This is a genomic window from Streptomyces liangshanensis, assembly GCF_011694815.1.
In the GTDB taxonomy this organism is placed as follows: domain Bacteria; phylum Actinomycetota; class Actinomycetes; order Streptomycetales; family Streptomycetaceae; genus Streptomyces; species Streptomyces liangshanensis.
Map to the genome: position 1 here is coordinate 1368212 of NZ_CP050177.1, position 661789 is coordinate 2030000.

502 protein-coding genes, 1 tRNA gene, 2 rRNA genes, 6 pseudogenes and 1 riboswitch (2 of these 512 cut by a window edge) are annotated in these 661789 nt (G+C 72.3%); of the genes and pseudogenes, 192 read left to right on the forward strand and 319 right to left on the reverse strand.

Going from position 1 to position 661789, the window contains the following annotated elements; all coding sequences use genetic code 11:
• Positions 1-277 carry the 5' end (the start) of a tautomerase family protein gene (locus HA039_RS05990; RefSeq protein ID WP_167024837.1) on the reverse strand. Its footprint begins 551 nt before the window's first position, so the window shows 277 of its 828 coding nt (coding positions 1-277); the start codon lies at positions 275-277; its stop codon lies beyond the left edge, outside the window.
• Between the two features lie 181 nt (positions 278-458).
• Here HA039_RS05990 and HA039_RS05995 point away from each other — a divergent pair, with 181 nt between their 5' ends.
• The 8 genes from HA039_RS05995 to HA039_RS06030 all read left to right on the forward strand — a co-directional run bounded on the left by HA039_RS05995 (position 459) and on the right by HA039_RS06030 (position 7984).
• Positions 459-1064 carry a TetR/AcrR family transcriptional regulator gene (locus HA039_RS05995; protein ID WP_243869197.1) on the forward strand — a complete coding sequence of 202 codons (606 nt, stop codon included), beginning with the start codon at positions 459-461 and terminating at the stop codon, positions 1062-1064.
• A gap of 231 nt (positions 1065-1295) precedes the next feature.
• The gene (locus HA039_RS06000) at positions 1296-2738 is read left to right on the forward strand and encodes an MFS transporter (protein WP_167024840.1); all 1443 of its coding nucleotides are present in this window, start codon (positions 1296-1298) and stop codon (positions 2736-2738) included.
• Between the two features lie 75 nt (positions 2739-2813).
• Entirely contained in the window at positions 2814-3782 is a 969-nt protein-coding gene (locus HA039_RS06005; RefSeq protein WP_167024843.1) for a quinone oxidoreductase family protein, read from the forward strand.
• Between the two features lie 50 nt (positions 3783-3832).
• Positions 3833-4531 carry an alpha/beta hydrolase gene (locus HA039_RS06010; protein WP_167024846.1) on the forward strand — a complete coding sequence of 233 codons (699 nt, stop codon included), beginning with the start codon at positions 3833-3835 and terminating at the stop codon, positions 4529-4531.
• Positions 4532-4563: 32 nt separating this feature from the next.
• A complete protein-coding gene (locus HA039_RS06015) occupies positions 4564-5427 on the forward strand; it encodes a patatin-like phospholipase family protein (RefSeq protein ID WP_167024849.1) in 864 nt (287 codons plus the stop codon).
• Between the two features lie 140 nt (positions 5428-5567).
• On the forward strand, positions 5568-5831 hold the full coding sequence (locus tag HA039_RS06020) for a hypothetical protein (RefSeq protein WP_167021926.1): 264 nt from the start codon (positions 5568-5570) through the stop codon (positions 5829-5831).
• 102 nt (positions 5832-5933) lie between these two features.
• Positions 5934-6521 carry a TetR/AcrR family transcriptional regulator gene (locus tag HA039_RS06025; RefSeq protein ID WP_167024852.1) on the forward strand — a complete coding sequence of 196 codons (588 nt, stop codon included), beginning with the start codon at positions 5934-5936 and terminating at the stop codon, positions 6519-6521.
• 83 nt (positions 6522-6604) lie between these two features.
• Complete coding sequence (locus tag HA039_RS06030) at positions 6605-7984, forward strand: S28 family serine protease (protein ID WP_167024855.1); 1380 nt, start codon at positions 6605-6607, stop codon at positions 7982-7984.
• Between the two features lie 51 nt (positions 7985-8035).
• Here the strand turns inward: HA039_RS06030 and HA039_RS06035 are convergent, their stop codons facing one another.
• From HA039_RS06035 to HA039_RS06060, 6 genes are all read right to left on the reverse strand, one after another.
• Positions 8036-9052 carry a hydroxyacid dehydrogenase gene (locus tag HA039_RS06035; protein WP_167024858.1) on the reverse strand — a complete coding sequence of 339 codons (1017 nt, stop codon included), beginning with the start codon at positions 9050-9052 and terminating at the stop codon, positions 8036-8038.
• Positions 9053-9085: 33 nt separating this feature from the next.
• On the reverse strand, positions 9086-12118 hold the full coding sequence (locus tag HA039_RS06040) for an alpha-mannosidase (RefSeq protein WP_167024861.1): 3033 nt from the start codon (positions 12116-12118) through the stop codon (positions 9086-9088).
• 79 nt (positions 12119-12197) lie between these two features.
• Complete coding sequence (locus HA039_RS06045; protein WP_167024864.1) at positions 12198-15326, reverse strand: alpha-mannosidase; 3129 nt, start codon at positions 15324-15326, stop codon at positions 12198-12200.
• 97 nt (positions 15327-15423) lie between these two features.
• Positions 15424-17049, reverse strand: a complete 1626-nt coding sequence (locus HA039_RS06050) for an ABC transporter substrate-binding protein (protein ID WP_167024867.1) — start codon at positions 17047-17049, stop codon at positions 15424-15426.
• A 98-nt stretch (positions 17050-17147) separates the two neighbouring features.
• On the reverse strand, positions 17148-18077 hold the full coding sequence (locus HA039_RS06055) for a carbohydrate ABC transporter permease (protein ID WP_167024870.1): 930 nt from the start codon (positions 18075-18077) through the stop codon (positions 17148-17150).
• Positions 18074-19042, reverse strand: a complete 969-nt coding sequence (locus tag HA039_RS06060; protein WP_167024873.1) for an ABC transporter permease — start codon at positions 19040-19042, stop codon at positions 18074-18076. Before HA039_RS06060 ends, HA039_RS06055 begins: the two co-directional genes overlap by 4 nt.
• A 309-nt stretch (positions 19043-19351) precedes the next feature.
• On the opposite strand from HA039_RS06060, the gene HA039_RS06065 reads away from it, so the two are divergent.
• From HA039_RS06065 to HA039_RS06085, 5 genes are all read left to right on the forward strand, one after another.
• Entirely contained in the window at positions 19352-21550 is a 2199-nt protein-coding gene (locus HA039_RS06065; protein ID WP_243869200.1) for an ROK family protein, read from the forward strand.
• A 79-nt stretch (positions 21551-21629) separates the two neighbouring features.
• Positions 21630-23618 (forward strand): heparinase II/III domain-containing protein, encoded by a 1989-nt coding sequence (locus HA039_RS06070; RefSeq protein WP_167024877.1) that lies wholly within the window; start codon positions 21630-21632, stop codon positions 23616-23618.
• A 360-nt stretch (positions 23619-23978) separates the two neighbouring features.
• Positions 23979-24719, forward strand: a complete 741-nt coding sequence (locus HA039_RS06075) for an SGNH/GDSL hydrolase family protein (RefSeq protein WP_167024879.1) — start codon at positions 23979-23981, stop codon at positions 24717-24719.
• A 112-nt stretch (positions 24720-24831) separates the two neighbouring features.
• On the forward strand, positions 24832-26157 hold the full coding sequence (locus tag HA039_RS06080) for a glycoside hydrolase family 99 protein (protein WP_167024881.1): 1326 nt from the start codon (positions 24832-24834) through the stop codon (positions 26155-26157).
• A gap of 152 nt (positions 26158-26309) precedes the next feature.
• On the forward strand, positions 26310-26744 hold the full coding sequence (locus tag HA039_RS06085) for a DUF2267 domain-containing protein (protein ID WP_243869203.1): 435 nt from the start codon (positions 26310-26312) through the stop codon (positions 26742-26744).
• A gap of 28 nt (positions 26745-26772) precedes the next feature.
• Here the strand turns inward: HA039_RS06085 and HA039_RS06090 are convergent, their stop codons facing one another.
• A complete protein-coding gene (locus HA039_RS06090; protein ID WP_167024885.1) occupies positions 26773-27372 on the reverse strand; it encodes a TetR/AcrR family transcriptional regulator in 600 nt (199 codons plus the stop codon).
• A gap of 142 nt (positions 27373-27514) precedes the next feature.
• Between HA039_RS06090 and HA039_RS06095 the strand changes: the two genes are divergently transcribed.
• Positions 27515-28516 (forward strand): Rossmann-fold NAD(P)-binding domain-containing protein, encoded by a 1002-nt coding sequence (locus tag HA039_RS06095; protein ID WP_167024887.1) that lies wholly within the window; start codon positions 27515-27517, stop codon positions 28514-28516.
• Positions 28517-28543: 27 nt separating this feature from the next.
• Here HA039_RS06095 and HA039_RS06100 read toward each other — a convergent pair whose 3' ends face one another.
• Positions 28544-29383: a prephenate dehydratase gene (locus HA039_RS06100; RefSeq protein ID WP_167024889.1), complete on the reverse strand. Its 840-nt coding sequence runs from the start codon at positions 29381-29383 to the stop codon at positions 28544-28546.
• A gap of 15 nt (positions 29384-29398) precedes the next feature.
• Positions 29399-30295, reverse strand: a complete 897-nt coding sequence (locus HA039_RS06105; protein WP_167024890.1) for a hypothetical protein — start codon at positions 30293-30295, stop codon at positions 29399-29401.
• A 280-nt stretch (positions 30296-30575) separates the two neighbouring features.
• Between HA039_RS06105 and HA039_RS06110 the strand changes: the two genes are divergently transcribed.
• Both HA039_RS06110 and HA039_RS06115 read left to right on the forward strand, forming a co-directional pair.
• A complete protein-coding gene (locus tag HA039_RS06110; RefSeq protein WP_167024892.1) occupies positions 30576-31109 on the forward strand; it encodes a PaaI family thioesterase in 534 nt (177 codons plus the stop codon).
• Positions 31110-31125: 16 nt separating this feature from the next.
• Complete coding sequence (locus HA039_RS06115) at positions 31126-31434, forward strand: winged helix-turn-helix transcriptional regulator (protein WP_167024895.1); 309 nt, start codon at positions 31126-31128, stop codon at positions 31432-31434.
• A 112-nt stretch (positions 31435-31546) separates the two neighbouring features.
• On the opposite strand, the gene HA039_RS06120 is transcribed toward HA039_RS06115, so the two are convergent.
• Entirely contained in the window at positions 31547-32779 is a 1233-nt protein-coding gene (locus HA039_RS06120) for a beta-ketoacyl-[acyl-carrier-protein] synthase family protein (RefSeq protein ID WP_243869206.1), read from the reverse strand.
• 190 nt (positions 32780-32969) lie between these two features.
• On the opposite strand from HA039_RS06120, the gene HA039_RS06125 reads away from it, so the two are divergent.
• Positions 32970-33452 (forward strand): DUF302 domain-containing protein, encoded by a 483-nt coding sequence (locus HA039_RS06125; protein WP_167024898.1) that lies wholly within the window; start codon positions 32970-32972, stop codon positions 33450-33452.
• A 53-nt stretch (positions 33453-33505) separates the two neighbouring features.
• On the opposite strand, the gene HA039_RS06130 is transcribed toward HA039_RS06125, so the two are convergent.
• Positions 33506-34672, reverse strand: coding sequence for an FAD-dependent monooxygenase (locus HA039_RS06130; RefSeq protein WP_167024900.1), 1167 nt, complete (start codon positions 34670-34672; stop codon positions 33506-33508).
• Between the two features lie 53 nt (positions 34673-34725).
• Positions 34726-35400 carry a GNAT family N-acetyltransferase gene (locus tag HA039_RS06135; protein WP_167024903.1) on the reverse strand — a complete coding sequence of 225 codons (675 nt, stop codon included), beginning with the start codon at positions 35398-35400 and terminating at the stop codon, positions 34726-34728.
• A 153-nt stretch (positions 35401-35553) separates the two neighbouring features.
• On the opposite strand from HA039_RS06135, the gene HA039_RS06140 reads away from it, so the two are divergent.
• Genes HA039_RS06140 through HA039_RS06150 form a run of 3 tightly spaced genes read left to right on the forward strand, consistent with a single transcriptional unit; the run spans position 35554 to position 38473 of the window.
• Complete coding sequence (locus HA039_RS06140) at positions 35554-37233, forward strand: MFS transporter (protein ID WP_167024906.1); 1680 nt, start codon at positions 35554-35556, stop codon at positions 37231-37233.
• A 36-nt stretch (positions 37234-37269) separates the two neighbouring features.
• Positions 37270-37764 (forward strand): winged helix-turn-helix transcriptional regulator, encoded by a 495-nt coding sequence (locus tag HA039_RS06145; protein WP_167024909.1) that lies wholly within the window; start codon positions 37270-37272, stop codon positions 37762-37764.
• A gap of 40 nt (positions 37765-37804) precedes the next feature.
• Positions 37805-38473, forward strand: a complete 669-nt coding sequence (locus HA039_RS06150; RefSeq protein WP_167024912.1) for a class I SAM-dependent methyltransferase — start codon at positions 37805-37807, stop codon at positions 38471-38473.
• A gap of 48 nt (positions 38474-38521) precedes the next feature.
• Here the strand turns inward: HA039_RS06150 and HA039_RS06155 are convergent, their stop codons facing one another.
• On the reverse strand, positions 38522-39040 hold the full coding sequence (locus tag HA039_RS06155; protein ID WP_167024915.1) for a cupin domain-containing protein: 519 nt from the start codon (positions 39038-39040) through the stop codon (positions 38522-38524).
• A gap of 314 nt (positions 39041-39354) precedes the next feature.
• On the opposite strand from HA039_RS06155, the gene HA039_RS06160 reads away from it, so the two are divergent.
• A complete protein-coding gene (locus HA039_RS06160; protein ID WP_167024918.1) occupies positions 39355-40389 on the forward strand; it encodes a helix-turn-helix domain-containing protein in 1035 nt (344 codons plus the stop codon).
• Positions 40390-40423: 34 nt separating this feature from the next.
• Here HA039_RS06160 and HA039_RS06165 read toward each other — a convergent pair whose 3' ends face one another.
• The 7 genes from HA039_RS06165 to HA039_RS06195 all read right to left on the reverse strand — a co-directional run bounded on the left by HA039_RS06165 (position 40424) and on the right by HA039_RS06195 (position 48061).
• A complete protein-coding gene (locus HA039_RS06165; RefSeq protein ID WP_167024920.1) occupies positions 40424-42049 on the reverse strand; it encodes an MFS transporter in 1626 nt (541 codons plus the stop codon).
• Between the two features lie 173 nt (positions 42050-42222).
• The gene (locus HA039_RS06170) at positions 42223-42819 is read right to left on the reverse strand and encodes a hypothetical protein (RefSeq protein ID WP_167024923.1); all 597 of its coding nucleotides are present in this window, start codon (positions 42817-42819) and stop codon (positions 42223-42225) included.
• Positions 42816-43979, reverse strand: a complete 1164-nt coding sequence (locus tag HA039_RS06175; protein WP_167024925.1) for an ROK family glucokinase — start codon at positions 43977-43979, stop codon at positions 42816-42818. The genes HA039_RS06170 and HA039_RS06175 overlap by 4 nt, the downstream gene beginning before the upstream one ends.
• Before the next feature lie 291 nt (positions 43980-44270).
• A complete protein-coding gene (locus HA039_RS06180; protein WP_167024928.1) occupies positions 44271-45068 on the reverse strand; it encodes an ATP-binding cassette domain-containing protein in 798 nt (265 codons plus the stop codon).
• A complete protein-coding gene (locus HA039_RS06185; RefSeq protein ID WP_243869209.1) occupies positions 45065-46141 on the reverse strand; it encodes an ABC transporter permease in 1077 nt (358 codons plus the stop codon). Before HA039_RS06185 ends, HA039_RS06180 begins: the two co-directional genes overlap by 4 nt.
• Positions 46138-47166 (reverse strand): substrate-binding domain-containing protein, encoded by a 1029-nt coding sequence (locus HA039_RS06190; RefSeq protein ID WP_167024931.1) that lies wholly within the window; start codon positions 47164-47166, stop codon positions 46138-46140. The genes HA039_RS06185 and HA039_RS06190 overlap by 4 nt, the downstream gene beginning before the upstream one ends.
• Positions 47167-47323: 157 nt before the next feature.
• Complete coding sequence (locus tag HA039_RS06195) at positions 47324-48061, reverse strand: GntR family transcriptional regulator (protein WP_167036305.1); 738 nt, start codon at positions 48059-48061, stop codon at positions 47324-47326.
• Positions 48062-48214: 153 nt separating this feature from the next.
• Between HA039_RS06195 and HA039_RS06200 the strand changes: the two genes are divergently transcribed.
• Positions 48215-49219: a Gfo/Idh/MocA family protein gene (locus HA039_RS06200; RefSeq protein WP_167024934.1), complete on the forward strand. Its 1005-nt coding sequence runs from the start codon at positions 48215-48217 to the stop codon at positions 49217-49219.
• Between the two features lie 63 nt (positions 49220-49282).
• On the opposite strand, the gene HA039_RS06205 is transcribed toward HA039_RS06200, so the two are convergent.
• The 5 genes from HA039_RS06205 to allB form a co-directional block, all read right to left on the reverse strand.
• Positions 49283-50467 carry a cytochrome P450 family protein gene (locus HA039_RS06205; protein ID WP_167024937.1) on the reverse strand — a complete coding sequence of 395 codons (1185 nt, stop codon included), beginning with the start codon at positions 50465-50467 and terminating at the stop codon, positions 49283-49285.
• A gap of 4 nt (positions 50468-50471) precedes the next feature.
• Positions 50472-51161: a response regulator gene (locus tag HA039_RS06210; RefSeq protein ID WP_167024940.1), complete on the reverse strand. Its 690-nt coding sequence runs from the start codon at positions 51159-51161 to the stop codon at positions 50472-50474.
• Positions 51158-52390, reverse strand: a complete 1233-nt coding sequence (locus tag HA039_RS06215; protein ID WP_167024943.1) for a sensor histidine kinase — start codon at positions 52388-52390, stop codon at positions 51158-51160. The genes HA039_RS06210 and HA039_RS06215 overlap by 4 nt, the downstream gene beginning before the upstream one ends.
• 363 nt (positions 52391-52753) lie before the next feature.
• Positions 52754-53899, reverse strand: a complete 1146-nt coding sequence (alc, locus tag HA039_RS06220; RefSeq protein WP_167024946.1) for an allantoicase — start codon at positions 53897-53899, stop codon at positions 52754-52756.
• The gene (allB, locus tag HA039_RS06225; RefSeq protein ID WP_167024949.1) at positions 53896-55245 is read right to left on the reverse strand and encodes an allantoinase AllB; all 1350 of its coding nucleotides are present in this window, start codon (positions 55243-55245) and stop codon (positions 53896-53898) included. The genes alc and allB overlap by 4 nt, the downstream gene beginning before the upstream one ends.
• Positions 55246-55511: 266 nt before the next feature.
• Here allB and HA039_RS06230 point away from each other — a divergent pair, with 266 nt between their 5' ends.
• Positions 55512-56315, forward strand: a complete 804-nt coding sequence (locus HA039_RS06230; protein WP_167024951.1) for an IclR family transcriptional regulator — start codon at positions 55512-55514, stop codon at positions 56313-56315.
• A 31-nt stretch (positions 56316-56346) separates the two neighbouring features.
• Here the strand turns inward: HA039_RS06230 and HA039_RS06235 are convergent, their stop codons facing one another.
• Complete coding sequence (locus HA039_RS06235; protein ID WP_167036308.1) at positions 56347-56610, reverse strand: DUF5955 family protein; 264 nt, start codon at positions 56608-56610, stop codon at positions 56347-56349.
• A gap of 344 nt (positions 56611-56954) precedes the next feature.
• Here HA039_RS06235 and HA039_RS06240 point away from each other — a divergent pair, with 344 nt between their 5' ends.
• From HA039_RS06240 to HA039_RS06250, 3 genes are all read left to right on the forward strand, one after another.
• Positions 56955-57611, forward strand: a complete 657-nt coding sequence (locus HA039_RS06240) for a nucleotidyltransferase family protein (protein ID WP_243869212.1) — start codon at positions 56955-56957, stop codon at positions 57609-57611.
• Between the two features lie 246 nt (positions 57612-57857).
• Positions 57858-59489, forward strand: coding sequence for a malate synthase A (gene aceB / locus HA039_RS06245; protein ID WP_167024957.1), 1632 nt, complete (start codon positions 57858-57860; stop codon positions 59487-59489).
• Between the two features lie 56 nt (positions 59490-59545).
• On the forward strand, positions 59546-60187 hold the full coding sequence (locus HA039_RS06250) for a TIGR03086 family metal-binding protein (protein WP_167024960.1): 642 nt from the start codon (positions 59546-59548) through the stop codon (positions 60185-60187).
• Positions 60188-60297: 110 nt separating this feature from the next.
• On the opposite strand, the gene HA039_RS06255 is transcribed toward HA039_RS06250, so the two are convergent.
• Positions 60298-60699 (reverse strand): winged helix-turn-helix transcriptional regulator, encoded by a 402-nt coding sequence (locus tag HA039_RS06255; RefSeq protein ID WP_167024963.1) that lies wholly within the window; start codon positions 60697-60699, stop codon positions 60298-60300.
• 163 nt (positions 60700-60862) lie between these two features.
• Here HA039_RS06255 and HA039_RS06260 point away from each other — a divergent pair, with 163 nt between their 5' ends.
• The 4 genes from HA039_RS06260 (at position 60863) to HA039_RS06275 (ending at position 67822) form a co-directional block, all read left to right on the forward strand.
• Entirely contained in the window at positions 60863-62311 is a 1449-nt protein-coding gene (locus tag HA039_RS06260; RefSeq protein ID WP_167024966.1) for an MFS transporter, read from the forward strand.
• A gap of 83 nt (positions 62312-62394) precedes the next feature.
• Positions 62395-63204, forward strand: coding sequence for a chitosanase (locus HA039_RS06265; protein WP_425086312.1), 810 nt, complete (start codon positions 62395-62397; stop codon positions 63202-63204).
• Between the two features lie 166 nt (positions 63205-63370).
• Complete coding sequence (locus HA039_RS06270; RefSeq protein ID WP_167024969.1) at positions 63371-64234, forward strand: chitosanase; 864 nt, start codon at positions 63371-63373, stop codon at positions 64232-64234.
• 276 nt (positions 64235-64510) lie between these two features.
• Positions 64511-67822 (forward strand): GH92 family glycosyl hydrolase, encoded by a 3312-nt coding sequence (locus HA039_RS06275; RefSeq protein ID WP_425086407.1) that lies wholly within the window; start codon positions 64511-64513, stop codon positions 67820-67822.
• Between the two features lie 84 nt (positions 67823-67906).
• Here the strand turns inward: HA039_RS06275 and sigJ are convergent, their stop codons facing one another.
• The 9 genes from sigJ to HA039_RS06320 form a co-directional block, all read right to left on the reverse strand.
• Positions 67907-68827 (reverse strand): RNA polymerase sigma factor SigJ, encoded by a 921-nt coding sequence (gene sigJ, locus HA039_RS06280; protein ID WP_167024975.1) that lies wholly within the window; start codon positions 68825-68827, stop codon positions 67907-67909.
• Positions 68828-69014: 187 nt separating this feature from the next.
• Positions 69015-70400, reverse strand: coding sequence for an 8-oxoguanine deaminase (locus tag HA039_RS06285; protein ID WP_167024977.1), 1386 nt, complete (start codon positions 70398-70400; stop codon positions 69015-69017).
• Between the two features lie 81 nt (positions 70401-70481).
• Positions 70482-71426, reverse strand: coding sequence for a factor-independent urate hydroxylase (gene pucL, locus HA039_RS06290; RefSeq protein ID WP_167024980.1), 945 nt, complete (start codon positions 71424-71426; stop codon positions 70482-70484).
• 5 nt (positions 71427-71431) lie between these two features.
• On the reverse strand, positions 71432-71854 hold the full coding sequence (gene uraH / locus HA039_RS06295) for a hydroxyisourate hydrolase (RefSeq protein WP_167024983.1): 423 nt from the start codon (positions 71852-71854) through the stop codon (positions 71432-71434).
• A gap of 3 nt (positions 71855-71857) precedes the next feature.
• Positions 71858-72367: a 2-oxo-4-hydroxy-4-carboxy-5-ureidoimidazoline decarboxylase gene (uraD, locus tag HA039_RS06300; protein ID WP_167024986.1), complete on the reverse strand. Its 510-nt coding sequence runs from the start codon at positions 72365-72367 to the stop codon at positions 71858-71860.
• Positions 72368-72574: 207 nt separating this feature from the next.
• On the reverse strand, positions 72575-74086 hold the full coding sequence (locus HA039_RS06305) for an MFS transporter (RefSeq protein ID WP_208298554.1): 1512 nt from the start codon (positions 74084-74086) through the stop codon (positions 72575-72577).
• A 312-nt stretch (positions 74087-74398) separates the two neighbouring features.
• Positions 74399-74815 (reverse strand): helix-turn-helix domain-containing protein, encoded by a 417-nt coding sequence (locus HA039_RS06310; RefSeq protein WP_167024992.1) that lies wholly within the window; start codon positions 74813-74815, stop codon positions 74399-74401.
• Positions 74812-75066 carry a YkoF family thiamine-binding protein gene (locus HA039_RS06315; protein WP_167024995.1) on the reverse strand — a complete coding sequence of 85 codons (255 nt, stop codon included), beginning with the start codon at positions 75064-75066 and terminating at the stop codon, positions 74812-74814. The genes HA039_RS06310 and HA039_RS06315 overlap by 4 nt, the downstream gene beginning before the upstream one ends.
• A gap of 46 nt (positions 75067-75112) precedes the next feature.
• Positions 75113-76093, reverse strand: a complete 981-nt coding sequence (locus tag HA039_RS06320; RefSeq protein ID WP_167024998.1) for a PhzF family phenazine biosynthesis protein — start codon at positions 76091-76093, stop codon at positions 75113-75115.
• 219 nt (positions 76094-76312) lie between these two features.
• Between HA039_RS06320 and HA039_RS06325 the strand changes: the two genes are divergently transcribed.
• Positions 76313-77134 carry a TIM barrel protein gene (locus tag HA039_RS06325; protein ID WP_167025001.1) on the forward strand — a complete coding sequence of 274 codons (822 nt, stop codon included), beginning with the start codon at positions 76313-76315 and terminating at the stop codon, positions 77132-77134.
• A 52-nt stretch (positions 77135-77186) separates the two neighbouring features.
• Positions 77187-78077: a 2-hydroxy-3-oxopropionate reductase gene (locus HA039_RS06330; protein WP_167025004.1), complete on the forward strand. Its 891-nt coding sequence runs from the start codon at positions 77187-77189 to the stop codon at positions 78075-78077.
• Positions 78078-78532: 455 nt separating this feature from the next.
• Here HA039_RS06330 and gcl read toward each other — a convergent pair whose 3' ends face one another.
• Positions 78533-80311, reverse strand: a complete 1779-nt coding sequence (gcl, locus tag HA039_RS06335) for a glyoxylate carboligase (protein ID WP_167025007.1) — start codon at positions 80309-80311, stop codon at positions 78533-78535.
• 202 nt (positions 80312-80513) lie between these two features.
• On the opposite strand from gcl, the gene HA039_RS06340 reads away from it, so the two are divergent.
• Positions 80514-81227, forward strand: coding sequence for a hypothetical protein (locus tag HA039_RS06340; RefSeq protein WP_167025010.1), 714 nt, complete (start codon positions 80514-80516; stop codon positions 81225-81227).
• A gap of 220 nt (positions 81228-81447) precedes the next feature.
• Here HA039_RS06340 and HA039_RS06345 read toward each other — a convergent pair whose 3' ends face one another.
• Positions 81448-82362 (reverse strand): NmrA family NAD(P)-binding protein, encoded by a 915-nt coding sequence (locus HA039_RS06345; protein ID WP_167025013.1) that lies wholly within the window; start codon positions 82360-82362, stop codon positions 81448-81450.
• A gap of 116 nt (positions 82363-82478) precedes the next feature.
• Between HA039_RS06345 and HA039_RS06350 the strand changes: the two genes are divergently transcribed.
• Complete coding sequence (locus tag HA039_RS06350) at positions 82479-83039, forward strand: TetR/AcrR family transcriptional regulator (RefSeq protein ID WP_167025016.1); 561 nt, start codon at positions 82479-82481, stop codon at positions 83037-83039.
• A 20-nt stretch (positions 83040-83059) separates the two neighbouring features.
• On the opposite strand, the gene HA039_RS06355 is transcribed toward HA039_RS06350, so the two are convergent.
• Positions 83060-84712, reverse strand: a complete 1653-nt coding sequence (locus HA039_RS06355) for an AMP-binding protein (protein WP_167025020.1) — start codon at positions 84710-84712, stop codon at positions 83060-83062.
• Positions 84709-86421: an AMP-binding protein gene (locus tag HA039_RS06360; RefSeq protein ID WP_167025023.1), complete on the reverse strand. Its 1713-nt coding sequence runs from the start codon at positions 86419-86421 to the stop codon at positions 84709-84711. Before HA039_RS06360 ends, HA039_RS06355 begins: the two co-directional genes overlap by 4 nt.
• Before the next feature lie 112 nt (positions 86422-86533).
• Here HA039_RS06360 and HA039_RS06365 point away from each other — a divergent pair, with 112 nt between their 5' ends.
• Together HA039_RS06365 and lysA are read left to right on the forward strand one after the other, a co-directional pair.
• Positions 86534-87376 carry a helix-turn-helix transcriptional regulator gene (locus tag HA039_RS06365; RefSeq protein WP_167025026.1) on the forward strand — a complete coding sequence of 281 codons (843 nt, stop codon included), beginning with the start codon at positions 86534-86536 and terminating at the stop codon, positions 87374-87376.
• A 217-nt stretch (positions 87377-87593) separates the two neighbouring features.
• On the forward strand, positions 87594-89000 hold the full coding sequence (lysA, locus tag HA039_RS06370; protein WP_167025029.1) for a diaminopimelate decarboxylase: 1407 nt from the start codon (positions 87594-87596) through the stop codon (positions 88998-89000).
• Here lysA and HA039_RS06375 read toward each other — a convergent pair.
• From HA039_RS06375 to HA039_RS06385, 3 genes are all read right to left on the reverse strand, one after another.
• Positions 88979-90154: a winged helix DNA-binding domain-containing protein gene (locus HA039_RS06375; RefSeq protein WP_167025032.1), complete on the reverse strand. Its 1176-nt coding sequence runs from the start codon at positions 90152-90154 to the stop codon at positions 88979-88981. The genes lysA and HA039_RS06375 overlap by 22 nt on opposite strands.
• A 173-nt stretch (positions 90155-90327) precedes the next feature.
• Complete coding sequence (locus HA039_RS06380; protein ID WP_167036314.1) at positions 90328-91146, reverse strand: hypothetical protein; 819 nt, start codon at positions 91144-91146, stop codon at positions 90328-90330.
• Positions 91147-91214: 68 nt separating this feature from the next.
• Positions 91215-92480, reverse strand: coding sequence for a VWA domain-containing protein (locus HA039_RS06385; protein WP_167025035.1), 1266 nt, complete (start codon positions 92478-92480; stop codon positions 91215-91217).
• Positions 92481-92693: 213 nt separating this feature from the next.
• Between HA039_RS06385 and HA039_RS06390 the strand changes: the two genes are divergently transcribed.
• A complete protein-coding gene (locus tag HA039_RS06390) occupies positions 92694-93947 on the forward strand; it encodes a lactonase family protein (protein WP_167025038.1) in 1254 nt (417 codons plus the stop codon).
• Here the strand turns inward: HA039_RS06390 and HA039_RS06395 are convergent.
• The 6 genes from HA039_RS06395 to HA039_RS06420 form a co-directional block, all read right to left on the reverse strand.
• Complete coding sequence (locus HA039_RS06395) at positions 93910-95904, reverse strand: glycoside hydrolase family 9 protein (protein ID WP_167025041.1); 1995 nt, start codon at positions 95902-95904, stop codon at positions 93910-93912. The genes HA039_RS06390 and HA039_RS06395 overlap by 38 nt on opposite strands.
• A gap of 422 nt (positions 95905-96326) precedes the next feature.
• Positions 96327-97493: an XdhC family protein gene (locus tag HA039_RS06400; RefSeq protein WP_167025044.1), complete on the reverse strand. Its 1167-nt coding sequence runs from the start codon at positions 97491-97493 to the stop codon at positions 96327-96329.
• Between the two features lie 73 nt (positions 97494-97566).
• Positions 97567-99027, reverse strand: a complete 1461-nt coding sequence (locus tag HA039_RS06405; protein ID WP_167025047.1) for an NCS2 family permease — start codon at positions 99025-99027, stop codon at positions 97567-97569.
• A 193-nt stretch (positions 99028-99220) separates the two neighbouring features.
• Positions 99221-101680, reverse strand: coding sequence for a xanthine dehydrogenase family protein molybdopterin-binding subunit (locus tag HA039_RS06410; protein ID WP_167025050.1), 2460 nt, complete (start codon positions 101678-101680; stop codon positions 99221-99223).
• Positions 101677-102255, reverse strand: coding sequence for a (2Fe-2S)-binding protein (locus HA039_RS06415; protein ID WP_167025053.1), 579 nt, complete (start codon positions 102253-102255; stop codon positions 101677-101679). Before HA039_RS06415 ends, HA039_RS06410 begins: the two co-directional genes overlap by 4 nt.
• A 2-nt stretch (positions 102256-102257) precedes the next feature.
• On the reverse strand, positions 102258-103148 hold the full coding sequence (locus HA039_RS06420; RefSeq protein ID WP_167025057.1) for an FAD binding domain-containing protein: 891 nt from the start codon (positions 103146-103148) through the stop codon (positions 102258-102260).
• 323 nt (positions 103149-103471) lie between these two features.
• Here HA039_RS06420 and HA039_RS06425 point away from each other — a divergent pair, with 323 nt between their 5' ends.
• Positions 103472-105310 carry a PucR family transcriptional regulator ligand-binding domain-containing protein gene (locus tag HA039_RS06425; RefSeq protein ID WP_167036317.1) on the forward strand — a complete coding sequence of 613 codons (1839 nt, stop codon included), beginning with the start codon at positions 103472-103474 and terminating at the stop codon, positions 105308-105310.
• A 353-nt stretch (positions 105311-105663) separates the two neighbouring features.
• On the forward strand, positions 105664-106440 hold the full coding sequence (locus HA039_RS06430) for a hypothetical protein (protein ID WP_167025060.1): 777 nt from the start codon (positions 105664-105666) through the stop codon (positions 106438-106440).
• 146 nt (positions 106441-106586) lie between these two features.
• Here HA039_RS06430 and HA039_RS06435 read toward each other — a convergent pair whose 3' ends face one another.
• Together HA039_RS06435 and HA039_RS06440 are read right to left on the reverse strand one after the other, a co-directional pair.
• Positions 106587-108386 carry an ABC transporter ATP-binding protein gene (locus HA039_RS06435; RefSeq protein ID WP_167025063.1) on the reverse strand — a complete coding sequence of 600 codons (1800 nt, stop codon included), beginning with the start codon at positions 108384-108386 and terminating at the stop codon, positions 106587-106589.
• On the reverse strand, positions 108383-110125 hold the full coding sequence (locus tag HA039_RS06440; RefSeq protein ID WP_167025066.1) for an ABC transporter transmembrane domain-containing protein: 1743 nt from the start codon (positions 110123-110125) through the stop codon (positions 108383-108385). Before HA039_RS06440 ends, HA039_RS06435 begins: the two co-directional genes overlap by 4 nt.
• Before the next feature lie 326 nt (positions 110126-110451).
• On the opposite strand from HA039_RS06440, the gene HA039_RS06445 reads away from it, so the two are divergent.
• The 7 genes from HA039_RS06445 (at position 110452) to HA039_RS06475 (ending at position 116496) form a co-directional block, all read left to right on the forward strand.
• The gene (locus HA039_RS06445; RefSeq protein ID WP_167025069.1) at positions 110452-111624 is read left to right on the forward strand and encodes an ATP-binding protein; all 1173 of its coding nucleotides are present in this window, start codon (positions 110452-110454) and stop codon (positions 111622-111624) included.
• Entirely contained in the window at positions 111621-112025 is a 405-nt protein-coding gene (locus tag HA039_RS06450; RefSeq protein WP_167025072.1) for a roadblock/LC7 domain-containing protein, read from the forward strand. The genes HA039_RS06445 and HA039_RS06450 overlap by 4 nt, the downstream gene beginning before the upstream one ends.
• The gene (locus HA039_RS06455) at positions 112022-112402 is read left to right on the forward strand and encodes a DUF742 domain-containing protein (RefSeq protein ID WP_167025075.1); all 381 of its coding nucleotides are present in this window, start codon (positions 112022-112024) and stop codon (positions 112400-112402) included. The genes HA039_RS06450 and HA039_RS06455 overlap by 4 nt, the downstream gene beginning before the upstream one ends.
• A complete protein-coding gene (locus tag HA039_RS06460) occupies positions 112377-112970 on the forward strand; it encodes a GTP-binding protein (protein ID WP_167025078.1) in 594 nt (197 codons plus the stop codon). Before HA039_RS06455 ends, HA039_RS06460 begins: the two co-directional genes overlap by 26 nt.
• Positions 112971-112981: 11 nt before the next feature.
• A complete protein-coding gene (locus tag HA039_RS06465) occupies positions 112982-114352 on the forward strand; it encodes a cytochrome P450 (RefSeq protein ID WP_167025081.1) in 1371 nt (456 codons plus the stop codon).
• Positions 114353-114437: 85 nt separating this feature from the next.
• Complete coding sequence (locus tag HA039_RS06470) at positions 114438-115727, forward strand: cytochrome P450 (protein WP_167025083.1); 1290 nt, start codon at positions 114438-114440, stop codon at positions 115725-115727.
• 13 nt (positions 115728-115740) lie between these two features.
• A complete protein-coding gene (locus HA039_RS06475) occupies positions 115741-116496 on the forward strand; it encodes an enoyl-CoA hydratase/isomerase family protein (protein WP_167025086.1) in 756 nt (251 codons plus the stop codon).
• A 43-nt stretch (positions 116497-116539) separates the two neighbouring features.
• On the opposite strand, the gene HA039_RS06480 is transcribed toward HA039_RS06475, so the two are convergent.
• The gene (locus HA039_RS06480) at positions 116540-117409 is read right to left on the reverse strand and encodes a GntR family transcriptional regulator (RefSeq protein ID WP_243869219.1); all 870 of its coding nucleotides are present in this window, start codon (positions 117407-117409) and stop codon (positions 116540-116542) included.
• Between the two features lie 118 nt (positions 117410-117527).
• On the opposite strand from HA039_RS06480, the gene HA039_RS06485 reads away from it, so the two are divergent.
• Both HA039_RS06485 and HA039_RS06490 read left to right on the forward strand, forming a co-directional pair.
• Positions 117528-118376, forward strand: coding sequence for a (2Fe-2S)-binding protein (locus tag HA039_RS06485; RefSeq protein ID WP_167025089.1), 849 nt, complete (start codon positions 117528-117530; stop codon positions 118374-118376).
• Positions 118377-118669: 293 nt separating this feature from the next.
• Entirely contained in the window at positions 118670-119728 is a 1059-nt protein-coding gene (locus HA039_RS06490) for a DUF2637 domain-containing protein (protein ID WP_167025092.1), read from the forward strand.
• Positions 119729-119861: 133 nt separating this feature from the next.
• Here the strand turns inward: HA039_RS06490 and HA039_RS06495 are convergent, their stop codons facing one another.
• The 3 genes from HA039_RS06495 to HA039_RS06505 all read right to left on the reverse strand — a co-directional run bounded on the left by HA039_RS06495 (position 119862) and on the right by HA039_RS06505 (position 124602).
• Entirely contained in the window at positions 119862-120254 is a 393-nt protein-coding gene (locus HA039_RS06495; RefSeq protein ID WP_167025095.1) for an ATP-binding protein, read from the reverse strand.
• A 116-nt stretch (positions 120255-120370) separates the two neighbouring features.
• Positions 120371-122113: a pyruvate dehydrogenase gene (locus tag HA039_RS06500; protein WP_167025098.1), complete on the reverse strand. Its 1743-nt coding sequence runs from the start codon at positions 122111-122113 to the stop codon at positions 120371-120373.
• 98 nt (positions 122114-122211) lie between these two features.
• Entirely contained in the window at positions 122212-124602 is a 2391-nt protein-coding gene (locus HA039_RS06505) for a protein phosphatase 2C domain-containing protein (RefSeq protein WP_167025100.1), read from the reverse strand.
• 434 nt (positions 124603-125036) lie between these two features.
• Between HA039_RS06505 and HA039_RS06510 the strand changes: the two genes are divergently transcribed.
• The 3 genes from HA039_RS06510 to HA039_RS06520 all read left to right on the forward strand — a co-directional run bounded on the left by HA039_RS06510 (position 125037) and on the right by HA039_RS06520 (position 126989).
• Positions 125037-126029 carry a helix-turn-helix domain-containing protein gene (locus HA039_RS06510; RefSeq protein WP_167025102.1) on the forward strand — a complete coding sequence of 331 codons (993 nt, stop codon included), beginning with the start codon at positions 125037-125039 and terminating at the stop codon, positions 126027-126029.
• An 84-nt stretch (positions 126030-126113) separates the two neighbouring features.
• Positions 126114-126596 (forward strand): DUF456 domain-containing protein, encoded by a 483-nt coding sequence (locus HA039_RS06515; protein WP_167025105.1) that lies wholly within the window; start codon positions 126114-126116, stop codon positions 126594-126596.
• Between the two features lie 27 nt (positions 126597-126623).
• Positions 126624-126989, forward strand: a complete 366-nt coding sequence (locus HA039_RS06520) for a PPOX class F420-dependent oxidoreductase (RefSeq protein WP_167025108.1) — start codon at positions 126624-126626, stop codon at positions 126987-126989.
• Positions 126990-127053: 64 nt separating this feature from the next.
• On the opposite strand, the gene rsgA is transcribed toward HA039_RS06520, so the two are convergent.
• Together rsgA and HA039_RS06530 are read right to left on the reverse strand one after the other, a co-directional pair.
• A complete protein-coding gene (gene rsgA / locus HA039_RS06525) occupies positions 127054-128211 on the reverse strand; it encodes a ribosome small subunit-dependent GTPase A (protein WP_167025111.1) in 1158 nt (385 codons plus the stop codon).
• A gap of 286 nt (positions 128212-128497) precedes the next feature.
• The gene (locus tag HA039_RS06530; RefSeq protein ID WP_243869222.1) at positions 128498-129094 is read right to left on the reverse strand and encodes a DUF6461 domain-containing protein; all 597 of its coding nucleotides are present in this window, start codon (positions 129092-129094) and stop codon (positions 128498-128500) included.
• 239 nt (positions 129095-129333) lie between these two features.
• Here HA039_RS06530 and HA039_RS06535 point away from each other — a divergent pair, with 239 nt between their 5' ends.
• Positions 129334-131391, forward strand: a complete 2058-nt coding sequence (locus HA039_RS06535; protein ID WP_167025114.1) for a phosphocholine-specific phospholipase C — start codon at positions 129334-129336, stop codon at positions 131389-131391.
• Positions 131392-131490: 99 nt separating this feature from the next.
• On the opposite strand, the gene HA039_RS06540 is transcribed toward HA039_RS06535, so the two are convergent.
• Positions 131491-133236 carry a glycoside hydrolase family 13 protein gene (locus HA039_RS06540; protein WP_243869225.1) on the reverse strand — a complete coding sequence of 582 codons (1746 nt, stop codon included), beginning with the start codon at positions 133234-133236 and terminating at the stop codon, positions 131491-131493.
• A 124-nt stretch (positions 133237-133360) separates the two neighbouring features.
• Positions 133361-133687, reverse strand: coding sequence for a YkvA family protein (locus tag HA039_RS06545; protein ID WP_167036329.1), 327 nt, complete (start codon positions 133685-133687; stop codon positions 133361-133363).
• Between the two features lie 178 nt (positions 133688-133865).
• On the opposite strand from HA039_RS06545, the gene HA039_RS06550 reads away from it, so the two are divergent.
• Positions 133866-134330, forward strand: coding sequence for a MarR family winged helix-turn-helix transcriptional regulator (locus tag HA039_RS06550; RefSeq protein WP_167025117.1), 465 nt, complete (start codon positions 133866-133868; stop codon positions 134328-134330).
• Positions 134331-134652: 322 nt separating this feature from the next.
• On the opposite strand, the gene wrbA is transcribed toward HA039_RS06550, so the two are convergent.
• A complete protein-coding gene (gene wrbA, locus HA039_RS06555; protein ID WP_167025120.1) occupies positions 134653-135270 on the reverse strand; it encodes an NAD(P)H:quinone oxidoreductase in 618 nt (205 codons plus the stop codon).
• Positions 135271-136059: 789 nt separating this feature from the next.
• Here wrbA and HA039_RS06560 point away from each other — a divergent pair.
• Positions 136060-136968 carry a S1 family peptidase gene (locus HA039_RS06560; RefSeq protein WP_167025123.1) on the forward strand — a complete coding sequence of 303 codons (909 nt, stop codon included), beginning with the start codon at positions 136060-136062 and terminating at the stop codon, positions 136966-136968.
• A 103-nt stretch (positions 136969-137071) separates the two neighbouring features.
• Here HA039_RS06560 and HA039_RS06565 read toward each other — a convergent pair whose 3' ends face one another.
• Complete coding sequence (locus HA039_RS06565; RefSeq protein WP_167025126.1) at positions 137072-138190, reverse strand: sensor histidine kinase; 1119 nt, start codon at positions 138188-138190, stop codon at positions 137072-137074.
• Positions 138191-138198: 8 nt separating this feature from the next.
• On the reverse strand, positions 138199-138969 hold the full coding sequence (locus HA039_RS06570; protein WP_167025129.1) for a response regulator transcription factor: 771 nt from the start codon (positions 138967-138969) through the stop codon (positions 138199-138201).
• Positions 138970-139101: 132 nt separating this feature from the next.
• On the opposite strand from HA039_RS06570, the gene HA039_RS06575 reads away from it, so the two are divergent.
• Positions 139102-139494, forward strand: coding sequence for a VOC family protein (locus tag HA039_RS06575; RefSeq protein ID WP_167025132.1), 393 nt, complete (start codon positions 139102-139104; stop codon positions 139492-139494).
• Here the strand turns inward: HA039_RS06575 and HA039_RS06580 are convergent.
• Both HA039_RS06580 and HA039_RS06585 read right to left on the reverse strand, forming a co-directional pair.
• Positions 139434-140171 carry a DUF6597 domain-containing transcriptional factor gene (locus HA039_RS06580; RefSeq protein ID WP_167025134.1) on the reverse strand — a complete coding sequence of 246 codons (738 nt, stop codon included), beginning with the start codon at positions 140169-140171 and terminating at the stop codon, positions 139434-139436. The two genes, HA039_RS06575 and HA039_RS06580, sit on opposite strands and share 61 nt — an antisense overlap.
• A 58-nt stretch (positions 140172-140229) precedes the next feature.
• Positions 140230-141438, reverse strand: a complete 1209-nt coding sequence (locus HA039_RS06585; RefSeq protein ID WP_167025137.1) for a YihY/virulence factor BrkB family protein — start codon at positions 141436-141438, stop codon at positions 140230-140232.
• A gap of 17 nt (positions 141439-141455) precedes the next feature.
• On the opposite strand from HA039_RS06585, the gene HA039_RS06590 reads away from it, so the two are divergent.
• The 14 genes from HA039_RS06590 (at position 141456) to HA039_RS06650 (ending at position 154983) form a co-directional block, all read left to right on the forward strand.
• Positions 141456-143123 carry an acyl-CoA dehydrogenase family protein gene (locus tag HA039_RS06590; RefSeq protein ID WP_167025140.1) on the forward strand — a complete coding sequence of 556 codons (1668 nt, stop codon included), beginning with the start codon at positions 141456-141458 and terminating at the stop codon, positions 143121-143123.
• A 184-nt stretch (positions 143124-143307) separates the two neighbouring features.
• Complete coding sequence (locus HA039_RS06595) at positions 143308-144603, forward strand: GAF domain-containing protein (RefSeq protein WP_167025143.1); 1296 nt, start codon at positions 143308-143310, stop codon at positions 144601-144603.
• A 53-nt stretch (positions 144604-144656) separates the two neighbouring features.
• Positions 144657-145223 carry a GNAT family N-acetyltransferase gene (locus HA039_RS06600; protein WP_167025146.1) on the forward strand — a complete coding sequence of 189 codons (567 nt, stop codon included), beginning with the start codon at positions 144657-144659 and terminating at the stop codon, positions 145221-145223.
• Between the two features lie 106 nt (positions 145224-145329).
• Positions 145330-145413, forward strand: a complete 84-nt coding sequence (locus tag HA039_RS34495) for a putative leader peptide (RefSeq protein ID WP_341830053.1) — start codon at positions 145330-145332, stop codon at positions 145411-145413.
• Between the two features lie 127 nt (positions 145414-145540).
• Positions 145541-147238, forward strand: a complete 1698-nt coding sequence (locus HA039_RS06605) for a nitrite/sulfite reductase (RefSeq protein ID WP_167025149.1) — start codon at positions 145541-145543, stop codon at positions 147236-147238.
• Positions 147235-147411 carry a hypothetical protein gene (locus tag HA039_RS06610; RefSeq protein ID WP_167025152.1) on the forward strand — a complete coding sequence of 59 codons (177 nt, stop codon included), beginning with the start codon at positions 147235-147237 and terminating at the stop codon, positions 147409-147411. Before HA039_RS06605 ends, HA039_RS06610 begins: the two co-directional genes overlap by 4 nt.
• Positions 147408-148109, forward strand: a complete 702-nt coding sequence (locus tag HA039_RS06615; protein ID WP_167025155.1) for a phosphoadenylyl-sulfate reductase — start codon at positions 147408-147410, stop codon at positions 148107-148109. Before HA039_RS06610 ends, HA039_RS06615 begins: the two co-directional genes overlap by 4 nt.
• Before the next feature lie 14 nt (positions 148110-148123).
• The gene (cysC, locus tag HA039_RS06620) at positions 148124-148705 is read left to right on the forward strand and encodes an adenylyl-sulfate kinase (protein ID WP_167025158.1); all 582 of its coding nucleotides are present in this window, start codon (positions 148124-148126) and stop codon (positions 148703-148705) included.
• On the forward strand, positions 148702-149640 hold the full coding sequence (gene cysD / locus HA039_RS06625) for a sulfate adenylyltransferase subunit CysD (RefSeq protein WP_167025162.1): 939 nt from the start codon (positions 148702-148704) through the stop codon (positions 149638-149640). Before cysC ends, cysD begins: the two co-directional genes overlap by 4 nt.
• A gap of 2 nt (positions 149641-149642) precedes the next feature.
• Complete coding sequence (locus HA039_RS06630; protein WP_167025165.1) at positions 149643-150998, forward strand: sulfate adenylyltransferase subunit 1; 1356 nt, start codon at positions 149643-149645, stop codon at positions 150996-150998.
• Positions 150999-151243: 245 nt separating this feature from the next.
• The gene (locus HA039_RS06635; RefSeq protein ID WP_167025168.1) at positions 151244-152356 is read left to right on the forward strand and encodes an aliphatic sulfonate ABC transporter substrate-binding protein; all 1113 of its coding nucleotides are present in this window, start codon (positions 151244-151246) and stop codon (positions 152354-152356) included.
• Between the two features lie 53 nt (positions 152357-152409).
• On the forward strand, positions 152410-153201 hold the full coding sequence (locus HA039_RS06640) for an ABC transporter ATP-binding protein (protein ID WP_167025171.1): 792 nt from the start codon (positions 152410-152412) through the stop codon (positions 153199-153201).
• Complete coding sequence (locus tag HA039_RS06645) at positions 153188-154174, forward strand: ABC transporter permease (RefSeq protein ID WP_167025174.1); 987 nt, start codon at positions 153188-153190, stop codon at positions 154172-154174. Before HA039_RS06640 ends, HA039_RS06645 begins: the two co-directional genes overlap by 14 nt.
• A 5-nt stretch (positions 154175-154179) precedes the next feature.
• Positions 154180-154983, forward strand: coding sequence for a sirohydrochlorin chelatase (locus HA039_RS06650; RefSeq protein WP_167025177.1), 804 nt, complete (start codon positions 154180-154182; stop codon positions 154981-154983).
• A gap of 75 nt (positions 154984-155058) precedes the next feature.
• On the opposite strand, the gene HA039_RS06655 is transcribed toward HA039_RS06650, so the two are convergent.
• The 8 genes and pseudogenes from HA039_RS06655 to HA039_RS06690 all read right to left on the reverse strand — a co-directional run bounded on the left by HA039_RS06655 (position 155059) and on the right by HA039_RS06690 (position 162250).
• Complete coding sequence (locus HA039_RS06655) at positions 155059-155697, reverse strand: mycothiol-dependent nitroreductase Rv2466c family protein (protein ID WP_167025180.1); 639 nt, start codon at positions 155695-155697, stop codon at positions 155059-155061.
• A 73-nt stretch (positions 155698-155770) separates the two neighbouring features.
• Positions 155771-156790, reverse strand: coding sequence for a ketopantoate reductase family protein (locus tag HA039_RS06660; protein ID WP_167025183.1), 1020 nt, complete (start codon positions 156788-156790; stop codon positions 155771-155773).
• Between the two features lie 83 nt (positions 156791-156873).
• Positions 156874-157272, reverse strand: a complete 399-nt coding sequence (locus HA039_RS06665) for a nuclear transport factor 2 family protein (RefSeq protein WP_167025186.1) — start codon at positions 157270-157272, stop codon at positions 156874-156876.
• On the reverse strand, positions 157265-157813 hold the full coding sequence (locus tag HA039_RS06670) for a DUF1697 domain-containing protein (RefSeq protein WP_167025189.1): 549 nt from the start codon (positions 157811-157813) through the stop codon (positions 157265-157267). Before HA039_RS06670 ends, HA039_RS06665 begins: the two co-directional genes overlap by 8 nt.
• 49 nt (positions 157814-157862) lie before the next feature.
• A pseudogene (gene mgt / locus HA039_RS06675) lies at positions 157863-159141 on the reverse strand (macrolide-inactivating glycosyltransferase).
• Between the two features lie 15 nt (positions 159142-159156).
• Positions 159157-160488 carry an ABC transporter substrate-binding protein gene (locus HA039_RS06680; RefSeq protein WP_167025195.1) on the reverse strand — a complete coding sequence of 444 codons (1332 nt, stop codon included), beginning with the start codon at positions 160486-160488 and terminating at the stop codon, positions 159157-159159.
• Positions 160488-161327 (reverse strand): carbohydrate ABC transporter permease, encoded by an 840-nt coding sequence (locus tag HA039_RS06685; protein WP_167025198.1) that lies wholly within the window; start codon positions 161325-161327, stop codon positions 160488-160490. Before HA039_RS06685 ends, HA039_RS06680 begins: the two co-directional genes overlap by 1 nt.
• The gene (locus HA039_RS06690) at positions 161324-162250 is read right to left on the reverse strand and encodes a carbohydrate ABC transporter permease (protein ID WP_167025201.1); all 927 of its coding nucleotides are present in this window, start codon (positions 162248-162250) and stop codon (positions 161324-161326) included. Before HA039_RS06690 ends, HA039_RS06685 begins: the two co-directional genes overlap by 4 nt.
• Positions 162251-162414: 164 nt before the next feature.
• On the opposite strand from HA039_RS06690, the gene HA039_RS06695 reads away from it, so the two are divergent.
• Positions 162415-163278, forward strand: coding sequence for a phosphotransferase enzyme family protein (locus tag HA039_RS06695; protein ID WP_167025204.1), 864 nt, complete (start codon positions 162415-162417; stop codon positions 163276-163278).
• A 7-nt stretch (positions 163279-163285) separates the two neighbouring features.
• On the opposite strand, the gene HA039_RS06700 is transcribed toward HA039_RS06695, so the two are convergent.
• Positions 163286-164008, reverse strand: coding sequence for a 3'-5' exonuclease (locus HA039_RS06700; RefSeq protein WP_167025208.1), 723 nt, complete (start codon positions 164006-164008; stop codon positions 163286-163288).
• A gap of 518 nt (positions 164009-164526) precedes the next feature.
• Between HA039_RS06700 and HA039_RS06705 the strand changes: the two genes are divergently transcribed.
• Entirely contained in the window at positions 164527-165063 is a 537-nt protein-coding gene (locus tag HA039_RS06705; RefSeq protein ID WP_243869229.1) for a hypothetical protein, read from the forward strand.
• 150 nt (positions 165064-165213) lie between these two features.
• Positions 165214-168483, forward strand: a complete 3270-nt coding sequence (locus tag HA039_RS34345) for an RHS repeat-associated core domain-containing protein (RefSeq protein WP_279592820.1) — start codon at positions 165214-165216, stop codon at positions 168481-168483.
• A gap of 657 nt (positions 168484-169140) precedes the next feature.
• On the opposite strand, the gene HA039_RS06720 is transcribed toward HA039_RS34345, so the two are convergent.
• Entirely contained in the window at positions 169141-170373 is a 1233-nt protein-coding gene (locus tag HA039_RS06720; RefSeq protein WP_167025214.1) for an SAV2148 family HEPN domain-containing protein, read from the reverse strand.
• A gap of 364 nt (positions 170374-170737) precedes the next feature.
• Here HA039_RS06720 and glgX point away from each other — a divergent pair, with 364 nt between their 5' ends.
• The 3 genes from glgX to treY all read left to right on the forward strand — a co-directional run bounded on the left by glgX (position 170738) and on the right by treY (position 176308).
• Positions 170738-172858, forward strand: coding sequence for a glycogen debranching protein GlgX (gene glgX / locus HA039_RS06725; RefSeq protein ID WP_167025217.1), 2121 nt, complete (start codon positions 170738-170740; stop codon positions 172856-172858).
• A gap of 114 nt (positions 172859-172972) precedes the next feature.
• Entirely contained in the window at positions 172973-173749 is a 777-nt protein-coding gene (locus HA039_RS06730) for a GNAT family N-acetyltransferase (RefSeq protein ID WP_167025220.1), read from the forward strand.
• A gap of 114 nt (positions 173750-173863) precedes the next feature.
• Positions 173864-176308 (forward strand): malto-oligosyltrehalose synthase, encoded by a 2445-nt coding sequence (gene treY / locus HA039_RS06735; RefSeq protein ID WP_167025223.1) that lies wholly within the window; start codon positions 173864-173866, stop codon positions 176306-176308.
• A gap of 206 nt (positions 176309-176514) precedes the next feature.
• Here treY and HA039_RS06740 read toward each other — a convergent pair whose 3' ends face one another.
• Positions 176515-177645, reverse strand: coding sequence for a cytochrome P450 (locus HA039_RS06740; protein WP_243869232.1), 1131 nt, complete (start codon positions 177643-177645; stop codon positions 176515-176517).
• A 192-nt stretch (positions 177646-177837) separates the two neighbouring features.
• A complete protein-coding gene (locus HA039_RS06745) occupies positions 177838-178404 on the reverse strand; it encodes a DUF1707 and FHA domain-containing protein (protein WP_167025226.1) in 567 nt (188 codons plus the stop codon).
• A gap of 312 nt (positions 178405-178716) precedes the next feature.
• On the opposite strand from HA039_RS06745, the gene treZ reads away from it, so the two are divergent.
• On the forward strand, positions 178717-180468 hold the full coding sequence (gene treZ, locus HA039_RS06750) for a malto-oligosyltrehalose trehalohydrolase (protein WP_167025229.1): 1752 nt from the start codon (positions 178717-178719) through the stop codon (positions 180466-180468).
• 46 nt (positions 180469-180514) lie between these two features.
• Here treZ and HA039_RS06755 read toward each other — a convergent pair whose 3' ends face one another.
• The 5 genes from HA039_RS06755 to HA039_RS06775 form a co-directional block, all read right to left on the reverse strand.
• Entirely contained in the window at positions 180515-180934 is a 420-nt protein-coding gene (locus HA039_RS06755) for a hypothetical protein (protein ID WP_167025233.1), read from the reverse strand.
• 57 nt (positions 180935-180991) lie between these two features.
• Positions 180992-182134: an aminopeptidase P family protein gene (locus HA039_RS06760; RefSeq protein ID WP_167025236.1), complete on the reverse strand. Its 1143-nt coding sequence runs from the start codon at positions 182132-182134 to the stop codon at positions 180992-180994.
• A gap of 133 nt (positions 182135-182267) precedes the next feature.
• The gene (locus HA039_RS34585) at positions 182268-183191 is read right to left on the reverse strand and encodes a ricin-type beta-trefoil lectin domain protein (protein WP_425086314.1); all 924 of its coding nucleotides are present in this window, start codon (positions 183189-183191) and stop codon (positions 182268-182270) included.
• A 247-nt stretch (positions 183192-183438) separates the two neighbouring features.
• Positions 183439-184395, reverse strand: a complete 957-nt coding sequence (locus HA039_RS06770; protein WP_167036339.1) for a DUF1444 domain-containing protein — start codon at positions 184393-184395, stop codon at positions 183439-183441.
• Between the two features lie 115 nt (positions 184396-184510).
• A complete protein-coding gene (locus HA039_RS06775) occupies positions 184511-185149 on the reverse strand; it encodes a nucleoside/nucleotide kinase family protein (protein WP_167025242.1) in 639 nt (212 codons plus the stop codon).
• A gap of 55 nt (positions 185150-185204) precedes the next feature.
• Between HA039_RS06775 and HA039_RS06780 the strand changes: the two genes are divergently transcribed.
• The 3 genes from HA039_RS06780 to HA039_RS06790 all read left to right on the forward strand — a co-directional run bounded on the left by HA039_RS06780 (position 185205) and on the right by HA039_RS06790 (position 189361).
• Positions 185205-185597 (forward strand): VOC family protein, encoded by a 393-nt coding sequence (locus HA039_RS06780; RefSeq protein ID WP_167025245.1) that lies wholly within the window; start codon positions 185205-185207, stop codon positions 185595-185597.
• 120 nt (positions 185598-185717) lie between these two features.
• Positions 185718-188318, forward strand: a complete 2601-nt coding sequence (locus HA039_RS06785; RefSeq protein WP_167025248.1) for a GTPase-associated protein 1-related protein — start codon at positions 185718-185720, stop codon at positions 188316-188318.
• Between the two features lie 419 nt (positions 188319-188737).
• Complete coding sequence (locus HA039_RS06790; RefSeq protein ID WP_167025251.1) at positions 188738-189361, forward strand: hypothetical protein; 624 nt, start codon at positions 188738-188740, stop codon at positions 189359-189361.
• A 175-nt stretch (positions 189362-189536) separates the two neighbouring features.
• On the opposite strand, the gene msrB is transcribed toward HA039_RS06790, so the two are convergent.
• From msrB to HA039_RS06810, 4 genes are all read right to left on the reverse strand, one after another.
• Entirely contained in the window at positions 189537-189944 is a 408-nt protein-coding gene (gene msrB / locus HA039_RS06795; protein WP_167025254.1) for a peptide-methionine (R)-S-oxide reductase MsrB, read from the reverse strand.
• A gap of 30 nt (positions 189945-189974) precedes the next feature.
• Positions 189975-191378 (reverse strand): UDP-N-acetylmuramate--L-alanine ligase, encoded by a 1404-nt coding sequence (gene murC / locus HA039_RS06800; RefSeq protein ID WP_167025257.1) that lies wholly within the window; start codon positions 191376-191378, stop codon positions 189975-189977.
• Positions 191379-191447: 69 nt separating this feature from the next.
• On the reverse strand, positions 191448-191918 hold the full coding sequence (locus tag HA039_RS06805; protein WP_167025261.1) for an indole-3-glycerol phosphate synthase: 471 nt from the start codon (positions 191916-191918) through the stop codon (positions 191448-191450).
• Between the two features lie 222 nt (positions 191919-192140).
• Complete coding sequence (locus HA039_RS06810; protein WP_167025264.1) at positions 192141-192980, reverse strand: pyrimidine reductase family protein; 840 nt, start codon at positions 192978-192980, stop codon at positions 192141-192143.
• A 206-nt stretch (positions 192981-193186) separates the two neighbouring features.
• Here HA039_RS06810 and zapE point away from each other — a divergent pair, with 206 nt between their 5' ends.
• The 4 genes from zapE (at position 193187) to HA039_RS06830 (ending at position 197380) form a co-directional block, all read left to right on the forward strand.
• A complete protein-coding gene (zapE, locus tag HA039_RS06815) occupies positions 193187-194293 on the forward strand; it encodes a cell division protein ZapE (RefSeq protein WP_167025269.1) in 1107 nt (368 codons plus the stop codon).
• 127 nt (positions 194294-194420) lie between these two features.
• Positions 194421-194846: an OsmC family peroxiredoxin gene (locus tag HA039_RS06820; protein WP_167025274.1), complete on the forward strand. Its 426-nt coding sequence runs from the start codon at positions 194421-194423 to the stop codon at positions 194844-194846.
• Between the two features lie 186 nt (positions 194847-195032).
• Complete coding sequence (locus HA039_RS06825; protein ID WP_167025277.1) at positions 195033-196415, forward strand: alkaline phosphatase PhoX; 1383 nt, start codon at positions 195033-195035, stop codon at positions 196413-196415.
• A 110-nt stretch (positions 196416-196525) separates the two neighbouring features.
• Positions 196526-197380, forward strand: coding sequence for a polysaccharide deacetylase family protein (locus HA039_RS06830; RefSeq protein ID WP_167025280.1), 855 nt, complete (start codon positions 196526-196528; stop codon positions 197378-197380).
• Between the two features lie 42 nt (positions 197381-197422).
• Here the strand turns inward: HA039_RS06830 and HA039_RS06835 are convergent, their stop codons facing one another.
• Both HA039_RS06835 and HA039_RS06840 read right to left on the reverse strand, forming a co-directional pair.
• Positions 197423-197608: a hypothetical protein gene (locus tag HA039_RS06835; protein WP_167021929.1), complete on the reverse strand. Its 186-nt coding sequence runs from the start codon at positions 197606-197608 to the stop codon at positions 197423-197425.
• Positions 197609-197695: 87 nt separating this feature from the next.
• Positions 197696-198370 carry an AIM24 family protein gene (locus HA039_RS06840; RefSeq protein ID WP_167025283.1) on the reverse strand — a complete coding sequence of 225 codons (675 nt, stop codon included), beginning with the start codon at positions 198368-198370 and terminating at the stop codon, positions 197696-197698.
• Positions 198371-198441: 71 nt separating this feature from the next.
• Between HA039_RS06840 and HA039_RS06845 the strand changes: the two genes are divergently transcribed.
• The 5 genes from HA039_RS06845 (at position 198442) to HA039_RS06865 (ending at position 204497) form a co-directional block, all read left to right on the forward strand.
• Positions 198442-199194: a peptidyl-tRNA hydrolase gene (locus HA039_RS06845; RefSeq protein ID WP_167025286.1), complete on the forward strand. Its 753-nt coding sequence runs from the start codon at positions 198442-198444 to the stop codon at positions 199192-199194.
• A gap of 112 nt (positions 199195-199306) precedes the next feature.
• Positions 199307-200095 (forward strand): DUF4142 domain-containing protein, encoded by a 789-nt coding sequence (locus HA039_RS06850; RefSeq protein ID WP_208298555.1) that lies wholly within the window; start codon positions 199307-199309, stop codon positions 200093-200095.
• 161 nt (positions 200096-200256) lie between these two features.
• A complete protein-coding gene (locus HA039_RS06855; RefSeq protein ID WP_167025292.1) occupies positions 200257-201585 on the forward strand; it encodes an MbnB/TglH/ChrH family RiPP precursor modification enzyme in 1329 nt (442 codons plus the stop codon).
• A 6-nt stretch (positions 201586-201591) separates the two neighbouring features.
• The gene (locus HA039_RS06860; protein ID WP_243869235.1) at positions 201592-202638 is read left to right on the forward strand and encodes a TIGR04222 domain-containing membrane protein; all 1047 of its coding nucleotides are present in this window, start codon (positions 201592-201594) and stop codon (positions 202636-202638) included.
• Positions 202639-202856: 218 nt separating this feature from the next.
• Positions 202857-204497, forward strand: a complete 1641-nt coding sequence (locus tag HA039_RS06865) for an alpha/beta hydrolase (protein ID WP_167025295.1) — start codon at positions 202857-202859, stop codon at positions 204495-204497.
• Positions 204498-204501: 4 nt separating this feature from the next.
• Here HA039_RS06865 and HA039_RS06870 read toward each other — a convergent pair whose 3' ends face one another.
• The 14 genes from HA039_RS06870 to eccD all read right to left on the reverse strand — a co-directional run bounded on the left by HA039_RS06870 (position 204502) and on the right by eccD (position 244971).
• Positions 204502-205245: a type VII secretion system-associated protein gene (locus HA039_RS06870; protein ID WP_167025298.1), complete on the reverse strand. Its 744-nt coding sequence runs from the start codon at positions 205243-205245 to the stop codon at positions 204502-204504.
• Between the two features lie 4 nt (positions 205246-205249).
• Positions 205250-220165, reverse strand: a complete 14916-nt coding sequence (locus HA039_RS06875; RefSeq protein ID WP_167025301.1) for a lonely Cys domain-containing protein — start codon at positions 220163-220165, stop codon at positions 205250-205252.
• Positions 220166-220555: a hypothetical protein gene (locus HA039_RS06880; protein WP_167025304.1), complete on the reverse strand. Its 390-nt coding sequence runs from the start codon at positions 220553-220555 to the stop codon at positions 220166-220168.
• 198 nt (positions 220556-220753) lie between these two features.
• Entirely contained in the window at positions 220754-222067 is a 1314-nt protein-coding gene (locus tag HA039_RS06885) for an RICIN domain-containing protein (protein ID WP_167025307.1), read from the reverse strand.
• The gene (locus HA039_RS06890) at positions 222067-225723 is read right to left on the reverse strand and encodes a hypothetical protein (protein WP_167021931.1); all 3657 of its coding nucleotides are present in this window, start codon (positions 225721-225723) and stop codon (positions 222067-222069) included. Before HA039_RS06890 ends, HA039_RS06885 begins: the two co-directional genes overlap by 1 nt.
• Before the next feature lie 167 nt (positions 225724-225890).
• Entirely contained in the window at positions 225891-236705 is a 10815-nt protein-coding gene (locus tag HA039_RS06895) for a WXG100-like domain-containing protein (RefSeq protein ID WP_167025310.1), read from the reverse strand.
• Entirely contained in the window at positions 236706-237077 is a 372-nt protein-coding gene (locus HA039_RS06900; protein ID WP_167025313.1) for a hypothetical protein, read from the reverse strand.
• Entirely contained in the window at positions 237074-237550 is a 477-nt protein-coding gene (locus tag HA039_RS06905; RefSeq protein ID WP_243869237.1) for a YbaB/EbfC family nucleoid-associated protein, read from the reverse strand. Before HA039_RS06905 ends, HA039_RS06900 begins: the two co-directional genes overlap by 4 nt.
• The gene (locus tag HA039_RS06910; RefSeq protein WP_167025316.1) at positions 237547-240741 is read right to left on the reverse strand and encodes an AAWKG family protein; all 3195 of its coding nucleotides are present in this window, start codon (positions 240739-240741) and stop codon (positions 237547-237549) included. The genes HA039_RS06905 and HA039_RS06910 overlap by 4 nt, the downstream gene beginning before the upstream one ends.
• Before the next feature lie 2 nt (positions 240742-240743).
• The gene (locus tag HA039_RS06915) at positions 240744-241199 is read right to left on the reverse strand and encodes a type VII secretion system-associated protein (RefSeq protein WP_167025319.1); all 456 of its coding nucleotides are present in this window, start codon (positions 241197-241199) and stop codon (positions 240744-240746) included.
• A gap of 62 nt (positions 241200-241261) precedes the next feature.
• Positions 241262-241582, reverse strand: a complete 321-nt coding sequence (locus HA039_RS06920) for a WXG100 family type VII secretion target (RefSeq protein WP_167025322.1) — start codon at positions 241580-241582, stop codon at positions 241262-241264.
• A 37-nt stretch (positions 241583-241619) separates the two neighbouring features.
• Positions 241620-241955, reverse strand: a complete 336-nt coding sequence (locus HA039_RS06925; protein ID WP_167025325.1) for a hypothetical protein — start codon at positions 241953-241955, stop codon at positions 241620-241622.
• A gap of 131 nt (positions 241956-242086) precedes the next feature.
• Entirely contained in the window at positions 242087-243547 is a 1461-nt protein-coding gene (gene eccB, locus HA039_RS06930) for a type VII secretion protein EccB (RefSeq protein WP_167025328.1), read from the reverse strand.
• Positions 243548-243570: 23 nt separating this feature from the next.
• Positions 243571-244971 carry a type VII secretion integral membrane protein EccD gene (gene eccD, locus HA039_RS06935; RefSeq protein ID WP_167025331.1) on the reverse strand — a complete coding sequence of 467 codons (1401 nt, stop codon included), beginning with the start codon at positions 244969-244971 and terminating at the stop codon, positions 243571-243573.
• Positions 244972-245223: 252 nt separating this feature from the next.
• On the opposite strand from eccD, the gene eccCa reads away from it, so the two are divergent.
• Positions 245224-249180 carry a type VII secretion protein EccCa gene (gene eccCa / locus HA039_RS06940; RefSeq protein WP_208298772.1) on the forward strand — a complete coding sequence of 1319 codons (3957 nt, stop codon included), beginning with the start codon at positions 245224-245226 and terminating at the stop codon, positions 249178-249180.
• Between the two features lie 12 nt (positions 249181-249192).
• Here eccCa and HA039_RS06945 read toward each other — a convergent pair whose 3' ends face one another.
• Complete coding sequence (locus tag HA039_RS06945; protein WP_167025334.1) at positions 249193-250392, reverse strand: S8 family serine peptidase; 1200 nt, start codon at positions 250390-250392, stop codon at positions 249193-249195.
• A 186-nt stretch (positions 250393-250578) separates the two neighbouring features.
• Here HA039_RS06945 and HA039_RS06950 point away from each other — a divergent pair, with 186 nt between their 5' ends.
• Together HA039_RS06950 and HA039_RS06955 are read left to right on the forward strand one after the other, a co-directional pair.
• Positions 250579-253938: a right-handed parallel beta-helix repeat-containing protein gene (locus HA039_RS06950; RefSeq protein ID WP_167025337.1), complete on the forward strand. Its 3360-nt coding sequence runs from the start codon at positions 250579-250581 to the stop codon at positions 253936-253938.
• A 45-nt stretch (positions 253939-253983) separates the two neighbouring features.
• On the forward strand, positions 253984-255123 hold the full coding sequence (locus HA039_RS06955; protein WP_208298556.1) for a hypothetical protein: 1140 nt from the start codon (positions 253984-253986) through the stop codon (positions 255121-255123).
• 67 nt (positions 255124-255190) lie between these two features.
• Here the strand turns inward: HA039_RS06955 and hemQ are convergent, their stop codons facing one another.
• Entirely contained in the window at positions 255191-255907 is a 717-nt protein-coding gene (hemQ, locus tag HA039_RS06960; protein ID WP_167025340.1) for a hydrogen peroxide-dependent heme synthase, read from the reverse strand.
• A 4-nt stretch (positions 255908-255911) separates the two neighbouring features.
• Entirely contained in the window at positions 255912-257354 is a 1443-nt protein-coding gene (hemG, locus tag HA039_RS06965) for a protoporphyrinogen oxidase (RefSeq protein ID WP_167025343.1), read from the reverse strand.
• 125 nt (positions 257355-257479) lie between these two features.
• Here hemG and HA039_RS06970 point away from each other — a divergent pair, with 125 nt between their 5' ends.
• Together HA039_RS06970 and HA039_RS06975 are read left to right on the forward strand one after the other, a co-directional pair.
• Entirely contained in the window at positions 257480-258529 is a 1050-nt protein-coding gene (locus HA039_RS06970; RefSeq protein WP_243869239.1) for a DUF4349 domain-containing protein, read from the forward strand.
• Between the two features lie 63 nt (positions 258530-258592).
• Positions 258593-259972 carry an FAD-dependent oxidoreductase gene (locus HA039_RS06975; RefSeq protein ID WP_167025349.1) on the forward strand — a complete coding sequence of 460 codons (1380 nt, stop codon included), beginning with the start codon at positions 258593-258595 and terminating at the stop codon, positions 259970-259972.
• Positions 259973-259997: 25 nt separating this feature from the next.
• Here HA039_RS06975 and hemE read toward each other — a convergent pair whose 3' ends face one another.
• Positions 259998-261062, reverse strand: coding sequence for a uroporphyrinogen decarboxylase (hemE, locus tag HA039_RS06980; protein WP_167025353.1), 1065 nt, complete (start codon positions 261060-261062; stop codon positions 259998-260000).
• 91 nt (positions 261063-261153) lie between these two features.
• Here hemE and HA039_RS06985 point away from each other — a divergent pair, with 91 nt between their 5' ends.
• From HA039_RS06985 to HA039_RS07005, 5 genes are all read left to right on the forward strand, one after another.
• Positions 261154-261843 carry a DUF3000 domain-containing protein gene (locus HA039_RS06985; protein ID WP_167025356.1) on the forward strand — a complete coding sequence of 230 codons (690 nt, stop codon included), beginning with the start codon at positions 261154-261156 and terminating at the stop codon, positions 261841-261843.
• Positions 261844-262103: 260 nt separating this feature from the next.
• Entirely contained in the window at positions 262104-262763 is a 660-nt protein-coding gene (locus HA039_RS06990; protein ID WP_161312622.1) for a helix-turn-helix transcriptional regulator, read from the forward strand.
• A gap of 180 nt (positions 262764-262943) precedes the next feature.
• Positions 262944-264212: a ribonuclease D gene (locus HA039_RS06995; protein WP_167025359.1), complete on the forward strand. Its 1269-nt coding sequence runs from the start codon at positions 262944-262946 to the stop codon at positions 264210-264212.
• Between the two features lie 354 nt (positions 264213-264566).
• Positions 264567-265787, forward strand: a complete 1221-nt coding sequence (locus tag HA039_RS07000) for a thiolase family protein (protein ID WP_161312348.1) — start codon at positions 264567-264569, stop codon at positions 265785-265787.
• The gene (locus HA039_RS07005) at positions 265784-267910 is read left to right on the forward strand and encodes a 3-hydroxyacyl-CoA dehydrogenase NAD-binding domain-containing protein (protein ID WP_167025362.1); all 2127 of its coding nucleotides are present in this window, start codon (positions 265784-265786) and stop codon (positions 267908-267910) included. Before HA039_RS07000 ends, HA039_RS07005 begins: the two co-directional genes overlap by 4 nt.
• Before the next feature lie 63 nt (positions 267911-267973).
• On the opposite strand, the gene HA039_RS07010 is transcribed toward HA039_RS07005, so the two are convergent.
• A complete protein-coding gene (locus tag HA039_RS07010; RefSeq protein ID WP_167025365.1) occupies positions 267974-269014 on the reverse strand; it encodes a PLL family lectin in 1041 nt (346 codons plus the stop codon).
• Between the two features lie 160 nt (positions 269015-269174).
• Between HA039_RS07010 and HA039_RS07015 the strand changes: the two genes are divergently transcribed.
• On the forward strand, positions 269175-269570 hold the full coding sequence (locus HA039_RS07015; RefSeq protein ID WP_167025368.1) for an NYN domain-containing protein: 396 nt from the start codon (positions 269175-269177) through the stop codon (positions 269568-269570).
• Between the two features lie 24 nt (positions 269571-269594).
• Here HA039_RS07015 and HA039_RS07020 read toward each other — a convergent pair whose 3' ends face one another.
• The 10 genes from HA039_RS07020 to ngcE form a co-directional block, all read right to left on the reverse strand.
• Positions 269595-271163 carry a glycosyltransferase family 39 protein gene (locus HA039_RS07020; RefSeq protein WP_167025372.1) on the reverse strand — a complete coding sequence of 523 codons (1569 nt, stop codon included), beginning with the start codon at positions 271161-271163 and terminating at the stop codon, positions 269595-269597.
• Between the two features lie 19 nt (positions 271164-271182).
• On the reverse strand, positions 271183-272700 hold the full coding sequence (locus HA039_RS07025; protein ID WP_243869243.1) for an amino acid permease: 1518 nt from the start codon (positions 272698-272700) through the stop codon (positions 271183-271185).
• A 185-nt stretch (positions 272701-272885) separates the two neighbouring features.
• Positions 272886-274799 (reverse strand): 1-deoxy-D-xylulose-5-phosphate synthase, encoded by a 1914-nt coding sequence (gene dxs, locus HA039_RS07030; protein ID WP_167025375.1) that lies wholly within the window; start codon positions 274797-274799, stop codon positions 272886-272888.
• Positions 274800-274996: 197 nt separating this feature from the next.
• On the reverse strand, positions 274997-276304 hold the full coding sequence (locus HA039_RS07035) for a sugar ABC transporter permease (RefSeq protein ID WP_167025394.1): 1308 nt from the start codon (positions 276302-276304) through the stop codon (positions 274997-274999).
• Complete coding sequence (locus HA039_RS07040; protein ID WP_167025397.1) at positions 276301-277089, reverse strand: ATP-binding cassette domain-containing protein; 789 nt, start codon at positions 277087-277089, stop codon at positions 276301-276303. The genes HA039_RS07035 and HA039_RS07040 overlap by 4 nt, the downstream gene beginning before the upstream one ends.
• A gap of 213 nt (positions 277090-277302) precedes the next feature.
• Entirely contained in the window at positions 277303-278403 is a 1101-nt protein-coding gene (locus HA039_RS07045) for a substrate-binding domain-containing protein (RefSeq protein WP_167036351.1), read from the reverse strand.
• A gap of 133 nt (positions 278404-278536) precedes the next feature.
• The gene (locus tag HA039_RS07050; protein ID WP_167025400.1) at positions 278537-279736 is read right to left on the reverse strand and encodes an ROK family transcriptional regulator; all 1200 of its coding nucleotides are present in this window, start codon (positions 279734-279736) and stop codon (positions 278537-278539) included.
• 472 nt (positions 279737-280208) lie between these two features.
• Positions 280209-281126, reverse strand: a complete 918-nt coding sequence (locus tag HA039_RS07055; RefSeq protein WP_167025403.1) for a carbohydrate ABC transporter permease — start codon at positions 281124-281126, stop codon at positions 280209-280211.
• Positions 281126-282049, reverse strand: coding sequence for a carbohydrate ABC transporter permease (locus HA039_RS07060; RefSeq protein WP_167025407.1), 924 nt, complete (start codon positions 282047-282049; stop codon positions 281126-281128). Before HA039_RS07060 ends, HA039_RS07055 begins: the two co-directional genes overlap by 1 nt.
• A gap of 86 nt (positions 282050-282135) precedes the next feature.
• On the reverse strand, positions 282136-283584 hold the full coding sequence (gene ngcE, locus HA039_RS07065; protein ID WP_167025410.1) for an N-acetylglucosamine/diacetylchitobiose ABC transporter substrate-binding protein: 1449 nt from the start codon (positions 283582-283584) through the stop codon (positions 282136-282138).
• 501 nt (positions 283585-284085) lie between these two features.
• Between ngcE and HA039_RS07070 the strand changes: the two genes are divergently transcribed.
• Positions 284086-287931: a GH92 family glycosyl hydrolase gene (locus HA039_RS07070; protein ID WP_167025413.1), complete on the forward strand. Its 3846-nt coding sequence runs from the start codon at positions 284086-284088 to the stop codon at positions 287929-287931.
• Between the two features lie 156 nt (positions 287932-288087).
• Positions 288088-289134, forward strand: coding sequence for an alcohol dehydrogenase catalytic domain-containing protein (locus tag HA039_RS07075; RefSeq protein ID WP_167025416.1), 1047 nt, complete (start codon positions 288088-288090; stop codon positions 289132-289134).
• Between the two features lie 65 nt (positions 289135-289199).
• Here the strand turns inward: HA039_RS07075 and acnA are convergent, their stop codons facing one another.
• Positions 289200-291914, reverse strand: coding sequence for an aconitate hydratase AcnA (gene acnA / locus HA039_RS07080; RefSeq protein WP_167025420.1), 2715 nt, complete (start codon positions 291912-291914; stop codon positions 289200-289202).
• Positions 291915-292174: 260 nt separating this feature from the next.
• Between acnA and HA039_RS07085 the strand changes: the two genes are divergently transcribed.
• On the forward strand, positions 292175-292708 hold the full coding sequence (locus HA039_RS07085) for an SMI1/KNR4 family protein (protein ID WP_167025423.1): 534 nt from the start codon (positions 292175-292177) through the stop codon (positions 292706-292708).
• Positions 292709-292762: 54 nt separating this feature from the next.
• On the opposite strand, the gene HA039_RS07090 is transcribed toward HA039_RS07085, so the two are convergent.
• Both HA039_RS07090 and HA039_RS07095 read right to left on the reverse strand, forming a co-directional pair.
• Positions 292763-293245: a WapI family immunity protein gene (locus tag HA039_RS07090; protein WP_167025426.1), complete on the reverse strand. Its 483-nt coding sequence runs from the start codon at positions 293243-293245 to the stop codon at positions 292763-292765.
• A gap of 56 nt (positions 293246-293301) precedes the next feature.
• Entirely contained in the window at positions 293302-293901 is a 600-nt protein-coding gene (locus tag HA039_RS07095) for an SMI1/KNR4 family protein (RefSeq protein WP_167025429.1), read from the reverse strand.
• A gap of 30 nt (positions 293902-293931) precedes the next feature.
• Between HA039_RS07095 and HA039_RS07100 the strand changes: the two genes are divergently transcribed.
• Both HA039_RS07100 and rph read left to right on the forward strand, forming a co-directional pair.
• Positions 293932-294372, forward strand: coding sequence for a hypothetical protein (locus tag HA039_RS07100; RefSeq protein WP_167025432.1), 441 nt, complete (start codon positions 293932-293934; stop codon positions 294370-294372).
• Between the two features lie 168 nt (positions 294373-294540).
• Positions 294541-297186 (forward strand): rifamycin-inactivating phosphotransferase, encoded by a 2646-nt coding sequence (rph, locus tag HA039_RS07105; RefSeq protein WP_167025435.1) that lies wholly within the window; start codon positions 294541-294543, stop codon positions 297184-297186.
• Between the two features lie 31 nt (positions 297187-297217).
• Here the strand turns inward: rph and HA039_RS07110 are convergent, their stop codons facing one another.
• Positions 297218-297862, reverse strand: coding sequence for a histidine phosphatase family protein (locus tag HA039_RS07110; protein ID WP_167025438.1), 645 nt, complete (start codon positions 297860-297862; stop codon positions 297218-297220).
• A 36-nt stretch (positions 297863-297898) separates the two neighbouring features.
• Complete coding sequence (locus tag HA039_RS07115; protein WP_167025441.1) at positions 297899-299398, reverse strand: FGGY-family carbohydrate kinase; 1500 nt, start codon at positions 299396-299398, stop codon at positions 297899-297901.
• A 155-nt stretch (positions 299399-299553) separates the two neighbouring features.
• On the opposite strand from HA039_RS07115, the gene HA039_RS07120 reads away from it, so the two are divergent.
• The 3 genes from HA039_RS07120 (at position 299554) to HA039_RS07130 (ending at position 302932) form a co-directional block, all read left to right on the forward strand.
• Positions 299554-300351, forward strand: coding sequence for a DeoR/GlpR family DNA-binding transcription regulator (locus HA039_RS07120; protein WP_167025444.1), 798 nt, complete (start codon positions 299554-299556; stop codon positions 300349-300351).
• A gap of 42 nt (positions 300352-300393) precedes the next feature.
• Entirely contained in the window at positions 300394-301410 is a 1017-nt protein-coding gene (locus HA039_RS07125) for a 2-hydroxyacid dehydrogenase (protein WP_167025447.1), read from the forward strand.
• Positions 301411-301480: 70 nt separating this feature from the next.
• Complete coding sequence (locus HA039_RS07130) at positions 301481-302932, forward strand: FGGY-family carbohydrate kinase (RefSeq protein WP_167025450.1); 1452 nt, start codon at positions 301481-301483, stop codon at positions 302930-302932.
• Between the two features lie 149 nt (positions 302933-303081).
• Here HA039_RS07130 and HA039_RS33565 read toward each other — a convergent pair whose 3' ends face one another.
• The 5 genes from HA039_RS33565 to HA039_RS07160 are packed head-to-tail and all read right to left on the reverse strand — an operon-like array spanning position 303082 to position 313510.
• Positions 303082-307371 (reverse strand): hypothetical protein, encoded by a 4290-nt coding sequence (locus HA039_RS33565; protein WP_208298558.1) that lies wholly within the window; start codon positions 307369-307371, stop codon positions 303082-303084.
• Positions 307355-308233 carry a carbohydrate ABC transporter permease gene (locus HA039_RS07145; RefSeq protein ID WP_243869246.1) on the reverse strand — a complete coding sequence of 293 codons (879 nt, stop codon included), beginning with the start codon at positions 308231-308233 and terminating at the stop codon, positions 307355-307357. The genes HA039_RS33565 and HA039_RS07145 overlap by 17 nt, the downstream gene beginning before the upstream one ends.
• Positions 308230-309213: a carbohydrate ABC transporter permease gene (locus HA039_RS07150; RefSeq protein ID WP_167025453.1), complete on the reverse strand. Its 984-nt coding sequence runs from the start codon at positions 309211-309213 to the stop codon at positions 308230-308232. Before HA039_RS07150 ends, HA039_RS07145 begins: the two co-directional genes overlap by 4 nt.
• The gene (locus HA039_RS07155; protein WP_167025456.1) at positions 309210-310508 is read right to left on the reverse strand and encodes an extracellular solute-binding protein; all 1299 of its coding nucleotides are present in this window, start codon (positions 310506-310508) and stop codon (positions 309210-309212) included. The genes HA039_RS07150 and HA039_RS07155 overlap by 4 nt, the downstream gene beginning before the upstream one ends.
• On the reverse strand, positions 310505-313510 hold the full coding sequence (locus tag HA039_RS07160; RefSeq protein ID WP_167025459.1) for an alpha-L-rhamnosidase: 3006 nt from the start codon (positions 313508-313510) through the stop codon (positions 310505-310507). The genes HA039_RS07155 and HA039_RS07160 overlap by 4 nt, the downstream gene beginning before the upstream one ends.
• 421 nt (positions 313511-313931) lie before the next feature.
• Here HA039_RS07160 and HA039_RS07165 point away from each other — a divergent pair, with 421 nt between their 5' ends.
• Together HA039_RS07165 and HA039_RS07170 are read left to right on the forward strand one after the other, a co-directional pair.
• Entirely contained in the window at positions 313932-314132 is a 201-nt protein-coding gene (locus HA039_RS07165; protein WP_167025463.1) for a DUF4236 domain-containing protein, read from the forward strand.
• Positions 314133-314259: 127 nt separating this feature from the next.
• Positions 314260-315789, forward strand: a complete 1530-nt coding sequence (locus HA039_RS07170) for a helix-turn-helix domain-containing protein (protein WP_167025466.1) — start codon at positions 314260-314262, stop codon at positions 315787-315789.
• 625 nt (positions 315790-316414) lie between these two features.
• Here the strand turns inward: HA039_RS07170 and HA039_RS07175 are convergent.
• Complete coding sequence (locus HA039_RS07175) at positions 316415-317170, reverse strand: 8-oxoguanine DNA glycosylase OGG fold protein (protein ID WP_167025469.1); 756 nt, start codon at positions 317168-317170, stop codon at positions 316415-316417.
• A 382-nt stretch (positions 317171-317552) separates the two neighbouring features.
• Positions 317553-318716, reverse strand: a complete 1164-nt coding sequence (locus HA039_RS07180; RefSeq protein ID WP_167025472.1) for a HEPN domain-containing protein — start codon at positions 318714-318716, stop codon at positions 317553-317555.
• A gap of 408 nt (positions 318717-319124) precedes the next feature.
• Here HA039_RS07180 and HA039_RS07185 point away from each other — a divergent pair, with 408 nt between their 5' ends.
• A complete protein-coding gene (locus tag HA039_RS07185) occupies positions 319125-320183 on the forward strand; it encodes a restriction endonuclease (protein WP_167025475.1) in 1059 nt (352 codons plus the stop codon).
• A 32-nt stretch (positions 320184-320215) separates the two neighbouring features.
• On the opposite strand, the gene HA039_RS07190 is transcribed toward HA039_RS07185, so the two are convergent.
• The 9 genes and pseudogenes from HA039_RS07190 to HA039_RS07225 form a co-directional block, all read right to left on the reverse strand.
• Positions 320216-322522: a UvrD-helicase domain-containing protein gene (locus tag HA039_RS07190; protein ID WP_167025478.1), complete on the reverse strand. Its 2307-nt coding sequence runs from the start codon at positions 322520-322522 to the stop codon at positions 320216-320218.
• On the reverse strand, positions 322519-329259 hold the full coding sequence (locus HA039_RS07195; RefSeq protein WP_167025481.1) for a DEAD/DEAH box helicase: 6741 nt from the start codon (positions 329257-329259) through the stop codon (positions 322519-322521). The genes HA039_RS07190 and HA039_RS07195 overlap by 4 nt, the downstream gene beginning before the upstream one ends.
• Positions 329256-334748: a hypothetical protein gene (locus HA039_RS07200; protein ID WP_167025484.1), complete on the reverse strand. Its 5493-nt coding sequence runs from the start codon at positions 334746-334748 to the stop codon at positions 329256-329258. The genes HA039_RS07195 and HA039_RS07200 overlap by 4 nt, the downstream gene beginning before the upstream one ends.
• A complete protein-coding gene (locus tag HA039_RS07205; RefSeq protein ID WP_243869248.1) occupies positions 334745-337801 on the reverse strand; it encodes a DEAD/DEAH box helicase in 3057 nt (1018 codons plus the stop codon). Before HA039_RS07205 ends, HA039_RS07200 begins: the two co-directional genes overlap by 4 nt.
• Before the next feature lie 131 nt (positions 337802-337932).
• Positions 337933-339099 carry a serine/threonine-protein kinase gene (locus HA039_RS07210; protein WP_167025487.1) on the reverse strand — a complete coding sequence of 389 codons (1167 nt, stop codon included), beginning with the start codon at positions 339097-339099 and terminating at the stop codon, positions 337933-337935.
• A 184-nt stretch (positions 339100-339283) separates the two neighbouring features.
• A pseudogene (locus tag HA039_RS33855) lies at positions 339284-339736 on the reverse strand (DUF2399 domain-containing protein); the annotation flags it as partial.
• Between the two features lie 24 nt (positions 339737-339760).
• The gene (locus tag HA039_RS33860; protein ID WP_243869251.1) at positions 339761-340543 is read right to left on the reverse strand and encodes a TIGR02679 domain-containing protein; all 783 of its coding nucleotides are present in this window, start codon (positions 340541-340543) and stop codon (positions 339761-339763) included.
• On the reverse strand, positions 340540-340728 hold the full coding sequence (locus tag HA039_RS07220; protein ID WP_167025490.1) for a hypothetical protein: 189 nt from the start codon (positions 340726-340728) through the stop codon (positions 340540-340542). The genes HA039_RS33860 and HA039_RS07220 overlap by 4 nt, the downstream gene beginning before the upstream one ends.
• A 27-nt stretch (positions 340729-340755) precedes the next feature.
• Positions 340756-341511 (reverse strand): transposase family protein, encoded by a 756-nt coding sequence (locus HA039_RS07225; protein ID WP_167036360.1) that lies wholly within the window; start codon positions 341509-341511, stop codon positions 340756-340758.
• Between the two features lie 101 nt (positions 341512-341612).
• Between HA039_RS07225 and HA039_RS07230 the strand changes: the two genes are divergently transcribed.
• Entirely contained in the window at positions 341613-341972 is a 360-nt protein-coding gene (locus tag HA039_RS07230; protein WP_243869254.1) for a site-specific integrase, read from the forward strand.
• Between the two features lie 280 nt (positions 341973-342252).
• On the opposite strand, the gene HA039_RS07235 is transcribed toward HA039_RS07230, so the two are convergent.
• The 5 genes from HA039_RS07235 to HA039_RS07255 all read right to left on the reverse strand — a co-directional run bounded on the left by HA039_RS07235 (position 342253) and on the right by HA039_RS07255 (position 348432).
• A complete protein-coding gene (locus HA039_RS07235; protein ID WP_167025493.1) occupies positions 342253-343599 on the reverse strand; it encodes a tetratricopeptide repeat protein in 1347 nt (448 codons plus the stop codon).
• 122 nt (positions 343600-343721) lie between these two features.
• On the reverse strand, positions 343722-344768 hold the full coding sequence (locus HA039_RS07240; protein ID WP_167025496.1) for a LacI family DNA-binding transcriptional regulator: 1047 nt from the start codon (positions 344766-344768) through the stop codon (positions 343722-343724).
• Positions 344722-345711, reverse strand: coding sequence for an ROK family protein (locus HA039_RS07245; RefSeq protein WP_167025499.1), 990 nt, complete (start codon positions 345709-345711; stop codon positions 344722-344724). The genes HA039_RS07240 and HA039_RS07245 overlap by 47 nt, the downstream gene beginning before the upstream one ends.
• Positions 345708-347402 (reverse strand): class I mannose-6-phosphate isomerase, encoded by a 1695-nt coding sequence (locus tag HA039_RS07250; RefSeq protein ID WP_167025502.1) that lies wholly within the window; start codon positions 347400-347402, stop codon positions 345708-345710. The genes HA039_RS07245 and HA039_RS07250 overlap by 4 nt, the downstream gene beginning before the upstream one ends.
• A gap of 175 nt (positions 347403-347577) precedes the next feature.
• Positions 347578-348432, reverse strand: coding sequence for an LLM class flavin-dependent oxidoreductase (locus tag HA039_RS07255; RefSeq protein ID WP_167025507.1), 855 nt, complete (start codon positions 348430-348432; stop codon positions 347578-347580).
• A gap of 147 nt (positions 348433-348579) precedes the next feature.
• On the opposite strand from HA039_RS07255, the gene HA039_RS07260 reads away from it, so the two are divergent.
• Positions 348580-349020: a hypothetical protein gene (locus tag HA039_RS07260; protein ID WP_167025510.1), complete on the forward strand. Its 441-nt coding sequence runs from the start codon at positions 348580-348582 to the stop codon at positions 349018-349020.
• Positions 349021-349062: 42 nt separating this feature from the next.
• Here the strand turns inward: HA039_RS07260 and HA039_RS07265 are convergent, their stop codons facing one another.
• Positions 349063-352278 carry a cytochrome P450 gene (locus HA039_RS07265; RefSeq protein ID WP_167025513.1) on the reverse strand — a complete coding sequence of 1072 codons (3216 nt, stop codon included), beginning with the start codon at positions 352276-352278 and terminating at the stop codon, positions 349063-349065.
• 124 nt (positions 352279-352402) lie between these two features.
• On the opposite strand from HA039_RS07265, the gene HA039_RS07270 reads away from it, so the two are divergent.
• Positions 352403-353176 carry a PAS domain S-box protein gene (locus HA039_RS07270; RefSeq protein WP_425086317.1) on the forward strand — a complete coding sequence of 258 codons (774 nt, stop codon included), beginning with the start codon at positions 352403-352405 and terminating at the stop codon, positions 353174-353176.
• A 124-nt stretch (positions 353177-353300) separates the two neighbouring features.
• On the opposite strand, the gene HA039_RS07275 is transcribed toward HA039_RS07270, so the two are convergent.
• The 6 genes from HA039_RS07275 to HA039_RS07300 form a co-directional block, all read right to left on the reverse strand.
• Entirely contained in the window at positions 353301-354143 is an 843-nt protein-coding gene (locus tag HA039_RS07275) for an NPP1 family protein (protein WP_167025516.1), read from the reverse strand.
• A 146-nt stretch (positions 354144-354289) separates the two neighbouring features.
• Positions 354290-354634, reverse strand: a complete 345-nt coding sequence (locus tag HA039_RS07280; protein WP_167025519.1) for an MmcQ/YjbR family DNA-binding protein — start codon at positions 354632-354634, stop codon at positions 354290-354292.
• 117 nt (positions 354635-354751) lie between these two features.
• Positions 354752-355243 (reverse strand): hypothetical protein, encoded by a 492-nt coding sequence (locus HA039_RS07285; protein ID WP_167025522.1) that lies wholly within the window; start codon positions 355241-355243, stop codon positions 354752-354754.
• A gap of 204 nt (positions 355244-355447) precedes the next feature.
• Complete coding sequence (locus tag HA039_RS07290) at positions 355448-357829, reverse strand: glycoside hydrolase family 65 protein (RefSeq protein ID WP_167025525.1); 2382 nt, start codon at positions 357827-357829, stop codon at positions 355448-355450.
• Positions 357826-358596, reverse strand: coding sequence for an HAD family hydrolase (locus tag HA039_RS07295; protein WP_167025528.1), 771 nt, complete (start codon positions 358594-358596; stop codon positions 357826-357828). Before HA039_RS07295 ends, HA039_RS07290 begins: the two co-directional genes overlap by 4 nt.
• A 56-nt stretch (positions 358597-358652) precedes the next feature.
• A complete protein-coding gene (locus HA039_RS07300; RefSeq protein WP_243869256.1) occupies positions 358653-359060 on the reverse strand; it encodes a VOC family protein in 408 nt (135 codons plus the stop codon).
• A 124-nt stretch (positions 359061-359184) separates the two neighbouring features.
• Here HA039_RS07300 and htpX point away from each other — a divergent pair, with 124 nt between their 5' ends.
• Complete coding sequence (gene htpX / locus HA039_RS07305) at positions 359185-360093, forward strand: zinc metalloprotease HtpX (protein ID WP_167025531.1); 909 nt, start codon at positions 359185-359187, stop codon at positions 360091-360093.
• A gap of 71 nt (positions 360094-360164) precedes the next feature.
• Positions 360165-360770, forward strand: coding sequence for a PspA-associated protein PspAB (gene pspAB / locus HA039_RS07310; RefSeq protein WP_167025534.1), 606 nt, complete (start codon positions 360165-360167; stop codon positions 360768-360770).
• Here pspAB and HA039_RS07315 read toward each other — a convergent pair.
• Positions 360751-361152: a hypothetical protein gene (locus tag HA039_RS07315; RefSeq protein WP_167025536.1), complete on the reverse strand. Its 402-nt coding sequence runs from the start codon at positions 361150-361152 to the stop codon at positions 360751-360753. The genes pspAB and HA039_RS07315 overlap by 20 nt on opposite strands.
• Positions 361153-361418: 266 nt before the next feature.
• Here HA039_RS07315 and HA039_RS07320 point away from each other — a divergent pair, with 266 nt between their 5' ends.
• Positions 361419-361931, forward strand: a complete 513-nt coding sequence (locus HA039_RS07320) for an ATP-binding protein (RefSeq protein ID WP_243869258.1) — start codon at positions 361419-361421, stop codon at positions 361929-361931.
• Positions 361932-361967: 36 nt separating this feature from the next.
• On the opposite strand, the gene argF is transcribed toward HA039_RS07320, so the two are convergent.
• The 6 genes from argF to HA039_RS07350 form a co-directional block, all read right to left on the reverse strand.
• Entirely contained in the window at positions 361968-362975 is a 1008-nt protein-coding gene (gene argF, locus HA039_RS07325; RefSeq protein ID WP_167025539.1) for an ornithine carbamoyltransferase, read from the reverse strand.
• Positions 362976-363109: 134 nt separating this feature from the next.
• Complete coding sequence (locus HA039_RS07330) at positions 363110-364345, reverse strand: arginine deiminase (RefSeq protein ID WP_167025542.1); 1236 nt, start codon at positions 364343-364345, stop codon at positions 363110-363112.
• A 101-nt stretch (positions 364346-364446) separates the two neighbouring features.
• Positions 364447-367008: a polynucleotide kinase-phosphatase gene (locus HA039_RS07335; RefSeq protein WP_167025545.1), complete on the reverse strand. Its 2562-nt coding sequence runs from the start codon at positions 367006-367008 to the stop codon at positions 364447-364449.
• Positions 367005-368633, reverse strand: a complete 1629-nt coding sequence (locus HA039_RS07340) for a 3' terminal RNA ribose 2'-O-methyltransferase Hen1 (RefSeq protein ID WP_167036372.1) — start codon at positions 368631-368633, stop codon at positions 367005-367007. The genes HA039_RS07335 and HA039_RS07340 overlap by 4 nt, the downstream gene beginning before the upstream one ends.
• Positions 368634-368768: 135 nt before the next feature.
• Positions 368769-369659 (reverse strand): homocysteine S-methyltransferase, encoded by an 891-nt coding sequence (gene mmuM / locus HA039_RS07345; RefSeq protein ID WP_167025548.1) that lies wholly within the window; start codon positions 369657-369659, stop codon positions 368769-368771.
• A gap of 11 nt (positions 369660-369670) precedes the next feature.
• Positions 369671-370594, reverse strand: coding sequence for an LLM class F420-dependent oxidoreductase (locus tag HA039_RS07350; RefSeq protein ID WP_167025551.1), 924 nt, complete (start codon positions 370592-370594; stop codon positions 369671-369673).
• 217 nt (positions 370595-370811) lie between these two features.
• On the opposite strand from HA039_RS07350, the gene HA039_RS07355 reads away from it, so the two are divergent.
• A complete protein-coding gene (locus HA039_RS07355) occupies positions 370812-372416 on the forward strand; it encodes a helix-turn-helix domain-containing protein (protein ID WP_341830008.1) in 1605 nt (534 codons plus the stop codon).
• A gap of 140 nt (positions 372417-372556) precedes the next feature.
• Here HA039_RS07355 and HA039_RS07360 read toward each other — a convergent pair whose 3' ends face one another.
• The 4 genes and pseudogenes from HA039_RS07360 to HA039_RS07375 form a co-directional block, all read right to left on the reverse strand.
• Positions 372557-373159, reverse strand: coding sequence for a DUF6099 family protein (locus HA039_RS07360; protein WP_167025555.1), 603 nt, complete (start codon positions 373157-373159; stop codon positions 372557-372559).
• A gap of 125 nt (positions 373160-373284) precedes the next feature.
• Positions 373285-373654: pseudogene (locus tag HA039_RS07365) on the reverse strand (nucleotide pyrophosphohydrolase).
• Between the two features lie 43 nt (positions 373655-373697).
• Positions 373698-374093, reverse strand: a complete 396-nt coding sequence (locus HA039_RS07370; RefSeq protein WP_167025561.1) for a cell division protein SepF — start codon at positions 374091-374093, stop codon at positions 373698-373700.
• A gap of 170 nt (positions 374094-374263) precedes the next feature.
• Positions 374264-376417 carry an amylo-alpha-1,6-glucosidase gene (locus tag HA039_RS07375; protein ID WP_167025564.1) on the reverse strand — a complete coding sequence of 718 codons (2154 nt, stop codon included), beginning with the start codon at positions 376415-376417 and terminating at the stop codon, positions 374264-374266.
• 125 nt (positions 376418-376542) lie between these two features.
• Between HA039_RS07375 and HA039_RS07380 the strand changes: the two genes are divergently transcribed.
• The 4 genes from HA039_RS07380 to HA039_RS07395 all read left to right on the forward strand — a co-directional run bounded on the left by HA039_RS07380 (position 376543) and on the right by HA039_RS07395 (position 381043).
• The gene (locus tag HA039_RS07380; RefSeq protein ID WP_167025567.1) at positions 376543-377598 is read left to right on the forward strand and encodes a LacI family DNA-binding transcriptional regulator; all 1056 of its coding nucleotides are present in this window, start codon (positions 376543-376545) and stop codon (positions 377596-377598) included.
• 204 nt (positions 377599-377802) lie between these two features.
• Positions 377803-379047 (forward strand): sugar ABC transporter substrate-binding protein, encoded by a 1245-nt coding sequence (locus HA039_RS07385; protein ID WP_167025570.1) that lies wholly within the window; start codon positions 377803-377805, stop codon positions 379045-379047.
• Positions 379048-379052: 5 nt separating this feature from the next.
• Entirely contained in the window at positions 379053-380135 is a 1083-nt protein-coding gene (locus tag HA039_RS07390) for a carbohydrate ABC transporter permease (RefSeq protein WP_243869260.1), read from the forward strand.
• Complete coding sequence (locus HA039_RS07395) at positions 380132-381043, forward strand: carbohydrate ABC transporter permease (RefSeq protein ID WP_208298559.1); 912 nt, start codon at positions 380132-380134, stop codon at positions 381041-381043. The genes HA039_RS07390 and HA039_RS07395 overlap by 4 nt, the downstream gene beginning before the upstream one ends.
• A gap of 131 nt (positions 381044-381174) precedes the next feature.
• Here the strand turns inward: HA039_RS07395 and HA039_RS07400 are convergent, their stop codons facing one another.
• Positions 381175-381429, reverse strand: coding sequence for a hypothetical protein (locus HA039_RS07400; RefSeq protein WP_167025574.1), 255 nt, complete (start codon positions 381427-381429; stop codon positions 381175-381177).
• Between the two features lie 122 nt (positions 381430-381551).
• Here HA039_RS07400 and ligA point away from each other — a divergent pair, with 122 nt between their 5' ends.
• Complete coding sequence (gene ligA, locus HA039_RS07405; protein ID WP_167025576.1) at positions 381552-383681, forward strand: NAD-dependent DNA ligase LigA; 2130 nt, start codon at positions 381552-381554, stop codon at positions 383679-383681.
• A 131-nt stretch (positions 383682-383812) separates the two neighbouring features.
• Here ligA and HA039_RS07410 read toward each other — a convergent pair whose 3' ends face one another.
• From HA039_RS07410 to HA039_RS07450, 9 genes are all read right to left on the reverse strand, one after another.
• Positions 383813-384949 carry a glycoside hydrolase family 19 protein gene (locus HA039_RS07410; RefSeq protein WP_167025580.1) on the reverse strand — a complete coding sequence of 379 codons (1137 nt, stop codon included), beginning with the start codon at positions 384947-384949 and terminating at the stop codon, positions 383813-383815.
• 190 nt (positions 384950-385139) lie between these two features.
• A complete protein-coding gene (gene mrdA / locus HA039_RS07415) occupies positions 385140-387248 on the reverse strand; it encodes a penicillin-binding protein 2 (protein ID WP_167025583.1) in 2109 nt (702 codons plus the stop codon).
• Between the two features lie 141 nt (positions 387249-387389).
• Positions 387390-388028 (reverse strand): hypothetical protein, encoded by a 639-nt coding sequence (locus tag HA039_RS07420; RefSeq protein WP_167025586.1) that lies wholly within the window; start codon positions 388026-388028, stop codon positions 387390-387392.
• 71 nt (positions 388029-388099) lie between these two features.
• The gene (locus HA039_RS07425; RefSeq protein WP_167025589.1) at positions 388100-389065 is read right to left on the reverse strand and encodes a YihY/virulence factor BrkB family protein; all 966 of its coding nucleotides are present in this window, start codon (positions 389063-389065) and stop codon (positions 388100-388102) included.
• A gap of 81 nt (positions 389066-389146) precedes the next feature.
• Positions 389147-389416 (reverse strand): MerR family transcriptional regulator, encoded by a 270-nt coding sequence (locus HA039_RS07430; protein WP_243870007.1) that lies wholly within the window; start codon positions 389414-389416, stop codon positions 389147-389149.
• 290 nt (positions 389417-389706) lie between these two features.
• Positions 389707-390432 carry a transglycosylase SLT domain-containing protein gene (locus HA039_RS07435; protein ID WP_167025592.1) on the reverse strand — a complete coding sequence of 242 codons (726 nt, stop codon included), beginning with the start codon at positions 390430-390432 and terminating at the stop codon, positions 389707-389709.
• Between the two features lie 4 nt (positions 390433-390436).
• A riboswitch (cyclic di-AMP (ydaO/yuaA leader) is annotated at positions 390437-390594 on the reverse strand.
• A gap of 560 nt (positions 390595-391154) precedes the next feature.
• Complete coding sequence (locus tag HA039_RS07440; protein ID WP_167025595.1) at positions 391155-392498, reverse strand: M14 family metallopeptidase; 1344 nt, start codon at positions 392496-392498, stop codon at positions 391155-391157.
• Positions 392499-392626: 128 nt separating this feature from the next.
• Complete coding sequence (locus HA039_RS07445; RefSeq protein WP_167025598.1) at positions 392627-393553, reverse strand: DUF3048 domain-containing protein; 927 nt, start codon at positions 393551-393553, stop codon at positions 392627-392629.
• A gap of 110 nt (positions 393554-393663) precedes the next feature.
• On the reverse strand, positions 393664-394296 hold the full coding sequence (locus HA039_RS07450) for a CoA-transferase (protein WP_167025601.1): 633 nt from the start codon (positions 394294-394296) through the stop codon (positions 393664-393666).
• 135 nt (positions 394297-394431) lie between these two features.
• Here HA039_RS07450 and HA039_RS07455 point away from each other — a divergent pair, with 135 nt between their 5' ends.
• The gene (locus HA039_RS07455; RefSeq protein ID WP_167025604.1) at positions 394432-394953 is read left to right on the forward strand and encodes a hypothetical protein; all 522 of its coding nucleotides are present in this window, start codon (positions 394432-394434) and stop codon (positions 394951-394953) included.
• A gap of 3 nt (positions 394954-394956) precedes the next feature.
• Here the strand turns inward: HA039_RS07455 and HA039_RS07460 are convergent, their stop codons facing one another.
• The 5 genes from HA039_RS07460 to HA039_RS07480 all read right to left on the reverse strand — a co-directional run bounded on the left by HA039_RS07460 (position 394957) and on the right by HA039_RS07480 (position 401807).
• Positions 394957-396279, reverse strand: a complete 1323-nt coding sequence (locus HA039_RS07460; RefSeq protein WP_167025607.1) for an MFS transporter — start codon at positions 396277-396279, stop codon at positions 394957-394959.
• A gap of 107 nt (positions 396280-396386) precedes the next feature.
• Complete coding sequence (locus tag HA039_RS07465; protein ID WP_167025610.1) at positions 396387-397331, reverse strand: aminoglycoside phosphotransferase family protein; 945 nt, start codon at positions 397329-397331, stop codon at positions 396387-396389.
• Positions 397332-397388: 57 nt separating this feature from the next.
• Positions 397389-398630: a helix-turn-helix domain-containing protein gene (locus HA039_RS07470; protein ID WP_243869267.1), complete on the reverse strand. Its 1242-nt coding sequence runs from the start codon at positions 398628-398630 to the stop codon at positions 397389-397391.
• A gap of 200 nt (positions 398631-398830) precedes the next feature.
• On the reverse strand, positions 398831-399304 hold the full coding sequence (locus HA039_RS07475) for a hypothetical protein (RefSeq protein WP_167025613.1): 474 nt from the start codon (positions 399302-399304) through the stop codon (positions 398831-398833).
• A 211-nt stretch (positions 399305-399515) separates the two neighbouring features.
• A complete protein-coding gene (locus HA039_RS07480; RefSeq protein WP_167025616.1) occupies positions 399516-401807 on the reverse strand; it encodes an exo-beta-d-1,3/1,6-glucosidase in 2292 nt (763 codons plus the stop codon).
• Positions 401808-401980: 173 nt separating this feature from the next.
• Between HA039_RS07480 and HA039_RS07485 the strand changes: the two genes are divergently transcribed.
• Genes HA039_RS07485 through HA039_RS07495 form a run of 3 tightly spaced genes read left to right on the forward strand, consistent with a single transcriptional unit; the run spans position 401981 to position 403769 of the window.
• The gene (locus HA039_RS07485) at positions 401981-402118 is read left to right on the forward strand and encodes a hypothetical protein (protein ID WP_167025619.1); all 138 of its coding nucleotides are present in this window, start codon (positions 401981-401983) and stop codon (positions 402116-402118) included.
• Positions 402115-402714: a TetR/AcrR family transcriptional regulator gene (locus HA039_RS07490; RefSeq protein WP_167025622.1), complete on the forward strand. Its 600-nt coding sequence runs from the start codon at positions 402115-402117 to the stop codon at positions 402712-402714. The genes HA039_RS07485 and HA039_RS07490 overlap by 4 nt, the downstream gene beginning before the upstream one ends.
• A gap of 44 nt (positions 402715-402758) precedes the next feature.
• Positions 402759-403769, forward strand: a complete 1011-nt coding sequence (locus tag HA039_RS07495) for a GlxA family transcriptional regulator (protein WP_167025626.1) — start codon at positions 402759-402761, stop codon at positions 403767-403769.
• Here HA039_RS07495 and HA039_RS07500 read toward each other — a convergent pair.
• A complete protein-coding gene (locus HA039_RS07500) occupies positions 403710-404210 on the reverse strand; it encodes an RICIN domain-containing protein (protein WP_167025629.1) in 501 nt (166 codons plus the stop codon). The genes HA039_RS07495 and HA039_RS07500 overlap by 60 nt on opposite strands.
• Positions 404211-404509: 299 nt before the next feature.
• On the opposite strand from HA039_RS07500, the gene HA039_RS07505 reads away from it, so the two are divergent.
• From HA039_RS07505 to HA039_RS07515, 3 genes are all read left to right on the forward strand, one after another.
• Positions 404510-404746: a hypothetical protein gene (locus HA039_RS07505; RefSeq protein WP_167025632.1), complete on the forward strand. Its 237-nt coding sequence runs from the start codon at positions 404510-404512 to the stop codon at positions 404744-404746.
• Between the two features lie 197 nt (positions 404747-404943).
• Positions 404944-406848, forward strand: coding sequence for an RNA ligase family protein (locus HA039_RS07510; protein ID WP_167025635.1), 1905 nt, complete (start codon positions 404944-404946; stop codon positions 406846-406848).
• Positions 406848-409844 (forward strand): poly(A) polymerase, encoded by a 2997-nt coding sequence (locus tag HA039_RS07515; RefSeq protein WP_167025639.1) that lies wholly within the window; start codon positions 406848-406850, stop codon positions 409842-409844. The genes HA039_RS07510 and HA039_RS07515 overlap by 1 nt, the downstream gene beginning before the upstream one ends.
• A 68-nt stretch (positions 409845-409912) precedes the next feature.
• On the opposite strand, the gene HA039_RS07520 is transcribed toward HA039_RS07515, so the two are convergent.
• From HA039_RS07520 to map, 14 genes are all read right to left on the reverse strand, one after another.
• Positions 409913-410506 carry a CGNR zinc finger domain-containing protein gene (locus tag HA039_RS07520; RefSeq protein WP_167025642.1) on the reverse strand — a complete coding sequence of 198 codons (594 nt, stop codon included), beginning with the start codon at positions 410504-410506 and terminating at the stop codon, positions 409913-409915.
• Between the two features lie 169 nt (positions 410507-410675).
• Positions 410676-411596 carry an LLM class flavin-dependent oxidoreductase gene (locus HA039_RS07525; RefSeq protein WP_167025645.1) on the reverse strand — a complete coding sequence of 307 codons (921 nt, stop codon included), beginning with the start codon at positions 411594-411596 and terminating at the stop codon, positions 410676-410678.
• Entirely contained in the window at positions 411593-412279 is a 687-nt protein-coding gene (locus HA039_RS07530) for a hemerythrin domain-containing protein (protein WP_341830009.1), read from the reverse strand. Before HA039_RS07530 ends, HA039_RS07525 begins: the two co-directional genes overlap by 4 nt.
• A 95-nt stretch (positions 412280-412374) precedes the next feature.
• Positions 412375-413280, reverse strand: a complete 906-nt coding sequence (locus HA039_RS07535; protein ID WP_167025651.1) for a helix-turn-helix transcriptional regulator — start codon at positions 413278-413280, stop codon at positions 412375-412377.
• Positions 413281-413446: 166 nt separating this feature from the next.
• A complete protein-coding gene (locus HA039_RS07540; RefSeq protein WP_167025654.1) occupies positions 413447-414289 on the reverse strand; it encodes a phosphate ABC transporter ATP-binding protein in 843 nt (280 codons plus the stop codon).
• A 42-nt stretch (positions 414290-414331) separates the two neighbouring features.
• Positions 414332-415258: a sortase gene (locus tag HA039_RS07545; RefSeq protein ID WP_167025658.1), complete on the reverse strand. Its 927-nt coding sequence runs from the start codon at positions 415256-415258 to the stop codon at positions 414332-414334.
• A gap of 71 nt (positions 415259-415329) precedes the next feature.
• Positions 415330-416817 carry a hypothetical protein gene (locus HA039_RS33570; protein ID WP_208298560.1) on the reverse strand — a complete coding sequence of 496 codons (1488 nt, stop codon included), beginning with the start codon at positions 416815-416817 and terminating at the stop codon, positions 415330-415332.
• Between the two features lie 131 nt (positions 416818-416948).
• The gene (locus tag HA039_RS07555; protein WP_167025661.1) at positions 416949-417911 is read right to left on the reverse strand and encodes a type 2 periplasmic-binding domain-containing protein; all 963 of its coding nucleotides are present in this window, start codon (positions 417909-417911) and stop codon (positions 416949-416951) included.
• A gap of 250 nt (positions 417912-418161) precedes the next feature.
• Entirely contained in the window at positions 418162-420717 is a 2556-nt protein-coding gene (locus HA039_RS07560) for a hypothetical protein (protein ID WP_167021934.1), read from the reverse strand.
• Positions 420714-422474, reverse strand: a complete 1761-nt coding sequence (locus HA039_RS07565) for a phosphate ABC transporter substrate-binding protein PstS (RefSeq protein ID WP_208298561.1) — start codon at positions 422472-422474, stop codon at positions 420714-420716. Before HA039_RS07565 ends, HA039_RS07560 begins: the two co-directional genes overlap by 4 nt.
• Positions 422471-423766 (reverse strand): phosphate ABC transporter permease PstA, encoded by a 1296-nt coding sequence (gene pstA, locus HA039_RS07570; protein ID WP_167025664.1) that lies wholly within the window; start codon positions 423764-423766, stop codon positions 422471-422473. Before pstA ends, HA039_RS07565 begins: the two co-directional genes overlap by 4 nt.
• Before the next feature lie 12 nt (positions 423767-423778).
• Positions 423779-424789, reverse strand: coding sequence for a phosphate ABC transporter permease subunit PstC (pstC, locus tag HA039_RS07575; RefSeq protein ID WP_167025667.1), 1011 nt, complete (start codon positions 424787-424789; stop codon positions 423779-423781).
• A gap of 87 nt (positions 424790-424876) precedes the next feature.
• The gene (locus HA039_RS07580) at positions 424877-425278 is read right to left on the reverse strand and encodes a YegP family protein (protein WP_167025671.1); all 402 of its coding nucleotides are present in this window, start codon (positions 425276-425278) and stop codon (positions 424877-424879) included.
• Between the two features lie 121 nt (positions 425279-425399).
• Positions 425400-426176: a type I methionyl aminopeptidase gene (gene map / locus HA039_RS07585; protein ID WP_167025674.1), complete on the reverse strand. Its 777-nt coding sequence runs from the start codon at positions 426174-426176 to the stop codon at positions 425400-425402.
• Positions 426177-426310: 134 nt separating this feature from the next.
• On the opposite strand from map, the gene HA039_RS07590 reads away from it, so the two are divergent.
• Together HA039_RS07590 and HA039_RS07595 are read left to right on the forward strand one after the other, a co-directional pair.
• Complete coding sequence (locus tag HA039_RS07590) at positions 426311-426577, forward strand: helix-turn-helix transcriptional regulator (protein WP_167025677.1); 267 nt, start codon at positions 426311-426313, stop codon at positions 426575-426577.
• A gap of 117 nt (positions 426578-426694) precedes the next feature.
• On the forward strand, positions 426695-427279 hold the full coding sequence (locus tag HA039_RS07595) for a nucleosidase (protein WP_167025680.1): 585 nt from the start codon (positions 426695-426697) through the stop codon (positions 427277-427279).
• A gap of 27 nt (positions 427280-427306) precedes the next feature.
• Here HA039_RS07595 and HA039_RS33865 read toward each other — a convergent pair whose 3' ends face one another.
• From HA039_RS33865 to HA039_RS07610, 3 genes are read right to left on the reverse strand one after another with little or no spacing between them, the layout of a single operon-like run.
• Positions 427307-428146: a phosphotransferase family protein gene (locus tag HA039_RS33865; RefSeq protein ID WP_243869269.1), complete on the reverse strand. Its 840-nt coding sequence runs from the start codon at positions 428144-428146 to the stop codon at positions 427307-427309.
• A gap of 56 nt (positions 428147-428202) precedes the next feature.
• Positions 428203-429045 (reverse strand): alpha/beta fold hydrolase, encoded by an 843-nt coding sequence (locus HA039_RS07605; RefSeq protein ID WP_167025683.1) that lies wholly within the window; start codon positions 429043-429045, stop codon positions 428203-428205.
• Entirely contained in the window at positions 429042-429635 is a 594-nt protein-coding gene (locus tag HA039_RS07610; protein WP_167025686.1) for a TetR/AcrR family transcriptional regulator, read from the reverse strand. The genes HA039_RS07605 and HA039_RS07610 overlap by 4 nt, the downstream gene beginning before the upstream one ends.
• A 286-nt stretch (positions 429636-429921) precedes the next feature.
• Here HA039_RS07610 and HA039_RS07615 point away from each other — a divergent pair, with 286 nt between their 5' ends.
• Positions 429922-430227, forward strand: coding sequence for a putative quinol monooxygenase (locus HA039_RS07615; RefSeq protein WP_167025689.1), 306 nt, complete (start codon positions 429922-429924; stop codon positions 430225-430227).
• A 60-nt stretch (positions 430228-430287) separates the two neighbouring features.
• On the opposite strand, the gene HA039_RS07620 is transcribed toward HA039_RS07615, so the two are convergent.
• Positions 430288-431220 (reverse strand): helix-turn-helix transcriptional regulator, encoded by a 933-nt coding sequence (locus HA039_RS07620; RefSeq protein ID WP_167025692.1) that lies wholly within the window; start codon positions 431218-431220, stop codon positions 430288-430290.
• A 241-nt stretch (positions 431221-431461) separates the two neighbouring features.
• On the opposite strand from HA039_RS07620, the gene HA039_RS07625 reads away from it, so the two are divergent.
• Both HA039_RS07625 and HA039_RS07630 read left to right on the forward strand, forming a co-directional pair.
• Positions 431462-432301 (forward strand): SDR family NAD(P)-dependent oxidoreductase, encoded by an 840-nt coding sequence (locus HA039_RS07625; RefSeq protein WP_167025696.1) that lies wholly within the window; start codon positions 431462-431464, stop codon positions 432299-432301.
• A 136-nt stretch (positions 432302-432437) separates the two neighbouring features.
• Positions 432438-433139 carry an NAD-dependent epimerase/dehydratase family protein gene (locus HA039_RS07630; protein ID WP_167025699.1) on the forward strand — a complete coding sequence of 234 codons (702 nt, stop codon included), beginning with the start codon at positions 432438-432440 and terminating at the stop codon, positions 433137-433139.
• On the opposite strand, the gene HA039_RS07635 is transcribed toward HA039_RS07630, so the two are convergent.
• From HA039_RS07635 to HA039_RS07645, 3 genes are all read right to left on the reverse strand, one after another.
• Complete coding sequence (locus tag HA039_RS07635; RefSeq protein ID WP_341830010.1) at positions 433136-433678, reverse strand: DinB family protein; 543 nt, start codon at positions 433676-433678, stop codon at positions 433136-433138. The genes HA039_RS07630 and HA039_RS07635 overlap by 4 nt on opposite strands.
• A 5-nt stretch (positions 433679-433683) precedes the next feature.
• The gene (locus tag HA039_RS07640) at positions 433684-434820 is read right to left on the reverse strand and encodes a flavin monoamine oxidase family protein (protein WP_167025702.1); all 1137 of its coding nucleotides are present in this window, start codon (positions 434818-434820) and stop codon (positions 433684-433686) included.
• Between the two features lie 97 nt (positions 434821-434917).
• On the reverse strand, positions 434918-435967 hold the full coding sequence (locus tag HA039_RS07645; RefSeq protein ID WP_167025706.1) for an alcohol dehydrogenase catalytic domain-containing protein: 1050 nt from the start codon (positions 435965-435967) through the stop codon (positions 434918-434920).
• A 243-nt stretch (positions 435968-436210) separates the two neighbouring features.
• On the opposite strand from HA039_RS07645, the gene HA039_RS07650 reads away from it, so the two are divergent.
• From HA039_RS07650 to HA039_RS07670, 5 genes are all read left to right on the forward strand, one after another.
• Positions 436211-436786, forward strand: coding sequence for a TetR/AcrR family transcriptional regulator (locus tag HA039_RS07650; RefSeq protein WP_167025710.1), 576 nt, complete (start codon positions 436211-436213; stop codon positions 436784-436786).
• A gap of 37 nt (positions 436787-436823) precedes the next feature.
• Complete coding sequence (locus tag HA039_RS07655; RefSeq protein WP_167025713.1) at positions 436824-437750, forward strand: LysR family transcriptional regulator; 927 nt, start codon at positions 436824-436826, stop codon at positions 437748-437750.
• A gap of 135 nt (positions 437751-437885) precedes the next feature.
• The gene (locus tag HA039_RS07660) at positions 437886-438659 is read left to right on the forward strand and encodes an SDR family NAD(P)-dependent oxidoreductase (protein ID WP_167025716.1); all 774 of its coding nucleotides are present in this window, start codon (positions 437886-437888) and stop codon (positions 438657-438659) included.
• A 43-nt stretch (positions 438660-438702) separates the two neighbouring features.
• Positions 438703-439335: an OsmC family protein gene (locus tag HA039_RS07665; protein WP_167025719.1), complete on the forward strand. Its 633-nt coding sequence runs from the start codon at positions 438703-438705 to the stop codon at positions 439333-439335.
• Between the two features lie 10 nt (positions 439336-439345).
• Positions 439346-440158 (forward strand): inositol monophosphatase family protein, encoded by an 813-nt coding sequence (locus tag HA039_RS07670; protein ID WP_167025722.1) that lies wholly within the window; start codon positions 439346-439348, stop codon positions 440156-440158.
• A gap of 37 nt (positions 440159-440195) precedes the next feature.
• On the opposite strand, the gene HA039_RS07675 is transcribed toward HA039_RS07670, so the two are convergent.
• Positions 440196-440840 (reverse strand): CatB-related O-acetyltransferase, encoded by a 645-nt coding sequence (locus tag HA039_RS07675; protein ID WP_167025725.1) that lies wholly within the window; start codon positions 440838-440840, stop codon positions 440196-440198.
• A 126-nt stretch (positions 440841-440966) separates the two neighbouring features.
• Positions 440967-441266 (reverse strand): DUF4235 domain-containing protein, encoded by a 300-nt coding sequence (locus HA039_RS07680; RefSeq protein WP_167025728.1) that lies wholly within the window; start codon positions 441264-441266, stop codon positions 440967-440969.
• Positions 441267-441422: 156 nt separating this feature from the next.
• On the opposite strand from HA039_RS07680, the gene HA039_RS07685 reads away from it, so the two are divergent.
• Both HA039_RS07685 and HA039_RS07690 read left to right on the forward strand, forming a co-directional pair.
• Positions 441423-442646, forward strand: coding sequence for an SGNH/GDSL hydrolase family protein (locus tag HA039_RS07685; protein ID WP_167025731.1), 1224 nt, complete (start codon positions 441423-441425; stop codon positions 442644-442646).
• Positions 442647-442891: 245 nt separating this feature from the next.
• Positions 442892-443428: an EF-hand domain-containing protein gene (locus HA039_RS07690; protein WP_167025735.1), complete on the forward strand. Its 537-nt coding sequence runs from the start codon at positions 442892-442894 to the stop codon at positions 443426-443428.
• Between the two features lie 108 nt (positions 443429-443536).
• On the opposite strand, the gene HA039_RS07695 is transcribed toward HA039_RS07690, so the two are convergent.
• Together HA039_RS07695 and HA039_RS07700 are read right to left on the reverse strand one after the other, a co-directional pair.
• Complete coding sequence (locus HA039_RS07695) at positions 443537-444679, reverse strand: glycosyltransferase (RefSeq protein WP_167025738.1); 1143 nt, start codon at positions 444677-444679, stop codon at positions 443537-443539.
• Between the two features lie 129 nt (positions 444680-444808).
• Entirely contained in the window at positions 444809-445120 is a 312-nt protein-coding gene (locus HA039_RS07700; RefSeq protein WP_167025741.1) for a hypothetical protein, read from the reverse strand.
• A 256-nt stretch (positions 445121-445376) separates the two neighbouring features.
• On the opposite strand from HA039_RS07700, the gene HA039_RS07705 reads away from it, so the two are divergent.
• Positions 445377-446219 (forward strand): TIGR03621 family F420-dependent LLM class oxidoreductase, encoded by an 843-nt coding sequence (locus HA039_RS07705; RefSeq protein ID WP_167025744.1) that lies wholly within the window; start codon positions 445377-445379, stop codon positions 446217-446219.
• A gap of 57 nt (positions 446220-446276) precedes the next feature.
• On the opposite strand, the gene HA039_RS07710 is transcribed toward HA039_RS07705, so the two are convergent.
• From HA039_RS07710 to HA039_RS07720, 3 genes are all read right to left on the reverse strand, one after another.
• Complete coding sequence (locus HA039_RS07710) at positions 446277-447053, reverse strand: hypothetical protein (protein ID WP_167025747.1); 777 nt, start codon at positions 447051-447053, stop codon at positions 446277-446279.
• Positions 447050-447961 carry a hypothetical protein gene (locus HA039_RS07715; protein ID WP_167025750.1) on the reverse strand — a complete coding sequence of 304 codons (912 nt, stop codon included), beginning with the start codon at positions 447959-447961 and terminating at the stop codon, positions 447050-447052. The genes HA039_RS07710 and HA039_RS07715 overlap by 4 nt, the downstream gene beginning before the upstream one ends.
• Positions 447962-448048: 87 nt before the next feature.
• Positions 448049-448624, reverse strand: coding sequence for a CGNR zinc finger domain-containing protein (locus HA039_RS07720; RefSeq protein ID WP_167025753.1), 576 nt, complete (start codon positions 448622-448624; stop codon positions 448049-448051).
• A gap of 192 nt (positions 448625-448816) precedes the next feature.
• Here HA039_RS07720 and HA039_RS07725 point away from each other — a divergent pair, with 192 nt between their 5' ends.
• On the forward strand, positions 448817-449530 hold the full coding sequence (locus HA039_RS07725; RefSeq protein ID WP_167025756.1) for a type 1 glutamine amidotransferase domain-containing protein: 714 nt from the start codon (positions 448817-448819) through the stop codon (positions 449528-449530).
• A 63-nt stretch (positions 449531-449593) separates the two neighbouring features.
• Here HA039_RS07725 and HA039_RS07730 read toward each other — a convergent pair whose 3' ends face one another.
• From HA039_RS07730 to HA039_RS07740, 3 genes are all read right to left on the reverse strand, one after another.
• Positions 449594-450730, reverse strand: coding sequence for a phospholipase D-like domain-containing protein (locus HA039_RS07730; protein WP_243870009.1), 1137 nt, complete (start codon positions 450728-450730; stop codon positions 449594-449596).
• Between the two features lie 265 nt (positions 450731-450995).
• Complete coding sequence (locus HA039_RS07735; protein WP_167025762.1) at positions 450996-451931, reverse strand: aldo/keto reductase; 936 nt, start codon at positions 451929-451931, stop codon at positions 450996-450998.
• A 116-nt stretch (positions 451932-452047) separates the two neighbouring features.
• Positions 452048-453331 (reverse strand): ROK family transcriptional regulator, encoded by a 1284-nt coding sequence (locus HA039_RS07740; protein ID WP_167025765.1) that lies wholly within the window; start codon positions 453329-453331, stop codon positions 452048-452050.
• A 157-nt stretch (positions 453332-453488) separates the two neighbouring features.
• Between HA039_RS07740 and HA039_RS07745 the strand changes: the two genes are divergently transcribed.
• From HA039_RS07745 to HA039_RS07765, 5 genes are all read left to right on the forward strand, one after another.
• Positions 453489-454454 carry a carbohydrate ABC transporter permease gene (locus HA039_RS07745; RefSeq protein ID WP_167025768.1) on the forward strand — a complete coding sequence of 322 codons (966 nt, stop codon included), beginning with the start codon at positions 453489-453491 and terminating at the stop codon, positions 454452-454454.
• A gap of 10 nt (positions 454455-454464) precedes the next feature.
• Positions 454465-455397, forward strand: a complete 933-nt coding sequence (locus HA039_RS07750) for a carbohydrate ABC transporter permease (RefSeq protein WP_208298563.1) — start codon at positions 454465-454467, stop codon at positions 455395-455397.
• 80 nt (positions 455398-455477) lie between these two features.
• Positions 455478-456839: an ABC transporter substrate-binding protein gene (locus HA039_RS07755; RefSeq protein ID WP_167025771.1), complete on the forward strand. Its 1362-nt coding sequence runs from the start codon at positions 455478-455480 to the stop codon at positions 456837-456839.
• A gap of 74 nt (positions 456840-456913) precedes the next feature.
• On the forward strand, positions 456914-459433 hold the full coding sequence (locus tag HA039_RS34355) for a glycosyl hydrolase family 95 catalytic domain-containing protein (protein WP_167025774.1): 2520 nt from the start codon (positions 456914-456916) through the stop codon (positions 459431-459433).
• A complete protein-coding gene (locus HA039_RS07765; protein ID WP_167025777.1) occupies positions 459430-461247 on the forward strand; it encodes a right-handed parallel beta-helix repeat-containing protein in 1818 nt (605 codons plus the stop codon). The genes HA039_RS34355 and HA039_RS07765 overlap by 4 nt, the downstream gene beginning before the upstream one ends.
• Before the next feature lie 51 nt (positions 461248-461298).
• Here HA039_RS07765 and HA039_RS07770 read toward each other — a convergent pair whose 3' ends face one another.
• The 3 genes from HA039_RS07770 to HA039_RS07780 all read right to left on the reverse strand — a co-directional run bounded on the left by HA039_RS07770 (position 461299) and on the right by HA039_RS07780 (position 463371).
• Positions 461299-461511, reverse strand: a complete 213-nt coding sequence (locus HA039_RS07770; protein WP_167025780.1) for a hypothetical protein — start codon at positions 461509-461511, stop codon at positions 461299-461301.
• Positions 461512-461668: 157 nt separating this feature from the next.
• Positions 461669-462448 (reverse strand): phosphotransferase family protein, encoded by a 780-nt coding sequence (locus tag HA039_RS07775; protein WP_167025783.1) that lies wholly within the window; start codon positions 462446-462448, stop codon positions 461669-461671.
• Positions 462449-462552: 104 nt separating this feature from the next.
• Positions 462553-463371: a helix-turn-helix transcriptional regulator gene (locus tag HA039_RS07780; protein ID WP_243869275.1), complete on the reverse strand. Its 819-nt coding sequence runs from the start codon at positions 463369-463371 to the stop codon at positions 462553-462555.
• Between the two features lie 150 nt (positions 463372-463521).
• Between HA039_RS07780 and HA039_RS07785 the strand changes: the two genes are divergently transcribed.
• Complete coding sequence (locus tag HA039_RS07785) at positions 463522-464583, forward strand: aldo/keto reductase (protein WP_167025789.1); 1062 nt, start codon at positions 463522-463524, stop codon at positions 464581-464583.
• A gap of 7 nt (positions 464584-464590) precedes the next feature.
• Here HA039_RS07785 and HA039_RS07790 read toward each other — a convergent pair whose 3' ends face one another.
• Complete coding sequence (locus tag HA039_RS07790; RefSeq protein WP_208298564.1) at positions 464591-465418, reverse strand: M23 family metallopeptidase; 828 nt, start codon at positions 465416-465418, stop codon at positions 464591-464593.
• Between the two features lie 90 nt (positions 465419-465508).
• A complete protein-coding gene (locus HA039_RS07795) occupies positions 465509-466930 on the reverse strand; it encodes a M20/M25/M40 family metallo-hydrolase (RefSeq protein ID WP_167025795.1) in 1422 nt (473 codons plus the stop codon).
• A 216-nt stretch (positions 466931-467146) separates the two neighbouring features.
• On the opposite strand from HA039_RS07795, the gene HA039_RS07800 reads away from it, so the two are divergent.
• Genes HA039_RS07800 through HA039_RS07810 form a run of 3 tightly spaced genes read left to right on the forward strand, consistent with a single transcriptional unit; the run spans position 467147 to position 472229 of the window.
• Entirely contained in the window at positions 467147-468088 is a 942-nt protein-coding gene (locus HA039_RS07800; RefSeq protein ID WP_167025798.1) for an ABC transporter ATP-binding protein, read from the forward strand.
• Positions 468085-469470, forward strand: coding sequence for an ABC transporter permease (locus HA039_RS07805; RefSeq protein WP_243869277.1), 1386 nt, complete (start codon positions 468085-468087; stop codon positions 469468-469470). Before HA039_RS07800 ends, HA039_RS07805 begins: the two co-directional genes overlap by 4 nt.
• A gap of 5 nt (positions 469471-469475) precedes the next feature.
• Positions 469476-472229: a bifunctional YncE family protein/alkaline phosphatase family protein gene (locus tag HA039_RS07810; RefSeq protein ID WP_167025801.1), complete on the forward strand. Its 2754-nt coding sequence runs from the start codon at positions 469476-469478 to the stop codon at positions 472227-472229.
• A 138-nt stretch (positions 472230-472367) separates the two neighbouring features.
• Here HA039_RS07810 and HA039_RS07815 read toward each other — a convergent pair whose 3' ends face one another.
• From HA039_RS07815 to HA039_RS07825, 3 genes are all read right to left on the reverse strand, one after another.
• Positions 472368-472817 carry a peptidase inhibitor family I36 protein gene (locus HA039_RS07815; protein WP_167025804.1) on the reverse strand — a complete coding sequence of 150 codons (450 nt, stop codon included), beginning with the start codon at positions 472815-472817 and terminating at the stop codon, positions 472368-472370.
• A gap of 172 nt (positions 472818-472989) precedes the next feature.
• On the reverse strand, positions 472990-474333 hold the full coding sequence (locus HA039_RS07820; RefSeq protein ID WP_167025807.1) for a class I SAM-dependent RNA methyltransferase: 1344 nt from the start codon (positions 474331-474333) through the stop codon (positions 472990-472992).
• A gap of 146 nt (positions 474334-474479) precedes the next feature.
• Positions 474480-476531 carry an APC family permease gene (locus tag HA039_RS07825; protein WP_167025810.1) on the reverse strand — a complete coding sequence of 684 codons (2052 nt, stop codon included), beginning with the start codon at positions 476529-476531 and terminating at the stop codon, positions 474480-474482.
• Positions 476532-476736: 205 nt separating this feature from the next.
• Here HA039_RS07825 and HA039_RS07830 point away from each other — a divergent pair, with 205 nt between their 5' ends.
• Positions 476737-477405 (forward strand): potassium channel family protein, encoded by a 669-nt coding sequence (locus tag HA039_RS07830; protein ID WP_161308300.1) that lies wholly within the window; start codon positions 476737-476739, stop codon positions 477403-477405.
• Positions 477405-478079, forward strand: coding sequence for a potassium channel family protein (locus tag HA039_RS07835; RefSeq protein WP_167025813.1), 675 nt, complete (start codon positions 477405-477407; stop codon positions 478077-478079). The genes HA039_RS07830 and HA039_RS07835 overlap by 1 nt, the downstream gene beginning before the upstream one ends.
• Positions 478080-478170: 91 nt before the next feature.
• Here HA039_RS07835 and HA039_RS07840 read toward each other — a convergent pair whose 3' ends face one another.
• The 10 genes from HA039_RS07840 to dut all read right to left on the reverse strand — a co-directional run bounded on the left by HA039_RS07840 (position 478171) and on the right by dut (position 489090).
• Positions 478171-478974 (reverse strand): DUF3159 domain-containing protein, encoded by an 804-nt coding sequence (locus tag HA039_RS07840; RefSeq protein WP_243869279.1) that lies wholly within the window; start codon positions 478972-478974, stop codon positions 478171-478173.
• 3 nt (positions 478975-478977) lie between these two features.
• Entirely contained in the window at positions 478978-479328 is a 351-nt protein-coding gene (locus tag HA039_RS07845; RefSeq protein WP_388336682.1) for an OB-fold nucleic acid binding domain-containing protein, read from the reverse strand.
• A gap of 175 nt (positions 479329-479503) precedes the next feature.
• Entirely contained in the window at positions 479504-480193 is a 690-nt protein-coding gene (locus tag HA039_RS07850) for a response regulator (RefSeq protein ID WP_167025817.1), read from the reverse strand.
• A 26-nt stretch (positions 480194-480219) separates the two neighbouring features.
• Positions 480220-482763, reverse strand: coding sequence for a sensor histidine kinase (locus HA039_RS07855; protein WP_167025820.1), 2544 nt, complete (start codon positions 482761-482763; stop codon positions 480220-480222).
• Between the two features lie 107 nt (positions 482764-482870).
• Positions 482871-483533, reverse strand: coding sequence for a potassium-transporting ATPase subunit C (locus tag HA039_RS07860; RefSeq protein ID WP_167025823.1), 663 nt, complete (start codon positions 483531-483533; stop codon positions 482871-482873).
• Positions 483534-483547: 14 nt separating this feature from the next.
• Positions 483548-485674 carry a potassium-transporting ATPase subunit KdpB gene (gene kdpB, locus HA039_RS07865; protein WP_167025826.1) on the reverse strand — a complete coding sequence of 709 codons (2127 nt, stop codon included), beginning with the start codon at positions 485672-485674 and terminating at the stop codon, positions 483548-483550.
• Between the two features lie 26 nt (positions 485675-485700).
• Positions 485701-487365, reverse strand: a complete 1665-nt coding sequence (gene kdpA, locus HA039_RS07870; protein ID WP_167025829.1) for a potassium-transporting ATPase subunit KdpA — start codon at positions 487363-487365, stop codon at positions 485701-485703.
• 3 nt (positions 487366-487368) lie between these two features.
• Entirely contained in the window at positions 487369-487458 is a 90-nt protein-coding gene (gene kdpF / locus HA039_RS07875; protein ID WP_167025832.1) for a K(+)-transporting ATPase subunit F, read from the reverse strand.
• A gap of 326 nt (positions 487459-487784) precedes the next feature.
• Positions 487785-488573, reverse strand: a complete 789-nt coding sequence (locus HA039_RS07880; RefSeq protein ID WP_167025836.1) for a DUF3710 domain-containing protein — start codon at positions 488571-488573, stop codon at positions 487785-487787.
• A gap of 1 nt (position 488574) precedes the next feature.
• On the reverse strand, positions 488575-489090 hold the full coding sequence (gene dut / locus HA039_RS07885) for a dUTP diphosphatase (protein WP_167025838.1): 516 nt from the start codon (positions 489088-489090) through the stop codon (positions 488575-488577).
• A 144-nt stretch (positions 489091-489234) separates the two neighbouring features.
• On the opposite strand from dut, the gene HA039_RS07890 reads away from it, so the two are divergent.
• Positions 489235-489693, forward strand: a complete 459-nt coding sequence (locus HA039_RS07890) for a DUF3093 domain-containing protein (protein WP_167025841.1) — start codon at positions 489235-489237, stop codon at positions 489691-489693.
• Between the two features lie 38 nt (positions 489694-489731).
• On the opposite strand, the gene HA039_RS07895 is transcribed toward HA039_RS07890, so the two are convergent.
• From HA039_RS07895 to HA039_RS07910, 4 genes are all read right to left on the reverse strand, one after another.
• Positions 489732-490646 carry a hypothetical protein gene (locus tag HA039_RS07895; RefSeq protein WP_167025844.1) on the reverse strand — a complete coding sequence of 305 codons (915 nt, stop codon included), beginning with the start codon at positions 490644-490646 and terminating at the stop codon, positions 489732-489734.
• 12 nt (positions 490647-490658) lie between these two features.
• Positions 490659-490955 carry a DUF4193 domain-containing protein gene (locus tag HA039_RS07900; RefSeq protein ID WP_030350183.1) on the reverse strand — a complete coding sequence of 99 codons (297 nt, stop codon included), beginning with the start codon at positions 490953-490955 and terminating at the stop codon, positions 490659-490661.
• 404 nt (positions 490956-491359) lie between these two features.
• Entirely contained in the window at positions 491360-492592 is a 1233-nt protein-coding gene (locus tag HA039_RS07905; RefSeq protein WP_167025847.1) for a sensor histidine kinase, read from the reverse strand.
• A 5-nt stretch (positions 492593-492597) separates the two neighbouring features.
• Positions 492598-493251, reverse strand: a complete 654-nt coding sequence (locus tag HA039_RS07910) for a response regulator transcription factor (protein ID WP_161312429.1) — start codon at positions 493249-493251, stop codon at positions 492598-492600.
• Positions 493252-493686: 435 nt separating this feature from the next.
• On the opposite strand from HA039_RS07910, the gene HA039_RS07915 reads away from it, so the two are divergent.
• A complete protein-coding gene (locus HA039_RS07915) occupies positions 493687-493860 on the forward strand; it encodes a hypothetical protein (protein WP_167025849.1) in 174 nt (57 codons plus the stop codon).
• A gap of 160 nt (positions 493861-494020) precedes the next feature.
• Here the strand turns inward: HA039_RS07915 and HA039_RS07920 are convergent, their stop codons facing one another.
• Together HA039_RS07920 and HA039_RS07925 are read right to left on the reverse strand one after the other, a co-directional pair.
• Positions 494021-494845, reverse strand: coding sequence for an inositol monophosphatase family protein (locus tag HA039_RS07920; protein WP_167025852.1), 825 nt, complete (start codon positions 494843-494845; stop codon positions 494021-494023).
• A gap of 11 nt (positions 494846-494856) precedes the next feature.
• Complete coding sequence (locus HA039_RS07925; RefSeq protein WP_167025855.1) at positions 494857-495984, reverse strand: ferrochelatase; 1128 nt, start codon at positions 495982-495984, stop codon at positions 494857-494859.
• A gap of 251 nt (positions 495985-496235) precedes the next feature.
• Between HA039_RS07925 and HA039_RS07930 the strand changes: the two genes are divergently transcribed.
• Positions 496236-497561, forward strand: coding sequence for a D-arabinono-1,4-lactone oxidase (locus tag HA039_RS07930; RefSeq protein WP_167025858.1), 1326 nt, complete (start codon positions 496236-496238; stop codon positions 497559-497561).
• Between the two features lie 51 nt (positions 497562-497612).
• Here the strand turns inward: HA039_RS07930 and HA039_RS07935 are convergent, their stop codons facing one another.
• Entirely contained in the window at positions 497613-498524 is a 912-nt protein-coding gene (locus HA039_RS07935) for a hypothetical protein (protein ID WP_167025861.1), read from the reverse strand.
• Positions 498525-499014: 490 nt separating this feature from the next.
• Here HA039_RS07935 and sepH point away from each other — a divergent pair, with 490 nt between their 5' ends.
• Positions 499015-500049: a septation protein SepH gene (gene sepH / locus HA039_RS07940; RefSeq protein WP_167025864.1), complete on the forward strand. Its 1035-nt coding sequence runs from the start codon at positions 499015-499017 to the stop codon at positions 500047-500049.
• Positions 500050-500171: 122 nt separating this feature from the next.
• Here sepH and HA039_RS07945 read toward each other — a convergent pair whose 3' ends face one another.
• Positions 500172-501002 (reverse strand): sulfurtransferase, encoded by an 831-nt coding sequence (locus tag HA039_RS07945; RefSeq protein ID WP_167025867.1) that lies wholly within the window; start codon positions 501000-501002, stop codon positions 500172-500174.
• Between the two features lie 60 nt (positions 501003-501062).
• On the opposite strand from HA039_RS07945, the gene HA039_RS07950 reads away from it, so the two are divergent.
• Positions 501063-501878: a VOC family protein gene (locus HA039_RS07950; protein WP_167025870.1), complete on the forward strand. Its 816-nt coding sequence runs from the start codon at positions 501063-501065 to the stop codon at positions 501876-501878.
• Positions 501879-501920: 42 nt separating this feature from the next.
• On the opposite strand, the gene HA039_RS07955 is transcribed toward HA039_RS07950, so the two are convergent.
• The 4 genes from HA039_RS07955 to HA039_RS07970 all read right to left on the reverse strand — a co-directional run bounded on the left by HA039_RS07955 (position 501921) and on the right by HA039_RS07970 (position 507960).
• A complete protein-coding gene (locus HA039_RS07955; RefSeq protein WP_167025873.1) occupies positions 501921-502571 on the reverse strand; it encodes a thymidine kinase in 651 nt (216 codons plus the stop codon).
• A 67-nt stretch (positions 502572-502638) separates the two neighbouring features.
• On the reverse strand, positions 502639-504069 hold the full coding sequence (locus HA039_RS07960; protein ID WP_243869282.1) for an alkaline phosphatase family protein: 1431 nt from the start codon (positions 504067-504069) through the stop codon (positions 502639-502641).
• Complete coding sequence (locus HA039_RS07965; protein WP_167025876.1) at positions 504069-504665, reverse strand: DUF5998 family protein; 597 nt, start codon at positions 504663-504665, stop codon at positions 504069-504071. The genes HA039_RS07960 and HA039_RS07965 overlap by 1 nt, the downstream gene beginning before the upstream one ends.
• Before the next feature lie 379 nt (positions 504666-505044).
• A complete protein-coding gene (locus HA039_RS07970; protein ID WP_167025879.1) occupies positions 505045-507960 on the reverse strand; it encodes a bifunctional acetate--CoA ligase family protein/GNAT family N-acetyltransferase in 2916 nt (971 codons plus the stop codon).
• Positions 507961-508111: 151 nt separating this feature from the next.
• Here HA039_RS07970 and HA039_RS07975 point away from each other — a divergent pair, with 151 nt between their 5' ends.
• On the forward strand, positions 508112-508393 hold the full coding sequence (locus HA039_RS07975; RefSeq protein ID WP_167025881.1) for an HPr family phosphocarrier protein: 282 nt from the start codon (positions 508112-508114) through the stop codon (positions 508391-508393).
• A 129-nt stretch (positions 508394-508522) separates the two neighbouring features.
• Here the strand turns inward: HA039_RS07975 and HA039_RS07980 are convergent, their stop codons facing one another.
• From HA039_RS07980 to HA039_RS07990, 3 genes are all read right to left on the reverse strand, one after another.
• Entirely contained in the window at positions 508523-509212 is a 690-nt protein-coding gene (locus tag HA039_RS07980) for a GntR family transcriptional regulator (RefSeq protein ID WP_167025884.1), read from the reverse strand.
• A 284-nt stretch (positions 509213-509496) separates the two neighbouring features.
• Complete coding sequence (locus HA039_RS07985; protein ID WP_208298774.1) at positions 509497-510864, reverse strand: M16 family metallopeptidase; 1368 nt, start codon at positions 510862-510864, stop codon at positions 509497-509499.
• A gap of 17 nt (positions 510865-510881) precedes the next feature.
• On the reverse strand, positions 510882-512240 hold the full coding sequence (locus HA039_RS07990) for a M16 family metallopeptidase (protein ID WP_208298565.1): 1359 nt from the start codon (positions 512238-512240) through the stop codon (positions 510882-510884).
• Positions 512241-512429: 189 nt separating this feature from the next.
• On the opposite strand from HA039_RS07990, the gene HA039_RS07995 reads away from it, so the two are divergent.
• Positions 512430-514880, forward strand: coding sequence for a DNA gyrase/topoisomerase IV subunit A (locus HA039_RS07995; protein WP_167025891.1), 2451 nt, complete (start codon positions 512430-512432; stop codon positions 514878-514880).
• A gap of 144 nt (positions 514881-515024) precedes the next feature.
• On the opposite strand, the gene HA039_RS08000 is transcribed toward HA039_RS07995, so the two are convergent.
• Entirely contained in the window at positions 515025-516137 is a 1113-nt protein-coding gene (locus HA039_RS08000) for a CobW family GTP-binding protein (RefSeq protein ID WP_167025894.1), read from the reverse strand.
• A 187-nt stretch (positions 516138-516324) separates the two neighbouring features.
• Between HA039_RS08000 and HA039_RS08005 the strand changes: the two genes are divergently transcribed.
• On the forward strand, positions 516325-517329 hold the full coding sequence (locus HA039_RS08005; protein ID WP_208298566.1) for a phosphotransferase: 1005 nt from the start codon (positions 516325-516327) through the stop codon (positions 517327-517329).
• Here the strand turns inward: HA039_RS08005 and HA039_RS08010 are convergent.
• On the reverse strand, positions 517310-517714 hold the full coding sequence (locus tag HA039_RS08010; protein ID WP_167025897.1) for a hypothetical protein: 405 nt from the start codon (positions 517712-517714) through the stop codon (positions 517310-517312). The two genes, HA039_RS08005 and HA039_RS08010, sit on opposite strands and share 20 nt — an antisense overlap.
• Positions 517715-517998: 284 nt before the next feature.
• On the opposite strand from HA039_RS08010, the gene HA039_RS08015 reads away from it, so the two are divergent.
• Positions 517999-521142, forward strand: coding sequence for an AMP-binding protein (locus tag HA039_RS08015; protein WP_341830054.1), 3144 nt, complete (start codon positions 517999-518001; stop codon positions 521140-521142).
• A 172-nt stretch (positions 521143-521314) separates the two neighbouring features.
• On the opposite strand, the gene HA039_RS08020 is transcribed toward HA039_RS08015, so the two are convergent.
• The 9 genes and pseudogenes from HA039_RS08020 to HA039_RS08060 form a co-directional block, all read right to left on the reverse strand.
• The gene (locus HA039_RS08020; RefSeq protein ID WP_167025900.1) at positions 521315-521482 is read right to left on the reverse strand and encodes an MbtH family protein; all 168 of its coding nucleotides are present in this window, start codon (positions 521480-521482) and stop codon (positions 521315-521317) included.
• 43 nt (positions 521483-521525) lie between these two features.
• On the reverse strand, positions 521526-524810 hold the full coding sequence (locus HA039_RS08025; protein WP_167025903.1) for a non-ribosomal peptide synthetase: 3285 nt from the start codon (positions 524808-524810) through the stop codon (positions 521526-521528).
• Positions 524794-530415, reverse strand: coding sequence for a non-ribosomal peptide synthetase/MFS transporter (locus HA039_RS08030; RefSeq protein ID WP_167025906.1), 5622 nt, complete (start codon positions 530413-530415; stop codon positions 524794-524796). The genes HA039_RS08025 and HA039_RS08030 overlap by 17 nt, the downstream gene beginning before the upstream one ends.
• Before the next feature lie 178 nt (positions 530416-530593).
• Positions 530594-533764 (reverse strand): non-ribosomal peptide synthetase, encoded by a 3171-nt coding sequence (locus HA039_RS08035; RefSeq protein ID WP_167025910.1) that lies wholly within the window; start codon positions 533762-533764, stop codon positions 530594-530596.
• Between the two features lie 292 nt (positions 533765-534056).
• Positions 534057-535787 (reverse strand): annotated as a pseudogene (locus HA039_RS08040) (glycosyl hydrolase family 28-related protein); the annotation flags it as partial.
• Between the two features lie 141 nt (positions 535788-535928).
• Positions 535929-537533: a glycoside hydrolase family 13 protein gene (locus HA039_RS08045; protein WP_167025916.1), complete on the reverse strand. Its 1605-nt coding sequence runs from the start codon at positions 537531-537533 to the stop codon at positions 535929-535931.
• Positions 537534-537855: 322 nt separating this feature from the next.
• The gene (locus HA039_RS08050) at positions 537856-538803 is read right to left on the reverse strand and encodes a carbohydrate ABC transporter permease (protein WP_167025919.1); all 948 of its coding nucleotides are present in this window, start codon (positions 538801-538803) and stop codon (positions 537856-537858) included.
• 15 nt (positions 538804-538818) lie between these two features.
• Positions 538819-539775, reverse strand: a complete 957-nt coding sequence (locus HA039_RS08055) for a carbohydrate ABC transporter permease (protein WP_167025922.1) — start codon at positions 539773-539775, stop codon at positions 538819-538821.
• Between the two features lie 7 nt (positions 539776-539782).
• The gene (locus tag HA039_RS08060) at positions 539783-541132 is read right to left on the reverse strand and encodes an extracellular solute-binding protein (protein ID WP_167025925.1); all 1350 of its coding nucleotides are present in this window, start codon (positions 541130-541132) and stop codon (positions 539783-539785) included.
• 605 nt (positions 541133-541737) lie between these two features.
• Between HA039_RS08060 and HA039_RS08065 the strand changes: the two genes are divergently transcribed.
• From HA039_RS08065 to HA039_RS08075, 3 genes are read left to right on the forward strand one after another with little or no spacing between them, the layout of a single operon-like run.
• Positions 541738-542730: an ABC transporter ATP-binding protein gene (locus HA039_RS08065; protein ID WP_167025929.1), complete on the forward strand. Its 993-nt coding sequence runs from the start codon at positions 541738-541740 to the stop codon at positions 542728-542730.
• Positions 542731-542741: 11 nt separating this feature from the next.
• A complete protein-coding gene (locus tag HA039_RS08070) occupies positions 542742-543551 on the forward strand; it encodes an ABC transporter permease (RefSeq protein WP_167025932.1) in 810 nt (269 codons plus the stop codon).
• A 58-nt stretch (positions 543552-543609) separates the two neighbouring features.
• Complete coding sequence (locus HA039_RS08075) at positions 543610-544368, forward strand: ABC transporter permease (RefSeq protein WP_167025935.1); 759 nt, start codon at positions 543610-543612, stop codon at positions 544366-544368.
• A 175-nt stretch (positions 544369-544543) separates the two neighbouring features.
• On the opposite strand, the gene HA039_RS08080 is transcribed toward HA039_RS08075, so the two are convergent.
• Both HA039_RS08080 and HA039_RS08085 read right to left on the reverse strand, forming a co-directional pair.
• Positions 544544-545584, reverse strand: a complete 1041-nt coding sequence (locus HA039_RS08080) for a LacI family DNA-binding transcriptional regulator (RefSeq protein WP_167025938.1) — start codon at positions 545582-545584, stop codon at positions 544544-544546.
• A 133-nt stretch (positions 545585-545717) separates the two neighbouring features.
• Positions 545718-550004 (reverse strand): galactose-binding domain-containing protein, encoded by a 4287-nt coding sequence (locus HA039_RS08085; protein ID WP_167025941.1) that lies wholly within the window; start codon positions 550002-550004, stop codon positions 545718-545720.
• A gap of 320 nt (positions 550005-550324) precedes the next feature.
• On the opposite strand from HA039_RS08085, the gene HA039_RS08090 reads away from it, so the two are divergent.
• Entirely contained in the window at positions 550325-552037 is a 1713-nt protein-coding gene (locus tag HA039_RS08090; protein ID WP_167025944.1) for a sensor histidine kinase, read from the forward strand.
• Entirely contained in the window at positions 552034-552708 is a 675-nt protein-coding gene (locus HA039_RS08095) for a response regulator (RefSeq protein WP_167025947.1), read from the forward strand. The genes HA039_RS08090 and HA039_RS08095 overlap by 4 nt, the downstream gene beginning before the upstream one ends.
• Positions 552709-552730: 22 nt before the next feature.
• On the opposite strand, the gene HA039_RS08100 is transcribed toward HA039_RS08095, so the two are convergent.
• From HA039_RS08100 to HA039_RS08125, 6 genes are all read right to left on the reverse strand, one after another.
• On the reverse strand, positions 552731-554323 hold the full coding sequence (locus HA039_RS08100) for a solute symporter family protein (protein WP_167025950.1): 1593 nt from the start codon (positions 554321-554323) through the stop codon (positions 552731-552733).
• Positions 554320-554829: a DUF485 domain-containing protein gene (locus HA039_RS08105; protein ID WP_167025953.1), complete on the reverse strand. Its 510-nt coding sequence runs from the start codon at positions 554827-554829 to the stop codon at positions 554320-554322. Before HA039_RS08105 ends, HA039_RS08100 begins: the two co-directional genes overlap by 4 nt.
• A gap of 97 nt (positions 554830-554926) precedes the next feature.
• Positions 554927-555643 (reverse strand): response regulator, encoded by a 717-nt coding sequence (locus HA039_RS08110; protein WP_167025956.1) that lies wholly within the window; start codon positions 555641-555643, stop codon positions 554927-554929.
• Positions 555640-556815 (reverse strand): sensor histidine kinase, encoded by a 1176-nt coding sequence (locus HA039_RS08115; RefSeq protein WP_167036414.1) that lies wholly within the window; start codon positions 556813-556815, stop codon positions 555640-555642. The genes HA039_RS08110 and HA039_RS08115 overlap by 4 nt, the downstream gene beginning before the upstream one ends.
• Complete coding sequence (locus tag HA039_RS08120) at positions 556815-557324, reverse strand: DUF1453 domain-containing protein (protein ID WP_167025959.1); 510 nt, start codon at positions 557322-557324, stop codon at positions 556815-556817. Before HA039_RS08120 ends, HA039_RS08115 begins: the two co-directional genes overlap by 1 nt.
• 206 nt (positions 557325-557530) lie before the next feature.
• Positions 557531-559657, reverse strand: coding sequence for a DNA gyrase/topoisomerase IV subunit B (locus HA039_RS08125; RefSeq protein ID WP_167025963.1), 2127 nt, complete (start codon positions 559655-559657; stop codon positions 557531-557533).
• A gap of 459 nt (positions 559658-560116) precedes the next feature.
• Here HA039_RS08125 and HA039_RS08130 point away from each other — a divergent pair, with 459 nt between their 5' ends.
• Positions 560117-560347 (forward strand): DUF7455 domain-containing protein, encoded by a 231-nt coding sequence (locus HA039_RS08130; protein WP_167025966.1) that lies wholly within the window; start codon positions 560117-560119, stop codon positions 560345-560347.
• Between the two features lie 216 nt (positions 560348-560563).
• Here the strand turns inward: HA039_RS08130 and HA039_RS08135 are convergent, their stop codons facing one another.
• The 5 genes from HA039_RS08135 to HA039_RS08155 all read right to left on the reverse strand — a co-directional run bounded on the left by HA039_RS08135 (position 560564) and on the right by HA039_RS08155 (position 567212).
• On the reverse strand, positions 560564-561418 hold the full coding sequence (locus tag HA039_RS08135) for a S1 family serine peptidase (RefSeq protein WP_167025969.1): 855 nt from the start codon (positions 561416-561418) through the stop codon (positions 560564-560566).
• A 181-nt stretch (positions 561419-561599) separates the two neighbouring features.
• Positions 561600-563153, reverse strand: coding sequence for an RNA polymerase sigma factor (locus HA039_RS08140; protein ID WP_167025972.1), 1554 nt, complete (start codon positions 563151-563153; stop codon positions 561600-561602).
• A gap of 340 nt (positions 563154-563493) precedes the next feature.
• Positions 563494-564381, reverse strand: a complete 888-nt coding sequence (locus HA039_RS08145) for a FadR/GntR family transcriptional regulator (protein ID WP_167025975.1) — start codon at positions 564379-564381, stop codon at positions 563494-563496.
• Positions 564382-564541: 160 nt separating this feature from the next.
• Positions 564542-566290 (reverse strand): ATP-binding cassette domain-containing protein, encoded by a 1749-nt coding sequence (locus HA039_RS08150; protein WP_167036417.1) that lies wholly within the window; start codon positions 566288-566290, stop codon positions 564542-564544.
• 157 nt (positions 566291-566447) lie between these two features.
• Complete coding sequence (locus HA039_RS08155) at positions 566448-567212, reverse strand: NUDIX hydrolase (RefSeq protein WP_167025978.1); 765 nt, start codon at positions 567210-567212, stop codon at positions 566448-566450.
• Positions 567213-567471: 259 nt separating this feature from the next.
• Here HA039_RS08155 and HA039_RS08160 point away from each other — a divergent pair, with 259 nt between their 5' ends.
• Entirely contained in the window at positions 567472-568410 is a 939-nt protein-coding gene (locus tag HA039_RS08160) for a hypothetical protein (RefSeq protein ID WP_167025981.1), read from the forward strand.
• 29 nt (positions 568411-568439) lie between these two features.
• Here the strand turns inward: HA039_RS08160 and HA039_RS08165 are convergent, their stop codons facing one another.
• Positions 568440-569750 (reverse strand): DUF4192 domain-containing protein, encoded by a 1311-nt coding sequence (locus HA039_RS08165; RefSeq protein ID WP_167025984.1) that lies wholly within the window; start codon positions 569748-569750, stop codon positions 568440-568442.
• A gap of 110 nt (positions 569751-569860) precedes the next feature.
• Between HA039_RS08165 and HA039_RS08170 the strand changes: the two genes are divergently transcribed.
• Both HA039_RS08170 and HA039_RS08175 read left to right on the forward strand, forming a co-directional pair.
• A complete protein-coding gene (locus HA039_RS08170) occupies positions 569861-572032 on the forward strand; it encodes a RecQ family ATP-dependent DNA helicase (protein WP_167025987.1) in 2172 nt (723 codons plus the stop codon).
• Positions 572033-572249: 217 nt separating this feature from the next.
• On the forward strand, positions 572250-572876 hold the full coding sequence (locus HA039_RS08175) for a hypothetical protein (RefSeq protein WP_167025991.1): 627 nt from the start codon (positions 572250-572252) through the stop codon (positions 572874-572876).
• A 141-nt stretch (positions 572877-573017) separates the two neighbouring features.
• Here the strand turns inward: HA039_RS08175 and HA039_RS08180 are convergent, their stop codons facing one another.
• The 3 genes from HA039_RS08180 to HA039_RS08190 form a co-directional block, all read right to left on the reverse strand.
• A complete protein-coding gene (locus HA039_RS08180) occupies positions 573018-573674 on the reverse strand; it encodes a hypothetical protein (RefSeq protein WP_167025994.1) in 657 nt (218 codons plus the stop codon).
• A gap of 107 nt (positions 573675-573781) precedes the next feature.
• The gene (locus HA039_RS08185) at positions 573782-574492 is read right to left on the reverse strand and encodes a ribonuclease HII (RefSeq protein WP_167025997.1); all 711 of its coding nucleotides are present in this window, start codon (positions 574490-574492) and stop codon (positions 573782-573784) included.
• An 82-nt stretch (positions 574493-574574) separates the two neighbouring features.
• Positions 574575-575201, reverse strand: a complete 627-nt coding sequence (locus tag HA039_RS08190; RefSeq protein ID WP_167026000.1) for a TetR/AcrR family transcriptional regulator — start codon at positions 575199-575201, stop codon at positions 574575-574577.
• A gap of 163 nt (positions 575202-575364) precedes the next feature.
• Between HA039_RS08190 and HA039_RS08195 the strand changes: the two genes are divergently transcribed.
• The gene (locus HA039_RS08195) at positions 575365-576915 is read left to right on the forward strand and encodes an MFS transporter (RefSeq protein ID WP_167026003.1); all 1551 of its coding nucleotides are present in this window, start codon (positions 575365-575367) and stop codon (positions 576913-576915) included.
• A gap of 101 nt (positions 576916-577016) precedes the next feature.
• Here the strand turns inward: HA039_RS08195 and HA039_RS08200 are convergent, their stop codons facing one another.
• The 4 genes from HA039_RS08200 to HA039_RS08215 form a co-directional block, all read right to left on the reverse strand.
• Positions 577017-578876 (reverse strand): DUF4153 domain-containing protein, encoded by a 1860-nt coding sequence (locus HA039_RS08200; RefSeq protein WP_167036420.1) that lies wholly within the window; start codon positions 578874-578876, stop codon positions 577017-577019.
• Between the two features lie 124 nt (positions 578877-579000).
• Positions 579001-579987: an ADP-ribosylglycohydrolase family protein gene (locus tag HA039_RS08205; RefSeq protein WP_167026006.1), complete on the reverse strand. Its 987-nt coding sequence runs from the start codon at positions 579985-579987 to the stop codon at positions 579001-579003.
• A gap of 32 nt (positions 579988-580019) precedes the next feature.
• Positions 580020-580679 carry a histidine phosphatase family protein gene (locus HA039_RS08210; RefSeq protein WP_167026009.1) on the reverse strand — a complete coding sequence of 220 codons (660 nt, stop codon included), beginning with the start codon at positions 580677-580679 and terminating at the stop codon, positions 580020-580022.
• 60 nt (positions 580680-580739) lie between these two features.
• On the reverse strand, positions 580740-581345 hold the full coding sequence (locus HA039_RS08215) for a YdbC family protein (protein ID WP_167026012.1): 606 nt from the start codon (positions 581343-581345) through the stop codon (positions 580740-580742).
• A gap of 96 nt (positions 581346-581441) precedes the next feature.
• On the opposite strand from HA039_RS08215, the gene HA039_RS08220 reads away from it, so the two are divergent.
• Positions 581442-582398 carry a DUF1152 domain-containing protein gene (locus HA039_RS08220; RefSeq protein WP_167026015.1) on the forward strand — a complete coding sequence of 319 codons (957 nt, stop codon included), beginning with the start codon at positions 581442-581444 and terminating at the stop codon, positions 582396-582398.
• 136 nt (positions 582399-582534) lie between these two features.
• On the forward strand, positions 582535-583059 hold the full coding sequence (locus HA039_RS08225; protein WP_167026018.1) for a TerD family protein: 525 nt from the start codon (positions 582535-582537) through the stop codon (positions 583057-583059).
• Positions 583060-583183: 124 nt separating this feature from the next.
• Here the strand turns inward: HA039_RS08225 and HA039_RS08230 are convergent, their stop codons facing one another.
• Together HA039_RS08230 and nrdR are read right to left on the reverse strand one after the other, a co-directional pair.
• Positions 583184-586093 (reverse strand): vitamin B12-dependent ribonucleotide reductase, encoded by a 2910-nt coding sequence (locus tag HA039_RS08230; RefSeq protein ID WP_167026021.1) that lies wholly within the window; start codon positions 586091-586093, stop codon positions 583184-583186.
• Between the two features lie 165 nt (positions 586094-586258).
• A complete protein-coding gene (nrdR, locus tag HA039_RS08235; protein WP_161309412.1) occupies positions 586259-586768 on the reverse strand; it encodes a transcriptional regulator NrdR in 510 nt (169 codons plus the stop codon).
• 432 nt (positions 586769-587200) lie between these two features.
• Here nrdR and lexA point away from each other — a divergent pair, with 432 nt between their 5' ends.
• The gene (gene lexA / locus HA039_RS08240; RefSeq protein WP_161309411.1) at positions 587201-587986 is read left to right on the forward strand and encodes a transcriptional repressor LexA; all 786 of its coding nucleotides are present in this window, start codon (positions 587201-587203) and stop codon (positions 587984-587986) included.
• Positions 587987-588084: 98 nt separating this feature from the next.
• Here lexA and HA039_RS08245 read toward each other — a convergent pair whose 3' ends face one another.
• The 5 genes from HA039_RS08245 to HA039_RS08265 all read right to left on the reverse strand — a co-directional run bounded on the left by HA039_RS08245 (position 588085) and on the right by HA039_RS08265 (position 596247).
• Positions 588085-590055: an ATP-dependent DNA helicase gene (locus tag HA039_RS08245; protein ID WP_167026024.1), complete on the reverse strand. Its 1971-nt coding sequence runs from the start codon at positions 590053-590055 to the stop codon at positions 588085-588087.
• A gap of 38 nt (positions 590056-590093) precedes the next feature.
• Entirely contained in the window at positions 590094-591869 is a 1776-nt protein-coding gene (locus HA039_RS08250; RefSeq protein WP_243870015.1) for an IucA/IucC family protein, read from the reverse strand.
• A gap of 304 nt (positions 591870-592173) precedes the next feature.
• Positions 592174-592884: a GNAT family N-acetyltransferase gene (locus tag HA039_RS08255; RefSeq protein ID WP_167026027.1), complete on the reverse strand. Its 711-nt coding sequence runs from the start codon at positions 592882-592884 to the stop codon at positions 592174-592176.
• A 43-nt stretch (positions 592885-592927) separates the two neighbouring features.
• The gene (locus HA039_RS08260; RefSeq protein ID WP_167026031.1) at positions 592928-594850 is read right to left on the reverse strand and encodes an IucA/IucC family protein; all 1923 of its coding nucleotides are present in this window, start codon (positions 594848-594850) and stop codon (positions 592928-592930) included.
• Positions 594851-594882: 32 nt separating this feature from the next.
• Positions 594883-596247, reverse strand: a complete 1365-nt coding sequence (locus HA039_RS08265) for a diaminobutyrate--2-oxoglutarate transaminase family protein (protein WP_167026033.1) — start codon at positions 596245-596247, stop codon at positions 594883-594885.
• A gap of 286 nt (positions 596248-596533) precedes the next feature.
• On the opposite strand from HA039_RS08265, the gene HA039_RS08270 reads away from it, so the two are divergent.
• Positions 596534-597754, forward strand: a complete 1221-nt coding sequence (locus HA039_RS08270) for a trypsin-like serine peptidase (RefSeq protein ID WP_167026036.1) — start codon at positions 596534-596536, stop codon at positions 597752-597754.
• A 102-nt stretch (positions 597755-597856) separates the two neighbouring features.
• Here the strand turns inward: HA039_RS08270 and hflX are convergent, their stop codons facing one another.
• The 7 genes from hflX to HA039_RS08305 form a co-directional block, all read right to left on the reverse strand.
• Complete coding sequence (hflX, locus tag HA039_RS08275) at positions 597857-599368, reverse strand: GTPase HflX (RefSeq protein WP_167026039.1); 1512 nt, start codon at positions 599366-599368, stop codon at positions 597857-597859.
• A gap of 159 nt (positions 599369-599527) precedes the next feature.
• Positions 599528-601057: a M1 family metallopeptidase gene (locus HA039_RS08280; protein ID WP_167026043.1), complete on the reverse strand. Its 1530-nt coding sequence runs from the start codon at positions 601055-601057 to the stop codon at positions 599528-599530.
• A 95-nt stretch (positions 601058-601152) separates the two neighbouring features.
• Positions 601153-603228, reverse strand: coding sequence for a RelA/SpoT family protein (locus HA039_RS08285; RefSeq protein WP_167026046.1), 2076 nt, complete (start codon positions 603226-603228; stop codon positions 601153-601155).
• Between the two features lie 172 nt (positions 603229-603400).
• Positions 603401-604306 carry a diaminopimelate epimerase gene (dapF, locus tag HA039_RS08290; RefSeq protein WP_425086320.1) on the reverse strand — a complete coding sequence of 302 codons (906 nt, stop codon included), beginning with the start codon at positions 604304-604306 and terminating at the stop codon, positions 603401-603403.
• A 56-nt stretch (positions 604307-604362) separates the two neighbouring features.
• Entirely contained in the window at positions 604363-604800 is a 438-nt protein-coding gene (locus HA039_RS08295; protein ID WP_167036426.1) for a hypothetical protein, read from the reverse strand.
• A 107-nt stretch (positions 604801-604907) separates the two neighbouring features.
• Positions 604908-605846, reverse strand: a complete 939-nt coding sequence (gene miaA, locus HA039_RS08300; RefSeq protein WP_167026052.1) for a tRNA (adenosine(37)-N6)-dimethylallyltransferase MiaA — start codon at positions 605844-605846, stop codon at positions 604908-604910.
• 90 nt (positions 605847-605936) lie between these two features.
• Positions 605937-606881, reverse strand: coding sequence for an alpha/beta fold hydrolase (locus tag HA039_RS08305; RefSeq protein ID WP_167026055.1), 945 nt, complete (start codon positions 606879-606881; stop codon positions 605937-605939).
• 125 nt (positions 606882-607006) lie between these two features.
• Here HA039_RS08305 and HA039_RS08310 point away from each other — a divergent pair, with 125 nt between their 5' ends.
• Both HA039_RS08310 and HA039_RS08315 read left to right on the forward strand, forming a co-directional pair.
• Positions 607007-607954 (forward strand): helix-turn-helix transcriptional regulator, encoded by a 948-nt coding sequence (locus HA039_RS08310; protein ID WP_167026058.1) that lies wholly within the window; start codon positions 607007-607009, stop codon positions 607952-607954.
• A gap of 128 nt (positions 607955-608082) precedes the next feature.
• Positions 608083-608379 carry an antitoxin gene (locus tag HA039_RS08315; RefSeq protein WP_167026061.1) on the forward strand — a complete coding sequence of 99 codons (297 nt, stop codon included), beginning with the start codon at positions 608083-608085 and terminating at the stop codon, positions 608377-608379.
• A gap of 45 nt (positions 608380-608424) precedes the next feature.
• On the opposite strand, the gene HA039_RS08320 is transcribed toward HA039_RS08315, so the two are convergent.
• Together HA039_RS08320 and miaB are read right to left on the reverse strand one after the other, a co-directional pair.
• Positions 608425-609153, reverse strand: a complete 729-nt coding sequence (locus tag HA039_RS08320) for a class III extradiol dioxygenase subunit B-like domain-containing protein (RefSeq protein ID WP_167026064.1) — start codon at positions 609151-609153, stop codon at positions 608425-608427.
• A gap of 41 nt (positions 609154-609194) precedes the next feature.
• Positions 609195-610712, reverse strand: a complete 1518-nt coding sequence (gene miaB, locus HA039_RS08325; RefSeq protein ID WP_167026067.1) for a tRNA (N6-isopentenyl adenosine(37)-C2)-methylthiotransferase MiaB — start codon at positions 610710-610712, stop codon at positions 609195-609197.
• A 74-nt stretch (positions 610713-610786) separates the two neighbouring features.
• On the opposite strand from miaB, the gene HA039_RS08330 reads away from it, so the two are divergent.
• On the forward strand, positions 610787-611788 hold the full coding sequence (locus HA039_RS08330) for a TAXI family TRAP transporter solute-binding subunit (RefSeq protein WP_167026070.1): 1002 nt from the start codon (positions 610787-610789) through the stop codon (positions 611786-611788).
• Positions 611789-611851: 63 nt separating this feature from the next.
• Here HA039_RS08330 and HA039_RS08335 read toward each other — a convergent pair whose 3' ends face one another.
• Both HA039_RS08335 and HA039_RS08340 read right to left on the reverse strand, forming a co-directional pair.
• A complete protein-coding gene (locus HA039_RS08335; protein WP_167026073.1) occupies positions 611852-613246 on the reverse strand; it encodes a sensor histidine kinase in 1395 nt (464 codons plus the stop codon).
• 6 nt (positions 613247-613252) lie between these two features.
• On the reverse strand, positions 613253-613972 hold the full coding sequence (locus HA039_RS08340) for a response regulator transcription factor (protein ID WP_167026076.1): 720 nt from the start codon (positions 613970-613972) through the stop codon (positions 613253-613255).
• Between the two features lie 265 nt (positions 613973-614237).
• Between HA039_RS08340 and HA039_RS08345 the strand changes: the two genes are divergently transcribed.
• From HA039_RS08345 to HA039_RS08375, 8 genes are all read left to right on the forward strand, one after another.
• Positions 614238-615023 (forward strand): amino acid ABC transporter ATP-binding protein, encoded by a 786-nt coding sequence (locus HA039_RS08345; protein ID WP_167026079.1) that lies wholly within the window; start codon positions 614238-614240, stop codon positions 615021-615023.
• 145 nt (positions 615024-615168) lie between these two features.
• A complete protein-coding gene (locus HA039_RS08350) occupies positions 615169-616002 on the forward strand; it encodes a glutamate ABC transporter substrate-binding protein (RefSeq protein ID WP_167026082.1) in 834 nt (277 codons plus the stop codon).
• A 99-nt stretch (positions 616003-616101) separates the two neighbouring features.
• Positions 616102-616776, forward strand: a complete 675-nt coding sequence (locus HA039_RS08355) for an amino acid ABC transporter permease (RefSeq protein ID WP_167026085.1) — start codon at positions 616102-616104, stop codon at positions 616774-616776.
• The gene (locus HA039_RS08360) at positions 616773-617681 is read left to right on the forward strand and encodes an amino acid ABC transporter permease (protein WP_167026088.1); all 909 of its coding nucleotides are present in this window, start codon (positions 616773-616775) and stop codon (positions 617679-617681) included. Before HA039_RS08355 ends, HA039_RS08360 begins: the two co-directional genes overlap by 4 nt.
• Positions 617682-617853: 172 nt before the next feature.
• Positions 617854-619533 carry an FAD-dependent monooxygenase gene (locus HA039_RS08365; RefSeq protein WP_167026091.1) on the forward strand — a complete coding sequence of 560 codons (1680 nt, stop codon included), beginning with the start codon at positions 617854-617856 and terminating at the stop codon, positions 619531-619533.
• A gap of 48 nt (positions 619534-619581) precedes the next feature.
• A complete protein-coding gene (locus tag HA039_RS34500) occupies positions 619582-619653 on the forward strand; it encodes a putative leader peptide (RefSeq protein WP_309544753.1) in 72 nt (23 codons plus the stop codon).
• Between the two features lie 73 nt (positions 619654-619726).
• Complete coding sequence (locus tag HA039_RS08370) at positions 619727-620338, forward strand: cupin domain-containing protein (protein WP_167026094.1); 612 nt, start codon at positions 619727-619729, stop codon at positions 620336-620338.
• 26 nt (positions 620339-620364) lie between these two features.
• Positions 620365-620784, forward strand: coding sequence for a rhodanese-like domain-containing protein (locus HA039_RS08375; protein ID WP_243870017.1), 420 nt, complete (start codon positions 620365-620367; stop codon positions 620782-620784).
• A gap of 96 nt (positions 620785-620880) precedes the next feature.
• On the opposite strand, the gene HA039_RS08380 is transcribed toward HA039_RS08375, so the two are convergent.
• From HA039_RS08380 to recA, 4 genes and pseudogenes are all read right to left on the reverse strand, one after another.
• Positions 620881-623433: an ABC transporter permease gene (locus HA039_RS08380; protein ID WP_167026100.1), complete on the reverse strand. Its 2553-nt coding sequence runs from the start codon at positions 623431-623433 to the stop codon at positions 620881-620883.
• Complete coding sequence (locus HA039_RS08385) at positions 623430-624095, reverse strand: ArsR/SmtB family transcription factor (RefSeq protein WP_167026103.1); 666 nt, start codon at positions 624093-624095, stop codon at positions 623430-623432. The genes HA039_RS08380 and HA039_RS08385 overlap by 4 nt, the downstream gene beginning before the upstream one ends.
• Before the next feature lie 143 nt (positions 624096-624238).
• Positions 624239-624937, reverse strand: a pseudogene (gene recX / locus HA039_RS08390) (recombination regulator RecX); the annotation flags it as partial.
• Entirely contained in the window at positions 624829-625968 is a 1140-nt protein-coding gene (recA, locus tag HA039_RS08395; RefSeq protein ID WP_167026108.1) for a recombinase RecA, read from the reverse strand. The pseudogene recX and the gene recA, both read right to left, overlap by 109 nt.
• Positions 625969-626402: 434 nt before the next feature.
• Here recA and HA039_RS08400 point away from each other — a divergent pair, with 434 nt between their 5' ends.
• Positions 626403-627005 (forward strand): ATP-grasp domain-containing protein, encoded by a 603-nt coding sequence (locus HA039_RS08400; RefSeq protein WP_167026111.1) that lies wholly within the window; start codon positions 626403-626405, stop codon positions 627003-627005.
• A gap of 54 nt (positions 627006-627059) precedes the next feature.
• On the opposite strand, the gene HA039_RS08405 is transcribed toward HA039_RS08400, so the two are convergent.
• Both HA039_RS08405 and HA039_RS08410 read right to left on the reverse strand, forming a co-directional pair.
• Positions 627060-627428 (reverse strand): ML domain-containing protein, encoded by a 369-nt coding sequence (locus HA039_RS08405; protein ID WP_167026115.1) that lies wholly within the window; start codon positions 627426-627428, stop codon positions 627060-627062.
• A 47-nt stretch (positions 627429-627475) separates the two neighbouring features.
• Positions 627476-628759 (reverse strand): MFS transporter, encoded by a 1284-nt coding sequence (locus tag HA039_RS08410; RefSeq protein ID WP_167026119.1) that lies wholly within the window; start codon positions 628757-628759, stop codon positions 627476-627478.
• Between the two features lie 3 nt (positions 628760-628762).
• Here HA039_RS08410 and HA039_RS08415 point away from each other — a divergent pair, with 3 nt between their 5' ends.
• Entirely contained in the window at positions 628763-629278 is a 516-nt protein-coding gene (locus tag HA039_RS08415; RefSeq protein ID WP_167026124.1) for a CGNR zinc finger domain-containing protein, read from the forward strand.
• 84 nt (positions 629279-629362) lie between these two features.
• Here the strand turns inward: HA039_RS08415 and HA039_RS08420 are convergent, their stop codons facing one another.
• The 8 genes from HA039_RS08420 to HA039_RS08455 all read right to left on the reverse strand — a co-directional run bounded on the left by HA039_RS08420 (position 629363) and on the right by HA039_RS08455 (position 636057).
• Complete coding sequence (locus tag HA039_RS08420) at positions 629363-630496, reverse strand: tyrosine-protein phosphatase (RefSeq protein WP_167026128.1); 1134 nt, start codon at positions 630494-630496, stop codon at positions 629363-629365.
• A gap of 70 nt (positions 630497-630566) precedes the next feature.
• Positions 630567-631775: an MFS transporter gene (locus HA039_RS08425; protein ID WP_167026133.1), complete on the reverse strand. Its 1209-nt coding sequence runs from the start codon at positions 631773-631775 to the stop codon at positions 630567-630569.
• Positions 631776-631944: 169 nt separating this feature from the next.
• Positions 631945-632280, reverse strand: a complete 336-nt coding sequence (locus tag HA039_RS08430; RefSeq protein WP_167026136.1) for a YnfA family protein — start codon at positions 632278-632280, stop codon at positions 631945-631947.
• 43 nt (positions 632281-632323) lie between these two features.
• Positions 632324-633580, reverse strand: a complete 1257-nt coding sequence (locus tag HA039_RS08435) for an AI-2E family transporter (RefSeq protein ID WP_243869285.1) — start codon at positions 633578-633580, stop codon at positions 632324-632326.
• Between the two features lie 203 nt (positions 633581-633783).
• Positions 633784-633978 carry a DUF3046 domain-containing protein gene (locus tag HA039_RS08440; protein ID WP_161309381.1) on the reverse strand — a complete coding sequence of 65 codons (195 nt, stop codon included), beginning with the start codon at positions 633976-633978 and terminating at the stop codon, positions 633784-633786.
• A gap of 26 nt (positions 633979-634004) precedes the next feature.
• A complete protein-coding gene (locus HA039_RS08445; protein ID WP_167026140.1) occupies positions 634005-634313 on the reverse strand; it encodes an AzlD domain-containing protein in 309 nt (102 codons plus the stop codon).
• The gene (locus HA039_RS08450) at positions 634310-635080 is read right to left on the reverse strand and encodes an AzlC family ABC transporter permease (protein WP_167026144.1); all 771 of its coding nucleotides are present in this window, start codon (positions 635078-635080) and stop codon (positions 634310-634312) included. Before HA039_RS08450 ends, HA039_RS08445 begins: the two co-directional genes overlap by 4 nt.
• 95 nt (positions 635081-635175) lie before the next feature.
• Positions 635176-636057, reverse strand: coding sequence for an AraC family transcriptional regulator (locus HA039_RS08455; protein WP_167026149.1), 882 nt, complete (start codon positions 636055-636057; stop codon positions 635176-635178).
• Positions 636058-636186: 129 nt separating this feature from the next.
• Between HA039_RS08455 and HA039_RS08460 the strand changes: the two are divergent.
• A pseudogene (locus HA039_RS08460) lies at positions 636187-640689 on the forward strand (DEAD/DEAH box helicase); the annotation flags it as partial.
• A gap of 213 nt (positions 640690-640902) precedes the next feature.
• Here the strand turns inward: HA039_RS08460 and HA039_RS08465 are convergent.
• From HA039_RS08465 to HA039_RS08510, 10 genes are all read right to left on the reverse strand, one after another.
• Positions 640903-641106 carry a hypothetical protein gene (locus HA039_RS08465; RefSeq protein WP_167026155.1) on the reverse strand — a complete coding sequence of 68 codons (204 nt, stop codon included), beginning with the start codon at positions 641104-641106 and terminating at the stop codon, positions 640903-640905.
• 202 nt (positions 641107-641308) lie between these two features.
• Positions 641309-641779 (reverse strand): Dps family protein, encoded by a 471-nt coding sequence (locus HA039_RS08470; RefSeq protein WP_167026158.1) that lies wholly within the window; start codon positions 641777-641779, stop codon positions 641309-641311.
• Between the two features lie 162 nt (positions 641780-641941).
• On the reverse strand, positions 641942-642325 hold the full coding sequence (locus HA039_RS08475; RefSeq protein ID WP_161309327.1) for a helix-turn-helix domain-containing protein: 384 nt from the start codon (positions 642323-642325) through the stop codon (positions 641942-641944).
• Positions 642326-642434: 109 nt separating this feature from the next.
• A complete protein-coding gene (locus HA039_RS08480) occupies positions 642435-642947 on the reverse strand; it encodes a CinA family protein (protein WP_167026161.1) in 513 nt (170 codons plus the stop codon).
• Entirely contained in the window at positions 642944-643696 is a 753-nt protein-coding gene (gene pgsA / locus HA039_RS08485; RefSeq protein WP_167026164.1) for a CDP-diacylglycerol--glycerol-3-phosphate 3-phosphatidyltransferase, read from the reverse strand. Before pgsA ends, HA039_RS08480 begins: the two co-directional genes overlap by 4 nt.
• Positions 643693-645243, reverse strand: a complete 1551-nt coding sequence (gene rimO / locus HA039_RS08490; RefSeq protein WP_167026167.1) for a 30S ribosomal protein S12 methylthiotransferase RimO — start codon at positions 645241-645243, stop codon at positions 643693-643695. The genes pgsA and rimO overlap by 4 nt, the downstream gene beginning before the upstream one ends.
• 49 nt (positions 645244-645292) lie before the next feature.
• Positions 645293-646123: a helix-turn-helix domain-containing protein gene (locus tag HA039_RS08495; RefSeq protein WP_167026170.1), complete on the reverse strand. Its 831-nt coding sequence runs from the start codon at positions 646121-646123 to the stop codon at positions 645293-645295.
• Between the two features lie 244 nt (positions 646124-646367).
• Positions 646368-649301 (reverse strand): FtsK/SpoIIIE family DNA translocase, encoded by a 2934-nt coding sequence (locus HA039_RS08500; RefSeq protein ID WP_208298568.1) that lies wholly within the window; start codon positions 649299-649301, stop codon positions 646368-646370.
• 138 nt (positions 649302-649439) lie between these two features.
• Complete coding sequence (locus HA039_RS08505; RefSeq protein WP_167026176.1) at positions 649440-650108, reverse strand: response regulator; 669 nt, start codon at positions 650106-650108, stop codon at positions 649440-649442.
• 277 nt (positions 650109-650385) lie between these two features.
• The gene (locus HA039_RS08510) at positions 650386-655899 is read right to left on the reverse strand and encodes a HAMP domain-containing protein (protein WP_208298569.1); all 5514 of its coding nucleotides are present in this window, start codon (positions 655897-655899) and stop codon (positions 650386-650388) included.
• Positions 655900-656168: 269 nt separating this feature from the next.
• Here HA039_RS08510 and HA039_RS08515 point away from each other — a divergent pair, with 269 nt between their 5' ends.
• Positions 656169-658820, forward strand: a complete 2652-nt coding sequence (locus HA039_RS08515) for a SpoIIE family protein phosphatase (protein ID WP_167026179.1) — start codon at positions 656169-656171, stop codon at positions 658818-658820.
• A 10-nt stretch (positions 658821-658830) separates the two neighbouring features.
• Here HA039_RS08515 and HA039_RS08520 read toward each other — a convergent pair whose 3' ends face one another.
• The 4 genes from HA039_RS08520 to HA039_RS08535 form a co-directional block, all read right to left on the reverse strand.
• Positions 658831-660213 carry an FG-GAP-like repeat-containing protein gene (locus tag HA039_RS08520; RefSeq protein WP_167026182.1) on the reverse strand — a complete coding sequence of 461 codons (1383 nt, stop codon included), beginning with the start codon at positions 660211-660213 and terminating at the stop codon, positions 658831-658833.
• 170 nt (positions 660214-660383) lie between these two features.
• Positions 660384-660459: transfer RNA gene (locus HA039_RS08525), tRNA-Thr, on the reverse strand.
• Positions 660460-660507: 48 nt separating this feature from the next.
• A 5S ribosomal RNA gene (gene rrf, locus HA039_RS08530) occupies positions 660508-660624 on the reverse strand.
• A gap of 80 nt (positions 660625-660704) precedes the next feature.
• A 23S ribosomal RNA gene (locus HA039_RS08535) occupies positions 660705-661789 on the reverse strand (it continues 2039 nt past the right edge of the window).

Here is a 661789-nt window from a genome sequence, read left to right on the forward strand (position 1 = left end):
GCAGGCGGACCAGGGTCCGGTAGAAGCGGCGCTTGGCCGGCTCGCCGCGTTCGAGTCCGTCGATGACGCGGACGACGAGCCAGTCGTCGGAGCGCGGCCCTCCCCGGAAGGCGCGGTCGAAGACCATCTCCCCCGGGTCGTGCTGGTGGATGAGCTGAAAGTTGTCGTCGGGCTTCATGCTCAGCTCGGCGACCAGGGCGTCATGGACCGCACGCGAGACGGCCCGGAGATACTCGGGTTTCTTGCCGCGGGCGAGTGAGATGTCGACGAAGGGCATGAGTCACTCCTCTCCGGGACCGGCCCGGTCCTGGGGCCGGTCCCGCCGGGTCCTGGGGGCCTACCGTGTGCGCGGTGCTTGAGCCCAGCCTGAGGCTGATGCCCGGGCCGCGCCTGTTGGTCGCGCCGCCGCGCTTCGCTACTATGTAGACCAGCATATCCATCGGAGAAGGAGTCGCCACGTGAGGCAGCGATCGGATGCCAGGCAGAAGATGGTGCAGGCGGCCAAGCAGCTCATCCGGGAGCGCGGTTACCACGCCACGGCGTTCTCCGACGTTCTCAAGCTCAGCGCCGCCCCGCGCGGGTCGGTGTACTTCCACTTCCCCGGCGGCAAGACGCAGCTGGTGATCGAGGCGGCCGAGGCGCACGCGTACGAACAGGTCGGGATCATCGACAGCGCCGCCGAGGGGGCGGACTCCGCCACGGCGCTGGTGGAGCGGTATGTCGACATGGGCCGCGACGGCATGGTGGCCAGCGGCTACGCGCGCGGCTGCGGCATCGCCCCGCTGGTGACCGAGGGCGCGGAGGGCGAGGCGGCGGAGATCGGCGAGACGGGCCGGCGCGCGTTCTCGGAGATGACCGACCGGCTGGCCTTCCACTTCGTGGCCTTCGGGGTCGAGCGGACCGCGGCGCGCGCGCTGGCCACCGCGGTCCTCGCCGGGGTGGAGGGCGCGATGATCACCTCCCGCGCGCTGCACAGCCCCGGCCCCTTCGACTCGGTACGGGACGGGCTGGTCAGCCACGCGGTCGCCGTCTCCCCGAAGGGCTCCGTCCGCAGGCACGGCTGACCCCGGCGGCAGCGGGCCGCGGGACGAGGGCACCCCGAGCGGGGCAGGCCGGGCGGGGCAGGCCGGGCGGGGCGGGGCAGCGGGACGGGGGCGCGTTGACGCGTCGGAACGAGCTATGTATGTTGACATACATAGCCAGCCCCCAGCGAGAACCGCTCACGCGCCCCACGAGGCGGCGGCCAGGGCAGAGACCCGGCGCCCCCGGCGCACATCCCCAGCGAAGGCACGTCCATGACCGTCCCATCCGTCGCACCGTCACGTCACCGTCATCCGGGCGTCCTGCTCGCCGTTCTCTCCACGGCCACGTTCATGACCACGCTGGACGTGTTCATCGTGAACGTGGGCCTGCGCCCCATCGGCGCGGCGCTGCACGAGAGTTCGCTCGCGAACCTGAGCTGGATCCTCAACGCCTACGCGATCGTCTTCGCGGCACTGCTCGTGCCCGCGGGCCGGCTGGCCGACCGCTACGGCGTGAAGGGCACGTTCCTGTCCGGACTCGCGGTCTTCGGCCTGGGCAGCGTGGGCGCGGCCCTGTGCGGCGACGTCTGGCTCCTGGTGGCACTGCGGTGCGTCCAGGCGGTCGGCGCGGCCGCGATCGTACCGACCAGCCTCGCCCTGATCCTCAACGGCATGCCGAAGGAACGCATCCCCCGGTCGATCCAGATCTGGGCGATCAGCGGCTCGCTCGGCGCGTCGGCGGGACCGACCCTCGGCGGCCTCCTCGTCGAGGCGTCGTGGCGCTGGATCTTCATCGTCAACGCGCCGATCGCGCTGGGGGCCCTCCTGATCGCGGTACGGACGGCCCCGGACCCCCGGCACAACACCGAGACCCGCATACCCGACCTGCTCGGCGGCGCGCTCCTGATCACCGGGATCGGCGCGCTGACCCTCGCGCTGGTCCAGGGACCCACCTGGGGCTGGGGCAGCGGACGGACCCTCGGCGCGCTCGTGGCCGCGGTCCTGGCGCTCGGCGCCACCGTGCTGCGTTCCGCCCGCGCGAGTGCCCCGGTCATCGACCTCACCCTGTTCCGGAACCGCACCTTCACCTGGGCCAACGTCGGCGTGTTCCTGCTCTCGCTGGCCTTCGGGCTGCAACTGCTCGGCCTGGTGTTCTGGATGCAGGAGGGCTGGGGCTGGTCGGCGATCCGCACCGGTCTGGCCATCTCCCCCGGACCGGTCATGGTCTCGGTGACCTCGCTCGGCCTGCGCCGCTACACCGCGAAGCTCCCGGCCGGCCTGGTCGCCGCCGCGGGTGGCGTCCTGCTGGGCCTCGGAGCCGTACTGATCGGATCGTCGCTGGGCGCGAGCCCGGACTACTACGAGGTGCTGCCGGGCTGGATCCTGTGCGGCGCCGGTACGGGGCTGTGGACCCCGACCCTCATCGGCGCGGCGAGCAGCGGCCTGGCCCCCCACCAGACCTCGACCGGCAGCGCGGTCGTCCAGATGAACCGGCAGATCGGCCTGACCCTCGGCGTGGCACTTCTGGTGGTCGTCGTCGGCTCCTCGCAGATCGACCTCGCCGCACTCCCCCAATTCCTCCACGCCTGGTGGTGGTCGGCGGCCCTGTCCCTGCTCGGCGCCCTCACCTGCCTGTTCCTGCTGCGAAGCGGCTCCGCGGGACCGGCCCGCACCACCGCCCCGGCGGCGAAGCCACCTGTCCCCGCCGAGCGCTGAGCCGCCCCCGCAACCCCCTGCCTCACCTGCCTCACCTGCCTCACCTGCCGAGAACCCTCCCCCAAGGAGCATGTGATGCGCCGTATCGAATTCGACCGTACCGGCGGGCCGGACGTGCTGACCCTCGTCGAGCGGGACACCCCCGCGCCCGGCCCCGGCGAACTGCTCGTCCGGATCACCGCCGCCGGCGTCAACTACTTCGACGTCAACCAGCGTGAGGGCGCGTTCCCCGTCGAGCTGCCCCACGCCGTCGGCGGGGAGGGGACCGGAACGGTCACCGCCGTCGGCGAGGGCGTCCACCAGCACGCCCCGGGCGACCGGGTCGCGTGGCTCGGGCTGAGCGGCAGCTACGCCGACCAGGCGATCGTCCCGGCGGCCTCCGCCGTCGCGGTGCCCGACGCGATCACCGGCGAGACCGCCGTCGCGATCATGCTCCAAGGCGTCACCGCCCACTACCTCGCCACCTCCACGTGGCCGGTACGGCCCGGGCAGACCGCGCTCGTGCACGCCGCCGCGGGCGGGGTCGGGCAACTGCTCACGCAGATCGTCAAGCTGCGCGGCGGGCGGGTCGTCGCGACCGTGTCCACCGAGGAGAAGGCCGCGATCGCCCGCGCCAACGGCGCGGACCACGTCATCGACTACTCCACCACGGACTTCGCCGACGCCACCCTCGAACTCCTCGGCGGGAGAGGCGTGGACGTCGTGTACGACGGCGTCGGCAGGAGCACCTTCGCGGGCGGGCTGAGAGTGCTGCGTACCCGGGGCATGCTCGTCGTGTACGGGCTGTCCAGCGGACCGGTGCCCCCGTTCGACCTGCACGAGCTGAACGCCAACGGCTCGCTGTCCGTCACCGGCCCCAACCCGGGGGACTACCTGCGGAGCCCCGAGGAGTTCGGCGGCCGCGTCAAGGACCTGTTCACCTGGGTGGGCGCCGGCGACCTCACCGTGAACATCGGGGCGCGCTACCCGCTGGCCGAGGCCGCCCGCGCCCACGACGACCTGGAGAACCGCCGCACCACGGGCAAGCTGCTCCTGATCCCGTGACCCCGCCGGCCCCCCGCACGTCCGCCGCCCACCTGAAAGGGAGTTCCGGGATGTCATCGCCCGCTCTTGTCCTCGTCCACGGCTCTTTCCACCGCGAGGAGATGTGGGGTGCCCTGATCGGGGAGCTGCCCGGCATCGACGTCCGCACGATCCAACTCCCGTCCAGCGCACCGGTTCCCGTCGACGAGCTGGGGGACATGTACAAGGACGCGGAAGCCGTCAGGCGACTCGTCCTGGACATCGGCGGCCCCGTTGTCGTCTGCGCGCACTCCTACGGCGGCGTCCCGGTCAGTGAAGGGCTCGCGGAAATCGGCGCGGTGGAGCACCTCGTCTACCTGAACTCCTTCGTCCTGGACGTCGGCGAGTCCATGCTCGGCAACCGCGGCGGAAGCTACCCGCCCCACTGGGGAGTGCACGAGGACGAGCAGTACATCGAGATGCTCGGCGCCGAGAAGGTCTTCTACAACGACCTGCCCGAACGGGAGGCGAAAGCGGCGGCGGCCGGTCTGGGGCCCCAGTCGCTGGTCTCGATGCGGCAGCCCCTCACCCGGGCGGCCTGGCACACCACCCCGAGCACCTACGTGATCGGCGAGAGGGACGCGGGCCTCCCCGCGCCGATGCGCGAGAAGTTCGGCGCGCGCCTCGGGAACGTACGGCGGATGGACACCTCTCACTCCCCGTTCTACTCCCGGCCGGCCGAAACGGCGGCACTCCTGCGGGAGGTTCTCACGGGCCGGCCGACCCGGTGAGCGGGATCCGGGGGAACAGCGAGCCGGCCCCCATGAACGCCCTCGTGCTGGGCGGGGGCGGCCCCGCGGGAGCCTCCTGGACGTCGGCCTTCCTGCACGGGCTGGCATCCGGCGGGCTCCCGCCCGACGCCTTCGGCACGGTGATGGGCACGTCGGCGGGGGCCGCGGCGGGCGCCTGGCTGACGATGCGTCCGGAAGGCCTTCCCGGCGTCGCGGAAAGGATGCGGGAGCGTGCCGCTTCCCGTGCGGGCGCTCCCGGGGGCGGCCAGGTCGACACGGACCTCGTACGACGGGCTCTCGACCGGTCCGCCCGGGGCGGGGAATCGGCGCTGGACATCGCGCGGGCCGCCGTGGCCGCGCTGTCACCGATATCGGCGGACGCGGCACGGTCCACCTGGGCGGCGGCTCTGCCCGAGGGCGCCTGGCCCGGGCGGCTGCGGGTGACGGCGGTGGACGCCCGTACCGGACGGGCGTCCGTGTGGTCGGCCCGGGACGACATTCCGCTGGCCGTCGCCGTCGCCGCCTCCACCGCGGCCCCGGGGGTGTCACCGCCGGTGGAGATCGCCGGGTCGGTCTGGGTCGACGGGGGCGTCCGGTCCAACACCAACGCCGACCTGCTCCTGGAGATCGGCGACCACGACGGGGAGGGGCGGGCCGTCCCCGCCGAGAAGCCGGGCCGGGTGCTCGTCCTGGCACCCCGGCCCACCGCCGGTCTGGCGCGGGAGACGGACCTCCTGGTCGCGCACGGGTACCGCGTGCGTGTGGTCGGGGCCTCGCCCCTCCACATGTCCCCCGCCGATCTCCTCGATCCCCGCGTCACCGACACCGCGGCGGCCACCGGCTCGGTGCAGGCCCACGACCTGGCCGGGGAGCTGGCGGAGTGGTGGTACGGCTGATGGCGCCCCCGGCCCGTCGGCTTACGTGTCAACTGGGCGGGCGTGCTTGGGGCGTTGGGGGGTAGGCGGGGTCCACGGCACGAACAGCCCGCCGCGGACGGCGCGGATCACACCGCGCCCCCGCCTCCGAGAGGATTCACATGGCGAAGAACAAGGCTCAGACCGGGGACAAGGCAGCGACGGCGGCCGGGAAGTCACTGGCGGGCAAGAAGGCAGGCAAGGCCGGGAAGACGGCGGCGGCCAGCGCGGTGTCCCAGGCGCCGAAGAGCAAGGGGGAGACCGGCAAGAAGGCCGCCTCGGCCGCCGGCAAGACCCTGAACAGCAAGAAGGCCACCAAGGCGGAGAAGACGGCGGCCGCGAGCACCCTGGCGCAGGCCCCCGCGCGGAGCGGCGGGAAGAAGTAGCCCGGGCCCCCGCTCCCCCCGGCCGCGCACTCGTCCCCGGCCGCCCGCTCACCATCGAGTGGGCTGAGGCGACCGGTCTAATGTGAGTGTTACGGTGGAGGTATGTCAGCCGCCAAGACCGAGACGCGCCGAAGGATCCTGGACACCGCCCGGCGGATCGTCGTCGCCAAGGGATACGCCGCCGTCGGCATCAACGAGGTGCTCGCCGCGGCCGGTGTCCCGAAGGGGTCGTTCTACCACCACTTCGGCTCCAAGGACGCCTTCGGCGAGGCGATGATGGACAGCTACTTCGGCGACTACTTCGCCACCATGGACCGCATCACCGCCGACACCACGAAGACGGCCGCCGAGCACCTCATGGAGTACTGGCGGTACTTCTACGACACCCAGGCCGCCGACCACTGCCAGGGCGGCTGCCTGGTCGTCAAGCTCGGCGCGGAGATCTCCGACCTGTCGGAGGCCATGCGCCTCACGACCAAGGCCGGCACGGCGGAGATCGTCGACCGGATCGAGGCCATGATCACCCGCGGCGTCACGGACGGGTCCGTGTCCGTCGACGACCTTCCCCGCGCCACCGCCGAGACCCTCTACGACCTGTGGATCGGGGCGAGCATGATCGCGAAGATCCACGGCTCCCCCGGCCAGCTCGATCGCGCCATGACCGTCACCCGCCGGATCCTGCACGTCTGACGCGTCACCTCTCCCCCGCGCGGGGGACACCACTCACCCGGCGAGGGGATCCGTACGGGAGGGCCGGCGACTTGACTGGCCGCATGCGGACAACTCACCTACTCCCCCGCCGACTTGCCCTGCGTGAGGCCCTCGTCGTCCTCGCCCTGCTGGCCGTCCCGCCGCTCGCCGGACCCCTGCCCGGCACCGTGACCCCGGCCGCCGCGGCCACCGCGGCGACCTCCGAGCAACCGCCCGCGGGAGACATCCGTACCCGCGTCGAGGCCGTCCCCGGCATGCGGGTGATCGCGGAGCGGCCCGCGGCGCCCGGCTACCGCTTCTTCGAGCTGGCCTACCGGCAGCCCGTGGACCACCGGCACCCCGCGAACGGGACGTTCGACCAGCGGCTGACGCTCCTGCACCGGTCGGCCGACTCGCCCATGGTGCTCTACACCGGCGGATACGACCTGATCACGAGCCCGGACTTCCGCGCCGAGCCCACGCTGCTGGTGGACGGCAACCAGATCGTCACCGAGCAGCGGTTCTTCGGCGAATCCCGGCCCGACCCGGCCGACTGGTCGAAGCTGGACATCCGGCAGGCCGCGAGCGACCACCACCGCCTGATCCAGGCGCTCAAGCCGCTCTACGACGGCCGGTGGATCTCGGCGGGGGTCAGCAAGGGCGGCATGGCCTCGGTCTACCACCGCCGCTTCTACCCCCACGATGTGGACGGCACGGTGGTCTACTCGGCTCCCCACAACGTCGACGACCGGGACGACAGCGCGTACGACACGTTCCTCGCGCGGGTGGGCACACCGGCCTGCCGCGCCGCGCTGGAGACCGTACAGCGTGAACTGCTCCTGCGGCGGGACGGGATGGTCGCCCGGTACGAGGAGTGGGCGGCCGCCCAGGGGCGTGACTTCACCGTCATCGGCGGTGCCGACAAGGCGTTCGAGCTCGCCGTGCTGCGCGCCGTACCGATGTACTGGCAGTACGGCGCACCGGACTGCGCCGGCGTACCGGCCCCCACGGCCTCCACCGAGGACCTCTACGCCTGGCTGGACCGGACGTCCGGCCTCGCGAACTACACGGACGAGACGCTCGTGCCCCTCACGCCGTACTTCTACCAACTGGGCACCCAGCTCGGCTATCCGCAGTACCGCACCCCGCATCTGGCCGGCCTGCTCCGCCACCCCGGCGTCCAGGACGTGCGGACCTACGTGTCGCGCGACATCCCCCTGCGCTTCCAGCCGCACGCGATGGCGGACATCGACCGGTGGGTGCGGACGGAGGGACGCGGGCTCCTCTTCGTGTACGGGGAGATCGACGCCGCGACCGCCGAGCGGTTCCGCCTCGGCCCGGGCAGCCGGGACGCGCGGGTCCTCGTCGCGCCGGGCACCAACCACCGCGCGCGCATCGCGTCCCTGGCCCCGGAGGACGCGACGCGCGCCACGGCGACGGTCCTGCGGTGGGCCGGGCGGTGAGCGGACCGCCCCGCGAGGCGCCCGGTCGTGCCGGCGAGGCGCGCGGCGCCGTCACGCCAGGCGCGGGAGCGCCTCGCGGGTGACCTGCCCCAGGAGCGGCCGCCCCGCCGCCCACCGCTCGACCTCCTCCACCGCGTACTGCCCGAGCCGGCGGACCTCGGTGCCCTGCGCTCCCGCGACGTGCGGGGTGACCAGGACGTTGGGCAGGGAGAGCAGGGGGTGGCCGGGGGGCAGCGGCTCGGGGTCGGTGACGTCGAGGTACGCCTCCAGCCGGCCGGCGCGGCACTCGCGCGTCAGGGCCTCCGTGTCGACGAGGGCGCCCCGCGCGGTGTTGATCAGCGCGCCTCCGTCGGGGATGAGGGCGAGCAGGCCGGCGTCGAGCAGGCCCGCCGTCTCCGGCAGGAGCGGCGCGTGGACGCTCACCACCCCGGACCGGCGGCACAGGTCCGCCAGGCCGACCCGTTCCGCGCCGAGCCGCCGCGCCTCGTCGTCGGTCACGTAGGGGTCGCTGAGCAGGATCCGGTAGCGCGCGTCGGACCTGGCCAGTTCGGCGATCACCCGGCGGCCGATGCGGGAGGCGCCGACGATGCCCACCGTGTGCCCGTCGGCGCCCGAACGGCTGCTGAAGGCAGGCCACTTGTCCCGGTAGCCGGCCGCCATGGTGAGCGTGCGCCGGGCGGCGAGCGTGACGAGCGCGACCGTATGCGCCACCATGGGGCCCGCGTTGGCGTCGGCCGCCGAGGACACGACGATGCCGCGCTCCCACACCGCGTCGCTCACCAGCGACTTGACGCTCCCGGCCGCGTGCGCGACGGCACGCAGCCGGGGGGCCCGTTCCAGGACTCCCGCCGTGAGCCGGGGACAGCCCCAGCCGCTGACCAGGACCTCCGCGTCGGCGAGCGCCGCCGCGAACACCTCGTCCAGGTCCGGGCCGGCCGGATCCGGGGCGAGGCGGACCACGGCGGACAGCCGCGCCCGCAGGTCCGGCGGGAGGACGGACCCGGCGACGGCCGGGTCCATGACGCACACGGCGGTGGGACGGTGGCCGCGTCCCGCTCGGACGGTCATGGCAGGGGACCTCTTTCGGTGGGTACGGCGTGGTCAGGCGCGGGGCAGCCGGAGAGTCACCATCTGGAAGGGCCGCAGGGCGAGTTCGACGCCGTCCGCGGTCCGTACCGGTGGCTCGGCGGCCGCGAGGGGACGCTCCAGCAGATCCGTGAGGACGGCCCGCCCGGCGTCCGCGCCGTCGACGCGCACGGTGGCGCGGGCCCGGGCGCCGTGCGCCTCGTACAGGCGGACCACCAGGTCACCGCTCCCGTCGTCGGCCAGCTTCGTCGCGCTCACCACGACGGCGTCCTGGTCGACGGACACCAGCGGCGCGACCTCGGCGGCGGTGCCGGTGACGCGCCGTACCGGCAGGTTGGCGTGGTGGCCCTCGCGGACCGCGTCGCCGATCGTCGCACCCGGCACCAGCGCGTGCCGGAAGCGGTGGACGCCCTGGTCGGTCTCCGGATCGGGGAAGCGGGGCGCCCGCAGCAACGAGGCCCGTACGGTGGTCGTCGTACCGCCGTCGCCCCCGGTCCGTACCTCCCGCGTCACGTCGTGCCCGTACGTCGCGTCGTTGACCAGCGCGACACCCCAGCCCGGTTCGCCGACGTGGACGAAGCGGTGGTTGCACGCCTCGAAGCGGGCCCATTCCCAGCTCGTGTTCTGGTGCGTGGGCCGGTACACATGGCCGAACTGCGTCTCCGAGGCGTACCGGTCGGCCTTCACGTCCAGCGGGAAGGCGAGCTTCAGGAAGCGCTCGGTCTCGTGCCAGTCCACCTCCGTGACGAGGTCGAGCCGCTTGGTGTCGACGGGGACGGACAGCAGTTGGGTGACCCGCGAGGCGCCGAAGGCCCGCTCGACCCGGACCGCCGCGCCCTCGGCGCGGAGGACCGTCACGTCGGTCAGGTCGGTGCCGACGTTCCGGTAGAAGGCGTCGACGTCCCAGGCGTCCCACTGGTTGGGCAGGTCGGGGTGCAGTTGCAGCAGGTTGGCGGCCTGTCCCGGGGCCAGGGCCTCCCGTCCGGCGGCGTGGTCGTACACGGAGATCACCAGGCCGCGTGCGTCGACCACGACCCGGAGCAGGCCGTTGTCCAGCACGTAACCGCCCTCGTCGCGCGGTACCGGCACCACCGTGTCGCCCAGGGCCGGCCGCGCCGCGGCGCCGCCCGCCGCCACGCCATCGCGTGCGTGCGGCGCCGGGTTGAACACCAGCTCCGTACCGCCCGAGGCGTCGCCCGCGAGGGCGCGCTGCGCCTCCCCGATGATGCCGTCCAGTTCCCCGGCCAGGCGGGCGTACGTCTCGCGGGCCTCGCGGTGCACCCAGGCGATGGACGAGCCGGGCAGGATGTCGTGGAACTGGTGGAGCAGCACCGTCTTCCAGATGCGGTCCAGCGCTTCGTACGGGTACGGCGCGCCGGTGCGGACGGTCGCGGTGGCGGCCCACAACTCCGCCTCCGTCAGGAGGGATTCGCTGCGGCGGTTGCCGCGCTTGGTCTGCGCCTGGCTGGTGAGGGTCGCCCGGTGCAGTTCGAGGTACAGCTCGCCGACCCATACGGGCGGCTCGGGGTATTCGGCCTGTGCCTGGTCGAAGAAGGCGGCGGGGCTCTCCCACGCGACGGTCGCCGAACCCTCCAGGTCGCGCAGCCGGGCCGCCTTGGCGACCATCTCGCGGGTGGTGCCGCCCCCGCCGTCGCCGAAGCCGACCGGCGCGAGGGAGCGGGAAGCGACGCCCTTCTCCTTGAAGTTCCTTGCCGCGTGGGCGATCTGAGCCCCCGTCACCTCGCAGTTGTAGGTGTCGACGGGCGGGAAGTGGGTGAAGACGCGCGAGCCGTCGATGCCCTCCCACCGGAAGGTGTGGTGCGGGAAGGAGTTCGTCCGGCTCCAGGAGATCTTCTGGGTGAGCAGCCGGGTGGCGCCCGCCGCCCGGATGATCTGTGGCAGTCCGGCCGCGAAGCCGAAGGTGTCGGGGAGCCAGACCTCGCTGTCCTCGACGCCGAACTCCTCCAGGAAGAAACGCTTGCCGTGGACGAACTGACGGGCCATCGCCTCCGAGCCCGGCATGTTGGTGTCGGACTCCACCCACATGCCGCCGACGGGCACGAACCTGCCGTCCGCGACCGCCTTCTTGACCCGGGCGTACACCTCGGGCCGGTGCTCCTTGATCCACGCGTACTGCTGGGCCTGCGACATGGCGAAGACGAAATCGGGGTCGGCGTCCAGCAGCGCGGTCATGTTCGAGGCGGTCCTGGCGACCTTGCGGACGGTCTCGCGCAGCGGCCACAGCCACGCCGAGTCGATGTGGGCGTGGCCGACGGCGCTGACGCGGTGGGCGGCGGGGACGGCGGGCGCGGCGAGCACGCCGGCCAGTTCGTCCCGGGCGGCCGCGGCGGTGCCGTTCACGTCCTGGAGGTCCACGGCGTCGAGCGCGCGGCCGATCGCGCGCAGGATCTCCCAGCGGCGCGCCCCGTCCACGGGCAGCTCCGCCATCAACTCCCCGAGGACCTCCAGGTCGAGGACGAGGTCCCACACCGTCTCGTCCAGGACGGCGAGCCGCATCTCCCCCAGCACGTACTGGGGCGCGTCACCCGCCGTCGCCGGGTCACCCAGAAGGGTTGGTTGGAAGGGCACGCCGGACGCTTCGAGATCGGGGTTCGAGGAGGCTTCGACGTACCAGTGGACCTGTTCCCCGCCGGTCACCGGGGAGCCGACGGGCACGTACGCGTTGCGCGGGTGGAGTCCCTTGACCGGGGTGCCGTCGGGCCGGTACACGAGGCCCTCGCACTGGAATCCCGGGGTGCGGGGGGTGAATCCGAGGTCGAGCACGGCCTCGACGGTACGTCCCGCCCAGGCGGCCGGGACCGTGCCGGTGACCTTGAACCAGCTGGTGCCCCAGGGCGCGCCCCAGGGGGTGCCGGGGGCGATGGGGCGGGTCGGGGCGGCCAGTCCCTCGGCGACGGGGACGGGTTCGCCCGGGGCGGTCCAGACCTCCACGGTCAGAGGCGTGGAGACGGGGTGGACGGCGGGCCGGAGACGTTCCCTGAGGACACGTTCGAGACGGGCCTCGACCAGCTTCCGGTCGTCGTGCATGAAGGGGGGCTCCTCTGGCTGCGGGACGCGGGACGCGTCGGGGGCCGGCAGTGGCTCGGGACGGGCGGCGCGGTCGGTCCTACGGCGTGGCGGGGCCTCGGTGCAGGCGCAGGGTGCGGATCTGGAAGGGGCGCATCCGGAAGGCGGCGGAGTGGGCGTTCCCGGACGGCGGCAGGTCGCGTTCCGGGTTCTCCAGGAGGTCGCAGTCGCTGACCCGGGCCACCGGGAAGCCCGCCGTGAGGGTCGCGGAGACCGCGCCGCCGCACGCCTCGTACAGCCGCACCACGACGTCCCCGCCGCGGTCGTCGGCCAGCTTCACCGACTCCACGACCACGTCGGGGGTGTCCACGGTGACCAGGGGGGCGGTGGTGGCACGGGTGGGCCGCAGCGGCAGGTTCAGGGCGTACCCGCCCGCGACGGCCTCCTCGATCCCGGCTCCGACCAGCAGCGCGTAGGTGAAGGAGTGGCGGCCGCGGTCCGCCTGGGGGTCGGGGCTGTGCGGGGAGCGCAGCAGGGACAGGCGCAGGGTCGTGGTGGTGCCGCCGTCCTCGCGGGTGTCGCGGCGGATGTCGTGCCCGTACGTGGAGTCGTTGAGCACGGCGGCTCCCCAGTGCCGTTCGCCGACGTGGACCCAGCGGTGGGCCCACAGTTCGAAGCGTGCCGCGTCCCAGCTGGTGTTCTCGTGGGTGGGCCGCTGCACGTGCCCGAACTGGATCTCGGCGCTCTCGCGTTCCGCGTGCACGTCGAGCGGCCAGGCCGCCTTGAGGACGGTGTCGCGCTCCTGCCAGTCGATGTCGGTGCGCACGGTGAGCTGTCCGCTCCCCGCCGTCAGCTCCAGGTGCTGGACCAGGACGGAGGCGCCGAACCGGCGTTCCACCCGGACGGAGGCCAGCAGCGGGCCGTCCTCCTCCAGGGTCACGGCGTGGGCCTCGCGCAGGTCGTGCACGGTGTCGCGGTAGTACGGGTCGATGTTCCAGGCGGACCAGACGTTGGGGTCGTCGGGGTGCAGCTGGAGCAGGTTGCCCACGGTTCCGGGCGCGAGGGCCTCGCGGGCGGCGCCGTGGTCGTACGCCGACGTCACGAGGCCCTGGCTGTTGATCCGTACTGTGAGCCGGCCGTTGGCCAGGTGGAATCCGCCGTCCTCGGCGCGGGCCGTGACGGGGGTCTCGGGCGCGTCGAGTGTGCCGCCGGTGCCGAGGGCCGGGACCTCGGCGAGCACGGCCAGCCGCCCGTCGGAGAGCGGCTGGCCGCCGGGCACCCCGGGCCGGGTGGGGTCGGCCGGGAGGAAGGCCACTTCGCGGCGGTCGTACGGGCCCGCGTTGAGGAAGGAGCCGGCGCCCGGGAAGGAGCCGTCGGGGCCGTCGCCGAGGTGGCCGGCGGCCTCGGCGATGATCTCCTCCAGCTCCGCGTGCAGTTCGCCGTACACCCGCTCGGCCTGTTGGTGCACCCACGCGATGGAGGTGCCGGGCAGGATGTCGTGGAACTGGTGGAGCAGCACCCGCCGCCAGAGCGACTCCAGCCGCTCGTACGGGTACGGGGCGCCGGCCCGGACCGCCGCCGTCGCGGCCCACAACTCGGCCTCGCGCAGCAGGGATTCGGCCCGCCGGTTGCCGCGCTTGGTGCGGGCCTGGCTGGTGTAGGTGCCCCGGTGGTTCTCCAGGTACAACTCCCCCCGCCACACGGGCGGGCGGGGGTACTCGGCGCGGGCCGCCTCGAAGAACGCGTTCGGGTCGCCGACCTCCACGCGGGGGGAGCCTTCGAGGTCGCGGAGCCTGCGGGCCTTCTCCAGCATCGAGCGGGTGGGACCGCCGCCGCCGTCCCCGAAGCCGAAGGGCGCGAGCGAGCGGGTGGCCGGCCCCTTCTCGGCGAAGTTCCGCTCGGCGTGGGCGAGTTCACGCCCGGTGAGCTCGGCGTTGTAGGTGTCGACGGGCGGGAAGTGGGTGAAGATCCGGCTGCCGTCGATGCCCTCCCAGTCGAAGGTGTGGTGCGGCAGGCGGTTCGTCTCGTTCCAGGACAGCTTCTGGGTGAGGAACCACTTCGCCCCGGCGAGCCGGGCGAGTTGGGGGTACGCGGCGGTGTACCCGAAGGAGTCGGGCAGCCAGACCCCCTCCTGCGCGACGCCGAACTCCTCGGCGAAGAACCGCCGCCCGTACACCAGTTGGCGGGCGAGGGCCTCGCCGCCCGGCAGGTTGCCGTCCGCCTCGACCCACATGCCGCCGACCGGCACCCAGGTCCCCGCGGTGACCGCCTTCTTGATGCGCTCGAAGACCTCGGGGTGCTGCTCCTTGACCCACGCGTACTGCTGCGCGGACGAGCAGGCGAAGACCAGCTCCGGGTACTCCGCGGCGAGGGTCGTCATGTTGGTGAAGGTCCTGGCGGCCTTGCGCATGGTCTCCCGGACGGGCCACAGCCACGCGGAGTCGATGTGCGCGTGGCCGACGGCCGTGACCGCGTGCGCGGACGCGTGGGCGGGGCGGGACAGAACGTCGGCGAGCACGTCCCGGCTCGCGCGCGCCGTACCGCTGACGTCGTGGGCGTCCAGCGCGTCGCAGGCCCGGCGCAGGGCGAAGAGGATCTCGTGGCGGCGCGCGGACCCCTCGGGCAGCTCGTGCATCAACTCGTCGAGCACCTCGACGTCGTGCAGCAGGCCCCAGACCTGCTCGTCGCGCACGGCGATCTCGGCCCGGTCGAGGCGGTACTGGTGCGCGTCGCCCGCCGTCTCCAGGGACCCGAAGTGGGTGCCCCGGGCCTGGCTGCCGGAGATGTTGGGGTTGGCGGCCAGCTCGACCATCAGGTCGACGCTCTCGCCGCCGGCCGCGTCGGTGGTGAGCAGGGCGCTGCGGCTGTAGGGGTGGAGTCCCTGCACGGGGACGCCGCCGATGTGGACGAGCCCCTCGGCCTGTCCGCCGGGGCCGCGGGTCAGGTCGAACCCGAGGTCGAAGACGGCTTCGACGCGGCTGCCCGCCCACGCGGCGGGGATCTCGGCGTGCGCCTTGAGCCAGGTGGTGCCCCAGGGCCGGCCCCAGGTCTCGCCGAGGGCCATCGGCCCGTACGAGGCGCGTGCGGCCTCGGCGTACGGCACCGGCTCGCCGTCGACGTGCCAGGCCCGGAGGTCCAGGGGGCGGGCCGCGCTGTACAGGGCGGGCCTGATGACGCGCTCCAGCAGTTTGCGGACGCGTGCCTCGGTGATCCGTCGGTCGTCGTGCACAGTGCGGGATCCCTTTCGTGGTGGTTCTCGGGGAGTCGTGAAGGGAAGTCGTGAAGGGGAGTCGTGAAGGGGACGGGTGGCCGGATCCTGGCCGGGGTCAGGAGTGCAGCCCGGCCCATACCTGTTCGAACTCGCCGCGCATCTTGTCGCCGATCGACGTGCGCCACGCTTTCACGGCGCTCCGCACGTCGTCCCAGTCCGCGTCGGACCGCATGTAGCCCTTCAGCGGGCCCTGGATGATGTCCTCCTTGGCCTGGCTGCCGTAGGTGACGTTGGTCTCCGAGTACAGGCCGTACGAAGCGTCGGGCGCGAGGACCTTCACGGCACGCTGCTGCCACGCGTACTGGCGCCGTACGGGCCCCGCGTCCTGCGGGTAGTAGAGGCTCTGGGCGGCGTCCGTGGTGCTGCTGGTGGGGAGCACCACGTTCGTGGCGCCCACCGGGGTCATGATCGGGTCCGGTCCCTTGTACGCGAAGTCGTGGCCTTCCACGCCGTACTTGCGCAGCAGGTAGTGGTCGGTGCCGAAGGGCGAGGCGAGCAGGTTGAACGCGCGGAGCAGTTGCTCGATGCGTTCCTTGGGGGCCTTCTTGAGGGAGAGCATCGCGAAGTTGGACGGGCCGGCCCAGTGGGTTCCCTCGCCGCCGTCGAACCCGGGGGCGATCATCGCGTCGATGTCGAACTTCGGGTCGGTGGCGCCGTACTGGAGGAGGTATTGGTTCCAGGCGAGGTTGCCGTCGTAGTTCATGGCGATCTGGCCGTTGCCGAACCAGTCCTTGAACTTGCCGACGGTGGTGAAGCCGTCCGGGTGGATCGTCTGCGCCTTGACCAGTTGGCGCATGGCGTCGAGGGCCTGGCGGAGGATGTCGGTCTCCTCCAGCCACCAGGTGAACTTCCCGTCCGTCTCCCGCCAGGTGTTCGCCCCGTGCAGCATCTCCAGGACGAAGTACAGGGTGACGAGCGGGTCCCCGTTGGCGTACTTCGCGTGCCGGGGGTCGGAGAGGTCCTTGCTGAGCTGGAGGAACTCCTTGAACGACCGCGGGCGCGGGTCGAGGTCCTTCTCCTTGAAGAGGTCGGCCCGGTAGAACATGGCGGATCCGCTGTTGGCGCGGGGCATCGGCAGGCCGTACAGGCCGCCGGCGACGATCATGGGGCCCCAGGACGCGGTGGGGATGTTCGCCAGGTAGGGGTAGCGCCGCACGCCACCGCCGGAGAGGTACGGCGAGAGGTCCTCGAAGAGCGCGTTGAGCATGCCGGGCTGCCGGGGCGCCGTGGGCAGCACGAGCATCGCGTCGGGGAGGTCGCCGCCGGCCACGGTCAGGGAGAACTTCACCGGGTAGTTCGCCACCGGCACGATCTCGTAGTTCAGGTCGGTGCCGAGGGTCTCGTTGAGCTTCCGCCACATCGGGTTCTTGGACGCGGGCGGCGGTACGGGGTTGAACGTCAGGGTCATGACGTCGATGGGCGGTCCCTCGGCGGGCGGCCCGTCGGGCGCGGCCGCGACCGGGTGCTTCGGATAGTGGTAGTAGCCGTTGAGCACCCCCGACTCGGTGCCGGGGAGGTCAGGTCGCAACCCCCGGTAGGGGACGAAGTCCGGCGGTTTCACGGCGGCGTTGGCCGCGGGGGGCGGCGGGGCCGCGGCGTCCCCGCAGGCCGCGAGGGCGGGCAGGGCGGCGGTGGCGAGTCCCGCGAGGAGGACGTTTCGGCGGGTGGGGTGCGCACCCATGGGGGTCCCTTCTTCCGTGCGGTCCGTGCGGTCGGTGCGGGGTGTGGCGGCCCCGGGGACGGCGGCCGGCGGGGCGCCGTGGACGTCGTCCGGGCGGCTCATCCCTTGACCGCGCCGATCATCACTCCCTTGGTCAGGTGCTTCTGGAGGAACGGGTAGACGGCGATGATCGGGACGATGGACAGGACGAGGATCGCCGCCTGCAACGCGACGGTGGGCGGCAGCGCGGCGGCGGGGTCGGCCGTCTGTCCCTGCCCGATGGCGGCGTTGTTGACCACGTAGGTCTGGAGGACGAGTTGGAGCGGCCACTTGACCGACTGGTTGATGTAGATGAGGGCGTTGAAGAAGGCGTTCCAGTACGAGACGGCGTAGAAGAGGCCGATCACCGCGACCGACGCCTTCGACAGCGGCAGGACGATCCGGGTGAGGATGCGCCATTCGCTCGCGCCGTCGATGCGGGCCGCGTCGATCAGCTCGCCGGGCAGGCCGGTGAAGAACGAGCGCAGGACGATCACGTTGAAGGCGTTCACGGCCGTGGGCAGGATCAGCGACCAATAGCTGTTGATGAGGCCGAGCTGCTTGACGACCAGGTAGCTCGGGATGAGACCGGGCACGAACAGCAGCGAGAAGACGAGGAGCAGCAGGATCGGTTTGTGGCCGAAGGTGCCGGGCCGGCTCAGTCCGTACGCGAGCGAGATGGACGCGGACAGGCTGACCAGGGTGCCGACGAGCGTGACACCGATGCTGACGAGCATCGCGCGGGACACCAGCCCGCCGCCCAGCAGGGCGCGGTAGGAGTCGAGTGTGGGGTGGTCGGGCCACAGCACGAAACCGCCGGTGCGGTTGATCTGGGCCGTGTCGGCGAGGGACGTGGAGAGCACGGTCAGGAAGGGGATCGCCACCACTGCCACACACGCCAGCAGGACGACGAACTTCACCGACCGCCACCAGGGGGAGCCCCCGGACTGGCCGGGAATGGCGCTGTAGGAGCGGGTGGACCCGCGCCGCGCGGTGGAGAGTGTGCTCATTTGCGGTAGATCCCTTCCTCGCCGAGGAGATGGGCGATCTTGTTCGCCCCCAGGACCAGCGCCACCCCGACCAGGCCCTTGACCAGGCCGACGGCCGCGCTGACGCCCCACTGCCCCGCCACGAGACCGTTGTTGTAGACGTAGGTGTCCAGCACTTCCGTGGTGTTCTTGTCGAGACCCGTCTGCTGGAGGACGATCTGCTCGAAACCGACACTCAGGGCGTCGCCGAGCCGGAGGATCAGCAGCAGCACCACAAGTCCGCGCAGGGCCGGGAGCGTCACGTGCCAGGTCTGCCGCAGCCTGCCGGCGCCGTCGACGGCGGAGGCCTCGTACAGGTCGGTGTCGATCCGGGTGAGCGCCGCGAGGAACAGGATGGTCGCCCACCCGGTGTCCTTCCAGATGACCTGCGAGGTCAGCAGTTCCTTGAACAGGTCGGGGTTGCCGATGATGTTCCAGGTGCCCCATTCGTGTGCCTGGAGGAAGACGTTCAGCAGCCCGCCGTTGCCGAGCATCTGCTGGAAGATGGCCACAACGACGACCCAGGACAGGAAGTGCGGCAGGTACAGCACGTTCTGCACGATCCGCTTGATCCGTTCGCTGACCAGGCTGTTCAGCAGCAGTGCCAGCAGGATCGGCAGCGGGAAGACGAACACCACCTGGATCAGGGTCAGTTCCAGTGTGTTGACCAGGGCGTGCAGGAACGCCGGGTCACCGTCGAAGAGGATCTTGAAGTTGTCGAACCCGCTCCACCGGCTGTGCATGATGCCGGTGAAGGGCTGGTAGTCCTGGAACGCGATGACGTTGCCGAGCAGCGGCACGTACTGGAAGAGCAACAGCACGACGGTGCCGGGGACCGCGAACCAGAACAGCGCCTTGTCGCGGTGTCGGGGGGACGCGGGCCGAGCGCTCTCGCGTGGCCTCTCCCGCGGGTCCGGCCGGAGCGCCGGCCGGTCAACTGCAGTCATGTCGTCTGGTCCCTTTCCCCGGGATTCGGCCGGCCCCGTCCGCATCCGGACCGGCGGGGGCCATGTAAATCCCTTGGATTGCTCGACGTCAATGCTTCTGAGCTGTGAAAACCCGCTACCGGAGTGTTGCAGGGCGATTTCGTGAGGTGTAGAGATAGGGCAGTGCCCGGCGCGTTCCTCCAGGTCGCAGCCCCCTTGGGGGACGGCGCGGCGGCACTTGTCCCCGCAGGTCGACATGAACCGAATGGCCACTAACTACTTTTACAGACAAGGTTCCTGAGGATCATGCACAAGCCAGGTGAATTGTCATTGACGGACCGGGATCTCGCGGAACTCAACGCCTGGGCGAAGGACCGGAGCGACCGCGCTCTCCGGCTCAGAATCGTGCGGGACGCGGCAGCGGGGCTGTCCGTCTCGCAGAGCGCGCGTGAACTCAGGATCTCGCGCCCGACGGTGACCGCCTGGCGGCAGCGGTACGCGGCGAACGGCCTGGCCGGACTCGAACACCGGCCGCGCAGCGGGCGTCCCGCCCGTATCGACGAGGCGGACGTCGTCGCCGCGACGCTGGCCGGTCCGCCGACGCCCCAACGCGTGTGGTCGGCGCGGGCGTTGGCCGATCATCTGGGGCTCTCGCACACCGCGCTCGGCAAGGTGTGGCAGCGGTGGCAGGTCCGGCCCGGCGCCGCCGACACCCCTCTCCTGCTCCCGGTCGATCCCCCGCTGCCCTGCCATCACCCGGAACTCCTCGCCGCGGGCTCGTCGGCGGACGGCGCGGCCTACGTGGTGATCGCCGAGGCCGCCGCCGGCCAACAGCCGCGGGTGGGCGCCGCGACGGCCGAGGAACGGCAGATGCGGTACGCGGCGCTGACGGCGATGATGCGGGGCACGCAGCCGGACGACCCGGACGCCGCCGGCCCCCGGAGCAAGGGCGCGCCGGCGCGCCGGCCGGCCGACGGCGGGACGCGGCGGCCGGCGCCGCAGGCGGCCGCGCCGGCCCTCCCGCCGTCGCTCGCCGCCCGGTGGTCCGCGCGCCGCCTGCACGTCATCACCTGGGGCGACTGCGTTGGACCCCAGGGGCTGCCGCACACCGCGAGGCGGCACACCGCGCCCGCCGCCATGGGCTGGGCCTCGACCGTCTGCCTGATGGCGCAGCTCGAACTGCGCCACCAGCCGCGCCCGGCGCGCGTGGCGCTGGACTCGCTGGCCGACGCGGCGCGGGAGTTGCCCAAGTCGCCGCCGGGCACGCCGTTCCGGTGGCTGCGCCAGGGCCGGCAGGAGGCGGCCGCCCGCCGCCGTACGGTGCACCGCGCCTTCGACCAGCCCGCGTTGGGCTCGTTCAACGAGAAGCTGGTGATCGAGTCCGTCCGGGTCAGGGGCTCCCTCAGCCGGGTCGAGATCGCGGAACGCACCGGGCTGACCCCGCAGGCGGTCTCACGGATCACCCGCAACCTGCTGACGACCGGGTTCCTGGTGGAGGAGGAGCGCCGCTCGACGGGCAAGGGCAAGCCGCGCGTTCCGCTGAAGCTGTCCGAGGACGCCGCGTGCGCCATCGGCATCCACGTGGACCCGGAGAAGATCACCCACGTGTTGGTCGACCTGTGCGGCAACGTACGGGACACCCACACGCTCGACGTCACCGCGCGGAGCGATCCGCAGACGTGCATGGACTGGATGACCCGGACGACCACCCGGACCATCGAAGCGGCGGGCCCGCTCGGGGCGAAGATCCTGGGCGTCGGGGTGGCGGCGCCGGGCCCGCTCGACGTGCACGAGGGGGTCCTCCTCGACCCGCCGCTGTGGGCGGGGTGGGGCGAGGTCCCGTTGCGCGCCGAACTGAACCGGATACTGCGGCTTCCCGTGCTGCTGGAGAAGGACGCGACGGCGGCCGCGATCGGCGAGCGGTGGCTCGGCGCCGGGGAGAGCGGCAGCGACTTCGTCTACCTCTACCTCGGCGCGGGGGCGGGCAGCGGGGCGTTCCTCAACGGGGACGTGTACCGCGGCACGTCGGGCAACGCCGGTGAGTTCGGTGAGCTGACGGCGTACGCGCTCGGCCGGGTGGCGCCCGGCGGCGGCCCCGAGATGGTGCCCGAATGCGCCCCGATGTCCGCCGTCGTAGCCCGGGCCGGGGACGCGGGGCTCACCGTGCCGGGCGGTGAGGTCACGTACGACGCGGTGTGCGGCGCGGCAGCGCACGGGGACGCCCGCGCGGTCGGCGCGATCCGTGAGGTGGCGCGGGTGGTGGCGCGGGGCGCGGTCGCCATGACGGACCTGTACGACACCGAGCTGATGATCGTCGGCGGCCCGGCGGTGCCGCCCGAGGTCGCCGAGCTGTACCTGGCGGAGATCTCGGCGGCGGTGAACCGCTTCCCGATGGCCCGCCGGGTCCGCAGCGTGCGGGTCACGTACTCGACGCTGAGCGCCTCGGCGGCCGCGGTCGGAGCCGCGGCCGGTGTCTTCCACATGGCGTTCGCGCCACGCCTGCGCACCCACAGCGGCGCCGCCGCCTGAGTCGCACCGGCCGCCGGCCCGCACATCTTCCCCGCGTCACCCACCCCCCTTCCGACCCCCTTCCGAGAGGACCGACCCGATGACATCGCCGCACCCCGATCCCGCGGCACCCGGCGCCGAGGGTCCGGTCGGCCCCGGCGACGGGTCCGGATACCCGCGGCTGACCGAGCTGTTCCCGGCCTCGCTGGTGAGGGCCCGGATGCCGCGGATCGGCGAGTGGAGCCCCGTACCCCCGCCGGCGGACGGACGATGGCGGGCGGTCGGCGCCGGCACGCGGACCCGGGTCGTGGCGGCGGCCTCCGCGTCGCTCGGGCTCCCCTGGCCCGGGCTGCCCGCGTCCCTGTTCGCCCGGTTCGCCCGCGACGGTGACCGCTCCGGCTACCAGGCGGCGGCGTTCGCACGACGGGCCCGCCTCGCCCGGGCGGTCCTCGCGACGGCCCTGACGGCCGGGGCCCCGGCGGCCGCGGCGGGGGACGCGGACGCGTTCGCCGACGAGGTGATGGACGGCGTGTGGGCCCTGTGCGAGGAGACGACCTGGGCCTGGCCCGCCCACGAGTTCCGGGTCCTCGGCCCGCCGCGCGGCCTGCTGGCCGACCCCGGCCGTCCCACCCTGGACCTCGGCGCCTCGGGTACGGCGGTGCTGCTCGCCCTCACCGACACGCTGGTGGGCGACGCGCTGGACCGGCGCGATCCGCTGGTACGGCGCCGGCTGCGCCGCGAGGTGTCCGCCCGGGTCCTGGGGCCCTATCTGGAGCGGGACGAGTGGGGGTGGTACGACGGTTCGACGGCCAAGCTCAACAACTGGAACCCGTGGATCCACTCGGAACTGCTGCTGGCCACCGCCCTGACCGAGGAGTCCGACGAGCGCCGCGCCGCCCTCGTGTGCCGCATTCTCCAGGGGTTGGAGAACTACCTGCGGGCCCATCCCCGGGACGGCGGCTGCGACGAGGGCCCGCACTACTGGTGGCGGGCGGGCGCCAGCCTCTTCGAATGCCTGGAGACCCTCACCTCGCTGCTCGGCACGGACGCGGGCGTCTTCGCGCATCCGCTGGTCCGCGCCCTGGCCCGGTACCCCGTGTCCACCTGGATCGGCGACGGCTGGGCCGTCAACTTCGCCGACGGACCGGCCCGGCCGCGCGAGACCGCCCCCGCGCTGCTCCATCGCTTCGGCCGCCGGACCGGTCAGCCGGAGGTGAGCGCCCACGCCCGGGCCCTGCGCGGGTCCGACGGGGGACTCCCGCTCGACGAGGAGCCGTTCGACCTCCGCCGCGCCCTGGACGACCTGCTCGACCCCGAGTGGCACGCGGCGCCGCCGGCCGCCTTCCCGCTGCCCGGGCACACCTGGCTGCCCGACACGCAGGTGCTGGTCGCCCGCGCGGAACCGGGCACCACGCGGGGACTGCTCGTCGCGGCCAAGGGCGGTCACAACGACGAGAGCCACAACCACAACGACGTCGGTTCGTTCCTCGTCGCCCTCGACGCGCGGCCGCTGGTCATCGACGCCGGGGTGGGCACGTACCGCAGGGAGACGTTCAACGAGGACCGTTACGGGATCTGGTCGATGACCAGCGCGTACCACAACGTGCCCGTCGTCAACGGCTTCGGCCAGCCGCCGGGGGCGCGGTTCCGCGCGGAGGCCGTGGCCGCCCGCCACCGCGCGGACCTGGACGAGCTGACCTGTGACCTGGCGGCGGCCTACCCGCCGGAGGCCGGACTGGAGACCTGGTCGAGGACCGTCCGGCTCGTCCGCGGCGCCGACGCGCGGGCCGAGGTCACCGACGCCTGGCGGTTCCGTACGGCTCCCGCGTCCCTGGCCCTGCACCTCCTGGTCAGCGGTACGGTCACGATGGGGCCGGACGGCACGGCGGACGTCGTCCCGGCGGACGGGCGCGGTCTGCGACTCAGCTGGGACCACGCCGCGTTCGGCGCCCGGGCGGAACCGGTCCCGCTCGACGACCCGGCGTTCACCCGGGTGTGGGGACCCGTGATCCACCGGCTGGTCCTCACGGCCCGCCGTCCGGCGGGCGAGGGCGGCCACACCCTGGAGGCACGGCCGTCGGCGCCCTGACGGGGATCGCATGTAAAAGTAATTACGATCCATCTCGCGGCGGGGAACAAACCGTCAGGTGACAGGCCATGGAAGCGTGTCGCCCCCGACATGGCCAGTTCACCCGCCCGAAACAGGGAGAGGGCCGGAAGGTAACAAGGTTTCCACGCGGGAGTTCACCCAGGTCCAGCCCGCCGAAGGTATTGACGTAACACAATCCACTGAATTTCCTTGCACTCAACCGCCCCTGAGACAGGGCGGCGACCCGGACGCGCAGGACCTTGCCGCGCCACCCCCACGGGCCGCTCGCCGAACCGGCCCGGTTCTCTCCCCCCACCCCCCACTTGGGATCCCCGACTCCCTCCCCCAAAGGAGTTCCCCATGCAACAGCCGACCAGGCGCAGCGTGATCGTCACCGGCGCGCTCGCCACCGCCGCGGTCGCCCTCGGCCGCTTCCCCGCCTCGGCGGCCGTCCCCGGCCAGTCCAACGGCGGAGTGCGCGTCATGCCGCTCGGCGACTCGATCACCGACGGCTTCACCCCCTACCCGGGGGGCTATCGCGTGAGACTGTGGCAGCTCCTGGCCGCCGGCGGGTACACCGTCGACTTCGTCGGAACGCAGACCAACGGCCCCACGGCGCTGGGCGACCGTGACCACGAGGGGCACTCCGGCTGGCGCATCGACCAACTGGACACGAACATCAACACCTGGCTGGGCCAGACCGACCCGCGCACCGTCCTGCTCCTCATCGGGACGAACGACCTCAACCAGAACTACGACATCGCGAACGCGCCCCGGCGCCTCTCCGCGCTGATCGACAAGATCCGCGCGGCGAAACCGCGGAGCGAACTGTTCGTGGCGACCATCCCGCCGCAGTCGAACGCCACCCTCGAAGGCCGGGTCAGGGCGTACAACGCCGCGATTCCGTCCGTGGTGGCCCAGAAGGGCTCTCGCGTCCATCTGGTTAAGATGTATGACGCACTGACCACTTCGGACCTCGCGGACGGCATTCACCCCACGAAAGCCGGCTACGAGAAGATGGCCTCGGTGTGGTTCAACGCACTGCGCTCGGTGCCGTCCTCGCTCGCGCCTCTCGCGGCGACGCGGACCGCGGCGCGCTGACCGCCCGGCCCGGCCCGGCGGCCACGCCCCGCCGTACCTCGACGCGCGCCGCCGACGCGCGGTCGGCCGCCTTTCGCACGTACCCCCACGACACCATTCACAGAGGATCAGCATGAGCGAACGAGACCATTCCCGGCGTACCTTCCTGCGCGGGGCCGGCGCCGCCGGCATAGGCGCCGCCGCGTGGGCCGGCGCCGGGAGCCTGTCCGCCGCGCACGCGGGAACCCCCGGCGCGGAAGCCGCCGCGGCGCCGCGGCCGAACGCCGCCGCCGCGACCATCGGTGTCAAGGGCAAGGTGTACGCCGGCTACCAGGGCTGGTTCGGCGCGGCCGGTGACGGCTCCCCCCAGAACGCGTGGATCCACTGGGCCGGTAAGACACCGTCCCCGGGGAACCAGACGTTCGAGCTGTACCCCGACATCTCGGTCTACCCGGCGTCCGGCCTCTACCAGACCGGCTACGCGAACCTCGGCAACGGCCAGCCGGCCAAGCTGTTCAGCTCGTACTCGACGGCCGTGGTCGACCAGCACTTCAAGTGGATGCAGCAGTACGGCATCGACGGCGCGGCCCTCCAGCGCTTCGGCGGCGAGGTCGCCGACACCACACGCCCCAACTTCAGGCAGCGCAACGACATCCAGTCGAAGGCGCGGGACGCGGCCCAGAAGTACGGGCGCGGCTTCTACATCGAGTACGACATCAGCGGCCTCACCGACGCCAACCTCGTCTCCACGCTCCAGAACGACTGGACGAACACCATCACCGGGTCGCTCGGGCTGACCAACTCGCCCGCCTACGCGCGCGAGGGCGGCAAGCCCGTGGTCGAGCTGTGGGGCCTCGGGGTGAGCAACCGGGCCGGCACGGCGCAGAGTTGCCTGGCGCTCGTCAACTGGTTCAAGAGCAAGGGCTGTTACGTGATCGGCGGGGTGCCGCGCGGCTGGCGCACCGACAGCAACGCCAAGCCGGGCTTCGCCCCCGTCTACGCGGCGCTCAACATGGTCTCGCCGTGGAACGTCGGCAACTCCGTGGTCGACCAGAAGCTGTTCGACGACGACGTGGCCAAGCTGAAGGCGAGCGGGCAGGACTACCAGCCGGTCATCTTCCCGGGCTTCGCCTGGTCCAACTGGAAGGCCGGGTCGCCCAGGAACGAGATCCCGCGCAAGGCGGGCACCTTCATGTGGCAGCAGGCCGTGGCGGTCGCCCGGAGCGGCACGAAGTCGGCCTTCATCGCGATGTTCGACGAGTACGACGAGGCCACCGCCATCGCGCCGGCCGCGACGGACAAGTCGCAGATCCCCACGAACCAGTACTTCCTGACGCTCGACGCCGACGGGACGAAGGTCTCGTCCAACTACTACATGCGGCTCGCCGGGGCGGCGACCAAGATGATCAACGGCTCGGCCCCCGTCAGCACCACGATCCCGATCCCGCCCGTCGGGTGATCTGAGGGCCCACCCGGCGGAGGGGACGGCGAGGGAAGCGGGTGGTGGACGGAGACGTCCGCCACCCGTCGCCGCTTTCCCCGTCCCACAGGTGTGAAGGGCCGATCCGGGGGCAGACGAGCGACGTCAGCAGGGCGGCGATGGGAGAACAGATGACCCCCGGCAAGGCGACGCAGCGCGTACCGAGACCGTCGTACGGACAGCTCCTGGAGAAGATCCGGTACGACGGCGTCTACCCCACCCGCCGGCGCGCCGAGGAAGCGCTGCTGGCCGTGCTCCCCGTCCTCGCCCCGCAACTGACCGACCAGGGCCGCGCCCTGCTCGCCGACCGCCTCCCGGACGAGGTCTCCGCACTCCTCACCGCCGAGGCGTCGTCCCCCTCCCGACTGCTCACGAACCGGGACTTCGTCGAGCACGTCGCGGCCCGGACCGGCACCGACTACGCCGTCGCGAACTGGGACACCGAGGCCGTGCTCAGCAACCTCGCCTCGCTCGCCGGCCCCGCACTCCTCCCCCGCCTCCTGGCCCAACTCCCGGCCGGCTACGCCGCCTTGTTCGGCCACGCCCCGCACGCCCGGGCGGCCTGAACCCGGACGGCACCACTCACGGCCCCGCTCACGGCACCGCCGGGAGCGACGCGGCGGTGACCGCGCCGAGCATGATGTGTCCGGTCGCCCGCACCGCCGCGTCGCGGCCCAGCCGCCCGGCGGTGACCTCGCGCGACAGGGCCTCCGCGGCACCGACCACGCCGAGCATCAGCGCCGTACCCCCCGCCTCGGGGAGTCGTACGAACCGCTCCACGGCCCGCAGGTAGAGCGCGGCGTAGCGCTCACGGCCCTCCCGCAGCAACTCCTCGGCGCCGGCGAGCGAGTGCAGCGCGGCCGTCACCGCGCCGAACTCCTTGCCGATGTGCAGGACGCAGTCCACGTACGCCTCCGAGAGGCCGCGGACGGTCTCCTCCAACGAGTTCGCGTGCGCGTCCAGCGCCGCCCTCGTCATCTCCGTCTGCTGCTCGTCGACCCGCCGGTAGAGGGCGATCAGCAGGCCCGTCCGCGTCTCGAAGTGGTCGTAGGCGACGGGCTTCGACACCCCGGCGTCCTCGGCGAGCCTGGCCAGGGTCAGCACGTCGGCCCCCTCGGCGCGGACGATCGCCAGCGCGGTGTCGAGCAACTGCGCCCGGCGCCGTTCGCGCGACAGCCGACGTGACACCACCACGGGCCTCCCTCCTTCTCGCGGGGATCCCTCCCCCGCGGACCCATGACCAGGAGCCTAGTGGCTTGACACGTAACCTACTAGCAGTAACTTACTAAGTGTAGGTTCCATGCGCGACCCACCCACACCTCCCGGGAGTCCTCTGATGTTTCGCATACTTGTCGCCGGCGGCTACGGACTGGTCGGAGCGCGGATCGTGAGCACCCTCCGTACCGCGGGCCACGCGGTCGAGATCGTCGTCGGGGGCCGCCACCCCGAGGAGGGCGCCGCCCTGGCGCGTGAGTGGGACGCGCGCGTGGTGGCGCTCGACACCGACCACCCGGAGGACGGGCTCACCGAGGCGGGACCGGTCGACCTGGTCGTCGCCGCGGTGCAGGACCCGGACGACCGGCTGCTGCGGGCGGCCCTCCTGTCCGGCGCCGGGCACCTGGGCATCGTCCGCAAGGCGGACACCGTCGGCCGTACGGCGATCACGGCGGCCGCCCTCGCCCGGCGCCCGGCCCTGATCATGGGGCACTGGCAGGCGGGGGCCGCGACGTTCGCCGCGCTGGCCGGGGCGCGGGACTTCCACCGGGTGGAGCGGGTGGAGCTGGCCGCCCTGTTCGACGCGGCCGATCCGGCGGGCCCGATGGCCACGGCGGACAGCGGGGCCTTCTTCGGCCGGACGCTCCTGCGCCGTGACGGGCGCTGGCGCGAGGTCGAGGAGAAGCGCGAGATCCGCCAGGTGGAGCGCGAGGGCGCCCCGGGCTTCGCCGCGCAGCCGATGGGCGTGCTGGACGTCCCGGCCGTGGCGGCCGTCACGGGCGCGCCGGACGTCCGCTTCGACATCGGTCTCGGCGCGTCCGCCGGCACGCTGGCCGGCGGACCGGCGTCCCACGAGATCTTCGCCGACCTCCGGGGCGTGGACGACCGGGGCAGGCCGGTGGCCCGGCGCACGGTCGTCAGCGACCCGCTCGGGCAGGCCCACCTGACCGCCGTCGGAGCCGTCATCGGCGTCGAGCGGATCCTCGGCCTGGACGGCGCCCCGCCGATGGCGGCCGGGGTGGCCTTCCCGGAGTCGGTGATCGACCCGGCCCGCGCGCTCGACCGCCTGCGCGCCTTCGGCGTGGACGTCACCACCGCCCCCCTGGCGCCGCTCGCGGCCTGAACCGCGCGACGACCCGCCGGACAGGCCCTAGGCGTTGCGTGAGCGGTGCGGGTGGGCCGGGTAGACGCCGAGTACGCGTACTTCGGAGGAGAAGAAGCGCAGTTCGTCGAGGGCGTGGGCGACCCGGGTCTCTTCGGGGTTGCCCTCGATCTCGATGTAGAAGCGGCTGGGCTGCATGCCCGCCCCGAGCTGGTAGCTCTCGATCTTGGTGAGGTTGACGGCGTTGCTGGCGAAGCCGCCGAGCGCCTTGTAGAGGGCGCTGGGGATGTTGCGTACGAGGAAGAAGAGGCTGGTCACCGTGGGGACGCCGGGCTCCGGCGGGCGGGCGGGGTCGCGTGAGAGGACGATGAAGCGCGTGGTGTTGTCCGGGTCGTCGGCGACGTCCGCTGTGAGGACGCGCAGTCCGTACTGCTGGGCCGCGGCGGGTGGGGCCAGTGCCGCGTGCCCGGGGTCGCCCAGTTCCGCGACCTCGCGGGCGGCGCCCGCGGTGTCGTCGCTGACCAGGGTCCGCCAGCCGCCCTCCCGCAGGATCTTGCGGCACTGGCTCAGGGCGTGGACGTGGCTGCGGACGGTCTCGACCTGTTCCAGGGTCCCGTCGGGTACGCCCATGAGGTCGAAGCGGATGGCGAGGAAGTACTCGCCGATGATGGACAGGCCGGCGTCCGGCAGGAGGTGGTGCACGTCGGCGACCCGGCCGGCGGCCGAGTTGTCCACCGGGATGACCGCGAGGTCGGCGGTCCCCAGGAGCACGGCGTCGAGCGCCTGGTCGAAGCCGGTGCAGGGCAGTCCCGGGCTTCCGGGATACAGGTGGGCCACTGCCGTGGCCGAGTTGGACCCCGGTTCGCCCTGGTAAGCGATGACTGTCATAGGTGGTGCGGTGTCCTAGTCAGAAGTGGTGCCGGCTGCGGGGAGCAGGCTGGTCGTGAACCGGGCGTGCTGGAGCACCGGCGCACTGCCGGCCATGATCCGCTCAAGGGGATGAACGGCCCGGGAACGCGGTAGCGCGTACTCGTACGCCGCCGCGTACACGTCGCGCACGAGATGATGCGATTCTTCCACCTGCCCGACGATGCCGTGGCTCGCGACCCCCTCGCCCGGGTGGGCGGCGAGGGTCAGGTCCCGTCGTACGCTCTCCCGCCGCCGCTCCAGCAGGGCGCCCAGCCCCGCGGTCGGCGCGCCGGACGGTTCGGCGTCCGGGTCCAGGTCCGCGACGCGTTCGAGCACGTGCCGGGCGACCCCCATGGCCATCCCGGTGACCGCGACCCACAGGAACGCCGCCTCGTCCGCCCGCAGGTCCCGGCCCGCGGTACCGGCCGTCAGCCCGGCCGGTATGTAGAGGTCGCGCAGCCGTATCAGGCTCGCGTCGCCGTCGATGCCGCCGGTCCGCTCCAGGGCGCCGACCTCCACGACGTACAGCGCGTGCCCCTCCGCCGGCCGGCCGTCCGCCGGGGCGGAGTCCGCCGGACCGGACCGCAGGGCCAGCCACCGCGCCCGCCGGTACGCCGACGGCAGCCGCCACGCCCCGGAGAGCAGCCGGCCGCCCTCGGCGGGCCGGGCGGTCGGGCGCGCGCCGCCCGGGCCCGCGGCGGGGTCGGCCGCAACCAGGGGCGCGGCCCAGTTGTGGGTCCGGCAGAAGGAGTCCCAGGCGCCGGTCGGGTCGGCGTGGCCCAGACGCTCGTACACGTCGAACACCCGGGGCAGCCCGGCCTCGGGTCCCGCCGACCGGTCGTCGGACACCTGCGTCGATCTCCGCACGCTCCGCTGTGGCGGATACGCCATCGGCACTCCCTGCTGGTCGGAACTCGAAGCGCTCACCCCGCGAACGGCGCGCGGGCCGCGACCGCCCGCGGGGGCGCGGCGGGAAGGTCGGCGCTCCCGACCCTCCGATAAGTACACGTATCGGAGCGCACCATGACTCCAGTGTCCTTCGTCACAAAGGCCCCACCCGCACCCAAGGGCGCGGCGGGCGGGAAGCCGGGGGTGGCGTCGCCCGCAGGCCCACGTTAGAGTCAGCTGACTATTTGCACAAATAGTCAGCTGACATCGGAAGGGGTTCGCGGTGCCCAGATCTCGCACCTACACCTGGGAGGACCCCGGGACGACGGCGTCGGCCGTCGGCGGCACCGCCGGCCTGGAGTTCATGCGGGACGTGCTCGCCGGGCGGCTGCCGGCGCCGCCGTTCGCCGCCACCCTGGGCACCGTCCTGGAAGAGGTGGGACCGGGCCACGCCGTCTTCACCCTGGTCCCCGGCGAGGAGCACTACAACCCGCTGGGGACCGTGCACGGCGGCGTGTTCGCCACGCTCCTGGACTCCGCCGCGGGATGCGCGGTGCACACCCTGCTGCCCGCGGGCATGGCCTACACGTCGCTCGACCTCACGGTGAAGTTCCTGCGCCCGGTGACCGCCGCGAGCGGGCGGATCCGGGCCGTGGGCAGCGTCCTCAGCAGCGGGCGGCGGACCGCGCTCGCGGAGGCGCGGATGTACGACGCCGAGGACCGGCTCCTGGCCCACGCGACCAGCAGCTGCATGATCTTCCCCGCACCCGCGTCCACACCCGCGTCCGCACCCGCACCCGCGTCCACATCCGGGTGAGGAAGGAACGTCGACGGTGAGCATCCTGGACATGCTGGGACAGCGGTGGACGCTGCGGATCGTGCGGGAGGTGTCCCTCGGTGAGCACCGCTTCAGCCGGATCGCGGACGGTACGGGAGTGTCGAGGAACATCCTCGCGGACCGACTGCGCCAGCTCACCCACGCCGGGATCGTCGAGTGCCGGCCGTACAGCGAGCATCCTCCGCGCCACGAGTACCACCTCACGCCCGCGGGCCTCGAACTGGCCCGGATGATCGTGGAGTTGTGCACCTGGGACCACCGGTGGAACGGGGCGCCGGGTCCCGAAGGCGCCCCTTCGGGCTGACCGGCGCCCCTCTCGATCCCGCTCGGCCCCTCTCGATCCCGCTCGGCCCCTCTCGATCCCGCTCGGCCCCTCTCGATCCCGCTCGGCCCCTCTCGATCCCGCTCGGTCCCGCTCAGTCCCGCGCCGGGGGCACGAGGACCAGGCTCGCGTTGTGGCCGCCGAAGCCGAAGCTGTTGGAGAGGACGGGGCCGGGGGTCCAGCTCGTGGGCGAGCGCGGCACGTCGATGTCCAGGGCGGGGTCCTGGACGGTGAGGCCGAGGGTCGGCGGAAGGGTCCGGTGGCCGATCGTCAGGGCGACGGCCACGGCCTCGACCGCCCCGGCGGCGCCGAAGGAGTGGCCGGTGGCGCCCTTGATGCTGGTGACCGGCGGGCGCGCCGTACCGAACACCCGGCGGACCGCAAGGGCCTCGGCATGGTCGTTCAGCGTGGTCGAGGTGCCGTGGGCGTTGATGTGCGCGATGTCGTCGGGCCGCAGGCCGGCGTCCTCGATCGCGAGCCGCATGCACCGTTCCGCGCCGGAGCCGTCGGGCGCCGGGGCGGTGACGTGGTGCGCGTCGGCGGTGGAGGCGGCGCCCTCGATGGTCATCCAGACCCGCGCGCCGCGGGCGAGCGCGGCCTCCAGGGGCTCCAGCACCACGACACCGGCGGCCTCGGAGGCGGCGAGGCCGTCCCGTTCGGTGTCGAAGGGGCGCGAGACGCCGGTGGGGCTCAGCGCCCGCATGTTCGCGAAGCCCGCGACGCACGTCGGCGTGAGGCTGGAGTCGCTGCCGCCGGCGACGACGAGATCGGCGGTGCCCGCGGCGATCATCCGCGCGCCGGCCGCGATGGCGTCGGCGCCCGCCGCGCACGCGGTGGTGACCGTCGTGGCCGGCCCGCGGAGCCCGTAGCGGATGCTCAGCGCGGCCGCGGCCGCGTTCGGCATCGTCATCGGGACGACGTGCGGGGACACCTGGCGCTCCCCGCGCTCCCGCAGCACGTCGGCCTGCGCCTCCAGCGTGGCCACGCCTCCGATGCCCGTCCCCAGGGACACGGCGGCGCGTTCCGCGTCGACGCCGGTCAACAGCCGTGCGGCCGGGGCCGGTTCGCCGGCTCCGCGCGGCACGAGCAGCCCGGCGTCCTCCAGCGCCTCGTCGGCCGCGGCGACCGCCATGGACGCCGAGATGTCGGAGTTGCGCGCCTGCTTGTGCGGCATCCAGCGGCGGGGGTCGAATCCGTCGAGCCTGCGCACCCGCGCCGCTCCCGCCGGGCGGGAGAGCCCCGCCCAGAACGCGTCCACGCCGATGCCCACGGGCGAGACGACACCGATGCCTGTCACGGCGACGCGGCGGTTCATGAGCGGTTTCATCCGAGAACATCCTTACAGTTCGTCCCGTTCGGGAGCCTCGGCGCGACCGGTCACACCCTCGGGCGCCGTGGCGCCGGCCCGGCACCGGACCTGCGCGACACCCCCTGACTACCCTTTGACAAAGTCAGCCTAGCGCACTGACTATGAGGCACCATAGTCAGGTGAGCGGTACCGACAGCGAGGTAGCACCATGAGCGGAACGACAACACGGACGTTCACGATCGAGCACGTCACCGTCGTCTCGAACCGGTCGTTCGACGACACGCGTGAGGCGTTCGAACGGATCCTGGGCCGGTTCGACGAGGGCATCTTCACCCGTCTCGGCTCGGGGGACGTCGCGGGTGCGCTGGAGGCGATGGAGGCGCTCGCCCCGCTGGTCATCGCGGGCGAGCGCAACCACGGCATCCTGCTGAGGACCGTCGGCCTCGACCGGCGCGCGATCCAGTACGACTGCGGCAACGCCCTGATGGCCACCCGCATGACACGCCATCAGCTCTCCGCGTCCATGTACGCCCCGATCCGCGTGCTCCTGCGCGAGACCGACGGCGAGGTCGCCTTCGAGTACGACCGCCCCAGCACCACCTTCGGGCAGTTCGGCGACCCCGAGGTCGACAAGGTGACGCACCACCTCGACACGCTCTTCGAGGAGACGCTCCGCGAGGCGACCTCCTGAGGGGACGCCGGCGGCTCAGACGTCGTAGTGCGGCTCAGAGGCCCTGGTGCGGCTCAGACGTCGTAGTCCGTCAGCTCGAAGCGCTCCAGCGACCCGGTGGTCACCCGGTCGACCACCCCGCCGAGCAGCCGCGAGTACGCGACCCTGACGAGGAGGTCACGCGCCCGGATCCGGCGCGGCACCAGGAAGGGGCCGATGCGACGGGCCTGCGCGTGCCCCTCGGCCACGTACGGCCGCATGATCCGCTCGTACGAGGCGAAGGCGGTCGCCGGGTTGTCGGCGGCCCCGATCTCGCCTGCCAGGACGTACGCGCCCAGCAGCCCGAGTGCCGTACCCAGGCCGCCGACGCCCGCGGACCACGCCGCGTCGCCGAGCAGGACCGTACGCCCGGAGGACCAGCGGCCCAGCTCGATCAGCGCCAGCGGGCTGTGGAAGAAGTCGGGGGCCCCGGCGAGCCGGTCGAGGAACACGGCGGACTCCCAGCCCATTCCGGCGCAGTGCTCCGCCACGAAGGCCTTGAGCCGCTCCGGGTCCCGCGCGTCCCGGCCCACCGGCCCGGCCGCGAAGCCGAAGCTCGCCCACACCGTCGACTCGTCCGCCGGCTGGGTGACGAGGAGGCCGCGCCCCGGCTCGTTGTACAGGACTCCCGTACGCCGCAGGCCGAGGTGGTTGGGCGCCGTCATCCCGGCGATGTGGTAGCCGAGATGGCGGGTGAAGCGCTCCTCCTCGCCGAAGGTGATCTCCCGCACCCCGGAGTGCGTGCCGTCGGCGCCCACCACGAGGTCGAACGTGCGCGGAGCCCCCTTCGCGAAGGTGGCCCCGACTCCCCCGGTCCCCTCGGTGAGCGACGTGATGCGGTCGCCGAACACGTACTCCACGGTGTCCCGGCCCGCCTCGTACAGGATCCGGGTGAGATCGCCGCGCAGGATCTCGATCTCGCCGCTCAGGAAGGCGGACGGCAGCGTGGCGCGACGGCGGCCCGCCGCGTCCACGAAGGCGATGTCGCCCATCCCGGTCCGCCGCTCGGACACGGCGTCGAGGATGCCCATGCGCCGCAGCAGTTCGGTCTGGCTCCCCCGGAAGTCGACGGCGGCCCCGGCCTCGCGGAGCCGCGGGGCCACTTCCACGACGGTCACCGTCGCGCCGCGGCGGGCGAGCCAGTACGCGAGGGCGGGGCCGGCGACACCCGCGCCGGAGACGAGGACGCGGGGAGCCTTCACGTGTCTTCCGTTCGGGTAGGTCGGGTCGTTCGGGTGCGTCGGGCCGTACCGGCTCAGGGGGCGAGGACCAGGAGCGCGGTGCTCAGGCGGAGCCGGAATCCGAGGGACTCGTAGAGGCCGACGGCCTTCGTGTTCTCCGCGAGCACGTGCAGGAACGGGGTCTCGCCGCGCTCCTGGATCCCGGCGGCGACGGCGAGCAACAGGCGCGTCCCCAGCCCCTTCCCGCGCCACCGCGGGTCGGTGCAGACCGCGCTGATCTCCCGCCAGCCGACTATGTGCATGCGCTCCCCGGCCATGGCCACCAGTCGGCCCTCGTGGCGGACCCCGAGGTACGTGCCCATCTCGATCGTCCGGGGAAGGAAGGGTCCCGGCTTGGTGGCCTCCGCCAGGGCGAGCATCTCCGGGACGTCGTCCAGGCCGAGCCGTACCGCCTCCTCGTCGGGGGCGGCGGCGATCCCCTCCCCGGTGAACTGGAGCAGCGGGATGCGCCTCACCAACTCCCAGCCCTCCGGCGGCTCGACACCGGGATCGCCGACCGTCAGCGTCGCCCCCGGCCCGGCGAGCGCCGCGGCGTCGGCCCAGTCGGCCGCGTCGGGACGCTCCGGCAGGGCCACGAAGGGCGACATGTCGGCCGGGTAGCGCAGCGCGTTCCCCCGCCGCAGCGCGAACGGGGCCTGGGGCCCGGTCAGGGCCGAACGGATCGCGTGGTCCAGGGGATGTGACGGCATGGTGTGCGCGCCTCCGTCGGCGACAGGGCCGATGGGAATCAGCCTCCGGGGTTCACTCAGCGAACCGAATGCTACGCCAACCCCCGCCCGGCGCCGCAAGCATCCACCCACCTGACTTTCGAAGAAGAGAGTCAGACTGCTACGTTCCTGACTATGCCTACAAAAAGTCAGCAGCCCGCCGGCGGCCCGGGGTCCGGGGCCACCGCCGCCCGCCCCGCCGTTCCCGCGGGCCAGAACATCCCCCGCAGGTGGCTCGGCCTGATGGTGGTGTGCCTCGGCGTGATGATGGCGTTCGTCAACGTCACCGGCACCATCTCGGCCCTCACCCGCATCCAGGACGACCTGCACATCTCGGCCGCCACCCTCGTCTGGCTGACCAGCGCGTACAGCCTGGCCGTGGTCAGCCTGGTCATGTCCGCGGGCACCCTGAGCGACCTGATAGGACGCCGGCTGACGTTCATCCTGGGCTCCGTGGTCTTCACCCTCGGCAGCCTGATGGCCTTCGTGGCCGACAGCCCCGGCACCCTCATCGCCGCCCAGGCCGTCATGGGGCTGGGCGGGGCGGCCGTCCTGCCGTCCAGCCTCACCATCGTGACCACGACGTTCACCGATCCGCACGAGCGCACCACCGCGATCAGCGCCTGGGCGGCCTGCTCGGGCCTCGGCCTCGCGGCCGGGCCGCTGATCGCCGGTGTGCTCCTGGAGCACTTCTCGTGGCACTCCGTCTACCTCACCAATCTCCTGATCGGCGCGGCGGCGGCCGCGCTGGCCCCGTTCTTCGTGCACGAGAGCAAGCACCCGTCGCGCCGCCTCGACCTGGCCGGCGTCGTCCTCGGTACGGTGACCCTCGCCTCGGCGACGTACGCGATCATCCAGGGCGGCGCGAGCGGCTACACCGAGCCGCGGATCGTCGTCGCCTACGTGGTCTTCGCGCTCTCCGGGGCGCTGCTGGTCCGCGTGGAACTGCGGCACCACGACCCGATGCTCGACCTGCGCCTCTTCCGCAACGCCTCGTTCAGCGCGGTGATGGGGGTGGCCGCCGCGGCCATGTTCGGCTTCGTCGGGGTCGCCCTGCTCACCGTGCTCTCCATGCAGCGCGTCCAGCACCTCAGCACGCTCGGTGTCGGGGTGCGGATGCTGGTCCTCTTCGGCACCTTCGTCGCCGTCAGCGCCGTCGCCCCGCGCCTGGTGCGCAGGTTCGGGTTCACGGTGGTGCTCACCTCGGGCCTCGTGGCCATGGGCGCGGGAGCGCTCGCCCTCCTCGCGGTGGGCCCCTTCGACGGGTACGAGGCCGTGTGGCCCGGCCTGCTCGTCACGGGCGTCGGCGGCGGTCTGCTGGTCGCCCCGTCGTCCGCGGCCGCCGTCAGCAGTGTTCCCCCGCTCCAGGCCGGCATGGCCGCCTCGGCCATCAACATGGCCCGCCAGCTCGGGAACGTCCTCGGCCCCAGCGTGCTGGGCACGATCGTCACGACCCACTTCCCCGACAACCTCCACGAGCGGCTCACCGGCGCCGGCGTCCCCGCCGCCGACGCCCGGCGGATCGCGGAGGGCGCGGCGCACGGCAGCAGCGGGTCCGGGCTCCCCGCGTCCCTGGTCCACACGGTCGCCGACGCGGTGCCGCGCGCCTTCACGGACGCGGTGCACCGGGGGCTGCTCGTCGCCGGCGTCGTCGTCCTGCTCGTCGCGATCCCGTCCGCGCTCTTCGTCCGGCACCGGCTGCCGGCCGCGTCCGCTCCCGTACCCACACCCGGCCAGGACACCGCTTCCGGCGGTCCTTCCGGCAGCGAGTCCGGGGCCGGAGCCGCTGGCGGGCCGACGGCCGGGGCCAGGTGACTTTTGTCGCCCATAGTCAGTGGGTACGCTGGTCCCATGGATGACCTGTCGAAGTCCCCTGACGCACAGGCGCTCGCCAACTGCCCGGTCTCCCGGACCCTCGAAGTGGTCGGCACGCGCTCCACCCTGCTCCTCATGCGCGAGGCGTTCTTCGGGACCCGCCGGTTCCAGGACTTCACCCGGCGGGTGGGCATCGGCGAGGCCGCCACGGCGGCCCGGCTGAAGGAAATGACGGCGTACGGGCTCCTGGAGAAGATCCCCTACCAGGAGCCCGGCCAGCGCAAGCGGTACGAGTACCGGCTGACCGCGAAGGGCCAGGACCTCTTCGCCGCCATCACGTCGCTGCGCGACTGGGGCGAGACCTGGACGCCCGACGACGGGCACGGGCCCACCCCCTGGCGCTTCACGCACCAGGACTGCGGGGCGGAGGTCCACACGGTGACGCGCTGCTCGGCCGGCCACGACGTGCACGCCGGGGACTGCACCGCGGTCCGGGAACCCGAACGCGCTCTCGGCGGCCGGGTTTCCTGACCACGACCGGCCGCACCGTCGCGCGGCCTATCGTGGGCCGATGCGCGCACACCACATCGACCGCCCGGCCGATCTCGACGAGGTCCGTGAGTCCTACGACCGCGTGGCCGACAACTACGCCCACATGGTGCTGACCACGGGGATCGGCGACATCCGTACGCATCCCTGGCTCAAGGCGTCGATCGACGCCTTCGCCGACTCCGTGCGCGGGCTCGGTCCCGTCCTGGACGTCGGCTGCGGCCCCGGGACGGTGACCGGCTACCTCGCCGAACGCGGACTCGACGTCTCCGGGGTCGACCTCTCGCCCCGCATGATCGAGAACGCGCGCCGCCTGTACCCGGAGTGCCGCTTCGAGGTCTCCTCCACCACGGACCTCGACCTGGCCGAGGAGTCCCTCGGCGGGGTGCTCGGCTGGTGGTCGCTGTTCAACCTGCCGCGCGAGGTGCTGCCGCAGGTGCTCGCCATGTTCGCGCGCGCCCTGAAACCGGGCGGCCACCTCATCACCGCGACCCACGTCGGTGACGAGGACTTCCGGCGCACCGAGGCGTACGGCGGGGTGTCCGTCCGCTGGACGACCTACAAGTGGCGCCCGGAGCAGCTCGTGCGGTTGATCGAAGAGGCCGGTCTGCACCCGGTCGCGGAGCTGCGCCTGCCCGCGGACGAGCACACGGGGCCGGGTGTGGTCGTCATGGCCAGGCGCCCCGGCTGACCTCGGTCGCCCGCCGCCCGCCGCCCGCCGCCCGCTGCCCCTCACCCGTCACGGCGCGGCGGGCGGCAGTCCCGTGTCGTACTTCCGGAGCAGGCCCAGCATGCGCTCGTCGATCCGCTCCGGCCCCCACGGCTGGACCTGGACGCCGGGCAGCGGCGGGTCGCCCCCTTCGACGAAGAGGCCTTCCGCGCCGCCCGGGGTGAAGACGAAGAGCAGCTTGGCGGGCTGGATCCCGGCGTTGGTGAAGCGGTGGACGGTGCCGCGCGGGAGGTGCACGACGTCGCCGGTACGGGCGGTGAAGACGCGGTCCCCGTCGAGGAACTCCAGCTCGCCGGAGATGAGGTAGAAGGTCTCGTCGGTGGCGGCGTGGACGTGGGGCGCGGGACCGCCGCCCGGGGGCACGGTCGCCTCGATCACGCCGATCACGCCGCCGGTCTGCTCGGCGGTGAGCCGGACGCCGTAGATGTCGCCGTTGAACCAGGTGGTGGTGCCGCCCCCGGCCGGTACGTGCACCCCGCCCGTGGGCGAGCCCGTGTCGTCGGGACGGTCCTGGATGGTGAAGCTCATGGCGTGCACTCCTCGGTGACGGCCGCCGTCGGCACTTCCGCGTGGCGGGCGGCGCTCTCTGCGTACGGGGGCGGCGTTCCCACGCCGCGCACCGACCACGCTAGGAACGCGGGCCGCGCGGCGCAGTGGACCCGCGTGCCCTCTCCGGTGGACACGGGTGCCACGGGCGACGGAGGCGGGTGCCATGGACGGGGGGAGTGAGGTGCCACGGGAGGGGACAGGTGCCGGGCGCGGGGACGGGTGCTAGCGTCGGGAGGGCCAGTGCTTGAACTCTCAACCGACCGGACGGCCGGTATCGGACAGGGGGCCACGGGATGACACCGGCCACGTACCCGCCACCGGCACCGGACTCCGCGCCGGACGGCCGCACCTCTCTCGTGGACGTCTCGGTGCCCGGCCGCGCGCCCGACGCGTTCGACCTGCTGCGGCGCGGCTGGGACGACCAGGTGGGTACGACGATCCCGATACCGCCCTCCCGCCCGGTCGGCGGCGGCGACTACCGGATACGGATCCGCCACTCCGAGGTCGCCGACGCGGTGGTCGAGGACATCTACAGCGAGGCCATCGTCGGCGGCACCGGCGGCCGGTTCAACCACCTCAACGGACGCGTGGTGCTGCACGTCGTCCACGGCGGCACCTGGGACTTCACCCGCGCGGGGGGAAGGGGCGGCACGGTGGTGGCCCCGGCCGGCCGCTTCGTGGCGCGCTACAACGACCCTCCGTGGGAGTTCGGGATCGGCCCGCGCACCACGTCCCAGGTGCTGATCCTGCCCGCCGCCGAACTGCGGCCCCACCTCGGCGACGGCCACGTCGACGGCCCCACCGACGCGCCCGCGCTCCGGCTGCTCCTCGCCTACCTGGACACCCTGGACTCCGTCCTCGACTCCCTCTCCCCCGGTGGCGTGCGCGCGGCGCGCGGCGCGTTGCTGGAGCTGGCCAAGGGGGTGCTCACCGAGGGCGTCGACGGCGACGAGCCGCGCTTCGCCCACGCGCTGGTCCGCGCCGCGCGGCAACTGGCCGACGAGCGCCTGGCCGACCCGGGCCTCGCCCCGCGGGTCCTGGCGGCGGAGCTGAACATCTCCGTACGCACCCTGCACCGCGTCTTCGCCGGCGACGGCGAGTCGGTGATGGCTTACGTACGGCGGCGGCGCCTGGAGCGGGCCCTCGGCGACCTGGCGTCGTCGCCCTCCCGGTTGAGCGTCAGCGAGGCGGCGGCCCGCTGGTCGTTCTCCGACGGCAGCCACCTGATCCGCGCGTGCCGACGCGCGTACGGGCTGCCGCCGGCGGCGTACGCCCAGGAACTGCGCACCGGACAGGCGCCGCGAGCCGGGGACGGGGACAGGCCCTAGGGCGACGGCCCGTTCCCGGCGCGCCGACGGGGCGTCAGGACGGCTGCTGGGCGAAGTCCTTCGTACGGATCGTGAAGAACGCGACCACACCGGAGGCGAGGGCGATGATCCCGCCGACGAGCAGGAGCTCGTTGAGGCCCGACGTGAAGGCCGCGGCGGCGAGGTTCTCGACCGGGCCCCGGACGGCGGGCGGCAGGGTGTCGACCGTCTGGCTGACCGTGCCGGACTGGACGGCGGTCGAGAGCCGGGAGCCGATCTCGCCGGCGCCGGGAATGCCGGCAATGTGGTCGGTCACGTACGACTTGATCTTGCTGGAGAACAGGGTGCCGAGCAGCGCGATGCCGGTGGCGATGCCGATCTGGCGGAACGTCGAGTTGATGCCCGAGGCCATGCCCGCGTTCGCGGGCTGCACCACGCCGACGGCGGTCGACGCCAGCGGCGGGTTGACCAGGCCGAGGCCCGCGCCGGACATGAGCATGCCGGGGATCAGGTGCGTCCACCCGCTCGACGCGTCGAGCCCGCGCATCCACAGCAGCCCGCCGCCGATCAGCAGCAGCCCGGGCCCGATCAGGTACTTCACCGGCATCCGGGAGGAGAGCCGGCCCGACACCGTGGACATCACCAGGATGCCGACGGAGATCAGCAGCAGCCGCACGCCCGCGCCCAGGGCGCTGAACCCGAGGATGTCCTGGAGGTAGAGCACGAGGTAGAGCAGCATCGACAGCAGCGAGGCGCTGAGGCCGAAGGCCGCGACCAGACCGCCGGTGAAGGTCGGCTTCCGGAAGAGCGACAGGTCGAACATCGCCTCGGAGACACGCAGCTCGACCACCACGAACGCGGTCATGAGCACGACCGACGCCGCGAGGCACGCGATGACCGCCGGGTCGGAGAACGACTCGTGGCTGGACTGGATCAGCGCGTACACCAGGCTCGACAGGGCCGCGGTGAACAGGACGAAGCCCGGCCAGTCGGGGTGGCGGGCCGCCGGGTTCCGGGAGTCGGCGACCTTGAGCACGGTGATCACGACGGCGATCACCCCGATCGGCAGGTTGACGTAGAAGATCCACTCCCAGGACAGGCCGGTGGTCAGGAGCCCGCCGAGCAGCGGTCCGATGGCGACCGCCAGGCCGGTGATGGTGCCCCAGATCCCGAAGGCGACCCCGCGGTCCTTGCCGCGGAACGCGTCCGCGAGGAGGGCGAGCGAGACCGAGAACATGATGGAGCCGCCGATGCCCTGGAGCCCCCGGGACAGTTGCAGCATCAGCGAGCCGTTCGCGAGGCCGCACAGCAGCGACGCGAGGCTGAAGATCGTCAGGCCGATCACGTACAGCTTCTTGCGCCCGTACAGGTCGGCGAGGCTGCCCGCGGTCAGGAGCAGGGCGGCGAGCGTCAGCGAGTAGGCGTCGACGACCCACTGGAGGTCGGAGAAGCTGGCGTGCAGCGAGCGCTGGATGTCGGGCAGCGCCACGTTCACGATGGTGATGTCGAGCAGCAGCATGAACGTGCCGAGGCAGACGGCGGTCAGCGTCCACCACTTGTTCTGCGCGGGCGGGGCGTGCCCGGCCCGCGGCCGGTGGATCGGGCCGTGGCCGGAGGGGCCGGCCCGGTGGGCGGGGTGGGATCCGCCCGGTTCGGGCGCCTCGGGTTCGGCATCAGGCATGCTCACTCCTCGTCCATGGCCTGAGGGGCGTACCGGTCCCACCGACTATCTCCCCCCGGCGGCCACGGGCCGTCTTCACCGCGCGGGCCACCCGGGCGAACCTGTCCCCGGGCGCGCGGCGGCGGCGCGCGGCCCGTGTCGGGTCCGGCGCGCCGCGCGGGGGTGCGAGGAGGTCAGGGCGTGGTCGTGGAGACCACGTAGACACGGGGGAAGGCCGGGTCCGAGAGGTCGACGACGACGTCCTGGCTGGGTCTGGGGTCCTTCTGGTCGTGGCTCACGCCCGCCCAGGCGTGGCCGGGGATGTCGAAGTCCCAGCCCACCGTGCGCTGGTCTCGGGCGGAGATGGGGATGGAGCCGTCCTTGAGGGAGGAGCGGGAGACGCCCATCTCGCCCAGGAAGGTGTCGAGCCGCCCCGAGGTGACGTCGAACTGGACGTAGAGCCGGCTGGACTTCCAGTTGCTGGTCTCGTAGTAGCGCAGGCCGGTGGCGCCGCCGGGCACGGGGACCTCGTAGATGCGGCGCTTCATCTTGGAGGGGCGCAGCGGCTGGAGTCCGGTGGCGGAGGACTCCGCCTCCTTGTCCCGGCCGCTGCGGCGGCTCTGCTCGGCCGAGACCACCAGGTAGCCGGCGGGGATGCCGACGAGCAGCACGATGACGATGGCCGTCAGCCAGCGGCGGCGGTTGCGGTGGCGGCGGTCCTCCGGGGGCTTGCCGTCGTCACCGGGCCGTACGGGCTGCGGCTGCGGCACGTGCGCGGGGAGGCTGCTCATGAGGGCGGTTCCTCGGTCGGGGCCGTACGGCTGGTACGGATGGCCTGGGCGTACCGCTCGTAGCGTTCGTAGCGCTCGACGCGGCGGCGGGTGGCCCTGCGGAAGCGGCGCGCCACGAGTCTGGCGAGGTCGGCGGCGCCGACCATGCCGGCCTCCGGGCCCAGCTCGGCCTTGACGATGTGTGCCTCGGGGCGGTAGCCGCGGCCGGTGAGGTGGCGGCGGAAGGCGTCCCTGGCGGGGCCGATGAGCAGGTCGTCGGCGGCGCTGACGCCGCCGCCGATGACGAAGCAGGACGGGTCGAGGGCGGCGGCGAGGTTGGCGATGCCGACGCCGAGCCACTGGCCGATGTCCTGGAACAGCTCGATGCACATGGCGTCGCCCTCGCGGGCGAGTTCGGTGATGAGCGGGCCGGTGATCTCGTGGACGTTGCCCTTGACCCGGTCGATGATGTTGTACGCGACCGGGGAGTCGGCGACGGCCAGTTCCCTGGCCTCGCGGACGAGCGCGTTGCCGGAGCTGTACTGCTCCCAGCAGCCGCGGTTGCCGCAGGGGCAGCGGTGGCCGCCGGGCACGACCTGCATGTGGCCGAACTCGCCGGCGACGCCGTACTTGCCGCGCTTGACGCGGCCGTCCTCCAGGATCGCGCCGCCGATGCCGGTGCCGAGCGTGATCATGACGAGGTGGTCCTCGCCGCGTCCGGCGCCGAAGCGCCACTCGGCCCAGGCGGCGGTGTTGGCGTCGTTGTCGACCATCACGGGGACGGCGAGGCGTCCGGCGATCGAGTCGCGCAGGGGCTCGTCGCGCCAGGCGAGGTGCGGGGCGAAGAGGACGCGGGAGCGGTCGGCGTCGACCCAGCCGGCCGCGCCGATGCCGACGGCGTGCACGTCGTGGCGGTCGGAGAGGTCGAGGACCAGCTCCACGATGGTGTCCTCGACGACGCGGGGGCTCTTGGACTTGTCCGGGGTCTCGGTCCGGATCTTCTCCAGGATGTTGCCGTCCGGGTCGACGACCCCGGCCATCACCTTCGTACCGCCGATGTCGATGCCGACGGTCGGCACGCGGGGCGCCGTGAGGACGGAGCGGCGTTCCCTGGTGCCGACGGTCCTGAGGACCGTGCCGCGGGCGGACCCGCGGTGCGCGAAGTCGCGGTACGTGCTCATCGGCCCGGCTCCCTGGTGTCCGTCGGCTCAGGCCTGCCGTACCGAGTGCGTCCTCGGCTGATCGCTCGCACGAGTCGTGTTGTCCCTGCGGGGTCGGGGCCGGGCCCTGGCGGGCGGCGGCGGCGGACGGTGCCCGCCAAGGCCGATTCTGCCATCCGCCCTGCCCGGGGTCGCCACGGACCGGGTTTCGCGGGGTGGTACGGGCCCGGCGCGGCCCGGTCGCACGGCCGGGGCGCGGGGCCCGTACGCCTCCCGCGTCGCTCCCGTACGGCGTCGGGCGCGGCCCCGCGCTCAGTCCGCGGCCGGTCCCGGGGCGGCCGGGCGGGACAGCTCGTGGGTGAGTTCCTCCAGCTCGGAGCCCCCGGCCATCTGGCGCGTCAGCTCGTCCAGGGTGATCGAGTCCTTGGTGTGGCTGCCCGCCATGACCCCGCGCTTGAGCAGCGTGAAGCGGTCGCCGACCAGGAAGGCGTGGTGCGGGTTGTGGGTGATGAGGACCACGCCGAGGCCGGCGTCGCGCGCGGCGGCCACGTACTTCAGCACCACGCCGGACTGCTTGACCCCGAGCGCGGCGGTCGGCTCGTCCAGGACGAGGACCTTCGCGCCGAAGTGGACGGCCCGGGCGATGGCCACGCACTGGCGCTCGCCGCCCGACAGCGTGCCGATGGGCTGGTCGACGTCGCGCAGGTCGATGCCCATGCGCAGCAGCTCGGCGCGGGTGGTGGCGCGCATGAGGTCCACGTCGAGCCGCTTGAACGGGCCGCGCCCGCGGGTCGGCTCGGAGCCGAGGAAGAAGTTGCGCCACACCGGCATCAGCGGGACGACGGCGAGGTCCTGGTAGACCGTGGCGATGCCCCGGTCCAGGGCCTCGCGCGGGGACGACAGCGTGGTCCTCTCCCCGTCGATGAGGAAGTCGCCCGAGTCGTGCCGGTGCAGCCCCGAGATGATCTTGATCAGGGTGGACTTGCCCGCGCCGTTGTCGCCGAGGACGCAGCTGATGGAGCCGGCGTGGACCTCCAGCGAGACCCCTTCGAGCGCGCGGACGTTGCCGTAGTACTTGCTGACGTCGTCCAGTTCGACCAGGGCCGTCATCGTGTCGCCTCCGCACGCTTGCGCACCCAGGCGTTGAGCAGGGTGGCGAGAAGGAGCATCGCTCCGAGGAAGAACTTGAACCAGTCGGGGTTCCACTCCGCGTACACGATGCCCTTGCTGGTCATGCCGAAGATGAACGCGCCGACGGCGGAGCCGACGGCGGAGCCGTACCCGCCGGTGATCAGGCAGCCGCCGATCACGGCCGCGATGATGTAGGTCAGTTCGTTGCCGACGCCCTCGCCGGACTGCACGACGTCGAACGAGAACAGCAGGTGCTGGCCGGAGATCCAGGCGCAGAACGCCACGCCCATGTAGAGGCCGATCCGGGTCTTCGCGACGGGCACGCCGACGGCCCGCGCGGCGTCGGCGTTGCCGCCGACCGCGAAGATCCAGTTGCCGAAGCGGGTGCGCAGCAGGATCCAGGTGGCGACGGCGACGAGGGCGATCCACCAGAGGATGGTGACCTTGAACTCGGTATTGCCGACGGTCAGCTGGGAGGCGAAGAGCTTCTTCGCGGAGGAGAAGCCCTCCATGTCGCCGATGGCCTTGGTGGAGACCGTGCTGCTGATGAGCTTCGTCAGGCCGAGGTTGAGGCCGGTGAGCATCAGGAACGTGCCCAGCGTGATGATGAAGCTGGGCAGTTTGGTACGGGTGAGCATGAAGCCGTTGAAGGCGCCGAGGGCGAGGGTGACGAGCAGCGAGACGAACACGCCGACCCAGACGTTCGCCGTCATCTGGTAGCTGAACATCGAGGTGACCAGGGCGGAGCTGGTGACCATGACCCCGGCGGAGAGGTCGAACTCGCCGCCGATCATGAGGAGCGCCACCGGGACGGCCATGATCCCGATCGTGGAGGCCGCGTAGAGGACCGTGCCGAAGCTGGTCATCCGCAGGAACGAGTCCGCGACGACCGCGAAGAAGAGGAAGACGGCGAGGGCTCCGACGACGGCGCCCAGTTCGGGGCGGCCGAGGAGCTTGCGCCAGGGGGAGGTTCCGAGGAGCCGTTCGTCGGCGGGGCCCGGTCCGCCGGGTCCGCCGGGCCGGTCGTTCACGGGGGGTGCGCTGGTGGTCATCGCGTACCCCGTTTGGTGTAGCCCGCCAGTGCCCCGGCGTCCCGCTGGGTGATGATCTGCGGTCCGGTGAGGACGGGACGGCCGCCGCCGAGCACGTCGGCGTTGTAGCGGTAGAGCCAGAGCAGGTCCACGGCCTCGTACCCCTGGAGGTAGGGCTGCTGGTCGACGGCGAAGCCGAGGGTGCCGGCCTGGAGCGAGGCGGCGACGGCGGCGTTGAGGTCGAAGGTGTCGATCTCGGCCTTGCTGTCCGCGGACTTCTTCGCCTGGGCGGCGGCGTCCGCGAAGGGCGCCCCGAGGGTGACGACGGCGTCGATGGACGGGTCGGCCTGGAGCTTCGCCTCGATGGAGGCCTGGACGTCGGGCATGTTCGTGCCGTCGACGTACAGGTTGGTCATCGATCCGTCGAAGGTCTTCTTCGCCCCGGCGCAGCGCTGTTCGTGGCCGACGTTGCCCTGTTCGTGGATGACGCAGAGCGCCTTCTTCTTGCCGCGCTTGTCGAGTTCGTCGCCGACGGCCTCGCCCGCGATCGACTCGTCCTGGCCGATGTGGGCCAGCGCGCCGAAGGCCTTGGACTGCTCGGCGCCGGAGTTGACCGTGATCACGGGGATGCCGGCCTTGCGGGCCTTGGCGAGGACGTCCTTCATCGCGTCGGGCTTGGCGAGCGTGACGATCAGCCCGTCGACCTTCTTGTCGATGTACGACTGGACCTGCTGGGCCTGCTCCTGGCCCTGGTCGCTGTGCGCGTACAGGAACTTGATGTTGTCCTTCTCGGCCGCCTGCTTCGCGCCCCGCTGGACGATGTCCCAGAAGGTGTCGCCGTCCCCGGAGTGGGTGACCATGGCGACGGTCCAGTTCGGGGTGGACACGGCGGCCCGGCCCGCGGCCTGTCCCTCCGCGGAGGCCCGCGCCGCCCGCTGTTCGGCCCGCAGGCCGCCTGTGCTGCTGCAACCCGCGAGCGCCGAGGCCCCGAGTACCGCAGCCAGCACCGCGCCCACGGCGCGTACCCCTGTACCGACCTTTGCCACGACGCCGCACCCTTTCCTGACCTGTCCCTGCCGGTTCCGGCGCCCAAGTATCGGTCATGGGGCGCCGGCGGGTAACCGTCGGGTACGGAACCGGTGAAATCCAGGGGTGTGCCGGGGGCGGGCCCGGGGCGGACCCGGGGCCGACCCGGGTGCGGGCTCAGGGGCGTACGAGCAGCTGGAACTCGAAGGCGTAGCGCGACGCGCGGTAGATGTGGGAGCCGAACTCGACGGCCCGGCCGGTGTCGTCGAACGTGGTCCGCTCCATGGTGAGCAGCGGAGCCCCGGCCGGTTCGGTGAGCTGTCCCGCCTCCTCCGGGGTGGCGGCCCGCGCGCCGACGGACTGGCGGGCACTGTGCAGGGTGATGCCGCCGGAGCGCATCATCCGGTAGAGGCCGGTGGCCTCCAGGCGCGGGGTGTCGCACTCGAACATGCCGGGGGGCAGGTGGTTGCGGAGGTACGCCATGGGCTCGTCGTGCGCGTACCGCAGGCGCTCGATCAGCCGGACCTCGGCGCCCTCCGTCACGCCGAGCGCCGCCGCGATCCGGGCCGTGGCCGGTTCCAGGGTGTTGGCGAGGACGCGGGTGGCGGGGCGCTGGCCGGCCGCCTCCAGGTCGTCGAAGAGGCTGCTCAGCTCCAGCGGGCGCTTGACCTGGCTGTGGACGACCTGGGTGCCGACCCCCCGGCGGCGCACCAGCAGGCCCTTGTCGACGAGGGACTGGATGGCCTGGCGGACGGTGGGGCGGGACAGCCCGAGGCGGCCCGCCAGTTCGATCTCGTTGCCGAGGAGGCTGCCCGGAGCGAGCCTGCCCTGCTCGATGGCGCCCTCCAGCTGCTGGGACAGTTGGAAGTACAGCGGGACCGGGCTGGTGCGGTCCACGCTGAGCTGGAGCGGCAGGGTGGGCTCCGTCTCCTGCCCGGGCTGGGACGATCTCGGCTGATGGGGCACGTCGCCGAGCGTAGCCGCCGGGAATGTCGGCGGGAAGTGGTGAAGTTCGATTGTCAGGACAAATGCTTGACACGGTGAGGAGCGTGCCGCCACCTTGGGGCCATGCGCATCGGACTCATCGGCACAGGCCGCATCGGAACGTTCCACGCGGAAGTGCTCAGCCGCCATCGTGAGGTCGGGGCCCTGGTGGTCACCGACACCGACGCCGCACGGGCGTCCTTCGTCGCGGACCGGACAGGCTCCACCGCCGCTCCCTCCGTGGACGAGATCTTCGCCTGGGGCGTGGACGCCGTGGTGATCGCCTCGGCCACCTCGGCACACGCCGACCTGATCAGCAGGGCGGCGCGGGCCGGGCTGCCGGCGTTCTGCGAGAAGCCGATAGCACTCGACCTGCCGGGCACGCTGGGCGCGCTGGCGGACGTCGAGAAGGCGGGCACGGTGCTCCAGCTGGGCTTCATGCGCCGCTTCGACGCGGGGTACACCGCGGCGCGGGAGCTGGTGCGGTCGGGGAAGCTCGGCCGGCTGCACACCGTACGGGCGATCACCTCGGACCCGGCGCCGCCGCCCGCGGGCTACCTGCCGCTGTCCGGCGGGCTCTACCGCGACTGCCTGGTGCACGACTTCGACATCATGCGCTGGGTCACGGGGCGCGAGGTGGTGGAGGTGTACGCGACCGGGTCGGACGCCGGGCCCGCGATGTTCCGCGAGGCGGGCGACGTCGACACGGCCGCGGTGGTGCTCACGCTGGACGACGGGACGCTGGCCACCGCCACCGCCACCCGCTTCAACGGCGCGGGGTACGACGTGCGGATGGAGCTGGCCGGCGAGCTGGACCAGTTCGCCGTCGGCCTGGACGACCGTACGCCGATCACGTCGACCGAGCCGAAGGGGCCGCCGCGCTGCGACAACCCGTGGCCCGGGTTCCTGGAGCGGTTCGCCCCCGCGTACGAGGCGGAGCTCGACGCCTTCATCCAGGTCGTCAACGGGGACCTGGAGAATCCGTGCGACGGCCTCCAGGCGCTGCAGGCGCTGCGGATCGCGGAGGCGTGCGAGCGCTCGCGCCGCGAGCACCGGCCGGTCGCGCTGGCGGAGATCCCGGGCGCCTGAGGGCGCGCGGGGCGCCCCGGGGCCGGTGCGTCGGTACGGCCCGGCGGGGCGCGCGTTCTCAGCTCACCAGCGCACGGGGAGCCCGCGGGTGCCGCGGATCAGCCGTCCCGGCAGCCAGTCGTACGGCCCCGCCCCGGGGTCGAGTGCCAGGTCCGGGCAGCGTTCCAGCAGGGAGCGCACGGCGATCCGGCCCTCCAGCCGGGCGAGCGGGGCTCCCAGGCAGAAGTGGATGCCGTGGCCGAAGGCGAGGTGGCCGCCGCCCCGGCCCGGCGTCCTGGACCTGCGGATGTCGAACGCGTCCGGGGCGGTGAAGCGGGCCGGGTCGCGGTCGGCCGCGGCCAGGGCGATCAGGACCATGTCGCCGGGCGGGACCACCACGTCCCCGTACGCGACCGGTTCCCGGGCGAACCGCCTGGTGCTGGTCTCCACCGGGCCGTCGTAGCGGAGCATCTCCTCGATCGCCCCGTCGAGGAGCGAGAAGTCGGCGCGTAGCGCGGCGAGTTGGCCGGGGTGGTCGAGCAGGGCCCGTACCCCGTTGGAGATGAGGTTGACGGTCGTCTCGTGCCCGGCGATCAGCAGGACGAAGGCCATGGCCCGCAACTCGGCGGTGGAGAGCCGGTCGTCGTCCTCGGCGTTGGTGCGCAGGAGCGCGGAGAGCAGGTCGTCGCCGGGGTGCGCGGCCCGCTTGTCCTCGATGAGGTGGTCGAGGTACTTGCCCAGTTCCTCGACCGGTTCGAGTACGTCCTCCGGCCGGCGGGGCGCGACGATGTCGTTGGTCCAGGCGCGGAACGTGTCGCGGTCCTCGTACGGCACACCGAGCAGTTCGCAGATGACGGTGATGGGCAGCGGGAAGGCCAACGCGTCGACCAGGTCGGCCCGTCCGGTGTCCGGCAGCGCGTCGAGCAGGTCGTCGGTGATCCGCTGGACGCGCGGGCGCAGGCTCTCGACGCGGCGGGCGGTGAACTCCCTGGCGATCAGCTTCCGCAACCGGGTGTGGTCGGGCGGGTCGACGGTCAGCATGTTGGGGCCCAGCAGTTCGTCGGGCAGCCCGCCGACGGCGTTGGACTTGGAGAGCCGGGGGTCGGCGAGCGCGGCGCGGCCCTCCTCGTACCCGACGACGAGCCAGAACCGCTGGCCCGTTTCGTCCCGTACCTCGTGAACGGGCCCCGCCTCGCGGAGCTTCGCGTAGAACGGGTAGGGATCGCTGATGAAGTCCGGTCCGTAGTCGTCCAGTTCGATGACAGCCATCACGTCACCGTACGTCACCGCCCGGGCCGCCTCCGTCGCCGGTGGCCGGATCCGCGTCGTGCACCAACAGCGCGATCTGCACCCGGTTGTTGAGCCCCAGCTTGGCCAGGACGCGCGACACGTGCGCCTTCACCGTCGGCACGCTCATGTAGAGGTCGGCGGCGATCTCCGCGTTGGACCTGCCCCGGCCGACGGCGTACGCGACCTCCCGCTCCCGCTCGGCGAGGGAGGCGAGCCGGCCGGCCGCGCCACGCCGCCGGGTGTCCGGGGAGGTGCCCGCCACGTGGGTCATCAACTGGCGCGTAACCGCCGGTGACAGGACCGGGTCGCCCGCCGCGACGCGCCGTACGGCGGCCACGATCCGGTCGGGCGGGGTGTCCTTGAGGACAAACCCGGCGGCGCCCGCGCGCAGCGCCCGCAGCACCTGTTCGTCGGCGTGGAAGGTGGTCAGGACGAGCACCTCGGGGGCGCCGGGGCGGGAGCGCAGCGCCTCGGTGGCGGTCAGCCCGTCCATGGCGGGCATGCGGATGTCCATCAGGACCACGTCGGGGGCGCACCGCTCGACGAGCGGGGCGACCTGGGTGCCGTCGGCGGCCTCCCCCACGATCTCGATGTCCTCGGCGCCGCCGAGCATGAAGGTCAGTCCCGCGCGGACGAGGGGGTCGTCGTCGACGATGAGCAGGCGGATGGTCATGCGGCCCACGGTAGCCAGGCGCGGAGGGCGAAACCGCCGTCTCCCGTGGGTCCGTGGTCGAAGCGGCCGCCGGCCAGGGCGGCCCGTTCGGTCAGCCCGATGAGCCCCTGGCCCGAGCCGGGGACGCGCGGGACCTCCCCGGAGGGCGCCGCGTTGCGCACCTCCACGGTGAGCCCGTCGCCCGGGCCGCCGCTCACCGCGACGGTGGCCTCGGTGCCCGGCGCGTGCTTGCGGGCGTTGGTGAGGCCCTCCTGCGCGATGCGGTAGGCGGTACGGCCGGTGGCGGCGGGTACGGCGGACACGTCGGCGACCCCGCTGTCGAGCGTGACCTTCATGCCGGCCGCGCGGGACTCGGCGACCAGCTCGTCCAGGGTGACGAGGGTGGGCTGCGGGCGGTCGCCGTCGTCGCCGGGGGCCCGGAGCACGCCGATGATCATCCGGAGGTCCTGCAACGCCTCGTGGGCGCTGTCCCTGATCACCCCGGCGGCCCTGGCGACCTCGGGCGCGGGCGCGTCCGGCCGGAATTCGAGGGCGCCGGCGTGGACGCTGAGCAGGGAGAGCCGGTGGGCGAGCACGTCGTGCATCTCGCGGGCGATGGACTCGCGGGCGAGGCGCTGCGCCTGTTCGGCGCGCAGGTCGGCCTCGGCCTCGGCGCGTACGGCGCGTTCGCGCAGCGCGGCGACGAGTTGGCGCCTGGCGCGTACGAGCAGGCCCCAGCCGACCGCCAGCAGGACCAGGAGGACCGTGGCGATCAGGGACGTGAGGAAGGACGTCGTGGGGTCGGGCCGGACGACGGACTGCACGGTCCCGGTCACGAGCGACAGCAGGGCGACGACGGCGACGGGGCGGAACGGGCGGTGCACGGCCACGCCGAACAGGCTCGCCAGCGCGGCGCCGCTGGCGACGGGCTCGACGGTGCTGAGCAGGGCGAGGGTGACCGCGAGGCCCACCGGCCAGCGGCGCCGGGTCCACAGGGCGCAGCAGGCGAGGGCGCCGAGCATCACGTCGAGGAAGACGACGCCGTCGGCGTTGCCCGCCACCTGGCTCGCGTCGGTGGCGAGCATGCCGAAGCCGGCGGCGGCGAGGAAGACCAGGGTGTCGACGACCCAGTCCCGGACGGTGCGGGGTGTGCCCCGGCGGACCGTTTCCGGGTCGGCCGTCTCGGAGTCGGCCGTCTCGGAGTCGACCATCTCCGCGGGGAGCAGCCAGGGGTAGTCCGTGCGCGTCATACCGACCAATCTAGGGAGGCCGGAGGGGGTGCGGGGCCTGGTCGGGCGCGCCCGCTACCAAAGTCACGCCCGCGCCTACTTCGGGCGCGCGCGCCGGGCCTTTTTGTCCTCAATCGCCGGACGGGCTTGATTGTGCCCCCTGCGGGCCGGGTGCACTGGCGCGGGTCGTCGCCGGGGGTCGGGTCCGAACAACCCGGCCCGCCCCGGCCTTTCAAGCCCGTCCGGCGATTGAGGACATCTTTGACCCGCACGGTCATCGAGCCCGAGCATCATCCAGCCCGTCCGGCGCTTGAGGACATCGGTGAGCCGCGCCCGCGCTACGGGTCGACGCGCAAGCCAAGCCCGTCCGGCGATTGAGGACGTCTAGGGGGTCAGGTTGTGGTGGTGGGTTTTCAGGTGGGTGGTGGCCTCCTCGGTGAGGGAGCCGTAGAGGCGTAGTCGGGAGATGCCGCCGTCGGGGAAGATGTCCACGCGCGCGTGGGTCGCCACGACGGTCGCGTCCAGGACGAAGCGGTGGTTCGTGTCCGGCTGGAGGCGCGTCCGCGGCAGGACCTCGGTCCAGGCGTCCGGCTCGGCCGACTCCGCGTCCCGTACCGACAGCGCGGCCCACCCGGCCGCATTCCCCTTCAGGTACGCCGTGTCGATCTCGACCGCCCGGACCCCACCCCTCCCCACCAGCCGGTAGCGGATCCAGTCGTGGCCCAGGTCCCGGCGCCGCCGCGTCTCCCAGCCGTCGTCCATCTGCCGGGAGCGCCCGGGGTGCACGGTGTGCTCGGGCGGGGAGTAGAAGCGGTCGGAGGCGTCCTCGACGACACCGCCGTTCTCCAGCGCGACGAGGTCGACCGTACCGAGCGCGGCCAGCCACGCCGGGTCGGGCGCGACCTCGCCGTACACGCGCAACCGGGCGACCCCGCCGTCGGGGTGCTGGTTGAGGCGCAGGTGGGTGAAGCGCTGTCCGGCGTCGACCACGAAGCCGTTCGCGGCGTGCCCGCCGACGGGGGTGCGGGGTACGAGCGTGGTCCACTTCACCGTGTCGGCGAGGAGGTCCTCGGGCGACGGGGAGCCGGGCAGCGAGGTCGCCTCGACGGAGACCGCCTGGGGGTGGTTGCCGCGGAAGTGGGCGGTGTCGACCACGACGCCGTGGACGACGCCGGGCGCGCCGAGCCGGATCAGCGCCCAGTCGTGGTCGTCCTCGGCGGGGTGCGGCCGGCCGGCGTCGGTACCGCGCCGGCGCCGGGTCTCCCAGCCGTCCATGATCTTGCCCTTGTGCCCGAACCGCTCGGGGTCGAAGACGGCCGGCCCGGGCACGAGCAGGTTCTCGCGCTCGGCGAAGAACTCGTCGTTGGCGGCGACGACCCCGGCGCCCAGCCGCCGGTCGGCGAGGTCGACCAGGTGCGTGAAGGGGAAGGGCGCGGCGCGGTAGTCGGCGTAGGGGTCGCCGCCGCCGTACGGGCGGGCGGCGCCGGTGAAGGAGGGCGGGGGTGCCGGGGGCGGAGGTGCCTGGGTCACGGTCGGTCGTTCCTCTCGATCAGTCGGCCGGCGGGCTCGGTGAGGGTGCCCTCGTGGGCGATACGGGTGCCTCGCAGCCAGGTCGACCGCACGACGCCGTGCAGGGTCCTGCCCGCGTACGCCGTGACCGGGTTGCGGTGCTGGAGGGCGGCGGGGTCGACGGTGAAGGTCGCGTCGGGCGCGAGGACCACGAGGTCGGCGTCGCGGCCCGCCTCGACGGCGCCCTTCCCGGCGAGCCCGGCGAGCGCGGCGGGCCCGGTGGACATCCAGCGGGCGACGTCCGCGAGGGTGTGGCCGCGGCGGCGGGCCTCGGTCCAGACGGCCGGGAGCCCGAGCTGGAGCGAGGAGATGCCGCCCCACGCGGTGGCGAAGTCGGGGGTCTTGAGGTCGGTGGTGCAGGGCGAGTGGTCGGAGACGACGCAGTCGATGGTGCCGTCGGCGAGCCCCTGCCAGAGCGCGTCCTGGTTCGCCGCCTCCCTGATGGGCGGGCAGCACTTGAACTCCGTGGCCCCGTCCGGGACTTCCTCGGCCGTGAGGGTGAGGAAGTGCGGGCAGGTCTCGGCGGTGATGCGGACGCCCTCGCGCTGGGCGGCCGCGATCAGCGGCAGGGCGTCCGACGACGACAGGTGCAGGACGTGCACCCGCGCGTCGAGCCGTTTCGCCTCCGCGATCAGCAGGCCGACCGCCGCGTTCTCGGCGGCGCGCGGGCGGGAGGCGAGGAAGCCCGCGTAGTCGCCGCCGCCCCGCTGAGGCGCGGCGGCCAGGGCGTGCGGGTCCTCGGCGTGCACGATCAGCAGGCCGCCGAAGCCGGTGATCTCGGTGAGCGCGCGGCGCAGCTGTTCGCGGTCCAGTTCGGGGAACTCGTCCACGCCGGACGGCGACAGGAAGCACTTGAAGCCGAAGACCCCGGCGTCGTACAGCGGCCGCAGGTCCTTGACGTTGCCGGGGATCGCGCCGCCCCAGAAGCCGGTGTCGACGTGCGTCCGCGGCCGCGCCACGTCCTGTTTGACGCGCAGGTGCGCGGCCGTGGTGGTGGGCGGCAGGGAGTTGAGCGGCATGTCGAGCAGGGTGGTGATCCCGCCGGCCGCGGCGGCGCGGGTCGCGGTGCGGAAGCCTTCCCAGGCGGTACGGCCCGGGTCGTTCACGTGGACGTGGGTGTCGACCAGGCCGGGCAGGACCACGTCGTCCCCGGCGTCCTCCAGCCGCGCGCCGGGCGGCACGCCGGTGTCGTACGGGAGGACGGCCGCGATCCTGCCGTCGGCGGCGGTCACGGCGACCGAGGCGGGGCGGATGCCCTCCGGGGTGACGACGCGCGTCGAGCGCAGGACCAGGCTCACTTCGGACATCGGTGCCCCTCGTTTCCCCACCGCGCGTTCCCGCCGCTGGAATTCAACGAACTGTTGAAGGAGTCTTCCCCTCGCGCCGGGCCCCGTCAAGACCGGCCCGCCGGGGCGCGGGCCCTCGCGCCGGGTTGGGCCTTTTCCGTGAAGCGGAATCCACTTTCCGTCAGACAGAAGGTATCGTTGCTGTCATACAGCACGAAAAGATCACCCCGGGCCCGGCCCGGTAGGCTGCGTGCCTGCCCACCCGCCCGCCCCGAAAGGACCGTGCCGTGCCGTCGTCCAGCGCCAGCACCACCGACGCCGCAAAAACCCCCGCCAGCGGCGGCGTCCAGTCCCTGGAGCGCGCCTTCGACCTGCTCGAACGGATGGCGGACGCGGGCGGCGAGGTCGGGCTGAGCGAGCTGTCGGCCAGCAGCGGGCTGCCGCTGCCCACCATCCACCGCCTCATGCGCACGCTGGTGGCCTGCGGTTACGTACGCCAGCAGTCGAACCGGCGGTACGCGCTCGGCCCCCGCCTGATCCGCCTCGGCGAGTCGTCGGCGCGGCTGCTCGGCACCTGGGCGCGGCCCTACCTGGCCCGGCTGGTCGAGGAGACCGGCGAGACCGCGAACATGGCGCTGCTGGACGGCGACGAGATCGTGTATGTCGCGCAGGTCCCGTCCAAGCACTCCATGCGGATGTTCACGGAGGTGGGCCGGCGGGTCCTGCCGCACTCGACCGGGGTGGGCAAGGCGCTGCTCGCGCACACCCCGCCGGAGGAGGTGCGCGCCCTGCTCGCGAGGACGGGCATGCCCGCGGCCACCGAGAAGACGATCACGACGGCCGAGGGCTTCCTCGCCGCGCTGGAGACGGTACGGGGCGCCGGGTACGCCGTCGACGACAACGAGCAGGAGATGGGGGTCCGCTGCGTCGCGGTCTCCGTCCCCGACTCCCCGACGGCGGCGGCCATTTCGATCTCGGGCCCGGCGGGCCGGGTGACGGAGGCGGTCACCGAGCGGATCGTCCCGGTGCTCCAGGAGGTCGCCCGGGACCTGTCCGTGGCGCTGGCGAGCACGACACCGCAGCAGGGCTGACGGAGTCCGGCGGGTCCGGGTCCGGGTTCGCTCAGCGGGGGCGGGGCTCGTACCCGAAGAGGTCCACGGCCGCCCGTACCGCCAGCAGCGGGGAGGTGAGCGCGCTCACCGACCCGATCGAGCCGACGATCAGCAGCAGCGAGCGGCGCATGCGGGGCACCTCGGGCGCACCGCCCGCCGCCATCGCGGCGAGCGCGGCAAGCTCGTCCTCGGCGATCGCCCGGTCCCGGAACTCCGCCGGATAGGCGGCCAGTTCGCGCCGCAGCCGCGACACGGCGGCCCGCAGCTCGACCACACCGGAGTCGTCACGCGTGAGCGCACCGGGCTCGTCGCGCCGGCCGGGCTCTTCCCGCGGTACGACGCCGGGCTCCTCGCGCAGCCCACCCCGTACCTGGATGTCCGTCACCCGCGTCTGCCCCGCACTGCGCAGCACAGCGATCCCCCCTCGCCCTGGCACGGCAGCCCGCGCCGATGTGTTCCTGCCTCCCGCGGCGATGGTCAAGCGCCAAGGTTCGCAGGCAAGTTAACGTCATCCCGCGCGGTATGCGCCACTCCGCGGACCGAATCCGGTGGGAATGCGAAAGGATTTCCTGCGAACCCCATATGCGGCCACACCCCTGGATGAGGTATCCAGGGCATATGACCGCCGCACCGTACGAACGGAACCCCTTCCGTACCCCCGGCGCCCGCCCCCGCGTGGCCGGACTGCTGCTCGCCGCCGGCGGGGGACGGCGGCTCGGCGGGCGCCCCAAGGCGCTGCTCGCCCACCGGGGCGCCCTCCTGGTCGAGCACGCGGCGGGCGTCCTGCACGCCGGGGGCTGCGATCCGGTGCACGTGGTGCTCGGCGCGGCCGCCGAGGAGGTGCGCCGCCGCGCGGAGCTGCCGGGGTCCGTCCTGGTCGACAACCGGGGGTGGGCCGACGGCATGGGCTCCTCGCTGCGCGCCGGGCTGACCTCGCTGGCCGCCACCGACGCCCGGGCCGTCCTGGTGCTGCTCGTGGACCAGCCGGGGATCGGGGCGGAGGCGGTGGCCCGGGTCGTGGCCGCGTGCCGTTCGGCCGAGGCGCCCGCCGACGCGCTCGTGTCGGCCGCGTACGACGGGCGGCGCGGGCATCCCGTGGTGTTCGGCGCGCACCGCTGGGTGGAGATCGCGGCGGATGCCCGGGGCGATCGCGGGGCACGCGCGTACCTGACGGCGCGCGAGGACGACATCACCCTGGTCGAGTGCGGGGATGTCGCGCGGGCGTTCGACATCGACACGGAGGAGGATCTGCGGCACCTGGAGCCGCCCGCGTAGAAGGGGCGCGGAGGAAGGGGCGGGCGTGTGGCACTGCGCGCCACGATGCCTCGACGCGGAGAGTCTCGACATCAACAAACCATTGAACTTCCACCATGAGGAAACTACTATCCACAGGTCAGGTGCGCCCACCCCCCGGGGGAGGCACCTGCGACCGCATCCCGGCGCCACGGCACTCAGTGCCGTCCGAGGCGAGCAACCGGCCGCCGGGCACCGCCCGGCAGCTCGCCGAAGGAGTCGAAAGACATGTCCGCTCCCGCTCCCTCCCCCCTGGTCGTCGTGGACGCCGAGCCGCTGCCCCGCCAGGACGAGGTCCTGACCGAGGCGGCCCTCACGTTCGTGGCCGAGCTGCACCGCCGGTTCACCCCCCGCCGCGACGAACTGCTGGCACACCGTGCCGAGCGGCGCGCCGAGATCGCCCGTACCTCCAGCCTGGACTTCCTGCCCGAGACCGCCGCCGTCCGCGCCGACGACACCTGGCGGGTCGCACCCTCGCCGGCCGCGCTGGACGACCGCCGCGTCGAGATCACCGGTCCCACCGACCGCAAGATGACGATCAACGCGCTGAACTCCGGCGCGCGGATCTGGCTCGCGGACTTCGAGGACGCCTCCGCGCCCACCTGGGAGAACGTGGTCCTGGGCCAGGTCAACCTGATCGACGCGTACGAGCGCCGCATCGACTTCACGGACCCGTCCTCGGGCAAGGCGTACGCACTCAAGGCCCCCGGCGAGCTCGCGACCGTCGTGATGCGCCCGCGCGGCTGGCACCTGGCGGAGCGTCACCTCCAGCTGGACGGGGAGCCGGTGCCGGGGGCGCTGGTCGACTTCGGCCTGTACTTCTTCCACAACGCGCGGCGGCTGATCGACCTCGGCAAGGGCCCGTACTTCTACCTCCCGAAGACGGAGTCGTACCTGGAGGCGCGGCTGTGGAACGACGTCTTCGTCTTCGCGCAGGACTACGTCGGCATCCCGCGGGGGACGGTCCGGGCGACCGTGCTGATCGAGACGATCACGGCGGCGTACGAGATGGAGGAGATCCTCTACGAGCTGCGCGACCACGCGTCCGGGCTGAACGCGGGCCGCTGGGACTACCTGTTCTCGATCGTGAAGAACTTCCGTGACGGCGGGGCCAAGTTCGTCCTGCCGGACCGCAACGCGGTCACGATGACGGCCCCGTTCATGCGCGCGTACACCGAACTCCTCGTCCGTACCTGCCACAAGCGCGGCGCGCACGCGCTGGGCGGCATGGCCGCGTTCATCCCGTCCCGGCGCGACCCCGAGGTCAACAAGGTCGCCTTCGAGAAGGTCAAGGCCGACAAGGACCGCGAGGCGCGGGACGGCTTCGACGGCTCGTGGGTGGCGCACCCCGACCTCGTCCCGATCGCGAAGGCGTCGTTCGACGCGGTCCTCGGCGACCGGCCGCACCAGAAGGACCGGCTCCGCGAGGACGTCCACGTCGCGGCGGGCGACCTGATCGCGGTCGACTCGCTGGACGCCCGCCCCACGTACGACGGCATGCGCAACGCGGTGCAGGTCGGCATCCGGTACATCGAGGCGTGGCTGCGGGGCAGCGGCGCGGTGGCGATCTTCAACCTGATGGAGGACGCGGCGACCGCGGAGATCTCCCGCTCCCAGATCTGGCAGTGGATCAACGCCGGGGTGGAGTTCGAGCACGGGGGGCGGACGGTACGGGCCACTCCGGAGCTGGCCCGCGAGCTGGCCGCCGACGAGCTCACCTCGATCCGCGCGGAGAGCGGCGAGGAGGCGTTCGCGGCCGGGAAGTGGCAGCAGGCCCACGACCTGCTGCTGACGGTGGCGCTCGACGAGGACTACGCGGACTTCCTCACCCTGCCCGCGTACGAGCAACTGCGCGGCTGAGGAGTCCGTGGCCCCGCCCGCGATGAGTTTCGCGGGCGGGGGCGGTCTTCCCTGGCATGGATACAGATACGAGTACGACGGCGGGCGCGGACCTCGGGCCCGGGACCGGGCCCGCCGAGCCGGGCCCGGTCGATCTGGGGCCGGTGTGCCGCGCGACGGCCCGGGTGGCGGCCGGGATCCCGGACGAACTGCTGGACGGGCCGACCCCCTGTCCCGCGTACACCGTCCGGGGCATGCTCGCGCACCTGGCCGGGCTCACGATCGCCTTCCGGGACGCCGCGGGCAAGAAGAGCGGCCCGACCACGGACACCGCGCCGGAGCCGGGCAGCGTGCCCGAGCTGGCGGAGGGCTGGCGCGCGCTGCTGCCCCGGCAGCTGGACGAGCTGGCGGAGGCGTGGCGGGACCCCGCCGCCTGGGAGGGCGCGACCCGCGTCGGCGGGGTCGACCTGCCGGGCGGGGTGGCGGGGGTGGTCGCCCTCGACGAGGTGCTGGTGCACGGCTGGGACCTGGCACGCGCCACCGGTCAGGGGTACGAGGCCGACGAGGCGGGCCTGTGGGCCGCGTACGGGATGCTCGCCGCGCCGCGCCCCGCGGAGGGGATCTTCGCCCCGCCGGTCGCCGTGCCGCAGGACGCGCCGCTGCTGGACCGGGTGATCGGGCTGAGCGGCCGGCGACCCGACTGGCGGCCCGGGGAGTAACGCGCGGGCGGACGGTACGGATCAGGGCGCGTGCGCCGGCCGGGGGGCCTGGCGGCCGCGCTCCGGTACGTACCGTCCGCCCCGCCCCCCCCCGGTCGGCCGGACGGGTGTCAGCCCGCGTCGAGCCCCCGGCCGTGCGCCACGTCGTACGCCGCGCGGGACTCCGCGATCGTCACCCGGTGGCGCTCCGCCCAGTCCGTGAGGCCCAGCAGGCTCGCGTGCAACTCGCGGGCCACCGGGGTCAGTTCGTACTCCACCTTGGGCGGGACCGTGGCGTGCACCGTACGGGTCAGCAATCCGTCGCGCTCCAGGTTCCGCAGCGTCAGCGTCAGCATGCGGCGGCTGATGCCCTCGATCGAGCGCTCCAACTCCGTGAAGCGGATGGGCCCGTGGGCCGCCGCCACGATGATCAGCACGCTCCATTTGCCGGCGACCCTGTCAAGAACTTCCCGGACCGGGCAGGCCTGCGCGTGCACGACCTGCGCGGTCACACGCGTGTTCCCCTGGGACATCGAAGTGCCTCCTTCTGCCGAGCTTCACGGTCACCCACGATGACCTCCGTTACAGATCGTGCGCCTTTGGAGGTCATCGCCCATGGACAGGGACGTGCAGACCGTTCCACCCTCTCATCCTTCCCGCCGGACAGCCCTCGTCGTGCTGTGCGCGGGAAGCCTCATGACCGTGCTGGACGGCAGCATCGTGACCGTCGCGATGCCCGCGATCCAGTCCGATCTCGGCTTCTCGCCGGCCGGGCTCGCCTGGGTGGTCAACGCGTATCTCATCGCCTTCGCCGGGCTGTTGCTGCTCGCCGGACGGCTGGGTGACCTCCTCGGCCGCCGCCGGATGTTCGTCTCCGGACTGGCCGTGTTCACCGCGGCCTCCGTGCTCTGCGGGCTCTCCCCCACCGCCGGCACCCTGGTCGCGGCGCGCTTCCTCCAGGGCGTCGGCGGGGCGATGACCTCGGCCGTGGTGCTCGGCATGCTGGTGGCACTCTTCCCCGAGGACCGCGAACGGACCAGGGCCATCGCCGTGTTCAGCGCGTCGGCCGCCGCGGGCGGCGCCATCGGGACCTTCCTCGGGGGCGCCCTCACCGCGACCGTCGGCTGGCACGCGATCTTCCTCATCAACCTGCCGATCGGCGCCGTCGCGCTGGTCGCCGCCCGCCGGGTCCTGGCGGACGACCCGGGGCAGGGCCTGCGCGAGGGCGCCGACTACCTGGGCGCTGTCCTGGTGACCGGCGCGCTGATGCTCGGGGTGTACACGCTGGTGCGGACCGCCGACCACGGCTGGGGGTCGGGCCGCACGTTCGTCCTCGGCGCCCTGTCCCTGCTGCTGCTCGCGGCCTTCGCCGTCCGGCAGCGGTACGCCGCGGACCCGCTGTTGCGGCTCGGGCTGCTGCGGTCCCGTACCGTCACCGGCGCCAATCTCGTCCAAGTCCTCATGGTCGCGGGGATGTTCACCTTCCAGTACCTCGGCGCGCTGTTCCTCCAGCGGGTCCTCGGACTCGGCGAACTGGCCACCGGGGTGGCCTTCCTGCCCGCGCCCGTGGTCATCGGGGTGATGATGCTCGGGTTCTCGGCGCGGCTCAACACCCGTTTCGGACCGCGGCCGTTGCTGTTCGGCGGGCTGATCCTGATCGTCGGCGGACTGGCGCTGTTCGGGCGGGCGCCCGCGGACGGCTCGTACGCGACCGACGTCCTGCCGGTGATGGTGCTGCTCGGGGTCGGCTTCGGCCTGGCGATGCCCGCGCTGACGGGCCTGGCCATGGCCGGCGTACACCCCGAGGACGGCGGACTGGCGTCGGGGCTCTTCAGTACGACGCAGGTGGTGGGCGGCGCGCTCGGTCTCGCCGTCCACGCGGCCCTCGCCTCGGACCGTACGCGGGACCTCCTCGCGGCCGGCGAGGCCGCGGGCCCGGCGGCGGGCGGCGGCTACCGGCTCGCGTTCCTCTCGGCGGCGGGGGTCGCGGCGGCGGCGCTCCTGGTGGCGGTCGCCCTGCTGCGCCGGGGGCCGTCCCCCGGCACCGCACGGGACGCGGCGGAGGACGGGGAGGACGAGGCGGGCGCCACGGACACGCGGGACGCGGAGGACAGTCCCACCGGGAGCGCGCGCGTAATCTCGTGATCTGCCCGGGGCACTCCGTGCGCGGGTACGCCACCGCGCGGCGGACCCGCGCCCGGTCCGTACCCCGAGGAAAGACCCGACCCGTGATCCCCACGCTCCGCCGCCTGTTGTCCCTGCCCGCCCTGGTGGCGCTCGTCCTGTGCGCCGCGTGCGGCCCGGCCGCCGGGGCGCCCGCGGGGCTGGACGATCCGGCGAAGAAGGAGATCGCCATGGAGCTGGTCTCCAGCGCCGAGAACTCCTCGCTCGACTGGAAGGCGCAGTACGGGTACATCGAGGACATCGGCGACGGCCGCGGCTACACCGCCGGGATCATCGGATTCTGCACCGGCTGCGGCGACCTCCTCCAGGTCGTACGGCGGTACACGGACGCCCGGCCGCACAACCGGCTCGCCCCCTTCCTCCCGGCGTTGCGGGCGGTCGACGGCTCCGCCTCGCACACCGGCCTCGGCGCCCCCTTCACCACCGCCTGGAAGCAGGCCGCCACGGACCCCGCGCTGCGCGCGGCGCAGGACGCCGAGCGCGACCGGGAGTACTTCGACCCGGCCGTGTCCCGCGCGAAGGCCGACGGGCTCGGCGTCCTGGGGCAGTTCATCTACTACGACGCGTACGTGATGCACGGGGCGGGCGACACGAAGGGCACGGTCGGCTTCCGTACGATCCGGGCGCGGGCCCTGCGCGCGGCCGACGCACCCGCCGACGGGGGCGACGAGAAGGAGTACCTCGGCGCGTTCCTGGACGCGCGGGTCGACGCGATCCGCCGCGAACCCTCCCACACGGACACGAGTCGCGTCGAAACCGCCCAGCGTGTCTTCCTGGCCGAGGGCAACCTCGACCTCGATCCTCCGCTCGACTGGCGGGTCTACGGCGACCGTTACCGCATTGCCGGTGAGTAACACCCCCCGTCGCCGCACGTAACACTCCCTCGCAGAACCGCCCTAACCACCCCGGCGCCAGATCTTCCTTGTGCCGGACGGGTGTACGCGGCCTCCATCCTTTGGTAGGAAAGCTTCCTAACAAACAACCCACGCGGGAATCCCCCTCTGGAGGCCTCAGGTGTCCATGTCCCCCATACGCTCCTCGCGCCGGCTCAAGTTCCTCCCCCACGCCCTGCTCGGACTCACCCTGGTGGCGATCCCGGCCACCGCCGTGGCGAACACGGCACCCGCCCCCGCCGGCGTCACCGCCACCTCCGCCGGTGTGCGGGCGGCCGCGGCGATCGGGCTGGACGACCCGGCGAAGAAGGAAATCGCCATGCAGCTCGTGTCGAGCGCGGAGAACTCCTCGCTCAACTGGAAGGCGCAGTACGGCTACATCGAGGACATCGGTGACGGCCGCGGCTACACCGCCGGCATCATCGGCTTCTGCTCGGGCACGCACGACATGCTCGATCTCGTCGAGCTCTACACCCAGCGGGTGCCGGGCAACGCGCTCGCCAAGTACCTGCCCGCGCTGCGTGCCGTCGACGGCACGGACTCGCACTCCGGCCTCGGCTCCGGCTTCGTCAGCGCCTGGAAGACGGCCGCCAAGGACACCAAGTTCCAGACCGCGCAGAACGACGAGCGCGACCGCGTCTACTTCAACCCCGCGGTGAGCCGCGGCAAGTCGGACGGCGTCGGCGTGCTCGGCCAGTTCATCTACTACGACGCCATCGTGATGCACGGCGACGGCTCCGACGGCACGAGCTTCGGCGGCATCCGCAAGCGCGCGCTCGCCAAGGCCAAGCCGCCGGCCCAGGGCGGCAACGAGACCACCTGGCTGAACGCCTTCCTCGACGCCCGCGTCTGGGCGATGGAGCAGGAGGAGGCCCACTCGGACACCAGCCGCGTCGACACGGCGCAGCGGGTCTTCCTCAGCAAGGGCAACCTGAACCTGAACCCGCCCCTCGACTGGAAGGTGTACGGGGACAGCTTCCACATCGGCTAGGCGGACCCGGCGGACCTGACGGCCCGCCTCCCCCATGATCGTGCGCGTGCGGCGCTGGGTACGGCGCGCCGCACGCGCACTCTTGACACCTGGTGATCAACCGGAGGAGCATCCTGACCGCGTCATGACAACGTTGTCCGACAAGGCGTTGTCCGAACCGACGAAGGGCAGGCTCCGGTGTCAGACACCCCATCAGATCGCTCCCGCGCGGGGCGGCTCCGGCCGACACCGCGCTCCCCACGGCGCCGGACGCCCGGAGGCGTGGCCGTCGCCCTCGTGGCGGCGCTCGGTACGGTCCTCTCCCTGGCCGCCGCCGTCCCCGCGTCGGCCGCCTCGTCCGCCGCCCCGCCCCGGGGCGAGGTGCGGGACACCGCGGCGTACGTCGACCCGCTGATCGGCTCGACCAACGCGGGCAACACCTACCCCGGCGCCGTACAGCCCTTCGGCATGCTGGCGTGGAGCCCGCAGAACTCCCGGGGCAGCCAGGTCTCGACCCCCGCTCCCGGCGGGTACGAGTACGGCGCGACGAAGATCCGCGGTTTCAGCCTCACCCACCTCAACGGCGTGGGCTGTTACGGGGCCAACGGCGACATCCCCGTGATGCCGTACGTCGGCGACGTCGACTCCTCCCCCACGGCCGACACCACCGACGCCAAGTACGCCAGTTCGTTCTCCCACGCGGACGAGACCGCCGAGGCGGGCTACTACAAGGTGGGGCTGGCCAGCGGCGCGTCCGCGGAGCTGACCACCACCCCCCGTACCGGCTCGGGGCGCTTCGGCTTCCCCGCCGACAAGCCCGCCAGCATGCTGTTCCGTACGTCCAACTCGGAGACGGGCAGCGGCGACGCGACCGTCCGGGTGGACGCGGCGGCGCGCACCGTGACCGGCTCGGTCAGCGCGGGCAACTTCTGCGGCCCGCAGAGCGCGAACAACCGCCACGACCTCTACACCCTTTACTTCACCGCCCACTTCGACCGGCCCTTCGCCAAGGCCGGCACCTGGACCGACACCACCCTGAACCCGGGATCGACGTCGGCCTCCGGTGGCACCGGCTACGGCACGAACGGCATCCCGGCGGCGGGCAAGGGCTCGGGCGCCTACGTCACGTTCGCGCCGGGCACCACCGAGGTCCAGGCGAAGGTGGCGATCTCGTACGTCAGCGCGGCCGGCGCGGAGGCCAACCTCAAGGCCGAGAACCCGCCACGCGAGACCTTCGCCTCGGTGCGGTCGCGGGCGGAGTCGGCGTGGCGGAATGAGCTGGACAAGGTCAAGGTGAGCGGCGGCTCGGACGCCCGACGCACCACCTTCTACACGGCGTTGTACCACTCGATGCTGGAACCGACGCTGACCAGCGACGTCGACGGGCGCTACCTCGGCGCGGACCGGGCGCCGCACCGGCTCGCCAAGGGCCAGCAGGCGCAGTACGGGACCTTCTCCGGCTGGGACCAGTACCGCGCGCAGGTGCAGTTGATGACCCTGCTCAACCCGAGGGCGGGCAGCGACTACGCCCAGTCCCTCTTCAACTACGCGAACCAGCGCGGCGGCGAGTGGGACCGCTGGCTGCTGGAGAACGGCAAGACGAGTGTGATGTCCGGCGATCCGTCGGCCGCCGCGCTCGCCGGGATCCACGCCTTCGGGGGCCGCGACTTCGACGTCAAGGGCGCGCTGCACTCCCTGATCACGGCGGCGACCGTGCCGACGGCGAACGACTCGGACAGCGCGGGCTGCAACGTGGAGTGCGTCGGGCAGCGCCCGGCGCTCGACAAGTACCTGGAGCTCGGTTACGTACCGGCGGACGGCTGCCACTGCTGGGGCGGCGCGGCCGAGACCCTGGAGGACGCGGCGGCCGACCACGGCCTGTCGGAACTGGCCGGCGCCACCGGCGACCGCGCGAACCAGAAGAAGTTCCTGGAGCGTTCGGGCGCGTGGCGGTACGTCTTCGACGCGAACGCGACCCCGCAGGGCGGCTACATGCGGGACAGGAAGGCGGACGGCACCTGGGTCGGCGGTTCGTTCTCGCCGAGCACCGAGAGCGGCTTCGTCGAGGGCACCAGCGCCCGGTACACCTGGATGGTCTACTCGGACGTGGCGGGCCTGGCCCGCGCGATGGGCGGCAACGAGGCCGCGGTGAAGCGGCTCGACGCGTTCTTCCGGACCCCGGACGGCGCCTTCGACTTCTCGGCGCAGGACCCCACGCGCTACGACCCCACCAACGAGCCCGACATCAACGCCCCCTACCTCTACGACTACTTGGGGGCGCCCTGGAAGACCCAGGAGACCGTACGCGCCGAGCTGGACCAGCTCTGGACCGACCAGCCGGGCGGCATTCCCGGCAACGACGACGCGGGCACGATGTCGTCCTGGTACGTCTTCTCCGCGCTCGGCATGTACCCGCAGGTGCCCAGCCGGGCCGATCTGGTGCTGTCCGCGCCGCTGTTCCCGCGCGCGGTGATCCGTACCGGACACGGCAAGAAGATCACGGTCAACGCGCCGGGCGCCTCGGCGGAGAACCTGTACGTACGGGGCCTGCGCACCGACGGCAAGAAGTCCACCAAGCCGTGGGTGCCCGCCTCCTTCGTCACGCGCGGCGGCACCCTGGACTACACGCTGGGCAGCACGCCGGACAAGGCCTGGGGCAGCGCCCCGGCCGACGCCCCGCCGTCCTTCCGCGAGGGCGGGGTGCCGTTCTTCACCGGGACCGCGCCCGGCCAGGTGAAGGTCGAGCCGGGGAGCGCGGGGACCGGATCCGAGGTCAAGGTGCAGACGATCGAGGACGCGGCGACCACCGTGCACTGGAAGGCCACCCCGCCCGACGGGATCACGGTGACCCCGTCGGAGGGTGACTTCGCCGTGCCGGGCGGGAGTTCGGGCAGTGAGAAGTTCACCGTCACGGCCGCGGCCGGCGCCCGGCCCGGCTTCTACACGGTGCCGGTGACGCTGACGTCGGCCTCCGGCACGGCCCTGCCGAGGACGTCGCTCGCGGTGACCGTCGCCGCGCGGGACAGCGTGCTGTGGAACCTCAACAACGCGGGCATCTCGGCGGACGACACCAACCCGCAGGCCAACTTCGACGGCCAGGGCTGGAGTTACTCGGCCAAGGCCCTCGCGGGAGCGGGCGCGAAGCCCGGCGGCACGGTCTCGGCGGGCGGCTTCGACTTCACCTGGCCCGCGGTGAACCCGGGCGACCCGGACAACATCGAGGTGGTGGGCGGGGGCGCGCCGCAGGTCCTCGACGTGTCGGCGGCCTCGCCGGACGCGACGGAGCTGAGCCTGCTGGGCAGCGCCATCAACGGCGCGACGACGGGCACGGTGACGCTCACGTACACCGACGGCACGACCCAGGAGGCGTCCATCGGGTTCAGCGACTGGACGCTGGGCGGCGGCAGCCAGCAGCCGTCCTTCGGCAACGTGGTCGCCGTCCACACCACGTACCGGGACGTGTCGGGCGGCGGGGTGGACCAGGTGGGCACGGACGTGTTCGCGACGGCGCCGATCCCGTTGCGGGCGGGCAAGCGGCTCGCGAGCGTGACCCTGCCGGGCACGACCGACGGCGGCGTCATCCACGTCTTCGCGGTGGCGACGGCCTGATCCGGCGACGGGGGCGGGGCGGGTACGGCTCGGGCCGTACCCGCCCCGCCCCTTTCGCGTGCAAGGCGGCTTCCGTACGCGCGCTCAGTCCAGGACCGTGAGGTCGAGCCGGGCCAGTCGTTCCGGGTCGGCGAGGATGTCGATCTCCACGATCCGGCCGGCCGCGACCGTGAAGCCCAGGACCGAGAGCGGCCGCCCCTCGCGGGAGACGACCAGGCCGGCGGCCCCGTTGACGAGGGCCCGCCGCAGGACACCGCCGCCCCCGGCGCCGAGGCGGGAGAACGTGAGCGACTGGTCCGCCACCGCCTTCGCGCCGTGGATCTCGCGGAGGCCGCGCGCCGGCGCGGAGCCGTGGTCGGCCCGCATCACGACCCCGGGGTCGAGCAGGGCGACGAGCGCGTCGAAGTCCCCGCCGCGCGAGGCGGCCAGGAAGGCGTCGACCACCTCCCGCTGCCGGCCGAGGTCCGCGTCCGGAACGGTCGGCGTTCCCCGGACGCGGCGACGGGCCCGGCTGGCGAGCTGCCGGGCGGCGGTCGGCGTACGGCCGACGAGCGGGGCGATGTCCTCGAAGGGCACGGCGAACATGTCGTGCAGGACAAACGCGAGCCGCTCCGCCGGGGCGAGGGTCTCCAGCACCACGAGCAGTGCCAGCCCGACCGAGTCGGCGAGCAGCGCCTCCTGCTCGGGGTCGACGCCGTTCTCCCGGCTGACCACCGGGTCGGGGACGTACACCCCGTCCCACGGTTCCTCGCGGCGGGAGGCGCGGGTGCGCAGCAGGTCCAGGCAGACCCGTCCGACCACGGTGGTCAGCCAGGCGCCCAGGCTCTCGATGCGGGTGCTGTCGGTACGGCCGAGCCGCAGCCAGGCTTCCTGTACGGCGTCGTCGGCCTCGGTCAGCGAGCCGAGCATCCGGTAGGCCACGGCGCGCAGGTGGGGGCGGTGGGCCTCGAAGCGTTCCGCGAGAAAGTCGTCGGCGGGGGAGGTTCCGGCGAGGGGTTCGTCCATCGGTGAGGTGTCCTCGGTGCGAGCGGGGGTGGGTCGTCCTTCCCCTCTCTGACGGATCGCGCGGGCGATTCGTGACCGGGGGCGCCGTACCGCCGTCGGTACGGCGCCCCCGGTCGTGTCGCCGCGGGCCCGGGGGCCTGCGGCTCCGGGCGGGGGCCGTCCCCCCCGACCGGAGTGCGTGGCCGGATCAGTCGTGTCCGGCGATCCGGGCGAGGCGCCGGGCCTCGCTCCTGGCGGAGCGGGCGACGGCGTCCTCGTCGACGGTGGTGAGGTGGTTGTCCTCGACGACGGTCCGTCCGTTGACGAGGGAGAGGGTGACGGGGGCGGCGGCGCCGAGGACCAGCGCGGACACCGGGTCGGCGATGGAGGAGTGGGCGAGGGTGTCCATCTTCCAGAGCACGAGGTCGGCGAGTTTGCCCGCCTCGATCGAGCCGATCTGGTCGGCGCGGCCCAGCACCCGCGCCCCGCCGTGCGTCCCGAGGCGCAACGCCTGACGGGCCGTCAGAGCGGCCTCGCGGTGGGCCCCCAGACGGTTGACCAGGAGGGCGTTGCGCAGTTCGGTGTGGAGTTCGCCCGATTCGTTGGACGCCGTGCCGTCGACGCCGAGGCCGACGGGGATGCCGGCGGCGAGCATGTCGGGCACCCGCGCGATCCCGGCGGCCAGGCGGGCGTTGGAGGAGGGGCAGTGGGCGACACCGGTGCCGGTACGGGCGAAGGCGGCGATGTCGGCGTCGTTCATGTGCACGCAGTGGGCCATCCACACGTCGTCGCCGAGCCAGCCGGTCGACTCGAAGTAGTCGGTGGGACCCATCCCGAAGCGCTCCTCGCAGAACCGCTCCTCCTCGACGGTCTCACTGCCGTGCGTGTGCAGCCTGACCCCTTTACGGCGGGCCAACTCGGCGCCCAGCTTGAGGAGTTCGGTGGAGACGGAGAAGGGGGAGCAGGGCGCCACCGCGATCTGGGTCATCGCGTCGAAGGAGGAGTCGTGGTAGCGGTCGACGGCCTCCTCGGTGGCGGCGAGGGCGCCGTCCAGGGACTCGACGGCGAAGTCCGGTGGCAGGCCGCCGTCCGTCTGCCCCCGGTCCATGGACCCACGGGCGAGGGTGAACCGGACGCCGGTCTCGGTCGCGGACTCCACGATCGCGCCCGTCAGGTCGCCGGCGCCGCGCGGGTAGACATAGTGGTGGTCCATGGCGGTGGTGACCCCGCCGCGCGCCATCATGGCGAGGGACCCGCGGGCGGCGGCGCGGAGCATCGGCTCGTCGATGCGCGCCCAGACCGGGTAGAGCGCGACCAGCCAGTCGAAGAGGTTGTGGTCGGTGGCGAGTCCGCGGGTGATCCACTGGTAGAAGTGGTGGTGGGTGTTGACGAGGCCGGGCGTCAGGAGGTGCCCGGTGCCGTCGACGCGCCGGACGACGTTCTCCAGGCCGGCGGGGGCGGGGCCCGCGCCGACCGACTCGATCCGGTGGCCGGCGATCACGACGTGGCCCGAGGCGTACTCGGTGTCGTGCGCGTCCACGGTCGCGACGGCGCAGTTCTCGATGACGATGCGCGGGACGCGCGGTGCCGCCATGGCGGTTCCTCTTCCTGTACGGGTGATCAGGGGGCAGAGGGCGGTCGGGTCGGTGGCTGACCGGGTCAGAGGCTGATCGGGTCAGAGGGTGGTGAGGTCCGGGGCGATCCGCGCGTCGGCGCCGTCGCGCAGGACGGTGGCCTCGATCAGGCCGTAGGGGCGGTCCGCGGCGAGGTAGACGGCTCCGTCGGGGGTGTCGTTCTTGATCCCGAACGGCGCGAGGTCGACGAGGAAGTGGTGCTTGTTGGGGAGCGAGAACCGGATCTCGTCGATCTCGGCGCGGTGCTCCAGGACCCGGGTGCCCATCCGGTGGAGGGTCTGCTGGAGCGAGAGCGAGTAGGTCTCGGCGAAGGCCGTGAGCACGTGGCGCTTGCTCTGTTCGTACGACTCGTTCCAGTCGGGCGCCCCGGCCTCGCCGCTCTCGCCGCCGGACCACCCGTACCGCCAGCGCGCGGACACGTCGGTCGCGAGGATCCGGTCGTACGCCTCCTTGAGAGTCGTGTACTGGTCCTTGGCGAACCCCCAGAACTCGGAGTCGGTCGAGTTCAGCACGGTGAGGTCCTTGAGTCCGGAGACGACCTCCACCCGCTCGCCGTCGAAGGTGACCTGGGTGACCCGGGTCTCCTGCCCCCGGCGGACGAAGGAGTGCCCGCCCCGTTCTCCGCCGGCCTCTCCACCGCCGTCCCCGCCCCCGGTCCCGATCCGCTCCCAGGCGTACTCCTCGATCCGTACGCGGGCCCGGTCGATCGGGGCGCGGGTGGTCACGAAGTGCCGTGCCAGCACGATGCCGAACTGTTCCGGGGACTCGATGCCGTGCTCCTTGGCGAACGCGTACACCGTGTTTTTCATGGTGTCGGTCGGCAGCACATGGGCGTTGGAACCGGAGTGGTGCACGTCGTCCAGGTCCCCGGAGAGCGAGACCGAGACGTTCAGGTCCTTGATGTGGTGGGTGGCGCCGTCCCGCGTGATCTTGACGACGCGGTTCTCCGCCTTGCCGTACTGGTTCTGTCCGAGCGTGGTGGGCATGCCTGCTAGCTCCCTCGGTAAACGGAGTAGCCGAACGGGTTGAGCAGCAGCGGTACGTGGAAGTGCTCGCCCGGCGTGACGGCGAAGGTGACCGTCACTTCCGGGAAGAACGCACCGCTGTCCCGTAGCGCGGGGGCGTCCTGCCGCTCCTCGGCCTGTGTCCTGCGGGTGAGATACGGCCCGGTGGTGAAGTCGAGCCGTACGTGCGTGGTGTCCGCCGGCAGCGCCGGCAGCCCGGCGCACCGCCCGTCCGCGTCGGTCCGCGCGCCGCCGAGCGTCACCCAGGCGGCGCCGGGTCCCCCGCGGGCCGCGAGCGAGACGGCGACGTCGGGGGCGGGGCGCCCGGCGCTGGTGTCCAGGATGTGCGTGGACACGGACGCGGGGGTGTGGTCGCGGGGCTCGCTGCCGGGATCGGGGCGGGTGCTCACGGGTCAGTCTCCTTCGTGGACGAGACGGGTCAGCCGGATGCGGTTGATCTTGCCCAGTTCGGTGCGCACGATCTCGCGCTCCTCGGCGGGCGTGTGGCCGATCCGGGTCCTGAGCGCGTCGCGCATCCGCTCGCCGGTCGCGCCGGTGGCGCAGATCAGGAAGACATGGCCGAACGTCTCCTGGTAGGCCAGGTTCAGTTCGAGCATCTCGGCCTTCAGCGCGTCGGAGGCGCCGGCCATCCCCCGCTGTTCGCGGGAGGAGACCGGGTCGCCCGGCGCGGGGCGGCCGATCGGCGGGTGTCCGGCCATCGCCTCGGCCAGGTCGTCCGCCGTCAGCGCCGCCACGGCGGTGTCCGCGGCGGTGAGGAGGGCGTCCAGGGTGGCGTACGGACGGTGGGCGAGCAGCCGCCTCCCCCACGCCGAACTGGCGCACACCTCGCGGAGGGTGGCCAGGGCCGCACGGTCGGACGAGACGTTGAACCGGGCGAGGCCCGGGGGTGGCCGGTGCGTCACGGTGCCTCCGTGGTGTGCTGGACGGGCTGCCCTTGACTGCCCTTAGCTAACGCGCTCGGCCTCACGGCGTCAACAGTTTGTTGAAATCTCGTATACGGACCGGCCGGGCGGCGGCACGCGCGAGGAGGCGACCGGGGCCCCACGGGCCCTGGTCGCCTCCTCCGGCTTTTCCTCGGTCAGGTCATGTCTCTCATCTCTCGTGCCAGGTCATACCTCCGAGTACTCGGGGCGCTCGCTCGGCTCGGCCTCGACGGCCGCCGCCTCCTGGCGCCGGTTACGGGTGTACTGGACGACGGTCACCAGCAGCGCGAAGATCGTGATGCCGACGGTGACGCCGATCGCGGCCTTCATGTGCGGCAGGAGCTGCGCGTGCTGGATGTGGGTCGTCCCGGTGCCCAGGATCGCGGTGACGACCGCCAGGACTATCGCGCCGCCGATCTGGAGGCTGGAGTTCAGGATGCCCGAGGCGAGCCCTTGCTCCTCGTCCTTCACACCGGCCGTGGCCTGCACGTTCACCGCCGGGAAGCAGAGCGCGAAGCCGACGCCGAGCAGCAGGATCGTGGGCAGCATGAAGTTCGCGTACGCCTGCCCGGGACTGACGCGCAGGAACAGGGCGTAGGCGGCCGCGAAGGCCAGCAGGCCCGCGAGGAGGAGCTTGACCGTGCTGAACCGCTCCAGCAGGAGGGGGATCTTCGAGCCGCTGAGGACCACGATCAGTCCCCCGGGCAGGAAGGCCAGGGCCATGTGGATGGGCGACCAGCCGAGCGAGTTCTGCACGTACAGCGTCACCAGGAACTGGAAGGCGACGTAGCCGCCGAACATCACCGCCGCCGAGATGTTCGCGTGGACCAGCGGTGCCGAGCGCAGGATGCCCAGCCGCAGCAGCGGGGTGGCGTGCCTGCGTTCGAGGACGACGAACACCGCCATCAGCGCCACGCTCAGCGCCAGCAGCCCGATCGTGGAGAGACTGCCCCAGCCGTGCGTGGGCGCCTCCACCACCGCGTACACCAGGAGCAGCAGCGCCGCGGTGCAGGTCACCGCGCCGCGGAGGTCCAGCCCGGAGAGGCTGAGCTTCTCCCTCGGGACGCGCGGGATGACCCTCAGTCCGGCGACGACCAGCGCGAGGGCGATCGGTCCGGGGACGAGGAAGGTGAGCCGCCAGTTCAGCTCGGTGAGCAGGCCGCCGAAGATCAGGCCCAGGGAGAAGCCGCTCGCGCCGCAGGCGGCGTAGATCCCCATGGCGCGGCTTCGCGCCTTGCCCTCGGTGAAGGTGGTGTTGATGATCGACAGCCCCGCCGGGACGGTGAAGGCGGCCGACGCGCCCTTGATGAAGCGCAGGGCGATGAGAAGGATGTCGCTGTCGACGAAGGTACTGACGACGGATGCCGCCCCGAACACGCACAAGGCGGCGAGGAAGACGCGCCGGCGCCCCAGCAGGTCGGACGCCCTGCCGCCGAGCAGCAGGAGGCTTCCGTACCCGAGGACGTAGCCGCTGACGATCCATTGCAGCGAACTGGCCGACAGGTGCAGGTCCCTGCCGATGTCCGGCAGGGCGACCCCGACCATCGTGAGGTCGAGACCGTCGAGGAAGAGCGCTCCGCAGAGGACGATCAGGAGGATCCAGGTCGCCGGTTTCCACTTGGAGTCGCTGACGGTGGACGCGAGCGCGCCCGCGACGCGGGTCGCACCCGGGGAGGAGTGAGGAGGTGCAGAGGTCATAGATCCGTTTTCTTCCGAATTGGGATCATTCATTCGGCAAGAGTAAGCAGACCTGCCGTGCGCCCAAAATGGGGCGATACGTCCGTATTCGGAGAAGACTTTCCGTTACGCGTCCGTACGTGACCCGGCGGCCACCGTGCGGAGCGCGGACGGCCGTGCCCGGCGTCCGGGCGGCCGTGCGCGACGTCCGGGCGGGCGGATCCGGCCGGGGGCACAAGGTCCCTTTGCCCGGATGTTTGCCAAGCTTTGGGGCGGGCCGGGCGGGCCGCCAGGGGGACGGAACCGGCCGGGAATAACTGACGGCCGGTCAGCTCAACCGCCCGCCGGGGGCTGCCCTTCGCCGTCCTCGCGCGCCTTGGCCCGCTGCTCGTTGGCGTAGTTCAGGTAGTTGTAGACCGTGAAGCGGCTGACGCCGAGCGCGCTCGCCACCGTCTCCACGCCGTGCCGTACGGAGAAGGCGCCGCGCGCCTCCAGGACCCGGACGACCGATTGCTTGGACTTACGGTCCAACTCGGCCAGCGGCATGCCGTGCCGGCGCTCCAGCGCGGCCAGGATGTGGTCCAAAGACTCCGAGAGCTGCGGCAGCCGTACGGCGAGGACGTCCTCGCCCTCCCAGGCGAGCACGACGTCGTCGGGCTCGGCCTCCCCGGCCGCCATCAGCTCGCCGCCCATCGCGTCCACCAGCGGCCTGACCGCGGCGACGAGGGGGTGGTCGCGCGGCGCGGTCACCGACCGCTCTCCGCGTCGATCACGCTGACCTGGAGCGAGACCCGGGTCGCGCCCGCGGCCAGCGTCTCGCGCAGCAGCGCCTGCACGGCCGCCAGCACCTCGTCCGACCCGCCCTCGGCGGTGTTGCCGAACGGGCCGACGTCGACGGCGTCCAGCGGCGCGCTCCCCACGACCTCCCGGGCCACCACCGCGTGCGCGGGCGCCTCGTCGAGATCGAAGGGTTCGGTCGTGAACTCCACCCGCAGTCGCACCGCGCCTCCATGGTCGTGCCGGAAGTCGACCTTAACGGATCCGGCGTCACACCGGCCCTGCCCCGGAGCCCCCCACCGGGGGCGGGAGCCGGTCGAGCCGCCCGGCCGCCACGAAGGCGACCTCGCCCCCGACCCGTACGTTCACCAGGGCGTCCTGAGGCCCCTGGGGCATGACCCGCATCAGGCTCGGACGGCCCGCGAACCGCCCCTGGGCCAGGGTGAATTCGGCGTCCGGGGGGACCAGCCCGTGCCGGGCGAGATAGGCGCCCACACAGCCGGCCGCGCTGCCGGTGGCGACGTCCTCCAGCACCCCGTCGTTGTTCCAGCTCCGGCCTTCCGGGCCGCTGTCCGTCCCGAGGTCGAGGAGGTACGCGAACCTCGCCCCGTACCGCTCCAGCAGCGCCCCGAAGCCGGGGTGGGCGATGCCCGCCCCGGGGAGCCCCGAGGTCACCGGCACGATCAGGTAGCTCAGGCCCGTGGAGACCACCTCCAGCGGCAGGTCCGCCAGCGCCCCGGCGGGGAGGGAGAGCGCCGCCGCGATCGCGGGCCGGTCGCCCGCCGGGACCTCGCCCAGGAAGCGCGGCGGCCCCTGGTCGAGCAGCGCGGTGAAGCCGGCGCCGGACGGTGTCGTCGTCACGCCCACGGTGGCGCCCGGCAACCGGAAGGTCCAGCGGCGCGGTCCGGCCCCGCCCGCCCGCTCGTGGAGGACGGCCGCCGCGCCGAGGACGGGATGGCCGGCGAAGTCCAGCTCCCCGAACAGGTCGAAGACCCGGGCCGGGACCACCCCGGCCGCGTCGGGCGGAGCGAGGAAGACCGACTCGAAGTGCCGTACCTCCTGGGTGATCGCGAGCAGCTGCCCGGCGGTGGGGCCGCGGCCCGGATCACCACCGGACAGATCACCTCCGGGCACATCGCCGGCGGGCAGATCGCCGCCGGGCAGATCGCCGTCGGCGCCGAAGACCGCGAGGCTGTTGCCGGTGTACGGGCCGGTGGCGAACACGTCGACGTGGCGGTAACCGACGGACACGGGGCATTCCTCCAGGATCGGCGGGGCGCGGCGGGTAACCCGGCCGCCGCCGACGTTAGGGAGCCCCGGCCGCCCTGTCCGGGGCCAATCGCACCCGGGTGGACCGGGAGCCGGGGCAGGAATTACCGAAACGCCACTTGACAGGCCCCGAGCCCGCCGGGCAGGCTTCCATCAAGCAGAAAATAACTTCCGCAATACGGAAGGAGCGCCTGGCCCCTCATGAGTTTCTCCGAGCAGCGCTTCGATGTGAACCTGTCCATCCTCTTCACGGAACTCCCGCTCCTGGAGCGCCCGGCCGCCGCGGCCGCGGCGGGCTTCGACGCGGTCGAGCTGTGGTGGCCCTGGATCGACACCCCCACACCGCCGCAGGCCGAGCTCGACGCGCTCAGGAAGGCGCTCGACGACGCGGGCACGCGGCTGGTGGGCCTGAACTTCTACGCCGGCCGGCTGCCGGGACCCGACCGCGGGGCGCTCTCCGTGCCCGGCGTGGAGGCCGAGCGCTTCCGCGCCAACATCGATGTCGCGGCCGGCTTCGCCGCCTCCGTGGGCTGCACGGCGCTCAACGCGCTGTACGGCAACCGCGTCGAAGGCGTCGACCCGCACCTCCAGGACACCCTCGCCCTGGACAACCTCGTCCTGGCCGCCCGCGCGGCGGACGCGATCGGGGCGACCCTGCTGATCGAGGCGCTCAACAAGCCGGAGTCCCCGCTCTACCCCCTGGTGAGCGCGCCCGCCGCGATCGAGGTCGTGGACCGGGTCAACGCGGCGAGCGGACTCGGGAACGCGGCGTTCCTGCTCGACCTCTACCACCTGTCGATGAACGGCGAGGACCTGGCCGCGGTGGTCGACGCGTACGCCGGGCGGACCGGCCACGTGCAGATCGCGGACAACCCGGGGCGCGGCGCGCCGGGCACCGGATCGCTGCCGCTGGAGGACCTCCTCGGCCGGCTGCGGAAAGCCGGTTACGACGGCTGGGTCGGCCTGGAGTACAAGCCCGGCGACCGCCCGAGCGCCGAGGCGTTCGGCTGGCTCGCCACCTGACCGTCCGATGCAGCTGACCTTCTGATGTACGTGTGTCGAAAGAGGCCCCCGCATGAGTAATCTCCCCAAGATCGCGTGGATCGGACTCGGCATCATGGGCTCCCCCATGTCCGAGAACCTGATCAAGGCCGGTTACTCGGTGACCGGGTTCACGCTGGAGCAGGACAAGCTGGACCGGCTCGCCGCCGCGGGCGGCACGGCCGCCGGGTCGATCGCCGAGGCCGTCGCGGACGCCGACGTCGTGATCACCATGGTCCCGGCCTCCCCGCAGGTGGAGGCCATCGCCTACGGCGAGGCGGGCATCCTGGCCCACGCCCGGCGGGGCGCGCTGCTGATCGACATGTCGTCGATCACCCCGCAGACCTCGGTGGACCTGGCGAAGAACGCGGCCGACCGCGGGATCCGGGTCCTCGACGCCCCAGTCTCCGGCGGCGAGGCGGGGGCGATCGAGGCGGTCCTGTCCATCATGGTCGGCGGCGAACAGGCCGACTTCGACGAGGCCAGGCCCGTACTGGAAGCGCTCGGCAGGACCATCGTGCTCTGCGGCCCGCACGGCGCGGGGCAGACGGTGAAGGCCGCCAACCAGCTGATCGTGGCGGTCAACATCCAGGCGTGCGCCGAGGCCGTGGTCTTCCTGGAGAAGTCCGGGGTGGACCTGGCCGCCGCGCTGGACGTCCTGAACGGCGGCCTGGCCGGTTCGACCGTGCTGACGCGCAAGAAGGACAACTTCCTCAACCGCGACTTCAAGCCGGGCTTCCGCATCGACCTGCACCACAAGGACATGGGCATCGTCACGGACGCCGCCCGCAACGTCGGCGCCGCCCTGCCCGTCGGGGCCGTGGTGGCCCAACTGGTCGCCTCCCTGCGGGCGCAGGGCGACGGCGGCCTCGACCACTCCGCCCTCCTGCGCTCGGTGGAGCGCCTCTCCGGTGACCAGGTGTGAACTCCCCTTCCTGGCACCGCCCCTGAACCCGGGCTGCGGCAGCGCTGACACCTGTCCTTGTCGCGCCCAGGCGCTGCCGCCGCCCGGACCCTCCATCTTCCCGACCACGCGCCGGGGCTGACGGCAGATCAGCTCCGGTGCCGACGTCCGGCCCGCCGGCCCTTGTCAGGGGTGACCGGCGGGCCGGACAGCATGCGGACCGCGACGGCGGGCGAGCCAGTGCGGTGGCCCCGCCGTCGCGGTCCCCGCATGCCGTAATGAATTCCCGCGCCCCGTACCGGAGTCACCGGTGCGGGGCGCGGGGCTGTCCGGGCGCGGTACGGGGGCGGTACGGGGCGGTGGCGGCGGGCTCGTACCAGGAGGACGTACGAACGGGCCCGTACCAGGTCCTCCCAGGTACGGGCCCGCCCACCGCTCCCCCTCGGGAGACGCCGTCCGCTCGCTCAGTTCGGCGCTCAGCTCAGCGGCAGGATCTCCGTCGGCGCGTGCCACGGCTCGGTGGCGAGGTCCTCGAACTCGTTGACGCTGGCGATGTCGCTGCCGCTCATCGAGATGTTGGTGATCCGCTCCAGGATCGCCTCGACGACCACCGGCACCCGGAACTCCGCCGCCAGCTTCTTGGCCTCCTCGAAGGCCGGCAGCAACTGGTCCGGCTCGGTGACCCGGATCGCCTTGCAGCCGAGGCCCTCGGCGACCTTGACGTGGTCGACGCCGTAGACGCCCAGCTCGGGCGAGTTGATGTTCTCGAATTCGAGGTTGACCTCGAAGTCGATGTCGAAGTTGCGCTGCGCCTGCCGGATCAGCCCCAGGTAGGCGTTGTTCACCAGCACATGGACGTACGGGATCTTGTGCTGCGCGCCGACCGCCAGCTCTTCGAGCATGAACTGGAAGTCGTAGTCGCCGGAGAGCGCGACGACCGTCGCGTCCGGGTCGGCGACGGCGACACCGAGCGCGGCCGGGATGGTCCAGCCGAGGGGGCCCGCCTGGCCGCAGTTGATCCAGTGGCGCGGCCGGTAGACGTGGAGCATCTGCGCGCCGGCGATCTGGGAGAGGCCGATGGTGGTGACGTACCGGGTCTCGGGGCCGAAGGCGCGGTTCATCTCCTCGTACACGCGCTGCGGCTTGAGCGGCACGTTGTCGAAGTGGGTACGGCGGTGCAGCGTGGCCTTGCGCTCCCGCGCGGAGGCGGCCCAGGCGGCGCGGTCGGGCAGTTCACCCGCGGCCTTCAGCTCCTTGGCCACCGTCACGAAGAGTTCGAGCGCGGCCTTGGCGTCGGAGGCGATGCCGTAGTCGGGCGCGAAGATCTTGCCGATCTGGGTGGGTTCGATGTCGACGTGGACGAACTTCCGCCCCTGTGTGTAGACGTCGAGCTTGCCGGTGTGCCGGTTGGCCCAGCGGTTGCCGATGCCGAGGACGAAGTCCGACTCCAGGAAGGTCGCGTTGCCGTAGCGGTGCGAGGTCTGGAGGCCCACCATGCCGGCGTTCAGGTCGTGGTCGTCGGCGATGATGCCCCAGCCCATCAGGGTGGGGACGACCGGGATGCCGGTCAGCTCGGCGAACTCGACCAGCAGGTCGGACGCGTCGGCGTTGATGATGCCGCCGCCGGCGACGATCAGCGGCCGCTCCGACTCGTTGAGCAGGGCGATCGCCTTCTCGGCCTGGGCGCGGGTCGCGGCGGGCTTGAAGGCCGGCAGCGGCTCGTACGTCTCCGGGTCGAACTCGATCTCCGTCAGCTGGACGTCGATCGGCAGGTCGACGAGGACCGGGCCCGGGCGGCCCGACCGCATCAGGTGGAAGGCCTGCTGGAGGACGCCGGGGAGCTGCGCGGCCTCCATCACCGTCGTCGCGGCCTTGGTGACGGGCGCGGCGATCGAGGCGATGTCGACGGCCTGGAAGTCCTCCTTGAGGATCACCGCGCGGGGGGCCTGCCCGGTGATGCAGAGGATCGGGATGGAGTCGCCGGTCGCCGAGTAGAGCCCGGTGATCATGTCCGTACCGGCCGGTCCCGACGTGCCGATGCAGACGCCGATGTTGCCCGGGTGGGTCCTGGTGTAGCCCTCGGCCATGTGCGAGGCGCCCTCGACGTGGCGGGCCAGCGTGTGGCGGACCCCGCCGGCGGCCTTGAGGGCGGCGTAGAACGGGTTGATGGCGGCGCCCGGCACACCGAACGCGTGGGTCACGCCTTCGCGCTTGAGGATCTCAACTGCGGCTCGGGCAGCGGTCATTCGAGGCATGGAGTGCTCCTGCTCGGCTGGCGGAGTCGGGCCCTGTCGCGCCACCTGAGAGCGCCAATTCCGTAATGCGAAAGTTTAGTTCTGCTATACGGAATCAAATTTAGGCGGGCCCCGCTACCGCGTCAAGGGATGGGCGAAGTCCGCCCCCCGGCCTCGCTCGTGGTGGACGATGGGCCGCGGAGCGTGTTCGAAGGGGGTCCTGATGGCGGAGAGCGTTCCGGTGCGCTGCCCGGCCTGCAGCCGGAGCCACACCTTTGTGCCGACGGTCTATCCGTGCGCGTGCGGGGCGCCGGTGGAGCCGCCGCTGCTCAGGGGCGCGGCGGCGGAGCCGGTCACGCACCGCACCTGGACGGACGAGTGGGTGCGGGTACGGTGCGCGGCGTGCGGGCGCCAGGACCACTGGCCGCGGCCGGAGTTGGGCTGCCCGTGCGGTTCCGTCCTGCGGATCCCGGTGCGGGAGGCGGGCGGGACGGGGGCCCTCACCGCGCCGGCCGGGCCCGCTACCCCTCCCCCCGCGAGGGCGGCGGCGGCCCAGAGGCCCACGTTCCGCCCCGTCACGATCCGGACCGCCCGGGACGTCGTGACGGGGGCGGCGCTCTACTTACGCTGGCTCGGCTTCCAGGGCGTCGTCCAGGCGGCGGAACAGCCCGCGTCCGGCATCGACCTGCGCGGCCCCGACGTGGTCGCCCAGGTCGACCCCACCACCTCCCCGGCCTCGCTGCGCTCGGTGGAGTGCCTGTGGCTCAACGGCCTGAACGCGTCGGCGGTCGGCGTCTTCTTCGCCCTGGCCGGCTACGCCCCCGACGCCCGCGCCCGCGCCGACTCCCTGGGCGTCCCCCTCTTCGTGATGGACCTGACGGGCGCCCCCCAACCGGTGAACGACCCGGCGGACGAACTGGTGGCGACGGGCGGGTAGTCGCGGGGGCGCTCCGGTGACAACGGCCGGCGCCCAGGGGCGGTCGGTCGTGAACCCCCGGTCGTGTCGCCGGGAACGGCTGCGGCGCTCCTGCGGCCCGACCCACTCGCCGTACCGGCCCCCGCCTGGACCGCGTTCATCGGCGGCCTCGCCTGACGGCGAGACGCCACGCAGGGAGCCCCCGTCAGCAAGTCAACGGGTACTCGCGGCAGTTCGTCGTTCAGGCGCCCGGACTCAGGTGCTCGGCCGTCCAGTCGGCGAAGCTCGTGAGCGGGATGCCCAGGGCTCGGGCGAACGCGGGGCGGGCCGGGTGGCCCACCACGTTCATGCGCTCGTGGGTCGCGCCGAACGCGGGACCGCCCGCCGCCAGCGCCTCCGCCGCCGTCATCGACGGGGCCGTCAGTTCCAGGCCCAAAGCGTGGGAGAGGATCTCCGCGATCCGGGTCATCGGCAGCCGGTCACCGGCCAGTTCGAGCTCGACCCCGTGGAACCGCGCCGGGTCGGCGAAGGCCGCGGCGGCGGCCGCGCCGATGTCGGCGACCGCGATGAGGGAGAGTTCGGTGGCGGGCTTGAGGACGGTCACCAGGCCGCCCTTCGTGCCGTTCGGGAACAGGAACGACGGCGGGAGGAAGTTCTCCATGAAGAACGCCGGCTTCAGGAGCGTCCAGTGCGCGAAGCCCGCCTCGCGGACCCGGTCCTGGAGCCCGGACTTGGTCTCGTAGTAGTGCTCCAGCGCCGCCCAGCGGCCCTCCGCCCAGCCGGGCTCGGTGCGGTGCTGCCCGGCCCCGGAGACCGACGTGTGCACGAACTGCCCCACCCCCGCGTCCCGCGCGGCGTCGATCAGGTTGCACCCCTGGACCCATTCGGAGTCGCCCTGGAGGTCGTCCAGGTCGGGCATCTGGATCGAGAAGACGGCCCGGGTCCCCTCGGCGGCCCGCCGTACCGAGTCCAGGTCACGGAGGTCCCCCGTGACCAGCTCGGCGCCGCGCGCCGCGACGGCCCGGGCCCGCCCGGCCGACGGGTCGCGGACCAGGGCCCGTACCGGAACTCCCGCCGCGAGCAGGGCCCGTGCGGTCGCGCCGCCCTGCTTGCCGGTGGCGCCGGTGACCAGGACGGGTGCGGAAGAGATGGGCATGGGGCTCCCCTGACGGTGGGCGGCGGCAGCTAAACGGCGGGGCCCGCCGTTTCTTCGTCGGTACGATACGGAGGGCCTCGCCACTTGGCAACGAGGAACCTGATGAAAGGGACGCCATGCCTGTCCAGCGCGCGGACGCCCGCCGCAACTACGAGCGGATCCTCGCGGAGGCGGAGCGGGAGGTCGCCGCGCACGGCGCCGACGCCTCCCTGGAGCAGATCGCCCGCACGGTGGGGGTCGGTTCGGCCACCGTGCGCCGGCACTTCCCCGGTCGGCGCGCCCTGCTGGAGGCGGTCTTCCGCGAGCGGATCGAGGCGCTGTGCGCCCGCGCCCGCGAGCTGGCCGGGGCGCCGGACCCGAGGGCCGCGCTGCTGGAGGCGCTGCACGGGCTCGCCGCGTACGCCACCTCCGCGCGGGGGCTCGCCACCGCGCTGACCCAGGACGGGGGCGCGGGGCCCGAGCACGTGAACGCCTGCCCGGCGAAGATCTCCGACGCGTACGACCCGCTGCTGGAGCGCGCCGCCCGGGCGGGCGCGGTCGCGTCCGACGTGACCACCGCCGACCTGGTCACGCTGATCTCGGGCATCGCCCTGGCCACGGAACACGACCCGGACGCGGCGGCCCGGACGGACCGGCTGCTCCGCCTCGCGGTGGCGGGGATCAGCCCGAGCGGGTGAGGGCCCGCCGGGCGGCAGCGCTACGCCGCGAAGCGCTCGCGCAGTTCGATCTTCCTGACCTTGCCGCTCACCGTCATCGGGAACGCGTCCACGATCTCCACCCGGCGCGGCACCTTGTAGTGCGCCAGCCGTTCCCGGCAGTACGCCGCCACCTCGTCCGCCGACGGCGGGTCCGCCGGGTCGCGCGGGATCACGCACGCCACGATCTCCTCGCCGTAGCGCGCGTCGGGGACGCCTATCACCTGGACGTCCGCGACCTTGGGGTGCCCGTACAGGAACTCCTCTATCTCCCGGGGGTAGATGTTCTCGCCCCCTCTGATGATCATGTCCTTGATCCGGCCCACGATCTGCGCGTACCCGTCCTCGCGGATCACCGCGAGATCGCCGGTGTGCATCCAGCGCCCGGCGTCGACCACCTCGGCGGTGCGCTCCGGTTCGTTCCAGTAGCCGAGCATCACGCTGTAGCCGCGGGTGCACAGTTCGCCCGCCTCGCCGCGCGGCAGGGTGACGCCGGTGACCGGGTCCACCACCTTCACCTCGATGTGCGGCAGCGCGCGGCCGACGGTGCCGGTGCGGCGCTCCAGGTTGTCGTCGCGGCGGGTCTGGGTGGAGACCGGGGACGTCTCGGTCATGCCGTAACAGATGGACACCTCGGTCATGTTCATCTCGGCGACGACCCGCTTCATCACCTCGGCCGGGCAGGGCGAGCCCGCCATGATGCCGGTGCGCAGCGAGGAGAGGTCGTACGACGCGAAGCCGGGGAGGTCCAACTCGGCGATGAACATGGTGGGGACGCCGTACAGCGAGGTGCAGCGCTCGCGCTCGACGGCGTGCAGGGTCGCGGCGGGGTCGAAGGAGGGAGCCGGGATCACCACGCACGCGCCGTGGGAGGTGGCGGCGAGGTTGCCCATCACCATGCCGAAGCAGTGGTAGAAGGGCACCGGGACGCAGATCCGGTCGTGTTCGGTGTAGGCGACCGTCTCCCCCACGAAGTACCCGTTGTTGAGGATGTTGTGGTGGGAGAGCGTGGCCCCCTTGGGGAAGCCCGTGGTCCCCGAGGTGTACTGGATGTTGATGGGGTCGTCGCACGACAACTCGGCCTCGCACGAAGCGATCTGACTGGCCGTCACCTCCCGCCCGTACGCGAGTAGTTCGTCCCAGCTCGGGTCGCCGATGTAGTGCACGGCGCGCAGTCCGGGGCAGCGGTCCCGTACCTCGTCCACCAGCGCGCGGTAGTCGCTGGTCCGGTGGCCCAGGGAGGCCAGCAGGACCGCGATCCCGGACTGGTTGAGCACGAACTCCACCTCGTGCGCCCGGTACGCGGGGTTGATGTTCACCATGATCGCGCCGATGCGGGCCGTCGCGTACTGCGCGAGCATCCACTCGGGGCAGTTGACCGCCCAGATCCCGACCCGGTCGCCCTTGGCGACCCCCCGCCCGAGCAGCGCACGCGCCAACGCGTCGACGTCGGCGCCGAGTTCGGCGTACGTCCACCGCCGCCCCGACGGTACGTCGACCAGCGCCTCCCGGTCCGGGAAGGCGGCGACGGCCCGGTCCAGGTTCCCGCCGACGGTGTCGCCGAGCAGCGGGGCGGTCGCCGTGCCGTGGAGGTACGAGGCGGCCGGGGCCGCCACCGGCCCGGAACGGGCGGTCGTCTCGGTGGTCGTGGTCATCGCAGATCCCCCTCGTCGTACTCGGCGCTGGAGCCCTCGGCCGTCCGTTCGCGCAACTCGATCCTGCGGATCTTCCCGGACACCGTCTTCGGCAGCTCGCCGAACTCGATGCGGCGGATCCGCTGGTACGGGGCGAGCACCGAACGCGAGTGCGCGAAGAGCACCTTCGCGGTGTCGGGCCCCGGCTCCCAGCCCTCGGCGAGGACGACGTACGCCTTGGGGACGGCCAGGCGCACCGGGTCGGGCGCGGGCACGACCGCCGCCTCCGCGACCGCCTCGTGCTCCAGCAGCGCGCTCTCCAGCTCGAAGGGGGAGATCTTGTAGTCGGACGCCTTGAACACGTCGTCGGAGCGGCCGATGTACGTGATGTATCCCTCGGCGTCGCGCGAGCCGATGTCCCCGGTGCGGTAGTAACCCCCCGCCATCGCGGCGGCGGTGAGGTCCGGCGCCCCGTGGTAGCCGGTCATCAGGCCGACCGGGTGCGCGCCGAGGACCAGCGCGATCTCCCCCTCGGCCACCCCGGGCGCCCCGCTCACCGGGTCGAGCAGCTCGACCTTGAAGCCGGGGGTGGGGCGGCCCATGGAGCCCGCCTTGAGCAGCTGGCCCGGCGTGTTGGCGACCTGGACGGCGGTCTCGGTCTGGCCGAAGCCGTCGCGGACCGTCACCCCCCACGCCCGGCGGACCGTCTCGATCACCTCGGGGTTGAGCGGTTCGCCGGCCGCGACGACCTCCCGCGGCGGCGTGCGCAGCGTGGACAGGTCGGACTGGATCAGCATCCGCCACACCGTCGGCGGGGCGCAGAAGCTGGTGACGCCCGCCGCGTCCATCTCCGCCATCAGCCGGCCCGCGTCGAAGCGCGTGTAGTTGTGGATGAAGACGGTCGCCTCGGCGTTCCAGGGGGCGAAGAGGTTCGACCAGGCGTGCTTGGCCCAGCCGGGCGAGGCGATGTTCATGTGGACGTCGCCGGGCTTCAGACCGATCCAGTACATCGTCGCCAGGTGCCCGACCGGGTACGACACATGGGTGTGCTCGACCAGCTTGGGGCGGGCGGTCGTGCCGGACGTGAAGTAGAGCATCAGCGGGTCGTCGCCGTGGGTGGGCCCGTCGGGCTCGAAGCGCGCGGGCGCCGCGTCGGCGTCCCCGTACGACAGCCAGCCCGGCACCTCGGGGCCGACCGCGATCCGGGTGAACCGGCCCGCGATCCCGTCGAACTTCGCGGTGTCGTCCGCGCGGACGATCACGTGGGACGCCCGGCCGCGCTCGACACGGTCGCGCAGGTCCTCGGGGCCGAGGAGGGGCGTGGCGGGGATGACGACGGCGCGCAGTTTCATCGCGGCGAGCGCGATCTCCCACAGCTCGACCTGGTTGCCGAGCATGACCACGACGCGCTGCTCGGGCCGTACCCCCCGCGCGCGCAGCCAGTTCGCGACGCGGTCGGAGCGCGCGGACATCTCCGCGAAGGTGACGCGGGTCCGGCGGCCGTCCTCCTCGACGATGTGCAGGGCCTCGCGGTGGTTGCCCTCCGCGATCCGGTCGAACCAGTCCAGCGCCCAGTTGAACCGCTCGGGGCGGGGCCACTCGAACCCCGCGTACGCGGTCGCGTAGTCCTCCCGGTGCGCCAGGAGGAAGTCCCTGGCCGTCCGGAATTCCTCCGTGGGGGTGAGCCTGCCATGGGGGCCGGCCGGACTGCTCGGCGTCCCTGCCGTCATATGTCCTCCTCATTGCGGACCGTTCAATGACATCGTGTAATCAGTGACGTGGGTCTCACCACCCCCGGACGGGGGTGGTGGGGGGTGCGGACGGCGACGGAAGGGCGGCGACGTGACCGAAGTGGTGGAGTCGGTGGAGTTGCGCGCGGCGCTGCTGCGGCTGCGCAGGACGACCGGCCTGCCGGTGGCGTTCGGCGGATTGCTGCACGAGACGGGCCGGCTGCGCATCGCCGAGCTGACCGGTACGGCGAGCGGCGCGCTGCGCGGCCTCGCGATCTCGTCGGGCAACGGGCTGGGCGGCAAGTCCATCGCCCTGGCCAGGCCGTTCGCGGTGACCGACTACCGGCAGGCGCGCCACATCAGCCACGAGTACGACGCGGCGGTCGCGGCGGAGGGCCTGCGGTCCGTGCTGGCGGTGCCCGTGGTGGTGCAGCGCCGGGTGCGGGGCGTGCTGTACGGCGCGCTGCGCACCGCGCTGCCCATCGGGGACCGCACGTTCGACGCGGCGGCGGCCGCCGCGCGGGACGTGGAGCAGGCGTTGGTCGTACGGGACGAGGTGCGCCGGCTCCTGGCGGTGACCCGGGAACCGGCGGCGGGACCCGCGGCCTGGGAGGAGGTGCGGGCCGCCCACAGCGAGCTGCGGGCACTGGCGCCCCGGATCGCCGACGCGGAGACCCGCGACCACCTGCTGGCGGTGTGCGCCCGGCTGGCGGGCGCGACGGGCGCGACGGCCGCGCCGCCCGCCGAGCGGCACCTGCCGGTACGCCTCGCCCCGCGCGAGCTGGACGTCCTGACGTGCGTCGCCTCGGGCGCGACGAACGCGGCGGCGGCGGAGCTGCTCGGGCTGCGGCCGGAGACGGTGAAGGGCTACCTGCGCTCGTCGATGCGGAAGCTGGGGGCGCACACCCGGCTGGAGGCGGTGGTGGCGGCCCGGCGGGAGGGGCTGCTGCCGTAGGCGGACCCGCTGGGGTGACCGGCCTCCCCGGGGGTGCGTCCTGCGGACCGCCGGGCATCCGGCACAGAGACCCATCGCCGGACCGCCAGAGACCTATCAGGGACTCGTCAGGATTCCGGGGCCGTCGGTCAATGCCGCGTCAGGGCCGTCCTCCCTGGGCCCCACCGGATCTACCGTCCAGGTGTCGGGGGTGATCGGACGGTCCGGGAGGCAGACCATGGAACAGGCCGGAGCAACGGCGGGCGCGACCGGGGACGGCGCAGTCCCGGCCACCGCAGAGACCACCGCAAAGACCACCACGGAACCGCTCCTCGGCATCGGCGAGCTGAGCACGGCCACCGTGTGGCCCGCGTCCGCCGTCGTCGCCCCCGGCGGGGACATCGCCGTCGCCGGGGTGTCGCTCGCGGAGCTGGCCGAGCGCTACGGCACCCCCGCGTACGTCCTGGACGAGGACGAGGTCCGGGCCCGCGCCCGGGCGTGGCGCCGGGCCCTCCCGGACGCCGAGGTCGTCTACGCGGCCAAGGCCTTCCTCTGCCGGGCCGTCGTGGACTGGGTCGAGGAGGAGGGCCTCGGGCTCGACGTCTGCTCCGCCGGCGAACTGGAGCTGGCCGCCACCCGGGGCTTCCCGGCCGACCGGATCGTCCTGCACGGCAACGCCAAGTCCCCGCAGGACCTGCGGACGGCGCTGCGCCTGGGCGTCGGCCGGATCGTCGTCGACTCCGCCTGCGAGATCGCCAGGATCGCCGCGCAGGTCCCGGGCCCCGATCCGCAGCGGGTGCTGGTCCGGGTGCTGCCCGGCATCGAGGCGGGCGCGCACGCCAAGGTCCGTACCGGCGCCGAGGGGCAGAAGTTCGGCCTGTCGATCGCGGACGGCGACGCCGCCGACGCGGTCGCCCGGATCCTCGGCCAGTCCCCGCTGGAACTGGCCGGCCTGCACTGCCACCTGGGCTCCCAGATCACCGACGCGGAACCGTACGCGGAGGCCGTGAGACGGGTCGTGGCGTTCCTGGCCGACATCCGGGACCGGCACGGCGTGACCCTGCCCGAGCTGGACCTCGGCGGCGGTTTCGCGGTCGCGTACCTGCCGGGTGATCCGGCCCCCGCGCCCGGCGTGTACGCGCGCTCGATCACCGAGGCGCTGGCGGAGGCCTGCGCCCGGTACGGTCTGCCGCTCCCCCGGCTGACCGTCGAGCCGGGCCGCTCGATCATGGCGCAGGCCGGGATCGCGCTGTACCGGGTCCTGGCGGTGAAGCGGACCGGCGGCCGGGTGTTCGTGGCCGTGGACGGCGGGATGAGCGACAACCCCCGCCCCGCGTTGTACGGCGCCCGGTACACGGTCCGCCGGGTGGGCCGCGCCTCGGCGGCCCCGATGCGCACGGCGACGGTCGTCGGCCGCCACTGCGAGGCGGGCGACGTCCTGGCCGAGGCGGTCGAGCTGCCGGAGGACATCCGCGCCGGCGACGTCCTGGCGGTCCCCGCCTCGGGGGCGTACCAGGTGTCGATGGCGTCGGGCTACAACATGACGGGCCGCCCCCCGGTGATCGCCGTGTCCGCCGGGCGGTCGCGCCTGCTGATACGCCGCGAGACCTTCGAGGACCTGCGTCAACGGGACGTCGGGCTCTGAGGGGAGGGCGGGGGCGCGTCGGCGAACTCCGCGAACCGGATGTCGTGGGTGTCGGCCGGGGCCATCGTGGTGAGCAGGCGTTCGGCCTCCTCGGTGACCGCCGCGCGGTGCTCGCGGGTGGGTGGCGCGAAGAGCTGGACGGTGAGCGTCGTCCGCGTCGGGCCCTTCCGTCCCGTACCGGCGGTGCCTTCGTCCAGCCGCCAGATCCCGGCGAGGAATCCGTCGACGAGCAGGGCGCGGTGGGCGGTGTTCCCGTACGAGGCACGGCCCTTGTACGCGGGCGGGATCACCCGGCTCCGGTCGGCGTGCGACAACAGCAGGTTGTCGAACTCGGGGAGGAAGCGCGGGGGCGCCGGGGTGTCCTCGTCGGGCCTCGGGGCGTCGGGTACGTCGAACAGCTCGACGCCGTTCTCGTCCTGGAAGACGAGCAGGCGCGGCCGCAGGCGCTCGAAGGCGTCCCTGAGGCGGGTGAGGCCCGACCAGACCTGCATGTCCTTGACCGAGGCGGGGCCGAAGGCGCCGAGGTAGCGCAGGACGGTGTCGTCGGGCGCGGGGGCCGGCGCGGAGGGCCGGCCGAACCACTTCTCGGCGGTGGTGAGCGTGACCTGCCCGGCCCGGCCCCACAGTCCGCGCGGGGTCGTCTGCACGAGCGGCAGGAGTCCCCGGGCGGCGACGGTCAGCGCGAACGGATCGGCGTCGGGCCAGCGCGCCGCCAGCGCCTCCCGCAGCTCCTTGACGGGCCGGGGGCGCTCCTCGACCAGGTCCCGGCTGAAGGCGGTGAGCCGGTCCAGGTCCACCCCGGCCAGCCCGGCGCGGAACACCCGCAGCTCCTTCTCGCGCGCGTCCTGGAGGAGCGGGCGCAGGGTCAGGCAGTCGTCGGCGGTGTGGGTGTGGATGGTCGACCGCATGGTGACCAGCCGGGCGACCTCGCGGGACGCCATCAGGTCCGACAGGTCCCCGGGCGCGAAGTCCGCCAGCCGGGCGGCGAGCTGGAAGTAGGGCGGCTTGACGTTCTGCGCCTGAAGCCCGAGGAGGTGCCCGACGGCGTCCTTCGCGGACACCCCGACGGCACGGCGAAGCAGGAACTGCCGCTCCAGGGTGGCGCGATTGAGCGCGCGGGTGCCGAGGACGGGGTGGTCAGCCTTCAGAGCCACGCGGCAATTCAAGCCCGTCCGACGTTCGAGGACAACAGTGACCCGCGCGGACCCACCGGCCGGACAAACCAAGCCCGTCCGGCGATTGAGGACAACAGTGACCCGCAGCAGTCACCGCCCGCACAGACCCCCCGGGCGCGGGAGAGCACACCCACGCCCGGGGAGGGCAACAACTATGCCCGCCGCGACGGACGCGTCAGCGAATACCCGCCGATACCCGCCAGCGCACCCAGCACCCCGCCGGCCACAGTCCAGACCCACCGGTCCGACCACCACCCGGAGGCCCACCCGTCCGACGGCTCACTCGCCACCGCCGCCGCGGACGGCTCGTCGTCCGACCCGTCCCCGTCCGCGTCGGCGAGCGCGGCGCTCGCCGTCAGCGGCACCGCGAGCCCGCCCCCGACCGCCTCCGCGCCGCCGCGGTCGGAGACCGCCGCGCCGACCGAGACCCGTACCGGCAGCCCCAGGTCCTCCTCCTGCGCGTTCACGACGGTCAGGCGTACGTAGTAGCTCCCCGGCAGCGGATCGTTCGACCAGGGCTCGGCCCAGGCCCGTACCGTCCGCAGCGTGCAGCGCAGCTCCAGCGTGTCGGCGTCGGCCGAGACCGCGCGGGTCGCCGCGCCGTACACGCACGGCTGGTGACGCCGCAGCCCGTCGTACACGTCCACCTGCCAGGTCGCCGAGCCCTTCCGCGTGGCCGAGTCGGGCAGCGTGACCTTCGCGCTGACGGTGGCGCGCTGTCCCGTGTCGACCGGGAACACCCAGTACAGGTAGTCGCCCGTGGAGGCGTCCGCGGTCGCCTCCTGGCCGGGCCGGAAGCCGGTGGCGGTACGGAACGACGTACCGGCCTCCGTGGGCCCGTCGCCCGAGCCGTCCGAGGACGACGGCGACGGGGTGGGCGTGTCGTCGGCGAGGGCCGGCCCCGCCGTGGTCAGCAGCGCCCCCGCCGCCAGCAGTGAACCGGCCAGGAGTCCTCCGGCGCGGACGGACATCGCGCGGAGACGACCAGGAGCACCTGAAGTGCCGGGGGTTCCGGGGGTGTCGAGCATGGTGCTTCGCATCAGTTGGTCCTCCATACGGCGACGCGCCAGCGTGAGACCCAGCCCCAGAGCAGGCCGGCGACCAGTCCGGTGAGGACCAGCACGCCGAGCAGCCACCAGCCGCGGCCGAGACCGAACGCGGCGACGTCGGACGGCTCGTCGGGCGAGTCCACGATCTGGATGGTCAGTTCGACGGGCAGGCCCGGGGTGGTCTTGACGGAGTCGGGCGCCGAGAAGGAGTTGCTGACCTGGACGCAGACGACCTCGGCGGCGGACGCCGCGTCGTCGTCGGCCTCCGGCCTGGGGTAGCGCAGCCCGGTCGAGATGACGTCGGTACGCCCGTCCCCCGCCTCGGAGCCGCGGACGATCTCCCGGCCGTGGACGGTCACCGCGCGCAGGAGCACGCCGTAGTCCCGGTCGACGGCACGGTCCGCGGCGACGCTCACGGAGGCGCGCAGTTCCTGCCCGGGCGAGACGTTCACGCGGTACCAGCGGTGCTCGGAGAACTTCTCGCGGTCGCTGTAGAGGCCGGCCTTCAGCTCGGGCGCGCCGGCGCAGCGCGCGGCCCCCTCGGTCGCCACGGGGGTGACCACGGGGTCGGCGGCGCGGTCGACCAACTGGGTTACACGGCCGGAGAGTTCGTCGGTGTGCTGGACCGAGGTGTAGGTGCCGCCGGTGGCCTCGGCGATGCAGGTCAGCTGCCGCCTGGTCTTGGCGTCGGGCACCAGGCCCAGCGTGTCGATGACGAGGTGGATGCCCTTGGCGGCGATCTCGCGGGCCACCTCGCAGGGGTCGAGCGGCGCGCAGGTGTCCTCGCCGTCGGTGATGAGGACGATACGGCGGGTCGCGTCACCGCCTTCGAGATCCTTGGCCGCGCCGAGCAGGGCGGGGCCGATCGGGGTCCAGCCGGTCGGGGCGAGGGTGGCGACCGCGGTCTTCGCCTCGGTGCGGTCGAGCGGGCCGACGGGGTAGAGCTGCGCGGTGTCCTCGCAGCCGACCTTCTTGTCCTTCCCCGGATAGTTGGCGCCCAGGGTACGGATGCCCAGTTCGACTTCCTGGGGCACCGCGTCCAGCACCTCGTTGAAGGCCTGCTTCGCGGCCGCCATCCGGGACTGTCCGTCGATGTCCCGGGCCCGCATCGAGCCGCTCACATCGAGGACGAGGTCGACCTTGGGGGCCGGCTTCCCGCTCGGTTCGTCCGCGGAGGCGGCGGGAGGGAAGAGCCCTACGGCCAGGGTGGCCACCAGACCGCACAAGGCGGCTGCCGACCGTTTACTTATGATCATCGCCGGATGATAGTGAGAATAGCCCAGGGAGCCAAACGGGAACTGACATCCCGTCAATTGACATCCCGACCCCCGATGTGGGGAGGGTCCTCTTGTCGCAGGGGCCCTGCCAGGTCACTGTGTGAGTCACAGACGCCCCATACGTCACATGGGCCCATCCCTACATCGCCACATCACCACATCCCCCCACTCCCCACACCTGAGGTGACCGGTATGAGCAGCAGAAGCACGGGATCGGCAACGGACTCCGGGGGCGGGGGCGGCCTGAGCCGCCGCCGCTTCGTGGGTGTGCTCGCCGCGACCTCGGCGGTGGCGGCCGTGCCCGCGACCGCGGGAGCCGCCGCGCCGCTCCCGACCGCGTCCCCGGCCCCCGTGGCCCCCGCGGCCCGGGCCACGCCCGTTCCCACCCCCGCCGCCCCGCGCGCCGCCACCCGCCGGCTCTTCCTCGGGACGTACACCTCGTCGCCGGGCGGCGGCACCGGTGTCGGCCTGGCCACCTACGACTCGGCGACCGGCTCCATCACGGGCACGGGGACGCTCAAGGGCGTCCCGGACCCCTCGTACCTGGCGATCCACCCGGACGGGCGCACGCTGTTCGCCGTCGACGAGCAGCAGGCCGGCAAGGTCACGGCGATCGCCCTGGCGGACAACGGCCGGCACACCGTCCTCGGCAGCCGCTCCACCGGGGGCGCCGGTCCCACGCACCTGTCGGTGCACCCGAGCGGCCAGTGGCTGCTGGTCGCCAACTACACGTCGGGCAGCGTGGCCGTGCTGCCCGTCCAGGCGTCGGGCGCGCTCGGCGAGCGTACGGCGCTGGTCACGCACTCCACCCCGCCGCCGGGCCCCGGCCAGGGCGGCCCGCACGCCCACCAGATCGTCACCTCGCCGGACGGCGGCCACGTGCTCGCGGTCGACCTGGGCAACGACACCGTGTACACGTACCGCCTCGACGTGGGGACGGGCGCGCTGACCCGCGTCTCGTACGCGCGGCTGCGGCCCGGCGCGGGTCCCCGGCACCTGACCTTCCACCCGTCGGGCACCTTCGCCTACCTCGCCAACGAGCTGGACAACTCCGTGGTCGTCTGCGCGTACGACCCCGGGACCGGCCAACTCACCCCCGGGGAGCCGCAGTCGACGGGCACCACCGGCAACACACGCAGCTACCCGGCGGAGTTGGTGGTCACCGACAACGGCGCCTTCGCCTATCTCGCCAACCGCGGGCACAACAGCCTGGCCCGGTACGCGATCGAGGCCGACGGCGCCGAGCTGCGGCTGCTCGACACCGTGCCGGTCGGCGGCGACTACCCGCGGCAGATCGCGCTCTCCCCGGGCGGGGAGCTGCTGTTCGCCGCGAACCAGCGGTCGAACTCGGTGACGGTCTTCGACGTGGACCAGGTGACCGGTGAACTGCGCTCCGCGGGAGCCCCGTTCACCTCGCCGGTCGCGGTGTGCGCCCTGCCGCTGTGATCGCGGCGGGTGCCGCGGACCGGGGTGTCCGCGGCACCCGTACCGCCGCCTCGGCTCCCGCGTCGGCCTCCGACCCGGCCGCCGTCCTGGCGACTGCCAGATCCGGGGTCGTCAGCTCCAGGTAGGTGGCGGCCCAGACCAGCGGCGCGTTCCAGTTGACGGTGTTCTCCTTGGAGCCCCAGGCGGCGGGGGCGGTGCCGGGACCCGCGTACGACTTGGCGGCGGGGCGGCCGGTGGGGGTGGCGGTGTCGTTGATGAGCGTGCTGTTGGGACCGCCGGACAGCCAGCCCCGGGGGTACGGTGTCGCCGGGTAGCGCCCCCAGGCGAGCCGGTCGTGCAGGTCGGTCTCGTGGTACGCGCCGTACCCGGTGACGTACGACAGGCGCATCGCGTTGGCGCCCATCAGGTAGTCCATGGAGCGGTGCATGGCCCGGAGCGCGCGGGGGTCGGCGGTGAGGTCGTAGTCGGTGCCGAGCAGCAACATGCGGTTGACGACCGCGGAGTTGGAGCCCCAGGGGTACGGTCCGCTCCCCGGGATCGGCGCCGGGTAGCCCTCGGCGTCCAGCACCGCGATCACCTCGTCGCAGAACGCCTTGAGGCGCCCGCGCATCGCGGTGAGATCGGCGGCGGGCAGGTCGTTGTCCACGGCGAGCAGGGAGAGCGTTCCGAGGGGGGCGACGTCGGCCCAGCTGAAGTCGGTGATGGTGCCGTAGTGCGGGGAGCCGGTGACGGCCTTGCGGTACGGCTCCGCGCTCCCCTTGTCCTCTCCGCTCCGGGCGCGGCGCTGGGCGGTGAGGAACAGCTCGGCGGCGGCCGCGTAACGGTCGTCGTCGTTCCCGGGGTCCGGGTAGTCGCCCCCGCCCACGGCGTCGGGGGTGGTGTCGGTGTAGTCGACGTCGGGGGCGGCCTCGGCGCGCTTCCACGCCTCCTGGGCCGACGCCCAGAGCCGGTCGGCGCGGGCCGGGTCGAAGGGCCGGAGCACGCGCGCGAGTTGGGCGTCGGTACGGGCCACGGCGTAGGTGGCGTTCGTGGACGGGCCCATCGCCGAACGGGGCTCGGCGTTCTCGGCGGCGACGTCGTGGACGGGGAAGGCGCTCCAGCGGTGGTTGTGCACCTTGTGCGAGGCGAGGCCGGACGCGGGGAGCATCCCGGACAGGAAGCGTGAGCCGTACTCCACCTCGTCGAGGAGGTCGGGGCGGCCGTTGCGCCGTTCGGGGATCCTGAGGGTGGAGTCGCCGTGGACGGTGGGGCGGCGTTCGTAGAGGTTCATCAGGGTCCACGCGGCGATGGCGTGGTTGACGGGGTAGATCCCGAAGTCCCCGGCGTCGGCCCAGGACTGGGCGACGTTCAGCCGCTGCTTCCCGCACCAGTCCTCGTAACAGGGGACGGAACTGTCGCCCGGGTGCAGCGCGTCGTGGGCGTGGGCGGGGCTCTGGAGGTGGCGGGCGAGGACGGGGGTGCCGAGGCGGTGGAAGTAGAAGTACTGCATGGCCTCGCGGGCGAGGTGCGGGTAGAGGGGGGTGTCGGCGACGACAAAGGGAACGCTGCTGCCGCCCCGGCCGTCACCGTCGCCCTCACCTCCGCTCTCGTCCCCGCCGACGGTGAGGCGGTACGTCCCCGGTCTGGTCACGGCGGAGAAGTCGGCCCGGTGCACGTGGTCGCCGGACGCGCGGTCCGTGCCGTGGATCCGGGTGGTCCCGGTGGCCACGACCTTGCCCCGCGTGGTGTCGGTGAGCCGCCAGGCGAGCGGGGTGGTGCGGGCGGACACGACGGTGGCGATCTTGTCGGCCCCCGCGAGGTAGCCGATCTGGTTCACCCGAACGGGACTGGGATCGGCAAACCCCCGGACGCCCGACTGCGCGGCGGCGTGGCCGGACCCCAGGGCGGCAGGCAGCGCGGTGGCGGCGACGGCGAGCGCCACGAGGGTGGCGCGGGTCGGGCGGGACGGGGACAGCATGGGCGGCTCCCTCGTACGGACCGGCGAGGGCACATAGTAGAACAAAACGACCGGCTGCCCTGCGGCGCGACACGAGGTACGCGCTTCGTCCTCAATCGCCGGACGGGCTCGATGGTGCCCGCTGCGGGCCGTCTTTCGACTGCGGGTTGTCGCCGGGGGTCGGGCAGGGGCCGCGTCCTGCACTGCATGTTTTACGTCGCGCGCAACCAGTTGCCTTGATTAACCCCCGTCACGCGACACAAAACACGCTCTACGTTCCGGACACGACCCCTACCCGCCCCCCTTCCAGGCGCACGCCCAAACAACCCGACCCGCCCCGGGTCTTGTTCTTTCAGCCCGTCCGGCGCTTGAGGACATCTTTGACCGCAACGGTCCCGCCCGACCGCAACCCCCTCCAGCCCGTCCGGCGATTGAGGACGTCGTTAGGCGGCGCCCGCCGCCGGGGCGCAGGCGGCTGGCCGGGGAGGTGAGGGGGCCGGGTCGTGGTGGATCGGGGTGTGGGCGCCCGTTAGGGGGGTGCCTGTGCCGCCTCGGCGCGTTGCCACTACCTCCGCGACGATCGACAACGCCGTCTCCTCCGGCGTCCGCGCGCCCAGGTCGAGCCCGATCGGGGAGCGCAGCCGGGAGAGCTCCGCCTCCGTCACCCCCACCTCCCGCAACCGCGCGTTCCGGTCCTCGTGCGTACGGCGCGACCCCATCGCGCCGACGAAGGCGACCGGCATCCTCAACGCCCTTTCCAGTAACGGCACGTCGAACTTCACGTCGTGCGTGAGGACGCACAACACCGTCCGCCCGTCCACCCGCGCCGACTCCAGGTAGCGGTGGGGCCAGGCGACCACCACCTCGTCCGCGTCGGGGAAGCGCGCGGCCGTGGCGAAGACGGGGCGCGCGTCGCACACCGTCACGTGGTAACCCACGAACTTCCCCGCCCGGGCCAGCGCCGACGCGAAGTCGATCGCGCCGAACACGATCATGCGCGGCGGCGGCACCCGCGACTCCACGAGCAGCGTCAGGGGCCGGCCGCACCGGGAGCCGCCCTCGCCCACGACGAACGTGGTGGTGCGGCCCGCGTCCAGCAGGGCGCGCGCCTCGCCCGCGGCCGTGCGGTCCAGTTCCGGATGGCCGCCGAGGCCGCCCTCGTACGATCCGTCGGGGCGTACGAGCAGGGCCCGCCCCACCAGTTCCGCCGGCCCCTCGGTGACCCGGGCCAGCGCCGCCGCCTCCCCCCGCGCGGCGGCGGCCAGCGCGGCCGCGTACACCTGCCGCCCGGCGGAGGCGGCCCGTACCGGCGTCACCAGGATGTCGATGACCCCGCCGCAGGTCAGCCCCACGGCGAAGGCGTCCTCGTCGGCGTAGCCGAACCGCTCCAGGACGGGCTCGCCGTCCCGGAGCGCCTGGGCGCAGAGTTCGTACACCGCCCCCTCCACGCACCCGCCGGAGACCGAGCCGATCGCCGTGCCCTCGCTGTCGACGGCGAGCGCGGCTCCCGGCGACCGGGGCGCGCTGCCGGTGACCGCCACCACCGTGGCGACGGCGAAGTCGCGCCCCTGCCGGACCCAACGGTCCAGCTCTTCCGCGATGTCCAGCATGTCCGAGTCTCTCCTCGCAGGGGTAGGGGGAGGGGGAGCAGGAGGGGGGAGCAGGAAGGGGGGCGGGAGGGGGTCAGACGCCCAGCCAGGATTCGATCGGGTGCAGGGCGTAGAAGACGACGAAGACCGCCGTGAGCCCCCACATGAAGGCACCGGTCTCCCGCCCCTTGCCCTGCGCCACCCTGAGGGCGGTGTACGAGATGACGCCCGCCGCGACCCCGGCGGTGATGGAGTACGTGAACGGCATCAGGACCACCGTCAGGAAGACGGGGACGGCGACGGCCCGGTCGCCCCAGTCCACGTGCCGGGCGTTCTGCGCCATCATCGCGCCGATGACCACCAGGGCGGCGGCGGCGACCTCTCCCGGGACGAGTTGGGTGAGCGGGGTGAAGAAGAGGCAGGCGGCGAAGAGCAGGCCGGTGACGACGGAGGCCAGGCCGGTACGCGCCCCCTCGCCGACGCCCGTCGCGGACTCGACGAACACGGTCTGGCCGGAGCCGCCCGCCAGCCCGCCGACGGCGCCGCCGGCCCCGTCGACGAACAACGCCTTGGACAGGCCCGGCATCCGGCCCCGCTCGTCCGCGAGCCCCGCCTCCGTACCGACTCCGATGATGGTCGCCATCGCGTCGAAGAAACCCGCGAGCACCAGGGTGAAGACGATCATCCCCACCGTCATCGCGCCCACGTCCCCCCAGCCGCCGAAGTCCACCTTCCCGAAGAGCGAGAAGTCGGGCAACGAGACCGCGCTGCCGGTCAGTTCGGGCGGTCCGCTCCCCCAGGCCCGGGCGCCGACGGCGCCGGTGGCGTTGAGGACCGCGGCGGCGATCGAGCCGAGGACGATGCCGATCAGGATCGCGCCCGGCACCTGGCGTATCTGGAGCATGAAGATGAGCAGCAGCGTCACGCAGAAGAGCAGGACGGGCCACCCGGCGAGCTGGCCGGCCGGGCCGAGGGTGACCGGGCCGCCGCCCTGCGAGGCGTGGACGAACCCGGCCTTCACCAGTCCGATGAGGGCGACGAACATGCCGATGCCGATGGTGATGGCGTGTTTCAGGGCGAGCGGGATGGCGTTCATGATCATCTCGCGCAGGCCGGTGACCACCAGGAGGCAGATCACCACCCCGTACAGCACGCACATGGCCATGGCCTGCGGCCAGGTCATCACGGGCACGACCTGCCCGGCGAGCACACCGGACACGGAGAGCCCGGCGGCCAGGGCGAGCGGCACCTTCCCGACGAGGCCCATCAGGAGGGTGGTGAGCGCCGCGGCGAGCGCGGTCGCGGTGATGAGGGCGGACCGGGCGAGGGTGTCTCCCGCGACGTCCTCGCCGGACAGGATGAGGGGGTTGAGCAGGAGGATGTACGCCATGGCCATGAAGGTCGTGACGCCGCCGCGGACCTCGCGGGCGAAGGTCGATCCCCGGTGGGAGATCTCGAAGTAGCGGTCGATCCCGGACCGTCCGGCCGGAGGACGCGAGCCGGTGCTGCCGGCGTCCTCGGCGGTGGTCGTGGGCCGTACTGACGACTGGGTCATGTTGCCTGCTCCCAAGGTTCACAGGGGCACCCGCGAACTACTGGTGGATACGCGGGATTTGGGATGGACGCATGGGCTGCACGACCCGGGGGACGGCCCGAGACGAACGAACGAACGGAAGTTAGGTAGGGAGGTAGGTAGGGACGAGTGGGGGGTGCGTGGGGCCGGGCGGGCGGGTGGCCCGCGCCGGCCGTCACATGCCTGTCAGGTGCTCCGGCCGGACCGGTGTTCTGTTCAGCTCCAGCCCGGTCGCGTTCCTGATGGCCGCCAGGATCGCGGGGGTTGACGACAGGGTCGGTGCCTCGCCGATGCCCCGCAGCCCGTACGGCGCGTGCTCGTCGGCCAGTTCGAGCACGTCGACGGGGATCGTCGGGGTGTCGAGGAGCGTGGGGATGAGGTAGTCCGTGAAGGACGGGTTGCGCACCTTCGCGGTCACCGGGTCGACGATGATCTCCTCCATGACGGCCACCCCGAGGCCCTGGAGGCTGCCGCCCTGGATCTGGCCGACGACGGAGAGCGGGTTGAGCGCCTTGCCGACGTCCTGCGCCACGGCCAGTTCGATGACCTTGACGAGGCCCAGTTCGGTGTCGACCTCGACCACCGCGCGGTGGGCCGCGAAGGAGTACTGGACGTGGCCGTTGCCCTGTCCCGTACGGAGGTCGAAGGCCTCGGTGGCGCGGTGGCGCCACTCCAGCTCCAGGTCCACCACCTCGTCCTCCAGCACGTCCGCGAGGTCGGCGAGCACCTCGCCGCCGTCGGTGACGACCTTGCCGCTCTCCAGGAGCAGTTCGGCGGTGGCCCAGGCGGGGTGGTACGTACCGAACTTGCGGCGGCCCAGTTCGAGGACCTTCTCCCGCACGTGCTCGCAGGTGTTCTTGATCGCGCCGCCCGTGACATAGGTCTGGCGGGAGGCGGAGGTGGACCCCGCCGAGCCGACCCGGGTGTCGGCGGGCTGGATGGTGACCTGGGCGACGCCCAGTTCGCTGCGGGCGATCTGGGCGTGGACGGTCACCCCGCCCTGGCCGACCTCGGCCATCGCGGTGTGCACGACGGCGACCGGCTCCCCCGCGATGACCTCCAGGCGCACGCGCGCGGTGGAGTAGTCGTCGAAGCCCTCGGAGAAGCCGACGTTCTTGATGCCGACCGCGTACCCGACGCCCCGCACGACGCCTTCGCCGTGCGTGGTGTTGGACAGGCCGCCGGGCAGCGCCCGGACGTCCGGCGCCTCGCCCGCCGTGAGCCACTGCTGCTCGGGCGGCAGCGGCCTCGCCTTCACCCGGCGGAGCAGCTCGGCGACGGGCGCGGGTGAGTCGACGCGCTGGCCGGTCGGCAGGAGTGTGCCCTGTTCCATGGCGTTGAGCTGACGGAACTCCACCGGGTCCAGGCCCAGTTCGGCCGCCAGCTTGTCCATCTGCGCCTCGTACGCGAAGCACGCCTGGACGGCGCCGAAGCCGCGCATCGCCCCGCAGGGCGGGTTGTTGGTGTAGAGCGCGATCGCCTCGATGTCGACGTTCTCGACGACGTACGGGCCGACGGAGAGGGAGGAGGCGTTGCCGACGACGGCCGGGGACGCCGACGCGTACGCGCCGCCGTCGAGCACGATCCGGCACCTCATGTGGGTGAGCTTCCCGTCGCGCGTCGCGCCGTGCTCGTAGTGCAACTTCGCGGGATGGCGGTGGACATGGCCGAAGAACGACTCGAAGCGGTTGTAGACCATCTTGACCGGCTTGCCGGTGCGCAGGGCCAGCAGGCACGCGTGGATCTGCATCGACAGGTCCTCGCGGCCCCCGAACGCGCCGCCGACGCCGGACAGGGTCATGCGGACCTTGCTGTCGGGCAGGCCGAGGACGGGGGCGATCTGGCGGAGGTCGGAGTGGAGCCACTGGGTGGCCACGTACAGGTCGACGCCGCCGTCCTCGGCGGGGACGGCGAGTCCCGACTCGGGGCCGAGGAACGCCTGGTCCTGCATGCCGAAGACGTAGTCCCCGGTGACGATCACGTCCGCGCGCGCCGCCGCCGCGTCCGCGTCGCCGCGGACGATGGGCTGGCGGTGGACGACGTTGGGGTGGGGGACGTGGCCGGAAGAGGGGGTCCCCCCTGGACCGGAGCCTGTCGGAGGTCCTTGGGGGCGGTCGTCGCGGCCCTCGTGGACGAGGGGTGCGCCGGGCGCGGTGGCCGACACCTCGTCGGTGATGACGGGGAGTTCGGCGTAGTCGATGCGGATCCTGGCGGCGGCGCGGCGCGCGGTCTCCGGGTGGTCCGCGGCGACGATCGCGACGGGCTCGCCGTGGTGGCGGACCTTGCCGTGGGCGAGGACGGGCGTGTCCTGGATCTCCAGGCCGTAGTGCTTCACCTCGGTCGGCAGGTCGTCGTAGGTGAGGATCGCGTACACACCGGGGACGGCGAGGGCCTCGGAGATGTCGACGGACCGGATCTCGGCATGCGCCACGGTGGAGCGCAGGGTGTGGCCCCACAGCATGTCCTCGTGCCACATGTCCGAGGAGTACGCGAACTCGCCGGTGACCTTGAGGGTGCCGTCGGGACGCAGGGTGGACTCGCCGATGCCGCCCCTGGTAGGGGAACCCTGGGTGAGGCTCGTGGGGGTGCCGGTGGGGGTCCGGGGTGTGCCGGTACGACGTGTGGGGGACGTCATCGTCGGTTCGCCTCTTCCTGTCGCGCCGCGGCCAGCCGTACCGCGTCGAGGATCGCCTCGTACCCGGTGCAACGGCAGAGGTTGCCGGAGAGTGCCTCGCGGATGTCCGCGTCGGTCGGGGACGGGTTGCGCTCCAGCATCTCGTCGGCGGCGACCAGGAGCCCGGGGGTGCAGAAGCCGCACTGCACGGCGCCGGCGTCCATGAACGCCTGCTGCACGTGTGACAGTTGGCCCGCCCGCACGCCCTCCCCGCCCGGAACACCGCCCGGGGCACCGCCCGGAACGCCCTCCCCGCCCCGGCCGTCGCCGCGCTCGCGGTCGCGCTGCCCCGCGTACTCCGCCAGGCCCTCGACCGTCAGCACCTCGCGGCCCTCCACCTGTCCGGCCGCGACCAGGCACGCGCACACGGGCACGCCGTCGAGCCGTACCGTACAAGAACCGCATTCGCCCTGTTCACAGGCGTTCTTGGAGCCGGGCAGGCCCAGCCGCTCCCGCAGGACGTACAGCAGGCTCTCGCCCTCCCAGACGTCGTCGGCCTCGTGCCGGCGTCCGTTGACCGTGAAGTTCACTCGCATGATCAGGCAGCTCCTCGGAGAGTGCGGCCGGCGCCGCGGTACCGCTCCCACGTCCAGCCGAGCTGGCGGCGGGCCATGACGCCGACCGCGTGGCGGCGGTACCTGGCGGTGCCGCGCACGTCGTCGATGGGGTTGCACGCGGCGGCGACGAGGTCCGCGAACTGCCGGACGACCGACGGGGTGATGACCTTCCCGTTGTCCCAGAAGCCGCCCTCCTCCAGCGCCGCGCCGAGGAAGTCCTCCGCCACCCGGGCCCGGACGGGCGTGGGGGCGGCCGAGCCGATGCCGGTCCGTACCGTACGGGTGTCCGGGTGCAGCGCCAGGCCGAACGCGCAGACGGCGATGACCATCGCGTTGCGCGTGCCGACCTTCGAGTACTGCTGCGGTCCGTCCGCCTTCTTGACCCGTACGGCCCTGATGAGTTCGTCGGGCGCGAGGGCGTTGCGCTTGACGCCGGTGTAGAAGTCGTCGATCGGGATGAGGCGGGTGCCCCGTACCGACTCGGCCTCGACCTCGGCGCCCGCGGCCAGGAGCGCGGGGTGCGCGTCACCGGCCGGGGAGGCGGTGCCGAGGTTGCCGCCGACGCCGCCGCGGTTGCGGATCTGCGGCGAGGCGACGGTGTGGGAGGCGAGCGCGAGGCCGGGCAGCTCGGTCCGCAGGTTCTCCATGATGGCGGCGTACGGGACGGAGGCGCCGAGCCGGACGTGGTCGTCGGCGATCTGCCAGGTGGTCAGCTCGCCGATGCGGTTCAGGTCGAGCAGGTGCTCGGGCCTGCGGTGGTCGAAGTTGATCTCGACCATGACGTCCGTGCCCCCGGCGATGGGCACGGCGGAGGGGTGCTCGGCCTTGGCGGCGAGCGCCTCCTGCCAGGTGGCGGGGCGAAGGAAGTCCATGAAGGGCTCTCCTCTCGATCGTTCGCGGTCGGGCGATTCCTGATCGGGCGGGGACGGCCGGCCCTGTTCATGAACTGTTCACGCGGTGTGCCGCGAGTACACGCACCAGTACACCGGGAGTGCGCCGCCCGGGGCAGTCACGGAAACCATGAAGGGGTTGGCCGAGCGTGCGCGGCGTCTTGTAGATTCGAACGAATGGCGAGCCTCGCTTCCCTTCCCTCCCTGCTGGAATCGGCTCCTGGAATCGGATCCCGGAGTCGGCTCACGAAATCAGCTCATGAAATCGGCTCGCGACATTGACGAGAAAGATCGGCGGCGAAGAGATGCGGCTGCGCGCACTGCTGGAGACCGACGCGCTGGGCCTGCGGCTGCTGGGCGGCGCGGGTGAGCTGGACCGCGGTGTCCGTGGCGTCATGACCACCGATCTGCGGGACCCGAGCCGCTACCTGTCCGGCGGCGAACTGGTGTTGACAGGTCTCGCCTGGCGGCGCGCCCCGAAGGACTCGGAGCCGTTCGTACGGATCCTCGACGCGGCCGGGGTCGCGGGGCTCGCGGCGGGTGAGGCGGAGCTCGGGCACATCCCGGAGGACCTGGTCACGGCGTGCGTACGGCACCGGCTGCCGCTGTTCGCGGTACGGGAGGACGTGGCCTTCGCGACGATCACCGAGCACGTCGTCCGGCAGGTGTCCGGGGAGCGGGCCGGGGATCTGGCGGCCGTGGTGGACCGGCACCGCAGGCTGATGACGTCGGGGCCGGCGGGCGGGGGGCCCGAAGTGGTGCTGGGCCTGCTCTCCTCGGACCTGGACCTGCGGGCGTGGGTCCTGACGCCGACCGGGCGGCAGGTCGCGGGCGGTGGCGCGCCGCTGGCCGCGTCCCGGGCGGCGGCGCTGGCGGCGGAGCATCTGGCGGCCACCCGTTCGGGACGGAGGTCGCCCTATCGGGTGACCGTCGCGGGGACGGCGTACTCCCTCTTCCCGATCGGGGACCCGGGGCGCGGGGCGTCGCCGGCCGCCGTCAAGGACGTGCGCGAGACCGTGTTGTCGGACTGGCTCCTCGCCGTCGAGGCGGACGCGGGCGAGTGGCCGGCGGAGCGGCTGGACCTGCTCCAGGGGGTGGCGCAGCTGATCTCGGTGGAACGGGACCGGCGTGACGCGTCGCGTACGGTACGGCGGCGGCTCGCCCAGGAGGTCGTGGACCTGGTCCAGGACGGGGCGGCCCCGGCGGAGATCGCGGCGCGCCTGCGGGTCGCCGCACCGGTGCTGCTGCCGGGGGTGGGGGCGGCTCCGCACTGGCAGGTGGTGGTGGCCCGGGTGGAGTGGGCGGGTGGGGAGGAGAGGTCGGCGCACGCGGCGGGTCCCGTCGCGCAGGCGGTCCTGGAGGAGATCCTGACCGACCGCACCCCACCGGGGACGGCGCCGGGGACGGACCTGTCGGACCGCATCGCGGTGGCCCATGCGGACGGCGAGGCGATCGCATTGGTACCGCTGGCCTGGACGGCGACGGACTTGGGGGCGGGCGCTTCGGGTGCGGGTGGCTCGGAGGCGGGCGCTGGGGGCACGGGCGCTTCGAAGGCGGGCGCTGCGGGTGGCTCGGAGGCGAGCGCTGCGGGTCCGGGTGCTTCGGGTACGGGCGCCGCCGCCGCCGACGTCGCGGTCGATCACCGGCCCGGGCTGGACGCCGAGGCCTTGTTGGGGGCCGTGCGGGGGACGTTGGGGGCCGGGCTCGGGGAGGACGGGCGGCTGACGCTCGGCGTGAGCGCCGCCGTGCACTCGGCCGAGGGACTGCGCGGCGCGCTGGAGGAGGCCCGGCACGCCCGTCGCGTCGCGGCGGCGCGGCCGGGGCGGGTCAGCGCGGCCGGGCACCACGAACTGGCCTCGCACGTCCTGCTGCTGCCCTTCGTCCCCGACGACGTCCGACGGGCGTTCACGGCACGGCTGCTGGACCCCCTGCGGGAGTACGACAAGCGCCACCGCGCGGAGTTGATCCCCACGCTGGAGGCATTCCTCGACTGCGACGGCTCCTGGACCCGCTGCGCCGCACGGCTGCACCTCCACGTCAACACCCTGCGCTACCGGGTCGGCCGCATCGAGCAGTTGACCGGCCGCGACCTGTCCCGCCTGGAGGACAAGTTGGACTTCTTCCTCGCGCTGCGGATGAGCTGAGCGCCGAGGCCGGCGCGCGGACCGTCACCGCGTGCCGTGTTGACCGCCGTCACCCGCCGAGAACGCCAGGATCCTCAGGAGATCGAACGAGGCCGCGGGACCGGCCGGAAGCCTTCCCTCCGCACGACCCGACACCCCCCGTTTCCCGGCCGTCCCCCCAGGTGACAGCCCCGCGAGGGGTGGCGCCCCCGCCGGCGGGACCGGCGTAACGCCCTTGTCCCCGGCACTTCGTTGCCCTCACCACCGACCACGGCATTGTGAAATTTTTCACCTGTCCTCTTGGCCCAGCGTGCCGATCCGTGCTGAGATGCGTCCACACCCAACAGCACAATGGCGCGCTCGGGGAGGGCAATGTGGCGCATACCGCCATGTCTGGTTCCGGAACCACTGCCGGTGACGACCCACTCCAGACCGCGGTATGGCGGCTGCGCTCGCGCGGTTGCTGGACCGACGCAGCGGCCCTGCTCGCACCGCACGCCGCCGACCCGGCCCCCGCGCTCCAGCGCGCGTCCCTGCTCGTCGAGCGATGTCTGTTCACGGCGAAGGGCTGGGCGGAGGCCGAGGACGCGCTCCGGGTCGCCGAGGCCACGGCCCGCGAGGACGGCGAACGCGGCGCCGCCGCCTGCGAACGCGGCCATCTCGCCTACGCCTCCACGGTCCTCCACGTGCGCGACCGCGCCGACGAGGCGCGCGCCGCGCTCAGCCGTGCGGCGGCGCTGATCCACCCGAGCGCCCAGGGCCGCGCCCTGCTCGACTTCCGGCGCGGGCTGTTCGCCGAGCACGTCGCCGACTCGCCCCAGTCCGCCCGCGCCGCGTACCGCAGGGCCCACGCCGCCGCCACGGCCCACGAGGAGACCCTGCTGCTCTCCTTCACCTGGCGGCATCTGGCCGGGCTGGCCCTGCGTGAGGGCGAGTTGGCGGAGGCGAGACACGGCTTCGGCGAATCGCTGCGGATCCGCGAGGAGTTGGGCTATCTCGTCGGTACGGCCCCGGCCCTCGCCGCGCTCGCCGACGCGGAGCCCGAACCGGAGGCGACCAGGCTGCGCGCCGAGGCCGGGCGTCTCTTCCGGCTCCTCGGTGGCGTACCGACCTGGCTGGCCGACCAGTTGACCCCACCGACACCGGTGTGACCGACCGGACGGGTGGGCGCGGGCGCTGCGGGCATCGTGACGACGTGCTCTCTCGGGCTCGAAGAGGATCACTGGGGAAGATCACCGTGGAAGATCTTCGTACAGGGCGGCCGGTGCCGGACACAAGGCCGCCCGCCGATTCGTGATCACAGAGTGATCGAATCCGACCGGTCGCCCGGCGGCCGGGGGTGCGGGGTCCGCGTGGGCGGTTCGCCGTGCCAGGAGCGCCAGAGGGCCGCGTAGGCTCCCTCGCGCGCCACCAGCTCCTCGTGCGTGCCCAGTTCGGTCAGCCGGCCGCCGTCCAGGACCGCGACCCGGTCGGCGTCCCGGGCGGTGTGCAGGCGGTGGGCGATGGCGATGACCGTGCGGCCTTCGAGGACGGCGGCCAGCGCGCGTTCGGTGTGACGGGCGGTGGCCGGGTCCAGCAGGGCGGTCGCCTCGTCGAGGATCAGGGTGTGCGGGTCGGCCAGGACCACGCGGGCCAGGGCGAGTTGCTGGGATCTCGCGCCGTCGGTAGGGGTGCCGCCGGCGCCCAGTCCGGTGTCCAGGCCGCCGGGCAGTTCGCCGACCCAGTCGGCGCCGACCGCCCGGAGCGCCGCGAACAGCTCGTCGTCGGTGGCGGCCGGGGCGGCGATCAGCAGGTTGTCCCTGACCGTGTCGGCGAAGACGTGGTGCTCCTGGGTGACCAGGACGACCTGGCGGCGCAGTTCGTCGGGCCCCAGGGCGGCGATCGGGACGCCGCCGACGGTGACGGCGCCGGTGTGCGGCCGGTCGATGCCCGCCAGCAGGCGGCCGAGGGTGGACTTGCCGGCGCCCGACGGGCCGACCAGGGCGAGCCGTTCGCCGGGCCGTACCGTCAGGTCGACGCCGTGCAGGACGTCCCGGCCGCCGTCGTAGGCGTACCGGGCGCCGGACACCTCGATCAGGTCGCCGGCGGGCGCGGGGCCGGGTCCCGGGGCGGTGACCGGTTCCTGGCCCAGTCCCTCGATCCTGGCGAACGAGGCCCCGCTGCTCTGGAGTTGGTCCACCCACCGCAGGATCGTGTCGAGCGGGCCGTCCAGTTGGCGCAGGTACAGGGCGCAGGCGACGACCGTGCCGAGCGGGACGGCGCCGCGGTCGAGCAGCGCCCCGCCGACGAGGAGGACGGCGACGACCGGCACGGCGTACGAGACGTCCACGACCGGGAAGAGCACGCTGCGCAGGAAGAGCGTGCGGGTGCGGGTGCGCCGGCAGTGCTCGACGGCTTCGTGGCAGGCGGCGATCCGCCGCTCCCGGAGGCCGAGCGCCTCGACGGTACGGGCGCCGGCCGCGGTCGCCGAAAGCACCTCGGCCATCGCGGAGTTGGCGGCGCCCTCGGCGAGGTAGCCGCCGTGGGCGCGGCGCAGGTACCAGCGGGTGACGCACCAGATGCCGATCAGGCCGAGCAGCCCGCACAGGCCGAGCCGCGCGTCGAGGACGAAGACGGCGCCGAGGACGAACACGATCTGGAGGCTCGCGATGAACACGTCGGGTCCCGCGTCCCGCAGGGTGGTGCTGACCTGGGGGACGTCGGCGGCGCCGCGGGCGGCCAGGTCGCCGGTGCCCGCGCGTTCGGCCGCCGAGGCGGGCAGGGCGAGTGCGCGGTCGACCAGTTGTTCCCGGATCCTCGCGGAGGTGCGTTCGCCGAAGCGGTGGCCGACGAACCGGGCCTGGCGAGTGAGGAGGAACTGCGCGAGCGCGCAGACGACGATGACCAGGGCGTACCGGTCGACGGCCCGTGTCCCCTCCCCCGCGTCGACGGCGTCGACGATGCGGCCGAGCAGCCAGGGGCTGACGAGCCCGGCCGCCGCCGCGAGCGCGTTGAGGAGGAGCAGCGCGCTGAAGGCGACGGCGTCCCGGCGGATCAGCCCGAGCGCCGCGCGCCGGACCTGGCGGGGCGTGGCGACGGGCAACTGCCGGGCGGTCATGGGGTTTTCCTCTCGACGTACGCGTCGGAGCCGCGCGAGACGACCGCCCGGTATCCGCTGTCGCCGCGCAGGAGTTCCTGGTGGGTGCCGACGGCGGTCACCCGGCCGTCGGTGAGGAAGCAGACGGTGTCGGCCTGGGCGAGCAGCAGCGGTGAGGTGCTGGTGACCAGGGTGGTACGGCCCTGGCGGGCGGCGCGCAGCCGGGCGGCGACGGCGGCCTCGGTGTGGGTGTCGACGGCGGAGGTGGGTTCGACGGCGAGCAGGACCTCGGGGTCGGCGAGCAACGCGCGGGCCAGTCGCAGGCGTTGGCGCTGGCCGCCGGAGAGGTTGCGGCCGCCCGCGTCGATCGCCGAGTCCGCGCCGTCCGGCAGCCCGAGGACGATGTCCTGGGCGGCGGCGGTGAACAGGGCCCGGGTGAGGGCCTGTTCGTCGCGGTCCTCGCGGCCGGCGAGGACGTCGCGCAGGGTTCCGGCGAACAGGTCGGCCTCGTTGTCGGCGACGAGGATCCGCTCGCGGACCTGGGGCAGGGCCGTCACGTCGAGGCGGGTGCCGCCCCAGGTGGCGTCCGAGCCGGCGAAGCGGGCGAGCCGGTCGACGACGGCGGCGCAGTCCGCGGGGCGGGCGCCGACGAGGACGGTCAGGGTGCCGGGCGTGACCTCGACGCCGGAGGCGGGGTCGTGGAGCACGGCGGGCCCGCGGGGCGCGTCCACGGCGTCCGCCGCGTCCACGAGGTCGCGTTCCAGGCCGAGGAACCGGACGACGCGGCGGGCGGCCACCATCCCGCGGGTGACCTGGTAGCCGCCCTCGACGAAGAACGCCACGGGGACGACGAGGACGGCGACGTACCCGTACACGGCGACCAACTCCCCCACGGAGATGGTCCCCTGCGCGGCCATCCTCGCGGCGAGCCAGGTCACGGCGGCGAGGAAGAGCGCGGGCAGGCCGGGTCCGAGGGCGTCGATCCAGCTGGTGACCGACCCGACGCGGTAGCCCTCCTCCCGCAGCCGCTCCGAGTCGCGCCGGTAGCGGGCGGCGTGGACGTCCTTGCCGCCGAGACCGCTCAGGACCCGCAGGCCGCCGACGATGTCCACGAACCGCCCGGCCAGGGCGCCCTGTTGTTCGCGGTACGCGCCCTCCGCGCCCTGCAACCGTCCCAGCAGCGGGCCCACGGCGAGGGCGAGCAGCGGCACCCCGAGGAGGACGACCAGGGCGAGGAGCGGGGAGACGGCGAGGAGGAGCGCGGCCACGACGAGGTACGCGAGGACCGCGCCGATCCCGGGCCCGGTGACGGTCATCGACCAGGAGATCGCGGCGACGTCACCGATCCCGATGGTGACGACCTCCCCCGCCGACGCCTGGCGCGGCAGGGCGGCGCCGAGGCGGGTGGCGTGCGCCACGACCACCCGTACGGTACGGAAGGTGGCGTCCATCCGGACCCTGGTCATGGTCCGGTGCCGCATGAGGCCCACCCACGCGTTGGCCGCGCCCAGGGCGAACAGGGCTCCGGTCCAGCCGGCGAGCGCCGTCCGGTCGCCCGCCCGCAGCCCGTCGTCGACGGCGCGGGAGAGGAGGTAGGGCGACAGGGCCAGCCCGATCATCCAGAGCGAGCCGAACAGGGCGCCGGCGAGGACGCGCCCGCGCTGGGCACACACCAGCCACCACAGATAGCGGAGCGGCCCCCGGCGGTCGGGGGAGCCGGGATCCGCGGGTGTGCCGGGATCCACAGGTGTGTCGGGCATGCACAGCACCCTAGCGGCCCGCACCCGGACACCCAATGGCCGCAAATGCGGACCGTTGCTGAATATCCGTCAGATGGGTAAAAGAGGGCACAGAACGGTATGGGTGGCCCGCCCATCTCGTGGTGCTAAGATCGCCACGCTTGCCAAGCGGTAGGAAAACCTGCTAAGGCATAAAGATATTCCGCGCACCGGCCCAGAATCCGCCACATCCGGGGGAGACCTATGCCATTAGCCGGGCCTTTCACGGCTGTCCGGCAGGCGAGCACGCGCGGCCGACCGTGCATTCATGTCCGCACCTGGTTGCCCATTCGCCCGAAGAGAGCCCTATGACGCAATACTTTCAGGATCCAGCGCTTTGGGGACTTATCGCTGGAACCCCCGTGGCCGCGACCGCGATCATTCGTGGTCGCAAGTCAGTCGCCGAGCTGCGGAAAGAGAAGGAAGAACTCAAGCGACACTACGCGAATCTGGAGGACCATTACGCCGAGGCCGTGGAAGAGGCCAAGGACCGCGCGGAGGAAGCCACCAAGACGGCTCTCAAGTCCGCCATGCGGACCCTTCAGGGTCTGGCGAGCGAGCAGCAGCTCGCGATCACGAAGATTCAGGACAAGTACGGCGAGCTCCAGATTCTTCAGGATCTCCTCGACATCGACCACATGAATTCGCAGTTCGCCCGGCGTGCGCAGTCGATCGCCGTGCTCTGCGACGGATGGCTCGGCCGGCAGCGCGCCGCGGCGTCCCTCTATGACGTGGTCCGCAGCGCCAAGGGCCGTATCCGCCACTTCACCCGAGTGGAGATCCGGGCCCAGAGCAATTTCGCCATCGTCAGCCGCGCCGTCGAACCGGTCGCGCTCACCCTGGCCGAACTGCTGGACAACGCGACCAGTTACTCGGCGCCGGAAACGATGATCGAGATCAACATCCGGCCCGTTCCCAAGGGTGTCTGCATCGTCGTCGACGACGCCGGTGTCGGCATGAACGAGGAGGAGAAGGCCAGGGCCGCCAAGCTCCTGTCGAGCGATCGCGCGCCCGGTGTCTCCGGTCTCGGGAACCCCCCGCAGTTCGGCTTCACGGTGATCGGCGTGCTCGCCGCCCGGTACGGCTTCAGCGTCTCCGTCGACTCCACGTCGCCGTACGGCGGGGTGCGCGCGGTGGTGCTGCTCCCCGACGACCTGCTCACGTCCATGCCAGAGCCCGAGGAGATTCCAGCCGTGGCCGCCTCCTCCCCGCGCTCCTCCCCGCTGCCGTCCGAACAGGAAGCGACGGACGACGACACGTCGTTCGCGGACTCCCCGGCCGCCCCCTCCACCACGTTCGGCGGCCTGCCCAAGCGGCGCCGGCGCGGCGCGATCTCCATCGTGCCGACGGCGGGCGGCGCACCGGAGGCGCCCGCCCGCGACAGCGAGAAGGCGGCGTCCGTGATGGGCGCGTTCCAGCGGGGCACCCAGTCGGGCCGTCGTTCCACCAATACCAGCAGTGAAGGGCATGAGGCGCAGTGAACTACGATCTCTCGTGGATGCTTGACAGTGCTCTGGAAGTGCCCGAAGCACGTCACGCCATTCTGGTTTCCGCGGACGGCCTCCTCATGGCCCGTTCGAAGGATGTCGGAAAGGACCACGCCGACACCGTCGCCGCCGCGATGAGCGGAATGCAGTCGCTCAGCCGTACGGTCGCCGACTTCTGCGGCAGCCCCGATCATCAGCGTCCCCAGTGGCGTCAGACCCTGGTCGAATTCGACCACGGCTGGGTCTTCCTGATATCGGCCGGAGAGGGCGCCTATCTTGCCGTCTCCGCCTCGCCCGAAGTCGACATGGCTGAGATCACCTTCCGCATGCAGCAGCTGGTGGGCCAGCTCGGCAAGGCGCTCACCAGTCCCCCTCGGGAGGATGTGAAAGCATGACAACACCGGACGAGCCCGAGCTGGAACAAGAAACCACTCCATTAGTGCGACCGTATGTGATCACAAACGGTCGCGAGCTGCTCGATGACAACGATTTCTCACTGATCACTTTGATCACGGTGTCCGAGAACGCCCCGCAGAACGGGTTTCTCGACCCCGAGAAGCGGCGTCTCATGGAGCTGTGTTCCGGCGGTTTCCTCTCGGTCGCCGAGATAGCCGGGCACACCCACCTGCCCGTGGGCGTCGTCAAAATCCTTCTGCACGATCTCACCGCGGAGGGCTACCTCTACACCCGTGCTCCCATACCTCCGGCCAAACGTGTCGACAGGCAAATCCTCGAGGAGGTGCTGAATGGGCTCCAAGCTCGCTTCGGCTGACGGCGTCTACCTGCGCGATTCGGTGCAGACCGCGGCCAAGATCCTGGTGGTCGGTCATTTCGCGGTGGGAAAGACGACCTTCATCGGGACGATGTCCGAGATCCCGCCGCTGCGGACCGAGGAGGTCATGACACAGGCGGGCGCGGGGATCGACGATCTCAAGGGCACGCCGGGCAAGACCACGACCACCGTGGCGATGGACTTCGGACGGCTGACGCTCAGCGAGAAGCTGGTGCTCTACCTGTTCGGCACCCCGGGACAGCAGCGGTTCGTCCAGGTCTGGGAGGACATGTCACGCGGCGCCCTCGGCGCCCTGGTCCTGGTCGACCCGAACCGGCTGGAGGAGTCCTTCCCCGTGATGGACCTGGTCGAGCGGTACGGCATTCCGTACGCCATCGCCGTCAACCGGTTCGACGACGGCACTCCGGGCCACTCCGACGACGAGATCCGGGAAGCGCTCGACCTGCTCCCCGAGACACCGCTCGTCACCTGCGACGCGCGTGACCAGCGGTCGTCCGCCAATTCCCTCATCGTACTGGTCCGTTATCTCCAGTCGCGCCTCAACTAGGAGTCCCAGGCATGCAATCTCATTCGGAATTCCAGGCTCCGCCGCCCGGCTGCCCCGCGCACGACAGCGGTAAGAGCGTGCCCCTGTACGGGCCGGAGTTCGCCGCGGACCCGGACGGCTTCTACAGCTATCTGCGGCAGTTCGGCCCCGCCGCCCCGGTCGAGCTGGCCCCCGGCGTGGACGCCACGCTCGTCACGGACTACGCCGCCGCCCTGCACGTCCTCCAGAACCCGGACGTGTTCGCGCGCGACTCCCGCCGCTGGCGCGCCCTCAACGAGGGGCTGGTCCCCCCGGACAGCCCCGTCGTGCCGATGATGGCGTACCGCCCCAACTGCCTGTTCTCGGACGGCGCCGACCACCTGAGGCTCCGCCAGGCGGTCACGCACAGCATGGCGCGGGTGGACACCCACCGGCTGAGCCGTCACGTCGAGCGGGTGGCCGCGTACCTCATCGACCAGTTCAGCGGCCGGGGCCGGGCCGACCTGGTCAGCGACTACGCGCAGATGCTGCCCCTGCTCGTCATCAACGACCTGTTCGGCTGCCCGGCCGAGATCGGCGACCGCCTCGTCTTCGGCACCTCCGGGATATTCGACGGGGTGGACGCCGAGAACGCGAACGAGGTGCTGACGGAGGCTCTGATCGAGCTGGTCACCCTCAAGCGGACCACCCCGGGCGACGACGTCACCTCGTGGATGATGCAGCACCAGGCGAACCTGACCGACGAGGAGATGATCCACCAGCTGGTCACCCTCATCGCCGCGGGCACCCAGCCGATGCAGAACGTCATCGCGAGCGCCCTGCGCCTGATGCTGTCCGACGCCAAGTACGCGGGTGACCAGCACGCCGCCGGCATGCTGGTCGAGGACGCCATCAACGACGTCCTGTGGAACGGCCCGCCGCTGGCCAACTACGCCGTGCACTACCCCGTGTACGACGTGGACCTGTCCGGGAGCGCCCTGGACGCCGGCAGCCCGGTGCTCATCAGCTTCGCCGCCGCCAACACCGACCCCAGCCTGTCGATGAGCCGGCAGACGCTCAGCAAGCGGGCCCACCTCGCGTGGGGGGCCGGCCCGCACGCCTGCCCGGCCAAGGACCCGGCGCTGCTGATCGCCGTCCTGGCGATCGAGAAGCTCCTCAACACCCTGCCGGACATCGACCTGTCCGTGCCCGCCGACCACCTCACCTGGCGTCCCGGGCCCTTCCACCGCGCGCTCAGCTCGCTGCCCGCCCGCTTCACGCCGGTGCGCACCGAGAAGAAGAGGGCCGCGGCCCCGGTCCCGTCGGCGGGCCGTTCCGCCGGGAATGCCCCGACCCGTCCCGCGCACCACGGGCCGGAGAAGGGTAGCTGGTGGAGCGGGTTCCTCGGTTGGTGGAAGGTGTGACATTAACAACATTCCGCATAGTTTTCCGTTCGTATAAACGTTCGGCGACACGGGTAGACAGGACTGGCGATTCTCCCCTGACCTGATGAAAGCAGGAGTCATTGTGGAGCCAGCTGTTGCTGCCCCGCGCGCCGTTACCCCGCCCTTCGACCGGCGTTCCGTCGTTTCGCTCTTCTCGCGATTGCGTAAACCGGGGGGACAATGCAACCCTCTCCCTCTTTATGCGGAACTCCGGTCGATGGGAAACATCATTCCGGCGCCTTGGGGCGGACAACTCCTGACCTCCTTCGAACTCTGCGACCAGGTGTTGCGCAACAAGGCCTGGCTGGTGCCGGACGGCGACTGGCGGGCCCGGCAGGGAGCCGGGACCCGCTGGACCGCGGCATCCTCCCGCGAAATGAGCAAGACCCTTCCCGGGCTCAATCCCCCGCACCACACAAAGGTGCGGCGGTCGGCGGGCAACATGTTCGACCGGAAGTCCCTGGAATCCATCAAGGTCATGGTCGAGCAGGCCACCGACAACCTGCTCGACCGCCTCTCGCGCGCATTGCGGAACGGCGGCGAGGCCGATTTCAGCGCGCTGGTGAGCGAAGAACTCCCCGTGATGGCGATCGGCGGGTGGCTGGGAATTCCGCCCGGTGATTTCGCGCTGCTGCGGGAATTCACGCACGACCAGGTCTTCGCGCAGGAACTGCTTCCCTCGGCCAGCCAGCTCGCGCTCTCGGACGCCGCGACCGCCGGGCTGCGGGAGTACTTCATGGCGCTCGTCGCGCGGCGCCGCGAGACACCCGGCGACGACCCCGTCTCCGGCTGGATCCGGACCTGGGACGCCCTGGAGCCCGACCCCGAGGCGGCCGACGAGGCCGTCTACTTCCTCGCCCTGTTCGTGGTCCTCGCGGCGCTGGAGACCACCTCCAACCTGCTGTCCACCATGGTCTGGCTGCTCTCCGAGCACCCGTTGCAGATGGAGTGGCTGCGCTCGCACCCCCAGCACGTCGCGGGGGCGGTCGAGGAGGTCCTGCGCTACGACTCGCCGACCCATGTGGTGAGCAGGGTCGCCGGGGACGACCTCACCCTCGCGGGGGTGCCGGTCGCCAAGGACGAGATGGTCCACCTCATGGTCGGCGCGGCCAACCACGACCCCGCCCAGCACACGGACCCCGATATCTTCGACATCCGCCGCAAGGCCACCCATCTGAGCTTCAGCGGCGGAATCCACTACTGCCTCGGAGCGCCCCTGGCCCGGCTGGAGGCCACCACCCTGTTGACGGGTCTGCTGCGGCGCATTCCGCACCTGAGGGTCAGCCGTGAGCCGGAGTGGGCGCCCCGGGTGGCATTCCGGCGGCTCACCGCCCTGCACGTGGTCGAGTCATGAGAGTTGATCCCGCATGAGCGATTTCAAGACCCTTCGTCTTCTTCACGAAGGGGCCGTACTAGGAGTGGAGTTGAACAGTCCGGAAACCGGTAACGCGGTATCGGGACTGATGCTCGACGAACTGCTCGCCGTACTGGGCACGCTGGCCGACCGGCCCGATGTCCGGGTCCTGGTTCTCTCCGGGGCCGGGGACCACTTCTGTCTGGGCGCCGACCGCGCGGAGTTCGCCAAAATCATCGCGAACGATCCCGCGGACGGACGGCTTCGCGCACTCGGCACCAAGGCCCGCATGGTCTGCGACGCGCTCGCGACCTCCGACGTGGCCACCGTCGCCCGGGTGCACGGCGGGGTGATCGGCGCGGGGGTGGCGCTCGCCGTGTTCTGCGATCTGCGGGTGGGCGCGGAGGACTGCCGCTTCCGGCTGCCCGAGCTGGCCCTCGGCATGCCCCCCGCGTGGGGCGGCTCGCTGCCCCGGCTCATCCAGGAGGCCGGGGCCGCCCGCGTGCGTGAACTCCTCATGACCGGCGAGAACTTCACCGCCGCCAGGGCCGCGGACCTGTCCCTGCTCCACAAGGTGGTCCCGGTGGCGGAGCTGGACGACGCCGTCGACCGGTGGACCAGGCCGCTGGTGCGCAGGTCCGCCGCGGCGCTGCGGACGACGAAGATCATGATGAACGCGTACGCGTCGGCCGCTCGGCTCGCCGACGCCTCGCTGTTCGACGCGGAGTTGATGACGGTCGCGGTGGCGTCCCGGGCGGGACGGCGCTGAGCCGTACGAGTCCGGGCGCGGCGGGCCCCGGGCGGGGCAACCGCTACGCGCCGCCCCTGAAGTGCTCCCGTACGAGTGACTGCACCGCTGCCAGGTCCTGGGCGCCCAGGGCGTCGAGGAGCGCGGTGTGTTCCGCCGCGTCGGCCACGAGGTCGGCGCGGCGGACGGCCTCGGCGCCCACCAGCGGCCACTGGGAGCGGCGGTGCAGGTCGTCCGCGACCCGCACCAGCTGCTGGTTGCCCGCCAGGGAGAGCACCGCGCGGTGGAAGGCGCGGTCACGGTCCGCGTAGACGGCGCGGTCCCCCGCGGCGGCGGCCGCGCCCGTCGCCTCGGCCAGGGGCCGCAGCCCGGCCCAGCTCTCCGCCGGTACGGTACGGGCCAGCCGGAGCATCACCGGCACCTCGATCAGGGCCCGCAGCTCGGCCAGTTCGGCCAGTTCGACCGCGCTGCGCTCGGCGACCCGGAAGCCGCGGTTCAGGACGACCTCGACCGCGCCCTCCCGCGCCAGCTGTTGCATGGCCTCGCGGACGGGGGTCGCGGACACGCCGTACCGCTCGCCGAGGGCGGGGGCCGAGTAGACCTCGCCGGGGACGAGGTCGCCGCTGACGAGGGCGGAGCGCAGGGCGTCGAGGATCTGGCCGCGTACCGAATGGCGCCGTACCGGCCGGGGCACGGCCGGTTCGGGACCGCTGTACGCGTGCTCCGGGCGGCGGGCTCCCCCGTTCGGCCCCGTGCGGACCGGCCTTTCGGGGTGGCCGGGCGGCTCGGTGCGGGCGGGCGCGACACGGCCGGCCGCGGGGGGCGCGGACGGTGACGTACGTGACTGCTTCGGCACCCGGTCGGGGGGTGTGGAGGCGTACGGCGGGGGCGCGGTCCGCTCCCGCCCGCCGTCCTGCTCCAGACTTCGCTCCACCCGGTCCCACCTCCGCTCCTCCCTGCACGATAGGCGGGCGGGGCCGCAGTTCAAAGAGCGGAAGTCTCGGGTAAGGTAAGGCTTACCTGCAAACGATCGCGATTCGGTGGTCCCCTGCATGACCCTTCCCGCCCCGCCGCCCCGCTTCCCGGCCTCGCCGGTCACGGAGTCCTACGCCCGGCTGACCGAGGTCTTCCCGTCGCTGCGCGTCGACGAGATCGCGGCCGGCGGAGCGCTGCCGCGCGACGGGGGCTGGGTGGGCGCGGCCGATCTGGCCGCCGGGGGCCCCGGCCTCGACACGTTCCTCGGCTGGGACGAGGCGCAGATCCTGCGGGACTACGGGCGGCAGGGGCGCCCCGACGTGGTGGCGAGCTTCGCGCTGCACCGCTACGCGTGGCCCGCCTGCCTGCTGGTGACCCTGCCGTGGTTCCTGCACCGCCGGGTGCCGCGGGTGCCGGTGGCGGACGTGGCCTTCCAGCGGGTGCTGGGCCGGATGGCCGTACGGATCGGGTCGTTCGCCTGCCTGCCCGGCGATCCCGCGGCCGGTCACCCCGACGCCCGGGTCGTGCCGGACGAGGAGGCCCTGCGCGGCGAGGTGCGCGCGGCCGTCGCGGAGCACCTCGGCCCGGTGCTGGAGGGGTTCGCCCCGCGGATGCGCCGGGGGCGCCGGGCGCTGTGGGGCATGGCGACGGACGAGATCGTCGAGGGCCTCTGGTACGTCTCGCACCTGCTGGGCGAGGAGCGGCGGGCGATGGCCGAGCTGGAGCTGCTGCTGCCGGGCGCGACGGGGCCGTACGTGGGCGCCGCGGGCTTCCGCGACCTGACGGGACCGGACGGCGCGGCGCTGGCCACCCGCGACCGGGCGAGCTGCTGCCTCCACTACACACTGCGTCCCGACGACACGTGTGTCACCTGCCCGCGTACGTGTGACGCCGACCGCGTCGGAAAACTCACCGCGGCCGTCTGATCCGGCTCCGACCCCACACCGACCCGGCTCTGACCTCGTACTCCGGCCACACTCCGGCCGTACGACAGGTGCTCCCACCTGACGTACCGTCACCCGGCGGCTCCACGCCCCCCGCAGGGGTGATATTAATCGGACATGACAGCCGCTTTGCGCACGGCAGTTCGAGCCGAGCGTGCCTATTTGCGTGCCTCTCCGCCTCGTTGGCGTTGTCTTGGCCCAAAACCCCCTGAGGGGCACCGCACTTCCGCCAATATGGCGCCCGATACGCCCTACTGCGATGCAAGGAACACCGCATGCGACTGACCGACATATCGCTGGACTGGCTGCTCCCCGGCGGCGTGCTGCTCGTCGGAATCCTGGTGGCGGTGGCGATCCTCGCGCGCGGCAAGCGCGCCGGTGAGAAGACCGCGACCGAGGACTCCTGGGAGCGCACCGAGGAGCGCCGCAGGCGCAAGGAAGCGATCTACGGGACCGCCTCCTACGCCCTCCTCTTCTGCTGCGCCGCGGTGGCCGCGGCGCTCTCCTTCCACGGCCTGGTCGGCTTCGGCCAGGAGAACCTGAACCTGACCGGCGGCTGGGAGTACCTCGTCCCGTTCGGCCTGGACGGCGCGGCGATGTTCTGCTCCGTGCTGGCCGTGCGCGAGGCCAGCCACGGTGACGCGGCTCTCGGCTCGCGGCTGCTGGTGTGGCTGTTCGCCGGCGCGGCGGCGTGGTTCAACTGGGTCCACGCGCCCCGGGGCCTCGGCCACGCGGGCGCGCCGCAGTTCTTCGCCGGCATGTCCCTCTCGGCCGCGGTCCTCTTCGACCGCGCACTGAAGCAGACCCGCCGTGCGGCGCTGCGCGAACAGGGCCTCGTGCCCCGCCCGCTGCCGCAGATCCGGATCGTGCGGTGGCTGCGCGCGCCCCGCGAGACCTTCGGCGCCTGGTCGCTGATGCTGCTCGAAGGCGTCCGCACCCTGGACGAGGCCGTCGAGGAGGTCCGGGAGGACAAGCGGACGAAGGAGCAGAACCGGCACCGCAGGCGGGAGCAGCAGAAGCTGGACCGGGCGCAGATCAAGGCGCTCAACCGGCAGCACCGCGCCTGGGGCCGGGGACGCGGCGGCGGGCGTCAGATCCCGCTGCCCGCCGTGGCCTCGCCAGGAGGGTCCGTGCCGGCCGTCGAGGCCGCCGCGGAGCCCGCCATAACCGAGCCGGGACAGCTGCCCTATCGCTCCCGGCTCTCCCTCCAGCCCGTGACGGGCAGTGAGACCCCGCGTACCGTCGACCTCACGGCGGAGGACGACACGCAGGCACTGCCGCGGCTCGACTCGCTGGAGCGCAAGCTCAAGGACCTGGAGCAGCAGTTCGGCTGAGGTCCCCACCGCGCGCGGCCCGCGCGGGAGTTCGCACCTACCGGACCGGCGTGACGGAACGTTCGTCACGCCGGTCCGGTGCGTGTGCGGCACGGTGCTGGTACGGCGTCGTACGCCTGCGTCCCCCGCGGCCTCAGGCGGCCTCGCCGTTCATCTCGAACCAGACCACCTTTCCCAGTGGCCTCGCCCGTATCCCCCAGTCGTCCGCGAGACTGCGCACCAGCGCGAGCCCCCTGCCGTGCGTGGCGTCGTCGGCGGCCCGCACCGGGGCCACCGGTGGTCCGGCGGGCGGCGCGTCGAAGTCCCGTACCTCCACGCGCAGTCGTGAGTCCGCGATGGTCGCCGTGACCACCGCGCCGCGCTCCGTGTGCACCAGCGCGTTGGTGACCAGCTCACTCATGAGCAGCTCGGCCACCTCCGCGCAGTCTCTCTCCTGCCAATGTCTCAGCAACTCCCGTAAGGCGTGACGCACCTCCGGGACGGCCGCGAGATCGGCGCCTCCCATACGGCGCCGCAGTCCAGCCATCCTTCTGTCCCCCCGCTCGTACCGGCTTCTACTCCTGTCTCGAATACGTACAGGAGATGCATGCCCGACGGGGGGCCGCTCACGCATCCTGATCAGGATCGTGGGGGCGCACGGAGTCAGGGACGGGGCACGTTACGGAGGTTGGAGCGCGCCATCTGGACCATGCGCCCCACTCCGCCGTCCAGGACCATCTTGCTGGCCGAAAGTGCGAAGCCGGTGACCATCTCGGCCTTGATCTTGGGCGGGATGGAGAGCGCGTTCGGGTCGGTCACCACGTCGACGAGCGCGGGGCCCTTGTGCTTGAAGGCTTCCTTGAGCGCGCTGTCGAGCTGGCGGGGCTTCTCGACCCGTACCCCGAAGGCGCCGGCGGCGCGCGCGATCGCCGCGAAGTCGGGGTTGTGGTTGGTGGTGCCGTACGACGGGAGTCCGGCGACCATCATCTCCAGCTCCACCATGCCGAGGGAGGAGTTGTTGAAGAGGACCACCTTCACCGGCAGGTCGTACTGGACGAGGGTGAGGAAGTCCCCCATCAGCATGGAGAATCCGCCGTCGCCCGACATCGCGACGACCTGGCGGCCGCGGTCCACGAACTGCGCGCCGATCGCCTGCGGCAGGGCGTTGGCCATCGAACCGTGGCTGAACGAACCGATCACGCGGCGGCGGCCGTTGGGGGTGAGGTAGCGGGCGGCCCAGACGTTGTTCATGCCGGTGTCGACGGTGAAGACGGCGTCGTCGTCGGCGAGTTCGTCCAGGACGGACGCGACGTACTCGGGGTGGATCGGGGTGTGCTTCTCCACCTTGCGGGTGTACGCCTTGACCACGCCTTCGAGGGCGTCGGCGTGCTTCTTGAGCATCTTGTCGAGGAACTTGCGGTCCGTCTTCGCCTTGACCCGCGGGGTCAGGCACCGGAGCGTCTCGCGCACGTCGCCCCACACCGCGAGGTCCAGCTTGGAGCGGCGGCCGAGCCGCTCGGGCCGTACGTCGACCTGGACGATCTTGACATCGTCGGGGAGGAAGGCGTTGTACGGGAAGTCCGTGCCGAGCAGGATCAGCAGGTCGCACTCGTGGGTGGCCTCGTAGCAGGCGCCGTAGCCGAGGAGCCCGCTCATGCCGACGTCGTACGGGTTGTCGTACTGGATCCACTCCTTGCCGCGCAGGGCGTGGCCGACCGGGGACTTGACGCGCTCGGCGAACTCCATGACCTCGGCGTGCGCGCCGGCCGTCCCGCTGCCGCAGAAGAGCGTGACGCGCTCGGCCTCGTCGATCATGCGGGCGAGCTTGTCGATCTCGGTGTCGCCGGGGCGTACGGAGGGGCGCGAGGTGACCAGCGCGTGCTCCGGCGCCTGCTCGGGGGCGGGCGCGTCGGCGATGTCGCCCGGGAGGGTGACGACGCTGACCCCGCCCTGGCCGACCGCGTGCTGGATCGCGGTCTGGAGGAGGCGGGGCATCTGCTTCGGGTTGGAGATCATCTCGCTGTAGTGGCTGCACTCGCGGAACAGCTGGTCGGGATGGGTCTCCTGGAAGTAGCCGAGGCCGATCTCGCTGGAGGGGATGTGCGAGGCGAGGGCGAGGACGGGGGCCATGGAGCGGTGGGCGTCGTACAGGCCGTTGATGAGGTGCAGGTTGCCGGGGCCGCAGGAGCCGGCGCAGGCGGCGAGCTTGCCGGTGACCTGGGCCTCGGCGCCGGCCGCGAAGGCGGCGGTCTCCTCGTGCCTGACCTGCACCCATTCGATGGCGGAGTTGCGGCGGATGGCGTCGACGACGGGGTTGAGGCTGTCGCCGACGACGCCGTACAGCCGCTGGACGCCCGCCTTGGCGAGGATGTCGACGAACTGCTCCGCCACGTTCTGCTTGGCCATGGGAAGGGGGCCTCTCTGGTCTCCGGTCGGCGTGGGTTGACGGGCCCGGGCACGGTCCCGCGACCGGGCCCGGGTCCATCAACCCACGCCGGGCACGGTTACGCCTCCCAGACCGCGACGGCCGTGCGGTCGTCCGCGTACCCCTTGACCCTCAGTTGGGTGTCCGCGAGATAGGACGCCAAACCTGGCGGTTCGGCGGAGGCCCAGCGCTCCGCGAGCTCCGCCGCGAGGGCCGGGACGCCGCGCAGGGGTTCGGCGAGGCCGGGGCTGCACAGCAGGAGCGTGTCGCCGGGCTGCGCGACCGAGGCGCGGAAGCGGAACGGTTCGGCCTGCGGCGGTACCGGCTTCTCCACGTACGGGGCGGGTGGTGTCGGGATCCCGAGGTCCATGGTCAGCCGCTCGCCGCGCGGGGGCTCGGCGGGGCGGGAGCCGAAGCCGACGACCGGGTCGCCGGTGAGGGCGGCGGGGTCGGGGACGTCGGGCTCCAGGTCCTGCCAGGCGCCGTCCCTGAGGCGGAGGAGTCCGCCGCCTCCGACGCCGAAGAAGACGCGGGTGCGGCAGGCGGGGTCGGCGGGGAGCAGCAGGCAGCGCAGGCTCGCGGTGTACGCGTCGGGCGGGAGGTCCAGTTCGGCGGCGCGGGCGCGGAGCTTGCCGTAGCCGCGGTCGGTGAGGCGTTGCAGGCCGGCCTTGAGGTCGCCCCTGCGGCCGGCCCTTATGTCGTCGGAGAGCCGGGCGTGGCTGCGGCCGACGGCACCGCCGATCCAGTGACAGGCGTCGGCGGCGGCGAGGTGGGCGCCCTCGGTGGCGCGGACGCCGGTGGCGACGGCGACGAGGATGAGCGCGGTGTCGCCCTCGCCGAAGCGGGCGGTGAGGAGGGTGTCGCGGCGGGGCTCGCCCCGGTAGCGCGCGGAGTCCCCCCGTACGGACGCGGCGCGCAGGGTGTACGTGCCGTAGCGGGCGCCGTCGAGCACGGTGTCGGCGACGAGCTCGCCGAGGCGGTCGGGGTGGGCGGGGGGCAGGGCGGTGGGGTCGGGGTCGTAGGTGGGCGGGCCTCCGCCGAGGTACGCGACGCCGGGGCGGCCCTCGCCGGGGAACTCCTCGGCGCTGTCCCGCCCGGCGGCGGCCCGCGCCATGACGGACCCCCCGTCCGCACCCCCGTCGCCCCGCTCCCCCCACCCGACGGCCCGCACGGGAGCGTGGGGCCGGTCGCCGACCCGAGGGTCGTTGCCGTGGGCGGCGGCGGGGATGTCGCGTGGCCGAGGCGGCGGCGGGGCGGGCGCTCCGCCCACGGCGGGCAGGGCGAGCTCCGGGCCGTCCGGCAGGGTGCGCGGGCCCTCGGGGGCCGCGGGCGCGGCCCGGGGACCCGACGGCCGGGGGCCGCCTGCGGGCGGGGCGGGGGGTCCCGCAGTCGGCGCCGAGCCTGCGGCAGGCGGGGCGAGCTCCGGCCCGTCGGGCAGGGTGCGCGGGCCCTCGGGCGCTGCGGGCGCGGCCCGCGGACCCGACGGCTGGCGGCCGCCCGCGGGCGGGGCGGGAGGTCCCGCGAGTCCGGCGTCGGTCACGGGCGGGGCGGGCTGTGGGCCGGCGGGGGCGGGACCGGTGGCGGGCGGGGCGTACGGGCCAAGGGGGCCGTCCTCGCCTGCGGGCGCGCTGTTCGGGCCTTCGGGCCGGGGGCTGGCGACGGGGCGGGCGGGTGCCGGAGGCGTCGGGGCGGTCGTGGGCCGGGTGGGTGCGTCCGAGGGGCGCGGTGGTACGACTCCGGCGTCGGACTTCCCTGCCGGGGCGGCCGGGCCCCAGGCGGCGCCCGGCGCGGCACGCGGGGCCTCGGCGGGGGGCCGAACGCCGTCCGGCCATGCCTCCGCGCCCGAGGGCGCCATGGGGCCCGGCGACGTGGAGGACGCCTCAGCCGAGGAGCGGGTGTTCGCGTCCGCGTCCGACGGCGGCTCGGCTCCAGCGGGATCCACGTCCGGCCGGCGGGTCGTCTCCGCCGGTCCGGCCGCCGGCGGAACGGCATCCGCGAGCGGGCGGGGCGAGGCGAGGCGAGGCTCGGGCTCCGGAGGCGGGCCCCACGGGCGGCCGGGCTCCACCCGGGGCCCGGGCGGGGACTGCCGGGTCGGGGGAGGGGTCGAGGTCGGCGGAGGTTCGGGGGTCGACAGGGGCTCAGGTGGTTGCCGAGGTTCAGGGGTCGACGACGGTTCGGGTGTCTGCCGGGGTTCGGGGGGCGGCAGGGCCTCAGGGGGTGGTGGGGTCCAGGGGGTGGGTGTGGCGGGGTCGGGCGGGGGTGGGAGGGGCTTCGTGTCCGTGGGGGCGTACGGCGGGGGCTGCTGCTCCCACCAGGCCCGTGGCCTCCGCGTCTCCGGGGACGCCACCGCGTCCACCGCCGAGGCGAAGTGGTCGTCGAGCGCGTCCCCCTCGCCCATGTCCCGCGCGGAGTCGTCGTACAGACGATTCCACCAGTCGTCGGCGTCCGGCCGCTCCCCCTGCTCGCTCATGCCCCTATCTTCGACCGCGGCGGGGAGGAGAAAACGGGGCGACCGGAAAAATTAAGACCGGCTCCGGGAGACCGGGCCGGAATGTGAGTCCGCCGGGCGACCCCACCCCCCACGGGAAGGACGCCCGGCAGACGTTCACAGTGTCAGCGCGGGGCAGATGCGCCGGCGCGGAGACCGGGGGCATCACCCTCCCCGAGCAAATCCAGGTCAGGCTGCCCAAGGGGCAGGTGACCGGGCTCTGTTGCTGCTGTGATGGCGCCACCTTCGCAGAGCGCGGGGCCGAAAGGGGATGATGGAGGCGGCGGGTTTACGCCGTGGCCGGTTTCCGCCACCGTTCGCGGCGCGAACAGGACGTTCCCGGCGGATGATCCATCGGGTGTCCAGGGCAGGCGGGCGCCGGGCCACGGCCGCATACGGTGAGGAAGGGTGCAGGGGTGCTGGGAGCGATAGGTCTCGACGAGCGACAGGAGTCCGCGTACCGCGCGCTCGTGGCCATCGGCGCCGCGGACGTCCCCGATCTCGCCCACCGCCTCGCCCTGCCCGAGGCGGACACCGAGCGGGCCCTGCGCCGCCTGGAGCGCCAGGGCCTGGCCGCGCAGTCCTCCGCCCGTACCGGCCGCTGGGTCGCCGCACCGCCAGCCGTCGCGCTCGGCGCGCTCCTCACCCAGCACCGCCACGAGCTGGAGCAGGCCGAGCTGGCCGCGGTGCTGCTCGCCGAGGAGTACCGCGCCGAGGCCAGGGAGCCCGCCGTGCACGACCTGGTGGAAGTCGTGACGGGGGCCAGTGCCGTCGCGCACCGGTTCGTGCAGTTGCAGCTCGGCGCCACCTCGGAGGTCTGCGCCCTGGTCACCGGCAAGCCCGTCGCCGTGACCGGCATGGACAACGAGGCCGAGGAACGCGCCGCGACCCGGGGCGTCGCCTACCGCGTCGTGATCGAGCGCGAGGTCCTCGCCGCGCCCACCGGCGTCACCGAACTGTCCGCGGCCCTCGGCAGGGACGAGCAGGTACGGGTCACCGAACGGGTCCCCACCAAGCTCGTGGTCGCCGACCGGAACCTGGCCATGGTGCCGCTCACCGGCCGGGGCGCGGAGCCCGCCGCCCTGGTCGTCCACGCGAGCGGGCTGCTGGAGTCGCTGACGGGCCTGTTCGAGGCGGTGTGGCGCGATGCCCTGCCGCTACGGCTGGGGTCCGGCGACGAGATCCTGGAGGACGCCCCGCCGGGACCGGACTCGACGGACCTGGAGGTGCTGTCCCTGCTGCTCGCCGGGATGACCGACGCGAGCGTCGCCAAACAGCTGGACCTGGGGCTGCGGACCGTACAGCGGCGGGTGAAGGGGCTGATGGAGCTGAGCGGGGTGACCACCCGGTTGCAGCTCGGCTGGCACGCGTACGAGAAGGGCTGGGTGGCGCGCGAACCCCGCGCCTGAGGCGCCGGCGCCCGGAGGTACGTCCCGCCGCCGCCCGCCCGGCCGCGACCTGCGGGACCGCGTCCGTTCCGGCACGCTGGGCAGATGGACGTGTGGCAGCTGGTGCTGGTGGGGCTCGTCATGCTCCTCGGCCTGTTCGGCGTGCTGATCCCCGGCGTCCCGGGCCAGGCCATCGTCTGGGCCGCCGTCCTGTGGTGGGCGCTGGCGGACACCACCCACGCGGCCTGGGTCGTCCTGATCGGCGCCACCGTCCTGCTGCTGCTCAACCAGGCGCTCCGACCGCTGCTGCCGTCCCGGCGGAGAACCAGGACCGGGGCGCCCCGCCGTACCGTGCTGGTCGGCGGGACCACCGCGATCGTCGCGTTCTTCGTCGTCCCCGTCATCGGCGGGATCCTGGGCTTCGTCGGGGGCATCTACGGCGCCGAGCGGATCCGGCTCGGCAGCCACCGGGACGGCTGGGCCTCGACCCGTACCGTCATGCGCACCGCGGGGTACCCCCTGTTGGTGGAGTTGTTCGCGTGCCTCCTCGTGGTGGGCGCCTGGATCGGGGCGCTGATCCTGGGGTGAGCCGGCGAAGTCGTGTGAGTCTGGGGCATGACCGAATTCAGTGACGCCGAACGGGCGTACCTCAGGACCCAGCGGCTGGGGCGGCTGGCCACCGTCGACCCCCGGGGGCAGCCGCAGGCCAACCCGGTCGGCTTCCACCCGCAGGACGACGGGACGATCCTGGTCGGGGGGTACGCCCTCGGCACCACCAAGAAGTGGCGGAACCTGACGGCGAACCCCCGGGTGGCGCTGGTCGTCGACGACATCGTGAGCGTCACGCCGTGGAAGGTGCGCGGGGTGGACATCCGGGGGGAGGCGGAGCTGCTGACCGGGCCGCACGACCTCGGTCCGCACTTCAGCGAGGAGCTGATCCGTATCCACCCCAGGAAGATCCACAGCTGGGGCCTGGACTGACCCCGGGTGGGGTGCGGGGCGGTGATGGTCCGAACGACTGCCCACCGCCCCGCGCCCGCACCGGCTAGCGGAACTTCCCCCGCTTCGCCTCCATCGCCGCCCGTCCCTCGGCGCCCATGCGCTTCCAGTCGCGCCGGATCTCGGCCCGGAGCCGGGCGTCCGTCTTGGCGACGATGCGCTGGTTCTCCCGCAGGAGTTTGCGGTAGCTCTCCAGGCGCCGGTCGGAGAGCGAGCCGTCCGCCAGCGCGGCGAGCACCGCGCACCCCGGCTCCGTACCGTGCGCGCAGTTGTGGAAGCGGCACTCCGCGGCCAGCTCCTCGATCTCCGAGAAGACCTGGCCGACCCCGCTCTCCGCGTCGTACAGCCCGACCCCCCGCAGCCCGGGGGTGTCGATGAGCACGCCGCCCGCGGGCAGCACGATGAGGTTGCGGGTGGTCGTGGTGTGCCGGCCCTTGCCGTCGACGTCCCGGATGGCCTGCACCTCCATCAGCGGACCGCCGTAGAGCGCGTTGGCGAGGGTGGACTTCCCGGCGCCCGAGACGCCGAGCAGCACACTCGTACCGTCGGAGACCACGGCGGAGAGCACCTCGATCCCCTCGCCCGTCTCCGCGCTCACGGCGAGCACGGGCACGCCGGGCGCGGCGGCCTCGACGTCGGTGACGAGATGGGCGAGGACCACGGGGTCCGCCACCAGATCGGCCTTCGTCAGGACGATGAGCGGCGCGGCCTCGCTCTCCGGGGCGGACGCCGACCCGCGCAGCAGCGCCGCGCCGGTCGAGCTGGACATCGCGAGGGCGAGGAAGCGCTCGATGCGCCCGAGGTCCAGTTCCACCGCGAGCGACACGCAGATGACGATGTGGTCGACGTTGGTGGCGAGGACCTGGCCCTCCGAACGCTTCGACGAGGTGGACCGCACGAACGCGGTCCGGCGCGGCAGGAGCGTTCGTACGAACCGGGGGTCGCCGTCCGCGTCGAGCGCGGCCCAGTCGCCGGTGCAGACGATGCGCATCGGATCACGCGGGACGACGTACTCGGTGTCCGCCCGGACCGGACCGGCCGGCGTGACCACGTCGCACATGCCGCGGTCGACCCGTACGACCCGGCCGGGCACCAGGCCCCGCTCGGCGTACGGGGTGAACTCCGCCTCCCAGTCCGCGTCCCAGCCGTAGGGGGCGAGCGGGTGCGACGAAGCGGCCTCGGAAGAGGCAAAGGAGAAAGACAAGGGGGAACCCTTCACAAGGGTGGCCCCGGCCCGCGCCTCGGGCGCGGAAGCTCTGGATCGCGGAGAGTGCGGCAGAGACAGGTCAGCCGGTGGCCACAGGAGTGTCTGTGACGAACATCTGCTGAATGTGGGCAGCGCCCATCTCGACGGCAACCATCGGTCACACCTCCTGGCTCACACCACGGCTCGGCCAACGAACAACCACAAGGTAGCCCTCGCCCCCGAACGAACGCCAAGCATTTTTCCAACGCCCGGACCCGACGCCTTCCCGCGCCCCCTGACGTCGCTAGGCCGTGTCTGGCAGGGGAAGCAGCCTGCCGCTCCACCGCTCGTCGTCGGCGTCGCCGGGTGGCCGCAGCCGGATGCCGAAGGCGTTCTCCACCAGTGCCAGGACGCTGTGCAGGGGCGCGACCTGTCCGGGGACGAGCCCGAGGGGCCTCATGGCGTCGTCAAGTCCTGCCGGGTCCTGCCCGGCCGGTTCGATCGCCTGAAGCGTGTGGAAGTCGACGATGACCTCGCCGCCGACCGCGTACTTGAACCAGTGCATCGGCTTCTCGTTGTAGTGGAGCACGACGGCCTCCGTGCCCGCGGAGACGCGACTCACGATCCTCTCGTCGAGTCCGTGCACACCGCCCTGCTCCCACGCCCACGTCCAGGAGCCGTCGATGCCGCTGATGACGACGGGTTCCTCGTCGTCGAAGAGGTCTTCACCCAAGTCGTCCGACAGGTCCACGACGTCGCGAAGCGCCAGGGTCTCCGGATCCACCCCCATGCGGGTGAGCAGCTCCACGGGGGCCAGGTCCCGCACGAAGGTGAGGGTGTAGAAGGGGAAATCGCCCTCCCGGAACACGTCCAACCCGCGGGTCGTCCCGCTGCTCGTCATGCCGTGGATGCTGCCATACAGCACCGACAGGCTTCCCGGGCCGTCGGCCTCGGCAGATCGACGCGTCGGACGTCCTGTCCCCGCGCGCGCATCTGTTCCTCAGGTGCGCATCGTGAGGACATGTGGGCGACACCGGGGCGTCCCCTTGGGTGGCTGGCCTGGAGGCGCTCTCCCCGACCGGTCCGGGTCGGCCCCTCCGGGTCACAGCGCCCAAGACACTTCACGAGGTCACTGAACACATGCCTGAACTCAATCGGCGTCGTTTCCTCCAGGTCGCCGGCGCGACCGCGGGCTTCTCCGGCCTGTCGAACAGCATCGACCGGGCCGCGGCCATCCCGGCCACCCGTCGCTCCGGCACGATCCAGGACGTCGAGCACATCGTCGTGCTGATGCAGGAGAATCGTTCGTTCGACCACTACTTCGGCTCGCTGCGGGGCGTCCGCGGCTTCGGCGACCCCCGCCCCGTCACCCCGGTCGGCGGCAGGTCCGTCTGGCACCAGTCCGACGGGACGAAGGACGTCCTGCCGTACCGCCCGGACGCCGAGGACCTGGGCATGCAGTTCATCGAGGGCCTCGACCACGACTGGGCGGGCGGCCACCAGGCCTGGAACCAGGGCCGGTACGACCAGTGGATCCCCGCCAAGTCCGCGGGCACGATGGCGCACCTGACGCGCGAGGACATCCCGTTCCACTACGGGCTCGCCGACGCGTTCACGGTGTGCGACGCGTACCACTGCTCGTTCATCGGGGCCACCGACCCCAACCGGTACTACATGTGGACCGGTCACGTCGGGAACGACGGCAAGGGCGGCGGGCCCGTGCTCGGCAACGACGAGCTGGGGTACGACTGGACGACCTACCCGGAGCGGCTGGAGGCGGCCAGGGTCTCCTGGAAGATCTACCAGGACGTCGGGGACGGACTGGACGCGGCCGGCGGCTGGGGCTGGATCGACGACGCGTACCGCGGCAACTACGGGGACAACTCGCTGCTGTACTTCAACCAGTACCGCAACGCCGAGCCCGGTGACCCGCTGTACGACAAGGCGCGCACGGGCACGAACGCCAAGGCGGGCGACGGCTTCTTCGACCTCCTGCGGGCCGACGTGAAGGCGGACCGGCTGCCGCAGGTGTCCTGGATCGCGGCGCCCGAGGCGTTCTCCGAGCACCCGAACTGGCCCGCCAACTACGGCGCCTGGTACATCTCGCAGGTGCTGGACGCACTCACCTCCAACCCCGAGGTGTGGAGCAAGACCGCCCTCTTCATCACGTACGACGAGAACGACGGCTACTTCGACCACGCCGTGCCACCGTTCCCGCCCGCGTCGGCCGCGCAGGGCCTGTCGACGGTCGACACGACGCTCGACCACTTCCCGGGCGACAGCCGCCACGCCGCCGGCCCCTACGGACTGGGGCAGCGGGTGCCGATGCTGGTCGTGTCGCCGTGGAGCACCGGCGGGTACGTGTGCTCGGAGGTCTTCGACCACACGTCGATCATCCGGTTCATGGAGCGCCGCTTCGGCGTCTCGGAGCCGAACATCTCGCCGTGGCGCCGGGCGATCTGCGGCGACCTGACGTCCGCCTTCGACTTCTCGCTGAAGAACACCCGGCCCGCGCGCCTGCCCGGCACGGACGGGTACGAGCCGCCGGACCAGGACCGGCACCCCAGTTACGTACCGGTGCCGCCGGGTCGTCCCGTCCTGCCCAAGCAGGAGAAGGGGTCGAGGCCGACGCGCCCGCTGCCGTACGCCCCGTTCGCGGACGGGTCCGGAACGCCGGGGACAGGGCGGTTCACGCTCACGTTCAGCGGCGGGGAGGAGGCGGGGGCGGCCTTCACGGTCACCTCGGCGAACCGTACGGACGGGCCGTGGACGTACACGGCCGCGGCGGGCGAGCGGCTGTCGGACACGTGGAACACCGCGTACTCGAAGGGCGCGTACGACCTGTCGGTCTTCGGGCCGAACGGGTTCCTGCGCACCTTCCAGGGTTCGGGCACGGTCGCGGGCCCCGAGGTGACGGCCCGGCACGACGCCCGGCGGGGCCGGGTCGAACTGACCCTGCGGAACACGGGCCGGCACGACTGCCGGCTGACCCTCACCGACGCGTACGGCGGGAAGAGCGAGACGGTGAAGGTGCGCGCGGGCGGGCAGGTGGTGCACACGGTCGACACGAAGCACGGCAAGCGGTGGTACGACGTGTCCGTGACGGCCGACACCGACGCGGCGTTCCTGCGGCGGCTCGCCGGCCATGTGGAGACCGGCGAGCCCGGCGTGAGCGACCCGGCGATCATCACCGGCTGACGGTCCGGACGGTCCGGACGCCTGGCCGTCCGGCGTCCCGCGTCCCGGCACTCCGGGGCCGTCGGGCGGGCGCATCGCCCCCGCCCGGCGGCCGTGGGACTACTCGCCCGCGCTCCGGAACCACACCGCCGTGTCCGGCGGGAGCTGGCCGGCCGGCAGTGCCTCGCTCGCGAGGAGCGGCTCCGCCCCGGCCGGCGGGGCCAGCGGCACCGGCTCGTCCGAGAGGTTGACCCGGCACACCAGGCCCGCGCCCTTCCGGAAGGCCAGTTCGCCGGGGGCCGACGGCAGCCACGTGAAGCTCTCGTCGCCGAGGAAGCCGCGGCGCAGCGCCAGCGCCGTGCGGTACAGCTCCAGGAACGAGCCGGCCCGGCCGGTCTGCGCCTCCACGGACCGGTCGCCCCAGCCCTCGGGCTGCGGAAGCCAGCTGCCGCCCGCGCCGAAGCCGTACGAGGAACCCTCCCGGGTCCACGGCAGCGGCACCCGGCAGCCGTCGCGCCCCTTCTGGCCGTGGCCGGTGCGCTCCCACATCGGGTCGCGCAGGGACGCGGCCGGCAGGTCGGCCACCTCGGGCAGGCCCAGCTCCTCGCCCTGGTAGAGGTACGTGGTGCCGGGCAGCGCGAGGGTCAGCAGCGCGGCGGCCCGCGCGCGCCGCCGGCCGCGCACGTCGTCGGCGGCCGGGTCGCGGCCGTCGCCGGTCACCCAGGCCCGCAGGTCGGTGCCCTCGGGCAGGCCGTAGCGGGTGCGGTGGCGTACGACGTCGTGGTTGGAGAGCACCCACGTCGGCAGCGATCCGGTGGTCGCCGCGTCCGCGAGCGAGGTGTCGATGACGTCCCGGAAGGCGGCGGCCCGCCACGGGCAGCGCAGGTGGAAGAAGTTGAAGGCCTGGTGGAGTTCGTCGGGCCGCGTGTAGAGCGGCAGCCGGGCGGCGCTGACCCCCGCCTCGGCGACCATGATCCGGGGCGGCGCGTACCCGTCGGTGATCTTGCGCCAGACCCGGTATATGTCGTGGACCTCGTCGCGGTCCCAGAAGGGGTGGTTCAGGCCCGCGGGCGGCGAGTTGAGGGGCGCGGTGTCGCCGCCGCGGGTGTCGCGCAGCGGCGGTACGAGGTCCTTGCGCAGGCCGTGGGCGACGTCGATGCGGAACCCGTCGACCCCGAGGTCCAGCCAGAAGCGCAGGGTGTCCTCGAAGTCGGCGGCGACCTCGGGGTTGTCCCAGTTCAGGTCGGGCTGCTCGGAGGCGAAGATGTGCATGTACCACTGGCCGTCGGGGACGCGCGTCCAGGCGGGGCCGCCGAACTTGGACTGCCAGTCGGCGGGTGGCTCGGCGCCGTCGGGCCCGGTGCCCTCGCGGAAGATGAACCGGTCACGGGCGGCCGAGCCAGGGGCCGCCGCCAGCGCCTCGGTGAACCAGGGGTGCTGGTCGGAGCAGTGGTTGGGGACGATGTCGACGATGGTACGGAGGCCCAGCTCGCGTGCCCGGGCCAGGAGGGCGCGGAAGTCGTCCAGCGTGCCGTGGCGGGGGTCGACGCCCCGGTAGTCGGCGACGTCGTAGCCGCCGTCGGCGAGCGGGGAGGGGTAGAACGGCGTGAGCCAGACGGCGTCCGCGCCGAGGTCCGCCACGTGCGCGAGGCGGTCGGTGATGCCCCGGAGGTCCCCCATGCCGTCGCCGTCGGCGTCGGCGAAGCTGGGGACGTACACCTGGTAGACGACGGACTCGCGCCACCAGTCGCGGCGGGGGCCGCCGGGAAGGGGGCGCCGGTCCTCGGCGGGTCCGGCCGGGGTGCGGCCGGAGCCGGTGCGGTCTTGGCCGTCGGCGCTGACGTCCGGGATCGCGTGCTGTGTCACTGAAACCTCTCGTGCCGTGCTCGGGGGACGCCTGGGTGGCGTGCGGTGCGATCATCCCCCAGGGGGCGCAAGAGGAGAGCAGGGCGGCGGGAGCCGCGAGGGAGCGGACGGCGCGAGGGGTACGTCAGCGAGGAGTACGTACGTCCTTCGCGCGGCCGAGGCGTCCGGCGGCGCGGGCGGCCTGGAGCGCGTACCGCCCCTTCGCCCCGTCCGAGCGGATCGAGCGCAGCGCCAGCAGCAGGACGCCGATGTCGTCGAGGTACACCGGGTCGGGCACCAGGTCGGTGGGGAGTATCAGGTAGCCGATCGCGGCCCAGAACACCCACTTGCGCCGCTCGGGCACCCCCGCGGCGCGCAGCGCGCGCCGGGCCCGTACGAGACGGACGGCGAGGGTGAGGGCGCCGCCGAGGGTGATCAGCGCCAGTACGACGCCCACGGCGATGAGGATCATGAGTTCGGTGCTCACTGCGGGCTCCTCCGCCAGGGTTCCAGGACCGGCTTCCCGGTCGGGTCTCCCTACCGGTACCCCGCGAGGGGCGGTCCCACCGGACCTCGCTCCCGGGAACCCCTCCGGGGACGGGGGCGGCCGTTCGGGGGCGCCCCCGCGGGCGGACGTTAGAATTCCGGCCATGACGGAACCGCGGTGGCTCGACGAGACCGAGGCCCGCGTGTGGCGGGCGTATCTCGAAGTACGGCGGGACCTGTCGGCGACGCTCTCCCGGCGGCTGACCCAGGAGGCCGGGCTGACGGAGGCGGACTACGCGCTGCTCGTCCCCCTCTCCGAGGCGCCGGACGGGCTGCTGCGGGCGCGGGAGTTGAGCGTGCTGGCCGACTGGGAGCGGAGCCGGCTGTCGCACCAGATCACCCGGATGGAGAAGCGGGGGCTGGTGGCCCGCGAGGAGTGTCCTACGGACGCGCGCGGGGCGATGGTCCGGCTGACCGCCTCGGGCCGTGCCGCGATCGAGGCGGCGGCCCCGGGCCACGTCGAGGCCGTGCGGACGTACTTCTTCGACGCCCTCGCGCCGGACGAGGTCGAGCTACTGGACGGCCTGCTGCGCCGAATCCTGGACGGACTCCCCCGAGACCGGGGCTGACCGACCCGGATCGCGGGACCCGGGTCGCCGGGCCCGGGTCGGTCGTACGGCCGGATCACCCGGCCGGGACCGGTCCCGCGACCCGGACGACCGTACGACCCGGATTGCGGAGCCGGGATCGGCAGTACGGCCCCGATCACCCCGCCGGGACCGGTCCCGCGAACTGGACGACCCCGGTCGCTGAGCCGGGATCAGGGAACGTGCGGTCCAGTGGAATCGGGCGGGGACGGGCTGCGCGCGGAGGCGGCGGGTGGGGCGGGGGGTGGCTTTCGGGCCAGCCGCCGCCTTGTACCGCCGCCCCCGGAAGGGTCAGCCGGAGGGGTCAGGCCGCTTTGCCGGCCTTGAGTGCCGCCGCTATGCGGACGACGCGCTCGGCCTGGACGCGCGCCGCCTGGCGCGTCTCGTCGCCGACCGGGTTGGTGCCCTGCGCGTCGACGTGGGAGGTGCCGTACGGGTTGCCGTCGGCGAACTTCGACGGGTCGGTGTAGCCCGGGGCCACGACGATGCCGCCGAAGTGGTGCACCGAGTTGTAGAGCGCGAGCAGCGTGGACTCCTGGCCGCCGTGGCGGGTGGCCGAGGAGACGAAGCCGCTGTAGACCTTGTCGGCCAGCCGGCCCTGGCCCCAGAGGCCGCCGAGCGTGTCGATGAACTGCTTGAGCTGCGCGGCCACGTTCCCGAAGCGGGTCGGGCCGCCGAAGATCACCGCGTCCGCCCAGTCGACGTCGTCCGGGGTCGCGACGGCGAGGTCCGCGGTGGCCGCCTGGTGGGCCGCCCACGCCGGGTTGGAGTCGATGGCCGCCTGGGGGGCCAGCTCGGCGACGCGCCGCAGGCGCACCTCGGCGCCGGCCTTCTCGGCCGCCTCGGCCAGCGTCTTCGCGACCTCGGCGTTCGTACCGGTGGCGGAGTAGTGGATGACGGCGAGCTTGACGGGGTCGGTCATGGCGGAGCCCTTTTCTCTACGTGGCGTGGCACAAGATGACGCGTCAACAATGCTGATGACGTATCAACATGTTGGTTTAACCCTCAACCACAAAGCAAGCGACCCGCCTGTGACGGCGACCACACCGCTCGACCCGGGACACACCCGCCCCACCGAGCGGCCTGCACACGCCCCGCCGCCGACGCAAGGGGGCACCTCCGGTCGAATCCGTGGGCAACGTCACGCCGATCCACCCGCCGGGAGGCCTCAACCGAAACGATCCGGCCAAGATCGCCGTACGGACATATCCGCGATACCGCCCACAAACCGAACCGCGTGCCCCGGACACCGATCAGGCGCCGGGCCGCCACCCGAGAGCCCCGGCGGGTCCGCCGCGCGCTACGCGCGTCGCGTGCGGCGCGGCGCACGCCCGCCGGACAGGCTGGAGCACGGCCGGATGACGCCGTCGGACAAGTCCGGTGCTCGGCGGCGGTACGTGCTGAGGGCATCCGATTCCCGCCCGGCCACGACACGCGCGCCCTCCCGCAGCACCCGCGTCCACCCCGCCCGGCCCGGGAAGCGTGATCCTTCCGGCGCCCGCCGTACCGCCCCGGCCGTACCGCCTCCGCCGGCCGGCCACGGCGCCCCGGCGGTCCAGAAGTCGGCCTTGCCCAGGAAGGGAACGACGTCAACTATTCAGTCCGTGCGATTGACAGGTTCACGGCCAAAACCGAATGGCGGTGGACGGTCGCACCCCGGCGGCCCGCTTACCCGACGGACCGCGCGTTTCCCCCATCTATGGAGGATGTTGTGACCTTCAAGCGCCTTTCCCCCCTCGGCTCGATCTCCAGACGCGCCCGCCTTCTCGCGGTCGCCTCCGGTCTGGTGACCGTCGCCGCGCTTGCGGCCCCGACTGCTACCGCCCAGCCCGCCCCCGTCGCCTCCCTGGCGACCCAGCTCGCCGAGGCCACCGCCGGCGTGACCGACGCCGCTGTCGTCGGTTCCGCCTGGTACACGGACACGGCTTCCGGCAAGGTCGTCGTCACCGTGGACAGCACGGTCTCCGCCGGCGAGATAGCGGAGATCAAGAACTCCGTGCCGGACGAGTCGAAGCTCGCGATCAAGAAGACCCCCGGCTCGTTCAGCCCGCTCATCGCCGGCGGCGAGGCCATCTACGCGGGCGGCAGCCGCTGCTCCCTCGGCTTCAACGTCCGCAGCGGCAGCACGTACTACGCGCTGACCGCCGGGCACTGCACCAACATCGCCACCACCTGGTACACCAACTCGGCGGGCACCGCGCTGCTCGGTACCCGTACGGGCACCAGCTTCCCGGGCAACGACTACGGCATCATCCGGCACGCGAACGCCGCGAACGCGGACGGCCGCGTCTACCTCTACAACGGCTCGTACCAGGACATCACGTCCGCCGCCAACGCCACCGTCGGACAGCGCGTCACCCGCAGTGGCTCCACCACGGGTGTCCGTACCGGCACGGTCCAGGGCCTCAACGCGACCGTCCAGTACCCGCAGGGCACCGTCTCCGGTCTGATCCAGACCAACGTCTGCGCCCAGCCGGGCGACAGTGGTGGCTCGCTCTTCGCCGGCTCCGTGGCCCTGGGTCTGACCTCGGGCGGCAGCGGCAACTGCACCTCCGGCGGCACCACGTTCTTCCAGCCGGTCACGGAGGCGCTGAGCGTCTACGGCGTCAGCGTCTTCTAGTCGACAACGTCTAGCCAGTCGTTGACGACAAGTCCCCGGTCGCCGGGCGGGCAGCACGCCCGTCCGGCGGCCGGGGACACCGCTGTTCCCGGGGGTCCGCCTCTCAGCCGAGGGTCGCCGCCGCCGGCAGCGTGACCTCGAAGCGGCAGCCGCCCGTGACGTTGTGGACGGCGGTACGGCCCGCGTGGGCCTCCACGATGCCCCGGACGATCGCCAGCCCGAGCCCCGCTCCCGCCGGGGGCGTCCGGGCCTGGGTGCCCCGCCAGCCGGTGTCGAACACCCGGGGCAGGTCCTCCGCCGGGATCCCCCCGCAGCCGTCCGTGACGGACAGCACGACGGAGTCCGCGCGCCGCTCGGCCGCCACCGCGACCGTGCCGTCGGCGGGGGTCCGGTGGATGGCGTTGACCAGCAGGTTGGCCAGGACGCGGGTCATCTCCTTGCCGTCCACCTCGACCGGTACGGCCTCGATGCTCCCGCCGACCAGCCGGACACCGTGCTCCCTGGCGAGGGGGTCGACCCCCGCGAGCGCCTCCCCCACCAGGTCGTAGACCGACATCCGGGTCGGCGCGAGGGCCAGCGCCCCGGCGTGGATGCGGGACAGCTCGAAGAGGTCGCCGACCATCGAGTTCAGCCGCTCGACCTCGGCCCTGATCTGCCGGAAGTAGCGGTCCGGGTCCTGGACGACCCCGTCCTCCAGCGCCTCGGACATCGCGCGCAGGCCGGCCAGCGGGGTCCGCAGGTCGTGCGAGATCCAGGCCACCAGCTCCCGCCGGGACGTCTCCAGGGCGCGCTCACGCTCCCGGGAGGCGGCGAGCTTGGCGCTGGTCACGGCCAGTTCCCTGCCCAGCTCGGACAGCTCGGCGGTGGAGTCGCCGTCCGGGGCGGCGAAGCTGCCGCCGTCGCCGAAGGACCGCGCGGCGAGCGCCAGGTCGTGGCTCCTGGCCACCACCCAGCGGCCCAGCAGCACGGCGGTGGCGAGCGAGACGACCGCGGCCATCGCCGCGACCGTGGTGACGACCGACAGGTCGTGGGTCGACAGGAACATCGCCCACGCGACCGCGAGGGTCCCCCCGAGCATCGCGACGACCGTGACGGCGGCGACGACGGTCAGCGAGACGAGCACCGAGCGGTGGCGCAGCAGCCGCAGCACGACGGCGCCGAGCAGCGCGGCGACCGCGGCGCCGAGGAACGCGTACAGGGCGATGAGGAGCATGTCCGTCATGGTGCTCCTCAGCTCCCGTCGGGCGGTACGGGGGCGGGTGTCGCGGAGGTCATAGGCGCCTCCGGCCCGGCGGGCGCGGGGGCGGGCGGTTCCCCGACCGGTACGTCGAAGCGGTAGCCGACCCCCCACACGGTACGGATCAGCCGCGGGGCCGCCGGATCGTCCTCGACCTTGCCGCGCAGCCGCCGTACGTGCACGGTGACCGTCGACAGGTCGCCGAACTCCCACCCCCACACGTCGTTCATCAGCTGCTCCCGGGCGATCGCCTGTCCCGGGTGGCGCATGAGGTGGGCGAGCAGGTCGAACTCCCTGAGGGTGAGGGAGAGCACCCGGCCGTCCTTGGTCACCCGGCGGGCCGCCGGGTCCAGGGTGATCCCGGCGGCGGTCAGCTCCGGTCCGGCCCGGTCGCCCCGGTCGGGGCGTCCGCGCCGCAGGACGGACTCGACGCGCAGCACCAGCTCGCGGGGGCTGAACGGCTTGGTGACGTAGTCGTCCGCCCCTATCTCCAGGCCGAGGATCCGGTCGTCCTCGTCGCCGCGCGCGGTGAGCATGATCACCGGTACGGGCCCGGCGGCGCGGAGCCTGCGGCACACCTCCAGGCCGTCCATACCGGGCAGCATCAGGTCGAGCAGCACCAGCGAGGGCGGTTTGCCGGCGGCGAGCCGCAGCGCCTGCGGTCCGTCGGCGGCCCGGTCGACGGCGAAGCCCGCGCGCTCCAGATAGCCCGTGACGACCTCGGCGACGGTGGGATCGTCGTCGACGACCAGGATGGTGTGCATGACGGCAAGTCTCCTCGGACGGTGACCGGTGCACCGCCCCTCACCTCTTACGAAACCATGACGTCCGGTTCGTTCGGGCACGGCGTCCGATTCCTTCAAGACCGGCACCCGGCCGGTGCCTACGGTGGGCGCATGACTCCTCGACTCGACGCGACCTCCCTGGTCGTCTCCGACCTGGCGGCCTCGCTCGCCTTCTACCGCCTCCTCGGCCTGGACATCCCGGCCGGCGCGGACACCGCGCCGCACGTGGAGGTCCTGCTGCCGGGCGGGACGCGCCTCCTGTGGGACACGGAGGACACGGTCCGGTCCTTCGACCCGGGCTTCACGGCGCCGGGGGCCGGGGGCCGGGTCGGGCTCGCCTTCCTCTGCGACTCCCCCGCCGAGGTGGACGCCACGTACGCGGCGCTCACCGCCGCCGGGCACCGGGGGCACCTGGAGCCGTGGGACGCGGTCTGGGGGCAGCGTTACGCGGTGGTCCTCGACCCGGACGGCTGCGAGGTCTCGCTCTTCGCCAGCGCCGCGTAGGCGCCCAGGGTGAGCCCGGCCAGCTCGCGGGTCTCCCGGGCGAGGTGTGCCTGGTCGGCGCACCCGGCAGCGGTGGCCGCCGCGGCGTACGGCAGGCCCGCCCGTACGAGGCCCAGGGCGCGCTGCAACCGCAGGACGCGGGCGAGGGTCTTGGGCCCGTAGCCGAAGGCGTCCAGCGAGCGGCGGTGCAGCCGGCGGACGCCGAGCCCGACGGCGTCGGCGGTCGCGGCCACGGTGCGGCCCGCGTCGAGGCCGGCGACGACGGCGCGCAGCAGCGGGTCGAGGGCGGGGGCGGCGGCCGCGCGGCGCACCGCGACCGCCTCCAGGGCGGCGGCGGGGTCCGGGGCGGCTTCGAGGCGTGCGGTGAGCCGCCGTACCTCCGCCGAGGGCCACAGGTCGGCCAGCTCGACGCGCCGGTCGCGCAGCTCGTGCGCGGGCACCCCGAGCAGGGCGGGCGCGGTGCCGGGCGCGAACCGGACCCCGGCGCAGCCCGGTCCGGGGACGGTGGGGTGGTGGGCGCGGGTGTCGGGTCCGGCGACGAGGAGCCGGCCGCCGAGCCACAGCAGGTCCATGCAGCCGTCGGGCAGGACGGGGTACGGGGTGGTGCCGGGGGCGCCGGTGGTGGTCTTCGTCCAGACGACGGCGCCGTCCACCCGCGACGCCCGTTCCTCGTACATGACCCACGAGGGTAGTCCGGGGGCCGCGCGCGTGGTGCCGGGCCCGCGCGGCGCCCGGTCAGGACCGCTGGTCGCGCTCCCTGCTCTCCCGCAGCCCCTTGTTCTCGCGGCTCTCGCGCCCGGAGTGCAGGCGCGAGCGCAGGTCGTCCGGCGGCAGGAAGCGGGACCAGCGCTCGGGGAACTCGGACGGCATGCCGAGGTCGCCGCCGTCGTCCCCGTCGTTGTCGTCCTCGTCGTCGAAGTAGTCGTACTCGCCGCGCGCCCTGCGCAGTTCCGACTCGGCGGCCGCGCGGGCCAGCAGTTCCGCCGCGTGGGCCGTGCGCAGGCGTTCGTTGGCCGCGCGGGCCGCCGCCGTGGCCAGCGAGGGCCAGACGCGGTCGATGGCCGCGTTGACGGCCGCGCCGACCAGGACCGCGAAGGCCGAGATGCCGATCCACAGGAGCACCGCGATGGGCGCCGCGAGGGAGCCGTAGATCGTCGGGCCCTCGACCGTGCTGGTCAGGTAGATGCGGAGCAGGAAGCTGCCGAGGACCCACATGCCGAGCGCGACCAGCGCGCCGGGGACGTCCTCGATCCAGCGCGACCTGGCCGGTACGGAGACGTGGTAGAGCGTCGTCAGGAAGGCGATCGAGAGGAGGCTCACGACGGGCCAGTAGAGAATGGAGACCACTTCGGTGCCCCACGGGACGATCTCCACGACCCGGTCGGGGCCGACCACCGCGAGCGGCAGCACCACCGCGCCGATCAGCAGCGCCACGAGGTAGAGCAGGAAGGCGAGGAGCCGGGTCGCGACGATGCCGCGGCGCCCGTCGAGGCCGTACATGACGGTGATCGTGTCCACGAAGACGTTGACCGCCCGCGATCCCGACCAGAGCGCGATGGCGAAGCCCAGCGACACGACGTCCGGCCGCCCGTGGGTGACGCTCGCCAGGAGCGGCTTGGCGATCTGGTTGACGCCCCGGTCGGAGAGGACCGTGCCGACCGCCGAGAGGATGTTGTTCTCGATCGAGGCGACGGTGTTGGCGCTCGTCCAGTCGTCCACGTAGACGAGCAGTCCGATCAACCCGAGCAACAGCGGCGGCAGTGACAGAAGAGTGAAGAACGCCGCCTCGGCCGCGAGTCCGAGGATGCGGTACTCGATGCACGAGTTGACGGTGTCCTTCAGCAGCAACCAGGCCATTCTCCTCATGGAGACGTTGCGGTAGAGGACTCTGGCCCGGTGGAGTCGGCCCGCCGGCCGCTCGGGTGTTTCATTTGCTGCCTGCACGTCCTTACCGTAGCGGCATGGCAGCCACCACCCACACAGTGACCAACCAGGTTCCCCCCCTGGTGGGGTACGACGTCTTCAGCGCCGACCGCGCTCTCACCGAGGGGGTGGAACGGCACGTGGCCGCCGCGCTCCTCGACGAGGCGGGCGCGGAACTGACCGCGCTCGGCCGTTCCGCCGGATCGGCGGAGCTGCAGCTCCTGGGCACGCTGGCCAACGAGAACCCGCCCCGCCTCCGTACGCACGACCGGTACGGGAACCGGGTCGACGAGGTCGACTTCCACCCGGCCTGGCACCAACTGCTGGGCCAAGCCGTCGCGTCCGGGCTCACCGACGCGTGGGGACGGCCCGCGGGGCACATGCGCCGCGCGGCCGGACTGCTGGTGTGGGGGCAGGTGGAGGCCGGGAACACCTGCCCGCTGTCGATGACCCACGCGGCCGTCCCGGCGCTGCGGGTGGAGCCGGCGCTCGCCGCCGACTGGGAGCCGCGCCTGACCTCCCGGGTGTACGACCCCGAACTGCGGCCCGCCGGCGAGAAGTCGGGGGTGCTGTTCGGGATGGGCATGACGGAGAAGCAGGGCGGCAGCGACGTCCGCGCCAACACCACCCGGGCCCGGCGGGTGGACACCGGGACCGGAGCGGGCGACGAGTACCTGCTGACCGGCCACAAGTGGTTCTGTTCGGCGCCGATGTGCGACGGGTTCCTCGTCCTGGCGCAGGCCCCCGACGGGCTGACGTGTTTCCTCGTCCCGCGGGTCCTGCCGGACGGCACGCGCAACGTCTTCCGCATCCAGCGCCTCAAGGACAAGCTGGGCAACCGCTCCAACGCGTCGAGCGAGGTCGAGTTCGACGAGACGTGGGCGCGCCGGGTGGGCGACGAGGGGCGCGGGGTCCGCACGATCATCGAGATGGTCGCGGCGACCCGGCTGGACTGCGTGGTCGGTTCGGCCGCGGTGATGCGGCAGTCGGTGGCGCAGGCGGTCCATCACGCCACGTACCGGCGGGCGTTCGGCGGTGAGTTGATCGACAAGCCGCTGATGGTGAACGTCCTGGCCGACCTGGCCCTGGAGTCGGAGGCGGCGACGACCCTCGCGCTGCGGCTGGCGGCGGCGTACGACACCGTGCAGGACGGTCCGGAGGGCGAGCGGGACCGGGAGCGGGCGTTCCTGCGGCTCGCGGTGCCCGTCGCGAAGTACTGGGTGACCAAGCGGTGCACGCCGACCGTGGCGGAGGCCCTGGAGTGCCTGGGCGGCAACGGGTACGTGGAGGAGTCCGGCATGCCGCGGCTGCTGCGCGAGGCGCCGCTGAACTCGATCTGGGAGGGCTCGGGCAACGTACAGGCGCTGGACGTCCTGCGGGCGCTCCAGCGGGAGCCGGCCGCGCTGAACGCGTTCCTCCAGGAGGTGGGCCTGGCGCGCGGCGCCGATCACCGGCTGGACCGGGCGATCAAGGACCTGCTGACCGAGCTGGCGGACCTGACCGGGATCGAGGCGCGGGCGCGGCGGCTGGTGGAGCGGATGGCGCTGGTGCTCCAGGGCTCGCTGCTGGTGCGGTGGGCGCCGCCGGAGGTCGCGGACGCGTTCTGCGCCTCACGGCTCGGCGGGGACTGGGGTTCGGCCTTCGGCACGCTGCCGCACACGCTGGACCTGGCGTCGGTCGTGGACCGGGCGCGGCCCGAGGCGTGAACCGGGGCGGGGGGCGGCGCCCGGGGGCGTGAGGCCATCAGAGGTGGTGCTGCGCCGACACGGCACCACCTCTGATTCGTTGTCACTCTCGGGCACGCGCGGGCGACATGCCAGAGTTGCAACCCGTTGCAGCAGATTCCCGAACTGCCCCTCCGGAGGGTGACGGGAACGGCACGATGGGCTGATGAAGGACATTCCGCTCGACCTGGCCCGGCTCATCGCCGTGGACGGCGCGCAGGCCACCCGGCTCCTCCATCGGGTCAGGGAGGCGGCCCTCGCGGGCGAGCGGCCCCCGGTCCCGCCGCGCCCGGTGATCGACGCGTCGTGGCGGCGGATGGCCCGGATGGGGCTCGATCCCGACCGGACGACGCGCAGTGTGCTGCTGGAGCGGGACGAGCTGGAGCACCGGCGGCGTACGACCGCGCTGGGCGAGACGCTGCGGACCCTGGTCGACTCGCTGACCGAGATGGCGGACGCGTCGCTCCAGATCATGGTCGTCACGGACGACGAGGGGCGGGTGCTGTGGCGGGACGGCAGCCCGTCCGTGCTGCGGCAGGCGACCGGGATCTGGCTGGAGGAGGGGGCCGCCTGGACCGAGGGGGCCACCGGCACGAACGCGATCGGTACGGCGCTGGCGGTCCGCAGGCCGGTACGGGTCCACTCGGCGGAGCACTTCGTCCACACGCTGCACGCGTGGACGTGCGCCGCCGCGCCGGTGCACGACCCGCGGGACGGCCGGCTGCTGGGGGTGGTCGACGTGAGCGGCCCGGCGTCCGGGTTCCATCCGACGACGCTGGCGCTGGTCAAGTCGGTGGCGCGGCTCGCGGAGAGCGACCTGCGGGAGCGGCACCGGGGGACGGTGGAGCGGCTGCGTTCGGTGGCGTCCCCGCTCCTGTGCCGGATCGGGGGGCGCGCGCTGGCGGTCGACAGCCACGGGTGGACGGCGGCGGTGACGGGGATGCCGCCGGTGGACCGGCTGCCGCTGCCCAAGTCGTTCGGGGCGGGCCGGGTGTGGCACCCCACGCTGGGCCTGTGCGCGGTGGAGCCGCTGCCGGGCGGCTGGCTGATCCAGGTGGTGGAGGACCCCGACCCGGCCTCGGCGGCGGCGGTGAGCCGGGTCGTCCTGGACCTGAGCCGGCCCCGGCGCTGGTCGGTGGCGGTGTCGGGGGCGGCGGGGAGCTGGGTGCAGGAGCTGACCCCGCGCCACGCGGAGCTGCTGTACGTGCTGGCCGTGCGCCGGGAGGGGCGCAGCGCGGCGGAGCTGGCGGCGGACGTGTTCGGGGACGCGACGCGGACGGTGACCGTACGGGCGGAGATGTCGCGGGTGCGGCGTCACCTGTCGGGGGTACTGGCGCACCGGCCGTACCGCTTCCGCGAGGAGGTCGAGGTGGAGGTGGTCACGCCGGCGGCCCCGGAGGAGCTGCTGCCGCACTCGACGGCCCCGGCGGTGCTGAGCACGCGGAGCCTGCCGTGCCCGTGAGAGGCCGCCCCCTGGTGTGACCCGGGCGCGCCTCGCGTGATTCTCTGGCGCGCATGACCCTCACCGTGACCACGTGGTCCCTGGAGCAGACCTCGCCGTCCGACCTGCGCCCCGCCGCCCCGCCGGCGGGCGACGTGCGGATCGTACGGGCCAAGGTGCCCTCGCCCGAGTTCAGCCGGTTCCTGTACACCGCCGTGGGCGGGGACGTCCGCTGGACGGACCGGCTGCCGTACACGTACGCGCGGTGGCGGGAGTACCTGGAGCGGCCCGGGATCGAGACCTGGGTCGCGTACGAGAAGGGCACCCCGGCCGGTTTCCTGGAGCTGGCGGCGCAGGACGGCGGGGTGGTGGAGATCGTGTACTTCGGGCTGATCCCCTCCTTCCGGGGGCGCCGCATCGGCGGCCACCTGCTGTCGTACGGCACCGCCAGGGCCTGGGACCTCGCCGAGCGCCACCCGGGTGTCGAGCCGACCGGGCGGGTGTGGCTGCACACGTGCACCAAGGACGGCGAGCACGCGAGGGCCAACTACGTGCGGCGCGGTTTCCGCCTCTTCGACACGAAGACGTGGGACGAGGAGGAGACGGCGACGCCGGGACCGTGGCCCGGGGCACTGGTGTGATCACCCGTACCGCCCGCCCCGCCCATCGTCTCGCATAGCGGGACTCAGTCGTCCACATAGTGGATAGTGGTGGACTGTCCCGAGATCCGCGTGACACGCTTCCGTCATGTCGAGAGCTGGAATTGCCTTGGTGGGTCGGCGACACGTCGACCTCTGCCGCATGTCCAGCGCCATCTGTCCGGCAAGCTGAGACACCTCGCGCCGCCGCGACCCCGCACCACCCGACCCTGACCTCTGCACCTGCCGCGCATCGCCGTGCCTTCGCGCGGGTGTGCGGCTGAGAGCCGCCCTCACGCAGTCTCGAAGGACGTAACGCCATGGCCGCCACCCCGGACCAGCCGACTCCCGCCACCCCACGCCGCAAGGTGAGCCGTCACCGCGGCGAGGGTCAGTGGGCCGTCGGCCACTTCACTCCGCTCAACGGCAATGAGCAGTTCAAGAAGGACGACGACGGCCTCAATGTGCGGGCGCGCATCGAGAACATCTACTCCAAGGCGGGCTTCGACTCGATCGACCCGAACGACCTGCGCGGCCGGATGCGCTGGTGGGGGCTGTACACCCAGCGCAAGCCCGGGATCGACGGCGGCAAGACCGCGATACTGGAGCCGGAGGAGCTGGACGACAAGTACTTCATGCTCCGCGTCAGGATCGACGGCGGCCGGCTGACCACCGATCAGTTGCGCGTGATCGGCGAGATCTCGCACGAGTTCGGCCGGGACACCGCCGACCTGACCGACCGGCAGAACATCCAGCTGCACTGGATCCGCATCGAGGACGTGCCGGAGATCTGGCGGCGCCTGGAGGCCGTCGGCCTGTCGACGACCGAGGCCTGCGGTGACACACCCCGCGTGATCCTCGGCTCGCCGGTCGCCGGGGTCGCCGAGAACGAGATCATCGACGGCACGCCGGCCATCGACGAGATCAACGCCCGGTTCATCGGCACCAAGGAGTTCTCCAACCTCCCGCGCAAGTTCAAGACGGCGATCTCCGGGTCGCCACTGCTGGACGTGGCGCACGAGATCAACGACATCGCGTTCGTCGGCGTCGAGCACCCCGAGCACGGCCCCGGCTTCGACCTGTGGGTCGGCGGCGGCCTGTCGACCAACCCCAAGATCGGGCAGCGCCTGGGCGCCTGGGTGCCGCTGGACGAGGTGCCCGACGTGTGGGCCGGGGTCATCGGGATCTTCCGCGACTACGGCTACCGGCGGCTGCGCACCCGCGCCCGCCTGAAGTTCCTCGTCACCGACTGGGGCGCGGAGAAGTTCCGCCAGATCCTCCAGGACGAGTACCTCAAGCGGGAGTTGACCGACGGGCCCGCTCCCGCGCAGCCCCTCCAGGCGTGGCGCGACCACGTCGGTGTGCACCGGCAGAAGGACGGCCGGTTCTACGTCGGGTTCGCGCCGCGCGTCGGCCGGGTCAACGGCCCCAAGCTCGTCGAGATCGCCGAGGTGGCCGCGGCGCACGGCTCGGGCCGGCTGCGTACCACCGTCGAGCAGAAGATGATCGTGCTCGACGTCGCGGAGGACCAGGTCGACTCGCTGGTGGCCGGGCTGGAGGCGCTGGACCTGCGGGTCAAGCCGTCGCCGTTCCGGCGCGGGACCATGGCGTGCACCGGTATCGAGTACTGCAAGCTCGCGATCGTCGAGACGAAGCAGCGCGGCGCGACGCTGATCGACGAACTGGAGCGCCGCATCCCCGAGTTCGACCAGCCGATCACCATCAACATCAACGGCTGCCCGAACGCGTGCGCGCGCATCCAGACCGCCGACATCGGCCTCAAGGGCCAGCTGATGCTGGACCGGAACGGCGAGCAGGTCGAGGGCTTCCAGGTGCACCTGGGCGGCGCCCTGGGCCTGGAGGCCGGGTTCGGCCGCAAGGTCCGCGGCCTCAAGGTCACGTCGGACGAGCTGCCCGACTACGTCGAGCGGGTCCTCGGCCGCTTCCAGGAGGAGCGGAAGGACGGCGAGCGGTTCGCCACCTGGGCGGCCCGCGCGTCGGAGGAGGCCCTCTCATGAGCGAGCGCGCCGCCCCCTTCTACTGCCCCTACTGCGGCGACGAGGACCTGCGCCCGAACGAACAGGGCCACGGCGCCTGGGAATGCGCGGCATGCAACCGGGCCTTCCAGTTGAAGTTCCTCGGGTTGCTGACCCGGGGGCTCCAGGCATCCGACGGAGGGACCGCGACATGACCACGCTGACCGGGACGGACGATCCGAAGGCCCTCGCCGAGCACGCGGGCCGCGCACTGGAGGACGCCTCCGCCACCGAGATCCTCCGGTGGGCGGCGGACACGTTCGGCGACGCGTTCTGCGTGACGTCGTCCATGGAGGACGCGGTGGCCGCCCACCTCGCCTCGACCGTCAAGCCCGGCGTGGACGTCGTCTTCCTCGACACCGGCTACCACTTCCCCGAGACCATCGGCACGCGCGACGCGGTGGCCGCCGTGATGGACGTCAACGTCATCACGCTGACGCCGCGCCGGAGCGTCGCCGAGCAGGACGCCGAGCACGGGCCGAAGCTGCACGACCGCGACCCCGACCTGTGCTGCTCCCTGCGCAAGGTCAAGCCGCTCGAGGAGGGGCTCGCCGGTTACGCGGCCTGGGCCACCGGACTGCGCCGCGACGAGTCCCCGACCCGGGCGAACACCCCCGTCGTCGGCTGGGACGAGCGGCGCGGGAAGGTCAAGGTCTCGCCGATCGCCCGCTGGTCGCAGGAGGACGTGGACCGGTACGTCGCCGAGCACGGCGTCCTCACCAATCCGCTGCTCATGGACGGGTACGCCTCCGTGGGCTGCGCCCCCTGCACCCGCCGGGTGCTGGCGGGCGAGGACGCCCGCGCGGGCCGCTGGGCCGGCCGCGGGAAGACCGAGTGCGGGCTGCACGGATAGCGACCGGCACACAGGTGACGGGCGGTCAGGAAACTTATGAGGAGGGACAGTTGAGCGTGACGGAGCAGGGCGCCACCGTCTGGCTCACCGGTCTGCCCAGCGCGGGCAAGACCACCATCGCGCGGGAGCTGGCCGACCGGCTGCGCACGGAGGGCCACCGCGTCGAGGTGCTCGACGGCGACGAGATCCGCGAGTTCCTCTCCGCGGGCCTCGGGTTCAGCCGCGAGGACCGGCACACCAACGTCCAGCGCATCGGCTTCGTCGCCGGACTGCTGGCGTCCCACGGCGTCAAGGCGCTGGTCCCGGTGATCGCGCCGTACGCGGACAGCCGGGAGGCCGTGCGCAAACGCCACCAGGGCGCGGGCACCGCCTACCTGGAGGTCCACGTCGCCACACCCGTGGAGGTGTGCTCCGTACGCGATGTGAAGGGGCTGTACGCCAAGCAGGCGGCCGGCGAGATATCGGGGCTGACCGGGGTCGACGACCCCTACGAGGCCCCGGAGGACCCGGACCTGCGGATCGAGTCGCACACCCAGTCCGTACAGGAGTCCGCCGGCGCGCTCCACGCGCTGCTCACCGAAAGGGGTCTCGCGTGACCACGACCGTCGCGTCCGTCACCGAGGGCACCGACGCCCCGTACGCCCTGAGCCACCTGGACGCCCTGGAGTCCGAGGCGGTCCACATCTTCCGTGAGGTGGCGGGTGAGTTCGAGCGGCCGGTGATCCTCTTCTCCGGCGGCAAGGACTCGATCGTCATGCTGCACCTGGCGCTCAAGGCGTTCGCGCCCGCGCCGGTGCCGTTCACCCTGCTGCACGTCGACACCGGGCACAACTTCCCCGAGGTGCTCGACTACCGGGACCGCACGGTCGCCCGGCACGGCCTGCGCCTGCACGTCGCCTCCGTCCAGGAGTACATCGACGCGGGAAAGCTGCGCGAGCGCCCCGACGGGACCCGTAACCCCCTCCAGACCGTCCCGCTCACCGAGCGGATCCAGGCCGAGCGGTTCGACGCGGTCTTCGGCGGCGGGCGGCGGGACGAGGAGAAGGCCCGGGCCAAGGAGCGGGTGTTCTCGCTGCGGGACGAGTTCTCCCAGTGGGACCCGCGCCGCCAGCGCCCCGAGCTGTGGAACCTGTACAACGGGCGGCACGCCGCCGGTGAGCACGTCCGGGTCTTCCCGCTCTCCAACTGGACCGAGCTGGACGTCTGGCAGTACATCGCCCGGGAGGGCATCGAGCTGCCGGAGATCTACTTCGCCCACGAGCGCGAGGTGTTCGCGCGGGCCGGGATGTGGCTGACCGCGGGCGACTGGGGCGGCCCCAAGGAGCACGAGCACGTCGAGACGCGCCTGGTGCGCTACCGCACGGTCGGCGACATGTCCTGCACCGGCGCCGTCGACTCCGACGCCACCACGCTCGACGCGGTGATCGCGGAGATCGCCGCCTCCCGGCTCACCGAGCGCGGCGCGACCCGCGCCGACGACAAGATGTCCGAGGCCGCGATGGAAGACCGCAAGCGCGAAGGGTACTTCTAGCCATGACGAGCACCACCGAGCCGTACGCCGAGTTCGCCGAGCGGCTGGCCACCACCACCCTGCTGCGCTTCGCGACGGCCGGCTCCGTCGACGACGGCAAGTCCACCCTCGTGGGGCGGCTGCTGCACGACTCGAAGTCGGTGCTCACCGACCAGCTGGAGGCCGTCGAGCGGGTCTCGCTGAGCCGCGGCCAGGACACCCCGGACCTGGCGCTGCTCACCGACGGACTGCGCGCCGAGCGCGAGCAGGGCATCACCATCGACGTCGCGTACCGCTACTTCGCCACGCCCCGGCGGCGGTTCATCCTCGCCGACACCCCCGGGCACGTGCAGTACACCCGCAACATGGTCACCGGCGCCTCCACCGCGGAGCTGGCGGTCGTCCTGGTCGACGCGCGGAACGGGGTGGTCGAGCAGACCCGCCGCCACGCCGCCGTCGCCGCGCTGCTGCGCGTCCCGCACGTAGTGCTGGCCGTCAACAAGATGGACCTCGTCGGGTACGCGGAGCCCGTGTTCACCGCGATAGCCGAGGAGTTCACGGCGTACGCGGCCTCCCTCGGCGTCCCCGAGATCACCGCGATCCCGATCTCGGCGCTCGCCGGGGACAACGTGGTGGAGCCGTCGGCGCACATGGACTGGTACGACGGCCTGACGGTGCTGGAGCACCTGGAGACCGTGCCCGCCAGCCACGACCTGGCCCACTGCCCCGCGCGCTTCCCCGTCCAGTACGTGATCCGCCCGCAATCGGCGAGCCACCCGGACTACCGCGGCTACGCCGGCCAGATCTCGTCCGGGGTGCTGCGCGTCGGCGAGGCCGTGACGGTCCTGCCCTCCGGCCGCACGAGCGTGATCGAGGGCATCGACGCGCTCGGCGAGAGCGTCGACATCGCCTGGGCGCCGCAGTCCGTGACCCTCCGCCTCGCGGACGACGTGGACGTCTCGCGCGGCGACCTGATCGCCCCGAGCGGCCAGCTCCCGCCCTCGACGCAGGACGTGGAGGCGACCGTGTGCCACGTCGCCGACCGGCCGCTGACCGTGGGCCAGCGAGTGCTGCTCAAGCACACGACCCGTACGGTCAAGGCGATCGTGAAGGACATCCCGTCCCGGCTCACCCTGGACGACCTGTCCCAGCACCCGGCCCCCGGGCAGCTCGTCGCCAACGACATCGGGCGCGTGCGGATCCGTACCGCCGAGCCCCTCGCGCTCGACCCGTACGCCGAGTCCCGCCGCACAGGATCGTTCCTGCTGATCGACCCGGCGGACGGCACGACGCTGAGCGCCGGCATGGCGGGCGACGCCTTCGCCGAGGGCGCCGGGGCCGCCGCCGTACCCGCCGACGAAGAGGGCTGGGACTTCTGATGGCCATCGACATGTACGCGACCTTCGCGAAGGAGGGCGGCCGGGTGGGCAGCGGCCTCCTCGGCGCGGGAACGGGCGGGGTGGCGCGATGTGCGTGATGACGTACGCGCACCGCTTGCGCGCCCGCACCCCCCACCTCCCGTACCGCCCGCCCCACCCGCACCGTCGAAGACCTGCCGATCCCCCGGCCACGCCCGCGTACTCGTAGGGCGTGAGCGCCGGGCCCGACGAGAGGAAACCCTCCCGTGCCTGCCACGCGTACCCTGTCGCGCCGCCGTATCACCGCACTCGCCGCGGTGCCCCTCCTCGCCGTTGTCGTCACCTCCTGCGGTTACGGCTCCGACGCGAAGAAGGACGACACGAAGCCCGCGGTAGCCGCCGGGGCGAAGAAGCTCTCGGCCGACACCGTGAAGATCGGGTACTTCCCGAACCTCACGCACGCCACGGCCCTGGTGGGTATCCAGGACGGTCTGTTCCAGAAGGAGCTGGGCGGCACGAAGGTCGCCCCCTCCACCTTCAACGCCGGGCCCTCCGAGATCGAGGCGCTCAACGCGGGCAGCATCGACATCGGCTTCATCGGCCCCTCCCCCGCGATCAACGGGTACGTGCAGACCAAGGGCAAGAGCCTGCGGATCATCGGCGGTTCGGCCTCCGGCGGGGTCAAGCTGGTGGTCGACCCGAAGAAGATCAAGACCCTGGACGACCTCAAGGGCAAGAAGATAGCCACCCCGCAGCTGGGCAACACGCAGGACGTGGCGTTCCTCAACTGGATCTCCGAGAAGGGCTGGAAGGTCGACGCCCAGTCCGGCAAGGGTGACGTCTCCGTCGTCCGTACGGACAACAAGATCACCCCGGACGCCTACAAGTCCGGTGCCATCGACGGCGCCTGGGTGCCGGAGCCGACCGCGTCCAAGCTGGTCTCCGAGGGCGCGAAGGTGCTGCTCAACGAGTCGGACCTGTGGCCGGACAAGCAGTTCGTGATCACGAACATCATCGTGTCGCAGAAGTTCCTGTCCGCGCACCCGGACGTCGTCGAGGCCGTGCTGCGCGGCTCGGTGAAGACGAACGCCTGGATCAACGCCAACGAGGACAAGGCCAAGGCCTCCGCCAACGAGGCGCTCAAGACCCTGTCCGGCAAGGCCCTGGCGCCCGAGGTCCTCGACCCCGCGTGGGAGTCGATCAAGGTCACCAACGACCCGCTGGCCGCGACCCTCCAGTCCGAGGCCGACCACGCGGTGAAGGCGGGCCTGCTGAAGAAGCCCGACCTGGCCGGCATCTACGACCTGGCGCCCCTGAACAAGGTGCTCAAGGCCGCCGGTCAGCCCGAGGCCTCCGACGCCGGTCTCGGCGTCAAGTAACCGCCGCGACCCATCCGTTCGCGGGATTCCAGGATTCCCAGGAGGTGACGACCATGGCTACGACGCTCACCAAGGCCGCCGACGGCACCACGTCGGTGGACCACGCCGCGCGCATCGCGCACGTCTCCAAGACCTTCGCGACCCCCGCGGGGCGGCAGCTCGTACTGGACGACATCACGCTCGATGTCGCTCCGGGTGAGTTCGTCACCCTCCTGGGAGCCTCGGGGTGCGGCAAGTCGACCCTGCTCAACCTGGTGGCCGGCCTCGACCGCCCGACCGCGGGGTCCATCGAGACCCCCGGCGGGCGGCCGGCGCTGATGTTCCAGGAGCACGCCCTGTTCCCGTGGCTGACCGCGGGCAAGAACATCGAACTGGCCCTGCGGCTGCGCGGGGTGGCCAAGCAGGAGCGCAGGCCCGAGGCGGAGCGGCTGCTCGGGCTCGTACGGCTCGAAGGGGCGTACGGCAAGCGGGTGCACGAGCTGTCCGGCGGGATGCGCCAGCGGGTCGCGCTGGCGCGGGCGCTCGCCCAGGACAGCCAACTGCTCCTGATGGACGAGCCGTTCGCGGCGCTCGACGCCATCACCCGTGACGTGCTGCACGACGAGCTGACCCGGATCTGGCGCGAGACCAACCTGTCGGTGCTGTTCGTGACCCACAACGTGCGCGAGGCGGTACGGCTCGCCGAGCGCGTCGTCCTGCTGTCCTCGCGCCCCGGCCGGATCGCCCGCGAGTGGCGGGTGGACATCCCGCAGCCGCGCCGGATCGAGGACGCCGAGGTGGCGGAGCTGTCCGTCGAGATCACCGAAGAACTGCGTGGGGAGATCCGCCGACATGGCCAGCACTGACACGACGCCGCAGAAGGACCCGGCGCCGCGCGACGCGGCGGCGCCGGACGCGGTCACGGACACGGCGGACGACGGCGCCGCGGGTCCGCACGCGCGGACCGCCGCCGGGGCCGGGCGCGGCGACATGGCCGGCCTGGAGGCCGGGCTCGACGCGCTGGACACCGTACAGACCGGGCGGACCCCCCTGCGCCACACCCTGGTCCAGAAGGTGCTGCCGCCCGCCGTCGCCGTCCTGCTCGTGCTGGTCGTGTGGCAGATCCTGATCTGGGCGAAGGTCACCGACGACTACAAGCTGCCGTCGCCCGGCGCCGTCTGGGGCGAGCTGTCCGACGCCTGGGCGCAGGGCACGCTGCTCGGCTACATCTGGACGAGCGTCTCGCGCGGCCTGCTGGGCTTCCTGCTGGCGCTGCTGATCGGCACCCCGCTGGGCCTGCTGGTCGCCCGGGTGAAGTTCGTGCGGGCCGCCATCGGACCGATCCTGTCGGGGCTCCAGTCGCTGCCGTCGGTGGCGTGGGTGCCGCCGGCCGTGATCTGGCTCGGTCTCAACGACACGATGATGTACGCCGTGATCCTGCTGGGCGCGGTCCCCTCGATCGCCAACGGGCTGGTGTCCGGGGTCGACCAGGTGCCGCCGCTCTTCCTGCGGGCCGGGCGCACCCTGGGCGCGACCGGGCTCAGGAACACCTGGCACATCGTCATGCCGGCCGCGCTGCCCGGTTACCTGGCCGGTCTCAAGCAGGGCTGGGCGTTCTCGTGGCGGTCCCTGATGGCCGCCGAGATCATCGCGTCCTCGCCCGATCTCGGTGTGGGCCTGGGCCAGTTGCTGGAGAACGGGCGTACGGTCGGCAGCATGTCCATGGTGTTCCTCGCCATCCTCCTGATCCTGATCGTCGGCATCGCGATCGACCTGCTGATCTTCAGTCCGCTGGAGCGGTGGGTCCTGCGCAACCGCGGTCTCCTCGTGAAGAGCTGATTCCCGTGCACCCCTCCCACCGTCCCCCGGTGCTGCTCGTCGTCGCGCACGGCAGCCGTGACCCCCGGCACGCGGCGACCGTGCGCGCCCTCGCCCGGCGGGTGCGGGCGCTGCGGCCGGGGCTGCGGGTGGAGACGGGCTTCCTGGACTTCGTCGCGCCGTCCGTACCGGCGGTGTTGGACCGGCTGGCCGGGGAGTGCGCGCCGCACCCGGTGGAGGTCGTCGCCCAACCGCTGCTGCTCACCCGGGCGTTCCACGCCAAAACCGACATCCCGGCCGTCCTGCGGGAGGCGTCGGAGCGCCTGCCGGGGCTGCGGGTCCGGCAGGCCGGGGTGCTCGGTCCCTCCCGGCTGCTCCTGGGCGCGCTGGAGCGGCGGTTGTACGAAGCGGGCCTGGCGCACGCCGACCGGTCGGCCACGGGGGTGGTGCTCGCCTCGGCGGGCTCCTCCGACCCGGAGGCGGCGGCGGTGATCGACGGGATCGCGCGGGAGTGGGAGCGCCGGGCCGGCTGGTTCGCGGTGCGGCCCGCGTTCGCGTCGGCGTCGTCGCCGCGCACCGAGGACGCGGTACGCGCGCTGCGCGCCGAGGGGGCGCGCCGCGTCGCGGTCGCCCCGTACGTCATCGCCCCGGGGCGGCTGCCCGACCGGATCGTGGCGGGGGCCGAGGAGGGGGGCGCCGATGTCCTGGCGGAGGTGCTGGGCGCCGCGCCGGAGCTGGCGAAGCTGCTGCTGGCGCGGTACGACGAGGCCTGCGGGCCGGCGCCGTCGCCCGCGCTCGCCCTGCATACCCTGCACGGCCGGGCGGGCTGAGGGCCGGGCGAGCTGAGGGCCGGGCGAGCTGAGGGCCGGGCGAGCTGAGGGCCGGGCGAGCTGGGGGCCGGGCGCCTACGGCGTGAGGCTGCCCGTGCGGGTCCGCTTCAACTCGAAGAAGTCCGGATACCCGGCCAGCACCCGTACGCTGTCGAAGAGTTGCCCGGCGGCCTCGCCCCGGGGCGCGGAGTTCAGCACCGGCCCGAACCACACGGCTCCGTCGACGTGGATCGTCGGCGTCCCCACGTACGCGTCGGCGGCGGGATCCTTCCCCCGGTCGTGACCGCGCCGCACGGCCTCGTCGTACGACGGGTCGTGGGCGGCCTCCGCGAGTGCGGCCGGCAGCCCCAGCTCCGCGAGGGACTCGGCGATCACGACGTCGAAGTCGGCTTCCTTGCGCCGGTGGATCCGGGTGCCGAACGCGGTGTACAGGTCCCGCAGGACCCCCTCGCCGTGCCGCTCGGCGGCGGCCACCGCGACCCGTACCGGACCGATCGAGCGGTCGACCAGGTCCCGGTACCAGTCGGGGAGTTCGTTGCCGGCGTTGTGCAGGTACAGGCTCATCACGCGGAACCGGAGGTCGACGGGGCGTACCCGCTCGACCTCCAGCATCCAGCGGGAGGTGATCCAGGCGAAGGGGCAGGCGGGGTCGAAGTAGAAGTCGACGGTGGTGGGGGCTTCCCGGTCCGCCGCCGCGGGCGTCTGCGAGGTCATACGAACAGACTAGGGGCCGGTTGGCCCTGCCTCACGGGCCATTTCCGACTCGTTCGGCTGGGCCACTTGCGCCCTACTCCTGCCCGGATTCCCGCGCGGTCGCGTCGATGAGCGCGGTCAGTTCGGCGACGGTCATCGTGCCGGGCGGGCGGTGTTCGCGGGCGAAGGTGTTCGCCACCCGCGCCAGGGTCTCGTTGACCGGGGTGGGGACGCCGTGCAGGCGCCCCAACAGGACGATCTCGCCGTTGAGATGGTCCGCCTCGATCGAGCCCGTGCCCCGGCTGAGGCTCTGCCAGGAGGAGCTTCCGTCCCGCCCGGCGGCGAGGTCCGGATCCTGGCGGAGGTGGTCGCCGCGCACCGCGGCCGCCTCCTCCGCGCTCACCGCGTCGATCCCGGCGGCGGCCAGGGCCGCCTGCCCCTCCTCGTACGCGCGCCGCTGGATCAGCCGTGCCTCGTCGGTGTCGGGCGGACCGGTGAGGGCGCCCAGGGAGTTGGAGAGGTTCGCGAGGAGCTTGGTGTACTTCCAGCGCATCACGTCCGGCGCGAGCGGGGCGAGGAGCGCGCCCTTCTCCAGGCTCGCGGAGATCCGGCGGGCGGTCCCGTCGAGGCCCGAGGGGTAGCGGCCGACGTGCAGCATGCCGGTGTACGGCGTGCAGGGGGCGACGACCTCGCCGGGGTCGACGTGCGACGAGGGCAGCCAGACGCACATCCCGTAGACGTGGCGGAAGCGCCGCAGGGCGAGACGCTCGTTCTCCACCCCGTTCTGCGCGCAGACCAGGGGCAGCAGCTCACCCGCCGTACCGCCGCCCTCGACCGGCCGGCCCGCCCAGGCGTCCAGGGCCGCTACGCTGTCCTGGGTCTTCACCGAGAGGATCAGCACGTCGTCGGGGCGCAGCACGAGGCCCTCGGGTCCGGTGACGACCGGCGGCCGGTGGACGCGGGTGCCGTCAGGGGTGGTGAGCCGCAGGCCGTGGGTACGCAGCGCCTCGTAGTGGGCGCCCCGGGCGACGAGGACCACGTCCTGGCCGCTCTCGGCGAGGCGTCCGCCGATGCTGCCACCGACGGCCCCCGACCCGATGATGATGTGGCGCATGCCGACTCCGTCCGGTGTTGCCGCAGGTCAGACGTACTGACCTGAGAGGTCCCCGCCCTCCGAGGATAGGCGAGGCGCTCCCGTCACCGTGCGGGAGTGTCCGGGGGGTCGTCGGCGTCCGGCTCCTGGCCGAAGACCGTGCCCTGGTGGAAGTAGAGCTTCCAGGCGCCGTCGGTGAGGCGCCAGAGGGAACTGCGGTGGGCGCGGCGGCCGTTGGAGTCGGTGTCGAACGTCAGGTGCACGACGTCCGGGGCGAGCTGGGTGCCGCGCAGGGCGGAGGCGGTGATCGGGCGGACGGGGCTGCGCTCGCGCAGGACGCCGATGAGCGAGTCGTGGTCCCAGGTCCGCCCGGAGGAGCCGAACGCCGTGAAGTCGGGGTGGAGCAGTTCGGCGAGGAGTTCGGGGGACGAGTTCACCGCGGGGTCGAGGAAGCGCAGTTCGGCCTCGACGGCTTCGGTGACGGCGGACGTCAGCTCAGTCATGGGTCAGCTCCACCAGTTTGACGACGGTGTTCCAGTTGCGGCTGGTGGCGGTGACGCCCTTGAACAGGGCCGGTCTGCCGAGGGGAACGGCGAGCTTGGACCGGCCGAGGCCGTCGGGGGCGTACAGGTAGAGCGCCCGGTCGCCGAGCCTGTACTCCTCCGGGAGGTAGCCGGCGGGGTCCACGGACGCGAGGCGTTCGGGGTCCACCGGCGCGGAGAAGAAGGTGACATGGAGCTGCCTGCCCTCCAGGGTGTCCGCGGGGAACGGGCAGGCGTCGACGACGGTACGGAGATACGCGCCGTCGCGCACCACGCAGCCCACGGCGAACCCGAAGCGCTCCTCGATGGCCTGTTCCAGCTCGCGGGCGACGGCGTCCTCGTCGTCGGAGGCGCTGGTGAAGACGGCGTTGCCGCTCTGGAGGTAGGTGACGACGTCGCCGTGGCCCAGCCCCTCGATCAGGGCGCGCAGGTCGGCCATCGGGACGCGCTTGTGGCCGCTCACATTGATTCCGCGCAGGAGAGCCGCGTACGTCGTGGTCATCCGACCACGATAGAGGCGGCCGGGGCGCGCCCGTGGGACAACCTGCCCGTCACACACCCCCGCCGCCGGGCGCGCCCGCAGCCCCGGCCGTCGGCAGCATGTCCTCGATCAGGTCCGCGGCCCGCCGCGTGCCGCCCTCCCGGGCCATCTCCGCCCGGATCTCCGCCAGCCTGCGCGCCACCGCCGGGTCGGAGGCCACGGCGAGCACCGCCTCCCGCAGCGCCTCCGGTGTCGCGTCCGCCGTGTCGAGGCGGCGGGCCACCCCCAGCGAGACGAGCGTGTCGGCGTTCCCGAACTGGTCCACGGCCTGCGGGACCGCGACCATCGGGGTCCCCGTCGCCAGGCCCTCCTGGCTGCCGCCCGCGCCCGCGTGGGTGACGAACGCGTCGGCCTGCCGCAGGACGGACATCTGCGGCACCCAGCGGCGCACCTCGATGTTCGGCGGTACGTCACCCAGCGCGGCCTCGTCCACGAACGCGCCGATCTGGAGGACGACATGCCATCCCGGCAGTCCCCCGAACGCCTCGACGCACGCCCGGTAGAAGTCGGGCCGCTTGGTGAACGCCGAGCCCAGCGACACCAGGAGCACCTTCCCGGCCTTCTCGGGCCGCCGCCACTCCCCCTGGTCGGCGCGGTCCCCCTGGCAGGCGCCGACGAAGGTGAAGACGGACTCGTCCACCCGGTCCGCGAACGGCTGGAGCACCCGGGGGATCAGGACGAGCGAGCGACCGGGCCGGGCGACCAGCCGGTCCCGGTCGGTGTGGTCCATGTGGTGCGCGTCGAGCCACGCCGTGAACCGCGCCAGGTACGCCCGTCCCCGCTCCGTCGACTCCAGCTCGGCGTTCATGGGCGCGGCGACCTCCTCGTACCCGTCCCAGGCGACCATGTTCGGCGAGAGCTGGACGTACGGCACCCCCCAGCGGTGCGCGAGGACCGGCGCGGGATAGGACGTGATGTCGCTCAGGACCAGGTCGGGGCGGTCGTCCTCGAATGCCTCGGCCAGGTGCGGCAGCGCCTGGATCGCGTCGTCGAGGAACGGCTCGACGTGGTCGATCAGTTCGGTGCCCCAGGCGTCGGGGTCGGCGTCGGGCGGGGGCAGGAGCGAGGTGTAGATCACCGGCCGGGCACCGGTCGCGGCGACCTTGTCGGCGAGGGCGGCGGGGATCGCGTAACTGACCCGGTGTCCCCGGGCGACCAGTTCGCGGATCACCTCCAGGCTCGGGTTGACGTGCCCGTGGGCGGCGATGGAGAACATGGCGACATGGGCGGGCTTCGGTGCGGTCATGGACCGGACCCTAGACGAGACGAGACGTCTCGTACAACCTCATTTCCTTTGGGTCCCCTCACCGCTGATAGCGCGCCAGCACCAGGTTCCCGTCCTTCACCAGCCGCTTCTCCAGCTCCTTCCGGCCGATCGCCCCGCTGTAGTACTCCTGGAGCGCCGGCGTCGCCACCTTGTCCTTCCACTCCGGATACCCGCGCACGGACTGCGCGGGGGCCGACCGCAGGTCCCTCGCCAGCGCGGCGCCCGTCGCCCAGCCGTCCTTCGCGGTGTGCAGGGAGGGGTCCGCGAGCGCGCGGGTGCCCGTCGGCAGCATCCAGTCGCCCTTCGCCAGCCGCACCATGTTCGACGGCTGGAGGAGGAAGTCGATGAAGCGCACGGCTTCCTTCTTGTACGGGCTGTCCTCGGCGACCGACAGGGTCTGCGGGCTCACCCCCTGGGCCAGGCCCCCGTCGTCGCCCGCCGGTGCGGGCAGCACCGTCCACTCGAAGCCGTCCGGCGCCTGCTGGATGATCTGCTGGCGGTACGAGAACCCGAGCGGGACCATCGCGTACAGGCCGCCGAACAGCCCCGGCAGTGTGTCGGACCCGCCCATCCCGAGCGTCGCCCCGGACGCGCTCCCGTCGGTGTTCACCTGGGCGCGGACGGTCTCCGGGACCACCGCGTCGCCGTCGGTGAAACGGACCGTCACCTTCCCGTCGGCGCCCCGGTGGAAGAGGCGGCCCCCGGTGGACAGCCCCAGGTTGAGGGTCGCGGACACCGGCTCCTTGAGCGGCCACGCCACGGCGTGCTTCCCCGGGCCCATGAACGCGGTCAGTTCCTTGCCGACCCGCCGGAACTCGGGCCAGCTCCACGGCTTGTCCGGCGTCGGGACACGCACCCCGGACGCGTCGAGGACCTTCTTGTCGGCGATCAGGACCCGGGGCTCCTGGAGGAACGGCACCCCGTACACCCCGCCGCCGTCTCGGTCGCCGTCCCCGCCGCCGTCCCCGCCGCCGAAGGTGGTCGTGTCCCAGCTGCTCCTCGGGATGTCGTCCCGCAGCCGGGCGGGCAGCAGCGGGCGCAGATCGGCGAGGTAGCCGCCGTACGCGAAGTCGGCGAGGTCGTCGGAGGCGTCGTGGATGATGTCCGGCGCCTCACCTCCCTCGAACGAGGTGAGCAGCTGGTCGTGGACGCTGTCCCAACTGCCCTGCACGTACTCGACGCGGATGTCCGGATGAGCGGCGTTCCACTCCGCCACCAGCTCCTTGTTGACCTGGACCGACTCGTCCTGCCAGGCCAGGGACTGGAAGCGCAGGGTGATCCGGCCGTCGTGGGGCTCCCGCCCGCCGGAGCAGCCGGTGAGGAGCAGCGCCAGGACGACCAGGGCGACGGCGGCTCTGCGCAGCGGCATCAGCTCTTCACCGCCCCGGCGAGCATGCCGCCCGTGATGCGCCGCTGGATGACGGCGAAGACGACCAGCGACGGGAGGGTCGCGAGGAACGCGGCGGCGGCGAGCGGCCCGAGGTCGGCGACCCCTTCCGCGCCCAGGAAGTGGGTGAGGACCACCGGGAGCGTCTGTTTCTCCGGGGACTTGAGCAGGACGAGCGCGAAGAAGAACTCGTTCCACGCGGTGATGAACGCGAAGAGCGCGGTGGCGACGATGCCCGGCACCAGCAGGGGCGCGGTGACGGACACGAGGGTACGGAGACGGCCCGCGCCGTCCACGGACGCGGCCTCCTCCAGCTCGGCGGGCACGGCCCTGACGTACCCGACGAGCATCCAGAGGGCGAACGGCAGCGACCACACGACGTACACCATCACCAGCCCGGGCACGGAGTTGATCAGGCGGAGGTTCTTGAGGACCAGGAACAGCGGGATGATCAGGAGGACGAAGGGGAACGCCTGGCTGACGACCACCCACCCCGTCGCCGCCGCCGCGAGTCTGCCGCGGGTGCGGGCCATCACGTACGCCAGGGGGGTCGCGATCACGACGGCGATCACGGCGGTGGAGAGCGCGGCGACCAGGCTGTTGCCGGCCGCCCGGACGAGCGGCTGTTCGTCGAAGGCCTGGCGGAAGTTGCCGAGGGTCGGGTGCTCGGGGATCCAGGTGGGGTGGAGGCTCGCCAGCTCCTGGGCGGGTTTGAACGCCGTCGAGATCAGCCAGAGGAGGGGGAAGGCGAGGAAGACGAGGTAGCACAGGAGCGCGGCGTACTGCCCGGCGCGCACGGGTCCCCGGGTGCGGGTGTTCATCCGTCGTCCCCTTCTCGGAGCCGGCCGACCAGGTGGAACGCGAGGATCACCGAGATCACGGCGACCATGACACAGCCCATGGCGGCGGCGTAGCCGAACTGGCCGTAGCGGAAGGCCTCCTCGTACGCGAAGAGCATCGGCAGCCGGGTGCGGCCGCCGGGCCCGCCGCTGGTGAGCACGTAGACCAGGGCGAACGAGTTGAAGTTCCAAATAAAATTGAGCGCCGTGATGGCCAGGGCCACCGGGCGCAGTGCGGGCCAGGTGACGGTACGGAAGCGGCGCCACGCGCCCGCGCCGTCGAGCGCGGCGGCCTCGTGCAGTTCGTGCGGGGTGTTCTGGAGGCCGGCGAGCAGCGCGACCGTGGTCTGGGGCATGCCGGCCCAGATCCCGACGACGATCACGGCGGGCAGGGCGGTGGCGAGGCCGGTCAGCCAGTCCCGTCCGTCGCCCAGGCCGGTGTCGCGGAGCGTCTCGTTGAGGATGCCCGCGTCGGCGTGGTAGACGAGCCGCCACATGATGCCGACCACCACCTCGGGCATGGCCCAGGGAATGATCGCGAGGGCGCGGGCCAGCCAGCGGAAGCGGAGGTTCTGGTCGAGCAGCAGGGCCAGTCCGAGGGCGAGCGCGAACTGCGGGACGGTGACGCCGACCGCCCACACCAGCCCGATCCGGAACGAGTCCCAGAACAGCGTGTCGTGCAGGAGGTCCTGGAAGTTGAGCGTCCCGATCCACCGGGTGGGTTCGGTGCGGCCGGACTGGGCGTCGGTGAAGGCGAGCGCGATCCCGTACAGGAGCGGTCCCACGCTCAGCACGAGGATCGGGATCAGGGCGGGCAGGACCAGGAACCAGGCTCCGTGGCCGGCGCCGCGCGCGGGTCTCTTCCTGCCGGACCGCGCCGTCGCGGTCGCGGTCGCCGATGTCACGGATTCGACTCCTTCGGGCGGCTCGGGAGTGCGGTGGGGGGTGCTCCGTTGGCCCTCGTCATCGTGCTGACGGGCCTTCCGTTCGTCAAGGTGGCCTGTGCGGATGCGAGACTTGCCGGTCGGGACGGTCGAACGGCGGCCGGAGCGAGGAGACCGGACGATCCATGGACGAGGCACGGGCGCGGGACATCCTGGCCGCGGCGGGGCAACCCCGCGACGCGGAACTGCTGGCCTTCGGCGAGAACGCCGTCTTCGCGGCCGGTGACCTGGTCGTCAAGGTCGGCCGGGACGCCGCCCGTGAGCCCGAACTGCTCCACCGGGCCCGGCGGGAGGTCTCCCTCGCGTCCTGGCTCGCGGAGTGCGGCATTCCGGCGGTACGGGCGGCGGAACCGGAGGCCCGTACCGTCGACGGCCACCCGGTGACCCTCTGGCACCGGCTGCCCGACGCCGTGCGCCCGGCGGGACCCGCCGACCTGGCGTCCCTGCTGCGCGCGGTCCACGCCCTGCCGGAACCGTCGTTCGCCCTCCCCCGCCGCGAGTTGCTCGGCGGGGTCGAGCGATGGCTGCGGCTCGCGGGCGACGCCGTCGACCCGGCCGACGCGGCCTTCCTGCGGGAGCGCAGGGACGGCTTCGCCGATGCGGCGGCCGCCCTCACCCCGCACCTGCCGCCGGGCCCGATCCACGGCGACGCGCTGCCGCGCAACGTCCACGTCGGCCCGGACGGACCGGTCCTGGTCGACCTGGAGACCTTCTCGGCGGACCTGCGGGAGCACGACCTGGTGGTGATGGCCCTGTCCAGGGACCGGTACGGACTGGCCCCCGACGCGTACAACACCTTCACGTCCGCGTACGGCTGGGACGTGCGCGACTGGCCGGGCTGGACCGTGCTGCGCGGCGCCCGCGAGACGGCGAGCTGCGCGTGGGTGGCCCAGCACGCCCCGGCCAACCCGAAGGCCGCGGCGGAGTTCCGCCGCCGGGTCGCCTCGCTGCGGGACGGTGACCCGGAGGTCCGCTGGTACCCGTTCTGACCGCCGCTCAGGCCACGCGCGCGCCGTGCGGGACGAGCGGCCAGGACGGCTCGATGTACGCCGAGGGATTCGACGTACGCCGCAGATAGTCCTGGAGCGAGGCGGACTGCTCGGCCGCCGCGCGGACCTGGAGCTCGTGCAGGTCCGCGAGCGGCACGGATCCTATGGACGGGTGCCTCTCGCCCATGCGGCGCGCCGCGCGGGCCGCCGCGACGGCGTCCGCGCGCGCGTTGTGCGCGTCCGCCAGCTCCACCCCGTAGTGCGCGCAGAGCGCCTGGAGGGTGCGCCGGCCCTTGCGGTACCGGTCCGCGTGCTTGTCCAGCACCAGCGGGTCGACGACCGGCCAGGGGTCCGCGACCGGGCGGGCCGAGAGCGGCTCGATCCCGTGCCGCCGGCACTCCCGGTCCAGCAGCGACAGGTCGTACCGCGCGTTCATCACCACCAGCGGTACGCCCGAGCGGAACACCCGCGCCACCGCCTCCGTGATCTCCCCGACCGCCGGCGCGGCCGGCGAACCGTGCGCGCGGGCCCGGTCCGTGGAGATGCCGTGGATCGCCGACGCCTGCTCGGGGATGGAGATCCCCGGGTCGAGCAGCCACGTCCGCTCCTCGCCGACCCGCCCGTCCGGCTCCAGCCTCACCAGCGCGGCGGTGACGATGCGATCGCTCTCGATGTCCGTGCCCGTGGTCTCCAGGTCGAACGCGACCAGCGCCTCACCGTGCCAAGTCATCGTGATCCCTCCCTAGTCGAGCGGTGGCGCTACCCCCGTGTAGGCGCTTCCCCCGCCGAACCCCCACCCTGCCACCCCCCACTGACAGCGCCCCCGGCCGGGCAGGCCGTACGGAACCGCCGACGAGCGCGACACCGGCCCGTCACCATTGCCGCCGCCGCTCCCAGGACCGAGCAAACCGCTGCGTCTGCCCGCACATGGGAGTGTCATGCGTGTCGTGTACGTCACGCCTTACACCCCGTCCCGCACACCTGCCGTCGCCCCACACACCGGGCTGGGGATCTGATGCAGGGCCGCACGACTCCCGTCGATTCGAAGGAGGATGCACTCCGAATCCGTGAGGTGACCGTACGTCAGAGTGCTCGCGTGGTGTAGCGGTTCCGATGGAATGTGCCGTTCCGGTGGGGCGTGTGGTGAGGATGGGAAGGCGCACCGGTCGGTGCGCCTTCCAAAGCGCGTACACCCCGATACCCGTTCGGGCCATGCGGGTTGCGTGCTTCTTCGAGGGGGTTGTGCACGTGAGACGTGTACAGATGACGCTGGTGGCGACGGTCGCGGGGGCGACAATGTCGTTGCTGGGCACGGGGGTGGCTTCGGCGGGCGTCGGTCCGGGAGCCACACCGCAGCAGCGGACCGCGAACGCCGCGGCGGGTACGGCGGGTACGGAGGCCGGCAATCCGCTCAGTGCCGTGGCAACGGCGGCGGGGGTGTGCGCGGACGCCGCGCAGATCGGCACGACCGAGTACATCTACCGGGACACCGAGACGATCGCCTCGGTCAAGCAGTTCTACTCGCCCAGCTGCGACAAGAACTACGGCTACGTCTGGGCGTGGAAGTCCTTCCTGGACCAGAACGTCAACTTCACCCTGACGGTCGGCGTGTGGGCGTACGAGCGCAGCGCCCTGGTCGGTAAGCGAGTGGTGTTCGACACTCACGCGCAGGAGTTCTGGAGCGCCGCGGCCGACACGGCCGACGAGTGCACCTCGGCCGACGGAACGATCAGCATCCCTGACTACCCGGTGCCGCTCAGCACCCGTACGTCCAAGCGCTGCTGACCGTAGCCCACCTGACGTCTCGTACCACTTCTCCCACCTCACCTCCGGCGAGGGGAACAGGGCGGGGCGGCATCCGTGCAGGGATGCCGCCCCAGCAGGTCCTGCTCCTTCGCCATCTCACGCATCGGAGAGACCTTCGTGAATCCTCGCATGCCCGTGGCGCGCCGCCGCAGACACTGGTGGCCGCTGTCCGTCCTGGCGGTGGCCACCGCGACGGCCACCATGACCGCCGCCCTCCCCGCGAACGCCCAGCCCCTACCGGCCACGCGTCCCGCCGGCGCGCCGGCCCCCGCGGCCGAGCCGGGCCCGTCGCCGCTGGGGGTGACGAAGGCACCGGCGAGCACCCCGCTGGAGACGGCTGACTCCGCCGGGCGGCCGCTGGTGAAGTCCGCCGAGGCCGATCCGGGTTTCCACGCCTTCGGCATCGGCCAGGTCCCTTGGTCGGAGTTCTACTCCGCCCAGCTCTCCGACGGTGTCAGTGCCCAGGTCAACTACGGCAACGGCAACCTGCTCCTGACCGTCGAGGGCTTCGACATCCCCGACTCCGGCCCGGGCCTGTCCTACGGCGACACCTTCAACAGCCTCAACAGCATGGGGTGGAGCGCCACCTCCGGCGCCGACTACGTCGTCACGGAGCCCACCCCCAACGGCGCCTCGGTCGAAGGCCCGTCGCGCACCGTCGCCGTCTTCGCCCGGGACGGCGCGGGTTTCACCCCCGCCAAGGGCTACAAGCAGGATCTGACCGAGGCCTCGGACAAGAAGTCCTTCACTCTCACGACCCGTCGCACCGGGGAGAAGACCACCTTCAGCCGTCCGGGCACCACCGGGCCCGCACGAGTGTCGAAGGTGGAGGACAAGAACGGCAACGCCACCACGATCACCTACTCCGGTGACTTCACCTCCAAGATCACCTCCGCGTCGGGCCGCACGCTGACCTTCGCCAACGACGGCACACACCTCACCGAGGTCACCGACAACACCGGCCGGACGATCGGCTACACCTACTCCGGTGACCTGATCAAGACCTTCACCGACACCGACGGCAGGACCACCACCTTCGACTACGACACCTCCGGCCGCCCGACCAAGGTCACGACGGCGGAGGGGCGGCAGACCAGGTTCACCTGGGACAGCGCCAAGGTCGCCTCGCTTACCCGCGTGGTCGACAACTCGACCGGAGCCGGCAACACCACCGTCTTCAGCTGGGCGCTGGGCCCCGACAACACCAGCAGTGAGGGCTTCGTCCGGATCACCGACCCGCGGGGGAAGAACACGCTCAAGACGGTCGACGGATTCTGGCGGACCAAGGGGACCGAGGACCCGCTCGGGCACGAGCGCTCGAAGTCCTGGGGCCCGGACAACAACATCGCGACGGCCACCGACGCGATGGGCGCCTCCCCCCAGGACGGCAACGTCACCAGTTACACGTACGACTCCGCCTTCAACCCCACCTCGGCGGCCCTCCCGACCGGCGCCTCCGCCACCGCGACCTGGGTGAAGAAGGGCAGCGGCTACTTTCCCGAGACGGCCACCTCCGCCTCGGCGGAGAAGACCGCCAACGGCTACGACACCTCCGGCAACCTGCTGACCTCCGAGGACTCCACCTCCGGCGGCACCGCCGCGAAGTGGACGTACACCTACAACCCCAGGACCGGCACGATGACCTGCGGCGGCCTGCCCGGCCAGCGCTGCACGGCCACCGACCCACGGGAGAAGAAGACCGGCTACACGTACGACTCCGCCGGCAACCTGACCAAGGTCACCCCGCCGTCCCCGCTCGACCCGATCACGTACACCTACGACACCCTGGGCCGTCAGAGGACGACAACCGACGGACGCGGCGTCACCACCACCTACACCTACGACAACCGCGACCGGGTGAAGACCCAGACCGCCGGCAGTGCCACCGTCACGTACACCTACGACGCGGACGGCAACCTCAAGACCCGTACCACCCCGGCCGGAACCTCGACGTTCACCTACGACGAGCAGAACCGCGAGCGCACCCGCACCCTGCCGGGCACCCCGGCCACCTCGATCACCTACGACGCCACCGGCAACCTGGCCACGGCCACCGACTCCGGCGGCACGGTGACGTACGGCTACGACGACGCCAACCAGCTGACCTCCGTCACCGAACCGGGCGGCGCGAGGACGAGCTACAGCTACAACAACAACGGCGAGCGGACCAGGACCACCTTCCCGGGCGGCACCATCCAGACCGTCACCCCGGACAACTCCGGCCGGCCCACGAAGGTCGAGGCCAAGTCGGGTACGACGACCCTGTCCTCGATCTCCTACGACTACGCGAACGCGGGCAAGGACACCGACAAGATCCGCAAGCGCACCGCGGACGGCGCCGCCACCGCCTACACGTACGACACCGCGGGCCGCCTCACCAAGGCCGTGGAGACCAGGAGCGGGGCCACCACCGCCGGTTGGGCCTACTGCTACGACAAGGCCGGCAACCGCACCGGCGGCTCCTCCGGCACCAGCCTTCCCGCCAGTTGCGACGACGCCACCCAGAAGGCGACCTACAACGACGCGGGCGAGCTGACCGCCTTCAACGGCAACACCAACTTCTCCTACGACGGCGCCGGCAACGAGACGAGCGCGGCCGGTCCCACCGGCACCCGCACGGGCGGGACGTGGACCCCCTTCACCCAACTGGGCGCCTACACCCAGGCCGGTGCCACCACCGGCCAGACCTACGCCGGCACCGACAACACCCAGCGCCTGGCCCGCGACACCACCACCTTCACCAACGCGGCCGTCGGCCTGAGCAACCAGAACGCCGCCGGTACCACCACCGGTTTCGTCCGCGAACCCTCGGGCACCCTGGTGTCCATGAGGACCGGGGGGAACAGCCAGTACTACCTCACGGACGTCCAGGGTTCGGTCATCGGCCTCGTCGACGCCACGGGCAAACGCACCGCCACCTACGCCTACGGCCCCTACGGCGAACCCCGCACCACCACCGGCACCGCGCAGCCCTACCGCTACACCAGCACCTACCTCGACCCGTCAGGGCTCTACAAGATGGGCGCCCGCTACTACGACGCCAACCTCGGCCGCTTCACCCAACCCGACCCCTCCGGCAAGGAAAACAACAGCTACCTCTACGCCGGCGGCGACCCCGTTAACCACACAGACCCCACGGGGCTCTCGGCACTCGACTGGCTCGGTCCCATAGGTGACGGAATACAAGCCGTCGACCACCTGCGCCAGGGCGATACACAAGCCCTCTGGGGGGATGTGGCCGGATTCGCCGCCGGTGCGGCGGTGGGACTCGGGTGCGAAGCCGTACTGGGCTTGACCACTCCCGCGACCCTGGGCGCCTCCGCAGTCGGCGGGCAGGCCGTTTGCTACGCCGGGGCGTGGGGCGCAAGCACAGGGGTGTCAAACCTGATCGGTGGTTAGTCAATCTTCGGGTGGGCGGCCGATTCTGCCGCCCACCCTCCACATCGAAAACTACAGGAGGGTGGCTCCACCATGGGTCGTCTCGGACAGTCAGTTGAACAGCAGGCGAAAGTCCGCATGTATTACGTCATGGCCTCCGTCGCTTCTGTCGTTCTTCTCGTATCCGGTGTCGCAATCGGAATCATGGGGAACCCAGCTGGGTGGGTCCTGTGCGTGGTCGCCGTAGCCCTGTGGCTGGGGCTGTCCCTCACGATCAAGTACACGCGGCAGGCACAGCCCTGACAACACCGTGTGGAACCAGCACGGGCACCGACCAGCCCTTCCGCTGCACGAGCGCGCACTTCGACTCCCAGGGCTCCGGGCCGCGTGGCCCGAGACCATGGTGACCACCCGACAACACCTGCGCGGCGGCTTTCACTGCCCCGGGCATGACCGCCCGTCCGGGCACCTGCCTTCTCGCGCTCCAGCCGTTGGAGGTGAGTGGGCAGGCGTCCGGTTCTTCTACGAGGCGAGGGCGTAGGTGACGGTGGTTCCGCCGCGGCCGGCGGCCACGGGGCGGTCAAGCAGTTCGACCCTTCCGGACTCAATTGCCGCAGGCACAACCCTGACAGCCACGCTCTCCGATGAGCGCGCACCCGCCCCAGGTGCACCCGGTGTTCAGGACACCGGGCGGGAGTCCGTCCAGACCGACTCGAACTCCTCGCGGTACGTCTGGAAGAGGCCGTGTTCCTGTTCCTGGCCCGCTCGGACCACCTCGCGGCCGCCGCCTCGCAGGACCAGGACCGGGGCCTCCATGCCGCGGGCCCGGCGCAGGTACGACTGGACCACGGCGAGGCCGTCGGGGCCGTCGCCGTCCACCAGGTACGCGGTGAAGCGCGGGGTCTCGTCGAAGACGTGGATCTCGAAGGCGCCCGGGTCGCGGAGGTTGGAGCGGACCCGCCGCATGTGCAGGATGTTCATCTCCACCGTGCGGCTCAGCTCGCCCTTCTTCAGGCCCAGTTCGCGCTCGCGCCGCTTGACCGCGCTGCTCGCGGGGTTGAGGAAGACGAGCCGTATCCGGCAGCCCGACTCGGCGAGCCGGATCAGGCGGCGCCCGGAGAAGTTCTGCACGAGGAGGTTCAGGCCTATCCCGATCGCGTCGACGCGCCGGGCCCCGCCGAACAGGTCCTCCGCCGGGATCTGGCGCTGGAGCCTGACCCGGTCGGGGTGGACGGAGACGACGTCCGCGTACCGGTCGCCGACCAGGTCCTCCACCGCGTCGACCCGCAGCCGCGCGGTCGACGGGATCCCGGCGCCCCCGCCGAGGATCTCCAGCAGCCGGGCCGAGGCCCGCTCCGCCTGCGCGAGGACCGTCTCGGAGAGCGCGCGGTTGCGCGAGACGACGTTCCGCGCGACCTCCAGCTCGTCCAGCGCCAGTTCCACGTCACGCCGGTCGTCAAAGTAGGGCTCGAAGCAGGGCCAGTGCTGGACCATCAGCTCCCGCAGCTGCGGGAGGGTGAGGAAGCTCAGGACGTTGTCGTCGGCCGGGTCCAGGAGATAGCCCTTGCGCCGCGACACCTCCCGTACGGCCACCGCCCGCTGCACCCACTCCTGCCCGGCGGGGCCGGCGGCGGCGACCACCCACTCCTCGCCGTGCACCGGTTCGTAGATGGGCCTCAGCACGGCGGCCACCACGGACCGCAGCCGCTGCTCGACCAGGTTCAGCCAGATGTAGGCGCGCCCGGCCCGCTGCGCGCGGGTGCGGACCTCGCTCCAGGCCTCCGCGCCCCAGTCCAGCTCCGCCCCGATCTCCATCGGGCGCGCGAGGGAGACCGCCCCGGGCGGGATGTCGCCGGAATCCCCCTCGTGACCCACGTCACCGGGGGGTAGCTCCAGGCCTCCCGAGCTCACCCGCGCACCGCCTTCATCTCCCTTTCAACGATCAAGGAAGGGTACTCCGCCGACGGGAGCCGGTGCAGCCCGATGGAGAGGCCGGTTTGCCAACTCCCGTGATCAGGAAGGCCGTTCCCGGTGGCGAGATCGGACGGAGTGAGGTGATTCATAGGGATTGCGCCCGATGCGCGCCCTCCCCGGCCCGGCTCCCCGGGGCCTCCCGCGCCCCGGAACCGGGGTCCGCGATCCGGGCGACGGCGCGGAACGTCACGTTGACTCGGGCAAGAATCCATCCGGTTCCTAGGTGGTGACGCCACTTTCGGGGAAGATCTGTCTTCAAGTGACCCGCAGCACCCGGATCAGAAATGGAAGAGTTGTATCTATGCAGGTCTGGCCGGGACAGACGTATCCCCTCGGCGCCACGTACGACGGCGCCGGCACCAACTTCGCGGTCTACTCCGAGGCCGCCGACCGGATCGAGTTGTGCCTGCTGCACGACGACGGTTCAGAAACGGCGGTGGAACTGCGCGAGAGCGACGCCTTCGTCCGGCACGCCTACCTGCCGGGCATCATGCCCGGCCAGCGCTACGGCTTCCGGGCGCACGGACCGTACGAACCGGAGCGGGGGCAGCGCTGCAACTCCGCCAAGCTGCTCCTCGACCCGTACGCGCGTGCGATCAGCGGGGCCGTCGAATGGAACGAGTCGGTCTACGGCTACCACTTCGGGAAGCCGGACTCGCGCAACGACCTGGACTCCGCCCCCCACACGATGACCTCGGTCGTGGTCAATCCGTACTTCGACTGGGGCGACGACCGGCTCCCGCGGACCGAGTACCACAAGACGGTCCTGTACGAGGCCCACGTGAAGGGCCTCACGATGCTCCACCCGGAGCTGCCCGAGGAACTGCGCGGCACGTACGCGGGGCTGGCCCACCCGGCGGTGATCGAGCACCTGACGGAGCTGGGCGTGACCGCGCTGGAGCTGATGCCGGTCCACCAGTTCGTCAACGACCACCGCCTCGTGGACGCCGGCCTCGCGAACTACTGGGGCTACAACACGATCGGCTTCTTCGCCCCGCACAACACCTACGCCTCCTGGGGCGACCGGGGCGAACAGGTCCTGGAGTTCAAGCAGGCGGTCAAGGCGCTGCACCAGGCGGGCATCGAGGTCATCCTCGACGTCGTCTACAACCACACGGCGGAGGGCAACCACCTCGGCCCGACGCTCTCCTTCCGCGGCCTGGACAACGCGCAGTACTACCGGCTGTCCGAGGACCAGCGCTACTACACGGACACCACGGGGACCGGGAACTCCCTGCTGATGCGCAGCCCGCACGTGCTCCAGCTGATCATGGACTCGCTGCGGTACTGGGTGACCGAGATGCACGTCGACGGTTTCCGCTTCGACCTGGCGGCGACCCTGGCCCGCCAGTTCCACGAGGTGGACCGGCTGTCGTCGTTCTTCGACCTGGTGCAGCAGGACCCGGTGGTGAGCCAGGTGAAGCTGATCGCCGAGCCGTGGGACGTGGGCGAGGGCGGGTACCAGGTGGGGAACTTCCCGCCGCTGTGGACCGAGTGGAACGGCAAGTACCGCGACACCGTACGGGACCTGTGGCGGGGCGAGCCGAGGACGCTGGCGGAGTTCGCCGGCCGCCTCACCGGTTCGTCCGACCTCTACCAGGACGACGGGCGCCGGCCGCTGGCCTCCATCAACTTCACCACCTGCCACGACGGCTTCACCCTGCACGACATGGTGTCGTACAACGACAAGCACAACGACGCCAACGGTGAGGACAACCGGGACGGCGAGAGCCACAACCGGTCGTGGAACTGCGGGGTGGAGGGCGAGACCGACGATCCGGAGATCATCGAGCTGCGCAACCGCCAGATGCGCAACTTCGTCGCGACGCTGATGCTGTCGCAGGGCGTGCCGATGCTGAGCCACGGTGACGAGTTCTCCCGGACGCAGGGCGGCAACAACAACGCCTACTGCCAGGACAACGAGGTGTCGTGGGTCAAGTGGCCCGAGCCGGGCGAGGACACCGACCGGACCATGCTCGAGTTCACCCAGGCCATGGTGTGGCTGCGGCGCGACCATCCGGTCTTCCGGCGGCGGCGCTTCTTCCACGGCCGTCCGGTGGAGGGCACGCACGACGACCTCTCCGACATCTCGTGGTTCACGCCGGAGGGCGGCGAGATGACGCAGGAGGACTGGCAGGCGGCCCACGCCAAGGCCATGACGGTCTTCCTGAACGGGGGCGCGATCTCCGAGCCGGGGCCGCGCGGTGAGCGGATCTCGGACGACTCGTTCCTGTTGATGTTCAACGCGAGCGCGGAGGAACTGGAGTTCGTGGTCCCGGTGAACCACGGGCGCCAGTGGCAGGTGATGGTGGACACGGCCCGGCCGGAGGGGGTGCCTCCGGGGCAGGGCGAGAAGGTCGACGGCGGTGAGCGGATCACGATGATCGGCCGCAGCCTGACGGTCCTGATGCGCCCGGCGTGACGGGCCCGGCCCGCCCGGCCGGGCGGGCCTGACGTACCCGGCGTGACACCGGGCACGGGGCGGTGGGGGCTTAATGCGGTTGCCCCCGCCGCCTCGCGGTGTTCTGGTGGCCGGATGGATCAGCACGAGGTACTGAATCGGTTCGACCGGCACATGCGCCGGGACGCCACGCCCGACAACTCCGCCGCCGTCGTCGAGCACACCGGCGGAGTGGTACGGCAGAGCGGCGGCCCGCACGACTGGAACGGCGTCCTCTGGTCGGACCTGGACGAGGAGTCCGCCCCGGCCGCCGTCGCCGCGCAGGTGGCGCACTTCACCGCCCTCGGGCGCGAGTTCGAGTGGAAGCACTACAGCCACGACCGCCCCGCCACCCTCCCCGCCCTGCTCCTCGCGGCCGGGTTCGTGGCCGAGCCCGCCGAGGCCCTGATGGTCGGGGAGGCCGCCGCCCTGACCGCCCCGGTCGAGCTGCCCGAGGGCGTACGGCTGGTCCCGGTCACCGACGCGGCCGGGGTCGAGCTGATGGCGTCCGTCCACGAGCAGGCCTTCGGCTCGGACGGCGGATGGCTCAGGCAGCGGCTCCTCGCCCAGCTCACCGGGACGCCCGACGAGGTCGTCGCGGTGGTCGCCATGGCGGGGGACGTACCGGTCAGCGCGGCCCGCATGGATCTGCCGCCGGGCAAGGAGTTCGCCGGGCTGTGGGGCGGCGGGACGACCGAGGCGTGGCGCGGGAAGGGCGTCTACCGGGCGCTGGTGGCGTACCGGGCGCGGATCGCCGCCGCGCGCGGATACCCCTATCTCCAGGTCGACGCGTCCGACGACAGCCGCCCGATCCTCCACCGGCTGGGATTCGTACAGCTGAGCATCACCACGCCGTACGTCCACAAGCCGTAGGCTCTACGGCGGCCGGGTGATCGCGAAGACCCCACCGGGCCCGTCGTCCGGCCGTACGCATGAGCCGGGGACGGTGATGACACAGAAGCCCAGAACCGGGGTACGTACGATCGTATGACGCCCACCGCGACCTACCGGCTCCAGCTCCAGCCGGACTTCCCCTTCTCGGCGGCGGCCAAAGCCGTGCCCTACCTCGCCGCGCTCGGCGTCTCGCACCTGCACCTCTCGCCGGTGCTGGAGGCCGTCCCCGGCTCGGCGCACGGCTACGACGTCGTCGACCACTCCGCCGTACGCGCCGAGCTGGGCGGCGAGGACGGCCTGCGCCGGCTGGCGGCCCGGGCCCATGAGTACGGCCTCGGGATCGTCCTCGACATCGTCCCCAACCACATGGCCACCGCGCCCCGGCACAACAAGGCCCTGTGGGAGGTGCTGCGCGAGGGCCGGGACTCGCCGTACGCCCGCTGGTTCGACATCGACTGGGACGCGGGGGACGGCAAGCTGCTGATGCCCGTCCTGCCGGGCCCGGTCGGCGGCGAGCTGGCCGCCGGCGAGCTGCGCGTCGAGGAGGGCCTGCTGTGCCACGGCGAGCAGCGCTTCCCGCTGGCCGAGGGCACCGCGCACCTGCCGCTGCCCGAGCTGCTGGACCGTCAGCACTACCGGCTCGCGTGGTGGCGGCTGGCCCGTACGGAGCTCAACTACCGGCGGTTCTTCACCATCTCCGACCTGATCGGGGTGCGGGTCGAGGACCCGGAGGTGTTCGACGCGACCCACGCGAAGATCCTCGAGCTGGTACGGGACGGCGTCGTGGACGGGCTGCGGATCGACCACCCGGACGGGCTGGCCGACCCGGAGGCGTACCTGCGGCGGCTGGACGAGGCGACGGGTGGCGACTGCTGGACGGTCGTGGAGAAGATCCTCACCGGCGAGGAGCCGCTCCCCGCGGGCTGGCCGGTCGCCGGGACCACCGGCTACGACGCGCTGCACCGGATCGACGGCGTCTTCACCGACCCGGTGGGCGCGCGGGCGCTGGAGGACCTGTACCGCACGGTCGCGGCGCCGGCCGGGGACCGGGGCGGGTACTGGGAAGGTACGGTGCGCCGGGCCGCGTACAAGGTCGTCATCCATGAACTGGCCGCCGAGACCGCGTTCCTCGGCCGGGCGGCGGAACGAATCTGCGCCGCGGACCCGGCCCTGCGGGACCACGCGCCGTGGGCGCTGCGCACGGCGATCCGGGAGCTGCTGGTCCGGGTGCCGGTCTACCGCCCGTACACGACGGCGGGCGGCCCGAGCCCGGACGCGGCGGAGGCGGCGGTGTCCGACGAGGCGGTACGGCAGGTGAAGGCGGCCTTCGTCGTGCCGGGCGAGTCGGCGGCGGTGGACGTCGTACGGGAGCTGGCGCTCGGCCGGCTCGGTACGGGCCCGGACCACGTGGCGTTCTGCGCGCGCTTCGCCCAGACGTCGTCGGCGCTGCGCGCCAAGTCCGTGGAGGACACGGCGTTCTACCGCTACGTGCCGCTGATCTCGGCGAACGAGGTGGGCGGCGATCCGGGCGATCCGGCGGTGAGCCCGGAGCGGTTCCACGCGTACTGCGCCCGGCTGGCACGCGACTGGCCGACCACCGGAACCGTACTGACGACGCACGACACCAAGCGCAGCGCGGACGTTCGGGCCGGGATCGCTGTCCTGTCCGAGTGCCCCGAGCGGTGGGGCGACCTGCTGGAGCGGGTGACGGGCGTGGCGGCGCCGGACCCGCAGATGGCCTGGCAGGCGTGGCAGACGTCGGTGGGTTTCACCCCGGCGGGCGAGATCCTGGAGGAGAACGACGGGGGCGGGCGCGCGTTCGGCGCCGCTCCCGGGACGCCGGCCGGGGACGTGGAGGCGGCGGAGGCCTCCTGGCCGGACGGCGCGCGGATGGTGCCGGCCCTGCTCAAGTCGGTGCGGGAGGCGGGGCTGCACACCAACTGGACCGAGGGCGACCCGCTGTACGAGCGCGCGGTGACGGAGTTCGTCGAGGCGGGTCCGGCCGGGCCGGCGCGGCGGACGGTCGCCGCGTTCACCCGCACGCTCGGCCCCTACGTACGGGCGAGCGCGCTGGGCGCGGCGCTGGTGCACCTGACGATGCCGGGGGTCCCCGACCTGTACCAGGGCACGGAGCGGGAGTACGTGGCCCTGGTGGACCCGGACAACCGGGCGCCGTTCCGGACCGGGCCGCCCGACGAGAAGACGGTGGTCACGACGGCGGCGCTGGGGCTGCGCCGGGAGCGTCCCGAGGTGTTCGGCGCGTCGGGGACGTACCTGCCGCTGACCGCGAACGGCCGGGCCACGGACCACTGCCTGGCGTTCTGCCGCTCGGGCGAGGTGGTCACGGCGGTGACGCGGCTGCCTCTGCGCCTGGCGGAGGCGGGGGGCTGGGGCGACACCGAGCTGGTCCTGCCGCCGGGGCGCTGGTCGGACGCGCTGGCGTCCCCGGCGAGGGAGTTCGAGGGCGGCGTACCGGTGCTCGTGTCGGACCTCTTCGCGGACCGCCCGGTGGCGTTGCTGAGGACCGTTCGTCCGTAGACGGACGCTCCGGCCCCCTGTGCCTCGCGCCCTGTGCCCCGCATCGTGTGCACGCGATGCGGGGCACACCGCCGTCGACCCGCGGGCGGAGATGCGGCGGGCGGAGATGCGGGAGTACGACGCGCTGGGGCGATCGCGGCGCTTTTCGGGTGATCGGAGCGGGCGAACAGGCTGTCAGTGCGGGTGAACGGGGCTCCCCCTGGGCCCTACGACCCCCGTCGGCCGCCGGGGCTGACCAGAAGCGTCCGCGGGGCCCTGACGACCAGTCCGGCCGGGACGGGGCGGAAGCCGTCGGCCCAGCGCAGGGCGGGCATCGCCGTCAGCAGGGCCCGTACGCCGTGTTCCGCCTCCAGGCCCGCGAGCAGCACGGCCGGGCAGGAGCCGGTGCCGAAGGTGAGCTGGCCGGGGTCGGTCCGCGCCAGGTCGAAGCGGTCGGGGTCCCGGAAGCGGGCGGGGTCGCGGCCCGCCGCGCCGATGAGGCAGGCGACCCGGGCGCCGGGCGGGAGGGTGCCGCCGGTCACCTCGACCTCGGCGGAGGTACGGCGCAGCACGACCTGGACGGGCGGGTCGCGCCGCAGGGACTCGGCCCAGGCGCGCGGGATCAGCGCGGGGTGTTCGCGCAGGAGCGCGCCGAGGCCCGGCTCCCCCAGCACGTTGGCGAGGAACGCGGCGAGGGCCGTCTCGCGGACGGCGGTCCGGGACGCGCACGGTCCGGCGGGGGCGGTCTCGGCGCGGCGGCGTACGAGCCGGGACAGGTCGCGGCCGTCCCGGCAGGCGCCGCCGACGGCGGTCGCGAGCGCCCCGGCGGGCAGCCACCGGCAGAACTCCTCGACCAGGTCGGCCCGCCCCCGCCCGGCGATACGCCGCGCGAGGACGTACGCGGTGCGCTCGACGACCTCCCCGAGCCCGCGTTCCGGCAGCACGGGGTGGGCGGCGCAGTCCGGGTCGCCGGGCCGGTGGCCCTGGGTGAACCGGGGGTCGGTGAGCGCGAGGGAGACGTCGTCGTACCGGCTGACGAGCCAGACCCCGAGGACGGGCTCGTAGGCGAGGGGCGAACGCTCGCGGAGGGTGCGGTAGAAGGGGTACGGATCGGGCACGGCCCCCCGCAACAACACCCGGGGCACCCCATTGCCCCCACCGCTCCCGCCCGCGCCCCGCACGTCGGCCCCGCCGCCACCGGGCAGGGCGACCCGCGAGGCCGCCGGGCACTCGGCGGGGACGCCTCCGGGGGCGGGCCACGCGGCGGAGGTGGCGGGGGTCAGCGCGGGGTCGTCCCGCCCGGCTGCCGGGTCCGTCGCGTTCGTGGCGCGTATGCGGGCGGACGGATCGACCGGCATGTGGGCCCCCTTGACCGGGCGGGCGCGCCTGCGGACGGGCGCGGTTACCCCACAGCCGACCACCGTCCGGGCCGCCCCGCAGTCGGCGCACGGCCGTACGGGTGGCGGACGGGGCCGGTCAGCGGTACGCGGCGCCCGTACCGGCGGACACGCCCGTACCCGGCAGAGGTCCCCGTACCGGCGGACGCTCCCTCAGCTCCGGGGCTGCTGTTCCCCCGAGGACAGGCGGAAGTCCATCCGGCCGAAGCCCACCATGTCGCCGTCCCGCACCACGACCGTCTCGGTGACGCGGCGCCCGTTGACCGTCGTGCCGTTCGTCGAGCCGAGGTCGCGGAGGATCCACACCCCGCCCTGCATGCTCAGCTCGGCGTGGACGCGGGAGACCGTCTCGTGGCTGAGCCGCAGTCCGTTCATCGGATCGCGGCCGATCCGCAGCGGGTACGGGCCCGGCTGCGGGAGCAGCAGCTTCGGCAGGCGTTCGACCTGCCACGCCCTGCGCAGCCGTATCGAGAACGCCGAGATCCGGCTCACCGTGCCGAAGAGCTTCCGCGACCACGGGCTCTCGGTCTCCAAGTCCGCGGTGATCGCCTTGAGTTCGTCGATGCCCCGGGCCGCGAGCACGAGATCCGTACGGCGCAGGAAGGTGTCGTGCGACAGCCGGCCCATCGCCGCGCCCTCCCTGAGCACCGCGAGTACGCGGTCGCGCTCGGCGTCGGACAGCCGCGCGGGATACGTCTGGAACTCGAAGGAGGACGTCACCCCGTGATTGTCGGGCCGACGCCCCCGAGGTGTCCAGACGGTACCGGCGGCACACCACATCCGGCCCAGCGCTGACCTGCACCGGAGGGAACCCGCGCCCGATTCGCGGCGATCACCCGGCCTCCGGCCGTCTGTCTTGTCACCATGGGGGGACAGTAGTGAGGACAGTGGTCCTGACCGCTGTGGGTGACAGCTGTGGTGACGCAGCGGCGACAGCTGAGGTGACGGCAGCGGTGACGGCAGCGGTGACGGCAGCGGTGACAGGCGGGTACATCGGGTACTGGCCGGTACGGCGACAAGGGGGAACAGCCCGTGCAGTTCGAGGTGTGGGCGCCGCAGGCGCAGGACCGGGTCGTGCTCCGGGTCGAGGACGACGACGTACCGATGGAACGCGATCCGGAGCGCGACGGCTGGTGGATCGCCCAGGCGCCCGCCGCCGACGGGAGCCGGTACGGCTTCGCGCTCGACGGCGGTCCCGTCCTGCCCGACCCCCGCTCGCGCCGCCAGCCCGACGGCCCCGACGGGCTGAGCGCGGTCGTGGACCAGACGGCGCACGAGTGGCAGGCCGAATGGCCCGGCGTGGACCTGCCGGGAGCCGTCCTGTACGAGATGCACGTGGGGACGTTCACCGGCGAGGGCACCTTCGACGCGGCGGCGGAGCAGCTCGGCGCGCTGGCCGAACTGGGCGTCACCCATGTCGAGTTGATGCCCGTGTGCCCGTTCCCCGGGGTCCACGGGTGGGGGTACGAGGGGGTGTCGCTGTGGGCGGTGCACGAGCCGTACGGCGGCCCGGCCGGGCTGAAGCGCTTCGTCGACGCCGCGCACGCCCTCGGGCTCGGCGTCGTCCTGGACGTGGTGCACAACCACCTGGGCCCGGCGGGCAACTACCTGCCCCAGTTCGGCCCGTACTTCACGGACACCCATCACACGCCGTGGGGCGCGGCCGTCAACCTGGACGCCCCGGGATCGGACGACGTCCGCGCGTACCTGCTGGAGAGCGCCCTCGCGTGGCTGCGGGACTTCCGGCTGGACGGGCTGCGCCTCGACGCTGTGCACGCGCTGGCCGACCACCGCGCGCTGACGTTCCTCGAAGAGCTGTCCACCGCGGTGGACGGGCTCTCGGGGGGCCTCGGCCGCCCGCTGTTCCTGATCGCCGAGTCCGACCTCGCGGACCCGCGCACGACCACCCCCCGCACCCAGGGCGGGCTGGGCCTGCACGCGCAGTGGAACGACGACTTCCACCACGCGCTGCACACCGCGCTGACCGGCGAGGGCCAGGGCTACTACGCGGACTTCGCGCGCGCGCCGCTCGCCGCGCTCGCGAAGACGCTGACGCGGGTCTTCTTCCACGACGGTACGTATTCGAGCTTCCGGGGCCGTACGCACGGCCGTCCCGTGGACCTGACGCGGACCCCGGCGCACCGCTTCCTCGGGTACGCGCAGACCCACGACCAGATCGGCAACCGCGCGCTCGGGGACCGGCTGTCCGCCACGCTCTCCCCCGGACTGCTGGCGTGCGCCGCCGCGTTGGTGCTGACGGGGCCGCACACGCCGATGCTGTTCATGGGCGAGGAGTGGGGGGCGCGCACGCCGTGGCAGTTCTTCACCGACCACCCGGACCCGGTGCTCGCGGAGGCCGTACGCAACGGCAGGCGCCGGGAGTTCGGGGCGCACGGGTGGGCGGAGGAGGACATCCCGGACCCGCAGGACCCGGCGACCCGTGACCGTTCCTGCCTGGACCGCGCGGAGTTGGCGGAGGAGCCGCACGCGCGCCTGCTGGCCTGGCACCGCGACCTGATCGCCCTGCGCCGCGGCCAGCCGGACCTGGCGGACCCGAACCTCGCGTCGGTGAAGGTCGCGTACGACGAGGAGGCGCGCTGGCTCGCGTACCGGCGGGGCGATCTGCGGATCGCGGTCAACCTCTCCCCGGGGCCGGTGGAGATCCCCCTCGGCGGCCCGGTCGCGGCCCGCGTCCTGGCCGCATGGAACCCGGTGGAACCGCCGGGCGCGGACGGCGTCCTGCGCCTGCCCGCGGAGTCGTGCGTGGTCCTGGCGGGCGGCTGAACGGGGCCCCGGGCCAAGGGGGTTCGGTACGGGCGGGTGGGCGGCGTCAGCTGCCTGAGGGCAGCGCGAAGGGGTCTTCGGGCGGGAAGCAGCCGTACTCCACCAGCGACAGCGGATCGTCGAGGACGACCTGCGTGAACTCGCCCGCCGGGCGAAGTCCGTCCGGGCGAAGTCCGTCCGGGCGAAGTCCGTCCGGGCGTACGGGAGTCGGCGCGCCGGCGTGTGCGGGTGGCGTCGTGTCCGGTGAGCCGGCCGCGAGCCCGCCGAAGCGCCCCAGGAGGGCGAACACGGCGTCATGGACGTCGCGGACGTCCTCGGCGGCGGTCTCTTCGGTGGCGTCGGGGGAGAGTTCGAGGTGGGCGGCGCGGGCGGCGGCGAGGAAGCGCTCCGGATCGGCGATCACCACGTCCTGCCGGATCCGGACACTCACCCGCATGCCGGCCGCCGGCACTGTCATCTCGTCCACCGCGTCACGGTATCCGACGGCAGAACGCCACCACCGACCCGCACCGCACCCACTCCCCTACTCCACCAACGCCATCTCCCGCGACGTGTTGTTGAAGCGGCGGCCACCGTCCTCCGTCACCGTGACGATGTCCTCGATCCGGACGCCGAAGCGGCCGGGCAGGTAGACGCCGGGCTCGATGGAGAAGCACATGCCGGGCACCATCGGCCGCTCCTCGCCCTCGATCATGTACGGCGGCTCGTGGGTGGTGACGCCGATGCCGTGGCCGGTGCGGTGGATGAAGTACTCGCCGTATCCCGCCGCGTCGATGACCGCGCGGGCGGCCCGGTCGACCTCCTGGCAGGCCACGCCGGGACGCACGGCCTCGAACCCGGCCTGCTGCGCCTCGCGGACGAGGTCGTGGACGGCCCGCTCCTCGGCGGTCGGCTCGCCGACGTGGACGGTACGGGTGGTGTCGGAGCCGTACCCGTGCTTGAGCCCGCCGAAGTCGAGGACGATCATGTCGCCCCGCTCGATGACGCGGGTGCCCGCCTCGTGATGCGGGTTGGCGCCGTTGGGGCCCGAGCCGACCACGGTGAAGTCGACCTGCGAGTGGCCGTGCCGCAGGAGGAGCGCGGCAAGGTCGGCGGCCACCTCCGTCTCCCTGCGCCCGGCGAACCGTACGCCGAGGATGTCGCCGTACGCCGCGTCGGCGGCGGCGCCCGCCGCCTCGGCCCTGGCCAGCTCCCGGGCGTCCTTGACGGCGCGGAGCATGGGCAGCGCCTCGGTGAGCGCCACGTACGACGTGCCGGGCAGGGCGTGCTGGAACGCGAGGAGGTGCATGGCCCAGGCGTTGTCGCTGACGCCGAAGCGCCCCGCGGGGTCGAGCAGGGGCGCGGTGACGGCGTACGGGTCCTTGGCGTCGGTCCAGTCGCGCAGCGTCAGCGCGGCCGCCCCCGGCGCGCGCTCCGCGTCACCGGCCTCCAGGGCCGGCACGACGAGCACGGGGTCCTGGCCGGCGGCGAGGACGAGCAGCGTCAGGCGCTCGGTGTCGGCGCCGGGCCGGTAGCCGGTGAGGTACGTGAGGTCGGGCCCGGGAGCGACGAGCAGCCCCGCCAGCCCCTCGTCGGCGGCCGACGCGACGGCGCGGGCCATCCGGACGCGGTAGTCGTCGGCGGTGAAGGGGGCGAGGGCGGGGTTGTCTTCGGTGCTGATGGCCATGCCTTCATCCTGCCGCCCGAACCTACGCGGCGCGACCCCCTGGGGTGGGGAGCCCGCCCGCCCGGGGGCGGACGGAGGTGGCCGCTCCGGGCCCGAGCCGTCGGGGCCGGTGCCCGGAGCGGTCCGTCGTGGGTCAGCTCGGGAGGGTCCAGAGCTGGTTCGGGGCGCCGAAGCAGTCCCAGATCTGGAGGCGGGTCAGGTTCGCGGAGCTGTTGCCCGTGGCGTCGAGGCACTTGCCCGACTGGGGGTTCACGACCTGGCCGTTGCCCTGCCGCTGCCACTTCTGCGCGCCGCTGCCGTTGCACGTCCACAGCTGGACCTGCGCGCCGTTGGCCGTGGAGCCCGAGGAGACGTCCAGGCACTTGCCGAGGGCGCGCAGGGTGCCGTCCGACGCGGCGGTCCAGTTCTGCGCGCCGGTGCCGTTGCAGTCGTACAGCTGGACGGCGGTGCCGTCGGCGCTGCTCGCGGCGTTGACGTCGACGCACTTGCCGCCGAAGCCACGGATCGGGCCGGTCGCCCCGGTGGGAGTCCCGCCCCCGCCGCCGTTCCCGGAGAGGACCTCCAGCGTCACGTTGAAGTGCCCCGGGTCGGGCGAGATCGCGCCGATCCGCTGGAACGCGCCGTCGGACAGGTCGATGCAGAACGGCGCGCCCGCCGTCGACGCGAAGGAGCCGCGGTCGTTGATGCGGACCGTCACGGAGGCGTTGTTGGCGACGTTGGTGACCTTGACCATCGTGCCGAAGGGGAGCTGCGGGTTGAGGCTCAGCGACGTGGCGGCCGTCAAGGCGTTCATGTCGAAGATCTCGCCGCTCGCGGTGAACGAGCCGGGGGGTATCTCGGCGCCGTAGTGGGTCGCCCAGCACGTCGCGGCGGCGACGGCCGCGGGCTGTGCGGTGCGCGCGGCCGCGCCCGTCGTGGTGGGTGCGGCGGTGGTCGCCGCGGCGGCCGGTGCCGTGGCGGCGACGGCCGGTCCGCACACCACCAGCAGGGACACGAGCGCGCCCGCGACGCGGCGGACCGTACGACCGGGTCTCCGGCCCTTGATGACTCTCGACATGCGCAAGCCCATCACTACCTCTCGCTCGACTCCGGAACCGTGGGGGCGGAGTCCTGTTCCAGAACGCGTGGTGCGTGCCGAGACGATCTTGCGCACCTGACATGCTCACGAAACACAGCGAGCGGGGAAACGCTTGAGTATTCACGTACCAGCTGCCGAGAGGACTGGAATCCTTCCCTCCGGGCGCACTTGACCGGCGGAACGCCCGGTAGGGCGGCCGGCGAGGACGCCGGGCAGAGGCCCCCGGTCAGCCCGGCGGGTCCTGCTCGACCAGCCGCTCCAGCAGCGCCTCGAAGTCGTCGCCGACGACGATCCGCAGCCCCTCGCCGTCCTCGTCCTCCTCGCTGAGCTGCGTGAGGGTGCCGCCGCGCCACCAGTAGACGTACGGACTGATCGCCCCGGGCGTGTCCTCGAAACCCGAGGCCGCGAACGACGCCATCGCGTTGAGGGTGGGGATCATCGTGGCGTCGCGGATGACGTGGAAGGCGAGCTGGTGCCGGAAGGGCATCGCGACCAGCGCGCCGTCCAGGCCGATCGGCCGGCCCGTGACGCGCCGCACGAGCGAGTCCAGCGCGAGGACCCGGCTGGCCGTGTAGAACGAGTCGCCGAGGACCACCTCGAACCGCATCCCGTCCGCGTCCTTGACCGTCTCGCGCTTCTCCACCGGCAGCTCACGCAGATTCCGCAGCGCCTGCTCCCGCAGCCACGCGACCTCGCCCAGCGGCTCCAGCGCCTCGTCCGTGAGCATCATGACGCTCTCCGGGAGGTCCAGGGCCAGCACCTCGTACAGCCCCGGGGCGACGGACCGCGCGTACGCGAACGTCTGCGGGTCCAGGCCCTCGGCGCTGATGACCCGCGGGTAGAGCTGGGCGCGGATCTGCTCGGGCGGCAGGGTGTCGAGGGCGGAGGGGCCGTCCATCGTACGCAGCACCATCCCCGCGTGCTGGCGGGCCAGCTCGCCCCAGACGCGCGGACCCCGGTCGTCGTTGTGGCAGACCGCCGCGAGGTTGCCGAGCCCGAACTGCCGCCCGGAACTGTCCGTCACCACGTCGACGTAGACCGTGACCTCCAGGCCGTGCTCCGCGAAGGCCTCGCGCACCTGGCCGCGGAACAGCGCCCCCTCGTCGACCGAGAAGAAGGAGAACGCCGGGTCGCGCGGCGTGTCCCGCCCGTCGCGCCTAGGCCCTCGCCGGAAGAACCCCACACCATCGCCTCCACCCGTGTCGGCCGCGCCCGCCCTGACCGTCGTACCGTCCGTCGCCGGGCGGATCGCCGTCCCGCAGATCATCGGCCGTCCGGTGATCGTCCAAACTACGAGCCTAGTCTTCCCACCCGACGAACAGGTCGGCGCGCCCCCGGCCCCGGGCGACCAGGCGCGCGTTGGCCTCGTCGGAGTCCCTGACCCAGCGCTCCGCGTGCGCCGGCTCCTTGCCGAAGCGGACGTGCCGGTCCACCAGGCGGCGTACGCGCTCCTCGGGGTCCAGGTCCAGGAACCACACCTCGTCCAGCAGCGGGCGCACCGGCGCCCAGGGGCCTTCGTCGTGCAGCAGGTAGTTGCCCTCCGTCACGACGAGCGGGATCTCCGGCGGTACGGCGACGCTGCCCGCGACCGGCTCCTCCAGGGCCCGGTCGAAGGCGGGCGCGTACACCACGGCCCCGGGCTCCGGGGCGCGCAGCCGCGCGAGCAGGGCCGCGTAGCCGGCGGCGTCAAAGGTGTCGGGGGCGCCCTTGCGCTCCGCGCGGCCGAGGCGCTCCAGCTCGGCCCCCGCCAGGTGGAAGCCGTCCATGGGGACGAGGACGGCGAGCCCGCCGAGACGCTCGACCAGGAGGGCCGCGAGGGTCGACTTGCCCGCGCCGGGCGGCCCCGCGATCCCGAGCAGGCGGCGCCGGCCGGGGACGGCGAGGCGGCGGGCGCGGGCGGTCAGGGCCGTGATGCCGGTGCGGGCGGGCGCGTCCATAGGGGCATTCTCCCATCCTTGCCGCTCGCACATCATACGTATAACGTACGGGCGCATGTCACACATCGCCCTGATCACCCTGGTCGTCGCCGACTACGACGAGGCCCTCGCCTTCTACACCGACAAGCTGGGCTTCGGCCTGGTCGAGGACACCGACCGGGGCGACGGCTCCCGCTGGGTCGTGGTGCGCCCGCCGGGCGCGGGAGAGGGCGCGGCCGCCCTGCTCCTGGCCCGCGCGGCCGGGGACGCGCAGCGGGCGAGCGTCGGCGCGCAGACCGGCGGCCGGGTGGGCTTCTTCCTCCACACGCGGGACTTCGCGGGCGACCACGCGAGGATGCGGGCGGCCGGGGTCCGGTTCCTGGAGGAGCCCCGGCACGAACCGTACGGCTCGGTCGCGGTCTTCGAGGACCTGTACGGCAACCGCTGGGACCTGCTCCAGCCGGCGTGAACCGGGGCCGGCCCTCCCGCGAAGCCCCGTCCGTCTCGCCATCGGCCCCCGTGCGGCGCCGAATTGAAGTAGACATTGGCGAGCACACAGCAGGCACAGCAGACACAGGAGAGCCGGCGCATGAGCCTGGCACAGTTGCACTACACGTCCGTTCCGCCGGAATCCGGCGGCTCGGGTGTCCGGTTCACGGCCGTCACCGACGGGATCGCCCGGCCGCTCGTCGAAGAGGCCGGGCAGTTGCTCGGGTACGAGCCTCCGCGCGACGCCCCCGGCCGCCCCACGGACGCCGAACTCGCCGACTTCCCGCAGGCGTTCAGCCACAGCGCCCTCTCCGACGGCGGCCGGCTGCTGGCCCGGGCGGTCTGCGTGGGAGCCGAACCGGGCGGGCGCAGGAGCGCGTTCCACGCGCACGCCGTGCTGCTGCCGCCCGGTGCGGGACTGCCGGGCGGCGCGCTGCCCATCACGGCCTGGAACTCGCCGCACTGGGCCGCCGCCACCCCGGACGGCGGTGTGCCCGAACCGCTGGACTCGCTGCCCGCCTCGGGCCTCTTCTACCGCGAGGGGCTGATCGGCTTCGCGGCGTCCCGCGCGCCGTGGCTGGCCGGGTACGTCGCCGGGCTGCGCGCGATCGCGACGCAGGAGGAGCCGGCCGACTCCCCCGAGGCGCCGCGGATCGTGCTCGTCGAGCGGCGCAGCGCGGACGTCGCGCAGTGGATCGCGCTGGCCGGGCACGTCCTGTCCGCCGCGGACGCCGCGCGGCTGACCTTCACCACGTACACCCGCCGCCCGCGCGAGGCCCCGCAGCGTGTCCTCGGGGTCCTGCCGGGCGACGCGCGGGGCCTCGCGGAGCAACCGCACCGCTACCGGGTGCTCGACTGCACCGAAGGCGCGCACCCGGACGCGGACGGCGCGCGGGACACCTGGGCCGGGACGGCGGCGCGCCTGTGGCTCGCGGGGGCGCCCGAGCTGTTCGAGGAGGCCGCCGCGCTGCCCGGAGGCCGGTTCCACCCGGGCGCGCTCGCCGCCGTGGCGCTGCGCGCGGGCGTGGACCCGGGGCCCGACGGCCGGGCGGAGGCGGCCGGTTGGGCGGGGACGCACGCGCGCGACCTGGACGACGAGCTCCTGCGGATACTCGTCGGCGCGTTGTGCGCGCCGAACGGGGAGGACCGTACGGCGGCGGAGACCCAGGCCCTCGCCGACCTCTTCGGCGCCCTCGCGAACCGCGCGCCGGACGACGTGACCGCGCCGCTCGCCGCACTCGTCCTGACGGAGGCGGTACGAGCGACCGGCACCGGGGCCCGCACCGGCGCGGGAGCCGACCCCGACGCGAAGCCGCTGACACCCCCCGGCCCCCCGGCATCCCCCGCGCCCTCCACATCCTCCGCGTCCCCCGCATCCCCCGCATCCCGCGAACTGCCCCTGCTCCCCGAACTTCAACTCCGCTCGCTGTCACCCGAGTTCAAACAGCGCCTCGGCGCCGAACTGGCCTTCGAGCTGCGCGCCGGCATCTCCGCCGGCCTCTCCACCGACCTCCCGGGCACCGGCCGGGACACCTCGCGCCCGGTCGGCCTGCTCCGGATCGCGGGCATTCTGGGCGTGGACTGCGCGGAGCTGCTGCCGGACCTCGCCGACCGGCTGGCCGGCGCGCTGCTGGCCGAACCGGAGAGCGCGTACACCCCCGCCGTACGAACCGCGCTGGAGGACCACTTCGAGCTGCGCGTCGCGTTGCTGAGCGCCCTGGACCGGCTCGCCGCCGCGGATCCGCCCGCCGCCACCCGCCTCCTGAACCGGACCACCCTCTCCCTCGACGGCGTCCAGTCGCTGCCGCACCTGCGGATGTGCGCCGAGTCCCCCGCCCCGTGGTCGGTGACCGGCCCGCCCGCGAGCGGCGCCGACCAGGACCGCGTGGCCGCCCTCGCCGGTGTCCTGCGGGCCGCGGGGGTCTCGCCGTTCGCCGAACCGCCCGTCCTGCGCACGGCTGTACGCCTGGTGTGGGCCGACGGTACGCCCACGGCGGGCGAGGCCCGCCGCATGCTCGGCGAGACCGGTTCCGACGCCCACCGCGCGGCCGGCACCTGGGCCACCCTGGTCGCCGCCGCGCTCGGCGGCCCCGGTGACGACCCGGACGCCCCGGACCTCGCGCACGACCTGCTGCGCAGCTTCCCCGAGAAGCTGGAACCGCGGGTGCGCTCGGCCCTGTTGCTCCTGGAGTTCGCCGGGGACCTGCGGGCCGGGCGGGCGCCCACCGGCTGGACCGTACGGGCCCGCCTGCTGCGCGCGGACGCCGAGCCGGTCGAACCGGGCGTGCTGGACCAGGCGTTGGGCGCGCTCGCCCGCCAACTCCTCTCCGAGGACCGGCCGAACGGTGAGCTGTACGACCTGATCCACGCCGACGACGCGGACCTCCTCGCCGCCTACGACCGGGCCGCCCGCGCGGACGCGACCCGCGAGCGGCTGCGTACCGTACCGGCGTACACGGCCGACTGCTTCATCGCCTGGAGCTCGTTCCCCGGGGCCAACCCGGCCTGGGACCGCACCCGTACCGCCCTCCTCGACAAGGTGTTGCGGCCCGCCGTACGGTCCCTGCCCGCCGAGGACCTCGCGGCGGTGGAGGAGAGCTTCGGCCGGGCCGGCCGCCACCACACCGAGGAGTTCCGCACCTGGAACCGCCCGGGAACCCTGAGCCGCCTGGGCCTAGCCCTCCGACGCCGAACGAGCTGACCCCGCACAGAACAACAAACGCCGGACGGGCACGAACCCGTCCGGCGTCTACACCGCCACCACATGAACGTCCGGTGGATCCAGCACCCCGAGACAGGCGTGGATGTCGTCCGGATCGCTGGTGAAGACCACCGCGCTGCCGTGCCGCCTGTCCGATCGCCGTACCCGAGCCTCCGGCTCCTATGGCTGAACGGCGACGGCATGGATCCCGGACGCCCGCAGCTTTCGAGCCGGCGACTCCATCTCGGCCACGATGCCTGAGTAGGCACCGGTCACGGCATTGCGCGCCGAGGGGATCCACCCGCAGCGGCGCTGAGCCACGCTGGGACAACAGCCGTCCAGGTTCCCCTTGGAGGCGCACCAGAACCACAGCCTTTGAGCTACGTCGCGCTGCCAGGGAAGCACTAGCCTGAGCCGCCGTGAGCACGGACATCCATGGCGGCATCGAGTTCCGCCATCCCGGCGTCGACGCCGGCTACTACGACGGCGAACCGTGGGTCATGGCGATGGACCTGTGGCCGCTGTACGACCAGAGCGACTACGCCGCCTTCGGCTACCTCTTCGGAGTGCGCAACTACGCGGGCTTCCGTCCTCTCGCCGCCGACCGCGGCCTTCCTCCTGACCTGTCGGACGGCCTGCGGGCCGAACTGGAGCTGATGGTGGAGGCCGGGGAACTCCACGGCGCCACCTGGGTCAGTTGGGCGGAACTCTCCCGGCTGGACCTCACGTCCGCGCCCGCCGGGTACGCCGGCCGGCTGACCTGGTCGAGAGAGTCCCTGCCTTCACTCCTGCACCAGCGGCTCGTCCCCGCTCAGTGGCCTCGGGAAGTGCTCGAGGCCGTAGGGCCGCCACCTCTCGGCCTCGACCGTTCCGCTCATCTCACGGAATGGGTCACCGGAGACCTGCGCTGCCGCTACGAGCCCTTGACTGCCGGCTTCCTCTTGGGGAGTACGACCCAGTGGCCGCACGTCTTCGCGGTGATGAAGGCGCTGGCGGGCCGGTTCGGCGAGGAGGAGATTCGGCTTGTCGTCGCCTTCGACTGATGTACGTACGCCTACTCGTCGATACCGATCAGGCGGCTCCGGGCAAGGGTCTTCGGATCCGCGTGTCCTCGCACCAGGAGGAACTCGGCCTCCGGGGCAAGCCCACCCCGTGACGTGAGAGCTTTCGGCGGGCCGGCCGCGTCCGCGCCCGCCCGCCGTCAGCTCCTGGTTGCCGTCAGCCCTCGTCGGGGGTCAGGCGCAGGGAGATGCTGTTGATGCAGTAGCGCTGGTCGGTCGGGGTGCCATAGCCCTCGCCCTCGAAGACGTGGCCCAGGTGGGAGCCGCAGCGGGCGCAGCGCACCTCGACCCGGGTCATGCCGAGGGAGCGGTCCTCGATCAGTTCGACCGCGTCCGAGTCCTTCGGGTCGTAGAACGACGGCCAGCCGCAGTGCGACTCGAACTTCGTGTCGGAGCGGAACAGCTCGGCGCTACAGGCCCGGCAGGAGTAGACGCCGGTCGTCTTCGTGTCGGTGTACTCGCCGGTGAAGGCGGGCTCGGTGCCGGCCTTGCGGAGCACCTTGTACTCCGCGGGGGACAGCTCGGCGCGCCACTGCTCGTCCGGCTTCTCGATGTCGTACGCCATTGCGCACACGCTCCCTCGGTCGGTGTACCTCTATGCGGACAGGCGGGCCAGGATCAGCGGACCGAGGTCCGTGACGTCGCCGGCGCCCATGGTGAGAACGAGATCACCGGGTCCCGCCATTCCCGCGACGAGGCCGGCCACCGCGTCCTTGTCGTGCGCGGCCGTGACCTGGGCGCCCGCGGCCGTGGCCGCGTCGATGATCAGCGCGCTGGTGATGCCCGGGATCGGGTCCTCGCGGGCCGGGTAGATGTCCAGGACCAGCGAGGAGTCGGCGAGGGCGAGGGCCTGGCCCATCTCGGTGCCCAGCTCCTGCGTACGGGAGAACAGGTGCGGCTGGAAGACGACGAGCAGCCGGGAGCCCCCGGGTGCGGCGGCGCGCATCGCCTCCAGGTCGGCGGTCATCTCCGTGGGGTGGTGCGCGTAAGAGTCGACGACCTGGACCCCGGCGGCCTCGCCCTTGAGCTGGAGGCGGCGCTTGACGCCGGTGTACGTGCCGATCGCCGACGCAAGGTTGTGCGCCGGGATGCCGAGCGCGACCCCCGCGGCCAGCGCGGCGACCGCGTTGAGCGCGTAGTGGCGGCCGGGGACCGACACCGCGAAGGTCAGGTAGCGGCCGTCGAGCACGACGGTCACCTCGCTGGTCAGACCGCGCGCGGTGATCTTGTGGACCCGTACGTCCGCGGCCGCCGCCTCACCGTAGGTGACCACCTTGAGCGTGGACAGGTCCCGTACCCGCGAGGCCAGCTCCACGGCGCCCGCCTGGTCGGCCGAGATCACCAGGGTGCCGCCCGGCACGACCTTGCCGACGAACGTCTCGAAGGACTCGTAGATCTCGTCCATCGACGCGTAGTTCGCGTGGTGGTCCAGCTCGACGTTGAGGACGATCGCGACCTCGGGGTCGTACTTCTGGAAGCTGCGGTCGCTTTCATCCGCCTCGGCCACGAAGATCTCGCCCTCGCCGTGCCGGGCGTTCGTCCCCGGGCCTTCGAGGTCGCCGCCGATCGCGTACGACGGGTCGAGGCCCAGCTCGGTGAGGGCGACGGCCAGCATGGACGTCGTGGTGGTCTTGCCGTGGGTGCCGGCGACGGCGATCGGGCGCAGGCCGCCCATCAGCGAGGCGAGCGCGTCCGAGCGGTGCACGACGGGCACGCCCAGCTCGGCGGCGCGGGCCAGCTCGGGGTTGTCGGCCCGGATCGCGCTGGAGACGACCACGCACGAGGCGTCGTCGGCGAGGTGCGCCGCCGCGTGCCCGACGTGCACGGTGGCCCCCAGCGCGCGCAGGGCCTGGGCAGTCTCCGACTCCTTCGCGTCGCTGCCCGCGACCTTGGCCCCGCGCGCGGCGAGGATCTTGGCGATTCCCGACATTCCGGCGCCGCCGATGCCGATGAAGTGCGGCCGTTCCAGGGCGGTGGGGATGCCGGGTGCCGGTGCCATCTGTATGTCTCCCAAGGTGCTGGCGGGGCGTGGCGCGTGCGCCAGGTCACGCGCTGTGTGCCGCCCAGCCTATTCGCTGTGCGCGAAGAGTTTGAGCACCGGTACGCCGACCTTGTGGCGGGCCCTGGACGCCCAGTCGCGGTGGAAGAACTCCTCCACGTAGTGCGGCTCGGTCATGACGATGACCTCGTCGGCCCCGGACTCGTCGACGACGGCCTTGAGTCTGTCGAGCGGGTGTGACTCGACGACCTCGCCGGAGGCCTGCGAGCCGTGCGCGCGCAGCGCGGCCAGCGAGTGGGCCAACGCCTTCTCGGCCGGCAGGCGCGCCTCCTCGCCCTCCGGTTCCTCGCCCTCCTGGGTGGCTTCGCGCAGCTCGCCCACCGCGACGTCGTCGATGGCGCGCAGCAGCACGTCGGCCTGGTCCCCGCGGGGCTGCATGAGCACGACGAACGCGGTCGCCTCGTCCCCGTGGAGTGTGGTGACAAATTCCACGTCCTCGGGCGTCAGGGGCTTCTCGATCATCAATACGCTTGTGAACACGTTGGACGCCCTTCGTCTTCATGGGCACGTTCGCCCGTTTCCTACGCACGTTCTGCCCGTTCGCGGGCACGTTCGGCCCACTGCGGAAACCATCCTTCCCCGCGCGGACACGGGGACTGCGAGAGTAAGTCTGCCCAGCGGGAGCTAAGCGGAACGGCAAATTCCGGTGAGGGTCGGACCCGGTCCCGCCGGGCCCCGCCGGGAGGGGCGGGGATCCCGCCGTCAGGGGCGGCGGTACCGGCCGAACAGGAACCCGTCCTCCTCCAGGAGGGAGGCCAGGGCGAACCGTTCCGGTACGGCGAGGGCCGGTCCGCCCGCGATGCGCTGCGCGTACCCGGAAGTGAGCGTCGGAGACAGCGACAGGCACAGTTCGTCCAGGACGCCGGCCGCCACGAACTGGCCGAGCAGCCGGGGCCCGCCCTCCGTGAGCAGCCGCCGCAGGCCGCGTCCGGCCAGCGCCCGCACGGCCAGGAGCGGGTCCACGCCCGCGCCGTCCCCGGCGACCAGCACCTCGGCGCCGGCCTCCCGGGCGGCCAGGACCCGGTCGGCGGGCGCGGCGGCCCCGGTCAGCACCAGGGTCGGGACGAGCGGCTCGGTGAACAGGGGCAGCGTGAAGTCCAGGTCCAGGCTGGCGGTGACCACGGCGATGACGGGGGCGGGGCCCTGGCCGGCGGCGGCGCGGCGGGCGGCGAAGGCCTCCCGGGCGCGGGCCGGCCGGTAGCCCTCCTGCCGAACCGTTTCCGCACCCACCACCACGGCGTCGGCGAGCGCCCGCAGCGTGCCGAAGATCCGCATGTCCGCGTCCGAGGAGAGCGCCTGCGAGCGGCCGTCGTGCTGGGCGGCGCCGTCGAGGGTGGACACCATGTTGGCCCGGAGCCACACACCGGTGGCCGCGTCGTTGGTCTCTCCCCCCTCGACCGCCGGGTAGGCGTACAGGTCCGCCAGCGCGTCCAGCGTCCACTCGGGCTCGGTGGCCGCCGGGCTCTGCTCAGGCGCGGCCGCACGGCCCTGCCCGGTCGCGGCCGTACGTGTCTGATCGGTCACAGGGAACAGGCGTCGCATGCCCAGCAGTCTGGCACGCCCCCCGCGCCCTCACCGGTCTGTCCGCGCACGTCGGCGCGGTCGCGCGCCCCTCGGCCACGCCCGCCCGCGCCCCGCCCCCGGCGCCTCCTCCCGCACCCCGGCCGCCCCACCCCTCCCACCCGGCAGCCCCACGGCCCCCGGCACCCCCCCACCCGCCTCCGACCTCCCCACTAGACTTGATCGCTGTGTCGACCTTCCCTCCCGCGTCCGGGCGCCACCCCGCGTCCGACGTGGTCCCGTTGTCCCTGTGCGCCCGTGCACCGCGTGTCCCCGCCGACCGGCTGGTCGCGGAGATGGTGCCGCCGCCGCGCTTCGACTCCGTACGTTTCGACACCTACGTGCCCGACCCGAACCAGCCCAGCCAGACCGAGGCGGTGACGGTCCTGAGCGCCTTCGCGGCCGGTCTCGGCGGCGGGGCGCACTCCTCCGGGAGCGGGGGCCAGGGGGGCCCGCGCCGCTGGTTCGGCCGCAAGCCCGCCGAGCCGGCCGGCCCGCGCGGCGTCTACCTGGACGGCGGGTACGGCGTCGGCAAGACCCACCTGCTGGCGTCCCTGTGGCACGCCACCCCCGCCGCGCCCGAGGTCAAGGCGTTCGGCACCTTCGTGGAACTGACCAACCTGGTCGGTGCGCTCGGCTTCCAGGAGACCGTACGGACCCTCGGCGGCCACCGGCTGCTGTGCATCGACGAGTTCGAGCTGGACGACCCGGGCGACACGGTGCTCGTCTCGACGCTCCTCGGCAAGCTGGTCGACGCCGGGGTGGCCCTGGCCGCGACCTCGAACACCCTGCCCGGCAAGCTCGGTGAGGGGCGCTTCGCCTCGGTCGACTTCCTGCGGGAGATCCAGGGGCTGGCGTCCCGCTTCCGGTCGCTGCGCATCGACGGCGACGACTACCGGCACCGGGGCCTGCCCGAGGCGCCGCCCCCGTACTCCGAGGAACAGGTCACCAAGACCGCGTACGCCACCGAGGGCGCGAGCCTCGACGACTTCCCCGCGCTGCTGGGGCATCTCGCCACGGTCCACCCCAGCCGCTACGGCGCGTTGACGGAGGGACTGCGGGCGGTCTGCCTCACGGACGTCCGGGCGGTGCCCGACCAGTCGACCGCGCTGCGGCTGGTCGTACTCGCCGACCGTTTGTACGACCGTGAGGTCCCCGTCCTCGCCTCCGGGCTGCCCTTCGACCGGCTGTTCAGTGACGAGATGCTGAACGGCGGCTACCGGAAGAAGTACTTCCGGGCGATCTCGCGGCTGACGGCCCTGGCGCGGGACGCGAAACGTCTGGTGGCGCAGTAGGTTCGTAGGCATGACTCGTCGCCGTGGCGGATCGGGCGGGCCGCTCGCGCGACCGGCCGGAACACGGCGGCGGCACACGCGGTTCAGCACACCGATCATCAGCTCGACCGATCAGAAGGGTTCCATCATGGCCGCTACGCGACAGGCTCACACCGTCTGGGAGGGCAACCTCATCCAGGGCAAGGGCGTCATCACCTTCGACTCCTCCGGCATCGCCGAGCAGCCGGTCACCTGGGCCTCCCGCGCCGAGCAGGCGAACGGCAAGACGAGCCCCGAGGAACTGATCGCGGCCGCCCACTCGAGCTGCTTCTCGATGGCCCTGTCGAACGGTCTCAGCAAGGCCGGCACCCCGCCGACCCGGCTGACGACCCAGGCCGACGTCACCCTCACCCCCGGCACGGGCATCACCGGCATCCACATCACCGTGGAGGGCGAGGTCGAGGGCGTGGACGAGGCGGCGTTCGTCGCGGCGGCCGAGGACGCGAAGGCGAACTGCCCGGTCAGCCAGGCCCTCACCGGCACGACGATCACCCTGAGCGCCAAGCTCGCCTGACCGGCCGGCGCAGGCAGTCGCCGTACGGCCGCCGTCGGCGCTCGCCGTCCGGCCGCCGTCCGGCCGCCTTTCGGCCGCCGCACGCGACACACGAGGCCCGTCGTGGCCCGCATGGTTCACGCGCCCCACGGCACGTGCTACACACATGCGGGTCACGTCTCCTGTCCGCCAGCAGGGAGTTGCCTCATGTCCGCGACACGACGTCAGATCCTCGCCCGCACCGGTGCCACCGCCGCCGGGATCGCCTTCACCGGAGCGGTGTCCGAACTCTTCACCGGTACGGCGGCGGCGGCCACGGCCGCCCGCGAGTCCGCCCCGGGCCGCGGGGGCTACGGCCCGCTCGTGCCCGACCCCGACGGTCTGCTCGACCTCCCCGAAGGATTCCGCTACACCGTCCTGTCCCGCGAGGGCGAACCGCTGCGCTCCGGCGAGGGCCTGGTCCCCGGGAGCCACGACGGCATGGCCGCCTTCGCCGGCCACCGCGGCCGCGTCCATCTCGTACGGAACCACGAGAACCACGCCGACGCCCGCATCCCGGTCCCGGCCGTCCCCGGCATCACGTACGACCCGATGGGCCGGGGCGGGTGCACGGCCATCGAGATGGACGGCCGGAACAACGTCCTCGGCGAGCGCGTCGCCATCGCCGGCACGGCCGTCAACTGCGCGGGCGGGCCCACCCCGTGGGGCACCTGGCTGACCTGCGAGGAGACCGAGGCCAAGGCCGGGACCGACGGCTACACCAAGGACCACGGCTACATCTTCGAGGTGGACGGCGACGATCCGCGCCGCACCGGCGCCGTACCGCTGACCGCCATGGGCCGGTTCGCGCACGAGGCGATCGCCGTCGACCCGGGCAGCGGGATCGTGTACGAGACGGAGGACGCCTTCGAGAAGCCGTTCGGGCTCTTCTACCGCTTCCTGCCGCGCAAACCGCGGGGAGGAATCGGTTCTCTCCGGGCGGGCGGCGAGCTGGAGGCCATGCGCGTACCGGGCGTGCCCGACCTGTCGGTCGTCCAGGAGGCCGGCGCGACCTTCGACCGTGTCGAATGGGTCCCCGTGCCCGACCCGTCGGCGAAGGAGACCGGCATCCGCTTCCAGGACTTCGGGCGCAGGGGCATCACCCACGCGCAGAAGCTGGAGGGCTGCTACTGGGGCGGCAGCGCGGTCTACTTCGTGTCCAGCTTCGCGCAGCGCGCGATCGGCTCGGCCGCCGACCACTTCGGGCAGGTGTGGCGGTACGAGCCGGGGCGCCGCCGCCTCACGCTGGTGATCGTGTTCGGCCCCGACACGGACGTCCAGCTGCCGGGCGAGTCCCCCGACAACATCTGTCTGGCGCCGAGCGGCGGGCTGATGGTCTGCGAGGACGGCGGGGGCGCGCAGCACGTCCTCGGGGTGACCCGGCACGGCGAGGTGTACGCGATGGCGCGCGGCGCGCAGAACATCGGCACGCCCGACCGTCCGGAGTGGGGCGAGTTCGCGGGGGTCACCTTCGCGCCGGACGGCGGGACGATGTACGTCAACTGCTACAAGCCGGGGACGACCTTCGCGGTCACGGGCCCCTGGCACTGAGCGGTGCTTCCGTCGCCGGGCGGGTCGCGGTGCGGCCCGCCCGGCGACGGATTCGCCGACCCCTCACGCCGCACCACCGAATTGACCGTATGATCATATATTTTGCGTGAATGATCCGATACGCACCCCTGCGCGCGCTGCTCGGCGCCACCCTCGTGAGCCTGACCCTGGCCGGCTGCGGCACCACCTCCCCGGCCTCGTCCTCGGCCTCCCCCTCGGCGCCCCCGGCCCGCGCCGCCGCGCCCAGACCCGTGGTGGCGCAGCGGCCGCCGACCGTCGCGCCGGGTCCCGGCGGCCTGACCCCGGTCTTCCGGCGGGGCACGCGGGACGCGGGGAAGGCCGTGGCGCTCACCTTCGACGCGGACATGACGGCGGATCAGGGGAAGCGGGCGGCGCGGGGCGAGCGGTTCGACAACCCCGCGCTGATCGCGCTGCTGCGCCGCCTGGAGGTCCCGTCGACGATCTTCATGACGGGGCGGTGGGCGGAGGAGTACCCGGCCCAGGCGCACGAGATCGGCAACGACCCGCTCTTCGAGATCGCCAACCACTCTTACAGCCACTACTCCTTCGCCGGTGACTGCTACGGACTCCCGCGGCTGGACCGGGAGCGGATCGCCCCGGACGTACGGCGGGCCTTCGCCGCGTTCCGGGCGGTCGGCGCGCGCCAGGTCGTGCCCTACTTCCGCTTCCCCGGCGGCTGCTACGACGCGGCGGCGCTGCGCGCCCTGGCGCCGGCGCGGGTGACGGCGGTGCAGTGGGACGTGGTGGGCGGCGACGCGTTCGCCACGGACGCGGACGCCGTGGCGCGGCAGGTGCTGGACGCGGTCACGCCGGGGTCGCTGGTGGTGCTGCACTGCACGCGCAGCGCGGCGCCCGTGACGGAGGACGCGGTCCTGCGGATCGTGCCCGAGCTGCGGAAGCGCGGGTACCGCCTGGTCAAGGTCTCGGACCTGATGCGGCGCTGAGTCACGCCGACGGCCCGGGGCGCACGAGGACGCGGCTCCGGGTCAGCCCGAGCAGGCCATCCGCTGGGCCTCCTGCCACTCGCAGACGGGGCAGAGCGTCGCGCCCTTGACCGTCTCCGGGTACTCGGTGGGCTTCCGGCACAGCACGCACTCGGCGTACGCGGTCTCCCGCGCCGCGGTCGTGCCCGCCGCCTCTTCCTCCGTGGTGATGCCTCCGCTGTCCGCCATATCCTCCAGCGTACTCAGCCGGGGGCCCCGGCGGACCGGGTGCGCCGGACGGGATCGCGCCCGCGCGCGGCGCCCCCGGTCCCGGTGTCAGCCGGTCGCCTTCGGGGGCGTGACCTCGCTCGGCCGCACGATCACGAAGCCCTCGCCCTGGAGCATCAGCTGGACGGCCTCGCCCGAGCCGCCGCGGATCATCGAACCGACGGACTGGGAGCGGTGGAGCGACGTGCTGAGGTGCGCGCTCCAGCCGACGACCGCGTCCGTGTCCACGTACACCGGCGCCTGCGCGGTCACGGGGATCACGAGGGGGTTGCCGTCACAGATGACGGCGAGCTTGCCGTACCCGGTGAAGACGCTGTTGAAGAGGCCGCCGCCGGTCATGCCGGAGCCCTTCACCGTCTTGATCTCGTACGACAGCGTCGGGTCGAAGCACAGCACGTTGCGGCCGTTGATCGTGAGCGCGTCGCCCTGCTCGATCTCGACGATGAAACAGTTCTCCGCCTCGTGCGCGAACCACGCCTCCCCCTGGCCGCGGACGGCCATCAGCGCCAGGCCCTCACCGGTGACGGCGCGCTTGAGCATGCCCCCTATGCCCTGGCCCTTGCGCTCGAACTGGAGGTTCCCGCGCCAGGCGATCATGGAGCCCTGGCGGGCGTGCATCTCGCCGTTGACGGCGTACTTGATCGATTTGGGGTTCTGGAGCGTCATCCCGGGGACGGTCGCCTGCTGTGCCATGTGCTCTGTGCCGAACAGATCGCTCTTCATGGCGAGCATCGTCGCGCGGAGGGGGTCGTTCCGCCAACCGGCCCGCCAGGACGGGCTGGCAGACTGGTGCCGTGAGCAGCGAAAGTACCTTCGAACCTGAGCAGAACGACCGGGACGCGGCCCCGCAGTACGTCCTGCCGCTGGTGGTCCGCATCGAGAAGGCCGCGCCCCCGGCCCGTACCGACGCGTTGGAGACGGCGGCGCGGGCGGTGCTCCTCATGCTGTCCGACGAGCGGTCGCTCGGGGAGGGCGAGGACGAGGGCGAGTGGGCGCGCGCGATGCGCGACTGGCAGGACGCGCGGATCCGCAAGGTGGTCCGGCGGGCGCGCGGCGCGGAGTGGCGGCGGGCCTCGGAGCTGCCCGGCCTGACGACCACCGGCGCGCACGCCGGGACCGCCGCCGGCGCCGCCCCGGACGTCCCTCCCGCCGAGGTACGGGTCTTCCCGCCGATCCCCCTCGACGGCTGGCCCAAGGAACTGGCCAAGCTCCAGGTCTCCGGCACCGATCTGGACGACCCCGCCCCGCCGCCCGCGCCCGACCCCGCACACCCCGTGCTGTGGCTGAACCCGGAGGTCGGGATGTCCGCGGGCAAGGCGATGGCCCAGGCCGGCCACGGCGCCCAACTCGCCTGGTGGGAGCTGTCGGACACGGACCGCAAGGCGTGGCGCGAGGCCGGTTTCCCGCTCGCCGTCCGTACCGCGGACCCCGCGCGCTGGCGGCGGCTCACCACGAGCGGGCTGCCGGTGGTCCGGGATGCCGGATTCACGGAGATCGCGCCCGGTTCCTGCACCGTGGTCGCTGATCATCCGGCGCTGAGGAGCTGAACACCGCGCCCCCGGATTACGTACCTCCCGGTACCGCCACGTAAGTTGAACGGCCCCGTCGGTCGGCGGTTCATGAAGCGGTGCACACATCGGCTCGGGAGGCAGCACATTGTTGCGACGCATCAACGGTACGGCGCTCATCATCGCGGCACTGGTCGCCACGGTCGGGGCACTGGCCTTCCCCGTCTGGTCGTACGCCGAACGTTCAGGTACGGGGCAGGCCAACCTCAACGCGTCGAGCGTGTCGACCCAGTGGGGTCCGCTCTCGGCGACCGACCGCGACTTCCTGGTCCGGGTGCGCCTGGCCGGGCTCTGGGAGCTGCCGGCGGGCCAGCAGGCCATCGAACGCGCCCCCAGCCAGGCCATCAAGGAGTGCGGTGACCACCTGGTGGTCGGGCACGCGGACCTCGACAAGCGGGCCCGTGACGTGGCGGCGAAGCTCGGCGTGGAGCTGCCGAACCAGCCCAACGAGCAGCAGCAGGGCTGGCTCAGGGAGCTGTCGGCGGCGACCGGCAAGGACTACGAGATCAAGTTCGCGAATCTGCTGCGCGCCGCGCACGGAAAGGTCTTCTCGCTCGTCGCGCAGGTCAGGAACAGCACGCGGAACACGCTGATACGGCAGCTGGCCAGCGACGCCAACCAGACGGTCCTGGACCACATCACGATGCTGGAGGCGACCGGCCTGGTCGACTTCGACGCCATCGCCAACGAGGCCGCGGGCGGCGCGACCGCCAGCCCCACGGGCCCGCCGCCGCCGGACGGCAACCTCCCGCCGTCGCCGCCGGCCGTCGTGCCGACCGGGGACGACCAGTCCTTCACCTCCCGGCCCTCCACGGGACCCGGCGCCCCGACGGCGATCAACACCGACCGCCCGGCGCCGGAGACCGGGGAGACCCCATGAGAGCGGTGAGGTGCCGGTGGACGCCGTGGGAGCGGTGAGGCGCCGGTAGCGGCCGGAACCTCAAATCAACCTCTGAACGTCCCCCTTCGCGGGTTCGCCGTCGTCCGGCGGGGCCATTACTCCTGCACCGCCACAGGTCGCGGGAGCGCGGAGGGGGATTCATGAACGGCACACCACAGCTGGGGATCGGGATCGGCTGGCGTCCGGAGATCGCGGACGCGATCGAGGGACTGTCCGGCGTCGACTGGGTCGAGGCGGTCGCGGAGAACGTCTGCCCGGGGCATCTGCCGGACGCGCTGGTCCGGCTCAGGGAACGCGGCGTCACCGTCGTTCCGCACGGCGTCTCGCTCGGCCTGGGCGGCGCGGACCGGCCCGACCCCCGCCGGCTCGCGGACCTCGCGGCCCGGGCGGAGGCGCTGGGCGCGCCGCTGGTCACGGAACACATCGCGTTCGTACGGGCCGGCGGGGCGCTGACGGCGTCGCCGGTGCTGGAGGCCGGTCATCTGCTGCCGGTGCCGCGCACCCGGGACGCGTTGCGGGTCCTGTGCGAGAACGTACGCATCGCGCAGGACTCGCTGCCCGTGCCGCTCGCCGTGGAGAACATCGCGGCGCTGATCGCGTGGCCGGGCGAGGAGATGAGCGAGGGGCAGTTCCTCGCGGAGCTGGTGGAGCGCACGGGCGTACGGCTGCTGATCGACGTCGCGAACCTGCACACGAACCACGTGAACCGCGGCGAGGACCCGGTCAGGGCGCTGGACGAGCTGCCCGTCGAGGCGATCGCGTACGTGCATGTCGCGGGCGGCCTGGAGCGGGACGGCGTGTGGCACGACACCCACGCCCATCCGGTCACCCGCCCCGTCCTGGACATCCTCGCGGAGCTGCGCGCCCGCGTCTCGCCGCCCGGCGTGCTGCTGGAGCGCGACGACAACTTCCCGCACGCGGCGGAACTGGCCGGTGAGCTGACGGCGATCCGGGAGACGGTCACCGCGGGGGCGGGGCCCGTGCGCGCTCGTCCGGTACGGGGACCGGAGCCGGTACGGGACGACGCGTCGCCCGTCGAGGCCGCCGAGGCCGCCGGGGACGACGTGCGGGCGCGGGTCGGGCTGGAGCAGGCCGCCCTGCTGTCGACGCTGGTGGCGGGCTCGCCCGTACCGGAGGGGTTCGACGCGCGGCGGCTGGAGGTGCAGAGCCGGGCGCTCGCGGCCAAGCGCGCCGACGTGGTCGCCAAGGTCGCTCCCGAGCTGCCGGAGATCCTCGGCGACGGCTACCGGGCCGCGTTCCTCGCGTACGCGCGGACCAGCCCGATGCGCGGAGGCTACCGCCGCGACGCGCTCGACTTCGCCGAGCACCTGCTGATCGCGGGACGCCCCGAGGACGGCGCCGCCCGGCGGCGGCTGACGCTCTGGTGGAAGGAACGCGCCGCCCCGCGCCCGCCGCGCCGGGCCACCCGTCTCGTCCGTGCCGCCCGTGCCGTTCTCGTGGGGAAGTGAGTGGTCATGACCGTTCTCGCCGTGGTGATCGCCCTCGCGGTCGTCGTCTCGTCCGTCCTGCTGATCCGTGGTGTGCGCCGCCTCCGCGGCCGGGCGGGCGGCGCACCCGCCCAGGTCCACGACGTCCTGGAGGGCGCCTTCCTCGCCGGGGGCCCCGGCCGGGTCGTGGACGCCGTGATCGCCGGGATGCAGGCCGACGGGCGGCTGACCATCGGCGGCCCCGGCATCGTCGCGCTGGGCCCGGGCGACGCGCGGGGCGACGTCGAACTGGCCGTGGTCCAGGAGCACGCCGCCGCGCCCAGCGGCGCCCTGCACACCCTGCGCCGCGCCGTGATGCGCGGTGCGGCCGTCCAGCGGGTCGGTGACACGCTCGCGGCGCGGGGGTTGCTGGTGCAGCCGGCCGCGGCCAAGCCGTACGCGCGCTGGGGGCTGATCCAGGGGGTGGCGAGCTTCGTCGCGGTGCCGTTCTCGGTCGTCACGGTGGGGGTGCTGTCGATGGACTCCGAGCCCGGCGGGGGCTTCCCGCCCGCGCTCGTCTCCCTGCCGCCGCTGATGATCGTGAGCACCGTCGTGGGCCTGGTCTGCGCGAGCCGTGCCAGGCGGCGGCTGACCGCCGCGGGCCAGGCGGCCCTGAAGGACTTCGTGCTGCGGGACCTCTCCTCCACGGACCCGGCCCGGGTGGTCGCCACCCGTGGCCCGCGGGCCCTGCCGGACGAGGAGCTGCGCCGGCACCTGGGGACGGCGGCGCGCGCCAGGCCCGAGGACCACCTCCTGCCGGCCGCCGTGGTGGTCGGAACGGCGGCGACCTGGTGCGCGGGCAGCGCGCCGGGCGCCAGTTGCGGGGCGAGCACGGACCGCTCGTCGCACGGCGGGCACCACAGTCACGGCGGGGGGGTGCGCCGCCTCGGGCGGCGGTTGCGGCCATGGAGGCGGCTCGGACAGCGGGGGCGGCTCCAGCTGCTCCGGGTCGAGCTGTGGCGGTTCCGGTTCGAGCTGCGGTGGGGGCGGCGGCGGGGGGTGCGGGGGCGGCGGCTCCTGAGCGAAGGCTCCTGACCGGGTGACACCCGGCAGGGAAGGGGGCGCGAGCGCCCGGAGTGCGCACCCGCACACTCCGGGCGCTTCCGCATCCCGGGAAGCGCTCCGGAGTGACACCACGGCGCATCGGAGTCATTGCCCCCGACACCGCCCCCCGGTCCTTGTCCCGCCCTCGCCCTCCGCCGAATCTCGGTCGTGCGCCCGGTCCCTCCGGCCGCCCGCACGAAGGGAACGCGATGAGAGCAGTAGCGAAGTACGGGGCTCTGACAACCCTGGGCTCCCTGGTCCTGACGGCCCTCGTCGCCGCCCCCGCGGACGGCGCGGACACCGGCGGCCCCCGGGCCACCACCCGCGAGACCCTCTCGGCCGAGGCGCACGGGGTCATCCGCGCCGCCGAGCGGGCCGCCGGGGCCGGGATCACCTTCGGCCGCTGCCCCAAGTCGGAGATGCTGTCCGCCCCCGTCACCTGCGGCACCGTCGAGGTCCCGCTCGACTACGCCGAGCCCGACGGAGCCACGATCAGGCTGACCGTCAGCCGGGCCCTCGCGAGCGGCGGGGTCGCGGACCGGCAGGGCGCGCTCGTCTACAACCCGGGCGGCCCCGGCGCCTCCGGCATGTACTTCCCGATGGCCGCGTCCCTGCCCAAGTGGAAGCGGATCGCCCAGGCGTACGACATCGTCGGCTACGCCCCGCGCGGCGTAGGCCGCTCCGCCCCGCTCTCCTGCCAGGACCCGGCGGACTTCGCCAAGGCGCCCTCCCCGTCGCCCACGCACCCCTCGGAGTCGTACAAGCGCGAACGGGTCGCCGAGGCGCAGGCGTACGCGCTGGGCTGCGCCCGCGGCGCCGGTCCGGCCCTGCGGCACTACACCTCGCTGAACAACGCCCGTGACCTCGACGTGCTGCGCGCGGCGCTCGGTGAGGAGAAGCTCACCTTCATGGGAGCCTCGTACGGTACGTACTTCGGTGCCCTGTACGCCTCGCTCTTCCCCGCGCACGTGCGGCGCATGGTCTTCGACTCGGCGGTCAACCCCGACCCCCGGCAGATCTGGTACGGCAACAACCTGGACCAGTCGCAGGCGTTCGAGCGGCGTTGGGCCGACTTCCGCACCTGGGTGGCCAAGCACGACAGGACGTACCACCTGGGCACCGACGCCGAGCAGGTGACGCGCAGTTACGAGCGGGTGCGGGCCCGGGTCGCGCACGAGCCGGCGGGCGGGACGGTGGGTCCGGCGCAGCTGCACGCGGCGATGCTCGGGGCCGGGTACTACGACGACTACTGGGTGATGCGGGCGACGGCGCTCTCCGAGTATCTGAAGGGCAACGAGAAGCCGTTGGTCGAGCAGGCCGCCCCGCGCGAGGGGGACGCCGCCGAGAACGAGAACGGCAACGCCGTGTACACGGCGGTCGAGTGCAACGACGCGCCCTGGCCGACCGATTGGCGGGTGTGGGACCGCGACAACACCCGGCTCGCGCGGACCGCGCCCTTCGAGACGTGGGACAACGCGTGGATGAACCTCCCCTGCGCTTTCTGGTCGGCGCCCCGGCAGAAGCCGCTGGACGTCCGCACCTGGCCCGGTGAGCTGCCGCCGACGCTGATCCTGGCGGCGGAGCGCGACGCGGCGACCCCGTACGAAGGGGCGCTGGAGCTGGAACGGCGGCTCGCCGGCTCGGTGCTGGTGACCGAACGGGACGCCGGGACGCACGGCATCGCGGGCGGCGACAACGCCTGCGTCAACCAGTACGTCGAGGACTACCTGTTGCGCGGGCGGACGCCGGAGCGGGGCGCGGCGTGCGCGCCGCACGCGGAGCCGGACCCGGTGTCGGCCACGAGGGACGCCGAGGTGGAGCGCAGGCTCCTCCCGTCCTCGCGGCTCTGAGCGTTCACGTACGGGGCTCCGGGGAGCCGGGGGTGTCCGGGGCCTCGTGCGACGCGGTGACCGCCCGGCCCACCGCCCCGGCGTCGACGACCAGACCGGCCGGGCCTGACGGATTGACGTACAGGGCGTGCCCCGCCGGAATCCGTTCGAGCAGGTCGGCGACGGGTATCCGGGCGGTCGCGAAGTCGCCGAACAGGCTGAGGTAGCCGGGCATCGTGAACACCGGGACCACGGGCGACCCGTCGGACGCGGCGGCGGCCAGCGGGTCGCCGCCGGGGCCGAGGGGTACGTCCACCACGGCGCGGGCCAGGGTGCGCATCACCTCGGAGGACGGGCCGTAGCCGGTGACCGCGAGCTGGATCGCCGCCTCCGCCGGGTCGCCGGGGACGGGCCAGCCCAGCGAGGTCGGCGAGGGGCGGAACCCGGGGTTGGGCTGCCACTCCACGATCTCGCCGGTGTCCCCCGACCGCCACCGCCCGGGCACCGCCCACTCCGGCGGCCGGCCCCGGCCCGACCAGTCCGGGTCGGGGACGCTCAGCCAGTGGTCGGGGGCGAGGCGCGCGGCCTCGGTGATCTCACGCGGCGGCGCGGGCACGGGGGAACCGGCGTCGTCCTGTCCGGTGGCCGTAGCGGTTGCGGTGGCGGTGGCGGGCGGCGCCCGGGGTGGGTCCACGGGTTCGGCGGTGACTCCGTCCGGTGGGGTGGTGGGGACTTCGGCCGTGGTACGGGGCGTTCCCGTCGCGGTCATCGGGTCACCGTTCCTGTGGGTCGGGCGGGTCGGTACCGGTCGGGGCCGGTTCCGGCGTGATCAGGGGGCCGTCGGGGCCGAACGTGCTCCTGTCGCCGCCCGGGCCGGTCAGCACGAGGGTCAGCCCCAGGCGCCGGGCCGCCACCTCGGCGAGGGTCCGCAGGTAGGCGTCGCCCCCCGCGTCCGGCCGGGTCAGCAGCAGCAGCAGCAGCCGGAACGCGTCGTACCGGCTCAGTTCCAGGTCTCCGGCGGCGAGGCGGCCGTTCTGGAGCACGGCCTGCGTCCGCTGCTTCAGGGTCAGCGTGATGCCGGCCCGCCGGAGTTCGTCCTCGTCGAACATGACGTCCGGCGCGACGAGGCTCTCCCCGGGCAGGTCGGGCACCAGCTCGGCCGGGACGCCGGCCAGCAGCTCCCGTACGGCCTCGGTGTCCGGGGTGGTCGATCCGGCGGAGGGGGCGGACGCCCAGGAGCCCGGCCGGGCCGGCGCGGCGGCGAGTTGCCGCAGGAGGTCCTCGCCCCGCGTCCCGTCCAGGACGAACGGGGGCGCGGGAGCGCGGACTTCGGCGCCTTGGTCGGTGTCGTTTTGGTTGGTGTCGTTTTGGTTGGTGTCGTTCACGGAGGCCGCCCCGGCGGGCCCGGGAAGGTCCGGCGGGGTGGTGGTCAGCCACTCGTTCTCCCGGCCCGTGGTGGGCCGTTGCGGATCCTTGAGCAGGGCGACGGTCCGGCCGCCCAGCGGGGCGGGGACCAGACCGGCCGGCAGGACGGCCCGGTACACGGTCCTGGCGAGGGCGCGGCGGGCGGCGAGCGCGGTGGCCAGTGCGGCGCGGTCGCCGGTCCGGCCGAGGAGGACCAGCGGTTCGTCCAGGGGGTGTTGGGTCATCTCGCGGTCGAGCGTGAGCAGCGCGGAGACCTCCGCGACGGGCACGGGCCGGAACGAGCCGTCGGGCCAGGGCATCAGGGCCCGGCCGTCCTCCCGTACGTCGATCGCGACGAAGACCGCCCGGCCGTTCCCCTCCGGGCCGGGGGGCGGCCAGGGCGCGGTGCGGCGCTCGGTGCTGGAGTCCGCGCCGTCGACCACCGTGTACCCGTCGGTCGCGAGCGGGCCCGTACCCTGACGGCCGGCCGTCCAGTCGCGTGCCAGCAGGTCGCCCCGCGCCGAGCGCACGGCGTGGGCGGGGCCGAGCATCCCGTTGACGGCCAGGTGGTACGCGCCGAGCTGGTCCGGGTCGAAGGGATCGAGGCCGTACGCGGAGGCTCCCGCGACGAGGTTGACGAGAAGCCGGCTCTGGACCATCGGTTCGGGGGGTGTCGTGCCTTCGAGGTGCAGCACCCGGGCGGCCAGCGCGGCCGGTGCCATGGACGCCGTGCGCAGGACCTCGCCGACCGAGACCAGCCCCCACACGACCCGCCGGCGCATCTCCGCGGTGACCGGCACCTGGGCCGCGATGCCCAGGACGGTCCGTTCCAGCGCCTCGCCGCCGTCGGTGAGCGCGCCGCCGACCCGGACGAGATCGGGCAGTTCGGTGAAGCCGGTGAGTCCCTCGCCGGGATGCGCGGCGGCCCAGGGACCCGCCTCCTCCAGCACCCTCCGGTACTCGTCCGCGGTCGGGGGCGCGTCGCGGGGGCGGTCGATGCCGAGCCGGGACCGGGTGAGCCGCTCCAGGAGGCGGGCGTCGAGCCCGTCGTGGTGCCGGAGGAGCGGGTCGCCGAACGTCATGACCTCCAGCGCGCCGATCCCGCGCAGCAGGCCCCGGTAGGTGCCGGCCGGGTCGGCGAGGTCGTCCTCCACGGACACCCCGAACGTCTGCCGCAGCCCCCGTACCAGGCGCAGCACCCGCTCCCGCCGCCAGCCCGGGTCCGCGCCGCGCCCGTCACCGGCGCGCCCCAGGCCCGCGATCTCCGCGAGGACGTCCAGCTCGGCGTCCTCCGGTTCGGGCCGCACCTCGCTCCACGTACCGACCGTGCCCTCGGTGTCGGTGTAGATCCCGTGGTGCGGTCCGCCCAGTTCCCCGAAGAAGGTGGTCCGTTCCGCCGCGTACATCCTGCGGCGGGCGGCGTTGGACGCGGCCTGTGCCTGGGAGACGTGGCCCCAGGGGTCGTGGACGAAGGGGGTCCGGGTGCCCAGGTTGAACGTGCCCAGGTTCATCACGCCGTCCGGTCCCGCGACGGCGGTGCCCCAGCAGGTGAGAAACACGATGGGGACGTCAGGCGGGAGCTTGGCCACGCTGGGACGCCGGCGCAGCAGCCGGCCCTGCTCGGGGCCGTCCACGAGGGCCGAGCGGCTCGCGGAGTCGTAGAGGGAGCTCGCGCCGGGCGCCCCGTGCATCGACCAGAAGTAGACCTCGCGGCCGTACCACGGGACGGTCACCCGGCCGATCTCGCGGTGGGTGACGGGGTCGGCGTGGACCGAATCCCGGACCTCCGGCATCCGCCAGTTGCCGGACCGCCGCGAGGCCAGCTCCTTCGCGCTGAACACGGCGCGGCCCACCGGGACTCCGTCGACGACGAAGGTGCGGCTGAGGATCTCCCGGTCCGGGACGAGCCGGCCGTCCCGGGTGCGTACGGCGCCGGGCGGGCCCGCGTGGGCCAGGTCGCCGGGCCCGACCCTGATCCACTGCCCCGCCGCCGGGTTCAGGTCCATGGTCTGGATCTTGTACTGCTGCGCGGCCATGTTCACGCCCAGGCTGACCTCCTCGCTGAAGGCCCAGACCACCCGGCCGGTCCTGGCGGCGAGCAGCCGGACCATTTCCAGCCCGCGGTCCCCGGCCCCCGGCACGACGAGCAGGAGGGGCACCGAGGGGTCCTGCGCGGCCAGTTCGGGGTCCAGCGCCAGGAGTTCGGCGAACTCCTCCGCGTCCATCCGGTAGCGCGTGAGGTCGGGACCGGTGATCACGACGTGGTCGTGGCCGCCGAGCGCGGAGATCACGTAGGGGGACGCGCGCCAGGGTCCCGGCCGGCCCGCGCCGGCCTGGTCCTGGCCCACACGTTCGTAACGGTCCGTCATGACCGGAGCCGGTACGGCGGGGCCCCGCCAGGAACGGCCCGGGGAGCTGCCGGCCACGACGTGGAACCGGCTGCCGGTCCCCATGACGCCGCGCCGTACGAGGTGGAGCGCGGCGAGCCCCGCCACGCTCCGTACGCCCGCGTCCATGGCGGCCAGGGCCAGGGAGGAGGCCTCCTGGAAGTGCGCCTGCCAGGGTGCGTCCGGGGCCAGGTGGAGGACCTTGCGGACCATGGCGGCCTGGTCGAAGGCGGCCCGCTCCGCCTCTGGCAGCGCCGCTCTCGCGGCTCCCCACAGGGCGTCGAGCCAGTCGACGGCCGCCTGGCGGCGCTCGGGGCTGATCGCGTCGGCCGGCTGCGGGGCCGCCAGGAGCGGGGGCGCCGACTGCGGGGATGTCGGCAGCGGGGGCGCCGGCGGTGGTCCTTGCGCGGTCCCGGTGGGATCGACGAGCGGCGGGTCGGGGGCAGGGTCAGGGGCCGCGTCCAGGTCCGGGGTGTCCAGGCCGGTGGCGCGGGTGAAGTCCCGGAAGGCCTCGTAGCGGGCGTTGTCGGCGTCGGTCGCCGATACGGGGTTGGCGTCCCGCTCCGGCCGGCGGGCCGCCGGGTCGGTGCCGTACAGGCGTTCCAGGAGGGGTACGAGGGCCGGATCGTGCCGCCGGACCAGGTCGGGCCCGTTGTGGCGCGGGCGTCCGGTGGCCCGGTCGGTGCCGTGGTTGGTGCCGAGATAGGCGTTGCTGGCCTGGGCGAAGTATTCGTACGCGTCCGTGGACGCGTAGTTGTCGGCCTCGGCTCCGTCGAGGTCGCGGCGCACGCCGTCGGGCCACTCCTCGTCGGGGCCCCGGTCCCGCTTCTCGCGGTAGAGGCGCTCGATCGTCCGGCGGTCGTCCTCGGAGAGACCCTGGAGGTGGATCAGGTGCGCGATCTCGTGGGTGGCGCTGGAGTATCCCTCCTCCTGGTGGGCCGACGGGCCGACCGGGGTCCGCTCACCGAGGAGGTTCTCCTCCGGTACGGCAGCCGTCAACCCGGCGGTGGCGCCCCGCAGTTCGCCCACAGAACGGTTCCCCGGCCCGGCCTGTCCGCCGTGGTAGGCGGCGAAGGAACTCAGCGCCGTCAGCGGGGCGCCCTGCGGCAGGACCACGACCTTCGCCCCGCTCAGCAGCAGCCGCTCGACCGTCGCCGGGTCGCCGAGCAGCGGTTCCGCCCAGGTGTACGCGGCGGCGCGCGCCGACACCGGGCGGGCGACGCCGTCCGGCACCACCAGCAGCAACCGGGCCGCGACCGCCGCGAGATCGGCCGCGGAGAGGGCCGCCCGCAGTCCTCTGATCAGCGGGGGGTGCGAGGCGAGCCAGCGGAGGTGGCCGGGCGGCATCAGCGGCAGCGTGTCCCGCAGCGCGGCGGGCCCGGCGGCGAGGAGGCTCCGGACCAGGGCCGCGGAGTCAGGGGGTTCCACCGGCTCGGGGACCACGACGGGTGCCGGGGCCGCGGCGGCATCCTGGGTCGCGGGGGTCCCGACGGGGGCGGGCGGGGCCGGGTGCAGGGTCAGGTCGGGGGTCGTACCGTCGCCGCCGTTCGTACCGGTGACGGCGGCCGGGGCCGGGGAGGTGGCCATCCAGTGGTCGGACCTGCCGGTGTACCGGTCCTGACGGACCAGCGGGAGCAGCGGACCCGCGCCGTGCCCCACCGGATAGGCCCCGGTGTGGTTGATCACCAGGGCCGTGAAGCCGAAGACGAGGGTGGCGAGGGGCAGGGTGATGTCGCCCGCCGCGTTGTCGTAGTTGCCGGAGGTCTCGATGCTGTCGGCGATCCTGCCGAGTTCCTGCCCGTCCAGACCGTGCGTCAGCAGGGTCGCCAGCTCGGTGTCGATCCTGCTCTGCCGTTCGGCGGCGAGGTCCGCGCTGTTGCTCGGCAGCCCGGGCAGCCCCGCCATCGCGGAGCGGACGCGGTCCTCGGCGATGCCGGCCATCAACTGGTAGGCGAGCGGGGTGATCACGGTCTGGAGGTGGGCCGGGCGCCCGATGTCGGCGCGGAAGGCGGCGGCGAGACGGCGGCGCAGGGCCCGGGGTGTCGGGACCGCGCCGTCGGCCCCGCGGAAGAGGTCCGGGGCGGTCCCGATCAGGGAGTGCAGCAGGCAGTCGCCGTCCCGCGGCACGGGCTGGACGTGCCGGTCCTCGTCACGCAGCGCCTGCCGCTGCTGGGGGCTCAACTGGTCCGCCACGGAAGGGTCGTCCGGGCTCAGGGCGAGGCCGGGGCCCGAGGGCAGCGGCGGTTGGCGCCTCGTCCTGCCCGCGTCCTTGCCGGTGTCGTTGCCCGGCTTCTTGCCGGTCTCCTTGCCCTTGCCGGTCTCCTTGCCCTTGACCGTGCCCGGGTCCTTGGACGTGCTCTTGTCCTTGTCCTGCCTCTTGTCCTTGCTCTTGCCGGTGTCCTTGGACCGGTCGCCGGACTTCTCCTTGCCACGGCCCGACGTGTCCTTGACCGTCCCGCCCTTGACCGTCCCGTCCTTGGGGATGCCGCCCTTGAGCTCGCCGCTCCTGCCGGAAGCGGACCGCGCCGGCTCGGTCACGTCCTTCGTCCGCCGTCTGCGCAGTACGTTCTCCCGGCCGTCCATGCCGGGACCCTCCCGAGCGGTCCTGGAGCTGACCGGTACCCGCACGTCGTGGTCCGCGCTCTCCCGGCCCCCGGCGAACAGGAGGGTGCCGGCCCGGCCGAGGGCGCCCGCCGCGACCCGCTGCGCGGCCGCCTGCTCCGCCTGCTGTTTCCTGACGCCGTCCAGCGCGCCCTGCGCCTCCCCGACGGACGTCAGGGAGGCGGCGAGACGGGTACGGGTGGTGTCCAGGCTCTCGTCCGCGGTCCTGCGCGCCTCCGTGGCCTCGGCCAGCAGCCGGGCGGCCCGCTCCGGACCGACGGCGGCGGCGCGTGCCCGCGCGTCGGCGTCCGGCACCATCGGCGTCAGGGCCAGGTCCGCGGCGGTGGCCGCGGTCTCCGCCTCCGCCAGGGCGATGTCCGCGGCGGCCCGGAGCCCCCGGGCGGTCCCGACCGCGCGCTCGGCCTCCTCCAGCGCCTCGTCGGCCTTCGTCAACGCCGGGAGCGCGTCGTCCATCGCCTGCCGGGCGTTCTGCCGGGCCGCGCGGGCCGCCCGCTCCGCGCTCCGGGCGGCGGCCGTCGCCGCGTCGTCCGCCGCCTCCGCCAGGAGCGCCGCGGCCTCCCGTATCCGGACGTCGGCGGCGTCCCTCCGCCGCTCGGCCGCGAGGTACGGCGCTTCGGCCACCCGCCGGGCGGCGACGGCGGCCACGCGCGCCTTCTCCGCCCCGTCGGCGCGCAGCCGCGCGGCGTCCCGGTTCCGCCCCGCGACGGTGCGGTCCGCCACCGCGACGGCCAGCGCCTCCTGCGCCGTACGCCGCAGGAGCAGTTGTTCCGCCTCCGCCAGCGTGGTGGTGTCCGTCGCCAACTGTGCGGTCAGCGTGTCGCGGTGGGCGGTGGCCTCGTCGTACCGGACGGTCAGCCTGCCGTCCTCGTCCTGCTTGAGCGAGAACTGCCGCAGCGCGGCCACCGCGTGCCGGTTGACGGCGTCGGCGAACGTCTCCCAGAGGCGCCCGGTCCCGGCATCCGCGTCGCTCAGCTCGCCGTCGGAGTCGAACAGCCAGCGCTGGTGGCCCTGTTCGGTGCGCAGCATCAACTCCACCGACCGGTGGGAGAGTTGGGCGGCCCGGGAAGCCGTGTAGAGCGCGCGGGCGACCTCGGGCACCCCGTCGGGATCGGTGCGGTTCCCCGGTCCGGTCGCCAGCCAGAGCTGCACGCGTTTGTCGTCGGGGTGCAGCCCGGCCGCGACGGCGCCGGGCAGGTCCGCGAGCGGGTGGGCGGTCCAGTCCTCCCCGGCGGGAGCGCCCTGTTCGCGCAGCATCGAGCGGAGGTCGTAGACCCCCGGGTCGGTGCGCGCCGGGGTCACGCCGTGCCCGAGGAGGTCCCGTTCCGTGAGCCGCGCGGTGGTACGGCCCGCCACGAACCGGCGCTTCGCGCCCCGGCCCAGTTCGATCACGACGTCGACCTCGGCGACGTAACTGCGCACCCCCCGGTCGTCCGCGGAGACGCTGGTGATGCCGACCTTCAGCCACTCGCGGGCGGTGCTGCTCAGCGCGGCCGACTGGGCGGAGGCGACGGGACGCGCCGCGCTCAGCGGGATGCCGAGGGCCATCCGCTGGCGGGGGCCGCCCGGCGCGGGCAGGCCCACGGTGACGGAGAGGGCGGGCAACTGGGCGGTGGACGTCGAGGAGGAGACGCTGGTGCCGCCCTGGCTGACCCGGTCCATGGTGACGTCGCCACTGGCGGTGACCGGGCGCGGGTTGTAGAGGCGGGTGATCCGGACGGAGTCGCGGTCCGCGCGCGATCCGAGCCGGGAGGAGACGGCGCTCCTGCCGTAGTGGATGTACTCGCCGAGCCGGACCGCCGCGTTCTCCTCCGTGGCGGCCGGGTTCTCCGACTTCAGGCCCAGCTCGGTGAGGGCCTGCCGGAGCTTCTCGTGGCCGGGGAACTCGTGGGCCACCAGGGCCTCGGTGAGGACGAGTTGCGGACCGCTGTACGGACCGGAGGTGACGCCCCGGGCCGGGTCCGTGGGGTGCACGGTGAACTCTACGGGCCCGGTCGGCGCGGCCGGGTCGGTCCTCGGGTCGTCGTCGGTCCCCGGCAGCGCCTCGGGGCCCGCCGGGGACTCGCCCGCGACGAAGCGCAGCGTGGCCCGGTAGGGGATGTCCACGGGGGCCGGTGCGCGGCCGTAGAACGTCTTCGCCAGCCAGGACGACCAGTCGGCGCCCGCCCACCAGGTCACGAAGTCCGCGCTCTCCCGCCAGGAGGCGAGGCCGCCGGCGATCACACCGCCGGGGAGGTTGAGCGGCCACTCGGCCAGCGGCACCGACCGCAGGGCGCTGGTCACGACGTAGTCGACGTCGAAGTCCGCCACGTGGTCGGTGCGCAGCCAGAAGCGGTCCTCCCAGGCGCTCGTCCGCGTGATTCCCCGGCTCTGTCGGCGGCCGGCCCCCACGGCGGGGCCGGTGCGGTCACCGGCCAGGGCGTCGACGGCGTCCGGCTTGCGGGTGAGGAGGGTGAGGGCGGTGGACTGCGAGCGGGAGGTGGTGTCGTTGTGCGTGACGCCCTTCGGGCCATGGACGGTGGCGTTCTCCAGCCCGGTGCCCGGGGCGGTCGTACGTCCCCGCAGGGTGCGCAGGTCCGCGGCGGTGGCCCGGGGCCGGGCGGACAGCGTGATCTCCACCAGCCGGGCGCCGCCGTCCGCGACGTAGACGAAGTGGAGGGTCCTCGGGTCGTCGGGCCCCCGGGCGGGCAGGGACCGCAGACCTCCGACGGAGGCGAGATGCGCGATACGGGAGTGGACGCCGGGCAGGTAGGAGCCGTTGCCGGGGGTGAGCACCCCGGGGGCCTCCCGTTCCACCTGGCGGACGAGGCTGTCGTACAGCGGATTGCGCGAGTCGTCGGGGGTGTCGGACTTCGAGCCGGGGGTGGCCGTCTTCGAGGCGGGGGTGATCGCCTTCGGCGCCGGGGTGGCCGTCTTCGAGGCGGGAGCGGCGGGCTCTGGCGCGGGGGTGGCCGGGGGCGGCGGGGCGAGGGGGACGAGGTCGAGCACCGTACCGACACCGATCCGCCGGCTGCGGACGAACCGTTCGGGGAGCGCGGGCCGGGGCCCGGCGAGCGCCGGGTCGGGTGCGCCGAGGATGTCCTCCAGGCCTTCCATGCCCGCGAACCAGGCGGCGTTGGCGCGGATCTGCCGGGTGGTGACCAGCAGTTGGAGGGCCTGTGCGAGATCGACGGCCAGCACGACGCTCTCCCCCGGCCCGAGCCGGACCAGGTTCACGAGCACGTTGCGCCGCCCGTGCCGGATCGTCATGAGTACGGTGACGTCGGCGCGCAGCCGGTACTGGCGGTTGCTCTCGGTGGCGACCCTGCTCTGGGTGGTGTGGGACCGGAATCCGTCGGCCTCCTCGGTGTGCCGCTGGAGGGCCTCGGCGAGGTTGGGCGCGACGGTGAACGACTCCGCGTGGGAGTCCGGCTCGTTCTTCCGTCCGCTCAGGGCGCCGACGACCCTGTGGCCGGAGACGGTCCGTACCTCCCGCGTCTCGGCGGCGAGGGAGGCGGTCGCGGATTCCTGGTACTGGTCGAGCGCGACGGGCCGCGTCCGCTGCTTCTTCGCACCGGTCGAGGGCGGTGCGGTGCCGTCCTGCGGGGCCCCTTCCGGCGCGGTCCCTTCCGGCGGGGTCCCCTGGTCCGGGTCCAGGTCGACGACCAGGGCGGGGCGGTGCGCGTACGCCCTCAGTTCCACCGAGAAGTCGTGGTCGAGGCCCAGGCCGGGCAGGCTCAGGCCCTCCAGCACGTAGCTGCCGCCGAGGAGTTGGTGGCCGTGCGCGAGCAACTGACCGGGCGCCTGACCCACCCGCAGGGTCTCGGAGGCCAGGGAGCCCTGGTCGCGAGGGGGCGGGCCGATCATCAGGCCGGTGGTGCCGCGCAGGACCGCGGCCGCCAGTCCGACGATGCCGCTCTCCGTCCGGCCGAAACCGGTGTTCCTCGGGTCGGGTATCCGGTGGGGCAGCACGGCGAGGATCCGGTCCCACAGGCCGATCAGGTCACCGGAGCCCGCGAAGACGTCGATCACGGCGTCGCCGGGGACCCGGAAGACGTCCGGGCGGGGGACGCCGCCGGACGTGAGCGCGAGCCTGGCCTCGTCCTGCGCGGTCGCCGGGCGGACGACGGCGGCGGGCGGCGGCTTCACGTCCAGGTCGGCGTGGAGGGTGCGGTGTTCGGGCACGGCGATCCGCAGCACGCCCGGGACACCCGGGCTGTCGGCGGGTCCGGGGGGATCCGCCGGGTTCTCCTCGTCGGTCCGGGGCGCCTTCGGGTCCGGCCGGTCGCGGGCGAACCGCTCCAGCGGTACGAGCGGGTCGTTGCCGTAGACGTCGAGGTCGAGGAGCAGCGGCACCTCGAAGACCTCGGCGGCCTGGCCGCCGCTGCTCAGGGTCAACTGGTCGTGGCCGATGCCGTCCTCGGTCGTGAGGGTCCGGGTCCTGTTCCAGTCGAACAGGTAGTCGGCGCCGCCGCCGAGCCACCCCCTGGCCTTGTCGACGAGCCCGCTGCCGGAACCACCGAACCCGAACGAGTGGCCCAGGGTCTGCGACCGCTGCTCGGCCCCCGCGGCGGCCAGGGACACCGAGTTGATGAGCTGGACGGCCGGGAGCCTCCTGGTGTGCCGCGGCAGGCGCTCGGGGTCGCGGCGGCCCGAGAGCCGCAGTTGGACCCGCCCGCCACCGATCATGGACGGGTCGTCGAGCCAGAGGGCGTACCCGCCGTCGAGGATCGAGTCGGCCGCGGCCCGGCGGCCGATGGAGGACCTGGCCTGCTGGACGCGGCGCAGGTTCACCAGCTGGGCGTGGGCGCGGGGTTCGTCGATCCCGGGGAACCAGGTGCTCTGCCGGTGCTCCGGTGGCAGGAAGCCGCGCTCCCGCAGCCACGCCTCGGCGCGGTCGAACATCACGTCCGTCCCGGTCACGGCCAGCGGACTCGCCGACACCCCGATGCTGCGTGCTTCGGCGAGTTCGGGCGGCAGCCGGCGCGTCTCGGCGGCCGTGGGCGCGGTGCCCCGGGCGTCGGCGGCGCGCAGGATCCGCATGCGGCCCAGGTGCGGGTTCTTGCCGCCGCCGAAGACCCGCGGGCCGCTCGTGCCGCCCCGGGCGCGTACGAACTCGACGGTGTACGTCAGGCGGGCGTCCGTCAGCAGGTGCGAGGCGTTACTGCGTACGGAGTGCTGGAGCACGGAACCGGCTCCGGACCCCAGGCTCCTGGACTCGCGGTACAGGAGCCCGCCGCGGCCGGTGGGGCCGCCGCTGGCGTTCACCGTCTCCCCCGGCTTCCTGGCCGTCATCGGGAAGGTGACGGAGCCGTCGAGCGCGACGCCGCTGGTCACCTTGGACGCGATGCCCAGCTTCTGGGAGTGCGCGAGGTGGCTCTCCATGTTGATCTTGCCCTTCACGCTGCTGCGAAGGGCTCTGCCGGGGGCGACCGCCACGGTCACCTTGAGCATGCCGAGGGCGTTGCCGTTCGCGTCCAGCAGCACCGGGGAGTACATGCCGTCGCGCATCAGCGGTGCGTTCCCGCGCTGGCTCGCCTCCGACAGCAGGGCGTCGACCTCGCCCCGCGACTCCTCGCCGAGATCCTTCAGTTCCTGCTGGAAGTCGCGCTTGACCTCACGGGCGAGTCGTCCCGGCTCGGTCAGCGAGTCGATGGTCCACAGCGGCAGGTCGTCCGGGTCGGCCGGCTTGTCCGCCTCGGCGTTCGGGTCCGGCACATTGCCCTCGTCCTCGACCAGGTGCTGGGGGAACCACACGGTGACCGTGGCGCGGGGCGGGGTGGGGGGCGGGGTCTTCGTGGCGGGGGGCGCGGTGGCCGGGGCGGGGTCGGAGTCCTGCCAGGCGCCGAAGCCCTCCCCAGCGCCCGGCCGCTTGAGCTCGATGTCCTCTCCCCGTGGCCGCGCTCCCACCCCCGGCTGCAGCGGGGAGTTCGCCTCCGGCAGGCGGAGGCTCCAGGACGTCTGGTACTCGAACGCCTGCGACTGCTCGTTGCTGCGCTGCGAGGACACGACCTGGACGCTGTCGGTGATCGTCGTCGAGTTCGACAACTGGTTGTGCGTCAGGGCGAGTTGTACGGAGGCGCGGACGGCGGTGAGGGGCAGCGCCACGACGGGGAAACCACCGCTCCATCCGATCGGGACGGTGCGGGTGGTGCCGGACCCCGCGGTGTCCGCCGAGCTCTGCGATCCCATGGCCCGGCGTTCCACGCGGCGTTCGGGGTCCTTCGGGTTGTTCACCCCGAACCGCTTCGACCGGCCGGCGTAGTCGAGGCCGAGCCGTACGTCGACGGTGTGGTCGGTGCCGTCCACGTCGAACGTCATCCGGTGGCCGTCCTCGCTGAGGAGCGCCGGCAGGTGCTCCGCCAGCACCTCCGCGTTGATCTGGTCGTCCAGGGCGGCGAGGTCCTGCGCGCGGGTGATCCGCAGCGCGGCCACCAGCCGCTTCCTCAGCGCGGCGACCGACCCCTCGGACAGCGGCCCGACGGAGACGAGTCCGGGGGCGCCGTCGCGCGTCGAACCGAACCCGGTGACGAACACGGAGGGCTCCGGGTCCACGACGACCGTGCCGTCGGGGGCCGTGACGATCACGCGTGCCGGCAGGTCGTCCGGGATGGCGTCCGAGGTGGAGTGCGTCCGCGAACGTCCGGAGGAGACGGAGGAGCGGCCGTCCGACCGCTCTTCCCGGCCCGGCACTTCGAGCGTCCGGCCGCGGCCCTTGCCCGGGGGCGACGAGGCCTTCGACCGCTTCGAGCCCTTGCCGTCCTTGCCGTCCTTGCCCTTCTCCTTGGGGGCGTGCGAGGGCGGATGCCGGGGCGGGCCGTCGGCGGGCGCGAGCCAGTCCCTGGGGTGCACGGGGTTGCCGGAGGCCGTGACCGGGCGGGGAGGGGGTGGGGGCGCCGACGGGGTGGCGCCTGCCGGCGGGGTCGCTGTCGAGGTGGTGGAGGTGGTGGCGGGGGGCGCGGTCACGGGCGGCGTCGCGGCGGGAACGCCCGACACGGTGGCGGTGACGGCGGTCGTGACGCGCGCGGGAGTTGGGGCAGGGGCGGGCGTGACGGAGGGGTCGGTGGCGACACCGGAAAGGCCTGGGGTGCCGGGGAGTGCGACGCCGTCCGGTCCCGCGACCACGAGCGGACCGGGGGCGGACGGCGGCCGCGGCTCGCCGGGTACGGCGTTGTCGGGGGCCGGGTCCGGGTTCGTGGCCGGGTCGGAGTGCAGGACGGGGTCCGTGTCCGGGTCCGGGTCCGGGAGCGCGGCCGTGGCCGGATCCGGGGTCCTGGCCGGGTCGGTGTCCCTGGCCGGGTCCGGGGTGGTGGTCGCGGGGGTCGGGCGTGCCGGGGCGGCGGCGGTCGTCGTCGCCGGGGGTGGGGTGAGTGCCGTGTCCTGGGCTCCCTCGGCCACACGCGCGCTCAGCGGGAAGTCCCGTATCACCGGTCCTGAATCGGTGACGTTCTCGATGGTCCGCAGGTAGTCGACCGGCACCCCGCCCGTGGGCAGCTTCGAGGACTCCGCCATCAGGCCCTCCGCGTCCGACTGGGAGACCAGCCGCCGGAAGAGCGACTCGGCGTCATGCCCCCGGTCCCCGAGTCCCGCGTAGTGGAGCACCTCGTGCAGCGCGGTCGCGTCGTCCTTCTCACGGATCTCGTCCGTGACGCCTTCGCCGTCCGTCGGGTGGAGGCGGAAGTGGGTCTGGTCGGAGCGTCCCGGGTCGGCGGTCCGGGTGAGGTGCACGGCCTCCGGGTGGTCCGCGGCCGGGGTGAGGGTGAGGTCGATGTTCAGCTGGTCACCGGAGCCGGGCAGGAGCAGGCCGTTGTTGAAGTGGGTGTCCAGCAGCCCCTGCAACCGGCGCTGGTACGCCGTCAGTTCCGCCGGGTCGAAGCCGGTGCCGAAGCTGACCGGCAGATGGAGGGAGAGGTTGCGCACCCATTGGCCGGGCGCGACCTCGATCCGCTGGATCCAGGTACGGATGAGGGTCGCCTCGCCGCGCAAGGTGGTGGAGTCCCACGGGAGCGGACCGGGATCGAGAGCCGGGTCGAAGCGTTCGGTCCACAACGGGGAGGCCGTCGCGTGGTCCCGCCACTCCTGCCACGCCGCGCGCGGCACGGCCCGCGGCGACGGCGCCGCGACGAGCGGGGTCCTGGCGGTGGCCGTCGGCAGCGGTACGGGCGGTACGGGAGGCGGTACGGGCGTGGGGGTGAGCGGGCCCGTACCGGCGGGGGGAGCGCCGTGGCCGCCGCCGGACTTCTCCGAACCGTCGTACGCCGACGACCGGTTGACCCCGCCGCCCCCGTTCCCGTACGGGAGGGGAGTGAACTTGTAGTGGAGGGCCAGTCCGCCGGCGGCCAGTCCGCCGCCCACCAGATGCTCGAAGACGCCGCTGGTGCCGCTGCCGACCAGCGTCTCCCACTTGAACTCCCATGTGCCGTCGAACACACCGTTGATGAGGACTTCGGCGGCCGACTCGGCGACACCGGTGACGACGAAGACGGTCGGTACCTCGATCGCGTGGTTCGTGTACCGCTGGACGTTGTTGGTGTAGTGCGGGAACGGGCCGTTCCTGAGGGGGCTCTTGAACGGGTTGTTGTTGAAGAGCTTGGTGTTGATCAGCTTCTTGAGGTAGTCGCCGGCCCCGCCGAGCCACTGCGTGAAGAGCCCGGTGAGGGCCCCGAAGGCCGCCGCCTTCCACACCGCCCCGCCGTCGACGCCGCTCGGCCGGCGCCGCCCCGTGTTCAGGCCGATCTGGGCGAGCTGGACGGCGAGGGTCTGGAACGCCTCCTCCAGCGCACCGGTGAGGCTCGGCGCGAGATGGCTCATGCGGATGAGCCGCTGGAGGATGATCAGCACCGCGAGCCTGCTGCGCGCCCGCGCCGAGAACGCCTGGAGCAGCGAGGTGCCACCGGTGAAGTACGCGAGGGCGGCCAGCAGCGCCAACTCCGCGATGAGCGACAGGATCTCGGAGATGATCTCCCACTTGGAACCCTGGATCTTGATCGACCGGTCGATCTGCCCCGAGGCGATGGCGTCCAGCTGGTCGACCATCTGCTGGAGACGGTCCAGGCCGCCGTCGTCGGTGAGCAGCGAAAGGCCCTGGATGTACGCCTGCGCGACACGCGGGGGAAGTCCGGCACCGGCGTCCTGGACGGACCGCTGGATCGCGGTGCGCAGGTCGAGGAGCGCGCCGCCGAGTTCCGTGTACAGCTCCCGGCTTTCCCACGCCAGGTTCTCCCTGGCCTGCAACGGCATTTCGCCGAGGAGGATCCAGAGCATGGTGCGGACGTTCGGCGGGAAGTTTATCTCCTCCACTCAGTGTTTCCCGGTGGAGCCCGGTCCGGGGTCGCCGTCCCCCGGTCCGCCCCACGTCTTGCGGCGGAATTCCTCGATGGACTCCGTGGACTGCCGCTGGGTGTCCTCGATCTCCTGGAGATTGGCCCGCGTGGCGTCGACCAGTCCGGTCAGGGCCAGCGTGAGGCCGTCCGCGACGTCCAGGCAGTACTGGTTGTTCTCCTCGTAGCCGGGCCGGGTCTGCCGGGCGTAGTCGTCCGTCCACCCCGGCCAGTCGGTGAAGTCGCGTTCCCGGGTGACGAAGCGCTCGCGCATGCTCTTCGCGAGCGCGGGCAGGGCTTCCATGCTCTGGATCGCCCGCCGGATCGCGGCGGGGCTGGCCTCGAACGTGCCGTCCGAACCGGAACTCATGCCCTGCGCCTCCCTCGCCGCCCCGCGGTCCGCGGCGTGCGCCGTACGGCGTCGAGGGGGGCATCGTCTCCGCGGCCGGCTGCCGCAACACCCGCAGCCGGAGGAGCTGTTGATGCTAGCAGCCGACTCCGGACAGGGCCTAGCACCCCTTGCTTGCGCCGCGGGGGTGCGGAGGTGAACGAAGGGGAACCGGTGGCCCTACACGAACGACCAGAGGTGGTCGTCGTTGAGGGCGCAGCCGTAGATGGTGAGGCGGGCGTCCTTGCCGGCGTTGTAACCGTTCACGTCCAGGCACCTGTTGGCACTGGAGAGGTTGCGGATCCAGAACTTGCCGCTCGACTTCTTCTCCAGGTACCAGAGTTGGTTGTCGGACGTGGTTCCGTTGCAGTGCCATTCGGACACGGGGGTGCTGGCCGGCTGGCCGCCGAAGTTGGGCAGGTCGAGGCAGTAGCCGTCCTTGCTGTTGCGGACGTTGAAGAGGTCGGCGCCGGCCGGACCGCCGCCCGGCCGGACCACCACGAGGTCCCAACGCTGGTTGTCGCCGGTGGAGTTGTCGCAGGTGAACTGATTGACCGGGCCGTCCGGCTTTCCGTTGCCGTAGTTCGGGACGTCCGCGCACAGGCCGGTCAGCACATTCCGGACCAGGACGCCGGTGACCGTGTCGAAGTTCGCGCTCACCGGCAGGGCGCCGCCCGCGCGGGCCGGGGTGCGGGGCGCCTTCGCCCGGGTCTCCTTCGGACTCGGTTTCCCGGTCTTCCCGGGCTCGCTCCCGGGGGACTTCGCCGTCGGCGTCGGTGTGACGGACGGCTCGGACCGGGGCACGGCGGCGGCCTTCACCTTGGCCTTGGTCTTGGCCTTGTCCTTGGCCGACGCCGAGGGAGAGGTGGAGGGGGAGGCGGGCGCGTAACCACCGGCGGGGGCGGCGTCGTCGTCCCGCAGCAGTGTGTCGGACGACAGGCGCGAGGCGGTGGTGGACTCCTGCCGGTCGTCGCCGGGGAGGCCCATGAAGAGGAAGGGGACACCGATGAGGAGCGTGCCACCGATCCCCGCGGCGGCCAGCAGGGGCTTGTTGGGGCGCCGGGAGGGGGGTTCGCCGCCTTCCACCGTGGCCGCGGCGGATCCTGGCGGGGCCTGCCCCGAGGACGCCGCCGCCGAGGCCGGGGAGGCGGCGGGCGTGGCGGGGGTGGCCGGTGCGGTGGGGGTCGCGCTCGTGGTGCCCGTCCGGGCCGCGCCCGCCGTCGCCGTGGTCGTGGCGGCGGCCGCCGTTCCCGCCGCGGGCGCGGTGATCGGCGCGGCGGTGTCAGGTGCCGGGGGCGGGGACGGGCGGGTCGCCTCGGGGGTGGCGGCGGGCGGGGCGGCGGCCTCCTCCTCCGGAGCGGTGGGGCCGGAAGCGGCGGCCGCCGCCGGGGCCGCCCCGGCGCTGCCGCCCGGTATCAGCGCGGGGGCGGACTCCCCCGTCACCCGCGGCAGCGCGGTGGCCCGGCGCACGGTGGGCTGAGCTTCTTCGGACATCAGTCATCCATTCGGTTGCCGTGAGGGGCGACGGGCCCGGCGCAGCGGTCCGGCCAGGCGAACCGGCCGGCCTCCGTCGTGCGACGGGCGAGCGCTTCGTCGATCCGGGCGAGTACGGCCCGGTCCTGGTCGTCGAGAGGTTCCGGTCCGGCGGGGTTCGCCGGCGGGAGTACGGGGAGCTCCCGTAGCAGGGTCAGTCGGGACGGGCCGTCGGGCCGGACGTCCAGGACGCGGAACGCCGTACCCGGCGCGAACACGACCTCCTCGCGCGGGGCGTCGGACCCGGACGCGCCCGCCGCTTCGAGCAGGTGGCGTACGCGCCGGCCGGTGACGGACCAGATGGCGTACCGCGTTCCGGCGGGCGCGCGGCCGCTGCCGTCGAACGTCAGCGTGCTCAGCGGTCCGGGGCCGCGCAGGACGCGCCCGGGCGGCGGGGAGGCCTCGGGGGGCGCGTCCGGGGCGCCGCCGCCTCGCACCGCGAGTCCGCGGAAGGACGGCATGCGGCGGAGGCCGGATGCCACGCACGCGGCGTACGGCAGCAACCGCTCCTCGCCGGAACGCAGCGAGTCGCCCAACTCGGCGTGACCGAGGGGGCCTTCCTCCGTGCGCAGGTACAGCTGGAGCGCGATCAGGTCGGCGCGCGCCGCTTCCTGCTCGTGTCCGCGCAGCGCCGGCATGCGCGTGAGGGTACGGGACACGGCCGCGCCGTACCGCTCCCACAGGGAGTCCGCCAGCGCCCGGAACGCGTTCCGCTCCGCCTCGGTGCTGACGTGACCGGGCAGGAAGGGGACGGGCTCAAGTACCAGGGGTACGAGGGGTGTCGGCCGCTCCTGGGCCGCGGTCTCCCTCGCGGGGGCGGTACGAGTCACGCCCGCACCCGCACCCGCGCGCGGGGTGCTCGGCGCGGCCGGCTCCCACGGGCGGGCTTCGGCGGCCCCGGGGGCGGAACTCATCAGGACCGGCCGTACCGGGGGGCCGGGTTCGGCGGGCGCCGCCAACTCCGCGGGGCTCGCGGGGGTGGCCGCCTCCGGGACAGGCGCTTGGGCCGGTCCCGGCAAGGGGGCGGAGGAAGCCAGGGCCCCCGTACCGGCCGGGCCGGCGGCGGAACCCCCGGCCGGGGCCGGACCGGACGTGGCGGCCGGGCGAGCGGGCGTGGGCGTGGGCGCGGCCGCAGGCGCGGGTGCAGGTTCCGGTGCGGGTGCGGCCGCAGGCGCGGGCGCGGGTTCCGGTGCAGGTGCGGGTTCCGGTGCGGAACCCACCGCGAGGCCCGAATCGGGGGAAGCGGGCGCGGCACCCGCCGAAGCACGCGGCCCGGCGGAAGGACCGGCCAACGGTCCCGCAGGACTGGTCTCCGCGGCCGCCGCGGCCGCACTCCCCGCACCAGCGGGGCGCGAGGCGGGCGCGGCAGCCGCCGGAATGTCCTGACCGCCCGAAGATCCGGCCAACGGTCCCGCAGGACCGCTCCCAGCGGCCGAACCAACTGCACCAGGGGGAGGCGAGACGGGCGCCGCAGCCGCCGAAGCGCGCGGACCAGCCGAAGGACCCGCCAGCGGTCCCGCAGGACCGCTCCCCGCAGCCTCCGCCGCCGCGGCCGAACCCAGCGCACCAGCGGGGCGCGAGGCCGGGGCGCCACCCGCCGGAGTGTGCGGACCGGTCGAAGGACCCTCCAACGGTCCCACAGGACCGCTCTCCGCGGCCGGGCGCGAGACCGGCGCCGCAGCCGTCGAAGCGCGCGGACCGGCCGAAGGACCGGTCAACGATCCCGCAGGGGCGCTCCCCGCAGCCTCCGCCGCCGCGGCCGAACCCAGCGCACCAGCAGGGCGCGAGGCGGGGGCGGCGGCCGTCGAAGTGTGCGGACCCGCTGGCTGTCCCGCAGGGGCGCTCCCCGTGGCCGAAGCCACCGCACCAGCGGGGTGCGAGGCGGGTGTGGCGGCGGTCGACGGGGCCGGCGCCGGGGCGGCGGGGTTGTTTCGGGTGCGTCCCTTCGGGCCGCCTGAGGTGGCTTCTTCCTGGGCCAGTTGGGCCAGCACTCCGCGGGCCGCGCCGGGGGACGCCGGGGCCGAGCCGGACGTGGTGGTCCGGGGTGGCAGCGGCCGGGCCGGGGTGGAGCCCGACACCACCGGGCCGCGCGCCGCCCCGCCCGGCGACGCCGGGCCGGGTGTCGGCGGGCTCGCGGGCCTGGCGCCCGGTGCCACGGCAACGGGCGGCGCCGTCGCCCCGGTCGGCAGGGGGGCGCCGGCGGGCGCCGCCCTGCGGGTGCTGAAGCGGACGCTCTTGAGGCGGTGCGCGCCCGCCAGGCGGCGCAGTTCGCGGCCGCCGTCCGCCGCCGTACCGTGCACGTGCAGTCGCGCGCGCTCGCACACCGACGCGCCAAGTCCCGCCAGCAGCCTGGACAGTTCGGGCCACAGCGACAGGTCGAGCCGCTCCCCCGGGCGGCCCAGCTCGATCACCGGTCCGTCGGCCGACACGGGCCGCGCCGCCGGTGAGGGCAACGGCTGCCCGTCGCGTCCGCCGACCCACAGACCCGCCCGGGTCACCGTGACCTGCCAGCGGTCGGACAGGCGGACGACACCGTGTTCGGTGTGGGCGCGCCCGGGTACGGGCGGGCTCCAGCGGAGCAGTCGCGTGGGCGCCTCGGGGACGCAGGTCACGGCGTCGACGTACGGGTGCCAGAGCGGCACACCGTCCGCTCCCGCGAAGGTGGCCCGCACCCGGTTCCGCCCCGCGGGGTCACCGTGGGACAGCAGGGGCAGGCCGGTGTGCACCACGACCTCCGCGCCGAGGGTGTCGGCGAGCGACTGCCCGAGGGGCAGGACGTCCCGGCGCCCGCCCGGCGCGACCCGTACGTGGGAGCGCGCCGCCGCCGGCAGGGCCTCCACCACTTCCCGCACGTCGGCCGCGAGCACGTCCTCGCCGTCCGGTACACCCACCAGGACGGTGGGGCCGCGCCGGTCCGCCGGGACCGCGAAGCACAGGTCGCCCGGCCGGGGCGCGAGGGCGCCTCCCGGCCGGACGAGCACACCGGCGGGTATCTGCTCGACGACGCAGCCGCCCTTCGTGCGCCGGGGGAGCGTGCCGGGCGGCGGCTGCCAGGCCGGGGCGGGCTGGCGCGCGCCCAGCGGTACGGGTACGGCGCCCGGCGAGAAGCGCCACCAGCCGCACTCCGTACCGGAGTCGGGGTCCCGGCCGGAGACGAAGAGCCCGCCGCCCGGTACGACCAGGACCGTCCCGTCGGGGGCGATCACGTCGAGGCCCCACGCGTCGGCGATGCGGCGCGCGACGGCGGGCCGGCCGGGGCGGTCGTCACCCGCGCCGGACATCACCAGGCGGACCGTGGTGACGTCCTCCTCGCGCAGGGAGTCGAACAGCGCCCCGACCCGCGTCCAGAGGGCGCCGCCGGACGCCTCCGCTCCCGCCACGACGGTCACCGTGAAGTCGTCGTCCGACGCGAGGGAGTGCGCCAGGTCGTCGATCTCGCCGGGGCCGAGCGTCTCGTCGGACGACAGCCGCAGGAGCCGGATGTTGTCGTACTCCTCGACGACGAAGGCCTCCCCGGCGTCCCCCGCGCCGGCCCCCGTCCCCGCCGGCGCGGCGGGCGGCGGCGGCGGCCCCTGCCGCCGGGAAGGGCCCTTGCGCCCCAGGGCCCACCGGCTCACCGGGCGGCTCCGGACTCATCCATACGGTCCTCACGGGTCTCGGGCACAGCCAACATCGGTCACAGCGTACGCACTTCGCCCCCATGAGACCCAACAGCCCCGGACGTAAAGGCATTTGGTGCGTGTAGAGTAGATGAACAGGCGGCGTCCACCAGGTGCGCGGCCTCTCACGCGTCGAAGGAGAACCGCACGACAGGACCGCTCCCCGAGCCGTACCGCCGCACCACGCCGTCCGCGCCCGTCCACTCGATTACGATCCCGAGTGCCTGGGCCAGGGCTTCCGCCGTCGTGTCGACGTTCTCGCGCGCGGGCGGACTGCCGCGCCGCAGGAGCAGGCGCAGTTGCTGTGGTCGGGTCAGGTTCAGGCCGGCGGTGTTGAGCGTGCCTCCGAGGAGAACGGACTCCGCGAGTTGGCCCGCCGTCAACGGGACTCCGACCGCCGTGAGTTGGGCGGTCGGTAGATCGTCCTCGGGCAGGAACCAGTCCGGTCTCCGGTCCCCCAGCGCGTCCACCGTCCCCATCGCCTCCAGCAGGGCGTCGGCGAAGCGATCGCCCACGGCGCCGGCGGACACGGCGGAGGAAGAGGCGGCCACGGGCGGCGGGTGCCGCTCCGGCGCCGCGGTCTTCACCTGGTCCGGTACGACGACCACGCCCAGCCGGTCGCTGAACAGCAGCGCGACGTTCTCCAGCCAGACCGCCGCCTCTGCCGCGTCCAGACCGGGCCTGACCTGGTCACTCATGTAGCGGCCCGACTTGTCGTTGACGGTCCACCGCTGTCTCTCCGCGTTCCAGCGGAACTCGCCGGACACCCGGCTCCTGCCCGGGCGGGTGCGGCCCTCCGCGGCGAACCCGGCGGCGATGCCCGTGTGGCCGAGGCCGTCCAGGCAGGCGCGCAGCTTGTCCGCCGTCATCGCGCGCCTTCGTCTCCTGCGGCGCCGGTGCCTGCTCCGCATCCCCGCGAGCAGCGCGTCGAACTGCTCCGGGGTGATGATCGCGCTGGGCCGCTCGCTCCCCACCAGGACCCGGCCGTCCTCGGTGACGGTGTAGAGCCACACCGCGTCCTCGCCCGCCGTGACCAGCAGATCGGGGTCGACCTCGTCCAGCGGCGTCCAGAGCGGGTTCAGCCTGACGTCGCCCTCCGTGTCCCGCTCCTCGGGCTTGACGCGCTTCGGGAGGACGGAACCTCCGTACAGGACAGCCCCGTTGTAGTGGTCGCTGCCGTTGTAGGCGACCTCGATGCGCCGGGCCGCGTCGTCCGGGCCGACCTGCGTGACCAGCGTGCCGTCCCGGGCGACATCCACCCGTACGGCGAGGGCGTGGGCCAGGAGCGGCAGGAACGCCTCGCCCGTCGCGTCGCTCCAGAAGTCGCGCCAGTGCTCCACCGCGTGCAGCAGCTCACGGAACTCGACGTCGTCCAGGGGCGCCGTGCTCGCCGTGCGCACGGCGAGCAACTCGTCCCTCAACCGGCCCTCGTCGAGCGGTCCGAGGGTGTCCGGGTCGGCACCGTGGTGGACGAGCAGCTCCACCAGTGCGTCCCGCCGCAGGCCGGCGACCCGCGCGGCGAACGGGGCGGTCGTCGTCCGGCGGAGCTGTCCCAGCACCTCCGCCGGGAGCCGGCCCCCGGAGTCCCGTACGTACGCGGCGACGAAGGAGCGCATCGCGTCCACGACGGCGCGCGACCGGCCGGGCGGCAGGACTCCGGTGGCGGAGTGGGCCTGGGCATGGGCGCGCAGTTCGAGGCGCACCCGGACGGGGTCGCCCAGCCAGTCGTACGTCTCGGGGTCGAGAGCCGCCGCTCCTGGCAGGGCGTCACGGACCGTCCGGGGGTCGCTCGCGAGGAACGAGTACAGAAGACACTCGCCCGTCGCCGGCACCCGTACCGGCACCCCCCGCGCGGGCGGCGCGACCCGCGTGCCGGAACCGCCCTTCGGCGAGGGCGACACCAGGGGCGGCACCGGGGGCGGAGGCGGAGCCTCCGAGGTGTCCGTGGACGGCGGGGGTACGGCCGTGTCCTCCGGCGGCACCGGAACCTCCGCGCCCTTCGGCGGCACCGGATCCTCCGCGTCCTTCGGAGCGGGGGTCCGCTCCTCGCTCCCCACCGGCACCGCCGGCCGGTAGTGCCGGTCCTCCAGGCTCAACACCACGTCGCGTACGCGGTGTTCGGCCCCGTCCTGGAGCACGGTGAGCAATCCGGTGTCACCGTCACGGCGTACGGCGGGGTGGACCAGCGCCGTCCCGTCCTCCAGCACCACCGTCACGCGTACGCCGAACGTCCTGGCCGCGAGCATCGGGAGCAGGTCCGCGGCGGCGTCGTCCCACACGGTCCGCCCGGCCGCCGGCGGGCGGGTGACCTGGGTCGCCGTCAGCGCGGCCCGGGCCGCCGGGCCCAGGTCCAGGGAGTGCGGGAGCACCCCGCCGAGCGCCTCGAACTCCCGCCGCGGCGCACTCGTCCCACCGGGCGCCCCCAGGCCCAGGTCCGTCGCCGCGTCCGCCGCCAGGGCGGCCACCTCGGCCTCGGTGAACGTGTCGGTGTCGTCGGGTGCCAGCCAGTCCAGCAGGTCCGCGTCCGCCGGGTCGGCCAGCCGGGCGGCCAGGAGCAGCCGCGTGCGCGCGAGCGCCGCCGCCGGGTCGCCGGGGTCGATGCCCGCGTCGGCGAGCAGGCCGGGGTCGGCCGCGTGGAGCGCGGCGATCAGGGCGTGCAGGAAGGCGTCCCCGTCCCTGGGCACCTCGCCCAGGAGGTAGCGCTCCTGGGCGGGTGAGGTCAGTTCGCGCCCGGCGGCCGTGTCGGTCCTGGTGTACCGGGGGCGCGGGGGCACGGCGGGGTCGGGCGCCTTGGGCGGAGCCTGGTAGGTGACGGCGGGCGGCTCGGGCGGGGCGCCCGGCGGCGGCGGGGCGCCGTGCGCGGCGGCCCGCTGGTGCCAGCGGGTGAGCCGGTCGGTGGCCGCCCGCACCCGGTGGTACTCCGCGGCGGCCCGCTCCGCCGTGTCCCGGAGGCCGTCGAGTTCGGCGCGCAGGGCGGCGAGCGCGGTGCGGGCGGTGTCGCGCCGCGCGGTGGACGCGGCCACGTCGGCGTTCGCGTCCGCGAGCGCGGTGTCCAGCGTGGCGAGGCGCCGGTCGGCGTCGGCCTTCCCGGCCCCGGCCTCCTGGATCCTGAGGTCCGCCGCCCGCCGGCGCCCGGCCGTCTCCCGCTCGGCCGTCGCCAGGGCGGCCCCGGCGGCGTCGCGTTGCGCGTCCAGGATCTCCGCCCAGCCGTCGTGGTCGGGTCGGGAGTCGTCCACGGCGTCCAGGGCCTCCCGCGCCGCGGTGACGAGCAGGTCGTCCGCCGCCCGCTCGGTGGCCGCGTCGCGCCGCGCGTCGGTGACGGCGTTCGCGGCGGCCGTGACGGCGGCCGCCGCCCGGTCACGGGGCGGCTGGGTGGCCTGGACGCGGGCGCGCGCCGCGTCCGACCGGGCCTGTGCCGTGTCGCGTTCCGCGATCAGGTCGACGGCGGTCCTGCGCCGGTCCCAGTACGCGGTGTCGGCGGCGATCCACGCCTTGCTCGCGGTGGTGACCGCGTCCCAGGCCGCGTCGACCCCCGGGGGGAAGTTCCGGTCGGTGATCAGCCCGAGTTCCCTGGCGATGTCGTCCCGGATCCAGGCCAGGGCGTAGGTGTCGGAACTGGCCGTGCTGAGGGTGGACGCGGCGGCGCCGAACGTCCCGCGGACCCATCGGCCGAGGGCGGTGTCCTTCGTGCCGCGGTGCACGTCGGCGACGCTGAGCCAGCGGGTGGGGACGGCGAACAGGAAGGACCGGCCCGTCTTCGGCTTGACGTTGATCGACGCGAGGTGGTCGGTGGCCACGGTGACGCTGTCGCCGCCGGAGTCGTAGGGGCCGGTGCCGGAGACGCCCAACTGGTTGAGCCCGGTGTGCTCGGAGCTGACGAGGACGCCTCCGCCGAGGGCGGTGTCCTGGGTGTTCTCCTGGCCGGCGGACGTGCCGGCGCCCTTGCTGACGCGTCGGATGACCTCCATCTTCATGCCGTCGGCGACGGTCAGCAGCCGGGCGCCGCCGAAGTCGGGCTTGGCGTAGAGGTCGAGCCGCGCGGTCTCCGTACCGGCCAGGGACTTCTCGGTCAGCCCGGCGACCTGGTACGCCTGGACGGTCACCGCCCGGTGGAAGTACGCGGCGAGCGCCGCGTCGCCGGTACCGTCCTCCAGCACCTGCGCCGAGCCGGTGCCGAGCCGGGTCAGCCCGGTGTCCTTGGCGCGGCCGAGCGGGTCGGGGCCGTCGAGCGAGAACCCCGCGTCGTAGGACCGTTTGATGGCGTAGTTGTTGGCGGCCCGGAGGTTCGCCTTTCCGACGAACCCGCGGACGTCGAGTCCGATCCCGGGCCAGGTGAACGGCCCCGTGGTGCCGTCCGCGCGCCGGACGTCGGGGCCCAGCAGGCTCGGGTCGTGGCCCAGTCGCGGCGGCGCGAGGCCGTCGAGCGCGGGAGGGGCCAGCCAGTCGTCCGCCGCCCCGTCCGTACCGCCGCTCGCGGAGGGGTCCGGGCCGGTGTCCCCGTCCGGGACCATCAGGCTGAGCGGGACGTTCTCGCGCAGGGTCCCGACGTCGCCTTCCTCGACGATCGTCCTTCTGCCCCTGAACCGGCCGCGCTCCGGGGCGGCGGACCCGGGGCCCTCCGCCTCCCCGGGGGTGCTCCCCGCGGTCTCGTCGACCTCCAGGGTGATCCGCATGCGGTACGGCGTGGACGTCACCGCGTACGGCTCCGTCGAGGCCACCCGGTGCACGGTCATCGTCGTCGTGGTGTTGTTCGCCGCGACCGTTCTGCGGCTCGACCCCGTCTCGCTGTAGGTGGGGCCCGCGCCCGCCGCCGTGCTCGTCCCGGTGTGCACCCCCTCGCCGATCGCCACCCCGAGGTCGCTCCCGGACGTGGCGTCCGAGCCCTCCACCACGGTCTCGATGGCGCGGCGGTTCTCCTCCAGCTCCACGCCGTGGTCCAGCATCTCCAGGGTGGGGGTGCCGGGGATCAGCTGCACCCGGGCCCGGACGTGCCGCGTGCCGATCCGGAAGCTGTACCAGCCCCACCCTCCGGTCCGCACCGGGATCGAGGACCCCGGGCCGCTGCCGGGTCCCCCCGTCTCCGTACCGCCCGTCAACTCCTTGTCGAGCGCGCGCAGCACGCGCGCCGAGACGAGGGTCCTGATCCGTTCCTGGTCGGTGTCGTCCAGCCCGAGGGCGCGCACCTCGCGGACGAACGCGGCGAGCACCTCCTTGGGGTCGAGCGCGTTGACGGGGTACGTGTCGATGGTGTTGCCCCGCAGCCACGGCTGGGGCGACCAGCCTCGGAGGGTGTAGCGGGGGACGCCTCCCATGCCGTCGTCGATCAGCCCGGTCAGGTAGGCGCTCTTCTCGGGCACGTGGGCGAGCCAGCCGCCGGGGACGGTGGTCATCATCCCGTCGGCGCCCGCCAGGGAGCGGGGCACCCAGGGCTTGCCGACCGCGTGGCGGCCCACGAGGCTCGACCGGAGCGCCATCCAGTGCTCGGTGTCCCCGGCGACCAGCACGTGGCGGCCGAAGCCCTTCCTGTTGAGGTCGGTCACGACCGTCCTGACGACGTTCCGGCTGCGCGTGGCCGACGACGACCACGGACTGGCGACGAGGGCGTAGGTGCCGAGGAGGGCGGGTCCGATGCTGTGCGACCTGGCGTACCCGAGCTGGCCGCCGAAGAAGGTGGTGCGGGACTTGGAGATCTTCCCCGACGCCTGCTGGGTCCCGCCGAGGGTCATCTCCGTGTCGAGGGGGACCGCCTTGCCCAGCGGCCGGATGCCGTCCACGACGGTCAGGTGACGGAACGTCGCCCACAGCGTGGTGTAGGGCGACTTGGCCATCACCCCGGACACGCTCCACCCGAGCCGGCCCGAACTCTGGTCGAAGGTGGCCGTCATGCTCTGCGGGGTGAAGCCGCGCAGGACGGCTTCCCGGGCGGGCGCGCCCCCCTCGGACAGTTGCCACGCGCCGCCCGACGCCCCGCGTACGAGGTCGTCCACGGCGGCGAGCAGCGCGGGGGGCACGACCACGCCCATCGTCAGGAAGGGGTGTTGCTGAAGCTCCCGGAACAGCCGCGAACCACGGCCCCCGACGGGCGGAAGCGTGCCGTCGGGGACGGGTCCCGCCAGGTCGCCGGGGCGGATCAGGGCACCCGGCCGGGACAGGTCTCCCAGGGCCAGCGCGGCGGCCCGCCCGGGCTTCAGCCGGCGGGTGGGCAGCGGATCACGCAGCCGCGCGTACGGGTTGGGGACGCCCGGCGCGTGCGGGTCGACCGGGGGCGCGTGGGCGGCGGGGACGCTGATCAGCACCTGCCCGGTCCGCGGACCGCCCCGGGCGGCGGTCCCGTCCGGCCGCGTGCCGATCAGGACGTCCTGCGGCCGGCTGAAGACGAACGGCTGGGTCCCGAGCAGTCCGAGTGTGGCGGTGCCGCGCAGCAGCCCGCGGAAGCGCCAGTAACCCCCGTGGTTCACGGTGAGGGTGAGGTCGTAGCGGTAGAGGTGCGCGGGTCCCGTACTGATCGCCATGGGCTCGTTGGTGGCCGTCGAGCCGAATCCGCTCTCCGCCTCGGCCTGCCGCCCGCCGCGCCAGCCCGCCGCCAGCGTCCCCGCGTTGTGGGGGGTGTTGATGTCGTCGGTGCTGGGGTCCCGCAGGGACAGCTGCCCCTCCAGGCCCCCTTCCAGGACCCGTTTGGCGCCCTTCTGGCCGTCGAGCCGTTCCACGCCGATGGAGCTGAAGCGCAGTTTGAGGTCGTTCTGGATCCCGGCGAACCTCCGGCCGGTCAGCTCGCCGCGCAGCCAGATGTAGCGGTGTCCCTGGCCGAAGGCGCCCGCCTCGACGAGCCGGATCCTGATGCCGGTCGTCGTCAGCGGTTCGAGGCTCCCCGCCACGCTCTGGTGGGCGAGGACCGACAGGACCTCCAGGGTGTTGGCCACCGCCGTCCGGTACTCGACGTCGCTGCCCCACCGCTTGGGCGTGGGCCGGGCGAACGCCGCCGGGACCGGGGAGTCCAGCAGGGCCCTGAGCCGCTCGGCCCTGCTCCTGCGGGACAGGGAGGGCGGGGCGAGCTGGTCGAGGGGCGCGACCAGGCCCGGGTACGCGGCGGCGAGCGAGGCGATCACGTCGTCGGCGAAGTCGTCCAGCAGGGTGGCGCCCGTCCCGTCCCCCGTGTCGCGGGTACGGAGACCGTCGGCGTGCGTGAACTCCTCGACCCGGTGCATGCCGAGGGTCGGCGGCCGGTCGCGGGTGAGGTAGGCGGGGGCGAACGGCTCGGGGGACCGGAGCGCGAGCGCCGTACCGTCGTCCCAGCCGGCCAGCCGGCGCGCCTCCGTCCTCGTCATCCGGTCGACGCTCCAGGTGTGGAACCGGCGGGGCGGGGCGGTGCTGCCGCCGTGCCGTACGTACACCGTCTTCTTCACCAGGTAGAGCCCCGTGGGGTCGCCCTTCACCTGGCCGGACGACTTGACGGCCGCGGAGCCGCCGAGGACGGCCGCGCGGGACACGGAGAAGAGGTAGCGGAAGTTGGGCCCGAACTGGAGCCGCAGGTTGAGCACTCCGTCGCCCAGGTCGAAGAGGTTGAAGGCCGGTCCCGCCACCCCGTCGATGCCGAAGGCCGCCGTCCGCCCCAGGCTGCGTTCGTTGCGGACCGTGGAGATCTTGATGTCGCGCATCTCCGCGTCGGACGTCTCCATGATCAGGGTCGCCTGCCCCGGCACCACCTTCACCACGAAGAAGCCGAGTGGCGTCTTCTCCTTGTCGTCGGCGAACAGCGGGACCGTGGTGACCCGGCCGCCCCCGAGGGCCGGGCCGTGCCGCTCGAAGGTGCCGGTGGAGAAGAAGGTGTCCAGCTCGGCGTGGGCGTGGGAGCCGGGTCCCACGCCGATCTCGGCGGCCGCCCAGTCACGGATCTGGGACAGCGGGCCGAACCCTTCGGTGCGCACCAGGCGGTACGCGGAGTTCTGGTCGAGCCGCATCGAGCGGGGCACGCGGCCGGGGGCCGCCACCTTCGTGACGTTGTCCGGCAGCCGGGCGGTGAGGCCGTCCCGTACGCCGAAGCCGAAGTCGGCCGGATCGCGCCCGCCGGCGCGCGAGCGGGTCACCACGGGCTGTCCGCCGACGTCGGTGACCCGGACCTCGTAGAAGACGTGGTCCAGGTGGACGTGCGAGCCGTCGAGGGAGCGGGTCTCCATCTGGTAGGTGCTCTGGTCGGTCTGCGTGTAGCCGACCTTGGTGCTGAACGCGGCGCGCAGGCCGAGCCGCCCGTACCCGCCGAAGGCGAGCGCGCCCGCGGGGCCGATCGGACCGCCGAGCGCGATCTGCGTGGTGGTCTGCATGTTCTTGCTCTGCCCGGCGGTGATGACCTCGCGGTGCATCATGTCCACCTTGCTCGGGCCGCCGTAGTCGTCGGCGAACCTCTCCCACCGGCCGTAGTGGCGGGTGGAGATCGTGAGCAGCCTGCGCTGTCCGAGAAGGCTGGTGTACGGGAAGGCGCGGCCGTCGCCGGTGAAGGTCTTGGGCTGGTCGACGAGCGCGCGCGACACGTCGGTCCACAGGCCGGTGTCCGCGGGGGCGCCGGGCTCTTTGTCCTTCGGCTGTACGAGACGGTCGTTCCCGAGCGTCTCCCGGATCTCGCTCACGACCTGGACGGTGCCGCGCAGGACGACGTCGCTGTGCCCGAAGGTGGTGGAGGCCTGGAGGAGTTCGGCCAGGATCGAGTCGGGCTGGCCGGGCAGGAGCGACTCGACGTCGTCGATGTAGGCGGGCATGCGGCTGCCGTCGTCGAAGGTGACGGGAACCCGCCGGGTGTCCGGGGGGCGGGTGAGGGTGGGGTCGACGTGGGGCGGCCGGGTGCGGTCGAGGGTGGTGGTGATCCACTCCTTGGGCTTCTTCCGCGGCGGGTCGGGGGGAGGGTCGGCGGGCGGGGGTGGCGGGGGCGGGGTGCCTTCGAGGCCGGTGTCCTTCGCGTCGTCCGTCGCCTTCGCGGTCTCGGTGTCCGGGACTTCCGCCGCGAGAGGCACGTCGGTGAGCGGCGTGTTGGTGAGTGACGTCTCGGTGAGCGGGAGGGGCTTGGGCGGGACGGGCGCGTACGGCTCGGCTCCGGGCAGCCGGGCGGTGCTCTCGGTCCGTACGGGAGCGGGGGGCGCGGAAGCGGGCGGCGGCGGCGCGCTCGTACCGGACGGGGCAGCGGTCGCCGGGGCGGGGGAAGTGGCGGGAGTGGGGGGTGGGATGTCGCCGACGAGGGCGCCGAGCAGGCTGAGGTGACGGCCGCGCAGGCCGCTCTGCGCGAGCCCGTCGGGGGCGGGTTTGGTGTAGTCGCCCAGGAGGCTTCCCGCGACGTCGGGGCGGTGGGGAGCGGTCGCGTGCCGGCTCTCGTCCCGCAGCCCCAGTTGGTGGGTGATCTCGTGCGCGTAGTCGAGGGGCTCCGCGTCGGCCCACCAGCGCGACTGGGTCATCTGCTGGCCGGGCCCGACAAGGCGGACGTTCAGGCCGTGGGGGTGCGGGTCGAACGCGACGTGCTCGACGGTGACATGGAGCAGGTCGCCGTTGGGCAGCCGGTATCCGGGAGCGTTGAGGTACTCCGCCACCCCCGCGTCCAGTGCGGCCCGGACGCTCTCCGGCAGTCCGTTCCCCTCCTCGGCCCCGACCAGGACCGTCAGGTCGGTGACCCACTGGCCGTCGTACGCGAACCGGCGTACGTCGAACTTCGACCGCACCACGAACTGCGTCGTCCGTCCGGGCTGTCGGGGATCGGGCGGGGCGGAGACGGGATCGACCCACGTGTGCGAGCGGGTGACGACCTCGGCGCCCGCACGGGCCGCGGACCAGTCGGGACCGCCGCCTCCCGGCGGAGCCGCGAACGGGGCCGGACCGCCGCCTTCCCGGGGAACAGCGCCTCCGGGGCCGCCGCCGGACCCGTTCGCGCTCCCGCCGCGTGTCCCGCCGGGCGGGGGAAGCGTGTTGAGGCCGCCCGCCGGCTTCGGGGTCGCGAAGAACGTCCTGTTCACCCACGTACCGGCGCCCTCGATTCCCGACTCCGCGCCCCGGTCGAAGATCCCGCTCGTCCCGGAGCCGACGAACGTCTCCCACTTGAAGGCCCAGGTCCCGGTGAGGATCCCGTTGACGAACACCTCGGCCACCGATTCGCCGAGGCCGTGGACCAGGAACGTGGCCGGCGGGTCGTAGAGACCGTCGAAGAGTTTGGAGGGCAGCGGGTCGTTCCTGGGCAGGTCCCCGAAGAGGTCGGGCCCGCCCTTGAGCCGCTTCTTGAAGAAGTCGGCCCCGCCGGCGAAGACGCTGGTGAAGAGTCCGGCCGCCGCTCCGAACAGGGCCGCCTTCCCGACGTCGGACCAGTCGATGCCGGGCGGTCTGCGCCCCACCGGGTTCAGCGCCATCTGCGCGAGTTTGACGGCGAGGGTCTGGATGGCCTCCTCCAGCGCCTCGCTGAAGGTCGGCATGATGTGCGTCATCCGTACGAGGCGGTCGACCACCAGCAGGACGGCGAAGCGGCTCCGGGCCCTGGCCAGGGCCGCCTGGGACAGGGAGGTCCCGCCGGTGAAGGCCGCCAGCGCGGCCAGGATCGCCAACTCGATGAGCAGCATGACGATTTCGGAGATGATCTCCCACTTCGCCTCCTGGATCTTCATCGAGTAGGCCGTCTGGCCGTCGGCGATGTCGTCGAGCTCGTCGACCATCCGCTGGAGGTGGTTCACCCCCCCGTCGTCGGTGAGCAGCGACAACCCGTCGACGTAGCGCTTCGCCACGTCCGGCGGCAGGGCGCTGCCCGCCTCCTGGACGGATCGCTGGACGGCGTCGCGCAGTCCCGTGATCCGCTTCCCGAGGTTGGTGTAGAGGGAACGGCTCTCCCACGCCAGGTTCTCCCTGGCCTCCAACGGCATTTCGCCGAGGAGGATCCAGAGCATGGTCCTGACGTCCGCGGGAAAGTTGATCTCCTGCACTCAGTGCTTCCCGCCGCCGGGGTCGCCGGATCCAGGGCCGGGATCCGCGGTCCGCCGCCGATGGTCCTCGATCCGTTCGACGGCGTCGTTCCGCGCGCCCTCGATGGATTCCAGGTTCATCAGGGTCGCGGCCACCAGCGCGTCGAGGGCGTCGTGCAGCGCGGTGCCGATGCGCAGGCAGTACTCGTTGTTGTCGTTGTAGCGGGGGCGGACCGAGCGGGCGAAGTCGTCGGTCCAGCCCGGCCATTCGGTGTAGGTGTTCTCCTCCGCCCGGAAGTCGGCGCCGAGTTGCCTCGCCATCAGCGGCAGCGCCCGCATCCCCTCGATGCCCCGCCGCAGGGCGGCGGGATCGGCCTCGAACACCCCGCTCACGGCGTGCCTCTCCCCCGCGTGCGGCGGTCGTCCGGGTCCTCGTGGATCTCGTCGCGCAGCCGGTCGCTCCCCGGGCGGGAGGCGCCGTTGCCGGGTCCGCCGTCGAACGCCGAGCCGAAGATCCGCTCCCAGTCGACGTCGATCCCGGTGAACTCCGGTACCTGCCCGCTGGGCCGGGTCAGGGGCGCGAACGTCTCCATCACCCGATGGGCCATCTCGGCCCGGCCCTGCTCGGTGGCCTCGAGGACCGAGGCCGCCAACTGGGCTGCGTTCATGGTCAGGTACTTGCCGTCGAGGAACTTCAGCGCGGCCAGCTCCCCCTGGGGGCCGACCGTGACCTCGACGGCGCGGTCCCGGGACCGTACGGTGGCCGACGCCTGGCGCAGCTCGCTCTCGGCCCGCCCGACGGCCGCCTGTACGGCTTCGAGTTCGGCCATGGCCCGCGCCACCCGCTGGTCGATGGGCTCGTTCACCGGCCGATCACCGCCGGTGCCCCGCCCTCGTCGGTCCCCCACACGTCTTCCTCCTCCTGCACCCAGGCGTCCCGGGCGCGGTCGCCGCTCTGCGTCTGTGTCTGGCCCTGGCCGCTTCCGCCGCCGCCCATGGGGAAGGGCGTGCCGCCGGTGGTGGGGCCGTTCCTGGGGACCGTGATCTCGCGGTCGTCGTAGAGCCGGCCGGCCGCGCCGCTCGTGGCGGTGCGGGCGCCGCGGTTGCTGACGACCTGCCCGCCGTCGATCACGTTGCGGACCCGTTCGGAGGTCGACTGTCCCTGTTGTCCGCCGCCGCCCGCGCCGCCCATCCCGCCCATGGGCATGCCGCCCATCGGCATCCCGCCCGCCCCGGCGCCGCCGCTGCCGCCCGGGAGCGACCCGGTGTTCAGGGGGGTCCCGTTCATGGGCGCGCCGGCGAGGTCACCGGCCGCTCCCGCGAGCGCGGTGTCGTGCGGCGACTCGTACGGGAGGTCGTCGTACAGCTCCTCCTCGTACGTGTGCGAGCCGTACTGGGGTGTCCCCTGCGAGGACGAGCCGTACGGGCCGGGGCCCGCGCCGCTGCCGCCGGGGTCGTTGAGGTAGCCCGAACTGGTCGTGCCGTCCGGGTGGGTGGTGGTGCTGATGCCCGTACGGGGGTCGACGGTCGTGGTGCTGCCGTCGGGGAACTCCCTGACCAGGCGGCCCTGGTCGTCGAGGTGGGAGACGCTGCCGTCGGGGTTGGGCAGGGTGTCACCGGAGTTGAGCGGGCCGGTGACGGAGGTGCCGTCGGGGCGGGTGAGGGTCGCCGTGTGCGTGTCGGGGTCGATGGTCGTGCGGCTGCCGTCGGGGAAGTCGGTGACGATCCGGCCGCGCGGGTCCAGGTGGGAGGTGCCGGCGTCCGGGTTGAGCAGTCCGTCGCCCTGGTACACGGGGCCGTTGATGGCCGAAGGCGACAGATCGGACGGGAACAGGGAACCAGGGGGGCGGGTCGACGGGTCGCCGCCGTTGAGCATGCCCTGCGACGCGCGCCGGTACTCGGCCTCGGCCTGCTTCCGCTCCTCGTCCTGTTCCTTCTGCCTGGCGTCCTGCTCCGCCTCCAGTTCGGCCTGCTTGGCCTCCTGCTTGGCCTCCTGCTCGGCCTGCTTGGCCTCCTGCTCACTCCTGAGCTGGTCCTGCTTCTTCTCCTGCTCGGCCTGCTTCTGCTCCTGCTCCTTCTCCTTGGCCTCCTGCTTCGCCTCCTGTTCGGCCTGCGCCTCCTCCTGCTTCTTCTCCTGCTCGGCCTGCTTCTGTTCCTGTTCGTTCCTGAGCTGCTCCTGCTCCGCCTTCTGTTCCTTCTCCTTCGCCTCCTGCTTGGCCTCCTGCTTCGCCTGGAGCTCGGCCTGCTTGGCCTCCTGCTCCTTCTCCTTGGCCTCCTGTTCCTTCTTCGCCTTCTCCTGCTCCGCCTTCGCCTGATTCATCTGGAGGAGCTGCATCTGCTCCTGACGCGCCTGCGCCTCCTCCTGCTTCTTCTCCTGCTCGGCCTGTTTCTCCTCCTGCTTCCGTTCCTGTTCGGCCTGCTTGGCCTCCTGCTCCTTCTCCTTCTCCTCCTGCTTCCGCTCCTGCTCGGCCTGCTTCGCCTCCTGCTCCTTCTCCTTCTCCTCCTGCTTGGCCTCCTGCTCCTTCTCCTTCTTGTCCTGCTCCTGGTCGCGCCGGGCCTGTTCCTCCTTGGCCTCCCGGTCGCGGCGGGCCTGCTCCTCCTTGGCCTCCTTCTCCTTCCGCTCCTGCTCGGCCTTGGCCTCGGCCTCCTTCGTGGCCAGTTCCTCCTTGGCGGCCTTCTCCTTGGCCTCGGCCTCGGCCTTGGCCGCCGCGGCGGCGGCCGCCGCGGCCGCCGCCTGGTCCTTCTGCCACTGGATGAAGTCCTTCTGCTCCTGCTTCTCCTGGTCGGCCTTGTCGTCGGCGTAGGAGGTCGACAGATCCTCCGTACTCCTGGTCTTGACCGTCCCCAGGTCGAAGCCGGAGGTGCTCCAACTGTTGTGGATCTTCCGCAGCGCCTCGTTGGCCGGGGTGACCAGGTTGTCGACGACCGAGGCCTCCCAGTTCGCGATCGCCCGCTCCCCCACCGCCTTCCAGGTGGCGAGGGTGTCCAATTGCCCGAAGCTGTGCCCCTGGCCCAGCTCGAAAGCGTTCTGGTCGAAGGCCGCCGTGGTGTGGTACGTGGTGTGCCAGGAGGTCGCGGCGCCGCTGCCGCTGCTGTTCACCTTGTAGGTGATCTGCTTGATGTTGCGTTCCCACACGTGGTCGGTGATACGGATCAGCAGGTCGTGGAGCCAGCGGAGCGGGTTGCCCATGTAGAGCTCCCAGTCCATCCACCGGCGGTGCAGTTCCACGACGGCGTTACGGAAGTCCGTCTTCGCCTGGCGGATCTCGTTGCCCTGGACGGACCCGACGGTCCCGGCCGGCCGCATGTCCTTCGCGTAGCCGTCGTACTGCTTGCCGAGCGTGTGGATCAGGTTCCAGAAGACGCCGGCCGCCTGTCCGGCCCACGCCTCGTTCTCCTCGCGGCCCACCCGGCCGAGCCAGTCGTCCACGGCGGCCTTGCGGTCCACGAAGAACTGGGCCGCGCGGTCGAACGCGTCGGCGGCCACGTCGAACGACGACAGGGTGACGGCCTGGTCGTTCGGCACGCTCAGGGTGTTCCAGCCGAACCCGTGGGTGCCGTTCTCCTCGTACAGCAGCGCCTCCAGGGCCCTGCCGGTGCCGTAGCTGTACTGCGTGAGCGCCTCGGTGCTCCAGGTGGCCTTGGCGCCCGACAGTCCCAGGTGGTTGTCGTACTGACTCTTGAACTCGCCGCCCTCCACGACGCCGCCGGCCGGCGGCCCGCCGCTGCTCTTGTCGCCGAGCAGTGTGAAACGCGCCTTGTACATGGAGACCTGAGAGCCCGTGGCGGCGTTGTCGCTGCTGGTCGCGTAGAACGGGATCACGAAGTCGGTGTTCTCGATCCGCCAGCCGGCGTTCTCGGACATCCAGTTGAGGTCGTCCACGTCGACATAGGTCACGCTGTTCTGCTTGGTGATCTCCACCTTCATCAGGGGTATGCCGTCGTTCCCGATCAGGCTCTGGAACAGCGTGTCCCGTGTGGGCGCCTTGTAGCCGGTGAAGAGTTCGACCGCGTGCTGCCACGAGTCGTTGACGCCGGTGACCTCGTCCTTCGCCATGGTCAGTCGTCCTCCCCGCCGCCGCCGAGGGCCTCGTCGATGTCCCCGAAGATGTCGAGGAGCTTCTCGCCGTCGATCTTGTCGAGGCTCTCGGACTGGGTGGCGAAGAGCTTCTCGATGCTGGTCGCGAGGTTCTCGTCGATGCTCTCGAAGAGGGTCTTCTGCTCCTCGAAGATCGTCTTGATGTCGTTGATCATCTTGGTGACGGCCGTGTCGAGGTGCGACCCGTTGGTGTCGGCGTCCTTCTGCATCCCGCCCAGGGTCAGCGGCAGCAGCGCACCCGGCAGAACAGCGGGCCCGTGCTCACCCTCGCTCAGCAGGTTGGCCAGGGCGGGGACGTCCGTGTCCGGGTCGTCCGCCATGATCTTCCTGATCTGTTCCGCGAAGGGCCGGACGTCGTGGGTGAGAAAGTTCTCCAGCCACGCCTTGTCCAGGTTCACGGGAGCGCTGTTCGCCATGTGGGCTTCCTCCGATTGCGATTCTTACGGGCCCGGCCGGGGGGTCGGCGGTACGGTGCGCGTCAGCGTCCGACGCGGACGCCCTCCCACAGCTGGGTCAGGGACCTCTCGCTGTACTTGTAGCCCTCGGACACCTCGGTGAGCAGCGTCGAGTGGCTGGCGAGCAGGGCCTTCATGGAGTCGACGGCCGCGTTCCAGGCCACCTGCTTCTGGGTGTAGACCTCCCGGTCCTCACCCTCCCAGGTCGCCTTCAGCGCATCGAGTTCGGCGTCGAGGTTGGCGAGGATGCTCGCGATGGCCTTGGTCTGCTGGACCATGTCGTCCGCGGCGTTCTGCGTGTGGGAGTAGTCGACGTAGATGTATCCGTCGGTGAAGTCGCTCATCGGTGCCTCGTCTCGCGGTGGTGGGATGGGGGGCTGATCAGCCGCGCAGGGCGTCGAAGACCGACTGCGACTGGCTGTACGCCTGGTTGATGGCCTCGTTGGACGCGCCCTGGACCATGCCCTGCTGCTTGAGGGTCTCGTTGAGCGTGTCGACCATGCTCATCACGTTCCGCGAGATGACCTCCGCCTGGTCGTCCCACTGCTTGAGCAGGTCCTGGAACGCCTTGCCGTCCGTGCCCTTGAGTCCGGAGGAGAGGTTGAACTTCATGTTCTCGACGTCCCGCCGGCAGTTCTGGATGCCGGTGAACGCCTGCTCCAGCGCCTGGACGCCGTTCCGTGTGGCCTGTGCCTCTGACTGCTGCATGCCCGCCATGGACGTGCACCTCCTCGGATCGCTGTGAACCTCAATCAACTGAACCTAGACAGGCGGGAGTTGTGGGGGCAATGAGTTCTGTGAAGTTCATGTGGCACCCGCCCGTTCTTGCCGGCTCTCCTTCCTCGCGTTCACCGGACGGCCACCCGGGCCGTCGCGCACGGCGGCGCCGTGCCGACACTGCGGCCGGCCGCCGCCGCCTCGGGGCTGAGATCGGGGCCCGTGGGCAGCATGGCGAGCAGCGGCGACGGCAGGCCCTGGGCCTGCGCCTGGGTGTAGCCGAGGGCGGTCAGCGCCCGCCCCGACATCCGGTACTTCATCCCGGTGTCCGTCACCAGGTAGACCGTGCCGCCCACCTCACCGCCGCCGGCCCCGAGCGCGTGGACCAGGGCCCCGCCACCGGGCCGCACGACGATCCTGCCGACCGCCGCGCACGCCGGGGTCAGGCCTTCGGGCGGCGCCTGCGCGGCCGGCCCGAGGGTCGCCTGCCGTACGAGGGCCACGCCCACCCGGGTGCCGGCCGTGCCCGCCTGGACCCGTACGCAGGCGGTCTGCCCGGGTTCCACGGCGACCGCCCGGGGCGGCGCCTCGGGGAGCCCGGCACCGCTCGCCGGTTCCGCCGAGGGGGGCGCCTGACGGCCCGCCAGCGCGTCGGTGCCCAGCGGGGCCGCCGTGGCGGCGGCGCCCGCGTACACCTTCTTCCTGGTGTCGGGATCGCCGAGCACGAGCGCGGCGCCGGTCGCCGTGAGCGGGTCCAGGCCCTCGCGCCGCAGCAGGTAGTAGCGGTCCGCGGCGCCCGGGACGGTGATCCGGAAGACCTCGCCGATCCTGGTCTTCCGGCCGCTCAGGCCCGGGCCCGCGGCGCCCCGGTCCGGCACGTCGGGCGGGCTCAGATCGGGCCCGGAGGGCAGGGAGTTGAGGAACGCGGCCGACACCGGGACGCGCCGCGCCTCGCCGTACCCGAGGGCCCTCGGGGCGCCGCCCGCCGTGTCGAGGCGCAGCTTGCTCCCCCGCCAGACGAGGTAGTCGGCCCGGTCGGGGCCGGTCACCAACAGCCCCTGGGCGGAGCCGAGTCCGGCCCCCTCGGTGGCGGTGCCGACCGCGAGGGTGGTGGAGGGGGCGCCGCCGGCCGAGCCCGAACACACCTGCCAGGGGCCGGTGTCGAGGCCGCCGCCGGACGGCAGGGCGTCGGGGGCCCCGGTGATGCCGACGGGCGCGCCGTGCGGGGTTCCGTCCAGCGAGGCGGCCCCGACCATGGTGGTCTTCATGCCGGCGCCGGCGAGCAGCCGCGCGGAGGCGTAGTTGCGTACGGGGCGCAGTCTGCCGTCCAGGTAGAGGTAGCGGGAGCCGGTGTCCTTGCTGACGACGAGGGTGCCCGCCTCCTGCCAGGAGTCCTTGGTGCCGGGTTTGAGCAGGCCGAAGACGAACGCGCCCGCCGACAGCAGGACGGCGATCACGATGCCCATCGCCACGCCCCGGTTGGTCCTGCCCTGCGGGCTCTCCGGGGCGTCCGGGTCGCCGCGGAGCATGCCGGACGTCAGCCGTCCCATGACGAACATGTGCGCCTGGACCTGATCGCGTTTGGACTGCACGGTGCTGCTCCTCTGCTCCGGTCTCAGGCGTTCATGCCGCGCAGCGCGCCGTACACACCGAGCACCCACAGCGCCAGTGGCAGCAGGCTGATCGCCGCCGTGGAGTGCAGCAGTTCGGCGGCCCGGCCCCAGTACGGGACGAGGCGGCGGCCCGGCACCGTCCAGGACAGGATGGCGACGAGGGCCGTGGCGGCGAGCAGCCCGGCGACCGTCAGCAGCCGGCCCGACGGGGTGTCGCCCTGCGCGCCGGTGAAGACCAGCAGGAGGGTGCCCCAGACGGCCGGCAGGACCAGCGAGAGCCGCTGCCACACATGGCCGAGGCCTCGGGCGTGCAGGGCCAGCAGCACCACGAGCGCGATCGCCATGACGACTTCGGGCAGGTCCGTACGGTGGACGAGCAGCGTGAGGCTGCCGGCGCAGACCAGCCCGACCGCCCCGTACAGCGAGGTCATCCAGCCGTCGGCGACGACGGCGCGCGCCGCGACGGCGGCGGTGGCGTGCGGTTCGATGCCTTCCTGGAGCTGCTGGGCGTTGGTGGGCAGGGGCGGCATCCGCAGCCCCGACATCCGGAAGGACAGGCTGGGGACGAACGCGCCGAGGACCACGGCGGCCAGCGCGACGATGCCCGCGGTGTGTTCCGGCGGCAGGTCGGCCGTGATCATGAGGACCCCGGCCAGCGCGCCGAAGACGGAGACCACCGCGAGGCAGAGGAACAGCGCGGCGAACGAGGCCACCACCGCGAGGGCGAGGACGGCGCCGCCGGCCGCGGCGGCGGAGGCCGCGACGAGCCGGGGGCCCAGCACCTCGTACGGATGGGGTCCGCCCAGGTCTCCCCCGGTGAGGAGCCAGCCCGCCAGCGCCAGGTAGGGGGCGACCATGGCGCCCAGCGCGGCGGCGGCGCCGGCGTCACCGACGGCGCGGCTGGCCGCGGCGGCCCCGGCGAGCAGCAGCAGCCCGGCCCCGGCGGCGCACAGGGCCCGGGGGGCCGCGGAGCCGCCCGGCAGGACGAGGACGAGCAGGCCGGTGAGGAGCAGGGCCACGGCGAGGCCGCGCAGCAGGCGCCGCCCGGCCTCGGGGCTCCAGCCGTACGGGCGGCCGAGCATGGTGGTGGAGATGCCGTCCACCAGGTCGTCGAGGTGCACCTCGGGGAGCGACTCGGTGCGCGGTCTGAGGTAGACGGTCTCCCCGTCGCGCAGGTCGAACGATTCGAGGGTCCGCTCCTCGTCCAGGGGCGCGCCGCCGAGGCGCTGGAGCACCCAGCCGCCGTGCTCGATGCCGGATTCCTCCAGGCCGTCGCCGGCGTAGCCGAGGATCGCGGGCAGCAGGTCGGCCACCGGCACGTCGGCCGGCACGGCCAGGTCGATGCTGCGGGCGGGGGCGCGCACGGTCAGGCGGCACAGACCGGCCACCTGGTTGTCACTCATCGGGCTGGGTCACGCCTCTCCGGGGTACGGCTGCCGGTGTCGCGATCTCACGGAACGCTCGCCACATGAACCGTCAACAGTCACACAGCTCAGTAGAGTTGAACGGTAGCGGATGGTTCGGTGGATCAGTCTGTCGGAGTTCGACCGGCTGGTGCACGGTTGCTTTCGTACCGATCGGCGCACGGTCGCTCCCGTACCGACCGTCCCCCGACCGCCGCCCGACTGCCCCCGCGAGGAGACTGTTCGTTGAGTGTGGTGCTGTTCCGCAGGCCGGCCCGCAGGCGAGGCCCGGAGATGCCCGAGGGCGAGATCACTCTCCAGGAGCCGCCCACGCTCCCCGAGGTGGTTCCCGACAGTTCGGCGGTGTGGACCTATCTGCCGATGGCGCTGATGTCGGTGTCCATGATGCTGATGTTCATGCGGCCCGGCATGGCGAGCGGCGGCGGCAGCTTCATCTACCTCGCGCTGGGCCTGATGGTGATCTCGGCCGGCGCGATGATGCTGGGCCAGGTCATGCGCAAGAGCGGCGAGCGCAAGCAGCGGCTCAAGGGCGAGCGGCGCGACTACCTGCGCTATCTCACCCAGACCCGGCGCAAGGTGCGCGCCGCGGTGGTCGACCAGCAGAAGGCCCTCGCCTGGCGGCACCCGGCGCCGGCCGCGCTGTGGTCCCTGGTGGGCTCCACCCGGCTGTGGGAACGCCGCCCGCACGACGAGGACTTCGGCGAGATCAGGGTCGCCGTCGGTGAGCAGAAGCTGGGGCTGCGGCTGACCCCGCTGTCGACGAGCCCGGTGGAGGACCTGGAACCGCTCGCGGCGCACGCGCTGCGCAGCTTCATCCGCGCCTACTCGACCGTGCCGGAGCAGCCGATCGCGATCTATCTGCGGGCCTGGGCACGGGTGTTGTTCCGGGGTGACGAGGAGGCGATCCGGTCCGTGGCGCGGGCCATGGTGGCCCAACTGGTCACGTTCCACTCGCCGGACGACGTCTGGGTCGCGCTGTGCGTGTCCGACGAGCGGCGGGCCGACTGGGAGTGGGTCAAGTGGCTCCCGCACCACCTGCACCCCCAGGAGACCGACGGGGCGGGCCCGGCCAGGATGACGGGCGCGGCCTTCAACGAGCTGGAGGACCTGCTCGGCGCGGAGTTCCTGGAGCGCCCGCCGTTCGACCCCGACGCGGCCGCCGGCCGCGAGGAGCCGTTCACCGTCATCGTGATCGACGGCGGTACGGTCCCGGGCGGGCACCGGCTCGACGGGCCGGGGCTGCGCAACACGGTGGTCCTCGACCTCACGGGCGCGCTGACCTGGCGTCCGGGCCGGGTGACCCTGCGCTTCGACGTGGCGGAGGACACCTTCGGTCTCGTACGGACGGACCGGGACCGCAAGGAGCAGACGACCTCGCTCGGCAGGCCGGACGCCTTCGGCGCGGGCGGGGCGGCGGCGCTGGCGAAACGCCTGGCCCCCTACCGGATGGGCATCGGCACCGATGTCGCCGAGCCCCTCTCCACGAACGTCGAACTGACCACGCTGCTGGGCATCACCGACCTGTTCCGGCACGACCCGCCGACGCTGTGGCAGCGCAACACCGGGCCCAACCGACTGCGGGTGCCGATCGCGGTCGGCGCGGACGGGACGCCCGTGGAGCTGGACATCAAGGAGTCCGCGCAAGGGGGTACGGGGCCGCACGGCATGCTCATCGGCGCCACCGGCTCCGGCAAGAGCGAGCTGCTGCGGACGCTGGTGCTGGCCCTCGCGCTCGCCAACTCCTCCGAGACGCTCAACTTCGTCCTGGTCGACTTCAAGGGCGGCGCGACCTTCCTCGGCCTGGACGAACTCCCGCACACCTCCGCCGTGATCACCAACCTGGCGGGCGAAGCGGCCCTCGTCTCCCGGATGCAGGACGCCCTGCACGGCGAACTCGTCCGGCGCCAGGAGCTGTTGCGCAGCGCGGGCAACTACACCTCGGCGCTGGACTACGAGAAGGCGCGGGCGGCGGGCACCCCGCTCGACCCGCTGCCCAGCCTGTTCGTCGTCGTCGACGAGTTCAGTGAACTGCTCGCGGCGCATCGCGAGTTCATGGAGCTGTTCGTGATGATCGGGCGGCTCGGGCGCAGCCTCGGCGTCCATCTGCTGCTCGCCTCGCAGCGGCTCGACGAGGGCCGCATGCACCAGCTGGAGAGCCACCTGTCCTACCGGATCGGGCTGCGCACGTTCTCCGCGATGGAGAGCCGCGGGGTCCTGGGGGTGCCGGACGCCTACCAGTTGCCGTCGCAGCCCGGCGCCGGCTTCCTGAAGTCGGGGGTGGAGGCGCTGACGCGCTTCCGCGCGGCGTACGTGTCGGGGCCGTACCGGCAGCGGCGCGGCAGCGCGAACCAGGCGCGGGTCGCCAGCCAGACCGTCCCGTGGACGACGGGGTACGTGGTCCCCCGCCATCTGCCGGCCGCGCCCGAACCGGAGACGGACGAGACCGGTGAGACGCTGCTGTCCGTCGCGGTGGAACGGCTGCTGGGCGCAGGGCCGCCGGCCCACCAGGTGTGGCTGCCGCCGCTGGACCTGCCCTCGACGCTCGACCAGGTCCTGCCGCCGCTCACCCCCGACCCCGAGCGGGGACTCACCACCGGGGCCACGCCGGGCCGGGCCCGGCTCCAGGTGCCCATCGGCATCGTCGACCGGCCCTTCGACCAGCTCCGCGACCTGCTGCTGGTCGACCTCGCGGGCGCGGGAGGGCATGTCGCGATCGCGGGCGGTCCGCAGAGCGGCAAGAGCACGATGGTCCGGACGATCCTCGCGTCCCTGGCGCTCACCCACACGCCGCGCGAAGTGCAGTTCTACTGCCTGGACTTCGGCGGCGGAACCCTGGCGGGGCTGGCCGGGCTGCCGCACATGAGCGGGGTCGCCTCGCGCCTGGACAGCGAGCGGGTGGGCCGTACGATCGCCGAGGTCAACAGCATCCTGGCGGCCCGGGAGCGCTTCTTCCTCGACCAGGGCATCGACTCCATGGCCACCTTCCGCCGCCGCCGCGCCGCCGGGGAGTTCCCGGACGAACCGCACGGTGACGTGTTCCTGGTGCTCGACGGGTGGTCCACCGTCCGGCAGGACTACGAACGGCACATCGCCACGTTCAACGCGATCGCCGCGCGGGGCCTCAACTACGGCATCCACCTCATCGTGACCACGGCCCGGTGGGTCGAGCTGTCGTCGGCCGTCCGCGACCAGGCGGCCACCCACCTGGAGCTGCGGATGGGCGACGCGATGGACTCCGAGATCGACATGCGCCGTGCCGCCACCGTCCCCCGGATCCCGGGCCGCGGCCTGACCAGGGACGGCAAGCTGCACTATCTGACGGCGCTGCCGCGGATCGACGGCGTGGAGTCGGCCGAGGACCTCACGGAGGGGGTCGCGGGCCTCGTGGCGGCCGTACGGGAGAGCTGGACCGGTCCGCCGGCGCCGCCCGTACGCATGCTGCCGACCGAACTCCCGGTGGCCGAACTGCCGGCCCCGGAGGGAGACTTCCGGATCCCGATCGGGCTGGAGGAGGACGAACTGTCCACCGTCTGGCACGACTTCGGCGAGAACCCGCACATGATCGTGGTCGGTGACACCGAGAGCGGCAAGACCAACCTGCTGCGGCTCACCGCGCAGGCCATCATGGCCCGCTACACCCCGGCGGAGGCCCGCATCATGATCGTGGACTACCGCCGCGACCTGGTGGAGGCGGTGCCCGACGCGTACCGCCTGGGGCACGCGGTCTCCATCGACGCGCTGAAGGACCTGGTGGACGGGGCGGCGCGGGCCGTGAAGACCCGGATGCCGGGACCGGACATCGCGCCCGCCCGGATGAAGCTCTGCGACTGGTGGACGGGACCACGCCTGTTCATCCTGGTCGACGACTACGACATGGTCGGCACCGGGCCGATGAACGCGCCGTTCGACCCGCTGCTCGACCAACTGGCCCTCGGGTACGAGGTCGGGCTGCACATCGTGGTGGCACGCTCGGCGTCGGGCGCGGGGCGGGGGCTCGGGGACCACCTGATGCGGCGCCTCCAGGAGGTCAACACCCCTGCGCTGCTGCTCTCGTGCCCGCCCTCGGAGGGGTACGTGTTCGGGAACGTGAAGGGCCAGATCCTGCCGCCGGGCCGCGCCGTCCGCATCGCGCGGCGCAGGACGGTCCGGGTGCAGACGGCGAAGGTCGCGGACCCGGACACGGCCTGAGGCCCGCCGGGATCAGGGAGCGGGGTACGGGGTGTCCGCGGCGCGCCAGCCGCGGGCCCTCCCGCGCGGGATCACCACCGCGGCCGCCGCGACCAGCAGGACCAGCGCGCCTCCCACGGCGCCGATGACGAGGGCCCGGTTCAGGGGGGCAGCCGAGGGCGGCGGCGGCATCCGGGCCGGCGGCGGTGCCGGTGCGGCCCGGCCGGCGTCCAGGACCATCGTCATCGCCGCGTACACGTCGACCCGCACCGGGTCCGCCGGGTAGCCCGTGCCCGTCAGCTGCTGTGACGTCTGCGCCGCCGTCAGCTCCGGCCGGCGCGCCCTCACCAGCGCCGCCGCCCCGGCCACGTGGGCCGCCGCGAGGGAGGCCCCCGAGCCGAGGTAGTGGCCGGAGCCCTTCGGGCCGACCCCGACCACCGCGTCGCCCGGCGCGGCCAGGTCCACGCCCCCCACCACGGGCGCGTCCTCGGGCCGTGAGCCGTCGGGGCCGTAGTCGCTCACGGAGAGCACCCCGGGGGCCGCCGCCGGCCAGTACCAGGGCTCGGGCCGGACGACCGGGGCGCCGCCGACCCGTTCGACGGGCAGCGCGTCCGGCGCGGCGGGCGCGACGACGAGGGCGTCCCGGCCGGCCGCGTGCGCCACGGCGGCGGTCAGCTCGGACTTGCCCGTGGGCAGGGCCGCGGCCACGTAGATGACCCGCGCCCCGCCGTCGGCCGCCGCCCTGATGCCGTCCGCGACCCGTGCGGGGGTCGCCACCCCGCGGTCGTCGGTCCCGCGCACCGCGAGGATCCGCGCGCCCGGCGCCACGCCCACGGGACCCACCCCGTCGAGGGGCGCGCCCGCGACGAGCCCGGCCGCGAAACTCCCGTGCCCCACGCAGTCCCCGGCGCCGTCGACGGCGGTGACCCGGCCCGCGAGGGCCGGCACTCCCGTACCGACGCCGGTGTCCACCACCGCCACCGTCACCCCGGCGCCCCGGGACAGCGACCAGGCCCGGGAGAGGCCCAAGGCCCGTACCGTCCACGGCTGTTCGCGCGCCGTCTCTCCGGAGGCGCCCGCGCACGGGTCCCCGGGTGCCAGCACGGCGCGTACGACGGGCAGTTGGACGGAGTCGGCGAGGGCCGCGGGACCCGCGGGGACGACGGCCGCGCAGAGCCCGAGCAGGCCGGCCGCCGCGCGGCGGGCCGCCCGTGGAGAGGGGACGTGTCGCATGGTGGGCACACTATGCGACCGGCGTGTCGGTGTGCCGACCGCGCGGCGGCCGGCCTCGGGGGGAAACGACGGCGAACAGCGAAACAACTCCCGTACGGTTCATGGATGATGGCGTCGTCGTTCCCGTAGCCTTCACCGGGCGCGCGCCCGCCGTCGGTCGGGGCGCCGAATCAAGGAGGTCCCAGCGTGTCACGGCAGTTGCTCACGGTGAGCCCGGACGAACCGGACGGCGTCCGGCCCGACAGCTTCCGGACCATCGGCGAGGCCCTGGCGAAGGCGCGTACGGGAGCGGTCATCCGGATCTCCCCCGGCCGGTACCCCGAGAACCTCACCGTCAGGAACCGGGTCACCCTGGTCGCCGAGGGCGAGCGGGGTACGGTGGAGATCTGCCCGCGCCGCGGCACCGCCCTCGTCCTCGTCGCCGACGCCGTGATGCTCACCGACCTGACGCTGCGCGGCGGTTCGGAGGACTTCCCGGTGGTCGACGCGCCGCGCGGCCAGGTCGCCATGGACGGCTGCACCGTCGTCGGATCCGGCTGGACGGCCGTACTCGCCCGCGAATCAGGGGCGTTGGCCATGCGGAACTGCCGGGTCAGCAACCCGGAAGGCGCCGGGATCGTGGACACCGCGCCGACCGGCAGTGTCATCGCGGACTGCGTCGTCGAGAATCTCGGCACGTCCGGTGTGGTCCTCGGTGAGCAGGCGCGCACGACGGTACGGGGCTGCCGCGTCCGGGACGCGCGCGGCAACGGCATCCTGGCCAACGGCGAGGCCAGGGGCCTGATCGAGGACTGCGACATATCCGGCACCGAGAAGCCCGCGCTCGCCCTGGAGGGCAGCAGCAGCACCCGCGTGCTCCGGACGGCCGTCCACGACACCACCGTCGGTGTGTACGTCACCAGCGACTCGCGCCCGTCCCTCGACCAGGTCACCGTCACGGACACCACGGGCCCCGGCATCGCGCTCGCCGCCGGCTCCGACCCCGAACTGATCCGCTGCGCCACCGCCCGCACGAAGGGCAACGGCCTCGCCGTCACGGAGCGTTCACGCGGATCGTTCCAGGACTGCGCGTTCGACACCTCGGTCGTCCCGGCGATCCGCGTCATGGGCTCGGGAGCCCCGCTGCTCACCGGCACGACGGTCCGCGACTGCGCCGACAAGGCGGCCTCGGTGCTCCTGGAGGACGAGTCCGCGGCCGAGTTCGACCGCCTGGAGGTGACGGACGCCGCCGGTACGGGGATCCTCGTCCGCACCGGAGCGCATCCGCTGCTGCGGCACGTCCGGGTCCTGTCGGCCCGCGGCCACGCGCTGGAGGTCGTCGACGACGGCCGGGGGCGGCTGGAGGGCGGCGAGATCGAGAACGCGGGCGCCACCGCCGTGGTGGTGTCCGGGGGCGGCAACCTGGAGATGCGCGACACGGTCGTGCGCGGGGCGGCCGAGACCGGGATCCAGGTGGGCCCCGGCGGCATCGGGACCGTACGGGACTGCGAGATCCACACGGTCGGCGGCTCCGGCGTCGCCGTCGAGAACGGCGGCCAACTGACCGCGCTCCGCGCCCACATCACCGGGTCGGGCGCGCACGGCGTCCTCCTCGCGAACGGCGCCCGCGCGTCCCTCGACGCCTGCCGCGCCTCGGGGAGTCTCGGCGACGGCATCCGCGTCGACAGCGCCGAGCAGGTGACGGTCACCGGGTGCTCCGTGCGGGAGAACCGGGGCGCCGGGATGCGGCAGACCCGGGCCGGCGACCGGCTCACGGTGGAGGACCTGGTCAGCACCGACAACGCCGTGCCGGACGCCTGGGGCGCGACACGCGACGACACCGGCGTGCGGCCCGCGCGGAACGCCGGCGGCGGACCCGACCGCGTGGCCCCCGAAGGCCCCCTGGAGGAGCTGGAGGCACTGACCGGACTCGCCGAGGTCAAGCACCAGGTCAGGACGCTCGTCAATCTCAACCAACTGGCGCAGCGGCGGGCCAGGCTCGGGATGCCGGCCCCTCCCATGAGCCGCCATCTGGTCTTCTCGGGGCCGCCCGGCACCGGAAAGACCACGGTGGCACGGCTGTACGGCGGGATCCTCAAGGACCTGGGCGTGCTGCGCTCCGGTCATCTGGTCGAGGTCTCCCGGGCGGATCTCGTGGCCCAGGTCATCGGCGGTACGGCCATCAAGACCACCGAGGCGTTCAACGAGGCCCTAGGCGGGGTCCTGTTCGTCGACGAGGCGTACACCCTCCTCTCCGACAGCAAGGGGTCCGGCGCCGACTTCGGCAAGGAGGCCGTCGACACCCTGCTCAAGCTGATGGAGGACCACCGGGACGACGTGGTGGTGATCGCCGCCGGATACACCGACGAGATGGACTCGTTCCTCTCCTCGAACCCCGGCCTCGCCTCGCGCTTCACCCGCACCGTGGAGTTCGCCAACTTCTCCGTGGACGAACTCGTCACCATCACCAAGTCCATGTGCGAGGCGCACCGTTACGAACTGGAGCCGAGCACCCTCGGCGCCCTCGCCCTGCACTACGGGCAGATGACGCGGGGCGCCGGTTTCGGCAACGGCCGTGCCGCGCGGCGGGTGTTCGAGGAGATGGTGGACCGGCAGGCCTTCCGGCTCAGCTCCATGACCGACCCCGCCGAGAGCGACCTGTCGCTGCTGCTCCCCGAGGACGTGGCGCCCGCGCCCGACGCCGGGACGGACCGGGCCGACCACTCGCGGGACCTGCTGGGCCGGCTCGACGCGATGATCGGTCTGGGCGCGGTCAAGCGCGAGGTCACCGACCTGGTGTCCCTGCTCGCCGCCACGAAGCAGCGGGAGGCCGCCGGACTGCCCACGCCGAGGATCAGCCACCACCTGATCTTCTCGGGGCCTCCCGGCACCGGCAAGACGACCGTGGCCCGGCTCTACGCGGACCTGCTGCACTCCCTCGGGGTGCTGCCTCAGGGGCAGTTGGTGGAGGTGGCGCGCGCCGACCTGGTCGGCAGGTACGTGGGCCACACCGCGCAGCTGACCAAGGAGGTCTTCGAACGGGCCCTGGGCGGCGTGCTGTTCATCGACGAGGCGTACACGCTCACCCCGGAGGGATCCACCTCGGACTTCGGGCGTGAGGCCGTCGAGACGCTGCTCAAGCTGATGGAGGACCACCGCGACGAGGTCGTGGTCATCGCCGCCGGCTACACCGAGGAGATGCGGCGCTTCCTCGACTCCAACCCCGGCCTGGCCTCCCGGTTCTCCCGGTCGGTGGAGTTCGAGAACTACAGCACGGAGGAACTGGTGGGCATCATGTCCCAGCAGGCGTCCGTCTCCGGGTACGACTGCCCGCCCGGCACCCTGGCGGCGCTGCACGCGTACGTGGACACGCTGCCCCGCGACCGTTCCTTCGGCAACGCCCGTACGTCCCGGCAGCTGCTCGACGCGATCATGACGCGGCAGGCGCGCCGGCTGGGCACCATGGCGGCGCCCTCGCTGGACGATCTGCGGCTCCTGCTCCCGGAGGACCTGCCGGCGGCGAGCGCCCTGGTCGGCGGTCCCGACCTGCTCGACCGGACCCCCTGACGGTCCGTCCGTGCCTCCTGATCCCCCTCCCGAAAGGACCATGGAATGCCCCCACAGCGAGAGGCGGGCGCCCCGCGGGGACCCGCCTCGCGTCAGGCGCAGGTACGTGTCGCGGTCGCCCTGCCGGCCTCGGCCGGGGACCCGGGTGAGGCCCTGGTCCCCGAGCGCCCAGGGCCCGCGGCGTCCCCGGCGGAGCCCGCCGGACCGCCTACGGGCCCGGGTACGCGCGCGGAATCCCCCGCCGCGCCCGGCGCGGCCACCGCCGCCGCGACCACCGGGTCCCCCGGCACCGCCCCGGCCGCCGCGCGGCCGACCGGCGCCGCCACGGCCCCGGCGCGAACCGCCGAACCGGAGGGAGCGGCCGCCTCCGCCACCGCATCCAGCACCACCGCACCCACCGTCGCCGTGCCCTCCCCCGCCGCACCCACCGCCGCCGCGCACGCCGGGGCGGCCCCACCGCCCGAAGGCCCGTCCGCCTCGGGCGAGCCCGGCCCCGGACAGCCCAAGAAGCAGATGCTCGCCGCCGCCGCGCTCGTCGGGGCCGTACTCCTCGCCGTACCGTTCCTCGTCCTGCGCGACGGGGACCAGGAGACGGCCGCGCAGACCGTGCCCGAAGCGGCCGGCACGGTGCTGGAAGCGGCGCCGCAGGACACGAGGACGAGCGACTACACCCCCAGCAGCCCCTCGCCCTCGCCGAGTCCCACGGCGTCCGCGACCGTACGCGAGAAGAAGGCGGCTCCCCCGCCCCCGGTGGCCGACCCCACGACCGAGGCCCCGGAGACACCGAAGGCCTCCGAGAAGCCGGCCCCGCCCAAGCCCTCGGTGAAGCCGTCCCCGAAGCCGACCAAGGCGGTGGCGTGGACGCGCACGACGGTCACCGGGGGGAGCAAGATCATGACTGGGCAGTCCTGGGCGACGAACCGGATCAGCCTGATCATCCAGCCGGACGGCAACCTGGTCGTCTACAACGAGGACGACCGGCCCACCTGGGCGGCCATGACCTTCGGCAGCGGCCACACCGCGGAGTTCCAGACCGACGGCAACCTGGTCGTCCACAACGCCGACGACCGTCCGATCTGGGCCTCGAACACCTACGGCCACCCGAGCGCGAAGCTGGTCCTCCAGGAGGACGGCAACGTCGTCATCCTGGACGGCGACACCCGGCTGTGGGCCATCCACGGCTGACCCGCCCCCGGCCCGGCCCGGCGAAAGGCCGGGCCGGATACCGGGCCAGGGACCGGGGCGGCGGTCCCTACGCCAGCCCGGCGACCAGGTCCGCGACGGACCTGCGCCGCCCGGTGTAGAACGGCACCTCCTCGCGGACGTACAGCCGGGCCTTGGAGGCGCGGAGGTGCCGCATCAGGTCGACGATGCGGTACAGCTCGTCGGCCTCGAAGGCGAGGATCCACTCGTAGTCGCCGAGCGAGAACGACGCGACGGTGTTCGCGCGGACGTCCGGGAAGCCACGCGCCATCTTGCCGTGGTCCGCGAGCATCTGGCGGCGCTCCTCGTCCGGCAGCAGGTACCAGTCGTAGGAGCGGACGAAGGGGTAGACGCTGACGTAGTCGCGGGGCGTCTCGTCGGCGAGGAACGCCGGGACGTGCGACTTGTTGAACTCGGCGGGGCGGTGCAGCGCCATGTTCGACCACACCGGCTCCAGCGCCCGGCCGAGCCGGGTGCGGCGGAAGCGGTTGTACGCGTCCTGGAGTTCGTCGGCGGTCTCGGCGTGCCACCAGATCATGACGTCGGCGTCGGCGCGCAGCCCCGACACGTCGTACGTGCCGCGTACCGTCACGTCCTTGGCGTCGAGCTGGTCGAACAGCTCCTGGACCTCCTCTGCGTACCCGCCCCGGTCCTCGGGCAGCGCCTCGCGCAGCTTGAAGACGGACCACAGGGTGTAGCGGATGACCTCGTTGAGGTCCTTCGCCTTCTTGCCGGCGTTCGGCGTCTTGTCTGGTGCAGCAGTCATGCGGCTATTCTCCCGCGCCCCGTCCGGTGCCCCGCGCCAGGGTCGACGTGGCGATGATCTCGTCGGCGGCGCGCCGGGCGCTCGCGACGCAGGCGGGGATGCCGACGCCGTCGTAGGCCGCGCCGCAGACCCGCAGGCCGGGGAGTTCGGCGACGGCGGCGCGGACGCGCTCGACGCGGGCCTGGTGGCCGACGGGGTACTGGGGCAGGCCGCCGATCCACCGGGTCACCTCGCTCGCCACCGGCTTCGCGTCGAGCCCGGTCGCCTCGCCGAGGTCGCGCAGGGACACGTCGACCAGGTCGGCGTCGTCGCGGTGCAGGTGTTCCTCCTCGCCGTACCGGCCGATGGAGGTGCGCAGGAGGAACAGGTCGGGCGCGGCGTCGGCGACCCAGCCCCACTTGCGGGTGGAGAAGGTGGACGCCTTGATGGTGAGGCCGTCGACGGGCGGTACGAGGAAGCCGCTGCCCTCGGGCATCCCGGCGAGTTCGTCCCGCCGGAAGGCCAGGGTGACCAGCGCCATCGAGGCGTACTCGACGGCGGCCAACTCGGCGGACGCGGCGGGTGATTCGGCGGCGAGCAGCGTGGCGGCGGACCACGCGGGGGTCGCCAGGACCACCCCGTCGGCGGTCAGGACGCCGGTGCCGGTACGGATCCGCCAGCCGTCGGGCGTCCTGCCGAGGCCGAGGACGGGGGTGTCGAGCAGGATCTCGCCCCCGCCGGCCCGCACGGCGTCGGCGACGGCCCCGGGCAGGGTGCCCACTCCCCCGGCGAGGCCCGCGAAGACCGCGCCGGAGCGCGGGTCCCTGGCCGCCTTCGCCTGGAGGTCGCGGACGCCGGCGAGCAGCGAGTCGTGCGTACGGACGGCGGCGAAGAGCTGCGGTACGGCGGCCTTCATGGAGATGCGGTACGCGTCGCCCGCGTAGACCCCGCCGAGCAGGGGCTCCACCAGCCGGTCCACGACCTCGCGGCCGAGGCGTTCGGCGACGTACTCCCCGACGGACACGTCGTCCCCGACCTCGGTGGGCGCGAGGTCCGGTTCCCGGGCGATCCGGGCGAGGCCCTCGTCGGAGAGGAGGCCGGCGAGGGCGGCGGCGTCGCCGGGCACGCCCATGACGTGGCCCTTGGGCATCGGCCGCAGCGCGCCCCTGGTCCACACCGAGGCGCCGCCGGCGGTCGGCGGCTGGAGCCGGCCGCCGAGCCCCACCTCCTCCGCGAGGCCGACGGCCTCGGGCCGGCGCGCGAGCATGGACTCGGCGCCGAGGTCGACGGCGACGCCCTCGATCTCGCCCGTGAGGAGCTTCCCGCCGAGGCGCCCGGAGCCTTCGAGCAGCGTCACCGCGACGCCCGCGCCGAGCAGCCGGTGTGCGGCGGCGAGACCGGCGATGCCGCCGCCGATGACCACGACCCGGCCGGTGTGTGTGCTGACGTGCTGCGCGTTCGACTCCATGGGCCCACTCTCTCAAACCCGTAACGAGTCCCGACCGTGACCTCTTCGGGACCACGAAAGGGAAACCCGTACCCCACCCCGTTCCGTCGAACCCGCAGTACTCGTGAATGATCCAGGGGGGTCTCATGCGGAAGATGTCCGCACTCGCGGCGGCACTGCTCACCGTCTCACTCGCACTCGCCGGATGCGGCGCGGGCGGCGGGAACGACCTGATGTCGCAGTCGAAGTCCGACGACGGGGGGCAGGCCGCCGACCGGCCGGGGCCCGGTGGGGAGGGCGCCGTCGCGGAAGCTCCGGCCACGGCGGCGAAGGATCCGGGGAACGCGGTGCCCGCCGTGACCCATGTCATCAGGACCGCGCAGCTCGCCGTGGAGGTCAAGGACGCCCGGAAGGCGCTCGCGACGGCCCGTTCGGTGGTGCTGGGGGCCGGCGGTCTGGTCGAGAAGGAGTCCACGGAGCGGGTCGAGGACGACCACGTGTCGACGACGGTCGTGCTGCGGGTGCCGCAGGAGGCGTACGACGGCGTGCTGCGCGAACTGGCCGGGACCGGGAAGCTGTTGTCCCGTACGGCGAGCGCGAAGGACGTCACCGACGAGGTGGTCGACGTCGAGAGCCGGGTCGCCTCGCAGCGCGTGAGTGTGGCGCGCGTACGGGAGTTGATGGACCAGGCGACGAAGCTGAGCGATGTGGTGCAGCTGGAGGGGGAGTTGAGCCGCCGTCAGGCGGATCTGGAGTCGCTGCTCGCCCGGCAGTCGTCGCTGAAGAACCGTACGACGCTGGCGACCGTCACGCTCGACCTCACCGAGGTCCCGCTGGAGAAGGGGGACGGCTCGGACGACGACCCGACGTTCCTGGACGCGCTGGGCGGCGGCTGGGACGCGTTCGTGTCGACCCTGCGCTGGGTGGCCGTGGCGATCGGGGCGGTGGCGCCGTTCGCCGCCGCGCTGGCCGTGCTCTACGCGCTGTGGCGTCTGGTACGCGGCAGGCTGCGGCGTCCCGCCCCGGCCACCGTCCCCGCCCAGGCGACCGCGCGGCCCGCCCCGGCCGCGCAGCCCGCTCCGGTCCCTCCGGCCGCGCGGCCCGCTCCGACGCAGGAGCAGGAGCAGGCCCCGGCCTCCGCCCCGGCCCCGGCCCCGGCCACCGACGGGCAGGAAGGGCCCCGCGAGCGGGAGTGACCCACCGCGCCCGCGTAGCGTTCCGTCGCGGAAGCGCGGAAGACGGAACGGAAGGTCGGGCGCATGGCAGCGGAACGCATGGTGGTCATCGGCGGCGACGCGGCGGGCATGTCCGCCGCGTCGCAGGCCCGCAGGCTCAAGGGGCCGGACCGGCTGGAGATCACCGCCTTCGAACGCGGCCACTTCACCTCGTACTCCGCGTGCGGGATCCCGTATTGGGTGAGCGGTGACGTGTCGGGTCCGGACGCCCTGATCGCGCGCACGCCCGAGGAGCACCGCGAGCGCGCGATCGACCTGCGGACCCGCACGGAGGTGGTGGAGATCGACGTGCCCGGCGGGCGGGTGCGGGCGCGTGACCTCGCGACCGGTACGGAGAGCTGGACCGGCTACGACCACCTGGTCATCGGCACGGGCGCGCGCCCCGTCAGGCCGCCGCTGCCCGGCATCGACGCGCCGGGCGTGTACGGCGTGCAGACCCTCGACGACGGTCAGGCGCTGCTGGACACCCTGGCCGGCCGGGACGGCGGGCGGGCGGTGGTGGTCGGGGCCGGGTACATCGGGGTCGAGATGGCCGAGGCGCTCCTCAGGCGCGGCTACGAGGTCACCGTCGTCCACCGCGACGACGAGCCGATGGCGACGCTCGACCCGGACATGGGACGGCTCGTGCGCACGGCGATGGACGGCCTGGGCATCACCACCGTCGGCGGCGCCACCCTCACCGCGATCCTCACCGGCGAGGACGGCCGGGCGCGCGCGGTGGCCACCGAGGACGCCACGTACCCCGCCGACCTGGTCATCCTCGGCATGGGTGTCCGTCCCGAGACGACGCTCGCCCGGGCGGCGGGACTGCCGCTCGGCGCGTACGGCGGGCTGCTCACCGACCTGTCGATGCGGGTGCGCGGTCACGAGAACGTCTGGGCGGGCGGCGACTGCGTCGAGGTGCTCGACCTGGTCTCGGGCGCGACCCGGCACCTCGCGCTCGGCACCCACGCGAACAAGCACGGCCAGGTCATCGGGGCGAACGTGGGCGGCGGGTACGCGACGTTCCCCGGCGTGGTGGGCACGGCCGTCAGCAAGGTCTGCGACCTGGAGATCGCGCGGACGGGCCTGCGGGAGAAGGACGCGCGCCGGGCGGGGCTGCGCTTCGTCACCGCGACCGTCGAGTCCACCGACAGCGCCGGCTACTACCCGGGCGCCACCCCGATGACGGTGAAGATGCTCGCGGAGCGCCGTACGGGACGGCTCCTGGGCACGCAGATCGTCGGCCGCCGCGGCGCGGCGAAGCGGGTGGACATCGCGGCGGTGGCCCTGACCGCGGGCATGACGGTGGAGCGGATGACCACCCTGGACCTCGGCTACGCGCCGCCGTTCTCCCCGGTCTGGGACCCGGTCCTGGTCGCCGCCCGCAAGGCCGTGACGGCGGTGCGCGCGGCGGGCATGTGACCGGGCCCCCGGGGGGGGCGCCGGCTCAGCGGGCGGTCTGGGTGTGCACGTAGTCGACGAGGCGGGTCAGGGAGTCCGGGTCGGTGCTCGGCATGACGCCGTGGCCCAGGTTGAAGACGTGGCCCTCCAGGCCCGCCGCGGCGTCCAGCACCTCGCGCGCCTTGGTCTCGACCACCTCGGTGGGGGCGAAGAGCACGGTCGGGTCCAGGTTGCCCTGGAGCGCCTTGCCGGGACCGACCCGGCGGGCCGCCTCGTCCAGCGGGACGCGCCAGTCGACGCCGACGACGTCCGCGCCCGCCTCGCCCATCAGGCCGAGGAGTTCGCCGGTGCCGACCCCGAAGTGGATGCGCGGCACCCCGTACGGGGCGACCGCCTCGAAGACCTTCACCGACGCCGGCATGACGTAGCGGCGGTAGTCCTTGGGGGCGAGCGCCCCGGCCCAGGAGTCGAAGACCTGGACGGCGCTCGCGCCCGCCTCGATCTGGACCTTCAGGAAGGCACTCGTGATGGCCGCGAGGCGGTCGACGAGGTCGGCCCAGAGGTCCGGGTCGCCGTACATCATGGCCTTCGTGCGCTCGTACGTACGGGAGGGGCCGCCCTCGATGAGGTAGCTGGCGAGCGTGAAGGGCGCGCCCGCGAAGCCGATGAGCGGGGTGTCCCCCAGCTCGGCCGTGAGCAGGCCGATCGCCTCCGTGACGTACGACACGTCCTCGGGGGTGAGGTCGCGCAGCCGCGCGAGGTCGGCGCGGGTCCTGATCGGGTCGGCGATGACCGGGCCGACCCCGGGCTTGATGTCCAGGTCGATGCCGATGGCCTTGAGCGGGACGACGATGTCGCTGTAGTAGACCGCGGCGTCGACCTGGTGGCGCCGTACCGGCTGGAGGGTGATCTCCGCCACCAACTCCGGGCGGGTGCAGGACTCCAGCATCGGGATGCCCTCGCGCGCCTTGAGGAACTCGGGCAGCGAGCGGCCCGCCTGGCGCATGAACCAGACCGGCGTGTGCGGCACGGGTTCGCGTCTGCACGCCTTCATAAAGGCGGAGTCGTACGTCGTCGGCTGCTGGCCCGAGGGGCGTTCCATGGCGCTCACGACCAGAATCTTCGCATGTACGGGTAAGCCGCGGGCCCGGCCCGGGTGTCCCTCCCCGCACGCGGCCCCCGTTCCGCCTACTCTTCCCCGCATGGCTGCGGCTCAGGGACAGTTTTCCGATCATTCCAACGGCACCGAGGGAACGGGGGGCAGGGACGGGGAAGGGGAGGGGGACGGCGTTCCGCGGGCCTTCCGGCAGGCGGTCGAGGCACTGCGGACGGCACGGCTGCGTCCCGAGATCGAGATCGACCCGACCCCGCCGCCGAAGCGGCTGGCCCCGCACGCGTACGCCTTGGAGGCGGCGGTCGTCGACGGGGAGGACGACCTCGCGGACGGCAGGCTGGTGCTGCTCCACGACCCGTCGGGGCACGACGCGTGGCAGGGGACGTTCCGGCTGGTGACGCTGGTACGGGCGGAGCTGGAGCCGGAGATGGCGGCGGACCCGCTGCTCCCCGAGGTGTGCTGGTCGTGGCTGACCGGGGCGCTGGAGGCGCGGGGGCTGTCGTACGGGGAGGCGAGCGGCACGGTCACCCGTGCGGGGTCGCACTACTTCGGCGGGCTCTCGGAGCGCAGGCCCGCGACGCAGATCGAGATCCGGGCGTCCTGGACACCGCGGGAGGGCCGGGGCGGGGTGCCGGACACCGCGGCGCACCTGGCGGGCTGGTGCGATCTGCTGTGCCAGCTCGCGGGGTTGCCCCCGGTAGGGCCTGGACCGGCCCACGGAGGGCCGGACGCGGGCGTGGTGTCCCTTCCCCAGCGGCGCGGCCCCCAGGTCTCCTGACGCCCCCTCAGCACGGCTACGCCGCACGCCCCGAAGGCCTCCCCGGATCATCTCCGGGGAGGCCTTCGGCGACTGACCACTCGTAGGATGATCGATCACGTATCCGAATTGCCCGAATTGTTACTCACCAAATCGTGATCATTCTCTAAAGGCCGACGCGTTTGGTGCCGAAGAGGTGAATGACCCTTCAAGCACGGTTCGCCCCGGCTTCATCCCCAGCGCCGGAGACGTCCCGCACGCACCTTCCCCCAGGAGGCCTGGTGTCCGTTCTCCTCGAGCAGCCCGCAAGCCTGGTCGCCTACCGCCCGAACAAGCCGACGGCCATGGTCGTCGTGGCCGACCCGCGCGTCCGCTCCACCGTCACCCGCCACCTGTGGGCCCTTGGAGTCCGTGACGTCATCGAGGCGTCGTCCATCGCGGAGGCCCGTCCCCGCGTCGGCAACCCGCGCGACATCTGCGTGGCCGACGTCCACCTGCCCGACGGTTCCGGGCTGACCCTGCTCTCCGAGACCCGGGCCGCAGGCTGGCCCAACGGTCTCGCCCTGTCCGCCGCCGACGACATCGGCGCGGTGCGCAACGCCCTCGCGGGCGGCGTCAAGGGCTACGTCGTGACCGGTACGCGTACGAACATCGGCCACCCGACCCGTCCCGGCGCCGCGCCCATCGGCGCGGGACCGCGGATGCACCGCCGCCCCCCGGGCGCCCCGAGCCACCCGGGCGGCTACCGCGAGCTCTCCGGCCGTGAGGTCGAGGTGCTCAGACTCGTCGCCGAGGGCCAGTCCAACAAGGCCATCGGTGTCTCGATGGGCCTCTCGGCCCTGACCGTGAAGAGCCACCTCGCCCGTATCGCGCGCAAGCTCGGCACGGGTGACCGGGCGGGGATGGTCGCCGTGGCCCTCCGTACCGGAATCATCCACTGACCCGTCCCCCCTTCCCCCTCCCGCTTCCCCGCTTCCCCCACGCGGGCCGCCCGTCGACGGAACGTTCCGTCGACGGGCGGCCCGCGTTCAGCGCGTGTTCGGGACGTGTTTTCGCAGGTCATTCGAGTCTTGCTTCGAAAGTGCAGGTCAGGCGTTCGCGCGGGCGGATACCCTTGACAGGTGACCGACGCCCAAGAGACCGCAGCAGACCCAGCACTGCGAACCACCGGGGGCGCACCCCCGGACGACGTCGAAACGGCGCCGATCCCGTTGTTGGAGCCCCGCGAGGGCATTCCCCCGGTGGTGGAGACCGACGACGCCCTGGCCCGGGTGATCGCCGCCTTCGCCGCGGGGACGGGCCCCGTGGCCGTCGACGCGGAACGCGCTTCCGGTTACAGATACGGTCAGCGCGCCTATTTGGTTCAATTGCGCCGCGCCGGAGCGGGTACGGCGCTGATCGACCCGGTCGGCTGCCCCGACCTCTCCGGGCTCGGCGAGGCCCTCGGCGACGCGGAGTGGATCCTGCACGCGGCCACCCAGGATCTCCCCTGCCTGCGCGAAATAGGCATGACGCCCACCCGGCTGTTCGACACGGAGCTGGCGGGCCGGCTGGCGGGCTTCCCCCGGGTCGGGCTCGGCGCGATGGTCGAGAACGTGCTCGGTTTCGCCCTGGAGAAGGGCCACTCCGCGGTCGACTGGTCGACGCGCCCGCTGCCCGAGCCCTGGTTGCGGTACGCGGCGCTCGACGTGGAGCTGCTGGTCGACCTGCGGGACGCGCTGGAGAAGGAACTCGACCGGCAGGGCAAGCTGGACTGGGCCCACCAGGAGTTCGACGCGATCGCCTCGGCGCCGCCCGCGCCGCCCCGCAAGGACCCGTGGCGCCGCACGTCCGGCATGCACAAGGTCCGGCGGCGCCGGCAGATGGCGGCGGTACGGGAGCTGTGGAACACGCGCGACAGCGTGGCGCAGCGGCGTGACGTCTCCCCCGGCAAGGTGCTGAGCGACACGGCGATCGTCGAGGCGTCGCTGGCGCTGCCGGTGAACGTCCACGCGCTCACCGCGCTGCCCGGGTTCGGGCACCGGATGGGGCGGCGGCAGCTGGAGCAGTGGCAGGCGGCGGTGGACCGGGCGAAGTCGCTCCCCGACAGCGAGCTGCCCCAGCCGGGCCAGCCCGTCTCGGGGCCGCCGCCGCCGCGGTCGTGGGCGGACAAGGACCCGGAGGCGGCGGCGCGGTTGTCCGCCGCGCGGGCGGCGGTGTCCGCTCAGGCGGAGCGGTTGAACATGCCGCAGGAGAACCTGATCACGCCGGACACCGTGCGGCGCGTGTGCTGGGAGCCCCCGTCCGACCCGACGCCCGACGCGGTCGCGACCGCCCTCCTCCACCACGGCGCCCGCCCCTGGCAGGTCCACCAGGTAGCCCCGGCCCTCTCCCAGGCCCTCACCCCCTGACACCTCCCTCCTGTCCTCAATCGCCGGACGGGCTCCGGGGCCGGTGGGCCGCGCGACTCAAAGACGTCCTCAATCGCCGGACGGGCTTGATGTGGCTCGCCCCCGATGCCAGGCGCGGCTCAAAGCTGTCCTCAAACGCCGGACGGGCTTGATGTGGCCGGCCCCGGCGGGCGCACGCGGCCCGCGGCGGGCACCATCAAGCCCGTCCGGCGATTGAGGACAACCGTGACCGCAACGCGGGCACCCACCCAGGACAAAGAAGTAACCCGCGCCACCAACACCCTCCAAGGCTGGGCAGGCTGGTTACCCGCAAGTAGCATGGGGGCAGCAACCCACCCCTGGAGGAGAGCCATCGTGCCTCGTACCGTCAGGGACGTCGTCTTCGTCGACGGCGTCCGCACCCCGTTCGGCAAGGCGGGCCCGAAGGGCATCTACCACGAGACCCGCGCCGACGACCTCGTCGTGAAGGCCATCCGGGAGCTCCTGCGCCGCAACCCGGACCTCGACCCCGCCGCCATCGACGAGGTCGCCATCGCCGCCACCACCCAGATCGGCGACCAGGGCCTCACCCTCGGCCGCACCGCGGGCATCCTCGCGGGGCTGCCGCAGTCCGTGCCCGGCTACTCCATCGACCGGATGTGCGCGGGAGCGCTCACCGCCGTGACGACCACCGCGGGGTCGATCGCGTTCGGCGCGTACGACATCGTGATCGCCGGCGGCGTGGAGCACATGGGCCGCCACCCGATGGGCGAGGGCGTCGACCCGAACCCGCGCTTCGTCTCGGAGAGGCTCGTCGACGACTCGGCGCTCTTCATGGGCATGACGGCGGAGAACCTGCACGACCGCTTCCCCCACCTCACCAAGCGCCGCGCCGACGAGTACGCGGTCCGCTCGCAGGAGAAGGCCGCGAAGGCGTACGCGAACGGGAAGATCCAGCAGGACCTGGTGCCGATCTCGGTGCGCCGCACCGACCCCGCCGCCGGCGAGACGGGCTGGGGCCTGGCCACAGCCGACGAGCCGATGCGGCCGGGCACGACGCTGGAGATGCTGGCCGGGCTGAAGACCCCCTTCCGCCCGCACGGCCGGGTCACGGCCGGCAACGCGGCGGGGCTCAACGACGGCGCCACCGCCTCCCTGATCGCCGCCGAGGACTTCGCGCGCGAGCACGGGCTGCCGGTGCGAATGCGGCTGGTGTCGTACGCCTTCGCGGGCGTCGAGCCCGAGGTCATGGGGTACGGCCCGATCCCGGCGACGGAGAAGGCGCTCGCCAAGGCGGGCCTGTCCATCTCCGACATCGGCCTGTTCGAGGTCAACGAGGCGTTCGCCGTACAGGTGCTCGCCCTGCTCGACCACTACGGCATCGCGGACGACGACGAGCGCGTCAACCAGTACGGCGGCGCCATCGCCTACGGCCACCCGCTGGCCTCCTCCGGGGTACGGCTCATGACGCAGCTCGCCCGGCAGTTCGAGGAGCAGCCGCACGTCCGCTTCGGCCTGACCACCATGTGTGTCGGCTTCGGCATGGGCGCGACGGTCATCTGGGAGAACCCGCACTTCGACGGAGGCACCAAGTGAGCATCGCCGAACTCCTGAAGGGCGCGGCCGAGCTGTTTCCCGACGAGGTCGTCACCCAGGCGCACGTACGCCACCTGGACCTCCCGGGCGGTGTGGGGCGCTTCGCGCTCGTCACGCTCGACAACGGCCTCGACCACACGAAGCCGACCACCTTCGGCCCCCGGTCCCTGGCGAACATCGACGCCGCGATCGACCAGGTCGAGAAGGAGGCGTCCGAGGGCACGATCATCGGCGCCGGGGTCACCGGCAAGCCGTTCATCTTCGCCGTCGGCGCCGACCTCAAGGGCCTCGTCGGGGTCAAGACCCTGGAGGACGGCCTCGCGTCCGGCCGCGCCGGGCACGACGTGTTCAAGCGCCTCTCGGGCCTGGCCGTCCCGACGTTCGCGTACTACAACGGCGCGGCGATGGGCGGCGGGGTCGAGATCGGCCTCCACTGCACGTACCGTACGGTGTCCGCCGCGACGCCCGCCTTCTCGCTGCCCGAGGTCTTCCTCGGCCTGGTCCCCGGCTGGGGCGGCTGCACGCTGCTGCCGAACCTGATCGGCGCGGACCGCGCGGTCTCGGTGATCATCGAGAACTCGCTCAACCAGAACCGCCAGCTCAAGGGCGGCCAGGTCTACGACCTCGGGATCGCCGACGCGCTCTTCGAGGGCGCCGACTTCCTGGAGCAGTCGCTCCTGTGGACCGCGGCGGTCCTCAAGGGCGAACTGGCCGTCGCGCGGCCCGACGTGGACCGCGGCGAGGCCTGGGACCAGGCCGTCGCGCGCGGCCGGGCCGCCGCCGACGCGAAGGTGCACGGCGCGGCCCCGGCCGCGTACCGCGCGCTGGACATCATCGCCGCCGTCAAGGACGGCGACCTCCAGGCGGGCTTCGACGCCGAGGACCGGGCGCTCGCGGAACTGATCCTCAGCAGTGAACTCCGCGCGGGGAACTACGCGTTCAACCTCGTGCAGAAGCGCGCGAAGCGGCCCGCGGGGGCGCCGGACAAGAACCTGGCCCGCCCGGTGACCAAGGTCGGCGTGGTCGGCGCGGGCCTGATGGCCTCGCAGCTGGCGCTGCTCTTCGTGCGCCGCCTGGAGGTGCCGGTCGTCCTGACGGACATCGACCAGGAGCGGGTCGACAAGGGCGTCGCGTACGTCCACGCCGAGATCGACAAGCTGCTGCTCAAGTCCCGTATCAACCCGGACAAGTCCAACCAGCTCAAGGCCCTGGTCACGGGTGTGCTCGACAAGGCGGAGGCGTTCTCGGACGCCGACTTCGTCATCGAGGCCGTGTTCGAGGAACTGGGCGTCAAGCAGAAGGTGTTCGCGGAGCTGGAGGCGGTCGCCCCGGCGCACGCGATCTTCGCGACGAACACCTCGTCGCTGTCGGTCTCCGAGATGGCGTCGAAGCTGACCCACCCGGAGCGGGTCGTCGGCTTCCACTTCTTCAACCCGGTGGCCGTCCTGCCGCTGCTGGAGATCGTGCGCGGCGAGCGGACCGACGACGCCTCGCTGGCGACGGCGTTCGGTGTCGCGCGCAAGCTGAAGAAGAGCGCGGTGCTGGTGAAGGACGCCCCGGCGTTCGTCGTGAACCGCATCCTGACGCGCTTCATGGGCGAGATCCAGAACGTCATCGACGAGGGCACGCCCGTCGCGGTCGCCGAGCGCGCGGTGGAGCCGCTGGGCCTGCCGATGTCCCCGCTGGTGCTGCTGGAGCTGGTGGGCCCGGCGATCGGCCTGCACGTCTCCGAGACCCTGCACCGCTCGTTCCCGGACCGCTTCACGGTGTCGCGGAACCTCGCGGCGGTCGTGAAGGCCGGCAAGCGCGGCTTCTACACGTACGACTCCGGGAAGCCGGAGCTGGACCCGGAGGTCGCCGCCCTGCTCACCCAGGGGGACACCGTCCTCACCGAGGAGCAGACCCGGGACCGGGTCCTCGACGCGGTGGCGCAGGAGATCGGGCTGATGCTGGCCGAGGGTGTCGTCGCGGAGCCCGAGGACATCGACCTGTGCCTGATCACGGGCGCGGGCTGGCCGTTCCACCTGGGCGGCATCACCCCGTACCTGGACCGTGAGGGTGTCTCGGAGCGCGTGAACGGCAAGCGGTTCCTCGCGCCGGGCGTCGCGAGCGTGCCGGTCTAGCCGGGCACGACGGGCGGGCCGGTACGGGACCTCCGTACCGGCCCGTCGCGCGTTCCCGGGCGCTCAGACCCGGCTCCAGGCCTCCAGCGCCAACCCCGGCTCGTCCTTCTGACGGGTCACCCGCAGCGCGCCGTCCTCTCCCACGACCGCCAGGACCACCCGGCCGCGCCCGTCCGTCGCGAGGGCCGGAACTCCCGTGCAGGGCTCGCCCGTCGGGGTCCAGTTCAGGCCGGCCTCCTCGGTCTCCGTGGGGTACGCGGCGACCTGCGGGCGGCCGTCCGGGCCCCGCGCCGCGAGGATCGTGCAGTCGAGGCCGCCGACCGGGGTACGGAGCAGGGCCGGCAGGCCGCTGCCGGGGCCGCCGAGGTCCGTCGGGGCCGTACCGGGCCGCCAGGCGCGGAGCGTGCGGGTGCCGGTGTCGCGCCAGAAGTGCGTCACCCGGCCGGGGCCCGTGCACAGGCCGGTGGTCTCCTCCGCCGACGCCGCGGGCTCTTCGCCCTCCTCGGCCCGCTCCGGCTGCGCGTCGGGTTTCGGCCGTGCCCAGTGCGTCATCAGGCCGTCCGCCGGGCCCAGTATCTCGATCCGCCCGTCGTCGGTGACGGCCGCGCCCATCTCGCCGGTGATCTTCCCGCCCTCCGGCGTGACACCGCCCCAGCCGAGCCAGCGGCCGGTGGGTGACTGGCTGCGGTACGAGAGGTGGCCGTTGCCGTTGCGTACGAACAGGTGCACCGCTCCCCGCGCGTCGACGACCGCCGAGGGCCGCCCGGTCCTGGACGCGGCGTTGACGTCCTTCGTGTGCGGGGTGCCCAGGGGCTGCCAGTCCCGCAGGGCGCGGCCGGTCTGGAACTGCACCGCGTGCACGACCTCGCGGTTCTTGGGCCCGCCGGCGCGCGGGCGGTCCCGCAGGCCCAGCAGGTGCACGTAGCCCTCGGCGGTCTGGGCGAAGGCCAGATGCGGCAACAGCCCCGGGTGCGGCAGCAGTTCGGGCCCGGTCCAGCCGGGGCCGCCCGGCAGGGTCTCCGTCCAGCGCAGGACGCCGTCCGCCGTCGGGGCGTACGCCGTCAGCCTGTTGTCCTTGCCGCGCAGGAGCCAGCCGGTGGTCATGCCCGCAGCCGCCTTCCTGGACGCAGATGATACGGATCGGAGAGTCCCGCGGGCGCGGAAAACCCAGGGGTCGACTTTACCCGCCGCCCTCCGCCGGACACGCTTCGGCCCGTGGTCGCCGCCGGGCGGCCCGTACCCGGACGTGTGCCAGGGTGGCGGGATGAGGATTCTGCTGGTGGTCGACGCGGCGAACGTGGTCGGTTCGGTCCCCGACGGGTGGTGGCGCGACCGGCGCGGGGCCACCGAGCGGCTGCGCGACTCCCTGGTGCCGTACGGCGAGGCGGGGGTGGCCGGGCATCCGGGGCCGGTGGAGACCGTGTTGGTCGTCGAGGGCGCGGCCCGGGGCGTGGAGCCGGTGCCGGGGGTACGGGTCGAGGCTGCGTCCGGCAGCGGGGACGACCGGATCGTGGAGCTGGCGCGGGAGGCCGCGGCGGCGGGCCGCGGCTGCGTGGTCGCCACCGCCGACCGGGAGTTGCGCCGCCGGGTCGAGGCGTACGGCGCGTCGTGCGTGGGTCCCTCGGCGGTACGGCGGCGGCCCGGCGGCGGCGAGGGCTGACCCGGACAGACCCCAGGCCCTCGGCTACGGGTCGGTCCTCACGTAGATCACCGCGCCGTCGACGGTGTCCGGCAGCGGCTCGTACCGGTGGGCCAGGAAGCGGCGCAGGGTCGGCAGCCGGTCGGGGGCGAAGGGCTTGCCGCGCGAGTCGTCGACGATCAGGGCCGGTGGGCGGTCGCGGAGTTCGGCGCCGAGGACGGCCCACGTGCCCGCGACGGCGTACGCCTCGCCGACCCGGGGGCCGTCGCGGCCCCCGCTGTAGTTGGTGAGGAGCCCGGCCGTCAGGTAGCGGCTGGCCGGGGCGCGGTCGGCGAACCAGTACGTCTCGGGGTGTATCCCCCACACCAGGACCCGGTCGGTGGGCGCCGTGCGGGCCCGGACGGCGTCCGCGAGGCGCTGGGCGTGGGCCAGTTCGGGGCGGGGCGCGAGGACGCCCCAGAGGAGGAACACCACGCAGGTGCAGGCGGCGGCGGTCAGTGTGGGCGGGAGGCGGTCGCGGGGCAGGAGGTGGAGGCCCTCGGTCGCCAGCAGCACCAGGGGCGGCAGGAGTTGGAGGAAGTAGTGGCCGAAGAAGTGGAAGCCGGTGAGGACGGCGACGGCCGAGGAGGCGAGCCAGAGCCACAGGTCGCCGTCGCCGCGCGGGGCGGTCCTGCGGGCGAGGTGGAGGAGGGGCGGCAGCAGTGCCGCGCAGCCGAGGCCGAGGAGGGCGGTGTTGGCCAGGGCCCGCAGGAGGACGTGGAGTTCGGAGCCGGTGGGGGTGGCGTACGAGCCCGATCCGGTGACCGTCCAGAAGAGGAGTCCTGAGGGGGTGGTGAGCAGGGCGGTGGCGAGGAGTGGCAGGGCGAGGCCGGCCGCCAGGCGGGCCAGGGACAGGGGGGCGCGCGGGGTGCGGCCGAGCAGCCACAGGACGGGCAGGAGGACGGCTCCGCCGGTCTGCTTGGTCAGCAGCGCGCCCGCGACCGCGAGCCCGGCGGCGCCCCAACGGGCCTTGCCCGCGCACCACATGGCCGCGGCGGTGAACGGCAGTATGAAGACCTCGAACGTGGCGGCCTGGGTGTCCTCGGGGTTGAGGCCGACGGAGACGAGCAGGTACAGCACCCCGGCGGTGCGGCCGGCCCGGTCGCCCCAGCGGTGGCGGGCGGTGGCGGCGAGCAGCGCGGCGGTGACGAGGTGGGCGAGGACGGCGAGGGCGCGGACGCCGGAGAGGGTGGAGTCGCCGAGGAGGGCGAAGGTGGCCTCGTACAGCCAGGGCAGCAGGGGCGGTTTCCGGTCGACGACGGTGTCGTACAGCACTCCCCCGGCCGCCAGCATCCGCGCCTGGACGGCGAGATAGCCCTCGTCGGGGCTCCACAGGGGGTGGCGGAAAGACGGGAGCCGGGTGACGAGCGCCAGGAGGGCGAGGGCGGGGAGCAGCCGCCGCCAGTAGGCGGCGGCCGGGTTCGCGGGGCGGTCGGCGCGGGCGCGCGGGCGAGGGACGGCGGCCGGGCCCGGGCGGTCGGTGACGGGCGTGGTCACGCGCGGGGTGGCCGGCGGGCCCGGCTCGGGGCCGGCGGGTGCGGGGAGGGCGGCGGGTGGCGGCGGCTCGGCGAGCATGCGGGGCGCGTGCCGCCGTTCAGCGGGACCGGCCGAGGCGGCTGTGCCCTCGTCCGTACAGCAGGTAGACCGCGACGCCGACGAGCATCCAGATCCCGAACCGCAGCCAGGTCTCGGCGGGCAGGTTGAGCATCAGCCACAGCGAGGCGAGGACGGACGCGATCGGGACGAACGGCACGAGCGGGGTGCGGAACGAGCGGGGCAGGTCGGGCCGTTGGCGGCGCAGCAGGACCACGCCGATCGCGACGACGACGAACGCGAACAGGGTGCCGATGTTCACCAGGGAGGCCAGTTCGTCGATGGAGGTGAAGCCGGCGACGGCCGCCACGATCGACCCGAGCAGCAGGGTCGAGCGGTAGGGGGTGCCGAACCGGGGGTGGACGCGGGAGAACGTCCTCGGCAGCAGTCCGTCCCGGCTCATGGCGAAGAACACCCGGGTCTGGCCGAGGAGCAGGATCATGCAGACCGAGGTGAGGCCGACGGCGGCGCCGAAGCTGATCAGGCCGGCCCAGAAGGGGTGTCCGACGGCTTTGAAGGCGTCGGCGAGGGGCGCGTCGACGGTGAGGGCGGTGTACTTCTGCATGCCGGTGACGACGAGGGAGACGGCCACGTACAGGACGGTGCAGATGATGAGGGAGCCGAGGATGCCGCGCGGGACGTCCCGCTGGGGGTTGCGGGTCTCCTCGGCGGCGGTGGCGACGATGTCGAAGCCGATGAAGGCGAAGAAGACGACGGCCGCGGCGGTGAAGACGCCGAGGACGCCGAAGTCGGTGGGGGTGTAGCCGAAGATCAGCTGGACCAGGGGCGCCTGGAGGCCGCTGTCGCCGCTGGTGCTCTTCGCGGGCGGCACGAACGGGTGGTAGTTGGCGCCCTTGATGAAGAACGCGCCGACGACGATCACGATCAGGACGACGGTGACCTTGATCGCGACGATGACGTTCGTGATGAGCGAGGAGAGCTTCATCCCGGCGACGAGGATGCCGGTGAGGGCGAGGACCAGGAGGCAGGCGAGCAGGTCGAAGCCGAACGTCCCGTCGTGGGTGCCGGACAGGGCGGCCGGGAGGTGGAACCCGGCGGTGTCCAGCAGGGAGCGCAGGTAGCCGGACCAGCCGACCGCCACGACGGCGGAGCCCAGGGCCAGTTCGAGGACGAGGTCCCAGCCGATGATCCAGGCGGGCAGTTCGCCGAGGGAGGCGTAGGAGAACGTGTACGCGGATCCGGCGACGGGCACGGTCGAGGCGAACTCGGCGTAGCAGAGGGCGGCGAGCGCGCAGACCACTCCGGCGACGACGAACGCGAGGGCGGTGGCGGGTCCCGCGGTGTCCCGGGCGACCTTGCCGGTGAGGACGAAGATGCCCGTACCGATGATCACACCGACGCCGAAGACGGTGAGGTCCAGGGCGGAGAGCGACTTCTTGAGCGCGAACTCGGGGTCCTCGGTGTCCCGGAGGGACTGCTCGACGGATTTGGTACGGAACATGCCGGTGCCGGCGGGCAGGTCCTTGTCGGCAGGCTCCACATCCTGCTGTGTACTCATCGGCGTACCTCCGTGCGCGCGTCGTCCACGGCCATGATCGACCCCGGATACCCCGTAACGCCGTATTTCACACGGATGGGCCGGTCGGGCCGCCTGGTGGGGCGGTCCGGCCGGCCCGGGGACCGTCGGAGAAGGCGCGCACCCGGCCTCGCGGCCGGGAGCGGCTGTCAGTCGGGGAGCGGCTGTCAGTCGCGGGCGGCCTCGGTGGGCGAGTCCACCAGCCGGCCGTCCAACTTCGCGACCAGGCCGGTGACCTGGCGGGCGATGTCCGGCGCCGTCAGCCCGATCTCGGCGAGGACCTCCTTGCGAGAGGCGTGGTCGAGGAAGCGCGGCGGGATGCCGAAGTCCCGCAGCGGTACGTCGACCCCGGCGTCGCGCAGGGCCTGGGCGATCGCCGAACCGACGCCGCCGACACGGCTGTTGTCCTCGACCGTGACGACCACGCGGTGCTGCTCGGCGAGCGGGACGAGTGCCTCGTCGACGGGCTTGACCCAGCGCGGGTCGACCACCGTCGTCGTGATGCCCTGCTTGTCGAGGAGGTCGGCGATCTCCAGGCACATCGGCGCGAGCGCGCCGACGGAGACCAGCAGCACGTCGGCCGTGCCCTCGTCGGTCTTCCGCAGGACGTCGATCCCGCCGACCCGGGCGACCGCCGCGACGGCCGGGCCGACCGCGCCCTTGGAGAAGCGGACCACGGTCGGCGCGTCGTCCACGGCGACGGCCTCGCGCAGCTGCGAGCGGACCTGGTCGGCGTCGCGGGGCGCGGCGATGCGCAGACCCGGGACGCACTGGAGGATCGACATGTCCCACATGCCGTTGTGCGAGGCGCCGTCGGTGCCGGTGACACCGGCCCGGTCGAGGACGAACGTGACCCCGCAGCGGTGCAGCGCCACGTCCATCAGCACCTGGTCGAAAGCGCGGTTGAGGAACGTCGCGTACACGGCGAACACGGGGTGCAGTCCGCCGGTGGCCAGGCCCGCCGCGGAGGTCGCACCGTGCTGCTCGGCGATCCCGACGTCGTACACCCGGTCGGGGAACGTCTTGGCGAACGCGGCGAGGCCGACCGGCTGGAGCATCGCGGCGGTGATCGCGACGATGTCCGGGCGTTCCGTGCCGAGTTTGACCATCTCCTCGCCGAACACCGAGGTCCAGTCCATCCCGGCGGCGGCGATGGGCAGGCCGGTGTCGGGGTGGATGGGGCCGATGCCGTGGAACCGGTCGGCCTCGTCCTGCTCGGCCGGCTTGTAGCCGCGGCCCTTCTCGGTCAGGCAGTGCACGATGACGGGGCCGCCGAAACGCTTCGCCCGCAGGAGCGCAGACTCCAGTGCCTCGATGTCGTGGCCGTCGATCGGGCCGACGTACTTGAGGCCGAGGTCCTCGAACATGCCCTGCGGGGCGATGAAGTCCTTGAGGCCCTTCTTGGCGCCGTGCAGGGTCTCGTAGAGCGGCCGGCCGACGACCGGGGTGCGCTCCAGGAGGTCCTTGCCGCGGGCCAGGAAGCGTTCGTAGCCGTCGGTCGTGCGCAGGGTCGCGAGGTGGTTCGCGAGGCCGCCGATGGTCGGCGCGTAGGAGCGCTCGTTGTCGTTGACGACGATGACGAGCGGACGGTCCTTGGCCGCGGCGATGTTGTTCAGCGCCTCCCAGGCCATGCCGCCGGTGAGCGCCCCGTCACCGATGACGGCGACGACGTGGTCGTCCTTGCGGAGCACCTCGTTGGCCTTGGCGAGTCCGTCCGCCCAGCCCAGCACGGTGGACGCGTGCGAGTTCTCGATGACGTCGTGGTCGGACTCCGCCCGGGAGGGGTATCCGGAGAGTCCGCCCTTGCTCTTGAGCCGGGAGAAGTCCTGGCGCCCTGTGAGCAGCTTGTGCACGTAGGACTGGTGGCCCGTGTCGAAGAGGACACGGTCCTTGGGTGACTCGAACACGCGGTGCAGGGCGATGGTCAGCTCGACCACACCGAGATTGGGTCCGAGGTGGCCACCTGTCTTGGAGACAGCGTCCACGAGGAAGGACCGGATTTCTCCGGCCAGCTGCTCCAGCTGCTCCGGGCCGAGCCGGTCCAGATCGCGCGGTCCCCTGATGTGGGTCAGCAACGCCACCCGTGCCTCCTTGGGTTTGAGCTGGTCGAGCTTGCCGATCCGCCGAGTCTAATGTTCCGCTCGCGCGCTCCGTCGGCGGGCGGTGCGTTGTATGTCACCCGATCGGCTGTATGTACGTCATATCTGCGGCGCTCGACACACGGCTGTGCCCGGCACCCAGGGTTCGGGTGCCGGGCACAGGCCCGCGGGAACCGCGGTCAGGCGCGACCCGCGCTCTTCTGGGTCTTCCGGGTGACGGCGTCGATGACGACCGTCGCCAGCAGCACCGCGCCGGTGATCATGTACTGGATCGGCGAGGCGATGCCCTGGAGGGCGAGGCCGTACTGGATCGAGACGATCACCAGCACACCGAGCAGTGCGTTCCAGGTGCGGCCGCGGCCACCGAAGAGGCTCGTACCGCCGATGACGGACGCCGCGATGGCGTTCATCAGGAGGTCGCCCGCGCCGGCGCCCTGGTTCGCCGCCTGGATCTTGGAGGCGAGGAAGAGACCGCCGACGGCCGCGAACGTACCGGCGATCGCGAAGACCGAGATCCGGATGGTCGCGACGTTGATACCGGCGCGCCGCGAGGCCTCGACGCTGCCACCGAGGGCGAAGACCTTCCGGCCGTACGTGGTGCGGCGCAGGACGAAGTCGGTGACGACCAGCACCACGAGGAAGATCACGACCGCGAGGGGCAGGCCCTTGTTCTGGTTGTAGACGATCGCCACGGCGAAGGCGAGCACCGCGAGCAGCGCCGTGCGCAGCACGATCTCGCCGACCGGCCGGGAGGGGATCCCGGCGGCCTCGCGGCGGCGGTTCTCCGTGAAGGACGTGAAGAAGAAGACCGCCACGGCGACGACGGCGAGGCCGTAGGCGGCCGCCACGTCGGTGAAGTAGTAGGTGGTCAGCTTGGCGAGGACGCCGTCGTTGGGCAGGTTGATCGTGCCGTCGCTGCCGAGGATCTGGAGCATGAGGCCGTTCCAGAACAGCAGACCGGCCAGGGTCACGGCGAAGGCGGGCACGCCGATCTTCGCGAAGACGAAGCCGTGGAGCGCGCCGGCGACCGTACCGGTGAGGATGGCCAGCACGAGGGCCAGCCATTCGTTCATGCCGTGGGTGACGCTGAGGACGGCGAAGGCGGCGCCCGCGACACCGCTGACGGAACCGACCGACAGGTCGATCTCGCCGAGCAGCAGGACGAAGACGATACCGACGGCGATCATGCCCGTGCCGACCATGGCGACGGAGATGTCGGAGAGGTTGCCGGCCGTGAGGAAGTTCGAGTTCAGGCTGGTGAAGATCGCCCAGATGATGATCAGGCCGACGACGACGGGCATCGAGCCCAGGTCGCCTGCGCGGATCTTGCGCTTGAACTCGGCGACGTACCCGCTGAATCCCTGCTCGCGCACGAGGAGGCGGGGGTCGACGACGGTGGACGCGCCCGCCGCCGGCGCCGGGGCGTCGACGGGCGCCGCGGTGGCGGTTCCCGGCTCGGCCGGCGTGGAGGCCTTGTCGATACTCACTTCTGAACCTCCACATTGCGCGACGCACGGCGGGTCACGGCGTTGTCCGTGGCACCGGTGATGGCGGCGATGATCTCTTCCTGCGACGTGGTCTTGACGTCGAAGACGCCGTTGTTCCTGCCGAGCCTGAGCACGGCGACCTTGTCGGCGACGGCCTTGACGTCGGCCATGTTGTGGCTGATGAGGAGGACGGCGAGGCCGCGCTCCCGCAGCCGCTCGACCAGGTCGAGCACCTGGGCCGTCTGCTCGACGCCGAGGGCGGCGGTCGGCTCGTCGAGGATCACGAGCTTGGGCTCGCCCAGCATGGAGCGGGCGATCGCCACGGTCTGGCGCTGCCCGCCGGAGAGGGAGGCGATGGGGATGCGCACGCTGGGTATCCGGATCGACAGCGTGTTGAGGAGCTCGCGCGAGCGGCGCTCCATCTCGACCTCGTTGAGGATGCCCCAGCGGCGCAGTTCCCGGCCGAGGTAGAGGTTGCCCACGACGTCGATGTTGTCGGCGAGCGAGAGGTCCTGGTAGACGGTCGCGATGCCCAGGTTCTGGGCGTCGTGCGGCCGGCCGATGGACACCGCGTCACCCTGCCACTCGATGACGCCGTCATCGATGGGGTGCACACCGGCGATGGTCTTCACCAGCGTTGATTTTCCGGCGCCGTTGTCGCCCACGAGGGCGAGCACCTCACCGGAGTGGACCTCAAGCTCTACATCGGTGAGCGCCTGGACGGCACCGAATCGCTTGGAGACCCCTCGCAACGCCAACACGGGCGTAGCGGTCACATGAACCATCTCCTTCGCCGCCTGACCGGCGGGGATGCCGCACCTGGGGGAGGCGCGGAGGTCGAGCAGAAGAGAACAGACGAAGAGGGCCGCGGAAGCCGGCGGCCTGGGGTGAAGCGTTCCGTCCGGCACCCCGCCCCGGCTGCGGGGCTGTTGATGGGCGGGGTGCCGGACAGGCTTTTTCACCGGGAGCAGGTCACCGGGCGGACCCGGAGGGACGTGCTACTTGATGCCGGCGGCGTCGCAAGCGGCCTTGTACTGAGCGGTGCAGATCTCCTGGACCGAGTACAGGCCGTCCTTGATGACGGTGTCGTTGATGTTGGCCTTGGTCAGCGAGACGACCGGGACCAGCACCGACGGCACGCCCTTGGTGGTGGGGCTGTCGACCGTGGTCTTGGAGATCGAGTCGAGCTTCTCGCCCTTGGCGAGCGCGACCGCCATCTGCGCGGCGACGTCGGCCTCCTGGCCGTACGGCTTGTAGACGCTCATGAACTGCGTGCCCGAGACGATGCGCTGCACGCCCGCGAGCTCGGCGTCCTGGCCGGTGACGGGGGGCAGCGGCTTGATGCCGGCGCCCGTGAGGGCGGTGATGATACCGCCGGCCATGCCGTCGTTGGCCGAGTAGACCCCGACGATCTTGTTCTTGCCGAGGGCCGAGATCGCCGCCTCCATGTTGGCGTTGGCGTTCGCCGGCGACCACTCCTTGGTGTCGTACTCCTTGCCGATCTTCACCTTGCCGTCGAGCACCGAGTGGGCGCCCTTCTTGAACAGCGCGGCGTTCGGGTCGGTGATGGCACCGTTCATCATGACGATGTCGCCCTTGGACGCGTTGGCGCCCAGCTGGTCCAGGAGCGCCTGGCCCTGGACCTTGCCGACCTCTTCGTTGTCGAAGGAGGTGTAGGCGTCGATCGGGCCCTCGGCCAGACGGTCGTAGGCGACGACGGGGATGCCCGCGTCCTTGGCCTTCTGGATCGAGCCGGCTATGGCCTTGGAGTCCACCGCGTCCACGATCAGCACGTTCACCTTGTTGGTGATCATCGCGTCGACCTGCTGGTTCTGCACCGACGCGTCCTGCTTGGCGTTGGAGTAGACGATGGTGGCCTTGCCGTTGGTGAGTTCCTTGATCTTCTTCTCGATCAGCGGCCGGTCGAGCTTCTCGTACCGCGCGGTCTGGTTCTCCGGAAGGAGCAGTCCGACCTTGATCGCGTCTGTCTTGACGGTCTTGGGGGCGTCCGCCTTGTCGCCGGACTCCTTGGCACTACCACAGGCGGCGAGGGAAACAGCCATTGCGGTGGCGGCTGCGGCCACGGCGGCACGACGCATGTTCGCGTTCACTTCAGAAACCTCCCTGACGAGGCCGCGTCGTTGCGGCCGAGGTGGCTGGAAGTCAACTCGTCCCTGAGGCCGACGTCAAGGAGTAAATCCTTAACGAGATGACAACGGTGCCATTTGTTATCTAAGTGAAGGCAGGAGTCGCGACCGGCAACGCGTTCTCAATAAGGGATGAATCGCCCATTTCGCTCAGGACCAAGGCCAGTGCGCCCAGCACTTCCGCCCGGCTGCCGAGCGCCCCGGGGAGCACCGAGAGCTGTCGCGCCGCGCTCGGGATCGCGTACCGGGAGACCGACTCCCTTATCGGCCCGAGCACCAGCTCCCCAGCCTCCGCCAGATCGCCGCCGAGCACCACCCGGCTGGGGTTCAGGAGGTTGCACAGATTGGCCACACCGCTGCCGATGTGCCGGCCCACGTCCCCCACCACGCGGCGGCAGCCGGGGTCGCCGTCCCGGGCGAGCTGCACCACCCGCTCCATGGTCAGGTCGGCGCCGTGGCTCGACCGCAGGAGGGGCAGGACGTACCGGGCCGCCGTGAAGGTCTCCAGACAGCCGCGGTTCCCGCAGCGGCAGACGGGCCCCGACTCGTCCAGCGTGATGTGCCCGATCTCCCCCGCCGTACCGCCGGGCCCCCGGTAGATCTGGCCCTCTATGACCAGGCCCGCGCCGACCCCGCTGGCGACCTTGATGTACGCCAGGTCCTTGACCCCGCGCCCGCTCCCCCACACCAGCTCGCCGAGCGCCCCGAGGTTCGCGTCGTTGTCGACGTACACCGGCACCCCCAGGCGCGCGGCCAGTTCCTCGCTGGGGTTGATCCCCGTCCAGCCCGGCAGGATCGAGGTGGAGCCGAGCGTGCCGGACTCGACGTCGATGGGCCCCGGCACGCCGAGGCCGACGCCGACCACCTTCTGCCGGTCGACGCCGGTGGTCACGATCAGCCGCTCGACGAGCTCCTCGGCCCGGCCGAAACCCTGCGCCGAGGAGGCGTCCACGTCGAGGGGCTCGGACTCCTCGGCGAGCACCTGGTGCGCCAGGTTCCCCACGGCCACCCGCAGGTGGGTGTGGCCGAAGTCCACTCCGATGACGATGCCCGCGTCCCCGCTGAGCGAGACGCTGCGGGCCCGGCGGCCCCCGGCGGAGGTGGGCGTCACCTCGACGGTGCCGCCGTCCTTCAGCTCCCGGACGATGTTGGAGACCGTCGCCGCCGACAGGCCCGTACTCCTGGCGATCTCCGCCTGGGTGAGCGCGCCCGCCATGCGTACCGCGCGTACGACCCTTTCGAGGTTGGCCCGGTGCAGCGACGACTGCGACCCTGGAGTCTCCACGACTCATCCACTCCCGCCCTTGGGTGACGGCACGACGACCGTCCCCCGGCCGGGGCCGCGCCAATGAGACCCCGACGTATCTCCAACTTGTGAAGCCTAAGCTCAGCCTTTCGGGCGGTCTCCCGTCAAGACCTTGAACGGGGCAGGACCGTCGCCGAGTTCACGGAGCGACCAGGTCCGAGCGCCTCTGACCCGCCGTCGGATCATGCGGCGCCTGGGCTGCGCGCCCCTCGGACCGCCGCCCGCCGGGATGCGTTCCCGCGTCGTGATTCCCGGGCCGGTGGCCGGTTACGGCGATATCCGGACACCTGGCGCGCTTCCGTACCGGAGCAGCGGGAAGGGCCCCGGCGTCTGCCGGGGCCCTTCCACCGCCTGACGGGTACGGGTGCGTTACGGGCGTTCCGCGGATACGGAACCGTTATGTCCGCCCGCCGTTACCTCCGTACACCGAACCGTTATCCGAGCGTGACCGCTACTTGAGCGCGCCCGCCGTCAGCCCGGCCACCACCTGGCGCTGGAAGATGATGTACGCCCCCAGCACCGGGAGCATCGCCATGACGAGGCCGGCGAAGAGACCGGACCAGTCGCCCTTGTAGCCCTGGCTGCTCGCGAGCTGCACGAGTCCCTGGGTGAGCACCTTCTTGTCCGGGTCGGTGTTGAGCACCGTCGGCAGCAGGTACTGGTTCCACTGGCCGAGGAAGTTGAAGATGCCGACGCTGATCAGGCCGGGCTTGGCCATCGGCAGCATCACCTGGAAGAAGGTCCGCGTGTGCGAGGCCCCGTCGATGATCGCCGCCTCGGCGACCGACGTGGGCAGTGTCTTGAAGAACGACGTCAGGAAGAACACCGTGAACGGCAGCGAGTAGGCGATGTACACCAGGATCAGGCCGTGGATGGTGTTCAGCAGACCGAGGTTGTTCATGACGTAGAACAGCGGGACGAGCGCCAGGATGACGGGGAAGCTCATCCCTCCCACGAAGAGGAAGTAGATGAAGCGGTTGCCCGGGAACTCGAAGCGCGCGAGGACGTACGCGGCCATCGAGCCGAGCAGCAGCGTCCCGATGAGCGAACCGGCCACCACCAGGATGGTGTTGAGGAAGTAGTCGCTCATGTGCGCCTGGGTCCAGGCGCGCGACCAGTTCTCGAAGTGCAGCCTGTCCGGCAGGGCCCACGGCGTGGTCAGGATCGACTTGTCGTCCTTGAAGGACGTCATCACCGCCCAGAGCAGCGGCAGCACGACCAGGACGGACCAGATGACCAGGACGCCGTGCGAGAAGACGTTGAGCACGCCACCGCTGCGGTCCTTGCCGGAGGGCGTGTCCAGCTTCTTGACGACCGGCCGTGCCTCGACGGTCCCGGCGGGAGGAGGAGGGGTGTCAGTGGTCTTCATCAGAACTCCAGCCGCTCACGCCGACCCAGCCGCATCACGACGGCGGAGAAGATCAGCGTGACGATGAGAAGGGCGACACCGATCGTGGTCGCGTATCCGGCCTGACCGTCACGGAACGCCTTCTGGTAGACGAGCAACGTCAGCACACTGGTGGAACCGTCGGGCCCGCCGGGGCCCACGGTGATGATCTGGACGACGGCGAAGGACTCCGCGCCCAGGGCGAGGATGCCCATGTAGACCCAGCCCGACTGCACGGTGTCCCACAGCAGCGGCAGGGTGATGCGGAAGAAGGTGGTGACCCGGCTGGCGCCGTCGAGCAGCGCCGCCTCGTAGAAGTCCTTCGGGATGGAGGCCATGCCCGCGGAGAACAGGACGACAAAAAAGCCGACCTGACTCCATACCAGGACCGCCATGACGCACCACAGGGCGAGGTCCGGGTCGCCCAGCCACTCCGGCTGGACGCTGCCGAGGCCCACGCCGTCGAGCGCGGAGTTGATCAGGCCGCTGTTCGGGTTGTACGCGAACTGGAAGAGCAGCGCGACGATCGCGATCGAGAGCACCTGCGGGAAGAAGTAGACGATCTTGTAGAAGCCCGAGCCCTGGACCCCGGCGATCGCCGCTCCCTTTCGCCGCCGTCCTCCCACGTTCAGCATGAACGAGAAGAACAGCGCCAGGCCCAGCACCACGACGGGCAGCAGCAGCGCGAGGAGAACGCTGTGCTGCAACGACTTCCAGAAGGTGTCGTCGTCCAGCAGCCGGGAATAGTTCCCGAAGCCGACCATCTTGAAGTCGGGGCTCAGACCGGTCCAGTCCGTGAACGAATAGTAGATGGACTGAATGAATGGCCAAATGACGAAAATGGTGTACATCGCCAAGGGGACCACCAAAAATCCCACGATGAACCGGTACTTGCCGTGTTGCATGTCTCCCGACCCCGAATCCTCGGCGGGTGCCGCCGTACTGCCTGGGGAACCGGAAGCCCCGGTGGGGCTTCCGGTCACGTCCGCTCCTACTGGTGCTTGTAGTGCTTGATCGAGGTGTCCTTGGCGGCTTCGTCGGCGAAGCCCTGCGCCTTCTTGACGGCCTCGGCCGGCGTGATGCGACCGGCCATCAGCTCACCGAGGACACCGGTACCGATCTTCTCCTTCTGGAGAGCCACGTACCAGTCCTGGAGCCGCGGGTTGAGCACGTTGTCACCCGCGAGCTTCAGCGCGTCCACACCCGACTGCATCGCGGTGGACAGGGTCAGGCCGTCCGTGCCGCCGTTGAACGCGCTCAGGGACTTCACCTTCGTGGTGAAGTTCTTCGACGCGGCCTCGCTCAGCATGACGCGCAGCTGCTCCATGCCGCCCTGCGGGTTCGCGGCCTTCGCCGGCACGATGAACGGCTCGCCGCCACCGGCCCAGATGGTGCCGAACGGCAGCTTGTCCGAGCTGTCCAGGCTGGACGGCGCGGCCACCTTCATCTGGAAGTCCTTCGGCGTGGTCTTCGCCGCCTCGTTCTCGACCCAGGAGCCGTTCGGGATGAACAGCGCCTTGCCCTCGGTCCACGCGGTCTGCGACTGGATGTGGTCGATACCGGGGGTGCCCTTGAGGATGTAGCCCTTCTTGAACAGCTCGTAGTACGCCTCGAAGGCGGACTTCACGGCCGGGTTCTTCCAGGCGTTCGGCTCGAGGTTGTCGATCGCGTCGAGGACCTCGCGGCCCCCGATCTTGCCGATGAACGGGTAGAGCGAGAACGGGATGTAGTACGGGTACTTGCCCGCGTACGTCCAGCCGGCGATGTTCTTCTTCTTGGCCTTCGCGCAGAGGGCCAGCATCGCGTCCCAGTCCTGGGGGTACTCGGCGTCGAGCTTGTCGAGAGCGGTCTGCGAGTACCACACGCCGTACACGGTGTAGGCGTAGTTCATGATCCACACGGGGTCGCCGTCGTACTGGCCCATCTCGACGATGCCGGGCCGCAGGGTGTCGCGGACCTTCTTCGCCGGGTCGTCGATCGACGGCGCGTCGAGCAGCGGGGTGAGGTCGGTCAGCTGCTTCTTGCCGACCAGGACGCCCATGTCCATCTGCTCGGCGCCCGAGTTGTCGATCAGGTCCGGCGGGGTGCCGCCGTTGAACCGGGGCGACAGCTCGGACTGGATCTTCTGCGTCGAGGAGAACTTGACCTTCGCCTTCGGGTACGCCTTCTCGAACAGCGCGACCGAGTCCTTCGCGTACTCCGTACCGAACCCTCCGTCGAACAGGACGAAGTCGAGCGGCGCCGTCTCGTTCACCCCGAGCGGGTTCTGTGCGGACGTCTTGCCCTTCTCGACCTTCTTGTCGGTCCCGCTGTCGCTGCTCGCGCACGAAGCCAGGAAGCCCATCGTCGGGACGGTGATCAGGCCGATCGCGGCCGATCGCTTGATGACGTCTCGACGGCCGAGGCCCTCGTTGGTGTGCTGAGCGGAGGTGGATCCCATGCTCAAGTCCTCGCCTTCTCCAGGACTCAGGCGGTGTACCGGTCGCCCGTCCTTCTCGTCTGAGGCGAAGGGCCCCGCCACCGCGGTCAAATGAAGCTGGGTCGTGCAGGATTGTGGTGCTCGAATACAGAGAGAACGGCCTGAATGGCCGGTCGGATGCGGGCAGAGCCCTCCCCGCCGTCCCCGGTTCCTCCTGATCCGCCCGCCGCTTGAAACCTCGCGGGCCGGGTCCGACAGGTATAGTCCACTTGCCGCCGGGGGAGCAAGATCGAAAGCAGGTTTGGACGGCAGTCTTTCCCTAGTTGAGACCTCGCGGATATATGAGCCGGTGATGTCCTCATTCGACCACCAGGGCTTCTCCGAAATGAACGGGTCTCGGCCACTCCCGTCCCCGACACACCTTCAACACCCTTGACACCACTCCGCAGTTGCCTCCTACTGGACCCCGCGTGTCCTGTTTGACAACGTTGTCCAGCTTGGTTTCGCAGGAGGAAACTCGGTATGCAGGAGAGATCCGGTCCCCGGCGCAGACAATGGCATACGGCCGCCCTCGTGGCGACCGCGTCGTTGCTCGTCCTGACGGCCCCGTCCGCCGCCCTCGCACAGCCCGCCCGGCCGGCGCCGGCCGATAGGGAATTCACCTCCTCATTCGAGGCGGACGAATCCCAGCCGGACTGGCGCAACACCGTAGAAGTCGGACCCGACGGCGGGAAACGGGCATCCGGGGTCGACGGCGGCTTCAACGCCGGTATCCCCGGCAATGTCACCGACCAGGTGACCGAGGTCCGCGCCAGTGCCGAGAACGGAGGTGGCGGCGAGACCAAGGAGAATCTGGTCGACGTCACCCCCGGCACGAAATGGCTCGCCTTCGAGTCCACCGCCTGGCTGGAGTTCGACCTCGCACAGCCGGTCAAGGTGGTCACCTACGCCCTGACCTCGGCGAACGACCACGCGGAGCGCGACCCGGAGGACTGGACGCTCCAGGGCTCGGCCGACGGGAAGGAGTGGAAGGACCTCGACTCCCGTACCGGCGAGACATTCTCGGAACGCTTTCAGACCAAATCATATGAATTCGATAATTCAACCGCGTTCGCGCATTACCGGCTGAACATCACGGCGAACAACGGTGGTTCGGGCTCCAACATCACCCAACTGGCGGACGTCCAGTTCTCCGACGGCGACACCAGCCCGCCGGCGCCGGCCGAGATGCGCACCCAGGTCGACCGCGGCCCGTCCGGCTCGCCGACCGCGAAGTCCGGCGCCGGGTTCACCGGCACCCGGGCGCTGAAGTACGCCGGTACGCACCAGCCCGAGGGGCGCGCGTACTCGTACAACAAGGTCTTCGACGTCAACACGGCCGTGCGGCGCGACACCGCGCTCTCGTACCGGATCTACCCGTCCCTCCCGGAGACGGACCTCAACTACCCGGCGACGAACGTGTCGGTGGACCTGGCCTTCACCGACGGCACGTACCTCAGCGACCTCAAGGCGCTCGACTCGCACGGCGGCCTGCTGACCCCGCAGGGCCAGGGCGCCGCCAAGCGGCTGTACGTCAACCAGTGGAACCAGGTCGACTCCCGCATCGGCTCGGTCGCCGCGGGCAAGACCGTGGACCGCGTCCTGGTCGCGTACGACGCGCCCAAGGGCCCCGGGAAGTTCCAGGGCTGGATCGACGACATCACCCTGGCGCCCAAGGCCCCGGAGAAGCGCCTCGCGCACCTGTCGGACTACGCGTCCACGGTCCGCGGCACCAACTCCAGCGGGTCGTTCTCGCGCGGCAACACCTTCCCGGCGACCGCCGTGCCGAACGGCTTCAACTTCTGGACCCCGGTGACCAACGCCGGTTCCGACAGCTGGCTGTACGAGTACGCGCGCGCCAACAACGCCGACAACCTGCCGACGCTCCTGGCGTTCAGCGCCAGCCACGAGCCGAGCCCCTGGATGGGTGACCGGCAGACCTTCCAGCTGATGCCGTCCGTGGCCACCGGCGTCCCGGACCCGGACCGCGCCGAGCGGGCGCTGCCCTTCCGGCACGAGAACGAGACGGCGAAGCCGCACTACTACGGCGTCACGTTCGAGAACGGCCTCAAGGCCGAGATGACGCCGACCGACCACGCGGCGATGATGCGGTTCACCTACCCCGGTGACGACGCCAGCATCGTGTTCGACAACATTTCGAACGCGGGTGGGCTCACCCTCGACCCGGCGACCGACTCCTTCACCGGCTTCTCGGACGTCAAGAGCGGTCTGTCGACCGGCGCGACACGCCTCTTCGTGTACGGCGTCTTCGACGCCCCCGTCACCGCGAGCGGCAAGCTCACCGGCGGCGGGCGGGACGACGTCACCGGCTACCTGCGCTTCGACGCGGGAGCCGACCGTATCGTCGGACTGCGCCTCGCGACCTCGCTGATCAGCGTCGACCAGGCGAAGAAGAACCTCGCCGACGAGATCCCGGCCGGCACGGGCTTCGAGAAGGTCGAGAGCCGCGCGCAGAAGGCGTGGGACGGCCTGCTGGGCCGGATCGAGGTGGAGGGCGCGGACCACGACCAGCTGACGTCCCTGTACTCCAGCCTCTACCGGCTCTACCTGTACCCGAACTCGGGCTTCGAGAACACCGGTACGAAGGCGCGGCCGAAGCAGCAGTACGCCAGCCCCTTCTCGCCGCAGACCGGCCCCGACACGCCGACCCAGACCGGCGCGAAGATCGTCGACGGTGAGGTGTACGTCAACAACGGCTTCTGGGACACCTATCGGACGACGTGGCCCGCGTACTCCTTCCTCACCCCGAAGAAGGCCGGGAAGCTCGTCGACGGGTTCGTCCAGCAGTACAAGGACGGCGGCTGGATCTCCCGCTGGTCCTCACCCGGGTACGCCGACCTGATGACCGGCACCAGCTCGGACGTGGCCTTCGCCGACGCGTACGTGAAGGGGGTCGACTTCGACGCGGAGACGGCGTACGAGGCGGCCCTGAAGAACGCGACCGTGGCTCCCCCGATGTCGGGCGTGGGCCGCAAGGGCATGGAGACGTCGCCGTTCCTCGGCTACGCGTCCACCGAGACCCACGAGGGCCTCTCCTGGTCGCTGGAGGGCTACCTCAACGACTACGGCCTCGCGGAGATGGGCCAGGCGCTCTACAAGAAGACGAAGAAGGCGCGCTACAAGGAGGAGTCCGAGTACTTCCTCAACCGCGCCCAGAACTACGTCTCGCTCTTCGACACCAAGGCCGGCTTCTTCCAGGGCCGTAACCTCAAGGGCGACTGGCGGGTGCCGTCGGCGAACTACGACCCGCGGGTCTGGGGGTACGACTACACCGAGACGAACGGCTGGGGCTACGCCTTCACCGCGCCGCAGGACAGCCGCGGGCTGGCCAACCTGTACGGCGGCCGGGCCGGACTCGCCGACAAGCTCGACACCTACTTCGCGACGCCGGAGACCGCCGGGGCCGAGTTCGTGGGCTCGTACGGCGGCGTCATCCACGAGATGACGGAGGCGCGCGACGTCCGGATGGGCATGTACGGGCACTCCAACCAGGTCGCCCACCACGTCACGTACATGTACAACGCGGCCTCGCAGCCGTGGAAGACGCAGGAGAAGGTCCGCGAGGTCCTCTCCCGGCTCTACACCGGCAGCGAGATCGGCCAGGGATACCACGGCGACGAGGACAACGGCGAGCAGTCGGCCTGGTACCTCTTCTCGTCCCTGGGCTTCTACCCGCTGGTGATGGGCAGTGGCGAGTACGCGATCGGCTCGCCGCTCTTCACGAAGACGACGGTGCACCTGGAGAACGGCCGCGACCTGGTCGTCAAGGCGCCGAAGAACAGCGCGAAGAACATCTACGTGCAGGGCCTGAAGGTCAACGGCAAGACCTGGAACTCCACCTCGCTGCCGCACGACGTGCTGGAGAAGGGCGGGGTCCTGGAGTTCGCCATGGGATCCAAGCCCTCCACCTGGGGCACGGGCGCGAACGCGGCCCCGGTCTCGATCACGAAGGACGACAAGGTGCCGGCGCCGCGCACGGACGCGGTCACCGCGTCGGGCCCGCTCTTCGACAACTCCTCGCGCACCGAGGCCCCCGTCGAGTCGGTGGACCTGCCGGTGGCCACGTCCACGCGGGCGGTGCAGTACACGCTGACGTCGGCCAAGGCCGCTACGGCGCCGGGTGGTTGGCGGCTGGAGGGTTCGGCCGACGGCACGACGTGGAAGACGCTGGACACGCGGGCGGGTGAGACCTTCGCGTGGGACAAGCAGACGCGGGCGTTCACGGTCCCGCGTCCCGGGTCGTACGCGCACTACCGGCTGGTGACGGACGGTCAGGCGACGCTGGCGGAGGTGGAGCTGCTGCGCTGACGCGGGACCTTCGGGTGAGGACGGGCCACCAGCACACGCCGGTGGCCCGTCCGGCGTCCGGGGGCCGCGCGTCGGTGGCTGGGCCCACGCGTGGCGGTCCGATCCCGTCCGGCGCAGACTGGGAAGTGGTGTGCTTCCACGCAGAGGGGACGCGCGATGGCCCTCACCCGTCGGACCAGGAATCGTACGGTGCTCGTGTCGGAGCCGGGCGGCACGTTCACCGTCACGGAAACCCCCGTGCGCGAGCCAGGCCCCGGCGAGGTGCGGGTCGCCGTGGAGGCGTGCGGGATCTGCCATTCGGACGTGTCGGTCGTCGACGGGCAGCTGCCGGGGACGGCCTTCCCCCTCACCCCGGGCCACGAGATCGCCGGGCGGGTCGAGGCCCTCGGGGACGGGGTCACCGGCGTACGGAAGGGGCAGCGCGTCGCGTGCGGCTACATCGCCGGGACGTGCGGGCGCTGCGAGGCGTGCCGGTCCGGGGACTCGGTGAACTGCGTGGAGGCGCAGACCCCGGGTGTCTCGTACCCGGGCGGTTTCGCCGACACGGTGGTGCTCCCGGAGAGCGCCCTCTCCCTGGTCCCCGACGGGCTGGCCTCGGCGGACGCGGCGGCGCTGGCGTGCGCGGGCCTGAGCGCGTTCAACGCCCTGCGCAACAGCGCGGCCAGGCCGGGTGACCTCGTCGCGGTGCAGGGGCTGGGCGGGGTGGGGCACCTGGCGGTGCGGATCGCGGCGCGGATGGGCTTCGAGACGGTGGCGGTCGCGCGGGGCAGGGAGAAGGCGCGGCTCGCGGTCGATCTGGGGGCCGACCATTACATCGACAGCACGGAGCAGGACGTGGCCCGGACGCTGACGGAGTACGGCGGCGGGTACGGGGGCGCCAAGGTGGTCGTCTCGACGGTCACGGACGCGGCGGCGACGACGTCGGCGCTGGGCGGTCTGGGCCGGCGGGGCGAGCTGGTCCTCGTGGGGATCGCCCCGGAGGACCTGCGGATCAGCGGCTGGGAGCTGATCGGCGGGACGAAGAAGGTCTACGGGCTGATCTCGGGGACGACCCTGGATCGCGAGGAGATGTTCCGCTTCGCGGTCAGGACGGGGATCCGGCCGTGGACGGAGCAGGTGCCTCTCGAAGAGGTGAGCGCGGCCTACGCGAGGATGCTGGCGGGCGAGGCCCGCTTCCGCATGGTGCTGACCACCGGCCACTGACGAGGCAGGCCCGGTCCCCCCTCCCGCGCGGGAGGGGGGACCGGGCCTTCGTGCACCGCGGCTCTCTACTTGCGGATCAGGCTGCGGAGCACGTACTGCATGATGCCGCCGTTGCGGTAGTAGTCCGCCTCGCCGGGGGTGTCGATGCGGACGACCGCGTCGAACTCGACGCCGGTGTCCGTGGTGACCTTGACCGTACGCGGGGTCGTGCCGTTGTTCAGCTCGGTGACGCCGCTGAAGGAGAAGGTCTCCTCGCCGGTCAGGCCGAGGCTCAGCGCCGAGGCGCCTTCCGGGTACTGGAGCGGGAGGACGCCCATGCCGATCAGGTTCGAGCGGTGGATGCGCTCGTACGACTCGGCGATGACGGCCTTGACGCCGAGGAGCGCGGTGCCCTTCGCGGCCCAGTCGCGGGAGGAACCGGAGCCGTACTCCTTGCCCGCCAGGACGACGAGCGGGATGCCGGCGGCCTGGTAGTTCTGGGAGGCGTCGTAGATGAAGGAGACCGGGCCGCCCTCGGCGGTGAAGTCGCGGGTGTAGCCGCCCTCGGTGCCCGGCGCGATCTGGTTGCGCAGGCGGATGTTGGCGAACGTGCCGCGGATCATGACCTCGTGGTTGCCGCGGCGGGAGCCGTACGAGTTGAAGTTGCGGCGCTCGACGCTGTGCTCGGTGAGGTACTTGCCGGCCGGGGTGTCGGCCTTGATCGCGCCGGCCGGGGAGATGTGGTCGGTGGTGACCGAGTCGCCCAGCTTGGCGAGGACCCGCGCGCCCGCGATGTCGGCGACCGGGGTCGTCTCCATCGTCATGCCCTCGAAGTAGGGGGGCTTGCGGACGTAGGTGGACTGCGGGTCCCACTCGAAGGTGTTGCCCGTCGGGATGGACAGCGCCTTCCACTGCTCGTCGCCGGCGAAGACGTCCTTGTAGGACTCGTTGAACATGTCCTGGCCGATCGCGGAGGCGACGACCTCGTTGACCTCGGCCTCGGTGGGCCAGATGTCTTCCAGGTGGACCGGCTTGCCGTCCTGGTCAGTGCCGATCGCGTCCCGGGTGATGTCCACCTTCATGGAGCCCGCGATGGCGTAGGCGACGACCAGCGGCGGGGAGGCCAGGTAGTTCATCTTGACGTCGGGGTTGATGCGGCCCTCGAAGTTGCGGTTGCCCGAGAGCACGGCGGCGACGGCGAGGTCGGCCTCGTTGACCGCCTTCGAGATCTCCTCGTCCAGCGGGCCCGAGTTGCCGATGCAGGTCGTGCAGCCGTAACCGACCAGGTTGAAGCCGAGCTTGTCGAGGTACGGCGTGAGGCCGGCCTTGTCGAAGTAGTCGGTGACGACCTTGGAGCCGGGCGCGAGGGTGGTCTTGACCCACGGCTTGCGGGTCAGGCCCTTCTCGACGGCCTTCTTCGCGACGAGCGCGGCGGCGACCATCACGTACGGGTTGGACGTGTTGGTGCAGGAGGTGATCGCGGCGACGGTGACGGCGCCGTGGTCGATCTCGTACGTCGAGCCGTCGGGGGTGGTGACCAGGGTCGGCTTCGTGGGGACGCCGTTGCTGCTGGCCGGCGAGTCTGAGGCCGGGAAGGACTCCTTGCCCGCCTCCTCGTCGTCCGTGACGTAGTTCTTGACGTCGTGGGCGAACTGGGCCTTGGCGTCGGCGAGGACGATGCGGTCCTGCGGGCGCTTGGGGCCGGCGATCGAGGGGACGACCGTGGCGAGGTCGAGCTCCAGCTTCTCGGAGAAGTCGGGCTCGGCGGCCGGGTCGAGCCAGAGGCCCTGCTCCTTGGCGTACGCCTCGACCAGCGCGACCTGCTGGTCGGAACGGCCGGTGAGCTTGAGGTACTTGATGGTCTCGTCGTCGATCGGGAAGATCGCGGCGGTGGAGCCGAACTCCGGCGACATGTTGCCGATGGTGGCGCGGTTCGCGAGCGAGGTGGCGGCGACGCCCTCCCCGTAGAACTCCACGAACTTGCCGACGACGCCGTGCTTGCGCAGCATCTCGGTGATGGTGAGGACGAGGTCCGTGGCGGTGGTGCCCGGGGTCAGCTCGCCGGTCAGCTTGAAGCCGACGACGCGCGGGATGAGCATCGAGACGGGCTGGCCGAGCATGGCCGCCTCGGCCTCGATGCCGCCGACGCCCCAGCCCAGCACGCCGAGGCCGTTGACCATCGTGGTGTGCGAGTCGGTGCCGACGAGGGTGTCGGGGTACGCCTGGCCGTTCCGGACCATGACCGTACGGGCCAGGTGCTCGATGTTGACCTGGTGGACGATGCCGGTGCCGGGCGGGACGACCTTGAACTCGTCGAACGCGGTCTGGCCCCAGCGCAGGAACTGGTAGCGCTCCTTGTTGCGGCCGTACTCCAGCTCCACGTTCTGCGCGAACGAGTCCGGCGTACCGAACTTGTCGGCGATCACGGAGTGGTCGATGACCAGCTCGGCCGGGGCCAGCGGGTTGATCTTCGCGGGGTCGCCGCCGAGCTCCTTGACGGCCTCGCGCATGGTGGCGAGGTCGACGACGCAGGGCACACCGGTGAAGTCCTGCATGATCACGCGGGCCGGCGTGAACTGGATCTCCTGGCTCGGCTGGGCCTGGGAGTCCCAGCTGCCGATGGAGCGGATGTGGTCGGCGGTGATGTTCGCGCCGTCCTCGGTGCGGAGCAGGTTCTCCAGCAGCACCTTCAGGCTGTACGGGAGGCGCGCGGAGCCCTCGACCTTGTCCAGCTTGAAGATCTCGTACGACTCGTCACCCACGCGCAGCGTGCTGCGGGCGTCGAAGCTGTTCGCCGACACGACAGTCTCCTTCATCAATGTGCGCGTTCTACCGCGCCGTACCTCAGATGCGGCAACCGCCGCGTGATGCCGCCACGACCCCTCGCCATCCGCTAAGGTAAGACTTACTTAGGTAACCCTCACCGGTCGGGCGACTCCGGTACGCCTTCGGCATATATCTCGATGTCGAGATAACTCTAGTACATGACCGCCCAGAGGTCATGCCCGGACCCGCCTGAGCGCGGTCCTCACCCGATCCGGCCGATCGCTAGCCTGTTCGCATGACGTCGAGCGAAGATCGCCACTTTCCCGCCCCGCTTGCCAGTGCGATGGCCGTTCGGCTCGACCACGTCGGCGTGGACGGTGTCGACTTCGAGCCGTTCACCACCTTCCTCACCGCCGACGAGACAACCGACTGGTTCCGGGCATGGACCGGCAACCGCGAGCTGAGCGGCGACGAGTTCCGCGTGTTCGGCCAGGACGGCACCGGTGGATACGCCGCGTTCTGGCTGGTCCGCCCGGATCAGCCACTGACCGAGCAGCCCGTCGTCTTTCTCGGCTCGGAAGGCGAGACCGGCGTCGTCGCCCGCGACCTGGGCGCCTTCCTGTGGTTGCTGGCCGCCGGCGTCGGCCCGTGGGAAGCGGCCACGTCACACGATCCCGAGCCGGGCTGGACCCCCCACCCCAACCGGGACCTGACGGCCATCGCGGCACAGTTCGCACCTGACCACCGCGCGTCCGCCGCCGCCGTGATCGAGCAGGCCACCGGAGAGTTCCCGGACTTCGACGACACCCTGATGAACCTCTGCCGCTGAACCTGAGCGCCCACGGTCATTCCTGCCCATCGTCTCCTGCTGAGTTGGCTCTGATCAGCGGGTGGGGAACGAGGCCAGAGCAAAATCCCACTGGTCAGCCGCGCGAAGCAGAGCAGCTGCGTCTACCTGGGTCTCGACGAAGTACTGGTAGATGTCTGCGCCGTTCTCACCCTGCTGCCATGGGGGTGCCGCCTCCATGGACAGGTGCACGCGAATCACCGCACCGTCCTTGCTTCGATCGCAGAGGCTGAAGGCCAGAACCGGCTCGACGAACCACGTCTCCGGGGACAACGAACCGTCGGGACCAGGTCCGGTCACCGCAACCGTCCCCGCCGCCACGCCGCGCAGCCACGCGGACACCCGGCGGGCTTCATCGATCAGCAGACAGGGATCGGTGAAAGTCCAGGTGCCCTCCGGAGTCGTCACCGAGCCGCAGATGACCAGCCAGTTGTCATCGTACGAGTCGCCGCGGACTGCGGAGAACTGGTACCGCAACGGGCAAAGCTCGACACTGCTTGCCTGATCAGCCAAAAGCATTGCCAAAGGGTGTCACAGGCCTCGTCGACGCCGCGTCGGCCCTCATGACATCCAACTCAGTCGCTCCAGGTCAGATCGCCGGCGGCGTCCACGACAGCTACGCATGGTGGTTGGGTGCCGGCGTGGGTGGTGTGGTGGAGGAGGGCCGGGGTGCCTGATTCGAGGGCGTGGGCGGTGTCCTGGAGCATCGCGGCCACCGAATGCCACAGCGGTACTCCGAGTACCCACGTCTCGTGGTCCCAGAGGAAAACCGCGCCGTAGGAATCGCCGGGCCGTAGGTCGACGACCAGTCCGTCTCCGCCGGGGCTGAGGGCGATCGGGAGGAAGGATGGGTGAAAGCGCGGTTCCGGTTCGCCGTTCGCGTCGAGGGCGTCGCCTTCCTGTTCCGCGACCAGCAGCCAGATCTCCCGCGTTTCCAGGGCCTCCTCCAGATCCACAGGGGCGAAGCCACCGGGGATCCAGTCGTCGGCAGCGACCCGGTCCAGGGTCCACCACTCGCGCACGTCGGCGGGGAGTGTCAGCGCGAGGTCCGCCTCGACCGCGCGGAGCCGGCCCGCGTCGGCTGCCGCCCTCATGGGTCTCCACCGCAGCCGGTCCGCACACCAGGCGTCGATGCGTTCCCACGACTTCCGTACTTCATGATCGATCGAGGTCATGGCCGAGAGTCTCTCAAGGAGTAGGGCTTCGTGAGGGACGGGCTGAGCGCGGTGCGCCGGCCGCCGTTCGCGGGCGGTGGTGACGTTGTCGCCGGTGAGTGGGGGGTGGTCGTGCACCCCATGTACGACCCGGCCCGCGGCGACTACGACCTGATCGACCACCGGAAGCTGTGCCCTCCCGGGGCCGAGCTGGTCGTGTTCGTGCCCAACCCGTGCGTCGCCAAGGCGCACGGTCCCCAGGCGTATCACTACCGGGACGGCCGGACCGTGTCCTGCGTCGACTACGAGGCCCCAGCAGAAGTGGGTGCGTACTGGCCCAACGAGCTTGCTCCCGTCATCACCGACGCCGGGCTGGCTCTCGACAACGAGGAGCAGCTGACCCGGCTGATCAGTGACCACTTCGGGCTGCCCCCGCTGGACCGCGGCTCCCTGGCGGTGGACCGCGACCTCGTCGCGGCCCACGAGGGATAGGACGCGCTCGGTCTTCCGCGCTCCGGCAAAAGCGAAAGGCAAGGAGAGCGCTGTCTCCTTGCCACTCTCAAGGTATAGCGCACAGGGGGGCTTGCCACAAGGCCCCGGGGGCGGCGCAGAATCGGCGGCCGAGGCTACAACCTGCGGGAACGGGGCGACGAGGTGCGCGTGAGCGAGCGGTATGTGCGGGATCTGGGCGACGTCGACGGGGCGGACGTCGCCCTTGTCGGGGGGAAGGGCGCGCAGTTGGGGGCGCTGGCGCGGATCGACGGGGTCCGGGTGCCGGGGGGCTTCTGTGTGACGACGGACGCGTTCCGGCGGGTCGTGGCGGGCGTGCCGGCGGTCGGCGAGCGGCTCGACGCGCTGGCGCGGATCGATCCCGACGACCGGGACGGGATCGAGGACGGGATCGAGGCGATCCGTACCCTCAGCGCGGAGATCCGCCTGATGGTGGAGGGGGCCGCCGTACCGGACGATCTCGCGGCGGAGATCACCGACGCCGTCGGCCGCCTCGGTGAGGGGGCCGCCTGGGCCGTACGGTCCAGCGCCACGGCGGAGGACCTGCCGACGGCGTCGTTCGCCGGGCAGCAGGACTCGTACCTGAACGTCGTGGGGCCCGCGGCGGTCCTCGCGCACGTCCGCCGCTGCTGGGCCTCGCTGTTCACCGAGCGGGCCGTGGTCTACCGGCGGCACCAGGGCATCGACGACCGTACGGTCCGCATGGCCGTCGTCGTGCAGCGGATGGTCCTCCCGGACGCGTCCGGCGTCCTGTTCACGGCCGACCCGGTCACGGGCCACCGGAGGACCGCCACCGTGGACGCCGGCCTCGGCCTCGGCGAGGCGCTGGTGTCCGGGCTGGTGACCCCGGACGTCTTCACGGTGCGGGACGGCGAGGTGGTCGCCCGGTCGATCGCCGTCAAGCGGCGGGTCGTCCGGGCGCTGCCGGGCGGTGGTACGGAGGACGCCGCGGTCGACGCGCGGCAGCAGGAGCGGCCGGCGCTGACGGACACTCAGGTGGTACGGCTCGTAGGGCTCGGGCGCCGGATCGAGGCGCACTTCGGCCGCCCGCAGGACATCGAATGGTGCCTGGCGGGCGACACCTTCGAGATCGTGCAGAGCCGGCCGATCACGACGCTGTTCCCCGTCCCGGAGGCCGACGACCGGGAGAATCACGTGTACGTCTCCGTCGGCCACCAGCAGATGATGACCGACGCCATGAAGCCCCTGGGGCTGTCCGTGTGGCAGCTGACCGCCATGGCACCCATGCGGACGGCCGGCGGGCGGCTGTTCGTCGACGTCACCCGGCGCCTCGGCCCGCCCTCGGGGCGCGCCGCTCTCCTGGACCTCATGGGGAGGGGCGATCCGCTGGTCAGGGACGCCCTGGAGACGGTCCTCGGTCGCGACGACTTCGTACCGTCGCTGCCGGACCCCGCTCCCGCCGGACCGCCGGCGGGCGCGGCGCCCGCCCCGGGCGAGCCCGATCCCGGCCTTGTCCCCGATCCCGCCATTGTCCCCGAACTGATCCGGCGCTCCGAGGCCTCCCTCGCCGCGCTGGAGCGCGACATCCGGACGCGGACCGGCCCGGCCCTCTTCGACTTCCTGCTGGAAGCCTTCCAGGAGCACAAGCGCCTCCTCGGTGATCCGCTGAACCTCCGGGCGATCATGGCGGGGATGGAGGCCACCTGGTGGCTCAACGACCGGCTGTGGGAGTGGCTGGGCGAGAAGAACGCGGCCGACACGCTCACCCTGTCCGCCCCCGGCAACATCACGTCGGAGATGGGGTTGGCCCTGCTCGACGTCGCGGACGTGATCCGCCCGCTGCCGGAGGTGCTGGCCTTCCTGCGGGACGCCGGGCACGTCGGGGACGACGTGTTCCTGGACGAGTTGGCGAAGCGGGCGGGCGGGACCGAGGCGCGGGAGGCCGTCGAGGCCTACCTCGACCGGTACGGCATGCGCTGCGTCGGCGAGATCGACCTCACCCGGCCGCGCTGGCGCGAGCGCCCCACGACGCTCGTGCCCCTGCTCCTCGACAACGTCAGGAACTTCGGGCCGGGCGCGGCCGGGCTGCGCTTCGAGGAGGGGCGGCGGAAGGCCCTGGAGAAGGAGCGGGACGTGCTGTCCCGCCTGCGAGCCCTGCCGGACGGGGACCGGAGGGCGGAGGAGGCGAAGCGGATGATCGACCGGGTCAGGACGTTCATCGGGTACCGGGAGTACCCGAAGTACGGGATCGTCAGCCGCTACTTCGTCTACAAGCGGGCCCTGATGACGGAGGCCGAGCGCTTGGTGCGGGCGGGCGTGCTGGCCGAGAAGGAGGACGTCTTCTTTCTCACGTTCGAGGAGCTGCACGACGTCGTCCGGACGGACCGGGTGGACGACGGGCTCGTACGGGAGCGGAAGGATGCGTTCCGGTCGTACGAGGCCCTCACCCCGCCCCGGGTGCTCACCTCGGACGGCGAGGCCCTCACGGGGGCGTACCGCCGCGACGACGTGCCGGACGGGGCCCTGGTCGGCCTGGCGGTCTCCGCCGGGACCGTGGAGGGGCGGGCGCGCGTGGTGCTCGACCTGGCGGAGGCCGACCTCGAAGCGGGCGACATCCTGGTCACGACGTTCACGGACCCCAGTTGGTCGCCGTTGTTCGTCGGGATCGCGGGCCTGGTGACGGAGGTCGGCGGTCTGATGACCCACGGCGCGGTGATCGCGCGGGAGTACGGCCTGCCGGCCGTCGTGGGCGTGGACCGGGTCACCCGCCTGATCCGGGACGGGCAGCGGATCCGCGTGCACGGGACGGACGGGTACGTCGAGTTGCTGTCCTGATGAAGGGGGACGGCGGGCTGCGGGGAACGGCTCAGCGCCCGTCCGGTGCGCCGGTCGGCACGTTGTACGAGAGCAGGGCCGCCCGGTCGCCGGTCACGCGCAGTTCGGTGACGGCGCAGTTGCGCAGGCCCGGGAGGGTGCGGCGGTAGTCGCGCTTCGGGATGCCGGTCAGGTGGCAGAGGACCAGGCGGAACAGCGTGTTGTGCGCCACCACCAGGATCCGGCCGCCCGGGTGGGCCGCCGCGAGACGCAGGAGGGCCGCCGCGCCCCGGACGGCCGCGGCCCCGGGGTCCTCGCCGCCCGGTAGCGGGTGCGCGGCCGGGTCGTGGCGGAAGGCCTCGGTCTCGTGGGGGTGGGACGCGTCGAGTGCGGCGAGCGTCCGGCCCTCGGCGATCCCGAAGTCCAGCTCGACCAGGTCCGGTTCGACCACGACGGGCAGCCCGGTCGTCCGGGCCGCGGGGGCCGCCGTGCGGCGGGCGCGCGAGAGCGGGGACGTGACGATCGCGTCGAGGCGGGCCCCGGCCGCCCAGCGGCCCAGTGCCTCGGCCTGCTCGGCCCCGAGCGGTGTCAGGCCGATGTCGCTGATCCCGGCGTAGCGGTTCTCCGCGTGCCACACCGTCTCGCCGTGGCGGGCCAGGAAGAGGGTGGTGGGGGCGGGAGTCGGGGGCGTGGTCATCTCTCTGCCGTCATCCTTCTCGTCATCCTGCCGTCCTCATCCTTCTGTCCTCGCGTACGCGGCGGTTTCCGGGGGGAGCCAGCCCCGTCGTTCCAGCTCGTCGACCAGTGTCCCGAACGCTTCCGTGAAGCGGTCGTGGTGGTCCCGGCGGGGTTCCAGCGTCGTACGGATACGGACCATGCCCCGGGCCACCGGGCCGCCGCCCCGTACCCCGTACGCCGCGAGCACCGCCATGCCGAGCGCCGGGTCGGTGAGTTCGGGGATCGCGGCGGCCCGGCCGAGGACGTCCGCGCGCAGCTGGTTCCAGTACGCGCTGCGCGTGGCGCCGCCGGTGAAGGTCACCGGGCCCTCGACGGGGGCGCCGAGCATGCGGACGTACGCGAGGCAGAGCCGTTCGGTCAGGGCGACGCCCTGGAGGAGCGCCGCGTGGTGGTCGGCGTCGTCGGCCGGCGTCCTGAGCACGAACGCCTCGGCGCCGGGGGCCAGGAACGGGAAGCGTTCCCCGCGTGAGACCAAGGGGTACGCGACCGTGCTCGCCGGCTCCCGCGCGGCGGCCCGCTGGTCGAGCTGCCCGAGGTCGGCGCCGGGGAACGTCCGGGTCAGGATGCCGGCCCCGACGCTGGAGGCGCCGCCGGGCAGCCAATTGCCGTCCGGGGAGCGGTGGTTGTAGACGACACCCGCGGGGTCGTGGAGGGGGGAGGCGGTGACGCCCTTGAGGACGAGGGTGGTGCCGAGGACCGAGTTCCACTGCCCGACCTCCCAGGCGCCGGAGCCCAGTTGGGCGGCGCACCCGTCCGTCATGCCCGCGACGACCGGCGTGCCCTCGGCGAGGCCCGTCGCCTCGGCGGCCTCGCGGCCCACCGTACCGAGCGGGGCGCCGGGTGCCACCACGTCGGGGAAGTCGAGCCCCGACAGCCCGAGTCGGTCGTGCACGGCGGTGGGCCAGGTGCGGGTCAGCAGGTCGTACCCGGTCTTGAGGGCGTGGCTGGAGTCGGTCGCCACGCGGTGGCCGACGAGGCGGCCGGTGACGAAGTCCGCCTGGTGGCAGACCCGGGCGCCCCGCAGCCGCGCGGGGTCGGCGGAGCCGCCGGCCGCCGCTTCGCCCTGTCCCGCGCCGGTGAGCCAGAGGAGTTTGGCGAGGGCCCAGCTCGGCTGGATACGGATGCCGAGGGACCGCCAGACGTCGGCGGAGGTCTCCTGGGCGTGCCGCGCCTCGGCCGCCGCCCGGCTGTCGTCGTACATGAGGGCGGGGGTGAGGGGGGTGCCCTCGGCGTCGGTGAGCAGGACGGTGCCGGACGTGCTGCACACGGCGATGCCCCGCACCCGGGCGGCCGGGACCTCGCGGAGGGTCCGGCGGAGGGCGGCGGTCGCGGCGGTCCACCAGTCGGCGGGGAGCTGTTCGTGCCGGTCGCCGTCGCGGTGGCCGGTGAGGGGGGCGGAGCCGCGGCCGCGTACCTGTCCGTCGTCGGTGACGGCCAGGGCGCGGACGCCCTGCGTCCCGAGGTCGAGCCCGACCCACACGTCGTCGTCGTACACCCCTGCCTGCCTTCCCGTCCCGGTTCCCGGTGTCCTCACGACGCGGATCGCGGCGTTCGCACCCCGGGGCTTTTCACACCGTGACCACGGCGTACATCAACAATCTATGTTATATCCTCAGAGCTTCATGTTATTGGTGAGGAACAGGACCGGGGATGTCACAGGACAAGAGCCAGCTCGGCCCCGCACAGCGCCGCCGCGAGATCTCCGATCACGTACTGACCGAGGGATCGGCGTCGGCGGCCGACCTGGCGGAGCGGTTCGGCGTGAGTCCGATGACCATCTACCGCGACATCGACGAGCTGGAGCGCGAGGGGGTCCTGCGCAAGTTCCGCGGCGGGGTGACCGCCCAGCCGTCCGGTGTGTTCGAGAGCAACGTGGCCTACCGCAAGAAGTCCATGCGGCCGGAGAAGGAGGCGATCGCCGCGAAGGCCGCCACCCTGGTGGAGCCCGGCATGTCGGTGATGATCGACGACTCGACCACCGCGCTGGAACTGGCCCGGCTGCTCCCCCGGTTCGAGCCGCTCACCGTCGTCACCAACTTCCTGGAGGCGCTGAACCTCCTCTCGGGGGAACGCGGTGTGCACCTGATGGCGCTGGGCGGCGACTACGACCCGCTGCACGACTCCTTCCTCGGCGTGCCGTGCGTCGAGGCCGTCGAGGCGCTGCGCGTCGACGTGTGCTTCGTGTCGACGTCGTCGGTGGTCGGCGACCACGCCTTCCATCAGGAACAGCGGATAGTCGCCGTCAAACGCGCGATGCTCGCGGCCGCCGGCCGTAAGGTGCTGATGATCGACCATTCCAAGATCGGCAGGACCGCGCTGTACCGGCTGGCGCCGCTCTCCGCGTTCGACCTGGTCCTGATCGACGACCGCACTCCGCCGGACGTCCTGCGCTCGCTCGACGAGAGCGGCGTCCCCTACGAGATCGCCCCCGTCCGAGCCCCCGCCTGAGCCCCGTCCCGACGGCACCGCCACGACCAGGGAGAGTCCACGATGAAGATCCTCGCCGCCGGCGACCATTTTGTCGCCCCCGACCTCTTCGCCCGGGAACTGACCGCCGAGATCGGTGACGGCCATACGATCGGCGAACTGCTCCTGCCCTGGCCCCTGACCCCGTTCGGCCCGGTCTCCGAGGTGGTCGAGGCGTCGGGCGACGAGTCCGCGCTCCTCGCCGCCCTCGACGGCGTGGAGGTCTGCGTCACCCAGATGGCCCCGGTGACCAGGAAGGTCCTCGAAGGCGCCCCCGGGCTGCGGCTGGTGGTCGTCGGCCGGGGCGGTCCCGTGAACGTCAACCTCGACGCGGCGAAGGAACGCGGCGTCCAGGTCTGCAACACCCCCGGGCGCAACGCGGCAGCCACCGCCGAGTACACCGTCGGCCTGCTGCTGGCCACGATGCGCCGCATCCCCGAGACGTCGGCGGCGCTCGCCGCCGGCCGGTGGGCGGGCGAGTTCTACACGTACGACAACTGCGGGCCCGGTCTGGACGGCGCCCGGGTCGGGCTCGTCGGCTGCGGCGCGGTCGGCAGCCGGGTGGCGCGGGCGCTGGGCGCCTTCGGCGCCCACGTGCGGGTGTACGACCCGTACGCGGACCCGGAGTCGCTGCGCGAGGTGGGCACGCCCGTCGCCGACCTGGACGAGCTGCTGCGTACCTCCGACGTCGTGTCGCTGCACGCCCGGCTCACCCCGGAGACCCGGGGGCTGCTCGGCGCCCGCGAGCTGGCGCTGCTGCCCGAGGGCGCGGTCGTGGTCAACTGCGCGCGGGGCGCACTGCTGGACGAGGACGCGTTGTGCGACGCGCTGGAGTCGGGGCGGCTGGCGGCGGCCGGGCTCGACGTGTTCGCCGTCGAGCCGCCGCCGCCCGGGTCCCGGCTGCGGTCGGCGCCCCGGCTGGTGATGACACCCCATCTGGCGGGGGCCAACACGGCGGTCGCGCACAACGCGGCGCGCACGGCCGCGGCGGAAGTGGGCCGGTTCCTGCGCGGCGAGCCTCTCGCCCACCGCGTCGTCTGAGGCTTGACTGGTCGTCAGGGGTCAGGGCGCGGGAGGCCCGGGATCCGCGGGGCACGACAGAGGAGGCACGGTGTTCGTCGGACTGGACATGGGAACCTCGGTCGCCAAGGCGGCGGCCTTCGCGGAGGACGGCACCGCGCTGCGCGTGGAGTCGACCCCGATCTCGCTCGGCGGCCGGGGCGAGCGGGTCGAGCAGGATCTCGAAGAGGTGGTACGGGCCGCCGCGCACGTCCTCGCGGCGGTGACCGACGGCGGGGCGCCGGACCTGGTCGCCATGACCGGCCAGGGGGACGGGCTGTGGCTGGTGGACGCCGGGGGACGGGCCGTCCGCCCCGCGATGTCGTGGATGGACGGCCGGGCCGGCGGCCTGGTGGCGGGGTGGATGGCGGACGGTACGGCGGAGGTCCTGTACCGGCGGACGGGGAACGTCCTGTTCCCCGGCTCCCCGGGACCGCTCCTGGCCTGGCTGGACCGCAACGAACCGGAGTCCCTGGACGCGGCCACGACCGCCGCGTGCTGCAAGGACGTCCTGCACCTGCGCCTGACGGGCGAGCGCGGCACCGACCTCTCGGACGCCTCCGTCCCCTTCCTCGACCCGCGCACCCGCGCCTACTCCCCCGAGGCGCTCGCGGCCCTGGGCGTCGCGCACCGCGCGGACCTGCTGCCGCCGATCGCCGCGACCCTGCCGTACGGAAAGGCGCACGGCCGCACGCCAGGCCTGCCCGCGGGGACGCCGGTCACCTCGGGGCCGTACGACCTGCCCGCGACCGCGATCGGCGCGGGCGTGACGGAACCGGGCGACGGGCTGCTGATCGTCGGTACGACGCTGGCGTGCCAGGTCGTGGTGGAGAGCGTCGCGTTCGACGCGGATCCGGTGGGCTTCCATCTCGCGACGGCGCGGCCCGACCGGCACATGAGGGCGCTGCCCGCGATGACCGGCACGGTCGCGCTCGACTGGGTGCTGGGGATGGTGGGCGCCACGCACGACCAGGTGTCCGGGATGCTGGACGAGTCGCCGCGCGGCGCGAACGGGGTGGCGGCGCTGCCGTACCTCTCGCCGTCCGGCGAGCGCGCGCCGTTCGTGGACCCCACCGCGCGGGCGGAGTTCACCGGTCTCGACCTGCGGGCTTCCCGCGCGGATCTGGTACGGGGCATGTGCGAGGCGATCGCCCTGGCCGCGCGGCACTGCCTGGAGGCGGCGGGGCTCACGGGCGAGCTGGCCATCAGTGGTGGCGGGACGCGCAGCCTGTCGTGGCTGCGGCTGTTCGCCGACGTGCTGGGCCGGCCGCTGCGGGTGGCCCGGGGGCCGGAGCCGGGCGCGCGGGGCGCGATCCTGGCCGCGATCGCGGCGCGGGGCGGCGAGCTGGGGCGGGGCGTCGACGTGGCGGCGTGGACGGCTCCGGAACTGGTGGTGGACCCGGATCCGGAGGCGGTCGAGTACTACGACAGGGCGTACGTGGACTACCTGTTCCGGGTCGCGAGCGCGCGCGAGCGGTGGCGGGGGCCGGCGGAGGAGCGGTGAGGGCGGGGGCTGGAGGCTCGGGGCTGGAGCCCGTCCAGGGCCTGGGCCTGGGGGCTTCGTCCAGCGCCTGTCCGGTGGGTCGTGGTCAGCGCGCGGCGGGTCTTGATCTGCGCGCGCCGGGTCTTGATCCTGCGCGCGGCGGGTCGTGATCAGCGCGCGCCCGGTCCTGGCCGGTCCGCGTGCGGTCCTGGGCGGGCGAGGAGTCGGACGGGGCCCATCAGGCCCGTGACCCGTTGGCCGGGGAAGACGAAGTGGGTGGGGCTGGTCGCGTCCAGGTGCGGGGCGAGGGTGCCGAGGACGGTGACCTCGACGGTGTGAGGGCCGGGGCCCGCCAGGTCCGTCACGTCGAACGTGTACGGGGAGCAGACCCGTACCCCCGCGGGCACCCCGTCGAACCGCACCTCGGCGGTGCCCCGCACCCGCCCGAGGTCGAGCACGACCCGTCCTCCGCCCCGCGCGCCGTCCGCGGGCAGGGTCACCTCGCGCGTGTAGCGCACTCCGCCGCTGTACTCGGCGAGGCCCTGGGCCTCCCAGTCGCCGGTACGGATCACTCCCGGGCCGACCACGCACCGTACGGGCCCGGCCAGCGCGGCGCCGCCCCGGCGGCCCGGCCCGGTCGCCAGCCGCAGGGCGAGGGTCCTGGGGGCGGACGGCGGGGCGGCGGAGGGTTCCCGGGCCAGGTCGACGGTCAGGGTGCGGACGCCGCCGGGGCCGTGGTCCGCTTCCCTCACCGGGTGTTCGCGGCCGTCGACGAAGACCCTGGTCCCTGCGGCGTACACGGACACGGTCAACTCCTTCACCCCCGAGGGGAGTTCGCACCACAGCCACCCCACCGCGCTCCGCTCGCCCGGAACGGCGGACCGGAGCGGCACGACCGTGCCGTCGTCGGCGTCCGCGTCGAGCCAGGCGGCGCCGGGCAGGGGGTGCGGCCTGCGGCGCAGGCACAGCGCGGCGGGGTCGCCGGACTGCTCACGGCACACGACGACGGGGACACGCGCGCCGGCCCGCTCGGACCACCAACCGCCGTCGCTGTGCAGGCCGGTGGCCCGGCCGTCGGCGTGGTCGAGGACCGCGTCGACCAGGACGGCGGGAGCGGGGGCCGCCGGGTCGGCCGGATCGACGGGGGCCGACTCCACGACGAGAGTGTTGTCGCCGACGCTCAGGGCCGGGGCGATGTCGTGCCGCCGCACCCTCGGGACGGTGTGGGCGGTGTAGGGGTCGAACCCGCCCTGCCTGCCGACGACATGGCCGTTGACCCGCAGGACGCAGGAGCCGTGGGACGCGATCTGGACGGTCGCCCGGGCGGGAACAGCGGTGAGGCGAACGGTCGTTGCCACCGCGCCCCGGCCGGCGGTCCCCGCGAGGATCCATTCGGGGCGGCGGTAACGGCGGGGGTCGTGGACGAGCGCGAAGTGCGCCCGCAGATCGGCGTCTTGATTAGGTGTCAGGTCGAGCTGGAGGAGATGCGGACCCGCCTGTGCCTGGAGCGGGCCAAGGGCCAGGTGACCGCTGTCGTCCAGGGCGACGGCCCGACCGTCGAGGCGGGCGGACTTGGCCGCGGCGGCACCCACGGCGAGGTGGCCGTCGAAGGCGCGGTCCAGGTGGAGTTCGGCCTCGACGCGGACGGTGGTGCCCCCGGCCGTCGGTCCGAGGTGCAGGAACTCCTCGGGGACGTGTCCCTTCGGGCCGAGCACGGCGCGGTGGACCGGGTCCTTGTGGATACCGAGGGCGTCGGACCAGACGAGCGGAGTACGGTCGCCGTCGGCGCCGACCACGACGGCACGCGGCCCGAAGGTGGCGTGCGCGGTCGCGTCCCGCGCGCTGTCCGGGTCGTCACGACGCGAGCGGGCCCATCCGTCGCGTACGCCGTCCTCGCCGGGCCCTTCCACCCGGTGGCGGAAAGTGCGGTACGTCGTGACGGGGGCGGGACCACCGCCGACCGGGCGAGCGAAGTCGCCCCAGGTGTTGTCGAGGGTGGGGACGAGGGCCATGTGCCAGGGCGCGTCGGGCGGAATCTCCACAAGAGTCCGCTCGTCCCCCTCCCGAGGAGGTCCGAGGTCCGCGGGGAGCACCTGAGTGCCGGCGCCCGATCCGACCGCCGTCGCCGGGAGGACGAGCAGCGCCGCCGGTCCCGTGTCGAAGGGGACCTCGACCTCCACGGACCGGGCGTCGGCGGCGGCCACCCGGACCGGCAGGGTGCGAGGCGCGCCGCCGAACGGGTCCAGCAGGACGGCAGGTCCCCCGGCGTCCCGTACCCGGACCCGGGCCGTACGGGCGTAGCGGGCCGGATCGAAGTCGTACCGGGCGTCGAGCCACCCGAGAGCCGCCCCGCGCTCGTCGGGAGCGGCGACGGCGGCCTGGGTCGCGCGCGGCGCTCCGGCGGTGAGGAACACCACGGTGGACCCGTCCACGCGCCGCCCGAGCGCGGGGACGGTGGCGCGCACAGCGGGAACGAAGGGGTCGGGCCCTTCGGGCGGCTGCGGCCCGAACGGCCCTGGTTCCGGCCCCGGTTCCGGATCCAGTTCAGGGAGCAGGCCGTGGAGTTCGGTGCGCAGGGCGTCCGTCGTGGGGAGGAAGAGCGCGCGGCCGTCCTTGAAGCAGGCGCGCATCTCCTCAAGAGCGGCCTCGCCCTCCGGGCCCAGGATCAGTTCGGGGACGGCGCCCAGGGCGATCAACCGGCCCCCCGCCGTGGCGAATTCGATCAGGCGGCGGGCCGTCTCCTCCTCCAGGACCGTGCACGCGGGCAGGACAACCGCCGCGTACGCCTCGTCCGCCATGTGGAGGCGGGCCTCGGGGGTGGCGGGGCCCGGTGGCCGGACCCGGGCCCCGGCCAGGGAGGCGTCGTCGACGACGTCCGCGTCCAGGCCGAGGCGGTCCAGGAGGCCGGGCCGGGTCCTGAACCAGGACATGTCGCCGACGAGTTCGAGGTACGTCGACTGGGCCCGTACCGCTTCCGCCGACACCCCGTCCAGCGCCGAGCCGGCCTGCGCGGTGGTGGTCGGCAGGAGGACCGCCACGTCGCAGAGGTGGCTGCCCAGGCTCAGGATCGCGCACAGCCGTGTCACGGCGTCGGCGAAGACGCGGTGGTGCCGCCAGTAGGGCTGGCGCCAGTCGGTGCCGGGCGGCGCCCACTCCCACCAGCCGCCCTTGGTCGTGTAGTAGACGGCGTGCGGGTTGTAGAGGGTCGCGCCGGCGCGGAGCCACGGCAGGAGCCAGTCGTACGTCTCCTCCAGCGTGCCGCCCCAGCCGGTGGAGTGGAACGCCTCGATCCAGGTGCGGGGCCTGCCGTAGAGGTGGGCGAGGGAGGAGTGGATCCGGGCATCGCCGTGGTGGTCGGACCCGGGGGCGGAGAACCAGCGGTGGGTACGGGCGTAGTCGGCGTACAACTCGACCCCGGCGACCGGGTGTCCGGCACGGGCGGGGTCCTGCTGGTCGCAGCCGACGAGGAGGCCGTGGCGCTCGTGCCAGGCGGCGAGGGGCCGGAAGAAGGCCTCCTCGGCGAGTTCGGCGCGGGTGAGGTGGTAGTCGCGGCGGGTGCGCAGGACGTCGGGGTCCGAGGTGCCGCCCTCGTCGTCGTACAGCGTGTCCAGGCGGGAGGCGAGGTCGTAGCCGCGCCGCCGCAGGAACGTGTCGGCGAAGTCGGCCGACCAGGTGGGCAGCGAGGGCAGTTCGTCCTGGAACGAGCCGACCACCACCGTCCCCAGCCGTTCGCCCAGGCGCCGTTCGAAGGTGCCGTGCACGGCGTCCAGGAGCGCGGCGCACGCGTCCGCGCCGAGGTAGTCGAAGCCCTGGGGCGTGTGGTGGTGGAGCGTCAGGAGCCAGCGGCCCGGGCCGTCCGGGGCCCGTACCACCACCGGACCCGGCGCGGGGAGAGGGCTCGGGATCGGGACGGGGATCGGGGGGCCCGTGGCCCGGCCCTCCTCGTCCACGGGTCGCGCGGTCGCCGCGAGCGGTTCGCCCGGTGCCGGCAGGCGCAGCTCTCCCCCGCCGTCGACCACGGCCCGCGCGCGGGCGAGGCGGCGGCCGGCGAACGCGGGGCGTCCGTCGACCAGCCGGGCCTGGATGTCCGCCCCGGAGAAGCCCAGTTGGTCGTAGAACCAGAGGCTGACCCCGAGCGCGCGGGCGTCGTCGCAGACCCCTTCGAGCAGCGTCCACCAGGCGTCGGAGAGGAACGGCGGGTCGTCGGCGTCGGAGCCGAACAGTGGCCCGGACGGTGCCAGGTTGAGCAGGACGAGCTGGAACACCCCGCCTTCCGCGAAGCGTTCGAGCTGCGCCCGCAGCCGCGCCCGGTCGAGCGGTTCGCCGCTCCACCACCAGATCGCGGTGGGTGAGAAGGCGCGCGGCGGGTCGGCCAGGATCTCCGCGACCCGCGCGGGGAGACCGGCGGGCGACGCGGGATCCGGTCCCGCGCCGCCCGCCCCCTCAGCCCTTGAGCCCACCCGCGAACCCCTTGATCACGAACCGCTGGAGCACCAGGAAGACCACCAGGATCGGCAGCGCCGCCAGGACGAGGCCGGCGAAGACGAGCCCGTAGTCGGACACGTACTGGCCGACGAACGAGAAGACACCGACGGGCACGGTCTCCTTGCCCGAACCGCCCAGGTAGAGCAGCGGGGTGAAGAAGTCGTTCCAGACGAAGACGGCGTTCAGGATGATGACGGTCCCGGTGATCGGCCGCAGCAGCGGGAAGACGATCCGGGTGAACGCCTGGCGGTGGTCGCAGCCGTCGATGAGCGCCGCCTGCGCGTAGTCGGGCGGCAGGGCGCGGATGAACCCGGTGTAGAGGAAGATCGTGAACGGCAGCTGGATGCCCGTGTAGAAGAGGACCATGCCGTGGTACGTCCCGAGCCAGCCCAGGTTGTCGACCAGTTTGTACAGCGGGATCATCCCGAGCTGGAAGGGCAGGACGATCCCCAGCAGGAACAGCACGTACAGCCCGTAGCCGAGGCCCGTCGCCCGGCGGGCCAGGTAGTAGGCGCCCGTCGAGCCGAGGACGATGAGCAGCAGCAGGCTGAAGCCGGTGATGATCGCGCTGTTGACGAGGGCGGAGGCGAGGGACGCGGACGTCCAGGCGTCGCCGAAGTTGCCGAGCGTGGGCGGGGCGGGCAGCGACAGGGGTGAGTCGGCGATCTGCTGGGGGTCCTTGAGGGCGAGGGTCAGCAGCGCGTACACCGGGAAGAGGAAGACGACCGCGACGACGGCCATGCCGAGTTCGAGGGCGTAGCTCCCGTACCGGGGGCGCCTCCTGCGCTTCTCCTCCGTCCGTCGTTCGGGCTTTCCCGCGAGCGTGGTGGTGGTCACGCGGTCACCTCCCGGGCGCGTAGGTAGCGGAGTTGGACCAGGGAGACGGCGGCGACGAACAGCGCGAGGACCAGCGCGACGGCGGTGCTGTAGCCGAACTTGCCGTAGACGAAGGCCTCTTTGTAGAGGACGGTCGACAGCGTCTCGCTGGACGTGCCGGGGCCGCCGTTGGTCGCGGCGTACACCTGGTCGAAGAGTTTCAGCCCGCCGATGGTCGACAGCATCAGGTTGATGGTGAGGGCGGGGGCGAGCAGCGGCCAGGTGACGTACCGGAAGCGCTGCCAGGTGCCCGCGCCGTCGATGCGGGCCGCTTCGTGGAGCTCGACGGGGACGCCCTGGAGGCCGGCGAGGAAGATGACCATCGAGTAGCCCGCGTACTGCCAGATCACCATCGCGGCGACGGACCACAGCGCGAGGGACGGGTTGCCCAGCCAGTCCTGGCGCAGGCCGCCGAGGCCGATCGCGCCGAGGATGCCGTTGAGTCCCGCACCGTTCTCCGGGTTGTAGACGTACTTCCAGAGGAACGCGACCATCACCGGGCTGACGACGGCGGGGGCGAAGAAGATGACCCGCAGCAGGGACCGGGAGCGGATGGTGGTGTTCACACCGAGCGCGAGGAGCAGGCCGATGGCGTTCTGGACGACGACGACCGCGACGGTGAGCATCAGTGTGTTGCCGACGGACTCCAGCGCGCGGTCGTCGTCCAGCAGGGTGCGGAAGTTGTCGAACCCGATGAAGGAGAAGCCGCCGATGCCGGACCAGTCGGTGAAGGCGTACACGACCCCGGCGAGGCTCGGGTAGAGGACGACGACGGCGTACACGACGAGGGCGGGGACGACGAACGCCCAGGGCGGTACGGTCTGGTCGCGGCGGACCCGTTTCCGGCGGGCCGGGTCCCGGCCGCCGGTCCCGGCGGTCGTACCGGCGGCGACCGGTGGTCTGCTCCCGTCCGAAGTGGTCGTCTCCGAGGGGGAGTTCACGAGTCCGCCCCGTAGGCCTTGTCCATCTGGCCGAGCGCTCCCTTGACGTCGGTCTTGCCCGCGAGCAGGTCCTGCACGGCCGCGAAGTGGGCGGGCTGGACCTCGGCGTTGGGCCAGCGCTGGTCCATGAAGGGGACGGCGCGGTTGCCGTCGACGATGGGCAGGAAGTCGGCCAGTATCGGGTCGATGGTGGTGGTGGAGTCCCGGGTGAGGGGGATCGCCGACACGGCGGCGGCCCACCGGTTGATGTTCTCCTGCTGTCCGAGGAACGCGATCAACGCCTTCGCCTTCTCCTGGTTGTCGGCCCGTGCGGCGACGCCGAGGCCGACGACGATCCCGGCGGGGATCCAGGCCTTCGCGGGGTCCTCACCGCCGGGGAAGGGGAACATGCCGAGGTCCTGGGGTGTCCGGGTGGCCTCGCGGTACATGGACAGCACGGCGGAGACCTGGACGGCCATCGCGGCCTTCCCGGCGGCGACCATCGAGGTCTGCTGCTCGAAGGTGGTGCCGTTGGGGTTGTCGTTGAAGAAGCCGCGGCGCTGGAGCTCCTGGTACTTGCCCATCGCGTCGGCCCAGCCCGAGTCGGCGAACGTGGTGCGTCCCGCGGCCATGTCGTCGTCGAAGCGGGGGTTGTCCGCGTAAACGGCGTTGGGCACCAGCGCGTACGTGATCAGCTGGGTGACCCAGGGGGTCTGGGCGCCGAGGGCGAGGGGGACGATGCCCTTGGCCTTCAACTTGGCGCAGACGGTGAGCAGTTCGCTCCAGGTGCGGGGCGGGGAGACCCTGGCCTCGGCGAAAGCCTTCTTGTTGTAGATCGCGCCGATGAGGCTGCTGCCCGCCGAGTAGAGGTACGTCTTGCCGTCGTTGCGGTACGCGGCGTCGAAGCCCGCCGGGATGCCCTTGGTCCACGCCTGGTCGGAGAGGTCGGTGAGCAGGCCGCCCTTCGCCAGCTCGACCATGGACATCGCGCTGCCGCTGCCGGGGAACAGGACGTGCACGTCAGGGGCGTTGCCGCCGGCGAGCTGGGTCCGTACGACGGTCTGGACCTGGTCGGTGGGGGCGTAGGAGGTGGAGAACGTGGTGTCCGGGTGGCTCTTGCGGTAGACGGGCAGCAGTTCGTCGAGGGGCTTCTGCTGGTCGGTGACGCCGACGATCCGTACCGTGCCGGAGTCCGATCCCGAGCAGGCCGCGAGGCCGGGGAGCGCGGCAGCGGCGGCGGCCCCGCCACCGATGCGGAGGAATCCCCGGCGGCTGACCGTACGCCGGGCGAAGGGGCCGCGGGAGCCGGTGCTCATGGTGTGTCCTCCTCGTGGGTGCCGGCGAACGAGGCCGCCGCCGGGCTCGGTCGGCGCCGGTCCTGGCGGAGCGCGTGCGGGAGCCGGGCCGTCGGGGACGTGTCGGTGTCGGTGTACACACTGGTGAAGCGGTACGTGCCGGAGGCGACCCGGCACAGGACGTGGTCGTGGGCGGTGGCGAGCGGGATGAGGTGCGGGCCGTCCTCGATCCGGGTGTCCGACTCGCGGACCGACGCGGGGTCGGTGGTGGGGACGCGGACGTCGGCGGTGACGCCGGGCGGCACCTGGACGCGCAGCTCGAAGCGGTCGTCCTCGCGGGTCCAGCGGACCTGGACCTCGCCGCGCACCGACTCGTACCGGGCGCCGGCGTGGGTGAGCCCGCCGGGGTGGGGGCGGACGCGCAGGTGCCGGTAGCCGGTGGAGTCCGGGTGCTGGTCGAGGCCCGCGACGCCGCGGTAGAGCCATTCGCCGACGGAGCCGAGCGCGTAGTGGTTGAAGGAGTTCATGGAGGCCGCCTGGAAGCCGCCGTCGGGGGTCCAGCCGTCCCAGCGTTCCCACACGGTCGTGGCGCCGTGGCGCAGCGGGAAGAGCCAGGAGGGGTGTTCCGTACGGCGCAGGAGCGCGTGCGCGAGGTCGGCCCTGCCGTACGCGTCGAGGACGGGCGCGGCGAGGGCGACGCCGAGGAAGCCGGTGGTGAGGGCGGGTCCGGCCTTCTCGATCAGTTCGGCGAGGCGGCGGGCGGCGGCGTCGGCGAGGTCGTCGGGGAGCAGTTCGAAGGCGAGGGCGACGAGGTAGCCGGTCTGGGTGTCGCCCTCGATGCGCAGGGAGAGCGCGCCGGTGGAGGTGCCGTCCGTGGAGGTCCCGTCCGTGGAGGTGCGGTCCGGGTCGGTGCCGTCCGGGTCGGTCCTCCCGGCGGAGGTCCCGTCCGGGCCGGGCCGGTCGGTGGTGACGAACCGCTCGGCGAACACCGCGCTGATGGCGTCGGCCAGCTCCCCGTACCGCCGTGCGGTCTCCCGCTCCCCCACCACACCCGCGGCCAGGGAGGTGATCCTCGCGCTGTGCGCGAAGTAGGCGGTGGCGATGACGTCGCGCGGGGTGGGGGTGCCGGGGGCGAGCCAGTCGGAGAAGTGCGGCCCGACCCTCTTCCGCCAGACCAGGTCCGGGTTGTGACGGTGGATCAGGTCGACCCAGGCGCACATCCCGGCGAGGGCGCGGGAGAGGAAGCGGGGGTCTCCGTACGTACGGTGGAGGTGCCACGGGATGATCACCCCGGCGTCTCCCCAGCCCGGCGCCCCCTCGTCGTCCACCCCGGCGAGGCGCGGGGCGACGTTGGTGAATCCGCCGTCGGGGGTGCGCGCGTCGTCCACGTCCCGCAGCCACTTGGTGAAGAACGCGGCGACGTCGGCGTTGAGGGCGGCGGTGGGCAGGAACACCTGGGCGTCGGCGAGCCACCCGAGGCGTTCGTCGCGCTGGGGGCAGTCGGTGGGGACGCTGACGAAGTTGGAGCGCTGTCCCCAGGAGACGCAGTCGTGCAGGCGCCGGATGTCGGGGTCCGAGCAGTCGAACGCGCCGGCCCACGGGGTGTCGCTGTGCAGGACGACGGCGACGACGTCGGACGGGTCGAGGTCGGGGAGTCCGTTGATCTCGGCGTAGCGGAAGCCGTGGTAGGTGAAGCGGGGTTCGAACATCACGTGCGGGCGGCCGTCGCCGACGAGGACGTCGGTCGCGGCGGCCGTCCTGAGGTTCGCGGTGTACAACCGGTCGGTTCCGTCGAGGACTTCGGCGTGCCGGACGACGACGCGCTCGCCGGGAGCGAGGGCGGGGACGTGGAGCCGTACCCGCCCCGCGAGGTTCTGGCCGAAGTCGACGAGGTGCACGCCGGGGGCGACGCGGGTGACCGTGCGCGGGAGCAGGGTGGCGGTGGCCCTGACCGGCTCGTCGGGCGAGGCGACGAGCAGCCGGTGGCCGGTGTCGGTGACCGTGGCGGGCGACCAGGCCGAGTCGTCGAACCCGGGCCGGTCCCAGCCGTCGGCCGCGAACCGCAGGTCGTGGCACTCGCCCATGAGCAGGTCGGCGTGGCGGACGGCGCCGGTGGCGGTGCGCCAGGTGTCGTCGGTGACGACCTTGGTCGTACGGCCGTCGGCGCCGGTGAGGTGCAGTTCGGCGATCAGTTGGGGGAACGTGCCGTAGTGGGCGCCGGCCCGGCGTGGTTCGAAGCCGACGAACCCGCTCCACCAGCCGTCGGCGAGGGTCGCGGCGAGGACGTTCTCGCCGGGGCGGACCAGGTCGGTGACGTCGTAGGTCTGGTACTGGACGCGGTGGTGGTAGTCGGTCCAGCCGGGGGCGAGTTCGGCGTCGCCGACGCGGGCGCCGTTGATCCGGACCTCGTACAGGCCGCGCGCGCTGACGTAGAGGCGGGCGCGGGCCGGGGGCGACGCGGTGAACGCGCGGCGCAGGGTGGGGCAGGGGGCGAGGCCGTGGTGGTCGAGGGCGACGACGCCCTCGGTGGGGGCGTCCACGACGTCCACGGGCCGGGGGTCGTGGGCGATCCAGGAGGCGGTCCACGCGTGGTCGTCGGTCATCGCGGTCTCGAACCACGACGTGTCCTCGGCGGGCGGGGGTACGGGCGAGGTCCCGCCCGGCCAGACGGTGACCCGCCAGTGGTAGCGCGTACGGGCCGTCAGGGCGGGCCCGGCGTAGACCACTCCGACGGCGTCGGGGTCCTCGACCCGCCCGGTGTCCCAGAGCGGCCGGCCGCCGTCGGCCAGGTCGCGGGGGTGCTCGGCGACCCTGACCCGGTAGGCGACGGGGTCGTCGCCGCGCCGGTCGGACGCCAGCCGCCACGACAGCAGGGGCGCCGGCTGGTCCGTACCGAGCGGGGTGGTGCGGTGGTCGCACCGCAGCGCGTACGGGCGCAGGGCGGCCGGCGGGGCGGGTGACGGGTCGGGCGCCGGGTCGGCGGGTCGCGGGGTCCGTGCGTCCGCTGCCGGGGAACCGGACACGAGCACGTCCTTCCTTAGCGCCGCGACGGCGCACACGACCACGTCGGGATGTGAAATCTAACGTGAATTCCGTGGCGTGGAGACTATGAGCCGCCCCTGGGGGTGTCAAGGGTGCTGACCAGGTGTCAACTCACCACCGCATAACGGCTCTGAACGTCCCATACGGACACACGCGCCAGGCGCGGCGCGCCGTCACGGCACCCAAGGTGTGATTACCACACGGGAAAACGTGAAATGCCGGAGGCGGCGGCCGGTGACGCGACGTCACCCCGCGGAAGTTCCGGCCGCGTCGGGGTGGCATGCATCGGCGCGGACGGGACACACGGACACCGAGACCGAGACCGAGACACGAGCAACGACGCAGACCCAGCCAGACCCAGACCCAGACCCAGCCAGAGTCCGAGACCGAGGAGGCGGCACGATGCCGATCACATTCCGCAAGAGCTTCCGGATCCTGCCGGGGGTGCGGCTCAACATCAACCGCCGCTCCTGGTCCGTCACCACCGGCGGCGGCAAGCACGGGCCCCGGCACACGTCGAGCAGCACGGGGCGCAGGACGACCTCGATGGACCTGCCGGGCCCCTTCGGCTGGCGCAAGACCACGCGGACCAAGAAGAGCTGACTCGTCCGGCGGCACCCCGGTGGCGGGGCGGGGCCGGGGCGGCGACCATCGGACATGCACCTGGTGCATCACTCCAACGGCCCACCCCGGCCCCCTTCCTATCTCACAGCTGATATAGCCTGCCTCCATGGCAGACGACTACCTCGTACGCATCGGCAAGCTCATCCGCGTCGCCCGGCAACACAGGGGCTGGACCCAGACCCAGCTCGCCGAAGCACTGGCCACCAGCCAGAGCGCCGTGAACCGCATCGAGCGTGGCAACCAGAACATCAGCCTTGAGATGATCGCCCGCATCGGTGAGGCGCTCGACAGCGAGATCGTGTCGCTCGGGTACGCCGGGCCGATGCACCTGCGGGTCGTGGGCGGCCGCCGCCTGTCCGGCGCCATCGACGTCAAGACGAGCAAGAACGCCTGCGTGGCGCTGCTCTGCGGTTCGCTCCTCAACAAGGGCCGTACGGTCCTGCGCCGGGTGGCCAGGATCGAGGAGGTCTTCCGGCTGCTGGAGGTGCTCAACTCCATCGGGGTGCGTACCCGCTGGATCAACGACGGCGTGGACCTGGAGATCGTGCCCGCCGCCGAGCTGGACATGGAGGCGATCGACGCCGAGGCGGCCCGCCGTACCCGCTCCATCATCATGTTCCTCGGCCCACTGCTGCACCGCCTGGACACCTTCCGGCTGCCGTACGCGGGCGGTTGCGACCTCGGTACGCGCACGATCGAGCCACACATGATCGCGCTGCGCCGCTTCGGACTCGACATCGCCGCGACCGAGGGGCTCTACCACGCGCAGGTCGACCGTTCGGTGGCACCGGACCGCCCGATCGTCCTGACCGAGCGCGGTGACACGGTCACCGAGAACGCCCTGCTGGCCGCCGCCCGCCACGACGGGACGACCGTCATCCGCAACGCCTCCTCCAACTACATGGTCCAGGACCTGTGCTTCTTCCTGGAGGCGCTGGGCGTACGGGTCGACGGCATCGGTACGACCACCCTCACCGTGCACGGCACACCGAACATCGACGTGGACGTCGACTACTCCCCCTCCGAGGACCCGGTCGAGGCGATGAGCCTCATCGCGGCGGCGGTGGTGACCGAGTCGCGGCTGACGATCCGCCGTGTCCCGATCGAGTTCCTGGAGATCGAGCTCGCGGTGCTGGAGGAGATGGGCCTCGACCACGACCGTACGGCGGAGTACGCGGCGGACAACGGCCGTACGCGCCTGGTCGACCTGACCGTACGGCCCTCCAAGCTGGAGGCGCCCATCGACAAGATCCACCCGATGCCGTTCCCCGGCCTGAACATCGACAACGTGCCGTTCTTCGCCGCCATCGCGGCGGTGGCGCAGGGCAAGACGCTGATCCACGACTGGGTGTACGACAACCGCGCGATCTACCTCACGGACCTCAACCGCCTCGGCGGCCGCCTCCAACTCCTCGACCCGCACCGGGTCCTGGTGGAGGGCCCGACCCGCTGGCGCGCCGCCGAGATGATGTGCCCCCCGGCACTGCGCCCCGCGGTGGTGGTGCTCCTGGCGATGATGGCCGCGGAGGGCACCTCGGTCCTGCGCAACGTCTACGTCATCAACCGCGGCTACGAGGACCTGGCGGAACGCCTCAACTCGGTGGGCGCCCAGATCGAGATCTTCCGCGACATCTGATCCGGCGCAATGTCGTGCCCCTTGGAGGCAAGGGGCACGACACCTCAACATGCCAGCTGACCTGCGAGTACTCACCTTCACAACCCTCCATTGATCACTGTTGTTTTTCAGCGCCTTGTGCAACGCACGTGCAAGATGATCTTGCATGGTTGACGGTGCGTCAGATATGTCTGAGTACCCGTCAGTCTGCACGAAGAGTTGTCGTCGAAGTGGCCTAGCAACGTCCGAGGAGCGGCGGTGACGGCGGCGTCCCACGTCCCCGTCGGTGACCGGCAAGTGCGGTTCGTGTTGATGCAGTCGCCGCCCACGAAGTATCGGCCCATGTTCAATCCGCACCTGGACCCGTTGGTCGCGGCGATCCGTGCGGCTCGGCCGGACGTCGGTGCAGCCGTCCCCGCGCGGCAGCCCGCCAGGCGTCCTGCTGAGGCGGGCCGGACGCCTACCCCGACATAGCCACGGCCCCGATCTGCGGGTTCCGGCGATTGGTCCCCTACACCACCTGGCGGGACCATCTCCAAGGTGGACGGTCATCGTCTGCTGACGTTCGAGGCCTCGGGACTTGGCTGCGGCCATGGGCAAGCACCTGAACCAAGCGGGCCTCAGAAGGTGAACACCGGCGATACGGCTATTCCAGGTCCCAAACGGCGCTGAAGAGGGCCAGCTCGAGCACGTCTGGGGCTGCGGGCCAGTCGATCGACGCGGCCGCGAGTCGCTCGTTGGCGGCGTACATCCACCGGAGGTAGACGTCGTAACGGTGGGAGCTCCAGCCGCTGTCGCGCCAGATCCACTTGGCGATCGCCTCGGACCACTCGTAGCCATCCGCACGTCCAACCTTCGTGGCGTGCCTGCGCAGGATCCCGGCGAGCACGCTGTCGAGGATCAGGGGACGTGGGCCCTTCACGTCTGGCAGCGCCTGGCCCGCGAAGTAAAGGAATTTGGTGAGGAACGCCGGCCCGAGGCCATCGAGAGTGTGTAGCACCTCGTAGGCTGCGACCGCGCCCTCGTCGACGAGCAGGGACACCGCCTCGGTGAGGACGGCCTCAGCGCTGGGCTGGGCGAGCACCTGACGAGTGCGGTACGGACCGTAGCCCGTAACACCGTAGCCCCACACCTGCGTGGCCACGAACGCCTCTGCCCAGCTCTCGGACTGCTCCGCGGCCCGGACCGCGGCCACGACTTCGGCTCGGCTCACCGAGGCCGAATCGGCCGCCGCCCGGTCGGCGAAGGCGGTGGGCCAGGGTGTTACGGCCATCCAGGTGGATGGCGCGTACGGGATGGTGTGAGGGCCACTTCCGTTCGCGTACCGCTGGCCGCGCTCCGGGTCGGCTAGCCACTGCCCCAGTGACTCCACCGCGCTCATCGGCAGCAGCAGTTCGAGCATCGTCTCATCGAGCTTGTCCGCCTGCCTCTGGCCGTACCTCATGACTATCGTCGCCCCCCATCTCCTCATGTGACGCGTTATAGTGGCATGTAGCGGTGACTGAGGCGCCACGCCGACCCTCGACTGCTGGCTTTGCACCGCTTCCCGCTACTGCGGTCACTAGGGTCGGGTCTGCTGCAAGGTTGGGTGACAGGTTTGGCCTGCCCCATGTCTCGGGTTCCAGTTCTGGTGGCTACCTGAAAGCCCTTCGCGGAAGGCTGGCAGTCATGCCTCGCCCCTATCCTCAAGAGTTCCGGGCGCGTGCCATCGCACTGGTCCGCGCCGGCAAGCAGGCCAAGCAGACTGCCGCGAGGCCGTAACCGTAGGGGCACACTGACTGCCCCTACGTGGCTCGAAGCCGCTGTGCGTCCGAGGGCAGCAGGGCAGGAGAAGCCGCGTCGAAGAACGCGCGCAACGGCTCCATCACCACGGCAGCGCGGGCGGTGTCTGACAGCAAGGTCTTGTCCAACTCCAGCGGCAGATCCAGCCCGGTCGGCACTGTGGTGACCAGCCAACGCAGCATGACGCCGTGCGCGACGCGGCGCAGCATCTCCAGCTCCTTCGCATCGATGTCACGCGTGTCGTCTCCGTGGGCGTACTTCGAGCGGCGCGCGTACGCCCTGCCAACCACCTCGGCGACCTCAAGGCGCAGCGCATCGGTCATCCACAAAGCCGCGGCCCGCTGCTTCACCTTGCGGCTGAGATCGGTTTGCCCTGCGTCCGCCAGAAGCGCCTCCATGGCGATCACGTGGTGCAGCGTGACCTCGTCTGCGTCCTCCTCCCACACGAAATCATTGCCGTAGGTGCGGTGGGCGGCCCGCAGGAGGTGCTCGGCGGCGCGCTGCAGGCGCCGTGTCCGAGTCTTGGCCTTCTTGTTCTTCTCGTTGGCGCCCTCGAGCACCGCGCCGATCAAGCCGTCGACGGCCGCGCAGAAAGCGCCGAGCCGGGAAATGTCCCGACCCGTCAGCCGCCACAGCCCCGTCTCTCGCCGTTCGTACTCGATCTCCTGACCGTCGCCGGTGGCATAGATGTCCGGGACCACCGGCACAGAGCGGGCGTACAGATCCGCGCACCGTCCCGGCTCGACGATGAACCAGGCATTCATTCTGATGACATCATCGCTCCACAGCAGCATGGGCAGTAGCGGACGCCAGTGGTGGAGTTCGGGACATGACGGCATCTCCAGAAGTGGAAACCGGTGACCGCTGCGCAGGGGCCGATCCGGGACCACCCGCCGAAGGAACGGAGCGCCCTTGAGGACGGACGCGTTCTGCCAGCTGGCCGGAGCTGACGGCATCACGGCGTACATGGGCGGCAGCAGCTGCTTCGTCTCCTCATCCGAAAGCGCTTCCAGCACATACTCGCCGATCTCAATCCGCGTGCCAGCTGGGATCTCCCCGTCGAGAAGCAGCCAGTCCTCCGAGGAAGGCAGCGAGGCACGACAGAACCTACCGAACTCCGCCACCGCCCGGTCCAGATCGACGTCCTGGCCGCGCGCGACGGGCATCGGCGATGAGCCCCAACCCACTCAGCCCCAGCAGCATCTCGTTACGAAGACGATGATCCTTGGAATAGAGATCGGGACGCCGTTCCTCAGGTGCAAGCGCAACGACACTGGCGGTGACCCGTGACCAGCTGGCAAGAGCACTCAGCGGCCGCCAATCCCCCACGTACGATCCAGCCGACCCGGGCGCGCGTATGTCGGCGAACCAAGCCATCAACTCAGCTGCGAAGGGCGGCAGTTAATCAGAGTCCATACACCCAAGCGTATCGATTTGCTGGGTAGGGCTACGGCGGTGCGAGAGCGACCGAGTGGATCACAGGGCTCTGAGTTGATCGTTGAGGAGCCAGTGCATTGGTCGGTGAGATGATCGCCTTCGGCTGTGTGACCAGCTCATAGATGGGGGCGGCAACAATGCTCAAGGACTCCTCACTGAGGGGCTACTTACTGGAAGAGTCGCTGGCCTGGCTGCTGCGCTTCGGCGGCTACCGGCTTCTCGTCCACGAAGATCAAGATCCGGTGGAGTTGGTGACGGAGGGCCAGACTCTACGGGTCCGAGGGCGGGGCGCGCTCCACCAGGTCGACGTTCTGGGGGAGTTCGCCTTCACCCCGGCGTTCTCCATGCCGGTGCGGCTGTTTCTGGAAGCCAAGTACTACCAGACACGCTGCGAGCTGGAGGTTGTCCGGAACGCCCACGGTGTTGTGCACGACGTGAACGAGAACTTCATGACGGGGGCCGGGACGCGGCCCCGGCAGCGATACAAGTACTCGTATGCCTTGTTTTCCGCGAGCGGGTTCACGGCCGACGCCCAGAAGTACGCGCTCGCCCACCAGATCTCTCTCGTGGATCTGTCGGGTGCCTCCTTCGCCTGGCTGCTTGGCCACATCGGAGCCACGGCAACGAGCCTGTGCACGGCGCAGCAGCATCTGTCGAAGTCCGCCCCCTTCCCGCTGAATTGGATGCGATCGGAGCTGCGCAAGGCGCTGGGGACATCCCCGCTGGAGCTGCCACCTGTCCACATCCCCGAGGGGAAGTTCAAACAGACCGCTGGCACCGTGATTGAGGACTTCGCCACAGTGCTGCGGCAGCACAGCGACGCGGAGCTACTCCTCGGTTTCCCGGCTGCGCCATTCATCCTGCCGCTCGCCGCCGATGATCACCGAGGGTTCCTGGAGTACGCCGAGGCGAAGCCCGACCATGCAGTGCGGATCAGACGACGGGGCGTAGGAGCCGCGGCGGAATGGACGCTCTCACCCGCAGACGCGGTCGGCGCCTACGAACTCGCCTTCAAGCTCCCAGAGCACATCGAGGAGTGGATCAGCGGCATCGGAGAGAAGGAGCGCTACCGCACCGCGGAGGTAAAAAAGCAGTTCCTGTCGGCGATCACCCTCTACCGCATGAACGGCACCGGCGTACGCGCCTACCAGCTGCGCTATGAGGCGAGTTCCTTGTCCCGGGCCGGGGCCCCGTAGGCAATTCCGGCCCGGGAGTGCCGTACGGCGCGTCAGATCGGCAGGTAGGGACTGGGCTTGCCGTGCCAGCTAATGTTCAGGGCATCGCGAGCCCGGGTCGTGGCGACGAACAGCAATGAGCGAGCCTTACGCTGCTCGCGTTCGTAGCGGGGCGGGTCTTCGGTCCGGTAGCGCTCGATGACGCTGGTGCGCGGGATGATGCCGTCGCTCGCACCGACGATGGCGAGGCGCTGGTACTCGAGTCCCTTGAAGCGGTGCATGGTGCCAACGTGGACTTCGCCGTCACCCTTGGGGCCGTCCTTGGTGAGTTCGGCGCAGGTGATGCCCGCCTTGGTGGCGAGGTAGTACATGGTCTGGCTGACCATGTCGCGGTCGGCGACGCACACGGCGATGCGCCCGCTGGGGTCGAGGGAGGCGCCCTTGCCGTCGGTGGAAAGTTCCTCGCGCCACGTGCTCAAGGTCGTGGCGAGTCCGGCGAGCTCTTCGTCCCAGGTGTCGTACCGATTGAAGTCGGGCTTGGGGCCGTGAAGGACGGAACGGTATCCGGCGAGGGTGTCGGTGCCGTCGTCGAGGTCGTCGTACGTGACCTTCTCATTCTTGGTCTTGGGGTCGACGACGCGGAGAGCCTCGGCGAGGATCTCCTTCGTCGTGCGGTAGCTCAGGGTCAGCCGTGAGGCACGGCCTCGGATGTTGACGCCGAGGGCACCAAGAGCGACCTGGTGGTCGTAGATGCGCTGGTGAGTGTCGCCTGCGACGAACATGTCGTTGGGCTGGTCGGGGTCGGCCATTGCACGCAACATCTTCCAGTGCGCGGGACGCAGGTCCTGGGCCTCGTCGACGACGATGTGCCGGTAGCGGTAGCCGATGTAGCGCATGCCGGAGCTGTCGTCGCGGTGGATGAGGTCCTTGCCGCCGATCTCTTCCTTGTACTCGCGGCGGGCCCTGACCTTCGCGGCGCGCTCGATCTCGAAGCGGGCGGCGCGTTCGGCGGCCTGGCCCCAGGTTTCGACGCCCAGCTTGTCGAGGCGGGCGGTGAACTGCTCGATGAGTTTCCAGATGTGGTTGCGCTCGGGGCGAGTGAGCGCGCGCCCCCGGCCAGCGCGGCGGGCCTTGAAGTAGTCGGAGCGGGTGGGGACCGACTGGCCGAGGATGACTTGCTCCCACTCCTCAAGGAGGAACTCCGGCTCCCAGCGTCGGTCGTCGAGTTCGGCCAGCAGTTGGCGCATCTCGTTCAGGGCCACGTGGTCGTATACGCGCTGCTTACCGCGGCCAGAGGCGGTGTTCTCGCCCAGAACGCGAGCGGCGAGCTGGTCGATGTGAGCAATGTCGACGCGGGCCAGCAGCTCCGGTTCGACGAGGGAGGCAAGCCGCAGGCGCAGGTCGGTAGTGAGGTTCTTGGTGAAGGTGGTCAGCAGGATCGGCTTGTTGTGTCCGGGGGGCAGTTGCTCAGCGAGGTGCTTGACCCGGTGCAGGGCGACGATCGTCTTGCCGGTGCCGGGGCCGCCGGAGACGCGGGCAGGGCCGTTGTAGTGGCGGTGGACGATGCGATCTTGCGTGGGGTGGAGGAAGACCTTCCATGCGCGGAAGTCGCCTTCCTCGATGACAGCGCGTACTGCGTCGTCGACTGTGGTGACCTTGGTGCGGGAGAACGCTGTAGCGAAGTCGTCGGGGTCGGGCTGCTGGTCGAGTTTGACCGGAGCGGTGATCTCATTGCGGACTTCGTCGATGTCCATCCCGGCGGCAAGGCCGTACAGGATGTCCTTCGACAACAGCGGTGCGCTCTCGACCAGTTGGTCGAGCTCGGCGCTGGTGGTCACCGTGAGCGCCAGGTCGATCAGCTGCTCGGCGACGCCGAGACCCCGTAGTTGCCCTGCGTCGTACGCGGAGAGCAGCGCCAGCGCCGCAGGCTCGGGTTCAGGGACAGTCTCGAGCTTGGGGGCCTGCTCCTCAGGCTCAGCCGGAGTGAGGGTGATGCCGACCCTGCGGAGAGCGCTGTCGCCGACGACGGCGAGGTCGACGAACTCGATCTCGCCGGTGACGCGGTTGACAGCGACCTGAAGCTCTTCGTAGACGTCCTTGCGGTGCCTGACGGCGATGACCAGCCAGCTCTCGGCACCGTCCGCGTCGACACCGGTGGGGGTGATCAGGGCCCGATAGTCTTGGTTGACGCGAGCCGACCAGATACGAGAGTCGCCCTTGAGCTTCTTCTTCCTGAGCCCCGGGAGATCGGGGTTGTTCCGAAAGTTGTGACAGAAGTCGTAGAACTGGGCCTTGACCGAGCGGTCGAGCTTGTACAGCTCCTGTTCGGCTTTGCGGTACAGGCTGAGCCGGGCGGTCATCGGAGCGTGCCTTCTTCCGTGTCGGGGAGCTGGTCGAGCAGTTCGTCGAGATGGGCGAGCCATTCGGCGGCGGTACGCACAGTCCAGCCCTCCTCGGCATACGCGGCATCGCGTCGCTGGGTCTCGGGGTCGTCGTCACCCTGGTGGGCGGCGACAACGGCAATCTTGAGGGCGGAGGTGTGCCAGGCGAAGTCGACCTGCCAGCGGCTGGTCCCCAGTTCGTAGCCGAAGACGGGTGCCTGCTTGCCGCGGTCGGCAAGTCTCTCGGCGAGGCGGAGCAAGTCCGGTGTCTCGTCCGCGTCTTCGCGCAGGATTTCCAGGATGTCCTCGTCCCAGACGGCGTCGCGGAGAGCCTGGGCCAGGGCCGCTTCGGCTGGCGAGTCGTGCCCGGGATCCGGGTCGACGGGCTTGACCACGGCCGCGGGCACCTCGGACACGACGGGTGCGGGGGCGCCGATGAGCGAGTCGAGTTCGCCGAGCCCGCCGCAGACCGCGAGGACCTCGACCTCGAAGTCCGCAGCTTTGCTGGTGGCGAGCTGGACGCCGTCGCCGCCGGCCAGCGAAAGGAACTGGGTGAGGTTGGTCCAGTACAGCCAGGACCGCCAGCGCTCCTTGTGCCCGTCCGTGTCCAGCACTGCTTCGGAGTCGTCGAGCACGGCGAGCGCGGTCCACTTCAGGGCCTCAGGGTCGGCGGCGTCCAGGGCGAACACGAGCGGGAGCCCGGTCTCGTCCTGCGTACGGAAGACGTGGACGGGGCCGATGGCGGCCGCATCCGCCACGACCGGCTTGTCGTGGCGCTCGGTGGCGGAGAAGGTGGCCAGTTGGCCGCGCAGGGCTGCCACCAGTTCGCTGCGGCGTCCGGTCGCGGTGACCGGGGCCGTGCCTGGCTGGGCCGTCAGTCCGGTGACCAGGGCGCGGGCCCGGCGGGCCCAGCGGTCGGCATCCGGATCACGCAGGTAGGCGATCAGGATGTCGATGGGGTTGGCGAAGACGGCGTCGGCGAAGTGTGCACGCTGGCCGCCATACTGCTCGTAGGCGGTCTTGGCCTGTTCCTGAGCCGTGCCCCGGTACGGCGGCCATACGGGCTGCGTACGGGTGGGGCGCTTCTCGAAGAGATCGATGTCTGCCCAGGTGATCTGGAAGACGGTCTCCCCTTCGGCGCGCAGGAGGGTGCGCTTCGCCGCGTCGGTGGCGATCTGGTTGTGCTCGCGGCTGGCGTGGAAGCGGAAGCCTTCGAGGTAGACCTTGACGCTCTGGGTCGGCCCGTCGATGCGCGTGAAGGTGAAGTCGGTGACGGTGCCGCGGAGTTGCTGCTGCGCGGTCAGCCGCCAGTGCATGACGCCGGGACCGTCGGTGAAGCGCAGATGCCCGCTCGCATGGCCGTCTTCGTCGAGGGAGGCGTCGTCGGTGACCTTCACCCAGTCGCGCAGGGCCGCCAGGAAGCGCGCCTCCAGGTCGGATTCGACCTGGGCGTCCAGCCCTACCAGTCCGGTGTGGTCGACCTCGCTCCACTCCCAGCCGTCCGAGCCGTCCTGCTTGAACAGAAGGGACTCCAACATCGTCAGCGCGGCCTGGCGCGAGACGATGTCCTGGAACGGCTCCGGGGTGTAACGGTGCAGGCAACGGTGGCAGGCCCGGCGCTGCTCCTCGGCGCACGGGCACTCCTTGAGCATCTCGTACGCCTTGGCCAGGGTGTCGCGGAACGCGATCGGGTCGGTCAGCCGGTCCAGGTAGCCGGTGCCACCGGGCAGCGAGTCGAAGAGCACGAGGAACCAGCGGCGCTCGCCGCTCTCGTTGTCCGGCATGGAGGCGACGGTGGTGGCCAGGTGCTGAGGGTCGCCGCCGAAGTGAAGGTCCACGCCGAGGCGAAGTGCGGCCCTGAACGAGTGCACCTTGGAATCGACGTCTGCGGTGGCGGCGGGGATGAGGACCCGCAGGGCTTCGGTCTCCAACTTGTGGGCGAGAAGGACCGGTTCCTGCCGGACGCCGTCCTTCTTTCCGCGCCGCAGCGGGCACCATGGACGGTGGTGCTTGAGTGCTCCACTGCGGGCGGCGAGGGAGTCGAGTGCGTCGGTGTCGTGGTCGAAGACCGGCTGACCGTCCGCGGTGGCCGCGCCGCAGGCCGTGCACACGTGGAACGGGTTCAGGCGCACGCGGTGGCCGGCGAAGTCGTCACGGTTCGGGGCGTCGTAGCGGACGGGTCCGACGTTGATCCGGCGGATCATCGCCTTGCGGCAGTAGTCGACGCCGAACGTCTGGCTGTCGTGCCGCCAGGAGCCCGGCTCAATGGTCTCCACCGGGATGTCGACCGCGTCCACGACCGTGTAGAAGCGGCGGTCCCGGTCATCCTTGTCGTCGCGGATCTGGGCGTCTTCCCGTTTGTCCCGCGAGGTCACGGTTGCTGGTTCGACGATCTGGAACAGACAAGAGCCGTCGTCCGCGATATGACTGGTCTTGCAGCGCGGGCACGGTGACCGGTCCTCGGCGGCGTCCTCGGTACGCACATATCCACAGCCCGGGCATACCCGCCAGGTGCGCCACTCCTGCCGTCCGCCGGTGGAGATCTCCAGACCGGTGATCTGATGCTTATGGCCGTTGACGTAGAAGGTGTTGCCCGGGGCCATCTCCTCCAGGGCGATACGCCGTGGCCTCTCGTAGGAGTCGGTGGTGGAGGTGTACTTCACCTGCCCGGTCTTAGCGTCCACCCCGTCCTCGCCGTAAAGCGTCGCCGACAGAACGGTCGTGGAGTCGATCAGCGCGTAGTTGGGCAGCAGCCCCAGATCACACAGCGCGGTCTGGGCCGATGTCTCGCCCAGGTTCATCAGGCGGCGGCCAACTCCACGTCGTTCGGCATCCAGTTCGGCCTTCTGCCGTGCCTGGTCCGGATCGGAGTCGTGTAGTTCCTCGTGGGCATCGTCGATCTCACGCAGCCGGGCCCGCAGCGCTCGCTGGCCGCGGAACCACTCCCGTTCGGCCTCCTCGACCTTGGAGCGCAGGTCGTGGGTGGCGTACGCGCGCAGATCGGCCTTGGCCTGGTCGTTGACACCGGAGGGGAACAACTCCAAGAACCCCTTCGCCAGCTCCTCGCCCTGGGCGATGGCCAGCTCCACCAAGTCAACCAGGTAGCCCGAAGGCCCGAACAGACGAGGCGCCTTGTGCGGCAGCGCACGCAGCACGATGCCGTCCGCACGCACCAGCCGTCCGGCGGCCGCAAGGTCCAGCAGGTGCGCCAGGTATTGGCGGCGCAGGATCTCGATGGCCGACAAATGGCAGCCCGGTGGCACGATCGTGCCCGCGATCAGATCCTTGGGCCGCTCCAGGAAGTACAGGTCGCGACGCCGCCGGTCGGGGATGGTCAACAAGAACGCATTGCCCGTACGGCGTCCCGCCCGCCCGACCTGTTGGGCGTAGCTGGCAGGGCGACGCGGCAGCGCGGCCAGCACGACCGCCGACAGGTCACCGATGTCGATGCCCATCTCCAACGTCGGGGTGCACGACAGGACGTTGGGGTCCTTGAAGCCCTCGCGGCGCTTGAAGGCCTTCTCCACGTTCTCCCGCTCCGGACGGGCGAGCATCCCGGTGTGCTCAGCGGTGACCACCTGATAGGTGCCCGCCTTGCGGTACAGACGACGGTAGTAGTCGTCGGTGTAGTCGCGGTCGCGGTGGTGCGCGCCCAGGCCCTCGGGCCTGTCGCCGGCCACCAGGCGGCCGTTGCGGCAGCGGTAAGAGGGGCACGGCTGCTCGTGCCACTGGTCAAGCAGGGACGGGTGGACCGTCTGCTCCCAGAAACACACCGGGCAGCGCACGTAGGCGTGACGTACCTGCTCGTCGTCCAGCAGCTGGGCCTCGATGTTGCCCGGCTTCAAGCCGTACACCCGTACCGAGGTATCAGTCGGAGTACGGACCGAGAGCAGGCCGAGCGAGGCCAGCTCTGGCAGCAGCCGATTCCAGAACTCCGGCGCCATCTCGCGCGGGAGACCGAGGCAGCGCCCTGCCCACCGCTCGTACCAGGACAACCGCCCGGTCGCGAAGTCGAACTCGCTGCCGTTCTTGGGTTGGCTGAGCAGGAACACCGGGGCAGCGACGCGCTTGGGGAAAGCCCGCATGCCTGGCGCCCGCTTGCCCCAGATGAAGTACCGGCTGGTACCCGCCTCGTCCACGTACTTGCTCAGCCACTTGTGGGCCACCGCACCCCGGGTGCGCAGCCGCTCCAAGAAGATCCGTACGAACGCCAGATAGCGTGCGTCGTCCTGAGCGATCAGCGGGACACCGTCGCGCACGCACTCCTCGTGGATCCGCTTGACGAGGGCTACGACGGCCGCCGCATCGTCGATACGAACTTGCGCAGCAGCGGTCCTGGTCAGCTCCAGGGTGCGGCCATTGCGCGATCGGAAGCCGAACTCCATCAGCGCTTCGAACGCGAGACGCTGCCCGATAAGACGCCACACTGGCAGACTCCCGCCACGACCCTCGCCGGACAGCAGCCGATCAACTCCCTTGTACCCGTGCAGATCCGGCGGCACCACCGCAGCCAGAGTGTCCTTATCCGTGGTGGCCTCGACCACGCCCGCGATCAGGTCATTGAGCGGCGTCGGCTGGTCGTGCCTGAGGTGCTTGGCCAGCAGGGCGCGCAGCGAGAAGGTGTACGAACGGTTGGCGACGAACCCGGCCCGGTGCGCGGCATCCTGCACCGAGTCGTTGAACATCAGCGTCTTGTCCTCGTGCAGCTTCTTGTCGAGCTCCCCGCCCGTGAACAGCTGCGTGATCGACGCCGCGGCCATCGCGGCCGACCCGGTTCCCAGGTAGCGGATGGCGTTGCGCTCGCCGCACGCCGCACACCAGTCTTCCCTGGCTGCGGTGTTCGCCACCGTGCCGCCGAAGTTGACCAGTACGAACGCCGAGTCGCGGGCGGTCAGCCGCGGCTCCTTGGTGTCCTTGTCGTAGTCGTTGAGCGGATCGGGTAGCCGCAGCCGCTTGCGCGCGCCGTCCAGCACCATGAGCAAACCCCCCGAGCCCTGCGATGCCGCGCTCGTACCCCTACCGCCGGCCGTCATGGGCGCTGCTCCGGAGCCCTCGCGCGCCTCCCGTTCGGTCGCCGCGATCAGGTTCCGTACCCGAGCTTTGTCCTGGCCGAGGGAGGCGCGACGGATCTTGAAGGTGTCGAACTGGACGTCATGGTCATCGCTCTCTGGCGAGAACACTGCCCAGCCCGACCGCCCGCAGTCCCGGCAGTAGACGGCCGGCAGGAAGAGATTTGCGCTCTGACCCGACGTCGCCGTCGTCACCGGCGCCGTACGACCGCCGTCCGTGGCGCTGGCGTCCGCCATGCCCGCCGCATCCCAGCGGAACTCCGCCTTCGGCCAAGGCAGCACGCCACGCAGCAGGCGGGACACCGACCGGGCCCACTGGTGCACCTCGACGTGTACGAACGGACGCGGCTCTCCCGGAGGTGACTTGGGGTCACGTGCGTACGACATCAACGCCACGAACCGGGCGAGCGCCTCGGCCGCCTTCTCCGGCTGTCGGGCCACCGCCTCCGCCCAACCGGCCGCGCCTGCACGCCACATGACGTCCAGCACTTCGGGGCTGGTCTTCACTTCGCCATCCAGCGCCTGCATCACCGCCCGGGTGAACAGATGTCTCTTCAGGTTCTCGCCCAGCAGGAAGGGATCCGGATCGGCGACCGTGGTAACTGCCTTGATGAGGTCGAGCATCGCCGCCTCGCCGGAAGCGGGATCGGCCAGAGCCAGCAGCTCGTCAGGGGTGGGCAGCCCCTGCATCTTCACGTCCGTCAGCAGGATGAACTCCTCCACCGACAGCCGGTTCTCCCCGACGATGGACTCCGCCGTGAACTCCGTACCAAAGACGTCGCTTGCCACCTCCAGCAGACGCGTCACCCCGTCGGCGTCCGTTCCCGACGCGAGCGTCGCCGAGGTCGCCACCGGGCAGATACGCCCCAGCGGGCGTCCCTTCTGGGACATGCCGACCGCGGACGCGAGCCGTCGCAGCAGCATCGCCACGTCGGTGCCCTGCGCACCGTCGTACGTATGGAACTCGTCCACCACCACGTACCGGATGTCCGCGTCCCGCCATAGGGCGGCGTCGTCCTCACGCTGCAGCAGCAGGTCCAGCATCTTGTAGTTGGTGATCAGGATGTCCGGCGGTGATAGCTGCATGTCCGAACGCCGCGTACGCACCTTCTCGTACTGCGTGGCCGCGCGGTCCCCGATGTACAGCCCCGCCCAGAGCTTGCCGAGCGCCTCGTCGTTCTGCGTGAGCAGGTCGTTGATGCGCTGTGCCTGATCGGTCGCGAGCGCGTTCATCGGGTAGAGGAACACCGCTTTGACGCCGGTCTTCCCCGCCTCCCGCTCCCGGCGACAGTGATCGAGCACGGGGTAGAGGAACGATTCCGTCTTACCCGAGCCTGTGCCCGTGGTGACGAGGGTCGGCTGCGGCGTGTGCCCGTTCGCAGAAGTCAGCCGCTCGAACGCGACTGCCTGGTGCGCGTAGGGCGTGAATCCCTCGCGCTGCCACTCCAGGTGTTCGCGCCACCCTTCGTCGGCCGCCGTGAACGGGGTGCGGATCCGCAGGTACGGTCCGCGGAACATCCCCGTTGTCTCGTCGCCGAGGAACCGGTGCAGTGCTTCGCGCGCGCCCTCGTCCGTTAGCGCGTACGTCGTCGACAGATACTGCAGCAGGCTCTCCTTGAGCCCGCGCGCCTCCAGCGTCGGCCTCACGGCTTCGGCACCTCCTGCTTGACCGGGTCCCACTCACCGCGTGCGATCGCTTCGTCGAGCCGCTTCTGGAATACGGCGTGCGCCTCGCGCATCTCCGCCTCACGGTCTGCCTTGTAGAAGGGCTCCGTGTAACCCTCTGGTACGGGGGCAATCTCCGGGGCGGCTCGGTACGCCTCGAACTGCACCCACGTCCCCTTCGTCTGCCGCTGCCCGATCGTGCGTGCATTACCCGCGAGCTTCCAGCCGTCGGCGTCGAACCAAGTCACGGCCTCGTACTTCTGCAGTACGGGGAAACGGCCCCGGTACGCGGCGATCAGCGCGTCGGCATCCATGCCGAGCCAAACGGCCACCAGGGCGTCGATCTCGACAAGGGCGGACCGGCGGGCCCGCTCGCTGCGGAGGGGAGTTTCGGGGCGCCAGTCCGCGGTCACGTCATCCAGGGGCTGAAGACTGGGCCACTCGCAGGCCCAGCGTTCCTGGTTGGACCAGGCGGGGTCGTACAGCTCGGCCCAGAGGTGTGCGTATGTCTGGGTCAGGCAGTTCAGGCGGAGGGTGCGGAGGAGGAGAGTCGACGCGAGGGGGTGGTCAGAAGTAGGTGCGGGCATGACTCTGGCGCCCTTGACTTGAAGATCGCCTCGGCCGGTTGCCCGGAGAAAGTAGTCGAGTGGAAGCGAGGCCCAGAACCCGGCAACCAGCGCGGTGAGACGGAGATTGGGCATTGCCAGGCTGTGTACGGCGTGGATGTGTGCCGTGCCCGGCGGGACGAGGGCAGCATAGAGCGCGCGCTCGGTGTTAGGGGCAATCATCTTTCGCCAAGCGAGGCGGTGGAACGTGACGTACCTCCGCCGGGCTCGCTGCACCAGCACAGCATCGATCTGCGCCCGAGTGACCTGCTCCTCCGGAATGCGATCGTCGTGAGCGACCTTTCTCCGCGCACGGGTCATCGCCGTGTCGCTGGCCTGTAGGCGCGCGAGGACCCGGTAGTCGATCCACCGTTCCTGCTCGGCCAGGTACGCACGGTTCCTACCATTCGCCCGTACGTACGCGGTGTCGAGCACGAAGTCCGACGCAAGGGCGACGAGATCAGCGCCGTACGGATCGTTGCTGTTGGCGTCATGCCGCTTGAACACCGGGTTGGCAACGCTCAACTGGGTGCCCTTGAGGATGACCCGACGCCACCCGTCCGGCTGGTACTCCTGGCCCGTGATGGGATCGGGACGGTTGTAGTCAATTAGGTTGTTCTTCTTTGCCCCGCTCTCGTGGTATCCGGGCGAGATCTGCGCGGCCGATCCAAGCCTCACCGGATAGTCCGCCAGCGCCTCGATCGCCGATGTTTCGCCCGTGCTGACGGGAAACAGTAGACGGGTTTGCTCGACGGGCTGGCCGGTCTCATCCAGCAGACGCTGCCACACGGCCAGCTGGTGCGTATCCACCCGGACGACGCGAGCCCGGTGCGGGCGCTCATCGAACTCACCGTTCCGGTATCGAACGCCCGGCACCTCGCCCGAGCCGTCATGCTGGGCTGAATATCGCAGGGCGTCTGCGGACACCAGCCAGGACAGATGATCGAAGCGAATCTTCCCAGGCCGTCCGTAAATGTGCACACCAAAGTGAGCGGTGTGGCCAACTGGCTCAGGAAAGAATCTCTGCCCCGCATTGACGAAGTCCCCGTGAACCCGTAGCCGCTGATAAGCCGCCTCTCGCAGCCGCGCCTCATTGTCCCCAGTGAAATGCGTATCCGGATGCACCATCCCCGCAGTCCCATCCGCCGAAATGTGCGCCCACACCTGGGACATGAATGCCCGGTACAAATCCGGCTGGGTTCCCGTCAGCAAGGGGTACATTTGCGGAGAGCCGAACACCGCGACCTGCGCGCTGGTGTTCGTCAGTTCGCCGAGCACGTACCGACGGGCGGCCCGAGACTCCAGAACCTCCCGCCGCCGCCGCTCCTTCTCCACTGTGGACGCCTTGACCTCCAGCTCGAACCACGGATCGTGCTCAGCGAGTACGCTCGATTCGTTCCAACGGGGTCGCACCCACGGCGGGTTACCTACCTGTAGGTCGAAGCCGCCGTTTTGCGCGAAGATAAGAGCGAACTCCAACTCCCAGTGCAGGAAGCCCTGTTCTTCCTCGATGTCGCGCACGGCCCGAAGCCACGGAAACCGGTCCTCCGGATTGTCGACGTCCATCCCCATGAACCCGGGAAGCGTTTCCTCGAAGCCCTTCAGCTCATCGAGGCTCTTGAAACTGTCCATGAGGGTGCCCTCGGGCACGTCGGCCGTACCCAGCATGGCTTCCAAAAACTCCAGCCAATCGTCGAGGTCCTGGAGAGGGACGATCGGTCGCCGTTCTGACGCCTTCGACTTGGCCGGTCCCTTCTTCATCCCTTTCGGTCCAACCTGTCGCACTTCCACGACCACGTCGTCGTCCGCGGACAGTTCGAGGTCCTCGAAGGAGGTCTGCTCAGGCCCCAGTGCAAACAGAGCCGTCGCCTCGACGAACCGCGGTGCGGGTGTTGGCGCGGCAACGGCCGCCAGCTCCGGAGCGGCCTCGCTCTCAGGCTGCTCCCCGGTCAGCGGCACCCCGCCGAGCACCTCGCTGAGGCCGTGCGCGTCGCTGACCACTGTCCGGGCCGTGTACTCGCCGTCACTGCCATCCAACAACCCGGCCTTGTCGGCCGGCCAGAACCACAGGGCGCACCAGGCGCCCATGACTTTCTTCAGCCGCCAGTACGGAGTGTCGATCGCGTTGAAGAGGTCTTCCAGAACCCTTTCCTTTGGCACCGCCTGGTTGGGGTGCTGGAGGAAGGCGTATTCGGGATCTGATGGGTCGGCCTGCCACAGGTCGATCCGGCGCGCGATCTCCTTCTCGGAGAGTTCCATGCGCTTGACGACGGCCGCCCACAGGAACTCGACCCGCCGTGCGGCGTCCCGCAGCTTCGTGAACTGCGAGGATGCTTCCGGCTTCGGCTGCTTGGTCTTGGGATTCAGCTTGAGACTGCCGTCCGCATTGAGGTGCGCGGTGCTGCGCTTGGGGCGCTGGAGGATCCCCTTCTTCCAGGCGGCGAGTTGCTCAACGCCTTCCTGGGCAAGCTCCTTGGCCTCCTTCGAGCCCACGACCGCGGCCCAGCCAGGGCTCGGCAACAGAAACTGGTGCACCGCGTCGTCGGGCAGCAGCTGCGGTTCCCCATCCTTGAGGAAAGGCAGCGGAGTTGGTGCCAGGGCGCCCTTCGCCTTCAGCCAGGCCTTGTCCTTGCCCGCCACGTCGTCGCCCGCGTACACCACGCGGCGCCCGCCGATGAGCGAGTTGCCCCGGCGCAGGTGCAACCCGAACCACGGCGCGCGCATGCCCGGGTGCATCGTGTTGAGCCAAAGCGACACCTCGGCCAGCTCGACACCAGTCGCGTTGAGGTCGACCCCGTAGGCGTTGTGCAGGGCGATGTACGCCTTGACCTTCTGCTTCTCGGTGATCGCGTCGGCCGCGGGGATGGTGATGCCGAGTTCGTCCTGGCGGCGGCGCAGGTACTCATCGGCGACCTGGTTGATGGCCTCGTTAAGGAACGCGCCCGAGCCGAGCGCCGGCTCGCAGATCTTGTACTTCAGCATCTCTGACGCCCGCGTCTTGATGACATCGCCGTGCTCGTCGCGCTCCTGGTCGAGGCGGTTCTTGAGGGTGAGTTCGACGGTGACCTTTGTCAGCGACTCAGGAGTGTAGTACGAGGCGGAGGTTTCCCGGTCACGGCCGGCGAGCCGATAGACGAACGAGCCTTTCTCGTACTTCTTGGCGCCGCGCAGGCCCTTGCGAGCGTCGTCCTCGCCGTACTGGACGAGGGTCTTGTCGGGATACTGGTCCTGCTTGTGCGAGGGGATAAGCCAGGAACCCTGTTCCGGGTCACCGCCTTTGGCCACCTCGCACAGTTCCTCCTTCGCGATGATGCCGGTGTAGGACATCAACCCCTCGTAGACAGAGCCGAGTTGGTTGATGCCGAGGTTGCGGTAGGAGATGAAGCCACCGCGTTCGCCGCGCTTACCCTTCTTCATCGTGAGCAGCCTCAGCACCTCGTGGAGGGCTTCATTGCGCAGACACAGATCGAGCCAGCGGGGGTCGTTGTCCTCGTCGCTGCGCGGGTCGAGGACGCCGGTGCCGATGAGGCGGATGGCGGTCGGCTCGAAGAGTTCGCTGCGCAGAGCCTCGAAGCGAAGGCCACGGTCCTCACTTCGGCGGGCCTTCTTGGCCTTACGAGTCTCCTCATCGTCGCCGGGTTGGTCATCGTCGGGCTCGGTGCCGTACGCGCGGTGGCCGAAGTTGACCTTGTTGAACAGAACGTCGAGGGACTGGAAGAGATGGAAGCCGTTCTTGGCCTCCTCGACGAGTTCCTCGTCGCGCTCGACGAGTTCACGCAGGCGGGCCATGGAGTAGCCGGCCTCGTACGACCCGTCGTCGGCAGGGAGGATGCCGAGTTCGGGGCGGGCCTCCGCGTACAGCAGGAACAGGACGCGGTAGAGGTAGCGCAGCGCTTCGCGGGTGAGCTCGCGCGCGAAGGGGATCTTGGGGCTTTCGATGTCGGCCGGGGTGACGTCGTTCTTCGGATCCGCCATCCGGTGCAGGACTTCGTTGGCGATGATCTCAACCGAGCGCTGCAGGCCGTAGCGCAATTCGCTGGAGACACCGGCCGCGTTGTCACCGGAGGACTTGAGCAGAGCGTCGATCGCACGGCGCGTGTCGTTCTCGCCGGGGCGGAGCATGTCCAGACTGAACAGAGCGGCGATGGTGGCAAGTTCGCCCTGCTGAGCGTGATCGTTGCGCTCCAGGGCGGCGTCGAGGTTGGCCGCAAGGTAGCGGCCCTCGTTCCAGGCGTGCCGGTCGGCGAGCAGAATCACGCCGCCGCAGAGCAGCAGCACGAAGCGGGGGTGCGGGCCGCCTACTTCGCCGAGTTCGCTCTGGAAGAGCCATGAGGCCAAGGCCGCGCCCGTCTCGTACGACTCGCTCGCACTGACCCGCACGGACGACAGGAGCCGCCCGGCACAGTCGGGGTCGAGGGCGTCGTCGTTGGCGGCGGTCCAGCCGCAGTCCAGGGCGATGATGCCGTGGCCGTGGTAGGCGACAGGTAGGGTGTGGTCGCGGCCGGCGCGGTGCACGGTGAGCTCGGCTGGGGAGGTGTCGTAGCCGAGGGCCCGCAGGACCATCTGGTGCCACTTCGCAAGCCGCTTGGTCCACTCGGGGTTGTTGTGCGTGTTGAGGCGGGCTTCGTCCTCGGCGTCGGCCTGGGTGGTCTTGACGAAGTAACCGCGCAGTTCCTCGGCAAGGTAGGGGGTGCGCAGGGTGCGCAGCAGCTCGCGCGGGGTCTTGCGCGGGTCGTTCTCGTCGCCCTCGCGCTGCGACCAGGTGGCGAACAGGCCCTTCTTCAGGTCGGTGCCGAGCTGGTCGGCGAAGTAGTGCGCGGACAGGTATTCGCCACGGTTGGCGAAGGAGTCGAAGTCGGTGCTCATCGTTCGTTGCCTCCTTCGGTGGCGGTGTGCGGTTCGAGGACGGCCAGCAGGCGCAACATCGGTTCGCCCGCCGTCTCCAGGGACTTGACCAGCTTCAGCTGCCGCTTGGCCGTGCGGTCGAGCTCCGCTTCCTTCGGGCGGGCACTGGCGAAGAGGGCGTCCTGCCGCCAGTCGGTGACCTTCTTGCGATAGGGAGCAAGGGTCTCTTCGATCTGCTCGCGGTACGCGCCTTCAAGGAGGGCCAGTTGTCGCTGTGCGGCATCGATGGCGTCGGGCACGAGCGCGTTGAGGCCCGGCAGGTCGCGGGGCGTGGCGCGGCCGGGCATGTTCGGGCCCACGCCGTAGCTCTCCAGTACATCGGCGGTCAGCGCTGTGACATGCGGGCTGCCGGGAAGGCCGGAGACGGCCATCCATTCGACGATGGTGGGCTTGCCCAACGCATTGGAGTAGATGCCCTGGACCAGGAAGGTCGGGCTGTCCACGGTGGCGGCGAGCACCGGGGCCTTGTGACGCCCGATCTCGACGAGCACCTTGTCCGTGAGCCAGTCCAGGACCGGGTGGACGTCGGTGACGTACGAGACGTTCGGCCACTGGGACGCGGTAGTCTCCCTCGCCGCCTTCAGGCGTGCGCCGGCGAGGTCCTTGGAGAAGGTGATGCGCATGCGTCCCGGCTCGGTCTTGCGCGGCAGGATCTGCTGTTCGTCCAGGTACGACTTGGGCAGTGCCTTGAGCCGGTACAGCAGGTCCCGTGGTGGCTCGAAGGCGATGGTGCCGTCGTCGTCGCGCCGCAACGACAGCATGTCCTCGGGATTGGGACGGGAGATCTGCCGCAGTGCCTCGTCGAAGTAGTCCGCGGTGGACCGGAAGAGCTTCGGTACGACGGCGCGGGCCACTTCGGGGTGTTCGTGGACTGCGCCCACCTGGCCGAGCAGCCCTGTGAGGAAGGCGGCCCCGCCCTGCTGGGACTGCTTGATGGACTCCTCGACGGTCCGGCCGGCGATCAGGTCCTGGGTGAGGCGGTTCTCTTCCTCCTTGGCCCGATACAGGCCGGTGACCGCCTCGGCCGAGCCCTCGATCTTGTGGGCCTCCTCCTCACGCCTGAGGAGCTTCTCGCCTACCAGCCGGTCATCCAGGGTCCGCGGCTGTCCGGTCGACTCGTCCATGCGCCACGGGATGTCACTGGTGAGGATCAGCGCGCGGAACTCAGGCCGGTGTTCCTGCCCGTACCGGTCGATACGGCCGTTGCGCTGCTCGATGCGGATCAGGGACCACGGCAGGTCGTAGTGGATCAGCAGATGGCACTGCTGATGCAGGTTGACGCCCTCGGAAGCAACGTCGCCGGTGAACAGGATGCGCACCGGGTCGTCGCGCAGCCCGAACTTCTCGACGATGTCCTGCTGTTCCTGATCCGTGCTGGCCTCGCCGTGCATGACCTGTACGGCTCCGCCGTATCCCAGCCAGGGCTTCTTCTCGTCCGGGCTGGCGGTGTGCCGGAAGCCGAGTGCGGCCGGGACGGTCTCCGCCAGCCACTTCAGGGTGGGGATGCTCTCGGAGAACACGACCACTCGGGTGTCGGAGCCCGTGCCGACGCCCAGCTCTCGCAGCTCGGCCAGCAGCGCTGCCCTCTTCGCCGAGTCCTGGTCCTCGATCTGCTCGGCGAGGTGCTGCAGGTCGGTCAGGGCCGCCCGCTCGATCTTCCGTGCCGCTTCGCGTACCGCCGGGTCCTCCGGCCGCTTCCGTGTCTTCGAACCGTTGTCGGGCTTGTCCGGCGGCGGGTTGTCGAGGTTTCCCATGCGGGTCTTGATGGTCGCCAGCAGCGCCTTGTGCGAGGAGAGGAACGACTTCAGCAATCGGTATGGGACGAGCTGATGACGACTCGCCGACGGCGTCGCCGGGTCGGCCGGGATCCAACGCGTGGCCAATTCCTCAAGGACCGCGCGTTCCTTCTCGGTGGCCGGGGCGTGGAGGGGCAAAGACGGGCCGCGGTCCGCCCAGGTCCCCTTGAGGGACTCGCGGACTTCGGCTGAGGTCTTGGTGCGCCGGATATAGAGGTGCGCGAGATCCTTCACTTCGTACTGGGACGGATTGGCGATCGCGGCCTCATCCAGCATCCTGACCAGCTCGGCGAAGGAGGTAGCGTCGCCATTGTGCGGGGTGGCGGAGGCCAGCACGAGCGCGTCGGTCTTGCGTGCCAGCAGACGGGCGAGCGCGTTGTTCTTCGTGCCGCGGTTGACGAGGTTGTGGGACTCGTCGATGACGACGGCGTCCCAGTCGGTGTTGTCCAGGTGGTGGGCGTACACGTCGCTCTTCAAGGTGTCCACGGAGATGATCGCGCGCTTGAAGTACGCGAACGGGTTCCGCCCCGCGGGGATGTCCTGCTGCACCCGCTGAATGCCGGTCGAGTCCAGCCGCACCAACGGGATCGCGAACCGGGTCCACAGCTCGCGCTGGAACTGCTCCAGTACGTGCTGCGGCGTCACCACCAGGATCCGCTCGCCGCGCCCCCGCCGGATCAGCTCTGCCAGCAGCACCCCGATCTCCAGGGTCTTACCGAGACCCACCACGTCCGCGATCAGGATCCGCGGCTGCGGGTTCTTCATGGACAGCGCCAGCTCCGCCGGACGCAGCTGGTGGACCTGCTGGTCCATGAGGAAGTTGTCCGCCAGCGCCAGGCCGTGCTCGGTCTGCGGCAGGAACGTCTTCCGCATGATCGCCTCAAGGAACAGACGGGATCTGCGATGGTTCGGAGAATCGTCAGCCACCAGCTCGGTCTCGCGGGGGTCGAGCTCCTGAACGACATCCAGCCGGTCGTAGAAGGTGGCGTCGATCCCGCGTACGAACGAGGAGATGCCGGTGACCTCAACCATCCATCCGTCACGGTCGGTGGCCGTGCAGTTGCGCACCAGCCACAGCTCGTCTCGGATCAGGACCTGTGCACCCGCCGCGTATCCGCCAGTGTCAGTCGGCTGCTTCGCTGACGAGGCTTCGTCCGGCTCCAGGGCGCCCCTCGCCGTATCGCTCTGCCCGCCCACGGCTCCCGCCTCGACGCTCACGTCCGCTCCGATTCCTCACCCACGGTGCGCCTCGCACCGCTCACCATTCACGAGTCGTATGGACAGCGCCCAAGCCGACCCCATACGCCCGTCCGCCTCTAGCTTCCCACCAGGCACTGACACCTTGGCTATCAAAGCGCGGTATCCGCCGCGTACTCCGCCCTCAGCTCATCCGCGACCCGCTTCGATGCCGGCGGCTTTACGGCCGTGGGCCTGGCCTTCGGCTCCGCCTTTGGCTTCACGGCCTCGGCGGAGTCGGGGTGCGGCTCGTCCTGCTCCGCCTCCTCCGGTTCCGTCTCTTCCGCCTCAGCAGTTCCTGGCGGGCTATCGAGCGGCAAGTCCAGACCCGCGTCGTCAGTGATCTCGGCCTGGTCCTCAAGCAGCTTCTCGAACAATGGGGACAACGGCTCCTTGGCCGCATCCGGCGTACCGCCCGCGGTCGTATGCCCGATCAGCGCGAGTCGTGCGTCGGCCGGCGCCTTTCCAGCGGCCTTCAACAGCTTCGAGCATGCCTTTGAAACGTCATCCAGCGTCGGCCTGTCCTCGGGAACGTGGGCGAGCATGGAGGCGATCAGTGGCTTAAGCCCCTCGGGCACACCGCTCAGATCCGGGCCGATGTCAGGATTCGCCACCTGCACGGCGACGGCCTCCCACACCGCACCGTCGTACGGGTAGTGGCGCGCCGCCGCATACAGCAGAACCGCGCCCAGCGCGTACACGTCCGCGGCTGGCGTCACCTTCGGATGTCCGCTCGCCTGCTCCGGCGGCATGCAGCGCACCGTCCCGATGATCATCCCGCTGTGGGACAGGGACTCCTTCGCGGCATCCATGAACGCACCGAGCCCGAAGTCGATGATTATGGGGCCTTCTGTGCCCATGATGACGTTCTGGGGCTTCAGATCCCGGTGGAGCAGTTCCGCGGCGTGTACGGCGCTAAGCCCCTCGGCGAGCAAAGCGCCCAGACTGGCGACCAGCGGCAAGGGGAGAACGCCGTCCTGGTCCACGCAGGCCAGCAAGGTACGTCCGGCCACGTACTCCATGGCCAGCCAGGGGCGGTCCGCGAACGGGTCGGCCTCCAGGAACCGCGCCACCCTGTTGGTACCGATCACGGTGCGCGCTATCAGCGCTTCCTTTTCGAAGCGGGCCCGCGTGACGGGGTCCAGCTTGTCGCTCCGGATCAGTTTCACCGCCACCGGCTGACCACCCGGGGTGTAGGCGAGGTACACCTCCCCCATGCCGCCCGAGCCCAGCTCCTTGGCCACGGTGTACCGGCCGATCCGCTCGGGCGTCCCCGTCATCTGTTGCTCAGCACTCCTTACACGCACCCCTGCGGCATCCGGTCCAGATTCGTGGGCGCCGATCAAGCCTAGTCTCTCGTTGTGCGGGGCATGCAGGGTTCTGTCGGCTCTGCCGCTCTACCGTGGGGCAGCCGGCCCCAGCGGCTGTCGGCTGCGCGCTCAGCAGGTCATCACCCACCCATGATCAGAGTTGGTCACCCCAATCTGCCAGGAGGGCGTCAGCGACGCCTTCCTCGTAGACAGCCGCCTGATGCTCCTGCATCGCATTACACAAACGCGGGTCCCATGAAGTGCTACGGGCCTTCCCGGACAAGGCAACGTGGTCGTCTTCGGTCCGGAGCCCCTCCAGGTAATCCGCAGCGCTCATCTTCCAGGGCTCGGCTCCGTAGCGGCCAATGAGCTGATTGGTCATGTCGATTCCCGGCCAGTCGAAGTCCCCGTGGTAGAGGAGCCGACCCCCTCCGTTGACGATCAAGCGGGCCAGTCGGTGGAAGGCCGTTGACGGTCGGCCTTCGGCGCAGATCAACGGCGGGCTGCTTGCACCGAGTTCTCCAGCGGCGCGGAGGAGGACAGCTGGGTTCTCACACACGTACACCCTCGGCACGTGAACGGTGACAGGCAAGGTGACCAGCTGGTGAAGTGTGACGTGGAAGGGGGTGCCCTATCGAGCCGCGTCCGTGAGCCACTCCCCCAGCCCTCGACCAGCCGCCGGCAGGTTGAGGACGAGGACGCGGCTGGCCAGGTCGTCGACGATGACGTCGAACGCGTCCCAAAGCTCGCGCCGGGCCTCGGCTCCTGCCGCGAGCGGAACTCCTCGTGCTGTTGCCAACGCACGGAGTACGAGGGTCGGCAGCGAGCCTTGGCCAGGGTTGAGGGTCTTGGTGTTTCCCGTGGTCGCGTCAGCCAAGGCGGCCAGCATGACCGGGGGCGAACCGCTGGCGCGTGCATAGAGGTATTCCAGAACGCGGATGGCCTGGATGAGGAGGCGTTCGTCCTTCTTATTGATCAGCCCAGTGATCGTCCCGTCAGAGGCAAGGCCGCTCAGCCACTCCTTGTACCAGGGGTTCTGGACGTGAAGCGTGCTGGCCTCTCCCTCGGCCAACAGCTGCTGCCGGGCCTGATCAATGGCGCTCCGCTCGTCGGCTCGAAACCGCAGCGGAGGACCGAGTCGTCCCAAGAGCTCTCGGAGGGAAGCGCCGGTGACGTTGCGGACGTTCTGGTCCAGTGCCTCGAGCGGAAGAGAGACTCGGCGGACGTCCGCCGAGCGATACGCGCCTGTAATGCCGATGATGGCGTTGCGCTCATCTATCGTTGGATTCGTCAGGCCGATGGAGCCGGTGATCTCGCCTCCATTGCGTTCAAGCGAGCGCCGGGCCGCCCCAAGAAGGCGGCGGAACTCGGGGCCGCGATAGCGCTCGTATGCGTCGGGCGTCGGCAGGCTCATTGCTCCCCCTCGCTTTCCTCAGTGCCGCTGTCCATCGGCTCTTCCTCAGGCGCGTTGGTGAGCAACTCCGCGTGGGCCGGAACGCGGCGGCTTGGCCGGAAGCTGAGCAGCTCGGCGGCCAGATCTTCGGGTCCGGGGTATCCGACGTCGTCGAGGATCTGTTCGCCGTCCCAGACCAGCAGCATGGCAAAGCCAGTGAGCTTTTTCCAACCTCACGCTGATGCGTGGTAAAGGACCAGGACGGCCTTCACTACGTTGGTGATTCGGTTGGTGCTGCAGCGGAGCTTCCGCAGGAGGCGCCAGCCCTTGATGGTGGCCATGGCCCGCTCGCCGAGGCAGCGGATCTTGGCGTGGGTGGTGTTGTGGCGGCGCTTCCATCGCTTGAGGCGGCGGCCTCGGAACGGTACGCGGACGGGTCCGCCGGCGCCTTGATATGCCTTGTCCGCCCAGCATTTGAGTCCGGCATCGGCGAGGGCTTCGATGATGCCGTGCTGTCGCGCGGCGGTGAGGTCGTGAGTCGAGCCGGGCAGAGCCGGCGAGGCCCAGAGCAGCCGTCCGAAGGGATCGGTGAGGACCTGGACGTTCATGCCGTGGCGTTTGTGTTTCCCGGAGTAGTACGGGGTGTCAGCGGCGATGCGGTCGATCGGCAGCAGGGTGCCGTCGAGGATCACGAACGCCTTCGTCCGGATCGTTTTCATCGCCTCGGCCAGGGACGGGGCGAGGGCAGCCAGGGCCTTGACGGCTTCACGTATGTAGCGGTAGACGGTCGCGATCCCGATGCCGAACCCGGCGGCGAGCTGGGCGTAGGTGTCACCGCACCGCAGGTGGGCCAGGGCGAGCAGTGCCTGACGTGCGGCGGGAAGGCGCCGCCACCGCGTTCCGATCTCCTGCCGCCGGGCTGCCAGTTGCCTGGTCAAGGACCGCAGGGTGCGGCTGGACAGATCAATCGAGGACGGGTAGACAAGCACGCGAAGCTCCTGGCGGACACGGGTGATCTTGGTCGAGAAACCGTCTACCAGGAGCTTCGTCGTTGCGCAGGACATTCCAACTCACGGTCAGACACCGCAGCTTGAAAAGGGCTCACGGTGCGGCTGATCTTTTACACCCGGGAGAAGACCGCCATTCAGTCGAATTGGTTCAACTCCTACCGCTGGGGAAGCCCGCCCTGGCGTCGGCCGGCCTCATCAAGCCCCTTGAGCCCGACGCGAAGGGACGACGCTGGGAGAAGTCCCGCGACGTGATGATGCACGCACTCCGACACCTGTACGCGTCGATGATGATCAACGGCGGGGTAGACGTGTACACGCTCGCGGACCGACTCAGACACGCCGATCCCGCGTTTACCCTGGGTGAATACGTGCACCGGGTCATGGGAGCCGGTTCCAAGGTCCGCATCGCGGTCCGGAGCGCCTACACCGGGGCCGCGTGAGTCCTGCTCCGTTCGGCTTGTGCAACAAACGTGCATGATGATCTTCGAGAGTGGTCATTTGCACAGGTCAGAAGCTTTTTCTATGAGTTCCGCGACATCTGACGTACGAACGCCGCCGCGCCCCACCTGGTGTCGACCTCGTGTCCGGTGAGGGGGTGTCGGCAGTGGTCACACAAGAAGCGCGGCATTCCGCTGATTCTGTGGCTCGATCGCTGCCGTGGCCACCGAATTCCCCTCGCCCCGTCGGGCATCGGGTCGGCGGGTCCCGGACGGGGGGGGATCAGAACGGGGGCCGGTCGTGCCAGGAGCCGCCCCAGGAGTCGGGGGGTGCGGTGGGGCGTTGGAGGACGGCCAGGGCGTCCTCGACGCGGCCGAGGTCGATGAGGTAGCCGGCCAGTTCGTGCCCGTTCGCGGGGGCGTGGGGTGCAAGGACGGCCACCGCTTCCTCGGTGCGTCCGGAGTCGGCGAGGAGCTCGGCGAGGTGCGGGGCCGCGTACGAGGCGCCGCCTTCGGGGTGGGCGCGAGCCCGCGCGACCGCCTCGTCGACCCCGTGGCAGGCGGCGATCAGCGGCAGTCGTATCCAGTACAGGTCCCAATCCTCCTCGCCCCCGCGGGCGGTGGCGAAGGTGTCGAGTTGAGCGAGGCCCTCCCCGGGGCGGCCCTGCCCGAGGTACAGCTCGGACAGGGTATGGAGGATCCAGTCCTCCCCCTTGTAGGTGGCAGCCTGATCGCGCATCACGGTGATCGCTTCGTCCCCCCGCCCGTGCCGGGCCAGGAGCTGCGCGAGCGCGACGGCCGAGTGGGGACGCCGGGCGACGGATTCGCCGGCCTGCCGGTACGCCGCGACGGCCCCGTCCACGTCGCCGCGTTCCTCCAGCACCCGCGCGAGCCGTCGTACGGCGGACCCGGAGTCGTCGGTCGCCGCGGCCGCGCGCAGCTCGTCGAGCCGGCCGTGCCGTGCCAGCAGAGCGGCCCGTTCCTCACGGTGGTCGAGCGACGCGGTGTCGCCGGCGCTCAACAGGGCGAGGGCCTCGTCGGTGCGACCCTGGCGCTCGCGGATGGTGGCGAGCAGCCTCTTCGCCATGTCGCGATCGAAGCCCCGGCAACACCACGGAAAGTCGGAACACCGGTGCTCGGTCCTGGCCGTGAGCAGGGCGACGGCCTCCTCGTCGCGTCCGGCGGGACCGGCGACCTCCACGAGGGCCACGGCCAGGGCCGGTTCACCGAGGTGCGGTCGCAGCAGGGTGAACGCCTCTTCGGCGCGACCGTGCCGGGCGAGCAGGCGCGCGTAGACCTCCAGCGCCATCGGATGCCCGGCCTCCGTACGGATCCGCGTGATCTCGATCGCCTCGTCGGCGCGGCCCCAGCCCTCCAACAGGCCGGCTGCGGCTGTCACGGCTGTCCACCAGCCGGTTGCCAGGTACGGTGCCAGCGCCTCCCACGCGTCGGTCCGCCGGCCCCGCTCGTCCAGCGACCGCGCCCACGCCAGCGCGCAGAACCATTCCCCGCGCCCGGCCTGAACCTCCACCACGTCGGCGTAGCCGCGTTCGAGGAGCCGCGAGACCAGCTCCGGCGGTATGCAACCGGACCGCGTCCGGGCCTGGAATTCAAGATCAGCGACGTCCACGAACACGCACCCTAGCGTTCACCGTTCGGCACCAAGGGCGACACCGTGACCCTCGATCGCCGCCCGGGCCGAGGCCACCCCGGAAACGGGCGGCGGGGCGTGAGGGGGTGGGGTGGCCCCGATCAGTCCCGGTCGAGGGGGGCCGGGGGGCCGTAGTGGACGAGTGTGGTGGGCACGACCGTGCGCCGGTACGGGGCGGGCTTGCCGGGGTGCGTGGACGCGTCGGTCATGCGCGTGACGAGCAACCGGCCCGCCTCGCGGCCCAGTTCGTCGCTGTCGTAGGCGACCACGGTCAGCGGCAGGCCGAGGGTGTCCGCGAGTTCGAAGTCGTCGAAGCCGGCCAGCGTGGTGGGGGTTCCGGCACGGCGGACGGCGCGGAAGGCCCCGATGGTGTTGCGGTTGTTGGAGCAGAACAGCGCGGTGGGGGGCTCCGGCAGGGCGAGCAGTTCCGCGGCGGCGCTCGCCGCCTCGCCGGTCTGCTGCTGCCCCTGCCTCACGTAGGCCGGGTCGGTGGGCAGGCCCGCGGCGGCGAGGGCGTCGGAGAAGCCGCGCAGGCGCTCGGTGCTGGTGTAGACGGCGGCCGGCGGACCCAGGAATCCGATCCTGCGGTGTCCGGCGCCGAGCAGCCTCTCGGTGGCGGCGAAGGCGCCGCCGTGGTCGTCGACCAGGACGCAGTCCGCCCCGAAGCCCTCGGGCGGACGGCTGGCGACCACCACCGGGACACCCTCGGCGGCCGCGGCGGCCAGATGCCGCTGGTCCGCGCCCGAGGGCACCGCGATGATGCCGTCGACCCGCCGGCCCACCAGGTCCTCGACCAGCGCGCGCTCGGTGTCCAGGTCCTGGCCCGTGTTGCCGATGACGGCCTTCAGGCCGTGCCGCACGACGACGGAGTCGACGCCCAGCGCCAGTCGGGAGTAGAACGGGTTGGCCAGGTTGGTGACCACCAGGCCCACGAGACCCGTACCACGTCCCAGACGCAGGCTGCGGGCCGTCTCGTTGCGGCGGTAGCCGAGTTCGGCGACGGCCGCGCGCACGCGGGCGGCCGTCGCGGGCAGCACCTTCGGATCGTCACGCAGGACACGGGAGACGGTCATGGCGCTGACCTTCGCCCGCCCGGCCACGTCACGCACCGTCGGCTGGGCGTCCCTCGGCCCTTGTGTGTCCGGCATGCCCGGCGTGTTCCCTTCGTCCGTCCCCACTTGGTACGGCCGCACGCGCCGCGCCGATCAGCGCGGCGTCCCCGGCGGAACCGGCGGGTGTCATCGCACGAGTATGCCGTGCGGCTCCGGTCCCGCCGAGCCGTACCGCTCCGGTCCCCCCGTCGTCCGGCACCCAGCCCCCCGAGGCGAGCCCGCCGCCCAGAGCGGGGGCGACGAGGTCCCAGGAACGGGCGATGGAGCCGCCGACCACCAAGACGGTCGCGCCGAAGTCCGCCAACCGCGGGCCGAGCGCATGGCCCAGCACGGTGAGGGCGTGTGCCAGCACCAGACGGGCCCGCTCCTCCCCCGCCCTCGCCCGCTCGGCGACGTCGCGGACGTCGGCCGCCGGATCGCCGTACCGGGCGAGGATCGCGCGGCGCGAAACGGTGTCCTCCAACGGCCTTCCGCCCGCCTCGGTCAGGTCCATGCGCCCCTCGGGCGGCACACCGGGGCCGTCCTCGCGGACCCGGCCGTCGGCGAGGAACGCCGAGCCGACCCCCGTACCGAGCGTGATGCCCACGGCACGGCGGTGGCCGCGAGCCGCACCCGCGAACCACTCGCCGGCGACGAAGGCGTGCGCGTCGTTGAGGAACACGACGTCGCCGGGGCGCCGCCACAGCCCGCCGAGGAGCGCCGCGCGCAGGTCCACCCCGTACAGCGCCTCGAACTTTCCGACGCCCGCGAAGCGCGCCACCCCCGTCGCGTAGTCGAACGGTCCCGGCACCGCCACGCCCCACCGCGCGCCCGGAGGCACCGGCAGGCCGGCGGCGCAGCGCCGTATGCGGGCCAGGATCTCCCCGGCGGCGCCGTGCGGGTCGAGCGGCAGCACGGTCCGGTGCGCGACCCGCCGCCCGGGCAGGTCGACGAGGGCGGCGGTGACATGGGTGCCGCCGATCTCCAGGACGGGGATCACCGGACGAGCGCCTTCACGACCCGCACCGGGCCCCCGCCGACGGCCCGCAGGGTGTAGCGGCCGACCGCGGCCGGCACGGTCAGCGTTTCGGCGAAGGCCAGTTCGTACCGGTGCCCGGCCTCCGTCCGTACGACGACGCCGTCACCCTCCACCACGTTCAGGAGGTGGAAGCGGCCGCGCGTGTGGTCCTCCGCCTCGGCGCCGCTATCGATCACGTAGCGCCTGACCTCGTAGAACATCTCGTCCAGCGCGCCGATGACCTCTTCCCGCCAGCCGTCGCCCTCGCGCAGGGTCCGCGGCTCCCGCACCAGGTCGCGGGCGACGCTCGCGCCGCGGCGCCCGCTCTCCAGGTTCGCGAATCCGTGCTCGTGCGGGAGGGGGCGCGGGGTGCCGTCGGCGGCGGGCCGCAGCCAGTCGTAGAACCTCAGGCTGTACAGGTACGGGGTGGCGCTGATCTCCAGCACCAGGTTGCCCGCCCCGCTGGCGTGCGGAGTGCCCGCGGGGATCATGTACAACTGGCCCTGCTCGGCGGGGAACGCGAGGACGTGGTCCTCGGGGTCCATGGGCACGCGCCCGGCGACGGACTCCCGCACCTCCTTGCGGAAGAGGTCGACGTCGGCGTCCTCGCGCAGGCCGAGGAAGACCTTGGCGCCGGGGCCGCCGAGGGTCAGGTAGTACGTCTCGTGCTGGGTGTACGGCCAGCCGAAGCGCTCGCGCATGTACGGCTCCTTCGGGTGGCAGTGCAACGAGAGGTCGCCGCCGCCGACGGTGTCGAGATAGTCGAAGCGGATCGGGAAGGACGTGCCGAAGCGGGCGTGCACCTCGGGCCCCATCACGCTCTCGGGTTCCAGGACGCACATCAGCTGGAAGGGCACCTCGACCTGGGCCTCCGGCCCGGTGCCGACGAGGATGCCGGCCTCGGGCGCGATCAGTTCGTAGCCGAGCGCGGTGTTCTCGGCGCCCGGGTTGAACCCCAGTTCGCGCTGGGCCCAATGGCCGCCCCAGGGGGTGGAGTTGAAGTACGGGCGGGTGCGGACGGGGCCGCGTGCCAGGGCCGCGTAGGTGGCGCGCAGGCCCGCGCCGTCGATCCACGCCGGCCGGTCGGGCTCCTGGAGGTCGAGCCAGGCGTCGAGGCGGGGCGCCAGCGCGTCACGGTGGCGGTCGAGCATCGGCCAGTCGACGTAGAACAGCCGCCTGAAGTCGGGCTTCCCGTCGGGCAGTCCGAGGTTCGCCCCGCGCTTGCCGGCGGCCACGTCCGCCTCCGCGTACCGCTTGGGCACGTCGGCGTACCAGAGCAGGTCGTGCTCCACCAGCGCGGCGCCGGGCCCGTACACGAGCAGCACGCCTTCCCGCGGGCGGGGCGAGGGCGGGAGGGCGTCGAAGAGGTCGTCGAGCGGGTTCTCGGCGAGCTTGCGGAAGTAGGGGTCGTCCGCGTCCTCGGGTCGCTCGGTGCGGCGCTCGACGGCGGCCGGCGGTACGTAGTGGGAGCGGACGTCGAGCAGGGAGACCGGGGTGCCGCGTGCCGTCAGCTCGCGGGCGAGGCCGTCCCGGAGCCGCGCCCAGTCGACGGTCGGGGGGCCGTCGACGGCCACCACCGCGGGACCGGCCGGGAGTTGCCCGGACACCGCCCGCCAGCCGGTGACGAGGACGGCTTGGGGCGCGGGGGTGTGGCGCGGGTCGAGGCGGTACATGCCTGCTCCTTCTGGAAGGGGTACGGCGGCGGGGCCGATGTTATCGTTAACACGACGCACAGGGAGGTTGCCCGCCGAACCCCGCGGATGTCAACCGAACGCCGCCGCGCCCCGTCCGGCCCGCTGTCCGGCGGGGTCGGGCGGGGCGCGGCGGCAGTGCGCGGGCCGTAGGGGCCTAGAGAACGATCTCGGCCAGGCGTGCCACCTCGTCGAGGTCGTCGCTGGTCGGGTTGAGGACCAGTTCGTCGGCGCCGAGGCCCTCGAAGGCCCGGACCACTTCCTTGATCTGCTCGGCCCCGCCCCGGACCGTGGAGGCGAGCAGCTCGGCGGCCTCGGGACCGGCCGTCGTGTAGTAGTCGTGGACCCCGTGGGTGCCCGCTTCCGGGTCCGCGACGGCGAAGTAGGCGATGGCGACCAGGTACGGGGAGCCCTTGCGGCCGGCCCGCAGCCAGGCCTCGCGCACGCCCTCGAAGGCGGGGCCGACCATGGCGGGCGGCAGCGAGGCGCCGATGTATCCCTGGCCGGACCGCGCGACGCGCTCGAACGACGCCGGGACGCCGCCGCCGAAGAGCAGGGGGACCTCCCGGGTGCCCGCGGGCACCAGCGGGTTGTCGCAGCCGTCCGGTACCTCGCCGCGCCACACCTTCCGGTACGTCTCGATGTCCTCGTCGAGCCGCCGGCCGGTGCCGCGCGCGCCGAGACCTTTGACCACGAAGTCGTCCGGGCGTCCGCCGAGGCCGACTCCGAGGGTCAGGCGCCCGCCGGAGACCCCGTCGATGCTCGCCGCCTCCTTGGCCACCAGGAGCGGGGGCCAGACCGGGCCGAGCAGGACGGTGCTGAGGAGGCCGATGCGACTCGTGGCCCCCGCGGCGGCGGCCAGCGCCACCGTGTCCATCACTCCGGGGTAGGCGATGCGGCCCACGCTGCCCAGCGTGGAGAACCCGGCCTCCTCGGCACGCCGGGCCCATTCGGGGAGAACGCCGGGCCGCACGTCACGGATCTGGTTGGGGAGTCCGATACCGATTTTCACGAACTGTGCTCCTTGCGGTGGACCGGCGCGTGGACGGCGCCGGTGTTCCACCGATTGTCGGGCGGGCGGTCGCCCACTGTCCCGACGCCTTGCCGTGTCGGCCGCCCCTCGTTCGACGGGGGTGGCGGCAGCGGCTAGTTTGCTCGGATGAGTCTCCTGGATGATGTGGCCGAGCGTGACGGCTGGCGGTGCTGGGTGTGCGACGAGGCGGTCGACCCGGACGAGTCGGTGAACGACCCGCGGGGGCCCAGCGTGGACAGCCGGACCACGGACCGGAAGGCCAAGGTCCCCGAGCGGCTCGCGCACCGCGGCTGCAACACCCGCAAGGGCGCGGTGAAGGTGGACATCGCCTGGCCGGACCGCCTGTACGTGGTCGAGCCGGCGCCGCTGATCACGGTCGCCGGGCGGCTGGAGCGCAAGGGGGGCCGCGAGATGGTGGGGCGTTGCCCGACCAGGCGGGACGCCGAAGAGGCGGCGGAGTGGCTGGTGGACCGGTTCTCCCGGCTGGTGCCGGGGCTGCCGGTGACCGCCGGGATCGAGCCGGGCGGCGGCCAGTTCCTCGTGACCCTGACCGCCGGCCGCCGCTGACCGGTCCCCCGCCGAGGGGGCGGGGGCTAAGCCGTCGCGGGTTCAGCCCGCGTACACGTCCTCCACGTAGCGGCCCTCGGCGGCGAGGGCCGCCAGCCATGCTTCGGCGGCCGCGTCGTCCGCGCCCGGGGTGCGCTCGGTGTACAGCGCGCGGAAGGCCTCCCGTACGCCCGGCGCCATCCGGGCGCCGTCCCCGCACACGTACACCCGCGCGCCCTGGTCCAGGAGTTTCCACAGCTCCTCGCCGTCGGCGGCGACCCGGTGCTGCACGTAGCGCGCGCCGTCGACCGGGGCCCGGCTGAAGGCGGGGCGCATGGAGACGACTCCCTTGTCCTCGGCCGCCCGGAACTCCTCCGCGTGCAGATAGTCGGCGTCCGGCGCGTTGCACCCGAAGTAGCAGAGCGCCGGGGCCAGTTGCCCGCCCTGTGCGGCGCGTGTGCTCCGGTCGCGGATCACTCCGCGGAAGGGCGCGAGCCCGGTGCCCGCGGAGATCATGACGACCGGCTCGGTGCGGTCGTGGTCGATGCGGAACGCCTCCCGGCAGGCCTGGACCCGTACCAGTACGGTGTCCCCCGGCCGTACGGCGTTGAGGTAGCCGGAGCCGGCGCCCCGGAACGCGCCCCGGCCGCCCCACTCGGGCGCGTCCAGCAGCGAGACCATCAGGTCCGCGTGGCGCGGATCGGTGCCGGGCGAGGACGAGACGGAGTAGAGGCGGGACCTGATCGGGGGCAGCAGGTCGAGCAGGACGGGCCAGGTCAGCGTCTCGCGCAGGGCCGGGTTGTCCTCGATCACGTCGAGCAGGGTGCGCCGGTCGGCGGACCGGGCGTCGGCGTCCCCGGCGAGAGCGTCGAGTGCCGCGCGCTCGGGCGGGCACGGGTTGAGCGCGGCCAGCGCGGCGAACTGCCCGCCGGTCGGGCGGTCCTGCAACTCGACGTAGCGGCTGAGGAGTTCGCGTACGGACACCGGCCGGTCGACGGCGAGCCCGGAGCGGCGCGGCCTGGCCGGGGCGATGGAGAGGACGGTGTCGAGGTCCGCGCCGAACAGTGCGGCGGCGCGGGCCACGAGGGCCGGGGCGTTGACGGGGAGGACCGCGAGGTGGTCGGCGGTGCGGTAGGTGGTGCCCTCGGGCAGGGCCAGCCTGACGTGGCGCTTGACGCGCGTGTGGCCGGGGCTGGTGAGGTCGGCCGCCGCCACCACGGTCGTACGGACCATGTCGTGGCGCGCCGCCAGGGCGTCGAGCGGATCGCCGCCGGTGATCTCGGTGACGAGGTACGTGGGGCCCTCGTCCGTGACCGGGGCGGCGCCGGCGGTCGCGGGGTCGCCGTACCCGGTGAGCAGGGCGGTGCGCAGCGCGGCGGTGAACTCCTTGACGGCGCCGGTGAGATCGCCCGAGGCGTCGGCCTCGGCGCGGGGCAGCAGCCGGGTGCCGCCCAGTGCGGCGAGGCGGTCGTCGATCCAGGTGGGCATGTGCTGGTAGGTGGCGGCCCAGTTGCGGTCGCCGACGCCGAGGACGGCGTACCGCACGCCGTCGGCGGCGCCCGGTCCGGCGGCCTCCAGCCAGTCGGCGAACGCGACGGCGTCGTCGGTGGGCCGGCCGTTGTAGGAGGCGGTGGTGATGACGACGGGCCGGTCGGTGGGCAGGCCGGTGGCGTACGCGTCGAGCGGGGCGACCAGGGTGTCGCATCCCAACTCGGCGGCGCTCTCGGCCAGTTCGGCGGCGAAGCCGCGGCAGGTGCCGTAGTTGCTGCCGTGCGGGAACAGCACGCCGGTGCCGGGCCGTACCAGCGTGGGCAGGCCGGTGTCGGTGTGCGCGGGTAGCTCGGTGGCGGCGGAGCCGAAGCCGGGCAGGGCGGCGCGGTCGGCGTCGCGGTCGGCGGTGGTCCGGGGCCGGGGGGTGAGGGTGAGGCCCTCGGGCTTGAGCGTGAGGGTCTCCTTCACCTCCAACTGGTAGTCGTCCTGGTCGACGAAGCGGTAGCGGTGGGCCAGCATGGCGAGCAGCATGGTCGCCTCGTGCAGGGCGAACTGCCGTCCGATGCAGGCGCGTTCACCGGTGCCGAACGGCTTGAAGGCGTGCGGGGAGCGGTTCGCGGCGGCCTCGGCGGTGAACCGCGCGGGGTCGAACAGCTCGGGGTTGTCGCCCCATACCGGCTGCCGGTGCAGCATCGGGGTGATGACGATGACGTCCGATCCCGCCGCCACCTTGATCCGGCCGCCGATGACGGTGTCCTCGCGGGCCGAGCGGCTGAACGCGGCGGCGGTCGGCCACAGCCGCAGGGCCTCGTTGAGTACCTGGCGGGTGTAGGTGAGGCGGCCGATGTCCTCGTACGTGGGGTCGGGGTCGTCCGTGTCGCCCCACAGCTCGTCGGCCTCGCGCTGGACCAGCCGGAGCACGGCCGGGTGCTTGAGCAGGTAGTACAGGGAGAAGGACAGGGCGCCGGAGGTGGTCTCGTGTCCGGCGATCAGGAAGGTGATGACCTGGTTGCGGATGTTCGCGTGGTCGAGGGTGGTGTCGTCGGCGGGGTGGCGCGCCTGGAGCATCAGTCCGAGCAGGTCGTCGGTCGAGGTGTCCCCGGAGGCGACGCGGTGGTCGATGACCTCGTCGACGACGGAGTTCAGGAAGTCGGCGTCCTCGCGGAAGGCGAGGTCGCGGGCGGTGTGGTCGTCGCCGGGCTTGTCGGTGATCCTGGCCATGCTCCAGGCGAGGCCGCGGACGAGGGCGGAGACGAACGGGTGCGGCTCCTCGGACTCGAAGGAGCCGAAGTCGTAGCCGAAGCCGGTGAGGCCGATGGTGTCGAGGGTCATCCGGGTCATGTCGCCGGGCACGTCGACGGGGATCCCGGCGGCCGCCGCGCGGTCCCAGCCGGCGATCAGCCGCCGTGAGACGTCCAGCATCGCCGGGTGGTACGTACGCATCGAGCCGAGCGCGAAGGCGGGCATGAGGATGTCGTGCGCCTTGGCCCAGTTGGGTTCGTCGTTGTACGCGGTGAACAGGCCGTCGGCGGTGAGGGAGCGGACCGCTTCGAGGCCGGGGTTGATGTGCTTGGCGAACCGCCGGTCGTCGGCGAGTTCGGTGACCAGGTCCAGGTCCGCGACGAAGAGGGTGTCGCGCCCGTGCCGGCGGTGGCGGACGACGGGGCCGTGCCGGCGCAGGTGGCCCATCGCCGCCTGGATGAGCGGGCCGCCGGGCGGGGCGTCGGAGACGTCGACGAGCGGGATGCCGTCGGATTCGGTGTGTGCCGTGGGGGGTGTGTGTGACATGGGGGGTGAAGGGCCTTTCGGGGAAGAGCCGTTGCCTGCGGTCAAGCCTGGCCCGCCCCGGACCGCCCGGCCGCCACCCGGGCTACATGATCCTGTAGTGGGGCGATGGGCCATGATGGAACCTGTGATCGGTGCCACGGCCCGTACCGGCGCCCGGCCCGGCGCCGTACCCCCGGCCGGGACGCCGCGGACGGGAGAGCGGGGAGAGCGGGTGGCCGCCGTGGACGAACTGCCGGACTTCCCCGACGACGCGCACGGCGACGCGGTGATGTGGCGCAACCGCGCGCTCACGCTGCTCGACCGGGTGCCGGTGCCGATCGGGGTGTGCCGTACGGACGGCACGATCCTGCTGGCCAACCCGGCGCTGGCGCGGGAGTGGGGCCTGCCGCCGGGGCGGCTGCGCGGCCGCAACGTACTGGAGCTGCTGCGTCCGCGGTTCACGGACCAGGTGCACCGGATCGCGGAGGCGCTGCGGCTGGGCCACCGGTCGCGCTATCCGATCGAGGTGCGCTGGGCCGCGGCGGACGGGGACGAGCGGTACGGGGAGCTGAGCGTGGACCCGGTCAGTGAGTTCTCGGGCGTCCCGCCCGGGCTGCTGGTGGTGCTACGGGTACGGGACCGGCGCGAGTCGCCGCCCGCGCGCCTCGTCGTGGCGGGCGAGCCGGCGAGTCCGGTGGACGCCAGGCTGCTGGCGCTGGCCGCGGCGGGCGCGACCACCGAGGCCATGGCGCGGGCCGTGGGCATGACCGCCGACGGGGTGAACTACCACTTCGGGCGGCTGGCCCGGCGGTGGGGTGTGCCGGGCAGGACGGCTCTGGTGGCGCGTGCGTACGTGCTGGGTGTCCTGGACCCGGAGGTGTGGCCGCCGGCGGTGGCGGCGCCGCGTCAGGATCCCTGACGGGGCCGCCTCCTGGGCCGGCCGGCGGGCCCCCGGTCGGGGGGCGCCGCTCGTGGCCGGGGCGGCACCGGTTCCGCGGACCGGTGCCGCCGTCTCGGGTGCGGCGGGGGCGCTCACCCGTGGGTCAGGGCTGGAAGGAGATCTCCAGGGGCTTCGCGCGGCCGAGCTCTCCCTGGAAGGCGCTGTCCTTGATCTTGAAACTGGCGGAGCCGAAGTCGGCCGCCATCAGGCGGTCCCGCAGCCAGTTGGTGGGGGCGTTGACCTGCGGCCAGTGGTTCCAGTCGACCAGCGGCGGATAGAACCACTGGTGGGTGGGGTTCTCCACCGCGTCGTCCGACGCGTTGGCGATACGGAAGTCGTGCGTGAAGCCGCCGTCCTTCTGGTAGACGACCTTGGGGTGCGAGCCGTCGAACCGGACCTGGGAGCGGGTGTACGTCTTCCAGTCGCCGTGCTGGGAGACGGACAGGTACTCCACCTGGTTCGACGCCTGGTTGATCCAGGAGATGACGGACTCGATGTCGTGCCGGTGGCCGTTGGTGCCGCCGGCTATCTCGCCCACGCCGTTGGTGGACTGGTCCTTCTCGAAGTAGCTGTCGTACATGACCGCGCACCAGCCGTTGTTGCACTCGCTGCGCCCGTAGGTGTTGGAGCTGTTCAGCTGGGCCATGTCGTGGCAGTGCCCGTTCACGGCGCCGCCCAGGGCGAGGCCCGGGTTGAGGTTGCCGTTGATGTCCTCGGCCGACGTGGCGAGGCACCCGTCACCGTCGTAGTCGTACGCGGGAGAGAACGAGGCCTCCCAACCACCGGCTCCGTACGGGAGGTTGCCGATGACGTCGGCGTGCGCCGTGAGCGGCGCGGCGAGCAGTGCCGCGGCCGCGCCGGCGGCGAGGAACCCGGCTCTGGCGAGCCTCCTCGGTCCCCGTGCCGCCGGGGCGGGTGATGTCTGTCCCACAGAAGTTGAACGCATTCTCGGTTCCGTCCGTCACGTGCTGTTCCTGGTGGATCGCCGCCGATCTCTCGAGCGGCACCAGAGACTAAGTGCGCGGAACCGGACTACTCGCCTCTTTCATCCCTTCCGGGCATGAACTCGGCGTGAACGTCGGAGGTTTCGGGTCACGGGCGCGGGCGGAGGGTGTCCAGCAGGCGCTCGGGGGCCGCCTGCTTCCAGGAGTCGACCAGGATGTCGCGCAGCTCGTCCGCGTCGTCGAGCGCGGCCAGCCGTACCCGTACCCACGCCGAACTCGCCTCGTGCGGCGGCACCCAGAACTTCTCCGGTTCCGCCGCGATCAGCTCGGCGCGCTCGTGGCGCGGGCAGCGGACGGCGAACGAGGTCCGGTCATCGGGCACGGTGACGAACATCTTCCCCGCCACGCGGAACGTCGGCATGCGCCAGGCCTCCTTCTCCACCGTTTCCGGGAGGGAGAGCGCGATACGTCGGACATCTTCGGCGTCGTTCACGGCGACCACTCTAGGACCGCGCGGGCACCGGGGCACAGGGGGAGCCCCTGGCTCCCCGACCGGGGGGACAGAGGCTCCATTGTGCTCAAGGGCGCGCCCGCGCGCCGAAATAGCGGCCTAGTAATAGGGGGTGCAGGTCGTGGCGCCGCTCGACACGATGACGCACGCCCTTTCCTTCATCGTGGAGGGGTTGTAGTACATAGGAGTTCGCGTCACATAGGAATTAGGGCCGGTCTGCGCGGTCCAGGCAGAAGCGCCGGCCTTCGTGACACCCAAATAGATCTCGCACGAAGTGCCGGCCTTGTTGCAGCGTTCTATTTCGATCCGGTAATCCGGCGCGATGCCCACATAGGTGACGCGGGCCCAACCGTACTGATCCCCGTCGGTCTGGCCCCAACGCAGCTCCAGGAAGACCGAACCGCCCAACTGGCGCTCATAGTTGGTGACCGGGCCGGCCTGCCACGTCTGCACGTTCGGATCGTGACCGTCACAGCCGTAGCCCGAACAGGCGGCGGCATAGGCCGCGTTCGGGACCGCGATAGCCAGGAGCAGGGTGGCGAGAAGCGTCCCGAAAAGGACCGAAATCCTGTTTCTTCTCTGCTGTTTCATGCACATCTCCTTGATCGTCGACGGCCGAAGCCTGCCAGACGTCCCAGGTGACTGTCCAGGGAGTTCCGGAGTGCGGCCCGACCGGGCGATCGGAGAATTCTGCTAAGGCGGCCGAAATGAGTTGTTTCGTTCTGACAATCGGTCAGCCGCAACTAAGGCGCCTCACGCCTTCCGTGAACATGGCCGAAAAGCGACCGGAGAGGGTCAGTCGCCCGGCGAGGGCGGAACGGGACGGCCGCCTCGCCTGGCCGGGCGGCGGCCGGCCGGCTGTTGGGGTTCCGGGCGCTCCACCGGGTGCGGTAGGTCGCGGGTCTGGGGGGTGTGGGGGGAGACGGTGAGGGGGGTGCCGTAGTGGCTGATCACCAGGGCCTCGCCGTCCGCCTCCGGCATCGAGTACACCGCCTTCGACCCGTTGATCTCCACGCGCAGGTGGCGCTTCTGGATCTGGACGTTGAAGGCGAGGCGGCTGAGCTGTTCGGGCAGCCGGGGGGCGAACGCGAGGGTGTCGCCGTGGTGGCGCATCCCGCCGAAGCCCGAGACGAGCGCGATCCAGGTGCCGGCCAGGGACGCGATGTGCAGACCGTCCCGTGTGTTGTGCTCCAGGTCGGAGAGGTCCATCAGCGCGGCCTCCCCGAGGTAGTCGTAGGCCAGTTGGACGTGGCCCGTCTCGGCGGCCATGACGGCCTGCGTGCACGCGGAGAGCGACGAGTCGCGGACGGTGATCGCCTCGTAGTACGCGAAGTTGCGGGCCTTCTCCTCGGCGGTGAAGGCGGCGCCGCGCACGTGCATGGCGAGCACCAGGTCGGCCTGCTTGACGACCTGCTTGCGGTAGAGGTCGAAGTACGGGAAGCGCAGCAGGAGCGGGTAGTCGTCCTCGCCCGTCGCGGCGAAGTCCCACATCTGGTGGGCGGTGAAGCCCGCGGACTGTTCGTGGACGCCCAGTTCGTGGTTGTACGGGAGGGCCGTGCGCGCCGCCGCGTCGCGCCACGCCGCGCTCTCCTCGGTGTCGACGGAGAGTCGCACGGCCACGTCCGGGTACCGGTCGCAGGCGTCGGCGGCGGCGCGCAGGTTCTCCTGCGCCATCAGGTTCGTGTACGTGTTGTCGTCCGCGACGGCGCTGTACTCGTCGGGGCCGGTGACGCCGTCGATGTGGAACACGCCGGTGTGGTCGTGGTGGCCGAGCGAGCGCCACAGCCGGGCTGTCTCCACGAGGAGTTCGACCCCGACCTCCCGGTCGAACGTCTCGTCGTGGGTGACGGCGGAGTAGCGCGCGACGGCGTCGGCGATGTCGGCGTTGATGTGGAAGGCGGCGGTCCCGGCCGGCCAGTAGCCGGAGCACTCACCGCCGTTGATGGTCCGCCAGGGGAACGCCGCGCCCTTCAGGCCGAGTTGGGAAGCCCGCTCCCGGGCGGCCGGCAGGGTGGAGAACCGCCACCTGAGGGCCTGGTCGACGGCCTTGGGGGCGGTGTAGGTCAGCGACGGCAGGACGAAGCTCTCGGTGTCCCAGAAGCTGTGGCCGTCGTAGCCCGGCCCGGTCAGGCCCTTGGCGGGGATGGCCCGGCTCTCCGCGCGGGCGCCGGCCTGGAGGGTGTGGAACAGCCCGAACCGTACGGCCTGCTGGATCTCGGTGTCGCCCTCGACCTCGACGTCCGCCTGGGTCCAGAACTGGTCGAGGTAGGCGCGCTGTTCGTCGACCAGGCCGGCCCAGCCGGTGCCCATGGCGGCGGCGAGGGCGCCGTCCACCTGGTCGTGCACGGCGGGCAGCGACCGGTTGCCCGACCAGCCGTACGCAACGAACTTCTCCATGCGCAGGCGCTCGCCGGGCCCGACGTCGGAGGTGAAGGTGACGCGGCTCTGGTTGGCGCCGCTCTCGCAGAAGACGCCGGTCTTCCCGGGACCTTCCACGACGTGGTCGGCGGCGGCGGCCACCCGCAGGCCGCTGCGCTCGGTGCGGTGCACCAGCCGCAGCCGCCGGCCGTTCGAGTAGTGCTCCTCGGGGACGAGCGGTGACTCCAGGGCGGCCGCCGCGCGCGGGTCGCCGCCGGCGGGCGGGAGCTGTTCGTTGGCGACCAGTTCCGACTGGAGGACGATGCTGACCTCGGCGTCGACCGCCTCGACCTCGAAGGCGACGGCGGCGATGGCCCGTTGGGTGAACGAGACGAGCCGGGTGGACCGGACCCGTACTGTACGGCCCGCCGGCGACGTCCACTCGACGGTACGGTGCAGCAGCCCCGACCGCAGGTCGAGGACACGTTCGTGGTGGCCGAGGCGGCCGTAGCGCAGGTCGAAGGGCTCGTCGTCCACGAGCATCCGGATGATCTTGCCGTTGATGGTGTTGATGACGGTCTGGCTGGACTCCGGGTACCCGTAGCCGGCCTCCGCGTACGGCAGCGGGCGCAGCTCGTACACCCCGTTCAGGTACGTCCCCGGCAGTCCGTGCGGTTCGCCCTCGTCCAGGTTGCCCCGCCAGCCGACGTGGCCGTTGGAGAGGGCGAAGAGCGACTCGCTCTGCGGCAGGGCGTCCAGGTCGAGGGCCGTCTCGCGCAGGCACCACGGCTCGACGGCGTACAGCGGATGAGTGATCACGCCCGGTCTCCCAACAGGTCGGCGAGGTCGTCCACGACCACAGTCGCGCCGTGGCGTTTCAGGGCGTCCGCCTGGCCGGTGCGGTTCACCCCGATGACAAAGCCGAAGCCGCCGGTGCGGCCGGCGTCCATGCCGGCGAGGGCGTCCTCGAAGACGGCCGCGTGGGCCGGGTCGACGCCGAGGGCGCGGGCGGCGGCGAGGAAGGTGTCGGGGTGGGGCTTGCCCGCGAGGTGCTGCTCGTGGGCGACCCCGGCGTCGATCCGTACCTCGAACAGGTCCTCGATGCCGGCGCCGATCAGGACGTCACGGCAGTTGGCGCTGGAGGAGACCACGGCCCGGTGGATCCCTGCGGCCTCGACGGCGCGGACGAAGCGGACCGAGCCCGGGTACGCCTCGACGCCCTTGGTCCTGATGTCCTGGAGGAGGAGGTCGTTCTTCCGCTCGCCGAGGCTGCGGACGGTGTCGCGGTCCGGCGGGTCACCGGCGCTCCCCTCGGGCAGCTCGATGCCGCGCGAGGCGAGGAAGGAGCGGACCCCGTCGGCCCTCGGCAGCCCGTCCACGTACTCGTCGTAGTCGGCGACCTTGTCGAAGGGGCGGTAGCCGGGGCCGTCCCGCCGCTCCAGGAAGCCGTCGAACGTGGTCTTCCAGGCCGTCGCGTGCAGGGCCGCGGTGGGGGTGAGGACGCCGTCGAGGTCGAAGAGGCAGGCCTCGATGTGGGCGGGGATGCCGAGGCCGGGAGCCCGGTCGGGGGATTCGTCTGTGCTCATGGTCGCTGCCCTTCGGACGAAGCGGTCACCAGGAATGGCCCGGCCGGCGGCGGTCGTCACCAGGCGTAGATGCGGGTGATGATCTCCTGCCGGGCCACCAGGTCGGGGCCGGGGAAACTGACCATCACCGGGACGTCGCTGGGATCACGCCCCTCCACCCAGTCGAACCCGTCGGCGTGACCGGTGGTGACGTGGGCCTCCCGCTTTCTCAGGATCTCCTCGCAGCGCCGCAGCTCCTCGGCGTCGGCGGCCGTCCAGATCATGCACTGGAGGCCGATACCGCCGAGCGTGTGAGGGGCGTTGGATCCGAGGGCCCGCAGATAGAGCTGACAGCCCGACTCGGCGTCGACCATGAGGGCCGCCGTGGTGGTCCGCTGCGTGACCTCCAGCCCCAGCAGGTCCCGGTAGAAGCTCGCGGACTCGTCGAGGTCGAACACGTACAGCACGCAGGACGCCAGCTTCATGAGAACCACCGTACGCCGGGCCCACCTGTCCCGCTCGACCCTTGCACCCGCTTATGCGGCACTTATTCGGTTTCGGCGCGGAAGGAGCAGAATGAGGGAAGGAACAGCCCCTTGGAGGCGCACGATGACCCGTACCCGCTCCCGCTACTCGCCGGACCGCGGGCTGACCACGCGCATGGTGTCGACCATGTTCCTGATCGGTCTGCTCTACGTGGTCCTCGTGGGTGTGCTGATCGCGCTCCTCAAGGGCGCGTGGCCCCTCATCCTGATCGTCGCGGGCGCTCTGTTCATCGCGCAGTTCTGGTTCAGCGACCGGATAGCCGCCTTCGGCATGGGCGCGCGCGAGGTGACCCCGGAGGAGGCTCCGGAGCTGCACGGCGCCATCGACCGGATCTGCGCGCTGGCCGACATGCCGAAGCCCCGCGTGGCCATCTCGCGCAGCGACATCCCGAACGCCTTCGCCACCGGCCGCAACGAGCGCACCGCGCTGGTGTGCGCCACCACCGGGCTCCTGCGCAGGCTGGAGCCCGAGGAGCTGGAGGGGGTGCTCGCGCACGAGATGTCGCACGTGGCGCACCGCGACGTGGCCGTCATGACCATCGCCTCGTTCCTGGGGGTCCTCGCCGGTGTCATCACCCGGATCGCGTTGTGGAGCGGGGTCAGCCGCAGCAGCCGGGACGCGGGCCCCGCCGGCCTGGCGATCATGCTGATCCCGCTGGCCAGCGCGGTCGTGTACGTGCTCGGCTTCCTGCTGACCCGGATGCTGTCCCGCTACCGCGAGCTGTCCGCCGACCGTACGGCCGCGCTGCTCACCGGCCGCCCCTCGGCCCTCGCCTCCGCCCTCACCAAGGTGAGCGGCAGCATGGCGCGGATCCCGACGGAGGACCTGCGGAAGGCGGAGCCGTACAACGCCTTCTTCTTCGCTCCCGCCTTCTCCTCGAAGGCCAGCCTGGGCCGGCTGTTCTCGTCGCACCCGACGCTGGAACAGCGCCTGGAGCAGCTGGCGCGGATCTCCACCGAGCTGGGCCGGTAAGGCCCCCGGACGCGGGCCGGTGAGGCCCCGGACGCCCTGGACACATCAGCATCGTCGGAGGAGTTGGTCCCGTGGGTCTGCTCGACACCATCCTCGGCCGCAGCAAGCCGGTCCGTCCCGATCTCGACCAGCTCTTCGCCCTGCCGTCCGCCGCGATCACCCTCCAGGCGGGCGCGGGCTTCACGCCCACCGGCCTCGGGTCGGTGTGTTTCGCGGGCGTCGAGGGCGGGAGCTTCGCGCGGATCCGGGAGGACGTACGGGAACTGCTGGACGCCGACACCGCCCGGGGCGGCCACCCCGTGGAGTTCAGCCAGGACGCGTACGGCTACACCTGGCTGCTCGCCCGGCAGCCGGCCGACGACCTCGCCGCCCTCGTGAACGACCTCCACACGGTGAACACGCTGCTCCAGGACGGCGGCTTCGGGCCGCAGCTGCTCTGTTCGCTGGTGGGCTTCAAGGATCCCGAGGACCGGCCGCTCGCGCTGGTCTACCTGTACAAGCGCGGCACGTTCTACCCGTTCGCGCCGCTGCCCGGCACCGCCGAGAAGCGGGACAGCCAGCGGGAACTCCAGGTCAAGGCGGTGATCGGGGACGACCTGCGGATGGAGGCCGATCTGAGCCGCTGGTTCCCGGTCTGGGGTGCGCCGGGGCTGGCCGTCAGCCCGTCCGGCGAGTGAGGACCAGCCGGGGGCCGGTGTCGTGCCCAAGGGTGCCGGTGCGGGTGGCCGCGTCGGCCGCGGCGGTCAGCGCCCGGTCCAGGAACCGCAGGCGGCTCCGGTTGCGCCGGCGCTCGCAGGTCGCCCAGCTGCCGAACGCGATCCCGAACACCAGCATGAGCAGCGCCGTGGACCACAGCCCTTCGAGGGCCCACAGGACCGGGGGCACCGCGAGGGCGAGGACCAGGGCGGCGAACAGCCACGGCCGGCTCTCCAGCCGGCGCCGCCGGTCCGCCACCAGTCTGCGCAGCGCGTCCCGTTCGCCCGGGTCCCCGGGGATCCTGCCGCGCACCAGGTTGCGTTCCGCGTTCCTGCGCTCCCGCCACCGCTGTGTCCCGTACACGTCCGCGCACTCCCCTCGGCCTCGGGTGGGTCGTGTACGGCGGGTACCCCCGAATTGCCCGGACAAGCACGGACAGGAACTGACAGGCACAGGTAGGCGCGGATAGGCGCGGATAGGCGCGGATAGGGCCGTGCTTGCGCCAAAGGTCCCGTGGGACAAGAGGCACAGGTCCCCCTCGCTGCGGCCCGGGGCCCCTTGTCCGGGCCTTCACGCTCCGTAAGGTTGAAAGCAGAAGTGTTACGTGTCCCTCGATCGGACCTACCGTCGTGTTCGAACCCACCGGCTCCACCTCGTGGCGTATCGCACTCCCGCACACCGCGGCGGCCGTGCCCATGGCCCGCGCCCTGATCCGGACGGCCCTGCTGGACCTGCGGGCGCCGGCCGACAGCGACGTCGCGGAACTGCTCACCGCGGAACTCGTCGCCAACGCGGTGAAGCACACGGAGGGCGACGGGATCGAACTGGTGGTGGAGCTGCTCCCGACCGGCTGCCAGGTGGAGGTGCACGACCGCGATCCCGGGCCGCCGCGCGACGTCACGCTCCCCTGGCCGCCCGTCGAGCCCGATCCGTGGTCGGAGAGCGGGCGCGGCCTGCTGCTGATCAGCACGCTCAGCTCGGACTGCGGGCACCGGATCACCGAGCAGGGCAAGGCCGTCTGGTTCACGCTCCCCGTGCACGAGGCCGGGGTCGAGGTCCACGAGGTGTCGGGCCCGGCGCGGGAGCGCCCGGCCCGGGAAAGCCTGGCGGCGTGCGAGGAGCCGTCCTGCCCGGGCCTGTGAGCCCCGCGCCGCCCGGCCGCCCGGACGGACCGCCCCTCATGACGCGTCGGCCAGGGTGGCGACCAGGACCGCCTTGATCGTGTGCAGCCGGTTCTCGGCCTCGTCGAAGACCACCGAGTGCGGCGACTCGAAGACCTCGTCCGTGACCTCCAGCTCCGTCAGCCCGTGCCGCTCGTGGATCTCCCGCGCGACGGTCGTGCCCAGGTCGTGGAAGGCCGGCAGGCAGTGGAGGAACTTCACGTCGGGGTTCCCGGTCGCGCGCAGCACGTCCATGGTCACCGCGTACGGGCGCAGGGCCGTGATCCGTACGTCCCACACCTCCTTCGGCTCCCCCATCGACACCCAGACGTCCGTCGCCACGAAGTCCGCGCCGGGCAGCCCCTCCGCGATGTCCTCGGTGAGGGTCAGCCGGGCCCCGCTGACCTCGGCGGCCTTCCGCGCCAGGGTGAGGACGCCCTCGGCGGGCCAGTACTCGCGCGGCGCCACGATCCGTACGTCCATGCCGAGCAGCGCGCCGGTGACGAGGTACGAGTTGCCCATGTTGAAGCGGGCGTCGCCGAGGTAGGCGAAGGCGATCTCGTCCAGGGGCTTGTCGCTGTGCTCCGTCATCGTGAGCAGGTCCGCGAGCATCTGGGTGGGGTGCCAGTCGTCGGTGAGGCCGTTCAGGACGGGGACGCCCGCGTGCGCGGCGAGTTCTTCCACGGTCTCCTGGGCGTCGCCGCGGAACTCGATCGCGTCGTACATCCGGCCGAGGACCCGCGCGGTGTCCTTCGGCGACTCCTTCTGCCCGATGTGCGAGCCGGCCGGGTCGATGTACGTCGTGGAGGCGCCCTGGTCGGCGGCCGCCACCTCGAAGGCGCACCGGGTGCGCGTCGAGGACTTCTCGAAGATCAGCGCGATGTTCTTCCCACGCAGGCGCTGGACCTCGGCGCCCGCCTTCTTGGCGGCCTTGAGCTCGGCGGCGAGGGCGACCAGGCCGCGGAACTCGTCCGCCGTGAAGTCCAGCTCCTTGATGAAGTGGCGGCCTGCGAGGTGTATCGCCATGGGACTGCTCCTGAACGAGAAACGAGAAGAGGCTGGAACTATATACGACGGGCCGTATTGCTATACAGGGAGTTGATTCGGGATGGCCTCCGGGTGGACCCGGGCGGCGTCGCACCCCGTGGAAGGCGCCGCGCTCAGTGGACGGCGTCGCGCTGGATCGGGCAGCTCATGCAGCGGGGCCCGCCCCGCCCCCGCCCCAGCTCGCTGCCGCGGATCTCGATCACCTCGATGCCCTGCCGGCGCAGATGGCTGTTGGTGGTGACGTTGCGTTCGTAGGCGACGACCACCCCGGGCTCCACCGCCAGTACGTTGCACCCGTCGTCCCACTGCTCGCGCGCCGCCGCGTGCACGTCCTGCACGGCGGTCAGGACGCGGATCCGGTCCAGGCCCAGCGCCGCCGCGATCGCGCGGTGCATGTGCTCCGGCGGGTGGTCGGTGACCTTCAGCTCGTTGCCGCCGCTGCCCGGTTCGATGGTGTACGAGCGCAGCATGCCGAGGCCCGCGTACTGGGTGAAGGTGTCGGCGTCGACCATCGTCATCACCGTGTCCAGGTGCATGAAGGCCCGGTGCTTGGGCATGTCGAGCGCCACGATCGTGGTGGCGGACCCGGCCGCGAACAGGCCGCGGGCCAGCATCTCCACGGCCTGCGGGGTGGTGCGCTCGCTCATCCCGATCAGGACGGCGCCGTGCCCGAGGACCAGGACGTCACCGCCCTCGATCGTGGACGGGTAGTCGTCCTGCCCCTCCGACCAGTGGTGGAAGGGGCCGGCCGCCGGGTCCGTGAAGAGCGGGTGGTGCTTGTAGATCGCCTCGAAGTGCACGGTCTCGCGCTGCCGGGCGGGCCAGCGCATCGCGTTGATGGACACCCCGTCGTAGATCCACGCCGAGGTGTCCCGGGTGAAGAGGTGGTTGGGCAGCGGGTCGAGGAGGAAGTCGTCCGGCTCCATCACGTGGAACCGGACCGACGTCGGCTCCGCGTGCCGCTCCAGGAACTCCCGCTTGGTCATCCCGCCGACCAGCGCCGCCACCAGCTCCGCCGTCGGGAGCGCGTCGAAGACGCCCCTGAGGTGGTCGGTGGCGAGCGGACCGTACTCCTTCTCGTCGAAGACCCGGTCCAGCACGAGCCGCCGGGCGGGCGGCAGCTCCAGCGACTCCCGCAGCAGGTCACCGAAGAGGTGCACCTCCACCCCGCGCTCGCGCAGCACGGCCGCGAACCCGTCGTGCTCCTCCTGGGCCCGGCGCACCCACAGGACGTCGTCGAAGAGCAGCGCGTCCTTGTTGCCCGGCGTCAGGCGCTTCAGCTCCAGGTCGGGGCGGTGCAGTATGACGCGGCGCAGCCGCCCGGTCTCGGAGTCGACATGGAATCCCATGTCCCCATCCTCACCGCACGGCGCGCCGTTCACGCGACGAACGCACCACCGTCCGCCGAATCGCGGGCCATGTCACAGCGCCGGCCCGGCCCCGGCCCGGGTCACAGCCGCGGGTCCACCGGTTCCGACTCCAGCGCCAGCACCGCGAAGACGGCTTCGTGGACGCGCCACAGCGGCTCCCCCTCGGCGAGCCGGTCCAGGGCCTCCAGGCCGAGGGCGTACTCCCGCAGCGCCAGCGACCGCTTGTGGCCGAGGAACCGGTTCCGCAGGCGGGCCAGGTTCTCCGGCCGGGTGTACTCGGGGCCGTAGATGATCCGCAGGTACTCCCGGCCGCGCACCTTGATGCCCGGCTGCACGAGCCGCCCCTTGTCGTCCTTGGCGAGTGCCTGGAGCGGCTTGACGACCATGCCCTCGCCGCCGCGCCCGGTCATCTCCAGCCACCAGTCGGTGCCGGAGCGGACCGACTCCTCGTCGCCGGTGTCGACGACGAGCCGCCGGGTGACCTGGAGCAGACCCGTCGGGTCGTGCTCGACCAGCCGGTCCAGCCAGGCGAGCTGCTGGTCGTGCGGGACGGCGGCGAGGCTGCGGCCCCGTACCGCGAGCAGTTGGAACGGCGCGAGCCGCGCGCCCTCCAGGCCGTCCGTGGTCCAGCAGTAGCGCCGGTACGCCTCCGTGAACGCGGCCGCGTCGTCCGCCCGTTCGCGCTGGGCCGCCAGCAGGCCGCCCGCGTCGACGCCCCGGGCCACGGCGGCCTCCAGCGCCTGGGTGACGGCGGGGAAGGCTGCGCCCGCGGCGGCGCCCACCGCCGCGTACTGGGTGCGGAGCAGTCCGGTGGCCTTGAGCGACCAGGGCATCAGCTCGGCGTCCAGCAGCAGCCAGTCGGTGTCGAGTTCCTGCCAGAGCCCGGCGGCGGTGACGGCGGTACGCAGCCGCTCCAGCACCTCCTCGGTGACCGCGGGGTCGTCGAAGAAGGGCCGGCCGGTACGGGTGTGGAGCGCGCCCGTCGGTCCGCGCACCCCGAAGCGCGCCTCGGCGGCGGCCGCGTCGCGGCAGACCAGGGCGACGGCCCGCGAGCCCATGTGCTTCTCCTCGCACACGACGCGGGTGACGCCGTCGGAGCGGTACTGCGCGAAGGCCTGGGCCGGGTGCTCCAGGTAGCCGTCCTCGTCGGACGTCGCGGTGGGCGACATCGTCGGCGGGAGGTAGCCGAGCAGCCGGGGGTCGACGGCGAAGCGGCTCATGACCTCCAGGGCCGCCGCCGCGTTCTCCTCCCGTACCGCGAGCCGCCCCATGAGGCGGGTCTCCACGATCCGCTTGCCGTGCACGTCGGCGAGGTCGAGCGGCCGGCCCTCCCGGCCGCCCGGCGCCTCGGTGACGAGCGGCTTGACCGGCTCGTACCAGACCCGCTCGGCCGGTACGTCGACCAGTTCGCGTTCGGGCCAGCGCAGCGCGGTCATCTTCCCGCCGAAGACCGCGCCGGTGTCCAGGCAGATGGTGTTGTTGATCCACGAGGTGTTCGGCACCGGGGTGTGGCCGTAGACGACGGCCGCGCGGCCCCGGTAGTCCTCGGCCCACGGGTAGCGCACGGGCAGGCCGAACTCGTCGGTCTCGCCGGTGGTGTCGCCGTACAGCGCGTGCGAGCGCACCCGGCCCGAGGTGCGGCCGTGGTACTTCTCGGGCAGGCCGGCGTGGCAGACGACCAGCTTGCCGCCGTCCAGGACGTAGTGGCTGACCAGGCCGTCGATGAACTGCCGCACCTCGGCGCGGAACGTGTCGTCCTCCTTCTCCAGCTGCTCGATCGTCTCGGCGAGTCCGTGGGTGTGCTGGACGTTGCGTCCCTTGAGCCAGCGGCCGAGCTTGTTCTCGTGGTTGCCGGGCACGCAGAGCGCGTCGCCGGACGCGACCATGCCCATGACGCGGCGCAGCACGCCGGGGCTGTCGGGGCCGCGGTCGACGAGGTCGCCGACGAAGACGGCCGTACGGCCCCCGGGGTGGTGTCCGTCCACGTAACCGAGGGTGCCGAGCAGGGTGTCCAGCTCGGAGCGGCAGCCGTGGACGTCACCGATGATGTCGAAGGGGCCGGTGAGGTGTCTGAGGTCGTTGTAACGGCGTTCGAGGACGATCTCGGCGTCCGCCACCTCCTGCTCGCTGCGGAGCAGGTGCACCTTGCGGAAGCCTTCGCGTTCGAGGCCGCGCAGGGAGCGGCGCAGTTCGTTCCGGTGCCGCTTGATCACGTGGCGGGGCATGCCGGCGCGGTCGGGGCGGACGGCGTTGCGCGCGGCGCAGACCTCTTCGGGCAGGTCGAGGACGATCGCGATGGGCAGCACGTCGTGCTCCCTGGCGATCTGCACGAGCTGGCGGCGGCTCCCCGCCTGGACGTTGGTGGCGTCCACGACGGTGAGGCGGCCGGCCGCGAGGCGCTTGCCCACGATGTAGTGCAGGACGTCGAAGGCGTCGCCGCTGGCGCTCTGGTCGTTCTCGTCGTCGGCGACGAGGCCGCGGCAGAAGTCCGAGGAGACGATCTCGGTGGGCTTGAAGTGGCGGGCGGCGAAGGTGGACTTGCCGGAGCCGGTGGCGCCGACGAGGACGACGAGGGACAGGTCGGTCACCGGGAGGGTCCGCCGGGCGGCGGTGGCGGTGCGGTCGGTCGTGGTGCCGCTCATGCGGTCGTTCCCTTCTCGGTGGTGGTGCTGGTGCTGCTGGTGGTGGTGCTGGTCGTACGGGTGGTGCCGGTCGTGCTGTCGGTGGGGCGGGTGAGCGTGAAGACGGCCATCTGGGTGGGCGGGCCCACCTCGGGGTCGTCGGGTCCCACGGGGACGTACGCGACCGTGTAGCCGTGCCGTCCGGCCACCTCCTCGGCCCAGTCGCGGAACTCCGCGCGGGTCCACTCGAATCGGTGGTCGCCGTGGCGTACGTGCCCGGCGGGCAGGGTCTCCCAGCGCACGTTGTACTCGACGTTGGGCGTCGTCACGACCACCGTCGCGGGGCGGGCCGCGCCGAACACCGCGTACTCCAGGGCCGGCAGGCGCGGCAGGTCGAGGTGCTCGACGACCTCGCTGAGCACCGCCGCGTCGTACCCCTTGAGCCGCTGGTCCGTGTACGTCAGGGAGCCCTGCGTCAACGAGACGCGGGCCGCCTGCCGTTCGCCGAGCCGGTCCAGCTTGAGGCGGCGCGCGGCGATGGTCAGGGCGCGGACGGACACGTCGACGCCCATGACGTGGGTGAACCGCACGTCCTTGAGCAGTGCCTGCACCAACTGGCCCTGGCCGCAGCCGAGGTCGAGCACGGTGCTCGCGCCCGCGTCGCGCAGGGCGGCGAGGATCGCCTCGCGCCGCCGGTCGGCGAGCGACGGCTCCCTCCGGGCGGGGTCGGGGGCCGCCTCCGGGGCGGGTGCCTCCGGGGCGGGTCCTTCCGCCGGTACGGTGCCGGGCGCGGCGTCCCGCGCCTCCGCGGCCTCCCACTCCTCGTCCGGGGTCTCCAGGACGGCATTGTCGAGGGCCTCGACGTCGATGTCGTCCGCCTCGGCCAGCCGGACCAGCTCCAGGCGCTCCATGGCCCGGCGGGTCAGTCCCCAGCGGCGGGAGAGGTAGCGGCTGGTGATCAGCTTCTGTTCGGGGTGCTCGGCGAGCCAGCCCTCACCGGCGCGCAGCAGCTTGTCCACCTCGTCGGGCGCGACCCAGTAGTGCTTGGCGTCGTCGAGCACCGGCAGCAGGACGTACAGCTGGCGCAGCGCGTCGGCCAGCCGCATCTCGCCCTCCAGGACGAGCTGGACGTAACGCGACTCGCCCCACTGAGGAAACGTCACGTCCAGTGCGACCGGGCGGGCCTCGACGGAGGTCCAGCCCAGCGGCGCGAAGAGCTGGCGGACGAGGTCGACGCCGCCACGCGCCGGTACGGCGGGCACCTCGATGCGCAGCGGCAGCGGAGCGGCCGCCCGCTCGGGCATCGCCCTGCAGTCGCCGCGCAGGGCGCTCTTGAACACCGTGCTCAGCGCGACCGCGAGCAGCGAGGAGGCCGCGTACGGCCGGTCGTTGACGTACTGGGCGAGCGCCGCGTCGGGCGCGCCGCCCCGGCTCCTGCCCTTGCCGCGCCGTACCAGGGCCACCGCGTCGACCTCCAGCAGCAGCGCGGCTGTGCACCGCTCCGCGGTCGCCTCGGGGTAGAGCACATGGGCGGTGCCGTGCGCGGTGGAGAACGTCTGCGCCTTCTCGGGATGCTTGTGCAGCAGGAAGCCGAGGTCGGTCGCGGGACGTTCCGGGGTGCCGGTCGTACTGATCGTCAAGAACACCCGGTTGAGTATTGCCTGCTCGCGGGGGTACGACGAGAGGTTTTCCGTCACGCCCCGCCACCGTACGAGAACGGTCCTCGTCGGAGCCGTCCCGCGCGCGGCGGTACGTCCGGCGGTACGTGTCCGGGCGTCCGGTCAGAGGCGGGCGATCGCCTCGGGGCCGACGCGGCAGCAGCCGCCGACCAGGCGGGCGCCCGCCGCGCGCCAGGCGGTCACCCGGGACGGGTCGAAGGTGGCGTCGCCGCGCCAGGCCCGTGCCGTCGCGTCCCACCGCTCGCCGCTGTTGGGATAGACCACCACCGGTTTGCCCGTCACCGCCGCGGCGACCGCGATCGCGTGGTCCACGGCGGCGGGCTCGCAGCAGTTGACGCCCACCGCGACCACCTGGTCGTTGCCCGCCGCCACCGCGAACGCCTCGGCGAGCGGCTGCCCGGCCCGGGTGCGCTCACCGTCGGCCTCGACGGAGTACGAGAGCCAGACCGGCACCCCGCACCCCTCGGCCGCCGCCAGCAGGGCCCGCGCCTCGTCCTCGTCCGGCACGGTCTCCAGGGCGAGCACGTCCGGCGCCGCCGCGGCGAGCGTCTCGATCCGCGGCCGGTGGAAACGCTCCAGGTCCGCCACCGACAGCCCGTACCGCCCCCGGTACTCGCTGCCGTCCGCGAGCATCGCGCCGTACGGGCCGACCGACGCGGCCACCCACACCTCGCGATCGACCGCGTCGCCCGCCCGGCGGGCCAGGTCCACGCTGCGGGCCAGCAGCCCGGACGCCTCGGCGCGGGCGATCCCGCGCCGCGCGAACCCCTCGTACGTCGCCTGGTAGCTGGAGGTGATGAGGACCTGCGCGCCCGCCCGTACGTACGCCGCGTGGGCCGCCTCGATCTGCTGCGGCCCTTCGACGAGGAGCCGCGCCGACCAGAGGGCGTCGGACAGGTCGCAGCCCTGGGCCCGGAGCTGGTTGGAGAGGCCGCCGTCGAGGACGAGCGGCTCCTCGGCGAGCGCCGTGGCGAGGGGACGGACGGGCCGCACAGGAACCCCTTTCAGCTCAGCTGGGACTGGACCTGCGAGGAGATCAGCTCCAGGTGGTCGAGGTCGTCCAGGTCCATGACCTGGAGGTAGAACCGCGAGGAGCCGACGGCCGCGTACCGGCCGATCTTGTCCACCACCTCGGCGGGCGAGCCCGCGAGCCCGTTCGCCTTCAGCTCGTCGACCTCGCGGCCGATGGCGGCGGCCCGGCGGGCGACCTCGGCGTCGTCCTTGCCCACGCAGACGATCAGCGCGTTCGAGTACACGAGGTCGTCCTCGCCCCGGCCCGCCTCGGTGAGCGCGGCCCGGACGCGGCCGAACTGCGTGGCCGTGTCCTCCAGCGAGGCGAAGGGGATGTTGAACTCGTCCGCGTACCGGGCGGCCAGGCGCGGGGTGCGCTTCGCGCCGTGCCCGCCGATGAGCACCGGCAGCTTCGCCTGGGCGGGCTTGGGCAGCGCGGGCGAGTCGGTCAGCTGGTAATGCGTGCCCTCGTAGGAGAACGTCTTGCCGGCCTCGGTCTCCCACAGCCCCGTCACGATCGCGAGCTGTTCCTCGAGCCGGGCGAACTTGTCCTTGGGGAACGGAATCCCGTACGCCTGGTGCTCCTCCTCGAACCAGCCCGCGCCCAGGCCCAGCTCGACGCGGCCGCCGGACATCTGGTCCACCTGCGCGACCTGGATGGCGAGGACGCCGGGCAGCCGGAACGTGCCGGCCGTCATGAGCGTGCCGAGCCGGATCCGCTTGGTCTCACGGGCCAGCGCCGCCAGGGTGATCCAGGCGTCCGTGGGACCGGGAAGCCCGTCGGCCGAGCCCATGGGCAGGTAGTGGTCGGAGCGGAAGAAGGCGTCGAATCCGAGGTCCTCGGTCGCCTTGGCCACGCTCAGCAATGTCTCGTAACTCGCCCCTTGCTGGGGCTCGGTGAAGATGCGAAGATCCATGCCTTCATCTTCGCAGGGCCGCCGGGCGGACCCGCGTCGTCCTCCCTCTCCCGCCCGGCCGCCCCGGCACAGGCGGCGAACGCGCGGCTCCGGAGCCCGCCCGGCGCGTGCCCCCTCCCGGGTCGGGGCACAAGCGCCTGGGCGGGGACAATCGGTGTCCTGGCGCGACGGGTCTCCGGGCCCAGGAACGCCGATCGGAGAGGTGAAGGGGTACGGCGTGGGTGTGCCACCGGTACGGTCCCCGGACTCCTCGCGCGCGGCCGACATCCTGACCATGCACCGGCTGGCCCGCAAGGGGGACGGGGTGCAGCCGCTGCTGCGCTGGCTGGCCCGCAGGACCGGGTGCTGGGTCGGGCTGGTGGACACGGCCGGCGACGTACACGCCGCGTCTCCCGCCGAGCCCGATTCCGAGGTGATCGCACTTGTCGCCGACGGGCTGCGGGCGATGCGGGTGCGGGGGCTGCGGACGTTCGTGGCGGGCGCGTCCCCGGACCGGTCGGGCGCGCTGCTGACCGTGGACCTCCCCGGGGACCGGCCCGGGGCCGAGCCGTCCGGGCTGGTCCTGGCGGTGGTCGGTCCCGATCCCCTGGGGACGGCCGCCCCGGCCGACGCGGGGCCGCTGCTGGGCGTCTGCTGGTGGGCGAAGGAGACCGCGCGGGCCCGGCGGCGCGTGGAGGTCGCCGACGCGCGCGGACGGGAGGCCGTGCTGCACCTGTTGATGTCCGGGAACCTCGCCACGGCGCACCAGATCGCGGGCGTCCTCGCGCCGCGCCTGCACGATCCGGCCCGCTTCCACGTCGTCGAGTGCGGTGTCGACCGGCGGGCCGAGACGATCCGGGTCTGCACGGAACTCACCGGCGGCCGGGCCTGGATCGTGCGGTGCCCGGTCTACTCCGACCATGTGCTGGTGGTCGCGTCCGCGAACCCCGCCCCCGACGGCGCGCGCCCGCTGGAGGCCGCCCTCACCGCGGAGATCGAGGGCTGCGTGGTGGGTACCGGCGACGCGCTGGCCCTGCGCGACACGGCCGTCGGCTACCAACAGGCCTTCCACGCCCTGGCGGTGGCGCGGGGCCGCCCCGAGCGCTGGGCGCGCTTCGACGCCGCGCTCGGGCTGCCCGTCGTGCTGGGCGGGCGGGGCCGCGTCTGGGCGGACCACCTGCTGGCGCCGCTGACCGCTTACGTCCCCGCCCGGGCCGCCGACCCCGACAGCGCCACGCTGACCGACACCGTCCGGTCGTGGCTGGCCTTCTCCGCCGGCGCGACCGACCTCATGAAGATCCACCGCAACACCCTGGCCTCGCGCCTGCGCCGCGTCGAGTCGCTGCTGGGCCTGGACCTGAGGCTCGTCGGCGACCAGGCGAAGCTCGACCTCGCCCTGCGGATCGGCGCGCTGCCCCGCACGAGGGAGCACGAGGCGACGGACCGCGAGACGACGCGCCACGAGATGACGCGCCACGAGACGGCAGACCTCGTAAGGACGGCGTACCGCGCGGCGGAGGGCGGACCACCCACCCCCGCCCCGGCCCCCTTCGACGCGCTCCTGCGCCTGCCCGCCGTACAGGAGTGGGCGCTCACGCAGCTGCGTCCCGTACGGACGGAGGCGCCCGGGCTGGAGACGACTCTGCGCACGTGGCTGCGCAACGACACCCGGCTGAGCAGCACGGCGGAGGCGCTCGGGGTGTCGGTGACGGGCACCAGGAAGCGGCTGGCGCGGCTCGAACAGGTCCTGCGCCGGTCGCTGCTGCGGCCCCCGAACGCGCGGCTCGACCTCTGGGTGGCGGTCGCCGCCTTGGAGGGCGGCGGGCCGGACAGGAACTTCTGACACCGCGGGGCCGTGCCGCTGTGCAATCCGACTCTCGCCGGTGGGCCGCGCGGAACCTAGAGTCGGGCGCGTGTTCACGCCCTGGACGGGGGGTAGGGCGTGAACACCACCACAGGCGGCGCCACCGGCCCGGGCCCGCCTCAACGGCCCCGCCTGCGCTCGTGGTTCCGCTGCCGCTCCCGCTCGCGCTCGGTCTCCTGCTGTCTCTGGCGCTCCCGCGCCTCCTTGCGCTCCCGCTCCTGCTCCTGCGCGACGAGCCGGCGCAGCAGGCCCGCCACCCGGTCGCCCGCCTCGTCCGCCGCGTCGATCGCCTCGATGCACTGCCAGTACAGCCCCTCCTCGTCCGTCGCACACGCCACGGCGACGAGGGCGATCCCCACCTCGCCCAGTAACTCCGCCAGCCCCGTCAGCGCGCCCCGGGCGTCCGGCACCGACGACAGCTGTCTCGCCCGGGTCCCGGCCCCCCACCACACCTCGGAGCCGAACACCTCCGGCCCCGGACCGCTCGCGCCCGGGCCGCCGCCGCCCGCCTCCCGGGCGTCCGGTAAGCCACCGCCGCGTCCTCCTGTCTCACCCAGCTCACGCGCCTCGCCGCGCAGCTCCGGCGGCCCGCTCAACGCCAGCCGGTCGCCGATCGCCTGCGCCAGCGCCTGTGCCTGCCAGGCCTCCGCGATGACGTCCCACGCCTCTCCGCTGGCGGCCAGGGCCTGCCGGGTCACGCCGATGAGCCGTTCCGCATCCATCCGCAGCCCCCGTTCGTACGACAATCCTGCCCACTCACTCCACTACCCAGAGTGAGTGAACGGCGACGGAAAGGCCAGAGGAATGCGGAAATCTGTGGACAGCCAGCTGATTGTGGAAATCTCACTCACTCCGAAGAGTGACGATCACGGGGTACCGGGGTCCTCGGCTGCCGACGAGGGCGGAAAGCGGACCTCGTTCCGCTCGATCTTCGCGGCCAGCGCCTCCAGCACGTCGACCCCCACCGCGTCGCAGAACTGGAGCAGGTAGGCGAGCACGTCCGCGACCTCGTCGGCGACCCGGTGGGCCGATTCCGGGTCCTCCATCACGCGCGCCGACTGCTCGGGGGTCAGCCACTGGAAGATCTCTTGCAGTTCGGCGGCCTCGACGCTCAGCGCCGCCACCAGGTTCTTGGGCGTGTGGTACTGCCCCCAGTCCCGCGCCGTCGCGAACTCGACCAACCTGCGCTGGAGTCCCGCCACATTCAGTTCCGTCACGGACCCAGGTCTACCACCGCCGCACCCGCGCCGGCGGCCGGGACTACGGCCCCGGGACGGCCGCCGCCGCGATCCCCTCGACCTCCGTGCCGACGGGGGCCAGCAGGAACACGTTCTTGTCGACGCGGTGCATCCCGCTGCCGAGGCCGAAGACCACCCCGCTGCTGAAGTCCAGGATGCGCTTGGCCACGTCGAGTTCGGCGCCCGACAGGTCCAACAGGACCGGGATCTGGGCGATCAGGTGGTCGGCGACCTCGCGCGCGTCCGCGAAGACCCGCACCCGCAGGACGACGAACCTGCGGTGCTCGACGCGGGGTTCCGGCTGCACGGCGCGGTGGTCGACCCGCGACGGCCATTCGTTGCGGCTGCGCAGCGGGACGACCTGCGCCAGGCCTTCCCACTGCTCGTCGGTGACGTCGTATCTGTCGTACCTGCTCACCGGACCACCCCGCTCGCGCGTCGCGTCTGCATCCGGACATCCTCCCGCTCCTCACCCGTTCGGCCCATCAGCGACACGGCTGTGTCGACGACCGGCTCCACGGGTCCCCCGGAACGGCCGGACTCCCGGCCGTCGAGAGCGGACTGCCCCGCACCGCGGCCCGGAAACCCTCAACGCGGGGTGAGCTGCTCGCGCTTCACCTCCAGCCCGGCCGGCGCCTCGACGTGCGCGGTGCCGTCGGCGGCGACCGTGATGTCCAGCCTGCCGCCCGCCACGTCGAGGCCCTCGACACGGAGCGGGCGGTACGCCTCCGCGAAGGCCGGCGCGACCGTGACCGTCCCGCCCGGGACGTCGGCGGACAGGCCCAGCACCGACTGGAGCACCAGGACGGACGACGCGGCGGCCCACGCCTGCGGCCGGCAGGACGCCGGATAGGGCGCGGGGAACGCGTCGGTGGCCGCGCCGTGCCCGGCGAACAGTTCGGGAAGGCGCGCGTCGAAGCCCGCGGAGGCGGTCAGCAGGCCCGCCGCCAGCGGCGCGGCCGCGTCCGGGAAGCCCGCCCTGACCAGGCCGTGCACGGCAATCGCGGTGTCGTGCGGCCAGATCGAACCGATGTGGTAGCCGTACGGGTTGAATCCCACGGAGTCCGTGCTCAGGGTCCGCAGACCGTGCCCCGAGTCGAGGTCCGGCGCGCTGATCCGCGCGGCGAGCAGCGCGCTCTCCTCGTGGTCGAGCAGGCCGGTGCCGAGCAGGTGCCCGAAGCCCGAGGTGACCGAGTCCACCGGGCGTTTGTCGCGGTCGAGGGCGACGGCCGGGTACGGCCCGCGCGCGTCCTCGACCCAGAAGCGTTCACGGAAGTGGACGCGCAGCCGCTCGGCCCACTCCTCCCAGCGGTCCGCGCCGGGACGGCCGAAGGCGCGCAGCAGGTCGGCGCCGCCGCGGGCCGCCTCGTACGCGTACGCCTGCACCTCGCAGAGCGCGATCGGGGAGTCGGCGAGGCGCCCGTCACGGTGCCTGATCGAGTCGCCGGAGTCCTTCCAGCCCTGGTTGGCCAGGCCGCGCCCGGTCAGGTCGATGTATTCGAGGAAGCCGTCACCGTCGGCGTCGCCGTACTCGCCCATCCACCGCAGGGCCGACTCGGCATGCGGCAGGAGCTGTTCGACCTGGTCGGGGGCGAGGCCCCAGCGCCAGGCGTCGTGCAGCAGGGTGATCCACAGGGGCGTGGCGTCGACCGTGCCGTAGTAGCAGGGCGGCAGGGCGAAGGTGTCGTCGAACCGCTGGGCGCTGCGCCGCACTTCGTGCAGGATCTTGCCGGGCTGCTCCTCGGTGTCGTGGTCGGTCGCCCCGCCCTGGCGGCGCGCGAGGGTGCGCAGCGTGCCGGCCGCGAGGTCCGTCCCGAGCGGCAGCAGCATCCGCGCGGCCCACAGCGAGTCGCGGCCGAAGAGCGTGAGGAACCACGGGGCCCCGGCGGCGAGGAACTGGTCGGCGGGGTCGGCGGGATCGGTGAGGCGCAGCCGGTCCAGGTCGGCGGTGGACTGGTCGAGCCAGTGGTCGAACCGCCGGTCCGCGCTCCGCAGCCGGGGCGTGCGCCAGGGCAGGCGGCCGGCGGGCGGCGCGGGGAACTGGTCGCCCTCCTCGTGCGCCGCCTCGCAGTCCAGGACGGCGGTCCAGGTCTCGCCGGGGGCCAGCGCGATGTCGTACGCGAGCCGTCCGGCCGCCGGGTCGGCCGTCGTGGCGGCGGGTGTGCTGCCGAGCCGTACGGTGAACGCCTCCTGGGACCAGGCGAGTCCGTCCCCGGTGGCGACGGCGGGTACGGCGGCGGGGCGGTCGCCCGACTTGACGCGCTCCATGGGCGCGAGGTCGGTGGCGGCGGTGACGGTCAGCCGGACGCGGACGTCCTGCCGCCCCGCGTTGGTGACGTCCAGGGTCTCCGCCAGCCGGCCCGGGGTGACGTGGCGGCGGCGGCGCAGGGTGACGGCCGGGTCGGGGGTGTGCTCGCCGAGGCCGCGCAGGACGGCGCGGAACGAGGCCCGGTCGGCGCCGTCGAGACCGCCGCGTACCGGCGCGAGCACCACGCCCCCGGCCTCGACGGTCAGCCGGGACAGGGCCCGGGTGTCGCCGTGGTAGAAGCCGTCGGCGCCGCCCTCGCCGGGGTCGCCGATCTGTCCGTCGCCCCGCGAGATCGCGAAGCTCGGCGCGTACAGCGTCACGACGGCGTCGTGCAGGAACGGCTGGAGACCGGCCGGTCCCTGGGGGCTTCCGTCCGGCGGAGCGGCCCCCTCGGCCGGGTTCGTTATGTCGTGGGTCTTGACAGTGATGTCCAAAAGAGCAGAACCTCTCAGGCATTGGAGCGTTCCAAAGACCCTAACGACGACCTCAGCTCCCTGACAACACCATTGGAACGCTCCAATAACTTCGCCCACTCGCCCCGCCGGATCCGGAGAGACCCATGCCGCGCACCCCCAACTCCCCGTCGCCCAAGGCCGGTCCCGTGACCCTGGCCATGGTCGCGCGCCGGGCCGGGGTCTCACCGCAAACCGTCTCCAACGCCCTCAACTCCCCCGATCTGCTGCGCCCCGAGACCCTGGAGCGGGTGCGCAGGACCATCGACGAGATGGGCTACCGTCCGCACCGGGCGGCGCAGGCCCTCCGTACCCGCTCCAGCAAACTCATCGGGTACGGCATCCGCCCCACCGCGCCCGGCGCGTCCGCCCCGGTCATGGACGGCTTCCTGCACGCCCTGTCCCAGACGGCCGACGAGGCCGGTTACCGGATCCTGCTGTTCGCCTCACCCCCGCCCGAGGGTCCTGACGCCCTCGACGGGTACGGGGAACTGCTCGATCTGCACCACGTGGACGGGTTCGTGCTCAGCGGCACCGACCGGGGCGACCAGCGGCAGGCCTGGCTCCAGAAGCGCGGGGTCCCGTTCGTCGGCTTCGGCCGGATGTGGTCGGGGCGCCAGATCGGCGACTGGGTGGACGTCGACGGCGCCTCGGGTACGGACGCCGCCGTCGAGCACCTGGTGGCGCGCGGGCACCGGAGGATCGCGTTCCTGGGCTGGCCGCGCGGGTCGGGCGTCGGTGACGACCGCGCGGAGGGCTGGCAGCGCGCCATGCGCCGGCACGGTCTTCCGGTACGGGGCCGCCGCGCGTACAGCGTCGACGACATCGCGTCGGCGCAGGCCGCCGCCGTACCGCTGCTCGAAGCGGGCGCGACGGCGGTGGTCGCGGCGAGCGACATGCTCGCGCTCGGCTGCTACCACGCGCTGCGGGAGCGCGAGGCCGTACCGGGGGCGGACGTCGCCGTCGTCGGCTTCGACGACTCCCCCACCGCCGCGCTCCTCTCGCCCGGCCTGTCCACCGTGGCCCAGCCGCTGGAGGCCGTCGGCCGCGAATGCGTGCGGCTGCTGCTGGCCCGGATGGGAGAGCCCGCCCGGGCGCCCGAGCGCGTCCTGCTCGAACCGTCGCTGGTCGTACGGGACAGCACCCCGGCCTTACACGGCTGAACCCGGCCGCACGGCCCGCGGCCGGCGTCCCGGGGCGCCGCCCACCCCGGACGCACACCCCGGACGCCCACCCCGAGCATCCGCCCCGGGCGCCCTCCGCGAGCGCCCTCTCCGAACCCCCCTCCCCGAACGCCACCCCCCCTCTTCGCAGCGTGCCTTCAGGGGCAGCTGAGCCGCACGTTTCATCCCCCTATGGAGGAATTCATGGCCCACCGCACGGCCTTCGCCGCCCTCGCCACCTGCGCGGCGCTGCTGACCGCGACCGGCTGTTCGTCCGGTTTCGACAGCGGCAAGGAGCCCGCACAGGAGAAGTCCGGGAAGCAGGAACTGACCGTCCTGATCGCCACCTCGGGAGACGCCGAGACCCAGGCCGTGAAGAGCGCGGCCGCCGCGTACGCGAAGACCTCCGGCAACTCCGTGACCGTCGAGGTCGCCAAGGACATGAATCAACAGCTGGCCCAGTCCTTCGCCGGGCACAAGCCGCCGGACGTCTTCTACGTCAACTCCGACCAGTTCGCCAACTACGCCAAGGGCGGCTCGCTCTACCCGTACGGCGATCAGATAGCCGACGCGGACGACTTCTCCGCGCAGCTGCGCTCCTCGTTCTCGTACGACAACAAGCTGATGTGCCTTCCCAAGGACACCTCCACCCTCGGTCTCGCCGTCAACACCGCCCTGTGGAAGAAGGCCGGGCTCACCGAGAAGGACTACCCGACCACCTGGGCGCAGTTGAGGACGGTCGCGGACAAGCTCACGGGCGACGGCGTCACCGGCCTGGTGACCAGCGACGAGTACCAGCGGCTCGGCGTCTTCATGAGGCAGGCGGGCGGCTGGGTCACCGACGCGGACCAGACGAAGATGACCGCCGACACCGCCCAGAACGCCGAGGGGCTGGCCTTCGTGCAGGGACTCCTCAAGTCCGGTTCGATGAAGTTCGCCAAGGCGGTCGACACCAGCTGGGGCGGTGAGGCGCTCGGCAAGGGCAAGGCCGCGATGACCATCGAGGGCAACTGGCTCGACGGCGGCATGAAGCTCGACTACCCGGACGTCGACTACCGGATCCTGCCGCTGCCCGCCGGTCCGGCCGGCAAGGGCACCCTCGCGTTCAGCACGTGCTGGGGCGTCGCCGCCGACAGCCCGCACCACCGGGCCAGTGTCGACCTGGTGAAGTCGCTGACCTCGGCCCAGCAGCAGGTGGCCTTCGCCGAGGCGTTCGGTGTGATGCCGAGCCGCACGAGCGCGCTGGCGACCTTCGCCGAGCGGCAGCCGCGCGCCAAGGCGTGGGTGGACGGCAGCGCGTACGCGCAGGGTCCGGTGACGATCGCGGGCTTCGACAAGGTGCTGAGCCAGTTCAACACCGAGCTCCAGTCGCTGCGTACGGCCGACCCGAAGAAGATCCTCGCCGACCTCCAGCGCAACGGCGAACAGGCCCTGGCGAAAGGCAACTGAGCCCCATGTCCCTCCGCCCGGCAAGCGCGATACGCGCGACACGCTCGCGGCGCGGCGGGCGCGACCGGGACGGCGCGTGGGGCTGGCTGTTCGTCAGCCCCATGGTGCTGGTCCTCGGTTCGTTCCTGGTGCTGCCGATCCTGATGGCGCTCTGGGTGAGCCTGCTGCACTGGGACGGGCAGTCCAACCCCTTCTCCGGCCAGGCCGACTTCGTGGGCCTGGACAACTACCGCACGCTCTTCACGCAGGACGGCCTCGACCGCACGCTCTTCGCGACCGCTCTGCGCAACAACGCGTACTACGTCCTCCTGACCGTGCCGTTGCAGACCGGCCTGGCCCTGGTGCTGGCGATTGTCGTCAACCAGCGGATGCTGCGCGGCCGGGGCGCGCTCCGTACGATCTTCTTCTTCCCGTCCGTCACCAGCTCGATCGCCGTCGCCACGGTGTTCCTGTTCCTCTTCCAAGGAAGCGGTGCGGTCAACGCCCTGTTGTCGTGGATCGGGGTCAAGGGGCCGAACTGGTTCGCCGATCCGCGCGGGGTGCTCTCACTGGTCCTGGGCGGGCTCGGCCTCGTGGATCCCGAGCACCCCACCGGGCTGCTGGCCGAGCACTCCACGATGGGACTGTCGTGGTTCGAGTGGCTGTCGGGGCCGTCGGTCGCGATGTGCACGATCATCCTGCTGGCCGTGTGGACCACGTCGGGCACCTTCATGCTGATCTTCCTCGCGGCGCTCCAGGACATCCCCAGGGAGTTGGAGGAGACGGCGGCCCTGGAGGGCGTCAACCGCCGCCAGTTGCTGCGGTACGTGACCCTGCCCGCGCTGCGTCCCGTGCTGTTCCTGGTGCTCACCCTGGGCCTGATCTCCACCTGGCAGGTCTTCGACCAGGTGTACGTGATGGGTCAGGGCGCCCCGGGCAACACCACGCTGACGCCCGCGTTCCTGTCGTACTCCGCGGGCTTCGACAACGCCGACTTCGGCCAGGGCTCGGCGATCGCGTTCGTCCTGCTCGCCCTGATCCTCGTGCTGACCGGCTTCCAGCGCTGGGCGCTGCGGGAGCGCGGCGCACGCACCGGGAGGAAGCGATGACCCTCACGCGCAAGGCCGTGCGCAAGGCGGCGCGGGAGCAAGGCACACCCGTGCTCGGGCGCTTCCCCGTGGCACTGCGGGTGCTAGGATACGCCCTGGTGGCGGGAGTGGCGCTGCTCTACCTGCTGCCGTTCGTGCTCCAGTTGGTGACCGGCTTCAAGACCGATCCGGACGCGGCCGCCCACCCGCTGTCGCTGCTGCCGACCACCCCGACGACGGCCGCCTACCAGCGGCTGTTCGGGCTGAGCGAGGCGGCGGACGGGGTGCCGTTCCTGCGCTGGCTCGGCAACTCGGCGTTCGTGGCCGTGGTGGTGACCGGGGGGCGGGTGCTGTTCGACTCGATGGCGGGGTACGCGCTGGCGCGGCTGCGCTTCCGGGGGCGTTCGGTGCTGTACACGTTTGTCCTCGCGGTGATGGCGGTGCCCGGAGTGGCCCTGCTCATCCCGAAGTTCCTGGTGCTCAACACGTTCGGGATCTTCGACACGTACACCGGCATGATCCTGCCGCTGGTGGTGGACGCGGCGGGCATCTTCATCATGAAGCAGTTCTTCGAGTCGGTGCCGCGTGAGGTGGAGGAGGCCGCGAAGGTCGACGGGGCGGGGGTGTTCCGCGTCTTCTGGTCCGTCGTGCTGCCGATGGCGCGGCCGGCGCTGATCACCCTGACGATCCTGTCGTTCCAGGGGTCGTGGAACGAGTTCACGCACTTCCTGGTCGCCACCCAGTCCGGCCAGTACGAGACGCTCACCACCGGCCTGGCGCGCTTCGTCTCCGGCGGCCTGGGCGGCGGTACGCAGTACCCGCTCAAGCTGGCGGCCGCGCTGCTGTCCACCCTCCCGGTGGCCGCGCTGTTCTTCGCCTTCCAGCGCTACTTCGTCAGCGGGGCGAACGCGGGGGCCGTGAAGGAGTAGCGGTTACGGGGCGCCGCCTCACGCCCCAGGCCGGTCGGTGGGGGCCGACCGGCCTGGGGCGGGGGTGCTCGATGTGTGTTTGTGGGGGGCTGGTGTGTACGTGGGGGGGTGTGCCGCTGGTGCGGTACGGGTCAGCCGAGGAGGACCTGGCCGTGCTTGACGACGTCCTGGCCGCCCTTCACCACGCCCTTGACGGCGCCGACCTTCTTGCCGAGGACACCGTCCGCCACCGGCTTGGTCTCTTCGCCGACGGCGGCGGCGGTCTGCGCCGCGCTGCTCAGGGTGGTGCCGAAGTCGGCGGACTGCGCGGCCTGGGCGGCGGGGGCGATCGCGGCGAGGAGGGCGGAGCCGGCCGCGGCGGTGGTGAGGATTCGACGTACGTTCATGATCGATACAACGCGCGGGACGCCAGGAGGACACGCGGAACACGGGTGACCGCCGCACGGGCCCGCGCCCCGGAGCCCGCGCCGCTCCCGTCCACGGGGCGTTGTCAGTGGTGGGAGGCAGGATGGGAGCCATGACGACAACACCTGCCGCAGTCGCCGATGCCTCCGCGTACGCCCGGGCCGTGGAGGAGGCCAGGACGGCCGCCGCCGCGTACTACGCGGGCGGGGAGAGCGCCGTGGACGACGACACGTACGACCGTCTGGTGCGCGGGATAGCCGCGTACGAGAAGGAGCACCCCGACGAGACGCTGGCCGACTCCCCGACCGGCAAGGTCGCCGGCGGCGCCGCGACGGGCGACGTGCCGCACTCGGCGCCGATGCTGTCCCTGGACAACGTGTTCTCCGCCGAGCAGCTCGTCGCGTGGGCGGCCTCGCTGGAGCGGCGGCTCGGCCGGCCGGTGGAGGCCTGGAGTGTGGAACCGAAGCTGGACGGCCTGGCGATCGCGGCCCGTTACGAGCACGGGCGGCTGACCCGGCTGGTCACCCGGGGCGACGGCACGGCGGGCGAGGACGTCTCGCACGCCGTCGGTTCCGTGGTGGGCCTTCCCGGCCGACTCACCGAGCCGGTCAGCCTGGAGGTGCGCGGCGAGGTGCTGATGACCCGTGAGCAGTTCGAGCGGGGCAACGCGTTGCGTACGGAACACGGCGGCGCCCCGTTCGCCAACGCGCGCGGCGCCGCGGCCGGCACACTGCGGGCGAAGGACCGTCCGTACCGCGCGGAGACGACGTTCTACGGATACGGCGCGCTGCCGCTGCCGTCGTCAGGACCCCTCGGCGAGCTGCTGGAGCGATGGCCGCACAGCCAGGTGCTGGAGTACGTGACCGGGCTGGGCGTCCACACCGCCGCCGCGACGGACGTGGCGCCGCGCACACTCGCCACGGTGGCGGAGGTGCAGAGCAGGGTCGAGGAGATCGCGGGGCTGCGGGCGGAGCTGCCGTTCGGCATCGACGGCATCGTGATCAAGGCCGATCTCGCGGAGGACCAGCGCGCGGCCGGTGCGGGATCGCGGGCCCCGCGCTGGGCGATCGCGTACAAACTCCCGGCGGTGGAGAAGATCACGCGCCTGCTGGCCGTGGAGTGGAACGTCGGCAGGACGGGCGTCGTCGCGCCCCGCGCGGTCCTGGAGCCAGTACTGATCGACGGGTCGACGGTCACGTACGCGACGTTGCACAACCCCGGCGACATCACCCGCCGCGACCTGCGCCTCGGCGACCGGGTGATGGTCCACAAGGCGGGCGACATCATCCCGCGGGTGGAGGCGCCGGTGGTGCGTCTGCGGACCGGTGAGGAGCGGCCGATCGTCTTCCCCGAGGACTGCCCGCAGTGTGGTGGGGAGATCGACACCTCCGGGCAGCGGTGGCGGTGTGTGCGGGGCCGTGACTGCCGTCTGGTGGCGTCCATCTCGTACGCGGTGGGGCGGGACCAGCTCGACATCGAGGGGCTGGGGGCGACGCGGGTCGTCCAGCTCGTGGAGGCCGGTCTGCTCACGGACTTCGCCGATCTGTTCGTCCTGCGGCGGGAGCAGTTGCTGGCGCTGGACCGCATGGGCGTGACCAGTACGGACAATCTGCTCGCCGCCGTCGAGGGGGCGAAGGCGCAGCCGCTGTCGCGCGTGCTGGCGGCGCTCGGTGTGCGGGGCACGGGCCGGTCCATGTCCCGCCGTATCGCACGGCACTTCGCCACGATGGACCGGCTGAGAGCGGCGGACGCGGAGGCGGTACGGAGGGTCGACGGCATCGGGACGGAGAAGGCGCCCCTGATCGTCGCCGAGCTGGCGGAGCTGGCCCCGCTCATCGACAAGCTGGTGGCGGCCGGGGTGAACATGACGGAGCCGGGGGCGACGCCCCCTCCGGACGGGGCGGAGGGCGGACCGGAGGCGGCGGACGCGCCCGAAGTGGCTTTGCCCGGGGGCCCGTTGGCCGGGATGACGGTGGTGGTGACGGGTGCGATGACCGGCCCGCTGGCGAAGCTGTCGCGGAACCGGATGAACGAGCTGATCGAGCGGGCCGGTGGTACGTCCTCGTCCAGTGTGTCCAAGCGGACGACGCTGTTGGTCGCGGGGGAGAACGCGGGCACGAAGCGGGCCAAGGCGGAGGCGCTGGGGGTGCGGGTGGCGGATCCGGACGAGTTCGCCGCGATGGTGGCGGAGTTGCTCACGGACGACCAGGGAGATCCGGACGACAGGCCCTAGGGGCGGGGCGGCGTGCAGGACCACAACGCCGAGAGTGCGCGGCCCCGGTGTTCCGGGACCGCGCACTCTCAGGGCACTTCACGACACTTCGACGGACTTCGGGCCCGGCTCAGGCCCTCGGCCGTGAAGGGTCAGCAGTACAGGTTGGCGCCGGGGGCGACACCCAGGATCTGGGTGAAGCGGTTGTAGGCGTCGACCCGGCTCTGGACCTGCGCCGGGTTGCGGCCGTCGCACTCCAGCGAGCCGTTGATGCTGCGGATCGTCTGGCCGAAGCCGGCGCCGTTGACCATCGCGTTGTGCGGGGTCATCGTGCCCGGGCCGCTCTGGGTGTTCCAGTACCAGAGACCGGTCTTCCAGGCCACCGCGGAGTCGTTCTGGACGAGCCACGGGTTGTTGAGCAGGTCGATGCCCAGCGCGTCGCCCGCGGCCTTGTAGTTGAAGTTCCAGCTGAGCTGGATCGGGCCGCGGCCGTAGTACGCGGCCTGGCCGGCCGGGCAGCCGTAGGGCTGGTTCGGGTCGCAGTAGTGCGGGTAGTTCGCCTGGTTGATCTCCGTCACGTACACAAGACCGCCGGTCTCGTGGTTGACGTTGGCGAGGAAGGCCGCGGCCTCCTGGCGCTGGGTCGTGGTGCTGCCCGTCTTGCTGAAGCCCGGGTAGGCGCTCAGCGCGTTGGTGAGGCCGCTGTAGGTGTAGAAGGAGTTCCGGCTCGGGAACATCTGGTTGAACTGCGCTTCACTGACGACGAAGCCGCCGGTGGGCGGAGGGGTGGTGCCGCCGCCGGAAGGGGTGTTCCACTTCTGGTTGGCGCCGCCGGTGCAGGTCCAGATCTGGATGCGCGCGCCGTTGGCCGAGGTGTTGCCCGTGACGTCGAGGCACTTGTTCGCCGTCGGGTTGACGATGTCCTTGGCTCCGGAGATCGCCCACTTCTGGTTGGCGCCGCCGCCGCAGTCCCAGATCTGGAGGGGGGTGCCGTCGGCGGTGCCGCGCTCGACGAGGTCGAGACACTTGCCCAGGGCGCGGAGGGTCCCGTCACCCGCGACGGTCCACTGCTGGGCCGCGGTGCCGTTGCAGTCGTAGAGCTGTACGGCGGTGCCGTTGGCGCTGCTCGCGGCCGCGACGTCCAGGCACTTGCCGGCGATGCCGGTGATGCTGCCGACCGGGTCGGCGGCGGACGCCGGCACGGTGAGGGTGACCGAGAACAGAGCCGCCACGGCGAGCGCGACGGCGGTACGGGCAAGGGTGAGACCCCTGAGCGATTTTCTTATCATCTCGACTGGATGATCCCTTCACGCCATTGAATACGGCTCGGGTCCGAGCCGTTACTTGTGGGGAAGTCGTAATGGCGCACTGAGCCGCCACACGCGACGCTTGAGGCCTGAAGTCAACCGGCATTGGTCTAGACTTGTCAAGGACTCAACAAGTGAACGCGCATGGCTCCATGGGACGAGAACCGCGTCGCTACGGCTTGTAGGGCTCCGTCTTGGGGGCGTCGATCTCGCCGTCGGGGCCGATCCTGGGAAGGGCCGTGCGGGGCTTGGGCATGAGGGCCTTCTTGAGGTCCTGGTGGCCCTGGTCGTCCAGCCCGTACATCGCCTCGTAGATGTTCCGGACGGCGGGACCGGAGGCGCCGGAGCCCGTACCGCCCTGGGAGATCGTCATGACGATCGTGTAGTCCTTCGTGTACGACGCGAACCACGACGTGGTCTGCTTCCCGTGGACCTCCGCCGTACCGGTCTTGGCATGCATCGGGATCTGCTTCTGCGGCCAGCCGCCGAAGCGCCACGCGGCGGAACCGCGGGTGGCCACCCCGGCCAGCGCCTCGTCGATGTCGTCGCGGGTCGCCTTGTCCATCGGCAGTTTGCCGTCCGGCTTCGGGGCGATCTTCTTCACGGTCCTGCCGTCGGCGCTGACGATCGCCTTGCCGACGGTCGGGGTGTAGAGCGTCCCGCCGTTGGAGATGGCCCCGTAGATGGCCGCCATCTGGATCGGGGTGACGAGTGTGTCGCCCTGCCCGATCGAGTAGTTGACGGAGTCACCGGCGCGCATCTTGTTGCCTTCGAGGCAGCCCTCGTACGCGATCTTCTCGACGTACGTGCCGTTCTTCTTGCCCTGCTTGCACCAGGCCGACTTGTTGGCCTCCCAGAAGTCCTGCTTCCACTGCCGGTCCGGGACCCGGCCGGAGACCTCGTTGGGGAGGTCGATGCCGGTCTCCTTGCCCAGGCCGAACTGGTGGGCCGTCTTGTAGAACCAGTCGGCCGGCTTCTTCTTGGGGTTGTTGCCGCCGTCCTTCTGCCACTCCTGGTGGGCCAGGCCGTAGTAGACGGTGTCGCAGGAGACCTCCAGGGCCTTGCCGATGGTGATGTTCCCGTAGCCCTGGGACTCGAAGTTCTTGAAGACCTGGTTCCCGATCGAGTACGAACTCGGGCACGGATAGCTGCCGTTGAAGTCGTAGCCCGCGTTCACCGCGGCCGTCGAGGAGACCACCTTGAAGATGGACCCCGGGGCCGCCTGGCCCTGGATCGCCCGGTTCAGCAGCGGGAAGTTGGACTTCTTGCCGGTCAGCTTCGCGTAGTCCTTCGCCGAGATGCCCCCGACCCACGCGTTCGGGTCGTACGTCGGCTGCGACGCCATCGCCACCACCCGGCCGGTCTTCGCCTCCATCACCACCACCGCACCCGAGTCCGCCTTGTACTTCTTGCCGGTGACGGTGTCGAACTGCTTGCGGGCGGTCTTCATCGCGTTGTTGAGCTCGTACTCCGCGACGGCCTGCACCCGCGCGTCGATCGACGTGATGACGTTGTCCCCGGGCTGCGCCTTCTGGGACTTCGCCTCCCCCAGGACGCGCCCCAGGTTGTCGACCTCGTACCGGGTGACACCCGCCTTGCCGCGCAACTGCGCGTCGTACGTACGCTCCAGGCCCGAGCGGCCCACCTGGTCCGAGCGCAGGTACGGCGAGCTGGTGTCCTGCGCCTCGATGATCTCCGCATCGGTCACCGGCGAGAGGTACCCCAGCACCTGGGAGGTGTTGGCCTTGCCGGGGGCGGCGTAGCGGCGGACGGCCGTCGGCTCGGCGGTGATGCCGGGGAAGTCCTCGGCGCGCTCACGGATCTGGAGGGCCTGCTGCGTGGTGGCCTCGTCCGTCACGGGGATCGGCTGGTACGGCGAGCCGTTCCAACAGGGCTGCGGCGTCTTCGCGTCGCACAGCCGGACCTTGTCCACGACGTCCTTGGCCTTCAGGCCCAGCACGCCCGCGAGCCGCGTCAGAACGGCCTTGCCGTCGTCGGGCATCTTCATCAGTTCGGTACGGCTGGCCGAGACGACCAACCGGGTCTCGTTGTCCGCGAGCGGCACCCCGCGCGTGTCCAGGATCGAGCCCCGCACAGCGGGCTGGACGACCTGCTGGACGTGGTTGTTCTTCGCCTCGTCCGTGTACTCCTGTCCGTTGCGGATCTGGAGGTACCAGAGGCGGCCACCGAGCGTGAGCAGCAGGGAGAAGACGAGCAGTTGGATGACGACGAGACGGATCTGGACCCGGGGAGTCCGTCCCGTCTCCGGTATGTTGCTCACTCGCGTCTCCCAGATCGTGTCCTGCTCACGGCCCGGTTCGGTGGCCGGACAGCCGACGGCATCAAGAATCCTATTACTCGCCCCGGCGCACGAACTCCGCGCCGGGGACGGGCGCCTGACGACCCGTCATCCGACCGGGGGTCAGGCTTCCTCGAAGTAGGCGTCCAGCACTTCGTCGAGTTCCGCCGACCATTCCTTGAGGTCGCTCCGCGCCGGCGCGTCGACGTCGACGTGGTACCGGCGGCGGGTGATCGTGTGGACGGTGACGGTGAACCGGCGTCCGAAGCGCGGAATCCCGATCTCCACCGCGCCGATCTCGTCCCAGCGGAAGTCCGCCGCCTCGTCGTCCAGGGTGAAGCGGACGCCGTCGCCGTCGGCGGCGATGGAGGCGCGGCGGTCGCTGACCTCGAAGGCGGGGCCGTCGGCGGGGGCGGTGCGGTCGGTGGTGTCCGCGGCCGCGTCCTCCGCGGTGTCACCGGACGTCTCGCCGGACACACTGCCGCCGGACGCGTCCTCACCGGCCGGCGCGGCGTCGGACACGGAGTCGCGCTCGCTCTCGGCCTCCGGCTCGGACTCCGACGCGGTGGCCGGTTCGACGGGTTGCTCGGCGGCCTCGTCGGCCTCCTGAGTGGGCGTCCGCTTCAGCGGCTTCTTCGCTTCGTTCTCCGGGGCACTCTCCTCGTCCTCAACAGGGCGGGGGATCATGAGCCCAGGGATAAATCCCGGATCAGTCCCCGCGGCGTGTACGGGCTGGCTGTTCGGATCGATGCGCTGGTCCACGGGCGCAGTATGTCCGACGAACCTGTGCGAGGGAACGCCGGGCCCCCCGGTCGCCCCTTTCGGATCCCGCCTCACGGCCCGGAACCGGGGTCCGGGTGGACCGGGTCCACGATCCCCGCCCGGGCGGCCTCCAGCTGCGCGGCGAAGGCCACCCCGAGGAACAGCGCGATCCCGGTGAGATTCGCCCAGAGCAGCAGGGCGACGAACGCGGTGAGCGGCCCGTACACCGCGCCGAACGACCCGCTGCGCTCGACGTAGAACGCGAGCAGCCAGGTCGCCCCGACCCAGAGCACCAGATGGACGGCGGAACCGAAGGCCAGCCAGGTGTAGCCCGGCTGGTCCCGGCGGGGGGACCAGCGGAAGATCACCGCGGAGGCGACCCCGGCGAGGATCACCCCGGCGGGCACCTCCAGCGGTCCCCACCAGTCGAGCCACCGCCGGGACCAGCCCAGCGCCTCCACGACGGAGTCGCCCACCGCCTCCCCGGCGACCAGCACCAGGAAGCCGAGGGCCATCGGAACGCCGGCGCCGAGCGCCAGCAGCAGACCGCGGGCGTACTTCGCGGGGAAGGGGCGGTCGCGCTCCACGCCGTAGATCCGGTTGCAGCCGCGTTCTATCTGTCCCATGGCGGACGCGAGGTTCAGAACGGCGAACCCGAGCCCCGTCCAGATCGCGACGGCGCCCGGGACATCGGCCCCGGCGCTGCGGCGGGTGCCGTCCAGGGCGTCCTGGACGACGTCGGCGCTGGCTCCGGGGACGATCCGGCCGAGGGTCAGCTCGATGATCCGCCCGATGCTCTCGGTGTGCAGGTTCACGGTCACACCGACCAGCGCGATCGTGAACGGGACCATGCCGAGGACCACCTGGAAGCCCAGCGAGCGGGCCTGGCTGAACCCGTCGGCGTACCGGAAGCGCGCGAAGGCGTCCAGGAGCAGCTTGCGGCCCCCGTAGCGGCGCAGGGCCGTCAGCGCCTCGTCGCCGGACAGCTCCTCCCCGATCATGTCCCGCGTCTGCGGCACGTGTACGACGGTCCCCATGCCCCCCACTTTCCCAGTGCTTCGCGGACGTGCCGGATGCCCGGTGAGCGGTACGGGAAACGTACCGCTTCGTGCGGGAGGTCAGGACGAGGAACGGGTGGCGGAGGCGCGCAGCTCCTCGTTGATGCGCCGGGCCTCCTCCAGCTGGTCCTCCAGGATCACGATGCGGCACGCGGCGTCGATCGCCGTGCCGTCGTCGACCAGCTCCCGGACCCGGGCGGCGAGGCGCAGCTGGTAGCGGGAGTAGCGGCGGTGGCCCCCTTCGGAGCGCAGCGGTGTGATGAGCCGCGCTTCGCCGAGGGCGCGCAGGAAGGCGGGGGTGGTGCCGAGCATCTCCGCCGCGCGACCCATGGTGTACGCGGGGTAGTCGTCGTTGTCCAGGCTGTCGGTGAGACTCCGGCTCTTCGGGGTCCGGTTCTCGTTCCGGGACTCGTCCTGGGGCGTGTTCACACCCCGGACCCTACCCACACCAGGAAATAATGTCTACTGCGACCGCAGTAGATTTTCGCTCACCCGAGCAGGAGGTAGCGGTACGGAGCGGGGCACGCGGACGGGCCCGCTCCGGGGATCGGAGCGGGCCCGTCGGGGGCGCGCACGGGGTACGGATCAGTACAGGCATACGGATCAGCACGGGGTACGGATCAGTACGGGCCGTTCACGTTGTCGATCGAGCCGTACTTGGCGGCGGCGTAGTTGCACGCGGCCGTGATGTTGGCGACCGGGTCGTAGCTGTTCATCGACGTACCGGGCACGTGGTAGGCCCGGAAGGTCGGGTCGATGACCTGGAGCAGCCCCTTGGACGGAATGCCGGCGGCAGCGTTCGAGTCCCAGTTGTTGATGGCGTTCGGGTTGCCCGAGGACTCGCGCATGATGTTGCGGTAGATGCCGTTGTAGGTCCCGGGGATGTGGTGGGCGGCCATCACGTCCAGGGACTCCCTGATCCAGCCGTCCAGGTTGTTGCTGTACGTCTTCGCGGCGGTCTGCACGGCGATGGTGGTGCCGGTCGCGGGCTTGGCCTTGGTGGCCGCGGGGGCCGTGGCCCGGCCGCCGAGGGTCAGCTTGAGACCGGGCCGGATGACCGAGGGGTTGGCGCCGACGGCCGCGCGGTTGTCCTGGTACAGCGTCTTCCAGCCGCCACTGAGGGAGTGGGTCCTGGCGATCTTGGCGAGGGAGTCCCCCGCGACCACGGAGTAGGTGGTGACGCTCTTCTTCTCGGCGGTGACGGCGGCGCTGGTGCCGGTGGCGGCGCTCGCGGTGTGCGCGGCCACCAACGGGAGGGCGAGCGCGACACTGCCGGTCCCCACGGCGACGAGGCGCCGGGCGAGCGGGCTGAACCTGGAACGACGGTGCTTACCCTTTATGGGCATGACGAAATCCTCTCCGTCGCCTACGAGGTGAGCTGTCGGGTTCGGGCTGGAGATGCCCGGCCGCGTTATGGGCGCGACTTCACCCCTAGCCGGTCCGGTGACGGATCGGCGACTTACCTGGGTCCCCCGCTCCTGCCGTACGTGAGTGGGTGAATGTGTTTCCGGGCAGCGGCAGGATTAGGCGATCCACCCGGAGTGCGCTGAACGTAAGCGAGAACGTCCGGCGGAAACAAGTCCTGAATTCACACCGCGATCCCATCCGCGCGCCGGACCGGGCGGGGAGAGGACCGCTCGCCGGACATCCGGGAACTCAACTTTCCCTGAACGCGCGGGAAGTGGCGGACGCGAAAGAAACGCTCGCGGTTCCCTCGCGTGACACACATCACCGTTTACCTCGGGTCCCGGGCGTCCCGACATCGGACAGATCGGACCAAGTCGTCCGAATGAGACGCATATCAACCCCGCGAAAAAGCGGGTCCGGTCCGGCTAATCGGACTGATCCACGCAGATCGGCACTCCCTGGGATCCACACCTCAAAGCGAACGCGAGCTCCGGAGGCACGGGTGACCGGTTACCGGTGGCCGAATGGGGATCACCCGCCAACTTCCCGTGAATTGCGGCGACTTTCCGGACCGGCGAAAAGCGGCCGCCGCGACACGGTGAGGAGAACCGTGTCGCGGCGGCCGCAAATCGGGTTGTATCAGGGGTGGATCAGGAGTGGATCAGGCGCAGTACTGGGCCTGTTTGCCGATGGAGCGATACATGCAGTCCGCGTTCTCGATGAGTTGGAGCACCGCGTCCCGGTTACGGGACGTCTCACGCTCGATCACCTCGTCGGGCGGGTAGAAGCCGCCTCCCGAGGCACTGGCCGGATACATCTCGAAGGTGTATCCGAAGATCTTCTGCGTGCCCCACAGCCAATCGTCGATCGAGCCGTCGGTGATGTAGAGGTCGCTCGACTGCTCGGCCGTGTAGCCGTTGCTGGCGCCCATCTTCCGGCCGACGGCGGCGAACGCGTCGCGGTCGTCCTGGGTCAGCCCCGGCGCGGTGTCGGCGTTGGTCCAGCCGTACGGCCACAGCACCAGCTGGCTGTACGTGTGGAAGTCGATGCCCGCCTTGATCTGCTGCTTGCCTCCGACCACCCGCGAACGGACGAAGTCGGCGACGACCTTCACCTCGGGGGCGGACTCGGCGGCGCGGCCGCGGTACGTCTCGGAGCTGGTCGTGCCCGAAGAGCCGCCGCAGCAGCCGAACTTGTAGTCCCAGTTGCGGTTGAGGTCGGTGCCGACCGCCGTGGAACCGGTGTTGGGCTGGCGGTTCTTGCGCCAGCTGCGGTACGAGCCGGAGGCCACGTCGTACTCGCCGCCGTCCGGGTTGAGGTCCGGCACGATCCAGATCTCGCGGTTGTTCACGGCGCTCGTGACGCGCGAGTCGGAGCCGTACCCCGCGCCGAGCTCCCGGATCAGGTACAACGCCATCTCGACCGTGAGGTGTTCGCGGGCGTGCTGGTGGTGGGTGAAGAGGATCTCGGGCTCGTTCTCGTCCGTCGCGACGTTGTCGCTGATCTTGACGGCGATGATGTCCCGGCCCTGGTAGGTCTTGCCGATCACCCGCTTGGACATGAGGTTCGGGTACTGCTGGATCCGCTGGTCGATCTCCGTGCTCATCTCCGCGTAGTTGTGGTACCGGGAGTCCGCGGAGGGGAAGTCGAAGGGCGCGACGGCCGATCCGCCGCTCCGGGCGGGCGGCGCGGGAAGCGCGGTGAGCTGGTGGCCGAGGGCGCGGAGGCGCTTGGCCTGGGTGCTGTCGGCGCTGACGACCACCGTGTGGTCGCCGACCTCGTCGATCGACACACCGGTCGCGAGGAGGGCGGTCCGGTCGGCGGGCGTGGACGGCCCGTTGATGGTGTACTGCCGGATCACCTCCTCGGTGGCGGCGGCCGAGGCGAGGTTCTTCGCGTCGGGCGCGCCGGAGGACGTCGCGGTGGCGGTGAGCGGCGCCGCGACGGCGAGCGCCACCAACGCCGCGAGGGTGGCGGTCCTTCTGCCGTGGATGCGTAGTCGCATGCTCTCTCCTGTGGCGGGGGGAGTCCTGGGGCCTCCCTGTGCGACGCATCGTGGAATCATGGCATGGACCCGTCAAGGAGCGGTCTTCGGCCACCGCTTTCCGGCGGTCCGGTCAACTCCCCCGCGGATCAGGCCGGTTCGAGGACGATCCACGTCCTGCCGGGGTGCAGCCGCATCGTCGTACCGCTCCCGGACCCGCCCTCCCGCGTGTACGTGGTACCCGCGCCGTCCGAGGGCCTGCTCCACCGCACGGCGTAGGAACGGCCGTCGCGGAGGACCACGCCCGTGCCGCTGCCCACCGTCTGCGAGAACGGCACGAATCCGGTACGGCTCCGGAAGCGCGACTCCTTGACCTTCACGCGCTGCACGATCACGTTGTCGGTCGTCCAGGGGGACTTCCCGCCGTCCAGCGCGACGGTGTACCGCTTCCCGTCCCAGGTGAAAGTGAAGCGGGCGTGCGGCATCGAGGCCGTGGTGGTGGTGTTCGCCGTACCGCCGGACGGTGTCTTCGCGGCGAACCGCAGCCCGATGTCCTTGGCCTCGCCGGCGCCGTCGGTGAGGCCCTCGGGGTGGATGTACTCGTTGTGCGGGGCGGGCCGGTCGGGGTTGCGGAAGAAGGCGCTCGTCCCGGTCCTGGCGACGATGTCGGAGTCCTCCAGCACGGGAAGCAGCTTGCTCTGGGCGCCGGAGAACGCGAGCGCCGGCCGGTCGTACTGCGCCAGGATCTGGAGGTCCGTCTCCCGGGCGCTGCGCACCGGGCCGATCGTGCCGGGCAGATGGTCGCTGTCGAAGACGGCCATCAGCCGCGAGAGCCCGCCCTCCACCTCGATGCCGTACACCAGGTCCGCGCTGTTGAGGCCGGTCTGCGGGCGGGCCGCGCCCACGTTGTCGATCTTCACGGCGAGCACCCGGCCGGCCGCGCCCGGCTCGCCGGTGAGGACGGAGGTGGACGAGTCCCCGCCGTCACTGCCGTCGCCCGACGACGAGCAGCCCGCGGCGAGCGCGGCGACCAGCAGCCCGGCCAGACCGGCCCCGAGCACTCTTCGACTGTCCATGGACGCTCCTCCGGTTCGTGACGCCGCCCCTTCCCGGAGATGATGACGCGCCGTCGGCCGCCGCGGGGGGAGCGACGCGATGGAGGTACGCGGGGCGGGCGACGCGGCCCCTACGGCCAGGCGTGGGCCGGGAGGACGCGGTCCACGTGGATGCCCGGGACGTCGACCTCCGCGCTGTGCAGCCGCCGCTTGTCCATCGCCGGTGTCTGGACGAGCGTCAGCCCGCCGGCCTTGGCCATCCTGGCCTCGGTCCCCGAGGGCCCCGAGCCGAGGACAAGATTGCCGGCGCTGTCCACCCGTACCGCCCTGATCAGCGCGGCGTCACAGCGCAGCGCCTCCTCGCGCCGGTACGCCGGGGCCCCCGGGGAGGGGCCCGACGGGTCGCCGTCCGGGGCGACCGGTGCGAGGAAGGCGGTGATGCTGGCGTCCGCCGCCTCCAGGCGCTCGTTCAGGTCCGCCGGGGGCAGCCACCGTACGGTGATCGCCTCGGGGAGGCCCCGCACCCGCCCGCCGTCCCCGGCGCAGGTCAGGCGGGCCACGCCGCCGGCCGCCAGTAGCGTCCGGACGGGGTCGCTGAGCAGCACGGCCTCGGAACACACCACGTGCAGGTCGGTCAGGCCTGCCTCGCGGACCGCGTCGACCAGCGCCCACGGCAGGGTCTCGGCGTCCTCGCCCCCGATCGCCACCGCCGAGCCGGGGGCGATGCCCGCGACGGCGGCGGCACCGGAAGCAGCTCTTTCCATGCGTCCAGTACACCACCGGCAGCCTTTGCCCGCTTTCACTGGCTTTTGCACACCTTCGCCCCTGTACACTCCGCGATCATGGTGGGCGAGAATTATCATGATTTTTTCCTCGCTTCGGCGAGTGCCGTCGGGGCCTTGATCGGCCTGTTGTTCGTCGCGATCTCCGTGACCCCGAAGGCGGTCACCGGCAGGTCGGAGCACCACAAGGAACGGCTCAAGGCGGCCACCGCGATGTCGGCCTTCCTGGACGCGTTGGTCGTGTCCATGGTGGCGCTGATGCCCGGGGACAACCTGGGCACGGGCTCGTCGATCATGGCGATCGCGGGCCTCCTCTCGACCGCCGCGCTCGGGGTGATCGGGCTGCGGGCGGGGGTCCTCCGGGAGCCGGTCCGCCCCCTCTTCCGCTGGGCGCTGCTGATCGGCGCGTTCCTCGGCCTCTACGCCGTCCAGTTGGTGAGCGCGCTCCAGATCAACGGGACCGCGTCCGACGCGACGCACGTGAAGACCCACTCCATTCTCGTGATCATCATGTTCGTCATGGGGATCAGCAGGGCGTGGGAGCTGGTCGGGGGCAGCTCACCGCGGCTGATCGGCACCATCACCCATCCCGCTCCCCCGGAGCCCGCCCGCGACGACCCGGCGCCCGACACCACGTGACGGTCAGCCGGCCGCCCGGGCCCCGCCCACGCGGGCGGCGAGGAGCACCGAGGCCAGTCCGGTCAGCGCGGCGCACACCCAGAAGACCTGGGTGTAGCCGGTCCACGTGGCGACCGTTCCGGTGACGAGGCCGCCGAGCAGGGTGCCGGTCTTGAACGCGCTGGAGTAGAGGGACGAGGCCACGCCCAGGCGGGAGGGCAGGCGGTCCTGGAGGATGACCACCGGGACGCTCAGGACCACCGCCGTCCAGAGCGCGTTGGGGATCTGGAGCAGGAGCAGGGCGGCCCGGCCGGACGCGAGGGGCAGCAGGCAGAAGAAGACGGTGGCCAGCGCCGAGGCCGCGACGACCAGGCGGCGCTTGCCGAGCCGCTCCGACCTGGCCCCCACCCACACCAGGGCGGGGATCTCCAGCGCGGCGGCGAGCCCGAGGAGCACGCCGACGAAGCCCTGCCCCAGGGCGAGGTCCCGGGTGACGAAGAGCGCCAGGTTGATCTGGTACATCATGTTGGCCGTCAGCAGCAGCACAACGGCGGCGAGCAGCGCGGCCGTTCCCCGGTCGAGCCCGGCGAACGGGTTGCGGCTGGGCACGGTGGAAGCGGCCGGGGCGGGGGCGGACGCGGCGGCTTCGCCGCGGGCCGTGCCGTCGGCCGGCTCCGGCCGGGAGGCGGGCGGCAGGCCCCACCGGCTCAGCGCCGAGGCGGCGAGCGACAGCGCGGCGGCGGTCAGGTACATCGCGGTGAAGCCCTGCCGGGCGATCAGGGTGAAGGCGAGCGGGGGCCCGACCACCCAGGACAGCGAGGTGACCGAGCGGAGGAAGCCGGTGAAGAAGGCCGCGCCCTGACCGCGGGTGTCGGCCAGTTGCCTGCTGTACGCGAAGAGTTGGGCGAAGCTCGTACTGCCGACGCCGAAGCAGCACACCCCGGCGACCAGCAGGAGGTAGTAGTCGCGCAGACCCGAGTACGAGAACCCTCCGGCGGCGGACAGGAGCGCGCAGAGGGCGAGCAGGCGCCGGCGGTCCCGTACCCGGTCGGAGAGCACACCGACCACGAGGTCGACGGCTATCTCGCCGACGGCCCGCCCGGCGAAGAACAGGCCGATCATCAGCGGGGTCGCGCCGACCTCGTCGGCGAGGAAGAGACTGGCCGAGGTCGAGACCATCGCGCCCGCCACCCCGGCGGCTCCGGTGACCCCGACCAGCCGGACGACCGCGCCCTCACGGAGGAACGACAGGCGTGCGCCCCTCCCGGTGGCGGAGGGACCACCCGGCGGCGGCGCCCCGGGGGTCGCGGGCGGGATGCCCGGGGTCGGGTCGGGTTCGGCGGTCATGCCGGCTCTCCGTCGGTCCGGCCGCCGGGACGGCGGCATTGCCGGATCAGGCAAGTAAAGGTCACATCGGAGGCAACCATCCGGATCACCCCCACCCCGTCCCGCGCCTACCCGAGGTCCGCGACCAGTTGGTCCAGGACGCGCAGCGCCGCGGCCGCCCGTACCGGGTCCTGGTAGTACGGGTCGTCGGGGACGGGCAGGGAGCCGGCCAGCGCCCAGCCGCGCCCGCGCGCCCAGGTGGCGTCGTCCACGCCGAGCGCCGCGCGGTAGACCCCGCGCACCTCGTCGGGCAGGAAGTTCCAGGCGGGCAGCAGGTCCACGGCGGGGTCGCCCGCGGCCAGGGTGCCGAAGTCGATGACCGCGCTCAGCCTGCCGTCGGCCAGCAGGATGTTGCCCGTCCCGAGATCGCCGTGGATCCACACCGGCGGCCCCTGCCAGGCGGGCGCCGTGAGCGCCGCCTCCCACACGGCCGTCAGCGCGTCGGTGTCGGCGAGGCCCTTCATGGCCTCGATCTTGGGCAGGACACGCGCCTCGGACGCCAGGGAGTCCCGCGCGTCACCCATCGGCACCCCGCGGAACGCGTTGCTCCACCGCGGCCCCGGCGCGCCGGTGGCGTCGACCGCCTGGAGGGCGGAGACGAAAGCGGCCAACTCGGTGGCGGCGCCCGCCGGATCGGCGAGGTCGGCGCCCGACGCGTTCTCCCCGGCCAGCCACCGGTAGACCGACCAGGCGAAGGGGTAGCCCTCGGCGGGCTCGCCCATCGCCACCGGTTCCGGGACGGGCAGCGGGAGGTGCGGCGCGAGGCGCGGGAGCCACGTGTGCTCGCGCTCCACCTGGCCCGCCCAGCGGGGGAAGCGCGGCAGCCGTACGGACAGGTCGTCGCCCAGCCGGAACGTGGCGTTGTCCATGCCGGGCACGGGAATGGGCGACAGGGGCAGGTCCGCCCACCGGGGAAACCGGGCCGCGAGCAGACGGCGGACCAGGGCCTCGTCGACGGGGACTTCGTCCGTGCCGACGGGGGCGTCGTCCGGGCTGGTCGATGACACGCGCATCTCCTCGGTAGGGGGCCCGACCGATGTTGCCAAACTTGGCAACATTCGGTCAACCCATTAAGAGATCCTGCGCGTTGACTCCAGTGCCCCGGCGAGGATGCGCCAGATGTCGGCCGCGAGATCTACGTTCGCCGCCTGCCTGGCCTCCTCGCCCAGTTCCCTGAGCCGGCCGAGCCCCCGCTCCTCGTGCCCCTCCAGGAGGAGCAGCCGGCTGTCGAGGACGCTGAGCCTGATCCGGTCACGGTAGGTCATGCGCATGTCGTCGCCGTCGAGTTCGTCGTGCGCGGCGCGGGCGTCCTCGTACCGGCCCTCGTGGAAGGCGAGGTAGGCCCGGAGCATCAGCAGCTCCTGCCGCATGACCGAGGTGCCGACCAGGGCGAGCGCGCCCTCCGCCTCGCTCAGGTACACGCGGCCGTCGCCGGTGAGGGGCGGTTCGGTCTGGAGGCAGAGCGAGGCCGTCGCCAGCCGGAGCCGTACCCAGAGCGTGAGGTCGACCCGGCTGTCCAGCCCGCGCATGGCCCGCTCCAGGAACTCCCGGGCCCGCTCGTGGTCGCCCTGCCGGAAGCGCACGGTGGCGGCCGACCAGAGCGCCTCGGTCCGCATGACCTCCGAGCCGGCGTGCTCCACCAGGGCGACCAGCTCGTCGACGTGCGCCCTGGCGTCGGGCAGCCGCCCCGCCTCGGCCTCGGCGGCCACGAGCGTCTGCAACGCCGTCCCCACGTCGGGAACGGACAGCTCGCCCCGGGTCGCCAACCGGTGGGCGTGGGCGGCCACGTCGATGGCGCGGGTCACCTCGCCCGTCCCCCGCAGCGACCGGGCGAGCCGGGACAGGGCCCGGCACTGCAACTCGGGAAGCGCCAACTCGTCGGCGATCCTGACCAGTTCCTCCAGGGCCGCCCGCTCCTCGGCGTGCTCGCCGCGCCGCTGCCGGTACCGGGAGACGATCCACAGCGCCTGCCAGCGCGGCAGGGGCTCCGCGTCCTCCGCCCGGTCCAGCGCGGCGATCAGGCCTTCGACCGTCTCGTCGCTGTCGGAGGAGGTCGCCAGGGACAGTGCCTGGGCCAGCGAGCCACTCCTCGGCGGTACGTCGAACGCCGACCGCTCCACGGCGAGCCGCCCGGCCAGGTAGGTGACCACCCGCTCGGTGGGGTGACGCGCGCCCGACTCCAGCCGGGACAGGTACCCGGTGGAGATCTCCTCCCCCGCCAGGGCCGCCTGGGAGAGCCGGCGCGCCTTCCTCAGCTCCTTGAGGCGACGACCGAAATCGGGCTGTTCCATCATGGCGGTCCCACTGTTCACGGGGATCCAGAGACACACGGATCCAGTTCTTACCGACACCCCGGAGAGTCACCATTGTGCCTGGCGGTCACGGGCATCGTGACAGATCCGGGGTACGTCCTTGCCAGGGAGACGTGCGAGGCCCCCGCGCGGCCGGGTGCCGCGCAGGGGCCGGGGCAGGTGTCCGGGTGTTGCGTCCGGGCCGGACCGTGACTCTTGGCTCAGATGCCCTCGGAGGCCATCTCGATGGCGGACCGGTAGTTGGCCGCGCCGGTGACCACACAGGCCCGGTACGTACGGTTGTCCCGCACGACCAGGAAGTAGTCCTTCACCTGCTTCCAGTACTGCCGCAGGTAGCTGGGGCCCGGGAAGAACGCGGGCGGGCGCGGCACCAGGGCGAACGCGCGGGAGCATTCGAGGATCTCGCCGGTCACCGTCGAGAGCACGGCTTCGACATCACTGTTCATGTTCCACCCGGCGGCCAGCTCCGGCGTCCAGATGGCCCCGGCCACCTCCCGCAGGCGCGCCTGCTCCTCGGGGGTCGGTTCGCTCTCGGCGCCGAAGGCGACGGCCGTCGCCGCCGGACCGGGCGCCGACGACTGGGCCTGGGCCGTGGCCGCCGTACCGACGGTCAGGGTCGCCAGGACGGCGACGAGTGCGATCGCGGAAACGGAACGGGATCTCTCCGCCTTCATCGTTCTCCCTCGATACGTGTCGCCCGGGGCCTGTCCCCGGGGCGGCACCCAAGCTGACACGCACAAGATCGGGCGGTCAACGGAGCCGAACGCGCCGGACGAAACCGGCCAATACCGGCGCGTCCCGCTGCCGGTCCTGGGCAGAACTCCGGCGGCCCCCCTCCCGATGTGGGGAGGGGGGCCGCCGGGAGGGGGCCGCCGGGAGGGGGGCTCAGCCTTCCACGGTGAAGCCGGCCCTGAGCAGCGCCTCCTCGCGGGAGGAGGGGCCGACGAGGAGCTCGAAGGCTCCCGGTTCGACCACGCGGTTGCCCCGGGCGTCCACCAGGGTGCATTCCGCGACGGGCAGTTCGACGAAGACCTCGCGCGACTCGCCGGGCGCGAGGGACACCTGCTGGTACGCCTTCAGTTCCTTCTCCGCCCAGGTCACCGACGTGACGGTGTCGCTGACGTACACCTGCACCGTCTCCAGCGCCGGGCGGGTGCCCGTGTTGGTGACCACGACGCGGGCGCGCACCGAATCGGCCGCGCCGAGCGTGGTCGTGAGCACCTTGAGGTCCGAGTATGCGACGGTCGTGTAGCCGAGGCCCTCGCCGAACACGAACGCCGGGCTCTGTGTGAGGTCGGCGTACCGGCTGCCGTGCTGGCCGCGCACCTGGTTGTAGTACGTCGGCTGCTGGCCGGCGTGCCGGGCGAAGGAGACGGGCAGGCGGCCCGAGGGCTCGACGAGGCCGAGGAGCACCTCGGCCACGGCCCGGCCGCCGAGCATGCCCGGGTTGAAGGCGTGCAGGATCGCCGCCGCTCCCCGCGCGGAGGGCGGCAGGACGAGCGGCTTCGAGCTGATGACCACGACGACGAGTGGCTTGCCGGTGGCGGCGAGCGCGTCGAGCAACGCGACCTGTCCGCCGATGAGTTCGAGGGTCGCGGTGGAGCGACCCTCGCCGACCAGCTCGATCCGGTCGCCCACCACCGCGACGACGTAGTCGGCGGCCTCGGCGGCCGCGACGGCCTCGGCGATCAGGGCCTCGTCCGGCTCCACGGGCACCACGACGTGCGGCCGGGGCTGCCCGTCGGGGAAGAACTCGCCCTCGGGGTCGGGGCCGACGGTGACGATGTCGGCGCCGCGCGCGTACGACACGGTCCAGTCGGCGGGTACGTGCTCGCGGAAGCCGTCCAGGACGGTACGGATCATGTGGCGGGGCTGGCCGTCCGGGAGCCAGTCGGCCTGGCCCGACGACCCTGCCCAGTCGCCGAGTTGGGTCTGCGCGTCGTCGGCGTTGGGTCCGACGACGGCGACCGTACGGGGTGCGGCGCCGGGGTCGGCGACGGCGCGGCCCCCGTCGCCGGCCACCAGTCCCCCGGCGAGCGGGAGGGTGCCGTCGTTGGTGAGGAGGACCAGCGAACGCCGGGCGACCTCCAGGTTCAGTTCGGCGTGGCCGGCGCTGCCGATGATCTCGGCCTGCCGGGCCTCGTCGGGGCGGCGCGGGTTCTCGAAGAGCCCCAGCTCGAACTTGAGCGTCAGGACACGCCGTACCGCCGCCTCGATCTCCGCCTCCTGGAGCGTGCCGGCCGCGACCGCGTCCTGGGCGCCCTGGAAGAACTGGGGCGTGGTCATCACGACGTCGTTGCCCGCGTGCACCGCCGCGGCGGCGGCCTGCGCGTGGTCGGCGTACACCCGCTGCTCCCACACCATGCGGCCGACGTTGTCCCAGTCGGTCACCAGCGTGCCGGTGTAGCCCCACTCGCCCCGCAGCACGTCGTTGAGCAGCCAGTCGTTGACGGTGATCGGCACACCGTCCATGGACTGGTAGCCGAGCATGAACGTACGGCAGCCCTCGCGCGCGACCCGCTCGAAGGGGGGCAGGAACCAGGAGCGCAGCTTGCGCCGCGAGATGTCGGCCTCGCTGGCGTCCCGGCCGCCCTGCGTCTCGGAGTAGCCGGCGAAGTGCTTGGCGCAGGCCAGGATCGCGGTCGTGTCGGCCAGTCCGTCGCCCTGGTAGCCGCGGACCATCGCGGAGGCCAGCTCGCCGATGAGGAAGGGGTCCTCGCCGAACGTCTCGCTGACGCGGCCCCAGCGCAGGTCGCGCGTGATGCACAGCACCGGGGAGAAGGTCCAGTGGACGCCGGTCGCCGCGACCTCGACGGCCGTCGCCCTGGCGACGCGCTCCACGAGGTCGGGGTCCCAGGTCGCGGCCATGCCGAGCTGGGTGGGGTAGATCGTGGCACCCTCCCAGAAGGAGTGCCCGTGGATGCAGTCCTCCGCGACGAGCAGCGGGATGCGCAGGCGCGACCGCTCGGTCAGCTCGGCCGCTTCGAGGACGCGCTCGGGCGAGGCGTGCAGGATCGACCCGGCGTACATGTCCTCGATGAGGTGCCGTACCCCGTCCTTCGCGTTCAACTGGAGCATCTGACCGACCTTCTCGGGCAGGGTCATCCGACCGATGAGGTCGTCGACGCGCTCCGCGACGGGCAGTCCGGGGTCGAGGTAGGGCGGCAAGGAGCCCACAGCAGTTCCTTTCACAACGTCGAATGTGTGTGTCGGGCGAACACCCGGCGGAAGGACACGGTGGGGGAGCCCCGCGACGTCGGTGGTCGTCGCCCTTCGCCGGTCACCTGGCCGGCCACTCGCTCCGGCCACTCCGACTCACGGTAGCCCAATACCGACCTAGTGGTAAGTATGTGGGTGTGCGAACCTGCTCGGGGCTGCCCGACAGGCCGTTCGACGAGGTGTCCGACGGGTCGTTCGACGGGCTGTCCGACGGGGCGTCCGAGGAGACCTCAGAGCTGTCCGACGAGACCGAGGAGAGTGGCGAGTGACCGCGGAACCGCGCCGTGGCTACGCGAAGGGCCGCGCGAAGCGCCGGGAGATCATCGATCACGCCATGGCCCTGTTCGGCGAGGTCGGTTACCGCGGGGCCTCGCTGCGGGAGATCGCGTCGCGCTGCGGCATCTCGCACCCCGGCCTGCTGCACCACTTCCCGACCAAGGAGTCGCTCCTGCTCGCCGTCCTGGAGCACCGCGACGAGGTCGACGGCCGGTGGCTGGCGCTGGGCGGCGCCGAGGGGGTCGACCGGCTGCGGCGGCTCGCGGACCTGGCGGAGCTGAACGCCACCCGGCGCGGGATCGTGGAGCTCTTCTCGGTGGTCGCGGCCGAGGCGACCTCACCCGAACACCCCGCGCACACGTACTTCGTGGAGCGCTACCGCCGCTCGGTCGCGTCGACGGCGCGGGCCTACGCGCACGCGTCCGACGAGGGCGTCCTGCGGCCGGGCATCGCGCCGGACACGGCGGCGCAGCAGTTGATCGCGCTGATGGACGGGCTCCAGGTGCAGTGGCTGCTCAGCGGGTGCGCGACGGACATGGCGGGGGTGCTGCGGGCGCACCTGAGGACGCAGCTGACGGTGGCGCTGTAGGCACTGCTGGGTGTCCGGAACCCGGCGCACGCTAGGATCCGGCCATGACGGTGGTGGCGGTCCTCGCGCTCGACGGAGTGATCCCCTTCGAGCTGTCCGTACCGGGCCAGGTGTTCGGGACCGCGAACCAGGTGGTGGACGACGTCCTGTATGACGTACGTGTCTGCGCCCCCGGCCGTACGGCGACCACCGCACCCGCGGTCGGCGGCTTCGCGCTGACCACGGCCTGGGACCTGGACGCCCTCGGCGAGGCGGACCTGATCGTCGTCCCAGGGCACGACCGCTACCTCGACCCGCCCGCCCCCGCGCTCCTGGCGGCCCTGCGCGACGCACACGGACGCGGGGCCCGCCTCGCGTCCGTGTGCGTCGGGGCGTTCACCCTGGCCGCCACGGGTCTGCTGGCGGACCTCAGGGTCACCACCCACTGGCGGTGCGCGGACGAACTGGCCCGCCGCCACCCGGACCTCCACGTCGACAGCAAGGTGCTGTTCGTCGACAACGGCTCCCTGGTCACCTCGGCCGGGGTCGCCGCCGGCCTGGACCTGTTCCTCCACCTGGTCGGCCAGGAGCAGGGCGCCACGGTCGCGGCGGCGACCGCCCGCCACACCGTCATGCCGCTCCAACGGGACGGTGGGCAGGCCCAGTTCATCGACCACCCCCGCGCGGACGCGCCCGGCGGGACCCTGGGGCCGACGCTCGACTGGATGCGGGCGGAGCTGGCGCGGCCGCTCACGCTGGACGAGATCGCCCGGCACGCCGCGATGAGCGTCCGTACCCTGAACCGCCGCTTCCGCGCCCAGGTGGGGACCACTCCGCTCCAGTGGCTGCTGCGGCTGCGGATCGACGAGGCCAGGCAGCTCCTCGAAGCCACCGACCTCCCCGTCGAACACATCGCGGCCCGGACCGGCTTCGGCTCCCCGACCACGCTGCGCCACCACTTCGCACGGGCGACGGGGACCGCGCCGAGCGCGTACCGCACCACGTTCCGGGGCGGGTCACACCAAGGTCATGCTGATCTGCTCACCGCTGATGGTCCAGTGCTGGCGCGGCCCTGAGGGGTTGCAGGGCTCGACGTTGACGATGCGCGTCCTCGGGTAATCACTGGTCAGGCACATGCCCGGGTTCAGGGTCTGGAAGATCGACTCACCGCTGACGGTCCAGTGCTGGCGCGGGCCCGAGGGGTTGCAGGGCTCGACGTTGACGATGCGCGTCCTCGGGTAATCGCTGGTCAGGCACATACCGGGGCTCAAGGTCTGGAAGATCGACTCACCGCTGACGGTCCAGTGCTGGCCGGCGCGGGAGGAGTTGCAGGACTCCACATTGACGATGCGGGTCCTCGGGTAGTCACTGGCCAGGCACATGGTCCCGACCAGCGGGCCCGCGGTGCCGGGCGCGGGGGCCGCGACCGCGGCCGAGGGGAGCGCGAAGGACGTCAGCGCGAGGAGGAGGCCGGGTAAGAGGGTGGGGAGGAGGAGCTTGCGAAGCACGTGAGCCACGGGAAGAACCCTTCCTGGTCGGCGGATCCGGGTGACGGCAACCTTGAGAGAGTCCCCCGATTCACCGACCCGTATGCCTCACGCCCCCGGCGCCTCGCCGGCGGGGAGGCCGCCGGCCGGAAAACCGGTGGAGCGGCGCCGCCGGGCCCCGTTAACGTGCTCGCGCCCGCAGTCGCCTCGTCAAGGAGACGCCGTTGTACACCAAGTGAGACCCCCGAGCGCTGATCCACCGCGCGGCCGCCACGTAAGCGCCGCGCTCCTTTCCGCTGCGGTCCTCTCGCTGAAACTGGTGTATCTCCATGTCCAAGAACTGGGTGGCCGCCGTGTGCGCCGGCCTCACCGTCGAACCTCGTCCCGCCCTCTTCGTGAAGTGCCGTGACGCGCGCGTCCCCGCTCGTGCCGGGCGGCCCGCCTGGCAGTCGCCGTACGGCCCTCCGCCGCGCCGCGCCCACCGCGGCCGGTGGGCGGCCGCGCCGGTGGTGGCCAGGTCACGGTCCGCCCTGCGGGGCGGGCAGTTGTGCCGTCGGTGCGACTGACGTCCCTCAGGGGTGCCGTACCGCTTCCGCGATCTCCCGGACGCGCCTCGCCACTGTCGACGACCGGTATGTCGTCAGGGGCGCGAGCCCAACGATCACCTCTGACAGGCGCGGGTACGGCTCCGGGGGGGGCGCGTTCAGTACGCGGAAAACTCACGGGCCCCCCGTCGGTGGGGTGGGTTACAGTCGGCCCCACCATGGCCGTGACCGAGCGCGTCCACTACCCCCGTACCCCGCACCTTCCCTGGTCACCGGGGGCGACCCCCGACGACGTGCGGGTCGCCGACCTGTCGGGGCTGCGGGGCCGGGAGGTCGTGGTCACCGAGAAGCTGGACGGGGAGAACACCACCCTGTACGCGGACGGGATGCACGCCCGTTCGCTGGATTCGGCACACCACCCGTCGCGCGCGTGGGTCAAGGGGTTGCAGGGACGGATCGGCGCGGGCATCCCGGCCGGGTGGCGGGTGTGCGGGGAGAACGTGTACGCGCGGCACTCGATCGCGTACACCGAACTGGACAGCTGGTTCTACGGGTTCTCCGTCTGGGCCGGCGAACGGTGCCTGGACTGGGACCGGACGGTCCGGTTCCTGGGCGGGCTGGGCCTGCCCGTGCCGCCGGTGCTGTGGCGGGGCGTCCTGGACGAGCGAGCGGTACGGGCGCTGCGCGCGACGCGGCTGGACGCCGACCGGCAGGAGGGGTACGTCGTACGGACCGTCGAGGGCTTCGCGCGCGAGGAGTTCGGGCGCCGGACGGCCAAGTGGGTGCGCCCGGGGCACGTACAAACGGACACCCACTGGATGCACGCCGAGGTGGTCGCGAACGGCTTGGCCCCGGCGGCCGCCCTGTGGGCCGTACGGTCGGGCGCGGACCCCGACGCGACGGCGCTCGCGGCTGCGGTGGGGGTGCCGGACGCAGCGGAGGTGGCACGGTCGGCCGCGACGGGGACGGGGACGCGGACGGGTGGTCCGGCCGCGACCGCCTCCTCTCCCCCGCCCGCGGTCACCCCGCCGGGCCCCTCCCGCGCGAGCGTCGTCGCCGACGTGTCCGCCCGGCTCGACGTGCTCGGGCGGCGCGGTGACGTCCGGCTGGCGGGCGTGCTCGCGGGCCTGCTGCACGGCGAGCGCCGGGCGCAGCTGGCGGCCCGGTTGACCGGCCCCCTCGGCATGCCCCTGGCCCGGCGGGTCGCGGACCTGGTCGGCCTGCACACCCGGCTGCACCACCCCTACCCCGACGGCGAACGCCGCGCGGGGCTGGCGCACTTGGCGCTCGCCGCCGATCTGGGCGTCCTGCACGCGGTCGCCGGGGCGGTCGCGGCCGGCCAGGGCGTCGAGGCGCGCGACCAGGTCGAGTGGTCCGCGCTGCACGCGGAGGAGGCCGGCCTGCTCGGCGAAACGCCGCTGGGGCCGCTGCGTTCGGGCCTGCGCGACGCCCTCGCCGGGCTCGGCGACCGCGACGCGGCCGACCGGTGCTGGGCGGAGGCCCGGGAGGCGTACGCCGCCGGGCGCCTGACCACCCCCGAGGAGGCCGCGGCGGCGACCTGGCGGTGGCGGAACGGGGACTTCCCCCGGCTGATCCATCTGGTCGGCCCGTCGGGAAGCGGCAAGAGCACGTTCGCCGCGCGGCTCCCGGCGGTCGACGCGCACATCTCCCTCGACGACCTCCGGCAGGCGCGCGGCCCCCGCGCCGACCAGCGGGCCAACGCGGACGTGCTGCGCGAGGGCCTGCACCGGCTCGACACCGCGCTCGCCTCCGGCCGTACGACCGTGGTGTGGGACGCCACCTCCCTGACCCGGCAGCAGCGTTCGCTGGTCGACGGGGTGGCGCGCCGCCGGGACGCCCTGGTGACGCAGGTGGTCGTCCTGGTCGGGGAGGAGGAGCTGACCCGGCGCAACGCGTCGCGTGCCCACCCCGTACCGCCGGAAGTGCTCGCCGGGCAGCTGCGCCGGTACGACCCGCCGTACCCCGGCGAGGCGCACCGCGTCCGGTACGTCGGGCAGGACGGGACCGTCGCGGACACGGACGGTGGCCTGGCGGAGGACGCCGGCCTGGCGGAGGACGGCACCAGGGCCGGGGACCGCACCCCGGCCGGCGAGGGGACCTGATGCGTACCAGCGACGAGATCTACCACCGGGTCCGCTGGGACCCGCGCTTCGACCCGGCGCGGTTCGTCCTGGGGATCCTCCAGCGCGGCGCCGCGCCCAAACGTGTCCCGCTGCCCGCCTTCGTCCCCGGCGGTGACATCCCCTGGCACCGGGTGCTGTTCGTCGAGGCGGACGGCGAGCTGGTCTGGGACCGCGCCACCGGCGTGGACCGTATCGACGCCTCGGACGCCGGCCGGGCCCGGGACCCGCGCATCCTGCGCGCGCCGTTCTTCACGGCCGGTACGCCGTACGGATGGGACGAGGCGGCCGGATGGCGCGTCGCGGACAGCCCGCCCGGGCCGCCCGCCGTACGGACGGCCGCCGAGGTGCGCGTACTGACGTGGAACACCCTGTGGGACCGGTACGACAGCGACCGCGTCGACACCGCCAGGCGCAGGCCCCTGCTGCTCGCCGCGCTGGAGGAGGCCGACGCGGACGTGATCGCGTTGCAGGAGGTCGAGGCCGCGCTGCTCGCCATGCTGCTGCGGGCGCCCTGGGTCCGCGCCGGCTACACCCTCGGCACCGATCCGCGCGGCAAGGACGTCGACGGCAACGGCCTGTTGCTGCTCAGCCGGCTTCCCGTACGCGAGGCCGGGTGGCACGACCTCGGCCCGCACAAAGCCGTCACCGCCCTCGTCGTGGAGACGGCGGGCGGCCCGCTCGTGGTCGCGGGCACCCACCTGAGCAGCGACCACTCGGACAACGGCCCGGTACGTCGGGAGGCCGAACTGACCGCGCTCGGCAGGGGACTCGCCGGCCTGGACGCCCCGCTGATCCTCCTCGGCGACTTCAACGACGGCCGCGAAGGACCGGCGGGACCGGCCGCCGCGCTCGGGCTGCGCGACGCCTGGACGGAGGTGTACGGCCCCGAGGACGGCACCCCGACCTTCGACCCCGGCGCCAACCCGCTGGCCCGGATCTCGTCGTTGTCCGGCCGGGCGTCGCGACTGGACCGGGTTCTGGTGCGGGCGGGGGGACTTCGGGCGACGGGCGCGGCCCTGCGGGGCAACACCCCTGGTCCTGACGGCCTGTTCATCTCCGACCACTACGGCGTGCAGGTGGAGGTGAGCCTGACCCCGGCCGGAACCGACGCGGGCGCCGGGCCGCCGGTCCCACGCACACCGACGCCCGTGCTCTCCGACCTCGCGCCCACCGCGCGTACGGCGGTGGCCTGGCTGCCGCCCGACGAACTGTGGCCCCCGATCCAGGACATCAGGCGGGAGCACGACCCACAGATCGACCGCTGGCCGCCGCACGTGAACCTGCTCTTCGGCTTCGTCCCGGAGTACGCGTTCGAGCAGGCCCTACCGCTGCTGGCCGAAGCAATCGCGGAGGTACGGCCGTTCACCGCCCGGCTGCACGGGGTGCACACCTTCGGGCACCGGGAGGACGCCACGGTGTGGCTCGACCCGGCCGCCGGCGGATCCGGGCCGTGGGCGGACCTGCGCGCCGCCCTGGAGCGACGGTTCCCCCGCTGCCGGGGCCGGGCGGAGGGCTTCACCCCGCACCTGACCCTGGGCCGTACGCGGGACCCGCAGCGTGTCGCCGCCCAATGCGCCGCCCGCCTCGGCGACGGGCTGTCCGCGCGGGTGGGCGAGCTGGTGGTGCTCTCGCGCCGGGGCGACGAGCCGATGCGTCCCCGGGCGGTGATCGCGCTGAGGACCGGCGAGGTGCGCCGGCTGCCGGACCCGGCATCCGCCGCACCGCCCGTGCCGGGATCCGCCTCCGCCACGCCACTCGTGCCGGGATCCGCCCCCACCGCCGCGACGACCGGCCCGGATGCCGCCCGGGTCGCCCGGCGTATCGCCGACGCGCTGCCCGACGGCGTCGTGCACGTCGTCGGATCGCGGCGCATGGGCGGTGCGCACGCCGGGGCCGACCTCGACCTGGTCGCGGCCCTGCCGGGAACGGTCGACATCGCGGACGTCCGGGCGCGGGTGGCGGCCGCGCTGCCGCGCGCCACGCGTCTGCGGCAGGTGACCGGCGCCCGGGTGCCGGGCCTGCGGCTGAGCGTCGACGGCCTCGACGTCGACCTGGGCGTGGTCGCCACCGGGTCGCTCGCCCCCGCCGAAGCGGTGGGCGGGCGGGCGGAGTTGGGCGAGGCGGCGGCGATCGCGCTGAGCGCGGTGAGCGACGCGGAGGCCGTACGCGCCGCCGTGGGCGACCACGGCGCCCGTTTCGCCCTCCTGGCCGGGCAGGTCAAGGACTGGGCGAAGGCACGCGGACTCGACTCGGCGCCGTTCGGCGGACTGCCCGGGCTGGCCTGGTCCGTGATGGCGGCGCGTACCACCCAGGAGGCCGGCGACCTCCCGGAGGACGCCCTGCTCGGGCACTTCTTCGCGACCTGGGCGGCCTGGGACTGGCGCGACCCGGTCGCGCTCACGCCCCCGACCGAACCGTACGAGGACCCGGCCCGCACCCCGCTCCCGACCCCACCGGCCCTGGACCCGCTGCCCGCCGCAGCCGTCCGCGTCCTGACCCCCACCGACCCGGTCCGCCTGTGCACCGCCCAGGTCGGACCCGGCTTCCGCGACCTGCTGGCCCAGGAGCTCTACCGGGCCTGGGACATCGTGGAGACGGCGGCGAGGACCGGCGCCGACCCGCTGCCCCGGCTCCGGACTCCCCCGCCGCTGCACCGCCGCCACGCCGCCTGGCTGACCGTGACCGTACGGGCCGCGGAGGCGGCGGAGTTCGAGGAGGTCCAGGGTCGCTTCCGGGGCCGTACGCGCGCGCTGCTCACCGCCCTCGACGACATCGGCCTGCCCGACGTCCACGCCTGGCCCCGCCCCTTCGACACGGGCCCCACCTCGGCGACGTACGCGACCGGCCTCGGCCCCACGCCCCCGGCCGCGCCCCTCGCGGCCGAGATCACCCGGGTCGCCGCGCGGTGGGGCAAGGGCCTGCCCGGCGTGCTGATCCGGATCACGGAAGGCGGCGCCGTACCGACCCTGTACTGACCCGGGCCGGTGGAAGGCCGATCGCTGTGACGGTCGACGCGGAACCGATCAGCCCGGCGGCCGCCCCCTCACCCGCAGATCTTCATGTCGTGCCAGACGTGCGAGCGGTCGGGCGAGGTGTCGTAGAAGCACGCGCCGCACGGGGGTCGCGCGCACGTCTTGAGACGGCTCCAGGTGCCCGCCGACCGGGCGAGCAGCATCTCCATCGCCACCAGCGCGCTCACGCCCTCCGCCCCGCCCTGCGCCGGGGTGTAGTCCACCTCGCCGTCCGCCGTGATGTCCAGGCGCACCTCGGAACCGATCCGGCGGAAGCCCCGCTCGCCGGGCGGCAGCGCCCCCGGGTTCTCCGCCGTCGCCCGCAGGCCGTGGCGCAGGGATTCGCGCAGCGCGCGCAGTCCGTCGAGGTCGCTCTCGCGGAGGTCGATCACGGGGGCCCGCAGGCCGGACTCCGCCGACCAGTCCGCGACCGCCCGGTCGAGCCAGGCCCGGGCCTCGGACAGGTCGGCCAGCAGATCCAGGCCGGGCTGCCCCTGCCACACGTGGAGGGAGGTGTTCACGAGGTCCTGGACCAGGCGGAGGCCGGCGGGCGCCAGCGCGACGTCGAACTGCACGGTCCCGCCGCGCACCACCTGAGCAAGGCTTCCTTTCTCCTCGTACCTCATAAAGCAATCGTAAATCCGTGGGACGGAGGCAACCAACATGAGACGGCCGACCCGACGGAATTCCTCTTCACCGACTCATCGACCGAACGTGCCTTCACGGATTTCGATATCCCCGCCCCGCCCCGCCCCGCCCCGCCCCGAACGGCCCATCGCCTCCCGACCGCGGCGATCAGTCCGCGGAGTTCCCTCGTTCCCGCGCGACCTTCTCGCGCACGGCCGGTGCGACCTCCTCGGCGAAGCGGCGGATGAAGTCCGGGGACTCCGCGCGGTAGAGGAAGAACGCGCTGATTCCGTGGGTGAGGGCGAGGTCGGCCAACTGCTCGGCCCACAGACCGGGCGGCCCGTTCAGGAAGTCGGAGCCCGAGCCGGAGCCGGCGTCCGACGCGAACTGACCTTCGATGTTGTAGCCGCGGCGGACCGCGCGCGGCGAGCGGCCGGCCGCCAGCGCGGCGTCGTCGATGACCTGGTTGGCCGCCGGCAGGTGTTCCGGCGGCAGGAACGGCGAGCTGGGCACCCATCCGTCCGCGATCCCGCCCACCAGGCGGAGCATCCGGGGCTGGTACGCGCCGAGCCAGATGCCCAGGTCGTGCACGGGGCGCGGACCTGGCTTGACGCCCGCCAGCCGGTAGTGCGTGCCGTCGAAGGACACCGCGTCGTCCGACGCCCACAGGGCGCGGATGATCCGTACCGCCTCCTCCAGCGCCTCGACGGACTGGCCGGCGTCCCGCTTCGGACCGTCCTCGGCGACGATGAGGTCCCACATCTGCTGGGCGCCCGTGGCGAGGCCCAGCTCGAAGCGGCCGTCGCTGAGGATGTCGAGGGTCGCGGCGGTACGGGCCAGGACCGTGGGCGGGCGCAGGGGGAGGTTCGCCATGTTGGGCATCACCGTGATGCGCTCCGTCCTCGCCACGATCGCGGCGAGCAGGGCCATCGTGTCGAGCCGTTCCGGCCAGTACGGGTGGTCGGACAGGGTCACCACGTCGAGCCCGACCGCCTCCATCAGCTCGGCCAGGACGAGGACGTCCTGGGGCCGGCCGGCGGGCGGTTCCAGCAGGGCCCCGAACATCAGGTCGTGACGGTAGTCGGTCATCGCGGCATCTCCGTGCGCGGCGGGGTGGAGGTGCCGTACACCTGGAGCGCGTGCCGCGCGTAGGCCTGCGCGGCGAGATCCGCGATGACGGGGCGGACCTCCGGCGGCATCGTCGCGATGATGTCCCTGATGGTGTCGGGGTCGCCCTCGTAGGTCATCATCCCGAAGATCAGGGCCATCTGTTCCGGTGCGATGCCCGCGCCGCCCTCGGCGACCATCCGCTCCCACTCGGCCGCCGTGATGTGCCGCTCGATCAGCGGAAGGGCCTGCTCCTCCTCGACCGCGAGGTGTTCGACGAGCAGGTCCAGCAGCCGCCGCAGCGCGCCGGCGAGCGCCTCGCCCTCCTGCGGGTCGGCGTCGGCCCGCCAGGCGGCCGCCCGGTCCCGTACCTCGACGGTGGCCTTGTCGATCGCCTCGTGCTGGTCCTCCATGACCCGCACGACAGCGGCGGCCTCCGGGCCGCCCCGGGTGATCAGCCGGGGCCACAGGTGCTCGTCCTCGCCGTGGTGGTGATGGCGCAGGACGGTGTCGACGAGGTCGAGGTGCTCGGTGACGATCCGCGCGCGCTCGGCGTCGCCGGCCGCCACGCCGCTCACGACATCCGGCGCGAGGCCGATCTCACGACGGAACATGGAATGCGCCAGATACATATCTCGCACATCCGCATAGGGCTCGTGGTTCATATTCGTTTCCCTAAGAGCGTCCGCGATTCCTTCCGAATGTGACACTAACAGGACGTCACTCAATTCCCGGTGAATTGTCCGGGAAGCGAAATGGATTATCCGCGGAGCGTCCTCAGGGGCGTCAGACCGTACTTGGCCTCGTGCGCGGCGGCGAACCGGCCCAGGTGGCCGAAGCCCCAGCGGCGCGCGACGGCGGCGACGGATTCCGTGGCGGGATCCGCGGCCCGCAGTTCTTCGTGCGCCCGCCGCAGCCGGACCTCACGGACATAGGCCATGGGCGGCATTCCCAGGTGGCGGCGGAAACCGTTCTGGAGCGTACGGACGCTGACGTCGCACGCCGACGCCAGCAGGGACACGGTCAGGGGCGCCAGCGGGTCGGCCTCGATGAGGTCCACCGCCGCGCGCACCGCGGCGGGCCGGGCGGCGCCGGCCGGGATCGTCAGCTCGTCGGAGTACGTGTGGCTCGTGGCCAGCAGGAAGCCGTTGACCAGGCTCTCGGCGAGCGGGGCCGCGACGAGCGGCCGGCGGAGCAGGCTGTCCGGGGCCGCCGACTGCCGGTTGACGGACAGCAGCAGCTCGGCCCAGTCGCGGCCGGGTCCGGCGGCGGTGTTCATGGTGTGCCCGAAGGTGATGCGTGCCGGGGTGTGGTCGCCCAGGAGCCGGGTCAGCGCCGCGTCCACGGAGGACAGGTCGAGCCGTACGCACAGCGCGTGATACCCGGCGGCCCACCGGCCGGCGAACGATCCGCCGCCGGGGCGGAGGACGGCGGTGGCCTCGCGGGTGTGGGTCAGGTCGACTCCGCGGTGCCGCGAGTCGAAGCGGCCCGCGAGGGGGAGATGGATGTAGTAGTTGGCGCCGACGTCGTCGCAGGTGACGGACCAGTCGCGCAGGAAGCTGACCTCGCCGAGGCCCACGGGTCCGAGCCCGGCCTCGCGATAGGTCGAGGCGAAGCGGCCTTCCGTCGCGCCGATCGTGTCGATCGTCGGGGTGTGCAGGGGCATGTCCCTCCTCGGGCGTCGATGCCGTTCGCCGGCCACCCTTCCCAACGTAACGCCCCGGCCGCCGCGCCTCGTCACTCAAAGCATCCGAGCAGACACACTGAGCACCGCCAGGACACCGATCCAGGGTGCGTGCTGTGTTGCTGCGTGCTGCATGCCGCGTGCCGCGTCAGCCGAAGCGGCCGTTCACGTAGTCCGACGTCCGTGGGTCGCGGGGGTGGTCGAACATGGCGTCGGTCGGGCCGTGTTCGACGATCGCGCCCGGGGTGCCCTGCTCCGCGAGGAAGAAGGCGCACGAGTCGGAGACGCGGGCCGCCTGTTGCATGTTGTGGGTGACGATGACGATCGTCACCTCGTGCTTCAGGTCGTGGATGGTCTCCTCGATCCGCCGCGTCGAGGTGGGGTCGAGCGCCGAGCACGGCTCGTCCATCAGCAGGACACGCGGCCGCACCGCCAACGAGCGGGCGATGCAGAGGCGTTGCTGCTGGCCGCCGGAGAGCGCGCCGCCGGGCTGGCGGAGCCGGTCCTTGACCTCGCGCCACAGGCCCGCCTTCGTCAGGCACTCCTCGACCAGGTCGTCCTTGCCGTCCCGGGGGGCCTTGATGCCGTTCAGCTTCAGACCGGCGAGGACGTTGTCGTACAGGGACATCGCGGGGAACGGGTTCGGCTTCTGGAAGACCATGCCGATCTCGCGGCGGGCCCGGGTGATGCGCCGCCCCCGGTCGTAGATGTCGTCGCCGTCGAGGAGGACCCGGCCCGCCAGGGACGCCGAACCGACCAGCTCGTGCATCCGGTTGAGGATCCGCAGGAACGTCGACTTGCCGCAGCCCGACGGGCCGATGAGGGCGGTCACCTCGCGCGCGGGCATCGTCAGCGAGACCCGGTCGAGGACCTTGTGGTCGCCGAACCAGGCGGAGATCGCCGCGGCCTCCAGGGTGGCCGGGCCGCCGGTGGCGGTTCCCCGTACCGGCGGCAGGGTGAGTGTGTCGTGCAGGTCGGCGGTGTCACTCATGGTGTGTTCGCAACTCCTTCGGTGGCCGGGTGAGTTCGGGGATCAGAGCAGGTTCGGGAGGAGCCGGGTGGCCGACGACGCGACCGCGAGACCGGCGGCCGCGAGTACGGGCACCGCGCAGATCCACGTCTGCCATCGGCCCCACACCCGGTGCGCCCAGACCGTGAGGAGCGCGGCGGCCAGCAGCAGCTGGCACCGGAGGAAGACCGAGAGCCAGGCGCCGCTCTCCCCCGCGAGAGCCTCCTCCGCCTCGTCGATGCGTCCGGAGCGGGGCGGCGCCGGCTGCACCGGGCTCGTCAACTCGGCGTCCACCCGCAGGAGTCCGGACGGGGTGTACGCCTCGCCGGTCGCCGTGATGAGGGTCAGACGGCCGCCGCCCGCACCGATCGCCGGTGGCAGCGGGTCGCCCGGCCGCCGTACCCCCGTCACCCGGTAGACCGCCTTGCCCTGACCGGTCGTCACCTCGATCACCGCCCCCGTCGGAAGCCGGTCGAGGTGGACGAACGGGGAGCCGTACCCCCACTGCCGGCCCATGATCAGGGACGTGCCGGCCTGCCCCGGGAGCACCGAGTCGCGGCGGTGCCCGGGCCCCGACATGAGGACACCCGACGTGGTGCCCTCCGCCACGACCTCGCGCAGGCCCAGCACGGGGATCCTCAGCAGCGCGACCGGCGCACCCAACGCGAGCGGCTTGTTGTCGTACGTCCGCTGCCCCACGGGAGCCGTTCCGAGGGCGAGTTGCTTGCGCAGCTCGTCGTGGGCCACCTCCTGGTCGCGCGCGTGCTGGAGGTGGCCGACGACGGTGAGGCTCGCGACGAAGCCGAGCAGCACGGCCGCCAGCACGCAGAGGATCGCGCCCAGCAGCGCGAGCCCCGGTCTGGCCGGCGGCCGCGCGGACGCGGCGGCCTCCGGGGGCGGAGGCGGGGGCGGGGCCGTCGCGAGGGGCGGCGGCGGGGTGAGCACGGTCACGGAGGTGCGCTCCTCGCGGGACGAAGGGTGTGAGTAATGAAGGGGGGTAGGGGAGGGGCCCGGCGGGGGGCTCAGTGCTGCGGGGGCGAGAAGTTCAGCAGCCCCCGGCGGCGTACGAACAGCACGCACGCCGCGCCCGCCATGACGAGCGAGAGCGCGCCGAGCCCGGCCGCGAACGCCTGCGTGCCGGTGGACGCGAGCTTCCCGCCGCCACCGGAGGAGTCGCCGCCGCCACCTGATGTACCGTCGCCACCGCCACCGCCACCGCCACCGGCACCGCCGTCGCCGCCCCCGTCCGCGCCCGACGATCCGCCGTCGGTGCCACTCGGCTCCGGGGTGACGGATTCGCTCGGCTCGTCCGACGGGTCCGGGTCCGGGCCGTCCTCGCCGCCCACCGTGAAGGCGAACGCCACGCTGTGGCCGCCCGCCGCGTCCTCGGTCAGCGTCAGCGTGTGCGCCCCGTCGGCGATGTCCTCGGGCACGGTGAAGGGGTACTTGTCGACCGTCCCGTCACCGTTCGCCGTCGCGTCGGCGAGCGCCGCCTCCGACGCGGCGAGGGCGACCTTGACCTTGGCGTCCTTGCCGTACCCGCGCGCGGTGACGTACACCTTCTGGCCCGCTGCGAGCTCCGGGTTCGGGTCGAGCGTCGCGCCCGCCTCGTCGATGACGTCGAGATCGGCGGGCTCCTCCGGCCCGGTGGGCGAGCCGCTGGGGCTCGGGGAGGGAGCGGTGACGGGTACGCCGAGCGTGCCGGTCGACTCGGTGAACGCCTCGGTGTCGGTCGGCGTGAACACGGCTTCGTACAGGGCGGGGTTGGCGTCGGCGGGCAGCGTCGTCGTGATCCGGGCCTTGCCGTCCGTGACGGCGACGGAGCCCAGCTCCGTCGGGGTTCCGTGGGTGCTGCGGAAGACGACCGAGCCGGCCGCCTCGGCCGGGGTCACGGTGGCCGTGAGGTCGATCGTCCGGCCGGCCGGTCCCTCGGACGGGTCGGCGGTGAGCGTGGTCTGCGTGGACCGTACCTGCACCAGGCTCCACGTGCCCGCCGTCACCCGGATGACGGCGCTGAAGTAGCCGTTCACGACGTTGTCCACGGGCGCGCAGCCGGCCGCCAGCACGTAGTCGCCGTCGAGGATCCGACCGTCGGGGCCGGTGCTCTCGGTGTAGAGCGAGGCCTCGTCGAGCGAGACGTTGGCCGGGCCGTCCGGGCTCGTCCGGGACAGGTCCGCCACGACGGGGTCGGTCCCGTCGAAGGGCGCGCCGTCGACGGAGGTCGCGACCCGCTCGCGGTAGGTGCCGTCCGCGTTGGCGAGTTCGACCCGCACGTTCTGGTACGGGGAGGCCGGGTCGGCCGGCGCCGGGCAGGGCGCGCTGGTGGTGAGGGTCCCGGACAGCACGTCCGCGGTGCTGCCGGTGGCGGGTTCCAGGGTGAACGTGCCGATCGGTTCGTCGGCCGCCCGTGCGGGGGTGGACAGCGCGAGCACCGCCGCGAGCATGCCGAGGAGCAGTGCGCAGCAGGTCAGCAGGCTGACGGGTGATCTGTGTGGTGCCAGGCGGTTCATGCGGTCTCCCCCACGGGGTGTGGTCGGTAGAGGTCGGAAGGACTGGGACGGGTTCGGAAGGGCTCGGGTACGCCGTGGGGCCGGGCACCCTGGGGGTGCCCGGCCGGCGCGCGGTCAGGGAGCGGTGGTGATCAGCGCTCGCCCTTGAGGGTCGTGGAGCCGCAGGCGGACCCGAGGCCGCCGAAGCCGTAGTTGGCGATGGCGGCGGTGGTCACGGCGTTGCAGACCTTGGACGTCGAGCCGACGAAGGTCGTCGAGATCGGCGAGACGGTCAGCTTGTTGGTGGGGACGACGTTGTAGACGTCGCGCAGGTAGGGGAAGCTCGGGTTCAGGGTGGTGCCGATACGCGGCGCCTGGCCGTTGACCGAGCCGAGCAGCGAGGAGCCGCGGCGGTTCGGGACACCGGCGATGCCCCGGCCCTGGGCGTAGTACTGGGCGACCGAGTACGGCGCGATGTCACCGGCGGTGTCCAGCACGGTGCCGTCGTTCTCCTGCGAACCGCTGGTCACGCAGGCGCCGGGCGTGGTGACGCCGATGGAGCTGAGGAAGAACTGCCGCGTGCCGGAGCTGGCCTGCGGCAGCAGCGGCGTCAGGGCGACGCCGTTGAGGGAGGTGAGGGTGCACTCGTAGACCGACTTGAGCTGCGCCGTCGTCAGGTTGGTGGGCAGGCCGCTGCCGCTGCGGTACGCGTAGGAGACGGCGTCCTTGGCGAACGGGATCCAGGTCAGGTCGGTCGTGGTGGTGTCCGCGGGCGTCCGGGAGGAGCGCGCGAAGTCGAGGCAGCCCGAGGCGGTGTCGACGGCGGTGCGCAGCGCGTCGATGCCGGCCGAGGAGCCGTTGGGGCGGGCGATCACACAACCGCTTGTACGGGTCTGGATGGTGGCCGAGCCGGTCGCGTTGTACGAGGCGATCGTGGCGCCGCTGTCGACGGTGTTGCCCAGGCCGTTCAGCACGTCCTGGGTGGTGTCGGAGCCGGTGCCCGCGAGGACGCGGACGGACGGCGGGTCGGCGGAGGCGGGGGTGGTCAGCAGGCCGAGGCCGAGGGCGGCCGCGCCGACGACGGCGCCGATACGGGCGTAGGACTTGACGTTCATTTCTGTTCTCCTCCGTGGAGCAAGCACAGCAAGGAATGGACGTGCAAGCAGAATCCGGATTTCACAGCCACCGGCCCGTCGGCCGGCCACCGCAAACCATTCCTTACGGCGATGGGGGACGGCCACCAACTCCGGCAACGAATCAGGTTACGTGCGCATTGCCTAGGCATCTCCAAACAGATCGGCGAAAGGGAAGACGAAAGGGAATTCCCGCCCGGCCGGCCGCGCGGGAATTCCCCTCCGACGGGCGTCAGGTGGGCCGGCGCACCGAGATCCGCAGCAGTACGGGCCCGGCCAGCGCGGCCGCGCCGCCCGCCACGAGCACGCCGAGCAGCACCCAGCGGACGACGCCCAGCACGCCGCCGGGTGTCATCCCTCCCGACCGCGCGACGTTCTTCGGGCCGTTCGCGGAGTCGGCCGGCGGGGTGGCCGGCGCACCGCTCCCGGGGCCGGCCCCGGCGGCGGAGTCCGCGCTCGCGGCGCCGCCGCCCCCCGTACCGGCCGCGCCGCCCCCCGCATCCCCGCCGGAGCCGCCTGCGGAGCCCGCGCCCCCGTCCGGGCCCGGACCGGAACCCGAGCCGCCGCTCCCCGCGCCCCCGCCCCCGGACGAGGCGCTGCCCGCCGGGTCCTCCGACGCGCCGGCGTCGGGATCGCCGCGCTCCAGGCGGTCCGCCGCGGCCTCCGTCTGACGGCGGAGCGCGGCCGGCAGCGGTACGTACCCGGGCGGCAGCTCGCCGGGTCCGTACCCGGGCGTCTGGCCCTGACCTGCCGCGTAGCGCAGCACGCGCGCGTAGTCCTGCCGTACGGACGTCTCCAGGCCGGTCGACGCGGCCGCGTAGGTCAGGGTGGTGAGCGGGTAGGCCCCGTCCCTGGCCTGGCCGGGGTCGGCCGCCCTGACGCCGGGCACGGCCGTGTCCTTCATCCCGGCGACGGCCTTCAGCATGGACGCCTCCGTGGGCTTCACGAACCGGCCGTCGGAGGTCCGCAGCGCGGCGACGCCGAGCTGGTAGCGCGCGGCGGAGGCGGTGTCGACGAGGCCGTACGCCCGCCGGCTGCCGTGCGTCGGCGGGACACCGACCAGCTTGACTCCCTCGGGTGCCGAGGTGTCCTGCTCGATGCGGGACTTCCCGCCGTTGCTCCCCCGGCGGACGAAGAGCGCGCCCTGGTGCATGTCCGCCACATAGGGCGCCCAGTCCAGTTGGCCGTACGTGATGCTCTTCCCGTCACTGGTGAGTTCGGTCTCGGTCGGATCGGCCTTGGGGAAATCGACCGGAACCTTCGAGTCCAGGTCCAGTTCCCGGTAGTACGGATTCACCTTCGTGCCCCACGGATCCGCTGCGCCCTCCAGGAAGGAGCGCGCCTCGGAATCGGCCTGCACATAGCGCCAGACGATCGCGTTCACGTCGGACACGTCCCCGATCACCATGATCGCGCCGGCGTTCGCGAGCGGATTGAGGGCGCCTTCCTGGAACTGGGGATTCAATTGCAGGAATTCGGGGTCCACGACGATCGACGCCGCGTTTCCCGCCAGGTGCGCGGGGACCTTCGACTCCGCGCCCGTCATCAGGCGCACGTCGTTGACGTAGGAGGCCGTGAGGATCTTCGCGAGCAGGCGCGGGGTGAGTTTGATGTCCGCCACCTGCGTCCGGCCCTCCCGCTCCCAGAAGAACCCGACCGTCAGCCCGCTCAGCGCCACCGGCGCGTGCACCACGGGCGGGGCGTCGTCCGGCGCCTCGACGGGGTCGATCGTGAAGGCCAGCCCGGGGGCGGAGTCCGTGGGGGCCGTGATCTGCGAGCGGGCGAAGTCCTCGCCGGACTGGCTGAACGTGAACCGGGTCGCCCCGCCGGCGCAGAGCCGGGACTGCCAGGACGTGATGGCGTCGGTGGCCATCTCCGAGCCGATCATCCGCCGCTCGGCCTTGTCGAGCGCGCAGCCGTCGCCCACGGGCTGGAAGCCCATCGGGAACACCAGCCGCTGGGCCCAGTTGGAGGTGCTGAGGGGCGAGCTCTGGAGCATCTGGTTGTTGCCGCCCGTGCCGTCGACGTCGTGTTCGCCGCGTGGCACCACCACCAGCCAGCAGTCGCGGACCTTCGCCGCCGTGCTCGTCCCGAGGCGCTCGCCGCAGCCCAGGTGCGGGGCCTCGCGCGCGGTCTGGACCGGGAAGACGAGGTCGCCGGTACCGTCGGCCCGGGTGATGCCGAAGAGCTCCTCGTTGGTGTCGAGGTTGCTGAAGTAGGTGAAGTCACGGCTGCCCGTGGTCGGGGGTTCCCCGTTGGCGGGGCGGAACGGTACGAAGGACTCGGCGGTGCCGTTGTTCACGTACTCGGTCTCCGCGGGGTCGCCGTCGAGCTGCCTGAGGGCCACCAGGCCGCCGCCCTTGTCGCCCTTCTTCGCCACGCCGAACACACACTGCTCGCGGTCGGGGCCCGCCGGGTCGTCGCCCCAGCACTGCATGACCTGGAGGTAGTTGTACGACGGGTAGCCGGTGGTCGGCTTCCCGCCCGTCCAGCTCACCCGTACCCCCTGCGACCGGAGGTCCTTCGTCTGGTCCACCGTCACCTTGAGGTCCGAGAAGTCGTCCAGGGTCCCCTTCCGGCCCTGGACGGTGACCGCCGAGGACGCCCGTTCCTGCTCCGCCGCCCGTGCCTCACCGCCGGGCGGCAGCGGCAGCACCGCGAGGACCAGGGCCCCGAGCAGCGCGCACACGCCGCCGGCCCTGCGCCGATGGGATGCGCGCCCCGTCGCCGCCCGCCCCCTGAGCGCCCGCCCCAGCACCGTTCGCCCCCGCACCGCGCTCCCGCTCATCGCTCGTCCCCTCTGCGCCGCGCCCGTCCGGCCAGCGCGCGGGCCACGACCGGCGGCCCCACGACCACCCCGAGCAGCAGCGCCGCCGAGAGCGCCATCAGCGCGCCGCGCAGGCCCATGGACCCGTCGGACGCCAGGGTGACCGGGGTGCCGACCACGCTCGCGTCGCCCGTCCCGGCCTCGCCGGCCAGTTGCTCGCCCGTGTCGGGGTCGACCGCTCCCCCGGTCCCCGCGCCTCCCGCCGCCGCCCCGCCGGAAGCGTCCGGCGAGCCGCTCGTACCGCTCCCGCCCGCACCGCTCCCGGCGGGGTCGGTCGCGCCGCCCGAGGCGGAACCGCCGCCCGTGGCCGCCGAGTTGCCGCCCCCGGTGGACCCGGAGCCCGAACCGCCGCTCGTACCGGCGGAGTTCGTACCGCCGCCGTTGCCGCCGTTGCCGCGGGCGGCCGGGACGACCGGAGTCTCCTCGCGCGCCGCGCCCGCCGTACCGGTGGAGCACTGCGTGGGGCCCCGCTTGTCGCACTCCTTGGGATAAGGCGCCTTCTTCGCCAGGGTGTTGGAGCCGTCGGAGGAGAAGGTGGGGTTGCGGCAACTGCTGATCCTGATGTCCCCGACCGGGGCGCCCGGGATACGCCGGACCTGGTCGAAGCCCGCCTGCACCAGGTTCATCGGCAGGGGCGAGTAGCCCAGTTCCTCCGCCTGCTGCTGGCCGTCGCAGAGGAAGTAGTTGGCGAAGGTGCCCAGCGACTTGCCCTTGCCGGTGGTGAAACCGAGTTCGGTGGAGGTCGGGACGATCATGTAGCTGTAGCTGGAGAGCGGGTAGGACCTGCGGTCCCGGTTGGCGTAGACGCCGTCGAGGATCTGGGTCAGGTAGTTCGGCGACTGCTTGTTGTCGTTGATACGGGCCTGCTGGAGCGCCACCGCGACACTCGACGAGGTCGGTTCGACGTAATAGCCCTCGCTGTTCAGCATCTTGGCGACCGGGAAGCCCGTCTTGATCGCGTACGAGTACTCCACGTACGTGATCGCGCCCTCGAAGCTGGACTGCTTGGTGAAGCCGGACACACCCAGCGAGCCGGACTTGGCGACGGTCGAGGAGCCGGGGATCACCGGGTAGTACGACGTCATCCCGCACGGGGTGGAGCGGCCGGCCCTGCGGCAGTAGTCGTTCCACAGCGACCCGTGCTTCTTGGCCATCCAGGTCGTGAACTGGGCCGTCGTACCGGAGCCGTCGGAGCGGACCACCGGCACGACGCGGCGGGCCGGGAGGGTGAGGCCGGGGTTGTCGGCCTTGATCTCCGGGGCGTTCCACATGGTGATCCTGCCGGTGAAGAGCTTGGTGATCACCTCGCCGGACAGCCGCAGGTTGGTGACCCGCTTCCCGCCGATCCTGAGGTTGTACATGAACGACGTGCCACCTGCGACGATCGGCATGTAGGCGTAACTGCGCTTGGTCGGCGGCACGTCCGTGGTGCGGCCCTCGGTCAGCCCGTACGGGATCTCCGAGACGCCGAAGTCGGAGACACCGTTCTTGAACTCCTCGCGGCCCACGGAGGAGCCGGACGCCGAGAAGTTCACCGTGAGCCCGATGTTGGCGCCGATGTTGCGCCGCCACTGGTCCAGCGCGTTGGAGCTCCAGGTCGACCCCGAACCGCTGAGCTTGGTGTACGACGCGGCCCACGCCGGCGGACGCACGGCGGCCAGCGCGCAGGCCAGCGCCGCGAGTAACACGAGCGTGCGGGTGAGCGGTACGGGTCTCACTGGGAACTCCCTGCGTCTGTAACGGATTTCGGGGCGGCCTGCGCCTGGTCGGGCGGGCCGGCCCCGTCACGTGCGGCCGCCCCGCCGGGCACGGCCGCCCTGTCTCGCACGGCGGCGCGTGCGGCGAACCGCTGGGCGTCCTTGCGGGACGCCTGTACGCGGCGGTGCTCCTGGCCGCGGCTGAGCCGGCCCGAATTCCGGCCGCCGATCACCCGCGCGAGGACGAACAGCAGCAGGACCAGGCTCATGAGGGCCGCCGCCGTGCCGAACCCCCGGGCGATCATGGTGGGTTCGGGCGACTTGACGAACTCGAAGACGGCCAGCGGGAGCGAGACCTGCGGCCCGTTGAAGGGGTTCGCGTTGAGCTCGGCGGTGAATCCGGCGGTCAGCAGCACCGGGGAGGTCTCCCCGACGCCGCGCGCCGTGCCGAGGATCACCGCGGTGGTCAGTCCGGACCGGGTGGTGGGCAGGACGACGTGCCACACCGTGCGCCAGCGGGACGTGCCGAGGGCGTACGACGCCTCGCGCAGGGTGCCGGGGACGAGGCGGATGACCACGTCGGAGGCCCGGATGATGATCGGCAGCATCATCACCGCGAGCGCGAGGGAGGCCGCGAAGCCGGACCTGCCGAGGCCGAGGGTCAGGATCACCGTGGCGTAGACGAAGAGGCCCGCGACGATCGACGGCAGCGCGGTCATCGCCTCCACCACGGTCCTGACCAGCCGGGCGAAGCGTCCTGGCACCTCGTTGAGGAAGACCGCGCACACCAGGCCGACGGGGACGGTGAAGGCGAGCGCCAGGGCGATCTGCTCCAGCGTGCCGACGACCGCGTGCAGGACGCCCCCGGCGGACAGCGGGTCGAGCGGGCCCGCCGCGCGCATGTCCTCGGTGTAGAAGTTGAGGTGCGGCAGCGCCTCGCGGCCCTCGAAGAGGGTGTAGACGACCACGAACACCAGCGCCACGAGCATGAGGAGCGCGAGGCTCTGGATCACCACCGCGGCGACCTTGTCGCGGACGGCGGGGCCCGACTCGTCGAACGACACGAGGAGCGCGTAGAGCCCGAGGAACAGGACGTACGCGACAACGACGAAGCCCACGGCGCCGTTGAAGGGCAGCAGCCGGGTGAAGAACAGCGCGGTGAGCGAAAGCGACGCGGCGGCGGCGCCGACGAGGGCGTACACGTCGCTGCCCCGGGTCAGCGACACGTTGCGGCGGCGTTCGCCCGACTCGGCGGCGGGTGGCGGCTGTTCGGCGGGCAGGGTGGTGCGGGGGCGCGGGGGCGCTGTGGTCATGGCGGGGATTCCCTACTCGCTCGCCGCGCCGGAGCGGCTGCGGGCGACGATGGAGGACGCGGCGAAGTTGACGACGAGGGTCATCAGGAAGAGCGCCAGGCCGGCGGCCATCAGGGCGGACATGCCGAACTCGCTGGCCTCGCCGTACCGCAGGGCGATCAGGGAGGAGATCGAGCTGGTGCCGCTCTGGAGGACGTGCCACTGGATGTCGAAGATCGGCGAGATGACGAGGTAGACACCGATGGTCTCGCCGAGCGCCCGGCCGAGCCCGAGCATGGTCCCGCCGATCATGCCGCCCTTGCCGAACGGCAGGACCACGCTGCGGATCATGCCCCAGCGGGTGGCGCCGAGCGCGTACGCGCCCTCCCGCTCGCCCACCGGGGCCTGCGAGAACACCTCGCGCATGACCGAGCAGACGATGGGCGCGACCATGAGCGCGACGACGATGCCCGCGATGAGTGTCGAGGAGGCGTAGACGGTCGCGTTGGCGAGCGGGTCGCGCGGGTCGGCGCCGTCGACGGCGAGGAAGGGGACCCAGCCGAAGTACGTGGAGATCCAGCGGGCCGTACCGAGCACGTGGTTCTGGAAGAAGAACAGGCCCCACAGCCCGTAGACCACGGAGGGCACGGCGGCCATCAGGTCGACCACGCCGACGAGGGTCTGCCGGACGCGGGGCGGGGCGTACTCCGCGATGAAGAGCGCGCCGCCCACCGCGAGCGGTACGGCGACCAGGATCGCCACCAGGGCGATGAGGATCGTGCCGACCAGTACGGCGGCGATGCCGAAGCGGCCGGCGTCCGGCTCCCAGGTCTCGGTGGTCAGGAAGGACCAGCCGGCCCGGGAGAGCGCCTGCCAGGCCCGGTAGAGCAGGAACCCGCCGACCAGCAGCATCACGGCGAGCACGAACCCGCCGCCGGAGCGGGCGACACCGCGGAAGATCCGGTCCGGCAGCCCGGGATCGGCGTACAGGCGTCGGGGCCCCTCGGACCCCGCCCCGGGGCGCTCTTCGATTCGCGTCGTCACACCGGTCACCCTCGGGGCGGGTGATTGACACGTGCGCTCCGGTGTGTGAACGAGGTGTGCCCTAGGGGCAACTTCCGTTCACATCGTTCACCGGGTCTCCCCCGGTTCCCCCAACTCGTCTTCGACCAGTGCGAAATGACCGATCAGCCCGACGAACCGGCCCAGCGCCGCACGGCAGGTGGAGTACCTCTCGTACGTCCGTGAGGACGCCGCGACGACCGTTCCGTCGGGCAGGCGTAACCACCAGGCCCAGCCGTCGCCCCCCGGGCCGTGCTGGACGCCCCCGGCCACCTTGTCGACCTGGGAGCACATCTCAGCGAACGCCCGCGCGCAGGCCGCGCTGTCCTCGAAGGTGTCCGCGGACACCCCGACCACGCGGCCGTTGTACGCGATGAGCCGCCACCCGAACCCGCCGGCCGGATCGGTGTCGATCTGACACCGCGCCCCGCCCGCGGTGGTGGCTCCGCCTAAACCGTCCGAACGCTTCATGACCCCTCAGCTCCCCCCGCCGCGCCCTTGGTTGGGAACGGCAGGAGCAACCTAGTGAGACGAACGTGACAGTCGGACACCCGGGCGATCACCGAACGAACACTTCACCCGGATGTTGCCCCTATGTCCCCGCGGGGCGCCTGGTCAGCACGAGCGGGCCGGTCTCGGTGATGGCGACCGTGTGCTCGGAGTGGGCGGTGCGTGAGCCGTCGGCGGAGCGGATCGTCCAGCCGTCCGGATCGAAGACGATCTTGTTCGTGCCGGCGGCGAACCAGGGCTCGATCGCGATCGTCAGGCCGGGGCGCAGCTTCCAACCCCGGCCGGGGCGGCCGTCGTTGGGGATGTGCAGGTCCTCGTGCATCGTGCGGCCGATGCCGTGGCCGCCGAACTCCAGGTTGACGGGGTAGCCGTACTCGGCGGCGACGGCGCCGATGGCCGCCGAGATGTCCCCGAGCCGGTTGCCCGGCCGCGCGACCTCGATCGCGGCCTCCAGGGCGACCTCGGTGGCCTCGATCAGCCGCAGGTCCGCGTCGGCCGGGGTGCCGACGACGACGGAGTGGGCCGAGTCCGCGGCCCAGCCGTCGACGCGCACCGCCATGTCCATGGACAGCAGGTCCCCGTCGCGCAGCTTGTAGCGGTGCGGCAGTCCGTGCAGTACGGCGTCGTTGACCGACAGGCACACGACGTTGCGGAACGGGCCGCGGCCGAACGAGGGCGCGTAGTCCCAGTAGCAGGACTCCGCGCCGCGCTCCTCGATCCGGCGGCGGGCGTGGTGCTCCAGGTCCATCAGGTCGACCCCGACGGCGGCGAGGTCGCCCAGCTCGGCGAGCACCTGGCCGACGAACTGCCCGGTGACGTGCATGCGCTCGATGTCTTGGGGCGATTTGAGCTCGATCACTGCGTTCCTCGTTCTCTCCGGGACAACGCGCCAGAGCAACCGTCCGGGAACGGACCTCCGGGACGCTGACAGGTATATTTATACCAGCCGAGGGGATGGTTGCCGCCGGACACCCGCCGACCTAGCATGGCCGCATGGTTCGCTACCCGCTCGCCCCCGAACAGATCGAGGCGGGCCGACGCCTGGGTTCGGCGCTGCGCGCCGCCCGGGCCGGACGCAGCCCCGTCGAGGTGGCGCTCGCGGCGGAGATCTCGCCGGAGACCCTCCGCAAGATCGAGACGGGCCGCCTGCCGACGCCCGCGTTCGGCACGATCGTCCGCCTGAGCGAGGCCCTGGGCGTACCCCTGTCGGACCTGGCCCTCGCGTGGCGCACCGACCCGGCCCTCAGCCAGGCCTCCTGACCCCGCGCCGGACCGGTGTGTCGTACCGCATCTCGTACGGCATGTCGTATTGCATCTCGTACGGCAACCCATAACCCCGCACAGGGGTACGAACAACGCATCTCGTAGTCTGGGCCCATGCACCTCGGACGCAAGATGACCGGCGACCGCCCTCTGCTCGTCCTGGCCGTCCAGGAAGAAGCCCAGTACCTGGACACCTCGTTGCCCGTCCTGCTGACGGGCATGGGCAAGGTCAACGCCGCGACCGCCCTCGCCGCGACCCTCGCGCGGGGCCCGCTGCCGTCGGAGATCATCAACCTGGGTACCGCGGGCGCTCTCCGCCCCGGCCTGAGCGGCACCCATCTCGTCGGTACGGTCACGCAGCACGACCTGGACAGCGCGACCCTGCGCGCCCTGACCGGCCAGACCTACGGCCCGCCCCTCACCGTGGGCGACCCGGGCGGACTCACCCTGGCCACGGGAGACTCCTTCATCAGCGACGAGACCGACCGCGCCCGCCTGGCGGAGCACGCGTCACTGGTCGACATGGAGGGCTACGCCCTGGCCACCGCCGCACAACAAGCCGGCGTACCGCTCCGTATCGTCAAGCACGTCAGCGACGACGCCGGGGAGGAAGCCGCCCGAAGCTGGCGCGAAACCGTCGCCCAGTGCGCCCGGGCCCTGGCGGACTGGGCGCACCACAACGTCCCCTTCTACGCCTGAGAGGGCCGACGGCCGAGCGAGGGGCGCTCAGGGCGCGTGGTCAGCCTGTACGAACAGGGCGAGTACGTACCCGGCCTGACAGCGCGCGGCGCCGGGCGGGTTACGCCGCGTCGTGACCCGGTCCGCCACCAGAACGCCCAGCCAATGCAGGGCCAGCAGCCGGCGCAGGTGCGCCAGCCGGGACCGCTCCGGTGCGCCGAGGTCGAACTGGTCCAGGAACAGGGGCACGTCGAAGCACGAGTCGACCCAGGTGGAGGGATGCCCCGCGACGTCGGCGAGTTCGAGCGCGCGGTCGGTGCGCCCGGAGTCCTCGAAGTCGAGCAGCCGCACCCGCTCGCCGTCGTACAGGTAGTTGGCGAGGTTGCCGTCGGAGAGCCCGAAGACCGGCACCACCGCGCCGGGTCCGGAGACCGACTCGAACGGGACCGCCGCCAGCCACTCCCGCCCCGCTTCGAAGGCCCGTACGATCTCCCGCTCCCAGGCGGCGTCCGCGCCGCCCGCGGCCCAGGCCCGTACCCGCCCGTCCACGTGCCCGGCTCCCCAGGGGGCCTCCGGAACACCGGCCAACACCGCCCCGGGCACCGCCGTGTGCAAGGTCGTCAACGCGCGGGCAAGACACCGGGTCGCCGCGGGGCCGACGTCGGTCCCGCGCAACGTGTCCCCGGCGATCCGGGACATCGTGATCCACGGCGGATCGGCACCGAGCCGTGCGTCGACCGGCCGGGGAGCGAGCCCGGGGGCGTACCGCTCCGCCAGGTTGAGCCCCTGCCACTCCCGCAGGGGCTCACCGCGATCCCACGAGGCGAACCGCTTGACCACCGTCCCACCGAGGACCTGGATGCCGTGGGTGCTGTCGACGATCGCCATATGCCCTTCTTCTACCAGCGGGACCGACTACCGCGAAGGGTCCTTGCGCGCTGCGGTCAGGTGCGGAGGGTCTGGTGGAGTTGTTCGGTGAACTCCTTCGGGTGGGTGGTCAGGCCTATGTGGCCGCCGGGGAAGAGTGCTAGCTCCTTGCCGAAGCGGGTGGCCAGGTGGGCGGCCGGGCGGTGGGTGAGTTCGCCGGGTGAGTCCTGGCCGGCGGCGAGGACGAGGTGGTCCGACAGGGCCTCCAGGCGGGCCAGGTCGGGGACGTACGACATGAAGGCGGGGACGATTCGGCCGACGAAGTAGGGCAGGCCGGCCATCGTCTGTTCGGTTCTTGCCGCGGCCTGCGGCGGAAGCTCGGGCTGGGGTTGCGGCTCGGGGGCATCCTCGGCGCCCTCCTTCCGCAGCCCGGCGGCGAAGATCGCCATCGCGGGCATCAGGCCTTCGGTGCGGAACGACTCGTCCACCCGTGCCAGGAGCCGGCGATGTTCGGCGGCGTCCGGCAGGACCATCACCACCGGGGGCTCGTGCACCACCGCGCGCAGGACACGTCCGTGGTGGGCGGTCAGCAGGTGCAGCGCGGCGATCCCGCCCGAGCTGGCGCCGAACACCCGGGCGGGCTCGCCGGGCGACAGCAGCTCCAGGAGGCGGAACGCGTCGTCGGCGTGCTCGGCCACGCTCTGCTCCGCCTCCGGGTCGTCCAGCGCGCTCCCGCCCATGCCGCGCGGATCGTACGTGGCGACCGTGTACGCGGCCGCGAGATCCTCGGCGACCTCGGCCAAGGACGCCGCGCCGCCCGTCCCTCCCGGGATCAGCAGCAGGAGCGGACCGCGCCCGCGGACCTCGTAGTGCAGCGTCGCGCCGTTCACGCGCAGGGTGCCGGTGGTCGGGGCGGTCATGAGGGGTCTCCTTCTCGGGACGGCGGCCAGTGCTCCAGGAGCGTGTGCAGGGCGTCGAGCGCGCGGACCCACGACTCCCGCGGCGGCCGCTCGTGGCCGAACCCGCCCGCCGCCTCCAGCGCGACGAACCCGTGGAAGGTGCTGCGCAGGAGCCGGACTGCGTCGGTCAGGTCCGGCTCGGCCAGCCCGTACGCGCGCAGCATGCTGTACGTCAGCTCCACCGCGCGGCGCGGTCCCGGCGCGTCGGCGACCAGCGCGGGGTCGATCCGGATCGGGGTCTGCGTCGCCGCGTACCGGCCCGGATGCCGGTGGGCGTACTCCCGCCAGGCGTCGGCGAACGCGACGAGCGCGTCCTTGCCCGACCGGCCGGCGGTCGCCTCCGCGATACGGATGGTCTTCTCGTCCGCCGCGAGCAGCGCGATCCGGCCGCGCAGGTCGTCCAGGCTCCGGACGTACGTGTAGAGGCTCGCGTCCTTCACGCCGAGCCGCCGCGCGACCCGCGACATGCTCACCCCGTCGAGCCCGGCCTCGTCGGCCACCTCGGCGCCCGCGAGCGTCACCCGCTCCACGCTCAGCCCCGCCCGCGCCATGCGCCCTCCCCGTACCGCCGCTCCCGCCCAGGCGGTTGCCTAGGAGCCCTAGTTCTAACCTAGGGGCCCTAGGCAGCGCAACCGTACGTCCCCGGGAGCACCTCCGGGTACGGCTCCGGCATGCCCCGGCCCGCAGCGGATCTCGCCCTGCCGGGCAGGCACCCGCGCGGTATGTTGAGCTGAGTGGCGACGTCAACGAACCGCCCGCCCCCAGGACGTGTCCCGGACGACGAGCAGGTCACCCGTTCCCCCGACGACCCTCGCGTCCGAGGCAGAGGAGGACGCCATGTTCCAGTTCCTTGTTTCCTTCACCGTCGAGCCCGAGCACCGCGAGGACTTCGTCCGGGCGGCCAGGAAGACGGCACGCGACTCCCTGGCGAACGAGCCGGGATCGAACCGGTTCGAGGTCATCGCCGACGAGGCGGACCCGGACGTCTTCTACCTGAACGAGGTCTACGAGGACGCCGACGCGTTCACCGCGCATGCAGGCGGCCCCTACTTCACCGCGTTCTTCGCGGAGGCAAGCGCGTACGCCAAGGGCCCGAACTGGCTCATGAAGGGGAACGTCGTCCCCGAGTCGGCCGCGGCCTGACCCAAGCCGCCGCCTGACCCAAGCCGCCTGACCCGGACCGCCTGACCCAGACCGCCCCCGTCAGTCGTTGCGCGTGCCCGTCTCCCGGAAGGACTCCGCCCGGCCCGGCCGCGAACCGGCCTGCCCCGGGCGCGAGCCGCCGGAGCGGCCGGGTTCGGCGGCCCACGACGACAGCATCGTCAGCGCCTCGTCCGACGCCGACCCGGGGTCGGCGAGGAAGGTGAACAGGGTCTGATCAGGGTCGTCGGGGAACGTCAGGGCCTCCGTGCGCAGCGTCAGCTCCCCCACGATCGGATGGTGCAGCACCTTCGTGTCGTGCCCGATCCGGACCACCTTCTGCCCCGCCCACCAGCGGCGGAACGGCTCGCTCTTCATCGACAGCTCGCCCACCAGCTCGGCGGTACGGGTGTCGTCGGGGTGCCGCGCCGCGTCCATCCGCAGCGTCCCCACGAAGACGGACGCGACCTGCTCCCAGCTGTCCCCGAACAGCGACCGGGCGGCCTCGTCGAGCATGATCCAACGTACGGCGTTACGGTCCCTGACCGGCGCCGCGTCGAAGTCGGCGAGGAGCACCCGGGCCATGCGGTTGGTCGCCAGCACGTCCGTACGGCGCCCCAGCACGAAGGCGGGCGTCTCCCCCAGCCGCGCCAGCAGCGCGTGCACCCCGGGCCGTACCTTCTGCTGCGCCGCCCGCGGGGCGCGCCGGCGGCCGGGACCCTGCCGCCGTGCCACGGCGTGCAGGTAGCTGCGCTCCGCCGGGTCGAACTGCAACGCGTTCGCCAGGGCGTCCAGGACCGATTCCGACGGGGTGATGGGCCTGCCCTGTTCCAGCCGCGTGTAGTAGTCCACACTGACGCCGGCCAGCGCGGCCAGTTCCTCGCGGCGCAGGCCCGGCACCCGCCGCGGGGACGGGTCGTGAATGCCCAGGCTCGCCGGGTCCATCGCCGCGCGCCGGGCACGAAGGAAGTCGCTGAGGCCCTCGTTCCGCTCCATGTCTCCATGGTGGCGCAGATCGGCGGAGGGCGCCGTGTCCCGGGTGGCCCTCCGAAACCCACGTAGCGGGAGGAGCCGGGTCGGACCCTGGGTGGTCCTCCGAATCCCAGGAAGGGGCGGGCCAGTTCACCTCTCGTTCCTGGCCGGCGTGGGCGGTTGAGTGAAGGCACAGGACGCCGTCCGGTGTCCATCTCATCGCCTACCGTGCCTCCCCGCACGGCCCACCCAGGGAGTACCCGCCATGCCTTCCACCTGGCTCATCACCGGCGCCACCTCCGGATTCGGCAGCCTGGTCACCGAGCGCGCGCTGGCCACCGGCGCCCACGTCCTCGCCGTCGGACGCCGCGCCGACCGCCTCGCCGCGCTCTCCGACCTGGCGGAGAAGGGCGTACAGGGGCGCGTCACGCCCATCCAGCTCGACCTGACCGCCCCCAACGCCCAGAGCGCCCTGTCGGACGCCATCAAGGCCGCCGGCGGCCTGGACATCCTGGTCAACAACGCCGGTCACGGCCTGTTCGGCGCCGTCGAGCAGATCGACGCCGAGGACGCCCGCGCGATCTTCGACACCAACGTCCTGGCCAACCTGACCGTGCTGCGGGCGGCTCTGCCCGCGCTGCGCGCCTCCCAGGGCCGCGTCCTTCAGACCTCGTCCCTCATCGGCCAGTTCTCCTGGCCCTCCACCGGCGTGTACGCCGCCACCAAGGGCGCCGTGGAGCTGATCAGCGAGGCCCTCGCCCACGAGGTGGCCCCCACGGGCGTCAAGGTCACCATCATCGAACCCGGCACCCACGCCACCGAGTTCTGGTCGGACAAGCTCAACGTCGTGGCCCCCAACGAGGCCTACGCCCCGACCGTGGGCAAGTTCCTCACCGACTTCACGTCCCAGCCCCCCGAGGCCTTCGGCGACCCGAACGCCGTCGCGGACGCGATCCTGACCGTCTCCACCCTCGACGAGCCGCCGCTGCGCCTGGCGGTCGGCGCGGACGCCGTCGAGAACATCCGGCAGTCACTCACCTCGCGCCTGGCCGAGTTGGAGCGCTGGGAGTCCCTCTCCCTCACCCCCGCCCGCGAAACGGCCTGACCACGGTCGACAGCCGCCCGGGCCCCCACCGCTTCCGGCCGGGAAGCGGCGAGGGGCCCCGGGCGGCGCCCCACCACGCAGGACAGCAGTCAGTGCGGGAAAGCCCACGGAGAGCACGGAAGCAGGGCGGTACAGGGTGAAGGTCATCATCTTCGGCGCGACCGGCATGGTCGGCCAGGGAGTGCTACGGGAGTGCCTGCTCGACCCGGAGGTCGAGCGCGTCCTCCTGGTGAGCCGCACGCCCACCACGGAACGGCACGGCAAGATCCGCGAGATCATCCCTCACGACTTCCACGACTTCACGCCGATCGAGGCCGAACTCGACGGCTACGACGCCTGCTTCTTCACGCTCGGCATCACCTCGGTCGGGAAGAGCGAGGCGGACTACCGCCGGGTGACGTACGACATCACCCTGGCGGCGGCCCGGGTGCTGAGCGCCCGCAACCCGGACCTGACCTTCGTGTACGTCTCCGGCACCGGGACCGACAACACCGAGCGGGGCCGCGTGATGTGGGCGCGCGTCAAGGGTGCCACCGAGAACGCGCTGCTCGCCCTCCCCTTCAGCGCGTACATGTTCCACCCCGGCGTCGTCTACTCGGTGCACGGCGAGAAGTCGAAGACCCGGTGGTACCGCGTCGTCCACACCCTGACGGCGCCCCTCAGCCCCCTGCTGCTGCGCCTCCTGCCGCGCCTGCTGGTCACGACGGAGCAGGTGGGAAGGGCCATGCTCACGGTCGCCCGGCAGGGATGGCCCGAGCGCTTCCTGTCCAACCGTGACCTCATCACGGCCGCCGGCCTCCCCCGGGGCGTGTCCGGCCCCGGGGAAGGCGCCCTCTAGGACGGCGTGCACACCATGAGGTAGCCGTCGACGCGGGTGACCTTGTCGGAGTCGGGGGCGTCCGGCAGGGCGTGGCCGAGGTCCCGGGCGCGCACCTCGCCGATCCACCGGTCGTGCTGGTACTCGTGGTTGATGATCGTGGTCAGAAGGTGCCGGGCGACGAAGGAGAGCTGCCGCGGCGCGCCGACGCGGCCCTCCCTGATGTCCGTCATGCGGCGGTGGACGCTCTCGGCGACGGCGCCGCGGAAGGCCTGGAGCCTTTCCAGGTCCGGGAGTTGCCCGCGGTCGCGCTCGGGCGTCGCCGAGTCCATCAGCGCGTCCAGCGCGGGGTCGGGGCTCGGTTCCGCGGCGGTCAGGTTACGGACCATGAAGTGGGCGACGTGGGCCTGGTGCCCCAAGTGCCAGCCGATCGCGCTGAATTCGTCGTGCGGCCGCCACAGCACCTCGTCCGGCGGGAGGTCGGTCCACAGCTGGTCGGTGTACGCGCGGGCGCGGTCGTACTCGCGCAGCAGTTCTTCGATGTCGAACATGTCGGTCATGGAGGTCAGTTGTCCTTTCGGCCCGAGGTGGCAGTGACAGTGGCGGGGGCATGGGCAGCGGCGTGGGCAGCGGAGGCGGCGGCACGCGTGGCGTGGAGGACCGCGGCGACCGCGTCCTCCGCCGCAGCGAGGGCTCCCTCCACATGGCCGGCGTACTCGGTGGCGGTCTCCGTCGACGCCCAGTGCAGGCGCCCGTCGAGAGCGGGACGCCGGTAGTGCGGGTGCCCGTAGAGCTCGTGGTCGCCGAAGCGCTCGACGCCCGGTGGCGAGGTCCACTCCTGGTGACTCCAGTCCTGTACGACCATCTCCACCGGGTCGCCCGCGCGCTCCCCGAAGAGCCGGACGAGTTGACGCGTCGCGCGGTCGGCGAGAGCGCGCTCGGAGCCGGCGGGCCCGCCCTGCGCGAAGCCGAACAGGGCGGCCGGCGATCCACCGGGTCCGGACAGGTCATGGATCTCCCGCAGGGGCCCGGTCCCGCTGAACGCCGCCCCGGACAGCCCGCGTTCCCGCCAGAACGGAGTCCGGTAGTGCGCGACGACCTTGGCGACCGGTCCCATCCACACGGGCGTCGCGGCGGCGAGCCGGAGCAGGGAGGCGGGGACACCGGCCGGGAACGCGATACGGGCGGCCGCGAGCGCGGGCGGCACCGCCAGGACGACGTGTGCGGCGGGCAGTTCGCCCGCGGGCGTGCGGACCACCAGCCCGCGGGGGTGCGGCCCGATCGCCGAGACGGGGGCGTCCAGGTGGACCGTACCGGCGGGGAGGGCCGCCGCGGAACGGTCGGCCAGCAGGGCCGCTCCGCCTCCGTAGCGGAGGGACGGGGCGCCGAACGGGTTCCCGGTCAGCCGCTCGACGCCGCCCGGGTGGTCGAAGAGGGCGTCCCCGGTGGTGGGGGAGGCGAAGCCCGTCATGCCGAGGTCGGTCAGGAGATCGCTCACCCGCCGTTCCCCCGGCCAGTACCACGTGGCACCGAGATCGAGCGGCCCGTCGTCGGTCCGCGCCGAGAGCAGCCGGCCGCCGACGCGGTCGCATGCCTCCAGGCATACGACGTCCAGGCCCGCGGCGTGCAGCGCTCGTGCGGCGCTCAGCCCGGCGATGCCCGCGCCGACCACGATCACGTCGCGGATGGGGATCTCGGTCATGCGTGTGCTCCTCCTGGTTCTTCGGGTGTACGGGAGCGGCCGGACGGCCCGGCGGCCCGGCGGGGCGCTCTCCGTCCGCCCGGGCCGACGGGTCGCCTCAGGAACGCAGGTGAGGGGTCGTCAGGACCGTGCGGTAGCGGGCTTCGCCGCGCCGCAGGACGGCCAGCGCCTCCTCGGCGCTCTCCAGCGGCAGGGCCTGGACGCGCGGCCGGACACCCGTCACCATCGCGAAACGCATGGCGGCCTCGGTGTCCACCGGGCTTCCGGTCAGGTGGCCGCTGAGCGTCCTGGCCCCCATGACGAGCTTGCCCATCGGGATCGCGACGTCCGCCGCGTCGAACCCGACGACGCTGAGGTGGCCGTGCGGCGCGAGCCCGTCGACGAGTTCGGCCAGCAGGCCCGTACCGGACGCGGTGGACACGATCAGGGCCGCGCCTCCCCTGGCGCGCAGGGCGGCGCCGGGCCGGTCGCGCGAGCTGTCGATGTAGTGATGCGCCCCGAGGGACCGCGCGTCCGCCTCCTTCTCGGCCCCGCGGCTGACGACCACGGTCTCGTACCCCATGCGCGCGGCGAACTGCACCGCGAGGTGCCCGAGGCCGCCGAGGCCCAGCACCGCCACCCGGTCCCCGGGCCGCGCCCGGCCGTGGCGAACGGCGTTGAAGGTGGTGACACCGGCGCAGCCGAAGGGCGCCGCCTCGGCCATGCCGAGCCCGTCCGGGATTCGCGCCGGCGCGGCGGCGGGGACGGTGATCGAGGTGGCCCATCCGCCGGGGTACGACAGGCCGGGGATCCGCCGCTCCGGGCAGTGGACGACGTCGCCGGACCGGCACGCGGCGCAGTGACCGCAGCTGCCGCCGAACCAGCCGACCGCCACCCGGTCGCCCGGCTGCCACCCCTCGACTCCCGCGCCCACCTCGTCGACCACGCCCGCCACCTCGTGTCCGGGCGTGACGGGGAACCCCCCGGCGGGCGAAGGGGCGGAGACGGTGCCCAGGTCGGCGGCGCACACACCGCTCGCGTGCACCGTGACCCGTACCTCTCCGCGCCCCGGCGGGACCACGGGCGCGCGGCGTGCCACCACCGGGCCTCCCGCCTCGGTGACCTGCATGGCCGGATACCCGGAGTACTCGGGTGCGGTGTCGTTCATGGTGCGTCCTTTCCGGTCACGATCGCGGCCGCCGTCCGCGGGCCCGGGGGAATCCACGGGTCGGGGGAATCCACGGGTCGGGGGAAGGCCGGCCGCCGCCCGACCGTAGAGGGGTCGTACGGGCCGCGGTAGAGGCCGATCATGAATGCCGCCATAGGCCGCGCGTATGGCGAGGCCCCCGGTGACGGGCGCCCGGCCGGCACCCGGCTGGCCACTCTACCTTCTGGTAGGTAGGGTGGTCGCATGAGTACGACGCGCACGCAGCTTCTCGACGCGGCCACGTCCGTGGTCCGCCGCCGCGGTTACGCGGCGTTCAGCTACGCGGATCTCGCCGAGGCCGTCGGCATCCGGAAGCCCAGCATCCACCACCACTTCCCGACGAAAGCCGATCTGGGCCTGGAGATGGTGTCCCGCTACGCCGCGGACTTCACGGCCCGGCTGCGAGCGGCCCAGCAGGGCGGGGCGGACGCCGTGGAACTCCTGGAGTTCTACGCGGGCCTGTACCGCGAGGGGCTCCCCGACGGCCAGGCGTGCCTGTGCGCGACGCTGGCGGCGGAGGCCGAGGCGGTTCCCGAGGAGACGCGCCGCGCGGTGGCCCGGTTCTTCACGGCGAACCTGGACTGGCTGACGCTCGTCGTCACGGACGGGATCGCGGCCGGCGAACTGGCGGCGGCGCCGTCCCCCGGGCAGGCGGCCCGCGGGTTCCTCTCGGCGGTGCAGGGCGCCATGTTCACGGCCCGCGCCCTGGGTGACGTGTCCTACTTCGACGACGTCGCCGCCTCGGCCGTCGCGGCGCTGCGCCCCCGTACGGCCCGCTGACCGCCGCCTACCGGTCACGGCGGAGAGGACAGGTCCCGTGAACATCGAAGGACTGCGGTACGCGCGAGCGGTGTCCCAGACCAAGTCGTTCAGCGCGGCGGCCCGCGCCTACGGGGTGACCCAGCCCGCGCTGTCCAACGGGATCGCGCGCCTGGAGGAGGAGTTGGGCCTCAAGCTGTTCGACCGCTCCCCGCGCGGCGTCAGGCCCACCGCGCACGGGGCGCGGATCCTGCCGCTGGTGGAACGCGCCCTGGCCGCCCTGGACTCCGTGAGCGCGGAGGCCAAGCGGCTGGCGGACCCGGCGCCGGCGAGCATCCGCGTGGGCATCTCACCGTTGATCGGGCCGGAGTTGGTGGCCCGCGCCTTCGACGCGGCCCGCGTGCTGGGCCCGCCGCGCGCCCTGGTCCTGCGGGAGGCCGACAAGGACGACCTGCGGGCCGGGCTGGTCTCGGGAGACCTGGACGTCGTCCTGGTCCCGGCGGTGGAACCGATGCCCCGGTTCCAGCACCGGATCATCCACCGCGAGCCGATCGTCGTCGTCGACCCCTCCTCCACCGTCGCGGACACCCCGCTGGAGCTGGAGTCGGCCGTCGACGCCTCGTACATCCTCGTCCCCGACACCTGCGGCCTGACGGCCTTCACCACGGCGCTCTTCCACGACCAGGACCTGCCCCTGCGCCGGTATCCCGGCCAGGCGTCGAACTACCGCGTGCTGGAGGAGTGGGCCGGCCTCGGCCTGGGCGCCGCCCTGCTCCCCCTGTCGAAGGTGTCCCGCCCGCACGCCTCCTGCCGGCCGCTCGTGCGTTCCGGCCGGCCGGTGGAGATCCGGTACGAGGCGGTGTGGAGCCGCGACACACCACTGAGCGCCGACCTCGACCAGTTCGCCTCCCTGCTGAGCGCCGGCCCGCCCGCACCTCACGTACCGTCCGCGCCGGACGCCCCGGACGGGCCCGTGAGCCAGTAGCAGCCGCTATGGCCGCATCACCGAGGAGCGTCTACCGCGGCCCGTGCGGGCCGCGTAGCGTCGAGGGCACCACAGCGACCACACACCGGTGATCGCACCACACCTTCACCTACCAACTAGTAGATAGAGATTCTCGTGAGCCAGGACTTCGACGGCAAGAAGCTCATCGTCATCGGCGGCACCAGCGGCATGGGGCTCGAAGCGGCCCGCCTCGTGATGGCCGAAGGGGGTACGGCGGTGGTCGTCGGCCGCAACCCCGAGGTGGCACGGTCCGCCGCCGAGGAGTTGGGGAAGCTCGGCACGGTGGAGACCCTCATCGCCGACCTCACCAGCACCGAGGACGTACACGCCCTGCGCGAGCGCCTGACCCAGGAGCACGCCGACGCACGCCTGTTGGTGAACGCGGCCGGCGTCTTCACCCCGAAGCCCTTCTGGGACCACACCGAGGCGGACTACGACCTCTACCACGCCTTCAACAAGGCGGCGTTCCTGCTGACGCAGACCGTCACGAAGAACATGGCGGACGCCGGTGCCGGGGGCGCCGTGGTCAACATCGGTTCCATGTGGGCCCATCAGGCCGTGGCGGCCACCCCCTCCTCCGCCTACTCGATGGCCAAGGCCGGTCTGCACTCGCTCACCCAGCACCTCGCCATGGAACTGGCCCCGCACCGCATCCGTGTCAACGCGGTGGCGCCGGCCGTGGTCAGGACCCCCATCTACGAGGCGTTCGTCGCCAAGGAGGACCTGGACGAGGTGCTCGGCTCCTTCGACGACTTCCACCCGGCCGGCCGGACCGGCACCCCGGCCGACGTCGCCGCGACCATCCGGTTCCTCCTCTCCCCGCACACGGACTGGGTGACCGGCGCCGTCTGGAACGTCGACGGCGGTGTCATGGCCGGACGCAACTGACCCGGGATCCCTCGCCCGCCCCTCTCCTGAACGGAACAGTCCCATGTCTGTCCTCAACGGTGTGAACACCACCGCCCTCCGGAACACCGTCGAAGCGGTCCAGAGCGACCGGGCCCTCGGCCACGTGACCTTCTCGGTCAGGGGCGACTGGTCCGGAGGCTTCCGCATCGACTCGCGGACCGGCCCGCTGACCCAGGCCGGCGTGGCCAACGCGGGGCGTGACGGCCGCTACACGATGGCCAGCGACGAACCGAAGGCCCTCCTCGGTACGGACACCGCCATCTCCCCCGCAGAGCACCTGCTCCAGGCGCTGGCCGGCTGCTACACCGTGACCCTCACGGCGAACGCGGCCGCACGCGGCATCGAACTGCGCGCTTTCCAGGTGCGGTTGGAGTCCGACTTCGACCTGAGCGGCTTCCTCGGCGTGGACCCGCGGATCGCGCCGGGAGCGCAGCACATCCGGGCCACCGTGTCGGTCGACGCCCCGGAGGCCACCCCCGAGGAGCTCCAGGAGCTCATCGAGCTGGTGGAGCGGCGGTCGCCGATCCGCGACACACTCGCGCGCCAGGTGGAGGTGACGACCCAGCTGGCTCCGTACGCCGGGACGGACGCGGTGGGTTCGCCGGACGCGGCCGACTCAGGTCCGGCCGACGCGTCGGAGGATCGCCACCGCTAGGGTTCCCGGTGTGACCGACCCGGACGCGAGTGCCCACCCGTACGCGGATCTCGACGACCTCGGAGTCGCCACGGCCGCCGTACGGGCCGGCGCCGACGTGGTACGCGGGCTGTACGGCCAGCGGCTCAGCCGTATCGAGAAGGGCGGCGGGGACTTCGCCACCGCCGCCGACGTCGAGGCGGAGAGGGCGATCCTCGGCGTCCTCCGTGCCGCGCGGCCCGAGGACGCGGTGCTCGGCGAGGAGGGCGGGCGGCAGGGGGTCGTGGACGCGCAGCGCCAGTGGCTGGTGGACCCCCTGTGCGGCACGCTCAACTACGCCGTGGGCAGCATGCTCGTGGCGGTGAACGTGGCGCTGCGGGACGGGGCGGCGGCCGTGGCGGACCCGTTCGGCGGCGAGGTCTTCCGTACGGACGGCGAGAGCGCGTGGGTACGGTACGACGGCGCCGACACGCGGCTGGCACCCTCGTCCGGCTCCCGCCTGGTGGACGTCAACCTCGATCCGCCCTTCCCCGGCGCGCCGGGCTTCCGGGCCGTGGACCTGCTGGCCCACCCCGGGTTCGCCGGGCAATTCCGGCCGCGGGTCGTCTCCACGACGCTGGCGCTGGCCTGGGTCGCCGCCGGCCGGCGCGCGGCGTACGTCACCGACGGCGGCGACCTGTCGGGCAGCGTCCACTTCGCCGCCGGCATCGCCCTGTGCCGGGCCGCCGGTTGTGTGGTCACCGGCATCGACGGCGGCCCGATCGGGCCCACGGGCCGGGGACTTGTCGCGGCGGCCGACGCCGGGACGCACGCGCTGCTGATGTCGATGATCCGCGGCCGATGATCCGCGGCCGGCGCGCGTCCGCCGCGGCGGACGCGCCCTAGAGGCCCGTCGGAGCGGCCGCTTCGAGGGCGTCGACGCTCCCCGACATGACCGTCCGTACGTGGTCGGTGAGGTGCTCGGCGGGCCAGTCCCACCACGCGACGGCGAGCAGCCGGGCCACGTCCCGCTCGTCGTACCGCGTGCGGACGAGGCGCGCCGGGTTGCCGCCGACGATTCCGTAGTCGGGCACGTCCTTCGTGACGACCGCGCCGGCGGCGACGATCGCGCCGTGCCCGATCCGTACCCCGGGCATCACCGTCGCCCCGTACCCGAACCAGACGTCGTTCCCGACGACCGTGTCGCCCCGGTTCGGCAGGCCGGTGAGGAGGTCGGCGTGCTCGGCCCAGGAGCCGCCCATCGTCGGGAAGGGGAACGTGGAGGGGCCGTCCATGCGGTGGTTGGCACCGTTCATGAGGAACCGCACGCCGGTCCCGAGGGCGCAGAACCTGCCGATGACCAGCCGCTCGGGCCCGTAGTGGTAGAGGACGTTGCGCGTCTCGAAGGCGGTCGGGTCGTCGGGGTCGTCGTAGTAGGAGTACTCCCCGACCTCGATCAAGGGGGACGTCACCAGCGGCCGGAGCAGCACCACGCGCGGCTGTCCCGGCATCGGGTGGAGTACGGACGGGTCGGCGGGCACGGGCATGGCGGCGATTCCTCACGATTGCGCGTCACTGATCCGACCTATGCCGGACCGCCGGAGCTGTTCCTGACCCATGATCGGGCCGACGCGCCCCACCGCGACACCGATTTACCGCCGCGCGGCGGCCGCTCAGTCCCGGCCCCCGCCGCCGTCGCTCGGCCACGTGCCCGTCGCGCGCTCGATCGCCTTGGCGCCCGACCGGTCGACCGCGCTGCGCACGACCGCGAAGATCGCGCCCTGCACGGCGGCCGCCAGCAGCACTTCGCCCCAGCCACGGTCGCGGTCCAGGGCGTCCGGCGCGTCGTCCTCGTGGCGCAGGACCTTCCACGTCTTCTGGAAGGCGAGCCCGGCCACGGCGCCGCCGGCCCAGCCGAGGACAAAGCCGACGGGCTTGTACGCGAGGGTGAGTTTCCGCTTCTTCTTCGTCACCCCGGACGGGTGCCCGCGCCGGGCGGAAGCACACGGCACGAGCCCGGTTCCGGCCAAAGAGCGGATGTCTGTGGACCGGGATTGAACCGCGAGCGCGCTCCGCCCGTGCAGATGGGTGGCATGGTCATGGCAACGATGAGAGGGACCTCACCAGCTATGAACAGATCACAGTCATTCCCCCGCCGGGCCCGGCGCGCGAGCGCCGTACTCGCCCTGGCGCTCACCACCGCCCTCGTGACCCCGGCGGTGTCCCGGGCCGAGTCGGCCGCGGCGACCACCCAGGTCGTCACCTGGGGAGCGAGCGCCGACCGGCTCGACGCGGCGGTGGCGGGGCGCACGCACCGCCTCGTCATCCACACCAGCGCGGGCGGCAGCGCGCTGCGGATCCGCCTCTCCAACGCCTTCGGCGACCAGCCGGTCACCTTCGGCCGCGCGTACGTAGGGGTACGGGCGTCCGGAGCGGCCGTCGCCCCCGGCACGAACCGGGCCCTGACCTTCGGCGGGGCGGCGTCCGTCACCGTACCGGCGGGCGGTTCGGTGTACAGCGACCCGCTGGCCGGCACCGTGGCGGCGCGGGCCGATCTCGCGGTGAGCATCTACGTGCAGAGCGCGGCCGGTACCGCGACCGGCCACCAGATGGGCCGTCAGACCTCGTACATCGCGCCCGGCGGCAACTTCGCGGCGGCCGAGGCGGGGACGGCCTACACCCAGACGACGGGCTTCCGTTACTACCTCGACGCCGTGGTCACCGACGCGCCGGCCGGCACCGGGGCGGTGGTCGCCCTGGGCGACTCGATCACGGACGGCTCGAACTCCACGCCGGACACCAACCGCCGGTGGCCGGACCTGCTGTCGGCCCGCCTCCAGGGCAACGGGAACACCACCGTCAAGGGGGTGGCCAACGAAGGCATCTCCGGCAACAAGGTGCTGACGGACGGCGCCGGCGTCAGCGCGCTGAAGCGGCTCGACCGGGACGTCCTGTCGCAGCGCGGCCTGCGCACGGTGATCCTGCTCGAAGGCGTCAACGACATCAAGGCCAACCCGGCCCCGACGGCCGCCCAGTTGATCACCGCGTACCGGCAGATCATCGACCGGAGCCGGGCGAGGGGCGTGTGCGTCGTGGGCGCGACGGTCATGCCGTACGAGGGATGGCCCGAGTGGAACGCCAACGGTGAGGCCATCCGCCAGGAGGTGAACCGCTTCATCCGCAGTGGCGCGTTCGACGCGGTGGTCGACTTCGACGCGGCGATACGGAATCCCTCGGCGCCCTCGAAGATGCTGCCCGCGTACGACGCCGGCGACCACCTGCACCCGAACGACGCGGGGATGAAGCTGATGGCGGACTCGGTGAACCTGAACGCCCTGAGGTGCTCGCGCTAGAGACACCGACCGGCGCACGTACGCCCGGGGGCCGTACGGGGCGAGTCCCGCCCCGTACGGCCCTTCGGCGCGCTAAACACCGGTCCGCGCGTTTCCTGCCCGCATTCACTCCTTCGCGCGAAGGGACACGCATCCGCCCGATCCCGCCGGCCGCCTTTGGTGAAGTGGGAGCACGCCCGTGCGGTGGGCCTTCGGTGGCCTGGGCGGTCAGTGGCACCCAGCGGCATTCGGGAAGTGGGAGATCCATGCGGACAGAAGCGGTCGACCGGGTCCGGACAGTGTTCGCGCTGTTCGACGCGGACGGTAACGGAGTGATCGAGGCGGACGACTTCGAGTTGATGGCGGACCGGGTCCTCGGTGTCACGCCCGAGGCGCCGGACGCGCGGCGGAGCGCGGCGCTCAGTGGCTTCCGGGCCTTCTGGGCGGCCCTGGCCGGGGAGTTGGACGCCCATGGCGACGGCAGGATCGACTTCGAGGAGTTCAAGGCGGTCGTGCTCGCGCCGGAGCGGTTCGACGCGGCGGTCACCGAGTTCGCCGAGGCGCTCACGGAAGTGGCCGATCCGGACGGGGACGGCCTGATCGGGCGCGCGGACTTCGTGGCGGTCCTGACGGCCATCGGCTTCGCGGCGCCGAACGTCGAGTCGCTGTTCGAGGGCCTGGAGCCGACGGCCTCGGACCAGGTGACGACGTCGGCCTGGGCCGAGGCGATCAAGGACTACTACCGCCCGGATCTGGCGGGCATCGTGGGAGACCGCCTGGTCCCGGCGCTGACGACGGGCTGAGCGGCCGCCCCCGCCCGGACCGGGGCCGACCCCGGTCCGGGCGGATCGGCGCGGGTGGATCGGCGCGGGTGGATCGGTCCGGGCGGATCGGCGCGCGCGGTCCCAGGGTCAGGCGCGCTCCGCCGCCCACGTGTCGGCCAGGCGGTCCGCCACCTCGCCGGGCGTGGGCATGGCGGCGATACGACGGGCGATGCGCCGCGCGCTCTCCCGGTACGGCGGGCTCGTCGCCACCTCCACGACGGTGCGCGCCACCTCGGCGGGATCGGCGGGGTCGGACGTGACGACGACCGCGGCGCCCGCCGCCGCCACACGTTCGGCCTGCCCTCCCTGGTCGGCCCCTTGAGGGAGCAGCACGAGGGGCAGGCCGGCCGCCAGCGCCCCGAGGTTGGTGCCGGCGCCCCCGTGGGCGAGCACGACGTCCACGCCGTCGAGGAGTGACTCGTAGGGCAGGAAGTCCTCGAACACGACCCGGTCCGAGTCGAGGGCGAAGTCACCGGGAGACATGGTCGTGCCGAGGGTGACCCGCACTCCCGCGCCGTGCGCGAGCAGTCCGCGCAGGAGGGGGTTGAGCACCGACGGGTCGGAGAAGATCGTGCCGAACGTCATGAGTACCTTCGGATCACCGGTCAGGGGCTCCGGCGTGCGGGGCCGTACGCCGACCGCCGCCCGATGGGCCTCCGGCCGCAGCGCCTGCCATCCCGGAGGGGCTTCCCACCCCTCCACCTGGAGGTCGGCGGGGCAGATGTCCAGGACCCAGCGGGGCTCCCGCCACCCCACCCCGCGCGCGGCGTAGTCCCGGGTCGCGCGGTCGGTCGACGCCCGGATGAAGCCGGCGGACACGTCCGCGCCGAAGGTGTGCACCGCGTGGGGGACGTCGCGGACCGACGCCAGGTACGGTCCCACGAAGTCCATGGGGTCATGGATCACCAGATCCGGCCGCCAGCGGTGTGCCGCGTCCGCGCACGCGTCCGCGGACAGGTCGAGCCGGGCGGTGACGAACGCCTCGATCACGGCGTCGACATCACCGCTCCTGCGCACGTCCACACCGGTCCTGCGGCCCACCTCGGCGATGACGTCCTGGCTCTCGGCGCCGGCGATCAAGGCCTCCAGGCCTTCGTCGGCGGCGAGGTGCGCCAAGGACGCCGGAACCATGAGGGCCACCTCGTCCCCCCGGGCGCGGAAGGCTCGGGCGAGGGGCAGCAGCGGGATCAGGTGGCCGTAGGCGGGGACACCGGAGAAAAGTACGCGCATCGGGCCAGAGTACGCACGCCGGATCCGGCGACCGGGCGGGCGGGGGCGTCACGCACGGGGGCCGGCCGCGTCACCGGCGGCCGGCCCCGGTGTGACGGGAAGGGCGGTGGGGCGATCGGTGCGGCCGTCTCAGTTGCCGATGCCGGAGCTGCCGATGCCCGTGTTGCCGATGCCGTGGCTGCCGACACCGGTGTTGCCGATGCCCGCGTTGCCCACGCCCCAGTTCCCGACACCGGCGTCGCCGATGCCGTGGTTGTACGCGCCCGCGGCGCCGATGCCGTAGTTGTACGCGCCGGCGCTGCCGATGCCGTGGTTGTGGGCGCCCGCGTCGCCCACACCGACCGGCCGGTCGTCGTGCGCGGCAGCCACGCCCGCGCCGCAGAGAGTCAGGACCGCCGCGGCGCCCATGGCGGCCGTCACACGCAGAAGCGTTGAACGCATCGTCAGATACCTCCCGATAAAGGACTGTTGATCTCCATCTCTAGCACGCCCTCCTCCCGGTTCCCGGCCCCGAAGGGCCCCCGGCGGCCGTGTCGACCTCAGGACCGTGACGCGGAGCGCACCTCACCTCACACGGCGCGACCGGCGCGGGCCGGCGCCACAGGGGGTGAACCACACACCCCCTGAGGCCCGTGTGTTATCCCGGTAGGTATCGGAATGCGCACACGCAACCGCCGCACCAGCACGAAGGGCCGTCATGAGCAACCACCCGTTCCGCTTCGGCGTCAGTCTGATCAACGTCGGCTCCCGATCCTCCTGGCGCGACCGCGTGCGGGAGACGGAGGATCTGGGGTACGACGTGCTCCAGATGCCCGACCACCTGGGCATGCAGTCGCCGTTCCCCGCGCTGGTGGCCGCCGCCGACGTGACGAGCATGCGCCTGGGTACGTACGTGCTCAACGCCTCCGTCGCGAGCCCCGCGTACCTGGCCCGGGACGTCACCGACACGCAGCGCCTGACCGACGGCCGCCTGGAGCTGGGGCTCGGCGCGGGATACATGCCGAACGAGTTCGAGGCCGTGGGCCTGCCGTTCGGTACGGGCGGGGAGCGCCTGGGCCGGCTGGAGAAGACCCTGTCGGCGCTGCGTGAACTGCTGGCGGCGGAGGCCGACGTACCCGTACCGCCGATCATGCTGGCGGGCGCCGGCGACCGCATGCTGCGCGTGGGCGCCCGGGAGGCCGACATCTTCAGCTTCTCGGTGATGGCCGGGGTGACGCCGGGCGTGCCGCCCGAGGAGGCGTTCGCCCGCCGGATCCAGGTGCTGCGGGAGGCGGCGGGCGACCGCCTCGACAAGATCGAGCTGAACCTGTTCGTCGCGGCCGTGGGCGAGAGCGCGGAGACGCTCGACCTGTCGATCATCCGCCAGGCCAGCGGTCTGGACGACGCGCAGCTCAACCAGGTGCCCGGCGTGCTGATCGGTTCGGCGGGCGAGATCGCCGACCGGTTGCGCCGCTACCGCGAGGAGTACGGCATCACGTACATCAGCGTCCTGGAGCCGCACCGGGACGCGTTCGCCGAGGTCATCAAGCACCTGCGCTGACGCGGTACGGCTCTCCGGGCCGGGGGATCCGTCCCGGCCAGGAGGCCCTGGTCCGTCTCAGGCCAGGAGGTCCGCCAGCCGGTCGCGTACCCCGTCCTTGCCCTCCACGCGGTCGGGCACCAGCTTCTCGCGGTCGTCCGGGTCGCGGGTCAGGACGTGCAGGCGCCCCGCGTGGCGGGCCAGCACCAGGTCGGTGCTCCGGCCCGCGATCTCGGCCGATCCCTCCGCGGTGTAGTGGGTGACCGTCACCAGCGCGGACCGCTCCGACCCGCTGAGCAGGGCGTCCGTCCCCATCGCCGCCTCGCGGTCCGCCGACGGGCCCCGCGGCAGCCATTCGATGAGCATGCGCAGCGCCTCGTCGAGCTTGTAGAGGCCGATCTGATGGACGCCGAGGGCGTCGATGCGGACCATCAGGCAGATCCGCTCCGGTTGGGGGAGCAGCAGGATCCGCCACGGCTCACCGGCGACCGTGCCCGTCGTCCGGGCGTCGAGGACCTTCCTGGCCCGCTGCTGGAACGCCACGGCGATGCCCAGGTCGCCCCGGACCCGGACCTCCTCGCCCGTCGAGCCGGCGAGGAGCAGTTCGCGCGCCGCCAGCGAGCGGACGGCCTCGGCGAGTTCGTCGTCCGACGGCCGCGCCTCCAGGAAGTCCACGATCGCGTCGACGGCGGTGAGTTCGGCGATGGTGTAGGCGCCGAGCAGCACCGGCCCCGTCTCCACCAGGCTCACCACCGCCGAGACCAGCTCCGGGGGGACGGACGCCTCGCCCTGGCCGGACGACCCCGACAGGTGACCGTGGTCCTGATCGCCGCTCTCGTGCCGGTCGCCGCTCATGACCACCCTCCCGTACGCCGTACGTCCGTGGGGACCTGCTCACGTCTCTCGCGGAGCACCGCGGCGGCGGCGCGGGACGGTGTCTGGGTGACCCACACCTCCGAGTTGCCGAAGAGTCCCCGCCCCGCCCGGTCGGACAGCGCCCGGCCCAGTTCGCCCGCCAGGTCGGGCCGGTCGGGCGGCGGGAAGCGCGCCGCCAGGTCCGCGGACACGGCGGTGGTGTCGTCGGACGCCTCGATGCGGCGCAGGGCCTGCGTCAGCACCCGCGCGACCGGCGGCGACAGGGAGGTGGGTACGGCCAGGACCGGCGACAGGTACATCGGGCGCCGCTCGGTCATCCGTGACAGCCCCCACGGGCCGACGTTGCTGCCGGTGAACCGGTACACCAGGTAGTCCATGAGGTGACGCAGGTCGTCCACACTGGGCAGCTTGCTCCCGCCGAACGCGGCGGGGGTCTTCTCCAGCTGGACCCAGGTGCCCTTCGCCGTGCGCCCGTGGAGCTTCTCGCGGACCAGGTGTCCGCGCATCCCGATGTCGGGGTAGAGGGTCTTGTCGATGTCCCGGTGGTGGCTGGACAGCCGCGGATGACTGCCCTTCGCGGACCGCCAGGCCTCGTACAGCGCGGGGTCGTCGACCAGCACATGGCCGCCGCGCAGCACGTCACGCAGTTGCGGCACCTGGAGTCCGTGCCCCTCCAGGTCAGAGAGGATCTCCGCCTCCTCCGGGCTGAGGCGTCGCGCGGCGGCGACCAGGCCTCTGCGGTACTCACCCGCCCGGGCGGTGATCTCGATCATGAGACGCACCCTGTCGCGCACCTCGTCGGCCTGCTGGTCCCGCGCTCTGTCGGCGGCCGTCCCGCCGGACAGCACGCCGCGCGTCAGGCCCCCCGCTCCGGGCTTGCGCTTCATCTGGCCAGTACAGCACGGCCCGCGCACCCGCGCAGGGCAACGCCCGGGGGCCCTGCGGGGGTGCCCCCGGGGGTGCCGTCGGCCGCGTCAGCCGCTCTTGGCGCGGCTGCGGTACGCCCGGGCCGCGGCCCGGGAGCTGCACGACGTGCTGCAGTAGAGGCCCGACGAGTTGCGCGTCTTGTCGAAGAACCCGGTGTAGCAGGTGGGGTTCTTGCACATCTTGAGGCGGCCCCAGGCGCCGCGCGCGGCCAGGTCGACGGCGGCCGCGAAGAGCGCGCCGAAACCGCCGAGGACCCCGTCCTGGGCGGGGACCAGGTGGCAGCCGTCGGCGGTGAGGCGCGGGGTGAGGGGGTAGCGGACCGCTATGCGCTGGAGGTAGTCCTCGGCGGCGGGCAGCGCCGCCTCGCCGTCCTCGCACCCGGAGTGCGCCCGGAAGATCATCGTGAACGCGTCGCGCAGCTCACGGGCCGCGGCCACGTCCGCGCCCGTGACGACCGCGTCGAGACCGGTCCGGCCGCCGGCCGCCAGCCAGGCGGACAGCTCTTCCGGCCCCGTCATGCGGTCCTGGTCGTCGCCCAGGGGCGCGGTGTTGACAAATCCGAGGAGCAGGGCGGAGCTGTCGCACGCGGACGGCGGGCACGGCTCTTCTGCGGTCTGCGGCATGTCACGCACCTCTCTCCTGGACCGGCAGCCTACAGCACGTCCCGCAGTACGTCATTCACTACATTCATTAGCATGCGACTTGCCGACCAGCAGAGCTTGCTTTCGTCATGAGCAAAGGTGTTACGGTCGTGTCATCGCGACGCCGAGGCCGGCAACGGGCCGACCGCCGGCGCGCATCATCTGGAGGTAGTCATGCCCTCACTGCTCGTGGTCCTCAGCGGAGCGACCAGGTGGACCCAGCAGGACGGCTCGCAGCGTCCCACCGGGTTCTGGGCCGAGGAGTTCGTGGAGCCGCACAAGGCGTTCACCGCGGCGGGGATCGAGCTGACCGTGGTCACGCCCGGCGGCCGCCCGGCCGTCGTGGACGAGGGCAGCCTGTCCCCGCAGTCCAACAACGGGGACGAGGAGAAGGTCGCCGAGCTGCGCGCGTACCTGGAGAACGTGAAGGACCTGCTCGCGTCGCCCGGGCGGCTGGAGGACGTCGACCCCGCCGGCTTCGACGGGGTGTTCATCCCCGGCGGCCACGGCCCGATGCAGGACCTCGCCGTCAACGAGGACGTCGCGCGCGTCCTCCAGGCCCTGCTCCCCGACCGGTCGAAGGTCGTCGCGGGGTTGTGCCACGGACCGGCGGCCTTCCTGCCGGCCGGCGACGAGGAGGGCAAGTGGCTGTTCAAGGGCCGCCGCCTGACCGCGTTCACCGACGAGGAGGAGACGCAGACCGGCCTCGCGGCCAACGCCCCCTGGCTGATCGGCAGCCGCCTCCAGGCCGCCGGGGCCGACTACGTACCGGGTCCGGCGTGGGCCTCGCACGTGATCGTCGACGACAACCTCGTCACCGGCCAGAACCCGGCCTCCGCGGCCGACGCCGCACACGCGGTCCTCAAGGAACTCGCCGCGCGGGCCTGAGCCACGGGCGATCCGCGGCACCGGACCGCCGCGATCGCCCCGGACGACCGGCCGGATCGGCACCTACAGGAACCGGCGGATCGGCGTGACCGCCGCCTCCCGGATCCGTTGGGCGGCGGAGCGCCGCTTCCAGCGGCCCCGCTCGATCCGTTCGCTGACCGCCAGGTCCTCGTCGAAGTGCCCGTCCAGGACGGCGGTGAAGTCCTCGTCCAGGACGGCGAGCATCACCTCCTCGTCGTGGTCGAGGGAACGGCGGTTGAAGTTGGTCGAGCCGGTCAGGGCGGCGATCCCGTCGACGGTGATGACCTTGGCGTGCATCATCGTCGGCTGGTACTGGAAGATCTCCACCCCGCAGGCCAGCAGGGCCTCGTAGTGGTTCTGCCCGGCGAGCTGGCAGACCCGTTTGTCGGTGTGCGGCCCCGGGAGCAGGATCTCCACCGCGACGCCGCGCCGGGCCGCCGCGCACAGCAGCTCCACGAAGTAGGCGTCGGGGGCGAAGTACGCGGTGGCCAGCCGGAACCGCTCCTGGGCCGACTCGATCATGACGCGCAGGAGCGTCTGCATGTCCTGCCAGCCGAAGCTGGCCGAACCGCGGACGACCTGCACCACGGCGTCGCCCTGCGGCTCGTGGCCGGTGAAGCGGTCGTGCGCGTCGAAGAGGGTGTCGTGGCACTCGGCCCAGTTCTGCGCGAAGGCCGCGGCGACACCGTCGACCGCCGGGCCGCGCACCTGGACGTGCGTGTCCCGCCATTCGTCGGCGTTACGGGCGTCGCCGCACCACTCCTCGGCGATCCCCACCCCGCCGGTGTAGGCGACACGTTCGTCCACGACCAGCACCTTGCGGTGGCAGCGGTGGTTCTGCTTCAGCGGCGAGAGGTACAGCGGCTTACGGAACCACGCCACCTCCGCGCCCGCCTCCGCCATCAGGTCGAGCAGGTCCTTCTCGATGAGCCTGCTGCCGAACCCGTCCAACAGCAGCCGTACGCGCACCCCTTCACGCGCCCGGTCGGCCAGGGCCGTCGCGAACCGGCGGGCTATCTCACCCCGCCAGTACACGAACGTCATCATGTCGATGGTGTACTCGGCGCCGCGGATGCTCTTCAGCATCGCGGCGAAGATCTCGTCCCCGTTGCGCAGCGGAAGCAGCGCGTTGCCTTCGGTGGCGGCGATCCCGATCAGCCGTTCCAGGCGGCGCCGCATCCGCTGCTTGCGCTCCGGTACGGATCCGGGCCGGTCGAGGACCGCCCGTTCCGCTTCCTGTTCACCGCGTACCTCTGTCATGCGCCTACCACCTGCCGGGACGTACGGGACCTCCGCGCTTCCGGCGACCGCTGAGGCGACTGCGAGCCGCCCGGAGGGGGGTGACGCACGCGGCTCGCACACCCGTCTGGCCGCGAACGCGGTCCTCAAACCCGGCGGAGGGTACGCCGTGCGTCCGGACTCGGGGGACGAGACTCGGGGGACGTCAGGGGACGAGGTGGCCCGCGGCGCGGAACAGTTCGTACCACTCGGCCCGGGTGAGCGGAAGCTCGGAGCCCTGGGCGGCGCCCGCGACGCGCTCCGGGCTGGTGGTGCCGAGCACGACCTGCATGTGGGCCGGGTGGCGGGTGATCCACGCGGTCGCGATCGCGATGGCCGGGACGTCGTACTGCGCGGCGAGGCGGTCGATGACGGCGTTGAGCTCCGGGTAGTCCGAGGAGCCGAGGAAGACACCGGTGAAGAACCCGGCCTGGAAGGGCGACCAGGCCTGGACGGTGATGTCGTGCAGACGGCAGTAGTCGACGATGCCGCCGCCGTCGAGGGTGTGCGCCTGCTGCTCCGCGAGCATGTTCGTGGAGACGCCCTGGGCGATGATCGGCTGGTGGGTGATCGACAGCTGGAGCTGGTTGGCCACGATGGGCTGGCGTACGTACTTGCGCAGCAGGTCGATCTGGCGCGGGGTCTGGTTCGAGACACCGAAGGCGCGGACCTTGCCGGAGGATTCGAGCTCGTCGAAGGCGCGGGCGACCTCCTCGGGCTCGACCAGCGCGTCGGGCCGGTGGAGGAGCAGGATGTCGATGCGGTCGGTCCCCAGGGCGGCGAGCGAGCCCTCGACGGACTTGACGATGTGCTCGTACGAGAAGTCGTAGTACGGCCCGTCCGGGACGATCCCGGCCTTCGTCTGGATCGTGACCTGGTCGCGCTGCGACGGGGTCAGCGCCATCGCCTCGGCGAAGCGGCGCTCGCAGTGGTGCAGCTCCCCGCCGTAGACGTCCGCGTGGTCGAGGAAGTCGATGCCGGCGTCGCGGGCGACGCGGACGAGTTCGCGGATCTCGTCGTCGGTCTTGTCGGCGATACGCATCAGGCCGAGCACGATGTTCGGGGCGACGATGTCCGTGCCGGGCAGGGTGAAGGTCTTCACGGCGGTGTTCCTTTCGGGTGTGCGGGGCCGCACAGTACAAAAGCGGCCACTCCGCACTGTAGGCGGCCGGGATGTCATCGGCGTCGAGCGGGCCCCGGGCGGGCGCGGCCCGCCGGTCAGGGAGTCGAGAAGGGTACGGAGAAGCGCCCCGCACTCTCGCCCGTGGTGCCGATCCGCAGCGCCTCCGGGCGCGGCGAGAAGGCGTTGTCCAGGACGAGGGTGGCGGCGCCCACGGCGGCCACGTCGCCGGGTATCGACGATTCGCTGAAGCGGATGCCGTGGGGCACCACGAGCCCGGGGTCGGTGCGCACCGCCTCGGGCAGGACGGTCCGCGCGACGGGCGCGATCCGGGACCAGAAGGGGCCGCCGAACACGACCTCTCCGACGTCGAGCAGGTTGACGACCACCACCAGGGCCCGGGCGATCTGCTGCGAGGCGACGGTGAGGATCTCCACGGCCGCCGGAACGCCCGCGTCGGCCGCGTCCGCCAGGAGGCCGAAGGCGGAGCCCACTTGGAGCGAGTCCGTGGTGTCACCCGCCTGACGCTCCGTCAGGACGCCGGCGCGTACCGCCTCCGCGACGAGCGTGCGCGGGGCCGTCACCACACCGACGCAGCCGCGCCGGCCGCAGTCGCACATCAGCCCCGTCGGGTCGACCGGGATGTGCGCGGTGTCACCGGCGTTGGAACTCACCCCGCGCACGGCGGCGCCGCCGAGGGCGACGCCGGTCGCGAAGCCCGTTCCGTAGTACAGGAAGGCGAAGTTGCGGCGTTCGCCCGGCTCGCTGAACCACAGTTCCGACACGACGGCGGCCGTGGCGTCCTTCTCGATGAGCACCGGCAGCCCGGTGGCGAGATGGAGCGCCGATCTCAGTTCCACCCGGTGCCAGCCGGGCAGCATCGGCGGGTTGAGCACCACGCCGGTCTGCGGATCGATGGGTCCCGGTGAGGCGACGCCGAGACCGAGGACCCTCCCGCGGTCGATCTCCGCGGTGAGCAGGAGGGCGTCGAGCATCGCCGCCATCTCCCGTACCACGCCCTCCGCGTCCTGGACCGTGGGGGTCGCCGTACGGATGCGTTCGCGCACCCGCCCGGACAGGTCGATCAGCGCGTAGGTGATCACGGCGGGGTCGATGTGCACGCCGACCGCGAAGCCACCGTTCCGGTTCAGCGTGAGGATCTTCGGCGGCTTGCCGCGGCCCCTGGCCGGCGCGGCCTCCTCGATCACGAGCCCGGCCTCGACCAATCTTCGGCAGACGTTCGAAACCGTCATGCCGCTGAGAGCCGTGAGCGCGGAGATCCCGGTCCGGGTCACGCCCGACGGATGGCGCCGGATCGCGTCGAGGACCACGGCCACGTTGAATTCGGCCAGCGCGCCAAGGTTGACCCCGGTACCGCTCATCTGCGCTTTTCCCCCTCGCTCCGCACGGGACGGTCCCCTTGACCACCCGCCGCGACCTGTCCGTCCGCGCGTCGACCGCTGACGGTGCCTCATGAAACTTTCCTACGTGCAGGGATCTTGACGGGCCTAAAACCTACCCCTACTGTCCGATTAACTAATGACTCTGTTGAAAATACCGAAGGGAGGAGCCGTGTCAACACTGAGCCCCACACGGGTCCCGGCGAGCGGGCCGAAGTCCCGCCGACGGCAATCGGCCCACCGGGGACACGCCACGGCGGCCTGGCTCCTCATCGCGCCGGCACTGATCGGGTTCCTCGTCTTCGCCGTCTACCCGACGGTGCGGGGCACCTATTTCAGCTTCACGACGTACCACATCCTCTCCCCCGCCGAGTGGACCGGACTGGCCAACTTCCGCCAGATGATCCACGACCCGGTGTTCTGGCACTCGCTGAGGGCGACGCTGTACTTCGTCGTCCTCAGCGTCACGATCGGCATCCTGGTCTCGCTGCTCACCGCGGTCATCCTCCACCGGCTGACCCGCTCGACGGTCATCCGCGGCCTGGTCATCCTCCCCTTCCTCATCTCCGGGGTGGTCGCGGCGGTCATCTGGTCCTGGATGCTCGACCCGCAGTTGGGCATCGTGAACGTCGCGATCAAGGCGGTGACCGGACAGCGCGTCGAGTTCCTCGGGTCGAGCGCGCTCGCGATCCCCTCCGTCGCGATGATCAGCGTCTGGAAGTCGATGGGCTACAACGCGGTCCTGATCTTCGCCGGCCTCCAGACCATCCCGGGCGAGATCTACGAGGCCGCCCGCCTGGACGGAGCGTCCGAGGTCAGGATGTTCCGCCACATCACGGTGCCGTTGCTGCGGCCGATCCTGGCCATGGTCGTGATCCTGACGGTCATCAGCTCCATCCAGGTGTTCGACATCGTGCAGGTGGCCACCAAGGGCGGCCCCGCCAACGCCAGCAACGTGCTCCAGATGTACATCTACGACACGGCGTTCAGCCAGTACAACTTCGGCTACGCGTCGGCGATGTCGCTCGCCCTGTTCGCGATGCTCACCGCCATCACCTTCATCCAGCTGCGGGTGTCCCGCGCCAACGAGTCCGACACGAACTGAGGACAGCCCGGTGTCACTACTCTCCTCAACCCAGCGAGTCGCGGGAAAGCCGCGCGCCTCGACCCGGCCGTCGCGGCCGCCGATCGGGCGCGCCGCCGCGTGGATCTACGTCGGCGTCATCCTGGCCGTCACGATCTTCCCGTTCTACTGGATCCTGCGCACCGCGCTGTCGTCCAACGACGCCCTGTCGCGCGACCCCCAGTCGCTGGCGCCGGTCGGCCTCACGCTCAACGGCTTCGGACGTGTCCTCGGGCTGGTCCACGGCAACGCCACGGGCACACTGAGCGCGCTCGACTCGGGCGATCTGCTGCTCTACCTGCGCAACTCCACGCTGTACGCGTCGCTCATGACCGTGGCCGTCATCTTCTGCTCGACCACCGCGGCCTACGCGTTCTCGCGCCTCCACTGGCGGGGCCGCAACCTGATCTTCTCCCTGTTCCTCGTGGCGCTGATGGTCCCCGGCATCATGAGCATGCTGCCGAACTTCGTCCTCATCAAGGACCTCGGCCTCCTCAACACCTTCCCCGGACTGATCCTGCCGGGCGCCCTGTTCTCGGCGTTCAACATCTTCTTCCTACGGCAGTTCATGCTCGGCCTGCCGAGCGAGATCGACGAGGCGGCACGGATCGACGGGGCGGGGCCGATCAGGTCCCTGTTCTCCGTCACCATCCCGATGACCATGGGTCCGATCACCACCCTGACGATCCTGACCTTCATCAACACCTGGAACGAGTACTTCTGGCCGCTGCTCGTCACGAACGACAAGAGCACCGAGCCGCTCACCGTGGGGCTCGCCTCGTTCCAGCAGAACGCCCCGACCGTGGCACCCGACTGGGGCGGACTCATGGCCGCGACGCTCGTCGCCGCCCTGCCGATGCTCCTCGTGTTCGTGATCTTCGGTCGGCGCATCGTCAACTCCATCGGTTTCACGGGCATCCGCTGACAGCGGCGGAGCCCCTCTCCCCCTTGCCGGTACGTCCTCTTCACGCTCCCGGCACATCCAACTCAACGAGGAGTACTGGAATGAAGCGCAAGTCGCTCACCGCTCTGGTCGCGGTCGCCCTGGCCGGCGCCACGGCTCTCACGGGTTGTTCGTCCAGCAGCGGCGGAACAACGAAGACGGCCGACGGCAAGACCGTCATCAACTACTGGAACTGGGACCCGAACATGGTGACCGCCATGGGTGCCTGCGTCTCCGGCTTCGAGAAGGCCAACCCCAAGTACACGGTCAAGATCTCCCGCTACAACGTGCCGGACTACTTCACGAAGCTGACCGCCAACTTCGTCGCGGGCAACGCGCCGGACGTCTTCCAGGCCTCGGGCCAGTACTACCCGACGTACATCGCGCAGCACCAGATAGCCGAGATCGGCCCGATGCTGAAGCAGAACGGCTACCAGAACAACTTCGCCAAGGGCATCGACCCGGTCACGGGCGCCGACGGCAAGACGTACGGCCTGACGGTCGACTGGAACGCCACCGGCATCTACTACAACAAGGACCTGCTGGCCAAGGCCGGTGTCACCGAGGCGCAGCTCCAGGACCTGACCTGGAACCCCACCGACGGCGGCACCTTCGGCAAGGTCGTCAAGGCGCTCACCGTCGACGAGAAGGGCAAGCACGGCAACCAGCCCGGCTTCGACGCCAAGCACGTCGCGACGTACGGCTTCCAGCTCATGGCCCCGCAGGACCCCAACGGCTCGCAGACGTTCAGCTCCTTCGCGGGCGCCCTCGGCTGGCAGGCCGGCGACCAGTTCCCGTACCCGACGCAGATCCCGTACTCGGACCCCCGCTTCAGCCAGACGATGAAGTACCTGCGCTCCCTCTCCGACGACGGGTACGCCCCGAAGATCGGCGAGTTCGGCGCGAACACGAGCGTCGAGGACCAGCTCACCAGCGGCAAGATCGCCATGATGATCCAGGGATCGTGGGACGTGGCCACCTTCGCCGGCAACTCGAAGGTCAAGGTCGGCGTCGCGCCCCTGGTCAAGGACAGCAAGACCGGCAACCGCCTCATCCAGGGCGGCGGCGACCTCGAATTCATGTGGCAGGGGTCGAAGAACAAGGACGGCGCCTACAAGTGGCTGACCTACATGACCTCCGACGCCTGCCAGAAGGCGGCCGCGCAGGCCAACCCGGCCTTCTTCTCCGGCATCCCGGCGGTGTTCGACACGACGGCCAAGCAGGTGGCGGACAAGGGCATGGACATCTCCGCCTTCAGCAACTACCTGAAGAGCGGTCTGAGCGCCGGCGCCAACTACTCCAACGGCGCGGGACTCCAGACGGCGATCGTCCCGACCTTCCAGCAGTACTGGGAGCACCAGGTCGGCGACAGCGTGTTCGCGCAGCTCCAGGAGAAGAGCAAGCAGACCATCGCGCAGAAGTGACACCCGCCCGGCGGAGGTGAGATCCGCCGGGCAGCAGTGGGATCCGTCGAGCGAAGACCAAGGTGACACGCAGGATGATGGACACGACCCCCGTCGACGGCGACCTTCACCGGCTGGTCTTCGACGCCCCCGCGCGGAGCTGGCTGGAGGCCGCGCCGCTGGGCAACGGACGCCTGGGCGCCCTCGTCCACGGCGGCACCGCGCGGGAGCGGATCTCGCTCAACGACGGCACGGCGTGGTCGGGCGGGCCGGCGAGTGCCCCCCGGCCGCCCGCCGACGCACCGGAGGCGGTACGGCGGGCACGCCGCCACCTGGAACAGGGCGCGTACGACGCGGCGACCCGGGAGGTCCAGCACGTGCAGTCGGGGTGGGCGCAGTCCTACCTCCCCTTCGCGGACGTCGTCCTCACCCTGGCGGCGCCGTCCGGAGGGGCAGCGTCCCGGCACGACGGGAGCGCGGACGGCCCGTCCCACGAGAGCGCGGACGCCCCGTCCCACGGGAGTACGGACGACCCGTACCGGCGCGTGCTGGACCTGCGGCACGCGGAGGTCGAGACGCACTTCCGCGTCGGCGGTGTCGGGGTGCGCCGGCGGGTGTTCGTCTCCGCGCCCGACGCGGTGCTCGTCGTGTCGGTCGAGGCGGACGCGCCCCTGGACGTGGGTGTCGAGCTGACCACCCCACTCGGCTTCCTTCGCCGGGAGTCGGCGGACGACTCGACGGAGCTGCGCTTCCGGATGCCGTCCGACGTACCGCCGCCGCACGAACCGGACCACCCCGTCGTCTGGTCCGACGCACCCGGCGACGCCCTGCGGGGCGCCGTCCACGCGCGGATCGGCCACAACGGGACCCTCGCCTCCTCCCCCGGCACGGGCGCGCCGGTCGTGCGGTCGGCGACCCGGGTGGACCTCGTCGTCGCGACGGCCACGACCTTCGACGGGATCGCGCGGCCGCCCCGTACGGACGAGGCACTGGACGCGGCGGCGGAGGCGGCCGCCTCGGCATTCCGCAGGGGCGTCCCGGAGCTGCGCGCCCGCCACCGCGCGGATCACGCGGCGCGGTACGACCGCGTCGCGCTGCGGATCGGGGGCGGCCCGGGCGAGGTGGCCGGGCCCGGCGGCCGGGAGGCGAACGACGACAGCCGGTCCGTCGCCACGTGGCGCCGGGTGACGGCGGCCGTCGAGGGCGACGTGCTCGCCGACGACCCCGGTTTGGCGGTGCTGTTGTTCCACTACGGCCGGTACCTGCTGCTCGCGAGCTCGCGGCCCGGCGGCCTGCCCGCCACCCTCCAGGGGTTGTGGAACACCGAACTGCGCGCGCCGTGGAGTTCGGGCTACACCCTGAACATCAACACCGAGATGAACTACTGGGCGGCCGGGGTCACCGACCTCGCCGAATGCGCCGCCCCGCTGCTCGACCTCGTCGAGGCGCTCGCCGTCACGGGCGCCGCCACCGCCCGCGAGCTGTACGCGTCGCCCGGCTGGGTCGCCCACCACAACACCGACGCGTGGGCCTACACACCGCCCGTCGGCACGGGGGACGCCGACCCGGCCTGGGCGTTCTGGCCGATGGCCGGCGCCTGGCTGTCGCTGGAGCTGGCCGACCTGGTGCGGTTCGGCCACCCCGAACTGCGCGACCGGGTCAGGCCGTTGTTGCGCGGCGCCGCCGAGTTCGTCCTGCATCAGCTCGTCCCCTCCGACGACGGCACGCTCGGTACGAGCCCGTCCACGTCACCGGAGAACCACTTCGTCACCCCGGGCGGCGGCGCCAGTGCGGTGGGCCGGTCGTCCGCGATGGATCTCGCCCTCGCCACCGCCCTGTTCGACGCCGTCACGGAGTTCGCGACCGGCGACAGCGGCGGAGACGGCGAGGGTACGGACGAGCTGCTCGCCCGCGTGCGCCGCGCGCGGGCGCTGGTCCCCGGCCCCTCGGCGGGGCGCGACGGCCTGATCGCCGAGTGGCGCGACGACCCGGTGCCCGCAGAGCCGTACCACCGGCACCTCAGCCACCTCTGGCCCCTCTTCCCCGGGCCCGGCCTCCCCCCGGACCTCCACCCGAACGCCGCCGCCTCGATCGACGCGCGCGGCGACGAGTCGACCGGCTGGTCCCTCGCCTGGCGCATCGCGCTGCGCGCCCGCCTGAGGCAGCCGGACCACGTCGAGCGACTCGTCCGGCTGATGCTCCGCCCCGCTCCCGCCGACCAGGTCGGGCAGCGCGCGGGCCTGTACCCCAACCTGTTCGCCGCGCACCCCCCGTTCCAGATCGACGGCAATCTCGGGTACGTCGCCGGCATCGCGGAGGCGCTCCTCCAGAGTCACGCGGGCCGCATCGAGCTGCTGCCGGCCGTGCCCGCGGCCTGGGCGCGCGGATCGGTACGGGGGCTGGTCGCCCGCCCCGGGGTGGGCGTCGACCTCGTGTGGGACGCCGACGAGCACGGCCGTCCCGCGCTCGTCTCCGCGACCCTCACCCCGCGCGGCGAACGGGCACGGAGACCGGTCACGGTCGTCGCGCACGGCCGCCGTACCACCATCGACCTGACACACGGAGCCGTCACCCTGGACGGTCGGCAACTCGTAGGGAGAACGACCCGCTCATGACCGTACCGACCACCCCCGCGCCGCCCCGCCACCTCATCGAGGTGACCGCCCACGGCGCGGACCCCACGGGCGCGCGCGACTCCGCGCCCGCCGTACAGGACGCGATCGCCGCGGCGCACCGGGCGGGCGGCCCCGTGACGCTCCGCTTCGCGCCCGGGACGTACGCCTTCCGGGCGTCGTCGGCGGTACGCCGTGAGCTGTACGTCTCGAACACCGTGGGCGCCGATCCCCGCTACCGCGAGAAGGCGATCGGGATCCTGCTGGAGGGGTTCGACGACGTCGAGATCGACGGCGGTGGCGCGCTGTTCGAGTACCACGGCCGTCAGACGTCGATCGCGGTGGTCGACTGCGGCCGGGCCGAACTGCACGACTTCGCCGTGGACATGGTGCAGCCGACCGTGGTCGAGGTGACCGTGCGGGAGACCGGGGTCGCCGACGCCGGACCGTACCGCCTGCTCTCGGTGCCGCCGGGTACGGATGTCCGTCCGCACGGCCGGACGGTGACCTGGGTGGGCGAGGCCGACCCGGCCGGCGGCGATCCGGCGTGGACGGGTGAGGGGAAGCTCGACTACTGCCAGGTGTTCGACCCGCGCGCGAACCGCACCTGGCGGACGGACTGCCCGCTCTTCGAGCACGTGGAACGGATCACCGCGACGCCCGACGGCCTGCGCGTCGAGTACCGGGCCGACGCCCCCGTACCCGACGACCAGGGGCTCGTCTACCAGCTGCGGCACACCGACCGCGACCACCCGGGCGCGTTCGTCCTGGAGAGCGAGTACGCCCGGTTCCGCGGCGTGCGCTTCGGCTACCTGCACGGATTCGGGCTGCTGGCGCAGAGCGGCGGCGATCTCCTCGTGCAGGACTGCGTCTTCGCCACGCGGGAGGGGACGGGGCGGACCACGGCCGGTTTCGCGGACTTCGTGCAGGCGTCCGGCCTGAGCGGCCGGGTGGTGGTGGAGGACTGCCGGTTCGACGGCGCGCACGACGACGCGATCAACGTGCACGGGCTCTACCTGCGGGTCGACCGGGTGGACGGCGACGAACTGGAGCTGAGCTATCCGCACCCGGAGACCGCCGGTTTCCCGCAGTTCGCGGCCGGCGAGCGATGCGAGATCGTACGGGTCGGGGACGGCGCCGTCGTCGCGACCGACGTGGAGGTGCTGGGCGTCGACGGGCCGAGCGGGCGGGACCACGCCCACGACCTGACGCGGATGCGCGTGCGGTGCGCGCGTCCGCTGCCCGACGCCGTCGCCGCCTCGGGGCCGGGTGAGCTGGCCGTGGAGAACATCACCCGCACGCCGTCCGTGACGGTGCGGCGCTCGACCTTCGCCAACCTGCCGACGCGCGGGGTCCTCGTGTCGACGCGCAAGCCGGTCCTGATCGAGGACTGCGTGTTCTCCGGTCTCGGCATGGCCGGCGTCCTGATCACCTGCGAGGCGGGCAGCTACTGGGAGTCGGGGCCGGTGGCCGACTGCACCGTCCGCCGCAACCGGTTCGAGGATCTCGGCGGCCCGGCGGTGCTGATCAGCCCCCCGCACTTCCCGGCGGCGGGCGCGGCCGTGCACCGCGACATCCGCGTGGTCGGCAACGAGGTCACGAACTGCGCGTCGTGGCCGAACGACAACCCCCGGCCCGGCCCGGACTCCGGCAACTGGCTCGTGGACGCGACCAGCGTCGACCACCTGGTCGTGACGGACAACACCACCACCGCGGGAGCCCTTTCGGTACGGCTCGACCACTGCCCGGACGCACAGGTGGAGGCGGGCACGGGCAGCCCGGTCGACGTCGACAGGCCCGGCACGGAGGCGCCGTAATGACGCCCGCCCCGCCGGATCACGGCCGGCGGGTGCGTCCGCGTGGCGCGCTCAGTCCGAGCAACCGTCGGTGCCGGAACCATCGGCGGCGGCCGTGACGGACACCCGGTAGCCCGCGCCCGAGCGGAACTCGGGCCCTGCCGCGCTGTCCTCGGCGGCCAGGATCTCCGCGGTCAGGAAGTAGACGTCCAGCGTCGCGGTGTCACCGGCCCCGCCGACCTTGTCGGCCCCCGCACGGGTGAAGCAGAGGCTCGCCGGCCGCACGTCCTTCGCCGACCGCCGCGTGCCCCGCGACGGCTCCCAACCGTCCCGCTCGGCGGCCGCCCGGTAGTGCCAGGAGCACGGACGCCGTCCGCGTTCTTCCGGTACGAAGTATCAAGTCGCTTCCCGTACTGAGGTGTTGAGGCGGTCGACGCCATCCTCACATCCGGGATCTCAGCACGTCGACCTCGCAGCCGGGCGCGAACGGGTCGAAGCCGTGCCCGGCCAGCCAGCGCACCACCAGCAGGCTCCGCAAGGACCACCAGGCGCGGATCACGTCGAGATCGAGGTCGACGCCGCCCTCGGTGCCGTAGCCCGTAACAAGATCACCGAGGCGTTCCTCGTGCCCGAGGGTGAGGGTGGCGAGGTCGTACAGGGGATCGCCCCGGCCCGCCTCGGACCAGTCGATGATGCCGGTGACCTCGTCGTCCTCGGTGAAGACGTGGGTGATCTGGAGGTCGCCGTGGGTGAAGGCAGGCGTCCAGGGCCGGAACGCGGCCTGGGCCACCCGGCGGTTGCGGGCGACGAGGTCGGCGGGCAGGACGCCGGTCGTCACGAGCAGCTCGCACTCGGCGTCGAGTTCGGCCGCGAGCGCGCCGGGGTCCCGGCCGGCCGCGCCGGGGTCCCGGCCGGCCGCGCCGGGCCGGGGCGGCAACGGAGCGTCGTGCAGCTTCCGTACGGCGGCGCCCGCCGCGGCCCACGCCGCCGGTGACGCGGGCGACGGTTCGCCGAGGCGGCCGAGCGCCGTCCCCGGGACCGCGGCGATCGCGAGCACGGGCGGCTCGCGCCACAGCACCCGCGGGGTCGGGACCGGCACCAGGCCCATCGCCTCGACCTCGGCGTCGATGCGCGCCTGATCGGCGTCGACCTTCAGGAACACGTCGCCGACGCGCAGCGTCGCGCGCTCGGAGTGGGCGACGACCACTTCGACCTCATCCATGGGCGCCCAGTATCCCGAGGACAACGGCCGCCGTCGCGGGCTTTGTCACGCGCGGGAGCGTGAGAGCGCGGCTGCCGCCCAACTTCCGCAGCCCTCCCGCCACTTCACCCCGCGCACAACCGGTCCAGCGCCGACCGGCTCCCGTCGTCCGCCGCACGGCAGATCATCAACCGCTGGCCGGGATCCTGGAGCGGTACGAGCACCTCGAAGTGCACGGCGATCACACCGGCGCGAGGATGCCGCAGCACCTTGTCCCCCCGGCCGTGGACCGTCACGTCCCGCTCCTCCCACAGGCGCGCGAACTCCTCGTTGTGGGAGGCGCATTCGGCGATGAGGTCGATCAGCGCCCGGTCCTCCGGGTGCGCCGCCCACGCCGCGCGCAGGTGCGCGACTCCCTCCCGTACGACCCGTTCACGATCGACGTAGAACGCGCTCATCCCCGGGTGCACCAGGCACAACCACATCGCGTTGCGCCGCGACGGCGGCAGGGTGTCGAAGTCCAGGAAGAGCCGGGCCATTTCGGCGTTCCAGGCCAGGATGTCGTAGCGGTGGTTCATCAACACGGCCGGCAGCGGCGACAGATCGGCCACCAGCCGGGCCAGCGGCGGCGCCGCGGCGGTCGCGGGTTCGCCGGCCGTACGGGGGCGCTGCCCGGCCAGGTCGAAGAGGTAGGCGCGTTCCTCGGGGATCAGGCGCAGCGCCCCGGCCAACGCCTCCACCACGTTCGCCGAGGGCCTCGGTCCCCGGGCCTGTTCGAGCCGCACGAGGTAGTCGACGCTGACCCCGGCCCGTTCGGCGACCTCCTCGCGGCGCAGTCCCGGGGTCCGCCGGGCCTGCTGCCGCGACGGCAGGTCGAAGTCGTCCGGGTCCAGGCGTTCCCGCCGGGTCCGCAGGAACGCGGCCAGTTCCTGTGTCGTGTTCACGGTCCGGGTCGTCACACCGGCTCCAACAGGCTGGGGAGGACCGCTGTTCCCAGGAACGTCCTTCCCTTACCCCCGCCCCGCGCCCGTCGCAGGCTGATCCCCGGCAACGGATCACATGCACCCGCACCCGCATCTACGCAGGAGGACACCATGTCGCTCACTCTCGACACCTACCGGCTGCTCGGCCGCTCCGGACTGCGGGTCTCCCCGCTGGCGCTGGGCGCGGCGACCTTCGGCACCGAGTGGGGCTGGGGCGCCGGGCGGGACGAGGCACGCAAGCTGTTCGACCTGTACGTCGAGCGCGGCGGCAACTTCGTCGACACCGCCAACACGTACACCAACGGCAGCTCCGAACGCCTGCTGGGCGAGTTCACCCGCGACCACCGCGAACGCCTGGTGCTGGCGACGAAGTACACCACGCAGCGCCGGCCGGGCGACCCGAACTCCGGTGGCTCCCACCGCAAGAGCCTGTTCGCGTCGGTGGAGGCCAGTCTGCGGCAGCTGGACACGGACTACATCGATGTCCTCTACCTGCACGTGTGGGACTTCACGACCCCGGTCGAAGAGATCCTGCGCGGCATGGACGACCTGGTCCGGCAGGGCAAGGTCCTGTACGTGGCGATCTCCAACGCCCCGGCCTGGCAGGTGTCGCGCATGCAGGCGATCGCCGACCTGCGCGGCTGGTCGCCGCTGGTGGCCCTCCAGATCGAGTACAACCTGATCGAGCGTTCCGGGGAGCGCGACCTGATGCCGATGGCACGCGAGATGGGATTGGGCGTGGTGCCGTACTCGCCGCTGGCCGGCGGCGTGCTCACCGGCAAGTACACCCGCGACGACCTGACCACCACCCGGGCCGCCGCCGACGGCACCCGCAAGGACTTCACCCTCGCCACCGGGGGCCTCACCGCACGCGGCCTGGACATCGCCGAAGTGGTGAAGGAGGTCGCCGCGGAGCTGGGCCGCTCGACGGCCCAGGTCGGGTTGGCCTGGACCCTGCGGAACCCGGACGTGACGTCCTCGCTCGTCGGCGCCCGGACGGTCGCCCAACTGGAGGACAACCTGGGCGCGTTGGAGGTCGAGTTCACACCCGACCAGCAGGCGCGCCTGGACGCGGCCGGCGCGATCGACCTCGGCTTCCCGCACGACCTGCTCGCCGGTGACCGCATGCGCGCGGTGACCCAGGGCAACCTGAGGCTGGCTCCCCGCCGCTGACCCCGGCTCAGTGTCCGGCGGAGGTTCCGGCCGACGTGAAGTGCACGGTGTCCTCGGGCACTCCGTGGTGTTCGGCCCCGCGGTCGTCGCGGTAGCGCCACGCGAAGGGCAGGCCGTGGGCGGTCTCGGGGTCGGGGCCGCTCATGAGCTGGAAGTGCAGGTGCGGCTCGGAGGAGTTGCCGGAGTTGCCGCACTCGGCCAACTGCTGCCCGGCGGCGACCCGTTCGCCCACGGCGACACGGAGGGAGCCACGCCTCAGATGGGCGAAGCCCGCGTACACACCCTCGCCCAGTTCGAGAATGACGAAGTTGCCCCACAGATGCCGGGGCCGGCCCAAGCTCCGTACGAACCCCTCCAGGAAGAGGTAGGCCAGGCCCGGCAGTGAGTCACGACCGAAGTGATCCCGCTGACGCCCGGCGACGGCGACCACCACCCCGTCACCGGGTGCCAGCACGGGACGGCCGAAGGCGGGATAACGGTCCGGACGGCCGCCGAGCGACCAGAGCCGACGAACCCCGGGCGCGGACTCCTCGCCGGGAGGGAAGGTCAGGTCGATGGCGTAGGTCTGCGCATGGCTGTGCGTATGACTGGGCACCTTGGTGCCGGGCCCGTTGACGGCCCGCCACCGCCCGGCGACCGGCACCCCGACCGGAACCGGCACCAACCCGCCGGGCGGACGCTGATCCCGCCACAGACTCCACCGCATGAGCCCGGCGACCACCAGGAGGCCCACCCCGGCGTACCACAACGGACCCAGCCCCTCCCTGTTCACCAGAACGCAGAGCGCCCCACCACCGAAGACCGGGCCGTGCCACTTCCGTAAGTCCGTCAGCAAGAACGCACCTCGTTCGCTCGATTCCATCGACGAAACCATGCCCCACCCGAACCGGGCAATGCTCGTACGAACGCCCCGCCCCGTCCCTCCTCAGGAGCGGCGCGCGTGCGCGTCGAGCAGGTACGCGACGGACGCGGTGATCTGCTCCGCGAACCTGATGTTGAGCCACTCGTCGGCGACGTGCATGTTCGAGTCGGCGCCCACCGCGCCCGTCACCACGAACTGCGCCCGCGGATAGCGCCGGCCGAGCATCTCCATGAACGGGATCCCCCCACCGAGGCCCATGCTCCGCGGCGCCGCGCCGAACACCCGCTCACCCGCGTGGTCCAGAGCCGTGGCCAGCCAGGGGGCGGGTGTCGGGGCGTGCCAGCCGCTGATGGTCATGAAGTCGCCCACCTCGACCTGGGCGCCGTAGGGGACGTCGGTGGTGAGGATCTCCGCCAGCTCCGCTCGCGCGGCCTCGGGGTCGGCCGTGGGGGGAAGGCGGAAACTCAGCCTCAGGGACGTGGAGGCCCGCAGCACGGCGCCGGCCACCGCGGGGTCCGGGAGGCCCGCGGCGCCGGTGACCGACAGGGTGGGGCGCCACGTGCTGTTGAGGATCAGTTCGACGTCGTCGTCCGAGGCGTGCCGCATGCCCGCGACGAGCGGGTAGCGCTCGGGCAGCACGCCCGGCTCCAGCGCGGCGAGCGCCCGGGCGTCCGCCACACGTTCCGGCGGGATCGGGACCCGCATCGCCGGTACGAGCACCTCGCCGGTCACCGGGTCCTCGACGCGGTCCAGGAGCCGGCGCATGATGCGGAACGAACTCGGCACGATCCCGCTCACCAGGCCGGAGTGCATCGCCGTGTCCAGGACCCGTACGGTGACGGTCGCCTGCACGGCGCCGCGCAGGCTGGAGGTCAGCCACATGCGCGCGTAGTCACCGCCGCCGGCGTCCAGGGAGATCACCAGGGACACGTCGTGGAGCCGCTCGGCGAGGTGATCGAGGTAGGCGGGAAGGTCGGGGCTGCCGGACTCCTCGCCCGTCTCCAGCAGCAGGACGCTCCGGGTGTGTGCGCCCCCGGCGGCGCGCACCGCCTCCAGTGCCGTCGTCGCGGCGTAGCCGGCGTACCCGTCGTCGACCGAACCGCGGCCGTAGAGGCGCCCGTCGCGCAGCACGGGCTGCCACGGCCCGAGCCCCTCGGACCAGTCGCTGACGGGCGGCTGCTTGTCGAGGTGGCCGTAGAGCAGGACGGTTCCGCCCGCGCTGGCGCCCGGGGTCGCCGGGGTGTCGACCACCAGGACCGGCGAGCGGCCGGGCAGTTCCACCACGTCGCAGCGCGTGCCGGGAAGGGCGCGTGCGGTCAGCCAGTCGCGGAAGTGTCGGACGGCCGTGAGGAGGTGGCCGTGCTCCTGCCAGGCGCCGTCGTAGGCCGGGGACAGCGCCGGGATCCCGATCAGTGCGGAGAGGCTGGGCAGCACGTCGGCCGACCAGGTGGTGGCGACGGTGCCGGTGAGTGCGTCGTGGTCCATGCGATCGGTCTCGTCTCTCGGTGCGCGGTGGTCAGGGTGCCGTACGAAGGAACAGACATCCATTCGCCTCGTTATGCGGCAAGTGTCAGGTTATCCGACCACTATCCGTCGCGACCTGCCCGCGACCCCCTCCTGTTCCGTGATCGTTCAACTTGCCGCCCCTTATTTAGGTGTACATCACATCTAGGGTCCTAAGGGCTCAAGAGGGAGGGAGACATGGACAGTTTCTCCGTAATCCGGGCGCGCGCCATCGCCAAGTCGTTCGGCGACGTCATCGCTCTCGACCGCGTCGACCTGGAGGTGGCGCGGGGACAGATCCACGGCCTGGTCGGGCCGAACGGCGCCGGCAAGACCACGCTGCTCGGTCTCCTGCTGGGCTTGGCCGTCGCCGACAGCGGTGAACTCGACGTACTCGGAGCGCCGGTGGGACGGAGTCTCACCGCTCCCGAGGGCGTGGCGGGCTTCGTCGACGGGCCGGGTCTGTACCCCTCGCTCACCGCCAGGCAGAACCTGGCCGCCCTGGCGGCCCTGCACGGCCACGGCAAGCGGGCCGCGGCGATCGACGACGTACTCGCCGAGGTCGGGCTCACCGATGTCGCCGACGACCGGGCCCGCGGCTTCTCCCTCGGCATGCGCCAGCGCCTCGGTCTCGCCGCCGCGCTGCTGACGAAGCCCCGCCTGCTCGTGCTGGACGAACCGTCCAACGGCCTCGACCCGGCCGGCAAGAAGCACGTCCACGGCGTCCTCACCCGGCTCGCGGCGGAGGGGACCGGCGTCGTCCTCTCCAGCCACCGCATGGACGACCTCGAAGCGCTCTGCTCCGAGGTCACCATCCTCGCCACCGGACGCGTCGTCTTCTCCGGACCGCTCAGCCAACTGGCCCCCGAGAGCCGGGAACTGGACTACCGGCTTCGTACCTCGGACCCGGGAACGACCCGCACGACGGCCGCCGGGACCCGGGGGATCCGGATCATCGAAGGCGCCGCGCCGCGCCACGATGCCGACGTGCTCGTCGTACGAGCCCTCGTTCCGGCCCTCGACGAACTCGTGTCCGGCCTGGTGCGGTCGGGGGTCGCGCTGCGCGAACTCGCCCCGGTCGTCTCGCCGCTGGAGGCGGCGTTCCTCGCCCTTACCGAGCCGCAGGAGGCCGACCGATGACCGCGACCACCGCCCCCGGACAGGACGCCGCGCTCGGCACGCGCCCCGTACCCGTACCCATCTCCGTACCCGTCCCCGTCGCCCGTGTCTATCGCTTCGAGCTCGTCAAACTGGTCTCGCAGTGGCGGATCCGGCTGGTGGTCCTGGCCTGTTGGATCGCCCCGGCGCTCTTCGTGGCGGCGGTGAGCCAGCAGGGCTCCCTGCCCGTCGACACCCTCTTCGGCCGGTGGATGCACGCCACCGGCTGGGCCGGACCGCTGGTCGTCCTCGGCTTCTCCGGGCAGTGGGCGCTTCCCCTGCTGACCTCGCTGGCGGCCGGCGACGTGTTCGCCGCGGAGGACCGCCTCGGTACCTGGCGCCACCTGCTCGTGGCGATCCGCTCGCCGCGGCGGATCTTCGCGGCCAAGGCGCTGGCGAGCCTCACGGTCATCGTGCTGCTCGTGGCGGGGCTGGTCGGCTCCAGCGTCGTCGGCGGACTGACCGCTGTCGGCAACCAGCCCCTGGTCGGTCTGGACGGAAGCCTGCTGTCCCCGGGCGACGCGGCGGGCCGGGTCCTTCTCGCCTGGGCCTGCGTGCTCGCCCCGACCCTGGCCCTCGCGGGCATCGGCCTGCTCGGGTCGGTCACGCTCGGCCGCTCCCCCATGGGGCTCCTGCTCCCCGCGCTCGTGGCGCTGGCCATGCAGCTCGCCCAGATGCTGCCCCTCCCCGTCTCCGTGCGCCTGGCGCTGCCGGGCTATGCCTTCATCGGCTGGAAGGGGCTGTTCACCGGTCCCGAGCAGCTCGGACCGCTGCTCATCGGCATCGTGGTGAGCCTGGTGTGGGCCCTCGTCGCGACCGTACTGGCCTATCTGCTCTTCCTGCGGCGCGACTTCACCAGCCTCGCGGACGGCGGCTCCCCCCGCCGCGCCCTGACCGCCGGGGCCCTCCCACTGGCCGGACTGCTCGCGGTGACGATCGGGGGGATCGCGATCGCCGCGCCGATCTCCCACTCGGGGATCCAGCAGGCCAAGGTGGAGCACTCGCTGGCCGTCGCCTTCGCCCACCTCTACCGCCAGCAGACCGACGAGCTGCACCGACCCGCCGTGAACGAGGCGCAGTTGAGGTCCTCGGCCGCCTGCACCAAGGGCGACGTCGCGGACGACGCCGAGGGCGCGGGCAACGACTGGCGCTGTGTCGTCTCCTGGCACCTCCCCGACGTCAAGGCCACGGGCACGGCCGTCTACCAACTCGACATCACTCCCGACGGGCGCTTCGTCGCCGACGGTGACGGTCCGAAGGAAGTCAACGGCTACTTCCTGGTCCGTACTCCGATCGGCGACGAACCCAACCCGCTCTGGCAGTTCGACGGCAATGTCGATCTGCTCGGAACCACGAAGGGATAAGCCTCATGCAGGTAACACGACGCAGGCACGACCGGGAGGGCCTGTCCTCCTTCGCCAACAGAGGCCTCAAACGCCGCGTCCCCCTCATGACCGCGGGCATCACGGTGCTCGCCGTCGCCGCGGCGGGCACCGCTTTCGCGCAGACGGACCAGTTCGGTACGCAGCGGGTCGGCCAGACCACCGCCAAGGGCCAGGTCATCTCGAGCGACCAGTACCTGGCGCCGTACGGCAAGCGGGCGCTCGTGAGCGACGGCAAGATCATGTCGTCGTCCGTCAGCCCGGACGGCACCCACATGGCGGCCTCGGTCACCGACGGCGGCGCGGTGCTGAACATCATCGACCTGAAGACCTGGAAGGTCCAGCAGGTCGTGGGCAGCGGCGCGACCGCCGATCTGAGGATCAGCGGCGGGGACGTCGGCCAGGAGGCCCCCGCCTACTCCCCCGACGGCAAGCAGCTGTGGCTGGGCCGTACCGACGGATACACCAAGTTCACCGTCAACGCGGACGGCAGCCTGTCCAACCCGACCACCATCTCGATCCCGGCGGACGGGACCAAGCACGCGCTGGTGGCCGCGGCGGTGTTCTCTGCCGACAGCTCCACCGTGTACGCGGCGGTCAACGGTCAGAACCGGGTCGTCGCCATCAACGCGTCGACCGGGGCCGTCCAGCGGAGCTGGGAGACCGGCAACGCCCCGCGCGGCATGGTCCAGGTGGGTAACAAGCTCTACGTCAGCAACGAGGGCGGCCGCGCGGCCCGGCCCGGCGAGACCACCATCAACTCGTACGGCACCCAGGTGCCGGCGAACCCGGTGACCGGCGCCACCACCACCGGCACCGTCAGCGTCATCGACCTGGCCAAGCCGCAGGCCGCCGCCACGAGCGTCGAGGTCGGCCTGCACCCCACCGCGGTCTACGGGACGAAGAAGGCGGTGTTCGTCACGAACACCGCCGACAACACCGTCTCCGTCATCAACCCCAAGAACAACAAGGTCGTCCAGACCATCTCCACCCAGCCGTGGGCGGAGGCGACCGTGGGGTACGAGCCCAACGCGGTGACCCTCACCGACGACGGCCACCTCCTCGTGACGCTGGGCCGCGCGAACGCGGTCGCCGTCTACCGGTTCACCAGCGCCCAGGAACCGGTCAGTTACGTGGGTCTGCTCCCCACGGACTACTTCCCGGCCGAGGTCACCACGGCCGGCGGTGAAGTGGTCGTCTCCAACACCCGGGGGATCGACGCCCGCCGGACCACCGACAGCGACCAGCACGGCACCCACGACACCACGTCCAGCCTGACGCACTTCACGCTGCCCTCCGACAAGGCCATCAAGGCCCAGACGGACAAGGTCTTCCAGCAGAACGGCTGGACCAAGAACGCGGCGCAGGCGGCGAAGGCGAAGAGCAAGGCCAAGGCCGTACCGGTCCCGAAGAAGATCGGTGACCCTTCGACGATCAAGCACGTCTTCCTGATCGTCAAGGAGAACCGGACGTACGACCAGCTCTTCGGCGACATGCCCCAGGGCAACGGCGACGCGGCCCTCGCGGACTTCGGCGAGAACGTGACACCGAACCAGCACGCGCTGGCCTCGCAGTTCGGCCTGTACGACAACACGTACGACATCGGCACCAACTCGGCCGAGGGCCACAACTGGCTGATGCAGGCCGACAATCCCGAGTACACCGAGTCGTCGGCCGGCGAGTACCTGCGCTCCTACGACACCGAGGACGACGCGCTCGGCCACCAGAAGAGCGGGTTCCTCTGGACCGGAGCCCAGGCGGCCGGCAAGTCCGTCCGTGACTTCGGCGAGTTCCAGCAGTTCCTGACCAAGCCGTCCGGCGCCAGCTGGCAGAACCTGTACTGCGACAGCAAGAACATGCAGGCGACCGGAGCCGGTACGGCGTACCAGCTGACCTCGTCCTCGCCGATCCCCTCGCTGAACGACGTGTCGGTGCCCGGCTTCCCGAAGTTCGACACCAGCATTCCCGACCAGTACCGGGAGCAGATCTGGAAGCAGGACTTCGAGAAGAACGGTCCCGCCAACCTGAACATGTTCTGGCTCTCCAGCGACCACACGGGAGGCCCCGCGGGCCCGGCCGCCCAGGTCGCGGACAACGACCTCGCGGTCGGCAAGATGGTCGACGAGATCTCCCACAGCAAGTACTGGAAGGACTCCGCGATCTTCGTCGTCGAGGACGACTCCCAGGCCGGCCTCGACCACGTCGACGGCCACCGCGCCCCCGTCCAGATCATCAGCCCTTACGCGCAGCGCGGCGGCGTCGACAGCCACTACTACTCGCAGATCACGATGATCCGCACCATCGAGCAGATCCTCGGGATGCACCCGATGAACCAGAAGGACACCGCGGCCACCCCGATGACCGGTGCCTTCACGAAGAAGCCCGACCTCACCCCGTTCAACGCCGTCACCAACCGGACGTCCCTGACCGACGGCCTCGCGACCGCGCCCTCCTGCGGCCTCGACACCCCCGCCCCGCAGGATCCGAAGGCGGAGACCGTACCGGCCTCGAAGGTACCGGCGAGCATGAAGTCGACGGCATCGACGTGGAACACGTGGAAGTCGCACCAACACACGACCGGCACCCAGGCGACAGCCGACTTCGCGAACCCGGAGCAGATGAACCACCTCACCTACTACGAGCGCTACAACTGGTCCAAGCCCTACCCGGGCGAAAAGAAGATCTACACCCCCAACACCGTCCCAGGAGCCTTCATCCCCTCCACGGACACAGACAACTAACCCCCACCCCCAACGCCCCGGCCCACCCCCACCCCTGGGCCGGGGCACCCCCAGTGCAAAGGCTTCCGGCAGGAGAGCCAGGCCCTATGGCACGTCAAATGTTCCGGGATATACGGCGCCCGTCGGCGCCGTAAGGGTTCACGGACGTGCGTTCCCCATGCACACCTCGTCGAACAGATAGACGCCCAAGCCGATTTGGCTGACGTTGCTGCTGAACCCACCTGCCGGCAGCGTGCGGGCGTTGAGATACGGCCCCTCCGAGACCGCGGTCCAGACCCTCGCGTCGACCGGCAGATTGTTGTCGTACGACACAATGGTCCCGAAGTCGAAGCTCCGCATGAGGAAACAAGCGTTGGTGCTGGCGCTGAGGATCCGGTTGCCGCTGAAGTTGGGCTGGTCGTAGATGCACAGCCGGTTCGCGGGACACGGACCGTCGGCCGCCGCCGGTGAAGCGGTGGCCAGCATGCCTCCCGCCGCGAAGAGAAGCGCCGAGGCCGCGACGCCCGCCCTCTTCCTCCACGTCGCACGGCTTCGTCCCCGCGCCACGGCGGCGGAACCGACGGACGGGCCGGCAAGATCGATGCTCATACATCCCCCAGAATCATGGCGGCCCACGCCGGGCCGACTCCCACAACCGTAGAGGCCGGCGAAGGCCCACAGAAGTGTCAGCCTGCTCAACGCACGGCACCACCAGTGCCTTACTGCACCGCGAGAACGGTTCTCCCGCGCAAGCGACACCGCGCCGAATTAAAGCCTCAGGTCAGCGGGGCTTTGCGATGGGCTCCAGGATCGCCACGCACTCCACGTGGTGCGTCATCGGGAAGAGGTCGAAGGCGCGGAGTTTGCGGGGTTTGTAGCCTGCCTCGCGGAAGTAGGCCAGGTCTCGGGCCAGGGCTGCCGGGTCGCAGGCCACGTAGGCGATGCGGCGGGCGCCCAGGGTGGCGAGGTGTTTGACGACCTGTTTGCCGGCACCCGCGCGCGGGGGGTCCAGGACGATCAGGTTCGTCTCCGTGATGTGCGTGCGCGGCAGGACCTGGTCGACCTTGCCCTGTTCGATGCGGACCCGCGGGAGGTCCTTGAGGTTGTGGCGCGCGTCCTCCACCGCCCGCTTGCCCGACTCGATGCCGAGGACCGCGCCGGTCTCGCCGACCCGTTCCGCGATGGCGCCCGCGAACAGGCCCACCCCGCAGTACAGGTCCAGCGCCGTGTCGCCCTTCCTCGGCATCAGGCCCTGCATCACGGCCTCCACCAGCACCTGCGGCGCCTCGGGGTGCACCTGCCAGAAGCCGCCCATGCCGACGCGGTACGTACGGCCGTCGGCCCGCTCGCGGACGAAGGCGCGCCCGTGCACACGGTGCACTCCCCCGTCGTGCTCCTCCACCCGCAGGACCGAGACGGGCTTGTCCAGTTCGACCAGCGGCAGCCGGCCGCCGGGACGCGGGGCGAGGACGACCTGGCGGTCGCCGGAGCCCGACGCGCCGATCGCCTCGACCGTGGCGATCTGCGGCCAGGTGCGCTTCTCCACGCCCAGTTCGCTCACGGCCTCCGTGGCGATCATGCAGTGGTCGACCGGCTCGATGTCGTGCGAGCGGTGCTTGCGCAGGCCCGCGCGGCCGTCCTCGTCCACCGCGTACTGCACACGGGAGCGCCACGCGGGCACCTCGCCCGCCGGCAGTTTGTCGCCCGGCGCGGGCATGACGGTCCCGTCCCAGCCGGCCTCCTCGGGCGTCAGGCCCGCGAGCCGCTGGAGCTGTTCGGTGATGACCTCGCCCTTGAGCCGCCGCTGGGCGCCCGGCTTGGCGTGCTGCCAGTCGCAGCCTCCGCACCTGCCCGGGCCGGCGTACGGACACGGCGCCTCCACCCGGTCCTTGGACGCGTCGAGGATCTCCACCGCGTCGGCGCGCAGGAAGCGGGAGTCGGCCTCACCCTCGGTCACGCGGACCCGGACCTTCTCGCCGGGCAGCGCGTGCCGTACGAACAGCACCTGGCCCTCGTCGGTACGGGCCACACAGTGGCCACCGTGCGCGACCGGGCCGACCTCGACCTCGTACTCCGCCCCCACCAGCGACGCCTGCTCGGAAGAAGGCTGCGGTTCTGTCTGCATGAGGGAGTGGCTCCAAGTTCAAGGGGGGGCAGGGGAGGGCAGGGGGGAGGAGGAAGGTGAAGGGGAGGAGACACGTTCGTTCGTGCTCCTGCTCAGCCCACCAGTGTACGGGCGCCCCGTCCCACCCACCGCCACCCCGAAAACCCTCAGCCCTTGTTCGTCGGCTCCTTCGGCCGGTCGTCCACCGGGCCCCGCCGCACCGCGCCCGGTGCCTGGTACACGGCCCTCTTCTTCGCGCGCTTCTTCGCCCGCTCCGAGGACTCCAGCTGGTACGGCACCGACGTCACCATCACGCCCGGCGTGAAGAGCAGCCGGCCCTTGAGGCGCAGCGCGCTCTGGTTGTGCAGCAGGTGCTCGTACCACCGGCCGACCACGTACTCGGGGATGTAGATGCTGACGGCGTCACGCGGGTTCTCGGTGCGCAGGCCGCGTACGTACTCGATCACCGGGCGGGTGATCTCCCGGTACGGGGAGTCCAGGATCTTCAGCGGTACGTTGATGCCGCGCCGCTCCCACTCCTCCCGCAGCACCTTCGTCTCCGCCGGGTCGACGCTGATGGAGAGCGCCTCCAGGGTGTCGGAGCGCATCAGCTTCGCGTACCCGAGGGCGCGCAGGGTCGGCTTGTGGAGCTTGGAGACCAGGACGATCGAGTGCACGCGGGAGGGCCTGACGCTGTCGTCGGACGGGCCCTCGGCCGCCGCGATCTCCTCGGCGACCCGGTCGTAGTGCTTGCGGATCGCGGTCATCACGGCGAAGAAGATCACCATGCCGAGCAGCGCGACCCAGGCGCCGTGCGTGAACTTGGTCGCCAGGACGACGACGAGCACCAGGCCGGTGAAGAAGGCGCCGAAGGCGTTGATGGCCCGGGAGCGGATCATGTGGCGGCGCTTCGCCACGTTCTTCTCGGTCCTGAGGTGGCGGTTCCAGTGCCGGACCATGCCGGTCTGGCTGAGGGTGAAGGAGACGAACACCCCGACGATGTAGAGCTGGATCAGCCGGGTCGAGTCCGCGCCGTAGATCCAGACGAGCAGGGCGGCCGCGCCGGCCAGCACGACGATGCCGTTGGAGAACGCGAGGCGGTCGCCGCGGGTGTGCAGCTGGCGGGGCAGGTAGCGGTCCTGGGCGAGGATCGAGCCGAGGAGCGGGAAGCCGTTGTACGCGGTGTTCGCGGCCAGGAACAGGACCAGCGCGGTCGCCGCGGCCAGCACCACGAACAGGAACGTCCCGTTGCCGAAGACGGCGGCGGCGACCTGCGAGATCACCGGGTTCTGGACGTAGCCGTGGCCGACCGGGACACCGCTGCTCCTGAGCAGGTCGGTCTCGGGGAACTCCGCCATCTTCACGTGCGTGGCCATGGCCAGGCCGATGATGCCGCAGAACATGGTCACCGCGAGGCCGCCCATCAGGGCGAGGGTCGTGGCGGCGTTCTTGCTCTTGGGCTTACGGAACGCCGGCACGCCGTTGCTGATCGCCTCGACGCCGGTGAGCGCGGCGCAGCCGGAGGAGAAGGCGCGCAGGAGCAGGAAGACCAGCGCGAAGCCGCCCAGTCCCTGGTGCTCCGGCTTGATCGTGAAGTCGCTGGTCGGGGAGTGCATGGTGTCGCCGAGGACGAGCCCGCGGAACGCGCCCCACAGGATCATGAGGAAGACGCCGCCGACGAAGACGTACGTCGGGATCGCGAAGAGCTTGCCGGACTCCCGGACCCCGCGCAGGTTCATCAGCGTCAGCAGGATGATGATCCCGACGGCGCACGCGACCTTGTTCTCGATGACGAAGGGGATCGCGGAGCCGAGGTTCTCGACGCCGGACGAGATGGACACGGCCACGGTCAGGATGTAGTCGACCAGCAGCGCGCTCGCGACGGTCAGCCCCGCCTTGGGCCCGAGGTTGGTGTTGGCGACCTCGTAGTCGCCGCCGCCGCTCGGGTAGGCGTGCACGTTCTGCCGGTAGGAGGCGACGACGGTGAACATCAGGACCACGACGGCCGCGGCGATCCACGGGCTGAAGTGGTAGGCCGACACACCCGCGACGGACAGGACCAGGAGGACCTCTCCCGGTGCGTACGCCACCGAGGACAACGGGTCGGAGGCGAAGACGGGCAGGGCGATGCGTTTGGGGAGGAGGGTCTCTCCCAGCCTGTCGCTACGCAGCGCCCGCCCGATGAGAATCCGTTTGGGCACGTCGGTCAGTTTGGACACGCAAAGGATCGTATGCGTTCGAACGATGAGCTGTGCAGGCAGCACCGCCTACTGAGATGGCGGCAACGGCGGCGTTGCCGCTTAAGCTCAGGTGCAGGGGACACCGTATACGGTGTCCCGCTGGTGCCCGGTATGCCGAAAAGGAAGAGTGAACAGGGTGTTTTCGCAGGTCAGCGAGATGACCAGGACTGCGGGGTAAGCGCACGTGCACATCGTCATCATGGGTTGCGGCCGGGTCGGAGCCGCACTCGCGCAGACCCTGGAGCAGCAGGGGCACACGGTCGCCGTGATCGACCAGGACCCCACGGCCTTCCGCCGCCTCGGCTCCGGTTTCGGCGGCCGCCGCGTCAGCGGCGTCGGGTTCGACCAGGACACCCTGCGTGAGGCGGGGATCGAGGACGCCGGGGCCTTCGCCGCGGTCAGCAGCGGCGACAACTCGAACATCATCGCGGCGCGTGTCGCCCGGGAGATGTTCGGCATCGAGAACGTCGCCGCCCGTATCTACGACCCGCGCCGCGCCGAGGTCTACCAGCGTCTGGGCATCCCGACGGTGGCCACGGTCCGCTGGACGGCGGACCAGATGCTGCGGCGGCTGCTGCCGTCCGGCGCGGAGCCGCTGTGGCGGGATCCGAGCGGTGGTGTGCAGCTCGCCGAGGTGCACACGTCGGCGCACTGGATCGGGCACAAGATCAGCACGCTCCAGGAGGAGACGGGCGTCCGTGTGGCGTTCCTCACGCGGCTGGGCGAGGCGATGCTGCCGACGTCGCAGACGGTGCTCCAGGAGGGCGACCTCGTCCACGTGATGATGCGTACGGACGAGATCGAGAAGGTCGAGGCGTCATTCGCCGAGGGCCCGGACGAAGGCGGGAACTGATGCGCGTCGCGATTGCCGGGGCCGGCGCGGTGGGGCGTTCCATCGCGGGCGAGCTGCTGGAGAACGGTCACGAGATCCTGCTGATCGACAAGGCGCCCACCGCCATCTCGGTGGAGCGGGTGCCGTTGGCGGAATGGCTGCTGGCCGACGCCTGCGAGATCACGTCGCTGGACGAGGCCGCGTTGCAGCGTTGCAACGTGGTGATCGCCGCGACGGGCGACGACAAGGTGAACCTGGTCGTCTCGCTGCTCGCCAAGACCGAGTACGGGGTGCCGCGGGTGGTGGCCCGGGTCAACAACCCCAAGAACGAGTGGCTGTTCAACGAGTCCTGGGGCGTCGACGTCGCGGTCTCCACGCCGCGTCTGATGTCGGCTCTGGTCGAGGAGGCGGTGAGCGTCGGCGATCTGGTACGGCTGCTGCGCTTCAGCCACGGCGACGCGAACCTGGTCGAGCTGACGCTGCCGCCGGAGTCGGCGGTGACCGGTACGCAGGTCGGGGACGTGGTCTGGCCGGAGGACACCTCGCTGGTGACGATCATCCGCGGGACGCGGGTCCTGACGCCGAATCCGGAGGAGACCCTGGAGGCGGGCGACGAGCTGCTGTTCGTGGCGGCGCAGGCGCGCGAGGAGCAGTTGGAGGACCTGCTGTCGGTCCGCCGCGAGGAGACGGCCTGACACAGCGGTCGGGTACATGACGCGCTCGGGGCGCCGGACCACTGGTCCGGCGCCCCGAGCGCGTCATGTACGTGCAGTAAAGGTACGGCGGCTACGCCTCGCGCCGGTGGCTCACCGGGCCGTCCGACGTGCCGGCCGCGGCGGCCTTGCGGGCCTTCTCGGCCTCCTCCTCCGCCTCCATCTCGGCGAAGACGTCGATGGGCGGCGGCGCCTTCGCGAGGAAGACCCAGGTCAGCCAGACCGCCAGCAGGAACGGCGGGATCTTCAGCGCGACCAGGACCCAGCCGAGCTGCGCCGTGTCGGCCCACCAGTACAGCGGGAAGAGGATCGCGCACTTGGCGAGGAGGATCAGGCCCCAGGCCCAGCTCGCCTTCGCGTACGCCTTCTTGCGGCCGGGGTTACGGGTGCGCCAGGAGAGGTTCTCCTTGAAGACCGGGCCCAGGATCAGCCCGATCAGCGGCACGCCCGCGGCGGCGGTGGCCAGGTACGCGACGGCCAGGCCCAGCGTGTAGAGCATGCCCGGCAGGTAGAAGTCCTTGGCGTCGCCGGTCATCATCGCGAAGACCACGCCGAAGGCGACCCCGAAGACGCCGCTGAACGCGTGCTTCACGGTGTCGCGGCGGACCAGCCGCACGACGAGGAGCACCAGGGAGACGCCCACGGCGGCGATCGCCGACGCGTGCAGGTCCTTGTTGATCGTGAAGATCGTGACGAAGAGCAGGCCGGGGAGGACGGTCTCCACCATGCCGCGCAGGCCGCCGAAGGCCTCGAAGAGCGCCGCCTCGGTGACGGCCTTCGCGTCGGCCGCCTGCTGGTCCGTCGTGACCTGCTGGTCTGCCGTGGCGGGGGAAGCGGGTGGGGCTGTCGAGGCGGCGGGCTTGTCGGGTGACGTCACCGGCTACTCCTGTCCGAGCGGTCGGATTTCGTATTTGGGATTGAACAGCACCCGGCGGCCGTGGCTCATGGAGATCCGGCCGGAGGCGATCAGCTTGCGGCCCGGCTCTATGCCCACGATCGAGCGCCGGCCCAGCCACACGACGTCCAGCGGCGCGGTGCCGTCGAACAGCTCCGCCTCCAGGGCGGGGACTCCCGCCCGTGGACGCAGGGTGACCGTCCGCAACGTACCAGCCACCCGGACTATCTGGCGGTCGCTGCACTCGGAGATCCGCGTGCAGCCCGACGCCTGCGTGTCCTCCCGCAGCTCCTCGGACTCCAGATCCTCCTGGGAGCTGGACAGCCGTTCGAGCATCCGGCGGAAGCGGCCGCTCGGCTTCTCAGCACTCATACCTTGAGGGTACCGGGCCCCCGGCCCCGCGATCGCGGGGCCGGAACGGAGTTTCGAACCACGTTTCGAAGCCGGGAACGCCTCGAATCCGCCCGTACCGGCGCATCCGAACGGGTCCCGATCCGCGTTCGGGCTCGAATCAACGCTCGAAGCGGTAGCCCATGCCCGGTTCGGTGACGAAGTGCCGGGGGTGCGAGGGATCCGCCTCCAGCTTCCGGCGCAGCTGGGCCATGTAGACCCGCAGATAGTTGGTCTCCGTGCCGTACGAGGGCCCCCAGACCTCCTGGAGCAGCTGTTTCTGGCTCACGAGCCGGCCCGTGTTCCGTACGAGGACCTCCAGCAGGTGCCATTCGGTGGGCGTGAGCCGTACGTCCCGTCCCTCGCGGTGCACCTTCTTGGCGGCCAGGTCGACGGTGAAGCCCTCCGTCTCGACCAGCGCCACGCCGTCCTCGCCGTCCCCGCCGACCGGTTCCGCGCGCCGCACGGCGGCACGCAGCCGGGCCAGCAGCTCGTCCATCCCGAAGGGCTTGGTGACGTAGTCGTCGGCGCCCGCGTCGAGCGCCTCGACCTTCTCGTCCGAGGTGTGCCGGGCGGAGAGCACGAGGATCGGGACGCGGGTCCAGCCGCGCAGGCCCTTGATCACCTCGACGCCGTCCATGTCCGGCAGCCCGAGGTCGAGGACGACGACGTCGGGGTGGCGGGCGGCGGCCAGTTCGAGGGCGCCGGCGCCGTCGGCCGCCGCGTCCACCTCGTACTTGCGTGCCTTGAGGTTGATCACGAGGGCGCGCACGATCTGCGGCTCGTCGTCGACCACGAGCACCCGGGTCATAGAGGTCTGCCTTTCTGCGGGCCCGGTCATGAGCTGACGCGGGCGGGTTGTCCCGAGGGGGCCGGCGCGGGTCCGGGGGCCGCTCGGAGCGTGAGGACCATGGTCATGCCGCCGCCGGGGGTGTCCTCGGCGGCGAGGGTGCCGCCCATGGCCTCGGCGAAGCCGCGGGCGACCGCGAGTCCGAGGCCGACCCCGGCGCCGCGCGGGGCGTCGCCGTGGCGCTGGAAGGGTTCGAAGATCCGGTCCTTGGCATCGTCGGGGACACCGGGGCCGCTGTCCACGACGCGTACCTCGACGCGCGAGCCGAGGGTGCTGGCCGCGACGACGACGCGCTGTCCCTCGGGGCTGTACTTGACGGCGTTCTCGACGATGTTCGCGACGGTACGTTCCAGGAGGCCGGGGTCCACGGCGACCATGGGGAGCGATTCGGGGACGTCCAGGACGACACTGCCGTCGGGGACGCCGCCCAGCGCCATCGGGACGACCTCGTCGAGGTCGATCTCCCGTATCAGCGGGGTGACCGTCCCGGTCTGGAGACGGGACATGTCCAGCAGGTTCCCGACCAGGTGATCGAGGCGGTCGGCGCCGTTCTCGATGCCCTCCAGCAGTTCCGCCCGATCCTCCTCGGACCATTCGACGTCGTCGGACCGCAGCGAGGTGACCGCGGCCTTGATGCCCGCCAGCGGGGTCCGCAGGTCGTGGCTGACCGCCGCGAGCAGCGCGGTACGGATCCGGTTGCCCTCCGCGAGCGCCCGCGCGTGCTCCGCCTCCCCCACCAGCCGCTGCCGGTCCAGCACCACCGCCGCCTGCGCCGCGAAAGCCGCCAGCACCCGCCGGTCCTCCGCCGGCAACACCCGCCCCGACAACGCCAACGCCATGTGATCCCCCACCGGCATGTCCACGTCGGCGCTCTCGGGGCGGTCGACGGGCGCCGGCCCCACGCTGCCCGCGCGCGTCCACGGCTCGACGTCGCCGCCGCGTTCCAGGAGCGCCACGGACTCCATGGCGAAGGTCTCGCGGACCCGCTCCAGCAGCGCGTCCAGCGTCGTCTCGCCCCGCAGCACACTGCCCGCGAGGAACGACAGGATCTCCGACTCCGCCCGCAACCGCGCCGCCTGGTGCGTACGACGCGCCGCCAGGTCCACCACCGACGCGACGGCCACGGCGACCGCGAAGAAGATCGTGATGGCGACGAGGTTCTTGGGGTCCTGGATCGTGAGGGTGTGGGTGGGCGGGGTGAAGTAGAAGTTCAGCAGCAGGGTGCTGACGGCGGCGGACGCGAGGGCCGGGCGCAGCCCGCCGAGCAGCGCCGACAGGACGGTCAGGAACAGGAAGAGCAGGACGTCGTTGGCGAGCCCGAGTGTGTCGTGGAGGGCCGTGAGGAGGAACGAGAGCAGGACGGGCGCGACCACCCCGACCAGCCAGCCCCAGATGATCCGCTGACGGCCCAGGCGGGCGCCGCGCGCCACCGGCAGGCCCCGCCCCTTGGCCACCTCCTCGTGCGTGACGATGTGCACGTCGAGGTCGGGGCCCGACTCGCGGGCCACGGTCGTGCCGACGCCGGGGCCGAAGACGTACTGCCAGGTCTTGCGGCGGCTGGAGCCCAGCACGATCTGGGTGGCGTTGACGCCCCGGGCGAATTCGAGCAGGGCGGAGGGGACGTCGTCGCCGATGACGTGGTGGAAGGTGCCGCCGAGGTCCTCCACCAGGGTGCGCTGGACGGTCAGTTCCTTGGGCGAGACGGCGGTGAGGCCGTCGCTGCGCGCTATGTAGACGGCGAGGACCTCGCCGCCCGCGCCCTTCTCGGCGAGGCGGGCCGCGCGGCGGATGAGCGTACGGCCCTCGGGTCCGCCGGTCACTCCGACGACGATGCGTTCGCGGGCCTGCCAGGTGGAGCGGATGTTGTGCTCGCCCCGGTACTCCTGGAGGTACTCGTCGACCCGGTCGGCGACCCAGAGCAGCGCCAGCTCGCGCAGGGCGGTCAGGTTGCCGGGGCGGAAGTAGTGGGAGAGGGCCGCGTCGACCTTGTCGGGCTTGTAGACGTTCCCGTGGGCCATGCGGCGGCGCAGGGCCTGCGGGGACATGTCGACCAGCTCGATCTGGTCGGCCCGCCGCACCATCTCGTCGGGCACGGTCTCGCGCTGCCGGACGCCGGTTATCGACTCGACCACGTCACCGAGTGACTCCAGGTGCTGGATGTTGACGGTGGAGACGACGTCGATGCCGGCCCTGAGCAGTTCCTCGATGTCCTGCCAGCGCTTCTCGTGGGTGGAGCCGGGGACGTTCGTGTGGGCCATCTCGTCCACGAGGGCGACGGCGGGGTGCCGGGCGAGGACGGCGTCCACGTCCATCTCGGTGAAGAGGGTCCCCCGGTACTCCAGCTCCCGGCGCGGGACCTCTTCGAGGCCGTGCAGCATGACTTCCGTACGGGCCCGGCCGTGGTGCTCCACGAAGCCGACGACGCAGTCCGTACCGCGCTCGACGCGGCGGTGGGCCTCGGAGAGCATCGCGTACGTCTTGCCGACCCCGGGCGCCGCCCCCAGATAGATCCTCAGCTTGCCGCGTCCCATGGCCCCATTGTCGGTCTTCCGTACGGCACGGCGCGTCCGGCCCGCGGTGGTCACCGCGGGCCGGACCGCGCCGGTCCCGCCGTCCCTGTCGTGTCGGTCCGTCGTGATCAGCCGGCCAGGTCCTTGAGGGCGGTGTTCAGGGCGAGGACGTTCACCGTGGGCTCGCCGATGAAGCCGAGCGCGCGCCCGTCCGTGTGCTGCTCGACCAGCCGGCCGACCTGCGCCGCGGTCAGGTGGTTGCGCTCCGCGACCCGGTTCACCTGGAGCCGGGCGTACGCCGGTGAGATGTCCGGGTCGAGGCCGGAGCCCGAGGAGGTGACCGCGTCGGGCGGCACCTCGGAGGGGCTGACCGGGTGGCCGGGCACGGAGTTGTCCTTGACGACGGCGGCCTTGGCGTCCTTGACCCACTGGATCAGCTCTTCGTTGTCGCCCGAGCGGTTGGTCGCCCCGGAGAGGATCAGCTTGTACTGGGTGTTGACGGAGTTGCTGCCCAGGCCGTTGGAGGGGCGCGGCTGGAACCACCTGAGGTCCGGCGCGGGCGTCTCCTGGCCCTTCTCGAGCGGCAGGTCGTAGCGCTGGCCGATGAGCGAGGAGCCGACGACCCTGCCGCCGGACTTCACCTCGGAGCCGTTCGCCTGGTGGGGGAAGAGGCCCTGGGCGACGCCGGTGACGGCCAGCGGGTAGAGGACGCCGCACAGGACGGTGAGGACGACGAGCGCGCGCAGGGCGGCCCCGAGGAGCCGTGCGCCGCCGCTTGCTGAGCTGTTCATGGGAGACATGCCGTTCACCCGATGCCGGGGATGAGGGAGAGGAGCAGGTCGATGAGCTTGATGCCGACGAACGGGGCGATCAGGCCGCCGAGGCCGTAGATGCCGAGGTTTCTCCTGAGCATCCGGTCGGCGCTCGTCGGCCGGTAGCGCACGCCCCGCAGGGCGAGCGGCACCAGCGCCACGATGACCAGGGCGTTGAAGACGACGGCGGAGAGGATCGCGGACTCCGGCGAGGACAGGTGCATGATGTTGAGCCGGTCCAGGCTGGGGTACGCCACCGCGAACATCGCGGGGATGATCGCGAAGTACTTCGCGACGTCGTTGGCGATGGAGAACGTGGTGAGCGCTCCGCGTGTGATGAGCAGCTGCTTGCCGATCTCCACGATCTCGATGAGCTTGGTGGGGTTGGAGTCCAGGTCCACCATGTTCCCGGCCTCCTTGGCGGCCGAGGTGCCGGTGTTCATGGCCACGCCGACGTCGGCCTGGGCCAGCGCGGGGGCGTCGTTCGTGCCGTCGCCGGTCATGGCGACGAGCTTGCCGCCGGCCTGTTCGCGCTTGATGAGGGCCATCTTGTCCTCGGGGGTGGCCTCGGCGAGGAAGTCGTCGACGCCCGCCTCCTCCGCGATGGCCCGGGCGGTCAGCGGGTTGTCGCCCGTGATCATGACCGTCTTGATGCCCATACGGCGCAGCTCGTCGAACCGCTCGCGCATGCCCTCCTTGACGACGTCCTTGAGGTGGATCACCCCGAGGACCCGTGCTCCCCCGGCGTCCTCGACGGCGACCAGCAGCGGGGTGCCGCCGGCCGTGGAGATCCGCTCGGTGAGCGTCCTGGCCTCGCCGGACGCGTGGCCGCCGCTCTGCTCGACCCAGGCGACGACCGATCCGGTCGCGCCCTTGCGGATACGGCGGGGCGCGCCGTGCTCGGTGAGGTCGACGCCGGACATGCGGGTCTGGGCGGTGAAGGCGACCCACTCGGCGCCGGCCAGTTCGCCCCGGCCGCGCTCGCGCAGCCCGTACCGCTCCTTGGCGAGGACCACCACGGACCGGCCCTCGGGGGTCTCGTCGGCCAGCGAGGAGAGCTGGGCGGCGTCGGCCAGCTCGGCGGCGGTCACGCCGGCGACCGGGACGAACTCGGCGGCCTGGCGGTTGCCGAGGGTGATGGTGCCGGTCTTGTCCAGCAGGAGCGTGGAGACGTCGCCGGCGGCCTCGACGGCCCGGCCCGACATGGCGAGCACGTTGCGCTGGACCAGCCGGTCCATGCCCGCGATGCCGATCGCCGAGAGGAGCGCGCCGATGGTGGTCGGGATGAGGCAGACCAGCAGGGCGGTCAGCACGATCAGGGACTGGCCGGCTCCCGCGTAGACCGCGAAGGGCTGGAGGGTGACGACGGCGATCAGGAAGACGATCGTGAGGGACGCGAGAAGGATGTTCAGCGCGATCTCGTTGGGCGTCTTCTGCCGGGCCGCGCCCTCGACCAGCTTGATCATGCGGTCGATGAAGGTCTCGCCGGGCTTGGTCGTGATCTTGATGACGACCCGGTCGGAGAGGACCTTCGTTCCGCCGGTGACGGCCGAGCGGTCGCCGCCGGACTCGCGGATGACGGGCGCGGACTCACCGGTGATGGCGGACTCGTCCACCGAGGCGACGCCGTCGACGACGTCCCCGTCGCCGGGGATGATGTCGCCCGCCTCGCAGACGACCAGGTCGCCGATGCGCAGCTCGGTGCCGGGCACCTGCTCCTCGGTACGGCTCGCGGGGCTCTTCCCCACGAGCCGGCGGGCGACGGTCTCGGTCTTGGCCCGGCGCAGGGTGTCCGCCTGCGCCTTGCCTCGGCCCTCGGCGACGGCCTCCGCCAGGTTGGCGAAGATCGTGGTGAGCCAGAGCCAGGCGGCGATGGCCCAGCCGAACCAGTCCCCCGGACGGGTGACGGCCAGGACCGTGGTGAGGACGGAGCCGATCTCGACCACGAACATCACGGGCGACTTGACCATGACCCGCGGGTCGAGTTTGCGCACCGCCTCGGGGAACGACGTGATCAGCTGCTTGGGATCGAAGAGACCCCCGCCGACGCGTCCGTCCCCCGGGCCGTGGCCGCCCGGGATGTCGCTGTGCGGCGCACGGGTCGGAGTGACAGTGGACATCGGTTCCTCGTGCTCGGGACGGGCGCTCATGACCCCAGCCCCTCGGCCAGCGGGCCCAGGGCCAGCGCCGGGAAGTAGGTCAGAGCGGTGACGATCAGGACCGTGCCGACGAGCAGCCCGACGAAGAGCGGCTTGTGGGTACGGAGGGTGCCCAGCGTCTCGGGCACCGGTTTCTGCTCGGCGAGCGAACCGGCCAGGGCGAGGATGAACACCATGGGGAGGAAGCGGCCGAGCAGCATGACGATGCCGAGGGTGGTGTTGAACCACTGGGTGTCGGCGTTGAGCCCGGCGAACGCCGAGCCGTTGTTGTTGGCCGCCGAGGTGTACGCGTACAGGATCTCGGTGAAGCCGTGGGCGCCGGAGTTGGTCATGGAGTGGCCCGGGGTGGGCAGGGCCATGGCCACGGCGGTGAAGCTCAGGACCAGCGCCGGGGTGATCAGGATGTAGAGCGCGGCGAACTTGATCTGCCGGGTGCCGATCTTCTTGCCCAGGTACTCGGGTGTCCGGCCGACCATCAGCCCGGCGAGGAACACCGCGATGAGCGCCATGATCAGGATCCCGTAGAGGCCGGAGCCGACCCCGCCGGGCGCCACCTCGCCCAGTTGCATGCCGAGCAGGGCGATGCCGCCGCCGTACCCGGTGAACGAGGAGAGGAAGGCGTTGACGGCGCCGGTGGAGGTGAGGGTGGTGGCCACCGCGAAGATCGACGAGCCGCCGACCCCGAAGCGGGTCTCCTTGCCCTCCAGCGCGCCGCCCGCGTCCTGGAACGCGGTTCCGCCGTGGTGGAACTCCGTCCACAGCATCACGGCGGTGAAGCCGATCCAGATCACCACCATGGCGGCGAGGATCGCGTAACCCTGCTTGACGTTGCCGACCATCCTGCCGAAGGTGCGGGTCAGGGCGAACGGGATGAGCAGGATCAGGAAGATCTCGAAGAGGTTGGAGATCCCGTCGGGGTTCTCGAAGGGGTGGGCGCTGTTGGCGTTGAAGTAGCCGCCGCCGTTGGTGCCCAGCTCCTTGATGGCCTCCTGGGAGGCGACGGCGCCGCCGTTCCACTGCTGGGACCCGCCCGTGAACTGGCCGACCTCGTGGATGCCCGCGAAGTTCTGGATCGCGCCGCACGCGACCAGGACGATCGCGCCGATGACGGCGATCGGCAGCAGGATCCGTACGGTGCCGCGGACCAGGTCCGACCAGAAGTTGCCCAGCTCACCGGTGCGGGAGCGGGCGAAGCCCCGTACCAGCGCCACCGCGACGGCCATGCCGACGGCGGCCGAGAGGAAGTTCTGGACGGCGAGCCCGCCGGTCTGCACGACGTGGCCCATGGCCTGCTCGCCGTAGTACGACTGCCAGTTGGTGTTGGAGACGAAGGACGCGGCGGTGTTGAACGCCTGGTCCGGGTCGATGGAGGAGAAGCCGAGCGAGCCGGGCAGACCGCCCTGGACCCGCTGGAGCAGGTAGAGGAACAGGACGCTCACCGCGGAGAACGCGAGGACGCCGCGCAGGTAGGCGGGCCAGCGCATCTCGGTGGTGGGATCGGCGCCGATGATCCGGTAGATCGCCTTCTCGGCCCTGAGGTGCTTGGGCGAGCTGTAGACGCCGGCCATGTAGTCGCCGAGGGGGCGGTACGCCAGCCCGAGGGCGACGACGAGCGCGACCACCTGGAGCACGCTTGCGGGGACGGGGCCCATCACTCAGAACCTCTCCGGGAAGAGGAGGGCGAGGACGAGATAGCCCAGCAGGGCGACGGCCACGACCAGGCCTGCGATGTTCTCGGCGGTCATAGCTTCGCGACCCCCTTGGCGACGAGGGCCACCAGCGCGAAGACCGCGATCGTGGTGACGACGAAGGCCACGTCGGCCATCGTGTGCTCCTAGATGATTTCCGGGAAATGTGACTTCCTGAGGAAACCCCCTGTTTTGAGCCGTCCCGCGGTTGTTGACGCCTCCCATACGTCCCGGGGCACGGGCTTGACGGACTCCTTACGGATGCGCCCCCGGGCACGCAAAAGACCGGTGGGCCGCACCCCGGTGAAGGGGTGCGGCCCACCGGCCACAGGCGGGAAAGGGCCGCGCGCCGGACCTCGGCGCACGACGGGGTACGGCTCGGGTCAGCGCACCTCGGTGATCTCGGGACCGCGCTGGAGCGAACCCATGCCACCGGAGAAGCGGGAGCCTTCCTGCTCCTCCTGCTGGACACCCTCGGCGACCATCTGCGCGTCGTCGGGCAGCTTGAGGACGATCGGGTCACGCGGCGCCATCGGTCCGTCACCGCGGACGACCACGGTGTCCCGGAAGATCTGCTCCAGCAGCCCGGCCGCCTGCGGCTGGACCGCGCCCTGGCCGGAGATCACGCCGCGCAGGAACCAGCGGGGGCCGTCGACGCCCACGAAGCGCACCAGCTGGATGCCGCCGGTGCCGTCCGGCAGCTGGACGGGCACCTGGGCCCGCAGCTCCCAGCCGAGGGGGCCCTCGACCTCGTCGATGATGCCGCCCTGCTGGGTGATGCCCGAGGCGATCTCCTCGCGCACCTCGCCCCAGATGCCTTCCTTCTTGGGCGCCGCGAAGGCCTGGAGCTGGACCGCGCTGTCGCGCAGGACGATGGTGGCGGCGACGATCGCGTCACCGGCGACCTCGACCCGCAGCTCCATGCCGTCGACCCCGGGCACGAAGATCCCGCCCAGGTCGACACGGCCCTCGTCGGGCTTGGAGACCTCGGAGACGTCCCAGGGGCCGTCGGGGCGGGGGGCCGGGGGAAGATTCACCCGGCGGGAGCCCGACGCGGCCTCGCTGTCGTCCGCGGCGGAACCACCCACGCCGGCAACGCCGTCGAACTGCTCGGCCTCGCCTGCCGCGTCCGCCGCGTCCTCTGCGGAACCACTCTTCTTGCGACCGAACACGTTACTGTCCTTCCCGGTCTGATACGACCGAAGCGTATCGATTCCCACCCTGTGCGCCGCCCACGGAGGCGTGGCCCCCGGTGGACCCGAAGCCCCCCTCGGCCCGCGCGGACCCGGGAAGCTCCGCCACCTCGTGGAAGCGCACCTTCTCGACCTGCTGGACGACCAATTGGGCAATCCTGTCGAATCGTTCGAACCGCACGCTCTCGCGCGGATCGAGATTGACCAGGATCACCTTGATCTCTCCACGGTACCCGGCATCCACGGTCCCTGGGGCATTCACCAGGGCGACACCGCAGCGGGCGGCGAGCCCCGAGCGCGGGTGCACGAAGGCCGCGTACCCGTCGGGCAGCGCGATCGACACCCCCGTCGGCAGCACGGCCCGCTCGCCGGGGGCCAGCTCGGCGGCCTCGGTGGTCACCAGATCGACCCCGGCGTCCCCGGGATGCCCGTACGCGGGCAGCGGGACCTCCGGATCGACCCGGCGGATCAGTACGTCAACAGGGGCACGGCTCATGGGGGTCACCTCGACGGCGCGGGGGGCGCCTGGCGGGGTCCGCCGGTGGCGGGCCGGTGGCGGAACAGCGGCGGCACGTTACTCACAGGCGCAGACCTTACCCGCGCGGTGGTCCCCCGACCGCACCGTGCCAAGCTTGCGCCCATGGAGCCATCCGCCACGCGCTACGACGAACGTCTCACCGCGCCCCGTTCCTGGTGGGCGATCGCCGCCCTCACCGGGATCGCGGGCGGTCTGATCCTGCTGCCCCTGGGGCCGCTGCCGCTGCTGGGCGGCGTGATCGTCGCGGGGGCGTTCGCCGCCGTGCTCGTCAGTTCGTACGGGTCCGTGCGGATCCGGGTCGTGGCGGACTCCCTCGTCGCGGGCGACGCGCGGATCCCGGTCACGGCGCTCGGCGAGGCCGAGGAGCTGGACGAGGAGGAGGCGCGGGCTTGGCGGCTGCACAAGGCCGACCCGCGGGCCTTCATGCTGCTCCGCAGCTACGTGCCGACCGCGCTGCGGGTGACGGTCACGGATCCGGACGACGCGACCCCGTACCTCTACCTGTCCACCAGGAACCCGCGGGCGCTGGCGGCGGCGCTGGAAGCGGTACGGGCCGGCTGAGCGCCCCGTACCGCCGGAAGCCCCGGGGAGCGAGGGGCTCAGGGCCCCAGCTCCTTCGGGAACTCGGGCGGCAGCTCCTCGGGCTGTTCCAGCGGGGGCAGCTCGGGCAGCGCCTCCCACGGCACCTGGCGGGCGCGCAGGTCCTTGCGGACGCGTCCGGCGACCTTGTGGGTGTCCCGGCGGTTCATCATCGCGCCGACCGCGGCGCCGATCATGAACGGGACCAGGTTCGGCAGGCTGCGGACGGTGCGCTTCATGATCTGCTGGCGCAGCTCGCGCTTCATGCGGCCGCTCAGCGCGCTGTTGATCGTCGACGGCCGGGTGACGTCGACGCCGCGCTCCTCCGTCCAGGCGGTCAGGTAGGCGACGCCGCGCTCCTTGACGGTGCCGGGAGGGCGGAGCCCGTAGACCTCGTGCAGCTCCGCGATGAGCTTGAGCTCGATCGCGGCGACGGCGGTGATCTCCGCCGCCAGCTCGGCGGGCATCGCGGGCGGCACGGGCAGCATCGCCGCCGCGCCGATGCCCGCGCCCACCGTCGAACTGCTGTTCGCGGCGCCCGCGATCAGCTTGTCGGCCAGTTCCTCGGGTCCGAGACCCGGGAACTGGCGGCGAAGCGTCGCCAGGTCGCGGACCGGGACCCGAGGAGCGTTCTCGATGATCCGGTCGGCGAGATGGCCGAGCGCCGCCTTGGCGCCCACGCCTCCTTTGCGTACTCCCCGTGTGACGGCCGCCAGGCGCCGGCCCTTGGTCCGGGGGCCGTCGTGGTCGTCCTGGGCCGCTTCGAGCGGGGCGGGCAGGTCTCGCCCGTCGTCGTCCGGGCCGGGAAGGGGTACGAGAGCGGAGTGCTCGGCGGGGGGTTGAGGGCCTCCTGCCGGGCCTGAGCCGCTCTCGGACTCCTTCGGTGGACCCGCAGGGCCGAAGGGCCGTTTCCGGGACGGTGAGTCGCCTGCCACGGCCGACCCGCCCTAGTCGCAGTCGCGGCAGATCGGCTGACCGTTCTTCTCCCTGGCCAACTGGCTGCGGTGGTGCACCAGGAAGCAGCTCATGCAGGTGAACTCGTCGGCCTGACGGGGCAGCACGCGGACGGAAAGCTCCTCGTTGGAGAGATCCGCGCCGGGCAGCTCCAGGCCTTCAGCCTGCTCGAACTCGTCGACGTCGACCGCTGAGGTCGACTTGTCGTTCCGACGGGCCTTCAGTTCCTCAAGGCTGTCCTGATCGACGTCGTCATCGGTCTTGCGTGGGGTGTCGTAATCCGTTGCCATGTCGCTCTCCCCCTCTGGGTTTCTGTGGTGTCTCCAGCGCACGTAACGCGTGAGAGGCCGGACTTGTGCCCGACCTGAGGCGGAGATTTTGCCTCACATCAAGGTCTGTTACTCAATCGACACCCAATCGCACTCGTGCTGAGTGATCGACTGCGGGTGGCGAAGGGGACCGTACACGGTCCTGAGGTCGTGCTACACGGGCGCCACCCCGTGTACTTCCCGTGATCCGGGGCCCCGGAAACCCGGACTTTACCGGCTTTCCGAGGGTGGCTTGATCACAGAGAGTGGACGGGCGTGAATTCGACCCTGTGATCGATCACACAAGCCCCAACCGGGCGGGGCCCCCGAAAATTCCGCGCAAAGCGAACGAAGCCAGCCTGGTCAGGGATGCCGCGAGCAGCATCTCAGACCGGGAGGGTGACCCGCATCACGAGACCACCGCCCTCCCGGGGCTCCGCGATGATACGGCCACCGTGGGCCCGGGCCACGGACCGGGCGATCGACAGGCCGAGGCCCACGCCCTTGTCGCTGCCGGTCCGTTCGGTACGGAGCCGGCGGAACGGTTCGAAAAGATTGTCGATCTCGTAAGCGGGAACGACCGGACCCGTGTTCGACACCACCAGGACCGCCTGTCCCGGCTCCATCGACGTCGTGACCTCCACCCAGCCGTCCTCCGGCACGTTGTACCGGACGGCGTTCTGGACCAGGTTCAGCGCGATCCTCTCCAGCAGGACCCCGTTCCCCTGGACGACCGCGGGCGCCCGCTCCCCGCGGATGACCACGTTCTTCGCCAGGGCCTCACCGGCGGTCTGGTCGACCGCGCGGGCGGCCACCTCGGCGAGGTCGACCGGTTTTCGCTCCACGAGCTGGTTGTCGCTGCGGGCGAGCAGCAGCAGGCCCTCCACCAGCTGCTCACTGCGCTCGTTGGTCGCCAGGAGCGTCTTGCCGAGCTGCTGGAGTTCGCCGGGGGCGCCCGGGTCCGAGAGGTGGACCTCCAGCAGCGTCCGGTTGATCGCCAGCGGCGTACGCAACTCGTGGGACGCGTTCGCGACGAAGCGCTGCTGCGCCGTGAAGGCACGCTCCAGCCGCTCCAGCATCTCGTCGAACGTGTCCGCGAGCTCCTTCAGCTCGTCGTCCGGGCCGTCCAGCTCGATCCGCCGCGAGAGGTCGGAGCCGACCACGCGCCGTGCGGTACGGGTGATCCGGCCCAGCGGCGAGAGCACGCGGCCCGCCATCGCGTACCCGAAGGCGAACGCGATGATGCTCAGGCCCACCAGCGCGAACAGGGAACGGGTGAGCAGGTCGTCGAGTGCCTGGGCCCGCTGGTGGTTGACGCAGCTGTTGATCGCCGCGTTGGCCTCGTCGGGGGTGAGCTGGGCCGGCAGCCTGCAGGTGTCGCTGCTCACCGCACCCGAGAGGAGGGTGAAGGGGAGCTTGCTGCCCACGTGCAGGGCCTGCGCCGCGAGCAGGTAGATGATCGAGAGCAGCAGGATGCCGGCGATCAGGAACATCCCGCCGTACAGCAGCGTGAGACGTATGCGGATCGTCGGACGCACCCAGGGCAGCGTCTGGTCGGGCCGTCTCGGGTCCCAGGTCGGCTTGGGAGGTGCCGAGGGCGGCAGCGGGTTGCTCGCCATCCGCGTCAGATCCGGTATCCCGAACCGGGGACCGTGACGATCACGGGCGGCTCGGCCAGCTTGCGGCGCAGGGTCATGACAGTGACCCGCACGACGTTGGTGAACGGGTCCGTGTTCTCGTCCCAGGCCTTCTCCAGCAGCTGCTCGGCCGAGACGACCGCGCCCTCGCTGCGCATCAGGACCTCCAGCACCGCGAACTCCTTGGGGGCGAGCTGGATCTCCTTGCCCTCGCGGAAGACCTCGCGCCGGTTCGGGTCGAGCTTGATCCCCGAGCGCTCCAGGACGGGCGGCAGCGGCACCGTCGTCCGCCGGCCGAGCGCGCGGACGCGGGCGGTCAGCTCGGTGAAGGCGAAGGGCTTGGGCAGGTAGTCGTCCGCGCCCAGCTCCAGTCCCTCGACCCGGTCGCTGACGTCGCCCGAGGCCGTGAGCATGAGGACCCGGGTGGGCACCCCCAGCTCCACGATCCGGCGGCAGACGTCGTCCCCGTGCACCAGGGGAAGGTCCCGGTCCAGCACCACCACGTCGTAGTCGTTGACCCCGATCCGCTCCAGGGCCGCCGCGCCGTCGTACACGACGTCGACGGCCATGGCCTCCCGGCGCAGTCCGGTGGCCACCGCATCGGCGAGCAGTTGCTCGTCCTCGACGACGAGTACGCGCACGGCGCTGTTCCTTCCTCTGGTCGCCCGTCACCTGGGATCAGGGCAGGTCGTCGCACTGGGTGTGCGTCCCCATCCTGCCCGCTACGCCCATAAACCGGCGGTAAGACGAGACCGGGCCCCGGACACCGCACGGCGGACGGGCCCCGGGCGGGGGCGCGGACCGGGGCCTGGCGGCCTCACCAGGCAGGACGGAAGAACCTGTCCGGGCCCGGCGGGAATACTCGGGATTCTTTGAAGAGTTGAGGTTTCTCGAAGACGGAGCCTGGGGAAAACGACTTCACATCCGAGATCACGCCCTGTTTGTGGCATGTCAGGTCCCACAACTGCCCCCCAGTAGGCAGTGGGCGCGTGATCACCCGCCGTCGGCACACCCCCGTGCCATCGACCACGACGTCGGCACACCCCCGTGCCACTGACCCACGACGAGGGGGCGCAATGGACGCATTCACCGCAGGGCTGCTGCAGCGTATAAAGGCCACGGAAACCGATCTCACCCATGCCCGGGAAGCGGGAGACGACTTCCTCGCGGACGTCGAGCAGGAAGAGCTGGACGATCTGCGCCGGCTCGCCGCGGAACATGGCGTGGAGGTCGGCGCGGCCAGCGTCTGACCGGCCCGAACGACCCGTACGACCTGTACGACCTGTACGAACCGTACGACCGAACACTTCTGGAAGAACACACGAAGCACACGCATCACACGCATGACGTCAGTGTGAACAGCCCCGGTGCCGAGGGGACGGCATCGGGGCTGTTCCGTGTGCTGTTCCGTCAGTCGTGCCAGGCGCCGTACTCCTCCAGCAGTGCCTGGAGCGGCTCGAACACACCGGGCGGCGCGGCCACCGCCAGGTCCCACGCCGGCCGCTCGCCGGGCCGGCCGCCGGTCAGCGCCCCCGCCTCCCGCGCGATCAGGTCCCCGGCCGCCAGGTCCCACGGGTGCAGCCCGCGCTCGTAGTAGCCGTCCAGCCTCCCCGCCGCCACGTCGCACAGGTCGACGGCGGCCGAACCGCCCCGCCGGATGTCCCGCAGCCGCGGGATCAGGCGCTGGGCGATGTCCGCCTGGTGGGCACGGACGGTGGTGACGTAGTTGAAGCCCGTCGACACCAGGGCGCGTTCCAGCGGCGGGGCCGGGCGGCAGCGGACCGGCCGGTCGTTCAGGAAGGCGCCGCCGCCGAGGACGGCCCGGAAGGTCTCGCGGCGCATCGGGATCTCCACGACGCCCACCAGCCGCTCCCCGTCGCGCTCGGCGGCGATGGACACGGACCAGGTGGGCAGGCCGTAGAGGTAGTTCACGGTGCCGTCCAGCGGGTCGACGACCCAGCGGATGCCGCTCGTACCCGCCGAGCTGGCGCCCTCCTCGCCGAGGAAGCCGTCGTCGGGGCGGTGCTCGCTCAGGTAGCCGGTGATCAGCTTCTCGGCGGCGATGTCCATCTCGGTCACCACGTCGACGGGGCTGGACTTCGTGGCGGCGACGGCGAGGTCGTCGGGCCGGCCGTCGCGCAGCAGCGCGCCCGCCCGCCGGGCGGCCTCCAGGGCCAGGGCCAGCAGCTCCCCCGCGAAGGGGTCGGTGGAGGGGTCGGTCGGTGCGTCGGTCACAGCGGGCTCCTTCAGGCGTACGGACTGTCGGCGCCCGCGGCGGCGGGCCGCGGGGCCCGGGCCGGGCAGCAACCGACCGGGCAGAGGTCGTGGCCGGCGCCGAGAGCGCCCAGCGCGCAGCGCTCCACGGACTCCCCCCGTTCGGCGGCGGCCCGCTCCAGCAGGAGATCACGTACGGCGGCGGCGAAGCGCGGGTCCGCGCCCACGGTGGCCGAGCGGCGGACGGGCAGGCCCAGCTCCGCGGCCTTGGCGGTGGCCTCGGTGTCGAGGTCGTACAGGACCTCCATGTGGTCCGAGACGAAGCCGATGGGAGCCATCACGACGGCGGGGACGCCCTGCGCGTGCAGCGTCTCCAGGTGGTCGCAGATGTCCGGTTCGAGCCAGGGGATGTGGGGCGCGCCGCTGCGCGACTGGTAGACGAGCTGCCAGGGGTGCTCGACGCCGGTCTCCTCGCGTACGGCGTCCACGATCACGCGCGCGGCGTCGAGGTGCTGGGCGACGTAGGCGCCGCCGTCCCCGTGGTCCTCGACGGGGCCCGACGTGTCGGCGGCCGCGGTCGGGACGGAGTGCGTGGTGAAGGCGAGGTGGGCGCCCGCGCGCACGTCCTCGGGCAGGTCCGCGAGGGAGGCGATCACGCTCTCGGTCATGGGGCGCAGGAAGCCGGGGTGGTTGAAGTAGTGCCGCAGCTTGTCGACGCGGGGCGGCTCGATGCCCTCGGCGGTGAGGGTGGCGAGGGCGTCGGCGAGGTTCTCGCGGTACTGGCGGCAGCCCGAGTACGAGGCGTACGCGCTGGTGGCGAGGACGGCGATGCGGCGCCGGCCGTCGGCCGCCATCTCCCGCAGGGTGTCGGTGAGGTAGGGCGCCCAGTTGCGGTTCCCCCAGTAGACGGGCAGGTCCACGCCGTGCTCGGCGAAGTCCTTCCGCAGCGCTTCCAGGAGGGCACGGTTCTGTTCGTTGATCGGGCTGACGCCCCCGAACAGGAAGTAGTGCTTGCCCACTTCCTTGAGCCGCTCCTCGGGGATGCCGCGGCCCCTGGTCACGTTGGCCAGGAACGGAACCACGTCGTCCGGTCCTTCGGGGCCGCCGAAGGACAACAGGAGCAGGGCGTCGTACGGGGTGGTCGTGTGCTGTTCGGGCATGGTTCGATCCTCCCACCAACCGGGGTACGACCGACCACCGCCGCCCCCGGTGCCGGAACACGCCGCCGGGCCGCCCGCCGCCGCGCGGGTGGGTGGTGGAGGCCCGCGCGGCGGTCCTGAGTATGATCCCCCTCCAACCGGCCGGGGCTCGCCTTTCCCGGCCGTGGCGGGAGCGCGCGCGGTCGCGGTGGCGTTCCCGGGGGATCGCCGGCTGCGCGAGCCGGTCACTGTTCGGGGAGGGCACGGGCCGGATGACCAGGACCGACACAGGCACGACGAGCAAGACCACGTGGCGCAACTGGGCGGGGAACGTCACCGCCCGCCCCGCGCGTACGGTCTCCCCCGCCTCCGTGGACGAGCTGTCCGCGGTCGTGCGCAGGGCCGCCGCCGACGGGTTGAAGGTGAAGGCGGGCGGTACGGGTCACTCGTTCACCGCCGTGGCGGCCACGGACGGTGTGCGCATACGGCCCGACCTGCTGACCGGGATCCGGGAGATCGACCGGACCGGCGCGACCGTCACGGTCGAGGCGGGCACCCCCCTGAAGCGGCTGAACGCGGCGCTGGCCAGGGAGGGACTGTCGCTCACCAACATGGGCGACATCATGGAACAGACCGTGGCGGGCGCGATATCCACCGGCACGCACGGCACCGGCCGCGAGTCGGCGTCGATCTCCGCGCAGGTGCGGGCGCTGGAGCTGCTCACCGCCGACGGCTCGGTCCTGCGGTGCTCTCCGGAGGAGAACGCGGACGTCTTCACCGCGGCCCGGGTGGGACTGGGCGCGCTCGGCGTGATCACGGCGGTGACGTTCGCCGTCGAGCCGGTCTTCCTGCTGACGGCCCGTGAGGAGCCGATGAGCTTCGACCGGGTGACGGCGGAGTTCGACCAGCACGTCGCCGAGAACGAGCACTTCGAGTTCTACTGGTTCCCGCACACCGGGAACTGCAGCACCAAGCGGAACAACCGCAGCGCCGGCCTGCCGGCCCCGCTGGGCCGGGTCAGCGGGTGGATGGAGGACGAGTTCATCGCCAACGGCCTGTTCGAGGTCGTCTGCCAGGTCGGCAAGGCCGTTCCCATGGTCATACCGCCGCTCGCACGGGTCTCCAGCCGCGTCATGTCCGCCCGTACGTACACGGACATTCCTTACAAGGTCTTCACTTCCCCGCGCCGGGTGCGCTTCCTGGAGATGGAGTACGCGCTCCCCCGGGACCAGGCGGTGGCGGCGTTGCGCGAGGTGAAGGCCATGGTCGAGCGGTCCCCGCTGAAGATCAGCTTCCCCGTGGAGATCCGTACGGCGCCGGCGGACGACATCCCGCTGTCGACGGCCTCGGGGCGGGAGACCGCGTACATCGCGGTGCACCTGTACCGGGGCACCCCGCACCGCTCGTACTTCACCGCGGTGGAGCGGATCATGGTCGCGCACGGCGGGCGGCCGCACTGGGGGAAGGTCCACACGCGGGACGCGGCGTACCTGGCCGAGGCCTACCCGCGCTTCGCCGAGTTCACGGCGGTACGGGACCGGCTCGACCCGGACCGGCTGTTCGGCAACGACTACCTGCGGCGGGTCCTCGGGGGCTGAGGCGCCCGGCCTGTGCCGGTTGGGGGCCTTCTGTCCGGTGCGGCCGTCGCCTCATCCGGCGGGCGTCTTGGCGCCGGTGCCGGGGGTCCTGCCGCCCGTGCCTCCGGGGTTCGTGCCGCCGTCGGCGCCCGACGTACCGTTCCCGGCCTTCCCGCCGTTCCCGCCGCCCGTCGGGGTGGGGGTCGGTGTGGGGGTGGCCGGCGGGGTGGTCGCGGAGTGCGAGGGCGTGGGGGTCGGGGACGCGGGCGGGGTGCCGCCCTGACCACTCGTACCGCCCTGGCCCGCACCGCCGCCTGAGGTGGTGCCGGGCGGGGGCGCCGCCGGGGCCGTACCGCCGTCCGATGGCCCGCCCCCGCCGGTGCCGGACGTCCCGCCGGGGTCCTGGCCGGGGTCCGGGGTGTCGCCGGGGGTGTGCGAGGGGGCGCGCCGGTCGTGGCCGCCGCCGACGACGGTTCCCACGGTGGTGCCCTTGCCGCCGCTGAGGTCGCGGCCCGAGATCAGTTCGAATCCGGTGATGCCGATCATCGCGACCAGGAAGACCACGACGGCGGCGCGGACGGGGCGCTTCCACCCGCGGACCCGGGTGCCGTGGACGGTGGCCTCGCCGAACTCCCCGTCCCGGGGCGGGACCTCCCCCGCCGCCGCCGGGGACGGACGGGGTGGCGTCGGCGCGGCCGGGACCTGACGGCCCTTCGGTTTCGCCTGGACGGTCACCACGCGTATCTGCTCGCCGGTGCGGCGGAAGACGTGCTGGAAGACGGACGCCCCGCAGGTGGCGACGACGCTGACCACACCCGCGCCGATGACCGTGCCGTAGACGCCGAGCTGGGAGGCGAGGACAGCGGCGGTGATCGCGGCGACCGCGCTGCCCGCGACCTGGGGCACGCTCAGATCCAGCCGCTTCCGCGACGGTTTCGCGTCGTTCTCCACCTGGTCCGTACCGCCGGTCTTCCCCGGGTCCATCTCCACCCCCTCGCAGCCCTTTCCGTCCCACCCTGCACCAGGAAGGGACAGTTAAGCGAAGTGAATCGTTCCGCTTCTGTGGATTGTGTGAAGCTTGACACGCGTGCACGGCGGATGCCTGGGCCCAACTCCCGTGCCCGTGGAGAACTTGAGCGGCGCGCCGCTCCACCCGCATGGCCCGAATGGAGTACTGTGGCGAGCCCTGGGGCCGGACTCCCTCATGGAGTCCGGGACCTACGGGAAGGGGGCCGAAGGTGGCACTCGATCCGGCGGCGCCGCGGCACCGCACGGGCGCCTGCTGCACAGGGTGACGAGGTCCGTCACTCTGCGTCGCGAAGAGGTAACCGTGCCATCACGGCGATCCAGGGCACTTGCCCGACACGCCGGGCAGCACGGCAAGGTTGTGGCAGGCTGCACCCGGGCAGGCCACACTCGACTAGCGGAAGCAGCGACGCACGTGACGTCGGCAGGCACCACCCGGGAGGTCCCCATGCCCGAACTGCGTGTCGTGGCCGTCTCCAACGACGGCACACGACTGGTGCTCAAGGCTGCGGACAGCACGGAATACACGCTTCCGATCGACGAGCGGCTCCGGGCTGCCGTCCGCAACGACCGCGCCCGGCTCGGCCAGATCGAGATCGAGGTGGAGAGCCATCTCCGGCCTCGTGACATCCAGGCCCGGATACGGGCGGGCGCCTCCGCCGAGGAGGTCGCGCAGCACGCCGGCATCCCGGTGGACCGGGTCCGCCGGTTCGAGGGTCCGGTGCTGGCGGAGCGCGCCTTCATGGCCGAACGGGCGCGGAAGACCGCCGTCCGCCGGCCCGGCGAGAACGCGGGTCCCCAGCTCGGCGAGGCTGTGCAGGAGCGCCTGACGCTGCGTGGCGCCGAGAAGGAGACCGTCCAGTGGGACTCGTGGCGCCGCGACGACGGCACCTGGGAAGTCCTGCTGGTGTACCTGGTCGCGGGCGAGCCGCACTCGGCGAGCTGGACGTACGACCCGCCCCGGCGGCTCGTCCAGGCCGTCGACGACGAGGCGCGCGCGCTGATCGGCGACACCGACGACACGCTCGCCTCCAAGGAGCCGAGCTTCCCGTTCGTGCCCCGGATCGCGCGGCTGCCGCGTGACCGGCCGATGGACCGCGCACTGGACCGGGGGCCCGAGCGGGCCGCGCTGCCCGAGTCGGAGGAGAGCGAGCGGGACTCGCTGACCAGCCTGCTGGAGGCGGTGCCCAGCTTCCGGGGCGACATGGTGGTGCCCGAGCGGCCCGCGCCGCCGGACCCGCCGGACGCGGATCCGGGGCCTGCCCCGGACGAGGAGGAACCGGTCGCGCCCGCGGCGTCGGCCGGTGCCGGTTCCGCCTACGCGGACGTGCTGATGCCGCGTTCCGTGGCGGGTCATCGCGACCGGCTCACGGGTACGACGGACCGTCAGGCGGAGGCGGACGGCGTCCGCCCCGGGCGGCGGGCGGCGGTGCCGAGCTGGGACGAGATCGTGTTCGGGACGCGGCGGAAGAAGCAGGACTAGTCCGGGAGCCGGTCGGCAGGACCGGACGGGTACGACACCGAGGAGCGCCGCCCCACGTCAGGGGCGGCGCTCCTCGGTGTCGTACGGTGTCGCACGCGTGTCTTACGGGTGAGTGACACGCCCTAGCGCGGATCCGGGCCGGTGGCGACCGGGCGGGACTCGTCCGAGGACCACTCGGACCAGGAGCCCGCGTACAGCGCCGCCCGGTGTCCGGCGATCTCCAGGGCGAGCACCTCGTGGGCTCCGGAGACGCCCGAGCCGCAGTAGACCCCCACGTTCTTGGTCTCCTCCGTGGCCCCCAGCGCGCCGAAGCGGGCGGTGAGGTGCTCGGCGGGCAGGAAGCGGCCGTCCTCGGCGACGTTCTCCGTCGTCGGGGCGGACACCGCGCCCGGGATGTGGCCGCCGATCCGGTCGATCGGCTCGACGTCCCCGCGGTAGCGCTCCGCCGCGCGCGCGTCCAGCAGCAGCCCCTCGTCCGCCAGCGCCGCCGCGCCGTCCGCGTCCAGCAACGGCATGCCGCCCGGGACCGGGGCGAAGTCGCCCTCGGCCGGGGACGGGGTGTCGGTGGAGAGCGGGCCGGTCCAGGCCGTGAGGCCGCCGTCGAGGACCCGTACGTCCGGGTGCCCGGCCCAGCGCAGCAGCCACCACGCGCGGGCCGCCGCCCAGCCCTGCCCGCCGTCGTACACCACGACGGGGGTGCCGGCCGAGACACCGGCCCGGCGCATCGCCGCGCCGAAGGCCGCCACGCCGGGCAGCGGGTGCCGGCCGCCGGCGCCCGCGGGGCCCGCCAGCTCGGTGTCCAGGTCGACGTAGACGGCGCCGGGCAGGTGACCGGCGTCGTACGCGGGACGTCCGGGGGGCCCGCCCAGGCTCCAGCGCACGTCGAGGAGTACGGGGGGACGCGGCCCGGCTGACTCGCTCGCGAGTTGGGCGGCGGAGATGATGGCAGTCATGGATGCCATCCTCGCGCATCCTTCGCCACGGCCACCACAACGGTCCGAGGAGCGGTGACGATGTCCAACGCACCGGTACGGCGCACGCCCGGTACGCCCTGCTGGGTCAACCTGATGCTGCACGACGTGCCCGCGGCGGAGGCGTTCTACGGCGTTCTGTTCGGCTGGGAGTTCGCTCAGGGGCCGCCCGAGCTGGGGCTGTACATGCGGGCCCGGATCGGTGACGACGAGATCGCGGGCATCGGCCAGATCCAGCCGAACCGGCTGCTCCACGTCTGCTGGACGACGTACCTGGCGACGGACGACGCCGACGCGTCGGCGAACGCGATCAGGACCAACGGCGGGACGGTCGCGGTCCCGCCCCTGGCCGCGGGGCAGGCCGGGCGGCTGATCATCGCGCTGGATCCGGCGGGGGCGCTGTTCGGGATCTGGGAGGCGGCGACCTATGTGGGCACCACGCTGTCCGGGCCGCACGGCACCCCCGTCTGGTCCGAGCTGATCACGCCGGAGACGGCGTCGATCGGCGCGTTCTACCGGGGACTGTTCACGTACGACGAGCAGGGCGAGCATGGCGCGGGCGGCGCGGGCGCGCGGGGTGAGGCCGCCGCCGGCCCGGACCTCCAGACCCTGGACCTGGGGGGTACGCCGCTGGCGTCGCTGCACGGCATCGGCAGCGGCCGCTTCCGGAAGCGGCACCCGTACTGGGTCGTCTACTTCGCGGTCGACGACACGGACGCGTCGGCCCGGCTGGCGACCGAGCGAGGCGGCCAGGTGCTCAGGGCACCACAGGACGGCCCGTACGGACGAACGGCAATCGTCGCGGACCCCCAGGGCGCGCTGTTCGGGATCGTAGCGGCGGCCGGTCATCGAGGGTGACGGGCGGGGGGCCGGGGGTAGCGGGGCCCTGGGGGGCGGGCGTCAGCCTGGGGTTACTGGGAGGACGTCCGGGGACAGGGCGCCCGCGTGGGACGTTGCGCTGGTCATTCTGCGGCGGTGGTGGCGTCGGCAGAGCACCTCGTACCCGACGTCGCCGGTCGAGTGGTGCACGTCGCCCACCACCACCTGCGCGCCCTCGACCACCATCCGGCCGCCGACGGTCCGCGCGTTGTGCGTCGCCCGCGCGCCGCACCAGCACATCGCCTCGACCTGGAGCGCCTCGATGCGGTCGGCCAGCTCGATGAGGCGCTGGGACCCGGGGAACAGCTTCGTACGGAAGTCCGTGGTGATGCCGAAGGCGAAGACGTCCAGGTTGAGGTCGTCGACGATGCGGGCGAGCTGGTCGATCTGGCGGGGGGCGAGGAACTGCGCCTCGTCCACGATGACGTGGTCGGCGCGGCCGCCGCGGGTGATGTGGTCGACGAGGTACGCGTACAGGTCCATGTCCTCGTCGGCCTCGACGGCGTCGGTGACCAGGCCGAGACGCGACGACAGCTTGCCCTCGCCCGCCCGGTCGTCGCGCGTGAAGATCACGCCCTGGAGGCCGCGTGCCGAACGGTTGTGGCCGATCTGGAGGGCCAGGGTGCTCTTCCCGCAGTCCATCGTTCCGGAGAAGAAGACGAGCTCTGGCATGCGGGGTGACGGCCTTTCGGATGTACGGGCAACTCCGCGCCGGACGCGCTGCGTGCGAACCGGGCGACTAGGAGCGTACTTCGAGGAGGGGTACGAGCTGTTCGACGGGGGTCATCGAGCCGTGCATCCCCACCATCGCGGACTCGTGCGGCTCCTGGACCGAGGCGGTGATCACGACGTCCGCGTGGGCCGCCGCGACGACGTCGCCGATCCTGCCGTACACCCGCTCCTCCACCGAGCCCGGCGGACCGAACCAGCCCGCCTCGACGGCCTCGTCCCGGCTCGCCACCCAGAAGCGGTCGCCGAGCACCTCGCGCCACACGGTGAGGACGTCGTCCTGGGCGCCGTCCACCGCGTACACGTGGCGGGCACGGCCCTCTCCGCCCAACAGGGCGACCCCGGCCCGCAGTTCCCAGTCCTCGTCGAAGTCGATGCGCGACTCGTCGTCGAAGGGGATGTCGATCATGCCGTGGTCGGCGGTGACGTAGAGCGCGGCGCGGGGCGGCAGTTGTTCGGCGAGGCGCTGGACGAGCCGGTCGACGTACATCAACTGGCCGCGCCAGGCGTCGGAGTCGACGCCGAAGCGGTGGCCCTTGCCGTCGACCTCGCTGTAGTACGTGTAGACCAGCGACCGGTCGGCGGCGGCGAGTTGGGCCGCGGCGAGGTCCATCCGGTCCTCGCCGGTGAGCCGGCCGTGGAACGTGCCGCCGCTCAGCGCGACCTGGGTGAGCGGGGTGTTGCGGAAGGTCGGGGACGACACCTGGGCGGTGTGGACGCCTGCCGCGTCGGCGAGTTGGAAGACCGTCGGGTACGGCTGCCAGACGTGCGGCGCGGTCCAGGGGAGCCAGCGGAGCTGGTTCATCAGCGCGCCGGTCGCGGGGTCGCGGACGGTGTAGCCGGGCAGGCCGTGGGCGCCGGGGGGCAGGCCGGTGCCGACGGAGGCGAGGGAGGTCGCGGTGGTGGAGGGGAACCCGGCGGTGATCGGGCGTCCCGTGGAGCCGCGGGAGGTGCCGAGCAGCGAGGTCAGGTAGGGCGCCTCGTCGGGGTGGGCCTTGATCTGCTCCCAGCCGAGGCCGTCGATCAGGAAGACGCAGTTGCGGTCGGCGGGGGTGAGTTCGGGGATGGCCGCGGTCAGGTTCGGTACGCCCTGTCCGGCGGCGAGGGTGGGGAGCAGGTCGGCGAGGGAGCCGCTGCCGTACTCGGGCACGGGGGCGGTGCCGAGGGCGAGCGGGAGGGGGTCGTCCGGCCAGGGGGGTGGGGTGGGGCCCTGCGCGGGCGCGGGGTGGCGGGGGGCGGACGCGGGGTCGCGGGGCGCGGGGCCCTGCGAGGGGGCGGGGGCGCCGGGGGTTGCCGGGGCTTCGCCGGCCGCGGGGCCGCCGGCCGTGGGGCCTGGGGCGGGCGGCGCCGGGCGGGGGGCGGTCCGCGCGGGGGGTGTCGGGGGCTGCCGGGGCTTCGCCGGCTGCGGGCGGGGGTGGGGCCGGGGTGCCTGCGCGGACATCAGCGCGTGGTCGCCGCGGTGGCGGCGGTGGCTTCCGAGAGGGCCTGGGCGAAGGCGAGGGTCTGGCGGACGGTGTCGGGGCCGTCGCCGGCCTCGCTGACCCGCAGGCTCAGGTCGTCGGCGGTGGAGCTGCCCGTGTAGCCGTGGTCCGCCTCGCAGTTGGGGTCGCCGCAGGCGGCGGGCTCCAGGTCGATACGGGAGACGGCGCCCCAGCCGATGGTGAGGACGACCTCGCGGGGGAGGGTGCCGGGAGTGTACGACTCCGGGTTGCCGACGACCCTGCTGACCACGACCGACGAGATGCGGTCGATCTTGACGGACTCGGTGGAGGTGGTGGCGTAGGGCGTCGGGGAGCTGGTGTCGGAGGCCTGCTCGTCGGTGTGGCTGACGATGAAGCGGTGGGCCGTCAGGACGAGGACGGTGACATGGCGGCGCACCTCGTTCGCGTCGAAGGTGGTCTCCTGGTGGACCACGTACGACGCGATCGGCTCGCCGCCGACAGCGGCCTCCACCGCCTCGGCCACGAGAGCCGGGTAGTAGCCGCTGCGCTCGATCGCCGTGCGCAGCCCCTGGGTCGTCGTACCGGTCTTCGCCATGGGCTCCATCCTACGGTGGCCGGATGGCTGCGGAGGACGACGTGCGGGGTGGGGCCGCGGGCGGCCCGGTGGGGTGCGGGGGGCTTCGGGGGGCTCGGGGTTGCTTCGGACGAGCCCCAGGGGGTTGCCGCCTGGGGCGCGCCGGTTCACGCGGGTCGGCGCGGCCCCGCCGGGTCTCTCGCGCCGGACTCCGAGGGGCCTGCGGCCGGGGGCGCATCCGCGCGACGGGCCTGCGTGCGCCGGCCGGGGCGCCGCGGCCCACCCCGCGCGGGCTCGCATGGCCCCGCCGGGAACCCGCGCCCGGCCCCGGGGGCCGCGGCCCGCTCCGACGCGGCTTCGCACGACCGGGACCGCGTACAGCACCCGGGGCGTTGGGGTGTCAGTACGTCGGGAGGTGGCGGGGGCCGAAGTCGTTGCGGGGTGGGGGTGGGGCCAGGCGGATGGTTGCGCCCAGGACGGTGAGGCCGTGGGTGGCGACGACTACGGGTTCGAGGTCGACGGAGACGATCTCGGGGTGGTCGTCGACCAGGCGGGAGACGCGGAGCAGCAGTTCTTCGAGGGCGGGGATGTCGACGGGCGTGGAGCCGCGCCAGCCGAACAGCAGCGGGGCGGCCCTGATGGACCTGATCTGTTCGGCCGCGTCGCGGTCGGTGACGGGGACGAGGCGGTGGGCGAGGTCGCCGAGGAGTTCGGAGGCGGCGCCCGCGAGGCCGAAGGAGAGAACGGCGCCGGCGGCCGGGTCGATGGCGGCGCGCACGACGGTGTCCACGCCGCGCGGGGCCATCGACTGGACGACGGGGAGCAGTTCGGCGGGGGTGCCGAGGGCGTCGGTCAGCTCGCCGTACGCGAGGCGGAGTTGGGCCTCGTCGCCGAGGTCGAGCCGTACGCCGCCGAGGTCGGCGCGGTGGCGCAGGTGGGGCGCGGTCGTCTTGAGCGCGACGGGGTAGCCGAGCCGCGCGGCGGCGGTGGCGGCGGCGTCGGGTCCCGGTGCGGGGAGGGTGGGCCGTACGGAGATCCCGTACCGCCCGAGCAGCGCCCCCGCCTCGTCGTCGCCGAGGCTCACGCCCCGCGGATCGGCCGACGCGCCCGCGAGCGCCCGCCCGATGAGCGCCCCGGCCCCGGCCTCGTCGATGTTCTCGTACTCGGGCACCTTCCCGGGCTCCGCGATCCCCCGCCGCCAGGCGGCGTACCGCACCCCCTCGGCGAGGGCGCGCACGGCGCGCTCGGCGGCCGGGTAGGCGGGGATGGCCCTGGGGCCGGCCGCCCCCGGGCCGGGTGCGCTTCCCGCCTGGTCCGGCGCGGGGGCGTTCCCTGCGGGGGCGGCGTCGCGTCGGGTGGGTCCGGCGGGGGCGTCGGGTGACCTGTCCGCGGCGGTCGGTCGGGTCGTGGCCGCGGGCTCGGCGGCGGGCGGGTGTGGGGGGTCGTCGGGGGCCGGGGGTGGTTCCGTGGTGGACAGGGACTCCGGTAGGCCTGGGAGTTCTACGTGGACCACCGCTACCGGCTTGGGTGGGGCGGTGGTTGTCGCTTCTCTCAGGGCGTGGGCCAGGGTGCTCGCCTCCGTGAGCAGCGGGGTGGCGGATTCGCCCACGTGCGGGATCACCGTGACCACCACCGCGTCGCACGACGGGTCGGAGAGGGCCGCCGCCAGGGCCGTACGGAAGTCCTGCGGGGTCGCGGACGTCGTCAGGTCGCGGGGCGGGAGCGGGCGCAGGCCCTCCGCGAGGCAGGCGTCGTACGTGAGGAGCCCGAGGGACTCGGAGTTGCCGAGGATCGCGACGCGGGGGCCGGCGGGGAGGGGCTGGGTCGCCAGGAGGAGGCCCGCGTCGACCAGTTCCGTCACCGTGTCCACGCGGATCACGCCCGCCTGGCGCAGGAGCGCCGAGACCGTCGCGTCCGGGATGCGGGTCACCGGTACGGCGTGGCCGGGCGGCGCGCTGCCGTTGTGGCGGGCGCCCTTGACCGCGACGACCGGCTTCACGGCGGCGGTGCGGCGGGCGAGGCGGGTGAACTTCCTCGGGTTGCCGAGGGATTCGAGGTACATCAGGACGACGTCGGTGTCGGGGTCCTCGTACCAGTACTGGAGGAAGTCGTTGCCGGACACGTCCGCCCGGTTGCCCGCCGAGATGAAGGTGGACAGGCGCGCGCCGCGCCGGTGCAGTCCGGCCAGCAGGGCGATGCCGATGGAGCCCGACTGCGTGAACAGCCCGATCCGGCCGCGTGCCGGCGGCTCCGGCGCGAGGGACGCGTTGAGCCGCACGGCCGGGGAGGTGTTGATGATCCCGAACGCGTTGGGGCCGATGAGGCGCATCCCGTACGAGCGGACCTGCCGGACGAGTTCGCGCTGCCGCGCCCGCCCCTCGTCGCCGCTCTCCGCGTACCCGGCGGAGAGGACCACGAGCCCCTGGACGCCGTGCTCGCCGCAGCGGGCGACCGCTTCGGGGACGCGGCGCGCGGGCACCGCGAGGATCGCGAGGTCGACGGGGCCGCCGATCTCGGCGAGGGAGCGGACCGCGGGGACGCCGTCGAGTTCCCGGGTGTCCGGCGCGAAGGCGTCGTTCACGGCGTACGTACGGCCGGTGAAGCCCCCGGCCGTGAGGTTGCGCAGCACCGTGCGGCCGACCCCGCCCGGGGTGCGGCCGGTGCCGATGACCGCGACCGAGCCGGGCGCGAGGAGGCGTTGCACGGAGCGCGCCTCCGCGCGCTGTTCGCGCCCCCGCTGGACGGCGAGCGACGCGTCGGTCGGCTCCAGGTCGAGGGTCAGGTGCACGGCCCCGTCCTCGAAGCTGCGCCGCTGGGTGAAGCCGGCGTCCCGGAACACCTTGATCATCTTGTTGTTCGCGGGCAGGACCTCGGCCGCGAAGCGCCGGATCCCCCGCTCCCTGGCGACGGCCGCGATGTGTTCGAGGAGCACCGAGGCGATGCCCCGCCCCTGGTGCGCGTCCTGGACGAGGAACGCGACCTCCGCCTCGTCGGCCGGCGCGGACGCGGAGCGCCCCCGCGCGTCGATGCGGTCGTAGCGCACGGTCGCGACGAACTCGCCGCCCACGGTCAGGGCGAGACCGACCCGGTCCACGTAGTCGTGGTGGGTGAACCGGTGCACGTCCTTGTCGGACAGACGGGGGTAGGGGGCGAAGAAACGGTAGTACTTCGATTCGTCCGAGACCTGTTCGAAGAAACTGACGAGGCGCGCCGCGTCGGCGGCCGTGATGGGCCTGATGCGGGCGGTGCCTCCGTCCCGCAGCACCACATCCGCTTCCCAGTGGCCGGGGTACGCGTGCTCCGACGGCGTCTCCATGCTCGAAGCCTACGGTGGAGGGGCACCGCGGGTCGGCAGGAGTGGAGCGCGGGGCACGTGAGAGACTGGTCTAGACAACTTCATCATTACTGGCCCCGCGGCCGCTTCCGGCCCCGCGACCTCGAACCTCGTGACACCGAAGGGCACCACCATGGCTGAGCGACACGTCAACGTCGGCTGGACCGAGGGCCTGCACGCCCGCCCCGCCTCCATCTTCGTCCGTGCCGTCACGGCCACCGGTGTCCCGGTCACGGTCGCGAAGGCGGAGAGCACCCCCGTGAACGCGGCCTCGATGCTCGCGGTCCTGGGCCTGGGCGCGCGCGGCGGCGAGGAGATCGTGCTCGCCTCGGACGCGGAGGGCGCCGACGCGGCGCTGGACCGGCTGGCGAAGCTGGTCACCGAGGGGCTCGACGAACTGCCCGAGACGGTCTGACCGTCCGGAATTCATTTCACGGCCGAGCCGTGGTGCGCGAGAATTCGGCGCACCACGGCTCGGTCATTTCCGTGCGGGCAGCAGAAAAGAAGTCCCGCCTATTACTGCCCTTTGTATACGGTGCGGATGTTAAGAACGAGCACTCGCGGTGTTTACGGCATGTTGCGAAGGCCTCACCTTTTCCCGGCCGCGCTCCGGGCGCTTGAGCCGGTGCACGGCCGCCGTGCGCTCGGCGTGCAGCGTCGTGAGGGCCCGCGCGCGCTCCGCGTCGCCGCGCGCCACCGCGTCCACGATCGCGCCGTGCTCGGCCCACGACTCGACGGGGTGGGCGGGCTGCTCGACCACGTACATCCAGGCGATCTTGTGCCGCAGCTGGGTGAGCAGCGAGGTCAGCGCGGGGCTCCCGGAGGCCTGCGCGAGGGTCTCGTGGAACCACGCCCCGAGCGCCCGCAGGTCCTCCCCCTGGCCCCGCCTGGCCCGCTCCTGGCCCAGTCTGACCAGGCCGCGCAGCACCTTGAGGTGTGCTTCGGTACGTCGCTGGGCGGCGCGGGCCGCGCCGAGCGGCTCCAGCAGCAGCCGTACCTCCAGGAGGTCGGCCGCCTCCTGGTCGGTGGGCTCGGCCACACACGCGCCGACGTGCCGGCGGGTGGTCACGAAGCCCTCGGACTCCAGCGTGCGCAGCGCCTCGCGCACCGGGACGCGGGAGACGCCGTACCGCCGGGCGAGGTGTTCCTCGGTGAGCCGGCCGCCCCGCTCGAATACGCCGGAGACGATGTCGTCGCGGATCGCCGTGCATACCGAGTGCGCGGGAATGCGCATGTCCGAACCTCCGACTTAATCCGCGCGAAACACTGCCGATCGACTCCTGTTCCGTGACTCTATTGCAATCTTCGCGGATTTCCGATGGGTGCCCGGAATTTGTGCATACCTTTTGGCCAGTCGGCCCGGGCCGGAGGGGCGGGACCGTCGGTGGCGGACACCACAGGACCGATCGGGCATAAGGGAAACCCCGGCCACTGGGGGCCGGGGTTTCCCTGTCCTGGAAAGTGTCCGGAAAGGCGTCCGGACGGAGATCGGCCGCAATCGGCCGAGAGAGACCGGGTTCAGCCGGTGACGACCGTCACCTCGCCGATGCCCAGCGCCTCCACCGGCGCCTTGATCTGGGACGCGTCGCCGACGAGGACCGTGACGAGCCGGTCCACGGGGAAGGCGTTGACGGCCGCGGCCGTCGCCTCGACCGTGCCGGTCTCCGCCAGCCGCGCGTACAGCTGCGCCTGGAAGTCGTCCGGCAGGTGCTGCTCGACCTGGTCGGCCAGCGTGCCCGCGACGGACGCCGCCGTCTCGTACTTGAGCGGCGCCACCCCCACCAGGTTCTGCACGGCCACGTCACGCTCGGCGTCCGTCAGGCCCTCGGCCGCCAGCGTGCGCAGCACCGTCCACAGGTCGGACAGCGCCGGGCCGGTGGACTCGGTGTCGACGGAACCGCTGATGGCGAGCATCGCGGCGCCCGTGCCGTCCGGGGCGGAGCGCAGCACCTGGCCGAAGGCCCGTACCCCGTAGGTGTAGCCCTTCTCCTCGCGCAGCACCCGGTCCAGCCGGGAGGTGAGCGTGCCGCCGAGGCAGTACGTGCCCAGCACCTGGGCCGGCCAGACGCGGTCGTGCCGGTCGGCGCCGATGCGGCCGATGAGCAGCTGGGTCTGGACGGCGCCGGGGCGGTCCACGATGACCACCCGGCCGGTGTCGTCCGCGGTGATGGCCGGGGCTGGGCGGGCGGCGGCGGTGTTGCCGGTCCACGCGCCGAGGGTGTCGGCGAGCAGCTCGTCGACGTCCACGCCCGTGAGGTCGCCGACGATGACCGCGGTGGCGGTGGCGGGGCGGATGTGCGCCTCGTAGAAGGCGCGTACGGCCGCGGCGTCGATCCGGCCGACGGTCTCCTCGGTGCCCTGGCGGGGCCGGGACATGCGCAGCGAGGCCGGGAACAGCTCCTTGGAGAGCTGCTTGGCCGCGCGGCGGCCGGGGTTGGCCGTCTCGTGCGGGATCTCGTCGAGGCGGTTGCGGACGAGCCGCCCGACCTCGGCGTCGGCGAACGCCGGGGCGCGCAGCGCCTCGGCGAGCAGGCCGAGCGCCTTGGGCAGCCGGGAGACGGGGACCTCCAGGGAGACCCGGAGGCCGGGGTGGTCGGCGTGCGCGTCGAGGGTGGCGCCGCAGCGCTCCAGCTCGGCGGCGAACTCCTCGGCGGTGTGCTTGTCGGTGCCCTCGGACAGGGCCCTCGCCATGATCGTGGCGATGCCGTCGAGGCCCTCGGGCTCGGCGTCGAGGGGGGCGTCGAGGTTGATCTCGACGGCCACGACCTGCTGTCCGGGGCGGTGGCAGCGCAGCACGGTCAGCCCGTTGTCGAGCGCGCCGCGCTCGGGGGCGGGGAAGGCCCACGGCCTGGCCTCGCCGGCGGTCGGCTGCGGGTGGAACTCCATGGTCACGGCAGCGTCGGTCACTGGTCCGCCCCCTCGTGCTCGTCGGTCTCTTCGGCGGCGGCTTCGTCTTCTGCGGTGACCGGTTCGTACACCAGCACGGCCCGGTTGTCCGGGCGCAGCCGGGCGGCGGCGACGGCCTTGACCTCGTCGGCGGTGATGTCGAGCACGCGCGTGACGGCGCTGAGCGCCAGCTGCGGGTCGCCGAACAGCACGGCGTACCGGCACAGTTCGTCCGCGCGGCCCGCGACCGTCCCGAGCCGGTCCAGCCACTCGCGCTCCAGCTGGGCCTGGGCGCGCTCCATCTCCTCGTCGGTGGGGCCCTCGGCCGCGAGCCGGGCCAGCTCCTCGTCGACGGCGGCCTCGATCTCCGGGACCTCGACCCCGCCGGACGTCTTCACGTCCAGCCAGCCGAGCGAGGGGGCGCCGGCGAGGCGCAGGAGGCCGAAGCCCGCCGCGACGGCGGTCTGGTCACGCCGTACCAGACGGTTGTGCAGGCGGGAGGACTCTCCGCCGCCGAGGACCGTCAGCGCCAGGTCGGCCGCGTCGCACTCGCGGGTGCCGTCGTGCGGCAGGCGGTAGGCGGCCATCAGCGCACGCGCCGGGACCTCCTCGTGGATCTCCTCGCGGAGCTGGCCGCCCATGGTGTCGGGGAGCGAGCCGTCGCGCGGCGGCTGCTTGCCGTCGTGGGACGGGATGGAGCCGAAGTACTTCTCGACCCAGGCGAGCGTCCGCTCGGGGTCGATGTCGCCGACGACCGACAGCACCGCGTTGTTCGGCGCGTAGTTCGTACGGAAGAAGGCGCGCGCGTCGTCGAGGGTCGCCGCGTCCAGGTCCGCCATGGAGCCGATCGGCGTGTGGTGGTACGGGTGGCCCTCGGGGTACGCGAGCGCGGTCAGGCGCTCGAAGGCCGTGCCGTACGGCACGTTGTCGTACCGCTGGCGGCGCTCGTTCTTGACGACGTCCCGCTGGTTCTCCATCGACTCGTCGTCAAGGGCGGCGAGGAGGGAGCCCATGCGGTCGGCCTCCAGCCAGAGCGCCAGCTCCAGCTGGTGGGTGGGCATGGTCTCGAAGTAGTTGGTGCGCTCGAAGCTGGTGGTGCCGTTCAGGGAGCCGCCGGCGCCCTGGACCAGTTCGAAGTGGCCGTTCCCCTTCACCTGCCCCGAGCCCTGGAACATCAGGTGCTCGAAGAGGTGGGCGAGTCCCGTACGGCCCTTGACCTCGTGCCGGGAGCCGACGTCGTACCAGAGGCAGACCGCGGCGACCGGGGTCAGGTGGTCCTCGGAGAGCACCACGCGCAGGCCGTTGGCCAGCCGGTGCTCAGTCGCTGTCAGGCCGCCGGAACCGGCCTGCGCTGTGGCCGTGTGACCCATGGGCATGTACGTCCCTTCGATCGCGATATGGAGAAGTCCTGCCACTGTATGCAAGCGAGCGGACCGCTGGCGAAGTTCCCGTGCGTCACACGCTGGGGACGGGGCGAGGTCGGCGTTGTCGGTGGAGCGGTCCACAATGGTCGGCGTCAGTTGAAGTAGTTGCCGTACAGAACCTGTGAAGGAGCCGCAGCAGCGATGGCCCGCCGCAGCACGAAGACCCCGCCGCCGGAGGACTTCGAGGAGAAGATCCTCGACATCGACGTGGTCGATGAAATGCAGGGCTCCTTCCTCGAGTACGCGTACTCGGTGATCTACTCCCGGGCCCTGCCGGACGCCCGCGACGGCATGAAACCGGTGCACCGCCGCATCGTGTACCAGATGAACGAGATGGGCCTGCGCCCCGACCGCGGGTATGTGAAGTGCGCCCGCGTCGTGGGCGAGGTGATGGGAAAGCTCCACCCGCACGGGGACGCGTCGATCTACGACGCGCTCGTCCGGATGGCACAGCCGTTCTCCATGCGGCTGCCGTTGGTGGACGGCCATGGCAACTTCGGGTCGCTCGGGAACGACGATCCGCCGGCCGCCATGCGGTACACCGAGTGCCGGATGGCTGACGCCACGTCACTGATGACGGAGTCGATCGACGAGGACACCGTCGATTTCCAGCCGAATTACGACGGCCAGGAGCGGGAACCGGTCACGCTTCCCTCGGCGTACCCGAACCTCCTGGTCAACGGAGCGACCGGGATCGCCGTCGGCATGGCGACGAACATGCCGCCGCACAACCTGGGCGAGGTCGTGGCGGCGGCCCGTCACCTGATCCGCCACCCGTCGGCCGACCTGGAGACGCTGATGCGTTTCGTACCGGGTCCCGACCTGCCGACCGGCGGCCGCGTCGTCGGCCTCGGCGGCATCAAGGACGCGTACGAGACCGGCCGCGGGACCTTCCGGATCAGGTCCACGGTCGCGATCGAGGACGTCAGCGCCCGCCGCAAGGGCCTGATCGTCACGGAGCTGCCGTTCACCGTCGGCCCCGAGAAGGTCATCGCGAAGATCAAGGACCTGGTCTCCGCGAAGAAGCTCCAGGGCATCGCCGACGTCAAGGACCTCACGGACCGGTCGCACGGACTGCGCCTGGTCATCGAGGTCAAGAACGGCTTCGTGCCCGAGGCCGTCCTGGAGCAGCTCTACAAGCTCACGCCGATGGAGGAGACCTTCGGCATCAACAACGTGGCGCTGGTCGACGGCCAGCCGCTGACGCTCGGCCTCAAGGAGCTGCTGGAGGTCTACCTGGACCACCGGTTCACGGTGGTCCGCAGGCGCAGCGAGTTCCGCAGGACGAAGCGGCGTGACCGGCTGCACCTGGTCGAGGGGCTGCTCGTCGCGCTCATCGACATCGACGAGGTCATCCGGCTGATCCGGTCGAGCGACAACTCCGCCCAGGCGAAGGAGCGGCTCATCGAGCACTTCTCGCTGAGCGACATCCAGACGCAGTACATCCTGGACACGCCGCTGCGCCGGCTCACCCGGTTCGACCGGATCGAGCTGGAGGGCGAGCGCGACCGGCTCACCGGCGAGATCGACGAGCTGACCGGGATCCTGGAGTCGGACGCGGAGCTGCGGAAGCTGGTCTCGACCGAACTGGCCGCCGTGGCGAAGAAGTTCGGCACCCCGCGCCGCACGGTGCTGCTGGAGTCCGGCGCGTCGGCGGTGGCGTCGGTGCCGCTGGAGGTCGCGGACGACCCGTGCCGGGTGCTGCTGTCCTCGACGGGCCTGCTGGCCCGTACGGTCAACGGCGAGCCGCTGGAGGGCGGTGACGGGCGGCGGACGAACCACGACGTGATCCGCTCGGCCGTGCCCGCGACGGCACGCGGCGACGTGGGGGCGGTGACGTCCGCCGGGCGGCTGCTGCGGATCGCGGTGATCGACCTGCCCCAGCTGCCCGACACGGCCTCGGCGCCGAACCTGTCGGGCGGGGCGCCGGTCGCGGAGTTCCTGTCGCTGGAGGCGGACGAGGAGCTGATCTGCCTCACCACCCTCGACGAGTCCTCCCCCGGGCTCGCGCTGGGCACGCTTCAGGGTGTGGTCAAGCGGGTGGTCCCGGACTACCCGTCGAACAAGGACGAGCTGGAGGTCATCTCTCTCAAGGAGGGGGACCGGATCGTCGGCGGCCAGGAGCTGCGCACGGGCGAGGAGGACCTGGTCTTCATCACGTCCGACGCGCAACTGCTGCGCTACCAGGCCGCGCAGGTACGGCCGCAGGGGCGGCCCGCGGGCGGCATGGCGGGCATCAAGCTGGCCGAGGGGGCGACGGTGATCTCGTTCACGGCGGTGGATCCGGCGGCGGACGGGGCGGTGTTCACGGTGACCGGCTCGCTGGGCACGCTGGACGATTCCGTACGGACGGCGAAGCTCACCCCGTTCGACCAGTATCCGCGCAAGGGGCGTGCGACGGGTGGCGTGCGCTGCCACCGGTTCCTCAAGGGTGAGGACTTCCTCGCGCTGGCGTGGGCGGGCGCGGGGCCGGCCCGGGGGGCGCGCAAGAACGGGGCTCCGGTGGAGCTGCCCGCGCCGGACCCGAGGCGCGACGGCTCGGGGACGCCGTTCACGGCGGAGATCGCGGCGCTGGCGGGGCCGGCGCACTGACGCGTCTCCCGTCGGGGATGGTGGGGTTGTGGGATTTCAGTCGCCGGGCGGGCCTTCGGGTCCGCCCGGCGATTCCGGTTCCGGTTCCGGGTCCGTTTCTGGTTCCGGGTCCGGGTCCGTTTCTGGTTCCGGGTCCGGGTCCGGTTACGGGGCGTTGGGGCCGTCCTCTTCGGACGGTACATAGCGCAGGACGCCCCACATCGCCCGGTCGTCGGCCTCGTCGCGGGCGGCGGGGCCCTCGCAGGCCGCCAGTTCCTTGAGCAGGCGGTCCCCGTCGATGCCCGCGCCGATCAGGACCAGCTGGGTGAGGCGTTCCTCGCCGGGACCCCAGGGCTCGGGGTGGAAGCGCAGGAAGCGGCCGACGGCGTGCAGGGCGTAGCGGTTCGCGGGGTCGCCGTCCCCGAAGTCGACAAAGCCCTTGACGCGGTACAGGCCTTCGGGCCGTGAGTCGAGGAACCGCATGAGGCGGCGCGGGTCCAGGGGCGCGGTGGCCGTGAAGGACACGGTGTCGTAGGCGGCGTGCAGGTGGCCGTGGTGGGCGTCGGTTCCGGCGGCGTGCGGGTGCGGCTCGTCGGGGTGGCCCTCGTCCGCGTACAGGTCCTCGAAGGTCAGTTGGCGCGCCTTCTCGTCCTCGGGCGGCGCGACCGCCGGTTCGAAGAGCAGCTCGGGGTCGATCCGCCCGTACGACGAGGAGATCAGCGGCGTCCCGGGGCTCAGCTCGGCGAGGGAGGCGCGGACCCGCAGCCGGTCGGCCTCGGCCACCCGGTCGGTCTTGTTGAGGACCACCAGGTCGGCGAGGGCCAGGTGCCGGTCGATCTCCGGGTGGCGGGTGCGCGTGGCGTCGAACTCGGCGGCGTCGACGACCTGGACGAGCCCGCCGTACACCGTGCCCGGATGGTCGCCGGTCAGGATCATCCGGACCAGTTCCTGCGGCTCGGCGAGGCCGCTGGCCTCGATGACGATGATCTCGATCCGCGCGTCGGGGCGGGTGAGGCGCTCCAGGTAGCCGTCGAGTTCGCTGGCGTCCACGGCGCAGCACAGGCAGCCGTTGCCGAACGAGACGGTGGAGCCGACCTGTCCGGCGACGGTCATGGCGTCGATCTCGATGGCGCCGAAGTCGTTGACGATCACGGCGATCCGGCGTCCGGCGCGGTTGCGGAGCAGGTGGTTGAGGAGGGTCGTCTTGCCGGAGCCGAGGAAGCCGGTGAGCACGACCACCGGGATCCGCCGGCCGCCGGCCGGGTCCGTACCGCTCATCGCCGTGCCTCCGTGTGGGTGCTGGTCCGTGCCGTGGTTCCGGGGGGGCGACCGTTGGAGCTGCCTGCCCGCCCGCTTCAGGGTAGATCCCCCGGGCCGTCGGCCGGGCGTGGGGAAACGGGCGGCGGGAAACGGGCGTGGGGAAAACAGGTGACGGTGGCGGCGCGGCGCGTGGTGGGATGGACGGATGCAAGGTGACGCGTCGGTGGTGGACCGCGGGCGGTATCCGGACGCGGTGACGCCGTGGGAGCGGAAGGCGTGGCGGGACGCGGCCCTCGGGTGGGCCGAGCGTGGACTCGCCGCTCACGGGCTGCGCGAGACAGGCCGGCGTGCGGTGCGGCTGCGCCCGTGGTCCGTACTGGTGCGGATGAACGTCGGGGAACAGGGCGCGGTGTGGTTCAAGGCCAACCCGCCGGCCGGCGCGTTCGAGGCGGGGCTCACCGAGGCGTTGGCCCGCTGGGTCCCGGAGCACGTGCTGAAGCCGGTCGCCGTCGACGCGGACCGCGGATGGACGCTGCTTCCCGACGGTGGACCGCTCTTCAGGGACGTACTCGACCGCGAGGCGGCCGGTCCGCGGGACTGGGAGGATCTGCTGCGCCAATACGCCGACATGCAGCGGGCGTTGGAGCCGTACGCGGCGGAGATGGCGTCGCTCGGTGTTCCCCGTGCTCCGGTGACGGCGCTCCCGGAGATCTTCGACAGGCTCGTCGGCGGGAACACCGTGCTGAGGTCCGGCGACCGTGAGGCGTTGCGCGCGTCGCGGCCCCGTCTCGTGGACTGGTGTGCGGAGCTCGCGGGGATGGGCATCGCGGATTCACTCGACCATTCCGACCTGCACGACGGGCAGCTCTTCGCCCCGAGGCAGGGCCGTTTCACCTTCTTCGACTGGGGCGACGCCACCGTCTCCCACCCCTTCTGCAGCTTCCTGGTCCCCGCCCTCCGGGCCGCCGAGCAGTACGGGCCCGAGGTGCTGCCCCGACTGCGCGACTCCTACCTGGAGCCGTGGACGCGCGACGGCCTCACGACCGCCGAGCTGCGGCGTGCGGTCGGCCTGGCGTGGCGGCTCGGAGCCGTCGGCCGGGCCTGCTCCTGGGGGCGCCTCTTCCCCGAGGCGGCCGGCGGGGCGAACGCCGCGGGGCAGGCGGAGAGCGCCGGTTGGCTGCGTCAGCTCTTCACCGAGCCGCCTCTGTAGGCGGGAGCCTCTCGTCCAGCAGGGTCCAGAGGGCCGACTCGTCCTGTTCGTCCATCGTGAAGGCCGCGGTGAACAGCCGCAGGGTGTCGGCCGACAGCAGCTGCCCGCCGAGCGCGCGCGAGACCCGGTCGCGCAGGGCGCGGGGCAGGAGTTCGCTTCCGGCGGCGTCCCCGTTGAGCCACAGCCAATGGGCCAACACCCGTGCCACGGCTGCCTGGTTGACGGGCTCGGCGGTGGCGCGGACGACCTGGCGCAGCCAGCGGTCCCGGTACGGTCCCGGGCGGGCGAGCAGCTCGGCGAGGTGGCGTCCCGCGGCGGATCCGGTGCCGCTCGGGGTACCGGGGGCGGCGGGGGCGGCGGGGTTACGGGGGTGGGTGACGGCCACGTGGTCCGCTCCTGGGCGTAGAGGTGGCGGGTGCGACACAACTGCGACACAGCGGCGATATTCTGACGAAGACCGCGCATTGGTCCAGACCATAGCGGAGCCGCGGGCGCTGACGCCATGGTCGCCAACTTCTCTCCCCCGGGGAGGAGTTCGGCGGTGCGGCGGCATCCGCGCAGTGGGGTCGTTCGCCGAAGCCGCACCTGGAGGTCGTCATCACCCGCTCCGCGCACCGCAGCCCGCGTACGGCCCGCCCGCCGGCCGTTCCCGCGTCGACCGTTCCCGAGCTGCTCGACGCGCGGGCCGCCGAACACCCCGACCGGCTCGCCCTCCAGGTCGTCGGCGGCGGCTCGGTGTCGTACGGCCTGTGGCGGGACCGGGCGCTCCGGGCGGCCGTCGGCCTGGCGGAGGCGGGGGTACGGCCGGGGGCGCGGGTCGCCCTGCGCTTCCGGAACGACGCGTGGGACCGGTTCGCCGTCGCGTTCCTGGCCGTGCAGTACGCGGGCGGGGTGCCCGTGCCCGTACGGGAGGACCTCGCCGAACCCGAGGCCGCGAGGCTGGTGGCGCTGGCCGAGGCGGGGACCGTGCTGCGGGACGCGGCCGGGGAGGGAGCGGCCGGCGGGGCGAACGTGGGCAGGGCGGCCGCCGGCGATACCGGTGCCCTGCCCGGGACCGTGGACCTGCTCCTGGCCGACCTGCTGACGAAGCATCAGGACGTACCCGCCGAACCGCCTTACCGCGTAGGCCCGTTGGACGAGGCCCAGGTGATCGGCACGTCCGGCACCACCGGGGCGCCCAAGGGCGTGCTCGCCGCGCACGGCAACCTGACGGCGGGGCTGACCCTCAACCCCCGCCCCCGGCCGTACGCGCACTCCCGGCACGCGCTGCACGCCTTCCCGCTCGGCACGAACGCCGGGCAGGTGATGCTGCTGAACGCCCTCACCGGCGCCCCGGCCACCTTGGTCCTCCCTCGCTTCGACGCCGAACGATTCGGCCGTACGGTCCAGGAGTTCAAGGTCGGGACGGTGTTCCTCGTCCCGTCGATGGCCGTCGAGCTGCTGAACGCGGGGACGGCGGGCGCGTACGACCTGTCGAGTGTGCTGCTGGTCAGCTCCTCGGCCGCCGCGCTGCCCGGTCCCGTCGCGACCGCCCTGGCCGCCGCGCTGCCCGGGGCCACCCTCGTCAACACGTACACCTCCGCCGAGTCCGCCCCCGCGCAGATCTCCGCGATCGTCGACACCCGGCACCCCGGGTCGGTCGGGCGCCCGGCCGACCCCGCCGACCTGCGGATCCTCGACGCGGAGGGGCGCGAGCTGGCGGCGGGCGAGGTGGGCGAGGTGTGGCTGCGCCAGCCGGGACCGCCGCGCGGTTACCTCGGCGCGGGCGCCGGGGCGGCGGACGGCGCGCGGGTGTTCCGTGACGGGTGGGTGCGGATGGGGGACCTGGGGCGGGTGGACGACGGGGGCCGGCTGTACCTGGTCGACCGGGAGAGCGACGTCATCAAGTCCGGTGCGCTGAAGGTCTCGACGCTGCGGATCGAGGAGGTCCTGCACGAACACCCCCGGGTCGCGGACGCGGCGGCGCTCGGGCTGCCACACCCGGTGATGGGCGCGGTGCCGGTGGCCGTGGTGGTGCCGGGCCCGGACGGTCTGGACCTCGACGCGCTGCGGCTCTTCCTGAGCGCCCGGCTGAGCCGGCCCGAGCTGCCGCTGCGGATCGTGCTCGCGGACCGGCTGCCGAAGAACCCGACCGGGAAGGTGGTCAAGCACCTCCTGCGCCCGCTCTTCGACGCCCCGCCGGAGGGGGCTTCGGGGGTCGGGTCTTCCGGGGCCGGGGCTCCCGGGGCGGCGGCCGTCGCGCCCGCCTCCCCGACCGAGACGCGGCTGGCGGCGATCTGGCGCGGGCTGCTGGGGCGGACGGTGACGGACGTGGCCGCGGAGTTCTTCGCGCTCGGCGGGGACTCGTTCCGGGCGGTGCAGCTGGCGGCGGCGCTGGAGGCGGAGTTCGGGGTACGGGCGGGGACCGCGCTGATCTTCGAGCGCCCCTCGCTGCGGGCGCAGGCGGCATGGCTGGACGCGGGGGCGGCCGCCACCCGGGGTAACGGCGACCCGGCCGCCGTCACCGCGCCCGCCACGGTGACGCCGTACCTGACCCGGCTGCGGGCCCAGCCGCACGCCGTACCGCTCAGCTCGCAGCAGGAGAACTTCTTCCGCTGGATGGCGGAGGCGCCGGGCCGGGACGCGGGCGCGGTCACCGCGCTGTTCCGGGTCACGGACCGGCTGGAGCCCGGGACGCTGGGGCGCGCGCTGACCGAGGCCGTACGCAGGCATCCGGCGCTGAGGACGCGTTTCGAGCCGGTGGCGGGAGAGCCCGGGGTGGTCCGGGTGGTGCTGGACGAGGAGCCGAACGTACGGGTCACCCTGCGCGAGGCGCCCGGCGCGAGTGACGCCGAGGTGGACGCGCTGCTGCTGGCCGAGCGCGACCGGCTGACCGATCTGGCGCGCGACCCGATGGCGCGGCTGCTGGTGGTGACGCGGGGGCCCGAGGACCATGTGGTGCTGCTGGCGGTCCATCACATGGTGGCCGACGGCTGGTCGGTGGGTGTGCTGTTGTCGGACCTGGGCGTGCTGTACTCGGCGCTGCGGCGGGGGCGGACGGCGCCGCCGGTCCGGCCGGGGCCCGGCTACCGGGAGTTGGTGGAGTGGTCGAACGCGCACTGGCCCGCGTCGCGGCGGCACTTCGCGGGGGCGCTGGCGGGGGCGCCGGCGGCGGTGGAGGTGTTCCCCGGGCGCGGGGAGGTGGCCGAGGTCCTCACCCAGGCGCACCGGTTCGACGTGCCGGCCGGTCTGGCGGAGGCCCTGCGGGCGCGGGCGGGTGAGCTGGGGGCGACGCCGTTCCTGGCGGTGACGGCGGCGTGGGCCGGGTTGCTGGCGGCGCGGAGCGGGCAGAGCGAGCTGGTGCTGATGTCGCCGGTCCCCGGGCGGCCGCGGCCGGACGCGGAGCACGCGGTGGGGTGCTTCGTGCAGTCGTTGCTGCTGCGGGTGGACGCGTCGGGGAGCCCTGGGTTCGCCGAGCTGCTGGACCGGTTGCGGGTGACGGCGACGGAGGCGCTGGACCACCAGCTTTACCCGTTCGCGGAGTTCAGCCCCGCGGCGCCGTTCGCGGCGTGGCTCCGGTACGAGGCGTGGACCGCGCCTCCGCAGCTCCCGGGGGTGCGGTGCGCGCCGTGGGAGCTGCCGCGGGGCACGACGGTGCCGTGGCCCTTGCCGGGCGGGGATCGGGGGGTGCCGGAGTTGACTGTTGTCGAGCAGCCCGGGGGTAGGTTGCGCTGTTGGTTGCAGTACAACGGGTTGGCGTTCGACGCGAGCGTGATCGCGGCGCTGGCGGAGGAGTTCGTGGACGCGCTCAGGGCGGCAACCGCCACGGCGTGAACGCCGCCACCGCTACCGCGGCGGTGTCCTCAATCGCCGGACGGGCTTGGAATGCCCGCCTCGTGCCGGAAGGGATCCGCGGAGGCGCGGACAGGCTTGACGGGCCCGTCCGCGCCACATCAAGCCCGTCCGGCGTTTGAGGACAACCGTCACGCGGGGGTGGCCCGACGGGTCAGGGGCGGGCGCTCAAGGGGCGGAGGTCTGTCCAGACCTCGCCGATCCTCGCCAGGCACTCGTCCCGCGTCCCGCGCGTCCCCTCGGCGCGCCACCCCGCCGGGATCTCCTGGTCCGTCGGCCAGACCGAGTACTGCTCCTCGTGATTGACGACCACCGCAAACATCGTTTCCTCCTCAAGACATGGGACCAACCGAACAACCCAGCGCTCACGGCGACAGCCGCTCCGCCGCCTCCCCCTCCGACAGCGCGTCGATCTCCGCGATCAGCAGCTCCTCCACGCGCGCCGCCAGGTCCGCCAGCACCCGGTGGTCGAAGACGTCCCGGATGCTGATCTCCAGGCCCGCCACCGAGCGGATCCTCGCGGCCACCCGCGTGACCCGCAGCGAGTCGCCGCCGAGCGAGAAGAAGTCGTCCCGCGCGCCCACCCGCTCGACGCCCAGCACCTCTTCCCACAACTCCGCGACCAGCGCCTCCGCGTCCGTGCGGGGCGGGACGAACGCGGGCGCGGCGACCGCCGGGCCCGGCAGGGGCAGCGCCGAGACGTCCGGTTTGCCGTTGACCGTCAGCGGCAGCCGGTCGAGGACCGCCAGCCCGCTCGGCACCATGAAGGCCGGGAGCAACCCCTCCAGGTGGGCGAGGAGTTCGGGGACGACGGGGGTGGCGCCCGGCGCCGGGACCACGTAGCCCAGCAGCCGCCCTTCCCGTACGGCCACCAGCGCGTGGGCCACGGCCGGGTGCGCGGTCAGCGCGTGTTCCACCTCGCCGGGCTCGATCCGGTAGCCGCGGAGCTTCACCTGCCCGTCCGTCCGGCCGAGGAACTCCAGCTCCCCGTCCGGCAGTCGGCGCACCCGGTCGCCCGTGCGGTACATCCGGGTGCCGTCCGCCGCGAACGGATCCGGCAGGAAGCGCTCGGCCGTCAGCCCGGCCCGGCCCGCGTATCCCCGGGCCAATCCGCGTCCGCCGAGGAAGAGTTCGCCCTCGGTCCCGTCGGGCACCAGCCCGAGCCGTTCGTCCAGCACGTAGCAGCGCACCCCGGCCAGCGGCCGCCCGATCGGCGGCCGGGCGACCACGGCCCCCGGCGGCGCGGACGGAAGCGTCAGGTCCGCGCTCGTGGCGATGACCGTCGCCTCCGTCGGACCGTACGTGTTGACGAGCCGGATCCGCCCGCCGTGCCGCGCGTGCCAGCGGGCCAGTACGGTGCCGTCGACCGCCGAGCCGCCCAGCACGACCAGGCGCAGGTCGGCCGGCCAGGTGAACTCGTCCTCCATCAGGACCAGTTCGTGCCAGTACGCGGTCGGCAGATCGAGGACCGTGACCCCCGCGCCTCCCCCGGAACGCAGGACGTCGGGGAGCGTACGGGACCCGCCGGGCAGCAGCACGCAGCACGCGCCGGACGCCAGGGCGGGCCAGATCTCCTCCGCGTGGGTGTCGAACCCGAGGGAGGCGAACTGGACGATCCGGTCGCCGGGCCGAAGGCCGTACCCCTGCGCCCCGGCCGTTCCGGTCGCCGCCGTCCCGGTCATCCACGCCACCCGGTCGGCCAGCGCGCCCTGTTCGACCACCACTCCCTTGGGGCGTCCGGTGGACCCGGAGGTGAAGAGCACGTACGCCGGGCCGCTCTCCGGTCCTGCCTGCGAAGCACCGGACGGGACCGTCGCCCCGTCGGGCCACTCCGTGGGGACGGCGAGAGACGGGATCCCCAGGTCAGGCCCCTCCCCCGCGGTGATCAGCAGCCGCGCTCCCCCGTCCGCGACCAACTGCCGCAGCCGTTCCAGGGGATACGCCTCGTCCAGCGGCAGGTAGCCGCCGCCCGCCTTCCACACCGCGAGGAGCGCGGTCACCAGCGCGTAGGACGGAGGGATCCGTACCGCCGCCACCCCGCCGTCCACCGGACCGATCCGTGCGGCCAACAGCGAGGAGCGGCGGTCCAGTTCGGCGTACGAGAGGGTGCCCTCGCCGAGCGCCAGCGCGGGCGCGTCGGGGCGCAGCGCGACCTGTTCGGCGAAGCGCGCGAGGACCGTACGGCGGCCGGGGTCCACCCCCGGTCCGGTGCCGCGCGCGAGCACGGCGGCCCGCTCCTCCGCGTCGAGCAGCCAGTCGCCGTGCACGGGGAGGAGCGGATCGGCGGTGGCCCGGGTCAGGAGGGTGCGGTAGCGCCGGGCCAGGGTCTCGACCGTCGACCGGTCGAACAGCTCCTCGTCGTACGAGAAGGAGCACGTCAGCCCGGCCTCCGTCCGCCAGGTGTCCAGCAGCAGGTCGGCCTTGGCCCGGGCGAAGCCCGAGTCCAGCGACAACAGGGTGACCCCGGCGGGGAGTTCCGGTTCGGCGGCGCCGCCGCCCGTCTCGTGCTGGCTCTGGAGCACGAAGAGCGTCCGGAAGGGCAGCCCGCCGGGCGCCTCGCCGAGGTCGGCCGCCAGCCGCTCCAGCGGTACGTCCTGGTGGGCGAGCGCGCCCATGGTCGCGGACCGCACCCGGCGCAGCACGGTACGGAAGTCGGGCCCGCGGCCCGCGTCGCCGCGCAGGTCCGCCCGGATCACGGCGGTCCGGGTGAAGTAGCCGATGAGCGCCTCGTGCGCCACGTCGGGGCGGCCCGCGAGCGGCGTACCGACGGTGAAGTCGTCCTGGCCGCACCAGCGGCCCAGCACGGCCTGGTAGGCGGTGAGGAGCACCATGAAGGGGGTGCAGCGCTCCTGCCGGGCCAACTGGTCGACGGCCGCGGTCAGTTCGGGGCCGAGTGCGAGGTCCGCGAATCCGGCGGGCCGCAGCGGTTCGGCCGGCCGGGGGCGGTCCCGCGGCAGCCGCAGGGGCTCCGCGCCCGCCAGCCGGTCCCGCCAGTGGGCGTACGCCCGCTCCTGCTCGTCGGGGCCGAGCCTGGCCTCCTCCGCGCGGGCGTGGTCCCCGTACTGGAGTGCCAGGGCGGGCAGTTGGGGTACGGAGCCGGTCAGCGCGGCCCCGTACAGCGTGAGCAGTTCGTGCCAGAGCACCCCGGACGACCAGCCGTCGCCCGCGATGTGGTGCAGCACCAGGCACAGGGCGTGCTCGTCCTCGCCCGCGCGGACCAGCACGGCCCGCAGCGGGGGTCCGGCGGCGAGGTCGAAGGGCGTGTTGACGTGCGGGGCGACCGCCTCGGTCAGCAGCCGGTCGACGTCGTCCTCACCGGCCGGGGACACGTCGTGCCGGACGAGCGGGACGGCGGTGGGCGGGTCGACGACCTGCCGGGGCCCGTCGCCGACCACCACGAAGCGGGTACGGAGGATCTCGTGCCGGGCCGTGAGGGCGTCCAGGGCCCCGCGCAGGGCGGGGACGTCGAGCGGGCCGCGCCAGCGCCGTACGAGATAGAGGTGGTAGCCGGTGTCGGTGGGGTCGAGTTGTTGCAGGAACCACAGCCGGCGCTGGTCCACGGTGAGCGGGTGGTCGGTGGTGTGACGCCCGGGGGGCGTCGGGGCCGGCGCCTGGGACGGCGTCGGCGTCGGGTCAACGGCCGCTGTCATGGGCCACCTTGTCCTTCGTACGGGCTTGCAGGGTCTCCAGGCCGACCAGGTCGTCGGAGACGGCGTCGGGCACTTCGCGGTCGAACCGGGCGAGGACGGGGATCCGCAGGCAGGTCACGGCGAGCAGGGCCATCGCGAGGCCGAAGAGCAGGTAGAGCAGGCCGATTCCGCGGCCCTCGCCGGTGCCGATGACCTGTCCGACGGTGCCGGCGAGCGCGCCGTGCTCCTCCATCAGCGGCTGGAGCAGGCCGGGGGCGAACGGGGCGATCACGGCGAAGCCGACCGGCAGGGTGGACCAGGCGACCATGGTGTTGACGGCGATGATCCGGCCGTGGAAGCGCAGCGGCACCTTGGTCTGGATGATCGTCGCGTACGTACCGTTGAGCAGCGCGAGGCCGAGTGTCATGCCGAACGCGCCGAGGGCGACGAGCGGCAGCGAGGGGCGCAGCCCGGTGAGGACGCAGGCGACGGCCAGTCCGGCCGTGGCGTACAGGACGCCGCGCAGCCGGTGGTGGCGGGGGCCGCCCCAGATGAGCAGGGTGAGGCCGCCGACCACCGCGCCCGCGCCCGCCGCGACGGCGACCCAGCCGGTGGCGGCGAGGTCGGCGAAGGAGAGCACGAGCGGGGTGGTGAGGAGGAAGAGCGGGGACAGGAAGATGTTGAGCGCGGCGAAGAACAGGAGCATCGCGCGGAAGTGGCGGCTGCCGAGCGCCCGCCGGAACCCGCCCTTGATCTCCTCCAGCACGCTTTCCCTGCGCACGGCCGCCATGGCCTTCGGGAAGCGCACGGCGAGGGTGATCGCTACGGCCGCGGTGTAGCTGATGACGTCGATGACGAGGATGCCGCCGAGTCCGATGCCCGCGAGCAGTCCGACGGCGAACAGCGGGACGAGGAACTGGGCGAAGCCGAGGGCCATTTGGGTCACGCCGTTGGCGCGGCCGAGGAAGCGCTTGGGGACGAGTTGGGGCACGGACGAGCCCCAGGCGAAGCGCTGGAAGACGAGCGCCAGGGAGAGGAGCGCGATCAGGGTGTAGGCGTGCCAGACGTGGAGGCTGTCGGTGAGGTAGAGGACGAGCAGCGCGGCCTGGGTGGCGCCGGCCGCGAGGTCACCGGCGAGCATGACCTTGCGGCGGTCGCTGCGGTCGACGACGGCTCCGGCGAGGGGGGCGGCGAGGATGCCGGGGACGAGGGCGCAGGCGGCGAGCAGGCCGAAGCTGGTGAGCGAGCCGGTCCTGAGGTAGATCCAGATGGGCAGGGCGAACTCGGTCAGGGCCGAGCCGATCATCGAGACCTGCTGGCCGGTGGCGACGGCCAGGAAGCGGCCGAGGCTGGGCCGTACGACGGTCCGGTCGTCGTGCGCCGCGCCGGCGTCCGGTGCCGCGCCCGCCTCCCGGGCCGCCGCCGGGGCCTCGGCGCCGGCGGACGCGCCGGCCGCGGACTCCCGGTCCCGTGTCCCTTGCCCTTCGCCCTCCCGCGAGACTCCCTCCAGCCACCAGGTGGCGCCGGGGGTACGGGCATGGCGCCGGTCGTCGCCCTCCGCGACGGCCGGGGCCACCTCGGTGAGGACGACGGCCAGTTCCTCCGCGCGGTACTTGAGGAAGAAGTGCCCCGCCTCGTCCAGCACCACCACGGCGGCGGTGTCGGTGAGGCGGTGCCACTCGCGGTAGCGCTCCTGGTAGAACTCGGTCGCCGGGTCGCGGTCGCCCGCCACCGCGATGACCGGGGCCCGCAGGCGCCCGCCCTCGGTGCGGAACAGCTCCCCGAAGTAGCGTTCGGCCTCCTTGGTGCCGGTACGCCGGTTGTGGACGATCAGCCGCAGTTGCTCGGCGCTGAAGTCGTCGGTGTCCAGGCCCGCGGCCGTGAGCGCGTTGACCATGTCCTGGTCGCTGCGCAGCCGGTCCACGAACGCCGAGAAGCGTTCGGCGAGCACAGCGCCCCGGCTCTCGGGACGGGCGAAGGGGAAGATGCCGCCGAGGTGGACGGCGTCGACCTCGCGGCCCGCCGCCTCCAGCCGCCGGGCGACCTCGACGATCAGCATCACCCCGAGGCCGCAGTGGCCGTAGAGCACGATCCGGCCCTCGACGCCGTCCAGGATCTCCTGCGCGGTCTCGGCGGCCACCTCGTCGAACGGCCGTGCCTCCTCGCCCAGTTCGTGTCCCGGTACGGCGAGCGAGTGCAGCGCCCAGTCCGCCGGGAGCGCGTCCGCGAGGGGCTTGTAGATGAGGGCGCTGCCGCCGCCGTAGGGCGCGCAGACCACACTGCCGGTGGTGCGGGTACGGGGCGGGGTGAGCCGGTGCAGGAGCTTGCGCGGGCCCCGGTCCTCGTCGGACGAGTCGAGCAGGGCGGCGAGCGCCCGTACCGTCGCGTGCTGGAAGAGGTCCATCACCCCCAGCCCCGCGGCCTGTTCGGGCAGGGCGCGGCGCAGCCGGGCGACCACCTGGGTGGCCATGAGCGAGTGGCCGCCGAGGACGAAGAAGTCGTCCAGCGCGCCGATGTGCTCCACGTCGAGCAGGTCGGCCCAGAGGGACGCGATCAGCTCCTCGGTGGCGCCCTCGGGCGGGAGGTCCTCGCCCGTACCGGCGCCGCTGTCCTCGGGGGCGGGCAGCGCGGCGCGGTCGACCTTGCCGTGCGCGAGCAGCGGGAGGCGGTCGAGGACGACGTACCGGGCCGGGATCATGTAGTCCGGCAGGACGTCGAGCAGGCGGGTGCGCAGCTCGGCCGGGGCGGGCGGTTCGCCGTCGCCCGAGCGTTCCAGGTAGCCGACCAGCTGTTGTTTCACGCCCTCGCCCCGGGCGATCACCACGGCCTGTCCGACACCGTCCACGGCGGCGAGCGCGGCCTCGATCTCGCCGGGCTCGACGCGGTAGCCGCGTACCTTGATCTGGTGGTCGGCGCGGCCGAGGAACTCCAGTTCGCCGTCGGCCCGTTGGCGTACGAGATCGCCCGTGCGGTACATGCGGGCGCCGGGCTCGTCGGTGAAGGGGTCCGGCACGAACCGGTCGGCGGTGAGGCCGGGGCGGCCCAGGTAGCCGCGGGCCAACCGGTCGCCGCCGACGTGCAGTTCGCCGGTGACGCCTTGGGGTACGGGCCGCAGCGCCGCGTCGAGGACGTAGGTCCGCGCACCGGCGAGGGGGCGGCCGATCGGGGTGGAGCCGTGGCGCGGTCCGTCCGGGGCGACCTCGTGGACGGTGACGCCGACGGTGGTCTCGGTGGGGCCGTAGTGGTTGAACACCGCGCACCGGCCGAGGGCGGCGAGGCCGCTCGCCCAGGCGGCCGACGACGCCTCGCCGCCGAGCACCAGCGCCTTGCGCGGCAGGAGTCGTTCGGTGGGTGCGTCGGCGGTCAGGGCGGCCAGGTGGGAGGGGGTCATCTTGAGGTAGTCGATGCCCGACTCCTCGATACGGTCGGCGAGTTCGGCGCCCGAGATGCGGCGGGGCAGCAGGTGCACCCGGCCGCCGGTGGACAGGCCGAGGTAGAGCAGGGTGATGCTGAAGTCGAAGGCGAGCGACTGGAGCAGCCCGTACACCCCGCCGTCCTCGACGCGCAGCCGCTCCCGCGCCCCCGCGAGGTAGGTGAGGATCTGCCGGTGCTGGACGGCCACGCCCTTGGGGGTCCCGGTGGAGCCCGAGGTGTAGATGACGTACGCGAGGTCCCCGGGGCCCGCCGTCGGGGGCAGCGGTTCGGCGCCCGCGGCGCTCTCCGCCGCCGGGTCGAGGTGCAGCACACTGCCCCGGAAGCCGGGGGCCTTGGCGGCCAGGACGGGATCGGTGACGAGCACGGTCACACCGGCGTCGGCGAGGAGGAACTCCACGCGCGCGGTGGGCTGTTCGGGGTCGAGCGGCAGGTAGGCGGCGCCGGCCTTGAGGACCCCGAGCATGGCGACGGCCAGGTCCGGGGACTGCTCCAGGCAGAGGGCGACGACGGCGCCCGGTCCGGCGCCGAGCGCCCGGAGCCGGTGGCCGAGACCGGTCGCCCGGCGTTCCAGCTCTCCGTACGTGAGGCTGTCGCGGCCGTCCGTCAGCGCGACCGCGCCGGGGGTCGCCGCGGCCGCCCGCGCGAGCAACTCGCCCAGGGTGGCGGGGCCTTCGGCGGTCGGGGGCGGTCCCGCGGACCAGGCCGCCAGCCGGGCGCGCTCGCCGTCGGCGAGCAGCGGCAGGGCGCCGAGGGTACGGTCCGGGTCGGCGAGGGCGGCGGTCAGCAGGACCTCGAAGCGCTCGGCGAGCCGCTCGACCGTCGTGGCGTCGAACAGGTCGGTGCGGTAGGTGAACAGGCCGTACACCCCGCCGTCGGCCTCGTCGCGCAGGTAGAGCGCGAGGTCGTGGTGGGTGGTGGTGGCCCGGTAGCCGAACCCCTCGGCGCGCGGCGTCCCGGGCGCGGTGGTGGTCCCGCTCGTGGTTCCCACCGCCTGCTCGCCGTAGTTCTGGAAGGCGAGGGTGGCCTGGAAGACGGCGGCGCGGCTGACGTCGCGCTCCACCGCGAGGTCGCTGACGATCTGCTCGAAGGGGACCTCCTGGTGCGCGTACGCGTCCAGGGTCCGTTCCCTGACCTGCCCGAGCAGGCGGGCGAAGGTCAGGTCCGGGGTGATCCGCGCCCTGATCGGCAGCATGTTGACGAAGATGCCGACGAGCGGTTCCAGTTCGCTGTGCAGCCGGCCCGCCACGGGCGAGCCGACCGCGAAGTCCCCCTGGCCGCTGTGGCGGGACAGCAAAGCCTGGTACGCGGCCATGAGCACCATGTAGCGGGAGGCGCCGTACGCCGCCGCGACCGCGGTGACGCGCTCGGACAGGGCCTTGTCCCAGCGGAACTCGTGCGCGGCGCCCTCGAAGGTGAAGGTCGGCGGGCGGGGCCGGTCGACCGGCAGCTCCAGCGCGGGCACCCCGTCGAGTTCGGCCCGCCAGTGGTCGCGGGACGCGGTGAGCGCGCCGTCGGCGAGGCGTCCGCGCTGCCAGGCCGCGTAGTCGCCGTACTGGAGCCGTGGTTCGGCGAGGCCGTGCGGGGTGCCGTCGGTGTGGTGGGCGTGCAGGGCGTCCAGTTCGCGCTGGAGGAGGTCGATGGACCAGCCGTCGCACACGATGTGGTGGAGGGCGAGCGCGAGGACGTGGTCCTGCTCGCCGATCCTGACGAGCAGGACCCTCAGCAGCGGGCCTTCCGCCAACACGAAGGGCCGGGCGACGAGTTGCCCGACGGCGTCGGTGGCCAGGGCCTCCCGTACCGCCGGGTCGGGCTCCTGGCTCACGTCGAGGAACTCGGCGCCGAACGGGGCGGGTTCGGCCACCACCGCGTGGGCGGTGCCGTCGTCCGTGGCGGGGAAGACCGTGCGGAGGACTTCGTGCCGGGCGACCAGGTCGGTGAGCGCGGCGTCGAGCGCGATCCGGTCGTACGGGCCGCGGACGCGGCGGGCCGGGGCGAGGGTGTAGGCGGTGGATCCGGGGGTGAACTGCTCCATGAACCAGAGGCGTTCCTGGCTGCTGGACAGGGGCGGCGCGGTGCCCTCGGGTCTGCGGTCGACCGTACGGCCCCGGCCCCGGCCGCCGCGCAGGCGCTGGGCCAGCAGGGATCGCTTGGCCTCCGACCACTCCGTGGTCGGGGGGTGTGTTTCTGTCATCGTCGTCCTGTTCAGGTCAAGATCGCCGGAGCCGGGCCGCCCGGGGGCGGCGGAGAGGGCGATGCCGTCGGCCCTGCGGTGGGGCACAGGGGACGCGGTGGACACAGGGGACGCGGTGGGGCGCGGGGTCGAGCGGGTGGGGCAGGGGGGGGTGAACGGGTCGGGTGGGGCCGCGCGGTCAGCGCGACGCGTCCACCACACGGGCGATGCCCGCGACCGTCGGGGTGTCGAAGAAGACGTCGAAGTCCACCTCCACACCGAAGGACTCACGGATGCGCGCGGCGATACGGATGATCGTCAGCGAGTGGCCGCCCAGATCGAAGAGGTCGTCCTCGGGGTCGACGGCGGGCAGGTCGAGCACCTCGCACCAGATGGCGCACAGGGCCGCTACCAGGCCGTCCCCACCGGTGGCGGGTGTGGTGGCCGTGGTGGGTGCGGTGGTCGTGGCGGCGGCAGCGGTGGGGGCCGCCTCCGGCACCGGCAGCGCGCGCCGGTCCAGCTTGCCGTTCGGGGTCGTCGGCAGGGCGTCCAGCGTGACGAACCGCTGGGGGCACATCACCGCGGGCAGGGTACGCCGCAGGTGCGCGCGCAGTGCGTCGGCGTCCGGCGCGTCCCCGGCCGGCACCACGTACGCGGCCAGTACGGGACCGTCGGCGCCGCCCTCGTGGAGGGTGACCGCCGCCCGGGCGACGGCCGGGTGGCCGAGCAGGACGGCCTCGATCTCGCCCAGCTCGATCCGGTGGCCCCGGATCTTGACCTGCTGGTCGATGCGGCCCAGGCACTCCAGTGCGCCGTCGGCGGTACGGACCACCAGGTCGCCGGTGCGGTAGAGACGGGACCCGGGCGGGCCGTACGGGTCCGGCACGAAGCGGTCGGCGGTCAGCTCGGGCCGCCCGAGGTAGCCGAAGGCGAGGCCGTCACCGCCGAGGAGCAGCTCCCCTGCCTGTCCGACCGGGACGAGCCGCAGGTGCCGGTCGACCACGTGGGCGCGGGTGTGCGCGATCGGGCTGCCGATACCGACCCGTACCGGATCGGCGGGGATCTCGGCCCGGGTCGACCAGATGGTCGTCTCGGTCGGGCCGTACACGTTGAACAACCGCCCGACCAGCGACCGGAGTTCACGCGCCAGCGGGAGGGGCAGCGGCTCGCCGCCGGCCAGGGCGGTGAGCCCTCCGAGACCAGCAGGGCCCGGCTCCGCCGCGAGCAGCACCTGCCAGCCGGTGGGGGTGGCCTGGACGTGGGTGACCTTCTCGTCGCGGACGAGCCGCAGCAGGCCGGGTCCGTCGGTCCCCAGGCCGTCGCGGCCCAGCACCAGCCGGCCGCCGGTGACCAACGGCAGGAACAGCTCCAGCGCCGAGATGTCGAACGAGAGCGACGTCAGGCCGAGCCAGACGTGCCCGGGTCCCGAGTCCAGCAGGCCGGCGAACGAGCCGAGGAGGTTGACCAGGGCGCGGTGGCCGACCGCCACGCCCTTGGGCCGGCCGGTGGACCCCGAGGTGTAGAGGACGTACGCGGTGTCCGCCGCCACCGCCCGCGCCTCGGGTTCCCAGGTCACCGCCGCGCGGTGGGCCACCGGGAGCGCGAGATCGCCGAGCAGCAACACCGTTGTGGTGGCGGCGAGTTCGGGGGCGGGCGGCCGGTCGGCGAGCAGCAGGGAGGCCCCGGAGTCGGCGGCGACGAAGGCGAGCCGCTCGGCGGGATAGGCGGGGTCGAGCGGCAGGTAGGCGGCGCCGGTGAGCAGGACCGCGAACAGGGCGACGGGGAGGGCGGAGGTGCGGTCCAGGTGGACGGCGACCAACTGCCCGGGGCCGATGCCGCGCTCGCGCAGCACGGCCGCCAGGGAGGCCGAACGGGCCTGCAGGGTACGGAAGTCGAGCGTCGCGTCGGTGGCGGTGACGGCCACCGCGTCCGGTGTCAGTTCCGCCTGGCGCTCCATCAGGTCCACCACGGTCAGGCCGCCCGTGAAGCCTTCGGGGAGCTGGTCGCCCGGCCCCGGTCCCGCCGCCTGCCAGGTCTCGGTGAGGAGGCGCAGTTCGTCCCCGGCCAGCAGGGGCAGGTGGGCGAGCGGGCGGTCGGGGGTGGTGAGCGCGGCGTCCAGCAGGGTGGTGAAGTGGCCGGCTATGCGTGCGGCGGCGTCCGGGGGCACCACGGCGGGGTCGTACTGGAACGCGATCAGGGTGCGGGCGGGCTCCTCCACGACCTGGATGTTGAGCGGGGAGCGTGCGGCGTGGTGGAAGACGGCCCGGTCGACCCGGGTCCGCGCGCCCTCGAAGCGCGGTTCCGCGCGCGCCCTGCGGTAGCTGAGGGTGACGGGGGTCAGGCCGACGCGCGGGCCGAGCCCGCGCGCCACGGCGCCGTACGGCACGGCGCGGAAGCGGTAGAGCGTGCGGAGGTCCTCGCGCAGGGCCGTGGCGAGGTCGGCCAGGCCGGCGGTGTCGGGGTCCACGGCCGGTGCGCGGACAGGGAGTTCGTTGACGAACAGGCCGACGGCGTCGCGCTGTTCCGCGCTCCGGGTGGAGAGGGACACACCGACGGCCGCGTCCTCGTTGCCGTAGCGCAGCAGCAGCGCGTGGACGGCGGCGAGCAGCAGCTCGAAGACGGTCACCCCGGCCTTCTCGGCCGCCGCGCGGAGGTCGTCGTGGGCGGCGCCTTCGAGCCACCGTTCGACGTTCTCCCCCGCGCCCGCGCCCTTCGCCGAGACCTGGGCGGCGGGGTGGACGCCGGGCAGCAGGACCGGCGCGTCGACCAGCCCGGCCGCCCCCTCGCCGAACCACTCGGCGGCTTCCCGGACCGATGACTCGGCGGGCTCGGCGGATCCGGTGGCCGGTGACGCGGGTACGGCCGACGGGGGTACGGGCGCCTCGCCGCGCAGGCGGGCGGTGTACGCGTCCGCCAGGTCGGTGAGCAGCACGTCCTTCGAGGTGCCGTCGAACACCGCGTGGTGGGCGACGGTCAGCAACTCGGCGCTTCCGTCGGCGCGTTGGAAGAGGGTGGCCCGGATCAGCGGGCCGGTGTCGAGCCGGAAGGGGCGGGCGATCTCGGCCTCGACCCGCGCGGTGTGGGCGGCGGGGTCGGTGTCCGCGTCGGCCAGGGTCAGGGCGGGCCGCCGGGGTGCGGGGACGGAACCGAGCCGGCCGTCCCGCTCCACGAGCGCGCCGGCCAGGGCCGGGTGGCGGTCGAGGGTGTCGTCCCAGGCCTGGGCGAGGGCGACGGGGTCGACGCGGTCGAAGACCGTACGCACCGGCATGTGGTAACAACGCCCGGCCAGTTCCAGGCGTTCGGTCAGCCAGACGCCGTACTGAGCCGCGCCGGCCGGAGAGAAAAGAGGGGCAACGTTCTGTTCAGGCATCGTCGCTGCTCACTTCGAGTGGTGGGTCGAACGGTCGAGCTTCCCCGGCGGTGCGTGGTCCTGCGTGGTGCAATGGTCCAGACCTGTGCAGAGATTGGCATAGGAAAATGCAGGCCGTCAAGACAAACCGTGAACTACTCCGACGGTCCCCAACTCTTCATGTTCTGGGCGGATTTGAGGGCCGGGACATTCCGGTCCCGGGCGTGGAACGCGGACAGCCGCCTCCCGCGTCACCGGAGTGACGCGGGAGGCGGCTGTCCATGCCGACGGGTGGGGATCAGGGAGTGCGGGCGGGCCAGGAGCAGCCCTGCCAGACGGTGTTCCAGCCGGAGTTGCCCCCGCCGTCGGTGAGGGTGAAGGTGCCGCTGCTCGCCGGGTAGGGGCAGTTGTAGATCCCGGCCGCCCCGACGCCGGTCGCCCGGACGTTGCTGAGGCGTGCGCTGCCCGCGGTCTCCGCCTGGACGGCCACCGTACCGGCCTTGGTGATCGTGGCGCCGTTGATGTTCACGTTCCTGACGGCCTTGCCCGTCCCGCTCCCTGAGACGAACTGGAAGGCGCTGTACGGGCTGTTGTCGAATGTGGTGTTGTTGATGTTGACCGTCGCGTCGATGGCGCTGTCGTACGCGTCGACCCGCAACGCACCATGCGGGTGGCCCCAGTTGGGGTTCAGCGCGCCGGTCCGTACCAGTGTGTTCCCCGAGACCGTGATGGTGCCGGCCAGCGGGAAGAAGGGGTCGGCGAACTTCTGGTTGGAGAGGGCTATCCCGCTGCCCAGGGCGTTGGTGTCCTGGATCTGGTTGTTGCTGACGGTGATGTCACGGCCGCCGTAGATCGCCACGCCGTTGGCCAGGTTCGGCTGCGAGATGGTGTTGTTGGCGAACGTGCTCGACACGTTCGCCGAGTTGAGCGACCACATGGCGAGCGCGTCGTCGCCCTGGTTGCGCAGGAAGTTGTTGCGCACCTGGACGCCGTTGGCGCCACCGTTGAGGTTGAGACCGTCGGCGGTGGTGTCGAGGACGCGGTTGTTCTCGACGACCAGGTTGGTGTTGTTGCCCATCAGCCAGAAGCCGACCTTGAGGTGCTGGATCCACACCCCGGCGACCACCGAGTTCGGCCCGAGCGAGCCGTTGACGAAGTTGTCGGGATTGTTGTCGACCCGCTCGGTGACCTCGCCGAGGACGGCGAAGTCCCGTAGCTGCACCCGGCCGGTGGGGGCGCCGGCCTGGTCGATGAACCGGGAGGTGCGGATGACCGAGTACCAGCTTCCGGCGCCCTTGATCTGCACGTTGTCGACCCCGCTGAGGGACTGCGTCAGCCGGTAGGTCCCCGGCGGCACCCAGACGGTGCCGCCCCGCGCCGCGTTGATCGCGTCGCGGAAGGCCTGGGTGGAGTCGCCCGCGCCGCTGGGGTCGGCGCCCCGCGAGACGACCGAGACGGACCCGGCCGGGGCGGCGGACGCCCCCGCGACCTGCTCGAAGTCGGCGACGTCCACGGTGGTCTGGATGCTCGCGACCAGCTTGACCTTGGCCCCGGCGGCGAGGTTCTGGCCCAGCAGCAGGCGGGTGTTGTCGAAGAAGTGGTGCTGCTTGGCCCCGGCGATCCAGGGCGTGTTGATGTACGAGTACTTCGAGGTCACCGCGAGCGTCTTGTTGGCGCTCTGCCCGTTCACGTACACCGCGAGGGTGCCGGACTGCCCGTCCGGCACGCTGTAGGCGACGTTGAGGGCGTTGGCGGCGGCCGGGAGGGTGAACTCGACGCTCTGGCCCGCGTTGAGCCGTACCGCCTGGCGGCCCGACGCCTCGGAGGCGAGGGAGCCCTGCGTGTAGTCGGGGCCGATCCTGGCGCCGTTGGTGGTGGCGCTCTCGGCCTCCACGGACCGGAAGGGAAGGCTCGCGCCGGCGGCGGCGGCCGCCGCACGGGGCGGGGCCGCGGCAGCGGCCTGGGTGGTGGCCGTCGCCGTGGGGGCGACGAGGGCGAGCCCCGTCGCGGCGACCGCCACCGCGGTGGACAGTGCGGTAGTCATGCACCTGACACGTTTGGACATGGACGGATCCTGCGCCTTTCTGTGGGGGGGGTGGAGGCGTATGCGTAGGCCTCCGCCTCGCCTCCCCGCGCCGTGGGACGGCGCGGGGAGGCGAGAGGTCGTACGGGCGGGGGCGCGGGGTCAGGCCCGCAGCCAGGCCGCCGTGTCCCGGGCGAGGCGCCCGTCCGCGTCCAGCGGTTCGCTGGTCAGCAGGACGGACGAGTGGGCCGGCAGGTCCACCGGCTCCGCGCCGAGGTTGAGGACGCAGATCAGGCCGTCGGCTCTCGTGAACGACAGCACACCGGGCGCCGCGTCCAGCCACTCCACGGGCCCGTCGCCGAAGCCCGCCTCGGTCCTGCGCAGCCGCAGCGCCTCGCGGTAGAGGTTCAGCATCGACGCGGGATCGGCCGCCTGGAGGTCGGCCGCGTACGACGCCCAGGACGCGGGCTGCGGCAGCCACGGCTCGGCCTCCGAGCCGAAGCCTGCGTACGGCTCGTCCGCGACCCACGGCAGCGGTACGCGGCACCCGTCGCGCCCCGGGTCCTTGCCGCCCGACCGGAAGTGCATCGGGTCCTGGATCCGGTCCAGCGGGATGTCCGCCTCGGGCAGGCCCAGCTCCTCGCCCTGGTAGAGGTAGACCGCGCCGGGCAGCGCCAGCGAGAGCAGCGCGGCGGCGCGGGCCCTGCGGGTGCCCAGCTCCAGGTCCGTGGGCGTGCCGAAGGCCTTGGCCGCGAAGTCGAAGCCGGTGGCCTCGCGCCCGTACCGGGTGACCGTGCGGGTCACGTCGTGGTTGCAGAGCACCCATGTCGCGGGCGCCCCGACCGGCGCGTGCTCGGCGAGCGTCTCGTCGATCGCGGCCCGCAGCAGCGCCGGGTCCCACGGACAGGCCAGGAACTTGAAGTTGAAGGCCGTGTGCAGCTCGTCGGGGCGCAGGTAGCGCACGAAGCGCTCGGTGTCGGGCAGCCACACCTCGCCCACGAAGATCGCGCCGTACTCGTCGGCGATGGCGCGCCACGAGCGGTAGATGTCGTGCAGCTCGTCGCGGTCGACGAACGGGTGGGGGTCGCCCTCGCCGAAGTCGGGCAGCGCCGGGTCCTTGGCGAGCAGCGCCGCCGAGTCGATCCGTACTCCCGCCACCCCCCGCTCGAACCAGAACCGCAGCACGTCCTCGTGCTCCCGGCGCACCGCGGGATGCGCCCAGTTGAGGTCGGGCTGCTCGGTGGCGAAGAGGTGGAGGTACCACTCGCCGTCGTCGAGGCGGGTCCAGGGGGTGCCGCCGAACTCGGACACCCAGTCGTTGGGCGGGATCTCACCGTTCTCGCCGCGCCCGGCCTTGAAGTGGAACAGCTCGCGCTCGGGGCTGCCGGAACCGGCGGCCAGCGCCGCCCTGAACCAGGCGTGCCGGTCCGAGACGTGGTTGGGCACGACGTCGATGATCGTACGGATGCCCAGTTCGCGTGCCTCGGCGATGAGCTTCTCGGCCTCGGCCAGGGTGCCGAAGGCCGGGTCGATGGTGCGGTAGTCCGCCACGTCGTAGCCGCCGTCCGCGAGCGGCGACAGGTACCAGGGGGTGAACCAGAGGGCCTCGACGCCCAGGTCCACCAGATACGGCAGCCTGGCCCGCACTCCCGCGAGATCCCCGGTGCCGTCTCCGTCACCGTCGGCGAAGCTCCGTACGTAGATCTGGTAGATGGCGGCGTCCCGCCACCAGTTCGGGGCGGCGGGCTCCAGAGGGCTGCCTTCCATGCGATGTTCCTTTCGGGCTGGTGCGTTGGCCCTCACGGCGGTGCCTTCCGTGACGAGACGAGGGTGGTGCGTGGGGAGCTGCGCACCGCCGCGCCGCAGCGGGGACTGAAATCGGCGCGGCGGTGCGCAGGATCGTCGGCCCGGCCGGGTGCGGCCGGGCCCTGGAGCCTGTCCGCGGTGGTGCGGGACACCGGGGACGCCAGGTGCACGGAGGGACGACGAGGCAGGGGAGAGCTGCCTCACGGTGCGAAGGCTTCGGCAGGGTGAGATGAGGGGGGTGGGACGAGCGAGGTGTCGCGGTGCGGGACCGATCCTGGCCGGGTCAGCCCTTCGTACTGCCGGCGCTGATGCCGGCGATGATGTGGCGCTGGAACACGAGGAACATCAGGACCATCGGGATACTGGCGATCACCATGGCGGCGATCAGCACCGACAGCGAGATGTTCTGCGACAGCTGGACGAGCGCCACGCTGATGGGCTGCTTGTCGGTGTCCGAGAAGACCATCAGCGGCCAGAGGAAGTCCTGCCAGACCGCCACCAGGGCGAAGATCGACACGACGCCGAGGACCGGCCTGGACATCGGCAGCAGGATCGACCAGAGCGTGCGGAGCTTCCCCGCCCCGTCGATCTCCGCCGCCTCCAGCACGTCACGCGGGATCTGGTCGAAGAACCGCTTGAGCAGGTAGAGGTTGAAGGCGTTGGCGACGGCCGGCAGCCAGATGCCCAACGGGTCGTTGAGCAGGCTGGTGTGGATGAGCGGCAGGTCGGCGACGGTCAGGTACTTCGGTACGACGAGGGCCTGGGCCGGGACCATCAGGGTGGCCAGGATGCCGCCGAGGATGACCTTCCCGAACGCGGGCTTCAGCTTGGACAGGGCGTAGGCCGCGGCCGTGCAGAAGACGAGCTGGAGGATCCAGGCACCGGAGGCCTGCACCACCGTGTTCCACAGATGCGTGGGGAGGTCCATCAACTCCCACGAATCGGTGTACGCGCCGAGGCTGAAGCTCTTCGGGAACAGCGTCGGCGGTGTCTGCACCAGTTCGTCCGGCGACTTCATGGCCCCCGTGACCATCCAGTACACGGGGAACAGGAAGGCGAGGACGAAGGCGAGCACGACCCCGGTGAAGACGGTCCAGTAGACCGCCCTGCCCTTGGCGCTCGCGAGGGCGAGCGGGGACACGAGGGTGCGTACCGCCGGTCCGGCGGGACGTTTCCTGGCCGCGAGGTCGTCGGGAGAGACCTCCCGGGGAGGCGGCGCGATCTGGGTCATGGCGCTGCGCTCCTCTCAGTCGTCGGTGCGGGTGAGCCGCAGGTAGAGGGCGGAGAACAGGCCGAGCACGACCAGCAGCATCACGCTGAGGGCGCAGGCCCCGCCGAAGTTGTTGTAGAGGAAGGCGTACTTGTAGATCAGGTAGAGGATCGTGACGGTGGAGTTCTCGGGCCCGCCCCCGGTGATCACGAAGGGCTCGGTGAACACCTGCATCGTGGCGATGATCTGGAGGAGCATCAGCATCAGGATGATGAAGCGGGTCTGCGGGACGGTCACGTGCCGGATCCGCTGGAAGATGCTCGCGCCGTCGAGCTCCGCCGCCTCGTACAGCTCCCCGGGAATGCCCTGGAGCGCCGCGAGGTAGATGAGGACCGTGCCGCCCAGGTTGGCCCAGGTGGCGACGATGACGAGCGAGACCAGGGCGGTGTCGGCGCCGTTGGACCAGTTCGACGTCGGCAGGTGGAGCGAGCTGAGCACCTCGTTGGCGAGGCCCGCGCCCGGATCGTAGAACCACTTCCAGAGCAGGGCGCTGACCACCGGCGGGATCATCACCGGCAGGTAGACGACCACCCGGAAGAACGCCCGGGCGTGCCGCAGCTCGTTGAGGACGAGCGCCATCACGAACGGGACGGCGAAGCCGATCAGCAGGGCGATCAGCGTGAACGTCAGGGTGTTGCGCCAGGCCGCACCGAACTCCGGGTCCTGGAAGACCTGGGTGAAGTTGTCGGTCCCGACCCACTCCGGCGCGGATCCGGGGGTGTACTTCTGGAACGCGATGATCACCGCGCGGATCGCCGGGTACCAGGAGAACAGCGCGAAGCAGAGCAGCCCGCCGAGCAGGAACCCGTAGGCCCGTGCCTGGTGGGACAGCTTGCGGCGGAAGGGGCTGGGGGCCCCGCGGCCCGCCGGCCGCTGCCCCGTGGTGGGGGGCGGTGCGGCGGCGGACCGCTGGGGGACCTGGGCAGTCTTCATCGGTGCGTCAGCCTCGCGCGAGAATTCCGTCGATCTTGGACTGGGCATCCTTCAGCAGACTGTCGACGTTCGCGTCCTTCTTGGTGAGGACCGCGGACACCGCTCCGTCGAGGACGGAGTAGATCTGCTGCGCCTGCGGCGGCTCCAGCTTGAGCGTCAGCGCCTGGCTGCCGTCGAGGAAGGGCTGGTAGTTCTCCACCGGGACGTTGGCGTACTGCTTCTTGAGCTCCTGGTCCTTGGTGTCCGTGGCACCGGTCCACAGGCGCGGCTCGGGCAGGCCGACCGGGGCCTTGTTCTCCGACGCGCGCTTCCAGTTGTTGAGACCGGAGCCAGGGGTGTTGGTCTGGAACTCCAGCCACTTCAGGCCGGCCTTGATCTGGGCCGGGGTGTCCTTCTTGTTGAACATGTAGCCGTCGCCGCCCGCGAGCGTGCCCTTGCCACCGGGCATGGGGGCGAGCGCGAGGTCCTCGTACTTGCCGCCCTTCTCCTTGACCAGGATCGGGATGTTGTCCGGGGCGGAGATGTACATGCCGAGCTTGCCGGAGCCCATCATCTGCTGGACGTCGTTGAGGATCAGCAGCTGCTTGGTCCCCATCGAGTTGTCGGTCCAGCGCATGTCCTTGAGGGTCTGGAGCACGGCCTTGCCCTCGGGGGTGTCGACGGCGCCCTTCTTGCCGTCCGGGGTGACCACGTCACCGCCCTGCGAGTACATCTCGGCGGTGAAGTGCCAGCCGCCCTGGTTCTGGGCGCTGTAGTCCGCGTAGCCGACGTAGCCCTTGCCGAGCGCCGCGATCTTCTTGGCGGCGGCGCGGACCTCTTCCCAGGTGGCCGGGGGCTTGTTGGGGTCGAGTCCGGCCTCGGTGAAGAGCTTCCGGTTGTAGAGGAGCCCCATCGAGTAGTTGGTGCGCGGGACGCCGTAGACCTTGCCGTCGACGCTGTAGACGTCGCGCAGCGACTGCTGGATGTCGCTGTAGCCCTTCATGTCCTTCACGTACGACGTGATGTCCGCGGCCTGGTTGATGTCGACGACGTGCTTGGCGTCGGTGAAGTACGTGTAGAACACGTCCTCCATCTGGCCGCCGGCGAGCTTCGCGTCGAACGTCTTGGGGTCCTGGCAGGGGAACGCGTCGCGGCCCACCACGTCGATCGTCGGATTCGCCTTCTCGAACGCCGCGATGTCGTCCTCGAAGCTCTTCCGGTCGATCTTGGCGCTCTTGGGCGGCATGCAGTTCACGGTGATACGTGTCTTGCCGTCCGCGCCGCTGTCGTCGCCCGAGCCGCAGGCGGCCAGACCGGTGAGGGCGAGCGCGGTGGCTATCGCGGCGGTACAGGTACGGCGGAACCCAGAACTACTCATCGGTGGGACCCCTCTTGGGCAGGAGCGTGGCAAACCAACAGCCGCATCGCTGTGTGGCGGCGCTCACTCAACCACTAACTACGGATGTCCGCAATATGTCGCTCCGATTTCGCAAATACTTGACAGCTACCTGCATGTGCCGACCTCGGCGCGAGGTGCCTACCCCACGCTTTCGGACCCCACGCCTCCCGGTTCCGCGCGGGGCCGCCGAGAACCCGCCGGAGCGGCCCCGCGAGGCCACGGGGTGACGCGTACCGACCCGAGGAGCCCCGGCCCCACCTGGCTCGCGGGGCTCAACCCCGGTTCCGGAAAGGGGATTTCGGCCATCCCGCACCTCGCCGGAAGGCTCACGTTTCTTGCAGATCCTGCGCCCCGCCGACGCAAATTTTACGCAGATGCCGCAAGCGGCTTGCCCCGGTCCGCGGCGGTCGGCGGGAGGCCCGGCAGCCGTCCGTACGGCGAACGGCGCAGCGCGCGTAGACCGCCCCCGACCGATCGACGTAGGCGAAGTCCCTCGCGCTCCCGCCGCGTTCCGGGGGCGACCCGTCAAATGTCTGGCTTTTGCGTCATCCACGTGAAAAGTTGCTGTCGGCAAGGGGGGTCACATGACAGAACCGGACCAGCGGAACGGCCGGACCGGCGCGGGCGACCGGGCCGGCGAACCGCTCGTCGAGGCTCGCGCGCTGCGCAAGGCCTACCGGGGCAAGGGCGGCCGGGGCGACTTCACCGCCGTCGACGGGATCGACTTCGAGGTGCGCCGGGGCGAGGCGTTCGGCCTGCTCGGCGCCAACGGAGCGGGCAAGTCGTCCACGATGCGCATGATCGCCTGCGTCTCGCCGGCGTCCGGCGGCAGCCTGCGCGTCCTCGGGCGCGACACCGCGGCGGACGGGGCGTACATCCGCTCCCGGCTGGGTGTCGTGCCGCAGGACGACAGCGTGGACACCGAGTTGACCGTACGGGAGAACCTGCTCATCCACGGCCGCTACTTCGGGCTGCCCCGGAAGGTGGTCCGCGGACGGGCCGACGAGCTGCTGGAGTTCGCCCGCCTCACCGAGAAGGCCGACGAACGGGTCGAGGCCCTGTCCGGCGGGATGCGGCGGCGGCTGACCATCGCCCGCGCGCTGGTCAACGAACCGGAGATCGTCCTGCTGGACGAACCGACCACCGGCCTCGACCCCCAGGCCAGGCACCTGCTCTGGGAACGGCTGTTCCAGCTCAGGCAGAACGGCGTGACGCTCATCCTGACGACCCACTACATGGACGAGGCCGAGCAGTTGTGCGACCGGCTGGTGGTCATGGACGGCGGCCGGATCGTCGCCGAGGGCTCCCCCGCCGCGCTGATCGAGCGGTACGTCACCCGCGAGGTGCTGGAGCTGCGCTTCGAACCCGCAGAGCACCGGGCCCTGGTGGACAAGGCCCGCGAACTGGTCGACCGCGCCGAGGAGTTGCCGGACCGGCTGCTCCTCCACACCGACGACGGCGAGGCCACCCTCGCCGCCGTCCACGCCCGCGGGATCACTCCCGTCACCGCACTCGTCCGCCGCGCGAGCCTGGAGGACGTCTTCCTGACGCTCACCGGCCGCAGCCTGGTCGACTAGGAGGCGCGCCGATGCCCACGCCCCTGTCCGTGCCCGCGTCCCCGGGCGTCCGCCACCCCGCCCTGCGCGAACTGTCCTACTGGCTGCACCTCTGGCGCCGCACCTGGCGGGGCACGGTCGTGATCAGCGTCGCCAACCCCCTGCTGTTCCTCACCGGGATCGGCATGGGCCTCGGCCAGTTGGTCGGCGACCGCGCCGATCCCGCCCTGCACGGCGGCTCGTACCTGGCCTTCCTCACCCCGGGCCTGCTCGCCGCCGCGAGCATGCAGAACGCGTTCGTCGACGCCGCGGGGCCCGTCTACGACTCGGCCAGGCCCGGCGGCCACTACCGCGCGGCCGCGGCCACCCCGCTGCGGCCCGCCGACATCCTCCACGGGCACCTGCTCTACATCCTCGTCCGACTGGTCGTGAGCGCGTTCCTCTTCACCGCCGTCGCGACCGCGTTCGGCGCGGTGGCCCCCGCCCGCGCCCCCCTGGTGGTCCCGGCCGCCGTCCTCGCGGGGTTCGCCTTCGCGGCGCCGCTGACGGCCTGGTCGGTGACGCTCGACCGGCAGGCCGGGCTGGAGGCGCTGTTCCGCTTTGTCGTCATGCCGCTGTACATGTTCTCCGGGGCGTTCTTCCCCCTCTCCCAACTGCCCGACGCGGTCGAGCCGTTGGCGTACCTCTCACCGCTCTGGCACGGCGTCGAGCTGTGCCGCTCGCTCGCGCTGGGCACCGCCACCGCGGGCGGCGCCGCCCTGCACACCGGGGTGCTGGCCGCGCTGACGGTGGCGGGCGTCCTGCTGGCCCGGCGCCGCTACGAGCGCCGGCTGCACACCTGACGGCCCCGGCCACCCCCGTACCCACGACGATCCCCGAGGCGAAGAAGGACGGACCGCCATGCCGGCCGCGACCATGGTCGAACGCAATCTCATGATCTACCGGCACACCTGGCCGCTGCTGCTCGCCGAGGTCTTCGAACCGGTGCTCTACCTGCTCTCGTTCGGCGTCGGCATCGGACACCTGGTCGGCCACGTCCCCGGCCTGCCCGACCCGTCCACCGGCTACGCGGAGTTCGTCGCCCCCGCGCTGCTGGCCACCGCCGCCATGAACGGCGCGATGAACGAGACCACCTTCAACATGTTCGGCAAGCTCAGGACGGACCGTACGTACGAGTCGATCCTGACGACGCCGATGACGGTACGGGACGTGGCGCTCGGCGAGGTCGCGTGGGCGCTGCTGCGGGGCACCCTCGTCACGGCGGGGTTCCTGGTCGTCGTCACGGCCCTCGGCCTCGTCCACAGCCCCTGGGCGCTCCTGGTGGTGCCCGGCGCCCTGCTGATCGGCTTCGCCTTCGCGGCGGTCGGCCTGGCCGTGGTGACGTTCCTGCGCGACTGGCAGGACTTCCAGTTCATCCAGCTGGCGATGCTGCCGATGTTCCTCTTCGCGACGACCTTCTACCCGCTGGACGTCTATCCGCGCCCGTTGCGGGTCGTGGTGGAGTGCCTGCCGCTCTACCAGAGCGTCGAGCTGCTGCGCGGCCCGTTCCTGGGCGAGGCCGGTACGGGGCTGATCGTGCCCGTCCTGTACCTGCTCGCGCTGGGCGGCCTCGGCCTGGCGGTGGCGGCGCGCCGGCTGGAGGGCATCCTGCGTACCTGAGGGCGGGGTCCGACGGCCCCCGGACTCAGGTACGCAATATTTCACGCGCGTTACGAAAGAGTTCGACAAAGGTGTCCGGCCGGCGGCGCGGCGGGAGAACGGCCGGGTGCACGGCTGGCAGCACGACGGCGATGACAGCGTTGTCGTCGGCCGGGCGCCGACCGGGGCGCCGCGCTCAGCCGCGCGCCGCCGCCTCGGCCCGTACGACGGCCCGCGGGGCCTGCGCCGTGGAGCCCCGTACCACCAGCTCCGGCTCGAAGAGCAGCTCCCCCGGCGGCACGGCGCCGCCCTGGATCTGCGCGGTCAGCATCTCCACCGCCGCCCGCCCCATGGCCTCGATGGGCTGGCGGACCGTGGTCAGCGGGGGCTCGGTGCAGTTCATGAACGCGGAGTCGTCGAAGCCGACGACCGACACCTCACGCGGTACGTCGAGGCCGCGGCGGCGCGCCGCCCGTACCGCCCCCAGGGCCAGCGGGTCGCTCGCGCAGATGATGCCCGTGACACCCCGGTCCAGCAGGCGCGACGCCGCCGCCTGGCCGCCCTCCAGGGAGAACATGGACCGCTCGATGTACTCGTCGGGGAGCTTCGCCCGGGCGGCCTTGGCGGTCGCGAGGGCGGCCGCCAGCTTGCGCCGGGACGGCACGTGGTCCGAGGGGCCGAGCACCAGCCCGATGCGCTCGTGGCCCAGCGAGGCGAGGTGGCGCCAGGCCTGTTCGACGGCGACCGCGTCGTCGCAGGAGATGCAGGGGAAGTCGAGGTTCTCGATCGGCGCGTTGATCAGCACCACCGGGATCTTGCGCTCGGCGAGCTGCCGGTAGTGGTCGTGCGGGGCGTCCGCCTGCGCGAACAGCCCGCCGGCGAAGACCACCCCGGACACCTGCTGCTGGAGCAGCAGCTCCACGTAGTCCGCCTCGGAGACCCCGCCCTTGGTCTGCGTACAGAGCACGGGCGTCAGCCCCTGCTGGGCCAGCGCACCCCCGATCACCTCGGCGAAGGCCGGGAAGATGGGATTCTGGAGCTCGGGCAGGACCAGACCGACGAGCCGCGCCCGCTCCCCGCGCAGCTGGGTGGGGCGCTCGTAGCCGAGGACGTCCAGCGCGGTGAGCACGGACTGGCGCGTGGACTGCGAGACACCTGGTTTGCCGTTGAGAACCCGGCTGACCGTGGCCTCGCTGACCCCAACCTTCTTAGCAACCTGAGCAAGTCGTCGCGTCATACACGCAAGACTATCGCAAATGCTGCAAGCGGCTTGCTCCCCAGCGTAAAGACGCCAACATGGGTGATGCCGGCCGGATCGCTCCGGCCGGCATCATCTCAGGGACCCCCGGGGAGGGCCGCCCCGTGCCTCCCTACGGGTTGATGATGATCTTGAAGTTGGGCGTCGTGTTCCTGATGTCCACGGCGTTCCCGTTGAGCGTCAGGCCGTTGAAGGTGACCTCACCGACCGCCGGTCCCTGGCCCGCCTCCGGCTGCTCGTTCGCCCACAGTCCGAAGCCGGACTTGGCGTCGAAGGCGTCGCCGCTCTTCTTGGCCCCGGTGATCGAGATGTCGCTGAGGATGGTGTCCTTGATCGGGAACTGCGGCTGACCGCCTACGTAGTTGGTCTGGAACATGATGCCGCTGTAGGTCGGATCGACGATGTCGACGTTGTTGATCCGGATCCCCTGGAACACCTTCGAGGCGGAGAACAACCAGATGCCCGGGAAGGTCTGGCTGCCCCAGAAGTGGCCGCCGGCTCTGATGATCGACACGTTCTCGATCGTCGTGGGCTCGGTCCCGAAGCCGTTCATCGGGTAGCCGAAGTCCAGCGAGCTGACCGTGATGCCCGAGTAGACGAGCGTGTCCGCGATGTGGATGTTGCGGAACGTGTTGCGGTAGCCGCCGTACACGGCCAGGCCCGCCGCACGCCACACCAGCGTCGCCGAGAGGTTCTCGTAGACGTTGTTGTACATGTCCGCGCCGCCCGCGTCGATCGCCGAGAAGAGGGCGAACGCGTCGTCACCGGTGGCCCGCGCGTCGTTGTTCACGACGTGGTTGTCGGTGCTGCCGTTGGTCATGTTGACGCCGTCGGCGAACGTGTTGCGGATACGGGAGTTGCTGATCGTGATCCGGTCCGCGTTCGCGCCCCAGTAGAGGCAGACGGTGTGTTCGTTCCAGATGTTGTCGATCGTGATGTCGGAGACGTTGGAGAGGTCGAAGACCTTTCCGGGGCCGTCGATGCGCGAGGTGTAGTTGCCGAAGAACGAGAAGCTCGTGAAGGACGAGCCCTTCGCGGCGGCCTCGACGCGGAAGCCGGCGTCCGTGTTGTCCTGCGTGGCCGGGGCGAAGAACCTGGTGAACCAGGGTCCCGCGCCGATCACCTTCACGGGCTTGCCGTAGACCTGGAACTTGCTGGAGGTCTGGTAGTCACCGGCCGGCAGGTAGACGCCCACGAGCCTGCCCGTGGTGTCCATCCGGACCCGGTCCAGGGCGTTCTGGACGTCCTGCTGGGTGAATCCGGTCGGCACGGTGTACGTGGCCGGGTCCGGGTTCGCCACCGCGGTGGCCTGCTCCAGGTTGACGAAGTCGATCGCGTACGTGGTGGTGTTCGCGGCGTCCTTCTGGAGGCGGATCTTGCTGCCCGCCGGGACGGTCCTGCCCAGGAGGATGTTGGCCTCGTCGTAGATGTGACGGGGGCCGCCGGCGCCGGGCGAGTTGCCGGGACCGGTCTCGTTGCCGTACAGCCACGCGTACTTCGACGTGAGGTCGATCGCCTTCAGGAACGTACCGTCGACGTAGACGTTCAGCGTCGAGTTGATGCCACCGCCGCCCGCGGAGTCCGGGATGGAGAAGCGGGTGACCAGCGTGTTGGTGCTGGCCCTGGTGGTGAACTCCACGTAGTTGCCGGTGTTGTTGAGGGTGACGGCCTTGCGTCCCGAGGCCTCGCCCGCGACGTCGCCGACGGTCCGGTTGGGACCGACGACCTGCGCGCCGCCACCGGTGACACCGTCCTCCGCCTCGTACATGTCGTACGGCATGTTGGCGCCGCGGCCGACGAAAAGGGGCTGGCTGCTGGTGTTGTTCGCGCGCTTGACCGGCAGTTCGTTCGCGTCGTCCGCGAGGACGACCCGGACGGTGTACGAGCCGTTCGCGGCGGGCCAGGTGCCGAGGCCCACCGTGGCGGAGGTCGCGCCCGGGGCGAGCGTGCCGTTGTAGGCGCCGGTCAGGGTCCTGACCGTGCCGCCCGTGGAGTTCAGCAGCGTCAGCGTGATGCCGTGGCTGCCGGACGCGGAGGCCACCGTGCCCTGGTTCTTGATCGTCGCCGAGAAGGTGACCGTGTCACCGGCCGACGGCGAGGAGGGCGAGGTGGTGACCGAGCCCGCGACCAGGTCGGAGCTGTCGACCGGCCGCACCACGAGGTTGGTGGCGTTGGTGAAGGTGTTGTTGGTCTCGTTCGACTCGACGACCGCGTTGGCCGGGTCCGCGACCGCGCTGAGCTGGTACGTACCGGAGTCACGCGGGCCGATGTTCGCGGTGACGGTGGCCGAGGCCCCCGCCGCGAGGGCGCCCACCGAGGCGGAGCCGACCTTCGTGCCGCTGAGCCGCAGGTCGACGGTGCTGGCCGGGGCGGCGAGCGCGCCGGCGTTGCGCACGGTCGCCGACACGGTGATCGCGTCGGACTCGACCGGCGACGCGGGGCTCGCGCTGACGGCCGTGACCTGGAGGTCCGGGTTGGGCGCCGGGTCCCCGAGGATCTGGAACTCGGCGACCTGGCCCGCGCCGGAGCCGGTGTTGGAGTTGAACTTCAGCTGGACGTCGGCGACGCGCGCGCCGACCGGGATGGTGACCGAGTTGCCGGTCCCCGGGGTGAAGGTGTAGTCCCGCGCGGCCACCAGGCTGGTGAGGCCCGTGGCGTTCTGCTCGCGGCCGAGCACCTGGATGTTCTGGGTGCGCTGCCCCCAGCTGCTGTCGGGGTTGAGCTTGACGACGACGGAGTCCGTGTCGGCGTTGGCGCCGAGCTTCACCGTGAGGGTGTTGGGGTAACTGCCGCCCGCGCCCTCCCAGTAGGTGCTCGTGCTGTTGTCGTTGGCGTTCTCCGCGACGAACGTGAAGACCGAGGAGGACGCGGTGATTGGCTTGCCGACGGCGAGGTTGGTGGCCGTGCCCGGCGTGCCGTTCCTGGTGACCGTGTTGCTGTTGGACGAGACGTTCCCGGCCGCGTCCTTCGCCCGGACGAAGTACGAGACCGTGGCGCCCGCGGACTGGGTGTCCGTGTAGGTGAGGACGTTGCCCGCGACGCTGCCGCGCAGCACGTTGTTGGCGTAGACGTCGTAGCCCGTCACGCCCGTGTTGTCGCTCGACGCGCCCCACGCCAGGCGGACCTGGTCGGAGGCGGGCTGGGTGTAGGTCAGGTTCGCGGGGGCGGTGGGCGCCTGGGTGTCGCCCGAGGCCCCGGCGCGGGTCACGGTGTTGCTGTTCCCGGAGACGTTCCCGGCCGCGTCCTTCGCCCGTACGTAGTAGGTGACGGTCGCGCTCGCGGGCTGGCTGTCCGTGAAGGTCGTGACGTTGCCCGCGACGCTGCTGCGCAGCTGGTTGTTGGCGTAGATGTCGTAACCCGTCACGGCCGTGTTGTCCGTGGAGGGCCGCCAGGACAGCCGGATCTGGCCGGACGCGGGCTGCGTGTAGGTCAGTTCGGTCGGCGCGCTCGGGGCCGTGGTGTCACCGGTCTCGGGGCCGTAGACCTCCAGCTCGGAGAGCTGGCCGCCGGGCTGCTGGGTGTTGGCGGTGATGAGGATCCGCACGTAGCGCTGGGTGGTGGCGTCGAAGGAGATCGTCACCGAGTTCGCGCCCGCGGAGTTGAACGTGTAGGCCTTGGAGGCCGTCAGGTCCGTGAAGGCGCTGTTGTTGGTGCTGCCCTGGACCTTGAGCGTCTGGTCCCGGGCGCCCCAGCCGTCGGGCAGGCGCAGGACCACCTGGTTGACGCCGACGGACGAGCCCAGGTCGGCCTGGATCCACTGCGGGAAGGCGTTGTTGTTGCTCTCCCAGTAGGTGGCCTTGTTGCCGTCGTTGGCGTTGCCCGGGCCGTACACCTGGGTGAAGCTGCTCGCCGTGAGGGTCTTGCCGAGGGCGAGGTTCACCGAGGCCGCGGCGGCGGCGTGCACCTCCAGCTCGGACAACTGGGCCTTCTTGCCCGCCGAGTTGTCCGTGAAGTCGGCGCGGACGAAGCGCGCCTTGGTCGCAGGGAAGGCGACGGTGACCTTGTTGCCCGCACCCTTGCTGAAGGAGTACGTGGCGGACGACTTCAGCGTGGAGAAGCTGGTGCCGTCCTCACTGCCCTGGAGGGAGAGGGTCTGCTTGCGGCTCTCCCACCCGGCGGGGAGCTTCAGCGTGACCTGGTCGACGCGCTTGCTGGACCCGAGGTCCGACTGCACCCACTGCGAGGACTTGCCGTTGCCCTCCCAGTAGGTGGACTGGTTGCCGTCCGTGACACTGCGGGCCGTTCCGTTGCCCGTGGTCGCGTTGGCCGCCGCGGTCCGCCCCGCGGCGATGTTGGGGCCGTCGGCCGCGGAAGCGGCGAGTGACGGCCAGCCCACCATCACAAGACTGGTGGCAACGGCGGTGGAGAGGAACCGCCATCTCCGGCGTAGCGATCTCATGGATCCCCGATCTTCGGCCTCGGCGCGGGGGCGGCGAGGGCGCGGCTCTGGCTGCCTGCCTCGGCGGCAAGCGTTTCTGCACTGATCAGCGGAGTCTTTTGCGTTTAGCGGTCAGAGAGTTGCAGAGAAATGCGAGTCCGTCCACAGCTCCGACAGAACCAAATCCCTCGGGCCGCCCCGTGAGTTGGCTGCCACAGGCGCACAACAGGCCGCATCTGGCCCCCGAACTGGGAAACGTAAGCGACCCGCAAAGCTTGCAAGTTTCTTGCGTGAATGTGGAAATTTCGGAAAGGAGGCCCGGACCTCTACCGTTCGTACACATGAGCGCCGGACCGATCACCCTGGGGATGGCGCCGTCGGAGCGACGACGGCGGTTCGGCCGGCCACGCCGGGTCTTCTCCCAGGTGCTCCTGATGCAACTCGCCGTCGCCGCCGGGGTGACCGTGCTCGCCACCGGCCTCTTCCTGGCGCCCCTCAGCGCGCAGTTGGACGACCAGGCGATGCGCCGGGCCCTCGCGATCGCCGAGACCACCGCCTCCGCCCGGGTCGCCGACGCGCTCCTCGGCTCGCGCCCGTCGAGCGCGGGGCCGGTGCAGGCCGAGGCGGAGCGGATACGGAAGGCCACCGGCGCCGAGTACGTGGTGATCATGGACAGGCGCGGGGTGCGCTGGTCGCACACCGACACCCGCCAGATCGGCAGGGTCGTCTCCACCGACCCGGGCAGGGCCCTCGCGGGCGCGCACGTCATGGAGATCGACAGCGGCACCCTGGGGCGCTCGGCGCGGGGCAAGGTCCCGCTGCGGGACGACGCCGGCCGCATCGTCGGGGCCGTATCGGTCGGGATCGCGTACGACAGTGTCCGCGACCGGCTCCTCGCCGCGATCCCCGGACTGCTCGCCTACGCCGGCGGGGCGCTGGCGGCCGGCGCGCTCGCCGCGTACCTGATCTCCCGGCGGCTCCAGCGCCAGACCCATGACCTGGCCTTCTCCGACATCGCGGCCCTCCTCGCCGAACGCGAGGCCATGCTGCACGGCCTGCGCGAAGGCGTGGTCGCCCTCGATCCGGCCGGCCGGATCCGGCTGATGAACGACGAGGCGCAGCGGCTCCTGGGCCTCGGCCCCGAGGCGACGGGCCGGCCGCTGGAGGACGCGCTCGGCGCGGGACGCACCGCCGACGTCCTGTCGGGCCGTGTCCGGGGCGAGGACCTGCTGACGGTACGGGGCAGCCGCGTCCTGGTCGCCAACCGGATGCCGACCGACGACGGCGGCGCGGTCGCCACCCTCCGCGACCGGACCGAGCTGGAGCGGCTGGGCCGGGAACTGGACGCGACCCGCGGGCTGATCGACGCCCTGCGCGCCCAGGACCACGAGCACGCCAACCGGATGCACACCCTCCTCGGGCTGCTGGAGCTGGGGATGCACGACGAGGCGGCCGCGTTCGTCACCGAGGTGGCCGGGGTGCACCGGGTCACCGCCGAGCAGGTCACCGAGCGGGTCCACGACCCGCTGGCGGCGGCGCTCCTGGTCGGCAAGGCCGCGGTCGCCGCCGAGCGCGGTGTCTCGCTGCGGCTCTCCCCGGAGACCTTCCTGCCGGACCGTTCGGTGGATCCGCAGGGCCTGGTCACCGTCCTCGGCAACCTGGTGGACAACGCGCTGGACGCCGCCGCGGGTTCGGCGGAGGCGCGCGTCGAGGTGGGGCTGCGCGCCGAGGGCCGGACGGTCGTGCTGTGCGTCTCCGACAGCGGCCCGGGGGTCCCGGACCATCAGCGTGACCTGATCTTCTCCGAGGGCTGGTCGACCAAGGCGCCGCCGTCCCACGGCAGGCGCGGCCTCGGTCTGGCGCTGGTGCGCAGGCTCGCGGAACGGCAGGGCGGGAGCGTACGGGTCGGTGGGTCGGCGGACGGCGGCGCGGAGTTCACCGTCGTCCTCCCGGAGGCACTGGGCCCGGAGGATCGTGGGGCGGACCGTGGGGCGACGGACCATGCCGAGGCGGATCGTGGGGCGGCGGATCGTGGGGCGGCGGGGGACGCGTGATCGACGTACTGGTCGTGGACGACGACCTCCGGGTCGCGGAGATCAACTGCGCGTACGTGGCCAAGGTGGCGGGCTTCCGGGTCGTGGCCCGGGCGCACTCCGCCGCCGAGGCGCTCGCGCGGCTCGCCGAGCGCCGCGTCGACCTCGTCCTGCTCGACCACGGCCTGCCCGACGAGAACGGCCTGACGGTGGTGCGGGAGCTGCGCGCTCTGGGCCGTGAGACCGACGTGATCATGGTGACGGCGGCCCGCGACATGGCCACCGTCCAGGCGGCGATGCGGCACGGCGCGGTCCAGTACCTGGTCAAACCGTTCACCTTCGCGGGCCTGCGGTCGAAGCTGGAGGCGTACGCGGCACTGCGCCGCGCGCTGGAGAGCGGCGGCGAGGCCGAACAGTCCGAGGTGGACCGCATGTTCGGGGCCCTGTCCGCCTCCACCGTCCCCACGCTCCCCACCGGCCACTCCCCCGCCACCGCGGAGGTCGTCCGCCAGGTGCTCCTGGGCGCCGGGGGCCCGCTCTCCGCCCAGGAGATCGCCGCGCGGGCGGGCATGAGCCGGCAGACCGCGCAGCGCTACCTCAAACTCCTGGAGCGGGCGGGGCGGGTCCGCCTGACCCTGCGGTACGGGGAGACCGGCCGCCCCGAACACCGCTACGCGTGGCCGCACCCCTGACCGCGCCCGGGACGCCCGGCCCTCACACCGCCCCGGCCCCCGTCAGCGACCGCACCTCCGTCTCCGCGTGCTTCGCCGCGTCCGGCGGCTCCGGCGAGGTGACCGTACCGATCCACCCGGCCAGGAAGCCCAGCGGGATCGAGACCAGGCCCGGGTTCTGGAGCGGGAAGATATGGAAGTCGACCCCGGGGAGGATCGCGTCGGGGCTGCCCGACACGACCGGCGAGAGCACCACGAGCAGAACGGCCGGAATCAGTCCCCCGTACACGGACCAGACCGCGCCCCTGGTGGTGAAGTTCCGCCAGAACAGCGAGTAGAGCAGGACGGGCAGGTTCGCCGAGGCGGCGACCGCGAAGGCCAGCCCGACCAGGAACGCCACGTTCAGGTTCTGCGCCAGCAGGCTCAGCCCGATCGCCACCGCCCCGATGCCCACCGCCGCCACCCGCGCCACCGCCACCTCGCCGCGCGGCTTGCCGTGCGCGCGCCGCAGCGACGCGTACAGGTCGTGCGCGACGGACGCGGACGAGGCGAGCGTGACGCCCGCGACGACGGCGAGGATCGTCGCGAAGGCGATCGCCGCGACCACCGCGAAGAGAACCGTTCCTCCGGTCGATCCGGCCCCGCCGCCCAGGTCCAGGGCCAGCAGCGGTACGGCGGTGTTCCCCGCCGCGTTCGAGGCCCGTACGGCGTCGGAGCCGACCAGCGCGGCCGCGCCGAAGCCCAGCACGATCGTCATCAGGTAGAAGGAGCCGATGAGCCCGATGGACCACACGACGGACCGGCGGGCGGCCCGGGCGGTGGGCACGGTGTAGAAGCGGGACAGGATGTGCGGCAGCCCCGCCGTGCCGAGGACCAGCGCGAGGCCGAGGCTGATGAAGTCGAGGCGGGCGGTCCAGTCCCCGCCGTACTTGAGCCCCGGCGCCAGGAACTCCCTGCCGTGGCCGCTGTGCGCGACGGCGCTGTTCAGCAGGGCGTTGACGTTCCCGTGGAAGCGGACCAGCACCAGCACGGTCAGCGCGACCGCGCCCGCCATCAGCAGCACGGCCTTGACGATCTGGATCCAGGTCGTCGCCCGCATCCCGCCGAGCGACACGTACACGACCATCAGCGCGCCCACCCCGATCACCGTCCAGGCGCGCGCCGCCCCGCTCGTACCGCCCAGCAGCAGCGCCACCAGGCTGCCCGCGCCGACCATCTGCGCCACCAGGTAGAGCACGGAGACGGTGACCGAGGAGGTGCCCGCGGCGATCCGCACCGGCCGCTCGCCCATCCGCGCGGCGATCACGTCGGCGAGGGTGAACCGCCCGCAGTTGCGGACGAGTTCGGCGACGAGCAGGAGCACCACCAGCCAGGCGACGAGGAAACCGACCGAGTAGAGCACGCCGTCGTAGCCGAAGAGGGCGATCACCCCCGAGATGCCGAGGAAGGAGGCGGCGGACATGTAGTCGCCCGCGATGGCGAATCCGTTCTCCATCGGCGAGAACAGCCGCCCGCCCGCGTAGAACTCCTCCGCCGAACCGCGGCGGTCGCGGCTCACCCAGGTGGTGATGCCCAGGGTGACCGCGACGAACGCGCTGAACAGCACCAGCGCCAGGGTCTGGTGGTCGCCGCTCATCGTTCCGCCCCCCGCGTCATCTCCTGGGTCTCCCAGCGCAGTTCGAGCGCCGCCCGGTCCCGGTGCAGCCGCGCGTGCCGCGCGTACGCCCAGGTCAGCAGGAAGGTGGAGAGGAACTGGCCGAGCCCGGCCACCATCGCCACGTTCACCGCGCCCACCACCGGCCTGGCCATGAACCCGGGCGCGGCGGTCGCCGCGACCACGTACGCGAAGTACCAGACGAAGAAGGCGACCGAGGCGGGGACGACAAACCTGCGGTAGCGGCCACGCACCTCCTGGAAGGCGGCGCTGCGCTGCACTTCCCCGTAGATGTCGGCGGCGCTGGGGCCGTGCCCGGGAGCCTGCGATCCGTCCGGTACGGCGGTGTCGTCGGCGGGGCCGGCGTCGGCAGCGGGGCCGGCGGGGAGTCCCGTACCGTCCAGGTCGCCCCAGCCGTCGGCCAGCGCGTCGTACCACGGGTCGTCGAGCCGCACCGCCGCGGGCTCACGCCCTTCCTGCTTCTCCACCGGTCAACTCTCCTTGTCAGCGAACCGTTTCGGCCGCGTCCCAAGGATGGACAGAAGGGGAGGACCCCGGACTCTCCACTCCCCCGACTTCACCCCATCAGGTGACAGGAGTCCCCGGCTCCGGGGGCGGGACGAGGCCGCGCCGGTACGCGTACCGCACCGCCTGTGCCCGGTCCCGCACGCCCGTCTTGGCGAAGAGGTTGTTGATGTGGGTCTTCACAGTGGCCGCGCCGATGTGCAAGCGCCCCGCGATCTCCTTGTTGGAGAGCCCCTCGGCGACCAGCGTCAGCACCTCGGCCTCCCGCGCGGTCAGCCCGTCGGGCAGTTCGGCCGGCCCCGGGTCCGGCGGCGGCGCCGTGACCCGCTCCAGCAGGCGGCGCTGGACGGCGGGGGCGAGCCCGGCCTCGCCCGCCAGGACGTCGTCGACGGCCCGGACGATCTCCTCACCCCGCGCGTCCTTGGTCAGGTAGCCCCGGGCGCCCGCCCGCAGCGCCGCGAACAGGGACTCGTCGTCGGCGTACGTCGTGAGCACCACGACCTGGGTGCCCGGATGGTCCGTACGGATCCGGCGGGTGGCCTCCACGCCGTCGCAGCGCGGCATCCGCAGGTCCATCAGCACCACGTCGGGGGCGAGTCCGGCGACGAGGGCCACCGCCTCCTCGCCGTCGCGCGCGGCCCCGACGACCTCGATGCCGGGCAGCAGCCCGAGCAGCATCACGATGCCCTCGCGGACCACGGCCTGGTCGTCGGCCACGACCACCCGCGCCGGTGCCCGGCCGCCGTCCGCGCCGGCACCCGCCGCCCGGTCCGTCACGCCGGTACTCGCAGCCGCACGCTGAACCCCTTCCCGCCGGGGCCCCCGGAACCGGCCTCCAGCGTGCCGCCGAGCAGTTCGGCCCGCTCGCGCATCCCGAGCAGACCGTACCCGGACCCGGACGTGCCGAGCCCGGCCGGGCCCTTGCCCGTGCCGCCCGAGTCCCGTACCTCCAGCGACACGTCGTCCGTCCCGTACGTGAGGCGGATCCGCACCCGCGCGCCCGCGGCGTGCTTGCGCACGTTGGTCAGGGCCTCCTGGACCACCCGGCGCACCGTCTGCGACGCCTCGGCGCTCAGCGCCCTGGGCGCGCCGGCGATCTCGACCTCGGCGCCGTCCGTCGCGGCCAGCTCCCGCAGGTACTCCCCGAGGGGGGCCATCTCGCCGCGAAGGGCGGAGAGCGCCTGGCGGGTCTCGTTCAGTCCCTCCCGGGCCATGGAGCGGGCGCCGACGACCCGTTCGAGGATCTGGTCGCGGAACTCGCCGGGCGGTTCCCGCTCGATGCGCAGCCGCGCCGCCTCCAGGTGGACGAGCTGCGCGGAGAGGCTGTGCGCCAGGACGTCGTGGATGTCCCGGGCGATCCTGGCGCGCTCCGCGAGCGCGGCGGACTCCGCCTCGGCGGCGCGGGCGGCGCGTTCCTGCGCGAGGAGCCGTTGCGCGGTCCCGCGCGCCTCCGCGTCGAGCCGCAGGACGTACCCGGCCAGCAGCAGCCCCGCGGCGGTGAGGAGCGTGGTGAGCCAGGCGTCGTGGTTGACCGCCGCGAAGGCGCCGAGCGCGACCAGGCCGACGGGCAGCCCGGCCGCGAACGGCAGGCGTTCCAGGGCGCTGACCGCGCAGACGCACCACAGCACGACGGCCGGGATGTCGAACCCGGCCTCGTGGGCGCCCGCCCCCGCGCCCATCAGCAGCGCCAGCAGCCCGAGCGACCGCCACAGTTCGTGCCGCAGGGTGGTGCGGTGGAAGGACCAGACGCAGGCGGCGACGGCGAGGAGGCCCGCGGTGGCCGCGGCCGCGCCCCAGCCGGAGACCTCGTCACGGGCGAACGTCGACCAGAACAGGCCGCCGAGGACGAACAGCCGGATCACGTGGGCGATACGGCGCCTGGAATCCGTCCGGCCCTGCCCGGTCAGTGCCTCCCGGGAGGGCCAGGCGGTCCAGGTCCTGAACGTGATCACACACGGTCCTTCGGCGACACGGCCGGCGCGCCGTCCCCGTGCGGCGGCCGCACGGCGCGGGACCGCATCGCCAGCATGCCCCTGCGGACGAGGAGGGAGGCGGCGAGCGCGAGAAGTACCGCTCCGGTGCCCTGGTGGACGCCCTGGAGCGCGCCGAGGCCGGCCAGCCCGAACCGTACGGCGATGCCGAGGACCCAGACGGCGGCGGTGGCCCTGGTCCCCCTGGACCAGAGCGATCCGTCGGGCTCGGCCCAGATCTTGCTGGTCGCGGCCCAGCCGGCGCCCATCAGCAGGCCCACCACCAGCTCCGCGCCGAGCAGCCCCGCGGACAGGGCCTGGTGGTGCGCGCCGAGGAGGTCCGGTCCGCGCAGGGCGACGACCACGAGGATCGCGGGGAGGACGAGCCAGCGGCGCCCGCCCGCGGCGATCCGCTGGGGCCTCGTCTGGCGCGCGACGATCAGGGCGACGACGGCGACGGCGACCAGTACGTCGATGAGCGTGGACATGAGGGGCCTCCCGCGGCGAAGTGGTGCGACACCGACGACGCTACGGAAGCGGCCGCTCCGGAACATCGGAGCAGGGGTGGAACGAGGGAGGACCCTCGGGGGCCGGTGTTCTCCACCCGTGGGTGGAGAACACCGGCCCCCGAGGGTCCGTCGAGGCGCTCAGCTGTCGTTGAGGCGTCCCAGCCGTCCCAGCCGTGCCAGCCGTCTCAGGCGTCGATACGGGACCGGTCCAGCGTCGCCGCCGAGCTGGTGATGAACTCCTTGCGGGGCGCGACCTCGTTGCCCATCAGGAGGTCGAAGACCTGCTCGGACGATTCGAGGTCCCCGATGTTGATCCGCCGCAGCGTGCGGTGGCGGGGGTCCATCGTGGTCTCGGCCAGCTGGTCGGCGTCCATCTCGCCGAGGCCCTTGTAGCGCTGGATGGAGTCCTTGTACCGGATGTTCTTGCGCTGGAACTGGGCCATCGTCTCGCGCAGCTCGTTGTCCGAGTACGTGTACACGTACTTGTCCTGGCCCTTCTTGGGCTGGACCAGCTCGATCCGGTGCAGCGGCGGCACGGCGGCGAAGACCCGGCCCGCCTCCACCATCGGCCGCATGTACCGCTGGAAGAGCGTCAGCAGCAGGCAGCGGATGTGCGCGCCGTCGACGTCGGCGTCCACGAGGAGCACGATCTTGCCGTAGCGGGCCGAGTCGATGTCGAAGGTCCGCCCGGAACCCGCTCCTATGACCTGGATGATCGCCCCGCACTCGGCGTTCTTGAGCATGTCCGAGACCGACGACTTCTGGACGTTGAGGATCTTGCCCCGGATCGGCAGGAGCGCCTGGAACTCACTGTTCCGGGCGAGCTTCGCCGTACCCAGCGCGGAGTCCCCCTCCACGATGAACAGCTCGCTGCGGTCCACGTCGTCGCTGCGGCAGTCGGCCAGCTTCGCGGGCAGCGAGGAGGACTCCAGCGCCGTCTTCCTGCGCTGCGCCTCCTTGTGCTGGCGGGCCGCGATGCGCGTACGGGCCGCCGCGACGGCCTTCTCCAGGACGGCCCGCGCCTGCGCCTTGGCGTCGCGCTTCGTGGACGTCAGGAACTCCTTGAGCTCCTTGGCGATCACGTTGGCGACGATCCGGTTGGCCGCGGACGTCCCGAGGATCTCCTTCGTCTGGCCCTCGAACTGCGGCTCCGCGAGCCGTACGGTCACGACGGCGGTGAGGCCTTCCAGGGCGTCGTCCTTGACGATGTCGTCCTCGGCGACGCGCAGCAGCTTCGCCGAGCGCAGCACCTCGTTGACCGTCCTGGTGAGGGACCGCTCGAAGCCGCTCACGTGGGTGCCGCCCTTGGGGGTGGCGATGATGTTCACGTACGAGCGGATCGTGGAGTCGTACCCCGTACCCCAGCGCAGGGCGACGTCGACGCCCAGCTCGCGGGTCACCTCGGTGGGCGTCATGTGGCCGCGGTCGTCCAGGACGGGCACGGTCTCCTTGAAGGTGCCCGAGCCGGTCAGCCGCAGCACGTCGCAGACGGCCTTGTCCTGCGCCAGGTACTCGCAGAACTCGCTGATGCCGCCGTCGAAGCGGAACGTCTCCTCAACCGTGCCGCCGCCCTCGCTCTCGCCGGCCGCCCGCTCGTCCCTGACGACGATGGTGAGCCCGGGGACGAGGAAGGCGGTCTGGCGGGCGCGCTGGTGCAGGTGCTCCAGGGAGAGCTTGGCGTCCTTGAGGAAGATCTGCCGGTCCGCCCAGTACCTCACCCGGGTGCCGGTACGGGTCCTGGGGACCCGCTTGCCCTTGAGGAGGCCGTTCGCCGGGTCGAAGGGCGCGTCGGGGCCCTGCTCGGTGAAGATGCCCGGGACACCGCGCCGGAAGCTGATGCCGTGCGTGGCGCCGTTGCGGTCCACCTCGACGTCGAGCCGGGCGGAGAGGGCGTTGACGACCGAGGCGCCGACGCCGTGCAGGCCGCCGGAGGCGGCGTACGAGCCGCCGCCGAACTTCCCGCCCGCGTGCAGCTTGGTCATCACGACCTCGACGCCGGAGAGGCCGGTCTTGGGCTCGACGTCGACCGGGATGCCCCGGCCGTTGTCCTTGACCTCGACGGAGCCGTCCTCGTGCAGGGTCACGTCGATGTGGTCGCAGTAGCCCCCCAGGGCCTCGTCCACCGAGTTGTCGATGATCTCCCAGAGGCAGTGCATCAGGCCCCGGCTGTCGGTCGACCCGATGTACATCCCGGGTCGCTTGCGGACCGCTTCGAGCCCCTCAAGGACGAGCAGGTGCCGCGCGGTGTAGTTGGAACCGTCACGGTCTGCGGTCAGCAGCGCACTGGACGGCACGGACGTATCGGCGGTCACGCGGTTCGCTCCTCGCTGAATTTGAGATGGGCCCAAGTGGGGTAAAGGCCCGGCGTCTGTCACCGGTCAGAGGGTACAGAGGCCTGGTAGAGCCGTTGTCACGCCACCCTCGCCCTTTTCTCATGCTAGTCGAAGGTCGCATAGGTGTTCGATCCCTCGATGGAGTGAAGCACACATCACGTTCCCATCCAGGCATGAACCATTTAGGCTCCGGGCACGTCCTCATCAACAACCGGCAAGCCGGCCGGGAGGGCTCCCCCACCTGTGACAAGCGACGTCAAGCAAACGCGAACTCCGTAGTGCGAAGCCCAGCGAGCAATACGGCACATTCGCCGCCAACCGCCAACACCCGACCACCACGAGAAGAAGTTTCGAGGAAAAGCCGCGAGCGGGAACGTTTTCGGCCTGGTTGGATGTTGACCCTGGTACGACAGCTCGTCGAGCTAGAGAAGAGGCGACGTGACTACTGTTCTGACCCCCGCGAGCCCGCTGACCGCGGCAGACCGCTGCGACCGGTGCGGCGCCCAGGCCTATCTGCGCGTTGTCCTGTCCAGCGGTGGTGAACTGCTCTTCTGCGCCCACCACGGACGTAAGTTCGAGCCGGAACTCAAGAAGATCGCCGCGGAAATACAGGATGAGACCGACCGACTGACGGCCGTCCCTGCCGTCCCCGGTGAAGAGGAACACTGACACCTCGCATCCACGACGAGCCAAGGGCCGGTCCTGACCGGCCGACGGGCGGCGTCCCTGCACAGAGCAGGGAGGCCGCCCGTTCTCGTCATCGCGGGGAGCACGCGGGGCGCCGGCGGAGCCGCCGGCGCCGTTTGTGCTGCCCGCGCCGTTTGTGCTGCCCGCACCCCGCGAAGACCCTCGCCGCCCGGACCACCCCCCGTGCCGCCCGGACCCTCAGCGCCGCCTGCCGGCCTTGGCCCGCAGGGCCTCCGCCACCGGCTGGACCGCCGTCGTGACCCGGGTGTAGACCCCGGGACTCTCGGCCCGCCCGCAGCCGCTGCCCCACGACACCAGCCCGACGAGCCGCCCACGGGCCACCAGCGGCCCGCCGCTGTCCCCCTGGCACGCGTCGTGCCCGCCGGCCGTGTCGCCCGCACAGAGCATCGTGGAGGCCTCGTAGCGGCCCCCTGAGCCTCCCGGGTAGGCCCGCTCGCAGGTCGCGTCCGGCAGGACCGTCACGGGCGCGGAGCGCAGCCCGTACGCGTAGCGCCCCTCCCCCGTGGTGTCACCCCAGCCGTAGACCGCCGCCGGGGTGCCCGGGGCGGCCTCCTCGCCGCCCGGTTCCACCGGCCGGATCACGTACGAGGCGGGCACCGCGTCCGCCAGCGTCAGGACCGCGAGGTCGGAGGCGTTGGTGGCCGGGTCGTACGCCGGGTCGACCAGGACCGACCGTACGGCGATCTCCCGCCCGTCCGACCCCAGCAGCCGCTCCCGTCCCACGACGACCCGGAGGTCCCGTACGGACTCGGGCGCCGCGCCGAGGACGGACCGGCTCATGCAGTGCGCCGCGGTCAGGACTTTTGTCGGCGCCACCACCACGCCTCCGCAGAACTGGCCCGCCCGCGTACCGCCGAAGCGGGTACGGCTGGACAGGGCCACGACCCACGGACTGTCCGCGATCCGTACCGCCTGGCCACCGATGACCACACGGTCCGCGGCGGCGGGCACGGGCGAGGCGAGCGGGAGCACGGCCCCCGCCGCGATCACGGCCAGTCCTCCGGTCAGCGCTCGGGCAAGAGGACGACGCATACAGGCTCCTGACTCTCCGGTGGACTCTGGTACACCCAGAGTCATCCCACCGGCCGAGTCTCGCACCCCCGGACCGCGCGAAGGCCCGGCCCCGGGGAGCACCATGTCTCCGCGGGTCCGGGCCTGTCGAACGATCGTGCGGTGGTACGCGTCCCAGGACCCGTACCGGCCAGGACGCGTCCTAGTCGAGGTAGTCGCGCAGGACCTGCGAACGCGACGGGTGGCGCAGCTTCGACATGGTCTTGGACTCGATCTGGCGGATGCGCTCGCGCGTCACGCCGTAGACCTTGCCGATCTCGTCCAGTGTCTTCGGCTGCCCGTCGGTGAGGCCGAAGCGCATGGACACGACGCCGGCCTCCCGCTCGGAGAGGGTGTCGAGCACCGAGTGCAACTGCTCCTGGAGGAGCGTGAAACTCACGGCGTCGGCCGGCACGACCGCCTCGGAGTCCTCGATGAGGTCCCCGAACTCGCTGTCGCCGTCCTCGCCCAGCGGAGTGTGCAGGGAGATCGGCTCGCGGCCGTACTTCTGGACCTCGATGACCTTCTCGGGGGTCATGTCGAGTTCCTTGGCCAGCTCCTCCGGGGTGGGCTCACGGCCCAGGTCCTGGAGCATCTGGCGCTGCACCCGCGCGAGCTTGTTGATGACCTCGACCATGTGCACCGGAATACGGATGGTGCGGGCCTGGTCGGCCATGGCGCGCGTGATCGCCTGGCGGATCCACCAGGTGGCGTACGTGGAGAACTTGTAGCCCTTGGTGTAGTCGAACTTCTCGACCGCGCGGATCAGACCGAGGTTGCCCTCCTGGATCAGGTCCAGGAAGAGCATGCCGCGGCCGGTGTAGCGCTTGGCCAGCGAGACCACCAGGCGGAGGTTGGCCTCCAGGAGGTGGTTCTTGGCGCGGCGCCCGTCCTCGGCGATGATCTCCAGCTCGCGCTTGAGCTTGGGGGCGAGCTTGTCGGCGTTGGCCAGCTTGTCCTCGGCGAAGAGACCGGCCTCGATGCGCTTGGCGAGCTCGACCTCCTGCTCGGCGTTGAGGAGCGGGACCTTGCCGATCTGCTTGAGGTAGTCCTTGACCGGGTCGGCGGTGGCACCGGCGACGGCGACCTGCTGCGCGGGCGCGTCGTCCTCGTCGTCGTCGGAGAGGACGAAGCCCTTGTTCTCGCCCTCGGTCTCCTCCTCCTCGCCCTTGCCGGCCACTACCTCTTCCGCCGACTCCTCGCCGTCGGCGTCGTCGGCGTCCTTCTTGGCGCTGGTCTTCTTGGCTGCCGTCTTCTTCACGGCGGCCTTCTTGGCGGTCGCCTTCTTGGCCACGGTCTTCTTCGCCGCGGCCTTCTTCGCGGGGGTGGCCGTGAGCTCGTCGGCGCCCGCGTCCACGGACTCGGCCGACGGGGTGGCGGTGGCGGCCGCGACGGTCTTCGTCGTGGTCGTCTTGGCGGCGACGGCCTTCGTGGTGGCGGTGCGCTTGACCGGGCTCTTCGCAGCGACGCTCTTGCGGGCGCGCTTCGGCGACTCCGCGGCACTGACCATCAGCGTCACACCCTCTTCCTCGAGGATCTGGTTGAGGCTGCGCAGAACATTCTTCCACTGGGTTGGCGGAATCTGGTCAGCGTCGAAGGCCCGACGCACGTCATCGCCGGCGATCTGCCCATCAGCCTTTCCCCGCTCGATGAGCGCCATCACAGACTCGGACTCGGCGATCTCCGGCGGGAGCGTACGGGATGTGCTGGCCGACACGAACAACCTCTCGGAACGATGGAAACGGCTTCCGGCCCCGCCCAGGATCGGGCCGGAGCCGACGACCGGCGGCTGGGGATGTCGCCGACGGCGCGGGCTAGGACCTCAGAGGTGAATACAGCGCCATGCGCGGCGGTCGTATTCCCTCCTCGGCTCTCACCTCTTAGGTCATCGCACGGTGCCGAGGAGTGTTACGCCCAATCCACGTGGCCCGAGTCACACCCCATTTGCGACAAGGTGGCCAGAAGGGGGTCTAAGACCCCACATTCGTGTCGCCGGACCCGGTGGGCCCGGCGACACACGACGCGTACATCCCCGTACGCCCTGACCCGAGCGGTGTTCAGTGCTCGCGCGGCGCCGGAACGACGCGCTCCACTTCCGGGTGGACCGTGAGCAGTTGGCGCATGGCCGCCTCGGCCGCGTTCGCGTCCCCGGCGGCGAGCGCCTCCAGGATGCGGCTGTGGTGGGTGACCGAGGCCTCGGTGGGCCGGTCGCACCCGGTGACCGGGGACCCGGAGACCTGGAGGGCGGCGGAGACGATGCCGGAGAGGTGCTCCAGCATGCGGTTGCCCGCGAGCTGGATCAGCAGGTTGTGGAATTCGGCGTCCGCCCGGGCGAACGTGATCGCGTCACCCTGCGCCAGGGCGTGGCCCATGATCTCCACCATGTCGGAGAGGCGCTGCTGCACGTCCTCCCGGCCGTGGCCGGCCGCCAGGCGGGCGGCGAGGGGCTCGATGGTCCAGCGCAGCTCGGCCAGCTCCCGGCGCTGGTCGTCACGCGAAGGGCCGAAGGCCCGCCATTCGATGATGTCGGGGTCCAGCAGGTTCCAGTCGCTCACGGGGCGGACCCGGGTCCCGACATTGGGGCGGGCGCTGACGAGCCCCTTCGCCTCCAGCACACGCAGCGACTCACGGACCACCGTGCGGGAGACCTCGAAACGCTGTCCGATCTCCTCGGGCACGAGCGGCCGGTCGGCGCCCAGGTCGCCGGACACGATCATCTGGCCGAGCTGCTGGACGAGTTGGCCGTGCAGTCCGCGCCCGCGGCTGCCCGCCGAACGGCGGCCGACCCGGCCCAGATCGGTATCCGCCCCGTCCCAGACGGGCGAGGCGGCGCGTTCGGCGCCGGGCGCCTCCGCGAAGGGGTAGCGGTCGAGTTCACCCGGTCCGGCGAGGCCGGGGTCGACGGAGCGGGCGGCGGTCATCATGGTGTGCGCAAGGGTACTCACGCATCCTTTGTCGGCGTTGATTCCACCACCCTTGAGGTCTTTGGTGAAAAGCACACGAAAGGGTGATCGGCGCCCGCCCTTCGATTGACGCCTTATCGGAAAGAAGCGGCCGTTTTCAGGGGAGTTGTGCCCACCGGGACACGCATCCGGCCAGCTTCGGTCACCAACGGGCCCTTCGACGAAGGCCGGTGAGCAAATACGCGCAGAGGAGGGCCAGGAGCGACAGGGTGAGCGCTGCGGCGACCGGCTGGGCGATCAGCCGGACGGTCGCCAGCAGCCAGCGGTCGGCCTGATGGGGCCACGCGGGCCAGGCCAGCTCGCGCAACCGGCCCGGGAGTCCGACGATCGAACGCGCGGACGGCCCCGCGAGGGCCTTCTGCACCAGCGGTACGACCGCGACGGGTACGGCGAGGACCGCCGCCATCCCGGCCGCCGTGACCCGGAAGACCCCGGCGCCCAGCAGCCCCGCCCAGGCGCAGCCGACGGCGAGCAGGGCCCAACCGGCGGCGAGCGCGGTCCAGTTGTGCGGCACCGGCGCGGCGTCGGCGCCGTACGCGAGCCGCAGCGCCCCCGCGTCGGCGACCACCACCAGGGCGGCGAGCAGCAGCGCCGACCCGGCGGTCACGGCGAGCTTGGCGAGCAGCAGGCCGAGGCGGCGCGGGACGGTGCCGCGGGCGCCGGCGAGGGCGGGGTAGCGGAACTCGTCGCCGAACGAGAGCGCGCCGAGCAGGCCCGCGCCGAGGGCGGCGGGCGGCAGGGGCAGGAGGTCGGGCCAGGCCGCGAGCAGGCCGGGCAGCGGGGTTCCGCCGGTCCTGGCGAGCGGGACGGCGAGGGCCACCGACGCGACGAGGACGGCGGCCGCGACGACCGGCGCGGTCCGGACGCCCAGCATGCGGCGCAGCTCGTACCGCACGGGCCTGAGCGGGCTGCGGGCGGGGCGCGACGCCAGCGCCCTCGGCCGGGGCACGGGCCGGGAGTCGTACGCCTCCTGGCGCGCGGCAGGCGTCGTGGGCGCCGGGATCAGGGGTGGTACGGGGCCGGTGTCGCCGATCTCGTCGGCGAGCTGGTGGACGAGGACGCCGTGCCGGAAGGCCGTCTCGCCGATCTCCGGGCAGCTGCTCCCGTACACGGTGAGCCGGCTGCCCGCCTCGGCGATCACCTCGACGGACCGCTTGCTGGCCCTGGCCTCGCGGCTCAGCGCGTCGGCGAGGCGGGCGGCGTGCGGTGTCCTGACGGCGACCCGCGGGCGCAGCCGGGTACGCGAGAAGGCGGCGCGGTCCTGGTCGGCGACGAGGCGGCCCCCGTCGACGGTGACGACGCGGTCGGCGGTGCGGGCGGCCTCCTTGGGGTCGTCGGTCGTGTAGAGCACGGTGCCGCCGTGGGCGGCGTGGGCGGCGAGCAGTCCGAACAGCCAGCTGGTCTCGCGGGGCGAGAGGCCGGCGGACGGCGCGTCGAGCAGCAGGGTGTGCGGGTCGCCCAACAGGGCGGAGGCGAGGCCGAGTCTGCGGTCCATGCCGAGGGAGAGCGCGCCGAGGGGTTCGTCGCGCAGGGCGGTGAGGCCCACGACTTCGAGCAGTTCGTCGGCGCGCGAGGCGGGCACGCCGGCGGCCGCGCAGAGCATCCGGAGCTGGCCCCGGGCGGTCCTGGCCGGATGGCCCGGTACGTCGCCGAGGAGCACGCCGAGCTCGCGGGCCGGGTGGGCGATGCGGTGGAGCGGCCGGCCCCGGAAGTAGGTGACGCCACGGCCGCGTTCGAGGTCGAGCATGAGCCGCAGGGCGGTGGTCTTGCCCGCGCCGGGGGCGCCGAGCAGCGCCGTGACACAGCCGGGCCGGGCCTCGAAGGTCAGATCGTCGACGGCGGGGGTGAGGTCTCGACGGGGGGCGCTGGTCAGTCCGATGGCCTGGAGCATCGCTTCTCTCGCGGGGAAGGTGTGACCGCTCGGCGGCAGAGTGTTACCCAGCAAGATAACGCGATATGTCCGACTTGTTGCGCAGGGTGAGGGCGCCGTGTCCGATCGGTCGCGCGGGACGACCGGACACGGCGCGCACCCCGCCCCGTTCGTACGGTCAGACCTCGGGACGCAGCATCGGCGGGTTGAGCACGGTCGCGCCGCCGGCCCGGAACAACTGCGCGGGCCGCCCGCCCTGCCGCGTGGTGGTGCCGCCCGACGGGACGAGGAACCCGGGGGTGCCGGTCACCTTGCGGTGGAAGTTACGGGGATCGAGGGCGACGCCCCACACCGCCTCGTACACCCGCCGCAGCTCGCCCACGGTGAACTCCGGGGGGCAGAAGGCGGTGGCGAGCGACGAGTACTCGATCTTGGAGCGGGCGCGCTCCACCCCGTCCGCGAGGATCCGCGCGTGGTCGAAGGCGAGTTGCGCGGGCTGCTCGTCCTCCCGCGCGAAGCCGCCCTCCCCGTGGAGCAGCGCGTCGACCGGCGCCCACCGGGCGCTGTTGGCGTCGCCGCCCGCGCGGGGCGCGGGGAGGTCGGGCGAGAGCGCCAGGTGCGCCACGCTGACCACCCGCATGCGGGGGTCGCGCCCGGGATCGCCGTAGGTGCCGAGCTGTTCGAGGTGGGCGGTGTTCCCGGGCGCCGGGGACGCCGGGTCGTGCGCGGGCAGTCCGGTCTCCTCGGCCAGCTCCCGCGCGGCCGCCGCCGCGAGGTCCTCGTCGCCCCGGACGAACCCGCCCGGCAGCGCCCACCGCCCCTGGAACGGCGTCTCCCCACGTCGGACCACCAGCGCGCAGAGCACGTGGGCCCGCACGGTGAGCACGACCAGGTCGACGGTGACAGCGAACGGCGGAAAGGCTGACGGGTCGTAGGGCGACATGCGGCGATCATAGTCGTCTGCCTGACGATAAACACCCGTTACGCCACCATCCCGGCGCCCCGTCGTCAGACGCCCGCGCCGCCGTCCGCCAGGAATGCGCCCTTTCTGCTCCCGCACGCCCCTCCCGCACGGTAGGCATACCGGACGCTCCACGAAAGGGTGAGGCCCGCGCCGATCGGCGCCCGTTCGCCGGCGTCCGGGCAGGGGTGGGTTCCGGCGGGAGCAGAGGCGGACGGATGTCACGAGGGGGGACACAGCCATGCCGTGGGACGAGTTGAAGCAGGCACTCACCGCGCAGAAGGCCGCATACACGCCGAGGGATCCGTTCTGGGAGGTGAGGGGCCAGAACGGCGAGCCGTTCCGCGCGCACCCGGCCTTCCTGGACGAGGTACGGCTCGCAGGCGAACTCGACGGCCTGGTGACCGCCACCGACTCGCAGCTCAGCAACGCGCTCAGGAAGTGGCGGGTGACCCTGGACCGCCACCTGGCGGCGGTGCCCGACGCGCGCGCCGCCCTCGGTCTCGGCCCCCAGCGCTTCACCACGCTGGAGGACGAGATCACGCTGCTGCGGTACTACGAAACGGCGCGGTCCCAGCCGGGCTTCGCGAACCCGGTGATCGCCGCGGCCGGCACGGCGTTCGCCGACCACCGGCAGGCGGCCACGGTGCTCGACTACAGCCAGCTGCACGCCTTCTTCCTGGCCGCCGTGAGCAGTTTCGGCGGCGCCTACAAGGCGGACACCTATCCCGCGCGGGTGGACGCGATGTACGACCTGGCGGTCGGCTCGCCCGCCGCCGTCGGCACCGGGCCCGTGCAACTGGGCGCGGAGGCGGACTGGCGGACCCATCGGCCGGGATTCGCCCTGACGATCCACGCCGAGGCGGCGCGGCTCAACTTCCGTACGGCCCACGCCCTGGCCGGGCACGCCCTCAAGCACCTCCTGCTCGGCGGGCCTTCCGTCCCCGCCGAGCGCGAAGGCGTCCACCACCTCGTCGGCACGTACCTCGACGAGGCCCGCGACAGGATCAGCGTCACCGGCACCGCGCCTTCCATGCCGGAAGTCACAAGCGCCCTGGCGCAGACCGGCGCCACCCGCACCTACGTCTACGGCATCCTCAACGTCCACGCCACCATGGTCGCGGTGAACTCCGCCGGCCAGGCCTGGATCACCACCTACTACGGGCCGACCCGCACCTGATCCGCCTCCCGGCGCGGGCCCGGGACGCGTCATCGCCCGCTCCTCGTGCCGCGCCGGCCGCTGCGGCGGTCGCCTCCCCCGCGGTCCGCCGGTGCCTCGGGGCGCGACGCCGCGGCGGGAGGCAGCGCCTTGCGCACGGCGGGCGGCCGGACGGGGCGGGCCCTGGGGCGCCGGGCCGCGCGGCGCGGGTCGGGCGCTGCCCGCGCCGCGCGCTCCCGGCGCAGGCAGCGCCGCAACTCCTCCGGGTCCATGCCCTGGTTGCAGGCCTGGTGGAGCAGCCGGGCGAAGACGTACCGGGGATCGAGGCGCAGCGCCAGGCCGAGTGCCACCCGGGCCGCCGGCTCGTCGCCCAGGGACCAGGCCACCCATCCGGCCAGGCTCAGGGGAGCCGCCCCGTGCTCCGCGTAGGGACCGACGCAGCGCCGGGCCAGCGCCCGCCACAACCGGAGCGCGGGCTCGGCCTCGGCCCCCTCCATCCACTCCGCCGCCCGGTCGCGGGTGACCCGGTCCTGGAGCCCGAGGATGACGGCGGCGGCCTCGTCGTCACCGATGAGCCCGTCGTCCGCCGCGTCCGTCTCCCCCGCGCCGCTGTCCAGGACGCCCCCGCGCGGCGCGTCCCCGAGCCGCCGCATCAGGACCCGCGCCAGCCGTAACGTCTCCGCCCCGACCCGCTCACGGCTTCCGGCGCCCAGGATCCGGGGCACGAGGGCGGCCCCCGCGTCGTCCAGCGCCCGCGCCTGCCCCTCGGCCGCCGGGGCCGGCCGGGGCTCCAGGCGCGCCTCCATCTCCCGCAGCGAACCCCGCACCCGGATCCCGGCGTAGGCGGCCGCCGCGGCCATCACCGACGTACCGGGCAGGGCCAGGCCCGTCCCCTCGGGCGGGCAGCAGCGGACGTCGGGGCAGCAGTACGACCAGTACCTCCCGTCGGAGATGCACAGCGCCTCGTACACGGGCACGTCCAGTGCTCCGCAGGCCGTGCGCAGCCGCTGGGCGAACGGGCGCAGGCGCTCCATCACCCGCTGCCCGCTCTCGCCCTCCGCGGGGTCCTGGCAGAGGAAGACGACAATGCCGTCCGGCCGGGTCCCGCGCCGCTCGCTCCCCTCGACGAGGCATTCGGCGAGCTGCTCGGCCACGGGCGGCCACTCCCCCGGCGAGCGCGGGATCCCGAGCCTGAGCCGCCCCCCGAACCTCCCGCGGCCGCCGTGCAGCGCGACCATGACGACGGAGTCGGTGGGGTGGAAGCCGAGAAGATAGGGCAGGGCGTCGGCGAGCTCCGCGGGACTGCGCAGGGTGATCTGCTGCTCGTCGGCGGATCCGGTCGGTTCGTGGTGCTTGTTCATGGCTCGACGGTCCCGCGGGGCACCGGATCCCGCGACCCCTGTGGATAACTTTGTCCACAGGGCGGAGGCCGCATTCGTGCTTTGTCCGGGCCATCGGGTTGCATGGGGTCATGACCAACGAAGACCGCGCAGCTCTCCGGGCCTCGGCCGACTCCGTCCTCGCCCGTCTCGTCGGTGACGCCACCGGCGAGGCCACGCTCCGCGAGGACCAGTGGCGGGCCATCGAGGCGCTCGTGGCCGACCACCGCAGGGCGCTGGTCGTGCAGCGGACGGGCTGGGGCAAGTCCGCGGTGTACTTCGTGGCGACGTCCCTGCTGCGGGCCCGCGGCGCGGGCCCGACCGTGATCGTCTCCCCGCTGCTGGCGCTGATGCGCAACCAGGTGGACGCGGCGGCGCGGGCCGGCATCACGGCCAGGACGATCAACTCGTCGAACACGGAGGAGTGGGAGACGATCCAGGACGAGGTGGTGGCCGGCGAGGTCGACGTGCTGCTGGTCAGCCCCGAGCGGTTGAACAATCCGGACTTCCGGGACCAGGTGCTGCCCCGGCTCGCCGCGGCCACGGGGCTGCTGGTGGTCGACGAGGCGCACTGCATCTCCGACTGGGGCCACGACTTCCGGCCGGACTACCGGCGGCTGCGCACGATGCTCGCCGAACTGCCCTCGGGCGTCCCGGTCCTGGCCACCACGGCCACGGCGAACGCCCGCGTGACGGCGGACGTGGCCGAGCAGCTCGGCACGGGCGCCGGGACGGACGCGCTGGTGCTGCGGGGGCCGCTGGACCGGGAGAGCCTCAGCCTGCACGTGCTCCGGCTGCCCGACGCGGCGCACCGGCTGGCCTGGCTGGCCGACCACCTGACGGAGCTGCCGGGCTCCGGGATCATCTACACGCTCACGGTCGCGGCGGCGGAGGAGGTCACCGCGTACCTCCGCCAGTGCGGCCACACGGTCGCCTCGTACACGGGGCGTACGGAGAACGCGGAGCGCCAGCAGGCGGAGGACGACCTGCTGGCCAACCGGGTCAAGGCGCTCGTGGCGACCTCGGCGCTCGGCATGGGCTTCGACAAGCCCGACCTGGGGTTCGTCGTGCACCTGGGCTCCCCGTCCTCGCCGATCGCGTACTACCAGCAGGTGGGCCGGGCGGGGCGCGGCGTGGACCACGCCGAGGTGCTGCTGCTGCCCGGCAAGGAGGACGAGGCGATCTGGCAGTACTTCGCGTCGGTGGCCTTCCCGCCGGAGGAGCTGGTCCGCCGCACGCTCGACGTGCTGGGCCACGCGGCGAAGCCGCTGTCGCTGCCGGCCCTGGAGCCGCTGGTCGAGCTGCGCCGCACCCGTCTGGAGACGATGCTCAAGGTCCTCGACGTGGACGGCGCGGTGCACCGGGTGAAGGGCGGCTGGACGGCGACGGGGCAGCCGTGGATCTACGACACCGAGCGGTACGCGTGGGTGGCGCGCCAGCGCGGCGCCGAGCAGCAGGCGATGCGGGACTACGCGTCGGCGGACGGCTGCCGGATGGAGTTCCTGCGGCGGCAGCTCGACGACGAGCAGGCGGCCCCCTGCGGCCGGTGCGACAACTGCGCCGGGGTGCGCTTTCAGGACAAGGTGTCCGCCGGCGCCCTGGACGCGGCGCGCGGCGAGCTGGGCAGGCCGGGGGTGGAGGTGGAGCCCCGCAAGATGTGGCCGACCGGCCTCGCCGCCATCGGGGTCGACCTCAAGGGACGCATCCCGCAGGGTGAACTGTCCTACCCGGGGCGGGCGTTGGGACGGCTCTCCGACATCGGCTGGGGCAACAGGCTGCGCCCGATCCTGGCCCCGCAGGCGTCGGACGGCCCGGTGTCGGACGAGGTGGTGAACGCGGTGGTGAGCGTCCTCGCCGACTGGGCCAAGGGCCCGGGCGGCTGGGCGTCCGGCGACGAGGACGCGCCGGCCCGGCCGGTGGGAGTGGTGACGGTCGCCTCGCACGGCAGGCCCCAGCTGGTCGGTTCGCTCGGCCGCCGGATCTCGGAGGTGGGCCGGATGCCCCTGCTCGGTACGGTGGAGTACGGTCCCGCCGCGGCGGACACCGCCGTGTCGCGTACGAACAGCGCCCAGCGGGTGCGGGCCCTGCACCGGACGCTGACCGTGGGACCCGCGCTGGCGGAGGCCCTGGCGTCGGCGGGCGGGCCCGTCCTGCTGGTCGACGACCTCTCGGACACCGGCTGGACGCTGGCGGTCGCGGCCCGCCTGCTCCGCAGGGCCGGAGCACCGGGAGTGTTTCCGCTGGTCCTCGCGGTTCAGGCGTGACGAGAATCAGCGGCCGTGGCCGGTCTCCGCAGGGATATGACACACATAGCCTCGCATTCCGGTCAGTCGGGCCAATTGCTCGTTGCCGCATGCCGATACGGCAGCGAGAATTGGAGCGTCTCCCCGCACGGCCCCCCTGCGGTCCGCAAGGGCTGTGCTGCGGTGCGCCCCCACTCGACCCTGCCCGCACCGTGGGCGTGAATGCGAAGGGAGGATCGTGACCTTCGGATTCGCTCCGTCCGCAGCCACTTCGATCACCACATCACCTGCCGGCTCCGTCGGCGGCCTCGCCAGGATGCTGGAGCCGGCCGAATGGGCGGCGGCGGGCATACCGCTGCTGAGCAACCCCCGTGAGGTGGTCAGCGGCCTGCACAGCAGGCATCGCCCGAAGCCCGCGACAGCCGTCGTGGCGGTGCTCGACCACGAGGAACGGCTCGCCGCCAGCGCCTCGTTCGTGCCCCGCCCCGCGCCGGTGGACGGCTGGGAGTTCCGCAACGCCCTGCTGGCGCATCTGCGCCGCGTCATACCCCACGACCTGCGCCGCCGTGCGCCGGTGCGCACCGCGGTCCTGCTCTACTGCCGCGACGGCGACGAGCGGTGGACGGAGGAGGACGGGGCCTGGATGTGGGGGCTGCGGGACGCCTGCACCCTGCACGGCCTGCGGTGCGGCGCGTACATCACACTGACCCGCGGCGGCTGGCAGGTGCTGGGCGAGGGCCGCGGCGGCCGCCGCCCCAACTCCGATTCCTCACCGGTCGATCTGGCCGACACGGCGTTCGACCAGGAGGTGACGCCGCTCCGCAGCGGAGCGGTGGAGCCGCTGAGGCGTACGGCCGCGCGCTGAACGAACCGTACGACCGCGTGCTCGGAGCATGACCGAGCCGCGCGCCCGACCACCCGGCGGGCAGCCCGCACACACGCACGCCGCGCCACCGAGCGGCCCGGCCGCCCCCTGACGGGCAGCCGGGTCACGACATGGTGAGGCTCAGACGCCCGCGCCGAGGACGGCGTTGACCCGCTCGGGGTCGCCGCACACGACAAGCAGCGCCGTGGCCCGCTCCCGGGCCGCGGGGAGCACCCGGGCGTAGACCTCGTCACCGCCCCCGTTGACCACCACGACCACCACGGGACGGGGCTGGGCACGGGCGACGGCGGCGGCGTCCGCGAAGAACACGTCTTCGCGGGCGTCGTGCTGCGCCCAGTAGGCGGTCTCGCCGAAGGACAGCTCGTGCGTGGCCCACGGGTGCTGTTCACCGGTGGTCAGCACGAGGATGTCGCCCGGCGCCCGGCCCGAGTCGAGCAGCACGTCGACGGTCTCGTCGGCGGCGTCGAGCGCGCCGTCCACCGAGGCCGGCGTCAGCTGGATCTTCGGAGCGGAAGCGGCTGAAGAGGCGGGAGGGGTGGCGGGCCGGGGTGCCTGGGGCACTCCGGCGGAGCCGGCCGAGCGCTGCGCCGGCGGCGCGGGCCTCGCGGGACCGGGACCCGGACGACCGGGACGCGGGGTCGCCGCGGAGCGCGGCCCCGGTACGGGACGCGGGCCGGGTACAGGACGGGGGGTCTGCGCGGTCCGGCCGGTGGCCGGGGTGGCGCTGGGACCCTGGGCTCTCTCGTGAATCTGAGGCTCCTCGGGGAAGAGAGGCATAACTGGATGTCTATCAAATACCGACGCGAAAAGCATCGGCGGGTTGGCACATTTGTACCCATGTCCGCTGTCGGAAGACACACGGGCCGGAGGGTTCACCGGAAGTTTCAGAAATCGAAGCCGAGTTGGCCCCCGCTTTCCATCGCGGCCGTCTCCGCGGAGACCCTGACCTTCTTGAGGTGCCGCCAGCGCGGCAGGCCGTCGAGGTAGGACCACGAGAGCCGGTGGTGGGCCGTCGGACCCCGCTCCGCCAGCGCCGCCTTGTGCACGGGCGACGGGTATCCGGCGTTGGCGCCGAAGGCGAAGGGAGCGTACTCCTCGGACGCGGCGCCCAGTTCGGCCATCATGGCGTCCCTGCGAACCTTGGCGATCACCGAGGCGGCCGCCACCGAGACACAGGACTGGTCGCCCTTGATGACCGTACGCACCTGCCAGGGCCCCCCGAGATAGTCGTGCTTGCCGTCCAGGATCACCGCGTCGGGCCGTACCGGCAGCGCCTCCAGGGCGCGTACGGCGGCGAGCCGCAGTGCCGCGGTCATCCCCAGCTCGTCGATCTCCTCCGGGGAGGAGTGTCCGAGCGCGTACGAGGTGACCCACCCCGCCAGCTCACCGGCCAGCTCCGTACGGCGCTTGGGGTTGATGAGCTTCGAGTCGGTGAGGCCGGCCGGAGCCCTGCGCAGGCCGGTGACGGCCGCGCAGACGGTGACGGGTCCGGCCCACGCTCCGCGTCCGACTTCATCGACGCCGGCGATGATCCTGGCGCCGGTGGTCGCTCGGAGCGATCGCTCGACAGTGTGCGTGGGTGCTTCGTACGGCATGGCGTTCGCAACATTACGCCGACCCGACGCGACGCGACAGGGCGGGTACCCACTGTCGCGCCACGCGCCCGCGCGAACCGGCTCAAACAGGCCGCGCGCGCAGCAGCGGCACCATGACGAGGTCGATCATCTCGGCGATGTCCTCGTCCGGCCATTCGCTCGCGCACAGCTTGGAGCGGTACATCATCAGGGCCGGGATCACGTCGAAGACCAGCTTCCCGGTGGCGTCGGGGCGGACGTCCCCGCGCCGGATCCCCCGGCGCACGACCTCGCCGAAGAGGCGGTTGGACGGTTCGAGGACACCGGTGAAGATCAGTCCCTGGAAGCGCTCGGCACTGGGGCCGTCGCATTCGTGAACGACCGCGCGCAGCGCGACGCCCGGCAGGGAGTTCATCGCGTCCCGCATCCGACGGCACAGTTGGTAGAGGTCCTCGCGCACACTCCCGTGGTCGGCCGCGTCCTCGAACGCCGGCAGCGCGGCCCGGAGTGCCTCCGCGACCAGGTCCTCCTTGGAGGGCCAGCGCCGGTAGACGGCGGCCTTGCCCGTCTGGGCGCCGGCGGCGACGCCCTCCATCGTCAGGCCGTTCCAGCCGACCCTGCTCAACTGCTCCAGCGCGGCGTCGAGAATGGCCCGTTCCAGTACGGGCCCCCGTCGGCGCAGGGACACGGTCCCGGGCCGGGCGGCGGCCGGGGGACGCGAAGAAACCATCAGTAACTCTCCATCGGGGGACGGCTCCTGGGGCGGGAGGGCCCTGCGGACGCCTGCGTGGAAGCCCGCCCAGTGAACGCTTGCGTTCCTTGAAGGGGACTCACTACCGTATGCCTGACAGTGAACGAATGCGTTCACTAATTCACCTGTGGGGGAACAGACCGTGACAACCTCTCAACTCGACACACCCGGAAGATCACCGGGCGCGGCCCGACGGAGCGGGCGCCCGGGGATCGCGCTCGCCGTCATCGCGGCCTGCCAGCTCATGGTGGTACTCGACGCCACCATTGTGAACATCGCACTGCCGCACATCCAGAACGCGCTGAGCTTCTCCACCACGGATCTCTCCTGGGTACTCAGCGCGTACACCCTCACGTTCGGCGGTCTCCTGCTGCTCGGCGGCCGGGCCGGCGACGTCCTCGGCCGCCGCCGGGTCTTCATGGCGGGCATCCTGCTCTTCACGTTCGCCTCGCTCCTGGGTGGTTTCGCGCAGGAACCGTGGCAGTTGCTCGCCGCCCGCGTGCTCCAGGGGGTCGGCGGCGCGATCGCCTCCCCCACCTCGCTGGCCCTGATCACCACCACGTTCGCCGAAGGGCCCGAGCGCAACCGGGCGTTCGGGGTCTTCGCCGCGGTGTCGGCCGGGGGCGGTGCGGTCGGGCTGCTGGCCGGCGGCATGCTCACCGAGTGGCTCGACTGGCGCTGGGTGTTCTTCGTCAACGTCCCGATCGGCGTGCTGATCGCCGTCCTCGCCCCGATGTACATCACCGAGTCCGAGCGGCACCCCGGGCGCTTCGACATCACCGGCGCCGCGACGTCCACGCTCGGCATGGCGTCCCTCGTGTACGGGTTCATCCGGGCGTCCGAGGAGGGCTGGAAGGACTCGGTCACCATCGGCTCGTTCGTGGCGGCGGTGGTCCTGCTGGCGGCGTTCGTGCTGGTCGAGTCGCGGGCCAAGGAACCGATCACCCCGCTGCGGATGTTCGCGGACCGGAACCGTTCGGGGACGTACGTCATCATGCTCAGCCTCGCGGCCGCGATGTTCGGCATGTTCTTCTTCATCGTCCTCTTCGTGCAGAACGTGCTCGACTACAGCCCCATCACCTCGGGCCTGGCGTTCCTGCCCGTGACGGTCGCGATCGCCGTGGGCGCCGGGCTCTCGCAGCGGTTCCTGCCGGTCCTCGGCCCGAAGCCGTTCATGGTGGCCGGGTCGGCGCTCGCCGGAATCGGGCTCCTGTGGCTGACCGTGATCGACCCGGGGAGCACGTACGTCGGCGGTGTGCTCGGCCCGTTGGTGATCTTCGGCTTCGGCATGGGCCTCAACTTCGTGACCCTCACGCTGACCGCGGTCTCCGGGGTGGCGCAGCACGAGGCGGGCGCGGCGTCCGGCCTGCTCAACGCGAGCCAGCAGGTGGGCGGCTCGCTCGGGCTGTCGATCCTGGTCACCGTCTTCGGTACGGCGAGCCGCGACGAGGCCGGCAAGCAGCTCCCGTCGTTCATGGCGCAGGCGAACCCGGCGGAGAAGGCGGAGCTGGCGAAGACGCAGCAGCTGCCGGGGCACTGGGGGCACGCGGTGCTGACCCAGGGCATATCGAGCGCGTTCATGGCGGCGGTGGCGATGGTCGTCGTCGCGCTGCTGACGGCGGTGCTGGTGATCCGGGTGCGCAGGAGCGACCTGGAGGCGCTGAGCGGCAAGGCGGCGGGTCCGGTCGCCTGAGTCCGGGAGGCGGCGGTACGTACGGAGGCGGTACGAGGCGCTCCCCACGCGGGAGTCCCCCGTACCGCCTCCGTACGCGCTCGTACGGAGGCGGTACGCCGCTACGGCTCGTCGCGCAGGTCGCCGCTCCCGCCGTACTCCCCGTACTCCTCGCCGTACTCCTCCCCGTACCCGCCGGGGTCGCCGAACTCGCCGAACCGGTCCGACGCGAACCTCGTCGCGCAGGAGTGGCGCTCCGGTTCGATCGGCCGTTCCGCGAGGAGGTCGCGGGCCCGGCGCTCCGACCGACTCGTCGCGTACCAGGGCTCGGGCCCGTCCTCGGCCAGCTTCCGCTGGATGCCCCGCAGCGCGCACGAGCGCAGATCGTCGGGAAGCCGGTCCAGCGCGGGCGCCGCGTCGGCCGACAGCTCCTGGAGATAGCGGATGTCGATCTTGCCCGAGCTCTCGTACCGCTGGACGTTCCGCTCGGCGACCAGCGCGTCGGGCGAGAACAGACCGAAGAGCAGGACGGCCGCCGCCCCGCTCGCCACCACCGCGCGCGGCAGCCAGCGGCCGCCGACGGCCCCGGCGACCAGCATCAGGACGATCACCAGCCCGAGCCACAGCTCCACGGCGGCGACGGAGAGCCGCAGTTGGGTGAGGCCGTACGCGTCGACGTAGAGATCCATCCGGCGCAGCGCGGAGGCGACCACGACCAGGGTCAGCAGGCAGAGCGCGCCGAGCACGCAGCGCACCAGGGTGCGGTCGCCCGCCCCGTCGCGCGGGGCCCAGCGGCGGGCGAGGCCGATCACGACGAGGACCAGCAGGGTGGCGCCGAGGAGCTGCCAGAATCCCTGCCGCGCGTACTCGGAGTAGGTCAGCCCGGTCTTGCGCAGGACGTCGTCGTAACCGCCCGCGAGGACGGCGAGCTGGACGGCGACGAAGACCGCGAAGAGCAGGTCGAGGACGATCAGCGGAAGCGCCCACTCCAGCCGGGCGCGGGGCCGTCCCGGCCGTACGGTGACGCGGTCCCAGCGCATCGGCGCGGCAGCGGTATGCGCGGCGGCGAGCGCCCCGGTGAGACCGAGCCCGAAGAGCAGGAAGTGCCAGGGGCCGTCGGTGACGTCGACGTCGGGGGTCAGGTCGCCGAGCAGGCCGGCGAACGCCTCGTCCGCGCTCGCGAAGAGCGCGCCGAACACGACCAGCAGGACCGCGGCGATCGCGACGGTACGGACCACGGGCAACAGGCGGCCCCGCGATCCGCCCACCCGCTCGCGCAGGCCCTGCCATCCCCACACCGCGCCCGGGCCGAGCGCCCCGAGCAGGCCCAGCGGGCCGAGGACCAGACCGGGCCAGGTGCGGCAGCCCTGGAGGGCGAGTGCCCCGAGCGACAGTGCCGCGACCACCGCGAGGAAGGTCGGCAGCGCGCCGTCCCGCAGGGCGGGGACCACGAGCAGCGCCATGCCACCGAGGGCCCAGGCGAGCGTCCAGGGCCGGGGCAGGCGGCCGGCGGCCCGGGCGGTGACGCACGCGCCGAGCGCGGCGGGGACCGCCACGATCAGCAGGTTGAGCCCGGCCCCGTCGCCCAGGAGGAGGGAGCTCAGGACGGCGGTCGCGAGGACGGACCAGAGGGCCGCCACCCGGACGGGGGCCGGGGTGACGGGCCGGACGGCGGTGACCCAGGCGGGCGGTTCGGGGCGTTGCGGCTGCCACTGCTGCCAGTCCGGGGCGGGACTGCGTGGCCGGGCGCCGGGCGGGGCCGCGGCGGCCGGACGTCGCACGGAGTCGGCGGGAGCGGTCCTCACGGTGGCCGCGCCACTCGTCGTACCGCTCCCGGTCGCCGCCTCCTGAGCTTCCTGTGCGTCGGACCGAACGGCATCCGGCTCACCCGCCGGTGCGGGTACGGACGGTTCTTCTGGCACGGGACCCCCTCCCGGCCGGGTCCTCGCACGACCGCGCGGACAGCGCGCGGAACCCGGCATCTCGTCGGCGCTCACCCCGTTGAAGATCAACAGCGTGGCGTGGCCGGAAGATTAACGGGGTCCTGGCCTCCGGCCGGCCGGCGAGCGGGACCTGTGTCAGGACCGTGACAGATGAGGTGACGGCTCAGGCGGGCGGCGGCTGTGCCGTGTTCCCCCACGCGGGCAGCTCTTCCGTCCGGTCCAGCCACTCCCGCGGCGGCGCCCCGGCGCGACCCGACGCGACCACTCCGCCGACGATCGCGCACGTCGTGTCGACGTCCCCGCCCACCTGCGCGGTGGTCCAGAAGGCCCGCTCGAAGTCACCGAGCCCCCGGGCCGCCGACCAGAGGGCGAACGGCACCGTGTCGTGCGCGCTGGTGCGCCGCCCGCAGCCCAGGACCGCCGCCACCGTGCTCGCGTCGTCGTAGTCCAGCATGTCCCGCGCCCGCCGCAGCCCCGCGCCGACGGCGCTGCGCGGCAGGAGCGCGATCACGCCGTCGAGCAGCGCCTCCGGGGTGGGCGGCCCCGCGGGATCCGCCGCGAGCGCCGCGGCGACCGCCACGGCCATGGCCCCCATGACGGCCTCGCGGTGCTGGTGGGTGGGGTACGCGGACAGCTCGGCCTCGCGCGCGGCCCGCTCGGGGTCGTCGGCGAACCACGCGCCGAGCGGCGCGACCCGCATCGCGGCGCCGTTGCCCCAGGAGCCCTGGCCCTCGAAGAGGCCGGCGGCCAGCTCCCGCCAGTCGCCGCCCTCCCGGACGAGGCGGAGCATCCGGTTCACGGCGGGGCCGTACCCCCGGTCGAAGTCGTGGTGGTCGGCGAACGAGTGCGCGAGGACGTCCTGCTCGATCCTGCCGTGCGCGGCGAGGACGGCCAGGACGGACACGGCCATCTCGGTGTCGTCGGTCCACTGCCAGAAGCCGGGCGCCGGTTCGCGGCGGGCCAGCAGCGGATAGTTCGCGGGGACGAAGAACTGGGAGCCGAGGGCGTCTCCTACGGAGAGTCCACGCAGGCTGCCGAGGGCACGGGCGAAGCGATCGCCGTGGGCCGCGTCGTCCGGGGAGAGCGGCGACGGGCGGTCGGAGGGACGGTCGGAGGAGGAGTCGGGGGAAGAAGTGGGATCAACGGTCATCGCGAGGCACTCTACCGGGTGAATACCGTCGGTTACCTGATGCTTCCGTACGGCTCCGGGGTCCGCCAGTGCGCGAAGGGCCGGTCCAGGACGTACCGCCCGTCCTCCCCCAGGAGCAGGGTCCTGGTCTCCGCGTTGTCGGGGTTGGAGAGGGACTCGAACTCCGCGACCGACCAGTGGAACCACCGCATGCAGAACAGCCGCATGGTCAGCCCGTGCGTCACCAGCAGGACGTTCGACGGCGAGTCGGGCGCCTCGAAGCTGCGGTAGAGGCTCTCCAGGAACGCGCCGACCCGGTCGTACACGTCGGCGCCCGACTCGCCTTGAGCGAAGCGGTAGAAGAAGTGCCCGTACGCGTCGCGGTACGCCTTCTGGAGGCGTACGTCGTCCCGGTCCTGCCAGTTCCCCCAGTCCTGCTCGCGCAGCCGGGGCTCCTCCCGTACGCGCACCAGGTCCGGGTCGAGGGAGAAGGCGCGGAGGGTCTCGTGGGCCCTGCGGTACGGCGACACGTACACGCTGACCTGCTCCTGCCCGAACAGCTCCCGCAGCTCGGCGCCGGTCTCCTCGGCCTGCCGGCGGCCCCTCTCGGTGAGCTTCAGGGCATGGTCGGGCTCGCGTTCGTACACGGTGTCGTCGGCGTTGCCCTCCGACTCGCCGTGCCGGACCAGAACGATGCGCCGCGGTCGTGCCATGTCACGACCCTAGATCGGTCCGGATCCGCCCGACAGGCGGGGAGGTCTTTCCGTACCGCCCTACACCGTCCAGGACGGTTCCAGCGCGACGATGTCCCCCGCGAGGGCCGCCACGTCGGCCGCCGTCTGCGCGCGCAGCGTCAGGCGCTCGATCCGTTCCGCCCGGTACTTGCCGTGCTCGGCGGCGGAGTGCCACATCGACAGGACGATGAACTCGTTGCCGGGCGCCTCGCCGAAGAGTCCCCTCAGCATGCCGGGGGACCCGGCCATGGCGGGGTTCCACACCTTCTCCTGCATCAGCGCGAAGTGCTCGACCCGCTCCTCGTGGACCTTGCAGTGCGCGACCCGCACCACGTCGGCGTCGGTGAACCGCGGCTCGAAGCCGGTCTTCACGTCGAACCGGTGATCGAACAGTTTGGTCTGCGTGTCCTTGTACGTCCCCGACTGCGCGGCGGCCAGCCGGTCGTGCGAGCGTGCCATGAAGGAGTCGTAGAACGGCCTGCTCTCCCAGAACGAGAAGACATGGGCCACCCCGGGCCGCACCCTGCTCCATCCCCCGCCCTGCCCCCGGAACCCCGGCTCACCGAGCAACCCCGCCCATTTCCGCTGTCCGCGTTCGTACCCTCTACGGTCGATCACGGTGCAACGGGTCCACTTGACCAGCACCGCGCCATCGTACGGGGCGCGGCGTGTCGCCGGTCACTTTCCCGAAGCACCGGGGATACTCCCCCACCCCTCCACCCACCCCCCAGAATGACCGCCATGACGGCACTGCACACCCCCGAACTGTTCGCACGCCTGGAGCCCGCGGAACGTGTCCTCGTCGCGGGCGCGGGCGGCGGATTCGACATCTGCGCGGGCCTGCCCCTCGCGCTGTCCCTCCTGCACCAGGGCAAGGAGGTCCATCTCGCGAACCTGACGTTCAGCGCGATCGAAGGGCTCCCGCTCGACGCCTGGCTCGCCCCGGACGTCGCCGTCGTCACCGCGGGGACGGCCCCGCACCAGACGTACTTCCCGGAGCGCACGCTCGCGCGCTGGCTGGACCTCCACGGGTACCCGGGCACCGTGCACGCGTTCGCGCGGGTCGGGGTCCAGCCGCTGCGGGCCGCCTACCGCGCGGTGATCGAGGCGTACGACATCGACGCGGTCGTGCTGGTGGACGGGGGTACGGACATCCTGATGCGCGGCGACGAGTCGGGGCTCGGCACGCCCGAGGAGGACCTGACGAGCGTCGCCGCGCTGGCCGGGATCGGCGGGCCCGACCGGCTGGTGGTGTCGGTCGGCTTCGGCGTCGACGCGTACCACGGGGTGAGCCACGGGCTGGTGCTGGAGAACATCGCCGCGCTGGAGCGCGACGGCGCCTACCTGGGCGCGTTCTCGATCCCGCGCGCGTCCAAGGAGGGCGCGCTCTTCGTCGACGCGGTGGCCCACGCGCAGCACCACACCCCGGACCGTCCGAGCATCGTCAACGGGTCGATAGCGGCGGCGGTACGGGGCGACTTCGGGGATGTGCGGTTCACGGAGCGCACCCGGAACAGCGAGCTGTTCGTGAATCCGCTGATGTCGCTCTGCTTCGCCTTCGAGCTGGAGGGCCTCGCCCGGCGCTGTCTGTACCTCGACCGGATCGAGGACACCCACCTCATGCGGCAGGTGAGCAGCGCGATCGAGCTGTTCCGCGAGGAGGTCGTCACGCGGCCGCCGGTGCGTATCCCGCACTGACCGGTCCGTGGCTGGCGAGTACCGGCCAACGTGGCGTCAACTGGCCGTATGCGGCCCCGTGTTGTCGGTGGGCCGGTCTAGCCTTGCGCACAAGGCCCGGGGATCCGCGGCCGGGTCCGGACGAGGGGGACAACACGTGAGCAGTCTCAACAAAGGGGTGTCGAAGGTCGAGGTGACACTCAAGTGGAACCCGAGCCGCCTCGGCGAGCCGGACCACGACCTCGACCTGGTGGCGGCGACGTTCGCGGCGGGCGACCCGACCGGCAAGCCGGTCTACCTGGTCCACTTCGGCAGTCGCTCCCCCGACGGCACGATCACGCTGAACCGCGACAGCCGCACGGGCCAGGGCTTCGGGACGGACGAGGAGATGACCCTGGAGCTGGACCGGCTCAACGCGTCCTTCGCGCGGGTCGTCGTCGGCGTGGCCATCCAGCAGCGCGACCGGCGCCGTACGTTCGCCGACATAGCCACGCCCGAGATCCGCTTCGCGGAGGGCTACACGGAGTTGCTGGAGTACGCGTTCGCGGACGTCCAGGACTCCACGGCGGCGACGGTCGCGGAGTGTGTCCGCGCCCCGTCCGGCGCCTGGGAGTTCCGCCCGTCCGTCCGGGGCTTCGACGCGGACCCGGCCCACTTCGCCTCCGTCATGGGCACCCGCTGACCCACCCCGCTCCGCGGCCGTCACGCGCGAAGGGCGGTGAAGCCGTCCCCGGCCTCACCGCCCTCACCGTCCCACGCGTGGATCACCTACCGGCCCGGCCGCCCGGAAGCGGCCGGGGCCGGGGTCAGCTGCATCCGCTCGTCGAGCCGCAGCCCTCGCAGATGTAGCAGGAGCCCGCCCGCTGCATCTTGGTGCCGCAGGAGAAGCAGAGCGGGGCGTCGGCGCTGATGCCGAGCTGCATCTCGACCAGTTCGGCCGAGGTGTGGACCTCCTTGGGGGACGGTACGGCCGTCACGCTCGCGGGGGCCGGGGCCGCCGCGGGCTTCGGGGCGGGAGCGGAGGCCTGGGTCGTCTGGCGGGGGGCCGACTGCGCCAGGGACTCGGTGTCCATGGCGTCGTCGTCCAGGGACGGCACGTACGACCCCGTGTCCAGGTGACGCTGGCGCTCGTCCGCCGAGTGGATCCCCAGCGCCGAGCGGGTCTCGAACGGCAGGAAGTCCAGGGCGAGGCGGCGGAAGATGTAGTCGACGATCGACTGCGCCATCCGCACGTCCGGGTCGTCCGTCATGCCGGCCGGCTCGAAGCGCATGTTGGTGAACTTGGACACGTACGTCTCCAGCGGGACGCCGTACTGCAACCCCACCGAGACCGCGATGGAGAAGGCGTCCATCATGCCCGCGAGGGTCGAGCCCTGCTTGGACATCTTGAGGAAGACCTCGCCGAGCCCGTCGTCCGGGTAGGAGTTGGCGGTCATGTACCCCTCGGCGCCACCCACCGTGAAGGAGGTGGTGAGACCCGGGCGGCCCTTGGGCAGGCGCTTGCGGACGGGGCGGTACTCGATGACCTTCTCCACCGCGGTGCGGATGGTCTCCTCGGCCTGCTCCGCGACCTTCTCGTCCTTCTTCTTCGCCGAGAGGGGCTGGCCGACCTTGCAGTTGTCGCGGTAGATCGCGAGCGCCTTGACGCCCATCTTCCACGCCTCGAAGTAGACCTCCTCGACGTCCTCGACGGTCGCCGTCTCGGGGAGGTTGACCGTCTTGGACAGCGCGCCGGAGATCCACGGCTGGATCGCCGCCATCATCCGCACGTGGCCCATCGCGGAGATGGACCGCTCACCCATCGCGCAGTCGAAGACCTCGTAGTGCTCGGTCTTGAGACCCGGGGCGCCGACGACGACGCCGTTCTCGGCGATGTGGGCGACGACGGCCTCGATCTGCTCCGTCTGGTAGCCGAGCCGGCGCAGCGCCTGCGGCACGGTGCCGTTGACGATCTGCATCGAGCCGCCGCCGACGAGCTTCTTGAACTTGACCAGCGCCAGGTCGGGCTCCAGGCCCGTCGTGTCGCAGGACATCGCGAGACCGATGGTGCCGGTCGGGGCGATGACCGAGGCCTGCGCGTTGCGGAAGCCGTTCTTCTCGCCGAGGCGCAGGACGTCCTGCCAGGCCTCCGTGGCGGCGGCCCAGATCGGGGTGTCCAGGTCGTCGAAGCGCACGGCCGTGCCGTTGGCGTCGGCGTGCTGCCTCATGACGCGCTTGTGCGGCTCGGCGTTGCGGGCGAAGCCGTCGTACGGGCCGACCACCGCGGCCAGTTCCGCGGAGCGGCGGTACGAGGTGCCGGTCATCAGCGAGGTGATGGCGCCGGCCAGCGAGCGGCCGCCGTCGGAGTCGTACGCGTGGCCCGTCGCCATGAGCAGGGCGCCCAGGTTGGCGTACCCGATGCCGAGCTGGCGGAAGGCGCGGGTGTTCTCGCCGATCTTCTGCGTCGGGAAGTCCGCGAAGCAGATGGAGATGTCCATCGCGGTGATGACCAGCTCGACGACCTTGGCGAAGCGCTCGGACTCGAAGGACTGGTGGCCCTTGCCGTCGTCCTTGAGGAACTTCATCAGGTTCAACGAGGCGAGGTTGCAGGACGTGTTGTCCAGGTGCATGTACTCACTGCACGGGTTCGAGCCGTTGATCCGGCCGGACTCGGGGCAGGTGTGCCAGCGGTTGATCGTGTCGTCGTACTGGATGCCCGGGTCGGCGCACGCCCACGCGGCCTCCGCCATCTTGCGGAAGAGGGACTTGGCCTCGACCTCTTCGATGACCTCGCCGGTCATCCGGGCGCGCAGCCCGAACTTCCCGCCGGCCTCGACGGCCTTCATGAAGTCGTCGTTGACACGGACGCTGTTGTTGGCGTTCTGGTACTGGACGGACGTGATGTCGTCGCCGCCCAGGTCCATGTCGAAGCCCGCGTCGCGCAGGGCGCGGATCTTCTCCTCCTCCTTGACCTTGGTCTCGATGAAGTCCTCGATGTCGGGGTGGTCGACGTCGAGGATGACCATCTTGGCCGCCCGGCGGGTGGCGCCACCGGACTTGATCGTTCCGGCGGAGGCGTCGGCGCCCCGCATGAAGGAGACCGGCCCCGAGGCGTTGCCGCCGGAGGAGAGCAGTTCCTTGGAGGAGCGGATCCGGGAGAGGTTCAGGCCGGCGCCCGAGCCGCCCTTGAAGATCATCCCCTCCTCCTTGTACCAGTCGAGGATCGAGTCCATCGAGTCGTCCACGGAGAGGATGAAGCACGCGGAGACCTGCTGCGGCTGGGGCGTGCCGACGTTGAACCACACCGGGGAGTTGAAGCTGAAGACCTGGTGCAGGAGGGCGTACGCCAGCTCGTGTTCGAAGATCTCGGCGTCGTCGGGCGTGGCGAAGTAGTGGTAGTCCTCGCCCGCCTTGCGGTACGTCTTCACGATCCGGTCGATCAGCTGCCGGAGGCCGGTCTCGCGCTGCGGGGTGCCGAGGGCGCCCCGGAAGTACTTGCTGGTGACGATGTTGACCGCGTTCAGCGTCCAGAAGTCGGGGAACTCCACGCCACGCTGCTCGAAGTTGACCGAGCCGTCGCGCCAGTTCGTCATCACGACGTCACGGCGCTCCCACTGGACCTCGTCGTACGGATGCACGCCGGGGGAGGTATGGATGCGCTCGATACGGAGTCCCTTGCCGGCCTTCGTTCCCTTGGTGCGGGTGCCTCGCGCGGGTCCGCTCGTCGTCTCTGTCATGCCGCCTCCTACGTACAAAACGCACTGAAGTGCCATGTTCTTCCCGTGGCACATGTGTATGTGATGCCTCGGGCGCGGTCGGTCGCGCCCGGGGCAAGCCTGTGTCGTCACGAAGCGGCCGGCACGACGGTCGAGGGCAGGCCCAGGGGGCCGGGACTCGGTCGGTCAGTCGGTGACGGTGGCGGGGACGGGGCCTTCGAAGGTGTCGCCGGTCCCGCTTTCCTCCGAGAGAGGCCGCTCACGCAGCTCCGCGACGGCGGCCTCGAAGTCTTCGAGCGAATTGAACGCCCGGTACACGGATGCGAAGCGCAGGTACGCGACGAGGTCGAGTTCCTGCAACGGGCCGAGTATGGCCAGCCCCACGTCGTGGGTGGTCAGCTCGGCGCTCCCGGTGGCGCGCACCGCCTCCTCGACCCGCTGGCCGAGCTTGGCGAGGGCGTCCTCGGTGACGGGTCGTCCCTGGCACGCCTTGCGGACGCCGGAGATGACCTTGGTACGGCTGAAGGGTTCGGTCACGCCGCTGCGCTTGATCACCATCAATGAGGCGGTCTCGACCGTCGTGAAACGGCGCGAGCAGTCGGGGCACTGACGGCGGCGGCGGATCGACGTCCCGTCGTCGGTGGTGCGGCTGTCGACGACCCGGCTGTCGGGGTGCCGGCAGAAGGGACAGTGCATGGCTCCCATCCCTCCTTCGCAGCGTGACTGAACAGCACCGTAGTGGCCCGGAACGGGCCCCTCGAAGCAACCCCCAGCATAGGCGATGCTTCCCGGCCACGAGCACCGGGACCACTAGTTCTGGGTGGCTGGAACAATCCAACCACTAGATCTGGGGTTTTCCGCATCTTAGGCCCCAGCGTGTCCCCCGTGTCGCCCGGGGATCGGCCACGAGAGTACGGGAAGGGCGCGGCGGCCCGGATTCCGGCCCGGCCGGTGGAAGAATGCGGCGCGGGACCGCCTGCGGAACGGCCCGTTCAGAACGGGCTATACACCTGGTAAGTCGCACACGTAAGGCACTCATCGGTTTTTCACTCGAACGTGTGTTTGGCGCAACCTTTCGAAAGCAACTACCGTTGTCCAGCTAGGGAGAACATTTCGAGAGGGGCCGACGTGACCACCACCGCAGACAGTGCCACCATCACTGCCCAGGACCGCTCCCAGAGCCGACTCGAGCCGGTGCATGCAATGAATGACGCAGTCACGAACCCGGAGGGGCCCAAGCCCAACCGGTCACTGCCCGGCAGGCCTCCAGGAATCAGGGCGGACAGCTCCGGTCTCACCGACCGGCAGCGGCGGGTCATCGAGGTCATCAGGGACTCCGTCCAGCGGCGCGGGTACCCCCCGTCGATGCGGGAGATCGGCCAGGCGGTCGGGCTCTCCAGCACGTCGTCGGTGGCCCATCAGCTGATGGCGCTGGAGCGGAAGGGGTTCCTGCGCAGGGACCCGCACCGCCCGCGGGCGTACGAGGTCAGGGGCTCCGACCAGCCGAGCACCCAGCAGACGGACACGACCGGCAAGCCCGCCGCGTCGTACGTCCCGCTGGTCGGCCGGATCGCGGCCGGCGGTCCGATCCTCGCGGAGGAGTCCGTCGAGGACGTCTTCCCGCTGCCCCGTCAACTGGTCGGGGACGGCGAGCTGTTCGTGCTGAAGGTCGTCGGTGACTCGATGATCGAGGCCGCGATCTGCGACGGCGACTGGGTGACGGTCCGCCGCCAGCCGGTCGCGGAGAACGGCGACATCGTGGCCGCGATGCTCGACGGCGAGGCCACCGTCAAGCGCTTCCGGCGCGAGGACGGCCACGTGTGGCTCCTCCCGCACAACGCGGCGTACCAGCCGATCCCCGGCGACGAGGCCACGATCCTCGGCAAGGTGGTCGCGGTGCTGCGCCGGGTGTGAGGCAGCCACCACACGCTCCGAACGGGGCCTCGGGACCGTACGTCGGTCCCAGGGGCCCCGTTCTCGTTCCTGACCTCCTCAGCGGGCGCCCGGACCGGTCACAGTCCGTCCGCCTTCGCCTTCGCGTCGATCGCCGCCAGGGAGCGCCGGGCCTGGCCGCCGTCCGTGGTGTACCAGAACGCCGGCAGGGACGCCCGCAGGAAGCTGCCGTACCGCGCCGTGGCCAGCCGGGGGTCCAGGACCGCCACCACACCCCGGTCCCCCGTCGCCCGGACCAGCCGGCCCGCGCCCTGGGCCATCAGCAGCGCCGCGTGCGTCGCGGCCACCGCCATGAAGCCGTTGCCGCCCGCCTCCTCCACCGCCTTCTGGCGCGCGCTCATCAGCGGGTCGTCCGGCCGCGGGAACGGGATGCGGTCCATCACCACGAGCTGGGAGCTGGGCCCCGGCACGTCGACGCCCTGCCACAGCGAGAGCGTGCCGAACAGGCAGGTCCGGGGATCCGCCGCGTACGCCTTGATCAGCTCGCCGAGCGTCTCCTCGCCCTGGAGCAGGATCGGCACGTCCAGCCGGACCCGCAGCTCCTCCGCCGCCGCCTGCGCGGCCCGCATCGAGGAGAACAGCCCGAGCGTGCGCCCCCCGGCCGCCTCCACCAGCTCCGCCAGCTCGTCCATCATGTCGCCGCGCGAGCCCTCCCGGCCCGGGGTGGCCAGGTGCCGGGCGACGTACAGGATCCCCTGCTTCGGGTAGTCGAACGGCGAGCCCACGTCGAGGCCCTTCCACTGCGGGACGTCGTCGCCCCCCGTGCCCTCGGGGGCCAGCCCCAGCGAGGCGCCCACCCCGTTGAAGTCCCCGCCCAGCTTGAGCGTCGCGGAGGTCAGGACCACCGAGCGGTCGGCGAAGAGCTTCTCCCGCAGCAGCCCCGACACGGACAGCGGCGCGACCCTCAGGGAGGCGCCGAACCGGTCGTGGCGTTCGTACCAGACGACGTCCCACTCCGACCCGTTGGCGATCCGCTCCGCCACCCCGTGGACGCCCTCGACGGCCGCGAGAGCCTGTTTCCGTACGACATCCTCGTCCTGCACGGACTTGTCGCGGGTCGAGCCCAGCGCCGAGATGACCGTACGCGCCGCGTCACGCAGCGCCATCAGCGCGTAACCGAGATCCTCGGGGATCTCCTCCAGGCGGCCCGGCAGGGCCAGCTCCATCAGCCGCTCGAAGCCCTCGGCCGCCGTCTGGAGCTCGTCGGCCACCTTCTCGTTCACGAGCCGCGCCGCGCGCCGCACCGCGCGGTTGACCTGGCCGGGGGTCAGCTCGCCGGTGGCGACCCCGGTGACCCGCGAGACCAGCTCATGGGCCTCGTCCACGATCAGCACCTCGTGCTGCGGAAGGACCGGCGCGCCCTCGATCGCGTCGATCGCGAGCAGCGCGTGGTTCGTGACGACGACCTCGGCGAGCTTGGCGCGCTCCCGGGCCAGCTCCGCGAAGCACTCGGCGCCGTACGCGCACTTCGTCGCCCCCAGGCACTCCCGCGACGAGACGGAGATCTGGGCCCAGGCCCGGTCGGAGACCCCGGGCGTGAGGTCGTCGCGGTCCCCCGTCTCCGTCTCGTCGGCCCAGTCCCGCATCCGGAGCAGGTCCTGGCCCAGCTTGCTGGTCGGCGCCGCCGCCTCGAACTGGTCGAACAGCCCGTCGTCCTCCTCCTGCGGCATCCCCTCGCGGAGGCGGTGCAGGCAGAGGTAGTTGGAGCGGCCCTTGAGCATGGCGAACTCGGGCCGGCGCCGCAGCAGCGGTTGCAGCGCGTCGACCGTACGCGGAAGGTCGCGCTCCACGAGCTGGCGTTGCAGCGCCAGCGTCGCCGTGGCCACCACGACGCGCTCTCCGTGCGCGAGGGCGGGCACCAGATAGCCGAGGGACTTTCCGGTGCCGGTGCCGGCCTGCACGAGGAGGTGGGACGGGGCGTCGATGGCTTCGGCGACGGCCTCGGCCATGGTGACCTGGCCTGGCCGTTCCACGCCGCCGACCGAGGTCACGGCGGCATGGAGGAGCTCGGGGAGTGTTGGCTTCGTCATAGCCCGACCACCCTACGGTGCACCACTGACAACGGCGTTCACCCGCCGCTCCCCCGGGAGGCGAGCGGGTTGGGAACCGTACCGTGCACAGCGGCGTGCGGGCGCTGCGCCCGGTCGCGGTACCCGTCGAGATGGAGGCGGTTGCGGTTCAGGCACAGCCGGGCGATGCGCGGTGTGAGCAGGTCGAACGTCTCGAAACGCTCGCGGAGTTCCGGGAAGCGGTCCTGGTGCCGGTCGATCTCGGCCCGTACGAGTGACCAGAACTCGGCCTCGGACACGCCCAGTTGATCTTCGCAGAGCGGTGCCAGATAGCGGAACACACCGACGAAGAGCCCTGAATGGATGAACTGCACCAGGAAGCCCGGCTCTTCGGTGAGAAGGACGTCCTTCACCTCGCGGGGCATCGTGTCGTGCTCGGGCAGCGGCAGGGCGCTGACGTTCACGTCGTCGACGAAGTCCTTGATCGCGAGCCGTACCGGCGCGTCCTGGTCGTCGAAGACGACGATGGCGTTCTCGCCGTGCGGGGAGAAGACCGTCCCGTACCGGTAGAGGAAGTGCAGCAGGGGCGGCAGCAGGGCGGCGAAGAGCCGTTCGAGCCAGACGGCGGGGGCCAGTCCCGACCGGGCGACGAGTTCGGCGGTGAGGGCCCGGCCCGCCGGGTCGGTCTGGAGCAGCGAGGCGAGGGTGCGGGCGCGCTCGCCGGGGGCCAGCCGGGCCTGGAGGGGTTCGCGCCAGATCGCGCCGAGCAGTTCCTTGTACTGGTACGGGACCTCGGGGAGGTGGTCGTACAGCGGGTGCTCGACGGCCACGGACGCCACCTCGCCGAGGAGGATCACCCCGCACTCGTCGCGCAGGAAGGGGTCAGCGTCGCGCAGTCCGTGGACCCAGGCGGTGACGGCGGGGGCGGCGAGGGTGCGTTCGGTGGGGAGGCCGCGCCAGACCAGGGTGTTGAGGACGGACAGCGGCAGTTTGACGGTGTGCCGGTCGGGCCGGTCGACGTTCAGGAAGGTTCTGACGGACTGCTGCGGGAGTCTGAGGTCACCGTCGGAGGGGAGGGGCACGACGGCTCCCCGGGCTATCTCCGCGGTGTACAGCGGGAGGAGCACCTCGTCCCACTGCCAGGGGTGGACGGGCAGGTAGAGGTACGCGGCGGGGTCGAGGCCCCGGTCGCGCAGGACCCGGTCGTAGCGCTCGCGGACGGCCGCGTCGAGTTCGAGGGCGTACAGCAGGTCGGGGGTGCGGAGGGCGGGGACACCGCTGTACGTGGCGAGCGAGGTGCTGACGGCGATCCACGGGAGCGCGGCGGCTGTGCGGGCCTCGGGGGCCCAGCGGGCCGCGTCGGGGGCGGAGAAGCCGATCCTGCCCTTGTTGAGGACGATCCACGGGTGGCCGGTCTGGTGTCCTTCGAGCTCCGCGTAGCCGAGGTCGGCGAGGCGGTCGGCGCTCAGGGCGGTGTGGTCGAGCCGGACGTCGGCGGCGAGGGTGGTGGAGAGCTCGCGGACGAGGTGGCCGAGGGTCGCGCCGTCGAGGGCGAGGACGCCGCGGGCGAGCATCAGGAAGCGCAGGGGGTCCGTGAAGGGCCGGCCCTCGGAGGTGACGGTCCCCGCGTCGACGCGCCAGCTGCCGTACGAGCCGCGGGTGGCGCGGAAGGCGAGTGTCCCGCCGGCGTCGAGGGTGAGGGTGTAGAGGCCGTCGTCCTCGCCGGGCCGCGGTTCGATGATCTCCTCGTACGCGAACTCCCCGAGCATCTTGGCGAGGAGGCGGGCGCCCGCGCGGTCCCACGCCCGGGCGGTCAGCCCGGGTGGGGAGAACAGGTCGCCGGGGGCGTCGGCGGCGGTACGGGACGGGGCGCCGGTCGCGTCGCCGGCCGGCTCCTGGGCCGCGTCGCGCGCCGCGTCGTGCGGGGAGCCGTGGGTGGAGTCGTGGGTGACGGAGGACTGGGGCACGGGGGCTCCTCGGGAGGCGGGCCGGAAGGGATGGAGCGGTGCGGTGCGGTCGTTACCCGGTGTTCGTCGGGCGGGCGGGCGGTGCGGTGCGGTCGTTACGCGGTGCCGGTCGGGCGATGTGTCGGTGGAGCTGCGTGCGCGTCGAGCGCCGCGGTTCAAGGCGGCTGCGCCCTCAGAGCAGGTCGCGGAGCGCGCGGTCGCGGACCATCAGGGCGGCTCTCTTGTCGGGGAGGTCGATCTCCGCGCCGAAGCGGAACCCGGCGCTGAGGAACGCCGAGACGGACGGCGTGTTGCGCAGGTCCGGTTCGGCGACGACCCGCCCGCAGCGGGGCCGGTGGTCGAGCACGAGGTCCGCGACGGCCCTGAGCAGGGCGGTGCCGACGCCCCGGCCCCGGTCGGCGACGCCCCCCAGGAGGAGGTGGATCCCGGTGTCGTGCGGGCGGGCCGGGTAGTGACGCGCGAGCGGGTCGAGATCGGCCCGGTAGATCTCCCAGTAGCTCATCGGGATCCCGCCGAGCACACCGAGGCAGGGGGCGCTGCGCCCGTCCCCGTGCAGTTGTGGCCGCAGGTGGTCGGCGGTCACGGACTCGGGTCCCGCCAGCTCCCAGAACGCGGCGACTGCCGGATCGTTCATCCACCGGCTGATCAGGGCAAGGTCCCGCTCGACGCGGACGGGGACGAGCTGGAAGACACCGGCGGAGGTGGTGACGGGTCCCCACTGCGCCGGGGAATCGAGGAGCCGCCCGTCGGGGCCGCCGCCGGGCGGCGGGGAGCCGCCCGTCGGGAGCCCGGCGGCCGGGTCGCCTTCCGCGAACAGCGCGATCAGCTCGTCGGTGAGCCGCAGATCGAGGGTGTCCTCGGCGCTCGCATCGGTGGGAGGCACAGTGGCGCTCTCCTCTCGGCAGTTCGGACAGGGAGGTGTTCCTTCAGCGGCGAAGGGGGTTGGTGATCGTGACGTAGACGGACTGGGTGTCGACCGGTCCCACCAGCTCGTCGAGGCCGTGCAGCCGGGTGAGCAGGTTGGCCTTGCAGCGCAGGGTGGGCGCCTCCAGGAGCAGCGCGGGCAGCGGTGAGCCGAGCGCCGCGGCCCCGGCGAGGAACTGCCGGAGGGCGGCGAGCAGCACCCGCTCGTCGGCGAGCCCCTGCGCCCCGAACGCGCCGATGAGGCCGAGGACGTTGTTGATGCCGAGGTAGTAGGCGAAGCGCTCGTCGGTGACCGCGTCGGAGACGAACGTGTCGCTGGCCGCCCCGATGCCGGGGAGGCGGCGTTCCAGGGCGGCGCGGTGGGACTCGCGGAAGTAGTAGCCCTGGTTGTCGCGGTAGCGCCCGCCGGCCGGCCAGCCGTCGGCGTCGAGGAGCACCAGGGTGTTCTGCTGGTGGGCCTCCAGGGCGATGCCCGCGGTGCCGTCGAGCCAGAGCACCGGGCGTACGACGTGGTCCAGGTAGCGCAGGAACCACTCGGCCGACACGGCGGCGGTGGAGCGGCCGGTACGGGCGGCGAGCGCGGCGACGGTCGCGGCCAGCCGGGAGTGGGTGCCCGGCGTTCCCGGGTAGGGCCGGGGGGCGGTCAGCGCGGCGATGCAGACGGCGTCGTCGCCGGGGCGGAACGGGTTGTGGCGGAGCATGACGTCGAGTCCGGTGACGGGGTGTCCGTCCGGGGTGTCGACGGCGAGCCAGGCGGGGTCGCGGACGATGTCGAAGGAGGGGTGGGCGGCCTGCCACTCCTTGCCGAGTCCGCCGCGCAGGAGGCGGTGGACCTCGACGCCGCGGTGGAGTTCCTTGCGGAGGTTCTCCCGGCGGGAGTTGGTGATGCGCAGGCCGAGGGAGAGCTTGAGCATGGCGGGGGCGCCCGGCCGGTGCACGGTGCGGATCGAGGAGGTGGGGTGCCAGGAGTCGCCCTGTGCCCCGAGGTCGTGGAGGAGTCCGGCGTCGAAGAGGTCTGCGACCTCCTGACGGTGCCTCAGATCTCTTGCCTGCCAGGGGTGGAGGGGCAGCGGGACGGTGTGGTCGGGCAGGGGGAGGTCGCCGAGGAGGCGGGCGGTGAGCTGTCCGGCGGGGACCACGCGGCCCTGTTCGGTCCAGGCGGAGTCGGTGGCGAGGACGGACCGGTCGACGGCCATCCAGTGGAGCAGGAAGGAGCCGCGCAACTCCGGTGAGTAGAGGCGGGCTTCGGCCTCGGAGAGGCCTTCGCGGCTCTTGGGGGTGGGGTGCAGGGGGTGGCCGAGGACGAGGGACTGCTCGGCGGTGAGGAACAGGTCGGCGCCGACGGCCGCGCCGGGGCGGCGGCGCCGGTCGGTGACGAACGCGGCGGTGTGGCGTACGGAGTCGGCGACCCGGCCGACGAGGTCGGCGCCCTGGAAGCGGCCGGACTCGCGGCCGAGGAGGGCGGCGAGGGTGACGGCCTCGACGGCTGGGGCGTCGCCGGGGGCACTCTCCAGGAACGGCATCCCGAAGCGGTGCCAGCCCGTGGCGGACCAGTACCGGACGGGTACGAGCAGGGCGGTGCCGCTGACGTGGAGCGGGACGCGCAGTACGTCGCCCTCGGGGCGGGCGAGGTTGTTCTCCCGTACCCAGCAGCGCAGCAGGTTCTCGACGGCCGCCGCGTCGGCCGCCTTCTGCGGGTCGGGGTGGTCCAGGTGGTCGGGGTGGTCCGCGTGGCCCGGCCGGTCCGCAGGTCCCGGCCGGTTCGCGGGTCCTGACCGGTCGCCGGTCGACGCGGCGGTCGGCGGGCGCGTCTCGGCGGGGCTCGCGACCGTTTGCCGCGGCACCGTCGGCGACTCGACGGTGAGGGGGGCCTCGGCGGAGGAACGGCCGTCGGCCTCGGGCGCATCGGGTGCGGTGGGGTTCACGAGTGGGGGCTTCCTTGTGATGGGGTCCGGGGTCAGTGCGACGGACCGGATTCTGTCCGGAGGAGCGCTCCGCGCTCGGCTGCGGCCAGGGCGTCGGCGAACCGGTCGAGGACGGCGGCGGCCTGTTCGTCGGTGAGGGTGAGGGGCGGGAGCAGACGGACGACGGCGGACTGCCGGCCGCCGAGCTCGACGATGAGCCCGCGCCGGAGGCACTCCTGCTGGACCGCCCTGGCGAGGACGGGGTCCGGCGGAGCCGGGGCGTCGGCCTCGGGAGAGACCAACTCCACCCCGATCATGAGGCCCCGGCCGCGCACGTCCCCGATGCAGGGGTGGTTCGCGGCGAGTCCCTGGAGCTGTCCCAGCATGCGGGCACCGAGGAGGGCGGCGCGCTCGGCGAGACGGTTCTCCCGTACGTACGCGAGGGTGGCGGCGCCCGCCGCCATGGCGAGTTGGTTGCCGCGGAAGGTCCCCGCGTGGGCGCCGGGCTGCCAGCAGTCGAGATCCTCGTGGTAGACGATCACCGCCAGCGGGAGGGAGCCACCGATCGCCTTGGAGAGAACCATGACGTCAGGGGTGATTCCGCTGTGCTCCACGGCCCAGAAGGTACCGGTCCGCCCGACTCCTGTCTGTACCTCGTCCGCGATGAGCGGGATGGAGCGGGCCGTGGTGATCTCACGCATCCTGCGCAGCCAGGCGTCCGGCGCGGGGATCACCCCGCCCTCGCCCTGGACCGGTTCGAGGATCATCGCGGCGGGCGCGGGCACCCCGCCCTTGGGGTCGTCGAGGAGGTTCTCGGTCCAGCGGGCGGCGAGTTCGGCGCCGCGCTCCCCGCCGATGCCGAACGGGCAGCGGTAGTCGTACGGGTAGGGAAGCCGGGTGACCCGTACGTCGGGGGCCCCGCCGGACGCCGCGAGGGCGCCGGCCGTCATCCCGTGGTAGGCCCCGGTGAAGGAGAGGAGGCCCGAGCGGCCGGTGGCGGTACGGACGAGGGTGAGCGCGGCCTCGACGGCGTCCGTGCCGGCGGGACCGCAGAACTGCACCCGCGCGTGGCGGGCGAACCGCGGGGGCAGCGTGGCGAACAGCTCCGTGGTGAAGGCGTCCTTGACGGGGGTGGCGAGGTCGAGGACGTGCAGCGGGGCGCCCGAGTCGAGGACCTTCCTGATCGCGTCGAGGACCACCGGGTGGTTGTGCCCGAGGGCCAGGGTGCCCGCGCCGGACAGACAGTCCAAGTACCGTCTGCCGTCGGCGCCTTCGATGGTCAGGCCCCGGGCGCGCACGGGAACGATGGGCAGCGACCTCGCGTACGTACGAGCCGCCGATTCACGCAGCGCCTGGCGCCGCAGAATGCCCTCGTGTGCGACGGTCGGTGCCGCCGGAGCTGGTTCGGTCACGGCCACGGCTGATGGTCCTCCCGCAGTCACAGGTCGGTTGTGTGTCGGTACGGCGCTCACCGGCCGGAACCCGGCGGCGGACGGCGTACGTGTCCCCCCGCACATGTCAACGACGGGGAATGCCCCGGATCACGGGCCCGCGGGAAGAACCTTGGCCGCGGAACCACGCCCCTGCCGTTCGCCGTCCCCATCGGCAACGGCATAGTGGGAGGGCGCGCCCCAGGACCGTGACCTGGCGCGCCGTCGGTTCCTACAGCTCGGCACAACTCCTAAGTCCCTGGGGGATTCACGCATGCGACCCATCCGCCCGATGTCCGCCGTCCGCAGGGGAAGGCGCCCGGGGCGCGGGATGTCCTCCGCCCTCGCGGCGGTCTCCCTGGCCACGGTGCTGGCACTCACCGCGACGGCCTGCGGCTCGGGTGACAACACCGCGTCCGACGGCTCGTCCGGCGCGACTGCCGCCCCCGCCGACGGCAAGATCCAGATTCCTGACGATCTCAAGGAGCGCCTCAAGGAGCGCGGGATCGACATGGACAAGTGGAAGAACGGCGAGTGGAAGGACTGGGACAAGGACAAGTGGCTGCGTGAGGCCCGGGACTTCGTCAACCCGATCATCAAGGACCTCTGGGGCCCGGACCGGATGCGCGACGCGCAGCAGCCCCCGGAGCAGCCGGTCGCGGACCACGACATCTCGGGTGACGCCGGGGTGACGGACCCGACGCCGCAGCCGGTCGAGGCGGCGGCCGTGAGCACGCCGTACGACGCCAGTTCGCCCGCGTCGGGGAAGCTGTTCTTCGACGGTCCCGAGGGGTCGATGGTCTGCTCGGCGACCGTGGTCACGGACCCGGCGCACCCCGGCAAGTCCAACCTGGTCTGGACGGCGGGGCATTGTGTGCACGCCGGCAAGAAGGGCGGCTGGTACCGCAACCTGGTCTTCGTGCCGTCGTACAACAACGACGGTCTGTCGGAGGCCGCGTTGCAGGCCGATCCCGACAAGCAGGCCCCGCACGGCCTGTGGTGGGCGGACGGCGCGCTGACCTCCGACCAGTGGATCGCGCAGGGTTCGTCCACCGGCGGGCAGGGCGCTCCGTACGACTTCGCGGTCATCCATGTGACGCCGGAGAAGGGCGGCACGGGCGCTTCCCTGGAGGAGACGGTCGGCGCGGCGCTGCCCGTCGACTTCGACGCCCCGGCCACGGCGGACATCTCGACCGTGACGGCCACCGGTTACCCGGCGGCGCCGCCGTTCGAGGGCCAGAAGCAGTTCCGGTGCGCGGACCGGCCGGGCCGGCTGTCGCTGAAGGCGGACGACCCGACGATGTACCGCATCGGCTGCACGATGACGGGTGGTTCGTCGGGCGGCGGCTGGGTCGCCGAGGGCGCCGACGGCAAGCCCGCGCTGGTGTCCAACACGTCGATCGGCCCGGTCAAGGCCGGCTGGCTGGCCGGCCCGCGCCTGGGTGACGTGGCGAAGGGCATCTACGACGCGGTCAGCGAGAAGTTCGCGAAGTAGCGGCGCGAGTGCGTTAACCCGACAGACACGACGGCCAAGGGCCCGTTCCCTCACGAGGAGGGAACGGGCCCTTGGCGTTCGAGCGTCCGCGTGGCCGTACGGTCAGGGCGCGACCGGCACCGGGACGTACCCGGACAGGGCCGCGGCCAGCTCCTCGTGGACGCGTGCCTTGAGGAGCGTGCCCTCCGGGGTGTGCTCCTCGGAGAGGACCTCACCCTCGGCGTGCACCCGCGAGACCAGCCCGCCCAGGGTGTACGGGACGAGCACCTCGACCTCGACCTCGGGCCGGGGCAGCTCGGCGTCGATGAGCGCGAGCAGCTCGGCGATGCCCTGGCCCGTACGGGCCGAGACCGCGATCGCGTACCGCTCGGCGCCCAGGAGCCGCTGGAGGACCAGCGGATCGGCGGCGTCGGCCTTGTTGATCACGACGATCTCGCGGACGTCCACCGCGCCGACGTCCCGGACGACCTCGCGCACGGCGGCGAGCTGCTCCTCCGGGGAGGGGTGCGAACCGTCCACCACGTGCAGGATCAGGTCGGAGTCGCCGACCTCCTCCATCGTGGAGCGGAACGCCTCGACCAGGTGGTGCGGCAGGTGCCGGACGAAGCCGACCGTGTCGGCCAGCGTGTACGTCCGGCCGCTCGGCGTCTCGGCGCGGCGCACGGTGGGGTCCAGGGTGGCGAACAACGCGTTCTCCACCAGCACCCCGGCGCCCGTCAGGCGGTTGAGCAGGGACGACTTGCCCGCGTTCGTGTATCCGGCGATCGCGACCGACGGCACCCTGTTACGGCGCCGCTCCTGCCGCTTGATCTCGCGGCCGGTCTTCATCTCCGCGATCTCCCGGCGCATCTTCGCCATCTTCTCGCGGATCCGGCGCCGGTCCGTCTCGATCTTGGTCTCACCGGGGCCGCGGGTGGCCATGCCGCCACCGCCGCCGCCACCCATCTGCCGGGAGAGCGATTGGCCCCAGCCGCGCAGCCTCGGCAGCATGTACTGCATCTGGGCCAGCGCGACCTGCGCCTTGCCCTCACGGGACTTGGCGTGCTGGGCGAAGATGTCGAGGATCAGGGCCGTACGGTCCACGACCTTGACCTTGACGACGTCTTCGAGGTGGATGAGCTGGCCGGGGCTCAGCTCACCGTCGCACACGACGGTGTCGGCCCCGCTCTCCAGGACGATGTCCCGGAGCTCCTGGGCCTTGCCCGAGCCGATGTACGTGGCCGGGTCGGGCTTGTCGCGGCGCTGGATCACGCCGTCGAGGACCAGCGCGCCGGCCGTCTCGGCGAGCGCCGCCAGCTCCGCGAGGGAGTTCTCGGAGTCCCGCACGGTCCCCGACGTCCAGACACCGACGAGCACCACGCGCTCCAGGCGCAGCTGCCGGTACTCGACCTCGGTGACGTCTTCGAGCTCGGTGGAGAGGCCTGCCACGCGGCGCAGGGCCGCGCGGTCGGAGCGGTCGAGCTGCTCGCCGTCCCGCGCCCCGTCGATCTCATGGCTCCAGGCGACGTCCTCTTCCATCAGAGCATCGGCCCGAAGGCTGTCCGTGCGGGTGTCCGCAGTGCTGTCGTCCGCGAAGGTCTGCGCGTGCTGGGAAGGGGAGGAAGAGGAGGTCATCGGATCCTTACGTCGCTGGGGGAAGTGAAGGCGGGGGGAGCCGCGGCCTCACGGCCCGGCGTACCCCTCGATCGTCACAACGCGTGACGGTCCGGATTGATTCCCGGCCGCGCCACCCGCTGCCCGACCCGTTGATGGTGGCACGCTTCCGCCCGGCCGTCACTCCGGTTTCACGGGCCGTTCCCGTGCCGTGTCCGGGGCCGCCCCCGGGTCGGTGTCCCGGCCGCCGGGCCGGTTCGCGGGGACGGTCTCGGTACGCCACTCCGGGTGACCGGGCATGGGCGGCGTCTTCTTCCCGTACAGCCAGGCCCGGAAGAAGCCGCTCAGGTCACGTCCCGCGACGTCCGAGGCCAGCGCGGTGAAGTCGGCCGTGGTGGCCGTGGAGTCCCGGTGCTGCCGGACCCAGAGCCGCTCCAGCCGCTGGAAGGCGCTCGCGCCGATCTCCTGGCGCAGCGCGTAGAGCACGAGGGCGCTGCCGTCGTAGACGACCGGCCGGAACAGGCTGATCTGGTGACCCGGTGTGGGCGGCTCGGGGGCGGCGGGCGGCCCGCCCTCCGCGCGCCAGCTGTCGGACATGCCGTACGCGGTGCGCATCCGCTCCTCCAGCGGCCGCTTGCCGTACTCCTCGGCGTAGAGGGCCTCGTACCAGCTCGCGTGTCCTTCGTTGAGCCACAGGTCGGACCAGGTGCGCGGGGTGACGCTGTTGCCGAACCACTGGTGGGCCAGCTCGTGGACCATGATCGCGTCGACGTACCAGGCGGCGTACTCGGGGCGGGTGAAGAGGGCGCGTTCGAAGAGGGAGAGGGTTTGTGTCTCCAGCTCGAAGCCGGTCTCGGCGGTGGCGATCAGCAGCCCGTACGTCTCGAAGGGGTACGGGCCGACCTGCTGCTCCATCCATCGCATCTGCGCGGGGGTCTTCTTGAGCCAGGGCTCCAGCTTCGCCGTGTCGGCGGCCGGCACGACGTCGCGTACGGGCAGGCCGCGCGGTCCTTCGCGGTGCAGGACGGCCGACTTCCCGATGGAGACCTGCGCCAGCTCGGTGGCCATGGGGTGGTGGGTGCGGTAGGTCCAGGTGGTGGTGGCGCCCGCGCGGTTCTTCTCCTCCGGCAGCCCGTTGGCGACGGCGGTGAGGTTCTCGGGGACGGTGATACGGAAGGTGAAGTAGGCCTTGTCGGCGGGGTGGTCGTTGCCGGGGAAGACACGGTGCCCGGCGTCCGCCTGGTTGGCCATCACCAGTCCGTCGGTGGTGCGCACCCAGCCGCCCGCCCGGCCCCGGGGGTCGCTGGTGTGGTGGACCGTGACCGCCATCCGGGCGCCGGCGCCGAGGGGCCTCGCGGGGGTGACGACCAGGTCCTCCCCGGCGGTGGCGAAGGTGGCGGGCTCGCCGTTGACCCGTACCGAGCGGACCGTGCCGTGGGTGAAGTCGAGGTTGACGCGCTCCAGCCGCTCCGTCGTCACGGCGTTGATCTTGGTGACGCTGTCCAGCGGTTTGGTGTTGTCGCCGCCGTAGGTGAGGTCGAGGTCGTAGGTGAGGACGTCGTAACCGGGGTTGCCCAGGGTCGGGAAGAGCGGATCGCCGATGCCGAGCGCCTCGGGCGTGGGCGGCGCCGCGGACGGGGTCGCGGCGACGAGGGTGGCCGAGGCGGCGGCGAGCAGGGCGGCGCGCAGCCGGCGGGAGGTGAGCAGCATGGACCACCGCTACCAGCGCGGGGCCGCCGTACCCGGCCGACTCGCGCGGATCCCACCCGAACGGGTGCGGGCCCGCCGGGCGGGCCCCCCGGTCCTCAGGCCGTCGCCGGCTGCTGGGCGCGGCTGACGTCGTACACGCCCGGTACGTCGCGCATCGCGCGCATGAGACCCGGCAGCCCCGCCGCGTCCGGGAGTTGGAGCGTGTACGTGTGCCGTACGCGCTGTTCGCTCGGCGGCTCGACGGTCGCCGAGACGATCGCCGCGTCCGCCGTGGCGATGGCCTCCGTGAGGTCCGCGAGCAGGCCCGGTCGGCCGAAGGACTCGGCGTAGAGCGTGACGCGGCATTCGGCCGCGTCGCCCCAACTCACCCCGACCGGGGCCCGGTCGAGCGCCTTCATCCGCGCGACGGCCGGACACTCCACCCGGTGCACGGTGACGGCGCCGCCGCGTACGGCGAAGCCGACGACCGCGTCGGGCGGTACGGGCGTGCAGCAGCCCGCGAGCCGTACGGTCGCGCCCGGCAGGTCCACCACGGCGTTGGAGGCCCCGCGCCGGTCGGCGGTGAGCGCGGCGGGCGCCCTGGGCGTCGCGGCGGGCGCCTTGACGCTCTCCGGATGCGCGGCCAGCCACCCGGTGATCGCGATCCTGGCGGCGGGGGTACGGGCGTGGTCGAGCCACTCCGGGGAGGGCCCGGAGGTCGCGTCGTGGGACAGGAGCAGCTGGACGGTGTCGCCGTCCCGCAGGACCGTACTGAGCGTCGCCAGGCGGCCGTTGACGCGCGCGCCGAGGCAGCTGTGGGCGGCCTCGCCGTACTGCGCGTACGCGGCGTCCACGCAACTCGCCCCGGCCGGCAGCCCGAGCATGCCCCCCTCGGCGCGGAAGACCGTGATCTCGCCGTCCTGCGCGAGGTCCGCGCGCAGGGTGGTCCAGAAGGTGTCCGGGTCGGGGGCGGCCTGCTGCCACTCCAGGAGCCGGGAGAGCCAGCCGGGCCTGGTGGGGTCCTCGCGCTCGCCGTCCTGCGGCTCGGCGACGTCCACGGAGGCGTACGGGTTGCCGAGCGCGACCACGCCCGCCTCGGCGACGCTGTGCATCTGGTGCGTACGGATGAGGACTTCGGCGACGGCCCCGTCCGGTCCCGCGACCGCCGTGTGGAGCGACTGGTACAGGTTGAACTTGGGCGCGGCGATGAAGTCCTTGAACTCGGAGATCACCGGCGTGAAGCAGGTGTGCAGTTCACCGAGCACCGCGTAGCAGTCGGCGTCCTCGCCGACCAGCACCAGCAGCCGGCCGAAGTCGGTGCCGCGCAGCTCGCCGCGCTTGAGCCTGGACCGGTGGACGGACACGAAGTGCCGTGGCCTGACGAGGACTTCGGCGGTGATGTCGGCCTCCCGCAGCACGTGCCTGACGTCCTCGCAGATCGCGGCGAGCGCGTCCCCGGCGGTGGCGTTGTCGGCGATCAGCTCGCGCGTGCGGGCGTACTCCTCCGGGTGGAGGATCGCGAACACCAGGTCCTCCAGCTCGGTCTTGAGCGCCTGGACGCCGAGCCGTTCGGCGAGCGGGATCAGGACGTCGCGGGTGACCTTGGCGATCCTGGCCTGCTTCTCCGGGCGCATGACGCCGAGCGTGCGCATGTTGTGCAGCCGGTCCGCCAGCTTGATCGACATGACCCTGACATCGTTGCCGGTGGCCACCAGCATCTTGCGGAACGTCTCGGGCTCCGCGGCCGCGCCGTAGTCGACCTTCTCCAGCTTGGTCACGCCGTCGACCAGGTAGCAGACCTCGTCGCCGAACTCCGCCCGCACCTGGTCGAGCGTCACGTCCGTGTCCTCGACGGTGTCGTGGAGCAGGGACGCGGTCAACGTCGTGGTCTCGGCGCCCAGTTCGGCGAGGATCAGGGTCACGGCGAGCGGGTGGGTGATGTAGGGCTCGCCGCTCTTGCGGAACTGCCCGCGGTGCGAACGCTCCGCCAGGACGTACGCCTGGTGCAGCACGGAGAGGTCGGCGTCGGGGTGGTGGGCCCGGTGCGCGTCGGCGACGTGGCCGATGGCGTCCGACAACCGCCCCCGGGAGGCGGGCCCTAACAGCGCGGCCCTGCCGAGCCTGCGCAGGTCGATCCGGGGAAGGCCGCGTCTGCGGCCGTGGGCACCAGGGCTGGTGGCCTCTGCGCTCATGGGGCACCTCCGGCAGCTTCGACCGGCGGTGGAGGAGCAGGAGCGCCCTCCGGGCCGGTGCTTGATGCTACCGAGCCCACCACGTGGTCCGGACCAGCTCCCGCCCAGCGTGAAACTGATCACTCGTTCGAGCGAACATCAGGGGAAGATCCGTGCCCCCGCGGGCGGCCGGTCAGCCGAACGCCGTTGCCTGCCAGGTGGGTTCGAGGTGACCCTCCGCCACGATGACGGCGGGGCCGGTCATCTCGATGCCGCCGTCCGGGCGTTCCGTGACGACGAGCCGGCCGCCGGGGAGGTCCACCGTGTACGTGACGGGCTCCCCGGTCGCCGCGGGGTCCACGCCGTCCCTGCGGGCGGCGGCGACGGCCACGGCGCACGCGCCCGTACCGCAGGAGCGGGTCTCCCCCGAGCCCCGCTCGTGGACGCGCATGGCGACGTGCCGCGGGCCCCGGTCCACGACGAACTCGACGTTGACCCCGTCCGGGTAGGCGGTGGCGGGGGTGACGGCGGGCGCCGCGAAGAGCGTGCCCGCGAGCGCCAGGTCCTCGACGAAGGTGACGGCGTGCGGGTTGCCCATGTTGACGTTACGGGCGGTCGTGGCGCGACCGTCGACGGTGACCGTCACCTCGCCGCCGGGGAGCGCCGCGCGGCCCATGTCGACGGTGATGTCGCCGTCGTCGGCGCCGGTGCCCTTGGCGAGATGGACCTTCTTGACCCCGCCGCGGGTGGCGACGGCGAGATCGCCCGGCTCGGCCAGCCCGGCGCGGCGCAGGTAGCGGGCGAAGACGCGGACGCCGTTGCCGCACATCTCGGCGACGGACCCGTCGGCGTTGCGGTAGTCCATGAACCACTCGGCCTCGCCGGCCAGGTCCCGCGCCTCGGGGTGGGCCGCCGACCGGACGACGTGCAGCAGCCCGTCGCCGCCGATGCCGGCCCGCCGGTCGCAGAGCGCGGCGACGGCGTGGGCGGGCAGGTCGATGACGTTGTCCGGGTCGGGGATGATCACGAAGTCGTTCTCGGTCCCGTGACCCTTGAGGAAGGCGATCGGTGCGGCGGAGGCCGTCGGCGAGGTGCTCACGGGATCCATCGTACGAGGTCAGGGCCGCGAGGCTCGGCGTACGGGGCGGACGCGCCTCAGCGGAGGCGGGCGACCCGCCACACGGCGAGGGCCACCACGGCCGCGCCCACGGTGACGTACAGGGCGATGACCCGCCAGTCGGGGCGCTCCCCCGAGGCCCGGGAAGGCAGTCCGGGCCAGGTGTGGCCGACCTTACGGGCCGCCATCATGCCCCAGCCGGCGGCGCAGCAGCTGATCAGGAGCCCCAGCATGGCGACGACCGCCCCGCCGTCCCCCGTACCGAAGGCGAGCGGGAAGGCGAACATCAGGGACCCCACCGCGGCCAGGACAACGATCGGCGCGAGCTGCCAGATCCGCAGCCTGCGCTGGGGGCGCAGCTCGACCTCGACCTCCGGGGTGGTGGTCTCCTCGTCGGGCCCGTCGGGACTCAGGCGCGGCGCGTCCTCCTGGGTCTGCCGCGCCGCGGGGTCTCCGTCGCGAGGGCCGGCCTCCATCGCCACGCGCCCTCCCAACTCGGACTCCACTGGTCGATCGATGCTCGATGATGGCACGCCCGTGGGTACGGGAATGACGGCCTGAGCGTCCCGATGCCATCACGTGATCAGGCTGTGACCGCTCGTTCGACCAACGTCAATGCGCGCCGCGGGAGTTCCTCGCGGTGCTCCGTGCCGCCGTCCAGCCAGTGCACGCGCGAGTCGCGGCGGAACCACGAGTCCTGACGTCGTGCGAAGCGCTTCGTGGCGCGTACGGTCTCGGCCCGTGCCTCGTCGTCGGTGCACTCGCCCGCGAGCGCGGACAGCAACTGCTGGTAGCCGAGGGCGCGGGAGGCCGTACGCCCTTCGCGCAGGCCCTCCCCCTCCAGGGCGCGTACCTCGTCCGCGAACCCCGCCTCCCACATCCGGTCCACCCGCAGGGTGATCCGCTCGTCGAGCTCCGGGCGCGCCACGTCGACCCCGATCTGGAGGGTGTCGTACACCGCGTCGTGCCCGGGCAGGTTGGCGGTGAACGGCTTGCCGGTGATCTCGATCACCTCCAGCGCCCTGACGATGCGGCGGCCGTTGCTGGGCAGGATCGCGCGGCCCGCCGGGGGGTCGGCGGCGGCCAGCCGGGCGTGCAGCGCCCCGGAGCCGCGGAGGGTCAGTTCGTCCTCCAGCCGGGCGCGGACCTCGGGGTCGGTGCCGGGGAAGTTCAGGGCGTCGATGGCGCCCCGTACGTACAGCCCGGAGCCTCCGACCAGCACCGGCGTACGGCCCGCGGCGAGCAGGCGGTCGATCTCCGCCCGGGCGCGCCGCTGGTACTCGGCGACGCTGGCGGCCTCGGTGACGTCCCAGATGTCCAGGAGGTGGTGCGGGACGCCGGCGCGCTCCTCCGTCGTCAGCTTGGCCGTTCCGATGTCCATCCCCCGGTACAGCTGCATGGAGTCGGCGTTGACGACCTCACCGTCGAGTTGCCTGGCGAGATGAACGCCCAGATCGGACTTGCCGGCCGCGGTGGGACCGACGACGGCGATGACTCGTGGTGCGGGAGATGCGGTGGTCACCGGCCCAGTCTCGCAAACTCCGGGGCCCCGGCAGAACCACTTGTGTGACCGGACGATTCCGGAGCGCTTCCGGGCGGGGCCGCCGGGTCGCTACACGGCGTCCTGTCGTTCTAGCCACTTCGTGATCACCAGGTTCGTCTCCTCCGGCTTCTCCTGCTGGATCCAGTGGCCGCAATCGAGACTGACCACCTCCACGTGGGGCACGAACTCCGCCGGCCTCGGGGACTTCTGAACCAGGTCACGGTCGCCGTGGATCATGAGCGTGGGCTGCCGGACGACCGGGTCCACGTCCGCCAGCAGGTGCCAGTTGCGGTCGAGGTTCCGGTACCAGTTCACCCCGCCCGTGAACCCCGCCGACTCGAAGGCGGAGACGAAGACGGCCAGCTCGCCGTCGCTCATCACGGGCTCACCGAGCGGCTCTTCCGCGCGGGCGAGATCGATCAACGCCATACCCGGCCGAGGCTCCTTGGGGGGCTCGTTCTTCCGGTACAGGTTGCGAAGGAACCGGAAGGTGTTCTCCTCGAAGACGGCGTCCGCGACGCCGGGCCGCCGGTTGAAGTGGACGAAATAGAAGTCGTCGCCGAACACCTCTTCCATGAACTCCAGCCAGGGCCTTTCCCCCCTCTCCTGATAGGGCAGGCTCAGGTTGATGACTTTGTTCACCCGCTTCGGATGCAGCAGGGCCAGACCCCAGACGACCATCGCGCCCCAGTCATGGCCGATGAAGGTGGCGTCCGCGTATCCGTAGTGGTCGAGGAGTCCGACGAGGTCACCCGTGAGGTGCTCGATGTCGTAGTCCGTCACTTCGGCCGGACGGGACGAATTGCCGTACCCCCGCTGGTTCGGGACGATGACGTGGTATCCCGCCGCGACCAGCGCGGGGACCTGGTAGCGCCAGGAAAAGGCGTGCTCGGGCCAGCCGTGGCAGAGGACGACGGGCTTTCCGGCATTCTCCCGTCCCGCTTCGAAGACTTCGAGTTCCACGCCGTTGACCGGGACAAGGCTGGGCTCGGGGAATGCGGCCGGATCGAACATGGGGATTCTCGCTTCTTTCTGTCGGGCTGTTCGGGCGGCAGGGGATCTGCCGCTGAGGTCGTGCCGCCATCCTGCCGAGCGGAACCGGTCATCCCATGACCGGTTTCCCGTGGAAAAGTTGCGGTGTGCGAATCGACCGGCTGGTGGCCGTCCTCCTCCTGCTGCAACGACGCGAGCGGGTGACGGCGGCGGAGGTCGCCCGGGAGTTGGAGGTGTCCGAGCGGACCGCCCGGCGCGACCTCGACGCCCTGGCCATGGCCGGGGTTCCCCTGTACGCCACGCAGGGCCGGGGCGGCGGCTGGCGCCTCGTGGGCGGCGCCCGTACCGACCTGTCCGGGCTGACGGCCGGCGAGGCCCGCGCCCTGTTCCTGGTGGCCGGCCCGGCCTCGGCCGCGACCCCCACGGTGAAGGCGGCCCTGCGCAAACTCGTCCATGCCCTGCCGGAGCCCTTCCGGGCGCACGCCGAGGCGGCGGCCTCGTCGCTGGTCATGGACCCGCGCCAGTGGGGGGCGGGCCGGGTCGAGCACCGCCCTCCTCCCTTCCTCGACGCACTCCAGGACGCGGTGATCCGCGGCGTCCAGGTGCGGCTCGGCTATGTCGACGGCAAAGGCGCGGAGACCGCGCGGACCGTCCACCCGCTGGGCATCGTCGCCAAGGGCCCGTCGTGGTACCTCGTCTCCGACACGGAGGCCGGCCGGCGGACCTTCCGGATCGACCGCGTGTCGTCCGTCGACCCGACCGGCGATCCCGTGCGCCGGCCCGGGGACTTCGACCTCGCCGGAAGCTGGCACGCGATCGCCGACGAGATCGACCGCCGGCGAATGCCCCTGGAGATCCGGGCGGTGTGCGCGCCCCACGGGATCGGCCTGCTCCGGATGGGCTTCGGCAACCGGCTCCAGGTGGGAGGAGCCGCGGCCGACGGCCGTATCGAGGTCCTGATCCGGGGGTACGACGCGTACACGCTCGCCGGCGAACTGGCCGGACTGGTCGAATGGCTGGAAGTGACCGGCCCTCCGGAGGTGCGGGACCACCTGGCCTCGATCGGGGCGGCACTCGTCGAGCGCTACGGCTGAGCCCGCCTGGTGCGGGGAAATGCGCGGAGTGCGGTGCCCGCGAGTACGCTGGAAAGCGGATATGGGGGCATTGGGAGTGATATGCCCCTCACGTGCCGTCGCACGTGTCTTCCGAGGGAAGGTGGGCCATGGGCCTCATGGATTCGTTCAAGGCCAAGCTGTCTCCGGCCAAGGAAAAGGTGTCCGACCTCGCCCAGCAGCACGGGGGCAGGATCGGCGAGGGCTTGGACAAGGCCGCCCGTACGGTCGACCAGCGGACCAAGGGCAAGTACAGCGACAAGATCGACTCGGGTACGGACAAGGCCAAGAGCGCGTTGGACCGGCTCGCGCACAAGGACGACGGTGGGACCTCGCCCGGCGGCCCGACTCCCGGGCCCGGGAGCACGCCGCCCGGGGGCATGCCGCCTCCGCCGCCTCCCGCCTGACCCGTGACGCCTGACTAGTGGTGCCCGGCGCCTGATGTCCCGTGGTCAGGACCAGACCGCGACCAGGTAACCGACGCCGTACGGCGCGCTGTTGTGAAGCAGCGCGCCGTTGAGGCGTGCTCCTTCGGCGGCGCCGGCGAGGAGCTGCCAGGGCGCCCGGCCGGCCACCTTCAGGTCGTACGCCAACTCCGGGTCCAGGGCTCGGAGCGCGGCGGTGTCGGCCGCCTCCAGCGCCCGCGCGACCTCTTCGTCGAAGGGGGCGGCGCGCTCGTCGAGGTATCCGGGTGCCTTGAGCGTCCGGCAGGCGCTGGCGTCGCCCATCACGAGCAGGACCGTCCGCCCCGGCCCGTCGGCCAACTCCTTCCCGGCGTGCCCGCACCGGTCGGTGGGGAGCCGCTCCCCCACCGCGAGTCCGGTGACGGGCGCGGCCGTCCAGTGCGCCTGCTCCAGCAGCCAGGCGGCGACGGCGAGGGAGGCGGGCAGCTCGGGGGCGGCTGCGGGCCCGTCCGGCGCCCGCTCGGCGCGCGCGCCGAGCGTGACCCGTACGTCCACCCCGAAGCCCAGGAAGGACCCGGTGGCGCCCGCCGGGTACGGACCCGCCGCCGCCTCCTCGGCGGGCCCGACGACGATCAACCGGTCGGGCCGGGCGGCGGCCAGCACCCCGAGGGCGTCGGCACACGCGGCGCGCGTGGCGTCGAGTTCGGACCGGGCCCCCGCCGCGACGGCGGGCACGAGCAGCGGCGGACAGGGGCACACGGCGGCGGCGACCAGCATGTCCGCACCCTAACGCGGGCCCGTGCGGCGCCGCCCGGCGGTCACTCGGCGGAGCAGCCGCCCGACATCGCGGGCAGCGGCGCGGGCACCCCGATCGTGGGCAGCCCCAGCAGGACCCCGGCGGGCTTCGCCGCCCCGGCGGTGTTGCGCCGCTCCCAGGCGTCCCCGGCGCGGGTCCGCCGTACCGCGCCCGCGGGCCCCTCGGCCAGCAGGTGGTGCGGCGCCGCGTAGGTGATCGCGACGGTCACCACGTCGCCGGGGCGCACCTCCTCGTCCGGCTTGGTGAAGTGGACGAGCCGGTTGTCGGGCGCGCGGCCGGAGAGGCGGTGCGTGGCGCCGTCCTTGCGCCCCTCGCCCTCGGCGACCATCACCTCCAGCGTGCGGCCGACCTGCTTCTTGTTCTCCTCCCAGGAGATCTCCTCCTGGAGGGCGGACAGCCGCATGTACCGGTCCTGGACGACCGCCTTGGGCACCTGCCCGTCCATGTCGGCGGCGGGGGTGCCGGGGCGCTTGGAGTACTGGAACGTGAAGGCCTGGGTGAAGCGGGCCGCGCGGACCGCGTCCATCGTCTGCTCGAAGTCCTCCTCGGTCTCGCCGGGGAAGCCCACGATGATGTCCGTGGAGATGGCCGCGTGCGGGATGGCGGCGCGGACCTTGTCGATGATGCCGAGGTAACGGTCCTGCCGGTACGAGCGGCGCATCGCCTTGAGCACCCGGTCGGAGCCCGACTGCATCGGCATGTGGAGCTGCGGCATGACGTTCGGCGTCTCGGCCATGGCCGCGATCACGTCGTCGGTGAAGTCGCGCGGGTGCGGGGAGGTGAAGCGGACGCGCTCCAGGCCCTCGATCGCGCCGCACGCGCGCAGCAGCTTGGAGAACGCCTCGCGGTCGCCCATGTCGGAGCCGTACGCGTTGACGTTCTGGCCCAGCAGCGTGATCTCCGAGACGCCCTCGCCGACCAGGGCCTCGATCTCGGCCAGGATGTCGCCGGGGCGGCGGTCCTTCTCCTTGCCGCGCAGCGCGGGCACGATGCAGAAGGTGCAGGTGTTGTTGCAGCCGACCGAGATGGAGACCCACGCGGCGTACGCGGACTCGCGGCGGGTCGGCAGGGTGGAGGGGAACGCCTCCAGCGACTCGGCGATCTCGACCTGCGCCTCCTCCTGGACGCGGGCGCGCTCCAGGAGGACCGGCAGCTTGCCGATGTTGTGCGTGCCGAACACGACGTCGACCCAGGGCGCGCGCTTCACGATCGTGTCGCGGTCCTTCTGGGCGAGGCAGCCGCCGACGGCGATCTGCATGCCGGGCCGCTTGGTCTTCATCGGGGCGAGCCGGCCGAGGTTGCCGTACAGCTTGTTGTCGGCGTTCTCCCGTACCGCGCAGGTGTTGAAGACGACGACGTCGGCGTCACCGTCGGCGTCCTGCGGGGCGCGGACGTACCCGGCGTCCTCCAGGAGGCCCGACAATCGTTCGGAGTCGTGGACGTTCATCTGACACCCGTAGGTGCGGATCTCGTAGCTTCGATTAACGCCCACTGACAGTCTCCGGTCGCCGCTGCTCATCCGACCAGGGTAGGCGGTGGCGTGGAGTGGACAAACCCTGGTCAGTACCTGGAGCGAACTGGCAGGATCGCGGCATGGTCACCCATTCGCCGGGCATCCGCCGCAACCGTGTCCTTCAGGGCGCCGCCGCGGCGCTGGTGGTGCTCGGCCTGCTGCTCTGGTGGCTGCTGCCGCTCGGGGAGCCGGCGCCCCGCGGGGCCGTGACGTTCAGCACGGGCGTGAAGAGCGGGGTCTACCAGCGGTACGGGGAGCTGCTCCAGCAGGATCTCGCCCGCGGCCTGCCGAACGTGTCGGTCACGCTCAGGACGAGCCAGGGGTCCCCGGACAACCTGACGCGGGTGGCGACGGGCGAGGCGGACTTCACGATCGCCACGGCCGACGCCGTCTCGAACTACCTCATGGAGAAGAAGCCGGGGTGGCAGCGGCTGCGCGGCTGCGCCCGGCTCTACGACGACTACGTGCAGCTGATCGTCGCCAAGGATTCGAAGATCCACTCCGTGGCGGACCTGCGCGGCGCCAGGGTGGGGGTGGGACAGCCGGAGTCGGGGGTCCGCCTGGTGGCGGACCGGGTGCTGGAGGCCGCGAACCTGAATCCGAGGACCGGCGTCAGGGAGGTCTTCGCCGGGATCGACAAGATGCCGGGCAAGCTCCAACGGGGCGAGCTGGACGCCTTCTTCTGGTCCGGCGGTCTGCCCACGTCGGCGGTGGAGGCCCTGGCGGACCGCTTCGCCGTCCGGCTGGTGCCGCTGGACGGCCCGCTGGTCAAGCAGTTGCACGCCGCGGGCCCGGCGACCACGCGCTACTACCGCTCGGCGGCGATGCCCGCCGACGCGTACCCGAAGGCGCCGAGCGCGCAGGACGTGCCGACGATAGCGGTGGCGAATCTGCTGGTCACCACGGACCGGATGGACGCCGCGCTGACCGAGGGCTTCACGCGCACGGTGATCGACAGCCGGGACCGGATAGGCCGCGAGGTGCACTCGGCGCAGCTGGTGGACCTGCGTACGGCGATCTACACGGACCCGCTCCCGCTGCACGAGGGCGCCAAGCGCTACTACCAGTCGGTCAAGCCCTGAGGCGCTCGCGGCCCGGCGACCGCCCCGCGCACTCCGTACGCCCTCGGTCCCGCCCGTACGCTCTCAGTCCCGGTCGGACGACCTCGGGACCCGGAGGGTCACGCGCAGGCCGCACGGCTCGCCGTGCGCGTACGAGATCGACCCGCCGCCCACCGTCAGCAGGGCCCGGGAGATCGACAGCCCCAGCCCCGAACCCTTGACGTTCTGGTGCCGGTTGCTGCGCCAGAACCGGTCGCCGATCCGGGTGATCTCGTCGTCCGTGAGCCCCGGTCCGCCGTCGTTGATGACCAGTGTGGACATCTGCCCCTCACGCCCCGCCGTCACCGTGACCTCGCCGCCCGCCGGGGTGAACTTCACGGCGTTGTCGATCACCGCGTCCAGGGCGCTGGAGAGCGCGATGGGGTCGGCCCAGGCGGTGACGGCGCCGCCCTCGCGGGTCAGCGCCACGCCCTTCTCGTCGGCGACCGGCCGCCACGCGGCGACCCGCTCGGCCGCCAGCTCACCGATGTCGGTCAGGCGCAGCTCGGCCGAGGTGTGCTCGGCCAGCGCCAGGTCGAGCAGGTCGTCCAGCACCTGGGCCAGCCGCCGGCCCTCGGTGCGTACGGACGCGATCTCCTCGTTGCCCTCGGGCAGTTCGAGGGCCAGCAGCTCTATGCGGAGCAGCAGGGCGGCGAGCGGGTTGCGCAGTTGGTGCGAGGCGTCGGCCACGAAGGCGCGCTGCTGCTCCAGCACGTCCTCGACGTTGTCGGCCATCTCGTTGAAGGAGATCGCGAGGCGCCGCAGTTCGGGGGGCCCGCCGGCGGCGGCGACCCGCGAGTTCATCCGGCCCGTGGCGATGTCATGGGTCACCGCGTCCAGCACCCGTACGGGCAGCAGCACCCAGCCCGTGAGCCGGATCGCCGCCCCCACCGCGAGCAGCATCGCCGCCGCCTCGCCCGCGGCGATGAACAGCCAGCCCTTGAGGATGCGCGACCGCATCCGGTCGGTGGGCGAGTCGGTCACCACGACCGCGACGACGTCCCCGTCCCGTACGACGGGCGAGTCGACGATCAGCCGGCCGTCCTGCCAGGGCCAGACCTGCTCGGGGTCGTCGCTGCGGCGCCCCAGCAGGGCTTCCTGGAAGGCCTGTTGGCCTTTGCCGGTCTTGGGGATGGAGAACGTCCTCGGCGCGCGGGCCATGACCGCCGCGCTGTCGCGGTAGAAGACGCCCGCCTTGATCCCGTAGACGTCGTGGTAGCGCTGGAGCTCGTCCTTCAGCATGTCGAGGCGCTCGTCGGAGCCGTCGCGGCTCTCGGCGACGAACTGCGCGAGCGCGGCGACCCGCGCCGCGTCGTCGATGCGGTCGACCACCACGCGCTGCTGCTGCGCGTTGGCGAGGCTCACGGCCAGCGGGAAGCCGAGGGCGAGGAGCACACCGGCCATGAGGACGATGAGCAGCGGGAGAAGTCGACTGCGCACGGGGCCTTACGCACTCTCGTGCGCGGCCGGGACGACCAGGCGGTAGCCGACGCCCCGGACCGTCTCGATCAGCGCGGGCATGCCGAGCTTGGACCGCAGGGACGCCACATGGACCTCCAGCGTCCGGCCGGTGCCCACCCAGCTGGTGTGCCAGACCTCGCTGATGATCTGCTCGCGGCCGAAGACCACCCCGGGCCGCTGCGCGAGCAGGGCCAGCAGGTCGAACTCCTTGCGGGTCAGCTGTACGGCCGCGCCGTCGACGCTCACCCGGCGGGTGAGCAGCTCCAGGGTGAGCCGCCCGAGCCGCTGGGCGGCCCCGGCGCCCTCGGCGGCGGCCGGCTCCTCGGTGCCCGCCTTGCGGCGGCTCACGGCGTGGATACGGGCGAGCAGTTCACCGGTGTCGTACGGCTTGACGACGTAGTCGTCGGCGCCGAGGTTGAGGCCGTGGATCCGGGACCGCACGTCGGCCCGCGCCGTCACCATGATCACCGGGATGGTGGTGATCTTCCGGATCTTGCCGCAGACCTGGTAGCCGTCCTGGTCGGGCAGGCCGAGATCGAGCAGGACCACCGCGAACGGCTCCTTGCCCGCGTTGGCGGCCGGCAGGAGCGCCTGGAGCGCCTCCTCGCCGCTGCGGGCGTGCACCACCGCGAATCCGTGCTTGGCGAGCACGGCCGCCAACGCGGCGGCGACGTGGTCGTCGTCCTCGACGAGCAGCAGCCTCATGGCCCCCCTCCACCCTCCTGATCACGGTCCCGGTACGGACGGGTCGTCCACGTTCATGGTGTCGTCTCGGTCAAGACGCGGCCATGACAGCCAGGGTTCCGTTATCCACCCGTTCTCCTCCTGTTCCCCGCGCGCCGCCCCCCTTCGTCCGGAGTGTCCGGTTGCGGCCGGATCGTGATCCTCAAGTTCCGCTCAGATCTGCTGACGCTGATAGCGGTGCGTGACTAGGGTCCTCCCCAACCGAGTGGGACGGAGCAAAAAGCCGATGAGCGGAGTGTCAGTGACCAAGGGGCCCGAGGACGCCGTTGCGGCGTCGGACGACCTGGTCGTACTGAGCAACGTCAACAAGCACTTCGGCGCGTTGCATGTGCTCCAGGACATCGACCTGACCATCGCCCGGGGCGAGGTCGTGGTTGTCATCGGGCCCTCCGGGTCCGGTAAGTCCACACTGTGCCGCACCATCAACCGCCTGGAGACGATCGATTCGGGCTCGATCACCATCGACGGCAAGCCGCTGCCGCAGGAGGGCAGGGAACTCGCCCGCCTGCGCGCCGACGTCGGCATGGTCTTCCAGTCGTTCAACCTCTTCGCGCACAAGACCGTCCTGGAGAACGTCACCCTGGGACAGGTCAAGGTCCGCAAGAAGGACAAGAAGGACGCGGAGGAGCAGGCCCGCGCGCTCCTGGACCGGGTGGGCGTGGGAACGCAGGCCGACAAGTACCCGGCGCAGCTCTCGGGCGGACAGCAGCAACGTGTCGCCATCGCACGGGCGTTGGCGATGGGCCCCAAGGTCATGCTGTTCGACGAACCGACCTCCGCGCTCGACCCCGAGATGATCAACGAGGTCCTCGAGGTCATGCAGCAGCTGGCCCGCGACGGAATGACGATGGTCGTCGTCACCCACGAGATGGGCTTCGCGCGCTCGGCGGCGAACCGGGTCGTCTTCATGGCGGACGGCCGGATCGTCGAAGAGGCGGCGCCCGAGTCGTTCTTCAGCAATCCCCGCAGTGACCGTGCCAAGGACTTCCTGTCGAAGATCCTGCACCACTGACCGCCGGCGGTCTCCCTTCGTACCGACCGTCAGCGGTCGTCCTTCGCACCGATCGTCACCGGTCGCCCTTCACGTCGATCGTCACCGATCACTTGTCGTTTCGTCAGAACCGTCCGACACCGTCTCACTTGAGGGAAGTCCACCCATGAAGCTTCACAAGGCAGGCGCCGCGGCCGCCGCAGCTCTCGTTCTCGCCCTGACCGCCACCGCGTGCGGCGGCGACAGCAGTGACGACAGCGGCAGCGGCAGCGGTGGTGGCGGCAAGATCGCCATCGGCATCAAGTTCGACCAGCCGGGCCTCGGCCTGAAGACGCCGGACGGCACCTTCACCGGCTTCGACGTCGACGTCGCGACGTACATCGCCAAGGAACTGGGCTACGACGCCAAGGACATCGAGTGGAAGCAGGCGCCCAGCGCCGAGCGCGAGAACCTGATCGCCAACGGTGACGTCAAGTTCGTCGCCGCGAGCTACTCGATCAACGACGAGCGCAAGCAGAAGGTCGACTTCGCGGGCCCGTACTTCCTCGCCCACCAGGACCTCCTGGTCCGCGCGGACGACAACTCCATCACCAAGGCCGCGGACCTGAACTCCAAGAAGCTGTGCTCGGTCACGGGCTCCACCTCGGCGCAGAACGTCAAGGAGAAGCTCGCCCCCAAGGCGCAGCTCCTGGAGCAGGGCGGCTACTCCGAGTGCCTGACGGGCCTGGAGAACAAGACGGTCGACGCCCTGACGACCGACGACTCCATCCTCGCCGGTTACGCCGCGCAGAAGGAGCACGCCGGCAAGTTCAAGCTCGCGGGCCTCAAGCTCAGCGACGAGAACTACGGCATCGGCCTGAAGAAGGGCGACACGAAGCTGCTCGGCCAGATCAACGACGCCCTCAAGAAGATGGAGTCGGACGGTTCCTGGCAGAAGGCCGTGACGGCCAACTTCGGTCCGGCCGGCTACAAGAACGAGCCCGCCCCCGCGATCGGCTGACACAGCCCGATCACCGTTCAGCCGAGACAGCGGTGACGCGCCGCCGGGACGACCGGCGGCGCGTACCGGACAGCCAACCTGGGGAGAGCGCGGGGCATCGTGTTCGACTTTCTTGATTCCGGGCGGTACGACGTGCTCGGCGCCTTCTGGGTGACCGTGCAGCTCGCCCTCTATTCCGCGATCGGTTCCCTGATATGGGGAACGGTGCTAGCCGGAATGCGCGTCAGCCCAGTGCCGTTGATGCGTGCCTTCGGCACCGCTTACGTCAACCTGGTCCGTAACACCCCGCTGACGGTGATCATCGTCGGCTGTTCGCTGGGGCTCTACCAGACGCTCGCGATCACGCTCGGCGGCGAGGGCTTCGACGGCATCGGATTCCGGCTGGCCGTCCTCGGCCTCGTCGCCTACACCGGCACCTTCGTGTGCGAGGCCCTGCGCTCCGGCATCAACACCGTGCCGGTCGGGCAGGCGGAGGCCGCCCGGGCGCTCGGCCTGAGCTTCTTCCAGGTCCTGACCCTCATCGTGCTCCCCCAGGCGTTCCGTTCCGTCGTCGCGCCGCTCGCGAACGTGCTGATCGCGCTGACCAAGAACACCACGGTGGCGGCCGCGATCGGCGTCGCGGAGGCCGCCGCGCTGATGAAGACGATGATCGAGAACGAGGCCGACGCGCTCTTCGCCGTGTTCTCGGTGATCGCCTTCGGATTCATCGTCCTGACCCTTCCCATGGGCCTGGTCCTCGGCTGGCTCAGCAAGCGAGTGGCGGTGAAACGATGAGTGCCACCAACGTCCTCTACGACGTACCGGGACCCGGCGCCAAGCGGCGCAACATCATCTACACGATCGTGTTCCTCGTCCTCTTCGGACTGGCGGCCTGGTGGGTCCTCTCCACCATGGCCGACAAGAACCAACTGGCGTCCGAGAAGTGGAGCCCGTTCGTCACGGACTCCCGGGTCTGGACGACCTACATCCTGCCCGGTCTCGGGGTGACCCTCCAGGCGGCGGCCCTCTCGGTGGTCATAGCCCTGCCGCTCGGCGCGGTCCTCGGCATCGGCCGGCTCTCCGACCACCGCTGGATCCGGGTGCCCGTCGGGGTGGTCGTCGAGTTCTTCCGGGCGATCCCCGTCCTGATCATGATGGTCTTCGCCGCTCAGCTGTACGTCCAGTTCACCGACATCCCCTCGGACAGCCGGCCGTTGTACGCGGTCGTGACCGGCCTGGTGCTCTACAACTCCTCCGTCATCGCGGAGATCGTCCGGGCCGGCATCCTCTCGCTCCCGTACGGGCAGACCGACGCCTCGAAGGCGATAGGGATGCGCAAGGGCCAGACCATGACGTACGTGCTGCTGCCGCAGGCGGTCACGGCGATGCTGCCCGCCCTGGTCAGCCAGCTCGTCGTGATCGTCAAGGACACCGCGCTCGGCGGCGCGCTGCTCGGCCTCCAGGAACTGCTCTCGCAGAACCGCACCATCACGGCGAACTACGGCGCCAACACCATCGCCGCGTTCACCGTCATCGCCCTGATCTACATCGTCCTCAACTTCCTGCTCACGTCGTTCGCGGGCTGGCTGGAGAAGCGGCTGCGCAGGGCGAAGCGGAGCACCGGGGCCGTTCTCGGCGCCGGCGACGCGGACATGGCCAACGGTCCCGGCCAGGCGCAGTCGGCGGCCGGCAACATCTGAGCGACGATCCCGCGACGTCCCGGCCGGGGCGGCGGCGCCCCACACCGGGCGCGCGCCGCCCCGGCCTTCGCTTGACGGGGGCATCCCCAGTGGGTTGCATACGTTCTGTGATCGCGTACCGGGCTCCAACCGCCACTGACCGCAGGACCGTACAGGCCGGAGGAGTCACGCCGTGGACCCGGTGATCGTGGCGGGCGCGGGCCCCGTGGGACTCGCGCTCTCCCTCGCCCTCGCCGCTCAGGGCGTCCCCTCCGTCGTCCTCGACGAAGGACCGGGCACGGACGACCCGCGCCCGGCCCGCACCGTCGTGCTGCGCCCCGACACCGCCTCCTTCGCCGAGCGCCTCGGCTGCACCACCCTGCGTGACGAAGGAGTCCACTGGGTGGGCTGGCGGTCACTGAGGCGCAAGCAACTGATGCGACAACAGCCGCTCGGTGAGGACGGCGGCCCCGCCCCGCTGCACATCCCCCAGCACGCGCTGGCCCGGGGCCTGCGGGAGGCCATCGCGCACCAGCCGCTGGTACGGGTCGTGACCGGCAACCGCCTCGACTCGCTGGAGCAGGACGCGCGCGGGGTCAGCGTGCACACCCGCGGTCCGGGGGCGACCTGGTGGCGCGGCAGTCACCTGGTGGGCTGCGACGGCGCCCGGTCCACCGTCCGCAAACTGCTCGGGATCCGCTTCCCCGGCCGTACGGGGGTCGAACGCCACGCCGTCGCCGCGCTGCGCGCCGAACTGCCCTGGCCCGGGGAGGCCGTGCTGCACCGGCAGCCGCCGTGGCGTTCCGGCGGCGCGGAGGTCTCCGCCCGGCCCCTGCCGGGCGGCGTGTGGCGCCTCGACTGGCTGCTGCCCTCGCGGGACGAGTTGGTCACCCCCGACGCCCTGATCGCCCGTTTACGGGACACCCTCGCCGGCTGGTGCGGCGAGACCCCGCCGTACGAACTCCTCGACACCGGCGTCTACACGCTGCACCACCGGCTGGCCAAGCGCTGGCGGGTGGGCCGGGCGTTCCTCGCCGGGGACGCCGCGCACCTGCTGGGGGCCGTGGGCACGCAGGGACTCGACGAGGGGCTGCGCGACGCGGACAACCTCGCCTGGAAGCTGGCGCACGCCTGGCACCACGGCGCGTCCGACACCCTGCTGGACAGCTATCAGGCGGAGCGGCGCACGGCCGTGGCCGCCCGCCTGCGGGCCGCCGACCAGTCGCTGCCGATACTGCGCGGCGGCGGTGGGCTGCGTACGTACCTCCCGGGGGGCGTACGCGGGCACGACACGCTGCTCTCGGACGGGCACCTGGGCTTCGGTCCGTTGGGAGCGCCCCCGGCGTACCCGCACTCCCCCCTCGCGCCTCCGTACGCCGAGGCGCAGACGGCGGTCGGCACGCCCCCCGGCGCGCCGGTCGACGACGTACGGGTGACCGCGCCGGACGGGACGACCGCGCGGCTGCGGGAGCGGCTCGGGCGGGGACGGCTGCTGGTCGTGCTCGTCGCCCCCGGCACCGGGGTGTGGGACCGGCGCCACTGGCTGACCGCGGGCGTCATGCCCCGGCTGGCGGCGGCGGTGACGGCCCTGCCGGTACGGGCGGAGCTGCTGGTCACCGAGGGCTATCCGGGCGCGTCGGCGCACAGCGTGCTGCTGGTACGGCCGGACGGCCACCTGGTCGCGGCCTTCGGGGGCGTACGCCCGTCCGCGCTGTACGAGGCGGCCGACGCGACACGCGGGGGCGACCCGGCGGCGGATACCCCGTCCGTACCGTCCCCGTCCGCTCCCCCGTCCGAGTCCCGGTCCGAGTCCTCAGCGCCCTCCGCGCCCTCGTCACCGGCGGCCCCTGACCGCTCCGTGAACATCAATTGACCGTCCGCGGGCTCACATGGTGTACTCCAAAGCGTGACTGACACCGATGTGCGCCTGTGGCGGAGGGTCCATATGGACCTGGTCCGCTACGCGGGCTGCGTCTGTCGCCCGTCCTGCTGATTCGCCTTCTCCCGCGCCCCGCCGTGCCTCATGGCGGCAGCGCTCTCCGCGAAATTCCCAGGACGGTCACCCGATGTCTTCACCCGTACGTTCCTCCGCGCCCGCGCAACCCTCCGACGCCCTCCCGGCCGCCCCGGGCGGTGTCGCCACCGCGGAGATCCCCTCCCCGGCCTCCCCCGGCGCCTCGTTCTCCGGGCCCACCGCCGCCGAGCTGCTCGCCTTCGTCCGCGGTGCCGCGGCCGACACCGAGCTGATCGCCTCCCTGCCCCTCGACCCCGAGGGCCGCACCTGGATCCGGCTGGAGGGTCCCGCGGGCAGCGAGGCGTGGCTCATCGGCTGGCCGCCCGGCGCGGGGACCGGCTGGCACGACCACGGCGGCTCGCACGGCGCGCTCGCCACGGCGGCGGGGGCGCTCAAGGAGGACTCCCTGGCGGCCCGGCTGCCCACCGAGGGCTGGAAGACGCTGGAGCTGGCCGACGGGGTGGATCGCGAGCGGCGGCTGACGGCCGGGGTGGGGCGGGCGTTCGGCAAGCACCACGTGCACGAGGTACGGAACGAGTCGGAGACCGAGCACGCCGTCTCCGTCCACGCGTACTACCCGCCGCTGCCGATGATGCGGCGCTACAGCCGCAACGGCGCGGTCCTCCGGCTGGAGCAGGTCGAGGGTCCGGAGGACTGGCAGTGAGCGGCGACGGACAGAGCGACGACGGCATAACCACCGGCTCCACGGCGGCGGCCCCCGGCGAGCGGGTCGGGATCGACGAGCTGCTGGAACGGGTCCGCGAGGGCCTCGACCGCGTCGAGGCGCCGGAGGCCTTCGAGGCCGCCGAGGGCGGGGCCCTGCTGGTGGACATCCGCTACCAGGCCCTGCGCGAGCGGGACGGACTGATCCCCGGGGCGCTCGTCGTGGAACGCAACGAGCTGGAGTGGCGGCTCGACCCGCAGGGCAGCCACCGGGCCGCGGAGGCCACGAGCCACGACCTGCGGGTGGTGGTGATCTGCAACGAGGGGTACGCGTCCAGCCTCGCCGCGGTGTCGCTGCGCCAGCTGGGACTGCACCGGGCGACCGACCTCGTCGGCGGCTTCCAGGCGTGGAAGGCGGCGGGACTGCCGGTCACGGCCACCCCGTGAGGTGACGTCCGGCTCGTACCTCCCCGAGCCGGCCGACGGTCCGGCCGGCCCGCGCCTCGCCCTTCCCGAGGCCTCGGCCTTCCTGGCGGGCGGCGACTACCGGGCGGCGACCACCTCCACCGGCCTGACCCTCAGGGCGGACCGGCCCGGCAGCGCGGTCGCCACCAGCGCGAGCAGCGCGGCGGCGCCGACGACCGCCGCGTACAGCACCGGTCGTACCGAAGGCCCCGCGCCACCCGTCATCCCGGCGCTGAACGCGGTCAGGACGGCGAGGGAGATACCCGTCCCGAGCACGGTCGCGGTCAGGAGGAGGGTGAGCGCCTCGGTGCGCAGCATCCGCAGGACCTGGCGGCGGGTGCCGCCGGCCAGACGGAGCATCGCGAACTCCCGGATCCGCTCGGAGACCGACATGGCGAGGGTGTTGAGGACCGCGATCGCGGTGAAGGCCAGCACGAGACCCATGGCGAGGAAGGTGACCTCGGCGTTGGCCTGACCCCGCTCGGCCTGGAGCCGGTCGGCGCCGGCCGGATCGAGGACACGCACGCCGGGGAACGGGGCGACGGCCGACGCGAGCGCCTCCCGCCCCGCGCCTCCCGCCACGTCACCCGCGACGAGGACCGTGGTGGCGAGCGGATTGTCCATGTGCCGGGCCAGCAGGTCGTGCGCGACGGTCAGATCGCCGAAGCCGAGCCCGCGTCCGTAGACGGCGGAGACGGTGAGCGCCGCGGGCGTACCGTCGCCGAGTGTCAGCCGCAGGCGGGATCCCACCCGCAGGTCCAGCTGGTCTGCGGCGAGGTCGCTGACGGCCACCGTGCCGGGGCTGAACCCCTTGAGCGAGCCGTGCAGCACGTCCGGGTCCCAGGTGCGGTCCAGGCCGGCCGGGGTGACGCCCTGTGCCACGTACTTGTCGAGACCGACGCGGACCGTGGTCCGCACCACCTCCGTGACCGCGGTGACGCCCGGCACCTCGCGCGCCCGCGCGGCCGCCTCGGACGGCACACCGGGTCCGCCGGAGGTGAGCACCCGGCCGGCCAGGGTCCCTTCGCGGGCCTGCGTACGGGCGGCGTCCTCCAGCGTCGGCTGGATGAAGAGGACGGTGCAGGTCATGCCGATCAGCAGGGCGAGCGGGGTGACGGCCGCGGCCATCCGGGTGGCGTGCGCGCGGATGTTGGCGGCGGCGAGCCGGCCACCGGGTCCGGCGAGGCGCAGGGGGACGGCGAGCGGGACCATGACCGCCCTCAGCAGCACCGGGCCGAGCAGGGACACGGCGGTGGCGAGGACCACGACGGCCAGGAAGGTCACGGGAGTCGACGCGGGCTCGGTGCGCAGCGTGCTGAGCACGACGACGAGGACCACCCCGCCGGCCAGCAGGAGAAGTCCGGCGACCAGCCGGCCCCAGGCGGGACGGGTACGTTCGACGGCGGCTTCGGCCATCGCCTCGGCCGGGCGGATCCGGGTGATGCGGCGGCCGGAGATCCGGGCCGCCGCCCAGGCTCCGAGGACGGTGACGGCAAGGGCGGCGGCGGCCGGGAAGACGCTGGTGACGCGCTCCAGGGTGGCCGGGACGGCGCCGAGGGCGACGAAGCGGCCGTGGAGCCAGGCCCCGAGGGGCAGTCCGGCCACGGATCCGGCCGCGCCGGCCGCCGCGCCGACGAGCAGCGCCTCGCGGCCGAGCAGGGCGCGGATCTGGCGGGGCGTGGCGGCGACGGCGCGCAGCAGGGCGAGTTCGCGGTGCCGCTGCTGGATGGACAGGGCGAAGGTGGAGACGACGACGAGGATCGCGACGAGCAGGGACGTACCGCCCATCGCGCCGCCCATGGAGATGAGTTTCACCCGGGCGCCGGAGGCGTCGAGGAACTCGACGGGGCCCCGGTCGTCGCCGGAGGTGACTTGGGCGGTGGTGCCGTGCAGGGCCCGGGCGAGCGCGGTCTTCAACGTGCCGGTGTCCGTGCCGCGTTCCGGTACGACCGCGATCGCGGTGACCTGTCCCGGCCGGCCGGCCAGCCGCCGGGCCTCGGCGGCGGAGAAGAACAGCGAGGTCTGCTGCCGCAGGTCGCCCCCTTCGGCGGCGGCGATGCCCGAGACGGTGTAGGTGCGCGGCGCGTGGGTGGACTGGACCGTCAGCCGGTCCCCCGGCCGCAGTCCGGCGCGCCGGGCGAGCGGGCGGTCGATGACCACGTCACCGGTGGCCTGCGGGGCGTGGCCTTCGGTCAGGGTGAAGGGGGTGAGCGCGGCGGATTCCCAGGCGTGGCCGTACGACGTCCCGTGCGCCGCGCCCGTCCCGCCGCTCATCGGCTGGGCGGGGAAGGTCAGTTCCGGTACTGCGGAGCGGACGCCGTCGACCGCCGCGACCCGGCCGACGAGCGCGTCGGACAGCCAGGCGCGCTCGGCGACCGGCTTGGCCTTGTGCTTGGTCTTGGTCTCGCCGTCGCCCTTGTGCTTGATCGTCGTCTGGTGGACGTTCTGGTCGGCGGAGACGACGAGCGGCGCGGCGGCGTAGCGCTCGGGGGCGATCCGGCCGCGCAGGCCGGTCTCCAGGAGGGTGCCGCAGGCGGTGATGAGCGCGGCGGCGCACATCAGGGCGGCGAAGGCGCCGAGGAACCCGGCCTTGCGGTCGTTGATCGTCTGGAAGGCGTACCGCAGCATCATGACGCGTCCGTCTCGTCGGTGGTACCGGGGACGCCGTGGGAGGGCGCGGGGGCGTCAGGGGCGGGGGCGTCGGGGGCCGGGGCTTCGCCGGCGGGGGCGTCGGGGGCCGGGAATGCCAGCAGCCGGGTGAGCACGGAACGCGCACCGGGCGGGGTCAGCTCGTCGGGCCGTTTGTAGCGGTCGAGGAGCGCGATGTACTCCTCGAAGAACTCGGCCAGTTCGTCCCGGGTGAGCCGCATCGTGCCCCGCGAGTACGGGAACGCGTCCGCCCAGTCGCCGAGGGCGTCACTCTCGCGTTGGAGCCATTCGAAGAGGTCGAGGTCCGCCGCGTACGCCTGGTGGTTCAACTCGTCCATGACGAGGCGCATCTCGGGGCTCTGGCGGCTGCGCGGCGGGAACCGCCGGTCGCCGGGCACGGCCCGCCACCAGCGCTCCCTGCGGGGAGTCTCGCCGTCGGTCTCCTCGACGAAGCCGTAACGGGCGAGCTCCCGGAGGTGGTAGCTGGTGGCTCCGGTGTTGAGCCCGAGCGCCCGGGCGAGGATCGCCGAGGTCGCGGGCCCGTGCAGGGTCAGCCGTTCGAGTATCTGCTGCCGCCGGGGCTGCGCGAGCGCCTTGAGTGCGGCGAGCTCGGTCATCGCCGGGCGGCCGGGGTCCTGTGCCATGCCGTCCACAGTCCCCTGTGCACATACCTCTGTGCACTGGAGCGACCCCGCTTCTTGAGGGTAGGGCCAGCCCTACCCACGGCCCTCTTCGCTCGTCCCTCGTCGCTCTCCCGCAGCTCTCGTCGCTCGCCCCGCGTCCCCCGTCAGTAGAGCTCCTCGTCCAGCCCCTCCGTGTCCTCGCCCTCCTCCTCCAGCGCCTGTTTCACCACGCGCAGCGCCATGCCCTCCCCGTACCCCTTGCGGGCCAGCATGCCCGCGAGCCGGCGGAGTCGTTTGTCGCGCTCCAGACCACGGGTGGACCGGAGTTTGCGGGCGACCAGCTCGCGGGCGGTCGCCTCCTCCCGCTCGGAGTCGAGCTGCCCCACCGCTTCGTCGATCAGGGTCGCGTCGACGCCTTTGGTCCGCAGCTCACGGGCCAGGGCACGCCGGGCCAGGCCCCGGCCGTGGTGCCGCGACTCCACCCACGCGCCCGCGAACGCGGCGTCGTCGATGAGCCCCACGTCCTCGAAGCGGGAGAGGACCTCCTCCGCCACGTCCTCGGGGATCTCCCGCTTCTCCAGGGCGTCCGCGAGCTGTTTCCGGGTGCGCGGGGTGCCGGTGAGCAGGCGCAGACAGATCGCCCGCGCCCGCTCGGCCGGATCCTGGGGTGGCAGCTCCTGCTCGGCCCTCGACGAGTCGGGGCTGCCACCCGGCCGGTCCGTTCGCCGCCTCTTCGCATAAGGCATCGGACGAACTAGCTCTTGGCCGCTACTGCCTTGGCCGACTTGGCCTTGGTGGCAGGAGCGGGCACCGACTTGGCCGGGTCCTCGGCCGCGGTGGCCGCACCCGCCGCCGCGGGAAGCGCGGCCGGGTCGGCGGTGGCCGCCGCGGTCTCCGGCCGGACGCCGATGCCGAGCTTCTCCAGGATCTTCTTCTCGATCTCGTCGGCGAGGTCGGGATTGTCCTTGAGGAAGTTCCGCGCGTTCTCCTTGCCCTGGCCGAGCTGGTCGCCCTCGTACGTGTACCAGGCGCCGGCCTTGCGCACGAAGCCCTCGTCCACGCCCATGTCGATCAGGCCGCCCTCGCGGCTGATGCCCTGGCCGTAGAGGATGTCGAACTCGGCCTGCTTGAAGGGGGGCGCGACCTTGTTCTTGACCACCTTGACGCGGGTGCGGTTGCCGACCGCGTCGGTGCCGTCCTTCAACGTCTCGATACGGCGGATGTCGAGGCGCACCGAGGCGTAGAACTTGAGCGCGCGGCCACCGGTCGTGGTCTCCGGCGAGCCGAACATGACGCCGATCTTCTCGCGGAGCTGGTTGATGAAGATCGCGGTGGTCTTGGACTGGTTGAGCGCGCTGGTGATCTTCCGGAGCGCCTGGCTCATCAGCCGCGCCTGGAGGCCGACGTGCGAGTCGCCCATCTCACCCTCGATCTCCGCGCGCGGCACGAGGGCCGCGACGGAGTCGATGACGATGAGGTCGAGCGCCCCGGAGCGGACCAGCATGTCCACGATCTCGAGCGCCTGCTCGCCGTTGTCCGGCTGGGACAGGATCAGGTTCTCGATGTCGACGCCGAGCTTTTTCGCGTACTCGGGGTCGAGGGCGTGTTCGGCATCGATGAAGGCCACCGTGCCGCCGAGCTTCTGCGCGTTCGCCACCGCGTGCAGCGTGAGGGTCGTCTTTCCGGAGGACTCCGGTCCGTACACCTCCACCACACGGCCGCGCGGCAGACCGCCGACGCCGAGCGCGACGTCGAGCGCGGTCGATCCGGTGGGGATGACCTCGATGGGTTCGTTCGGCCGCTCGCCCAGGCGCATCACCGCGCCCTTGCCGAATTGCCGTTCAATTTGTGCGAGAGCGGCGTCGAGCGCCTTCTCGCGGTCGGTTCCTGCCATGGGTTCCACCCGATTTGCTTGTGTCGATCGCTTCACGTCAAAGACGCTATCCCCTGCCACTGACAACGGGCTCCGGCGCCGTCCCTGCCTGTGGACAAGTCCGCCGGAAACACCACCGGCCGACCCCGGGAAAACCGGTCCACGCCCCATCAGAACGGATGTTCGATTTCACTGTCAAGCGCAACACACCCACCCGAGCCCTCACCTCCAGCCGCTCCAGGCGAGTCCCGGGGCCGAGCGCGAGGACGGCAAGCCACACGCTCAACTGGCCAACCAGAACCCTCAGTCGCACGACGGCATCGCCCTCGGACGGGCCGTGAAATGTGGCTCAGCGTTCCCTCCCCGCCTGGGGCCTGCGGCGGGGGATTCTCGGCTGCGGTGGTGGGTGGGGAGGGGCTAGCGTGGCGGGCTCGCGGAGTGTGGGGGGATTCGTGATGTTGGTCATGCCTGGGCGGCGGACGTCGACGATGGAGCTGCTGGCCGCCGAGGCGGCGCGCCGGGGGATGTCGGTCCGGGCTGCGGAAGAGCCCGGGTTGGCAGGGCCTGCGTACTGGTACGGGGGGCCGGTCGCGGGTGCGCGGCTGGCGGGACGTCTCGGGTTCGCGTTGCTGGAGCCAGCGGACGGGTGGCTCGGTGAGTTGTCGGACGAGTTCACAGGCCGCCAGGTACGGGTGGGGACCGTCGCGGGCGCGTGGGCGATCGACCGGCCGACGTTCGTCAAGCCGCCCCGCGACAAGTCCTTCCCGGCGGATGTCTACGCCGACGGCTCCCGACTGCCCTCGGCCCTGGACCCGGCGACACCGGTGCTGCTGTCCGACGTGGTGACCTTCGCGGCCGAGTACCGGCTGTTCCTGCTGGACGGCCACATCGCCACGGCGAGCCGGTACGCGGTGTTCGGCCGGCTCGATCCCCGCCCGCTCGGTACGGACCGCGCGGACCGGGCCACCACCGCGCAGATCACGGAGTTCGCCGACCGGCTGGCCGCCGCCGACCCGGCACGGGTGCTGGACGTGGTTCTGCGGGCGGGGGGGCCGTGACCCGTTTCGGGTGCGCGCCGCGCGACATCATGCGGAGATCATCGGACAGTCAGGTCACGCCTTGAATGTGACAAAGAAGCCGGCGATCTCAACGCCGTCCTGGTCGCTGAACGAGAACTGCGCGGCGTACGGGCCCGCAGGGGAATCGTCAGGAAGTTCGAAGGCGACGGCCGACGAGTACGCGCCGGCGGGCGCGGCGGACAGCGTGCTGGTCGACTTGAGTACGGGGATGATTCCGTACTTGACCGTAACGGCGACTTGACCACCGGAGATGTCCGAGGTCAGGGCCCCGTCGGCGGTTACTGTGACGGACTTCCCGCGGACCGGGGGGTCAGGGGTGAGCGAGACATCCGTGACCTTGAAGTTGCTGTTCGAAGAGCCGGAATCGTTCCATTGCGAACCGCCGGTCGAGGTCGTCTGCATAGTGCTCTCCCTTTCGGGGAGTCGAGGGATTCGCCTGCCCGGCAACCCTAGCGATCAAGGTGGGCGCGGGGTCCCGGAACGAATTCGCGTCGCCGACCAAGTCCGGCCGCTCGCGCCGCGACGGCACCGGGCACCCCGTAACTCCCCGCGGCGAGAACCTGGATCGCCGCCGCGGTGAGCAGCGCGCAGGCCGGCGAACGCGCGCCCAGCGGTCCCGCGACGGCTACCCCCAGGGCGAATCCCGTGACCTTGAGGGCGGCCCCGGTGGTGAGGACCCGGCCGCGCAGGTGGGCGGGGGTCTCACGGTGCCGTACGGCGAAGAGGGCAGCCAGCTGGGGGCCTTCGCCGAGGCCCGCGACGAGCAGGCCGGCGACGACCAGGGCCGGGTGGCCGGTCGAGGCGAGGAGGAGTGCGACGGCAAGGACGAGGGGGCTGTACCGGACGACGGCGTCGGGGCGTACCGGGCGGGTCCTGCGGGAGAGTACGGCGTTGGCCGCGAGCGCGGAGACGGCGACGAGGGAGAGGAGAGCCACACCTCGGTGGGCCGCCCCGAAGACCTGTTCGCCGAGCAGCGGGGCGCAGGCGACGAGCATGCCCTGCCCCACGCAGGAGATCACCGAGACCCGGGTCGCCCGCGCGAGCGGCCGGACACGGCCCAGGAACCGAACGCCCTCGACAAGACCGCCGGGAACACCCGACACCCGCCGTACCGCCCCCTCGACCGGTGGCGGCGCGAAGGCCGCGGGCACCGCGCGCACCGCAGGCAGCGCGAAGGCCGCGGGCAGCGCGAGCGAGACCAGCGCCACCGCCACGACCACACTCGCCGAAGCACCCCACACCCCCGCGACGATCCCGGCCAGCGCGGGGCCCGCCAGCCCCGCCAGGTGGTAGGTCATCGCGTCGAACGCGGTGGCGCGGGACAGCCGCTCCCGAGGGGCGACGTTCCGCAACTGCGCGGTCCAGCCACCGGACAGGGCGCCCCCCGGCAGCCCGGCGAGGAGGGCGACCAGCAACGAGACGAGCAGGGGCACCCGCCCCAGACTCGCCAGAAGGCAGCCCAGCGCCACCGCGTGGACGGCAAGGGCTCCGCCCAGCAGCCGCCCCGGCCGGGCCACCGCGTCGAGACACCCGCCGAGTACGGGCCCGCCGACCACCGCCGCGACGGTGAGCGCCGCGAGCAGGGCCGTCGCGTCGGAGGCCGATCCGGTGGCCGCGAGACCGGCCAGCAGCAGCGCCGTACCTGACATCTCGTCACCGGTCCTGGCGGCGACGGCCACGACCACGGCCACCGCCACGACCAGGGCGGCGACCCCGGCTGGTCCACCCGGCATTCCGTGCAGGCCACCGCCCTCCGGACCGCCGCCCTCGTCAACGCCCTGGCCGACGACGAGGCGGGGCCGGACGCGATCGCCGACCTACTGCGCGCCCACGGTGAGACCGGCGTCATCGCCCTCTCGGCGGACGACGTCGAGCAGATGCGGGCCGGCGCGCTGATGCTGCGTGAGGTCTTCGAGGCCGGGGAGGTGGACCTTGCCGCCGCCGCCCTGAACCGCCTCCTCGGGCACAGCCCCGGCGCCCTGCGTCTGACCTCGCACGAGGGCCGGACGCCCTGGCACCCGCACCTCGACAGCGCCGACGACGCCCCCTGGGGCGAATGGTTCCTGGCTTCCTCGTGCCTCGCCCTGACCGTGCTCGTGTGGGACCGCCAGCGTCCCCCCGGCGGGGTCTGCGCGTCGGCGAGTTGTCGCCACGTCTTTCTCACGCAGGGCAGCGGGCCGCCGCGCCGCTACTGTTCGCGGCGCTGCGCGACACGCGAACGAGTCGCCGCGCATCGACGCTCCCGGGCCTGAACCGAGCCTGGGCCAGGCACGAACCGCGCCCGAACCGGGCCCGTCCCGCAAAGCGTCCGCGGCGGGCCCGGCCCCTGCTCACGGTCAGTTCGTCAGCAGTTCGGACTTGAGCCTGTTGATGTCCTTGGCGTCCAGGCCGAGCGCCTTCTTCTCGTACGAGGCGAACGAACCGTACGTGTCGCGCACCTGCTCGAACCCGGCGTCCAGGTACTCGGAACGCACATCCAGGAGCGGCTTGTACACGGCGGCCTGGGCGGGCGGCATCGCGGCCAGGGCGGCCGCGTTGGACGCCGCGCGGTACGTGTTGGACGCGAGGTAGTCCGCGTACACCGTGTCGCGGGGCACGCCCAGCGCGGTGAGCAGCGCGGCGCTCGCCCAGCCGGTGCGGTCCTTGCCGGCCGAACAGTGGATCAGCGCGCCGTCGGGGTCCGCGACGAGCCCGCCGAGGACCCGGGAGTAGGCGTCCTTGGCGGTGGCGGAGGTCACCATCGACTTCTCGCCGTCGATCATCAACTGCTCGGTGCCCGCGGCCGTCGTGGGCAGCGGCGCGGAGGCGGCGTCACCGGTGACGTTGGCGACCACGTAACGGACCCCGGCGGGCAGGCGGTCGGGGCCGGCGGTCCGCTCCGAGGTCATGCGCAGGTCGTAGTCGACGGAGATGCCGAGGCGCTTGAGCTCGGCGACGTCGGCGGCGGTGAGGTTGTTCAGGGCGCCCGAACGGTAGGCGACGCCCATCTTCACCCACTGGCCGTCGGCGGTACGGTAGCCGCCGACGTCGCGGAAGTTGTCCATGCCGTCGAGCTTCACCAGCCGGTCGGCCAGGTGGAGCTTGTCGCCCTTGTCGGGCACCAGGTCGAACCACTGCCGGTCGGCGGTGGCGGGCAGGCCCTTGACCGTGACCGAACCGGTCGAACCCCCCGTGGCCACGATCCGGCCGTTGGCGTGGACGGCGACGCGCCTGACGCCCGGCGCCTTCCAGGTGATCTTGTACGAGCCGTTGTCCTGCGCCGTGACCACGGCGGCGGTGAACCGGATGCGGTGCGCGTTCGCGTGCGCGGGGGCCGCGTGCGAGGGCCGCGAGGGGTGCGCCGCGTGGGAAGCGTGCGAGGTGTGGGACGCCGTGGCCGCGCCGGCGGTCTGAGCGGTCACGGTCGTGACCACGGCGGCCGCGGCGAGGGCGAGGGAGGCGGATATGACGCGTGTCGTGCGAATTGTCATGCTGCGATCGTCACGCTCGAACAAGATCGGGAGGTGGCCGAGAGATTAATTGCAGGGAGCACGCAACTTTTCAGGCCTCCCCACGGACCTCCCCACGGACCTCCGTACCGGCCCCGGGTGTGCGGGGGAGGTCGCGGGGCCGGCCGTGGAGCACGCTCACGAGTCCCAAGGCGACCAATGCGGCGCCCACCAGGTGGACGCCGGTGAAACCGGCCCGGTGCAGGACCCCGCCGCCGAGGGCCGACCCGAGCGCGATGCCGACGTTGAACACCGAGATGTTGACCGCCCCGGCGAGCGGGGCGCCGGGCCCGGCCTGGCGGTCCACAGCCGCTTGGGCCGCGGTACTGAACGCGCTGAACGCCGCCGCCCAGACCAGCGAGACGAGCCAGGTCAGGACCGGGCCCGCCATCACCAGCGGGACCACCGCCAGGCACCCGGCGAGCGAGGCGGCCGTGGCGAGCAGGGTGCGGCGGGTACGGCGGTCCGCGCCCGCCCCGCCCACCGCGTTGCCGATCGTGGCGGCCACACCGCCGGTCAGCAGCACGAGGGCCGCGGTGGCCGGGGCGAGGTCCGTACGCCGGGTCAGGAGGACGACGAAGTACGTGGACGCCGTGTAGTGACCCGCCGTGACCAGGGCATTGCCCAGGAAGGTGTACGGCATCCGGCCCCGCGCCGCAGTCGCCGACCGCGCCCTCCTAAGGAAGCGGGACGCGGAGTCCGCGAGCGGGCGGCCGGAGGCGGGCGGCAGGAAGACCGCCGCCGCGGCCAGCACGGCCACGGCCAGGGCCGACAGCCCGCCGTACACACCACGCCACCCCACGACGTCCCCCAGCAATGTGCTCGCCGGCACGCCCACGACGCCGGAGGCCGTGATGCCGCCGAAGACGACGGCCACCGCGCGCCCGCGCCGCTCGGGGCCGACCAGCGCCGTCGCCGTGGCGAGCGCCGTCACGGCGTAGACGGCCGCCGCCGCCCCGGTGAACGCCCGTGCGGCCAGCAGGAGGGGAAGGCCGGTGGCCAGGGCCGTCGCACCGTTCCCCACGGCCAGCGCGCCCAACGCGCCCAGGAGCACCCTCCGTCGAGGCGCCCTCCTCAGGAGGATCGCGCCTACGGGCCCCGCCACCACGACCGCCACGGCGTACACGGAGACGAGCGTGCCCGCCGTGCCGGCGGAGACCGCCAGGTCGGCGCCGAGGGCGGGGAGCAGTCCGGCGACCCCCAGCTCACTCGTGCCGAGCGTGAACGCGCCCAGGGCGAGCACGACCAGAGCAGGCACCACACGCGGACGCGATGCGGAAAAGCCACAGGACGTGGGAGAGCACATACGCGGAACACCCTGGGTGACGGTCCGGACGCGCGCGCCGCGGATCGGGCGCACGCGGGAAACGGCACTACGGAGGGGGAAGGGGTGTCGCGAACGGCGGGCGGCTACGGAGAAGCCCGCAGGCTCAGTGGCCGCGCGGCGCGAACAGGAGGACGGCCATGCCGGCCAGGCAGATCGACGCACCGATGATGTCGTAGCGGTCGGGGCGGTACCCGTCGGCGACCACGCCCCAGAGAATCGATCCTGCCACGAAGACGCCGCCGTACGCCGCCAGGATCCGGCCGAAGTGTCCGTCGGGCTGGAGGGTCGCGGCAAAGCCGTACAGACCGAGGGCGATGACACCCGCGCCGATCCAGATCCAACCCTTGTGCTCGCGCACCCCCTGCCAGACCAGCCAGGCCCCGCCGATCTCGAACAGCGCGGCGACCACGAACAGGGCGAGCGAACGCGCTACGTACACCGGACCCGCCCACCCAGGACTCGCCCGCCCGGGCCCCGCCCGCTCACCGCCGCCGCCCCAGCCCCTTGCGCCGCACCCACCCCAGGACCGACCCGCCGCCGCGCCGCCGCGTCCCGTGCACCCGCGGGTCGTCCATCACCGCGTACCGCTTCACGTACGCCCCCAGGAACGCCTGGAGCGTGGCGATCGCCGGGATCGCGATCAGCGCGCCGACCGCGCCCAGCAGGGCCGTGCCCGCGATGACCGAGCCGAAGGCGACGGCGGGGTGGATGTCGACGGTCTTGGCGGTGAGCTTGGGCTGGAGGACGTAGTTCTCGAACTGCTGGTAGAGCAGCACGAACCCGAGCACCCACAGCGCGTACCAGGGGGCGACGGTGAAGGCGATCAGCATCGGCAGGGCGCCCGCCAGATACGTACCGATGGTGGGGATGAACTGCGACACCAGCCCCACCCACACCGCCAGCACCGGCGCGTACGGCACCCCGAGCGTCGCCAGCAGGATGTAGTGCGCGACGCCCGAGACGAGGGCCATCAGGCCGCGGGAGTAGATGTAGCCGCCGGTCTTCTCGACCGCGATCTCCCACGCGCGCAGCACCTCGGCCTGCTTGGCGGGCGGCAGGACGGAGCACAGCCCGCGCCGCAGCCGGGGGCCGTCGGCGGCGAAGTAGAAGGAGAACAGGAAGATCGTCAGCAGTCGGAACAGCCCGCCGAGCACGGTGGTGGAGACGTCGAGCACGCCGGTGGCGCTGTTCTGGACGTACCGCTGGAGCCAGTCGGAGTGCAGGAGGCTGTCCTGGACGGCGACCCGCGACAGCTCGGTGTGGAAGTTCTCGTTCAGCCAGTTGATCAGGGAGTCCAGGTACGCGGGGAAGGACTCCACGATCTGGATGATCTGGCCGGCCAGGATCGACCCGAGCATCACGACGAAGCCGACGCTCGCGACCACCACGCCGAAGAAGACCAGGAACGTGGCGAGCCCACGCCGCATCCCGCTCGACGCCATGCGGCTGACGGCCGGTTCGACGGCCAGCGCCAGGAAGAACGCGATCAGTACGTTGATCAGCAGTCCGATGAGCTGATGGAACGCCCAACTGCCGAGTTGGAAACAGGCGACGAGTCCCAGCGCCAGGATCATGGCGCGCGGCAGCCAGTGGGGCATCCGGGCCCGGCCGTCGCCGCCGCCGTCCCGGACGCCCCCGCCGGAGCCGGCGAGTGCCGGGACGGGGGAACGGGGAGAGGAGGGCGAGGGGGACGGAATCGGCGGATGCACGCCCTGCGGGGTCTCGTCTGTCGGTGCCACCGCCCAAGTGTCGCCTACCGCCGGGACGCCTCGTCCCACCGAGGACGACAAGATCCCGCAACGGCCGGTACGTTCATCGGTACGTCAGCACATCGCGATCTCATCGCGATCACATCGTGACCCGGTGCGACGGCCGGCCCGCGCCCGCAGGCCTCCCGGCCGGGAGGCGTCCCAGGCCCCTCCCGGGTCCCTCCTGGGTCCTCTCAGCGCTTCTCCGCCGGGATGTCCATCGCGACGCAGACCGCCCGCCACACGTCCTTCGTCTCCCACCCCGCCTCAAGCGCCCCGTACACCGTACGGCCGCCCAGTTCGGCCATCACGTGGTCGCGGGCGAAGGACTCGGCGTACGCGACGCCGAAGTGGTCCGCCATCCGCTCCCAGAAAATCGTCAACCGCATGGGACCAGTATCGCGCCCCCGACGGCTCAGCCTCCCAGGGCCCGCACCCCCGCTGTGACCAGCACCGCCGCCCCCACGACCACCAGGAAGGGGGCGCGCAGGATCAGGGCGAGCGCCGCCGCCGCGACTCCCGCGCCCCGCGCGTCCACGACGAGCGCGCCGTTCAGGCTGAACGTCTGCTGCGCGGTGAGCGCGGCCAGCAGGGCGACGGGGAGCAGGGCGGAGAGCCTCTGTACGAGGGGGCGTTCGAGCGCCCCCTCGGGCACCAGCAGACCCACCAGCTTGACCAGGTAGCAGCCCGCCGCGGTCAACCCGATGGCGATCCAGATGTTCAACGCTTCGCTTCCTTTCCGCGGCCGCGGCCTCCTCGGACGCCACGACCTCCTTGGACGTAGAGCACGGCGGGCGCGGCCAGCGCCGCGACCAGTACGGGGACCCCGGCGGGCAGCACCGGCAGGAAGCCGAGCCCGAGGACGACGGCGACACCCGCGACCGTCCGCTCCGTCGCGGTGCGCAGCATGGGCGCCAGCAGCGCGAGGAAGACGGCGGGGCCCGCCGCGTCGAGGCCCCACGCGTCGGTGTCCCCCAGTGCCTCGGCACCGAGCGCCCCGGCGAGGGTGGTGAGGTTCCACAGGACGTAGAGGGTGAGGCCGGTGACGGTGAAGCCGATCCTGGCGCTGCGCCGGGTGGGCTGGGCGAGGGCCACCGCCGTGGTCTCGTCGATGACCCACTGCGCGGCGAAGGGCCGTACGAAAGCGGGCAGCCGCAGCAGTTGCGACAGCCTGAGTCCGTAGAACGCGTTGCGTACGCCGAGGAAGAACGCGCCGGCCGCCGCGGTCAGCGGATTGCCGCCCGCCGCCAGGGCTCCGACCAGGGCGAACTGCGAGGCGCCGGTGAAGACGAGCAGGCTGAGCGCGCAGGTCTGGAGCACGGTGAGGCCCGCGCCGGCGGAGGTGACGCCGAACGCGAAACCGGAGAGCCCGACGGCGATCCCGACGCCCAGGGCGTCACGGACGACGGCCCGGTCGGGCTTCGGCTCGGGGACGGCCGGGTCGGCGCCGAGCGCCGGGGAGCCCGGCGCGGATGCTGTCTGATCTGTCACGCCCCGCACGGTACGGAGGCCGGAGCCGGACCGTCTTGTACGTTCTTGCGCTCCCCCTTGCCCTCACGGCGCGCGTTCACGGGTCGCCGCCACGTTCAGCGTGCGCCACCGCGTTCTGCGCCGCCGCGTGCCCCGATGGCCGCCGCGCCCGCGCTCCCGCCCCTCCGCTCCCTGCGGTACGCGCCCGGCGGTACGCCGACGATGCGGGTGAAGTGCCGGTTGAGGTGCGGCTGGTCGGAGAAGCCGACCGCCACCGCCGCCTCCGCCGGGGAGGTGCCCGCGTCCAGGAGGTGGCGGGCGCGCCGGACCCGCGCGTCCGTCAGCCAGGTGTGCGGCGGCAGGCCGTACGCGTCCTTGAACGCTCTCAGCAACGCGAAGGGGCCGGTCCCGAGGTCCGCGGCGAGCCGCTCCAGGGAGGGCGGGTCCGCCATCCGCCCCTCCAGCACGGCACGCGCGCGTGCCGCGATCCCGGCCCCCGCTCCCCGTACCTGCCGCTGCCGGAGCTGCCCGCCGTTGAGCCGCAGCAGGCGCGTCACGGCCACCCTCAGCAGGGTGTCGGCGGCCAGCGCGTTGCCCTCGTCGGCGGCGCGGAGCACCTGGTGCACCAGCCGGACGGTGTACGGGTCGTCCAGGACCGGGGCCGCGAAGCCGGGTGTCCCGCGGATCGTCGTCGTCTCGGCCGCGATGGCGGCGACCACGTCGGCCGACGGGTAGACCGCCCCGTACTGCCAGCCCTCCGGGTCCTTGGCGTGGCCGGTGTGCGGGGTGTCGGGATTGACCAGCGCGAGGGAGCCGGGTCCGGCGTACTGGTCGCCGGACCCGTGGTGGAAGACCTCGACGCCCTCGGTGATCGCGGCGATGACGAACGTCTCGTGGGTGTGCCGCAGGAACGTTTTGTGGATGTAGTGGGCACGCAGCAGGTCGACGCCGGGCAGGTCGGCGTAGTTCCAGTGCCGTGCCCGCTCCCGTGCCGCCATTCCCCCATTCTGCCGTCGCGCGGAGGCACGGGAGCGGGCACGGACCAGGGACCGGCTCGCGCACCACGGCCCGGCGCCCGTTTCCCCAGCTCCGGGCGATTGTCAGTGGCCGGGTGCACGATAGGTGGCATGGCACGTACCGCGCTCGACGCCTTCTCCCCCGCGACCCGCGCCTGGTTCACGGGGGCCTTCTCCGCGCCCACCGCGGCGCAGGAGGGGGCCTGGCGTGCCATCCAGGAGGGGTCGGACGTGCTCGTCGTCGCCCCCACCGGCTCCGGCAAGACGCTCGCCGCCTTCCTGGCCGCCCTCGACCAGCTGGCGTCGAAGCCGCCGCCGGCGGAGGCGCGGAAGCGCTGCCGGGTGCTGTACGTGTCGCCGCTGAAGGCCCTCGCGGTCGACGTGGAGCGCAATCTGCGCAGCCCGCTCACCGGCATCAGGCAGGAGTCGGCGCGGCTCGGCCTGCCCGAGCCCGAGGTGCGGGTCGGCATCCGCTCCGGGGACACCCCGGCCGCCGAGCGCAGGACGCTGGCGACCAAGCCGCCGGACATCCTGATCACGACCCCCGAATCGCTGTTCCTGATGCTCACGTCCGCCGCCAGGGACGCGCTCGCCGGGATCGAGACGGTGATCCTGGACGAGGTGCACGCCGTCGCCGGGACGAAGCGGGGGGCGCATCTCGCGCTCTCCCTGGAGCGGCTCGACGAGCTGCTGCCGCGCCCGGCCCGCCGCATCGGCCTCTCGGCGACGGTGCGTCCGGTGGAGGAGGTCGCCCGGTACCTCTCCCCGCAGCGCCGGGTGGAGATCGTGCAGCCGCCGTCCGGCAAGGAGTTCGACCTCTCCGTCGTCGTGCCGGTTGAGGACCTGGGCGAGCTGGGCGGCTCCCCCACGACGGACACCAACGACGCGGAGAAGCCATCGATCTGGCCGCACGTCGAGGAGCGGATCGCGGATCTGGTGCAGTCCCACCGCTCGACGATCGTCTTCGCCAACTCCCGCCGCCTGGCGGAGCGCCTGTGCAACCGGCTGAACGAGATCGCGTACGAACGGGCGACGGGCGAGCCGATGCCCCAGGAGCACTCCCCCGCCGAGGTGATGGCCCAGTCCGGCGCCGCGCAGGGCGCGCCGCCCCTGCTCGCGCGGGCGCACCACGGCTCGGTGTCCAAGGAGCAGCGCGCGCAGGTGGAGGAGGACCTCAAGGCGGGCCGGCTGCCGGCCGTCGTGGCCACGTCCAGCCTGGAGCTGGGCATCGACATGGGCGCGGTGGACCTGGTGATCCAGGTCGAGTCCCCGCCCTCGGTCGCCTCCGGGCTCCAGCGGGTCGGCCGGGCCGGCCACCAGGTGGGCGCGGTCTCCACGGGCGTGGTCTTCCCCAAGTACCGGGGCGACCTCGTGCAGGCGGCCGTGGTCACGGAGCGGATGCGCAGCGGCTCCATCGAGGCGCTGCGCGTTCCCGCGAATCCGCTGGACGTGCTGGCGCAACAGCTGGTCGCGATCGTCGCCCTGGACACCCGGCAGGCCGACGACCTGCTGGCGCTGGCCCGCCGGGCGGCCCCGTTCGCGTCGCTGCCCGAGTCGGCCTTCACGGCCGTGCTCGACATGCTCGCCGGGCGCTATCCGTCGGACGCCTTCGCGGAGTTGCGCCCGCGGGTGGTGTGGGACCGGGTGGCCGGCACGGTCACGGGCCGCCCAGGCGCGCAGCGCCTCGCCGTGACCTCCGGGGGCACCATCCCGGACCGCGGCCTGTTCGGTGTCTTCCTCGTCGGGTCCGACCCGAAGAAGGGCGGGGGCCGGGTCGGGGAGCTGGACGAGGAGATGGTGTACGAGTCCCGGGCGGGCGACGTCTTCACGCTCGGCACGTCGTCGTGGCGCATCGAGGACATCACCCGCGACCGGGTTCTGGTCACGCCCGCGCCGGGGACCCCGGGGCGGCTGCCCTTCTGGAAGGGGGACCAGCTGGGCCGGCCGCTGGAGCTGGGGCGTGCGGTGGGCGCGTTCCTGCGCGAGGTGGGGGCGCTCCCGGAGGAGGACGCGCGGCTGCGGCTGATGACGGCGGGCCTCGACCACTGGGCGGCGGGCAATCTGCTGGCGTACCTGGACGAGCAGCGCCGGGCCTGCGGTCATGTCCCGGACGACCGGACGATCCTGGTCGAGCGCTTCCGGGACGAGCTGGGCGACTGGCGGGTGGTGATCCACTCCCCCTTCGGTGCCCAGGTGCACGCGCCCTGGGCGCTGGCGCTCGGCGCCCGCCTCACCGAGCGGTACGGGATGGACGCCCAGGTCATGCACGCCGACGACGGCATCGTGCTGCGCCTGCCCGACGCCGACCTGATGGGTCTCGACCTGCTCGACGCCGACCTGGGCGACCTCGGCACCCCGGGCGGGACGGGCGGCGCGGGTGGCACAGGTGGCTCGGGCGGGTCCGGCAAGGAGCGGGACCGCCTCGACACGGCCTTCGACAGCGCGCAGGCCCCCGTCGGAGCCGCCGACGTGGCCTTCGACCGCGGCGAGATCAGCGGCCTGGTCACCGAACAGGTCGGCGGCTCCGCGCTGTTCGCCTCCCGCTTCCGCGAGTGCGCGGCCCGGGCCCTGCTGCTGCCGCGCCGCAGCCCCGGCAAGCGCACCCCGCTGTGGCAGCAGCGCCAACGCGCCGCCCAACTGCTTCAGGTGGCGAGCGAGTTCGGCTCGTTCCCGATCGTCCTGGAGGCCGTCAGGGAATGCCTCCAGGACGTGTTCGACGTACCGGGTCTCACGGAGCTGATGGGGGACATCGAGTCCAGGAAGGTCCGGCTGGTCGAGGTCACCACCACCGAGCCCTCCCCCTTCGCCCGCTCGCTGCTGTTCGGCTATGTCGCCCAGTTCCTGTACGAGGGGGACTCCCCGCTCGCCGAGCGGCGCGCGGCCGCGCTGTCCCTGGACTCGCGGCTGCTGGCGGAGCTGCTGGGCCAGGCGGAGCTGCGCGAGCTGCTCGACCCGGAGGTCCTCACCGAGCTGGAGCGCGAGCTCCAGTGGCTGACGGAGGACCGCCGTATCAAGGACGTGGAGGGGGTCGCCGACCTCCTGCGGGTCCTCGGGCCGCTCACGGAAGCCGAGTTGGCGGAGCGCGGCGCCCAGGCGACCTGGGCCGGGGAGCTGGCCGAGGCCCGCCGGGCCATCCGGGTCCGCGTCGGCGGCGCCGACCACTGGGCGGCGATCGAGGACGCGGGCCGGCTGCGGGACGCGCTGGGCACCGCCCTGCCCGTCGGCGTCCCCGAGGCGTTCACCGAACCGGTCAAGGACCCCCTCGGCGATCTCCTCGCCCGCTTCGCGCGTACGCACGGCCCGTTCACCTCGTCCCAGGCCGCCGCGCGCTTCGGCCTGGGCGCGGCGGTCACGGACGGGGCGCTGCAACGCCTCGCGGCCGGCGGCCGGGTCGTCCAGGGCGAGTTCCACCCCTCCGGCATCGGCCAGGAGTGGTGCGACGCCACGGTCCTGCGCAGGCTGCGGCGCCGCTCCCTGGCCGCGCTGCGCCAGGAGCTGGAGCCGGTCGCGCCCGCCGCGCTCGCCACCTTCCTCCCCCAGTGGCAGCACCTGGGCAGTCACAGCCTGCGCGGCATCGACGGACTCGCCCGCGCCGTCGAGCAGTTGCAGGGCGCCCCTGTCCCCGCCTCGGCCCTGGAGCGGCTGATCCTGCCGTCCCGGGTCAGCGGCTACACCCCGGCGCTCCTGGACGAACTGACCACCACGGGCGAGGTGCTGTGGGCCGGCGCGGGCGCGCTCCCCGGCAAGGACGGCTGGGTCTCGCTCCACCTCGCGGACTCGGCACCGCTGTTGCTGGCGCCCCCGCACCCCCTGGAGCTGACCGCCCTCCACGAATCGGTCCTCACGGTCCTCGCGGGCGGCTACGGCCTGTTCTTCCGCCAGATCGCCGACCAGGTCCGCGCCACCACCCACCCGGACGCGGCGGACGCGCAACTGGCCGATGCCCTCTGGGACCTGTCCTGGTCCGGCCGGCTCACCAACGACACCCTCGCGCCCCTGCGCGCCCTCCTCGGCTCGGGCCGCACGGCGGGTTCGACCGCGCACCGGGCCAGGCGCCCGGTCCCGCGCGGGCGGTACGGCTCGCTCACGACGGCCGCCCGAACCGCCTCGCGGACCGGCCCGCCGACGGTCAGCGGCCGCTGGTCACTGCTCCCGGCCCCGGAGCCGGACCGCACGCACCGCGCGCACGCGGTCGCCAGGGCCCTCCTCGACCGCCACGGCGTGGTCACGCGCGGCGCCGTCGCCGCGGAGGGGGTCGAGGGCGGCTTCTCCGCGGTGTACCGGGTCCTGTCGGCCTTCGAGGACAGCGGGCAGGCCCGCCGCGGCTATGTGGTGGAGGGCCTGGGCGCGGCCCAGTTCGCGATGGACGGCGCGGTCGACCGGTTGCGCGCGGCGGCGACGGCCCGCGACCGCGGGGAGTCCGACGCCGCGCCCCGGGCCGTGGTCCTGGCGGCCGCCGACCCGGCCAACGCGTACGGGGCGGCGCTCCCCTGGCCCGAGCCCCCGGACGGCGCCGGGCACAAGCCTGGCCGGAAGGCCGGCTCCCTGGTCGTCCTGGTCGACGGGGAGCTGACGCTCTACATGGAACGGGGCGGCAAGACCCTCCTGGCCTGGCCGAAGCACCCGGAGGAATCGAAGAACGCGGACCCGGCGGCCCCGGCGGACCCCGCCCTCACGGCGGCGGCCCAGGCCCTGGCGGGAGCAGCCCGCGCGGGCGCCCTGGGCACGATCACGGTGGAGCGGGCGAACGGCACCTCCGCCCTGACGTCCCCCCTGGGCCGCACCCTGGAAGCGGCGGGCTTCCACGCCACCCCCCGAGGCCTGCGCCTACGCGCCTGACCCACTCCGCCGCCGCGCAACGGACGAGGCGGACGCGACGTGCACCGGCAGCAGACTCAATCCCCAGCCCCCCGCCGCCACCGCGCCCTCGACCACCCCGGTGTGCTCGGGCGCCAGCACCAGCCGCAGGACCGCCCACCACCACAGCCCACCCAGCGCGACGGTCGGCAGAAGGATCCATCGCCTCGCCATAGCCGCCGCTGCCTCCTCCACCCGACCGAGGACCACCGACCGGGAACCACCCGGCCTCCGGTCGTCTCAGCAGTCTCCCCCGCCGAGCCCCACCCCGCATCCACAACAGGGAGAGGGTCCCCCGACCGACGTTCGGGGGACCCTCTCCACACCTTCGCGACCCGGGAGCCCGCGGCCTGCGCCGACGGCTCCCCCGGACCACTCAGACACTCTCCGCCTGGAACATCCACGCGTGCTTCTCGAGATCGGCCGTCACCTGGATCAGGACGTCCTGGGTGACCGGGTCGGGGTCGTCCGTCACCTTGACGCGCTCGCGCATCTGCTCGACGACGGCGCCGAGGCCGTCGACCAGCAGGCTGACCGCGTCCGCGTCCTTGATCCAGCCGTTCGGGACGGTACCGAAGGCGCTCGTCGCGGCGACGGTGGCGGCGCGGCCGTCCGGGGTGATGCCCAACGCCGACGCCCGCTCGGCCACGGTGTCCATGTGCTGCCGCGCCGTCGTCACGACCTCGTCGAGCTGGAGATGCACGGAGCGGAAGCGGGGACCGACGATGTTCCAGTGCACCTGTTTGGCGACCAGGGCGAGATCCACGAGGTCCACCAGCGCGCCCTGGAGCGCCTCGCCGACCACCTTGAGGTCTTCCTCGGACAGGGAACTCTTGACGACAGACATGCACGTCCTCCATTGCCGTTCGTACGTACCTTCAACCATGGCACAGATGCCCTGAAGAGGTCATTTCACTCCCAGGACGACAAAAACCCCGGCCGGTGAGGTGCACCGGACGGGGCTCGCGCCGAACGCTGGGGGTGAGCGGGTGGGACGTACCCGCGGAATCTAGGCGGCGACGACGTCCACCGCTTCCGTGGGCGCCTTGATGGTCACCCGCTCCGTCGGCACCTTGGCCACCGACGTCACGGAGACAGAGTTGAGCATCGGACGTACTGGCGCAGGCACCGGCTCGTTGGCCGCCGCCGACGCGGCCAGCTCCGCCAACGACAGTTCGTCGCTCACTTCACGCATGAGCTCGGACATCCGTACATCAAGCGCGTCGCAGATCGCGGAGAGCAGCTCGGAGGATGCCTCCTTCTGCCCCCGCTCCACCTCGGAAAGATAGCCGAGCGAGACTCGGGCGGACGAGGAGACTTCGCGCAGAGTACGGCCCTGGCGCTGGCGCTGCCGACGCAGCACGTCACCAAGCAGGCGACGGAGCAGAATCATCGGTGGCTCCCTCCTCGGACCGCGTAGCCGCATCCTTCTCGCCCCACCGTACCGCCTCGCGCCGCGGCCGTGCGGGGAGCGATGCGGTGTTCACTCAGGGCTGCAAACATCAATTCCCCCCGTTCTGTTCCGTATCCTGTGCCCGCCCGTTCCCGGAAAGTTCGCTGCGGAGCAGTCCCAGCACGCTGAGTACACTCTCTTTACGAATGTCCGCCCGGTCACCGTTCAACCGCAGAGCGACCACTTTCCCGGGACCGACCGGCCCCACGGCCGCCACGTAGACGGTGCCCACGGGCTGCCCGTCCTGCGGATCCGGACCCGCGACCCCGGTCGTGGCGGCGCCCCAGTCGGCGCCCAGCGCGTCCCGTACCCCCGCCGCCATCTGCCGCGCGACCTCGGGATCCACCGCGCCCCGCTCCGCCAGGAGGGGTGCGTCGACGCCCAGGACGTCCCGCTTGAGGTCCGTCGCGTAGGCCGTCACGGACCCGCGGAAGGTCCGGGAGGCGCCCGGCACCGATGTCAGCTCGGCGGCCACCAGGCCGCCCGTCAGGGACTCCGCGACGGCGAGCGTCGCCGACCGTTCCTCCAGCAGCGCCAGCACGCGCGCCGCTTCGCCGTTCACCGCGTGGACTCCGCGGCGGCACTCTCGCCGGCCTCGTCGGACGCCGAATCCCCGGAAGCCCCGGAATCCTCGACAGCCCCGGCCTCGGCCTCGGCCACCCGCAGCGCCACGATCGCGCGCCGCCGGATGACCACGGCGTCCCGTACGTAGTCCAGCCCGGTGAGCACCGTCAGCACGACGGCCAGCGCCATCACCCAGAACCGCAGCGTCGCCAGCGGCCCCGTCAGCGCCAGCACGTACATCCCCACGGCCACACCCTGCGCCAGGGTCTTCGCCTTGCCGCCCCGGCTGGCCGGGATGACCGCGAGTCTGATCACCCAGAACCGCATCAGCGTGATGCCGATCTCCCGGACGAGGATGACGCTCGTCACCCACCAGGGCAGATCGCCCAGCACCGAGAGGCTGATCAGCCCCGCCGCCATGATCGCCTTGTCGGCGATGGGGTCGGCGATCTTCCCGAAGTCGGTGACCAGGTTGTACGTACGGGCCAGATGGCCGTCGAAGACGTCGGTGATCATCGCGACGGCGAACGCCGCCCACGCCCAGGCGCGCCAGGCCGGGTCGTACCCGCCGTCCTGGAACAGCAGCACCACGAAGGCGGGCACGAGGACCAGCCGCACCATGGTGAGTATGTTGGCGATGTTCCACAGGCTGGCCTGATTGACCGCAGCAGCCCCCAGCTTGCCTTTGGGCGCCGGTACCCGCTTCGCGCCGGTACCGCCCGCAGCGGACGCCGGGACTCCGGTCATCTGGCCGCCTCCTCACCCGGGGTCCGTGGGTCGTCCCCCGGAAAGTCGCAGTACTCGACGACCAGGTCCACGCCCTGGGTGCCGACCACCTTTGCCTCGACCATACGGCCGGGACGCAGACCGGCGCCGGAGGTGAAGATCACCTGTCCGTCCGTTTCGGGCGCCTGGTGCGCCGCGCGGCCCACCGCGGGCTCCTCGGAATCACTCTCCGGGGCGACCGACTCGACCAGGACCTCAAGGCTCTCGCCGAGGCGCTCCTCGGCCCGCTGGGCCGTCAGCTCCTCCGCGAGGCGCGACAGGTGCGCCAGCCGCTCGTCGACGACGTCCTGGTCCAGCTTGTCGGCGTACGTGGCGGCCTCGGTGCCGTCCTCGTCCGAGTACCCGAACACGCCGATGGCGTCGAGCCGGGCACCGGTCAGGAAACGTTCCAGCTCGGCGAAGTCGGCTTCGGTCTCGCCGGGGAAGCCGACGATGAAGTTCGAGCGCACTCCGGCCTGCGGGGCCTTGCCCCGGATGGTCCCGAGCAGTTCGAGGAAGCGCTCGGTGTCCCCGAAGCGCCGCATCGCGCGCAGCACGCCCGGCGCGGAGTGCTGGAAGGACAGGTCGAAGTACGGGGCGACCTTGGGCGTCGACGTGAGGACGTCGATCAGGCCGGGGCGCATCTCGGCGGGCTGGAGGTAGCTGACCCGGATGCGCTCGATGCCGTCGACGGCCGCCAGCTCGGGCAGCAGCGTCTCCAGGAGGCGGATGTCGCCGAGGTCCTTGCCGTACGAGGTGTTGTTCTCGGAGACGAGCATGACCTCCTTGACGCCCTGGTCGGCCAGCCAGCGCGTCTCGGTGAGCACGTCGCTGGGGCGGCGGGAGATGAAGGAGCCGCGGAACGAGGGGATGGCGCAGAAGGTGCAGCGGCGGTCGCAGCCGGAGGCGAGCTTCACGGAGGCGACGGGGCTGGTGTCCAGGCGGCGGCGCAGGGGGGCGCGGGGGCCGGAGGCGGGCGCGACCCCGGCGGGCAGGTCGGCGGGGAGCGTCTCGGGGTCCGGGGCGACGGCGGGGGCCACCGTGGCGACCCCGCCGGCGTGGCCGTGCCCCGGCAGGGCCACACCGGCGGCGTCCTGGCGCGCGGCCGGGCTGAGCGGCAGCAGCTTGCGCCGGTCGCGGGGCGTGTGCGAGGCGTGGATGCCGCCGTTCAGGATGGTCTGGAGCCGGTCGGAGATGTCGGCGTAGTCGTCGAAGCCGAGCACGCCGTCCGCCTCGGGCAGCGCCTCGGCCAGTTCCTTGCCGTAGCGCTCGGCCATGCAGCCGACGGCGACGACGGCCTGCGTCTTGCCGTGGGCCTTGAGATCGTTGGCCTCCAGCAGGGCGTCGACGGAGTCCTTCTTCGCGGCTTCGACGAACCCACAGGTGTTGACGACGGCGACATCCGCGTCCGTGGCGTCCTGGACGAGCTCCCAGCCGTCCGCTGCCAAGCGGCCTGCAAGCTCCTCCGAGTCCACCTCGTTACGGGCGCAGCCAAGAGTGACAAGGGCGACGGTACGGCGTTCGGGCATGCCATCAGACTACTTTGTCCCGGCCGCGGCCCCTGCCGTGCAGGGTGGGTCAGCCGACCTCGGGGTCTCCCTGCGTGTACGAGAGCCGCTCGACCTGCCCGGACTCGAACGCGTCGCTGACCTTCTTGCCGTTGACGAAGAGCTCGGTGGCTCCGGCGTTGCCGAGGATCAGGTCGATCTGCTCGTCGTCCTGGAACGTCTTCGACTCGCCCTTGAGCAGGAGCCCGTCGAACAGCAGTTTCCCGTTGTGCGCCTTGGCCGAGATCCAGCTCTTGTCGTCCACGGCGGAGAGCTTGACGGTCACCTTGTCGCGCGGCGCGGCCGCGATGGCGCTGTCCGAGGGGACGGGCTTGGGGTCGGCGGACTTGGTGGGGGTGGGCTTGGTGTTGGTCTTGGCGGGCTTGGGGCCCTCGGCTGCCGTCTTCGTCTTGCCGCTGTCCTCGGTGCCGTTGAAGGCGGTGAAACCGACGAACCCGACCACCGCGACGATCGCGGCGACCATGGCGGCGGTCCAGTTCGGGCGGCGGCGCTCCGGCCGGATCCGTTCCGCCTCGAACAGCGGGGCGGCCGGCGTGGGCGCCGGGCGCCCGCCGTGGTCGGCGTCGAACCGCTCCAGGAGGGGCGCGGGATCGATCCCGACGGCCTGGGCGAGCATGCGGATGTGCCCGCGGGCGTAGACGTCGCCGCCGCTGCGGGAGAAGTCGTCCTGCTCGATCGCGTGCACGATGGGGATGCGCACCCGGGTCGAGCCGCTGACCTCGTCGACCGTCAGATCAGCGGCGATGCGCGCCTGCTGGAGGATCTGACCGATCGTGGGCCGGTCGTCGTGGGGGGAAGTACCGTCGGGGTCATTGCCGTCGGGAGAGTTGCCGATGGACACGGGGGCGCCTTTCGAGCGTGTAGCCACCTGCTGGACATTCAGTCTATGGGTGGTACGAAAGGGTGGGGCAACCGGGCGGATGCACTTTGTACGCCATCGGAATGGCCTCGCGGCGTCCGAGTGGCGGAGTGAGGGACATCATGCACTCCCTCACTCCAACTTGACGTGTGGCCAGGGGAAACGGTTGCGTTCCATTTCCCTCCGAAATTCACTGTGAAGCCCCACAGGGGTCCCGTGAGGCGCCCTACACGACGGACTCCCCGCGGATCACGGCGAGCACGTCATCCAGTTCGTCCGCCTTCACCAGGACATCGCGTGCTTTGGAACCCTCACTGGGGCCGACGATGTTCCGTGACTCCATCAGATCCATGAGCCTGCCCGCCTTCGCGAATCCGACACGCAGTTTCCGCTGGAGCATCGAGGTGGAACCGAATTGCGTCGACACGACCAGTTCGGCCGCCTGGCACAACAGGTCGAGATCGTCGCCGATGTCCTCGTCGATCTCCTTCTTCTTCGCCGCGCCGACCACGACGTCCTCGCGGAAGACCGGTGCCATCTGATCCTTGCAGTGCTGGACGATCGCCGCGACCTCGTCCTCGGTCACGAAGGCGCCCTGCATACGGGTGGGCTTGTTGGCGCCCATCGGCAGGTAGAGCCCGTCCCCCTTGCCGATGAGCTTCTCGGCGCCGGGCTGGTCGAGGATGACCCGGCTGTCGGCGAGCGAGGAGGTCGAGAACGCGAGCCGCGAGGGCACGTTCGCCTTGATCAGACCGGTCACGACGTCCACCGAGGGCCGCTGGGTGGCGAGCACCAGATGGATGCCGGCGGCGCGGGCCAGCTGGGTGATGCGGACGATGGAGTCCTCCACGTCACGCGGCGCGACCATCATCAGGTCGGCCAGCTCGTCCACGATGACCAGGAGGTACGGGTACGGCGACAGCTCGCGCTCGCTGCCCTCGGGCAGCTTGATCTTGCCGGCCCGTACCGCCGCGTTGAAGTCGTCGATGTGGCGGTAGCCGTACGCGGCGAGGTCGTCGTACCGCAGGTCCATCTCCCGCACCACCCACTGGAGGGCCTCGGCGGCCCGCTTCGGGTTGGTGATGATCGGCGTGATCAGGTGCGGGATGCCCTCGTACGCGGTGAGCTCGACGCGCTTGGGGTCGACGAGGACCATCCGGACGTCCTCGGGGGTCGCCCTGACCATGACCGACGTGATCAGGCCATTGATGCAGGACGACTTTCCCGAGCCGGTGGCGCCGGCGACCAGCAGGTGGGGCATCTTGGTGAGGTTCGACATCACGTAGCCGCCCTCGACGTCCTTGCCGAGCGCGACGAGCATCGGGTGGTCGTCCTCGGCGGCGTCCGCGAGGCGCAGCACGTCCCCGAGGTTGACCATCTCGCGGTCGGAGTTCGGGATCTCGATGCCGACGGCGGACTTGCCGGGGATCGGGGAGATGATCCGCACGTCGGGGCTGGCCACGGCGTAGGCGATGTTCTTGGCGAGGGCCGTGATGCGCTCGACCTTCACGGCCGGGCCGAGCTGGACCTCGTAACGGGTGACCGTCGGGCCCCGGGTGAAGCCGGTGACGGTCGCGTCGACCTTGAACTCCATGAACACGTTGGTGAGGGAGTGGACGACGGCGTCGTTGGCGGCGCTGCGGGTCTTGCCGGGGCCGCCGCGCTCCAGCAGGTCGAGCGAGGGCAGCGCGTACGTGATGTCGCCGCGGAGCTGGAGCTGTTCGGCGCGGGCGGGGAGCGGGCGGTCCTCGGCGGGCGGGGGTTTGGTCAGGTCGGCGACGACGGGCAGCGGCCGCTGCCCCGCACGGGCCGTCGGTACGGGCACGGAGCGCTCGGCGGGGGCCTCTCCCTCGCCGGGGGCGGGGGCTTCGTCCCGGGGGCCGTCCTGGGCGTCCTGCGGATCCTGGTCGCCGTGGCCCTCCTGACCCTCGCGCCCCTCCGGCACGTCCTGTGCCTCGTCCTCGGACCGCTCCTCCCCGCGCCGGCGTGCGCCGGTCACGGAGACGCCCTGGGTGAGGTCCGCGACGATCGGTGAGGGCGGCATCCCGTTGAGTACGGCTCCGTCCAGCGCCGCGGCCGCGGCGGCGGCCACGTCGACGGCGTCCATCGGCCGGCCCAGTGCGCTCCCGCCCGCGCCCCGGCGGCGCCTGCGGCGCGAGAGCGCCTCGGCCTCGGCCCGGTGCGGGTCGTGCACGTCCGCCGCGCTCCGGCGTGCGCCCGCCGCGCGTGCGCCGGGGGGCAGCGCCTCGCGCCACTGGTCCTCGTACCGCTCGTCGTCCTCGAACTCGACGGGCTCGACGTCGTCCGACACGAGGGAGGGCGGCGGGTCGACGATCCCGAGCCGGGCGGCGAGCAGCCGCAGCCGCTGCGGGACGGCGTTGACGGGGGTGGCGGTGACGACCAGCAGGCCGAACACGGTCAGCAGGAAGAGCAGCGGTACGGCGAGCACCTCGCCCACGGTGAAGATCAGGGGCTTGGAGGCGGCCCAGCCGATGAGCCCGCCCGCGTCCTGCATCGCCTCGGTGCCCTGGTCGCGGCCCGGCGCGCCACAGGCGATGTGGACCAGCCCGAGCACCCCGAGGACCAGCGCGGACAGGCCGATGACGATCCGTCCGTTGGCCTCGGGACGCTCCGGGTAGAGGATCAGCCGCACGGCGACGGCGCCCAGCAGTATCGGGAAGAGCAGGTCCAGGCGGCCGAAGGCGCCGGTGACGAGCATCTCGACCAGGTCGCCGACCGGCCCTTGCAGGTTCGACCACGTACCGGCCGCGACGACGAGGGAGATGCCGAGGAGCAGCAGCGCCACGCCGTCCTTGCGGTGGGCCGGGTCGAGCCCCTTCGCGCCCCGCCCTATGCCGCGGAAGACCGCCCCGACGCCGTGGGCCGCCCCGAGCCAGAGCGTGCGCACGAGCCAGAACACGCCCCCGGTGGGGGACGGCGCGGGCTTGGGTACGGGCCGGGCGGCCGCCTTCTTCGCGGGGGCCTTCTTCGCCGGGGCCTTCTTGGGGGCCGGGGGCTTCTTCGCCACCGTCTTCTTCGCCGCGGTCTTCGCCGTCGTCTTCGCGGGCGCCGCCTTCGCGGCGCCGGTCGTACGGCCGGCGCGCGGCTTCGCGGTGCCCGCCGTGTCCTGGGAGCCCTTGCCGGACGTACGTGAGGCCATGGTGGTGAGGTTACCGGTGTGCACGCCCGCGGACACGTGTGCCCACCGCTTCACCCGATCGTGTCGGGCGCTCGGCGCGGCCCGGCCCGTACCGGATCTGACGCGCCCTCAGCCGCCGTACGGACAGGACCGCGCAGGTCAGTTCTGGGAGGGGAGGACGGCGGGGCCGCTGCCCGCGCCGGGCTCCAGCGCGTCCAGCGCCCGCCGCAGGCCGGTGAGTTTGCGCTCCAGGTGCGCCGCGGTCGCCACCGCGGACGCGTCGGCGGAGTCGTCGTCGAGCTGCTTGGACAGCGCCTCGGCCTGCTCCTCGACGGCGGCGAGCCGCGCGGACAGCTCGGCCAGCACCCCGCCGGGCTCCCTGACCTCGCCCGCCCCGGCGAGCTGCCGCCTGAGCAGCTCGGCCTGCTCCTTCAACTGGCAGTTCTTCATGTACAGCTCGACGAACACCGACACCTTGGCGCGCAGCACCCAGGGGTCGAACGGCTTCGAGATGTAGTCCACCGCGCCCGCCGCGTACCCCCGGAAGGTGTGGTGGGGGCCGTGGTTGATCGCCGTGAGGAAGATGATCGGGATGTCCCGGGTCCGCTCCCGGCGCTTGATGTGCGCGGCGGTCTCGAATCCGTCCATCCCCGGCATCTGGACATCCAGCAGAATGACCGCGAAGTCGTCCGTCAGAAGCGCCTTGAGCGCTTCCTCCCCTGACGATGCCCGCACCAGCGTCTGATCGAGCGCGGAGAGAATGGCCTCCAGCGCCAGCAGATTCTCCGGCCGGTCATCGACCAGGAGGATCTTGGCCTTCTGCACCATGGCCGCCCGCCCTCCTCGCCCCGGCATGGGGCGTCCCCTGCTCGTGGAGCTCGGAACAGCACCGGGCGCCGTCCCAGGGGACGTCTCCGCTACGCCGTCCGTCCTTGTGCCGGTCATCGTAGCCGCACCTCGCCCGTCGCCACACCCTGTCACCGTGATGTCACTGTGCACGAACCTGAAACGTCGCGGGAGACCAGAAGGTTCCCCGCATCCTGCGGCCTCACACCCCTCCGAGCACAGTCGATCAGCGAATCACGGCCAATCGTGCACACATCGATCACTTGTTGTGCATCCACTGATCCATCACCGTCAGCAGGTGATCCGGATCGACCGGCTTCGTCACATAGTCCGATGCGCCGGATTCGATGGCCTTCTCCCGGTCGCCCTTCATGGCCTTGGCCGTGAGCGCGATGATCGGCAGGCCGGCGAACTGGGGCATCCTGCGGATCGCCGTCGTCGTCGCGTACCCGTCCATCTCCGGCATCATGATGTCCATCAGAACGACCGTCACGTCGTCGTGCTGCTCCAGGACCTCGATGCCCTCCCGGCCGTTCTCCGCGTACAGCACCGACAGGCCGTGCTGCTCCAACACACTCGTCAGCGCGAAGACGTTACGGATGTCGTCGTCCACGATCAGCACCTTCTCGTGCGTGAAGGCGAACGCCCGGCGCGGCCGCGGCGCCTCCTGGCGGCCCGTACCGGCCGCTCCCGAGGCCCAGGTCTCCGCCCGGCCCAGCGGCACCCCCGCGGGCGCCGGGAGATCCTGCCCGGTCGCGGTACGGCCCTGCGCCTCCTCCTCCGCGTTCTTGCGGCGGCGGCGGAACAGCGCGGCGGGCCCGGACATGTCCGGGGAGAGCGGGCCGCTGTCGGGGCGCACCATCCCGACCGTCTCCGCCGCGGCGGACGCGATCGACACCGGCGTCGACTGCGGGTCCATGCCGGCCGGGGTGAGCTGCTGGTAGCCCTGCGGGGGCAGTTCGCTGGGGTGCAGCGGCAGGTACAGCGTGAACGTCGAGCCGCGTCCCGGCTCGCTCGCCGCGTGGATCTCGCCGCCCAGCAGGCGCGCGATCTCCCGGCTGATCGACAGGCCCAGGCCCGTACCGCCGTACTTGCGGCTGGTCGTCCCGTCCGCCTGCTTGAACGCCTCGAAGATCACCCGCATCTTGCTCGCCGCGATCCCGATCCCGGTGTCCGTGACGGAGAACGCGATCAGGTCCCCGTCCGCGTCCCGCAGCGAACCGGCCTCCAACAGCTGCTCCCTGATGGCGTCCGGCACATCGGAACCGGCCGGCCGGATCACCAGCTCCACGGCCCCGCTGTCGGTGAACTTCACCGCGTTCGACAGCAGGTTGCGCAGCACCTGCAACAGCCGCTGCTCGTCGGTGTGCAGGGTCGCGGGCAGCTCCGGCGAGACCCGTACGGAGAAGTCGAGCCCCTTCTCCGCGGTGAGCGGCCGGAACGTCGCCTCCACGTAGTCGACCAGCTGGACCAGCGCGATCCTGGTCGGGCTGACGTCCATCTTGCCCGCCTCGACCTTCGACAGGTCGAGGATGTCGTTGATCAGCTGGAGCAGGTCGGACCCGGCCCCGTGGATCGTCTCCGCGAACTCCACCTGCTTCGGCGACAGGTTCGTCTCCGCGTTGTCGGCGAGCAGCTTCGCCAGGATGAGCAGCGAGTTGAGCGGCGTCCGCAGCTCGTGCGACATGTTCGCCAGGAACTCCGACTTGTAGCGCATCGAGACCGCGAGCTGCTCGGCCCGCTCCTCCAGCACCTGCCTGGCCTCTTCGATCTCGGTGTTCTTCACCTCGATGTCGCGGTTCTGCCGGGCCAGCAGCTCGGCCTTCTCCTCCAGCTCCGCGTTGGACTCCTGGAGCGCCTTCTGCCGGTTCTCCAGCTCCGCCGACCGCTCCCGCAGCTGTTCCGTCAGCTCCTGCGACTGCTTGAGGAGCACCTCCGTCTTGGAGTTGACGCTGATCGTGTTGACGCTCGTCGCGATCATCTCGGCGATCTGGTTCAGGAAGTCCCGCTGGATCTGGGTGAACGGCTGGAACGACGCCAGCTCGATCACCCCGAGGACCTTCCCCTCGAAGAGCACCGGCAGCACGATCACGTGCGCCGGCGACGCCTCGCCCAGGCCGGACGAGATCTTGAGATACCCCGGCGGTACGTTGACCTGGATCGTGCGCTTCTCCTCGGCGGCCGTGCCGATGAGCGTCTCGCCCGGCCGGAAGGCCGTGGGCATCGCGCCCGCCGAGTAGCCGTAACTGCCGCGCATGCACAGCTCGTACGAACTGTCCCTGACGGCCTCGCTGCCCACCTGGGACGTCGTACCGGTCTGCATCGCGAGGAAGAACGCGCCGTGCTGCGCCGAGACGGCGGGCGTCAGCTCGCTCATGATCAGCGACGCCACGTCGTCCAGGTCGCGGCGGCCCTGCATCAGGCCCGAGATGCGGGCGAGGTTGCCCTTGAGCCAGTCCTGCTCCTCGTTGGCGAGGGTGGTGTCGCGCAGGTTCGCGATCATCGTGTTGATGTTGTCCTGGAGGACCTGGATCTCGCCCGCCGCGTCCACGTCGATCTTGAGGCTCAGGTCGCCGCGGGTCACCGCCGTGGCCACCCCGGCGATCGCCCGCACCTGACGCGTCAGGTTCCCGGCCATCTCGTTCACGGACTCGGTGAGGTCACGCCACGTGCCGTCGACGTCCCGCACCCGCGCCTGACCGCCCAACTGCCCGTCCGTACCCACCTCGCGGGCCACCCGCGTCACCTGGTCGGCGAACGACGACAGCTGGTCGACCATCGTGTTGATCGTGTTCTTCAGCTCCAGGATCTCGCCCCGGGCGTCGATGTCGATCTTCTTGGTGAGATCACCCTTGGCGATGGCGGTGGTGACCGTCGCGATCTGCCGCACCTGACCCGTCAGGTTGTCGGCCATCGAGTTCACCGACTCGGTCAGGTCCTTCCACGTACCGGAGACACCCGGCACCCGCGCCTGGCCGCCCAGCTCCCCTTCCGTGCCCACCTCACGGGCGACGCGGGTCACCTCGTCGGCGAACGACGACAGGGTCGTCACCATCGTGTTGACGGTGTCGGCCAGCTCCGCGACCTCGCCGCGCGCCTCGACCGTCACCTTCTTCGTCAGGTCACCGTTGGCGACCGCCGACGACACCCGCGAGATGTTCCGCACCTGGCTGGTCAGGTTGTTGGCCATGGTGTTGACGTTGTCGCTGAGGTCCTTCCAGATCCCGGTGACCCCCCGCACCCGGGCCTGACCGCCGAGGATGCCCTCCGTACCCACCTCACGGGCGACCCTGGTCACCTCGTCGGCGAAGTTGAGCAACTGGTCGACCATGGTGTTGACGGTCGTGACCAGGTCGAGGATCTCGCCCTTCGCGTCGACGGTGATCTTCTTCGACAGATCGCCCTTGGCGACCGCCGTCGTCACCTCCGCGATGTTGCGCACCTGCGACGTCAGGTTGTTCGCCATGAAGTTGACGGACTGGGTGAGGTCCTTCCACGTACCGGACACCCCCTGGACCTCGGCCTGGCCGCCGAGCATGCCCTCGGTGCCCACCTCGCGGGCCACCCTCGTGACCTGCTCGGCGAAGTTCGACAGCTGGTCCACCATGGTGTTGAGGGTGTTCTTCAACTCCAGGATCTCGCCCCGCGCGTCCACGTCGATCTTCTGCGACAGGTCACCGCGCGCGACCGCCGTGGCGACCTGCGCGATGTTGCGGACCTGGGCGGTCAGGTTCCCCGCCATCCCGTTCACGGAGTCCGTCAGGTCACGCCACACACCGGCGACACCCGGCACCTGCGCCTGCCCGCCGAGCCGGCCGTCCGTCCCCACCTCGCGGGCGACCCGCGTCACCTGCTCCGCGAAGGCCGACAACTGGTCGACCATCGTGTTGATCGTGTTCTTGAGCTCCAGGATCTCGCCCCGGGCGTCCACGTCGATCTTCTGCGACAGGTCGCCCCGCGCCACCGCCGTCGTCACCTGGGCGATCTGGCGGACCTGGTCGGTCAGGTTCCCCGCCATGAAGTTGACGGAGTCCGTCAGCTCCTTCCACGTACCGCTGACGCCGTCCACCCGCGCCTGGCCGCCGAGCCGGCCCTCCGTGCCCACGTCCCGCGCCATCCGCGTCACCTGGTCGGCGAACGACGACAGCTGCGACACCATCGTGTTGACGGTGTTCTTGAGCTCCAGCATCTCGCCGGCCACGTTGACCGTGACCTTCTGCGACAGGTCACCGTTGGCGACCGCCGTCGTCACCTGCGCGATGTCCCGCACCTGGCCGGTGAGGTTACGGAACGCGGTGTTCACCGAGTCCGTCAGGTCCTTCCACGTCCCCGCCGCGCCCGGCACCTCCGCCTGCCCGCCGAGCCGGCCCTCGACGCCGACCTCCCGCGCGACCCGCGTCACCTCCGAACCGAACGACTGGAGCTGGTCGACCATCGTGTTGACGGTGTTCTTCAGCTCCAGCATCTCGCCCGCGACATCCACGGTGACCTTCTGCGACAGGTCACCGTTCGCGACCGCCGTCGTCACCTGCGCGATGTCCCGCACCTGCGTCGTCAGGTTCCGGAAGACCGTGTTGACCGAGTCCGTCAGGTCCTTCCACGTCCCCGCCGCCCCCGGCACCTGCGCCTGACCGCCCAGCACACCCGAGGCACCGACCTCGCTCGCCACCCGCGTCACCTCGTCGGCGAACGTACGCAGCGTCTCGGTCATCTGGTTGATCGTCTCGGCGAGTTGCGCCACCTCGCCGCGCGCGCTCACCGTCACCTTCTGCGACAGGTCACCGTTGGCGACCGCCGTGGTCACCTCGGCGATGCCCCGCACCTGGTTCGTCAGGTTCCCCGCCATCGTGTTCACCGAGTCGGTGAGGTCCTTCCAGACCCCCGCCACCCCCGGCACGGTCGCCTGACCGCCCAGCTCACCCTCCGTACCGACCTCCCGGGCCACGCGCGTGACCTCGGAGGAGAACGACGACAGCTGGTCCACCATCGTGTTCACGGTGTTCTTCAGCTGGAGCATCTCGCCCGCCACGTGCACCGTGACCTTGCGGGACAGATCCCCCTTGGCCACCGCCGTCGTGACGAGAGCAATGTCACGCACCTGCGCGGTCAACCGGTACGCCATCGTGTTGACGGAGTCCGTCAGGTCCTTCCAGGACCCGGACATGCCGCGCACCTTGGCCTGACCGCCGAGTTTGCCCTCCGTACCGACCTCCAGCGCCACCCGCGTCACCTCGTCGGTGAACGCGGACAACTGGTCGACCAGGTTGTTGACCGTACGGGCCACCTTGAGGAACTCGCCGCGCAGCGGCCGCTCCGCGCCGTCCTCCGACTGCGAGCGCAGCTCCATCCGCTGCTCAAGATCACCCTCGGCGACCGCCGACAGCACCCGGCCCACCTCGGACACCGGCCGCGCCAGGTCGTCGACCAGCGCGTTCGACGCGTCGATGGCCGTCGCCCAGGACCCCTCACAGGCCCCCGTCTCCAGGCGCTCCGTGAGCTTCCCCTCCCGGCCCACCATGCGCCGCACCCGCGCCAGCTCACCGGTCAGATGCAGATTCCGGTCCGCGACCTCGTTGAAGACGGCCGCGATCTCCGCCATCTCGTCGTCACCGGAGACCGTCAACCTCTTACGGAAGTTGCCGTCACGCATCGCCACCAGGGCGGACAGCAGTCTGTTCAGCTCCGCCGAGTCCACCTCGGTGGTCCCGTTGTTCCGGGACCGTCCGCCTTTCGCGCGCGTGTTCACGCCACGCGCCGCCACGCCAGACTCCACCGTGTCCCTCCCGCAGGGTTCGAACGTACTGCCCGGGCTGTCTCCAAGAGCCTGCCCAGTGTTTCACCCCGGCCCAACCAGGCCATAACAGATCGGCAGCTTCGCATAGGGTCCCCGCAACCGGGGGACGGAAACAGTTGCAACCGGCATCCGCTCGGACCGTGAAGGTAAGTAACCTGGCATCCGGCTGTCCAACCGCCCCGGTCCGCCCGGCGGGGGTGGTGTGGCGAAGGTACTACCACCGGGCGCCTGGAGGGGCGGGGCCGATCATGGCGGAGCCGGGTATCGACACGCGTACGAGGAGTTCTGTGATCACCGCCCGGGCGGCTGCCACCTTCGAACCGGTCGGACGGTCCGTCGCGACCGCCCGCGCCTTTGTCCGCGACACCCTCCAGGGCTGGGGACACTCCGACGTGGTGGACGACGCCGTCGTCCTCACCAGCGAACTCGTCACCAACGCGGTCGTCCATGCCGGTACCTCCGCCGACGTCCTCTGCCTCCGTACGGAGGACGGGGTCCGCGTCGAGGTCGCCGACCGCTACCCCGAGCGCGAGGTGCCCATACAGGGCACCGGACACGCCTTCGCCAGCCCCGACAGCGAGAACGGCCGGGGACTGCTGCTCTGCGCGGCCCTCGCCTCCCGCTGGGGCGTCGAGTACACCCCCACGTACAAACAGGTCTGGTTCCAGCTCGACCTGCCCGAGCGCGCCATCGGCACCCGCTCCGCGGGACCCGTCCTGCCCACCAGTCTGCTCCCCGTCGCCGACGAACGCGTCCGGGTCGCCGTCGTCCAGATCGACGCCACCGGCACCGTCGTCAACTGGAACGAGGACGCCGAGCATATGTTCGGACACACCGCGGACCATGTCCTCGGCAAACCCCTCACCGACTTCGCGGCCTGGCCGCACACCCCCGGCCTCGGCACCGGCATCGCCGAGGCCCTCCAGCTCTCCCGCTGGGAGGGCAGCTACGGCATGCGCGTCGCCGACGGCCGGGTCATCGCCGTCTACGCCTCCCACCTCAGGGTCCGCGACACCCACGGCGAACCGTCCACCGTCTGCCTCCTCGTACGCGACCACGAACGCGCCGTCATCCAGACCCCGCCCCGCGCCCCCTCCACCGAGGTCGGCTCCGAGAACCGCGCCGCCGACCCCTTCGAGGTCTTCATCGGCTCCCCCGCCCCCGACGACCTCGACGGCCTCCTCCAGCGCACCGTCGAACGCGCGCGCGACATGCTCGACGGCGACGCCGCCTTCCTCCTCCTCGCCACCGACGACGAGACCGAGCTGGAGGTACGCGCCAGCACCGGCCTCCCCTCCGCCCGCCAGCGCTTCGCCCGCGTCCCCGTCGAAGCCGGCACCGGACGCTACGGCTCCGCCCGCATGCCCGCCGTCCACGAAGACCTCATCGCCGTCCCCGGGGCCGTCCCGCTCCTCGGCGGCACCGGCATGCGCTCCGTCGTCACCGTCCCCCTCAAGGTCGAGGGCCGCCTCACCGGCTCCCTCGGCGTCGCCGCCGAAGCCGCCGGCCGCTACTCGAACGAAGAAGCGCTCCGCCTCCAGTTCGCCGCCGACCGCATCGCCCTCGCCGTCGAGTCCGCCCGCCTAGGCGAGCTCGAACGCCTCCGCCGAGGCTCCTTGTCCTTCCTCGTCGAGGCCTCCGACCTGCTCGCCGGCACCCTGGACCGCGACCAGACCCTCGCCCTCATGGCCCAGATGACCGTCCCCACCCTCGCCACCTGGTGCGCCGTCTACACCATCGCCGACCAGTCCTCGGACCCGTACCTCTCCTACGTCCTGCACGAGGACGAGGAGCGCATCGACGGCCTCAAGGCCCTCCTCGGCAAGATCGACCCACCCGAACCGGTCCCCACCCCCGGCGCCCGCATCTGGACCGCCCCCGCGGCCGCCGCGCACGAGGCCGCCCTCCGTACCTCCATGCGCGAGCTGGGCGGCGGCTCCGCACCGGTCTCCTCCGGCATCGGTACGACCCTGGCCACGGCGGCCGCCGTCGGCGGCGAGACCGTCGTCCTCCCCCTCGTCGCCCGCAACCGCGTCATCGGCATGCTGACCCTCGGCAAACCCTCCGACGACCACTTCCGGCAGGAGATCCTCGAACTCGCCGAGGACCTCTCCCGCCGGGCCGCCCTCGCCCTCGACAACGCCCGCCTCTACTCGGAGCGCACCGCGATCAGCCAGGCCCTGCAACGCAGCCTCCTGCCCCCGGGCCTCCCCCAGATCCCCGGCGTCGAGGTCGAGGTCATCTACCGCGCCGCGGGCGAGGGCAACGAGGTCGGCGGCGACTTCTACGACCTCTTCCCCATCCGCGACGGCGCGTACGGCTTCGCCATCGGCGACGTCTGCGGTACGGGCCCCGAGGCCGCGGCGGTCACCGGCCTCGCCCGCCACGCCCTGCGCCTGCTGGCCCGCGAGGGCTTCGCCGGACCCGCCGTCCTCGAACGCCTGAACACCGCGATCCTCGACGAGGGCGCCCGCAGCCGCTTCCTCACCCTGCTCTACGGGGAGTTGTGGCCCCAGGAGGACGGCAGCGCGGTCCTCAAGATCGTCTGCGCCGGCCACCCCCTCCCTCTGCGGCTGCGCCCCGACGGCACGGTCGAACCGGCCGCCGAACCGCAGCCGTTGCTGGGCGTCATGGAGGACCTGGAGCTGTACGAGGAGGTCATCACCCTCGATCCGGGTGACGTCCTCCTCTGCGTCACGGACGGTGTCACCGAACGCCGCGAGGGCACCCGGATGTTGGGCGACGACGGCCTGGCGGACGTCCTCGCGACGTGCACGGGCCTCACGGCGGGTGCGGTCGCGTCCCGCATCCTGCGCGCGGTGGAACGTTTCGCGGCGGAACCGGCCTCGGACGACATGGCGATCCTCACCCTGCGCATCCCGGAACCGCACCTCGCCTGAGGGCGCGTCGTCAGCGGTGGAAGGCGGCTCCGAAGCGCGCGCCGGTCACGGGCGCGGCGAGCGTGCCAGGACCGAAGGTCACCGAGCCGGTCCCGGTGAGCCCCGCGGCGGTGCCGGGGAGGACCCACACGGACCCGTTGCCGGTGTTCTCGGCGGGCGCCCCGACCGCGACGTACCGTCCGACGACGGCGGTACGGGTCCCGAACCGGTCACCGTTCTCCGCCGCGCCCGGCACGCCGGCCGTGTCCTGGCTGAACGACTGGGATCCGGCTCCGGTGAGGCCGGCCGCGCTGCCCCGGAGCACGGTGAAGTTGCCCGCGTCGGTCAGCTCACCCAGGTCTTCGCCGGGGACACCGGCGACGACGTCCGCGTAACCGTCACCGGTGACGTCTCCGACGGAGACGTCGGTCCCGAAGCGGTCACCGCTCTCCCCCGTGCCGGGGACGTCGGCAGTGTCCTGGCCGATGAGGGTGGCGCGCGGGGCGAGCCCGGTGGCGGTGCCCCGCACCACGCCCACCAGTCCGCCGCCGGCGGCGGTGGGGCGGCCGAAGACGACGTCCTGCCGGCCGTCACCGTCGATGTCGCCGAGGGCGACGCTCTCCGCGGACACGGTGTCGGGCGCGGCGACGAGGTCCCCCGCGACCAGGCCGTTCGCGGTGCCCTTGAGCAGGCGGAGACCGACCTGGTCCGCGGAGCCGGTGCCGACCACGAGGTCGGTCCTGCCGTCGCCGTCGACGTCGCCGGATTCCATGACGTTCACGGGGACGTTCACGTCGGCGAGGGGTCCGGTGCGGGCCGCGACACCTTCGCGGCTGATCGGCCCGTACTTCATCCCGTCGGCGGTCGCGAGGTCCAGGTGCCCGTCCCCGTCGAAGTCCCCGGCGCGGGTCTCCGACCGGCCCTGGCCGACGTTCGCGGCGGTGGCGAGTCCGCCGACGCCTCCCCACAGGACGGTGTGCAGCCCGGCGTCCGGCGTGCTGCCGATGTCCTCGCCGGGGGTGCCCACGATCAGGTCGGTGTACCCGTCCCCGTCCAGGTCGGCGGCGGTGAGGTTGCCGCCGAAGCCGTCGCCGGCCTCCGAGGTGCCGGGGATCGCGTACCGGTCCTGGCTGATGATCTGGCGCTTGACGCCGTCGGGGCCGTCGGCCATGCCGTAGACCACGGCTATGTACCCGGCGCCGGCCTGGCCGTTGACGGTGCCGCCCGGGGCGGCGATCGCCACGTCGGGGTATCCGTCACCGTCGAAGTCGGCCCGCGTGGACGCGGGGGCGTCGAGGGCCCGGGCGCCGGCGGAGGTGTCCGCGGCGTAGGACACCGCGGGGGCGGCGCCCGTCACGGCGATGACCACGGCGGCGACAGTGGCGGCGGACAGGTGGAATCTATGGGAGGACAAGGCAAACCCCTTGGGATGGCGAGCGGTTGGCCGCGAGTCTCACGCGCTCGGCACCCAACAAGACCCGCACCACCCGCCAACGGTTGTACGCCGCCCCGCCACCTCTCGTTCACCTGGGGCCGGAACGCAAGAAGGCCCCCGCCATAGGCGGGGGCCTTCTTGTTCAACTGTGGAGCCCCAATGCGGAATCGAACCGCAGACCTTCTCCTTACCATGGAGACGCTCTACCGACTGAGCTATTGGGGCTTGAGAGATGCCCCGCACCATGAGGTGCGGGGCAATCCCACAAAGATTGTTCGGCGGCGTCCTACTCTCCCACAGGGTCCCCCCTGCAGTACCATCGGCGCTACGAGGCTTAGCTTCCGGGTTCGGAATGTAACCGGGCGTTTCCCTCGCGCAATGACCACCGAAACACTATGAAGATCTCGAAAAGCTGGATGACAACACGGCTCTTCGTTACTTCAGAACTAACACAGTGGACGCGAGCAACTGAGGACAAGCCCTCGGCCTATTAGTACCAGTCAGCTTCAACCGTTACCGGTCTTCCACATCTGGCCTATCAACCCAGTCGTCTACTGGGAGCCTTAACCCCTCATGGGGGTGGGAGTTCTCATCTCGAAGCAGGCTTCCCGCTTAGATGCTTTCAGCGGTTATCCCTCCCGAACGTAGCCAACCAGCCATGCCCTTGGCAGAACAACTGGCACACCAGAGGTTCGTCCGTCCCGGTCCTCTCGTACTAGGGACAGCCCTTCTCAAAACTCCTACGCGCACAGCGGATAGGGACCGAACTGTCTCACGACGTTCTAAACCCAGCTCGCGTACCGCTTTAATGGGCGAACAGCCCAACCCTTGGGACCGACTCCAGCCCCAGGATGCGACGAGCCGACATCGAGGTGCCAAACCATCCCGTCGATATGGACTCTTGGGGAAGATCAGCCTGTTATCCCCGGGGTACCTTTTATCCGTTGAGCGACGGCGCTTCCACAAGCCACCGCCGGATCACTAGTCCCGACTTTCGTCCCTGCTCGACCCGTCGGTCTCACAGTCAAGCTCCCTTGTGCACTTACACTCAACACCTGATTACCAACCAGGCTGAGGGAACCTTTGGGCGCCTCCGTTACTCTTTAGGAGGCAACCGCCCCAGTTAAACTACCCATCAGACACTGTCCCTGATCCGGATCACGGACCCAGGTTAGACATCCAGCACGACCAGAGTGGTATTTCAACGACGACTCCACCTGAACTGGCGTCCAAGCTTCACAGTCTCCCACCTATCCTACACAAGCCGAACCGAACACCAATATCAAACTATAGTAAAGGTCCCGGGGTCTTTCCGTCCTGCTGCGCGAAACGAGCATCTTTACTCGTAGTGCAATTTCACCGGGCCTATGGTTGAGACAGTCGAGAAGTCGTTACGCCATTCGTGCAGGTCGGAACTTACCCGACAAGGAATTTCGCTACCTTAGGATGGTTATAGTTACCACCGCCGTTTACTGGCGCTTAAGTTCTCAGCTTCGCCACACCGAAATGTGACTAACCGGTCCCCTTAACGTTCCAGCACCGGGCAGGCGTCAGT

Excerpts from the sequence above, each read along its gene's own strand:
- HA039_RS06000 (WP_167024840.1), top strand. The coding sequence starts at position 1,296 with ATGACCGTCCCATCCGTCGCACCGTCACGTCACCGTCATCCGGGCGTC.
- HA039_RS06005 (WP_167024843.1), top strand. The coding sequence starts at position 2,814 with ATGCGCCGTATCGAATTCGACCGTACCGGCGGGCCGGACGTGCTGACC.
- HA039_RS06010 (WP_167024846.1), top strand. The coding sequence starts at position 3,833 with ATGTCATCGCCCGCTCTTGTCCTCGTCCACGGCTCTTTCCACCGCGAG.
- HA039_RS06015 (WP_167024849.1), top strand. The coding sequence starts at position 4,564 with ATGAACGCCCTCGTGCTGGGCGGGGGCGGCCCCGCGGGAGCCTCCTGG.
- HA039_RS06020 (WP_167021926.1), top strand. The coding sequence starts at position 5,568 with ATGGCGAAGAACAAGGCTCAGACCGGGGACAAGGCAGCGACGGCGGCC.
- HA039_RS06025 (WP_167024852.1), top strand. The coding sequence starts at position 5,934 with ATGTCAGCCGCCAAGACCGAGACGCGCCGAAGGATCCTGGACACCGCC.
- HA039_RS06030 (WP_167024855.1), top strand. The coding sequence starts at position 6,605 with ATGCGGACAACTCACCTACTCCCCCGCCGACTTGCCCTGCGTGAGGCC.
- HA039_RS06035 (WP_167024858.1), bottom strand. The coding sequence starts at position 9,052 with ATGACCGTCCGAGCGGGACGCGGCCACCGTCCCACCGCCGTGTGCGTC.
- HA039_RS06040 (WP_167024861.1), bottom strand. The coding sequence starts at position 12,118 with ATGCACGACGACCGGAAGCTGGTCGAGGCCCGTCTCGAACGTGTCCTC.
- HA039_RS06050 (WP_167024867.1), bottom strand. The coding sequence starts at position 17,049 with ATGGGTGCGCACCCCACCCGCCGAAACGTCCTCCTCGCGGGACTCGCC.
- HA039_RS06055 (WP_167024870.1), bottom strand. The coding sequence starts at position 18,077 with ATGAGCACACTCTCCACCGCGCGGCGCGGGTCCACCCGCTCCTACAGC.
- HA039_RS06060 (WP_167024873.1), bottom strand. The coding sequence starts at position 19,042 with ATGACTGCAGTTGACCGGCCGGCGCTCCGGCCGGACCCGCGGGAGAGG.
- HA039_RS06070 (WP_167024877.1), top strand. The coding sequence starts at position 21,630 with ATGACATCGCCGCACCCCGATCCCGCGGCACCCGGCGCCGAGGGTCCG.
- HA039_RS06075 (WP_167024879.1), top strand. The coding sequence starts at position 23,979 with ATGCAACAGCCGACCAGGCGCAGCGTGATCGTCACCGGCGCGCTCGCC.
- HA039_RS06080 (WP_167024881.1), top strand. The coding sequence starts at position 24,832 with ATGAGCGAACGAGACCATTCCCGGCGTACCTTCCTGCGCGGGGCCGGC.
- HA039_RS06085 (WP_243869203.1), top strand. The coding sequence starts at position 26,310 with ATGACCCCCGGCAAGGCGACGCAGCGCGTACCGAGACCGTCGTACGGA.
- HA039_RS06095 (WP_167024887.1), top strand. The coding sequence starts at position 27,515 with ATGTTTCGCATACTTGTCGCCGGCGGCTACGGACTGGTCGGAGCGCGG.
- HA039_RS06100 (WP_167024889.1), bottom strand. The coding sequence starts at position 29,383 with ATGACAGTCATCGCTTACCAGGGCGAACCGGGGTCCAACTCGGCCACG.
- HA039_RS06105 (WP_167024890.1), bottom strand. The coding sequence starts at position 30,295 with ATGGCGTATCCGCCACAGCGGAGCGTGCGGAGATCGACGCAGGTGTCC.
- HA039_RS06120 (WP_243869206.1), bottom strand. The coding sequence starts at position 32,779 with ATGAAACCGCTCATGAACCGCCGCGTCGCCGTGACAGGCATCGGTGTC.
- HA039_RS06125 (WP_167024898.1), top strand. The coding sequence starts at position 32,970 with ATGAGCGGAACGACAACACGGACGTTCACGATCGAGCACGTCACCGTC.
- HA039_RS06135 (WP_167024903.1), bottom strand. The coding sequence starts at position 35,400 with ATGCCGTCACATCCCCTGGACCACGCGATCCGTTCGGCCCTGACCGGG.
- HA039_RS06140 (WP_167024906.1), top strand. The coding sequence starts at position 35,554 with ATGCCTACAAAAAGTCAGCAGCCCGCCGGCGGCCCGGGGTCCGGGGCC.
- HA039_RS06145 (WP_167024909.1), top strand. The coding sequence starts at position 37,270 with ATGGATGACCTGTCGAAGTCCCCTGACGCACAGGCGCTCGCCAACTGC.
- HA039_RS06150 (WP_167024912.1), top strand. The coding sequence starts at position 37,805 with ATGCGCGCACACCACATCGACCGCCCGGCCGATCTCGACGAGGTCCGT.
- HA039_RS06155 (WP_167024915.1), bottom strand. The coding sequence starts at position 39,040 with ATGAGCTTCACCATCCAGGACCGTCCCGACGACACGGGCTCGCCCACG.
- HA039_RS06160 (WP_167024918.1), top strand. The coding sequence starts at position 39,355 with ATGACACCGGCCACGTACCCGCCACCGGCACCGGACTCCGCGCCGGAC.
- HA039_RS06165 (WP_167024920.1), bottom strand. The coding sequence starts at position 42,049 with ATGCCTGATGCCGAACCCGAGGCGCCCGAACCGGGCGGATCCCACCCC.
- HA039_RS06170 (WP_167024923.1), bottom strand. The coding sequence starts at position 42,819 with ATGAGCAGCCTCCCCGCGCACGTGCCGCAGCCGCAGCCCGTACGGCCC.
- HA039_RS06175 (WP_167024925.1), bottom strand. The coding sequence starts at position 43,979 with ATGAGCACGTACCGCGACTTCGCGCACCGCGGGTCCGCCCGCGGCACG.
- HA039_RS06180 (WP_167024928.1), bottom strand. The coding sequence starts at position 45,068 with ATGACGGCCCTGGTCGAACTGGACGACGTCAGCAAGTACTACGGCAAC.
- HA039_RS06185 (WP_243869209.1), bottom strand. The coding sequence starts at position 46,141 with ATGACCACCAGCGCACCCCCCGTGAACGACCGGCCCGGCGGACCCGGC.
- HA039_RS06200 (WP_167024934.1), top strand. The coding sequence starts at position 48,215 with ATGCGCATCGGACTCATCGGCACAGGCCGCATCGGAACGTTCCACGCG.
- HA039_RS06205 (WP_167024937.1), bottom strand. The coding sequence starts at position 50,467 with ATGGCTGTCATCGAACTGGACGACTACGGACCGGACTTCATCAGCGAT.
- HA039_RS06210 (WP_167024940.1), bottom strand. The coding sequence starts at position 51,161 with ATGACCATCCGCCTGCTCATCGTCGACGACGACCCCCTCGTCCGCGCG.
- HA039_RS06215 (WP_167024943.1), bottom strand. The coding sequence starts at position 52,390 with ATGACGCGCACGGACTACCCCTGGCTGCTCCCCGCGGAGATGGTCGAC.
- allB (WP_167024949.1), bottom strand. The coding sequence starts at position 55,245 with ATGTCCGAAGTGAGCCTGGTCCTGCGCTCGACGCGCGTCGTCACCCCG.
- HA039_RS06240 (WP_243869212.1), top strand. The coding sequence starts at position 56,955 with ATGACCGCCGCACCGTACGAACGGAACCCCTTCCGTACCCCCGGCGCC.
- aceB (WP_167024957.1), top strand. The coding sequence starts at position 57,858 with ATGTCCGCTCCCGCTCCCTCCCCCCTGGTCGTCGTGGACGCCGAGCCG.
- HA039_RS06250 (WP_167024960.1), top strand. The coding sequence starts at position 59,546 with ATGGATACAGATACGAGTACGACGGCGGGCGCGGACCTCGGGCCCGGG.
- HA039_RS06255 (WP_167024963.1), bottom strand. The coding sequence starts at position 60,699 with ATGTCCCAGGGGAACACGCGTGTGACCGCGCAGGTCGTGCACGCGCAG.
- HA039_RS06260 (WP_167024966.1), top strand. The coding sequence starts at position 60,863 with ATGACCGTGCTGGACGGCAGCATCGTGACCGTCGCGATGCCCGCGATC.
- HA039_RS06270 (WP_167024969.1), top strand. The coding sequence starts at position 63,371 with ATGTCCCCCATACGCTCCTCGCGCCGGCTCAAGTTCCTCCCCCACGCC.
- sigJ (WP_167024975.1), bottom strand. The coding sequence starts at position 68,827 with ATGGACGAACCCCTCGCCGGAACCTCCCCCGCCGACGACTTTCTCGCG.
- HA039_RS06285 (WP_167024977.1), bottom strand. The coding sequence starts at position 70,400 with ATGGCGGCACCGCGCGTCCCGCGCATCGTCATCGAGAACTGCGCCGTC.
- pucL (WP_167024980.1), bottom strand. The coding sequence starts at position 71,426 with ATGCCCACCACGCTCGGACAGAACCAGTACGGCAAGGCGGAGAACCGC.
- HA039_RS06305 (WP_208298554.1), bottom strand. The coding sequence starts at position 74,086 with ATGACCTCTGCACCTCCTCACTCCTCCCCGGGTGCGACCCGCGTCGCG.
- HA039_RS06325 (WP_167025001.1), top strand. The coding sequence starts at position 76,313 with ATGAGTTTCTCCGAGCAGCGCTTCGATGTGAACCTGTCCATCCTCTTC.
- HA039_RS06330 (WP_167025004.1), top strand. The coding sequence starts at position 77,187 with ATGAGTAATCTCCCCAAGATCGCGTGGATCGGACTCGGCATCATGGGC.
- gcl (WP_167025007.1), bottom strand. The coding sequence starts at position 80,311 with ATGCCTCGAATGACCGCTGCCCGAGCCGCAGTTGAGATCCTCAAGCGC.
- HA039_RS06340 (WP_167025010.1), top strand. The coding sequence starts at position 80,514 with ATGGCGGAGAGCGTTCCGGTGCGCTGCCCGGCCTGCAGCCGGAGCCAC.
- HA039_RS06345 (WP_167025013.1), bottom strand. The coding sequence starts at position 82,362 with ATGCCCATCTCTTCCGCACCCGTCCTGGTCACCGGCGCCACCGGCAAG.
- HA039_RS06350 (WP_167025016.1), top strand. The coding sequence starts at position 82,479 with ATGCCTGTCCAGCGCGCGGACGCCCGCCGCAACTACGAGCGGATCCTC.
- HA039_RS06355 (WP_167025020.1), bottom strand. The coding sequence starts at position 84,712 with ATGACCACGACCACCGAGACGACCGCCCGTTCCGGGCCGGTGGCGGCC.
- HA039_RS06360 (WP_167025023.1), bottom strand. The coding sequence starts at position 86,421 with ATGACGGCAGGGACGCCGAGCAGTCCGGCCGGCCCCCATGGCAGGCTC.
- lysA (WP_167025029.1), top strand. The coding sequence starts at position 87,594 with ATGGAACAGGCCGGAGCAACGGCGGGCGCGACCGGGGACGGCGCAGTC.
- HA039_RS06380 (WP_167036314.1), bottom strand. The coding sequence starts at position 91,146 with ATGTCCGTCCGCGCCGGAGGACTCCTGGCCGGTTCACTGCTGGCGGCG.
- HA039_RS06385 (WP_167025035.1), bottom strand. The coding sequence starts at position 92,480 with ATGATCATAAGTAAACGGTCGGCAGCCGCCTTGTGCGGTCTGGTGGCC.
- HA039_RS06390 (WP_167025038.1), top strand. The coding sequence starts at position 92,694 with ATGAGCAGCAGAAGCACGGGATCGGCAACGGACTCCGGGGGCGGGGGC.
- HA039_RS06395 (WP_167025041.1), bottom strand. The coding sequence starts at position 95,904 with ATGCTGTCCCCGTCCCGCCCGACCCGCGCCACCCTCGTGGCGCTCGCC.
- HA039_RS06400 (WP_167025044.1), bottom strand. The coding sequence starts at position 97,493 with ATGCTGGACATCGCGGAAGAGCTGGACCGTTGGGTCCGGCAGGGGCGC.
- HA039_RS06405 (WP_167025047.1), bottom strand. The coding sequence starts at position 99,027 with ATGACCCAGTCGTCAGTACGGCCCACGACCACCGCCGAGGACGCCGGC.
- HA039_RS06410 (WP_167025050.1), bottom strand. The coding sequence starts at position 101,680 with ATGACGTCCCCCACACGTCGTACCGGCACACCCCGGACCCCCACCGGC.
- HA039_RS06415 (WP_167025053.1), bottom strand. The coding sequence starts at position 102,255 with ATGCGAGTGAACTTCACGGTCAACGGACGCCGGCACGAGGCCGACGAC.
- HA039_RS06420 (WP_167025057.1), bottom strand. The coding sequence starts at position 103,148 with ATGGACTTCCTTCGCCCCGCCACCTGGCAGGAGGCGCTCGCCGCCAAG.
- HA039_RS06425 (WP_167036317.1), top strand. The coding sequence starts at position 103,472 with ATGCGGCTGCGCGCACTGCTGGAGACCGACGCGCTGGGCCTGCGGCTG.
- HA039_RS06435 (WP_167025063.1), bottom strand. The coding sequence starts at position 108,386 with ATGACCGCCCGGCAGTTGCCCGTCGCCACGCCCCGCCAGGTCCGGCGC.
- HA039_RS06440 (WP_167025066.1), bottom strand. The coding sequence starts at position 110,125 with ATGCCCGACACACCTGTGGATCCCGGCACACCCGCGGATCCCGGCTCC.
- HA039_RS06445 (WP_167025069.1), top strand. The coding sequence starts at position 110,452 with ATGACGCAATACTTTCAGGATCCAGCGCTTTGGGGACTTATCGCTGGA.
- HA039_RS06455 (WP_167025075.1), top strand. The coding sequence starts at position 112,022 with ATGACAACACCGGACGAGCCCGAGCTGGAACAAGAAACCACTCCATTA.
- HA039_RS06460 (WP_167025078.1), top strand. The coding sequence starts at position 112,377 with ATGGGCTCCAAGCTCGCTTCGGCTGACGGCGTCTACCTGCGCGATTCG.
- HA039_RS06465 (WP_167025081.1), top strand. The coding sequence starts at position 112,982 with ATGCAATCTCATTCGGAATTCCAGGCTCCGCCGCCCGGCTGCCCCGCG.
- HA039_RS06470 (WP_167025083.1), top strand. The coding sequence starts at position 114,438 with ATGAAAGCAGGAGTCATTGTGGAGCCAGCTGTTGCTGCCCCGCGCGCC.
- HA039_RS06475 (WP_167025086.1), top strand. The coding sequence starts at position 115,741 with ATGAGCGATTTCAAGACCCTTCGTCTTCTTCACGAAGGGGCCGTACTA.
- HA039_RS06485 (WP_167025089.1), top strand. The coding sequence starts at position 117,528 with ATGACCCTTCCCGCCCCGCCGCCCCGCTTCCCGGCCTCGCCGGTCACG.
- HA039_RS06490 (WP_167025092.1), top strand. The coding sequence starts at position 118,670 with ATGCGACTGACCGACATATCGCTGGACTGGCTGCTCCCCGGCGGCGTG.
- HA039_RS06495 (WP_167025095.1), bottom strand. The coding sequence starts at position 120,254 with ATGGCTGGACTGCGGCGCCGTATGGGAGGCGCCGATCTCGCGGCCGTC.
- HA039_RS06500 (WP_167025098.1), bottom strand. The coding sequence starts at position 122,113 with ATGGCCAAGCAGAACGTGGCGGAGCAGTTCGTCGACATCCTCGCCAAG.
- HA039_RS06505 (WP_167025100.1), bottom strand. The coding sequence starts at position 124,602 with ATGAGCGAGCAGGGGGAGCGGCCGGACGCCGACGACTGGTGGAATCGT.
- HA039_RS06515 (WP_167025105.1), top strand. The coding sequence starts at position 126,114 with ATGGACGTGTGGCAGCTGGTGCTGGTGGGGCTCGTCATGCTCCTCGGC.
- HA039_RS06520 (WP_167025108.1), top strand. The coding sequence starts at position 126,624 with ATGACCGAATTCAGTGACGCCGAACGGGCGTACCTCAGGACCCAGCGG.
- HA039_RS06530 (WP_243869222.1), bottom strand. The coding sequence starts at position 129,094 with ATGACGAGCAGCGGGACGACCCGCGGGTTGGACGTGTTCCGGGAGGGC.
- HA039_RS06535 (WP_167025114.1), top strand. The coding sequence starts at position 129,334 with ATGCCTGAACTCAATCGGCGTCGTTTCCTCCAGGTCGCCGGCGCGACC.
- HA039_RS06545 (WP_167036329.1), bottom strand. The coding sequence starts at position 133,687 with ATGATCCTCATCGCCGTGGGCGTCGTACTGGCGCTGATCACCCTCGGC.
- HA039_RS06550 (WP_167025117.1), top strand. The coding sequence starts at position 133,866 with ATGACGGAACCGCGGTGGCTCGACGAGACCGAGGCCCGCGTGTGGCGG.
- wrbA (WP_167025120.1), bottom strand. The coding sequence starts at position 135,270 with ATGACCGACCCCGTCAAGCTCGCCGTCATCCACTACTCCGCCACCGGT.
- HA039_RS06565 (WP_167025126.1), bottom strand. The coding sequence starts at position 138,190 with ATGACGGACATGCTCCTCATCGCCCTGTACGCGTTCCTCGGCGCCGCG.
- HA039_RS06570 (WP_167025129.1), bottom strand. The coding sequence starts at position 138,969 with ATGCACACCATCCTGGTCGTCGACGACGATCCCACCGTCGCCGAGGTC.
- HA039_RS06575 (WP_167025132.1), top strand. The coding sequence starts at position 139,102 with ATGACTCCTCGACTCGACGCGACCTCCCTGGTCGTCTCCGACCTGGCG.
- HA039_RS06580 (WP_167025134.1), bottom strand. The coding sequence starts at position 140,171 with ATGTACGAGGAACGGGCGTCGCGGGTGGACGGCGCCGTCGTCTGGACG.
- HA039_RS06590 (WP_167025140.1), top strand. The coding sequence starts at position 141,456 with ATGGCAGCCACCACCCACACAGTGACCAACCAGGTTCCCCCCCTGGTG.
- HA039_RS06595 (WP_167025143.1), top strand. The coding sequence starts at position 143,308 with ATGAAGGACATTCCGCTCGACCTGGCCCGGCTCATCGCCGTGGACGGC.
- HA039_RS06600 (WP_167025146.1), top strand. The coding sequence starts at position 144,657 with ATGACCCTCACCGTGACCACGTGGTCCCTGGAGCAGACCTCGCCGTCC.
- HA039_RS34495 (WP_341830053.1), top strand. The coding sequence starts at position 145,330 with ATGTCGAGAGCTGGAATTGCCTTGGTGGGTCGGCGACACGTCGACCTC.
- HA039_RS06605 (WP_167025149.1), top strand. The coding sequence starts at position 145,541 with ATGGCCGCCACCCCGGACCAGCCGACTCCCGCCACCCCACGCCGCAAG.
- HA039_RS06610 (WP_167025152.1), top strand. The coding sequence starts at position 147,235 with ATGAGCGAGCGCGCCGCCCCCTTCTACTGCCCCTACTGCGGCGACGAG.
- HA039_RS06615 (WP_167025155.1), top strand. The coding sequence starts at position 147,408 with ATGACCACGCTGACCGGGACGGACGATCCGAAGGCCCTCGCCGAGCAC.
- HA039_RS06630 (WP_167025165.1), top strand. The coding sequence starts at position 149,643 with ATGACGAGCACCACCGAGCCGTACGCCGAGTTCGCCGAGCGGCTGGCC.
- HA039_RS06640 (WP_167025171.1), top strand. The coding sequence starts at position 152,410 with ATGGCTACGACGCTCACCAAGGCCGCCGACGGCACCACGTCGGTGGAC.
- HA039_RS06645 (WP_167025174.1), top strand. The coding sequence starts at position 153,188 with ATGGCCAGCACTGACACGACGCCGCAGAAGGACCCGGCGCCGCGCGAC.
- HA039_RS06655 (WP_167025180.1), bottom strand. The coding sequence starts at position 155,697 with ATGACCTCGCAGACGCCCGCGGCGGCGGACCGGGAAGCCCCCACCACC.
- HA039_RS06660 (WP_167025183.1), bottom strand. The coding sequence starts at position 156,790 with ATGCGCCACATCATCATCGGGTCGGGGGCCGTCGGTGGCAGCATCGGC.
- HA039_RS06665 (WP_167025186.1), bottom strand. The coding sequence starts at position 157,272 with ATGACTGAGCTGACGTCCGCCGTCACCGAAGCCGTCGAGGCCGAACTG.
- HA039_RS06670 (WP_167025189.1), bottom strand. The coding sequence starts at position 157,813 with ATGACCACGACGTACGCGGCTCTCCTGCGCGGAATCAATGTGAGCGGC.
- HA039_RS06680 (WP_167025195.1), bottom strand. The coding sequence starts at position 160,488 with ATGCCGCTGCGCAGAGCCGCCGTCGCCCTGGTCGTCCTGGCGCTGCTC.
- HA039_RS06685 (WP_167025198.1), bottom strand. The coding sequence starts at position 161,327 with ATGAACACCCGCACCCGGGGACCCGTGCGCGCCGGGCAGTACGCCGCG.
- HA039_RS06695 (WP_167025204.1), top strand. The coding sequence starts at position 162,415 with ATGGACGAGGCACGGGCGCGGGACATCCTGGCCGCGGCGGGGCAACCC.
- HA039_RS06700 (WP_167025208.1), bottom strand. The coding sequence starts at position 164,008 with ATGACTTGGCACGGTGAGGCGCTGGTCGCGTTCGACCTGGAGACCACG.
- HA039_RS34345 (WP_279592820.1), top strand. The coding sequence starts at position 165,214 with ATGCCCGTGGCGCGCCGCCGCAGACACTGGTGGCCGCTGTCCGTCCTG.
- glgX (WP_167025217.1), top strand. The coding sequence starts at position 170,738 with ATGCAGGTCTGGCCGGGACAGACGTATCCCCTCGGCGCCACGTACGAC.
- HA039_RS06730 (WP_167025220.1), top strand. The coding sequence starts at position 172,973 with ATGGATCAGCACGAGGTACTGAATCGGTTCGACCGGCACATGCGCCGG.
- treY (WP_167025223.1), top strand. The coding sequence starts at position 173,864 with ATGACGCCCACCGCGACCTACCGGCTCCAGCTCCAGCCGGACTTCCCC.
- HA039_RS06740 (WP_243869232.1), bottom strand. The coding sequence starts at position 177,645 with ATGCCGGTCGATCCGTCCGCCCGCATACGCGCCACGAACGCGACGGAC.
- HA039_RS06760 (WP_167025236.1), bottom strand. The coding sequence starts at position 182,134 with ATGGCCATCAGCACCGAAGACAACCCCGCCCTCGCCCCCTTCACCGCC.
- HA039_RS34585 (WP_425086314.1), bottom strand. The coding sequence starts at position 183,191 with ATGTCGAGAGTCATCAAGGGCCGGAGACCCGGTCGTACGGTCCGCCGC.
- HA039_RS06775 (WP_167025242.1), bottom strand. The coding sequence starts at position 185,149 with ATGGACGCGCCCGCCCGCACCGGCATCACGGCCCTGACCGCCCGCGCC.
- HA039_RS06780 (WP_167025245.1), top strand. The coding sequence starts at position 185,205 with ATGTCACACATCGCCCTGATCACCCTGGTCGTCGCCGACTACGACGAG.
- HA039_RS06785 (WP_167025248.1), top strand. The coding sequence starts at position 185,718 with ATGAGCCTGGCACAGTTGCACTACACGTCCGTTCCGCCGGAATCCGGC.
- msrB (WP_167025254.1), bottom strand. The coding sequence starts at position 189,944 with ATGGCGTACGACATCGAGAAGCCGGACGAGCAGTGGCGCGCCGAGCTG.
- murC (WP_167025257.1), bottom strand. The coding sequence starts at position 191,378 with ATGGCACCGGCACCCGGCATCCCCACCGCCCTGGAACGGCCGCACTTC.
- HA039_RS06810 (WP_167025264.1), bottom strand. The coding sequence starts at position 192,980 with ATGCGACGCCTGTTCCCTGTGACCGATCAGACACGTACGGCCGCGACC.
- HA039_RS06820 (WP_167025274.1), top strand. The coding sequence starts at position 194,421 with ATGGCCGCTACGCGACAGGCTCACACCGTCTGGGAGGGCAACCTCATC.
- HA039_RS06825 (WP_167025277.1), top strand. The coding sequence starts at position 195,033 with ATGTCCGCGACACGACGTCAGATCCTCGCCCGCACCGGTGCCACCGCC.
- HA039_RS06830 (WP_167025280.1), top strand. The coding sequence starts at position 196,526 with ATGATCCGATACGCACCCCTGCGCGCGCTGCTCGGCGCCACCCTCGTG.
- HA039_RS06835 (WP_167021929.1), bottom strand. The coding sequence starts at position 197,608 with ATGGCGGACAGCGGAGGCATCACCACGGAGGAAGAGGCGGCGGGCACG.
- HA039_RS06840 (WP_167025283.1), bottom strand. The coding sequence starts at position 198,370 with ATGAAGAGCGATCTGTTCGGCACAGAGCACATGGCACAGCAGGCGACC.
- HA039_RS06855 (WP_167025292.1), top strand. The coding sequence starts at position 200,257 with ATGAACGGCACACCACAGCTGGGGATCGGGATCGGCTGGCGTCCGGAG.
- HA039_RS06860 (WP_243869235.1), top strand. The coding sequence starts at position 201,592 with ATGACCGTTCTCGCCGTGGTGATCGCCCTCGCGGTCGTCGTCTCGTCC.
- HA039_RS06865 (WP_167025295.1), top strand. The coding sequence starts at position 202,857 with ATGAGAGCAGTAGCGAAGTACGGGGCTCTGACAACCCTGGGCTCCCTG.
- HA039_RS06870 (WP_167025298.1), bottom strand. The coding sequence starts at position 205,245 with ATGACCGCGACGGGAACGCCCCGTACCACGGCCGAAGTCCCCACCACC.
- HA039_RS06880 (WP_167025304.1), bottom strand. The coding sequence starts at position 220,555 with ATGAGTTCCGGTTCGGACGGCACGTTCGAGGCCAGCCCCGCCGCGATC.
- HA039_RS06885 (WP_167025307.1), bottom strand. The coding sequence starts at position 222,067 with ATGTCCGAAGAAGCTCAGCCCACCGTGCGCCGGGCCACCGCGCTGCCG.
- HA039_RS06910 (WP_167025316.1), bottom strand. The coding sequence starts at position 240,741 with ATGGCGAAGGACGAGGTCACCGGCGTCAACGACTCGTGGCAGCACGCG.
- HA039_RS06915 (WP_167025319.1), bottom strand. The coding sequence starts at position 241,199 with ATGGCGAACAGCGCTCCCGTGAACCTGGACAAGGCGTGGCTGGAGAAC.
- HA039_RS06920 (WP_167025322.1), bottom strand. The coding sequence starts at position 241,582 with ATGAGCGACTTCACCGACGGATACATCTACGTCGACTACTCCCACACG.
- HA039_RS06925 (WP_167025325.1), bottom strand. The coding sequence starts at position 241,955 with ATGGCGGGCATGCAGCAGTCAGAGGCACAGGCCACACGGAACGGCGTC.
- eccD (WP_167025331.1), bottom strand. The coding sequence starts at position 244,971 with ATGAGTGACAACCAGGTGGCCGGTCTGTGCCGCCTGACCGTGCGCGCC.
- HA039_RS06945 (WP_167025334.1), bottom strand. The coding sequence starts at position 250,392 with ATGCGACACGTCCCCTCTCCACGGGCGGCCCGCCGCGCGGCGGCCGGC.
- HA039_RS06955 (WP_208298556.1), top strand. The coding sequence starts at position 253,984 with ATGCCCCCACAGCGAGAGGCGGGCGCCCCGCGGGGACCCGCCTCGCGT.
- hemQ (WP_167025340.1), bottom strand. The coding sequence starts at position 255,907 with ATGACTGCTGCACCAGACAAGACGCCGAACGCCGGCAAGAAGGCGAAG.
- hemG (WP_167025343.1), bottom strand. The coding sequence starts at position 257,354 with ATGGAGTCGAACGCGCAGCACGTCAGCACACACACCGGCCGGGTCGTG.
- HA039_RS06970 (WP_243869239.1), top strand. The coding sequence starts at position 257,480 with ATGCGGAAGATGTCCGCACTCGCGGCGGCACTGCTCACCGTCTCACTC.
- HA039_RS06975 (WP_167025349.1), top strand. The coding sequence starts at position 258,593 with ATGGCAGCGGAACGCATGGTGGTCATCGGCGGCGACGCGGCGGGCATG.
- HA039_RS06985 (WP_167025356.1), top strand. The coding sequence starts at position 261,154 with ATGGCTGCGGCTCAGGGACAGTTTTCCGATCATTCCAACGGCACCGAG.
- HA039_RS07010 (WP_167025365.1), bottom strand. The coding sequence starts at position 269,014 with ATGACCACCGGCTGGCTCCTGCGCGGCAAGGACAACAGGCTGACGGCG.
- HA039_RS07015 (WP_167025368.1), top strand. The coding sequence starts at position 269,175 with ATGAGGATTCTGCTGGTGGTCGACGCGGCGAACGTGGTCGGTTCGGTC.
- HA039_RS07020 (WP_167025372.1), bottom strand. The coding sequence starts at position 271,163 with ATGCTCGCCGAGCCGCCGCCACCCGCCGCCCTCCCCGCACCCGCCGGC.
- HA039_RS07025 (WP_243869243.1), bottom strand. The coding sequence starts at position 272,700 with ATGAGTACACAGCAGGATGTGGAGCCTGCCGACAAGGACCTGCCCGCC.
- HA039_RS07040 (WP_167025397.1), bottom strand. The coding sequence starts at position 277,089 with ATGGTTCATGTGACCGCTACGCCCGTGTTGGCGTTGCGAGGGGTCTCC.
- HA039_RS07045 (WP_167036351.1), bottom strand. The coding sequence starts at position 278,403 with ATGCGTCGTGCCGCCGTGGCCGCAGCCGCCACCGCAATGGCTGTTTCC.
- HA039_RS07055 (WP_167025403.1), bottom strand. The coding sequence starts at position 281,126 with ATGAAGACCACTGACACCCCTCCTCCTCCCGCCGGGACCGTCGAGGCA.
- HA039_RS07060 (WP_167025407.1), bottom strand. The coding sequence starts at position 282,049 with ATGCAACACGGCAAGTACCGGTTCATCGTGGGATTTTTGGTGGTCCCC.
- ngcE (WP_167025410.1), bottom strand. The coding sequence starts at position 283,584 with ATGGGATCCACCTCCGCTCAGCACACCAACGAGGGCCTCGGCCGTCGA.
- HA039_RS07070 (WP_167025413.1), top strand. The coding sequence starts at position 284,086 with ATGCAGGAGAGATCCGGTCCCCGGCGCAGACAATGGCATACGGCCGCC.
- HA039_RS07075 (WP_167025416.1), top strand. The coding sequence starts at position 288,088 with ATGGCCCTCACCCGTCGGACCAGGAATCGTACGGTGCTCGTGTCGGAG.
- HA039_RS07085 (WP_167025423.1), top strand. The coding sequence starts at position 292,175 with ATGACGTCGAGCGAAGATCGCCACTTTCCCGCCCCGCTTGCCAGTGCG.
- HA039_RS07090 (WP_167025426.1), bottom strand. The coding sequence starts at position 293,245 with ATGCTTTTGGCTGATCAGGCAAGCAGTGTCGAGCTTTGCCCGTTGCGG.
- HA039_RS07095 (WP_167025429.1), bottom strand. The coding sequence starts at position 293,901 with ATGACCTCGATCGATCATGAAGTACGGAAGTCGTGGGAACGCATCGAC.
- HA039_RS07110 (WP_167025438.1), bottom strand. The coding sequence starts at position 297,862 with ATGACCACGCCCCCGACTCCCGCCCCCACCACCCTCTTCCTGGCCCGC.
- HA039_RS07120 (WP_167025444.1), top strand. The coding sequence starts at position 299,554 with ATGTCACAGGACAAGAGCCAGCTCGGCCCCGCACAGCGCCGCCGCGAG.
- HA039_RS07125 (WP_167025447.1), top strand. The coding sequence starts at position 300,394 with ATGAAGATCCTCGCCGCCGGCGACCATTTTGTCGCCCCCGACCTCTTC.
- HA039_RS07155 (WP_167025456.1), bottom strand. The coding sequence starts at position 310,508 with ATGAGCACCGGCTCCCGCGGCCCCTTCGCCCGGCGTACGGTCAGCCGC.
- HA039_RS07165 (WP_167025463.1), top strand. The coding sequence starts at position 313,932 with ATGCCGATCACATTCCGCAAGAGCTTCCGGATCCTGCCGGGGGTGCGG.
- HA039_RS07170 (WP_167025466.1), top strand. The coding sequence starts at position 314,260 with ATGGCAGACGACTACCTCGTACGCATCGGCAAGCTCATCCGCGTCGCC.
- HA039_RS07175 (WP_167025469.1), bottom strand. The coding sequence starts at position 317,170 with ATGCTCGAACTGCTGCTGCCGATGAGCGCGGTGGAGTCACTGGGGCAG.
- HA039_RS07180 (WP_167025472.1), bottom strand. The coding sequence starts at position 318,716 with ATGCCCGTCGCGCGCGGCCAGGACGTCGATCTGGACCGGGCGGTGGCG.
- HA039_RS07185 (WP_167025475.1), top strand. The coding sequence starts at position 319,125 with ATGCTCAAGGACTCCTCACTGAGGGGCTACTTACTGGAAGAGTCGCTG.
- HA039_RS07190 (WP_167025478.1), bottom strand. The coding sequence starts at position 322,522 with ATGACCGCCCGGCTCAGCCTGTACCGCAAAGCCGAACAGGAGCTGTAC.
- HA039_RS07200 (WP_167025484.1), bottom strand. The coding sequence starts at position 334,748 with ATGAGCACCGACTTCGACTCCTTCGCCAACCGTGGCGAATACCTGTCC.
- HA039_RS07210 (WP_167025487.1), bottom strand. The coding sequence starts at position 339,099 with ATGACGGGGACGCCCGAGCGGATCGGCCGGTACACCGTGGCCAAGGAG.
- HA039_RS33860 (WP_243869251.1), bottom strand. The coding sequence starts at position 340,543 with ATGAGCCTGCCGACGCCCGACGCATACGAGCGCTATCGCGGCCCCGAG.
- HA039_RS07220 (WP_167025490.1), bottom strand. The coding sequence starts at position 340,728 with ATGCTGCTGGTCTGGGACGGCGAACAGATCCTCGACGACGTCGGATAC.
- HA039_RS07240 (WP_167025496.1), bottom strand. The coding sequence starts at position 344,768 with ATGCCGGACACACAAGGGCCGAGGGACGCCCAGCCGACGGTGCGTGAC.
- HA039_RS07250 (WP_167025502.1), bottom strand. The coding sequence starts at position 347,402 with ATGTACCGCCTCGACCCGCGCCACACCCCCGCGCCCCAAGCCGTCCTC.
- HA039_RS07260 (WP_167025510.1), top strand. The coding sequence starts at position 348,580 with ATGAGTCTCCTGGATGATGTGGCCGAGCGTGACGGCTGGCGGTGCTGG.
- HA039_RS07265 (WP_167025513.1), bottom strand. The coding sequence starts at position 352,278 with ATGTCACACACACCCCCCACGGCACACACCGAATCCGACGGCATCCCG.
- HA039_RS07275 (WP_167025516.1), bottom strand. The coding sequence starts at position 354,143 with ATGCGTTCAACTTCTGTGGGACAGACATCACCCGCCCCGGCGGCACGG.
- HA039_RS07285 (WP_167025522.1), bottom strand. The coding sequence starts at position 355,243 with ATGAAACAGCAGAGAAGAAACAGGATTTCGGTCCTTTTCGGGACGCTT.
- HA039_RS07295 (WP_167025528.1), bottom strand. The coding sequence starts at position 358,596 with ATGAGCACAGACGAATCCCCCGACCGGGCTCCCGGCCTCGGCATCCCC.
- HA039_RS07300 (WP_243869256.1), bottom strand. The coding sequence starts at position 359,060 with ATGAAGCTGGCGTCCTGCGTGCTGTACGTGTTCGACCTCGACGAGTCC.
- htpX (WP_167025531.1), top strand. The coding sequence starts at position 359,185 with ATGACCCGTACCCGCTCCCGCTACTCGCCGGACCGCGGGCTGACCACG.
- argF (WP_167025539.1), bottom strand. The coding sequence starts at position 362,975 with ATGGCGATACACCTCGCAGGCCGCCACTTCATCAAGGAGCTGGACTTC.
- HA039_RS07330 (WP_167025542.1), bottom strand. The coding sequence starts at position 364,345 with ATGGGATTCCATGTCGACTCCGAGACCGGGCGGCTGCGCCGCGTCATA.
- HA039_RS07335 (WP_167025545.1), bottom strand. The coding sequence starts at position 367,008 with ATGAGCGGCACCACGACCGACCGCACCGCCACCGCCGCCCGGCGGACC.
- HA039_RS07350 (WP_167025551.1), bottom strand. The coding sequence starts at position 370,594 with ATGGATCTTCGCATCTTCACCGAGCCCCAGCAAGGGGCGAGTTACGAG.
- HA039_RS07360 (WP_167025555.1), bottom strand. The coding sequence starts at position 373,159 with ATGGATGCGGAACGGCTCATCGGCGTGACCCGGCAGGCCCTGGCCGCC.
- HA039_RS07380 (WP_167025567.1), top strand. The coding sequence starts at position 376,543 with ATGCCGCGCACCCCCAACTCCCCGTCGCCCAAGGCCGGTCCCGTGACC.
- HA039_RS07385 (WP_167025570.1), top strand. The coding sequence starts at position 377,803 with ATGGCCCACCGCACGGCCTTCGCCGCCCTCGCCACCTGCGCGGCGCTG.
- HA039_RS07390 (WP_243869260.1), top strand. The coding sequence starts at position 379,053 with ATGTCCCTCCGCCCGGCAAGCGCGATACGCGCGACACGCTCGCGGCGC.
- HA039_RS07395 (WP_208298559.1), top strand. The coding sequence starts at position 380,132 with ATGACCCTCACGCGCAAGGCCGTGCGCAAGGCGGCGCGGGAGCAAGGC.
- HA039_RS07400 (WP_167025574.1), bottom strand. The coding sequence starts at position 381,429 with ATGAACGTACGTCGAATCCTCACCACCGCCGCGGCCGGCTCCGCCCTC.
- ligA (WP_167025576.1), top strand. The coding sequence starts at position 381,552 with ATGGGAGCCATGACGACAACACCTGCCGCAGTCGCCGATGCCTCCGCG.
- HA039_RS07410 (WP_167025580.1), bottom strand. The coding sequence starts at position 384,949 with ATGATAAGAAAATCGCTCAGGGGTCTCACCCTTGCCCGTACCGCCGTC.
- HA039_RS07425 (WP_167025589.1), bottom strand. The coding sequence starts at position 389,065 with ATGGGGACCGTCGTACACGTGCCGCAGACGCGGGACATGATCGGGGAG.
- HA039_RS07430 (WP_243870007.1), bottom strand. The coding sequence starts at position 389,416 with ATGGGTCGCGCGGCGGAGATGCTCGGCACCACCCCCGCCTTCCTGCGC.
- HA039_RS07435 (WP_167025592.1), bottom strand. The coding sequence starts at position 390,432 with ATGCCCATAAAGGGTAAGCACCGTCGTTCCAGGTTCAGCCCGCTCGCC.
- HA039_RS07440 (WP_167025595.1), bottom strand. The coding sequence starts at position 392,498 with ATGCGACTACGCATCCACGGCAGAAGGACCGCCACCCTCGCGGCGTTG.
- HA039_RS07445 (WP_167025598.1), bottom strand. The coding sequence starts at position 393,553 with ATGGACAGTCGAAGAGTGCTCGGGGCCGGTCTGGCCGGGCTGCTGGTC.
- HA039_RS07450 (WP_167025601.1), bottom strand. The coding sequence starts at position 394,296 with ATGGAAAGAGCTGCTTCCGGTGCCGCCGCCGTCGCGGGCATCGCCCCC.
- HA039_RS07460 (WP_167025607.1), bottom strand. The coding sequence starts at position 396,279 with ATGACCGCCGAACCCGACCCGACCCCGGGCATCCCGCCCGCGACCCCC.
- HA039_RS07465 (WP_167025610.1), bottom strand. The coding sequence starts at position 397,331 with ATGCGCGTGTCATCGACCAGCCCGGACGACGCCCCCGTCGGCACGGAC.
- HA039_RS07475 (WP_167025613.1), bottom strand. The coding sequence starts at position 399,304 with ATGAAGGCGGAGAGATCCCGTTCCGTTTCCGCGATCGCACTCGTCGCC.
- HA039_RS07495 (WP_167025626.1), top strand. The coding sequence starts at position 402,759 with ATGACGGTGGTGGCGGTCCTCGCGCTCGACGGAGTGATCCCCTTCGAG.
- HA039_RS07505 (WP_167025632.1), top strand. The coding sequence starts at position 404,510 with ATGTCCAAGAACTGGGTGGCCGCCGTGTGCGCCGGCCTCACCGTCGAA.
- HA039_RS07510 (WP_167025635.1), top strand. The coding sequence starts at position 404,944 with ATGGCCGTGACCGAGCGCGTCCACTACCCCCGTACCCCGCACCTTCCC.
- HA039_RS07515 (WP_167025639.1), top strand. The coding sequence starts at position 406,848 with ATGCGTACCAGCGACGAGATCTACCACCGGGTCCGCTGGGACCCGCGC.
- HA039_RS07520 (WP_167025642.1), bottom strand. The coding sequence starts at position 410,506 with ATGAGGTACGAGGAGAAAGGAAGCCTTGCTCAGGTGGTGCGCGGCGGG.
- HA039_RS07525 (WP_167025645.1), bottom strand. The coding sequence starts at position 411,596 with ATGACCGACTACCGTCACGACCTGATGTTCGGGGCCCTGCTGGAACCG.
- HA039_RS07530 (WP_341830009.1), bottom strand. The coding sequence starts at position 412,279 with ATGAACCACGAGCCCTATGCGGATGTGCGAGATATGTATCTGGCGCAT.
- HA039_RS07535 (WP_167025651.1), bottom strand. The coding sequence starts at position 413,280 with ATGCCCCTGCACACCCCGACGATCGACACGATCGGCGCGACGGAAGGC.
- HA039_RS07540 (WP_167025654.1), bottom strand. The coding sequence starts at position 414,289 with ATGAGTGACACCGCCGACCTGCACGACACACTCACCCTGCCGCCGGTA.
- HA039_RS33570 (WP_208298560.1), bottom strand. The coding sequence starts at position 416,817 with ATGAACCGCCTGGCACCACACAGATCACCCGTCAGCCTGCTGACCTGC.
- HA039_RS07555 (WP_167025661.1), bottom strand. The coding sequence starts at position 417,911 with ATGAACGTCAAGTCCTACGCCCGTATCGGCGCCGTCGTCGGCGCGGCC.
- HA039_RS07560 (WP_167021934.1), bottom strand. The coding sequence starts at position 420,717 with ATGAGCGGGAGCGCGGTGCGGGGGCGAACGGTGCTGGGGCGGGCGCTC.
- pstA (WP_167025664.1), bottom strand. The coding sequence starts at position 423,766 with ATGACCACAGCGCCCCCGCGCCCCCGCACCACCCTGCCCGCCGAACAG.
- HA039_RS07580 (WP_167025671.1), bottom strand. The coding sequence starts at position 425,278 with ATGAAGCGTTCGGACGGTTTAGGCGGAGCCACCACCGCGGGCGGGGCG.
- HA039_RS07590 (WP_167025677.1), top strand. The coding sequence starts at position 426,311 with ATGGTTCGCTACCCGCTCGCCCCCGAACAGATCGAGGCGGGCCGACGC.
- HA039_RS07595 (WP_167025680.1), top strand. The coding sequence starts at position 426,695 with ATGCACCTCGGACGCAAGATGACCGGCGACCGCCCTCTGCTCGTCCTG.
- HA039_RS33865 (WP_243869269.1), bottom strand. The coding sequence starts at position 428,146 with ATGGCGATCGTCGACAGCACCCACGGCATCCAGGTCCTCGGTGGGACG.
- HA039_RS07605 (WP_167025683.1), bottom strand. The coding sequence starts at position 429,045 with ATGACCGCCCCGACCACCGGCACCCTGCGCGTGAACGGCGCGACGCTG.
- HA039_RS07610 (WP_167025686.1), bottom strand. The coding sequence starts at position 429,635 with ATGGCGCGGGCGGGGCTGAGCGTGGAGCGGGTGACGCTCGCGGGCGCC.
- HA039_RS07615 (WP_167025689.1), top strand. The coding sequence starts at position 429,922 with ATGTTCCAGTTCCTTGTTTCCTTCACCGTCGAGCCCGAGCACCGCGAG.
- HA039_RS07620 (WP_167025692.1), bottom strand. The coding sequence starts at position 431,220 with ATGGAGCGGAACGAGGGCCTCAGCGACTTCCTTCGTGCCCGGCGCGCG.
- HA039_RS07625 (WP_167025696.1), top strand. The coding sequence starts at position 431,462 with ATGCCTTCCACCTGGCTCATCACCGGCGCCACCTCCGGATTCGGCAGC.
- HA039_RS07635 (WP_341830010.1), bottom strand. The coding sequence starts at position 433,678 with ATGACCGACATGTTCGACATCGAAGAACTGCTGCGCGAGTACGACCGC.
- HA039_RS07640 (WP_167025702.1), bottom strand. The coding sequence starts at position 434,820 with ATGACCGAGATCCCCATCCGCGACGTGATCGTGGTCGGCGCGGGCATC.
- HA039_RS07645 (WP_167025706.1), bottom strand. The coding sequence starts at position 435,967 with ATGAACGACACCGCACCCGAGTACTCCGGGTATCCGGCCATGCAGGTC.
- HA039_RS07650 (WP_167025710.1), top strand. The coding sequence starts at position 436,211 with ATGAGTACGACGCGCACGCAGCTTCTCGACGCGGCCACGTCCGTGGTC.
- HA039_RS07665 (WP_167025719.1), top strand. The coding sequence starts at position 438,703 with ATGTCTGTCCTCAACGGTGTGAACACCACCGCCCTCCGGAACACCGTC.
- HA039_RS07675 (WP_167025725.1), bottom strand. The coding sequence starts at position 440,840 with ATGCCCGTGCCCGCCGACCCGTCCGTACTCCACCCGATGCCGGGACAG.
- HA039_RS07685 (WP_167025731.1), top strand. The coding sequence starts at position 441,423 with ATGAACAGATCACAGTCATTCCCCCGCCGGGCCCGGCGCGCGAGCGCC.
- HA039_RS07690 (WP_167025735.1), top strand. The coding sequence starts at position 442,892 with ATGCGGACAGAAGCGGTCGACCGGGTCCGGACAGTGTTCGCGCTGTTC.
- HA039_RS07695 (WP_167025738.1), bottom strand. The coding sequence starts at position 444,679 with ATGCGCGTACTTTTCTCCGGTGTCCCCGCCTACGGCCACCTGATCCCG.
- HA039_RS07700 (WP_167025741.1), bottom strand. The coding sequence starts at position 445,120 with ATGCGTTCAACGCTTCTGCGTGTGACGGCCGCCATGGGCGCCGCGGCG.
- HA039_RS07705 (WP_167025744.1), top strand. The coding sequence starts at position 445,377 with ATGAGCAACCACCCGTTCCGCTTCGGCGTCAGTCTGATCAACGTCGGC.
- HA039_RS07710 (WP_167025747.1), bottom strand. The coding sequence starts at position 447,053 with ATGAGCGGCGACCGGCACGAGAGCGGCGATCAGGACCACGGTCACCTG.
- HA039_RS07715 (WP_167025750.1), bottom strand. The coding sequence starts at position 447,961 with ATGAAGCGCAAGCCCGGAGCGGGGGGCCTGACGCGCGGCGTGCTGTCC.
- HA039_RS07720 (WP_167025753.1), bottom strand. The coding sequence starts at position 448,624 with ATGCCGCAGACCGCAGAAGAGCCGTGCCCGCCGTCCGCGTGCGACAGC.
- HA039_RS07725 (WP_167025756.1), top strand. The coding sequence starts at position 448,817 with ATGCCCTCACTGCTCGTGGTCCTCAGCGGAGCGACCAGGTGGACCCAG.
- HA039_RS07730 (WP_243870009.1), bottom strand. The coding sequence starts at position 450,730 with ATGCGGCGCCGCCTGGAACGGCTGATCGGGATCGCCGCCACCGAAGGC.
- HA039_RS07740 (WP_167025765.1), bottom strand. The coding sequence starts at position 453,331 with ATGAGCGGTACCGGGGTCAACCTTGGCGCGCTGGCCGAATTCAACGTG.
- HA039_RS07745 (WP_167025768.1), top strand. The coding sequence starts at position 453,489 with ATGACTCTGTTGAAAATACCGAAGGGAGGAGCCGTGTCAACACTGAGC.
- HA039_RS07755 (WP_167025771.1), top strand. The coding sequence starts at position 455,478 with ATGAAGCGCAAGTCGCTCACCGCTCTGGTCGCGGTCGCCCTGGCCGGC.
- HA039_RS34355 (WP_167025774.1), top strand. The coding sequence starts at position 456,914 with ATGATGGACACGACCCCCGTCGACGGCGACCTTCACCGGCTGGTCTTC.
- HA039_RS07765 (WP_167025777.1), top strand. The coding sequence starts at position 459,430 with ATGACCGTACCGACCACCCCCGCGCCGCCCCGCCACCTCATCGAGGTG.
- HA039_RS07775 (WP_167025783.1), bottom strand. The coding sequence starts at position 462,448 with ATGGATGAGGTCGAAGTGGTCGTCGCCCACTCCGAGCGCGCGACGCTG.
- HA039_RS07785 (WP_167025789.1), top strand. The coding sequence starts at position 463,522 with ATGTCGCTCACTCTCGACACCTACCGGCTGCTCGGCCGCTCCGGACTG.
- HA039_RS07795 (WP_167025795.1), bottom strand. The coding sequence starts at position 466,930 with ATGGACCACGACGCACTCACCGGCACCGTCGCCACCACCTGGTCGGCC.
- HA039_RS07800 (WP_167025798.1), top strand. The coding sequence starts at position 467,147 with ATGGACAGTTTCTCCGTAATCCGGGCGCGCGCCATCGCCAAGTCGTTC.
- HA039_RS07805 (WP_243869277.1), top strand. The coding sequence starts at position 468,085 with ATGACCGCGACCACCGCCCCCGGACAGGACGCCGCGCTCGGCACGCGC.
- HA039_RS07810 (WP_167025801.1), top strand. The coding sequence starts at position 469,476 with ATGCAGGTAACACGACGCAGGCACGACCGGGAGGGCCTGTCCTCCTTC.
- HA039_RS07815 (WP_167025804.1), bottom strand. The coding sequence starts at position 472,817 with ATGAGCATCGATCTTGCCGGCCCGTCCGTCGGTTCCGCCGCCGTGGCG.
- HA039_RS07820 (WP_167025807.1), bottom strand. The coding sequence starts at position 474,333 with ATGCAGACAGAACCGCAGCCTTCTTCCGAGCAGGCGTCGCTGGTGGGG.
- HA039_RS07835 (WP_167025813.1), top strand. The coding sequence starts at position 477,405 with ATGCGCGTCGCGATTGCCGGGGCCGGCGCGGTGGGGCGTTCCATCGCG.
- HA039_RS07845 (WP_388336682.1), bottom strand. The coding sequence starts at position 479,328 with ATGCTCGAACGGCTGTCCAGCTCCCAGGAGGATCTGGAGTCCGAGGAG.
- HA039_RS07850 (WP_167025817.1), bottom strand. The coding sequence starts at position 480,193 with ATGACCCGGGTGCTCGTGGTCGACGACGAGCCGCAGATCGTGCGCGCC.
- HA039_RS07855 (WP_167025820.1), bottom strand. The coding sequence starts at position 482,763 with ATGGGACGCGGCAAGCTGAGGATCTATCTGGGGGCGGCGCCCGGGGTC.
- HA039_RS07860 (WP_167025823.1), bottom strand. The coding sequence starts at position 483,533 with ATGAACAGCTCAGCAAGCGGCGGCGCACGGCTCCTCGGGGCCGCCCTG.
- kdpB (WP_167025826.1), bottom strand. The coding sequence starts at position 485,674 with ATGTCCACTGTCACTCCGACCCGTGCGCCGCACAGCGACATCCCGGGC.
- kdpA (WP_167025829.1), bottom strand. The coding sequence starts at position 487,365 with ATGGGCCCCGTCCCCGCAAGCGTGCTCCAGGTGGTCGCGCTCGTCGTC.
- kdpF (WP_167025832.1), bottom strand. The coding sequence starts at position 487,458 with ATGACCGCCGAGAACATCGCAGGCCTGGTCGTGGCCGTCGCCCTGCTG.
- dut (WP_167025838.1), bottom strand. The coding sequence starts at position 489,090 with ATGAGCCGTGCCCCTGTTGACGTACTGATCCGCCGGGTCGATCCGGAG.
- HA039_RS07890 (WP_167025841.1), top strand. The coding sequence starts at position 489,235 with ATGGAGCCATCCGCCACGCGCTACGACGAACGTCTCACCGCGCCCCGT.
- HA039_RS07900 (WP_030350183.1), bottom strand. The coding sequence starts at position 490,955 with ATGGCAACGGATTACGACACCCCACGCAAGACCGATGACGACGTCGAT.
- HA039_RS07905 (WP_167025847.1), bottom strand. The coding sequence starts at position 492,592 with ATGGCGAGCAACCCGCTGCCGCCCTCGGCACCTCCCAAGCCGACCTGG.
- HA039_RS07915 (WP_167025849.1), top strand. The coding sequence starts at position 493,687 with ATGGACGCATTCACCGCAGGGCTGCTGCAGCGTATAAAGGCCACGGAA.
- HA039_RS07925 (WP_167025855.1), bottom strand. The coding sequence starts at position 495,984 with ATGCCCGAACAGCACACGACCACCCCGTACGACGCCCTGCTCCTGTTG.
- HA039_RS07930 (WP_167025858.1), top strand. The coding sequence starts at position 496,236 with ATGACCAGGACCGACACAGGCACGACGAGCAAGACCACGTGGCGCAAC.
- HA039_RS07935 (WP_167025861.1), bottom strand. The coding sequence starts at position 498,524 with ATGGACCCGGGGAAGACCGGCGGTACGGACCAGGTGGAGAACGACGCG.
- sepH (WP_167025864.1), top strand. The coding sequence starts at position 499,015 with ATGCCCGAACTGCGTGTCGTGGCCGTCTCCAACGACGGCACACGACTG.
- HA039_RS07945 (WP_167025867.1), bottom strand. The coding sequence starts at position 501,002 with ATGACTGCCATCATCTCCGCCGCCCAACTCGCGAGCGAGTCAGCCGGG.
- HA039_RS07950 (WP_167025870.1), top strand. The coding sequence starts at position 501,063 with ATGTCCAACGCACCGGTACGGCGCACGCCCGGTACGCCCTGCTGGGTC.
- HA039_RS07955 (WP_167025873.1), bottom strand. The coding sequence starts at position 502,571 with ATGCCAGAGCTCGTCTTCTTCTCCGGAACGATGGACTGCGGGAAGAGC.
- HA039_RS07960 (WP_243869282.1), bottom strand. The coding sequence starts at position 504,069 with ATGTCCGCGCAGGCACCCCGGCCCCACCCCCGCCCGCAGCCGGCGAAG.
- HA039_RS07965 (WP_167025876.1), bottom strand. The coding sequence starts at position 504,665 with ATGGCGAAGACCGGTACGACGACCCAGGGGCTGCGCACGGCGATCGAG.
- HA039_RS07970 (WP_167025879.1), bottom strand. The coding sequence starts at position 507,960 with ATGGAGACGCCGTCGGAGCACGCGTACCCCGGCCACTGGGAAGCGGAT.
- HA039_RS07975 (WP_167025881.1), top strand. The coding sequence starts at position 508,112 with ATGGCTGAGCGACACGTCAACGTCGGCTGGACCGAGGGCCTGCACGCC.
- HA039_RS07980 (WP_167025884.1), bottom strand. The coding sequence starts at position 509,212 with ATGCGCATTCCCGCGCACTCGGTATGCACGGCGATCCGCGACGACATC.
- HA039_RS07985 (WP_208298774.1), bottom strand. The coding sequence starts at position 510,864 with ATGGAGTTCCACCCGCAGCCGACCGCCGGCGAGGCCAGGCCGTGGGCC.
- HA039_RS07990 (WP_208298565.1), bottom strand. The coding sequence starts at position 512,240 with ATGCCCATGGGTCACACGGCCACAGCGCAGGCCGGTTCCGGCGGCCTG.
- HA039_RS07995 (WP_167025891.1), top strand. The coding sequence starts at position 512,430 with ATGGCCCGCCGCAGCACGAAGACCCCGCCGCCGGAGGACTTCGAGGAG.
- HA039_RS08000 (WP_167025894.1), bottom strand. The coding sequence starts at position 516,137 with ATGAGCGGTACGGACCCGGCCGGCGGCCGGCGGATCCCGGTGGTCGTG.
- HA039_RS08005 (WP_208298566.1), top strand. The coding sequence starts at position 516,325 with ATGCAAGGTGACGCGTCGGTGGTGGACCGCGGGCGGTATCCGGACGCG.
- HA039_RS08020 (WP_167025900.1), bottom strand. The coding sequence starts at position 521,482 with ATGTTTGCGGTGGTCGTCAATCACGAGGAGCAGTACTCGGTCTGGCCG.
- HA039_RS08025 (WP_167025903.1), bottom strand. The coding sequence starts at position 524,810 with ATGACAGCGGCCGTTGACCCGACGCCGACGCCGTCCCAGGCGCCGGCC.
- HA039_RS08030 (WP_167025906.1), bottom strand. The coding sequence starts at position 530,415 with ATGACAGAAACACACCCCCCGACCACGGAGTGGTCGGAGGCCAAGCGA.
- HA039_RS08035 (WP_167025910.1), bottom strand. The coding sequence starts at position 533,764 with ATGCCTGAACAGAACGTTGCCCCTCTTTTCTCTCCGGCCGGCGCGGCT.
- HA039_RS08045 (WP_167025916.1), bottom strand. The coding sequence starts at position 537,533 with ATGGAAGGCAGCCCTCTGGAGCCCGCCGCCCCGAACTGGTGGCGGGAC.
- HA039_RS08050 (WP_167025919.1), bottom strand. The coding sequence starts at position 538,803 with ATGACCCAGATCGCGCCGCCTCCCCGGGAGGTCTCTCCCGACGACCTC.
- HA039_RS08055 (WP_167025922.1), bottom strand. The coding sequence starts at position 539,775 with ATGAAGACTGCCCAGGTCCCCCAGCGGTCCGCCGCCGCACCGCCCCCC.
- HA039_RS08060 (WP_167025925.1), bottom strand. The coding sequence starts at position 541,132 with ATGAGTAGTTCTGGGTTCCGCCGTACCTGTACCGCCGCGATAGCCACC.
- HA039_RS08065 (WP_167025929.1), top strand. The coding sequence starts at position 541,738 with ATGACAGAACCGGACCAGCGGAACGGCCGGACCGGCGCGGGCGACCGG.
- HA039_RS08070 (WP_167025932.1), top strand. The coding sequence starts at position 542,742 with ATGCCCACGCCCCTGTCCGTGCCCGCGTCCCCGGGCGTCCGCCACCCC.
- HA039_RS08075 (WP_167025935.1), top strand. The coding sequence starts at position 543,610 with ATGCCGGCCGCGACCATGGTCGAACGCAATCTCATGATCTACCGGCAC.
- HA039_RS08080 (WP_167025938.1), bottom strand. The coding sequence starts at position 545,584 with ATGACGCGACGACTTGCTCAGGTTGCTAAGAAGGTTGGGGTCAGCGAG.
- HA039_RS08085 (WP_167025941.1), bottom strand. The coding sequence starts at position 550,004 with ATGAGATCGCTACGCCGGAGATGGCGGTTCCTCTCCACCGCCGTTGCC.
- HA039_RS08090 (WP_167025944.1), top strand. The coding sequence starts at position 550,325 with ATGAGCGCCGGACCGATCACCCTGGGGATGGCGCCGTCGGAGCGACGA.
- HA039_RS08100 (WP_167025950.1), bottom strand. The coding sequence starts at position 554,323 with ATGAGCGGCGACCACCAGACCCTGGCGCTGGTGCTGTTCAGCGCGTTC.
- HA039_RS08120 (WP_167025959.1), bottom strand. The coding sequence starts at position 557,324 with ATGTCCACGCTCATCGACGTACTGGTCGCCGTCGCCGTCGTCGCCCTG.
- HA039_RS08135 (WP_167025969.1), bottom strand. The coding sequence starts at position 561,418 with ATGCGTCGTCCTCTTGCCCGAGCGCTGACCGGAGGACTGGCCGTGATC.
- HA039_RS08150 (WP_167036417.1), bottom strand. The coding sequence starts at position 566,290 with ATGCTCCAGGCCATCGGACTGACCAGCGCCCCCCGTCGAGACCTCACC.
- HA039_RS08155 (WP_167025978.1), bottom strand. The coding sequence starts at position 567,212 with ATGTCGCCCTACGACCCGTCAGCCTTTCCGCCGTTCGCTGTCACCGTC.
- HA039_RS08160 (WP_167025981.1), top strand. The coding sequence starts at position 567,472 with ATGCCGTGGGACGAGTTGAAGCAGGCACTCACCGCGCAGAAGGCCGCA.
- HA039_RS08165 (WP_167025984.1), bottom strand. The coding sequence starts at position 569,750 with ATGAACAAGCACCACGAACCGACCGGATCCGCCGACGAGCAGCAGATC.
- HA039_RS08170 (WP_167025987.1), top strand. The coding sequence starts at position 569,861 with ATGACCAACGAAGACCGCGCAGCTCTCCGGGCCTCGGCCGACTCCGTC.
- HA039_RS08180 (WP_167025994.1), bottom strand. The coding sequence starts at position 573,674 with ATGCCTCTCTTCCCCGAGGAGCCTCAGATTCACGAGAGAGCCCAGGGT.
- HA039_RS08185 (WP_167025997.1), bottom strand. The coding sequence starts at position 574,492 with ATGCCGTACGAAGCACCCACGCACACTGTCGAGCGATCGCTCCGAGCG.
- HA039_RS08190 (WP_167026000.1), bottom strand. The coding sequence starts at position 575,201 with ATGGTTTCTTCGCGTCCCCCGGCCGCCGCCCGGCCCGGGACCGTGTCC.
- HA039_RS08200 (WP_167036420.1), bottom strand. The coding sequence starts at position 578,876 with ATGCCGGGTTCCGCGCGCTGTCCGCGCGGTCGTGCGAGGACCCGGCCG.
- HA039_RS08205 (WP_167026006.1), bottom strand. The coding sequence starts at position 579,987 with ATGACCGTTGATCCCACTTCTTCCCCCGACTCCTCCTCCGACCGTCCC.
- HA039_RS08210 (WP_167026009.1), bottom strand. The coding sequence starts at position 580,679 with ATGGCACGACCGCGGCGCATCGTTCTGGTCCGGCACGGCGAGTCGGAG.
- HA039_RS08220 (WP_167026015.1), top strand. The coding sequence starts at position 581,442 with ATGACGGCACTGCACACCCCCGAACTGTTCGCACGCCTGGAGCCCGCG.
- HA039_RS08230 (WP_167026021.1), bottom strand. The coding sequence starts at position 586,093 with ATGACAGAGACGACGAGCGGACCCGCGCGAGGCACCCGCACCAAGGGA.
- nrdR (WP_161309412.1), bottom strand. The coding sequence starts at position 586,768 with ATGCACTGTCCCTTCTGCCGGCACCCCGACAGCCGGGTCGTCGACAGC.
- HA039_RS08245 (WP_167026024.1), bottom strand. The coding sequence starts at position 590,055 with ATGACGAAGCCAACACTCCCCGAGCTCCTCCATGCCGCCGTGACCTCG.
- HA039_RS08270 (WP_167026036.1), top strand. The coding sequence starts at position 596,534 with ATGCGACCCATCCGCCCGATGTCCGCCGTCCGCAGGGGAAGGCGCCCG.
- hflX (WP_167026039.1), bottom strand. The coding sequence starts at position 599,368 with ATGACCTCCTCTTCCTCCCCTTCCCAGCACGCGCAGACCTTCGCGGAC.
- HA039_RS08280 (WP_167026043.1), bottom strand. The coding sequence starts at position 601,057 with ATGCTGCTCACCTCCCGCCGGCTGCGCGCCGCCCTGCTCGCCGCCGCC.
- HA039_RS08285 (WP_167026046.1), bottom strand. The coding sequence starts at position 603,228 with ATGAGCGCAGAGGCCACCAGCCCTGGTGCCCACGGCCGCAGACGCGGC.
- HA039_RS08295 (WP_167036426.1), bottom strand. The coding sequence starts at position 604,800 with ATGGAGGCCGGCCCTCGCGACGGAGACCCCGCGGCGCGGCAGACCCAG.
- HA039_RS08305 (WP_167026055.1), bottom strand. The coding sequence starts at position 606,881 with ATGTTCGATCCGGCCGCATTCCCCGAGCCCAGCCTTGTCCCGGTCAAC.
- HA039_RS08315 (WP_167026061.1), top strand. The coding sequence starts at position 608,083 with ATGGGCCTCATGGATTCGTTCAAGGCCAAGCTGTCTCCGGCCAAGGAA.
- HA039_RS08320 (WP_167026064.1), bottom strand. The coding sequence starts at position 609,153 with ATGCTGGTCGCCGCCGCCGTGTGCCCCTGTCCGCCGCTGCTCGTGCCC.
- miaB (WP_167026067.1), bottom strand. The coding sequence starts at position 610,712 with ATGAGCAGCGGCGACCGGAGACTGTCAGTGGGCGTTAATCGAAGCTAC.
- HA039_RS08330 (WP_167026070.1), top strand. The coding sequence starts at position 610,787 with ATGGTCACCCATTCGCCGGGCATCCGCCGCAACCGTGTCCTTCAGGGC.
- HA039_RS08340 (WP_167026076.1), bottom strand. The coding sequence starts at position 613,972 with ATGAGGCTGCTGCTCGTCGAGGACGACGACCACGTCGCCGCCGCGTTG.
- HA039_RS08345 (WP_167026079.1), top strand. The coding sequence starts at position 614,238 with ATGAGCGGAGTGTCAGTGACCAAGGGGCCCGAGGACGCCGTTGCGGCG.
- HA039_RS08350 (WP_167026082.1), top strand. The coding sequence starts at position 615,169 with ATGAAGCTTCACAAGGCAGGCGCCGCGGCCGCCGCAGCTCTCGTTCTC.
- HA039_RS08360 (WP_167026088.1), top strand. The coding sequence starts at position 616,773 with ATGAGTGCCACCAACGTCCTCTACGACGTACCGGGACCCGGCGCCAAG.
- HA039_RS08370 (WP_167026094.1), top strand. The coding sequence starts at position 619,727 with ATGTCTTCACCCGTACGTTCCTCCGCGCCCGCGCAACCCTCCGACGCC.
- HA039_RS08380 (WP_167026100.1), bottom strand. The coding sequence starts at position 623,433 with ATGATGCTGCGGTACGCCTTCCAGACGATCAACGACCGCAAGGCCGGG.
- HA039_RS08385 (WP_167026103.1), bottom strand. The coding sequence starts at position 624,095 with ATGGCACAGGACCCCGGCCGCCCGGCGATGACCGAGCTCGCCGCACTC.
- recA (WP_167026108.1), bottom strand. The coding sequence starts at position 625,968 with ATGGCAGGAACCGACCGCGAGAAGGCGCTCGACGCCGCTCTCGCACAA.
- HA039_RS08400 (WP_167026111.1), top strand. The coding sequence starts at position 626,403 with ATGTTGGTCATGCCTGGGCGGCGGACGTCGACGATGGAGCTGCTGGCC.
- HA039_RS08405 (WP_167026115.1), bottom strand. The coding sequence starts at position 627,428 with ATGCAGACGACCTCGACCGGCGGTTCGCAATGGAACGATTCCGGCTCT.
- HA039_RS08410 (WP_167026119.1), bottom strand. The coding sequence starts at position 628,759 with ATGCCGGGTGGACCAGCCGGGGTCGCCGCCCTGGTCGTGGCGGTGGCC.
- HA039_RS08420 (WP_167026128.1), bottom strand. The coding sequence starts at position 630,496 with ATGACAATTCGCACGACACGCGTCATATCCGCCTCCCTCGCCCTCGCC.
- HA039_RS08440 (WP_161309381.1), bottom strand. The coding sequence starts at position 633,978 with ATGCGGTTGACGATTTTCTGGGAGCGGATGGCGGACCACTTCGGCGTC.
- HA039_RS08455 (WP_167026149.1), bottom strand. The coding sequence starts at position 636,057 with ATGGCGGCACGGGAGCGGGCACGGCACTGGAACTACGCCGACCTGCCC.
- HA039_RS08465 (WP_167026155.1), bottom strand. The coding sequence starts at position 641,106 with ATGGCGAGGCGATGGATCCTTCTGCCGACCGTCGCGCTGGGTGGGCTG.
- HA039_RS08470 (WP_167026158.1), bottom strand. The coding sequence starts at position 641,779 with ATGTCTGTCGTCAAGAGTTCCCTGTCCGAGGAAGACCTCAAGGTGGTC.
- HA039_RS08475 (WP_161309327.1), bottom strand. The coding sequence starts at position 642,325 with ATGATTCTGCTCCGTCGCCTGCTTGGTGACGTGCTGCGTCGGCAGCGC.
- pgsA (WP_167026164.1), bottom strand. The coding sequence starts at position 643,696 with ATGACCGGAGTCCCGGCGTCCGCTGCGGGCGGTACCGGCGCGAAGCGG.
- rimO (WP_167026167.1), bottom strand. The coding sequence starts at position 645,243 with ATGCCCGAACGCCGTACCGTCGCCCTTGTCACTCTTGGCTGCGCCCGT.
- HA039_RS08500 (WP_208298568.1), bottom strand. The coding sequence starts at position 649,301 with ATGGCCTCACGTACGTCCGGCAAGGGCTCCCAGGACACGGCGGGCACC.
- HA039_RS08505 (WP_167026176.1), bottom strand. The coding sequence starts at position 650,108 with ATGGTGCAGAAGGCCAAGATCCTCCTGGTCGATGACCGGCCGGAGAAT.
- HA039_RS08515 (WP_167026179.1), top strand. The coding sequence starts at position 656,169 with ATGGCGGAGCCGGGTATCGACACGCGTACGAGGAGTTCTGTGATCACC.